We start from the raw sequence: 922,746 nt of genomic DNA on the forward strand, positions 1-922,746 counted from the left end.
TATCAAGGCTTCTCTCTCTTAGTATAGAGACATATATTGATCGCGTTCCCATTGGTGAACTTGTGTTCTAAATATATCCCACTCAATCTCTTTCGCTTCGATGAAGTGCTCAAGTAAGTGTTCTCCTAGTGCACCGCATACTACTTCATTAGATTGTAATGTAACTAATGCTTGCGCTAATGTTGCTGGTAAGTCAACGATACCTGCTTCTTCGCGCTCTTCTTTTGTCATTACATAGATGTTACGATCTACTGCTGCTGGTGGAGTTAATTTGTTTTTAATTCCATCAAGACCTGCAGCTAATAATGTAGCCATTACTAAATATGGGTTTGCAGCCGGGTCAACACTACGTACTTCTACGCGTGTACTAATACCACGAGATGCAGGGATACGTACTAACGGGCTACGGTTTTGTGCAGACCATGCTACGTAACAAGGCGCTTCATATCCAGGTACTAGACGTTTGTATGAGTTTACAGTTGGGTTTGCTATCGCTGTAAATGCTGGTGCATGTTTTAAAATACCTGCGATGAAGTGACGAGCATCATCACTTAATTGTAAGTCACCGTTTGCATCAAAGAATACGTTCTCACCATTTTTAAATAATGATAAGTTACAGTGCATACCTGAACCGTTCACACCGTATAGTGGTTTTGGCATAAACGTTGCGTGTAAACCATGTTTACGAGCAATTGTTTTTACAACAAGTTTGAATGTTTGAATGTCATCACATGAGCGAATTGCATTTGCATATTTAAAGTCAATTTCGTGCTGCCCTGGAGCAACCTCATGGTGAGATGCTTCAATTTCAAATCCCATTTCTTCAAGTTCAAGAACGATATCACGACGACAGTTTTCCCCTAGATCCATCGGCGCAAGGTCGAAGTATCCACCGTTATCGTTTAGTTCTAATGTTGGATTTCCTTTTTCATCAACCTTAAATAGGAAGAATTCTGGCTCTGGTCCAAGATTGAAGTCTGAAAATCCTAAAGCTTCCATTTCTTTTAACACACGTTTTAAGTTGTTACGTGGGTCTCCATCAAATGGAGTGCCATCTGCATTGTAAATATCACAGATTAGTCGAGCTACTTTACCTTTTTCAGCTGTCCAAGGGAAAATTACCCAAGTGTCTAAATCAGGATATAAATACATATCAGATTCTTCAATACGTACGAAACCTTCAATCGAAGATCCATCAAACATCATTTTGTTATCAAGAGCTTTCGTTAATTGTCTCACTGGAATCTCTACGTTTTTAATTACCCCTAAAAGGTCCGTAAATTGTAAACGGATATACTTTACATTCTCTTCTTTCGCCAAACGGAAAATATCTTCTTTTGTGTATCTAGACATTATAAATTCCTCCTCAGTCCCTCTAATCGCCTTCAGAATCAGTTATCTTTAGTGAAAAAATCTTGAAATGTCACCTTGTCGCAATGAAGTTCGATTGAATCTACCTGTATGTTGTAGTTCGTCTCGAAGTATTTTGCGAAGCTCAGTTTTTGAAATTTCTTTCGTTTCCTCTTTTACTTTCACTGCTTCTGTTTGATTTTCTTTCATTAGTAACACTTGTTTAATACCAGCCATATTCAAGCCTTGATCTAACAAATCTTTAATTTCTAACAACTTATCTACATCGTTAAATGAAAATAATCTACGATTCCCCTTTGTACGGGTTGGAGAAACAAGATTATGCTCTTCATAGTAGCGAATTTGACGTGCAGACAATTGTGTTAAATCCATAACAATACCAATAGGAAACAGCGGGGCAGAACGTCTATCTTCTTTCATTTTTCAGTTCCTCCTTCGCCTTAACTGCTTCTCATTTTATACTATGTTATGTTTAGTGTCAATAGATGTTAGCTTTTCTTACATGATTTTTTATAATTTTTTTTATGAATTTTTTCACTCTTTTTTCTAATCGCATAAATTATTACTTTTATAAGAAAAAAGCTGCCGAAATCGACAGCTTCCCCCTTAAGAAATTGTTAATAATTCTTTTTCAATTAATGCATCAATTGCAGAACAAATCGCAATCTTCACATGTGAATAAGTTAACCCACCTTGGACGTAAGCAACATAAGGCGGACGAATTGGACCATCAGCAGACAATTCAATACTTGCACCTTGAATAAATGTTCCCGCAGCCATAATTACATCATCTTCATAGCCTGGCATATAGTTTGCATACGGAGTAAAATGCGAATTAATTGGAGATGCATATTGAATCGCTTGGCAGAAGGCAATCATACGGTCTTTATCATCAAATTGAACAGATTGAATTAAATCTGTTCTTGGTGCATTCCACGCTGGTGACGTGTTCATTCCTAACTTTTCTAAAAACGCAGCTGTAAAAATTGCACCTTTCAGCGCTTGTCCTGCAACATGTGGCGCTAAGAAGAACCCTTGATACATTTCTTGCAGACTGTATAAAGACGCTCCAGCTTCCGCGCCAATTCCCGGAGATGTTAAACGATATGCACACGCTTCAACATACTGTTCTTTCCCGACAATATAACCACCAGTTTTAACAATTCCGCCGCCCGGGTTTTTAATAAGCGAACCCGCCATTAAATCTGCACCAACATGACATGGCTCTTGCTCTTCAATAAACTCGCCATAACAGTTATCTACAAACACAACAACATCAGGTTTAATTTCTTTAACAAACGCGATCATCTCTTTAATTTGAGAAATAGTAAACGATGGACGAGTAGCATAACCTTTCGAGCGCTGAATACCGATCATTTTCGTATTATTATGAATCGCTGCTGCAACAGCCTCAAAATCAACAAGCCCAGCTTCAGTTAGCGGAACTGCATTGTAACCGATATTATATTCTTTAAATGAACCTACACCTTTCCCACGTACACCAACAATTTCCTCTAACGTATCATACGGTTTCCCAGTGATATACAATAACTCATCTCCCGGGCGTAAAATACCAAATAACGCTGTAGAGATAGCGTGAGTACCTGAAATAATTTGCGGACGAACAAGTCCAGCTTCCGCCCCAAATACATCAGCATACACTTTTTCTAACGTATCACGGCCAATATCATCATAACCATAACCTGTTGTCGGGATAAAATGCGAGTCACTAATTTTATGTTTACGAAAACTTTCTAATACACGAAACTGATTGCTTTCAATTACTTCATCCGCACGTTTATGTACTTCTGTAATCTGACTCTCTACTTCTTTTACGATTGGAGCAATTTTTTCTCCATTTTTCAAACGATCAAACATTTTTATTTTCTCCTTCTTCCACTAAAAATCTCTTTAATTGCACATTAAGCGATGAATGAGTAAAAATATACCCTGCGCAATCATATACAAATTTATCTTCTAGAAACTCTATCTTTGCTAATAGAGTTTCCGTCTTTAAATGCGTTAACAACTTACCTTCACTCGGAGGGATTTCCACTCGATAACGATCCATTTCTTTCTTCATCTTCGTTTCTATCGCTTCTTTTATACGCAATAAATCACTTTCTTCAAAAGCACTAGTCATTAAGAAATCACTTTTCGGAAACGGAATAAAGTTTTGATGTAATTCATCTTTTTTATTATATAACGTAATAACAGGAATATGGTTAATTTCAAGTTCTGATAATAATCTTTTTACTGTTTTTTCATGCCCTATGTAGTTAGGATCCGCGGAATCAACTACATGTAAAATGACATCTGCTTCCCCCGCTTCTTCCAGTGTTGAACGAAAAGCAGCGATTAATGAAGTAGGTAAATCTTGTATAAAACCAACAGTATCAGTTAGTAATACTGTATAACCAGAAGGTAACGGCATCTTCCTTGTCGTTGGGTCTAATGTTGCAAACAGAAGGTTTTCTTCAAACGTATCAGCTTCCGTTAATCTATTAAACAGTGTCGATTTCCCTGCATTTGTATACCCTATTAATGACACTTGAAATACTTTATTATCTTTTCTTCTCTCACGATATCTTTTTCGATGTTCCACAACAACTGCAAGTTGTTTCTTTATTTCATCAATACGGGATCGAATATGACGACGATCCGTCTCTAATTTCGTCTCACCCGGTCCTCTTGTTCCAATACCACCACCAAGACGCGATAAGGACAATCCTTGCCCCATAAGACGCGGCATTGTATATTGCAACTGAGCTAATTCTACTTGAAGCTTACCTTCCCTCGACTTCGCACGTTGCGCAAAAATATCCAGTATTAGTTGCGTTCGATCAATTACTCTCGCATCTAATACTGAGGATAAATTCCGAATTTGACTCGGCGTTAATTCATTATTAAATACAATAACATCCGGCTCTAACTCTTCAGTTAACATTGTAAGCTCTTCTAATTTCCCTTTACCTATGTAAGTTGCCGGATGAAACTTTGGTCGTTTTTGCGTTGTTGACACTAACAATTCTGCTCGTGCAGTCTTCGCTAGTGATGCAAGCTCTTTCATGGAATGCATAAATTTTTCATCATCATCTTGTGGCAATTGACAGCCTACTAATATGACTTTTTCTTTTTCTTCCATCAAATATGTTCACTCATCCTTTTCGAAATTTAAACCTTCTAATATAATAGCAGAGGAAGCACATTTCATCTAGTTAGCGGGGGAGAAAATTCATGGCATGGGAGATTTTTAGCATCATAGGCACAATCGCTTTCGCACTAAGCGGAGCCATTGTTGCAATGGAAGAGGATTATGATATTTTCGGGGTGTATATTTTAGGAATGGCAACCGCATTTGGGGGAGGTGCCCTTCGTAATTTATTAATCGGTTATCCGATTGTCGCGTTTTGGCAACAAGACATGTTATTCCAAATCGCACTTTTATCAATGACTATTATTTTTCTTTTTCCAAATAAGTTAATTAGACATTGGAAAAAGTGGGAAAATATCACTGACGCTATCGGCTTATCGGCATTTGCTGTACAAGGAGCATTATATGCCCAAAAATTAAATTTACCAATTAGCGCCACAATTGTAGCAGCTGTTTTAACTGGTATCGGCGGCGGTATCATTCGCGATCTTTTAGCCCGCAGAAAACCTCTCGTTCTTCGAGCTGAAGTATATGCCTTTTGGACAATTTTAGCAGGTTTCTTAATTGGAGCTGAAATTATTGTTAGCGATTGGGCTCTTTACATTCTATTCATTTTAATTGTTTGCTTCCGCATGGTTTCTATTCATTACAAATGGCATTTACCGCACAGACGTATCGAAACGAAAGAACGTTCAATGCATAAATAGCAATCTAACCTCTTTACATATCGTAAAGAGGTTTTTCTTTTCTAACGATTTTTTCTTTATATAATGTTTATACTAATTTTTAAAGTGAGGTGAATACAAATGACAAACCACGTTAATAAAGGAGCTCAAAAAAGCTCAGTAAATCAATTTGGACACGATCCTAATTCAGCACACGAAAAGAGCGCTAAAATGGAACACTTCCATAAAACACACCAAGAAAAAGCAAAAAAAGAGTAAACGAACTTATACACAAAAATCGACGCACAGTTTATGTACTGTGCGTCTCCTCTTCGAGCATCAAATCCATACTCGATATTCCAATTAAATCATTTTTATCATACGCATCTTCTTGCAACAACCGCATCGCCTGTGTACGAATTGATTTTTCAACAATATTCCGTACATATCGCCCATTACTAAACGATGTAATTTGCGACGAATACTTCACCGCATGTAAATGATCCCTAAATTTCCATTCAGCTTCTTTTGATAACTGATATTCACGATCTTCATACATTCTCTTCCCAATTTCCAATAGCTGATTTACCGAGTAATCTGCAAACTCAATAATAAATGGAAAACGAGATTGAAGCCCTGGATTTAATGAAAGAAAGTGATTCATCTCTCTTGAATATCCAGCTAAAATCAATACAAAACCATGTTGTTTATCTTCCATATGTTTTACAAGCGTATCAATTGCTTCTTTTCCAAAGTCCTTCTCTCCTCCTCGAGCTAAAGAATACGCCTCATCAATAAACAAAATACCTCCCATTGCTTTTTTTATTAAATCTCTTGTTTTTTGGGCTGTATGGCCGATGTACTCTCCTACAAGATCAGCACGTTCAGCTTCAACCAAGTGGCCTTTCGATAGAATATTCATCTCAAACAGCAATTTTCCTATCATTCTAGCAACAGTTGTCTTCCCTGTACCTGGATTCCCTTTAAACAGCATATGAAGTACTTGCTTCTCTGACTTCAATCCCTTTTCTTGTCTTTTTTTATTCACATAAATCCAAGCATATATTTCTTTTATTATCTTTTTTATATCCTCCATCCCAACAAGCTTCCCCATCTCTTCTTCAATTCTCTGCAGCATTTCATGTTTAATTGCAGTTTCATTTGAAATTACCGTTTTATTTTCTGCGGCTGGCAAAGAAATTTTCTTTCGATGGTTTAACACAATATTAATTTGATTGTTGTTTTTCTTTCGCATCGATTGTTCCATACAATCACCTCATTTTATCCACTCACCAAATATTATTATTCCTGTCCCCCTTGTAAATGCCTATTTTCAGAAAAGTTTGCTATAATATAAGAAATAATTAAGGTGGTGGGACTATGGAGACAACGGAATTCCATGATACAATACAAGCCTTTTCTATTTTTTTATTGAATAAAGGCCGAAAACCCTCAACTATTAAACGTTATGTTTATGACATTGAAGACTTCGGACATTGGTTAGAAAAAAACAAAAAGCTCCCTTCCAGTAATATATGGGCTACACTTTGTACAAAAGACTACGAAGATTACTTTTCCGATTTAAAAACGAATCGACATTACTCAGAAAAAACGATGCATCGTGTATTTATTGTACTAAATAGAATGCATCATTTTCTAAACATTCCTAATCCATTGAAGAATATGGAAATATCTATTCAACCAGACCGTACACTTCGTAACGAAGATTTCATTTCACCTGATGAAGAAAAAAGGTTAAAGTATATAGTCACTTCATTAGAAGGACTTTCAGAAAAACAACTTCCTGTGCGCCCCTTATTAATGGATCGCAATATTGCTATTTTAAATCTATTGATTGACTACGGTTTATCCTTACAGGAACTTACAGCATTAACAATGCATCACGTTCACTTTGAAACTAATACATTATCAATCCCAGCAACCGCAGGTGTAGAAAGAACAATTACATTAGCAAAAGAAGACAAAAAACAACTATATAATTATTACAAAAGCATCCCAGAACCAGTTCGCCCTAAATACCATAGTGATGATCCATTATTTGTCGCATTCGATTTTAACCGCGGAACATACAGGTGGGTATATGAAAATGATGCACCAAAGGCATTAACGGAAATTGCTATACAAAAAATGATTCGCCTCGAAGTGGCTAGAGCCAATTTACGTAAAGGAATTTCAGGACAACATTTTCGTAACACCTATATTTTAAACTTAATAAAAAAAGAAACTCCTGAATCAGAAATTATAAAACTCGCTGGATTCAAATCAAAAATTTCCTTAAAGCGATATTATCAATACGCAGAAAATAGAAAAAACGCCTTATTGTAAGGCGTTTTTTCTATTTTTTCTTTAAACAAACGATTTTACTATGACCATTTAACTAATTTCTGCATCTACTATGATGAGTTTCGTTCACATTTTCGTGAGAAAGGAGAGATTTAATGTCTCGTTATAACGACAATCAAAACAAATTCTCCAAACCATGCTTTCCAAGTAGCGCCGGACGAATCCCAAATACTCCATCAATCCCAATTACTAAAGCTCAGCTTAGAACATTTCGTGCGATTATTATTGATTTAACAAAAATAATCCCAAAACTTTTCGCAAATCCATCTCCCCAAAATATTGAAGATCTAATCGATACATTGAACCTACTAAGTAAATTTATTTGTTCACTAGATGCTACTTCCTCCCTGAAAGCACAAGGGTTAGCTATTATTAAAAACTTAATAACTATATTAAGAAATCCAACCTTTGTAGCAAGCGCTGTATTTATTGAGCTTCAAAATCTCATTAACTATTTACTATACATTACAAAATTATTCCGAATTGACCCTTGCACACTTCAAGAGCTCCTTAAATTAATAGCAGCATTACAAACTGCTCTAGTTAATTCTGCTTCGTTCATTCAAGGACCTACCGGACCTACTGGACCAGCAGGCGCTACTGGTGCCACTGGGCCTCGAGGTAACACGGGCGCTACTGGCGCTACTGGCGCTACCGGTGCCACTGGGCCTCGAGGTAACACAGGCGCTACCGGCGCTACTGGGCCTCAAGGTAACACGGGCGCTACTGGTGCCACTGGACCTCAAGGTAACACGGGCGCTACCGGTGCCACTGGGCCTCGAGGTAACACAGGCGCTACTGGCGCTACTGGGCCTCAAGGTAACACTGGTGTTACCGGCGCTACTGGGCCTCGAGGTAACACGGGCGCTACTGGTGCCACTGGACCTCGAGGTAACACAGGCGCTACTGGCGCTACTGGGCCTCAAGGTAACACTGGTGTTACCGGCGCTACTGGGCCTCGAGGTAACACAGGCGCTACCGGCGCTACCGGTGCCACTGGGCCTCAAGGTGTTCAAGGTAACACGGGTGCTACTGGCGCTACTGGTGCCACTGGACCTCAAGGTGTTCAAGGTAACACGGGTGCTACTGGCGCTACCGGTGCCACTGGACCTCAGGGTGTTCAAGGTAACACGGGTGCTACTGGCGCTACCGGTGCCACTGGACCTCAGGGTGTTCAAGGTAACACGGGCGCTACCGGTGCCACTGGACCTCAGGGTGTTCAAGGTAACACAGGTGCTACTGGTGCCACTGGACCTCAAGGTGTTCAAGGTAACACAGGTGCTACTGGCGCTACCGGTGCCACTGGGCCTCGAGGTAACACAGGCGCTACCGGCGCTACCGGTGCCACTGGACCTCAGGGTGTTCAAGGTAACACGGGCGCTACCGGTGCCACTGGGCCTCAAGGTAACACGGGTGCTACTGGCGCTACTGGACCTCAAGGTGCTCAAGGTAACACAGGTGCTACTGGTGCCACTGGACCTCAAGGTGTTCAAGGTAACACGGGTGCTACTGGCGCTACCGGTGCCACTGGACCTCAAGGTGTTCAAGGTAACACAGGTGCTACAGGCGCTACTGGTGCCACTGGACCTCAAGGTGTTCAAGGTAACACGGGTGCTACTGGCGCTACTGGTGCCACTGGACCTCAAGGTGTTCAAGGTAACACAGGTGCTACCGGCGCTACTGGTGCCACTGGACCTCAAGGTGTTCAAGGTAACACAGGTGCTACTGGCGCTACCGGTGCCACTGGACCTCAAGGTAACACAGGTGCTACCGGCGCTACTGGTGCCACTGGACCTCAAGGTGTTCAAGGTAACACAGGTGCTACCGGCGCTACTGGTGCCACTGGACCTCAAGGTGCTCAAGGTAACACAGGCGCTACCGGCGCTACCGGTGCCACTGGACCTCAGGGTGTTCAAGGTAACCGGGCGCTACCGGTGCCACTGGGCCTCAAGGTAACACGGGTGCTACCGGTGCCACTGGGCCTCAAGGTAACACGGGTGCTACTGGCGCTACCGGTGCCACTGGCGCTACTGGTATAGGAGTTACCGGACCTACTGGACCTTCTGGCGGGCCTCCTGGACCTACTGGACCTCAGGGACCTCAAGGTAACACAGGTGCTACTGGTGCTACTGGTGCTACTGGTGCTACTGGACCTCAAGGTGCTCAAGGTAACACAGGTGCTACTGGTGCCACTGGACCTCAAGGTGTTCAAGGTAACACGGGTGCTACTGGCGCTACCGGTGCCACTGGACCTCAAGGTGTTCAAGGTAACACAGGTGCTACAGGCGCTACTGGTGCCACTGGACCTCAAGGTGTTCAAGGTAACACGGGTGCTACTGGCGCTACTGGTGCCACTGGACCTCAAGGTGTTCAAGGTAACACAGGTGCTACCGGCGCTACTGGTGCCACTGGACCTCAAGGTGTTCAAGGTAACACAGGTGCTACTGGCGCTACCGGTGCCACTGGACCTCAAGGTAACACAGGTGCTACCGGCGCTACTGGTGCCACTGGACCTCAAGGTGTTCAAGGTAACACAGGTGCTACCGGCGCTACTGGTGCCACTGGACCTCAAGGTGCTCAAGGTAACACAGGTGCTACTGGTGCCACTGGACCTCAAGGTGCTCAAGGTAACACAGGTGCTACTGGTGCCACTGGACCTCAAGGTGTTCAAGGTAACACAGGCGCTACAGGCGCTACTGGTGCCACTGGACCTCAAGGTGTTCAAGGTAACACAGGCGCTACAGGCGCTACCGGTGCCACTGGACCTCAGGGTGTTCAAGGTAACACGGGTGCTACTGGCGCTACCGGTGCCACTGGACCTCAGGGTGTTCAAGGTAACACGGGTGCTATGGCGCTACCGGTGCCACTGGACCTCAGGGTGTTCAAGGTAACACGGGTGCTACTGGCGCTACCGGTGCCACTGGACCTCAGGGTGTTCAAGGTAACACGGGTGCTACTGGCGCTACCGGTGCCACTGGACCTCAAGGTGTTCAAGGTAACACAGGCGCTACCGGTCCTCAAGGCATTCAAGGCATTCAAGGACCAACGGGTGCTACCGGCGCTACTGGCATAGGAGTTACTGGACCTACTGGGCCTACTGGACCTAGCTTCCCTATAGCAACAATTGTTGTAACAAACAATATTCAGCAAACAGTACTACAATTTAATAACTTTATTTTTAGTGCTGCAATTAACGCAAACAATATTATCTTCAACGGCACAGATACAGTTACTGTTATTAACGGTGGTATTTATGTAATTAGCGTATCCATTTCTACAACTGCGCCAGGATGCGCTCCACTCGGAGTAGGAATTTCAATTAATGGAGCAGTCGCAACTGATAATTTCTCTTCAAATTTAATAGGCGACTCACTTTCATTTACTACAATCGAAACATTAGCAGCTGGTGCAAGAATCTCTGTCCAATCTACACTTAATGAGATTACGATCCCTGCAACAGGAAATACTAACATCCGCCTTACTGTATTTAGAATCGCTTAAATTTCACTATATATTGTTTATGACAAATAAAAAAAAGAGCGAGGAAACTCGCTCTTTTTTGTTATGTACAATAATTCATTACTATTCTAATTCAATTGAAACATTTTTTTGTGGTACAAATGTAGAAATTGCATGTTTATAAATAAGCTGTTGCTTACCTTCTGTTTCCAGCAGGACTGTAAAATTATCAAATCCTTTAATTAGTCCACGAAGCTGGAAACCATTTAATAAGTACAGCGTAACAAACGTATTTTCTTTACGGAGTTGATTTAAAAACTGATCTTGAATATTGATTGATTGCTTCATGTCGAATCCTCCTCTTTTTCTCTACTTACTATTATTCGACTTTACTTGTAACTTTCCTTCTATGTATCGTAAAATTTCTGACGTTTTTTCACCGTTTGTAACATCAAACCACGTGACATCCATTTTATTACGGAACCACGTTAATTGACGCTTTGCATAACGACGCGAATTCGTCTTTAATTGTGATACCGCATCTTCTAAAGAGACTCGATTCTCAAAATAATCATAGATTTCTTTATATCCAATCGCTTGAATAGATTGACAATCTCGTATCCCTCTATTATACAGCCCTTCTACTTCCTCTAATAGGCCTTGTTCCATCATCAAATCCACTCGTAAGTTAATGCGATCGTATAGCATTTCTCGATCCATTGTCAAGCCAATTAATGAAACATCATAGAGTAACTCTTTTTCTTGTTTCTCAATTTGTTCACTCATTTTTTCACCCGACGTGTGGAAAATTTCTAACGCCCGAATGACACGTCGTACATTATTTGCATGAATACGCTCCGCACTTTCTGGATCTACTTCTTGCAATTTTTTATGTACATATTCCACACCGCGTTCTAAAGCTAACTTTTCCATTTGCTCTCGGTATATCACATCACCAGCATCATCTGTAAACTGATAATCGAATAAAACAGATTGTATATAAAGACCGGTCCCACCAACTATAATTGGTAATTTACCACGTTCTGTAATTTCTCGAATATGCTTGCGAACACGTTCTTGAAATTCCGCGACAGAAAATGAATCTTCCGGATTTTTTATATCGATCATATAATGTGGAATTCCGTCCATCTCTGCTTTTGTTACCTTTGCAGTTCCAATATCCATCGTTCGATAGATCTGCATGGAATCACCACTAATAATTTCACCGTTCAACGCTTTGGCAAGATCGATACTTAACTTCGTCTTTCCAACAGCAGTTGGTCCAATGATGACAGCAACTTTTTCACGTTGCACTTCTCCCATATCATTCAACTCTCTTTATGTAATATACTCCATCTATTGATTATACCCAATCTTACCAATTTTAACGGCATGATTGCAAGTTCTTTCATTTCGGTACATGAAATTATCCAGAAAAAGAACATAGTTTGTCCAATTCTGCATATACATGATAAAAATAGTTTCGAGAGGATGAGTTAACTATGAAACAATCCACCATCAATTTTTCATCTTTGACAAAAGACCTCATTTTAGCTACTTCTATAAAAGAACAAAATTGTTCACAAGAGGAATTATACTTCGCCCTAAATTGTTTACTACGGGCTTTTCATTCTACCCTCCATGAAACAACATTACATCCAGAAAATAAAAATACAGAATATATACAAACGCAATTTTGCAGTGCATATAAAATTATTACAGGTAAAACTATTTATCCATTTCAATAATCCATAAAAAGCGGCTGCTTACATAATTTCAAGCAACCGCTTTTTATATTAATATCGATAACCTATTGTATAACTTTCACTTTTACAGATTTGCGCCCCCAGCTATTAGCACTACCATCTGAACCGACTAATACATCAATACGATTTCCTTTAATCGCACCACCAGTGTCTCCAGCAATCGCTTCTCCATATCCTTCTACCCATACTTTTGATCCAAGCGGAATTACTTTCGGATCAACAGCAATTACTTTCATATTTGGATTTGCTGTTAAATCATGCCCCATTGCAGTTAATACACGACCACCATACGAACCATTCTCACTCGGATCTGCTGTATATGCCGTCGCTTCTACTGTAATTTCACGACCACCAGTAGGCGCACTTGTTTCAGTAGATTTTGCAACTGGTTTTGCAGCCGGTTTTTCTTTTACCACAGGTTTACTTGATTCTACATTCTTAATAGAATCGTTACTCTTAACAGACTCTTTATTCTTAACTACTGTATTATTTTTAACCGGCGTATTTGTTCTAGCTGGCGCTTCTTCTTGAGCTACAACCTCTTTCTTTTCGATTACAGGTGCTGTTCCTGTTAAAAATGGCACGTGAACATATCCAACTTTTCCATTGTAGTCGAATTGTAACCATTCATTTTGAACTTGATTCGTCGTTTCAATCACATCATTTTTATTAAGTTTACCTAAAATTTCAGAATCAGTATTCGCTCCAGCACGAACATTTAATACGCCCGCCGTTACATAATATGTGCTCTTTGTAAAATCGGCACTTACAAACGCTTCCTTACCGTTCAACTTAATTTTTGTCCATCCATTTTCTGTATTTATAACATCTAGTGTATTCCCACTTAACACTTTACCTACAAGCTTTGACTCTACATTTGGGTTTTCTCTAACATTTAATACGTCTGTTGTTACAATTGTTTCCGCTTTAGCAGAACCCGCAAAAATCCCAAGACCAAAAACTGCTGCTGTTGCTATACCTAATAATTTTTTCATGAATAGCCTCCATTTGCTTTGTTTTCGTATTTTCATTATAGCAACAGATTTTTAGAATTTTTAGAAATCACACAATTACAAAGCATTCGTAATATACGATTAACGAGTTGTAACATAAATTTCCATATTAATAAAATGTATTTCTCATACAATCTCCAGTGGTTTTCATATATTTTTCATATACGAGCACAAGAACTTTTTTCCAGAAAAAATTACAGTGTTACTTTTTTGTTACAAAAAATCCAGATTTCATTACATCTTTTACCAAAAAACATCAATATTTAATTGTTAACCTATTTTTTTGTAATAAAAAGAGAGCAGCTACTAAAAGCTGCTCTCTTTTCATTTGTTATTGAACTTTCTTTTTCCAAACACCTAGCATAATAGCCGAGACAATCGTTCCAATTAATATAGAGAAAATATATAGTAACGGTTTATTTACTAACGCTATTACAAATAATCCACCATGCGGTGCTGGTAATGTAATTTGGAATAACATAGATAACGCACCTGCAATACTTGAACCAACAACACAACTTACGATTACTCGAACCGGATCTGCAGCTGCAAACGGAATCGCACCTTCTGTAATGAACGATGCTCCCATAATATAATTTGTTAAACCAGATTTACGTTCCGCTTCTGTAAACTTTGATTTAAAGAATGTAGTTGCAAATGCAATCGCAAGTGGCGGTACCATACCACCAGCCATAACTGCTGAGTGCACTCCAAAATTCTGTGCTTCTATTGCAGCAATACCAAACGTAAATGCCGCTTTATTAATTGGACCACCCATATCAATTGCCATCATACCACCTAAAATAAGACCTAGTAATATAGCATTCGTACCGTTTAAACCATTTAACCACCCTGTCAACATTTCATTTAATGCTACTACAGGCGGAATCACTGCTTTTTGCATTACAACTCCTGTAATCAATAATCCAAAGACTGGATATAACAAAACAGGTTTAATTCCTTCTAATTGTACTGGTAGTCCTGAAAATAATCTTTTCAACCCTAAAACAACATATCCAGCTAAGAAACCAGCAATTAATCCACCTAAAAAGCCAGCATTCGCATTCGCCGCTAAAAATCCACCTACAACACCAGGCATAAAACCAGGACGATCAGCAATAGAACTTGCAATAAATCCAGCTAAAATTGGTACAAGGAATAAAAACGCACCTGTTTTTCCTCCACCAATTGACATGAACAATTCAGCTAAAGGACCTTCCGCCTTTATACCACCAAACGAAAACGCTAGCGCTATTAAAATCCCGCCGCCAACAACGAACGGAAGCATATTACTTACGCCATTCATTAAATGCTTATAAATTCCTAATCCTTTTTCTTTTTCCGTACTTTCTGCCTTTCCATCTTCTTTTACACCTTTAAAGATTGGTGCATCTTGCTTTACAGCTCGATTAAGAAGTGTTTCCGTTTTTCTAATCCCATCAGCGACTGGTACTTGAATGACATGTTTACCAGCAAAACGATTCATTTCTACTTGTTTATCCGCCGCAACAATAATAGCTGTTGCACGTTCAATATCCTCTTTCGTTAAACCGTTTTTAATACCTGTTGATCCGTTTGTTTCAACTTTAATCGCTATTCCTAGCTCTGCTGCTTTTGCTTTCAAGCTATCTGCGGCCATATACGTGTGAGCGATTCCAGTTGGGCAAGCCGTAACTGCCAATACGTACGGTTCATTTCCTTCTGGTTTGGCGACTTCAATCTCTTCTTCTTTTTCATTCTCTTTTTCATCAAATAGTTGAAGAAGCTCACTTTCATCCTTCGCTTCTAATAGTTGCTTGCGAAACCCTTCATCCATTAATAATGTCGATAAACGAGACAACGTTTCTAAATGAGTATTATTCGCTCCTTCACTTGCAGCAATCATAAAGAATAAGTGTGCAGGCTGTCCGTCGAGCGACTCATAATTGATACCGCTTACACTTCTACCAAAACAAATCGATGGTTGTTTAACAGCCTTTGTCTTCGCATGAGGTATTGCAATACCTTCCCCTATTCCAGTCGTACTTTGGGACTCCCGCTTTAAAATAGCTTCTTTAAATTCCATTTTACTATTTAAACGATTTGCCCCATTTAATTTCTCAACTAATTCATCTATGACAGCTTCTTTATTTGAAGCTGTCAAATCCATAATGACTGTATCTCTTTTTAATAGTTCTGTAATTTTCATATGTTGCTTCCCCCCTATCGCTTAGCTACAATTACTTGCGACAATAATTCTTCTACTTTTTCCTTCTTACATAAATCAGCTGAAAATGCTGTTGCACTCCCTGTTGCAACGCCGTATTGAAATGCCTTTTCAATATCTTTTGTCTGTTCATATTTGCCTACAAACCCTGCAACAAGAGAATCTCCGGCCCCAACTGAATTAATTACAACACCTTTTGGAACAGTCGCTTCATATATACCTTCTGCCGTAAATAATAAAGCTCCCTCTCCAGCCATCGATACGATAACGTGTTTTATACCTTGTTCAATTAATTTTCTTCCATAAGGTAAAACGTCCTCTACTGTTGAAAGCTCCACTCCAAACAACTCACCAAGTTCATGATGGTTTGGCTTAATTAAAAATGGCTTATTTTTAATTACATGCTGCAGTGCACTTCCACTCGCATCGACTACTACTCGAATACCTTTTTCAGCTCCGAGCGCTGCGATTGATTCATAAAAGGTAATTGGGATAGATGCAGGTACACTTCCAGCTAGCACAACGCAATCTCCCTGCTTCATACTTTCGATTTGTTTCATTAATTGTTCAAATTGCTCATTTGTCACATTAGGACCTTGCCCATTTAATTCTGTCTCTTCTTGCCCTTTTATTTTCACATTAATTCGGGAATCTCCGTCTACTTGGATGAAGTTTGTCATTACGCCTTCCGCCTGTAATACACCTTTAATAAATTGACCGGTGAATCCACCAGTAAATCCAAGTGCTATATTTTCCACACCTAAACGATGGAGAACGCGAGAAACATTAATCCCTTTTCCTCCAGGAAACTTCATATCTTTCTCTGCTCGATTGACTGCGCCTAAATCAAAGGAATTAACTTGTACTACATAATCAATAGATGGGTTTAAAGTAACTGTATAGATCATTGTTTATCAGCCTCAATTACATTGGTTTGTCTTTTATATTTTTCTAAATCAATTTCTAAATGGTTTGTAATAATATTTGCTTCTTCAACATTTGCAATTTTCGCAAATGCAACTTCTGAAAACTTACTTTCATCAATTAAGAAATATCCTTCGTTTGCTAATGTTAATGCCATTTGTTTTAAGAGCGCTTCTTCTGGATCTGGCGTTGTAAAGCCAAGCTGTTCATGTACACCATTTGCACCTAAAAAACATTTATCAAAACGATACTTCTGCATACTTTCCTGTGCCATAGCACCGATTAAAGCTTTCGTCCTACTCTTCATCATTCCACCTAGTAAATACGCACGAATATTATTTTCAACTAAAGCTTCAATATGCATAAGTCCATTCGTAACGACAGTCACATCTTTATTTATTAAAAATGGAATCATTTCAAATGTTGTACTTCCTGCATCTAAATAAATACAATCACCTTGTTCAATAACGCTAGCCGCATAATTAGCAATTTGTTGTTTTATTTGAATGTTTTTGGATGATTTTTCAACCATCGTTGGTTCTTGCCCTTTTCCTGTTAAAACAGCGGCACCACCATGAACTCTTTTTAATAACCTTTGCTTTTCCAATTGTGCTAAATCACGGCGAATTGTCGACTCAGAGCTTTCTGTTCTTTCAACTAATTGCTGTAATTTTACAACTTTCTGTTCTTTTACAAGTTGCAATATCATTTGATGACGTTCAGGAGTTAACATTTTATTCACCTCTTCTTTGATTACAGTATAATGAAAACGGTCACAAAAATCAACCACAAACAATCAAAAATAATCAAAAACAACCATAAACATTTATAAACATTTATAAACATTTATAAACATTTATAAACATTTATAAACATTTATAAACAGCAAAAAGAAACCTATTCGATTAAACAATCAAATAGGTTTCTTTTCTAAATTCACTTATAAAGAAGCTTTATATATACTTAAAACATCATCTTTATTTAATTTTTTAAAGTTACCAAATTCACCATACGCCATCGCTTTATTAGCCATTATATCAATTTCATTTTCTCCAATACCGTAATCAGCTAATGTTGCTGGCGCTTCAATTGAAGTCCAAAATTGACGCAGTGCCTTAATTCCTTCTAAAGCCACTTCTTTATCTGTTTTGCCATCTGTTTCTATATCAAATACACGAATAGCGAACTGTTTAAAACGACTTACATTTTCCTCTACAACATGTTTCATCCAGTTCGGGAATAAAATCGCAAGGCCACCCCCGTGTGGTATATCATGAACAGCAGAAACTGCATGCTCAATATTATGAGTCGCCCAATCTCCTTTTACTCCCATTGCTAAAATGCCGTTTAACGCCATAGTACCACAATATAAAATAGTTTCTCTATGCTCATAATTTTCTAAATCACTTAAAAGCTTAGGTGCTGTCTCAATTACTGTTTTTAAAACAGCTTCACAATAACGATCTTGTAGTTCTGTATTCGTTCCATGATGGAAATATTGTTCTAATACGTGCGACATAATATCTACCATACCGTAAATTGTTTGATCTTTCGGTACAGAAGTAGTATGAACTGGATCTAAAATTGAAAACTGCGGGAAAGTAACCGGGCTACCCCATCCATACTTTTCATTCGTTTCCCAGTTTGTAATTACCGAGCCTGCATTCATTTCAGATCCTGTTGCTGCAAGAGTAAGTACAGTACCAAATGGTAATGCCTCATTAGCAAATGTTTTTTTCGTTACAATATCCCATACATCTCCATCGTACTTACTACCAGCTGCAATTGCCTTCGTACAGTCGATCACACTTCCTCCACCAACTGCTAAAATAAATTCAACACCATTTTCTTTACAAATTTGAATCCCTTTCTTTACAGTTGATACACGTGGATTCGGTTCAACACCTGTCAATTCAAATACTTCTGCATTTATATCCTTTAAAATAGAAATTACATTATCATAAATACCGTTTCTTTTAATGCTGCCTCCCCCGTATACGAGAAGAACTTTTTTACCGAACTGTGGAATTTCAGTTTTTAACTGCTCTAATTGACCTTTACCGAAAATAAGTTTCGTTGGATTACGAAATACAAAATTTTGCATATTCCTTTACCATCCCTTCTATATGAAAAGCAACTATACTTTTGTATACCATATTTTTTTCATTTCACAAAAATATTTGCTTAATAAAAAAATCCCAGCCTACAGGCTGAGATTTTTTATTGGTAATAAGGTGAGATCATTAAGTAAACAATAACACCAGATAAACTTACATATAACCAAATCGGCATCGTCCAACGTACAATTTTACGATGACGTGTTAATTGATTTGTAAAACCAAATACAAGTGCAAACAATGCAAGCGGTACAATAATTGCTGCCAGGATAATATGTGTAATTAAAATGATGAAATACACATATTTAATGAATCCTTCTCCGCCAAAATGTGTTGCTGGCGCTAAGTAATGATAAGATAAATAAGAAACACAAAATAGCAACGTCGTTGTAAATGCTGCCAGGATGAAACCACGGTGCATTTTCACATTCTTCTTAATAATAGAGTATAGAGCTGCTAATAAGAATACGAACGTAAAGCTATTAAAAATTGCATTTAACATTGGTAAAATTTTTACATCAAAATGTAATTCTCCTTCATAGCCAACAGGTCCAAAGAACAAAAATAAAATAATCGCATTTACAATTACAGAAAGCGTTATCACAATAGGAGCATAGCTTTTCTGATTTGTTGATTGATCCACCAAAATGGTCACTCCCTCTTCCTTCAAATATGTATACGTAACCTCACTATTTTAACATACTATTCACAGTGTAAATGTGACAATAGTTTGACACAGCAAGATAAGACAAAGAAAAAATCCTTCTTAATAAAACTTCTTAAGAAGGATTTTATCGCTTTATTATTCAAATAGCAACGCGATTAGTTTTTGTTAAAAAATGTATCGCTATATGCTTGAAAAATTTCAGACACTTGATATCCCATTAAAGAAATTGCTGTTAATGAAAAGAAACCAATCATAAGAAATCGAAACCACATATAAATCTCCTCCTTGTATTTAGCTTAAAAAACATTCGCTATATTACAAGTTGAGTGGCACTCTTCATCGTCACTTTCCTTTTTCCTTACAATTGCTGTAATAAATCGAATCATAAAGAAAATAACAAAAGGAATTTGTTCGTAATTCACATTGGCATAGTTTAGCAACGGCTCGCGCTGCATATCGAACGGGGATGAGAAGGAATAGAACATACCTTGCTCTTCCATATATACAATTACAATTTTCATGCAAAATACGATTCCTAGAAACGAAACAATATCTTGCCATTCTGTCGTATATAACAGGTTATACAGCTCTAATACGTACTCTTCCATTATCATCCCCCCTTCCTTTTTTACCATTTTGCTCGCCTTCGTATAAAAAGTCAAGAAAAAAGTTTATATCCACTATGACAATAGTAATTACTTGTTTCTATGATTATATATGATTCTTTTATAGCAATGACTGGGTCTAACTCTCTTCGAAAATTAGAAAATTAGAAAATTAGAATCGAACAGATTCCTCATTCTTACTTTTAGGATTCAAAACTGTGCTATTTTTATTTCTATTAAAAATAAAATAAGAAAGTATGATAAGAACAGTAACAAACATTGTTAAAAGTGCTTGTGAACGTAAAGTATCAATTGCGAACATCGCAACTAAAACTGCTATAATAGCAACAATTGTAACATACGTTACATACGGAAAAAGCCACATTTTCACTTTCAAATTTTGTTGTTCCACTTTCCCCATTTTTTTACGCATCTTTAAATGCGAAACTGCAATAACGAGATAAACTAGTAACGCAATCCCGCCAGATGCATTCACTAAAAACAAAAAGACTTTATCTGGAGAAATGTAACTAAACACAACGCCAATATAAGCGAAGAAAGTTCCAAATAAAACGGCCCGAACTGGAACACCACTACTGTTCAATTTCAAAAACGCCTTTGGAGCATCTCCTCTTTCTGCCATCGAAAAAAGCATTCTTGAGTTTGTATATAAACCCGAATTTAAACAAGAGAGTACAGCTGTTAAAACGATAAAATTCATAATTTGTGCCGCAGCTGGTATTCCTATATGTTCCAATACAGCTACAAATGGACTTTTTAATATGTTTGCTGAATTCCATGGCAGTAGCGTAACAACTACCGCTATAGACCCAATAAAAAATACAAGAATACGCCAAATCACACTGTTTGTTGCTGTTTTTACTGCTTTTACAGGTTCTGCAGATTCACCTGCGGCTACCGCTACAATTTCTGATCCCATAAATGAAAATATAACGACAGTAATTCCAAGCAGTACCGAACTTATACCGTTTGGCATAAATCCACCTTGTCCAATTAAATTCGAAGTGCCGGGTGCTTCTGTTCCTGGAACAAATCCTAAAATAACAGCAAGACCTAGACAAAGGAACAAAACAATACTTATTACTTTAATAAAAGAAAACCAATATTCAAACTCTCCAAATGATTTCACCGAAAAAACGTTCGTCAGCGTTAATAAAATTGTTAATATTAAACTTAATAACCAAAGCGGTATTTGTGGAATCCAATATTGGATAATACCAGCACCTGCTGTGGCTTCTATTGCAATAACAATTACCCAGAAAAACCAGTATAACCAGCCTATTGTATAACCCGCCCAAGGACCAATCGCTTCTCTTGCATACGTTGCAAATGAACCACTTGTCGGATTAACAGCTGCCATTTCTCCTAGCATTCTCATGACGAAAATGACTAGAAGTCCTGCTAATGCATATGAAACGATAGAACCTGGTCCTGCCGAATGTACAACTGCACCACTTCCAACAAACAAACCAGCCCCTATTACACCGCCAATTGAAATCATTGTAATGTGGCGTATTTTGAGGTCTTTCTTTAGATTTTTATCCAAATCTTGTACATCCCCTTCCAAACTAAATTTTGAAATTTATGTAAGAGTACTGTGCGAAAGATTTTGTCCTATACTTTAAAATATATCAAAATATTCTGAATTCAACAATTAAAATTCAACCTCCTTCAAAAATTATTACATTAGGTTTAATACTTTCCCATACACAATTGTTGAGAAAATTATAGTCCCTTTACAAAAGAAAGAATTTTCAGATATTATTAAATAAACAAGATTATACATCTAGACAACTTTTTGTATAGGAGTGTTGATATGTTAAACAAGTTCAAATTTTTTTGTTGTATTTTAGTAATGTTCTTACTTCTACCGTTATCCCCTTTCCAAGCACAAGCAGCAAACAATTTAGGTTCAAAATTACTCGTTGGATACTGGCATAATTTTGATAACGGTACTGGCATTATTAAATTAAAAGACGTTTCACCAAAATGGGATGTAATCAATGTATCTTTTGGTGAAACTGGTGGTGATCGTTCCACTGTTGAATTTTCTCCTGTGTATGGTACAGATGCAGAATTCAAATCAGATATTTCTTATTTAAAAAGTAAAGGAAAGAAAGTAGTTCTTTCAATAGGTGGACAAAATGGGGTCGTTTTACTTCCTGACAATGCTGCTAAGGATCGTTTTATTAATTCCATACAATCTCTGATCGATAAATACGGTTTTGACGGAATAGATATTGACCTTGAATCAGGTATTTACTTAAACGGAAATGACACTAACTTCAAAAACCCAACTACCCCTCAAATCGTAAATCTTATTTCAGCTATTCGAACAATCTCAGATCATTATGGTCCAGATTTTCTATTAAGCATGGCCCCTGAAACAGCTTATGTTCAAGGCGGATATAGCGCATATGGAAGCATATGGGGTGCATATTTACCAATTATTTACGGAGTGAAAGATAAACTAACATACATTCACGTTCAACACTACAACGCTGGTAGCGGGATTGGAATGGACGGTAATAACTACAATCAAGGTACTGCAGACTACGAGGTCGCTATGGCAGATATGCTCTTACATGGTTTTCCTGTAGGTGGTAATGCAAATAACATTTTCCCAGCTCTTCGTTCAGATCAAGTCATGATTGGGCTTCCAGCAGCACCAGCGGCAGCTCCAAGTGGTGGATACATTTCGCCAACTGAAATGAAAAAAGCTTTAAATTATATCATTAAAGGAGTTCCATTCGGAGGAAAGTATAAACTTTCTAACCAGAGTGGCTATCCTGCATTCCGCGGCCTAATGTCTTGGTCTATTAATTGGGATGCAAAAAACAACTTTGAATTCTCTAGTAACTATAGAACATATTTTGATGGTCTTTCCTTGCAAAAATAACAAAGTAAAACTATAATTAGCCCTCATCAATCGGACATTTATGGGCAATCAATGCAGGATAAAAACAACAATAGGTCCCTTTATAGGTCCTATTGTTGTTTTTTACTTATGAAAATTACTTTGTCACATCTAAAGTTTTAAGAAACTCTTTTCCATCGACCAACATCGCACGTTCCTTGGAATCATATTGTTAAATATTCTAGTTACTATTTTGCTTCAACACAAAAATTGAAAGTTCAGGTACACTACAAAATCTAACAGGCATCCTAGTAGTCCCAATGCCACGATTTACATATAAATATAACGGCTTACTCTTCCCCTCTACTTCATACATACCTTCAACGTAGTGCTCAGCTAGTTTGGTAGTAATTAACGGACCTACAAAAGGAATTTGGACTTGTCCTCCGTGACTATGTCCTGACAGTTGAAGATCAACTGGGTAACGATTTATTTTGGTTACAACATCCGGCTCATGTACTAATAACATGTTGAAATCATTTTGTTTCAAGTTTTTTAAAGTTGAATCTATTTGCGGCTTCCCTAATAGAAAATCATCCAAACCTGATATTATAATATATTTGCCGTTTTCCACTTTAATTTTCTGCACTTCATTTACTAATACAGAAAAACCAGCTTCTTCCATATATTTTTTGTAAAATAAACTACCGCCCCCGCCCCTATCATGATTCCCAAACACAGCATATTTCCCTAAGGGAGCGTAAATTTTCTGCAAAATAACCTTCGCTTCTTCTCTTTCCGCACTATAAGACCCAAATTTATCTATTAAATCTCCGGTAAAAACTACTATATCTGGATGTAATTCATTCATCTTCTCCACTAAATGTTCAAGTTGTTTCAGTGTAAACTCTGGTCCTAAATGTACATCTGAAAACTGCAATATTTTTTTATTATTAAACTCTTTAGGAATTGTAGAAGCTTCTATTTCATTCCACGTAACTGTTACTAGTTTTCGTTCTATTTCTGTCGCATAATAATACAAACTTACTGGTATCATTAATATACTTATAAAACTAATAATAAATATCTTTACGATTGATTTTTTTCGTTCTTTTTTTACATGATTCGTATTCATGTTTTCACCTCTAGAAACACTTTAAATCCTTATTGTTACATTCATGTGACAACATGAACAATGTTATCAATATGTAATCCCCTCTCTATTCACTTTGACAATTTTATACAGAAGTCATAACATATTTTTATAATACATAGATTTTCGAAATTTTTTCTATTCATTCCATCATTTTATTACGGAGGGGTTATTCATGTCTGTATTTACACCAGAAGAAATTCCGGAACTTGCTGCTAATTCCGGAAGAAAAAAAGCTCATTTATCATTACTCCCTATGTTAATTCTCGGTTTTTTTGGCGGTGCTTTTATAGCATTAGGGTATTTACTCGATATTCATGTTATTGGAACAATGCCAAAGGCTTGGGGATCATTTACTAGTTTTCTAGGCGCTGCTGTATTCCCTATTGGCCTTATTCTCGTTATTCTTGCAGGCGGTGAACTAGTAACTGGTAACATGATGACAGTTTCTATGGCCTGGCTTCAAAAGAAAATTACTTTATTTTATTTCATACGAAATTTAGTTATTGTTACATTTAGCAATTTCATAGGGGCTGTATTTGTAGCCTACTTTTTCGGTCATATCGTTGGCTTAACTGAAGGAGCTTTTTTAGCAAAAACTATTTCTATCGCTCAAGCGAAACTACAAGATACACCATTGCAAGCATTTATTTCTGCAATCGGATGTAATTGGCTCGTTTGTTTAGCTGTTTGGCTCAGTATGGGAAGTAAAGAATTTATCGGAAAGATTATCGGTATTTGGTTCCCGGTTATGACTTTTGTTGCGATTGGATTTCAACACGTTGTAGCCAATATGTTTGTCATCCCAGCCGCCATTTTTGCCGGTCATTTCACTTGGGCTGAATATTTTCCAAACTTTATTTTTGTTTTCTTTGGAAATTTAGTAGGAGGTATGTTATTTGTAGCACTACCTTACTTCATATCTTATAATAAGAAACTACCTGCTCATCAAGAGAAGACTGAAATGAAGAACAAATCTCTGTCCGCTTAAATGGAATGTCTATAAAGTGCCCTAAAAAATATTACAAATTTCATTTTTTTTGCGAATATATGTACGTACACTTGTTCTCGAATGTTTTATACGTTATAATAACAACTTAAATAGCATTATTTACATATGAGGTGAAAAACATGAACAAAACAGAATTAATTAAAAACGTAGCACAAAATGCTGAGATTTCTCAAAAAGAAGCTACTGTAGTTGTACAAACTGTAGTAGAATCAATCACTAACACTTTAGCTGCTGGTGAAAAAGTACAACTTATCGGATTCGGTACATTCGAAGTTCGTGAAAGAGCTGCTCGTACAGGCCGTAACCCACAAACTGGTGAAGAAATGCAAATCGCAGCTTCTAAAGTACCTGCTTTCAAAGCTGGTAAAGAACTAAAAGAAGCTGTAAAATAATAAAAAATATCCTTCTCATTTATGAGAAGGATATTTTTTTCATAACATAATTAATAAAAATCTGACCATTATGTTGTTTCTTTTGTTCTTTTATGCAAATAAAACCTTTACTTTCAAAAAAAGGTTTTGCGGTAATGCTCGCCTCTGTATATATCTCCCTATGCCCTAGGTTCACTGCTTCTTTTTCTAACTTCTGTAGTATGTATGAAGCGACTCTTTTCCCTTGATAATCTTTATGCGTAAATAAACGATCTACGTAACGATCATCGTTATAATCCCCAAACCCCACAATCACACCTTTATGATCCGCTACATAGCTAATATTCTTTTCTAAAGACTGTAACCAATTTTCTCTATCTAGTCGCTCCGGTGCCCACGCCTGTAGCTGTAACTCATTATAATCTTTTGCATTAACCGTATGAACTGTTTCATAGAACAATTGTAATACTTGATCTAAATCTTCTTTCTGGAATGTTCTAATTATAATATCTTTTAACATATATAAGTCTCCTTACGAAACTACCTCTTAACTTTTCTACTACATACGATTCTATATTTCTGCTTTATTATATCGTTTTAATTTCTATACGAACAAAAAAACAATACTTATTCAAAGTATTGTTTTTTAATTCTATTCAATTACTTAATGTAGCTCTTTAAGATTTTAATTTAACTCTTTGTAATCGTAATGCATTTAATACAACGGATACAGAACTAAATGCCATCGCTGCTCCAGCAACCCAAGGGGCTAAGAAACCTAATGCCGCAATTGGAATTCCTAACGCGTTATAAGCTAATGCCCAGAATAAATTTTGTTTAATATTTCTTATCGTCATTTTACTCATAAAGATCGCATCAGCAATACTATTTAAGTCACCGCGGATTAACGTTATATCCGCTGCTTCCATCGCTACATCCGTTCCCGTTCCAATTGCCATACCAATGTTCGCTGTAGCAAGAGCAGGAGCATCATTTATCCCGTCTCCAACCATCGCTACTTTCTTACCATTTGCTTGCAGTTTTTTCACTTCTTCTGCTTTTCCTTCTGGCAATACTTCTGCAATTACGTGATCAATACCAACTTGCTTTGCAATTGCCTGAGCAGTTTGTGTATTATCTCCTGTAATCATCACAACGTCTAGACCCATTTTTTTCAGTCTTGCGATAGCTGCTTTTGAAGTATCTTTTACAGTATCTGCAACGGCAACTATACCAGCATATTCTTTATCGATTGCAATAAGCATTGCTGTTTTTCCTTCTCGTTCTAGCGCTTCCATTGATTTAGAAACTTCTTCAATATCAATATTGAATTTCTTCATTAATCGACGTGTACCAATTAATAAGTGTTTTCCTTCTACAACTGATTCGATACCAAATCCCGGAATCGCTTCAAACGTTTCTGAACTTGGGATATCAATTTTCTTTTCTTTAATTCCTTCTACAATCGCTTCTGCAAGTGGATGTTCAGAATTTCTTTCTGCTGCCCCTACTAATCTAAGCAGTTCATTTTCATTGAATCCATCTGCTACAATTACATCTGTTAACACCGGCTTCCCATTTGTCACTGTACCCGTTTTATCTAAAATAACCGTATCTAATCGGTGCGTTGCTTCTAAATGCTCTCCACCTTTAAATAAAATACCATACTCTGCTGATCTTCCTGATCCTGCCATAATAGATGTAGGCGTTGCAAGACCTAATGCACATGGACAAGCGATAACAAGTACTGCTATCATTTTCTCAAGTGCTCCGCCAAAATCACCAGGTGTAACAAATATCATCCATACTGCAAATGTGATAATCGCAATCACAACTACAACCGGTACGAAAATACCTGAAATTTGATCTGCTACCCTTTGAATAGGAGCTTTTGAACCTTGTGCCTCTTCTACTACTTTAATAATTTGAGCTAATGCAGTATCTCTTCCTACTTTAGTTGCTTTCACTTTTAAAAATCCATTTTTATTTATTGTCGAACCTATTACTACATCCCCAATTGACTTATCAACAGGAATACTTTCACCCGTTAACATCGATTCATCAATTGCTGACTTTCCTTCTACAATCTCACCATCTACTGGTATTTTTTCACCAGGCTTTACATAGACGATATCACCAGCTACTACTTCTTCAATCAAAATTTTTATTTCTGTTCCATCTCGCACAACTGTAGCTGTCTTCGCTTGTAAACCCATCAATTTTTTAATTGCTTCTGATGAGCGCCCTTTTGCTTTCGCTTCAAATAATTTACCTAAAATAATTAATGTAATAAGTACCGCACTCGTTTCAAAATATAAATCTGTCATATGTTTCGAAGAACCAATAGATTGAATACTTAAATATACACTATAGAAATACGCGGCCGACGTTCCAAGCGCCACGAGAACATCCATATTCGCACTTTTATTACGTAACGCTTTATAAGCTCCAACATAAAACTGTCCACCAATGATAAATTGAACAGGGGTTGCAAGTGCTAGTTGCACCCAAGGGTTCATTAACATATCCGGTAAATAAATAAACGACGTAAATGAGAAATGACTAACCATTGCCCACAATAATGGGAAAGATAAAATAAACGAAATAATAAACTTCTTCTTTTGTCTTTCAATTTCTTGTAATCGATGATCAGTTGATGCATCTTGATCATCTGGTTTCACTTCTAATTTATATCCTAGCTTCGTAATCGCACTCTTCATTTCATTTACATTAACTTCATCAGGATTAAAGTCTACTGTAGCTGATTCTAAAGCAAAATTTACTGTCGCTTTGTTCACACCATCTAACTTGTTTAAACGCTTTTCAACTCTATTTGCACATGCTGCACATGTCATTCCTGAAACAGTAAATTCAGCTTTATCACTTACAATTCCATATCCTAACGATTCAACTTTTTCTTTAAACTGTTGCGGATTTGTTTTAGTTGGATCGTACATTATTTTTGTTTTTTCAAGTGCAAAATTTACATTCGCCTCATGAACACCTTCTACTTTTTTTAGACCTTTTTCAATTCTATTTGCACATGCCGCACATGTCATTCCTGATATTTGAAGATTGGCCTCTTTTTTTTCATTCATGTCTCTCACCTCTATATACCCTTATGAGGTATAATTATTAGCAAAATAAATCGTACTTCATTTAAAGTACGATTTATTTCCATATCTAAAAATAATTATTGAACATCGTATCCTTGGTCTTCGATTACAGCAACGATATCTTTTAATGTTACGGCAGACGAGTCGATAGTAACTTCAACAGTTCCTTCTGCTAATTGAACCTTCACTTGTTCAACACCGTTTAGCTCTTTCACACTGCTTTCGATAGCATTTACACAATGTCCACAAGACATACCTTCAACCTGTAATGTTAACTGTTCCATTTAAAATCCTCCTCTTGTTTATTCATTGTTTGTTAATCACAATTACATCTTACCATACCCCCCTAAGGTAATCAATGGTTTTATATCATGATTTTTCAATTATTTTCTAAAAGTTTATTTTACACACACTTTTTCACATCAATACCCCGAAACCTTATTATGAAGGTAAACAAAAAAAAACAAGCCAGTGACATACTAGCTTGTTTTTACGCTTTTGAAAAACGTTCAAATACAGTCATTAATTCTTCAATTGCTTCGTCACCATTGCCATCTTTAATAGCACCTGAAACACAATGACTTGTATGGTTTTTTAATACACCCATTCCTACTTTTTTCATCGCTGCATTAATCGCTGAAATTTGCACTAAAATATCCACGCAATAACGATCATTTTCAATCATATTTTGAATACCGCGGACCTGTCCTTCAATTCTCTTTAATCTATTTATAATCTGTTCTTTTTCTTTTTCTGATCTATGTGTTACTGCTTCATGCTCTTTATGATCCATATTATCACCTTCTTAAAGTTTCTCTTCACCCAATAAAACAATTGTTTTTATGAGTATACCAATTATAGCATTAAATATCTACGCACGATACCCCATAAGAGTATATTTACGCTTTATGATTATTCTTAACAATGCATTAGCTTCTTAATCTCAATTTTTAGTATACCCTTTCCTTTTTGTCAAAAAAATCATTATATCTCTCATCAAAATTCAATAAAGTGAAACAAGAATAAGCAGGGATTACCCGCCCCCGCTTATTCTTCATCTATAATATTAAAATCTTAATTTTCAGATATTTAATCCAAGAATTTTTTCTTTCCATATATAATTATTGTTGATCACATACTTTTGTATCATTCACTACTGAAGTTCCTTCAACGGTTACCGTATGAAAACAGTCATTTACTCGAACTGTTACAACATTATCTTGCCGGTCAATGATATGATATTCATTAAAATTTTTATTCAGAGCACTGCGAATTTGTTCTCCTTCATAAATTGGGATGCCATGCGATAGAACCCAAATAAGTCCAGCGATAGCAAGAATAGTTTTCATACGATCTACCTCCTTGGGAATATAGTGAACTTTTAATCCATACTTTTTCAGCTCTACAAATCATGATCGGAATAAACCGAGCCTTTTTGGAAATAAGTTCATTTCGTCTATTTTATGTTTATGCTAATTGTGACCGTTTTGTGACAACTTTTTGTCTCTTTAGACGAAAAGTTGAAACAAAACTTTCAAAAAGGACAATTCTACATATCAAAAAAGGTTATGGAATGTTTCATCCATAACCTTTTTTCCTATATGTAACTAATAAATCTCAACCCTTTACTTAAAGACGTCGGCACAACAGATGCATGATTCTCCCCTTCAGCTTCATAAAACTTAAATTTAAGTTTATCGTGGTTTACTTGGAGAAGGCGCTCTGATAATTCATTTGCACCTACAACCATATGCTCTCGTTCTAGTGACCCAACTGTAAGGAACACTCCTGTTTCAAACTTAGCATTGTTTAATTCATTTATAAGGTTCTCTTCTTTTTCAAGTACGGATTTATTATTCCACCATATAGATGGACTACTAATAAAATAATTTTGAAAAGCATTTAAGTTTGTAAATAGTATATGGAGAGCAAATAATCCACCTAAAGAATGCCCAAATAACGTTTGCTTACCTTTATCAATCTCAAAATTCTTTTCAATTTGTGGTTTCAGTTCTTCTTCAATAAAAGTAAAGAAATTATGTGCTCCTCCTGTTTTAGGCCACGGTTTACCGTCTGGTTTTAAAGGGGCATCTTTTGAAATTACGCTAGGCGTAAAATCATAACATCTTTCTTCCCCTGAAAATGCGCCTTCAATTGGATAACCCACTCCTACTATAACAGCTGGTGAAACACCAGTTTTTTCCGCTCTTACTGATTGTATTTTAACTGCTTCATGAAATGTTTGAAAAAAGGCATTGCCATCTAATACGTAAATGACAGGATATCCTGAATCCGGTGCTGGTTGCCTCGGCTTTGAAATATGAATTTGATATTCCTTACCTTCTAATTTTGAATACATTTTCCATTGTTCTGTATTAGATATTATAATCTGCTGTTTTTCAACTGTAGTATTCACCCTATCCCCCCTTTTTAACTTGTTACATATATTTCGATTTTTTCTTCTTGAGATACAACGCTATCATAACCGAAACAAACAGGAGCCCCGTTATACGGATCAATCATGACACGTGCATCAATATGAAATACTTCTTTTAATACTTCATTTGTAATGATTTCTTCTGGGCTACCAGTTGTAACAATTTCTCCTTCCTTCATTGCAATAATTTCATCTGAAAATCTTGCTGCATGGTTGATATCATGTAATACCATAACAACCGTACAATTATGTTCTTTATTTAACTTCTCCACAATTTGTAATACATCTAATTGATGAGACATATCAAGGTATGTAGTTGGCTCATCTAATAGCAACACTTCTGTCTCTTGTGCTAATGCCATCGCTAGCCATACCTTTTGTCTTTGACCACCTGATAAATTTGCAATTTGTCTCGTTCGAAATTCAGAAGTTTTCGTTATATTTAATGCCCAATCAATCATTTCTTTATCTTTTGTCGTTAACTTATTTACGTTATTTCGATGTGGATAGCGTCCATAAGAAATTAATTCTTCCACTTTAAGTTCACCTGGTGCAATTGGAGTTTGCGGGAGTAAAGCTAACTGCTTCGCAATTTCTTTCGTTGAAATTGTATGTAAATCTTGCCCTTGCAAATATACTTTTCCGCTTTTTTGTTTTAAAATTCTTCCCATTGTTTTTAACAATGTCGATTTACCGCAACCGTTTGGACCTATAATTGTCGTTACTTTTCCTTCTTGTATTTCCACATTTAAATCGCGAAACACTGTAAGCTTTTCATAACTTGTTTCTAAATTTTTTGCACTTAAAATACTCACTTTTATTCCTCCTCTTACGCCTTCGCCTTATAAAGTAAATATAAGAAATACGGTACACCGACAATAGAAATAACGATTCCAACTGGTAACTCTACAGGTGTGAAAACTGTTTTTGCAATAAAGTCTGAGGCAATTACAAGAAACATTCCGATTACGCCGCACGTAGGAATTATATACTTATGTTGAATACCAACAAGTCTTTTCGCTATATGCGGTGCCATTAAGCCAATAAAACCGATACTCCCTGAAACAGCAACACATGCACTCACAAGCCCGATACTGCTTAATAATAAAATCGATTTCTCTCTTTCTACTGAAACACCTAAACTTGTAATACTCGTTTCTTCCAATTGGAATAAATCTAATAAATAAGCTTTCTTTTGTATAAGTGGAATTAAGATAATAAGCCATGGTAACATAGCCACAATATACTTCCAGTTCGCACTATATATGCTTCCAGACACCCACACTGCAGCCATCTCGAAATCAGTTGACTTCATTTTGAGTGATAAGTACATAGAAAAAGCTCCAAATCCCGATCCAATTGCAATCCCTGTTAATAAAAGTCGCTGCGAATCTAATTTACCGTTTTTCCAAGAAAACAGATAAATGATGATAGCTGCACCTAATCCACCTACTAAACCAAACATTGGCATCATCATAATAGAAACCCAGTCTGTGTTTTTTAATTGTCCTTGAAAGAAAAACATAAAAATGACAATCGCTGTTCCCGCTCCGGCATTTACTCCTAAAATACCTGGGTCCGCCAATCCATTTCTCGTAATCCCTTGAATAACAGCACCTGCAACACCAAGGCCTAATCCTACTAATCCAGCAATTACGATACGCGGAAGACGAAACTCAAAAATAACTAAATCATGTTCTGGTACTGGATCAATTCTAAAAAGTGTTTTAAATACATCTGTAATCGTAATGTCGAACGTACCATTTGTTAAACTAATATAGATAGCACATAGTATTAAAAATATAATAATCCCCATCGTCATTCCGAAACGTTGACTTGAACTTTTAAGCATGTCTCTCTCCTCCTCTAGTACGGATTAAATAAAGGAAGAAAGGAATTCCAATTAAGGAGGTAACGACTCCAATAGGTGTTTCAAATGGATAGTTTACAAATCTACTCAAAACGTCACATAACGCTAAGAAAACGCCACCAATAACACCTGCACATGGCAAAATCCACTTATAATCTACCCCAATTATAAAGCGGGTAATGTGCGGAATAATTAAACCTACAAAACCAACTTTCCCCACTAAAGCAACTGCTGTTCCTGTTAAAAAAATTACCGATAAAATTGCCATCGCTTTAACTAGTTTTGTACGCTGTCCTAAATTAATAGAAACCTCTTCGCCTAATGAAAGAATGGTAATAGATTTTGATATTAACAATGCTAAAATTATTCCAATTATCCCAAACGGTATCGTGATTTTAATTATATTAGGATCTACTTGATCTAACTTTGCATTAAACCAAAAACTAACATTTTGAGAAATTTGGAAATACGAAGCCATTGCAGCCGATACACTGCTTAAAAATGTTCCAATAACTGTTCCTATAATCGCTAACCTAACTGGTGATAAGCCATTTTGAAGGAGCGAACCAAAACCAAACACGATACCGGCTCCGAGTGCAGAACCAATCATTGAACATATAACCATACCAATTGATGACATTCCTGGAAGAAAAATTATACAAAGTGTAATAACAAAGGCAGCACCATCCGTCACACCCATAATAGAAGGGGATGCAAGATAGTTTCTTGTCATCCCCTGCATAAGTGCTCCTGATATGGCTAGAAATGCTCCGACTAAAAGAGCTGCAACTACCCTTGGTAAACGTGAAGTAATAATAATATTATGATTTACATCACTTGAATCAAAATGAAATAATGCGTTCCACACTGTTTCAGCATCAATACTTTTCGCCCCATACAAAATCGAAAGTATAACTGTAAATAAGATGAGTATGGGTGCTATACATAATATAGTTACTGGTACTGCATTTGTTTTCTGCATATCATTCAACGCACCTTACTTATTGTATTATTTAGATAAATTTTTCACTGCTTCTTTTAAGAAGGCAGTTTTACTCCAAGCAGTACCACCTTGCGCCATTGGATCTACAACGTTTACAAATACTTTCTTTTCCTTCGCAGCATTCATACTTTGCCAAATTGGATTACTTTCAATTTCTTCTAACACTTTTGGATTTTTATTTTCACTTGCCTCATATTGTAAGAAAATATAATCTGGGTTAAGTTCAGCAAGTTTTTCAAATGAAATTTTCTCTTGTGCTTTTACAGTTTTCAATTGTTCTGGAGCAGTTAGTCCAAGATCTTTATAAATTACAGGGTTGAAGTATACTCCTTCTGGATATAGGAATAATTCGTTTGCTCTTAGTCTAATGACAAGTACTTTTTTATCTTTTAACTTATCTCCTAGTTTTGCTTTTGCTTTTTCAGCGTCTGAATTGTAGTCTTTAATAATTTTTTCTGCTTTATCTTTTTTACCAGTTAATTCTCCCATTAACTTTAAGTTATCTTCCCAATTTGTTGAAACGTGTGATACCGGGAATGTAGGAGCTACTTTCGTAAACTTTTCAGCTGTTTCTGCTGGGAATTTCGTACTTGATGTAATCACATCTGGTTTTAATTGTAGTAATGTTTCGAAATTGGGTTGCATTTTCTCACCAACAGATTTCGCACCTTCTAACTCTTTTTCCAGGTATTTTGGTAGTTTACCACCTACAGTAATGGCACCAACTGGTTTAATTCCAAGTACTGCCGCATCTTCCATTGACTCTAAACTAGCTGTCGCAATTTTATCTACTTTTGCTGGCACTGTATATTCTTTACCTAAATATGTAATTTTTCGTTTTTCATCTTTTTTCGTTTCCGTAGCTTTTGTCTGTTGTTTTTGCTCGCCTGAAGTTTTATCCGCACTATTACATGCCGCTAAACCTACACTTAAAACGGTAACCATCCCTAAAGTAAATAATTTCTTGTTCATCTTTATATGTCTCCTCTCAAATTTTCAAACTATATTCTCAATAGAATTTAACTATATGAATCTTATTCCATATATATATTTCATTAGATTAATAATTTTATCCAGAACTCATTCACGTTCACTTCCCCTAGACTATAATTCTTTTACGTCTTCATCACTTGATAATCATTTTCACTGATAATGATTATCGTTACTAAGTATATATTTAATATGAAATTATTTCAAGAATGATTTGAAAAATTTTAACAAACTGAATTAAAAAAAGAAGTATCTCCCTAATATTAGGGAGATACTTCTTTTTTTAGAAATTTATATGTAATTCAACTGGACAATGGTCTGATCCCATCACTTCACTATTAATTTTCGCTTCTGTTATCTGGTCTTTCATTCTTTCCGAAACAACAAAATAATCTAAACGCCATCCGATATTTTCACCTTTGTAATCTTGCTCTTACATTTATGAATACATACATACGCACTTTATTCAGGTTATACTAATTTCAGAGGTGATGTTCTTTGCACAATGAAGGAGTTACATTAACAAATGAGTATTGGCAAGCAATTATTCATAACGATTCTTCCTATGATAGCAAATTCTTTTATGCTGTGAAATCAACTGGAATTTTTTGCAGGCCATCATGCAAATCAAGAATACCGAATAGAAACAATGTACGAATTTTTCATCATGCAGAGCAAGCATTAAGCGAAAACTTTCGCCCGTGCAAACGTTGTAAGCCAAATGGGATCACTTTACCTAATGAAGAGTGGGTAGAACAAATTAAAGACTATATCGAAAAGCATTATGACGAATCCTTAACTCTCGACATGCTTGCGGAAATGTGTCACGGTAGCCCTTTTCATTTACAGCGTACTTTCAAAAGAATAATAGGGCTAACTCCTATAGAATATATACAACAATTCAGGGTTCTTAAAGCAACCAAATACCTTTTACACACAAATCAATCTATTAAAGAAATTAGTACTGCTGTCGGGATAGAAAACCCAGAGTATTTCGCAACTTTATTTAAAAAGAAAACCGGATTTACTCCTACTGAATATCGAAAAAAGAACAAAATGAAAGAGGGATACGATAATGAATTCCTACAAAAATAATTATATATATTGGACGCTACTTACACATAAAAATTGGCGATTTCATATTGCTGCAACTGAAAATGGACTATGTTTCATTGGATCACAAGACGAAAACTTTGAAGAATTAAATATATGGGCTAGAAAAAAACTGCCCCAACATATATTGATTCATAGTCCAGATTACTTGCAAATATATACGCAAGAAGTTATCGAGTATTTAGAAAACAAGCGAGAAACTTTTACATTTCCTATCGATGCTTATGGAACTAATTTTCAATTATCTGTTTGGAATACGGTACGTGAAATTCCTTATGGAAAGACATATTCTTATACAGAAATTGCTGAAAAAATTCAAAAACCTAAAGCTGTGCGCGCCGTTGCTTCTGCTATTGCTGCTAACCCTCTCCTTATTACTATTCCTTGTCACCGTGTTATTGGGAAGAATGGGAAACTAACCGGATTTAGGGGTGGATTAGAAATGAAGAAAAAATTGCTTACATTAGAAAAGTTACAGGTGGAATTCATATGACAGCAGAATATAATAGCGCATTATCTATAGCAGTTCCAAAAGAATTTTGTTTCCAAGAAAATTTACGTTATCTATCACGTTCTAACAATGAATGTATGTTTCATATTGAAGATAACAAAATTTATAAAGTTATCCCTGTTCAAGATGTAAATCCTTTAGTTGAAATTAGTGTGAATACAGATGGCAATATTCAAATACGTTGTTTAGAAGAATCATATACATCTGAAAAATCGATACGTGAAGCTGTAGCTAACTATGTAAAAGAATGGTTTGATTTAACTACTGATTTAGCTCCCTTTTATACATTAGCTAAACATGATTTACTCCTTCAAGGACCAATTGAACAATATTATGGCCTTCGTAATTTAGGTATTCCAGACTTATTTGAGGCACTTTCCTGGGGAATTATCGGTCAACAAATTAACTTAACATATGCTTATACGCTAAAAAGAAGATTAGTTGAGCAATTTGGCAGTTATGTAGAATGGGACGGTAGAAAGCATTGGATATTCCCATTACCTGAAACAATTGCAAATCTACATGTAGAAGATCTCCAACAATTAAAAATGACGACTAGAAAATGTGAATATTTAATCGGTATTGCGAAGCTTATTACAGAGAGAAAACTATCAAAAGAGGATTTACTGCAAACACAAGATGTAAAGGTTGCTGAGAAACAATTAACCGCTATCCATGGTATAGGACCATGGACTGCCAACTATGTTTTAATGCGTTGTTTAAGATTTCCTTCAGCTTTTCCAATTGATGATGTTGGTCTGCATAATGCAATTAAATTTATAACAGGTTCCGAAAATAAACCGACTAAAAATGAAATAAAAGGTTTCGCGGCAAACTGGGCTAATTGGGAGTCTTATGCGACTTTTTATTTGTGGCGAGTACTATATTAAAAAGAACCAAGTAGCACATTCGTACTACTTGGTTCTTTTTTAAGCTTGCTCCTCAAAACGTCTTGCAATTTCCACAATAACTTGAACGGCTTTTTCCATAGTATCTACCGAAACATATTCAAATTTACCGTGATAGTTTTCACCACCAGTGAAAATATTCGGCGTCGGTAATCCCATATATGATAATTGTGATCCATCTGTGCCTCCGCGAATCGGATGAATATTTGGTTCAATGTCTAAACTTTTCATTGCTTCATATGCAATATCAACAATTTCTCTTACCGGTTCAATTTTTTCAAGCATGTTATAGTATTGATCATTCATTTCTAAAACGACTGCATCTTCGCCATACTTTTCTTGCATAGTCTTCACAATATTTTTAACGTTATTTTTACGCGCCTCAAAATTTTCACGATCAAAGTCTCGAATAATATAATACGCTTTACTTTGCTCAACATCACCATTTAAAGAAAGTAAATGATAGAATCCTTCATAGCCTTCTGTATATTCTGGCGCCTCTTCTACTGGTAAATACCCGTTAAACTCCATAGCTAGTTTAGTAGCATTGCGCATTTTATTTTTCGCTGTTCCAGGATGTGTATTCGTTCCGTTAAACGTTAACTTAGCACCTGCAGCATTAAAACTTTCATACTCTAAACCACCTAATGGACCTCCATCCATCGTATAAGCGAATGATGCACCAAACGCTTCTACATCAAAATGCGCTGGCCCACGACCAATTTCTTCATCCGGTGTAAATGCTACTCTTATTTTCCCGTGCTTAATTTGCGGATTATGTATTAAATGGTTCATTGCAACCATAATTTCTGTAAGACCAGCTTTATCATCTGCTCCTAGAAGTGTTGTACCATCAGTTGTAATAATGGTATGTCCTTTATATGATGGTAATTCCGGGAACTGCTCTGGTGTTAACACAACATTTAGCTCTTCATTTAACGTAATTGCATTACCATCAAAATTTTCATGAATTTGTGGTTTGACGTTTTTCCCTGTAAAGTCTGTTGCTGTATCTAAATGGGCTAAAAATCCAATTACAGGAACATCCTTGTCCGTATTAGCTGGAAGTGTTGCCATTACATAACCATTATCATCCATCGTTACTTCTGTTAAACCAATTTCTTTTAGCTCTTCCACTAATAACTTACCAAACTCAATTTGTCCTGGTGTTGTTGGTACTGTATGGCTTTCTTCATTTGATTGCGTATCAATTTTTACATATCTCGTAAATCTTTCAATAAGTTCTTGTTTCAAGTTCATTCACTCCCTTTTATGTTTCTCCCTCCATTATAATCCTTAAAACGAAATATTTTAACTTTTTTGAATGTGAAGATGTATATTTCATTTACATTGTTAACACTTTTACATATTTTACATAACAAAAAGAAAATTAGTGAACATATTTAAAGTACAGCTTAATACAAATAAATTCACCCTATTTACGACTCTCATCGCAAATAGGGTGTTTCTGTTTTTATCTCGCAATTTAAGAATATATACTACTCATTTACAATAAAAGTATATACATCATCATAAATACAGCCATTTACTTTAATCACATACTTCCCAGGTTTATTAAAACTAATTGTGTATTTATTTAACTGAATTGCTTCTTTATCTCCAGAAAGAATATCAATACTTCTGCCACTTAATACATACAATTCATTTAGATTCATCGTTACATCAATTGTATTGAAATTTTCCACTCTCACTTGCTGTGCTTCCGCAACGCTTACACTTGGTTCTAAAAACAGTAGTCCACTTAATCCAATCGTCCCCGCTAAAGCAACTCCCGCAAACTTTTTAATCTGTTTCATTACAATGACCTCCTTATAGATTTTGTGTAAAGGTGATGTCCTCCCTTACACCACAAAGCCTATATGTAATGAAATGAAAAGTAAACGGGGACTGTAAGACAAAATTCTACATCTTTTTCTCCTATTGAATATAAATCCAACGTTTGGAGTTTTGACACATTTAAAATTGTTTCCCTAAACCAATTTCTCCATAATTTATTCAAAGACTGAATAATTACTTATTTATTTAACATTCTAAAAATAGTTGATAAAGATGCTTTCTATTCAAAAAAAAAGACTTTGCTATAAAAGTAACTTTTACAACAAAATCCATGCAACTAATTTTATTCCTCTTTCCATAATCTCTCTACATTCATTAATTGTTCTTCTTTAAACTCCATCTTATATATATCCGGTTTTGACGTATTCATTAAAAATTCAAAACCATATTGTTTATCAAAATAGTTTATCATTAATGTCATGACAAGCCCATGTGTACCAATTACAATTTTGCATCCTTGAAAATCCATTAAGATTTCTTTTAATACTTTCACTACTCTTCTCTGGCAATCTGCATATGACTCTCCTTCCGTTCTTGCAAAGTCCGGATTAGAGAACATCTTCTGTACAAGTGGATACACCTCTTTGTCTGATATAACCTGATCCTCACTTGAAAACATACACTCTTTAAGATTTTCATATACTACTATTTCTTTTTCATGGAAATTAGCTGACTCCTCTATCGTTAGCACAGCCCGATTATAAGGACTTGAAATAAAAGTATCAATCCTCTCCGCTTTTAATATGTCAGTTACTCTACGGGCATCCATATGTCCCCTCTCAGTTAACCCGCGCATTCTTTCATTTCCTTCTAGTTTTGGTGATTCACCATGTCTAACCATATAAATATATGTGCTCATAATTTCTCCTTAAAATTTTTTATAAAGTGAAACTTTAATTAGCCCTTACTAATCGGGCTTTTACAGGAAAATAGCGAGATAAGTTAATAAATCACGTTCATTTATCCCATTTCAACACTTAGGCGTAATACTACAATACTTTATAAACTGTGCTGATTTGTTCGTCTAATCCATTCTCCTACTAAACTCTCAAATAATTCAGGCTGCTCAATTTGTAAATTATGCCCTGCCATATCTAACACTGCTAATGTTGCCCTTGGATATTCTTCAATAATTTCTATAATATTTTGATAACCTACTGATATATCTTGTCTTCCAGTCAGTAAAAGAACGGGATTTTCATATTTTTCATACTGAAAATCCATAGTAAGAGAGTAATTCTTTTGCAACCTTTCAATAAATTCATCATTAGCAACATCTAACCCAGGCTTAATTTCTTCTTTAAATCGCTTATATGTATATTCATTTGCTATTACAGCTAACTCACAAAATTCCTCTCTTTCTGTGGAAGTGAGCGTATTTAAAAATTCCTCATCTTGTACAATTACCTGTTTATCTAGAAGAATCCTTTTTTCTGGCTCCGCTACAACAACAGGACATACTAATAGTAATCCGCTAACTCTCTCAAACATCTTTGCAAGTATACCTTTAGCTAAATAGCCTCCATATGATTCTCCTACCAATAAAAATTTTTCAGTAGAAATGATTTCCTCAATAAATGTGATAAGCACTTCTACTATACGATCTGAACTATTTATCCAATTTGGAGCATTCGATTTTCCCATACCAGGTAAATCAATATATATTCGCTTATAACCTTCATACTTCTGAAATACTGATTCCATACATTTCATCATTAACCTATGGTCAGGGGAGCAGCCATGTATGATAATGACTGGTTTACCCTCTCCCACAATTTCATAGTATATTTCTGCATCTTTAATTCGATATATCATAAAAAAGCCTCCCTATTTAGTGGCAATACTATTCCACTCTGTAAGAATACACGTTCTTATTTTATATCCTTTCTCAACATTTTCACAAATGTTAATTTTCAGATTAAAAATAAAAATCTCACCAAAAAAAGATACACATCATTTTATATGCAATTTTGCATCTCCACTTACAAATCACTAAAAAAACTTTACAATTCAAAGGATGACTAAATATACAATTTCTATTTAAAGTCTTGATACAGTCTATACTATCAACCGCAATATTTTTTCAACCTTAAGAATACTTACACTCTTTAACACTTTCCTTATAAACATGATTTTTATAAGGAAATCTGATACAATTCTTAAATAATATTATTATGTATAGATATAACGAACATAGTGCATAATTAAAGAAGGTGATTTCATTGAAATTAAATAAAAATTTACAATTATGTATATTAATCGGAACATTAATATGCTATTCAATCTATTTTATGTTTTTCTATCTGTTCCCTACTCATTTTTCAAATTCAGATGTACGCTTCGCTTCACTTGTCGTTGAAGCCATTACATTTGTATCACTGATTTACTCTATATATTCTAAGAAAGTCAGTTCAAATCCGTTTTGGATATGTATTACAATAGCAATTGGTAGTTTTTTATTAGGAAAAATAGTATATACATATCAAGATAGCTTCTTCGAAATTCCAATACATCGTTTTACGGTTTCTGATGTATTTTACATGTTTTTTCTATTTTTCTGTCTTATCGCTTTCTGCTATAAAATCTTAAAGGAATGCAATAAATGGGAAAAAGCGTTCTTTATTTGTGATATATGCATAGTGCTTACTTCCATATTCACATTAGAATGGTATTTATTTAATCAACCAAATTTAAATATATTCGCTCTTTCACTAGGAGATGTTTTCCTTTCATTTTTATACCCAATTGCAGATTTATTATTTCTACTGCTAGGTGTTAGTCTCTTTTTCCGTCCAACAATTTTTAATTCCAAACGGAAAATTTATATCTTTATTTTTGTATTAATAAGTTCTGCAACTTTTAACTATATTTATTTTTACTTAAATAACCACTTATCAACTGAAACTATAATATTATTACGTCTTTTATATAGAATACCTATATTACTTATTGCAATAGCTGGCTCTATTTCAGAAGATCATAATAGCCATAAAAATTATTTCCTTGTAAACCCTATAATAGGAAAAAAAGCTTTAGTTGTATTTCCCTATCTTGCTGTTGCAATACTAATCGGGTTTACATTAAAAGAACAAACATCCTCTTCAACTCTCATTACAGGAAATTGTATTACTTTTATTTTCGTACTCATTCGTCATTCTATCGTACGTATGCAAAACAATTCCTTAACAAAACGTTTGCAGGCATTTAATGCCCAACTAGAAGAAAAAGTTACTTTACGGACTTCTGATTTAGTTCATAAATCAGAGGCTCTTTCTCAAAAACAGCAAAAGTTTAAATCATTATATGAATATCATCCTGACCCTATCTTCACCATTGATTTAAATGGAATATTCTTAAATGTAAATAAGGCTGGGAGTGTACTACTTGGGGCACCAACGGATGAGTTACTAGGTGAAACTTGTTTTTCGATCATTTTAGATGAAGATAAGCATAAGCTAGCATTGGCATTAGAAAAAGTGAAACAACAAGAATCGGCATTCTTACAACTTAGTTCTCAATATAAAGATGGCTTTACTTATTTTTTATACGTTACAATCATTCCTATTATAATAGACGGACAAATTTCAGGAAGCTATATTATGGTGAAAGATATTACTGCACTAAAAAAACAGCAAGAAGAAATAAAATATTTAGCATTCCATGACACTGTAACGAAAATTGGGAACCGTGCCTTTTTCCATAAGAAATTAAAGAGAGTTATAAAAAATGCTAAAATAACAGAAAGCGAGTTTGCATTATTATATTTAGATTTAGATCGCTTTAAAGCAATTAACGATACACTTGGACATTCATCAGGAGATTACATATTAGAAGAAGTAGCAAAGCGATTCCAATCATGTCTTCCATCACATACTCATCTTTCAAGAATCGGTGGCGATGAATTTACAATCATAATTGAAAACTATACTGACGAAGATTACTTATTCCAATTATGTAACCAATTATTTGAATGCATGAAAAAGTCATTTATCATACATGAGCATAAATTAACTTTATCACTGAGTATCGGCATCGCTATTTATCCACATTCCGGAATCGATACCGCTACACTTCTGAAAAACGCTAATGTTGCAATGTATGATGCAAAAGCAAAAGAGCTTAACTCTGTCTCTATTTATGACGATGTAATCGCTAAAAAAATTGAAAGACGATTACGATTAGAAAAAGATTTACCAAACGCACTACAAAATGAAGAATTGTTCCTTTTGTATCAACCTCAAGTTGATAGTGAATCTAATAAAATTATCGGTGCAGAAGCTTTAATTAGGTGGAATCATCCTGAATTAGGTATTATTTCTCCATACGAGTTTATTCCGATTGCAGAAGAAACACTACAAATTATTTCAATAGGAAAATGGACATTAGAGCAGGCTTGCAAGCAAATGAAACGTTGGCACGCACTCGGATATTCACATTTAAAAATAGGTGTAAATTTATCTGCTAAAGAATTTGAACAAGAAGATTTTGTAAAATCTATTTCTTCTACTTTAACAAATACAGGTTTACCAGCAAGCTCTCTTGATCTTGAATTAACAGAGCGAATTGCAATGATGGATGAGCGAGAAACATTGATAAAACTGCGTACACTAAAAAGTTTAGGGATTCACATTTCTATCGACGATTTTGGTACAGGTTATTCTTCGCTAGCCTACTTACCTTTGTATCCAATTGATACGTTAAAAATCCCGAGAGAATTTATTACAATGTCTGAAACATGTGATGATGGAATGGAAATTATTAAAACGATCATCACATTAGCAAATACATTAGGAATGTCTGTCATTGCTGAAGGTGTAGAAACGAAAGAGCACGTAAATTTCCTTCAAAAAAATAAATGTCAGTTTATTCAAGGTTATTATTACAGTAAACCTATTCATATTCATGCATTTACTGAGCTATTAGAAAACGGCATTCACCGATAGTACATAACTAATTAGAATAAATAATAATGAATTTGAACAAATATAGTAAAAAGGAAAGAAGATACCTTCTTTCCTTTTGTTTTTCTATTTACATTTCTATTACTCCACCACTTCATTTATTATATCTATTATTTGATGAATTCCCTCATCATTTGTTTTCTTATATCCATTCATGTTTTGAATATATTTCTCCTTATTTGTATACAACTTATTTACTGCATGTATAAATGTATTCGTACTTACTCTGTCTTGGAGTATAACTTCCGCATATCCTTGCCGTGAAAAATATTCAGCATTTAAAACTTGATCTCCCCTGCTGGAACTGTTAGTTAACGGGATAAGCAACATCGGTTTCTTCAAAAATAACAATTCAGAAATAGCAGTAGAACCCGCTCTGGAAACTACAACACTTGCCATATTTAGTATATGCGGCAACTCGTCGCCTATATATTCAAATTGCATATACCCCTCCATGCCAATAGATGGGTCTACCTTCCCTTTACCACATATATGAATAATATTAAAGTTTAATAGTATTGTATCTAAACATTCCCTTACCATATCATTTATCCACTTAGCACCTTGACTCCCACCCATAATTAATAATACTGGTTTATCTTGCTGAAATTCACAATATCTTCTTCCTCGTAATACGTTACCCTTCTCAATTTCTTCCCTTACAATTGGTCCTACATAAACCTTCTTCTCATTACTTACATTTTCTCCTGTCTGAGGAAATGTTGTGCATAGCTTTGTAGCAAAAGGTAATGCTATTTTATTGGCAAGTCCTAATGTGCTATCTGGTTCACGTATAATTATAGGCACACGATTTAACCATGCTCCTATAGCTACAGGAACTGAAACAAATCCTCCTGCTGAAAAGATAACGTCAGGCTTTGTTTTCTTAATTAATTTATAACTTTGTAAACAACCTCGTATAATTTTAAAAGGATCTTTAAAATTTTCCCAATCCCAATATCTCCTAAGCTTGCCCGTTGAAACACTATTGTATTTAACATTTTGCACTAATGATTTTTCAATTCCATTTTTGGATCCAATATACTCGACTCTCCAGCCTTTCTCTATAAATTTAGGAATTAATACAATATTAATCATAACGTGTCCGGCTGTACCGCCCCCAGTAAAAAGAATCGTTTTGCTCATAACTTATACCCACCTTTATTATTAAAAATCTAGCTTTATATTTACCTTTTAAATGTAAATAAAATTATTATTTTTTATATAAATCTTTAACTCCACCTCTATATCTTGTAAAAGATCTTTAATGAGTTCATAAAAATCATTTCCATACTCACTACACTCGTATTGAGCAAAGATTTGAATCACATATCTAGTTTCCGTCTCTAATGCTGACTTTATTTGATTAACCCTTTTTTCTTCTACATACGCTTGATATTTATGTATTGCCTCATAAAGACGCAATACATGCGCTTCTTCATCTCTCCAATCCAACGCATCAACAATTGAAAGAAATAGCGTATTTTGATTATCTATTATTTCATAATCATTCATATATTTCTTACACCCTTTTTTGTTTTTCATTGCATGCAGATGTCACTACACTTCGCATACTCAAGTACATCTTTTAATGATTGATGAAATTCAATTTCTGGGATCCAACCTAACCTTTTTATTTCCTCTATTGCTAAACTCTCATTTGAGTCGCTCCCACTTTTCTCTGTTTCCTCTATAAAAAAATTTAGCTGTGTTAATTCTTTATATTGTCCTAGTACATTTAACAAAGATCGTTTTACTCCTGATCCGATATTATATTGTTTTCCATTTATTCCATCTCGTAATAACACATGATACGCTTTAATCGCATCACGTACATCTAGAAAATCTCTACTATCTTTCAAACTGTTTACTTCAATAATGGCTTTACTTCTACCTGATTCTATATCTATCATTTTCTTTGCGAGAATCGAACAAATGCCATTCGATTCCCCTGGACCAATTAAGTTTGAGGGCTTTGCAATGATAATATTTGAATCCATTAATCCTCCCCAAGCCTCTGCAATAATAACTTGCATCGTTTTACTTAAACTATATGGATTTGAAATTTTTATTTCGTTCATACTATCTGCTTGCAAAGCAGATCCTATAACTAATGTTCTACAATGCGAGGCTTCTTGCTTAATTGCTTCTAATAAATATAATGTTCCTATTACATTAACCTCTATATATTCAAGGGCAGCTGTCCAAGATTCTATAACCGAATTCCTTCCTGCTAAATGCAATACGTAGTCTGGCTTTATTTGTTTCATTACCTTCATTACTTCGCTCTTATTAGTTAAATTACAAGTAATACCATTTCTAATTTTTTCTCCATATGCACGATTTTGAAACATAGGAATTACATGAAAGCCCTGCTGTAAAAAATAGTGGCAAGCATGGCGTCCTGTGAAACCATTTGCACCAGTTATTAAAAGGCTCGCATTTTTTTTCATCGCAAAAACCCTCCTTTTAATAGCATTTGTTTCACCTCATGTTTTGCAAGTAAATCTTGTTGAGAACTAAAACTCTTCACATCCACTAGAGGATAGCTTGAATAATATTGTTGAAGTCCTTGTATAGGAATAGTCGGTAGTACCACAAAATAATTTTGATCAAAACTTATACTTGTTTTACTCTCTACCTCAGATAGAAGCATTTCACTTAATTTTTCACCCGGTCTTATCCCTACCTCTTTTACCTTAACATTTTCTTTTCCGGAATCTTCAATTAATACTTCTGCTAAATCTGTTATTTTACATGCCGGCATTTTCATAACAAAGATTTCCCCGCCTCTACCTTGAGATACGGCTTTAAATAACAACCCAACAGCATCTTCAACTGTTAAGAAAAATCTAGTCATATTCGCATCGGTAATCTCTACTTGTGAAGATTTTTTAATTTGTTGTTTAAAAAGTGGTACTACACTTCCACTCGTTCCTAAAACATTTCCACCACGAACACAAATGAATTTTGTTTTCTTCGTTTGTATATTCGCATGAACCATTAATTTTTCACCAATTGCTTTTGTCATCCCATACGTATTTGATGGATCAGCTGCTTTATCAGTTGAAACATATATAACTTTTTCAACTTGCATCTGTATAGAGGCTTCAATTACATTTTGCGTACCATGTATATTGGTTTTTATAGCTTCATAAGGATAATACTCACATACTGGAACATGTTTTAAAGCTGCAAGATGGAACACATAATGTACACCTTGGCAAGCATAGACTAGTTGATCTTTATCACGAATATCTCCAATAATAAATTTTAACCTATCATCATTTATAAACTGTTGCTGCATTTCAAACTGAACCGTTTCATTTCTTGAAAAAATTCTAATTTCTTTCGGTGATTTTTCTAATAGTTGTTTTATAAGTTCATGCCCCCACGAACCTGTACCACCAGTAATTAAAATTATTTTATTTAACATTCTTCTTCCTCCTACGAAACATCTCAATTTAAATAATATTTATTGAATTATTTTCAATTGATTCAAATCATAATCGTCGTTTGTTACATTTAATTGACAAAATAAAAAAACAGAAACTATTAAACGTAGTTTCTGTTTTTCATTTCATCTCACAACAGTAAGATTTTTTATACTGTTTGCATGATAAATAAATTCCTTGTAAAAAAACACCGCTCATTTATTTCTTATACTCGTAATAAAATAAATAGAATGATTCATAGCCAATAATCATATTTAAATTTATGAAAAAGGGAGGTAACGGAATGGACCGAAGCAATTCAAATCATACATATAACGGACCTTCCAAAGCACTGCCTCTCTCCCTATTCGACGTAAAAAATGAATTGAAACAAAAAAGCAAACTTATTCCTTCTGACACCATGTATAAATTAACGAAAGAAGAACAACTCATCATCAACAAAATAAAAATACAAACAGAACAACTAAATAAAAATAATGTTACAAGAACACGCGCATACTACCAATTTTACATTCAATATCCAGAAATACATTGGGCACTGCTTGGGCATATGGTATCACGTAACGGCGGTTGGAATATGACTGATTTAAAGGGCGATTTATATACGAGAATTTTATCAGAGAAAGATCAATTCATATTTTTTTCTTTTTTAGAAAGAGGGAATTGGCTTATTTTCCAAGATGTATACCCTCAATTTTTACTTTACGAACAAAGTGTAAAGAGATCACAAAAGTTATTTCACCTTCTCCCTCACCTAAATGTTTCTACATTTATGGAAACGATGTGGAACCATTTTTGGAAAACAGGTAACAAAAAAACTTTAGCAATTGCAACTATTATTAATGAACAAAACTACTTAGAAAAAAGAGTAATTCAAAATGTACAATTTAAAAAGACTGTACTAAATAGTATTGGATTTAAACTCTTTGATTTCTTTCAGTTTAATCATATCCTTTTCCCATTCTACGAAAATGATAAGAAACAAAAAGTATTACTATTTGGTGATACAATGAAACATTTCACTTCCTTACATGAACGGATATTAATTGGAAAAAGATTGTACTCATTATTATTTCGAGATACACATGTTTTATCTCAAATAATAAGCTGGGCTCAACACCATCCACATACAGGATCTAGGAAAGATTACTGGCCCCATTTATTTTCAAGTGTAAATGAATCTTTTTCCCGTGAGTTTTATAAGCGCCGAATTAAGAAATGCCAGTTACGAAATGGCGCTTATCGTATATACAGCCCTGCACTCATCTATGCATGGCGAGATATGAAGCATGAAGAAGTTGACAGTGAAGATTGGTTTACCGATTGGCAAGTTGTAAATTACTTAGTTGATAAGGAGGAAAATATAAATGGACAAATTACAGAAGACTACTGCAAAACACTCGAAAAAATTGAAATCGCCATTCTCGCAAAGAAAAATGTCCTCCTCCGAGAAGAAGAATGAGTTTCTAGCATTAGTAGTTACAATCTTTCTCTCTTCTATTATTGCAACTTGCTTAGATGCCTTTTTTGTTCATAAACAAATATATTCCTTTCCGGCTAGGCCCTTCTCATCCACATTTTCGGTTAATATAGCTTTTACATTGTTCGTACTGCCGATTTTAACAGTTATCTTTATACACATTTCAAAAAAATTATCTAAAGTTTCTAGAATTTCATTTATTATTTCAATCGGTATTTGTGCTAGCCTTTTTGAACAGATTGCTGAAAGTTTAGGTTTATTTGTACATAGTGCGAATTGGAACCATACATATTCTTTATTTGGTTATATAATTTTTCATTCTTTTATTTGGAACGTATATAATTGGATAAAAAAATAAAGAGACCATTATAGGTCTCTTCTTAAGCATACTCTTCCGTTATTACTAATGGTGTCAATGTTTGAAGGCTTTTAGAGCGTAAACGATAGGCAACGACTTTCTTCTTATATTGCTTAATGACATCAACATGTTCCTCATAGCTATATAGCGAAAATCTAATCTCTTTACTCCCTTTCTTCGTATCAATGACTATTGGTGTCCCTTCTCCGTGCGGTGGGAAATAATGTTTATCTAAAAACAACGCCTCATTAAATTCATGAATAACTTGTAGTTTCATTTCTCCCTCTATATTTTTTCCATCTATCGATATAGAAGTATTTTCCGCCTCAAGCTTTTGATGCAATTCAAATCTACTAATAATTGATTCTACAACAGAAGTGGGCATGCTAGAAACTAATACTTTAATAGCTCCAAAAACAAATAATGTAACTATAAACCATGTTGTCATTGTTATCATCTCCATTACATTTAAAAAATAAATTTCGTTCCATACGGTATTAGTATACTAATAAGTATTCCAGTTACAATCATCGTTACCGAACCGATAGTCGCTTCTTTCTCGCCTTCTTTCACTAAACGACTCACACCGATAATATGTGATGCACAGCCCATTCCAACTCCTTTTCCAATCGTACTTGTTATACGGAAAAACTTAAGTACTGTTGGTCCGATCATAGCACCTGTTATTCCTGCAACAACTACAAAACTAGAAGTCATAGATGGAATACCACCAATTTGATCCGCTATTGAAAGGGCAATTGGCATTGTCGCTACCTGTGGTAAAGTAGTTAATATAAGTTCCTTATCTATATTTAAAATTCCGCCAATCACTACATTCATGCTCGTTACAGCCACTATACCTATCACTACTCCGATTAGTATCGATGAAAAATTTTTCATCAGTATCTTTCGCTCTTTAAATAGAGGTATGGCCAATGCTACAATTGCAGGGCTCAATAAGCTTGAAAGAATGTTTCCCCCATTTTCCCTATACTCATGATGAGAAATACCAAAAATCAAAAATAAACAAATCATAATTGCCGTAACTGTTAACACTGGTAACGTAAATGCAAACGTAAATTTTTTATATAGCTTTGTCGCCAAGAAATAAATTGCTACAGTAATAATAATTAAGACCATTTGAATCGTGCACCTTGTCGATTTTATTTTTTTGATGTGACTAATAATTGACTTATATACCCTGAAACAATCAAAGTTACTACAGTACTTGCAACTACTAAAAGGAATATAATACTTCCCTTACTGAAAAGAAAAGACCCGTATTCCATGAGCCCTATTGTCGAAGGGATTAAAAATAACGGTAAAAATACGATTAACTTTTCCAAACCTAACTCAAACCATTTTAACGGTAAAACGCGAGTGGAAAGGAGCAGGAACAGTATTAACATCCCTATTAAATTCCCCGGTATTGATAGATGGAATATTTCCTGAATCCACGTACCCACTAGGCTAAATACATATAGCACGCCTACTTGAAGTAAAAGCGTCACGTACTTCATTTCTTTCCCTCATTTCACTATCACACATCCATATTATGAAATCTCATTTAGCGTGTCGGCAAACCGTTTAATTCCAAGTTGAATTTGTTCTATATTCGCTCTACCAAACGTAAATCGTATATATTCATTTTTCGAACCTAAAACACTGCCCGGAACAAATGCGACACCATTCCGTATAGATTCACCTAATAAGTGATATTCATCAAACTTTCCTGTTACTTTACACCATACATGTATTCCACCCTCTGGCACGAAACATTCAACTCGTTCTCCCAATGTTCCTTCAAGCTCTGCAATTAATTCATCTCTTCTTTGCTTCAATTGTCCACGAAGTATCGTAATATGTGTATGGAAATCCTTTGATTCTAAAAATTGATTTGCTACCCACTGCGTAAATACACTATGGCCAAAATCAACTTGTTGCTTTGCATCTGCTAAACGCTCAATTACGCGTGTAGGACCAATTACCCATCCAATACGTAATCCTGATGCAACAATTTTTGATAGTGAACTTATATAAAGAACATTTCCATTTTGGTCCATTGATTTTAATGTTGGGTTCACTTCTCCATTAAAAGAGATTAAACTATACGGATCATCTTCTACAATTGGTATACCGAACTCAGAAGACAGTTCTAAAATTTTTTTACGTCTCGCTAATGAAAGCACAGTACCCGTCGGATTCTGATAATCTGGATTCAAAAATACCATACGAATGCGATGCTTTTTGTGCAAATCGATTAAGTCATCTGGATTCATTCCATGCTCATCAACAGGTAAATGAAATATGTTTAAACCGGCCGATTTAAACATTGGAAGCGAAAAACAATACGAAGGATCTTCAATCGCAATCGCATCGCCAGGTTTTAATAAACATTGAACGATAAGATTAAGCGCCTGTTGTGCTCCAGATGTAATAAGAATAGAGCTTGAATCTGCTTCAATTTGTTTATATTGCTGAACATGTGCTGCAATTGTTTTTCTCAACATCTCATTTCCAAGTGGATGGTCATAGCCGAGATTTTCCATAAATGTTTTCTCCGACAAAATTGTTCGAAATCTGTCACTTGGAATTAATTCTGGTGACAGTTCACCACTTGCTAAATTAATTAAATCATCTTTTTGTGTTTCCGTTCGAATTTGTTGAACGAGTGGTACGTTAGGTAAGAACGATCCATCCTCCACGTACCTACCCCAGTTCGGTATTCGTTTATGTGAGACACCCCATATGTCTGTATTGACCCGTGTTCCGCTTCCCTTTTGCCGTTCTACTACTCCAAGTGATTTTAATTCTTCATACGCAGCTACTATTGTACTCCGGTTCACCTGTAATTCCTTTGCTAACATACGCTCAGAAGGTAACTTACTATCAGAAGGAAATTCGCCTGAAGAAATGCCTCTTTCAATATAATCTGCAATTTGTTTATATACAGGTGTCTTATCTGCACGATTTGGTTTCCATTCCATATAGTTCCCTCCTTTCAAAACGAACTATCCTCATTTTTTACTAACAGTATTCACCGTAAAAATAGTATTAATTAGTCACATTTTCTTATCCGTAAATGGATATATCCAAAATGGTTCTCTTTCTGATTACTCAATAGCTTCTGAAATTCCAACTTCATACTCTCATTTCAGTTCTTTTACAAACTATTAAATCATTACCGCATACCATGTTACCCCAACTAGTAGAACAAAAAGAAGAAGAATATAGATTGCAGATAAGTTTTTCACATTTCTTTTTGTAGACTTACCGTAATTCTCCTCCACGTTTCTTGCAACTAGTACAGTCCCAAATAGCGATACAATTACAATAATAACGACTAGTGAAATTGCAAAACTCATTGTCTTTTCACCTCTCTAAGACCCATCTATTTTAATTAAAGAACTTACATAAAAACCTTCCTCTTTAAAACGTTGATAACATACTACCTTTCTTCTCTTATCATAATAGATGTTTGCAAAAAGCGGACCAACCACTTTCGTGTTTTTTTGCTCATCCACTTAAAAAATAAAAAGCAACTGATCACTTAGGACCAGTTGCTTTTTTCACACAATAATTTTTCATCTAAAATTAATTCGATTTAAAAGTTTCGCCTTTTCATAATGAAACATCGACTGAGATAACTCAAAAATTGTTCCATTTACAAGATACACTGTATTTTCAATAAGAAGCGCCGGATCACCTTCATTTAATTCTAAAAGCTGTGCATTTTCTTTATTTACTTTTTCACAACTAATAACTTTATCAGCAAAACCAATATTTAATCGTAAATCTTCAATGAAATAACTGTATACAGAGCTTAATGCTATTTCTTCGTTCAAATATGGAATAATATCCTTTTTGAAATAACTTACTTCAATAGAGAATGGTTTAGCATCTACAATTCTTAAGCGCTTCAAAAAATACAACCTAGTTCCAGCTTCGCATTGCATCTGCTTTGCTATCTCTTCGTCCGCATCTATTACTTCAAGCTCTAACACTTTCGTTTCAATATTTTGTGAAACAAGATTTTTCGTTAATCCACGTAAACTTCCTAAATTAATGTAATCTGTTACAGAAGTTTCGCGTAAAAACATGCCACTACCTTGCACTTGAAAAATATAACCTCTATTCACAAGCTGACTAATTACTTTACGTATCGTATTACGGCTTACTTCAAATCGATTCATCAACGCTTCTTCTGTAGGTAGTTTTTTCGTTTCATTAAAAAGCCCATCTCGAATGTTTTGCTCTAACACATCTGCAATTTGTTTATACTTTGCACTCATACACTTTCTCCTAAAATACTCTTTTATCTGTTATAACTCTTCCCCTCTCGTTTCGATCACACGTTTATACCAATGAAACGAAAGTTTCTTCTTACGTTTTAAGTTATCATTATGATCGACAAAAATAAAGCCATATTGCTTTTTATATCCATTTAACCAACTTAAAAGATCAATCACTGACCATGCATAATAACCTTTTAAGTTAATTCCCTCTTCAATTGCACGCTTCATTACTTTTAAATGCGCTTCAATAAATTTAATTCTCGGAACATCTACAATTTCTCCGTCAATGATCGGATCTTCATCACCAAGTCCATTTTCCGTTACATACATCTTTATGTCACCGTAACGCGCTTTCAACATATGCAATCCCTCTAAGAAACCTTCGGGAGATATTTCCCATCCCCATTTTGTATATGTTTTATCATCCATTTTAACTGTTCGATAAAAACCATCAAAAGAAGAGTTACCTGGAGCAAGCGTTGAGTTTTCTCGAGAATGTTCCTCACTCTTTATATCCATATCATATCTTTCTACTCGTATTGGTTGATAATAATTCAAGCCAATAAAATCATTTTCTTCTGCATTTTGTTTAATGATTTCTAATTCTTCAACCGTCCAATTAGGAGTCCATCCTTTTTCCTTTAATTGTTGTACAACATAAGACGGATACTCGCCTTTTAAAATTGGATCATAATACCAATACGTTTCATATTCATTCGCATGATTTGCTGCTTGTATATTTTCTTTTTGATCATCCACACTATAAGCTGGTAAGAAAACATGTGTAATCCCAATTTCACCATATTGTTTCAGCTGCTTGTACACCGCAACTGTTTTCGCGTGTGCATAAAATACATAATGAGTAGCTTGAAAATACTTTGGAACATCATTTTGTATTCCTGGTGGATGTGCACCTTTTAAATAACCTAATCCACAAAACATTACGGTCTCATTAAAAGTAATCCAATGCTTAACTCTGTCACCAAATGCCTTAAAACAAGTTTCTGCATATTTTACGAAAGCCTCTGCTGTTCTTTTATTCGTCCATCCACCATCTTTTTCTAACGGTAATGGTAAATCCCAATGATATAAAGTGACAAACGGCACAATCCCGTATTTTAAACATTCATCAATTAAGTTGTTATAAAATTCAATCCCTTTTTCATTTACCTTTCCATCTCCAGTCGGCAATATTCTCGCCCAAGAAATAGAAAAACGATACGATTCTAATCCCATCTCAGCCATTAAGCGAACATCTTCCTTATATCGATGATAATGATCAACAGCTACATCACCATTTGTTCCATTGTATGTTTTGCCAGGAATTTTTGAAAACTCGTCCCAATTCGTAACACCTTTTCCATCTTCATTCCATGCACCTTCTACTTGATAAGAAGCTGAAGCAGCTCCGAATAAAAAATCATGTGGAAACTTCATAGTATATACCTCCATTTCATTACAACAAATCAAATTCAATCATACATATAAAATTTATAGGTACAAATTTTATATGTATGATTATATCTTATGTTTTTATTTTTTTCTATTATAAAAGTACAATTTATATTGTTGGTTATTGGAAAAGAAAAAGAAGCGATATATTTTATCGCTTCTTACTCTCATCATCTTTATTCTTTTATTAATGACTTATTCGCTCTTATAACTTCTTGATACAATAATGGTGACCACTTTTCATTTATGTAGTCTTGAATTACCCAGCCCACTCTCAAAGGATTCTTTTGTTTTATATAGTTTGCAATTTCAGGATTTATATAAGAGGCATAGTAATATGGACTATTCCATGCTGTACCACCAGAAGACAAGCTTGTAAAATTAATATATAGATGATTTAAATCCTCGCTATTGTTCATCGTTTCATCCATCGTATCTTTAATAGATTTTACTTTCTCATCATAGCTCACTTTATATTTATCTTGTACTGTTACATTTGCATTTTGGTTTACAGTTGTGGTAAACGTCTCATTATCTGGCCAATAAAAATTATTATATCCTCCAGGTTCATTACTACCACTATATCTTTTTAGTAGTACAATTTTCCCACGAGCATCTCCAAGCTTTATATTTCCTTCTGTTTTTAAAAAAATAGGATCAACAAAATATTTTTTTTCAAACGTGCTACTAAATGAATCTTCTGCCCCTTTCATATCCTCATACTCTTTTTTTAAAGACATAATAATTGTTTCACTCGGGTTATCTTTTAAAAATTGTTTCGCTTCATTTATGAATTCATGCAGTGTTACGTAAAGATATAATGGCCCATGATGAAGAACTATCGTATTATCATCTGTTAAACGTCCTCTTATATCAAAAATGCGAGCTCCATGGTCCATTTGATAGCGAAAATCATATTCTTGCGTCATTCCCCATACTTGCTTAATCGGATTTTGCAACTTGAACGTCCCACTATCGTGTGTTCCTGGAATTGAAATTCGTGCTAACGGGATATTATCAGGTATAGGTTGCATCCATTTTGACAAATTTTCAAGCTCATTAACAGAGCTAGCTGCAACTACTCTCTTATCATGTAAAGCAAATACAAATGTGATAAATATTGTACTACATATGAATAATTTCAAAATTAACTTCTTATTGCTCATTATTATCCCTCTCTCTTTCTGTTTTTATATCAAACTTATTGAATATAATATAAGCTAGCTCAGAAAAAATAAATAACATTTCATCAATATGAAATATTGCATAGAAGTAAAGTTAAAAAATCATTCACATATACTAAATTAGAAAAATTTAAAGGAACTTCATCTGAAGTTCCTTTTACTTATTTTATGTTCAATACGTATGAACCATTTTTATTCTCATATTTATAGACGTATAAATAATATTTACCTGGCTTTGCATTATAAGTTCCTTTAACTACATTGCCTTCATTTTCACCATATGCTACATAGTTATTTAAATCTGATTCATGATGAAGTACCCATGTCATTCCAATATTTTGTTCATTTAGTAGAGAAATATTAATATTTTCCGGCGAATCAATTTGGAAAGTAAATACATCTACTCTATCACTATTATGTAGCGTTCCTTTCACCGGTGTATGAAAGTTAACTTTATTTGCCTGTCTAGGCTCATTATTTGGTTCATTTTCTGTTACTTGTAATTCATTCCCACCGTTTGGTTTTCTTTGTTCATAGCCTAAGTTTGCTAGTATAGACTTCAAATCTGGTAAAACACCAATTTTATCTGCATATGGATCTTTAGATTTTGTTCCTGTGCTCTGGTTACTTAATATTGCTCTTAGTTCACTTGGTCTATATGGTTGTCCTAAATTTTCTTTAGCAATGCTTTGTACTAAAGTCGCTGCCCCAGCAATAATTGGCGAAGCACTAGATGTTCCGCTAAAGCTTGAAGTATAAAGATTTACAGCACTTCTACTTTGCTCGGCTGTAGTTGTATCTACATTTTCTCCCCATCCGTACACATCAATACGGCTTCCATAATTCGAAAACCACATACGTTCATGAGGGAAAGATGAAGAGCCAGCTCCTACCATAATTGCACCCGAATCTTTAAAATCTTTACTATTACGATTTAAGACTTGCTTACCTTTTCTATCTTTGAACTGGTCTAAATCATTCCACCCATTTGCTCCGGCCTCTATAATTACAATCCCTTTATCTGTACCAGCACGAATTGCATCAAAGATATCTGGTTGTACTTCAACAGGTAAATATTTATCACCATATCCATCGAAAGATGCTTGTGCCTCTAACAATAAAACATCCCCAGCTTCTAACTGATTTACAGCGCTTAATATTGCATCAGCCGTATTATACTGTCCATTATCTCTTATTTGAGAGATAACCTTTGCTTTCGCTTTTGGCGCAATCCCAATATTCCCAACTTCATTGTCCTCAGAGGATACAATTCCTAGTACAGACGTCCCATGACCGACATGCTGATCTATATTTCTTCCAGACATTAACTCAATTTTTTGATGTAATAAATCCTCATGATTTAATAACCATCCGTATTCCATATCAACAAAAGTGATACCATTTCCATTACCGCCTTGAATTCCCCAGGCGAAAGGCGCATTAATACCGTATGGGGCCGCTTCAAGATAACCTTGTTTTTTAAATCTAGGATTGTTACTAGGATTAAGAGCTACACTTGATGATTGCACTTCAGGTGGCATTATTTTCTCTTGTTTCTTCATATACGCATCTTCTATTAAAGAAGATGCCTTTAACTTATCTACTATTTCTTCTTCATACCCACTATTTTGATTTTGAAGAATATAGTAGTTTAATAAACTTGTAGATACATGATTAGGTGCTTTCACTTCAAGGTTTTGTATTTGTTCCGGGCTTACAGATGTGAATAAACGAGTAAATGTTACATCTGGATATTCTGTCAAAAGATCTTTTATTACTTTATCATTCGTTTGAGATTGTATTTGTTTTTCAATACCATCTTCATATGGCAAATCCAAATCCGCTTTAAATTTTACAATGATTTGCTTATCTGTTTCTTGTTCTATCCCTGATTTAATCTGCTGTTCTATAGAATCAGCATGTACACTATTGATAGTACCCCCTGTTCCTAAAAGTGTTGTAATGATTACAGTTGACGCACACATTTTTTGAAATATTTCCATTGCATTAATCCTCCTATTAATAATTAATCATTATATTAATCTATAATGATTTCGTTTCTATAACGTATTCCCTTTCTACTAAATAGATTATAGTAATCAGAAATATGAACTTCAATGTATTTTCATATGCAATATTTCATATTCGGACTCTACACTACACGAATATGAAACTTATAGTGATTATTTATTTTATATGTGCTAATATACTTACATTAATATATTACGCATATATACATTTCAAACTACATTACTTAATAGTTTCACCTTAATTTTTTCTTAGGAGGATTTACAATGAAATTACTAAAACTAAAACATATAATCCCTTTATCTGCAGCTGCAATTACATTCGTATGTAGTCAAAGCACAGCTGAAGCTTCTACCATTCATACAGTAAAAAAGAACGATACACTTTGGGGCATTAGTAAACAATACGGAGTTTCAATACAATCCATTAAACAGGCTAATAATAAAGGAAACGATCAAACCTTTATTGGCGAACAGTTACATATTCCAGGGTCCGTGAAATCAAATGAAATCACTGTTCCTCAAAACGCCAAGCCTGCGAACATTTCTGGACAAATTATTTATCAAGTACAACCGGGAGATTCATTAGAAACGATAGCAAGGCGTTACAATGTCACTGTCCAATCTATAAAACAAATTAACAATACAGTCGGAAACAAGCTTTATACAGGACAACATTTAAAAATCAACTCAAGTATTTCACAAAAAGAAAAAGACTTAATGGCACGCTTAGTTACCGCTGAAGCAGGTGGCGAATCCTATAAAGGAAAAGTAGCAGTAGCGAAAGTTATACTAAATCGTGTAAATGCAAAAGGTTTTCCAAATACAATAACAGGCGTTATTTATGAACCTATTAAATACGGATATGCATTTACTCCTGTTACAGATGGAAGAATTAATCAGCCTGCAAGCGCAGAAGCAAAAATGGCTGTAGAAGAGGCTATCTCCACAAATGGAGTACATTCTGACTGGCTTTATTTCTACAATCCAAAAACATCAACAGACAAGTGGATTACGACACGTCAGACAGTAGCAGTAATTGGTAATCATGTGTTTGCTAAATAAGATTTAAAATCATTAACAGACCTCTTCACTTAAAAGGTCTGTTTTTTTTCTATGTAAGATGTTATTAATCATATGACATAGTTATTTTTTAAACTATTTCTTCTTTCAAATAAAAATTTTTGTATTTACTCCGCCACTCGTAGAAATTAATAAAGCATCAAGTTCAAAAACTCCCACTTTATTAATAAAAGCTATTTCTTAACTTCATAAAATTGTTATACACTAGAAAAATAAAAAACAAACTATTCGTTAGCAGGTGGAAGAATATGTATGATGTTACAATTATCGGCGCTGGAGTAAGTAGCATTTTTATGGCTTATTCACTAGCTAAAAGTAACAAAAAAGTTTTAATTCTTGATAAAGGTAAAGCGCTAGAAGATCGCCATTGTCCTTTAGACGAAGGAAAAGTGTGTAATTGTACTACATGTGATAAATATTTCGGGTTTGGTGGTTTAGGAAAATCTGAAGGGAAATTTAATTATACAAACGGATTTGGCGGAGAACTTGAGAAAAAAGTCGGTAAAGAGGGTTTTATACAACTCATGGCTGAAGTAGATGAAATTCTATGTCAGTTTGGTGGAAGTTCGGTTTCAAAATATTCTACTGAAAATTCAAGTCTCACTAAGAGAGCTGAAGCGTGTGGTTTACAAATGCTAACAACAGAAGTAAGACATCTTGGTACTACACTTTCCAGTAACATTTTTCAGCAGCTCTATGAATTTTTACTGACGAAAATAAAGATCCAATTTCATATAGATGTACAACATATTCTGAAACAGGAAGATCATTTTACAATAGAGACAAATCAAGGAACAGTTCAAACTAAGCAACTTGTATTTGCAACTGGGCGCTCTGGGGCCGATTGGTTAAAAGAAATATGCAGTTCCCTAAATATTTCTCAGGAGCAAACACGTGTAGATTTAGGAATTAGAGTAGAAATGAAAGAACATCAATTACGTTCTATATTAAAAGATACTTTTGAAACAAAACTTTCTTATCAAGGTGAGCATTTCACAGCAACTACTTACTGTATGAATCCACAAGGCCGCATCATTCGAAAGTACGAAGAAGGTTTAGTTATGCCTGACGGTCAAAATTTTCGGGAACAAGGAACTGGCACTTCTAACTTAAATTTCACTTTATTTATTCCTCGCTATTTTCCAACTCTCAAAGAAGCAAATGCATACGCAAGTTCAATTATTGAAAGCATTAACCAAGGACGAGATCGGATTGTTATACAGCGCTTAGAGGACTTACTAAAGAAACAACCTACGGTGGAAAACAGCATGGAGCATAATCGTATACAGCCTACACTACAGGGGGATTATGGAGATTTGAATCAAGAAATTCCTCAATCATATATTGAAGGGCTAAAAGAATTTTTATTACGCTTAGAACAATTTATACAGGAGCCTATCGATCAACATACTTTACTATATGGAATTGATGGAAAGTTCTATGCTCCTACGATAAAAATTAATAATCATTTTGAAACTAGTATACATGGGCTATTTTTAATTGGAGATTGTTCAGGCGTTACGCATTCATTATCTCAAGCAGCTGCAAGTGGTCTGTATGTTGGAAAGTACTTATCTGACATTTAATTTCTATCATTAAAATATCAGTCAAATATTTCCAATTTCAAAACACTTTACTTACATATAGTAAAAGTATATTAATAAGACCCCTATCCTTCCCTGCTAATGATTAACCGACAAAAAATCGGGATTTTACAAAATACATATGTAATATAACTTTATATTTAAAACGATTGGCATTCAATTCTAATAAATTGAATGTCAACAGTTTTAAAAGTCTCTATCCATTTTCACTTTTATTTGTTCGATATTTTGTAACATCATCATAGTGTTTAATATGGTAGGATGTCTATAAGTCAATTTCACTACAACTATGACTTTTTCTGCCTGTTTCTCAAAAAAGAGTTATATTTATGCTACTACGCTTTAAAAATCCCCATTGTATATATATGAATACTTCAAATTATTCCCTTTAGAAAACAAAGTCTAAATGGTTCATTACAGTCTAATAGTTATAAAAACATAATATATAACTTTAGTTAAATAAATTATATAAAGAAGGTGTAAAAATGAAGAACAAAATAAATTTACAAATGCAAAATATAAGTTTTGTTATAATAATGGCTTTAGCAGTATGGTTAAAAACATATCTTATTACGCGATTCAGTTTTGATTTAAAAATCGAGTCTTCAACGCAAGAGCTCATTTTGTTTATTAGCCCTCTAGCCGCATCATTAGCATTTGTTGGATTAGCATTATTTGCAACTGGTGAAAAGCGAAATTATATAGCGCTCTGTATTAATTTCTTATTAACAATCGTGCTTGTTGGAAATGTAATGTTCTATGATTTTTATAGTGATTTCGTTACATTACCAGTACTTGGACAAACCTCAAACTTTGGCCAATTAGGCGGCAGTATTATAGAAATATTAAACTACAAAATTATACTCGCATTCGTAGACATTGTTTTCTTCTTTATTTTATTAAAAAAGAAATCATTGGTCTTTAAAACAGAACGTGTAACTCATTCTACGCGCTTGTTATACTTTCTTTTAACGATTGGTGTATTCTTTGCGAATCTACATCTTGCAGAAAAAGAGCGCCCTGAATTATTAACAAGATCATTCGACCGAGTCATGCTTGTCAAAAATTTAGGCTTATATACTCACCAAGTATATGACTTAACACTGCAAGTAAAAGCTGGGTCACAAAAAGCACTTGCTGATAGTAGTAAATTACAAGAAACTGAAAACTACGTAAAAGCAAATCAAAGCGAGCCAAACCCTAATATGTTTGGTGCAGCGAAAGGAAAAAACGTAATTGTCGTCACTCTTGAATCCTTGCAGACCTTCTTAATAGGCGCATCAGTGAACGGGCAAGAAGTTACACCATTCCTAAATGAATTCATAAATGAAAGTTATTACTTTGATAACTTTTTCCATCAAACTGGTCAAGGGAAAACATCCGATTCAGAATTTCTAATCGATACGTCGTTGTATCCATTAAATCGAGGAGCTGTATTCTTCACACACGGTAACAATGATTATACTGCAACTCCAGAAATTTTACGTCAGCAAGGTTATTTCACTTCTGTATTCCATGCGAATAACGCAACATTTTGGAATCGTAATATCATGTACTCTGCTCTTGGTTATGATCGTTACTATAATGAGCTTGATTACAAAATTACACCAGAAACAAATTTAAATTGGGGATTAAAAGATATCGAATACTTTGATCAATCAGTAGATATATTAAAAACTGTTAATCAACCATTCTATGCTCGTTTCCTTACTTTAACAAACCATTATCCATTTACGTATGATGAAGATACAAAATTCATTGAACCATACAACTCTGGTAATGGCGTATTTGATCGTTACATCGTAACAGCACGTTACTTAGACGAATCCATTAAAAAATTTATTGAACGTCTAAAGGCCGAGGGGCTTTACGATAATTCTATTATTGTGTTATACGGTGATCATTATGGAATTTCCGAAAAACATAATCGTGCAATGGCACAGTTTTTAGAAAAAGATCAAATAACAGAATTTGATACTTTAAATTTACAACGTACACCTTTATATATTCATATTCCTGGACAAACAGAAGGTCAAACTATTTCAAAGCCTACGGGACAAATCGATATGAAACCTACGATTCTAAATTTATTAGGTGTTGATTCTACGAATGATATCCGTTTTGGCCATGATATGTTTTCAGATGAATATACTGGCTTTGTTGTTTTACGTGATGGTAGCTTCGTTACAGATAAGTATGCATACAAAAACAACACTTTCTACGACCGTATAACAGGTGAAATTGTAGATTTACCAAAAAAAGAAGCTCAAGCCCTCATTAAACGTGCACAAAATGAATTACGAATGTCTGACAAAATTATTGAAGGCGATTTATTACGTTTCTCAGAAAGCAATAAAATTAAAACTGGCGAAGTACAAACTAAAATTAAAGAAACAGAAAAATAATCTATATGAAAAAGGAGCAACTTATTACAGTTGCTCCCTTTTACTTTTATTCTACACTTGTTTCTAAAGCTACATCTGTATAGGTATTATCATCACCTATATTTAAAATTACTTCACATTGACGCAATCTCAATTCAAAGAGCATGATAGAATCATGATAAACTTCAGGATTTGATTTCATTTTATGTAACATCTCTTGTTTTTCTTGTATTTCTAATTGCGTATTTTCTACAGCTTGCTTTAAGGAGTTAAATGGATTCCTAAAGAATATATGAATATCCCTCTCTTGTGTGTTTTCAAACAGCTCAAATTGCAAGAAAAATTTCTTCATAATAGAAGCCGTTACTTCAGTATAATCTTCATTTTCTACATACTGTTTATATTTGTTATATAGCATAGATTTATTTTTAGGAAGAACTCCAAATAATTTACCGGCACTTTTTAGTAAAAATTGTGCTGGCGTAAATCGACGTAAAATATTTACTTCATCCATTTGTATTCTAGTCGTCATCCTGTCAGTATCTCTGCGCCAGTCATCAAGCACTTTAAAGTCACATTCTAACTGTATTTTATTTTCTCCAAATAGTGAATTAAGCCCTTCACTAAGTTCTTCTAAATACGTTTGACTTTGAAGAAGCTCATTATTAGAAGTTGCAATCCAATTTTGCATAGAAAGAGCAAGATTAGGTAATACAGTTTGTTCTAAATATTTATGCACTCTTTCATTCATTGCTTTATTTAGTTCCGTATCCATGTGCCCGAAATCACTTTCTTCACTAATTAAATTAGAACAGCTCTTTAATATCTTCGGAATATTTTCGGTAAGATCATTTGTAATTTCAGTCTTCATTGAACGATATGATTGTGTAATGAAATGAATTTTTTCCCTTTCAAATGCAGTAAGGTTATTAATGCTACCGTTTAGTTTCACTAGCATATCTTCATTCCAATTAATAGCATCCACCAGGTTATTTTCTTTCTCAACACGTTTCTCCAAAAGATATGTAATTGTTTTTCGAATGAAAAATAATAACTTTTCAGTACGTTCTGCATCGATATTTTTATGATTAAAGTTAAAATGAATAAACTCGATTAAACCATTTAATTGTTGACTACTTGTATATAACGAGGAATAAGGGAAAATTCTCGCATACGGAAAATATGTATTTATTCTCGTTGCCGTATCATGTAATACCCTTTTCACTTCTGCTTCACTGTAAATGTTATCGATTTTATTTAATAAGAAATGAATTTGTAAATTTGGCGTATGTTCTTGAATACTTAATAGAATGTCACGTTCTTTATCAGTAAAAGGTGAATCCGCATTCAATACGAACAGTAATTCGTCTACAGAATTTAAATATTCGAATATCTCATCTCTAGTGTCGTTATTTCTATTAAAGCCAGGTGTCACTACAAATGTAAGTTTATTTTCATTTAAAAATCTGCATGGTAATTTAAATTCAACACACGCTCTATCTCTATATGTTTGATGGTGCTGAGACATCATATTATGGTAATCAGTGATATCTTCCGTTGTTGTAATTGCTGAGTCTGTTATAGCGTTTATTTCTATATGAGCATCATTTTTTAAAACTACTACATTTGAAATTGATTTTTCTAATATATTTTCTCCTAATATAGAGTTAATAAATGTAGTTTTTCCGTTCCCTGAAGTTCCCGTTACTAAAATACGATTTGTTCTTAAATCTGCGAGCTCGTCAACTAACCATTTAAATCGGTGACCTATTTCTATATTCTGCTTTTGTGCCCACTGTGTAATAGATTCAAAAAGGTGTAAGCTGTACTCTAAGCCATTTACATGATTAATAGAATGTGACAGTAAGTTTTCCGCATGTTCTATATTTGCTGAATCTATTTTGGAAGGGAAAATCTCATCCCATGCCAATACAGCTGCAGATGGAAATACAGCATAAGATGGATTGACTACCTTTAACCAGTTTGCTAACAGATTTGGTATGATATCGTCTAATTGTCTAAGCGTATATTGACCTTGAATTAATGTAAAGTACGTTTCTTCGTAAAGAGCAGAAACTTTGTTCCATATATCGGACGAATGTATTTCAATATGTAAGAAAAATTCATTTATTGTATTAAGCCATAATAAATAATTTGGTTCATCTTTATAACTGTTCCAAAGTGATGAAACCATTTGTGTAAATTGTACTTGATCTACATTATTTAATGTAGCTAATGCATCATAAAAATAGTCTGGTGAAATATGTTTAGTAAACCCTTTATCGATATATCCTTTTAACACCTCAAACCACGGATACGACTCTATTCGAATTAACTCATTCACAGCAAGCTCTACTGCACTATCAAAATCTTGCTGTTCCTCATAAAAGGAACGGGCAATTTTTGTGACGTTCGGATAATCAGGATTTAAAGAAACTGCTTCTTTAATAACACCGAAAGCTGAATCAAAATTATTTTGCTCAATGTAAAGAGAAAGTAGTTGTAATCTAATTTCGGTCATCAATATTTTATTATCAGTAGTAATGGAAGTATAAATATTTTCAGCATATGGTAATTGATTAAGTTCGAAATAAGCATCCGCAATATTTTTTTGTGCCCATGGTGCTAATTCATTACTAACCTTCTCCCATTTAAAAATAGCTGCTTCAAAATCTTGATGACGATAATAAAATTCACCTTGTGCAAAACGAATATAAGACCCATCAGAAATCTCATTTCGTTCTTCGTTTACATAAGCTTGTCCAAGTACGTCAAGAATTGACTTTGTTTCATTCTCCATTAGGAATGTTTCATAATACACCTTTTTTATTAATTGTTTTTCTAATCTCATCTTTTCCCCCACTATATCTTGAAAATACATTTTTAAGATATGTCAATGCTTTTTGTATGTATGCTTTTTATCTTAACAAAGAATATCTTTTGGAAAATTTCATTTTCCTTTCATTTTTCAAGTTAGATTGAATTTTTATGAGAAAAGTTTCAGTTTTTTTTCAATTCCCTTTCAGTTATGAAACAGCATTAAATGTTCCTAATAACCTAATAACACTATAATATTCCACATTATATTATCAGGAAAACCCCATATAAACCATATTATAAAAACAATCTATAATGAATTTATATGCGCAATTCACTGTGCTGTCAAACAAAAAACAACAATAGGAGCCAACATCTATTCATACCATTTCTTTCTCAAATTGTTTTCCTTTAAAATGTTTCAGTAGTTATGTAATTAAATTCCATTAACCTATATAAATAACTAGTCCAAAAAATATCTATATGCATATCATGTTATAGTAAAGAATTTAGGAGATCCTAAAAGGAGGCATTTTCATGTTTGAAGATAAATCTAAAATAAATTACCCATATGAATTTACTGAAACTACAACAGTTCCTCTAAAGAACCCCATTGACAAAAAATTCAAGAACGGCACAGGTACACATAACTTCCCAATTAAGAAGCACTATAAAGAGCAAGTTCTATACACTGAAAAAATTAATAATAATAAAAATAAGTAATTGTATAGATCCTTATGACAATTGGCTAAATAAGAAGCAACATTTGGCCATGCATAGTTATTTAGTTAGTAATGATACAATTCATGCACCTTTTAAAAAGTGCTGTATACAGCGCTTTTTTATACATAGATAAATTTAAGTTAACGCAACCAAGAAATACACTACAAAATTACTCCACCATATTCTCGTTTACAATTAAATCTACATATGAAAAGGGAGCAACAGTAAATGTTGCTCCCTTTTCATATGTAATCTATTCACTCTACATAACCCTCTTAAACATCTTCTCCAACTCATAAGTAGAATGATGCACAAGAATTGGTCTTCCGTGCGGGCATGTGTACGGGTTTGTTGTTGTACGTAGTTCTTCCAGTAAAGCAAATATTTGATCGTTCGTTAAATATTGATTCGCTTTAATGGATGCTTTACAGCTCATCATGATGGCTGCTTCTTCACGTAACTTTTTAATATCAACTTTTTTTAGTTTAACAACTTGCTCCATCATTTCATCGATGATTTCTGTTTCTTGTCCTTTCGGGAACCATGTTGGATGCGAGCGGACGATAAAGGATTGATGGCCGAATTGTTCTAAAAATAGCCCGACTTTTTTTAGTTCTTCTAACTGCTCTTCGACACGTAAAAATTCAGTAAGAGATAGATCAATACGGTACGGTACAAGTAACTCTTGTACTTCTTGCGCTACTCTTCCTACTTTATCACGGAAGTATTCATAATTAATACGTTCCTGCGCGGCATGCTGGTCAATCATATATAATCCTTTATCATTTTGAGCGAAAATATATGTTCCATGCATTTGTCCAATTGGATAAAGCGGTGGTAAGTCATTCCCGTTCATCTCAATCTCTTTTATTTCCCGAACTTCTTCTTCTAATTCCTCTAGTTCAAAGTCCTCTTCATTACTGTCCCACGATTTCTCTTCTTGAATTGGCTCTTCGATTATCGGTTTAGTGGGTGGTTGCCAACTTTGTTCTTCTCTCACGAGCGACTGTGGTGGTTGCCATTCTTGCTTCGGTGGTTGCCAAAGCTGCGCAGGCTGTTTCACAGCCTGCGGTTCTTCTTGTTTTGCATCCATGCCAGTCGGTAAAACGATGTCCGGCATAGATGGTTCTTTCGGCTTCGCATGCTCAAACTGGAACTGTTCTTGCACACTTTCGTCTTTTTCTTTTTTCTTCGTTGTTACACCTGCATCTGGAATAAGCTGTATTTTTTTAAATGCAGCTTGCAATGTTTCTTCGATCAGCTTTAGCAATTCTTGTTCTTTACTAAAACGAACTTCTAATTTCGCTGGATGTACGTTAACGTCAACTAGCATTGGATCCATTTCAATCGATAAGAAACCAATTGGATACCGGCCAACTGGCAGTAATGTATGGTATCCTTGCTGAATTGCTTTCATTAATACAAAGTTTCGAACGTAACGACCATTTACAATCGTTGACATATAATTACGAGATGCTCTCGTTACTTCTGGTAATGTTACATAACCTTTAATTGTAAAGTCTAAAGATTCAGCTTCAATTGGAACAAGCTTCTTCGCAACTTGAATACTGTAAATCGATGCAAGTACTTGTCTTACATCACCGTTACCTGACGTATGAAGCAATTTCTTTTCATTATGAAATAGTTTTAACGATACTTCTGGATGTGACATTGCAATACGATACACGATATCTGTAATATTTCCGAGCTCTGTATGAATGGTTTTCATATATTTAAGACGTGCTGGTGTATTAAAGAATAAGTTTTGTACTGTAATATCTGTTCCTTTTCGGCTCGCAGTCTTCTCTTGCTTTATAATGTCTCCACCTTTAATAATAAGGTGTGTACCAGGCGCATCACCTGTGCTAGTAATTAATTCTAATTCACTAACTGAGGCAATACTTGGCAATGCCTCACCGCGGAAACCGAGTGTTCTTATGCGGAACAGATCGTTTTCATCTTTAATTTTACTCGTTGCATGGCGTTCAAAAGCGACGATACAGTCTTCTTCTGCAATACCATCACCATTATCAATGATACGAATTTTCGATAACCCAGCTTCTTCTAAGTGGATTTCAATAGATGTACTATTCGCATCGATAGAATTTTCCACAAGTTCTTTTACGACTGAAGCAGGGCGCTCTACTACTTCTCCTGCCGCAATTAAGTTAGAGAGTTGGTCATCGAGTTTGCGAATTTTCCCCATCTACTTACTCATCCTTTCTTTAACTTTTTCTGTAAGCGATACAATTCGTTCATCGCTTCTAAAGGTGTCATATCAAGTAAATCGATTTTTTTAATTTGCGCCAGTACTGCTGTTTCTTTTTGATCTAGCAGAGGCTTTTCTTGTTTCTTCGAAGACTGTTCTCCTCCAAAGAAAGATAGTTGCGATTCTTCTTCAGTCTCTACTTTCGTTTCCTGTATTTCTGCTATTTCTTCTTTTACAACTACAGGTTCTGGAGTAGCTTCTTGTACTTTCACTTCTACTCGCTTTGGAATAATAATTTCTTCCTGTCCTTCTAGCTGTGCTAACACTTCTTTCGCACGAGCGATTAGGCTACCTGGAAGCTCCGCAAGTTGCGCAACGTGAATTCCGTAACTTTTATCAGCTGCTCCATCTTGAATTTTATGAAGGAATACTACTTTTCCATTCTCTTCAATTGCTGAAACGTGTACATTTTTCAGTTGATTTAAACTCTCTTCTAACACCGTCAATTCGTGATAATGCGTAGAGAATAACGTTTTTGCACCAATTTGGTCATGAATATGTTCAATAATCGCTTGTGCAAGTGCCATACCATCATACGTAGATGTACCGCGTCCAATTTCATCGAATAAAATTAAACTTCTTTCTGATGCGTTTGCAATTGCATTTTTCGCTTCTAACATTTCGACCATAAATGTACTTTGACCTGAAATTAAATCATCCGCTGCACCAATTCTCGTAAAGATTTGGTCAAATACAGGTAATACTGCTTCTGTTGCTGGTACGAAACAACCGATTTGCGACATAACCGTTACAAGTGCTAATTGTCTCATATACGTACTTTTACCAGACATGTTCGGCCCTGTAATTAAAAAGACATCCATATTCTCTGGCATAATACAATCATTCGGTACATACAATTTCCCGTTCAATACTTTTTCAACAACAGGATGACGACCATCTTTAATAAAGATTTCGCGCTTCGTTGTCAGTACAGGTTTTACAAACTGTTCTTCTTCACTAACTGTTGCAAAACTTTGCAGTACGTCTAATTCACTAATTACTTTCGCTAAATGTTGTAATTTCGGAATAAATACTTTTACTTCTTCACGAAGTGCTGTAAATAAATCGTATTCTAGCTGTACAATTTTTTCTTCAGCTTCTAAGATTAACGTTTCTTTTTCTTTCAGTTCATCTGTAATGAAACGTTCAGCATTAGCAAGCGTCTGTTTACGCTCATAGCGACCTTCTGGAAGTGCTGCAAGATTCGCTTTCGTTACTTCAATGTAGTAACCGAAAATACGGTTGTATCCGATTTTTAATGATTTAATTCCGGTAATATCACGTTCTCTTTTTTCAAGCTCAGCAATCCACGTTTTCCCGTTTTTACTAACGTAACGATATTGATCAAGCTTGTCATTATAACCATCTTTAATAATATCTCCATCTTTAATCGAAAGCGGTGGGTTTTCTTGAATACTTCTTCCTAGTAATTCTGTTAAGCTTTCACATGGATCTGCACCTTGAATTAATCTCGATGCATAAGCGTTATCTAACAAACTAATTGCTTCTAAAATAGCTGGTACTTGAAGCAATGAACGTCTTAATTGTAATAAGTCTCTTGCATTTACGTTACCAAATGCAACTTTTCCTGCTAAGCGTTCTAAATCATATACTTCTTTTAACTTTTCCTTTAAATCTTCACGTAAGAAGTAATCATTTACAAACGTTTCAACCATTTCTAAACGCTCTTCAATTCTTTCTTTCTGTATAAGTGGACGTTCCATCCACTGTTTTAACATACGACCACCCATAGCTGTTTTCGTCTTGTCCAATAACCATAATAGTGATCCTGTTTTTTCTTTCGTTCGAAGTGTTTCTGTCAGTTCTAAATTTCGCTTTGAATGTACATCAATTTTCATAAATTGATTCGTATAATAAATTTCTACTGGTTGCAAATGATCTAAAGAACGTTTTTGCGTTCTTATTACATAGTTAAATAAACGTCCAACTGCTTTAATTAATTTTGCTTGTGAAACATTTTTCACAAGATGTTCTAATCCTTCCGGAATTGCCGTTGCATCTTCATACGAAATCGTCATTTTCAATGTTTCAGTTAACTTGTTTAGTTCATCTTTAGAAAATGAAGAATCAACAACAATTTCTTTCGAACCAGTTGCATACACTTCTAATAAAATATCTTCTACTGAACCAGTCAATAACGTTACTGTATTTTGTCCAGTCGTTAAGTCGTTACAAGCTAATGCATATGATCCATCTTCAAAATGTGTTAATGCGGCTAAGAAGTTATTTTCTTTCTCATCAATTGTACGCCCTTCCATCATCGTTCCTGGCGTAATTAATTGTACTACTTCACGACGTACTACACCTTTAGCTGTTTTCGGATCTTCTACTTGCTCACAAACAGCTACTTTATATCCTTTTTCAACAAGTTGTTCAATATAGTTTTTAGCCGCATGATACGGTACACCGCACATTGGTATACGTTCACTACTACCGCCATCTCGGCTCGTTAATGTAATTTCAAGTTCATGAGCTGCTTTTACAGCATCCTCAAAGAACATTTCATAAAAATCGCCTAAGCGAAAAAATAAAAAGGCATCTTGATAATCTGCCTTAACCTTTAAATATTGCTGTATCATAGGCGTATATTGAGTCATACTTTTCCTCCATAATTCTTACATGATAATCTATTTTCATATATGTCGCATTTCACGGACACTCTTATCTCCTATTTCAGGAGTCTTTCTTCATTATAACATATTTCATAAAGAATCATGTTCATTCAGCCCCACTTATGTAAAGTAAAAAGCTAGGAAGAACTTCTCCCTAGCTTTCTATTACTCTTCTTCTGCATCAACTATAAAGTTCGGATCTAATTCTTCAAATTCATCATCAGCAATTTGGAAATCATCATCTGATTCTACGCAGCCTTCAGGATTTACACTTACACAAATTTTCGTTTCTCCAACTACTTCTGTTACAAATTCACGTTCTACAGTTACAACAATTTTATTACCATTTGGTGATACAAGTGCTTCTAAACAATTTGGCGGCTGAATAACACGAGCAATAATTTCTAAATCGTCACCAGAAAAGTTTTTATCACGATAACCAATACTTACTTCGTCCGTGTAGTTCACACGTTCTGTTACAACTTCAGTCTTTGTATTTCCATCAAATGAATACCAAGTGTTCACATCATAGAAACCTTCAATTTCCACATGTTTTCCATTCTTTCTTGCTTCGTACGAGTGGTTAATTACCCAGCACCCTAAAATACTTGTTGGCTCATTATTCGATTCACATGTATGCGTTGACTTTGTATACTTACGTCCTTTTCCAACCACTGCTTTTGTAATAATCTCTCTAAATTCGGACATTCGTAACCCTCCTCAATCACTATTCACTTAATCATATGCGTGACAATAGCGGAATGTGTCATTCTTTTTTTGAGAAGAACTTACGTTTAATCCACAAAAAAAAAGAGATGTCAATATGACATCTCTTTAACAACCACAATTTCCTTTTTTACTTTCTACCGCTGCGCCAGTTTCACCCTTTAGTACATCGCCACCAGTTGAAATTAATATTTCATCTGTTACGTTGTTAGAAATTGTACTAGCAACTAACTGTAATAAGTCATTTACGTATGTTTGTGAAGATTTAAATTGTTGTACGACTGGAATACTGTCTAACTTATCTTGCAATGCATCAATTTCAGCTTCTACCTTTTTTAAAGCTTCCCATTTCCCGTAATGTTGCAAGTTTACTGCTTGTTTTTGCAGTGCTTTAATTTCATCGATTGCGCGCTTTACATTTTCATTTTTATGAATTTGCGCCTCTGCTTTCTTAAAAAAATCAACTTCTTCTGTTTCAGAAATCATTTTTGCTAATTCTTTCGCTTGTTCAACAATGTCATCTTTCGAATATACTTTCATCTATTATTTCACCTCAATCGGCTCTTCAACTAATTCCCCGTTAAGAGACCAAGTTTTTGCTTCCGTTATTTTCACTTTCACAAGCTGACCAATTAAAGATTTTGAAGCGACGAAGTTTACAAGTTTATTCGTACGAGTATAACCTGCAAGTACTTCCGGATTATTTTTACTTTCCCCATCAACTAACACTTCTACAATTTGACCTTTGTAACGACTATTCTTTTCAATTGCCAACGTATTTACTAGTGTATTTAAGCGCTGAAGACGTTCTTTCTTTACTTCCATCGGTACATTATCTTTCATTTTTGCAGCTGGTGTACCTTCGCGAGGAGAATAAATGAATGTAAAGGCAGTATCAAACCCTACTTCACGATATAACGACATCGTTTCTTCAAATTGCTCATCTGTTTCATTTGGAAAACCAACGATAATATCTGTTGTTAATACTACATCTGGAATTGCTTCTTTAATTTTTCTTACAAGTTCTAAATAATGCTCACGCGAATATTTACGTGCCATAATTTTCAGCATATCTGTACTTCCAGATTGAACTGGTAAATGGATATGTTCTACTAGGTTGCCACCTTTTCCAAGCACTTCAATTAAGTGATCATCGAAATCACGTGGATGGCTCGTTGTAAAACGAATACGGGCAATATCAACTTTACGAAGTTCGTCCATTAAATCGCCAAGACCGTATTCTATATCTTCAAAGTCTTTACCATATGCATTTACGTTTTGTCCAAGTAAAGTAATTTCTTTATAACCATTTGCAGCTAAATGACGAATCTCTTGGATAATATCTTCTGGACGTCTACTTCGCTCTTTTCCGCGTGTATACGGTACAATACAATACGTACAGAATTTATCACAGCCATACATAATATTTACCCACGCTTTAATATCACCACGACGTACTTTCGGAAGGTTTTCAATTACGTCACCTTCTTTTGACCAAACTTCAACTACCGTCTCTTTCGAGAACATCGCATCTTTTAGAATATACGGTAGTCTATGAATATTATGCGTTCCAAATACCATATCTACATGCTGATTTTTTTGCATAATTTTATTTACAACAGATTCCTCTTGAGACATACAACCACATACACCAATTAAAAGGTCTGGATTTCTTCGTTTGAGTGACTTTAAATGGCCTAGCTCACCAAACACCTTATTTTCAGCATTTTCACGAATTGCACAAGTGTTTAATAAAACTACATCTGCATCCTCAGTTGAAAAAGTTGGTTCATATCCAAGTGCTGTGAAAATACCTGCCATTACTTCCGTATCATGCTCATTCATTTGACAACCATATGTACGAATATAGAACTTTCTTCCTGTACCAAAATTGCGAAACTCTTCAGGTAAGCCAAAATCCCGTTCAATTTTAACTTCTTCTTTCCCACGCTTTTTCGCATCCTTTAAGGAAGGTGGTTGATATACACTTTCAAAGTATTTACTATAATCTTTCTCTTCTTTTTTCGTAGAGGAATTTGCTTGTTGACTTGCTAATCGTTGTTGCTCGTTCATCGGTAATCTCCTTTCACCCTTAACTATACACACTCTATAGTCCATTTTAATGCGCTTAGACTCACCTCAAAAATGGTTAGATAGCTGGAGAGATAACTTGTCCTTTGAAACTTGAGTAATCAATCTAATCATTCATAAGAATGAAGTCTTCCCCACGCAAATAGACATTCCCTTTTTATCATTTCTTGTTGTCCTACCCAAAAGCATATTGCTTTATCCCTATAAACATTACCATAGTATGACGTGTTTCGCCAATTTTAACAATACAAAGGCCTTTTATTACCTTACATTTCATAAGCAATGAACTTGCCATTTTCATACAACGATTTATATATTATTTTATCATTCTGAATTTTCTAAGTAAATAAGACTACCCTATATTTTTGTACATAAAAAAAGGTTGCCAAATCGGCAACCTTTTTTTCTTACATTACATAAATTCAGCAACAAGCTCATCAAACATTTTCTGATCCATATTTAAATCAGATTTCACTAAAGGCTCTTCACTATAGCCTTTAACAAGTTCTTGATATGATGGTTGCTTAGTATTTTGATAAATTAACCCTGTTACTAAACCGTTATTTTCCATTAAAGTTTGCATAGCCATCATGCGATTAGATGGATCATATCCCTCTACTGTGCTTAGTTTCGTTAAGTTCTCTTTAAACCAATCGTAAGTATTTACTTTATTGTAAGTAACACATGGGCTAAATACGTTAATTAATGAAAATCCTTTATGGTTAATACCAGCTTCAATAATTTGTGTTAATTCTTTTAAATCACTCGAAAAGCTTTGCGCCACAAATGTCGCACCAGCTGTTAAGGCCATTTCCATTACATTTAGTGATGGTTCAATTGAACCTTGTGGTGTGCTTTTCGTTTTAAATCCAGCTTCACTACGTGGTGAAGTTTGCCCTTTTGTTAATCCATAAATTTGGTTATCCATTACGATGTACGTAATGTCGATATTACGACGAATAGAATGGATTGTATGTCCCATACCAATCGCAAATCCATCACCGTCACCACCTGAAGCGATAACTGTTAAATCACGATTTGCCATTTTCACACCTTGTGCAATCGGAAGGGCACGACCATGAATACTATGCACACCATATGAATTAATATAACCTGAAATACGGCCTGAACAGCCGATACCAGAAATAACAGCAAGTTCATCTGGATTTAGGCCAACGTTAGCTGCCGCACGTTGAATTGCAGCTTGCACTGAGAAGTCTCCGCAACCTGGGCACCAGTTTGGCTTTACACTGTTACGAAAGTCCTTAAATGTTGCCATTTAATACAACCCCTTTTTTGCATTCGTTGTAAATCTCTTTCGGCAAGAATGGGTTTCCATCATATTTTAAAAGACTAGAAATTTTCTCACCATTACCAAGATTCATTTTCATAATGTTAGCAAGCTGACCTGTTGCATTGTTTTCTACTACTACAACACGCTTCGCCTTTTTCACAAGTGGATCGATTTCAGCTGTTGGGAACGGGTGAATTAAACGCACATGAGCATGGTTTACTTTCATACCCTCTTGTTCTAAACGCGTCATTGCCTCTTCGATCGCACCACGAGTTGAGTTAAATCCAACAAGCAATACGTCTGCTTCTTCATGCTTAACATTTTTATAAACAGGGGTATTAAACTTCAAGTTCTCCATTTTACGGAAACGTTTGTCCATTTGATCTTTACGGTTTATTGCTGATTCCGATGGTTTTCCAGTTTCATCATGTTCTACACCTGTAACATGGTGAACACCATTTTTCATACCAGGTAAAACACGTGGTGAAACGCCGTCTTCTGTTACTTCATAACGCTTGAAGTATGCTTTATTTTCACGTTCTGGTAATTCTGCTTCTAAATCAAGCTTACCACGACGAATTTCCACTTTATCTAATTTAAGTGGTTCTACTGTTTGTTTTCCTAACGAAAGCTGTAAATCTGTTAAGAAAATAACAGGAACTTGATATTCTTCAGATAAGTTAAATGCTTCTACAATGTCATAGAAAGCTTCTTCAACTGTACTTGGCGCCATTACGATTTTTGGAATTTCACCATGCGTACCGTAAATCATCGCCATTAAGTCAGACTGTTCTTGTTTCGTTGGTAATCCTGTACTTGGGCCGCCACGTTGTGTATCAACAATTACTAATGGGGTTTCTGTAATACCTGCTAAACCGATTGCTTCCATCATTAATGAAAGACCAGGACCAGCAGATGCCGTTAATGTACGAACACCAGCATAGTTTGCACCGATTGCCATTGTACAAGCTGCGATTTCATCCTCAGTTTGGATTACTGTTCCGCCGACTTTCGGTAATTTTTTAATTAAGTATTCCATAATTTCTGATGCAGGTGTGATTGGGTATGCTGACATAAAACGAGCACCACCAGCTACCGCACCAAATGCGATTGCATCGTTTCCAATCATAAACATGCGTTTTTTACCATCAGCTTTTTCAAGCTGCATCATATTTACTTTCTCACCTAGTAATTCTTTCATATATTGAGAGCCGCGTTTAATTGCGTCCATATTCTTTTGAACGACTTGCTCTCCTTTACGACCAAAGATTTCTTCAACAACATCTAAATAAGCTGTTTCATCTAATCCTAATACTGCACTTGATGCTCCTACAGCAACCATGTTTTTCATTAATGATGTGCCTAATTCTGAAGCAATATCTGTAAACGGTATCACATATAGATTTACATCTGTATTGTCAGGTATTGTTGGATTAAATTTCGCATCCGCAACTACAATTCCACCTGGACGTAGTTCGTGGAAATTAAAATCAATTGTTTCTTGGTCAAAAGCAATTAAAATATCTAAATCATCTGAGATCGCTCGTACTTCTGTTGTACTTACACGAATTTTATTATTTGTATGGCCGCCTTTTATACGTGATGAGAAGTGGCGGTAACCGTATAGGTAATATCCTAATCGGTTTAATGCAATACAGAAGATTTCTCCTGTACTTTCAATTCCTTCACCTTGTTGGCCTCCAACTTTCCATGAAAGTTGACTAATCATCTCCTACACCCCTTTTGGCTGCATTCATTGTAGTGTATTTTTTTACAGTAATAGTTTAGCATTTTTTATGCAAATAAACTACAACGGACGCAAATTATGCCTCTTCTGATTTCCCTGAATCTTTAGTATAAAGCTATTTTGTTTTTCATTCTAGTATTAGGTCTTAAAAAAAGCAATAAAATCAAATGAATTAATTTTAATTTTTCTGAATTTTAAATCAGAATTTAAAAACTCATATGTTCTACAAAATTATCATATAAAAATCGTTCTACAGTAGATGTAGCATAGTGTTTACAAAGCTCATTCATTACATTTTCATAATCTCGATACGCTGATACATTTACAACTGTTTCTAAAATCCCATCAAAATCGGAACCAAATCCTATATTGCGCTCTCCACCTAATGAACAAATATATTCGATATGTCTTACTATATTTGCTACATTCGCTTGTTTTTCATTTGTTAGAAACTGCGGTACAAAAGTGACACCAATCATGCCATTTCGCTTTATAAGAGCTTTAAGTTGTTCATCGTTTAAATTACGTGGGTGCTCGCAAAGTTTCATACAATTTGAGTGGGAAGCAATAGGATTTTTTGCAATCTCTATAACATCCCAAAAACTTCTTTCATTCAAATGAGACACATCAGTCCATACATGTAACGTATTCAGTTCTTGTACAACATGTTTACCAAAAGTCGTTAAACCCGCCCCACGTGTCTCTAGCGCACCATCAGCTAAGAGATTGGCATAATTCCATGTTAGTCCAAAAGAACGTACTCCTAGGCGATACAACAACCGTAATTTCATTGCATCTTTTCCAATTGCTTCGCATCCTTCTATTGTTAATATCGCTCCAATCTCGTCCTGTTTTAATATGTTAATATCATCTTTTGTCTGAATAAACTTCACACCTTGTAGGGATAAAATTTCATTATAAAAAATATCTACCATTTGTAATGCTACTTCAAATCGGTTTTCATATGCCACTGTTTCTGGTACATATATAGCAAAACATTGTATACTTCCTTTTCTTCTCTTTAACTGTTCAAATGTAATATGTAATTGTGAATCATCTTTAAAATTCCTTTTCCCTTGTGCACTCCATAACTGAAGAAGCACGTCACAATGAGCATCAAAAATTTTCATTTTCATTCCTCCATTATAAAAACAACCTGTTTGCATACTGCAAACAGGTTGTTTAAACTTAACGAGGTTCTACAATTAATTTTATTGCTGTACGCTCTTCGCCATCAATCATAATATCTGTAAACGCTGGGATACAAATCAGGTCCAAACCACTAGGCGCTACAAATCCTCTTGCGATTGCTACTGCCTTTACAGCTTGGTTCAATGCACCTGCACCAATAGCTTGAATTTCTGCTGTTCCGCGTTCGCGAATAACACCTGCAAGTGCACCAGCTACAGAATTAGGGACCGACGTTGCTTTAACTTTTAATATTTCCATTCCGCGTTTCCTCCTCGTTTCTTTAAAAAGTATTAGCAATTATTTCACTTTAACTTATATTCACGAGGAATGGCGCGTATTCCTGCTAAATTTTCGTAATTTTTCTAAAAAATTAAAATATAATAACTTATCTAAAATTTACTCAAAAAATGGTTGATCATCATTAATTAAAATACGTTCAATTTTCTTTGCTTTTCCTGTATTTGGATCCACATCAATTAACACTGCACTTAATTGCGTTCTACCATTTGTTACTTCAAATCGTACTGGTAAGTTTGTTAAAAACTTCTTCAATACTGCTTCTCTGTCCATACCTAATATTCCGTCATACGGCCCTGTCATCCCAACATCTGTAATGTATGCCGTTCCGCTTGGTAAAATACGGTTATCCGCTGTAGGGACATGCGTATGCGTACCTACTACTGCTGTAGCACGTCCATCTACATACCAACCTAGCGCTTGTTTTTCACTTGTAGTCTCCGCATGGAAATCAACAAATATAATATTCGTACGTTTTTTCGCAATATTAATTAATTCATCCACTTTACGGAATGGACAATCAATTGGAGGAAGGAAAGTACGTCCTTGTAAATTAATAACTGCAACTTCTGTTCCATTACAGTTCACAAAGATAAGTCCTTTTCCTGGAGTTCCTTCTGGGAAGTTAGCTGGTCTTGCAAGATATTTTGCATCATCGATGAATTCAAATACTTCACGATTATCCCAAGCGTGGTTTCCAAGTGTAACTGCCTGCGCCCCACACTCTAAAAAGTTTCGATATATTTTTTCTGTAATCCCACGGCCACCTGCTGCATTTTCTCCATTAATGATTGTTACTGTAGGTGTATATTTTTTCTTTAATGCCGGTACGTATTGTTGAATCATACCTCTACCAGGAGATCCTACTACATCCCCAACAAATAATATTCTCATATGTCTTACCCTTTCTATGTACTGCATTTTTTATTGCTATAGCATCAAGTAAATTCCTTATAATATCTTTATTATAAGTTTGCTTCACTTTTATGCTATATAACTAACTGTCTTTATTTTATCCAATTCCAACACAAAAAAATAAAGTGGTGTTTCACCACTTTATTTTGCGTATTCCACTGCACGTGTTTCACGAATAACAGTTACTTTAATATGTCCTGGGTAATCCAGTTCATTTTCAATACGTTTTCGGATATCACGAGCTAAACGATGAGCTTCTAAGTCATCGATTGTATCTGGTTTTACCAAAATACGAACTTCACGTCCTGCTTGAATTGCAAATGATTTTTCAACGCCTTCATAAGACTCTGAAATCTCTTCTAACTTTTCAAGACGACGAATATAGTTTTCAAGTGTTTCACTACGAGCTCCCGGTCTTGCAGCTGATAAAGCATCTGCTGCTGCAACTAAAACTGCAATGATAGAAGTTGGTTCTGTGTCACCATGGTGAGATGCGATACTGTTTATAACTACAGGATGCTCTTTATATTTCGTTGCAAGTTCAACACCAATTTCAACGTGGCTTCCTTCTACTTCATGGTCAATCGCTTTTCCGATATCATGTAATAGACCTGCACGTCTTGCTAGTTTTTCATCCTCGCCAAGCTCTGCCGCCATAAGTCCAGTTAAATATGCAACTTCCATAGAGTGTTTTAAGACGTTTTGACCATAACTTGTACGGTATTTTAAACGACCTAAAATTTTAATTAAATCTGGATGTAATCCGTGAACACCTACTTCAAACGTTGTTTGCTCTCCGACTTCGCGAATATACTCGTCCACTTCACGTCTTGATTTTTCGACCATCTCTTCAATACGCGCTGGGTGAATACGTCCGTCCTGTACTAGTTTATCAAGAGCGATACGAGCTGTTTCACGACGAATTGGGTCGAATCCAGAAAGGATTACCGCCTCTGGTGTATCATCGATAATTAAGTCAATACCCGTTAACGTTTCTAACGTACGAATATTACGACCTTCACGCCCGATAATACGTCCCTTCATTTCGTCATTTGGAAGATTTACAACCGAAACGGTTGTTTCAGCAACATGATCAGCTGCACATCTTTGCATTGCAAGAGATAAAATCTCTTTTGCTTTCTTATCCGCTTCTTCTTTCGCGCGAACTTCACTTTCTTTTACCATAACAGCGATTTCATGAGAAACTTCACTTTCTACTTTACCAAGAATAATTGCTTTCGCTTGTTCGCGTGTCAGATTGGAAATGCGCTCTAATTCTGTTTGTTGCTTTTGAACTAACTCTCCCACTTTGCTTTCCAACTCTTCAATCTGTTGTTGTCTCGCTACAAGAGATTCCTCTTTCTTCTCTAACTGTTGCTCGCGTTTATCGAGCGTTTCGTCTTTACGATCAAGGTTCTCTTCTTTTTGCATTAAACGATTTTCTTGTTTTTGTAATTCGCTTCTACGGTCACGAATTTCTAATTCAGCTTCTGTACGAAGTGTATGAATTTCATCCTTTGCTTCTAAAAGCGCTTCTTTCTTAAGTGCTTCAGCATCACGATTCGCTTCGTCTAAAATACGTCTCGCTTCATTAGCTGCACCATTAATCTTCGCTTCAGCAATAGACTTTCGAACAAAAAAGCCAACAACTGCACCGACTGTTGCAAGCAAAATGGAGATGAGTATCCAAACTGTACTCGTCATGATTTCACCTCCCCTTGCTATGAATGAAAAAAGACTGTCGGCATGTACATTGAATTACAACATACAGCAAAGACCGTCGTCCCGCTTTTTTAAGGGACTTTCTTCATTTCACAATTAAAATGTCATATTATTATTTCGGTAAGATTTAAACCTTACTCCGAATATTACTTCTCTTCTTGAGAAGAGTATATTGTATATAAGAAAAAATATACATTCTCATTGTATCTATCGTAATTTTCATTGTCAAGCGTTGTCTACTTTTACTTTCTTTACCTTCAGCCTTGAATGTGACCTAAATTTAAAAAGTAAGGAGCCTACTATACTGGAAAACCTTAGTAATCCCCATTTTTTTCCTTAAAATATTTAAATATCCCTCTTTACACAACCCATTTGAAGTAAAAAAATATTTTTATCTATAGTATTATGCTCCTTAATAGTAGATAAAAAAATAAAAGACACGAGGCCGTGTCTTTTATTTTTTTAATCAAGAAGAGTTGAATCTTCTGCGCCCTCAGCACCAGAATCTTCACTAATTCCGTGATGCTCACGAATAAAGAAGGCAATTTCTTCTCTTAAATCTGTATTTTCTTTTAAGAACTGCTTCGAATTTTCACGACCTTGTCCTAGGCGTTCTTCATTATAAGAATACCAAGCACCGCTCTTTTGAACAATATCAAGCTCAGAAGCCATATCCAAGATTTCACCTTCTCTTGAAATACCTTCTCCGTACATAATATCAACTTCCGCAACACGGAATGGTGGTGCTACTTTATTTTTCACTACTTTTACTTTTGTTTTATTACCAACGATGTCGTTACCTTGCTTTAATTGCTCCGCACGACGCACTTCAAGACGGACAGTTGAATAGAATTTCAACGCACGACCACCTGGAGTTGTTTCTGGGTTTCCGAACATAACCCCAACTTTTTCACGAATTTGGTTAATAAAGATTGCAATTGTTTTTGATTTGTTGATTGCTCCTGAAAGCTTACGAAGTGCTTGTGACATTAAACGTGCTTGTAAACCTACGTGTGAGTCACCCATATCGCCTTCAATCTCTGCTTTCGGTACAAGAGCTGCTACAGAGTCAATTACGATAATGTCAACCGCACCACTTCGTACAAGTGCTTCCGCGATTTCCAATCCTTGCTCCCCTGTATCAGGCTGTGATAATAGTAATTCATCTATGTTAACGCCTAATTTTTGTGCATATACAGGATCCATTGCGTGCTCCGCATCAATGAATGCTGCTTGTCCACCTTGACGTTGTACTTCTGCAATTGCATGTAATGAAACTGTCGTTTTACCTGAACTTTCAGGTCCGTAAATTTCGATAATACGGCCACGTGGATATCCGCCTACTCCTAGTGCCACATCAAGTGCTAAAGAACCACTAGAAACCGTAGAAACTCTACGCTCCGCTTGTTCTCCTAATTTCATAATTGAACCTTTACCGAATTGCTTCTCTATTTGTTTTAACGCCATATCTAACGCTGCTTGACGATCACTCATTCAAAATTCCTCCTTAACTGAATTGCTAATCTTATTATACCTATTTTCAATTCAATTTGCCAACAAAAATCGAACATTTATTCGATTTTTTTATTTTCTATCAAATAATATCTAAATTTAACCGTAAAAAAAACTAGAAGAAACTTATATCTCTTCTAGCTTTTTATATAAATGATAAAATCCATATTTTGCTGTTCGTTCTCTAATTTGTTGACGACTTCCGCTTAAATTAAGAGGAAAGACTACAGTTGGTTCATCCTTAATCGAAAGCCCAACAAATACTGTTCCTGGTTCTTTCTGTTCTGAAGCATCTGGCCCTGCTACCCCAGTGAAACTAATTCCGATATCCGCTTTTAATACATCCTTAACATTTTCAGCAAGATAACGAGCACATTCTTTACTAACTGCACCATCAGTATGCAACACTTCTTCAGGCACACGTAAAACATGTTGCTTCACATCATTATGATAACAAATGACACCGCCTTTAAACACAGAAGAAACACCAGCGTTTTCAGTTACTTGATTTCCAAAAAGACCACCTGTTAAACTTTCTGCACACGCTAAAGTTAACCCTTTTCTCTTCAATAACTCGATTGCCTTATAATGCAAAAATTCTTGGTCATATCCGTAGAAAAATTCTCCTACTCTTTCTAAAATCAAATCTTCCACATGTTGAATTAGTTTCTCCGCTTCGCTAACATTTTGATGCTTAGCGGTTAAACGTAATGTCACTTCTCCATCATTTGCTAACGGGGCGATTGTTGGGTTTGTTTGTCCATCAATTAAATCTTGCACTTTCACCTCTAATTGGGACTCCCCAATACCGAAGAAACGAAGCACACGAGAATAAATGTTTTCTCCTGTTGTAAAATTACGTAAAAAAGGCTCTACGTAACTTACATACATTGGTTTCATTTCTTTTGGCGGCCCTGGTAATAAAATATAAACTTTTCCGTTCTTATTTACCCCCATACCAGGCGCCATACCGTGGTCATTTGCAAATACTGTTGCTCCATTTAAAACGAGCGCTTGCTTTTTATTATTCTCCGTAAATTCACGGCCTGTACGCTTAAAGTAATTACTTATTAAGGCTAATGCCTTTTCATCATACACAAGCTCTTCATCTAAACTAGCAGCTATCGTTTCTTTCGTTAAATCATCTTTTGTTGGTCCTAATCCACCTGTAAAAATAAGTATATCAGCACGTTCTTCCGCAGCTTCAATCGCCTTTTGCAATCGCTTATTATTATCACCAACAACAGTATGATAGTACACGTTAATTCCGATTGAAGCTAACTTTTCAGATAAAAACTGGGCATTTGTATTTGCAATTTGTCCAAGTAATAATTCAGTTCCAACCGCAATAATCTCAGCATTCATCCCAATTCCCCCATAAACTTCTATTTTGAGTTTACAAAAGCAGCTCTATTTTTCCAGAAATAATCCCATCCTGAAATAACAGTAAAGATTAATGCAATCCATATGAAGATATCTGCAACTGGAATATGGATTAAATTTAAAGGTACATCGTGTAATAAATATGCTGCAATTGCAATAATTTGTGTCCACGTCTTAATTTTTCCTAGCTGGTTTGCTGCAACTACTTCCCCTGTTCCAGCAAGTACAAGACGTAAACCTGTTACCGCAAACTCACGACTGATAATTACAATAACAATCCAAGCCGGTACATATTGCATCTCTACCAATGTAATAAGTGCTGCCGAAACAAGCAATTTATCAGCTAACGGGTCAAGAAACTTCCCTAAATTCGTTACAAGATTATACTTTCTTGCGTAATGTCCATCAATCCAATCTGTAGCTGAAGCAATGATAAAGATAAGTGCCCCCACTAAATGTTGAATTGGCAAATCAACATCACCAATTTTGTATGAACCCCAATCAAAGGGCGCTAACATAATTACCATAAAAATTGGAATTAAGAAGATTCTAGATATTGTAATTTTATTTGGTAAATTCACAGCTATTCCTCCATCATATCAAAAACATTTGTTCATCGAAAAAAAGTCATCGAAGCGATGACTGTTATTGTGCTGGTTGCTCTATCCCTTGGTTTTTAATCACCAATCTTTGGTGATATTCTTTTTGTGGATCTAACGGGAAAGCAAGCACTTGGCCATTCAGTTTAATTTCAACATTCGGTGCACTTCCAATATTAAGTCGTACTTCTTTTAATGTTGATACATCGCGTTTCTCTGTTTGACCGCTTTGTACTGTAGTGTTTAGAATTTCGTTACCCGCATCATCCTTAACATCTACATAACTTGTACCCTTAGCTGAAATTTCCAGTTCTAATGTTTTATTATTATGAATTTCCAAAGTAGATACCTTTCCAGTTGTTCCAACTACTTTCACTTCTTGCTGTCCAGTTGGTTGTGCTGGTTGCTCCTCTTTCTTTGGTTCTTCTTTCTTTGGTTCCTCTTTTTTTGGCTCTTCCGCTTTCACTTCATCTTTCTTCGTATCTAACGGAGAATCTTTCGCTTTTTGAACTTCAATTTTCTCACTTTGAGCGCTTGGAACTTTTTCATCATCTTTTCCAGTTAACGCTTGAAACACAAACCAGATTACCACTCCAACTGCGATGACTAACAGCGCAACTAAGATTTTCGGCATGTGATCTGCAATTGGCCATGATGAAGATTTTTGCATTGTTTCTTGTGTTTTTTGTCCCGTTGATACTTGTGGAACTTCACGCTTTTCAGATTGTGGTATCGTACTCTGATGTTCTACAAGCAGTTCCTCTCCATTTAATCCAACCGCATCTGCGTATTGTTTAATGAATGCACGCGCATAAAAAGCTCCTGGCAATACATCATAATTGCCTTCTTCAATTGCCACTAAATGGCGTTTTTGAATTTTTGTAATCTCATGCAGCTGATCAATAGACAAGCCTTTCGCTTCTCTTGTTTCTTTCAGCTTTTGTCCCAATTCCGTCACTACTAACACCTCAATATTTCTTTAAAAGTCAAACATAGAGAAATTATTTTGCGTACCTTGCTCAATTTCATCTACTAAATTATATTGTATTTCTTCATCATAATCGTTACGCAACTCGATAATATAATCAAAATCATCCAATGTGTATTCTGACTGACTCACAAATACATCAGGATGTTCCACAACTTTCGTTGCAGGCAATCTCATAATTTCACGAACGAGCTGCCAATGTCTTTCGTTAGCACGCTTCGTTGACACAATTCCATCTAGGATGAAAATATTGTCATCGCTATACTCATCTTCAATTAATTGACTGCGAACAGTTTGCTTAATAAGAGTAGATGATACAAATAACCACCTTTTATTTGCACAAACACTTGCAGCAACAATGGATTCTGTTTTTCCGACACGAGGCATTCCGCGTATCCCAATTAGTTTATGGCCTTCTTTTTTCATGATTTCTGCCATAAAGTCTACAAGTAAGCCTAATTCATCACGCACAAATCGAAATGTTTTCTTATCATCTGCATCTCGTTGTATGTACCTACCATGCCTAACCGCTAGCTTATCTCTTAGCTTGGGCGGACGATATTTCGTTACCGTTATGTTATCCATCGTATTTAAAATTGATTCAAGTCTAGAGATTTGCTCTTGATTATCACACATAAGAAGTAACCCACGTCGTGCATTATCTACACCATTAATTGTGACAATATTAATGCCGAGCATACCGATTAACGAAGAAACGTCACCAAGCAAGCCAGGTCGGTTTTTATGTATTTCATATTCAAAATACCATTCAATCATCCAAGATCACTCCCCTTGCTTACTTTACACCTACGTACTATATTATATGATTTCACCCTAATAGGGAAGCTAAATGTATAATCTATCCTGTGTAATTATTATACAAAAAAAGTAGAGAGGAGAATCTCCTCTCTACTTTTACTTATGTTGTACGAACTTAACCATTAAATTTGCAATTGTATGTTGCTCCTGTTCATCAGCAACTTTCCAAAGCTCAGCTAATAATTTCTCTTGGTCATTGCGTCCTTCTACTTCATTAGCAAGATAGTCGCCAACACGAAATGCCATATCTGATACCGCACCGCCATCTAAACCTTTGTCTTGCGCTTGCTCTAAACGTTCTCCTAAAAAGCTCTTCCACTGATCAAAATTATCTAATACTGACATAATTAAGCACCTCACTATTGAGTAATAAAATCATCCTTAATTTGTGCAACTATTCATTTTTTATGTAAGAATTTTTTAGCAGTGCCAACCGCCATTCACTCCGATAATTTGTCCAGTTATGTAAGACGCTCCTGGTGATACGAGAAATGAAACTGTTTTCGCTACTTCTTCTGGTAATCCTATTCTACCTAATGGTATATCTTCAGCAATTCCCATTTTATCTTCTTCAGAAAAAACACTTAACATTTCCGTTTCAATTGCTCCTGGTGCTACTGCATTCACACGTAATCCACTTAAAGAAACTTCTTTCGCTAAAGCTTTCACATATGAATTTTGCGCCCCTTTTACCATTGAATAAAGTACTTCACAAGAAGCCCCTATTTGTCCCCATATAGATGAAACAATTACAATATTACCACTTCTTCTCTCAATCATAGGCGGAAGTGCCATTGAAAGTAATTTATATACGTTCTTCACTTGAAGTTCTACCATATAATCTAATTCATCGTTTGTTACATCTGTTACTAATCCAAAAATACTCTTCCCCGCTGCGTATACAATAACATCAATAGGATGTTCAATTTGTCCCCACAATCGTTCTGCTCCATCACTAGAAGCTAAATTAGCTTGAACAGGGATAACTTCTCCCCATGCCTTCTGCAATTCCAATACCTTTTCTTCACTGTTATTGTAATGAACATAAACTGTATATCCATCTTGAATTAATTGTTTCGAAATAGCAGAGCCAATCCCTCCGCTCCCTCCAGTTACTAACGCATACTTTTTCATAAATTCCCTCTCTTATCTCTACAACTTCAATTTTCACACAACTAAATAATACCCTCATCTTACAATTTTTCAATGATAAGATGAGGGTATCTTTAAAATTTTATTTTTTCGGTAACACCTGACAAACACTCATTTTTTCTTCTGATAACAATAATCCCGCTACTTCTTGTAAGTCTTGAACGGTTAGTCCTTCTAATACAGTCAATGCATCAAATAGGCTAGATTCATTAAACGCGTATCGTGTAAATTGATTTGCAATATATTCTGGTGAATTTAACGAGCGTAAAAAACCACCAATTTTCTTTTTCTTCACTCGTTCTAATGCCGCCGCATCTAATTGATCATAATCTGTTTTTAATAAAATATCTTTTAAACGATCTGCCAATTCATCAGGTTGTTTCGTATCACCACCAACCATTGCAAAACCGAAGTTATTTTCTTCTGTATAGTCATACGAGAATGAATCATCAATAAGTCCTTCATTATATAAAGCTTCGTAATGAACAGAACTTTTTCCAAATAAATAATCTAAAAGTAACGTAAGCGCAATTTCTTGTTTTAAAAGCGCTTGCCCCTTTTCTTTTAAATTAGTCGCTTTAATACCAACTAAACATTTCGGTGTTTGCACAGGCATTGAAATAATTTTTTTCTTTTCATTTACCTCATTTGGTTCTTCTTCAAATGAACGCACAATTTCTGGCTGGTTTTTATAATCTTTTTTCGCTTGATTTTCACGTACTAAATCCATTGTTTTCTCTGGATCAATTGCACCCACAACAAATAATAACATATTGCTCGGATGATAAAATGTTTCATAACATTCATATAATAAATCTTTCGTAATTTTACTAATAGATTCGATTGTCCCCGCAATATCAATTTTAATTGGGTGTTTTACAAATAAGCTATCAATTAACCCAAAGTACAAACGCCAATCTGGGTTATCTTGATACATTTGAATTTCTTGCCCAATAATCCCCTTCTCTTTTTCAACCGTTTTTTCAGAGAAATAGGGCTCTTGTACGAAGTTTAGCAATGTATTTAAATTTTGTTCTACGTTTGAAGTACCTGAAAAAAGGTAAGCTGTTCGTGTGAAGGATGTAAAAGCATTTGCCGATGCTCCTTGTTTACTAAACAATTGGAAAGCATCGTGATCTTCTTTTTCAAATAATTTATGCTCAAGAAAATGTGCAATCCCATCTGGCACACGAATCATTTCTTCTTTCCCTAATGGTATAAATGTATTATCTACAGAACCATATTTCGTCGTAAACGTCGCAAATGTTTTATTAAATCCTTGTTTCGGTAAAACATATACATCTAATCCATTAGGAAGTTTTTCATAATAGAGTGTTTCTTTTAATTGCTCATAAACAATTTTCTCCATTTACTCTCCCTCCGTTCCTTGTAAAAAGTAAATTGTATCTAGTTCAATATTTTTAGCAACTTTTACAATTTCTTCTTTTGTCACACTTTCTATACCTGTAAGCCATTCTTCAACTGGACGTGTACGATCTGAAATAATACCATGATATAGCATTTCTACAAAGCCACGTGGTGTATCAATTGCCTCTAATATTTGATTTTGGATGACACTTTTTGTTTGATGTATTTCTTCTTCAGAAAACTCTCCGTTTTGCATCGCAAGCATTTGTTCTTTAATAATCTCAACTGCTTTTTCATAATTTTTCGCTTCAATTCCTGACATAACAAATAATAAACCTTTATGACTTTCAAAGCGCGATGCTGCATAGTACGCTAAACTATTTTTTTCACGCACATTTACGAATAACTTCGAATGAGAAAAGCCACCAAACAATCCATTGAACAATTGCAATGCAAAATAATCTTCATCTTTATATGTGACAAATGTACGATAACCGATGTGTAATTTACTTTGTTTTAATTCTTGTTTTTCAACAACTTCTTTTTCTTCATTATTTCGTCTATGAAGGAGTACATTTCTTTCTCTCACTGGACGAGCTGAAATAGAAAAATACTTACTTACAAGATCAACGGCGTTTTCTGAAATATCACCAATAATATATAGATCCATTTCATCTTCCGCTAACACCTTTTGATAATATTGATACAGACTTTCATTTGTAATAGACATAACACTCTCTTTTTTTCCATTTGCACTTAAACGATACGGTTCTACTTTGCACATTTCTTCAATTAAACGCTCGTTTGCATAACGCATTTTATCATCATAAGTAGCTTCAATTCTCTGTAACAGTGCTCTTTTTTCACTTTCTACGATAGAAGATAGGAAACCGTTGCCCTCCGTTGCTGGATGTAACACAATATCTGACAACATAGAAAGCGCTTTTTCAAATAACGGTGGTGCATCATGTAAATAAACTTCATTTGCAATGTCTACATAAATGGAGATAATATGGTCTTCCCCTTTTTTACTTACATCTACCGCTAAAGAAGATCCGTATAATTCTTCTAAATATTGACGAAGACGAATTACAGAAGGTAATTTTTCTGTCGCACTTTGCAATACGTATGGCAATAAGGCACGCTCTGTCACCGTCTCCTCATTTAAAGGTGCTTTAAAACGAAATACAAAGGTATTCGTTTTATATTTATCAGTCGGAATAATATGTACGCGCAAACCATCTAACTCATGTAGTTGTTGTTCCATTAGTTTCATTTATAGCCCTCCTTTACGTATATAGGAATATTCCTCTTCAATATACAGTTTTTAGAAATAAAAAATCAACTTTTCTCCCTTATTATGCTTACATATGATTCTTTCTAAAAACTTTAATATGTAAGGAACATAGTAAAATTCCGTATTAAATATATTCTATGTAAAAAAGCCCACACTAATGTGCGAGCTTTTTTATACTTATAAAATACTTATCGTTTTCCTTTTTCATAAGGAGTTCCTAATGCTTTCGGAGCTTCAGAACGACCTACAAAACCAACAAGCGCTAATATTGTGAATACATATGGTAATATCGTTAACAAAACACTTGGAATTTGATCTAATACAGGAATTGTTCCGCCCGTTACACTTAGAGATTGCGCAAAACCAAAGAATAGAGCTGCACCTAATGCACCTAGTGGATTCCACTTCCCAAAAATCATAGCAGCTAAAGCTAAGAAACCTTGTCCTGTAATAGTTGCCCCTGAGAAGTTATTAGAAATTGACATTGCAAAAATCGCTCCACCAATTCCAGCAAACACTCCTGAAATACAGACTCCAATATAACGCATTTTATATACATTAATCCCCATCGTATCCGCTGCCATTGGGTGTTCACCAACAGCACGTAGACGAAGACCGAACGGTGTTTTATAAATAACATACCAAACAACGAATGCTAAAATAATGGCAATATACGACGTTATTGGTACGTTCGAGAAAAATATTTTCCCTAAAACCGGAATATCCGAAAGGCCTGGAATATCAATCTTTTCAATACGATACTGAATAAAGTCAGTCTGCCCTTTATCAAAAATCTTCTTAATTGCAAATACTGTTAAACCAAGAGATAAGAAGTTAATGGCTACACCACTTACAACTTGATCTGCTCGGAATGTAATAGAAGCTACCGCATGAAGTAATGCAAATAATCCACTACCAATTGCCGCAAATAATAACGCAATCCATGGAGTCATCGTTCCCCAAGTATCACCCATTAATAAGTTTGTAACAACTCCAATAAATGCACCAAATAGCATTAGTCCTTCTAATCCGATATTTACAACACCCGATCGTTCACTAAATACACCACCTAGTGCTGTGAAAATGATAGGTGCCGATGTATATAACGTACCCGTCACAAGAATGGCTAATATATCTAAAAAGCTCATTTATTTCCCCTCCTTGCTCATGCGTGTAAGCGCCCATCTTAACACATAACTACATGCAACAAAGAAGATGATACATGCAATAATTACATTAATAAGCTCTGACGGTACATCTGCCTCAAAGTTCATTTGAGGGGAAGCACTTTTCAAACCACCAAATAATAAAGCTGAAAGGATTATACCAAACGGATTATTCCCTCCAAGTAATGCTACGGCAATCCCATCAAATCCTACTCCTGTAAACGAAGACATCGCTGTCATACTCTGGAATGTCCCTAATCCTTCCATCGCTCCACCAATCCCCGCAAATGCACCAGCAATTGTCATAGAGAATACTACATTACGAGAAACTTTCATACCTGCATATTGAGAAGCATGCTGATTAAATCCTACAGACTTTAATTCGTAACCTAAAGTTGTTCGATCTAATAAGAACCACATTAAAATAGCGATTAAAATTGCTACAATAATTCCCCAGTGTAGACGTGAACCGTCAGTAATAGAAGCAAGCCAGTCTGAAGATAGTGACGCACTCTCTTTAATATCATACGTTTTGTCATTACCCGCATGTAAGAAACGCTTAATGATGTCATACGTTACATACAACGCAATATAGTTCATCATAATAGTTACAATAACTTCATTCACTTGAAACTTCCCTTTTAAATATCCCGGAATGAAGCCCCAAATTCCGCCCACCAATGCGGCAAATAAAATCGATAATGGAATATGAAGGAACGCTGGTAGTGAGACTGCATAACCGAACCAAACCGCTGCAAGCCAACCAACTAACAATTGACCCTCTACCCCGATATTAAATAAACCTGTACGAAATGCAAACGCGACCGATAAGCCAGCAAGAATAAGCGGTATCATTGTACGGAGCGTTTCACCAATCGCACTTGCGCTGCCGAACATTCCTGTCCAAAGTGCACTATAACCAACAATTGGATCATAGCCACTAACTAGCATTACAACCGCTCCTACAAGTAAGCCGAAAATAACGGATAGTACTGGGACTAAAATATTTATCGTTCGTTCTGTTAAAAGTTTTTTAGCCATTTGTACCCACCTGCTCCTTCTTTGTTCCTCCAGCCATTAACAATCCAAGCTGTTGTTCATTCGTTTCTTTCGCATCAACTATTGCTACAATTTCCCCTTCATAAATAACAGCAATTCGATCGCTAACATTTAAGATTTCATCTAACTCTAATGATAAAAGTAATACACCTTTTCCTTTATCCCTTTGCTCTATTAATCTCTTATGAATAAATTCAATTGCTCCTACATCTAAACCACGTGTTGGCTGTGCCGCAATTAATAAATCTGGATTTCGGTCTACTTCACGTGCAATAATTGCTTTTTGTTGATTGCCCCCAGATAGAGCGCGTGCTAACGTTTGCTCACTAGGTGTACGTACATCAAACTGTTCAATAAGAGCCTTTGCTTTTTCTGTAATTTTGCTGAAATTTAAAATCCCTTTCTTTGAAAACGGATTTTTATAGTACGTTTGAAGAACTATATTATCTCTAACAGAAAAATCAAGAACGAGTCCGTGTTTATGACGATCTTCTGGAATATGACCAATTCCTTCTTCTGTTATTCTTCTAACAGGCCAATTTGTTATTTCTTTTCCTTTAATTGCAATAGAACCTGACTCAACTTTTCGTAAACCAGTAATCGCTTCTATTAATTCACTTTGTCCGTTTCCATCAATCCCTGCAATCCCAACAATTTCCCCCGCACGAACAGTTAAGTCAAGGCCTTTTACAGCAGGTAGTTGACGTGCATCGTGAACAACAAGGTTTTCAATTGAAAGTACCTCTTCTTTTGGCTTCGCGTCTATTTTTTCTGTTTTAAAATTCACTTGACGTCCGACCATTAATTCTGCAAGTTTATTTTCATCCGTATTTGCAACGTCAACCGTTCCAATCCCTTTTCCTTTACGAATAATCGTACAACGATCGCAAACTTCCATAATTTCTTTCAACTTATGTGTAATAAGAACAATAGATTTTCCTTCTTGTACAAGCTTTTTCATAATTTGAATTAGCTCATGAATTTCTTGTGGTGTTAACACAGCTGTCGGTTCATCAAATATTAAAATTTCTGCACCGCGGTAAAGAGTTTTCAAAATCTCAACACGCTGTTGCATACCAACTGAAATATCCTGTATTTTCGCATATGGATCTACAGCCAAACCGTATTGTTCAGACAATTTTTGAATTTCTTTAGCAGCATCCTCAACAGCAATTTTCCCTTTTTTCTTCGGTTCATTTCCGAGAATAATATTCTCTGTAACTGTAAAATTATGAACAAGCATAAAGTGTTGATGGACCATTCCAATACCAAGGTCATTTGCTATATTCGGATTTGTAATTTTTACAGGTTTACCTTTAATTTTAATTTCACCCTGCTCTGGTTGGTACAAACCAAATAGTACATTCATCAATGTGGATTTCCCTGCACCATTTTCTCCAAGTAAAGCATGTATCTCACCCTGCTTTACTTGCAGCGTAATATCATCATTCGCTACAATGCCTGGGAATACTTTCGTAATGTTATTCATCTCAATTACGTATTCCATTGTGTTCCTCCTTTTAACAGGGAACATTCCCTATTACACTATTAACTTATTAAGCAATTCGGAAGTTTTATACATACAAAGGTTAGTTCTATGAACTAACCTTTGCTATTTCTCTATTTATTTTTTTAGAGAAGCTTCGTATTCTTTATACTCTTTATCTGTAGCTGGCACTTTAATTTCACCGGCTGTAATTTTCTTTTCAAACTCTTCTACTTTTGTTAAAATTTCAGGGTTAACTTTTTTCACGTTATCAGTTGTTTTTGAAATACCAATACCGTCATCTTTTAAGCCAAACTCTTCAATTTTCCCACCTTTTAAATTCCCATCTTTTGCTTCTTTAGCTACTTTTTCTACTGCTACATCAACACGTTTAATCATTGAAGTTAATGTTACATTTTCAGGCATACCTTCTTGATGTTGGTCACGGTCAACACCGATTACCCAAACATTTTCACCTTTTTTCTTACGGTTTTTCGCTTCTGTGAACACACCGTTACCTGTACCACCAGCAGCATGATAAATTACGTCTACGCCTTGACCATACATTGCTGAAGCAAGAACTGTACCTTTTTCAGGCTTATCGAATGCTTCTGCATATTCAGATACGATTTCAATGTTTGGATTTACTGCCTTTGCACCAGCTTTAAATCCATTTTCAAATTTACTAATTAAATCACTTTTCATTCCACCAACAAATCCTACTTTATTCGATTTTGTTGACATAGCTGCTACCGCACCTACAAGGAATGATCCTTCATGATCTTTAAACGTAATGCTCGTTACGTTCGGTGCATCTACAACAGTATCTACGATTGCAAATTGTTGTTTTGAAGATTCTTTTGCTACTTCTTTAATTGCACCTTCTAATTTATAACCAATTCCGAATGTTAAATCATATTTATCTTTTGAGAATTTTTTTAAATTCGGAATATAATCAGCTTCTTTTTCAGACTGAAGGTAACGATAATTTGTCTTTTCTTTTAAACCATTATCTTTACCAAACTTTTGTAACCCTTCCCAAGAAGATTGGTTAAATGACTTATCATCAACGCCCCCAACATCCGTTACAAGACCAACCTTGAAATCTTTATTGTCTTTCGTGTCTTTCTTGTCACTGCTCGCCTTATCCGAGTTACCACATGCACCTAAAACTGTACTTGCTGCTAATGTTAATGATAATAAAAGGCCTGCTTTTTTCTTCATACTAGAAACCCCTCCAAAAATGATATATATTTATTTATTCTTACGCTGCTGTTCCTTACTTCTTGCTGTCACCTCCCTAAAAAGGAATTTACCTACATACGCTTTCTTAATACGTGGAAGCTAAATTTATCAGCTCTAAAGTAATTGATAGAATATAAGATTGGCTCATCATTTTGATCATAGTGCATTTGTTTTAATACAAGCAGTGCTGTTTCAGGCTCACATTCTAAAATCGGTGAGATTTTAGGGTGATAGCCAATTGGCTCAATGTGGGCAACCGCATATGTTATGCGCTTATGTGTGTTATTATGTATCACCGTTAATAATGATTCCTCATTGTAACCCGATAAATCTGGCAATATTTCTTTTGCAAGTTTATCGATACAATACACAACAGGTTCCCCATCTGCTGTACGCACGCGTTCAATCATCACTGCATTAAAACCATCTTCACTATTAAACTTCTCTTTTTCCTCTTCTGTTAAAGTTGTAGTAGATGATGATAAAAAGATTGTTCCTGGTGTTTTCCCCACACTAGAAATCATATCTGTAATACTAGAAAGTTGTTCTATTCCAGAAGAAAATAATGGCTTTGCATTTACAAATGTCCCTACACCATGTCTACGAATGACAACATTTTCTTCTTCTAAAATACGCAACGCTTCCCTTAAAGTCGCTCTACTTACGCCAAGTTCTTTCGCTAAATCAAACTCTGATGGTAACTTTTGTCGTTCTTTATAAGCCCCATCTTTAATTTTTTCTTTGATGTGATCAATCACCCGTAGATATAGGTGACGACTATCGGATTTTACTGACATAAGACTCCCCCGCATTTCAATTATTCGACCTCTGATGTAAGACTTCTTTTCTCTTTTTTCAACTTACAACATAGTACAAATGACTAAACACCAAAATAAGCGTAATTGTCGAATAAATAATAATAATTTTTTTTAATGAAATTTTCACTCTTTATTGCATAAAAAAAACTTTGCACCATAAACATTCCTCATTTCGAGAAAAAGTTCGGCACAAAGATCCTTTACATCCTTTGTTACACACTTTTCCCCTCATAGTCTAGCAATTCATGGTTGCCAGGTAGAAACTTATGGACCTTATCTCCAAGATTATATGAGGCAGTGATTCTTTTCGAAGTAATCTTACCACTTGCTCTCATACGTGTCAACAAAATCCAACATTTTTCTGCATTAAATATCGAACATTTACATAAAACATAATCAAAGTATTCGTATTCTAAAGAGCCCCCCTAAATGTAAGCCCTTTCTTTATTACTGAGTATAGTATATAACAAAAACACTATATAAAAAAGCCTAATTGTAAAAACAATTAGGCTTTTTTTAAGAACTTTTTTCTTGTACATCATTAATGAGCACTTCTCTCGGTTTACTACCTTCATACGGACCTACTACACCATTCATTTCCATTGCATCAATTAGGCGAGCAGCTCGCGTATAACCTACTCTAAACCTACGTTGTAACATAGAAACAGATGCTGTTTGCATTTCCACTACAAGTTGAACCGCTTCATCATATAATTCATCTTCTACTTCCTGCTTCGTATCAGGAACATCTTGCGGAATCATATCTTCTTGATATTGTGCTTTTTGCTGTCCAATGACATATTCTACAACTCTCTCAACTTCATCATCTGATAAAAATGCGCCTTGTACACGTACAGGTTTCGATGCACCAATTGGTATAAACAGCATGTCTCCACGACCTAGTAGCTTCTCTGCACCACCACCGTCAAGAATTGTACGAGAATCTGTTTGAGAAGATACAGCGAATGCAATACGTGATGGAATATTTGCTTTAATAACACCCGTAATAACATCAACTGACGGACGTTGCGTTGCAATAATTAAATGAATACCAGCAGCACGAGCCATTTGCGCTAGACGCATAATCGCATCCTCTACATCAGACGAAGCAACCATCATTAAATCTGCTAACTCGTCCACAATTACTACAATATAAGGTAATTCGGGTTGTTTCGCTTCTGATTGACTATTATGCTCTTTTATATAATCGTTGTATCCTTCAATGTTACGTGTACCACTATGAGCAAACAATTCATAACGACGTTCCATTTCACTCACAACTTTTTTCAATGCTTGCGATGCTTTTTTCGGATCAGTTACAACTGGCGTTAACAAATGAGGCACACCGTTATATACATTTAACTCTACCATTTTCGGGTCAATCATCATTAATTTTACTTCATGTGGTTTTGCACGCATTAAAATACTAACAATAATACCGTTAATACATACACTTTTCCCGCTACCTGTCGCACCAGCTACGAGTAAATGGGGCATTTTATTTAGACGGGCTAATACAGCTTCACCTGTAATATCTCGGCCAAGACCAATTAACAACTTCTCTTCCGGATGGTTATTAGCCTTAGAATCAAGCACTTCCCTCAGTGTTACCATCGAAACTTCTGAGTTCGGAACTTCGATCCCTACAGCTGATTTCCCGGGAATTGGCGCTTCAATACGAATGTCCTTTGCAGCTAAAGCAAGGGCTAAATCATCACTTAAACTGACAATTTTGCTTACTTTTACCCCCATATCAGGATACACTTCATATTTTGTAACTGCAGGACCTCTATGTACTTTTGTTACTTTCGCTTTCACTCCGAAACTTTGGAATGTACGTTCTAATTTACGAGCATTCTCATAAATTTCCGCATTTTCATTTGTAACTTGCTTATTCTTTGGAAATTTTAATATATCAAGTGAAGGAAGCTTGTAATCTTTATTTTCTACATTTGAAAATTGCATAGGAGGTGCTTGCGCTTCACTCTCTAACGATTCAACAATTTTTTCTCCACGCTTTTTCTTTGGTTCTTCAATTGGCGGAGTCTCTTCAATAAACGGTGAAGTGATCAAATCTTCTTCCTCTACTTCGATTCGTTTATCCTCTTCTTCATTTACAGGATAATTCTCAGTGAAATTCGAAATAATCGGAGGATCAATTGAAATTTCTTCCATCGGCTCAATAATTTCTTCTTGTTCTGCAGCACGTTTGCTTCTTGTGCTTCTTGTTGTTTTTTTCTTTTCTGTTTGTTCAGCCGTTCTTTTAGCTCTCCAATCTTTATAATCCCCTTGCATCACTTGAAATTGACTTCTAAGAATTCTACCAACTGGCGCTAACACTTCTCCAATATGCTTATTTGTTATACAAAGTATACCGAGAATAACTAGAATAATACCAATGATATAAGCTCCTACTTCGTCAAATAAGAAGTAACATGTTGCGAACATAAGCGCACCAAACATACCACCACCTAAATGAACGCTATCTGGCCCCTTTTTCATTTCAAGAAAGAAGTTATCTTTCGTACTCACAATAACAGAAGTATTTTGCACTGCTCCATCTTTTGTAAGAAGGTTAAATAATGTAATATGACTAAACATTAATATCGCCAATACAATTAAATAAAATCCAATTAATCGTTTATTTAAAAGGTTCGGCCATCCGCGTTTTATAACAAAGGAAACCGATAAAGCTATTACACCTAACACACCAATTATGTACCACTCACCAAAGAAGAAGCGAAAAAATAACACAAACGATTTTCCTACAACGCCTAGCTGTAAAATCGTAATGATTGAAAGTGCAAAAAGAGTTAAACCGACAATTTCATAATACAAAGTTGGCTTTATCGTACGCCTTGCCTTTGCCTTCGTCCCTCTTTGCTTTTGTTTTGCCATTTCTTCACCTCGCGTTCTACATATAAATAAAGCTCCCCTCAAAATGCTCTATTTATATGTCTGTTTTCTCTATTTTTCAGGTCTTTATATCTTCTATTTTTACACTTCTTGTAAAATGCTAAATAAACAGAAGAAAGCAGCCTACTCATGGCTGCTCAACCGTCTTGTTTTTTATATTATACCATAGCTTCTAAACAAAATCCTTCTTTTTGCTAAAAGGTTATTTTCTGACCGGGCTCAAACTCTAAATAGTGAAGTGGGTCCGTACTTAGCACACGTACAATAGAATAACATCCATGTTCCTCTTCAGAAACCATTAATTCCACACCATTTATATTTACAACTTTTTGACTTTCACATTGTGAATAATCGGCCGGATACACAAGTTGCTCTGGCATAATTGTATATAAAATCATTGTAGCATTGTCCCTTCTGTACTATCTTCCGCACGAACATCTATTAATTCGTTTAATTTTCGAATTGCATTTCCAATACCGCCGACATCATCTATAAGACCGTACTTTACTGCATCCCCACCAATTACATTCGTCCCAATATCTCGCGTTAAATTTCCTTTCGCAAACATAAGCTCTTTAAAACGATCTTCTGTTACTTTCGAGTGCTTCGTCACAAAACGAATGACTCTTTCTTGCATCTTATCCAAATACTCAAATGTTTGTGGCACACCTATGACAAGACCTGTTAAACGAATTGGATGAATTGTCATCGTCGCAGTTTCCGCAATAAACGAATAGTCAGTAGAAACAGCAATCGGTACACCGATGGAATGTCCCCCACCTAAAACTAGAGATACTGTTGGTTTTGAAAGTGAAGCTACCATTTCAGAAATTGCTAGCCCAGCTTCAACGTCACCTCCAACCGTATTTAATATTAAAAGCAAACCTTCAATTTTCGGATTTTGTTCAATCGCAACAATTTGTGGAATGATATGCTCATATTTTGTTGTTTTATTTTGCGGTGGTAATTGAACATGACCTTCCACTTGTCCGATAATCGTTAAACAATGAATACGTGATTCATTCATCTGTGGTACATTTGTCTGTCCAAGCTGTTGAATTTTTTCAACTATTGAAGCCTCTTTTCCAGCTTCTTTTGGCTCAGCTTCTTTTTCTTCATTTGTATATCGATCACGTTCTGTCATTTCGCATCCCCTTTCACTCGTATATAACTATTATTTCTTAAGTTATAAATTTCATTCGATAGGGTTAAAAAGAAAAAAGATCACCCATAAGGGTGATCTTTTTATACTTCCATAATAATCGGTAAAATCATAGGTTTTCTCTTTGTCTCTTCGTACAAGAACTGTCCTAATAATTCACGAATATTTTGTTTTAACATTGACCATTCAATTGAATATTCTTTAATTGACTGCTCAACAATCATACGTACAATCTCTGTAGATCGTTCAATTAACGCTTCTGATTCACGAACATATACGAAACCACGTGAAATGATTTCTGGACCAGAGATAATTTTCTTTTCATCTTTACCAAGCGTTACAACAACTACTAGTATTCCATCTTGAGATAACATCTTTCTATCTCGAAGAACGATATTACCAACGTCACCTACACCTAATCCATCAATTAAAACATTACCAGCTTGTACTTTACCGACTAAGTTCGCTTCATCGTCACCAAAAGCAATTACATCGCCTTTTTCTACGATAAAGATATTTTCTCTTGTAATACCTACATCTTCAGCTAAATATGCATGTGCTTTTTGCATACGGAACTCACCATGTACGGGTACAAAGTACTTTGGTTTCATTAAATTTAACATTAATTTTAACTCTTCTTGGCTACCGTGACCTGACACGTGAACTTTTCGTTCGCCGTAATAAACAACTTCAGCTCCAGCTCTAAATAACAAATCAATAATTTTTGATACAGATATTTCATTACCCGGAATTGGCGAAGCAGCAATGATAACAGTATCACCTTTACGAATTGAAATTTGTTTATGTGCTTGTTTTGCCATTCTAGATAGAGCAGCCATCGGTTCACCTTGACTACCTGTCGTTAAAATAGCTACCTTCTTCTCTGGAAAGTTGTCTACTTCTTGTAATGAAATAACCATACCTTCTGGAACATCTAAATAACCAAGACGTCTTGCAATGTCTACTACTTTCACCATACTACGTCCTACTACCGCTACTTTTCGCCCTGTTTCAGCAGCTGCATCAAATACTTGTTGAATACGATGTACATTCGATGCAAATGAAGCAACGATAATACGACCTTCTGCGCTGTAGAACACTTTAGAGATTTCTACACCAACTTCTTTTTCTGAACCTGTATAGCCTGGGCGCTCTGCGTTTGTACTATCAGATAATAAGCAAAGTACGCCTTCATTTCCGATTTGCGCCATTTTCCCAAGGTCTGCTCCACTATTTCCAATTGGAGTTTGATCGAATTTAAAGTCTCCCGTATATACGACTGCACCTTTTGATGTATGGAAACAAACGCCAACAGAATCCGGAATACTATGTGTCGTTCCGAAGAATGACACCGTTGTAGTGTTAAATTCTACTGTTGAATTTGAATCGATTGTTTTTAGGTCTACACGGCCTAACATGCCCGCTTCACCAAGTTTTTCTTGTATAAGTCCTACTGTTAATTTCGTTGCATAGACTGGAATAGATAATTTACGAAGTACATACACAATTCCACCAATATGATCTTCATGACCGTGAGTAATAAATAAACCTTTTACTCGCTCTTGATTTTCCACTAAATATGTAATATCAGGAATAACGATATCAATTCCAAACATTTCATCTCCCGGGAACATTAACCCTGCATCTACGATAAAGATTTCAGAATCAATTTCAACACAGTACATGTTTTTCCCGATTTCACCTACTCCACCAAGAGCAAATACTTTAACAGACTCATTCTCTTTTCTCTTCATGTTGTTGCCTGGTTTAAAAATCTTGCAAACATTGATTTCACTAAAATTGCAGAGACACCAGGGGAAACTCTACAACCACCATATTTTCACCGTCCAAGACGAATGTCCTTACCGTTATGCGATATCATGTCCTTGTTTATTTTTTAAACCAGGTTTCACCTCTCTTTCATTATATAAATCAAATATCTTATTCGATATGATATGAAAATTTAATTAAATTATAATTTTTCCCAATTTTGCTAAGCATACCCGTACTAAGCTACTTAGCCATATTATACCTGATACAAGAAATAGAACACAAGTTAAATCGTGCGAAAGAAAGAGTAAAAGAACGGAATGACAACAAAAGTATCGAACGTATTTCCTTTATATTTACTCCGATTTTATACTCCATATTATTTTGAAAAACTAGCCATACATACGCTAAATTCATTTCATAATAGGGAGTTTCAAGATTTATTTTTCTAGAATCCAACAAAAACACTTACAAAATGGAGTTTTTTTATGAATTACGTCACATTTGAGGGGATTTCTCTAAAAACAGACACCGTAGTTTATTACGTTTATGCCATAATATCTATCATTTTTTGACTCAGTTAAAGGGGTACAATTATTTTCTTATACACATAATGAAGAAGCGATTAATATTCTTATAAGAACACATATAAGTGAGAAAAAGAGGAAAAGATTTGCATATAATAAAAAATGACCTAGTTCTACACTAGGTCATTTTTTATTAACGAGGGATAGATTGCATTACAGATTGTAACGTTACTCTTTCTTCTTCTGTTAATGGAAGAAGTGGTAAACGTACAGAACCTACATCTAATCCAACCATTTGTAACGCTGTTTTTACTGGAGTTGGACTTGGCGCCATAAATAATGAATCAGTTACTCTTACAAGTAATTGATGTAATTTTTGTGCCTTCTTAAATTCTCCTGCTTGAAATGCTGTAATCATTTCTTGCATTTCGTTTCCGATAACATGAGAGGCTACCGAAACGATACCTTTCGCTCCAACTGCCATAGCTGGTAACGTTAAACCGTCATCACCGCTGTATACCGCAAAGTCGTCCGCTGTTTTTTCAATGATTTCTGTCATTGTTAACACATCGCCGCCGGCATCTTTAATAGCAACAATGTTTTCTATTTCTGATAAACGAACAACTGTATCAACGGAGATTTGTACAATAGATCGTCCTGGAACGTTATATAGCATAACCGGAAGCGGCGTGCTTTCAGCAATTGCTTTAAAATGCTGATACATTCCTTCTTGACTCGGTTTGTTATAATACGGTGCTACTAGCATTACTGCATCCACACCAACTTCTGTTGCCTTTTTAGTTAAGTCAATAGAAGCATGCGTATTATTGCTACCTGTTCCAGCGATTACGGGCACTCTTTTATCGACAACAGATACGACATGGCGATATAACGCTACTTTCTCTTCTGAAGTTAATGTAGGAGATTCTCCTGTCGTTCCTCCTACCACGATTGCTGTTGTACCGTTATCAATTAAATAATTTACCAATTTCGTTGTCTTTGCAAAATCGATATTCCCGTTTATATCAAACGGTGTTACCATCGCGGTTGCAATTGTCCCAAAATCTATCATGGTCTCACTCCTTATTGTTCCAGTTGCTTTTCTTTTGAAAGCTCAAACGCACTATGTAATGCATTTACAGCCTCCACTAAATCAGTCTCTTTTACAAGAACCCAAATTGTTGTATGACTATCTGCCGATTGCAGGATTTGAATACCTTTTTCCGCTAAAGCTGTAACGATTTTCGCAGTAACCCCTGGGTATCCTGCCATTCCAGCCCCAACGATAGATACTTTTGCACAGTGTTCTGTCACAATTGGCTCATATCCAAGGTTCTGTAATAATTTAACTGCATGACTTGATACATTATCACTCACCGTATATGCTACGCCAGTAGGTGAAATATTAATTAAATCAACACTTATTCCTTCGTTCGCCATCTCTTTAAACACATGTTGTTGCAAATCATATGCCGTTTCTTTTGCAAGCACTTTAATTTGCGTTACGTTTGATACGTGAGCAATGCCCGTAACAGGACGTTCTTCTACATCACGACCTCTTGTAGCACCGTCATATGCTGAAATAAGCGTACCTTCACTATCAGAATACGTAGAACGTACACGAAGTGGCACTTTTGCATGCATCGCAATTTCAACTGCACGTGGATGAACGACTTTCGCACCTTGATAAGCCATGTTACAAATTTCGTTATACGTTACAGTTTGAAGATGACGTGCATCTTTTACAATACGAGGATCTGCAGTCATAACACCTTCTACATCAGTGAATATATCGATGTATTCAGCATGAAGTGCAACACCTAATGCTGAAGCTGAAGTATCACTACCTCCGCGTCCAAGTGTTGTCGTATCACCTTTTTTCGTTTGCCCTTGGAATCCTGTAACAACGATTACATCTACATTTTCTAACTCTTCATGTATACGATCGCAATTCATTTCAATAATCTTTGCATTCGTAAAGTCATCATTCGTTACAAAACCAGCTTGTGCACCATTTAATGCTGCTGCTTTTATACCGTTCTCATTCAACATATTAGAGAAAACAATTGCAGAGATTAACTCTCCACACGATAATAATAAATCTTGCTCACGTTTAGAAATAGTAGATTCCTCTTGATTTACAAGACTTAATAACGTATCCGTTGCATATGGTTCACCTTTACGGCCCATAGCAGATACGACAGTAACTACTTTATAACCAGCAGCTAATGATTTTTTTATATGATGAAGCGCATGCTTACGTCCATTATCATCACGTACTGATGTGCCACCAAATTTTTGAACAATTATTTTCATATTTTGCACCTTCTCTTAGCCGTTTACACTAATTGTAATTTTACTAAGCGCTCTGCAATTTGAACAGAATTCCATGCAGCGCCTTTTAATAAGTTATCAGATACGACCCAAAGATGGAATCCTTTATCGTTATTTAAATCTTTACGGATTCTTCCAACGAATACTTCGTTTTTACCTACTGCAGTAGCTGGCATTGGATATAACTGCTCTTCTGGATTATCTTGCAGAACAATACCTTCCGCATTTGCAAGTAAGCTCTTTAATTCTGCTACTGTTACGCCTTCTTTTTCTACTTCGATGTAAACAGACTCAGAGTGTCCTGATACAACTGGTAAACGTACACATGTTGCCGCTACTTCTAATTCAGGCATATGCATAATTTTTTTCGTTTCGTTAATCATTTTCATTTCTTCAAACGTAAATCCATTATCTTGGAATTTATCAATCTGTGGAATCGCATTAAAAGCAATTGGGAAATGCTTCTTATCACCTGATACAGGAAGAACATTTGCCTTAACTTCTTCGCCATTTAAGATTGCTTGTGATTGTTCATGCAGTTCTTCAATAGCTGCCGCACCAGCACCTGATACAGCTTGATATGTGGAAACGATTACTCGTTTTAAACCATATTGCTGACGAACTGGCTCAAGAGCTACTACCATTTGAATTGTAGAACAGTTTGGATTTGCAATAATACCATTATGTTCTTTTAAGTCGTTTTCATTTACTTCAGGTACAACAAGTGGCACGTTTTCTGTCATACGGAATGCACTTGTATTATCAACAACAATCGCACCGCGTTTTGCTGCTTCTGGCGCTAATTGTTTCGATACAGATCCACCAGCACTAAATAGTGCGATATCTACTCCTTCAAAGCTTTCAGGAGTTGCCTCTTGAACTGTAAATTCTTCGCCTTTAAATACAAGTTTCTTACCTGCAGATCGTTTAGATGAAAGTAACGTTAATTTCCCGATTGGAAATTCTCGTTTCTCTAAAGTATTTAACATTTGTTCACCAACTGCGCCGGTTGCTCCAACTACAGCGACATGAAAAGTTTTTTGCTTTTCCATCACTATGCCCCTTTCTAGATACCAATCCTTCTATAACTTAGAATCAGAAGGAGTATACAATACCCCTTCTAATCTTAATAACGTTAATTTTATCATATTCTACAGTAAGAATGATGGTTTCATCAAAAATTGTCCGTTTTTTTTCGTTTTTTAATTCATATATCTGAATTTTTCTACGACCACCGGTTGCAATTGCTTCCCTTGCAGCGCTTCTAATACTGTATCTTCCAGTAACTCCATACGAGCTACCATTGAGTTTGGTTTTTTCTCTGGTGCATCTTGACCGAATGGGACGAAGTAGATGTTTTTTGTTGCCATTAGGCGCATGAGGTTGACGCCAACAGGGTAATGACAATAGAAATATTTCTTTTTTCTTCTATTATATATTCATTTCACAGTCTGTAAATTTATTTTCATTTCCAAGCATGTATATCGAACTCTTCATTAATACAATAAACAAATTTCACGGTATTACATTAATTGTGTAGTCAATTTCTATTTTGTTCCTCAACCTTTATAAGCATAAAAAATCCCAAACACTGAGGATGGGATAAGGGAGAAATTTTTAAAAAGCATATGATATGAGATTCTCTAAACCGTAATACACGTTTTCATATCGGTAAAACACTCAAAAATTTTTCTTAAAGACAAAAATTTATATATCTTATTTATGTAATTTATGATATGGTTCCATATGTTAATTAATTACAATAATTTTAAAAAGGAGTATACACAATGATACCAAAGAAACTAATATGTTTAGCACTTCCAATCATGTTATTAGGGGTAGGTTGTGATATGTCTAAAGACCACCCTAAAGATAGTACAGCGAAAGAAACTACAATTAAAGAGGATTCAACGAAGGAAACTCCAGTTAAGGGGAACCAAATGCAAGTAGCAGTAGATTATAAAGCTTCTGTACTTGACTTAAACAAAGAACTAGAAAGCGCCATGAATGAACTGTCTACGATAGTTACTAAAGATAGCACTTTAAGTGTTTCAAAAGATAGTTATAAAAACGCACTATTATACTTAAGAAACGTAACAAAGAAGTATGATAACTTGAAACCAAGTCATGATCCAGCCTATAAACAAGAAGAAACTCATAAACTTATTTTAGACTCAATGAAGACTATGCAAGATGCAATTAGTATTCAATATACTAGCATAGACAACATAGCAAGCGAAGAGTTTATGAGAGGATTAAACCTAACGAACGAGGCTTCAAACAAGTTTATAGAAGCAATAAAAACATTGAAATAAGAAGGCTTTAGTTATCAAGGGGGATTCATAATGAAAGCAAAAAGACTTATAACGTTAGCTTTACCTATCATGTTATTATCAGCTTGTACAACAGAAACATACGGACTTACTCAATCAGAGTTTAAACAGGTAGACAAAGAGTTTAAAGCAGATAAAATGATAGAAGATATGAAAAGAATGCATTATAGTGATGAAGAGATTAAAAAACAACTAAGAGGTGCATTAGCAACTATTACGGCTAAGCAAGAAGAAACAAAAAAGAAGTCTACACCGAAAAAAGACATACAATTAGACTCATACAGTAAAGAAACGAAAACAGATACAGACATACAATCCTCTGATAAAGACGATACAGAAGGTTTTCCTACAGATAATATAGATAAGAAAGAAAAGAGTACAACTAAACTATCCGAAAAAGAATATGTCAATCGTGCATTTGAGTTACGTTTAGACTTACAACAAGAAATAGATAGTATAAAAGCAAAGGCTAAATCAATGATGGAAGATGGTGAATCAATTACAAAGCCTACAATAGATGCCATTACGGATACGAGACTTGTATTGGATGATTTAGAAAGCATGAATCCACCGAAAAAGTATGAAGAGCAGCAGGAGTACCTCATTAAAGAAGCTGTAACAAAGAGTAGAGAAGGATTAAATAGAGTAGAAGAAGATATTAGAAAATTCGGCGACGGTAGAATTGGTACTGTAAGACTAAAAGAAGTACTAGAAAAAGGTATGAACGATGTAAACTACGGACCTCGTTTGTTGGAAACCTTATTCGAAGATTTTGAAACAGATTATCCTGGGGCAAAACAGAAAGCAATGGATAAGAAACAGAAAGAAAAGAAAGACTCTGATGAAGGGACTGTTAATATCTCTGCAAACGGTAAAGAGTTAGTAGCTGATTGGGGTACATATCGAAATGGTGAATTTAATCTAGGTTTTGACTTAAAGAAAGATGGTTCTTTCCTCATGTATGAGAGTGAAAACAAGGAAGAGCGTAATCAAACTCATATGATAGGTGAATGGAAGTATGACGGGATTAAGAAAGAAATTACCTTCAAGTATAAGAAGTTTATAGAGCATGGCTCAGAGAAAGAAGGTATAGACTTACCACCATATGCGGAATTCAAGGTATTATCCTTTAACGGTGATACATTTGAAATGATGGAATTAGAAAGTGAAGTAGTAATGAAAGCAAGGAAACGCTAAAGAAGCAAGTAAGCTGTATAAAAACGTAAACAATAGAGTATAAAGGGAATCTACAAAATAAGAAGTAAAGGGGTAGGAGAAATGAAAAACAAGAAACTAATATGTTTAGCACTTCCAATCATGTTATCAGCAATAGGTTGTTCAAATAATGACATAGAAAAAGAAAAGAAAACTGATAACTTACAAGTAGCAGAGTCAGAAAAGAAAACTGAAACAAGATCTGATAAGGATGTTATAAAATCGTTAAATGAAGAAGTAGATAAACTACATAAAGAAAAGGACGAGTTAGAAAAGAAGATACAAGATGAAAAAGCTAGTAAAGAAAAAATAAGTAAAGAGAAAGACGAGTTAGAGAAGAAAATACAAGATGAAGAAGCTAGTAAAAAAGAAGTAAGTAAAGAGAAAGATGTAATTAAAAAGGAAGACAAGATAGAAGACAATACGAGATTCAGTACTATAAAAGAGTATCAAGAGACAGTGTATAAACTTGCTAATAAGTTTGAATCTGAATTACGCGCAACGAAACCAATAATTGAAAAAGATAAAACACTATTGACAAATAAAGACGAATTAAAAGCGCAGTATGATAAAGTACAAGTACAAGCTGACAAGATAAAATCTCTTCACCCACCTAAGGAGTACACAGATTTACAAATCGGACTGATAGATTCCTTAACAATATATCAAAAGGCAGTAGCCGGCATGTTTTCAGGCTTAGACGAAAGGGATAAAGAAAAAGTTAAAGGGTATGAACAATCTGTAATGGATGGTTTGGCATACTTTAAAGATTCACTAAACGCAATAAAAGAAATAAAGGAATAAGATATGTCCTTTAATTTAAGGGGAGCATCTTCATGAAAGTTGTACGCTCTATATTTAAAGGCTTTCGTTTAATAGGTTTAATTGTAAAGCCCGTACTTAAAGCATTATCTAAAAGTAAATTTTAAATCTCATAAATATTAAAATCCCCTTCTGCATATAGGTGCAAAAGGGGATTTTTTCAAATTATTCTATTCGTTCTACAGACAGTACTCATAGATAAATAAGAAACGGTGTATATTTACCCTAACATTTATAAAGATGAAAATCAATATATAATTATCTACATATAGAACCAGATAATAATTTTTTTTCATAAAACTATTCTTTTGTTTTATTTTTTAATGTACTCGTACCACCAGTTTCTTTCATCCATCCAAGCTGTAATCTTATCAAGTTCGCCATTAGGCAGTACTTCAGTTTGTAAGTAAGCTAATCCAGTTAATGGATCAGAGACAATCTTCCCTGTTGTTCCACGCTCATTCATAGCGTTTACGACTTCCTGAACCAATGAAATACCAAAACCACCAGATTTAACATATTGATAGCCGCCATTGGCAATAGCTTGTTCTGGTCGTTTTTCTCCTGTAAACCAAGATAATGATTTACTGCCAATCAATTGGTTCAAATCACACTTACCGATACCAGGTACATTGCCTGTCTCTGTGTATTGCCAAATATCGCATGGATAAGCTGGCTTATTACCGCCATAACGAGGAATCCAAACAAAGTCAGCTTTTACATTTGCCATACCAAACGGAGCATACATATGATGACCAACGTATAAGCCAACTTTCTGAGCACCTAATCGGCGTAGTTCATCAATAAATGCTTGTGCGCCCGCTCTCATATCATTCATTGTTTTTACTTCAACATCTGCAACCCAGACTGTCGCGCTCTTGTCTCCACGGTTCCAGAAGTCACGAGCTTCTATTCGTGCATCATTTTCAGAAACGAAACGACAGAATGCATAGTTACCAAAAGGAATACCATGTTGCTTCATGGCTTGTACATATCCTTTATACAATGGATCTACATAATTTGAACCATCTTGTACACGAGCGATGATGAAATCAATGTATTGCTTTGCTATAGGCCGGTTAATGTCACCATTCCATTTTGAAATATCAATAAAATGTCCCATTATTTATCCGCTCCTTTATTTCGTTTATCCGCAAACCATTTACCAGCTGCAGGATTAGATACAACACCTGCAGCAATCAAAATATACAGAATCATATCTACGTATTCTTGATATCTTCCTAAATTAAAATCTGGGACGGTATCCATTAATACCATCCCTAACAGTGCAAACAATGCTACCCATAATCCGTAATTCTTGAATTTCTCTTGCATCTTTATTTCCCCCGTTTCCTTGTATCAGAACGTTTTATTTTCGCTTCAATTTCACTAGCTACGCTTTCCAGTAACCATGTCGGAATCCATTTATCCCAGCCGACACGAACACAGTTAGCAGTGAAACTGTTGAAAATGTGATATGTTAAACCGCCAGTTATCATGAAGAAAAAGAAATCTGGTAATTTAAACGCGATATCAAACATGTGAGCTAAACATGGCAACAAAAAAAGCACCACGGTGCGCGCGATGCCTTCTACTCCATATGCTGATGAATACGATCCATCTAACTTGGAAGCTTTGCTTCCTGTAATCCAATCTAAACCGACTACCATCATTAGGATAAAAATCCAGATAAGATTGGTTTTCCCATACACCAGACTTAAAAATGTTCCTACTCCACCACTTACAAATGAAGCAGCTTTAAATTGTGCCGTATTAAAAATATCGATTATGTTAAGACTTCTGAGAATATCATGAACTCGCTCCAATTGTTCCCCTCCTTTTAAATATAAAAAAGCCTGCTATAAGCACGCTTTGATTTGTTGTAAAAAAATAGTATTTTGTTAGAAATCAATTATTATCACTTACTAAAAATTTTAATTTTATCTCTAAAATTCATTAATGGTAATTCATAATACTTGTGAAGAAATGCGGCAAATCCGACTGTAATTATCGTTGCGCCAACAAATAACAGTATACCTTCCACGATACTATTAATCTCAATCCAGTCTCTTGCGAAAATATAAATTTTAAAATGCAATAAATACAAGGCGTAACTAATCATACTAATAAATACAATCAGTTTTCTTATAAATACTTTATTTATCTTTACTGTCTCTAAAGATATAACCAAAAGCATACAAGAAAAGGTTACACAATTAAAAAAGATTGTCCTACTAAAAAATGATTGATCCAGTTTGGACATATCTCGATGTAAAATAAACCAAACTTCACACAAAATAAAACCAACTATAGAAATAAAAAAGAGTAATTTTCTTTTATCAATCATTTGTTTATACATATCTTTGTAATAAAATTTAATACCTGCCAAAATAACACCGGCCGTAATACTATCCAATCTATAGAAAATTTGTTTCCTTACACCGAAATCAAAACTAGGATCCTTCATTATCACTAAAATTATTCTGGCTAGTAAAGAAACACTCATAATAATGAAACAGATAGTCAAAAAATGTTTACCTTTATCTTCCTTAATCATACGAAAAGCAACAAGAATTATGAAAGGTATTATTAAATAAAACCACTCTTCAACGGATAAAGACCATGATACTGGATTAAAAGACAAAGTGTTACTATTAAAATTTTGAACAAAGAATAAGTTTCTCCAAGTAAAATCTGCCCCTATAGGAAACCAAACCAAGAAAAATACTACCAAGTAATAAAGAGGTAAAGTTCTAAACCACCTTCTAATATAAAAAGAAAACAATTTGCTCCATCTACCATTCTCGACTAACTCTTTAATAATAATTCTACCAATTAAAAAGCCACTTAATACAAAAAATATCTCAACTCCAAAAAATCCTAACGGAAAATTCAAAGACTTAGTAATTATCCTTCCAATAGATGAATCCTTTAAGACTGGAGCTAGAAAGAAGTCTAATCCATGTGCCAATAATACTAGCATGATAGCTATACTGCGAACGAAATCTAAACCAAAAACTCTTTTTTGTTGTAATTCCAAATCTTCATGCCCCCATTATATATATATAAGGTTATATTAACACATTTCAAAATCTAATTATAAAGATTTAATTATTTGAATTTTAAATTTCGAAACATATATAGTTATGCTTCAGCTCCCTTGAAAATAAAAAGAGAGGCAAGTGAATTGTCTCTCTTTCTTGAAAACTCCGTTTTGTTATGAATCAACTTTACGGAGATATGCCTGAACATACTTACGAACACGTTCGTTAAAAGCTTCCCGTACAGCCCAGGGCTGTTTATTATACTTTTCCTGGAACAACCCAGGTGATACCTCTAATTGTTCTAAATCAACAGAAACTGGATGTACTTTTCCATCCCATTGCACTCGAACTGAAAAAACATTGTCTGTTACTTTCTCGATTGTATCGTGAATAATCGCTGCGCCAAACCCAATTGAATCTGTATTTTGCTTTTGCATGGTTACGTCCTCATTTCAAAATAATAGTAACGACAATACAACAATCGTCCTACTTAAGTAGTAACCTTAAAACCATTCACAAGTCAACCTTCGGTATATTTAATTTTAGATTTCACTTACTTCAGTCGTTGGTGGTGTATCAGGACCGGTCCCACCTTCAGTTGGTGGTTCAACTGGGTCTGTCGGTTTCTCTGGTTCAGTTAAAGGTGGTTGTTCAAGTTCTTTCGGTTCTTCTTTCATTGGGACCACCTGCTTCACGTCGATTCGGGAGAAGATATAATCACCAATTACAACCGTAATGGTATTACTATTGTTCAATTGTTCATTTAAGTAGATTGGATCATAATCATTTGTTACAATCTCAATTTCTTTTCCGCCGTTTGTATGAACTTTTAACTTCTTAGTACCTTCTACAGTAGGAAAATTGATCGGCAAAATACGTTTTACATCAATTCGTTGAATAATAAAATCATTGATAAGCACGGTGATTAGGTCATTGCTATTCAATTGTTCGTTTAGCACCTGTGCATCGTATTTTTCAGTTTGTACCGTGTGTTTTACTCCGCCTTGTGTATGAATTTCAATTATTTGCATATATCATTCCTCCATAGAAAAAAGAGAAGCTATTTCACTTCTCTTAGTTTTTCGCTTTTTCATTTTTTTACTTTGGCGCCATCTAAATTTATTGATTTCAAATCAACTGCCGTTTTCTTAAGTTTCTTTCATTCATGACAGAATATAAAAAAAGAATCACCAATTGGATTCTTTTATATTAATGATAATTGAACAATTCTATTTTCAACATCTATATCCATTTGTATGGGATTTTCATGACACCAGTAAACGTATTCTCTATACTTTTCAACTGACATTTCATTTTGTGTCGCTAAATAATCAATTAGTTTATCAAATTTCTCTTGTGATAATCTCCAATAATCTTTATTTTGTTCAAACCATTCAAATATATTTTTATCTCGCTTAGATTCGTTCAAACTACTTTTCAATGGAATAATATTTCCGCGAACCGCTCCGATACGACCAGTCGCAAGAGGAATAACATGATCTAGATGAATATCTTTTGTTTCACCTGTTAATGCACACCCTCCGAAGAACTTTTTAATTCCTTCAACTGCATTATAAGTAATGTTATCTGGCAGCAAATATTCTCTAGTTCTTCTTCTCATACGAATAACTTGAGCTTGTTCAGGGTTATCCCTAAACCACTGTTTATTCTTTTCGCGACTTTTATCCCAATTTTCAAAGTAATGTTTCCGTCTTCTTTCACGGTGATATTCTTGATTTTCTTTGTAATATACCTTATAACGTGCAGAATACTCTTCTTTATTTTCTTGATATCTTCTTTTTCTATAAGCGGTTATCTTCTCTTTATTTCGTTCTCTATATTCTATATATTTTTCTTTATTTTTTCGATAATGTATTTTGTTATATTCTTTTAAAATTTCAATGTTTTCTTCTCGATACTTTCTCCTAGCAGCGAGTTCTCTTTCATGGTTTTCGTAATAAGCTCTTTTTCTTCTAGCTATATCTTCTTCTCTATTCTCTTCGTACCATCCTCTCTTATATTGTTTTATTCTTTCGGAGTTCTCTTCGCGGTATTGTTTGTCATATTCAGCTTTAATTTGCGCTCTTTGGTTCCTGTATTCGAGATTACATTTCTTACATCTTGAAGACTTTTTGCCTAATCCATTTTTCTTAGCATTGTATTCATTAAGTGATTTAACAACGCCACACTTAGTACACTCTTTTGCATCCACCAAAATCCCATCAATTTCAATTTGCACAAGTTGAACGTACTTTCTTGTCAATACTGATAACCACCTTAGTTATCCCTAAGTAAAATACAGACAGGGAAGTAGGATGCTTCCTTTTCGCCCCGTCGTGCTAGTCTGTAGTTATATTATACCATTCATCTCAATACGTGCCACCGCTCCTAGACTGAATAAACAAGCGCCCTGTAACAGTAGCGTTTATTCTAGCTAAACTATCTGGTGTAATTTTAATTTCAACATAACGACCACGTTGCAATTTCCCTTCGCTATCCTTCGCTAAATACGGAATCAAATTTATATCTTGTCCTCTTATTGAATCAAAAGGCAATGTATTCCCATCTACTTCAATCGTTACTTTTGATGGAGTCTGATATAATTCGAAAATGCCGAACTCAATATCGTGGGTGTGGTTTGGCAATGTAATCTCGTGGCTATGCGGATCGAGATGTATATCATGTTGGTGATTTGGCAGACTAATAGAATGCTGGTGGCTTGGTATAGAAATAGAATGCTGATGATTTGGTATGGACAGACTATGTGTGTGCTCGCCACTAGAACCATGTGTGTATAGACTAGCTCCTGTTCCTTTTGCATAAAACGAAGCCGCTGTATTCCTACCAGGATCGGAAAATGCTGTGTACAATCCTATTGTTGGAGGTTCAGAGGGAACAATACCACCACCATGAAACATCTTATGAATATGATCCCCGCCACCGCTAGACGTTTGCACACTCCCGCCGCCACTAGTTGATGTTTGTGTACTACTACCGCCACTAGACGTCGATTGTACAATAGACCCCCCAGCGGATGTGGAGGACACTGTACCACCGCCAGCCGCCGTTGAACCTACAACAGCTCCACCGCCTTTAATTGCACGTTCATAAGCTCTAAATCTTAATATCTCAAATGTCAGTAACAATTCATTCACATTTTTTACATCGTTAGGTATTTGAAACCTAATGATAGCTGGATGTTCGGGGTCGCAATTATCTTGGAAATCTCGACTATCAATATTCGTCGTCCCTTGAGAATACACTTCGTTGACTCTCTGTCGTTTTTCAATATCGGCTTGTATTGTACCTAAATCAGTTACCTTATTTTCTAATACAAGTTTTACATCAAGTGGATTCCCCGTTACATCATCTTTTGAACGATCCATTACACGTAAATCTACTGATATATTGAAATCCTCATCATACAGACGTACTAGCTTACCAGTCTCATACTTTTCTATCTTGTATGGGTCAATTAACTCATAATCAATTGCATCAATTTCATAAGTAACTTTCGGCATACATGCTTTTAGTAACATCGAATTTGCTGAAGCGTAAAGTGATTGAGCGTCTTCAAATCGTCTATCCGCCCAAATGTAATCAAACCCATCATGCAATTCCCTAACGAAGGCTGGAGCATCTATATAAGGAAGACCATTATTAACACTTTTGATTGTAAGTTGGTTTACGCCTTCGCCATAACCAAGAGGATAAATTCTTGTCATGACATCTTTAGCTTCCACTTTCCTCTTAATACCCTTCATATTCTTACGGTATCGAAGTTCCCCCGTGATTTCTTCAGAATATCGAACAATGTTTAATGTCCAAGGATAAGACGAATCATCCCAAGTCCATTGGAACTTTTCATCAAATGGTTTCGGTATACTATATATCGGTCCTAATATAGTGTCTTCATTTTCCCAACTATATGAAAAATATTTTGTAAAATCACATTTTCCGAGTTTCCAATGCTTGATTCTTTGTTTGCTAAGAAGATATTCGATATTTTCCCTTGTGGTTAAATTAATTCTTTCATGATAACCAAAAAGCACGCTATCCATTAGTGTAGATAAAACGTGCTCGCAGTCATAAGTAATAATTTTTTCATGTACTTCTCTTTCTTCATCACTATCCATAATACGGAACATACCAATGCGTTTACCTTTATCAAATATTTCTACGTAATCAAAGGTTTCAATTTCTTCTCGTTTTGGATCAGTAAATGGCAATGAAAAACCCGCCGTCCATAGTTCGTTGAGAGGCGGGCTGTACTTTATATTATATACATTCTCAAGATATGCCTTGAGTTTCATTTCTTTGTTATAGAGTTTTAGCAATGTATCACCTTCTTATTTAAAAACTAACACCAATAATCATGTTTATCCAACCAAATAGTGAAAACCATAAAAGTAACGACAGTATACCACCAAAGAAAATCCCTTGAGCAAAGTTACCTTCCTTTTCCATATAGCCTCCTGTTTTCAGTTGATTTTATTTACATGTTAGCTTGTTATTGTTAACCATTTATAAATTAAATGATAATTTGTTGTTAATTCTTCTAAACCCCAATTGCCATTACGCCAACTTTACCAGGAGCTGTTGCGACTGCTGATGTATTCTTTATGGCGATTTGGCATCCAGTTTTAGTTAGATTATGAGCATTAAATTGGAATAACACGTTAGAACCGTAATCAATAATCGTGACGAAAGAGCAGTTTGTAGTAAACGGAATAGGAAACGTGTAGTCATATAAAATAGTTGCTCCTACCGCTACAGAATCCGCAATTGTTGGAGAATCGGTCATGATTTCGAATGCTCCCATACGTCCTTTAGTTATGTTGTTAAAGTCTGTATAAGTTGATGTTTCTCCTCCGGCTCTTTTCTCTGTTGGAGCATGGTTGATTTCACCCAAAATAACTTTCTGCAATCTCCATGATCCATCAGCAATTGCTGATGTTACTTCGAAAAACGACCCTAAAAAATTATACTTTTGAAAATCCGTTGACGCTTGCGTTTGTGAAGGTAAAAATATAATCATCTTTTTTACCGCTGATGTTGTAGGCAAATCAAACCTTTGTATAAGTGGGCTTCCAGGAATAGAACCTGTATCCTTTAATCGCCGATAATACCCTAAAGCAACTTTTAACCCTGTATTTCCATTATTCACATATTCCACATATACGGCATGACAGCTAGGATTAACCAGATACTGCATTTCTCTAAAAATACCAGTAACTCCATTTGCTGTAGAATTAACTTGGAGGCCTGTATTGTCAGCAACTGTCTCACCTTTTATATAAGACTTGTACGCATTAAGATAATCAACAAAAGGATTTTTAGTTTGCATATTATTCACAATTGCATTTTCAAAATCTGTTTTACTTTGATAAGTTGTAAAGTTCGTTCCGATATTTAGTAATTCATTTGATGTTTTGCATTTTATATTTAAATTTCGTATTAATGCCTCCGTGTTAACTGTTGCTAATCGAAGGTTAAAGAAAACACCTTTCATATTAGCGTTAAATGATGCAGTTACCATGCAATTCACTTTGTATTTTCGATAATCTTCGTGATTAATTTTAACTTCATTGCTTTGTTTAGCTGTAGCAGTTAATCCGGAACCTCCAGAGTCTACTAAATCTCCAAGTTGGATATTTAACGTTATATCTTTTCCACCAACTGCTAACGCTTCAAATTCAACTTCAAAAACATCTCCTTGTTTGATTCCCATTATACAAGGCTCAATGTAAGGATGAGCATTAACATTTCTTAGCTTGAACTTTGATAACAATGGGTCATAAAACAGTACCTTTCTATCTGTAGCTGAATTGTATTCGCTTTCGTCAAAAGTTGCCAATGTATTTAGTCCTACACCGGTACCAGAATTCATTGGTACTACGTTTATTAATAATGTTTTCATCTAGTACACTCCCTTTGGCAGAATGGTATCCGTCTCAATGAAACGCACGCCATATTTGAAATATTTGTATACATCATCTGGAGTGTTACTTGAGTATATAAATATGGGTATTCCAGCGTTTTTATATGTGTATAATTCATTTTCTGTGATAACACTATTCGAGTATGATACGAAGGCATTTAAGTAGTTTTTGCACTCAGCTATATTTACAGACGGATCTGAATCAACATTCAACCAAGTGACATTAGCGTCTGGATATAGGGTAGTTAGTCTAATTCTTGCTTGTTTGTCGTCCACAACAAAAAAACTACTACTCCATAAACTGTATTTTTTAAGAAGGTGAACAACAGTAATGATATTTTCATCGGTCCAATCCATTTTGCTGCAATCCACATTAATCCCTAAACCCCATTTTGAACATTCCCTACAAGCTTCTTCAAAAGTAGGTATTCTAACTATCTCTTCTGCAGATTTACCTGCATAATCTTGATCTATAATAAGGGATTTTATTTGAGCTAGTGTTAAGGCGCTAACATTTCCAATTCCATTTGTTGTTCTATCCACGGTTGTATCATGCATGAGTATAAAAGAACCATCAGATGTTTTTTGTACATCTAGTTCTACTAATTCATAACCTAGCATTCCCGCACTCTGGATAGCCTTTAGTGTATTCTCTGGAGCATTGATATGAGCACCCCTATGAGCAATAATTCCCGTTTTATTAAAATGTAAAAATGTTCTTTTATTGTGGAAGTCAATTTGCTTTGCATTAGTTTGAAAATCACTGTCAGCTCGTCCTTTAAGCGAATCATGTTCTATACCAAATGTATCAATCCTTGCTTGTTTAGCCTCTGGTCCAGAGTCACCTTTAGCTACAATTGTGTCCAATTGTTTTTGAACATTATTTGATAAATTATTTGCTTCTTGTGCCGTATTATTAGCCTGATTGGCTATTATGTTTGCATTTGAAGATGAGGATTCAGCAGAATATGCTCTCTTCAATGCTTCGTTCGCATTATCAATCCCCATATTAATTTTGTAATAACTTTCACCAAGTTTTTCTGTACCTTGTAACTTAGGCGCATCAGCCATTAATTTCACCACCTTATTAATATTTAGCGCGGTATTTGAATGAAATTTTGAGATTAAGGTTTGAACCGCCTACTTGTATTACATTAGCGCCTAACATTAACTCTATTTTTTCTAAATTCCCTTGCAATTGAAATAAAAAATTCTTGCTGTCTTTGATTACCGTATACCTTTCTGCATCGATTAAAAATGAAGAGTTTCTAAAACTACCAAAAGAAAAACGTTCACCTTTAACAATTACCGTTAAGTTATCGGCGCTACCACTAATTTCAATAACCGGACGAATAACTTTAGATCCGAAATTGTCTACAGTTAGACTCTGTGGAGAATTAACTGTAAAAGATGAACCTTTGTATCCAATCGGGATATCAGACATCCACGGAACCATATCTTGCCAACGTATTTCCTCTGTACTTTGCAATACTGAATATGCGTGAGGATCATAAGCAATCAATGGTAATTCGAATTTTCCCATCCTAAAATAACGATCGATTGGCATTGAACCGCTATATCTAACTAGATAATACTTATCGGGTTCGTAGTCATAAATCAGCTTTACTTCCTTCGGTTTACCGTAATGGTCAATAAAAACAGCTACCATTTTTCTGATAGCTGCTGATAATTTAAATCTATCTTCTTGCGGTTTAATAATTAATGGTAAATTAAACTCCAAAGGGTCTATGTCTGAACCAAAGTAATAAGCTCCCGGGCGACCGGGAATAGAAACTGTATAGTCACGAATTGGCGGAGCCGCTGGATGTTGAAACCCTGGTAAAAGAGCTAAATTTAGTTCTTTTAGTTTTTTACCATCTATTGTTAAACTCATAGTTGCCCCACCTTTCTTCCTGACGTCTTAATGTATTTCCCTAGTTCTACTGCTAGCTTTTGTACATCCGCTTCTTCTCTTACTACAAATGTTGAACCCCTAAACATGTCAGCAAAGTTATATGAATCTGATTTATTTGCATTTGAAGAGGAATTTCCATCTACAGTGGTCTGATTAGCACTTCTACTCATTGCTTCTGAGCTATTAGCTAGACTGCCATACACATTACTCATGACACTTTTTAGGCCAGATAACTCTTTCATAGAATTAGCCATCGAATAGCTCATATCGCCAATTAATCGGCTCATAGTACCTGTAATACCAAGTGATTTTTCATTTAACGATAAAGGTGTTACCGAAACACGATTACCTCTTTTAGTAAATAACTCTGGCCCTGCTTCTCCGGCAATAAACGATCCATCCCCAAGAACATGTCCGCCCGTAGCTAACATTGGTATTCTAGGAATATTCGCTTTCCCTCCACCAACAAACGGAACCCAATCCGGCATATCTATACTGTTGATACCTTCAATCAATCCGTTAAGCATCGAAATCACAGCATTTATCGGCCCTTTTGCTGCTAATTCTATTCCGTTGAATACTCCATCAAATATTTTCACGATTCCTTTCCAAGCTTTGTCCCAATCTCCTGAAAATACGCCAGAAATGAAATCAATAATTCCATTTAAAATGGGTTTTAAAACCGTATCCCACACTACTTTTATCCCATCAAATGCATCTGATACAACACTACCTATAGCCTTAAATACAAATTTAAAAGCTGGTAACAGGACATCTTCTATGAATGATGAAATCTTTGAAAAAACAGGTGAGAGTATTTCTTCCCAAACACGTTTGATAATATCAAAAGCATCTTTTACAATATCTTTTATGATCGAAAAACCTTTATCAAAGACTGGTTGTAAAGTTTCAGTGATTATGTCTACTATCTGATCTATTGTCGGTTTGAAATACTCATTGTATATAGCCATTATTTTGTCGCCGAATAATACCCATATAGCAATTAATCCAGCGATTGCTGCAACTACTAAAGCAAGCGGACTTGTTAAAACAGCCATAACTCCCGCAAAGGTTACAGCACCTGATGTGGCCAAGAATATTACTGGAGCAAGCGCTGCGCAAATACCAACAAGTATTCCAATCGCAACTGTTATAGCTGTAATCGCAGCTGCTAACACTGGGTGAGCTGAGATAAATTCAGCTACCTTAGAAACAATATCAGCTACCACAAGTAACACCGGCTCAAGAGCTTCTTTCAAGTCATTCATTGCTTCTTTCAACTTGACCATAGGTGATGCGTCCGTTTTACTTATGGATTGTTGTAAATCATCGATTCCTTGTTTTAAGTCAGCCTGTTTTTCTTCAGTTTGTAAAATTGTATTTATGATTTTTTGACCCTGGTCTTCCCACATTGTCATTTTGTTATCGTAAAGGCTTTTTATCCCTTACTTCTTACACTTCGTATTAGTGTAAGCTCGGCATACGTTTTCACTTATAAAGAAAGTGTCGCGGTCTCGTGGAGGGATTATATCTTTTCACCCTCTATGCTCTGCCCCTGACTATACTTCGTATAGCCTTCGGTTCAAGTCAGGAATCTCACCCTTCTTGCTTCATACCGCAATTTTGATTCGGCACAATTTATCATCTACCGAAAAGTTCTACACCAATCGCTTCTTTTAAATCCGGATCCTCGATTTGATCTAGCCATTTAACCATATCTATAAATGCTTGTTTACCTTCTTCTCCACCCTTAGCAATAGCTTTACCCCAGCCTTCTAATTGAGAAAATATTTCTTGTACTGCTACACTGTCAGGCGGATTTTTTGCAAGCTCCAGTTTCTGCGCATTCATTTCTTTAAATGATTCTAACTCCGCTCGATGCGATTCACGAACGGCGTCCATTTCATCGCTTAAACGTTCACTTAACGCTTGTTTGCGGTTATTCTGACTTTCTTTTAAGGACGATAAGTTCGCTTGATTGACTTCCCTTAATGAATCAAGTTGTGCTTTATTCGATTCACTAAGAGCCTTTAAATCTTCTCGTTTTCTTTGCTGAAACGCTTCTTTTTGTTCTTGTTGTCGTTCTTTTAAAGCTTCCTTTTCATTGTTTATTTGCTCTTTAACTTGTTCTTTACGACTATCTATCTCTGATTTCAGCGCCTCTTTTTTCGCATCAGATGCTTCTTTTATGCCGTCTTTTTCCTCTTTCAATCTATCAATTTGACTTTTACGTTCTTCACGTATCTTATCCAAACGCATTTTTTCTTCAAGTTCTTGTAATGCTTTAATTGCCGCCTGTCTTTCTTCTTCATTTTTTGCTTTGCTTATTTTAACTTTTAAATCGGCACGTTTTTCAGCATTCTCACGATCTTTAAAATATTTATCTTCAGCTGCTGTTTTCGCATCCAAAGAATTAATTTGAGCGTCTACCGATTTAAGACGATTATATTTTTCCTCATCGATTAATTTCATACGTTCCATGTATTCTTTATCGATGAGCTTTAATTTCTGTTCAGAAGACTTTTCAAATGCTTTAACTTCCACTTCGAGGGACCTCTCAAGTGCTTTTTGTTGTCTATCATAATTTTTTGATGTTGCATCATATTCAGCACTAAGTTTCTTCTCTAAATTCTTTTGTTGATTTTCATAACTTTTAGAAACTGCATTGTATTCAGCATCAAAACTTTTAGCTAATGCGTTCTGTCTTTGACTATGACTTTTAGAAAGTGCCTTTTCTTGATTACTAAATGAGTTTGCAAGTGCGGATTCTTGTTTGGCAAATCCTTTTTGCATCGCTGATATCTGTGCATCAGACATTTTTTCAGTATCGTCTACAGCATCACGGACAGCATCCTTCATAGAATTGCTTAATCCACGCGACATTTCAACGGAACGAATACGCCCTTCTTTTAATCCGTCCAATAGGTTATCTATATTCCAAGATTTTTCCTTTGCTGCACTTACCATAATACTTTGTACTTCCTGTGCTGTATAACCAACCCTTCTTAGTTGGGCGCCATACTCAGCAATAATATCAAGTTGCTCAGGGGGGAATCCGATTTTTAAAAGAGAATTAACTAATCCTAGCGCTTCTTTATTCGAAATATTTAATTCACTACCGATTTCATTGGCTTCTTGAATTAATTCTGTAAAATCAATCTGTGAATAGGAACTAGCAATGTTTGCTGCTCCTTTTATTATCTCTGTATTTGCTGCATCAGAAGCCTCTTTATTTAATGCCCATTGTCTACGTACACCCTCCAACGCTTCCTCTGCATCACCGCCATAGGCTGTAACAGTTCTGACTGCCTCCTCCACAGATCTCTTTGAGGATTCTGGAACATCAAAGGTAATATCAATTTTTGTCTTTAACTCCGACATGTCTAAAGCTTGTTCGATAACTTCTTTAAATCCTAAACCTGCACCTATTCCTGCTACTACATTTTCTAATTCAACACCTAATTCTTTAACACTTTCGCCCGCTTGATTTGCTTCTTGGGAAAGTTGATTTAAGTCGTTTCTAATGTTTTGAATGGAATTACCATTATCAATAGAACGGAGCGCCTGCTGCAACTTCCCGATATCCGCTTCGGCTCCTAACGCTTTCCTTCCAATTATCTCAATGGCTTGATCTAGCTGCCTACTTGATGCCGTACCGTTTTTAATTGCATTCACAAGACGATTCCCTAATACATCCGCAAAATCATCAACACTATTCCCTGTGGCGCTAAATAAAGTCTCTAATTTTCTTGTTGAACTTGCTGCTTTTTCTTGTTCAGCCTTTAATCCTGCAAGACTGTTTTTGAACCCATTAAGTTGCCCTTCTGTAAATTCAATTTCACGTCTAAACGCCCGGTATTGCTCTTCATTAATTACGCCACTTTCAAATTGTGCTTGTACTTGTTGTTGAGCTGACTTTAAACTATCTAATTTCTTTGTTGTATTCTCAATTTGTTTTGTAAGTAATTGTTGTTTTTGAGCTAAAGCTTCCACATTACCCGGATTGAATTTTAAGAGACGTTGAATATCATTTAATTCTTTCGATAGTTCGCTACTTCGTTTGTTAACATCTTTTAAGGCGTTTTGAAGACCGGTTGTTTCTCCGCCAATTTCTATCGTTATTCCTTTAATTCTTCCTGCCATGTTATCACCTCACTTGCTTAGAAATTGTTAAAGTCATCTTGTGTAGCTGTTCTTGTATTTTCTTGTCCTTTCTTCGGATTTCGTAATTCAACATACTCATCGATATAATCCAAGCAATCACCTATTGTCATATCTTCTAAATCTTCTTTTGAGAGTTTGCATGAATAACAAAGAGCAAGGAATGTATCAACAGAAAAACTACCTTTCCCATTGTTATGACCTTGCCCTTGTTCATCTTCTGTTATTTTTTTTTTGACTGAACCGTACTTTTAATTAGGTCCTGAATTTCAGTAATAATCTCAGCAATTGGAAATTCTCCGAATGTATCCAACCAAGTTAGCGGATCTGGGACTTCTTGATTTGCTGTTTTAGCGAATGCCCATACTAAGTTATAAATAACTTCAAAATCTAATTTACTTAAATCAACCTGTGAAAGGTCAATATTATTTTGGTCGCCATCAGCTGAAATATATGAAGAAAGTACTCCTAAACTAAGAATATCCGCAAACATATCACGTCTAAATTGTGATTTATAACGAATAGCCGTACCAGCTGTACTCTTTAGAAGTATGTCTTTCTCATCAATTGTGATTGTTTTTTCCATCTAATTACGCCCCCACAACTTTTTCGTATACTTTTGTATACCAAGCGTCATAAATAGCCGCTGGTGTACCTACTGTTGTTGAATCTTTTACTTTTGATGTTATTGGATGCTGTGATGCAACGAATTTCAATTCTGTTGTAGTTGGCTCTGTTTTATCACTCTTTGTGGAAGAACCGAATCCAGGGCGTGATACAGTTACGTTGTATAGTAAATGACGAATTGCTTTTACATCGCCATCAAATTCAAACATAAGAGCAATTCTCTTTGTTTTTGCATTTGAAACTTCTGAAATAACCTTGTCAGTTTCGTCTAGAACTTCCCCTAATACGTCAGTTCGAAAAGCTTCTGTAAGTTTAGCAAGATTTAAAGTACCCTCATAACCTTGGTTGCTTGATTCAGTGTAGTAATTGCTATCATCAGCATAGAAGTCTGATTGCTCACCTTTTGGTTCCAATTTCATTTCAACCGCACCTGGTAATTTAGCCGGAGTTTCATATATGATTTTCCCTGTTGCATCCTCAGTAATCACGCTATAATGTACTTTCTTCAGACCGAAAATAACTTTATTTTCATTCATTTATATCAACCTCGCTTCATAAAATTTTTGATACATATTTTCAGATTCAATAAAAGTCCCATACGAGTCATACGGAATCTCGTTATCATCTAGAACTTGTTCTAGCTTGGCTTCCGCAACTACATCTTTCTTAGTTGTATAAAGCTCTATATTTACATCATTTATCTTGTGATACACCTTGTTATCAGCCATTAAATTTGCTGACCCATCCACAAGAAAACAGATATACGGTGGCGCCGGAACTGGATTACCTGGTGTTGCTATGAAATGCGAATAAGCCACAAGATAGCCTGTAGCTTCAAGAATTTTTATAAATTCTCCTAATGTTAATGTCATGATTCAATTGCCCTTTCAATACGTTTTGGCAATTCATCAATTACATACTCTTCAACGGGACGAATATGCACTTTCTCCGGTACTCGGCCACCACTAGCTTTCGCATGGCCATTTTCTAAAAGATGCGTTAATTGCCCTTTTGTATTATGGATAACAACGGCTTTATCTACTTTTTTCTTACGCCAACCTTTACGATAACCACCTGTTTTTTTAGGACTATTTTGTCTTAACTTGTTTACAGCAATATCAGCTACATCTTCTTGTGCAGTTGTTAATTCTTCTTCCACAACATTTGCATATCTTTGCAATTCTCTTGCAAGATCACTCGCAAAATTACTCATATTAAACATGCTCCTTTGCGATAATAGTCAATGTTTGATACATTTCATCATCATTCATTGGCGGTTCGATAATGTCAAAGATACGATTCTTCATATTAATTCGCATTAATTCTGTAATACCTGTTGTATAAGGAATTACAAACCGATAAATTCGTGTAGACTGTGAAGCTGAAGCTTCAATATACTCAGACCCTTTCACCGTTTTTATCATTGCCCATGCACTTTTAACTTCTTCCCAATTACCTGTTTCAATTGCTTGATTCAATTCATCTTTTATTATTTCAGGTTGTTCAATGCTAATTCGATTTCTAAAGTCACCTGTATTCAGTGGTTTTTTATACTGAAAAGGACGCATATTACTCACCGTCCAATTTGATTTCTTCTAATGCTTTTGCAATACCAAAACTATTAATTTCGGTTAAAAAGTTTTTAGTAAAATACTCAAGTGCATCATTATAAGCATAACGAGAACGTTCAAAAACTAATTCTTTGAACGTCTCATCTTTGTTTATGTCATACAATCCACATACTTTTAATAAAGCTTCATTGGATGCAAAAAGGATGCGCTTTAGGTTATCGTCTTCATCATCACCCAAGTGCATCCTATCTTTGAACTGCTGTATTATTTCGTCTGAAATTACTGTTTCCATTTACATCACCCTTCAGTCGGTGGTGTTACTTCTTCAAGCTTTAATGTGTAAACTTGTGAAGTGTATTTATCCTTCGGTTTACCTGTAGCATATTGTTTAGCAATATAAACAGTTGCATCTTCTAAAGCTAATGTTTCTTCATACTTCTTGATTGGCTCTGTTCCACCCATTGCTGCAACATATTGACCTTTAACAAAGAATAATACTTTTCCTTGAGGTACAAACACTGACTCTGTAAGAATTGGATTAAATGGCAAACTAGTTACATATACTCCAGCTGCATTTTGAATTGTCGCGTTTGCTTGAATATCAAAAGTATCAAACGGATTAGTTACCATAACTACTTTACCAGCAATATTTTTTGGTCGATCTGCGTCTGAACCATCAGCATTTAACTTTTTAGCTAGTAGTTTAACAACACCTTTTAATTCATTGATTGTTTTGCGGCCTGGCTCGAACGTTAAAGTGCCTACTGGCTTTTTATCTGGATATACTCCATTCACAACACTTCCACTTGGATCTTTTAATAACCCAATAGGTTCATTTTTACCTGTACCAGCTACAAATCCACGTTCTAAACCTACTTTCATCGCTTCTGTAATCATTGTACGAACATAACGTTCTACCCATACAGGCCCAAGTTTCAACATGTCATTTGCTAATGGAATAAATGCCGTCAATTTAAGTTGGGAAATGCTATCTTTACGGAATGTAGCATTTAATTGACCTTTAATACCATCAAATAATGGTCCCCATACCGCTGCGCCTTCTGGATCTCCATAAATAAATTCTGTTACTGCACCCAGATTTTCAAGACCGATATGTTTTAGGAAAGGATGATCTTCAACTAAATCATCAAAAATACGTTCTTGGGTTGTCTTAGGTAAAGTTTCAGTAGACTTAAAGCCGCCTTCTTCCACAACTGCATTAAAGAACTTCATTTCTTCACTTGTTAATACATTAGCACCGCGAGATTGCATAATAGAACGATCTACCATTGATTCATTCACTTGATTTAAAATATCTGTTCTTACATCTGTAGCAAGTGCTTCAATCATGGAGTTCAATGCTACTGATTGCTCTTCTGCTGTACCTTCCTGTGTAGCTTTTGCAAATGCTAGTTTCTTTTCTTCAAAATTATTAAACTTGATAACCATATTTTATTTTCCTCCTAAAGTTAAAAAAAGCGTACTCAGATTCTGTTTTGTATTAACAGGCTCTTGAATAAGCTCTTTTGGATTTTGATTATTTTGTTGTTTCGTATACTTAGCTACTAAACTTTCTTTTAAATTTTCTACACCTTCCTCTTCTTCATCCTCTTGCGTATCATCAATTTCAATTTCATCAGCAATTTCATCAGCTAAACCAAGAGCTACTGCTTCCTCTGCCGTTAGCCAAGTTTCATCTTTTAAAAGTTGTTTTAATTCTTCATCTGTTCCAACAAAACGTTTCTTATAAGATCCTGCTAAAGCTGAATCAATCTTTCGTAAATCTCTTGCTGTTTTTTCAAAAAGATCTGCGTTTCCATATTCAAAGGTACTTGCTTGGTGAATCATCATCATAGTATTACTAGGCATAATAATTCTGTCTCCTGCCATTGCAATTACAGATGCGGCACTAGCTGCCCAACCATCAATATGAACTATAATTTCTGCACTATGCTGCTTTAACTGATTACAAATTGCTACACCATCGAATGCGGAACCTCCACCTGAATTAATATGAACGTGAATTTTTTCTGCTTTAACATCTTGAATTTTTCTTCTTACTGCTTCAGCATTATTTTCACTAAACCATCCACCAATTGATCCATAAACAGTTAATTTGTATTCATTTTCACCTTTAGCTTCAAAACGAATGTCTCGTTTTAAATTCAAAAGCTTACTCATATTCACATGTTCCATCATTTCTCACCTCCTTCAGATTCATTTAATTTTGTATAGTTCTTCGTAATATGATGGACATTTAGGTTTGGATCATCTGACTCTTCATAATCTACTTCTGAACGAATTTCATTTCCTGTAAATGCACTTGAAGAAATGAGCTTATCAATACTTGTCGCAAGATCAAATATACTTTGATAGGAAACAGCTTTAACCTCAATTTTTTGTCCCAAAAGATATTCACTCATTTCAAAGAATTTAACGTTCGCTTCATCAGATAGTTTTTTTAATAATGGTCGTACTGTGAAAAGCATATAATTTTTCGTTTGCTTTTCTACATCAGCCATTTCTCCATATATCAAAGCTATAGGAATACCGATTGCCATAGCTACTTGATTTAAGAAACCATTTGTTACTTTATTGATTTCTTCCACACTTGGGCCATTTGCAACACCATTGTATATCTCGTTATAATTAATACCTTTTTGCTGCGGAACAATAGCTATATCTTTAGAACCAATTGACTTATACATGTTGTCTATAAACTCTTGTAACTTTGCTATTTGTTCCTCAGTTTTAGCACCAATCATATCCATATCAACTGTTCCACGAACTTGATTTTTACGTTTTTGAGAGTTTAATATTCTGCCGAACAAATCCCCATAATCTGCAAATAATCCATCAATAAGTGGGGTTAATTTATCATTCCGATACTTCAAATGAATAACTTCGCTTTGCTTAAAACTTCTCTTAAACGTATAATCTTTTACCCTTACATCCGTAAAAGTATCTTCAAACACAGCGTACTCATTATGTTGAAATCCATCTGCAATAAGTAAATCACCATCATCTGCTTGTATAACTAAACACTCATTATCATAAATAAGTTTTCGAACAAACCGTTCCCAAAAGGTACTTGCGGTCATATTCTTGTTTGGTCTTACGTTTAATCGATAATAAAGCTCATTCTTCTTAAATGCTTTACCATTTCTTATTCTAAATTCAGATTGACTAATCGTCCTTCCTAAAAATGAAACGCATGTATCAATTGCCAATCGTTTCATATGAAGCCTGTTTGCTGTATCAGTTATTATGTCCAGATCCAACATGAATTCTAGTTCTTTATTTCTTTTAAATACTGAACCTAACCATCCAATGGTTATCACCCCCTTTATTAAAATTTAATATTGCCTATAACAAAATCAGTAGCTTCTTGTATCTCATCCGCCCGATAAAGAGCATGAACAAAACACTGAAATCCATCTGTTTTTCGACGAACAGGCTCTTTCTTTTCGTATATTTTATTTCCATCAGCTTTGATAACAACCAACACATTTTGCGTATACCAACGCATTAGTGGATTATCCTCAAAAATAATTTGTTTATTTGCAAACGCCATTTCAATACGTGGAGCTAACAAACTATGAATTGCTTTTGGGTTTCGTATAACTTCTATTTCAAACCCTTCTGCTACTAATAGTGGTCTTATTGCTTCCATACGGAAGTTATCCGCTATAATTTTTTTAATCCCATATTGTTCTCGCATTTCTACAAACCAATCAACAATGTGTTGAGGATTAATAGTCGGTTCATCAACAACTGTTAGTAATCCTTGCTCTTCCCACTCTTTAATTGGAGCAAATTTTTGTTTCTTGAACTCGCCTGCTTTTTTAGAATATCCGTAATAGATATCAACAAATTCTTTTCGTACGAAGGAATGTGTTTTAAAAATGTATTCCCCATTTTGTCTAAATAAAAGACCACATGCTGCAAAGTCCCGAATACTTGCAAAGTCTAACGCCCCTATGCATTCTTGAGCATATAAATCAGGAAAAGGACGATTTGTAGCAAGAATTTCTGACCATTTTGCAACGGACCGTTCTAAATTTGTAACAGGTAAGTTCATTCGCTTTGTCATGAACTCTTCTCGGTTACTTGGATCGTCCTCTAAATCCTCATACTCTTCTTTTATTGTTTCAAGTAAGCCTTCAGCATACTCACTTAACGGCTGAGATAACATTGGATTCGCCATTTCCCAATTATCGATTTCATCAACTTCTTTTTCATCATTTAATTTACAGATGAAAGGGAACAGCGCATTCGGACGGGCTTCACCCTTTAAAACTTTCATTGCCTTTTCTTTTAATTTATCTAAGAATCCATCTCTTACATATCCATCTGTACCAATGTAAAACTCACGCGGATTTTTCTTTTTTCCCAAACCACTGATGTGAACACGGACATCTTTATTGCTTTCATATTGATGGACTTCATCAAACATTACAGCGCCATCGCGAAGACCATCTTTTGTGTCTCCGTTTGATGCTCTAAACTTCACTACACTTCCAGTCGATTTCGAAATGGTTTGTGTTAATGTTGTTTTAAAAGCTCTTTGTAAAACTTCATTTCTTTTAATACATTTATGAATTTCATCTGGGCTTGTTTTTGCTTGCTCTTCACTGTTTGCAACAACGGAAATGTTATATTCAGGAATTCCATGTAATTCGCTTATTAAAAAGTGAAGAATAACTGTCATTAAACCATTTTTACCGCCGCCGCGGCCAAGCATCCACAAGAATTTTCGATAAAATACACGGCTATTTTTCTTATAAAATAAAAAGACGAATGCTATTAAGAATTTTTGAAATGATTGTAATGGAAAGTACCACTTTTCACCAAAGCGGATACACTTCTCGATCATTTCATCATCAAAATACAAGTCGTCTCTGTTTAAAACGTATTTTTCCAGGTATTCAATTAACAGTTCTCTTTCATTGTTGAACTTTACTTTACCACTTCTATAAAGTTCAATGTATTCATCTACATACTTTTGCCTAATCATACTAAATCACTTGGACTGTAACCCGAATTAGAAGCACCAACTTTAGGAGAAAGTTTTATATCTCTTCCCAAAGCAATTAATGAACTGTTAATTTTATTCCTCTCACTTATAAGAGGGTGGGCTTTAACAAAAACTTGAGAACCGTTTTTTATCGTTACAGACTCGCCTTCTTTATTAATAGTTTTATTTATTTTTCTAAATGCTTTTACAAGATCAATATATCTTTCTACCTTTTCAACTTCGACTAAATCTGTAATATCAATATTATTCATAAGCTGTTCTTTTAACCTCACAATACTAACAGCCATCTACCCACCCCCCCTTACGGGCGTAAAATCGAAAAAAACCTGACAGTTGACCCCCTCCTCCGGTGCCCCTTAGAGCAATTTTTGGTGAAATATTTTAAGGGGGGATTGTTATTGCCGATTCTTTTTTACCATTTTTCATCATGTTGCCATTTATTGATTTTCTTTTTAAATGTTCTACCGTGTTCTTTATTATGACAATTAACGCATACTGTTTCGAGATTATCTTTTTCTAATGCAAGTTCTGGATGATGTTCAAGTTCTTGTATATGATGGACAACGAGTTGAATCTTTTTACGCTTTGCACTCTCACTGTATTCGTTCGTATCTGTTTGAACACAACCATTACGTTTACATTCCTGACACTCATAGTTGTCACGCTTCTTTACCTGTTCACGTATACTCTTCCACTCACCACTGTCATAGAACTTACGCTTCTGTTGTTTGGTTTTGTATTGCGTCACTGTTCTTCATCTTCCAATAACTTATGAATGAACTTACCTATTACACTTTCACCGGCTTCCTTCATTTGATTTATTGTTGAATTACTAACTATCTTATCTACCTCTTTCTCTAATTCTTTTAATGAATCATTATCCTTATCAAGCGCTTCCTCACCTAACCCTTGAATGAATGCGCCAAGAACAATTGCTATCTCAAGTTTAGTTAGTTCCATTACTCATCACCCTCCATTAATTCATATTCTCTTATTCTTACAAGCGCATCCTCAAGAGTACCTAAGATGTTATCTGAGCTATTAATTGTACTTACCTGTCTACTTAACATATCGACCTTATCTTTTAGGTCCTCCACAGTTTGTGATAATACTTTTACCGATTCCCTTAACTCTTGGTTTTCTTTTGCTATATTAGATAGAAATTCGAGTTTCTTTTTTAATTTGATGTTTTGTAACATTGCATCTATTACTAGCACCGCCTTTTTAATTCAAAAATAAAAAGCACTCCATAAGGAATGCTCTCATAGCAATTTACTATAAACTAATTCTAATAGGCATTTCAGGAGTACTTAAATTTTCATAAAATTTTACTAATTCACTTCTACTTAATGCTTTATCCATATTATTTTTGAATATATCAACATCAGTGTATGGAGCTACATCAATGCAATCCATTCCCTCATCATGCGCATACTCCTGAAGTTTTCTAACATAAAAAGTAGCTATCTTTTTGTCTCTCAACGAATCATCAATAACATATAATAATTGTAATGTGATTGATTTATCATTAGTTCCCACTAGTTCTCCAAACCAGTTAGCAGCTTTATGAAAATCCATAGTAAACAATGCTTTATTATTTACTTTATTATAAAGACAAAACTTTACACTCCCATCATTACAATGGTAATTTTGCTCATGTTCATTAATAATTCTATTCCCCTCAAACTGATACTCAATATTCTCTTCTCTTTCTTTAAGAGTTTCCGGCAGCCCCCAATCTCTAACTAATGCTTCCATTTTCTTATTGATTTCCTGACTCAAAATATCTCTCTCCTCTCGTAATATCTATTCTACATAAAACGGAGGATTGCTACAAAATATAAACGTTCATTTACTAATTGATCCACCATAATAAAAAGCATCCACTATGTGAACGCTTCGTGTTATTATATTTAAGCTATATTATATTGATATGTAGGTGAAACTAATTTAAAATAAAGAACCGAAACAAGAGTACGATCTAAGTAAGATTTACACATACAAAGAACATCCTGATAAAATCAGTGGTCGCTGTGATAATTGCGGCAATACCGCATTCAAAAGTTCCGTTAAAAATTTCATCTATTTGAGAGAATGCCGTCAATGCGGTATGAAGAAAAGTATATAGCCCTAATCAGGGCTTTTTTCTTTGTATAATAAAAAGCACTCCAAAAGGAATGCTTTTTATTTAAATTAAAATACATTAGAGAAAAACTTTTTCCTTCTCCAATAATTCTATTCCATTTGTAAATCCTAAATAACCTTTAAGTCGTTCCATTCCCTCTGGATCAGATGCACTAACTGCTACAGATAATAGATTGCCTTTCAACCCAAAACTCCTCACTACGCCAGGATTCTTACGTACAAATTCCTTTACCGAATCCTTTACTTCAGAACCGTTTAATATAGAATCATCAACTTTAAATCTAACTGATACTGTTCTTTCACCGTTCGCTCTTATTAAACCATGTCTATCATATATATCTTGATTATTATTTATTAACGGTGCTAACTTTGACATTTGATTCTGTAGACTATTCATTTGTTCAATTATGTATTGCATAGGTTCTTCGTTTGTAGTAATTTTTTGCATGATTGCCTTTTGTTTTGCAACTCTATATATAGGATTATCTGGTTCTTTATCATCAAGCGCAAAGGGTAACATTTCTCTTAAACCGTTAGATAACTCTATTACACCTGACATATCATTTTCATAAAAAATTGTACGTTCTTCAATAATATCGAAAGGTAGTTTCTTTGTTCCTTTTTGAATAAGTTGAATAACAGGTTTTCTAACCGCATGTCTAATTGCAAGCTCATACATTACATTTGGATTCAAAGTAGTAAGATTAGCTATAGCTAAATCTGATTCTAGGATACATTCAATAACTTGCTGATTTATAGAACCTGGGTTCGCCATCCTATGTGCAACTTTAATATTTTCTCTAGAAAACCCAATTTTTAATAATTCGGGTGTAATTACTGCATCTATTAATCCGTCTGCAGCCCTTCTTATATCAGATTGATCATCACCAATTGGTGTGATAATGAAACAAGTTTTATCTTTATTTGGATTACCCATCACTTATCCTCCATATTGTTTTAACACAATTTTAGCATTCACTTCTAAATTAAAACAATACAAAACTATAATAAAACCATTAAAAGAGCAACCATGCATCAGTTGCCCTTTCGTCACGCTCTTGCCTTCTTAAGATAAATACGGTAAATGAAGTTTTACCATCAATAATAGAAAATACCGCTATCATAAAAAAATAGCGGTGTTTCAAATAGACAAGTCTTGTTCGTGTACTTCATATTTTTTAGTTTGGTTGTGAGGATGTATGCCTCTTTCAATCATTACCATCTGCTGGTTTCGGATTTTATGTACCATCATTACGAACCGTTTAGAAATATAAGAACAACATAGTGAGTTATGTTTTCCGCCACTTCTCACAATACAAATATATCACGTTGATTCAAAAACAACCGGCACATTTACTGCCAAAAAACGGTCACGACTCTGCCATTAAAATGACTGATCCCCTTTTATCCTAGCAATAATATCATCATTTTTATTAACCATTCTTGAAATAATAAACGATGATAGAGAAAATGCATTCATCAATAAGTCCATAGGAATCTCTCTATTCGAACTACTAGCATGTGCTCCAATCTTATTTCTAAATTGTACTATCTCTCCTACGTCCCCTTTCAACATATCTAACTCTAAAAAGGTTACACAGTTCATTACTTTTCTTCTTGCTGTCGCCAATTTTTTTAACTCTCGTACTATGGCGTTACTTATTTCTAAATCTTTGTCCTTTTTTTGATACTCTTCAGCAAAATGTTCCTTTAATAAATGCTTCACAACATTTTCAATTCCATTATTAAAACTTTCTTTGTAATGTTGTGAATATATATATTCACAAATAATCTCTGTCGATTTATACACAACTAAAAATGCTTCTTCATGTAACGTTAGATCCCGTAATCTTAATGCCCTTGCATAATATGCAATACTTCGATGAATTCTTTTCTTTACACCTTCCTCTAAATTGTTCAATTCGTTATAAAAAGTTATTATATTCTTTAAATTTTGGTTAGACACTTCCTCTAATCCAATTGGTATTTCTGATGGTTTCTCTATTTCTCTTAAATATAAATCATTAGATCCCATCATATCAAAATGATATAAGTAAGATAATAAATTTATAAGAGCAATAAGTTCTTTTTTAGCTAGCTCACGATTTACTTCTTCTACATAAAACTCAAGAAATGTACTGCCTTCTGCATCCCAATCATAACGTATCGCCGTTTTACCTAATTGAAAAAATTGTCTTCGTGGTAATTTCAACTTCATGATAACTTCTTGTAGATTCTCAATAATAACCTCTTCGTAAAATACTTTCTTCACTTTTATCTAGCTCCCTCCTCATTACAACTAAAACTATATACACATTATACTATAATAACAAATTACCCATATCTTATATTGTGTGTAACTGACCCTATCGTGAAATCCCTTAGTATCATTGATTTCATTTAACTTTGTCTTTTGAGTTACACAGTACGAAAATTATGAGTAACTGTATAGAGATACCACCAGCATTTTGCAAAATAACCTACGCTAAGCAAAAAAATAAAATAAGCTGCCCATATGGACAGCTTATTTACATAATTATCGTTACCAGAAGTAAAATTCAGTTCGAAAATAGCTAATTTTATCAGTTATTGAATGTCTAAAAAAATCAAACCAACGATATTGTTGAGATCCTTTGGCAATTTCTTGCTGTGATGACTATCATAGTGACTTTTTTCTTCAGCAACAACTATTAGTAGCTAATTACCATAAGGACTTATTTTTGAAATTTGCTATTTTTTAGAAAGTGTGTTAATTTAAGAAAGACCTATTTTTGTTTGGCTTGAGATTAAGAATAAATTTTGTTTTTCGTCTAAGGTATTTGAGCAAGGGTAGTAACATATGTGTGGGTATCCACACTAGGAGGCAACAATTATGGAACAAGGTAAAGTAAAATGGTTTAATGCAGAAAAAGGTTTTGGATTCATCGAGCGTGAAGGTGGAGAAGACGTATTCGTACATTTCTCAGCTATCCAAATCGACGGTTACAAATCTTTAGACGAAGGACAAAGTGTAACGTTTGAAGTAGAACAAGGACAACGTGGCTTACAAGCTACTAATGTTCAAAAAGCTTAATATTAGCTGATGAAAGACTCTCTTGTAGGGTCTTTTTTTTATTTTGTTACAATATTCCGAATACAACTTTTTTAAGGGGATTTGGGGTGCTTAACTTTTAATGAAAAAGAAATAAGCAATAATTAGATTTTAAACCTAGTCATTGCTTTATCCATTGCATCTTGGTTAACACCTATATAACGTAACGTGACCTTCTCTGACGAGTGATTGAATATCTCCATGAGTAATGCTATGTTTTTTGTTTGCATGTACATATGGTACCCGTACGTCTTTCTTAGGGTATGCGTTCCGATTTCATCTAATCCAAACTCTGCCGCTGCTCCACTTAATATCTTATATGCCATGCTACGACCGATTGGACGATTTCTACCTTGTCTACTTTTCAATAGGTACTCATTATCTTCCCTTTCTTCGATAAACCATTTAAGCTCTCTTTTCAGTGCTGCAGTAATTTGTATTCGCTTCTGTTTCCCTGTTTTCTTTTCCCGCATAGATATATGACTACCTTTGACATCTCCTACTTTCAATTTCAAAATGTCCGAGATTCTCAATCCTGTATTAATACCCATAATGAAGAGAATGTAATTACGTAAGCTCTTTTCCTTAAAATACTCTTTTAACTGCTGTATTTGCTCTGGGTCACGTATTGGTTGAACAAAATTCATTATTCATTACCTCCACTTTCTTCTGCCTCATATACTTCTAATCTAAGAGCAAAAGCTAATTTATAAAAAGCATTAGATTTATTCCGTCTATACGTACGCTCACTCATACCAATTTCGTTATAAATCATGTAATCAAAGACTTCTTCATCTTCTAAATATCGTTTTACAATAATATCCCTTTGGTTTTTACTAAAACGACTTAAGGCCTTATCAATTTGAAAAGATAAACGTTGTAGTTTCACTTCTCTTTCACTCATAGCAACATTTGCTAAAGCAATATCTTCAGCTGGCTTCCCTACTATATTTGTTGGACCGTGATATCTTACCTCGCTAGATGCTGTAACCTTCATCTCATGTCTAATCATCCCAAATTGTCTATAAATACGAACATTTTCAAGAATCTCTTCTAAACGAGTCTGCGTTGCTTTGCGATCAATTTTAGGTAAGAAAGTTAATTGCGTCATATATAAAAACACCCCTTATATATTTTGTTAATAAAAACATAAAAGCGGACACCAAACTACAGAGCAATATCACTAATGCTCTTATAGTTCGATGTCCGCCGGTTCTTCCAGTAGGACTAAATGTGTAATTTGGATTATTATATCATTTTCTCATATTTTAGTAACCTTTTATTAGAAAAGGATTATTTTGTTGAGTTTTATTAAATAAACCAGTCTCTTAATACATCTAAGAGACTGAAAAAATTCACACTAGTGGCCCTTTATATGGAATACGTGGCATATTAATGAAGTCATACGTCACAATATCTTCTATATTTGCCAGATAGGCATGTAAGCTTTCAATTAACATAAGATTAGGTATACTTTCTTTTTCTTTTATCAAAATAATAGGCTTTTGGAATGCATATGCGTAACCAAGTTCAAAAGCCGTGCCACTATCTACACATCCATTCACAAAATCATGAATTGCCACTACTACATCCGCTCTTCTTAAATATTTTAAATCGTTATGAAAAACTACAGTTCTCCACTCCATAGATCCAAAAGTTAAATGTTCATGTTGATAAAATCTAGCTGAAAAAATATCTGCAACAAAAGGATTGTTACCAAGCGCATTTTCTAGTCTCTTTATCCTGTTAAGTTGTTCATCATTAAAAAATGGACCTGCTATAAATACCCTAACTACCCTGTTATTCTTTTTTTTCATACCACCTATACCTCCTTTCTCCCTTATAAACTTTAAATATTCCGTGTATTACATAGATATTATCGTTTATTTAAAAATTATGAATATCTATTCCTTGAATAAAACTCAATATTCCGTCAATAATGTAGACACATGGTTATCTTTCTCCGATTTCCTTATTTGAGCAGTTAGCTTTTGCTAGCTGCTCTTTTATTTTCTGCAATTGGTTACACTTACCTGATGTTTTTAACGTAATATTAAGTTACGATATAAAAGAATAAAATATATTTGGCTGTTATACCATTACCCTAGGAAACTAGGGTTTTTTATTTCCACAAAATGAAATTTTTATTTAGTTTTCTTTTTTGTATAATAGTTTCAATTTTGTTCATATTATGAGTTGTAACTTGTAGTTACAACTCATAATATGTATGTTTAGTAAATTCCTCAGTGCATTACAATGAAGCGGTTAGCTTTTGCTAGCTGCTCTTTTGTATTTAGTTAAAAATAAGTTTTAGGTCTTATTCCGTTTATACATCATATACTTTTAACCTAAACATCCAGCTCAAAGTGTTACCTCCTATCTTAAAGAGCACTTATGCATGGTGCTCTTTTTTATTTTCTTTCATTTCCGCATAACATTTTCAAACCTGTTCATACTATTTTTGTAACTTAAAGTTACAAACTATTTCTGTAAGCGCAGCGTTTCTTTTGTACAACAAGCAGTTAGTTTTATTAACTAGCTGCTTTGTTGTGCAAAAGAAAGATTTGCACATGTATTAAGAACATACATAAAATATCATGTGGTATTCTTTTTCAATTTTAGTTTTGGTCATGGAGCGCCTTAAAAAGCGCTCTTTATATTTGCAAATAACCATTTCGTTCAAACATACACACGATTTATATAAACTAAGCATATATTTACATAGACAAGACATAGCTTTTACTTTACATGCACAATTTTTGTGCATGTTTTTTATATAACAAAATAACTATTTTGTTATATTCCTTGCACTTTTAAATGAGACAAGCATATGTTGTAGTATAGTGTTTCATCACTTATTTACACTTCCTTTTTTCAAGAGTACATATTCGATATGTACTCTTTTTGCATCACTATAAAATAACGCTTTTATTTATTTTTTAATACGCTTTCCCCAAAAAAACATGTACTACCCCATCGCCATCAAGTTAAAATTTTATAGATTCCCCAGAACGAAAATTTTAACTTTCTTGTAACACCGAAGCTCTGTTATCGTTTTTGGAATACTTCATAACCTTAGCTTGATAGACAAAGGGCGAGACCCCTAATTTAGTAATTTACGTAGTACGTGCCGTAACCAAATCTATTAATCTAACATATTGTATAAAAGTAACTTTAAACCTATAAAAAGTTGCTAAGGAGGTTAATATAAAATGGCATCATTTGAAATTGGAGCAAGATCTCTTTTCAATTTTCGAAACCAACGTTTTTTCTTATTAGTTGAAGATGAAATTACAATTCCAGATAAAGGTGTAGAAATTGATCCAGTTAATATCTATGAAATTGACGAGCAAACTTTCAATTTTATCAGAGATGAAGGAGATACACCTGTAATTGTACCAGTTGATACACTTCCAACTGTACCGCCTGGATTTAAATTAGAACGAAAATGTATTTTCACAGTCGATAACTCATACTTTGTAATATACGATTTAGAAGATGGAACTGATAACAACGTCCTATTAAGAATCAGTGCAGCATTATTTAATTCATTAAGAAATTCTGGTGTTCGTGAATGTTTCCCTCAAATTTTCATTTAAGAACTTAAATTAATTAGACCTCAAATGGAATACTCTTTGAACAATTTAACCCCTCGTAGTTTTCTATAAAGGATTAAATTGTTATGTAAAAAGTTTTTTTAATTATTAGTAGTTTTTAGCGGTTGGGCAGGTACAATTGCTAGTTCAAGTCGAGCCACCTATTTTGGTTAGCTTGATGGGTATGATGTACTACCCACAAGGCGTTTTGCTAGTGTTCCTAATCTAGTAAAACGCCTTTTTACGAATTACATTCCCTATCTCTCTTTCTTAATAAAATTCAAATTTGATTATAATAACTGTGTTTTCCGCTCTTCCATCCGAATTACTTTTCCACTTTGATATACAAATGATTGTTCACCAAATCCACTTTGAGGTGGTTCTATTAGCTGAACCCGACCATTTTTAACGATATATATTCCGTTTATTTTCAAATCTATTTCAGCTGTCATTTCAACAATATTTTCTTTTCTAATTCCCACCAAGATCACTCCCATATGTTATAATTACTTTGTCGAAGTAAGTTGAGAGTAATCTCATCTTTTTTTATTTGTCTATAGATATTGCACAACATTCTCCGGAGCAAATGATTGTTCCAGTGATAGATGGAGCCGAATTGGAATCGGCTTTTTTTCATCCCTTGCTTGCTTACACATTTTTTCTGCCTCTTCCCATACAAATTGTTTATCCTCCACTCGCTTATAACGCCAAATCCCAATTGTGTAATCTTCAAACAACTCATAACGTTCATCAGGCGCTGTCGTTGGTTTTAATTCATCAATCGCCTTGGCCTGACGTGGTATTTGTACAACCACATCTGCATACCGTAATCTTGAATTCAAACGGTGAATATGAGCTTTCTGAGGATCAAATGATACAACTGGTTCCACATCAAAAATTGTTAATTGTTTTGGCATTGTTTTGTCCCTCCAATACCTGCAAGCTTGCAATTAAAATTCCTTCAAGCTGCGTTAACGTTAATTGATCTAATGTTTGTCCGTTAATTTCAGCTAATCCTAAACCCAATAATTTACGAATGATTATTAGTTTTCTACGTTCTACTTCCTGACGTAACAACATGATTAAGCCTCCTGCTGATGATTGGACTTTCTCTCTAAATTTACAAACTTACTAAATTCTTTAATGAATGCTAGTTCAACAACACCAACTGGACCGTTCCTTTGTTTCGCTAAAATAATTTCTGTTATGTTTTTATTTTCTGTCTCGCGGTCATAATAATCTTCACGATATAAGAATGCTATTAAATCCGCATCTTGCTCAATTTGACCATTCTCACGTAAATCTGATAACAATGGTCTCTTATCTTGTCTACTTTCTACAGCACGACTTAACTGTGATAATGCAACTACACATACATTTAGCTCTCTTGCCATCAGTTTTAACTTACGACTAATCTCACCGATTTCTTGCATGCGGTTCCCTCTATGCTTTGGATCCCCTACAATAAGCTGCAAGTAATCAATTGCAATTAACACCTTTTTATCAGGGTACTTACGCTTTAATTTCCTAGCCTTTGCATAAATCTCTTGCATCGTTACATTTGCTTTATCGTAAATTTCTAATGGCAAATCATTAATCAATCCCATCGCTTGACTAATCTTTTCCCAATCCTTTAAATTACATAGCTTCTTAGGATTCTTTAATTTCGTAGCATCAATATTTCCAGTACTTGAAATCATCCTCTTAAGTAGCTGTTCCTCCCCCATCTCGAGCGAGAAGATTCCTGTTGCTGTATGAGCACTTGCCGCATGAAAAGCAACGTTTAACACAAATGCTGTTTTCCCCATTGAAGGTCGGGCCCCAATAATAATTAAATCGCCTTCTTGTAACCCTGCTGTCATTCTGTTCAGGTCGTCATAGCCAGTTGGTATACCGGTTAAATCTCCTACATCAATTTGCATGTTCTTATACAAATCAACAAGCGTATCCTTCAAGTTAAATTCATCCGAGTAACCCGTTTCTTCAATGGCGCTTAATTCATCAATTGATGTACTAATAGCACTCATATCCCTATCTTGCTGAAGGCGGTTATATAAGTTACCAGCAACCTCTTGAGCATGTCTCATCTTCCAAGTCTCAATCACTAAACCTTCGTGGTACGAGAAGTTCTTAGTTGTTGTTACAACTTCTGTCAGGTTTACAAAGAATTCGATTCCGCCAATTTGATGCATAAAGCTTTCATCAAATTTTCCAATGAGAGCAACAAGATCTATCGGAACCTCAGCATCCTCTAATTCTCTCATTGCTTTGAAAATTACTTGGTGTGTTGGTAAAGAAAAGTGTTTTACCTTTAGTTGACAATCTTTAATTAGATCGCCTTCTTGAATTATGCTACCTAAAACACTTTGTTCAGCTTCAACATTGCGAATCATATCGTTACTCATTTGGCCAACCACGCATTCTGTTGGTTAAGTACTGCAAGTTCTTCTTCTGTTGGAATGTTCTGCTCCCATGTTTGTTGCTGCTGTATTACGTTTTTAGTAGATTCCGATAAGCCTTTTTGTTGATAAGGTGTTTGTGTCTGTTGCTGAGCTTTCGTTAATCGCTGAGCACGAAATGCTTTATCAGCTGCCTCAACATCAGTTACTGTTTTAAAGCCTTTAAGATGCCAATCTCTTAAAATCGTATTTACGTAAGACATGTTTCTCGTATTCTTCTCTAAAGCAATCTCCATAGCCTTAATAACTAACTCTGCATTTAAATCATCTATCCAAGCATAAATACCATCTGCGATAAAAGGTGTAATGAATCCGAAGTTTTGCTCGTAAAAAGAAATTGGATTAACCTCAACAACTTCTTCCGCGCCTGCGCGTTCTTCTTGTTGTTGTTCTTTTTCTTCTTCTTTTTCTTTTTCTTCTTCCTTGCTAGGGTCTTGAAAGCCCCTTATAAGCCCCTCCAAACGGACTGATAAATACTCCTTAATACGAGGGATTTTAAAATCTTGTTCTCGTTCTAATTGCAAGCAAGTTTCATAGAAATCAACTAAAAAATCCTGGTCCTTCACAGATTGAATCTCTTTTAAAACACACTTTTCAATGTTTACATTTTTAATTGGATTGAATTTCAACCAGTTGATTAAGAACAGCTCTTTTGTTTTTTGGTTGTAATTAATCTTTCCGTACTCAGCAAAACGTTCTAATAGCTTCATAACAGTTTCACGATTATATCCTGTATCAGTTTCAATGATACGAAGTGGAAGCTCATAGATTCCTGATTGAGACGTCTTACTGTTTGTCATCAAATATAAGTAGAAATACTTCTCCTCCGGTGTAAGATCTAAAACAAATGAATCCTGCCAAAATGAAACATGTACTGGTCTATAAACTGCCATATTATTCATCCTCCCGTTTACATATCGCGAATCCGTCCTCTACACGTAATAAGCGATAATTCTTGTATCCTATTTTGAGATATTGTTTTACTAAGTAAATTAGGTGTTGCTCTGATGTTGCTTGTTGAAACACTTTAGGGTTCAGCAACACTCTATGTAACGATTTGTCTAAAAGCATGTAGCACACTCCGTTGTTATACGAATGCTAATTTGATATAATTAATCCTAAGATCTTTGCAAGACCATTTTTCTATCACTCTGCCAAGTGATAGAATTTTTTTATTTTCTACGTGTTACTAACGAAGCGTTAACTCCTCTTGCTCTTAAATCTTTAATCACTACACGATAACTCATTGATGCCTCATGTTCCTCTTTCGTATCACGAAGCATTTTAAATTCCCTTATACATCGCTCCAGCTCTTCTTCCCAGTGATTTGATTCTTCGGTTGATTCTGCATTAAACATGTTATGAATACATTCACTCATACAGTTACGAAGTTTATTAGCGAATGAGAAATCTCCTGGAAGAACTAGATCATGAAGATAATTGTTTTTATTATTCATAAATTACATCTCCTTTCTAATTAAATTAATGCTGTACGCATCGTTACAACCAGAAAGGAGTTTTGTAGGTAAGGGAGGAACAATCCCTTTCTGGTCATAACGACAAGCACAGTGCTTGTCTAGTTAATAAAAATATCTAAAAACCTATTATTTTGGTATAATCTTCCTTGAAAGGAAGGTGATAAAATGGATAAGTTAGAAAAAATTATTGACGTTCTTAAAGAGTTAAGGGAATCTTCTTTAGCAATCGATTCTGAATCAGATTTAAAATCAACAATGCAAAAGTACAGTATGCTTTTCTTAGGCGGCAGTTTTAATAAAATAACTTCTATGGAACTTCGCCACTGTCTACTGACTATCTTTGAATACGAGATTTCGGAAGAAGAGTTTCTTAAATTAATACCAGTTGCTTGCAAATCTCTACGCATGGAAGTTGAACCATTATCGCGTTTGGAAGAACCTGGACAACTAGTTGGATATTACATTCAACTTTTTAAATAATCTCTCATGGCTAGGGTCTTCAATTGGCTCTAGCCCTATTAACGTTCTAGATTCGTTTAAAGATATTCTCCCTTATATAAATAAATTGTTTATTAATTCATTTCTCCTAGCCTGACAATCTATTTCAGGAGCCTTCTTTTTCGTTTCCATCATCTACACCTCATTTCTTCTTTTATGGATGCTGTACGCATCGTTACAACCAGAAAGAAACATTGTAGGGTATAAGGAGGAATAATCCCTTTCTGGTCATAACGACAAGCACAGTGGCTTGTCCAAATGATTTATATAATGTTATAATTGCTTTACGATATTTTTCAGAGCTACTGTTGTCTAGGCGGTAGCTTTTTTATTTACCCATTTATGTTTCAAAATAAATGACGCTTCGATAATCTTGATTCGAATCCCCAACAATTTCTTCTCTTGCTTTAATTCAACTACTTTTGAATCTTCATTAAGTAATTCTGCTATTTTAATTTCACCAGTTAGTCTTGCATCATAACGAATTAATTCCTTATATTCTCTTAAACTAGGTTTCTTATAATCTACTGTCATTTTCCTTCCTCCCTCAAAGCACCTTTGTTAAATTCATTAAGCTATCGACCGATTGAATAATAACGTTCTCCGCCATCGCCTTTTGCAACCAACTTCTTTGTATTTGATCCATAATGCCAAAATGAACTTGTTCAAGAGCTTGTACTACACATTGAGTAGCCTGGATTGTATCGAAGATTTCTTTTGCATGAACTGCGTATTCATGTTTCTTTTTTTCATCATGCTTCTATGATCTTGTTGTAACTTGTAAGTTCATGATTTCCTTTGCTGCTGCAATCCCCTCTTCAGCTTGCTTAATGTAGTTCATCAATTGTAAATTCACATCTTGAGTTAAACGTGGATCTGTAGGCGGTAACCCAACACCATAAATATGTTTGATCGCTTGTTGATTCAACTTTGCTCCTGTTGCATGGCACCAATCCATCGCAAGTTCAAATTCTGGTTTAGAAAGTCCAGATTCAATACGAGTTAATCGTTCATGTGTAATACCAAGGTACTTAGATAGCCCTTTCTTCGTTTTCAGCTGAACATTGTCACAACATTCTCTAGCATTCTGTAATAATTCCCCTATCGCTGAATTGCAGTATATGCTTGTTCCCATATCTGTTCGCCTCCATATTTAGTTTTCAAATGGTTACAATGAACTTAGTACATATGTAACTTGTCTACTTTTCGTATAAAAAGAGAGGAACTATTCCTCAACGTTTGCTTTTACTTGTATCTCTTTGATGATGGCCCAACCAGCCTTGTAATATGCTTGACGGATTTTATCAATATCCTTTTGCGATTTTGGCTCAGGAGCCACAACATGGACTTTCGTTTTTCCAAATTCATAAGTCGCCGCATATTCTTCTTGTTGGCTCATGGTGTCACCTCTTGAAGTGCTTTTTATATGTTTATGCGACGGTTCTGTTGGTACTGCCATGTTAGTTGATGGCATTTTTCCACCTACTTTCCACCTTAAAGTATAAGATTCTTGTACTCTTGTACCTCAAATTAAATCCTTTATATCACGACCAAGAATAGTTGCTAATCTGATAGCCTTTTCAAGATTTGGATTACTATAACCATTTTCCCAATTACTTATTGTAGATTTTGTAACTTGCATTCTATTTGCAAGATCTTGTTGGGTTAACTTACTTTTTTTCCTAGCTCTAATTAATTTGATATTTTTGATCACTGTCTCGCTCCTTGTATAAGTATTTTGTACTTTTATTATAAGTATAAGATTCTTGTACGTCAATACATTTGTACAATTATCTTGTACAAAGTTTTACAATCAATCTATATAAGGTACAATATCTTTGTACTTTTTATTAACGGGAGGTGCTAAAAATGTTGAGACAAAGACTAAAAGAAACGCGTAAAACGCGTAAACTCACTCAGCAAGAATTAGCCGATAAAGTAAATACCACTAAAGGCACCATTAGTAACTATGAGAATGGTCATAGCACTCCCTCAAACGAAATGCTAAAAGATTTAGCGAATGTTTTAGGAGTAACAACAGATTATTTATTAGGAAGAGAAGATGAATCAAGAGTGTCTAATGCACTTCCTGATTTAAACAAAAAAGATACTCGTGATATCGCTCGTGACTTAGAGAAGACTTTAAAAGACTTAGAAAATAGCGAAGATGCTTTAATGTTTGACGGAGAACCAATAGACGAACACACAAAAGAAATGATTCGTATTTCTCTAGAAAACTCTATGCGCATGGCAAAACAATTAGCAAAACAAAAATTCACTCCAAACAAGTATAAAAAAGATTGAACGGAGCGAGAAATGAAAATTAAAGACTACGTAATGAAAATCGTAAAAAAACACGGCACAACAAACCCCTTTGAAATTGCTAAACGAAAAGATATTATAGTGTTGTTTGAAGACCTAGGGAATACTCTTGGTTTTTACAACACCTATAAACGCTTTAAATTCATTCATATTAATAATAGGATTGACGAAACTACACAACGCTTTGTGTGTGCCCATGAACTAGGACATGCCCTATTACACCCAAAAGCTAATACTCCATTTTTAAGAAATAAAACCTTTTTTTCTGTAGATCGATTAGAGATCCAAGCAAATACATTTGCAGTCGAACTCTTATTACCGGATGAAATGATTTCTGAATATCAAGATACAAATCTATCAATTCAAGAAATAGCTGAAATCTATGGAATTCCAGAAAGTTTTGCTCGTTTAAAAAGCCATTAATATGAATTTAAAATACAACTTTATAAGTTAGGAGCTACATAAATGAAAATATTTTTCTCATTTCTATTTGCAATAGCAATGCTAGCCACTTTAATTTTATTAATTACATCATTGGTATTTCGTTTAAAAAAGAAACCAAACACTAAGAAATATTTTAAGTTTACAGGTATAGCTTTTATTTTATCTATTATTTCATTAATTGTAGTTAATATGAACATGACACCACAAGAAAAACAAGAAATTCTCGCTAAACAAAAAGCTGAAGAAAAACAAAAAAACGAAGAGAAACAAAAAGCTAAAGAGCAAAAAGAAGCTGAAGAAAAGCTAAAAGCCGAGGAAAAACAAAAGGAAAAAGAGAAAAAAGAGGCTGAAGAAAAACAAAAAGAATTTACTTCCTATGCCCAAAACATTAGAGGTGGCAATTTTATTAAGGATATGAAACTTAATAATAAAGAAGCTGAAATTACATTCCATGATTCATTTGCATCTTATAAATCAGCAAAATCAGATAGCAACGTCACAGAGGAACTATATAAACAATATTTTTCAACTGGAGATGCTATTGAGAAAATGTTTGTAAGTGAACCTGCGAGATTACTAAGACAATTTCCAGATTTGAATACTGTAAAAATGACTCTTCCATTTGAAGGAAAAACATACAATATCAACTTGGATAGAAAATCATTAAATTCACACTTAGGCTTTAAAATTGAAGATTTAAAAGTTGAAGACAAGTCTTGGGTCAAAAAGTTTAACGATCCATACGTTTATAATAAGGCAAAACGTAAGGCGTTCTTCACAAAATTTGTTGTTGTTCAATAATTATTAACATAAAACTATTATGAAAGTAGGGATAACAGTTGCTCGTTTTGATTGATAGTTTTTTTAAATCTCCACCAGGATTTGTTGCACTTGTCAGTGGTTTGATTACCCTAACTGGTTTTATAGTTAATCGTTCCATTCAAGTATTCGTTACCGATGAAATAAATAAACTTTTTTTAAGTAAGATTCAACAAGCAAACCTGAAATTATGGAATTTTTTAACAGTTTCAATATATATCACTTTCTTATTTGTTGGAAATGGATTATTTTTTAATTATTCATTTAATAAAGTTGATATTTCTAAACCAGGAATTTTCCAACAGTTCCTATTTTGTTCAATTATAATTTTTTTCATTTCACTTTTAATTGTATTTTTTAGTCCGTCGATTGCGAAAAAATTCAAAACATTTACTCGTATAGTTATATGGTTAATTACGTGCAACTTGATATTGGGATTGATAGTTTATTCCTTTGCATTTAACGAAATTACATATAGTAAAATTAACCTTAATAACCTTTCTATAGTAGTACTCTTACCTTTAATACTTGTTTCCTTGTATGCTTCTACTCTTTCTAAAATTAATGCTCAAAAGTCACCAATCAAATATCTTATAAAGCCCATGAGTGAAGACAAAATGAAAATTGAAAAGTTAATCCATGGACATATAATTGATGAAAAAAGAACTGTTTGTTTCCCTAAAGATTCTACAGACAAAGATATATTCTATTTATGCGACTTTTCTACTAAGATTTATCTAAAATATGAAAAAGAAAAAGAGCTTGAACAAGAAAATGAACATGAGGATAATAAATTTGCAATCTCAGCAACTAATAAAGAAATAAATCGAAAAATTTATAGAAAAAGAATATAAATAACTTATTAAGCTCCTTCCTGGAGCTTTTCTTATATTTTTAATTAGCTTTACTTCTTCTATTTCTCCACTTCTCGTATAATCACTAATAATAAGGAGGCTTAAATATGAAAACCGCAATCTATCTAAGAAAATCCCGCGCCGATCTCGAAGCCGAAGCACGCGGCGAAGGCGAAACATTAGCAAAGCACCGGACTACCCTGCTGAAAATTGCCAAGGAAATGAACTTAAATGTTTTAGCTGTTCGTGAGGAAATCGTTTCTGGTGAGAGTTTAGTTAAACGACCTGAAATGTTAGCGTTACTTGAAGAAATTGAAGATAATAAATATGATGTTGTTCTTTGTATGGATATGGACCGTTTAGGTCGTGGTGGTATGAAAGAGCAAGGGATCATTTTAGAGACGTTTAAACGCTCGAATACGAAGATTATGACACCTAGGAAGACTTATGACCTTAATGATGAGTGGGATGAAGAATACAGCGAATTTGAAGCGTTTATGGCTCGTAAGGAGTTAAAGATTATTACACGACGTATGCAACGAGGTCGTGTCGCCAGTGTAGAGGCTGGGAATTACCTTGGTACACATGCACCATTCGGTTATGATATATACCGTTTAAATAAGCGAGAACGTACTTTAACGATTAATTCAGAAGAAGCTTCTATTGTAAGGATGATATTTGATTGGTATGCAAATGAGGATATGGGCGCTAACGCAATCCGAAGCAAGTTAAATGATCTTGGATACAAAAGTAAGCTAGGTAATGATTGGAATCCTTATAGCATCTTGGATATATTAAAAAACAATGTGTACATCGGAAAAGTAACGTGGCAAAAACGAAAAGAAGTAAAACGTCCTGATGCTGTGAAACGTAGCTGTGCAAGACAAGATAAATCAGATTGGATTATTGCTGATGGCAAACATGAACCTATCATACCCGAAAGCTTATTTGAGCAAGTACAAGAAAAATTAAACTCAAGATATCACATTCCTTACAATACGAACGGAATAAAGAATCCATTGGCTGGTATTATTAAATGCGCTAAATGTGGTTACAGTATGGTACAACGTTATCCGAAGAATCGAAAAGAAACGATGGATTGTAAACACCGTGGCTGTGAAAACAAATCAAGTTATACTGAATTAATTGAGAAGCGTTTACTCGAGGCATTAAAAGAATGGTACATCAATTATAAAGCTGATTTTGAAAAACATAAGCAAGATGACAAATTAAAAGAAACACAAGTTATTCAAATGAATGAAGCTGCATTACGCAAGCTTGAAAAAGAATTAGTGGATGTCCAAAAACAAAAAAATAATTTACATGATTTATTAGAACGCGGCGTTTATACTGTCGATATATTTTTAGAGCGATCGAATGTAATTTCTGATCGCATTACTGAAATTACTTCCACAATGGAAAACTTAAAGAAAGAAATTAAAACAGAAATTAAGAAGGAAAAAGTCAAGAAAGATACAATACCTCAAGTGGAGCATGTTCTTGATCTGTACTTTAAAACAGATGATCCCAAAAAGAAAAACAGCCTCCTAAAGTCGGTTTTAGAAAAGGCTGTTTATAAAAAGGAAAAGTGGCAAAGGCTCGATGATTTCGAACTTGTGCTTTACCCTAAGCTCCCTCAAGATGGCGACATATAAGCGTTTATGCTTTGTCGTCACCTTGTTGGTGTAATTAGATTTACTCCATTAAGCCCTAGAGCATCATTCGTCGAAACAGCCAATACGACAGGCTTGCCATTTCTTAACGTCGCTTTCGCTGCCATTAATACTGGAGAGTCTGTCATTGCATTTGCAAATTTACTCATAGAATTCCCTGTTAGTGGTGCAATTACCATACAATCTAGTGGAATTTTAGGTCCTAGTGGTTCTGCACCAACGATTGAATTAATTGCTTTAAAACCTGTTATTTCTTCAATCTTCTTAATCCACTCTGCTCCTTCTCCAAATCTAGTATTTGTTGATTGAACAGTGTATGAAACAACAGGACGTACTTCTGCTCCTTCAGCAATTAATTTTTCTAAGTGCGGCATAACTTCCTCATACGTACAATGTGAACCTGTAAATCCGAAACCAATTCGTTTCCCCTTCAAACTCATTTCTTTTCCTCCTCCTTTGCGATTGCATCTGCTGCTAATAACTGAGAAAGAACATTTGCTAAAATTTGCCCAGCCGTTTTTGGGGCAACAATACCTGGTAATCCAGGTGCTAGCAATGCTTTGACTCCTCTTTTTTCCGCATATCTAAAGTCGGTACCGCCTGGTTTAGAAGCTAAATCAATCACTAACGTATGAGCTGGCATTTTTGCAATAACATTCGCTGTTACAACGAGGTGCGGAATCGTATTAATTACAATATCGATATTTCCTACTTCTTTCTCTATGTCTTGCATATGAAAAGGAGAAAACATCATTTCTGTAATACGTGCAATATGTTCAGATCGTCTTGCTCCAACTTTGACATGGGCTCCTAATGATTGAAATGCTCTCGCAACACTCATTCCTGTTCTACCAAATCCTAGAACCATTACATTGGACCCATGAATTGTATAGTCGGTATGTTGAATTACCATCATTAATGTACCTTCTACCGTTGGAATAGAATTGTATATTGCTACATCATCACGATCAAATAATTTAACAAGTTTTCGGTTCGTAGTAGATACGAGATTTTCCAAGTAAGGTGTACCAATACCTGAATATATAGTAAAGTGTTCTGGTGTATTTTCAATTTGTTCTTTCGTTATTGAAACTTTTTCATTTGAAAAAATAGTATCTACTTCTCCTTTGGCATTTGTACCGGCAACCGGCAAAATAATTGCGTCTACAGAAGTGAAATCTAAATTTTGTATACTTTCTTTTGCTGCCCCTGTGAAACCATGATCTAACTGATCAAAACCTATCAAAGAAAGTTTCGCATCCAATTCAACTAGCTTACGAATTACTTCTAGCTGCCTTGCATCTCCTCCTATGACAGCAATATGCATCTCAGTCAACATTCCCTAATTCACCTTCTTTTTCTGTCATTTATAAGAAAAGTGCCTACTTTTTCTTTTTCCTCCACATCATATGTAATGTACGAGTTTATGGTGATTGAAAATCCAAATGCACATATGATTTATCAGGTTTCTATGTAGATACAAAAAAAGATGACCAAAATGGCCATCCTTCACTCCGAATTTGAACGATCTATACTATCACAAAGAAGCATATCGTGTCCGACTTTCTTTATTTGACTCCATGCCACTCTTACTTCTTGTGGTTCCTTTTTAAAACCTCCCCACTTCCCTACAGGTATTATAAGTGTTTGTATTTGTCCGTCTTTCTCATTAATCTCTAAATCCATATAACCTAAGGCTCCCATTTTTTCCGCTTTTTCTATATCTACAACCTCTTTACCGCTTAATTCACTTAATCGCATACTCACTCCACTCCCCTACTAAATTTTTCATTTGCATTGTCTATAATTAGTACCTATTCTATATTTATAAAAAAAATAACCTTCTCTCATTTAAAAAGAGAGAAGGTTATTTTCAGATACATCGTAAAAGTTGATTATAGTTTTATTCCTTTTGGAAGTTTTCCATCTGGACTAATTAATGCTGCAGAGAATTCATCTGTAAACATGTTACGAATTAACCCATCTACATTTTCTTTTGTTACAGTGTTTACACTTTCGATAATCTCATCAAGTGAACGATGCTTACGAAGTAGCAATTCATTTTTACCATTACGGCTCATACGACTATTCGTACTTTCTAAACTTAACATTAAGTTTCCTTTTAATTGCTCTTTACTATTAATAAGCTCTTTTTCTGTAATACCTGTATTTTTCAATGTTTCTAATGTTTCTTGCATTGTTTCATACAGTGTATCTAATTGTTGACTACCTGTTCCACCATACAGTGTTAACATACCTGTATCTTCATAAGAAGAATGGTAAGAAAATACTGAGTAAGCTAACCCACGTTGCTCACGTACTTCTTGGAATAAACGGCTACTCATACTACCGCCTAAAACGTTATTTAATACAATTAAGTTATAAATATCTTCGTGTCCCATTTGTAAGCCTTTATATCCTAAACATAAATGAGCTTGTTCTGTTTCCTTTTTACGTGCTACTTTGTTAAAATGGAAAATTGGACTATGTACTTGTTCACGGTTTGTTGTTCCTTCATAACTACCGAAATATTGCTCTACCGTTTGTAAGAAGGCTTCATCAATATTTCCTGCAACTGAAACAACTACATTTTCAGGTGTATAATGATCCTTAATATATTGGCGTAGCGTATCACCTGTAAACGTATCAAGTGTTTCTTCTGTTCCTAAAATAGGATATCCAAGCGGATGCGTTTCATATGTTGCTTTCGTTAACATATCATGCACAATATCGTCTGGAGCATCTTCGTACATTTTAATTTCTTCACATACGACATTCTTCTCTTTTTTCAATTCTTCTTCATCAAATGTTGAATTAAAGAACATGTCAGCTAATACATCTAAAGCATATTTAGCATGTTCATCTAGCACTTTTGCATAGTAACAAGTGTACTCTTTTGAAGTAAAAGCATTCACTTGCCCACCAATACTATCAAATGATTCTGCAATTTCGCGTGCACTACGTGTTTCTGTCCCTTTAAAGAACATATGCTCTAAAAAGTGAGAAATCCCGTTATTTTTTTCATTTTCATTTCTTGATCCCGCATGGATCCAAATACCAATCGCAACCGATCTTACAGTTGGTATATTCTCCATAACTATTCTTACACCATTTTTACAAGTATATTTTTTAATCAAAAACTTTCCTCCTACTGCCAGTTTCTCTAAATAAGTGCTATTATTTAATGATAACAAGTTTAAGGATGAATGTCATGCAAATGTATTTAATCCACACGTTTTTCATCCAGTAATTCTGTTATATTCCCTACTTTATATCCTTGTTCCTTCAATTTTTTAATCATTGTATCTAATGCTTCTGCCGTTGACGAAGTAGGATGCATTAATACGATAGCACCTGGGTGTATTTTTCTCATTACTCTCTGCAATAGTACATCTGGCTCAGGTCGCTTCCAATCGATTGTATCGACAGTCCACATAATCGTTCCCATTTGGAAATCATCAGCGATTTTCACGACTTCATCCCGAAAACTTCCACTCGGCGGGGCAAACCATCTCACCTTTTGATTCGTAGCAGCTTCAATCATTCGATTTGTTTTTTGTAACTGCTCTCGTATTTCATCAGACGATAGCGTTTTCATATTAGGGTGCGTATAAGAATGATTTCCGACTTCTTGATTTGCATCGACAATCATTTTTGCAAATCGTAAATTTTCTTTCACCCAACGTCCTTCTAAAAAGAAAGTCGCCTTCACATCATGCTTTTTCAATATTTCTAATATACGAGGCAAATACTCGTTTCCCCATGCCACATTTATTGTTAATCCCACCATCTTTTTATTCGGATGCCCCCTATAAATTGGAGCAGGTGATAAATCTTCTAAGTGGACACTCGGTGATACTTCCTTAAATTCAAGGTGTTTTTGATCAAATTCCTTTAGCTTCTTCATATTGTTATAGGATGCTTCCATATCGACTTGTCTTCCATTATATCCTGGTGTTGCTTTCCATATCTTATCAATCATCGCATTTTGAGGTGCAATCTCATATTGTTTTGCATGCTTTTGAATTTCTTCATATAAGTTATCCTGTGCAAAAACAGAATAAGAGCCTAAACTGACATATAAAGAAAATATACATATGTATGCCAATATACGAACTTTCATATAAACCCTCCCAAATTAACTATATAAAAAACATTTTTCTTCTTATCTTTGTTAATTTGAGCGTTATAATGAAAACTATACCTATACTGACATAAAAATATATATAAATCATATTTTTACATAACAAAAAAAGCCAGTTAAACTGGCTTTCGCTTATTGCTGCTCTTGTTTGTTTTCTTCTTTAGCAGCTTCTTTTTCTTGCTCTTCTTTTAGCAATACTTTTCTAGATAGATTTACGCGACCTTGCTTGTCAATCTCGATAACTTTAACCGTAATTACGTCACCGATTTTTACAACGTCTTCTACTTTACCTACACGCTCAAGTGCAAGTTCAGAAATGTGAACTAATCCATCTTTACCGCTGAATAATTCAACGAAAGCACCGAATTTCTCAACACGTTTCACTTTTCCTTCGTAGATTTCACCTACTTGTACTTCGCGAACGATATCTTCGATAATTTTCTTAGCTTTGTCGTTCATTTCTTGGTTTATTGAAGAAATGAATACTGTGCCATCTTGCTCGATGTCAATTTTAACGCCAGTTTCTTCAATAATTTTATTGATTTGTTTACCGCTCGGTCCGATAACGTCACGGATTTTATCTGGATTAATTGTCATTGTAATAATCTTTGGAGCGTACGCTGATAATTCAGTGCGTGGCTCTGGAATAACAGATAACATATGATTTAGAATATGCACACGACCAACTTTCGCTTGTTGTAATGCCTCTTCTAAAATCTCACGAGATAGACCATCGATTTTAATGTCCATTTGTAGTGCAGTTACACCTTGTGCTGTACCTGCTACTTTAAAGTCCATATCACCTAAATGATCTTCCATACCTTGAATATCAGATAAAATTGTGTAATGCTCACCAGTTTTAACTAGACCCATTGCAATACCTGCAACTGGAGCTTTAAGTGGAACACCAGCATCCATCATTGCTAAAGTACTACCACAAATACTTGCTTGTGAAGTAGAACCATTTGATTCTAAAACTTCAGATACAAGACGTACTGTGTATGGGAAATCTTTTTCAGATGGAATTACAGGCTCAAGTGCGCGTTCTCCTAGTGCACCGTGACCGATTTCACGACGACCTGGTCCACGCATTGGTCTAGTTTCACCAACACTAAATGATGGGAAATTGTAATGGTGCATAAAGCGTTTTGATTCTTCTACACCAAGACCATCTAAAATTTGCACATCGCCTAATGCACCTAATGTACAAATACTTAATGCTTGTGTTTGTCCACGAGTGAACAAACCAGAACCGTGTGTACGAGATAAAATGCCAACCTCTGATGCTAATGGACGGATTTCGTCACCTTTACGGCCATCTGGGCGGATTTTTTCAACTGTAATAAGACGACGTACTTCTTCTTTTACAATTTTATATAAAATCTCATTTACTTGTCCTAATGTATCAGCGTCAGCTTCCTGCGCTTCGTAATGCTCAATAACACGCTTTTTCACTTCGTTAATTGCATCTTCACGTGCATGTTTCTCATGTACTTGAATTGCTGAATGCATATCTTCTTCAGCCATTTCACGTACAGCTTGGTTAAGATCAGCGTCAACTTCATAAAGTTTCACTTCTGATTTCTCTTTACCTACAGCTTGTACAATCTCTTCTTGGAATGCAATTAGACGTTTAATTTCGTCATGACCAAACATAATTGCTTCTAACATTGTTTCCTCAGGCACTTGATCTGCTCCTGCTTCAACCATGTTAATTGCATCTTTCGTACCAGCTACAACAAGGTGAATATCACTTTGTTCTTGCTGTTCTACTGTTGGGTTGATAACGAATTCGCCGTTAATACGACCAACTGTTGCACCCGCGATTGGACCTTCAAATGGAATATCTGAAATCGATAACGCTAATGAAGAACCAAGCATAGCTGCCATTTCAGAAGAACAATCTTGATCAACACTCATTACGATGCTGACAACTTGTACTTCGTTACGGAAACCATCTGCGAAAAGTGGACGGATTGGACGGTCGATTAAACGACTTGCCAAAATTGCTTTTTCACTTGGACGACCTTCACGTTTAATGAAACCGCCAGGAATTTTTCCGACTGCATATAAACGCTCTTCATAGTTTACTGTAAGTGGGAAGAAATCTACATTTTTTGCTTCTTTTGATGCAGTTGCTGTAGATAGAACCGCTGTATCGCCATATCTTACTAATACTGCTCCGTTCGCTTGTTTTGCAAGCTGACCAGTTTCAACTGTTAGCTGGCGACCAGCTAAATCTATCGAGAAGACTTGCTTTTCTTGACTCATTTAAGTACCCCTCTCAATTTAAAGTATTCAATTCTTCTATGTAAATGGATAGTATATCACAATATTCTACCTCTAGTATTGCCTAAAATTAAGTAAGCTATAAAGCGTAGAAGATATATTTTTACCTAACAAAAAAGCGGGAATATTCCCGCTTCTTTGACTATCGACGTAAGCCAAGCTTTGTGATTAATTCACGGTAACGTGTGATATCGCTATTACGAAGGTAAGTTAGTAAGTTACGACGTTTACCAACCATCTTTAATAGACCACGACGTGAATGATGATCTTTCTTGTGAGTACGTAAGTGCTCGTTTAGAGTGTTAATTTGCTCCGTTAGGACAGCAATTTGAACCTCTGGAGAACCAGTATCAGTCTCATGAGTTCTAAATTGTGCAATGATTTCATTTTTACGCTCTTGTGTTAAAGCCATCCTATTTCACCTCCTATTAATTAAACCCCCAATTACCTAGCAAGCGTCGGTGAGTCGCAATGCCAAGCAATGGTTGTCATAAAGTACATAACATAGAATACTACTTTTCATTTGAAAAAGCAAGTATATTCTTTTCGCTCACAAAATATTCTTGGGCTGTTTTCTTATCTTTTGCGATTTGTTCAACTAACTCATCAATACCGTTGAATTTCTTTTCTGCTCTTATACGCATATGCCACTCTACTGTAACATTTTGATCGTATATATCTTTGTTAAATTCAAATAAATGCACTTCAATTGATAATTGACGCTCATCTTCTTTAAAAGTCGGTTTATATCCAATATTACATACACCATCGTACCATTCACCGTGAACTTTTAATCTCACTGCATAAACACCTACAGGTGGCAATAAATACTCATCACTTAAACCTACATTAGCTGTTGGAAAACCAATTTGACGTCCACGTTTGTCGCCGTGTATAACTGTTCCCGCTACAGTATAGGCTCTACCTAAAATAGATGGAATTTGCTCCATTTCGCCATTTCGAATTAACTTTCGTAATGCTGTAGAACTTACTTTCTCTTCTTGAAATTCAACTTTTTCAATCACAGTCTGTGTAAACTCCCCTCTTGCATGAAATGGTAAAGTCTCCATCTTTCCTTTTCCTAAACGTCCATATGAATAATCAAACCCTGCTACTACATGCTTTACATTTAAACCAATAATATAATCATCTACAAATTGTTGCGGTAATAACCCTGCAAATGATTCATCAAATTTAATTACATATAATATATCGATTCCTAAGCTTTCGACTATTTTTTCTTTATCGCGCATCGGTGTAATATACTCCACATGCGCATCCTTTTTTCCTAAAACAACAGATGGATGAGGATGAAATGTCATAACTGCACTTTTATATCCTCGGTCGTCCGCTATTTTTTTCGCAGTTCGAATTACACATTGATGTCCTAAATGAATGCCATCAAAAAATCCTAATGCCATTACAGTAGGTGGTAATTCTAATTTATTTTGTTCATGTGGATGAGTTAAATGAATAAGTTTCACGCTTGAATTCACCTTTTTCTGTAATAATCCTTCCAATAATTCATTATAGCTTTAGTTCTTGATTATTCACAAGTACTTTCATCGGCTTTAACATACCAGGATGTTTCGGATGATGTTCATAAATTGCTAAGCAACGATCATTTTTATCAAACACTGTAATAAATGGTGCTGTTATTTCTAATTCATTTTTTAAGAACATACCATTCTTTATTTTCTCTGCTTGCTTTTCATCTACAACCATTTTTGGAAACTTACTTAATGCTTCATCAATTGAAATGAAGATAGACTCTACTGTTCCATTTTGCACGTTTTCTTCAATTTCTTCAAATGATATGCAATCTTCTAATAAAAATTCACCAGATGCCGTTCTTATAAGGTGCGACATATGTGATGGGAAACCAAGTTTTTCCCCGATCATTACAGCTAACGTTCTTACATATGTTCCTTTACTACACGTTACACGGAAACGGAATGAAATATTTTCTCCTTCAAAAACTTCACGATCATCAAGTAATATGAATTCATGAATTGTAATTGTACGAACTGGACGTTCCACCTCTTGCCCTGCTCTTGCATATTCGTATAATTTTTTCCCGTTTACTTTTACAGCCGAGAACATTGGTGGCATTTGTTCAATCGTGCCTGTTAATTCCGCAAGGACTTTCTCTACTTCCTTACGAGTAATAGTACGATCTACATTTTTCGTTTCAACAACCTCACCAGAAGCATCTTCAGTTGTCGTTGAAAACCCTAATGTTACTTCACCTTCATATGTTTTCGTTTCACTTGTTAAAAATTGTGCAATTTTCGTTGCTCTTCCAACGCAAATTGGTAATACTCCTGTTACATCAGGGTCTAATGTTCCCGTATGACCAATTCTCTTTTCTCGCAATATCTTTCTTAATTTAAATACACAATCATGTGATGTCATGCCTTTTGGCTTATGTAATAATACTACACCTTCCATATATGTTCACCTCATCATAATTCTCTCGTAGTAAATATCCAAAACTTATTTTGCATTGAAAAAATGGATAGACAAATGTCTATCCATTATTCTTCACGTTTACCGTCTTTATTAATTTCATGTAAAAGTGTATCAATTCGATGACCATATCCGATAGACTCATCAAACTCAAAGGTAATTTCTGGTGTTTTACGAAGACGAATACGTTGGCCAATTTCTGAACGAATAAAGCCTTTTGCCTTCGCTAAACCTTTTAAAGTATTTTCTTTCTGTTCTTCATCACCTAAAACAGAAATATATACTTTAGCAATTTGTAAATCACCACTCACTTGTACATCAGTTACTGTAACAAATCCAATACGTGGGTCTTTAATTTTACGACTGATAATGTCGCCTAATTCTTTTTTCATTTGCTCGCCCACACGGTTCGCACGTAATTTCATAACTCTTCACCTCATTCAATACCATTCCAAATGTGTTATTGTACGTTCAATTTCAGGAAATGAATCGATGTACTCAAGTACACGATTCATTTCTTTCTCACAGATAACACGATTTGAGGATACGGAAACAACTGCAATTTCTGTACGTTGCCATACATCTTGGTGCCCAACTTCAGAAACAGCTACATTATAGCGCTGTTTTACACGAGTTAACACACGTTGTAAAATTGCACGTTTCTCTTTTAAAGAATGCACATCGTAAATCATACACTCGAATGAGAGTGAAGCGATAATCATCGCTTCACTTCTTCCATAATGTACGCTTCAATGATGTCCCCTTCTTTAAGATCATTATATCTCTCAATTGTAATACCACACTCATAGTTTTGTGCAACTTCTTTTACGTCGTCTTTGAAACGTTTTAACGTATCAAGTTGTCCTTCGAAAATTACTACGCCGTCACGGATAATACGTACGCCACTATCACGCGTAATTTTACCGTCTGTTACGTAACAACCTGCGATTGTTCCAACTTTTGTTACTTTAAACGTTTGACGAACTTCTGCTTGACCGATTACTTTTTCTTCGAATTCTGGATCAAGCATACCTTGCATAGCTGCTTCAATCTCTTCGATTACTTTATAAATAATACGGTGTAAACGAATATCAACGTTCTCTAATTCAGCTGTACGCTTCGCGTTCACATCTGGACGTACGTTAAATCCAATTACAATTGCATTAGATGCAGAAGCTAAAATGATATCAGATTCTGTAATCGCACCTACACCAGTGTGAATGATTTTAACTTTTACGCCTTCAACATCAATTTTACGAAGTGATGCTGCCATCGCTTCAACAGAACCTTGTACGTCTGCTTTTACGATTAAGTTAATTTCTTTTACATCGCCCTCTTGGATTTGTTGGAATAAATCTTCAAGGCTTAATTTAGATTTCTCACCACGTTGTGCAACTAACGCTTCTTGTGCACGTGATTCACCAATTTGACGAGCTTTCTTCTCATCAGCAAATGCCATGAAACGATCTCCAGCCTGTGGTACTTCGTTTAAACCAGTAATTTCAACAGGAGTTGATGGACCAGCAACTTTTACACGACGACCAATATCACTTACCATTGCACGAACACGTCCGAATGAAGTTCCAACAACGATTGGATCTCCAACTCGAAGCGTACCATTTTGAACAAGTAATGTCGCGATAGTTCCTTTACCTTTATCAAGCTGTGCTTCGATTACTGTACCAGTTGCATAGCGGTTTGGATTTGCTTTATATTCTTCTACTTCACTTACAAGAAGGATCATTTCTAGTAAGTTGTCAATGCCTTCGCCTTGAATTGCAGAAATTGGTACGAAAATAGTATCTCCGCCCCAAGCTTCTGGAACTAATTCATATTCAGTTAGTTCTTGCATTACGCGATCAGGGTTTGCAGCTGGTTTATCCATTTTATTCACAGCAACAATAATTGGTACTCCTGCTGCCTTCGCATGGTTAATTGCTTCAACCGTTTGTGGCATAACACCGTCATCCGCTGCAACAACAAGGATTGTAATATCCGTTACTTGTGCCCCACGAGCACGCATCGTTGTAAATGCTGCGTGACCAGGTGTATCTAAGAATGTAATCTTCTTATCGTTTACTTCAACTTGATATGCACCGATATGCTGAGTAATTCCACCCGCTTCGCCTGCAGTTACTTTTGAGTTGCGAATAGAATCCAGTAATGTTGTTTTACCATGGTCAACGTGTCCCATGATTGTAACTACAGCTGGACGTTCTTTTAAGTTCTCTTCATCATCTTGCTCATCAATGAATGTTTCAAACTCAGTCTCGCTTACAATTACTTCTTCTTCTACTTCAATACCGTAGTCGTTAGCAATTAACTCAATTGTATCTTTATCCAAGTCTTGGTTAATTGTTGCCATAATTCCAAGCATGAAGAGCTTCTTAATAATTTCAGATGGCTCTTTGCTTAATTTTTTAGCAAGATCTCCTACTGTAAGGCTTCCAGAGAAAGTAATTTTATCTGGTGTTTCTACAATTTGAGTTTGTTGTCTACCAGCAAAGTTGTCTTGACGTTTGTCTTCGTTTCCTTTGCCTTTTTTCTTTTTCTTATTGCTGTTCTTTTTACTGCGAACAACTTTTTCTTCTACTTCAAACTCATCTGCAACAGAAGGTTTTTCAGTTTGATATTCATTATCTAATTTATTTACTACTTCATCGTCTAACATTGTCATATGATTCGAAACCTCGATATTCATTTCTTTTAGTTTTGTCATAAGATCTTTACTTGAGATATTATGTTTTTTTGCATATTCATGCACTCGAATTTTACTCATACCTTCACCCCCGGTAATTTGTATCGAGCATGCTACGCAGCTTTTTCGCAAAGCCTACATCTAACACAGCTACAACGACTCGCTCATCTCTCCCAATCGCATGCCCTAATTGTTGTCGATTTTCGACCTTTCTCATTGGTACGTTGTAGTACGTAGTTTTATCTGTGATGCGTTTTGTAGTATTTACTGACGCATCTTCAGATAGCAATACAAGTTTTGCTTTGCCACTTCGTACTTCTTTTAAAACGAGTTCTTCACCCGAAATAATTTTCCGAGCCCGGTTTGCTAGTCCTAAAAACGATTTCCAATCGGACACTTATTTCGACTCCTTCTCAACAAGCTCAAGAAGCTCTTCATATAAAGAACCGTCGATTTTCGCTTTTAGATGATGTTCCAAAACATTTTTCTTTTGAGCTTGAAGAATGCTCTCCTTGTCCTTCGACAAGTAAGCACCTCGTCCTGATTTTTTCCCAGTTAAATCAATGGACACTTCTCCCTCTTTGGAACGAACAATGCGAACGAGCTCTCGTTTTGATTTCATTTCTTGCGTTGCAACACATTTTCGTAACGGAACTTTTCGATTGCTCATACTCATCACCTCTATTCGATTTCGTCTTCCACTGAATCGAATCCAAATGCGATTACGCTATCTTCTTCTGTTACAATACCAAGTTGTTTCGCATCAGACTCACTCTTAATATCAATTTTCCAGCCTGTTAATTTAGCTGCAAGACGTGCATTTTGTCCACGCTTACCGATAGCTAATGATAACTGGTGGTCTGGAACAACTACTGTTGTCGCTTTTTCTTCTTCATCTACAAGTACTTTAACAACTTGTGATGGGCTTAATGCATTTGCAACATATTCAACTGGATCATTTGACCAGCGGACGATGTCAATTTTTTCACCTTTTAATTCGTCTACAATGCGTTGTACACGTTGCCCTTTTGGTCCTACACAAGAACCAACTGGATCAACATCAGTGTTCTCTGCATATACAGAGATCTTAGAGCGATCGCCAGCTTCACGTGCTACAGAACGAATTTCTACAGTTCCATCATAGATTTCAGGAACTTCCATTTCGAATAAACGTTTTAAAAGACCAGGATGTGTACGTGATACGTAAATTTGTGGTCCTTTTGTCGTTTTTTCTACTTTCGTAATGAATACGCGAATACGATCATGTGGTTTGTATTGCTCATTAGGCATTTGCTCACTTACAGGTAATAAAGCTTCTACTTTTCCTAAGCTTACATAGATGAAACGAGCATCTTGACGTTGTACAATACCTACCATAATATCTTCTTCACGGTCACTAAACTCAGAGTAAATAACACCGCGCTCTGCTTCACGCACTCGTTGTGTGACAACTTGTTTTGCAGTTTGTGCTGCAATACGACCAAAGTCTTTTGGTGTTACTTCAATTTCTAGTACGTCACCATCTTGGTAGTTTGGATTAATTTGTCTTGCTTCCTCTACAGAAATTTCAAGACGTGGATCAAACACATTGTCTACTACGTCTTTACGTGCTAAAACTTGAATTGTTCCCACTTCTGGGTTAAAGCTCACACGAACGTTTTGTGCTTGATTAAAATTGCGCTTATAAGCAGAGATTAAAGCTGCTTCAATCGCATCAATAATAATGTCTTTGCTAATGCCTTTTTCAGATTCTAATACGAGCAAAGCATCTAATAACTCAGTGCTCATGAAGATCCCCCTTCTAACTAAAACGTAACAGCAAGTCGCGCATTTGCGACTTTATCCATCGAAATTTGGATTTCTTTTTTACGTGTTTTAATTGTTAATAATAATGTTATTGTTGTACCATCGTAAGAAAGCAGTTTTCCTTCAAACATCTTTTCACCATCAATCGGCTCATATGTTTTAATTGCCACTTGTTTTCCTACCGCTTGCTGGAAGTCTTTTTCTTTCTTTAATGGGCGTTCCGCTCCAGGAGATGATACATCCAAAAAGTAAAGATGAGGAATTGGATCCTCTTTATCTAAAGCTTCGCTTAAACGTTCACTTACCGCACCGCATTCTTCAATGTCGACTCCCTTTTCAGAATCGATGAATACGCGTAAGAACCAGTCTTGTCCTTCTTTCACATACTCTACATCTACAAGTTCAAGATTTAACTCTTCAACGATCGGCTGCGCAAATGCTTCTACAACTTCTGTGACTTTCTTATCCATAAACAGCCTCCTTCCTGCCGTCATGTACCATTTAAAAGAAGAAGACCCCGCCACTTTAAAAACGGTCTATCTTATTCTTTCTCGTTAGCTAACAAAAGCCCCTGCTGTTCAGCAGGGATTATCTGTCTTAGTATTACCAAATTTAAGAAGTAAAACTTGTAACAAAATATGTATATACGACAGAAATCTTTTACCTATCTACGTAGAGAAAACATAGATAGTAACACGAAAGAGTGGGTTTCCCCACTCTTTTCTTTACACAATATACATGACATGGTTATCTCGGTTAATAGTATATCATAGGAAATGTTGATTTGCAAAGACTTTTCCTACCTACTAGAACAGTGATAACTGGTTTTGATCCGGTAAATCTCCTAAACAACCTTGACTATCTAAATACTCAATAATTGTTTTCGAAACCTTACTACGCTGCTGCAAGTCCTCTTTTGATAAGAAGTCTCCATTTTTACGTGCTTCCACAATACTTAAAGCTGCGTTTGTACCAAGACCAGGTACCGCATTAAATGGAGGAATTAATGTGTCTCCATCAATAATAAATTCTGTTGCATGTGAACGGTATAAATCCACCTTTTGGAATGAGTATCCACGCTCACACATTTCAAGTGTCATTTCTAGTACTGTTAATAAACTCTTCTCTTTCGGCGCAGCATCGAGTCCCTTTTGAGCAATTTCATCAATTCTTGCACGTATAGATGCTGAACCTTTCGCCATTGCCTCTACATCAAAATCATCTGCACGAACTGTAAAATATGCGGCATAGAATAACAGTGCAAAATGTACTTTAAAGTATGCGATACGTACAGCCATAAGTACGTAAGCAGCCGCATGGGCTTTAGGGAACATGTATTTAATCTTCTTACATGAATCAATATACCAACCTGGTACATTATTATTTTTCATGTCTTCTTCCCATTCTTCCGGTACACCTTTACCTTTACGAACCGACTCCATGATTTTGAAGGCTAATGATGGATCTAGACCTTGATAGATTAAATATACCATGATGTCATCACGACAACCGATAACTTCGCTCAGCGTACATGTACCGTTATAAATTAACTCGTTTGCATTACCAAGCCATACGTCAGTACCATGTGATAGTCCAGAAATTTGGACTAACTCTGAGAATGTCGTCGGTTTTGTCTCTTCTAACATCTGTCTTACGAATTTTGTACCAAACTCTGGTATACCAAGTGTACCTGTTTTACAGTTAATTTGCTCTTCCGTTACCCCTAACGATTCTGGACCAGAGAAAATTTTCATTACTTCTGGATCATCCGTTGGGATTGTTTTCGGATCAATACCACTTAAATCTTGTAACATACGAATAACGGTCGGATCATCGTGTCCTAGTATATCAAGTTTTAATAAATTATCATGAATCGAGTGGAAATCAAAATGCGTTGTTCTCCATTCAGCACCAATTGAATCAGCTGGGTACTGTATTGGTGAGAAATCAAAGATATCCATGTAATCTGGCACAACGATAATACCGCCTGGATGCTGTCCTGTTGTACGTTTTACACCGGTACACCCTGCTACTAAGCGATCAATCTCTGCATTTCGAATCGTTAAGTTATGATCATTTGCATAACCTTTTACATATCCGTAAGCAGTTTTTTCCGCAACTGTACCAATCGTTCCTGCACGATATACATAGTCTTCACCGAACAGTACTTTCGTATAGTTATGGGCACGTGGTTGGTATTCCCCGGAGAAGTTCAAATCGATATCGGGCACCTTATCTCCTTTAAATCCAAGGAACGTTTCGAAAGGAATGTCATGTCCATCTTTTACATATGGAATATTACAAGCAGGACATTCTTTATCTGGTAAGTCAAAACCAGAACCTACAGAACCATCATTAAAGAATTCTGATTGCTTACACTTCGGACATACATAGTGTGGTGGTAATGGGTTTACTTCTGTAATTTCCATCATCGTTGCAACAAATGATGACCCTACCGATCCACGCGAACCTACTAGATATCCGTCTACTAACGATTTTTTCACAAGCTTATGTGAAATTAAATAAATTACGGCGAATCCATGCCCAATAATACTTTTTAATTCTTTTTCTAAACGTGCTTCTACAATTTCCGGTAGCTCTTCACCATAAATGCTACGCGCCATTTTATAACTCATATCACGCGTTTCATCATCAGCACCTTCAATTTTCGGTGTGTATAGATCGTCTTTTACTGGATGCACATCACCAATTAATGACGCAATCTTTTGTGTATTTGTTACAACAACTTCTTTCGCTTTGTCTTCACCTAAGAATGAAAAACATTCTAACATCTCATCAGTTGTACGGAAATGTACTGGCGGTAATGAATGTCGATTTAACGGATTGGCTCCGCCCTGCGAACTGACTAAAATTTTACGATACATCGCATCCTCAGGGTCTAAATAATGCACGTTTCCTGTTGCAACAACTGGTTTATCTAACGTCTCACCTAGTTTTACTAAGTTAGAAATAATTGTTTTTAATTGACCTTCGTCTCGAACAAGCTCACGTTCTACTAAATGACGCAACACCTCTGGAGGCATTACTTCAATGTAATCATAGAACTGGGCAATTTCTTCTACCTCTTCAGGTGCCTTTTGCATCATTGCCTCGAACACTTCACCTTTATCACAAGCCGTTCCTACTAAAATCCCTTCACGATATTTTTTTAATAGTGATCTCGGCACACGTGGTACACGGTAAAAGTAATTAAGGTGAGAATATGAAACAAGTTTATATAAATTTTTCAATCCAACATCTGATGTGGCAAGTAACGTCATATGACTTGGACGGCCACGCTTATACGCATCCCCTTGTCCCATGCTATCATTTAATTGATCGTGATATTCAAATCCCTTTTCAATTACGTCTTTCAACATTTTCACAAGTAAATATCCCGTCGCTTCTGTATCATAAATCGCACGGTGATGTTGTGTTAATTCAATATCAAGTTTTTTACACATCGTATTTAATCGATGATTTTTCATTTCTGGGAATAAAAATCGTGCAAGTTCTAACGTATCAATAACTGGATTATTCGTTTTTTCTAGTCCAGCCTTTTTAAAACCTACGTTAATAAAGCCCATATCAAAGCTCGCGTTATGGGCAACAAGTGTATGGTCGCCCATCCATTCCTCAAACTTTTTAAACACTTCGTCCACTTCAGGTGCATCAGTTAACATATCATCCGTAATACCTGTCAATTCAATAATCGTCGCTGATAATGGTTGATGTGGATTTGCGAAAGATTCAAAGCGATCAATAATTTCGCCACCCTTTACTTTTACGGCAGCCAACTCAATGACTGTATCGTATACAGCTGATAAACCTGTCGTCTCAACGTCGAAAACAACATACGTTTCCTCTGCAAGTAAACGATGCGCTTCGTTATACGCTATCGGTACACCATCATTAACTAGATTTGCTTCTACACCATATATAACTTTAACACCAGCCTTCTTCCCTGCAGAATACGCCTCTGGGAAGGACTGAGCCACGGCATGATCTGTAACCGCAATGGCCTCATGTCCCCATTTACCAGCTTGAGCAACAAGCTTAGAAACTGGAGTGACAGCGTCCATTTGACTCATCGGAGTATGGAGATGCAGCTCTACTCGTTTTTCGCCTTCTGGTGCTTTATCTTTACGAGACGGTCCTGTTATTTCATTAATATCATTTGCAATCATTACTAAATCTCGAACGAATGTATCGTTTTGAACAGAACCACGCGCTTTCACCCACATTCCTTTTTTCAAGGATTGCAGCATTGGAATATCTTCTTTGTCACGCGAGAACATTTTGATCATAATAGAATCCGTATAATCCGTTATTTTTAAAGTTAATAACGTACGCCCACTACGAAGCTCTTTTGTTTCTACATGGAAGACATATCCTTGAACCGTTTTTCTTCTTTCTTCATCTTGAATTTCTCGCATCGGTGTAATCTCTTCATCTGGCTTAATAAGATACCCGAGTGTAATCGGTCCTTCATACACAACGCTGCTTTCTTCAGCTTGCTTCTTCGCCATTTCTTCCATAGCTTGTATAACACGCTCACGGTCTTCTTGCTGCGTTTGTTCACGAAACTTTTGCATTTCTTCTGTATTTTGCTGTATATGTGTGTCTAACTGAAAACGCGGGAATCCAAAAATTTCGTATTGATCCCCTACTGGTTTCGCAACGTTTTTCTTTAAAGCCGTAGACTCCAGCTCGTTATTTACATTTATTAACAACTTCACTCCATTCACCTGTGGAAGCTGCTTCTTTAAGTATGCGAACATAGGTGAAAATGTAATTCGTTCCGTACAAAGCGGCCAATACGCCCTCACTTCTTCTTCTGTAAATTGTTTATTCTCTGTTTCTAATGCAAATGTTGTTCTTGCAATATGAGAAAATGATTGCTTAAGCTTTGTTTCTAGCAATTCATATAATTCTGTAGGCAAAATACGTGGCACTTGTAAATCAAAATGCCAACTTTTATTCGCTTTATCAATAACGAGCCTTTCAATACCACCGCCTTGTAAATATTGATTTATAAGGTCGTCTGGTATTTGCAACTGCTGGAGCAAAATTTGAAATCGCTCTTGTTGTTCATTTGTTAAAGACATAAGCACTCTCCTTCCATTTGCTATTATAAATTGAAACGTACCACAAAGAAAGATTTCTCACCTCTTCTTTTACAAAATACGTTTACAAAGAAAGAGAAGGTACCCCATTACGAGGTACCTCTTCTTATTTTAAAATATTTGCAATATATGTTTGAAGTTCTTCTACTTTTACTTCTTCAGACTCACCTGTAGCACGTACTTTCACTTCTACAATACCTTCGTCTGCTTTTTTACCAACTGTAACACGAACTGGAAGACCGAATAAATCTGCATCTGCAAATTTAACACCTGCACGTTCTGCACGATCGTCTAATAACACTTCATAGCCTTGTTCTTGTAATGAGTTGTAGATATTTTCACCCATTTCACGTTGTGCATCAGATTTCATATTTACTGGAATTACATGCACATGGAACGGTGCTACCGCTTTTGGCCAAACTAAGCCGTTCTCATCGTTAAATTGCTCTGCAATTGCTGCTACTGTACGAGATACACCGATACCGTAACAACCCATAATAAGTGGTTGTGTTTTTCCATTTTCATCTAGGAATGTTGCGTTCATTGCTTCACTATAACGAGTTCCTAATTTGAATACATGACCAACTTCAATTCCGCGTGCGAAAAGAATTGTTCCGTTTCCATCTGGAGATTGGTCTCCTTCTTGAATAAAGCGTAAATCTGTATATTGACTTACTTTAAAGTCACGTTCTGGATTTACATTTACATAATGGAACCCTTCTTCATTCGCTCCTGAACATCCGTTAACAATTGATGCTACAGCGTGATCAGCAATAATTTCGATATCACCTGTTACATTAATCGGTCCTAATGAACCAACTTCACAATTTAATAATGCTTTTACTTCTTCATGAGAAGCAAGCTCAACAACTGAAGCGCCATATACATTTTTCACTTTCACATCGTTTACTTCGTGATCACCACGAACAAGTACAACTACTAATTTCTCATCTACTTTAAACACCATAGACTTAATGCACTTGTCAGCTGCAATGTTTAAGAATGCAGATACTTCTTCAATTGCTTTTTGGTCTGGTGTTGCTACTTTTTCAAGTGCTTTTTCTGCTTCGTCACTCTTCGTATACGTAGCTACAACAGGAGCCATTTCGATGTTTGCTGCATAATCAGATGTGTCAGAGTATGCAATTGTATCTTCACCAACATCAGATAATACCATAAATTCATGTGTATCTTTTCCGCCCATTGCTCCAGAATCAGCAATAACTGCACGGAAATTCAAGCCACAGCGAGTAAAAATGTTAGAGTATGCTTTATATAAGCGATCGTATACTTCATCTAAGCTCTCTTGTGTAGCATGGAAAGAGTATGCATCTTTCATTAGAAACTCTCTTCCACGTAATAAGCCGAAACGAGGTCTTTGCTCATCACGGAATTTTGTTTGAATTTGGTATAATGTTAACGGTAATTTTTTATATGATTTCACTTCATCACGCACAAGATCCGTAATTACTTCCTCATGTGTCGCTCCTAATGCGAATTCACGAGCGTTACGATCTTTCATACGCATTAATTCAGATCCGTAAGAATACCAACGACCTGATTCTTGCCATAATTCTGCAGCTTGCATAGCTGGCATTAATAATTCTACAGCTCCTGCGCGCTCCATTTCTTCTCGAACGATACGTTCTACTTTGTGTAATACTTTTAATCCAAATGGTAGAAAGCTATAAATACCAGAAGCATTTTGACGCATAAAACCTGCACGAAGTAATAGCTGATGACTCTTAATTTCAGCATCAGCTGGAACTTCACGTAATGTAGGACTGAATACCATACTTTGTTTCATTTATTTGCACCTCTTCATTTTACTCTTACACGCAGTAAAACCCCTCACCTCGAGTTAGGTGAGGGATTTTATTCTACGAGCTCTATTTCATTATAAGTTTCACTTTATTTTACAAGAAAAACTTACGAATGTCATTCCAAGTTACAACTAACATAAGTAACATTAATAATGCAAAACCAATAAAGTGAACCATTCCTTCTTTTTGGCGATCAATTGGTTTCCCTCGTAACGCTTCAATTAAGAAGAAGAATAAACGGCCACCATCTAAAGCAGGAACTGGTAATAAATTAAATAAACCAAGATTAATGCTTAGAACTGCAGCTAAACTTAGTACACGAGTAAACCCATAATCTACAACTTGATCTGTTAGATTATAAATTCCTACTGGACCTGACAACTCATTAATAGAAAATTGACCAGTTACTAATTTCACAAGAGACTCAAAAATTAGTTTCGTCCATTGGTACGTTTGTTCAAAACCTGATTTAATAGAACCCATCACTGTTTTCTCTACAGGAGAGTAGACACCAATTCTACCAACTTCTTCTTTACCTTCTTTATCGAGTGTTGGCGTTACTTTCACATTAAACTGTTCATTATCACGCTTTACTTGTAACGTAATTTCTTTATTTGGGTTTTCACGTACAATAGTAACAACATCTTTCCATGTACTTGTGTTTTTCCCATCAATAGCTTGAATTGTATCATTCTCTTTCAATCCAGCTTGCTGTGCTGCACTGTTATCCATCACTTTTCCGACCATTGGTTTGTCAACAGGAACCCCTTGTACAAATCCAAGAATCACAAAAATAACAAATGCTAAAATGAAGTTCATTGCAGGACCCGCAAAGATTGTTAAAGCGCGTTGCCCTAGTTTTTTCGAGCCAAATTGTCTATTATACGGGGCAATTTGAATTTCTTCCCCCGCAGTAATAATACGAGCCTTTTCATTCACTCGGAATGTTTGAAGCTCTTCCTCGTACTCTTCATAGCCCGAAATTGTTAAATTATGCTCCAAATCAGCTTGTTCGACTTCAATAACACGAACATTTGGATACTTTTCATATCCATCAAAAACTAATTTCACAACTTCGTCTTTTTCATTTAATACAAGGCCAACCTTTTTCCCAGGCTTTAACTCAACTGTGTCCGCATCCTCGCCAGCCATTCTTACATAGCCACCAAGGGGCAGTAATCGAATCGTATACACCGTTTCATTCTTTTCAAATGAGAATATTTTCGGACCAAAACCAATCGCAAACTCGCGGCATAAAATACCTGCTCTTTTTGCGAAATATAGATGCCCTAGCTCATGGAAAAATACGAGTGCACCGAAAATTAATATAAAGGCAATCGCTGTATTCAATTCCATAACCACCTTTGCTAAATTTGTTCCATCACAAACCGTCTTGTGGCCGCATCAATTTCCAAAATTTCCTCTAAGCTCGGTCGTGCAATGACATTGTGATGGTTCATTGCTTTTTCAATGAGGTCTTCCACTGTTAAGAAATCAATTCTCTTTTGTAAAAAGGCTTCAACAGCTACTTCATTCGCTGCGTTCATTACAGCTGGCATACTTCCACCTGCTTTTCCAGCTTCATACGCAAAACGTAAACAACGGAATCGTTCTTGGTCCATTTTCTCAAAATGCAACGTCCCTATTTCCCATAAGTTTAACTGTTTTGTGTCTGAAAGAGGCAATCTATCCGGATATGTAAGTGCGTATTGAATTGGTACTCGCATATCAGGTGAACCAAGCTGCGCCATTACACTACGATCTTCAAATTCAACCATAGAATGGATAATACTTTCTTTATGTAAAACAACATCGATTTGCTCATAAGGGATACCAAAAAGCCAATGTGCTTCAATTACTTCTAGTCCCTTATTCATCATTGTAGCAGAATCAATTGTAATTTTCGAACCCATTGACCAGTTTGGATGTCGAAGCGCATCTTCTACGGTCACATGATGCAATTCATCCCTCGTTTTATCGCGGAAACTTCCACCAGAAGCCGTTATAATAAGACGAGAAATTCTTTTTTCATTTTCACCATTCAAGCATTGAAAAATAGCCGAATGTTCACTATCAACTGGAAGTAACGAAACATTATGTTTTCGTGCTGCTTCCATTACAAGATGTCCTGCAGTTACTAACGTTTCTTTATTTGCAATTCCAATTGTTTTTTTCGCCTCAATTGCACGAAGTGTTGGTAACAACCCTACGCTACCTACAACAGCATTTACTACAATCTCCGCATCTGGATGTAGTGCTACTTCTAAAAGTCCTTCACTACCATATACAATTTTTGTATTACCAGAAACAGATTGTAATTTTAAAACATCTTCTTCTCTTTGCACAGAGACGATTTGCGGAGAAAATTCTTGAATTACCTTTACTGCGTAGTCAATATTTTTCCCTACAGAAAAAGCAACGAGACGGAATTGGTCTGGGTGCGAGCGTAATACATCTAAAGTTTGTGTACCAATTGATCCGCTTGCACCTAATAAACTAATGTTTTTCATGACTCCAACCCCTCGTTCATTTATTAATTATATTGTAATAAGAAGTAGAGAATTGGTAAAACGAATAACCAACTATCTGTTCGGTCTAATATACCACCATGCCCAGGTAAAATTGTACCTGAATCCTTTACGCCATAATGACGTTTAAAAGCAGATTGTACTAAATCACCAATTTGTCCAAAAATAGAAATAATAATTGTCAGCACAATTAAAATTACTACATTCGATTCGACTGGGAAGAACACGTTGTAAACAAGTGCCACAATAATTCCACAAACGATGCCCCCTAATGAACCTTCAATCGTTTTATTTGGACTGATTTCTGGCCACAATTTTCTCTTGCCCAATGCTTTTCCTACGAAATATGCGCCTGAATCAGTAGCCCATATAACAAATAATGCGCAAAATACATATTTAATTCCTAATATTCTCGTTTCATTTAAATATAAGAATCCCATTGCCACATATGTCGTTGCCATCAGTAAAAATGAAGCATTATCAAAAGTAAATGTATTCTTAGAAAGGACTGTATATGATAAAAGTAATAAAACAATCACAAATGTGATTTCCAATTTACCTAATCCAATCCATGTAAACAGTTCTGATGCACTACTTGGAATTAAAAGAATCCACAATAATACTGCAGCTAAAACTGTCGGTACTGAAATAAGCGTAAGCTTATTCATACGAATTAATTCATATAAACCTATAGAAGCAAGTGCATACACTAAAACCGTAAAAGGCACGCCACCGTATATTACGATGGGAATGAATAGCGCGGCAGCAACCACTCCAGTAATAATTCTCTGTTTCACTACCAAACCCTCTCTTTCTACACGCCTCCGAATCTGCGCCCTCTATGTTGAAAGTCAGTAATCGCATTTAGCAAATGTTCTTCTTTGAAGTCTGGCCAATACACGTCTGTAAACCAAAACTCCGAATATGCAATTTGCCATAACATGAAATTACTAATACGTAGCTCTCCGCTTGTTCGGATTAACAACTCTGGATCAGGTAAAGAACTCGTCATTAAGTAGGAGGAAAGCATTTCTTCACTTACCTCTTCAGAACGAATTTTTCCTTCCTCATTATCTTTCATCATATGTTGCACAGCAGAAACGATTTCATCTCGACTTCCATAGTTTAACGCGAAATTAAGAATTAATCCCGTATTCTCTTTCGTATCTTCCATGGCTTTCTCCATCGCTCTGCGTGTATGCGTAGGAAGACGATCTTTTTGCCCTATTACTCGGACTTGTACGTTTTCTTCAATCAATTCTGGTAAAAATGTACCTAGAAATTCTTCTGGAAGCTTCATTAAATAATCAACTTCCTTTTTCGGTCTTTTCCAGTTCTCAGTTGAAAAAGCATAAAGAGTTAACACTTTCACATTAAGTTTACTTGCAAATTTTGTAATTTTCTTTACAACTTGCATACCTTCATGATGTCCCGCAATACGAGGCATTGCTCTCCTCTTTGCCCATCTTCCATTCCCATCCATAATGATGGCAATATGTTCTGGGATATATCCTTTTTTCACTTCTTCAACGAGATGATCAAACGATGTGTCCTTTTTACCTTTAAAAAAAGGAAAGTTTTTAAACATCATTCATACCCTCCAGCAAGCAGACGTATGCCTAAAAGTGTAAAAAGACCCCCTTAAGAAGAGGGTCATAATTGCGAAGTTATCGCTATTACACTTCCATGATTTCTTTTTCTTTGTTTTTTGCGATTTCGTCAACTTTTGCAATATATTTATCTGTTTCTTTTTGGATATCTTCAGTATATCCTCTTAAATCATCTTCTGTAATCTCGCCAGCTTTTTCAAGCTTCTTAAGATCATCATTTCCGTCACGACGTACGTTACGAACAGCAACTTTAGCTTCTTCAGCATATTTTTTCACAACTTTTACAAGATCACGACGACGTTCTTCTGTTAATGCAGGGAATGCAATACGAATTACAGTTCCATCATTAGAAGGATTTAAGCCTAAATCTGCTTTTAAAATTGCTTTTTCAATATCACCGATAGAAGTTTTATCATAAGGTTGAATTACTAGTAAACGCGCTTCTGGAACTGTAATGTTCGCTAATTGCACAACTGGTGTTGGTGCACCATAGTAATCAACTTGTACCTTATCTAATACAGACGCGTTTGCACGGCCAGCACGAACTGTTGCTAATTCACGAGAATAAGCAGCAACTGCTTTTTCCATTTTTTCATTTGAAGACTTCAATACTTGTTGTCCCATATTTATTTCCCCCTTACCACTGTTCCGATATTTTCGCCTAAAACGGCACGTTTAATATTACCTTTTTCCATAACTGAGAATACAATTAATGGAATATCATTATCCATACATAGAGAAGAAGCTGTAGAATCCATTACACCTAAACCTTCTTTTAATACGTCTAAGTAAGTAAGCGTTTCATATTTCGTAGCTGTTGGATCAATAGATGGATCCGCATTATATACACCATCTACATTGTTTTTCGCCATTAAAATTACATCTGCTTCAATTTCTGCCGCACGTAATGCTGCTGTTGTATCTGTAGAGAAGTATGGGTTACCTGTACCTGCTGCAAAGATAACAACACGTTTTTTCTCTAAGTGACGAACTGCTTTACGACGAATGTAAGGTTCTGCAACTTGACGCATCTCAATTGAAGTTTGTACACGAGTTTGAATTCCGATATTCTCCAAGCTATCTTGAAGAGCTAATGAATTCATAACTGTCGCTAACATGCCCATGTAATCTGCCCCTGCACGATCCATGCCCATTTCACTTCCAATTTTCCCACGCCAAATGTTACCGCCACCAACAACAACAGCAACCTCTACATCAAGTTCTGCAATTTCTTTTACTTGTTCCGCAACTGACTTAATAACAGTTGGGTTAATTCCAAATCCTTGCTCTCCAGCTAAAGCTTCTCCACTTAGCTTTAAAACGACACGATTATATTTCGGTTTACTCATAATGAACCTCCAATTGCTTACATCTTTATTTTAAAAAAGGGAACACAATGTGTTCCCTAATCTGTATTAGTTGCTACCTTTTACTTGGTTCATTACTTCTTCAGCAAAGTTGTCTTCGCGTTTTTCGATACCTTCACCAACAGCGTAGCGAACGAATCCTTTTAATGTTCCGCCTTTAGACTCAACGAACTGACGAACTTTCATATCAGGGTTTTTAACGAATGCTTGGTCAAGTAAGCAAATCTCTTCGAAGAATTTGCCTAAACGGCCTTCAACCATTTTTGCAACGATTTTCTCAGGCTTGCCTTCGTTTAATGCTTGTTGTGTTAATACTTGACGCTCATGCTCAACTTCTTCAGCTGTTACAGCATCGCGGTCGATGTATTTAGGGTTAACTGCAGCGATGTGCATTGCAACATCTTTAGCAGCAGCTTCATCAGTAGAACCTTCAAGAACTGTTAATACACCAATGCGTCCACCCATGTGTAGGTAAGCGCCGAATGCATCTGCATCAGTTTTTGATACGATTTCGAAACGACGAAGTGTAAGTTTTTCACCAATTTTAGCGATTGCTTCGTTGATGTGCTCTTCAACTTTTTTACCGTTTTCCATTGTTTGAGCCATAGCTTCTTCAACGTTAGCTGGTTTGTTAGTTAATAAGTGAGCAGCTAATTCTTTAATTAGTGTTTGGAAACCTTCGTTTTTCGCAACGAAATCAGTTTCAGAGTTTAATTCTAAGATTAAAGCGTCGTTACCGTTTGTTTCGATGAAAGTTAAACCTTCAGCAGCAATGCGGTCAGCTTTTTTAGCAGCTTTCGCAATACCTTTTTCACGTAAGAAGTCAATTGCCTTCTCCATGTCGCCGTTAGTTTCTGTTAAAGCTTTTTTGCAGTCCATCATACCTGCGCCAGTTTTTTCACGTAATTCTTTTACCATTTGAGCAGTGATTGCCATACTTTTCATCCTCCTAAAATATGTATTTATACCTTTTATAAAGGTGTTTATACCTTAAAAAAGGTGATAAAAGGCCGAACCCCTTATCACCTTTCCAACTTTGTTACGCAGTAACAGTTTCTTCACCTTGTTTTGCTTCAAGGATCGCGTCTGCCATTTTAGATGTAAGAAGTTTTACAGCACGAATTGCATCATCGTTTGCTGGGATAACGTGATCGATTTCGTCTGGATCACAGTTTGTATCAACGATACCGATGATTGGAATGTGTAATTTGCGTGCTTCAGCAACTGCAATACGCTCTTTACGAGGGTCTACTACGAATAATGCACTTGGAAGACCTTTCATATCTTTAATACCGCCTAAGAATTTCTCAAGACGCTCTAACTCTTTTTTAAGTTGAACAACTTCTTTCTTAGGAAGTACTTCGAAAGTACCATCTTCTTGCATTCTTTCGATGTCTTTAAGACGCTTGATACGCTTTTGGATTGTTTGGAAGTTTGTTAAAGTTCCGCCTAACCAACGTTGGTTAACGAAGTACATACCAGCACGAGTTGCTTCTTCTTTAATAGCTTCTTGTGCTTGTTTTTTAGTACCTACGAATAAGATGTCTCCGCCTTCAGCAGCGATGTCGCGCATCGTTCTGTAAGCTTCCTCAACTTTTTTCACAGTTTTTTGTAAGTCGATGATGTAGATACCGTTACGCTCTGTGAAAATGTAACGCTTCATTTTTGGGTTCCAACGACGAGTTTGATGTCCGAAATGAACACCAGCTTCAAGCAATTGCTTCATAGAAATTACTGACATAATATAGTTCCTCCTAAATGGTTTTTGATATCCTCCGTTTACTTCATCTCTAAGCGAAACTACAAACGTAGCACCAACACTTAAATCAGTAAACGTGTGTACTTTGTACTGACACCACTGCTTACTATATCATACTGAAATATTACAATCAAGTCGAAAATGCGAACAATGTAAAACTTTCTTTGTTCATACTCGAATTCTAGTATTACCAACCTTCATTTCTTTTAAGCCAAAAAAATAAATACAATTAATAGTTTTCCCAGAAAACACGCTTATGACACTTTTCACAAGCACCATCTATCCATTGCACATAAAAAACTCTCCTCAATCGAGGAGAGTTTTTTATAAATTAGTTTGTTTTTAATTTAGCAAGTTCCTGTAGAAACTTGTCGTTTAGCACTTTAATGTATGTTCCTTTCATACCTAAAGAACGAGACTCAATAACACCAGCACTTTCTAATTTACGTAGTGCATTTACGATTACAGAACGAGTAATTCCTACGCGATCAGCAATTTTACTTGCAACAAGTAAACCTTCTGTTCCATTTAATTCTTCGAAGATGTGCTCAATTGCTTCTAACTCACTGTAAGATAATGAGCTGATCGCCATTTGAACAACAGCTTTACTACGTGCTTCCTCTTCGATTTCTTCTGCTTTTTCACGTAAGATTTCCATACCTACAACAGTTGAGCTGTACTCAGCAAGGATTAAATCATCATCTAAGAACTCTTGACCAAGACGAGCTAATACTAATGTACCTAGACGCTCACCACCACCAACGATTGGTACGATTGTAGTTAAACCTTGACCAAATAATTCTCTGTTTTCTACTGGGAATGCTGTGTAAGCACTGTTCACATCTAAGTTTGAAGATGTTTCTGTAATGTTGAATAAGCTTTGTGTATATTCTTCTGGGAATTGACGTTCTGCAAGCATTTGCTTCATGCGTTCGTTTTCGATTTGTTGGTGAATTGCATAACCTAGTAATTTACCACGACGGCTAACTACGAATACGTTTGCTTCGATTACTTCACACATTGTGTCAGACATTTCTCTAAAGTTTACAGGCTTCCCTGCTGCGCTCTGTAATAACGCATTTAATTTTCTCGTTTTTGCTAATAATTCCATTTCAAAAGTTCCTCCTACATGTTACTCACATATTTTTTCATCACTTGGAAACTAGGGCGAGTCACCTGATGACACTATTACAAAATAAACTGGCTCACATCTTTATTTTTAGCAATTGTTGCTAATTTCTCCTCAACGTATTGAGGTGTTATCGTTATTTTCTCTAACGTAATTTCAGATGCTTCAAACGATAAATCTTCAAGGAGCTTCTCCATAATCGTATGAAGTCTTCTTGCTCCAATATTATCTGTATCCTGATTAACTTGATAAGCAATCTCAGCAATCTTACGAATAGCTTCGTCTGAAAATTCAATTTCTATACCTTCAGTCGCTAATAATGCCATATATTGTTTAATTAACGCATTGTCAGGCTCGATTAGTATTTTAACAAAATCGTCTGTCGATAATTTTGTTAATTCTACTCGAATCGGAAATCTCCCTTGCAATTCCGGAATTAAATCCGACGGTTTAGACATATGGAACGCTCCAGCTGCAACGAATAAAATATAATCCGTTTTTACTGATCCGTATTTTGTCGCAACATTCGACCCTTCTACAATCGGCAAAATGTCACGTTGCACACCTTCACGTGATACATCTACGCTATTCGACTGCTTACCAGCAATTTTGTCAATTTCATCGATAAAAATAATCCCGAGCTGTTCAGCACGATAAACAGCCTCTTGTGTAACTTCATCCATATCAATTAAGCGCTGTGCCTCTTCATTTGTCAAGAGTTTTCTTGCTTCTTTTACAGAAAGTTTACGTTTTTTCGTTTTTTTCGGCATAAAACTTCCTAGCGCATCTTGGAAATTCATTCCCATTTGCTCCATGCCAGTTCCTTGTAACATATCAAACATGGAAGACTGTTGTTCAGTCACTTCAATCGATACAATTTCGTCTTCAAGAAGCCCTGCAGCAAGCTTTCTCTCCACATCTTGACGCTTCTTTTCGATTTCAACATCTTCTTGTGTATCAGACGTTTGATTCGAATTTTGAGTGCCTCCAAAAAGCATCTCTAATGGATTTTTGAATCCAGATTGTTTCTCTGGACTCGGCACTAAAATTTCAACAAGACGTTGATTCGCTTGCTCTTCGGCTTTATCTTGAACTTTCACTACCATTTCTTCTTTTACGATACGAACCGATGTTTCCACTAGGTCACGTACCATCGACTCTACATCTCTACCCACATATCCAACTTCTGTGAATTTTGTAGCCTCAACCTTAATAAAAGGTGCTCCAACGAGTTTCGCCATTCGTCGTGCTACCTCTGTTTTCCCAACACCTGTCGGTCCAATCATTAAGATATTTTTAGGTGCAATTTCGTCACGTAAATTTTCAGCTAATTTACTGCGACGATATCGATTTCTCAACGCTACAGCAACCGCTTTCTTTGCGTCTTTTTGACCGATGATGTATTGATCTAATTTTTCCACAATTTGGCGCGGAGTAAAATGTAAATGCATATAAAATGCCTCCCTTACGATTCTACAATTCTTCAACAATTATGTTGTGATTCGTATAAACACAAATATCGCCAGCAATCTCTAAACTCGCTTTCGCAATTTGCTTCGCTGTTAAGTGTTCACTTGCATATTGCTTTAAAGCACGACCTGCAGAAAGTGCATAATTCCCACCAGATCCAATTGCTAAAATACCATCATCCGGTTCAATTACTTCTCCTGTACCTGAAACAAGGAGCATAGTTGTTTTATCCATGACAATGAGCATTGCTTCTAGCTGACGTAACATTTTATCGCCACGCCATTGTTTGGCCATTTCAACAGCAGCACGCTGCAAGTTGCCATTATACTCTTCTAATTTCCCTTCAAACATTTCAAAAAGAGTAAATGCGTCAGCAACTGATCCTGCGAAACCAGCCAAAATTTTACCTTGGAAAAGTTTACGAACTTTACGAGCTGTATGTTTCATTACAACAGCATTTCCCATTGTCACTTGGCCATCTCCAGCCATTGCACATTCTCCATTATGATGAACTGCAAATATCGTTGTAGCGTGGAAATTTCCCATAGAAAAAACTCCTTTATTTGTTTTTATAGCTTTTAAAGCAATTTATGCCCGCGGGTGATGCTTCATGTAAACAGAACGCAATCTTTCTTTAGAGACATGCGTATAAATTTGTGTCGTCGACAAATTTTCATGGCCTAATAACTCCTGTACAGTACGTAAATCCGCCCCTTCATCTAGCATATGTGTAGCAAATGTATGCCTTAACATATGGGGACTTATCCGCATTGTCAGCGAAGCCTTTTTAATGAGTTCATTTAAAACATAACGAACTCCACGACTTGTTAGCGGTTTACCTTTCGCATTTAAAAATACCATATGAGAGTCTTCGTCAGTCTTATTAACTAACTGTTTTCTCCCATTCTCTATATAAGTAATTAAAGAATCTTGCGCATAGCTTCCGAACGGAATATACCTTTGTTTTTTTCCTTTTCCCATTACTAAAATTGTTCCCACCGCAAAGTCAATATCGGTAAGTTGTAAATTGACACATTCACTCACACGGATCCCAGTCGCATACATCAACTCTAACAAAGCTTGATTCCTTTGACCTAATGGTGTTTCTGTGTCAGAAACTTCAAATAATTCCTCTAACTCTTCAGCATATAAAAACTTTGGGATTGACAATTCTTTTTTGGGGAGTGACGCAAGTGCAAACGGATTATCCTTTCGATAACCTTCACGCATCAAAAAACGATATAAACTTCGTAAGCTTGATACTTTTCTTGCGACAGATTTACGGGCTAACTTCTCATCGTACAACGTCGTTAAGTACAAACGAACATCCGCGTATGTAACGTCTAAAAAAGAGGATATGCCTTCTCGTTCCATAAATTGCACAAAATGTTCTAAATCATTTTGATAACTTGCAATTGTATATTTTGAATAATTTCTTTCAATTTGTAAATATCCAACGAATAATTGTAACAATTTCTTCACATTCACACAACTCACCTCAATAAAGGCTACTAAATCGTATCACAACTTAGTAGCCTTTGCAAGAAATTTAACTAAATATTTACAAAATTTCGAATCGTTTCTAAAGCGCGTGCTGCGTACGCTTCATTTCGTTCTGCTTTCTTTTTAATCTTCTTCTCTAACGGTGCAAATAGACCGAAGTTCGCATTCATCGGTTGGAAGTTTTTAGCGTTCGTTGCCGTAATGTAATTTGCCATGCTACCCATCGCAGTTACTGGCGGTAATACAACTGGCTCTTCACCTTGCACAAGACGCGCAGCATTAATTCCTGCTAATAATCCTGATGCTGCCGATTCAACATATCCCTCTACTCCAGTCATTTGACCAGCGAAGAATAAATCATCCCGTTGTTTATATTGATATGTTGGACGAAGCAAATTAGGTGAATTAATAAACGTATTACGATGCATTACACCATAACGTACAATCTCTGCATTTTCTAATCCTGGAATTAACTGTAACACTTCTTTTTGCGGTCCCCACTTTAAATGTGTTTGGAAACCTACGATATTGTATAAAGTTCCCGCTGCATCATCTTGACGTAACTGAACAACAGCATATGGCGTTTTCCCTGTTTTTGGATCTTCCAATCCAACAGGTTTCATAGGTCCAAATACTAACGTCTGTCTCCCTCTACTTGCCATAACCTCTACTGGCATACAACCTTCAAAGAAAATTTCTTTTTCAAACTCTTTTAAAGGCACTGTCTCAGCAGCAATTAGAGCCTCATAAAAACGATCAAACTCTTCTTCTGTCATTGGGCAATTTAAATATGCAGCTTCACCTTTGTCATAACGCGATTTTAAATATACTTTATTCATGTCAATGCTGTCTTTTTCTACGATTGGGGCTGCAGCATCATAGAAGTAGAAATAATCTTCTCCTGTTAATTCTTTCAATTTTGCAGAAAGATCAGGAGATGTTAATGGACCTGTAGCAATAATTGTCGGTCCCTCTGGAATATCTGTAATTTCTTCATTCATTACAGTTACATTTGGATGGTTCTTTACGTATTCTGTTACTTTAGCTGCGAACTCATGACGGTCTACAGCTAAAGCGCCTCCAGCTGGTACAGAGCACTCATCCGCCGCACGAATAATTACAGAATCCATTAAGCGCATTTCCTCTTTAATAACTCCAACTGCATTTGTTAAAGTGTTTGCACGAAGTGAGTTACTACATACTAATTCAGCGAATTTATCTGTGTGATGAGCTGGCGTTTGCCTTACCGGTCTCATTTCATATAATCTAACTTGGACACCACGTTTTGCAATTTGATAAGCTGCTTCACTTCCTGCAAGACCTGCGCCAATGACGTTTACTACTTGTGTTGTCATTTATATCACCTTTCCTTTTCTTCCCGAAAAAAATGTGAGCAGTTACGCTCACATTTGTTGTTCTTCTTCATAATCGCACGAAATACATTGTACTTGCACGCCTTTTTTCAACTTTTTCTCTACAAGCATGCCTTCGCACTTCGGACACTTACGACCAATTGGCTTATCCCAAGATACAAAGTCGCATTCCGGATACGTACCGCACCCATAGAAAAGACGTTTCTTTTTATTACTACGGCGTTCAATAATTTGACCCTTATCACACTTTGGACAAGTAACACCGATTTCTTTCACAATCGGCTTTGTATTACGACAATCTGGGAAATTCGAGCAAGCCATAAATTTCCCGTATTTACCCATTTTAAAGACCATTGGGTGATTACATAATTCACAATCTTCCCCAGCTGGTTCATCTTTAATTTCCACTTCACGCATTTCTTTTTCCGCTTTTTCTAAACGCGGTTCAAAACCTACGTAGAAATCATCAACAATTTTTACCCAATTCGCATTTCCTTCTTCTACTTCATCAAGGCTTTGCTCCATATTGGCAGTAAATTCAATGTTAATAATTTCTGGGAAAAACTCTAAAATAAGTTCAATTACTATTTCACCAAGTTCAGTCGGAACGAAGCGTTTATTATCCAAGCCTACATACCCACGCTTTTGAATCGTTTCAAGTGTAGGTACATATGTCGACGGTCTTCCAATTCCAAGTTCTTCAAGTGTTCTTACTAGGCGAGCCTCTGTATAGCGCGGAGGAGGTTGTGTAAAATGTTGCTTTGGTTCTAAATCCTTTGAAAATACAGTTTCCCCTACTTCTAAAGGCGGCAACATCTTATCCTTTTCTTCAGCACCATCATCTTTTGACTCTACATACACTTTCATAAATCCCGGGAACTTTACAACCGATCCACTTGCACGGAACTGAACATTGTTATTAATGAGTCTCGCTGTCACAGTATCCATTATAGCAGACGCCATTTGACTTGCAACAAATCGCTCCCAAATCAATTTATATAATCGAAGTTGATCACGACCTAAGAAACTTTTTAGTTCCTCTGGCTTTCTCATTACCGAAGTAGGACGAATTGCCTCATGCGCATCTTGTGCATTTGACTTTTTCGTTTCTTTCTTCTTTTCTGTTCCTATGTATTCCGTACCATACGCTTCAGTGATGTAAGTACGAGCCTCTGTTTGAGCTGTTTCTGAGATACGTGTTGAATCAGTTCTCATATACGTAATAAGACCTACAGTTCCTTGTTTTCCAAGATCTATCCCTTCATACAATTGCTGTGCAAGCATCATTGTTTTCTTTGCTCGCATGTTTAACTTACGGGCTGCTTCTTGTTGCAAGGAAGATGTTGTAAACGGTAATGCAGGGTTACGTTTTCGCTCTTTGCGCGTTACATTTTCAACTGAAAACGCATTGTCTTTCATCTGTTCAATTATTTCATTCACTTGCGTTTCATTTGTTAATTGAACTTTTTCACCATCTACACCGTAAAAGCTTGCTTCAAATGTGTCTTTTCCTTTTACAAATTCTGTTTTAATTGTCCAGAATTCTTCAGGTTCAAAGTTTTGAATTTCCCTTTCACGCTCGATGATTAAACGAACTGCTACAGATTGTACACGTCCTGCACTTAATCCTTTTTTTACTTTCTTCCATAATAAAGGACTAATATTGTAACCAACAAGACGATCAAGTATACGTCTTGCTTGTTGTGCATCCACTAAATCCATATTAATTGCACGAGGATGTTTAAATGATTCTTTGATCGCATCTTTCGTAATCTCATTAAACACAACCCGACAATCTGATTCAACGTCCACATTTAACGTATTCGCTAAATGCCAAGCAATCGCTTCCCCTTCACGGTCTGGATCGGCCGCGAGATAGACTTTCTTTGCTTTTTTGGCCGCTGATTTTAAATCTTTTAAGACGGGACCTTTACCACGAATGGTAATATACTTCGGGGTGAAGTTGTTCTTTACTTCTATCCCCATTTGACTTTTTGGCAAATCGCGAACATGTCCCATAGACGCGACAACTTTGTATTTTTTCCCTAAATATTTCTCAATGGTCTTCGCCTTAGAAGGCGACTCCACGATTACGAGGTAATCTGACATGCTAGTGCCTCCTTAAGAGGTGGATTCAAGTCTTCATTAATCTTATTGATTTCTCTTGTTTTTGTCAATCAAGAATGAATATACCATACAGTGCCAATCTACCATTTGTCAATAATTGTTTAATAAAAACATAAAAATATAAGGTTAATTTAAAATCTCTTCCAAGATATCTTCTGCATTTCTTACTAGTTTTGCTCCTTGCTGAATAAGATGATTCGTTCCCGATGCCCCCTCTATAAATATAGGTCCAGGAAGCGCAAATACCTCTCTACTTTGCTCTAACGCAAGGTCCGCAGTAATAAGTGTTCCACTTCTCGATTTCGCTTCTACAACTAAAACACCTTTACTTATACCACTAATAATCCGGTTTCTTTTTGGAAAATACCATTTTTTCGGTGCATAGTGCGGCGGATACTCTGTCAATAACAATATATATTCCTTCCACATTTCATATAAAGGTCTATTTTCTTTCGGATACATAAAAGACAATCCATGCCCTAATATCGCAATAGTCGGGCAATGATGCCTTACTGTAATCTCATGAGACATTGTATCTATCCCTTTTGCAAACCCACTGACAATAAGCCACTCTCTTTCTAATAAAGGGTGTAAAATAAACTTCAAACTCTCATGACCATATAATGATGGTTCTCTCGTTCCAACAACTGCTAATTTATTTACTTTATTCAGGAAATCTTTCTCTCCTTTTCCATATAAAACGAAGGGAGGGTCTTGTATTTCACGTAATAATTGCGGATAATTTTCATCCCATATCGTTATATAAAAAATACGATTTTTCTCTAAATAAGATATATATTGCGGAAGATTTGAACTTTGAAGAAATTTTACTAGTTCTGAAGATTTTTTCGAGGATATTCCAGTGTAGTGTTCCATTTGTTTTTCGTTAAAATTATATATGTTCTCTAATTCTGGATCGACATATAGTAGCCTCTCCATCGCTTTCCAATAATCTGCTAGCAAGTAATGAAGATGTAATAATCTCTCTCTTTTCATCTTGATTCTCCTTACCCATAATTTTTATTATGTAAACAGAAAAAGTCTAAAAAGACACCCTCAAGTAAGAAGGTGTCTTTCAACAGATTAATAGTTTTTACAAGTCTCAAATAAACCTTTTTCTTTTAAAACAGAGATTAGCGTTTCTCCCATAACTGCTGGAGTTTCAGCTACTTTAATGCCACAAGCTTCCATTGTTTTAATCTTTTCAGCAGCAGTTCCTTTACCGCCAGAAATGATTGCACCAGCATGGCCCATACGTTTGCCAGCAGGCGCTGTTTGACCACCAATGAAGCCTACAACAGGTTTTGTCATATTAGCTTTTACCCATTCAGCTGCCTCTTCTTCTGCTGTACCGCCGATTTCACCAATCATAATTACAGCATGTGTTTCTTCATCTTCATTAAATGCTTTTAAAGCATCAATAAAGTCTGTACCGTTAACAGGGTCTCCGCCGATACCTACAGCAGTAGATTGGCCAATACCTTCTTGTGTTAACTGATGTACAGCTTCATACGTTAATGTACCAGAGCGAGATACGATACCAACATGACCTTTTTTATGAATATATCCTGGCATAATACCAATCTTACATTCATCCGGTGTGATTACACCTGGGCAGTTTGGTCCAAGTAAACGTGTATGTTTACCCGCCATATATCTCTTTACGTTTACCATATCTAATACAGGAATCCCTTCAGTAATACATACTACTAAATCAATTTCTGCATCAACAGCTTCCATAATTGCATCTGCCGCAAAAGCGGGTGGAACGTATACAACTGAAGCGTTTGCGCCTGTTGCTTTCACTGCATCTTCTACTGTATCAAATACTGGTACACCTTCAATATCAGTGCCGCCCTTACCTGGTGTTACACCACCGACAATTTTCGTACCGTATTCAATCATTTGTTTTGTATGGAATAAACCTTGAGAACCTGTAATACCTTGAACAATAACTTTTGTATCTTTATTAACTAATACGCTCATTTTTCTCCCCCGCTTTCTATTAGCCCACTAGTGAAACAATTTTTTGTGCACCGTCTGCCATAGATTCTGCTGCAACAATATTTAAGCCAGACTCATTTAAAATTTTCTTACCTAGTTCTACGTTTGTACCTTCAAGACGTACAACTAAAGGTAACTCAAGACCTACTTGTTTCGTTGCTTCAATAACACCTTCTGCAATAACATCACACTTCATAATGCCACCAAAAATGTTAACAAAGATACCTTTTACATTTTTGTCAGAAAGGATAATTTTGAATGCTTCTGTAACTTTTTCTGCAGTTGCACCGCCACCAACATCTAAGAAGTTAGCTGGGTCACCGTGGTAATGTTTAATGATATCCATTGTAGCCATCGCTAAACCTGCACCATTAACCATACAACCGATATTTCCATCTAAAGGAATGTAGTTTAAGTCGTATTTTGAAGCTTCAATTTCTTTTGAATCCTCTTCATCAAGATCACGAAGCTCTAAAATGTCTTTATGGCGATATAATGCATTAGAATCAAAGTTTAATTTTGCATCTAATGCCATAACTTTACCTTCACCTGTTGTAACAAGTGGGTTAATCTCAGCGATAGAGCAATCTTTTTCGATAAACGCACGGTATAAGCCCATCATAAACTTCACAGCTTGTCCTACAAGCTCTTTTGGAATATTGATGTTAAATGCGATTCGGCGCGCTTGGAAACCTTGTAAGCCTACTGCTGGATCAATATATTCTTTAAAGATTTTTTCAGGTGTTTTTTCTGCTACTTCTTCAATTTCTGTTCCGCCTTCTTCAGACGCCATTAAAACAACTTGAGAAGTTGCACGATCTAAAACTAGACCTACATAATATTCTTTTTTAATATCGCAACCTTCTTCGATAAGTAAGCGTTTTACTTCCTTACCTTCAGGACCTGTTTGATGTGTCACAAGCGTAGTTCCTAAAATGCTTTCTGCATATGTACGAACTTCATCTAAATTTTTTGCAACTTTTACTCCGCCAGCTTTGCCGCGTCCACCAGCGTGAATTTGTGCTTTCACTACACATACATCTGTTCCTAATTCTTTCGCCGCTTCTACAGCTTCTTCTACTGTAAATGCAACCTTCCCGTTCGGAACGCTAACCCCATAGCTTCTAAGGACTGCCTTACCTTGGTACTCATGGATATTCATGGTCCCATCCTCCCCTGTTTTCCTGTTTTACTCGAAAAGTTTTTTAATGTTTAAAAAACATTACATTGCCATTGTATAAGATGATTGGCACGCTGTCTACAATAAAGTGTCAGAAAACTGAAATCGCTTTATTCTTTTTCGGAAATAGTAATGTTTATATGCCAAAATAAAAAAATAAGCTGTATATTTACAGCTTATTTTTGAATCATATCTTTAATTGGCGCGAATGACTTTCGGTGTTCATCTAATACTCCATGCACTTGAATTGCCTCTAAATGTTGCTTTGTGCCATATCCCATATGTTGCTCAAATCCATATTCAGGATACTTCTCTCCCAGTTCTTTCATCATACGATCTCTCGTTACTTTTGCGATAATGGATGCCGCTGAAATCGAAACACTTTTCGCATCACCTTTAATAATTGATGTTTGCGGAATTGGTGTAGGAAGCTTCATCGCATCAATTAATAAATGTTGGGGTGTACAAGATAAATTTGCAACTGCATCTAACATCGCTTGTTTCGTTGCTTGGTAAATATTAATGTCATCAATAACTTGCGGTGATACAATTCCTACTCCAATTGCAATTGCTTGTACTTTTATTTCATCATAAAAACGCTCACGTTTCGCTTCACTCAACTTTTTCGAGTCATTTAACCCTGGAATATAAAAATCCTCAGGAAGAACGACAGCTGCCGTTACAACAGGCCCAGCCAATGGCCCGCGCCCTACTTCATCAATACCCGCGATATATGTGACCCCTTTTTCACGCAAAGCATTTTCATACTTGGACATTTCAAAAAACTTCTCTTTTTCTTTCTGTTCTAACTCTTTTTGTTTATACCACTTCAAAACGAGCTTTTGAACACCTTTTCGATCATCTTTCATTAACAGTTGAAAGCGATCATCTTCTTCATTCATAATTTCTTTCAATACATTTTCTGCTTCTTTTATCGTCATAGTTTGCATTTATACAAGCTCCTTTTTAAACATATCCAAAAAGAAAAGACGCACAAACGCACGTCTTATACTTCTTCTATTTTTTCCACATCTTCTACTTGCTCTGCAAACTCTTCCGGTGTTTCAAACGTCATTTTTCCAAGTTTGCCACCACGAAGCTCACGAAGCACAAGCTCAGATGTCTTATCATAATCAATCATTCCGCCGCCCATTAAGCAGCCTCTATTTTTTCCAATTGCATCGAATAATTCCACAATATCTTCTGGAATCTCATTTAAATTATAGCGTTCTTTCAAGCGTTCTGGATAATGTTTCTCCATAAAACGTAATGCGTAAACAGCTACATCTTGTAAATTTAAAATTGAATCTTTAATTGCACCCGTTGTCGCTAAGCGAAGACCCACTAATTGATCTTCAAATTTAGGCCACAGAATACCTGGTGTATCTAACAATTCCATTTCCTTCCCAACTTTAATCCATTGTTGAGCTGTTGTCACACCTGGACGATCTCCTGTTTTAGCAATATTTTTCTTTGCCAATTTATTAATCAATGTAGATTTACCAACATTTGGTATACCTACAATTAATGCACGAATCGCTCTCGGTCTAATACCTTTTGCAACCATTTTATCAAATTTTTCTTTAACAAGCACTTTACAAGCTGCTGCAATTTCCTTCATACCTTGTCCAGCTTGCGCGTTAATTGAAATTGCCATATGGCCTTTTTCTTTAAAATATGCGATCCATTGTTTTGTTAAACGATCATCTGCCATATCCGCTTTATTTAAAACAACAAGCCTTGGCTTATGTGTAATGATTTCATCAATCATTGGGTTTCGAGATGATAATGGTAATCGAGCATCTACAAGTTCAATTACAACATCAATTAATTTTAATTTCTCCGTTACTTGGCGTCTAGCCTTCGCCATATGCCCTGGAAACCATTGAATTACCATGTTGCCACCTTCTTTTTCATTTATTTCACAATACGTGCGTCTTCTAACGGCCAATATAACATATTAGCTTTACCAATTACTTGATCCATTGAAATCGTACCGATTGAACGGCTATCTTTACTAAAACGACGATTATCACCTAAAACAAATAATTGATCTTTTGGAACGGTTTTCTTGCCTGTCATTTCTTCAAGATTAAAATCATATGTAAGCGGTCCGTCAGCAATTTGCTTTTTCTGCTTGTCTAAATACGGCTCCTCATAAGCCTTTCCGTTAACATACAGTTTATCATTACGATACTCTATTTCATCGCCTGGCAGGCCTATAATGCGCTTAATGTAATCTTTATCTTCTGTTGCTCGAAATACGATAATATCAAAGCGTTTTGGATCTCCAATGTGATAACCAATTTTATTCACAATCATTCGATCACGATCATGTAAAGTAGGTGCCATCGATACCCCGTCTACGAGAATTGGCGCAAAGAAAAACTGTCTAATAACACCAGCTAATACAACAGCAATCAAAATTGCTTTAATCCATTCCCAAAGTGAACTCTTCTCTTTTTTCATGCATTTCCCCTCCACGGTTATGTAAACTGCTCGTATTATACCAAAATTTCATATAGATTGGAAAAAGGGAGCTTGTGCATTTACAAGCTCCCATACATGTCTTATCGAATTTCTTTAATACGTGCTTTTTTACCGCGAAGGTTACGTAAGTAGTATAACTTAGCACGACGTACTTTACCACGGCGAAGTACTTCGATTTTCGCGATTCTTGGCGTGTGAACTGGGAATGTACGCTCAACACCTACACCGTAAGAAATCTTACGAACTGTGAATGTTTCACTGATTCCGCCACCACGACGTTTAATTACAACACCTTCGAAAAGCTGAATTCTTTCACGAGTTCCCTCAACAACTTTTACGTGTACACGTAAAGTGTCACCAGGACGGAATGAAGGAAGGTCAGTTTTTAATTGGCCTTTTGTAATTTCTGCGATTAATTGTTGCATATTAAATTCTCTCCTTTAAACAGATGCTCTTATAAAGTCTTAATAAATTACAGCGGAACATCGTTAATACGGCTACTGATTTCAGTAGCACAAATGTTATAATAGCATATTACTAGGCCTGTTGCAATAGCAAATATATGAAGTTATTACTGCTCTCGCTTTATTTCCTCAAGCCATTTTTTCTCTTGTTTAGATAGCTCTCTCTCATCTAATAAATCAGGTCTACGCGTATACGTTCGGCGCAAAGATTCCTTATGTCGCCATTCATCAATGTTTTTATGATTCCCTGACATTAATACATCCGGTACCTTCATACCACGAAAATCAGCTGGACGTGTATAATGAGGATGCTCTAATAAACCTGTACTAAACGAATCCTCTACTTGTGAAGCATGATTTCCTAGCACACCTGGCAAGAGACGTACCACACTATCAGTAATAACCATAGAGGCTAATTCTCCGCCCGTTAATACATAGTCACCAATAGAAATCTCATCCGTTACGAGATGCTCACGAATTCGTTCGTCATATCCTTCATAATGCCCACATACGAAGATTAAATGTTCTTCCCCTGCAAGCTCTTCCGCTTTCTTCTGCGTAAATCTTTCGCCCTGCGGACACATTAAGACAACTCTCGGCTTACGCTCTGTCTCTTTCGTCAAATCTTCTACAGCATCAAAAATAGGCTGAGGAGTAAGCACCATACCAGCTCCTCCGCCGTAAGGATAATCGTCTACGCTATTATGCTTACTTGTTGTATAATCACGAAAGTTAACAACACGAAGGTTTACCGCTTCTTTTTCTTGCGCCTTCTTTAATATAGAAGATCCAAATACACCGGTAAACATGTCTGGGAACAACGTTAAAATATCAATTTTCATTATAGCAGCCCTTCCATTACATGAATGGTTACTAATTTATTTTCAATATTAACTTGAAGTACAACATCATCGATATAAGGAATTAAGAGATCTTGACCCTTCGGGCGTTTAATTACCCAAACATCATTTGCACCAGGAGATAGAATCTCTTTGATTGTCCCTAGCGCTTCTCCTTCTTCCGTTACAACACTGCAACCAATAATTTCATGATAGTAGTATTCACCTTCAGCAAGTTCGCCTAACTGCTCTTCTGGTACTTTTATTAAAGAACCTTTAAACTTCTCTACTTCATCTACATTGTTATATCCTTCAAATGTTAATAAATCGAATGTCTTATGTTGGCGATGAGAAGTTACCTTCACCGGAAGATAGTCTGTGCCTTTCTCATTCGATATGTATAGCGTGTTTCCTACTTTATATCGCTCTTCTGGAAAATCAGTACGAGAAATAACACGGATTTCTCCTCTTACGCCATGAGTATTTACAATTTTCCCTACGTTAAACCATTTTGTCATAAATAGTATGTCACCCCTGGTTTCTATATAAATTAAGCATCTCCATTTCGCAGATGGAACATGCAATCTCTATTTAAATGTTAAAAAAGGGAGAGGAATAACTCCTCGCCCTTTTTACGTTTATTGAATTTCCAGTGTTACTTTTTCATCATTATGATGTCCCACTGAATACAAGAGCATTCGAATCGCTTTCGCAACTCTCCCTTGCTTTCCAATGACTTTTCCAACATCCTCAGGATGTACAGTTAATCGATACTTTATCTCTCCGTTGCAAAGTTCCTGTGTAACTTTTACATCTTCAGGATAATCGACAAGAGGCTTGACAATCGTCTCGACTAACTTCTTCATAGTCATTGCCTCAATTACTTACCTTGTTTAGATAAGTGGAATTTCTCCATGATACCTTGGTTAGAGAATAAGTTACGAACTGTATCAGATGGTTTAGCACCATTTCCTAACCATTTTAATGCTGCTTCTTCGTTGATCTTAACTTCAGCTGGTTGAGCAACTGGATTGTAAGTTCCGATTTCCTCAATGAAACGTCCGTCACGAGGAGAACGAGAATCTGCAACAACTACACGATAGAAAGGAGTTTTTTTAGCTCCCATACGTTTTAAACGAATTTTAACTGCCATTTATAAAGCACCTCCGAATTTATTTCACACAGATAATTATATTAGCAAAAAGACTATTGCTTTGTAAAGTATTTTTTCTTAACAGAGCCATCTTTTTTTCCTTACATGAATGGAAACTTCAATCCACCTAGTCCTTTTTTCTTACCTTTTTGCATTCCCGTCATCGTCTTCATCATTTTTTTCATGTCATCGAATTGCTTAATTAGACGATTGATTTCTTGTACAGTTGTACCGCTACCTTTGGCAATGCGCTTTTTGCGACTAGCATTGATTATTTCCGGTTGTTCTCGTTCTAATTTAGTCATAGAACGAATAATTGCCTCAATATGCCCAATTTGTTTTTCATCAACTTGCGCATTTTTCAGCCCTTTAATTTTATTTGCACCAGGAAGCATTCCTAACAATTCATCAAGCGGCCCAAGTTGGCGCACTTGTCCAAGTTGTTCTAGGAAATCGTCAAGCGTAAACGAAAGCGTACGCATTTTTTGCTCAAGTTCTTTTGCTTTCTCTTCATCAACTGTAGCTTGCGCTTTTTCAATTAACGTTAAGACATCGCCCATCCCTAAAATACGGGATGCCATACGCTCTGGATGGAACGCTTCAATTGCATCTAGTTTTTCACCCATACCAGCAAATTTAATCGGCGTGTTTGTTACAGCCTTAATAGATAATGCAGCACCACCGCGCGTATCACCATCTAATTTCGTTAATACAACACCTGTTAAACCTAACTGTTCATGGAAACTTTGTGCAACATTTACCGCGTCTTGCCCCGTCATCGCATCGACAACAAGGAAAATTTCATCCGGTTTCGCAACTTCTTTCACTTTCGCTAATTCATCCATTAATTCTTCATCAATATGCAGGCGACCCGCTGTATCGATTAAAACATAATCGTGATGATCTTCTTTTGCTTTTGCAATCGCTTGTTTCGCAATTTCAACAGGACTTACTTGATCTCCTAAAGAAAATACAGGCATGTCCAATTGCTTCCCTAATGTTTCAAGCTGTTTAATCGCTGCTGGACGGTAAATATCCGCTGCAACAAGCATCGGTTTACGATTATGCTTTTTACGAAGCAAATTCGCAAGCTTACCTGTCGTCGTTGTTTTACCCGCACCTTGCAGACCAACCATCATAATAACAGTCGGTGGCTTATTAGCAACAGCAATTTTGCTTTGCTCTCCGCCCATAAGTTCTGTAAGTTCTTCCTGTACAACTTTAATTACTTGTTGTCCAGGTGTCAAACTTTTCATTACATCTTGTCCGACAGCACGTTCAGACACACGCTTCACAAAATCTTTTACTACTTTAAAGTTAACATCCGCTTCTAAAAGAGCTAGACGAACTTCTCTCATCATTTCTTTCACATCGGCTTCAGAAACTTTTCCTTTGCCGCGGATTTTTTGCATTGTCTGTTGAAGTCGGTCGGCTAATCCTTCAAATGCCATATTGCCGCCCTCCTAATCTAATTTTTCGATAGCTTCAACAACTTGTTTCATTTCTTCATTCACATGCTCTTCTTCGCTGATTAGCTGTTTTAGCTTTGCAACAAGTCGCTGTCGCTCTTGAAACTTTTGAAGTAATACTAATTTTTCTTCATATTCTTCAAGCATCGCTTCAGTCCGTTTAATGTTATCATACACGGCTTGGCGACTTACATCAAATTCTTCCGCAATTTCACCAAGAGATAAATCATCTAGATAATAAAGCGACATATAACTTCTTTGTTTTTGCGTTAACAACGATTGATAAAAATCAAATAAATAGTTCATTCTCGTTGTTTTTTCGAGCATGTTGGATCATCCTTTGTTAAGTGATTTCCCTTTACATGAATTAGTTTACATGTAGTCCAAAAGAGTGTCAAGTTTTTTTCTTAACATCATATATTTTTTATAGAAAAAGAAGCGGAAATACCGCTTCTTTCGCTTATACTTCTTCTGTTTCTACTAAGTTCGCAAATAAACCATACACATATTGTTCTGGATCAAACTGCTGCAAGTCATCCATTTGCTCTCCTAATCCAACAAACTTCACCGGTACATCCATTTCGTTACGAATCGCTAATACAATACCACCTTTAGCAGTTCCATCTAACTTCGTTAAAACAATACCAGTTACATTCGTTGCTTCACGGAATGTTTTCGCTTGGCTTAAACCGTTTTGTCCTGTTGTTGCATCAATAACAAGCAATACTTCATGAGGAGCACCTGGTACTTCACGCTCAATTACACGCTTCACCTTCTCTAACTCTTTCATTAAGTTCACTTTATTTTGCAAGCGTCCTGCTGTGTCACATAGTAATACATCTACCTTACGTGCTTTCGCTGCTTGTACAGCGTCATACATAACCGCCGCTGGATCAGATCCAGATCCTTGTTTAATCACTTCTACACCAACGCGATCGCCCCATACTTCTAATTGTTCAATCGCTCCAGCACGGAATGTGTCTCCTGCCGCCAATAGGACTGACTTACCTTCTGATTTAAACTTATGCGCCAGTTTACCAATTGTCGTCGTTTTTCCTACACCATTAACACCAACAAATAAAACGACCGTTAATTGGTCCTCTTGCATATTAATTTCGTTACTAAAATCGCTGTCACCTTTGTAAATTCCTACTAGTTTTTCTGAAATAACAGCTTGTACTTCTTTTGGATCTTGAATGTTACGACGTTGTACTTCTTCTTTCAATTGGTCAATTAATTCCATTACCGTCGCAACGCCAACGTCTGCACCGATTAAAATTTCTTCTAACTCTTCGAAGAAATCTTCGTCCACTTTACGGTAACGATACACTAAATCATTCACTTTATCCGCAAATGAATTTCTCGTTTTTTCTAATCCTTGTTTAAATTTCTCTGTAACTGTATCCGTTTGTTTTGAAATTTTTTCTTTTAGTTTTTTAAAAAAACTCATACTTTCCCATCCTTCCTATTCACTTGCAATAAGTTCTTCTCCGGCGTCTAAACGAACCGAAACAAGTTTAGATACCCCCGATTCTTGCATTGTTACACCGTACAACACATCAGACTCTTCCATTGTACCTTTTCTATGTGTAATTACAATAAACTGCGTCTCATCACTGAATTTCTTTAAATACTGTGCAAAACGAGCTACATTCGCCTCATCAAGGGCTGCCTCTACCTCATCTAGTACACAGAACGGTACTGGGCGTACTTTTAAAATACCAAATAAAAGCGCAATTGCTGTTAAAGCACGCTCTCCACCTGAAAGTAAACCTAAGTTCTGCAGTTTCTTCCCTGGCGGTTGTGCTACAATATCAATACCCGTATTTAGTAAATCCTCTGGATTAGTCATTACTAAATCCGCTCTACCGCCTCCAAATAATTCAGAGAATACCGATTGAAACTCCATTCTAATGCCTTCAAACGTAGTAGAAAAGCGTTTTTTCATTTCTTCATCCATTTCGGTAATAAGCTGGTGCAATGTCGCTTTCGCTTCTTCTAAGTCGTCTCTCTGCTCTAGTAAGAATGTATGACGCTCCGCTACACGTTCATATTCATCAATTGCCCCTAGGTTCACTGTACCTAACTCTTCTATGGATAATTTGATTAATTTTACTTTCTTACGCGCATCTTCTGCAGGCATTGTCATTGTATATTTTAGTTTTGCCGCTTCAAATGAAATCGTATATGTTTCACGTAAATGTTGTAATCTATTTTCCAACTCTACATCCAGTCGATTTATTCTCACTTCTTGATCTTTCAACATTTCAAGAACATATTTATGTTTACCTGTCGTTTCTTTCAAATTGCGCTCTAAATGTTCTACTCTCTCTTGCAACGATACACGTTGTTCACGACGAGAGCGAATTAATTCTGAAGTTTGATTACGATCATATGCTTTCTTCTCAATCATATTCGTAATTTGCTCTTCACCACTTGAATTAGATGTCATTTCTTGTTTTAAGAACGCTAAATCCTCTTTCGTTTTTACAAGTGTCGCATCCGTTTCTTCTTTTTCCTTCGTCAATCGTTCAACTTTTTCTTTTTGATTAGATAAGCGTTGTTGCTTTTCAGCTGCCAGCACTTTTAACTCAGTCATTTCTTTTTGAACTTTTTCTTTCGAAGAATGTTGCTCACTTTTTTGTTTTGTTAAAGCTACAATTTTACTATCTAACTTAGTGATTTCAGCTTGAAGATTCGTTAAAACCCCTTCTAACTCCTCTTTACGCCCTTGCATTTTTACTCGATCTTGTAAAAACCCTTCAATCTCTAAATCATAAATAGACAACCGATCATTAATACGATGTTCTTCTAATTCTAAACGATTAATCTCTTCTCTTAATTTCTGCTCATCTACACGATCTGCTTCTACAGTTTGCCTTAGTTCGCGTATTTTCACTTCTTTTTCTTGAATCTCTTGTTTTACTGCTTTAACAAAGTTTTCTAACTTCGTTGTTTTTTCTTCCATATCAGTTAACTTGCGAGTCCACTCTTCCAGTTCACGTTGGCGTCCTAATAAAGAAGATTTCGCTTGCTTTACCGCCCCACCAGTCATAGAACCGCCAGGATTCACTACGTCACCTTCGATTGTTACAATGCGATAACGGTATTGCAGTTGTTTCGCCAACTCATTTGCTCCACGTAAATCTTTCGCAACAATAACAGTACCTAATAAATTTGAAACTACATTTTCATATTTATTGTTGTACTGCACAAGTTCTGCCGCCACACCTACAAACGATGGGTGTTGATTTGCAATGCGTAATTGCTCAAATGATAACGATCTGCTTTTAATAACAGCTTGCGGTAAAAACGTTGCACGTCCATGTTTATTTTGCTTTAGAAATGCAATCGCATTACGAGCATGTTCCTCTGTTTGTACAACAATATGCTGCATCGCTGCACCTAGAGCGATTTCCATTGCAACTTCGTATTCTTTCGGTACCGTTAACAGTTCCGCAACAGCACCCTCGATACCTTGCAACCTATTTTCTCTAGCTTTCAATACTTCACGTACACCTTGATAGAATCCAGAATAATCTTCTTGCATCTCTTCAAGCATTTCTTTTCGAGAACGTGCCTGTTGCACAAATTGATATGCTTGATACAGTTTTGTTTCATTTTCACTATACTGCGTCTTACATTTCCCAAGCGCCGCCTCTGTCTTCTGTATATTTGAGAGAATGCCAGCTACTTTTTCTTTCGCTTGTTCGTAACTTTCTACAAGTTTCGTCTTTTTCGCTGTAATTTCCATACGCATTTCTACATATTTCGCATTCTCTTCATCTAGACGCTCGTTTTTAGACGTTTGCTGTTTCGATTGTTCTTCAATCATAGATAATTCATTACGATGACTAGCTTGTTGATTTAAAAGCTCAATATAGTCACCTTTTAAATTCTCAATCTGTTCCTCTAAATTGTCAGCAAAAGTAGCAAGCAGTTGCTCATTATCATGCAATTTTTGCTCCAACTCTTTTACTTCATTCACAAATTGCATTAAAGATTCTGTACTTGACTCAATCTCACCATCGTAACTTTTAGCTTTCTCAGTTAATTCAACAATTAACTGCTCAAGTTGCGCACAATGCGTCGTAGCATTTTGCTTTCTTTCTTTTAACAACTCACGCTGCCCTTCTAGTTTTTCTAGCTCTTTACTAGAAAGAAGAAGTACTTCTTGCAACGAGTCTACAGACTCGTCTACCGCTTGTAATTGTCCTCGTAATTCCTCAAGCTCTTCTTCACTTTTTTGTAAATTCGTTGACATTTTAGCTTCTTCGTTTTTATTATGCCCAAACTGATTTCGAAGCGCTTCCCATTTCTCATGCAATTCTTCAATTTCATGAACAATAAGCGCAGCTTCTACTTTCTCTAATTCTTCTTTATTCTCAAGATAATCTTTCGCAATAGAAGCTTGTCTTTCTAAAGGTTCTACTTGACTACTTAATTCATGAATTATATCTTGTACACGATTTAAGTTTTCTTGTGTTTCTGCTAGTTTCCCTTCAGCTTTCTTTTTGCGAAGTTTGTATTTTAGTACGCCTGCCGCTTCTTCAAATACACCTCGACGCTCTTCTGACTTACTACTTAAAATCTCTTCCACTTTCCCCTGGCTAATAATTGAAAAAGCTTCTCTTCCCATACCAGAGTCCATAAATAAATCGATAATATCTTTCAATCTACATGATTGTTTATTAATATAAAAATCACTATCACCTGAACGAGATACACGACGTGTTACACACACCTCATTGTATTCAATTGGTAAACGTTGATCTTCATTATTTAAAGTTAATGTTACTTCAGCAACATTAACCGCTCTCCTCGTATCACTGCCTGCAAAAATAATATCCTCCATCTTTGCACCACGTAATGATTTTGCAGATTGTTCACCAAGTACCCAGCGAATTGCATCAGTAATATTACTTTTCCCGCTTCCATTAGGTCCTACTACAGAAGTTACACCTGGGACAAAATCAACAGATACACGCTCAGCAAAAGACTTAAACCCTGCTATTTCTAATCTTTTTAAAAACACGAAAGGCCTTCCTCCTATTCTCCGTCGTTATAAATGTTCTCTATATAAAAACAAGTATTATACGGATTTACCTTCTTTTTCTTTATAAACAAAAAGAAAGTTTCATTCTATGCATAAGGAATCCCCCTCATTCAAAGGGGGATTCCTTATAGTTGTTCTTTTAATTTTTTCAATGCTTCTGCAGCAGCTTGTTGCTCTGCTTCTTTTTTCGACTTACCACTACCAAGACCTAAAGCTACGTTATTTAACGTAACACGTGACACAAATTCTCGATTGTGAGCTGGTCCTTTTTCTTGCAAAATTTGATACTCAACATTGCCACTGCCATCACGCTGAATCAATTCTTGCAACTGACTCTTATAATCCATCACATGAGAAAAAGCACCCTCATTAATTTTCGGATATACAATTTCTTTTAAGAATTCCCAAACTGTTTCTAGCCCTTGATCAAGATAAAGGGCACCAATAAACGCTTCAAAGACATCCGCTAATAAAGCTGGTCGTTCACGTCCACCTGTCATTTCTTCACCTTTTCCTAATAAAACAAGACTGCCAAATGACAATTCGTTCGCAAAACGAACAAGAGATGGCTCACATACAATAGCTGCACGTAGTTTTGTTAACTCTCCTTCGCTCATTGTCGGATATTTTTGAAACAGATACTGTGATACAGTCAGTTCCAATACTGCATCTCCAAGAAATTCAAGACGCTCATTATCTTCATGCGGTTTTTTTCGATGCTCATTCACATACGATGAATGCGTAAATGCTTGAATCAATAATTTTTCATCTGTAAACGTAATACCTATCTTTTCTTGAAACACTTTAAATGCTTCACGATATTTTGTTTCGTATTTTTTTTCTCTATATTTTCGGTACGGCATAGGTCCCTCCAGATATAAGCCAGAAAGCCCCGCTAAAAAACGGGACTTCACTTAAGCATTATAGATGACTCTCTATGTAAGTCACAGCATCGCCAACAGTAGCAATCTTTTCAGCATCTTCATCAGAAATTTCCATTTCGAATTCATCTTCTAATTGCATTACAAGTTCTACTACATCTAGGGAGTCTGCTCCTAAATCTTCCTTGAAGCTTGCAGCTGGTACTACCTCAGTCTCTTCTACTCCTAAACGATCAACGATGATTTTTGTTACGCGCTCTAAAACATCTGCCATTCCATTCACCTCCCCTCAAATATTATATTAAATATTGACCAAAAAAACTAGGTGAAATCGATTCTTTTATTACATTACCATACCGCCATCAACATTTAACGTTTGACCTGTAACATATTTGCTTTGATCAGAAGCAAAAAACGTTACAGCATTCGCGATATCTTTCGCTTCACCAAATTGAGCAGCTGGAATAACTTTTAACATTTCAGCTTTAATATTCTCATCTAGTACATCCGTCATATCAGTCGCAATAAAGCCCGGCGCAATTGCATTCACAGTAATATTTCGACTTGCTAACTCTTTTGCAGATGTTTTTGTTAATCCAATAACACCCGCTTTAGCAGCAACATAATTAGCTTGCCCTGGGTTTCCTATAACACCCACAACAGAAGCGATATTTATAATTCTACCGTGACGTTGACGCATCATATAACGAGATACTGCTTTTGTACATAAGAATACACCTTTTAAGTTTGTATTAATAACTGTATCCCATTCTTCTTCTTTCATACGCATTAATAAATTATCTTTTGTTACACCAGCATTATTTACAAGAATATCAACTTGTCCAAATGTATCTACTGTTTGTTTCACCATATTTGTAACATCATCAGCATTTGCAACATCTGCTTTTACCGCAATTGCATCAGAACCTAATTTCTTAATTTCATCTACTACTTCATTTGCTTTTTGTTCATTACCTGCATAATTTACTACTACATTTGCCCCTTGTTTCGCTAAATCGATCGCAATCGCGCGACCAATTCCACGTGAAGCGCCAGTTACTAATGCTACCTTCCCTTTTAACATCAGTTTTCTCCTCTCAAATTTGAAATGGTATCTTTTAATGTCTCTTCATCATATATCGCATATGCTTTCACTGATGAATCAATTGACTTCATAAGTCCAGCAAGTACTTTTCCAGGCCCAATTTCAATAAATGTATCTACTCCCTGCTTCACCATACATTCAATAGACGGGTACCATAATACAGGCGAATAAAGCTGTTCGATTAACTTTTCTTGAATGTCGGCACCACGTGTAATAACATCCGCCGTAACATTTGCAATAACAGGAATGTTCGTATCATGAATTGTAATTTCATTCAAAACACTTTGAAACTTCTCAGCTGCCGGCTTCATAAGTGAAGAATGGAATGGCCCACTTACTTTTAGTGGAATTGCTCTCTTTGCACCATTTTCTTTCGCTCTTTGAGAAGCAACCTCTACGCCTTGCTTCGTTCCAGAAATTACAATTTGCTTCGTACTATTCATATTAGCGATTTGCACTGCATATCCTTCACTTGTTACTTCTTCTGTAACTTGTTTCAGCATATGTGGGTCAGCACCTAATATAGCTGCCATTGCACCTTCCCCGCCCGGAACAGCTTCTTCCATATATTCCCCGCGTTTCCTTACAGCATATACCGCATCTTCAAAAGTTAATGCACCAGCTGCTACAAGAGCGCTATATTCACCTAAACTATGACCAGCGACAAAGTCAGGTGTAATGTCATACTCTTTCAAAGCTGTCAAAATAGCAAAACTCGTTGTTAATAATGCAGGCTGCGCATTTGTTGTTAATGTAAGCTTTTCCTGCGGTCCTTCAAAAATCACTTCTGAAAGTGAATCTTGCAACACCTCATCTGCTTTTGCAAACACTTTTGCAACCTCTTTATTATTCTCTGCTAATTGTTTACCCATTCCAACTGCCTGTGAACCTTGGCCCGGAAAAAGAAATGCTATTTTTCCCATTTCAAATCCTCCTCTTATTGGAGTGACTCTTTCTCCATTACGCTTGAAATCGTAGGAATTACTTCTTTCGCTACCATTTCTCTCGTTTGACGAATCGCACTAAATATCGACTGGTCATTAGAAGAACCGTGAGCCTTAATGACAGGTGCTTTCAATCCAAATAATGCAGCTCCCCCATACTCCGAATAATCCATTTTATCTTTTAATACCATAAGTTTTGGCTTTAATACCGCCGCTGCTAATTTGCTCGTAAACGAACTCATTAGTTGTTCTTTCAACATAGAGAATAGCGCAAGTGCTGTTCCTTCTAATGATTTCAACGCTACATTCCCTGTAAAACCATCACATACAACAACATCTGCTACACCTTGCAATAAATCTCTCGATTCAACGTTCCCAACGAAATTAATTGGCGCATCTTTAAGCATTGCAAATACTTGCTTTGAAAGCTCGTTTCCTTTTCCATCCTCTGTTCCAACGTTTAATAGTCCAACACGAGGATTTTCAATTCCTCTTACCTTCTCAGCATAAACAGATCCCATTACTGCATATTGATATAAATGAATTGGTTTTGCATCAACATTTGCTCCAACATCTAACATAACAAAACCTTTTCCATCTACAGTCGGCATTGTAGGCGATAAAGCTGGTCGCTCAATTCCTTCCATACGACCGACAACAAATAATCCAGCTGCCATTAAAGCTCCTGTACTACCTGCGGATATACAAGCGTCTGCTTCTCCATCCTTTACTTGTTGTGCCGCAAGCACCATTGAAGCTTGTTTTTTTCGACGAACCGCTCTTACTGGTTCCTCCGTTGATTCTATTTTTTCGTCTGTATGAAGAATAGTAATTCGTTCATCACTCGTTAAGTATTGACGAATTTCCTCTTCTTTCCCTACTAACGTAATATGTAAATCAGAATATTCCTTAATAGCTTTCATTGCCCCTAATACTACAGCCTTTGGAGCGTGATCTCCGCCCATTGCATCTATTGCGATTTTCATAAGTTGTTACCTTCCTCACTATAATTACTAGATCGATACATTTCAAAAGTGCCTGTAAAAACAAGTTCTTCTCCAACGAAGCTACGCACTTTGACAACCGTCCGTCCCTTATCATTCTCTACATCTTCAACGCGCGCTTTTGCAACAACACGCTCTCCTAATTTTACAGGGCGAATGTATCGAATGGTAGACTTTGCAGTTAAAGCTAATTCTTCATCAATAACTGCAACAGCTAGTGAGTTTGCTTGCGCAAACAGATGATGCCCACGGGCAATTTGATTTCTTTTAAATACATGTTCTACCTTTACTTCAAAGATAGAGATTGCATGTCTATCTAATTCAATATCAATAATTTCTCCAACAACCTCTTCTAACGGTAAAGATTTCACATCTTCTTCATGTTGCTTTGTAGCTACATGTTTAATTCTCTCTCTTAATTCAGGAATAGACAATTCCATACGATCAAGTCGTACTGTTTGTATACTCACTTGAAATTTTTCCGCTAAATCTTCATCCGTAATAAAAGGATTTGATTCGATTGTTTGTTGTAATAACTCTTGTCTTTCTTTTTTACTTCTTCTTTTTTTCATACCGCACCATCCATTTTTATGACTAGGTACTAACAGTAGTATATAATCATTAAAAGTAGAATGCAACAAAAACTTTTGTTGACTCCCTTTAATCGAGCTTCTCTCCTTGGAACACACCTGTCCCATCAAGATACGTACGCAAGGCAGCGTACTGATCATTGTGCCAAAACGCTTCTGAATCTACTAGTATCGCCGCATCTTGCCTTGCTGTTTCTAACGCTCGATAATCATGTACCATGTCAGCAACCTTAAATTCTGGTAAGCCACTTTGCTTACTCCCAAAGAAATCTCCAGGACCTCGTAATTCTAAATCTTTTTCTGACAATACAAATCCATCATTTGTTTCAGTCATTATGCGCATTCTTTCTTTCCCTGTTTCTGATTTAGGGTCTGCTATTAATAAACAATATGATTGCTCACTACCACGGCCGACACGCCCTCTAAGCTGATGAAGCTGCGATAAACCGAAACGTTCTGCATCATAAATAACCATTACAGTCGCATTCGGTACGTTCACACCTACTTCAACAACTGTTGTCGATACAAGAATTTGCACTTTATTTTCACTAAACTGTCCCATTATCTCTTCTTTTTCCTGAGACGATAATCTCCCATGCATCAATCCAACTTGGCATTTCCCTTGGTAATGATGCGTCAGCATACTATGTAAGTCGATAGCATTTTGCACATCAAGTTTCTCAGATTCTTCAATTAGAGGACAAATAACGTATGCCTGTCTTCCTTTTTTTATCTCCTTTTCAACAAAACCGAGAACGCGATCTAACATATCATGTTTTGCCCAATATGTTTCAATCACCTTTCTACCTGCTGGCATCTCATCGATTATCGAAACATCCATCTCTCCAAATGCAGTAATTGCAAGCGTACGCGGAATTGGTGTCGCTGTCATAAATAATACATCTGGACTTTCACCTTTCTCCCGTAAAACTCGGCGCTGCGCTACACCAAATCGATGCTGTTCATCTGTAATAACGAGACCCAATCTATGAAATATAACTTCATCTTGAATTAAGGCATGCGTTCCAACAAGAATATCTATTTCTCCTTGTTCTAACTTCGCTAAAATTTCTCGACGTCTCGCACCTTTAACAGAACTTGTTAACAGTTCCACCTTCATACCAAAATGCGAAAACGTTTCAGCAAGCGACTGATAATGTTGCTCAGCTAAAATTTCTGTAGGAACCATTAAAGCACCTTGATAATGAGCTAATTTCGATGCATAAAGGCCAATCGCAGCAACAACTGTTTTCCCAGAACCAACGTCACCTTGCAATAGTCGGTTCATCCGATAAGGAGATGTCATATCTTTCAAAATTTCATCTACAACTCGGCGCTGCGCACCCGTTAATGGAAACGGCAGTGCATCGATAAATTCTTGTAATTCTACTGACGGAATCTCTTTCTTCGTCCCTTTTGAATTTTCCCTCTCCATTTTCCGGAGCGTTTGCATTTTCAGCTGAAATAAGAAAAATTCTTCATATACAAAACGGCGACGCGCTTGCTTCAAATCTTCCTGTCCTACCGGAAAATGCAATGCCCTAAGCGCTTCATATCTTGGTAATAATTTATATCGCCCTAACAAACCATCCGGTAACACTTCGACTATAGAATCTCCATATTCCTTTAACGCTTGAGCAATAAAACGACGCATCTGTTTTACTGTAAGTTTCCCCTTTACTGAATAAACAGGTTCCACTTCTTGTTGACGTACAACCGGCCCAAAATGAAGTTCTGATACAGCAATTGTTTGACGATGTTGATCCCATTTACCAGTAATCGTTACCGTTTCATCTAACTTTAATTTTTGCTTATAGTAAGGCCTATTAAAACATACCGCCGTAATTAAATAACGACCGACGAGAACACGAACTGTTAAACGCGATTTCTTCTTACCATAATATTGCAGCAAAGGAGCACTATGAATCTTCCCTTCAACCGTTACACGTTCATCATGCTTTACTTCAGCAAGATCTTTCATCGCATAATCTTCATAACGGTACGGAAAATGTTCTAATAGATGAGAAACTGTATAAATACCCATCTCATGTAGTAACTCAGATGTTTCTCCTCCTATCCCCTTTACATCCGTAACAGGAACTTGTACAACATCATTCAAGATTCTCACACCCCGTCACATTATTTTCTTTATTGCATTTTATTTGAGTACCAATTAGCATCTGTAATCGCTCTCTTTCACCTTATATATTCTATCATAGGCATTCTAAGAGAAACTACTCAAATCCCTTATATAAAACAAGTAAAAAAGAGCCTCACTATTAGCAGCAAGGCTCTTTTCTCTCTTCAATATGCTAGCCTTTTGAATAAAAACTAGTAATAAACTTCATATTACTACTTCTTATCCATTAGCAAGTAAGTAATCCATTTATTTTCAAAACGAATCTTATCTTATTCTACAGAGAAGATGAAAGAATACACTGGTTGGTTTCCAGCATGCACTTCTACTTCTGCATCTTCAAATTTCTCTTCTACAAATTCAACTAACTCCGCTACTTCTTCGTCAGTTGCATCTTCACCTTGTAGAATCGTTACGATTTCAGAATCTTCATCAATAAGCGCTTCTAGTAATTGCTTCGCAGCTCCTACTTTTTCAGCATTTGTAGATACAATTTTCCCATCTGCAATACACATGAAATCATCTTTTTGAATTGCTACACCATCAATTTCCGTATCACGTACAGCATACGTAATTTGACCTGTTTTCACATGAGATAAAGCTTCTTGCATGTTTTCTTCATTCTCTTCTAACGTTCCAACTGGGTTAAATGCTAACATTGCTGCCATACCTTGAGGAACTGTTTTCGAACGAACAACAATAACTTCTTGATCTACAACTGATGCCGCTTGTTCTGCTGCCATTACAATATTTCCGTTATTCGGTAAAATAATGATTTTTTCAGCATTTGCTTCTTCAATTGCCTTCACGATATCCTCCGTACTTGGATTCATCGTTTGACCACCTTCGATAACTTTCGTTGCGCCGATGCTCTCAAATAAAGTTTTAATACCAGACCCCATAGCTACAGTTACGATACCATATGGTTGTTTTTCTTTCGATTGAGCTGGTTGTTCAGGAACCATAGTAGGTTCATCTAATAAAGCAGTATGCTGTTCACGCATATTTTCTACTTTAATCTTAATTAAACTACCGTATTTTTGCCCGTAGTTCATAGCGTCTCCAGGATGTTCTGCATGGATATGAACTTTTACAATTTCATCATCAGACACAACTAGTAGAGAATCACCATATACACTAATATCTTCACGGAATTTTTGTTCAGAGAAATTATGCTCTTTCACCTTTTCAGCCTCTAATTTCACCATGAATTCCGTACAATATCCATACTTAATATCTTCTGTACTCAATTGGCTTTGTACACTACGGTGATGTTCTGCGCGTACCATTTCATTCATAGATGGTTGCGTCGGTGCATCAGAAGAAATCGTTTCTCCTTTTAAGTCAGCTAAAAATCCTTCGTATACCACTACAAGACCTTTACCACCGCTATCTACAACGCCAACTTGTTTTAATACAGGTAATAAATCTGGCGTACGATTTAACGATGCGTTTGCTTCTTTCACAACGTCTTCCATAAACAAAACAAAGTCGCGCTGTTTTTTCGCAACTGTTACTGCATATTTACCCGTTTCTCTTGCAACCGTTAAAATCGTTCCTTCAATCGGTTTCATAACCGCTTTATAAGCCGCCTCTACTCCAGCTTCTAGTGCTGCAGCAAAATCAACTGTTGTTAATTCTTCTTTTTGTTCAATGGATTTAGAGAAACCACGGAACAACTGAGATAAAATAACTCCAGAGTTACCACGAGCTCCCATTAATAATCCTTTGGCTAAACTTACGCCGACTTTACCAGCATGCTGTGAAGGGTTTGCTTTCACTTCACGCGCACCTGAAGTCATAGATAAGTTCATGTTTGTACCGGTATCGCCATCTGGAACTGGAAATACGTTTAATGCATCAACAAGCTGAACATTGTTTGTTAAATTATTCGCTCCTTGCATGATCATTTGTGATAAACGTTTTCCATCAATTTTTTGAATTGACACAGATTTTCCTCCTTAATGCACATTACAAGTTTATTACTTTAACTCCTTGTACGTAGATGTTTACAGAATCTACTGCTAGTCCTACAGTTTGATCTAATGTATATTTCACTTTCGTCTGCACATTATGTGCCACTTCTGAAATTTTCGTACCATAGCTCACAATAATATACATATCAATATGTACTTCATCTTCATCTTTACGAACAATAACACCTCTAGTGAAGTTTTCTTTTCGTAAAATGTCTGTTAATCCATCTTTTAACTGATTTTTTGATGCCATACCTACGATACCGTAGCAATCTACCGCGGCACCTCCAGCAATTGTTGCAATTACATCTGTACTAATATCAATTTGACCGTACTTCGTTTTAATTTCAATTGACATCTCGTTTCCCCCTTCATAAATGGTGAAAGTGAGCTAGACTACTTTAGTTACTATCATATAATCTTTTTAAAGAAAATTCCATCGTTCTTTCTTTTCACTCTCATATTTTATGTTTTAAATTACACTTTTTTATGATGAGCAAAATAGTCCATTGTTATTATACAACATGTACCACTATAATATGTCAAGCAATTTTTATGGATTTCAACTTTTCTTCATTGACATATAGTGTCAAGTAAATTTTCTTGATTTCTTTTTTCTACGGTGTTGCATTCTCTTTTTAGTTGTGTTAAATTATAGTAGTGTTTTTAGCATCGCATAAAAGACTAACATTGAAAAATTACGTATGGTAAGGTATCAAGGGAGGGAAATATAAATGGCTCGTGTTTGTGCTATTACTGGAAGAAAAGCTCGTTCTGGTAACTCTCGTTCTCACGCAATGAACGCTACAAAACGTAAATGGGGCGCTAACCTTCAAAAAGTTCGCGTACGCATCGACGGAAAAGTTCAACGTGTTTACGTTTCTGCTAGAGCATTAAAATCTGGCAAAATCGAACGTGTTTAATAATAAAAAAAAGAGCCGATAGGCTCTTTTTTTACTATAACAATGGAAAAAGCACCGGTGATAGGTGCTTTTTTTAATCTTTTTTGAAGGTATTTAACATTGCACGAACTATTCCACCAAGAAATTTAGGTAACTTAATTGTATAAAATCTCATGGTTTCCCTCCTAATCCCCATTACTCCACTTGGTCACTATATGATGTAAGGAGCAAAATTGTTTCTTCAATCAGTGCTTCTTATCAACATTAATATGCCAGAAGTAAATGAAAAAGTACCTTTTTCCTCAACGAGTTCGTTACTAATACAAAGTGTTGATCCCCACTCTATTGTTTTATTAGTAAGAGGGTACTTAAAACCAAACAATGTAATCCCTTCCACTATTTCAGTAACTGGTACAAAAGATACATAAGGAAAATTTTTATTTTCTTCAATTATATGTGTACCCATTTTTTTAACTGTTATTTCATTTTTATTGTCCACAATACACATTTCTATCTCTACTTCTAACCCTTTTAAAAGCATCTGTATATTTGCCAAACCGTGATCAAGCCTTCCACCAGTAGCACCAAAAATACGAATTAGTGCCGGCTTCTGTTCTAATGCCCAGTTGATTGCAATTTCTAAATCCGTTTGATCTTTTTCCCGCGGAACAATATGTAATTCGTTCGTTTGCTGTCCCATCCATACTAATTCTTCTTCAGTAACTGAATCGTAATCTCCAAACGCAACAGCCGGGGTAATCCCTTTCTTTAATAGACGGTATACTCCCCTATCAACCGCTGCCCACACTACTTCCTCATTCTCGTATCGAGCAAAATCTGCGCAATATTCCGAAGGTCCTCCTGCCAAAATATGAATAATCATTTTTTCTTCTCCTTCCATTGTAAAAAGGCAATCTGCCATTCGGTAGATTGCCTTTTTACATATTTTTATCCTATCCTATAAATGCCTTACTAGGATAAAAGTTCATCACTACCCACGAATTACGCGAATTGCTTCACCGCGGTCTTTTTGATTGTATACTGCTGACCCAGCTACAAGTACATTTGCTCCTGCTTCCACACAAAGTCTTGCTGTTTCAGCATTTACACCACCATCAACTTCAATTTCCACTTCTAGATTGCGCTCTTTCACCATGTCTGCAACTTGTTTAATTTTCGGTAATACAGAATGGATAAACTTCTGTCCACCAAATCCAGGGTTTACTGTCATAAGTAATACCATATCTATATCTTCTAATACATGCTCAATCACTGAAACTGGCGTATGTGGATTTAATACAACGCCCGCTTTAATACCATGAGATTTAATTAACTGAATTGTACGATGTAGATGCGGACACGCCTCTACGTGAACAGTAATAATATCCGCTCCCGCTTGTGCGAAAGTCGGAATATAGTTATCAGGATTTTCAATCATTAAATGTACATCTAATGGTAATGATGTAATCGGACGGATTGCTTCTACAATTAACGGTCCAATCGTAATATTTGGTACGAAATGTCCATCCATTACGTCAACGTGAATGTAATCCGCTCCGCCCTTTTCTACATCTTTAATCTCTTCCCCTAATTTTGAAAAATCTGCTGATAAAATCGATGGTGCAATTTTAATCATAACTAATACCTCGGCTTTCTCTCTCTAATTTCTTCTACGAATTGTTTATAGTTCTTATAGCGATATTCTGTAATCTTCCCTTCTTCAACCGCAGCTTTCACCGCACATTTCGGTTCAGAAAGATGTGTACACCCTCTAAATTTACAGTATTGGCTCGCTTCTTTCAACTCTGGAAAACAATATGTAAGATCTTCTACTTCTATATCAATGAAATCTAGTGAACTAAAACCCGGTGTATCTGCTACTAGTCCACTCCCAATTGCAATTAATTCTACGTGTCTTGTCGTATGCTTCCCGCGTCCTAAATGGGAAGAAATATCATTTGTTTTCAGCTCTAATTCTGGACGTAGCACATTAAGCATTGAAGATTTCCCAACACCAGATTGGCCCGCAACGACAGAAACACAATTTTCTAAGTATGGTTTTAATATATCAATACTTTCTGAAGTATTAATAGAAGTAAATAAAACATCATAACCCATCTCACGATAATCATTCGCATAAGCTTCAACAGTTGCTTTCATCTTTTCATCTACTAAATCCATCTTGCTAATACAAATAATTGGCTTAATGTTATGATATTCAATCAGCACTAAAAATCGATCTAACAGTCCAGGATTAAAATCTGGTTCTACTGCAGAGAACACAAGGATCGCTTGATCGACATTAGCAATAGGAGGTCTAACAAGTTCATTTTTTCGATCAAACACTTCAAGCACATAACCTTCAGTTGGATTATCTGCCTGAAAAACAACTTGGTCTCCTACAAGTGGTGTAATTTTATTTTTTCTAAATACACCTCGCCCACGACATTGCGTAACCCCTTCTTCATGCTGCACGTAATAAAACCCACTTAAAGCTTTTATAATTTTTCCTTCTGGCATAGAATTCTCCTTTTTTGTATAAGGTGATGCTGAATTTAAAAATGAATGGATTTAAATTTTCCAAATAACGATTTCAAAACCTACCATATATACTTTCGCTAATATACATTGAATTTCCCATTAAATGCAAAAAAATATTTACAGCTGCATCACTTTACTAGCTTTTTGAATCATATATTTTTGCCTGCTATACCGTCCACTTTGTAGACAGCATAACAGGCAATAATAATAAGTAGACTTTCACTATTATTGAGTTGGATATGGTACTTCTTTATCAATAATCGTTACTCCATCCCGTACAATTTTATAGTGTCCCTTTGAACCTTCTTGAATTACAAATTCTAAAGAAATAGTCGCTGATTCAGTAATTGTTCTCGTTTCAACCGGTCTATCCATTTTTTGCTGCATGTCTTCTTTATAAATTTCTATTGTTTGCGGCTTTTTTTCACCTGTTACAGCAGGCTCATATGGGATAGAGATATTGTCCACTTTTACCGTTTTAGTCACTTTAGGCTTTTGACCATCAGAGATAATAATAGTTACTTTATCTCCCTCTTTTAATGGTGTACCTGGTTTTGGAAATTGCGAAATTACAAGTCCTTTTTCGACTGTATCTGAATACTCTCGTTTTATATCTGACGTTAGTTTTCTCTCATTCAAATAACCAGTTACACTATTTTCAGTCCACCCCGAAAAGTCACCTGGTCTAATTTGATAAGGCCCTTTACTTACCCAGATTTTCAGTTCTTGCTCCGCTTCTATAACCATCTGATCAGGCGTCGGAATTTGTTCTACAATTTCACCTTTCGGCTTATCATTTTCAATATAATTTACCGTAACTTGTTTATATTTTTCTTCTAACTCAGCTTTTACACTCTCAAAGTTTTGACCTGTGAAATTTGCCATCTTACTTTTCTTTTTTCCACCTGATTGATAGATAGTAATTTTAGCGTTTTCTTTTACGACTCTTCCTGCTACAGGGTCCGTTTTTATTACATCCCCAACTTCAACATCATCTGTATATACAATATTAGGCTCCGTCACCTCAAAGCCCTTTTCTACTAATGTATTTACAGCTGTCGTGTATTTCATACCAGCCACATCAGGAACTTTCACATCTTTCGGAATAAATAATCCTGGAATAACCGTAAGTGCTAATGTTATTCCTATTGCTAAAAATAAAAATGTTGAAATTAAAACTTTAAGCCACTTGTTACTCCGTTTTTTCTTCTTATCTAACTCAGCTGCTTCTGCTCTTATCGGTTCTTCCACCTTACTCCCTTTTAAAACAATCGTTTCATCACTTACATTTTCAAATAATTGTTCTTGTTGAATAATCGGAATCGCTTTCGTCGCTTCCATATCTTCCGGTATGTAAAATGGTTGCTCATTTATCCTCTCTGGATATAGCGCAGTTTCAATATCTCGCTTCATCGCATTGGCAGATTGATATCGGTGAAACGGATCTTTTGCAGTTGCCTTTAATATAATATTTTCAACACTTTGCGGAATATTTTCATTCCATCTTTTTGGTGATGGGATTTCACTTTGTAAATGTTTTAAAGCTATAGCAACAGCAGATTCGCCAGAAAACGGTTGTCTTCCTGTTAACAATTCAAACATAACTATTCCAAGAGAATAGATATCTGATTGTTTATTTGCTATCCCGCCACGTGCCTGTTCTGGTGATAAATAATGGACTGAACCGAGCACTGAATTTGTATGTGTAATTGTTGTTGCACTTGTAGCTGTCGCAATTCCAAAATCTGTTACTTTTATTATTCCATCAGCTCGAATTAAAATATTGTGCGGCTTTATATCACGATGCACAATTTCAAAATGATGGGCATGTGCCATAGCGGATGTTAACTGCTCCATAATATCAAGAGCTTCTCCTATAGGTAACATCCCTCGCTCAATTATGTATTGCTTCAATGTTTGCCCTGGTACATATTCCATGACAAGATAGTATATACCATCTTCTTCTCCGACATCATACATATTCACAATATTTGGATGCGACAACGTTGTAACAGACTGCGCTTCTCGATGGAAACGTTTAATAAACTCTTCGTTATTTGAGTAGTCGAGTCTTAATATTTTTACCGCTACATCTCGGCCAAGTATATCATCATGAGCTAAATATACATTGGCCATTCCGCCACCACCAATCATTTTCAGCAGCTTATAACGGTCATTTAAGCGTTTTCCAATCAGCACGTTGCACTTCACCTACTTTCGTTTGTCGAACCCGCATAATCAATAAGAACAAGTGTGATATTATCTTCTCCACCGCGATCATTTGCCAATTGAATGAGACACTGCCCTTTACCTTCAAGCTGTTCATTTAACTGTAAAATTTGTCGCATATCATCAATAGAAACTTTGTTTGATAACCCATCAGAGCAAAGAAGTAATTGATCATCTTCCTCAATCACCAACGTTTTAACATCTAACCCAACTTTTTCTTCTGTTCCTAATGCTCTTAATAACACATTCCTTTTCGGATGATACTCTGCGTCTTCCTTTGAAATTTCACCATGTTTCACAAGCTCATTTACAAGTGAATGATCTTCCGTTACTAGCGTCATTTCTCCTTCTGATACCATATAGCAACGACTATCTCCTATATGCCCTATTGTCACAAAGCTTGGTGTACAAACAGCTATTATAAGCGTTGTTCCCATACCATTACATTCTGCATTTTGCTGAGCGTATTCATATATACGCTCATTAATAATCCCAACACTAGTATGTAACCATTGTTCTACTTTTTTCGGCTCATTCATATTATGTGTTTGCTTCCAATAATCATGGAATAATTGAATGGCCATCGAGCTAGCTACATCACCAGCTCGATGACCTCCCATTCCATCTGCTACTACCGCTAATACATTTCCATCTAAATTGTGAAAAACTCCTGCACTATCTTCATTATGTTGACGAACTTTTCCTTTATCCGATAGAAATACGGCTTTCATCTCGTCACCTCGTCTCTTCTTTGCGCTCCTTCGCACGCAACTGACCGCAGGCTGCATCAATATCATGACCTTGTTCACGGCGAATCGTTACATTCACTCCACGATCTTTTAACGTTTTCTCGAACAAGAAAATTTGTTCACGTGGCGTACGTACATAATCACGTTCAGGTACGTAGTTTACCGGAATCAAGTTCACATGACATTTTACACCTTTTAAGAGCGCAGCAAGCTCTTCAGCATGCTCTACTTGGTCATTTTCTCCTCCAAATAATCCATATTCAAAAGTAATACGACGCCCTGTTCTATTTACATAGTATTTAATAGCTTCCATTAAATCTGGTAATTTATAAGCACGGTTAATCGGCATTAATTTTGAACGTAATTCTGAGTTTGGAGCATGCAATGAAATCGCAAAATTAATTTGTAGATCTTCTTCAGCAAACTTATAAATTTTCGGGATAATTCCACTCGTCGAAACAGTCATATGTCTCGCACCAATATGAAGTCCTTTTTCATGGTTAATGATGCGTAAGAATCCCATTAAATTATCATAGTTATCAAATGGTTCTCCAATCCCCATAACAACAAGAGAACTTACACGTTCTTCCGTTTCATCAAGCGCACGCTGAACTTCTACTACTTGCGCTACGATTTCTCCAGCTTCTAGGTTTCGCTTTAATCCACCAAGTGTCGAAGCACAGAACGTACACCCAATACGACAACCCACTTGCGTTGTTACACAAATGGAATTTCCATATTCGTGTCGCATTAATACCGTTTCAATAGAATATCCGTCATATAATTGGAATAAGAATTTAATTGTTCCATCCGAAGACGTTTGTTTTACTAACGTGTTTAAAGTAGTAATATCAAAGGAATTCGACAATTTATCACGCAATCCTTTAGAAAGGTTTGACATATCCTCATAATTTTTTACACGTTTTTTATATAACCAATCAAAAATTTGTCCAGCACGGAACTTCGGTTCTCCTTGTTCCTTTAACCAATCTTGCATTTCATGAAGTTGTAAAGAGTAAATTGATGGTTTCTTCGTTTCTAAATTTTTCTTTTGTTTTCTTACAGTCGTTTCCATGATGCTACACCTTCTTCCTTAAACAAGCAATATAAAAGCCATCCGTCGCAAAATAATGCGGTAAAATTTGTACTTGACCTTCATCAATATACGGAGTTAATTTTTCTGGCATACGCTCTTTAAGCGTAGTATCCCATTCAAATTCAGGATGTTCTTGTAAAAATTTCTCTATTACTTGTTCATTTTCTATTTTCTCAATTGTGCACGTACTATAAACAAGACGACCGCCTTGTTTTAATAATGGTGCTATTTTTTCTAGTATTGCAATTTGAATCGTCGATAATCTTTCACTATCGCCTTTATCTTTTCCTAACTTAATATCAGGCTTACGTCTAATTACACCAAATCCAGAACACGGTGCATCTACCAATATTTTATCAAACGTTTCATTTGCAAAGTGCTCTTGCACTTTTCTAGCATCTAGCGCTTTAGTTTCGACATTTTCTAGACCAAGTCGCTCTGCTTGCTGTTTAATTAAACGTACTTTGTGTGCATGTAAATCAAGGGACATGACCTTACCAGTTCCCTTTAATCGTTCCGCGATATGCGTTGTTTTTCCGCCTGGAGCAGCACAACTATCAAGAACTGCATCTCCCGTATTCGGTTCTAAAGCGCGTGCTACAAGCATAGAACTTTCATCTTGAATAGAAAGAAATCCTTTTTTAAACGCTTCTGTATGCGCTACATTTCCTCTTTCAATCTGAATTGCATCATCTGATAAGTCACCACTTTTTGCTTCTATACCTTCACTTGCCAACAACTCAATCGCTTCTTCTACCGTTACCTTATCAACATTCACACGCGCTGTTGGTACAGGGGGTAACATGTTTACTTCGCACATTTTTTCTGCAGTTTCTAAACCGTATTCTGAAGTCCACTCTTGGACAAGCCAAACTGGATGACTTGTTGTAATTGCAAGACGTTCTACTGGATCCTTGATTTCATCTACAGAAGGTACACCTTCTCTCTGAATCGAACGTAATACACCGTTCACCATACCAGCAATTCCTTTATGCCCGCGACGCTTTGCAATCTCAACCGCTTCATGAATAGCCGCTCTTTCTGGCACTCGGTCTAAATAAATCATTTGATATAAAGATAAGCGAAGCAATACTCTTACCCACGCCTCAACCTTCTTTTTTAAAAAAGGCTGTAAATAATAATCTAATGTGTCACGACGTTGAATCGTTCCATATACAATTTCAGTTAATAAACCAATATCTTTTCTATCAATTGCACTTTTTTCAATTAGATTATTTAAAAGTAAGTTGCTATATGCACCACTTTTTTCCACTTGAATTAAACCATCAAGAGCTAATTCACGAACATTTTGTCTCATGCATTTTCTCCTAACTTCGTTCCAATTTCAGGTTTTGTTCCACGTAAAAATTGTGAACAACTCATACGCTTTTTACCAGATGGTTGCAATTCAGTAATTTTAACACCTGTTTCATTACTCGTTGCTACAACAAAACCATCTTCTTCGATTGCAACAATCGTACCTGCTTCAGCCGGTTCAGTTATAGGCACTTTTTCTCCCCACCATACTTTAACAACTTGTCCTGCTAAAGTTGTATAAGCAACTGGCCATGGATTCAATCCGCGAATGTGATTGTATACTTCTTCACCTGTTTTTGTCCAATCAATTTTCTCTTGCTCACGTTTTATATTGTACGCAAACGTTACTTCTTCTTCGTTTTGTTTAATCGGTTCTAACTTACCTTGGATTAATAAAGGTACTGTTTTAGATAGAAGGTGTGCTCCTGCTTCACTTAATTTATCAAATAATGAGCCTGTCGTTTCACGCTCTTCAATTTCAACTTCCACTTGCGTTAAGATATCACCAGCATCCAATTTTTCTACCATATACATAATTGTAATACCTGTTTTTTCTTTACCTTCCATAATTGCATAATGAATTGGTGCACCACCACGAAGTTCAGGAAGTAAAGAAGCGTGAACATTAATACATCCATACTTCGGTGCTTCTAAAATTTCATTTGGTACAATCTGCCCAAATGCAGCTGTTACAATTAAATCTGGCTCTAATGCCAATACTTTTTCATATTCATCTTTTTCACGAATTTTTAACGGCTGTAACACAGGGATACCATGTTTTTCCGCTTCAACTTTAACAGGTGTAGGTGTTAATACTTTTTTTCTACCTACTGGACGATCAGGTTGCGTCACAACACCTACTACCTCATAGCCATCTTCAATAAGACGACGAAGCACCGGCACTGAAAAGTCCGGTGTTCCCATAAACACTACTTTTATCATTTAAAAACCGCTCCTTTTAACACCTATTCTAGTTCGTTTTCTTCATAATATCTTGTCACTTTCGATGTAAATAAAACACCGTGTAAATGATCGATTTCATGTTGAATTGCACGCGCTAAAAATCCTTCCGCTTCTAATAAGAATACTTTCCCACGGCGATTTTGCGCTCTTACTTTAATATAATCGGCACGTTCTACTTCACCATAAAGTCCCGGGAAGCTTAAACAGCCTTCGGGACCTACTTGTTCACCACGTTTTTCTAATATTGATGGATTGATTAACTCGATTTTCCCAGTATCATCATCGACATCAACAACCGCTACTTGCAAGCTTACACCTACTTGAGGCGCAGCTAAACCGACTCCGTCCGCAATTAACATTGTTTCATGCATATCTTTCAACAATTTCACTAACTTTTTATCAAAGTTAATTACTCTTTCGCATGGTGTTTCTAACACTTCATTTGGATGCTTTATTATTTCTAAAACTGCCATATTTCCCTCCGCTACATTAACATTGTTGGATTAAAATCAATTGAGATTTGTAGCTCTTTTTGCATTTCTGCTTGATAATGTTCATTTACCATTTTGAGCACGTTCTTTAAGTTTGGTTCCCGTTTGTATTTTATCATGCATTGATAACGATATCTATCTTTTATCCTTGGAATCGCTGAAGCAACTGGTCCTAGCACCATTGTTTGCTGTGAGCAATGCGTTCGTAAATACGAGGCAATTTTTTCCGTCACTTGTACCGCTTTTAATAATTCAGGATGAGATACAGTTACGAGTACAACATAGTAATATGGGGGATATTGTCTTGTTCGTCTCATTTGCATTTCTTGGTCAAAAAACACATCATATTGTTGGTTCTTCGCTAACTCTATACTGTAATGTTCTGGCGTATACGTTTGAATCACAACTTCCCCTGGCAATTCATGTCTACCCGCTCGTCCACTTACTTGCGTCAATAGCTGATATGTCTTTTCACTCGCCCGAAAATCAGGTAAGTGAAGCATCGTATCTGCAGTTAACACCCCAACGAGCGTTACTTTCGGAAAATCTAATCCTTTAGCAATCATTTGTGTTCCGAGTAATATATCTGCTTTTTCTTCCCCGAACGCCTTTAATAATTTTTCATGCATTCCTTTTCGACTTGTCGTATCTACATCCATTCGAATGACTCGTGCCTCTGGAAATAGTTTTGTAATTTCTTCTTCTACCTTTTGTGTACCTGTACCAAAGAAACGAATGTATGTACTTTGACAAGCTGGACACTCAGTTGGCATATTCTCTTCGTAACTACAATAATGACATTTTAAACGATGATTCATTTTATGATATGTCAATGAAATATCACAATGCGGACATTGAACAACATACCCACAATCACGGCACATAACAAATGTAGAATGACCTCTTCTATTTAAAAAGAGTACCATTTGTTCTTTCTTTTCTAATCGATCTGCTATTTTTTCATGCAGCGCCTTAGAAAACATTGATCGATTCCCGTCACGAAGTTCTTCTCGCATGTCAACAATCTCTACCGTTGGTAAAGCTTGTTCATTCATACGTTTTTCCATTGTTAATAGTTCATAAACACCTTTTTTCGCCCTTGCAAACGATTCAAGTGTTGGTGTCGCACTACCAAGAACGATAGGACATTTATGATATTGTCCTCTCCAGACAGCTACATCTCTTGCATGATACCTCGGATTATCTTCTTGTTTGTAACTTGATTCATGCTCTTCATCAATAATAATAATCCCTAAATTCTCAAAAGGCGCAAAAACAGCTGAACGCGCACCAACTACAACTTTCACTTCTTTTCTTAAAATCTTACGCCACTCGTCATACTTTTCTCCAACAGACAACGCACTATGAAGAACTGCAACTTGTGAGCCAAACCTACCTTTAAAACGATCCACCATTTGGGGCGTTAGTGCAATTTCAGGAACAAGAACGATAGCTTCTTTTCCTTTCTTGAGCACTGCTGCTATAGATTGTAAATATACTTCTGTCTTTCCACTTCCTGTAACACCATATAGTAAAAATGGATTATAAGTTTCATTTGTAATTGATGATAAAATCGGTGTAATAACTTGTTTTTGTTCCTCCGTAAGTGGAAATGGTTTTGTTTGTTCAAAATCATCATCGTCATACGGATTTCGGTATACTTCCACATACTTTTCTGAAATGAATCCCTTTTTAACAAGTGCTTTTATTGGAGCATCTGTTATTTGTAACTCTTCTGTAATTACTTTCAAAGGTGCACTTTTATAATTTTCCACAAAATAATAAAGTACATCTTGTTGTTTTTTACTTTTCAGTTCAAATGCCGCTAATTCCAATTTATCTTCTGGCAACTCCGGCTGAACCACTCTTTGCTTCTTCTTTTGTACTTTATCTTTCACTTGATAAACAACTTCAACCGTACCATTTTTAATTTCTTGTTGAATAGTTCGGTATAAATGTGGCTGTTGCTCGATTACTTCAAAATCAATTGCTTCTTTATCCTGAAATAAATATAGTATTTCAGGTGCTATTTCTTCCTGTTTACAAAGTTGTAGACGTTTTTTATACGTTGCTTTTATCGCAGTTGGAAGCATCACTTGAAAAGCTGAAATCATGTAGCATAACGTTTCACTTGTAAGCCAATATCCAAGCTTTAATAATTCATCATTTAAAACCGGTGTTACATCTAATATTTCATGGATTGTCTTTAACTTCTTACTTTCTACATCCACCGAATCTTTAATCCCAATAATAAAACCTTGCAATTTCCTTGGGCCAAACGGAACTACTACACGCATTCCTGTCTGTACAATATCTTCCCATTTTTTAGGGATAATGTAATCAAATGGTCGATCTGTCTGACGGGCAGGTACATCAACAATTACACTTGCAAATTTCATAAACGATCATCTTCTAACATCATTTCAATTTGCTTCAATATTTCACGAGCTACCTCTTTTTTCATTAAAATTGGCAACTCAATAACTTTTCCATCTTTTCTATACATTGTTACAATATTCGTATCCGTGCCAAATCCAGCTCCTTGCGCTTTTACATCATTCGCGACAATCATATCTGCATTTTTCTCACGTAGTTTTTTCGTTGCATATTCCTCTACATTTGTCGTTTCAGCAGCAAAACCGATAAGTAACTGTTTATCCTTTTTCTGACCTAACGTTTTTAAAATATCCACCGTTCTTTCAAGTTCAATGACAGCATCACCATTTTGCTTTTTCATTTTATTCTCATGAACATATTTCGGACGATAATCTGCAACTGCTGCTGTTTTAATGACAACGTCTACGTTTTGATAATGTTGAAGAACCGCTTCTAACATATCTTGTGCAGATTCCACTTGCACTGTCGTTACATGTAACAGTGGATTTAATGCTGTCGGTCCTGAAACGAGTATAACATCAGCGCCTAAATTCGCTGCCACTTCCGCAATCGCATACCCCATTTTTCCAGAAGAAAAATTTGTCATAAAACGAACTGGATCAACCTTTTCACGTGTTGGGCCAGCAGTTATTAATATTCTTTTTCCCTGCAATGGTTTGTGTTCTGAGAAAGCTTCCTCTAACCGTGCAATAATTGCTTCAGGTTCTTCTAGTCGTCCCTTCGCTACATATCCACATGCTAAAAAGCCTTCCCCAGGCTCAATAAATGTATATCCTAGCATTTTCAATGTCATCATATTTTTTTGAACTATTTTATTTTCATACATATGCACATTCATAGCAGGCGCAATCCATACCGGAGCTGTAGTAGCTAACAAAGTAGTTGTAATCATATCATCTGCAATACCACCAGCTAACTTTCCAATACAATTGGCAGTAGCAGGTGCGACAAGTACAACATCCGCCCAATCTGCTAAATCAATATGAGCAATAACAGCTGAGTCTTTCTCATCAAATGTATCCGTATATACATCATGGCGAGAAAGCGCTTGGAATGTAAGAGGCGTAACAAACTTCATTGCCGACTCACTCATCATTACTTTTACAATCGCGCCAGATTGTGTCAATTTACTCGTTAACGCAGCTGCTTTAAAAACCGCAATGCCTCCTGTTACACATAGAAGTATCTTTTTCCCTTTTAGCATATGACTCGTCCTCTTTCTTTTTCAAACTTATAATACTGAAATAGAATTCTCAGCTCGTCAGTACCAATATTTCATTCCTTTCGTAAAAAAATAACAACCTACTTGTAAATAGGTTGTTACCGTTACATAGAAAATTATAAAGTCTATGTTTTATTTTGTCGAAGGCAAAGGCTTATTCAGCTACTTTATCTTCACTTGGTACGTAGCTTAATGCTTCTGCATCGATTTCTTCTAATGCTTTACCTACACATTTATGAGAAACAGGTTTTTCTACAACACAGTTATTAGCAAGTTGCATTTCACGTGCGCGTTTTGCAGCCACTGTTACTAATGTGTACTTAGAATCGATTTTTTGTAGTAATGAGTCAATTGATGGATTTAACATAATTATAGACCCTCCGTCATTTCTTTATAATATTTTGCTACCCTTTCGCGGCGGCAATGTTCGCCAACCACAATTGCTTTAATTCTATCACAAGCTAATTCAACTTGATCGTTTTCTACTACATAGTCGTAAGCGTCCATCATCTCGATTTCTTCTTTCGCTACAGTTAAACGATTTTCAATAACATCTTCAGTCTCTGTACCACGTCCGACAATACGGCTCTTTAGTTCAGATAAACTTGGAGGTGCTAAGAAAATAAATACACCTTCTGGGAAAGCTTTCTTAACTTGAATTGCTCCTTGCACTTCAATTTCTAAGAATACATCTTTTCCTTCTTGTAATGTTTTTTCAACATAGTCAATCGGTGTTCCGTAATAATTACCTACGAACTCAGCCCACTCAAGTAATTTTTCATTACGAATCATTTCCTCAAATTCTTCTCTTTCTTTAAAGAAATAATCCACACCATCTACTTCACCTTCACGCGGCTTACGTGTCGTTACTGAAATAGAGTACTGAAAACGTGTATCCTCATGGCTAAACAGCTCTTTACGAACCGTCCCTTTTCCAACCCCAGAAGGCCCTGAAAGAACGATGAGCAATCCTCTTCTACTTCTCATAAATATGTAAAACCTACCCTTCCTCACTTAAATCTTCTTTATTATTCAAACGATGTGCAATCGTCTCTGGTTGAATTGGACTTAATACAACATGCCCATCATCCATAACAATAACCGCCCTTGTTTTTCTCCCATACGTAGCATCAAGCAAAGCATTATGTTCGCGTGCTTCCTGTACTGTTCGTTTAATAGGAGCTGACTCCGGACTTACAATAGCAATAATTCGATGAGCAGATACAATATTTCCGTATCCAATATTTAAAAACCGCATGGCCATAGTTTGCGCCTCCTAGTAAGTCTATCCGATTTCTCCACCACGTATAACTTTATATATTTTTTGAAAGCTACTCAATATTTTGTACTTGTTCACGAATTTTTTCAAGGTTATTTTTCATTTCTACAACATATTTTGAAATTGTTAAGTCATTTGCCTTAGAACCAATCGTATTAATTTCTCTATGCATCTCTTGCACGATGAAATCCATTTTCCTTCCAACAGGCTCTTCAATCTGCAATGTTTCACGAAATTGCTCTAAATGACTTTGCAAACGAACTAACTCTTCATGAATATCACAACGCTCTGCAAAGATTGCGACTTCTGTTAGCAATCTTTGTTCATCTAGATCTTGATTATGTAATTCTTTTAAGCGATTTTCTAATCGTTCACGATATTTTTGTGTAACAATTGGTGCATGTGGAATAATTGCATTTACACAATTGCTAATCTCTTGTAAACGATACGCTATATCTTTATGTAATCGTTCTCCTTCGCCATCTCTCATCGTTTTCAACATATGAGCAGCTTGACGAACAGCCTCATATAAACTGTTCTCAAAATGTTCATTTACATTTTCTATTTCTTCAATTGCTGTTACTTCTGGCATTGCCATTAATTGCTGAAGTGTAATAGAATCTTGTAATTGAAATTTCCCTTTTATATCTTCCATCATCGATTGGTACTGCTCAAGAAGTGACCAATTCACACTTAATTTTCTTTCAACAAGTCCTTCACCCGCTATACTAATAGACACTTCAATGCGTCCACGTCGAACTTGCTGTGCAATTATTTTACGAATTTTGTCCTCAAATACCATCATTTGCTTAGGAAGTCGAATACTCATCTCTAAAAAACGGTGGTTCACCGATTTCATTTCTACTGTAATTTGAAAAGTATCACTTTCTACTTTCGATCTTCCAAACCCTGTCATACTAGAAATCATTTTTATCACATCCAAGCCATAAAATAACTCAATGAAAAAGGTAATAGAGACAAGGCTCTACTACCTTCTGTAAATTATATCACATTTTCATAACATTGACTATTTCAAGTTTAATCCCTTCTTATATAATATCGGCTTTTTCTTCTTAGTCTTTTTCCCTGTTAATAAAGAACCTACTAGTAAGAAAGTCGGAATTGATGACAAACCTCCAATTAATAACCAATCTCTTGCTTGTATCGGCATTGTGCTAAAGATTGGTTGTAACGGTGGATAATATATAACCACTAGCATGAGTAGTAACGAAATAATAACCGCCCCTACTAAATACACGTTCCCAAATGGATTACGGTGAAAGACAGAATGCTCACTACGACAATCAAATACATGAATAAGCTGAGCAAGTACCAACGTCGCGAACGCTACAGTTTGTGCATATTTCAGTTCATTTGGATGTTGGTTATACGCAATAATAAACGCCACTAACGTCACTGCTCCAATTAAAAACCCTCGACTTATTATTTTCCACGCAAGCCCTCTAGCGAATACCCCTTCTTTCGGGTGACGCGGTGTTCTCTTCATCACATCTCCTTCAGCCTTATCCAAACCTAATGCCATCGCTGGTAAACCATCAGTAACTAAGTTCACCCATAAAATTTGAATAGGAACCATCGGCAGTGGTAATGCAAGTAACATCGCAAATAACATAACTAAAATTTCTCCAACATTTGACGCCAATAAGTAGCGAATGAACTTACGTATGTTCTCATATATATTTCTTCCTTCTTTAATTGCCGATTTAATTGTAGCAAAATTATCGTCTAGTAAAACAAGTGAAGAGGCTTCTTTCGCAACATCTGTCCCTGTAATTCCCATCGCTATCCCAATATCCGCTGTTTTTATCGCTGGAGCATCGTTCACTCCATCACCTGTCATCGCTACTATATGTCCTTGATTTTGCAGTGCCTTAACAATTTTCAATTTATGCTCAGGTGATACACGAGCGAATACATACGTATCTTCTACAACATTTTCTAATTCCTCCACATCCATATTCGCGAGTTCTACTCCTTCAACAACGCGTCCATCTGGTGGTAAAACTCCTAATTGTTCAGCAATCGCCATTGCTGTCACTTTATGATCACCTGTAATCATTACTGTTCGAATACCAGCTTCTTTACACTCTTTTACCGCCTGCGCCACTTCTGGCCTTGGCGGGTCAATCATACCTTGTATTCCAACCAACATAAAATCTTTTTCAACGTCTCTTTCATGTTCAATAGAATCCGTGACTTTTAAAGGTTTAAACGCAACTGCAATTGTTCGAAGCGCTTGACTACCTAAGCTATGAATAGCCGCCTGTACTTCTTTTCTATATAGCTCACTTAACGGCTGCTGCTTATCCCCCCATAAGATTGTTTGACTCAGTTGCAAAAGAACATCCGGTGCTCCTTTCGTAACAATAAACTTTTTCCCCTCTCGATCTCGTACAATAACACTCATCATTTTTCGAGTTGAATCAAAGGGGAATTCACGAATAATTTCAAATTTCCCTTTCAATGCCTCACGTGTTATCCCAGCTTTCATTGCTGCAGCTACAAGCGCTCCCTCTGTTGGATCTCCATCTAATACGTACGCCTTTTTCTTTTGAATAATATTTGCATTGTTACATAGTGAACCAAATGTAAGTAGCTGATAAAGTGATTTTGTCTTAGCTGGATTCACTTCTTTTTCACCTTTCATAAAAGAGCCATTAGGTTCATATCCTTGCCCTGTCACTTTCCACAATTCTCCGCCTGACCACATATGTGTTACCATCATTTTATTTTGCGTCATTGTTCCCGTTTTATCAGAGCATATAACAGAAGCGCAGCCTAACGTTTCTACGGCCGGTAACTTCCTTACAATTGCTCTCTTTTTTATCATACGCTGTACACCAAGTGATAAAGCTACTGTAACAATTGCTGGCAATCCTTCTGGAATAGCCGCAACAGCTAGCGATACGCCAGCTAAAAACATATGATATACTTCATTCCCTTGATACACACCAGCCAATACAACGAGCGCTGTCAAAATAAGAGCTACAATAATTAATATTTTTCCGAGCTGTTCTAACCTTCTTTGCAGTGGCGTTTCCATTTGCTCTGCATTTTGCAACATATTTGCAATTTGCCCCATCGCTGTATTCATACCAGTTGCTACAACAACTCCTGTACCAGATCCTCGCGTAATCATTGTCCCCATAAAAGCCATATTTTTTTGATCCCCAATTGCAACATCTTGCCCTTGCAATGCTTCTACCTTCTTTTGTACAGGTACGGACTCCCCTGTCAAAGCAGACTCTTCAATATATAAACTTGATGCCTCAACAAGACGCACATCAGCCCCAATACGATCACCACTGGAAAACTTAATAATATCCCCTAAAACAAGTGCTTTAGATGGTGCTTTTACCCACTTTCCATTCCGCATTACAGTAACTTGCGGAGCGGCTAGTTCCTTTAAAGCTTCCAATGATTTTTCAGCTTTTCTTTCTTGAAAAAAGCCGAGAATACCATTGATAATAACAATGGCAACAATAGCAATAGAATCAATGTATTCACCTAAAAACGCAGAAACAATTGTTGCTCCAAACAAAACGAGTACCATGAAATCTTTAAACTGTGCTAAAAATACCATTAGTGCAGAAGGCCTTTTTGCTTCTTCTAATTCATTAGTACCAAATTTCTTTACTCGCCCTTCTGCTTCTTTCTCTGTAAGTCCAACCTTTACATTCGTATTCGTTCTTTCTTCCACTTCATGTGCTCGCATTCCATACCAGTTCATCCTGCTATCGACCTCCTGATTCCAGACATACTCTATTGAAAGCTTATTCAGCCTCGTCCAAAAAAATGCTATAATTAACATTTAGTTAGAAAGGAGTGTTCATTTATGGCATTCGATGGATTATTTACAAGAGCGATTACACATGAAATTGAAAATTCTCTTTACACAGGAAGAATTTCCAAAATATATCAACCTTCAAAATACGAGATTTTATTACATATTCGAGCGAATGGAAAGAACCAAAAACTAATTCTTTCATCTCATCCTACATATGCGCGTATGCACTTAACGAATCAAAACTACGATTCGCCAGCAATACCGCCGATGTTCTGTATGCTTCTTCGCAAACATTTAGAAGGTGGATTTATTGAAAAAATTGAACAAATCGACTTAGAACGCATTATTCAAATTACAGTTCGCAGTCGTAATGAAATCGGAGACGAATCATTAAAAACATTAGTAATTGAAATAATGGGACGACATAGTAACATTATCTTATTAGATACGAAAACAAACGTGATTTTAGATAGCTTAAAACACGTTTCATTAGCCGTAAACCGTCACCGAACTGTATATGCTGGTGCTGAGTACGTCGCGCCACCAGCCCAACATAAAATCAATCCTCTGCAAATTGAAACCGCAGATGATTTTATTAGACCGCTAGACTTTCTATCTGGAAATATGGATAAACAACTCGTCGGTGCTTTCATGGGAATATCCCCATTATTTGCAAAAGAAGTAGTAAAGAAAGCCGGTATGGCAAACGAGAAAGCATTATCAGAAGCATTTTTCTCTATACAAACACCATTACTATCTCATGCATATACACCTACAATGATTACTGCAAATGGAAAAGAATTCTTTTATCTTTTCCCTCTTACACACTTGCAAGGAGAAGAAAAAACATTCTCATCAGTGAGCGAATTGTTAGATCGTTTCTTCTTTGGCAAAGCAGAACGTGATCGTGTAAAACAACAAGCTCATGATTTAGAACGCTTTATGCAAAACGAAAAAAATAAAAACGAGAAAAAACTCATTAAACTCGAAAAAACACTGCAAGATGCTGGAAAAGCAGATAAATATCAACTATTTGGAGAGCTACTTACAGCCAATATGTACGCTTTAAAAAAGGGCGATAAAGATATTGAGGTCGTTAATTATTACGATGAGAATGGTGGAACTGTAAAAATCACATTAGATCCTTTAAAAACACCATCTGAAAATGCACAACGCTATTTCCAAAAGTATCAAAAAGCAAAAAATTCAGTTGTTGTTGTAGAAGAACAAATCGAAAAAACAAATGAAGAAATTCTTTATTTTGATAGCTTACTTCAACAAATGGAAGCTGCTTCTTCAAAAGATATTGAAGAAATTCGTGAGGAATTAGCTGAAGAAGGTTATGTGCGCAATCGCAAAACGAAAAACGCAAAGAAAAAGCCTACTAAACCAGTATTAGATAAATATGTAGCAAGTGATGGCACAGAGATTTTCGTTGGTAAAAACAATAAACAAAATGATTATTTAACAACGAAGTTTGCCCGCCGTGATGAAATTTGGTTACATACGAAAGACATACCTGGCTCTCACGTTGTCATTCGTTCTTTAGAGCCTGCTGAAGAAACTTTACTAGAAGCTGCCAAAATTGCTGCCTATTACAGTAAAGCGAAAGAGTCTAGCTCTGTACCTGTTGATTTCACCAAAATACGCCATGTCAAAAAACCGAGTGGTGCAAAACTTGGTTTTGTTACGTACGACAATCAGCAAACCGTATATGTAACACCAGATGCCGATATTGTAATGAAATTAAAAGCGTAAATAAAAAAATGCGTTGCTTGTATGCAGCGCATTTTTTATATGTTTTCAATTTCGTTGCTATATCCATTCAATATTGTCAAAAAAATTGACAGTATCATTTCACATTTGTATAAAATTTTTTACAGCATGTAAATAAAGTACAAGTGTAACTCCAATCATTATTTTTCCCCATCCCCCTGCTATTCATTGAAGCAATCTAGATTTTATGAACAAACCGCCTCCCACAAATTACGGGCTATTTTTTTATCTCCCCTAAAATATATGTTGTCCCTACTATCCTTTCTTCAAATATACATTTTGGCACGCTATTTGCTTTATTCAATACTGTGAATAGGAGGAATTAACATGACTTTAAAAATTAATAAAATCCAAAATCAATTACAAAACTATGAAATTGACGGGTTACTTATTACCAAAAAAGAAAACCGCCAATATGCAACAGGCTTTACAGGTAGTGCTGGCGTCGTCTTAATCTCTGCCGATCAAGCTGTTTTTATCACTGATTTCCGCTATGTAGATCAAGCGAAATCACAAATAAAAGATGCTGAAATTATTATGCATAAAGGAAATTTAGAAAAAGAAATTGCACATCAAGTATCGAAATTAAACATTCAAAAACTTGGAATTGAAGAAAACAACATGACATTGCAACAATATAAAAACTTGCAAAAATACGTACAGGCGGAAATGATTCAAGTGTGCGAAATTATCGAAAATATTCGTATCATTAAAGACACGCCTGAAATAGAAACAATGAAAATTGCAGCTAATATCGCGGACGAAGCATTTCACCACATTCTTACGTTTCTAAAACCAGGAATAAGTGAAAATGCTGTACGAGATGAATTAGAATTTTTCATGCGAAAAAAAGGGGCTACATCTTCTTCATTCCAAATCATTGTAGCCTCAGGCGTTCGTTCTTCACTTCCCCATGGAGTTGCATCAAATAAAATAATCGAACGAGGGGATATCGTTACATTAGACTTCGGTGCACTTTACGACGGATATTGTTCCGATATAACACGTACTGTAGCAATAGGGGAACCATCGGAAGAATTCAAAAAAATATACAATGTTGTACGAGAAGCTTTAAAACGTGGGACTGAAGCGATTAAGCCTGGAGAAACTGCGAAAAGTATCGATGATGTAACAAGAAACTACATTACAGATTGTGGATATGGTCAATATTTCGGACACTCTACTGGTCATGGTCTTGGGTTAGAAATACATGAACCGCTTCGCCTATCCCAAGAAAGTAAGGTAACTTTACAAGAAGGTATGGTTGTTACAGTTGAGCCGGGCATTTACATACCGAACTGGGGCGGTTGTAGAATTGAAGACGATATCATCATTACAAAAGATGGATATGAAGTTATTACAAAATCAAATCGAGAACTAATTGTTATTCCTTGTTGAAATCACGACCTTTTTTAAAGGAGTTTTTCGTTGCACATAGAATTCTTTCTCTGGAGTCATCGTTTAAAAGGGGGAATTTAAATTGAATTTTGTAATTGATAAGATAGATGGGTTACAGCCTGAATTTTCAAATCTTGTTTCCATGATGAATTACGCTCGCTATACAACAATGCAAGCGGTGGAAGGTTTAACAATTGAGGAACTTGATTATTTATATGATAAGGACACAAATTCAATTGGCATGTTATTGTACCATATGGCCGCTATTGAATTTTACTACCAGATTCATACTTTTGAAGACCGTGAACCAACGGAGGCTGAATTAGAACGCTGGTTACCTGGCATTGAATTAGGCGATCTTGGACGTGAGAAAATAAAAGGAAACGCTATTGAATTTTACATAAATACATTACAAGAAGTACGTTCCAAAACAATCGAGACTTTTCAATCCTTACCTGATGAATGGTTATTTAAAACGACAGACTTTTGGTATGACAAACCAGCAAATAACTATTTTAAGTGGTTTCACGTTTTTGAAGATGAAATCAATCATCGTGGACAAATTCGTTTAATTAAAAAGATGCAAAAAGCTCATGCAGTAAAATGAGGAAATGCCACCGAATAAGGTGGCATTTTCTTTTATTCATTAACGAATAGCTTTTCGTTTACTATTTTAGTGACTACCACTACCAACATTAAAATGCATATTAAATATAGCATTTTCGCAATAAACAACCACCCTTGAAACATTACAATTCCATCTATTATCTCATTTTCTTTCCATAACAAAAACGGAATTGTGCTGATTATAATGACAAATTCGATGCTGAAAACCATTTTCTTTTTTCGACTATATGCTTTCCATTCATTCCAGCGATACATAGGAGCAAAAATCAATACTCCTATACATAATATAACTGGTACCCATTCACTGTTAAGAAATTGTCCTGAAATAACTGATAATAGTAAACAAACTAGCACACCATAATATCCTATTTTTTCTCTCATTCGTACTCCCCCATTCCCCTTCTCCTCAAATCCCATTTTTTATTCTTATCATTACAGTACATGAAATTTCACTTTTTTCTTTTTCCTATACTCACATACTTTCACCGCTTTCATACAATAAACTACACGAATGCCTAAAGGATGTGAATGTTATGGGAGTTGAATTAACGCTATTACACGCTCTCTACATTATTTGTTTACTCACTATTATTACCTTTTTTATTCTCCGAAAAGATACGACTATCATTTGTATCGTTTTTATCTTTTTATTAGCATTAACTGCAACAAGTTCTATCCCTCTTGCCATTAGCGGGATTTTTCAAAGTTTCATTTACGCCATTACTGAGCTATTACCAACTATATTAATCATCTCCATTATCGTATCAATGAGCAATTTACTCGTTCATACTGGCATAAATGATACGATGATTTCACCATTTACAAAAATGATTCGTACACCTACACTCGCCTACTGGATTATCGGCCTTTTAATGATGACCATTTCTTTCTTCTTTTGGCCTTCTCCAGCTGTCGCCTTAATGGGAGCTATTTTATTACCGGTTGCTGTACGTGTCGGCCTTCCTCCAATTGGGGTTGCAATTGCTATGAACTTATTTGGACACGGCATCGCCTTATCTGGAGACTTCGTTATTCAAGGTGCACCGAAATTAACTGCAGACGCGGCTGGTCTCCCTGTTTCCAGCGTCGTATCTGCAAGTGTTCCACTCGTTATCGTTATGGGCATTGTGACAACTTCTGTCGCTTTTTTCTTCTTGCGAAAAGAGTTTCATACAGGCTTATCTATACAAGAAGCTATTCCATCAACTGAGTCTTCTAAAACGCTCACTTCATTATCTCCTCGCATAAAAAAATGGCTCGCTATTTGTATCCCTATCATATATATCATTGATATCCTTTGCATGATTCAATTTAAATTACAAGGAAGCGACGCAACTGCACTTATCGGCGGAACGACTGTTATTATGATTATCATCATTTCTCTCATCGCCTACAAAGGAAATGGACTGAATAAAACGACCGATTATTTTATAGAAGGGATCCAATTTGGCTTTAAAATTTTCGGACCAGTTATTCCTATCGCTGCACTCTTTTATTTAGGAGATAGTGGATTTGTAAAAATTATCGGGGACTATTTACCGAAAGGTTCACACGGAATCATTAACGACTTAGGCATCGCTTTATCTCAAACTGTTCCTTTAAATCAATATGTATCGGCAGGGACATTAACCATCGTTGGTGTCATTACCGGCTTAGATGGATCAGGTTTTTCAGGTATATCACTTGCTGGTTCCATTGCCAATCTTTTTGGAACAGCACTTGGCCATGGAACAGCTACATTAACAGCACTCGGACAAATTGCGGCTATATGGACCGGGGGCGGGACGTTAATTCCTTGGGCGCTTATTCCTGCTGCTGCAATTTGCAAGGTAGATCCATTTGAACTTGCACGCCGAAACTTTTTACCTGTTGTTATCGGTTTAATTGTCACCACTATCTTTGCGATGTTTATTTTATAACGTAAGCAAGTGTTCTCTTGCTTACGTTTTTTCTTGTAAAATTCATCATGAATTACTGGTTTTCAACAGGGATTCGTTATCCCTTAGCGAAATTATATTAGGAGAGTAATTTTTTCAAAACGTTTACGAGAAACAGATTACTTCAATTAGAAAAGGGGACATAACTATGAATGAATTGATTTTCGTCTTATTAATTTGTCCATTACTTATCTTTATCGTTTCTGTTATTGGAACGCGCAAGACGAAAACGTATTACGTAATGCCGATTGTAACGTTTGCTAGTTTTTTAATAATAGGTGTTATCGCCTTTACTCCAAAATTTTTCTTTTGGGTTGGCATGTACAGCATCTTCTCATTTATTGTTTCTTATATGACTTTATTGTTTGTAAGAGGATATGAGCTTGCAGAAAGCGCTAAGTAGTTAAGGAGATTGTAATATGATTTTCTTTGATATTGATGGAACTTTACTTGAAGTTTTAACAATGATATAAAAAACGACCGCGTTCCCCCGCGGTCGTCTTTTTTCGTGTTACGCTGTGATCCAAGCTTCGTTAGCTGGATTTTTACGCCACTCTTGTAATTTCTTCGTTTCAGCTTGTCCAATCATACCTTTTTCTGCTGCAACTTCAGTTAATGCACTGTAATCACTTAAAGAATATGATGCTACGTTCGCTGCTTCTAACTTTTCTTTTCCTGCTTCTAGCTCGTATGTGAAGATTGATACGATCCCTAATACTTCACAGCCAGCTTCGCGAAGTGCTTCTACACATGTAATTGCACTACCGCCAGTTGAAATTAGGTCCTCTACTACTACTACTTTTTGACCTTTTTCAGCTTTTCCTTCGATTTGGTTCCCTTTACCGTGACCTTTTGCTTTACTACGTACGTAGCACATTGGTAAATCCATACGATCGCTTACCCATGCAGCGTGCGCAATACCAGCAGTTGCAGTTCCTGCAATAACTTCTACAGTTGGGAAGTGCTCTTTAATCAACTCTTCTAATCCAGCTGCAATCGCTTGACGTACTTTTGGATAAGATAAAGTTAAACGGTTATCACAATAAATTGGTGATTTCATACCTGAAGACCATGTGAATGGATCGTTCGGTTGTAAAAATACTGCTCCAATTTCTAATAAATGCGATGCGATTTCTTTTTTCATACTGTTACACCTTCCCACTGTTGTTTTACTGTTTTATACGCTTCAAGCGGATTTTCTGCTTTTGTAATACTACGTCCAACTACAATGTAGCTTGAGCCAAGTTCCCTCGCACGTTTCGGTGTTGCTACGCGCACTTGGTCATTTACATCATCGCTTGCAAGACGAATCCCCGGTGTTACTGTTACAAATTCATTTCCGCATACTTCACGTAATTTTGGAACTTCAAGTGTTGAACAAACAACGCCATCAAGTCCACTTTCTTTCGTTAGTTTTGCATAATGAGCAACCGCTTCTTCTAACGTTTTCTCAATGCCGATCTCTTTTTTCATCATAGCTTCCGAAGTGCTTGTTAGTTGTGTAACTGCAATACAAATCGGTCTCTCTTTTCCTTCTTGCTTACCTTCCTCTAATCCCTCAATCGCAGCTTTCATCATACTGCTTCCCCCAGCAGCATGAACATTTACCATATCAACATCTAGACTAGCTAGGCTACGCATAGCGCTTTTTACTGTATTCGGAATATCATGAAGTTTTAAATCTAGAAAAATCTTATGTCCTTTTTCTTTTAAGTACGTAATAATCGCAGGGCCTTCTTTGTAAAATAACTCCATACCAACTTTGACAAATAACTTTTCCCCTTCAAAGTGGCGCAAGAATTGTTCTACATCTTGTTTCCCTGGAAAATCTAATGCAACGATTAACGACTGTGACATGTTTGCTTCCAGCTCCTTCCTTGACATTCCGAAATGTGATCAAATCCTAATTCATCTAGTAATGCTGGTAACTCTTCAATAATTGTCGGACATACGAACGGATCAATAAAGTTCGCTGTACCTACTGCAACTGCGCTTGCGCCAGCATAGAAGAATTCAATTACATCTTCCGCTGTCTCAATACCACCCATTCCGATAATCGGAATGTTTACCGCTTGGCTTACTTCATGTACCATGCGAATTGCTACTGGCTTAATCGCAGGACCTGATAATCCACCTGTACGGTTTGCTAAAATTGGTTTAGCTGTTTTTAAATCTAGACGCATACCAAGCAATGTATTAATCATCGTTAAACCATCTGCACCTGCATTTTCAATCGCTTTTGCAATTTCCACAATGTTTGCCACGTTCGGTGACAACTTCACGTATACAGGTACTTCAGAAACCTCTTTTACTCGCTTCGTTAAATCAGCAGCAATTTCAGGATTTGTACCAAAGGCGATACCACCTGTTTTTACGTTCGGACAAGAAATGTTTAATTCTAGTGCATGGACATTAGGCGCTTTAGAAATTTCCTTCGCAACCGCTACGTAATCCTCAGCTTGTGAGCCTGCAACGTTCGCAATAATTGGAAGGTCAAATTGTTCTAACCATGGTAATTCCGAATTCATTACTTTGTCTAATCCCGGGTTTTGAAGTCCGATTGCATTTAGCATGCCGCCTGGTGTTTCAGCAACACGAGGCGTTGGATTTCCATAACGTGGTTGTTCTGTCGTCGCTTTAATCATGATTGATCCTAGTACACTTAAATCGTAAAACTGTGCATATTCACGACCAAACCCAAAGCATCCAGATGCCGGTATAATTGGATTTTTTAACGATAATCCTGGTAATTCAACTTGCAATCTGTTCATAGTACAACCTCCCCGATTGGAAATACTGGTCCATCGCTACACACCTTCTTGTAAGAATGTCCACTTGGATCTTCTTGTAAGTGGCATACACATGCGAAACAAGCTCCAATACCACAGCCCATACGTTCTTCTAAAGAAATATAAGCTTTTTTCTCTTTGTAACGTCCTTCTAATGCACGAAGCATCGCTAACGGACCACATGAATAAAGAATATCAAAGTCAATTCCGTAATTATCAATTACATCTGTGACAAATCCTTTTGTACCGTGTGTACCGTCTACTGTCGCAACGTACGTATCACCAAGTTCTGCAAATTTTTCTTCATAGAAAACTACATCTTTCGTTTGAAAACCTAGGATGTGAATTACGCGTACCCCTTTTGCAACGAGGCGCTGTGATAATTCATAAAGTGGTGGTACACCAATTCCCCCGCCTACTAGTAAAGCTGTTTGACCAGCTTCTGCTTCTTCTACAGGAAAACCGTGTCCTAATGGTCCTAGTACATCTACCATTTCACCTTGTTTTCTAGTTGCTAATGTTTTTGTCCCTTGTCCTTCGGCACGATATAGCATTGTAAATTCGTTCTTCTCTTGATCTACATTACAAATACTAATTGGGCGGCGCAGAAGGGGCGCAATGCCCTCTGCTACCTTAATGTGTACAAACTGCCCTGGTTCGTTCATTTGCTGTACTAACGTTCCTTGAAGCACTAATTCGTAAATATTTTTTGCGATTTCTTTTTGATTAACAACGATCATATTTTGCTTTTGCATCATGCATGTACCACCTCGTGACGCTTTGTTTGCGTAATTTCTTTCATTGAATGAGCTGAGAATGTCATAGATTCTAATACTCGTAAGATTGCTCTCGTTGTATCAAGTGATGTTAAGCAAGCCACACCATTTTCTACTGATTCACGGCGAATGCGGAAACCATCACGCGCTGGTTGTTTACCTTTTGTTAATGTGTTAATTACAAACTGTGCTTTTCCTTGACGGATAATATCTAGTAAGTTGTAGTCTTCAGAATCAATTTTGTTTACAACTTGTACTGGGATATTTTGCTCTTCTAATGATTGTGCTGTTCCAGCTGTTGCTAATAAGTTATAGCCGATTTCGTGGAAACGTTTTGCAATTTCCATCGCCTCTTCTTTATCTTTATCAGCTACAGTAATGATTACTGAGCCGTGCGTTGGGATGTTAATTCCAGAAGCAACTAATCCTTTATATAATGCTTTTTCAAGCGTTAAGTCTTTACCCATTACTTCCCCTGTTGATTTCATTTCAGGTCCTAATGTTGTATCAACTGAGCGTAGTTTCGCGAATGAGAATACCGGAGCTTTTACATATACTTCTTTCTCTTCTGGGTGATAGCCAGTTCCGTATCCTTGCTCTACTAGGTCTTGCCCTAAAATAACTTTCGTTGCAACATTCGCCATCGGTACGCCTGTAATTTTACTTAAGAACGGTACTGTACGGCTTGCACGTGGATTTACTTCAATTACGTACACTTGATCTTTGAATACTACAAACTGGATATTTAGTAATCCAACAATGTTTAATCCTTTTCCAAGTGCAATTGTATGTTCAATGATTTGTTCTTTTAGTTTTTCAGATAAACTTTGTGGTGGATATACTCCAATTGAGTCACCAGAGTGAACTCCAGCGCGTTCAATATGTTCCATAATACCTGGAATAAATACATTCTCACCATCGGAAATTGCATCTACTTCAATTTCTTTACCAACCATGTAACGGTCGATTAATACTGGGTGATCCGCATGAACTTTAACTGCATTTTTCATGTAGTGCAGCAGTTCTTCTTGACGATATACGATTTCCATTGCACGTCCACCTAGTACGTAAGATGGTCTTACTAATACTGGGTAACCAATTTCTTCTGCGATTGCTACCGCTTGTTCTACAGTCGTTGCTGTTTTACCAACTGGTTGCGGGATGCCAAGTTTTGTTAAAGCAGCTTCGAATTTATCACGATCTTCTGCACGGTCTAAGTCTTCAAGTGATGTTCCTAAAATTTTCACACCGTGTTCTTCTAGTTTCGCTGCTAAGTTAATTGCCGTTTGTCCACCGAACTGAACGATAACACCTTCTGGTTTTTCTAAATCGATAATGTGCATTACATCTTCAATCGTTAATGGTTCAAAGTATAATTTGTCAGAAATACTGAAGTCTGTTGAAACTGTTTCTGGGTTGTTGTTAATGATAATTGCTTCATATCCAGCTTCTTTAATTGCCCATACTGAGTGAACTGTTGCGTAATCAAACTCAACACCTTGACCAATTCGGATCGGACCAGATCCTAGAACTACTACACTCTTACGATCTGTTACAATCGATTCATTTTCGTCCGCATATGTGCTGTAGTAATATGGCGTTGCAGATTCAAACTCTGCCGCACAAGTATCTACCATTTTGAATACTGGCATCATATTATTTTCTTTACGCATATCGTAAATTTCGCGCTCCGTTTTGTTCCAAGCTGCTGCAATGTAGTGATCGCTGAAGCCCATTTCTTTTGCAGTTTGTAGTACTTCTATATTTCCTACATTCGCTTTTACTTCACGTTCCATATTTACGATGTTTTCAACTTTTTGTAAGAAGAAGAAGTCCATTTCACACCATTCATTGATTTCTTCTTTCGTTACACCTTGGCGAATTGCTTCTGCTACAATAAACAGTCGTTCATCATCCGCTTTAATGATACGTTTTTTCATCGTTTCTTTATCAAGTTCTTTTAAGTGGTCTAATTCTAAGTGATAAATGCCAAGCTCTAAAGAACGAACTGCTTTTAGTAATGATTCTTCTAAGTTACGTCCGATTGACATAACTTCACCAGTTGCTTTCATTTGTGTTCCAAGCGTTCTGTTCGCTGATTCAAACTTATCAAACGGCCAACGTGGAATTTTTGAAACAACATAGTCTAACGCTGGCTCGAAGCAAGCGTAAGTTTTTTGTGTTACTGGGTTTACAATTTCATCTAACGTTAAGCCGACTGCAATTTTTGCTGCTAATTTCGCAATTGGATATCCAGTTGCTTTAGATGCTAGTGCAGATGAACGACTTACACGTGGATTTACTTCGATTACATAGTATTGGAAGCTATATGGATCAAGCGCAAGCTGAACGTTACATCCACCTTCAATTCCTAGTGCACGAATAATTCGTAATGAAGTGTTACGTAACATTTGATATTCACGGTCGCTTAGCGTTTGGCTCGGTGCTACTACAATCGAATCACCTGTGTGAACACCAACTGGATCGATGTTTTCCATGTTACATACTACAATCGCGTTATCATTTGAATCACGCATTACTTCATATTCAATTTCCTTACAGCCAGCAATACTTTTCTCTAATAAACATTGTGTTACTGGACTATGTTTTAAACCACTTGTTACGATTTCAATTAGCTCTTCTTCGTTATGGCAAATTCCGCCGCCCGTTCCTCCTAATGTGAACGCTGGTCGAACGATTACTGGATAACCAATTTCATTTACAAATCCATATGCTTCATCAAGGTTATGAATAATTTCACTTGGTGGTGTTGGTTCATTTAAATCTTGCATTAATGTACGGAATAAATCACGATCTTCCGCTTGCTCGATTGCTGATAATTTTGTTCCTAAAATTTCAACTCCGCACTCGTCAAGTACGCCTGATTTTGCAAGTTCAACAGCCATGTTTAAACCTGTTTGACCACCTAATGTTGGTAGGATTGCATCAGGACGTTCTTTACGAATAATACGGCTTACGAATTCTAATGTTAATGGCTCGATGTATACTTTATCTGCTGTTGCAGTATCCGTCATAATTGTTGCTGGGTTAGAGTTAACAAGGATTACTTTGTAACCTTCCTCTTTAAGAGATTGACAAGCTTGTGTACCAGAGTAGTCAAACTCCGCTGCTTGCCCAATTACAATTGGTCCTGATCCGATTACTAAAATTGTGTTAATGTCTAGGCGTTTTGGCATAACTCTTCCCCTTCTTTCTTGAAGTTTTCAATCATTGTTAAGAAATCTTCGAATAAATCATTTGCATCTTCTGGTCCCGCTGAAGCTTCTGGATGGTATTGTACTGTAAATGCTGGGAACTTCTTATGACGAAGACCTTCTACCGTTCCATCGTTTAAAGCAACATGTGTAATTTCAAGATCTGTATTTTCAACTGATTCTTCTTCTACTGCGTATCCGTGGTTTTGAGATGTAATTGCTACTTTTCCAGTTGCAAGATTTTTTACTGGATGGTTTAAACCACGGTGACCAAATTTCAACTTACTTGTATTTGCACCTGATGCTAGAGCGAACAATTGATGTCCTAGGCAAATTCCGAATAAAGGAACTTTACCGATAATGTCTTTTAACATTTCAATTGCTTCTGATACATCTTTCGGATCTCCAGGTCCATTACTTAACATAATTCCATCTGGGCTAAGGCGTAAAATTTCTTCTGCTGTTGTGTTGTAAGGAACTACAATTACATCACAGTCACGCTTATTTAATTCTCGTAAAATACCATGTTTCATACCGAAGTCTACTAGTACAACTCGGTGACCACGACCTGGGCTTGGATATGGATCTTTCGTTGATACGCGTTTTACATGATCTGTAAATACTGTCGCTTTTAATTGACTTACAATGTACTCTACATCTGCATCCATATTACAAAGGCGTCCGCGTAATGTACCGTATTGACGAATTTTTCTCGTTAATTTTCTCGTATCAATCCCTGCTAATCCTGGGATATTTCTTTCTTTCAAGTAATCATTTAACGAAATTTCATTACGGAAGTTTGATGGATGATCACAAATTTCGTTTACGATTAAACCATTTACAGATGGGTGAATGGATTCAAAATCGTCACGGTTAATGCCGTAGTTTCCGATTAATGGGTACGTGAATGTTACGATTTGACCGCAATATGATGGATCAGATAATGTTTCTTGATATCCAGTCATTCCTGTTGTAAATACAACCTCACCTGACTTTTCGATTTCGCCTCCGAAACCTGTTCCAATTAATACTGTTCCATCTTCTAAGATAAGTTGTCTTTTCATACTAATGCACTCTCCTTTTGCCATGCGATCTTACCACCAACGATTGTCATTACCGGCCATCCTTGGCATTTCCAACCTGCGAATGGTGTATTTTTTCCTTTTGATAAGAATGTTGTTGGGTCAATCTCTTCTTCTTGTTCTAAATCAATGATTGTAATATCAGCTGCTCTACCTTCTTTTAGGCGACCTGCTTCTAAGCCGAATGTATCAGCTGGCTTTTCTGTTAAGAATTGAATTAACTGTTCTAGCGTAATAACTCCCTTTTTCACAAGGTTTGTGTATAGAAGCGGGAATGCTGTTTCAAAACCAGTAATTCCAAACGGTGCTCTTTCAATTCCTTGTGCTTTCTCTTCCGCTGTATGCGGTGCATGGTCAGTTGCAATCATATCGATCGTTCCATCTAATAAACCTTCAATTAATGCTGCATGGTCTTCTTTTCCACGAAGCGGTGGGTTCATTTTAAAGTTAGGATCAGCTGATGGGATATCATCTTCACATAACACTAGGTGATGCGGTGTTACTTCTGCTGTTACTTTAATTCCAGCGCGTTTCGCATCACGGATTACACGTACCGAACCTTTCGTACTTACATGACATACGTGATAGTGGCAATCTGCTGCTTCAGCAAGCAGTATATCCCTTGCAATATGTACAGATTCACATACTGATGGGATACCGTTTAATCCGTGTTTCTCAGAAAACTTCCCTTCATGTACACAACCTTTATTAATAAGCGTATTCTCTTCACAGTGCGCAACTACTGCCATATCTAATTTTGCTGCACGTTTCATAGCCGCTAACATCATGCTCGCATCTTGTACGCCTACGCCGTCATCTGTGAAAGCAAATGCTCCAAGTTCTTTTAATGTTTCGAAATCTGTCATTTCAGAACCAGCTTGACGTACTGTAATTGCTCCGTATGGTAGTACGTTAACATGAGCTTTTTCTTCAATACGTTTTTGCAAGTCTTCCATATGTTCTCTGCAATCTGGTACCGGGCGTGTATTTGGCATTGCGCAAATTGTAGTGAATCCACCTTTTGCCGCTGCTAGTGTACCTGTTTCAATTGTTTCTTTATGTTCACCACCTGGTTCACGAAGATGTACGTGTACATCTACTAATCCAGGTGCGATTAACTTTCCGTTCACATCGATTACTTCAGCATTATCTGCCGTAATATTTTCTGCTACCTTAGCGATTTTACCGTCTTGTACGAGAAGATCCGTTGCTACGATTTTTCCTTCTTCATTCATATAACGACCATTTTTAAACAAATAATTCATGTTTCATTCCTCCTAATACATTTGGTAAGGCGCGTTTTAGTACAGCCATTCTTACGTAAACTCCATTTTCCATTTGTTTAAATATGCGTGAACGCTCACACTCAACAAGTTCACTTGCAATTTCAACATCACGGTTTACAGGAGCTGGATGCATAATAATGCTTCCTTCTTTCATACGCTTTTCTCTTTCTACTGTTAATCCGTGTTTCTCATGATATTCTTTCATAATGTCTGTTTCATAATGATCATGACGCTCATGTTGTACACGGAGTAACATCATTACATCAACTTCTGGAACAAGTTCATCTAATGGTTTGTATGTTCCAAATGTGTTGTCTTCATCTTTCCACTCTTCTGGACTTGCAAAGTAAATTGTTGCACCAAGCTTCGTTAATGCTTCTGCATTAGAACGTGCTACTCGGCTATGACGAACATCTCCTACTATTGCAATCTTCAAACCTTCAAATCTTCCAAACTCTTGTTTAATTGTAAGAAGATCGAGTAGGCACTGCGTTGGGTGGTTTCCGCATCCATCTCCAGCGTTTAAGATTGGAATATTCACCTGATCTTTTAGTTCATCGAAGTAGCGATCTTGCTCGTGGCGGATGACCACTGCTTTTGTTCCGATTGATTCTAGTGTTCTTATCGTATCGTATAAAGTTTCTCCTTTTTGTACGCTAGATGCATCAGCTGAAAAGTTTAAAACATCAAGTCCTAATCTCTTCTCAGCAACTTCAAAGCTAAATCTCGTTCTCGTACTATTCTCAAAGAACAAGTTCGCAACAAAAGTTTGCTCTGTCGTTTTGCTCTCTTTTCCATTCGCAAAATCTTCTGCATCTTTTAGGATTTCTGAAATTTCTACTTCCGATAATTCACTCATCGTTAACAAATGGCTCATCGTCATCCCTCATCTTTCTGATTTTTATGTTACCACTTTTGAATTTTTATAACAACCTTTGCATAAAAATACCCTAGTCATGTGAGACTAGGGTGCAAGAAAGAAGCCACCCTTTCCGGTCTCACAGGACTGAATTAAAAGGTTATTATTATGAAGCAATCTGCTTAGATTGTTTTATTTGTTTCGTTTCCGGTAGTAGTAGATTTAACAGTACACCTACAATTGCTGCTAGTGCCATTCCTTCTACTTGGAATGATTCTCCTACGTGAAGTACCGCTCCACCAATACCGATTACTAATATTACTGATGCAATCATTAAGTTTCGTTTGTCACTTAAATCTGTTTTATCATCTACCATCATGCGTAATCCGCTTGATGCGATTACACCGAATAGTAAGATTGATACACCACCCATAACTGGTGTTGGGATCGAATGAATCAGTGCAGAAATCTTACCGATAAACCCGAACATGATTGCGAATACTGCTGAACCGATGAATAAGTATACACTGTATGCTCTCGTAATTGCTAGCACACCGATGTTTTCACCATACGTTGTATTCGGTGGCCCACCGATTAGTGACGCAATTAATGTTGCTACTCCGTCACCGAAGATTGAACGGTGTAAACCTGGTTTTTCAATTAAATCTCTTTTAATAACATTTCCAAGAACAATTTGATGTCCGATATGTTCTGATATTGTTACTAGTGCAACTGGTACCATCAAGAGTACAATCTTCCATGAAAACTCTGGTGTATATGTTACAAATGGTACTGTGAAATCTGGTACAACAAACCATTTTGCCTCAGCTACCGGCTTTAAGTCTACTAGCCCTTGGAAGTAAGCGAAGATATATCCGCCGATAATGCCAAGTAACACTGGTATTATACTGAAAAATCCTCTTCCAAATATCGAGCATATAATTGTAATCGCTAATGTTACTAATGCTACTGAAAAGTGTGTAAAGCTATATTTGCCATCCGCACCGTTCATCGCCATGTTAACTGCTGTATGTGCTAAAGCTAGACCGATTACCATTACTACTGGACCAACTACGATTGGTGGTAGTAATTTCATAATCCACTCTGATCCTGATTTCTTAATTCCGAGTGAGATTAAGATGTACACAAGTCCTGCTAGCAAACCACCAAGCATTGCTGCTCCCGGTCCACCTGCCGTTTTCGCTGTTATAATCGGTGCGATAAAGGCGAATGATGATCCTAGATAGGCAGGTACTTGACCTTTCGTTATAAGAAGGAACGCTAACGTTCCTAATCCACTTGATATTAATGCTACTGATGGATTCAATCCTGTTAAAAACGGAACAAGCACTGTTGATCCAAACATCGCGAACAAATGTTGTATACTTAAAAATAACCATTTTCCCGGTTTCGGTACTTCATTAACGTCTAACACTGGCTTTTGTTCCATTGTTACATCCTCCTTCAGTTTAAATCTTTGCAATAAAAAAACTCTTTGTGCCTGTGCACAAAGAGTCCTACACTTTCGTATGCCAAATTTGACATATGAAAGCCAAGACCCTTTGGCAGCCTCACAGGACTACATTTAAAAGGGCTTTACTTATCGTATATGCTTACTCGATCTTGTTGATCTGTCTCTTGCAAATCAACTTCGATACGCTCTTCACTTGATGTTGGAATGTTCTTCCCTACATAATCAGCGCGAATTGGTAATTCGCGATGACCTCTATCAACAAGAACCGCCAATTGGATTTGAGATGGTCTACCTAAATCCATAAGAGCATCCATTGCTGCTCGAACTGTTCTTCCTGTATATAATACGTCATCCACAAGGATAACTTTCTTCTTCGTAATATCTACAGGGATATCAGAACCTTTTACAAGTGGTTCTTTATTTTTCGATTGTAGTGTTAAATCATCACGATATAACGTAATGTCTAACTCTCCAACTTCCATTTCTTTTCCTTCAATTTGACCAATTCGTTCTGCCAAACGTTGTGCAATAAAAATTCCACGAGTTTTAATTCCGACAAGAACACAATTATCGACACCTTTATTTCGTTCCACGATTTCATGACTAATTCGTGTTAAAGCGCGGCGAATCATTTGGTCATCTAAAACGACAGCTTTCTCTTGCATGCTCTACACCTCCAAGCTTTTTTCTTGCGTGAGAGTAATGGTATAAAAAAAGTCCTCTCAGCGTGTGCGAGAGGACTTTTGAAAAAAGGGTACAACATACCCTAAGTATTTCAAACCGTTACCTTCTCAACCTCACGGGGCTGTGTTAAAGGATCATTATTTAACTGTTGTCAGTATCTCAGTTTTCTTATGATTTGTCAATACTATTTTCGTAAAATATTTAATACGTCTTCAAACACTTCTGGAATCGGTGCCTCAAACTGAATATATTCACCAGTACGAGGATGATCAAAGCCTAAAATACCCGCATGAAGTGCTTGTCCATTCATATCTAACGTTTTCTTCGGACCATACTTCGGATCTCCTGCAAGTGGATAGCCAATATATTTCATATGAACACGAATTTGGTGCGTACGTCCCGTTTCTAAGCGACATTCTACAAGCGTAAAGTCTTTAAAGCGTTCTAACACTTGGAAGTGCGTAACAGCGTTCTTACCATTTTCATCAACTGTCATACTTTGACGCTCTTTCTTATCACGAGCAATCGGAGCATCAATCGTTCCCTTATCATGCGGAATCACACCGTGTACAATCGCTTTGTAACGTCTCGTTACTGTTTTTGCTACAAGCTGATTTACAAGCGATTCATGTGCCATATCATTTTTAGCAACCATTAATAGTCCAGATGTATCTTTATCAATACGATGCACGATACCTGGACGCATTACACCGTTAATGCCTGATAAGTCTGTACAATGGTGCATAAGGCCGTTTACAAGTGTACCACTTGTATGCCCTGGTGCTGGATGTACAACCATACCACGTGGCTTATTTACAACAAGCACATCTGCATCTTCATAATAAATTTCTAAATTTAAATCCTCTGGTTGAATATCTAACTCTTCTGGTTCAGGAATTGTTACTGTAATTTCATCTTCTTCTTTTACTTTATAATTCCCTTTTACCGCTTTTCCGTTTACTGTCACAACGTCATCTTTAATCCATTGCTGCACTTGCGTACGTGACCATTCGTTATTTATCCCTGCAACGAATTTATCAATTCGCTCGTTTTTTTGCTCTGCTGCAACTGTTACTTGTACTACTTCACTCATTCAATTACTCCTTCGCTTTCTTGCCTTCTAATAATGTTTGAATAATAATTAATACAACACCAATACATAATGCTGAATCAGCTATATTGAATACTGGATAGTTGTACGAGAAAATATACACGTGAATGAAATCCACTACTTCTTGTCTAAATACACGATCAATAAAGTTACCAATTGCCCCGCCCAAAATTAGGCTTAACGAAATACCTAGAAGCTTGTCTGTTTTCGCATACTTTTTCATATAAAATACAATAAACACTACAAAAACAACTGTAATAATGTAGAAGAACCACATTTTATTTTCTAAAATACCCCAAGCAGCGCCTCTATTTCGATGTGATGTTATGTATAATACATTGTCGATAATCGGAATACTCGTACCCAATTCCATGTTCTTTACAATTAACCACTTCGATATTTGATCGATAGCAATGACGAATAACGCTATTACATAATATATCATTTTCATTTCCCCCACAAAGACAGTGTACCTCAAAATTTTAGCATAGCTGCTACCTTTTCACAATGAACCTTTATAGAAGAATAAAATAAATTAAAAAAAGGTAATATAATATCGTTGTGCGTATTCATACATTTACCTTTTCGTAGAAGAATTCATGAATCGTACGGGCAGTCGGCATTGTCTTCATTTGCTTTGTGGAAATTAATCTCCCCGTCTCTTCACAAATACCATACATGTCTATTTCCATTTTAAATAATGCGCGTTCTACATCCTTTAAATCCTCTTTTATATCATGTAATAGCAATTTTTTCTTTATCTCTTCCTTAATTTCATATCCAAGCTCTTGGCTGAACTCGACATCATATTTGTGCATTACTTCTTTAGCTAGTCTCTCTTGCAACTCTTTTCTCATCAATTGCAATTCTTCTTTTATTTCCATGTAAATTTCATTCACGTGTACATTCCTCCTAGCTGTAATGTACAGTTAGTGTGTCCGAAATTTATTTGCTTACCTCACACACATTTTTCCTTCACAGGAAAGAGTCTGAAAGTGATCTTGATATACCATCAACAAAAAAACTGACCGCATCAATAGCAGTCAGTTTTTTATTATTTTACATAGTTTTCTTTAACAACTGTTGCACAACGCTCACATAATGTTTCATGTTCAGCATCTTTACCAATTGTTTCTGAAACTACCCAACAACGTTCACATGTTTCACCAGTTGCTTGAACAACAACAACCGCTGTATGTTCATACTTCGGTGCATCTGCTGGCGCTTCATCCATCATACCACCAAGTTTATACTCAGAAACGATGAATAATTGCTTTAAGTCTTCGCTAATAGACTCTAACATAGCTTTCATTTCTGCAGTTGGATATAGCGTAATGCTTGCATTTAGTGACTTACCGATTACTTTTTCATTACGAGCTACTTCTAGTGCTTTTAACACGTCATCACGTAATGTCATAAATGCATCCCATTTTGTTTTTAACGCTTCCGCGTCATCTAATTGTACAGCTTCTGGCATATCAGTTAATTGTACACTTTCTTCTGTTACGCCTGGAATATATGGCCATACTTCATCAGCTGTGTGCGGTAAGATTGGTGTTACAAGTTTCGTTAACGCAACAAGAACATCATATAATACAGTTTGAATTGCACGACGATCTTCGTGGTTTGCACCTTCAATGTATAAAATGTCTTTTGCAAAGTCTAAGTAGAATGAACTTAAATCAATTGTACAGAAGTTATGAATTGCATGATACACAGCAGCGAAGTCGTATGTCTCATATGCTTCTTTAACTTTTGTAATTAAGTCATTTAATTTTACTAACATGTAACGATCTACTTCACGAAGTTCAGCTACAGCTACTGCATTTTCACTTGGCTTAAAGTCGTCTAAGTTTCCTAATAAGAAACGGAATGTGTTACGGATTTTACGATACACTTCTGCTACTTGTTTTAAAATATCATCTGAAATACGTACGTCAGATTGATAGTCAACAGAAGATACCCATAAGCGTAAAATGTCTCCGCCTAATTGATCCATGATTTTCTTCGGTACGACGATGTTTCCAATCGACTTACTCATTTTACGTCCTTCACCATCTAGTACGAAACCGTGGCTTAGTACGCCTTTATATGGAGCTTTACCTGTTACAGCAACTGCTGTTGATAATGAAGAGTTAAACCAACCACGATACTGGTCAGATCCTTCTAAATATAAATCAGCTGGACGCTGTAAATCTTCGCGCTCTTCTAATACCGCTTGGTGAGAAGAACCTGAATCGAACCATACATCCATGATGTCTGTTTCTTTACGGAATTCACCATTTGGGCTACCTGGATGTGTAAATCCTTCTGGTAATAGATCTTTCGCTTCACGCTCGAACCATACGTTAGAACCGTGTTCACGGAATAAATCTGCTACATGGTTAATTGTTTCATCCGTAATAATTGGATCACCATTCTCAGCATAGAATACCGGAATTGGCACACCCCATGCACGCTGACGAGAAATACACCAGTCACCACGGTCACGAACCATATTATGAAGACGAGTTTCTCCCCATGCTGGTACCCATTTTGTTTCTGCTACAGCTTCTATTAATTCTTTACGGAATGCTTCAATAGATGCAAACCACTGTGCTGTCGCACGGAAAATAATTGGTTTTTTCGTTCTCCAATCATGTGGGTATGAATGTGTAATGAATGTTAGTTTCAGTAACGCGCCTACTTCTTCTAATTTTTCTGTAATTGGTTTGTTAGCTTTATCATAGAATAAGCCTTCAAATCCAGGTGCTTCATTTGTTAATACACCTTTATCATCGACTGGGCAAAGTACTTCTAATCCATACTTTTTACCAACAACGAAGTCATCTTCCCCGTGTCCTGGTGCTGTATGAACACAACCTGTACCTGCATCTGTTGTTACGTGATCTCCTAGCATAACTAATGAATCACGATCGTAGAATGGATGTTTTGCAACTGTATACTCAAGTTCGCTACCTTTTACTGTTTTCACAACTTCAGCATTTTCCCACTCTAACGTTTTTGCAACTGTCTCAAACAGCTCAGAAGCAATGATATATTTCTCATCATTTACTTTTACAATGCTATATTCAAGCTCTGGATGAACAGAAATACCTAAGTTTGCAGGTAATGTCCAAGGTGTTGTTGTCCAAATGATGTACTTTTCATCACCTTCTAATACGTTCTTTCCATCTTTTACAGGGAATGCTACGTAAATAGATGCTGATTTTTTATCTTGATATTCAATTTCAGCTTCCGCTAAAGCAGATTCACTCGTTGGAGACCAGTAAACTGGTTTTTGACCTTTATAGATATAACCTTTTTTCGCCATGTCACCAAACACTTTAATTTGTTGTGCTTCATAAGCTGGCTCTAAAGTAATATATGGATTATCCCAATCTGCACGTACACCTAGACGCTTAAATTGTTCACGTTGACGTTCTACTTGTTCATATGCATACTCTGCACATAACTTACGGAACTCAGCAACTGTCATTTCTTTACGTTTTACACCTTTATTTGTTAAAGCTTGTTCAATTGGTAAACCGTGCGTATCCCATCCCGGAACATATGGCGCACTAAAACCAGTCATTGATTTATAACGAACAATAAAGTCTTTTAATACTTTATTTAATGCATGTCCCATATGAATGTCACCATTCGCATATGGAGGTCCATCATGCAATACAAATAAAGGACGACCTTTTGTATGTTCTTGTACTTTTTCGTAAATATTCATTTCAGCCCATTTTTCTTGCATTGCAGGCTCACGTTTTGGTAAATTCCCACGCATTGGGAACTCTGTTTTTGGCATCAGTAATGTATTTTTGTACTCCATGCTCAATTCCTCCTTACATGTATAAAAGAAATACTTAAAAAACGGAATAAAAAAGAGACCTTCTCATCCCCAAAAGGGACGAGAAAGTCTCCCGCGGTACCACCCTAGTAGATTATATACATATGTATAGAATCCTCTTTATATTCTTAACGCGAATACACGCCTACGCTTACTCTATTTGTTCAGCGCGGAACTCCAGGGTGATATTCCCACTATCTCCTTATCCTGAGCTTACACCATCCTCAGTTCGCTATATAAGGTTTGAAAAGGTACTTATCCCTATCTTCGTTTTTCTTAATAAATATGTTGTTTAAAATTATATGTAATAATGAGAAAAACGTCAAGCTTACACTGTTTCTTCTTTTTTCAACAGTTCATCTACTTCGTCTTCTAATTCAATTAGTTTATCCCAATCATCGTTGTTTAACATCTCAAGCTGTGTTTCTAATAACATACGGAAACGAGTTCGGAATACTTTCGCTTGTTTCTTTAGCTCTTCAATATCAAAAGCAACTTTTCTTGATTTTACTAATGCTTCGTTAATAATACGATCAGCATTCTTTTCAGCTTCACGCACAATTAATTTCGCTTCTTTTTGCGCATTACGTTTTACTTCTTCCGCTGCTTCTTGTGCAACAACGATAGATTTGTTTAACGTATCTTCAATATTAGAGAAATGATCTAACTTCCCTTCTAACTGCGCAACTTTTTCTTCTAAAGCTTTTTTCTCACGAATGACCAATTCATAATCTTTGATAATTTGATCAAGAAACTCATTTACTTGATCTTCATCATAGCCACGGAATCCGCGACCAAATTCTTTGTTATGAATATCTAATGGTGTTAACGGCACAACGCCACCTCCAAGTAGTTATCTAAATTTCCTCTTTCAATTATATCTTTTCTTCGACAAAATAGGAGGATTTCCTTCTAAAAAACCAATCATTTTAGTATACCATACAAAATTCTCCATTTGTCGCGTTTTGTTCTACCTTCTACAGAAAATAATTTACTTCGGCCATATCCTCTAACAGAAAAAACATCTCCTGGATAACATTCATAAGAAGTTTGCTCCACTGTTTTCCAATTGACTTTTACTAAACCATTTTTTATGAAAGGTTGTACTTTCTGTCTAGATAAATGTAACATTTCAGCTAACATAACATCTAAACGAAGTGAAGAAACCGTTCCAGATTTCTCTCCCCACGTTTCATGTATCTGTAGAATTTGTTCTCCTTGCACTGACGCTAAAGAGACTTTTACTTTCCCTATTGATTGTAAGTTCATCTCAATATACGATACAATTTCTTTCGCAACTACAATTTGGGCACGATTTTCTTGCAGCAAAATATCACCACATTTTTCTCTTGTTAAACCAAGAGACATAAATGTACCTAATATTTGCCTATGTTCTAGCGTATAAAACTTGGAAGGATAGTCAATTTCTAATACTTCTACTTGAAATTCTTCTTCATTTAATTCTAGATAGTCTGGATAAATAAGTGCTCTTTTACGCTCTGCATTAGGCGTTGCACCACCAAATTGCACAGCAACATCACCTTGTCCTATTACCATAGAAACAATTTGTTGTTGCCTAGGATCGAGAAAATCCGTTAACTTCACTTGATGGTACTCCGCCGCTCGCTTCCACTCTAGCACTTTATCCACAAAGACCTCCTCATCAGGCCTAAAATGTTCGTAGATGCTCATGTATTTACCTTCTTACTATAAGAAATAGCTTAATAAACTGAACAAACCAGTTTTAGCAAGTTTCAACGCAAAGATCGCAACGATTGGAGAAATATCAATCATTCCAAGCGGCGGAATAAAGCGGCGGAATGGTTCTAAATACGGTTCACAAATACGTGCCAGGAACTCTCCAAAAGATGATTCCTTTGCACCAGGAAACCATGATAGGAGAATGTAAATAATAAGTGCCCACGAGTAAATCTCGATAGCATAACTTAACACTATAAAAACTGTTGTCATGGCGTATTACCACCTCTTTATATTTGTTTCTTCTTCTTCACCGAATAACTCTGAAATCGCACCAACAATATCTACATTTTCAGGTGTACACATAAATGTTTTCGGCCCTATTTTTTGAATGTCCCCGCCTATAGCGTATACAGTACCACTTAAAAAGTCAACGATACGTACCGCTTGATCAGTAGACATTCTCTGCAAATTAATTACAACAGCTCGTCTACCTTTTAAGTGGTCCGCAATCCCTTGTGCTTCCGAATATGTGCGTGGTTCTAATAAAACAACTTTTGAAGATTGTTTTGCTGTTTCAATACTCACAACATTTTGCTTCGGTTGCGCTTTCGGAAACGTAACGTCTTGTTGTTCTGGTGGATCTTGCTGCTTTTTCATGTCTGTTTGCTCCTTTTCATAACCATATTGAGCTGCTTCTTTTTCTTCCGGTGTATCAAAAAAGAAGTATTTTACTTTTGACCAACTCATAATAAGATTCTCCTTCCTTTTACGCTTTTCCTACTAAAATCGTTCCCAAACGAATATATGTAGCCCCTTCTTCAATTGCAATCTTGTAATCGTTGGACATTCCCATTGATAATTCTTTACATGGCGCATGTAATAACTCTAGCTCCTGCACCTCTGTTTGCAGCATACGTAATTCCTTAAAACAGCGTCTGATTTCTTCCTCTTCTTCTGTAAATGGAGCCATCGTCATTAGTCCAACCACTTCAATTTTATCGAATTCTTGCAAACTTTGAATAAAAGAAACAACCTCTTCTATTGCCAATCCTTGCTTCGATTCTTCAGATGAGGTTTTCACTTGAATAAAGCATTTCACTTTCTTATCAGCACGTTTCTGAATTTCTTTCGCCAGTGAAAGACGATCTAACGAATGTAAATAATCAATTTCATTAATGATTTCTTTTACTTTTCTCGTTTGTAATGAGCCAATAAAGTGCCAATTAACTTTTGAACCGAAATGCTCGTATTTCTGTAAGAAACCTTCATTTCTATTTTCACCTAAATCGATAACTCCAGCTTCAATTACTTCGTTTGTTTTCTCAATCCCTACAGTTTTTGTAACTGCAACAAGTTTAATATCTTGCAACGAACGTCCAGCTCGAGCGCAAGATTCTTTAATAGCTTCGTTTACAATTACTAAATTTTCTTGTACTGTCACTTGCTTTCTTCCTCCTTAAAACCTATGAAACTCAACATTCTTCCTGTCTTACCTTGATCACGACGATGAGAGAAAAATAGTTGCTCTTCACAGCTTGTACAAAGAGATGACATTACAATATGCTCTTCTTTTATGCCTGCTTGTACACATAATATACGATTAATTTCTTTTAAATTAATTGCGTACTGCCCGTCAGAAATTTTTTGATGAGGAACAGCACCCCTAACTACTTCCTGTGCTGCTGTTAATACACGATCATCCACAACATAACAACAAGATCCGATCGACGGCCCAATTGCAACATGAATTTCATCACTTGAAATACCTTCTGCATTCCACTTTTGAATCATTTCCTTTGCAATCTCTTGTACAGTGCCTTTCCATCCAGCATGCGCAAGTCCTATCATACCATGTGATGGTGCATAAAAATAGAGCGGAACACAATCCGCGTAACAAGACGTTAACAGAACATCTTCATTACTCGTATAAATGCCATCTGTTTTTGAAATGCCGTCCTCATATGAATAGACACCACTTCCCTTTTCCTGTTGCCCTACTTTTTCAACATGATGAGCATGAACTTGTTCAGAGCAAATCCAATTTTCTAATGGTTTTTGTAACTTATTTGCTAAAATGCGTCTGTTTTCATGAACGTTCTCCACGATATCATTCACATGTAATCCTAAATTCATCGCATGAAAGGAGCCCGTACTTATCCCACCATCTTTTGTCGTAAATCCAGCAGTAATGTTTCCAAGTTCTTTCCACGCTTGTAAATACAGTATACCGTCCACATATTTAAATGGTTCTCTCATAATAAAGCGGCTCCTTTTAATTAAAATAACAGAAAAAAGCATGGTACTTCCTGTCTATTTTACCATACTTTTATTTTTTCATAATCCTAACAGAAAAAAAAGAGGAATTTGTAATATTCTTTATGAAATTGTCGGTGTTTGTATTGATTTTGTTACAGAATTAACAGGATTTACTCTTACAAGTATGACATCTTCCCCAATTTTCACAATTTCCTTCCAAGGAATTACAATCTCAACATCTTTTCCAAAAATACCTAGCATACGTGTCTGTTTGGAAATAATAACAGAACAAATTTTCCCTGTGTTCATATCAATTTCAATATCTCCAATATTCCCAATCCTTTTTCCATCTGAAATATTTATAACATCCTTCATCTGTAACTCTGAAATTCGTATCACCATTTTCATCCTCTCCCTTATATGACAAATTGGAAACTGTTTCTCATATTTACAGGAAGCCACCTATACGAAATTATATGAACACTAATCCCCTACTATGAGCACAAACCATATTACATATAAAAAGGTCTCACCATAATTGGTGAGACCTTATCCTTGAATCGTTTTATTCATTTGTTTAATGGCTGACTTCTCTAAACGTGATACTTGCGCTTGGGAAATCCCAATTTCTTCTGCAACTTCCATCTGTGTCTTTCCTTGGAAGAAACGTTTTCTAATAATCATTTTCTCTCTATCATTTAAACGCTTCATTCCTTCTTTCAATGCTAATTCTTCAACCCACTGCTCGTCCTTTTGTTTTTCATCACTTAACTGATCCATAACAAAGATAGGATCTCCCCCATCATTATAAATCGGTTCAAATAATGAAACTGGATCTTGAATTGCATCTAAAGCAAATACTATCTCTTCATGAGTTACTTCTAGCACTTTTGCAATATCCATTGCTGTTGGTTCTTTTGAATTTTCTGCAATCAACTTTTCTCTTACTTGCAAAGCTTTATACGCAATATCTCGCAATGAGCGCGATACGCGAATCGGATTATTATCACGCAAATATCTGCGTATTTCCCCAATAATCATCGGCACAGCATACGTTGAAAATTTTACATTTTGGCCTAAATCAAAATTATCAATTGATTTCATAAGTCCGATGCAACCAACTTGAAATAAATCGTCAACATATTCTCCTCTGTTATTAAATCTTTGGATGACGCTCAGTACAAGACGTAAGTTTCCATTCACTAATTTTTCTCTTGCGCTTATCTCTCCACTTTGCATTTCACGAAATAATTTACGCATCTCTTCATTTTTTAATACTGGAAGTTTAGCTGTATCAACACCGCAAATTTCTACTTTGTTTCTCGTCAAAGTGTTCCCTCCTATCGGGAGTTGCTGTACAGTGTAAAGTATTTCCTTTGAAGGGGATTTTATGCATGTGGTTTTTTCACGATTTGTTATTTAAATTATCTTTCCTAATACAACTAAATAGAATAAGACCAGCCTACATAACGGCTGGTCTTATTCTTTACACCATTTTATTAAATTCTTTTCGTAATCTTTTTATAATTCTTTTTTCTAAACGCGAAATGTATGACTGTGAAATCCCAAGCATATCAGCCACATCTTTTTGCGTCTTTTCCTCTCCTCCAGCAAGCCCAAACCGAAGTTCCATAATTTGTTTTTCACGATCATTTAATTGGTGTAATGCTTTCATTAAAAGGTGACGATCTACAGTAGCTTCTAAATCTTTTGTAATAATATCATCATCTGTACCTAACACGTCAGACAATAACAGTTCATTCCCATCCCAATCAATGTTTAGTGGTTCATCAAAAGAAACTTCCGAACGATTTTTGTTATTTCGACGTAAATGCATTAAAATTTCATTTTCTATACAACGCGATGCATATGTTGCTAATTTTATTTTCTTTTCTGGATTAAATGTATTTACCGCTTTAATAAGGCCGATTGTTCCTATACTAATCAAATCTTCAATATTTATCCCTGTATTTTCAAACTTTCTTGCTATATATACAACGAGCCTTAAGTTACGTTCAATAAGTAATGACCTTGCTGCCTGATCTCCTTTTGGCAATTTATTCAAAAGAACTTCCTCTTCTTCTTTTGTTAACGGTGGTGGCAACGCTTCACTTCCACCAATATAATAAATTTCATCGGTCTTAATTCCTAATTTCAGCAATACTTTATACCAAAGGTATACTAAATAAAATTTTAATTTCATCATATTATCCCGCCTCTCATTATTAAGCAATTACCATTTTTTGTGAAATCAACATTTTTGGATGCACAATACATTGATACTCCCCATTAGTAGAAAGCTGTTGTGTATTTAATCCAATTAATACTTTGTTTACAACAATAGAACTACCTTCATGGTCAACTTGCACACTGTCAGGCTTAATTGCCCACAAAAATTGACTCTCTACCCCTACTGCACGGAAAGGAATTAAGCGTAATTTTGTCGCCCAACCAGAATCATTTTCTGGTATTTGAGGAATTTCTGTTTTGGAATAAATTTGTTCTGTTAACCAAGATGGTAAGCAATGTTCTAATGATGAAACATGCATAATCATAACGGGTGTTTTTGTTAATGGGTCATAAAGTTGGTTCCCACTGTCAATAAGACCTGCCAGTTCTAGTTCTTCTTCTGCTAATTGAATTTTTACTTTCACAATTTGATCATAGTGTATTTTCGTGACCTCTACGCTTTCAATACGCTTTTTAGAAAAATAATAAATTACTGGAAAACCAAAAATAACAAATAACCAACTAATTGGATCACCGTAAGAAATTGACTGAGATTGAACCAATCCATTTACCATTTCATTCGTTTGCAAAAAGAAATGAGTTCCAATTAATCCTCCGCCAACCATAAAGGTTACAAAGTAAAAAGTAAAAACAGTTTGTGCATAATTTCTAAATGTTGTAAACCCAAATGCTGTATACACAATAAGTAACGAGTACAGTAGTTTCATAATTGGATGTGTCATCATAGAAGCAAAAGGAGTAAAGGCAAAAATAACAATAGTTGAACCTATAAATGCCCCTAACACAAGCCTCCATTTTTTGATTTTCTTTTTTAACACGGTAGCTGTTAATAAAAGCAAAAGAAAATCAATGCAGGCGTTTAACAACCAAACAACGTCGGCGTAAACAACCAAACAATTCACCTCTTTTTTCAAGTTGAGACTAGTATAATGCATATCCAATAGGAAAGTGTGTCAATTTGCGGAGGTGTTTTTTTGTTATTTTGTGATTTCTAGACATAATCTGTCGGTAAAAAATAAAAGTACAAATTCATAGAATGATATACTCTTATTTTCACCAACAAAATATACCAAATAAAAAAAAAGACCTGCTTAGCAGGTCTTTTCCATTTAAAAAACAAAAAAGGAGCATGAAAGCTCCTTTTTTTATCGTCTACGACGGTTACGTAAAAATGCTGGAATATCGATATCATCTGAATCTGAATGACGCTCATGTACAACTGGCTCTTCACGCTTCATTTCACGTTTTACTTCACGTTGTTTTGAAGGTTGAGCTACTGGTTGTTGCTGTTGTTGCGTGTGGTTCGCATTCGGGCGAATAATTGGTTTTGGTGGTTGAGTTGCAATGCTATCATCAAAACCAGTTGCAATTACAGTTACAACGATATCATCTTTTAATCCTTCGTTAATAACAGAACCGAAGATCATATTTACTTCTGGATCTGAAGCTGAAGCTACGATATCTGCCGCTTCTTGTACTTCATATAAGCTTAAGTTAGCGCCACCCGTAATGTTCATGATAACACCTTGAGCTCCATCAATAGATGTTTCTAGTAATGGACTAGAAATCGCTTTTTTCGCAGCTTCTGCAGCACGATTTTCCCCGTTACCAGAACCAATACCCATTAAAGCAGAACCTCTATTAGACATAATTGTCTTTACGTCTGCAAAGTCTAAGTTAATTAAACCTGGCGTTGCAATTAAATCCGAAATACCTTGAACACCTTGACGTAATACGTTATCAGCTTCACGGAATGCTTCTAACATTGGCGTATTTTTATCAACAATCTCTAATAAGCGATCGTTTGGAATTACAATAAGAGTATCTACATTTTCTTTAAATGCTGCAATACCAGATGCTGCTTGCGTCGCACGCTTACGTCCTTCAAAAGTAAATGGACGTGTTACAACACCAACTGTTAAAGCACCTAATTCTTTTGCAACTTGAGCAACAACTGGAGCTGCACCAGTTCCAGTTCCACCGCCCATACCGGCAGTTACGAAGACCATATCCGCACCACGAAGTGCTTCTTGGATCTGTTCTTTACTTTCTTCTGCAGCTTTTTTCCCTACTTCAGGGTTTGCGCCTGCACCAAGTCCACGCGTTAATTTTCCACCAATTTGCATTTTTGTTTCAGCTTTTGATAGATTTAATGCTTGTGCATCAGTGTTCACAGCGATAAAGTCTACACCTTGTACACCGTGTTCAATCATACGGTTTACAGCATTGTTTCCGCCACCGCCGACACCGATAACTTTTATATTCGCTAATTGATCTTGAGTAGTATCAAACTCTAACATGTCGAAATCCCCCTAGAACCTCATTTTTCGTGTCCAATTTTAATCCCATAAATAACGGAATACACGTTTTACTTTTGACATCATGCGGTCATCATTTTGATTATTATTGTTTTGATTACGAGTTTTTTGTTTCGCGGGTTGCTGTTGTACCGGCGTTGGTGCTGGTGCTGGTACTGGTTCAAAATGCTCTTGCTTTTCCTGCACATTTTTCCCACGTAATTTAGCTTTTTGATAAGAATGTTTAATTAATCCAACTCCACTTGTATATTGAGGCTCACGCACACCAATATAATCAGGAGTTGCTACACGAACATTTTCATGTAAAATATCATATGCAAGATCAAGAACACCTGGCATAGAAGCAATTCCGCCAGTTAGTACATAACCAGAAGCCACTTGCTTTACTCCTAACTTACGCACTTCATCTTGAACAAACATTAAAATTTCCTCTACACGAGCCTCTATTATATCCGATAATTCCAACTGAGAATATTGTTCTGTTTGATCACTTCCCATAATAGGAACCGTAAACATCTCTTCTTCAGATGCTGTATCATAAAAAGCATGTCCATATTTCAACTTAATTTGATCTGCATTTTCTGTTGAAGTTTTCAACCCAATCGCAATATCTTTCGTTATATGTTCTCCACCTAATGGTAATACGCTCGTCGCTTGTAACTCTCCATCTTTAAAAATAGATAAAGTTGTAGATCCTCCCCCCATATCAACAAGGGCTACTCCTCTATTTTTTTCATCTGAAGATATAGCAACTGTTGCAGCCGCTAAAGGTTGAAGACAAATATCAACAATTTCAAGACCTGCTTTTTCTACACAACGAAGTAGGTTATGTAGTAAAGTTCTCGAGCCTGTAATAAGTGTACCTTCCATTTCTAATCTTACACCGATCATCCCGCGTGGATCGTTAATCTCGTCAAGACCGTCTACGATGAACTGTCGAGGTACCACATCAATAAACTCACGTTCTGGAGCAATTGACACAACTTGTGCTGCATCTAGAACGCGTAAGACATCTTCATTCCCGATTTCACGATCTTCATTTGAAACAGCGACTACTCCGTGACAAGGAAGTAGCTGTACCTGGTTTGCATTGACACCTACTACAACTTGCTCAATGTGGATTCCCACCATGCGCTCAGCTTGTTCAATTGCTTTTTTAATTGATCGAACAGTCTCGTCTATATCAACTATCGATCCCTTCTTTAAACCATTTGATTTTACATTTCCAACACCAATAATGTTTAAGCTGTCATTAACCATTTCACCAATGATGACTTTAACATTGGATGTACCGATGTCAAGACTAACATATATTTCATTGCTGTTCATTCTTTGGCACCTCCTTCTTTATTTATACCATACAACTCAATATATGGAACAACAATCGCAACTTTACTATTTATAAGAAAAATATTCAACGTCTTTATACGTTTCCCTTTTTTAACCCTATATTTTTCTTATTTTTATTTAGCATTCAATTAAGAATATCGCAGTAAACTATGAATAACTGCTTATCTTGAAATAATTCTATTTCGAGTGTAAAGTTTACCGCCAAGTATAAGTCTACACTAAGATGTACTCATAGAAAAGTGAAACTTGTACCAATACTAGTATGAATCTAAGAATTTTTACATATTTTTCATCAAATGAACCATTCTTCTAAATTCGTATACATATAATAGAACATTCGTTTCGTTTTTTCTGCTATGAGCAACGAAAACTACCATTCTATTCTTTTTTTTCTTCCGCACCTAATTCTTTCGTATATGCACCTACTTCTAAGTCAATTAATACCTTCTTACCTGGCTCAATTGTTTTTAAAATAAGTGGATAGGCTTCCATACGTTTTGCGAAATTTTGAATCGTAGTGCTCACTTCATAACCTTCATTCATATATAAAGTAAGATGATCTTCATTCGCATTCGTTGGTGAATAGCGAATCTCCGAAATAGATTTTAAAATAGCTGGTGTTAATTTTTCTAGTTCAGCGATTAACTCCTTCATTTTCTCTTCTTTAAAAGGTTCGAAAATCGGTGCTGCAACAGGAAGTTTTCCATTAGGTAGTACATCAAGCGTTTTTCCATTTTCTAATAACGGTTGTAATTTTCCCTCTTTATTTATATAACCAATCGTTAAATATTCTTCGATATGAATATCAATCTTGTTTGGAAAACGTTTTTTTACATTTACTGCTTTAATTTCTTTTCGCTTCGTTAAGTTTTCTTCAGCTTTATGTGCTGTCACTCGGAAATAACTTGTATCATATGTCACGCCTGAATCCTTCATTACTTGCTCATCCGTCATATAGTGATTTCCAAACACACTAATCTTTTTTATATTACTAAGCGGAGACCGAAAATAAATTAAAAAGAGCACTAATAAAAATAAAATTGATATGTATAAAATCAATCGATGATTAACATTTTTTTTGTTTTTTTTCTTTTGATTTTTCAATTTTGGTACACGATCTTGTAGTTTAATCACTTTACTATTATTCATGTACGATCCCCCTATGTAACATAAAGAACGGCATGTTCCTCATGCCGTTCTTATCTTCTTATTATAACATAAATGATAATGAGCGGAACGAATAACCGTTATCTTCCAATGATTTCTACTTCTGTGTGCATATCTACATCAAATTTATCCTTAATTGTATGTTTTATTAATTCAATTAAAGACAATACATCTTGCGCTGAAGCTCCCCCGGTATTAACAATAAAATTGCCATGCATTTCAGAAATTTGAGCTCCACCAATCCTATAACCACGAAGCCCTGCTTTTTCTACTAAATCTCCTGCAAAATGTGGGATTGGATTCCGAAATATACTTCCTGCACACGGATGATTCCATGGTTGCGTTTCACGGCGGTAGTCTTTATTATTTTGCATGCTACGTACAATTTCTTCACGTTTTCCCGCCTGTAATTGAAACTCCGCTTCTAAAACAATACCAGGACGTTTCGTTTGCAATACAGATGACCGATAAGAAAACTCCAGTTCTTTATTCGTTAACCAGGCAATTGTACCGTCTTCAAACAGAATGAGAGCCTTCGATAATACACTCGATATATCCGATTTATGTGCACCTGCATTCATATATACTGCACCACCGACACTTCCTGGAATACCGCTCGCAAACTCCAATCCAGCTAACCCTTGACGACTAAGTAAAGTTGACAATTTAATAAGAGGATATCCACTACCAACTCTTACCTTATGTTTTTCGACCTCTAAGTGATCTAATCCTTCTCCTAAACGAATAACAACACCTTCTATGCCTTGATCAGATACAAGAAGGTTTGAACCGCGACCAATTACAGTCCACTTCGTTTTGTATTGCTTTACTAACTGTAATGTTTTTTCAATACCGGCTACATGCTTTGGCACAATTAAAATGTCCGCTGGTCCACCTATTTTCATAGTTGTATAACGTGCTAACGGCTCGTTAACTAAAACACGACCAACGTCTGCTTCTATAAGCTCATTTACTAATTGTTCCATAGACAATCTCCCCCATATTAAGTCTCCTTATGACAATAATATGCAGGGCGTTCATCTAACGTTATCCCGCTATTTACGGGCAGTACAGCTCTTAAATCAAAATTCGGCGATAACAAAGAAATTAGGCGGAATCAGGATGTCAGTAAACATCCGATTAGTGAAAGATAATAATCAACGAGAGAGAATCACTCCCCACTGATTAGAGCCTCACTTTATTTTTTTACAAGCTTATTCATTACTTCATACAGCTTATTTGCTGCATCTGGAATACCTAGTTGCTTAGCCGCTAGCTTCATATTTTGTAATGTTTGTGCATTCAATAAAATCTCATCAATATCACGAATAAGCGTTTCAGCTGTTAAATCTTTTTCAAGTAACATTTTTGTCGCTCCTTTATCAACAACTGAACGTGCATTCTTTTCCTGATGATTATTTGTTACATATGGACTCGGTATTAACACACTTGGTTTTCCTAACGCTGTTAATTCTGCAAGTGTTGTTGCCCCAGCCCTTGAAACAACAAGGTCTACACCAGTTAGTACCTCTGGCATATTATGAATGAACGGCTTAATAATAACATTGCTTGGGTTCCCTTTTTGCTTCACGGCTTCCATCACTTTATCATAATGTACTTCACCCGTTACATATAGTATTTCGTAGCTTTTGTTCCCAAACTGTTCAATTGCTTCAACGAAGGCATCGTTAATCGGTCTAGCCCCACGACTTCCACCAAATATAAGTACAGACTTTTTAGGAAGAGAAAGCCCAACTGAACGTTTCCCCTTCATTCCATTTTGATCCATTACCTCTGATGCTCGTGGATTACCTGTCATTACCACTTTTGACTCTGGAAAATGCTCTATAGCTGCTTCAAAACAAACAGCAACTTTATCAACATAACGGCTTAAAAACTTGTTCGTTACACCTGGTACACTATTTTGTTCATGTACAATAGTTGGAATACCTAATTTGGCTGCAGCGTATACAACTGGTCCACATACATATCCACCCGTTCCAATTACAATATCCGGATTAAAACGACGAATATATCGTTTACTATCCTGTACACCTTTTAGAAAACGCATTACTGTTTTCACATTATCTAATGATATTTTTCGTTTAAATCCACTTATAACAATAGATTGAAATGGTATACCTGCTTTTGGAACGATTGTACTCTCTAGTCCATTTTCCGTACCAATATATAAAAATCTTGCTTCTGGATTTAACTTTTTTATTTCTCTAATTAAAGCAAGAGCTGGATAAATATGACCACCAGTACCCCCACCACTCACTAATACACGCACTACTAACTCCTCCGCTTCTCTTTTCTTATTTCCATTATATTTATTTCTATATACATATTGCATTTTTACACACATACGAAAAACCCTGTCTTATAAACAGGGTTTAGTAGCGAGAATGGCGACTTATATTTAATAATACACCTACTGCCATTAACATTAATGTCAAACTTGATCCACCATAACTTAAAAACGGCAAGGTAATACCCGTAACAGGCATCAGTCCTGTTACAACACCAACATTAATCATTACTTGAATCGCAATCATCGCCACAATACCTACTGCTAAAAACGTACCATATAAATCTGGCGCTCCTAATGCGATACGAATCCCGCGCCATAATAATAGACTAAATAATAATAACACAAATGAACCACCAATAAAACCTAATTCCTCGGATAAGATCGCAAATATAAAGTCAGTTTGCGGTTCAGGTAAATAAAGAAATTTTTGTCTACTTTGTCCAAGTCCAAGCCCAAATAATCCACCAGGTCCAATTGCAAGTAATGATTGGATAATTTGAAATCCACTTCCGAGCGGATCTGACCACGGATCTAAATATGATGTAATGCGTTTCATTCGATACGGTGCTGATGCAATTAACCCTACAAATCCTGCTACACCAATCAAACCAAACATTGCAAAGTGAAAGACCCTCGCTCCCGAAATGAATATCATAATGATACATGTCCCAACCATTACCGTTCCTGTCCCAAGGTCTGGCTGTAACATAATCATCCCAAAAGCAAGAAACACAAAACTAAGGGCCGGTAATAAACCACGTTTAAAAGATGTAATCAATTTTTGCCGTTCTGCTAAAAACTTTGCCAAGAAAATAATCATCGCAAACTTCATAAATTCTGACGGTTGAATCGAAAATGCTCCGATTCCAATCCAACTTCGTGCTCCTCCTCGAACAAGACCTACTCCAGGAATAAGAACGAGAATAAGAAGAATGAAGCAAACTAGCAAAATCAATTTTGAATACGTACGCCACACCCAATAATCAATTTTTATAATAAAAAACATGGCTACTACACCAAGACCCGCAAACAGTAATTGTCTTTTTGCAAAAAAGAATGAGTCCCCCATTTTATAAGAGGCCCAAACTGCACTCGCACTATAAACCATAATCATTCCGATTGTCAACAATGAAAGTGTTACGATGATGAGAATAAAATCAGGCGTTTTCTTCATTACCCACAAACACCACCTCTTTAGGCAGAAACTTTTGCCCTATGTAACAAAACATCAGTAGGTGTTAGCCTACTGATGTTTTGATTTACTTTATATAAGTTTATGCACAGCTTGTATAAAAATGTCTCCTCTTTCTTCAAATGTTTTAAATTGATCCCAGCTTGCACACGCTGGAGAAAGAAGAACGACATCGCCATCTTTAGAATGAGCATAAGCTTTCACCACTGCTTCATCTAAAGTATCGACACTTTCAATTATATCTAATCCCGCTTTTTCTGCCGCTCTTATTAGTTTAGGAGCTGTTTGTCCAAATGTTACAATCGCTTTTACATTTTTGAAATACGGAATTAAATCATCGAATTCATTTCCGCGATCAAGCCCACCTGCTAGTAACACAATCGGTTGTGTAAACGCAGATAGTGCTTTCTCAGTCGCTAACATATTCGTTGCTTTTGAATCATTATAAAACTTACGGTTGTTAATCGTTGTTACATATTCTAAACGATGTTTTACACCCGTAAAACGTTTTAACACGACCGTAATTGCTTCATTAGAAGTACCTAATAATTTCGCAATACTCATCGCAGCTAAAATATTTTCTAAATTATGTTGACCAGGTAAAACGATATCGCTTACTTCAACAACTTTTTCACCTTTGAAATAAAGAGCGTTATCTTTTATACACGCGCCATCTTCAATTTCTTTCGTTGTCGAAAACAGGATTTTTTGACCTTTAGAATACGCAGACAAAGCCATCACATCTGCATCATCCGCATTTATTACACTATAATCATTTTCTGTTTGGTTTTTAAAAATATTTGCTTTCGCTAAACCATATTCTTTCTTCGTCCCATGATAATCTAAGTGGGCCTCAAATAAATTTAAAAACGCAGCAATTTTAGGTTGGAACACTTCTACTCCCATCAATTGAAATGATGAAAGTTCTGTAACTACAACTTCATTTTCTTTTGCATCCTGTGCTACTTCACACGCTACAGTGCCAATGTTCCCTGCAATTACAGGATGCTTTTGTCCTTCTTTTAGCATTTCAAATGTCAGCATTGTCGTCGTCGTTTTACCGTTAGACCCCGTAATCCCAACAAATGGTGCTTCTGAAATACGATATGCTAATTCAACTTCCGTAACAATCGGAATTTGCTTTTCTTTCGCAGCAACTAATATTGGATTAGAATACGGGATTCCTGGATTTTTTACTACAAGAGAAATATTTCTCTCTAATAATTCTAAAGGATGACCACCGCATACAACGTCCATTCCTTTTGCTTGTAATTCTGCAGCAAGTACATTCTCTGCTAAAGGCTTTCCGTCATTTACAATAACATTTGCCCCTAACTTTTGTAACAATGTAGCTGCTGCATAACCACTTTTTGCAATGCCTAATACAAGAATATTCTTATTTTGAAATTCAGTTACAGTTTTCAATTACATCCACACCCCGATATAAATTCCTAACACAGCTAATAAAAATCCTGCAGACCAAAACGTCACAACAACACGCCACTCTGACCAACCACATAATTCATAATGATGGTGTAATGGACTCATTTTAAAGACACGTTTTCCTGTTGTTTTAAATGAAATGACCTGAATAATAACCGATAAAGTTTCCATTACGAATACTCCGCCGATAATTACAAGTAGCAATTCTTGTTTTAATAAAATCGCTACAGCTGCAATGGCTCCACCTAAAGCTAATGAACCTGTATCTCCCATAAACACTTTTGCTGGATTCGCATTGAATACTAAAAATCCAAGTACAGCTCCTACAACTGCCATACAGAATATCGCCACTCCAAATTGCTCTTGTGCCACAGCAATAATACTAAATGCTCCAAATGCAATAGCAGCCGTTCCTGATAATAAACCATCTAAACCGTCAGTTAAGTTAACTGCATTTGATCCACCAATAAGCATAAATAGTACAAGTACGAAATACGCCCAACCTAATTCAAACTTAACATCCGTTCCCGGAATCATGATGTATGTGTGGAACGCTTGCCCTTTTCCAATTAAAAAGAATGCAATAGCAATAACAAGCTGACCTACTAATTTTTGTTTTGATGTTAAACCAAGATTTCTCTTCTTAACTACCTTTATGTAGTCATCTAAAAATCCAATCAAGCCGTAACCAAACGTCACTAATAGTAATAACGAAACCTCTGCACCTAAATAATTAAACTTAATCGCCATAATAAGTGAAGTTACCATCATAGATACGTATATGACGATACCACCCATTGTCGGTGTCCCTGATTTTTTTTGATGTGACTTTGGTCCCTCATCACGAATACTCTGTCCGAACTTTAATTTTCTTAAAAATGGAATAAACAATGGCGAAAGGGCAACAGAAATTAAGAATGCTACCCCAGCCGTTACTAATAAACCTTGCTCAAGCACATGTAGTCCTCCTCTCACGTTGTTACTCTTCGTTGCTTAAACGCCCTTTAATTGCTTCTTTAGCAACTTCACGATCATCAAAATGATGAACTTCTTTACCAATAATTTGATACGTTTCATGACCCTTACCAGCAATAATAATGATATCATCTGCTTTCGCTTTAGTGGTTGCATGGTGTATCGCTTCTTTTCTATCAATAATCACTTCATAATTTTTCCCACTTGCACCATGTACCATATCATCTAAAATAGCCGCTGGATCTTCACTTCTTGGATTATCTGATGTGTAAATTGCATGAGTTGCATATTTTGTTGCAACACTTGCCATTATCGGTCTCTTCGTTCGGTCCCTATCGCCGCCACAACCAACGATACAATACACATCACCTTTTGCAAATTGTTTTGCAGTTTTTAATACATTTTCTAAACTATCCGGCGTATGTGCGTAATCAACAATAACTGTATAATTTTGTCCTCCATCAACAACTTCAAAACGCCCTGGAACCCCAGCTAGTTCTTTTATAACAGCAATGATTGTTTCTAATTTCACACCCGAAACAAGTCCTGCTGCTGTTGCTGCAAGTACGTTATATACATTAAATTTACCTATTAATTTCATCGTAACATTTACACTTTCATATGGTGTGACAAGCGTAAATGTAGTCCCGCCACTCGTCATAACGATATTTTTTGCCATAATGTCACTTGTTGTATCAATACCATATGTTACAACTGTTGCTGCAGTACTTCTCATATACTCTTCTGTTACATTATCATCGCTATTCAGCACAGCGTACTTTTCACGATTATGATTATAACTATTGCCAAGCTGTGCAAATAGTAACCCTTTTGCATGTTTATATTCTTCCATCGTTTTATGATAGTCTAAATGATCTTGTGTTAAATTCGTAAACACCGCTACATCGTAATCACATCCGTGTACACGACCAAGATCTAACGCATGTGACGAAACTTCCATTACCGTGCTGTCCACACCTTGTTCAACCATTTTTGAAAACGTCTGTTGAAGTGTTAGTGCATCTGGTGTTGTATTTTTCACCTCAAATGTTTCATCACCGATTTTCATATTAATCGTTCCAATTAGCCCTGTTTTATGACCATGTGCTCGCATAATCTCATCCATAATATGCGATGTTGTTGTCTTTCCATTTGTACCTGTAATTCCGATTAAATGTAACTTGTGTGTCGGTTGACCATAAAAATAATCAGCTAAAACCGCTAACGAACGAAAAGTATTTTTCACAAGTACAACTGGAACGTCAACATCAATTGGTCTTTCCGCAACAATAGCAGCCGCTCCTTGTGCCGCTGCTTGCTTAGCAAAATCATGGCTATCAACCGTATATCCTTTCATACATACAAATAAGCTTCCCTCTTTCACTTTACGTGAATCAGCTTCTATAGATGTGATTTCTGGATTTTCTTTTGGAACAACTGGAAAATCATGCAAACATGATACAAGTGTATGCAACTTCATTTCACTAAACCCTCTCTACATTGTTTATTTATCTTTTTTCAGTAAGCAACACATTACCTCCTATATAAGGAGGTAAGTGCTACTGACCTATTTATGAATGAGACACTTACTGTCTCAAATTAAGTAACTGTTCTATAAAGAACTCACTTCCACCAATTGTACCATAAAACGTACTATGTTACCTTTAATTCCCGAAGTAAATTCTAATTTTTGAGCCTTCTTTTACTTTAGCTCCCGCTTCTGGTGATTGTTTAATTACTTTCTCTCCATCTCCACTTATATCAAGCTTCAAATCGACGAGTTGTGTTTGTAAGTCTTTCTTTTTCATTCCAATTAAATTCGGAACTTCCACAGTTGGTGTATCGCCCCATTTATATTCTTTCTCAACTTGTTCTTTTCTCGGTTTCACTCCCATAACAGGAAGCGCATCTCGAAGGATATTCCCGACAATCGGAGCTGCTACCACTCCACCAAACTGTGTAACCCCTTTTGGATTATCAACAGCTACATACACAACAATCTCTGGATCATCCGCTGGAGCAAATCCGATAAAAGATACTATATAATTATTCTCTAAATATTTACCATCCTTCACCTTTTGAGCAGTACCCGTTTTTCCACCTACGCGATATCCATCAATATAAGCACCTTTACCAGAACCTTTCGCTACAACATTCTCTAATGCATAACGAACTTTTTCTGAAGTTTCCTTGGAAATAACTTTTCTTTTCTCAACAGGTGTCTTTTTACTAACAACTTGATTATTTTTCGGATCAATAAACTCCTTAGCTATATACGGCTGATACAATGTTCCACCATTTACAGCCGCCGCTACAGCTGCTACTTGTTGAATCGGCGTAACAGAAACTCCTTGGCCGAATGAAGTTGTTGCTTGCTCTACTGGACCAACTTTATCTAAATTAAATAAAATCCCACTGCCTTCACCTTGCAAGTCAATTCCAGTCTTCTGCCCAAAACCAAAATTACGAATGTATTTAAATAATCGGTCTTTACCAAGGCGATCACCAAGTTCAATAAATCCCGGGTTACATGAGTTTTGAACGACTTCTAAAAACGTTTGACTGCCATGACCTCCTGCTTTCCAGCATTTCAATCTAGCTCCACCTACTTCAGCTGCTCCATCATCATAAAACGTATCCTTCTCTAAGTCTACTAAATTTTCATTCAATGCTGCAGCTAATGTAATGATCTTAAATGTTGAACCAGGCTCATACGTACTCCATACAGGTAGATTTCTGTTATACACTTCTGGAGAGACACTTTGAAAATCCGCTGGGTCAAAACTCGGTCGACTAGACATCCCTAAAACTTCACCATTTTTAGGGTTCATTGCAATCGCAATCATACCGTCAGGATTATAAGTTGACTCCGCAATATTCATTTCTCTTTCCATAATCCTTGTAATACGCGCATCGATTGTTAATCCTAAATTTAAACCGGCTTCTGGCTTTTTGAAATCATCACCAACATTAGGCATCCTTTGTCCTTTCGCATCTGCAAAAAAACGCACATGACCTTTGTCCCCATTTAGCTCTTTATCATAATATTTTTCTAGTCCCATAAGACCTTGGTTATCGCTACCTGCAAAACCTAATACATGTGATAAGAAGTTTCCAAATGGATAGTACCGGATAGAATCCTCTGCGATATACACGCCCTTCAGACTTAATCCTCGTACTTCTTTCGCTTTGTCATGTGATATTTTCCTTCCGCCTTTATCTAACCTTACAATCGATTCTTTTTTTGTAATCCTTTTATAAATCTCATCTTTTTCCACACCTAATACTGCAGCTAACTTCTCTGCAGTCTCCGCTGGTTTTTCAATTTGCCTCGGTACAACAAAGACAGTTGGAGCACTTTTATTCGTGGCAAGTTCCACACCATTTCGGTCTAAAATTTTCCCACGTTCGGGTTCAAAAGTAATATTACGACTCCATGAATCTTTCGCACGATCCGTTAACATATTCCCAAGAAAAAATTGCACATATCCAAGACGAATATCGATAATCGTGAAAATAAGTATACCTGATATAAGTATAAAAATAAGTCGTTTTCTAACTGTTACATTTGATACACGCATATTGGAACAAGCCTCCCTTACGCCTAGCTTGTTCCAATATATGCTTGTACTTATTTAATTAGAACTTATTCTCTTTTACCATTACGGCTTTTCTGCTTCTTGCTGTGGTTCGAGTGGCGGTACGAGTGTGACACCTAATTCTGTACCAGGTTGTAATAATGTTCCTTCCGCCACACTTTGTTCTGTTACGTATCCTGTACCAGAAGGTTTCAAGTTAAGCTGTAATGTCTTCGCTAAATTCATAACATCACGCAGTGCCCATCCTTGTATATTTGGCATTGTAGGCTTATCTCCTACCAAGAAGACTCGGTCGCCTTTTAATGTTTGTTCAGTCGCTTTTGGTACTTGTTGCTGTACTTTCCCTTCACCTAGTACAATTGGACGAAGTTTTGCTTTATCAATCGCTTTCCCCGCTTCAGCCATCGTTTTACCATTTACATCCGGAACAGTAGTTTGTTGTTCTTTCAGATGTTTTTTCGGATCTTTAACTTCATTTGGCTTAATCTTTAAATACTCTAAACTATTTTTTGTTACATATTTAAAAATATCAGCTAACGGTTGTGCACCGTTCTCATCATCTTTTAATTTAGGCTGTTTAACAGCTACATACACAACAAGTTGTGGATCGTCCATTGGTGCCATACCTAAGAATGAGAATATATAATTCTGTCTCCCTGTCATATAGCCGCCTTTTCCATCCGGAATTTGCGCTGTACCTGTTTTACCACCAACTGAATATCCATCAATTTTATAAGCTGTCCCTGTACCTTTCGGAGATGTAACAACACGTTCTAATAATTGTCTTACTTGCGCTGCTGTTTCCTTTGTAACAGGTTTTCCTACTTCTTCTGGCTTATGTTCTAATTTTACTTTGTCTGTTATCGGATCTACAATTTTATCAATTGCATAAGGTTTCATCATTTTCCCATCATTTGCAATGGCCGTTGCAGCTTGTACAAGCTGAATTGGTGTTACAGTGGAACCTTGTCCAAAAGCTGTTGTCACTTGTTGTATTTGCTGATCAAATAAAATTGTATTCGATCCTTCACCTGATAAATCAATGTTCGTTTTTTCATCTAATCCAAAACTATGAATATATTTTCGGAAACGTTCTGGACCAAGTTTTTGATCTCCTAAAATTGCAAACGCTACGTTTGAAGAACGCTCTACCCCTTCATCAAACGTGATAGAGCCCCAACCAGCACCACCGTTATGATCTTTTATTTTCCTATTTCCGACTTGATATGTCCCGGACTGATAATAATCTTGGCCTTTGTACACACCTTCATTAATAGCTGCCGCTAACGTGAAAATTTTCATTGTTGATCCAGGTTCAAATGCATTGGCAATTGCGTCATTGAAGAAATATTTAATTTGACGATCATTAGGGTCATAACTAGGTTTAGTAGACATCGCTAATATTTTCCCAGTTTTCGGATCTGCAACAATCCCTATTAAACTTTCTGGCTCATATTGCTTACTTGCTGCTTTCATCGCGTCTTCTAAATAACTTTGGACACGTTGATCGATTGTTAAATAAGCGTTATCTCCATTTTTAGGTGCCTTTACATTAACTTTTCCCCCATCAAGGGACACACCTTTACGATCACCTGTATATGCTACTTCTCCGTTCGAGGCACTTAAGTATTTATCCAAGCTTTTCTCTATGCCAAATTGACCTACCGAGGTTCCATTCTCATTTGGTTTTGCATGACCTATAACGTAAGATGCAAAATCACCGTTTGGATACACCCTTGCATTTTCTGTAATAAAAGATATTCCCGGCAACTTCAACGCTTCTATTTGTTCCTTCTTTTCTTTCGTCAAATCCTTGCCTAACGTTCCAAATTCGACTTGACTTCTACCTTCCTTATTTAAAGAAGCTAAAATATCCTCTTCGCCTTTTCCAAGTACTCCTGCAATTTTCTTTGCAGTATCTTCTTTATTCTCAACTGAGTTAGCACCTTTTAGTGCAGCTACCATTTTGTAAGAGTTTGCGTCTTGCGCTAACACATGACCGTTTTGATCATAAATGGTTCCTCGGTTCGCTTCAAGAACTCCTTTTTTACTATGCTTTTGTTTAGCAAGTGCATCTAAATCCTGATTATGAACTGTTCCTGTTGATTGTATGTAAAAAAATCGGGCTAATAACAGCAAAAAGAGCAGGAGGAAAAATATCATAAAATAACCTGCTCCCTTATTGGTATGAAATTTAGTCATATTCTTCTTCATCGTTCCTTCACACCTATTGCCTTATTTGAGGCCTTTCACATTATTCGCATTAATTTCTAGCCCGTGTTTTTTTGCAACTTCAGCGATTCGTTCATAGCGACTTAACTTCTCTACTTCAGCTTGTAATTCTTGATTTTCTTTTTGCTGCTGTACAATTTTTTCTTCTATCGTCGCTGCTTCTACATTAACTTGATAAAGGCCTGCTTTATTTCCAATAAACGCGACACAGGCATACAATAAAAAGCCAATAAACGCTACATACAACAGTTTTTCGATTCTTGTAATTTTCGCTTTAACCTTCGGCTTAGCCATCTGCTGTGGGGGCGTTTGAATTTGCACCTCTTCTTGCGCTTGTTGTTTGTACTTTACAGCTAAATTAGTCATACCTCTCTCTCCCTTTTATCGTTTTTCAGCGATTCTCAACTTCGCAGAACGCGCACGATTATTTTCTTCTAGCTCTATATCAGAAGGTAAAATCGGTTTTCTTGTAATAAGCTTTAATTTCGGCTTAAATTCATCAGGAATAATCGGTAATCCTGGCGGCAATTGTGGCGTTGTACTATTTCGCTTAAACGTTGTTTTACAAATACGATCTTCTAATGAATGGAATGTTATAACACTAACTCTTCCACCTGGCTTAACCATCTCAATAGCAGATTCCAATGCTTCTTCAAATACTTTTAATTCATCATTTACAGCTATACGAATTGCCTGAAACACTCGCTTAGCAGGATGCCCACCCGTTCTACGAGCTGGAGCCGGAATACCTTCTTTAATTAGCTCTACTAATTCTCCTGTCGTTTCAATAGCTTTATTCTCACGATAAGCTTCAATTTTTCTTGCAATTTGTTTTGAAAATTTCTCTTCACCGTATTGGAAGAAAATCCTTACAAGTTGTTCATATGACCAGCTATTTACAACATCATACGCTGTTAATGGGGCATCTTGATCCATCCGCATATCTAGCGGTGCATCATGATGATAACTAAAGCCTCGTTCTGGTGTATCTAATTGTGGGGATGAAACACCTAAATCAAATAAAATACCATCTACTTCTGTTATACCTATTTCCTGCAGTTTTTCAGCTAAATAACGGAAGTTACTCTTTACTGTTATAAACTGTTCACCGTATGAAGAGAACTTTTCTTTCGCGTTTTGAATCGCTATCTCATCTTGATCAAACGCTATTAATTTTCCACCTTCAGTTAATTGGGATAATAAATAAGAACTATGTCCTCCTCCCCCCAGTGTACAATCTACATATGTACCATCTGGCTTTATATCTAAGCCGTCTACTGTTTCCTTTAAAAGCACTGTTACGTGTTTAAACATTGTTGCACCTACTCTTTTTCCAATTAATTATGTTGAATGTATCCCTTCCTCTAAACACATATTTCACGCTTAGAGAATGAAATAATACGAAAGAACGACTCATTTAACTTACCAACAAAGGCAACATACTATACAAATCGCTATTTTCTTTTATTATATACTAAATTTTATCATCTTTTGCGGGAATTTAAATAAAAAACTGTCGAAAAAGCGAATAATACGTTTACATTTTGTGCTATTTTGTCATATATTTAAGTATCCAACACAATTGCCATATCTAACATTTTTTGATTGATAATTCAGAAAAAAATCACTTCACAGTAAATTCAACGGAATAAAAATAAAATCCTGCTCCAAAGAGCAAGATTTTATAGTTTTATAACATGATGTTTTCCGTCCCAAGAAAAAGGGTTTTCCATTACACGATCAACGAAATCCAAACCAAACTGATTTAAATAATAACATACATTCCACACACGTTCTTGCGGCGCACCTAATGGACGAAGTGCGAATTGTATACGGCGGAATTTATTTAGCTGAACCTCATACTTTTTCTCAACATTTCTTTTCAACATTCTTTCCAACAGTTCAATTTGTTCATTAATTTTCAATTCGTTTTTCCCTGCAAACGCACCTAACCCTGGCTCTATTTTCTTTACAAATTGCTGTAAAGATGTATGAATATCGGCAATTTCTTTTTTCGCCTTTTCAAAATGATCATCAATCGGTTCCTCTATTTGATTAGACAACCAGTTTTCACGCAGTTTATCGACATCATTTAAAAACGGATCAATTTCTCTCAATTGCAGATCGAATAAATCTGTCGCTATATCTCTCTCCACATAAGTAATTGTAAGACGAGGAACGACAGGTGGCATCTGAAAACCGACAGTATGGAATACTTGTTGTAATTCACTCCAATAAGCTAATTCCCCTGGACCTCCAATAAATGCGAGCGTAGGAAATACATACTCTTGCATAAGAGGACGTGTTACAACATTATTACTAAAACGTGCCGGATTTCTCTCCATCTCTTCAATCAACTCTTCGTATGAAAAGGAATGCGCCCCATCCTTTCCAACAAACTTACCTTGATGCTCTTCAAGCAATACTCGTTCATTATCTATTTCCATGAATATATGCACTGCATGAGACTTCGTTTCAATAATCGGTTTGTATCCTAGTTCTTTAATTACTTCCTGCTGATTACGAAGGCCCTCTTGTACCTCTTTATACTTACTTATAATTCGCTTGAAAAATGGAATTTCTAACTTTCTTAATTCAGGATGATGTGAATCAACAAGGATTAAACCAGAATTAGCAAAGATTTTCGTAATAAGATGAGCAAAGAAATCTACATACGTATTCGATTTTTTCAAAGCATCATCAACAAATTTTAATACATCTTTTGTAAAATTTGTTTCTGAGTATGTTTTAAAAATCTCTTCAATCCAATTTCTACAATCTTCAACAGAAAGTTCAGACTCAGAAGCACTTGCCTTTTTCGGATTACGGTCATAAAAAATAGTTTTTTTCATCTTTTTATTTTTCGCTACAAAAGTATGATTAATCTCATCCATATCATGGTCTTCACCCGCAATCCAGAAGACAGGGACAACTTTAACTCCTAAACTTTCTTCCTTTTCCTTTGCAAGCTGTAAAATTGAAATAACTTTATGAATTGTATAAAGCGGTCCAGTTAATAACCCCGCTTGTTGTCCAGCTATAACAACATATGTATTTTCATCTCCAAGCGCTTTTACATTTTGAAGTGTAGATTCTCCCGCTTGTAATTTTGTATTATATTCTAATAAATGCGCTACTAAATCTTGGCGGAAAAACTCCCTTTCACGCAAATCATGTAAACGTTGTTTAAAAGCATCTTCTGTTAACATATAATCAAAACATGACTGTATCTCTTTTTTACCGTTCATATAGTCCGCTACAATACCTTGTTGCGGAACAGAGATTTCTTTTATCTCCATATAATTCTTCCTTTCGTATCCAGTTCTCTCACCAATCCACATTGTAGTCAATGTTTCACGTAAAAGCAAAGAATAACACTTATACTCTTGTTTCTAAACCTTTTATTGCATCGAACAAAAATTGAAGTGTCGGAACTGGTCGTTGCTGTTTCTTAGCTTCTTCTAATACATATCCAACAATCGCATTAATTTCCGTCTTTCTACTCGCTCTTACATCCGCTAGCATAGAAGATGTATTACGAGACGTTCCTTCACACACATTTCGTACCATTTGCCATACCATTTCTTTTTCTCCTCTAATAAGAAATGCTGCCTCCTGAAACACTTGCTCCATCATTTGATAAAAAAAACGATTCGTGATTAATTCACCATTCTTAACTCCCAATAGTGCTGTCAACGGATTGATACATACATTTACTACTAATTTTTTATGCATAATCTCTTCCCAATCCGTTTCTATTTGAACTGGAAAATAAGCAACAGGAAAATAATTGAATATTTTTTTAAAATGTATAGATTGACCACAAACCACTCCAAATTTTGTTACCCCTATCCCAGTATGATGAACGATATGCCCTCCCTCTTTTTTCGCACCATGTTCTACAATACCAACAGCTATATTTTTACTCCCTATGTTCAGCATCTTTTGAAGATGCGACATTCCGTTTTGCAAAAAGATTAATGATGATGCCCCTTCCACAAACGGTAGTACGTCATCTATATGATATTGCTTCACAGCAATAAATATATAATCTAAATTTTGCGCTACCATACTTTCTATCGGTAAAACAGATGGATATACTGTTTCACATCTTCCATCTCTAATACAAGTTACACCTGTTTCATTTAATTCTTCAGCTTGCTTAGCTGTTCTTGTAAACAACGTAACATCTTGGTTATTTTTTTGTAAATAAAATGTATACAATAGACCAATAGCACCTGGTCCGACAATTCCAATTTTCATTTTCACACAAGGAATTCACACTAAGTGCCCTTGCCTTCCCCCCTTTATATCTTTTTAAAGCACCTGAGCACGCCCTATAATTCCGCTGTCCTCTGCCCAACAAATATACTCTCATTTTTCACTATGTATGTACCACCTATTAATACGCTTCTACTCTTAGTTTAGCAAATCCTCAAAAAAATAAAAAAAGAAATATACTATCTTCTTCATAAAAATAAAAAAATGAGTTATACTATTATTATAAATATTTTTACTTTTCTGCATTCAACGAGACAAGAAAAGGATGTGATGTAATGGGATTCCCAAAAGTTGAGCGCTTGCTCATCAATTATAAAACGTTAGATGAATTCAAAAAATTTAAAGGGTGCGGAGCCCAGGAACTATCTATGCTGGAAGAATTACAAGCAAACATTATTGAAAACGACAGTGAATCTCCATTTTACGGTATTTATTATGGCGGATCACTAATCGCACGTATGAGTCTATATATGAAAAGAAACGGCGGAGAACCATTCGAAATTACAGGTCCCTACCTAGAACTTTATAAACTTGAAGTATTACCAACTTTTCAAAAACAAGGATTCGGGCAAATGCTTGTAAATCATGCGAAACAAATGCAATTTCCTATTAAAACGATAGCACGTATTCATTCAGCTGGTTTTTGGGATAAATTAAATTTCAACCCCGTATCAGTAACTGATGGAGATTTTTATATTTGGCATCCAGAAGCAAATTTGAATGCGGTTACAAACGAAGAATCGGCTTAAGAAATAAAAAAACAGCTGTATAACAGCTGTTTTTTATTTCTTAAGCTTCTCTAACTTCTCATTCGAGCGAGCATTGTTTCTTTCCGCTACCATTACACTTCTTTTTTGATCGATATAATCAAGTAGTGTTCTATACTCTTCTTCATATACTGATAATCGCTCCAGAAGACGCTCTCTTTCTGTTTGTAATGATTCAACTTGTTGTTGCAACACCGTTAAAGAGTTTTCATCTTTATAATTTTGCAAGAAATCAATAACATCATTCAACGTAATTGACGTAGGTTCTAACACCTTTGTCTCTTTCACTTCATAATTTTCTACTTTACGAAGTTGCTTTGCTTCCTCAATACGTTCTTTATATTGCTTTCTTACGTAAGAATTCCATCTAAACCCACATGCTGCTGGTGTACGAGATAAATTTTTCCCCACTTCCTTAAAGGCAGAAAGCTGTGTTCCACCTTCTCGAATATGCCGGAGTACTACTTCTGCCAGAAGCAAATCTTCATCATCAGTCCAAGCATCTTGTCTTGTTGTCGCCATCTCTCTAGTCCTCCCTATGCATTTTTTATTAAGCATATGCAGTTACTAGAAAAGATAGAATACAACAACTAAAGATTAAGACAAAAAAAAATAAACGCAGAAGATATCTTCTGCGTTTATTTTCCCGCAATTACTTGCTGATTACTTCTTTACCTTTGTAAGTACCGCATGCTTTACATACACGGTGAGCTAATTTCGCTTCACCACAGCTTGGGCACTCTACCATACCAGGTACTGATAATTTGAAATGCGTACGACGCTTTCTTTTTACTGTTTTAGAAGTTCTTCTAAAAGGTACAGCCATTCTTCCCACCTCCTTAAAAGAAATAGTTATTTTCATATGAAGGCCTGAACCAGTCTTCCGATTATTTGTCAAAAAACTTTGCAAGTCCTGCCAATCTTGGATCAACAGTCTTTTCTTTGTCTTCTTCCGAAATCACTTGCCAGTCTTGACCTTGCGTCGGTGCTCCACCAGAAACATCATCACTGAAAATTTGCATTGGAATCTCCAAAAGTATATTTTCCTTGATTACGGGCAGTAAGTCAAGTACTTCTCCTTCTAAAGAATGAATTTCAGCTTCAGTTTCAAATTCTTCTTGTGAAGTTTGGAACACCTCAGTTGTTTTAATGTCAAATGGTAATGTCACATCTACTAAAGAGCGAGAACATGGTAAAACCATGCTTCCAGTTATATGTAGATGAAACGTAAACTTACCGGAGCCAAAATCAACTCTTCCCGTTACATGAACAGGATTAATTTCACGAATATCTTTCTCGACCTCTTTTAGCTCACTTACATCTACCATCTCATCCAATGTCAATCCTTTATTTCTCAATTTATTCAATTGATGGATGGACCATTTCATATCATATCACCTCAAGGCAACAAACAAAATTATAGCTAGCCATTTTATATTTGTCAATGTTTTTTCTTTACACTATAATGAAGTCATCATAGTAAATAATATATAGAGTATCACGTTTTTCAAAAAGATGCTACATCGAAAGGAGAGATTACCATAAAAGCTGGTGGTATTGTTGTTGAATATAACCCTTTTCATAACGGTCATCTTTATCATGTGCAACAGACAAAAAAGTTAACACAATCCGATATAATAATTGCCGTTATGAGTGGTCCTTTTTTACAGCGTGGTGAGCCCGCACTCATTTCCAAATGGTATCGCACTAAAATGGCCTTAGCAAACGGCGTAGACCTTGTTGTAGAGCTTCCATACGTCTTTGCAACACAAAAGGCTGAAACCTTCGCAAATGGTGCTATTTCCATTTTAAATGCCCTACGTGTTTCTGAAATTTGTTTCGGTAGTGAGGATGGACAAATCGAAAATTTTTATAATACCATCTCCGTACAAAAAAACGAAGATGAGACTTTTAACTGCCTTGTAAAACAATTCATGGACGCTGGTAATAGTTATGCAAAAGCAACATCGGATGCTTTCTCACACATTTTAACATCTGAAAAAAACATAGATATGTCACAACCAAATAATATTTTAGGCTTCCAATATATGAAAGCAATTCTGTCACAAAATAGCTCTATACAAGCTCAAACTATAAAAAGATTTGCCTCTCATTATCATGATGAAACATTTAATGACCAACATATTGCAAGCGCGACAAGCATCCGAAAACAACTCTTTAGCGAAGAAGGATCATTTACAACAATTGAACCTTTTCTCCCACAGGCAACCACTTCGCTTTTAGCAAATTACAAACAAAACTACGGGATATTACATAATTGGGAACAATACTTTTCATTTTTTAAATATAGACTCATGACGATGTCTCCAGGGGACTTACGACATATATATGAAATAGAAGAAGGTTTAGAGCATCGTATTTTATCAAAAATACAAAACAGTTCCTCCTTCTATTCATTCATGGAAGCATTAAAAACAAAACGTTATACATGGACTAGATTACAAAGAGCTTGTACACACATTTTAACAAACACAACAAAAGAGGAAATACGTAGCGCAAATATAGAACAACACGCACCATATATTCGCCTGCTAGGTATGTCACAAAAAGGACAAACTTACCTTTCAAAAAACAAGAAAAAAATCGAACTTCCAATCCTTACTCATACAAAAACATTCGACCATGCCGCTTTAGATATAGAGAAAAAAGCAAACTCTGTATATTTCTCCATCATGCACGAACCGTTACGCACACAACTATTAAAACAAGATATAACACACCATCCTGTTCGCTATGATGAAACAACTACAAAATTCCTATAAAAAAACCTCTCTATTTCAGAGAGGTTTTTTCCTTATCCATCTTTTCTAAATATGTTAACGCATCATCCAGCGTATCTACTGGTACAATTTTCATTTTTGTTTTAATATCCTTTGCAGTCTCAAGTGCATCTTTATAGTTCGATTTCTCCGCACCTTTTTCATTTGGCGCAAAGAACACTTCAGCCCCGGCATCGCTAGCAGCCACCACTTTTTGATTTATACCACCAATTGGGCCCACTTCTCCTTTTTCATTAATTGTACCTGTTCCAGCTATTTCATGTCCTTTCGTTAAGTCTTCTTCCACAAGTTGATTATATATTTCTAATGTGAACATTAAACCTGCGGATGGTCCACCAATTTCATGAGAATTAATTTTCACTTTCGGATCGACCACTAATTCTCTTTCCGTAACGATAGAAACACCTATGCCGACACGCCCATTCCCATTAGGAATCGTCTTTACATTTAAATTCTCTTTCAATTGTTTTCCATTTCTCATGTACTCAATACTTACAGCATCGTTTTCTTTTTTCCCTGTCATATATTCAATAAATTGCTCCGTCTTTTCAAATGTTTTTCCGTCAACAGCTATAATAACATCACCAAGCTTAAGCTTTCCTTCTGACGGCATTCCTTTTGCCACACCAGCAACTAATACACCTTTATTTTCAAAAGATACTGAGCGATTTGCACGTTTATATGCATTATAAATTGCTGCATTTTGCGAATCTTTCATCGCATAATTTTGGCGAAATTGATATTCTTCATCACTCTCACCTTTTTGCAATATTTCTTCCGCTTTCGAAATATGTGTATATTTATTAAACTGTGCCGCTATTAAATTCACCACATTTGCTGGTCCCATTGAAACCGTAACAAGCATAAAATCACCAGATTCTTTCGTTCCACCCTCAACTTGAACATAAGGCTCTAATTTGGCAGCCATTCCTGGTTTTGTTATATAATACGGTAAACGTACGTAAACAAGTAACATCGCCAATATAACCCCTATTAAGATTGCATATATAAACCGAAAACGCTTAAACATTATGTTTCTCCTTCCACTGCTCAATTAATAAATAAATATTTGAAACATGTTTTTCTGCTTCTACTTCTCCAACTCGAATAATGTCTTCAATGTTTGTAAAAGCACGTGAACTAAATTGCTCTACAGCTGGTCGCATCATTAAATCCGATGCAATTTGCCGATTCATTACAAGCTCATGCTGCATAATTTCAATACTTTGCATGATTACGTCATAAATGGACGTAACATCGCCATTCACCTTAATTGGAGATACATCAACAGCGATAACAATATCGGCCCCTAACTCTTTCACAACCGATACTGGGATGCGATCAATGACTCCACCATCCACTAATAATCTTCCATCTATTTTTTCTGGTACAAACACTCCAGGAACAGATATGCTAGCCCTCACAGCATCTGCAACTGGCCCACTTGTAAAAACCACTTTTTCCCCCTTCAATATGTCAGTAGCCACAACAGCCGTCGGGATATCTAACTCTTCTAAATTTTTATTATATGTAAACATTTTAATCATATCTTTGACACGTTTTCCAGCAATAAATCCCATTTTCGGTACCGTGAAATCTAAATAATACTTCCGCTTAAAAACAGATGCCAATTTATACAATCTTTCAACGTTACTACTTGCCGCATAAAACGTACCTATTAGCGCCCCCATACTACTTCCTGCAATCATGTGAATAGGGATACCAGCTTCCCTTAAAACCTTTATTACACCAATATGAGCAAACCCTTTGGCTCCTCCAGACCCAAGTGCTAAACCAATCTTTGGTTCTTTCATTTTTCTCACCCTTTATTTTTTTTCATTCCTTTTTCATACTTATGGTCTAAATTCACTACGTATCCACGTATACTGAAATGAACGTTTTTTGGGACAAAGGGGGATTTACTTACATGTATGAAAAATGGAAAACCGCTTTCCTTACCATATCAACGCTATTTTTAACCTTTTCTCTTGTACTCCACCCCCAAGCCGCTTTGCAAGCTTCTATTCGCGGGTTAAATATATGGTGGGAAGTTGTATTCCCTTCACTACTACCGTTTTTCATCATTGCGGAACTTCTAATTAGTATCGGTGTTGTAAAATTTATTGGCGTTATATTAGAACCACTCATGCGCCCACTTTTTCGCGTTCCAGGGATAGGCGGATTTGTTTGGGCGATGGGAATGGCTTCTGGTTTCCCTGCAGGCGCCAAATTAAGCGCTAGACTACGAAAAAGCAATCTTTTAACTCAGATTGAAGCGGAGCGCCTCGTTTCTTTCACAAATTCTTCCAATCCACTTTTTATTTTCGGTGCTGTGTCTATCGGCTTTTTTAATAATCCGAAATTAGGAATTATATTAGCCGCTGCCCATTATTTCAGTAACTTTGCTGTCGGATTAATTATGCGTTTTTACGGCGATAATACCGCTTACAAAAATAATACACACACTACAAAAAAACGTCGCTTTCAAAACCCGTTTTTAATTCTTCACGAGACACGCTTACAAGAAAAAAGACCAATTGGTAAATTACTTGGGGATGCCATTGTTTCTTCTATTCAAACATTACTTATGATTGGCGGATTTATTATTTTATTCTCTGTGTTAAATAAAATGATTACTGTATTCCACATTACAGCAGCTCTTTCTTTTATTATGCAACATATTTTATCATTCTTCCAACTAAGTACAGATTTTAGTATACCTATATTATCAGGTATTTTCGAAATGACACTCGGAAGCCAAATGATTAGTCAAATAAATGAAACACCGCTCTTACAACAAGCTATGGTAACAAGCTTCATTTTAGCATTTAGCGGCCTTTCTATTCAGGCACAAGTTGCTAGTATATTAGCTGAAACAGATATCCGATTTAAACCCTATTTTTTCGCACGAATTATTCAAAGTATTCTTGCCCCTATTTTTACATTTGTATTTTGGACACCATTTTATGAGAAAGTGAGTTCTTTCTCACCTATGCCAAAAGATATTCCTGTATTTTTATCCGAGCATCCTTCTATACTACATGAAATTTGGACATCTTTTATACATTATGGACCAATTTTTACATTATTTTGTCTATACTTATATGTTATTTTATTATTTTTGCGCACGTATAAAGAAAAACCCCGTTCACTTTAACGGGGTTTGAAACTTTTCTTTTAAAGCACGCTCTACAATAGGAGGTACAAGATCCACTACACTTCCTCCATACCTCGCAACTTCTTTTACAATACTCGAGCTTAAAAATGAATATTGGTTGTTTGTCATAATAAAAAATGTTTCAATATTTTCATCTAATTTTCGATTCATAGAAGTAATTTGCATCTCATATTCAAAATCAGAAACTGCTCGTAAACCACGTAATATTGCATTTGCATTACGCATTTTTGCATACTCTACTAATAGCCCACTATGCGAATCTACCTTTACATTCGGGATATCCTTTGTCGCTTCTCGAATTAGTTCTAATCGCTCTTCAACTGAAAAGAATGGTTTTTTTGATGAATTGTTTAAAACGACTACGTACACCTCATCAAATACTTTTGCTCCCCTTTTAATAATATCCAGATGCCCAAGGGTAATTGGATCAAAACTTCCTGAAGAAATAGCTATACTTGTCATTCTGTCCCCTCACCTTCATACTTATAAATCGATATTGCAGTAATCCCATAATTCTCAGCTCGTACTTTTACAAGCCTTCCTATTGAATTAGGTAAAACTACATCATTACCATGCTCTGCCATAATTAATCCATCACTATGTAGCAATCCATGTTGATCCATTACACTAATTAAAGATACAATTTTTTGCTCTTTATATGGAGGATCTATTAATATAAGATCGAATGACATTTCACGTTTTATTAACGCCTTTACTGCACGTTCAGCATCATTTCGATATACTTCAGCTTGTTCCTGTACTCTACAACTTTCTAAATTTTGATGAATTACTTTTATCGCTTTACTATCCCGATCAACAAAAATTGCTTTATCGATCCCTCTGCTCAAAGCCTCAATTCCAAGACCACCACTACCACCAAATAAATCAAGGGCGATACCACCATCAAAATAAGGACCTATCATATTAAAAATAGATTCTTTTACTTTATCTGTCGTTGGACGTGTTGTATTACCAGGAACCGCTTTAAGTGGGTGTCCTTTACATTTTCCTGAAACTACTCTCATCTGTTGTCACTACCTTTATTTCAATCTATCGAGCGATTATAGAAAGCCATTCCCACTTCGGTAACCGTTAACAAACCACATTCACCTAACTATAGAAAAACTCGGCCTCAAATAACCTCTCGTTATTTTTATGTATTCATCTCATCATTCACTAATATGAACCCAATATGTATATTAGTTCCACTTTATCTTTTTTATCCTATCACAAAATAAAAAAAAGAAAAATAAAAAGCCCAACATAAAATTTAATTTCATTATGTATATCTTCATTTAGATTGGACATAAATAATTATAACAACATCACCTTCGATGTTGTTGCCAACCGCGGAGAAGACTTACGTTTCCCCATAAGTTCTTCCTCCGGTTTCTCCTCTCCCTTTGCCTTCTTACTAGTACATGCTAGTATAAGAAGGGCCCTGCTATGCAGGGTTTTTTTTCTTTGTGTGCTTTTCATTTAAAAAGTGAAATGGTACAGTAAAAGAAAGAGGAGGAAAAGATATGATTCAACGCTTTATAGAACTTGGAGAAGGCTACTCTGATTTATATGAATTACTTGAAATTGCCAAAACAAATCAAGAACGTATAGCACATATGTTACAATTTGAAACGATAAAAAACGATAAAAAAGTGTGTTCGCTTGTTGTAATATTAAAACCAACTACTACTGGTGATTTCCAACCATTATACATATGTCGTGAAGGCATTCCTGTATTTGAAAATAAAAAAAGTAAACGTGTCATTTTATTTGAAGAAACGGCAGAACAACTCGGGAAAAAAGTGGCTACCTTTACTGTAAAACCATCTACAACTTTCCCAGAAAAAGAACTATTTTTTAATCATTTAATTGGTATTTTACGAATGAACAATTTCATTCCTCCGATGAAATAACACGTTATTTCAAGTGAAAAATCCCCCGCTAAATTTAGCAGGGGATTTTTTCTATTAGCTATAATCGTATTCTTTTGCTCGATCAGGACGGGAATTTTCAAATTCCGTTTTTAAATACGGGCGATACGACTGTTCTATCTTTTTCACAAAAGGAAGTTTGTTCAACTTATGCATCATATGCTCAATTTGTTCCATATCACAATATACTACAGCATATTTTAATCGTTTTGATATGTAATGTATGTTACCATATTTCCTTAAAATCTTGGCATGTTTCAATGAATGTAAATAAACAATCATACTTTGTCGTTGCCCGAACATAATCTTCTCCATCTTCTCCTTTTAAAAACATATATTTTATATTCTATGAAAACCAATCAGAAATTTATAACATTACAGGACAAACTCTGTATACGTTTTCTTCCAACTTCTAAAAAACGGGGTACATCACCCCGTTTTTTTACAACCACAACCTCCGCCAGTACCACAACCTCCACCACAGCCACCAGCATCAAAGAATGGATTTCCTGTTGGCACTTTAATGGAAGAAGACACTTCCGAACCGATTGCTACACTAACTTCGTCTAATAACTTCTGCAAAGCAGTTTCTGCTCTTTTAAAAGCTGCAACCTTATCATGTAAGTCCACAGAACGCTTTAATTCTCTCATTTTCATCGACACGGTAGTATAGTCAGGATGGTATTTTCCAAAACGCTGTACTTCCTCATACCGTTCTTTCATCGCTGTAAATTGCTGAATTAGCGTCTGAAGTTCCATATCTTCATGTAATTCTCTATAATACTTACGATAATCTTCTGCTATATCTGAACAGATAATCGCTTTTGCAAGCTGCTCTGCCTTATCTAATATTAATACGCTTTCTAGCGTCGCTACAATCATGAGAGACACCTCCGAGTATCCATCATACCACATTTAGATTAGAACTACTAATTGAAGTGACTTACTCAAAAGAAAGATATAACGTAACTATTTTTACACTATATCCGTACACACTTATACATTAATATGTTCCGCTATATTATATTTAAGAACATCCCATTTTCCACTATTTTGTTTCACATAACTAATACACGCATTTTTTAATGGTGTCTTAAATGTAATTTCATCTGGTTCAATGGCATGTAAAATCGCTTTTATCGCGTGTGAGTGAGCAACAATAATAATACGTTTGCCAAAATGAGTTGTCGCAACATCTTCTAAAGCAGCAAAGCAACGAGCTACAATCTCTTCATCTCGCTCCATACCTTCTACTTTACCCTCAGCAATCAACTCTCTAACAGCCGCAACCGGCTTCCCTGAAGCTTCTCCAAAATTCCGTTCAACAAATCGCTCATCTAATAAAATCGATTGTAATCCAACTGCCGTTGCGATTTCATTAGCCGTTTCTTGCGCTCTAATTAACGGGCTACTTATAATGATATCCCACGTTTCTTCTTGTAAAGCAGCTGCACTTTGACTCGCTTGCTTCTTACCAACTTCATTAAGCGGAATATCTTCTCGCCCCTGAATAATTTCTTGAAAATTCCAATCAGTTTGTCCATGTCGTACTAAACAAATTTCCGTCATGCTGCAACTCCTTTTTAAATAATCAACTTCTATTGTAACAAAAGTTCTGCATGACGGACATATTTTTCACTTCCAATTAGGTTGCGTTTTGTTGCTTCATATACTGAAACATATCAATCATGATCGAAGCAACGGCCAATTGATTTTGAAACTTTTCCACTTTATCTGGTATCGTTTTTTTGAAATGTTGCATCGCCGCTAACTCAAAAGCCTCTTTTTCTTCAGGATTTCGTGTTAATTTTCTATACCAGTACGGTTGCTCTCTAATATAACGAGATAAATCCTCATCAGCCTTTATAAACTCCATAATTTCTGCTCTCATCATCTTTCCCCCTAATCCTTTTGAAAGAAAAACGGGTTATTTTCTGAAGTACTTTGCTCTTGCTGCGTACGGTTACCTTGAAATTGCTGAATAACTTGTTGCACGCTCCCAATTGCACTCGTCACATTGGCTAAATGGTTCTGCATTTGTTCCACGTCCAACTTTTTAAAAAAAGAAAGCATTTGCCCCATCACATCAGCAGTTTTTTCCTCTTCAGTTCGATTATCTTTTTCTTTTTTATTTTCTTTTACCGAAGAAAAAGCAGGCGCTCCATCCGGTCTATAAGTTGCCCATATTGGATCTTCTTCACCAAGTAAGTACCATTCTTCATAAAATTGTTGCCATGTTTTATGACCACTTCTAACCTCATGAACCATTTTAGGGTGATGGTTTACAAATTCTTTAAACTGTTGAACCGATGGATGTAACGGTCCTTTTGTTGTTGGCATAATCCTCACCTCTCCATGTATATCTACTATATAGTAAGAAAAAAAAGGCGCATGGTTCGCCTATTTTTAGACGATTCATGCACCTTTTTTTCTGCTATTTGCATACGGTCAGATTCCCACCTACAATTCAGTGAATACGAAGTAACTAATTAGGTGATGTAACACCCCACCGCTTACAGTTTCGCTTTATTTTCGAATAAAGTTTTGTGTATAAAATTTATCGTATACACCAACACCTAATCCTGTAAATTGTTCATTTAATAAATTCTTTCTATGCCCCTCACTATTTAACCAACCTTGCACTGCCGCAATTCCATCACTATGTTGCGCCGCTATGTTCTCACCAGCAAGTTGAAATCCTACTTTCCCGCGCTGCAAACGATCTCCTAGTGTACCTAATGTAGGTGAGTCATGAGAAAAATAATTATTGTCTTTCATATCTTTACTGTGACCAACAGCAACATCTGCTGTTTCCTGATCCCATGTTAATAATGGTAATTTATGACGACTTCGAATGATATTTGTTAAATCAAAAATTTGTTGCATATTCCCATTTTCTACTTGTTTTATTTTTTCTGGAGTCAATGGTTGTTCTGCTATTAATTCACCTGAATAAACGAGCTGATACGGTCTTTGGCGTAATAAAGTTTCATCATCCATATAACGAACACCAACAAGCTCATGTGTAAATTGATCAAAATACAATTGCGCCCATCCATCTTCTACAGGTATTAACGGTTGTTCCATGACTTCGGTATCAGATAGCTCAAATTGATAACTATTTTTCCCTCTTTTTAATGAAATTTCATGCGAAAGCGGACTTTTTTTATATACTTCTTCATATTTTTCATTTATATAATAAGGTGGAACCTTAACTTGTTCACCAGCTGCGTATGCCGTTACAACTTTACGTTCAGAAACTCCAAATTGAACATACTGAGTTAAATCCTGGTTGTATACCCACCATTCATATCCGTATGCAGATGGCTCTATTCGAGAGGGTTCTCCCCACTTCGCTAATAGGTTTTCAGAGTCTTCACCAATCATATTTAAAACAGTGTCTGAGGAGTCTTCCTTAATTTGCTTTTTCTTTTTCACAATTTTATTTTCTTGCTTTGATTGAGATGGGGTTAATATATATTGTGAAACGAGTAATTTCCCGTATAAATCAACAGCTAAAATTAAAAATGTAATCATTACGATACGCAATAATTTCTTCAAACGATATACCTCCTGAACAAAACATAAAATTGAGATATACACAAATCCTTTTCTTTCTTTTTGTGTGTACCGTACTCTTTTCACTATATCATATTTTTGTGAAAAAAGTCTGGATTATCCCTTTTCTCTCAATATGAATTGCACTTTCTTATTATTCATACTATTATAAAAATAATGGTGTAACATTAAAAAAGGAGGTATTATATGCAATTTACAAATACGAAATTTAATGGAGCCGTCGTTGAATTAACTCTTTTAACTGAAATCATGGAAAACAACCACTTCGTACTTGCCGGACAGTGGGATTATGAGCGAGTTACATACGATTATAAATTTGAAATATTAAAGGATGTTTATTATTTACGAGTGCAAGGAGTTGCTGTTGAAGGTGACATTGGCAGTAGACACGCTGAAGTAAAACTACTCCCCCCCTTATTAGGAAAACATTATTATCCTCACGGCGTTGAATATGGTGATGATGAGACTTTCCCAACGAATGTACTTCAAAAAAGCGAACAACTCCTACAAAATGTCGAAAAAGAGTTAAAAGAATTTCAAATTATTGATTAACAAAAACAAGCGCATCAATATGATGCGCTTGTTTCATTTCCCTTCCCTAAGAATGAATCGTTTTTTTTACTGGATATCCATAAATAGATCCATCTTTTACTTTAATCTCATCTTCCCAAGGGACCTTATATTTACCTTCAGCTAAATCTTTTACAAACGTATATGGATTTTCTTTCACCCCACCAGGAGTTGCTACATATCCTCTTGAACCTAGATTATATATATTATTTTCCAATCCCCATCCTAATCTAGCCTGATCTGCTAGTTCTGGATATACTTCAGCAGTAACAATCTCCCAAGGATTTCGATGACCCTGTACTAAAGCAGTCCCATCAAAATTACATACTTGTCCTTCACCAAAGTAATAAAATACACCATCATAACCCGCTAAGTTTACCGACAATGTATACATTAAATTTTGCCATGCATTTGAACGATTCGTTAGCATCCATTGTTCACTAACTTGTGTACTATATCCAGAAATACGAATTAAGACATTTGCACCTTTATAGGCCGCTTCACGAGCTACTTCAGGGAACATGCCATCATGACAAATACAAACAGCTAATTTACTTCCTCCAGGTCCATCACAAACAGGTAAGCCTAAATCTCCAGCTTTCCAAGGCTCGACTGGCACCCAAGGATTTAGCTTACGATACTTCAAAATCATTTCACCTTGTGGATCAATAATAACTGCTGTATTATACGGCTCTCCACCATCAGGATTTTTCTCCATTATTGAAAAAACACCATATACTTTAGATTCTTTACATGCCTCAGCAAATAAGTCTGTTTCTGGCCCAGGCACTGTGCATAAAAATTCTTCTGTAGTCCATTTTTTTGTATTGAGCCCTTGTGTACTATATTCAGGAAATACTATCAATTCTAAACCAGGGTAACCTGATTTGGTCGAATGAATTGTTTTTATGATTTGTTGAATTTGTTTATCAATGTCTGTACGCGATTCTACTACTGGTACTGGATATTGAATTAGTGCTGTCAAAAAACCACTAATCGGCTTTACCATACTTCCACTACTACCCATTTAAACTCCCCCTTAAAATAGTTCGTGTTTATTAAAGATAACAATATATATTTGTAACTCTCTAAAAAACTTGCACTACATATGGAATTATTACGCATGAAAGCTAGTAGTAAATTTTATCTCCACTTTTAGTACACGCCTACACTAACTTAACATAAAAAGTTAGAAAATTCAATCTTTTTAAGGTAACTAAAAAAGAAAAAGCGCATGGAATCTCATACACTTTTTTACTTAATCTGTAAATACGGCGGCAATTGTTGCAACTGCTCCTTATCCTTTTCACGTTCTCTACGTGCCCATCTAAAGAATACATAACCTATAATTGTACCGTACACTATTTCCTGGACAATTTTCATTATGATACCACCAGTTTGCTGATCTTGTACGACTGGCATCCAGTGCAAAAATTCTGGTCCCGTTATATTTAAATCTGATAAAGTGCCCGCTGGTACACATAGTTCCATCGCTTTCATCCAAGCAGCCGGATCCGTATACGTTGCAAATAACGGGGCTGTCGCAAAAATGATTAACGCACATGCAGGCGTTAATAATATGCCGTTAGCAAACATATAACCAAGTTTCTTTATATCACTTAACGTTTGATATTCTGGTAATGGATTTAACATCGGCCACCACATCATGATTGCTGTAAAAAACAATATAGCGAGACAAATAGGATGAGCTATTTGACTTTGTTTTACTGTATCAAAAACAACTGGTAAATGATAAAAAGAAAACAGGCCGTTAAATACAAACAACGCAATAAGTGGTTTAGCAAATGCCTTTAATATAATTTGAACGAACTTAAAAGAAGTAATGTAACGATATAACCAAATTGGTATACCAAGCAACAGTAACGGTGGAACTGCAATATACATGACTGCCATTTCAAACATATGAGCACTAAATATAATATGGCCAATTAAATCAATAGGCCCTCCCTTTACAAAATACAAAAGAACAATACCAGTCGTAAAATAAAAAATTTGCTTCTTACTTACCTTCGTCGCATTTTCAAATCGCATTCTATATGGTCCAATAATTAAGAAGTACCCAATAAGAATCGAAAGCATAAATAATAAAAAGATTGGACTCCATAAAGCCTGAAAACCAAATATCCACAAGTTACTCATTTTCACACCTGCCTTCGTAAGGTTATCTCATAATATGAAGAGGGAGCTGTGACAACACAAGCTCCCTTATTTTTCACTTTTCAAATCCACACGATTGTCATAAAAGCTAAAATTGTAATTAACCCTATTAGCAGACCAGAGTAAAGAAAGAAACTTGCTGCTTCATGTCCTTTATGACTCATATGCATAAAATAATACAATTGAAAAATTACTTGTACCACTGCTAATAGTAAAATAAACGGTACAGAGAAAATCGGACTAAAAGTTTTTGGATACGCCACTGCTACAAATGCAACTAATGTTAAAAAAATCATTAATGCAAACGTAATAACTTGATGCCTCATTTCCTCCGCACTTTTTCTCTTCCGATAAACAAGATCAACTTTAGGATTATTCGTTTGCTTTATCGCCATTGTTTATCCCACCATTCCCATTAAATATACTACAGTGAAAATAAACACCCAAACTACGTCAATAAAGTGCCAATAAATCGATGCAACATAAAACTTCGGTGCATTGTATAAATTTAGACCTCTCTTCGCATTTCTAAAGATTAATGTTAAAATCCAACATAACCCAAACAATACGTGGAGTCCATGTGTACCAACAAGAGCATAAAACGCAGAGCCAAAGGCACTACTTCTCATAGTATGCTTAAATTCATGTGTATAATGATAAAACTCATATATCTCAAATCCTAAAAACCCTAAACCTAGCAATACTGTTACTAGTAACCAAAGCTGCATTTTCTTAAAGTTAAAGTTTTTCATGTGATACATCGCATATACACTCGTTAAGCTACTCGTTAATAAAAGCATCGTCATAATGAAAACGAGTGGCATTTGGAACATCTCTTGAGATGTTGGTCCACCATTTGTAGAATTCTTTAACGCTAAATATGTTCCGAATAAGGAAGCGAACAACACTGTTTCGCCTCCAAGAAATAACCAAAAACCGACAAACTTATTTTTCCCTTCAAGGGTTGCTTTTTCAGGCTCTGCTGGAAATGTTTCATTCGTTAATTTTTCATCTACATGCATTATGCCTTGCCCCCCTTATCCTCTAAATCTTCTTTATGAATATGATACCCATGATCATCAATTACTGAACGTAGGAACATTGTGCCAAATGTAATGATTAAACCAATAATTGCTACTAATAACCAGAACTTATCTTTTCCGCCCTGCATATACATCGCACCAAATGCCGCTATAAACAATCCGAAAGAAATGACAAATGGTGAAAACGAAGGATTTGGCATATGAATATCACCAACTGGTTCCGCTGCTGTCATTTCTTTATTACCTTCACGTTTTTCAATCCAAAACGGATCTAATCCGCGAACAAATGGTAATTGTTTAAAGTTATATTCTGGTGTCGGTGCTGGCATTGTCCATTCTAATGTACGTGCATCCCACGGATCACGACCAGCTTTTTCTTTTGATACTGTCGTTTTAATTACATTGAATAGAAGAACAATCGTTCCAAGAGCCATAAACACCGCTCCGATGGAACTAATCATATTCCCCATTTCCAACCCTTGCCCTTCAAGATATGTGTAGTAACGGCGTGGCATACCAATCAAGCCAAGGAAATGCTGAATAAAGAAAGTTAAATGGAAGCCGATAAAGAATAGCCAAAACGTTATCTTTCCTAATGTTTCATTTAATACTTTATTAAACATCAGTGGCCAATAATAATGAGCTCCTGCAAGTAAACCAAATACAACACCGCCAACGATTACATAATGAAAATGTGCTACTACGAAATAGTTATCATGAAATTGATAATCAGCTGGTGCAGATGCTAGCATAACCCCTGTAACTCCACCCATTACGAATGATGGAATGAAAGCTACTGCCCACATCATTGGTGTCGTAAAACGAATACTTCCGCCCCACATTGTAAAGAGCCAGTTGAATATTTTGATACCAGTCGGAACCGCAATCGCCATTGTTGCAACTGAGAAAATAGCATTAGCAACTGGACCAAGTCCAACAGTAAACATATGGTGCGCCCATACCATAAATCCTAAAAATCCAATTAATACAGTCGCAAACACCATCGATGAATAACCAAACAATCGTTTTTTCGAAAATGTTGCGAAGATTTCTGAGAATATTCCGAAAGCTGGGAGTATAAGAATGTATACTTCTGGATGACCGAAAATCCAGAATAAATGCTCCCATATAATTGTATTCCCGCCCAATGCCGGATTAAAGAAACTTGTTCCAAATAAACGATCTAACATTAAAAGTCCTAATCCTACAGTTAACGGCGGAAAAGCGAATAATATAAGCGAAGATGTTACAAATGTTGTCCATGTAAACATCGGCATACGCATATACGTCATTCCTGGAGCGCGCATATTAATAATGGTTACAAGGAAGTTAATTCCTCCAATTAGTGTACCAATACCTGAGATTTGCAAGCCGAGTACATAGAAATCAACACCATGACCTTTAGAGGCTAAAGCTAAAGATGCATAAGATGTCCATCCTGCATCAGGTGCTCCACCTAAAAACCAACTTAAATTTAAAAATACTCCACCAAAGAAAAATAACCAAAATCCGAGTGAATTCAAAAACGGGAACGCTACATCACGTGCACCAATTTGAAGTGGTACAGCGGCGTTCATAAATGCAAACACGAGTGGCATAGCTGCGAGGAAAATCATTGTTGTACCGTGCATCGTTAATACTTGATTATAAGCATCCCCAACAAGAAAAGCGTTGTTAGGAATCGCTAATTGAAGGCGAATAAATAGAGCTTCTATTCCGCCTATTACAAAAAACAATCCACCTGCAATTAAATAGAGAATGGCAATCTTTTTATGGTCTACTGTCGTTAAATAATCCCATATGACAGCACCCATCCCCTGTTTTTTTGCTACAGAACTCACGTTTTCAACCTCCCCTTCGCGAATAGTCCCTCTTTACTTTTCAACTTTTAACGTTTGTAAGTATGCATTTAATGCATCAATTTGATCATCCGTTAAGTTGCCATATTTGCCAGTCATTTTGTTTCCTGGCTTCATATTTTCAGGATCTTTCAGCCATTTTTTTAAGTTTTCTTCATTGTTTTCGGCAATACCGGCAACCATATCGCGATCCGCAAAGTTTGCTAAGTTTGGTGCGATACGAGCGGAAGGTGGTCTACTATCATTAGATCCAACTGCGTGACAACCAATACAGCTTTTATTAAATATTTCTTGGCCCTCTTGCGCCTTTGTTGAAGCTACTTCTTTCTTCCCATCAATCTTCTTCATATCAGCAAGCCATTTTTTGTACTCGCTTTCATCTAAAGCTTTCACTTTAAATTGCATTAAAGAATGTGATGGGCCGCAAAATTCTGTACAAAAACCATTATAAGTGCCCGATTTATCTGCCTTTAACCACATTTTGTTCACATTGTCTGTATTTGTATCCATTTTCCCTGCTAAAGATGGAACCCAAAATGAGTGTTTAATATCGGCACCCTTCAAATTTAAATACACTTTCTTACCTGTGGGGATGACCAAATCTTGCGAAGTTACTATCTTTTCTGATTTATAAGAAAATTCCCACCAATAAAGATTCGCTGTTACATCAACAACGATAGTATCTTTATCAATATTCTTTTTCTCCATCGCACTTACATCAGCAAGTTTGAATGTATATGTAACTGTTGGAACAGCTAAGATTAGTAAAAGAATAATCGGAATAACTGTCCATATAATTTCTAGCTTGTGATTCCCTTCAACTTGCTCTGGAATATAATCTTCCTGACCTTTCTTTTGTCGGAAACGCACAATTACATATAAGAAAATAATAGTAACTACTAGTACTACTCCTACCATGATTGCACTCGCCAGTAGAAGTAAATCATATTGCATTTTTGCTACTTCTCCTTGCGGAATTAAAGTAGATTGAAAGGCTTTACCGCATCCCCCTAACAGTAAAGCCAGCAGTGAAACGAACGAAAGCAGTCGCCACTGTTTCTTCATACAAACAACCCCCACTTTCCTTGTGAATTAGATTGTACTTTATAGTTAAGTAAAGTAAATCTCAACGTAAAGAAATCCAATTATGTCGTTGTCTTAGAAGAATGTAACTACAATCATTGATACAAATAAGATTGTTAAATAATTTAGGGAATAAACAAACATTTGCACGGACCATTTGATGTCATCTTTCTTACGGAAGCCATAAAATCCTAAAACGATCCATCCGATGTTAAGCAGTGTTGCAATTACCATAAATGTTATCCCTAGTCCACTCATATAAAATGGTAGTGGTAATAAACATACTGTCCAAATCATAATTTGGCGTTTCGTAATTTCAAATCCATGAACTACAGGAAGCATTGGAATTCCTGCATTTCGATATTCATCAACACGTTTCATTGCTAATGCAAGGAAATGTGGGATTTGCCAAATAAACATAATTAAAAATAACATCCAAGCAATTGGATGGCCTAAAGATGGATCGATTGCTGCCCATCCAATTAAAGGAGGAACTGCACCAGATATACTACCTACAACAGTATTTAGTGTATACTTTCTCTTTGTCCATAAACTATATAGAACAACATATGTGAAAGCACCAATAAATCCCATTAAGACTGCCATTGGTGTTGTTAATAATAAAAATACAAAACCAAGAAGTAATATGACTAGTCCAAATGTAAGTGCAAATCCTGGTTTATACTTTCCAGTAACCGTTGGACGGGTCTTTGTTCTTTCCATTAATGGATCGATGTCTCGATCAATGTAGTTGTTTAAACAACATACCCCTGCCATAATTAATCCTGAACCAACGATTGTAAAGAATAACTTATCCAGATTATCCATTACACTTAATCCATTAAAGTGTAATGCCAACCAAAATCCTGTAAATACAGTAAGTGTATTTGAGTTTACAATCCCCATTTTAACGAGTGCTTTTAAATCTTGTAACCGAGTTGTTTCCGGTACACTTGTAACAGCGGACTCATCATGCAGCTCACTTGTTGCATGGTTCATCACTCTAACCCCCTCTTAAAACTTTCATCTTTCTTTTTGCGCCTATTTCAAATGAAATAATTCGCTTCTATATAGCAATATTATTACAGTAGAAACATTGTTAACCCATTCTACTACTAATCTACGCCCATACTCCAATATATTAAATCATATTTCCCGAACATTTTGTGAAGAAAACATGAACTTTTTGTGTCGAATATAAAAAACTTCATTCTGACTTGTCCTTATCATAACATGATGTTACCTTCTATAATAAACTATTTTGTCCTATTTAACACGTATTCTCCCCATTTCTTTTCAAAATAGCCTATTTTTCACCCAAAATTTTCCTTGCGAACCCTGTTTTTACACCTATTTTCTCTCCCTTTCCTTCCCCCTCCATTTCTTTGCTATTTTATTATTTTTTATATATCATAGGAACTAGCGCGTTTTATTCTATACATAATGGAATGAAAATATTTCGCAATAACTTCATAGCAGAAAGATGGTGAAAGAGATTGCAACGCTTTATTAAATGGTTAGCAGTCATTACAAGCCTTGATTTATTAATAGTTTTATTAGGAGGCGCTTTAGTTACAAAAACAGGTTCTGGTCAAGGTTGTGGTAAATCATGGCCACTTTGTAACGGTGAATTTGTTCCATCTAATTTATCAATGGAAACTATTATTGAACTTAGCCACCGATTAACATCAGGATCAGCTGGAATTCTTGTCACTCTACTTTGTATTTTGTCCTGGAAATATTATAAACATGTGCGTGAAACAAAAACGTTAGCAATTTTATCCTTCGTATTTTTAGTTGCACAAGCATTAATGGGAGCAGCAGCAGTTGTTTGGGGACAAATGCCAGCTGTACTTGCTATCCATTTCGGTATTTCCTTAATTTCATTTGCTTCTGTCATTTTATTAACGTGTCTTATCTTTGAAATTGACCAAAAATTTGATGCACGTTCACTTATTATGGACAAAAAAATGAAATTTCATATTTATGGTGTAACAATTTACAGTTATATCGTCGTCTACACAGGTGCTTTAGTACGTCACGAACGAGCTAGCTTAGCCTGTCCAGACTTTCCTTTATGTAGCAAAAACAGACCTATGCCAACTCAACTACATGAATGGGTTCAAATGGGCCATAGAGTTGCAGCGATGTTAATTTTCGCTTGGATACTATACGCGATGATTCTCGCTATTCGCCATTACAAGCAGCAATCTGTAGTATATTGGGGATGGATTATTTCATTTATCCTTGTTACACTTCAAGCTGTAGTAGGAGTTTTAGTTGTATTTACAAACGCTAGTTTAGCAATGGCATTGTTACATTCTCTATTCATTTCTTGCTTGTTTGCCGTACTATGCTATTTAGTTATGCTAGGAACAAGAAGTAAAGTGAATGCCAAAGAAGCCGAATCAACTTCTAAACAAACAAAATAATTTAAAACTAAAATCCCTTGCCAATTCGGCAAGGGATTTTTTGCAATAAAAAAAGAGCTGTATTTACACAGCTCTTTTCTTATTTTAGTGATCTAATTCAATAAGTAAATCACCCGTTTGAATCGCATCACCATCGTTAACATATACTTTCTTCACTTTACCATTGAACGGCGCTTGAACTGTCGTTTCCATTTTCATCGCTTCTGTAATTGCCATAGAATCGCCTTTTTTCACTTCGTCGCCTTCTTTTACAACTACTTTAATTACCGTTCCTGGCATCGTTGCACTAATATGATTTGGATTCTCACGGTTTCCTTTCACACGTTGTGCAACTGTTGCTTTTACACTCTCGTCTTTCACGATAATTTCACGTGGTTGACCGTTAAATTCCAAGTAAAGAACACGGTTTCCATCCGGCTGAGGTTCTCCAATTGATACTAGTTTAACCATCAATGTTTTACCCTGTTCAATTTCTACATCAATTTCTTCACCTAGTCTCATACCATAGAAGAACGTCGGTGTATCAAGTACAGATACATTTCCATAAAGCTCAGCAACTTTTTCATAATCCATAAATACTTTTGGATATAAAGCATATGCTACTACATCAAAAATCGTTACTTCGCGTCCAAGTTTATGGAATAATTCTTCTTTTAACGCTTCGAAATCTACTGGCTCTAGTAATTCACCTGGTCTTACTGTTAATGGCTCTTTCCCTTTTAAAATAATCTTTTGTAATTCTTTCGGGAAACCACCGTACGGTTGACCTAAATCACCAGAGAACATTTCAACAACAGACCCTGGGAAGTCCATCGCATGTCCACGCTCTAAAACATCTTGTTCTGTCAGATGGTTTTGAACCATAAATAATGCCATATCACCAACAACTTTTGATGATGGTGTTACTTTTACAATATCTCCAAACATGTCATTCACACGGCGGTACATTACTTTCACTTCATCGAAGCGATCTCCTAAACCAACCGCCTTCGCTTGTTGCTGAAGATTACTATACTGCCCACCCGGCATTTCATGCATATATACCTCTGTATGAGGGGCATTCATACCACTTTCAAACGGTGCATAGTATTTGCGTACATCTTCCCAATAGTGAGATAGTTTTTCTAAAGAATCTATATTAACATCTGGTTGTCTTTCGTTTCCGCCTAACGCATAGTATAGCGTGTTCGCACTTGGTTGTGACGTTTGACCAGCCATAGAACTCACTGCTACATCGACGATATCAACACCTGCTTCAATTGCCTTCGTATACGTTAATATACCATTTCCACTCGTATCGTGCGTGTGCAGATGAATTGGAATCGACACTGTCTCTTTTAATGCAGAAACTAAATCATATGCTGCATTTGGTTTTAGTAAGCCCGCCATATCTTTAATACCTAAAATGTGAGCTCCTGATGCTTCTAACTCTTTTGCTAAATTTTTATAATAATTTAAATCATATTTACTACGCAGTGGATCATGAATATCCCCTGTGTAGCACATTGTTGCTTCTGCAATTTTACCAGTGTCTCGTACAGCGTCAATTGCAACTCTCATGCCTTCCACCCAGTTTAAACTATCAAAAATACGGAATACATCAATGCCTGCTTGAGCAGAACATTCCACAAATTTTTGAATTAAATTATCTGGATAGTTTTTGTATCCAACTGCGTTTGAAGAACGAAGTAACATTTGGAATAACACGTTCGGCATTTTTTCACGAAGATCTAGTAATCGTTCCCATGGATCTTCTTTTAAGAAACGATACGCAACATCAAACGTTGCACCGCCCCACATTTCCGCTGAGAATAGGTTCGGTAACATTCTCGCTGTTGGCTCCGCAATTTGATGTAAATCTTTTGTACGAATACGAGTTGCAAGTAATGACTGGTGTGCATCACGGAATGTTGTATCCGTTAAAAGTACACGTTTTTGATCCTGTACCCATTTTACTAATCCGTCCGCTCCACGCTCGTCCAAAATTTGTTTCGTTCCATTTTGGATTGGCTCTGAATGTTTTAAACATGGAATACGAGCATCTGGGAATATTGGTTTTTCTTTTTTCCCTACTCCTGGGAAACCATTTACTGTTACTGTACCAATGTAATTTAACATTTTCGTTCCACGGTCTTTACGTTTCGGGAACAAGAACAATTCAGGTGACGCATCGATAAATGAAGTATCATATTCTCCTGATAAGAAGTTTTTATGCTTTACTACATTCTCTAGGAATGGAATATTTGTTTTAATACCACGAATACGGAATTCTTTTAAGTTACGTTCCATTTTTGCAGCAGCTTGCTCAAAAGTAAGTGCCCAAGTTGTAACTTTTACAAGTAAAGAATCGTAGTACGGTGTAATAACTGCACCTTGGAAGCTATTCCCTGTATCAAGACGCACACCAAAACCACCACCTGATCGATACGCCATAATTTTTCCTGTATCCGGCATAAAATTATTTAGCGGATCTTCAGTTGTTACACGAGATTGAATTGCAAATCCATGTACAACTACTTCCTCTTGCTTCGGAACACCTACCATTTTGCTATGTAATGAATGTCCATCCGCTATTAAAATTTGTGATTGAACAATATCTACTCCCGTAATCATTTCTGTAATCGTATGTTCTACTTGAACACGTGGATTTACTTCAATAAAGTAAAACTCATCATCTTTTACAAGGAATTCTACTGTTCCTGCATTTAAATAGTTTACATTTTTCGTTAACTTCACAGCAGCATCACAAATACGCTGACGCAGATCATCTGAAAGTGATACACTCGGTGCAATTTCTACAACTTTTTGATGACGACGTTGTACAGAACAGTCACGCTCGTATAAATGAACAACATTGCCTTCTTCATCTGCTAAAATTTGTACTTCTATATGTTTAGGTTTTTCAACGAATTTTTCGACGTAAACTTCATCATTACCAAAAGCTGCTTTCGCTTCTGATTTCGCTCGATTATATGATTCTCCTAATTCCTCACTAGTACGCACAATACGCATACCACGACCGCCACCCCCAAGGGATGCTTTAATAATAATCGGGTAATCATACTTTTCAGCAAATTTTTCGACTTCTTCTAATGAATTTACTGGACCATCACTACCAGGTATAACTGGAATTTGTGCTAGCTGCGCTTGTGTTCTTGCTTTCACTTTATCTCCAAACATATCTAAATGCTTACTTTTCGGACCGATAAAGATAATTCCTTCTTCTTCACAACGTTTAGCGAATTGAATATTTTCTGATAAGAAACCATATCCAGGGTGGATTGCATCTACATGATTACTTTTTGCAATCTCAATAATGCCTTCAATATCTAGATAAGCATCAATTGGTTTTTTTCCTTCCCCAACTAAATAGGACTCATCGGCTTTATAGCGATGATAAGAACCACTATCCTCTTTAGAATAGATTGCAACTGTTTTTAATCCAAGTTCCGAACAAGCTCGAAACACACGAATTGCAATCTCTCCACGGTTAGCTACCAATACTTTTTGAATACGTTGCAGCTTTGTCATGATTTTCCCCCTCTACTTTCCTACCACTCTAGAGATAAAATATATACACACCTTAAAAAGCGTGAAGTTCTTCACTTTCCACATTATATTATACTTAGAAAGCTTCACTTTATTTTTATCCATCATACCTTATTTTCTAACAAATGATAAGTTTTCTGTGCAATTTGTTTCACAAAAATAGTATAGCATACCTCTTCCTTTTCTAACAACTTAATTGTATATCACATTTAACTTAATGTGATATATCTTTTAACTGAAAGAGAAATTAGTACATCATATTTAAAACTACTTAAAAATAAAAAACACATCATGCTCTAAAGCACAATGTGTTTTTATTTTACAACTACAAGATGTGGTCCATTTTGTTCTCTTTCTTTCATTACACCATTCTGTTGTTTCTCTTGTCGTTTCACGTGACTAGCAATATTAAGTAGTATTCCCATTGCAAGTAGATTAGCTATTAAGGAACTTCCACCATAACTAATAAACGGTAAAGGCACTCCAGTAAGCGGTATTAATCCAGACATACCACCAACATTAACAAAAGTTTGTACTCCTATTAAACTTGCAATTCCGATTGCAATTAAACTTCCAAAAGGATCGTTACATTTTTGAGCAATCCTGAATGAACGAATAATAATAAGTAGCAAGCAAATTAAAATAATAGCTACACCAATAAAACCTAATTCTTCAGATATAATAGCCATAATAAAATCTGTTTGAGGTTCTGGTAAATAACCATATTTTTGCACACTATTTCCTAATCCTCGACCATTTAGCCCTCCTGAAGCAATTCCAATAAAAGAATTTACTAATTGGAATCCATCATTCTGAGGATCATTGAATGGATCAAGAAAAACTGAAAAACGTGCCTTTTGATATCCACTTAATTTATAATTAGCCAAAAAATATAGAGCTGGAATCCATACTATAGAAGTTAAAACAATTCGTTTAATCCATAAATTAATCCTTACTCCTGAACAAAGAAACATAATCCCTACTGTTCCTGCAATTAACAAATCGGTACCTAAATCATTTTGCTTTAAAATTAAAAACATTGCCATTCCAACAAAACCAAGTGTAAGTCCCGACCCTTTAAAAACAGGTGTATTTGTTTCTTGTCTCCTTGCAAAAAAGCGAGCTAATATAATAATAATCGATAATTTAACAAATTCAGCGGGCTGTATACCTAATATCCAACCTTTTGCACCATTTATTTCCTTACCAAAAATCAAGGCTGCTGCTAGTAAAGCAATACTCCCTAGCCCCATCGCCGATAAAATTATTCGTTTTCTCCAAAACTTATAAGGTAACGAAGCTACAATTACTAACAATACCGTTCCAATAGCTAAAGTTATTAATTGTTTTTTAAAAAAGTAATTTGCCGGCCAGTTATGCCTCGAAATCGCAACAATGGAACTAGAACTATATACCATTATTACTCCCAGCACACATAAGATAACAAGAGGAAGTAATAATGAATAATCCATTGATTTCCATACTTTTTTCATTTCATTTCCTCTTTCTGTTTCAATTTAATTATTGTTGTATTCCATATGTACATTGATTCTTCCTGCTTTATTATACAAATAAAAAGCTCAAACTAATTTAGTTTGAGCCCCCTTATTTGAACCCGTTATTGTTGTTTGTTTGTAAATGCTTCATGAAGTGCAGATAACTCACGTTCGAGCTCACCTAACATTGCTTTCCCTTGTTCTTCTGCAATAAGACCAAGGCGAACCGCAAAATCGACCTCGCGGGATAGTCCAAACATTTGTGTGTCTAACACTTCTTCATATAATGGACATTGCGGCATTGTAAGATGGTCCATTTGCACCTTAATAAGTCTTAAAATCTTCTCTGCATCCGCTTGTAGAAGGGCTAGTGCCTTTTCCTGATGATTTGCTACTGTCTCAGACGCCAAATTGATTCCCTCCGTTTCCGTCCTACTCTCCTCTATCCTATCTATTAATATTAGCGATAGTTTTAATAAATTGCAATAGAAACATTTTTTGTGACAACAGTGTCTAATGCTATTATACTGAAAAGTGGGAGTATAACACAAATGGGGGAACAACAATGAGCGAAATTTTATTTATTAACGGAAAAGTACGTTTTCCAATCACTATTGATCCAACTGTTTGGATCTTTGATGATCGAAAAGTAGATTTGACAACTTACTTTGATGAAACTAGAGAAAACACGTCTGAACTAGAAACTTATTTAAAAAACACTTCAGAACATTGGGATCGTGAAATTCGTGATGGTGCTGCCTTCCCACCGATACAACAAAGTGTAAAGAAATATAAAAAAGAACAGCTAATTACTGGAACATTTGGTATACCCTTCCATCCATTCCTTGCTAACGCTGAAATTTTAGAGGACGCTACGCAAGTTGAAATTGAAACGGTAGATCATACAATGACACTTCCATTAGAAACTGTCAAAAATGCTATACTAGGTTTTTCAAAAGAAGGAAAGCCATTAAAAGAAGACGGACCTGTTCATCTCTATTTCAATGATGGATCTAATCAACAAAATCCAATCCGTAACATCCGTAAATTTACAATTATTTAAAGAAAAGGAGTGAGCTTAAGCTCACTCCTTTTTACAATAAATCTGCTGCTAGTTGAGCTAAATTAGATCGCTCCCCTTTAACAAACTTCACATGACCACTAATACGCTGTTCTTTAAACTTCTCTACAACATATGTTAAGCCATTATTATATTCATCTAAATATGGGTGATCAATTTGCTGAGGATCTCCCATCAATACAATCTTACTCTTTTCCCCTACCCTAGTTAATATCGTTTTCACTTCATGCTTTGTTAAATTTTGTGCTTCGTCAATGATAATGAACTGATCTGGAATACTTCTCCCGCGTATATAAGTAAGGGCTTCTACTTCAATCGAACCCATTCCAGCTAAAATAGCATCTAACTCTCCTGGCTTTTTCGTATTAAATAAATACTCTAGGTTATCAAAAATTGGCTGCATCCATGGTCTTAACTTTTCTTCTTTTTCTCCTGGTAAATAACCGATATCTTTTCCGACTGGAACAATTGGTCTTGCCACAAGTAATTTTTTATATAACCCTAAATCTTCTGTTTGCATAAGTCCCGAAGCTAACGCAAGTAACGTTTTTCCTGTGCCGGCTTTCCCCGTTAACGTTACAAGCGGAATATCTTCACGAAGCAACAATTCTAATCCCATAATTTGCTGCACATTTCGTGGTCGTATCCCCCACACTTGTTCATTGTGAAAAATAAGTTTCTTTACCTTCTTACCTAAGTGATCCACAATGCCAAGAGCAGAACTAGAGCCCCCTAATGCATCTTTCATCACTACAAACTGATTTGGGTAAAAAGGATGATTCGCAATTTCAGATAGAGGCAATTCACCTTTCTCATAAAAATAATCCAATTGTTCTTTTGATATATATCCTTCTAAAAAGCCAGAATATATATTTTCTACTTCAATTACGCGATCACTTAAATAATCTTCAGCCTTCAAACCAATTGCATCAGCTTTTACCCTTACGAGTACATCTTTACTTACTAAAATAACAGACTTCCCGTCCTCTTTTTCCTGTTCTTCTAAAGATAGATTTTTTGCTACAGCTAAAATTCGATTATCATTTGTTTTTTCTACAAAAATATCTTGTAGTTGCACGAATGAACGATGGTTCAATTCAATACGAAATGTTCCGCCGTTTTCTAGCGGGATACTTTCATGCAGCTTTCCTATTTCACGAAATTTATCTATTAACTTAGATACATAACGAGCGTTTCGTCCTACTTCATCCATATAACGTTTTTTCGAATCAACCTCTTCTAATACAACTGCTGGAATCACTACTTCATTGGTTTCAAATGAAAAAATAGATAAAGGATCCTGCAAAAGTACATTCGTATCTAACACATAAATTTTATCCAACCTGTTACCCCCTGACTCCACTTTTAAATTTGTAGAACAAGGGTTTCATCCATACAATATGGACGAACCATTGTTATAATTATATGTACCGTGTAAACGAGGTAGAATCGAAAATCATAGTCATTAAACCTTTTATTTATTCTTTATTCATTTCTATTCAATATATTACTTTTTATTATAATTATTAACGTTAAATCACAATAACCGATTACAAAAGTGAATAAACGAATTTCCTATTTAGCATCTTTATAATTCTCTTATCCCTACTAACACTTCATTATCCAGCTTTTTCGCTGCCCGAAGATCATATGTTTTTTCATATGTTGGTTCAATTGCAAGTTTCGCTCCATAAAACATAACATCACGCACTTCTTGCACATTTACTTCTATTACAGTTAATTTTAGAGAAATACCTTCCATTCTATCTGTCAAAATTTCACCTGCACCACTTATAGAAAATACGGATTCATTCGCCATTATAGTCAATACCACACCTGTATTATGCCGTATATTTTCCACAATACGTGAACGTTGATCTACTGCAAATCGAATACTAGTTTTACTCACTGCATACACCCAAGAAATAGCACTTACGTTAGGAACTTGCTTTTCGAAATCTGTCGTTGCTATCATAACAATACACTCTTTACGCAACGTTTGTACTAAATCCTCTGTTAAGGTAGGCTCTACTACATTCGCCATATTTTCACCTCCAAACATACTTGGTATATCCTTATCATAACTTATTTTTTGAATTGCGAAAATATTATTTTTTCCCACTATTATTCAAAAACATTATACTTCCATGATATACTTATACTGATAGAATTCGTATTGAGGTGACGAAATGAGAGTCAAATGTATGATTTGTGATAAAAAAGATATGTTAGATGATGAAAATCCTATGGCAAAAAAACTGCGTAATCGCCCTATTCATACATATATGTGCATGGAATGTTCGGAACGAATTGCAGAGCGTACAATGGAACGTCATGCAAGTGGTAATTTCCGATTATATCGTGATAAAAAAATCGAAGATGATTGGTAAAATGTAAATAAGTCCTTACTCATATAGATAAGGACTTATTTATATTTTTCTGGTTCACGATTCATCTGATCCAAAAAACAATCAATGGCTTCTAACGGAAACCTTGCAGATTTCCGTTCTCCATTCATTTCATATGTAATTAAATACATTTCCTCGTTCTTTTCGACTTCCACATTTCTTAATTTATGTTCTTCATATATCATATTTTGAAATAACAAATATGTTTCTTTTGCAGCACTATCATCTGGGCGTGCTTCCGCAACTGTTTTAATTGTTAACCAATTATATAGTGCATCTTGTACTGAACGCATGAAAACTCCCCTTCCTTATCCTGCTTTTTGTTGTTTCGCTTGACGCAAACGCAATCTATAAATTCCAAGTACAATTGCCGCTACAACAAGTCCTTCTCCAACAGGTAAAAACACAGCAAAAAAGGTTAATACTGTGCATCCAATTGCTAATGATATGTATATCACAATATTTTTTAGTACAGACAACTTTCTAGCAAACCCTAAATTATAAACGAGAGCACTTAATATAATAATCGTCCCATAAAGTAACCACATTCCTAACTCTGGATTTTCATCTACCTTACACAATTTTGCAAAAAAAGACATCCTTTCTAACACACTCTTCCCCCCTAGCAGTAAAATGCAATTTTCTTTATACACTTAATACAAGAGTAACTCGCAAAAAAAATACTGTCCACAAAAATGAGTAAATATTCTAAAAAATAAACAAAATAAAAAAACAACGCCCTTTATAAAGGGCGTTGTTTTTTTATTTTTACGCTTCGACAGATTTCTTTTTCTTAGCAGCTCTTTCGCGCTCACTCTTATCAAGAATCTTTTTACGTAGACGAATTGATTCTGGAGTTACTTCACAGAACTCGTCATCGTTTAAGTACTCTAATGATTCTTCTAAAGTCATTAGGCGTGGTTTCTTCATTGTTGAAGTTTGATCTTTCGTCGCAGAACGAATGTTAGTTTGTTGTTTCATTTTCACAACGTTAACTGTTAAGTCATTCTCACGAGTGTGTTCTCCTACAATCATACCAGCATATACTTCTGTACCTGGTTCAACGAAGATTACACCACGGTCTTCAACTTGCATAATACCGTATTGTGATGCTTTTCCTGTTTCAAGTGAAACTAGAACACCTTGACGACGTCCACCAACTTGTCCAGCGTGTACTGGTTGGTAGCAATCGAATGTATGGTTTAAAATACCGTAACCACGAGTTAATGTTAAGAATTCTGTTGTGTAACCAATTAAACCACGTGCTGGAACCATGAAAGTAAGGCGAACTTGACCGTTTCCGTTATTCACCATATCTAACATTTCACCTTTACGTGCACCCATAGATTCCATAATAGAACCAGTGTATTCTTCAGGTACATCGATTTGTACACGCTCTACAGGCTCACATCTTACGCCATCAACTTCTTTAATGATTACTTCTGGCTTAGATACTTGTAATTCATAACCTTCACGACGCATGTTTTCAATTAAGATAGATAAATGTAGTTCCCCACGTCCAGATACGATCCACGCATCAGGAGAATCTGTATTATCTACACGTAAACTTACATCTGTTTCTAATTGTGAACGAAGACGCTCTTCAATTTTACGAGATGTAATGTATTTACCTTCACGACCTGCAAATGGGCTGTTATTTACAAGGAACGTCATTTGTAGTGTTGGCTCATCAATACGTAATAATGGTAACGCATCTTGATGTTCAACTGGACATACTGTTTCACCTACGTTAATGTCTTCCATACCAGAAACGGCTACTAAGTCCCCTGCTTTTGCTTCTTCAATTTCTTGACGTTTTAATCCCATGTAACCGAATAATTTCGTTACGCGGAATTGCTTCACACTTCCGTCTACTTTCATTAAAGCAACTTGTTGTCCAACCTTCATTGTACCGCGGAATACGCGACCAACTCCAATACGTCCAACGTAGTCGTTGTAATCAAGAAGTGCTACTTGGAATTGAAGTGGCTCTTCGCTGTTATCAATTGGTGCTGGAATATGTTCGATAATTGTATCGAATAATGATTTCATATTCTCTTCTTGATTTGCTGGGTTTGAATCTAAGCTTGCTGTTCCGTTCATTGCTGATGCAAATACAACTGGGAACTCTAATTGATCTTCGTTTGCACCAAGCTCAATGAATAAGTCGATTACTTCATCAACTACTTCATCTGGACGAGCGAAGTCACGGTCAATTTTGTTTACAACTACGATTGGAGTTAAGTTTTGCTCAAGAGCTTTCTTTAAAACAAATCGTGTTTGTGGCATACAACCTTCATATGCATCAACAACAAGTAAAACACCATCAACCATTTTCATGATACGTTCTACTTCTCCACCGAAGTCAGCGTGACCAGGTGTATCTAAAATGTTAATTCTTTTATCTTCATAGTGAATCGCTGTATTTTTCGCTAAAATTGTAATACCGCGTTCTCTTTCTAGATCATTTGAATCCATTGCGCGTTCTTCAACGTGTTCGTTCGCACGGAAAGTCCCCGCTTGACGTAATAACTGGTCAACAAGTGTTGTTTTACCATGGTCAACGTGGGCAATAATTGCTATATTACGTAAATCTTGTCGTTTTTTCAACATGTCCAACTCCTAATGTCTTTTTAATCCTTCTCTATTATAAGAGCGAAGGGGATACAATAGCAATTAAAATAAAAGCAAGAATGAAAATATAGTTGTATTCTTACTTTTGTGAAAGTAAAATGAGATTGGAGGGTGAAGAAATGGAACACATTCAATATCGCTTTTTATTAACTGCAATTATCGGTGTTATTTTCTTAATCGGTATCGGCATTATGATTGCTGAAAATAGTCCAATCGGTATTATTATTTGCATTATCGGCACATTTGTTACAGTTGGATACGGTTTTGTAACAAAAAGAAAAATGCGCAAATCACAATAACGCTAAAAAGTAAGAAGCTTATACACAGCCTCTTACTTTTTTTGTTGCTCTCATATAAACGATAACACTTCTTCATACACTCCTGGTTTTGCAACTAACACACTGCTCTTCTCTATGATAGAAAGTGGCGCTCCAGAGAATGTCGTCACCTTACCTCCAACTTCTTCTACAATTATCTTTCCTCCGCCAAAATCCCATGGTGATAATCTCGGCGTTACATATGCATCTATTCTTCCTGTTGCAACGTATACCATCTCTAACGCTGCACAGCCATATGATCTTGTGCCTCTTGCTTTCTTAACAAGTGCCATCATACTTTCCATATTAAGCAATGGATTATCTGTAAGCCATATCGCATTTAAAGCTACAATACCTTGCTCTACAGTTCCTTTTTTCAGTGGAGGAATTGATATATCATTACAAAAAGCTCCATATCCCTTGACTGCATGATATAGTTCATCATGCACTGGATCATATATAAGTCCAATCTTTCCGATACCGTTCTCATAAATCCCAATTGAAATCGCAAAATTTCTTTTTTGATGAACAAAGTTCATCGTGCCGTCAATTGGATCAATTAACCAAACAACCCCGTCAGAAGACGTTATCTCGTCTCCATAACCCTCTTCTCCTAAAATATTATGATTCGGGAATGTTTCTTTAATTTTCCCAATTAAAAACTGTTCTATCTCTCGGTCCATATTTGTAACTAAGTCAGCTGCATTTGATTTTGTTTCTATAATAAGTGCTTTTTTCATTGATGCCATTAAATGTTCTCCTGCATCCCGAATCCACCGTTTGGCGTGTGCATCAATGTCTTTCCATACTTCTTGCATGTTTAAACACTCCGATCTATACTGTTCACAGAAAAAACGAACCCTTTATAAGGTTCGCACCAACTAATTTTTTATACATATACTATTATTACGCTTCTAAACGAATCATTTCAAGTCTTAACACTTCTAACTTTTGTACACACTCTTCTTTTTTCTGTTTGTCATCTTCCATCATCGCATCATATAAAGTTGCTAATTCATAATCTAGCTCCAAACGTAGCACCGGTATTCTCTTTTCAGCATCTGTTCTCTTTAACGCATTAATCACCTGTCTCATATTATTTGCCTCCTCCCAATATTCGTCTGCCCTCGGACTAGAGTTAATTCAATTTTCTGATTTTTTGTTTTATACTATACTATGTTGGATAAATCATCTATGCAACAAAATTATATTTTTTTATTTAAATTTTTTTGTGCTGTTTTTTTTATGAATAGTACAAGCTATGCTAAAATAAAAGCAAAATAGGAGTTGGAGGAACAATCATGACAATACAAACATTCAAGTCAACTGATTTTGATGTCTTTACAGTTGATGGTCTCGAAGAACGAATGAGTGCAATTAAAACGAACATTCATCCTAAGCTAGAAGCTTTAGGGGAACAATTTGCAGAATACTTATCCAAACAAACTGATGAGAACTTTTTTTATCATGTTGCAAAACACGCACGCCGCAAAGTCAATCCACCAAACGATACTTGGGTTGCTTTTTCAACAAATAAACGAGGATATAAAATGCTACCGCATTTCCAAATCGGCTTATGGGGTACTCATGCCTTCATATACTTTGGTTTAATCTATGAGTGTCCACAAAAAGTTGAGACGGCTCATGCCTTCTTAGAACATTTAAATGATTTAAAAACAAATATTCCAAATGACTTCGTTTGGTCCATTGACCATACTAAACCAAGTGTGAAATTACATAAAACACTTGAAACCGAAGACTTACAAAAGATGATTGAACGATTAGCTACTGTAAAAAAAGCAGAATTATTAGTTGGTATTCATATATCACCAGAGGAGTTTTCAGCAATGACCAACGAACAATTCCTTGCTAAGATTGAATCTACGATGCAATCACTCCTTCCTTTATATGCACTGTGTAATCGATAGTAGAAAACGGACAATTTATATTGTCCGTTTTTAGTTGTTATCACATTATATCACTTCAGTTTTTATTTTTCAAAATATTTTTTACATTTTTACGAGCTTTTGTTCTTCGACTTCTTTTGCCCTTTGAATAGCACGATATATAGAGTATCCACTTACTTCTTGAAATTCTTTATCAATTTTCTTTTCTTCTGCTTTCGATGGAACAATCTCTTTAAAACGACGATATAAACCCATTAACTCTTCTCTTATAATCCCTTTTTCATAAGCTTTCTCAATCGCTTCATAAAACTTAACAATTGTAACCATTTCCTCATTTGACCAATCATAATCTAACGGATATTGATATTCCATTTCGCACCTCATTTATCATTTCTTCTTGTTTCATTATGCTATCTTAAAGAGAATATTTTATTCTTCATTATAGCCACTCTGCATTATACACTATTTATTCATTTTAATGGAATTGTCTTCCTCTATTCATTAGTTGAGGCTAACTATTAAACATACTCACCTTAAAAACATTTTTTTCTATACATCTATAATTATTGGTGATATAATGCTTTTGTTTTATAGAAAATAAAGTGAAGCTACCATCTCAAAAACGATTTTTTGAATGGCAGAAAAACAAGCCTTATTCTAAAAAAGGCTACACTTTTTTAGAGCAGGATTATATAAAACAAATTACACTAAATATTATGAAGAAGAAGGGGTGTATAGATTGTCCCAATACGAAACACCATTGTTTACCGCTTTAGTTGAGCACAGTAAGCGAAATCCAATTCAATTCCATATTCCTGGTCATAAAAAAGGACAGGGCATGGATCCTACATTTCGCGAATTTATTGGGCATAATGCATTAGCAATTGATTTAATTAATATTGCGCCACTCGATGATTTACATCATCCAAAAGGTATGATTAAAGAAGCACAGGATTTAGCAGCCGCTGCATTCGGTGCAGATCATACTTTCTTTTCTATTCAAGGTACAAGTGGCGCTATTATGACAATGGTGATGAGCGTTTGCGGTCCTGGTGACAAAATCCTAGTACCACGAAACGTGCATAAATCAGTAATGTCAGCTATTATTTTCTCAGGTGCAAAACCGATTTTCATGCATCCTGAAATCGATCCGAAGCTCGGTATTTCTCATGGAATCACAATTCAATCTGTCAAAAAAGCACTTGAAGAGCACTCAGATGCAAAGGGCTTACTTGTTATTAACCCAACGTACTTTGGGTTTGCTGCAGACTTAGAACAGATTGTACAATTAGCACATTCTTATGACATCCCTGTACTAGTCGACGAGGCTCATGGTGTTCATATTCATTTTCACGATGAATTACCTATGTCAGCGATGCAAGCTGGTGCGGATATGGCAGCAACAAGTGTTCACAAATTAGGAGGCTCTTTAACTCAAAGTTCTATTCTTAATGTGAAAGAAGGCTTAGTGAATGTAAAGCATGTCCAATCTATTATTAGTATGCTTACAACTACATCAACTTCTTACATCTTGTTAGCATCCCTTGATGTTGCGAGAAAACGTCTTGCTACAGAAGGAACAGCACTCATAGAACAAACAATACAATTAGCTGAGCATGTTCGTGATGCTATAAATTCTATTGAGCATCTTTACTGTCCTGGAAAAGAAATGTTAGGTACAGATGCTACCTTTAACTATGATCCTACAAAGATAATTGTATCTGTAAAAGATTTAGGTATTACCGGCCACCAAGCTGAAGTATGGCTTAGAGAGCAATATAACATTGAAGTAGAACTCTCAGATCTATACAACATACTATGTCTTATCACTTTGGGAGATACAGAAAGTGATACAAATACACTTATTGCAGCTTTACACGATTTAGCAGCAACATTTAGAAATAGGGCAGATAAAGGTGTTCAAGTACAAGTAGAGATTCCAGAAATTCCAGTGCTAGCACTTTCTCCTCGAGATGCTTTTTATTCGGAAACAGAAGTCATCCCATTTGAAAATGCAGCGGGTCGTATTATAGCTGATTTTGTTATGGTTTATCCGCCAGGGATTCCAATCTTTACTCCGGGGGAAATTATTACACAAGAAAACTTAGAGTATATTCGGAAAAACTTAGAAGCAGGTTTACCTGTACAAGGTCCTGAAGATATGACATTACAAACATTACGTGTTATTAAAGAGTACAAGCCTATCAGTTGATAGGCTTTTTTTTCACCTTTTTTCCTTTTCTTCATACGATACTTAAGAATGTAACGTATAGGTGGGGATACTATTATGATTGTAATAGGCCGTTCTATTGTACATCCTTATATTACAAATGAATATGAGCCATTTGCAGCAGAGAAACAACAAATTTTATCAATAATGGCAGGAAATCAAGAAGTTTATTCCTTCCGAACAGCTGATGAACTCAGCTTTGATCTCAATTTACGAGTTAATATTATTATCTCTGCACTAGAGCTTTTTCAAAGTGGATTTCAGTTTCGCACATTTCAACAATCCTTTTGCAACCCCCAGTATTGGAAAAGAACATCCCTTGGAGGATTCGAGCTTCTTCCAAACATACCATCTTCTATTGCCATACAAGATATTTTTAAAAATGGAAAACTATATGGAACTGAATGCGCAACCGCTATGATCATTATTTTTTATAAAGCTTTACTATCATTGTATGAGGAAGAAACTTTCAATCGTCTATTTGCAAATCTTTTACTTTATACATGGGACTACGATCAAGATCTAAGGCTCATAACAAAAAACGGTGGCGATCTTGTTCCAGGTGACCTCGTTTACTTTAAAAACCCACAAGTGAATCCAGCTACGATTGAGTGGCAAGGAGAAAACACAATCTATTTAGGAAATTTCTTTTTTTACGGACATGGCGTGGGTGTAAAAACAAAAGAAGAAATTATTTATTCATTAAATGAACGAAGAGTCCCTTACGCTTTTATTTCAGCTTTCTTGACTGATACTATTACCCGTATCGATAGCCGTATAATGAGCCAATATGCTTCTTCTAGTACACCACATACATCCATAAGCTTTATTCCAATTAGAGATGATGCAATCGTTGCAACAGTTGGTCATACAACTACAATTTATTAAAAAAGCGCCTACACATGTAGGCGCTTTTTCTTATTATTAAGCTTTTGTATGTTCTTTATGGTCACATTCGCAATGAGATCCACATTTCCCGTATAGTACTGTTGATTTTTCATCTTCAAAATGTCCAATTGTTCCTTCACATACTTGGCATACGATTGTTCCCATTTTCATTTCCCCCTGAGTTTTAATAGTAATCTATTTATTTATCATTAAGCTTTCGCATTATCTTTTCTAGCACAGTCACAATTTGTTCCACATTTTCCGTAAAGTACCGTCGTTTTCTCATCTTCAAAATGTCCGATTGTTCCTTCACATACTTGGCATACGATTGTTCCCATTTTCATTTCCCCCTAAGTTTATGGTCCTAAAAACTTTTAGCTGTCCATTTCCTATCAATTATTGGGCTTTTGTATGCTCTGTGTGATCACATCCGCAAGATCCACATTTCCCGTAAAGTACCGTTACTTTCTCATCTTCGAAGTGTGCAATTGTACCTTCACAATCTTGACATACGATTGTTCCCATTTTTCATTTCCCCCTAAGTTTATAATCCCAAAAACTTTTTGTAACCGCTTAACTTTCTGTCTTTATTTTAATATGTTATACTTTTTACGTCAATAGGTTTTTAGTATAACACATTAAATATTTTTAATTTAAATTAGTATGCGATATTAAAATAAAAAAACAGCCATATTTATAAGTACGACTGTTTCACATTAATTATTCTTCATATTCCGCATGTAAAGAAGTTGACGGAACTAGAAATTTGAAAAACTGAGCTAACTCCTTTGCTTCCTCTTCTGATCCTAATTTAAAAATCTCCTGTATATATTGAACATTCTCTACATCATCTCGTCCGAGTAAAGTAGACCTTCCTGTTTGCATACAAACAATGAGCGGCTTTCCAAAAAACATATTTGTATAAATAACACCAAAATCATAACGTGTATCATGTGTCATAAACCCTAAAAATCGTACCTTCACACTTTCATGCTCATCATACAATTTTTCAAACATTGGTTTCCACCTTTCTACATCACGTTTCATTAATAGTATATTAAACAAAACATGTAATACTCCTTTTAATTGTCAAAAAATTCAGTAGGATGTAGAATGATAGTATTCTACTAAGCTAGGGGGAACTTATATGCAACACGCCTTTATTACGCTTGTACCGAAATCCAACCAACAATCAGTTTCAATAGATGATATAAAACAACTTTTTCATTATTATAAAACAGTTACTTCTAAAACTGGTGCCCAAATTAATTACACGTATACAAATACCGCTTTTCCTTATGAAATTTTAGATACATCTACAACAACATTAAAACTTCAATCCACTCACGACCGGTATGACTCAATTTATATTGGTGTTGGTATAGAAAATGAACAATCTTTCATCCAAGTTTCTTTACCACCTAATGCAACATTTGGTGACAAAGGGAAAGCAAATGAATTTTGCCGTTTTTTAGCGAAGAAATTAGAAGGAGAGTTACAATTATTTAATGGAAGAACAATGTATTTTTATAAACGCTAATTTAAAAAATAGATAATATGATTAAAAATAATATACAATTCGAACATGTAAGAAATAAAGCTTGCTTTCTTACGTGCAATACAAAATATGCTATTACATAGGCTAAATATAGAAATACGAAAAAAAGAATAACTTTATAATGAAACTTATCACCATTCGATAATGTTAATACAGTGGAAAAGCCACTCCATAGTAGTAAATGATAAAATATAACATGTAATATTTTCATGGAACCTTCTCCTTTGACATGCTCTATTTTATTAATATATGGGGGTAAGTTTGAATCAATTACATATTATAGGATGATATATATTACCTTCGAAGTAAGTTAAGCCTGAATCATTTGTTAAAGTATTATATATTCATTCGACAAGTACGTTTAAAGACCTTGCAAGTCATTTGATGAAAATAAAAATAGCCCCTCTCTTACAATAAGAGAAGGGCTATTTACATTACTTAAATTATTTTACAATGTGAATTGGCATTCCAAGAGCAACTTCAGCTGCTTCCATTGTGATTTCACCTAATGTTGGGTGAGCATGGATTGTTTGAGCGATATCTTCAGCTGTCATTCCAGCTTCGATAGCTAAACCAATCTCAGAAATAATATCAGAAGCACCTGCACCTGCAACTTGAGCACCTACAAGAAGACCATCTTCTTTACGTGTTACAAGTTGTAGGAAACCGTCAGTGCTGTTTAATGATAATGCACGACCGTTAGCAGCGAATGGGAACTTAGATACAGTTACAGTCATTCCAGCTTCTTCAGCTTGTTTTTTAGTGTAACCAACAGATGCTAGTTCTGGATCAGTGAAGCATACTGCAGGAATTCCGATGTAATCGATAGCTGATGCATGACCACTAATTGCTTCTACAGCTACTTTACCTTCGTAAGAAGCTTTGTGAGCTAATGGTGGTCCAGGAACGATATCACCGATTGCATAGATGTTTGGTACATTTGTACGACATTGCTCATCGATTTCGATGATGCCGCGGTCAGTCATTTTAACTCCAACTTGCTCAAGACCGATTTCTTGAGTGTTTGGACGACGACCTACAGTTACTAATACGTAATCTGCTTCTACAGTTTGGATTTCACCTTTAACTTCAAAGCTAACTTTTACGCCAGTTTCTGTTTCTTCAACGCCTTTAGCCATAGCTTTTGTATGGATATTTACGTTACCTTTTTTCTGTAGAGCACGTTTAACAACAGAGCTCATAGCTTTTTCGAAACCAGCTAAGATTTCGTCGCCAGCTTCTACTACAGTAACTTCTGTACCGAAGTTAGCATATGCAGTACCTAATTCCATACCGATGTAACCGCCGCCGATTACAACAAGTTTTTTAGGAATTTCAGGTAAGCTTAAAGCACCTGTAGAGTTGATAACACGTTTAGAGTATTTGAATCCTGGAATTTCGATTGGTGTAGAACCAGTTGCAAGAACAGCATTTTTAAACGTATAAGTTTGAGCTGCATCTTCAGTCATAACGCGTAATGTATTAGCATCTACGAAGTAAGCTTCACCGCGAATGATTTCAACTTTGTTACCTTTAAGAAGGCCTTCAACACCGCCAGTTAATTTCTTAACTACGCCGTTTTTCCATTCTTGAACTTTTGTAAAGTCAACTTTTACGTTTTCTGCAGTAATACCCATGTCATCAGAATGCATTGCATTCTCATAACGATGACCTGCATTGATTAACGCTTTTGAAGGAATACATCCAACGTTTAAGCATACGCCACCAAGGTTAGCTTTTTCAATGATTGCTACCTTTTGACCTAATTGTGCTGCACGAATTGCCGCAACGTATCCACCAGGACCTGCACCAACAACGACTGTATCTAATTCAATTGGGAAATCTCCTACTACCATTGTTATTACGCCTCCATTACTAATAATTGTGGGTCATTCAATAGACGTTTAATTTGGTTTAACGCTTTTTGAGCAGTTGCACCGTCAATTAAACGATGGTCAAAGCTTAGAGATAATGCTAATACTGGAGCTGCAACGATCTCACCGTTTTTCACAACTGGTTTTTCAGCGATACGGCCGATACCAAGGATTGCTACTTCTGGGTGGTTGATAACTGGAGTGAACCATTGTCCACCTGCAGAACCAATGTTTGTAATTGTGCAAGAAGCACCTTTCATTTCAGCTGGAGCTAGACGACCTTCACGTGCTTTACCAGCAAGATCATTGATCTCGTTAGAGATTGTGAAGATAGACTTACGATCTGTATCTTTAACAACTGGTACTAATAGACCTTTGTCTGTATCAGCTGCGATACCGATGTTGAAGTAATGTTTATGAACTACTTCTTGAGATGCATCGTCTAAAGAAGTGTTTAACATTGGGTATTCACGTAATGCAGATGTTAAAGCTTTAACAACGTACGGAAGGTAAGTTAATTTAATACCTTTGTCAGCTGCTACTGCTTTGAACTTCTTACGGTGAGCAACAAGTTCTGTTACATCTACTTCGTCCATTAATGTTACGTGAGGAGCTGTGTGTTTAGAGTTAACCATTGCTTTCGCAATCGCTTTACGGATACCACTCATTTTCTCACGAGTTTCTGGATATTCACCAGCTGGGATTGGTTGTGCTTTTGGTGCTTCTTCTTTCGCTGCTGCTGGAGTAGCTTCTACTGCTGCTGGAGCCTCAGTTGCTGCTACAGTTTGTCCACCATTTGCAAATGCATCGATGTCAGCTTTTACGATACGGCCATTCTTACCAGTACCAGCTACTTTATGAATGTCTACACCTTTTTCACGAGCGTATTTACGAACAGATGGCATAGCAATTACGCGCTCATTTACTACTTCTGCAGTTGCTGCTGGAGTAGCTTCCGCTGCTGGAGCTTCTACTGCTGCTTCTTCAGCTTTTGGAGCTTCATCATGATCGTCACCTTTAAATTTAAGGTTTTCGTATCCAGGAGCATCAAATTTAATTAATGTATCTCCTACGATTGCAACTGTTCCTTCTTCTACAAGTACTTCAAGTACTTTACCTTTAACAGGAGAAGGGATTTCTACTACTGCTTTATCATTTTGTACTTCAAGAAGTACATCGTCTTCGTTTACTTCATCGCCTGGTTTAATAAACCATTTTACGATTTCACCTTCGTGGATACCTTCACCGATATCTGGTAGTTTAAATTCAAATGCCACGGAATTCAGCCCCCTGATTCATTTCATTATTATGGAATATGTACAAAAGAAACCAGCATGTGCTGATTTCTTTTGCACATGAAAAGCTAAAAATTAGAAGTTCATTACTTTGTTTACAGCTTCAACAATATCTTTGTGGTTTGGTAACCATACGCTCTCTGCTTGAGAGAATGGGAATACTGTATCAGCAGCTGCAACACGTACAACTGGAGCTTCTAAGTTTAAGATTGCACGGTCGTTAATTTCCGCTACAACGTTAGCTGCAATACCAGCTTGTTTTTGAGCTTCTTGAACTACAACTACGCGACCTGTTTTTTCAACAGAAGCGATGATTGTTTCGATATCTAATGGTTGAACTGTACGTAAGTCAACAACCTCTAAAGAGATACCTTCTTTTTCAAGTTCTTCAGCAGCTTTTAATGCAGCGTGAACCATAGCACCGTAAGCGATAACAGATACATCTGTACCTTCACGTTTGATATCAGCTTTACCTAAATCAATTGTGTAATCACCTTCTGGTACCTCTTGACGGAATGAACGGTACAATTTCATATGCTCTAAGTAGATAACTGGATCGTTGTCACGAATCGCAGAGATTAAAAGACCTTTAGCATCGTATGGAGTAGATGGAATAACAACTTTTAGACCAGGTTGTTGAGCCACTAATCCTTCTAAGCTATCAGCATGTAGTTCAGGAGTATGAACACCACCACCGAATGGAGAACGAACTGTTACTGGAGCAGTCCAACGTCCACCAGAACGGTAACGCATACGAGCTAATTGACCAGAAATTGAATCCATTACTTCATAAACGAAACCGAAGAATTGGATTTCTGGAACTGGACGGAATCCTTCAAGTGCAAGACCAACTGCAAGTCCACCAATACCAGACTCTGCAAGTGGAGTATCCATTACACGATCTTCACCAAATTCAGCTTGTAAACCTTCAGTAGCACGGAATACACCGCCGTTTACACCAACGTCTTCACCAAATACAAGTACGTTAGGGTCATTTTTCATTTCAACGCGTAAAGCATCAGTGATTGCTTGAATCATTGTCATTTGAGCCATGGCTTACTTCGACTCCTTTTCTTTGTAGATTTCATATTGTTCAGCTAAGTTGTAAGGCATTTTTTCGTACATGATTTCCATTAAATCAGTTACTTTTTGTTTTGGAGCTTGGTCAGCCTTAGCAATTGCTTGTTTGATATCTTCTTTTGCTTCTTCGATTACTGTCTCTTCAACTTCTTGAGACCATAGGCCTTTAGCTTCTAAGAACTTACGGAAGCGTACGATTGGGTCTTTTTGTTCCCATTCGTTTTCGATATCTTTTGTACGGTAACGAGTTGGGTCATCACCAGCCATTGTATGTGGACCGTAACGGAATGTTAAAGTCTCGATTAAAGTAGGGCCTTCGCCATTTACTGCGCGCTCACGAGCAAAAGCAGTTGCTGCGTATACAGCTAATGGATCCATACCGTCTACTTGAATTCCGTAAATACCTGCTGCTACTGCTTTTTGTGCTACAGTTTTAGCTGCAGATTGCTTTTCTACTGGAGTAGAGATTGCATAACGGTTGTTTTGAACAACGAAGATTGCTGGAGCTTTGAATGCACCTGCAAAGTTCATACCTTCGTAGAAGTCACCTTGTGAAGCACCACCGTCACCAGTGTAAGTAATTGCAACAGATTTTTTACCACGTAGTTTCATACCTAACGCAACACCAGCAGTTTGGATGATTTGCGCACCGATAATAATCTGTGGAGCTAATGCATTTACATTCTCAGGCATTTGGTTACCCATGAAGTGTCCACGAGAGAATAAGAATGCTTGGTATAATGGTAATCCGTGCCATACTAATTGTGGTACATCACGGTATCCTGGTAAGATGAAGTCTTCTGCTTCAAGTGCGAAATGACTTGCTAATTGAGAAGCTTCTTGTCCAGCTGTAGGTGCGTAGAAACCTAAACGTCCTTGACGGTTTAAAGAAATAGAACGTTGATCTAATACGCGAGTATACACCATACGACGCATTAATTCTTTTAATTGATCATCAGATAATTCAGGCATAGCTGCTTCATTCACAACTTCACCGTTTTCATTTAAAATTTGTAATGTTTCAAATTGAGCTGCGATAGCTTTCATTTGCTCATCAACATTAAATAGGGTCTTTTTTGTTTTAGTACCCATTCCGTTCACCTCTTCCTCTCTTGAACCATATTCTGAAACGCTTTCACTGGCTATTTTCCAGTTTAAAAAGCGCAACGATGTAAACCAACATGTTTGTATGTCGGTTGAGAATAATTTTGTGTACCTAACAATCTGTACTAATGTTTTTTCAGAAACATATTAATACAATCTTGATCACGTTTTTTAGTTTACAACTATTCTAATTACGATGTCAATTACTTTGAATACGTTTTTTTATAAATAATATGCAGGTTTCTACTACACAAACGTGTTTTTATTTTTTACATCTGTATTAGTAAGCATTGACCTACTGTTATATTATTCCCTTTTTCACTTATTTTTTCTCTTAGAATAATATGTAAACGATTTAATTCTCTTTAGTTTTTCTCTCTTCGTAACAAAAATATACAAACTACTCTTCCTTTTTTAGGTAAATACCTATACATTTCTACCCTCTCTTCCATACATTATAGTAACCGCAGTATTAGCGGGAAATGATAAAGGAGGTCATCTCATGTACGGATACTCATATTGCTATCCAACTTGTTCATATCCTTCCTACGGTTATGGCGGTTCTTGTGGCGGGTCTGGACGCGGCTTCGCCTTAATCGTTGTGTTGTTTATTCTTTTAATTATCGTTGGTGCTGCTTGCATTCGCTAATGTAAAACGAAACAACTATGGAAAGAAAAAGACGGCTTTGCCGTCTTTTTCTTTTTATCACATACATAACTACTCTATAATAGAACAATTTCCAAAATGCCTTCCCTTTCTTGCCGATGACTTTTTCCATCTCCTTTGGTAGACTAAAGAGGAAAGGAGAGATTACATATGCTTACAATGAAAGATGTTATTCGCGAAGGAGATCCTATTTTGCGCAACGTTGCAGAAGAGGTGTCATTACCGGCAAGCGAAGAAGATACAACTACCTTAAAAGAAATGATTGAATTCGTAATAAATAGCCAAGATCCTGAAATGGCTGAAAAATATAGTTTACGCCCTGGAATCGGATTAGCGGCTCCGCAAATCGGTGTTTCAAAAAAAATGATTGCAGTTCATGTAACCGATGCGGATGGTACATTATATAGCCATGCATTATTCAATCCAAAAATCATTAGCCATTCTGTTGAACGTACATATTTACAGGGTGGTGAAGGCTGTCTGTCTGTAGACCGCGAAGTACCTGGTTATGTTCCTCGTTATACAAGAATTACAGTAAAAGCAACTTCTATTAACGGAGAAGAAGTAAAATTGCGTTTAAAAGGTTTACCAGCAATCGTATTCCAACACGAGATTGATCATTTAAATGGCGTTATGTTCTATGACCATATCAATAAAGAAAATCCTTTTGCCGCTCCTGATGATTCCAAACCTCTAGAGCGATAATAATAAAAAGGCGGAAGTTAATCTTCCGCCTTTTTATTATGAAATGGGTTCCATATTCACTTATAACAATCCAGCCCACTTTAGTCCATGATATATACCGTCTTCATTAACATCCTTTGTCACATGATTTGCAAGTTTTTTCAAGTCTTCATGGCCATTTCCCATCACAATACCTGTGCCAACGGCTTCGATCATTTCTAAATCATTTAAGCCATCTCCAAATGCATACACTTGATCACGATTAAAACCTAACTTTTCAATGTATTTCTCAATTCCTTTTGCCTTAGAACCACCATTCGGAATGATATCCATTGAATATGCATGCCAACGAATAAAATGAAAATCTGGATAATGATTAATAAACTTTTCCTCTTCATTTACTTCACAAAAAAGTAGTGTTTGATAAATATTACGTTCCTCATAAAAATTAGGCTCATATGCTGGATGCTCAAAGTTTAAGCTTCCAAAGCCTTCTTTCACATAATCATGATATTCCACTGATGCTCTCATATCTTGATGGTCAAGATATACAAGTGGATATCCTTCTTGTTTTGCAAACTGAGTAAACCTATGTAAAGCATCTGGATGTAACGGATTATTAAATATTACCTCATCTTCAAAGACAACATATTGTCCATTAAAACTAACATAATTATGTATATTAAGTTCCCTGCGAATATCTTCGAACATAAATGGCGCGCGCCCTGTCGCAATTGCTACATGTACACCTTTTTCTTGTAACTGTTTTACTGCATCTCGTGTAGATTGCGGAATTTTTTTATCATGATCTAATAATGTTCCATCAATATCAAAAAAGACAATTTTATCATTCATTTGTCAAAATCCTTTCTGGGACTCTATATTCCTATTTTGAATATCACTTTTCAAATTCTAAAAAAAAGTATAACATATTAAACATCTGTGAAGAAAGCGTTCCCTTTCTGACCTTATTTGTAAACTTTGCATATATATATTAGTAAAACATGTAGATACTTGTTCGGATGAATTTTCTTTTCCATTCTTCCTCATACTATACCTATAACTAACGGCTACTGATCGTTACTATAGAATAACTTTCACTGTATGGGAAAGGACAAGATTCACCATTCACTTTTGTCCTATCTCTTATATCAGAGATAGAGTTTTCACTAGTAATAGGCATGTTTAAAATAGGGAAAGGAAGGAGTAATCATGCTGAAGAAGCTGAAGAAAAAGCTCAAGCGTTATTTAAACGGTCTAGTCCGTAAAAAGACAATCGCTTAAATTGTGCCCATTTCGGGCTTTTTCTTCATTCTCATTCGAAAAAACATGAAAATCGTGACTGTTTGCTTTATAATAAGTAACAGATAATGCAAAACATAGACAAGGAGAGGTTTTCCAAATGATTTTTAAAGTATTTTATCAAGAAAAATTAACTGAGGTTCCAGTACGTGAAAATACAAAAGTTTTATATTTAGAGGCTACGTCTGAAAAGGATGTTCGTACAAAGTTAAATAAGTTCGCATATAATATCGAGTTTGTTCAGTCTGTTACTGGCGCTCATCTTGAATATGAAAAAGAAAACGCTGATTTAACATTAGCGGAAATCGTATAGCGATATGAAATTTCTAAAAAACGACCAAGTTGCTGTATTTGCTCTCGGTGGGCTTGGTGAAATCGGTAAAAATACATACGCTGTTCAATTTCAAGATGAAATTATTATAATTGATGCTGGAATTAAATTTCCAGAGGACGAACTTCTCGGGATCGATTATGTAATACCAGACTACACTTATTTTGTGCGAAACGAAGATAAAATTAAAGGGTTATTCATTACACATGGTCACGAAGATCATATCGGCGGAATCCCTTACCTATTACGTCAAGTGAACATTCCGATTTACGGCGGAAAATTAGCAATTGCACTCATCAAAAACAAATTAGAAGAACACGGCTTACTTCGTAAAGCAAAACTTTACGAGATTCAAGAAGATGACGTTATTAAATTCAAAAAAACGTCTGTATCCTTCTTCCGTACAACTCACAGTATTCCAGATTCGTACGGCGTTGTTGTGAAAACACCTCAAGGTCAAGTTGTTCATACAGGTGACTTCAAATTTGACTTCACACCAGTTGGTGAACCAGCTGATTTAACAAAAATGGCTGAAATCGGTAAAGATGGCGTACTATGTCTATTATCTGATAGTACGAACAGTGAAGTTCCAAACTTTACTATGTCTGAGCGTCGCGTTGGTGATAGCATTCAAGACATTTTTCGTAAAGTAGAAGGACGGATTATATTCGCAACCTTTGCATCAAATATCCACCGCTTACAACAAGTTGTTGAAGCTGCTGTTGAAAACAACCGTAAAGTAGCTGTGTTTGGTCGAAGTATGGAAGCAGCGATTGAAATTGGACAAAACCTTGGTTATATTCGTTGCCCGAAAGATACATTCATAGATGCATCTCAACTAAACCGCTTACCAGCTAATAAAGTTGTTATTTTATGTACAGGTAGTCAAGGTGAACCGATGGCAGCACTTTCACGTATTGCAAATGGTACACACCGCCAAATTCAAATTATTCCTGGAGATACAGTTGTTTTCTCTTCTTCACCAATTCCAGGAAATACAATTAGCGTAAGTCGTACAATTAACATGTTGTACCGCGCTGGCGCTGATGTAATTCACGGGAAACTTTCAAATATCCATACAAGTGGACACGGTGGACAAGAAGAACAAAAGTTAATGTTACGTCTAATTAAACCGAAGTACTTCATGCCAATTCATGGTGAATATCGTATGCAGCGTATGCACATGAACATAGCAAATGATTGTGGCATCCCTGAAGAAAATTGCTTCATTATGGATAATGGCGATGTTCTTGCTTTACGTTCGGATGAAGCTAGCGTAGCTGGAAAAATCCCATCTGGTTCGGTCTACATTGATGGAAACGGTATTGGAGATATTGGCAATATCGTATTACGCGATCGTCGTATCCTTTCTGAAGAAGGACTTGTAATTGTAGTTGTAAGCATTGATATGAAAGAATTTAAAGTTGCAGCAGGACCTGATATCATCTCACGCGGTTTCGTTTACATGCGTGAAAGCAGCGATTTAATCAATGATGCACAAACATTAATTACAACTCATTTAGAAAAAGTAATGGAGCGTAAAACAACACAATGGTCTGAAATTAAAAATGAAATTACAGACACATTAGCCCCATTCCTATATGAGAAAACGAAACGTCGTCCAATGATTTTACCAATCATTATGGAAATATAAGAAAAAGGACAATGCCATGAAGGCATTGTCCTTTTCTTTTCTCTTATCTTAAAAAGTGTTTAAATCGATCCACTTCATCGTCATGACCAATGACAATTAATATATCTCCTGCTTGAATATTCTCCGTAGCTCGAGGGGATACGATAACTTCTTTGCCTCGTTTAATTGCTACAATATTCAATCCAAACTTCGCACGAATATCTAATTCAATTAAAGAGTGCCCATCAATTTTTTTATTCGCAATAATCTCTACAATACTATGCTCATCTGAAAGCTCAAGGTAGTCTAGCACATTGCTTGATGCAATATTATTAGCAATCCTTTTTCCCATATCACGTTCTGGATGCACAATATGATCTGCACCTATTTTACTTAACACTTTTTCATGATAATCATTTTGAGCTTTTACAGTAATATTTTTTACACCCAACTCTTTCAAAATCAAAGTCGTTAAAATACTTGAATTTAAATTATCTCCAATAGCAACGACTACGTGATCAAAATTTCGAATACCAAGGCTTTTTAATACCATCTCATCTGTTGAATCTGCAATTACAGCATGCGAAGCTATATTTGCAAATTCATTAATTTTATCCTCATCTGAATCGATTGCCATTACTTCCATACCTAATTGAGCTAGTTCTCGGCAAATACTTCCACCAAAGCGACCAAGTCCAATGACAGCAAATTCTTTTTCTTTCTCACCCACAAGAATTCCTCCAATAACTTCAAGTACTATTTATTTTCAGTGTAACACACTTTATATGCGTCACAAAAACTATGATTAGCTCTTATTTTTGTTTTTGTATATAAAAATATTGTTGCAAGTAAAAAGCGATACCAACAAGTAGCATAGCAAATACAAATATATTTCCAAAAGAACTAAATGTTTCAAAAACGAATAATAATGTTTCTTGACCAAAAAAGGCAAATAGAAGCTGTGTGAATGCAAATAACAACGCCCATATGTAATGATGTTGATGGAATAAATAATGCGTTGCACCTAAAAAAGCAATAAACGAAAAGATAAAGATCCACCAATTTTCTAAAAATAGTTGCCAATTAGAAAATTGATATCCATTTACTAATATTGCAATAAGCGCGATAACTGCCATCGTCGGCACACTCCAAAATAATGCCCGTCCTCTAAAGAAACGAGTGCCTTTAACATCTCCTTTTTCATGTGCAATATATGTTAGTACTACTGTGCTTATATACAAAACAGAAAGAATTGTTAAAACAATAATAAGCCAAAAATGTAATTGATAATATTCATGCTCTATATTTGTCACGATTGCAGCTAACATGCACGGAATTAACATTCCCGTCCAACCATCTACTTTTCTTTCATTCCAAAAGACCGTATTACCAATCCTTATTCCTAACAACATAAAAATAATGATACCCAATACAAATAACGTAGTTTTATTCCCTACTAAACTCGTTGAGAAAGCAATTAATCCAATAAATAAAAAGAGCACAAACCCATTCATAATTTCTAGTACAGGTGATAAATATCTCTTCACCCATTTGTATGTTTCGTCATATTCATTATTATCTACTAGACGATAGGCATAAAAACTTATCCCAAAATAAACCGCCGCAATAATAACATACGCATATAAGACGAAACATAAAATCGCACTGCTAATTTGCACGTAATTCCCCACCCTTTTTTCTATGTTTCACATTGATTTTACACACTTTTCATACTAAAAGTAAACATATATAAGTTAGTCAAATAATTAATAATGAGCAGTGGCTAAACCCCCTGCTCATTATTAAAACAGTACAATTAACTTTAATTCTTCCATTTGTATGTAAATGTCTAAAATCAATCTATACGAGCGTTACTTACACCTCAGAACAAAAAGTTTTTTGGAACCTTCAAGAGAGCGGAAGTTTTATTTTCTATTCCCTTTCCACTTTACATATTGGCTTAAAAATGTGATTGCCTTTTCAATCACTTCTTCGTCTGGTTTTAATTTTGCATGATGTAAACCATATTCTGAATTTACTCCAAGCCAAAACATAAATCCAGGGATTTCTCGAAGCATATAACCAAAATCTTCACCCGTCATTGCCTCAGTACATGTAATAACATTCATATCAGTTTGTTTATGTACAAATTCCATAAACTCTCTCGTTAACTCTTCATGGTTATATACTTGATGATACATTGCTCCGTAATCTATAATCGCCTCACACTGGAAAGAAGCTTCGATACCTGCAACAATTGACTCAATTCTGCTTTTCACACGCTTCATTGATTCCACTGATAATGTTCGAATCGTTCCTTCTAAACGAGATTTTTCTGCAATAATATTTTGAACCGTACCACCTGTAATTTTCCCGATTGTAATTACTGCACTATCAAGAGGATTTACATTGCGACTAATAACGGATTGAAGCTGTGTAACAAGGTGACTCGCTGCAACAATCATGTCATTTGCAGTATGCGGATAGGCAGCATGGCCACCTTTCCCTTTTAAATCAATAAATAATTCTGAAGTATTGGCAAATAACAGTCCTTCTTTCGTTGCAATTGTCCCCACAGCGTATTCTGGTGCAATATGAAGACCAAGAATTATATTTGGTTTCCATTCTTTTAACTCTTCACTTTCTAACATAGGAAGAGCACCGCCTGGTCCTTCTTCTGCTGGCTGGAATAGAAATACAAGGTCATCATCTATTCTTTCGCTCACAGCTTTCGTTAGAAGGCCTAAACCGATTGTTGTATGTACATCATGGCCACATGCATGCATCATTCCTTCATGAATAGAAGCAAACTCGTATCCAGTTTCCTCTGTAATTGGTAAACCGTCTATATCTGCACGATAACCTATTATTTTTTCGGGATTTTTTCCATTTACTTTAACGATTACACCCGTTTTCCATGTCTTCACTTCCACAAATTCATGAGAAAGTGTTCCTATATAATCTAAAATATACTGTTGTGTTTTCCATTCCTTAAATCCGATTTCTGGAATTCTATGTAAATCTCTACGAATTTGGATAAATTTGCTTACTGTCATTTTTGCACCTCTATCTATAAAAAGCGTAAGAGCCCATTTACGCTCTTACGCTTTTTTTACTTTTTATTTCTCTGGGTTTAATTGACGAAGCTCTTGTTTAATTTCTGTTTTTGCTTTTGTCTTCTCATCAATTTCTTTAATTACACGTGCTGGAGTACCTGCAACAACTGTGTATGGAGGCACATCTTCTGTTACAACAGCTCCTGCTGCTACGACTGCACCTTTCCCTACTGTAACACCCTCTAAAACAACCACGTTTGCACCGATTACTACATCATCTTCAACGATAACTGGTTTTGCAGAAGGTGGCTCAATAACACCTGCAAGTACAGCACCTGCACCTACGTGACAGTTTTTACCGACTGTTGCACGTCCACCAAGTACTGCGTTCATGTCGATCATAGAACCTTCACCAATTACAGCACCAATGTTAATTGTTGCATTCATCATAATTACAGCGTTGTCACCAATTTCAACATGGTCACGAATAATAGCACCTGGCTCGATGCGAGCTTTAATACCTTTTAAATCAAGCATCGGGATTGCAGAATTACGACGATCGTTTTCTACAACGTAGTCAACGATGTGCTTATTATTCTCATCAAGAATTGTCTTAATTTCAGACCATTCTCCGAATAATACACCTGACTTTTTATTCACAAATGCTTGTACTGTTTCAGGGAATGTTACTTCTTTTAAATCCCCTTTTATGTATACCTTTACAGGAGTTTTCTTTTCACTTTTTTGAATAAACGAAATAATTTCGTTAGCGTCCATCATTTTCATTCTTGTTGCCTCCTAAATCCATTTATAATGTTACTCTACCAAACGAAAGAGCGAGTAGCAAGATAATAATCTTATTTTTCCCTTTGAATTTCTTCTATAATTTCTAAAAATGCTTGTACTTGCTTCAACTGCCTTGCCGAGTCACTTGTTAACAACCATGTTTCTCTCGTCAGTTGAACAGGTGTTTTATACATATTTTCCTGTACTTCCTTTAAAACAGTAGAAGGTAAAAGGGCATAACCTATACCATTTAAAACAAGTTGTTTACATGTTTCAATTTGGTCAACTACAATCGTTCGCTTAGGCGGATTAGAAAATAAACCATACCACCAATTTTGTATTTGTCCATAATAAGTCGAATCACTTTTAAATTGAATGAACGGCCTATTTGTTTCTTTTAACATCGAAATATCTTTTATTTCTTTATCAACTAAATACAGTTCATCTTCAAATAATTGTTGCTTCTGACCTTTATATTCTTGTGTTCCCCTCAGTATAGCAACATGAACGTCTCCTTCATAAAACTGCTTTTGCACTTCACTACTCCATCCAGTAAACAGCGATATCTTGACAGAAGGATATTTATGCACAAACTTTTTCAAAACAGGAGGGAGCCAATATTGACCAATAACTGATGCAACAGCTATTTTTAACGTTCCATGAGTTTCCGTTCTGAAAACAGCTAGCTCACTTTTTATATCTTCTTCCCTTTGCAACATTTCTTTAGCATAATTTGCAACTTTTTCCCCTTCAGGTGTAATTGTCAATCCTTTTTGTGAGCGAATAAAAAACTTCATTCCCCATTGTTTCTCCATAGATTGTAATCGTTGACTCAGCGCAGGTTGGGAAACAAATAAACGTTCCGCCGCTTTTCTCATATTTGATTCCTGAGCTAACACAACCATCATTTGAAAATCATCAATTTGCAACTTTCTCCCTCTTTCCTTAGCTTCCATACACCTTATTTCAATAAGCTTTTCATCCTTAATTTACCCGAATGCTTTCATTCAGAAAATACAATTGTCCAGCGCAAACTTTCCTTATGTTTTATGTCTTTTTAAATATAATACATACACAAGTGATATGCACGAAAAAAAAGTGACTTCTTCGTTTCTATGAAGTCACTTTTCTTACGTTATCGATTATGTTGCCTTACTTTCTTATTCAACAATTTTAAAATAGCCCGACGTGTTAAAATCCCCTCAAAATAGCCTTCTTCATTAACAGCGCAAATAAAAGGATGATCAATTGTCATTTCTAAAGCTTTTGCAAATGAATCGTCTAATTTAAGAACAGGTATATCTTCTTTCATCACCTGCTCTACTTTCATATCATCGAGTCTTTCAAACTCAATACGTTCTAATCCTAACATACCATCTAATATCATGGCAGTACTAATCAAACCATGTAGTTTATACATTGGATCTAAGACAGGTATCGCCGAATATCCAGATTTCACAAGAACGAGTAAAGCATGTTCTAAACTATTTCCAATTTGGACATGAGCTACTTTTTCCGATGAAATCATTAAATCCTTCACAAGAATTTGTTGAAATTCGTCTTTCGGAATACTAATCATATTACATCCCCCATTTTCCCTTTTTCCTGCTTATGTTCACAACTCTATTCACATTTTATGACAGCGTTTTCATATTATTATTTTGTCCTAAATTTATTTCAATAAAAATACAATCACACAGCTATTTTAGCATACAGCACAAAAAAAAGACTACCATTCCGGTAGCGCTTAATACCCTTTATTTTTTAATCTGTAAAATAACCTTGTGATTTTTTTATATTGCATCACATCTGTCTGTTTCAAACCATTCTCAATATCTGTAAGTTCCACAGCTAAAATTTCACTTGCGTAATTTTGCTGAAATAAAATATCTAGTAGTAAACTTTCTTCTTCCTTCGTTAAAACAACTTCCCTTTGCATATACCCCTCTCCTTACACTCGCATCGTTACTCTTATTATATAAAAAATTCAACCTATTTAATAGATGTAATATTCAGTTTTTATTAAAAGATATGTAGCAATCGTATACATACAAAAAAAATCATTTCGTATATCGATTTGCATAGCTAAACGCCGCATAAGCATCTGGCTTAATTTTTGCAGTTAATCCCATCGCTCGAATTTTTTCTGTCATATCTAAAATAAATTCTTTTGTTAAACCATCATTCCCAATGTCTAAATGAATTTCCATTATGAATCCAGCCCCATCTTGAGCATAAGGATGCAATAACTCCCATATTGTTTGTATATGAGTAGGCGTAAATAGACATGCGATTTCTTGACTAAACTGCGTTTCTAAATATATTTTCTCACGTAAGGTTGCCGGCTTATCTTTTACTGATCTATGGTGTAAACAGCCCCAGGCACCTTTTCCAACACGATGAATATGGATTGCTGTAATAAACCTCGTATCCTTTTGATGCGCTTGTGAGTCTGTCCCAATGGATAATCGATATAAATTTCGCGGATCCTTTTCAATGAAACTACAAATACGGTTAAAGACCATATCAAAATTTAAATGTCTCTCTGAAACATTGTAAAATTTATGTGCACCGTCCACAGAGTCACGTCCTTTCAATTAGACAGACTTTTCGTATTCTCATTGTATGGGACAAAAACTAAAATTATAACTTCCTATCCTTTATTCGTTTCAATATTTCGAATTACAAAGTGACAAACTTGGCACGTATAAATTACATTTTGATTAGATTGAGCCGTTAATACATGAATAATCTCAGCAGAACTTTGACAATTAGGACAAATCACAACTGGTAAACGTTCCATACGATAACCTCCTAGTTATATTTCTCCCGCTATTTGCAGAACCCAGCGATTGTGAGAAGTTTAGCTTCACATATTCACCCGGTTGACGGGACTCATTTTCCACATGGATAAGCAAACTTGCACGGATTAAAATTTCATTTTAATACCATTGTAGGAAAAATAAAAAACTTCTATACATTCCACTAGAAAGTAATAGAACTAAAAAAGGTACTGCCACATGGCAGTACCTTTTTTATATGTATCAAGAAATGATATCGTAAATCTCAATTGCAACCATGTCGATATTATCGAATTGATACACTTGAGGTTTTTCACCTTGTTGATACACTTCTAACTCATACATTTCACTTTTATCGAAAAATTTCACGCTACATTTGCGCTCACCGTTCACTTCAAAATAGCGTTGTGCTACTTCACCGCTTTCAGCTTGTTCTTGTAGACTAACAAGTCGAGTTAAAATTCCTTGGAGTAGAGACATGAAATCTCTCCTTTCTCTGATCTTCCTACCAATAGGTTTTACAGCTATACTCATTCTATCCGTCATAACAGAAAAAATGTTCCACACTCTAGGATAAAGGTTATTGGCCAGAAACTCAACTAAAAATTTGTCGAAATGCGAAGAAAAAAACAGAAAGAACATATTTCCCCTTCTTTATTGCGGTTTTTATACTGGAAGAATATAATAAAAAACAGAAAAAAGGAGGAATAACAATGAAAAAAATTGAGGTTTATACACAACCCGATTGTCCGCCCTGTGTTATTGTGAAAGAATTTTTGAAGCATAATAACGTTGCATATGAAGAATTTGACGTAAAAAAAGACGCTGCTGCTCGCAATCGTCTTTTATACGACTATGATTCTTATTCAACTCCAACAGTCGTAATTGATGGCGAAGTAGTTGCAGGGTTTCAAATTGAAAAGTTACAACAACTACTCAATATAGAATAGGAATAGGTAAATACCTATTCCTATTCTTATCCCGCTATTTGTGGGTAGTAAAACTCCTACCCCAAATTTAGCTACAGCAAAGAAGTTAGATGGAAGAGTAATCCCTCCCACTGATTAAAAGTTTCACTTTATAATTGTTGCAACCTTTTTATTTCAGTTAAAAGTTCCTGACTTTCATGATATCCTGCTAGCTTCCATTTATCTTGATCCCTTTTCAATGTTACAATTTGATACTGTCCACTTTTTGTCCGCTCATATACATATAAATTTTTATGTTCTTCATCATACGACATTTTCGTTTCTGAATTAAAAGAAAACGGTGCTTCTTTTGCCGGAAGTAAATATTCACCACTTTGTTTATCACTTCTGCTATTTTCATCTGTAAATACTTGAAGGAAATTATCTGTAAAATACGGTGATAACGTCTCTATCATCTTATTCATCGGCAAATGCTTCCCACGAATTGAAAACTGGGTTTCATAGCCTTTTTGTATCGTTGTAAATACTTCTTTCCGATCGACTTCCACTTCCTCTTTTCCTAAAACAGTCGTAACACTATAACCAACTAGAAAGGCAACACATACAAATAGAACAAGCCATATTCCATATTTCCTCATTTTTTCACCTTCCTTTTAAAAGAACTTGTCTTTGTAGTATTCATTGTAACAATGATTATGCAAAGACAGGACAGATTTCGTTCGTAAAATCTTTACAACGATAGACAGCATTTTCATCACCATTTTCACTATTACCAATTTATGATAAAAACAAACAAAAAATGCACGAATCTCTTCGTGCATTAAAATAAAACATCTTCTTCATATAAATATTCATAAGATAAATCTATAAATAAAAAGTTGTCATCATCAATCGGGAAAGAAAATGTTCGTACCATTTCTCCCGTTTCAATATCTGCATATAAATCTGAAAGCCTCGCCTTATTCTCAAAACGCATTTTCATGATATTCTCGAGAAAATACGGGCGCCAACTCCAGTTCTTCATATAATAATCCGGCATCACAATCCATTCTCCATCTTTTTTCATAACATTTCCTGATTGTTGGAAACCATCTTCATTACAAATAAATATACGAAAACTACACTGTGATACACTTTGACTAAATTGTAATAACCAATCATTTATATCTTCATTCTTTTTTTGTTTTGATAAAACATCGCCAATGCGATCGCGTAACATCTCTGTTAAATTATAAATTTTTTGTAACTTCTTCTTTTCATGCTGAATAAACTGATGACATTCATTACCTAGTCGCTCTTTCAAAACATTCGTTTCAATAAAATCAGGTAAACATTCTTTCAAATAATTACCTTGATAATATCTTCCGCCGTTCTTCCAAGCATATTGCAGTTGATAAAAAGCATCTATTTCTTCATATAACAAAGTTGCACCAATTCTTCTAGCAAGTAATGATAAAGAATATAAAATATCTTGATAAGATTGTAAAAGTGCTGTTTGCCTTAAGTTCGTTAAATCTACTTTTAAAATATCAGGTGCTAACACGCTAATACGCTCTAAATTACTTGTGCCCGTTCCGACTTTATTAATCGAAATTTGAATACCATATGTACGATAATACATAAGCAAATGATTAAATTGCTCTATATCTTCTTTACATTCATGTTCTGTAATCTCTAAAACAATTTGTTTTAAATTTAAACCTTGTTCTTCATACCTCAATAAAAGTTGAAGCAAGCTTTCATCATCATCATTCATTAATACATTAGCATTCCGATGTATAAATAATAATAATTTTTGATCGCTTTCTAAATAACGATTTAAAGCTTTTTCTACTATAATATTATCCGCTTCCAGTTGAAATTCACTTGGAATCGAATCATCGTGAAAGAAAGAAGCTAAACTTTGTATGCCCTCTTCTGTTTGAATACGTCCTACTACTTCGTATCCAATTACAGTATGCTCATCAGCACTAAAAATAGCTTGATAATAAGGAAGGACTTTATCCAAGTTACTCATTACATCTAATGCATCTATCAACGTGCTTCCCTCCCTTTACTTTTCAAAAATTATAACATGATATTTACGGAAAAATAATAAAAAATCCCTTCAGTTTTCCTGAAGGGATTAGAGGGGTAAAATGCTAAGGGGAATTAGCAATTCTACTATGAAGAAAAAAGAGGTCTTAAATATAACGTATATATGACCTCTTGTAAACACTTTTCTTTCATATGTCACAATTCCGTCACATTTAGCCATAAAAAAATGAATCAAATATTCATTTTTTTATCCCTTTTAAAATGGATATTGATGTAAATGTTGTCCTCCATCCATTGTCATGCAAGTTCCATTTATGTACGCAGCTTCATCTGAACATAAATAATAAGCTAGACCAGCGATTTCTTCTGGCGTACCCAGCCTTCCAAGCGGAACACTTTGTATCGTACGTTTAGCCATTTCTTCTGAAATCCATAATTTATCAGCACCGCCCGTACGTTCAATTGGTCCTGGCGCGATAGCGTTAACTCGTATTCCATATTTACGTCCCCACTCAACAGCGAGCGTCTTCGTCATCGCTAATACTCCTGCCTTCGCTGCAGCCGAATGAATAACTCCTGGACCAGCATCCCATGCATATGTTGCTACCATGTTAATGATATTCCCTTTTATACCTTTTTCAATCCAATATTTTCCGACAGCATGACTACAGTAAAACGTACCGTTTAATACAATATTAATGACTGAATTCCAGCCATTCACAGATAAATCTTCTGCTGGACAAATAAAGTTTCCAGCTGCATTATTTATTAAAACATCAATTCTACCAAACTTCTCATCAATCTGTTCAATCATTTTCTGAATGTCATCCGTATTTCTTACATCCATTTGTACAGGTAATACTTGCCCTGGAAATTGTTCAATTTCCAACTTTGTTTCCTCTAGTTTTTCCTTTGTACGTCCTGTAATAACAACTCGTGCCCCTTCTTTTGCAAAACGAGTCGCCATTCCTTTTCCCATTCCACTCGATCCACCTGTTATAATAACTACCTTTTCTTTCACATACATCCCCTCCAAAAAATGAATACACATTCATTTTATCACTTTATTTAATAGAAATCTTTATATTTTTAAACTTTTCTGATATTTTAGCGTAAAGAACTTTCTTTTTATTCATTTTTTTTCGTAATCTATACTACTTTTTATTATGTAAAGTATATTTTAAATAAACTGAAAGGAGATTTGAGTAGCCTATAAATGGAATGAAAACATTGAGGTATACTCATATTTTTATGAAGCACATTACAAGAAGAAATTTTTTAAAAATTGGTATGCGTACTTGTCTCTATTCATTTATAACCAGTAGCATCGGATACTACTATGCTAAATATATAGAGCCCCATTTCATTTCTTTTACACAGCACACATTAAAATCACAACTCATCCCAAAAAGTTTTCATGGTATGAAAATTCTTCAATTCAGCGATTTACATCTCGGATACTATTTCTCGCTTCAACATTTATCTAAAGTTGTTTCTAAAATTAATGCTGTAAATCCAGATATTGTCCTTTTTACCGGAGATCTCATTGATAATTATCAAACGTATACTGACACTCCTTTCGTTGCATCCATTTTAAAAAATATACAAGCCCCCTTTGGTAAATTCGCTATTTATGGTAACCATGATCACGGTGGATATGGAACTGAATACTATGAGCACATCATGCGTGAATCAGGATTTGAGCTATTGCTCAATAGTGAAAAAAGAATTCATCTAATGGATAATAGTGAAATTTCTATTTTCGGTCTCGATGATATACTATTAGGCAAACCAAAAATAGAGAAAACATTAGAGCATGCACGGCAAAGTACTTATAACATTGTTCTTGTTCACGAACCAGATATCGCGCCCAAAGTTTCTAAATATCCAATCAACTTGCAACTTTCTGGTCATAGTCACGGCGGACAAGTACAAATTCCTTTTTTAGGAGCTATTATTACACCTTCACTCGCCAAAGACTATATTGAAGGCTTCTATACAATTCAGGATTTAACTCTCTATGTCAATCGAGGCCTGGGAAGAACACGTGTCCCATTTCGCTTTATGTCAAAACCTGAAATCACAATTTTCACACTCCAACATTCGTAATAATTCGCCTATTTTCTTACATATCCTTTCTTGTACGCGCTCATCCACGTTTTGTTTACCATATGATAAAAGTGAGTCCAATAAAGGAGGTATGTTCATGTATCCATATTATCAACCAATTCCAGTCCGTTCAGCACCTATTGGTCCAGTAGGCGACTCACGCTTCTTCCCGTTTTTTGGCGTTCCCTTTCTAGCTGGAATTGCTGGTGGATTGCTCGGTGGAGCATTAGCTTTCGGCCCTCGACCATTTTATCCACCTTATCCACCACCTTTCCCGCCGCCAGCACCTTATCCTTGTTACGGTGGACCATGTCAGCAACCATACTATTACTAAGTTAAAATAACGATTCTTTCAAATATTATTCTCTCAACGAGCCATCTCATTACACGCTTATAATAAAACTATTGTTTCTACTCATCCTTCCATTTTTGGAGCATATGAGTAGAAAAAAGTAAAAACCTCTTATTGACATAAGAGGTTTTTACTTTTTTCATTATTCAGCGTCTGTATTTTGATATGCCATCTTAAACAACTTCACTTGGCTATCAATTTCTTCTGTACTACTATTAATAACATAATAGTAATCACCATCTTTATTTTGTTCACGTGTTTTCACATTATCAGCTAATGTAAGCTGTAAAATCGCCTTAATTCGTGCCTTCATTTCAATATCTAATATCGGGAAAGATATTTCCACTCGCTTCTCCATATTTCGCGTCATCAAATCAGCTGAAGATAAATATATTTTCTCCTCCCCATTATGATGGAAATAATAAATACGGCTATGCTCTAAGTATCTTCCAACAACACTAACTACACGAATATTTTCACTTACATTTGGAATGCCAGGTCTTAAACAACATGTCCCTCGAACAATGAGCTCTACCTTTACTCCAGCTTGTGATGCTTCGTACATTTTTTTAATTAATGGTTTATCTGTTAATGAATTCATCTTAGCGATAATATATCCATTTCCATATTGCCTATGATAACGGATTTCTTCATCTATTAAATCTATAAATTGCTCTCTTATATCAAATGGAGCAACCGATAAATGATGAAAATGTGGCTTTGTTGTATAACCACTTAAATAATTAAAGAAATTGGTTGCATCAACCCCAAAGTCTTTTCTTGATGTAATATATCCAAAATCAGTATATAACTTCGCTGTTGCATCATTATAGTTTCCAGTTCCGAGATGTACGAACCTTTCGATTTTTCCGTTTTTTCTTCTTACAACTAATGTAATTTTACTATGTGTTTTCAAGTGACTTACACCGTAAATAACATGACAGCCTGCCTGTTCCAATTCTTTAGCCCAATGAACATTGTTTTCTTCATCAAATCTTGCCTTTAATTCAACTAATACTGTAACTTGTTTTCCCTTTTCAGCCGCTATCTTTAACGCCTGAATAATCGGTGAATCACCACTTACACGATATAACGTTTGTTTAATCGCAAGTACATTCGGATCGTCCGCCGCATCACGGACAAAATCAACTACCGGCTGAAATGATTCAAAAGGATGATGTAATAAAATATCATGCTCAATTGCTTTTTCAAATACATCTTCTTCATCACCTAAATCTTGAGGTGGTTGCGGAATAAGAGCCGGATATACAAGATGTTCATATAAAGGAGCTAGTTTTTTATATAAAGAAAACAAACATGTTAAATCTAATGGACCATCCATTATATATACATCTTCATCTTTTACTTCCAGAACCTCATATAATAACGCTAGTACTCTTTCATCAATGTGTTCTTTCCCAACTTCTAAACGAACAGCAGCCCCCCACTTACGCTTTTTTAATTCTTTTTCAATTACCTTTAATAAATCTCTCGCACCTTCTTCATGAATCGTTAAATCTGCATTGCGTGTAATACGGAAACGAGTAACAGATGATACTGTATATCCCGTAAATAATTTATGAGTAAAGCTACTAATTACGTCTTCTAATAAAATAAATTTATGCTTTTGCCCTTCGCTCGGTAAAATTATGAAGCGCTCAAGTAATGAAGGAACTTGCACAATTCCTAACTTCGTCCTGTTTTCCTCTTCCGCTTGCTTCTCATCATATAAAAGAGTAGCCAAATTCAAACTTTTGTTTAATAACATTGGAAATGGGCGATATGCATCAATAGCTACAGGAGTTAACACCGGAAAAATTTGCTCATCAAAATACTCTTCTATAAATTCTCGCTGCTCTTTCGTCAAATCATTGAATGTTAAACGTTCAATTCCCTCTAACTCAAGCGCTGGTAATACATAATTTTTAAATGTATCATATTGTACTGTCATTAGTGCATGGGCTTTTATCGCAATTTTATTTAATTGCTTTTTTGGTGTTAAGCCAGCTTTATTTTCTGGCTGATTAAATCCAGCACTCACTTGATCCTTTAATCCCGCTACACGTACCATAAAAAATTCATCTAAATTCGAACTAAAAATACTAATAAATTTCAATCTTTCCAAAAGTGGATTATTTGCATCTTGCGCTTCTTGTAAGACACGTTCATTAAATGCTAACCAACTTAACTCTCGATTATTGTAATAAGCTGTATCATTTAAATTTACTGCATTCCCCTTCAATAATTCCATTCTCTTCACACTTCCCCTTGAAACTTTTTCACTATAATTTAGTTACTTTTATTTTAGCAAATTACAATATTATAAAGTGTAAATTTTTTGTAAAGACATCCGTACAACCTAATGTTTTAGTTCAAATAACAAGTTAATATTCGTTTTTAATACTCTTTCTAACTGTTTTTTTTGTTTTTCAGCCTGCACTTTTTCCGCTAATGCCGATTTTTCACATAAAGCTTTAAATGTTAATCCTTCTTCGTTTTCTGTTATAGATATGGTATCAATAAGCGATCGTTGCCTTACATTTAAAGTAGCTGAAAATTGTAAAACAGCTCCTAACAGGCGTATTTTTTTTTGTTCGCTTTTATCAAACCAACCTTCAAATGGAGATAAATGTTGTTTAAATAACATTTTTGATTTATACGATGCAATAAGCGCTAGCCTTACTCGATCTTTATGCATCATGCCATCAATTGTCTTATTCGCTAATAAATAAAACGTATGTAAACGGCTTGCTTCTTCGTCTATATATTTGCCTATATTAAATACTTTCGCTGCTTGATGGAACACTTCCCAGTCTTTTACTGACATAGAAATAAGCCCTATTTCCTCAAGTTGTTTGCAAATTAGTCTTCCATGTTTAATAAGCTGAATAACAAATTCCATGTCCATTTCGTATTCATGTGATAGTAAATGCAGACTTTCTTCAACTACGTTCGGATAATATGAAATCCCCAAATCTTTTGTCAACTCTTCATAGAAAACACCTTCTCTTAACCCTTTTCTACTTAATACAAATGCCGGTGCCTCTATAACATTAACAAGTGTATGAAATACTTCAACCGCTGGAATAATCGTATCTGCTCGATCTTTTGCCAATCCTTCCAATTTCTGAAGTTCTATGAACGACAATTTTTCCAATTCATCTTTTACACTTTCAATATCTTCTTCTTTCATCTTGTATAAATGTAATCCTGCTATAGGATAACATATTAAATTTTGATGGATTTTCACTAAGTTCCTAGCACTACCACCAATTGCAATAAGAGGTAATTTCTTATTGATTAACCATGGTAACGTTCGAAATTGAAACTCTAAATACTGTTGCATTCCCTCTAACTCATCTTTAGTAGGAATATCCCCTTTAATAAATTGTTGCTTTAAAGAAAGTGCCCCGAATGGAAAACTATGGTAATCTAAAATTTCTCTATTTCTAAAGTATGTAACTTCCGTACTTCCCCCGCCGATATCTACCGTTATTCCTTCTGAAAACGATGTAAAATTCATAACCGCCAAGTATCCGTAACGCGCTTCCTCATACTCTGATAATACTCTAAGAGTAAAGTCCGTTTGTCCTTCGACAAGCTTTTTAATTTCCTCTTGATTCTCCGACTGTCTAATTGTTGCTGTTGCAACACAAAGTACATGATGCAACTGATGGAATCTTGTACTTTCTTGAAATTGAAATAATGTCTGTAATAATACTTCTATTCCCTCTTCATTCAACACACCATCAATTAAGTAATTCCTTAACCTAGCAACAACTTTCGTATTTTCAATCTCTTTATAAAAACCTCCATTTTGCTTTTCATAAATAACTAAACGCATTGTATTAGATCCAATATCTATAATGGCATACTGTTGTTTTAATATTTCTTTCAAACTTCTCACTCTTTCATTATCAAATTTCAAAAACATATTCTATTACTATTATACAAAATAGTTGTTTTTTGTAACAATATTGCTTTAATATTGAAAATATATACAATCACTTTTTGCGTATAATAAATACCTATTTTATTTATGGTATAATAATGAAAAATTGAAAGGAGATTCAATATGAAACCTTCACAACCACAATCTCAATTACAAAACCAACATTCTATTAATCGACTAGCTCAATCTATTTTCGTTGTGAATCGTCATGCTAAAGCAGCTACTAATCCTAAATATTTATACTGGTTAAAAAAGACAGCTTTAGAACGTTTGATTGCTGAAAAAAAAGCAATTAAAGAAGGATTACATTTTTCTAGAAACCCACGTTTTAGCCAACAACAATCTGATGTCCTTATACGTTTAGGCGATTATTTTTTCCACATCCCTCCTACGAAAGAAGATTTTCGAATTCTACCGCATCTTGGTCATCTTGAATCCTCCTATCGAAATCCGAAAACAACCTTATCTTTAACAGTGGCAAAAAAAACAATTCAAGATTATATTGGTCCTGAAGCATTAAAACAAGAAAAAAAATTAAGTGAACCTGTTCCATGGTATAGTCGTACTTATACAAAAAAATAAAACAGTTTGGCCAAGTGTAGGCCAAACTGTTTTATTTTTTCTCTTCTTTAATTTTAATATTTGCTTGTTTATAAAAAGCTACTTTTTCTGTATTATAAGACTTTGTGAATTCATTAAATTTATCTTTTTCTGACTCAATATCCTTATAAGATTGATTTACTACTTTTACTTTTTCACTAATATCTTTTAATTTAGTACCTTTATCTTGTAACATTGTATATAACTCTTTTTCTTGTTTTAAAGATTTGTCATAGCTGTCATACATTTTATTAAATGAATCGTGTCGTTTCTCATACGTGCTTTTCACTTTATCAGCTTGATCTTTCAATTTCTTATCTTCAATTTTCTTCACATACTTATCAGCTGACTTCACTTCTTCTTGCGCTTTATTTAAAACTTCTTTTTCTTTTGCAAGCACTTTTTCTCGTTCAGTTGTATTTTTCACTGCTTGATTCAGTTTTTCTTTAACAGTTTGATTATTATCTTTTCCTTCTTGAACAATCTGGTTATATAATTCTTGTCCTTCTTTCTCTAAAGTCTCAAGTTTTTTTGCATCTTCAAACATTGTTTTTTCTTGTTTAGCAGCGTTTTCAAACGCTACATATAATTCTTCTTCTGGTTTCGGACCGAAACAACCGGCTAATAAAATCATTGATAATGCAGTTACAATTGCTAATTTACTATATTTCAACATCTCTTCCTCCTACTTATAAACGACCATCGTGTAATATAAAAAAGTTATAAAATATGTAATTGTTCTATACACTCGCATCTTTTTTACGAAGATCATTAATATTGTTTGTACAAATTATTACTTGATATTACATTATTCTTTTTGAATTATTTAGCAATTCCATATCCATCTTTAAGTATACTACTTCGTGTTTTTTAAGGCCTGTTCACACTATGTATTACTTTAATGTCCACGGAATTTCACCTCAGTCTTAATAAGACTATAATAGTTCACCTGATAAAAGGTGATCGCTCCGCTCTCACGTCTATCATTCCCTTTCCAGCTTTCTACCAATTAATCTCTTTGTTCATTTTACACAGTACAATCGATATCTCGCAACAACTTACAAATATTCTTTTCATTTCCTAAAAAGGAAAAGTGTAGAGCTTGCTTTCCTCTACACTTTTAAAATAAAACACACTGTGCAAATTGCATTGACACTACCATCATAATTATATGCTTATTTCATATATTTTTAAAGACTTTTATTACAAACGTGGCGTTTTTTTGTAATAAAAGTCAAAAAAATGTTACAAATAAAACATCTTCCTATCATATATCTTCAAATCAAAGCTTCACTCATTTTCTTGCAAATTTCTATACTGGTACAATTGATTTTGCGACTTTCTCAACAGTTCTTCAAACGTTTTTCCTTCTACTGGATAGCTAGCTGCTCCAAATAAAAGAGTGACACTGAGTAAATCACCTTCTATTTCACTTTCAATATTTTTCATTAATCGTTTTGTTATTGTTGATGTTTCATGACCATTATCAATTGCTACAATAACGTACTTATTTTCATCCCACTTTGTAACAACATCGCCCTTCCGAATTGTCTTTACAATGGTACTCTCTAATTTTTGTACTAACACTCCCAACTTTTTTTCTTGCAACGTGTCTTTTAATCCTTCCCATTCTTTTACAGAAAGAATGTACACTGTAATATTACGAGAATCTCTTTCAGATAAAGCAGCTACTTTCCCAAAAAAATCAACAACAAAATCATTGCTTGCCATTCCTCCTACTTCCATACCCATACGCTCGTTCGCTCTTTTATCGTACCAATGTCCAAAATAATAACTTAGTATCATTTGCAATATATAAATAATAAAGACGGTATAAAATGATCGTGAATCCAGTTTTGCAATTACATCCTGAAGTGCAATCCATTCTGTAACTGCCACAGTATTGCCAAGCAATAATCCACTAATTTTCCCTTTATGTTTCATACTTTTCCCCCTTTTATACCAATATATGTTTCTATATCAATAATGTTTTTCTACAAAATAAAAAATGTACATATGCAATGTACATTTCTGCTTAAGCTTGTATACCTTTTCTACTCTATTTCATATATATAATATATAACTTTTATAGAAAGGAGTAATCTATATGCTACAAAAAGAGAATCTATCAGATGCTATGCGTTTACTAGCTGGTTTTCTATTATCATTAAAATTATTATTTACCTCTTTCGGGATACACTTTATTACAAACGATCAAATCGACGCTATTGTTAATGTTGTTTCATTTTTATTTATTCTATACTTTGGCTACAAAAATAACTATGTAGGAAAAAAAGGAATGGAGCAAAAGAAAATACTCAAAAAACACAACCTTCACTAAAAAAGGAACCTTTTGTACAGGTTCCTTTTTATCATTGACGCACAACAACTTCATTTGTTTGCAGTGGGCCATATGATATCTCTTTATCTTGAAATGTATATGTAGCCTGAAAGAATGTTTGTTTAAGAGCTTTATCTTTATTAGCTTTTATTTTACAACGTAGTTCCACCTTCTCATTCGGTAACAAATCATCAATTCGCCATCTAACAAGCTGGAATAAAAACTCACTTATCCCCTTATCAACTTTTAAAGAATTAGGAATATAAGCAAAGTAATCTCGAATCATATGACTTACAACAACTCTCGAAATCATTTCTACCCCTTTATTTTCCACTTCAATTCGCATAATAAGTATGTCGTTTACATCGTAGGTCAATTCATACGAAAACTGTTCTGTATACATACTACCAATTTGTAATGTAACGGCTACTTGAGGAAATTCGTTTTCCTTTTTCGATCCGTCAATCCACAATACTGGTTGTAGCGGTATTGAATATTTTCCTGTATCCGAAATTCGTCCCCATATTTTCATAATATATATTCACCTCATTTCAGATGTAACATACACACAATGAATTCCCCAAATTACTAAAGCTTGCTACAAGCAATGTTTAATATTTCTCTTCCTTTTATCCTATTCGACAATATGAAGAAAAAACCATTTTTCATCTATTAACAGAAGGTGTTCTTTATGAAATTTTTTTACAATTTACTTCATTCCCTTCATAGCAATATTCAGTATGGCTCACTCGTTCTCTACTCATACGAAAGAATATTTTGACGTAAGAAAAAGTTTGCCTTATAGTCAAATTTGACTATAATATTCTTTATGGCATATCAGTGCACTTATGGAAAAGAAATTAAAATCAACTATACATTAAAATTTTTTATCCACTGCACTCAAAACTTAATATAGTTTACTTATTTCTAAAGGAGGGTTATATTTGGAAACTCAACCATTAAAAAAAGAAGCCAACAAGACAAAATTTGTTGTTGCTGGTTTACTGCTTGGTATATTAATGGCCGCAATGGATAATACAATCGTTGCAACCGCAATGGCAACAATCGTTGGAGACCTAGGAGGATTTGATAAGTTTGTTTGGGTCACATCAGCTTATATGGTAGCAACAATGGCAGGGATGCCTATCTTCGGGAAACTTTCTGATATGTACGGACGGAAACGTTTTTATATTGGTGGCCTCATTCTTTTCTTATTCGGTTCTGCGCTCTGCGGAACAGCTTCAAGTATTGAGCAATTAAGTATTTATAGAGCTATTCAAGGTATCGGTGGTGGTGCCCTTATGCCTATCGCCTTCACAATTATGTACGATATCTTCCCACCAGAAAAACGCGGAAAGATGACAGGACTATTCGGTGCTGTTTTCGGGACATCTAGTGTATTCGGTCCTTTATTAGGTGCTTATATTACAGACTATATAAGTTGGCATTGGGTCTTCTATATTAATATTCCATTAGGACTTATCTCCTTTTTCTTCATTACTAAATACTACAGTGAGTCTCTAGAATTTAGAAAACAAAAAATTGATTGGGCTGGTGCTATTACACTTGTCATAAGTATCGTTTGCTTAATGTTCGCATTAGAACTTGGTGGTAAAGAATATGCCTGGAATTCTACTGTAATTATTGGCTTATTTACAACAGTAGTTATTACGCTTATTATTTTCTTCTTTGTAGAACGAAAAGCAACCGAGCCTATTATTTCGTTCCATCTATTTAAAAAACCTTTATTCGCAGCTAGTCAAGGAGTTGCCTTTTTCTATGGTGCCGCTTTTATTATCTGTACAGTTTATATTCCAATCTTCATTCAAGGCGTTCTTGGAGGTTCCGCCTCTAATGCTGGATTAATTTTAACACCAATGATGGTTGGTTCTGTAATTGGAAGTCAAACCGGAGGACAATTAGCGTCTCGAACAAGCTATCGTAACATTATGATGGTATCTGGTTTCTTCTTCGTTCTTGGTATTTATTTATTAAGTACTTTAACAATGGACACACCTCGTTTACTCGTAACACTATTTATGATTCTCGCTGGGCTTGGTGTTGGTTTCTCATTCTCAGTATTAAGTATGTCTTCTATTCACAAGTTGGAAATGCGGGACCGTGGTTCGGCGACATCAACAAACTCATTCTTCCGATCACTCGGTATGACTCTTGGTGTAACGATTTTCGGTACAATTCAAAATCATATTTTTACAGATAAACTAAACTCTGTATTTCCCCCTGAACTAGCAAAATTAGCTCCAAAAGGCGGAGACACAAGTTTCTTATTATCACCAGGCGCTACCGCAAAAATTCCTGCTGAAATATTAGCGGGTATTAAAGAAGCTCTCGCTACATCTATTGCGAATACATTCTTCTGGGCACTCATCCCGGCTGTACTAAGTATTATTTGTATTTTACTTATGGGAAATGAACGCCTCTTTACAGGCCCTAAAAAGAAAGAAAAACAAAAGCAAGTTAGTTAATATAAAAAAGAAGCGGCATATTCCTTTATGAAAAAGGATATGCCGTTTATAATATGTATAAAGTGAAACTTTAATCAGTGGGGGGGTGTTCATCCCCCACTGATTATTAGCCCTCACCAATCGGGCTTTTACGGGCAGTTAATCCCCACCTAACTTCTTTGCTTCCGCTGAATTTTTGGGTGGGGATCTTACTGGATAAAGTTTTTATATACAGGAGTTGAGACAGCATGAGCATGAAATTAGTCATTCTCGGCTTGCTACTCGAAGGAGATAAACATCCATATGAAGTGCAGCATATTATGAAAGAACGACAAATGGATTGTTACATTAAATATGCTAAAGGATCACTTTATTACGCCTTCGAGCAATTAGAAAAGCAAGGCGCAATTCATATTACAAATGTAATTAGAGACACAAATCGACCTGACAAAACGATTTTTCATATAACAGAAGAAGGCAAAAAACTATTCCACACTTTACTATTAAAACAATTCGAAGCCAAAAACCAAATATATAAACCTATTTATTCGGCCTTATCTTTCGCTCACTTTAGCAATGATCATGAATTAGTTCCTATTTTAGAAAAAAAGAAAAACGATACTCTTCAATATTTACATACTATGCAAACGATATATGATTGTAATAAAGGAAAGGTTCCACGTGCACAACTATATATTTTGCAAAGTGTAATTGAGCATATTACAGTTGAATTACAATGGCTAAACACCCTCCTTAAAGATGCTATAGCAGGCCGACTTTCAGAAGTTGCTATAGATGAAAATTGAGCTATGAAAGAAGGCATCCCTACTTCTTTCATAGCTCAATTTCTCTTTTTATACTGTAATATTATTAGTTAATCCAGGATGAAAAGTCATAATAATAAGAAATAAAAACTTTTGAATTTTCTTATTTCAAAACAGTAGACAAAATTCCAAAAATTGTGTTAGAATTTGTTTCAATATCATATGGCTTGTTAAATTCCTTTCAAAAGGAAAATAGGTACACGAAAGTTTCGTTTCGTGTTTAAAAGGGAAGCTTGGTGAAACTCCAACACGGTCCCGCCACTGTAAATGCTGAGATTTCTTTTTGGTGCCACTGTGAAAACGGGAAGGTGAAAGAAATTATATGAAGCATAAGTCAGGAGACCTGCCTGTTTTAACAACACTGATAGATTCACGGATGATGATGAGGTGTTAAAACAAAAAGGAAGGCTTATTTTCTATGTCTTTGTACTTTTTGTTATAGGTATTTCCTAGTAAACGGAAATGCTTACTTTCAATTAGGGAGGAATTTAAAATGGCAATTCAAACAAGTAACTTAGGTTATCCACGTATCGGACTACAACGAGAGTGGAAAAAAACATTGGAAGCTTTTTGGTCCAATAAAATCGATGAAGAACAATTTTTAACAACAATGAAAGAAATTCGCCTTCAACACGTAAAAGTACAGCAAGAAAAAGGGATTGAACTCATTCCAATTGGCGACTTTACATATTATGATCACGTTTTGGATACTGCCTATATGCTAGGATTTATTCCATCACGTTTTTCTGAGTTTACATCTTACCTTGATGTATATTTCGCAATGGCGCGTGGCTCTAAAGATCACGTAGCTTCCGAAATGACAAAATGGTTTAACACAAACTATCACTATATCGTTCCTGAATATGAAGAGGGATTACAAATCTCTTTAAAAGATAATCGCCCACTTCGCTTATACGAAGAGGCAAAACAAGAATTAGGAGTAGATGGAAAGCCTGTTATTTTAGGACCATATACTTTCTTAAAATTAGCTAAAGGCTATACACAAGAACAATTTCCTAACATTTTAAAACAGTTAGTTGCACCTTACGTACAACTGCTTTCAGAACTACATGCAGCTGGGGCACAAGCCATTCAAGTTGATGAACCGATTTTCGCTTCTTTAACTAAAAAAGAAGTTCAACAAGCAAAAGAAATTTATGAAGCTATTCGTAAAGAAGTTCCAAATGCGACTCTTCTTTTACAAACATATTTTGATAGCGTAGAAGAAAACTATGAAGAAATTATTACATTCCCGGTATCCGGTATTGGATTAGATTTCATTCATGGTAAAGAAGGTAATCTAAATGCTATTTCAAAATATGGATTCCCAGCTGATAAAACTTTAGCTGTCGGTTGTATAGATGGCCGTAACATTTGGAGAGCTGACCTTGATGAAGTTCTTGAGTTATTTACAACGTTACAAAAACAAGTCCAAACGAAAGATATCATCGTTCAGCCTTCTTGTAGCTTATTGCATACACCAATCGATAAAACAGAAGAAACTCACTTATCGACTGAGCTGTTTGATGCGTTAGCATTTGCAAATCAAAAATTAGAAGAGTTAGTTCTTATTCATTCCGCTCTCACTCAAGGTACAGAAAGCATTAGTAATGAGCTGGAAACATATCGAAACGTACATCATACAATTCGTTCATCTGCTGCACGTAACCGAGAAGATGTCAAAGCAGCACGAACAGCACTAAAAGAAGAAGATTTTTCACGTCCTCTTCCATTTGAAAAACGATACGAATTACAACAAGTTGCTCTAGAGTTACCGCTATTACCAACAACGACTATTGGTAGCTTCCCGCAAACAACTGAAGTTCGTCAAACGCGAAAAGAATGGCGTAACGGTGTTATTTCAAATGACCAATATGAACAATTTATTGAAAAAGAGACAGAAAAATGGATTCGTTACCAAGAAGAAATTGGGCTTGATGTACTTGTACATGGTGAATTTGAAAGAACTGACATGGTCGAATATTTTGGTGAGCGCCTTGCTGGTTTCTCATTCACTAAAAACGGTTGGGTACAATCATACGGTTCCCGCTGCGTAAAACCACCTGTTATTTATGGTGATGTAGCCTTTATTAACGGCATGACTATTAAGGAAACAGTTTATGCACAAAGCTTAACAGAGAAAGTTGTAAAAGGAATGTTAACCGGACCTGTTACAATTTTAAATTGGTCCTTCGTTCGAAATGATATTCCAAGAAAAGAAGTTTCGTATCAAATTGCACTAGCTCTTCGTCACGAAATTGAACTACTTGAATCTTCTGGAATTAGAGTAATCCAAGTCGATGAGCCCGCACTTCGTGAAGGAATGCCACTAAAAGAAAAAGATTGGGATGCTTATATTACATGGGCAGTACAATCCTTCCTTTTAGCAACTTCTTCTGTAGCAAATGAAACACAAATTCATACTCATATGTGTTACAGTAACTTCGAAGATATTGTTGACGCGATTCGCGCATTAGATGCAGATGTAATTTCTATCGAAACATCAAGAAGTCACGGAGAATTTATTGATACATTAAAACATACAACATATGAAAAAGGCATTGGCCTAGGTGTATATGATATTCATAGCCCACGTGTACCGAGTAAAGATGAAATGTATAAAATCGTAGAACAATCTTTAGAAGTATGTGATCCTAAATATTTCTGGATTAATCCCGATTGTGGTTTAAAAACGAGAAGAACAGAAGAAGTTATTCCAGCTTTAGAACATATGGTGCAAGCAGCGAAAGATGCTCGTTCCCTTTTAAAAACAAACGCATAACAAAAATGGGTTATCCTTTTCTCAGGATAACCCATTTTTTATTCTTTACTTTCAAAAAAGAATTCATATTGTATTTTATATAATTCATCATCCGTTGGCTCTTCAAGAGGAATTGCTTGTAATACAACTGTATACTCACCATTTGGAATAGGTATTTGAAATTTATTAGAAAGAATACTCGTTATAACGATACTTTCATTTTCAACTGTAAAAGGAACCGTAATCGTTCTAACTACTTCTTCTTTTTCAATATGTTTCCCTGGGGTCACTTTCACTTCACAAGTATAATCAGAAAGTGCTTCAAAAATAACAGTTCCATCTGCCTTAGCATAACCTCTTTCAAAATCTTCATCAGTCCAATCTACATAAGGCTGCTCACCGTCATAGTTCATCAACATTAATTGCGAATAAGAAATCGTTAACTCCATAGTTCCCCTTCTCCTTCATTATGAAATATACAACTACTACTTCACTTCAAATTTTACTCGCGTACCATCTGGGTATTTATCTAACTTATTCCCTACCCAAGAGCCTGCTCCACGGTTATCCGCCGGACTTATATATTCAATATGTGCTCCTTTTCCGCCTTCCTTGCACATCGCCATTGGCCATTCATCACGATCATACCCTTTTTTTGATGGATATGGTGCTAACGACAATTTCCTTCTATCTGCAGCACCACCACGATCGATTGTACAAACTTCTGAATGCCCTTCTTTTATAGCATCCGTAATATGTTTTCCTGTCTCTGGATAACGTTCTTTCGGAAATTCTAACACTTGATCATACGTATTCGTTTTCTTTACACTTGTTTCCTCTGGCACAAGTACTTCATAAACTGCTACTAAAATAGACAGAATTGCGATAATTGAAATGATAATACCTTTTAATTGCTTCATGTATACCTCCATGTTTCTACCAGTTTCTTTTCCTCCGTTATTATAACAAACTTCTCCTGTATATGTTTTCAGACATTATTTTAGTTATTCCTTGCCATTCCGCCAAAAATTTTCATTTTTTCACTAATGCTGTAGAAAACTAATAGCCTTCCGACATTCTTTTTCAAAGGAAGTCCTCATAAAAGATTGAAATGATATATACGATACTTTTTGGGGAGGAAATATGATGGAAGCTACCTATAAAACGAAAGATGTCACGAATAAAACAGGCATCCCAAAACATATAGTTCGCAAATATAGTCAGCTGTTAGAGGAACATGGTTATATGATTTCCAAAACAGCTGATGCTCGTATTTATAAACTTGATGATTTAAAACTATTGAAATCTATACACGAAAGAGCTGCTACATTACAAGAAGATATTTCAGAAACGATACCGATTATTTTAAAAGAAAAAGAGGCCCCACCTGTACCAGTTATACAAGATAAGCAAGAGATACAAACGAAAGAAAAAGAAGATGGGCGTAACTTTGAGGAGTTCATGTTAAAACTTGAAATGCTAGCTCAATTAAATGAAGCAATTATTCATCAAAATTCTACTCTAATTACACAAAATCGTTTAAAGGATGAGAAACTAGACGAATTGATGCAACAAGTTTATGTAAAAGAAGGCTCTCAAGAAAAAATGCTTCAAGAGTTAGTCGATCACGCCGCTCAAACAGATGCACTGCAAAAAGAAAAGATGGACTTATTAATGAATCATATGTATAAACGAGAATCCAAACAGGAAGAAAAAATGAATAAACTTGTTAGTCAAATTTATAACAAAGACAGTAACCGTGATGCACAGCTTATGCAAGTTATTCGAGAAATTCAAGAAACAAAAAGAATGGTTGCTGCCTCAAAAGAGCAAAGCTTCTTTCAATCATTTAAAAGTTTATTTAGCCGAGCAAAACAAGAAAAAACAAATGAATAAACAATATAAATTAAAAAGTTACCTTTCATCGGTAACTTTTATTCCTTATTTTGTACAGCTGGTAATATAATAATTGCTTCAGTGCCTTTTCCACTTTCACTCTTATATTCCAATGTACCATTATGCGCTTGTAAAATACTAAATGTTACCATAAGTCCTAATCCTGTCCCTTTTTCTTTTAAAGAATAATATGGTTGCCCAAGCCTTGCTAACTGTTCTTTCGTCATACCAACACCACTATCTTTAACTCTTATTATGATTGTTTCATCTTTTTGAATAGCTGTTACTTTTAAATATCCTTTATTTCCTTGAATTGCTTCAATACCATTTTTAACAACATTCATAATAGCTTGCTTCAATTTTGTCTTATCACCAATCGTATAAAGGCTTTCTGAAATTTCAACTTGTAAATATACACCTTGCATCGCTGCAAATGACGACATAAGAGTGGTCATTTCTATTAATTGGGCTGATAAACAAATGTGTTCTTTTTTCTCAATTTGCGGCCTTGCTAAATTTAAGTAATCTGAAATAATTTGTTCCGCCCGATCCAATTCAGCTAATACAAGACGCATATAATCCTTATTCTTCACATCTTCCGTACTTTCTAGCAATTGGATAAATCCACGAACAACAGTTAGTGGATTTCGAACTTCATGTGCCACACTTGCTGCTAACTCACTTACAATATTAAGCTTTTCTGATTTTTGCATCTCTGTACGTAGCAATGCATTTTCATTTAAATATTCAGTTAAATACACCTGAAATACCATTGTCATGACCATGATAAGCGAGGCAAATATAAATCCGCTATATATTTGCGAAATATACGGTGTAAATCCTGTTTCCAAAAGAACATTAATCATGCCTAATACTAAAGAAACAAGCACATAAAATGATGAAATCATAAATGCTAAAATTAATTTCTTATCCCTTGAAAAAAGAGACCATTTCTTTGATAAAAATAGCGGAACTATCAATAGAAATATTACTTCTAAAACTGGAAGAAAGCTCATTCCCTTTAGTAACCATTCATATGCAACAAAAATAACCGCTGGGATTAAACCAACAATCCCACCATATAAAAAACCACTGACAATTGGAATGGGGTGAAAGTTATACCCACACACATTGCCAAAACAAATAGAGTATGTCATGGAGAGAACGAGCGTAACGCTAGATAAAAACATAATAAAGTAACGATTTGGCTTCGGAGGCATTTCTTGATAGCGATTTAAACGAATCGCTTCATATAAAAATAGTGGCAAAATTATGATGGCAATTTGAATCAATAAATCACGGATAAGCTCCATAACCTCTCATCCCCTATATGTATTTTGATATGATTATATCATTTTATAGGTGTATTTGTTTTAAAATTTTGATTTTTCTTAACATATTTGTTAATTCTTTGTTAACAACTCATAATAATTGTTACAGATTTTCGAAATGATTGTAAACCCTGTACCAAATTTCCTTCGTGCAGTATACAATGAATACGGATTACAAAGAAAATATAAAAATACTTTTTTAGACGGACAATTATAGCAAAATACAGCATATAATCCATACTATCTATGTTTACAAATAAGTGATCATTACTTTAGTAGGAGGAAGATAAATATGGCGGGTACTACGCTTGTTTTAAAAGAAGAAAATTTGGTTGTTCTAGAAAATGTTGAAAAATCAGTATATGAAGAGTTACAGCATAAAGCGGGAGATGAAAACTGCACATGTGCTGTAAACGAATCAGTCGTTCACCTTGGCAAGGTATCCTCTGTACTCTGGAATGAAGATGAAATAGATTGGGAATACGGATATTAAAAAGTCGCTTATAGCGGCTTTTTTTCTCTTTTCTCTCTCTTTCTAAATAACATATACAAAGCGTAATCATAGAAAATATGATAAAATGAACTTAATTTTCAAACGGAAGAAAGGGAGATACAATGGAACAATTCATTAACCCTAGAGTGAAGGACATCCAAATTTCTGGAATCCGTCAGTTCTCTAACATGATTCAAAACTATGATAATTTGATTTCTTTAACAATTGGACAACCCGATTTCCCTACACCTTCTCTCGTGAAAGAAGCGGCTAAACGGGCTATTACAGAAAACTATACAAGCTATACACATAACGCTGGTTTACTAGAATTACGTAAGGCAGCTTGTAACTTCGTAAAAGATAACTACGATTTACATTATTCACCTGAAAACGAAACCATCGTTACAATCGGTGCTAGCGAAGCAATTGATGTTGCATTCCGAACGATTTTAGAGCCAGGAACAGAAGTAATTTTACCTGCTCCTATTTATCCAGGCTACGAACCTATTATTCGATTATGCGGTGCAACGCCTATTTTTGTAGATGTTCGTGAAACTGGATTTCGTTTAACAGCTGAAGCGCTTAAAAATGCTATTACAGAAAAAACAAGATGTATCGTACTACCGTATCCTTCTAACCCAACCGGTGTAACTTTATCAACAGAAGAGCTAAAAGATATTGTAGATGTTTTAAAAGATAAAAATATTTTCGTCCTTTCAGATGAAATTTATAGCGAGCTTGTATATGAACAAAAGCATACATCTATCGCTCATTTCCCAGAAATGCGTGAAAAAACAATTGTCATTAACGGTTTATCTAAATCACATTCTATGACTGGCTGGCGTGTTGGACTTTTATTTGCACCAAGTTATTTAGCAGGACACATATTAAAAGTTCATCAATACAATGTAACGTGTGCTACTTCAATCGCTCAATACGCTGCAATTGAAGCATTAACAGCAGCTAAAGACGCACCAAAAATGATGCGCCACCAATATAAAAAACGCCGTGATTACGTATATAATAGACTCACTCAAATGGGATTAACAGTTGAAAAGCCAACAGGTGCATTTTACTTATTCCCATATGTTGGTCATTTGACATCTTCATCATTTGATTTTGCACTTGATCTTGTCAAAGAAGCGGGACTAGCTGTAGTTCCTGGAACAGCATTCTCTGAATACGGTGAAGGCTACCTTCGCTTGTCCTATGCGTATAGTATCGAAACTTTAAAAGAAGGCTGCGACCGATTAGAAGCCTTTCTAATGAAAAAAGCTAAGAGTTAAACTCTTAGCTTTTTTATGCATAATGATCACAAGTTTGACGTTTTAGTAATTTATGAGGAATAATGATACACTTTGCAGTGGATTCTGCATTCTCTACTTTATCAACTAAAGCTTTTGCTGCCTCATATCCTAGCTGATAAATATTCACATCAACTGTCGAAAGTGGAGGGCTCGCAATTTCTGATAATAAAGCATTATTAAAGCTTACAATAGAAACATCTTTCGGTACAACGAATCCTTTTTTAGAAAGAGCACTTAACACACCAAGTCCAATTAAGTCATCCGTTGCCATAATTGCCGTTGGCGGTTGCTGCAGTCCCATTAATTCCTCAACAGCTTGTTGACCACTTTCCCTCGAAAAATCAAAATGTAAAATATATTCTTTTGGTAATACAATGTCTGCTAATTTCAAGGCATCACTCATACCAGCTAAACGATCTCTCGTTACAAGTAAATCTGATCCACCACCAATGAACGCGATTTGCTTATGCCCTAATGAAATTAAATATTCTGCCACTTCTCTTGCAGCTGTATAATTGTCATTATCTACATATGTAATTTCATCTTTTCGATCATATGGTTTTCCTATTAAAACAAACGGGAAATTTTGTTCATGTAAATATTGAATAATCCGATCATTCTCCCTTGAATATAAAAGAATAATGCCACCAATTTGGCGTCCCTGTACCATCTTTACGACACCATTAAAAATTTCTTCTTCCGTTTCACCTGTCGACATGTAAAGCGCATAACCTTCTACGTGTGCAAATGAACTAATCCCTCTTATAACTTCTGGGAAAAATGGATTTTGAAAAGCTTTACTTGCAGAACTTGGCATAACAAGACCAAGTGTTTTCGTCGTTTGGTTCGCAAGATTTCTCGCATTTAAATTGGGATGATACCCTAATTCACTCATCACTTTCCTAACACGGCGCTTTGTCTTTTCACTTATACTTGGATTATCAGCAATTACACGAGAAACTGTTGATGGTGCAACATTCGCTTGCTTCGCCACATCTTTAATTGTAACTGTCATAAAAATCCCCCTCCTCTCATTTCTCTGCCATTTTTCATATATTTTATCTCGCACTCATTGCAAGTCATAAACTTTCATTTCTTATATCTTGCAAAACTAATCCTATTCTCCCTCTTCATGTATTGTAAGGGATATAGCTATTTTTTCCTATACTATAATATACTATTTATTTCACTTCTTTTCACATGTGATGTCAAATCTCTTTTCATCTCCCTATAAACTTATTTATAGGGAGATGAAAAGAAAAATGGGACGTAATGTCCCATTTTTCATCCTTTTGTACCTCCAGCTGTTAAACCAGAAATAAAGTATTTTTGTAGTGATAGGAATAAAATTGAAATTGGGATCGCAATTAACACAGAACCCGCTGCAAACGTTGTAAATTCATTACCGAATTTCTTCGCAACCATTTCATATAATCCAACTGCTAAAGTATAATTTTCTGGTGTTCGCAAAATAATACTCGCTAAAATGAAATCTGTAAATGGACCAATGAAAGTAAATAACGCTACAACCGCTACGATTGGCTTTGCAAGTGGCATAATGATTTGCCAAAAAATACGAAAATGTCCTGCTCCATCCATTCGAGCTGATTCATCCAGTTCTTTCGGAATCGTATCAAAATACCCTTTCATAAGCCATGTATTCATCGGAATAGCCCCGCCTACATAAATTAAAATTAATGCAAGGTGTGTATCAATTAATCCTGTTAATTGAGCTAATACGTATAAAGCAATTAACGCTGCAAAGTTTGGAATCATTTGCAGAATTAAAAATGTTAATAAACCATTTTTTCTTCCAACAAAACGATATCTCGAAAATGCATAAGCGGTAAAACTAATTGCTAACACTGAGAAAATCATCGTTAAAACACTTACTTTTAATGTGTTTTTATACCATAGTAAGTAATTACTATTCTCTAGATCTAATAACTTACGATAATGATCTAACGTTGCATTTTGTGGAATAATACTTGATCCAGATAAACTATCACCTGGATTAAACGATGAGCCAATAATCCATAATAACGGATAGAAAATGATGGCACACATTACGAAAATAACTAAATAACTTAATGAGAGACGTAACATCTTCTGTCTTTTAATATTCATTTACATCATATCCTCTTCTTGGAATGATTTTGTTCTCTTAAATTGCCATAACGCAACTGTAATAACAATTAACGATAATATCATTGTAAGAGCTGCTGCTTTTCCGTACTGCGCTGAAGTCATCGTTAACTTATAAATCCATGAAATTAAAATATCCGTTCCACCTGCGTCTTGTCCAGCTACAGCAGGACCTCCACCATTAAATAGATAGATGATACTAAAGTTATTAAAGTTAAACGTATATTGCGTAATTAATATTGGTGCTGTTGCATATAACACAAGTGGCAATGTAATTTTACGAAACTGTTGCCAAGCTGTCGCTCCATCTACTGTAGCCGCTTCATATAATTCTCCCGGAATCGATTGCAGTATACCTGTTGTCATCGCAAAGATAAACGGGAACCCAAGCCACGTTTGAATCATAATTAAAGCAATCTTCGCCCAAAATGGATCTGTCATCCAAGCAATCTTTTCAATTCCGAATAAAGCTAATACTTGATTGTTAATCGCTCCGAATGTTTCATTAAACATACCAGAGAAAACAAGAATAGATACGAATGCTGGAACCGCCCACGGTAAAATGAAGATTGTTCGAATAATCGCCTTTCCTTTAATACCAGGCTGATTTACGATAATCGCTAAGAAAATACCAAGTGCAACTTGTAATGTTGTTGCAACGAATGTCCAAATGACAGTCCAAGAGAATACACTTACAAATGTCTCTCTCCACATCGGTAAAGTGAAAATATCAATAAAGTTTTTAAAGCCCACCCAATCTACTAATTTAGCTGGAGGAGAATGATATAAATCATAGTTTGTAAATCCAATTAAAATTACGAAGATGATTGGAAATACGACCACAAAGATAAGTAGTAGAAAACCTGGTGAAACCATTAAATAAGGAAAACCTTGATCTAACAAATTACGATATTGCTCTTTTACAGAATTTAACGGTGTTCCGCTATCACGTTTCTTTCCATTTTGGTATGCATCATATAAGTTAAATGCATATATGCCTAGCCCAAAAGCGATAACGATAAGGGCCAAGATTCCTTCTACTAATAGAAAGACAGAATGGTCACGTGGAACTTCTGTACCAAGCGTTACAATACCCCATAATCCCATATTTAATAAATCAGCAAAGGCTACAATAAAAGAACCTGTTAATACTAGAAAAATAAGACCTTTTACAAATTGTTTATTATACATTTGGCCCACGCCTGGAATGATTGATAACATGGTTGCCATTTTCCTATGCTTTGAATGGTTTAACCCATTTGCTGGTTCCATAGATGTTTGCATGTTCCTTCCCCCTTTTTTCTTCCTACATGGAAGGGAGAGAATTCGTGCCTCTCATATTAGAGGCACGAATTTCACCTTATTTTTTCTTGTTATGATTTGCCTCAATATTACCTTTAATTTGTTTCACTGCACTATCAAGCGCCGCTTTTGGTGCCTCTTTATCTGTAACAACTAATTGAAGCGCATCTCCAGCTGGTTTCCAAACTTCTTGCATTTCTGGAATGTTTGGCATTGGAATTCCATTTTCAGATTGCGTTGCAACTGCTTTTGCAGCTTCGTTATCTTTAATAATTGGATCTTCCATTACTGATTTTACTGGAGGAATTTCTTTTGTTTTCTCAAATCGAATTTTTGCGTTTTCTTCATTTGTTACCCACTCAGTGAATTTTGTAGCTAAATCATTTTGTTTAGAGAAACTTGTTACATGCCATCCTTTAACCCCAACAAACGTTTTCATTGGTTGACCATTTGGTAATTTCGGCATTGGAGCAACGCCATAATCAATCCCGTTCTTTTCCATTGCTTGGAACGCCCATGGGCCATTCATGATAGAAGCTGCTTTTCCTTCATTGAATAGTCCATCAGCAGCAGGCCCACCTGATTCACCGATAATACCTTTTGGGAATAATTTTTCCTTGTACCATTTTTGAAGATATTCAGCACCTTGTACTGCTCCACTATTATTTAATCCAACATCACTTGCATTTGGCTTTCCATCTTTTTCACCAAATACATAACCGCCCATACCTGCCATGAATGCATTAGCAAAGTAGAAGTTATCTCCTAATGCTAAAAATCCGTACTTGCCATCTTTCGTAAATTCTTTTGAGAAGTTAAACAGCTCGTCCATCGTTTCTGGCGCTTTTGGCATTAGTTTTTTATTGTAAATAAAGACTGGTGTCTCAATTGCTTTTGGTAAACCATATAATTTTCCATTATATGTCTGTGCTTCTATTGATGAATTAGTAAATTTACTCTTTACAGCATCATCTGCTTTCACTTCAGAAAGTAAACCTTCTGTTACTGCATTTCCGATTTGATCGTGTGGCAATGTTACAACATCTGGTCCAGTCCCCGCTGGCCCATCAAGGCGTAACTTCTTCACTTGATCTGTCATTTGCATTTCAACAACTTTTACTTTTACTTTATATTTTTCCTCAAAGCTTTTCACTGCTGGTTCTAAACCAACACCTTTTTTATCATCTTCCCAAACAAGAAGATCATAGTCTTTTTTCGCTTTACTTTCCTCTTTTTCCCCTGAATCTTTCGGTCCACATGCAGATAACATACCAATAGATAATGCTGAAACCGTTAATAATGATAATGCTTTCTTCATCCCAAAAACCTCCCTAAATTGTCTATGTACCTCAGTAACTGAAAACGTTTGCATTTAATAGTTTAATTGAAGCGCAAACAATATCTCAATCTATGAAAACGTTTGCGCTATTTGTCTATCATTATACATTCTTTTATTCATTTTGCAAATATTAATTTAAAAATTATGTCATTATACTCTTTATACATTGACTTTATATAAAATGAATACTACTCTTATAAGCAATATTAAAGCTACGAGAAAGGCAATCGTTTGCAATACAGGCTTTATTATTACACTTAAGGGAATACTATGTATAGAGATATTGAAGGGGGATTTTCTATATGTTTAAAGAAGCCATTTATCATAGGCCGAAAGATAATTATGCATACGCTTATGATGAACAAACAATTCACATCCGAGTACGTACTAAGAGAGATGATATTCAAAGCGCCGATCTTATTTACGGTGATCCTTACGAATGGAAAGACGGGAAATGGATATCAGCAAGTACACCCATGAAAAAAACGGGTTCTACTGCATTATTTGATTATTGGTCCATTGCAATTGAACCAAAATTTAAGCGCTTACGTTATGGGTTTGAATTAAAATCTGAAACAGACACTCTTATTTATGCAGAGCGAGGATTCTTTTCTAGCATTCCAAATGATGATGTTGGTAACTTTTTCTGTTTTCCATTTATTCATGCAGATGATGTATTCAAAGCACCATCTTGGATTAAAGACACCATTTGGTATCAGATTTTCCCTGAGCGATTCGCTAATGGCGATAGTACGCTGAATCCAGAAAACACCCTTCCTTGGGGAAGTGCGAATCCAACTCCAACTAATTTTTTCGGCGGAGATTTTTCTGGTGTTATTCAAAACCTTGATTACCTTGTTAAGCTTGGCATTTCCGGAATATATTTCACACCTATTTTCAAAGCTCATTCAAACCATAAATATGACACAATTGACTATATGGAAATTGACCCACAATTTGGGACGAAAGAAACTTTTAAAGAGCTCGTTGAAGAATGTCATAAGCACGGTATAAAAGTAATGCTCGATGCTGTGTTTAATCATAGTGGATACTTTTTCGAGAAATTTCAAGACGTACTAGAGAATGGTGAGAAGTCCGCATATAAAGAGTGGTTCCACATTCATGAATTTCCGATTATAACCGAACCACTTCCAAATTATGATACTTTCGCCTTTACACCGTATATGCCTAAATTAAATACAGCTCATCCAGATGTAAAAGAATACTTACTTGAAGTAGGACGTTATTGGGTACGAGAATTCAATATAGATGGCTGGCGCCTTGATGTCGCCAATGAAGTCGATCACAACTTTTGGAGAGAATTCCGAACTGAAATAAAGACACTAAATCCTGAAGTATATATTTTGGGAGAAATTTGGCACGATGCCCTTCCGTGGCTACAAGGCGATCAATTTGATGCTGTCATGAGCTATCCTGTTACAAATGCTCTACTTTCTTACTTTGCTAACGATTCCATTAAAGCAAGTGAATTCATGAAGCAAATTACAGAATCTCTACATTCCTACTCTATGAATGTAAATGAAGCAGCATTTCATTTATTAGACAGCCATGATACTCCAAGAATTTTAACAACATGCAACGGAGATAAAAATAAGTTGAAATTGCTCTATGTATTCCATCTTTCTTTCATCGGCTCTCCTTGTATTTATTACGGGGATGAAATTGGTATGGATGGCGGCATGGACCCTGATTGCCGTAAATGTATGATTTGGGATACTAAAGAACAAGATCATGCATTATTTACCCATATACAAACATTGATTTTATTACGTAAACAACATAAAGCATTTGGAGGACATGGTACTTTTCAATTCATCGAAGCAAATGATGAACATAATTATATTTCTTATACGAAAACATATGAGGATGAAACTATCTTTTTCGTTTTAAACCCTACTAATAGTGAAGTTACAGTTTCACTCCCTCTTCATGTTACTGGTAAGAAAATAATTAACATTTATACAAACGAAGAATTTTCAGCGGAAGCAAGTGTATTACAAGTTACACTTCCTCCATATGGATTCTCCATATTAAAATGGTAATCCAAAAAAGCCTTATGCCAAGTTCGAAATGGCATAAGGCTTTTTCTTATTTCAATTTGAACACTATCGCTTCATACGGACGTAATGGAATGTTATCTATTGATCCGATTTCTACATCGTAATTGTGTATAAATAACTCTGATTCACTATAACTAATATCCTTAGGCATTTCAAATACACTTTCATCCGCAGTAAAGTTTGCAATGACAAGTAGTTTTTCATCTCCATATGTTCTTACATAAGCAAAAATAGAAGGGTCATTATCTAATATTAAATCATATGATCCATACACAACTATTTCATTATTTTTGCGTAGTTCAATTAATTTCTTATAGTAATAAAAAATTGAACCTTCATCTTGGATTGCTTGTTTCACATTAATCTCTTTATAGTTAGGATTTACAGTAATCCAAGGTTCACCTTTTGTAAATCCAGCGTGATTCTGATCATTCCACTGCATCGGAGTTCTAGCATTATCACGACCCTTTATATAAATAGATTCCATTACTTTTTCTATATCTTCACCATGGTCTATCACTTTTTCTTTATACATATTTAACGTTTCGATATCTCGATATTCATCAATTGATTGGAATCGAACGTTCGTCATTCCAATTTCCTCTCCTTGATAAATATATGGCGTTCCTTTCATCATATGAAGAACTGTCGCTAACATTTTTGCTGATTCAATGCGATACATTCCATCATTACCAAAACGAGATACAACGCGAGGCTGATCATGATTATTCCAATAAAGGCTATTCCATCCGGTATGCTCTAATGCTTTTTGCCACTTTGTTAAATTCTCTTTTAAAGTAAGAAGTGAGCATGGTTTTACATCCCACTTTCCACCTTCTCCTGAATCTAAATCCATATGTTCAAATTGGAATACCATTTGCAACTCTTTTCGTTCTTCTCCAGTATACAATTTCGCTTCTTCTGTCGTTACACCAGGCATTTCACCAACCGTCATAATATCATAATGCGATAATACTTCCTCATTCATTTCATGTAAATATTTATGAATGTTTGGACCGTTCATAAAATGCTTATGACCTGAAACATACCCCTCTTCTTCTGTTTCAACAGCTGGTAATCCCTCTTCTTTAGAAATAAAATTAATAACATCCATACGGAAGCCATCAATTCCTTTTTCTAACCAAAACTTCATCATTTCATAAACATCTTGTCTTACCTTTTCATTATCCCAATTTAAATCTGGCTGTTTTTTAGAAAACAGATGTAAATAATATTCATCCGTCATTTCATCATACTGCCATGCAGATCCACTAAAAGCAGCTCCCCAGTTGTTCGGTTCTTTCCCTTCTTTTCCAGGGCGCCATATATAGTAATCTCTATATTTATTATCTTTTGATTTACGTGATTCAATAAACCAATTATGTTCATCCGAAGTATGATTAACAACTAAGTCCATCATAAGTTTCATATTACGTTCATGCATTTCATGTAATAGCTCATCCCAATCTTCCATTGTTCCGAACTCGTTCATAATTTTACAATAATCGCTTATATCATAACCATTATCATCATTTGGAGATTCATAGACTGGTGATAACCAAATCACATCAATCCCTAACTCTTTTAAGTAATCTAGCTTTGAAATAATCCCTTGAAGATCTCCTATACCATCACCATTACTATCCATAAAGCTACGAGGATAAATTTGATATACTACACTTTCTTTCCACCATTGTTTTTCCATTATGCTACCCCATTTCATTCATCATTCATTTTTCTCTTTTTTAAGGCGCAAACGTTTTCATTAATGAATGATAACAGATTCTATCTCAATTTAAAATAGCGCTTACAATTTTTATTGTTCTTTTTCTAAGAAAACATATGAAAACCACTAATAAATCTCCAATAAATGAAAACGTTTTATTTTTTTATTTATTTTTTGAATCTATTCGTTTATAATGAACTCAAAGAAAACGTTTGCATAATTATTTCTAGGGGGAAATACCATGGCAGAACTTAAATTAGAAAACATTTATAAAATATATGATAATAACGTAACAGCTGTAACTGATTTTAATTTACACATTCAAGATAAAGAATTTATTGTATTTGTCGGTCCTTCTGGATGCGGAAAATCTACAACATTACGAATGGTAGCTGGACTTGAAGATATTTCAAAAGGCGAGTTTTCAATTGATGGTAAACTAATGAATGATGTTCCTCCAAAAGATCGAGATATCGCTATGGTATTCCAAAACTACGCTCTTTATCCACATATGAGTGTATATGATAATATGGCATTTGGATTAAAACTTCGAAAAATACCAAAAGATGAAATCGATCGTCGTGTGAAAGATGCAGCAAAAATTTTAGGACTTGAACAATATTTAGATAGAAAACCGAAAGCATTATCAGGTGGACAGCGCCAACGTGTTGCGTTAGGTAGAGCAATCGTTCGAGATGCAAAAGTTTTCTTAATGGATGAACCATTATCAAACTTAGATGCTAAACTCCGTGTTGCAATGCGCTCAGAAATTTCTAAGCTACATCATCGCCTTGGAACAACAACAATTTATGTAACACATGACCAAACAGAAGCAATGACTATGGCTTCGCGTCTTGTCGTTATGAAGGATGGAAAAATCCAACAAATTGGAACTCCAAAAGAAGTATACGAAACGCCAGAAAACATTTTCGTGGGTGGATTTATCGGCTCACCAGCGATGAATTTCTTCCGTGGTAAATTGACTGAAACCGATTTCGTTATAGACAATACTATAAAAATTAAAGTATCTGAAGGAAAAATGAAGATGCTACGTGAACAAGGCTATGTAAATAAGGAAATTGTTTTAGGTATTCGCCCAGAGGACATTCATGATGAACTACTATTTTTAGAAGCTTCGCAATCTACTGCCTTCACAACAAAAATTGAAGTCGCTGAATTATTAGGTGCTGAATCCATTTTATATATGAAACTTGGAAATCAAGATTTTGCAGCACGTGTAGATGCAAGACATACATTTTCACCTGGTGATCAAATTAAATTAGCATTTGATATGAATAAAGCACATTTCTTTGATAACCAAACTGAACAACGTATTCGCTAAAAAATTTATCTTTACTATACACATACAAAAAAACCGTCCACATATATTGAGGGCGGTTTTTATTATTATACTAGGGCTTCTACTGTATGAAATGATTGTCCTTTTGTACTAATAATACCGAAAATCGGTAAATCACTAAGCACCACTTCTTCTTGCTGTTTCATAAAAGATGACGTTAATTGTTTTATCTCTATCCAAACGTCATTAATACAAAGTACATTGGAATCGTTCTCTTGTTGGCGAGAAAAAATAGAATCTATTTTATATAAACCTGCATTTTGAAAAAGCATATCAATGCGACTGAATGCATTCAAAGTAATGCTAATAACGCGTTGCCAATCTCCTTGCTTTCCCATATCATAGGATACAAAAAGTGCCTCTCCGCCTAGATTCATAATTTCCTCCACTGTTGCTTGTCCACTCTCTTGATCAATGTCCGTCACAATAACTTTTGCGCCTTGTTTAGCCAACAAAAGAGCTGTATTACGTCCAATACCGATGCCACCGCCAGTTACGATAGCAACTTTTCCTGCAAGCTTCATTTTCATTACCCCTTCTATAAGTCTTACCGTCATTCAGTATACTCCTTTATAAGATTAATCTGCAAGCAAGAAAAATTGCTATTTTACTTGTAAACGTTTACTTTTTATCCTTCTTTTTTCTTATTATTACGCTGATCGAAAACTAAACCGATGAAAATTAAAATCCCCCAAAAGATTACACTACCTCCAGTCATTTTAATCTCCCCCTTATTATATAAAGTGAAATTTTAATCAGCCCCAATATGGCGGAATAAAGATATTATTTTTAATCATTATATCATTTTCTTAATTTTCAATCTATTATAAATAGAATTAACACATTTTAGCTTTTCCTTACTGTAAACATTCCCCATATACTTATAAAATCAAAAAGACCCTTTTATATATAAAAAGGTCTTTTTTTCATTATACAAGACTTATTACTTTCGTTTTTGTAATTAAATCCTGAAAACCACAATTATCTTTGCGGAACAACATCATATATATATTACATATTAATGGAATTCCTAATAGCAATACGTTCGGTAATAACACTACAAAAAATCTTATAATTAATGTTTGCAACGTTAGCTTTTCACTCTTCAATGAAATTAATTTTATTCTCGTTACCTTTTTTCCAAGTGTAACACCGTTCCAAATAAAGGGTAACACAATAAAATATATCGCCATTAATATAAAAACTACTGCGAAATCATATCTAAAATCACCTAAGCTTATATTAAAGCGCTTAAACATAGCACTATAGTTTCCGGTCATAATAGCTACTACTACACCATACATAACCGAGATTAAAAACATGTCAATTAGGGAAGCACCTATGCGATTCATTACAAGCGCTGGACGATGCATCTTTAACTTCATTTTATGTCGACTCCTTCATATCCTTCTTTACCCGTCTCATCGTACCACTTCTAAAAAACATTGTAAACTAGCCTTTCTCTTACTTTTCTTGTACAATTTGTTACAATAGCATTATAAAGGAGGTTCCCATATTGAAAAAATGGATAATCCTATTCGTCGCCTTCCTATTAACTGGTTGTGCAGGAAACACAGGTCACTTAACTTATACGGTTAACGATGAATACGAACTCATACGTACTTCTGGAAATGCATTTGAACTTTTCCCCTCGCAAGATGCTGTATATGCCACACAATACATCCCTGCAAAAATTACAGACATTGCTTGGGATGATAAATACATTATTGCAAAACAAACCGAGGAAAAATCAGATCCGAATAACCCTGACGCAGCAATTGCAAATAAAAAAAGTGAACATTATTGGATTATTGACGTAAAGCACAATAAACGTTTCGGTCCCTACAATGAAAAGCAATTTAATGAACAAAAAGATGCGTTTAAAATTAAGGTGCCTTTTCAAAATGTAGATTCATACATAAAAGAAATAAAAAAACAGTCAGCATAATATTTGAATGCTGACTGTTTTGCCTTACATTATTTTAGTGAGATGTTAAACGTTTGTGGCTCTTTTACAACATCTTGTGTTTCTGAATCTCCTGCAAGTAAATCATCAGTTGTAAACTGAATATCCTTTACCTTGTCTTTTCCATCGTCAAGTATTAAACCAATAATACCATCTCTTGTTTCACCAGGCTTATAGTCTTCTCTTGATACATTTTTTGTACCAACTAACGTATCTTCGTCATATAAAAAGTTTTGAGTGGCTACTTTAAAATGTTGCTTACCATTAATCATAACATCATTCATAGAGAAAAATTGCATATTTTTATTTCCGGTATTCTCCACTTTATATGTAATCTCAACGTAACGAATTGTATTACTAATCTCTGTTCCACTTAGCGATGCATATAATTCTGCATCTTCTTGGCTTACTTTATCCCCTAATCTCCGTTTTACTTCTTCAGGGGTTAGTGCCGTGTATACTTTCAATGTTTTTTTTGCCTTTTCACTCATCTGTGATAAAGAAATTACTTTCACATCTTGTACGTGAATTTTCATTGGCGCTACTTCAAATGTTTGATTCACAGAATGCATCTGCTCTAACTTAAAAGTACCCCATCCTGTTTCTTTCACTTTTTGTCCTACTTTTTTCAGCTCACGCCCACCATATTCTTTTGTTTCAGGAATAGATTCTTTCTTCTTCGGTTCAGCTTTCTTTTCTTCTTGATGGAAGCAACCACTTAACATAAGAAGAAAACTACATAAAACAAAAATACTTTTCCATGCTTTCATCATTTCATTTCTCCTAACGCTATCATTCATGAATATAAAATTAGTCCCTGGCTTTGTAAACTATAGAAACAATGACAAGTCCACAAAATGAACTTGTCAGTCCAGATACTATTATACCTCCAATTTGGAAAATATGAAAATAGGGATCTAGGAACGCGTGCACGATAAATATAATAGTTGCTACAACAATTACTGAAACCCAATACTTTCTTTTTTCCGAAGCTAAAATAAGATCTTTACCCATTTCATTTCTATACTTCCATAAAACGTATACTAATAGTAGAACACCAATACATGTACTTCCATGTTGCATATATTTATAAACAGAGATACCGTACCATTCTCTTTGTAATAATGGTATTTTCATAACGAAATAGCCTGTCTTATGAGTGAATGCATCCCAAACAACATGCGTGAGCATACCGAATAATGCAGAATAGCAAAATACAAAGAATTCTTTCCAGGTATGTAGCCCCCACCTCTCATCTATTGCATATGAATAATAACCAGCAAACGGTTTAGGTAAATGCGTTATAAACGGCTTTTTTAAAATGTAGTGATATATGTATGCGAGTAGAAATACAAGCGGTAAATTTAAATATAAGAACCCGAGCCATTTATGGCCAATAACACCATACGGTCTAAAGTGTAAAAAATATTCAAAGTCAGGCGCCATACTACCTAATATAAGAGCCGTTACTGAAATATGTTTAGAATGCTTTTTCGCAAAAGGAAGAACTGCTGCTGGATGTGCAAATGTAAACGGCATACTTTAACTCCTTCTCACATTTTCAATAGAATACCATATATCATAACGAGAGAATGGATCTTCATGCAATATTTATTTTCACATTGGAATATGATAGTTTAAATGATATAATCCACATAAAATATTCAGAAAATAAGGAAGGAATTCAGGTGTCATTAACACTTGTATTTGCCGCCTTTTTAGAATCAAAATCCGTTATGAATTGAGGTTTATATATTGATTGACGTACCCTTTTTACAAAATGTTACATTAAAAAAAGAAAATATCCCTAGTTTTTCCGCATATCCTTACTGCTTACCTGCTATCCGAACATTACAATCACTAGTTTTTCATCCAAATGTAACATTCATTATTGGAGAAAATGGAACGGGTAAATCAACATTACTTGAAGGAATTGCAATTGCGTTAGGCTTTAATGCAGAAGGTGGAACGAAGAATTTCCGCTTTAGCACTAACGATTCACATTCATCTTTACATGAATACCTTCGAATTTCCAAAAGTTTCAATACACCAAACGACGGTTTCTTTCTTCGCGCTGAATCATTTTATAACGTTGCTTCTTATATTGATGAAATAGATGCTATAAAATCTTACGGCGGCGTTTCACTACACGAACAATCTCACGGCGAATCATTCTTTTCCTTATTTATGAACCGTTTTTCAGGACAAGGTTTATACATTTTAGATGAGCCTGAGGCAGCTTTATCACCAATGAGACAACTTTCCATGCTTATTCGAATGCATGAGCTAGTGGAACAAGGTTCACAATTTGTTATTGCGACGCATTCTCCTATTTTAATGGCCTACCCTGAATCCACTATATATTCTTTAACACAAGAAGGGATTCACGAATCCACATTAGAAGAAACTGAGCATTACCAAACGACGAAACTTTTCTTTGAAAATCGTGATCGATTATTTCATCATCTATTTGAGTCGTAAAAAAAGAAGCAGCAATAGCTGCTTCTTTTTTATAGTGCTTCTATAAATAAGGCAACCCCGATACCGCCACCGACGCATAAAGAGGTAATTCCTTTTTCTAACCCACGTCTTTTTAATTCGTGAATTAAACTTACTGTAATACGAGCCCCTGTACAACCAATTGGATGCCCAAGTCCTACGCCACTACCGTTTACGTTCACTTTTTCACGGTCTAAGCCTAACTCTTTCTCTACAGCTAAATATTGAGCCGCGAAAGCTTCATTAATTTCAAGTAAATCTGCATCTTCCAATGACCAATCTACTTTTTCTAAACCTTTACGAATTGCTGGTGTTGGTCCAATACCCATAATTTTCGGGTCTACTCCAGCTACTGAATATCCAACAATTCTAGCTAACGGTTGTAAGCCTTTTTCTTTCGCTTTTTCTTCGCTCATTAATACTAGAACTGCACTTCCGTCATTCAGGCCAGATGCATTACCTGCAGTTACAGACCCATCTTTACGGAATGCTGGTTTTAACCCTGCTAATTTTTCCGCTGTAATATCTGCACGTGGATGCTCATCCTTCGAAAATACTACTTCTTTTCTACGTTCTTTTATTGTAATAGGAACAATTTGATCGTCAAAGTGTCCAGACTCGATTGCCTTCAGTGCCAATGTATGACTGCGAAGAGCAACTTCATCTTGTTCCTCTCTTGTAATTTCATATTGTTCAACTAAATTTTCCGCTGTTTCACCCATCATAATATGGTGAATCGGATCTTCTAACACTTCCCACACCGTATCACGAATTTCTCCGTGCTGTAGACGTTGTCCCCAGCGGTGCTGTTTCAATGCATAAGGGCTCGAACTCATCGCTTCTACTCCACCTGCAACAACAACATCACTTACACCTAATTGGATTTGCATTGCAGCTGACATAATTGCTTGCATACCTGAAGAACATTGACGTTGGATTGTATATCCCGTAACTGTGTCAGGAAATCCTGCCGCTAATGCAGCTGTTCTCGCTGTATTTGCTTCATCAGTTCTTTGAATACAATGACCTAAAATTACTTCATCAACTTCATGTGGTTCTACCCCGCCTCGTTTTACAGCTTCCTGAAGTACAGGAACAGCTAATTCTACTGGCGTTACATTTTTTAGCGCTCCTCCAAAAGTTCCAATTGGCGAACGAACTGCAGCTGTAATAACAACATTATGCATTTTGTACTTGCCCCTCTCTTATGTACCCTAGTAAGTTTTTAGGTGAAATTCCATAAGATGTATATCTATAACTATCATACTATAAACATACTAAAAAATCAAAATATTTAATATAATAAAAATAGAAGGAATTAACCTTCTATTCTGTCAGTGCATATAAAAACTTTTGCAAAATTTTCTCTGTCGTTTCATTCAATTTTGGCAACTTATCTACTGGAAAATATTGAAGTTTCAACCCTTCATGATCGAGCTTTAATTCCCCGCTCACATGATGTGCCTGATACAGATGAATGACATTGAAAATTTCATCGCCATTCGGATAACGGAAATATACTTCTTTTCCTGATAGAACACCAAGAAATTGCATTATTTTTGCAGTTAACCCCGTTTCCTCAAATAACTCTCTACGTGCCGTTTCTTCTGTCGTTTCACCCAGTTCCATCGCCCCGCCAGGTACACCCCAATCATATGTATCTGAACGATATTGAAGCAATACTTCTTGTTTATCATTTAATATAATGATTGCTGATCCTACGAGAATAAGCGGTCTTGTACCAACGACTTTTCGTAACTCTTCAATATACCCCATATGTAAATTCCCCTTTCCCTAACCTCCCTTATCATAACAAAATTTCTCTCTTTTTGTTCATGTAATTTTAAAGAAAAAAAGGAAGCTTTCGCCTCCGTTTTTTCATCTTTATTTCTTAAAACTTTCATATTTTACAGCTTCAAAAGCTTCCTCAATTTCATCATTACGATAATGGACATATGTAAAACGACCCAATTCTACTAATCTTGCTATTTCCTGTAACGCTTTATGCTGCTCATATGTTTCTTTCAGCTTAATATGTACATAAAACTTCATTAAAGGATGTTCATATAAAGGTTCTCCCACCTCTACATATACATCTTCAACCCCTTGTACAACTCTTACATAACTCGCAAATTGATAAAGTGCTTCTCTGTCTGAAACGATTTTTAATGTATACATATATTCTCCCCCTTTCCTTTACTATATCAAAAAGACGACCACACCATGTTATAGAACTATGAAATTTTTTCGACTTGTCATCTATATATTCAATAAAGAAGGCGTTTATCCATACATGACATCTTTTTCCCACATATATTATAGGAAGAACTTTTTTCATTTGAGGTGTTCCTTATGGATCCATACGTCAATATATGTATTTGCATTACTCCCGGCGCCGATATTTCTGATGACCGCATCGCAAAAGATTTAGCTGTTGCAGAATCAATTTGGCATCCCATTACATTTCAAATTCAAGAAGTAATTGTATTAAATGAACTTTTCCGTTTTTTTGACCGTGAAATCAGTTATAAAAATTCCATTCAAAGTCAAGAAAAACTGGCATCCTTTTTCCAAACATGTGTAAATGAAGCTCCTGAATGCGACCTTTATATTTGTTATATTGGCAGTGATTATTTCAAAGAAACAGCAGTAATTGCCTGCGCTTATTCTTTAGCAAAACAACAGCAACTTACTGGCTATATCGTTTTAACAAATTCAGCTGCTCCTATGAAAAATATATATACGCTCGCTCACGAAATTGGTCATATTTTATTTACAAGACGTATTCATGGAAAACTTACTCATGCAGATCCTCATTCTCCAACCGGCTCGGAGCACCACCCTTCTCCAACAAATCTTATGTATCCGATAGTCCCTCGTCCAGAAAACGTTCATATTCATTCCTTATTAACAGCAGAACAAAAAGCGCTCTCTTTACAAAGCTCTTTATTACAAAGAAAAAAACAGTAACCCTCATGTTACTGTTTAAAACAACTTATTCCAATCAACAAAACAAATCCCGGCTGCTAGAAATAAAAATAGACAACTAAATGTAAATGTAATCCCTCTAAAAATCCCTATATAATATTTCTTTGGAAATAATTTTTGGTATATCCAGAGCAGCCGCTTTTTATTGAATTTCTAGTTCATACTTTTTCTTTCTTCAATTTTTAAAGACCATTTCATTAATCCATATATACTTCCATACATAAGTAAGACCTTTGCAATTCCCCAAAATACATTACTTTCTTCTAAGTCTTTAAATAAGAACATAATCATAAGAGGAACAATTAGTACAAAAACACCCATCCAGCCAAGAACATATACTTCACCAATAAGAAGTAATAAAAAGATAATTGCTGCTAATATATATGTTTGCATTGTCGCCAATTGCAATACAGGTGTCCCATACCATTTATTCATAAACATCAATAACACCAATAATAAAATAGGAACCATTACTATTACATAAATCATTCCAAATTCTACTAATTTACTTTTAAAAGAAGACATTCTAAATGCAACAATCGTTCCAATAATCGTAATGATTAAAACGATAGGATAACCAATTAACTGTACATTTGTTAAAGCAAATTGTTGATCGGGGCTTCCAAATAAAATATTTGTCAGTAACCAATACCCACCAATACCAATAATCATCCCTAAAATACTTTTTATGCTCCCGCTTTTATCCTTCTCCATCTCTTTCGCTAATTCTTCCGCATACTCTTTTGGTGAGTCACCAAATATGTCACTTACTGTCTTTCCCTTTTTTTCACCTTCTATTAAATGAAGCTCTGCATCTTCTAGAAAAGCGTCCACATCTTCTTCTTTAATCCCTTTTGTTATTAAATATACTTTCGTATCGATTAAAAACTTTTCACCTTCTTTAGAAATCTTCATTATAACCCCTCCCTTATTTAACCATTTCTCTTCTATTTGTTTTCATCATAATTTCAACGAAAATTAAAATAAATAAACTTCCATATAAACATATAATTTGAAATAACATTGGCATGAGATCTTCAGATGTAAATGTTTTAAACATTAACATAATAGAAAGCGGAATGATTAAATATAAGTTTTTAAACCATCCTTCAAAATACATATTTATCACTACTGTGATGATAAAAATACCACCAGCCAATAAATAACTTTGCATTTGAGTGAATATAAACATTTTTGTAGGATATATCACATCTAGTACCATAATAACTCCCATTAAAAACATTGGCGCTATCATTACTAAAAACCACATAGAAAACCACGTTTTTGAAAAACTTGTTACAAAAGTCATTTTGCGAAGTAGAAAATTAGGACCTATAACAACTAAAATAAATGAAAAACTGTAACCGATACACTGAATAAGTGAAATCTGTAACATTCCATGATTCACCATTAAGATAGAAGCAATAATCCAAAACGATACGATATTCATTACTGTAAAACCAATTTGCTTCCACGTTTCCTGTCTATCCCTTTCCATCACTTTTACAAGTTCATCTGCATATTCTTTCGGTGAGCTTCCGAAAATATCTTCTACACTCTTCCCCTCACTCTCAGCTTCTATTAAATGCAACTCTGCATCTTCTAAAAAGTTTTCAATATCACTTTCTTTTACACTCTTTGCCGTCAAAAATAATCTCATATTTAACAAAAACTTTCGCGCTTCACTTGATAGCATTATTTTTTTCTCCCCTTCCCTTCAAGTAGACGCTCTACACTACTTTGCATCGCTTCCCAGCGATCCATAAATTTACCAAGTGCTTCCTCGCCTTTTTCTGTTAATGTATAATATTTTCTCTTTGGACCAGATGGAGATTCCTTCATTACGCTTGTTATTAGTCCTTCTTTTTGCATTCGTATTAATAACGGATAAATACTTCCCTCACTCGCCATTGTAAAACCATACTTCGCTAGCTTTTCACTCATTTCATAACCGTATATTTCGCCTTCAGAAATAATAGCAAGTAAGCATCCTTCTAAAATCCCTTTCAGCATTTGACTTGTCGACATAATTTAAATCCTCCTACTATCTTGTTTTACAAGATAGATAAGCGTAAGTATCTTGCTTTACAAAATAGTATAGCAAAGACTATTTTGCAAAACAAGATAGCTAACGATATTTTTTTCCAAATGTTTGCAGGAATTTCATTATAGCTTCTCTAAATAGAGCACTATGAAAACTTTATTATGAAGGGATGTTTTTCATCATGGTTACAAATCGAGTTGTCTTTTTAACAGGTGCTGCAAGTGGTATTGGTTATGAAATGGGAAAGGCTTTTGCAAAAGAAGGTGCAAAAGTTGTGATTACCGATCGACTTGAAGAACGTGCAAAAGAAGCTGCTGAACAATTACAAAATGAAGGTTTTCAAGCTATCGGTTTAAAATGTGACGTTACATCTGAAGAGGAAATTACAGCAGCAATTTCTCAAACAGTTGATCATTTCGGTTCATTACATATATTAATTAACAACGCAGGAATGCAACACGTTTCACCCATTGAAGACTTTCCAACTGAAAAGTTCGAGCTACTAATTCAAATTATGCAAATTGCTCCGTTTATCGCAATTAAGCATGCCTTTCCGATTATGAAACAACAAAAATATGGTCGTATTATTAATGTCGCTTCTATTAACGGCCTTGTCGGATTTGCTGGAAAAGCTGCCTACAATAGTGCAAAACATGGCGTAATTGGATTAACAAAAGTTGCTGCTTTAGAAGGTGCTACGCATGGTATTACTGTTAATGCCCTTTGCCCTGGTTATGTCGATACCCCTCTTGTACGTAATCAACTACAAGACTTAGCTACTACACGAAATGTACCACTTGAAAATGTTTTAGAAGATGTTATTTATCCACTCGTCCCACAAAAGCGCTTATTACAAGTACAAGAAATCGCTGATTATGCGATGTTTTTAGCGAGTGAAAAAGCTAAAGGTATAACGGGACAAGCTGTTGTTATAGATGGTGGTTATACCGCTCAATAAAAATAAAGTTTGCTCAAGAAGAGCAAACTTTATTTTTATTCCCGAGGATCTTCGTACTTTAGTAATTGCCGCGGGAGCTTCTCAATTGCAACAATTACCCCCTCTAGTTTACTTTCAATACGGTGGAGTAAATATAATGTTACAACAATCGGAAACCCTACATTACCTATCATCTTGATCCACTCTTCCATCCTCTTCCCCTCCTTTCATTATATAAGTAAGAGAAAACACTGCATTTAGGCATAAAAAAACAAGCTATTATGTATTAGCTTGTTTTTCAAATAATGATGCAATTTCTCGTTTATAGTCCCCGCGTATAATACCTTTCTCAGTAATAATTCCTGTAATTAATTCATTCGGCGTTATGTCAAATGCTGGATTATAAACATCCGTTCCAATTGGTGCTACTTGTTTTCCAAAGATTTTCGTAACTTCTGTTTCATCTCTTTCTTCAATAATAATTTCAGCTCCAGTTTCTTTCGTAACATCAAATGTTGACAGTGGAGCAGCAACGTAAAATGGGATATTAAAGTGCTTTGCTAAAATAGCTAAATTCATTGTCCCTATTTTATTTGCCGTATCTCCATTTGCGACAATTCGATCCGCCCCTACAATAATTGCATTTATTTCTTTCGTTTGAATAGCATGAGCTGCAGTATTATCTGTAATAAGGGTCACATCAATATTTGCTTGCTTCAATTCCCAGGTCGTTAAGCGACCACCTTGTAAAACTGGTCTCGTTTCACACGCATATGCATGTAAACGCACACCTTTCTCTTTTCCAATATAAAAGGGAGCTAATGCAGTTCCATATCTGGCAGTTGCGATACTTCCAGCGTTACAGATTGTTAAAATATTATCGCCATCTTTAAAACATGTTAACGCATATTCCCCAATATTTCGGCACACCTCTTCATCTTCCTGCTGAATGCGAAGCGCTTCTTCTTCTAATGTTTTTTGTGCTTCTTTTATTGTAGTAATCTCTCGAATAGATTCTCTCATACGATCAATTGCCCAAAATAAATTTACTGCTGTCGGGCGTGACGTTCCTAAATAATTACAATCTCTATTAAACTTCTTTTGAAATTCTTCAATATGTACAGTGTTATATTTTTTTGATGCAAGCGCCAAGCCAAATGCAGCTACAATTCCAATTGCAGGCGCTCCTCGTACTTCTAACATTACGATGCTTTTCCAAACCTCTTCAATAGTCGTCAATGTTTTGTATTCTGTGCTATGCGGCAATTTCGTTTGATTTAATACCACAATTGCATCACCTTTCCAGCTTACAGATCTCGGAACAGTAACAATTGTACTCACGCTTTTACGCCCCCTGAAACTGTCTGTTGAAATAATGTTCGAAACAGTTGAATATCAGCACTTTTAGATTCATATTTTATTAGTTCTTTACCTAAGGATAGCGCTTGTTTCTTAGCTTGAATTCTTGTTTCTTTATTTTCTATTTCATCTAAATCTGCTACATGAGCTAAACCAATTGTTCTACGAATCAGTTCACATCCGGCAAATCCAACTGCATCAGTAAAGATATTTTGCAAAATAATTGGTAACCATTGTTTTTCTTTCGTATATGCTTCTACACCTTCTCCAATCCATAACTTTGTAAAAGTTTCTACAAAATAACTCCACGTCTTTTCTATATGGAAAAATAGTACACTTCTTTTTTCTTCTTCTCTAGATAAAGCATTTAATAATAGATTTGCAATAAATTGACCTATGTCAAATCCAAATGGGCCATATGTCGCAAATTCTGGATCAATCACTTTCGTTTCAGAAGGTGACGAAAAAATACTACCAGTATGTAAATCACCATGAATAAGAGTTTCTTTTCTTGTTAAGAACTTATATTTATATTGTGCTACTTTTAGTTTTAACGTTTTATCACTCCAAAGTTCATCAACCACGAGCTGTAAATCTGGCTCATAATCATTTGTATCATAATGTCCAAACGGATCTGTAAACACTAAATCCTCTGTAATTTTACAAAGGTCCGGATTTACAAAGGTACCTTCTAGTACCCTCTTCTCTTCTGACTGTAAACCAAAATCTGAAGTATAAAATAAAACATGTGCTAGAAAACGGCCGATATGCTGGGATAAAAGCGGATATTCTTCTCCGTCTATTAATCCTTTTCTTGTAATTGTTAGTCTTGATAAGTCTTCTATTACCGTTATCGCTAACTCTTCATCATGACTGTACACTACTGGAACATAATCCGGTACATACTGCGCAAAAATTTGTAATGCCTTGCTTTCAATCGTTGCTCTTTTTATAGACAATGGCCAGCTTTCACCAACTACTTTCGCATAAGGCAGTGCTTGTTTTATTATAATGGATTTCTCTCCATCATCTAATTTGAACACGTAATTTAAGTTTCCGTCTCCAATTTCATGACAAACGACATTTGCCTTCGCTTCAAAATAGCCATGATCTTTCGCATATTGTACAGCTGTTATTTCTGTTAATGAATAATATCCCATCGTCTTCTCCCCCTTTTTAAATTCAGAGGTTTTTCTAACATAGAAAAACCTCTTTCCACTAAGAAAGAGGTTTGAAGTTTATCTTCTCCCCTCTTATCTGCCAGAAAGTTTTACTTTCTGCTGGAATTAGCACCGTGCCTTTTGGCGTAATAAACGCCCCATTTCACAATGGTATTACGGTCGGTTGCTGGGCTTCATCGGGCCAAATCCCTCCACCTGCTCTTGATAAGAGTTGTATAATTTTTTTGAATTTTTAACTTTATGTTGAAGACTATACCAAGAATAAAAATCACTTGTCAACATTTTATTTGTATAATTCTGGACGGCGATCCGCAAAAACTGGAATTCCTTTACGTACTTCTTTAATTTTCTCGAATTCAAGCTCTCCAAATAAAATTGATTCCTCTTCATTCGCCTCTACTACAACTTCACCCCAAGGGTCCACAATTAAAGAATGACCCGCAAATACATTATTTGGATCCTTTCCTGCTCTATTACACGCAACAACATAACACTGATTTTCAACTGCTCTTGCTTGCAATAGCAAACGCCAATGTGCTAAACGAACTAATGGCCATTCTGCTACAACAAATAATACTTTTGCCCCTTTAGCAGTATGGACACGCATCCACTCTGGAAAACGAATATCATAACAAATTGTTCCAGCGCATTCGACATCATCTAGCTTAAATTCGCCCGTACCATTACCGGCTATTAAATATTTATGTTCATCCATAAGCTGAAATAAATGTACTTTACTATATTCGTTGACTAGCTGTCCTTCATTATTTACAACATACATCGTATTTGTAACGCCTTGCTCTGTTTGCTTTGCTATAGAACCACCAACAATATGTATATCATATTGCTTCGCCCATTCTATTAACTTTTCTTTCGTTTCCACTCCATCCCTATCTGCAATTTCAGAAAGTCTCGTTAAATCATATCCTGTTGTCCATAGTTCTGGTAAGACGATAACATCTGGCCTTTCCTTCATAGCTTCGCTTATTTTATTTTTAGCATTCTCAATATTTTTTTCTACATCTCCAAAAACAATATCCATTTGAATACATGCGACTTTCATTTTTTCAGCCCCATTCTTATTTTTTTCTTTACAAAATACTGGAAAGATTATATCATTTGTCACTAGAATTGTAACAACTTTCAAAAGAGGTGGAAAGTATGAAATTATTTAAACCTTCTGAGATAGTAACATCATTGCCAACACAATTTTTCGCTTCACTTGTTGCAAAAGTTAACAAAGTCGTTGCAGCTGGTCACGATGTTATTAATCTAGGTCAAGGTAATCCAGATCAACCAACACCGCAGCATATCGTAAAAGCTTTACAAGATGCTGCCGAAAAGACCATTCATCATAAATATCCGCCATTTCGCGGACATGAAAGCTTAAAGGAAGCCGTGGCTACATTCTATAAACGTGAATACGGCATCGAATTAAACCCAAAAACTGAAGTTGCTATTTTGTTTGGCGGGAAGGCTGGACTAGTAGAATTACCGATTTGTTTTACAAATCCTGGTGATACGATTCTCGTTCCGGATCCAGGTTATCCAGATTATTTATCCGGGGTTGCTTTAGCAAAAGCACACTTTGAAACAATGCCGCTTATTGCAGAAAATAACTTTTTACCAGATTATACGAACATTGATGACTCTATTGCAGAGCGTGCAAAATTAATGTTTTTAAACTATCCAAATAATCCTACCGGTGCTACTGCATCAAAAGATTTTTTTGATGCAACCATTCACTTTGCTAATAAACATAATATATTAGTTGTTCACGATTTTGCTTATGGCGCTATCGGATTTGATGGTCAAAAACCTGTTAGTTTCTTGCAAGCAGATGGTGCGAAAGATATAGGAATTGAAATTTACACATTATCAAAAACTTTCAATATGGCTGGCTGGCGCATCGCTTTTGCTGTAGGGAATGAAAGTGTGATTGAAACAATTAACCTATTACAAGATCATATGTATGTTAGTATATTCGGTGCAGTTCAAGATGCTGCTCGAGAAGCGCTATTAAGTTCACAGTCTTGCGTAATAGACCTTGTAAATAGTTACGAATCTCGAAGAAACGCTCTTATTTCAGCCTGTCACTCAATTGGTTGGAATGTAGACATTCCAAAAGGATCATTCTTTGCATGGCTTCCCGTTCCAAAAGGATATACCTCTGAGCAATTTTCTGATATTTTACTAGAAAAAGCACATGTCGCAGTTGCTCCTGGTGTTGGATTTGGTAATCATGGGGAAGGGTATGTCCGTGTTGGTCTCTTGCATGCAGAAGATAGATTACGAGAAGCCATTAATCGAATTGATAAATTAAATTTTTTCAAAAAGTAATTGACAACACGAAAAATATCTGACAAAATTCAGTTATCTTAAAAATTTAAACATTTCTAAATACTTCTTATCAAGAGCAGGTGGAGGGACGAGCCCGACGAAACCCGGCAACCGATCTACAATTGTAGACACGGTGCTAATTCTCGCAGCATTACGCTGACAGATAAGGAGCTGGTTGTAAAAAAACCTCTCCTTAGCTGAGAGGTTTTTTTATTTAACTAGGAGGTTATAACAATGAGCGGAATTATAGCGACGTATTTAATCCATGATGATTCACATAACTTAGAAAAAAAAGCTGAGCAAATTGCACTCGGTTTAACAATTGGCTCTTGGACTCATTTGCCACACTTATTGCAAGAACAATTAAAGCAGCATAAAGGCAACGTCATTCATGTTGAGGAATTAGCTGAACATGAATATACCAATTCGTATTTACGTAAAAAAGTAAAACGCGGAATTATTAAAATCGAATATCCGCTATTAAACTTCAGTCCAGATTTACCAGCGATTTTAACCACTACATTTGGAAAGCTATCACTTGATGGCGAAGTAAAACTAATTGACTTAACTTTTTCAGACGAGTTAAAAAAACATTTTCCTGGTCCAAAATTCGGGATAGATGGTATTCGAAATCTTTTACAAGTGCATGATCGTCCCCTTTTAATGAGTATTTTTAAAGGAATGATTGGACGAAACATTGGGTATTTAAAAACGCAATTACGCGATCAAGCAATTGGTGGTGTAGATATAGTAAAAGATGATGAAATATTATTTGAAAATGCATTAACACCACTTACGAAACGCATTGTATCTGGAAAAGAAGTTTTACAATCTGTCTACGAAACATACGGTCATAAAACGTTATATGCCTTAAATTTAACAGGACGAACTTTTGATTTAAAAGAAAATGCTAAACGTGCAGTGCAAGCTGGAGCTGATATTCTATTATTTAACGTATTTGCTTACGGACTAGATGTACTACAATCACTTGCAGAAGATGATGAAATCCCAGTTCCTATTATGGCACATCCTGCTGTAAGTGGTGCTTATTCAGCATCCAAGTTATATGGAGTTTCATCACCATTATTACTTGGAAAGCTACTACGTTATGCTGGGGCTGACTTTTCATTATTCCCATCTCCATACGGAAGTGTTGCGCTAGAAAAAGAGGAGGCTCTTGCTATCTCAAAATATTTAACTGAAGACGATGCATTTTTCAAGAAGAGCTTTTCTGTTCCGTCTGCTGGTATTCATCCTGGTTTCGTTCCCTTTATTGTACGAGATTTCGGTAAAGATGTTGTTATTAATGCTGGCGGCGGGATACACGGACATCCAAATGGAGCGCAAGGCGGCGGTAAAGCTTTCCGTACTGCAATTGATGCTACTTTGCAAAATAAACCACTCCATGAAGTAGACGACATAAATTTGCATAGTGCACTACAAATATGGGGAAATCCCTCTTATGAGGTGAAATTATGAGTATTCAAGTATTTTGTGATTTCGATGGCACGATTACAAATAATGATAACATTATGTCCATTATGGAAAAATTCGCACCACCAGAAGCCGAAGAAGTAAAGAATAAAATTTTATCACAAGAACTATCCATTCAAGAAGGTGTTTCTCGATTATTTCAATTAATACCTACTAATCTGCACGATGATATTATTCAATTTTTAATAGAAACTGCTGAAATCCGTAGTGGTTTTCATGAGTTTATACAATTCGTAAAGGAAAATAACATTTCTTTTTACGTGATATCAGGTGGAATGGATTTCTTCGTCTATCCACTCTTACAAGGAATCATTCCAAAAGAGCAAATTTATTGTAATGAAACAGACTTTTCAGCAGAGTTTATTACAGTTAAATGGCCTCATTCTTGTGATGATCATTGTCAAAATCATTGCGGATTATGTAAATCATCATTAATCCGTAAATTAAGTGATACAAATGACTTTCATATTGTAATTGGAGATTCTATTACTGATTTACAAGCCGCGAAACAAGCTGATAAAGTATTCGCTCGCGATTTTCTTATTACAAAGTGTGAAGAAAATCATATTGCTTATACACCGTTTGAAACATTTCAAGATGTGCAAGCTGAATTAAAACTTTTGTTGGAGGTGAAGGCATGAAACAACTTTTTCGTCAATGGTATGACTTAAGCGAGTTAAAAAAAGAGTTAACAACACGAAATTGGTTTCCAGCAACAAGTGGTAATATTTCTATAAAGGTTAGCCATGAACCACTTACTTTTCTTATTACAGCAAGCGGTAAAGATAAAACAAAAACCACTCCAGATGATTTTCTATTAGTAGATCATGTAGGAGTTCCCGTTTTAGAGACTGAATTACGCCCTTCAGCAGAAACAATATTGCATACACACATTTATAACAATACGAATGCCGGGTGCGTACTTCATGTTCATACAACTGATAATAATGTCATCACAAATTTATATAGTGATGCAGTCACCCTTCAAAATCAAGAAATTATTAAAGCACTCGATATTTGGGAAGAAGGTGCAACAATTCAAATTCCTATTATTGAAAACCATGCCCATATCCCAACGCTTGGAGAAAACTTCCGAAAGCATATACAAGGAGATTCGGGTGCAGTATTAATCCGTAACCACGGTATTACTGTATGGGGCCGAGATAGCTTTGATGCAAAGAAGAGATTAGAAGCTTATGAGTTTTTATTCCAATTTCATATAAAACTATTATCAATTCAAGGAGGCGTTTCTAATGGCGCAAATTCGTATTCATGAAGTAAATACTCGTATTGAAAATGAAGTGGAAGTATCTAAATTTCTACAAGAGGAAGGCGTTTTATATGAGAAATGGAATATTTCTAAACTTCCTACTCATTTAAATGAAAATTATTCGTTAACAGATGAAAACAAAGCTGAAATATTAGCTGTGTTTTCAAAAGAAATCGCTGATGTTTCAGCACGCCGTGGTTATAAAGCACATGATGTAATTTCACTTTCAAATAGCACCCCTAACCTTGACGAATTATTAATTAATTTCCAAAAGGAACACCATCATACAGATGACGAAGTTCGCTTTATCGTCAGTGGTCATGGCATTTTCGCTATTGAAGGTAAAGATGGGAAATTCTTTGATGTTGAACTTGAGCCAGGCGATTTAATATCTGTTCCTGAAAATGCAAGACATTATTTTACCTTGCAAGATGATCGCCAAGTTGTAGCTATTCGTATTTTTGTGACAACTGAAGGCTGGGTTCCAATCTATTAAGGTAGTTAGTTGAATAAAAGGACTTGGACCCCCTTTTCCAAACTTTTATTCACTCTACATATATACATCCTCCTATGGAACAGGCTTATTTCATTTTGAAATAAGCCTGATTTTTTATTTACTTGAAAGTACTATTTCATCACAAATTTAACACCCTGATTTTTCAAGTGCATTTTTCGAACATTTGTTGAACATTTATTGAATTTTTTCTGAAAATTCTGTTTTATATGTGATATACTACAATTAACTAAGAAGGAAAATAATATCGCAAACAGAGGGGGATAATCATGAGCTTACTTATCGCACTTATACTTGGAGTTACATGTGGAGCATTTCCTGTTATTTTAGGAGCTATTATGGAAGAGTTAGAAATTGGTGTTTTAGGATTTGTCGCATCTTGTGTAAGCGCTTTATTATTTGGTTTATTCGGCGCTATTCCTGTTTCAATTCTGTGTGCTTTTTATATAATACGCCATGCTCGTACAAAACAATTTGGCCCTAATCACATCGCACAAATTATCCCGTTCCCGGTTGAACGATGCCGCCGGGCTTCTAACTTATAATTATAAAAATTAAAGATGACTAAATAAATAAAAGTCCTCATTTGAGGACTTTTATTTATTTTCTTCTAGAAATTGAAACAATTCTTGTAGATGTAGGGCATCTTCACCATAGCTAACAGATACATAAAATATGCCGTCAATCTCAGCTTGCATATAAAGATCCACTCCATCACGATCATATTTCAATGCTAAATAAAACTCCATTTCTTCTAACATCTTTTTTGAGGTTCGAATTACATAATGCCCCTTCTCATCTCTTCCATATTCAAATTCTGGTTCAAAATCATATTTTTGTTTAAAAGCTTCTTTTTGTCTTTCATTAATTTGCATACAAGTAGCTCGCTGTACAGTATCAATCATCTCATCAAACTTTTGAAGGTCCACCTCGTTTACCCCCTTATATATTTTTTATATAATACTTGTGTTCCACTATTTTCTTCGCCATCCTTAATTAACTCTTCATACAATTCTTTCGCCAAACTTAAGCCTGGGACTGGTAATTGTAATTTTTCTGCTTCCTCTAAAGCAATTTTCATATCTTTCATAAAATGCTTTACATAAAATCCTGGCTCAAAGTCTCCTTTTAACATTCGAGGAGCTAAATTACTTAATGACCAGCTACCTGCTGCTCCTGTTGAAATACTCTCTAACACTTTATCTGGATTCAGTCCAGCCTTCTTCGCGTAAGCAACAGCTTCACATACTCCAATCATATTGGAAGCAATGGCAATTTGATTGCACATTTTTGTATGTTGTCCACTCCCAGCTGGTCCTTGTAATTGAATGTTTGTTCCTAACTTTTCAAGTAAAGGTAAGCATCTATCATATATTTCTTTCTCTCCACCTACCATAATTGCGAGTTTTGCTTCTTTCGCGCCAACATCTCCTCCTGAGACAGGTGCATCTAACGTATATATTTTTTTGCTTTTTGCAACTTCATTAATACGTTTTGCTAAAGTAGGTGTAGATGTCGTAAAGTCAATTGCTATCGTACCTTCTTTTGCATGTTCTATAATTCCTTCTATACCAAAATACACTTCTTCTACATCATGTGGATATCCAACCATTGTCATTACAATATCAACTTGCTTCACTAACTCTTTTGGCGTATTACACCAATTTGCACCAGCTTGCACTAAAGAATCTGTTTTTGCTTTCGTTCTATTATATACATATACTTTATGACCATCTTGCATTAAGTGATAAACCATACTTTTTCCCATTACGCCAATACCAATGAAACCTATTGATACAGTTTTATGTTCCATTTTCTCATCCCCTTTGTTCTAATAAATCATTTACCATCTTTCGGAACTCTTTATTAAAGTCATCATCCATACTATTTTTCACATTTGAAAATAACATAACAAAAATTCCTTTTTCTTTATTAAAATTATTGAAAGTGTTCCAACCAGATAACACACCATGATTATGAAAATAATCTGGATATATATAAAAACTAAATGCATATTTCCGTTCTGCTGAAGGCGAAAACATTGCTTGTATACTTTGTTCAGAAAGAAGTTTTCCATTTATAATTGCTTCGTCTAACTTCTTCATATCTCCAACTGTCGTATACATCTCACCACAACCATATAGCCAATCCATGCCTAACTTCTGCGCTGGTACAAGCTCTTTATCTTTTTTCACATAACCCTTTGCAAAATTTTTATCTCCAGGTACCATATTTCCCATACCGGATTCATGCATATCTGCTTTTATAAATATGTTTTCTTTTATGTAATCTCCTAAAGGTTTTTTGGAGATATGTTCTATTATATAAGCAAGAACCATATAATTATAATCTGTATATCTCCAACCTGTTCCTGCAGGAAATTCTAAATTTTGACGTCCAATCCAATTAATTAACTGTAAACGGGAAGCAGCATTCACATTTCCTTTCGCATGTTCAGGTAAACCAGAGGTATGCGTTAATAAATGATATAGCGTAATATTTTTATTCTCCGGAAATGAAGGAATATATTTATTTACATTATCTTGAATATTCAATTTACCTTGTTCTTGCAACTGTAAAATAGATGTGGCAACAACTGTTTTCGTAATAGAACCGATACGATATTTTGTTTGAGGCGTATTTTCTATTTCATTTTGAACATCAGCATACCCATATCCTTTATTCAATATAACATGCTCTTTATCTGTTACCAAAACTGTTCCATTAAATTGCTTTCCGACTAAATATTGATCTAATTTTTGAGATATGCTAGCATAATCAATTTGTTGCTCTTCTTTTTCTTCTATATTCCCTTGTACTTCCGATTCAATAGTAGGATTCACTTTAGTTGTTAATACAGTGTTTTCCTTTATATTGGGGCTAACAAGAAAATAGTATACTCCGCCGCCAACTATAGCAGACAGTGAAGCCATCACCATTACTTTTTTTATCATATTGATCCTCCATAATTCCTTCGCTAAAAATTATCCCCCCTATTCTATTATCAAACAATAAAAAAAAATCGCAACAATTTGTTGCGAAAAATTACATTTTTTCTTTTCTATACACACATACTTGATTCTTTCCATTTTTTTTCGCTTCATATAATGCAATGTCCGCTCGTTGCATTAATTCTTCTCTTGTAGTTCCTTGTTCATATAACGCAACTCCAAAGCTAGCTGTTAACTTCGAAATTCCAGTAAATTGCTTTGTTTCAATAAAGAATCGTAATGACTCCGCAACTTGAAATGCTTCCTTTTCTACTGTATTTGTCACTAATATAATGAATTCTTCTCCTCCCCATCTTGCAAATACATGTTGCTGCTCCACTTTAGATTTCATAAGCTCTGCAAGTTGTATTAATGCTAAATCGCCAAAATCATGACCATATGTGTCATTAACTGTTTTAAAATTATCTATATCAAATAAAATGATTGCTATTTTCTCATCACTACGTATTACCTTTTCCCATTCTACCTCTAGTATTTGTTGAAACTTTAAACGATTATAAATCTCTGTCAATGAATCTATCATAGCAAGTCTTTCTTGTTCTTGATAGATTTCATCTAATTCTGTAATTTCCGTGCACTTTACAATAAATCTTGATAAATCTTCTGGCAATGGTGTCGCACGTAATAGAAAAGTAGATACTGCCCCTTCATAATTTAACATCTTAATTCTTCTACCACTAGATAAAGTATCGTCTAGCCATGTTATATCATGCGTCGTCGAGTAGTATCCATTTTCTCTAATAAAATGTTCAGCAAATACTAAATGTTGCTCACGATAGGCAAACAAATTTTCATATCCGAAAAAAGCTAAAAAATTTGTATTACAATCAACTATTTCATCATCTTCTACTATAAATAATAGATCATTTTGAAAATCAAACATCGTTTGAAGCAATTCCTGCTGCAAACTAACTTGCCTTACTAAAGAAAGTTGATACAAACTCTTATTCACTTCCTCTAACACTGCTTGCGGAGTTACAGGAGCTATTACAATATTACGTATTCCTAATGCAAGTACATCTGTGAATTCTTTTGTTATTTGTTGATCCCAAATGACAATGAATGTACTGTGCGGAGTATACATATTCTTTATATATTTTATTTGAGAATAATCTGTTACATACGTAATGATAATGTGTGGTTTCGTTCTTTGAAATAATAGTTCGCCCTCTTCAAAACTATTTGCTATAAACATACATTTTGGATGGATATTTTCTACCGTTTGTTGATGCTTACATCCATTTTCTATATAAAGGACATTTAACTGCAGATCTTGTAACACATTTTGGAAAACCGTATTCTCTAATAAAAAATGTAGTATGTTCATCACTAGTCTTCACTCACTTCATATATCTTGTTCTACTGAATTCCTCACAAACTTTTTTAAAAGACTGGTCTCCAATAAACTTTAATTTGTGAGAGATACATATTAACAAGCTAATTGAGAATGTTATCTTCGCTTTTCACTCTATAAATTCCTTTTTTAGTGTATGATTGTAGGAATTGTATCGTTTGTATGAATGCCCTAGCTAAATTTTAAAACTTGACAATTAAAATAAAGATATTATATTCTTAAATTCGATAACTTACAAAATGTAAGTAGTGTATATTATTTTTTTGAAAATAATTCGATATACAATTTGGAGGATATACAATGACAAACGACAACTTTTTTGATGTTCTATATGAACGCACATCTACACGTGCATTCAACCCAAATAAAGAAATCTCATCTACAGAATTACATGAGATTTTAAAAGCCGCAGCACAAGCACCTTCCGCTTGGAACTTACAACACTGGAAATTCCTTGTTTTTCAAGGTGAAGATGTACAAAAACGATTACACCCAATAGCTTATAACCAACAACAAATTCTTGATGCTTCTGCAGTAGTCGCTATTTTAGGCGATTTAGAAGCTTATAAAAATGTTGAGCCGGTATATGGTCCAATTGTAGAACAAGGATTTATGAAAGAAGAAGCAAAAGAACGCTTAGCTAAAAATATTGAATCTGCATATGCTCGTGAACAATTCCCAAGAGATGCTGCCTTTTCAAATGCATCTTTAGCAGCAATGCAACTTATGCTTGCAGCTAAAGCAACTGGTTGGGATACTTGTGCTATTGGTGGCTTCAATCCACAAGCACTGACCGACGAATTTAACGTTTCATCTCGTTACGTTCCAATTATGCTTATTACAATTGGTGAATCAACTTTAAAAGGCCACCCTGCACCTCGCATGAGCGTAGAGCAAGTGAGTGAGTGGGCAAAATAATAAAAAACGAAGGTAACTACGTTGCCTTCGTTTTTTTATTTCCTGTCATACTTTTGTAATATTACTACAAATCATTCGACATTTATACTTATGGGAAAGTATATTCTATTCCCTCCTCATAAATAAACGTGACGTTTCGTGTCGAATTTTGTTAAGGTGTTGAAATATACCCGTGTATTTTTGTTACAATTGTGATACAATGATAACAAATAGATAACAAGAGAGGGATTTTCATTGAGTTCATACGGAAGCTTTATCGCACTTTTATGTTACATAGTAACTGTACTGCTTCTATATTTTATTGGTGATGCCGCAAACATCTCCATTTTACAATTTCCAAAAGAAGAAGCATTCCAATTAGAATCAGAAAAACATACTGCACGATCCATTGTGCCACTACTCCTAGCTCTTCCTGTATATATCATCGTTTTATATAAAAGTAAAAAAGTGTAAAGGCTACCCATTTCATTTATTTCGGTGGTTTTTACATTTTTTTGTTATATTCCCCCTATTTTAAACATCATTCCATACTAAACACCCAGCTAGTCATTTAAAATGAGAAAATCCCCTAGAAAAAATTCCACTCTCTGTCCAGTCACTAACTACCGAACTTACATAGATTATAAGTGTGAAGGGGGTGATGAGGATTATGTTTGGATCATTTGGATGCTGTGATAACTTTAGAGACTGTCATCATCGTGAAAGAGAGTGTGACCATCGCGAACATCGCGAGAAAGAGAGAGAAGTAGTTAGACCACAACAACCAGCTGTATGTAACGTACTTGCTAGCATTTCAGTTGGAACAGAGCTTTCTCTTTTAAGCATTAGAGGTAATGGCACTTTCAATAATGTAATTTTTGAAGGTTTCGCTAACGGTGTTGCTCTTTTCTCTGCTTTAGCTCGTAATAACAAAGATAACAAAGATAACAATAAAGACGATAAGAACAATCAAAATCGAAATACTTTTACTGGTATTTTACGTGTATGCCCAACTGATATCGTTGCAATCGCTATCTAATTCTGTCTCTTATCCTCGATAGTAAGCAAATAAGATTTACTTTTCTCATAGAAAAAACCTGAGACCGATTTCAAATCGGCTCAGGTTTTTTTATTGATTATATGCTTTTAACTAGTTCAACAACTTCTTCAGCAGTTGACATCATTAATGCTTTTTCTGCTAATGTTTCCATTTCTGCTTTCGACAACTTGCTTAGCTGTGTTCTTGCAGGAAGAATAGATGTTGCACTCATACTGAACTCATCTAAACCTAATCCTAATAATAATGGGATAGCAAGTGAATCGCCCGCCATCTCACCACACATACCAGCCCATTTGCCTTCTTTATGAGCAGCATCGATAACCATTTTTACAAGACGTAAAATAGATGGGTTATATGGTTGGTATAAGTAAGATACTTGTTCGTTCATACGGTCTGCAGCCATTGTGTATTGGATTAAATCATTTGTTCCGATAGAGAAGAAGTCAACTTCTTTCGCGAATTGATCTGCTAATACTGCTGAAGCTGGGATTTCAACCATCATACCAACTTCAATAGAATCAGAAACAGTTGTACCCGCTTCTACAAGTTTCGCTTTCTCTTCTAATAAAATTGCTTTCGCTTGACGGAACTCATCAAGAGTTGCAATCATTGGGAACATAATTTTTAAGTTACCGTATACGCTAGCACGAAGTAATGCACGAAGTTGTGTACGGAACACATCTTGCTCATCAAGACATAAGCGAATTGCACGGTATCCTAAGAATGGGTTCATTTCTTTTGGTAAATGTAAGTATGGAAGCTCTTTATCTCCACCGATATCAAGTGTACGAACAACGACTGGTTGACCTTCTTTTACACCTTCAAGAACTGCTTTATACGCTTCGAACTGCTCTTCTTCTGTTGGAAGATTGTCACGGCCCATGTATAAGAATTCTGTACGGTATAAGCCAACGCCTTCTCCGCCATTATCGATAATACCTTGTACATCATTTGGTGTTCCGATATTTGCAACAAGCTCAACGTGATGTCCGTCACTTGTTACAGTAGCTTGGTCTTTTAATTTAGCCCATTCAGCTTTTTGCTCTTCAAATTTCGCTTTCTTTTCTTCAAACGAACGAAGAGTTTCTTCTGATGGGTTTACGATTACTTCTCCATCTAAACCGTCAATGATAACGATATCGCCGTTTTGGATTTTCTCCATAACAACTTTCGTACCAACAACAGCTGGAATTTCCATAGAACGAGCCATAATTGCAGAGTGAGATGTACGTCCACCGATATCAGTAGTGAAACCTTTTGCATACTTACGGTTTAACTGAGCTGTATCAGATGGTGTTAAATCTTCAGCAATGATGATTACTTCTTCAGAAATTGTACCAGGATTTGAGAAGTTAATTCCTAGTAAATGTGCAAGAACGCGTTTTGTTACGTCACGAATGTCCGCAGCACGTTCTTTCATATATTCGTTATCCATGTTTTCAAACATAGAAATAAACATTGATGCAACTTCATCCATTGCAAATTCAGCATTTACTTTTTCGCTATTTACTTTATCTTTTACTGGGTTTACTAGTTCTGGATCATTTAACACTAATAAATGTGCTTCAAAGATCGCAGCTTTGTCAGCACCTAGCTCAGCAAATGCGTGGTCCTTAATAGCTTCTAATTCAGTTTTTGCTTTCTCAAGCGCAGCGTCTAAGCGTGCAATTTCTGCAGCTTCGTTTGTAATTGATTTCTTTTCGATGTTAAATTCAGGATTTTCAAGTCTGAAAGCCTTTGCAATAGCAATCCCACTTGATGCAGCGATCCCTTGAATGTTAAGAGTCATTATTCTCCTAATCCTTCGTTTTTCATAGTTTCTTCGATAGCTGCTAGTGCTTGAGCTGCATCATCACCATTTGCAGTGATTTTAATTTCTGCGTTTTGTTGAATGCCTAAAGACATAACGCCCATGATTGATTTTAAGTTAACGTTCTTTCCGTTATACTCTAAGTTAATGTCAGAACCGAATTTGCTTGCAGTGTTTACAAGTAGAGTTGCGGGACGAGCATGAATTCCTGAGTCGCTAGTTACTTTAAAGATTTTTTCCATGATAATTTATCTCCTTTAAATTACAGTATTTTTTAGTTGTATAGACGTGAGTACTACACCATCTATTGTATATAATAGGCGATGTTCGGTCAACCACATCGCCTATTATAATTATAAACATTTTGCGTCAAATTCCTACTGAATGTCAATAATAGCGGTTTCGCCCTTCTTAACATTTCCATCTTTTTTCAATTCGACTTGTTGCCCTTGTTGTAAGTTTGTAAAGACAATTGGTGTAATGATAGATGGTGCATTTTCTTTTACAAATGCAAGATCTACTTTTAATAATGGTTGGCCTTGTTTCACCTTGTCGCCTTGTGCTACAAGCGCTTCAAAACCTTCACCATTTAATTTTACAGTATCAATACCGAAGTGGATTAAAATTTCTTTTCCGCCTTCAGATTGAATGCCAATCGCATGTTTTGTAGGGAATACATTGACAATCTCACCGTTCACTGGAGAAACTACTGTTCCTTCAGTTGGTTCAATTGCAAATCCGTCTCCCATCATTTTTCCTGAGAATACTTGGTCAGGCACTTCTGTAATTGGTAAGATTTTCCCTTCGATTGGTGATACAATTGTTTCATTTTCATCAACTTTTTGAGGAGTTTCTTCCACTTTTACAGGTTCTTCTTTTTCAACATGAGGTGTACGACCTGACATAATATCATGAATTTGTGATTTTAATGTGTCAGATTTCGGCCCGAAAATAGCTTGAATGTTATTTCCAACTTCAAGTACACCAGCTGCTCCAAGTTCTTTTAAGCGGTCTTTGTTTACATTCTTTTGTTCGTTAACTTGAACACGTAAACGAGTAATACAAGCATCTAAAGAAGCAATGTTTTCTTTCCCACCAAGTGCTACTAATACTTCACGAGGAAGTTCGCCTGCTTCTGCTTTTCCTGCGCCGTCATTTGCATTTGCCACTTCACGACCAGGTGTTTTTAGATTCCATTTGCGAATTGCAAAGCGGAATCCGAAGTAGTAAATAACTGCTAGTACAAGACCAACAATAATTACCCACCACCATGCTGTACGGCCTGGTAATACACCGAATAATAGGAAGTCAATTAAACCACCAGAGAATGTCATACCAATTTTAACACCTAAAATTTGCATTGTCATAAATGATAGACCAGCAAATACAGCGTGAATTCCGAATAATACTGGCGCTACGAATAAGAATGAAAATTCAAGTGGCTCTGTAATACCTGTTAAGAAAGATGTTAATGCTGCAGAACCTAAAATACCTGCTGCTAATTTTTTATTTTCTGGACGTGCTTCATGGTACATTGCTAAAGCTGCTGCTGGAAGACCAAACATCATGAACGGATACTTACCAGTTGTAAATGTACCTGCTGTTAATTCTACACCGTCTTTTAACTGTGCCATAAAGATTTTTTGGTCACCACGGATTAATTCGCCAGCTGCATTTGTATACTGACCGAATTCGAACCAGAACGGTGAATAGAAAATGTGATGTAATCCAAATGGAATTAATGAACGTTCAATTAAACCGAATATAAATGCTGCGATTGTTCTATTTGCATCAATCATTTGATGTGAGAACGTGTTTAAGCCACCTTGAATGTATGGCCAAATGAAGCACATGATAATACCTACTATTAAAGAGAATGTTGCAGTTGCGATCGGTACGAAGCGCTTACCTGCAAAGAAACCTAAGTATGATGGTAATTCAATGTTGAAGTATTTATTATAGCAATATGCCGCTACTATACCGACGATAATACCACCAAATACTCCTGTTTGTAGCGTTGGAATACCTAATACGTTTGCATACGCTGGATCTGCAAATCCAATTTTTACTGGGTCTGCTCCAGAACTTGTTACTTTCACTAGCTTATCTACTTCTAAGAACACACTCATCGTTTTGTTCATAATTAAGTAGCCGACGAATGCTGCTAAACCAGCTACTCCGTCTCCACCAGCTAAACCAATTGCTACCCCAACTGCGAATAATAATGCAAGGTTAGCGAAAATAATATCACCAGATTGTTCCATAATTTTTGCAACCATTACGAACCAATCTGCTTTTAAAGCAGGAATAACATTTGTTAACTGTGGATTTTGAAATGCATTACCAAATCCAAGTAAAATACCTGCCGCCGGTAAAATCGCTACTGGAAGCATTAACGCTTTTCCGACTTTTTGAAGAACACCAAAGATCTTCTTAAACATGGAAACCCTTCCTCTCTTATCTATATTGATACCTTCCGACAAACGCCAAAAAGACATGAGGAAAAAAAGATAGAACGATAGCTATACAAAGGGTAGTATATCCCTTTCTCTAGCTTACATTCCTTACTTTTCTCCACTCATGCCTGATCGAATCAGTAACACGTGTCAAAAATAGGTTTACGTATAAGTTCACTATAATTAAGGCAAACGTTTTCGTTACTCACCTTAATGTGTTTGTCGAAATTTGTATAACTTTGCAATAGTTATTATACATAACTATTGTAAGCGATTCAATCATTTTTTTTAACGTTTTCATTTTAGACAAAAATATATGACTTTTTACACATGCTCTGCCTTCACTAAGCGTTGCAAGTGCATCGTTAAATAAATACTTTCAGCTTCATATACAGGTAGTTGCAACTCTTTTTGCATGACCTTAACTAGCTTCCAAGCCAAGTTATAGCAAACTGGATACTCCGCCTTTAATAAATCAGCAAAACTTTGCGATTCTTCTACTTTTTCTCCTTTTTTCACCCTCTCAATAGCATATTGAAGATGACGAATAAGGCGTAAATAATGAATGCTCTCTTGGTCTAATGTAATTTGTAAGTTTGTCTCAATTAAAGATACAAGTTGTGCAATGAGACGGGAGTTTTGATTAACTGAAGATAAATCAGAATTTGTAAGCGAACTGTAAATGTGAAGTGCAATAAAACCAATTTCTCCTTCTGGCAATGTAATTTGCAAACGAGAATTTAAAAGTTGTACAACACCTTCCGCAATTTCATATTCCTCTGGATAGAGCATTTTTGTTTCAACTAAAAAAGGGTTATCAATTGTAAGTCCTTGTTTTAACCTTTTAATCGCAAATGAAATATGATCCGTTAACGCAATATGAATATGTTCATTTAGTGGAGATTTCGCTTTTTCTTGAATGTACAGCATAATATCGTTCATCAATTCAATTAATTTTTCACTAATATGCGGCACTAATAATTTGTATTGTTCACGATCACGTTCATTTTTTAAGACAAACATTTTTTCGATTTGTTCTTGCTCCAATACATCTTTCGCTTTTTTCCCAAATCCAATTCCTTTACCAATCACTACTACTTCCTCGTGTTCCGGATGGCTAGCAATGATGACATTATTATTTAAAACTTTTTTAATTTCTAGATAATTACTCATATAACACCACCCTCGTACTTAAATAGCCTACTTTTATGTTACAGAATATTCTTCTTTGTCGTCAATGTAAAACATCTGCCATTTAATAAAAATTCATTTTTTAGACATGTTTATATATGATGCGTATAATGTAAGAGCAACTGTACATAGAAAGGAGATAACAGCATGATTAAAATGTTTGTAAGTGATATCGATGGTACAATGATGCAACACGGAGGTCTTATTGATGAACAAGATGTTGCGGCACTACGCAGCCTTGCCGAACAAAATGTTATTCTTTGCTTCGCTTCCGGAAGACTTGATAATGAAATTGCAGACTTAATGAAAGCTGTAAATACAAATTTTCATCGCATTAGTGTAAATGGTGTTTTTGTATATACACATGAAAATAAACAACTATTATCTGCAACTTTTGATTCCAGCATACTTCCCGATTTGTTAGCTATGACGAATGAAGATCCTTATTTCCGTTATGTAAGTGATGAGCATAATTATTACATTGAAGAGAAAACACCTTTTATTCAAGAACTTGAACAACAAGTAACTATGACTTCTGTTGAAGAACCAAACTTACTACAGAAGATTGATGATACAATTTTCCCAAATAAAATTTCTGTCGGTGGAACAAAGGAGAGCTTACAACTCCTTCAGAAAAAAATTGATGAAAAATTCCACGGGAAAGTTAGTACTTTCATCTCAGCAGAACAATGTTTAGATGTAATGCCACCGAATGTTAGTAAAGGCTCTGCCATTTCTGTTTTATTAAATGAGTTTCAAATAAAACCTGAGGAAATTGCTTGTATAGGGGATTCTTACAATGATATTCCTATGTTTTCTTTAACTCCTCACAGTTTTGCTATGTCACAAGCAGATGATGCAGTAAAAAATCACGCTCACTATGTAGTAAATCACGTCAAAGATGCTGTTAACCACGTAATTGCTCATAATAAAAATACGACTCATTCCTTATAAGGATGAGTCGTATTTTTATTTCTTTACATGTTAACCATTTTCAATTCCACTGTACTTCACAAACTGAAATATACTATTTGTTACGTGCGATATTCGTAATAAATTTATAACGATCTCCACGATAAATACATTTCACGTACTCTAGCGGTACCTCACCTTCTGAATATGACCATTGACGCATTACAAGTACAGGCGCCTTTTTAGGAATATGCAGATGTTCAGCTTCATTTTCCGTCGCAACGGAAGCTTCAATTGACTGAGTAGCGCTAACAAGTTTAAAGCCCAGTTTTTTCTCTAAATGTTCATATAAAGATTGTTGCAATATCTCTTCGTTAATATCTTTTACAAGAGCTGGCGACAAATATGTCGTCTCAAAAGCAATCGGTTCATCATCAGCTAAGCGAATACGCCTCACTTCATAAACCGATTCCCCCTCCTGTATTCTCAACCGGTCTGCTATTTTCGCAGTAGCTGGAACTAGGCGGAAACTAAGTAATTGACTACTTGGGTTCATCCCACGAGAAATCATGTCTTCTGTGAATCCCGTCATTCCTTGCAATTTTTGTTCCACTTTCGGAAGTTGGACAAATGTTCCAATTCCACGCTTCCGATATAAATAGCCTTGTTCCACTAAATTATTAATCGCCTGTCTGATTGTCATTCGACTCACTTCGAACTTATCACAAAGTTCATTCTCAGATGGGATTTTATCTCCCGGCTTCCATTCGCCGTCCTCAATTAGCTGTTTCACCCACTCTTGAATCTGATAATAGATCGGAAATGGTGAATACTTGTCGATGTTCATCAGCAATCGCCTCACTGCATAAAGATAGAGCTTCTTGATCAGCGATTACGGTTACATTCGGATGACGTTGTAAAACTGTAGCCGGACACTCTTCACTATATTCACCTTGCAATAATTCTTTAACAGCTTCTGCCTTTTTAGAACCCATAGCAACTAGTAGAACTTGTTTCGCTTTCATAATGCTTCCAATTCCCATTGTAATCGCATGAGTTGGCACATCTTCTTCTTTTTCGAAGAAGCGAAGGTTTGCTTGGCGTGTAGATTCTGTTAATTCAACAATGTTTGTTGGAGAATTAAACGGTGTTCCTGGCTCATTAAATCCGATGTGACCGTTTTCACCGATTCCAAGAATCTGTAGGTCAACTGGGTTAGCAGCTAGAATGCTCTCGTAACGTTTGCACTCTTCCTCTAAATCACTTGCCATCCCGTTTGGTACATAAGTTTGTTTAAATGGAAGATGATCAAACAACTGTTCTTGCATGAAATAGTGATAGCTGTTTTTATCTTCATGTGGTAAATTTACGTACTCATCTAAGTTTACAGTGGTTACACGGCTTGTATCAAGTTTATTTTTTCGCATTTCTGCATAAATACCTAATGGAGAGCTTCCTGTAGCCATTCCTAATGTTGGATTTTCTTTTGTTTTTACAACTTCTTCAATTAATTTATAACCTGCTTCTGCTAGTTCTTCTGGAGTTTTTACAACAAGAATATTCATTTAATTACTTCCCTTCCTTCATATGAATTCCTAAACGAACCGTATCATATACATGTAACTCTTCATTCATCACAACAAAGTCTGCATCTTTTCCTACCGCTAATGCACCTTTATTATTTAATCCAAACTCTTCTGCTTGGTTAACTGATGTCATCAGTACTGCATCTTCGATTGAACAACCTGTAAATTCAATTACATTTCGGAAAGCTTGATCCATTTTTAAAATACTACCAGCTAACGTTCCATCTTCTAATCGAGCACTACCATCTTTTACATGTACTGGCTGTCCGCCAAGCTCATATAATCCATCTTCAAGACCCTTTGCACGCATTGCGTCAGTGATAACACTTACTTTTTTTGGTCCTTTTAACTTATATGCTAATTTCACCATATCAGGGTGAATATGAATGCCATCTGTAATTACTTCAACCATTACATCTGGATTTAATAACACATGACCAACAACTCCTGGTTCACGGTGATGTAATCCACGCATTTGATTGTATAAATGTGTCGCATGTGTAATCTTTCTATTTTTTAGTTGCGCATCAATTGCATCTGTATGCCCCATTGTGCCAACTACACCAGTTTCAGCAAGATATTGTTCAAACTCTAATGCTCCCTCTTCTTCTGGTGCATATGTTACTAATTTAATTAAATTCCCACTTGCTTCTTGCCATTGTTTAAATTGCTCAATATTTGCAGGAACGATATGTTCAAGTGGTTGTGCACCTGCACGTTTCTTTGAAACATAAGGTCCTTCTAAGTGAATATATTCGAAATGCGCTCCTTTTTCTTTTGCTTCTTTTGCAGCAGTTAACGCTGCTTCAATTGCCTCTGGAGCTTGTGTCATTGTTGTTGGGAAGTAAGTTGTAACCCCTTCTTTTAACATTTCTTTACCTAGAGTTACTAACCCATCGCTATTTGCATCCATCGCATCAATATCGTATCCACCATGAATATGAACATCGATCATACCTGGAATTACAATCTTCCCTGTAGCATCAAAAACAGTTTCATTTTCTTGTGGTACATATTGAGCCATCAAACCAATTTCTTTAATGGTTTCTGCGTAACGAATAAATCCGTTTTCCACTATTTCTTGACCTGTGTAAATTTTGGCATTGATGACAATTTGCGTTTTCATTTTCATCGATCCTTTCCCATGAATTACCTACTTGTTATTATTACCTTATTCGCCTAGTTCCATCTTAATATACGCACGAGTAGTTGTCTATACATTCTAATGAAATTTCCTTTTTATTCAACAGAAAAGGAAATTTCTTACGTCTCTTATAATTATAATATATATTATTCATTTTTCCAAAAAGGGACAGTATCGCCCCCTAATCTAGAAATCACTTCAATAATGGCATTAACCCGCTAGACTCTAACATAATATGTTCACCATCTGTTTCCATTTCTACTGTACGTTTATTCGTTCTATATACCATTATACCGTGCCTTTTTAAGCGTTTCACTACACTTTGGTGAGGATGTCCATACGGATTACTACTCCCGTACGACAAAATAGCAAACTGCGGTTCCACTTTTTTTATAAACGTTTCACTTGTTGAAGTATATGAGCCGTGATGCCCCACTTTTAACACATCTGCATGGACATCAAATTGTTTTAATATTTCATGTTCTGTCCGTACATCCGCGTCACCCATTAATAAAAAATCCGCTTTTCCATATCGCACCTTTAAAACAATTGAGGATTCATTATTTTCATCTTTTGATTTCCCGTTGTTTAATACTTGTATAGAAACATGTGGATCCAGCGGTATATATTGTCCTTCCTTTACTGAAACGAAAGGTATCCCTCTTTTTTTAATATTATTCCGATACGTATGATAAGTAAGAGAACTATATGTTTTTCCGCTATCTAATATAAGCGATACCGGCATTTGCTCTACAATTGGAATTAACCCCCCTATGTGATCCATATCGGGATGCGTACTGACAATTACATCTAAATGATTAATCCCTTTCTCAATTAATTTCTGAATAATAACCTCTCCTGCTTCATAAGGTCCTCCATCAATTAACATTGTTTGTCCATTTGGCATTATAATAAGTGTTGCGTCACCTTGCCCCACTTTTAAAAAGCTCACTTTCATTTTACTAAGATGTTGCCGATGCATATGTAAAGGAGACGTAGTATGAATGGACATCATATACCTTTTAGCTGATGCGCTATTTAAAGAAAAACATAATAAAACAGAAACTAATAATAAAATAATCCGCATACCTCTCATAACTCGTCTCCTTTTTTCATTTAGTATGGCACTGTAAATAATTGATATACAAAAAAAGCTTAGCAAAATGCTAAGCTTTTATTTCGATATCTCTTGTAAGGAACCGAAGAATAAATCTGCTTCATTCATTTGTTCATTCTCTTCAGAAAGCAGTGGTAAATCATCTAATGTTTTCAATCCAAATGTGTCCAAAAATTCTTTTGTTGTTCCGTATAAAATAGGACGCCCTGGTCCTTCTGCTCTTCCCATTTCTTTTATAAGTAAATGTGAAACCAACGTTTGTAACGCCTTATCGGTTTTAACTCCTCTAATCTCTTCCATTTCAGTCCTTGTGATCGGTTGGCGATATGCAACAATCGCTAAAGTTTCGAGGGCAGCTTGTGAGAGTGAAGCAGCTGTTGGTGTATCTATTAATTTTTGATAATATGAAGCATGTTCTTTCTTTGTAGCAAAACGATATACTTTTGCATACTGTACAATTTGCAAACCACGGTTTGCACCTTCACATTCTTGTTGCATTTCTTCTAAAATATTAATTACTTCATTCATTTCAATTTCAAGAACTTTCGCTATTTGTTCTGGATAAATCCCTTCATCACCAGAAACAAATAAAAGGCCTTCAATAATTGACTTTTGTTCTTTCCTATCCATTTCACGAGCTCCTTCCTTCTATTTTCCCATAAAAATACACATCAAAAAACCGAATCACAATTAATGCGTTCGGTTCAATATTTTTTCTCTTGTTCCAAACGATACATTAAAACATAGCATGAGATAAAATGTTCCTATCCTATTTTCACATACTTGCTCTATGCAGATTTATTAGAGCTTGATACGAAAATTTCATCAAAATTATGTTCTTGCTCAATTATGATTTGTTGATTTTTCATAAGTTCCAGAACTGCTAAAAATGTTACAACCATTATTTCACGTTCATCATCAACAAACAAATCGTAAAAACTTTGGCGACCACCCTTTATTTTTAACTGCTTTAAAATATCAGTCATTCGCTGTTCAATTGGTATTTCTTGACGAGTAATACGTGTTGTTACAGGTTTTTTTGCCTTTTTACGGCGCATTAATTTTTGAAATGCTGCTAGCATATCATATAACGTAACATCAAGAGGTAAGCTTGTCTCCTCTTCTTGTTGCAACGATGTAAAGTCAATTGGTGGACGTGTATATAGCTGTGCTCTTTCTTGTTCTCTTTCTTTTAACTCAGTAGCAACTTGCTTATATTTCTTATATTCAATTAACCTCTCCATCAATTCTTGACGAGGATCATCTATAAAATCATCACCGTTATCAAGTACATCTTCTTCATGTTTCGGCAACAACATCTTACTTTTAATTTGTAATAACGTTGCAGCCATTACTAAATACTCACTTGCAACATCTAATTGAAGTTCTTTCATCGTATGCACATAAGATAAATATTGCTCTGTAATATCTGCTACAGGAATATTATATATATCAATTTCATAACGATGTATTAAATGTAACAATAGATCTAACGGCCCTTCAAAAGCCTCTACTTTAAAATTATATTGCACAAAGCATCCCACCACATTTTTTCTATAACAACATAAGTATAGAGCATACTCATGTTCTATCCAACCTTTTTAAGAAATTTAATTAAAAATAGACCGATGCCTATGTCATCATGCCCACCACTTCATATGATAACAGTGTAGTAAGAACAATGTAGGAGGTCAAAAAACTATGGGTCACGTTGATTGTGGTTTTAGCGGTGGGTTCGCATTACTTGTTGTACTGTTTATTTTACTAATTATTGTAGGAGCAGCTTGCTTCTGCTAATATGAACAATAACGGCTAGGGGGAAACCTCCTAGTCGTTTATTGTTCATATTTCTATGATACACTTATATGTATAACCGTTAGATAGGAGCGAGAAAACATGTATCCTACCGAATACATACAATTTTTAATTCATTTCCATGGAGATTATGACTATTTTGAATGCCACGAAATACTAGAAGAGTATTGGAAAACAAAACCAAGAGGTAATCGTGATCATTACTTAGTTGGTCTCATTCAAATCGCAGTTTCTTTATACCACCAAAGACGTGCTAATTGGAATGGTTCCACAAAAATGATGAAAAGCGCAATCATCATTTTAGAAAAAAGCGGTGTGCCTTTACAACGTTTAGGAATTAATCAAGTACAACTTCTTTCCTTGCTCAATGAAAGATTGCAATCTATCCATAAAAAAGAACGTTTTTTACCTTTATTTTTACCCTTATCAGATCCATCGTTAGAGAAGCAGTGCATAGAGTTATGTCAAAAACAAAACCTCTCTTGGAAAGACTTGAATGCTATCCCAGGTGAATATATTATAAACAAGCACACTATGCGTGATCGCACAGAGGTCATTACTGAACGAAACGAACAATTACAAAAAAGAAAGCAGAGATAATAAACTACTTATCTCTGCTTTCACGAATGTATATTTTGTTCTAGCCCTTTACATTTTTCGCAAAAACTTGCCGTTTGCTCATTTCCGCAAATTGTAAACTCAAGAAATTTACTCTTTAACTCTTGAACCATCTTCGTCCCAATCCCCACATGACGGTGAGACGGGTTCACACTCAAATGCTGAATTTCTAATACTTGATTCTCTTTTTTTACAATCCCCATTATTCCAACAAAATCTTCATTTTCTTTCCACAAATACAATTGCCAATCATCTTTTGCTTCATATTCTTTCATTGTCAATTGTAATGTTTTCACATCTTTTTCAGTTGGCATAAACGAAAGAAGCCCCATTGCAATTTTTTCATAACTTTTTTTAAAACGAATTAACATAACCCTTATCCCTTCTTACAAAAGTTACAAACTAGTAATCCCCTCAATCACTCTTTTCATATCACATTCATTTTACAATATTTTCAACAGAGTGAGAAGAGTCTAAAACAACTTGATAATCATACAAAGCGAAAAGAAGAAAGTCAAATCTATGTTTCAGCACTATTCCTTTAATAAATAGAGTTAAAAAAAGAAAATTTTATATGGAATGGAAAGAAACATATCATTCAACAGCACTTCATTTATAGTTACCCTAAAGCAGCACAATTCTAGCAAAATTAATATAACAAAAAATATTTATTGAAACATATAATGTAATGTATTCTATGTAATTGGTTAAAGGTTTGTTCTCACAAGCAATATATTTTAGCAACAATACTACTTGTATGATGAGCTGTAGAAGAAGTACTCAATCTCATTAAAAATAAAAAAGAGAGCAAAAGCTCTCTTTTTCCTTACCTTATTCTTCCCAAACTTTAACTTCTTTCATTACATCGCCTTGACGCATTTTTAATACTGTTTCAATACCGCTTGTTGCTTTACCAAATACAGTATGAACACCATCTAAATGCGGTTGTGGCTCATGAACGATAAAGAATTGGCTACCGCCTGTGTTACGGCCAGCGTGAGCCATAGAAAGTGATCCTACAAGGTGTCTATGAGGGTTTCCATCAGTTTCACATGGAATAGAGTAACCTGGGCCACCTGCACCTGTACCTGTTGGGTCTCCACCTTGGCTTACGAAGCCAGGAATAACACGGTGGAATGTCACACCATCATAAAATCCTTGCTCTGCTAATTTTTTAAAGTTTTCTACTGTTTTCGGTGCTTCTTCTGGGAAAAATTCCAAGTCGATTTTTTCACCGTTTTCCATTAATATGTATCCTAAAGTTTTCATGCGTATATGTCTCCTTTCAATTATCTCAGCACTATATTACCACATTCATGACTAGAAACAAAAAGAATCCGACAATCTAGATACTTCTTTTTTGAAATGTGGAAAAAGCTAGGTGACAAATAAGAAATATATACTATAATAACTTTGTTGCCCGAAAATTTTAGAAAGAGAAAGGGAGCGATTTTTCGTGAAAACGAAATTATTAGCTCTGCTATTAGCTGTAACGGTATTTATGATGCCAACAGCTTCATTTGCAGACATCATCGAGGGAGAATCAATTGTTACATTAGGAGAGAACTTATCCGAACAACAAAAACAAGATCTGTTAAAAGAAATGAAAGCACCAAAAGATGCTACAATTATCACTGTATCTAATGCGGAAGAACATAAATTTCTAGAAGGCATTGTTCCAAAAGCACAAATTGGTACGAGAGCAATTTCTTCTTCTATGATTACATACACAAAACCAGGATCTGGTCTTATTGTACGATCAAAGAACATTAACTGGGTAACAGATGCAATGTACACTAACGCTTTGATTACAGCAGGTGTAAAAGATGCAGAAATTCAAATTACTGCACCTTTTAAAGTTTCAGGAACTGCAGCTTTAACTGGATTAATGAAAGCATACGAAACTGCGTCCAATAAACAAATTCCTGAAGAAGTTAAAAAAGTAGCGAATGAAGAAATGGTACAAACAGCCCAGCTTGGTGATAAAATTGGTGAAGAAAAAGCAGTTCAACTTGTTGCAAAAATTAAAGAAGAAATTGCAAAAGAACAGCCAAAAACAACAGAAGATTTACGTTCATTAATTAAAAAAATTGCTGACCAACTCGGCATTACATTAACAGATGAACAGTTAGATAACTTAGTATCGTTATTTGATAAAATGAAAAATCTTAATATCGATTGGAATCAAGTTGGTAGTCAATTAAACAAAGCAAAAGAACATGTTTCTGCCTTTTTAGGATCTGAAGAAGGGCAAAGTTTTCTAGATAAAGTGAAAGATTTCTTCTCAAGTATCATTGATTTTGTTAAATCTTTATTCAAGTAAAAAAGAAGCCCGCCAATGACGGGCTTCTTTTTTATACAAGTAACGGTAATTTCATAACAGCCTCTTCAACCGAACGCACTATATGATTTGCTTTCTCCTTTACATATGGATGGGCATGATGAAGAGTAAATGAATGCGGGGTTACTTCAAACATAGAAATATCATTGAAAGAATCTCCAATACAAGCAACTTCATTTGCTTCAATTTGCAAATAATCCATTAGTCGCTTTAGAGCACTCCCCTTACTCACGCCTCTTGGCATAATATCAACATAGCGTTTACCTGATATAAAAACTTCCGCTTCGCCTTGAAACGTATTTCGTAGCTCTTGATCTAACGTCACAATTTTCTCTTCTTCTCCAAAAACAAACAATTTTGCAGGGTGTACAGTCTTACCAAACTCTTCTTCTAACGCTTCAATTTCAGAGATATGCACGCCCATATATGCTTCAAAATTATGGTGATGTTCATTCTTCCTTTTTGTATATCGCTGCTCATTTGCACAAACAATATCCGCTAGTCCTTTTTTATGTATATATCGATATATTTCCTGGGCAACCACATTTTCAAAACTCGATTCATGAAATAAATTTCCATCTGGAAGTAACATTGTCGCTCCATTTAAGCCAGTTGTGTAATATGGGAATGCAAACCTTTTTACAACTTCATCAATTCTGTGTGTAAAGCGGCCAGAGGCAAAACAAATATTTGTCCCTTTCTCAGCTAACCAACACAGCGCACGTTCATCTTCTTTTTGCATATGATTCACATCGTAAACGAGCGTGTCATCTAAATCACTTACAAATAATTTAATCATGTCCTCTTCCCCTTTCATACACAATATCTACTCTAAGTGTACACAAAAAATGTTTGATTTTTGTTAAAAAATAATAAATTTTTGCTAAAAAAATAAACAGGTGTATAATCCCGTTTATTTTTGTCTTTTTACATTTTGAGGTCTTACAATACTTGGTCGTACTTTTAAACTAGACATCGTTGGACGGAGTAAAATTTTTGTTAACGCGCCCCAATCAAATGGTAAAAACGGCCATAAATAAGGTGTTTGTAAACTTTTTATAGACGTTAAAAATAAAATTAATATCGTCATACCAATTACAAATCCCATCTCATGGAAGAGACCTGTTAAAATAATAACAAACAATTTCCCAACCTTATTCCCTAATCCTAGTTCATAACTCGGTGTTGCATATGCACCAACCATCGAAACTGCTACATACAAAATTACTTCTGGCACAAACAAACCTACATCAATTGCAATTTGACCAATTAATATAGCGGAAATCAACCCTGCTGCAGACGATAACGGCGTTGGAGTATGAATGGCTGCCATCCTTAAAAACTCAAGTCCGACCTCTGCCATTAACACCTGTAATAAAATTGGTAAATGCGTCATCTTAGTCGGTCCAATAAAAGCAAGATTTGCTGGCAAAAGAGTTGGATCAAATACAAACACTAACCAAAATGGTAATAAAAATAACGAGAATATAACACCTAAAAAGCGCACCCAGCGTAAAAATGTACCGACAGCTGGATTTTGTCTAAACTCTTCCGCGTGCTGTAAATGATGAAAATATGTTGTCGGTGTAATCATAGCACTTGGCGATGTGTCAACAAGTACTAACACATGTCCTTCTAGTAGATGATTTGCTGCTACATCTGGCCTTTCTGTATATCGAATAAGTGGGAATGGGTTATAGCTTTGCTTTACAACAAATTCTTCTACTGTTTTATCCGCCATCGTAATTCCATCTACATCGATGTTATTTAATTCTTGTTTTATAATCTTTACTAAATCTGGATTTGCAACATCTTGAACGTATGTAATACAAATATCCGTTTGCGATCTATCTCCTACTCGAACCATTTCATTTCGAAGACGTGGATCTCGAATTCTCCTACGAATTAACGCTGTATTTACAACGATATTTTCAACAAATCCATCCCTCGCACCTCGTACTACCTTTTCGGTATCCGGTTCTGTCGGTGTTCGCCCTGGATAACTACGAACATCGATCGCGAACGCTTCCGTTTCACCTTCCACAAATATCACGATCAGTCCTGATAATACTTGGAGCATTACCTCATCCATCGTTTTCACTTTACTTACTTGTTGATGGATTAAGCGATTCTCTAAAAGCTTCACTGTATCTTCTTCTACATCCCTTATCTCATTTGTATCCACCGCTTCTTCTAAAATAGGGATAATATAATTTGTATCACAAAGTCCGTTTACAAATAACACACCAATTTCTTTATTCAAAATTTGAAATTTACGAATGCCGACATCGTATGTAACGCCTAGTCCAACTGTCTGCTTTAAATAATTTTCATTGTCACTTATGAAAGTTGATATAGGGATATCCACTTTTTTAGGCTTCGTCATAAAAACCACTCCTTTCCAAAATTAATTGAATTGCTTTCTTCGTAATAGGTGATCCCCTCTCCCATTCATCATTTCCACACATCTTACCAATGTCACCGACTCCAACAATGACAGGAACATTTAAATCGTCTAAACAATATATTGTATCTCCGCTAATCCTGCCAATTTCACCATCTGGAAGTCCAAATTTATCAACACCGTATTCGGTTAAATTCCCGTTCCGATCTACACTTACATCTACACGTGCCCATTCCCAATGATGCGTATTAGACGCTACTGCTAAAATACCGAGCACATCAATTTGTTTATGGGTAGCCACATATTTTAATGCCTTTTCACCAGATCCTTCTCCAATAAATCCACTGTCATCAAACATGACAAATACAGGGTCATATGGCGTTTGCATAATAAGCTCAACAACTTTTTTCCCTGTCAATTTGGTTGGATTACTTTGTGATGCTGAAATACACCTTCCCCCAAATTCCTTCGTTAAAAGCTCAATTGTCCGCTTTGCATATTCATCTCCATCTGTGACCAAAACAACCCTTCGTCTCATTTGATTTATCCTTTCGGTTTACATATAAGTGCTATAAAAAATGAAAACAATATCGCTGCGGAAATGCCCGCAGACGTTAAACTAAACATGCCAATACCAATTCCTAAATATCCATGTTTTTCTGCTGCATGCATTGCTCCGTGCAATAGTGAATGTCCAAAACTTGTAATAGGGACTGTCGCTCCAGCACCTGCAAATTTTATTAGTTTATCGTACAATCCAAATCCATCTAAAATTGCTCCGATGACTACAAAAGTTGCCATTAAATGAGCTGGTGTTAACTTTACGAAATCTAACAATAGTTGCCCAATTAAACAAATAGCTCCACCTACAAGAAATGCATATATAAAATCCACAATTCACTCTCCTTTAACTCTCTCAAATACGACACCATGTGCAATTGTTGGAATCGTTTCCTTCTGTTGCATCATCATCGGGCTTAATAATGCACCAGTCGCAACGACAAAGATTCGTTGTAAATTCCCTTTTTGCATCTCGTGTAATAAATGGCCATACGTAACAACTGCTGAACAAGCGCAACCACTACCACCTGCAAACACTTCTTCTTGACTTGATTCATAAATCATCAATCCACAATCATTGTATATATGCCCAAGATCATAACCTTCCTCAAGTAAAAGTTGTTTCGCAATCGGCGTCCCAACAGCTGATAAATCACCCGTAACAATCAAATCATAATCATCGGCACTTCTTCTTAAATCTTCAAAATGTTGTTGAATTGTATGAGCTGCTGCTGGAGCCATCGCTGCCCCCATATCCAAAGGATTTGTAATTCCTAAATCTTGCACTTTTCCGATTGTAGCTGACGTAATTTTAATTGCACTTTTTTCATTGCTAATTAATATAGATCCTGCACCAGTCACAGTTGAATTTGCTGTCCCTGGTTTTTGCCCACCGTACTCTGTTGGATAGCGAAATTGTCTTTCAGCCGTTGCATTATGACTGCTTACTGTAGCTAAGACACGATTTGCAAATCCACCGTCTATAAAAGCTGAGCCAACTGCTAAAGTCTCCATAGACGTTGCACAAGCGCTAAACATTCCTAAAAAAGGAATGCCCCACTTACGCGCAACATAATTTGCTGTCACTGTTTGATTTAATAAATCTCCCGCTAAAAAGAAATCAATTTGCGATGTTTTTATATTCCCTTTTTGCACTGCTTGTTGAATTGAGTCTGACATTAATCTTCGTTCGGCGAGCTCCCAATTTTCTTCTCCACAATGCAAGTCATCATATGAAATATCAAATTTTTTCCCAAGAGGGCCCTCAGCTTCTTTCGGACCGACAGCAGTACCCGTTGCATTCACATATATATCATTTTGAAATACCCACGTTTGTTTTCCGGTCAACCTCATACTAGCCCCTCCTTTAAGACATAAAAATTTTAAAGGTATACCTTATTAACCCAATGATATATGCACCAACAACCCCAAATACAATCACACTTCCTGCCAGTTTAAACATATTTGTAGCAATCCCTAGAACAACCCCTTCGCTCTTATGTTCTAAGGCAGCGCTCGCCATAGAATTTGCAAATCCTGTTACCGGTACCGCTGATCCTGCTCCAGCAAATTGACCGATTTTATCATATACACCACACCCTGTTAAAATCGCGGATAATAAAACAAGGGTTGCAACAGTTGGGTTTCCTGCCTCTTGTTCACTGAAGTGAAAATAATGTATATAAAATTTCATCAATACTTCTCCAACTGTGCAAATGAGTCCACCTACAAGAAATGCTTTGATACAATTTAGTAAATAGTTTGGCTTTGGATGATACTCCTTCACTTTATTTATGTAATCATCCTTCAATTTCTGACTTGTCATTTATATACTGCCTCCTACTTTACGAAATAAATCCAGTGAAACAACGATCCTATTACTTTCCCAAGTACAAGAGCAACGAGCAAAACAATAATCTTCCCCTCTACCCCTACTCGTTTCGCTAAAATAGGCAGAACATTTAACACCTCTGTTAATGCCGCAGCAAGCATTCCAATGAACGTGCCACAAAATATCCCTAATATAACGAGCCAATATTGCGACGTTTGAAATGTAATGTTTTTCAAACTGCACCAAGCCCCTGTTAAAGTACCTGCAATGACTGCCCACTCAAAATATTGAATATGCTTTCCACTTCTCGTTAATTGGGCTAAACGGGGGATTATACCAAGTACAGCTAAAAATGCGACATATCCGCTACCTACCGCAATCCCTCCAGCTAAACCAATTAAAATAACAAATCCAGACTCAATCATCGGTAAGTTGTTTCATATTATCCTTGTTTTCATTAACGATTACATACTGATCAAGTGACTGTTGGTATTGAAACATCTCAACTTCTAGCGGACTCGGCTCTTCATTAATTCGCTTTTGAAATACATGATTAAAGAATAAAACCATCCCTAAGCCAAGACCTAAAGAATAAGGAATTTGAAATAAAAGTGGTTGCGCATTAAATTCTCCAGTAATCATGTAATATAACCGTTGATGTACTTGTTGCATACTTACATCTTCATGGAAATAAATGATCGCAAGGGCCGCTCCAATGAAAAGTAACAGCCATACAAGCCCGAAAAAAATTGGGTGTGTCTTCTTTTTTTCGTATATAATTTCAACAAGAGTTTGTCCAGAACCGAGTAAATTAATTTGTAGATGAGATGCTTTCTGTTGAATAATCTCAATTACTTTCATAACATCAATTACAACATGCGTCTTATCATGCGCTGTTATTTTGTAAACTATCTCATTTTGTAACAACTCAACTACGGAAGAATCTCCGGCAAGTTGAGCAACATCGCCCAGCTTTACTTCATAAGTAGGAGAAACTTTTAAACGATTGCGCATTTTAATATAAATCGTTTGTTCCAACTTTCATTCACCCCTTCACTCTTCCTCGTAGTTGTAGTATGGTTATTGAATTTTTTTCTAATACAATTTTTTCATAAAAAAACATCTGCACCATTTCGGTACAGATGTTTTTTACTTATGCCTTTTTCTTAAATAAGTTTGCAATACTTAATGCAAGCCCTCCCCAAATGACTACTATTCCAATAACCATCATCATAATTGCTGATCCACTCATTATGAAACACCTCGATCTTTCCATTCTTTTTCAAGCTTGGCAGAATCCGAATGTATTTGTGCATTCCATTTCTTTAGACTAATAATTAGCGCAACGATAAGGAAGGCTGCTGCTATCGACCAACCATACGTTATAACAAACTCAGTCGGATAATCTCCATAATTCTTTTTAATATTTTGGATTGTACCATCAATTAGCATATACCCTAACATAAGCGGAGTAATAACGAGTAAACTCACTCTCCAAAACGTTCCTAATTTAATATCAGATACAAAGTTTGCATGATTTTGATAAACTGGTAAACGACGTAAAATGAGCCCTATCGTCACTACTTCCGCAAGTGCAATTGTAATTAATCCGAAATTATTAGCGAAATAGTCGACAACATCTAAGAACATAAGCCCACCACGTGTTGCAAATACAAGAGAAACTAACACGAGAAGGGTTCCCATAATTCCAATGGTTTTTTCCCGACTTAAACTGAATTTTTCAGATACAGCGGCAAAACATACTTCCGCGAGTGAAATAAGTGATGTGATTCCAGCAACCGTTAACGATAAGAAAAATAATACACCAAACAACGGTGACATCGGCAATTCATTAATAATTTGCGGAAATACTACGAACGCAAGCCCAACGCCAGCACTTGCTACTTTATCAACCGGTACTCCCATATTATTCGCCATAAATCCAAGAGCTGCAAAGACCCCAATACCTGCTAATAATTCAAATCCTGAGTTTGCAAATCCAGTAATAAAGGCATTATTTGTTGTATCCGAGTTTTTCGGTAAATAACTAGAATACGTAATCATAATTCCAAATGCTAAAGATAAACTAAAGAATATTTGACCATAAGCAGCAAGCCATACTTTCCCATCAAAAATACGACTCCAATCTGGTTTAAAGAATGCATCTAGTCCTTGCATAGCACCTTCCATCGTCACTGCACGAACGACGATAATAAGGAACATAACAACTAATAAAGGAATAAATATACGGTTAACAACTTCTATTCCTTTTTTAACTCCTTTAAATGCAACGCCAAGTACAATAATCCAAACGAGAGCTAATGGAATTAATACTTCCGGTACAAGTCCTCCAAATTGCCCTGGCTTATCTGCAACATGTAAGTACTCTTTAAATAAAAATGATTGCGTGTCTTTTCCCCATGCTCCAGTAATTGCAAAGTATGTATACGATATAGACCAAGCAATAATCACTGCATAATATGTTGAAACGATAAATGTTACGCACATTTGCCACCATCCAATAAATTCGGCACGCGGGCTAATACGGAAAAATGTAAGTGGTGCTGAACCACGATGACGATGACCAAGGGCAAACTCAAACGCTAACAATGAAATACCAGTCGTTAATAATGCAAATAAGTACGGTAAAAAGAATGCTCCTCCTCCATTTTCATACGCTGTATAAGGAAAACGCCATATGTTTCCTAATCCAACGGCAGATCCGACCGCTGCAAAAATAAATCCAGCTCTCGTTCCCCATTGTTGCCTCGTTTCCATGTTTCCTTCCCCCTTTATGACAAGTTCATACTTGGATTATATTTTAAATTGACTAAATTACAAATAAATTCTGTTAATTTTTGCGAAAATTAACATCTCTCTCCTATTAACGGCATAAAAAAATCGAATAGACAATTATTCGTCTATTCGATCTTTCATCTGTTTTAATATTTTCTTTTCAAGTCTTGAAACTTGTACTTGCGAAATGCCTATGCGCTCTGCTACTTCTGACTGTGTTTGATCTTTATAGTAACGCAAGTATACAATTAAGCGCTCTCGTTCATCTAGTTCTCTAATCGCTTCTTTTAAAGCAATTTTATCGAACCATTTCGTTTCAGATTGATCTGCAATTTGATCTAAAATAGTGATTGGATCTCCATCGTTTTCATATACAGTTTCATGTATAGACGAAGGGGCCCGGCTCGCTTCTTGTGCTAGAACAACTTCCTCTGGCGTTAGTTCTAGTGCCTCTGCCACTTCATTAATCGTTGGAGCCCTTCCGAATTCTTTCGAAAGCTCATCTCTCATCTTTCGAATTTTGTTTCCTGTTTCTTTTAAAGACCTACTAACTTTCACTGATCCATCATCACGTAAGAAACGTTGTATTTCACCAATAATCATTGGAACTGCATATGTTGAAAATTTCACGTCGAAAGATAAATCAAATTTATCTACCGATTTCAAGAGCCCAATACATCCAATTTGAAATAGGTCGTCTGGTTCGTATCCTCGATTAAGAAACCGCTGTACAACCGACCAAACGAGGCGCATATTACTTTGAACGATTGTATCTCTCGCTTGTTGATCTCCATCTTGACTTTTTTGAATTAACGCTTTTAGCTCGTGGTCCTTTAACTGAGGTTTCTTCTTCTCATTTTTGACCTCTATGTCCATAGGCTATTCTCCTTAATTGCATAGAGCGTTACTATTTGATAAGTATTTTGTCAAATGGATTGTTGTCCCGAAAGATTCGTTTGAAATAACTTCTACTTCATCCATAAAATTTTCCATGATAGTAAATCCCATTCCGGAACGCTCTAATTCAGGTTTAGTTGTAAAAAGGGGTTGTCTCGCTTCATCTAAGTTAAAGATTCCAATCCCTTCATCTCGAATCGTGAGTTTCACCATTGCTTCTTCCAAAATTACAGAAATATAAACAATACCTTCTGCATTTCCTTCGTATCCATGAATAATTGCATTTGTAACCGCTTCCGACACAACTGTTTTAATCTCCGTTAATTCTTCCATCGTTGGATCTAGTTGTGCAATGAAAGCCGCTACTGTAACGCGAGCGAACGATTCATTTTGACTTAATGCTGAAAATTGAAGGTTCATTTCATTTCTCATCTATGCCACCCCCAACGTCGCGAGCGCGTGCGCTTCACTTTCTTCTAAGCGAACGATTTTGAATAAGCCCGACATTTCAAATAAACGCTTAACAGGCGGTGAAATTGCACAAACAACCATTTCTCCACCTAATCCCTTTACGTGTTTATATCGGCCTAATATAACACCTAGACCAGAACTATCCATAAAAGATAAGTTCTCTAGGCTCAAAACAATATGATGAACACCATGTGTCTCAATCATATCTGTTACTTTCGTTCGCAACTCTTCAGCCGTATGATGATCTAATTCACCCTCTAGTCTCACACATAGGACGTCACGTTTTACTTCTAATTGCATGGAAAGACTCACACGATTTCCTCCTTATGCTCAAACTTTACTTATTCACATACATAAAGATTTTCGTGATACAAAATAAGAATCCTTCCTGCTGACAAAAGAAGAACTATTTCGTCATAAAGTGAAACCTTTCAGCATTATTCACTTACATACGAATAGAAAAGCGGCAAAATATTTGCCGCTATTTTGATGTTGAAAACATCCCAAAACTTCTTTTAAATAACTCCCACCAGCTCGCTGCAGCAACATCTTCTTTTGCTACAATTGTTTGTTTTAATAAAACATCTTTATCTTTTTTAATAACAAGTGTACCAAGCGCGTCACCTTTTTTAATCGGTGCTTTTACTTTCTTTTCAGCAATTACTTCTTGTTTTACCTTGTCCATATTCTCGCCCTTCTTCATAAGAAGAGAAACATTATCTGATGCAACTAAATCTACTTTTTCTTTTTTCCCTTTCCCTACTTGAACTGTCTTAATTTTTTCGCCGCGCGTATACAATTTCTTTGTCATATATTGACCAAATGCGTAGTCAAGAAGCTTCGTCACTTGGTTGTTCCGTTCTTTTGATGTTGGTGCTCCCATGACAACTGAAATGACACGCATGCCATTTTTTTCAGCCGATGCTGTTAAACAATATTTCGCTTCTGTCGTAAAACCTGTTTTTACTCCATCTACGCCAGGATAAAAACGTACTAGCTTATTCGTATTAACGAGCCAAAACTTTTTATCCGTATCTTCACGTAAATAATCTTCGTACTTACCTGTGTATTTACGAATAAGTGGATACTTCATCAATTCTCTCGCCATTATAGCCATATCATTTGCTGTCGAATAATGGTCTTTGGCCGGAAGACCTGTTGGGTTTTGAAAATGTGTATTTTTCAGCCCTAGATCTTTCGCCTTTTTGTTCATCATATTTACAAATCCTTCTTCTGAACCTGCGATATGCTCGGCTACTGCAACAGATGCGTCATTTCCAGATGCAATTGCAATACCCTTTAACATCTCGTTTACAGTCATCTCTTCCCCAGGTTCTAAAAAGATTTGCGATCCACCCATTGAAGCTGCATGTTCGCTCGCTCTAACTTTATCGGTCAGTTTTAGTTTTCCTTTTTCAACTTGTTCCATAATTAAAAGCATTGTCATAATCTTTGTCATACTAGCAGGTGGTAATTTTTCATTTGGGTTTTTATCAAATAAAACTTTACCTGTATCTTGCTCAATTACGATTGCTGACGACGCTTGTTCCGCTAACTTCGGTGTTGTTTCTTCTGTTTTCTCCTGCTTCGTTTTCTCAGATTGTGCGAAACTCACTGAAGTTCCAGAAAGCAATAACATGAAACAAACAAGTATTCCAAAAACTCGCTTCATGACTAACCCTCCATTCTATATCAGACCTATTTTTTCCAATTTACCCTTTTTTAATACCAAATTTTTCTAACATTTTCAGTTGACAAATACATTCGTCCCCTATATTGTATTAATTGTATTACACACAGTAGTACACTTAATACATATGAGGAAGGAGACATTGCTCTTGCATATTCAACTTGACCCAAGAAGCAACACTCCGATATGGGAACAAATTGTTCAAAATATAAAAGAACTCGTATTGAAAAACATGTTGGCTCCAAGTGATAAACTTCCTTCTGTACGCGAACTCGCTTCTTTACTCGTTATAAATCCAAATACAGTGAGTAAAGCGTATCAAGAGTTAGAGCGACAAGGAATTATTGAAACGTTACGAGGAAAAGGAACATTTGTATCCCAATCGATTACCCCAACATTAGACGAAAGGAAAATCGCTATGGTTGAAAAGCAATTTCATCAATTACTATTAGAAGCCTCTTATCTTGGTATTACGAAAGATAAAATTCATGATTGGATAGATTCATACTATAAAGAGATTGGAGGGAATACGGATGTTGAAAGTGACAAACTTGAAGAAAACAATTGATAATCAAACAATTTTAGACGATGTTTCTTTCACATTGCAAAGAGGGAGTATCATCGGATTACTCGGAAGAAACGGTGCGGGGAAAACAACTTTATTGCGAACGATGGTCGGTATTTTAGACCCAGACGAGGGAACTGTTACATATGAAGATACAAACATTCATCAGTTTCCTGAAATAAAGCAAAAAATTGTATATGTTCCTGATTCTACTAATATACTGAACGGCTATACGATAAAAGAAATCGTAAAGTTTTATAAAGAAGTTTATACCGCATTTGATGAAACACATTTCTATGAACTGTTAGAACGTTTTAACTTACCAAATAAACGAATTCGTAGTTATTCAAAAGGAATGAAAGCACTGCTCGCCATCATTTTAGCCGTTTCTACAAAGGCAGAATATATCATTTTAGATGAACCGACAAATGGACTTGATCCTATCGTGAAAAGGAAAATTTTACAGTTTCTCGTTGGAGAAGTTGCAGAAAAAGAGATTACCATTTTCATCTCCACTCACCATTTAGATGAAGTAGAACAAATTGCAGATACAATTATTATATTAAAAGGCCATACTATCTCGTCTATTACATCACTAGACGATGCAAAATCACGATTTGCAAAAATACAAGTAGCTTACGAACGTTCATTACCTCAAAAGCTAGAAAACTTAAGCAATATTAAAATATTAAATCAAACAGGAAAAGTATATACAATCTTAATTGAAGGAAATGTGGCTACAACACTGGAGAAGTTTTACAAAGAGCAACCTATACTTATTGAAGAATTAACAATGTCACTTGAAGATGTCTTCGTTACGACACTGGAGGAGGATGGGTATGTTTCATAAAGCGTTGTGGATGTGGAATTGGAAGCGTGGGAAATATGCTGCGTTACTTTTTCTCTTCAGTTCACTTTATTTTTTATCTTTCGAATACTATCAAGAAGCAGAAACTCAACAGTCTCTCTTTCTCCATCCAGAAAAAATAGGTGAAGAAAAGTTCTACTATCATTATTCTTTTTATTCTTCTAATAGCTTTTGGTTAGGTATTATTACAATTATCCTATCCTGTATATTAATTGGCTGGGAGCGAAGTAATCAAAATGGAGATTCACTTATGACATTTCCATTTAAAAGACGTGATATGTTCTTATCGAAATGGGTTTTCGGTGGATTTTTCATTGTACTATCATTTCTAATCAATTGGGGTCTTATGTATTTTATTTATAAATCTACGATTCACTTTGAATATCAATCTTTCGAACCATTTCACCGATATTTCCTGTACGCAATTTTCACATATATCGCTATCTATACTGTCTCTTTATGTATAGGTACATTTACTGGCAGTATTATTTCACAAAGCATCTTCAGCATTACTTTTTGCATAATGGGAATGGGAATCTTTTCACTCTTACTCCTTTTCTTTACAGCTCACGCTGAGGCAATACAGGGGAATAAAAGTTATACGAATTTCGAAAACATTTATAAATTCAATAAAAAGACCAACATTTCAAGCGCTATATTAGACTTTTCAATTAGTTATAATTACCACCCTACTGTCCAATCAGATGAAGATCATGGAAAAGTAATACAAAGGGGACCCACTTTTCATAGTTACTACTCTGCAAAAGTAATACTTGTTCCTATCTTCTATACTATTTCCAGCTTACTAATTGGTATGTTTCTTTATGCACGATCACCTAATGAACATAATAAGAAAATTTTCCTTTTTCCAAAATACAACTCACTCTGGATGTGGGGTACTACCTTTTATTTTGCATTAATAGGTGGGCAAATGTTAAAACGTTTTGATTTATTATTTAGTTACTATGTTGGATTCTTTTTATTTGGAATCGTCACTTATTTTATATTATCACGTCTTACAAACTATAAAGTTTTTTAAAGGAGAGATCCTATGTTTCAAAAAGCATTATGGGTGCATACCTACAAACAAAGTAAATATATTGTTTGGCTATTTTGGTTAGTAAGTTTTTATGTACTATCATATAAATACTATTTAGCAGCTGCCGAGCAATTAAAATATTTTCATGAACATAATGAATGGAAATATATATACCGATATAATTATCAACTTTCACTTCCCGATGCTATTATGGTTCAAGGAGGACTCCTTATTATATTAGCCTGTATTCTTATTGGATGGGAACGTCAAAATCAATCAAGTGACATTTTATGGTCTATGCCATTTAAACGAACACATCTCTTCATAACGAAATGGCTTTTTGGTGTGTGTAATATTGTAGCTATCGTTATACTAAATTGGGGACTTTTTGCTATTATGAAAAAGACAACCTTTCATAATAAGTATCAAATATTTTCACCATTTCATACTTACTTCTTATACATGGTTATTATCTTAATTGCTATATATACACTTGCATTATGCATAGGAACAATTGCTGGTAATATGATTTCACAAGGATTTTTCAGTGTTGCTATACTTGGATTCCCTTTTATTTTGCCGACTCTAATTGCCGGGGCTATTTCTATTCATACGGTTGGACTTATTTCCAATCATCCCGTCTATACGGAGGAAAATGTAGATCGTTACGGTTCAGTAATAGAAAAAGTGAGTATTTTAGCGCCAGTTCGCGGATTCAATATTAATTTTAATTACGATCCTCAACGTGCTTATACTGATCAACAAGGCGTACGTCATGATGAACCTAATTTTACGTATATTCCTTCAGCAACAAAACTTATCGGTCCAATCGTAAATATACTTATTCTATTACCTTTAGGAATGTACTTATATACAAGATCACCTAATGAACAAAACGGAAACTTTCTATTATATCCGAAGCTTAAAACACTATGTATGATATGTTGTGTAACCTTTATTGGAATGTTTGGAGGAATGGCAGCGGGCGGAAGTCATTCTATCGTAAATTATTATATTGGTTTTATAGGGACCAGTACGATAGTCTACCTACTATTATCTCGCTTATTAAAATTCAAATTTTCTTGGCGTGTGAAATAACCTCCTTTTAAAGGAGGTTATTTCACATTCTCTCTCCTATCCCCATACACCATCTCTTCTTTCATCCCAAATCCATCACCATTTTGCACAATTTGCTCTGTCGGTGCAACTACACTTTCAGCAATTTTCCATTCCCCACGCTCTTTCACAAATACTTGTAGAAAATAGTTCATGCCATCTAATTGATATGCATTTTCTTTTTTCACATTATAGTGAATCGCAATGTAGTACACTTGAATATTTTCTTTTCCTATTTTTGATACGTATTGCGATAGTCTCGGTATATAGAGTGCTGCTTTCTGAAAAGATAGTTGTTTCGCTTTAACAAGCGATGAACTTGTTACATTACGTAATGTGTCCTGATTACGAATATTATCGCTATGGTGGAATAATACTGCGTTTTGCATAGAACGAACCCATAATTTCGAATATAAGACTGTATTATCGGTTTCAATGTACTTCACTTCTTTTCGTACCACTTGGATAGGCGTATCTGCGTACGTAAATGTTTGAAAATAGAAAAAACCACCAAATAAAATGGTAAGTGCAGCAATATATTTCATAATCTTTCCTCCGATCTTTTAATTAAAGTATCGGAGTTTCAAAATATTTTTATTCAAAAGAAAAAGGATAGGAATGCTTTCGCTTCCTATCCTCATTTATTATAATACGCGGCCAAATAGTTCTAAGACCATTTCTATTTCTTGGTCGCTCCAACCTTTAAATCTCTCTTTATAATATTCTTTACGCACAGCTTCAAGTTTTTCAGTTACTTCTCTTCCGTGCTCTGTAATTTCTAAATACACGATTCGACGATCTGAATTAGAACGTTTTCTTTCTACTAATCCTTTTCGTACGAGACGATCTGTAACAGCTGTAATATGACTGGAGGTTACGTTTACTTCACTCGCAATTTGCGAAGCCATCTGTGGACTCTTTAAAAATAACGCACGTAATACAGAAAATTCATTATATGGCATATGTTCTGCAAAACGTGTATTAATATCATTTTGTAATAAACGTATCATTTTTCGAAATGATGCAGATAAATCTAAAATCAGTGTTTCTCTTTTTTCGTTCAATAGCCTCGTCCCTTTTTTATCATATTTACACATATTATAATCTATAAATACCTATGTTGTACATGCTTTCTTTCCTCAACATTCTCATTTATGTAACTTTTTTCATATAAATTTCTTTTTTGTTCACACATATACATATAAAAAGGATGGTGATGGAAAATGCAGGGTGGAATGAATCCTTATTTACACAACGTACGCACAGCTAATACTGGTAAAGAAGCTACTATTACTGTACAAGGCGAAGGCGTTGTCAAAGCAAAACCGAATGTTGTTATATTAACGCTTGGCATTCGAACAGATGATAAAAATGTAAAACAGGCTCAAGAAGAAAATGCAGTGCAATCCAAACAATTGCTGGATGCACTTAAACAGCTTGGTATTGCCGATAAAGATATAGAAACGATTTCTTATACAATTACTCCTCAATACGAATATGTAAATGATAAAGCATTGCTACAAGGATACCGCGTGGAGCATTTGTATGAAATTACCGTTTTAAATGTACAAAAAGCTGGGGAAGTATATGATATAGCCGTTTCAAATGGCGCAAATGTAGCAAAAGGTTTACGTTTCCGAGTATCTCATCCAAATAAATATTATGAGCAAGCTCTCATTCAAGCTCTGCACCAAGCAGTAGAAAAAGCTCGTGCTATTGCGAGTACATATAATTTAAATATTAATCCTGTTCCCCTCTCATTCGTTGAAGAATCTGCCCAATTACCACGGGAGGTTACGTCTTATGCTACTTTACATGCGCAAGCAGCCCCTCCCATTCAATCGGGTGAATTAGAAATCATTTCATCCATACGGGCTATTTTTACGTATTTATAACGAATTCTCTTTACAAGTAAACGTTATCATTTTACTTGTTGTAAAAACATGATGTTCTGATATAATAAAGAACGGTGAGCTCTTACATAAGAGATATCACGGGTGGGAGAGGGATATGAAAAAGAAGGTTTAACATGAAAGGAATACTTGAAAGAACATTTAAATTAGGTTTACACGAAACATCACCAAAACAAGAAGTATTAGCTGGAGTTACGTCATTTTTCACAATCGTATATATTATGATTGTAAATGCGTCAATCTTATCAGATGCTGGCATTCCTCTTGAAGCTGGAATTTTAGCAACTGTTTTTAGTTCATTTGTCGGATGTCTACTCATGGCATTTTGGGCAAATGCACCTGCTATTCTTGTCCCGGGTATGGGTGTAAATGCATTCTTCACGTACACAGCTGTGCATACGCTTGGACTAACTTGGCAAGAAGCATTGGCTGCTGTCTTTATCTCTGGTATTATTTTTGCAATTGCCGCTTTTACACCAATCGCTCGCGTGCTATCAGTATCAATTCCAAAGTCATTAAAGGAAGCGATTACTGTCGGCATCGGATTATTTTTAGCGTTTATCGGATTGCAAAAAGGTGGTTTAGTCGTTTCGAACCCAAATACTGCTGTGGCAATGGGGAAATTAAGTAATCCTGTCGTTCTTGCGACATTACTTACTCTTATCATTGCACTTGTATTATTTATTCGTAACGTACGTGGAAACTTTTTATGGACGATTGCAATAGGAACTGGTATCGCCTGGCTATTTGGTCTTGTGGATACGAGTCAAGTGGGAAGTAGTTCATTCTCATTCGCTAATTACGGTGATGTGTTTGGAGCTATGTCATTTGGGAAACTTTCTTCCTTACCATTTTGGATTGCAACATTCTCTTTAAGCATGGTGCTTATCTTTGAGAACATGGGACTTCTGCACGGTTTATTAGAAGATGATCGTAAATTCCCACGTGCTTACCAAGCCAATGCAATTTCAGCAATGACATGTGGTCTATTTGGCACAAGTCCTACCGTTTCAACAGTAGAAAGTGCCGCAGGTATTACTGCAGGTGGTAAGACAGGTCTGACGTCTATCGTTACTGGGTTGCTATTCTTTGCATCACTGTTTGCTCTTCCATTTGTCAAATTAATTCCTGATAGTGCCATTGCACCAATCTTAATTATTATTGGCGGTCTGATGATTACAAGCATTCAACAAATTCCTCTGAATGACTTTTCAGAAGGATTTCCAGCATTCTTAATTATCGTTATGATCCCGCTCACATATAGTATCGCTGATGGCATTGCGTTCGGATTTATTGCTTACCCTATCTTAAAAGTTGCTCTTGGAAAGCGTAAAGAAGTCGCACCATCTATGTATATCATTACATGCTTATTCTTAGCTATGTTTGTATTACATGCTATTGGTTAAAAAAAACACCGAGGAAATCCTCGGTGTTTTTTTACTTAAACCATCCTTTTTTATAAAACCAGGCCATCATTCCGCCGCCAATTAGTGCCATAATAAGTAGACAAATAAAATAACTATATTGTCCACCAAGCTCTGGCATATGCGTAAAGTTCATTCCATATACTCCCGCAATAAATGTTAATGGCATGAAAATAGTCGAGAATACAGTTAATGTTTTCATAATGTTATTCATATGATGTGAGTTTAATGAAAAATAACTATCCCGAATATCTGCTGTTAACTCTCGGCTTGCCTCAATCATTTCTGTTAGTTTAAGCAAATGATCATGTATATCTTTAAAGTAAATTTCATGATCGCTTATACCGTAAAAACGAGTCGAATTTAAAATACGATATAATAAATCACGCATCGGAATAATTGTACGCCTTAGCTTTGATAAATCTGTACGTATATCAAATACCTCTTCTAATACACTTCCTGCTGTCTCCCCCGTTAAATTATCATCAATTGCATTTAAATGATCCTCAATGTAATATACAGGCGCAAAATAGTCATCTACAATTTGGTCGATAATTGTATGAGCTACGTGTAAAGGACTATTTTTAATACGCTTCTTTTCTCCAAGTGTTTTCCATACTCTTTCGATTGCATTGTTATGAGAAAAGTGGAAAGAAACAATATAACGATCACTAATAAATAAATCGATTTCGTGCGGTTCTAGTCCATCTTCCCCAAATGCATGAAGTACTAAAAAGTTATATCCATCATAAAAATCAACTTTTGGCCTCTGTACATATTCTATACAGTCTTCAATTGCAAGGGGATGGAACTTAAAATGGTCTTGCAGAATATATGTATACTCTTCTTTCGTTGGCTTATATAAATCTAGCCAATACCATACAATATGGTCTTTCTTTGTTTCTTCTAGAGAAACATCATATAATACTTCATCTGTTTTTGTTACTGCACAAATTCTAATCATAATTTCACCCATTATTATTATAAACAAAAAATAGTAAAAAAAGCCAAGGAGAAATCTCCTCAGCTTTTTTTTATTACTTCGTTACGATACCGTGTACTAAAGTTGGTGCATCTACGTGTTCTTTAGAGATCTTCATGTTCTCATAAATTTTCGCTTTTACATCTTCAACATTTTCGCGGTTTGCGTAAATTGTAACGAGAGATTCACCTTGCTTCACGCTATCGCCTACTTTTTTGCGCAGCATTAGACCAACTGCTAAATCAATTTCAGACTCTTTCGTTGCACGTCCTGCTCCTAAAAGCATTGCTGCTGTTCCGATTTCGTCTGCAACGATTTCTGATACATATCCGTCTTCTTTCGCTTCCACTTCAATTTTAAATTGTGCTTGTGGCAATTTAGAAGGGTCATCAACAACAGATGCGTCGCCGCCTTGCGCTGATAAGAACGTTTTAAATGATTCTAGCGCTTTTCCGTTGTTCATTACTTCAATTAGCTTTTCACGTGCATCTTCTAAAGATGAAGCTTGTCCAGCAAGGTACACCATTTGACTTCCAAGTGTTAAACATAGCTCTTCTAAATCTTTCGGCCCTTTACCTTGTAATGTATCAATTGCTTCTTGAACTTCTAATGCGTTACCGATAGCTTCACCGAGTGGTTGACTCATATCAGAAATAACTGCCATCGTGTTACGACCAACGTTATTACCGATGCGTACCATTGCTTCTGCTAAACGTTTTGCATCTTCATCCGTTTTCATAAATGCACCTGCTCCAGTTTTTACATCAAGAACAATTGCATCTGCACCAGCAGCAATTTTTTTACTCATAATCGAACTTGCAATAAGCGGAATTGAGTTTACTGTTGCTGTCACATCACGAAGTGCATATAGCTTTTTATCAGCAGGTGTTAAGTTACCACTTTGACCGATAACAGCGATTTTGTTTTCATTTACAAGACGCATGAATTCATCGTTTTCAATTTCCACATGGAATCCTGGAACTGCTTCTAATTTATCAATTGTACCACCAGTATGCCCTAAACCGCGTCCAGACATTTTCGCTACTGGTACATCTAAAGCGGCTACTAATGGACCTAATACAAGTGTCGTTGTATCACCAACACCACCTGTTGAATGCTTATCTACTTTTACACCTTCAATAGCTGATAAGTCGATTGTATCACCGCTATTTACCATTGCCATCGTTAAATCGGCACGCTCTTGATCGTTCATATCTTGGAAGAAAATTGCCATTGCAAGTGAACTTACTTGATAATCAGGAATATCACCATTCGTATATCCTTCAACAATAAAGTTAATTTCTTCTGTCGTTAATGCATGTCCGTCACGTTTTTTTGCAATTAGGTCCACCATTCTCATTGTGAAGTCACCCCTTCATTTGTTTTACGATTGCTTTTACTAATGCTAAGAAGTTAGCTTTAACACGTTCTGTCGTTTCAATTACTTCATCGTGGTGAAGTGGTTGATCTAAAATACCAGCTGCCATATTTGAAATACAAGAAATACCTAACACTTTCATACCAGCATGACGCGCTACAATTACTTCAGGTACTGTTGACATACCAACTGCATCTCCGCCAAGTGTACGAAGCATACGAATTTCAGCAGGTGTTTCATATACAGGACCTGTCATTCCTACGTATACACCTTCTTGTACTTTAATATTTAAGTCTGCTGCAACTTGTTTCGCCATTTCGCGAAGTTCTACTGTATATGATGTAGACATATCAGGGAAACGTACGCCCATTTCAGAATCATTCGGTCCGATTAATGGATTCGTACCCATGAAGTTAATGTGGTCTGAAATTAACATAAGATCGCCTGGCTCAAATGATGTATTTACACCACCAGCTGCGTTTGTTACAACTACTGTTTCTACACCTAGTTCTTTCATAACACGAACTGGGAATGTTACTTTTTGCATGTCGTATCCTTCATAGAAGTGGAAACGTCCTTGCATTGCTACTACTGTTACACCTTGAAGTGTACCAAATACTAGTTGACCTGCATGGCCTTCTACAGTTGATACTGGGAATTCAGGGATTTCACTGTAAGGTACTGTTACTGCGTTCTCAATTTCGTCTGCTAATACACCTAGTCCTGATCCAAGGATTAGTCCTACTTGTGGTGTCTCTTGAAATTTCTCTTTTAAGTATGAAGCTGATTTTGTAATAAGTTCACGATTCATTTGTTTATCCCCCTATTTCTTTAGCTCGTTTAAGAAGCTTGTTCCGTATTCTGGCATTTTCACACCGAAGTTTTCTGCTACTGTTGCACCAATATCAGCAAATGTTTGACGAAGTGGTAATTCTTGTCCGCCTTCTTTCATGCTTGGGCTATATGCCAATAATGGTACATATTCACGTGTATGGTCAGTACCAGGGTGAATTGGATCATTACCGTGGTCTGCTGTAATTAATAATAGATCATCTTCTTTTAGTTTTGCGAATACTTCTGGAAGACGTGCATCATATTCTTGCAGAGCTTCTCCGTATCCTTGTGGATCACGGCGATGGCCGAATAATGCATCAAAGTCAACTAAGTTTAAGAAGCTAAGACCTGTAAAGTCCATATTTAATGTATCTACAAGCTTATCCATTCCATCCATGTTAGACTTCGTACGAAGTGATTCAGTTACCCCTTCACCATCATAAATATCAGAGATTTTACCGATAGCAATTACATCGTAGTCACTATCTTTTAATTCATTCATTACTGTACGGCCGAATGGTTTTAATGCATAGTCATGACGGTTTGGTGTACGTGTAAAGTTTCCAGGTTCACCAACGAATGGACGAGCAATAACACGACCTACCATGTATTTCTCATCTAATGTTAATTCACGTGCAATTTTACAGATTTTATATAACTCATCAAGTGGCACTACTTCTTCGTGTGCTGCAATTTGCAATACGCTATCAGCAGAAGTATAAACGATTAAAGAGCCTGTTTCCATTTGCTCTTGACCAAGTTCATCAAGAATCTCAGTTCCAGAAGCTGGCTTATTACCGATAATTTTACGGCCTGTTTTTTCTTCTAATTCATCAAGTAATTCTTTCGGGAATCCTTCCGGGAACACTTGGAATGGTGTATCAATGTAAAGGCCCATGATTTCCCAGTGACCTGTCATTGTATCTTTACCAGTAGATTTCTCTTGCATTTTTGTGTAATATCCAAGTGGTTTCTCTACTTTAGAGATACCTTTCATTTCTCGAATGTTACCAAGACCTAATTTCACCATGTTAGGCATTTGTAACCCATTCATATGTTCAGCAATGTGACCAATTGTGTCAGATCCTAAATCACCAAATTGCTCAGCATCTGGTGCTTCACCGATTCCCACAGAGTCCATTACGACTAGGAATATACGTTTATATTTATTCATAACTGCGCCCTCCTATAAGTTCAGTTCTACTTCTTGTAGTATGTTCAAAACGCTATAAAGTGAAACTGTTATCAAAAAGAATTCTCATTGTCAAACAGTACTTCTTTAAATCATTTTCTAACCTATTTCGTTTACTTGAAACGATTCAAAAACATTTCTAGTTTTTTCTAAGTCAGATGTCAGACATCTGATACTGATATCATAACATGTTTACGCTTTCTTTTTAATACATTTTCGTAGAATTTCTCATTTTCTTCACACTTCTATTGTAATCCATTCTGCAACGAAGTGCTAATTTTTTTATGATTTATTTCTTCATATTAAAAATAAAAAGTAGCTCTAAAGAGCTACTTTTTATTTTACTTCTATTGTTTCTTCTTTATGTTCATGCAATTCGCCTTTTCTTACATGTACTTTCACTTTGTAAGCACCGTTCTCTTTGAAAGTATGTTTCGTTTCATACTCTCCTTTATTTCCTTCTTTCGCTGGAATAAATTCGTGTTTTTCAACACCATCTTTCCAAATCTCTAGTTGTACTTCAGCACCAGTTAATGCTTCTTCTTTTTGCTTTAAATGAACTTTCATTGTAGATTCAGCATTTGCCTTTATGTCTCCAGCCATAAGATGGATCATTGTGTCACTTTTATGATCTCCATGTCCTGCACTGTGATCACTATTTTCTTTTTTTGCATCTTCTACTTTCGCATTTCCTACAGCAACTTTTACTTCTGGCATAACGTGCATTTCACGTGCATTTGTGTGAGCGATAATATGGTATACTCCATCCGTTTCGAATGTTTTCTCTACTGCATAAACACCTTTTCCTTTATGCTTACCATCTAACATCTCGTGTTTTTCGTCGCCATCTTTCCAAATTTCAAACTTTACATCATCGGCATCCGTTACTTTTTCTTTCCCTTGTGTAACAAGTGCTTGTACTTCTGTTTTTTCACCTGGTTTAATTTCTTTCGGATTTGTTTGTACTGCTACTTTTACAGCTTCAAGTTTCTGTTCTTTTTTCGGTTCTTCTTTGTTTGTATTACAGCCAGCCAACGCTAGCATCGCGATAAATAAAGTTATAATCAGTTTTTTCATCATCATTTCCTCCTTTATACTTTATTTAGTATAGAGGAAATACATTGTAATATTCCAGTCTTCTGCTGAAAACAATATACGAAATGTTTGTGAAGTTTCTGTGAAGCGGTCTTCCCCTCTTAATCTATGAAAAAAGAGCATAGTAACTATGCTCTCGGATGAAACTGTTTATATACATCTTTTAATCTAGTTTTTGAAACGTGCGTATAGATTTGAGTCGTTGAAATATCTGCATGTCCAAGCATTTCTTGTACAGCACGTAAATCTGCTCCATTTTCTAATAAGTGCGTAGCAAACGAGTGACGCAACGTATGAGGTGTAAGCTCTTTTTCAATATTTGCTTCTTTCGCTAATCGTTTTAATATTTTCCAAAATCCTTGTCTTGATAAACGATTACCATGATGGTTTAAAAAGAGTGCATCTACTACTTTTTTCCCCATTAATTCTCTTCTTCCTTTTTCAATATACTTTTGAATCGCTTCCGTTGCTAAACTTCCTAGTGGAATAATTCTTTCTTTATTCCCTTTCCCTATGCAACGAACAAATCCCATCGTTAAATGTACATCTTCTAAATTGAGTGCAATCAATTCTGAAACACGAAGTCCTGTCGCATACAGTAACTCTAGCATCGCCTTATCACGAATCCCAAAAGCACTTGTCATTTTTGGTGTTTGAAGTAACGCCTCTACTTCATCAACTGATAATACTTTTGGTAATTTCCGTTCCCCTTGTGGCGTTTCAATATGTACGGATGGATCGTGTTCTACCGCTCGTTCACGAAGTAAAAATTGGTGGAACGAACGAATTGATGCGATATGACGCGCTAATGTTTTCGAAGATTTTCCGTTCTCTTTTAAATACTGCAAAAAGTTAACAATGTGTAAACGGGTCACTTCATGAAAAGTTTTCGTCTGTTCCACATTTTGCAAATACTTTACGTAGCTTTTTAAATCCCGTTCATAAGATACTACTGTATTCTTTGCTAATCCTTTTTCGACAACCATATAATGAATAAAATCTTTTAATTGATCTTCCACTCTACACTACTCCCCATTTTCATAGAAAAACATCATTCTATTTACGAAAGCATCCTTTGCCGGTTCTTCATTCCCTGATACTTTTTCTACAGTCTCTTCTTTAGGTTTTTCATAACGATGATAGCTTTCATATTCTTCATTTATCCATAGTATAGCGAAATAAAACAAAATCGTACAACTTGTAAATAATAAAAATACTTTTATTCCATCAAAAGTTAATTTTAAAGCTCGGCGCATTGTAAATTCCTCCAAAATATAAGTTATTACAACATATGCCAAGCTTTCACCAATTTATACCTTATTCAAATAAAAAACCTCTTCCTAGATAAATAGGAAAAGGTTATTTTTCATCCGTTTCATTTTCTTGACAATTTTTACAAATCCCATGGAATGTTAAACGATGATCTTTCACCTTAAAGCTCCAGTCTCGTTCTACTTTCCTTTCCACTTCACCAAGTAAATCTTCTTGTATTTCTTGTACAGCACCACATTGTGTACAAATCAAATGATGGTGGAAACGCTGCGCACCTTCTTGGCGTAAGTCATAGCGTGAAACACCGTCTCCGAAGTTAATCTTATCGACAACTTTTAACTCAGATAATAGTTCTAAAGTTCGATAGACGGTTGCTAATCCGATCTCTGGCGACTTTTCTTTTACAAGGAGGTAAACATCTTCTGCGCTTAAATGATCTTCTTCATTTTCTAGCAGCACACGAACTGTTGCTTCACGTTGCGGTGTTAATTTGTAGCTCGCTGCATGTAATTGCTTCTTAATTCGTTCAATTCTTTCTTCCATTCGGTACTACTCCCTCCTCGCCACTCTTACACCATTATATCAGAAGAAGGGCTTCTGTCAAAAGAAAAAAACAATAAAAACAAATTGATAATTATTCTCAAAAAGTATTTATTTTTTATTAATAGCCTCAACGACTTCTTTCATTAAAACTGGTGATGCGTAAGCCTCCACACTAGAAGCAAGTGCTAACACCACTCCAATTACGAGAAAGAAGCATGTATAACGGATTAATAATGGTAATAGTGGCTCGGTTATTTTTCTAATAAATTGATGCCTAATCATCCGTAAAGAAAAACTTGCAGCAATAGTTGTCATAACGAGAAAGACTGGAATGATAATTAAATTTTGTGGCAAAACAGATACAAATGCTAATAATAGTCCATTCCATCCATGCTGACTTACTAAAAAACCAACTGTAAATCCAACGACAACTCCTTTTACAAATAATAAAATAAAAATAAGTGGTAATCCAATAATTGAAATCCCTAAAATCCAAATAAATCCGATGTATTTTAATTGCGAAAAGTAACTTTCTCGAAACATTTCGCCCGCAATGGCAAATTCTCCTTTAGAGACTTGTCCAAAAAAACGTTGTAAGTAAAATGATAAATCTTGTTTTTGATTGATTTGTAAACTATTCACCAGAATAGCTCCGAATATTACTCCCATCAATAATAAAACGGCGTTAAATATATATAATGAAGAGTTTTCCTGTATGTGAGACATTACACGGTCTTGCCAATTTTTTCGCCACATTTTTCTTCCCTCCGTTCACACTCTTATTAAAAATGTATGAAAGAAAGAAAAAAGTATGACGAATTAACATTGAAATTCCGCTCTACTTTGCTAAACTAAAAAGTAGAGAATAGGAGGGATTTCTCTTGAAACCATTATTATTAGATTTTCCAACATTATTTCAAACTGAACGCTTGCAAGTTCGTAAACCATTTCCAGGTGATGGTGCAGAAGTATATGAAGCAATCCAAGCTTCTCTAGAAGACTTAGTACCGTGGATACCAATTAACGCTGAAACAGAAGAGAGTGCTGAAGAAATTGTTCGCGAAGCTCACGGACAGTTTTTACTTCGTGAAACACTTGATTTTCACTTATACGATAAAGTATCTGGTACATTCATCGGAGCAATTACACTAAAGCCTGAAAACTGGGATATTCCAAAGTTTTCACTTCACTTCTGGCTACATAGTGCCTATACAAAACAAGGCTATATGACCGAAGCTGTTAAAGGTGCAATTCAGTTCGCCTTTGATAAACTAGGCGCTAGAAGAATTGAAATTCGTACTGATGCAACAAATATAAATGCATGTAGCTTAGCAGAACGTCTAGAATTCATTCTAGAAGGTACAATGGAAAATGATTTCCTAGCACCAGATGGTAGCTTACGTGATGCACGTGTATATGCAAAAATCAATTAAAAAACACTCGCCTTTGGCGAGTGTTTATTTTTGTAGTTGTAAATATTGTACTGCAAACATCGTCTTCGCATCATGAATACGAAGATCTTTCATAAGAGTAATCGCTTCTTCTAACGATACTTCCATTAATTCCACAAACTCATCTTCATCTAACTCAGCTTTATTTTCTTTTTTTGTCAAACCTGTCGCTTTATATACATATAAAATTTCATCTGCGAATCCTGGAGATGTATAAAAAGAAGTAATGAGCTCCATATTTTCACATACATATCCTGTTTCCTCTTCTAATTCACGAACTGCTGTTACCTCAGGTTTTTCACCAGGTTCTAACTTACCAGCTGGAATTTCTATAATCGCCTTTTCAAGCGCTTTACGATACTGCTCAACAAGCACAATTTTCCCCTCATCAGTAATAGCAATAATAGCAACTGCACCAGGGTGATTTACAATTTCACGTTTACTCATTGCTCCATTTGGTAATACTACATCATCAACACGAACTTTTATAACTCTACCATCAAAAATCGGCTCAGTTTTTACTGTTCTCTCTGCAAGATTACTCATACTACTTCATCTCCCTGTTCTATTTCCTATTCTTTCCTCATACATTTTACCACATTGAAAGGAGCGTGATAGAAATGAAAGTTTATATTTTACCAAATCGCGTCACTTTAGTCGGAAAAGCATGGCAAATTCGCCATAAGCTAAAGCAATATAGCAAAGAGTATACAACTGTACAAGAGTGGATTACAGCAAATAAAGTGAAACATTAATCATGCTTTTACGGGCAGTTAATGCGAAACGAAAAGTAAACGTTTGTCAACCTCTTTTCCCTCTCGTACAATAAAGGTAAGGAGGTTGACCTATGAAAAAACGTCAATTAGGAAACTCAGATTTGTTTGTTACAGAAATGGGCCTTGGCTGTATGTCTCTCGGTACATCTGAAACAGAAGCTATGCGTATTATCGATGAAGCAATCGATTTAGGAATTAATTTTTTTGATACAGCAGATTTATATGATTACGGATTAAATGAAGAATTTGTTGGAAAAGCCTTGAAGGGAAGAAGAGACCAAATTGTTCTTACAACGAAAGTTGGAAATCGTTGGACAGAAGAAAAAAATGGCTGGTCTTGGGATCCTTCTAAAGCTTACATAAAAACTGAAGTAAAGGAAAGTTTACGTAGACTTCAAACTGATTATATTGATCTTTACCAACTTCATGGCGGAACGACTGAAGATCCAATAGATGAAACAATTGAAGCTTTTGAAGAATTGAAAAAGGAAGGTATTATTCGCCATTACGGTATTTCTTCTATACGCCCAAATGTCGTTCGTGAGTATGCAAAACGCTCAAACATCGTTAGTGTACTAATGGAATATAGCCTTTTAAATCGTCGTCCAGAAGAATGGTTCCCCCTTCTGAATGAACACCAAATTAGCGTCATTGCCCGCGGACCACTTGCAAAAGGAATTTTAACTGACAACAATGCAAAAAAAATAGAAAGAGTAAAGGAAAAGGATTATCTCTCTTATTCTTACGATGAATTACATACAACTCTAGCGAGTGTAAAAGAAACGATTGGAGAACGCTCTTTAACAGGAACAGCTATTCAATATTGCTTACATAGTAAGACTGTTGCAGCTGTTATACCCGGTGCAAGCTCGCTTCAACAATTACAGGAAAATATACGAGCTAGCCAACAGTTACCTTTAACGAAAGAAGAATATATACAACTTCAAAAGATTGTTAAATATGACACATATGCTTTGCATCGTTAAAAATATCGAATTACCGATAAACAGAAGACTGTCTCCAGTATTAGGAGACAGTCTTTTTTATAACGTATCATATTTATCAGGATTCGTTCCTACATGTAAATCACGATTCAACGTGTTAATTTGACGTATCTCTTCTTCAGTTAGTGCAAAATCAAAAATAGTAAAGTTTTCTTCAATACGAGATGGTGTAACAGATTTAGGAATTGTAACAATTCCGCTTTGAATATCCCACCTTAATATAACTTGTGCAGGTGTTTTTTCATATTTGTTAGCAATAGCCTGAATGATTGGATGCTGGAATACTTCTCCGCCCCTCATTAACGGACTCCATGCTTCCATTTGAATTTGCTCATCTTGACAATAATTGCGCAACTCAAATTGCGTCAACATCGGATGAAGTTCCACTTGGTTTACCATCGGCTTCACTTTGCAATTTGGTAATAATAGTTCTAAATGATGTTTATGAAAATTAGAAACACCAATCGCGCGCACTTTACCTTCTTCATACAATTTCTCCAAAGCTCGGTACGTATCAACATACTTCCCTCTTACCGGCCAATGTATTAAATATAAATCTACATAGTCCATTTGTAATTTTTTCAAACTCTTTTCAAACGCCTCGAGTGTCTCCTCATATCCTTGATCGTCGTTCCATACTTTTGTTGTTATAAATATATCTTCTCTTGGAATTCCTGATTCACGTATCGCCTCTCCGACACCGCTTTCATTTTCATATACAGTTGCTGTATCAATCGAACGGTATCCAACTTCTAACGCTGTTTTTACTGCTTGCTTTACTTCGTCTCCTTCTTTCGCTTTATATACGCCTAGACCAATCATCGGCATTTTCACGCCATTATGAAGTGTAGTTGTTGGAATATGCACAGTCGTCTCCCTTTCATTGTTACATTTTTTATAAGCCACAACTTTATTTCAACAAGATTCATCCCAAAAGTCAAAACATACGTACAGTTTACATAACACTTTTATATAGCTAAAAAATAACGTGAACTCATTCATTTAAGTTATTTTCTCTCCATTCTTTCGCTTTTTCATCCACATTGCGCACAAACTCATTTTTCCCTTCCGTATATAACGTGCCATCATATGTATACTTTTCGGCTAATTCTCTCTTTAAGGTTGCATATGCCTCTGCTTCTTCACAATGAGCCATCATATAATCACGAAACGCTAAATGCCTTACAATCTCTGGATTTCCTTTTTCAAACACGTGTAAATGATACGAACGTTTTTCTTCAGTTCCATGAATAAAATATCGGCGTCTTGAAATACCATTTTCCCCTTTTACGATGTAACCAAGCTCTATAAATCGTTCATTCCACCCATCTACTCTTTCGATATTTTCTACTTCCATGATCATATCAATAATAGGTTTAGCTGCCAGTCCGGGCACTGACGTACTTCCAATATGATGAATTTTCACCGTTTCTGGCATCGCTGTTTTTAATCTTTCAGCCTCCATTTGAAATTTTTCACTCCAATGGTTTTCATGTGGAACAACGATAATTTTTCTCATTCTAACTCCCCTTTTCTTACAAGCTCGTCAAAAAATGATCAGTGAAATACCACTGATCATTTTTTATTATTTAAAGTCTTTCCAAGTAAGGTTACTTTCACTTAGCAGTTCTTCAAATGATTTATTCTTTTCACGTTCTTTTTGTTCTTGGCGCTTTCTTTCCAGTTCAGCTGCCTCTTTTTCCTCTTCCCTCACTTGCAACTCTTTCTTCTTACTCTTTAATTGTTGCATGAGTGAATCATTTAATTGATCGCCTAATGTAAGTGTTTCTTTCTTCGGTTGATTCACTTGTGATTGTCTTTGTATTTGTCTTTGTTTCTTTTTCTTCATGCTACTCACCTTTTACTTTTTTCTCCATTATAGTAGATACACGATGAAATCGACAATAAAAAAAGGTCTTCACTCTATTATTCACTTTTTGTAAATATGTTAATTTTTCGAAAAGACTAAATTTTTGTGTAGCTATAATCCTATGAATCTATTAAAATTATGTCGTATGATGTCAGATTATAAAAAAAGGAGAATTATATTATGTGGAAAAAAATTATTCCTGCCGTTGCTGTTTTAAGCACCATTACTTTTTCAAGCGTATTTGCCGCTCCCCCATCTCAGAATCCAACTGAACAAAACCGCTACATAGACGTACAAATGCTTGGTATTAATGATTTCCATGGACAACTAGATACTGTTAAAAAAATCAATAATAAAGAAGCTGGTGGCGCTGATTACTTAGCTACTTATTTAAAAGAACGTAAAAAACAAAACCCTAATACACTTCTCGTACATGCTGGTGATATCGTCGGAGCTAGTCCACCAGTTTCAGCATTATTACAAGATGAACCGACAATTGAATTTTTAAATGACTTAAAATTTGATGTCGGTACAATCGGAAACCATGAATTTGATGAAGGTATTGATGAAATGCAACGCCTCATTTACGGTGGATATCATGAAAAAACAGGGAATTTCAAAGGGGCTAACTTCCCCTATGTAGCTGCTAACTTCTACAACAAATCAACTGGCCGCTTATTTTTACCACCGTTTACTGTAAAAATGGTAGATGGTGTTCCTGTAGGATTCATTGGGGTTGTTACAACTGATACACCAAATGTCGTTATGCCTACGATGCTTAACAATGTACAAATTACTGATGAAGTAGAAGCAATTAATAAATCAACACAACAATTAAAACGTCTCGGCGTTAAATCTATCGTCGTTCTTGCTCATGTCGGTGGAACAACCGATGAGTCTGGGGTAACAAATGGCGATCTTACTCGAATTGCAAATGAAACAGACCCAGAAGTTGATGTTATTTTCGGTGGACATAGTCATACGTATGTAAATGGTACAGTAAATAATAAACTAATTGTCCAAGCAAATTCATACGGAACGGCTTTCTCAGACGTGGATGTAACAATTGATCGTAAAACAAAGGATATTGTAAAGAAAAAAGCTGAAGTTGTTACAACGTATCATGAAGGTGTAGAACCTGATAAACAAGTAAAGAAAAAACTAGATCAATATAAAGAAAAAATTGCACCACTTGTAAATGAAGTAGTCGGAAAATCTACAGCACCTATCGACCGTAAACAAAATGATGCTGGTGAGTCCACTCTTGGAAATTTAGTTGCCGATGCTCAGCGTCAAACGATGCAAACTCAAATCGCCCTCATGAATCCTGGTGGCATTCGTAATGACTTAGATGCTGGTGATATTACGTGGGGTGAGTTATACGGCATTCAACCTTTTGGAAATCAATTAATTAAAGTAGATTTAACAGGTCAAGACATTCGCGATATTTTAAATCAGCAATGGCAAAAAGGAACAACAAGAATGCTTCAAATTTCAGGTATTCAATATACGTGGGATGCAAATAAACCAAACGGTGAAAAAGTTACAAATATACGTTTAACAAACGGAGAAGAATTATCTCCATCTAAAATGTATAGCGTAGTTGCAAATGCCTTCTTAGCTTCTGGCGGTGACGGATTCGTATCATTTAAAAATGGTAAAAATGCAGAAACTGGTCCAAACGACTTTGAAGCGTTAGTCGATTACGTAAAACAATTAAAAGAACCAATTCAGCCAGTTATTGATGGAAGAATTCAAAAAGTAAATTAAGTGTTTCTCTAATAATAAATTTCATTTTTCACGCCATAAAGGATTTATACTGATCCTCTATTTTATACGTAATATACATCATAAAAAGGATACTCGTTCTTCCAATGAACATAGTATCCTTTTCTTTAGTTATCAAAATGTGATGTTTTGTCAACTTCATATTGCTGTAAAAATTGGTGCAACGCCTCTTCTACAAGTTTAGATTTTTGAATTCCTTTCGATTCTGATATAAGGTCCAATTGTGATAATATTTCTGTATTAATAGAAAAGGTTCGTCTCTTCTTCTCTGTACTTTTACTCATAATTGGTACAATTACTTCTTCTCTTTTTCTTAATAATTCATAAATGCTTTGTAATTGCTCATAAATTAACAATTGATAATCTGTTTTCTCATATTGAAGGGCGGTCGCTTCTTGGAGTTGTAAGTGACGTGGTTCTTCTCCATCTCCTACAAAAATACGTTTCTTCTGCTCTCCATCATATTCGTATCCAATCAATCTTAATTTCTTCGATAATGTATACGGGCTTATTTCAAGACGTTTTGCTATAATAGCGATGGGTTCACGTCTATTTAAACCATCTATAATTTCTCCAATCGTCACAATTTCCCTCCTCCCGTGTTGAAATGACACTAGTATGGTATGTTACAATGATTTTCTAACAGTATATGCAAAATGAATAGCCTGTGCGATTCATACGATTTCACAAAAGGAGGTTTTCAATATGCTTTTTCGTAGCTACACCCCTCAGTTCTATAATGAAAACAAACAACTCATTCCTAACAGTATCGCTACGATAGAAAGCGTTATGATTAATAATCGAAAACAAACTCTCCTTATGCGTGGACAAAACGTAGAGCAACCTATTTTATTATGCTGTCACGGCGGACCTGGGATGGCACAAATCGGATTTATTCGCCATTTTCAAAAAGAATTAGAGAAGCAATTTATTGTTATTAATTGGGATCAGCGCGGGGCTGGTAAATCCTTTTCACTGAAAGATTTCGGAGCAAATTTCACAATCGAACAATTCGTTTCCGATGCAAAAGAAGTGATTCAATATGTACTTAAAAGGTTCAACAAACAAAAACTATTTCTCGCTGGTCATTCTTGGGGAAGTATTATTGGGCTTAACATAGCACATCAATATCCAAAGTATATTGAGGCTTACATCGGTATTGGGCAAATTGTACATATGAAACAAAATGAAGAATTGCTATATCAACATTTAATTCGTTCTGCAAAAAAACATAATCATAAAAAAGCATTAGCTTCCCTTTTAAAATTAGGAAAGCCACCATTTTTAGATACGAGACGTCTCATTATTCAAAGAAAGTGGCTTGGCACATTCGGAGGCGCAATCCAAAATGGATCTTCCTTTTCTTTCATACGAAAAGGTTTCTTTTCTCCTGAGTACACGCTATTAGATTGGTTCAAGTTTCTCGCAGGAAATTTAAAATCTGGCGTTTTATGGGAAGAAATGCTGACAATCGATTTCTTTTCTTCTATCTCAAGTTTATCTATTCCAGTTTATTTTTGTTCTGGTCGCTATGATTATCAAACTCCTTATGCACTCGTTCAGGAATATTGCGATATTATTGAAGCGCCTATAAAAAAGATGATTTGGTTCCCAAACTCAGCACATTCTCCTGATCTAGAAGAACCAGAATTATTCGCCAATTCTTTGCAATCAATTAAACAAGAGCTAGCTTTTCAGCATTAGTCACAAAAGGCTCTTTTACATTTCATAGAAAACATTTTATAATAATATGTCGCAAGTATGTATAAACATAGCAAAATGTTTCATATGTACTTGTCTTAACAGAATAAAAATTTAGGGAGATTACATTTATTATGAACGCTGTACTCGTCGCAGTAGCAATTATGCTATTGCTTAGTTTGTTACGTGTCCAGGTCATTGTCGCCATCATTGTTGGAGCTTTAACAGGCGGACTTATCGGCGGACTCGGTATTTCAGAAACGATTAACACTTTTACAACTGGTCTTGGAAACAGTGCTCCAATCGCTTTAAGTTATGCAATGCTTGGTGGTTTCGCTATTTCCCTTTCCAAAACAGGACTTCCAGATGCTATGATTCAAACTGCATTAAAATGGATTGGCAATGAACAAGACACGAAAAAACAAGTTTATTCTAAGGTACTTATTTTATTCATTATTTTAATGATGGCTTGTTTCTCACAAAATGTGATTCCTGTTCACATTGCTTTCATCCCCATCTTAATTCCAGCACTTTTAAAAGTATTAACTGAGCTGAAAGTGGATCGCAGACTTGTCACATGTATTATTACATTTGGATTGATTACTCCTTATATGTGGATCCCTGCAGGGTTCGGAAAAATTTATCATGACGTATTGCAAACCAACGCTGCGCAAAGCGGTCTTACATTTGATGTCGCACTTATTCCAAAAGCAATGACTATTCCAGCAATCGGTATGATTATTGGATTATGTGTAGCGGTATTCATTACGTACCGAAAACCTCGTACGTATGAAACAGAACAAATTCATACTACCGAAAATGAAATCGTTCCCTATACAAAACGTAGCATTACTTTCGGGTTATTATCTATTATTGCTACATTAACTGTTCAATTAACAACCGAATCAATGATTTTCGGTGCTTTAGCAGGTATTATCGTCTTATCAGTTAGTGGCAGTCTACCACTTAAAGAAGCAGATGCGATATTAACAAGCGGAATGCGTATGATGTCCTTCATTGGCTTTGTTATGATTGCTGCCGCTGGATTCGGCGCTGTTCTTCGAAAAACAGGACATGTTGAATCTCTGGTGCAAACGAGTGCACATATAATCGGAAATAACAAACCACTCGCTGCATTTCTTATGCTCGTTATTGGACTTCTCGTTACGATGGGAATTGGTTCATCCTTTTCAACCATCCCTATCTTAACAACCATTTTTGTACCTCTTTGCATTCAGCTTGGATTTAGTCCAATGGCCACAATTGCAATTATCGGTACAGCCGGAGCACTAGGTGACGCAGGATCTCCAGCATCGGATAGTACCCTTGGACCAACATCCGGTTTAAATGCTGATGGTCAGCACCATCATATATGGGATACATGTGTACCCACTTTTCTACATTACAATATACCGTTACTTATATTTGGCTTTATTGCCGCAATTACATTATAAAAAGGTGCGTATAAAACGCACCTTTTACTTTTTTATTTTTCCTTTTAATTGTTGAAAAGCTACTTTTCCATTATCTCTGACATAGTTTTCAATTGTCGGTAGTGATGAACCTATCCATTCACACTCTATACTCCCATTCGGTCCAACAATTTTTAATTTATCTGGTATATGTATATTTAGAAATCTCGCTGACCGAATTAACTCAATAGCAATCTGATCACTTGAGGCTACAATTCCATCTACATACGGATTGTTTTGCAATAATGTAATAAATTGTTTATTTGTATACCCTTGTACACATTCTTCTCGATAAGAGATTCCTTCATCCCAAACAGCGTCTAAAAACCCTGCTATATGATCTTCCATTTCTTCACTTTCTTCTCCCTCACCGAAATATGCAAGAAAGTGACACCCTTTCTCTTTTAATAAAGAAACAGCTCTCTGTCCACTTTCATAATAATTTCCATGTGATTGTTGCTCATCGATCACAACAAACGGAAATGGAATTTTTCCTACACTTTTAAAAACTGCTCTTGTCAAAATAACACCTGCAATGTTATTTTGCTTCAGCATATGTATGTATCTATCTTTATTCTCTATATTACAAATAATGATTTGATAACCTTCTTTATATGCTATTTCCTCAATACAATGTAGCAAAGTGATGTTTGATTGGTTACATAAATTATCTACAAGTAATGCAATTATCGTTGAATCCTCTTTAAATAGTGGCTTCGCTGCACTGTTTGGCCTATAACGTAATTCTTCAATTGCTTCCTTTACTTGTTTTACTGTGTCCTCATGAACGTATCCTTTTTCATTAATAACTCGTGAAACGGTTGCGACTGAAACACCTGCCAATTTTGCAACATCACGTATAGTTGCCACATCGTCACCCCTTAATATGGTAATAGATTACAATTTTACGGTAACCTAAATTAAACTATCCGTCAAGATTAATAACTCATATTTCTGAAAATTGTTACATCATTTCACTAAACGATACTCCGACTGAATTTCATGTAAAATTGGGATATTATCATATCCAATACGTGGAATTTCTTTCTTTATTTTTCGTGCCTCCTCTACCGCATTCACATATAAATTAGTCATTACAAAATTACGTTTTTGGTAAAATCGTAACGCATTCATATTATCATTAGTTGTAATAAGCCAAACCTGTCTGCACCGTTCTTCTTCTGCAACTTGTAATACACAATCCACAAGTTTCGTCCCTATTCCTTTTCTTTCTTCAAAGCTATCTAGCGATACAATTTCGCACATATTTCTGGTCACTTCATACGTTATAATTCCGATTATTCTGTCATCTGAGAGCGCAACAAATCCTGGCAACTCTTCTAACTGATGTCCCTTACCACGTGAAACCATCAATGAACTTCCCCAGTTCTCACACATGAACATTCGGATTGTTTCTTTCATCGCTGGCGTAATTTTTTGTATATGCAGCATTTCCTATTTCTCCCCTTTTATATCATTGTGATACAATATAAGTGTATCACATGTAACGGTATTTGGAGGATGAGGTAAAGTATGAAACGTTTTTTTGCAGCATTGTTTACTATACTAGGTGCAATAACTGCCCTTGGGATTTTCTTTACAAATAAAGTGATGTACTTAAAGAAAAAAACAGAGGAAGAAGTACTCGAAAGAGAAACGAAAAAACATTTTCGTATAGAGGATTTTGATGCTCTTCATAAAGAAGAAATTCATATCCCTTCACAATTTGGATACGACCTTCACGGATATTACATTCCTGCTGGTCATTCCACCAATAAGTTTATGGTTTTTTGCCACGGTGTAACTGTAAATAAAATAAACTCTGTAAAATATGCAAACTTATTCTTAAAAAGAGGATATAACGTCCTCATTTACGATCATCGTCGTCATGGTAAAACTGGCGGAAAAACAACAAGCTATGGATACTATGAAAAACATGATTTAAAATCCGTAGTTGACTGGCTAAAAAACCGTTTTGGCACCAATATTACACTTGGTATTCATGGTGAATCTATGGGAGCTGCAACACTTCTTCAATACGCAGGACTTGTAGAAGATGGTGCTGATTTCTATATTGCAGATTGTCCTTTCTCTGATTTTCACGGACAATTACAGCACCGTTTAAAGGTTGAATTCCATTTACCAAAATGGCCTTTATTACCTTTAGCAAACGCATTTTTGAAAGTTCGTGACGGTTATACAATTCGTGAAGTTTCACCAATCGACTGTATAAAAAACATTAACAATCCCGTTCTCTTTATTCATAGTAAAGATGACGACTATATTTTAGCTGATATGACAAAAGCGTTATATGAAGCGAAAGAAAATAATAAGCAGCTTTATATTGCAGAACACGGTGCACACGCTTGCTCTTATAACGAAAATAAAGAAGAGTACGAAGCAGCCGTCGATCAATTTTTAAACACATATGTGAAAGAAACAAAAAACAGGCTTGCATAAGCCTGTTTTTTATTGCGCTAAAACGTCTGTAACTTGTTCCATATTTTCAGAAATCCATTGCATTGCATCATCTAACGTTGGGAATTCTGTCGTTTGAAATGTTACTTCATCTTGCAGTAACCAAACATCCTTTGCCTCTTGCCCTACACCTGCAATGGACCAATGTAACAAACTATATGGATGATTATCATTCAAAAATGATGCCCACGTGCGCTCATTTGCAATGTTTCGTAATGTATGTAATTGTTTATCCATCTCTCGTCACCTTACTCTAGTCAGTTATGAAAACTATTATAACACTCTCTTCTTTCTCAAACAAAGTGCTCTTTTTTCTCCGCTATTTGCGGGCAGTAAAACTCCCACCTCAAAATTCGGCTGAAACAAAGAAGTTAGGTAGGAGATTAACTGCCCCTAAAAGCCCGATTGGTTCAACTAATAATTAGTGGGGGATGCCTCCCCCACTAATTAAAGTTTCACTTTATATTGCCAAGCACTTCCCTTGATTATATGATGAAATTAAGCGTTTGGGAAGGAGGGATAACGTTGGCAAAAGTACAAATTAAAGTAAATGATAATGGCTCTTTTCGCGTTACAGGGGACGTGGAATTAGTCGACTCACAAGGGAATGCATTCCCAGCAAAACCGGCATTTTCTTTATGCCGTTGTGGTTTATCAAAAAATATGCCTTATTGCGACGCTTCGCATAAAGGTAAATTCGAGTCTGTTGTTAGAGCACCAGAGGCAGAATAATTTTACATGTGACATGCACATTTTTTTGTGCATGTTTTTTCTTTTTAGCAACTCCGTTATATCCCTTCTCTTTACAACATTTCTAATACTTTTATTTCCATTCCAGCCTGCATATATTTTCACACAATTCTTCACATTCGAATATTTTTTACTAGCCTTTTATTTTTTTTGTGCTATAATTTGAGCAAACAGCATCCTTCGGGGTCGGGTGAAATTCCCAACCGGCGGTGATGAAGTGAAAACTTCTAAGTCCGTGACCCGTTTTCAACTCGAAAACGGTGGATCTAGTGAAACTCTAGGGCCGACAGTATAGTCTGGATGGGAGAAGGATATGTTTCTAGTTTTTTATATAGTGAATACACTTTTATTTCAGTATGCATATTTTTAAAGATTCATTTTGATTCTTTATATATGTTTAATTTTCTATACTTATTTTTTATACTGAAATAAAAAGAGACAACTAGCGTTTAAAAATTCGATATTTTGCTAGGTTTTTTCCTTATGCAGAAATATCAATTATCGTTAGGTTTCTTTCCTATGCTTTCGTATTCAAACTATATTTCTAGAAATCACGTCTCCCAAACCCCAAGGATATTAAATCCTTGGGGTTTTTTGATTTTTTTTGGAGAGGTGAAGAAAATGACAGATCAAGAATATATGAGGATTGCCCTGCAGTTAGCAGAAGGAACATCAGGACAAACAAGTCCAAATCCTATGGTTGGTGCTGTTGTTGTAAAAGATGGAAACATCGTTGGTATGGGCGCTCATTTACGAGCTGGTGAAGAACACGCAGAAGTTCATGCCCTTCAAATGGCTGGTCAGAACGCCAAAGACGCTACCGTTTATGTAACACTGGAACCGTGTAGCCACTTTGGAAAAACACCACCTTGCTGTGAATTGCTCATCGAAAGAGGAGTTAAGCGTGTTGTAATTGCTACTCTCGATTGTAATCCGCTCGTTTCTGGTAACGGAAAAAGAAGATTAGAGGAAGCTAGAATTGAAGTAACTACCGGTGTTCTTGAAGCAGAAGCAGTTTTATTAAATCGCTACTTTTTTCACTACATGAAAACGAAACGCCCTTTTGTAACAATCAAAACCGCAATGAGCTTAGATGGAAAAACAGCAACTGTAACTGGTGAAAGTAAGTGGATTACAGGTGAAGAAGCACGTGCTGATGTTCACCAATATCGCCATACACATGATGCAATTCTTGTTGGAGTGAATACAGTTATAGCTGATAATCCTCATTTAACAACAAGAATTCCAAATGGTGGGAAACATCCTATTCGCGTTATTTTAGATACCCATTTACGAACGCCACCATCTTCTCATGTTATAACAGATGGTTTAGCACCGACATGGATTATTGTCGGTAAGGATGTAAAGAAAGAGAAGATATCTTCTTATGAATCTAAAAATATAGCTATATTCCAAATGGAAACGAAGTATATAGAAATCGAGGACCTTCTTTCCTTTCTTGGAGAGAAACAAATTCTTTCTCTATTCGTTGAAGGTGGCCAATCGATTCATGCAAGTTTCTTAAAAACAAACAATTTTAATGAAATTGTAACCTATATAAGTCCGAAATTAATTGGTGGGAAAGATGCTCCTACTTTATTTGGAGGAAATGGTTTTTCAAAATTACAAGATGCGCTTTCCTTGAAAATTCAAGAGATGAAACAAATTGGTGATGATATAAAAATCGTTGCGAATGCCCGAAACGAGGTGACGAAATGTTTACAGGAATTGTAGAAGAATTAGGAACGATAGCAAACATGCAACAAAGCGGAGAAGCGATGAAATTAACGATTCATGCAAAGAAAATTTTATCAGATGTTCACTTAGGTGATAGTATCGCGGTTAACGGTATTTGCTTAACTGTAACAAACTTTACAACTACTTCATTTACAGTTGATGCAATGCCCGAAACGATGCAGTCGACATCACTTCATATACTTAAACCGCACTCTAAAGTAAATTTAGAACGAGCAATGGCTGCAAACGGACGATTCGGTGGACATTTCGTTTCAGGACATATTGATGGCACCGGAACGATTTTAAATAAAAAACAACATTACAATGCCGTCTATTACAAAATAGCAATTTCTGATGAACTGCTGCGCTATTGTTTGCAGAAAGGGTCCATTGCTGTTGATGGAACGAGTTTAACGATATTTGCTATAGACGAATCTTCCATAACGATTTCACTCATCCCGCACACAGTAAGCGAATCTGTCATTGGGGAAAAAAATGCCGGAGATATCGTAAACATTGAGTGTGACATGATTGGTAAATATATCGAACGCTTTATTACTAAACCTGCAAAACGAGTAGGTTCAATGACCGAAAGCTTTTTACAAGAAAACGGATTTCTATAAGGGGGAAGCACAATGTTTCATCGTATTGAAGAAGCTCTAGAAGATTTAAAACAAGGTAAAGTCGTTATCGTATGTGATGATGAAAACCGAGAAAATGAAGGCGATTTTATTGCTTTAGCAGAGTACATTACACCAGAAACAATTAATTTTATGATTACACATGGCCGTGGTCTCGTTTGTGTACCGATTACAGCAGGGTACGCAGAACGTCTACAATTAGAACCAATGGTATCTCATAATACAGATTCACATCATACTGCGTTTACAGTGAGCATTGACCATGTTTCTACAACAACAGGGATTAGCGCTCACGAACGTGCAACTACGATACAAGAATTGTTAAACCCCGCATCAAAAGGCGCTGATTTCAATCGACCTGGACATATCTTTCCATTAATTGCGAAAGAAGGCGGTGTCCTGCGTCGTGCAGGTCATACAGAAGCTGCTGTTGATTTAGCAAAGCTATGCGGTGCCGAACCAGCTGGAGTTATTTGCGAAATTATAAATGAGGACGGCACGATGGCACGTGTACCTGATTTAATAGAATGTGCAAAACAATTTGATATAAAAATGATTACAATAGAAGATTTAATTGCTTATCGCCGCCATCATGAAACACTTGTGACGAGAGAAGTGGAAATTACATTACCTACAGATTTCGGTACTTTCCACGCAATTGGCTATTCTAACTCATTAGATACGAAAGAACATATCGCACTTGTAAAAGGTGATATTTCAACAGGTGAACCGGTACTTGTACGTGTTCATTCTGAATGCTTAACAGGAGATGTATTCGGTTCACATCGCTGCGATTGCGGACCACAACTCCATGCAGCACTTGCTCAAATTGAGCGTGAAGGAAAAGGTGTTCTTCTTTATATGAGACAAGAAGGAAGAGGCATTGGGCTTCTTAATAAGCTTCGCGCTTATAAATTACAAGAAGAAGGATTCGATACTGTAGAAGCAAATGAAAAACTCGGCTTCCCTGCTGATCTTCGTGATTACGGTATCGGTGCTCAAATATTAAAAGATTTAGGTTTACAAAGCTTACGATTATTAACGAATAACCCAAGAAAAATTGCTGGCTTACAAGGTTACGATTTAGAAGTAGTCGAGCGTGTACCGTTGCAAATGCCGGCAAAAGAAGAGAATAAATCGTATTTACAAACGAAAGTAAATAAATTAGGACACTTACTAAACTTATAATTAAAGGAGAGATTTATTATGGTATTCGAAGGTCATTTAGTTGGTACAGGATTAAAAGTTGGAGTTGTTGTTGGACGTTTTAACGAATTTATTACAAGTAAGTTACTTGGCGGAGCTTTAGACGGATTAAAGCGTCACGGTGTAGAAGAAAGTGATATTGATGTTGCTTGGGTTCCTGGTGCATTTGAAATTCCTTTAATCGCTAAAAAGATGGCTAGTAGCGGAAAGTATGATGCTGTTATTACATTAGGTACTGTAATCCGAGGTGCTACAACTCACTACGATTACGTTTGTAATGAGGTAGCAAAAGGTGTTGCGTCTTTATCACTACAAATGGACATCCCAGTTATTTTCGGCGTATTAACGACAGAAACAATTGAACAAGCGATTGAACGCGCAGGTACGAAAGCTGGTAATAAAGGATATGAATCAGCTGTTGCTGCAATTGAAATGGCTCACTTATCAAAACAATGGGCATAAAAAAAGAGGCTGCGGCCTCTTTTTATTTTTTCACCTTTTTTTGTACATCTTTTATTAATTCATTCATCGTTTTTCCTTCTGTTTTTATATGAAGAGCTTGTGCTGTTCTCCATACATTCTCTCTTTTTTTCGCTTCTTCTATAATAGTAATTTCTTTTCTAACTTCCTTTAAATCTTTTCCTTCCGTTTTCAATCCAAAATGTTCAGCTTTCGTTCGAAAGTGTTGTTCGATTCTTTGTTGCATCTCTTTTTGTTCAGGATTTTCGGTAGCCTTAACTGGATCAGAACTTATTGCTTTTATTAAAATTAAACAAGTCATAATCGCTAATATGTATTTGTACATGTAAAATCCTCCAACCCAATATAAATTACATATTTACTATGTACAACTAGGGCTTGGAAAATTCGTCCACAAAAATTCTTTTTTTCGTTCAAAAACCAATAGTATCAAGCGTTCACAACTATTTATTACATTTTATTTACAAAAAAGCAAACTCTTTTACAAGTTTGCTTTTTCATCTATCTTATAATGCACATTCTTCAATCTCAAATCCTAAATCTGCAATCATACCCCAGTCCGCAGTCGGCTCTTGTCCAGCTGTCGTTAAGTAGTCCCCGACAAAAATAGAATTTGCTGCAAATAAACCGATTGGCTGTACAGAACGTAAATTGATTTCACGTCCTCCTGAAATACGAATTTCTTTTGTTGGGTTTACAAAACGCATCATTGCAAGTACTTTTAAACATTCTACTGGCGTTAACTCTTTTTGCCCTTCAAGAGGTGTCCCCTTTACAGCAACAAGGAAATTACAAGGGATAGAATCTGCATCTATACGTTGTAATTCAAATGCAATTTCAGCACGCTCTTCAATTGTTTCTCCCATGCCAAAAATCGCTCCAGAGCATGGTGAAATACCAGCTTGTTTTGCTTTTTGAACTGTATCAACACGATCATCATACGTATGAGTTGAACAAATACTATCGTAATTATTTGCATGTGTATTTAAGTTGTGATTATAACGGTGCACGCCTGCTTCCGCTAAACGTCCTGCTTGATCTTCATTTAAGAAACCTAAACAACAACAAATCTTCAAGTCTGTCGTTTCACGAATTTCCTTAACTGCTCCAATTACGTGATTTACCTCTTTATCCGTCGGACGACGACCAGACGCTACAATACAATATGTACCTGCTTTACGGCGTATTGCTTCATGTGCCCCTTCTACAATCTTCTCCTGCGTTAACCATGCATATTTATCAATCGGTGCTTCTGAAATAATAGACTGTGAGCAATATCCACAATCTTCAGGACATAATCCAGATTTCGTATTAATAATCATATTCAATTTTACTTTCTTACCAAAGTGATGATGGCGAATAATGTAAGCTGCATTCATAATTTCTAAAACTTCTGTATCATCAGCTTCTAATATCGCTATTGCATCTTCTTTCGTAATCATCTTCTCTTCCACTACGTCGTATGCAAGTTTTTTCCAATCCCTTTTTGTTTGCACTTGTTTCATTTCATCTCTTCCCCTCTTTTGTTATATGTATAAATAAAGCATGATACGTTGCCATTATCCCTTCATTTCCCGTGAAGTCTCTTTCGTATATGCGTAGCATCGCACGAAAGAGTGAGGGACTTTGACAATATGATCCTTCATTGCTATTAGTTGCTCCTACTTTTCGAATAGAATGCAGAAACTCCTTAACTTCTGTAAAACTCTCTATGTAACATGTTTCAGAAACATGCACATCCCCTGTTTCTATCTTACATATATGAAGCAACTGATCTTTTGAATAAAAACGTTGACCAATCGATATTTCATTTTTTATATTTCTTTCTTCTTTCGCACGTTGGAACGAAGCATGCAATTCTTGAAATGTTTCATGTCCAAACGTTGAAAAGAGTAATATCCCATCTATAGACAAATGTTGAAATAAATTTCTTAACACTTGTTGTAAATTATTTAACCATTGAAATGTAGCATTTGAAATAATGACATCATATGATTCTTCTAATCGTAATTGCTCAATATCTTCACAGTGAAACGTTACATTTTTTACATTTTGTCTAGTTTGCGCAATCGCAATCATACTTTCAGCAAAATCAACTGCTGTAATATGTGCTTTCGGAAATAACTTTGATAATTGTTCTGTTACATACCCCGTCCCGCATCCCAGTTCTAAAATACGTATTGATGCCGTTTCACTATATCGTTCCTTTAAGATTGAAAGTAATGAATGTGCCATCTTTTTTTGTACATTTGCATATCGATCGTAAGATACGGCTGCCCCATTAAACCGTTTTTGTAGTAACGTTTTGTTGATCATGTCGTATCCCCTCTACAAATTGAATTATCTCATTTGCACAATATTCAAAATCCGTTACACATAATGCATGCCCTGCTTCACTTACTACTTTCAGCTCGCTGCTGCTATTCTCCGTCATACTACGTGCCACAGACAATGGGCATATTACATCCTGTTCTCCGTGAATAAGTAGTATAGGTACTTTAATTTCTTTTAGTTCTTCTCTCATATCTGTTTCTATTAAATAATCCAAACCTAGTTGTAAAGACTGAATAGAATCACCTTTAAAACGGTCTACAATGTCTTCAAAGTTTTTATTCCCTTTTAGCTCATCTTTCGTAAACATATTTTCATAAAACCGCTTGAGCGTATCTTCTTTCCTTCTCGCCAAATTCCTTTTCAGCCGTTCTACATGCAAAGCATTCCATCCATTACTATAGTCGCTCGTATTTGTAAATTTAGCAGTCCCACCAATTAATACGATGCCTTTTGCCTGAATCTTTTTATAAGCTTCAACTGCTGCTAACGCTCCTAGTGACCATCCAACTAAAATTACGTTGTCGTTATGCGCTACATCTATAATTCGTTCCGCAAATTCACTTCGTTCTTTCACATTACGCCAATCTACGCATTGAACAGGATATCCTTTAAAATACGGAAGTACTAAATCCCAAATATTCTCTTCCATTCCCCATCCGGGGATAAAAATAATCTTTAGCTCGTTCATACGAAAATCTCCTCTTCTTTCGCAATGTGAATAATTCGGTCAATAGCCCATTTTAAATCAGCTATTGTATGTTGCGATGTAACTGCAAAGCGAATTCGAGAACTATGAACCGGCACAGTTGGCGGACGAATTGCAATGGCCGCAATCCCTGCCTCTTGCAACCTTTTACTAAATCGTAAAGCATGTTCATTTGAACCGACTACAATCGGTACAATATGAGTTGAACTATTCCCAATATCAAAACCAGCATCCCTTAATTTAGTTCTGAAGTATTCTCCGTTTGCTATAAGGTTCTCTCTTCTTTCGTTATCTTCTTTTACAATTTCAATTGCTTTTTGCACTGCTCCTAACGTACTTGGTGGTAAAGCTGTAGTAAAAATAAAGCTTCTCATCATATTTTGTAAATACTCTATATAAATTTCATCACCTGTCAAATACGCACCATAACACCCTAAAGCCTTGCTAAACGTCCCCATATGTATATCAATTTTTTGAGCAAGATTTTTTTCTATATGAGATAACCCAGCTCCGCCGATTCCATATATTCCACTCGCATGTGCTTCATCGACTATAATGATTGCCCCGTACTTCTCTTTCAGCTGTACTAAATCTCTCAAATACGCAGTATCACCATCCATACTAAAAACGGTATCTGTTACGATTAATTTTCTGTTTTCAGGCGAAGCCATTTTCAACAGCTTCTCTAAATGATCCAAATCATTATGACGATACCTTTTATGCTCTGCCCCGCTTAATATGATTCCATCAACAATACTTGCGTGATTTAACTTATCACTAAAAACAATATCGTGCCGAGAGGCCAAAGAAGATATGGCACCTATATTTGCCGTATACCCACTATTTACAATTAAAGCTCTTTCAGTACCTTTCCAGTCACATATGCTTCTCTCAACCTCTTCATATAATGGATGATTTCCTACAACGAGACGAGAGGCAGTCGCTCCAGTTCCATATCTTTTTGTACAGGCAATAGCAGCTTCTTTTAACCTTTCATCTCCAGCTAACCCTAAATAATTATTTGACGCTAAATTTAACATCCTTTTTTTATCTCGAATAAGCCAAGTCTCTTCTGCCTTCTCTGTTACATGCAAATCACGATACTGCCCTTGCTCATGTAATTGTTGTAATTTACATTGAAGGTGCGCCCGCCACGTTTGATTCATTTTGGATAAACTCCTCTAATTTTGAAATCATAATATGTTCTTTTGCAGATTCTAAGACTTCTTCTTTCGTAAACTCACCTTCAAAGAATGGTAATAATCCTAAAACTGGTACCCCGCTCAGCTCTTCAATCATCTCTTTATTTTCTTGCACTCTTTCCATTTCACATTCTTTGCAACCTGATAAAATGACACCCGCTACGGTTAAGCCATGCGCCTTTGCGTAAGCAATCGTTAACACTGTATGATTTACTGTTCCTAATATAGGACGAGCTACTACAATAAGAGGCAACTGTAATTCTTTTGCAAAATCAATTACTAAAGCATCTTCTGTATATGGGACAGCAAGCCCACCTGCTCCTTCTACAAATAAGCTATTAAACTCTTTTAATAGTTCATTATAGTAATCAGTAATTTCTTTTAACTTTACTACTCTTCCAGCTCTTTTCATGGCAAGTCTCGGAGCAAGTGGTTCTTCAATAGAATAAGGGCAAATTTCATTTTCTTGTGTCGGCACACCTGATAATGCTTTTAACCTTGCCGCATCTCCCTCAGGGTTTGATGCAACATGCCCACTTTGCAACGGTTTATACACCCCTACGTTATATCCTAATTGTCTAAATACACCTGCTATAGCACCTGCAACTACTGTTTTTCCAACTTCAGTATCAGTTGCTGTTATGAAAAAACCACTCATTATTCTCCCTCCGTAACATCCGAGATTGCCTTATATAAAATGCGTAACATATCATCAATCTCTTCAAAAGTAGAAGCAAGTGGTGGCATAAATACAATCGTGTTACCTAGCGGTCGTAAAATCATACCCAGCTCTCTTGCGCGTTTACATACTTGAACACCGACTCTTTCTGTCCAGTCAAACGCTTCTTTCGTTTCCTTATTCTTCACAAGCTCAATACCAACCATTAATCCGCACTGACGAATATCACCTACATGTTTATACGCAAAGAGCTTTTCTAATTGCGCTGCCACATAATCCGTTTTACGTGCCACTTCTTCTATTAAATTTGTTTTTTCATATAGTTCTAGATTTGCGATTGCTACGGCACACCCTAACGGATTGCCTGTGTAGCTATGTCCATGGAAAAATGTTTTTTGTTCTTCATATTCTCCTAAAAAGGCATTATATATTTCATCTGTCGTTACCGTAACTGCAATTGGTAAATATCCACCTGTTAAACCTTTCCCAGCAGTTAAAATGTCTGGCGTCACATTTTCATGTTCACACGCAAACATTTTCCCTGTACGCCCAAATCCAGTCGCTACCTCATCTGTAATAAATAATACATTGTACTTAGTACATAAATCGCGCAGTCCTTTTAAATATCCTTTTGGCATTGTAATCATCCCGCCAGCACCTTGCATTAATGGCTCTACAATGATGGCAGCTACTTCTTCATGCTTTTCTTTCAACAATTCTTCCATTTCTTCTAAATGGCTTTTTACAATTTCCTCCTTATTATTTCCGTAAGGAGAACGATATGTATATGGATACGGCATTTTAATCGCATCAAATAAGAGCGAACTATACACTTGGTGAAACAAGTCTATTGCTCCTACCGAAACAGCTCCAATTGTATCACCGTGATATGCTTCTTTTAATGTAACGAATCTTTGTTTCTTTCGTTTCCCTTTATGCTGCCAATATTGGAAAGCCATCTTAATTGCAATTTCAACAGCGGTAGAACCTGAATCAGAATAGAATACCTTCTTCAATCCATCTGGTACAACCTCAATAATTTTTTCTGCTAATAAAATAGATGGAACGTTAGCAAGTCCTAACATAGTAGAATGAGCAATTTTATTTAATTGCTCACGAATTGCTTCATCTAATTCCGGTACTTGATGTCCGTGAACATTTAACCATATAGATGAAACACCATCCCAATATTCATTACCATTTACATCGTATAGCTTTCTTCCCTCTCCACGTTCAATAATGACAGGATCTTCTTCTAAATAATCTTTCATTTGTGTAAATGGGTGCCATACGTAAGCTTTATTTTTCTCTGCTAATTCTTCATATGTATAAGATGATTTTTCAATCGTTTTACTATTTATTGTCACAATTGTCACCCCTAATGTTAACTCGTTTATAAATATAGTTAACATTAAATCTGAATGACTGTCAATTATTTTAAAATCAAATAGTTCTTAAAAAAGAACAACTTATCATACGATAAGTTGTTCTACTTTCCATGCTGTATCTTTCCAATTTCTAAAATAATTTCTTCATCTTTTTTCCCCTCTGTATCAATTCCAAGTTGCTTAGCGTGCTCAATTAATAAATCATGACGCTTCTCAAACCTAGCGGTATTTACTTCTTTCGTAACCTCTTCTTTTGTTTTTCCCTCTGTAGAAACTCCTAGTTTCTCTGCTGCTTTTTCCATTGATTTCTTCTCTTCTATTTCTTTTACTTTCTTCACTTCTGACTGTTGTATTTGCTTTTGTTTCAGCTGCTCTGATTCAGCCGCAAAAGCTGTGTAAATTCCAGCACTTCCTCCAATAACTAATAAAGTGGTAAAAAGAATTATTTTTTTCTTCACTCTTTCCTCCCCCTTTCAAATTCATTATAACGTACATTTTTACAGCATTAAAAACAATTATCCTTTATTTCCCTAAAAAAACATTTAATATTTTTATTGACATGTAAGATGAAAATATGATAAAAATTTAACTAACATCATATGAATCGGCGTTGATAGGATTTAGTAGTATTTCGATTTCTGATTTCAGAGAGCTGGTGGTCGGTGCGAACCAGTACAGAGCGAATTATGAATTACCCCCTGGAGCTTCTTTTACGAAACGTGAGGAGTAGTGAAAGACGGTTATAGACCGTTATGTCTAAAAAGTGGTGAAACGACACTGTTTCACAATTTAGGGTGGTACCGCGAATTTTTCGTCCCTGCATATATTGCAGGGGCGTTTTTTATTTTATAAGCGCATATCATATGACCCTTTATTTTGTGATACATTCATTTCACAAGCTAGGGTGGTACCGCGATTTCTTCGTCCCTGCATAATTATATGCAGGGACGTTTTTTTATCCAATCATTTCCGTATCATATAGAAGAACAAACAATTACCGGTAATTTGTCACAAAATTCTAAATTTTAGAAGGAAATATACAATATTGGCGAATTTTATATAAAAAAGAGCTATTTCATATTACTTAGGAGGGGAAAACAATGGTTTCAAAAATTGAGTCTGTTCTTTTAACAATTTTTATCTTTTTCTGCATTGGCTTTAGTGTTATCAAATTAGAAGTTTCACCACACATCCCGATTTTATTTGGCATCGTTCTTTTATTAGCGTTTGGATTTATGAAAAAAATTGATTGGTCTACTATGGAAAAAGGAATGATAAGTAGTATTTCAGCTGGTATTCCATCTATATTTATTTTCTTACTTGTAGGCGTATTAATTAGCATTTGGATCGCAGCTGGAACTATTCCAACTTTAATGGTATACGGCTTCCAACTTGTATCTCCAAAAATTTTCGTTCCAACTGTTTTTGTTGTTTGTGCAATTGTTGGAACGAGTATCGGTAGTGCTTTTACAACTGCTGCAACTGTAGGACTTGCCTTTATGGGAATGGGTACTGCCCTTGGATACGATCCAGCTCTTATTGCTGGTGCAATTATCTCTGGGGCATTCTTCGGAGATAAAATGTCTCCTTTATCTGATACAACAAACTTAGCGCCTGCTGTAACGGGTGTAGATTTATTTGAACATATTCGTAACATGCTTTGGACAACAGTGCCAGCTTTCATTATTGCTTTTATCGCATTTTTCATTTTAGGAAGCGGATCTGGTGGAAACGTTGATTTCTCAGCATTTATTAACACATTAGAAAAAAATGCAACGATTTCTATCGTTACACTGATTCCTATTTTATTACTGTTCCTATTCGCATTTAAAAAGGTACCCGCAGTTCCAACATTACTTGCAGGAATTGTGGTAGGGATTATTATTCTCTTTATTTTTAAACCTAGCACTTCTTTAGCTGATTTAATAAAAATTATGCAAGACGGTTACGTTTCTAAAACTGGTATCAAAGATATTGATAGCTTATTATCTCGCGGTGGCCTGCAAAGTATGATGATGTCAATTGCTCTTATTTTCCTAGCTCTTTGTATGGGAGGATTATTACAAGGAATGGGTATTATAGCGCAGCTGATGAATATTATCTCTAGCTTCGTAAAAACTAGTACACGCTTAATTATTTCTACTGCTTCAACTGCAATTGGTGTAAACTTCTTACTCGGTGAGCAGTACTTATCCATCGTTTTAACAGGACAAGCATTTGCTAATAAATACGATGAAGTCGGTTTAGAACGTCGTAATTTATCACGAGTATTAGAAGATGCTGGTACAGTAATTAATCCACTCGTACCATGGGGTGTAAGTGGCGTATTCTTAACAAACGTTCTTAGCGTTCCAACATTCGATTACCTGCCATACGCAATCTTCTGTTTAGCATGTCCAGTCGTAACCATTATCGTCGGCTTTACTGGATTCGGCCTTTCATGGAAAAAAGAAAAAGCAGTACCAGTTTCATAATATAATAAAAAGGATTACCAAATCGGTAATCCTTTTTATATTTCTCGACTATCTATTCGCTTTCTTTCTTCTAAATAACATAAGTAATCCCGCTCCAACAAACGCAAGACCCGCTCCAATTGTAGAAGCAATACTTGCACCTGTTTTCGGTAAATCACGTTCATCTTTTTCAGCTTCTTTATTTTCACTTACAGTTGTTGTTGTTTCTTTTGTATTTTGATCATCTGTTGTAGTTTGTCCAGATCCAGTATTGTTTCCATCTTGTTTTGGTTCATTACCATTATTACCTTCTTCTGTTGGTGGTGTTGGGTTTTCTCCATTACCTGTTGGCGGTGTTGTTGGATTTTCTCCCCCACCTGTTGGCGGTGTCGTTGGATTTCCTTCACCAGTTTCTTTATCATCATTTTTCTTCGTTATATCAATTGCATATTTAGCAAATTCATTTTCAGATGGTCCAACATATGATATGTTCCCATCTTTCTTTATATACTTTTGTGCATTTGGTGAAGAATCAAATGTTGTATGTAATTTATCTGCAACAATCGGTTTAAACGTCCAATTTTGATCAGCTGCTGGATCAATATTTTTTATTTTTTGCATATACTTCACAATGATTTGACGTGTTTCATCTTGTGATTGGTATACAACCTCCCCTTTACTTACACCTGGGAACGTTTGACTACTTCCACGATAGTTATTTGTAGCGACGATGAACTCTTGATCATCAGCTACTGGCTTACCTTCATATGTCATATTTACAATACGATTCGTATTTGCATTTACAACTTTTCCATCTTTATCGTATTTCGCCGGTTGTGTTACATCAATTTCGTATTTTAAGCCATCTAAAATATCGAAGTTATATGTAGGATAGCCTATATTTACTAATGGCTGTTCTTCTGTTTTCTTTGGATCAATTGTATTAAACTGACCTGCAGACATTTCAAGCCATTCTTTCACTTGTGCCCCATTTACTTTTACAGCATATAACGTATTTGGATACACGTATAAATCTGCAACGTTTTTAATTGCTAACGTTCCAGCTGGAATATCCGTATAATATGTAGCACCGTTTCGGCCACCTGCTTTAAATGGTGCGCCTGCAGATAAAACCGGAATATCTTTAATCTCTTCGTACTCTGGTTTTTTAAGTTCTTGTTCTACATACCATTTTTGCGCATTTGTCACAATTTGTACGGAAGGATCATCTTGTACTAATGAAAAATAACTATTAATTGGTGCTTTCGTTTTACCTACAGGTGTATTTACATAGTCGATTGTCGCTTGATGCTCATCTTTAATTTCATTAACTAATTTTTGATCAGATTCTACTAATGGGGTACCTTTACTATTAGCAATCGGGCGAAGTTGTGGCTTAGATTGGTCTTTTTGTACTTCCCATTTTCCGTTTACCTTTTTCAATTGCATATCAATAATACCTAAGTTACTTCCAAAGACACCAGGCATTACAACTGGAACACCATTAAATACATCCTTCACTTCAGTATGTGAATGTCCCATTAATACTGCATCTACGCCAGGAACTTCTGTCGCTAAATAAAACGATGAATTTTCCATTCCTTCGTTGTATCCACTCTTATCAACACCTGAATGCGCTAGTGCAACTATAATATCCGCACCTTGCGCCTTCATTTCCGGAACTAATTTTTTCGCTGTTTGCACAATATCTTTTGCCTTTACTTTTCCTTCTAAATTCGCTTTATCCCAATTCATAATTTGTGGTGGAACAAATCCCATTACACCAATCTTCACTATTTGTTTTTGGCCTGCTTCATCCACTACTTCTTTCTCTAAAATATGATATGGTTTATCAAAGTAATGCTCGTCATTCTCATCATTACCATCATGGTCATCTATATAGACATTCGAGTTAATAACCGGGAAATCCGTTTTTTCAATCACTTTATTTAAATAATCTAAACCGTAGTTAAATTCATGATTCCCAAGAGAGATGACGTCATACTTCATTAAATTCATTACACGATATAATGGATGTGTATAACTAGGATCCACACGATTCTTCTGATCTTTTATTTTATTTGCTACATAATCTCCAAGCGGTGTCCCTTGTAATGCATCCCCATCATCAAATAGGACAGAGTTCTTCACTTCTTCACGTGCTTTATTAACGAGTGTTGCCGTTTGTACGAGACCTACTTTATTATCTGTTTTCGTTTGATAATAATCGTAATTCATTAAGTTAACGTGAATATCTGATGTTTCTAGAATTCGTAAGTTAACTGTACTCTCCCCAGTGTTCTCATCTGCATGAGCTGTTGCTGGCATTACTTGCGGTGCTATAACACCAATCGCAAGAGTTGCTCCAGCCAGCATTTTTTTTGACTTTTTCACAAAAAATCCCCCTTATACAATTACCAGAAATAATGAAATGAATCCCTATCTGTCTCTAACCACATACCTTTTTTCTTCTATTAGAGACACAATTTTCATTTCATCCTGCGCTAACGAGTAGTCCCCTTAAACGCCCGATTGATGAAGACTAACAATTAATAGGAAATAAAGCTCCCACTCATTAAAGTTTCACCTTATCTGACATTATCATATATAAAGTTCTTTCCTATCGTCAATATTTTTTGACAAACTTCAACAAATTTTCTGTAAAGTTATTATAAACTTCTCATAAACATATAATATGCCCTTACATTGCTAATACTGCTGAATATGATACAATTACCAATTACAAGGAGGATGAATTTATGAAAAAAGTCATCTTAACAATTGTTTGTCTCCTCCTTCTGATCATTTCTTATTCTTATTTTGAAAAGAACGACGAGACAAAACAAAATGAATCTGAAGAAAAAACAGAAAAAACATCTGCCCCAAATTGGATTGATAAGCAAACAAACGAATCTTTTTATCATCTTGTATTAGGCGATTCACTCGCTAAAGGATATGGATCGACACAAGGTGGATTTGCTGAATTAGCTTCTAAGCAAATAGAAGCACAAATTCATAAACCAATTACAGTAGAAAACCTTGGGGTAAACGGTCTTACAACAGATCGTCTCGCTAAAAAAGTTCAATCAGAAGATGTAAAGGAAAAAATTAGAGCAGCAAATATAATTACAATTAATATTGGAGGAAATAATTTATTTCGTTTAAATCGTGATGTTGGTGTTATAGATGGTATAAAAATGTTAAATAAAGAAAAAGCCCATTTTGAAGCGGATATAAAAAGTATTGTAAAGACAGTTCGAGATCAAAATCCGGACGCTTTACTCATTCTCTCAGAACTCTATAACCCGTTACAACTCGATGACTCCATCGCAAGTTATGCAGATATGTTTTTAGATGGCTGGAATGAATCTGTTTATTCCATTTCCAAAGCAAATCAACCATCTATCGTTTTACCAATTCGCAAATTAATATCGAATGATAAAAAAGAGTTATTATTTGACCAAGTACACCCAAATGATAACGGCTATGCAATTATTGCCAATACATTTACAAAGCAAGTGTTATCCTACAAATATTAAAGCGACCATGAAACAATTCTATTTTTATAACATGTCTTTTTTGTTACAATGATAGTGGAAGGGGGCCTTTATATGGAATCACGCGAGTGGGAACGTATTGTTGATCATCTTCTTTCGCTAGTGCCTCTTTTTTATCGCAAATTTATGCTTCCTGGAGAATTTTCTTCTCAAAGACATATGCCGCCATCACATACACAAGTATTACTGCTTTTGCATGAAAACGGCACATTAGCAGTTTCCGAAATCGGCAAGCGGCTAGCGATTTCACGGCCTAACATGACACCTCTATTAAACAAACTTATTCAAGAAGAACTAATAGAGCGTCATTATAGCGAAAAAGATCGACGGGTCATTTTAATTTCCCTAACAGCTGAAGGGAAATTATTAGTAAATCAGTATCAGCAATTCATTTTAGACAAACTAAAAGAAAATTTCCAAACATTATCTGAGGAAGAGCGCGAAAAGCTCATTCATTCTCTTCAAACCATTCAAAATTTAATTTTGAAAACAAACGTATAAAGCTGCTTCTAAATAGAAGCAGCTTTATGATTCGTAATAGTTACCATAGTATACATTGGAATATGGCCATGTTGTTAAATATGGTTTTTTTTCCTGTGTAGGCTGTTGTGTTGGTAATTGTGGTATTTGTGATAATTGCTGTAATTGTTGTTGCCGATATAATTCGTATTGTCTACTCGTATCATAAACCGGATAATAATTTACATATGGATATACTTGAGGTACGTAATAATAATACATTATCCTCTCCTCCTTTTTCTTAAACATATTCAAAGGAGAAAATGAATGTGACATTGTTTATAATTGTACAAGTGGTTCTCTCACTCGTTTCTTCCTTTTCTTCAAACGTAACTTACGGTTCTTTTCGTATAAATAATGCACAACGAAATATGAAATGAGACCAAACACAACTCCTAAAATCGTCATTCCAATTAATACATACACTTCACTTTGTAATAAGCTCTTTAATATCGTAAAAATGTGACTTGAAAACAAGTCCGATATCGTAAATGGTTCATGATGAATTTTCTGTACATGAAATGGATAAATCATTTTTCCTAACGCATACGCAAGCGGAAATAAAAATACTGGGAGAAACGATATTTTCCCAATAATATTGCCAATAACTGCCGCTGGAAAAGATCCCTTTGCTAACCTGACGATTGGATAAAATATTACATATACGAGCGATGCCGTATAAATGACTAACATTTCTAAGCCGAATCCTATAGCAAACCCTAACGATACTTTCTTTGCGCCTTCTGGCGATCGAAGCAACTTATAATATTGAAACTTTAATATTCTCCACATCCGCTGGAAAAACGAATATGTTTTCTTAGTTGTTTTCACCCTCATCATCTCTTTAACTATATTTTTATATGTAGTATGTCCTTACACACTCTGAAAAACAAATTTAGTTTTCTCTTTTATTATAAATGATATCGAAATGGTTAACCAAATATACATCCGACATTTTAATATAAAAAAACCTCCCTTTTAGGAAGGCTCTTCTACATTTTTAAATAAACTCACTAATAACGCTTTTTGAGCATGCAATCGATTACCAGCTTGCTCAAAGACGATAGACTGCGGTCCATCTATAATTTCTCCTGTTACTTCTTCTTCACGATGGGCAGGTAAACAGTGTAAGAAACGATATGTTTGCTTCGCATGCTTAACAAGTTCGTTATTGATTTGGTAAGGTTGAAATAAAGTATACTTCTCTTCTTCGCCCTCTTGCCCCATGCTCATCCAAACGTCAGTATAAATGAAATCTGCTTCATTCACCGCTAATTCAGGATCATGCAAAACTTCAATTTCAGCTCCTGTTTCCTTGGCAATTGCTAACGCTTTTTTTACAATCTCTTCATTCGGTTCATACCCTACAGGCGTTGCCACAGTCATATGCATTCCGACTTTTGCACTCGCTAGCAACAATGAATGACATACATTATTTCCGTCACCTACGTAAACCAATTTTATTCCTTTAAATGTATTTGTTTCTTCGTATATCGTCATAAGGTCTGCCAATGCTTGACAAGGATGGTGATCATCCGTTAAACCGTTAATAACAGGAATACTCGATTCTTTTGCAAGCTCTTCTACATCCGCGTGTGAGAATGTACGTATCATGATCCCATCAATATACTGCGATAATACTTTCGCAGTATCTGAAACGCTTTCTCCTCTTCCCATTTGCATCTCTTTCCCACTTAAAAACATACCATGTCCCCCGAGCTGTACCATTCCTGCTTCAAAAGATACACGAGTACGAGTTGAATGCTTATCAAAAATAAGCCCTAATATTTTGCCTTGTAATAAAGGCTCTTGCTTATTCTTTTTTAAATATATAGCGAACTCAATTAAAGAAATAATTTCTTCTTTCGTTAATTCTTCTAGTGTTAAAAGATCTTTCGTATTTAATTTCGGTACTTGTACAGTTGACATGAAACTTCCCCCTTATATGATTGATACGTTTTTTGTACAAACTACTTTTTTTATTATATATACTGCCTGTTCTAACTCTTCATTCGTGACAATGAGTGGCGGTAATAGTCTTATCACATTAGGACCTGCTTGTAATACGAGAAGTCCTTCGTTTTCTAGTTGTTCTATAAAACTTGCAACTTCATGCTTACACTCAATCCCAATCATAAGCCCCTTACCACGTATATTTTGAATACATTCGACATGCTGTAATTCCTCTTGCAACTTCTCTAATACGTACTCGCCTTTTTCTTGTACTTCTTTTAAAAACGATGGTTTTTCACTTACTTGCAATACTTCTTTCGCTGCAGCCATCGCGATGTAATTCCCGCCAAAAGTTGAACCGTGTGATCCTGCAGTAAACGACGCTCCGAGCTCTTTCCGGCCAATCATCGCTCCAACAGGAATCCCATTCCCAAGCGCCTTTGCAACGGTAACGATATCAGGCTCTATTCCCACTTGTTCATAAGCGAATAGTGTTCCAGTTCTTCCTATCCCCGTTTGTACTTCGTCTATAATAAATAAGGAACCGAACTTATTACATAATGTTTCAATCTCTTTCAAAAAAGATAGATCAGCAGGTATTACTCCTCCCTCTCCTTGAACAACTTCTACCATTACCGCCGCAACTTCTTCATTCATTACTTCCTCTAATGCTTTAATATCGTTAAAAGGGATATGTAAAAAAGATGGAAGTAATGGACCAAATCCTTCTTTTACCTTATCTTGGCCCGTTGCACTCATCGTTCCAAATGTTCTACCGTGAAAAGACTGCTGGCATGTTACGACGAGAGATTTTCCAGTATGCTTACGTGCTAACTTTAAAGCCGCTTCATTTGCCTCTGCCCCACTATTACAGAAAAACACATAATCTAATTCTCTATTTTCTGTTAATAATGACGCAACTTCTTCTTGCAAGCTGTTTGTAAACAGGTTAGATATATGCCATATATCATCAAGTTGCTCTTGTACACCTTTGAGAACAGTAGGGTGACAATGTCCTAAATTACATACGCCAATTCCTGATGTGAAATCTAAATATTCCTTACCGTTATTATCAATAACTTTCGTTCCAGTTCCCTTTACAAACTCAATAGTTCTTCTGCCATACGTTTGAAAAAGATGACTCGTCATGCAATACTCACACCTTTCGTTACCGTCGTTCCAATACACTCTCCCGTAACCTCAGTAAAATCTTTTGTACCATTCACAATACTTATCTTTTGCACTCCCATTTTTAATGATGCTAGTGCCGCCTGTACTTTCGGAATCATCCCACCTGTAATAACACCTGTTTCTATAAAAGTAGCAATTTCAGATTCATCCGTTTCCTTTACCAAATTCCCTTCATGTAATATTCCATCTACATCCGTAATAAAAATAAGCTCTTTTGCCCCTAACGCAGCCGCAATCCCAGCTGCAGCATTGTCCGCATTTATGTTATAAACTTCATTACCATTTACCCCGATTGGAGCAATAACAGGAATATACTCCATATTCATTAATCCTTTTAATAAGGCTGTTTCTACATAACTTACTTCCCCCACATATCCTATCTCTTCACTGACAGGTTGAACTTGAAGTAAATTGCCGTCACATCCTGAACAACCTACCGCAAGTAAATTATGCTTTTGTAAATTCATTACGAGTTTTTTATTCGTACTTCCGCATAGCACCATTTGAACAACATCCATAACTTCTTTTGGTGTTACGCGTAATCCATCTCTTTTTTCTACGTTGATGTTACAATCTTTTAATTTGGCATCAATTTCTGGCCCACCACCATGAACAATCACTACTTTATACTTCTGTTGCAATTTCTTTATACATTCAAAAAACACAGCTTTTAATTGATTCAACATACTACCGCCGCATTTCACTACAATATATTCGCTCATCTTCTCTCTCCTTATGTACGATAACAAGCGTTTATTTTCACATATTCATAGCTTAAGTCACAGCCCCAAGCTGATCCTGTCTCTTCTCCTAAGTGTAAGTACACATTAATGACTATTTCATCTTCTTGTAATCTCTCTTTCATTTCTTCTTCAGAAAATGTTTGAGGCTCACTATTTTTTAATACCAATATAGATTGAAGAGTAATGTCAATTGTATTCGGACTAATAGCTACTTCACTTTGTCCAATACTGCTAATAATTCGTCCCCAGTTTGGGTCTTCACCATGTATTGCTGTTTTCACAAGACTCGAACCGACTATTTGCTTTGCAATTTTTTTTGCCTCTTCATTCGTTTGAGCTCCTAGCACATTTACTTCTATTAACTTCGTAGCGCCTTCACCATCTTGCGCAATTTTTTTTGCTAAATCTTCACATGCCTTCTGTAAAGCACATACGAAAGTTTCCCAATCTGTATGTTCCATATTTATCGGCCTTGTTTCTGATAATCCACTTGCCATAACGATGACCATATCATTCGTAGAAGTATCTCCATCTACCGTAATTTGATTAAATGTATGATTCGTAATTTGGGATAATGCCGTTTGCAATACGTCATGCTCTATATGAGCATCTGTCGTAATAAAACTAAGCATCGTTGCCATATTCGGATGAATCATCCCTGAACCTTTTGCAACACCCGCAATCGTCACTTTCTTCCCATCAATAATCATTTCATAGCAAGTTTCTTTCGTTATGAGATCCGTCGTTAAAATTGCTTCAGAAAAAGAATATGCTTCACTTTCTTCCTTCGTCGGTATAAGAGTTGCAACTCCCTTTCGGATTATATCCATCGGCAGCGGAACACCAATTACACCTGTTGAAGCTACTGCAACGTAATTTTCTTTCAATCCAAAATGTTCCGCCCCTAATGTGCGCATCTCGTATGCGTCTTGTAATCCTTTCATTCCAGTACAAGCATTTGCATTTCCACTATTAACGATAATTGCTTGTAACTTCCCTTCTGCCGTTATACTATCCTTCGTTACTTGCAAAGGGGCTGCTTGTATTTGATTCGTTGTATACACAGCGGCACATGATGCTGGTACGTCACAAACGATTGCCCCTAAATCCTTTTTCTCCTTTTTCAGACCATTTGCAGTACCAATTGCCGAAAAGCCTTTCGGCGTTACAATTGAACCATTTTCTAATTTTGTAATAGACGCTACTTTAATCATCATGTCCCCCTTATAGATAAAGCGGCATATGTTGTAAACCTGTTGTCTCTTCTAGTCCCGCTATTATGTTTGCATTTTGAATCGCTTGCCCAGCCGCGCCTTTCATCATATTGTCTATAACAGAAACGACCGTAACTCTTTCTGTTCTTTCATCGTAAGCTATGCCAATATCACAATAATTTGAGCCTCTCACTTCTTTTGGACTTGGAAATTTCCCTTGCGTACAAATTCGAATGAAAGGCGATTGTTCATACGTTTCTTCATACAATTTTTGAAGTTGCTTTATTTCCATCTTTTGTTTTACTTTTGCATAAAGTGTAATCATGATTCCTCGTGATATCGGTATTAAATGTGTGCTAAATGTAATTGGCTGTAATTCACTATTCCATTCTGTAAGCATTTGCTCAATCTCTGGAACGTGCTGATGCTGGTTTACTTTATAGATGTGTAAGTTATCGTATAGCTCAGGAAAATGAGTCATTGTTGTTGGTGTTTTACCTGCTCCTGATACCCCTGATTTCGCGTCAATAATAATCGAATCTTCTTCAATCCTGCTACTACGTACTAACGGTGCTATCGCTAGCAATGTGGCTGTAGCAAAACATCCTGGGTTTGCAATTAAATTTGCCTTTTGAATCTCAGTCCTTTTCCATTCACTTAACCCATACACTGCTTTTCTAAGAATTTCTTCTTTCGCTGCTGGCCTTTTATACCACAGTTCATATGACGAAGGATCTATCATACGAAAGTCTCCAGATAGGTCAATTACTTTTAAACCTTCTGCTAATAACTTGGGAGTTAACTCCGCCGATACTCCTGCTGGTGTTGCTAGAAATACGATTTCTGCTTCTTTCCCTATTGTCTCCACATCAATTTTTTGTAACGTATGAACGAGGACATTTCGAAGATGCGGATATACATTTGTTATACACTCACCAACTTGTGAAAAAGAATGAAGAGATGCTATAGAAAAATATGGATGTTGTTCTAATAAACGAATTAACTCAATGCCCCCATATCCAGTGGCTCCAATAATTGCGACTTTCATAAGTTCCTCCTCAAATCGATTCTTTAAATTAAGTATGATTATAATATTGTATATTTATAGAGTCAATTAAATATTTATAAATTTCACAAACTTAAAAAACTTAATTTTACTAGAAAAACAATATACACAACCGGATTTTTATACAAAAATAGTGCATGGTAGTTTTTTTATTTCACTTCAAGTACAATAAAACAATACATACGTACATACAGGCGGGAAAGAATATGAACGAAAAATTAATTGAGAAAATGATTATAAAAAGTTTTCAGCAATATCAATGCAGTCCAATATCAAAAGAAGATCAGGAAATGCTAGTGAAACATATTCAAACGGTGACTCATTCAAATATTGAAATTGATTTATACGAGGAGATTGAGGATATTGTTTATGATTATGTGACTGGAAAACAATAAAAAATAGGAGATTTCCATGTGGAAATCTCCTATTTTTTACTTAATGATTTACCTGCTACACGTTCAAATAAACCTGGAAATAAAGCATAAAGTTTCGGGCCAATTCCCATCCACTTCGGTAAGTTTACTTCACGTTTTTTCGTGTGCATCGACTTTACGATTTGTTCTGCTACGTATGTTGGTTTTAACATGTAACGTCCCATATTCTTTACATAGGTACCAGATTGATCCGCTATTTCAAAAAAGTTTGTATCTATCGGACCTGGATTAATTGCTGTAACATAAATATCTGTATTCGCTAATTCCATGCGTAAACTATTCGTAAATCCTAATACAGCATGTTTCGTTGCTGCATACGCACTTGATTTCGGAGTTGCAATTTTTCCGGCAAGGGAAGCAATATTAATAATATGTCCTTCGTTCTTGTTTACCATATAAGGTAGTACCGCTTTCGTACATGCTACTAATCCAAATACATTTACTTGGAACATATCTTTCACTTCATCCATTGACGCATCTTCAAACGTTTTAAAAATACCAAATCCCGCATTGTTTACTAATATATCAATACGTCCCACTTCTTGTAATACCTTTGAAAAAACAGACTGTACTTCCATCTCTTCACTTACATCTAATACATAATAATAGCAAGGCGTATTATAAGTTTCTTTAATTTTGTCTACTAACGCTTGTAGTTTCTCTTCTGTTCGAGCCATTAATACGGGAGTCGCTCCCTGTGCTGCAACTTGCATTGCAACTTGCTCACCAATCCCACTAGAAGCACCTGTAATGACGATTACTTTATTTTGTAAACGTCCTGTCATTGCTGTCACCTACTTTGCATAATAAATCAATTGTTGCGATGATTCATCAATCATCACTTGTTGATTATATGCTAAATAGTCCAATTGTCCAACCGTTTCTGAAATAGTAAGTGGTAATTGTTCTTTATATAATACCGGAAATAGTTTTACACATACTTCAAATGCTGTCATTGGTTTTTCCTTTAATAACTCAAGCACTTTAAAAGCACGTGTTTCTTGCTTTTGTAATCTCGTTTCAATAAGTTGTTTCACATTTAGAACATCTTCCCCATGCCCTGATAAAATGCGTGAAATATTCATTTCGCTTAAACGCTGTAATGTTTGATTATATTGTAGTAATGGGCGTGCCCGTTCTGTTTGCCCTTCATATGGTGGTTCTAGTATTGGATTCGAAGAAATATGACTGATGAGAGCATCTCCACCAATTAATATTCCATCAGATTCTCTATATAAAGAAATATGAGTAGAAGCATGACCTGGTGTTTCAAGTACTATAAATCCAGGCAAAGAATCAATACGATCTCCTTCTCTCACAGTATGCGTTAACGATCTATTACAAGAATATTTAAGTGTCCTCGTCGTCAATAACGACTCGTCTTTCAAAAATGCCGCTGGCACACCAAACTGTAAGGCCGTCTCTCTAAAAAATTCATGATACCGCTTTAAAAATTCTGGATTTTGTGTGATCCAAGGCTCATTCCAAGGATGTCCAATAATATTCGTCTTCTCAGAAAATATATTTAAAAGTCCACAATGATCTGCATGATGATGCGTAATGACTACTGTTTCAATATCTTCTATCGTATGTCCTAATGCACCTAATTGACTTTCTAACGCATTCCTTGCCTCTTCTGTATTCGTCCCTGTATCAATTAATGTTAATGTCTCCCCCTCAACTAAAAACACATTCACAGTTTCCACTGCAAATGGTACAGGAATCTCCATTCGGTGAATCGCCGTCATGCTTAGCCCCCCTGTCTCTTTCCGGTTCAAAAATGAATACTTCTTCAGTTTACAACTTCTATATATATTTGTCATTATTTTCAGATAAAAAGAGGTGTTTCCTATAAAAAAACGAATGTATGTACATTTATAAGAATTTCTAACCAAAATTAAAGGAGGAACATCATGTCTATTCAAAACATTTCCTTTCTCGGTGCAGGCTCTATTGCCGAAGCTATTATTGGTGGCTTGTTACATGCAAATGTCGTTAAAGGTGAACAAATTACTGTAAGTAATCGTTCTAACGAGACAAGATTACAAGAGCTACATAAAAAATACGGTGTCAAAGGTACTCATAATAAAAAAGAATTACTTACTGATGCAAATATTCTTTTTCTAGCAATGAAACCAAAGGATGTTGCAGAGGCGCTTACCCCTTTTAAAGAATACATAAATAATAACGTGCTTATTATTTCATTACTAGCAGGTGTTTCTACTCACTCAATTAGAAAACTACTTCAAAAAGACGTTCCAATTATTCGTGCAATGCCAAATACATCCGCAGCCATTTTAAAATCAGCTACCGCTATCTCCCCTTCAAAACATGCAACAGCGGAACATATTCACACTGCAACATCTTTATTTGAAACGATTGGTCTCGTCTCTGTTGTAGAGGAAGAAGATATGCATGCTGTCACTGCATTATCCGGAAGTGGACCTGCTTATATTTATTACGTAGTGGAAGCTATGGAAGAAGCTGCAACAAAAATTGGTTTAAAAGAAGATGTTGCAAAATCACTTATTCTTCAAACGATGATTGGTGCTGCTGAAATGTTAAAAGCAAGTGACAAACACCCTTCTATTTTGCGAAAGGAAATTACTTCTCCTGGTGGAACTACTGAGGCAGGTATTGAAGTATTACAAGAACATAAATTTCAACAAGCACTTGTTTCTTGTATTACACAGGCAACGAAACGATCACATAATCTTGGAAAAACATTAGAACAACTAACAAAAGAAAAATAGAAAAAGGAGCTCAAGTTTATTTGAGCTCCTTTTTCTATAATTACACTTAGTTATTGTTCTTCCCAAAAATCTCTTCTTGCAGGCGACGACCAGTCGGCGTTGCTGCAAGTCCACCTTCTGCTGTTTCACGAAGTGCTACTGGCATCGTTTGTCCGATTCTAAACATTGCCTCAATTACTTCATCACATGGAATTGTACTCGTTACACCAGCTAATGCTAAATCTGCTGAGATCATCGCATTTGCAGCTCCTGCTGCATTACGTTTTACACAAGGTACTTCTACAAGTCCTGCAACAGGATCACACACTAAACCAAGCATGTTCTTTAATGAAATTGCCATCGCTGTAGCTGCTTGATCTTGTGTTCCACCAGCCATCTCAACTGCAGCTGCAGCCGCCATTCCACTTGCTGAACCAACTTCAGCTTGGCATCCTCCTGCCGCACCAGAAATACAAGCGTTATTCGCAACAACCATACCGAAAGCTCCTGCTGTAAATAAGAATTCAATCATTTCTTCACGTGTAGGCTGCAATTTTTCTCTTAGTGCAAATAGTACACCTGGCACTGTTCCAGCAGACCCTGCTGTTGGTGTTGCACAAATAATTCCCATCGCTGCGTTTACTTCATTTGTTGCAACAGCTTTGCTTACTGCATCCAAAATCGTATCTCCAGATAAGCCTTTTCCACTCTTCATATACGCTTGAACTTTTACAGCATCTCCACCAGTTAAACCAGTTGGTGATTTCACGCCGCGAATACCACGTTCTACTGCTTGCTCCATCACTACTAAGTTCTTTTCCATACCAGCAATTACTTCTTCACGTGAAATACTTCTTGTTTCCATTTCACATTGAATCATAATTTCTGCGATTTTTACATTTTGTTCTTTAGCTTGCGCCACTAGTTCCGCTGCGTTCCGAAACATGGTGTGTCCCCCCTGCAATTATTCCATAATAGTTACTTGACAAATATTTTGTTGCGCTTTTATTTCTTCAATTACTTCATCTGCTAATAATTCATCTGTTTCGATGACCATAAGCGCTCTTCTTCCTTTTTCTTTACGAGATACACTCATCGTACTAATGTTAATCTCATGTTTCGCAAGGATTGAAGCTACCGCTGCAATAGCACCAAAGCGATCGTTATTTACAATAAGTAGTGCTGGGCTCGTGCCTGATAATTGAAGATCGAATCCGTTTAATTCTACAACTTCAATTTTACCGCCACCAATTGAGCAAGCAACAACTTCAATTTCATCTTCACCTTTATACAAACGAATTCTCGCTGTATTTGGATGAGGTGCATTGGCATCTTCTTCAATGAATTCCACTTCAATTTCGCGCTCTTTTGCTATTTCTAGCGCCTCTGGAATACGTAAGTCATCTGTTTCAAATCCTAATATTCCACCGATTAGTGCTACATCCGTACCATGCCCTCGATACGTCTTTGCAAATGATCCATATAACGAAATGCTTACTCTTTCTGGTTCATGACGAAACAGCTGGCGAGCAACTTGCCCCATTCTTGCCGCGCCTGCTGTATGTGAACTTGATGGTCCAATCATAACTGGACCGATAATATCAAATACTGAGCGATACTTCATCATAACTCCCCCTAAACCTCTATGAAAAAAATTTATTCTACTATTCTATTAAGCTGCTACATCTGTCGCTTTTCCAGTTGTACCACGAATTTGTTCTGCTATACGAATTGGATAGTTTTTGAATAAAAGTAATCCAATATAACCTGAAATAATACCAGTTATCATAATACATAAGAATCTTAGCATTATTTTCATTTAAAAATGATACAAGATAATCCACAATAAAGTCTGGTAGCAATCCAAAGTTTAACACAGAAGCCATTGCAAGCATAGCATAAACAAGTGATATAACCATTGCTAATGCAACTAAATTTGCACCCGCTATTCCACCTAGACTACCTGCTGATGTTCTGAACTCTTTTAAAGAGTGGTATACCAATTAAATCTCCACCACCTTATTAATAAAAAGCTTCAACTAAGGAACTTGCAATAGATACACTCGCTAATCATATCGTTTAGCTAAAAAGTGAAAAAGACTTATGACAAATAATAGTAATATCTTTCCTATTATAATTCTCGTGTTACTCTCTCATGATTTAGTCAACTTCACTTGTTACGATAATGACTAAAATACATGTGACTTATCATAAATTATAATCTGCCCTCATTATAGCTTGTTTTTTATAAAACGCTTACTTTTGTTGAATTTTAAAAGTTCTGAATAAAAGTCCATTTCTGCTATTTGTATCACTTGTATGTCATCTGACTTATATAACAGTTTTTCTAAATAATCATTATTTCGTATTTTTATCCTATATATTCAAACCATCCTAATTTTCTGTATCATCCAAGTATAAGTATAAAATAATAACAGTTTTATTTTTAAATTTTTTTAGACAAAAAAAAATGGTAACCCGCCGTTACCATTTTTTATAAAATTATCATTTTTCTACTGGGAATGATTTCAAATCCGTCGCTATTTCTGTATTAGAAAACAACTCTCTAGCCTCTTTCAATAATTCCTTATATGTATCTCCTTGATAGCGAGAACTAATGTGAGTTAATATTAGTCGCTTCGCATTTGCCTGAAGTGCAATGCTCGCAGCTTGCTTAGATGTAGAATGAAAATAATCATACGCTTGTTGCTCATCTTCTGCTGCGAAAGTCGCTTCATGGACAAGTACATCTGCATCTTGCGCAAGCTCCCTACTCGCTTCGCAATATCGCGTATCACCTAAGATAGTAATAATTCTTCCTTTTTGAGGTGGGCCGATAAACTCATTTCCATTTAATATCGTGCCATCCTCTAATTCAACTGCTTCACCATCTTTTAAACGTTTAAAGATTGGACCTGGTTTCACACCCATCTCAAGTAACTTATCAACTAAAAGAGCACCTTGTATATCTTTCTCTACAATACGATATCCAAAACATTCTATACCGTGTGACAATCTTTTCGTTTCTACATAAAATTCATTATCTTCAAATACGGTACCTTCTTCTGTTATCTCCACAACTTCAAGTGGATATTTCACATGTGTCGTACTTACCGATAATGCCACTTCAATAAATTGTTTAATTCCTTTCGGTCCATACACCGTTAAAGGCGTAGTTCCTCCTTGAAATGAACGGCTACCTAATAAACCAGGCAATCCAAAAATATGATCGCCATGTAAATGCGTAATAAATATTTTTTCAATGCGGCGCGGACGTACAGATGTATGTAATATTTGATGTTGCGTGGCCTCGCCACAATCAAATAACCAAGTTTGTCCTCGTTCTTCTAACAATTGTAAAGCAATTGCTGAAACGTTCCTTCCTTTTGAAGGAACACCTGCACCAGTTCCTAAAAATACAAATTCCACTTTCTTTCCTCCAGCTCTAAATATACTCTATCTCTCATCTTACGGAATGTTATTTCAAATGGCAAATTGAATTTACATAACCAATCATCTAGACAACTATATAACACGAACATTATACTTAAAAAATTTAGCTATCGTTCGTGTTTTATGGTAAAATGATTATACTACATTTTAAGGGAGCGTTTTATTATGAAAGAAGTATTTCGTTTACAAACTGATTTTTCATCTTCATTTGATCGCTGGGTAAGTTCTTTCGTGTCTGATCACCCAGCACAATTAGAATGGACAACTTTAAAGGAATTAATCCATGAATATACAACATCACATACAAATGATACGTTACCAGCATATATTTCTTCAGCTTTAACATATTACGCCCAACGTGTTTCAACTACAAACAGTTCAGAGATTGTTATTTTTGAAAACCCTACAATCTCGTAATCTATAAATAAAAAAGCACTGGTTACAGTGCTTTTTTATTTATACTTATTTAGTAAATCGTCATATTCCGTCCAAAAGTTTGTATACATCCTTTGATCAAACTCATCTAAAATTATCTTGTCACTTGATTTATTAAATAATTCTTTTGCTTGTAATGCAAAAGAAACAATTTGTCTTCTATATTCATTTTCATTCAATTCTATATGAAGCCCTTCATAGTATATAGCCTTTTGATCAGTAGAAATAACTTTGACAAAGTCCTTTAAAATCACGTTTTTACCTATATGGTTTATAGTCCAATGAATTGAAATTGGGCATCCTAACATTAGCATAGTGCCACATCCGTGCAAAATAAGCCCCTCTTCATTTTCAATATCACAAATATATTCTTTATCTAAAGTTCGTAACAAAGCTAAAGCTGATTCACTTATTCCCCATTCCTCATCCATACCTGCCTGCGTAATAATCGTTCCAGCCATATTTAAATATATTTCTCCATGAGAACATAAATCTTCCTGCTCATTAAACAACCATTTTTGATTCTCAATATTTATAATAAAATTTTGTGGTCCCATTACAAATTCCCCTTTTATAAAAATATTTTTTCCATATTATTTATAATCAATATCATGCATTTCATCCCATATATCTATTATAAATCTGTTTAATATTTTAAAAACACAGATAAAAAAGATATTGACACTACGATTTTACAGTGCTAACATCAACATGTAATTGAATATGGTCTCTGTTAGGTGAGGCTCCTGTATAGAGAAACGCTGCTGCCCAAAAATGTCGAGAGACGCCAATGGGTCAACAGGAAAGGTCGGAATGAAGGCCTTTTTTAACGTAGCTGGTTTCAGTACCTATGCTATACAGTGCTAAAACTCAACGAGGGAGAGGTGCATGTATTTTGTCATACACAAAAACTGTTTTTATTTATGTCTACTAACAGTCTTTGTTGTGGACTCTTTTAACTGCGAATTCAGACCTTTACTCGTTTTGAGTAAAGGTCTTTTTACGTCTATATGCACCTTACTATGAAACAAACATAGCATATTCAGAAACTACTAAATTGTACGGAGGTGAGGAACAGTTGGCAATTGATGATTCGGCCCAGATACCCATACGTTTTACATTCATATTTCATCATGTAGGTAGGAAAGAAACTGTTCCTCACCATTTCAAATAGTTAGGTAACAGATTGTTTCCTCCTTCATGACAGAGGAGGAACTACCGATGTTTAATTTACAAAGACAAGAAACAAAGCATGCTTATGAGCAAGATAGCATGAAAACAAATAACGAATTATTAGTGGAGGTTGCAACACAAGATGTAAGCTCTGCGTTAAAACTTTTAGAAACAACACAAGATGGATTATCTAAACAAGAAGCGTCTCGTAGACTTTCTTTATATGGTCCGAATGAAATAGCTCATAATAAAATGGCGCCGTGGTACATTCAATTTCTATTGGCATTTAAAAATCCATTTATTTTCGTTTTATTAGCTCTTGGAGCACTCTCCTTTTTCACAGATGATATGCAAGGAACGATTGTCGTATCTGTAATGGTCCTACTTAGTGCAACGATTCGGTTTTCCCAAGAATTTCGTTCTCAAAAAGCTGCCGATAAGTTAAAAGCTATGGTTCGAACAACTGCGAGCGTATTTAGAATAAATGGATTTGTACATGAAACAAAAAATGTAAAGAATTTAAACCGAAATTACACAACAGAAATTCCAATTGAGGAACTTGTACCTGGCGATATTATTTCCCTTTCAGCTGGTGATATCGTTCCAGCTGATGTGCGTGTTGTATCCGCTAAAGATTTATTTGTTAATCAATCTTCTTTGACAGGGGAAGCACTTCCTGTAGAAAAATACGAACACTGCTACCATACAGAAAATAAGCATATCTTACCGAAAAACATGAAAAAAAATTACAATCCACTCGATATGGAAAACCTTTGCTTCATGGGAACAAATATTGTAAGTGGCAGCGCAAAAGCTGTTGTCATCTCAACAAGTACCGATACGTATTTCGGCTCTTTAGCAAATAAGATAATTGGAAAGCGTGTAGAAACAAGCTTTGATAAAGGTGTAAACAAAGTAAGCTGGCTCTTAATTACATTCATGCTTATTATGGCACCTATTGTCCTTCTCATTAATGGATTCACAAAAGGAGATTGGCAAGAAGCTTTCTTCTTCGCTATTGCCGTTGCTGTTGGCCTTACACCTGAAATGTTACCAATGATTGTAACTGCTAATTTAGCTAAAGGTGCCGTTAACATGTCTAAACAAAAAGTAATTGTAAAACAGCTAAATTCTATTCAAAACTTAGGTGCTATGAACATTCTTTGTACAGATAAAACCGGAACTTTAACAGAAGATAAAGTGGTCCTTGTTCGTCACTTAGATCCCAAGGGAAATGAATGCAATCGCGTCTTGCAATTTGCCTATTTAAATAGTTTCTATCAAACTGGATTGAAAAATTTAATAGATAAAGCTGTTATTAAGCATACAGAGGAAAACAATAAATTTAATCCATCAGCTTTTCAAAAGCTAGATGAAATTCCATTCGATTTCGCCCGCCGGCGTATGTCAGTTATCGTAAAGGATATTTCAGGTGAACATACAATGGTTTGTAAAGGTGCCGTAGAAGAAATTTTATCAATTTGTAACTACACTGAAGTGGATGAAAAAGTCGTTTCACTCACCGAGGAAATACGTTCAAATGTCAAAAAACTAAGTGAGACACTAAATAGTGAAGGTATGCGGGTTATTGCTGTGGCTTATAAAAAAGATAGAAGAATAAATGATACAGAGTACGCAGTAAAAGACGAAACTGATATGATTCTCAGTGGATATATCGGCTTTTTAGATCCACCGAAACCATCTGCAGCAGCTGCAATTCAAGCATTACAAAAACATGGTGTACAAGTGAAAATTTTAACTGGCGATAACGAAATTGTTACAAGAAAGGTTTGTAAAGAAGTTGGATTAGATATCGGCGAACCAATCCTCGGTTACGAGATTGATTCTTTACCAGATAAAGCATTAGCAAAACTTGCTGAAGAAACGACTGTATTTGCGAAGCTTAATCCAATGCAAAAATCTCGTATTATACACGCATTACAAGGAAATGGACACACTGTAGGTTACATGGGAGACGGCATTAACGATGCTGTAGCATTACGTGAAGCTGATGTCGGAATATCTGTTAATACTGCTACTGATATTGCGAAAGAAGCTTCCGATATTATTCTACTCGAAAAAAGTTTAACTATATTAGAAGCAGGTATTTTAGAAGGACGTACTACATTCGGAAATATTTTAAAATATATTAAGATGACAGCTAGCTCTAACTTCGGTAATGTGTTTAGCGTGTTAGTAGCAAGTGCTTTCATTCCTTTTTTACCGATGCTTGCCATTCATCTTTTAATTCAAAACTTACTTTATGATATTTCACAACTTTCTATTCCATGGGACAAAATGGATAAAGAGTTTCTAGAAAAACCACGAAAATGGGATACTGCAAACTTACGAAGCTTCATTATTTGTATCGGCCCAATTAGTTCCGTATTTGATATTATCACATACGTAGTCATGTGGAATGTATTTGGTGCAAATACACCGAGCGAGCAATCATTATTCCAGTCCGGTTGGTTTGTCGTTGGATTGTTAACACAAACTTTAATTGTTCACATGATAAGAACACAAAAGATTCCATTTATTCAAAGCACTGCATCAACACCAGTCGTTTTATTAACCGCTCTTATTATGGCAATCGGGATTTATATTCCATTCTCACCACTTGGTGCAGCCGTTGGTTTGCAAGCATTGCCACTTAACTACTTCCCTTGGTTAGTAGGAATACTATTAGGCTACGCTTTTTTAACACAGTTCCTAAAAAAGCTTTATATTAAAAAGTTTCATAGCTGGTTGTAAAAATAAGAATGAGTGGGTATTCCCCGCTCATTCTAAAAAACATAACACATATTTATATATGGAGGTGACCATGATGGTATGGTACGACATTGTATTCAGATTAGTTATCGCAATTATTGTAGGAGCTTGCATTGGAATGGAAAGACAATGGAGACACCGAATGGCTGGGTTACGGACAAATGCTCTCGTATCACTTGGTGCCTGTATATTTGTTTTATTATCCGTCATGCTTGATCATGATGCTAGCCCATCCCGCATTGCTGCTCAAGTCGTTAGTGGCATTGGCTTTTTAGGGGGTGGCGTTATTATCCGCGATGGTTTTAGTATTAGAGGGCTAAATACGGCAGCTACTTTATGGTGTGCAGCTGCTGTCGGTACTCTTACAGGCGCCGGTTTCCTCGTTGCAGCTATATTAGGTGCAGCCGGCGTGTTACTAGCAAATATACTTCTTCGCCCAATTGCTCTTTTTATGAATAAAAAATCAAAAGAAGAATCACCAGAACAAACGAACTACTTACTTTCCCTTACTTGTTCAGAAGAACATGAAGCACATATTCGTTTTTTACTTATGCATATGGTAAGTACAGAAGGGCTCCGTTTAAAAGAATTGTATAGTGAAGATGTAGATTCTAATCAAAAAGTTTGTATACAGGCTACATTACATTGCAAGACAAATGCGGCTATCTTAATTGAAAAAATAGTAAGTAGAATGCTATTAGAGTCTGGCGTTACTGGAGCTGGATGGAAGACTTCTTTAAATTTAGAAGCGAGTTAAATAGGAAAGGTGTCATGATTTTACTACTTCATGACACCTTCTACATAAACTTATTTTCTAACTTTTGTTGAAACGACTTCTCTTGCTTACGTAGTAGTTGACTACCTCGTTGTAAAATCGGTGTTCCATACTTATCATTAATTTGATCAATGACAGCAAGTAGTGGCTCTTTTTTCGCATCCTCTTCAAATGAAAACAAATCTAATTGTTTCACCGATTCTGTCTTCCACTCTATTTCAGTAGCTGTAACACCTAGTAAACGAACGGAATCACCATCCCAATGTTGCTTCCATAAACGGGATGCTGCTTGAAAAATATCGCGTTCTTCCCAAATTGCATTTTTCAATTGCTTACTCCGTGTTACTGTTCGCCTATCATGGTATTTAATCATAATTTGAATATTATAGCTGACAAGGGTTCGCTTTTGTAATCTTTTACTCACTGATTTTGATAAACGTTCTAACATATCAAGCAATTCTTTCTCTTCATCCATATCCTTTGAAAAAGTCATCGAGTTACCGACACTTTTATGTTGGCCCATTTGACTCGGATCCACTTCCCTATCATCCGTACCTTTTGCACGCTTTTGTAAATCAATACCGTGCTTCCCAATTTTAGCGCGAATGATATGCTCGTCTCCCTTCGCTAACTGTTCAATTGTATGTATATGAATTTCATTTAATTTTTCAGCTGTTTTTTCTCCAATCCCATGCATTGCTTCAACTGGAAGTGGCCAAATCATTTCTGGAATATCACGTTTTCGAAGTACGGTAATACCGAGAGGTTTTTTCATATCAGAAGCTGTTTTTGCTAGGAAAAGATTTGGAGCAATTCCGATACTACACGGAAGCTGCAACTCTGTTAATAGTGCTTGTTGAATCATCTTTGCTATTTCAAGAGGCGAACCAAGTGCGTAGCAATCTGTAATATCTAAATATCCTTCATCTATTGAGACTGGTTGTATCTTTTCTGTAAAACGGGAAAGGACTTGAAACATTTGAAATGAAGCTTCGCGATATAATGTGAAATTAGGACGCCTTACAACTAATTGCGGGCATAACCTTTTCGCTTCCCAAAGGGGCATCGTCGTACGTATTCCGTATTCTCTCGCCTCATAACTACATGTTATAATAATTCCTTTTCTCTCTTTTTCATTTCCAGCAACCGCTAATGGCTTTCCTTGTAATGATGGATCATGAGCAATTTCAACAGATGCGAAAAAGCAATTCATATCTACATGTAAAATAACACGACCATTTTTCGGATACATTTCTCGCATAGTACTCACTCCCTAATCAGAACGTTCGTTCTTTCATTATATCAAATTTTGCACAATAGTTATAATAATTACTTGTTCTTTTTTATAATCGATATAAAGAGGATATATATGTGAAAGGGTCTGATTATGATGAGATCAACTAATAAAGTGAAACTTTAATCAGCCCTCACCTAAATTCTTTACTTTCGCTGAATTTTGAGGTGGGGGGCTTACTGTCCGGCAAATAGCGGGATAAACTCAATTATACATTCCTTGTAGTTATATTAATCATTGCAATTAATTATTTACTACTTCCGATTTTCAATATGAATACGTTAGGATTATTCCTTCGTCTAGTACATGTAGCAACAACGTATATACTTCCATAGGTTTTCTTATATTGGCTTATACGTCTTGTCAAAGTAATCGAATCAAAATAAAAAGCGTGTAAATCACAATTGATTTACACGCTTTTTCTATTCCATTACTTCGCTACTTCTTCAATAATTGCAACAACTAATTCTGCTGTTTTTGCTAATTCTTCAACAGGAATCTTCTCGTTTGTTGTATGAATTTCTTCATAACCAACTGCTAAGTTAACTGTTGGGATACCATGTCCTGCAATTACGTTTGCATCACTTCCGCCACCACTTTGGTGAAGAGAAGGTGTACGACCAATTTTTTCAGCTGCACGTTTTGCAACTTCTACAACATGATCACCATCAGCAAATTTAAATCCTGGGTACATAACGTTTACTTCAACGTCTGCATGCCCGCCCATTTCTTTTGCAGTTGTTTCAAATGCTTCTTTCATTTTCGCAACTTGTGCTTCCATTTTCTCATTGATTAAAGAACGAGCTTCTGCAAAGATTTGTACATGATCGCAAACGATATTCGTTTGTGTACCACCTTCAAAACGTCCAATATTTGCAGTCGTTTCAGAGTCAATGCGACCAAGTGGCATCTTCGCAATTGCTTTCGCTGCGATAGTAATTGCAGATACACCTTTCTCCGGCGCTACACCAGCGTGAGCTGTTTTCCCGCGAATAATTGCGTTCACTTTCGCTTGTGTTGGAGCTGCAACAACGATTTCACCAACTTTTCCATCGCTATCTAATGCGTAGCCATATTTCGCTGTAATACGCTCACGGTCTAATGCTTTTGCACCAACAAGACCTGATTCTTCTCCGACTGTAATAATAAATTCAATTTTACCATGAGGGATATTTTTCTCTTTTAAAACACGGATTGCTTCGAACATTGATGCTAATCCAGCTTTATCATCCGCACCTAAAATTGTTGTACCATCTGATACGATATATCCATCTTTAATAGAAGGCTTAATTCCATTACCAGGAACTACTGTATCCATATGAGAAGTAAAGTAAATTGTATCAACACCATCTTTTGTTGCTGGTAAAGTACAAATTAAGTTACCTGCACCATGACCAGTTACAGCCATTGTGTCATCTTCAAATACTTCTACACCTAAATCTGTAAATTTCTTCGTTAATACTTTGCAGATTTCTGCTTCAAATTTCGTTTCAGAATCTACTTGTACTAATTCCATAAATTCATTTACTAAACGTTCTTGATTAATCATAAGACTGCGCCTCCTGCACTACCATTATGTATGTAACACTATTAATTATAACAGAATTTCGCAAAAGTTTCGAAATACAAGACAAAAAACAGATGGTTTACATGTCTAGATAACCATCTGCTTTCTATTACTCATTTAACAATACCCAGCGCATATGATCTTCCCACACGCCATTTACCATTAACATCTTCCTAGATACGCCTTCATATTGAAAACCTATCTTCGTTACTACTTGTATAGATGCTAAATTACGAGGCATAATCGGAGCTTCTATACGATGTAACTGAAATTCCCCAAAAGCAACTTGAATTGCTTTTCTAAGCGCTTCTGTCGTATACCCTTTGTTTAACTCTGCTTTATCTAATTTATAACTGAGTACACAAGATTGATAAATGCCACGAACGATTAAATTAAATGAAATACACCCAATTATTTTCGTATCATCACCCTTTTTAAAAATCCATAGTCTGATGATTTTCCCTTCTTCGAACTCTTTTCTATCCTTTTGCAACTTTTTCTTTTGATAATCTAGCGTAAAAAAATCATCCGGTCTATACTCTTCCCAAGCTTTTAAAAATTCACGATTTCTGTCGTAATATTGAAGAACTGTTTCAGCATACGACTCATCAATTTCCCTTAAGTATAAACGATCTGTTTCGTATATTTTCATCATCGTATCTCCATTCTTCAGCTTGCCCAACTAAAAATTAACAATATACCCTTTTACTATATTCTCTACACACTCTCAAATTTCCTGTTATATTTTGCAATCCCCTCCCGAATTTTGTCCTCACTCTCCCCTTGTCCATAATTTCATTTCTCGTTACAATGAAATTGTACTGATTTGCAAGGAGGTATAACGATGCATAAAAAAGCTCAAAAAGTTATGGTTTATGTGATGCTAATTTCTATGCTTGTAACAACATTACTTGCTGGCGCGAGTATGTTTTGGTAAAAAGGGCGATGTGTTCGTCCTTTTTTTACTTTTTACACATAACAAAATAAACCATCTCGACATCGAGATGGTTTATTTTATATAAAACACAATCGCTACAATACTAAAGGAAAATGACATTACAAGCGCTATTACAAAACTTGTATATTGTTTCTGCTGAAATGCCCCAATAACAAAAGTGAGATTAAGTAATGCCATACATACAATCGCTACAAGATAAGAACATATATTAAAAGTTGCCAATATGAATGTAATAACAAATAGAAATCCCATAAAAAACTGCATATACGAAAGTTTTGGATTCAAGTACATATGAGCAACCCCTTTATCTAATTTTATCTTTCTATACTCTCATTAACGCACGGTTATGTACACATGTCAAGACAACTTATTATAATAGAAAAAGCCAACCTTTTCGTTGGCTTTTTCATATGCAACGGCTCCTTTTTCTTTTGCCAATTGCTGAAATGATTTTTTCGATTTCACAATCCATACTTTCGTTCCAATTGGAATGCGATCAAACAAATATTCCACATCGTTTTTCTTCATTCTTATACACCCTTGTGAAATATACTTTCCAATTGAACTCGGTTGGTTTGTTCCATGTATTCCATATTTACTTCCATCAGTTCCTCTTGCATTAAATCCAATCCACCTTGACCCAAGTGGATTTTTTGGCGATCCACCTGGAATATCCTTCGCAATGTAATACGGATCCTTTGCTTTCATTACAACATCAAAATTTCCTTCTGGAGTTAATTCATTCGTTTTCCCTGTCGCTACTGGAAAAATCTTTTGAATCTTTCCATCGTCAATGTAAGCTAATTTATTCGTTGCTTTATTTACAATAATAAAAGGATCTCCGGCACGTGGATTATCCCCAAGAGGCCAAATCGGCGATAAAGAAAGACATAATATGATAGAGAGAAGATACGGCATAGATAATTCCTACCTTCTATATAAGTTCTTTTATATTATCCTTTCCCTTAAAGCGACTTTTAATGAGTAAATATTGTTCCATTTCATACACAAGTTGAACAAGTTTCGCACGTATCTCAAATTCTTCGCGTGTAGCTGGCAATGGCATGTCTCTAAATAATTCCCTCATTTCTTGAAGCTGCCTTAAGGAAATAACGCCAGTACTCTCAGGGCTAATAGCATTACCAATGTTTTCAACAACATCTGCAATCATGTCAGCTTGTTCATATGTCCACGATAAAGAAGCTGCTAGTGGTATCATTCGCTCTAAAATTTCGAATTGTTGCATACGCATATTAAAATAACGATAGTAATAATCATCTTCTCGCATAAATGCATTCTCAAGTTTTTTAAACGATAAATCTCTTGCTTCATTTAACATATTCTCGGTTTCAATGAGTTCTGCTCCACTCCAACTACTTTCTCGATTTCGTAAATACACAACCATTTCAAACAAAATCGTTTTAAAATTATTCTCTATTTTATCCTGATACTCTTTTAGCTTATTTTCACTACTCGGCATATACATATTTACTAATAACGCCACGCTAATCCCTATCGTTAATATAGCAATTTCATTTCCAACTATAAGCCATGTAATTTGCTTCAATGAATATAGATGCATAACAATAACTGAACTCGTGACAATACCTTCTTGAATTTTAAGCATTACTGCAGTCGGAATAAATGTAAGTAACAATATGCTAATTGCAAGTGGTGTATAGCCAATCGTTTCAAAAATACAAAACGCGAATGCCATTGATAATACACACGCTAGAAAACGATGTAACGACACTTGAAGTGATTTGCGCTTCGTATTTTGTACACATAAAATAACTAAAATGCCTGCTGAACTATAAAATTCTAACCCTAATAACTGAGCAATAAAAACTGCCGCACCTGTCCCTATTGCTGTTTTTACTGTACGATATCCAATTTTAAACATATCATTACTCCTATATGTATAAACGTATTTACAGCTAGTATAAAAAAAGGATGACACAATGTCATCCTTTTCTACTTATTATTCACATAACCTTTTCATATTACAATATTTTTTGTAAAAATTGTTGCGCACGTTCACTTTTCGGCGCTGCAAAAAATTCTTCTGGCGCACTATCTTCTACAAGCTTTCCTCCGTCCAAGAAAAGAACACGATCTGCCACTTCTTTTGCAAAGCCCATTTCATGTGTAACGATAGCCATCGTCATTCCTGTCGTAACTAACGATTTCATAACTTCTAACACTTCTTTCACCATCTCTGGATCTAGCGCCGATGTCGGTTCATCAAATAACATAACTTCCGGTTCCATCGCTAACGCTCTTGCAATTGCTACACGTTGCTTTTGTCCTCCCGAAAGACGATTTGGATACGTATCTTTTTTATCTACTAATCCAACCTTTTCTAAAAGTTTCTCAGCTTTCTTTTCAGCTTCTTGCTTCGTTACCCCTTTTACATTGATAGGAGCATACGTAATATTTTCTAATACAGTCATATGAGGAAATAAGTGAAAATGTTGAAATACCATACCGACATTTTCACGAACATGCATAACATTCGTTTTCGGATTCGTTACTTCTTCCGTCCCAATCCAAATGTGACCATCCGTTGGTGCTTCTAACATATTCATACAACGTAAAAATGTTGATTTTCCTGATCCAGAAGGCCCTATAATTGCGACTACTTCCCCTTTTTCAATTGTTGTTGTAATTCCTTTTAATACTTCGTTTTTACCAAATGATTTATGAAGGTTTTCAATTTTAATCACTTTTCTTCATTCTCCCTTCAATTGCCTTCCCGACTAATGTAAGAATAATGACTAACATATAATAAATCAGTCCAACAAAAAGTAATGGTTCAAGATATTTAAATGTCTCACCGCCTACAATGTAAGCACGACGCATTAAATCAGTCGCGCCTATTACTGTTACTACAGCCGATTCTTTCGTAAGTGTCGCAAATTCGTTCACAAGCGCTGGTAATATATTTTTTAATGCTTGAGGGAAAATAATATTTCTCATCATTTTTCCGTACGGTATCCCTAAAGCCATTGCTGCTTCTGTTTGTCCTTTATCAACCGCTTGAATACCAGCACGAATTACTTCTGACATGTATGCACCTGAATTCAAGCTAAATGCAAGTACAGCAGCTAAGAATGCTGGTATTTCATAACCAATTATTTGTGGGACGCCGAAATAAATAATCATTAATTGCAATACAAGGGGTGTACCACGAAAAATTGATGTATAAAAATCTGCTGCTATATTTAATGCTCGTATTCTAGCAATTTTACAAAGTGCTAATAGCGTTCCTAAAATAAATCCTGCTAAAGCTGATACTGCTACAATTTTCAAAGTAACTTCTAAACCTTTTAGTATATATGGTATCGAAGGCGTAATCGCCGAAAAATCTAAGTTCATTCTTTTCATTCCCCTCACAGAAAAGTGAAAGGCAGCTTATTTTCCGCTGCCAAACCATTTCTTCACTAATTTATCCATTTCTCCATTTTCTTGCATTTTTTTAATTACTTTATTAAATTCAGCTGTTTTATCACTGTTTTTCGGAAGGGCAATTGCTGCTCCAACTTCTTCTGGTGCTTCTTTAATTTCAATTCCTTGTAAATCTTTCATTTTCTCTAAATAATTTTTAGCAACTGTATCTTCTATAATTGCAGCGTCAAAACGACCAGCTTTAATTTCTTGTACGATTTCTGGTATACGGTCACGTCCCTCAACTTGGAAATCTACTTGTTTTTTAAATTCTGAAGCTTTCTCTTCTTGAATAGACCCTGTTTGTACCCCTACTTTTTTCCCTTTTAAATCCTCTACAGATTTAATGTTAGAATCCTTTTTAGAAACGACCATATTTTTCGCAACAAAATAAATATCTGTAAAATCAACATTATTTTTACGCTCTGCAGTTGGCGTCATACCTGCCATTACGAAATCAACTTTTCCTGAACTAAGAGATGCTAATAAACCACCAAAATCCATATCTTTCACTTTCACTTCATACCCAAGTTCTTTTCCGATATATTTAGCAACATCAACATCAAAGCCAATAATTTCATCGCTCTTTGACGCATCTACATATTCATAAGGTTTATAATCTGCTGAAGTTCCCATTACGAGTACTTTTTTATTTCCTTTTGTTTCTTTCGATTCCTCATTACTACAAGCGCTGAATATACTTACAATTAAAATAAGTGCAAACGATATTGATACTAACTTCTTCATCTTTCTTCCCCCTAATAATGTATATTTAAAAGTTTAATAGAATATTTATTCGATGTTTGTATTGTATCAGCACTTTTATTTTTATGCAATATATAAAATAAAAATAAATAACGAAACAATATAAACGCTGTTTGTTATGTATAAAATGATGCATAAAACAACATAACTATGCATATCTCAGAAATTTTAATAATAAATAAAAAAGGCGGCACATCCACTTGATTGTGGACGTGCCGCCTTTTCTCTTATTTTTTATAGTTCTTCACAATTCTCTTCGAAATATGATTGTAGTTTCGCAATAACTTGCATCGGTTCATGACCTTCAATTTCATGACGCTCTACCATCGTTACAATTTTTCCATCTTTTAATAAAGCAAATGATGGAGAAGAAGGTGGGTACCCTTCGAAATATTCACGCGCTCTTGCTGTCGCTTCTTTATCTTGACCTGCAAACACCGTTACAAGGTGGTTAGGACGTTTATCATAATGTACGGAATGCGCAGCAGCAGGACGAGCAATACCACCTGCACAACCACATACAGAGTTTACCATTACAAGTGTTGTTCCATTTCTTTTAAACGCTTCTTCTACCGCTTCCGGCGTCGTCAATTCTGTATATCCAGCAGAGACAATCTCTTCACGCGCTTGGCGGACAACATCATTCATAAAAAAGTTAAAATTAATCACTCTTTTCCCTCCTCTAAAACTACCTATTTGTATCTTACCAGTTAATGTTTATGAAATACAAGTAAGTTTACTTGTATTTAAGTATAGAAAAGGTGTTAGAGCTCTTGCTCTAACACCTTTTCTTTAATGACCACGATGTTTTTGCTTTGCTTTTTGTACTTTCATTAAACGTCTTCTTTCTTTTTCAGCTTCTCGCTTCTCTTTAGACTGCAGTTTCTTTTCTTGTTTATGCAATTCATAAGATAAACTAATCGCCTCTTGCGCCTTAGTAAAACGTTTAATAGTTGTTTCTTTTGCTGCTTGTCGTATGATACGCTTTATGTTTTTAGGACGCTGTTTTTCTTTAACTTCTACACCACATTTTGCAAAGTGCTGAAAATGCTCTAAAAGTGAACCATTCACAAACATAAGCACTTCTTCATCTGACGGTTCCGCCCCAAAAATATACCTCGCCCCATACAATTTCCCTTTTTCTTTACATGTAATGATTCCAACAAAAAATTGGCCATCGTGATATACTGTCAAATCCATTGACAGCCCCTCCTTTAAAAGATTAGAAATACGGGACATCCCGGAGGGGAAGGTTACTGACATGAAATCATGCGTCTGGACTACCAACCAGAGCTGTGTTTTTGTATTTCTTTCACTATTATTATATCTTCTTTTCCATAATCTTCATATATTCAGCAATCATTTTTTTATGCGATCCTACAATATAGTCAGGTAGTTCTGTTACTGAAAAGAATTTAAGCTGAACTGCTTCTTCTTTATTCATAACAAAATCCCCTTCGTATTCATCCGTATAATAGGCGGTTGTTACAGATTGAAATTCATCACCGTTTTCTAATTTTGTAAAGTAGTTCGCTCCAGAAAATACATTGATTAGTCGCAAGTTCTTCACTTTTATTCCTGTCTCTTCATATACTTCACGATAAGCTGTTTCTTCTGGTGATTCACTAAGCTCCATTAGCCCGCCAGGTAGCCCCCATTTTCCGTACGGCTCTGTCCGCTGCTGCAATAAAACATATCCATTTTCATTTATAACGAGTACAACAGCACCAACTAAAATTAAAGGGCGATGACCAACTATTTTTCGTAATTCTTCTACATATCCCACCGTATCGCCTCCTTTTTCGTTGTCCACACTATTGTATCATATGTACGAAACGACAAAATGCGTATATTTTTCATTTTTTTAACAAAATATTTATTTTATGTGATTCATCTACTGTAGCTAACATAATAGATTCGACTTCTGTACTCTCCTCTAGAAATTCTCTCGCCCACGCTTCTGTTTTTCCTAATAATGCAAGAACATCTTTCTGTATCCTCCCATCCTTTACTAATACAAAAGAAACTGGAGATTTTTTTCCCGCCACTTTAAGATCAAGCCGCGAAACTGCTTCATATTCTGGATACCGAAATATAGAAACGACACCGTTTGCTTCCCATAATGCTAATTTAATCGTTTGAATATCGCTCACATTTCGCATACGAAGTTCCGAAAACAAATATTCCAAGGTAATTCTCGCCTTTTTCAAATTGCTAAAATTAATGGAACCATTGTGTATAAGAATAATAGGTGTAGGCTCTAAAAAACGTCTCCATCTATCCCATTTCAGCATTAAAACTGAGCTTATAATATGAAGTACAACAAGTATGAACGTTGTAATCATCGATCCCAGTAACCCTACTTTTTCATCAGACAATGCGTTAGAAATATTCCCACCAAGCAATAACACTAATACAACATCTAAAAAACGAAGTTGTGCGATAGACCTTTGCCCCATCGCTTTCGCAACTAATATTAAAAATATGTATGCTATAATAGCCCGAATAACCCATTCACTATTAGAAAGATGTCGTGCTCCTTCAAAAATATGCATATGCATCACTTTGCACTCCTTACCCGTCTCAAACTGCTATCCTGTTTTAGTTTGCAACGTTTATGAGCATATATGTAAAAAAGCTGGTTCGTTTAAAAACGAACCAGCTTTTTTTACTTAACTGAAAACATATATTTTTTATACGTTTTCCGTACCGATAATATGAGCCCCATCATAATCATATTTGAGAATAAGGAACTTCCCCCATACGATAAGAAAGGTAATGCAATACCTTTTACAGGCATTAATCCAACGATCATACCGATGTTTTGGAATATTTGAACTGTTAATATACCGATTGATCCAGCGCATAATAATGTACCAAATAAATTATCAGCGGAATAACCAATAATAATTGTTCGATATAGTAGTAATAGGAACAAGAAGACAACTAAGGCTGCTACGATAAATCCACCTTCTTCGGCAATTGTAGCGAAAATAAAGTCAGTATGCTTCTCTGGAATATAGACGCTTCCTCCCCCAAACCCTTTACCTTCCATTCCTCCACTACCTACAGCTAAAATCGATTGCTGTGTTTGATAACCTTGATCTGCATTTTCAAATGGATTTAACCAACCTACAATACGCGACTGTTGGTGAGGCTTTAGTAAAGTAACTAAATTATTATAGAAAAAGTCTTGATACTTAAAGAAAATAAATATTAAAGCAGATAATATGGTCAACGGAATAACTGTACATAATGCTATCAATTTCTTTTGAATACCTGACATAAATAAAATACATGCAATAGCAGCAGCATATAAGAACACCATACCTGTATCAGGTTGACTATATACAACCGCCATAGGTGGAAGTGACACTAGCATAATTTTACCTACTAGCTTTAAATCTGTTTGGAATGTCCTTGCCATATACTGTGCATTATGTTTCACTGCTATACTCGCTACTACAAGTAGCAATGCAATTTTGAAAAACTCAGACGGCTGAATTTGCCCAAATACTGGGAAAACAAACCATCTTTTTGCACCTAATTTTTCAGGTGTAAAACCTGATGGTGGTAATACTTTCAAAAGAATAAGTGAAGCAAATCCAGCAATATAAAGCGGCCAAGATAATTTTTGCAATTGATCTAAGTCGATGCTTGCAACAAGAAGTAACAATACAACCCCAATTATGTAGTTAACACCTTGTTTCATAGCAAAGTTTGCAGCTCCATACTGTCCCGTTTGCTGACTGCTATATATAGCAGCTATACTCGTCACACATAGTGCACACAAAATTAAAATTAATTTTACATCTAAACTTTTTAGAAACTCGGTACTTCTTTTCATGACATCCTCCTGAAACATTGTTACGGCAAAAATAAAAAACCAGGAGTCAACATTCTTCATGTTTTGACGACTGATTACACATTATCTATAAAACACTTATATAGAATAACTCTCTTTTTCATACAATACAATATATTATACTACAGTTTCATCAGTAAGATTTGCCAAAAAAATTATTCTTTTCTTATTTTATATCCATATACCATATATCAGCAATGTATTTTCGTAAATTCCTAATACATAATCGTTTATTGTAAGATTACTGGGAAAGATATTTATACATATAGTAGGATGTAGATGAAGAAATAAGATAATAAAAAGCTCGCATAAGCGAGCTTTTTATTAATATACAGATGTATTATTTTCTGACATGTTTTCTAAAATTTCTTTAACACGTCCTAAGAACTTACCACAAATTAAACCATCAAGTACTCGGTGATCAAGTGATAAACATAAGTTAACCATATCACGAGCACCGAACATACCGTTATCCATAATTACTGGGCGTTTTACAATTGATTCAACTTGTAAAATAGCCGCTTGTGGGTAATTAATAATACCCATAGATTGAACAGAACCGAATGATCCTGTGTTATTAATTGTAAATGTTCCACCTTGCATTTCGTCTGCTTTTAACGATTTCGTACGTACTTTTCCTGCAAGTTCTGTAATTTCACGAGCGATACCTTTAATTGTTTTCTCGTCCGCTTGCTTAATTACTGGTACAAATAGTTCTTCCTCTGTTGCAACAGCGATAGAAAGGTTAATATCTTTCTTCTGAACAATTTTATCGCCAGCCCACATTGAATTAATTTGAGGATACTCTTTTAACGCTTGTGCTACTGCTTTTACGAAGAAAGCAAAGAACGTTAAGTTAAAGCCTTCACGCTTCTTAAAGTCACCTTTAATTGAGTTACGGTATGACACAAGGTTTGTCACATCTACTTCAATCATCATCCAAGCATGTGGTGCTTCGTGTTTACTACGTAACATGTTTGCTGCGATTGCTTTACGCACACCTGTTACTGGAATTTCGATATCTCCAGGCATTGTAGGTACAGAAACTGATTTCGCAGCTTCTACTTTTTGCGCTACTGGTGCTGCTTTTGGTGCTTCTGGGCGAGCTTCTACTACTGCCGCTACAGCTTCCTCTTTCTTCGCCGCACCTGCTTGTGGGATATTTCCAGATTCCACTAGCTTTAAAATATCTTTACGAGTGATACGGCCGTTTGCTCCCGTACCTTCTACTAGATCTAAATCAACGTTATGCTCACCCGCAAGCTTTAACACAGCTGGTGAAAAACGTGGTTTTCCATCAGTTGGTTGTTTTACTTTCGGTGCTTTTTCAGACGTAGCTACTTCTGCCTTTGATTCTTCTTTAGTTTTTTCCTCAACAGCTGTTGCTGCTACTTCATCTGCGCCTTCTACTTGAATAACACAAACTACTTCACCTACAGCTAACGTATCACCTTCACCAGCGATTAACTCTTTCACAACACCCGTGAAAGAAGATGGTACTTCAGCATTTACTTTATCAGTCATTACTTCTGCAAGCGGATCATACTTATTTACGTGATCGCCAACATTAACGAGCCATTTACTAATTGTGCCCTCTGTAACGCTCTCCCCGAGCTGAGGCATTGTAATATTTTCTACAGCCATGTATAGTCCCCCCGATTAAAATTCCGCAAGTTCACGCATTGCTTTTTCAACTTTATCTGGATTTACCATAAAGAATTTTTCCATTGTTGGTGCATATGGCATTGCTGGAACGTCTGGACCTGCAAGACGTGCGATTGGCGCATCTAAATCAAATAGACAGTTTTCAGCGATAATTGCTGCCACTTCACTCATAATGCTTCCTTCTTTATTGTCTTCTGTTACAAGAAGAACTTTACCTGTTTTAGAAGCTGCTTCAATGATTGCTTCTTTATCTAATGGATATACAGTACGTAAATCAAGAATGTGTGCAGAGATGCCATCTTGTGCTAACTTTTCAGCCGCTTGAAGAGCAAAATGAACACATAATCCGTACGTGATAACTGTAATATCATCACCTTCACGTTTTACATCTGCTTTTCCGATTGGTAATACGTAGTCATCCTCTGGTACTTCACCTTTAATTAAACGATATGCACGTTTATGTTCGAAGAATAATACTGGATCTTCATCACGAATGGCTGCTTTTAATAAGCCTTTTGCATCATATGGTGTAGAAGGGATAACGATTTTTAAACCTGGTTGGTTTGCAAACATCGCTTCTACAGATTGTGAATGATACAATGCACCGTGAACCCCCCCGCCAAATGGTGCACGGATTGTAACTGGACAAGTCCAATCATTATTAGAACGATAACGAATTTTTGCCGCCTCAGAAACAATTTGGTTTACTGCTGGCATGATGAAATCAGCAAACTGCATTTCAGCGATTGGACGCATACCATACATTGCTGCACCAATTGCTACCCCAGCAATTGCAGATTCTGCAAGCGGTGCATCAAGCGCACGATCTTCACCAAATTGATCATACAAACCGTGTGTCGCTTTAAACACGCCACCTTTTTTACCAACATCTTCTCCTAAAACGAATACTTTCTCATCGCGTTCCATTTCTTCGCGCATTGCTAATGTAATAGCATCAATATAAGACATTACAGCCATGAAACGTTCCCCCCTATTCTGCGTATACGTGCTTCAATGCATCTTCAGGTGCTGCATACGGAGCATTTTCTGCATATTCTGTTGCTTCATTTACGATATGCATAATTTCGTCTAACATTTGTTTTTCGGATTCCTCAGTTAACACACCAGCTTCTTTTAAATAAGCTGCGAATGTTATAATTGAATCTTTTTTCTTTGCTTCTTCTACTTCTTCTTTATCACGATAAACACGATCATCATCGTCACTAGAATGTGCTGTTAAACGATATGATACTGTTTCAATTAAAGTTGGTCCTTCACCACGACGACCGCGATCTGCTGCTTCTTTTACAGCTTTATATACTGCAAGTGGATCGTTTCCGTCTATTGTATATCCAGGCATACCGTAACCAATCGCACGATCTGATACGTTTTTACATGCTAATTGTTTTTCAACTGGAATAGAGATTGCATATTTGTTATTTTCACACATAAAAATAACAGGTAGTTTGTGTACACCAGCAAAGTTTGCCCCTTCATGGAAGTCACCTTGGTTTGAAGAGCCTTCTCCAAATGTAACGAACGTTACTAAATCTTTCTTCTCCATTTTTCCAGCTAGTGCAATACCAACTGCATGTGGTACTTGTGTTGTTACTGGAGATGAACCTGTAACAATACGATTTTTCTTTTGACCGAAGTGACCAGGCATTTGACGACCACCAGAGTTTGGATCTCCAGCTTTCGCAAAAGCAGACAACATAAGCTCTTTAGCTGTCATACCAAATGCTAGTACAACACCCATATCACGGTAGTATGGTAATGCATAATCTTTCTCTCTATCAAGAGCGAACGCCGCTCCAACTTGTGCAGCCTCTTGTCCTTGACAAGAAATTACGAATGGAATTTTACCAGCGCGGTTTAATAACCACATACGTTCGTCAATTTTACGTGCAAGTAACATCGTACGGAACATTTCTAATACTTGCTCATCACTTAAGCCAAGCTCTTCATGGCGCTTTTCTTTTACTTCTGCCATTTTTCATAACCTCCTAAATCCACATTTTTATGCGTGTAACGCTCTTCCATCTACAGCAAGTGCTGCTTCACCAATCGCCTCAGATAATGATGGATGCGGATGAATTGTATGTGCTACTTCCCAAGGTGTTGCATCAAGTACTCTTGCAAGACCCGCTTCAGAAATCATATCTGTTACATGTGGTCCAATCATATGAACACCAAGAATGTCATTTGTCTCTTCATCAACTACAAGTTTTACGAAACCATCTGATTCTCCGTATACAAGTGCTTTTCCGATTGCGCGGAATGAGAACTTACCTACTTTTAACTTATAGCCTTTTTCTTTCGCTTCTTGTTCTGTTAAACCGACAGAAGCAACTTCTGGACTGCTATATACGCATTTTGATACCATAGAGTAATCAATTGGTGTAACTTCTTTCCCTGCAATATGTTCTACTGCAGCAATTCCTTCATGAGAAGCAACGTGAGCAAGTTGCAGGCCACCGATTACATCTCCAATTGCGTAAATATGCGATTCTTTCGTTTGATAAAACTCATTTGTTTGAATGTATCCTTTTTCCACAACGATATCTGTGTTCTCTAAGCCAATATTTTGCGTATTCGCTTGTCTTCCTACAGATACAAGCATTTTTTCTGCTTTAAATTCTTTATTTTCACCGTTGTGTTCAGCTTGGATTGTTACTCCATTATCTTTTACCAATGTTTCTGGTAATACTTTTGCACCAGTTACCACTTTAATACCTTTTTTCTTGAATAGACGTTGCATTTCTTTTGAAATGTCTTGATCTTCTAGTGGTAATATTGTTTTTGCATACTCTAATACTGTAACTTCTACACCGAAGTCAGCAAGCATAGATGCCCACTCAATACCGATTACACCGCCACCAACGATAATAATCGAACTAGGAAGCGTTTCCATTTTTAGGGCATGATCTGAAGACATTACGTACTCTCCGTCTAATTCTAAACCTGGTAATGAATTTGGACGAGAACCTGTTGCAATAAGTACATTTTTTGGAATTAACATTTCATTCTCTTCTCCACTTGCAAGTTCAACTGAAATTGTCCCTGGCATCGGAGAGAAAATAGATGGGCCAAGAATACGGCCAATACCTTCAAACACATCAATTTTACCTTGTTTCATTAAGTGTTGAACGCCTTTATGAAGCTGCGTTACAATCTTCTCTTTACGCTCTTGTACTTTCGCAAAGTTTAGTTCTACATTGCTTGCAATAACTCCGAACTCTTCGCTTTTTTTAGCAGTTGCATATACTTCCGCACTACGTAAAAGAGCTTTACTAGGGATACATCCTTTGTGTAAACAAGTACCACCAAGATTTTCTTTTTCGACTAGTGCAGTTTTTAACCCTAGTTGTGATGCACGAATTGCAGCAACATATCCACCAGTACCGCCGCCAACGATGACTAAATCATATTCTTTTGCCATTATCTCAACCCCTAGCTACCGTTTCTTTTTCACGTACAACATATTCTTTTGGAGCTTCTTCTTCACGTAATACACGAAGTGCTCCTTCTGCTAACGCTTCTAACTCATCTTCGCCTGGATGTACGATAACATCTGCAATCCAGTCCACTCGCTCTTTTATTTCATCGACAAGAATTTTACTGTATGCCAGTCCACCAGTTAATACGATTGCATCGATTTTCCCGTGAAGTACAGCGCTAGCTCCGCCAATCTCTTTTGCAACTTGATATGCCATTGCTTTATAAATAAGAGTTGCTTCAGGATCACCTTTTTCAACCATTTTCTCTACTTTAATCGCATCATTTGTACCGATTAAACTTACAAGTCCACCTTGTCCGACAAGCTTTTTAATCATTTCATCTCGGTAATACTCACCAGAGAAACACATTTCTACTAGTTGCCCTACTGGTACTGTACCAGCACGCTCTGGACTAAATGGTCCTTCTCCGTTTAAACCGTTATTCACATCGATTACTCTTCCTTTTTTATGAGCACCAACTGTAATACCACCGCCCATATGTGTAACTAATAAATTTAAATCCTCATATTTGTGGTTTAACTGTTCGGCTACTTTACGAGCAACTGCTTTTTGATTTAATGCATGGAAGATACTTTTACGTTCCATACCAGCAATACCACTTATACGAGCAACTGGCTCCATCTCATCTACAACGACAGGATCCACAATAAATGCAGGAATGTTTAATCCAGAAGCAATTTCATATGCTAAAATGCCTCCAAGGTTTGAAGCGTGATGACCGCTAAACCCATTTTTTAAATCTTCTAACATCGCATCGTTTACTGTATACGTACCGCCTTCGATTGGACGAAGTAATCCACCACGTCCACAAACAGCGTTTAATTTTGAAATGTTAATACCATGAGAATGTAGAACTTCTAAAATCGTTTCTTTTCGAAACTCATATTGGTCGATAATTCGCTTGTATTTCCCAATCTGTTCTACGTCATGACGAATCGTTTCTTCTAAAACGGGTCTTTCATTATCAAAAACACCAATTTTTGTGGATGTACTACCTGGGTTAATAACAAGAATTCGATTTACAGACAATGTTGCTACCTCCACTAATAAATTCAAAAGGAAGTGGAAACCTCATAAGAGGTAACCACGCCTTTTGTAAAAGTTATATATGAATGATTAGCGACGGCTAATAATATCGTGACCGTTGCGTAAGTAAGTGCTACGAGAATTTTTCAAGCTTGCAATGCGCTCTTCAGCTAGACGATCTGCCGCTACATAAGTTGCTATGCCATCGCGTTTTGAAATTTCGATTACTTTTGCAATTGTGTCATAAATAGACTCAACACGTTTTAGTGCACGTTCTCTATTGTATCCATATAATTCGTCTGCTACGTTAATTACGCCACCTGCATTAATTACATAATCTGGTGCGTATACAATACCCATTTCATGAATGATGTCACCGTGACGATTTTCTTTTAATTGGTTATTTGCAGAACCTGCGATTACTTTTGCTTTAAGTTGTGGAATAGTTTCATCATTAACTGTTGCGCCTAATGCACATGGTGCGTAAATATCGCATTCAACACCGTAAATTTCATTTGGTTCAACTGCTGATGCACCGAATTCTTCTACAGCACGTTGTACAGCTTCTTTATTAATATCTGTAACGATTAATTTTGCTCCTTCAGCGTGTAAATGTTTGCATAGGTGATATGCTACGTTACCAACGCCTTGAACAGCAATTACTTTTCCTTCTAAATTGTCAGTACCGAAAGCTTCTTTTGCAGCTGCTTTCATACCACGGTAAACACCGTATGCAGTTACTGGAGATGGGTTACCAGAAGAACCGAATGATGGTGAGATACCTGTTACAAAGTCAGTTTCTTCATGGATAATATCCATATCATCTACTGTTGTACCAACATCTTCAGCTGTAATGTAACGTCCGTTTAGTCCTTGGATATAACGTCCTAGTGCACGGAACATTGCTTCGCTCTTATCTTTACGAGGATCACCGATAATTACTGTTTTCGCACCACCTAAGTTTAAACCAGCTGCTGCGTTTTTGTATGTCATCCCTTTTGCAAGACGCAATGCATCTTCAATCGCCGCTTCTTCAGAATCATATGTCCACATTCTTGTTCCACCAAGAGCCGGTCCAAGTGTTGTATCATGAATTGCAATAATTGCTTTTAAACCAGATTCTTTATCTTGACAAAATACTACTTGCTCATAATCATATTTTTCTAAGTATTCGAAGATTTCTAATGTCATTGTCGTTTCCCCCTAATGTTTTACCCTTTTTGGTTTATTTTGAAGCAGTCGCAACTGCCAATGCTAATGAATATACTTTTGTTTCTGCTGAATCAGCACGAGATGTTAAAACAATCGGTGCTTTTGCGCCAGCAATCATTGCTCCTACTTTTGCATCCGCAAAGTATACGAGTGATTTATATAGCACATTTCCAGCTTCAATCGTTGGGACGAGTAAAATATCTGCCTTACCTGCTACATCACTTACTATGCCTTTATGCTCTGCTGCAATTTGTGATACTGCATTATCTAAAGCAAGTGGTCCATCAACGATACAATCTTTAATTTGTCCGCGGCGATTCATTTGTGTTAACATCGCTGCATCAATTGTCGCCTGCATCGCTGGATTCACAACTTCTACTGCTGCGATTGGTGCCACTTTGGGCAAGTCGATTCCTATTGCCTGGGCAACTTCTACAGTATTTTGTATAATAGCAGCTTTTTGTGTTACGTCAGGTGCGATGTTCATCGCTGCATCTGTAACGAAAATAAGACGGTCGTAATTTTGAACTTCAAATGCTGCTACATGTGAAAGTACGCTACCTTTACGTAGGCCCCACTCTTTGTTTAACACAGCCTTCAAAATATTCGCTGTTGGGATGTTCCCCTTCATAAGCACATCTGCTTCACCATTTCTCACAGCTTTAACAGAAAGTTCTGCAGCTTCAGCACTAGACATTGCTGCAATCACTTCAACATGTTCTGAAGTTTGTAAACCATGTTCTTGTAGCATCCCCATTATTTTTTCTTGATTTCCATATAGACGAAATTGAGCTAGCTGTAATTTAATTGCTTTCGCTACAGCTTCAATTACTTCATGATCTTCAGCTACTGCTACAGCCACAGTTTTTTTAGGCTTTCCTGCTGCTTGATCAATTAAGTATTCTAACTTCATATTTTGTAATCAACCCTTTCCGTCGTCCCTCGTCTATTTATAAAGCAAATACCGTGCCAACTTTTAAAAGTGGTCTTACCAATAATGAAAACGCATTCAAAATGCAGTAAAATCAATACTTTGGAAAATAACGAAAGATTCTGTCTTATTTTGTCGCTTTTTGTATACCATGCAATAAATTGCACGGTACGCAATTTATTGCATGCTATTTTTTGCATGGTCATACTTTTCTAGCTTGTAATATAAATTTCGAACGGAAATTCCTAACGCTTTTGCAGTTTGTGTTTTATTCCCCTCAAATCTCTCCAAATATTCATAAATAATATTCCCTTCAAACTCTGTCACTAAATGTTCAAGTGGCTTTTCTTCTAATTCAGGTAATAAATGAGATTGCTTTGACTCCACCTGCTCTTCGTTATGTAATGGCGGTAAATGGTGTACATCAATATAGGTCTCGTTATAATTCATAAAGATAATAGCTCTCCCCAAAATATTTTCAAGTTCCCTCACATTTCCTGGCCATTCGTATGATTGTAAATATAAAACAGCTGGATCAGTGAGCCCTTCTACATTACGACCGTAATCTTGATTAATTTTTTGAATCAATCTGTCCGCAATTGTCGGTATATCTCCTTTACGTTGACGAAGAGATGGAATTTGAATTGGAATTTTATTTAATCGATAATATAAATCCTCCCTAAACTTCCCTTCTAGAATAGCCTTTTCTAAATTCACATGTGTCGCTGCAATTACTCGAACATTAATAGGTATCGCTTTCGTTCCACCAACTTTTACAATTTCTTTTTCCTGCAATACACGAAGGAGTTTCGCTTGTGTATTTGCAGACAACTCCCCTATTTCATCTAAAAAAATACTACCGTTATTCGCTTCCTCAAAGAACCCACGTTTCCCGCCTCTTTTCGCTCCAGAAAACGCCCCTTCCTCATAACCAAATAATTCACTTTCTAACAACGTCTCCGAAATGGCCGCACAGTTTACACGGACGAACTTATTGTATTTTCGATTACTTCCATTATGGATTGCATGTGCAAACAATTCTTTACCAGTCCCAGATTCCCCGCGTAACAGTACTGTTGCTGGTGTATTCGCTCCTAGCTTCGCCTGTTCGATAGCTGCCGTTGTTTCATCTGAATTTCCGACAATATCATCAAATGAATATTTCGCTTCTAATGTACGAATAATTTGCCTTGCTCTATTCAATTCATTTGTTAATTTTTGAATTTCCGACACGTCACGGATAACACCGACGCTTCCTTTCAATATTCCATCCACAATAACTGGTGCTACGTTTACAATTACATCTCTCTTTTTTTGCCCAATCTTCATATGTATTCCGCGCACCGCACGACGCGTTCGAAGTACTTTCATATGCATACTTTCGCCTTCTACAATATCAGTTGTAGCAGGCTTCCCAATAATATCTTCTTCTGTTAAACCCGTTAATTTCGTATATGCTGGGTTAATGACTAAACCTCTTCCTTTTTCATCCACAACCGAAATCGCTTCTTCAGATGAGTTAATAATTGCCTCTAATAGTGTTTGAATTTCTTTTAAGTCTGTAACTTCTTCCGCAAGATCTACAACTTCTGTTATATCTTTAAAAATTGCAAATGCCCCTTGTACCTCTCCTCCTTCTTTTAATATTGGAATACGCGTTGTAATAATTTTCTTTCCATTCTCTAATGTCAGTTCATAATTTACTTCTATTTGTTTCGTACGTATAATGCGAAGTAATTTACTAGTTGGAATGACTTCTAAAATATACTTTCCTATCGCCTCTTCTTTTTTATATCCGATAATACGCTCTGCACTTTTATTAAAAAGACGAACTTGTCCCTCTCGATCAATTACAATCATGCCGTCATGTGTAGAATTTAAAATTAATTCTCCTTGTTGCGTCTGTTCCTCTAACCGCCCAATTAGCCCTTCCTTCTCATGCGCTAATCCTGTAACAATTTTTGCGATATCACCTGGTATAAGAAGAGTGTCTTTTTTCTTTTTTTCTGATAAAACTTTATGTACATCATCTTCACCTGTCATATCAAATATTACATCGATATGCATAGAAAGAAATGGAGTTACACTTTCTCCAATTGCAATCCCGTATTCCTTAGCAATTTGTAGTCCTTTTGCCAACGGATTTATATCAATAATCCCTATAATTTGAAATATATTCGAACTTTGTAACAGATTCAGCAGCGCGCTCCCGCCTTCACCTGCACCAACAATTAATACTTTTTGTTTCATATATTACACTTCCTCTCGAAGTAACTCTGCAAATTTTTTCACACCCTTATCTTACTCGTTCAGCACCCTCTTGACAAACCCCCTTTCCGTATAACATCATTAAAATATACGAAATAATCTGAAAAGGAGCGTTATGTATGCAGCGTTACGTTGCTCTACTATTAGCACTCATCCCTATTTCATTAGCTGTGTTTGGTATAAAGTTAATGAGAGATACTGTATTCGGGATTCTATTTCCACCAATTTCCATACTGTGGTTACAATTTTTAATCGGCGCTCTCTGCTTCGCGCTAGGGTTTTATATCTTTGGTGGCTTCGTCTTGCACCGAGATCGCAAACGAAATAAAGTACAAGCTCGCTTTAGAAGATAGGAATGCCCCACTATTTATAAATAAAAAAATGAGACCGTTACACGCGGTCTCATTTTTTTATTGGCAATAACGTTCTTGCCGTTTCAGGGTAATCAGTAATAATCGCCGATATATTCATATCAAAATATTTACGCATAAGCGTTTCTTCATTAATTGTATAAGGGCGAACTTCTACACCACTTTCCATCGTTAGTTCGGCAATAGCATCTTGAAGATAACGATAATTCGGATGTACTGCTGTAGCCCCCATTTTTTTCGCGTATGCCCACGGACTATGCAAACCTTCGCGATATAAAATTGCTGTTTGAATATCAGGAGCCATCATATGGCACCGTTTCATACTGTAGTGATTAAACGAAGAAAATATAACACGATCCTCTAGACTAAATTTCCGTACAAGCGTTATAACTTCTTCCTCTAAACCTCTGTATGGAATTTTATTATTTTTAAGTTCAATATTAAGTAGCAAACTCGTTTGTTCAAGCCATTCTAATACCTCTTCTAAAAGTGGTATTTTACAAAAACCTACTTTATCACCAAATTTATAACTTGCATCTAACTTGCATAAGTCCTCATATACATAATTGCAAACCGCACCTTTTCCATTTGTTGTCCGGTCCACCGTTTCATCGTGAATGACGACAACTTTTCCATCTTTCGTTAATTGAACATCAAGTTCAATTCCATCCGCTCTAAAAGACTCAGCTGCTTCAAATGAAATCATTGTATTTTCTGGGTACGTTCCAGCCGCACCACGATGTGCAAATATAAGAGTCATCCTCACTCCCCCAATCTTATGCTATACTATACGAAAAAGGAGGTACTTCTATGAGACCATTACAAATCTCTCCAGATACTGCAGTCCGCTTATCAAAAGCACTAGGTGTTCCACTTGAACAACTCATGCATATGCCGCAGCACATTTTAATTCAAAAACTAGTTGAATTAGAAAAACAAAATAAAGACGAAGAATAATACAGTCCTGTTTTGCAGGACTTTTTATTATTTTCTATTATATCACGGATGCCTTTCCTACTAAAATCCTTTAACAGATGTACTACGATGTGATTTAGCCGTTCCTTCATCATTTAATAATGAATCACATCTTTTCTTTTTTGTTACACGTCATAAAGAAAGCAGACCATTTATTTATAAGTCCCCATTGCGTCCTAAAAACACGATCATAAAAAAACTAGAAGCCCTTTATATTGTTTTTTATTGAACGTGCGGAGCATCCCCTGATTCGTATAGTTCTTTCGCTTTTTCCTCCCCGAATGTAGTTAAAATATAATGTTGCTCTTCTAACGCATCCATTGCTCTAGTTGCTTTACAAACGCTATCTTCTTGAGCATCCGAGAAATAATTGTGATCTTCTACAATTTTACTAAAATCTTTTTTCGCCCATCTATCAGCAATTGCTAAAAGTTCATTTTTCTTCGCAAAGCTACTCTTATTTATAATTTCTTTTAATTTTTTAGCATTACTTTGAATCATTGGGATAGAGCCCGATTTTCGTTCTGCCACCACTTTTTGATGAGTCATGCGATGCATCGCTGTAATGACTTCGCTTTCAGTAGAATTTTCAGTAACATACACATCAACAAAGACCCCATCTACCTCTCTACCTACTATTGTTTGGTCTTCTTTTTTATCTATTTGAGCGCTCACTTCTTTATCTACGGGATTATCTGCAAGTTCTAACATTCCAAATGTAACTGCAATAGCAAGAACTCCCATAGCTGCTACTATTCCTAGCCAAGTTGAAATTTTATTTTCCATTCCCCTTCTCCCTATCTATATCTATTTTATTACCTTATAAAAAACCCACTTACATGTAATATTACTAAAAATAGGTTTTATTTTCCATACTATCAAATAATCTCTTTTTCTCAACAAAATAAAAAGACCAACGAATTATAACATTCATTGGTCTTTAAATAAAAAGTTCATTGGTTTTAAATTTGATATCGAGTATCAATTTCAAGAATTATTAAGCTTTACTAAAGCTTAAATCCCTTACTACTTTTACTCTCAACTAGCTTTATGTTCAAGTCTCAGCTTATCCGCAACCATTGCGATAAACTCAGAATTCGTAGGTTTTGCTTTTGACATGGATACTGTATAACCGAATAAGGACGAAATAGAATCAATATTCCCACGGCTCCAAGCTACTTCAATTGCGTGACGAATTGCGCGCTCCACACGGCTTGCTGTTGTATTATATTTCTTTGCGATATCTGGATACAATACTTTCGTAATCGATCCTAATAATTCGATATCATTGTATACCATGGAGATTGCTTCTCGTAAATACATATATCCTTTAATATGAGCGGGTACACCAATTTCATGAATGATACTCGTAATACTCGCATCTAAGTTTTTCGGTTTTCCATCTACTGTTGTGGCTGATCGGAATGATGGTAGTGGACGCTTAATCATAGTGTTTGCTTTACCACTCACTTGACGAATATGACTCGTTAAATTCTCCATATCAAATGGTTTTAATATGAAATATGAGGCACCTAAGTCAACTGCTTTTTTCGTCACATCTTCTTGGCCAAATGCTGTCAACATAATTACGCTAGGCTGTTTTAACCTTTCAATATGTCGCATTTTCTCCAATACAGCTAAACCATCTAAGTGTGGCATAATAATGTCTAAAACGAGTACATCAGGTTGCTTATCTGTTAATAAGTTTAAACACTCTTGACCATTATAAGCAGTACCGATTACTTCCATATCATCTTGAGCGGCTACATAGCTCTCTAACATTGATACTAGTTCTTTATTATCATCCACAAGACATACTTTAATTTTCTCCACAGCTTTTCCTCCCTTACCGAATCGATTCTCCGACATGTGTATCCTTCTAGGCTACATGAATTGTTCGACAATTGTGTGAAAATTCCCTTTTAAAGTTTCTTACTTTCCGATAAAATCACAAAAAAATATGTTTATCGTTCATTTATTCCCTTTCGCAACACATTCCATCATAGAAATACAACGAAACGTTCAACCCTTTCCTTTTATTTTACAACAAAAAACACCTCTTGCGGAGCTTTTACAAAATTCCAACGAATTTTTCAACAGAAAAAGCGAGCTAATAATATATATTAGCTCGCTTTTTTCTCTTGATCATAAATATTAATTCCAGCTTGATGTAACATCCATTCAATATGAACACCATATCCTGATGTTGGATCATTTACAAATACATGTGTAACAGCACCAATTACTTTTCCATTTTGTACAATTGGACTTCCGCTCATTCCTTGTACGATACCGCCCGTTTTCGCTAATAGACGTTTATCTGTTACTTTTATTACCATACCCTTTGTGGCTGGGAATTTTTGCTGCACTGTACTAACAACTTCAATATCAAACGCTTCTACTTTATCTTGATCAATAACTGTTAATATTTTTGCCGGTCCTTCTTTTACTTGATGAGATAATGCGATAGGCATTGCTTTATCCATTATACCGTTTTTCATATTCGTATTTAATTTTCCAAAAATACCATATGGACTATTAATTGTAATATTGCCAATCACTTCACGGTCTGGTGAGAATCTTGCTAATTTCTCCCCTGGATTCCCATGACTACCTCTTTCAATTGATGTAACTGTCGAGCGCATAATTTGTCCATCTTCGACTTGAATCGGCTTTTTCGTATCATTATCAGAAATAACATGACCAAGTGCCCCATATTTCATAGAATCTGGATGAACAAATGTCATCGTTCCAATTCCAGCTGCCGAATCACGGATATACAAGCCAATTCGATAAGACGATTCACCGTTGTCTTTTTGTGGAGTTAGCTTCGTACGAATATATTTTCCATCTCTTAACAATACAAGATTAAGCGGTTCACCTGTTTCTCCACTATTATGAATAAACGGTGCTACATCACTCATTCTTTCAATTGTTTTACCATTAATTTCAGTAATCATATCTCCAATTTGTACACCTGCTGTTTCACCAGGAGATATTTTACCTTTTTCAGTTTGAATTAAATGATGGCCTACAACAAGTACACCTTTTGTATTTAATTTCACACCAATTGATTGTCCACCTGGAATCACTTTAAAATCTTTTAACACTTTCACATTTACTTTTTTCACTGGAAAACCAGCAAGCTGAAATACCATATCAGCTTCACCATTTTGATGAGAATTTACCATAAGTCCTTGTTTTTGTTCATTCGAACTCACTGTAAATACATGACGATTTGTGGATGAAGCTTTGAAAACTGGTAATGATGATATTTCTGATTGTTGTCCTTCAAAAACAACAAGTTGTTTCGGTGATGAAATAAACGTTCGAAGCGGTTTAAAACATCCAATAAAAACTAAAGAAACAAGGAGACAAAGACCTATTATTTTTCGAAATTTTTCTAATTTCAACTTGTTCACTCTCCTCGCTCCTACCCCACATTCAGCCTCTTGGCTTCACTTTTTAATCTCTCCTTGCAGTGCTTTATTTATAACCGGAAGAATTAAGAAATCGTCATTTGAGAAAAAAAGCTATCCATTACTGGATAGCCTCTGCTGTCTGTTTAAAATGATGCGCTTGCGTAAGTAATTCTTTCGCATGCTCTGTCGTTAAATCTGTGATTTCCACACCAGAAATCATTCGAGCTATTTCTGTTACTTTATCCTCCATAGTTAAAACAGTAACTGATGTAATTGTCCGATCATTCGCTACTTGTTTTCGAATAAATAAATGTGAATCTGCCATTGAAGCTACTTGAGGTAAGTGCGTAATACAAAGTACTTGCGAGTTTACTGATACTCGATAAATTTTTTCCGCAATAGCCTGTGCGACCCGGCCACTTACACCCGTATCCACTTCATCAAAAATAACAGATGCAACCCCTTGATGCTTAGAAAAAATGCTTTTTAAAGCTAAAATGATACGAGATAACTCTCCGCCAGAAGCAACCTTTGAAAGTGGTTTTAGCGGCTCTCCTGGGTTCGTTGAAATATAAAATTCCACATGATCGTAACCATCCGCCGTAAGTCTTACCGGCGCACCTTCCACAAGGGGCTCTTCTGCATTTCCTTCTCTCTTCATAATTCTCACTTCAAATTTCGTTTTTTCCATATATAATTCTTTTAATTCCTGATGAATTGCATTTGTAAGGTGTTCTGCAAGCTCATGACGCATATTACTTAACAACGTTGCTTCTTTCATAATAACACTTTCTAATTCCTTCAACTGTTTCTTCGTCGTTTCAATATGAACGTCTTTATTTTCAATCGTAAAAATTTCCTGTTCAATTTTATCAGCATACGCTAAAATCTCTTCTACATTATTTCCATATTTTCTCTTTAGCATACGAATTTCATTCAAACGTGTTTCAATTTCATCTAAACGATTTGGATCATATTCCATCATATCGAGCTTTTCCCTCAGTTGATAGGCAACCTCTTCTAATAAGTAATAGCTATTTGCAATTGAATCATGATTCTCTTGATACACTTCATCTAAATGTGTAATACTTTCCATTTGCCCCATTGCACTTCTTACATTATCTAATCCTTGTCCGTCGGCACTTAAAGAACGATATGCATCACCTAACGCTTTATAAATCTTTTCAAAATTAGAAATTTGCAATCGTTCCTCAGTTAATTCATTTTCTTCATCCATCTTTAAATCCGCCTTGCGAATTTCCTCGTGCTGAAATTGAATTAAATCTAAGCGATGTGCCATTTGTTGCTCATTTTCACTTAACGATTTCAATTGTTTTTTTAATTTTTCATAGTCAGCGTATACGTTTTGATATATGTCTAATTGTTTAACGATTCGATCCCCATCAAAGTGATCAAGCATAAACAGATGTCGTTCTTCATTCATTAAATCTTGCGTTTCGTGCTGTCCATGAATATCAACAAGTGTTTTCCCAATTTCTTTTAATATGCTAAGTGTAACAAGCTTCCCATTTACACGACATACACTCTTCCCGTTCGCAGCAATATCACGCTTTAAAATAATCATACCATCTTCTATTTCTATATCTAACTCTTCTGCCTTTTCAATACATGGATGCTTCTCATCTTCAACATAAAATAGCCCTTCAATCTCAGCCTTTTCTGTTCCATATCGAACAAATTCTGCTGACCCACGGCCACCTACAAGTAAACTAATTGCATCAATAATAATCGATTTTCCGGCCCCTGTTTCACCGCTTAAAACCGTTAAACCTTTTTGAAAAGAAATATTTAATGCTTCAATAATAGCAAAGTTTCTAATCGATAATTCCGATAACAATGCCCCATTCACCTCGTTATAAAATAATCCCTTACTAAAGGATTTTCTCAGTTCTTCATTCAAATAATCATGCTATATATTTGTATGTATATACTCTTCTAACCCGCTTCATTGTACCAAACATTTGTTTTACGGGTCAATCCATCTATTTTTTAACTTTATGCAAACAAAATATTATATTACAATTGAAAATTCATATTTTTAACCAATAAAAATATCTTGTTCACTTTCCACTTTACGATGGAAAGCAAACAAGATTTTTTGTTACAACATATTTAAGAAACGATCAGAGACAACACCTGTATCGTCAGGTGTACGGCAAATAATTAAGCAAGTATCATCACCACAGATGGTTCCGATGATCTCATCCCACTCTAAATGATCAATAAGTGCTCCAAGTGAATGAGCGTTACCAGGCAATGTTTTTAGCACAAGCATATGTCCTGCCGTGTCTAATTTTACAAATGAATCCACTAGATTTCGTTTTAATTTTTGTAACGGGTTAAATCGTTGATCTGCTGGCAAGCTATATTTATAGCGCCCATCATGTAATGGCACCTTCACTAAGTGCAGTTCTTTAATATCGCGCGATACTGTTGCTTGCGTTACATTAAATCCCTCATTACGTAAAATATCAACTAATTCATCTTGTGTTTCAATTTCTTTGTTTGCAATAATTTCCCTGATTTTAATATGGCGCTGACCTTTATTCATACATTTGCACCTCACACTATCTCTTACCATAGTTTAAACATTGGTATACTTCACTTATTTATGTTAACTTATAATTCGTTTCTTGTACACAATTGTTTTTACAATCATTATACAATTACAGCAAAAAGAGGAACAACATATGTTATTCCCCTTTCCCTTTTTGTTTTAGAACGTCATGCGCTTCTGTAACAACTTGCTCTATAGAAATCGGAGAATGATTTTCGCCATTCTCACGTTCACCATGCCATTTCAGATGAATTAAAAATTCAATATTACCATCCCCACCCGTAATTGGTGAGAATGTTAAACCTTCCACATCATAGCCTTCTTTTAAAGCAAACTCGACAATCATTTCTACAACAGCTTCATGTACTTTTCTATCACGAACGATACCTTTTTTCCCAACTTGCTCTCTTCCAGCTTCAAACTGCGGTTTAATTAACGCTGCTACATCTCCGTTAGGCATAAGCATTGTTTTTAAAACTGGCAGTATAAGCTTTAATGATATAAATGAAACATCAATACTTGCAAATTGAGGTAAACCACGTTCTAAGTCTGCTGGTGTCACGTAACGGAAGTTTGTTCGTTCCATTACAACAACACGCTCATCTTGACGTAATTTCCACGCTAGTTGATTGTATCCTACATCTAATGCATAAGATAATTTCGCTCCATTTTGAAGCGCGCAATCTGTAAAGCCACCAGTTGATGAACCAATATCTATCATAACTTTATCTTGTAAATCAAGATGAAATGTCTCTAATGCCTTTTCAAGTTTATAACCACCACGACTTACATACGGCATAACTTGTCCCTTCACCGTAATCTCAGTATCTTGCGAGATTTTCTCTCCTGGCTTATCAAGTCTCATCTCATTTGCATATACGAGTCCGGCCATAATGGCGCGCTTTGCTTTCTCACGCGTTTCTATAAGTCCTCGCTCTACTAATAGTACATCTACTCTTTCTTTTTTTACGCTCATTTGTTACGCCCTTTTTTGTTTTGATGGAATCATTGTATGAATACGGTCTACAACAGCATCTGTCGTTAAACCAATTTCTTCTAATAATTTTGTTACACTTCCGTGCTCTATGAAGCGGTCTGGAATACCCATTCGTTCAACTAATGCACTATGGTAACCATTTTCAGATGCAAATTCAACTACTCCTGTTCCAAAACCACCGATTAAACAAGCTTCTTCAATCGTTAAAATCGGTATATTCTTTCCTAGAAGATCATGTAAATATGCTTCATCCATTGGTTTAATAAAGCGAGCATTCACTACTTTCACTGAAACCCCAGCTTTTTCAAGACGCTCAGCTGCTTCCATTGCCATTGGTATTGTCGTACCAAATGTTAAAATAGCTGCTTGTGTACCCTCTTTTAACGTCTCCCACGTACCGATTGGAATCGCCTTTAATTCTTTATCCATATGAACGCCAAGTCCATTACCGCGAGCATAACGCAATGCGATTGGTCCATCTTCATATTGCATCGCCGTATAAACTAAATGTTGCCCTTCATTTTCATCTTTCGGCATCATAAGCACCATATTCGGCAAGTGACGTAAGAATGAGATATCAAATACGCCTTGATGCGTTTCACCATCTGCTCCTACTAATCCCGAGCGATCTATTCCGATGAAAACATTTAAATTTTGGCGGCATATATCATGAACAACTTGGTCATATGCTCTTTGTAAAAACGTTGAATAAATCGCTAAGAATGGCTTCATTCCTTGCGTTGCCATACCTGCTGCCATTGTTGTAGCATGCTGTTCTGCAATACCTACATCAATCATACGATCTGGGAATTCTTTTTGGAATTTCTCAAGTTTTGATCCAACAGGCATTGCAGGTGTAATTGCTACGATACGCTCATCCGCTCTCGCTAGCTTAAGTACTGTTTCACTAACGACAGCACTCCATGCTGGTGCAACTTCTTTCGGCTTAACGAAGTCACCTGATTCAATTTTATAAGGTCCTGTTCCATGCCAAGTTCCAATAACGTCACTCTCAGCCGGTTTATAACCTTTTCCTTTTTTCGTAATAACGTGAACAAGCACTGGGCCTTTTGTTTTCTTTGCATATTGCAACGTTTCGAATAACTTTTCATAATCATGCCCATCGACTGGACCTAAATATGTAAAGCCTAACTCTTCGAAAAAGACACCAGATACTAGTAAATATTTAAGACTATCTTTTATTTTCTCTGCTGTCGCAGCCACTTTCCCGCCAACTGCTGGGATTTTCTTTAATATATACTCTAATTCATCTTTTACCCAGTGATATTTTCCTGCGGTACGTAAACGACCGAGCACATTATGAAGCGCACCAACGTTTGGTGCAATTGACATTTCATTATCATTCAAAATAACAATCATGTCTGTTTTTTCATGTCCAATATGGTTCAATGCCTCTAAAGCCATTCCGCCTGTTAAAGCACCATCTCCAATAATTGGTATAACATATTCTTTCGTTTTCTTTAAATCACGTGCCAGAGCCATTCCCATTGCAGCCGATAACGAAGTCGAGCTATGACCAGTTTCCCATACATCGTGCTCACTCTCGCAACGTTTCGGGAAACCACATAGACCTTGATATTGCCTTAATGTACCAAACTCTTTCGCACGTCCAGTTAAAATTTTATGTACATAGGATTGATGTCCTACATCCCATAAAAATTTATCTTGCGGGCTATCAAATAATTTGTGCAGAGCAATTGTGAGTTCTACTACACCTAAATTAGGTGCAATATGTCCACCTGTTTGAGAGAGCTCTTCAATTAAAAACTTACGAATATCCTCACTCAATCCCTCTAGTTCACTGATAGACATATCTTTCAAAAAACTAGGGTTTTGAATTTGCGTTAGATCCACATGGATCACTCACTTTCATTTCATAATCTGTCAACATGTCAAATATTATAAAAAACATTTACACAAAACAAGAAATTCTCTTTTCTATTTTTCGTCTTGTCCCGCTATTAACCAGTCTATTGCGCCCTAATCCTATTATAAACCATATTTCTTTAGGCGATGAAAAAAATAGCCGCTAACACGAAGTGATAACGGCAATGTAATCTACATATATTTTTGCCAATAACAAGAAAAGAAAAACCTTTTCCTACATTTATATCATAAAATGATGAATGACTCAACAAATGAAAACGCTGTTATATTAGTTATTACGTTTTGCAATCAAATCACAAATAGATAGTAAATATTCATCTTGTAATTGCAAGGAACTAATCGCACCTTTTGCTTCTGCAATTGTTTCTTCTAAAATATCCTTTGCTCTATCTACAGTAAACAACGTTGTATATGTGCTCTTTTCATTAGAAAGATCGCTACCAATCGGTTTTCCAATCTCTTCTTCAGTTCCTTCGACATCTAAAATATCATCTCGAATTTGGAAAGCTAGACCGATATATTTGGCAAACGTAAGCAACTTTTCTTCTTGCTCTTCTGTCGCATCAGAAAGTATCGCACCCGCAAGTACAGCAAATTCAAGCAGTTTTCCGGTCTTATGTTTATGGATGTACTCCAATTCATCAATCGTAAGGCGTTTCCCTTCAGCTTCCATATCTGCCACTTGTCCGCCAACCATTCCTTCTGGTCCTGCTGCTTTTGCAAGTTCAAGTACAAGTCTTACTTTTTTTTCGGCAGAAATTTCTTTTTGCTCATATGCCATAATAACTTGAAAAGCATACGTCAATAAGCCATCTCCTGCTAAAACTGCCATCGCTTCACCAAATACTTTGTGATTTGTGGGCTTTCCTCTTCTTAAATCATCATCATCCATACAAGGTAAATCATCATGAACTAATGAATATGTATGAATCATTTCAAGAGCACAAGCTGCACCTACTCCAAGATTTCTTTCTTTCCCAAACGCTTGTAATGTTGCAAACAAAAGTAACGGGCGGAGACGTTTTCCACCCGCTTCCAAAGAATATGCCATCGCTTCACGAAGTACATTTGGACATTGTAATTCATTTGCATAGCTTACAAGTTTTTCTTCTACGAAAGTTTTACTTTCTTTCAAAAAAGTATCAAAAGCAATCGTCACTATGCTTCATCTCCTAAAGCAGTAAACGGTTCAAGCTCTCCATCTTCCCCAAGAATAACTGCCATTTGTTCTTGTACATTCTTCAGCTTCTCATCACAAAGCTTAGATAATTCCATACCTTCTTTAAAATAAGAAATCGCTTCTTCTAAAGGTACGTCACCTTGTTCTAGCTTAGAAACAAGATGCTCAAGTTGCGAAATTGCCTCTTCAAAGCTTAATTTATTTTCCATTATTCAATTCACGCTCCTCTATGCCTGATACGCTACAATCTAGTATTCCATCTTGTAATTGAACTGAAACAGCATCTCCAAGGCTTACATCTTTCACACTTTTTAACACTTGCTTCTCTTCATCATATACAAGCCCGTACCCTCTCATCATTACTTTAAGCGGACTTAACGCTTCAAGTTTTTGAGCAGCTCTTACAAAGGCAAATTCTTTCGTTTGAAGTAACGTTTGCATTTCACGTTGTAATTGCTTTTGCAACGTTTCAACAGCTACCTTCGTTTGCATAATTTTTTGAGATGGGTGGTGCTTCTCTAAATAAAATGAAAGTTGCTTTAACTGATTCACCTTTTTATCAATATAGCGCTCTTTCGCTAAAACAAGCTGTTCTAGCGCTCTATCTAATTGCTCTTCCTTTTGCTCATATACTTGTCTTGGATAACGGAACGCATACGATTTTTGCAACACTTGTAGTTTTTCTTCTTTTTTATGTACTAACTCTCTCATTGCTCTTTGCAATCTCAGAGTTCTTTGTAATACCTTTTCTTGTAACTCTATAATGTTAGGTGCTGCCAGCTCAGCTGCTGCAGTCGGTGTTGGCGCGCGTAAATCTGCAACAAAATCTGCGATTGTAAAATCCGTTTCATGGCCTACTGCCGAAATAATAGGAATTTCACTCTTAAAGATTGCTCTTGCAACCATTTCCTCATTGAAAGCCCATAATTCCTCAATAGAACCTCCACCACGACCAACGATTAGTACATCTATCTCTCCCATTTCATTCGCTGTACGAATCGCTTGTACAATCGAGGGAGCCGCTGGCTCCCCTTGTACAAGTACCGGAAATACAATAACATTCCCAATTGGATAACGACGTTTAATCGTTGTTATAATATCACGAATCGCTGCTCCTGTTGGCGACGTAATCACACCTATTGTTTTAGCGTAAGGAGGAATCGCTTTTTTATAAACTTGAGAAAAAAGTCCTTCTTCTTCTAAACGAACTTTTAACTGTTCGTACGCTAAATGTAAATTCCCGACTCCGTCAGGCTGCATGTCTTGAATATAAATTTGATAAGAACCACTCGCCTCGTAAACAGAGATTTTCCCTTTCACGAGTACCTTCATCCCATTTTCAGGTTTGAATTTAATATTACGATTATGGCCCGCAAACATAACCGCTGCGATTCTTGCATTTTCATCTTTCAATGTAAAATACATGTGGCCACGGCTATGATTTTTAAAGTTGGAAATTTCACCTTTTAACCAAACAGACTGCAAATGCGGATCATATTCTATTTTTGTTTTTATATAGCGTGTTAACGCTGTAACGGTTAAATATTGCTTCTCCATTTCTCTCTCCTCATAGCCGACTCAAATTATTTACAAACGACACCTGCACGTTTGGCAGATTCAACAGTATTATGAAGAAGCATTGTGATTGTCATTGGACCAACACCCTTTGGCACAGGTGTAATGTAACCCGCAACATCTAACACGTTGTCAAAGTCAACATCACCACAAAGTTTTCCTGTTTCTAAACGGTTAACACCAACGTCAATTACAACCGCTCCTTCTTTAATATAATCCGCTGTTATCATTTTAGGTCGTCCAACAGCTACGATTAAAATATCAGCTAACTTCGATAACTCTTTCATATTTTGCGTCTTAGAATGACAATATGTTACAGTGGCATTTTCATTTAAAAACAATTGTCCCACTGGTTTACCGACAATATTACTTCTTCCAATTACTACTACATGTTTTCCAGAAATATCAAGATTTGTTTCTTTTACTAATTCTACAATACCATGCGGTGTACATGGAAGGAATGTATCTTGTCCCGTCATCATACGTCCCACGCTGATTGGGTGAAATCCGTCTACATCCTTTTCTGGTGAAATTCTTTCAATGATAGCTTTTTCTTCAATATGTTTTGGTAAAGGTAATTGCACTAATATGCCATTAATACGGTCATCTCCATTTAAGCGATCGATTTCAGCAAGCAAACGTTCCTCAGTAATTGTTTCAGGAAGTTCAATTAGCTCTGAGTAAATCCCTACTTGTTCACAGCCTTTTTCTTTTCCTTTCACATAAGAACGAGATGCTGGATCTTCTCCAACTAAAATAACTGCTAATCCTGGTACAATACCTTGCTCTTTCAACTTCACAACTTCTTCTGTTAATTGTGCTCGTTTTTTCTCCGCAACTTCATTTCCTTTGATGATTACTGCTACCATTTTAAGATTCCCCCTTAAAGAATTTACAGTGTATCTTTTATATTAGATAAAACGCCGTTAATAAAACGACGAGATTCCTCATCCCCAAATGTTTTTGCAATTTCAATTGCTTCGTTAATTGTTACGTTGTGTGGAATTTCTTCCATGTACTTCATTTCATACACAGCTACACGTAAAATACTGCGATCAACAATACTAATACGCTCAAGCTTCCACTTTTTTAAGTTTTGACGAATCGCTTCATCGATTGCTTCTTTATTTTCTACAAAACCTACTACAAGTGACTCTAGAAACTCATTTGTTTCTTCGCCTTCATCCAGCGTGTTTTCCACTGCTACTTTCGGTTCTAATTCACCTGTAATATCCATTTGGTATAATGCTTGCATTGCTCTTTCTCTAGCCGTCCTACGTTTCATTGTAACTCTCCTTTATGCTTCAAGTCTTTCCTTATACTTTGTTATATTATTATAATTTATAAGCCGTCAATTCACTTACTCTTACAGTTTTCATTGATTTTCCAACCTTATAATACAATGATAATAACACAATTTATCGTTTCACACACGGGTTACAAGGCTGAAAAATAATAAAAAGATTAACTTCAAGTTCCATATCTTATCACAATGTACGTTTTTTGGAAAAACGACACATTTCCTTGTTTATTTCTTATTTTTTGAAATAGTATAATAATTAGAGGGTTGTAATTTGTGAAGAAATGAAACGATAAAAAAGATGCCTATGTTACTAGGCACCTTTTCATTCTTACACTGGTTCGATTTCTGTTTTTTGTGTTTCGAATGTTACGCCAACGATGTGAACATTCACTTCTTTTGGCTCAAGTCCTGTCATTGTAAAGAGTGCTTGGCGAATATTGTCTTGAATCTTTTGTGCAACAACTGGAATTGCTACACCAAAATACATTACAACATAAAGGTCAACGATAATATCTTCGTTTGCTAATTCAACCTTTACACCTTTACCATGATTTTTCTTACCTAACTTCTCAACAACATCTGTAGCAAAATTACCGCGCATTGCCGCTACACCTTCTACTTCAGCAGCTGCAATACCTGCAATTACTTCAATTACTTCTGGTGCAATTTCTACTTTACCAAGAGTTGTATCTTGACCCATATCTAACATATGTTCAGCCATGAAAAAAACCTCCTTTAATGTATCACTGCGTCACAAGTTCATGCTCTTCCAAAAATTTCGTATTAAACTCACCTTTTACAAAATCAGGATGATCTAGCAATTGCAAATGGAACGGGATTGTTGTATGTACGCCTTCAATGACAAATTCACTAAGTGCGCGCTTCATTTTTGCAATTGCCTCTTCACGTGTTTTTCCGTGAACAATTAATTTAGCAACCATCGAATCATAGAAAGGTGGGATTGAATATCCCGGATATACAGCTGAATCGACGCGAATACCAAATCCTCCTGGTGGTAAGTACATTTCTACTTTACCTGGAGATGGCATAAATTTTTTGGCAGGGTTTTCCGCATTAATTCGACATTCAATTGCCCAACCATTAAATTGTACTTCTTCTTGCTGTAACGATAACTTTTCTCCTGAAGCAACAAGAATTTGCTCTTTAATTAAGTCCATTCCCGTTACCATTTCAGTAACCGGATGCTCAACCTGAATTCTCGTATTCATCTCCATGAAATAAAAGGTTTTCGTTTTATATTCATAAATAAACTCAACCGTACCAGCACCTGTATAATCAACCGCTACCGCCGCTTTAACTGCCGCTTCACCCATCTGCTTGCGAATATCTTCATCAAGTGCAGGTGATGGACTTTCTTCTAGTAGTTTTTGCAAACGGCGCTGAATTGTACAATCACGCTCTCCTAAATGAATGGCATTTCCGTGTGTATCTGCCATTATTTGAATCTCAACATGGCGGAAATCTTCAACGTACTTTTCTAAGTATACACCAGGGTTCCCAAAAGCGGTACTAGCTTCTTGCTGTGTAATTTGAATTCCTTTTATAAGCTCTTCTTCATGGCGTGCAACACGAATACCTTTTCCGCCGCCACCTGCAGTCGCTTTAATAATAACTGGATATCCAATTTGATTAGCAAGCTCGATCGCTTCTTCGGTATTTTTAATAATCCCTTGTGAACCTGGTACAATCGGAACCCCTGCTTCTTTCATTGTATCACGAGCAACGTCTTTTGTGCCCATCTTTGAAATAGCTTCTGGACTTGGACCGATAAAAATCAAGTTACATTCACGGCATAATTCTGCGAAATCTGCATTCTCTGCTAAAAATCCGTATCCCGGATGAATAGCATCGCAGCCTGTTAACTTCGCAACGCTAATAATGTTCGTCAAATTTAAATAGCTTTCTTTCGAAATCGTTGGTCCTACACAATACGCCTCGTCTGCAATCTGTACGTGAAGTGACTCTTTATCTGCTTCTGAATAAATTGCAACTGTTTCAATATCCATTTCTTTACAAGCACGAATAATTCGTACAGCAATTTCCCCACGATTGGCTATTAATACTTTTTTTATCATCACAAAGACTCCCTTATTACGCTTTTACAAGAAATAGCGGTTGTCCATACTCAACAAGCTGTCCGTTATTAACAAGAATTTCAACAATTTCGCCCTCTACATCAGCATCAATTTCGTTAAATAACTTCATAGCCTCGACAATACATACGATAGAATCTTTCGATACTCTATCCCCAACACTTACATATGGAGGTGTATCAGGCGAAGAAGAAGAATAGAATGTACCTACCATCGGTGATGTGATTTTATGTAGGTTTTCATTTTGAACAGCCTTCTTCTCTTCTTGTTTTGGCGCTTCTGCTTGTGCTGCTGCTACTTTCGTTTCAACTTCAACAGGCGCTACTGGTTGCATAGCTTGTTTTGCTGCAGGTGCTTGCACAGCAACAACTTCATTACCACGCTTTTTCATTTTGATTGTTGTACCGTCTTTTTTGTATTCAAATTCATCAATATTAGAGCTATCAATTAATTTAATTAATTCGCGAACTTCTTGAATTTTAAACATGTAAAATCCACTCCCATACTCTTGTTTGTCCCGTTTTTACAGATTCTCGTCACGAAAACTAGATTGACTGTAAAAATACGATGTATTCTATTAGAAAATATATTTCATTAACTAATAGAAATATTTACTATTTCCATCTTACGATAAATTTTTTAAACATTCCAATTTATATTTCTTTATAATAAATCGAAACTCCTGTAAAAATATTATTCCAATAAAAATTTAATACCTAGTAATAATACCAAGTTTCACACGAAATTGGCAAGACCACTTCTTAAAAAACATTCACTACTTTTTCAAAACGTTACACAGCAAACATGCCATTCCCTCTTCACTCTTCACCACACCTATAGTCAATAACATATTTTTACCAAATATTTTTTTTTTGTTTACACACCGTTCATCATTCCTTCATATAAGAATAGTATGTTCAAAGTGTAGAAAATATATTGTGTCGAGGTGTGGAAATATGATATGGCTCATTCTCTTTTTACCTGCTGTAATCGTTTGGGCATGCGTTCTTTGCATCCACGTCAAATCCGGAAAAAGTAATCATCAGTACCATGAACCATTAATCTTTTACTCACAACGTGTTTCTCCATTCCGAGCTGAACATAGTAAAAATAATTACAAAGACGCAATAGAAAAAAGCTATCGAAAATGATAGCTTTTTTCTATTCACACGTACTTACATACTCTTTTTACTATTTGCATACCCTTTGCTTAGTAAAAGATAATAATCCGTAGGGAAATCCCTACGGATTAAGGTTTCACTTATTTCGCTGGTGGATCAAATTTCACACCTACATCTTTTGATCCGCCTTCACTTCTTACAAGTTGAATAATTTTATTTGCTTCTTTCTGTGAATGTTTTGCCGCTTTAACCGTTACTCTAATATCAGTACCATCAGCTCTTACAAGAGCATCTGGATATCCTCCTTGAGATTTAATTACTGTCTCAAGTAATTCTTGCTTCGTTTCCATTGTCGTAATGGCATCAAAATTTTCTTTCGCTTTATTCTTTTCTGTTGCTGAAGCTTTTGTTGAACTCATCACTTCTTGTAATTTTGCTTTTTGTTCACTTCGCTGATCTTCCATTTGCATACGTAAAGCTGTGAAATTCTCATCACTTGATTGAACTGATACATTGCCCTCTTTTTTACTTGTTTCTTTTTTTGCATTTTCTTTTTTGTCTGTTTCTTTATTTGTTGTTTCTTTGCTTGTATTTTCTTTTTTCGGAGTTTCTTTAGGCGCTTCGTTTGTTACTGCTTTATCAGTACCTTGTTTTTCTTGTCCAATCTTTTCACCTGTTGCTGGCGATGCTGTATTCATTTTGTCAGGAGTTGTCACGTAATACACAGATAGTACAACAACTAAACTTAACATCGTTAATAACCAAACTGTTTGTTTTTTTAACACTTTATTTCCTCCCTATCAATTTTTCGGTGAAACTGAAACGCGATGGGCCGGTACATCTAGCAGCCTTATCACAGCTTCTTTTACCATTGCTTTAACTTGTATATTATCCACTCCCTTTGCTACGACAAGAACACCACGTACTTTCGGCTTCTCTGTTCGTAAAACAACAGGAGTTTCTTTATCCCCTTCACGTATAATGACAGTCTTTTCATCAAGAGACTCGTCCTCTACTTCTCTCTTACCGCCTGTTTTATCTGTTTCACCTGTTGTTTGTGAGCGTTTCACTGTATTTTTTTCTAAAATTTTTTCTTCAGATGAATCTAAATTCACTTTAATCGTTACGTCTTTTACTCCTGCTATTTCTTCTAAAGCAGTTTTTAATTCTTGTTCATACGCTTTTTCATATTTTTCTACATTTGACATACTATCATTACTTTTTTGTCCGAAAGTTGGTACGTCTTTTTCTTGGTTTTGAGTTTTTTGTTCTTTAAATACAGGTACTTCTTCTTTTTTACTTGAAAAGAGACTACTAGAAAACATAAGCAAAATTCCAAGTATGAGTAGGACAAGTAAAAACTTAGGTGTTACCTTTTTACCCTTCTCGTTGCTTTCTTTTTGATTCCCATTCAATAAGTTTCGAAAAAATGAGAACTTCGAATTTTTATCTTTATTGTCCATTTACTCTACCTGTCCTCCCTTCCATTTGAACTTGGATTTGTTTACCCTCTAGTTGCCACCTGCTTGAAAAGAAATCTTTCATTTCTACATTCGTTTCTTCCACTTTTTTTGGAGGCTCTTTCGTGTTAATTTCAATTGGCTTTACTGTTTCGATTGCATCATTTTTACTACGTTCTTTTTCTTTCAACGTCACAACAACAGATTGAATATCTTTCGCTGACTTTACTTCTTCTATATTTTCTGCTGCGACTATTTGTATTTCAGAGACAGCCATACCATACTTTTTCTCAAACTCTTTTCCTACTTCTTTTTTCATTTTGGTAGCCATCTCTTCTAAACTATATGCACGTGTTAGAGCTTGTATTTCTTTTTTCTTCGAATCTATTGAATTTTTTACAGATCCTTCTGCTACGTACTTTTCTTCATTAAAATTTGCAATTACTTCATTTACATCTGTCTGCAATAGTTTAAAAAGGGGTGTTAAAATTAATACGACTAACAAAAGACTTACAACAAATTTAACGTATTTTTGCAAATTCGAATTTGGAAGAATAAGATGAAGCATTGTCGCTAAGAGCAAAAAAACGATAATATTTCTGATCCACTCTGTAACAAATTGCATACTCTTCACCTCCTACCGCATCATAAGTGTAATATTCCCCGCAGCAATAATAATTGTAATACTTAAAAAGAACATAAATGATACGATAGCTAAGCAAGCAAATACGTAAATGATGCTTCTTCCAATAATGTCTAAACATTGAATAATTGCTCCGCCGCCAACCGGTTGTAATACTGCTGCTGCGAATTTATAAATAAATGCAATACAGAAAATTTGAATCGCAGGAAAAGCAACAATTAAGCATAAAATGACGAGCCCAATAATTCCGACTGTGTTTTTCAATAATCCTGATGCGCTAATAACAGTATCTGCCGCTTCCGTAAACATTCTTCCAACTACTGGAATGAAGTTTCCTGTTACAAATTTAGCAGTTTTCACAGCTATGCCATCAGCAACGGCTGTCGCTGTTCCTTGTACAGATAATACCCCTAAAAAAATCGTTAAGAAGATACCGATAATCCCAACGCTAACGTTTTGCAGAAGCTTGGACAATTTTGTAACTTTATATTGATCACTCATTGTACTTACAATACTTAATATCGTTGCCAGTAATAAAAGCGGTAGAACGATATAATTCATAAGAAGCCCGCTTGTATTCATTAAGAAAATGATAATCGGATGAAAGAAAGATACAGATACAACCCCGCCACCAGTCGCTATAAGCGCCAATAAAATTGGCAATAGCGCTAATATGAAATCTACCATTGTTTGTATCGTTTCTCTTGCATATGTCATAACGACATAAAAACTATTTAAAGCAAAAATAATAAGTACCATATATACAACAGCATCAGCAATTTTACTTACACTACTTTTTGAAAAAGCGGATTGCAGTGATTGCAACAATGCACTAAAGATTGTGAGCATAATGAGTGTGCCAAGCAGTTTTCCATTAGCTGCAAGCTCATGAAATAAATATTTTAATAACCCTATCATCCACTCTTTTAGAGAGAATTCTTTTTCTCCCTTTACAAACTCCATAAAACTCCCTTTTTGACTCTCTGGCAAATAGCCACCATATTTTGTAACAAGCCCGTCCCAAAATTGCTTCACATCTTCAATTCCGAGCTTATCCAATTGTTGATCAACGACGTTTGTTTCTACAGGAGAAGCTTGTACAACAACCGGTAAAGAAAAGAAAAGGAAGCAAGCAAATAGCAGCTTAGCTCCAAACCTCCTCAACATTCACTCCCCCTTATCCCGTCGGTAAAAATCCGAGAATAGTTTCAATTACAACCGTCAAAATAGGAATTGCCATAACGAGAATTAAGATTTTCCCAGCAAGTTCAATTTTCGAAGCGATGGCACCTTGACCAGCATCTTTTGTAATTTGAGCTCCAAACTCGGCAATATAAGCAATTCCAATAATTTTTAGTAACGTTTCCACGTAGACGTTGCTAACTTTCGCTTCACTCGCTACTCTCTCAATCATTTGTAAAATAGAATGAATTTGATCGATTAAAATAAGAAACATCACGCTACCTACGAACACAATAAATAAAGATGTAATACTAGATTTATGCTGGTTCAAAACAGCAGCTAAAAACGTAGCAACGAGGCCTAATCCGACAATTTGTATAATTTCGATTCGAACCGCCTCCTTTACTGGAAGAGAAAGACACTTTTAATCTTGTCGAATAGCGTATTAATTAAAAATGCAACATGAAATAAAATGACGACAAAACCGACAAGGATAACCCAATTTGCAATATCCTCACGCTTCAATTCTTTTAGTACAGTATGAATGAAAGCTAAAACAATGCCGATTCCGGCGATTTGAAATATTAATCCAACATCAATGGACATCGCCTTTCTCCCCCCTATAGCAGTAAAATTACAATAAGTAGCCCTGCTAGTACCCCTAAGCTCTTAATCATTTTTTCGTATTGCAGTTGTAAAGCTTTCGCTTCCTCTTCTTCTCTCTCCAAATGTGTAATACATAAGCGAATATGTTTTTGTTGTGATTCACGATCATGTTGCCCGAGCGTTTCACCAAATTGCTGCAGTATTTCATACTCGGTTTGTTGAAAAGCCGTCAACTTCCAATTCTCTTTCAAACTATCTATCCAAGCTTCCCTTACTGTTTGTTCTCCACTTTCTAGTTTTTTAGCGAAACTTTGAAATATCCAATTTAATGGCTTTGGCATTTGTTTAACTAATCGCTCGGCAGCCTCAGATAAAGGTGTGTGTCCATACATAATTTCTGCCTCTAATGATTGAAGTGCTGATTTTAATAACCTAAGTTGCCTCGGTCTCTCACTGTATCTTTTAGCGTACGAAAACCCGAAAAAGGTGCTGACCGCAACGATTAACACTGCACCAAATATTTTCACCATACGCCCTCAGCCTTTCTATTTGATAACACTGGTTTTCCATATTTATCTTTCACCTGCATAACCGTTCCTGGACCCCTCGCTTTTGACAACTCCACAAACCTATCAAATATACCAAGCTCTAGCACTGCCTTGAGCGATGGACGTCTCACAACATCCTCATAGGAAAATCCGTGTGCGCTTATAAAAAGCTGGACACCTGCATGCACTGCCTCCATAATTGCTTCACTATCTTCTTTACGGCCAATTTCATCTACGATCAAAATATCAGGACTCATAGAACGAATCATCATCATCATTCCTTCTGCCTTTGGACATGCGTCTAACACATCGACTCGGGTACCAAAATCATATTGCGGGATCCCTTTCACACAACCAGCAATTTCTGACCGTTCATCAACGATCCCCACTTTACAGGAAGGAATTTCCGAAGCACTTACCCCTTGACTCATGCAACGTGCTACATCTCTTAAGAGTGTCGTTTTTCCCGTTTGGGGAGGGCCAATTACCATCGTGTTTAACCACCTTTTTTCATACAAATATGGCAAAAGCGGTTCAGCAATCCCTATTTTTTGACGAGCAATACGAATATTAAAGGAAGAGACATCACGAATCATTTTCACTGCGCTTTTTTCTGTAATGACTTTTCCTGCTAACCCGATTCTATGCCCTCCGCGAAGCGTCACATACCCACGTTTTAATTCCTCTTCCATCGTATAAATTGAGAATTGACTTAACTTATTCAATAAGTAAATAGCATCCTCTGCAGTAGTGATATAGTCATAAAAAAACACCTTTCCGTGTGCAATACACTCTAGCGGCCTTCCAATTCGAACGCGAATTTCCTCTAAAGCATCGTATTGCTTACATTCTTCAATTAAGTACTTCATCGTTTTTGGTAAAACTTCTAATACCTCTTTCATCGGCTTCTCCCCACTATACTCGACTTACTATTTCAGTAATGCGATAAAAATACAGCAAATTCCAAGCGCTAGAAAAAAGAGCTTCAAGAAAGAAATTTCACTTGCTACACTCGCTATCCCAATTGTCATTGTTAAAATTAATACGGTAGGTCCAACAAACGCCAACATACCATTTATAAACAACGCTTTCTTCGCATCATTCACATAAAGCATAAGCAAAGCAGCAAATATCTCCGCACTACCTGAAAATAATCGAAGTGCCCCCATAACAAGCACGGATGTTTCCATTGCCGCTAGCCACTGTTTCATTCTTCCACCTTCTCCCGTAACAGTTACTAACTTCGTATTCTAAAAAAGAGTATATTTGTACAACCATATGCAGAGGTTGTCTATTTCAGAAGTAAAAACATAATTTTTCTCTAAAGTCTGAATTACAATCTGAATATTCATATTATTTCATGGTATATTATGGTATATTTAGTTTAAAAGAGGTTTAAACCATGCAGCACGTCACTTTATTACCACTAGATTTATGCTATACAAATGTGATTTTCGAGCTATCAAGTGATCCACATATAAAAAATGCATTGGGGATAACGGTAGAAAATATCGAAGACACGAAAACATTTCTTCTTTTCGCAATAGAAGAAGAGCGTCAAAAGAAATCCTTATCGAGAATGATTGTGAATGAAGAAAATGAAATAATTGGCCTCACCACACTTAAACATATTAATAATGAGAAAAAGCAATCTCACATTGGTAGTTGGCTCGGCTATCCGTACTGGGGAAAAGGCTATAACGAGGCTGCTAAAAAAGAAATCTTTAAAATCGCCTTTTTAGACTTACAACTTTCCTACGTATTTGCTGGTGCTAAAACGAATAATATCCGCTCTTTAAAAGCACAAGAAAAACTACCTTATATTTCATTGCATGTGGAAAACAAGTTTCCAGACGAACACGCTGCACTAGAGAAAGAAGTAAAGTCACCTTGCTCTCTGCATGTCGTGTCACGTGAAAATTTTTTAAACTGGTTGAAATTACAGAATGAGGGGGAAAAATATGAAGGCATTGAAAGTTAGTTTAACCGTTGTAGTAGAATTAGCTCTTATTTATCTTTTTTCATTATTGGTCGGTTGGTCATTTATAGAGACCTTTTTCCTTGGTAGTTTAGCAATATTTGCAATTATGTGGTTAATTATTATGAGTAACCATAGAAATAACATTACAGATCACGCAATAAGTAAAACATTAACTGGCGTTGAGACTGGCGAAATAAAACCATTTCAAATTGTTTTGACTCCATCTATTATGGGTACTCTTTCACTTGTTTTAGTCAGTTTTATAATAACAGCTATTTACTATCTACCCTATTTCCTATAAAAAAAGCACTCGTGAATTATCACGAGTGCTTTTTACTATGCACGAGAAACGTATTTACCTTCACCAGTGTTGATGATAAGCATTTCGCCTTCGTTAATGAAGATTGGTACTTGTACAACAAGACCAGTTTCTAATGTAGCTGGTTTTGTCACGTTAGAAGCAGTATCACCTTTAATACCAGGCTCTGTTTCTGTAACTTGTAATTCAACTGTGTTTGGAAGTTCAACACCAAGTACTTCGCCTTGGTAAGTCATGATTGCTACTTCCATGTTTTCTTTTAGGAATTTAAGCTCGCGCTCGATTTGTTTTTCACCAAGTTCGATTTGCTCATAAGTTCCGTTATCCATAAATACGTGAGCCTCACCGCTTGCGTATAAGTATTGCATACGACGGTTTTCGATGTGTGCTTTTTCTACTTTCTCACCTGCACGGAATGTTTTCTCTTGAACAGAACCTGTGCGAAGATTACGTAGTTTAGAACGAACGAATGCAGCACCTTTACCTGGCTTTACGTGTTGGAAATCAAGTACTTGCCAAAGGGCATTGTCCACTGAAATTGTTAAACCTGTACGAAAATCGTTTACTGAAATCATGTAAAAAAATCCTCCTGTGTATTACAAAATAATAAGTTCTTTTGGTGATTTCGTAATTACTTCATTACCTTCACTTGTCACAATGATATCATCTTCAATACGTACGCCGCCAATACCTGGAATATAAATACCTGGTTCTACTGTTACAGCCATACCTGGTTCAAGTACTGTATGAGAACGGAACGCTAAACCTGGTGCTTCATGGATTTCAAGACCTATTCCATGACCAGTAGAGTGTCCAAAGTATTCACCATATCCTTTTTCCGTTATGTAGTCACGCGTTAGCGCATCAGCCTCGCGACCTGTTAAACCAGCTTTAATACCGTTCACACCACGTAGTTGTGCTTCTAAAACGATATTATAAATTTCTTTTAATTTATCAGATGGTTCACCGACTGCAATCGTACGAGTAATATCAGAGCAATATCCTTTGTAATAAGCGCCGAAGTCTAATGTAACGAAATCTCCTGTTTCTATCACTTTTTCAGATGCCACGCCGTGCGGTAATGCCGAACGAAGACCTGAAGCAACGATAATATCAAACGAAGAAGATGTTGCTCCTTGTTTTCTCATGAAAAATTCAAGTTCATTTGACACTTCAATTTCAGATACTCCCGGGCGAATGAATGATAGAATATGCTCAAAGGCAGCATCTGCAATCTGTGCAGCTTCCTTTAATATCTTAATCTCTGAATCAGTCTTTATCAAGCGTAACTTTTCTACAAGTCCAGAAGTCGGGATAAATTCAGCATCAATCGCTTCCTTATGCACTGAATAAGAACTATATGTAAGAGTATCTTGCTCAAAACCAAGTTTTTGAATTCCAAGCTCTTTCACTTGCTTTGCCACTTCATCAATGATCAATCCTGCGTGCTGTACAACCTCATATCCAACCGCTTGTTTACTTGCCTGCTCGACGTAACGGAAATCTGTAATAAATTGAGCACGATCTTTTGAAATAAGAACAACGCCTGCTGTTCCTGTGAAGTTAGCCATATATCTACGACTATGTTCATTTGTTAACAAAATACCGTCAATACCAGCCTCATCAAATGCACTTCGTAATCTTTCAATTTTCTCCATTACTTTATGCCTCCCTCAATTTCTCCATTAATGCAAATAACGCTAACTTATAGCCATAAAAACCAAATCCTACAATTTGACCTGCACAAACAGCTGCCGTCACAGATTCATGACGGAACGATTCACGCTGATGAATGTTAGAAATATGTACTTCAATAACAGGAATCGAAATGCTCGCAATGGCATCACGAATCGCATAGCTATAATGCGTAAATGCTCCCGGATTTAAAATGATCCCTTCATATATATCTTCCGCTTCATGAATAATGTCGATAATGGCACCTTCATGATTCGATTGGAAACATTCTAACTCCACTCCCATTGTTTCTGCTTCTTGCTTCATATCTGCTTCAAGTGTCGTTAGCGTGCCCTTTCCATATACATTTACCTCACGAACACCGAGGCGATTTAGGTTAGGACCGTTTACGAGGAGTAACTTTTTCATATTCTTAAAACTCCTTAATATTAAATATCTATACAATATTTTAACATAGGAATTACTTATTTGAATAGTTCGTCTTCTCTTACCCTTCTTGTTCTGCTTTATTGCTATTTACTGCGTAAGAAACAGAATATGCTATAAACACACCATACAATATAAAAATACATATTGTCGTCACAATTGTCTCTTTTGGTAAATGGAGCGCACTTTTAATAACAGGAGCCATTAAACCCATCCCCAAAAACAGTAGTGCCCACCAAAATAGCCCATAAATAATTCCCGCTATAATCCCTTCAAACTTTGCAAAAAATGCTTTATACAAAAAGGCAATCAAAATTGAAAGAAGTCCCATACACACTATTCCGAACACATTGCCCCATACACCCTCTTTCCAACTTCCAAACGCAAATGGTAAAAGGAAATAATTCGGGCCCGCCTCCGTGAATGAAAATATATGAAGGAAATACCATACCCCGCCCCAAAAGATTCCACCAAACAAACCAATCTGCACAAAATTCCTTGTTCCTAATTGTTCTTGACTCACATCGACACCTCCGCTCAATAGTATGCCCGAAACTATTTTGAAGCATGTTTAAATCCTGCGAAATTTGTCTATAAAAAGAATAAGAAATGTCCGACTCTCATAACATTTTCCCTTGTCATCTACTTGTATTTGCCGATAAAATAAAGGAAACTCGGTGATTGTCTTATTTCAAAACGACAGAACCCAGTATGACAATTGCCTCTTTTTCTACATAAGAGAGAAACAAATACAGGTTGGTGTTAACATGGCAGAAGAGTCAAAACAAATATATGGCGGGCAAGCGGTCATAGAAGGAGTTATGTTTGGCGGTAGAGAATATACTGTTACAGCGGTTCGTCGTAAAGATAAATCGATTGAATTTTATCGATTACCACGCGTTCGTAATAAAGTATTATCTATCCTAAAAAAAATTCCATTTTTACGAGGTATTGCCGCTATTGTGGATGCAAGTGCGAATGGAGCAAAGCATTTAAACTTCGCTTCAGAACGATTTGACGTCCACCCAGAAGATGATGAACAAATTGCAAATAAAAAAGAAGAACAATCAAAATTAACGATGGTATTAGGAGTTGCAGCTGTTGGCGTTTTATCTTTCATATTCGGTAAAGTCATCTTCACAGCAGTTCCTGCACTATTAGCTGAATTAACAAGACCGATTTTCCCGTCTCATACTGGGCAAATCATTGTCGAAAGTGTCATTAAGCTCATGCTATTATTGAGCTATATATACTTTATTTCTTTAACCCCACTTATTAAGCGGGTATTTCAGTATCACGGTGCAGAGCATAAGGTAATCAATGCTTACGAGAATAACCTTCCTCTGACTGTAGAAAACGTTCAAAAGCAAACTCGTCTCCATTATAGATGTGGCAGTAGCTTTATTATATTTACAGTCATTATTGGAATGTTCGTTTATTTCCTAGTCCCTACAGATCCTCTTTGGGCACGAGTTATAAACCGAATTTTATTAATTCCAGTTGTACTTGGTATTTCTTTTGAAGTATTACAATTTACAAATCGATTACGAGATATTCCCGTATTACGCGTACTTGGATATCCTGGATTATGGCTACAACTATTAACAACGAAAGAACCAACAGATGATCAAGTGGAAGTAGCAATTGCATCGTTTGAAGAATTATTACGTTTAGAGAACAAACAATAATTATTTAAAAATGGTGTTCAACTCCTTTCCTCATCGTTAATATACTAATTTTAATATACGTTTTTAGGAGGTGTCCCTTATGAACGGTCGTTCGTTTACTTTCGCTATATTTGTGCTTATTATCGGATTGGCAATATTCGGCCTTGTTTCATCTGTTATTACAAATCCCATGGGTGTATTAAGAAATATCGGGTACATGTTACTTGTTGTTGGTATCTTTTACTTGCTATACAAGATGTTTACAAATTCCAGTGGTTCTGCAAATTCACAAAGCTCATATAAGCGTGCGGCAAAACAATCGAACCGCAAACATGGGAAACAAAATGTAGCACCCCTAGGCAATTCTTTCTTTAAGTCAAATACTTCTAATGACAAAAGTAAAAAAGGGAATTCTTCCACTTTGAAACGAAAAAGAAAACAGTCTCATTTAACTGTCATTGAAGGCAAAAAAAGCAAAAAGAAAGACCGTGCTTCCTTTTAGGAAATACGGTCTTTTTTTATACTTTGAAGCACTTCTTTTAAACTTTTCTCTCTCATACTTTCAATTCGAAGATGATGATTTTCAAATGGTAAATTCCGTGTCACATCATTAGGTACCACAACGCACGTTAATCCCGCTGCAACTGCTGCTCTCAATCCATTTAATGAATCTTCAAATACAACAGCTTCAGACGGCTTAATTCCTAATTCTTCTATTGCAACTCGATAAAGAGCTGGATCTGGTTTTACCTTCTCAACATCTTCTCTCGTTTTAATTACTTCAAAATATTCTCGAATTTGTAGCTCTTCTAAAAAATGAATAACCCATTCTCTAGAAGAACTAGAAGCTAGTGCGATTTTTAATCCCATTTCTTTCGCTTCTTCTAAATATTCTTTTACCCCGTCACGAGCTTCTGGTATTCTCATTTTCTCTTTATGTAAAGTTGCCACTTTTTCTTTTAATGCACTTTTGTTAAACTTCTCTTTTAATTGATCATTTAAATATGTATAAAGCACCTCATCTGTTGTTCCAATGCATTTCGCAAATTCCTCTAAAGGTAGTTCCCCGCCGTATTCACGAACAGCATCTCTGAAAGAGTGAAACCATATCGTTTCTGTGTCCACAATTAATCCATCAAAATCAAAAATAATTGCTTTCATAATTCTCCCATCCTTTTCGAATTGAAATAAAAAAGGAAACGCCATACGTTCCCCTTAATTACTTTTCTCTTCATTTGCTCTTTGAACACCACGAAGTGTTTCCACTCGGACTGCATCTTGTTCAAAGTATTCCACTAAATCACCAATGCGATCAATTGCTTCCCAACTTAAATGATGTTCAATTCCTTCTACATCATTGTAAATTTTACTTTCATCCACACCGATAATACGCATAAATTGCTCTAGCAAGTCATGACGATATACGAGACGTTCTCCGATTTTTTTACCTTTTGTTGTTAATACAAGCCCTCTATATTTTTCATAAATTAGATATTCATCTTTGTCTAATTTTTGCACCATTTTTGTTACAGAGGATGGATGTACACTAAGCGCTTCAGCAATATCAGATACGCGGGCGTAACCCTTTTCATCAATCAACAAATAAATTTGTTCAATATAATCTTCCATACTAGGGGTAGGCATCGGTTTCCTCCATCCAAGTTCATTTTGCTTATTCCGTACGAAGCAATCAATAAAATGATACACCAGAAAGAATAACGTGACAAGTTGAAAACGAGCCTAAATATATAAAACAAAAAAGAATCTGTATTTGCATACAGACTCCCCTTAAGTAAAATATTGTATTTCTGCATTAGGAAAAAACTCATTTATATAACCTCTTATCGTTTCTTCCAATACTGCTGCATCATCCTTTTTATATACATATTTTCCGATGGTTTTGGAAAACGATGCTGAATCAATTCAAACGTTAAATTTGGTATCGTCATATCTTTGTCGCTCAAATAGTTTACGGTTCCTTCTTCCCATTCTTCATGCATTTAAATTGGCGCAACTATAAAACCAAGTGGATATTCAAGTGCCTTTCGTTCAAAGTAAACGAGCTTTGGCATAAACGGTCTCATATAATTTTCGCCCTCTCGTTAGTATGGGGGACATTAAAGTTTTCCACCCCAGTAACTTGCATTGCAAGTTACTGAATGTTATAATTTGGATACCAGCTACCTTGCAACGCAAGTTACCTGAATAAAAGGTGGTGAAATCATGCACAGCCAAATGTTAAAAGGCGTGCTCGAAGGGTGCATCCTATACATCATTTCACAAGAAGAAGTGTACGGATATGAACTGAGTACAAAATTAAATAAACATGGCTTTACATTCGTAAGCGAAGGAAGCATCTATCCGTTATTATTACGTATGCAAAAAGAAAAATTGATCGAAGGCACATTAAAAGCTTCCTCACTCGGTCCGAAGCGAAAATATTATCACGTAACCGATAAAGGATTAGAACAGCTTGAAGAATTTAAACAAAGCTGGGGGATGGTTTCAACGACCGTAAACAATTTATTACAAGGAGAGTGATGGGGATGAAGGCGAAAGATTTAATCGAATTAAATAACCAAAAGCGTAAATTATTAACTACAGAAAATGAAATCGCCTATAGTGACATGTTAATATACATCCGCTTAGCTAAAGTGCCAGAATACCACGCAGAAGAACTGCTAATTGAAATTCTAGATCACCTTATTGAAGCCCAGCAAGAAGAAAAAAATGCTTATGATATTTTTGGAGACGACTTACAGGCGTACTGTGACGAGTTAATTGCCACCCTACCGAAGCAAAGTTTATGGGAACAATTATCAATTCCTTTATTTATAACTTGTTACCTGCTAGCAATATACTTTGCTATTTCGTCCGTAATTGCATTTGTATTACCCTTATTTGCAGATAAAGCACGTTTTAAATTTGTACACATTGATTTCATTTATCTGCTTGTATTTACATTATCCGTACATCTTATGATACGTTTTGTCTTCGATTTTATTAACACTGATTTATTTAAAAATAAAACAACTATTTGGAGGCATATAGGAAGCTTTTTAATACGTCATAGCCTATGGATGCTATTAATCGGTATTTCCTTTTTATTTATAAAAAATCCCTATACTACATTACAAGTTTCACCTTGGACCGGTACTTTGCTTGCCATCTCTTGCTATGTACTATATAAACTTTTCTTCAAAAAAGAATGCTTGGACTTTAAAAAGGAGTGACGAGGTCATGACTGAAAAAGAAATGGTTCAGTTAAACAATAAAAAAAGAAAGTTATTAACACCTGAAAACGAAGCTGCTTATGGTGATATGCTTATTTATTTACGCCTTACTAGCGTTCCACAAAAACAAATGGAAGAATTACTTTTAGAAATATTGGATCATCTTTTAGAAGCGCAAGAAGACGGTAAAACTGCGCATGATATTTTCGGAGAGGATTTAAAAGCTTACTGCGATGAATTAATTAACTCTTCGGAACATCAAAATTCTTTCCAACAAGCTGCCGTTATTGGGTTTGCAGTTAGTTTATTATTAGCTGTTCAAATTGGATACGATACATTCACTACTCTTATGCAAAAACTATTTTCAAATACAAACACTTCAGGAATTCCATTTAGTATTCCCGGAACAATATTATCTGCTATTGTTTTAACAATTGGTGCTTTCATAACTTTTTCTTTATTTAGACGTTTCTCTTTTACAATATTAGTTTCCTGGAAACAAAAAGCACTTCTCTTATTATCGGTATTTATACCTTTTGTCTTATCAGTTTTTGCAAACGTATTTTTCAAAACAAAACCATACTTATTTTATAATTTGTCTATTTTGCAAGGTGCTCTTATTACACTTTCTTTTTATATTTTGTACAAATTTTTATATAAAACATCTAAATTTTAACAGCCCTTCAAAAGGCTGTTTTTTCTTCTGTCTAATTTTACAAATTGAAAAATTTCATAAAGAAAATAAGAAAAATGCAAAATAATTAAAGTTAATTGTTGACGTGATGCTTTTATTATCGGTATCATAAATCTTCGTGAGCAATTATTTTTCGTTATACGATTTTTTTATTATTACTGAATTTTTGAGAGGAGAAATTAGATGTCAGTTAAGAAGAAAACACAAGTACGCACCGGCAAAATGGTACGTGAACTAATGTTAGCAGACGAAGATGTAAATGCTTCGCTAATTATGGTATATAGTGAAAACGGTGTAAACGCAGAAATTAAAATCGAGGGCTTAACGCCGAAATGTAACGAAGAATTATTTTTGAGCGGAAACGTGGATTGGAACAAGAGTGTTATTTATAAAATTGTTGATTTCACTGGAAACGCTGAAGTTGGTAAAGTTACATTAACAGCGATGAACAAAAACAATGTTTCTCTAGAAATTGAACGCGTTATGTGGAGTAAAGAAAATAAAGAAGCTGCCGAGCAAGAAGAAACACAGGTAGAAGCAGCACCGAAAAAAGAAGTAGTTGTAGAAGCTCCAAAAGCAATTACGCCTGCTCCTAAGCCTGTTACGCGTGTGGAAACACCTGCTATGGCACCTAAGCCTACTCCGGTACCGACACCGAAGCCAGTAAGCGTAGAAGCAGCTGTAGAACTAGTTACTCCAGCGCCTGTGAAAAAAGCAGTCCCTACTCCAGTTACAAAGCAAGAGACAGCACCGGTTGCTCCTGCAAAACCGAAGCAGCCTGCTTTGACTGAAACAAATTCAAAACTACAAGAAAATTATGTTAAACTCGTGAAAAAGACAATTGAAGTTTGTCAAGATTACGAGCTTGGCATCGACATAGATGATTCTATTGAAAGCTTAAAAGAAGAACTACAAAGCCAAGGTATTAGCGTTACATTTGACAAAGAAATTATGGACGTTGTAAGTCGCCTTCGTTCTTTACAAGATAAAGGAATCAAAGTAGAAAAAGTACTTAATTTACTATAAAAAAATAAGAGGTGGCTATTGGTATTATCCCCTATAGGTAGACAGTAAAAAAAGAGTCCATCTGATATGATGGATTCAATACTGTTTTATCTGGAGGGGATTTTTTTATGGCAAGAAAAGGACAATCATTTCAAAAATATACAGAAGAACTAAAGCGAGAAGCAGTTCGTCTTCGATTAGAAGAGAGAAAATCATTGCGAGAAATTCGTGAACAACTCGGTGTGAAGAGCGATGCCCAGATTATTGAGTGGGTAAAACGTGCGCAACAAGGGGAGTCCTTTGATGATCAACGTGGTGTCTGGAATCGAAAGAATTTTAATAGTCTAGAAGAAGAAAATGCTTATTTGAAGGCACAGGTTGAGTATTTAAAAAAGCGCAATCCAAATCTACACGGGAAGGAATGGTCCTAAAGAAAGAACGATTTTCTCTTATCGATTCATTACGCCAAGCCTATCCACTCCGATGGTTGCTTCAAATCGCGGAAGTTTCTAAGGCTGGCTACTATAAATGGCGGAAATATCATAACGTGCAGCGTTTACGTCAGAAAAGGGATATGTGGCATAAAGAACATATTTTATCTATTCATCGTCAGCACCCTTACTATGGGTATAAACGTATGACTCGTGCTTTGGCTCGAGAAGGAATGGTAACGAATCATAAACGTGTTCGTCGTCTTATGAGAGAGCTGGGTATTCAATCTATCATTCGAAAAAAACGTCCGTTTTATGGAAGAAAAACATCTGTGGTATTTAAAAATCATTTGAATCGAGAGTTTCAAGCTGAAAAGCAAAATCAAAAATTCGTAACAGATATTACTTATGTACGAATCGGAGAACAATTTGCCTATTTGTCAGCTGTGTTAGATTTATACAACAATGAAATTGTTGCCTGGAAGCTATCTTCAAGAAATGATTTAGATTTGGTTTTAACTACATTACGTCAATTAGAAGGGAAGTCATTAACTACTAAGCCCCTTTTCCATTCAGATCAAGGGTTTCAATATACATCTAAATCCTACGCAAAACAGTTAGAGAAATTAGGATTTGTCGGTAGTCATTCTAGACGTGGAAACTGTTTTGATAATGCGTGTATCGAATCATTCTTCTCACATTTAAAAACAGAGAAGTTGTATTTAGTGTGCCCAAAAACATATGAAATGGCCTACCGAGCAATTCAAGAATATATTCAGTTTTATAATACAGAAAGATTCCAAGAAAAACTTCACGGCCTTTCCCCGATAGAATATCGGGAAAAGGCCGTGGCATAATACTCTTTTTATTTCTGTCTACTTGACAGGGAGATGACCATATCGCCACCTCTTATTTTTTATAATTCCACTCATTACTTTCATACTTTTCTTTCGCTAACGTTTGAACTTCATGTAACTGTTCTTCTGTTAATTCATATGGAACAAGTTCTACATCCAATCCTTTTTCAAAGCCAACTTCAAACGCTTTAATTAACTGTTCTATCGTAAATGTACGGTCTGTTAATTCATTAATTGCTACTGCTTTAGAAGAGAACATACTCTTCATACGTTCCTTCACACGTTCATTTGGGAATAAAAATAGATCATATAGTTCATCTAAATCAATTTCTAATGGAATCGATCCATGCTGTAAAATAACACCTTTTTGACGTGTTTGAGCACTACCAGCAATTTTTCGTCCTTCCACTACAATTTCATACCAAGATGGTGCATCAAAACATACGCCTGAACGTGGATTTTTTAAATTTTCACGATCTGCTTCTGTTTTTGGAACTGCATAATATGCTTCTAACCCTAATGCCTTAAAACCATCTAATAAACCTTGCGAAATAACACGATACGCTTCTGTAACTGTTTTCGGCATATTCGGATGATCTTCAGACACAATAACACTATACGTTAACTCTTTGTCATGTAGTACACCCCTGCCGCCTGTTTGACGACGAACGAATCCATATTTCTTTTCGTTAACTACATCCATATTAATATCTTTTTCAACACGTTGAAAATACCCAACTGTTAATGTTGGTACTTCCCATTCATAAAAACGAATTGTTGGTGGCATTTTCTTTTCACTTTGCCAATTTAATAAACATTCATCTAACGCCATATTAAATGCCGGTGAACATTGACCAGAGTTAATATAACACCATTTTTCTTTTCCCATCCTGCACCTCATATAACCAATTATTTTTCACATTCTCTAGTCTACCAAATTCGACAAAATTTGTGAAAGAATACGAAATTTCTTCTTATATGCAAATGAATCTGTTGCATAAATACATAAGGGCATTATAATATTGAAAGTAGGATAAGAAAAAAGGGAGCGATAGAATCGTGTCAACAACTTGGATTATTTTATTAGCCGTAATCGTAGCATTTATCGGCTACACTGTATGGATGTACTTCTATCAGAAAAAATTAATTAAAACTCTTACAGAAGAAGAATTTCGCGCTGGCTACCGTAAAGCACAGCTTATCGATATTCGTGAAGCAGACGAATATAACGCAGGGCATATTTTAGGTGCACGTAACATTCCGTTATCACAAATTCGCCTTCGCCATAAAGAACTTCGTCAAGATCAACCTGTTTACTTATATTGCCAAAGCGGATTCCGTACAGGTCGTGCAGCGCAATACTTAAAAAAACAAGGCTACAAAGATTTCTACCAATTACAAGGTGGATTTAAATCTTGGACAGGCAAAATTAAAAAGAAATAATAACATACAAAAAACTAGCTGAATAAATCAGCTAGTTTTTTCATTTCATCTTATTCGCAATGTATAATAAATTCTGCTTGATTACCTTTTCATCGTTCTCTTCTACATTCCGATACAGCAGTTGATATTCAATTCCTTTCTCTTTCCATATAAGCGTAGCAAATTCGTCACCACGTTCATAATCATCTTTATTTTTAAAATAAGCAGACGTTCCATTATTCAGTTTCATTTGTTCTTGAAATCGCTTCTCTTCCACAAGATCCGGAAAACTATAAGGAAAGTTCGCGACATTTAACTCAATATACTCATTTCTACCTGACTCCTTCTGTTTATATTTAATCGTTAAGACAGTGTTCTTTTTCCCAAGCGTTCTTACTTCCCCCTTCACATCACTTGTAATGTCGTACGGTAAAAACGTTGGAACTTTAAACTTCACCGGAAAATATTTTGGAAGTTCCTTTAGCGGAATAGGATCCGTAACACGATCCATAGCTCCTCCTGTTGTTCCCACAAAGTGTTTTTCTTCTTGCATCGTTTGCTGAAACGAACACGAACTAAGCATGAAACTAGAAAACACGAAACAAATGATTCTTTTTTTCAATTTGTTTCCGCCCTTTCATACCGCTCTCTTAACGAACGAAGCGTTGATATTCTCTTCATATTCGCTTTGTCACCAAACTCCACCTTTGAAAACTTTCCACGTTATTCTCACACATTTTGACAACACTTTTTGCAAACAAAAAAGACCCCTATCATTCTTACGCCCAAGTGAAAAGGTTACGCGAATAAAAAGAAGTCTTATTAATACCATAGTTTGTGAAAAGCTTTTCAGGTCAAGATTTTTTCTTTCTTATTATTTTCCCTTTATAATAAGGGAAAGAGGTGATACATATGGCCAATATAAAACAAATTGCTAAAACTGCTGGTGTATCGATATCAACTGTTTCTCGTGTCCTGAATAATCACCCTTACGTAAAAGAAGAAAAGCGTAAGCGTGTTCTAGATGCTGTTGAAGAATTAAACTACGCAAAAAATATAAATGCTGTCCATTTAATAAGAGGGAAAACATATACAATTGGTGTTATGCTTCCTTTCATTAACCTCCCCTACTTCAGTACGATTATTGAAGGAATCGGAAACGAAGCGTTAGCTGCCGGATATCACATTAATTTATGTCAAACGAATTACGATAGCATTGAAGAAATTCGTGTTCTTGAAATGATGAAAATGAAACAATTTGATGGGATGATTATTTGCTCCCGAACGAGCTCTTGGGAACAAATCGAACCTTTTGCAAAATTTGCCCCTATTATTTCATGTGAAAAAATGAAGCATCCCCTCATTTCATCCATCTACGTAGATCATTATGAAGGTTTCCGTCTCGGTACTGCCTATTTACTAAGTAGAGGCCATGAAAAAATCGGAATTTGTTTAGCAAGAAAAACAAGTGTAAATTCCATGGAGCGCGAAAAAGCGTTCGCCGATACACTTCGTAACGAAGGGAAAACGTTGCATCCTGAATGGATTTTCCACCAATGCTATACAATGCAGGACGGAGCACAAATACTCCATCATATTTTAAATATGAAAAATCGTCCAACTGCTATTTTCACAGCGAACGATCAAGTTGCAGCTGGTTTATTAACAGAGGCTCGAAAACATGGTATTCGAGTACCTGAAGACCTTGCTATCCTTGGATTTGATAATCATGAAATTTCAAAGGCATTAGAAATTTCCACAATTGAACATCCCGGTCTCGCAATGGGCTCACATGCTTTTTCTTTATTCCATAAGCAGATCCAAAGCGAGCAAATTGTCGGCAGTGCAAAAGAACTTTCATTCCATTTAATTGAGCGAGAGACTGTCTAAAAAGAGCGTTACCTATAACGCTCTTTTTCAACTCTTCACCTATTGACATTATATTTTTCATCTCATATAATGAACCTAACGAACGGTAGGTAGGGGATGAAAATGACAGCAAACCGCATTAAAGCTGTAGCACTTTCTCATTTCGCACGCTACGGCTATGAAGGAACTTCATTGGCAAATATTGCTCAAGAAGTTGGGATTAAAAAACCATCGATTTACGCACACTTTAAAGGAAAAGAAGAGCTATATTTCATATGCTTAGAATCTGCTCTTCAAAAAGATTTGCAGAGCTTCACAGGCGATATCGAAAGCTTTTCCAATTCGTCCACTGAAGAATTGCTTTTAAAATTATTAAAAGGGTATGCAAAACGATTTGGTGAAAGTGAAGAATCAATGTTTTGGTTACGAACTTCTTATTTTCCGCCTGATGCATTTCGCGAACAAATTATTAATAAAGCAAATGTACACATTGAAAACGTCGGAAAACTTTTATTCCCTGTATTTAAAAGAGCAAGCGAACAAGATGAGCTGCATAACATTGAAGTAAAAGACGCCTTAGAGGCTTTTCTATGCTTACTCGACGGTCTTATGGTTGAACTATTATACGCAGGTTTAAATCGTTTTGAGACACGTTTAGACGCTTCTTGGAAAGTATTTTGGCGCGGACTTTCAAACTGACGGATTGCCCTTTGCAATGCGTCGTTTTTAAGCCCTTTACCTAACGACTGGTAGGAAGGAGAAATGACATATGGCATGGATTTATGTAATCATCGCTGGTATTATTGAAATCTTTTGGGTGATTGGACTAAAAAAAGCAGAGGCACCACTTGAATGGGCTGGTGTTGCTCTATTAATTACAATTAGTTTCGTCTTATTATTTAGAGCTTATAAAGATTTACCTGTCGGCACTGTATACGCAGTCTTTACAGGAATCGGAGCTGGTGGAATCGTTCTTACAGAGATTTTCATCTTCGGAGAACCTTTCTCTATCGTAAAAGTTTTATTAATCGGTTTAATCTTCTTCGGAGTAATTGGTTTAAAACGAGTAACAGAAGAAAAAGAAGCGAAGGAGGCCGCATAAAATGGCTTGGGTATTTTTAATTCTAGCTGGTATTTGTGAAATTATTGGTGTACTCTTTATGAAAGTAGCCACTGAAAAGAAAGGCTGGGCACCAAAAGTTATTTTAATCGCTAACTTCGGCGTAAGCTTCTTCTTCTTATCTCTTGCGATGAACACATTACCGATGGGAACTGCTTACGCAATTTGGACTGGAATCGGAACTGCTGGAAGTGCACTTCTAGGCATTCTCATTTTCCGAGAATCAGCGGATTGGCGTCGTCTTGCTTTCTTAAGCTGCATTTTATGCGGCGCTGTTGGCTTAAAACTATTAAGCTAACGTGAGGTGAATGTGATGTGGAAAGAACAAGGAAAGAAAATATTAGCATGGATCACACTTTGTATCGTCATTCTATTACAAATAAGTTTTCATATAATAGAATCATTGTTTCATAAAGTATTATCCATTCTCACATTCCTTCCTAACATGACACTTGAAATTATATCGATTGTTTGGTCCATTATCGCCTCCATTGCAATCGTCATTATATGGAGTATCGCCAAACTATGGAATAAGTTATTTAAAAAGGACAGTACTTCTGAAAAAGAGTAACTGTCCTTTTTTATATTCATTCAGACTTTCTGTAGAAGTTAGATGTGATAAGACAAAACAGACCAATTATAACAATACTTATACCAATTCCTTTATGCAAATTAGGAAACGGTGATGGTATGTCTGAATAAAAATTTGATAACAAAAGACCTATTGACAAAAATAATACTCCTATTTCAAATAACAATTTTCGTTTCCCCATTGTTCCCCCTCCAATTTTTTTCATACATTCCTTTCTTTTGGACATACTACCCAAAAAAAGGAGTGGATAATATGCAAAATTCTATACATAAGCAAATCCTATTTTTATTTTTCCTATTTCTTATTCTCATCATCGTTTTCAGCTTTATATTACATACTCCGAAAGATGTGCCAAATAGCGTTTCTTTTTATAAACTACTGCTCTCGTATTGTCGTTATTGAAGAAGGTGCCTTTTATAGGGCACCTTTTAAAATTCTCTCTTCTCATACAATTTCACTGAAACGAAGATAGATGCTATGAGCATACATATTGAACCAATGAATAACAAGGTATTATATAATTGAATTTGTTCCAAGTTGATTTGAAACAAAGTTTCTAAAATAACAATCGGCGCCATGAATATTACTATTGTAATAAGAATAGTTTTTTTATATCCTAACCAAAAAGATATTGGTAGAACAAAGCTTAAATACACTAAAATAAAGCTAATACTAGCAAGCAATGTCGTTTCAATAAATTCAAATAGGTTAATCCCATTCTTCATTCCCATCGTGAAACAGCTGACCGTTACACTTATAAAAAGAATAATAATTGCTACTATATATTTCGCATACACAATTTGTTTTCTCAATATTGGTAAACTATTTACTATAACTTCACTCTCATTTTTACTATCTGCTTCAAATGTTTTTACTGTTGCCCCAATTGTAATAATTACTGACATAATGATGAATAAATTTTCCGTATCTGTTAAGGCCATATAAAAGAAAACAGGATACAGTATGTACCAAATTAAAAATTTCCATTGAATGATGAAATCTTTTAAAATTAGTTGCTTGATCATGTATTACACCTCCTAATATGAAAATGTCCCTTCTATAACTCTGCCTCCTGAAACATTTTCATTGAGAGGAACATGGATACGAATATACTCACTAATACTCCGATACCAAGAACACCCATTGCTTGTGTAGCCTCTTGAGAGTGAAGTACTTTTAACATAATTGTTTTATCACCAAAAATATTGCACATAAGACCAATCATACCCATTAAAGGAAAAAGCATAATCAAATTCAAGACAGTAATAACTTTATATCCCCCAATGTAATTAGTCGGTATCGTTACTGCACAATAAATCAAAGTTGCTACTATTGCTGAAAATATTGCATATCCAGGCATAACTATATCTCTGTTCAATAAAATATTCCCTAATATTACGACTATAAAAGTTACACTCAAACCAGCCATAATAAATAATGTGCTTGAAATATATTTAGCTATAATTATCTCTTTTCTCGTTATAGGCAAACTCACTAATACTTTTTCTGCTTTACTTTTCTCGTCATAATAAAAAGAAATATATATAATCGTACTACATGTTATAAATACTCCTATTGCAATCCCCATTGGTTCGACGGAATTCTTAAAAATAGATAAAATAGGGATTAAAAAGTAGAAAGGAAACATCTTCTTCTGTAAAAAAAACTCCTTCAAAATCAACTGTTGCATATGAATTCTCCTCTCTATAAATCACGCGTTTCATAAATTTTAATTGTAAGAAGCATAGAAACGATATAGACACTAGCTAGTGTGATTAATCCAACTATAAATATGCCAAAATGTAATGGATTCATAATCCAATTAATGAATGATGCCGTAACACTTTCTCCGTCACCAATAAACATTCCAACAATAACACCTATTCCAGCGGCTCCACCTGTAAATATTCCACGTACTACTTTTGATTTTGTCCCATAATAACTCGGGAATAATGCTGTAATATAAACTAAAGAATATACAGCACCTCTGACTACTACATACCAAGGAATTTCAATATACAAATTGGGATGATAAGCTCCAATATCACCAATGACAGCGATACCTCTTATAAGAAAAACAACTAGCGTAGTAGAAATCATGCCACCTACAATAAATATTACACCCGAAATATATCTAGCAATAATGATATCCTTTCGTCCAACAGGTAAACTATTTATAATAACATCACTTTTATTTTTTTCATCCATCGCTATTAGTATCATAGAAGATGATATCGTTATGAGTAAGCAACTCATTGGAAATAACAATTCACCGTCTGGATCTAATCCAAAGAAAACAAGAGGCATAATAAAATACACTAACCACATAACCCGAAAAAAGAACAAATCTTTATAGATTAGCTGACGCATAGGCACCTCTCCCTTTCGCAGTGTAAACGATAATGTCATCTAATGTAGGCTTTTCTAGTACAACCTCATTTCCAAACCAATCGATAATTCCTTGTTTATCCTTCGCTAAACCTTCAAAACCAAACTTACTTTTTCGTAATCCAACAAATAGTTCTTTTCCTTCTCGATCTAATAAATCATTACTTCCTTTTACGATTACGTAGTTCTCCATTAAGTCTTCTTTTTCACCAGTAAATATAATTTCTCCATCATTGATGAACGTAACATAATCTGCAATGCGCTCTAAATCTGTTGTAATGTGCGTTGAGAATAATACGGATACTTCATCTTCCATTACAATTTCTTGCAACATATCAAGTAATTCACTTCGAACAACTGGATCTAACCCTGCTGTCGGTTCGTCCATAATAATAAACTCTGCGTGGTGCGAAAGTGCGATTGCAATCGCAAATTTCATTTTCATTCCTTTTGATAATTCTTTAATTTTTTTATACTTTGGAACTTGTAATCTATGCATATACGATTGATACTGCTCTTCGTCCCACTTTTTATATAACGGTGCAATAATACGCTTCATTTGTTCACACGTTAAATCTTCGTAATAATGATTTTCATCATATACAAAGCCGATATTTTGTTTTATTTCCTTTTCAGCTTTCTTATTGTCCTTGCCAAAAATTTTTATATCTCCGTTATCTTTTTTAATTAAATTCATAATCATTTTGATCGTCGTACTTTTCCCGGCCCCATTCGGTCCGACAAACCCCATAATATATCCGCGTGGTAACGTAAAACTTATATTTTTCACTGCGAAACCTTCATAACTTTTACAAACGTTTTTTAACTCTAACATCTCTCTCATTCCCCCTTATATAAAAACGCAATCATCTGCTGTAATTCTTCAAGTGAAAGCTGCAACGCTTTACTTTCATTCACAATCTCTTCCGCTTTACTTTCCAATAGGCGAAGCCTTTGTTCTTTTAATAGTTCATTATTTTTACGTGAAACATAAGTCCCCTTCCCAGCAACAGTTTCTATATATCCTTCTTTTTCAAGCTCCTCGTATGCACGCTTCGTTGTAATGACACTAATTTGTAATTCCTTCGCTAAGCTACGAATAGACGGTAATTGATCTCCACCCTTTAAACCGCCATTTAAAATAAGCTGGCTTAATTGTTTTCTTATTTGCACATAAATAGGGTCTTGGGAAGAATTCGAAATAATAATATTCATGTTTTCCTCCAGTTTGTGTATATACTGTGTATACCTTATATATACAGTATATACACACCATCCTATTTTTGGCAAGAAAAAAAGACCAACATTTTCCTGTTGGTCTTTCGTATATGTATCACTTTTCAAAGCGATCTAACATCTCGTCTCTCATTCCGAAACTTACTACTGCAATTCCTATATACATAAACAGAAGGAATGCCGGATGAACTGTGTTATACCAGCTGCTGTCAACGATTAAGTAAATCGTTAATGCCACAACAAGAACAAACGCTAAGATAAACATATAAAAGTGTCTTGTACTACCCATGATAAACTCCTCTCTTCTCACTTCACCATTCAACAGTTTATTTTATCGAATAATTCGATATGACTCAAGGTTAACTTTCTGTTATGTAATCAAGTTCCACCTTTACAATGTCCTCACATGCTATTGAAATGATTGTTCCTTGTTTATCAATCGCCGTCACTTCTCTATTATCCATTACACGATTTGCTACTCTTTCTAACACTTTTCCTTGGTCTCGATAGCAAAATTCTTTTACATCTTTAATTGTTTCTCCATTTTCTAAATGGTATACCATTCTATAACATCGATATCCCAAAATTCCACCCCCGTCTTGTTCGTTTTTTCACATATACATAAAAATGAGTAATCTTTGCCTCATCACATCTTCTTAATTTCAATAAAATTCTAACAAAAATAAATACTTTTATCAAACCGACTTTTTCAACAAAACTACCTATAAAACTACACCTTTACACCATTAGGAAACAAAAAACATATTTTTTTAACATTTTCTTCACTATTTCTGCATAAAGTGAAACTTTAATCAGTGGGGATTTTTGTTCATTCCCACTGATTATTAGTTGAACCAATCGGGCATTTACGGACAGTTTATCTCCCACCTGGCTTCTTTGCACCAGCTAAGTTTTGAGTTGAGAGTTTACTGTCCGTTAATGCGGGACAAATTATCCATACAAAAAAAGAACCCGCCTCAGCGAGTTCTTCTTTTGTTATTTTAATCAAACTTGTACAGGAGCTGGCTTCGCATAACGTAAAACTGGTTTACGTGCAGCCATCGTTTCGTCTAAACGTTTAATGACTGTCGTATGCGGTGCTTCTTGTACAACTTCTGGATTTTCTTCTACTTCTTTAGCGATTTGAATCATCTTATCAATGAAACCATCTAATGTTTCTTTTGATTCTGTTTCTGTCGGCTCAATCATAATACATTCTTCCACATTTAATGGGAAGTAAATTGTTGGTGGATGATAACCGAAATCAAGCAGACGTTTTGCAATATCTAATGTACGTACACCAAGTTTCTTTTGACGACGACCTGATAATACAAATTCATGTTTACAATGTCTATCGAATGGAAGATCGTAGAATGGCGCTAATCTTCTCATCATATAGTTCGCATTTAATACCGCATACTCAGTTACTGCACGCAATCCATCTGGACCCATAGAGCGAATATACGTGTATGCACGAACGTTAATTCCGAAGTTACCATAGAATGGTTTCACACGACCAATTGCTTCTGGACGGTCGTAGTTGAAGTGATAACCATTTTCGGTTTTCTCTAAAATCGGTTTTGGTAAGTACGGAATTAAATCAGCTTTCACACCTACTGGACCAGAACCTGGGCCACCACCGCCGTGAGGACCTGTAAATGTTTTATGAAGGTTTAAATGCACAACGTCAAATCCCATATCTCCTGGGCGTGCTTGGCTTAATACCGCATTTAAGTTTGCACCATCATAGTATAATTTACCGCCTGCATTATGGACGATTTCTGCCATTTCTAAAATATTTTCTTCGAATAGACCTAATGTATTAGGGTTTGTTAACATAAGTGCTGCTGTTTCTTCGTTTACAACACGTTTTAAGTCTTCTAAGTCAACAAGGCCATTTTCATTTGATTTTACTGTAATTGTTTCAAAACCAGCTACAGTTGCAGATGCTGGGTTCGTTCCGTGAGCAGAGTCAGGCACAATTACTTTCGTACGGTTAAAGTCACCATTCGCTTCATGGTATGCACGAATTAACATTAAACCTGTCCATTCTCCGTGTGCACCAGCTGCTGGTTGTAAAGTAACAGTATCCATACCTGTAATTTCAATTAAATGCTCTTGTAAGTCGTACATTAATTCCATTGCACCTTGTACTGTCTTTTCATCTTGCAACGGATGAATATTTGCAAATCCTGCGAAACGAGCTACACTCTCATTAATTTTCGGATTATATTTCATCGTACAAGATCCAAGTGGATAGAATCCAGAATCCACACCGTGGTTACGGTTTGAAAGTGCTGTATAGTGGCGCATAATATCAAGTTCAGATACTTCTGGTAGCTCTGCATCTTCTACTCGAATATAATCGCTCTCAAACACATCTTCTAGTTTCACTTCTTCTACATCTAATTTGGGTAAGCTATATCCTATGCGTCCTTCTTTACTCACTTCAAAGATAAGTGCTTGGTCTTGGTTCTTCATTGGATAGCCCCCATTTCGTTTACAAGTGTGTCAATTTCCTCTTTTGTACGAAGCTCAGTTACTGCTACAAGCATATGGTTTTCATGCTCTTTATAATCACGGCCTAGATCGTAACCACCGATAATATTCTTTTGTAATAATACATCGTTTACTTCTTTCACTGGACGTTTGCAATCTACAACAAATTCATTGAAGAATGGTCCAGCAAATGTTACTGTGAAGCCTTTCGCTTCAAATTGACGTTTTGCATATTGTGCTTTAGAAATGTTTTGACGTGCCATTTCTTTCACACCTTGTTTGCCAAGTGCCGTCATTGCAACAGAAGCTGCTAATGCATTTAACGCTTGGTTTGAACAAATGTTAGATGTCGCTTTATCACGACGAATATGCTGTTCACGTGCTTGTAACGTTAATACAAATCCACGTTTACCATCTGAATCTACAGTTTGTCCAACAAGACGTCCTGGAATTTTACGCATAAATGCTTTCGTTGTTGCAAAGTAACCACAGTGCGGTCCACCAAACTGCGTTGGAATACCGAATGGTTGTGCATCACCGATTACAATATCAGCACCAAATTTCCCTGGTGGTGTTAATGCGCCTAATGATAATGGATTTGAAGAAACGATAAATAATGATTTTTGTTGATGAACGATTTTTTCAATATCAACTAATTTTTCAACTTGTCCGAAGAAGTTTGGATATTGAACGATTACACAAGCAACTGTATCATCTACTTCACTTTGTAATACGTCTAAATCTGTTACACCATCTTTATGATTAATTTCAACAACTTCAAGATTTTGACCTTTTGCATACGTTTCAAGTACTGCTCTTGATTCTGGATGAACCGCGCTAGATACAAGAATTTTCTTTTTGCGAGTATGGCCAGCTGCTAACATTGCCGCTTCAGCTAAAGCTGTCCCCCCGTCATACATAGAAGAGTTTGCTACATCCATTCCTGTTAATTCACAAATCATTGTTTGGAATTCAAAGATTGCTTGTAATTCCCCTTGTGAAATTTCCGGTTGGTATGGTGTGTAAGCTGTATAAAATTCTGAGCGAGAAATAACATGATCTACAATTACTGGAGCATAATGATCGTATACGCCTGCTCCTAAGAAAGAAGCGTATTCTTTTAAGTTAGCATTTTTACTAGCCATTTGAGATAGCTCTTTTAAAAGCTCTGGCTCTGATTTTGCTTCTTTAATTTTTAAATCCCCTTTAAAACGAACACTCTCTGGAATATCAGAGAATAATTCATCGATCGTTTGAACGCCGATCGTTTGTAACATTTCTTTTTTGTCTTCTTCTGTCATTGGAAGATAACGATGCAACATGAAATCTACCCCTCTCCCCGTTACTTTGAACGTTTGTAAAATGGTGTTGGAACAACTACTGCTTTGACGCGTTTATTACGAATTTCAATTTCTACTTCTGTATCAACTGCTGCGTATTTTACATCAATTAGTGCTAAACCAATGCTTTTCTTTAACGTTGGAGATTGTGTACCACTCGTTACTTCCCCAATTTTTTCTTCACCAATAAATACAGGGTAATGCGTACGAGGAATTCCACGTTCGATTACTTCGATGCCGACTAATTTACGAGGCGCACCGTTTTCTTTTTGCTCTTTTAACGTTGCTTTTCCAAAGAAGTCTGCTTCTTTATTTGTTTTTACCGCAAAGCCAATTCCAGCCTCAATCGGTGTAATATCTTTTGATAATTCTTGTCCATAAAGTGGTAATGTTGCTTCGAATCGAAGTGTATCACGAGCACCTAAACCACATGCTTTTAAGCCCTCTTCTGCTCCAACTTCAAGAAGTTTCTCCCAAAGTTTTGCAGCATCTTCACTCTTACAGTAAATTTCGAATCCATCTTCACCTGTGTAACCTGTACGAGATACAAGTGCTGGAATTCCATCTACAAGAATATCGTTTTTAAATTTAAAGAACTTAATTTCTTTCAAATCTTCTGACACAACTTTTTGTAAAATGCCTTCTGCTTTTGGTCCTTGAATTGCAAGCTGTGCAACTCCACTAGAAACATTGACTACTGTCGCATCGCCAATTACATGACTTGCTAACCATTCGTAATCTTTCTCGATATTTGATGCATTGATTACTAATAAATAGTCTTCTTCACCACGTTTGTAGATTAATAAATCATCTACTGTACCACCATTTTCGTAGCACATAGCTGTATATTGTGCGCCCCCTACCTTTAAGGTAGATACGTCATTTGTAACAACACGTTGTAAAAATGCTAAACTATCTACACCTTTTACTTCAACTTCTCCCATATGAGACACATCGAACAAACCTGCAGCTGTACGTACAGCTTCGTGTTCTTCTTTAATGCTTGAAAATTGAACTGGTAATTCCCAACCACCGAAGTCGATTGTTTTTCCACCATACTTCGCGTATACATCAAATAACGGTGTACGTTGTAATGTAATCATGCTCTCTCCCCCTTATGCTTTGACAAATCAATAAAAGTTGCTTCCCTTTTCTAAACATTTTCATTCTGAAAAGATAGGATATACGGAATCTCATTATATTTTTTTATGAAAGCGTAAATAAAAAATCACTTTCTTGGATAAAATACGAAAGATTCCACACATTTCACACCATTATCCTAACATCATTCGCTATATTTCATCAATATTCTAGCATAAAAAATAATTTAGAATTTTTTATGTTAAAACACAATAAATACAGCTTTTGAGATTTAATACTTTATTATTGTCTATCATATAGCCTTTAATAACGATAATTATGCCTTCTTTTAAGGCAAATCATCATACATTAAAAAATAATTACTTTAGTTTATAAAAGGTGGGAGAGTTGTAATGAATGTCGATATTTCCGTAGATCGGACATGGCAAAACAATTTTTTAAATAGAATTGACGAAGATGGTCCTTGGACAAACTGGGATTTATATCACTTAGCTTATGAAACAGAAAAATCGTTACTTGTTCCTACTTTTGATGGACTACAAGCACCGAAACATTTATCCCATTTCACACCGCTTCCGCATCAATTAGAAGTCGCTCAAAATGTGATTGAACAAATGAACGGTAAAGCGATTCTAGCAGATGAAGTAGGCCTTGGAAAAACAATCGAAGCTGGACTTATTTTGAAAGAATACATGGTCCGCGGGCTTGTGAAAAAGGTACTTATACTTGTCCCAGCTTCTCTCGTATCACAATGGGCATACGAACTGAATACAAAGTTTTTCATTCCCGCTGTAGCACAAAAGAAAAGCTACTCATGGGAACAAGCTGACGTAATCGTATCATCAATTGATACTGCGAAACGTTCACCACATCGCGATATCGTGTTGAACTTGGAATATGACCTTATTATTATCGATGAAGCACATAAACTGAAAAATAATAAAACAAAAAACTATGAATTTGCACAACGATTAAAAAAGAAGTTTTGTTTATTACTAACCGCTACTCCTGTTCAAAATAAGATTGATGAAATTTTTAACCTTGTTTCTTTATTAAAACCAGGACATTTAGGCAATCAATCCAACTTTGAAGAATATTACGCTTCCAAAAATCGCTCAGCCGAATCAGATGAAGACTTAAAAGCTCTCATTAATAAAGTAATGGTGCGAAATAGACGACATAATACCGGTATCGATTGGCCGAAGAGACATGTACGTACAATTTTTGTTGAGTTTAATGAACAAGAACAAGCTCTATATAATGATATCGAAAATTGGCGAGGACAAGACGCCTTCACATCTGCTTTCTCATCGTTAACTTTAAAACGGGAAGCGTGTAGTAGTCGTGAGGCTGTTTACTATTCATTGAAAAAGCATGTAGAAAAAAGACAGAAAGAAAACGAACATTATATAAAAGATCCACATATCGATGTGCTAATGGACAAAATTAATCATATTCCTTTCAACTCAAAAGCAAATAAAGCTCTTGAGCTTATAAAAGAAATTGACGATAAAGTCGTTATCTTCACAGAATATCGAGCGTCACAAATGTACTTACAATGGTTTTTACAACAACACGGTATTTCTTCCGTTCCATTCCGCGGCGGGTTTAAACGCGGGAAGAAAGATTGGATGAAGGAGCTTTTCCAAAACCACGCACAAGTATTAATTGCAACTGAAGCTGGTGGTGAAGGGATTAACTTACAGTTTTGTAGCCATATGATCAATTATGATTTGCCATGGAATCCAATGCGTCTTGAGCAAAGAATCGGACGTATTCACCGTCTCGGTCAAAAAAATGATGTTCATATTTATAACTTAGCTACAAAGCATACTGTTGAAGAACATATTCTGAAACTGTTATATGAAAAAATCAACTTATTCGAGCGTGTTATTGGTGAACTCGATGAAATTTTAACGAGAATTAATATGAAAAACATCGACGCGCACATTCAAGAAATTTTCGCGCAATCAAAAAGCGAAGGTGAAATTAGAATTAAGATGGAAAACTTAACATCTATTATCGACTTTGCGAAACGAAATGAAGCTGAGGTGCAAGGCTATGCAGCAACATGAAATTCATAATTACTTATACAATTTCTTTGAGGCGAATAACTGTGAAATTTTAGAACGTTCTCCTCATTTATTAGATGTACAGTTAACAATTGAGATGGATAAATTATTAATGAATCGCCCTTTTTATTGGCACTATCTTGAGAAAACAGGAGGCGTACCGAATCCGATGCGCCTTACTCTTATTACAAATCCAGAAAATGAAGAAAATGATGGTGAGCTTATTCACTACGGTTCACCACGTCTACATCAAATTTTCCAAACGACAAAAGAATTAGGCTCATACATACGTTTATATGAGGATGTAAGACATAATGGGGCAACACATACACCGCTCCACCCTTGGCTCGGTATTAATATAAAAGTTTCCTATCAATGTGATCGAAAAAAAGACATCCTTCACTCGATTGGTATTCATCTCATTTCTGGAACAATGATGGCAAACTTTCATGAAACATTAACAAACATTAAACTTACACCAAAAATACCTGATTTTTGTTTTACGCTCTCGCCCATCATTAAACCTCAAAGTGGTTTACAACGCATAGAAGACGCTTTAAAAAATATAATTGCAGAAGATGACCATACGTGGGCAAAAGAAGCAAGAGTGCGTTGGAATCATGATTTAGACCTTTTAAACCGTTTTTATGAAGAAAGTGACGAACTTCCTGAGAGCTATGAAATTGAAAAACAAGCTCTGCAAGAACAGTATGAACCACGTATTACAGTGCAAATTATTAACGGTGGACTCTTTTATGTTACCGCGAATCATTTTCTATCAAAATAAAGCTCCTTCTGCTTTAGAAGGAGCTTTATTTCGAGTTATTCTCTATCCTCATTACGCTCTTGTTGTTTTTGCTTTGCCATGCGTTTTTGATACGCACGATCCTTCGCGCTCACATGATTTGCATCAGTTGGAAGATTTTCTTTTGAACGTCCAATTCCATTGCTCATCTTTCCCACTCCTTTTTACGTTTTTCAGGATACATGTTTATTTTCAGCTAGAGTTACAATCCTTATACAAAAAAATAAGAGCAGCCCTTGGCCACTCTTACTCGCTCACATATTTTTGAAACATATCATGGATGCCTTTATTTACTAGGTTCGAGATCTGCTCGTCAGATTTATTCGGATAACGATCACGCAATCTGATAGATGCCTTCACCATTAAATTTTCTAATACAGAACGGCCACCTTCTCCATAAATAATTTCAGCATATTTAACAAGCCTTCCATCCTCTACTGTTGCTGGATTATGATTGAAGAAAAATTTACTCATTGTCTCCACCTCTCTCTTTTGATAACGTTTACATTTATATAGATTATTTATGTTATTTATTTCACAATATTGTATGCATGTATATTTAATTAGTTTCATTATAAAGCAACATATCGATAGTAAATATGTGATTTTCCGTCCATTTTGTGAACAAATTAAAAATGAAAGCGTTTCCTTTATTATATACTAAAAAAACTTACTACGCTAGGGGCAATTTTTTTCAATCTACTCCCCCTCGAAAATTGATATATTTTTTCTTTTCCCATTAAACCTTATACAATTTTCAGAAATTATATTATAAAATATATGTATGACTTAAGGAGGCTTTGTATGAATCAAAATAAAAAAGCTATATTAGATCTTGTCTTTTATCTCGTAATCCCATTCCTCATTTGGAAATTTGCAAAACCTTATATCGATCCTTATTACGCGATGTTACTTTCCTCTGTTCCGGGGATTATTTATACACTGTATACCTTTAAAAAAGAAAAACAGTTTAACGTGACAGGGTTCTTTATTTTAATTACACTCATTTCTAATACAACGGTAGATTTATTATCTGGGTCAGCTGAACGAATGTTGTGGAATGATGCATATTATCACATCGTACTCGGTATTATCGTCATATGTACAATTTTTATAAAGAAACCACTTATGTTATATTTCGCAGCAGATATTGCCGCACTGCAAGGCCATGACCGTGATAAAAGTCGTGAGCTTTATCGTGATAGTCGTATTTATCCAGCACTGCAATATTTAACGCTATTTTTCGGTCTACAATTCATATTAAAAAGCTTCTTAAAAATTTATTTCATCTCTGTTTTCGGTGTAGATGGCTATGGTGAAATGAGAGCGATTATGACCGCTGTTGGATGGGGCATTTCCATTTGTATCGGAATTGGATTTGTTTGGGTAAATAATAAAATACATGCCGTTACGGAAGAACAAGAATCCGTGCAGTAAATAAAAATCCCCTAGTGTAATACGACACTAGGGGATTTTGGGTTTGCTAAACATATGACTAAAATTTAACTTGATTTTTTTCTTTTACTTTTTACATTTCGGTAAAACAAAGCAGCACTCAGCGGCATAACACCAAACCACTTATTCATAAATGGCTCTTTTTCAGCACGGCGTTGTTCTTTCTTTTGTTTTCGATCTTCTTTTGGAGCATCCATATACGACACAAACTGCTGCGTCACAAAGCGAACATAATCATTAGTAGACATATTATCATCACCTCTACTTGATTAGTATGTCCACTTTTTTATACATTAATCTTTTCCTTTAATTCATTTATAATTTGCTTTACAGACTTATTTGTCGTATCAATATGAATATGAGCCTCTTCATAATAAGCTCGGCGTGATTCAAATTTCTTTACGAATGCATCTATATCTTTCTTTTGAAATAGTGGACGTGTCGTATCTTCACGAAGCCTTTCTGCAATTACATGCGGATCACAATATAAATACACGACAGTTCCGTTCTCTTTCATCCACTTGCGATTTTCCGCTCGTTCAATAATTCCCCCACCAGTTGTAATAATAACATTATGGACTGGTAGCGCACGTAACATTTCGCTTTCATATTCCCGAAAAGCCATTTCGCCTTCTTCGGCAAAAATTTTTCGAATTGCCTTCTCTTGCTTCTCTTCGATTTTTTGATCAGTATCTACAACATCCATTTGAAGTTCTTTACTTAACGCTTTTCCAATTGTTGTTTTCCCTGCTCCCATGTAGCCGGTTATGTATATAGATTTCATTTCTTGTCCTCTCAATCGTCATTTATTAATTGTTATTATAACGAAAGATGCTACTTTGTTTAATAAAAAAACGTTTTGTTCTTATACTATGAAGAACAAAACGTAACACTCGCTTTTACTTATAAGTGCCTCTTCTCACCCACTGCGTTGCAATCCATTTCTCGCCTTTCGTTACAGGTGCCCCTCCGTGTAACGTAAGCTCGTTTAATGATTGATCTTGATAAAAATACTCAAAGTATACTGCCATTCCCTTTCTAGGGTGTACAGAAAGATTTAATTTTGGGAAGTACGTTTCTCCGCCTTCTTCTACATCATTTAAATACATTACAAGCGTACTAATACGATTGTTAGCAGCTGATCTACTATGTTCCGCAAAATAATCATAGTGTGCTTTATATTGTTGATCCACTTCATAATTTAAAATGTGCAAGCCTTCTCCGTGCGCCACCGGAACATTCATGATAGATGAAATTCGTTTTTCAATCTTTGAAGTAAGTTCATTGTCTTCCAAAAATGCACCGCTACTTGTTCGAATATCATTTACATCACGTGATGAACCAATTTTAGAACGCTCCATTTTATTTTTAGACATTTCAATCAATTCATCACACTCTTCATCACTTAGTACATTTGCTAATACGACAATAAGAGGTTCTTCGAATTTTGAAATAATGTGTATTTCTCTATCTTCTGTCATAATCGTATTTCCTTTATGATCAAAAATAGTTTGTTCCTTATTTTCACCTATTTGATTGTTGTTTGTCATTTCCCTATTCTCCCTAAAAATAATGATTGGATAGCATGAATATATCATATTCTTTCTACCTTTCTCTTTTTTGAGAAAATTTAAACTTTTAATCATTATATTTATCCATTTCTTCTAAAAAATCAATTCAATTTACAATAGGAAATCCTGGTTTATCTATATATACATTTTACATATTATCCTTCTATCCAATCAACTATTTTCCCATCCTTTTTTCTATACCGAAAACTCACCGTATAGAAAGCTTCCTGTTTGAGTGTACACTGCAAAGCAACGAGAATTAAATCATTTTCAAAGACATAATTTCCACTCGCTTCTCCCTTTTCATACTGAAAGAAAAATGTACCTTCTTTTTCTTTTTGCTGTAAGTCTTTTTTTATATCTGTAATAGATCGGTTAAGTAATTCATCCAATAAAAATTTTTGTTCTATTCCTATATAAAAATTTTTATCTGTAAACAACATATTTGTTTCGTATATAAAAAAAGAAGTTAATAAAATAAGAAAGATAATCGTTCCAGGCATTGTAAATCCCTTTTGCTTTCTCATACGTTTATTCCTATTTCGCTATATCGCATAACTACACCTTCATATATTTTCCCACTAGTATCTTTCACATTTATAATGAGTACATGAGGTGTTAGTTTGTAAGAAACCGTTCCAATATTTTGTAAAACAACTTCCCTCCCGCGCCTATTTACCTTTCTTATAAGACGACTATTCTCTTTTTCATACGATACTTCACTCCCATTACGCGATCGGAATTGTAAAATACTTTCTCCATTTTCAAATGCTAGCTGTTCTCCAGATGATACTTCACGAAACTCCAATTGCATTTGCCCTAAATATACATCCCACTCCCAATCATTTAACCCTTTCGACTGTTTATTTTCCATTTCAATGAAATGTAGGCGGGGAAAGAGCAAAAAAAATATTGATAATAGAAACAGACATACAATCATTTCTATTAATGAAAAACCAAATTCTAATTTATTTTTTCTCCTACATAAAAGCATTGTTCCATCATTCTGTCTTTCACATCTTTCCACATGGTACAAACTTCATTGCCTCCCCAATATGTGTAATACACAATTCCATTTATATTCTTTTCTATTATTCGCTTTTCTTCATTTCCATACATATATATAGCTGCTTCTTTTTTTAATAATCCAGTTGCCTTATAACGAATTTGTATATTTTTTCTTTCTTGCATAACTAATACTGTTTGCGGTAGTAGTAACGATACAGCCATCATTAAAACACTTAACGATACAATCATTTCAGCCATTATGGATCCTTTTTGACATTTCACGATACGTAAATCTCCCTCTTCCAAGCTGAAATACAATTTCATATTTATAATTTCTATACGAAATTATAATCGTACCACCTCTATTAATATTTCCACTTGGGTTATATGTCATCGGATTTGGAAACGTATGCAAATCAATTTGTATATCTTCTTCATACTCTCGCTTGACGATATAATACTTTGTACCTGACTCTTTTATAGCATACATATTTCTATCTTTATGCCAACGTAATGTGTAGTGCTTTTGATGGTTTATCGCTAATTGCTGCATATACAAAATATCATTTGAAAACTGTCTCAAAAATTGTTCAACTTTTTGTCGCTCGTATAAGGAATGAACACTAAAATACGTAACTATACTTAATACAGAAATAACAAATAAAACGAGTAACATTTCTAAAAAAGTAAACCCTTGTTGTTTCACAATGCCCTAATTGATACTGTGCCATCATCTGATATATGAATAGATTCGCCATTCGGACACTTATCAGTTGTAATATACTTTTCATCTACCAGTTCTTTTAACGATGGAATTTTATTATGTTGTAATTGATATACTTGTATTTGCGCTTCTATAGATTTCACGTAAGCTGCACACCCTTTTCCTTGGACCGATGAACGCTGTGTAACTACATTTGGAATAATTAATAGTAATAATATAGTTATGACAACCATTACTAATAGCATCTCTAACAGAGTAAATCCTTCCTCATTCTGCATACAAATGCCCCCTAAATAGAATTCATCATTTGAAACATCGGCATAATCATCGCTAAATACATAAGGACAACGATTCCTCCAATACATGTAAATAAAATAGGCTGAATGATAACTAACATATGTTTAATTTTTCGTTCCATCTTTTCCATAATAAGATCGCTATAGTCACCTAATTCAATCCCTAAATTGCCATTTGCTTGTCCATGCGTAATAACATAAGAAAGTTCTTTCTCGTAATACCCACTTTTAGCAATGATAGATTGTAACTGTTCTCCTCCAATTAATTGTCTTTCAATCCGATTCGCTTCATATTGAAAGAACGGATGATATCTTTGCTCCATCATTATTGTTAAAGCTTCGCATACTGATAGTCCACCATTTAATAAACCACTCAACTGAGTAGCAAAATAATGTGAATGCTTTAAAATAAGAAATGTTTTGATGAGAGGAATACGAAGCATGATTTTTACCTGTCTAATATGTGGAAGTTTCCTAAAATACAACATGTATAAACTACATCCAATAATAACAGTTAAAATAGCGGTTAAAATAATGTATGGTAGCAGTTTTATTGCACTTAAAATGTGTTCTGTAAGTAGTGGTGTATTAGAACCGAACGAACTATAAACCATTTCAACCTGAGGTAATAAAATGAGGTTAAAAATAAAAAGCATGATTAGTAGAAAAAACATCAAGAACATAGGATACTGCATTATTTTCATCATGTCTCTCCTATACTTATCTTTCTTATAAAGAAGTACACTTCCTTGTTGCAAAGCAAAAGAAATATCACCATGTTGCTCGGCATAAAATAGATAACTTAACATGTCCTGATGAAACTTTAACTGATGAAAAGAATCGTGTAGACTTTTCCCATCTTTTAACCCCTCAATCATGCGCTGCAATTGTACTTTCTTTTCTACAGGTAATTGAAACTGTAAAAATTCTAATGCTTGTAAAAGAGAGTAGCCTTTTTCTAATAATTCTCCTAAACGTTTCAACAATACTACTTGATCACTTAAACTCCAAGTTTTCTTAAACATAAACATCTTCTTCTAAAAAACCTAAAGCATATCCTTTTCGTATTGACGATTCTAAAGTCTCATGTTTGTAAGTAACACATTCTCCATCTGCTTCTTTAAGTGCTTGTTTTAACTCATGTCCATATAGTAGCTCATAAATGCTTGCTTGCCTTACTTGCCTCATTGATTTACATAAAGTTGAGCACTTTCCTCTGCAAAACGGACACTTCAATTCGACAAGTCGCTGTGCAGCTACAGCCAATAAAGACTGTTCAATCTCTTGCCTCGTTATACCATAATCCATGAAACGAATGATTGCTCCTTTCGCATCATTCGTATGCAGCGTTGTCATTACTAAATGTCCTGTCAAACTTGCTCTTATAGCTATTTTTGCTGTTTCCTCATCCCGGATTTCACCGACTAAAATAATATCTGGATCATGACGTAAAATAGCCTTTAATCCTGTTTCATATGTGAGACCCGCTTTTTCATTTATTTGAATTTGTAATACATCGTCACTTCTTTTTTCAACCGGATCTTCAAGTGTAATGATGCGACGTGTTTTCTTTTTTCTAATTACTTCTAATAATGCATACATTGTCGTCGTCTTCCCAGATCCAGTCGGTCCAGTAAACACGAGTAGCCCCTGTGAATAGCGTAAAAACGAGAGTAGTTTTGCTGCCGTACTTGGAAATAACGAAAGATGTGATAAGGGCTGAACAGATGCTTGTAAATGAAGGCGAATAACGAGACTTTCTTGATATACTGTTGGAAGTGTTGAAAGGCGTAAATACACTTCTTGTCCATCAATTTGCAAATACAGCGAACCATTCTGTGGCTTCCGTTTCTCTCCTATGTCCATAGATGCTAAAAATTTGAAATGTGAGACAAGTTTTTCTCCAAACTCCTTTTCAATACACTGGCTCGTCATTAAATCTTTTCCTATACGTAGTTGCACCGCTACATCCTTCTGCCGGGGCACAATATGTAAATCTGACGCTTGTACCCTACACGCTTCTTTTAAAATTGTATTCGCGAAAATTTCAATCCCATTCATCACTTTTCCCTCCTCACTATGTATATAGCATGAAAACATTCGCAATAAAAATTTGGACTTTTGTATTTTCAATAGAGGAAAAAGGAAAAATATGTTTGTGAAATTATGAACAATTTCCGAATTATTGTCTGAAATTACCTATACTCATGTTTATCTGTATTATAATGTTATTATCTTGGATAAAGTGATAAAGGTGGAGATCCTCATGGAACAAGCTTTAAAAATTACAGGTGTATTATCTGACCCAACTCGTTATTACATTTATAAATATATTTCGCAAAAACATAGTTACGTAACGGTACAAGAAATTGCAGATGAGTTTGACATTCATCCAAACGTAGCGCGTTTACATTTATCTAAATTAGAAGATGTTCATATGCTAAAATCGGAAACGAAGAAAACTGGAAAAGGCGGACGACCGAGCAGATTGTATGTCTTATCTGAAGATGTTATCCAATTACAATTTCCATTCCGTGATTATCAATTGTTAGCAAGAATCGCATTTAATTCTTTACTTAGCCTTGGCGCTGCTGGTGAGAAAGCGCTATACGAAACAGGAAAACAATTCGGAGCTGAATTAATGCAACAACATATGCAACGTTTAAATGTGAGTGAAGATGCTTTAACAGTGGAACAAAAAGTTCAAATTGCAAAAGAAGCTTTCTCAACAGCTGGCTTATCACCTGCATTTGAATTAAGTGCAGATGGAACAAAAATTTTCTATGATGTACACAATTGTCCATTTAAAGAAGTTGCTGTTCATCATCCAACTGAAATTTGTAACATGCACGGAGATATGATGAAAGGAATTTTTGAAATCCTATTCCCTAACATGGAATTAACTCGACATGATAGTCTATTAGATGGATGTAAATCTTGTAATTATAAACTAACAATTTAATTTCTCATATAAAAAGAAGCCAATAATAATTGGCTTCTTTTTATATGAACGAATATTTACAATAGTAAGAAAAATAAACTATAATGAAAAGAGGTTTTATTTTTTCTAGAAAAGGAGGGAAATGGCATGGATCGCATGTTTCGCGTTCTCGGCTTTTGGACTGGAATTTTCTCGGTTATGTTTTACGTAGGAGATATGCAACAGGCTGCACTACTATTTTTAGGACAAACAGGTTTCTTCGTACTCTTAAGCTATTTAAAATTGACAGAGCGTATGTATATATACGTATTCGGGGCATATTTAACTGTTTTCTTCATAGGATTTACATACTACACGACATTTTTACTTGTCCCTGGGGCTGGACATTAAAAGATGGCATTTTGCCATCTTTTTTTTAATCCCGGAATTTCCTAGTTGACTTATAGGTTTTATTGCCTTATATTCTATATAACAGATTGGAATTAGGGGGAATCAACATGAATACACTGCTTGTCGGAATTAACGTTGCAGTCATGCTCATTTTAGTTGGCGTATTATATTATATGCAACGTAAGCATGTATCTTTTAATAAACGTGTATTTACTGCTTTAGGAGTCGGAATTATATTCGGTCTTATATTACAATTTATTTATGAACCAACTTCTAAAATAATTATTGAATCAAATACTTGGTTTGGCTTAATCGGTAACGGTTATGTGAAATTACTTCAAATGATCGTTATGCCACTTATTTTAGTATCTATTATTTCAGCCTTTACAAAATTACAGTTAACGAAAAACCTTGGTAAAATCAGTGGTCTTATTATCGGAATTTTAATTCTTACTACAGGAATCGCTGCAGCTGTCGGTATCGCTGCAAGTGCAGGATTTGATGTATCTGCAGCAGGCTTGCAACAAGGTGATGCAGAATCTGCTCGTCTGAAACTAGTTGAAGAAAGATTTACTTCTATTGAAAAGACAACAATTCCAGATAAATTATTAGAGCTATTGCCTACAAATCCGTTTCTTGATTTAACAGGCGCTCGTCCAACATCAACAATTTCTGTCGTAATATTTGCAGCCTTTATCGGCATTGCCTTTATAGGTGTAAAACGAAAATATCCAGAACAAGCAGAACTATTTAAGAAAATGCTTGATGCTGTATATGCAATCGTAATGCGTATGGTAACATTAATTTTACGCCTTACTCCATACGGCGTATTAGCTCTTATGGCAAAAACAGTTGCTGGTAGCGATATAAATGCTATTTTAAAACTTGGTAACTTCGTGTTAGCCTCTTACGTAGCACTTATCGTAATGTTTATCATTCACTTATTATTAATTGCATTGTCTGGTTTAAATCCAATTCAATATTTGAAAAAAGTGTTCCCTGTACTAACTTTTGCATTCACATCTCGCTCTAGTGCTGGTGCGATGCCATTAAATATTGAAGCTCAAAAAGAAAAGCTTGGTATTTCCGAAGGAATTGCAAACTTCGCAGCTTCATTTGGGGTATCTATCGGACAAAACGGTTGCGCAGGTATTTATCCAGCAATGCTTGCAATGATGGTCGCTCCAACTGTAGGAATTGATCCATTACAACCACAATTTATTTTAACTTTAATCGCTGTTGTTGCTATTAGCTCATTCGGTGTTGCCGGAGTTGGTGGCGGCGCAACATTCGCAGCTTTAATCGTACTATCTACAATGAACTTACCAATCGGTATTGTTGCTCTAGTTATCTCGGTTGAGCCATTAATCGATATGGGGCGTACAGCTCTTAACGTAAGTGGTTCTATGACAGCAGGTCTTATTTCAAGTAAATGGCTTGGTGAATTAGATCAAGATACGTACAATCAAGATGATACAAAAACTGGTGAAATTGCTTCATAATGAAAAAAAGACGCTAACATACAATTGTTAGCGTCTTTTTTATTCCGTTCCCTCTTTATAGATTTTATCTTGAGAATTCTTACTCCAAGTATTCTTCTAGTTGCTCTTTTAACTCCTCCTCAATCTCATAACAAGATTCATCAACAAGTTCCCCTACTTTCTTACTCCCAAAAATGTTTGATTGAATTGACATTCCTAAAAAGATTCTTTCGCATTTCCAAATTGGAATATAGTGAAATTCAATCATCTCTTTTTCTTCATCTAATATAGCTATGGCAACTGATGAATAATAACCCACCTCAAAGGGATTCTCTTTTTCTCTTGCAAATCCCATATCTAATTCCATGTGTTTTTCTATGTATAAATGCGCATACTCTTTATGCAGTTTAAGTGATATTCGCTCTATTTCCTTCTCCATACATTGAATGTTCTCTTTTAACTCCAACGTAAACTCCTGTTCTTTATATTTCATTTTCGCCTCCTGAAACATAGAAAAAGAGAATATGATAACATATCCTCTTTCCTCAAATATATTTCATTATCTCACAGCCCGTCCTTTTCACAAATAACCATTTTGTTCGCACCATTTATGAAATTGTCCTACGTCTACTCCAACTAACACGATATCCTTTAGCTCTACATCAATGATTTGTTCTCCAATTACAATAGCAAACTGCGATGCTAATTTTGTCTCGTTTTTCTTTACAATTCCAATTCGGTTCCGATGCGGTCCATCTTTTATATATGCTTTTTGTCCTACAATATCAAAGTTCAAAATTCTCACCTCTTTTACTGCGCTCAAATTGGAAATACGATCTCCACCTCGGAAAATTTCCTTTCATTGCACTATTTCTCTATATATATGACGAAACAATAAAAGAGTCCTTCCTTCTTTACAATTATTTTTTCTTTGTTTCATTTTTGTGATTGAAACGTAAAGTTTATAATAAAATACACTTGGAAGCGCTTTCTATGTAATTTTTTATGTTATAATATATAAGTAGAACTTCGTAAAGAGGGTTAAAAAATGAATACAAAAATGATTAAAAAAGTAATTGAAGCATTAAAAGTATATGGCTTTCAGGATGTATCATTCTGTGACAAAACGAAGCAATTTTTATTTCATAACGAAACCGATATTATGAGCGGCTATGCAGAAATAACATATAGTAGTCAATTTGAAAAATTCAACGTACAAATTCATCCAATTGAAACGCATCACCAAGCAGAGTTACAAGAGATTGAAAGACATATACAAGCTTGTATAAGAAAAGTGGAATATTTAAACGCACTTCTTACCGGGCAGACAAAACTAGATGATAAAATTATTATTATGTAAAAAAAGAACGTGATCCAATCACGTTCTTTTTTCATTATACGTTCATCTTTTCCTTTAGTTGTAATCCTGTAACAGATTCTAATACATCCATCGATTCTCCAAATGTCATATCAAAAATTGTCTTGTCCTCTATGTATGGAAACTGTCTGAAACGCTTTTCTAACACCTTCACAGCATCTGATGTAAAGTTTGCACTATCAATGCCAAATTCTGTTTCAAGAAGAACGATCCAATCTAGCACATGAAAACCTAATCCATTGACGAATGAAATAAGTTTTTCTTCTGGGTTTGAAGATAAGAATACTTGGCGTTCTATCTCACTAAAAAGTTCTTCTCCTAAGATTTCAGCTAACTCATCATCATGTTCACGTTCAACAAGTTCTTCGTAGCCGTAATCATCCACAAGCTCTTCTACTTCTTCACTATCCTGACAAAGCAATTGACTAAGAAGTGCCTCTTTCTTAAATTCACTATTTTGTACGACTTCTAAAAAGCTCGTTTCCCATCCATTTTCTAATTTCATATTATGTACTCCTTTATATACGTTTCTTATCATCACTGTACCCAAAAGATCACTTTTATAACCTTTTAGGTAGTTACTATTATTTCACATGATTCATAACAAAAGATGCAAACTCAGCTACATCTCCTTCAAAAATATTTATTTCTGGCAAGTGATAGAACGTTGTTTGGAGCGGGTTTCCTGCATGATATACATATATCGTTTTCTCTAGTGCAATCGCCATTCCAAACTCTGTATGGCTCCCGTTTCCACCATCTAATATAAGTAAAAATACATCCGCTTCTTTTACAGCATTTCGTTCTGCCTGACCAATTTCTCTTAATTGTTCTTCATTCGCTGCTCTTTCATTTTTGGTCCAATCATATGTATGGTGCCATCCTGCATGTTTCAGTTCATTTGCTACGGAATGTACAAGATGTTTATTTTGGAAACCTGAGGCGATATAAAAATTCATTTATATACACTCCTTCATTGTGTATGGGGAAACTCCTTTTTAGCGTTATTTGTTATAGCTATAATAAAGAACAATTTCAAAAAAAATCCCCATCTTTAAAACTTATTTGCGTTTAAATGATGGGATGCTTCATGGTCTTCTTTTATTTTTTGTTTTTTATAACTTTCATCAGCTAACATTTCTAGTTCAGCTGTTATCTCTGACTTTTCAAGCTCTCTTTCTTGCGAAAATTTCCTTGAAATATAAACAATAACACTACCAACGTACAACACAAAGCATATAATAAGTGCAGTATTTTCATAGAGACTTAGCTCCAACACAGTCACTCCTAATCCATTCGTATTTTCACGCCTCATTAATTGGAATTTCCCTATTAACCCATTTGTTATCCCGCTATTTGAGGGCAGTAAGACTACCTCCTCAAAATTTAGTAACAGTAAAGAAGTTAGATGTGGGATGAACCCAACTGATTAAAGTTTCACTTTATTGTAACATAAAAATATCAATTCTTGGAATCTTTCACCCTACTAAAAGAGGCATGATTGTTTCATCATGCCTCTGAAATATTTTGAATGATTGTTTTAATTGCTTCTTTTCCATTATATTTTTTTAGTGCTGTTTTATACTTCTCATTATTTTGATTCAATTCTTCGACATACTTTATAAGAGATTTTACAGTTACATCTTCTTCATATAATACGGAGGCATACCCTTGCCTTTCAAAGGACTCTGCATTTAATATTTGATCTCCACGGCTTGCAAATTTCGATAATGGAATTAAAACCATCGGCTTTTGTAATGTTAAAAATTCAAAAATTGCGTTGGAGCCCGCGCGTGAAATAACAAAATCTGTTACCGCTAATATATCTGGCAGTTCTCCATGTACATATTCAAATTGTCTATATCCTTCTTTATTTTGTAAACTTTCATCAAGGTTACCTTTTCCGCAAAGGTGAACAATTTGATATTTTTTAAGAAGTTCTGGTAATGCTTCTCGAGCCGTATCATTAATTTTTTTCGCGCCCAAGCTGCCTCCCATAATCGTAATAACTGGCTTTTTACGTGAAAAACCTAAAAACGCTAAACCTTTTTCACGATTTCCCTTCAGCACTTCTTCACGTACAGGAGATCCCGTATATATTACTTTTTCTTTCGGTAAATGTTTCGCTGCTTCTTCAAATGTAACAAATATTTTCGAAGCAAAACGAAGCGCAATTTTATTTGCTAGTCCTGGTGTCATATCAGATTCATGTAATAAAACTGGTACTCTATTTAGCCATCCTCCAATTACGACTGGTACAGATACGAAACCGCCTTTTGAAAAAATTACATCTGGTTTTAGTTTTCGAATCCTTACATACGCATCCATAACACCCTTCATTACAAGAAAAGGATCTTTTATATTTTTCAAATCAAAATAACGACGTAGCTTTCCACTCGAAATACTATAGTAGGGAATGCCTTCCTTTTCTATAATCGTTTTCTCAATACCTTGATGAGAACCAATATAAGAGATATCCCAGTTGTCTTCCTGTAAATATGGGATAATGGCTAAATTAGGTGTTACATGTCCTGCCGAACCGCCACCTGTAAAGACTATTTTCTTCATACGTCTCCCCCTTCTAGACTATAATACACTAAAATATCTTGCCTCAGGGTGAGAAAATACCATAGCCGTTACGGACGCTTCTGGCTCCATCATGAATCCTTCTGTTAATGAAATACCTATTTCCTCTGGATGAATTAAGCGAAATAACTTTTCTTGATCTGCAAGTTCTGGACACGCCGGATAACCAAATGACACTCGTATTCCTCTATATTTCGTACGGAAACGTTCTTCCATCGTCAGTTCAGGTGAGTCCGGAATGCCCCAGCGGTCACGAATGAGCATATGTGTTTTTTCAGCAAGTCCTTCCGCTAATTCAAGCGCTAACGATTGAATGGCATGACTACGTAAGTAATCACCTTTCGCCTTCCACTCTTCAGCAATGTCCCGAACTCCTTCCCCAACCGTAACAGATAAGAAAGCAACATAGTCCATCTCATCTCCTATTGGGCGCAAATAATCACCTAAAGTACGATAGGGAGCCTTTCCTTGTCTAGGGAATGTGAAACGCTCTATAACACGCGTATGATCTTCTGGATCATATATTACAATGTTTTGTCCGTCGCTTTGCGCTGGGAAAAATTGATACACTGCTTTCGGCTTTAACCAAGATTGTCCTTCCTGCAATAATTCATCTATTAAATCATTTAATTCATGTGCTCTCTTATCTCCCTCTTTCAAAAGCTTCTTCACATTTCCTTTTAATCCAAGGTGATGCCCAAGTAGCATTTGTCTATTTAAAAATGGAGCGAGATGAAGGGCCGGAATATCGCGTAATACAATTCGTTTTGTTGAATCAGGCACGATAACTTCAGCCTTCGGTAATGGCTCAATTACTGCTGGAATTTCTACTTTCTTCTCCTCTTTTTTTACGATATGAAGATGACGTTCTTTTTTATCCTGTTTCATCTTCTCACGCTCTTCTTCTTTTTGAAGCTTATTAATAATATCGAGCCCCGTCATCGCATCACTCGCATAACAAACGAGCCCTTTATATGATGGTGAAATCCGATTATCTGTAAACTTTCTCGTTAACGCTGCACCACCTACAACAATGGGAACATCAATATTTGCTGCTTTTAAATCTTCAGCAGTCGTTACCATTTGTTGCGCTGATTTTACTAATAAACCGGAAAGCCCTATAATATCCGGCTTCTTTTCTTGTACTTCTTGAACAATTCGATCCGAACGTACATTAATTCCTAAATTAATAATCTCATATCCGTTATTTGCTAAAATAATTTCAACGAGATTTTTCCCAATATCATGCACGTCACCTTTTACAGTTGCTAATAATACTTTCCCTTTTTTCGCACTATCACTAGATTCCATATGTGGCTCTAAATAGCTTACAGCAGCTTTCATACTTTCAGCACTTTGCAATACTTCAGCAACAATAAGTTCATTATTATTAAATAGTCGTCCTACCTCATCCATCCCTGTCATAAGCGGACCGTTAATAATATCAAGAGGTTTTCTTCCTTCTTCAAGCGCAAGACTTAAATCCTCGTGTAATCCTTGTTTCGTACCTTCTACAATATAATTTGCTAGTCTTTCATCAAGCGTTAACGTTTCTTGCACAACGATATCTTTCTTTTTAGCAACTCGGTAAAAGTTTGTAAATTCTTCTAACGTCTCTTTCGTCGTTTCAAACAGTAGTGCATCTGCAAGGCGTTTTTCTTCCTCTGGAATCGACGCATAGCGTTCTAATTTTTCCGTATTCACAATCGCGTAATCTAACCCTGCTTTCGTAGCATGATATAAAAAGACTGAATTTAATACCTCACGTCCAGCCGGTGGTAAACCAAATGATATGTTACTTACCCCTAAAATCGTTAAACACTCTGGTAACGCTTCTTTAATAAGGCGAATTCCTTCTATAGTCGCTGCTGCTGAACCAATATATTCTTCATCACCTGTCCCTACCGGAAACACAAGTGCATCAAAAATAATATCTGACGGGCGTATCCCATACTTCTTTGTAAGTAATTCATAGCTTCTTTTCGCAATTTCTATCTTTCGCTCCGCACTAACCGCCATACCGTCTTCATCAATTGTTCCTACAACTATAGCAGCACCATACTTCTGAAGAAGCGGTGTCACTTTTTTAAATCGTTCTTCTCCATCTTCTAAATTAATTGAATTAATAACAGCTTTTCCTTGAATATAAGTAAGAGCTCGCTCCATCACATTTTCATCTGTTGAATCAATCATAATCGGTACTTTTAAAACTTTCGTAACTTCTGCTAAGAAGTTTTCCATATCTTCTATTTCATCGCGATCAGGATCTGCCATACAAATATCAATAATATGAGCATTTTTCTTCACTTGCGCTCTTGCCACTTCAGCAGCCTCTTCAAATTTCCCTTCTGCTACTAATCGTTTAAATTTACGTGACCCAATAACATTCGTTCTTTCACCTACAAATAACGGTCTCATAGACTCATCATATTGCAGTGCTTCTAATCCACTAATTCCATGTCCTTCTCTCTCATGATGGTCACGAGGCTTAAGAGATGCTAGCGCGGATTTCATTGCTTTTATATGTTCTGGTGTCGTGCCACAACAACCACCAATAATATTAACCCACCCTTCTTCAGCAAATCGCTTCACCTTTTCAGCAAGAGAAGATGGAGATTCATGATAATGTCCATCTTCATCAGGAAGACCTGCATTTGGATAACAAGAAATGTAACACTCCGATAAATCAGATAGTGAACGAATATGGTCCCTCATAAACTCCGGACCAGTCGCACAGTTTAACCCAACAGATAATGGTTTCATATGTTCTACTGATAAATAAAAAGCTTCAATTGTTTGCCCAGCCAGAGTCGTTCCCATTGGCTCAATCGTACCTGAAATCATAATAGGAACCGTTTTTTTCAGTTCTTCAAAAGCAGCTTGAATTCCAATATAAGCTGCTTTCACGTTACGCATATCTTGACTCGTCTCAACGAGTAATACATCAACTTCTCCTTTTAATAATCCTCGTGCCTGCCTTGTATAAGCCTCAATCAATTCTTCAAAAGTCACACCACCAGTAACACTAATTGCTTTCGTTGTTGGTCCCATCGCTCCCGCAACATATACTTCATTCCCGCTTTCTTTAACAGCTTGCTTCGCCAAAAGTGCTGCCTTTTCATTTAGTTCTTCATCTAAATGAGACAGCTCATAATCACTTAGTACAATATTCGTTGCCCCAAATGTATTTGTTTCAATAATATCCGCTCCAGCTTCAATATAAGCTTTATGAATCTTTAAAATAACGTCTGGTCTTGTTTCCACTAAATATTCATTACAGCCCTCGTACTCTTCTCCTCCGAAATCTTCAGCAGTTAAATCCTCTTGCTGAATCATTGTCCCCATTGCACCATCTAATATTAAAATGCTATTTTTCAATTTTTCTTCTATACACTTCATCAATTAATACCTTCTTTCACTTCTTGCTTTTCTCTTACATATTTAACAAGATGTTCTGTAATTTCATACTTTAAAAATGGTGTAATAAGATAAATACCATTAAAATATTTCATCGCTGCGTCGACCAATTCTTGTGAAATGCGAATCCCTTCCTCAATTGCTGCCTCTTTCGTTTCATGTCCATCCATTCTCTCTCTTATTTCTTCAGGAAGAGTAATACCCGGCACCTCAAAATGAAGAAAATCTGCATTCCGCTTACTTACTAACGGCATAATTCCAATAAAAATAGGTTGTTCCAAATGCTTTGTCGCTTCATACACTTCTTCAATTAACTTGATATCGTAAATTGGCTGAGTTAAAAAATACTCCGCTCCAGCATCTATTTTTCGTTCCATTCGCTTAACTGCTGCTTTTAAGTGCCTCACGTGAGGATTAAATGCGCCGCCTACAGAAAACCTTGTCGCCGGTCCAATTGATTTCCCTAAAATTGAACGTCCATCGTTCATTTCTTTAATCATTTTAATAAGCTCAATAGAGGATAAATCATATACAGAAGTGGCACCGGGAAAATCACCAACGCGCGCTGGATCACCAGTTAAAGCTAACACTTCTTCCATCCCTAACGCCGATAAACCTAACAAATGAGATTGTAGTCCAATGACGTTATGATCTCTACACGTTAAATGCGTCAATACTGGGATATCATGCTTCGTTAATAACGCACCCATCGCCATATTAGAGACACGAGGCGATGCTAATGAATTATCTGCTAGAGTAATAGCATCTGCTCCCGCTCTTTTTAACGCTCTTGCTCCTTCAAAAAAACGCTGTGTATCTAACGTTTTCGGTGGATCTAATTCCACTACAACTGTCGTTTGTTTTTTTGCTTTCTCTGCTAGAGTGACGTGAGCCTTCGAACGTTTCTCATGCGTATGAACGACTTTTGGCCTTTGAATCGTTTCTTTTTCTATTACAGGGGTAATATTCGCAACAGCGCGCTTCATACTTTGAATATGTTCTGGAGTCGTACCACAACAGCCACCCAATAACCGAATACCTTGCTCAATAAATTTCGGTGTCATTGCTTCAAAATAAGCTGGACTTCCCTCATATACGTAACGTCCCTCTACATAATTCGGGAGACCTGCATTTGGGTATGCTGATAAATAGCCATTTTGCGGAATCGATATCATTTTGAAAGCTTCCGTCATATGAAGCGGCCCCAGTTGACAATTCAATCCAACAACATTTGCACCGTAATCTATAAACTGCTTTAATATTTCATTGACATCATTTCCATTTTGAGTCGTACCTGCTTCATGTAACGCTAATTGCGCAACAATCGGAATATTCGTTTGCTTACGCAACACTTTAACAGCATGAAGTAATTCAAATTCATCATAAAAAGTTTCTAATAGTAATCCATCAACCTGTTCTTCTAGTAAAGCCCCCGCCTGTTCAAGTAACATAAACTCCCTTTCCATATCAGTCGTTGTAACAGCTCCGATATGTTTCATACCACCAATTGTTCCTAAAATTGCATTTTTATCTGTCACAGATGCTTTCGCCAATTTCACTGCCGCTCTATTAATTTTTGTAACTTGATTTTCTAAACCATACATACGTAATTTCGCCTCATTTGCTCCATACGTATTCGTTTGAATTACATCTGCTCCAGCAGCTACATATTGTTTATGAATGGATATAATTAGATCTGGATCAGATACGTTCAATTCTTCAAAGCTACTTTGCAAACCATGTGAATGCAATAACGTTCCAACCGCACCATCACCTATTACAATTCCTTTTGATAATAAATCTAGTAATTTCACGAATCTCCCTCATTTCTATCAATATAAAAACCCCCTCTTCACTTTGAAGAGGGGGACATAATTGTTCCTCCTCTTATTATGCAAAACATTCGTTTTGCAGGTATTAGCACCGTTTCAAACATTTCGTTTGAAGGTTGCCGGGTTTCACAGGGCCTTTCCCTCCACCGCTCTCAATAAGAGTTGTCTTTATTATTTTATTTATGTAGCTAAAAGGAAATGCGTTCCCCTTTTAACAATGTTTGTTAATTTTTTAATAAATTTAGCATGCACAAAATTAAAAGTCAATGACACTTGCGGAAAAATAAAAATTATTTAAAATAAAGTTGCAATTCAATTATCTTTTATTGTAAAGTTAAAAACATAATAAAAATTTCATACGAACATTCTTATCTAGAGAGGTAGAGGGACTGGCCCTGTGACGCCTCAGCAACCATTAACATTTTGTTAATAAGGTGCTAATTCCAGCAAATTGTGAAAGATTTGACAGATGAGAAGAAGACTCTATTCAAACCGAAAGCCTTCTTCTTAGAAGGCTTTTTTTATTTTATATTCACTTAATGTTTCAATTTAAAAAGGAGGAATTTTCACATGTCAACAATCGAAACAAAACTAGCACAAATCGGAAATCGTAGTGAAACTACAACTGGAACGGTTAATCCACCAGTTTATTTCTCAACCGCTTATCGCCACGAAGGAATTGGTAAATCTACTGGCTTTGACTATTCACGAACTGGCAATCCAACTCGCGGTCTTTTAGAACAGGCGATCGCAGACTTAGAATATGGCGAAAAAGGTTATGCCTGTAGTTCAGGGATGGCGGCTGTTCTCCTCGTCCTTTCTCTATTCCGCTCTGGAGACGAACTTATTGTATCTGAAGATTTATACGGGGGAACGTATCGATTATTTTCTGAGCATGAAAAAAAGTGGAATGTTCGATGTAGATACGTAAATACACAGTCTATTAAACAAATTGAGCAAGCTATCACAACTGAAACGAAGGCTATTTTCATAGAAACTCCAACTAATCCATTAATGCAAGTTACTGATATTGCTGCTGTCGCAACTGTAGCGAAAAGGCACGGACTACTTCTTATTGTAGACAACACATTCTACACACCTTATATACAGCAACCATTAACAGAAGGTGCTGACATTGTACTTCATAGCGCAACGAAATATTTAGGGGGACATAACGATGTACTAAGCGGGCTTGTCGTTGCAAAAGGAAAGGAACTTTGCGAGGAAATCGCTCATTATCATAATGCATCAGGTGCAGTTTTAAGCCCATTTGACTCATGGTTATTAATTCGCGGTATGAAAACGTTAGCGCTTCGCATGAGACAACATGAAGAAAATGCGAAAGCAGTTGTTGCGTATTTAAATGATGAAGACGGGGTGACAGATGTATTTTATCCAGGAAGAGGCGGCATGATTTCATTCCGCCTTAAAGATGAAGCTTGGATTAATCCATTCTTACAATCTTTATCCTTAATTACATTTGCCGAAAGTCTTGGTGGTGTAGAAAGTTTAATGACTTATCCAGCAACGCAAACACATGCTGATATTCCTGAAGAAATTAGAACAGCAAACGGCGTATGCAATCGTCTTCTTCGATTCTCAGTTGGCATTGAAAATAGTAACGATTTAATTCAAGACTTAAAGCAAGCCATTAAACTCGTAAAAGAAGGTGTAAGAATATGAGCTATTCTATAGATACACTCTTACTACACAACCAATATAAACATGACTCGCAAACAGGCGCTGTGAACGTTCCTATTTATAACACATCAACTTTTCACCAGTTTGATGTAGATACGTTCGGAAAATATGACTATAGCAGGTCAGGAAATCCAACTCGTGAAGCTCTTGAAGATATCATTGCTTTATTAGAAGGCGGAACAAAAGGATTCGCCTTTGCATCAGGCATTGCAGCGATTTCCACTGCATTCCTCCTTCTTTCACAAGGTGATCACGTACTCATTTCAGAAGATGTGTACGGAGGCACTTACCGAGTGATAACTGAGGTACTCTCCCGTTACGGTGTTTCACATACATTTGTTGATATGACCAATTTAGAAGAAATAAAACAAAACATGAAACCAAATACAAAGCTCTTTTATGTAGAAACACCTTCTAACCCACTTTTAAAAGTGACAGATATTCGCGAGGTTTCTAAACTCGCAAAATCTATTGGCGCTCTTACTTTTGTTGATAATACATTTTTGACACCACTATTCCAAAAACCACTTGAACTTGGAGCTGATGTCGTTCTTCATAGTGCTACAAAATTTATTGCTGGTCATAGTGATGTTACTGCCGGATTAGCAGTAGTAAAAGATGCAGAACTCGCTCAAAAGCTTGGATTTTTACAAAATGCATTCGGTGCTATTTTAGGACCTCAAGATTGTTCTCTCGTACTTCGCGGTCTAAAAACATTGCACGTACGCCTCGAGCATTCAGCTAAAAATGCCAATAAAATCGCACATTATTTACAAGAGCACGCTAAAGTACAAAATGTCTATTATCCGGGATTACAAACACATCTCGGATTTGATATTCAACAATCTCAAGCAACATCAGCTGGAGCGGTCTTATCGTTTACTTTGCAGTCAGAAGATGCACTCCGCCAATTTTTATCAAAAGTAAAATTACCTGTTTTTGCAGTTAGTTTAGGAGCTGTAGAGTCAATTCTTTCTTATCCAGCAAAAATGTCACATGCAGCACTGTCGCAAGAAGCTCGTGATGAAAGAGGAATCTCTAATTCATTACTTCGGTTATCAGTCGGTCTTGAAAATGTTAACGATTTAATATCCGATTTTGAAAATGCCCTTTCTTATGTAGAAGAACCTGTAAATGCATAGAGAAAAAGAAGATATGAGATTAGGTTTTCATATCTTCTTTTTCTGCGTTTTAGTTATATTCATTTGAATTTCTTCTTTTCTTATAGTCCATAAAAAAATAAAAGTATATCATCTATTTCTAAATAATGGATTAATTGATATATTAAGAAATAAAAAGGGGTGAAAATAATGGATATTTGTTCAGATATTTTAATCGTTATCGATTTACAAAATGGCGTATGTTATAGCGAGGAGCATTTATTTGATTTACAGAACTTACTAACAAAAGTAAATAAAAGAATTTATTCATACAGAAAATTAAATAAACCAATCCTTTTTGTTCAACATTGTGATGATGATTTAGTACCCGAGAAAGAACTTTGGGCTATTCATACCGATCTAGATGTTCAAGAACAAGATTTTTTTGTAAGAAAAACACATGCAAATTCATTTTATAAAACAAACTTAAAAGAAATTTTAGATCAATTATCTGTAAATTGCATTGAATTTTGTGGCGCCCAAACAGAGTACTGTATGGATGCTACGATTAAGTTTGCCCACGGACTAGGATACGAAAACTTTATGGTACAGAAAACAACCTCTACGTTGAATAATCCTTTTATGTCCGCAAAAGAGACAATTGATTTTTATGAGAACATATGGAATCACAGGTTTTTAACGTTGCTAAAAGATGAATTTTAGAATAAATGACTAATGACTTGATCATCCTAAGATTTATCAGCCGTAAGCAAATATTTCATTATCACCATAAAGAAGCGAATTACATTCAGCTTCTTTTCTTTTAACCTGTTTTATATTCTATATATATCATTATAATTCCTTTGTCATATTATTTTAAAAATTTCGTATATTCATTTGAAAGAATAAGAAAATCATGATAAAATTGTGTTACAAATATATCTATATCTTTCAATTTTTAAAACGCATCGAAATTTTCACCCAAAAATGTCATTTTACAAAAACATGCTAATTTACCTATTTTATTTACATCAGGGTCTCTTTTCTTACAATTTCTTTACTTTAGGACTTTTTTTCTGCAACAACTATTTTCTTTTCTTTAAATTTTTGGTATGTATAGTATGGTATAATAGCTCACACGGAGGTGGAAAAGAACATGTTAGAAACCTTTCAAAAAGAATTAGAACTATATGAAAGTAATGCAGAATTATTAAAAGTGCTAGCTCATCCTGTTCGTTTATGTATCGTAAAAGGATTAATCGAGCGCGGTCCAAGCAACGTTTCTACAATGTATACTGGCTTAAACATGCCACAATCTACAATTTCACAGCATTTAGCAAAATTAAAAAGCGCTAAAATCGTTTCTAGTGAAAGAAAAGGATTGGAAATTTATTACAAAGTAGAGAATGAAACAATCATTCAACTCGTTCGCGTATTATTAGGTTAGGGACTAATAATCGAAGAAAAAGAACGTATTCTATATTTTTCATCTCATATCTTTAATATAAATATATATCATGAGAGGAAATATATAATACTACATAAGTCGTATTAAAAAACAAGACACAGTATATACTGTGTCTTGTTTTTTATATTGTTACATATCGATCCAAATGTAAATGTTGCATATCTTTTGTATGTATAACAACATCAAATGCACTCCCTACTCCTCCATTCAAAATCATAGAACGAACGGCTCGATTTTGTTTTTGCGTTTCAGAAAAAGGATTCATATCTTGATGGCTCGTAAGCTGTTCTAATATCCCTGCAGCTAACAAGAACTCAGATTGTTTCTTATGCCATACTGCACTCATTCCTTGCATACTAAACATCTCCTTTAGCTCGTCCCAATGAATATGAGTAGTAAGATCCATTTCACCTGGATGCGCTAGTGGGTTACGTATTAGCTTATGCTGATAATACCCTCGCAAACTTCCTTCACGGTGTGCTGGATGCATCCATTCTTCTTTTGTGTATCCGTAATCAACTGTAATACATATACCTTTTTGAAACCATTTCGCAATTTCTTTTATATACTCCTCCATCACAATTGGTACTTCAAAACGTTGCCCTTCAGCAATATAAATATTATATTTCAATAAATAGCGACCAATTCTTTTATCTAACGGCCTACATACTTCTGAAAGGTTTCCTTCCTCTGTATATGTAATACGTACTTCATACAACATACCATTTCTTTTCTCAATTATTTCAACAGGAAATGCATCAAACAACTCATTCGAAAAAAGAATTCCCTCGAAAGAATCTCCCATTTCACTATAGGAGGTATAGTACGATACATTAGAAAATGAGCCAAGGTGCTCCTGCTGTAATTTTCTATGAAAAGGGCTCACTTCAATCATTGAATAGTTTAAATCAATAAAGGTTTTTGGAGATAATTGCTTCCATTCTTGTAAAACATCATAGGCAAACTTCCCTGTTCCTCCGCCAATTTCACAAATATTCGGAGCAACTTCACCATTTTCAACAAGACGAATAAAAAGTTTAGCAAAAGTTTTTGCAAACACAGAGGATACGTTGCTACTTGTAAAAAAATCCCCTTGTCTTCCAATCTTTTCACGTTCTTTCATATAATATCCATGACCTTCTGTATACAATACAAGGTTCATATACGTACTATATGAAATTGAATAATCCTTTTCTTTCCCCATCCATTCTCTTAAAATGAGCTCCATTCCCATAATGACTCCTTATTGTAAAAACGGATTATTTTCTTTTTCAAAGCCAATGCTTGTTTCTGGACCATGTCCACATAAAACCGCTGTTTCATCTGGTAATACAAATAATTTCTCTTCAATACTTCCAATTAATTCAGCGAAACTTCCACCAGGTAAATCTGTTCTTCCAATGCTCATTTGGAACAATACATCTCCTGAGAATACAGCATTCGCCTCTTTACTATAATAAGAAATACTTCCTGGAGAATGTCCTGGTGTCTCAAAAATTTCAAAATTAAATGATCCAATTGTTAATGTACCTTCTGCATCAATAATATGATCCGCTGGTTTTGCTGTAATACTGCGGTTCATCATAAAAATTTGAGAGCCGTTTACAGTTGCATCTCCTAACCAATCTGCTTCTTCTTTATGTACGTACACAGGAATATGAAAAGTGTCTCTTACCGCATCAACAGCACCGATATGATCAAAGTGAGCATGTGTTAATAAAACAGCTAATGGTTTTAATTGTTCTTCTTGTAAATATGTAACGAGCTTTTCACCTTCATGACCAGGGTCAAAGATAATGCACTCTTTTTGATCGTTCATTAAAATATAAGCATTTGTTTGTAATGGGCCTAACGGCATTTGTATCCATTTCATATGAAAATCTCCTCCAGTTATTAAACTTACTTTTAATGATACAACATTTCTTTCTCTGAGGAAAAGAAAGGATGCTATCTCGACAATCATTTTTAAAACATGTACAATATAAAAGAGTAAATATTCCAAAAACTCATAATAAGAAATGGGTAGACAGAGGAGGATATTGTATGGGCCTTGTTATTATTTTTACACTTGTCACTCTGTTAGCTGTATTTGCTACGCTTAGAACACTTCGTGAAAAAAACTTTTTCGCGAGCGGCTTTGCAATTGCAACTGTACTCGTTTTCGGATGGTTTACGATCATGACTGTTCTATATAACGGGTATCCACCAGCAGCTTAATTCGTTTACACTTTATTCTTCATCGAGATTTCACACAAAAAGAGGAAGGGTTCCCCCTTCCTCTTTTCATATTTCACAACTTATATCATCTTCGCTTCGTATTTGTGCTTTTTTACAAGCCAAGCTCCTCCGATAACACCTGCATCATTACCAAGTGTTGCAATAGCTAACTTCGTGCTCTTTACAGCACGTGAGAAGGCGTATTGCTCGAAATAGCGTTGAATTGGTTCTAATAGCGCATCTCCAGCTTTAGACACGCCTCCACCAATAACAATTTTCTCTGGGTTCAATGTACTAGAAAGGTTCGCTACAGCTAATCCTAAATAAGAGGCTACTTTTTCTACTACTTCACCTGCTAATTCATCACCTTGTCCAAGTGCTTCAAAGACATCTTTTGATGTAATACGTCCTTCTTCAGCTAACATAGAACGCAACATGCTCTCTTTATTAGTCTCTTGTATTTTTTGCATAGCAACACGTACAATACCTGTCGCAGATGCTACTGTTTCTAAGCAACCAGACTTCCCGCAATTACATGGGAAAGCATTTTCTGTAACGACTGTAATATGTCCAATCTCACCAGCAGCACCACTCACGCCGTGTACAATCTCACCATTGGCGATTACACCACCACCAACGCCCGTACCAAGTGTCATACAGATTAAATCTTTTGCACCTTCACCAGCACCTTTCCACATTTCACCAAGCGCTGCTAAGTTTGCATCATTATCAATAACAACAGGTAATCCTGTTTCTACTTCTAATAAATCTTTTAGCGGATAGTTTTTCCATCCTAAATTAACCGCTTCATAAATCATTCCAGACGCCACATGTACAGGACCAGGAGCTCCCATACCAATACCAATTAACTTGCTCTTCAATTCGCCTAATTCTTCTAGCTTTTTATCAATTGCTTTCGCAACATCAAGTGTAATATGTTTTCCTTGCTCACCTGTATTCGTAGGGATTTCCCACTTATGTAAAATTTCACCGTACACATTAATAAATGCTAATTTAATCGTTGTACCACCAAGGTCAACACCAACTAACCATTTCTCTTCCATGTTGCTTACCTACCTTTATCTAATTCTTATTTAGCTCTTTTTGAATTTCTTGCTTCAATAAAAATAAAGCTGTTTGATAGTCTTGTGGATCGATTAGCTGTGATTGATTTAATTCACGCAATTCATCTTGCATTAATTGTAAATCTGCAATTCGATCTCCCGTATAAATAATCGTACCAAATTTCTTTAGCAATTGCTGAATATCATAAATAGATACCATTTCATCACCCTCTATGCTCACTTACTATAAAAAATTATAATAAGAAAACGTTCACATATTTTATTATAATCAAGAAGAAAAAGTCTCGTCAATTTTTATTTGTCTATACAAGCTTATTTGTAAGCAGTGTTCCTTTTTCTGTAATAATTTTTTCTATGTTTTTATCAAATGGCTCTACCGGAATGTGTTTTACCATTTGAAAATCATACGCTAATGACAGCGTTTTCCCTTTATAATGCACGAGATAACGATCATAATAGCCACCGCCGTACCCAATTCGCTCTCCTCGTTCTGTATAAGCTACGCCTGGGACAATTTGAAGATCAATTTCATCCATATTCACTTCTTCCGTAAGCCCGGGAATCGGTTCACGTAAATTCATATACACCGTTTCTAATTGATCAAAATTATTAATTTGCCGGAAGGACATCGTTCTTGTTCCTTTATTACACTTAGGAACTACAACTTTCTTTCCTTCTTCCCAAGCTTTTTCGATAATAGGATATGTATTCACTTCATTTTCCATTGAAAGAGTAATTCCAATTGTTTTAGCTTCAACCCACTCTTTTTGCGCATACAACGAAAATGCAATCTGTTCTGATAAAGTTGTATACTGTTCTTCTGATAAAGAATTCATGTGTTCTATTATTTGTTTACGCAAACGTACTTTCTCTGCTTTCACACATTCTCCCCCTTACAGTGACACTTTACTCTATGCTGATAGTGTATCACTTTTAACATAGGAATCGAATAAAAAAAGAAACAGTAGGAAAATATTCCTACTGCTTACTTTGTTTCACGGTGTAACGTAGACTTCTTGTCACGCTTGCAATACTTTTTAAGCTCGATACGCTCAGCGTTGTTACGTTTATTTTTCTTTGAGATATAGTTACGATCTCCGCATTCTGTACATGCTAGAGTAATATTCACACGCATTCTTATTTCCCTCCAGTACTAATAACTTAAATCAGACTATACTATAATACCACTTTTAAAATAAAAATTCTACACCTTTTGATATTGTCTAATTTTTTCTATAAGATTTTTCATATTTTCCCTTGCTATTACTGGGTTTCTAGCATGTGAATACACCAAAAATTTTGGTTGTTTTATGTCAGAAACGATATAAGACCACTCTTTTTCAGTATATTTGAACTGCACTCCTTCAAATATCCCTTCTCCCTTCCTTTCTATATCATCCAATAATTTCCTCATAATTTCCCCTTTTTCATTCCATGAACATACCACTTCATCATAAAGTAAATAGAGCGGAGGTGATTGCTCTACTATGCTGAGAAACGTTTTTCCTTGCAATGCTATTAGCTCGAATAATTTTCCAATCCGATATAAAATATCTCGCTTCCACCTCACTTGAAACGATTTTCTTTCATCCTGCGTATAAAATAGAAGATAACATTCTCCTAACTTCAAAGACATTGGGTAAATATTTCCTGTCGATTCGAGCAAGAAATCTGGAATATCTACCTCTTCAAAATCTGTACCTTGGTAAATATTACTATGTTTATCGTATAACTCGAAATGATTTCCTTTCTCCGAAAACATAAGAGCCATATTCGCTTTACTTGATTTCATCAAAGCTTTCACATGATCTTTTTGTTCGCTTGCATAAATCCATGTAACTGTACAACCAAGTCTTTGCAGAAAGAGCATAAGTAAATGTTGCAACGTATCATTTCTCTTATTAATAAGAAGATGAAACTTCTGCATCTGTATTTTCTCGATATCAATATGCTCCAATATAACTTCTATATACTCATTCATAGAAACATGAACGAGCTTATTACGCCCCATTTCTTTCTCCTGCACGTAATAAAACAATTCGGACATATATATTTGTTCTATCTCTTTTTGCTGCTTATACGTTAACGGCATGCCAGCTTGACCGTATAACTTTATAACAATCTCATTCTCATTCTCCACTTGAATGAAAACACCACCTGCACATTGCAAATGATGAACACTATATTGAAAAAGTGACTCGTTCATTTCTTTACATTCCATCGTATGAATCCCTATACCATGAATAGCATGTAAAAATAAATTTTTATAAGAGGTTGTTTCTATATTTTCTTGACTTCCAATTAATATACTTTCTCCTTTTTCAAAAAGAGAACCATACGCCATCGCAATCTTCACGATAAACTGGGGAGTAATTTCAACATTCCCTCTTCCTACAATGCGGCTTTTTTGTAACCACCCTGCACTCATTTCACTCTCTTGAATACCAGCCGCTCCTACTATCGAATGACTATCAATCGCCTTATAAGGCCATAGTTTTCCTTTTTGCTTAATTACCGTACTTCTCCCGATATGACAGTGATCCGCTACAACACTTTTTTGAAACAGTGTAACATCATCTTCAACTATTGTACGCTCTCCTATTGTCGTTTCTAATAGTTCACAATACTTCCCAATGTGGGCATTCGCAAAAACAATACTTTTTTGAAGATGAGAATAACTTGAAACGATACTATTTTTCCCAATAATAGAATATGGCTCAATTACAGCTCCTGTACCAATCTTTGCTCCTTCTCCAATAAAAGAGGGGCCATGAATTTTCGTCCCTTTACCAATCGTCACCCCTTCCCCCATCCATACCATAGGTAATACTTCTGTATAAGGAATAGGTACTTGTAACTTTTTCGTTAACAAATCAAATTGTGCTTGTCGATATTGATTAAATGTGCCGATATCTAACCAATAACCTTCTGACAAATATGCGAATAACAAATTTTTGTTTGCCAATAATGGAAACACATCATGACTGAAATCAAAAAATTGCCTAGGCGGTATGTAAGAAAAGATTTCTGGCTCCATAATATATATGCCTGTATTCACAACATTAGATACTACCTCATTCCAGCCCGGCTTTTCTATATATCGTGTAACCTCCTGGTTTTTATTCATTACAACCAATCCAAATGAGAGTGGATTTTCTACTTCTTTCACAAACATTGTTACCATTCTTTTCTTTTGTTCATGAAACCTAATTCCTTCTGATAATTGAAAGTCAGTTAATGCATCCCCGCTTATCACAACAAATGTTTCATCTAAAAATTGTTCTGCTTGTTTAATACTCCCTGCTGTGCCAAGCGGAGGAGAGTCTTCAAAATAATACAAGTTAACTCCCCATTTACTACCGTCACCAAAATATTGCTTAATGGTCGTACTCATATATTGAACAGTAATTGCAATTTCACGAATACCATGCTGACGTAATAACTCAATATTATATTCTAAAACTGGTTTTTCTAATAATGGTAACATCGGCTTTGGAGTATTGCATGTTAATGGTCTAAGGCGTCTTCCTTTTCCTCCAGCTAAAATAACCCCCTTCATATACTTCAGCCTCCACTTATATAATGTTCAGTAACTCCATATACCATATGTATATTCCCTATCCCACATGAACTAGCAGCATAAACTTGATTAGTTAAACAAATCCTCATTTAGAAGACCATATAATTAAATTTCTCACCTATAAAAACGTATGTTTCAAACAACAAGAAAGCGCTTACTATAAATTGGTAAATAATACTTATTAACGACAAACATATATACTAATTTTTCCATTACATTATGATACATCTTATCATCATAAACTAAAGGAAACAACGAGCTTTTTTTGTCATGTTTTGACTAAAAAAAGCAGGTGATTTCTCATCACCTGCTTTTATTCCTACTCATTCAATAAATAATGCTTTCCTTTTACTAAATAAAAGACATTTTCAGCAATATTTGTAATATGATCTGCTACACGCTCAATATATCTCGCGACAAATGATAATTGTGTAATTTGCGTAATTGCTTCTGGTTGTTCCGGAACCGACGATATAAACTCACGAATTGCTTTTCCATATATTTCATCAACGGAATCATCCATTTCAGCAATTTGTTTCGCAAAAGTTAAATTTTCTTGTTCATATGCTTCTAACGCTAAATGCAACATCTCATTTGCAACCGCAAACATTTCATCCAGGTTGTGCAAACTAACAGCCACTTCTTTTTCCCCAAGACGAATTGTAGCCTTTGCAATATTAACAGCATGATCTGCAATACGCTCTAAATCTGTCGCTGTTTTAATTGAAATAAAAATCCTTCTTAAGTCACTTGCTACAGGTTGCTGCTTCGTAATGAGCATAAGCGCAAGATCGTTTATTTCCTCTTCTAAATTATCCATGCGGTAATCACCATCAATGACCTCTAACGCTTTCTCTACATCCCTTGTATGCAGACCTTCCATAGCCATCAATAAAGCCGCATTTGCTAATTCTCCAAGCTCGATCACCTTTTGCTGTAACGCTTTTAAATCACCTTGAAACTGTTCTCTTACCATTTTTCTTCCCCCTCAATATTATGTGCCATTATATAAAAGTGAAACTTTAATCAACCCTCATCAATCGGGATTTGATAGGCAGCAAGATCCCCTCCCTAACTTCTTTGCTTTCGCTAAATTTTAAGGTGGGGGTCTTACTGCCCGCAAATAGCGGGGTAAATCTCCTACATAGCCTCTTGCGCTTGTAATAAACCTTAAGATAAGGAGAAGTATTAGTTCTCTATTAACAGTAAGATAAAATAAGAAATGCCCTCTGTTAAGAGGGCATTTGCTCTTAGCTTTGAAACGATATCAACCAAAGCGACCTGTAATATAATCTTCTGTACGCTTATCTGAAGGAGTCGTAAATAATTTGTTTGTATCTGTATACTCCACAACTTCCCCGCTTAAGAAGAAAGCTGTTTTGTCTGAAATACGCGCTGCTTGTTGCATATTATGCGTTACGATAACAATACTAAAATCTTTCTTTAGCTCTTGAATTAATTCTTCTACTTTTAATGTTGAAATTGGGTCTAATGCCGATGTTGGCTCATCCATTAAAATAACGTCTGGCTCAATAGCTAAGCAGCGTGCGATGCATAGACGCTGTTGCTGTCCACCAGATAAACCGTATGCATTGTCGTGCAAACGATCTTTTAACTCATCCCAAATCGCTGCTCCACGTAAACTTTTTTCAACAATTTCATCTAATGTCTTTTTGTCACGAATACCATGGATTTTTGGACCGTATGCTACATTCTCATAAATAGATTTTGGAAATGGATTTGGCTTTTGGAACACCATTCCTACATGCGTTCTTAATTCTTCAACTGGATATGATTTATCAAATATATTGCGTTCTCTATATTCAATTACACCTGTAGTTCGAACAATCGGTACTAATTCTACCATGCGATTTAATGTTTTTAAGTAAGTTGATTTACCACAGCCACTTGGACCGATAATGGCTGTAACTTCATTCTCATGAATACTTAAATTAATATCTTTTAAAGCATGGTCTTCCCCATACCATAAATTTAAGTTTTTCGTATCAAATACTACCTTCTTTGGCGCAGTCTCGATTTTCTCTTCGTTTTTCACCTGTACATTTACTACTGTTGCTACCATTTGAATTCCCCTTTCATCCACTTCCAACTTATTTTCGATTTCGTAACCATAAAACAAATATATTAATAAATAGCAACAAACCTAACAAAACAATCATCCCAGCTGCTGCTACATACTGAAATTCTTCTTGTGGCCTACTCATCCAATTAAAAATTTGAATTGGTAGAACTGTAAATCTATCAAACATACTAAATGGAACATAATTTGCAAACGCAAGTGCCCCAATAACTAATAGTGGTGCAGCTTCTCCAATTGCTCTTGATATCGCTAACGTACAGCCCGTTATAATCCCTGGGAAAGCATATGGCAATACAATTTGATACATCGTTTGCCACTTCGTAGCACCTAATCCGTAAGAACTCTCTAATAATACACTTGGTACTGATCGAATTGCTTCTTGACTCGCCACAACAACTGTTGGTAAAACGAGTAGACTCATCGTCAGTGCTGCTGCAACTATACTCTCTCCTAAATGAAGAGCATATACAAAAATAGTTAAACCAAGCAATCCAAATACAACGGATGGTACTCCTGCTAACGTTTGATTATTAATCTCTATTATTTTTTTAAATAGAGATTCCTTCGCATATTGCTCTAAATAAAGTGCTGTTCCAACTCCAAATATAAAAGAAACAGGTATAACAATACTCATAAATAATATTGTCCCTGACAAAGCTGCAGCAATACCAGCTTCTTTCGGATTACGTGAAGCGAAATTTGTAAAGAAATTTATTGAAAGATAACTTATACCTTTTTCAACAATTTGAAACAGTAACAAAAACAAAATTACCATTGAAAATAAAATTGCTATATAAAATAACAATTTGTAAATTCGATCTTTTAAAAAGCGTGATGCCATGTTTTTTTGTATTTTTTTATGATTCAACATTCGCATATTATGTCATCCTCCTAAAACGGCGCATAATAGACTGCGAAATGATGTTCATAATAAAGGTAAACAAAAATAACGTTGCACCTACAGCATACATGCTGTAATACGTAATCGTTCCATGCGGAGCATCACCTAAACTTACTTGCACAATATAGGCTGTTAACGTTTGAATAGAATGTGTCGGATCAAGCGATACATTCGGTGTGGATCCTGCTGCAATTACAACAATCATCGTTTCACCAATTGCACGAGAAGCCGCTAATATAATTGCTGCCATAATCCCTGTAAAAGCGGACGGAAACACCACTTGTTTTACCATTTCAAACCGCGTCGCTCCGAGTGCTAATGAAGCTTCTTTCGTCCCTTTCGCCACAGCTCTCATCGCGTCTTCAGATAGAGATGCAACTGTAGGCATCATCATAAATCCGATAACGATTCCTGGACTAATCGCATTAAAAAACTGCAAATCTGGTATAAGCCTTTGTAAAAGCGGCGTAACAATTGTTAATGCAAAAAAACCATATACAATTGTCGGGATACCTGCTAATAGCTCTAACATCGGCTTTAATATTTTCCGTGCACTATTTGAAGCATATTCGCTTAAAAATACGGCACACGCTAAACCGATAGGAATTGCTACAAACATAGCAATTGCAGTTATAAGGAACGTTCCACATATGAGTGGTAATATACCGAATTTAGGGTCTTCAAAAAATGGTAACCATTCTTTCTCCGTCAAAAAGGAGTATAATGATATTTTTTGAAAAAACATGATTGTTTCATTAGAGAGCGTAAAAACAATTCCAAGTGTCGTCACAATAGAAACGCTAGCAATTATTTTTAGTAATAAAGGCACTATTCGATTGATTCGCTGCGTTTTTTTTCTTTGTTTTGTATTTCTTTCAATCAAATGTTGTACAGAAAATGTAATTTGACTTTTGTCATTATGAGCCAAAGATGAAAACCCCTTTCCACCCTGACATTACCTTTTTATTTCTGTTAACATACGCAGCTGTTCATTGTATTTTTCTTTTCGTAATTTTACATACCCGACCTCTTCAGCGAGGTTACCGACATGCTGAATCATAAACTCAACATAGTTTGCTACATTCATTTTATTTCGGATAGATGCATTATTCACATAAGCAAGTAGCGGCCTAGATAACGGCTTATACTTACCTGATTGAATGGTCTCTTTCGTCGGAAATACACCATTTACTTTTATTGCTTTCACCTTATCTCGATTAGCCATATAATAAGCATATCCTACAAAAGCAATGGCATGTTTATCATTCATTACCCCTTGCATAATAACTTGATCATCTTCAGACAAAGAGACTTTTTTTACAATGCGATGATTTTGTAAGATGACATTTTGAAAATAATCATACGTACCAGAGTCTACGCCTGGTGCATAAAACTTCACTTGTTCACGTGGCCATGTTGAATGAATTTGTGACCATCGCTTCTCTCTTCCATCTTCACTCCAAAGTAGTCGTAACTCGTCTACTGACATATCGTCTACCCATGTATTATGGCGATTCACAACAATCGTAAGACCGTCGTTAGCAACCTCAAAAGGTGTGAACTGAATAGAGTTTTTCTTCATTTCATTTTTCTCGACTTGTTTCATTACTCTCGAAGCATTATTTATATCTACTTCTCCTTTACTGAAACGATTAAATCCTCCCCCAGTTCCAGAAATACTGATGGAAATTTTCACGTCTGGATGCACCTTTGTATATTCCTCCGCTACTGCTTCTATAATAGGAAAAACCGTTGAGGATCCATCAACTCTCACTTCTCCCTTATCATTTAAAGCAAATGCAGTAGACATTTCAAAACAGAGGAACCATATTGATAATACGAAAATCTTAATCGGTGTACGCATCCATTTCACGTGTTCTTCCTCCTAGAAGTAACCGGAAATAACAGGATTACAGATATAAGAATACTGCTAAACTATTAATTCGGTTTTAATTGTTTGTAAAAGTTTTGTAAAGTTCCACAAAAATCAACATACGATACAATTTTAATTCAGTAGTAGCTATTCATTTCCTCTGATGATTTCCCTATAAAATATTTATCCCCTATCCCACCATATACAAGTATCATTTATAGGGCCGCGTTTTTTAAATGTTGTATACTTGTCCACATTTATTACACGATATGCATAAACCATAAAAAAAAGCACACTATCTTTTCATATAGTGTGCTTTTTTACAACTTTTTTATTCATCATCTTGATCTTTGTTTTTATTGTCTTTATCATCTTTTGGAGCTTCACCATTTACTTCTTTGTTTTTCAAATCAAAGTAAGCGTCCATAATTTCACGACCAATATATCCATTAATACCAGTCTTATCATCATGTACCCATGGAACGACAACAGAGAATGCTACTTCTGGATCTTCAAGTGGCGCATAACCTACTAATGTTAAGTTATATGTTTCCACACGTTCACCTTTTGCATTTCTACCAATCTCTTTATCTCCACCATACACAGTTTGAGCTGTACCAGTTTTCCCAGCAGCTTTATATTTTGCACCTGTAAAGTACTTTGTAGCTGTACCACCTGAATCATTATACACTTGTCTAAATCCTTCTTGAACACGTTTAATTTGCGATTCTGGCATATCAATACGATTTAATACTTTCGGTTCCATAGATTGAACAACTTTCCCAACTTCATCTGGTTTCACTGCCGGTTGACGAATTTCTTTTACAACTTGTGGTTGCATACGATATCCACCATTGGCAATCGTCGAAATATATTGCGCTAATTGAAGCGGTGTATACGTATCATACTGTCCAATTGATAAATCTAGTAAGAAACCTGGTTGACTACTCTTACCCATCTGACCAGCAGATTCATTCGGTAAATCAATTCCTGTTTTTACACCAAGTCCAAACTGTCCGAAATAATAACGCATCGTATCAAATGCTTTTTGAGGTATATCTAACGTACCACCTCTCACATATGGAACACCGGCGATATTCATCGCTGTTTTAAACATATAAACGTTAGAAGACATTTTTAAAGCTGTAAGGTCATTAATGTATCCCATCGTTTTCCAAGACGACTTCGTAGGTGTACCTTTTAATTTAATTGGTTCATCCAATTGTACTGCCCCTGGTTGAATCGCACCAGTTTGATATCCAGTAAGTACTGTTGCACCTTTTACAGTTGACCCCATCGGATAAGAACTTGTCATGGTACCTAATGCAAAGTCATTTACTTTCGTTTGACCATCTTCGTTAACTAATTGTTTCCCCGCCATAGATAAAACTTCACCATTTTTTGGGTTCATCATTACAACAAATGCGCGATCTAAAAGAGGTTCACTTCCTTTAAACCTCATTAAATTCTTCGCAAGAATATCTTCCACGCGCTTTTGTAATTCCATATCAATTGTTAAGTTCAGGTCATTACCACTTTGTCCTTTTGATACATTAATCGTTTCTAAAATATTACCGTTTTTATCTGTAACATTTCTAACTTCTGCTTTCGTACCATGCAGGCTATCTTCATACTGTTGTTCAAGATAACTTTTTCCTACTCGGTCATTTCGATTGTAATCACGAACAAGATAGTAATCTAGTCTTTCTCTCGGTAAGCCTTCATCAGATGTCGACACCCCACCAAGTACACTTCGGAATAAATCATCGTACGTATATTTTCGCTCCCAATCAACATTCGTATCTACACCTGGTAATGCTGCTAGGTTTTCACTAATAATCGAATATTCCTTTTCTGTAGCATCCTTTTTAATAACTTGAGGTGTCATTGCATATCCGCCGTCCATCTTACTCTTAATCGCTAGTATTTCTAGATCTTTGGCGGATAATTGATTAATCTCTTCTTCTGTTACACGACTTCGCTGACGCTCGTCTAATTCTTTATCATCAATTTTTTTATCTTTAAACTCTTGACGATCTTTATTCGTAATTTTTTCTTTAGCTTCCTCTTTATGCATAGCAAGCCAATAATCTTTTTTATCGCGATCTGTTAATTTATCTGTCGGTACTTCAATCAAATCTGCTAGCTTTTTCGCTGTTTCTAAGCGATCCTCTGCAGTTGATCCTTTCATTTTTGTAAATGTAATAGTACGAATGGCTGCATTATCTACTACAGGTCGCCCATAACGGTCAAATATTTTCCCACGCGGTACAGGATTACTTATCGTTGAGTTTTCTTTCTTCTCCACTTCATTCTTATATTCTTCACCGCGAACAATTTGTACATATCCGAGCCTTACAATAACCGCGGAGAACATTAAAAACACGCAGAAAAACAACACGTTTAATCGAAAAGGAACGTGGGTCTTTTTCTTATTTTGCTTCTGCTTCTTGCTCATACAAACCCCCTCTACCAACAGCTATGTAATGTGAAAGGGACACCTTCATACAGGTGTCCTCACTGCTGTCTTATATCTTTTTCTATTCTAGCATAAAACAAACGAGAAGTTAACCTTCTGGTTCAGTTTGGTTTTGCGCGTTCCCTTGCGTTACAACACTTGTTTTACTCGCATTTCCCTCATCATATTTGACATTTTTAACTGCAAAATAAATAAGAAAATGTCCAGCACCTAAAATACATAATAAGTAAGGTAAACTTTTTTCAGGTGGAAAGAATAGTACAGCACATAAAAAACTTAAAATGGAACAGATTCTTCCGGCGTTTAACCATAACTCCCGAACAACGACATATTCCACACGCCATTCTCTCGCATTTTTTGCTCTACCAATTACGTCATATGTCATTGATCCGTACGGAACAAGTAAAATAGGGTATGCAATCGCAATACATGCTGCATAAATAAGTAATTTCGTGTATGTAACATTGAAAATAACTAAAAAGACGACAGCATATAAAATAATGCCTCCAAGTAAAATTGCTTTTTTTCGCCACTCTTTCTTTAACATACGAGCAACTAAGTAATAACATACAAAGGATACAGCAGAGTTCACTAAACTGTATTTCCCTAATGCGAACTCACTATTAGTTGCTAAATAAACATATACTGAAATGACAAAAATAAACGTTCCTTCTCTCAATCCTTGGAAAAAATGAGCTCGTGTAATCTTTCCCCAATTTTTATCAATCCGTCGTTCTTTCAATACTTGCACGATTTCATAACGCCCTTCACATTCTCTTTTAGATAAAAAGAAGCTTAAGACGATAGCAATTGCAAATAGAACTAATGAAAGAAAGAATATAACAGTATAACCACTCCATTTCTCCATACGTGAAATTGTGTATCCTGCTGCTATTGGTCCGATCATCCCAGAGAAGGATGTAAGAAGTCCAAGAAACCCATTAAAGAAATCTCTTGTTTCTGGTTCTGTAATTTCAAATGTCAATAAGTTAAAAGCCAACCAGTAAAAACCGTATCCTACTCCTAAAAGAGCCCCCATTAATAAAATATACTGAGAAGCACTTTTTCCTGCTACTAAGACAACGATAAAAAAAATTGCGAGCGTTCCTACCCCTATTCGTAATAAAATCGAGCGATCGATACGTTTCGCTAATTTCCCCCCTACAAGAAATGTGAGAGGCTGTAATACCACGCTTGCTAAATTATACAAGCCAAGATTCACATAATTTTGTGTTTGTTTCCATAAATAAATATTTACAAACGTATTCGATAAAGAAATTGCGAGCGTGTATAAACCTCCTATAAGGAGCAATAACACTAAATCCCGATTCACTTCAACGTCACCAATTATATGTTTCCATTTCATACACAACTCTCCTTTACTTCATGTTCTAGTCTTCCAAAGACAAGCCCAATTATGTAAAAGGAAAGCATAGAAAAAAGCTAGGGGCTCCCCCCTAGCTTTTTCTATATTTATTACAATTATTTTGCTTCTTGGTAACGTTTTTCAGCAGCGTTCCAATCTACAACGTTCCAGAATGCACCGATGTAGTCTGGACGACGGTTTTGGTAGTTTAAGTAGTAAGCATGCTCCCAAACATCTAAACCGATAACTGGCGTTTTACCTTCAGTTAAAGGAGAATCTTGGTTTGGAGTGCTTGTTACTTCTAACTCACCATTGTTTACTACTAACCAAGCCCAACCAGAACCGAAGCGAGTTGCGCCAGCTTTTGCGAATTCTTCTTTGAATGCATCGAAGCTACCGAATTTTGCTTCAATTGCAGTTGCAAGTTCACCTACAGGTTGTCCTCCGCCATTTGGAGATAGGATTGTCCAGAAGAATGTATGGTTAGCATGTCCGCCACCATTGTTACGTACTGCTGTACGGATTCCTTCTGGTACTTCGTTTAAGTTTGCAACTAATTCTTCTACGCTTTTGTCAGCTAATTCTGCATGACCTTCTAAAGCAGCGTTTAAGTTTGTAATGTACGTGTTGTGATGTTTTGTATGATGGATGTTCATTGTTTCTTTGTCAAAGTGAGGCTCTAAAGCATCATACGCATAAGGTAAATTTGGTAATTCGTGTTTTGCCATTGTTATATTCCTCCCAGTTTATGTATTGCCACTTAAGTGACATACAACTTCATTCTACCCTAATTGCCATAGGGTGCAAACAAATAAATCACATTGTCTTGCTATCATTAAAGTAGCAAAATTCCCACTTCTTTTCAATTAAAATGCTCATATATTCCGTAAAAAAAGCTTCCTTCTACAAGGAAGCTTCCTGCTAACATAATAAACATGTGAAATGGATATGGACCCTGTAGGACTCGAACCTACGACCGGACGGTTATGAGCCGTCTGCTCTAACCAGCTGAGCTAAGGGTCCACAATTATGTATGTAACAACATATCAAATAAAGGAATTCCTATCGGATATGCTCTTTAAGAAATGTAAGATAAATTTACCATATAGAAAAGAAAAGTGTCAATTGTATTTTTCTTATTTAAAAGAAGAAAGTTAATAAAAGAAATTTAGTTATCTCCACTATATGTAAATATAATATATCTTGAGATTCTCTAGATTACTACGTTACAATGATTTTATACATACATAAAGGAAGTGAATCTATGTCCATATTTACCCAATTCGTAAAAAGCATATACTCGCCTAAAGATATGGCGCTATTCCGTTTTCAAAAAATCGGTAAAACCATTTTGTATATTATGCTACTTTGCTTAATTACTACTATTCCAAGAACTTTTTTGTACGGTAGTTTTATCCAAGATGGTGTAAGCATGGTAAATCAAGTCATCGATAAAGATTTACCTGATTTTAAAATTGAAAATGGCGAACTAAAAGCCGATATTGATCAACCTATTGAAAAAGAAGAAGGAAATGCACTTTTCGTATTTGATCCAAATTCAACAGACCTAGAAAAATATCAAAATAAAACAGGTTTATTTGTTTTAAAAGATAAAGTAGTCTCTATGGGAAATGGTCAAATACAAACGTATTCTTATAACGATTTGTTAGGTGCATCTCTTGAGAAAAAAGATCTACAAGAATTTATTTCTTTATTCGATAATATTTATCCAATTTTATTATTTGTTATTGGATTCTTAGTGTACCTATTCCAATTATTCATCACTTTTGTAGGTGTGACTTTACTTGCGTTCATCGGTTCTGCTATGAGCGGTCAACGTAAACTATCCTATAAACAAGTTTGGACACTAACTGCATACAGCTACACAATCCCAACAATCTTCTTTATGATTATGGATGCATGTAAGATTGTCGTACCTGGATCAACATTCATCTATATCGCAGTTGTTTTAATTGTTCTGTACTTAACGATTAAAGAAGTTCCAAAACCGAAAGAAAAATAAGAACGAAAAAAAATGCCTAAATAGGCATTTTTTTTTTGGACAAGCATATATTCCTAGCAAAGGAGTGAAGAATATGAAGAGATTAGGTATATTCCTATTCGTGCTTGTTCTCGGTTATATATTTTATTACGATATAAAAATCGGTACTTTACCGATGTTAAGTTCATATAAAAAAACAACTGCTGCTCAAACGATTAAAAAAGAAAACACAGACAGTCAGCAGAATAAAGAGAACAAAACAGAAAAAGAAACGGATGTATCTTATAAAACAATTGAAGTAAAAACTGGTGAGACAGTTCTTTCTATTACAGAACAAATTAACAAGAAAAAAATTCCTTCCATAGAAAAAGTCATTGACGACTTTAAACAATTAAACAAAAGTACATCTGCTACAAAAATACAAATTGGAAAGTCTTATAAATTCCCCTTATATCAATAAGCTATCACTTAATCCTTGTCAATTACATAAAGGCGCTGATACAATAGTAAAAGTGAAACCGAGTACTTCGGTTTCTATAGCCCTATATCACGTATACTATCATTGATATGAGGGACTAAATAAGAAACTTCTTTTATAAGGAGAGCGATCTATTCGTGAATGAAATGACTCATCGTACAAAAACACGTCCAGTTAAAGTCGGTAATTTAACAATCGGCGGTAATAATGAATTAATTATACAAAGTATGACAACAACAAAAACACATGATGTTGAAGCAACAGTTGCTGAAATTAAGCGTTTAGAAGAAGCCGGCTGTCAAGTCGTCCGCGTTGCCGTTCCAGATGAACGCGCAGCAGATGCTATTGCTGATATAAAAAAACAAATCAACATTCCACTTGTTGCTGATATTCATTTTGATTATCGCCTTGCTTTAAAAGCAATTGAAGGCGGCATTGATAAAGTACGTATCAATCCAGGTAACATTGGTCGTCGCCATAAAGTAGAAGCTGTTGTAAATGCAGCAAAAGAGCGCGGTATTCCAATCCGTATTGGTGTAAACGCTGGTTCATTAGAGCGTCATATTTTAGAAAAGTATGGGTACCCAACTGCAGATGGTATGGTTGAGAGCGCGCTACATCATATTAAAATTTTAGAGGACCTAGATTTCCACGATATTATCGTATCTATGAAAGCCTCTGATGTTAACTTAGCAATTGAAGCATACGAGAAAGCTGCTCGTGCTTTTGATTATCCATTACATTTAGGTATTACAGAATCTGGAACATTGTTTGCCGGAACTGTAAAAAGTGCTGCTGGTCTTGGAGCAATCTTAAATAAAGGCATCGGAAATACACTACGTATTTCATTAAGTGCTGATCCAGTTGAAGAAGTAAAAGTTGCTCGTGAACTATTAAAATCATTCGGTCTTGCGTCTAACGCAGCAACACTTATCTCTTGTCCAACTTGTGGTCGTATTGAAATTGATTTAATTAGCATCGCTAACGAAGTGGAAGAATACATCTCTACACTTCAAGTACCAATTAAAGTTGCAGTACTTGGTTGCGCTGTAAATGGCCCTGGTGAAGCTCGTGAAGCTGATATCGGTATTGCCGGTGCACGTGGAGAGGGATTATTATTCCGTAAAGGGCAAGTCGTTCGTAAAGTACCAGAAGAAACAATGGTAGAAGAACTGAAAAAAGAAATCGACGTAATTGCTGCTGAAATGGCTGCTGAACGAGAAAAAGAAAAAGAGACACAAGAACAATAAAAAGAAGGTTGCCACAACATTTGTGAGCAACCTTCTTTTCTACGTAAAAAAGCTCGTCAGTTATATAACCGACGAGCTTTTACTTTGCACATTTTGGACAACGACCATATATTTCAAACTTATGCCCCGTTACTTCATAACCGGTAAAATCTTTATTCATAAAATCCATTGGGCAGGAAGTAATCTCTTTCGTTCCCCCACAATCCAAACAAATAAAATGATGATGATGTTCCATAATAGAACAAGTAAAACGAAAATGTTTTTCACCATTTAATTCCGTTTGTTCTAAAACACCAATCTCAGCAAAAACTGTTAAGTTACGATAAATCGTATCAAAACTAAGCCCCGGATAATCGTCCTTCATATGCTCTAAAACGTCTTTCGCAGTTAAATAACGATTATGTGCTGCAAATAATCTGAGCATCTCTTCTCTTTTTCCAGTATGTTTGTATCCTTTTTCTTTCATTAGGCGTAAAGCTTCTGTTAGATTCATACCTATCCCTACTTTATGCAGTTTTTTTCTTCTTCCATAAAATCGCACCGATTAAAATAAGAACTGCTATCATAACAATTGTACCACCTGGCGCTAGATCAAGTTGATACGAAGCAAACATTCCACCAATTACTGCAATTTCACCAAATAAAATGGAAAAGAAAATTGTTTGTTTAAATCCTTTAGCAATACGAATACTTGCTGCAACTGGTAACGTCATTAATGATGATACAAGAAGAACCCCCACTACACGCATTGATACTGCAATGACAAGAGCAACTAATATAATGAAAATAAAGTGAATCCATTTCGCTCTTAAACCAGTTGATACTGCGTATTCCTCATCAAATGATAATAGAAACAGCTCTTTATATAATAAAATAATTGTCGCAACAACAACAATTGCTACAATCCCAATAATAATTAAATCTGTACTTGTTACAGCACTGACACTACCAAATAAATAACTAAATAAGTCTGTGTTAAATCCATTTGCAAGTGAAATGAAAATAACTCCAACCCCCATACCTGCCGAAAGGATAATTGGAATTGCTAATTCTTGATAGTGCTTATATACAGTTCGTAACTTTTCGATTAGTAGCGCTCCACCAATCGAGAAAATCATCCCCATATATAAGGGGTTTAAAAACCCACCTGTAAAAATGGTTTTTTCAAGTAATAAACTTGCTGCAATACCCGATAACGTCACGTGACTTAATGCATCCGCAATAAGAGATAAACGACGAATAACAACAAACACACCAATTAGCGGTGCAACAAGTCCAATTAAAATACCTGCGTATAAAGAATTACGTAAAAAGTCATATTGTAAAAAATCTTGTATCATTATATCCTCCCGTGATGCTCATGTTCGTGTTCTAAACGATGAACATGATGTCCATATAAGACGGACATTTCTGCATCTTCTAACTCTCGGAACTTCTCTACATTTCCATGGAAATGTAGATGTTGGTTTAGGCATGCAACATGTGTTACTTTTTCAGTAACAGCTCCCATATCATGAGTAACAAGAATTAATGTGATCCCGAGCCTTTTGTTTAAATCCTCTAATATTTCGTAAAAACTTTCCACATTTTTCACATCGATTCCAACAGTAGGCTCGTCCAAAATAAGCAATTCAGGATCACTAACGAGCGCACGAGCAATAAATACACGCTGTTGCTGTCCACCAGAAAGCTCTCCAATGTTACGACCTTGAAACTCACTCATCCCTACATCAGCAATTGCTTTTTCTACCTTTTTCTTATCCTCTTTTGTGAAAAAGCGAAAAAGCCCTTTTTTCGAAACAAGTCCCATTGACACAACTTCAGAAACAGTTGCTGGAAAACCAGAATTGAAACTATTTGCCTTTTGGGATACATAACCAACTTTGTTCCATTCCTTAAACTTCTTACTATCAACGCCAAACACGCGAATGCTTCCTTCTTTTGGCTTTAAAACACCTAATAAACACTTAAGTAAAGTTGATTTACCTGAACCATTCGGTCCCACTAAACCTAAAAAAGCTCCCTTCGGAACTTGCAAATTAATATTTTCTAACACATTCCGATCTTCGTATCGGAATGTTAAACCTTCAATTTCTAATATATTATTCATAGCATCTCACCTATTTTAATTCAGAATGATTCCGATTTATATCTATTTGAATTATAGTACAGCTTATTATAGTTGTAAACCAATCTGCCTAAAATATATCTATTTTTTCAAGAAACCTTACTATTATAACAAAAAGCAGAGAAAAATTCTCTGCTTTCGAAAAATATTCCTATAAACTTTTTAGTGAATAGCCGATTTAAACTTACCACCATTTGTCTCTTGCGTGCTCATAATCGTAACAAACGCATTTTCATCAATTTCATGCACAATTGATTTTAACTTCGTCACTTCTAGACGCGTTACAACTGCATAAATAACTTCTTTTTCTTTATCCGTGTAACCACCTTTCGCTACAAGCTTTGTAGTTCCACGGCCAAGACGATGCAAAATCGCGTTTGATACTTCCTCATATTGATCAGATACAATTAAAACCGCCTTCGTTTCATCTAGCCCTTGAATTACTGTATCGATCGTTTTAAATGCGATATAGTACGTCATAACAGAATACATCGCTTGTTCCACACCAAACACAAATGCTGCCCATGCAAAAATAAATAAGTTCACAAACATTACGAATTCACCAACAGAGAACGGTAATTTCTTCGTTAATAAAATCCCCATAATTTCAGTTCCATCTAGCGATCCACCATGACGAATTACAAGTCCTACACCAAGACCTAAAATAAGACCACCAAACACTGTCGCTAAAATAGGTTCTGTTGTAAATGGTGGTACCGCATGTAACGTTGACTCAATGAAAGCTAATGCTACAATACCAAATGTCGAAGATAACATAAATGTTTTTCCAATTTGCTTATAACCGGAATACATAAATGGGATATTGAGAACAACGACTAAAGTAGAAAAACTTAACCACCAAATGTTAGGAGTAAGATAATCTAATATAAGAGAAATACCAATAATTCCACCATCAATAATTTTATTTGGCATTAAAAATAGTTCAATTGCTACCGCCGCGCATGCTGCTCCAAAAATAATCATAACTAAACGATAAATGAGATGAATAACACTTTCTTTTCGATGTTGCTTTTGCTCCATAAGTCCTCCCTTTACTCTTTTTCTGTAGTTTTGTCCTTATATTATAACATACGCTTCTTTTCCTCATGAAAAAAGAAACTCCATACGAATATGTACAAGCTATATGCTCATATATTTCGATAGAAGAACGCGTGAAGGAGGATAATAAGATGAACCTCATTAAACAAATTGTTAATAAAAAATTAAATCATATTTCTACAAAAGAGTTATTAAAATATAGCAAAGAATATGAAGTTCCCATTACAGCCGCACAAGCTGATCAAATCGTTTTACTTATGAAGGGTAAAAATATTAATATTTACGATAACAACGAGCGACTAGAGCTCTTAAAACAAATCGCAAAAGTAACTTCCCCTGCCACTGCCCAACAAGTAAATACATTATTTCAGCAACTACTAAAATAAGGAGGGGATTTCCCCCTCCTTATTGCGCTTTAATTTTTTCAAGAAGCCCTTCATCAAAAGTGCCGTTTTTCAGCATTTCGATTTCCAATTTGTATGGCGGCTTCTTATCTTTTTTATCTTCCCCTACATACGGTGTTTCAAGAATTTTTGGTACATGCATTAACTGTGGATGATGTACAATGTGATGCAATGCTTTATACCCAATGTGACCAAATCCAATGTTTTCATGACGGTCTTTTCCTGCTCCGCGTATATTTTTACTATCATTAATATGAAGTACTTGTAAACGATCTATACCAACGATCTTATCAAATTCGTTTAATACGCCGTCAAAGTCATTTACAATATCATATCCTGCATCGTGCGTATGACATGTATCAAAGCATACAGATAGCTTTTCATTATATTTTACACCATCAATAATTTTTGCAATTTCTTCAAAGCTACGACCGCATTCTGTTCCCTTTCCTGCCATCGTCTCTAACGCAATGTTAACCGTCTGTTCTGGCGTTAATACTTCATTAAGCCCTTTAATAATTTGTTGAATACCAGCATCCGCTCCAGCACCAACGTGCGCTCCTGGGTGAAGAACAATTTGTTTCGCTACACCTAATGCCGATGTTCTTTCAATTTCCATGCGAAGAAAGTCTACGCCTAATTGGAATGTTTCTGGCTTCGTCGTATTCCCAACATTAATAATATACGGCGCATGGACGATAATTTCCTCAATTCCGTTCAGCTCCATATGTTTTCTTCCTGCTTCTATGTTCAATTCTTCAATTGGTTTTCTTCGTGTATTTTGCGGTGCACCTGTATAAATCATAAACGTTGTTGCACCGTATGAAACAGCCTCTTCACTTGCTGCTAATAACATTTTCTTACCACTCATGGAAACATGAGATCCAATCTTTAACATACAATCACCTCTTCAATATACAATAGATATAATGATAGCATAATTTGTAGAAATATGTAGTGAATTGTTTGTTCACAAAAGATGCACTACACAAATTTATATGACTATTTATACAGACTATACTTTTCATTTAAATTAGCTGGATTAAGTGAAACTTTAATCAATACTTTTCTATCCATATTGATTACACCTCCCACAAATAGCGGGATAAAAAAAAGATAAGGGAAACCCCTTATCTTTTTTTATTGCCATATTTTTTCTTCACTTTGTCACGTTCTGTTGCAAGTTTACGTTTATAGTTTGGTTTTACTTTTTTCGGTTTTTTAATAACTTTCGTTGCCATAACATCAAGTTCGTCATTTGGTTTTTTACGGCTCTTACGACGACGACGCTCACCTAAATCGGCCCACTCATCTCCGCGTAAATCTACATGCTTGAACTCAATATGACGTTGTTTTTCTAAACTATCTAACGCTTCTTCGTTTGCTGGATCATATATCGTCACTGCAATACCAGAATGCCCCGCACGTGCTGTTCTTCCAACGCGGTGAACGAAGAAATCTAAATCTGATGGTAGCTCATAGTTAATAACATGGCTAATCCCTTCAATATCAATACCACGTGCTGCTAAATCAGTCGCAACAATATATTGGAATTCAAGGTCACGAATTTGTTTCATCATTTTTTTACGATCACGTGGTGATAAATCCCCGTGAATTCGTCCAACTTTTAAGCCGCGTTCCATTAATCCATCAGCAACTTGGTCTGCCATCTTTTTCGTATTCGTGAAAACAACTGCTAAATACGGTTTAAATTGAAGTAGCATTTTATGCACTAAATCAATTTTATTACGATGTTTAGAAGGCACTAAATAGTGTTCAATGTTTCCAGCTGCAACTTGTTTTGGATTGATATGAATATGCTCTGGATTCTCCATATACTTCTTCAGAAACGGTTTTAGTTTTTGAGGAATTGTTGCAGAGAAAACTAACATTTGCAAGTTTTTAGGCATGCGTGCTGCAATTTTATCTACATCATGAATGAATCCCATATCAAGCATTAAGTCTGCTTCATCGACAATAATCGTATTTGCTTTATGAACAAATAATGCTTGCTCTTCTACTAAATCTTTAATACGTCCTGGTGTTCCAACTACGATATGAGGTTGTTTTTTCAACTTTTCAATTGAGCGTTGTTTATCAGTTCCACCAATTAAACAACGTGCTGTAATCATTTGGTCTTCCGCACAAAACTTTGTTAATTTCACGATTTCTTCGTAAATTTGTTGTGCTAACTCACGAGTAGGCGCTGTAATAACAAGTTGTACTTCTTCACGACTTGCATTAATTCTGTTTAATGTAGGAAGTAAGTATGCATGTGTTTTCCCAGAACCTGTTTGGGATTGTCCAATTACACTTACACCTTTTTTCACGACCGGGAAAATTTTCTGCTGAATTCCTGTCGGCTCTGTAAAGCGTAGTTCACGAACTGCATCTATTAAAAATGGTTTAAAATCATACTGTGTAAAAGTTTGTTGTGTCATAAGTTACACCTTCTTTCTAAAATTTCTACTGCGCGCACAAATCAGTCAAGTCTACATTATATCGAAATCTACAAGTAAAATCCATCTTTAGTTTAGGTTTTCACTTCAAAAACTAACCTTCTTCCCTTTTATTGCATATTGTATGTGTATATACCTAACTGAAGAAAGGAGGATTTCTCACATGTTTCCGAAATCCCCTACAAGGCAAATGTATCCGAATCCAGGGCAACAACCTTATACACCATATCCAATTCCACAACTACCACCAATGGCACAAAAAAAGAAAGGTTTTCTTGCTAAGCTTTTTAAAAAACACGATCCAACCGAGCCTTTTATGCAAATGGTTCCACCTTACCGACAAATGGAGGGGCAACCGATGATGCATCAGCAACCACCGCCGCCACAATATCAACAGCAATATCAGCAACAATATCCGCAGCAACATCAGCAACAATATCCGCAGCAACATCAGCAACAATATCAACCATACATGCAGCAACATCCTGAGCAAATGATACCGCCTCAAATGTATGAATCAAATGAAACGCGCGGCGGCGCAACTACAGCTGCCGCAACAGCAAGCAGTGGCATCGGCAGTTTCTTTTCGAACTTAATTTCGAATCCTACTAATATGATAAACAACATCGAAAAAGTATCCCAAGTCGTTCAATCTGTAGGTCCTGTCGTCGAACAGTATGGTCCTATTATGCGTAGTCTACCAAGCATTGTTAAAATCCTCACCTCTGGAAAAAGTACGGAAGAAAATCAAACGGAAAATGTAACAGAGCCAGTTGAGGTAGAAAGTCCGCCTCCTGCACCTCAAAAAAAGAAACGAAAACGAAAGAAAATAGTGATTGAACCTGTAATAGAAAAAGAGTTACCGAAAGAACCAGTTCAACAAACAGCAACAAAACCAAAACTATATGTGTAACAATCCTTTGTTTTCTATCCACTCCTCCTTTATAATGTAAAAGACTATGCACAAAAGTATCCCTTGTTTAGAAGGAGAGGATTACTCATATGAAAATTGTTAAAATTTCCCCTCGTGGTTATTGCTACGGTGTTGTCGATGCAATGGTAATTGCACGTAACGCTGCATTAGATAAATCATTGCCGAGACCCATTTATATTTTAGGTATGATTGTTCACAATAAACATGTTACAGACGCTTTTGAAGAAGATGGAATCATCACATTAGACGGTCCAAGTCGCTTAGAAATTTTAGATAAAATTGATTCTGGTACTGTTATTTTCACAGCACACGGTGTTTCTCCAGAAGTTAAACAACGCGCAAAAGAAAAAGGTTTAACAACAATCGATGCCACTTGCCCAGATGTTACCAAGACGCATGACCTTATCGAAGCTAAGAAAGCGGAAGGGTATCATGTCATTTATATCGGTAAAAAAAATCATCCAGAGCCAGAAGGCGCAGTTGGTATTGCACCTGACATCGTTCACCTTATCGAAAGAGCCGATGATTTAAAAACATTAGAAATCCCAACAGATAAAATTTTAGTAACAAATCAAACAACGATGAGTCAATGGGATGTTCAACATTTAATGGAGGACATTCAAAAAAAATTCCCAACAGCAGAATTCCATAAAGAAATTTGTTTAGCTACTCAAGTTCGCCAAGAAGCTGTCGCTAAACAAGCTGATGTTGCAGACTTAACAATTGTTGTTGGTGATCCGAAAAGTAACAATTCAAATCGCTTAGCACAAGTATCACAAGAAATCGCGGGTACAAAAGCATATCGAGTTGCTGATGTAAGCGAAATTCAATTAGAGTGGCTACAAGGTGTAGAAAACGTAGCTGTTACAGCAGGTGCTTCTACTCCAACGCCAATTACGAAAGAAGTTATCGCTTTCTTAGAGCAATATGACCCAATGAATCCCGCTACATGGGAAAGAGTTCGAAAAGTACCGTTACAAAAAATATTACCTCGCGTGAAAGTGAAAAAAGAACAATAATAAAAACCGTTGCTTACATGAGCAACGGTTTTTATTTTTCTTATACAAATATAAATGGATCTGTATGTAACTGCGAAGCATGAATGTGTACATTGAGTTTCTTTGCATCCACTTTTTCTTGTAATTGCTTTTGCACACCTTGTTTCATTACTTTTTCAACATTATGTCCTGGGTCAACTATATTTAAACCGAGCATCATCGCATCATGAGCAACATGATAGTACATGTCACCAGTTACATATACATCTGCTCCTTTAAATTTCGCTTGGTTTATATATTTATTACCATCTCCACCAAGTACAGCTACTTTACGCACTTTATCATCTAACTTACCGACAACTCTTGCGCCCTTCACGTCTAATGATTGTTTCACATGTTCTGCAAATTGGCCAAGCGTCATTTCTTCTTGTAAGTATCCTATTTTTCCTAGGCCTAACGTTTCACCTTTATTATCAAGCGGATACACATCGTACGCTACTTCTTCATAAGGGTGCGCCGTTACCATTGCTTTAATCACTTTCCGCTGTAAGGAAGCTGGAATAATCGTTTCGATTCGCACTTCTTCTACACGTTCTAACTGTCCAGTTTCCCCGATATAAGGATTTGTCCCCTCTTGAGGTACAAATGTGCCTGTACCCTCGCTACTAAACGTACAGTGGCTATAATTGCCGATATGACCAGCACCTGCGTCTCCTAATGCTTTCCTTACTTCTTCTGCATGAGTGACTGGCACAAACACAACAACTTTTTTCATTTCTTCTGCATATGTCGGTGCCAAAACTTCTGTATTTTGCAATCCTAACGCCTCAGCAAGTAAATCGTTTACCCCGCCCTTAGCAACATCCACATTTGTATGCGCTGCATAGATTGCAATATCATTTTTAATACACTTTTCAATAATTTTCCCATACACCTTATCTGTATGAATCGCTTTTAACGGGTTAAAAATTAAAGGATGATGAGCAATAATGACATTTGCCCCTAATTGAATTGCTTCATCCACAACTTCTTCCGTTACATCTAGCGCAATCAATACGTGCTGCACGGGTTTATTAAGCGCTCCAATCTGCAGACCAATCTTATCTCCTTCCATTGCCAAATGCTTCGGATACATACTTTCAAATAAAGAAATAATTTCATGGCCGTTTGGAATTTTACTCATGATAAAACCTCCCCTATCATTTTCATTTTCGCTTCTACTTCCCCACGCTTCGCTTTTGTTTCTTCAGAATCAGCCGCACGTTCTAACTGTTGTAAAATATTTTGGAAGTTTTTTAATTCTCCTTCCCATTTTTCAACGAAGGCTTCACTTTTTTCTGTTATTAAAAATGGTCCCATAAACAATTCAGCTTGTTTATTTTCAGAGTAAGGCGCTACAACATTTCCGCGCTCCCCTACTAAAATTTCGTAAATTTTCCCATCTTCTTTTACGATTTTTTCATGGATAAGCTCCCAACCATTCTCAATAAACCATTCACGAATATGATGCGCTGCAATATTAGGCTGTAAAATTAAACGTGTTACACCTTCTAATTTTTCTTTACCACTTTCTAAAATGTCACGAATTAACGCTCCGCCCATTCCGGCAACCGTAATTACATCTACTTCTCCTGGTGCGATAACAGCTAATCCATTCCCTTTACGCACATCTACTTTATCTTGTAAACCACTTTCAGCTACAGTTGCTTGCGCAGAGCGAAATGGTCCATCTACAACCTCTCCTGCAACTGCTTTTGTAGCAATATTATTTATAATTGTATAACACGGTAAATACGCATGATCCGATCCAATATCAGCAACTGTAGATCCTACTGGTATTTCACGTACAACTTCTTCTAATCGTTTTGAAAGCTTTACTTCATTCATGTATTTCCATTACTCCTTCTCTTGTCAGTCTGTCTCCATGATAATGAATTTATAGTAGTTGTTGCAAGCCCATAACAACAATTCACCGCTCTATCATTCATCGTATTTTAGAAAATATAGAAAAACAAGCCCTTTGCATAAGCAAAAGGCTTGTCATACGGAACTTTATTTTTTCTTCGATAACCAATCAGCTACTTTAGCGGCTTGATCAGCTGGAACTATATTGGCAGGCATATTGCCTTTTCCTTTCGAAAGAATTTCTTTAATTTCATCCTTTGAAAGTTTCCCACCAATTTTTTGTAAGTTAGGTCCAACTGCCCCTTGTAACTGATCACCATGGCAGCTCGTACAGCTTTGCTTCACAATATCTTCTGGTTTTGATGCCGTTTGTGCTGGCTTCCCGCCATTTTTTGCATCAGCTAACTCTTTAGATTTATTTAGCCCCTGAAATGAAAATACAAACATAACGATAATACCCAATGCTGCAATAAGAGCGAACGGAATCAGCGGATTACGTTTCATATCTCTTCTCCCCCCTCTATACCCCTAAATAGTTAGATGATTCAGTCATTTATATTGTACTTGAAAACGCTCTATCAGAAAAGAGCAAACTACTACTTGTTAAAAATATTCCATAAATTCAGTTTATTGTTTTTTATTGTCATATCGCTTATTATTTCGATAATTATTAACGTTTCTCATCATATTTTTCGCTTTTCTACATATATTTTTGTATATAATAAACAAAATTAATCGAAAAATCGAAAAATGAGCATTTGCAAATCAAAAGACAATTCTGTAAAATAAATTACAAGAAATTGTAATCGTTGCCCATAGCTAAATTTTAACAAAAATTAACAAAATAAAAAAGTTTACTTCACAAAAGTGAAGTAAACTTAAAAAATAACCTATTCTAAGAAATCCTTAAGACGCTTACTACGGCTTGGATGTCTTAATTTGCGAAGTGCTTTTGCTTCAATTTGACGAATACGCTCTCTCGTTACGCCGAATACTTTCCCAACTTCTTCAAGCGTACGAGTTCGTCCATCATCTAAACCGAAACGAAGACGTAGAACATTTTCTTCACGATCTGTTAGTGTATCTAACACATCTTCTAATTGTTCTTTTAGCAATTCATAGGCTGCATGGTCCGCAGGCGATGTTGCTTCTTGGTCTTCAATAAAGTCACCTAAATGGGAGTCATCTTCTTCACCAATTGGTGTTTCAAGAGAAACTGGCTCCTGTGCAATTTTTAAGATTTCACGTACTTTTTCTGGAGCAAGATCCATTTCCTCACCAATCTCTTCAGGAGATGGTTCGCGACCTAAATCTTGTAATAATTGACGTTGTACACGAATTAACTTATTAATCGTTTCAACCATATGAACTGGAATACGAATTGTTCGCGCTTGGTCTGCAATGGCACGTGTAATAGCTTGGCGAATCCACCAAGTTGCATACGTACTAAATTTGAAACCTTTACGATAATCGAACTTTTCAACAGCTTTAATTAGACCCATATTACCTTCTTGAATTAAGTCTAAGAAAAGCATACCACGGCCTACATAGCGCTTTGCAATACTTACTACAAGACGTAAGTTTGCTTCTGCAAGACGACGTTTCGCTTCTTCATCGCCTTCTTCAATACGCGTTGCAAGTCGAATTTCTTCTTCTGCAGATAGTAAGTCTACACGACCAATTTCTTTTAAATACATACGAACAGGATCGTTGATTTTAACCCCAGGTGGTACACTTAAATCATTGAGGTCAAACTCTTCTTCTGTTTTTGTAATTTGGCGATTATTAGGGCCTTCTTCGTTGTCATTATCACCAACTAAATCAATGCCTTGTTCACCTAAATATTCATAGTATTCATCCATTTGATCGGATTCAATTTCAAATCCATTCATGCGTTCTGCAATCTCTTCATATGTAAGAACGCCACGTTTTTTTCCGAGCTCAGTGAGTTGTTCTTTCACTTGCTCAAGGGTCATTTCAGTTTCAATTTGTTTAGAACGAGCTGGTTTGTCAGCCATCTGTTCCCCTCCTTACGCGAGATACAAACATTCATTATACTAAAACTTTATCAAAAAAGCTATTTTCTCGCTTTTTGATTTTGTAAATATGCTACATAATATTTAGCAGCCTCTACAGGATCTGTTTTTTCCATTTGTTTCACTTTAAAGATAATTTCCATCTTTTCAAGTTTTTCCTGATGCCGTCTAAGCGTCTCCAAATGGCCTTGCAACACTTCTTCTGTGTATTCTGGATTAATAAATTCATCCGTCGAAATATCAGTGATAATATTTTTCAACTTTTCATCAGAGAGCCAACTTAAAAATGTTCCAACTGAAGGTTCATTTCCCTTTTCATAATATGCGTATAGTTCATATAAAATCCCTTTATGTTCTTCTGTATGAAAATCTTCTATATGGGATTCCATACGAACAGCTACTTCTGCACTTTGCAACATATGGTAAATAATTTCTCTTTCCGCTCTTTCAAAACCTGTTAACTTCGGTTTTGTTTGAACGACTTGAGACGGTTTAGCAACCTGCTTTATTTGTTTTTGCTGTACCTTTTGTTCTTTGCGATATTGGTGCAATTGGTTCAAAAGTGTTTCCATTGAATACGAAAATTCTTGCGATAATGACTTCAAATATGACTCTGCCTGCATCGCATCTTGTAACAACGATAACTCTTTTAAAACACTCTTCACATATTCTTCTTTGCCAGACTCATCTTGCAAATTTTTCCCTAAACGCAAATAATTTATTTTAAAACCAACAAAACTCACACTTGATTTCACAAGATTTTCAAAAGCAGTAGTCCCATATTGTTGCACATATTCATCAGGATCAAGCTTATCTGGCAAGGATGTGACTTTCACTTGGCAACCAACTTTTAGCAATAATTGCCCTGCTTTCATCGTCGCTTCTCGCCCTGCTTTATCACCATCATAGCAAAGAACAACAGTTTCAACGTTACGTCGCAGAAGTTTTGCTTGTTCTTCAGTTAAAGCTGTTCCCATTGTCGCAACAGCTTCTTCCACACCACTTTTTACCGCAGCTAGTACATCGGCATATCCTTCGAAAAGAACCACTTGCCCACGCTTTCTAATAAACGGTCTTGCTTGGTGGAAGTTATACAACAATTTACTTTTGTGAAAAATCGGTGTTTCAGGGCTATTTAAATATTTCGGAGTGTCATCTCCTAACGCCCTTCCACTAAACGCTATCACCTTACCTTGTAACGTATAGATCGGGAACATAACTCTTCCACGGAAGCGATCATAATGACTACCATCCTTCTCACTTCTTATTAGAAGGCCAGCTTGTTCCATACTAGACAGCGATAAACCTCTTTTTTGTAAAATTTTCGTCGCTGCATCCCAAGCAGGTGATGCATAACCAATTTCAAACTTCTCAATCATCTCTTTCGTAATACCACGGTTTAATAAATATGAAAGTGCTTCATTTCCCTCTTCCGTATTTACTAATAAATGATGATAATACTTTTTCAATAATTCATGAGCTTGTTGCATGATGACAGTGTCATCAGATATGTCTTCTTGTTGTCCTTGCCCTGATGTATACTCTGCAACCGCAATTCCATTTCTTTCGCCTAGCTTTTGAACAGCCTCGGTAAAAGCCAGTCCTTCCATTTTCATTAGAAAGGAAAATACATTTCCACCTTCTCCACATCCGAAGCAATGAAAAATTTGCTTATCAGATGAAACAGAGAATGAAGGAGAATTCTCACCATGAAATGGACAAAGGCCGAAATAGTTACGCCCCTGTTTTCTAAGTTGAACGTATTCACCAATGACTTCTACAATATCGGATGATGTCCGAATCTGTTCAACAACTTCTTCGGGAATTCTGTTCCCCATAACTCCATCTCCGTGTCGTATTTTGTATTCGATATAAATTAAAAAATTCCTTTATAATTCGACAATATTTTTCTAAACTTGTTAGAAAGTGTTGCCGATTACATTGTATAAACGATTTTGAACCTTTCCTATAGGTCCTTTATCTGCATAAATCGCATATACATACTTGCTATATAAAATTGTATACATTTGCTCATCTGTTACAAATGTATCTCTTAGAAACAATACATACACACCTTTTTATAAGAAGAGTAGCAAGCCACATATACTGTTTGATCTTGAGATTTGTAACTTTTTCATGTTGATCCATATAACGATCAACTCCATTTTGTTCAGTATCTACAAAGATCCAATTGCCTTGCTATTTCCTTAAAGGATGAGCATATGATGCGACAAACAAAATTCCGACATGAAATTCCGCTCCAACTTGCACAATTTCAGCCTTCACGGGATATACATCTACACCAACTAATATGTTGTTGATGCTTTGCATATTTCTGTATTCTACATCCCTTCTGCGAATCCTTCCATAATGTGCGTTTTCTTGTATAGATTTTGTCGATTTAACGTAATTACATGTCTTTTTCGTAAATCCTATCCCTAGTTTATTCTGAAAAATTAAAGTCTAAACGTAAAATATAGGTTTTTATCACAATTTTTTATTATAATATATTTTCTTCAACTACGCTACATATCCCTTTATTTTTTCATCTTACATTTCAGGATGACAAACTCACACCTTGAATATACTAAAAGACAAAGGAGTATAAGTATAACCATTACACTACAATCTATTACAAAATCCATAGGTATCATATTTCACACGAGCGAAAAAAGCACATTCACCTTTGGTAAATGTGCTAAAACATTTTTTGGTTTTGCACTGCATTCACAATAATATTTGCTGTTTCTTCAATCGCTTTATTCGATACATCGATTACTTGGCAATTTATTTTACTAATTACTTCCTCAAAATGATTAATTTCTTCTTGAATACGATTAATATTTGCATATGTTGCTCCATCACTTAATCCAAGTGATTTTAATCGTTCTTTTCGAATATGATTTAACTTATCTGGCGTAATTTTCAAACCGAAACATTTTTCTTTTGCCACTTGATATAGTTCTTCAGGTGGGTCAACTTCTGGCACGAGTGGTACATTCGCAACTTTCAAGCGTTTGTTATGAGCTAAATATTGGGAAAGTGGTGTTTTTGATGTACGCGAAACACCAATCAACACGATATCCGCTTTTAAAATACCTCGTGCATCTCTGCCGTCATCATACTTCACAGCAAACTCAATCGCTTCAATCTTTTTAAAGTATTCTTCATCTAACCTACGGACAACGCCTGGCTCATATCTCGGCACTTGCCCCGTAATTTCTTCTATTTGATCAATAAGAGGGCCGATAATATCGTATGCCTCTACCCCTTCTTTTGCAGCCTCTGTTACTAAATATTTGCGCATATCAGGCTTAACTAACGTAAAACATATAAGTGCTTGATTACTCTTAGCAATCGAAATCACTTCTTTTAGTGTCCCTGTATCTTCTACATATGGTACACGTCTAATATCAGGAGCAAACGGGAATTGCCCCATTGCTGCTCGAACAACCAAATCAGCCGTTTCCCCTACAGAGTCAGATACGACATATACGATTTTATTATCCATTACATTACCTCACTTTAAACAAATTACACTTATTCGTTATTTACTAAATTTACAAACGCACGTGTAATATTTGTTTTTGTAATTCGCCCAATCACTTCTAAACCTTGTTTCGTATCTTTTACAACTGGCATTGCATCAATCTGTCTTTCTATTAATTCCATCGCAATATCATATAAAGAATCCTCTCTACGACACATCGCAATGTTTGGCATCCTTGTCATGATAATATTAACCGGAAGAGAGGTTAAATCCTGCTTTCCTAAGCTCGCTCTTAATAAATCTTTACGAGACACAACACCAACTAATAGAGTCATCTGATCTACAACGAACAATGTACCAACGTCCTCTAAAAACATCGTACAAATTGCATCGTATACGGAAACATTTTTATCAATTACAACCGGTCTAGATTGATAATCTTGTACTTTAATTTTCTTAACAGCTTCAGATAATAGCTGCCCCCCAGTTTTACCCGTATAAAAATAACCTACGCGTGGACGTGCTTCTAAATAACCAGCCATCGTTAAAATTGCTAAGTCTGGTCTTAGCGTCGCACGTGTTAGACCCAATTGCGCTGCAATTGATTCCCCTGTAATAGGACCGTGATCTTTTACAATCTGAATGATATGTTCTTGCCGTTTATTCAGCTCTATGATAATCACCACCTTTAATGCACAACGAAAAAAGTTATACTATCTCTTAAATATTATATACTAAATATGCTATTCGAAAAAGAAAGTATGTAAAAAGGACCGTATACGGCCCAAAATTATATTTGAAACTTATCAAGTTGTTCTAAAAAACGTCTTGATTTCAAATAAATTCCGCAATATTCATCATAATATGTATTCAATACTAAACGCATTTGTTTTTTTGTGCTATCCTTTACCGATACATTTCCGAGCCTATGTAAATCGAAATGGAAGAAAAGACGTAATAATTTATGAACAGCTTCTCCTACCGGTATACGATACGGGTCTTGCTCTGCATGACGTGAGCACAGAAAACCGCCTTCCCTAACGGAGAAGGCGACAAAGTCTGTTTCTTGATGACAAATCGCACATGTATCAAAGTACGGGCGCATCCCTAATACCGGAAGCATTTTCGTTTGATAAATTAATGATAATACTTCTGGATCAACACCCTCACACATATAATGCAACGTTTGATATAACATTTCAAATAAATACGGATTATGTTTTTTATCTTCTGTTGCTTTATCAGTTAATTCAACAATAAATGATGCATAAGCAGTTAAAAATATATCCTCGCGAATTTCTTTCATAGTTGAAATAATCTCGCCTTGTTGCAATGTTCCAAGCCCAGATCCCATTTGAATAAGAAACTGGCCATGTGTCATTAATTGCGACACAGATGCTAATCGGCTTTTCGGTTTTTTTGCCCCTCTTGCCATTGCACTTACCTTACCAAGTTCTCTTGAGAATATTGTAACAATCTTGTTCGTTTCTCCGTAATCTGTCGTACGGATAACGATGCCCTCAACTTTTTGAAACATGTTCGTCACCATCCAAGGTTTGAACAAAACGGGTCAAGAAATTGGAGAGTCTAGATGCGCTAGCTCCTCTTCATGTTGATCCATCTCATCGTTTACGTCTTTTTCCATTTCTTTCAAAAGCAAGTACGTTTCAATGCTTCCTGTTTTGGAGAAAAACTTCCAGGTAAAATCTAGCATAAGAATCCACCTTTCTCAATAAGCGTAGCCTATAAACCAATTTCCTTTGTTGTTATTAAATTGACCCATTTTGTCCATTTTCATGTGAGAAAAATTTTTCCTAATTTATCAAAGTTCATAAAAACCAATAATCAGTGGATGAACCAACCATCCACTGATTACAGCTTGACTCTATTTTAGTACTCATCCTCGCGGAAACCTAGGTCACGAAGCTGAGACATTTTATTACGCCAATCTTTTTGCACTTTTACCCATACTTCTAAAAATACTTTAGAACCAAGTAGCGCTTCAATATCAAAACGAGCTCGCTTACCAACTTCTTTTAACATTTTCCCTTGTTTTCCGATGATGATTCCTTTTTGTGATGCACGTTCAACAACAATCGTTGCATTTATATAAACTGCCCCGCCCTCACGCTTTTGAATCGCATCGATAACAACAGCCACAGAATGCGGCACTTCTTCACGTGTTAAATGTAGTACTTTCTCACGAATAAGCTCTGCAATAATAAATCTCTCCGGATGATCCGTTACTTGATTATCTGGATAGTATTGTGGTCCTTCTGGTAAATACTTTTTAATTGTTCCAATTAAAGCGTCCACATTATTACCGTCTAACGCAGAAATTGGTACAATCTCTGCAAACTCATGTAGTTTACGATATTGATCAATTAACTCTAGTAATTGCTCTGGATGAAGTTGGTCAATTTTATTAATTACTAAAAATACTGGTTGTTTCGTTTCTTTTAACTTCTCGATGATGAATTCTTCACCACGACCAAAGCCTTCGACAGCATTAACCATAAACAGAACGATATCAACTTCTTTTAATGTCGTTTGCGCCATCTTCACCATGAAGTCGCCTAGTTTATGTTTAGGTTTATGTATTCCTGGTGTATCAATGAAAATAACTTGTGCATCATTTTCTGTATATACACCTTGAATTTTATTACGAGTCGTTTGTGGCTTATCACTCATAATAGCAATTTTCTGGCCGATAATACGATTTAAAAATGTAGATTTCCCAACATTCGGTCTGCCAATAATAGAGACAAAACCTGATTTATAACCTTTTCTATTCATGTAAATCCTCCGCTAAAAATGCTCCTGGTAACAATTCTCCGACTGTCGTCTCTTGAACGTCACCATGTAAATTTGTTAAGTATACTTTCGTATCCTGTTTACATAATTCTACCATAACTTGTCGACATGCTCCACAAGGAGGTACTGGGCGCTTTGTATCTGCTACAACCGCAATGGCTACAAATTCTTTATCTCCTTCAGAAACCGCCTTAAATAAAGCTGTTCTTTCAGCACAATTACATAAGCCATATGATGCATTCTCAACATTACATCCACGATATACTTTTCCATCGCGCGTTAATAGTGCTGCACCTACTTGAAATTTAGAATATGGTACGTACGCTTGTTTACGCGCTTCGATTGCTTCTAGAATTAATTGTTTACTATTCATATTCCCGCATCCTTCCTGTTCACAGCTATGAAGAGGTACACTCTCTCATTAAAGCCCCTTACAGCACTTCCAAAGCTTAATAAAAGCTTCGGAATGCAACTATACCATATACGGTAAAAAGATAATAGCACCAATTATAACAGCTATAATTGCAAACAATAAAACCGCTCCTGCCGCAACATCCTTTGCAATTTTTGCAAATGGATGAATATCGGCAGTCGCTAAATCTACTGTTTTTTCCACAGCCGTATTTACCATTTCTAAACTCATTACACTCCCTATTACAATAAGTAATATCATCCACTCTGTTCTCGTAATATGGAAATAAAAGCCGCAGCATATAACAATGACTGCGGCTAAATAATGGATTTTCATATTTCGCTCATGACGAAAACAAAAGAATATACCAGCTATAGCATATCCAAAACTATCTATAAGTTTTCCTTTTTTCATCGTCCTAATCCAAAAGCTTCTAAAATTTCTTTTTGTCTTCCGAACATTTCTTTTTCATCTTCTTCTGTCATGTGATCATAACCAAGTAAATGTAAAAAGCCATGTAATGCCAAAAATCCAAGTTCACGATCGAAAGAATGTCCGTACTCTTCAGCTTGCTCTTTCGCCCTTGGAATAGAGATAATAAGATCACCTAACATGCGTGGCATCTCTGCACCAACAATCTCCATTTCTCCTTCTCCCATTTCTTCCATCGCAAAGGATATTACATCTGTAGGTTGATCTTTATCTCGGTAATCACGATTAATTTCTCTAATGCGCTCATTATCTACAAATGTCACCGATACCTCCGCACCATCCTCGATATTTTCCATTTGAGCTGCTTTTTCTAACACTTCACGAATTAAACTCATATACGCTTCTTTTACTTCTTCTGTTTCATCAATAAAATCAATTAACAAACTCATTCTTTCTCCTTTTCTTCCGGAAGTTCCGGATATGTAATACGCGAATGGAAAATACCATTTAACGTTTCACACAACGTTTTTCCAACGATTTGTAGTTCCTTAAACGTCAAATCACATTCACTAAATTGACCGTCTTGTAGTCGATCTTTAATAATACTTTGCACCAAATTATTAATTTGTTCTGGCGTTGGGTGATTCATAGAACGTACCGCAGCTTCTACACTATCAGCAATACCAACAATTGCCGATTCTTTCGAAGTTGCTTTTGAACCTGGATAACGGAACATCTCTTCTGTATATTTTTCTTTATCTTCTTTAATAGCTTTATAATAAAAATATTTCAGTAACGTTGTACCGTGATGTTGCCCAGCGATATCAATAATTTCTTGTGGAATATGATATTCTTCGAGCATTCTTACTCCATCCGTTACGTGAGCAATTATAATATCTTTACTCGTTACAGGATCTAATTTATCATGCGGGTTTTCAATTCCCATTTGGTTTTCAATAAAAAATTGCGGTTGTACTGTTTTTCCTACATCATGATAATATGCCCCTACACGCGCTAATACACCATTTGCCCCGACTGCTTCACAAGCAGCCTCAGAAAGATTCGCTACCATTACACTATGATGATATGTCCCTGGCGCTTCTAACAAAATTCTGCGTAAAAGCGGATGATTTGGACTTGATAGTTCCATAAGCTTCATGCTTGATACGATTCCAAGTCCACTTTCTAAATATGGTAAAATCCCCATAGCCAAAACGGATGATATAATCCCTGAAAGTGAAGCCATTAATAATTGCGTACCAATTTCAAGAGGCGAAAAATTCCCATTACGTAATAATAAGAGCGCCGCCAATACGACTACATTTAATACAGAAACGAGTATACCAGCTTGTAAAATCATTGTACGACGATTTTTTTCTCGCAAGAAAATACTAACCGATAATGAACTTAACAATACGTAAATCCCTACACTATAATTTAATGTACTCGTTACTCCTTCATTAAACATAATACTTCCGCATACAGAAAAAATCATACTCGTTAAAAAGACAAATCGATCACCAATCATTAGTTTTACAAGTATTGTTCCCATCGCAACTGGGACAACATATGCAATCCCCGCGTATTCAAGTTTTTGAAACAAACTAATGATTTTCATTAAGACGATTGTGATAGACAAAATTGTAATATACGCTAAAACATACGGTCTATCTTCTCTTTTTCTCTTTAAAAATAATTCAAATTGTTTATGCATAAAGTATAGTAACACACCAATGAGTACCGCTAATCCAACATAAGGTTGAAAGCCGTTCCCTTTTTCTAACAAACCAACTAATTTCAACTGATTATACACATCACTTGAAATTGTTTCACCTTCTCTAACAAGAACTTGTCCTTGAAGAATATAAACAGGTGGAACTAAATCTTCCTCTGCTTTTCTCTTCTCTTTCGTTAAGATCGGGTCATAAAAATAGTTTGCTGAAATTGCATATCTTCCTAGCGCCTTAATTGACTCTTTTAAACCATTATCAACATTAACACTATTCATCTCACTTACATATCGTTCTTTCGCATCTTTCAATTCGTCCATTTTAATATGCTCAGTCATGATACTATTAATCGCTGTGACCGCAGCATCTTTCGCTAATACTAATTGGCTCGAATCTGCATTAATCAAACTTAGTAAGTTTGAATCAGATAATTCTTTCGTTAAGTCAGCGGGTAGTTTCTTTTTTAACTTCTCCACTTTCTCAGCATCAGTCATCTTTTTTTGATCATCCGGTCCAACAGCTTTAATCTCTTGCACCACTTCATCCACTTTAGCAAAGACGTCATTCACAATATCAACTTTGTTTTGTTTATACTCACTTTTATATGTATATTGATCTTCAACTTTTGTAGCGGCTTCTTTTTTCTTTTTATCCGTTGTAACTTTATCTTCAATTTTTATAGGAGAATGGATTGTCTTTTTCGCAATAGAATACATATTAACATCTAATTGCTCTGGTTTTACATTATTCATAAGCGCAAAAAACAGCACTGCTCCTAATACAACGTAAGAAATCCAACTTAGTTTTTTCGAATGTTGTAAATTACGAAACCACTTAGAAATTTCTTGAGATCTTGACATGATTTCAATACCTTCTCCTCTCCAGAAATAAAGTGAAACTATTTATAGCTTTCATTTCTTCTACCAAACGATACTTTGAGGCAACATTTTATACACTAGTACCTATAGTTTATTTTCCTTATCTTTCATGATAGTAAAAAATATGACGTTCGCCAACCTTATCATACAAAAAGAAATGATCCTGACAAATAGGATCATTCCATTTTATCATATGCCTCAATAATACGTTGCACCAATGGATGTCTCACAACGTCCGTTTGTTCTAATGTAATAAATGACAGACCTGATACACCAGATAAAATATTAGCAGCTATAGATAGCCCTGATTTTACCCCTTTTGGCAAGTCTACTTGTGAAGGGTCCCCTGTAATAACCATTTTAGAACTAAAACCTAATCTTGTTAAAAACATTTTTATTTGAGCACCCGTTGTATTTTGAGCCTCATCTAAAATAACAAATGAATCATCAAGCGTACGCCCCCTCATATAAGCAAGCGGCGCGATTTCAATTACTCCTCGCTCCATCATACGCTGCGTATATTCTTGTCCAAGAATATCATGTAAGGCATCATATAATGGGCGTAAGTATGGATCTACCTTCTCTTTCAAATCCCCTGGTAAAAAACCTAAATTTTCTCCAGCTTCTACAGCAGGTCTTGTTAAAATAATTTTCTTTACATACCCTTGTTTTAAAGCCCTCACAGCCATTACTACAGCTAAGTATGTTTTTCCAGTTCCTGCAGGCCCTATCCCAAAGACAATATCATTCTTCTTCATCGCATGAATATATCGTCTTTGCCCCATTGTTTTTACACGAATGGATTTACCTTTTGCAGTCTTGAAAATTTCTTCTTCATATAACTCTTCAAATTGAGCAATTTTCCCTTGTTGTGCAAGCTGAATTGCATACGCAACATCTCTCTCTGAAATTGATATACTTTTACGAATTACAACAAGTAATTGCTGTAAGATTTTTTCTACGAGTGTCACCGTTTCAACTGCCCCAGATACATGAACAGTTTCTCCTCTAGTTACGATCGATACATTCAGTTCTCGTTCAATTACTTTTAAATGTGCATCATTGACTCCAAAAAGAGCGATTGCTTCGTTAGTATTTTCCAATTGTTGGTTCATTTCTACTAATTGTTCTGCCATTACTCAGTCTCCTTGAATATCGGATTCGGATATTGGTTGTGGCTCTGCAATATTTTCAACCACAGTATAATGCAATGTGACCTTTAGTTGACCCGCCTCAACCTCTTTACTCAAAATCTTATCACTTACAATCATAGCATGTTCATCCAATTTTTTCTTTAGTTCTTTTTCGGCCATCTCTTTCGCTACTTTCAGCGCTTGCTTTTCTGTATATTCTCGATTCGCTTCTTCCTCTTCTCTCACAACATCTTTTTCATATGCAATCGGCAGTGTAAAACCAAATAATTTCACATCATGCTTTACACTTTCAGTACGAGAGCGTTTATACTTATCATGCTGAAATCCCCATATTTTTATTTTCGTATCCCAAAATTTAAGAAAATGTTCATTGTATACATTACCAGTATACACTTGGAATTGCGTCTTTAACGGGACATCCACCTTAGATGTATACCACGTTTCTCCATACACAATACCTTTCGCTGAAACAATCGTCGGACTTTCCTCATTACCATATATTCCTGATACGAGAATCTGCCCTTTTTCTACATGATCATTTTTCAGTACAACCGGCTTTCCAACTTCTACGAACGTCTTTGTAATAATCGCTTCTTTTTTTGCTACTAAATTTTGCGGCCTTTGTTCCTTTTCTTTCTTCGGTTCGTTTTTTTCAACAATTTTAAAATGATACGTCGTTCCTCTTACTTCTAGTCCCGCCCAAGTAATGGCATTAATATTATCTGTCAAATGGCGTTGTACATCTTCTACATTCGGCATTTGAAATTGTAGTTTCCCTTTTTTAATACCCATTTTATCCAATTCTTTCATCAATATATATTCCGTTTCAGGTTTTGCTCCTGTAATTTCAATTTTCCAAACCATATTTGACATTGCAATCACACCAAAAAAGAAAATTAAAAAACCAATTAAAAATCCACTATTTTTAATTAAACGCTTATTCCAAAAAGGAAAACCATAACGTCCAATAAAATATAATTTACATTCATTTTTTCTATAAATTGGTTTTATTTTTTTCACATCGCGTAACAACATACAAAAAACTAACGTTTCATCAGCTATCTTTTTAACATCCCAAACTAATAAATTCCTCCGTACACATTCATTAACAAACCGTTCCGCTCCTCTACCTTCAATTCGCACTTTTACATATCCAAGCCACTTTATAAACCATTTATTTTTCATTTACCACCTTCACTACCTTTCTAAAAGTAGATATACTACTTTTTATTTGAAACATTAAAATAGCTCGTACTAAAATGAAACCGAGTAAAACTGTAATCAGTCTCTATCAACGGAACTTTTACAGGATAAAGAAGAAAAACTTCACAAATGGAAGTTTCACTTCAATCACCTTTTTTTTCATTTTCTAAAAATGTTACTTGCTCAATTATCCCTTCGAGCAAAAGCTCTTCTGGAAGAATCGTTTTAATAACAAAGGATTGTCCTTTAATTAATAATTGACCGTGTTTTAAAAGTAATCGCACTTCTTTATCTGAAAACACTAATAACCCCCGATGATTTTCTATATAAATATGTATTTGCCCAACAAGAGTAATCCGAGGTAGATCCATTAATACATCCACTGGTAGGTCTACTTGTTTTGTCAACCAATTTTTCATTTGTTCTAATTTCTTCATCTCGAAAGACCCCCTCTCATCCCATATATATGTATTTCTTCACAAGTGCCTATCGTGTTATAACGACTTCACTAACATAACTATATTCTGTAAGAGTTCATATCATGTTAATTAAAACAGCCGCTATATGAAATCATATTTGTCAGGACAATGATGGATCAGAGGATGTTACCTTTAATAATAGAAGTATTAATACAAGAATATGCGCCCCTACAGGATATCAGTACAAGTTACATTAAGAAATTGAGCCTAGCGAGAAGTTAGAAACTTGAAAAAAACTGTTACAATTCGTTCTGGATGTGACATACTGACCATAGAATAAGTAGTTGTCATTTATTGGACAAATGAGATAAAGTGAAACTTTAATCCCCCCTCACCAATCGGGCTGCCCGTTAATGAGGGATAAAATCAAAAAAAAAGAAAATTTCTCCACTCTGAATGTTACGTTGTAAGTAAGAATATTTTATAGATGGTTGTTATATGAATTTCAAAAAATATTAGGGTTCATTAAAAAATGAATTAATAAATGAGGAAATACGAAAGTAAATTGGCTTTAGTCAAGAAATTTCGAATGTTATAAAACAAATTATCGACAGTAATATCCGGCCATTTTATGCAACTGATGCAAAATCTAAAATAGTTAGAATCTCTTTCGTTACCTTTGAGGATTATGCTGAAGAGCAAGCTATAAAACTTCAATCTGATTTTCAGAAGGTTCGGTACTTAGCTTTTATTTGCGAAAGAAGTTTTAGTCAAGGAAGTAAGAATAGGTGTAGAATCGGAATTATACAAGGAAATAATAAATTGAAACTTTAACTAGAGGGGTTTCTATCACTTATAGAAACCCTTTTTAAGCAATATAGCGTTTCTCCTTAATAAGAACAATAAAAAAACGTCTCATACGAAATGAGACGTTTTTTTACGCTAATAGCTGGATAACCAGCTTATTCACAAGTGATCCGTCTGTTTTACCTTTTACTTTCGGCATAACAGCAGTCATCACCTTACCCATATCTGCTTTAGAAGTCGCACCAACTTCAGAAATAACTTGCTTGATTACATCAACTAGTTCTTCTTCAGTTAATTGCTCTGGCAAATATGCGCTTAAAATCTGAATTTCACTTTGCAGTTTATTAACAAGGTCTTCACGACCAGCTTTTTTAAATTCAAGGAGGGAGTCCTTATACTGTTTTACTTCACGAGCTAAAACTGTTATTTCCTCTTCTTCAGTAAGAGTATGTTGCAGTTTAATACCTTCATTTTGTAAAGCAGCCTTAACCATACGAATAACGGTTAATTTTTCTTTTTGTTTATTCTTCATCGCTTGTTTCATATCATCGTTTAAACGACCGAGAAGACTCATAACTTACACCCTCTCTTAGAATTTACGCTTTCTTGCCGCTTCAGATTTCTTCTTACGTTTTACACTTGGTTTTTCATAAAACTCGCGCTTTCTTGCTTCAGCAAGTGTACCAGTTTTAGAAACCGATCTTTTAAAACGGCGAAGTGCATCCTCCAAAGACTCGTTTTTACGAACGACTGTTTTTGACATTCTCTTTCCCTCCCTCCGAAACATCACACTTACATACTAACTTCAGCATGCAAAAAGAAACACTTCTTCAGCATGTCTTTTACGATTATAATACATTTTATCACTTCAGGTCAACTATTTGGCAGAATAAAAGAAGAATAGAAGCATTTCCTTTTCAAAAGTTATGCAAATAGCTAGTATCCTTTACTGATGAAGACAACTATATTTTTATCATTTCATCTTTTTTCATACAGGGATGCATGAAACGCCTCCCCACCTTATAGTACTTAACCGCTTCAAATAAAGAAAGCATGCAAACCGTTTCCGGTTGCACGCTCTTTTTATGCGCTAGCTGATTCTTTTTTTACATCATCTTCAAGAACACGAACAAATTGCGCTTCGTTATATGGATAACCAGCTTTCGTAATTTTCACTTTCACTAGCTTACCAATTAATTCTTCTGATCCTTCAAATACAATTTTCAAGTAGTTATCTGTATACCCTACATATAACCCTTCACGGTCGCCGTCTTTAAATTGCTCTTCTGGAATGATTTCAAGCACTTCACCTTCAAACGCTGATGCATATTCTTTCGCTAATTGATTAGATAGCTCAATTAAACGATGAACACGATCATTCTTCACATCTTCAGGAACTTGATCTTCCATGCGTGCTGCAGGTGTTCCTGTACGTTTTGAGTAAGGGAACACATGTAACTCAGAGAAGCGGTTCTCTTTAATGAAATTGTATGTTTCCATGAATTCTTCTTCTGTTTCACCTGGGAAACCAACGATTACGTCAGATGTAATCGCAAGGCCTGGTAACGCTTCTTTCAAACGATCTAAACGCTCTTGGAAGAACTCCATCGTATATTTACGACGCATACGTTTTAATACAGTATTAGAACCAGATTGCAACGGAATATGCAAGTGGCGTACAACTACTTCAGATTTATCTAACACTTCAATTACTTCATCTGAAATTTGACTCGCTTCAATAGAAGAAATACGAAGACGTTTTAATCCGCCTACTTCCGCTTCCATATCACGAAGTAATCCAGCTAAGTTATAATCTTTTATGTCTTCGCCGTATCCACCTGTATGAATACCCGTTAATACGATTTCTTTATAGCCTGCATCCACTAATTGTTGTGCTTGTTTAATAACTTCTTTTCCATCACGAGAACGCATTAAACCACGCGCCCAAGGAATGATACAGAATGTACAGAAGTTATTGCAACCCTCTTGTATTTTTAAAGACGCACGTGTACGATCCGTGAAATAAGGTACATCAAGTTCTTCATACACACGTGTTTTCATAATATTACGGACAGCATTAATTGGTTGACGCTCTTTACGGAATTCTTCGATGTAACCTAACATCTTTTCACGATCCTGTGTACCAACTACAATATCTACACCCGGAATCGCCATAATTTCAGCTGGAGATGTTTGTGCATAACATCCCGTTACGCAAATAACTGCATCTGGATTTTGACGCACAGCACGTCTGATTACTTGACGGCTTTTTTTGTCCCCAGTATTCGTTACTGTACATGTGTTAATAACATATACATCAGCTTTCTTTTCATATTCTGTTCTTTCATAACCACCTTGTTTAAACAATTGCCAAATGGCTTCTGTTTCATAGTGGTTTACTTTACAACCTAACGTATGGAACGCAACAGTTGACATTGATCATCACCCCATCAATTCAAAATGATACGAAGCAGCACTTAACGCGTATAACGGCGCCGTTTCTGTTCTTAAAATTCTTGGTCCTAAACTACATGGTACAAATTTATGTTCACGAAGCGCTGTAATCTCTTCCTCAGCTAAACCGCCTTCTGGGCCAAATACAATCAATAGCTTTTGACCTGGTTTCATTGTCGTTAAAGCTTTCGCAAAATTAGATTTCTCACCTTGTTTTGCTTCCTCTTCGTAAGCAACAAGACAAACATCATACTCACCACTCATTGAAAGCAATTGCTTAAATGATGCCGGAGCATGTACTTCTGGAATTTCACTTCTATGTGATTGTTCCGCAGCTTCTTTCACAATTTTTCTTAAACGCTCAACTTTTTTATCAGCTTTTTTCGCATCCCATTTTACGATAGAGCGAGATGCTTGAAATGGTAAGAATGCAGCTGCCCCAAGCTCAGTTCCTTTTTGAAAAATTAACTCTAGCTTGTCTCCTTTTGGCAGTCCACTTGCAATCGTCACGAAAACAGGAAGTTCACTTGACGCCTCTACCCATTCTACAATAGCCGTATTAATAAATTCACTGGTAATTTCATCAATTGAACATACTGCTGTTTTTCCGTTTACACAGCAATAAATATGATCACCAGCTGACATACGCATCACTCTTGCGATATGATGTACGTCATCACCTACAATGCGAATACTTGTCTCATTTACATATTTCTCTTCTACAAAATAACGTTGCATATAATCACCTTAGTAGAGTTTCGTTCCTTTCGTAAGTCAACACTTACGAAAGGAACGAAACGTTATCATTTTTCATATAACAAACGGCAAGTCTCTCACCTTATAGTGAGAGACTCCCCTTTTCATTATAGACTAAAATCTATATTACGCATTTCGTGCAATAATTGCTACCCAATCTTCCATTCGTAACACTTCTTCAATTGTAAATCCAGCTTGTTCTAACGCCTCAGAAATTACTTTTTCCTTCGCAGCAATAATGCCCGATGTAATAAATAATCCACCTGACTTCACAACTCTTGCTGCATCTTCAGGGAATAATAGAATAATTTCTGCTAATAAGTTAGCTACGATTAAATCAACAGGACCTTCAATGCCTTCTAAAAGACTATTTTGTCCAACAGACACGATATCATCTGTTTTATTTAAACGTACATTCATTTCTGCACTTTCAACCGCAACCGGATCTAAATCATATGCTTGAACAGAAGACGCACCTAATTTTGCAGCCGCAATACTAAGTACACCAGAACCTGTTCCTACATCAATAATAGTGTCACCTGGCTGTACTGTTTTTTCTAAAGCACGGATACACATCGTTGTTGTTGGATGAGTTCCTGTACCAAACGCCATACCCGGGTCTAATTCAATGATTTTTTCATCAGGAGAAGATGGTGTATATTCTTCCCAAGTCGGTACGATTGTGAATGTATCAGAAATTTGTACTGGATGGTAATATTTTTTCCAAGCAGTAGCCCAATCTTCTTCATTGACTTCGTTAACGGTAATATTTCCAGTACCAATTTCGATGTCGTAAGATGGAAGCACATCAATAGATGATTTTACACCTGCAATCGTTTCATGTAAAGAATCCGTTTGCGGGAAATACGCTTTTATTAATACACCTTCCGCCGGATATTCATCTGGGTTCAATGCATAAATTTCACCATATTGTTGCTCGCGCTCTTTCGTTAACTCCGCTGGATCCTCAATCGCAACTCCACTAGCACCAGCTTCATGTAAAATATGAGAGACAGCTTCTACTGCTTCTTCTGTTGTATGAATACTAATTTCTGACCATTTCACAATTTACCAACTCCATTTTTTATTTCCATTATTCCCCTTTGAAAGCACGTTTAAGCTTTCCGAATAAACTATCATCCTGCTCTTCTTGTCCTGCAAATTCACGTAATAAATCTTTTTGCTGCGAAGTCAATTTCGTCGGTACAACAACACGAACGACTACATATTGATCTCCTTGGCCGTATCCACGTACGTTCGGAGCACCTTTTCCTTTTAAGCGGAATTCTGTTCCAGTTTGTGTTCCTGCTGGAATTTTCAGCTTCACTTTACCATGAACAGTAGGAACTTCCACTTCATCACCAAGCGCCATTTGCGCAAATGTTAATGGCATTTCGCAAATAATGTGATCTCCTTCACGCTCGAAGAATTCATGATTTCTTACATGAACGACAACATATAAGTCTCCTGCTGGTCCGCCATTTACGCCGGCTTCACCTTTTCCAGACACACGAATTTGTTGACCATTATCGATACCCGCTGGAATTTTAACATTGATTTTTTTACGTTTACGAACTTTACCTGAACCGTGACATGTCGTACATTTTTCTTTAATAATTTGTCCAGTTCCTGAACAATGACCACAAGCTTGACGATTTACGATACGACCAAACGGTGTGTTTTGTTCTACACTCACTTGACCAGAGCCTGAACAATGTTTACATGTTTCTTTTGAAGTTCCTGGTTTTGCTCCACTACCTTTACAAGTATCACATGGATCTTCTACTGGAATTTCCACATTTAATTCCTTACCAAAAATAGCTTCTTCAAAATCTAAAGTGACTTGATATTGTAAGTCAGCACCTTGGCGCGGAGCATTTGGATCACGACGTCTGCCGCCGCCACCGCCAAAGAAAGAACTAAATATATCTTCAAAACCGAAGCCACCGCCGAAGTCTCCTCCGCCGCCAAATCCACCGAATCCTTGATTTGCACCAGCATGACCAAATTGATCGTACTGTGCACGCTTTTGATCATCACTTAACACTTCGTATGCTTCTTGTACTTCTTTAAACTTTTCAATTGCATTTTCTTCTTTGCTTACGTCTGGATGGTATTTTTTAGCCAAACGACGATACGCTTTTTTAATTTCATCTGTTGAAGCGCCCTTGCTAAGTCCAAGGACCTCATAATAGTCTCGTTTACTCATAAATTTACAACCCCCGAATCTTTCACATAAACGTAATTTTAACACCGAAAGAAAGTGCTTTGCAACAAAGTTTCCTCACTTACAGTATGCAAAGCGAAAAACTTAAGATCCTCACACATCGCTTCTCATTCGTGAAAAAAGCCAAAGTCAAGGCACGCTTGACTTTGACTTTTTGTCATCTTACTTATTATGTTTACAATTGAATTACTTGTCTTCTTTTACTTCTTCAAACTCAGCGTCAACTACATTGTCTTTCTTTGCGCCAGCGTCTTGTGCACCTTGCGCACCTTCTGCTTGACCAGCAGCTGCTTGAGCCTGCTCGTATAATTTAACAGTTAATTGTTGTACGATTTCTTGTAAAGCATCTTTTTTCGCACGAATTTCTTCAAGCTCGTTTTTCTCAATTGCAGCTTGTAATGCTTCTTTCGCTTCTGTTGCTTTTGCAACTTCAGCTGCATCTACTTTACCTTCTAAATCTTTTACAACTTTGTCTGTTTGGAATACAAGTTGGTCAGCTTCGTTACGAAGTTCAACTTCTTCCTTACGTTTTTGGTCAGCGTCAGCATTTGCTTCCGCTTCTTGTACCATACGTTCTACTTCTTCATCAGAAAGACCTGAAGAAGATTGGATTGTAATAGCTTGCTCTTTGCTTGTTCCTAAGTCTTTCGCACGTACGTTAACGATACCGTTCGCATCAATATCGAATGTTACTTCGATTTGTGGAATACCACGTGGTGCTGGTGGAAGGTCAGTTAATTGGAAACGACCTAACGTTTTGTTGTCAGCCGACATTGGACGCTCACCTTGTAATACGTGAATGTCTACTGCTGGTTGATTATCAGCAGCTGTCGAGAATACTTGTGACTTACTTGTTGGAATTGTAGTGTTACGCTCGATTAATTTCGTGAACACGCCACCCATAGTTTCAATACCTAAAGAAAGTGGAGTTACGTCTAATAATAGAACGCCTTCTACATCACCAGTAAGTACGCCACCTTGAACTGCAGCACCTAATGCTACAACTTCATCAGGGTTTACACCTTTATATGGCTCTTTACCAGTTTCACGTTTAATAGCTTCTTGTACAGCTGGGATACGAGTAGATCCACCAACAAGAATAACTTTATCTAATTCGCTTGGAGCAAAACCAGCGTCTTTTAATGCACGACGAGTTGGCTCTAATGTTCTTTCAACAAGACCTGCTGAAAGCTCTTCGAATTTCGCTCTTGTTAACGTTAATTCTAAGTGTAATGGACCAGCAGCTCCAGCACTAATGAATGGTAATGAAATTTGAGTTTGTGTTACACCAGAAAGATCTTTTTTCGCTTTTTCAGCTGCATCTTTCAAGCGTTGAAGCGCCATTTTATCTTGGCTTAAATCAATGTTATTTTCTTTTTTGAACTCAGCTACTAAGTGATCGATGATAACTTGGTCAAAGTCATCGCCACCAAGACGGTTGTCACCAGCAGTTGAAATAACTTCGAATGTGCCGTCTGCTAACTCAAGGATAGATACGTCAAATGTACCGCCACCTAAGTCATATACTAAGATTTTTTGTTCTTCGTCTTGTTTTTCTAAACCGTAAGCAAGTGCTGCTGCTGTTGGCTCGTTAATAATACGCTCAACTTCTAAACCAGCAATACGACCAGCATCTTTCGTTGCTTGACGCTCTGCATCGTTGAAGTATGCAGGTACTGTAATAACAGCTTTCGTTACTGTTTCACCTAAGTATGCTTCAGCAGAAGCTTTTAAGTTTTGTAAAATGATTGCAGAAATTTCTTGAGGTGTATAATCTTTACCTTCAACTTCTACTTTGTAGTCTGTACCCATATGACGTTTAACAGACATGATTGTATTTGGGTTTGTAATTGCTTGGCGCTTTGCAACTTCCCCAACTTGACGTTCTTCATTTTTGAAAGCTACAACAGAAGGTGTTGTACGGTTTCCTTCTGGATTTGGGATAACCTTTGGTTCTCCACCTTCCATAACAGCTACACAAGAGTTTGTTGTACCTAAGTCAATACCGATAATTTTACTCATGGCGAATCCTCCTAGTTTTATGTAAATTATTGATTTACTTTTACCATTGATGGGCGAATCACACGGTCTTTTAGTTTATAACCTTTTTGGAATTCTTCCACAACCGCGTTTGATTCAAATTCACTATCTTCCACTTGCATAATAGCTTGGTGTTCATTAGGATCAAACTGTTTACCAACAGCTTCAATCACTTCCACACCTTCTTTAGTCAGCGCTTCTAACAATTGACGATGCACCATTTCCATACCTTGTAACAAGGATTTCGTTTGCTCATCAGTCGCTTCCACTTGCATTGCTCTTTCAAAATTATCAAGAGCTGGCAAGATGTCTGAAACTAGACTTTGTGCTCTATATTTTTCAGCAGCCTGTTTATCCATTTGGACACGGCGCTTATAATTTTCAAAATCAGCTTGTAGACGTAATGTGCGACCTTCCGTTTCCGTTAGTTTCGCTTGTAGCTCATCTACTTTTTCTTGTAAAAGAGCAGCCTCACTTTTTTCTTCTACAGTTTCTTCACTGTTTTCTGGTGTGACAGCTTCTTCAACTTGCGCTTCTTTTACTTCTTCTACCACTTGTTCGTTACGCTCTTCCACAATATTCACCTCCTTAAAAGGTATTAGGTATCATGCATAGCATGATTACCTAAGCATTATATATTACACACAGCAATGAAAATTTCATCACTTGAGCGAATGTATTACTCTCATTTACTTTTTAAGTCCATCAGTAAATTGTCTCGTAAATAACTGTAACAAACTAATTACACGAGAATATTGCATTCTCGTAGGACCTAAAATAGCAATTGTTCCAAGTTGCTCTTCGCCGATTGAATATGTTGCAGAAATTAAACTACAATCCTCCATAGCCGTCGAAGAGTTTTCCCTACCAATTTTCACTTGAATCCCGACTTGTTTATGACGCAAAATGTCATAAAATTCGGCTTCATTATCAATCATGGTAAGTAAAGATCTAACCTTTTGAATGTCATGGAACTCTGGCTGCGAAAGCATATTTGCTTTTCCTCCAAAGTATATCTTTTCCGATAACGGAACTTGAAATGTACCATCCAACATTTTTATTGCACTATCGTAATTATGAACATACCCACGTAAAACTGTAACAATCTCCTTAAAGATTTTATTATGAAGTTCTTCCATCGGTACGCCAGATAGCTTTTCATTTAAAATATTAACCATTTTTTCTAAATCTGATAAATCAACAGATTCCGGAACGGTAATCGTTTTACTTTGTACATGCCCTGTATCGGTTACAATAATAGCGACAGCAGTTTGACGATCAAGCGGCACAATTTGTACATTTTTAAGTTTATTTGTACTTAACTTCGGTCCAAGAACAATGGCCGTATAATTCGTAAGTTCTGATAAAATTTGAGCAGATTGTTGTGCAATTTTTTCCGCTTCAAAAATTCTTTCAGCAAATAAATCTTTAATTTGTACAATTTCAGCGTTCGGTAAGTTTTGCGGTGCTAAAAGATGGTCTACATAAAATCGGTAGCCTTTCTCAGAAGGAACACGTCCAGAAGAACTGTGCGTTTTTTCAATAAAACCTAATTCTTCTAAGTCCGCCATTTCATTTCGAATAGTAGCTGAACTAAATGTAATTTCATCTTTTTTAGCCAACGTTCTAGACCCAACGGGCTGCGCTGATCCAATAAAGTCATCAATAATTGTTTGTAAAATTAAGAGCTGACGTTCCGTAAGCATCTCATCATCACCTCTGTTAGCACTCTTTGTCTTTGAGTGCTAAATCTATTAATAACTTACCAAAATTGACATTCAATTGTCAACGGAAACGTCACGAAATAATGAAACTTTTTCACGCCTATGGAACATTTAATTAGTCAATCAAAAATGATTGGAATACTTCATTCCCTAATAATTTTCCTTTTCGCGTTAAACGCACATGTCCATCTTCCTCTTCAAGCAATCCCTGCTCTTGGTTGCTTTGTAACTGCTTCGCGAAAACTTGATCCATCTCTACATTAAATTTATTGCGGAACGCCGTTTTAGAAACACCTTTTGTTTTTCGAAGCCCTAAGAACAACTCTTCTTCCATTCTTTCTTTCTCCGTCACTTTGTGAACATCTAAATACGGAAATCCTGTTTCATCAATTTTATTAAAATATTGCTTCAGCGGACCTACATTTTGAATACGTTCCCCGTTCACATAACTATGAGCTCCAGCTCCAAATCCATAATACTCTTCATTATTCCAGTATGTGAGATTATGTCTACTTTTATTGTCACCTTTTGAGAAATTACTAATTTCATACTGGTTATAACCGTGTTTCTCCATTTCATCCATTACTATTTCATACATTTTCGCTTCATGGTCTTCACCCGGAAGACGCAATTTCCCTTTGTTCATTAAGTTATAAAACACTGTTTTAGGTTCCACAATTAATGAATATGCAGAGAAATGTTGTACACCAAGCGTAAAAGCAATATCTAATGTTTCTTTTACATCTTCTATCGTCTGTCCTGGCAAAGCATAAATAATATCTACATTAATATTTTTAAATCCTACTTCCTGTGCTTCTCGAATCGCGAGGAATGCATCTTCCCTCGTATGCTTGCGCCCGATTTTCTCAAGCAGTTCATCACGGAACGTTTGCACACCAAAACTAATTCGATTCACTCCACCTTCTAGCAGTACATTCAACTTCTCTTTCGGCAGATCTCCTGGATTCGCTTCAAATGTTAATTCACAATTTGGGGCGAACGGACGCAAATGACGATTAATAATCTCGAGTAATTTTTTTGTCTGTTCCATATTTAACGCTGTCGGAGTTCCCCCGCCCACAAAAATCGTTTTTATACTATCAAACGGAACTTTTTGAACCGTATTTATTATTTCCTTCTCTAAATAATCTAAATATTGATCAACCGGTTGGCGTTCAATAAACACTTTATTAAAATCACAATAGTGACAAATGTGCTGACAAAACGGAATATGAATATATGCAGCTTGTACCAAATATAACTCCTACCTTTCTAAAAAGAAAACCTCCGCACTCCGGAGGGTTCTCTACTTCTCTAACGTATTACGAATTTGTTCCATTCGCATTTTTCCCCAATCATACATCATTTCAACGATCGGTAAAAGTGACATGCCTAGTTCCGTCATATAATACTCAACGCGAGGAGGAATTTCGGGATATACTGTCCGATCAACAATTCCATCTTCCATTAACTCTTTTAATTGGTTCGACAAAACTTTATGAGAAATGCTTGGGAATAACCGTTGTAATTCACTGAAACGATGTGGTCCTTCCACACCAAGATGCCACAGTATCACAACTTTCCACTTTCCACTAATAATAGAAAGCGTCAATTCCTTTTCACAATTAAAATTACCATTTTGTATTTTATCTTGAATATCTTTTCGAATATTTTCGGACATTAACAATCTCCTAACTCTATATGAACTAAAAAGCTCTCTCATTATTGTAAATGAGAGCTGCTCAGATGTCTAAAAAGTAATTATACAGAAAAAAGAAGCCGCACAAACGACTTCTTTTTTATTTCAAATATTAGTTGTCATCCATTTTCAGTACAGCCATAAATGCCTCTTGCGGTACTTCTACAGAACCAACAGACTTCATACGTTTTTTACCTTCTTTTTGCTTATCAAGAAGTTTACGCTTACGAGAAATGTCACCGCCGTAACATTTTGCAAGTACGTTTTTACGCATCGCTTTAATTGTAGAACGTGCTACAACTTTATTTCCGATAGTCGCCTGAATTGGCACTTCAAATTGTTGTCTCGGAATTAATTCTTTTAATTTCTCTACGATTACTTTACCACGGTCATACGCTGAATCACGGTGTACGATAAATGATAAAGCATCCACTTGTTCATTATTTAAAAGAATATCCATTTTCACAAGTTTAGATGGTTTATAGCCAATTAACTCGTAGTCAAATGATGCATACCCTTTCGTATTTGATTTCAATTGATCGAAGAAGTCATATACGATTTCTGATAACGGGATTTCATATGTTAATGTAACACGCGTTTCATCTAAATATTGCATATCAATAAACGTTCCACGTTTACCTTGGCAAATCTCCATTACAGCTCCAACATAGTCATTCGGAACCATAATTGAAGCCTTCACAAACGGCTCTTCTACACGATCGATAGACTGTGGATCTGGCATATTAGATGGGTTATCAACAATAACATCTTCACCGTTAGTTAAATAAACTTTATAAATAACGCTTGGCGCTGTTGTAATTAAGTCAATCTTAAATTCACGTTCAATACGTTCTTGAATGATTTCCATGTGAAGAAGCCCTAAGAAACCACAACGGAAACCAAATCCTAGCGCTTGAGATGTTTCTGGTTCAAACTCAAGAGCAGAATCGTTTAACTCTAATTTTTCTAATGCATCACGTAAATCGTTATAACGAGCAGAGTCAATTGGATACAGACCACAGAATACCATCGGATTTAACTTACGGTAACCTGCTAACGGCTCTGCAGCTGGACGTTTCGCATGTGTAATCGTATCACCAACACGTGTGTCACCAACATTTTTAATCGATGCTGCTAAGAAACCTACATCACCTACTGTTAACTCGTCACGTTGCGTAGTTTTCGGTGTAAATACACCTACTTCTGTTACTTCAAATTCTTTACCCGTTGCCATCATACGTACTTTATCGCCAACTTTTACTGTTCCATTTACAACACGGATATAAGCAATTACACCGCGGTACGGATCATATAAAGAGTCGAAAATCATACATTGTAATGGCTCTTCTGAATCACCCGAAGGAGCTGGTACTTTTTCAACAATTTGTTCTAAAATTTCTTCAATACCAATTCCAGCTTTCGCAGAAGCAAGTACCGCTTCTGATGCATCTAAACCAATTACATCTTCTACCTCTTGACGTACACGTTCTGGATCCGCACTTGGTAAGTCGATTTTATTAATAACTGGTAAAATTTCTAAATTGTTATCAAGCGCTAAGTATACGTTTGCTAACGTTTGCGCTTCAATACCTTGCGCTGCATCTACTACAAGAATCGCGCCTTCACAAGCCGCTAAACTACGAGATACTTCGTACGTAAAGTCGACATGTCCTGGTGTATCAATTAAATGAAGAATATACTCTTCACCATCTTTTGCTTTATAGTTTAATTGTACTGCGTTTAATTTGATTGTAATACCACGCTCACGCTCTAAATCCATAGAGTCAAGCAACTGAGCTTTCATTTCGCGTTGTGTTAACGCGTTTGTTTTCTCTAAAATACGGTCTGCTAACGTTGATTTTCCGTGGTCAATATGAGCAATAATAGAGAAATTACGAATTTTGGACTGTCTTTTTGCTCTTTCTTCTTTATTCATCTATGTTCTCAACTCCTAATAGTCTCGCCAATATACACTAGCACTGATTATATCAATAGAGCAACAAAGATTCAATGAAAACTCGTGCTGCTTACGATACAAATCATTCTATCTATATCTTATGCGAATAAACCATAAGAGACAAACCCTTTTCAAATTTTAAAACGGCTGTCTTACAAATCAGTAAAACAACCGCCTCCCATGTTACTCTTAGCTAAAAATTCCTTTTATTTTCCCAACAACTATATCTGTCCCGAACTTCGTCATTTCATAAGCTACACTTGCTACCGCCATCCCAATTCCTTCTACAACATTAAAACTTCTTAAACGTTCTAATTGCTGTTGTTTTTCTGAGGCCGAAAACGAGCTATCCAAAATTTCTGATTCAGCACCTGTACTTTCTGTCCCTGTCATATGAGCTATTTGTTCATATGACAATTGCTGATAGCCTTTCATACTTTTCAAACCATGATTAGCAAGTGCCACTCCTGCTATCATCATAAGTAAACATAAAGCTACACTACATATACACAAAAGCGCAAAGCGACTCAAACCATAATCATCTGTTCCCCTCAATGTGTATATGCTCCCGTATTATCTTGATCAATTTGATGATGTAGCGCTGCATTTAAACCACTCGCTATTACATTCGCCATATCCTCAATAAAAGTATCTACTTCTTTTGGGGTTACCATTAAATTATGACCAAGAGGAGATAGCACTTCATAAATCAGCCTTCTTTTTTCTTCTTCTTCCAATGTACCAACAGCACCTAAAAACATATTTCTGCTCTTTTCATCCGGCATATCTTCTTCTGTTAATTTTTTCTTTTCTCCAAATGAAAATCCCGCTGGTAACAAAGATCGTGAAGGTTTATTTCCTTCTTTCATCTCTCGACCAAAATGTTTCAAAATAAAATCAATCGTATCACTTGTAATCGAAACAGCATCGACCACAGTCGGAACACCAATTGCGATAACAGGGATACCTAATGTGTCTTTACTTAGTTCTTTACGTTTATTCCCAACCCCCGATCCAGGATGGATTCCAGTATCAGAAATTTGTATCGTGCTATTTACTCGTTCAATAGAACGGGCAGCTAATGCATCAATTGCAATTACAAAGTCCGGGTTCGTCTTCTCAATAATTCCATAAATAACATCGCTCGTTTCGATTCCTGTAATCCCCATTACCCCCGGCCGAATTGCACTAACAGGCCTAAATCCTTCTTCTACACTTTCAGGCTGCAATTGAAACAAATGTCTCGTTACTAATACATTTTCTACAACTATCGGTCCAAGAGCATCTGGTGTTACATTCCAATTCCCAAGACCTACAATTAAACAGCTTGCTTCTTTTGTAACTCCAACCTCTTCTAAGAAACAAGAAAATTCTTTTGCAAAAATACGCTCCACTTTTTGTTGAAGTTCTGTATCTTGCTGACGTATCCCTTGTACTTCAAGTGTTAAATAATTTCCAGGTTTTTTCCCCATCGCTTCAGAGGCAGCTTCATCAATCGTTACTTTTGTAATTATAGTACCTTCTTCTTCTCTCTCTTTTACAATAACTCCCTGTATCCCTTTTTGTTCTTCTTGGCTTTCTTGCAACATTTGATGAGCTTCTACAGCAAGGTCAGTTCTAATGCTATATTTACTTAAATCTAATGGTTCTTTCATCGTATCTCCTCCGTAATTCATAGTAAATATCGTTAGATTTCCCAAAGTTATATAAGGTCATTCTTTCCTTTACGTGAAATTTCATGGATATACTATTGCAATTCTCTTCACCGTTTGATAGAATATCACTTGTTCTATGTAAGAATCGAGTCATTCGATTGCACCAGGGAGGTGAAAAGTATGGCAAACATCAAATCTGCTATCAAACGCGCTAAACTTAGCGAAGAGCGTCGTGCACATAACGCTTCTATCAAGTCTGACATGCGTTCTGCTGTTAAAACTGTAGAAGCTTTAGTTACTAATAACGATCTTGAAAATGCTAAAGAAGCTTTCAAAACTGCTTCTAAAAAACTTGACAAAGCAGCTCGTAAAGGTCTTATCCACCAAAACGCTGCAGCTCGTCAAAAATCTCGCTTAGCGAAACAAGTAAACGCGTAAGGCGTTTAAAAAACGATCCATTTGGATCGTTTTTTTATATACAAAAAAGTTCATGCACTAAGTGCATGAACTTTTTTGTGTCATCACATATGATTTAATCGCATTAAGAAAAATTCGAGCACAAGCTTCTTATCCATCTTTCCCGTCTTCATACTATAATCAGCTTCCGCTAATTCTATAATCACTTTTTTTAATTCTTCAAAAGAGAAAAACTTCGTTTGATTCATTGCTAACTTTACACGATACGGATGTACACCAATATGAGACGCAATTTGATTTTGTCCATAACCACGTTGCTGTAGCTCTTTCACTTGATACAACAAGCGGAATTGACTCACTAATAACGCAAGCAATTTAATCGGCTCTTCCTGCTGCGTAAATAATCCATCCAAAATTTGCATTGCACCTGCAATATCTTTTTTCACCACTTTTTCTGTCAAAGCAAATACATTTTGCTCAACTGATTTTGGCACAAGCTCTGCAACAAGTTTCGTCGTAATCTCTCCGCCCATACCAACGTATAACGTTAACTTGTCCATTTCCTTCGCCAACATCGTTACATTACTTCCCACAAGCTCTAGCAACAAACTAACAGCCGCGTTATCAATATGCACATGCACTTCATCTGCACGAGCAACAATCCACTTCTGAACATCCTGTACTTGCATTGCATTCGCTTCTACTACATCTGCTGTTTTCTTTAATAGTTTTGTAATTTTTTTTCGCTCATCAAGTTTTTCGTAAGGCGCAACAAAAACAAGAATAGAAAATGGAGAAGGTTCACCAATGTATTCTTCTAAAATTTTTATATTTTGCTCTAACTTTTCTTTTTGCGAAGTCAAAAATAGCGGTGATTTTATTAACAGTACTTTCCGTTCTCCGAAGAAAGGAAGCGTACGCGCATCCTCAACCACATCTTCTAAATACGCTTCTTCTAAATCGTATGTCACAACATTAAACTCTCGATCTTCTTCTTCAAGTGCTTCTGTCGTAATAAGCTTTATCGTTTCATTTATAAAAAAAGCTTCCGTTCCATATATTAAATATAACGGAGCAAACTGTTTCTTTTTAATTTTTTTATGTATATCACTCATACTTTTTCCTACTCCCTAACTTGGCAATATATATTTATACTAATGCCCTAGCTTTTGTTTTACAAGTACAAAGGAACAGGCTTTATAACCCGTCCCTTTATTTATATTAAACGCCACGCAATAAGCCCCGGGTTTCTTATTGGTGTGCGGTAATCACCTTCCCTTTATTATTCGCAATAAAAATTTGAGTATAAGTGCCAACTGTTAACATGCTTGGAAACGAAAAACTCACATTACTTCATGATTTACAAGTAACAAAAAAGCTCGTTTTCTCTTCATATGGAAATTGTAGATTTTTTTCTGACAATATTTTATACTAAAGTGGAATGTTGGGGAGGGATTCTAAATGAATGATTTTGAACAAAACGTTCAAAGTAAACGCAATGACGCTATTGATTCAGGGGTAGGATTTATCGTCTCATTTGGTTTTTTCGCAACACTTTTCATCATTGCAACTGTTATTAAATTTATCGGTTCTTAAAGACTGCCACTTCATGGCAGTCTTCTCTTTTTCATCTATTATGTGTTTTATCATATGTGATTTTACTTTTAAAGGTTCCATTTTTCCCTTTAAAAACATAGGAAATAGCACCTTGCTTGTCCGTGCGCCATATCGCACTCCCCATCTTCTCAAAACGCTCTATCACTTCTTTATGCGGGTGTCCATACCTATTCTGCTTACCAACAGATATAATCGCTACACGAGGCTGTATGACGTTCAAAAAAGGCTCTATAGATGACGTATCACTCCCATGATGAGCAACTTTTAAAACATCTACTTGTAAATCTGGATATGCCTCTACTAAAATCTTTTCCCCTTCTTCTTCCAAATCGCCTGTAAATAGCCACTTCAACCCTCCAAATTTTGCCCATATTACAATTGAAGCGTTATTTTTACTTTTTTCTTTTCCTTTTGGAGCTAAAACAAAAAATTCCGCTTCATTTACACTCCAACTCTCCCCTTCCCCCACTTCAGTTATTTTCATTTCCTTTTCTAATGCCTGTTTCTTGACTACTTTTTCTAATACTGCATCTTTTCCCTTTCGGCCAAATACCACTTCTTTTACAGGTATATATGATAATAATTCTTGCGCAGCACCTATATGATCTGCATCTCCATGCGTTACGATTAATTTATCAATTGTTTTAATACCTTCTTTTTGTAAAAAGGGTATTAAAACATCATTTCCAACAGAAAATTCATGCTTTTTTTGTTGCCATTCTTCCTTATTCACACGAAGCGTTCCACCTGTATCAATAAGATAAATCCCTTTATCATACGGAAGGCGAATTAATATTGCATCACCTTGTCCAACATCAATAAATGTTACACTTCCGCTTCCTCTAAAATATGGATATATATAATGACATGTGCTAATAAAAAGAAATACACTCGCAACTATACAAACTATTTTTTTCGGCGCTCTCCGTTCCCAAACCATCAATATGCTGACAATACTCGCGCAATATACAGCTACAAGATTGAAGGGCGTTTCCCCGAAGATAAGCTGGGTAAATGGTAAACTTTCACAATAACTTAGAAAATCATTAGACATACTCAAGCCTATTGATAATACATCGGCAAATCCTTTTGCGAGAAACGGGACAATTGGCATACACAGTAAAATAATAATGCTACATGGTAATACAATGATAGATAAAAACGGAACGTATAAGAGATTGAGGAGAATGCTATATGGAGAAAAATAACCAAAGTGATATAACAAAATCGGAGTACTAACGAGCTGTGAAATGATAGAAATATAAATAGAATTCCGGATTACTCCGTTGCTACTTCCTAACAATAACGGAGCAGACAAAAGTAAAGCGAAGCTACCTACAAAAGAAAACTGAAATCCAATATTAAAAACAAGATAAGGGTCATATATAAGCATGCATATAGCTGTTACACTTAAAGCATCTAAACTAGACAAACGAATCGAGCACATAAAAGCAATCAACATCAAAACTCCTGTTATAGAAGCTCTTATAACAGAGGGTGACGCCCCTGCTAAAACCATATACAAAGGAATACAAACGATAAGGCAAATTGTTGCTACCTCCCTTGTCACACCGCTTCTTAGCAAAATAAAATATACTATCACCATTAACAATACAATGTGCGAACCTGAAATTGCTAACAAATGTACAAGACCAAATTGTTGATATTGCTCTTCCACTTCAAACGTCATTTGTTGTCTATCACCAAATATTAATGCATTCATAAAAGCACCTGATTGCTCTGGAAACATTTCTGTAACTTTCGAGATTGCTTGTTGCCTCAAAAGAAGAATCCATTGCGTGAGCGACAGTGATGTTTTATAGCATTCAGAAATATATGTAGCCTCAAATGTAAAATGAATATGTTGTTTGTATAAATAATCACGGTAATTAAAACCATGAAAATTCCGAGCTGTTTCCGGTTCTTTCCTCTCACCCTCGAATACACATGATATCCCTGCGTATAATTGTTGCATTTTTTTCTTTTCCAAGACTGATTTGATTCTATAACTTAACTGCACTATATTTTTATTCTGATCTTCAAATTGAAAAGATAGGCGATCCCCATTAACAAGCGGTGTATTTTGTATAACCCCTCTTGTAACTCCATAGGACTCCCCTAGAGGCTTATTCCACGCTTGAACATAGGAAGTGTATATAGCGCTACTAAAGTACGCTACAATACAAAAAATGAAGGTTTTACGCGAAGTGCGATATAAACAGAAGAAAACATTTAAAAAGAGGCAAAAAACTATCAATAAAAGTGACGATGAAAAGGCAATTGCAACCCCTATTATAAACGAGATTGCAACATACCCCCATTGTTCCTGCAACTTATACTCACTCCTTATAGCATCATTTTTGCTTTCGTGAATACATGCTGTAATTCTTCCATTGATAAATTATCTTTTTCTAAAGACGCAAATAATTCTTTCAACTCTGTATAACGTTTTTGCTCCTCTAATGCAGCAATATCATATTCTAGCGGAACGTGCTTCACTGTTACGTTCGCTTGTTCAAATAACTCTATGGCGTATGGATGATTTTTATAATCCTGTGCATAATAAACCGCTGTAATACCACTTTGAATAATTGCCTTACAACATTGTAAACAAGGGAAATGCGTAACGTAAATTTCTGCTTCCTCTGTTTTCGCACCAAACTTGGCACATTGTAATAAAGCATTCATTTCGGCATGAATTGTCCGAACACAATGATTATCGATTACGTAACAACCATCATCTATACAATGTACGCCACCTTTAATTGAACCATTATACCCACCAGCAATAATTCGTTTATCGCGAACGATTGTCGCTCCTACCGCAAGCCTTGTACATGTACTACGCAAAGATAGTAGATGGCTTTGCGTCATAAAATATTGATCCCATGAAATTCGTTCCATATTTTTCACCTACTTTTTTGTCTACTTGTAGTGTAGCGAAAGAAGAAAAACTTCGTCAATCTTTTACGGAATAATAATTTGACCTTTTATCTTTTCAAGAGACTTCGCACCAATCCCATCAATCTCTAATAAATCTTCTATTTTCTGAAACGGACCATGTTCTTCTCGATATTTCAAAATACTTTCTGCCTTTCGAGAGCCAATCCCTGTAATTTTTTCTAGTTGTTCTTTCGCCGCTGTATTTATTCGAATCTTGCCATCTTCCTTAGAAGAAGTAAGCACCCCTTGTTCTGACTCATTTTTACTCGGTATATAAAGAAGCATTTGATCTTGTACAATTTGTGCTAAATTTACTTTTTTCATATCTACTTCTGATAAAAAACCACCAGCCTTTTGAACCGCATCCTTTACGCGATCTCCTTCCTTCATTTCATATACCCCTTCTTTACTAACCGCTCCTTTCACATCAATTATAATTGTTCTTTTCTGTTCCTTTGTATCCGATATTTTCGGTTTACCCTTTTTTTCTATCTCCTTCTCTTGTACATTCATTGTAATAGGCGTTCGTTCTACATTCTGATTCGTTTTCCAAAAAACAAGAAAAAGTAAAGTTCCAATAATAGCTACTAAACCTAACCACTTTTTCGGAAAATCCCACATCATTTTACACCTCTAATCATAAATTTATAACATCATTCATATTGTTTAGGAGAAAGCTGTTACGAAGGAGGGATGAAACTTTGAACATAGGAATTATAGGGACAGGAAACATGGGAAATATACTAATCGATGCATTTTTAGAAACCCGTGCTGTCAAACCTTCTTGCCTTACAATCATTAATCGGACGCCCGCAAAAGCATATCATATAAAAGAAAAATACCCTTCTGTTCAGATAGCAAAAACAATCCCGGAAGTAATCGAACAATCACAACTTATTTTTATTTGTGTTAAGCCGATAGATATATACCCTATCCTAAAAAAATACGCTGAACATTTTTCTGATGAAACGTGCTTAGTTTCTATTACAAGTCCAATATCTCCATCACAATTAGAGACTCTCGTACCTTGCCACGTCGCGCGTATCATTCCAAGTATCACAAATCGCGCTCTCTCTGGCGCCTCACTATTTACATTTGGAGATAATTGCTCTGAAGAATGGCAACAAAAACTACTTCGTCTATTCAAAAACATTTCTACACCTCTTGTAATAAAAGAAGATATAACGCGCGTTTCATCTGATATAGCAAGTTGCGGTCCTGCTTTCTTTAGTTATTTACTACAATGCTTCATTAACGCTGCTGTAGATAAAACAAATATTACACACGAAGAGGCTACTACTTTAGTAAGTGAAATGGTCGTGGGGATGGGGAAATTACTTGAAAAAGAAATCTTCACATTACCTACCTTACAAGAAAAGGTTTGCGTGAAAGGCGGCGTTACTGGGGAAGGCATTCGGATTTTAGAAGAACACGTTGGAGATATGTTCCATAAGTTAATCGAGCGAACACATGAAAAATTTGATGAAGATTTAGAATGCGTTGATCAGCAATTCAATAAACACACATAATAAATACGTCATTTTCATTCCAAATCCTTTTTATAAATACTTACTTTTTTACAATACATTTTCACTTCAACTACTATTCCCACACTTTACGCATACGATCTTTAGATTATGCTAGAACTAAAAATACATCTTCTTTATAAAACAAAAGCAACCTTCTCGGTTGCTTTTGTTTTTATCCGTTTTTCTTCGCCATGAAGAAAATACGCTCTGTTTGTTCTGTAACTTCAAGTCGCTCAAAATCACCTGTTACACGAAGCACTGTAAAACCTGCTTCTTCAAGCCATTTCGTTAACTCTTCCACTTGATATGCACGTTGCACGTGACATTCGTCAAACCGATGGTACACATCTTCTTCTAGATCTTGAACAAAGAATGTTAAATCATGCTCTACACTATTTGATTCTTCACCAGGGAAGCAATTCCAAATAAGAGATATTTCTTCTCCATTCACTGTATACGTTTCATTTTGAAATACATGATGTATTTTATATAAAGAGTGTACATCAAATAAAAACAAACCATCTTGACGTAAATGGTGAAATACTCTTCTAAATGTTTCTTGTACTCCATCTTCTTGCAATACATAATTTAATGAATCACAAAAAATCGTTACACAGTCAAACTCACCCGGAACATCAAGCTCGCGCATATCTTGTTGGTAAAAAGGAATAAAATGCCCTTCTCCGCCTAGTTTTTGCTGAGCGACTGTTAACATTTCTTCTGAAAGATCGACACCTATTAAATCGTAACCCTTTTGCACAAGCGGCAGGGTTACATTACCTGTACCGCATGCTACATCAAGAATTTTTGCCTCTTTCATACCTGCCTGCTGTAAACTTCCCTCTGTAAATTCCACCCATTTATCATAAGGGACATCATTCATTAGTTCGTCGTACAACAATGCAAATTGTTCGTATTTCATTGGCCTAACTCTTCTGTAATATCTTCACGTGGCACATCGCCCCATAGACGCTCTAAATTATAGTGATTACGCTCATCTTTATGGAATACATGAGCAACTACATCTCCAAGATCAACTAATACCCAACGTGCTTCGTCAAACCCTTCCATACGTTGTACGTCGATTTGGAACTCATGTGCTTTTGATTTAATTTCACGTGCAATTGCTTGCACTTGTTTATCTGAATTTCCGTGACAAATAATGAAATAATCTGCAATTGGTGAAATACCTTGCATATTTAGGACAACCATATCTTCTGCTCTCTTATCATCAGCTGCTTTTGCCGCTAATACTAATAATTCTTTATCGTTCATTTACTCATTTCCTCCTTGATAACTGCATTGTATGTTTGGAATGTTAATGGATAAATCGTCTGATCTTTTTCCATTAAAAATTGAATTGTTCTCTTTAACGCAAATAATAGGGCTTGATTTATATCCGTATATGCGAGTTTACGAGCCTCTTCCACTCCTGGAAACTTTCGCCCAGGTTCAATGTAATCAGCTACATAAATCACTTTATCTAACATCGTCATATTCTCATGACCACTTGTATGATATGTAATAGCTTGCAAAATTTCAGAATCCGTAATGCCTACTTCTTTTTCTACTAAGTATGCCCCAACAGGTGCATGCCATAACTCTTTGTTATAGCAAAGTAAATCTTTCGGCAAATCTTCACGTTTAATAATCTCTTCCATTTCTGAAATTGCTCTACATTTCGCATAATCATGGAATATAGCTGCCATCTCTGCTTTTTTCTCGTCCACACCGTATAACTTAGCAAGCTCAATCGCTGTCTCCATTACACCAATTGTGTGTATATAACGTTTTTCATGCATTTGTTGTTTGACAATATGCAGTGCATTCTCACGATTCATACAACCCATTCCTCTCGATATATACCTGTACTTTTTCAGGAAGTAAATATTTACACGTTTTCTTCTCTTTATATCTCTCACGTAATAAGGATGAAGAAACTGCAAATTCCGGAATTTCCACTGTAGTAATCTTATATGGTGTATGCAATGTATACCCAGGTCTTGCAACTCCAACAAACGTTACAAGATTAAGTAAAGCTTCAATGTTATACCACTTCGGTAAATATTCAACCATATCCCCACCAATAATAAAGTGAAACTGCACATCCGGATACTTCTTCGTCAATTGTAACATAGTGTCATACGTATAAGATGGGCCCTTCCTACTTAGCTCTTCTAAACAAATAGAAAAGTGTTCTTCTGCCTCAGTCGCGAGTTCTAACATATGTAAACGACTTTCTACACTTGTAATATTCCGCCCTTGTTTATGTGGGGGAATCTGGTTTGGCAAGAACCATACTTCTTCCAAGTTCAAAGCGTGATATACTTCATTTGCAATTAGCAAATGTCCATAGTGAGGCGGATCAAATGTACCGCCAATGATGCCAATTTTCCTCAAAAGAAACGCCCCTTCCTTTTATATACAGCAACTCTCCTCGGTTAGAAATGAAGAGAGTTGCTATTAATAAAAGTTCAATTGGTTTCGCTCTCTACATCATTACGCATCAGCGATAAAAATAGCCCATGCTAATCTTTTTATCGAGGAAGCTTAATTTGTTTATTTTCTCTTGATTCTTTGTATAAAACGATTGTGCTTCCAATTACTTGAACGATTTCAGCACGTGCACCTTTTGCAAGTTCTTCCGCAACCTCACGGCGATCAAATTCACAGTTTTGTAATACACTTACTTTAAATAACTCACGAGCTTCTAAAGTATCTGCAATTTGTTTAATCATATTTTCATTTACTCCGCCTTTTCCTACTTGAAAAATTGGTGTTAAATGATGTGCTTGTGCACGTAAAAATCTTTTTTGTTTTCCTGTTAACATATATGTTAGCCTCCAAGCTTTTCTATAACTAATTGTTTCATTCTCTCGATATTTGGCGTGCGTCCTGTCCACATTTCAAATGCAAGTGCTCCTTGATAAACAAACATATCAATACCATTTTGAATGATTGCACCTTGCTCTTTTGCCTCACATAAAATTTTCGTTTGAAATGGATTATAAATTATATCTGATACAATCGTTCCTTTTTTTAACGAACAAATTTGTAATGGCGTATATTCTACGTGCGGATGCATACCTATCGTTGTCGTCTGAATGATAATATCATAATTTCCTTGTTCTTCTGTCGCTTTTTCTAACGACAAAGCAACAGAATTAACATCGGCCGTACGTGCAGCAATAAGTTCCTTCGCCTTATTTACTGTACGATTAGCTACATCAATATCTTTTACACCTACATCAGCAAGAGAAAAATAAATAGCTCGGCTAGCACCACCTGAACCAAGTAACAAAATACGTTTCCCTTGAAGTGGTTCATTACTAATTGACTGCAGCGCTCGAACAAAACCAATCCCGTCTGTGTTATAGCCAATTAATCTTCCATCCTTATGAACCACTGTATTTACTGCACCGATTTTCCTTGCCAATGGGTCAATCTCATCCAAATACTCCATAATAGCAACCTTGTGCGGAGTTGTTACATTAAATCCTGAAATACCTAATGCTTTTAAACCTCTTACTGCTTCCCCTAGCAATTCCTCTTCAACAAGGAACGCATGATAATGGGCATCCATATTCAAGTGTTCAAATGCATCATTATGCATAACGGGTGATAATGAATGTCCAATTGGATTTCCGATTACACCATATAATTGTTTCATAAATCCCTCTCCATATTAAATTAAAGATTTACGTAGTGAAACACTTACTCCTTTTGGTACGTGTGCAACAATTTTTGCTCCTGGTTCGTTCACAGTAACCCATCCTAATCCAGAGAATACAACATCCGTTTTAGGTTCACGAATATTAAATTCGTATTTCACTAGCTCAGGCATATTTGCTAATTCTTCTGGCGTTGGTGGGCTTAGTAAATCCCCGGCATGATTTTTATATAATTCATCTGCTTTCTCAAGCTTTGTACGATGGATTGTTAAGCGATTCGAGAAGTGACAAGTAAATGCACGACGACCACCACTTACATAATCAAAACGTGCCAATCCACTAAAGAATAACGTTTGTTCTTCATTTAATTGGAATACCATCGGCTTAATTTCTTTTGTTGGTGTAATAAGCTTTAAGCTTTGCTTTCCAACATAATGAGCCATTTGGTGGTGGTTAATAATACCTGGCGTATCATATAAAGAAGACTCTTCGTCCAATGGAATATCAATTAAATCCAGTGTTGTTCCTGGGAAATGAGATGTTGTAATTACATTTTCAGTCTCATCACTAAATTCTTTAATCATACGATTAATAAATGTCGATTTCCCTACATTCGTACATCCAACAACATAAACATCTTTGCCGCCGCGATAATACTCAATAGCATCTGCTAGTTCAGCAATTCCTTGTCCCTTCGCTGCACTAATTAAAAAGACATCTTCTGGTTTTAATCCTAGCTGCTTTGCACTATAGCGCATCCAATGTTTTACTTTATCATGTTTTACTGACTTTGGAATTAAATCAGCTTTATTTCCAACAAGTAATACTTTATTATTCCCTACGAAACGATGTAAGCCAGGTAACCAGCTACCATTAAAATCAAAAATATCTACAATTTTGACTACTAATGCATCTGATTTTCCAATTCCATTTAAAATGCGTAGGAAGTCATCATCTGTTAACGATACATCTTGAATTTCATTGTAATGCTTCAAGCGAAAACAACGTTGACAAATGACTTGTTCTTTCTCTAAAGATGAGGCAGGAGCATACCCCACTTCGTTTTTATTTTCTGTTTGAATTTCTACACCGCAACCAATACATTTAATTGTTTCAGTCAAACTTTATTCCTCCCAGTTAATTAAACCTTTTTTCTTCATATTTTTCATAATTCTTCGTTCAATTTTTCGATTAAAGCGCGTTACTAATCCGTCCGTTTGTGCTACCGGTACAACTAAAATTGTATGAAGGCCTACTCGGTTTCCACCAAGCACGTCAGTCAGTAACTGATCTCCAATTACTACAACTTCATCTGGCTGCAAACGCATCTCTTGTATCGCACGCTTAAATGCGCGAACAAATGGTTTACGTGCACTATGAATAAATGGAATACCTAATGGATCAGCAAAATCTTTCACACGTTGCTCATTATTATTTGAAACGACCGTTACTTGAATGCCTTGCTCTTTCATTTCCAAGAACCATTTTTCAAGTTGCGGCGTTGCATTGGGACGATCCCATTCAATTAAAGTGTTATCTAAGTCAGTAATAACGCCTTTAATCCCACGTTTTTTTAAATCTTCTGGTTGAACATGATATACATTTTTCACATATTCATTTGGTAAAAATAGTTTCAATTTCTTTCACCTCTTTGAGGATTTTTCATAAAATTTTTCGACAACATTTTTCGATATATAACCTGTGGATAAAATTGTACACATTTTCCACATTAATTTTTCAGTTAATTTGGAATTTACTAACAAACTATACACACTTTATCCACCTAGGTATGTGGATAACCACTCGTTTGTGACTGTCATATTTTTTTGGTACATTAAATGCATCAACGAATCAATCCTTATATTATTAGGAGGTGACTCACCTTGAAAACAAAACATATGGAACAGTTATCCACTGAGTTACTCACTGAGTCTTATTATAAAGCAAAAGAACTAAAATTAAATCCCGACTTCATTTTACTTATAAAACAAGAAATCATTAGACGCTCATTAGAGGACAAGCTTGTCAAATCATCTTGATTACATATAAAGTGAAAGTTTAATCAGCCCTTACCAATCAAACAGTTACAGGATAAATTATTAGATGCCCTGTAAAAAGAGCCATCCTACGATGGCTCTCGAATAAACAAGTACTCCCATCTAGGGGATTTCATCATTAAGTATCTTTGCCCATAACTCTTACTTACGGTTATAAAAGCTTTTCTTTATTTATGAGCTAAGCGAGTAGCTATTTTTTCACCAAGACGAAGCTCTTGTCCACTCTTTAATTCCTGCACTACTTCTATCATATCTTTTTCAAACAATAACACAACTGTTGAACCAAATGTAAAGTATGCCATTTCTTCACCTTTTTGAACAGTGTCTCTCTCATGCAAAAGCTCAATACTATTAACAAACATAGCACCTACTTTTACAAGAGCCATATGCTCGCCATCACTGCTTACTTCTGTAACAGAACGATAATTTTTTGACAGTGGTTCTTTCCCGTATTCCATACCAGCTGCATTTACCGGATATGATTTTCTACCGAGTACAAATCTTTCAGTCACAGAACCAGAAAGCGGACTATGAATGCGATGATAATGACTTGGACTCAAATAAATTACCATATATGTACCGCCTGCATATCGCGTTGCACGTTCTTCATTACCTAGCATATCCACAATTGAATAGCGCTTTCCTTTTATATCAAATGTTTTTGTATCCTCAATAGGACCATGATCTGCAAAAACACCATCAACAGGACTAACAATACTCGATGCATCTGTATCAATACTACGCTTTCCTTCTTTTAGCTTACGCGTAAATAATTCATGCAATGTTCTATATTCCTTCAAACCCTTTTCCATCTCATCTTGATTAATTTGAAAAACTTTCGCGTACGATGGAATAATGATAGAGCTCAAACGAGATTGTGCAAATTTACGTAATATATAAGAAGTAAAGCGACCATTTGTAAGTTCTATCATAAGTCGATATAATGTACGTCGCAAATTGCGAAACCCCCTAATCAGTCTATAACTTTAGTTTTCCCTTCTTTTCTTTCTATATCATATGTAAAATTGGTTCTTATTCCCACATATCATATAAAGCAGCCTTATTATATATACAGAAAACTAAGTATGGTATTATTCTTAAATTATTTAGCACCTTCTAATATTACAGATAGAATCCGTCATTTTCAACAGTGAACATGTATTTCTTCTTAGCATAACGCGTTTTCTTTTCTTATTTACAATAAAAAAAGCAGCCCATTTTAAATATGGCTGCTTCTAATACACTTTACTCTTTCGCTTTTTTCTCTTTCTCTGCCCTTACAAACTCGTGGAACATTTTCATTAAAGCACGCTTTTCAATCCGTGATACGTAGCTTCTAGAAATACCAAGCGCCTTAGCGATTTCCCGCTGTGTTTTCTCCTTATCTAGCCCAAGTCCAAAACGTTTCACAATCACTTCTTTTTCTCTTTCGTCTAAAATATCGATATACTCTTTAATTTTTTCTAACTCCATACTAAGCTGAATCATATCAATTACATCTTCAGACTCTGATTTTAATATATCAATAAGCGATATTTCATTGCCCTCTTTATCTTGCCCGATCGGATCATGAAGTGAAACATCTTTTTTCGTTTTCTTTAGTACACGTAAATGCATCAAAATTTCATTTTCAATACAGCGTGCTGCATACGTCGCAAGCTTCGTTCCCTTTCCTGCAGAATAGCTCTCGATCGCTTTAATGAGCCCGATCGTACCAATTGAAATTAAATCTTCTGCATCTTCTCCTGTGTTCTCAAATTTTTTAACGATATGAGCTACAAGCCGTAAATTATGTTCAATTAAAAGATTTCTCGCTTGAGCATCACCTTGCTCCATTAACTCTAAGTACTTTCTCTCATCATCTGATGATAACGGCTGCGGGAACGCATTGTTCTTCACATAAGAAACAAAGACAAACACTTCTCGAACCATATATCCAATTGCGGCGAATAGACTCAAACCTTTCACCTCCGCCAAAATAGTGGTCTTTATTATGTGTATGTGGGCGTGAGGTTGTTTGTGTCTGTACAGTTTATTTATAAAACTCAACACTTCTAACATTTAAAATATTTTATCGTTATATTATAATTAAATAAAATTGTTATTTATATATGAATATGCTATTAAAGGGGACACTATTCATGATTACATTAGAACGATTATTAAATGTAACAATTTATTTAGGGGTATTTTTACTTTTCATTTCGTTCATTACTTTTGTTATTAAAAGAGGGCCTGATTTATTATTTTTTCAATTTGGAATTTCTTTATTTTTTGGAGCTCAAATTATAACTGGAATAAAATTTTTTCATAACTATGGTTTCTCCTTTCACTCAAAACTAGAACTACTTATCTTTATTTTCTATGTAATTGGAATTATTACATGTATACTATTATTCTTTCACTTTCAAAATCCGTATCGAATTTTTTTATTAATCTGTAGTTGTTTATTTTTAACTGGATCCAATTATTACTTTAAAGAAACATTAAATTTTAGTAAAAAAATTCCAAATCAAAACAAAACTTTTTTAAGTACACAAGATGACTCTTTTCCAAAAGAAGTTCGTAAATTTTCAGAGGATTACAACAACATAATAAGAAATGATTTTTATGAAATACCGATGATTCCTACTGAATTACAGATTACAAGCAAAAAAGATTCTTCCCATAGTACATCTTACTTAGTTGAACTTCATAATAGCGAGAATGAAATTACTGATGACTCTGTACAATTAACTCCATCAGACCGTTTTTATGTGCTGTTAAATAAACAAAAAACAAAAATATCAAAAATAGTATATGAAGGGCAGAATTTTTTCACATTTACAGTCACACTAAAGGCTCTTAATTTACAGCAAGAACCAGAAATTCATAATATGTTTTTAGAAATAGATAAACGTAGAGCGATGAATCTTCTTAATTTTGAAATTAAAGCCCATACTAAAGAATGGAAAGTAATATTTAAAAGTGATAGTTCTTATTCCAATCTTCCTATCACATTTACTTTTGAAAAACGAACAGGCAAAGTATAAAAATAAAAAGAGTTATTTTTTCTTTGAAAAATAACTCTTTTTATTTTACTTACTCCAAATCTTTCTCCCCGCTTGGGCATCAATATAACGAATTTCCCGCCTACAATCAAAAGGTTCTTTATGTTTTTCATCTGTCGTTTGTTTGTAAAGTAGTTTGTATTTCGTTTCCTCTGCATCATGATCTAAAGACCATTCTAATTTAACTCGGATAGCCTCTCTGTATATTTCTAACGCTTTTTCTTTAGTTACTTTTGGTGTTATTTCGTATGTGAGCAATTCTTTTATAAAGTTGCTAGACTCCCCCGAGTAGTGCATAACAGCACCATTTTCTGCATTGATGTTAATCATAAATTGGTTATACTCTGCCGGAATATCATTTATATATACAGAAAAGATAAATCTTTCAATCCCATCTTCTGCTTCTTCACGTTCCTCCCAAAGACGCAGATATTGTGTGATATCTGGAATAACTCGTTCTAAAAATTGAAGTGCTTTTTGTAAACATTCCTCTCTAGACAGTATTTGCTTTACTTCTTTATCATCTGTCAGTTTTATAAAACCAGTTAATTCATTGGTTAATTTATCAATTTTAACGCTAACTAAATTATTATATTTCAACATCGGTAAATGCTTTTTAAAGAATTCATTCATTAAATATGGATTCTTTTCTTCTTTCTGTTTTTGTAATTCCTCTTTCGGAACAAATTTCATCCTTATTTCATCATCATTTTCTGTCTCATCTACTTTTGTAAAACCTTCTTTATTCCAGTCAAATAATTCGAATACTTCACCTCGTTCGTTACCTTTTTTCGATTTTTCAACAGCTACAGCCGAAGGCAATTTATAATGATCTGGTCCAAATAAATCTTTACCTGTACTTGCATCAATAAACGCATGACTAGGCTCTGGTTCATATACAAGATGGTACCCTTTTACTTCTTCCCCGTTTTCATACTCACATGAAGAGTATGTTAAATCTATAAATACAAGTCTCATATCTTGTCTAGCTTTCAAATTTTCTAAAACGATATTCTCCTCAACAATTTCACTTGGCCATAACGGTTTTTTCTCTATAGCTTTTTGTCCATTGTAATGAAAATGCACAACATTACCTGAAGAGTGCACTCGCACAACGCACCCTGTATTGGGCAATGGATAGCTATTCACTTCTTGCATATAATTTACTTCTTTCCAACCGCGCCTGTCGTCCTTAACCGTTACATATGTATAGAATTCATATCCTTCTTTTGTATATTTTTTCAAGAACGCATTTGCAATCTCTCTTGCCTTCTTCTCCTCTATCGCTTCCTTGCCACTTGAAAAAGGATTTTCATCATCTATCCTAAATTCAATTAAATTACCAGTATGTCTATTCAATGTAATTTGTATCGTTCTCTCCTGATCCTCTTTATGCTCCCACCATAATAGATGATACGGGTCATCAACCCCTTCTTGATCATCTACAACAAGACTATATTCATCTGGAATATTAATAATATGAGCCACTTGCTCTTTTCTTTCTTTATCTTTTTGATTCATCATACTGCTCCCTTTATTACAATTTAAGGTAATTATAACAAACAAAACCAAAGAACTATAAAAAAAGACTAGAGATATCTCTAGTCTTCTACTTCGTTTCACGATGTAACGTTACTCGCTTTAATCGTGGACAATATTTTTTTAATTCGATGCGTTCTGGATTGTTTCGTTTATTTTTTTTAGAAATGTAATTACGATCACCGCACTCCGTACAAGCTAATGTAATATTTACACGCATATTTAATTCTCCTTTCTTTCAAAAATCGCAACTAAAACGTAATGATTACGATTTATATATTATAAAACTTCATTCCATTTGTCAATTGCAAAAACAAGAAGATTCCATTTAGAATCCCCTTGTTTTTATAGTTAAATAAATTTTCTCCCGCATTAACGGGCAGTAAGACCCCCACTGATTAAAAGTTTCACTTTATTAAAACGATTCGTATGTAACAAACTCACTAATCGGCTTTCGATATCCTCGTGGGCGAGTTTTAGTCGTATCACTTTTTCCTATCGTAATCATTAAAACAGGTACTATATGCTCCGGCATATTTAATTCACTTTGCACTGCTTTTTCATCGAAACCAATCATTGGACATGTATCATAGCCATAATATTTAGCTGCGTACATAAAAGTCATCGCGCTTAACGAAGCATTTCTAATCGCTTCATCCTCCATGAAACGCTCTCCTTTTCCTTCATATAAACCTTTCGTTTGCCTAATTGTATCTTCATATTCACATTCATCAATCATTTTTAAAACTTTCATACCGAAGTAAATATTTTCAACATTTTGGTATGCTTTTTTATCACCACAAACGAGCACTACCGCTGATGCACTCGATACTTTATATTGACCGAAAGCTAATTCTTTTAATCTTTCTTTTCGCTCTTGATCACGAATTACAACATAATGTGTGTGCTGCAAATTATAGCAAGATGGAGAAAGCTTAGTTAACTCAAATATTTTTTTAAAATCCTCATCAGGGATTTCTATACCTTGTATAAATTTCATTGCAGAACGTCTAGCAATTGCTAATTCTTCAAAGTTCACCATATATCCTCCTCGATAACTGTAAATTTAAATATACATTAATTTATACAAATAGATAAATCAAATAAAAACACTTTAAATCCGAATAATAATTATGATTAACAGCAAAAAAGACAAAAAGCTGAAACAATTAGTTCATACGAAATTCACACGAATCTATTACTATAGAAACTGTACATAGTGAACTTATTAACAATCACGTTTATTTATATAAAATCTTACTCGAAAGGAGTTGAAAGTATGAAAACTAAATATCGCTTTATGATCTCATCATTTGCTGCTTGCGCTTATATGATTTGGTATTTAGTATAATAACGACCTCACTTGCAAATAGGAAAAGGTGTGTATATAAATGGAATATAATCAATCAACAGTTAACTACTGGAAAGCTTTTGTATTACCATATACATTTGCTTTAGAAGAGTTAAAAACTAAATTTGAAATTATGAACCGGGAAGCTCAATTTCTAGAGGATTACAACCCGTTTGAACATATAAAAACAAGACTAAAACAACCTGAAAGTATTATTAAAAAACTAGAGCGCAAAAGCTTATTACCAACAGTTGAAAATGCTCAAACACATTTACAAGATATTATTGGTATTCGTATTACATGTTGCTTCGTAGAAGATATCTATCATTTGAAAGAAGTCATTCAAAAACGCGAAGATATGGAAGTCATAGAAGTAAAAGATTATATCGCTAACCCAAAACGAAACGGATATAAAAGTTTACACATGATCATTAAATACCCTTTATCACTAAATTCTGGTACAAAAGATGTATTTGCAGAAATTCAGTTACGTACACTGGCAATGGACTTTTGGGCAAGTTTAGAACACAAACTTTATTATAAATATGAAGGGAAAATACCGGAGTATTTAAAAGATGAACTACATGATGCAGCAATGAAAGCTGAAGATCTGGATAATAAAATGGCCACAATTCGTCAAGATATTGATGATATTGAGGCATGTTCAAATCAAATTATGCTACCACTATAAAAAAAGGTTCTCGTCAATGAGAACCTTTTTTCTATCATTTTTGGGAAGTACGACTCCACACTTATTAAAGTTTCACGTTATTTTTTCTCTATTGTTCGAACCTCTTCAATCTTCCATTTATCCTCTTCTTTTCCAAGGGCATACTGTACTTTCTTTTGAAGAGTAATACTGTCGTCTACTTCCTTTTCTTTCGTTTCAACAATAACATACCCTACTTTACTAACTTTCATATCTATATGTTCCAATTCAATTTTCTTATTTCCCTTTTGAAATGCGGCTTCTTTTTGTGTTTTTAAGTCTTCAGCACTAGGCATCTTCTTTGAAAATAACTCCATATGTTCTGCAAGATTTTTTTCATTGGTCGTTCGCACAAATGTATGAATAACATCTTGAATAGATTTCTCTTCTTCTTTTGTTATTTGTACCTTTTCCTCAGTTTTTTTAGTAGTAGATTTTTGTGCTACATTATTCTCTTCTTGTTGACATCCAACTAGTAATACTACAAATGCTAGAAGGAATCTTAATTTCGCAAATATTTTTTTCATATTTCCAACTCCTAAAAAGAAAAGCGAGGCAGTTCGCCTCACTTTCGCTCTTAATTAGCGTCTTCCTTTATTCGGATCACCGCCACCAACAATATCAAAGACACGTTTCGCTATATTTGTATTCTCTTGAACGCCAGAGAACAAGTATTTACCTGGACCAAATGCATACACGTTCACATCTTCCCCTGTATGTCCACCTGTTGTCCAGCCTGTAACCGAGCGCTTATTGAAAATATCTTCAATTGCATTATCAATCTTTGTTACATCTTTTGACGGAGCTATATCATTTACAGCTTGAATTTCTTCTGGAGTTAATTGTAAATCAATATACTTTTTCAATGTTTCTTCTACATTTGCACCTTTTGCAATCTCATTTGCCATAAAGTCTGGTGTGCGTTTTGCAGCTTTAATTGGATCTACTTTAAAGTTATACTCGCCATTGGCACCTAAAGATAAGCCACCAGTAGCGTGATCTGCCGTTGCAACAACTAACGTATTTTTATCTTTTTTCGCAAACTCAATCGCTGCTTTGAAAGCTTTTTCGAAGTCTTCCATTTCACTCATTGCACCAACAATATCATTATCATGTCCAGCCCAGTCGATTTGACTTCCTTCCACCATTAAGAAGAAACCATTTTTATTTTTGTTCAAACGCTCAATTGCTGCATTAGTCATTTCTTCTAATGAAGGTGTTTTCTCATTGCGGTCAATCATTTTATCTAATCCACCTGGTGCAAATAAACCAAGAATTTGATCATTTTTATCATTTAACAATTGATCTCGATCCGTTACATAGCTATAACCAGATTTCTTAAACTCTTCTGTAAGATTACGATCTTTTCTAACAAAGTTCTTTACGCCGCCGCCAAGCATAACATCTACCTTATGCTTCCCTTTAATTTTCTCATCAAAATAATCATTTGCAATTGCGTCCATATTTTTACGGCTAATGTCATGCGCACCGAAAGCAGCTGGTGTTGCATGTGTAATTTCAGAAGTTGCAACGAGTCCCGTTGATTTCCCTTTTTCTTTCGCTTGCTCAAGAACTGTTTTCACTTCCGCTTTATCATTATCAACTGCAATTGCAGCATTATATGTTTTAATTCCTGCTGACATAGCTGTTGCTGCCGATGCAGAGTCTGTAATATTTTCATGTTCATCTTCTGGGTATGTTTTTTGTGTTCCTACAAGATGCTTATCAAATTCTGTAGATTCCATTTCAAAGGTTTTTGGATTATCTTTCATATAACGGTGAGCCGTCATATATGAAGGACCCATACCATCCCCAATTAATACGATAACATTTTTAATCTTTGCATTGCTTCCGTTCTCATCTGCATTAACCTCACTAGAACGAGTAAAATTCCATGTTGCTACCGAAGTAACTGCTAATGATGCCACAACTGCAAATGGCCATGCTTTTTTCACAAACTTTTTCACTGTCTTGTCCCCCTAATTAGGTTATTCATTTCCCACTATCAAATTTAATGGAAGACTATTAAGAGAAAATTAGCTGTATGTAAATTTTTTGTTAACTTATGTAAATATCAGTTATAATTTGTATAAGTTTGTCTTTTTGTATCAATCATTCCGCCCTTTACAATTTAAATATAAACAAGTTGGATTTCATTTAACGTAAATCTCTTTTTTTACATTTTGACTCTATGTTTATGAAAATAAATAGAAATGCGGTGAGCCTTTATGAAAATAGTAAAGCTAAATGAATCTTTTATTTTTGAATTACTTAATCTTTGCAAATCTGTTGGATGGTTACACGATGAAATTTTTATGAAAAAACAATTCGAAATGTATCTTTCTATCGGCACACTTGTAGGTTACATTCATGAAAACAAACTCATTGCGACTGGAGGAGTATTTCCCTTTACAAGTAACTTCGCTTCCATTGGTATGTTAATCGTTCACCCTAATTTTCAAGGACGCGGAATAGGGCGCATGTTGCTAAATCATTGCTTGGAACAAATTCATCCAAAACAACCCATTGCACTTATTGCGACAAAAGCTGGCGAACCTCTATACACATCATGCGGATTTCAAACAGCAACAACGATTCATCGTTTTGAAAAGCAAACTATTAAGACGTACCCTTCTCACTTACAACAAGTACAAGAAGAAGACCTTATATCTGTTACTTCTCTGGATCAAATTGCAACTGGTATGAATCGTTCTCTACTTTACTCTTTGCTATTACCAAGGGCCGTACACTCTTTTAAAATTGAAAGAAATAACTGTATAGAAGCTTTTTCATTATGCATACAAAAGGGCAATATATTATGTATCAATCCACTTATCGCCAAGCAAGAAGATGATGCTATCCAATTATTAAAAAAGATATGTGAATGTTGGAATGGTATAGTACGAATTGATGTTCCACACTCACAATTTACATTTCGTCAATTTCTTCAAACAGAAAATTTCCAAGAAACGCTCCTTTCACCTCTTATGATAAAAAATGGTAGCCAACTTCCTGGAAATCGTAATATGCTATTTGCTATGATAGATACAGCGTTATGTTAGAAAGGAGACACCTAATTGAAGCGATTTAGCTATTTTATGGTAGGTTGTCTTACTCTTACACTATTAGTAGGATGTAGTGCAGCAGAAAAGCCAGTAGAACAAGTAAAACAAGTTAAAAATACAATTACAGCGAAACTAGCTACCGAGGAAAAAATGGTAGAAATAGATGGTCAAACCATTTACTTTAAAAAGATTGGTAATGAAAAACCACCTTTACTTATGATTCATGGCTTTGGAGGGTCATCAGATGGTTTTCAAAAGATTTACTCCGATTTAGCAAAAGATCATACAATTATTTCTGTAGATGCTTTAGGATTCGGGCGCTCATCTAAGCCAATGGATTTTTATTATTCTTTTCCAACTCATGCAAATTTGTATTATAAATTAATGAAAAAACTAGGGTATGATTCATTCGCAATACTGGGGCATTCCATGGGGGGAGAAATTTCTCTAAATTTAACATATTTATATCCTGAAGCAGTTACTCACCTTATTTTAACTGATGCTACAGGTGGCCCTCATACATTCGTTAATAAACAAGGCTCACCAAAACCACAATTGTCGACTGATTTAAATGCCGTTTCTTCTATTACAGATTATGATGAAAGCAAAGTGAAATTCAAACGTAATGATGAAGAGCATTATAATAAAATGAAATTATGGCCTAGACGTCTTAAAATTAATGCAAATGAAATAAAACAGCCAACTTTAATTATATGGGGCAGAAATGATAGTAGCGTTTCCTGGAAAGAAGGAGAAACGTATCATCAATTCTTAAAAAATAGCACTTTACATATTATTGAAAAAGGTTATCATGCACCATTTCGCCAAGAACCACAAGAATTTGTCGGGTATGTAAAAGATTTCTTTAAGAACAATCCGATTAAAGTTGAAAAATAACATAAACGGGTATCTCAAAATGAGATACCCGTTTTCATATATTAAGCAGCTTGCTTTTGGCGTTTTGGAGTTTTTGATCCTAATACTTTCGGGATAACGAAGCCATCCATTCCAAATTTCCCAGCGTTCATACCGGAAACAAGAACAAACATAGATAAGATAACCATCTCAGGGTTCACACCAATTGACCCACTAAACATATAGGAAAAGTTCATTACAAGACCAAAAAAGACCGCTGTTTTTGTTAAACAGCCTACAATTAAACCAATTCCGACTAAAATTTCTCCCCATGTTACAAGTGTATTAAACAAATCTACATTTGGAATTGCAAATTCTTGTAAGAATGATGCCCACCAAGATTGAACAGCCGGTTGTGCACCTTTAGATTTTTCAATTGCCCCTTGCAAATAACCTGTTGCATCGAATCCTTTTCCTTGTAGTTTACCGATTCCAGCCATTAACCATGTGTAACCAAGATATACTCGAATTACTGCTAATGCAAAAGAAACTGCTTTGTTTTCTCTTAAAAATTGAATAACCATATCTTCCTCCTAAAGTTGTAATTAAGTTAGTTACAGATAATATAATAACATTAGTTACTTATTTTTCAAACGTTAATTATGAATAATCTGTGACATGCGTATGAAACATTAAAAACTAACGTTTATATAGTAACTTTTATTACCTGTAAAAACTTGAACATATCATACCACAAGTGATAACCATTTTCATTGAAAAAAATGTAAAAAAATGTGAGTTAAATGTGAAACACGTTTATTCGAATATAGAATAAACGTGTTTCACACTAATTATAGAATCGAAATGTATGTGTCTCCTCATCAATTAAACTCGCTTCTTGAAACGCTTCTTCTAACGTTTTCCCATGGTTAATAACCCCATAAAATAAGCGTATAGTAAACATAAGTGCTGCATTTCCATCTACATAATCAATCGATCCAATATATGATTTCGCACCACTATGTAAAAAAGATTTTGCTAGATTTTGCTCCCCTAACGTACACCCGCTATTTACAATATGTGTATTATGCAATTTTGCATATTTATAAATTTCTTCTGTACCAAAATACCCTCTCGGTTCATCTTGTTCATATACTTCTTCGCCTAACTCTTCCATGACAAACTTCCCTTCTTCACCATGAAAGCAAAAAATAATATAATTAATATTGTTAAATAAGTTCTTTCCAGAAAGAACTTCCACAAAATCTTTCGGTCTACCAATCCAATATGTCACAACCCTTGCACCAAAATATTCAAGAGATGCTCGAATTGATTGCGCTTCTAAATCCGAATTAAAACCAACTACTAATGCAATATTCAACATACAACCCCCATCCTATAATCAGCCCTTATCAATCAGAATTTTATGGGATAAATCCATTTCATATATGCCCGTTTCTTTCAAAAAATCTGATCTAGTTAAAACGACTTTCTGTAAATATTGCCTATATGCTGTAATTGTTCCATCGTGAGATACAATGCAAATTCTTTCAGCACCCAGTTCATAACACCAAAGAAGAAATTCATCTACTATTTGCTGAAAACTATTCTCTGAAATAGTGTTTATACCTTCCTTCCATAACTGATTATTTGAGCTTTTCTCTATCGAAAAATGCGGAAATAACTTTGTTATCATTCCCTGATCTACTATATAATCACACGGTAATGTTTTCGCTCCTTCTCGATAAGGAAAAATACGTGGGGATACATATGGATGGACTAGTTTTTGACAAGCAACTTTCGCACTCCATATTGTCGCCGTTTGCAAAGTTCTAAGTGTAGGACTAACAATTAATATATCCGCTTCTTGTAATGATATATCACGTTGAAGTAATTTAGCTTGAGCCTTTCCTACTCTCGTCAATGGTGGGTCAAACACTTGTAAACTTTCTGGTAAATCCGTTGTATGTTCACCTTCACCATGCCGAACAAAAACGATTTTCATATTCAGCCTCCTCTTACTATAAAATCCTCACACATATTTCTTCCCTATTGCATTCTTTATTCCTGCTGTATAAAAACCGATATGTAAAAAACATTTGACACTAATCTTTGTAAAATATTACAATATTACATGTAAAATACTTTTTACACCGAAAGGAGAATTACATATATGAAATGGATAATTGTCTTTATTGGAATGATTGTATGGGGATATATAAACGGCTTCTTTAGTAGTGATCAAACTGCTAATCCCTGGATTACAGATGATGAACGTGAAACAAAAATTAAACAAAAAGCAATTACGGCAAGCTGGTCCGGTGTTTTTATGTTTTGTACCATTAGCCTCTTAAATAAATGGTTAGGTTTAAGCACAAACGATAAATCACCGTACTTACCAGACCCTATCGCAGCTATTTTAAAGGAAAATGTAGAGTTACAAGTTTTACTCATGCTATTTGTTATGTATGGAATATTTTACTTACATTATCGAAGAAAATTAAGTGCCTAACTTCTAACTCATGATTATCCTCCTAAATGGTTATAGTAATTAGGACGAAATGAAAGGAGCGATAGAAAAATGAGTAACTCGAATGAATTTTTAGATACACTACATGAAAAACAAGCAAAAGATGAACAAAATAGAAAGCGCCAAGGGAACGGAAACCCAGCGAAAAAAAAGCCAAATAAAACGCATAAATAACAATAAAAAACTGCCTAAAATGATCTTTTAGGCAGTTTTTTATTGTTATTTCACCGAGATGACATTTTCCCAATTCCATTTCTCATAATACCACGCTGGTACATCTATATTTTCAATCCACTTCTTTTCCTGTTTCCCATCTTTATGAGCAAGCCATACATCCGCTTTCTTACGGTCTGAACGTATCCAAATTAATTGATTACTCTTCTTCATGAAGATCGGGTGGTAATCCCCTTGCTTGTTCTTTTTCTTTGTGATTTGATGCTGTGCATTACTTGTACTATCGACCTCATACAAAGATGGTAGTGGCCTTTTTTCTGGTGGAGTTTCTATCCCTGCCTCCTTTGCTCGTGAAACGATAATTACTCTATCGTTCTTCCATACAAAATCCCAATCAACATATCCTTTCGGCGTAAATATGTTCTGCTGAAGTGCTGGCAATTCCTTTACTTTTAAATGCTTATTTTCTAATGCAACTCTTCCGCTCCCTTCAATATAAGCTAATATATTTTTTGATGGTGCCCATTGAAACCATTGTGCGTTTAGTAACATTTGATCTACTTTTTCAAACCGACTGCCATCTGCACGAACTAAGCAAAGCGTATTACTATCAGCTGACCATGAAGCTGTCGGTACTGCTAAAAATGAAATCCACTTTTGATCTGGTGACCACTTAAAGCCACTTGCTACTAGCGCTAGGAAATCATCATGTTCATTTGGCAATGCATACAAATGCTTCATTTTGTGAGGATTCATATGTGCATCTTTTTGCACTTCATATAGCTGAGCCCCTGTCCATCCTGTTGGAAGTAAGTGCGCTTCAGAGGATACAAGAAAGTTCTTTCCATCGGGGTACCATGCATAATCCCCTACACCAGCCGATACATTTTCAAAATCTGCATTCTTTTTTTCTACATCAAATGTATTTAATGTACCTGTAAATATAAATGCAATTATATTTTCTGTTGGTGACCATTGATAATTCGATGCTTCTGAGTGAAACGGCGTAACTTTCTTTCCATCTTTCAGCCGATATAACTCAAGAATATTTTGTTTCTTCCCTTTTACATATGCCAGCCATTCTCCATCATGTGACCACTTTGGCCCTGTTATGTTCTCTCCTTTTGTAAGTTGTTTTTCTTTCCCCTCAACTTTAATCCAAAGGTTATGATGACGAATAAAAGCAACTTTCACACTATTATTTTCTGCGCTAGTAATAGTGATAGAACACAAAAACATAAACAACACTACACTACCACTTACTATTAGCCTTTTCATACCATCACTCCATTTCCCTCATAGCATTCCTCACTTTCTTCCTACAATATGTGAAAAATATCGATTCGACATAATCAGAAAAAATTTCCCAAGAAATTTTCAATTCATAGAGGATTGGTATGAATTATGTCGAAAGTATAGTTTAGCCAACATTTATATTTATAAGTTATAACTAAAATGCAAGATTTAATTTCTGAATATTGGCACTTTTTCATTAGGGGGAGTATCAATGAAAAAAACTACATCTACACTATTAAGCATGGCGCTTGTCTTTTCTAGTTTTGGAGCTTTAAGCGCTCATGCTGAATCACTACAAAAGGAGAAGCAATTTAGTCCACAATTAAAAACAACGATTGAACAGTGGGGAGAACATAAAATTGCTCAAAATGTTGAAACGAAAACAACAAAAGAAATATCAGTAATTGTAGAATTGCAACACGCACCTCTCGCTGCTCAAAGTAATATTCAGCATGCTCCAGATTTCCAAAATAGTAATGCGCAGTCTTATCATGCTGAGCTAAAAAAAGCACAAGAAGATACGACTAAGAAAATAAAAGAAAAAGCACCTGGTGCAAAAATTAAAGAAGTGTATAATACGTTATTTTCCGGATTCTCTATTTCAGTTCCTGGAGATCAAATTACCTCTCTTGCCTCTTTACCTGAAGTAAAAGCAGTCTATCCGAACTTAACATATAAATTGCATGAAACATCAAAAAGTACTACTAACGAAGAAGCACCAAATATCGGTGGACCGACAATTGGTGCACCTGAAGCGTGGAATTTAAAAGATCCATCTGGCAAACCGCTTGATGGAAAAGGCATGAAAGTAGCCATTATCGACTCTGGCGTAGACTATACACACCCTGACTTAAAGGCAAATTATATCGGTGGATATGACACGGTTGATGAAGATAGCGATCCAATAGATGGTAACGTACATGGTACTCATGTAGCTGGAATTATTGCGGGTAATGGAAAAATTAAAGGCGTTGCTCCAAACGCTTCTATTCTAGCCTATCGTGTAATGAATGACGGTGGAACTGGTACAACAGATGATACTATCCAAGGGATTGAGCGAGCGATTCAAGATGGTGCGGATGTATTAAACCTCTCCCTTGGGCAAGATTTAAATGTACCTGATCAGCCTGTAACATTAACGTTAGAACGAGCAGCGAAACTTGGTGTTACTACTGTCGTTTCAAATGGAAATGACGGACCAAAACCTTGGTCTGTTGATGCTCCCGGTAACGCAAGTAGTGTCATTTCTGTTGGAGCATCTACGGTTTCTATCCCGTTTCCAACATTCCAAGTAGCTGGTTCCAGCAAAACATATCAAGGGTTACCGTTATCAAAATCCGATTTTCCAATAGGAAATGATTCCCCTCTTGTATATGTTGGTTATGGCAATCCAAGTGATTATGCAAAACAAGATGTGAAAGGGAAATTCGCACTTATTTTACAAGGTACTTCTAGTACATTAGTAAAAGCAGAACAAGCGAAGCAAGCTGGGGCACTTGGTGTGTTATTAATCTCTAACGAAAAAGAAATTAATATGATGCCGGAATATTTTTCACGTGAACATCTGGCTATCCCAGTAATGCAATTATCAAATACAAATGGGGAAGAATTAAAAACTTTAATCACAAAACGAAAGAAAAATATAAAAATTGGACAACCAAAGCAAACAGAACTTATCGGTAACTTTAGTTCAAGAGGACCATCACAAGGAAGTTGGCTAATAAAGCCTGATGTTGTTGCACCTGGAGTACAAATTACTAGTACAGTACCGCGAGGCGGCTATGAATCGCATAACGGAACAAGTATGGCTGCTCCGCAAGTAGCTGGAGCGGTTGCCCTCTTGCGTCAAATGCATCCGGATTGGACGACAGAACAATTGAAAGCGGCTCTTGCTAACAATGCAAAAACATTACATGATGTCAATGAAAATACATACCCTGTTATGGCACAAGGATCTGGTTTAATTAACATTCCGAAAGCAGCTCAAACAAATGTATTAGTAAAACCTAACAATGTCAGCTTTGGTCTTATTAAGCCAAATAGCGGAAAAGTAAAACTGACGCAAAATGTTACATTACAAAACCTTTCTAGTAAAAAGAAAAGTTTTTCAACTCGTGTGGAATTACTAGATGCCAACACAAAAACAAAAGTAAAAGCTTCTGTCCCTTCATCGATTAGCATACAACCGAATAGTAGTACCGAAAAACCATTTACTATCACGGTAGATAGCTCACTACCACAAGATGTGTATACTGGAAATGTATATGTAAAAGAACAAGGGGCAAAAGAAGAAATTCGAATTCCATTCACATTTAGTATCGATCCTAAAGATTATAAACGTATCGATGGACTTGAAATTATTAATTCTACTTTTAGCCCAAATGGCGACCACGTACTAGATGATAATCTCATCAACTACTATTTAGTTGCGCCTGTGGATGATGTAACATTACATGCAAATTTAGTTACGAAAGAACGTGTAACGTATCAAGGGATTATCCATCAAGCTAAAAATGCAACTCCTGGATACAAACCTTTCAAATGGAATGGTACAAAAGCAGATGGCACTCCTTTAGCTGACGGGCTATATCAAATCGAAGCAGTTGCTTCTAATTCTGGTGGAGAAACAAAACAAACAGCTGCTGTATTTCTTGATCGAACTGCACCTAAGTTAACACACGAAGTTGACCAAGAAAATCTCGTAATTAGAGGAAAAGTTGATGATATTCTACTAGATTGGATGTCAGAATATGGTTGGATAGCACCTGGTATTCCAGTGAGAATGCAATATGAAATTAACGGAAATGGTGTATGGGAACAGGCATTCCTGAACCCTTGGGAGAAAAGCTATGACATTTATTTCGATCGCACTCAATTACACGAAGAAAAAAATACTATTCACATTGTAGCAACTGATGCAGCTGGCAATACCTCTAATTTAACTGTTAATTTAGAAGTGAAATAAAGTGAAGCCTTAATCAGTAGAGATTTTGTTCATCCCCACTGATTATTAGCCTTCACCAATCGGGGGTTACGGGCAATTATTCTCCCACCGAATTTTGAGGTAGGAATTTTACTGCTCATTAACACGGGATAAAAAATTTTTGTTGACAATTTTTTTAATATAGTTTTATAATACAAAACATAGTTTAGTTTAACGAATTATATATCGGCTTTGAAGGAATGCTAGTAGCGACTTATATCACTGTCCCAGAGAACTGATGGTTGGTGCGAATCAGTACATATACAAGCGTGAATTACAATTCTGGAGCTTCTTTCCCGTAATGCTTTTTATGCATGAAGAGAAAGACGGATCTTTCCGTTATCGTAAAGTGAGTGGTAAACAATTAGTTGTTTACAAATAGGGTGGTACCGCGATTTTTATCGTCCCTATCGGATTTTCCGATAGGGACTTTTTTGCATCCATCCTCTTACACAATTTCATATATACGCGTTGAAAGAATCGCAGTAGTATCTTATATCCCTGTTACAGAGAGCTAATGGTCGGTGGAAATTAGCACATATATAAGTATGAATTACAATTCTGGAGCTTCTTTTTCGTAGTGCTTTTATGCATGAAGGAAAAGACGGAATTTTTCCGTTATCATTAATTGAGATGTAAGTATATTTTCACTTACAAATAGGGTGGTACCGCGATTCTTTCGCCCCTATCGGATTTTCCGATAGGGGCTTTTTCTATTTATCACAGAAACATATGTTAAATAATTCCGAATCTTATGATAAAATTTTATAAGCGCTTACAAAAAATGAAAGGGGGTGATACAAGCTATACGAAATCGATATTCAATTTTATTGAAAAAAAGGAGGATGTCTAAATGACAAAGAAAACAGAAATTCCATCGCATTTAAAACCATTTGTATCCACACAACATTATGATCAATACACACCGGTGAATCACGCTGTGTGGCGTTACATTATGAGACAAAATCATAGCTTCTTAAAAGACGTTGCTCATCCAGCCTATGTGAACGGACTACAATCATCTGGTATTAATATAGATGCAATTCCAAAAGTAGAAGAAATGAATGAGTGTTTGGCACCAAGCGGCTGGGGCGCTGTAACAATTGACGGACTTATTCCTGGCGTAGCATTCTTCGATTTTCAAGGACACGGATTACTACCGATTGCAACAGATATCCGGAAAGTAGAAAATATCGAGTACACACCAGCTCCAGATATCGTACATGAAGCCGCAGGACACGCACCGATTTTACTTGATCCTACATATGCAAAATATGTGAAACGTTTTGGGCAAATTGGTGCAAAAGCTTTCTCTACAAAAGAAGAACATGATGCATTTGAAGCTGTTCGTACATTAACGATAGTAAAAGAAAGCCCTACTTCTACTCCTGATGAAGTTAAGGCTGCTGAAAATACTGTAATTGAAAAACAAAAGTTAGTTTCTGGTTTATCGGAAGCTGAACAAATTTCACGTCTTTTCTGGTGGACAGTAGAATATGGATTGATCGGAAATATAGATGATCCAAAGATATATGGTGCTGGTCTCCTTTCTTCTGTTGGCGAAAGCAAACATTGCTTAACAGACGCTGTAGAAAAGGTTCCATTTTCTATCGAAGCATGTACAGGGACAACTTATGACGTAACAAAAATGCAACCACAACTATTTGTTTGTGAATCCTTTGAAGAATTAACAGATGCGCTTGAAACATTTTCTAAAACAATGGCCTTTAAAACAGGTGGAAAAGAAGGTTTAGAAAAAGCAATTCGCTCTGAGAACTATGCAACAGCTGAGCTAAATAGTGGATTACAAATTACAGGTACATTTAGCGAGACAATTGAAAACGATGCAGGTGAATTAATTTACATGCGAACAAATTCGCCAACGGCATTAGCACTTCATAATAAACAGTTAGCGAATCATTCTACTTCTGTACACAGTGACGGATTTGGAACACCGATTGGATTACTTACTGAAAATATTGCATTAGAAAATTGTACAGACGAACAACTACAATCATTAGGAATTAAAATTGGAACTATCGCTGAGTTTACTTTTGCAAGTGGTATTCATGTAAAAGGAACAGTAACAGATATTGTGAAAAATGATAAGAAAATTGCTCTTATTTCCTTTATCGATTGCACAGTTACTTATAACGCCCGCGTTTTATTTGATGCTTCATGGGGCGCATTTGATATGGCTGTTGGCTCACAAATCACTTCAGTATTCCCAGGTGCCGCAGATGCAGCAGCATTTTTCCCAATGGATGAAGAAGTTCAAGAAATTCCTGCTCCGCTTGTACTGAATGAACTCGAGCGTATGTATCAAACAGTTCGAGATATTCGAAGTGAGGGGATTTTACACGACGCGCATATCGATCAATTAGTAGCAATCCAAGAAGTATTAAATAAATTTTATGCGAAAGAATGGTTGCTGCGCCTTGAAGTATTAGAGTTACTTTTAGAGCATAACAAAGGGCATGAAACATCTGCAGCATTACTACATCAACTTTCTACTTTCACAACTGACGAAGCTGTAACACGCCTTATTAACAATGGTCTTGCGTTACTTCCAATAAAGGATGTGAAAAATGATGCTAAGATTAACTGAAGAAGAAGTTCACGAGGAATTATTGAAGGTAGATAAATGGATGGTAAAAGATGAGAAATGGATTGAACGAAAATATATGTTTTCCGACTACTTAAAAGGAGTCGAATTTGTCTCTGAAGCCGCCAAACTATCAGAAGAACATAATCACCATCCATTTATCCTTATCCAGTATAAAGCAGTTATTATTACTTTGTCATCTTGGAATGCAAAAGGTTTAACGAAACTAGATTTTGAGCTTGCAAAACAATTTGATGAACTATTTTTACAAAACGAAAATGCAATTATAAGAAAATAAAAAAGAGAAGCCTTTTTAGGCTTCTCCTTTTATTTGGAAATGGATACAATGTCCAAATGGATCCTCGACTTGTAATATTCCATCTTTGTACGTAGCAATCTTACCAATATTTTTTAAGCTTTCACATACTTGCTCTTTTTGTTTTTCATCCGCTAATACAATTGTGAAATATTTCAAACCAACAGAACCTGGCATTTGCGGTGGTACCCCTTCACCTTGCCATGTATTTAAACCGATATGGTGATGATAGCCACCTGCTGATACGAACAACGCTCCATTACGAGCTGGGATTGTTACTTCAAAACCAAGACCATCAACATAGAAACGTTTCGCTTCCTCTAAATCAGCTACATGGAAATGAATATGCCCCATCACAGTACCAGCTGGAAATCCACTCCATGTACTTCCTTGCTGCAATAATTCTTCACCAGCTAACGGGTTACTAACAAATGGGAGCTCTCCATTCTCATCACGCCAAACTTCTTTTTGTCGATCATGATAAATTTCAATCCCGTTTCCATCTGGATCAGCTAAATAAAGAGCTTCACTAAAGTAATGATCGGCCCCGCCATGTAGTGGATATACCATTTCTACAAGATGACGAAGAACATTCGCTAAATCCTGCCTACTTGGTAATAAAATTGCGTAATGATATAACCCTGTTCTTCCTCTTTGCTTCGGAAAAGCTTCTTTCTTTTCTTCAATGATAAGAAGTGGTTCATCATTTTCATTCCCAAATGTAACGACTGCTTTTTCTTCTTTTAGCACCTTCATACTTAGTACTTCCGTATAAAACTCTAGTGATTTCTTTACATTAGATACGTATAAATGAACAACATCCAGTGTTGTATCGGGATGAAGTTGAAAACTCATCTTGTTAGCCCCCCATTTAAATTAGTTCTTCTTTGACATTTTTTCTTTTAAGAAATTATCTACAAAACCATCAGCTTTTGCAACAAATAAGTATGCACCCATTGCTAATAATGCAAGTTCTAATTCGAAACCAGGATTTTTTCCATCTCCCAATAAACCAGCTGACCATTTCACTTTTACGATTGCTCCAACCATAACAAGTGCAAATAATAATCCAATATATCTTACACCTAAACCTAGAATTAATAATAGGCCTCCAACTAATTCAAATGTTGCTACACCGTATGCAAGTCCTCCTGGTAAACCAATGCTTGTAAACCACCCTGCAATATTGTCAATTCCTGATTGGAATTTTGTTAAACCGTGCATGAAGAATGTTACCCCTAACACGATACGAATAATTAAGTTACCAATATGTTGATTCATTTCTTTCTCTCCTTTATAGTTTTCTTATACAAAACTTTTATTCACATTACAAAACATACACTAATTTTTTTTATTCGTCAATTCATTTTCACTGGGAAAAAATATATTTTTTTTGCTATGATACAAATAGTTGTTTACAAAAAGGAGCTTGATTTTATGAATATTGGTTCTGCAATACGTGAAATTCGTCAACGTAGGGGCATAACAATCGCACAAATTTGTGAGGGAACAGGTCTTTCTAAAGGATTTATGAGTCAGGTTGAAAATAATAAAACATCACCATCTATCTCAACTTTAGAAACGATCTCCAATTTTTTAAACGTTCCCCTTCCCTATTTATTGTTAGAGCAAAAAGATCGATTAAAAATTGTCAAAAAAGAAGAACGGAAATACAGTGTATACGGCAAAGATGAGCAAAGAATTGAACATGTTGCGGAGCAAGGGGGCCTTCGCCTATCTTTAGTAGAAATCCCTACTGGATTCCCGAAAGAAAACTCACCAAATGCCCATGAAGGGGAAGAATGTCACCTTGTATTACGCGGAAAACTAGAAGTTCAGCACGGTGAAGATATTGCAATTGTAGAAGAAGGTGATTCTTTCTCATGGAATGCATGCGTTCCTCATATTGTTCGTAATATAGGAGAAGAAACTGCATTACTACTCATCTCTAGTTATGCGGAAAATCGAAAACGTGTTTACTAAATAATAAAAAAGAAGCCTGCTAAACAGGCTTCTTTTTTATCCCCTTATAATTCCATAACTTGTCCCCACTAGTACAGTCTTTTCGTGTTGATTGCGATAAACTGACTCGATTGAAACTTTTTTATAGCCTTCCATTTGCTCAACATTTGTTAAAGTTAGTTCACAAGTGATTGTATCTCCTGTGAAAACTGGTCTAATAAACTCACTTACTAATTCTCTTGCTATGTAATGTAATTCTTCGCCTACTTTCGTTCCAATGCTAGCAGTCAATAAACCATGGACCATTAATCTTCCATTTTCATCATATTCCACATGGTGTCTACCTTTATCTCCGGTAATATTTGCAAATTCAAACACCTCTTCCTCAGTAAATCTTCTTTCATATTTAAATACATCCCCAACTTTTATACTCATTTTTATCCCCCTAATAATAAACAGAATTTTCTTTTATTTTATCATAAAATGTGCCTCAATCCATTCTCTATTATCAAATCCTAAAAATTACCTCGCTAAACTTTTACTTTTCATTCATTTATCGGTGACCATCTCTTTTCGCGACTTGATATCCATAATACGCACATGTTCCATTTCTCGATAGCTCTCTAACTTCAAATCCACAGCTTCTATAAAAATCAAAATTGTTCGCAGAAGTATGTGCAAACCAGTCACCATGTGGTAGCTTTTGCAAACAAAGAGCGACAAGTTTCTTACCTAATCCCTTCCCTCTATATTCACATTTCACAACTAAATTTACTATGTTCGCGACCATGATTCCATCAGAAATGACTCTAACCATGGCAATCATCTCTTCTTCATCCCAAATTGTGAATGCCCATGTTGAATTTTCAAATGCTATCGTGAATTTTTCAATTTGCCAAGAAGGGATATTATCATTGCTCCAACCGGCATCTTCGAATAAAGTCTTAATTGCATATGCAGGTACACCATTCGTCCCCTCACGAATAATAAGTCCATTATGATAAATGTACATGTAATCCCCCCTTTATTTTTATATACCATTCTTCAAAAAATGCAATTAACCTTTTTTCATCCAACGCGCCTAATGGAATAAACGAGAACATCCATCCCATGAAATGAAGTTGTTTTCTCATAACTAAGCCCCGTTTTTCTAGCAACAAAGATTGAGGCGGGGTGGTCCGGATTAATAAGAGAAATCAATTTATTCATTCGTAACGCTTGGAAGCCATAGTCTCGAAATGCTGCCGCTGCTTCTCTCGCATAGCCTTTTCCCCAATACTGAGGTAATAACCAATAACCAATTTCAATTTCCTCTTTTCCATCTATCTGCTGCTTTACTAATCCTGCATGACCAATCCGTATCCCCGTTTCCTTTTCAATTAATACAAATAAACCGAGGCCGTTTTTATAGCTAGGAATTACCCACTCTTCCAAACTTTTTTTACATTGCATATATGTTTTTAAATTCCCATTTCCAATATAGCGCATTACTTTTTCGTTTCCCCATAGTGAAGCGTAGAACTGTAAATCATCCATTGTATATTTACGAATTTGTAAACGGTCTGTATGAAACATTCCTTCACTCCTTTCTACTAATTTCTTCTTAATTTCACAATCATATTTTGTATGCACAATAAGTGTTACCATTTATTATAAATGAATCAACCACATAACACAGAATATTCAATCTTATAGAAACAAAAAAAGCAGTAGACAAATATTGTCCACTGCATCCATATCATAACTAGCATAAAGAAAACTACAATTGAGGGGGGTGTAGGATTTTCAAATATACTAGATACTTATCCCGTTCTAACGGGCGGTAAACTTTCCAATTGTTTCAAGTGAAAAGTTTACCGCACATAAGAACTTCCTTCGTTCATTAAGATAGTATTGCTAAATAATCATATACACGCTTAGATTTCTCTCCACCCATTCGTGCATGTTGAAGAAGAGAAATACCATGAGGACCAGATGCGCGCAATGCTTCTGGTTGAGCTACTAAAATAGCTTGTACAACTTCTAATTCACCAAGCATAGCTGCTGCAAAAATATCCATCCGAGCACCCTTTTCTAGTAAATAAAGAGCAATATCTTTACGACCTACATGTGCCGATGCGCCTAACGCACTTTCCCAATCTGATCCACCCCAATTATAAGAGGCGTGAAGTAAGCTTGGTGATTCAACCAATAGCTCTTGTACTTTCTCTAAATCCCCGTGAGCTGCCATAACAAATTCTCTTACTAATTCAATGGTAATACGCTCTTCTGTTTGCATCGCTCTTCTCCCCTTTTAGAAATTCGTTTCGGTGTAAAAAAAGGCTTGTCACTTCCCTGAAAAATATCTACATCTATGCCAAATACATGTTGAAACATTTCATGGCATAGTACTTCTTCTGGTATACCATCATACTGAATTTTTCCTCGCTTTAATACAAGTAAACGATCGCTATATTGAGCAGCTTGGTTAATGTCATGTAAAACCATTATAATTGTCATTCCAAACTCCTCATTTAATCGTTTCACAAGTTCCATTACTTCCAACTGGTGAACGATATCTAAAAAGGTTGTTGGTTCATCCAATAATAAGACATTTGTACGTTGCGCTAGCGTCATCGCAATCCAAGCACGTTGCCGTTCCCCTCCTGATAAAGAATGTAAAAGACGATATTCATACCCTTCAAGATTTGTAACAGACAATGCCCAATCAACAATTTCTTCATCTTCTTTATTTAAGTGGCTACTCCATGATTTATGTGGACCTCTTCCGAACTCAATTAGTTCTTTCACTGTTAAATCTAATTGATGATCATGCATTTGTGGTAACATTGCTAATTGCTTCGCTACATCAGCACTCTTCATCATATGAATATTTTTCCCATCTAAAATGATGTCCCCTTCGCTTTGTTTCAGTAGCCTTGCTATTAAACGAAGCAAAGTAGATTTTCCCGATCCATTCGGACCAATTAAACTAACGATTTCTCCAGCCTTAATATGTACATTCATATTTTGCATTTGAAATCTTTCAGAGTGTGCGTAAAACACTTTGTTAACGGAAATCACTTTGTTTTCCTCCTCTATGAATTAAATATAAGAAGAACGGACCACCTAAGAAGGACAGTAAAATACCAACAGGCAATTCGATTGGGTCAAACCAACTTCGAGCTATTGCATCCGCAAAAACAAGTAATACCCCGCCGCCAAGGCATGATAAAGGTAGCAAATATCTATAATCATTTCCAACTAATAAACGTAGCATATGTGGTACGACAAGACCGACAAATCCAATAAGACCAGACACACTTACTGCAATTCCAGCTAATAATGTACTTACTACGATTAAATAAAACCGACTTTTTTCCACGTTATGTCCTAATAACTTTGCCATTTCATCTCCAAGCATTAACACTCGAATATGCTTAATACCAAAGAAAGCTAATATAATGGCGAATATTGCATAATAAATAATCATATTTAAATGTGCCCAACTTACACCACCAATACCACCCGCTAGCCACGGTAACACCGATTGTACTTTGTCACTATGTAATAACATTAATGCTGACGTTGCTGCACCAATTAATGCATTGATCGACACCCCTACTAAGACGATTTTTGAAGGTGGTGCCCCTTTTTGCCATGATAAAGCATAAATAACCATCGCTGTTATGAAAGATCCTAAAAACGCCCCTAGTGGTAAAAAAGCTAGATGCTGTGGGAATAAAATCATGATGACAATTGCTACAAGGCCTGCCCCAGATGAAACTCCGATAATACCAGGATCTGCAAGAGGGTTTCTCATAACTCCTTGTAGCAGTGTACCAGATGCAGCTAAACATGTTCCTACTATAAACCCAATGAGCACTCTCGGTATGCGAAGATCCCATACAATTCGATGAACTGTCGAACCTTCATCTTGTATACCCGTTAGAATATCTCGTACAGAAAAGGATAAACTTCCTGCGAAAAGACCGTAAAAGAGACCTAGGATTGTTAATACAACTAAAGTAACTGCTATTATCCATCTTTTTTTCGCAAAAGGATGTTCCTTTTCTCTTACTACTTCACTACTTTCCATAGTATCATTTCCTTACATCTTGTATACTTTTATACATAAAGTCCATTGCTTCTGTAACTTTTGTACCAGGATTAGATCCAAATAAATCAGGTGGCAAAATAACTACGCGGTTTTGTTTTACTGCCTCTAAATTTTTCCACGCTTCATTTTTCATCATTTCGCCTTCGAATGCTTTTTTCACACTTTTTGGATCTCCGTGTGTAATTAAATAAATCACATCTGGATTCGCCTCAATAATACGTTCTACACTTAGCTGTGCATATTGCGGATATTCTTTCGTTTCTGGAAAATCAGAAGCAATATTTTTTCCGCCTGTTTTTTCTAAAATATCACCTGATAAAGATGTTGGTAATGCCGCTAAATAAGTTCCTGGTGCGCCATACACTAGCAATGCTTTCACATCGCTCTTTTTCTCATATTTCTTCATTTGATCATTCATTTTTTGATTAATTTCTTTTGCTTTATCTTCTTTCTTCATTACCGTTCCATATAATTCAATATTTTTTTGAATATCTTGTACAGAATTCGCAGAAGAAATGATAACTTGCGTTCCTTGTCCTTCAACCGTTGGCACATTCTTTTGGAATCCATTGTTAGCAACAAGTACATCGGGCTTTAAACTAGCAATTTGCTCAAAATTCGGTTGATGTGCATTCCCAATTACTTGTGCTTTCTTTAGCTCATCTGGAAGAGTTAATTTCGTATCCGGGCGACCTACTATTTTTCCACCTAAAGCATGAATAATATCCATGTCCCCCATACTTAATGTTGCAAAACTTTCTGGCACTTTATCGAATGTTACCTTTCTTCCTGATAGGTCGGTAATTTCGATTTTCTCTTTTCCTTTTTCTGTTTTGATTGCAGACGCTTTTTCGTCCCCTTTGGCACTGCAACCTATTAACAAGAAAAAAATAGATAAAATCGCTGTAAATAGCGTAATAGATTTTTTCATTCCTTCACCTCTAAATGATAATGATAATCATTAACTACTATTCTACTTTAATTGATAAGGATTATCATTGTCAACACGAAACGCATATATTTTCCTACAAAAAAACAAAAAGCGCGACAAAAAGATTTTTTCTTTTCGCTGCGCTCTAGTTAACAATATTATTCACATTCATTTTCCTCTAGCTGGTCACGCATCACTTTCACACGCTGAAAGAAAAAGAACGATAAGCTTAAAAATATAACGATGCTCCCCATCATAACAAAAAATTGGATTGTCTCTTTTGCTCCACTCGGAATCAATAAGCCAACCATTAACAATGTACTTACAGCGAGAAGCATTTGTCCAAACCGAGTATAATCTTCTATTTTTCCTTTTAATTCTTTCATTATATTCTCACTCCTCCATTTCACTGTATCATATTCTATGAAACTGAAAGACCAGTAAATACAGCCATTCTGGGAGATGTTTTCCAATAAAAAAAGAGCCGCTTTTACTGCGGCTCTTTTTTTATCATTATTCACCTTTATATGCTTCCATATAAATTTCTTTCAGCTCTGAAATAAGCGGTAACTTTGGATTAGCAGTTGTACATTGATCTTCAAAAGCTCTTTCTGCTAATACTCCAACAACCTCTTCAAATTGCTCTTTATCGACTCCTTGTCCCGCAATACTCATATTAATATTTAAGCTTTTTCCAAGCTCAATAATTGCTCGGACGAGTGATTCCACCCCTTCTGCTGCCGAACTTGCTGGAAGCCCGAGCATTCTCGCTATATGTGCATATCTTTCATCTGCCACAAAGTGCTCATATTTTGGGAACAATGCGTGTTTTCTTGGCTTAATAGCATTATAGCGGACTACGTGCGGCATTAGAATGGCATTTGCGCGTCCGTGCGGAATATGGAATTCTGGTCCAATCTTATGTGCTAAGCTGTGATTAATACCGAGGAAAGCATTTGCAAATGCCATCCCTGCAATTGCAGAAGCGTTATGCATTTTTTCTCTTGCTTCTTCATCATTTCCATCTTTATATGCTCTCGGTAAATATTTGAATACGAGATCAATAGCTTTTAATGCTAATCCATCTGTATAGTCATTTGCCATAACAGACACATACGCCTCAATTGCATGTGTTAAAACATCCATACCAGTATCTGCTGTTACATGTGGTGGTACTGTCATTACAAATTGTGGATCAACAATTGCTACATCTGGTGTTAATTCATAATCTGCGAGCGGATACTTTATATTATTTTTCTTATCTGTAATAACCGCAAATGGTGTCACTTCTGATCCCGTTCCTGATGTCGTTGGAATCGCAACAAACTGCGCCTTATTTCCTAATTCCGGATATTTACATGTACGTTTTCTTATATCTAAAAATTTCTGTTTAATACCATAGAATGTCGTTTCTGGATGCTCATAGAATAACCACATTCCTTTTGCTGCATCCATAGCTGAACCACCACCAAGTGCGATAATTACATCTGGCTTAAAGCTTTTCATCATTTCCGCACCTTTGAAAACAGTTTCATCTGATGGATCTGGTTCGACCTCAAAGAAAACTTCAACTTTCACATCATTTGCATTCTTGTTTAAATAGTGCGCGACTGTATCGACATAGCCATGTTCAACCATTCCGGGGTCCGTTACAATAAATGCACGTGAAATGTTAGGCATATTTGCTAAATAAGCTGTAGCATGTTTTTCAAAATAAATTTTTGGTGGCAGTTTGAACCACTGCATATTCTTTTTTCTATTTGCCAGCCTTTTTATATTTAATAAATGAGTCGCTGTTACATTTTGGGAAACTGAATTCTTTCCGTATGAACCACAACCAAGTGTAAGTGATGGAATAAATCCATTATATATATCCCCTATTCCACCTTGTGATGAAGGTGCATTTACAATGAGACGGCAAGCTTTCATACGTAACCCAAATTGCTTTTGCACATCTTTATTTGTAGAATGGATAACTGCTGAATGTCCTAAACCACCGAGGTTCAACATTTCTTCGCAATATGTAAATCCTTCTTCTAATGAATTTGCCTTCACACAAGCTAATACTGGACTCAGTTTCTCACGGGATAACGGATATGCTGCTCCGATACCTTGAATTTCAGCTACAAGCATTTTTGTATGTCCAGGAACAGTGATCCCAACTAAATCGGCAATATACTGTGCGGATTTCCCTACAATATCACTATTTACTGCACATGTATTTTCATTTATAACGAGCTTTTCTAATTTTTTTCTTTCTTCTTCTGTTACAAAGTAACAACTGTTTTCAATCATTTCTGTTTTAACATCATCATAAATTTCTTTATCGACAATGATTGCTTGTTCCGATGCACAAATCATACCGTTATCAAATGTTTTTGATAAAATTAAATCATTAACAGCTCGTTTTACATGTGCTGATTTTTCTATATAACACGGTACATTACCAGGACCAACGCCTAACGCTGGTTTTCCAGTAGAGTAAGCTGATTTCACCATACCAGCGCCTCCAGTTGCTAGAACGAGTGCTACACCATCATGGTTCATCAATTGTTTCGTCGCTTCAACAGACGGTCTTTCAATCCATTGAATACAGTGTTTTGGTGCACCAGCTTTCATCGCTGCATCATATACGGTTTTCGCTGCTGCCACAGAACATTTTTGTGCGGAAGGATGAAATGCGAAAATAATTGGATTTCTTGTTTTTATCGCAATTAACGCTTTAAACATTGTTGTCGACGTTGGATTCGTTACTGGTGTTACTCCAGCTACTACACCGACAGGTTCCGCGATTTCTATTATTTCTTCATGAGGATCTTCGTGAATAATCCCTACCGTTTTATCTTGCTTTATACTATGCCAAATATATTCAGTGGCAAAAATATTTTTAATGCATTTGTCTTCATATACACCACGGCCAGTTTCTTCAACTGCCAATTTTGCTAGCGGCATATGTTGTTCAACACCTGCTAATGCCATTTCATGAACAATGTTGTCAATTTCCTCTTGTGTAAAACTTTCTAATGCTTGTAAAGCTTGTTGACCATTATTTACTAGCGTATCAATCATCTTTTTTACTTCCTGCATTTCATTTACAACTTTCTCTTTGACTACCATGTGAATTTCCTCCTATTCTACTATTACGGTCCTTATATGTCCCTGTAGGTCAAAATAAGTCCCAATTAACACAAAAAAATAGAGATGCTTTCCTACATGAATTTCATTGTTTGTGAAAAGTTTCACAAGTTTGTTCGTGAGTAACGTTTCCTGAATTCAATATACATGAAATCATTTCGTTTGTGTATGTCTATTTTGTGAAACGTTTCACAAAATAGACGTAATAAAAAAACGCACTGCTAATATAGAGCAGTGCATTTTTTATTATGCTAGCGCTTGTGCTAAATCTTCAATTAAATCTTCACCATCTTCAATACCGACAGAAATACGAATTAATGTATCTGTAATTCCTAATTCTTTGCGGCGATCAGCTGGGATTGATGCATGTGTCATTTGAGATGGAATAGAAATTAAACTTTCTACCGCTCCTAAGCTTTCAGCAAGTGTAAAGTATTGTAGTTTCTCAAGTACTTTATTTAATGTTTCTTCACTATCTACATCAAATGAGATAATAGCACCAAACCCGTTTGCTTGTTCTGTTGCTAATTCGTGATTTTGATGTGATTCAAGACCTGGGTAATATACTTTATTTACTTTTGGATGATTATTTAAGAACTCAGCAATAGCACGTGAATTCGTTTCATGTTCTTCCATACGAATTCCTAATGTTTTTAAACCGCGAAGTAGTAAGAAGCTATCTTGTGGCCCAAGAATACCTCCTGTTGAGTTTTGTACAAAGTGAAGATCTTCTGCTAGTTGTGGGCTATTTACAACTACTAAACCTGCAACTACATCACTATGACCTCCTAAATATTTCGTTGCACTATGAAGCACAATATCTGCTCCTAAAGAAATCGGCGACTGCCAATATGGCGTCATGAATGTGTTATCAATAATTGTTAATAGGTCTTTCTCTTTAGCAAGAGTAGATATTTTCTTAATATCAGTAATTTTTAGTAGTGGGTTCGTTGGTGTTTCCACATAAATTGCTTTCGTATTTGGACGAATCGCTTCTTCAACTTCCTCTAAGTTTGTTGTATCTACAAATGTATGCTCAATACCGAAACGGTTTAATACTTTCGTAATAACGCGGTATGTTCCGCCATAAACATCATCTGTTAAAATAACGTGGTCACCTTTTGAGAACAACATAATTGTCGCTGTAATAGCAGCCATTCCTGAACCAAATGCAAATCCAGCATGCCCATTTTCTAATACAGCAATCATTTCTTCTAAAGCTGCACGTGTTGGGTTACCTGTACGTGAATATTCATATCCTTGATGCTTACCAACTGCTTCTTGTTTGTACGTACTTGTTTGATAAATCGGTACGTTTACAGATCCAGTTGAAGGTTCTCCTATGCGAATACCATGAATTAACTTTGTCTTTGCTCTCATTTTTTATTCCCATCCTTTGTATATGTCTTTACTTAAATAGCGCTCACTGCTATCAGGAAAAATCGTTACAATATTTGTACCTGGTGCTGCCTTCTCTGCCTCCAGTAAGCTCGCATGAAATGCTGCTCCTGAAGAGCTCCCAACGAGAAGTCCTTCTTTTTGCGCTAATTCTTTCACTCGTAAAAATGCATTTCGATCAGAAATCGTATGAATTTCATCAAAATAAGATGTCTTCAAAAATGGCGGGATAAATTCCAGTCCAATTCCTTCGGTCTCATGTGAACCAGCCTTACCACCATTTAAAATAGATCCTTCTGGCTCTACGATAACTGTTTTAATATCTATATTTTTTTCTTTCAAATAAGATGCAGTCCCCATAAACGTACCGCCAGTTCCTGCTCCAGCAACAAATATGTTAATCTCTCCATTCAATGCGTCCCACAGTTCAGGTCCTAGTGTTTTAAAATATGCACGAGGATTTGCCTCATTTGCGAACTGACTTGGAGAGTATGAATTCGGTAGTTCATTTACTAACTCTTTTGCTTTAGCAATTGCACCGGTCATTCCTTGCTCAGTCGGTGTATGCACGACCGTTGCACCTAGTGCTTTCATTAATTCTTGTTTTTCAATACTAAATTTCTCTGGTACACAAACAATAACACGTAAATCATGTTCTAATGCTGCAAGTGCCAGTCCAATACCAGTATTCCCAGCAGTCGGTTCAATAATTGTTCCACCCTGGGTAACAAGCCCTTTTTCTAGCGCATCTTCGATTAATTCTCTTCCTAAACGATCCTTAACGCTTCCGCCTGGGTTATAAAATTCAAGCTTTGCAAATAAACGGACTCCTTTCGGAAGTGAAAAACGAGTAATTTCTACAATTGGTGTATGACCAATTAACTCATGAACTCCACGATATACATTCATCGTGTTCTCCCCCTTGTTTGCCAATAAAGAAAAGGCAACTGTATGTATTTTCTTTATATGAGACAGTTGCCTTTTTGTTACATTACTTTAACTCTTCTAACACTTTTACGATAAAGTTTGTAGAATGAAGAGCTGCTTGATCTAAAAACTGATCAAATGAAACATTTGATTCTTTACCAGCAATATCAGAAAGTGCGCGAATGATAACAAACGGAATTTCATATTGGTGGCATACTTGTGCAACAGCTGCTGCTTCCATTTCTACCGCATAAAGATTTTCAAATTTATCACGGATGGCTGCAACGCGGTTCGGATCACTCATAAATGAATCACCTGTTGCAATCATACCTTTTACAACTTGAATATTTTCTTCAGCCTGCATACATTTCTCAGCTAATGCAACTAACGCCTCATCAGCTTTAAATCCAGGCGGCATTCCTGGTACTTGACCATATTCATAGTTAAATGCTGTTACATCTACGTCATGGTGACGAACTTCAGTGGAAATAACTACATCACCAACGTTTAGAGAATGATGGAATCCACCAGCTGAACCAGTATTAATTACTTTTTCAGGCTTATATTTTTCTAATAAAATTGTCGTTGACATCGCTGCGTTTACTTTACCAATACCAGACTTTAACAAGATTACTTCATGCCCTGCTAATAGCCCTTTCGTAAATTCACAACCTGCAACCGTTTCTGTCTCTGCTTGTTCTAATTTATCACGTAAAATACGTACTTCTTCTTCCATTGCTCCAATTACAGCAATTCTCAATCTAATCCCTCTTTCTATTGCTTAGTTGCCTCCATTACCCAAACGAAATGATTTAATCTCGTGAACGTTACATGGAAGCCATTGTTTTCAAAAATAGTCTGCATAACTGGAATACGTGTATAGTATTCCGTTTGCAAATCGTTTGCTAACTGGTGGAAACCTCTTTGTTTTGCTGTTTCAACAGTTTTATCATATGCATCTTGATCTGCAAATATCGTATCAGCAAACACTATTTTACCACCTTTGTTTAGCAATTGACTATACTTCGCAATCGCTACATTTTTTTCATCATCTGTTAAATGATGAAATGCATAGGTGCTTACAATGGTATCAATTGAATTTGGAACTTCAAACGAAAGAAAATCACCGTCTGTAATTGAAAATTCTTTTGGCAATTTCTCTTTTGCAATCATGCGCATTTCACGCGACGGTTCTATACCGTAAACTGTGCGGCCAGCAAGTAATAATTTATTTGTTAAATTACCTGTACCGACACCAAATTCTAATACATTACCAAATGACTTGTTAACTACATCCTCTAGAATGTCCTCATAATGGGCGAAAACTTCTTTATATTGTATATCTTCGCCTTGTACAAATGAGTCGTACGTATGAGCCCACTCATCAAATAAACCATTAAATTCTGTACCCATAAAAATTCCCCTTTTTCTTATCGGTTTTATCAGTATGATATTCCCTCTTTCTAAAAATGTCAATTGAAATGTACATGGTATTTCCTTCTTTTCTTTGTTACACTATAGTTGATTACATAGGAGAGGGGCCGTCTTCATGTCATTTACCTTTGAAATGTTAGAAGATAAAGTAGAGTTTTTTGAAGCGGGAGACTTAGCTTCTTTAGAACGAAAAATTAGTGAACAAATTGATAATAATAAAGCACTTATGCTTGAAGTTCATCACATCTCACATCAAATGGTTATGGATCCTGAAAGCAAAAGACCGTATTATAGCGCGGTTGTTCATTTTAAATTAAAGAAATTGCGTTAACAAAAAAGAGAAGCTCCTAAGGAGCCTCTCTTTTTTAGTTTAGAGTTTGAACAAGTACTGGTTTCCAGCCCTCATTGTCTACCCAATCAATATTTACATAATATCTTTTCCCACTTTGCTTATCTTGAACATCACCATAAGCTTTGCTCTTTCCAGTTTTGTCTCTTCCAACAAAATGGAATACTAATTGCTCTTTCGGTACTTCAACACCTGCAGCAATTGCACTTTGCATCTCATTCCAATCTGATGAACCCTGTTTAAACGTCATCGCTGGTGATGAACCTTGTTCTGTTCCTACAGCTTTCCAAGAAGGTTTTGTATACGCCTCTTTTGCCTTAGATACAGTTTTCTCAGCTGATACTTTCTCGTTAGCTTTCGCTTCTTCTTCAGCTTTTTTCTGTTCTTCTTCAGCCTTTAGCTTCTCTTCTTCAGCTTTTTTCTTAGCTTCTGCTTGCTCTTGTTCTTGTTCTTTTTTCTTAGCAGATTCTTTATCTTCTGATTTTCCAGCTTTCTCATTCTTTGTTGTTTGTTGAGAGACTTTCTTATCAGTAGAAGATGCTTGCTCTTTCGTACTAGGAACGAACAATTGATATGCTACAATAGCTACTAATAGTAATACAATAGCGATTGCAATATTTAAAACACCGTTTTGACGACGTTTTTGTTGTTTCTGTTGGAATCTTGATCCTCCTGCCATTCTCCAAACCTCCATGCAGTTTTTCCTAATTGCTATTGTAACATTAAATCTAGAAAGGTTGAACATTTACAATGATATTTTCATGAAATGAAGACATTTCACTATAAATTGCAAGATTACTTTTCATTCTCCAATTGATAGATTGCTCCTACCATATCTTTAAAAATAGGTGTAACTTTATTCACTTTGCTATCAGTCTCTAGATCAACAACAACTAAAGCATATCTTGGATTCTCATACGGAAAATAACCTGCAAACCAGCGATTCACCCTCGTCCCTTTCCCTGTTTGCGCTGTCCCGGATTTTCCAGCGACACTTAGTGGCAACGAACGGAATGCCGTTCCTGTTCCTTTCTCCCTTGTTACAACGCCTCTTAATAACTCTTGTAATGTTTTCACTGTTTCATACGAAAGCTGTTTTCCATTTAACGTATGGCTCTCAAATGTAAAAAAATCCGCTCCATTTTTATATACTATTTTTTCAACTGCTTTCACTTCCATCTTTTCTCCATTCCTTGCAATCGTCGCCATCATATTTGCAATTGCTAGAGGTGATATACGTACATCTTTCTGTCCAATTGCTGTTTGTTCTACCGCTTTTTTACTATTTTTATTTTCTTCATTCCCCCAAATAGTAGTACCCTTTTCTTCTGGCATTTGCTCAAAATGAGGTGTATGAAATACAGAACCTTTCCATCCAACCTTTTCATTTGCTCCTAAAGCTGCTACGTATGTTTCTAGCACCGTCTTATCCTTTTGTAATAGCTCGTTACCTAACTCGGAAAATGTCCTGTTACAGCTCCTAGCAAAGCTCTCTTTAAAGTTAAGTGTACCCATCCTAACTTGCGGGTCGTTTTCACCATATAAATCTTTATTACAGTTAAATGTCCGATTAAACAAATTTACTTTTTGATCAATGACTGCAGCTGCAACTACTGTTTTAAAAACAGAGCCTGGAAAATGTGGCGTTAACATTTGATTTTCAAGTGTAGTTTTATATAAATTCTCATCCCTTACTTGTAAAGACGGCTTACTAGCCATCGCTAATATTTCATTTGTCTTTACATCAAGTAATACTAGTCCCCCCTTCTTTATTTCGTTCGCTTCAATCACTTCTTCTGCTTTTTGCTGCAACTCTTTATGTAAAGTAGTTTGAATCCTAACTGGATAAAATGGATTTCCTGGTGAAGTGTATTTCGCTTGCTTTCCGAAAATTGGTTCTCCTTGCCGATCTACTTGATATAATACTTTTGCCTCTCCATCAGTCAATAGAAATTCATCAAATGATTGCTGTAATCCTGAAATACCTATCGGCGTTTGCTTTGAGATTCTTTTCAATTCTCCATATCGCTTTTGAAACTCCCTTTCGTTCTCCCCTACATCACCAATTAAATGATTTATCTCTCCAGTTTGTTTTAATCGCACTTCAGCTGCTACAATACCTAATACATGTAATTCATTTACCTTCTCCATCTGCTCTCGTGTCACTCGAAATGGAGCAGTTTCTCCTTGTAGTGTAAATGCATTTTTATTATTTTTCATTTGTCTTCTAATCTCTTGTCTCGACACACCAATGATATGCGCGATTTTCTCTAACATGTCATTTTTTATTTGTAAAAATGGAAAAATAATTAAAACAGGATATTTTTCCTCACCTATTTTTTTACCATTACGATCTATAAACTGCCCACGTCCATCGTCTACTGTAATGGATTGTGTGCGTTGCGTAACACTTTTTTCAATTAAATTTATTTTGCGATCAGTAAATGATTCTGTATCTATAATTTGAATTTGGATTAAACGACAAAGCAATACAAACATAACGCTCATAAAACAAATTAAAACAATTGTAATTCTCCGTTTTATTTTCATAAAAAACACCTCGTCTATTGTAGTTTAGACGAGGTACTATTTTATTTATACAATCTCCAAAACAAAAACAGATATTATATAAGGCTATTATTGTTTCTTTGGCTTCTCTAAAAATTTCATAAGAAGCGATCTAAATTCAGTTTCATTCACTCCAGTGTTTTTAGCAACTTCAATTACAGTGGTTGTTACATTAGCCGCTATTTTTAAATAATCCTTACTAAGATTATCCATTTCATTTCTTTTTTCTTTTGCATTCTCAACTGTTACAGAATCAATACAAGTAATCATCTTATCTACAATATGTAAATAATTATTTTGTGCATCTATTATTTTTTGAATATCATCTTTATTACTTACTTTCGATTGTTTTAAATATGTATATGCTTGATTCACTTCATCTTTTAAAATTTTATCATTATTCTTCGCCTGTTCTTGTAACATATTCTTCATATCATCTATTGTTTTTTGATCCATCGAATCTCGCAATAAATAATCTGGATTCCCAATTGCGTAATCATACTTAATCGTTACATCTTGAAATATTTTCATGACAATTGCTAATTGATACGCTACACCAAAATCATTAAATTCCTTTTTATCTTGTGGATTTTCTAAGGCTTTTGAACTCTCAGTTGCTTTAATATCCTTTTTTTCTTCTTGCTTCACTTTTTCTCCCTTTGATGATGTAGTTTCTTCATTCGTTCCGCATGCAGCAAGTCCTAATATGGAGATACTACAAACCAATCCTGTAAAGATTTTATGTTTCATAATTAGCCCCTTTTCCCTTTTAAAACCTATGGTCTCTAATTATGATATCAAAGCTTAAAGTGTTTTTTTGACATTTTTTGTCGAATCACTCTAAGGTTTACACAATTTTTTTCATTCTACAGAAAAAAAAGATTCTCCCGATAGGAGAATCTTTTTTTTATTTTACAGAGACAATCTCTACTTGCATTTCTCCGCCTGGTGTTTGGATTGTTACTTTCTCACCAATTTGCTTACCTAATAAGCTTTTTGCGATTGGAGAATCGTTAGAAATTCTTCCTTCGAATGGATCAGCTTCCGCGCTACCTACGATTGTATACGCTTCTTCATCTCCGTTTGGTAATTCTTTAAATGTTACTGTTTTACCTAATGTAACAACAGTAGATACTTCGCCAGTATCTTTAATGATAACTGCGTTACGAATCATATTTTCTAATTGTGTAATACGTCCTTCTACGAACGCTTGCTCATCTTTCGCTGCATCGTACTCAGAGTTCTCAGAAAGATCCCCGAAGCTACGTGCGATTTTAATACGTTCTACTACTTCTTTACGTCTTACTGTTTTTAATTGCTCAAGTTCGTTCTCTAGTTTTTGCTTACCCTCTTGCGTCATAGGGTATGTTTTTTCTGTTGACATATTTTCCACTCCTTTTATATACCAATCCCCCGAAAAAAAAGAGGAGTTCCATATGAAAACTCCTCCGCTTCCATTGTTAGCGGAGGTTTCTAGTACCCTTGCACTAGCGGAGTTGTCACATACAACCCCGTATTTCCAATTCTTCTTTATATAAAGAAGATATGTATGGAAAGTTGATATAAATATGCCCTCACCTATATATAGATGAGGTTGCATGTTTCATTGTATTCGATAAGAAGGGAAAAAATCCCTTCCTACCGTATATCTTTTACTATGCTATTACAAATTTACTTTTTGTTCAAGAATTGTTGCAATTTTTGTCACCATAATATCAATTGCAACGTGGTTTTGTCCACCTTCAGGGATAATAATATCCGCAAATTTCTTAGAAGGCTCAATAAATTGATTGTGCATTGGACGTACAACATTTACGTACTGATCAATAACTGAATCCATCGTACGACCGCGCTCTTTAATATCACGTTGCATGCGGCGCAGAATACGAAGGTCAGCATCCGTATCAACGAATAATTTAATGTCCATTAACTCGCAAAGACGTGGGTCTTCTAAAATAAGAATTCCTTCTAAAATAATTACATCTTTCGGCTCAACCGGAATAATTTCTTCTGAACGCGTATGCAATGTATAGTCATATACAGGCTTATCAATTTGCTCATATGCAAGCAACTGCTGCAAATGTTCAATTAACAGATCATTATCAAACGCAAGCGGATGATCATAATTTGTTTTTAAACGCTCTTCCATTGGTAAATGGCTTTGATCTTTGTAATAATAATCTTGCTCTAAGATTAAAATAGAATGACCTTTAAAATGGTCAAAAATCGCTTTCGTTACACTCGTTTTACCTGATCCCGAACCACCAGCAATTCCAATTACAACAGGCTTATTCGTCCCCATTCGACTATCACTCTTTCTTATTGAAGTATGCTTTTGCGCATCATATTATTCACATACACTCGTTGATCCACTTTGAATTTCACGATTTGCAACGGATGTCTCGCTGCATCTAATTCGTTTCCATCCTCATCCCAAATTTTCTCCACCGTTTGCGTAAAGTTTTCTATTTCTGGTCCAAAGAACTCCACTTCATGTCCTGGTTTGAAATGATTACGTTGCTCAATCGTTACGATGCCCGTTTCTTCATTATAATCTAACACTAAACCAGCAAAATCATACGTTGTTTTCTTACTATGATTTCCAAACATTTGCTCTTGATGTCCTGGAACCCCTTCAAAGAATGCAGGAGCTGTATCACGATTTGCACATTTATCAAGCTCATCTAACCATTCTTGTTTAAACTCAAAGTTATCTGGATCCGCACAATAAGCATCAATTACTTTACGATATACAGTTGCTACAGTCGCTACGTAATGGATTGATTTCATACGTCCTTCTACCTTTAAGCTATCGATTCCGATTTCAATCATTTTCGGAATTGATAAAATTAAATTTAAATCTTTTGGACTCATCGCAAAGTGAGCATCTCCTTCTTGGAATAGAGGAAGCTCTTTTGCATCTTTATGTTGTGATACTGTTTGAACTAAATCATAATCCCAGCGGCAAGATTGGCAACAACCACCACGATTAGAATCACGCGCTGTCATATGGTTACTTAATGTACATCTTCCTGAATATGCGATACACATTGCACCATGTACGAATGCTTCAATTTCAATATCCACTTTTTCTTTAATTTCTTTCATTTCTTCATAGCTTGCTTCACGAGCTAATACAAGGCGATGTAAACCTTCTTCTTTCCAATACTGTGCTGCTTTCCAGTTGGATAGTGATTGCTGTGTGCTTAAATGCACCTCAACAGAAGGCGCTACGCGTTTACAAGTCTCAATGATAAGCGGATCAGCAACGATAATTCCCGTTACGCCAGCTTTTTCAATCCCTTTTAAATATTCCTCTAGCCCGTCCATATTTTCATTATGTGCAAAGATATTTGTTGTTACGTATATTTTTGCTCCATACTTCTTTGCAAACTCAACGCCTTCTGCCATTTCTTCTAGCGTAAAGTTACCTGCATTCGAACGAAGACCAAATTCTTGTCCACCTAAATATACAGCATCTGCCCCGTAATGGATAGCTACTTTTAATTTTTCTAAGTTACCCGCAGGGATTAACAGTTCAGGTTTCTTCACAATAACACGTTTGCCATCGATCACTCGTGAAATTTCTTGTACAGTCATTTCCTACACCCTCCTCGTTTAGTAAACCGTTTCTTTAAAGAAGAATCCTGTATCTAACGGACGATTTACTGGTTGCATTTCTTCTATTTCTTTATATAGATCATCTTTCACGTCATAATATGCATCACGATCTTCTACGCATAAATCAATCGCTTGACGATATTTCTTCGTTACTTCAATAATGTATTCAGAGCTTTTTAGTACACCGTCGATTTTTAAGCTATCAACTTCAGCATCGATTAGTTCCTCTAATTCATCGATGAAACAAATGTCGTTCGGACTCATAATGTGAGTACCATTTTCATCTTCATAAATTGGATATTTATTGTTACGCTCTGGGTCATATAAGAACATATTCTCTTCATATTTTTTCTTTTCAATGTCAAGATTACGTCCTTGATACTCAAAGTAGTTTCCTACTAATGAACGCTTCGATTGGAACATACAAGTCATACCGTGAATTTGTACTTCCAGTTCCACTTCAGCATTTTCTTTTAAATCAACAATTTCATCTAAGCTAAGCTCACGAGCTAATACAGCACGCTTTGATCCTCTTTGTCCCCAGTAATTACAAGTGAACCAGTTTGTTGCTGTCGTTTCTGTATTCCAGTGCAACTGCATATTTGGTGCTACTTCACGAACAGCCATTAATACCGCTGGATCTCCGAAAACAATTGCATCTACATTTACTTCGTTTAAAAATGAAACGTAATCTGTTAATTCTTCTACTTTATCGTTGTGGAACATAGCGTTCATGGCTACGTATACTTTCACACCATTTTCATGTGCAATCTTCACAGCTTGTTTTACATCTTCACGTGAAAACTCCCCTGCTAAACGTAAACCAAACTTTTGCTCACCGATCATTACCGCATCTGCTCCTGCTTTCGCAAGTTGTTCGATATCCGCCACCGCTCTTGGCGTTACTAACAATTCAGGTTTCTTCATACCTTGGTCACCCTCTCTTTTTACTAACAGCTACTCCATCACCAATTGGGAAAATCGTTGTATCATATCCTTCATGGTTCATAAGCCACTCATTGTACGTCTTAATACGACGGATTAAACCACGTGTACGTCTGTTTTCAATTTTCTCTTTTGTCGTTACAAGACCGTGGTACATAACATTATCTGAAATAATTACGCCACCAGGATTTAATAACGGTTCATATAAGTCAAAAAAGCGACGATACTGTCCTTTTGCTGCATCAATAAAAATAACGTCAAATGTCCCGTGTTCTTTTACTTGTTCACCTGTCTCTAACGCATCACCGTAAATAACTGAAATACAATCTGTTACTGGGGAACGTTCTATATATTCAAGTGCTTTTTCATATCGCTCACGATTGCGCTCAACTGTCACAATACGTGAATTTGGAATAGCTTGCATCATACGAATACTAGAATAACCGATTGCTGTTCCAAGTTCTAAAATGCTTTTCGGTCCAATTAAACGTAAAAATTGCAGCATAAATTCCATTCCAAGTCGATCCATAATCGGCACATGATTTTCTGTTGCATATTCTTCCATTTCAAGAATTAATTTATCTTTCGGATCAATAAATGATAATAGGTACTCGTTAACTGCATCCTCCATAAATGGTCCTCCTTATTTACATGGAGAAGTGCCTCTATGACGTCTTTTCACACATAGAATGCAATAAAAATACAAGCCAGCTTTATCCTTAGCTTGTACGTCCCGTTTTGATATTAAAAACGATTCTTCTGCCAGTTTTTAACCCGATATATTTTACCACAAAAAAGAGGGATGTGCGACTTTTTTCGCTATCCCTCCCCATTTCACTATTTTTTCGTAATGTATTTTTGCTTTAATGCATTATGCTCTTCTAATGTTTTCGCATAGTACACTTCACCACTTGGTGCAGCTAAGAAATAATAATAATCTGTTTGCGCAGGTTCTAACGCAGCTTCTACTGAATGTTTACCAGAGTTTGCGATCGGCCCTACCGGTAATCCTTTTACAACATACGTATTGTACGGTGAGTTGACCTTTAAATCTTCGTATAATACACGTTGTTTATGCTTTCCAAGTGCATATAATACCGTTGGATCCGTTTGAAGCGGCATACCTTTTGCTAAACGATTATAAAAGACACTAGAGATCTTTTGACGATCTGTAAAACCAGTTGCCTCTTCTTCAATAAGTGAAGATAATGTTAAAAGCTGATGAACATCCCAATTCTTCGCTTTCATTTTCGCCTCATTTTGAACAATGATTGCATTTGTTTTCTCAAGCATTAGAATTACAATTTCTTCTAACGTCGTATCTTTCTTATAAAACGAATACGTTGCAGGATATAAATAACCTTCTAATGGGTATTTAATATTGCTATCAAAGATTTTATCCGTTAATAACTTCGGATACTTTTGCTGCATTTTTTGAATAAATGCTTTATCGTTTAATTGACGCGTAACATCATCTTTATTCCACTTTAGTTCTGTCGCAATCGTTTCTGCAATTTCAGTTACTTGCGCCCCTTCTTTAATCGTCACTTTATAAAGAGCTGGACGATGCACGTTGCCAGATGACATTTGTTCAATCACATCTTCAGCATTCATTGAAGGATTTAATAAATATGTACCTGCTTGTAAACTTTTCGATTTAGCCTTTGTATAAAAACTAAAAACTGTACCGTTTTTTACAGCGCCTTTTTCTTCTAAAATTTCTCCAATTTTACTTGTAGATGATCCTTTCGGAATTTCTACTTCAATCTCTTTTTTATTCCCGCTATCAACTGGTCCTAATGCGGATGAAATATACGCATAGACTGAACCACAAACTAAAAGCAGTGCAATAATCGAAAATAAAAAGATACGTCTACGCTTCTTTTTCACTTGATTCTCTATCAAAACATTTCCTCCTTACTTAATTGTAGACCGTATGTACACCTTTCTATACAGCACGATGTAAAAACGCAAAAAATTCACTTATCTTTTTTAATTGACACTTTATTTTTCTACAATCCGTCTCATTATACTACAAAGACTTACACAGTTTCGACAAAAAATCTTTCATTTTACATATAAATACAAAAAAAGATGGACTGTATGTCGTCCATCTTTTCAGTACTTATTATTCAGCTTCTTGCTCATCAGCTAGAGTGTTGAACATTTCTTGTACCATTTCCCACTCTTCTTCAGATTCGATTGGAAGTAAAGTTCCGCCCTCTTCTTCATTTTGCTCATAAGCCATTGCATCATAAATTTGGTCTCCATCTTCGTCTACTTCACCGATTGGAGAGAAGACTACGTATGATTTTTTTCCAAATTTTTCAGCGTCAAAAGTGAAAATAATTTCACATAAATGTTCGTTACCTTTTTCGTCTACAATTGTAATTTGATTTTCTTCCATTTTGGTCACCTCTTATTTACTATCTAAAAATCCTTGTAAGATTACGACTGCAGCCATCTTATCAATTACTTGCTTTCGCTTCTTACGGCTTACATCGGCTGAAATGAGCAGACGTTCCGCTGCCATTGTTGACAAACGCTCGTCCCACATTACAACGTCTAATTGTAACAGCTCTCGTAGGTTTTCTGCAAATTGTTGGCACGCTTCACCACGCGGGCCAATTGTACCATTCATATTTTTAGGTAAACCTACTACTATCTTGTCCACATTGTACTGCTTTACTAACTCAGAAATACGATCAAAACCAAAGTGACCTCGTTCTTCGTTAATCTTAATTGTTTCTAATCCTTGTGCTGTCCAGCCCATTTCGTCGCTAATTGCAACTCCGACTGTTTTTGTACCTACATCTAAACCTAATATCCGCATAAACTACTCCTCACGATGATGTTTCAAGTAAGACTTCACAAGCTCTTCAATTAACTCATCACGTTCAAGCTTGCGAATGATGCTACGTGCATCTTTATGGCGAGGTATGTATGCTGGGTCTCCACTTAATAAATAACCGACGATTTGGTTAATCGGATTATAGCCTTTTTCTTGAAGTGCATCATACACAGTTAAAAGTACATCATTTACATGGACACTCTGTTTTTCATCTTGAATGCTAAACTTCATTGTTTTATCAAAACCGTCCATTTCAAGCACCTCACTTATATAGTAAGTATAGGGAGAAGAACTTCTCCTCTCCCTACCATTGTACACTACTATCTCTTTATTTTGAAACAGATTTAACGTACTCTTGTACAAATGCTAAAGCTTCTTCGACTTGAGCTGGGTTTTTACCCCCTGCTTGTGCCATATCAGGACGGCCGCCACCGCCACCGCCGCAACGAGAAGCTACTTCTTTCACAAGTTTACCAGCATGGTAACCTTGGCTAATTAAGTCTTTCGTTACACCTGCTAGGATATTTACTTTATCGTCATTAACAGACGCTAATACAACAACTGCTGACTCTAATTTATTTTTCAAGTCATCCATCATCGTACGTAAGTTGTTCATATCTGCAACATTTACTTTCGCTGCTAATACATTCACACCATCAACTGTCATTACAGAATCAGTTAAGTTTCCAGCTTCGATATTGCTTAATTTCGCAGCAAGAGATTCATTTTCTTTTTGCAGTTGTTTCACTTCAGCAAATAGACCATCAACTCTTGTTAAAATATCTTTCGGATTTGTTTTCATTTTTCCTGCTGCTTCTTTTAATAAACCTACTTGATCGTTCATTAATTCGTATGCAGACTTACCAGTTACTGCTTCAATACGACGAGTTCCTGCACCGATACCAGACTCAGCAACGATTTTGAAAATACCGATAGAAGCTGTATTTTCAACGTGACAACCACCACAAAGCTCTAAGCTGTAATCGCCAACTTGTACAACGCGTACAACATCTCCGTACTTTTCACCGAATAATGCCATTGCGCCCATTTCTTTCGCTTCTTCGATTGCTTTTTGAGAAATCTCAACATCAATACTTTCCCAAATTTTCTCGTTTACCATACGCTCAATTTTTTCTAATTCGTCAGCTTGTACTTGACCGAAGTGAGAGAAGTCAAAGCGTAGACGTTCAGAAGTTACAAGAGAACCTGCTTGGTTAACGTGTGTTCCAAGTACGTCTTTTAATGCTTGGTGTAGTAAATGAGTTGCTGTATGATTTTTTACAACGCTACTACGGTTTTTCGTATCGATAATAGCTTTTACAGCCGCATCTTTCGTTAATGTACCTTCTTCAACAACAACTTTATGCAAGTTTTGGCCGTTTGGTGCTTTTTGTACGTCTTTTACAAGAACTTTCACACCATCTGCAAGAAGGTAACCACGGTCTGCAATTTGTCCACCGCTCTCAGCATAGAATGGTGTTACATCAAGAATTAACTGTCCTTCTTCACCAGCTTGTAAGCTGTCTGTGTATTCGCCATTTTTCACAAGTGCAACAACGTTACTTTCTGTTGCAACTGTACCGTAACCAACGAATTCGCTCGCTACTTTAATTTCTCCAAGGACACCACCTTGAACTTGCATAGAATCAACGTCTTGACGAGCAGCACGTGCACGCTCACGTTGTTTTTCCATTTCATTTTCAAAGCCTTCATGATCAACTGTCATGCCAGCTTCTTCTGCATATTCTTCTGTTAATTCAATTGGGAAACCGTATGTGTCATATAGACGGAACGCATCTACTCCAGAAATAACAGTTGTTTTTTCTTCTTTTGCTTTTGCAATTACTTCAGCTAAAATTGCTTCACCATCATGAAGTGTTTCGTGGAAACGCTCTTCTTCATTCTTCACAACTTTTGCGATGAAATCTTTCTTTTCAAGTACTTCTGGATAGAAGTCTTTCATTACTTCTCCAACAACCGGTACTAATTCAAACATGAACGGACGGTTGATGTTTAATTTCTTAGAGTAACGAACAGCACGGCGTAATAAACGACGTAATACATAACCACGGCCTTCGTTAGATGGAAGAGCGCCGTCACCAACAGCGAATGTTACTGTACGGATATGGTCAGCGATTACTTTAAATGCCATATCTTTTTCTAAGTCACCATTACGATATTTCTCGCCTGAGATTGTTTCTGTTGCACCAATCATTGGCATGAATAAGTCTGTGTCAAAGTTTGTAGGTACATCTTGAACGATAGATGTCATACGCTCTAGACCCATCCCTGTATCGATGTTTTTCTTAGGAAGTGGTGTATATGAACCATCTGGATTATGATTAAATTGAGAGAATACAAGGTTCCATACTTCTAAGTAACGCTCGTTTTCTCCGCCTGGATATAATTCTGGGTCACTAAAGTCATTACCGTAAGCTTCTCCGCGATCATAGAAAATCTCTGTATTTGGTCCACTTGGTCCTTCACCGATATCCCAGAAGTTTTCTTCTAAACGGATGATGCGCTCTTTTGGAACGCCCATTTTCTCATTCCAAATTGTGAATGCTTCTTCATCTTCTGGATGGATTGTAACTGATAGTAATTCTTTATCGAATCCGATCCATTTGTCGCTCGTTAAGAATTCCCAAGCCCATGTAATTGCTTCTTCTTTGAAGTAATCACCAATTGAGAAATTTCCTAACATTTCAAAGAATGTATGGTGACGAGCTGTTTTCCCTACGTTTTCAATATCGTTTGTACGAATTGATTTTTGAGCATTTGTAATACGTGGATTTTGTGGGATTACACGTCCATCAAAATATTTTTTTAATGTAGCTACACCACTATTAATCCATAGAAGAGATGGATCTTCATGCGGAACTAGTGATGCACTAGGTTCTACTGCATGTCCTTTTTCTTGGAAAAAGTCTAAAAACATTTGACGAATTTGTGCGCCTGTTAGTTGTTTCATTGTATTTTCCTCCTTAAATATAAAAAACTCCCGTCCCTATAAAAGGGACGAGAGTTAACTCGCGATACCACCCTAATTATGAATTGATTACAATAACAATCAATTCATCACCTCATGGTGCCGTAACGTGGCAAGACGGCAGTGATTAGTTGCTCTCAGGATTAGCTTTCTGTTACCCTTCATTTAAAGCTTCTTTCAGCCATATGGAAGCTTCTCTCTATAAATGGACTGTAACGTACTTGTTCCGTCATTGATTTAATGTATTATATGACTAAATATAATAGAATTCTCTTAAGTTTGTCAATGTAGATAATCATTTATATTGGATTAATTACTTATTAATCATAAGTATTCTACTATTCATTCTTAACAGCCTTTTCATATAGTATGCATTTATTAATAAATCGGAATCTCCTTATAAGAATAATTTATAAAAAATTCTAAATATTACTTTTTTTGTTATAATTAAATTATTGTTAATAAAATAAAGGAGCGATCACAATGACAACCTTACTTAGCAAAGCTAAAAACATATTAGCGACTGACGAAACGATATTATTTTACGCAGCATGTTCATTAGACATATTTATTTATCGTTCCGTCGCAAGGCCAGGAATGCTAATTTTAACGAACAAAAGGCTATTCTTTTATGGGCCAGATGTAAGTAAGAATCCAATATTTGAAGAGTACTCTTTCGCAAAAATTTCTAATCTAAAAGAACAAAAGCGGCTTTTCAACAATCAAATTGTATTTATGTATGATAACGAATGGAAAAAAATAAAACATATTCAAACAAATGATGTGAGCTCCCTCGTTCAAAAGATACACGAGCAGCTTTCTAAATAAATATATGATTAGCCCTCTATTTCTTACATAGAGGGCTTCTATACTTACACATCTTCTTTTTTCAAGAGCGGTCTCACATGAACAATGACAGTGCGAATAACTGCTAAAATCGGAACCGATATTAGCAATCCTACAATCCCAGCTACCTCTCCCCCAACTAGTAAGGCAAGCATAATAATAACGGGATGCATACGAAGTGACTTACCAACGATGTAAGGCGATAAAATGTTACTCTCCACAAATTGCAAAATCGCAATTGTGATCCCCGCCTTAATAAGTAAACTCGTTGATACTGTTGCTGCAATCATTAACGTCGGGATTGCTCCTAAAATAGGACCGAAGTACGGGATTATATCCGTTACCCCAATAATAATGCCAAGCAATAATGGATATTTCATACCGATAAACCAAAAAGAAAGAGCTGATACTCCCCCTAATACTAAACAAACAAATAACTGTCCTCGAATATAACTTCCAAGTGATTTATCAATTTCTTTCGCAAGCATTTGCCCCGTACCTCGCCATTTACTTGGGACTAGTTTCCAAAAGATATGATAAAACTCACCATAATCTTTTAATATGTAAAATACAATGAACGGTATTAAGAAAATAATGAGCAATGAATCGAGTACACCACGAGCTGTACTCATCACTTTATTTAAAAGCGCTTGAATCTTCGTTTCCACACCCACAAAAAGTTGTTTCACCTTTTCATGAATGAACGAAGGGAAATTCGCCGTTTGTTCTGTAACGCCATCCATCCACGAATCGTACATTTTTGTAAACTGCGGAAATTGTTCATTAATCTCTTGTAACTGTTTAATAACGACTGGTGTTCCTTTATAAATCCCATAACCAATTCCGCCAAAGAAAAGGATATAAATGAGCAAAATGGCAAGTGTACGGGGCATCCCTTCCTTATGAATTTTTTCAATTAAAGGGTGCAATAAATACGCAATAAAACACGCGATAAGAAATGGCGTGATTGCTACTTTAAATACAAAAATAATCGGTGCCCATAGCGGCTTAATTTTTAAAAAGACGAGCAGACAAAGAAAAACAAGTAACAATAATCCTAAACGATATATCCAAATGATTTTAAGATTCTTCACATGAAAAACCTCCTCCACCTTTATTTTGAAAATAAATGGGGTAGGTTATGTGCGAAACTTTTAAAATCTTTTCATACGGACCATACTGTTTTTTAAAGACGTACATATAAATAACATAACAAGGACAACCACCCCTGAGAATACAGCATGAATTAATATAATCAGGAGGGCTAATTATGGTTTTGTTTATGCTTGGATTATCAGCACTTTTTATGATTCTTGAATGGATTTGTATCGGGTTCGGTATTTGGAAGGGGTTCTTTATTCATTCCTCACGTAAAGAAAAAGCGAAGCAATTATGGCAGTATGGAATACTTGGCGTTGGCTGCTACGGTCTATCTTATCTTTTCTCAGAGATCGGACTTTTTTATTTACATATGGGTGCATAAAAAAACTCCCTTGTCTACAAGGGAGTTTTTCACTTTATCGAAATGATTATAAGTAAGACTTAATCATCTTACGTGCTTTTTTCATATTGCGTTTTGAAAATACATCTTGCTTACGAGCATATTGATATGCTGCAGCTCCAACACCTAATGCGATTAATGAATTGCGTAGATTCAAAGTAAATCCCCCTTTTCGTTATCCGATCGTTCTTTCATTCTCATCAAATAAATCATCAAGAGAGCTTAGTGAACCATCTTCCTCAACTTGATGCGTATGGATTTTCCCCTTTGAAACCGATAATTCGATATAACAATTCCAGCAATAAAATTGGTTGACACCTATTTTTCCAATGTCTTTCCCTTTGCAATTTGGACAAATAAACATATGGCTTTCATCTCCTTACAGTCTCCCAGATTCTATTCGCCATTATGTCCAAACTGCATTCATTTATACATTTTACTGGAGCCTTTCAACGCTATGCGTTTGAAAGTTTCACTATATAATTTCACCTTGTTACATGAAATCATACGGTGAAATGTTTTCCACGTCCATTTCCTCGCCATTAACTGTGACCATCTGTACTTCTCCTTGTGATTCTTGCAAGCGACTAGCTAAGGTTGTTTGACGCATTGCATCATCAAGGCGATTTACACCAGATTGGAAAGCTGCTTCCTCTCCGCAAATAATAAGGAACTTCTTACTTCTTGTAATGCCCGTGTAAATTAAATTACGACGTAACATACGGTTGTAACTTTTCACGATTGGCATAATAACAATCGGAAATTCACTACCTTGTGATTTATGAATGGAACAACAATATGCATGCGTAATTTGATTTAAATCGGGCTTCGTATACGTTACCTCAATTCCGTCAAATGAAACGATAATCATATCTTGTTGCTCAACGTTTTCTTTCGCATAAAACACCGAAACAATTTCTCCAATATCACCATTAAACACTTGGCTCTCCGGCTGATTCACGAGTTGCAGTACTTTATCGCCTCTTCGGTACACAACATCACCGTAAGCAATTTCTTTACTCTTTTCCCTCTTCGGATTAAATACTTGTTGCAGCGCTTCGTTTAATACATTAATACCAGCAGGCCCGCGGTACATCGGTGCTAATACTTGTACATCTCTTGCGCTAAAGCCTTTTGTTTTAGCATTTTCACAAACTTTTTTCACAACCTCAACAATTTGAGCTCCTGTACAGCCGATAAATGAACGATCTTTTTGATTTTGTGCTAAATCTGGTGGTAGAGTTCCATTTTTTATCGCATGGGCAAGTTGAATCACTGATGAGCCTTCCGCTTGACGATAAATTTCAGTAAGCTTCACTGTCGGAACTGCGCCTGCATTTAATAAATCTTTTAATACTTGTCCAGGTCCTACAGATGGCAACTGATCTTCGTCACCTACAACGATAACTTGAATATTCGTCGGCAACGACTTAAATAGCTGATTTGCAAGCCAAATATCAACCATTGAAAATTCATCGATAATAAGGAGCTTACCTTGGACAGGATCCGTTTCATTACGCTGGAAAGATCCTTCTGGCGTCCAACCAAGTAAACGGTGAATTGTGCAAGCTGGAAGTCCTGTCGATTCACTCATCCGCTTCGCTGCTCTTCCTGTTGGAGCTGTTAATAGTATTGGAAATGGATTATCATCACTGTATTCATTCGGATTTAACGATAACCCGTGTAGTGATGCATACATTTCAACAATCCCTTTAATAACTGTTGTTTTCCCTGTTCCTGGTCCACCTGTCAATAACATCATCGGTTTATGAAGTGCCGTTTGAATTGCTTCTTGCTGAAACGGTGCATATTGTACGTTCAGTTGTTCTTCAATTTCACCTAACGTTTTTAACACTTCTGCTTCTGGAAATGAAGGTGTTTCTTCTTGATTCATAAGCCTGCGAATAGACTTTACAACACCTTTCTCAGAGTAGAATAACGTTGCTAAATACACTCGTTCTTCTTCTATGATGACTTTCCCTTCACTTTGCATCGTTTCAATACAACCTATAATATCTTCCTCAGTCACTCTTCCTTCTTGATTGTTTAAAAGTGACATCGTTTCTCTTACAAGTTGATCTTTCCTCATATAAACGTGACCAAGTTGTAATGAGACATTCTCTAATGTGTAAAAACATCCTGCGCGTACACGGTCGTCATGATTACCCGATATCCCTAACGCACGCCCTATATCATCCGCTCTTCCAAAACCAATCCCGTCCACTTCTTCGATAAGTTGATACGGATTATTACGAATCACTTCTAATGTCATCTCTTTATATTGCTGGTAAATCTTAATAGAAAGTTTCGTTCCAAAACCGTAGCCATTTAAAAAGCTCATTACTTTCTCTAGCCCTTGATGTTCAACAATTGTCTCATATATTTCCTGAGCCTTTTGTTTATTAACGACACCATTTAATGCCTCAGGGTCATCCATAATTTTAGAAATAGCATGTTCTCCGAGATGGTCCACAATTTTTTCAGCTGTACGCTTTCCTATCCCTTTAAATAAATCACTCGCTAAATATTGCACCATACCTGCTTTTGTTTGCGGCAATTCTTTTTTAAATGTTTCAACCATATATTGTTTTCCATACTTTGGATGGTCCTTAAAATGACCTGTCAATGTAAACACTTCATCTTCATGCATGCGGGGAAAATGACCGTTTATCATTACTTTCTTTTCGTCATACGTTTCATTCGTTTCAATGACTTTCATACTGACAACGGAAAAGAGGTTTTCTTCGTTGTGGAAAATGGTATGAAGAACTTGCGCTTTTATAAACTTTTTCTCTTCCTCAAACAAATCCATTGCATGTTGATTTCCCATTTTTCCTCTCCTTTCCGGTATTTTCACTTTAATGAGCAGTACATCCCCCACCTTTTTAGATGAGGGATAACTACCCATTAAACTATATTTTTATCTTATTCAGCTTCTTGCTCTAATAAACGAACGCCATTACCCGCTAAAAAGTGATCTGGCTGAATTTCAGTTGCTTTCTTAAATAAAGCGAGAGCCTTCTCATTATTTTCCTCAAATACGTACGCAACACCTAAATTGTAATACGCATCTGCATGCTCCTCATCCATTTCTAATACCTTTTCAAAATAAGGTTTCGCCTCTTGAACGTGTTCTAATCGCGCGAAGCAAAGTCCGCACTGGAATACAGCTTCTACATCGTTTTCATCTAATTCTGTTGCTCTTTGTAAGAATGGTAGTGCAAGACGATCATTTCCAAGCTGTACATGTGTGATACCTAACATAAATGTTACATCAGCTGATTGTAATCCAGCTTGCATTGCTTGTTCAAATACAGCTTTCGCTTCAGTAAATTGCTCTTGGCCATAATATACATTTCCTAAACCATAATAGGCTGCTGCAGATTTATCATCTAACTCTAGTGCACGTTTATAAAATAAAATCGCTCGCTCGCTATCACCTAATACGTCTAATAAATTTGCAAAATTAATGTACCCAAGCGCATCTTTCGGATTTTCTTCGATTGCTTCTGTAAAATTTTTAGCTGCTTCTTCCCAGTTTCCTTCTTGCATATATTGAATACCTGTTTCAAGTTTGTTTGACATGTCCTTCACCTCTACAACAAATTATAACAAAGAATGTATTTTCCAAGCGAACGAAAATTCGCTTTATGTAAAAGAAACCTCTAACCGCTAATCGGCAGAGGCTTCTCATTTATCCTAAATAATCCAATTTCTTACCACTACGGTATACTTCATCAATTGTAGCACCGCCTAAGCACTCATCTCCATCATAGAAAACGACTGCTTGTCCTGGTGTAATTGCACGAATTGGCTCATCACAAAGAATACGAACTGTATTTTCATCAACGATTTGAACCGTTACTTTATTGTCTTCTTGACGATAACGGAATTTCGCCGTGCACTTAAATTCTGTTTCTTTTTCTTTGTTACTTACCCATCCTACATTCGTAGCAATAACTTCATCACCATATAGAAGTTCGTTATGGAATCCTTGATCAACATATAAAATGTTTTCTTTTAGATTTTTCCCAACAGCAAACCATGGATCACCATTACCACCAATTCCAAGGCCATGACGTTGTCCAATTGTATAATACATTAAACCGTCATGCTTCCCTTTCACTTCACCAGATAATGTTTGCATTACACCTGGTTGTGCCGGTAAGTAGTTACTTAAGAAATCTTTAAAGTTACGCTCACCAATGAAGCAAATACCTGTACTATCTTTTTTCGCCGCTGTCGCTAAGCCAGCTTCTTTCGCCATTTCACGAATTTGCGGTTTCTTTAATTCACCTAACGGGAACATTGTTTTTGATAATTGCTCTTGGCTTAATTGATTTAAGAAATATGTTTGATCTTTATTGTCATCAACACCGCGAAGCATTTTATATTCGCCGTCCATATAAGCAACGCGTGCATAATGGCCTGTTGCCACATAATCCGCACCAAGCGCAATTGCATGCTCTAAAAATGCTTTAAATTTAATTTCTTTATTACACATTACATCTGGGTTTGGTGTGCGACCAGCTCGGTACTCATCTAAGAAGTACGTAAATACTTTATCCCAGTATTGTTTTTCAAAGTTTACTGCATAATACGGAATACCAATTTGGTTACACACTTCAATTACATCATTGTAATCTTCTGTTGCTGTGCAGACACCATTCTCATCTGTATCATCCCAGTTTTTCATAAAAATTCCGATTACATCATAACCTTGCTCTTTTAATAAAAGTGCTGCTACAGATGAATCGACGCCACCGGACATTCCGATGACAACGCGTGTTTCGTGAGGTAGTTTGTTCATCATGTCACCTCCCATACTAATTTTGTGTTAATCGCTTCACGATTTTCACTGTTTCGTACGCCGCTTTTTCAATTTGCTCTTTCGTATTTCCAAGTCCAAAACTAAAGCGTACGGATGAACGTATTTGATCGGAGTCTTTTCCAAACATCGCTACTAATACATGTGATGGATCAATCGAACCAGCTGTACAAGCAGAACCACTTGATACTGCAATACCAGCTAAGTCTAAGTTCACAAGAAACGGTTCAATGTTCATTCCTGTAAAACTTACATTAAGTACATGCGGTAAGCGATGTTCTAAGTTTCCGTTTACCTCGAAAGTAATGCCTTCATTTTTGAAGACAGATACCATTATATCTTTAAACTCTTCATATTGGGCATTTTTTTGCTCACGAGTTTTTTCAGCTATAAGAATTGCATACTGAAGCCCAGCAATACTAGGCACATTTTCCGTACCAGCACGGCGTTTTCTTTCTTGCTCTCCGCCTATTAATAACGGTTCAAATTTCACATTTGCACCAGCGTATAAGAAACCTACACCTTTTGGCCCGTTAATTTTATGAGCTGAAATTGATAATAAATCAATACCAAACTCTTTCACATTAATTTCTACTAAACCGTAAGCTTGTACCGCATCTGTATGGAAATACGCTTGATGCTCTTTTAACAGCTTTCCTATTTCCACAATCGGTTGCATCGTCCCTACTTCATTATTCCCAAACATAACAGATACAAGAATCGTCTCTTCTGTTAATGCCTTTTGTATGTCAGAAACTTGAATGCGCCCTGTTTCATCGACAGGTAAATATGTCACTTCAAACCCTTCACGCTCTAACAATTCGCACGTATGCAAAATCGCATGATGTTCAATTTGCGTCGTTATAATGTGGTTACCTTTATGACGGTTCGCACGTGCTACACCGATAAGCGCTAAATTATCAGCTTCTGTACCACCGCTCGTAAATATAATTTCATTCGGATTCGCATGAATGCTGCGTGCACACACTCTTCTCGCCTCATCTACTGTGTGACGAGTTTGACGTCCATAAAAGTGAATACTAGACGGGTTCCCGAATATTTCTGTCATATATGGAATCATCTTTTCGACCACTTCTGGGTGAGTCGGAGATGTCGCAGCATGATCTAAGTAAATGCGTTCCATTAAATCTCCTTCTTTCCAAATCGTTTCACAAGGAATTAAATGTAAAACATATAGCCCCCGTGATTTTCTTCCTCATAACGTACTAAATCTTCTAACGTTGTACTATCTAACACTTCTTGCACCGCATCACGAACACGCATCCATAATTGGCGTTGTGCTGGTTCTTCTTCTTCTATCATTTCTACAACACTAATCGGACCCTCTAATACACGGATTACATCTCCAGCTGTAATGTTAGCCGGCTGATCTGATAGTACATATCCGCCATATGCTCCCCGCGTACTCTTTACTAGACGCGCGTTACGAAGTGGTGAAATTAATTGCTCTAAGTAATGTTCCGATAAGTCATGTGCCTGCGCAATTGATTTTAATGAAATCGGACCTTCACCAAACTTTTTTGCAAGATCAATCATAATTGTTAAGCCATAGCGGCCTTTCGTTGAAATTTTCATCTATTTTGCACCTCTTTTCAAATTTTCACTTCTATTGGTTATATCTTATTTATAAAAAGAACACAATTTAAAATCCTATGAAATTATAGCATAATATAGTATTATAAGAAATTTCAACTTGTGTATCAAAATGATAACATAAAATCACATTGAAAAACTCGGGAATTATTACAATTGAAAGAAAAATGAAAATATTATCCTTTATTTTTCCCATAAAACAGCATCCTATTTCAAATTTCGTAGAAAAAAATGATACGATAGAACGAGATTATATATTAAGGGAGACGGTCCAAATGAAACAACCACTCGCACATCGAATGCGCCCTACAAATATTCAAGAAATTATTGGGCAACAACATTTAGTTGGTGAAGGAAAGATTTTATGGCGAATGGTCCAAGCCAATCATTTTCAATCTATGATTTTATACGGTCCTCCAGGTACAGGAAAAACATCCATTGCCAGTGCAATTGCTGGAAGTACCGGTACCCCGTTTCGTCTATTGAATGCTGTTACTCACAATAAAAAAGATATGGAAGTTGTCGTACAAGAAGCGAAGATGCATCGACACCTCGTTTTAATTTTAGATGAAGTTCACCGTCTAGATAAAGCAAAGCAAGACTTTCTATTACCTCACTTAGAAAGCGGACTTCTTACTTTAATTGGTGCAACGACAAGTAATCCATTCCATGCAATAAACTCCGCTATTCGAAGCAGGTGTCAAATTTTCGAATTACACGCACTAACAGAAGATGATATTTTAATTGGGTTAAAAAGAGCTTTAGAAGATAAAGAAAAAGGCCTTGGAGAATATGCTGTAACGGTAACAGATGAAGCACTACATCACTTTGCAAACGCCTCTGGTGGTGATATGCGTTCCGCTTATAACGCACTTGAGCTTGCTGTATTATCTAGCTTTACTACAGACGATCAAGCGGCTGAAATCACACTCGAGATTGCAGAAGAATGCTTACAAAAGAAGAGCTTCGTTCACGACAAAGGCGGCGATGCTCATTATGACGTATTATCAGCATTTCAAAAATCAGTGCGCGGAAGTGATGTAAATGCAGCGCTCCATTATTTAGCACGCCTTATTGAAGCAGGTGATTTACAAAGTATTGGCAGACGCCTTCTTATTATGGCTTATGAAGATATTGGACTTGCTAGCCCACAAGCTGGACCACGTACACTAGCTGCAATTGAATCAGCTGAACGAGTTGGATTCCCAGAAGCACGCATCCCACTTGCAAATGCCGTTATCGAGCTATGCTTATCACCAAAATCAAATTCAGCTTATAAAGCACTTGATGCTGCATTACACGATTTACGCAACGGTCAAACAGGTGACATTCCAAGCCATTTAAAAGATAGTCATTACAAAGGCGCAGAATCACTTGGAAGAGGCATTGGATATTTATATCCACACGACCATCCAAACGGCTGGGTAAGGCAACAATACTTACCTAATAAAATAAAAAACAAGCAATATTATAAACCGAAAACGACAGGGAAATTTGAGCAAGCACTTTCTACTGTTTATGAAAGATTACAAACTTCGAATAAAACGAAAAATAAAGGGTAACATAAACGAAAACGTCACCATTATGGAGGCTTCGCTTATGAAAACACGTCAAGATGCATGGACAAAAGAAGATGATCTCCTTTTAGCAGAAACTGTTTTACGACATATTCGCAGCGGAAGTACACAAATAAAAGCATTTGATGAAGTCGGCGATACGTTGAACCGGACTTCAGCAGCTTGCGGCTTTAGATGGAATGCTGAAGTAAGACCGAATTACGAAGATGCTGTGCAGCTTGCGAAGAAACAACGTAAAGAATTAAAGCGCTCTGAAGCTAAAATAGAAAAAAATCAGTTCACGAAAACGAAACAACTCGTAATCGATGCTGAGTTTTCTGAAGATATTACGCCAAGTAAACAAGAACTTACGATGCAAAATGTCATCTCATTTTTGCAAAACTTGGAGCATAATAACCCTTCACTCGCAAAGTTGCAAACTGAAAATGATGTATTACAAGCTCAGCTCACTTCTCTGCAAAAAACGAATCATGAACTTGAAACGAAATTAGCGGTACTCACAAAAAAACAACAAGCAATCGAAGAAGATTACGCGATGCTTGTTCGAATTATGGATCGTGCTCGAAAACTTGTTTCGGTCGAAGAGCAAGAAGAGCAAATTGCCCCGATTTTCAAAACCGATCAAAACGGGAATTTAGATATTATTTATTCTGCTAAGAATTAAAAACAGGGATGTCACTTTTTTGACTGAGTGACATCCTTGTTTGTTTTCGGTAAATCATATATATACATGTCGGTAAATGAAATTATATTAACGATTTTTCGAATATATCTATCACAATTTGCAATATATCAACGATTCAATAAAGGATATCGATTTAACGACAAAGATTGACAATAACATTCCTCCTTGTCATACAAGGAAACTCCTAAAACGGATTAGATATTTTTTACTAAAATGTTATTATAAACATATACCTTTAAAGGGGGATGGTTGCTATTTCATTAATAATCTTCAAAATAACTCTTGGCCTTCTCGTCCTGACTCTAGCTCTTTTCACCATTAACAGTCTAAAAAAGACATCCGCCTATAAATCAGATAAATATGATTTTTACTTACTAACCTTACTTACATTTGAACTAGTAGTGATGCAAATTTCCATATTTCTTTAATACATATAAAAAAGCATATATCCAAAATGGATATATGCTTTTCTTTTATTCTTGCCCTACACGTTTCACTTCTACATTTTTAATACGTTCACGTACAACGTGACTTGCCATAATTAAGCCTGCCACAGATGGTACGAATGCATTTGATGAAGGCGGTAATTTCGCTTTACGAATTTTTGCATTTTCGTCTGGTACGATTTCTTTACGTACTTCTTCACGAATTACGATTGGGTTTTCGTCAGAGAAGACAACTTTTACACCTTTTTTAATACCCTCTTTACGAAGCTTCGTACGAATGACTTTTGCAATCGGATCTGTGTGTGTTTTAGAAATGTCCGCAATACGGAAACGAGTTGGGTCCATTTTATTTGCTGCACCCATACATGAGATAATTTTAATTTTACGACGTAAACATTGTTTAATTAAATGGATTTTGAACGTAATCGTATCAGATGCATCCACTACGAAATCTAAACCGTGTTTAAAGAACTCTTCATATGTTTCATCTGTATAAAACATTTCTAGTCCAATTACTTCACATTCCGGATTAATGTCTGCAATACGCTCTTTCATTAATTCTACTTTTGAACGTCCTACAGTAGATACTAAAGCGTGAATTTGACGGTTTACGTTTGTAATATCTACAACGTCTTTATCAACTAATACGAGACGTCCTACTCCAGAACGCGCTAACGCTTCAGCTGAAAATGAACCTACGCCGCCAATTCCTAAAATACCGACTGTACTATTTTTTAATATTTCAAGTCCTTCTTTACCGAAGGCTAATTCATTACGTGAAAATTGATGTAACATTCAGCTCTACACTCCTATTACAAAAATGGTCTACCATGTATTCTAGCGTTTTTCCGACTATTTGTATAGAAAAAGTTATAGAATTCCTAAAAATACATATTTCGAAAATGAAAACATAGACCAGAATTTCATTTCTTCCTAAATACACGTTTAAAAAAGAGGATTCAGAGAACCGAGGAGATCGAGGCGCTGAAGCCAGGAGGAGCGCAGTGTAGAAATACTACTCGAGCACCGGACTAGCGAAGCAACGATGAGATGCGACAGTTATCTGAACCGGACTTTTTAAACTTCCTTTCAATACACGTTTAAAAAGGAGGATTTAGAGAACCGAGCAGATCGAGGCGCTGAAGCCAGGAGGAGCGCAGTGTAGAAAAATACTACTCGAGCACCGGACTGGCGAAGCAACGATGAGATGCGACAGTTATCTAAATCGGACTTTTTAAACAACCTCTCAAAAAAAGTCTAGACGGTTATAGTATAACCATCTAGACCCTATTCTTACTTCTCTTCTTTTAAGCTTAATTTTAAGTTTAACTCTTCAAGCTGTGCTTCTGCAACTGGGCTTGGAGCTTCTGTTAATAAGCAGCTTGCGCTTGCTGTTTTTGGGAATGCAATTGTATCACGAAGATTCGTACGGCCTGCAAGTAACATAACAAGACGATCTAAACCTAATGCGATTCCGCCGTGTGGTGGTGTACCGTATTCGAATGCTTCTAATAAGAACCCGAATTGCTCTTGCGCTTCTTCTTGTGAGAATCCAAGTGCTTTGAACATTTTTTCTTGTACGTCACGCTCGTAAATACGAAGTGATCCACCACCAAGCTCATAACCGTTTAATACAAGGTCATATGCTTGTGCACGTGCTTTTTCTGGTGCTGTTTCTAGTAACTCAACGTCTTCACGGAATGGCATTGTGAATGGGTGGTGAGCTGCGAAGTAACGATCTGCATCTTCATCGTACTCAAGAAGTGGCCAATCCGTTACCCATAGGAAATTATATTTACTTTCGTCAATTAACTCAAGCTCTTTACCTAGACGTAAGCGAAGTGCACCTAAGCTATCTGCAACAACGCTCTTCTTATCTGCTACGAATAGTAATAAGTCGCCAGCAGTAGCCTCTAATGTGCTCATTAACACATTTGCATCTTCTTCACCGAAGAATTTTGCAATCGGTCCTTTTAAACCGTCTTCTTCAACTTTAAGCCAAGCTAAACCTTTTGCACCGTATACTTTCACGAATTCAGTTAATGCATCGATGTCTTTACGAGAATATTTACTTGCAGCACCTTTTGCATTGATTGCTTTTACTTGTCCGCCGCTTTCTACAGCACTTGTAAACACTTTAAAGCCACAACCTGCTGCAAACTCAGATAAGTCTGTTAGTTCCATTTCAAAGCGTGTATCTGGCTTATCAGAACCGTAGCGAGCCATTGCATCAGCATATTTCATACGAGGGAATGGTGCACTAACTTCTACACCTTTTGCATCCTTCATAACTTTCGTCATCATACGCTCCATCATATCTAAAATTTCATCTTGTGTTAAGAATGAAGCTTCGATATCGATTTGCGTGAATTCCGGTTGACGATCCGCACGTAAATCTTCATCACGGAAACAACGTGCTACTTGATAGTAACGCTCAAATCCGCCGACCATAAGAAGCTGTTTAAATAACTGTGGTGACTGTGGTAGTGCATAGAATTCACCATCATGCACACGACTTGGTACTAAATAGTCACGAGCTCCTTCTGGCGTGCTTTTCGTTAAAATTGGTGTTTCTACTTCTAAGAACTCTTCTGTGTCTAAGAAGTTACGAATTGTTTTCGTTACGTCATGACGCATTTTGAATGTGTTAAACATTACTGGGCGACGTAAGTCTAAATAACGATATTTTAAACGCACATCTTCTGATGCATCTGTATCATCAGCAATGATGATTGGCGTTGTTTTCGCTGCATTTAGTACATTTACTTTCGTTGCTTGTACTTCAATACGACCAGTTGCCATATTGTCATTAATTGCGCCTTCACCACGTTCAACAACTGTACCTTCTACGTGTAATACGTACTCGCTACGAATTGTTTCTGCTACTTCTAACGCTTCTTTTGATGTTTCTGGGTTAAATACAACTTGTACGATACCTGTACGGTCACGTAAATCGATAAAGATTAATCCACCTAAGTCACGGCGTTTTTGTACCCAACCTTTTAATTGAACTGTTTGTCCAACAGCTTCTACTGTTACTTTTCCACATGCATGTGTTCTTTCAGCCACTGTAAGTTCCCCCTATATTAATTTCTCTGCTACGTATGAAGCAAATACATCTAACGCTACTTCTTCTTGTTCACCTGTTGCCATATCTTTTAAGTTAATGATGCCTTTATCTAGCTCATCTTCTCCTAATACAGCTACAAATTTCGCCTTTAGACGATCTGCTGATTTAAATTGTGCTTTCATTTTGCGATCTAAATAATCTTTTTCAACTGACAATCCAGCTTTACGAAGATCGAACGCAACTTTTGCAGCATGGTCTTTCGCTTTTTCGCCAAGCGCCACAACGTAACAATCAATGCTATGTTCAAGTGGTAATTCAATGTTTTCAGCTTTTAGCGCCATAATTAAACGTTCAATACTCATTGCAAAACCGATACCTGGCATTTCTGGTCCACCGATTTCTTGTACAAGTCCGTTATAACGGCCACCACCGCTTAATGTAGTGATCGCACCGAAACCTTCTGCCTCACTCATAATTTCAAAAACAGTGTGTTGGTAGTAGTCTAAACCACGCACTAAGTTCGGATCTTTTTCAAACGGAACATCCATCATCGTTAATAGCTCTTGAACTTTGTCGTAGTATACTGCTGAATCTTCATTTAAGTATTCTGTAATAGATGGTGCTGTTCCCATTAATTCATGGTTACGGTCCTTCTTACAATCTAAAATACGAAGAGGGTTCTTTTCTAAACGAGATTGACAGTCAGAACAGAACTCACCGATACGTGGCTCAAAGTGTGCGATTAACGCATCACGGTGTGCTTGACGGCTCGCCGCATCACCTAAGCTGTTTAATACAACTTTAATATTTTTCAAGCCCATGCCGCGGTAAAATTCAACAGCAAGTGCAATTACTTCTGCATCAATTGCAGGGTCATTACTGCCGATTGCTTCGATACCGAATTGTACGAATTGACGATAGCGACCTGCTTGTGGTCTTTCATAACGGAACATTTGACCGATATAGTATAATTTCGTTGGTTGTGTTGCATCACCAAACATTTTATTTTCAACATAAGAACGTACAACAGGTGCAGTACCTTCTGGACGTAATGTTAAGCTGCGCTCTCCACGATCTTGGAATGAGTACATTTCTTTTTGTACGATATCTGTCGTATCACCAACACCGCGTAAAAATAGCTCAGTGTGCTCAAAAATTGGTGTACGAATTTCTTTATAATTGTAACGACGGCAAATTTCGCGTGCTTGCCCTTCGATATACTGCCATAACTCAACAGTGCCTGGAAGAATATCTTGCGTTCCGCGTGGGATTTGAATAGACATATTCAGTTCCTCCTCAAATTGTTTTAATCTTAATAAAAATAAAAAAACTCCCGCCTCTACTGTTTGAACAGTAGGGACGAGAGTATTATACCCGTGGTGCCACCCTAATTGAAGCACTTATGCTTCCACTTTTTTAATAACGCTTAAATATGCGTTCATCCCTACTAAGCGTATATGCCGTTCAAGTTGAAACCTCTAGAGTGTCATTCAATCAGTCATCATGTAGAAATGTTTTCAGCCTAAGACATTTCTTCTCTTTCCATGTGTGTCTCATTTACTCTTCTCTATCAACGGTTATATTCATATGTAAATATAAAATTACTATACGTTTGTTAAGTAGGATTGTCAAGTGCTCTAAGAACGTTCAATCTGCTTCTTTAAACGCTTTACATCTTGAAGAGAAATCCCAAACTCGGAAGCAAGCTCCATTGAAGTATTGTTTTGCTCTTTTGAAATAAAATCATGAAAATTCACGTTAAATAGTTGATTTGCACCATTTGTAACAGAATGCCCTTTTTCATTCATACGCATACGTATATCCCTCACATTCAATATGGATGTTTTACTTTTTATTGTTCCATATTGATGAAAGAGTTATACATAACCAAAACTGCTATTAATTCCAAATAAATGAACAAAACATACAACAATGTATAAAAAAGAGAGGATTATATAACCCTCTCTTTTTTATCAACACTATTTACTTTCTACAATTAAGGTCACCGGACCATCATTGATTAAAGAAACATCCATCATTGCTCCGAACTTCCCTGTTTCCACATGTAATCCTTGTTTACGAACTTCTTCATTAAAGAAATCGTATAAACGCTCTGCATAATCAGGTTTCGCAGCATCCATAAAGTTTGGACGTCTTCCCTTGCGGCAATCTCCGTATAATGTGAATTGCGAAATAGATAGAACTTGTCCTTCTACATCAAGTACAGAATGATTCATCTTTCCGCTCTCATCTTCAAAAATACGTAAGTTTGCAATTTTTTCTGCAATGTAAGTTGCATCTTTTTCTGTATCTTCGTGCGTAATGCCAACTAGTAATGTTAAACCGAACGGAATTTGTCCTACGATCTCACCGTCTACTGTGACAGACGCTTTCTTTGATCGTTGTAAAACAACTCTCATCTTTCTACACTCCCTATTAATGCATCATGCGTCGTACTGCATAAATTTCTGGAACGCGTTTAATGCGTTCTACTACTTTTTTCAAGTGTTGTAAGTTACGAATCGAGATTGACATATTAATTGTTGCCATCTTATTACGGTCACTTCTACCAGAAACAGCTGAAATGTATGTTTTCGTCTCTGTAACAGCTTGCAGTACTTCATTTAATAAACCGCGGCGATCGTAACCTGAAATTTCAATATCAACGTTATACTCTATTTCTTTTTCAGGGCTACCTTCCCACTCAACTTCTAATAAACGTTCTATCGCTTCTTCTGTATGAACATTTACACAATCACGGCGGTGAATCGATACACCTCGGCCTTTCGTAATATACCCAACGATATCATCACCCGGAACTGGGTTACAGCATTTCGATAAACGGATTAATAAATTATCAGCACCGCTTACCTTTACACCAGAATCCCATTTTCGAATTTTCATCGGTTTACGAACTTCTTTGACTTCAACAATTTCTTCTTCTTCGCGTTGCTTGCGGAACTTGTCCGTTAGTCGCGTAACAATTTGCGAAGCTGTAATTCCGCTATATCCAACTGCTGCAAACATATCTTCTTCATTTGCAAAGTTAAATTTCTCAGCGACGCGTTTTAAGTTATCAGGCGCTAATACTTCTTTCATCTCATACTCTAGACCACGTACTTCCTTTTCAACAAGTTCACGGCCTTTTTCAATATTTTCGTCTCTACGTTGTTTCTTAAAGAATTGACGAATTTTATTTTTCGCATGAGATGTTTGAGCAAGTTTTACCCAATCTTGACTTGGGCCATATGAATGTTTCGACGTTAAAATTTCAATGATATCGCCGGTTTTTAATTTATAATCCAGCGTTACCATTTTCCCGTTTACTTTTGCACCAATTGTTTTATTCCCAATTTCCGAATGGACACGATACGCGAAATCAATTGGAACCGATCCAAGTGGTAATTCCATTACATCGCCTTTCGGTGTAAAGACGAATACCATGTCAGAGAATAAATCAATTTTTAATGACTCCATAAATTCTTCTGCATTAGAAGCTTCATTTTGCCATTCTAATATTTGACGGAACCACGTGAGTTTCTTCTCTAATGTACCTGTTGTTTCTGCTGTTTTTCCTTCTTTGTATGCCCAGTGTGCCGCGATCCCGAATTCTGCAATTTCGTGCATTTCTTTCGTACGAATTTGCACTTCAAGTGGATCACCTTTCGGTCCAATTACAGTCGTATGAAGAGATTGATATAGATTTGCTTTTGGCATTGCAATATAATCTTTAAAACGACCTGGCATCGGCTTCCAGCACGTATGAATAATTCCAAGCACTGCATAACAATCTTTGATACTATTTACAACAACACGTACAGCTAATAAATCGTAAATTTCATTGAACTGTTTATTTTGCAGTGCCATTTTACGATAAATACTGTAAATATGTTTCGGTCTTCCAGAGATCTCAGGTTGAATTGCAACTTCTTTTAATTTCTCACGAATACCAGTCATTACTTCGTCTAAGTATTCTTCACGTTCTGCACGTTTACGCTTCATTAAATTTACAATACGATAATATTGTTGTGGATTTAAATAGCGAAGTGACGTATCCTCTAGCTCCCATTTAATAGTACTAATTCCGAGTCTATGTGCTAAAGGTGCAAAGATTTCTAGCGTTTCATTCGCTATGCGACGCTGCTTCTCTTGAGGCAAATGTTTCAATGTACGCATGTTATGAAGACGATCAGCTAGTTTAATTAAAATAACTCGAATATCTTGAGCCATTGCAATAAACATTTTGCGATGGTTTTCTGCTTGTTGTTGTTCGTGAGATTTATATTTGATCTTCCCAAGCTTCGTAACACCATCAACAAGCATAGCAATTTCTTTGTTAAATTCCCGTTCAATATCTTCTAACGTAATCTCTGTATCTTCCACTACATCATGTAAGAAACCTGCTGATACCGTAGCTGGATCCATGTGTAAATCAACTAAAATACCTGCAACTTGAATTGGATGAATAATATACGGTTCACCCGATTTTCTGTATTGTTCGCTATGCGCATCGCGTGCATATTCATAGGCACGTGCTACTAGCTCAATATCTTCATCCACTAAATATTGACTTGCTTTCTCGAGTACCTGTTCAGCTGTTAGTACCTGCTCATTTGCCATCGAATCACCTTTTATTGAAAATTGACTTTATCTTTATTTAATAGAATAAATTATATTCTATCATTATAACCCAATGATTGTGAATTGTGAAAAGGAAAAGATTTTACTGACATTTCACCATGATTTTTTGTTCAATTATACAAAAGTACCCGCTCCTCTCCAAGAGATTCACGGGTACTTTTTATCACCGTAGTTTTACCTATATAGTGATTAGTATTTTTCTAATACTAATACATCGTAACCATCTAACATTTTACGACCATCTAAGTAAGTAAGCTCTACTAAGAATGCAATCCCTGCTACAACTCCGCCAAGTTCTTCAACTAGCTTAATTGTCGCTTCGATAGTTCCACCTGTAGCTAATAGGTCATCTGTAATTAATACGCGTTGACCTGGCTTAATTGCATCTTTATGGATTGTTAAAACATCTTTACCATATTCTTTACCGTAGTCAACTGTAATTACTTCACGTGGTAATTTTCCTAATTTACGAACTGGCGCAAATCCTACTTCTAACGCATAAGAAACTGGGCAACCGATAATGAAACCACGAGCTTCTGGTCCTACTACAACATCGATATCTCTTTCTTTTGCGTATTCAACGATTGCATCTGTTGCTGCTTTGTATGCTTTACCGTCATTCATTAAAGGTGTAATGTCTTTAAACACAATACCTTCTTTCGGATAATCCGGTACAATTGCGATATGTTGCTTGAAATCCATATTTCTGAATCCTCCTCAGATCTAAAAGGTTTGTAAATACAAATCCTTTACCCTAACTGTTCTACTTCTTTATGATTACGAATCGTTTCAAACCATGTATATAGTTGCTGATATGTGCTATAAACCAATTCTTTTTCTAATTGTAAGTGGTTCATTTTCTCACGATATGTGTTCGATTCAATTAAATCACGCTTTTGTTTTTTGTCTGCCATAAAAATGACGCCATCTTTTATTGTAACAAATTCTAACTCAAAAAACACCTGTGTCATAAAATTTACTGTATCTTTTGACCAACCTTTATGACGACATAGTTGTTCTCCATATTGTCTTAAAGAAAATGGTGTTTTTTGGTTTAAGAAAGAATAATACCATTTAAAGTGTTCTCTCGTAGGAACTGTACTAAATAAGTGGTTATTCTCTTGATAAAATAGCGTATAAATTCGCGCTGGGAATCCTGCCTTAAATAACTCACGTAATTCATCGGTTCCTTTTGGTAAATCAAGTAACACGATATATTGATCATCTAAATGCGTTACTTCTGAAGCATGCATGAGCTTTTCTTTATAGCTCTCTAAAGAAAATTTATTCAATACCTCTTCAGAAAAATACACCATTGTTATTTTTTCTTTCGGAAGTTCTGCTAAATTTGCTTCTGCATTACGCATACTACGCCAATCAAATAATTGCCACGCCTCTACAGCAATATCTTGTACCATTAGTTGTGGCTTCTTAAAATTATTCCATTCATTGATGGATGCTTCTCCTATTACAGATACTTTTGCAACTGGAGAGATTTCTTTAGCATATGCACCAAAACCAAATCCAATTGTATCCAGTGTTGCTTGTCCATCACGAAGAGCCATTTTTAAATGAGAACCATCTGATCCGATTGCGCGAATGCTTTCTAACTCTGCATCTTTTACTGCAATACGTGGTTTCGGATTTCCAATACCAAACGGGGCTAGTTTTTGCATATCTTCAATTGCCGCTAGCGTTACATCCTCTACTTTGCAAAAAACATCAACTGCTGTAATTGGAATAAAATCTTCTTCTGTTAAAATCGCATCTGCTTGTTCATTTAATCGGCGACGTAATTCATCTACATCATTCATATGTAGCGTCATTCCCGCTGCCATCGGATGCCCTCCGAAGTGTGGCAATAACTCTCTACAATCTGATAAGTTTGCAAACAAATCAAATCCTGCAATACTACGTGCTGAGCCTTTTGCTGTTTCTTTTATAGGATCGATGCTTAATACAATCGTCGGACGATAAAAACGTTCAACTAATTTAGAAGCAACAATTCCAATTACCCCTGGGTTCCAGCCTTCTTTTGCAAGTACTAATACTTTGTTTTCTTCTGGCGGGAATTTATTTTCAACTTCAGCGATAGCTTCTTCTGTAATTTGCTTTACAATATCTTTTCGCAGTTTGTTCAGCTCATCAATTTCTTCGGCCAACTCTTTCGCTTCCTCTGGATCATCTGATAATAAAAGGTGTACAGCCGGCGCAGCATCTTCTAAACGCCCAACCGCATTAATACGAGGTGCAATTGAGAAGCCAATACTCTCTTCTGTAATTTCACTTTGCGAAACGTTAGCAACTTTAAACAATGCCTTCAAACCAATATTTCTCGTCATACGCATATGTTTTAAACCGCGTTTCACTAGCAACCTATTTTCACCATGAAGTGATACTAAATCGGCTACTGTACCGATTACTGCAATCTCTAATAAATGTTCTGGTACACGGCCTAATAGTGCATGCGCAACTTTAAACGCAACACCTACACCAGCTAAATAGTGAAACGGATATACGCCACCTTCTAATTTCGGATGTATAATCGCAAGCGCTTCTGGCAATTCTGGCGGTGGCTCATGGTGATCTGTAATAATTAGATCTATTCCAAGCTCTTTCGCTACATTCGCTTCATGTACTGCTGCGATGCCAGTGTCGACAGTAATAATCAGTGAGAAACCTGCACTATGCGCCCAACGAAATGCTTCTTCGTTCGGTCCATACCCTTCTGTAAAACGATTTGGAATGTAAAATTCTACTTCTGCACCTAATTCTTGAAGAGCAAGATATAAAACCGTCGTACTACTTACTCCGTCCGCATCGTAATCACCAAATATTAATATTTGCTCTCCATTTTGAATCGCCTTATTTACACGTTCTACCGTTCTATCCATTCCTTCTAATAAAAATGGATCATGAAATTCTTGATTTTCTGTATTTAAAAAATCTAAAATCTTATCTTCTGTATCTAGTCCTCTACCGAGGAATAATGAAACGACAAGTGGCGATAACTGTAATTTACTTGCTAATTCACTCACTCGCTCGTCATTATATTTTTTTTCTTTCCAACGCGTCTTCGGTTGTAACACGAAATCACCCCTTAACCTGTTCATTATACAAGACAGATTAAGGGGTGACAATATAATGCAAACTACGATGCAATATCTATATACTAAAATGTTAATGATGTTTAATTTGGAGAATACGGATTTATATGTACGAATACATTTTGTACATTATCTTGTTTCATAAGTATTTCTTTCACATGTTTTCCAATACGGTGTCCTTCTTCTACGGTAATGTATGGATCTACAGACACTTTAATATCGACAATAACATAATGACCATGCTCCCGTGCATATAAAGAACCAATTTTTTTCACACCATCTACTTGAAGAACGGCCTCTCTAAGCGGAATAACATCCTCCTCATGAAGAACATGGTCAAGCGTTGCATGAATTGCTTCCGCTCCAATGCTCCATGCCATTTTTACAACAAGAAGTGAAACAACTAATCCTGCAATCGGATCAGCATATACGAGCCAGTCTATACCAAACTTACCACCGATTATAGCTGCACAAATACCGATTAAAGCTGCAATTGAAGAAAATACATCCGAACGGTGCTCATATGCATTTGCAATAATTGCATCACTGTTTACTCTTTTCCCTAATCGGAATTTATATTGAAACATTCCTTCTTTCACGACGATTGAAAGAACAACAGCAAATATCGTAATTCCTTTCGGCGGTTCTAGTTCTTGCGAAAAAGCTTTTATAGACGAAATCGCGATTTCAAGTCCCACAATAAATAATAATACCGCAACAATAATCGCTGAAATCGATTCCGCTTTACCATGACCATACGGATGATCCTCATCAGGTGGCTGCTTTGCCGCTCGCAGTCCAAAAAGTACAGCTAGCGAACCTATTACATCTGATGCAGAATGCACGGCATCCGCTAATAACGCTTTACTGTTCCCAATATAACCAATTACCGCCTTTACAATCGCTAATATAATATTACCAACGATCCCGACAATAGCACCAAACTCGGCCTGTTTAAAACGTTCATCTTTTTCCATAATTAAAATCCCTTCTTTTCTTAACCTATCTTTTTATTTTAACAAAAACAGCGATAACACCACCACTTTCTTCCATCTTCTTTCTGTTAAAAAGTTGCTATCTTATTGTATCCACAAACGAAAAAAGAGATGCCTCATAAAGAGACATCATCTTTTCTATACTTGCGGTTCAGATTCTACTTTCTCAACCTTCTTCTTGTTTTTTCCCTTTTTCAAACGACGGTTTTCAAGCATTAACCAAATTTGAGAGGCAACGAAAACAGAAGAGTACGTACCTACAATTAATCCAACAAGTAACGCAAACGAGAAGTTACGTAGTGACTCACTACCGAAGATAAGCAGTGCAATTACTGGGAATAACACTGTTAATACGGTGTTAATCGAGCGACCAAGCGTTTGGCGAATACTTGCATTTACGATTTCTTCTAGATCTTTTATATCGCGCACTCGTTTTTTCTGTTTGTATAATTCACGGTTTCTATCAAATGTAACAATCGAGTCATTAATAGAATAACCGATGATTGTTAACACTGCAGCGATAAACGTTAAGTCTACCTCTAGTTGGAAAATACTAAACATAACAACCATAACGAAAGCGTCATGTAATAATGCAAGTACTGCAGATAACGCATACGTAAATCGGAATCGAATACTTACGTATAAAATGATAACCGCAGAAGCAATCAGTACAGCGATAAATGCATTTCGTGCAATTTCTTTACCGATTGTCGGTGAAACTGTACTTATGTTTGGATCTGTACCATATTTATCGTGGAAGAATGTTTTTGTTTTCGCAATTTCATCTTTTGATAAAACACCTAATGTACGAACTGCGAAACCTTTATTGTCATCTCCAGTCGGTACAATATTTTCTTCCTTCACATCAATGTTCAATTCTTTAAAATCTTTATGAACATCAGACACCGTAACGGCTTGTTTTGATTGCAAGTCAATACGTGTACCACTTGCAAAGTCAATACCAAGATTCAATTTGAAAATTGGTAAGATAATTGCACCCGCAATTACAACTACAATCGAGAAGATAAGGAATTTATGACCGATATTTACGAAGTTAATACGATCAAATCTCGTTGGCGGATGTACTACACCTTTTGTTAATGGAATAATATCCTTTTGTTTCACACCAAAATATCCTGGTTTTTTATCAAAGTAACGGCTCTTTACAAGTAAACCTAGTAAGAAACGAGTACCGAATACGTTCGTAATAAAACCAACTAAAATACTTACGATTAAACTTGTTGCGAATCCTTTTACAGAGCTATTACCATAAACGAATAACACACCAGCTGCCGCAAGAGTTGTAACGTTTGCATCTAGAATTGTTGCTAATGAACGATGGTTACCAGCGCGGAATGCCGACATCATGGACTTACCAATTTTCAACTCTTCTTTCAGTCTCTCGTACGTAATAATATTCGCATCAACTGCGATACCTACTCCAAGCACTAACGCCGCAATACCTGGCAACGTAAGAACTGCATGCATCCAGTTAAAGACAAGTAATGTAACGAAAATGTATAAACCTAACATAATAACCGCTACAAGTCCTGGTAAACGGTAGAATACAAGCATAAATAAGAAAATAAGAGCGATACCAATCGCACTAGCGAAAATCGTTTGCTCTAACGCTTGTTGACCAAACTTCGCTCCAACAGATGTTGAATACATTTCTTTTAAATCAACAGGAAGTGCACCTGCATTTAATAAAGATGAAAGTTGTTTCGCACTTTCAACTGTGAAGTTTCCACCTACGATAGATACTTCAGCTTGGTTAAATACTTGGTTTACTGTTGCTGCTGATAAGAACTTCGGATTCGGTTTTGCAGATTCTGCTTTGTACGAATCTTTTCCTTCTTCAAAATCAAGCCAAATTACCATTAAATTCGTTGGTGGTGGCATTTTTGAAATTTTTTCAGTTACTTCACGGAATTTTTCAGCGCTCTTTAGTGTAAGACCTACGCTCGCACGGCCTTGCTCATCAAATGTTTGCTTCGCTCCGCCGCCTTTTAAATCCGTTCCGTCCATAAGAAGATTATCATCTACATCACGGAATGTTAATTTCGCTTGTGTTGATAACATTTCACGTGCTTTTTGCTGATCTTGTACACCAGCAAGCTGTACACGAATTCGATCTTGCCCTTCGATTTGAATGTTCGGCTCACTTACACCGAGAACATTGACACGATTCTCAAGAGCACCTACTGTACTTACAAGTACGTCTCGATCGATTTTGTCACCTTTTTTGGCTGGTTTTACTTCATACAGAATTTCAAAACCACCGCGAAGGTCTAGTCCTAGACTAATTCCTTTTGCTATGTCTTTTCCTGCCGCACCAATTACTCCACCGATTAATAAAACGATGAGGAAAAAGGCGGCAATTCTCGTACCACGCTTTGCCATATGTACCCTCTTTCCGCTACTAACACTTTAAATAAATCTCTTACGATTCACTTTTACACGTGTGCATACGTCTAGTTAGTAGACTTCCTTTCTATAATTTTGCTAGCTCATCACTAGCTGTGCCGGTACGTTTTCACGATACCTGCACTTTCATTATTTGTTTTCTCTCTTCACTACCTCCTTTATATATGATCTTAGACATAATTATTTCCTGATTATCAATACCTATCATTATACTGCAAAAGGAAGAACAAACCAATTGCAGTCGGTTATTTATTTTCATATTCATCAAATGACCAAAGTGGCGCTTGATATGCTTCAACAGTTAAATATGTCATATATTCATTAGCACTTACTGTTAATACGTCATTAACTAATTCATACAATCTAACATCGCTGTCTATCTTCTTCCACTTTTTTACTTTAAGAAACTTCCAAATGTCATCATCTGTCACTCTGTCGTAGCCGAACATTTGAAACTCTTCTACTTTACTTTCTAAAACGACTTGTAACTGTCCGCGGTATGATTCTACCAAAGCCTCTCTATCTAACATCTATAACATCTCCTTCTTATTTCGCACGAAAAGTCGCTTTTATTCCCGCTCTAATGGACAGCAATAACTACTTTCAAGAGCACTATCATATTTCACTCTCTTAAATGCTTGTCATTCTTGTCTCGTACGTGCATATAAATTATTGTAAATCATTCCATTGATTTTGAGAAGGTAGGAGAAGAACATGACGAGACAAAGCTTTTTAAAAGGCGCATTTATTTTAATGATAGCCGGCTTTATTACAAAAATACTCGGCTTTATCAACCGCATAGTAATGGCACGTATTTTGGGAGAAGAAGGCGTTGGTCTTTATATGATGGCCGTTCCTACATTCATTTTAGCAATTACATTGACACAAATTGGTCTTCCTGTCGCAATCGCAAAATTTGTAGCAGAAGCGGAAGCTGTGAACGATAAACAAAGAGTTAAAAAAATATTAACCGTATCACTAGCTGTTACATCCGTTATTAGTATCATTTTAACAATCGGAATTATGTTCCTCACACCTATTTTAGCAAAAACATTATTAACCGACGAAAGAACGTACTATCCATTAATGGCCATTTTGCCCGTTGTTCCTGTTATTGCTGTTTCTTCTGTTTTGCGTGGTTATTTTCAAGGGAAACAAAACATGAAACCTAGCGCTTATGCGCAAGTTCTAGAACAAGTCGTCCGCATTACCATTATTGCTATATGCATTCAATTATTTTTACCTTACGGCATAGAATACGCTGCAGCCGGCGCTATGTTATCAGCTGTTCTCGGTGAAGTTGCATCGTTATTATTTTTACTCACGTTATTTCAGCGAGAAAAACATTTATCAATACGCTCTGGATTTTTTACTACTGTAAAGGAAAGCAAAGGGACATTTTATTCTCTGATGGATATTGCCCTTCCAACTACAGGAAGTCGTTTAATCGGCTCCGTTTCATATTTTTTTGAACCTATTGTCGTTATGCAAAGCTTAGCAATTGCTGGTGTCGCTGCTTCTGTTGCAACTCAGCAATACGGTATATTAAACGGTTATGCATTCCCGCTTCTATCACTACCCGCCTTTATTACATACGCTCTCTCTACAGCGCTCGTCCCTTCTATTAGTGAAGCAATGGCAAAAAGACAACATAAATTAGTGGAGCACCGTTTACAACAAGCACTTCGAATTTCATTAATTACCGGCGGATGGTCTGTCGTTATATTATACGTATTCGCTTCTCCTGTTTTAACTCTTATGTATGGGTCAGACAGTGCAACAGCATTCATTCAACTTCTTGCGCCTTGCTTTTTATTTCATTATTTCCAAAGTCCACTTACCTCTGTTTTGCAAGCTTTAAACTTAGCAAGAGCTGCAATGATGAATACATTTATTGGTGCCATCGTGAAATTAATCGTTATTTTTGTACTAGCATCAAGGCCAGAATTTCAAATGATGGGGGTTGCTCTCGCTATTGCTGCAAATATTGTAACAGTAACATTTCTTCACTACGCTACTGTTTTAAAAAAGATTACATTTACCATTTACGCAAAAGACTATATTTTCGGTGGACTCGCCATCGGTATCGCGGGCGCCTTCGGTTTTTATCTTCATAAATATATTATTTTCTCTCATGCCCTTGGCATACAAACATTATGGGAAATCACTTTAACAACAATTGTTTATATCGTACTTCTCTTCACTTTCAAACTCATTCGAAAAGAAGAGTTAAGTCGTCTCCCTATCATTCGTAAACTTTCATTTTTGAAATAAGTTGAAACTTTAATCAGTGGGGTAATCTCCACTGATTATTAGTTAAACTAATCATTCTTACTCTTTCAAAGGATAAATCTCTAATCTTCTTTTACATCAACAAAAAATTTTCCGTTTTGAAAACTACAGTATAAAATTTGTGTTACATCGTTATAACCTAAGTTTTTTAATTTCTCAATAAGCCATGCATCTGTATGTTCAATCATTTGTAAATGACTAGATTGAATTTCTCCATCAATAATAAGAGGAAGCGTAAACTGCAATGTATCTTGTTTATTTTTTTGTTTTTGAAAGACAGATAACTTCCCAGACGGTTCCAAAATAGCATATTCTATATCCCGAATATCTCCAACTCCTTGTTCCCTTAATTGCATCATTAAATCATCTATATTATAACGTTGCTTTCTCATCTTCTTTTCATCAATCTTTCCCGCGTTTACAAGAATAGCCGGCTCACCTTCTATTAAATGCCGAAAGCGTTGATACTTTAGGGAAATGACTGACAAAATAATTTGGATGCACATAAGAAAAGTCATCGGAACTAATTGATGCCAAAGTGATTTATCGGTATTTTCAATTGCCACTACAGCCATTTCTCCAAGCATAATAAATACGACTAAATCTAATACACTTAGCTCTCCTATCTCACGTTTACCCATAAGACGAAAAATAATTAAGATGATGATATACAAAAGCATTGTCCGTCCAATTATTGATATCCATTCCATTTCTACATCTCCTTTTTTACGTATAGACTCCCCTATAAAAAAGAAACTAGTCTAACTTAGACAAAAGGAAAATATGCTTGTATTAAAAAGGGGGAATGCATAAATGGATGGAACGAAAAAATTATCAACTGCAATTGGCTTCGGTATTATTACACTACTAATTCTCGCATCTATTACTAGCATGATTATGGCTCTTTTATTAAAGTTTACGAATATAAACGAAGGGACATTAACCGTTACTATTTTTATACTCGCTCTTTTATCTATGCTTATGTCTGGATTTACTGCCGGCAAAAAGGCTCAAGGGAAAGGTTGGCTAGTAGGTCTCACAACAGGTCTCACGTTCACTATACTCGTTTTTCTAGTTAACTATTTAGGCTTTTCTCAAACTTTATCGAACTCACAATTACTTTATCAATTAGCATTAATGGGGGCGAGTACACTCGGTGGTATTTTCGGTGTAAATATGTCAAAGCAAAGTAACTAAAAAAGGCCCTGCATATTTCATGCAGGGCCTTCCAAATTAGTTTTTCACAACTTCACGAATCGCATTGCGATCGAACGTTAAGTGTGAACCACCAGATTTAATAACAATTTTCGTCTCATCTACTGATTCGATTGTACCGTGTAAACCACCGATTGTTACGATAGCATCACCTTTTGCTAACTCACTTTGCATTTGAGCAACTGCTTTTTGACGTTTTTGTTGCGGGCGAATTAATAAGAAATAGAAAATCGCAAACATCGCAACGATCATAACGATATTCATCATACCTGCATTCATCTTTTGTTCCTCCTTTTAAATTATGTATTAGAAGTTTTTAGCATTCGGTTTATTAAAGCCATACTGTTCAAAGAACTCTTCGCGGAAATCGCCAAGACGGTCTTCACGAATAGCTTGTCTCACCTGCTCCATTAAGTTTAACAGAAAATGAAGGTTGTGATAAGACGTTAAACGAATTCCGAACGTTTCATCACATTTCATTAAGTGACGAATGTACGCACGAGAGTAGTTTTTACATGTGTAGCAATCACAGTTTGGATCAAGCGGACCGAAGTCCCTTGCGAATTTCGCATTTTTTACAACGAGGCGACCTTCACTTGTCATACATGTACCATTTCGAGCGATACGAGTTGGAAGTACGCAGTCAAACATATCAATACCACGAATTGCGCCATCGATTAACGAGTCAGGAGAACCTACACCCATTAAGTAACGAGGCTTATTATCTGGAAGAAGTGGTGTTGTAAACTCAAGAACACGGTTCATAATATCTTTCGGTTCACCAACAGATAAACCACCTACAGCGTAACCAGGGAAGTCCATTGAAACAAGATCTTTCGCACTTTGACGACGAAGCTCTTCGTACTCCCCGCCCTGTACAATACCGAATAAACCTTGATCTTGCGGACGTTCATGCGCTTTTAAGCAACGTTCTGCCCAGCGGCTCGTACGCTCTACAGATTTCTTCATATATTCAAAAGTAGCTGGGAATGGTGGACACTCATCAAATGCCATCATAATATCTGAACCTAATGCATTTTGGATTTCCATCGCTTTTTCTGGTGATAAGAATAATTTATCTCCATTTAAGTGATTGCGGAAGTGAACGCCTTCCTCTTCAATACGACGGAAGTCACTTAAACTGAATACTTGGAAACCACCAGAGTCTGTTAAGATTGCACGATCCCAGTTCATAAATTTATGCAAGCCGCCTGCTTCACGAATAATTTCATGACCTGGACGTAGCCATAAATGATACGTATTACTTAAAATAATGCCAGAATCCATTGCTTTTAATTCTTCTGGTGACATTGTCTTAACTGTTGCAAGTGTACCAACTGGCATAAATGTTGGTGTATCAAATGAACCGTGCGGCGTATGCACACGACCTAAACGGGCACCCGTTTGTTTACATGTCTTAATAAATTCATAACGAATTGCTGTCATAACTTACTCCTTTTATTTGTTTCTCATTTTAGCGTGAGATGCAACGAACATTGCATCACCGAAGCTAAAGAAACGATATTTTTCTTTTACTGCTTCATTATAAGCATGAAGTACATTATCTCTATTTGCAAATGCACTTACAAGCATAATTAATGTTGATTTCGGTAAATGGAAGTTTGTAATTAAACCATCAATTGCTTTAAATTCATATCCCGGATACATGAAAATATCTGTCCATCCAGAAGCGGCGCAAAGCTTACCTTCATGATCTGTTGCAATTGTTTCTAACGTACGAGTTGATGTCGTACCTACAGTAATAATACGTCCACCATTCTCTTTCACACGATTTAATAATGCCGCTGTCTCTTCAGACATATGATAATATTCTGCGTGCATATGGTGTTCTTCAATCGTGTCTGCAGAAACTGGTCTAAATGTTCCAAGTCCTACGTGAAGTGTAATGAATGCTAACTGAACGCCTTTTAGCTTTAACTTCTCAAGTAACTCTTCTGTAAAGTGAAGTCCCGCAGTCGGCGCTGCTGCTGAACCGATTTCTTTCGCATATACTGTTTGATAGCGATCGCGATCTTCTAGTGTCTCTTTAATATATGGAGGAAGTGGCATTTCCCCAAGTTCATCTAAAATTTCATAGAAGATGCCGTCATATGAAAATTCAAGCTGACGTCCACCTTGATCTGCAGTTCCTGTGCAAGTTGCTTTTAATTTCCCTTCGCCAAAAGAGATAACAGTTCCTTCTTTTACACGTTTCGCTGGCTTTACAAGCGTTTCCCACTTATCACCTTCTTCTTGTTTTAAAAGAAGTACTTCAATGTGCGCGCCTGTATCTTCTTTCACACCGTGCAAACGAGCAGGCATAACTTTCGTTTCATTTAAAACTAAGCAATCCCCCTCATGTAAGTAAGAAAGAATATCCGTAAAATGTTTATGCTCAATATCACCTGTTTCACGGTCTAACACCATTAATCTTGATGTTTCACGCTCTTCTAACGGGACTTGTGCAATAAGTTCTTCTGGTAAATGAAAATCAAACAGATTTATATCCATAGCTATATCCACCTATTTCTTATTTAAATCGATTTATTATATACATAATAAAAGATAATACAATACTTAACACAATACATGTAATGATAGGAAAATAAAAGGTAACGTTTCCTTTTTTCACAAAAATATCGCCTGGAAGCCTTCCAAGGAACTTCCAAGCTAATCCAACAACGATGAGTAAGATCCCGGCTGTAATAAGCAGCTTTGGCATCTCCGTCATACTTTTGGTATCTCCATTCCGAAATGTTCATACGCAAGCGGCGTTACAATTCGGCCCCTCGGCGTTCGTTGTAAAAAGCCAATTTGTAATAAATACGGCTCATACACATCTTCAATCGTATGAGATTCTTCTCCAATTGTTGCTGAAACCGTTTCTAATCCAACTGGACCGCCACGGAATTTCTCAATAATACCAAGCAGTAATTTATGATCAATATGATCTAGACCTAATTTATCTACTTGCAGTAGCTCTAATGCCATTTGTGTAATTTCCATCGTAACCGTTCCATTACCACGAACTTGTGCGAAATCACGTACACGTCTTAAAAGACGATTCGCAATACGAGGTGTACCACGAGCACGTCTTGCAATTTCTAATGCAGCTAACGAATCGATTTCAACTTCAAATACTTCTGCTGTACGTTCAACAATCGCAGAAAGCTGATCTACTGTGTAGTACTCTAACCTTGAAAGTACACCGAAGCGGTCACGAAGCGGTGCCGATAATGCTCCAGCACGTGTTGTTGCTCCAACTAATGTAAATGGCGGTAAATCTAGGCGTACAGAACGTGCTGAAGGCCCTTTTCCAATTACAATATCAAGGCAAAAGTCTTCCATCGCAGGATACAATACTTCTTCAATTGATCTATGCAAACGATGAATTTCATCAATAAATAATACATCACCTGGCTGAAGCGCTGTTAATACAGCAGCTAAATCTCCTGGTCTTTCAATTGCGGGACCTGAAGTTGTTCTAACATTAACGCCCATCTCATTGGCAATAATATTCGCAAGCGTCGTTTTACCAAGACCTGGTGGTCCATATAAAAGCACGTGATCTAACGTTTCTTCACGCATTTTCGCCGCTTCAATAAATACTTCTAAATTATGTTTCGCTTTATCTTGGCCAATATACTGACGGAGCGTCTGTGGCCGTAATGAATATTCTAAATCCGCATCTTCATATGCAGATTCCCCTGAAAGGAGACGTTCGTCCATTATACTCACCTCTTACCATTTAGTAAAAGACTAAGTGCCTTTTTAATATACTGATCCGTCGTTAATGCTTCTTTTAATAACTCTGGTACAACACGAGAAACTTCGCGTTCTGCGTATCCAAGTGCGCGCAGAGCTTCCAGTGCCTCATCAAGCTCAGCTGATGAACCTTTCTTCTCATCAAAACGTTCTGTGTCTGAGAATAAATCAACAAATGCATCTGGTACGACATCTGCTAGTTTTCCTTTTAAATCTAAAATCATTTGGCGTGCTGTTTTCTTTCCGACGCCTGGGAATTTCACTAAAAACTTCTCATCTTCATGCTCAATCGCTTGAACGACCTGTCCTGTTTGACCAGAAGCTAAAATTGCAAGAGCGCCTTTTGGCCCAATGCCAGACACGTCTAACAACTTTGTAAATAATAAACGCTCTTCACGTGTTTTAAAACCGTAAAGTGCCATAATATCTTCTCTCACATAATGATATGTATAGACACGGATTTCTTGCTTACTTCTTTGAAATACATACGGATTTGGTGTGAAAATTTGATAACCAATTCCATTATGATCAATTACGACATATTCCGGCCCTACATACTCCACGTAACCTGTAACATATTCAAACAAAATACGATCTCTCCCTCTTAAATCATGTATTCCATTTTAACATATTTAATGATAGAAAAGCGAGACTGCCCCAACAAATGTTCTCCACTTGAAACTTCTGTTATTTTCCATTGACAGAAAGGTTAAAGCACCTTAATATACAGAAGTCGATAATGATTATCAATACTAATTAAAGGGGTTACATCAGGATGAAACGTAAGCTATTTATTTTATTTACTATTATGCTTGTTGTTCTTTCTATCGTTGGCTGTTCTTCTCAAAAAGAAGAATCGAAAGCAAAAGAACAACCGAAAACAAAAGTTGTAAAACATGCTAAAGGTGAAGCTACAATTCCAGTAAATCCAAAGAGAATTGTTGACTTATCTGGATCAACAGAAGAACTATTACTTCTTGGACATAAACCTGTTGGTACAGCAAATACATATAAAGATAAAATCCAAAATCACTTAACAGACAAGTTAGATGGAGTAAAAGCAGTAGGTTGGTACTGGGCACCTAAAGTTGATTTAGAAGCTGTTACTGCTTTAAAACCAGACTTAATTATTTTAAACAACCGTCAATTAAAAATTTATGATCAACTAGAAAAGGTTGCACCTACAGTTGTTCTAGAAACAAACTTAGAAGACTGGCGTGGTAAGTTTAAAGAAGTAGGTAAGCTATTTGACGAAGAGAAGAAAGCAGACAAATGGATTGCAGACTACGATAAGAAAGCAGACTCTTTATCTAAAAAAATTAAAGAGAAAACAAAAGATGAGAACTTTATGTTCGTTGCAGTTACACCACAAAACTTCCGTGTATACGGTAGCTTCGGATACGGTGACATCATCTTTAATGACTTAAAACTTCCAGCAACAAAAGGTACGGATTTAAAACAAACGATGGCGCAAGTATCACTAGAAGGTCTAGTTGCATTTCAGCCTGACCAAATGTTTATTGTAAACTTCGGCGGCGAAGCTGATAAAGTTTACGAAGACTACAAAAACAGTGCTGTTTGGAAAGACAATAAAGCAGTTAAGAACAATCACGTATATGAAGTATCAAATGAAGTCTTCAATACGAAAGCATTCAATCCAATCGGAAAAGATATGCTAATTGATGAAATCGCAAAAGAAATTTTAGCTAAAAATAAATAAGAAAAAAAGCAGCTCACCATGAGCTGCTTTTTTTCTTACTTTGAACTGCGTATTGCTTCATTTTTTCAATCGTCTTCACAAAACCTTCTTTTGATTTAATACGAATGCCACGTTTCAATTTCGCACGTTCATAGCTCTCAAGCTTTTTCATATCAATTTGAAAGAAAGAATGGATCGCATTATCATTTTTTGGCACACCTTTGAAAATTTGTAATATCCCTTCCTCTGAAACACCAAAATACCCGCTCGTTTTCAATAACGGAGAAATATCATCAACTTTCTTTTGCAATACAATTTGTACATCATCACGATCAACGAGCTGCCATTCTTTATACTGCTGTAAAAACTTTTCTAAATCCGTCACTTTTTCTGTAAGTATTTCTTCGCTTACTTCGCCATCAACATACATACGCTCTAATAAAATTGTAACCTCAGGTTCTTTTTTCGTTACTTCTGGTACTGGCCCTTCCGCCTTCACATTCGTTTCATAAACGAAACAAAACATCATAACGAAAGCTTGCATCGCAATCAGTATCCATTTCATTTCCGTTCACCTCTTTTAGGCAAGATCATACTTTCATTAGTAGTTTTTCCGGAAATGGGGGTTTTATCCATATTACATTTCTTTCGAAAATATAAAAAATGCAGATAAGGATTCACCTCATCTGCATGTATCATTTACTTTTATATAAAATGAAAGACGCCTGCAAAGCAGGCGTCTTGATGCGTTTACGGCGAGAGACCAGGCGACCACATTCGCGTGTTTAGCACTTAAGCATATCTCTCGTCTTACGTAAATTAGCTCATCGCTTTGCTAATATAACATTAATAAAGTATAAGTGCAACATGTTTATAAAAATATTTTATTTCCTCTTTCATCCAAATAAATCAAACGCAAATTATAAATTGATAAATGCAATATATATATTACAATAAACATAACAGCGAAATCATCATAAACGGGAGATAGATATTATGAAACAAATAAAGGATGAACGTCTCATTCTGCAAACGTTAAAAAACATACGTATTGTCTTTCTTTTTCAATCACTTGGTATAATCGGTGTTTTAGGCTATATCGGATTCACTGAAGGAATAGATCAAATTACGAAATCTCCATTATGGCTAGTATTTATTCTTACGAGTATGATCCTTAGTTATTTACAGTTAAGTGTTTCAATCGATGTAGAAGAAGGCGAAAAGGAAATAAAGTTAACTCCTTATTATAAACTTGTCTTCCGCTCCCTAATTGTAGGAATCGTTATGGCTATTATTTATATCATTTTCAGTCCAGAAAGACCTCTATTTGAAGCTATTTTAACAGGTAGTATTCTTTTCATCTGCTTTTTAATTTCTTATTCCGTTAGTTATTTTATTAAAAAACGTCGTTTACAAGACAACGATGAATAAAGAGGAAGGGCTCCCCCTTCCTCTTTTGTTTTGCTATCGCACTGTACCAGTTAAACCGTAACGAATGTCTCGGAACATATTCACTATGTCACGATTAAAATCGTTTGTAACTGTACCGTTACGTAGACGCGTACTCATTGCATCGACACGAGTAAACATATCATTTCTTACAGAAACATATACGTTTCTGTTTCCAACTTCATTTGCAACAGCTTGACGAATTTCGTTCGCCATCGCCGTTTCATTTGTCACTGTGTTACGTGGTTTTACCGCAATCGCTACATCGTTTCCATATACAACTGTAGACACACGGTCTACGTTATTCATACGTTTCACACGATTTGTTATTCTTTCAGCTGTTTTACCATCATTGTTAATGTATGAATTGTTCATTGTAATATTACGAGTTGGATGCGGATTAGCAATTTGTCCATTGTAATTTACATCACGGTAATAATTGTATCCTGTATCGTTACGACCATTTCTATATGTTACATAATCTGTATAACGATCATTACGCGTCACATTATCACGATACTGGTGTGTATCATTATAAGATGTACGCTCGTAATTGTAGTTACGTCCATCCATTGCATTGTTTTTTGGTGTACCACATGCAGCTAATGCACTAGTAACTAACAAAGAAGCAGCAATCACTTTTACTTTCGTATTCAATACAAAAACCCCCTCTGTTAGAATGAGCTTCTCTACTGAAAAGCTCCCTCTTATGATGAGTAACAGAGAAGGTTTTTACACTGTTAATATTTCACTGGGAATTTTCTAGCACTTCATAAAAAAACTGCCTTTTCTTAATTAACAGGAATGCAAAAAAGGCGGGAATACTCCCGCCTTTTTAAACTTCTTCTTCGTCCTCTTCTTCTGAAACGGGCTCTCCAAATACATTTGGTGGATCTGGTTGATAATACATCGTTCCTGGCTGTGGTGCATATGCAGACTGAGTTGGTTGATAATATAAAGGATTCGCATATTGCGGACCGCCTGGTTGTGGACTATATAGTCTACTTTCTCCTCCGCATCCACAATCTTCCTCACCCTGCACAAGCGGCGGCATGTTATTATCCATTGGCATCATATTCGGGTTTGGCATAGACGTATGTTGCGGTCCAAACGGCGCTCCTTGCTGATATGGCATTTGATATGGATTTGGTTGTTGATAATACGGATTCGGCGGCATCATGGGCATTTGATAGGGCATCATATTTGGTGGTTGATTGTTATCCATAATCGGCATCATATTCGGCATTTGATTGTTATCCATAATTGGCATCATATTCGGTGGTTGATTGTTATCCATAATTGGCATCATATTCGGTGGTTGATTGTTATCCATGATTGGCATCATATTCGGCATTTGATTGTTATCCATAATTGGCATCATATTCGGCATTTGATTGTTATCCATGATTGGCATCATATTCGGCATTTGGTTATTATCCATAATTGGCATTATATTCGGCATTTGATTGTTATCCATAATTGGCATCATATTCGGCATTTGATTGTTATCCATGATTGGCATCATATTCGGTGGTTGATTGTTATCCATAATTGGCATCATATTCGGCATTTGATTGTTATCCATAATTGGCATTATATTCGGTGGTTGGTTGTTATCCATGATCGGCATTATATTTGGCATTTGAATATTTGGCGGTATGACTTGTGGAATAACTACATTTTCTTTCGATACATTTGGCGATACTATATTTCCTACATTCTCTTTCTTCACTTGTGGTGACACTATATTTCCTACATTCTCTTTCTTCACTTGTGGTGACACTATATTTCCTACATTCTCTTTCTTCACTTGTGGTGACACTATATTCCCTACATTTTCTTTTTTCACTTGCGGCGACACTATATTTCCTACATTTTCTTTTTTCACTTGCGGCGACACTATATTTCCTACATTTTCTTTTTTCACTTGTGGTGACACTATATTCCCTACATTTTCTTTTTTCACTTGCGGCGACACTATATTCCCTACATTTTCTTTTTTCACTTGCGGCGATATTATATTATTTTTTTTCGTTTGCGGAGAAATGATATTGTTAGGTTTCATTTTACTAATTTGAGGAGCAATTAACTCGCTTCCTTTTTTTATTACATCTGAAATTTTATATTCTTTTTTCGGTTTTATTGGTGGTTGTGGCGGCTGCGGTAATACATTTACCGAAAACTTCGTGTTTTCTTTTTCCGCCGGTTTTTGTTTTTCTATCACAGGTGGTTTTTGAATAACAGACGGTTTTTCTTTTTGAATTGGCTGTTCTTTTTGCACCTCTTTTTGCGGTTTCACCTGTACTTCTTTTTGCGGCTTTACCTGCATCTCCTTCTGTGGTTTCACCTGTACTTCTTTTTGTGGCTTTACTTGCATCTCTTTCTGCGGTTTTACTTGCACTTCTTTTTGTGTTTGTTGCATAGCTGGCTGCTGTGTAATTGGTGCTGATTGATACGTAACTTCTTCCTCATCTTCTATTCCAAGCGGAGTTGGTGTTGCTGCAAATTCTTTTTGCTGCACTTCTTTTACGTATTGCTTTGGAGGCGCTGAACCTGCTCCAGCCTGTTGTTTCATGTGAACACTCTTTGATGGCACTTTAATTTTCATACCTGGCATGATTAAATCTGGATTACTAAGTTGTGTATTTGTTTTTTTCAACGTGTCAAAATCCACTCCGTACTTTTTCGCAATTTTCCAAAGGGTATCCCCTTTTTGCACGATATGAATTTTCAAATTTTCCCCCTCCTGTATAACTTATCTATAAGTAACAAATCTCTTGAAGTAACTCTTTCTAAATAACATTAACTTCTTTTCACTTTTATCACTTCTTCGATTTTCAATATCATTCGAAGTGGAATAAGCATAAAGAACCACAATGATTTCTTCAAAACAATGTATGCCCATTTCGTTCTCGTTATGATTATATGTATGAAAAAAAGCAACGGGAATACCGTTGCTTTACACACGCTCTAACATACGATTTAATGCAAGAACTGCTTCTGCCGTTACTTGTTTGTCTACGCTAATAACGTTAATTTCTTCTCCTCTTTCTATCGTTTCAAGTGTCCATAATAAGTGAGGCAGATCAATTCGATTCATCGTTAAGCACGGACACATAAATGGATTAAGCGAAACAATTTCTTTATCTGGATGTTGCTTAATAATTCGATTTACTAAATTCATTTCTGTACCAATCGCCCATTTGCTACCAGATGGCGCTGATTCAATCATATCAATAATATATTTCGTTGAGCCTGCATAATCTGAAGCAGCTACAACTTCATAGCAACATTCTGGATGTACAATAATATTCATATTAGAATGATTTTTTCGTACACTCTCAATATTCTTCACTGTAAAATTTTGATGAACAGAACAATGTCCTTTCCATAAAATCACTTGAATTTCTTCTATATCCCCATCGTACTCTAATGAATCTGTGTGTGGGTCCCATACTGCCATTTTATCTAACGGAATACCTAGATTGTGCGCTGTATTTCTCCCTAAATGTTGGTCTGGTAAAAAGACGAGACGTTCTTTTTGAGTAAACGCCCAAGATACCATTTGCTTTGCATTAGAAGAAGTTACTGTTGCTCCTCCGTTACGACCACAAAACGCTTTAATTGCAGCTGTAGAGTTCACATATGTTAACGGAATCATCGTATCTCCAAATAATTTCGTGAGCTCTTTCCATGCTCTTTCTGTTTGTTCAATATCTGCCATATCCGCCATCGAACAACCTGCACGCATATCTGGTAAGATGACAACTTGATCATCTGTAGTTAACATATCTGCTGTTTCCGCCATAAAGTGCACCCCGCAAAACACAATATATTTTGCATCTTTATTGCTCGCTGCAACTTGCGCAAGCTGAAGTGAATCCCCTGCTGCATCTGAAAATTGTACCACTTCATCTTTTTGATAATGATGCCCTGGAATGAATAACATTTTCCCCATTTTCTCTTTAATTTCACGAACACGCTTTTCCATATCTTCCGTTGACATCGTGTAATAACGCTCTGGTAACATCGTTTCAATTGGCTGTACTTGTTCTAAAATACTCATATACGTTTCTCCCCCTCTAAGCCACTTTCCTTACTCTTCAATATTGAAACTAATATCAAGTGCTTTCACTGAATGTGTTAACGCTCCAAGTGAAATATAATCTACCCCTGTTTTTCCGTATTTTGATAAATCTTCAATTGTGATGCCCCCTGAAGCTTCTGTAACGATAGCGCTTGGTACAATTTTTGAAAACTCCCGGATTTCATCTGGCGTACGATTATCGAACATAATAATATCCGCACCAGCAGCAACAGCCTCTCTCACCTGTTCCTCAGTTTCTGTTTCTACTTCTACTTTCACCATATGTCCTAACTTTTCTTTCACTGATGTAACAGCTTTTGTAATAGAACCAGCAAACGCAATATGATTGTCTTTAATCATGACACCATCATATAAACCGAAGCGATGATTAAATCCACCGCCGCACACGACTCCATACTTATCAAACATACGTAGTCCTGGCATCGTTTTTCGTGTATCACAAATGCGAGTATGACTGCTATCTAAAGCAAGAACCGCTGTACGCGTCATCGTCGCTATTCCGCTCATACGCTGAATAACATTTAATATAACGCGCTCTGCTGTTAATAACGATGCAATTGGACCTTGCACTGTTGCAATGATTTCGCCTTTTTCTACAAGATCCCCATCTTTTTTATGAAGCTCTACTTCAATTCTCTCATCAATTAATTTAAATCCTGATTCAATTACTAAACGTCCTGCAAAGACCCCTGTATCCTTCGCAAGAAACGTTCCTTTCGAAAGCAAGTTATCTGGAAAAATAAGCTGAGATGTTACATCTCTTTCCCCTATATCTTCTAAAAAAAATCGATTTAATGCTTCTTTAACTTTTATCGTGTTCATAAAGCCTCTCTTCCCCTCATCACACAAGTTGTCGCTTTCTCTTTACTCGAACAATCTCTTTCTTTCCTATATTTCTATCTGGATAATCACTCCGGTAATGCCCGCCAATACTTTCTTCTCTTTGCAAGGCTGATACAACTATAAGCTCACAAACCGTTAACATATTAATAAGCGTTATCTCTTCATTCGTAAGAACATCATGTTGTAATATCATATTTCGAACACCATACTTACTAAGCCATCTCTTCGCATAAGATAAACTTTGCTCTGTTCGCACAATCCCAACATATTTCATCATGCATTTTTGTATTTCTTCTTTCGTCGGTAAATGATTCAGAACGATAAACTTTGCTTCCTTTTCGGCTAGCATGTTCACCTTTTCTTTTGTCTCTCTAGATAAAATGTGTCGTCCGATTCTTTTTCCAAACACAAGACCTTCTAATAATGAATTACTCGCTAATCTATTTGCACCATGAACCCCGTTACAAGCTACTTCACCGACTGCGTATAAGTTCGGAATAGACGTCTCTCCATCACAGTTCGTTTTCACGCCGCCCATGTGAAAATGAGTACCGGGCACGATTGGAATAAGTTTTTTATTTATATCGACTCCATTTGTTTTACATATCGATGACACGGTCGGAAAGCGTTGTTCAAAGTTTTGAATCATTTCGATGTTTAAGTACACTTTTTCACCCGCAAGTAGCTGTTCATGAATAGCCCTTGCGACTACATCACGAGGCGCTAAATCCTGTTCGGAATGTATATCCATCATAAAACGCTGCCCTTTTCCATTTATAAGGACAGCTCCTTCTCCGCGAACAGCTTCGGACACGAGGCCGGAACAACGCCCACCCGCGTATAACATCGTCGGATGAAATTGTATAAACTCTAAATCTACAAGCTCTCCGCCTGCACGGTACACCATTGCAAGTCCATCGCCTGTAATCGTCTCATCATTAGAAGTAAAGGCGTATAAACCGCCAATACCGCCTGAAGCTAACACCGTATAATCTGCATTGTAACGTTTCAATTCTCCTTTATTGTTGCGAGTTAAAGCCCCAACACATTTATCTTTTTCTATAATAAAATCGAGCACCATTTCCTGTTCCACTACCGTAACGTATGGAGCTACTTCTTGAATAAGATGCTCTAATAAATTCTTTCCTGTTGCATCGCCACCTGCATGTAAAATACGACGTTTTCGATGCGCTCCTTCTTTTCCAAGATGAGGACCTGTTTCATCCCCATCAAATTTCATTCCTCTTTCAATAAGGTTATTAATTTCTTTCGGTCCCTCCTCGACTAAATAACGGACCACTTCTTCATTGTTATAATGACAACCTGCTACTAATGTATCTTCAAAATGATCATTAGGATTGTCATATGTAGCTACCGCTGCGGCAATTCCACCTTGAGCTAAATGTGTATTATTATTACGTTTCGTCTCCTTTGTGATAATAATCACATTCTTTTCGTGACAAATCTCTTTTGCAACACGAAGTGCCGCAACACCACTTCCAATAATTAAGACATCTGCACTTGGCATAATTGTTGCCTCCTACTTTACACTTTTCAACTGTCTTGACACCTATATTTACATAGTTTTAAAATAATGACAAGAGTTTTTTTATAATTCTTATTTTCACTACCATTAAAAAAGTAAAAGAACTGTAACTCTTACTAGAGAGAGGAACTTACATGATGATATATCTTGACTATGCAGCTACTACACCTATGAGCGAGGAAGCGTTACAAACATATATGAAAGCAGCGTCGCAATACTTCGGAAATGAACAAAGTTTACATGATATTGGAGGAACAGCTGCTTCTTTATTACAAGTTTGCCGAAAAACATTTGCGGAAATGATTGGAGGAAAAGAACAAGGAGTATTTTTCACAAGTGGCGGATCGGAATCAAACTATCTTGCGATCCAATCACTTCTAAATCCCCGAACTAAGAAGCATATTATTACGACACCTATGGAACATGCATCCATTCGAAGTTATTTTCAATCTCTAAAATCAAAAGGCTATACGATCACTGAAATTCCTGTTGATAAAAATGGACTCATTTGTTTAGTAGATTTAGAGGCAGCTATTACAGAAGATACTGTGCTAGCAAGTATACAGCATGGAAACTCTGAAATCGGAACCGTTCAAAACATTACAGAAATCGGGGCACTTTTAAAAAAATATAATGTTTTATTTCATACGGATTGTGTGCAAACGTTTGGTAAACTGCCTATCCATGTTTTTGAGATGGGGATTGATAGTCTTTCTGTTTCAGCACATAAAATATACGGACCAAAAGGTGTCGGCGCTTGCTACATAAATCCGCAATCTCGCTGGGAACAAGTATTTCCAGGAACTTCTCACGAAAAAGGATTTCGCCCAGGCACAGTAAATGTTCCCGGCATCGCATCTTTTTTAACAGCTGCTGAAAATATATTAAAAACCCAATGGGAAGAAAGTTTACGTTTTAAAGAGTTACGATCCTACTTTTTAGAGCAAATACAAACACTTCCGCTAGAAATTGAAGTAGAAGGTCATTCTACTTCTTGTTTACCACATATTGTTGGGGTTACAATAAAAGGAATAGAAGGTCAATATACTATGCTAGAATGTAATCGCCATGGTATCGCCATTTCCACCGGAAGTGCTTGCCAAGTCGGTAAACAAGAACCTTCGAAAACTATGCTTGCAATTGGAAAAACGTATGAAGAGGCCAAACAATATGTCCGCTTCTCTTTCGGACAACAAACAACGAAAGATCAAATTGATACTACTATTCATGCACTACACACAATTGGAAATCAATTTTATAGAGGTGTTAAATCATAATGAAACAAAATGACCAAAAAAAGATTTTAGGTGAAGAAAGACGACAGCTTATCCTTCAGTGGCTTCTCGCTGCAAATGAGCCGTTATCTGGGAATGAACTATCGAAGAAGACAAACGTAAGTAGACAAGTTATCGTGCAAGATATTTCCTTGCTTAAAGCACGAAACGAACCAATTATTGCGACTGCCCAAGGCTATTTATATTTAAAGCCACAAGAGAAACAACAAGCTTTTGAACGCGTAATCGTATGCCAGCACAAACCAGCAGAAGTACGTCAAGAACTTACAATGCTTGTTGACCACGGCGTTACGATTAAAGACGTAAAAGTTGAGCATCCTGTATACGGTGACCTAACAGCATCCATTATGGTAAGCAATCGCTTTGATGTAGAGCAATATTTACAAAAAATCGAAAACACAAATGCTTCCTATCTATCGCAACTAACAGACGGTATTCACTTACATACAATTGAAGCAGATTCTAAAGAGAAGTTAGATGCTGCTTGTGAGGCGTTAGATAAAGCAGGATTTCTCGTTTATTAATGTAAAGCACAGAGTTTTTTATCATTCTCTGTGCTTTTTTAATGCTATAATATTGTAATCAATCGTAAAGGAGATCAAATATGGGAATTGAACTCGTTCACTTTAGTACTGGTAAACCGAAACAAATGAAATATGGCGAAGATAAAGAAATGATAACAGGTATATGTAAAGATCCTACAGAAGAGGCCTTTCTCTCAAAAGACGGATTTCGTGGTGATGACGTAGCGGATTTAAAACATCACGGCGGTCCTGATCGAGCTGTTTGTGTATACCCACACGAGCATTACGCACTATGGGAAGAGGAATTTCAAACTACGCTACCAGCTTCCACATTTGGCGAAAACATTACCGTAACAAATATGTTAGAGCGTGATGTTTGCATCGGAGATACATATCAACTAGGTGGAGCAATCATTCAAGTGACACAAGCTCGCGTTCCTTGTAGCACTATTTCAAAACGCCTCGGCATCCCTGGCATACTGCCACGCATTGTAGCAACTGGATTTACAGGCTACCTATGCCGCGTTCTTCAAGAAGGTACTGTACGTAAAGATTCTAAAATTACATTACTAGAACGTCAACCGAGCAATGTTTCTGTTTTGTTCTCTAACGAAATTTATTTTCATAATAGAAAAGATAAAGATGGCATTGAAAAAATTCTTGCTGTTCCAGAACTAGCTGATATTTGGCGTGGTAAGTTAGAAGATCGTCTTGCGAAGTTAAAATAAAGAATCACACCAGGTAAAACAGTATTGAGTCCATCATACCAGATGGACTCTTTTTATTTTCTCTTCCTTCACGTCCAAACATATAAAAATATATTTCATATTATATATGGACAACCTTTAATTCTTATATGTGAAGGGAGTGATTAATTATGGCGGATTACTTCTTAAAAAATGGAAAAAAATATTATAAGAAAAATGATCGCCCATGTAATTCTTCAAATTCAGATTCAAATAACTGTTTTATACAGAACTATACTATTTTCGGTACGGGAAATACCCCTCAAGATCTTGATATAACAACTGGAATTCCTCGAACTGTATTTGAAAACTTCACTAAAAATCATAATAAGACACTTATTAAATTTAGTTTCAGTCCTGCATTTGCAACAACGATTAGATTAACAATCGCAAGATTAAACCATCGCTCTCCACTTACATTTACCTTAACACCAGGAGATATTAAAACATTTTTAGTAGAAGATGTTGAGAGTATTACTTTCTCAGATACTGTAGCTCCATCTACACTCAATCTATTAATACAACAAACGAATTGTATTTGCTGCAGTAATTCGAACAATGATGAATCCTATTATTATAATAGTTGTAATGATGCGTACTAAAAACCCGACAAAAGAGTTATCTATTCCTAACAGAAGCCGTCCTAAATATCTTTTAGGACGGCTTCTTTATTTTGCTAGCTTAATTAATCACTTACTTCAATAGAATTGATAGCTTACTCTGCCTCAAACCGAGAAACAGCTTTTCATTTCAAACAACTTTAACAACAGCTCCCCTCTACAACCAATAAGAAGAATAACTCCCCAGCACAGTAACAGAAAAACCGAGTGCTTCAAGTTCCATCGTTACGCCTGGCAATAATACGTCATCGTATGCTTTATCAACATCAATTAAGAAAAAGTAATTTCCAAGACCTGTTTTCATCGGACGCGATTCGATTTTTGATAAGTTTAATTTTCTCCATGCGAAAGCTGATAACACTTGATATAGGGCACCTGCATAATCTGCAGGTAACGTTATCATAAGCGTCGTTTTCTCTCCGCGATTCTCTCCGTTATTCGGGAGTACTGCTTTCTTTTTCTTATGGAGTACCAAGAAACGTGTGTGATTATTTTTATGCGTATGAATACTACGTCTCACAATTGTTAATCCGTATTTTTCTGCAGCCGCTTCATTTGCAATAGCGGCAATTTTCTCTTCAGGATGTTCTTTCACATATTGCGCAGCAGCACTTGTAGATGTCATATCTCGAACAGTTACTCCTTTTAATTCTTCATTTAAAAATTTATGGCACTGTGCAATGGCATGCGGATGAGAATGCACTGCATATACTTCATCCCACACTTCTGCATACTGCGGATGTACAAGTAAATGCTGCTGAATTGGTACTGTAATTTCTCCTACAATGGAAAGCGGCTGCTCATGTACAAGGTAATCAACCGTTATATTCACTGAACCTTCTATTGCATTTTCTAACGGTACAACTGCGAAGTCTACATTTTCATTTGCAGCTGCATCTATACAATCTGGAATCGTTCGATATGGTACATGCTCTGCTTCCGGAAAAAAACGACTCACCGCCATATTTGTAAATGTTGCTTCTGGTCCTAAATATCCTACTCGAATCATCGTCTTTTCCCCTCTTTTTCGTTTTCTTACTGTTATACCATACTTTTTTATATTCTTCTATGTAAATTTCGAATATTAAAAAAAAGACTAGCGTTCGCTAGTCTAAATGTTTCTTATATTCTCTTTGAGCGAAGAAGAAATAAATGATACATGCTGCGATATAAAACAGAATGAACAAACCTACTTTTCTTAATGATCCATCCATAAAAAGCGTATTATGAAACGTATATAACGCAACTGCACTATGCATACTCCCTACTATAATTGGCGCAAAAAATAGCATACATAATTGCCAACGAGAAATTTTCCATACTTCTTCCTTCGTCATTCCAAGTTTAGAGAGTGCACCATACTGCTTTCGGTCCGATGCAATATTATGGAACCATTTAAAATAAACGATACTACATGAAGTAAGAAAGAATAATATACTAATAAATGAGCCTACAAATAGAGTAATATCGCCGCCTTCTTTCATATTTACATACAACTCCATATTGCTTCGAAATGCATTATTATTATCTTGTTTCATATGTTTCCGTAAATCTTCATTTAATTTCTTCGTCTTTTCGATATTTGGTAATGTGTAGCCTCTATATATCATTTTTTCAGAATCAGGAACCTGATTTGCTATACTATCAAAATCTTCATCATTCATAACGAAGAACAGACCATTAATGTACGAAGGGTGATGGTTAAATTGAACCCCTTCTTTCTGACCGTTAAATACGAATTGATATGGTTGATTCATTACTTGCAATTGAATCTCTTTTTGATTATATACATTCGAATTATTGTATTTATTATAATAAACGAGTGTCACTGTACCTTTTTTAGGACGATACGTTTTCTGTTTTTGTTTCCTTGCTTCTTGGTTATATTCACTTTCTTTTATAAGCGGTGCTATTGTTGTTTCTCCTTTATTAGACTGAAAGGATGCATACACTCCAACAAAACTCATATATTGAAAATCATCATACCCATATTGATTCAGTAATTTTTCAACCGCACCTTCTTCAAAGACTTCATAAGTAGAAATACCTTTTTCTATGTACGAAAACGAGTGTACCCCTCCAGTTCGCCACATATCTTGCATGCTAGAAAAATACAAGAACACCGTACCTGTTGCCGTAACTACAAACGTCGTTGCCATAGACATCAGAAAGAAAAAGCGACCATTTTCCTTCATTCGATGTGACAATTGATTCACTATAAATAAATATGGATATGTATACATAATCTTTTTATTTCGCTTTATCATTTCTAACACTTGGGTAGCTCCATGTGTAAAAGAAAAATACGTTCCCAAAAAGACAAGTATAGACACAGGGAAAAAGTATATCGCTATCGTAGCCATCGTCACTTGTAGCGCCAATGCATACCCGCCCACTAAACAAGCAAAACCGAATAAACAGAGCCACTTTGATGTTTTCTTCTCTTTTTTATCTGTTCGAAATTCTTTCAATAACCGAATGATTTTTATATTCCATATACGTAAAGCACTTATAAAAGATAACAGAATAAAAACGACCATATATGTAATAAATGTTACACCAATCGCACTTACGTCAAATATAACAGGGAGTTCTTTCGGAAGCCCCAGTAACATACTAAACACCATGAAGAAGAGCTTTAAAAAGATCAAGCCCAGCCCTATACCGAAAATATTAGCAAAAATTCCAATTAATATTTGCTCGGTCATAATTACTCCTATTACGTTAGACTTCGTTGCTCCCATTAACATATATAACCCTAATTCTTTCTTACGTGCTTCTATGAAAATAGAAGTAGAGTACAAAATAAATATGACGAAAAAAGAAATAATTATAACATTACATATGATAAGTCCCCAGCGTACGTTTTGATACCACATCGTCTCTTGCATATACGGATGTACAATGACAGACATATATGCAAAAGAAGCAAATATTGCAAAACAACTACTTAAGAAAAACACTTTATAATTACGCCAATTTCCTTTTATATTTTGCAGCGCTAGTTGCCGAATGTTCATCTATCTTCCTCCTGTAACTTACTACATAGGCAAAAAGCTAGAGGTTCCCCTAGCTTTTTACGTGTTTTAAATATCCTCTTTGCGCGATCATAAAGTAAATGGCAGAAGCTAAAATGTATGCTCCAATTACAAGCGCACCTGATTTCCACAAATTAATATAAAGCATTTTCCCTAACGTATGAAGAGCAAATCCACTATGAATTGAACCGATTAAAATTGGTATAAAGAAGATAACTCCCATTTGTCGAATCGCAATTTTGCGAATTTCTTTATCTGTCATACCGATTCTCTTTAACGATTTAAATTGAATGCGATCTTGTTCTTTATCGTTAAACCATTTAAAATATGTCATACTACAAGCGAAGAAGAAGAACAGTACCGCTACGAAGAAACCGATGAACATTGTAATTGCTCCACCTTCTCTTATATCCTTATACGCAAACACTGAATTTCTCAATTCTCCTTGCTTTTCTGGTGCAATTTCATTTTTCAAATCTAATACAAGGTTTTCTGTACTTTTCCAATCCTCAATATAATAACCGTAATATTTTGTCTTTTCTTCATCTGGTACGAGTGTTGCATATTTCTCAAAATCTTGATCATTTACAATGAGATATTCACTATCATTAAAAACAGAATACTGCGTTGGATTATTTAATTGAACAGACTGCTTTTGTCCATTAATTGTAAATTCATACGATTTCGTACGATCTATCTTCATCAGTTCATTTGACATATCAACCATAACCATCGTTGCACTACCTGGTGCATTATGAACTTCTGTAGGTTGCTCTCTCTTTTGTTTGCGCACTTCTGCATTATATTCTTTTTCTGAAATAATCGTCATCGGTACTTCATGTTCACTATTAAACAACGTTATTTTCTGTGTTGCCGGTAGTTTAACGTATGTTACTTTTCGCGCATCTTCAAACCCGTGTCTCTTCACAAGCTCCTGTACCTTTTCTTCATTAATAAGGTTATGCGTATTTAACCCCTTTTCCTCATATGAAATAGCATGTGGTGTAAGTTCTACCGTTTTCGCACTCATATTTTCAAAATATACGTACAGTGTACCCACCGCTGAAGATACTACCGCCGTAATGATAGAAATTACAAATAGAAAACGAGCATTATCTTTCATTTTATAAATAAGGTTGCTAAGGACGAACATATTTGGGTACGTATAAAAAGATTGCTTTCTTTTTTGTAATGCTTTTAATACAACTGTACTACCTTGTGTAAATAGTAAATACGTTCCGCCAATTGTCAGTCCTACCACCGGTAAAAAGAGGATGAGGAAATTCAGAAACGTTACTTGGAAGCTAAGTACATATGCAACAATAATACATCCTATACCAACTACACATAACCATGTAAATGCAAACGGCTCTACTTTTTGCTTTCTTGCCTCTCTTAATAAATCAATAATTTGCAAGCGTCCTACTGTCCAAACACTAAACAATGATAGGATTAAAAATAGAATAAAGTATACACCAGCTGTAATAAGAACTGCTTTACTATTCCAAACAAGTGGAAGTGTCTTATCTATTTTTAATAATACGCTTAACGCTTGGAAAAATAATTTTGAACAAAGCATCCCAACCCCAATACCAACTACAATTGCAATACTACCTAACATCAGTTGCTCTAATATAATCATTCGGCCGAGCTGCGATTTCGTTCCGCCTATTAATGTTAGTAGACCAAACTCTTTTTTTCTTGCTCGTAAAAACGTTGAATTTGCATATAAAATAAAGAGTGCCGAAAAGATGACCACAATATAATTCATCGATTCTAATCCTTTTGTGATCATCTTTCTCATACTAATATTACCGCTTACGACATCTGGATGATAAATAAAAGAAGCATACATGAAAAATACGACAATTGATAAACAACTACTTATAAGAAACGCTTTATAGTTACGCCAATTTCCTTTTACGTTATTAAGCGCGAGCTGGCGAAAGTTCATGATATTCTCCTCCTAGCATCGCAAGTACGTCCAGAATTTCTTGGAAAAAGGCTTGTTTCGTTCTTCCTTTATGTATTTCCGAGAAAATTTCTCCATCGCGTATGAAAAGGATACGTTCACAATAACTAGCCGCTACTGGATCGTGCGTAACCATTGCAATCGTTACTTTCTTTTGCTCGTGTAAATCTTGCAGAGCGCCCATTAGCGATTTTGCTGACTTCGAGTCTAAGTTTCCAGTTGGCTCATCTGCTAAAATTAACGTCGGTTCATGAATGATTGCTCTCGCTGCTGCTGCACGTTGTTGTTGTCCCCCAGATACTTCGTATACTTTTTTATTTAAAATTTCTTCGATGTTTAAAAACTTCGCAATTTCCAGTACTTTCGCATCAATTTCATTTACAGATTTCTTCGCCATTACAAGTGGTAAAATAATGTTTTCTTTAATGGATAACGTATCAAGTAAATTAAAATCTTGGAAGATGAACCCTAAATGTGTACGGCGAAACTCCGCTAATTTTGCAGCACGCATTTGATTAATTTCTTCACCATTTACAAGCACATGACCTGAAGTTTGCTTATCAATTGTTGCTAATAAATTTAAAAGCGTCGTTTTCCCACTTCCTGAAGGACCCATAATCCCTACAAATTCGCCTTCTTCTATTTTAAAATTTATATCGTTTAAAGCAGTCGTCGCTACTGAACCTTTTGATTGGTACACCTTCGTTAATCCTTTTACTTCAAGAACACTCATTTCTAATCCCCCTACGTGTTTTCTTCTTACATTTACTATAAGAAAAATAAGAAAAAGAAACGAGTGATTTCCCTTACAAAACGTTTTGTTATCTTACAGTTTTGTCATTTTTCTCATCAATGTATGATATTCTTCATCTTTTGCAAATTGGAACGTGAATGTTGTCCCTTCTCCTTCAGCCGATTGGACATACATTCCATGATGTAAATTATCGCAAATTTCCTTCGTAATATATAAGCCCATCCCAGTCGCTTCTCTCGTTTTACGTCCATTTATTCCCGTAAAAAATGGATCAAATATGCGCTTTACGTCTTGCTCTGGAATACCAATTCCATTGTCCTTAATATGTAATAACACCTTTTGATCTTTCTCTTCAATTTGAAATTGAATTTCTTTTTTCTCTGCCGCTGAAATTTTTGTATACTTGATTGCGTTTACAACAATTTGACCTATAGCAATACTCAGCCATTTTCTATCAGATGCAACCATACAAGTATCTTCTTCAAACATCACTTTCGGAAATACAGACGATTGAATAAAGGATTTCCGATTTTCATTAATAATACCTCGCACGACATCTATAACATTTACTACTTCTATCTTATAATCTTTCGCAAACTGCTCTAGTCTTGCCATATGTAACGCTAAATCTAAACCATTTAGTATACGGTTATTTTCTTCACGAATACTTTCAACTGTTGCTCTTGCCTCACGATGCTCTTTGCCAAACTTTTGCAGCAATAATTCAATAACAGATACTGGTGTTTTCATTTGGTGAATCCATTGGTTCATAAATATCATTTGCTGTTGCTCTTTCGCATGCTGTTTATGAACTTCATTCATATATTGCTGTCTTAATAACGTAAAAGATTCAACGACCATTTCTTGCTCTGATGTATAAGATTCATCAATAAGTAAAGAGTCATGTAATGTATTTCCATCAGTAACATACTTTTCGATCCTCTTTAAAAACACACTCCGTTTTCGGTAATCGTAAATGAGGTATACAGTAAACACAACTGTTCCTAATAAAAGTCCATATAACCACGTACTCCAATCAATGGATTTCTTTTCTAAAAGACTTTGCAGCTGTAAAACGAGCCCAAATAAACAAAGGCTAACAATATAAGAAAGAATTAAAGAAAAGCGGTCCATAAGGTAATTTTTAACCTTCATGCCCTTCGCCCCACTCCGTAAAAAGCGCATAACCATATCCACGTTTCGTTACAATTGCATTTTTAATGCCTAACTCCTCTAGTTTCTTCCTTACACGTTTTACATTTACGGTTAATGTATTATCATCCACAAATGCTACTTCATCCCATAGAGCTTCTAACAGTTCTTCGCGCGTTACATATTGATTCACCTGTTTCATTAAACACTCTAATAAGTAAAACTCATTTTTTGTCAGTTCAGTTTGTTGTCCTTGCCACTCAACAATATGCTGAGACGGGAATAACAACAGTCCATTTACACCTAAACAATCACTCTCAGCGGCAGAAGCATACTCTCCGTAACCACGGCGAAGTGCACTCTTCACCTTTGCCATTACGATATCTAAATGGAATGGCTTCGTAATATAATCATCGCCGCCATTTTCAATCGCCATTACTTGATCCATTTCTCCTGTTCTTGCAGAAACAAAAATAATTGGTGCATTCGATACAGTACGAATTTGACGACACCAATAAAAACCGTCAAAGTACGGTAAATTAATATCAAGTAACACGAGATGAGGATTCGCTTTTACAAACTCATCTTTTATTTGACGTAAATCACTTGCTCTAAATGATTGATAGCCATACCTTTCTAAATGCTCTTCTAATATTCCCGCGATTTTCTCATCATCTTCTACAATTAATATTTTATACATGTTCGTTTTCTCCCCATAAAAAAATTCTTCTAAAACCACTCCCCTTTTTATTATAAATTGAAAATTTAATTAGTGGGGATTTTTTCCTATATAAATCCGATTTTTACGATATAAAAAAAGACTGCCGTATTTCGGCAGTCTTAATCGATAAATTCAAATTCATATTCAAGAATTTTTACAATATCTCCGTCTTTTGCACCACGTGCACGAAGCGCTTCATCAATACCCATTCCGCGCATTTGACGAGCGAAACGACGTACAGATTCATCACGTGAGAAGTCTGTCATCTTGAATGTTTTCTCGATATCGTAACCAGAGATAACAAACGTGCCATCACTTTCACGTGTAATTTCAAATTTAACACCTTCAGTATCAAATTTGTACATTACACTTGTATCAGACTCATCCGCAACTTCATGTATTGGGAATTCTGGTGTTGTTTCTATTAAGTTCGCTACTTCAAACAGTAAGTCACGAACCCCTTGTCTTGTTACAGCTGAGATTGGGAAGATTTTTACTTCGTCTCCCACTTTCTCTTTAAATGCTTGTAAGTTTTCTTCTGCATCTGGCATATCCATTTTGTTTGCAACAACAACTTGTGGACGCTCAGTTAAGCGAAGATTGTATTCTTTTAATTCATTATTAATCGTTACGTAATCTTCATATGGATCACGGCCTTCTAAACCAGACATATCAATAACATGCACGATTACACGTGTACGCTCAATATGACGTAAGAATTGGTGTCCAAGTCCGACGCCAGCATGTGCGCCTTCAATTAGTCCTGGAAGGTCAGCCATAACGAAGCTGCGGTTATCACCAGTTTCAACAACACCAAGATTTGGAACGATTGTTGTGAAGTGATACTCTGCAATTTTCGGACGCGCTGATGATACAACAGATAATAATGTAGATTTACCTACACTTGGGAATCCAACAAGTCCAACGTCTGCTAGTACTTTAAGTTCTAGAATAACATCACGCTCTTGACCTGGTTCCCCGTTCTCAGCGATTTCTGGCGCTGGGTTCGTAGCTGTTGCAAAACGTGAGTTACCACGGCCACCGCGGCCACCTTTTGCAATTACAGCAGTTTGTCCATGCGTTACTAAATCGGCAAGAATTTGACCAGTTTTTTCATCTTTTACTACTGTTCCTGGTGGAACCTTTACAAGTAAATCTTCAGATTTACGTCCGTGCTGACCTTTACTCATTCCGTGCTGACCGCGATCAGCTTTGAAATGACGTTGGTAGCGGAAGTCCATTAATGTACGTAAGCCTTCCTCAACTACGAAAACAACATCTGCACCTTTACCGCCGTCGCCACCTGCTGGGCCACCTTTTGGTACATACTTCTCACGACGATACGCAACCATACCGTTACCACCGTCGCCGCCTTTTACATATATCTTGACCTGATCTACAAACATTATTTCACCACACTTTTTTCAATTGGTTGTAATATAACTGAGACTTCTTCGTCTCGCACTGTATAAGAAATGGAATACCATTTATTGTTTTGGGTCGCAAGCCAATTCTGTAGTTCTTCTACACTCGTTAGCTTACCACGAAAATCAAAAAAGAAACGAGCATTATCCGCGTCACATTCAATTGTGATACAAACATAATTTTCAACATATACGTCTAAACTATGCTGAAGCATCGAGAAAAATTGATTCGTCCATGTACATACAGTCTCATCTAAGTGAGATAAGTTATGTGATTTCCCTAATACTTCGTACTCCAATAAGCACGGCTGCTGTTTCCAATTATATGTTAAAATCCACTCTGAAAATAAAGGCATTGATAGCCCCATCAGATTGGATTCTTGTCTCGCTTCTTGGACAAAACGATCGATGAGACTATGAATTTCTTCCACTTTTCCAAGGGAAAGGTTTCCTTTCACCATCTGCATACGATTGAGCCAATCATGTCTTGAATGGCGCAATGCATCTATAATTGTCCATTTTTCATTCATTTAGATACCCCTTAATATAGAAAAACTCTAACCTGCACTCAGGTTAGAGTTTTCCGTGAGTTCTTATGCTTCTTGAGCAACAGGATATACGCTCACTTGTTTGCGGTCACGACCAAGACGCTCAAAGCGTACTACGCCGTCAACTTTCGCGTATAAAGTGTCATCGCCACCACGACCAACGTTAACACCTGGATAAATTTTTGTACCGCGTTGACGGTAAAGAATTGAACCACCTGTAACCGTTTGACCATCTGCGCGTTTAGCACCAAGACGTTTTGACTGAGAGTCACGACCGTTCTTTGTACTACCTACACCTTTCTTAGATGCGAAAAACTGAAGATCTAATCTTAACATACGTTACACCTCCTGCACTTTTTCTATTAAACGGATATACTTTCCGTAATCAAGTTCGATCGTCTTAAGCGAAACAACTAATCCTTCTAAAAGCGTTTGTGCTTTTTCTGCTGTATGAACGTCTAAATCATTAGGCAATTCATACGTTAAGAATCCGCCATCACTTCCGAGTTCAATAGTTGCTTGCACATTACAAAGTTCTTCCACTGCATTTATAGAACCAAACACAACCGCTGTAGTTCCAGCACAGACAAGGTCTTGTCCATGTGGCGCATAATCGGCATGTCCAGTCATTTTAAATGATTGGATACTTCCTAATTTCGTGCGACTTATCGTAATTTTAATCATGTTAACCAGAATTAAGCGTTGATAGCTTCAACAACTAGCTTAGTGTAAGGTTGACGATGACCTTGTTTCTTACGATTGTTCTTTTTCGCTTTGTATTTGAAAACGATAATTTTCTTAGCGCGACCTTGTTTTTCAACTTTCGCAGTAACTGTTGCACCTTCTACAACTGGGCTACCAACTTTAACGTTTTCGCCACCAACGAAAAGAACTTTGTCAAAAGTAACAGTTTCACCAGCTTCAACATCTAATTTTTCAATGTAGATTGCTTGACCAGCTTCAACTTTAATTTGTTTTCCACCTGTTTCGATAATTGCGTACATACTTGCACCTCCTCTTAATTACTAAGACTCGCCAAAAACGAGGTAGACATAAATGCCTTTAGGGAACCTGTCTTGTGCGGTTGTAGCATATAGCCGTTTAGGTGCTATAAACTATAACATAAAGATGTTATCATGAATCATAGACGGTTGTCAATAAATGTTCTGCTAACTATTTTTTCCGCTCTACAATTTCTTTTTTACTTCCAAAACGAACGATAGCATACTTTTCGATATTATCATCTTTGAAATAAATTTCAAATGGAATATTTTTTTGTAATTCTTTTTGCAAAAACTGTTTTTGCAGTTCTTTAGGCGCAGCGATTAATACCGCTTCATCTTCTATATTGCCATATGTGATTAGTTCTCTCTCTAACTCATACGCAATTGTTTCATGCGACATCACATAACCCGTCGCTTTGCAAGGTACACACTCTTTTAATAATACGTCCCGTAAAGAATGCTTTTTACGTTTACGTGTCATTTCCAAAATCCCTAGCTCCGTAAAGCCGAGCACCCTTGTATATGTGCGGTCATCTTGCATAGCAGCTATAAGACATTCTCTTACATTTTCTTTATCTTCTCTTTTTTTCATATTAATAAAATCAATTAATATCATACCACCAATATCACGAAGTCTTAATTGGCGTGCAATTTCTTCAGCTGCCATCTCATTTGTGCGAAGTACTGTATCTTGTAAATTTTGTTTTCCCGTAAACTTGCCCGTATTCACATCAATTACAGTCATCGTCTCCATTTGTTCTACAATTAAATAAGCACCATTTGGAAGCCACACAATTTTTTGGAGTGCTTTCTCAATTTCACGCTCTATTCCAAAATGGTTAAACATCGAAGACTTTTCATTATAAAAAGATACTTTTTCTTTTCCAACTTTGTCTTCTAATTCTTTTACTATACTTCTTGTATCTACAACTACTTTTTCAATGGTTTCAATTGGATTCTCTTGAAATACACGATCTAAAAAGGTCGCCGGTCGATGAAGTAATAACGGCGCCTTTCCTTGGCCCTCTTTTCTTTTTAACTCTTCATACAACTGTTGTAACCCTTGCATTTCAGCTTGTATTTCTTCAATTGCTCCTTTTTCAGAAGCAGAGCGGAAAATGTATCCCCCCGTTCCCTCTATTTCAATTTGGAGTAACTGTTGTCTTCTTTTATTATTTTTTATTTTTCGAGAAACAGCGCGCATCTCATCAAACGGCATATAAACGACATATTTCCCGGTAAATTCTATATTCGCTGTCAATTTAGGCCCTTTCGTATCAATTGCCTCTTTCACAACTTGTACGAGTATCGCTTGCCCTTCATGTATACGATAAGAAGATGGTACATCATCGTATGAAAGGTAAGCATGTTTTTCTAAACCGATGTTTACAAAAGCTGCATTCATTCCAGCAATTGTTCTTACGACACGTCCAACATAAATATGCCCAACAATCTCTTGCTCTTCATTACGTTTCCATAAAAACTCAACAATTTTTTTCTTCTCTTCAATTGCAACGCGCTTTTCCGAACCAGCGTAATTCACATATAACGTTTTCAAAATTATTTCCTCACTTTATAATCTTCTTTGCTTTTACAATAATAAAAGGTTAGTGCTATCGTCAACACTAACCGATTAATTCTTCAACTGATGAAGTTGTTCGTTTTTCAGTAAAATATGCATAGAGTAATTCATTTTCATCCAATGTGTAATGCTCTTTATATTTTCCACGGACGATAATAGAATGCTTATATCCTCTACGAAATTTTGTGAAGATCGTATATAAACGATCTTCCGTTTGCACTTCAATAGGTGCAATCTTTTCGATTCCTCTTTTGTTTCCATAATAACGTTCTAATAAAAAACGCATAAATGCATACCGTCTTTGTTTCCACTCTTGATATAATGACACTGCTAAAAATATGAGTAGTATCCACATCATAATATTGTTACTATTCCAGAGTAACTGCCATCCTAATATTACACCAAAAAAAACACATGACAATTGCATCATCTTTTCATGTGCTTGTAAATAAGGGAAACGATATGATAATACATTAAACAATACTTTCCCGCCATCTAACGGCCAAATAGGGAGTAAATTAAATGCTAAAATAATTATATTATTCCACATAAAGAAATAATATAAATCTGTATTCAGCCAACCGACTTCGAACAACATATAACCTACCAGCATCATCCAAACATGTTGAATCGGTCCTGCAATTACGACAACAAGTTCCTCTTTCAATGACTTATTACCATGTTCCTCAAGCTCGGCCACGCCACCAAACGGCAAAAGTTGAATTCTTTTTATACGCCAATTATAGTGTGCTGCTGCAAAAGCATGCCCAAGTTCATGAATAAGAACAATACAAAATAACAGTAGTAACTCTTTAAAACGCGCAGTAAAAATACCAATGACAATAATAACCCAAAATAATGGATGCACGGAAATTTTCGTTAAAACGTCCCTATATTTAATCAAATGATATCACCTGGATCGGATCAATAAATTTTTCATTCTTTTTTATCGCGAAATAAAACTTTCCATTTTTATCATTTGTATCATTACTCACCGTTCCAATTTTTTGTTTCTTTGAAACGTAATCATATAATTTCACTGACATATCGTTTAAGTTTGCATACCATGACTCCGTACCATCTGCATGTTGAATTTGAACTGTATTTCCAAGTTCCTCTTTCTTGCCTGCAAAAACAACTAACCCTTCATTTACTGACTCCACTTTTGCATTTGTAGCTGTTTGGACAAATACACCTTGGCCATTTTTTTGAAACCCTTGCATTACCTTTCCAGAAGCAGGAATTGCATAATCCTTTTGCTGAATACTTCCTTCTTTTTTCTCGTTCGGCGAATAGAATACGAGCGGTTTTCCAAATTGCTTTTCATACCATTTCGCTACAGTAGCAAACTGAAATTCCTCTTTCATCACTTTTTCTGTAACAGCTTTAGCTCCATTGAATGAAGAAGGAGCATTCTTATATAAAATAGCAACCGAAAGAACTAATATTGCTGATAATAAAACTTTGAAGAAAAAGACTTCCTTTCGAAATAAAGGATGCATTTCCTTTTCTCCATCTTCAATAAATACCGCTTCACTATCGAAATTCCCTCCGTTAAAATACTGCTCTTCCTCCATCCTTTCTTGCTCGGCCTTCCTTTTTGCAATCCGCTTTTTAATTTCTTCTACGCGTCTATTCTTCATACTGTCTCCTTTCTTTCGTTAAGCTAATTTCATTAGAAACAGTTGTATACAGTTTGTACATATGTATGAGCTAAGAAAGAAAGATATTCGTGTGAAGAAAAAAGAAAGCACCTCGCATATGTGCGAAGTGCTCTTAACGGATTCCAAAGAAGTTTTTCACCTTTGCAAATACCGATACCTTTTCTTGTTCAAATGCTTGTAATGGTACATTCTCACCTAACAAGCGTCTTGCAATATTACGATAAGCCAACGCTGCTTTTCCGCTTGGTTGCAACGCCACAGGTTCACCTGTATTTGTAGCTCGAATAACTTCATCGTCATCTTCGACAACACCAAGAAGCTCGATTGACAATGTACGTACAATTTCATCAACATCTAACATATCCTGTTCATGAAGCATATGACTACGTACACGGTTAATAACAAGTTTCGGTGGTTCAATATCCTCTTTTTCTAAAAGCCCAATAATACGATCCGCATCGCGCATTGAGGATACTTCTGGAGTCGTAACAACGATTGCTTTATCCGCACCAGCTACCGCATTTTTAAATCCCTGCTCAATCCCCGCAGGACAATCGATTAATATGTAATCATAATCTTGACGTAATACTTGTATTAATTCATCCATTTGTTCAGGTGTTACCGCTGATTTATCACTCGTTTGTGCTGCAGGTAATAAATAAAGATCATCAAAACGTTTGTCTTTAATAAGAGCCTGAGGTAAACGGCAACGCCCTTCAACGACATCAACAAGATCAAATACAATACGATTTTCCAGCCCCATTACTACGTCTAAATTTCGAAGACCGATATCTGTGTCAATTAAGCACACTTTCTTTCCAGATAACGCTAGGGCCGTACCAATGTTCGCAGATGTAGTAGTTTTACCTACTCCGCCTTTTCCAGATGTAATTACTATTGCCTCTCCCACAGCTATACAATTCCCCTTTCTAACTTTGTTAAATTAGGTCTAAGATGAGTGAGAAGTTGCAGGCGATCGACAACAATGTGATTGTTCTCATTAATATACGCACATTCTGCCGCCTCCGCTCCGTCTTCTTTCTCTTCCGGAGCCCGCATTGCCACATCACTAATTCGAAGTTGCATCGGGTTCATAACAGATGCAGCGATTACAGCATCCGAATCCCCATAATACCCAGCATGTGCAATTCCTCTTAATGATCCTACGACAAAAATATTCCCCCCAGCGATAACCGTTCCGCCTGGATTAACATCTCCAATTAACAACAAATTTCCTTTTACATGTAAAACTTGTCCAGAGCGAACAATTTTGGAAATAGGGACAATTTCTGTTTCTTCTTTCCAAGCTATTGCTTCTGCTTTAGTGATAACATCACTTTCAATTGAATCCACAACAAGATTCTTTTTATTACGAATTAACGTACGAATCTCTTCTTGTTGGACTTCTGTTAAATAACGATTTCCTACTTTCACATGCACTTCAATTAAAGAGCGCCCATCACCATCGTAGTAATGTGTAGAAAGTTTTTCGTCTAATTCCACCAATAATTCTGAGAATGAACAACAATCATCTAAATGAAGCGTTATCCCATCTTTTGTCCCTTTTATCGTTACATTTTGTTGCTTTTTTTCTTCCACTAAAGTTCACCCCACCGATTCAATTCGACATAAAATTAGAAAATCCTTTTTTCTTTTTCTTCCATCGCTTTTGAAAGACGCACTATATATCGTCTCAGTGGGAAACAAACTATCAATAAGAAAATAGCATTTAACAATAAAGTAGAAAGGAGACGATCTGTGAAAAAGACATACGCTGGCATATGAGTACGTCCTAATAAAGTTAAGAATCCATACACATAATACTCTAGTGCTACAACGCTAGCTAATATGATAGAAACAACAATAAATAAATTCAATTGTAGTACTTTCATCACACTATATACTAAATAAGCTAAAATCGGATAAGCAAAAATATATATCCCGACAAGTTCTGTGTATACGGTATCAAATAAGAAGCCAAATAATAGTCCGTAATAAATCCCTTGGACCGGACTATAATACACTGTAATAAAACATAAGACGATTATAAAGAAATGCGGTGCTGCTATGCTGTCTTTCCAAAACACATCCGTTGGAACAACAGTAGCAAACATATTTTCAAATAGAAACACAAAAAGGAGCAAAAGAGGAAGAGCTGCTCTTTTTAATATCTTCATCATCTCTTCTTCTCCTCCTATTCTAATGGCGCTGAAGGTGTTGCACGTTTAGCAACCGTAATATGCTCTACGTCATTTAAATCAGCGGCAGGTTTTACATAAGCTGTTTTTGTTAAGCCATATGCATCCGGCTGAACTTCAACGATTTTTCCAATTACAAGACCTTTCGGGAAAATATCACCCAGTCCAGATGTTACAACTAGTTGATCTTTCACTACCGGTGCATCAGAGCCAATCTTTGTGAAAAGAAGTAATTGCTTTTCTTTGTCATAACCTTCAATCAATCCAAAGATTTTCTCTTGCCCTTGTACAATAGCAGAAACACGATTTGTTCGGCTCATAGAACTTAGTAATTCTACTGATGATGTAAACTGAGATACACTTTTCACTCTTCCAACTAACCCTTGTGAAGTTACTACAGCCATATCTTTTTTAATTCCTTGCTGTGCCCCTTTATCAATTCCAATTAAATCGTACCATTTATCTGGATTACGAGAAACAACAGTAGCTGGAATTTCAGTATACCCGCTATTTAACTCTTTTTTACCAGTTAGCTCTTGTAGCTTCTTGTTATCATCTTCTAATTGTTTTACTTTCCCTGATAGACCTGCATAATTATCTAATTTTGCTTTTAATTCTTTATTCTCTTCATACGTGCGCTTTACATCCTCTACATTTTCGAAGAATCCAGCTACGTATTTCGCTGGCTTTTGGAATACACGTTCTACAACACCGACAGTATCTTTAACAAACTGCTCTGGCCATGTTAAACTGTTCCGTTCTTTCAATGAGATTCCAATCAATGCCACGAGAAGAATAATACTAACCAACAAAACAATTAATCTTTTGTTTAAGAAAAACTGTGGCACGTTCACACCCTCTTAATTTCACTGATTTTTATTTTGCAATATTATCGAGCAGCAGTTTTGAAAAGATCGATATTGTCTAATGCTTTACCTGTTCCAATTGCTACGCAATCTAATGGATCTTCTGCAACAAGAACTGGCATTTTCGTTTCTTCACTAATTACTTTATCTAAATTACGTAGTAATGCCCCGCCACCTGTTAATACGATACCGCGGTCCATAATATCAGCCGCTAATTCAGGTGGAGTTTTTTCTAACGTATTTTTAACTGATTCTACAATCGCATCTACTGTATCTTTTAATGCATCTGCAATTTCTTCTGGCTGAATTAGTACTGTTTTTGGTAAACCACTTACTAAATCACGACCGCGAATTTCCATAGGCTCGATACCTTCTGGCTCGCCTGCAGAACCAATTTCTAATTTTAATGCTTCAGCTGTTCTTTCACCGATCATTAAGTTATAGCTTTTCTTAATGTACTGAATGATTGAATCGTCCATATCATCACCAGCAACACGGACTGACTGGCTTGTTACAATACCACCTAGAGAAATAATTGCAACTTCTGTTGTACCACCACCGATATCAACAACCATACTACCAGTTGGTTCCCAAACAGGTAAGTTTGCACCAATTGCTGCTGCAAATGGCTCTTCGATAGGATAAGCATCACGAGCACCCGCTTGACGAGTCGCATCGATTACTGCACGTCTTTCTACAGCTGTAATACCAGATGGTACACATACCATTACATACGGCTTACGTGAGAAGAAACCGTTTGATTTTTGAGCTTGTTGAATGTAATATTTCATCATTGTTGCAGTTGTTTCGTAATCAGCAATTACACCGTCTTTCATCGGGCGAAGTGCCACAACGTTCCCTGGTGTACGACCAATCATTTGTTTTGCGTCGCTACCTACAGCAACGATTTGTTTCGTATCAGTTTGTAACGCCACTACTGAAGGTTCACGTAAAACTACACCTTTTCCTTTTACATATACAAGCGTGTTCGCAGTTCCTAAGTCTATTCCAAGATCGCGAGTAAATCCACCAAATCCAAACATATTATTTATCTTCCTTTCTTGTTTTCACGGACTCATTTTTTCTTAATTTATATTATAAAAACAGTACGTTTTTTATATCTTTATCCTTTTTGTAGATAAATTTCTACAAAAAACTCATAAATCACATTATAAAACAAAATAAGTAAAAAGCATAGTCTTAAATATGACCTTTTTCCTTTAAACTCACGAATTTATGGTCACCTATTATAATATGATCAAGCACTTCAATTCCGATAATCTGGCCGCATTCTACTAAGCGTTTTGTTACTTCAATATCTTCACGGCTCGGCGTGGGATCTCCTGAGGGATGGTTATGAAGACATATGATAGAGGCTGCTGCACGACGGAAGGCTTCTTTAAAAACCTCCCTCGGGTGTACAATTGACGTGTTTAAACTTCCAATAAAGATCGTTTGCCTATGTATAACTTGATTTTTTGTATTTAAATATAAACAAACAAAATGCTCTTGTTGTAAAAAACGCATTTCTTCCATCATGTATTTCGCACAATCTTCTGGACTTCGAATACTATATCTATTTTGATATTCTAAACGTACCATTCTTCTGCCTAGTTCAAAGGCTGCCATAAGTTGCGATGCCTTTGAAATCCCAATACCATGTATACTAATTAGCTCCTCTAATGTTGCATCTTTCAACATACGTAAGCCATCAAATTGGTGTAAAATTTTATCTGACAACTTTAAAACTGTTTCTTCTTTAGAACCTGTTCTGAGTAACACTGCGAGAAGCTCTCGATTTGATAAACTTCCAGCACCTTCTAACAATAAACGCTCCCGTGGCTGTTCTTCTCTTACAACATCACGAATACCGTTCATCTCTCCACCCCTTTATTTGTTCTCTCAAAGAAAACCCCATGCAATTTTACGCATGGGTTACATCAATATCAAATTGTTTTAATTCCCGAACGAGGCGTGCGATTGGTAAGCCAACTACACTATAGTAGTCCCCTTGAATATTTTGAACGAAAATAGATCCTTTACCTTGAATCCCATAACTACCGGCTTTATCAAGAGGTTCTTTCGACGCGACGTATGTATCAATTTCCTCTTTTGTTAACTCCCAAAATGTAACTTCTGTACGCTCATAAAAAGTAACCGTTTTTTCTTTTGCTATAATCGCAACACCTGTATACACTTCATGTGTTTTCCCTGATAGTAATTGTAACATCTCTTTCGCCTCATCCTCATTAGAAGGCTTACCAAGAATACGCGACTCATATGTAACAATTGTATCTGCACCTAACACAATGTGATCACTATTATTTTCTGCCACCGCTGATGCTTTTTGCAAGGCAAGCGACATTACAATATCAGAAGGCGATGAATATGCACCAATTGTTTCCTCTACTTCACTTACAACGATTTCAAATGGCACACTAGCTAACTCAAGCAATTCCTTCCTCCGAGGTGATCCTGAAGCTAAAATTATTTTTCTCATATTTTCTCCTTCCTTTCTCACATGAAGCAGAACAATTTATATTAATCGTATCAAAGGAATAGTTTGCCCACAAATGAAAGAAATATTAATTTCTCTAACTAAAATAACACTTCTTTATTGCATACGATTATATTCCCATCATAGAGAAAGCACTTTGCTCTAAATTCAAAAGAAAAGAAAGAAGTACATGTACTTCTTTCTTACTCATTTTATTATCCTATCATTTCACTTTCTACGAAACAATTTTTTCATACGAGAGTAAACCATCAATAATAACTTGATTTAATTTCGCCAAAGATTCCTTATCCATCTTCCCATCTTTTACTGTTTGTACAGCTACCGACGTATACATATACAGTTTCTTTGCTTCTTCTCGTTTCATACTTTCCCCTTCTTTTTCAACCTTTTTCCATTCTTTTTCAATTGCTTCTATATCTTTTGGGCTGCTTTTTCCACCAACTTGTACGCTAGAAGCATATTTTGCTAAATGAGTGTATAATGGCTGCACTTTTGTTAAAAATGTCCCTACTTCTTTATCATCTTTCAGCAATGCTTTATCTGTTATATCCCAGCTCTTTTTTAAAACGGAGACACCATCATTTTTATACTTAGTCATTAATTGATTTATAGACTGTTCATCGCTAGCAATACCAACAACTATTGCATACTTATCACCGCTCGGTCTCAAAGCACCAATGCCCCCATTGCCTTTCCATTCTTCAAGAGCTGCCTGTCCCTTTTCTTCAGAAGAATAAAGCCCCCCTTGAACAAAAAATAATTTCATCGGATCCAATGACGTTCCTGCCTGTGCTTTTTGTTTTTCTTCTTTCGGTGCTGGTGTTTGTTCTGCCGTTCCACCCACCCTTGATTCTCCATTTCCAGTCGGCCTTGAAGCTGTCACTTCACTTCCTCCTGTCGTTCCTTGTCCAGTAAGTAAATGAAGCATCCCCATTCCAAACGCCGTACCGATAATGATTGCAGTTGCAACGATTACAATTAATGTATTACTCCACTTCTTTCGGTATTTTTCCACAGACATTGATTTCGCTTTTTGAAACGGAACAACATTTTTCGGTCGTTCACTTTCTACTACCATCCATTCAAATTCATCTTTCTTTTTTTCCTCATACTTCGCTTCTGTTCCATTCACTTTCACTGAGATCGTTCGTGATTGCTTGTCCATACACTCACACCTCACCTCTTATCGTTGTCCGCATCATATCATATTCATTTCATAAAAAAACGAGATATTTGTCAGAGGAATTCGCCAAATAACCCTATATATTTATCTTATATGTATGCATTTGACTTCATTTGTAGAACAAAAAAACTAGATAGCAAAGACTATCTAGTTTTTCTCGCGAATATATTTTCGTACTTCAGAAATGAAATAAAGAGAACCCGTTATGATAAAAACATCATTTTCTGCTATCATTTCAACTTTTGTATCAATTGCCTCTTTCCAATTTTCAAAAACTAATTTTGATTCTTTCTGTGAATATGATGCAAGCTTATCAGCAGAAATAGCACGATCAAAGGCGAATGTTGTAAAAATAATTTCATCTGCAATGGTTTCTAATTGGCCTACCATGTTATGTAATTGTTTATCACCAAGGGCAGTAAATAACACTATTACATTTTTATCTTTGTAATGCGCTTCTACTGTTTTCACAAGGCTTTCGATACCTTCTGGATTATGAGCACCATCTATAATAATATCCGGGTTACTTTGCAACTTTTCAAAGCGCCCAATCCAATATGCTTCCAGTAATCCCGTTCTTATTTCCTCTTCTTCAATTAAAAATGATAAATATGTTTTTACATACATTACTGCCATAAGTGCTAACGCTGCATTTCCTACTTGATGAATACCTTTCATTGAGATTTGCAAATCTTCAAATGCGGAAAAAGGACAAGTAAAATCAAACTGTTCCCCATCTTCATTAGACTGTTTATGTAACGCTGTAAAATGCTTGCTAAGTTCGTATAAGTTTGCATGGTTTTCCTTTGCAACATTTTGAATGACTTGCAAAGCTTCTTCATCTTGTACACCAGTAATTACCGGCACGCCAGACTTAATAATCCCCGCCTTTTCATATGCAATTTCCCCTAGTGTATTTCCTAAAATATGCATATGATCGTGACCGATATTCGTAATAATCGTGAGGACAGGGTGTATAACATTGGTAGAGTCAAAACGTCCACCAAGCCCTGTTTCAAATAAAACAACATCACAGAAATTGACTTTACCGAAATAGCAAATCGCCATAACAGTAATAATTTCAAACTCTGTCGCTTCCCCTAAATCCGTTTCATCTAGTTTTTCAACGACTGGTTTTACCATCTTTACAAGTTCAGTAATCTCTTCGTCTGCAATTGGTGTTCCATTCACACTAATGCGTTCATTAAATGATTCGATGTAAGGAGAAGTAAACGTTCCTACCTTATATTTCGCGCCTTCTAACATGTAACGCATATATGTTAACGTTGAACCTTTTCCATTTGTACCAGCAAGATGAACACATTTTATATGACGCTCTGGATTTCCAAGTTCTTCTAACATCCATCTCATTCTTTCTAATCCTGGTTTAATTCCAAATTTCAATCGGCTATGGATCCACCCTATCGCTTCTTCGTATGTATGTATCACGTATGTTTTTCCCCTTTCAATAGACAACTTTCATAGTTCTATTATACGCAAAGAAAAGAGACTCACCAATATAGTGAGTCTCTAAAAACATTTTTACTTTTCAAGATCTGCTAGACGTTGACGAACTGCTTCGCGTTTTTCTAGGTAATCTTGCTCTTTCGCACGCTCTCCTTCAATAACCGCTGCAGGAGCTTTCGCTACGAAACCTTGGTTAGAAAGTTTCTTCTGTACACGTTCTACTTCTTTATCGAACTTCTCAAGTTCTTTCTCAAGACGAGCTCTCTCTTCATCAAGATTGATAAGATCAGCTAACGGTAAGAATAACTCTGCACCTGATACGATTGCAGTCATTGCCTTTTCTGGCGCTTGTAAGTCTGTTTGAATTGTTAATTCGCTTGGGTTACAGAAACGCTCAATGTAAGAGCTGTTTTTCGTAAGTTGAGCAAGTACAGCCTCATCTTTTGCTTTAATTTGCATTTGAACTTTTTTGCTCATTGGCGTATTTACTTCTGCACGGATGTTACGAACAGAGCGAATGATATCAACTAGAAGGTGCATTTCTGCCGCAGCTTCCGTATCTTGTAAATCTTCGCGAACTGTTGGCCACGCAGCTACTGTAATAGACTCGCCTTCATGCGGTAAATGTTGCCAAATTTTCTCTGTTACGAATGGCATGAATGGGTGTAATAGACGCATTGTTTGATCTAATACGTAAGCTAAAATAGAACGAGTTGTTTTCTTAGCTGCTTCATCTTCACCGTATAGTGGAAGTTTCGCCATTTCAATATACCAATCACAGAAATCGTCCCAAATGAAGTTGTATAATGAACGACCAGCTTCACCGAACTCATATTTATCCATGTTACGTGTTACGCTTTCGATTGTTTCGTTTAAGCGCGTTAAGATCCACTTATCTGCTACTGATTTTTCACCAGTTAAATCGATTTCTTCATACTTCATATCATCCATGTTCATTAATACGAAACGTGATGCGTTCCAAATTTTATTAATGAAGTTCCAAGTAGATTCTACTTTTTCCATGCTGAAACGTAAATCTTGACCTGGTGCACTTCCTGTTGATAAGAAGAAACGCATTGCATCTGCACCGTACTTCTCGATAACATCCATTGGGTCAATACCGTTACCAAGAGATTTACTCATCTTACGACCTTGCTCGTCACGAACTAAACCGTGAATTAATACATCTTTAAATGGACGCTCTCCTGTAAACTCTAAACCTTGGAAAATCATACGAGATACCCAGAAGAAGATGATATCATAACCCGTTACTAGTGCATCTGTTGAATAGTAACGTTTGAAATCTGCTGAATCTTCATTTGGCCAACCAAGTGTTGAGAATGGCCATAACGCTGAACTGAACCATGTATCAAGTACGTCGTTATCTTGATTCCAGTTTTCAATATCTGCTGGTGCTTCTGTACCTACGTATACTTCACCAGTTTCTTTATGGTACCAAGCTGGAATACGGTGTCCCCACCATAATTGACGAGAAATACACCAGTCATGAATATTTTCCATCCAACGTAAATATGTGTTTTCAAAACGCTCTGGTACGAACGTTACTTTTTCTTCTTCTTTTTGTTGAAGCGCTACTGCTTTTTCAGCAAGTGGAGCCATTTTTACGAACCATTGTGTTGATAAATAAGGCTCAACAACTGCACCGCTACGCTCACTATGACCTACTGAATGCATATGTGGCTCGATTTCTACTAATACGCCAGCTTCTTGTAAGTCTTTTACTAATTCTTTACGGCATTCGAAACGATCCATACCGTTATACTTACCAGCTTTTTCGTTCATTGTTCCATCTTCGTTCATTACTAAAATGCGTGGTAAGTCATGACGGTTACCTACTTCAAAGTCATTCGGGTCATGAGCTGGTGTAATTTTTACAACGCCCGTTCCGAAATCTTTTTCTACGTACTCATCAGCAATAATCGGAATCTCACGGCCTACGATTGGAAGTGTAACTGTTTTTCCGATTAAATGTTTGTAACGATCGTCTTCTGGATGAACTGCTACTGCTGTATCACCAAGCATCGTTTCTGGACGAGTTGTCGCAAGACGAATGTGACCAGAACCATCTGTTAACGGATAGTTCATATGATAGAATGCACCTTGAACTTCTTTATGAATTACTTCAATATCAGAAAGAGCTGTACGTGTTGCTGGATCCCAGTTGATGATATATTCACCACGGTAAATTAAGCCTTTTTCGTATAATTGAACGAATACTTTATTAACCGCATCTGATAAACCTTTGTCTAATGTGAAGCGTTCACGAGAATAGTCTAGTCCTAAACCAACTTTCCCCCATTGTTGACGAATGTGAGAAGCGTACTCTTCTTTCCACTCCCAAGCTTTTTCAAGGAATTTTTCACGGCCAAGATCGTAACGTGAAATACCTTCTTCACGAAGTTTTCCTTCTACTTTCGCTTGTGTTGCGATACCAGCATGGTCCATTCCTGGAAGCCATAGTACATCGTATCCTTGCATACGCTTCGTACGAGTTAAAATATCTTGAAGAGTTGTATCCCAAGCATGACCTAGGTGTAACTTACCAGTTACGTTCGGAGGTGGAATTACAATTGTATACGGTTGTTTCTTCTCGTCTCCTGTTGCTTCAAAATATTTGCCTTCAAGCCACCATTGATAAAGGCCTTCTTCAACGGACATATGATCATATTTAGTTGGTAAATTCTTTTCCGTGTTTGACATTATTTTCCCTCCTTAAAATAAAAAATGTCCCTCATCCAAAAAGGACGAGGGACATCGCGGTACCACCTTTATTTACAAACAAATTCATAATTTGCTTATACTCTTAATTTGATAACGGACAAATCCGTCTTTTCCTAATAAGAACTATTCCGTTCAGAAAAGATGCTCCAGGGCTACCTTCTAACATAACTATCTAGAGAATCTCTCAGCTAATGATTCTCCTCTCTGAAGACGTTTCATGTTATACTCTTCCCCTTCAAGGCATTTATATGATTGTTAATTATTATATACAATAGTGTAAAAAACGAAACCTTATTCGTCAAGATAAATTTAAAACTACAGCTTTTCGTGCAAAAAAAAGAAGATAAGTAGAATCCTCTACTTATCTTCTTTCCCCCGCTATTTGCGGGCAGTAAGACCTCCACCTCAAAACTCAGCTGAAGCAAAGAAGTTAGATGGGAGCCCTGCTGCCCGTAAACGCCCAATTTGTGAAGGCTAATCATCAGCGGAGAATGCCTTTACTTTATCCGTTCCCTTGCTGGGCAGCTTGTAATTGCGACAGGAAATATTCTATATTGCTAACGAGCCAATGCGATTGTTGCAAACTCTTTACTCCGCGCAGTTCATTTTCCTCGTTGCGATTATCTCTTCTTTTCTTATAAGACTGGATTTGCCGAATAAATTGCGATGGATACGTCATATACGCAAACATAAGTAGTTGCTCTTCTTTCGTAAAAGGGAAATTTTTTTGATACATTTGAAACCATTCAAACCGATCACTTCTTGCGATTGGATATGTGTTTAAAGACCGTGAATAAAAACCTACTATATCTTGCACAGGCGTTGCAAACTTCGATTTTTCTAAACTAATAAAATAGCCATTCCGCTCATAGTCAAATAAAAAATGATTAAGTGACACATTACCATGCACAAAAGTAATACGCGTTTTCTCTTTTTCTTTCATCGCATCGTTCCACTCATTTAATTGCTTCGTTGCAAATTCACGTGCTCTCATTACATGATGATAGTACGTACAATATTGCAATTCAAACGGGGACATATACCATTTTGATTCAGATTCTACGAGAAACTCTTCTAACATCTCACCATCATTTTCCCAACGATCGGATATACTTGTATAATGTTTTTCTAAATCTTCTTCCGTATACGTTTCTTCCTTCACAGTTTTTTGATGCAACGTTCCAAGTGTCTGAAACATTTTATGGTATTGATCATTGTCCTCACCGTTTCCTTCTGCACGTTCTAACCAAGGCATTAAATAATAATTATACGTCCCGTCACTTAAAATATAACTTCCATCCGTCGCATGATATATAGGTACATAATTTGAAAAACCTTTCTCCTTCAAATATTGAATATGATGCAGAAAGTTATTCCGCTCTAACTTTCTGCCTTCTATTTTCTTGAGTGCATATGGACCTTGATTCGTATAAATTTTCATTACATTTCCGTGCTCTTCCATATGCTGCGTATCCAATCTATATTGCCTCACAATAGGTTCATAGTGATTTCGCAACTCAATATCCATACGAATAACCCTTTCTATTCAAAACATAGCCTCTAAGAAAGGAAGTGAGTGAAAACACTCACTTCCTTATTTCGTCTTTACCCTTGAAACGGGAATATAAATAATTTGCCCCGTATTTAAAAATATATCTTCTGTTTGATTGACACGGTGTAAATTTTGTACAGACGTTTCATAACGGTCTGCAATAGATTCAATTGTATCCCCTTCTTGCACGAAATACATTCTTAACTTTGTAAATTCTTCTTCCGGTTCTTTCGTAAATAGTTTTGTTAAATAAAGCGCATTTTCATCTCGCTGTGAGTACTCTTCTTCTTGTTCTTCCTGCTTTTTCGCTTTTTCTTTCTTGAAATCTTTTCGTCCGAACAGTTCAAATTGTGGCGTTGTTTCTTGCTCCTCTTCACGTTCCACAAATTCATGTTCTTCTATTTTCTCTTCTTCTAATTCCTGCTCTTTTCTTTCCTCTAATTGGAACGGTTCAAATGCGTAATCTTCCCACTCATCTGATTCCTTATATGCTGGTTCTTCTACATGCGGCGCCGGTCTATTTTCATCCTCTTGCGCTGAATCTTCTTCTAACTCAGCATACACCGTTTCTTCCTCTTCAACTTCATCCTCGCTTCTCTCTTCATCACACAAACCGGTAATAGATATATCCGCTAATAATTGTAAGCAACCATTTTCCTTTAATTCATAATCAAATTCCTCGATTGATACATATAGCTCTTCAATTACTTTCACTCGATTTCTCGGAATTGATATTTCAAGTGGAAAGGAATGTACAAGTTCATTAACCCCATCTTCTCTTGTTTCTACATAATCAATTGACTTTGCTGGCGATAGTTCTCTTAATGAATACGCCGAATCATCTTTTCGTGCAACATACTCTCCCGTTAAATCTAATTGTCCTCTCACGATTACTTCATGATCAAGCTCTTCTATCTCAACGTCTGGATCTAACGAAATTGACAAAAGTTCTTCGACTTCCTGTCCTTTTTGGAACCACACAGATTCTTTTAATGAAAATCGTAATGAATGATCTGCAGCCACTTCTTTTCCCCCTCCCAAACTATATGTCATTACAGATTTATGTGCGGAAAGCTTACTTTATGAATAAAAAAAATCGCTCCCCTTATGGAGAGCGATTTTCTCTAATACATTACGCTTTTAATTTTGACATTGCAATTTCAGCTGCTGCAATCGTCGCTTCAATATCTGCATCACTATGTGCTGTCGATAAGAATAAACCTTCGAATTGAGATGGCGGTAAGAATACACCTTGTTCTACCATTTCACGATAGTAAGCCGCAAAGAATTCTAAGTTTGAAGATTTTGCTGCATCGTAATTAATAACGGGTTCATCTGTAAAGAAAATACCAATCATAGAGCCTGCACGGTTAATATGGTGAGGAATGCCATGTTTTTCAGCTGCTTTACGTAATCCAGCTTCTAACATTTCAGCTTTACGCTCAAATTCTACATATGATTCTGGCGTTAACTGTACTAACGTTTCATAACCTGCCGCCATTGCAAGTGGGTTACCTGATAAAGTACCAGCTTGGTAAATCGGTCCGCTTGGCGCAACTTGGCGCATAATTTCCGCTTTACCACCGTATGCTCCTACTGGTAAACCACCACCGATTACTTTACCTAAGCATGTTAAATCAGGCGTTACGCCATAATAACCTTGGCCACAATTATAAGCTACTCGGAACCCTGTCATTACTTCATCAAAAATAAGCAATGCACCGTTTTGTTCTGTTACTTCACGAAGACCTTCTAAAAATCCAGGCTGTGGAGGAACAACCCCCATATTTCCTGCTACTGGTTCTACAATTACACAAGCAATATCATCACCGAATTGTTCAAACGCGTATTTTACGCTTTCTAAATCGTTATAAGCTACTGTAATCGTATTTTTCGCTACACCTTCTGGTACACCAGGACTATCTGGTAAACCTAAAGTCGCCACACCAGAACCAGCTTTAATTAATAGCGAATCACCATGACCGTGGTAACAACCGATAAATTTCAAGATTTTATTACGACCTGTATAACCACGAGCTAAACGTAGTGCACTCATTGTTGCTTCCGTTCCAGAGTTAACCATACGCACAATCTCAATTGATGGCACGCGCTCAATAACAAGTTTTGCTAATTTATTTTCAATTTCTGTTGGTGCACCGAAGCTTGTACCTCTTTCAGCAACAGATTTTAACGCTTCTACAACACGATCATTTGCATGACCATGAATTAAAGGACCCCATGATAATACGTAGTCGATATATTCATTCCCATCGATATCATATACTTTAGAGCCTTTTCCACGCTCCATAAACAACGGATTCATCCCAACAGACTTAAAGGCACGAACCGGGCTATTTACGCCACCAGGCATTAAGTCTTGCGCCTCTTCAAACGCTGCAATTGACTTATCAAACTTTTTCATTATTTAGCGCCTCCTTCTTGTAACCATCTTGCTGCATCTTTTGCATGATACGTAATAATTAAATCTGCTCCTGCACGTTTCATACTAATTAATTTTTCAAGAACAACTTCTTTTTCATTAATCCAACCATTTTGCGCTGCCGCTTTAATCATCGAATATTCACCACTTACATTATAAGCGACAACTGGTAAATTAAAGTTATTTTTCACATCACGAACGATATCTAAGTAAGAAAGAGCTGGTTTTACGATTAAGAAATCTGCACCTTCCATTACATCCGATTCTGCTTCACGGAATGCTTCCATACGGTTTGCCGGATCCATTTGATATGTTTTACGGTCACCAAATTGCGGTGCACCGTGCGCAGCATCACGGAATGGTCCATAAAATGCTGATGAATATTTCACAGCGTACGACATAACTGGCACGTGTCCAAAACCATTTTCGTCTAATGCATGGCGAATTGCTGTTACGAAGCCATCCATCATGTTTGATGGCGCAATAATGTCCGCTCCTGCTTTCGCTTGACTTACAGCTGTTTTCGCAAGAACTGCAAGAGACTCGTCATTTAAAATAATACCATCTTCAATTACACCGCAATGACCATGGCTTGTAAATTGACATAAACATGTGTCTGCAACTACTACTAGCTCAGGGAAATCACCTTTAATTTGCTGAATAGCACGTTGTACAATTCCATGATCACAATATGCTGATGATCCAACTTCATCCTTTTCAGCAGGTAAACCAAATACAATAACAGAACGAATACCTAAATCAACAACTTCTTGCATTTCAGCTTGCAATAAATCTAAAGACATTTGATATACGCCTGGCATAGAAGGAACTTCATTACGAACATTTTCACCTTCTAATACAAAAATAGGGTAAATAAAATCTTCCGTATGTAAAAACGTTTCACGCACAAGCGCACGCATGCCCCCGCTTTGTCTTAAACGACGATGACGATTAAATTGTAAAGAGTTCATAGATTTCTATCCCCATTCTTTCATTTTATAGATTCACAAACACATTGTAGTAATGCTTCTACAGTGTACTCTTTCGGCACAATAACAGACGGAAAATAAAGACTTGCCTCTTTTTCCGTAATAGGTCCTATACAAGCAATTGTACATTTTTTTGTCCATTCTCTCCAGTTTGTACCCTCAAGTAAACGAACAAAACTAGTAACAGTTGAAGGGCTCGTAAATGTAATAATGTCTACTTTCCCTAACTTCAATGCCGCTATAAGCTCTTGCTTTTTTTCTATATTCACTTTCGTACCGTATACGGTTAGCTCATCTAGAGAAATACCAATTTCCCGAAGTGCAACCGGAATTACCTCTCTTGCTAAATTCCCTTTCGGAAATAAAATACGTTCATTTCCACTTAATTCTTTTAGAAACTCTTCTGCAAATGCTTCTGCAACAAATAAAGTCGGAACAAAATGAACTTGATAGCCCCTTTTTTCTAACTCTAATTTTGTTTTCACACCTACCGCAGCGATTTTAATGGTTAGTGGTAGTTTCTTTTTTAAACTATCCAGAAAAAAAGCTACACCATTTCTGCTCGTAAAAATAACCCAGTCGTATGAATGTAGCTGCTCTTCAATATGTTGAATTTGCCTATGAGACATACCTTCCATACGCAAAAGCGGAATTTCCAATGGAATTCCGCTCTTTTCTTTCACTGCTACACTCATTTGTTTCGCTTGATGCTGGGCACGTGTAATCAATACCGTTTTTCCAGCGAGAGCGTTCATATTTATTGTTGCTCCTTATTTGCAGCAAGAATGAGTTCTTTGGCGCCTTGCTTAATTAAACGGTCCGCGGCCTCTAATCCTACTTCCTCAGGATTAGTACCCACTACTGTCTCTTTTAATAAAACAGAGCCATCCATAGAGCCGACAAGAGCTGTTAATTCGATTGCATCGTTTTCTGTAAGGGTTGCATATCCAGCAATTGGAACTTGGCATCCACCTTCAAGTTTATGAAGAAATACTCGCTCCGCTGCCACTGTTCTTTCTGTTATCGTATCATTAATATGCGCTAACAATTGCAATAAATCCTTATCATCCTCACGACACTCAATCGCTAATGCACCTTGTCCTACAGCAGGTACACATAACGCTTCATCTAAATGTTCTGTAATAACTTCATCATCCCAGCCCATTCTTTGTAATCCAGCTGTCGCTAAAATAATCGCATCGTAATCTTCTTCTTTTAATTTACGTAAACGTGTATCGATATTCCCGCGAATCCACTTAACTTGTAAATCTGGTCTCGCAGCGAGTAGCTGTGCACTACGTCTTAAACTACTCGTACCTAAAATAGCACCTTCCGCTAACTCTTTAAACGATGCTCCATTTTTTGAGATAAAAGCATCACGAGGGTCAACACGCTTTGGTGTACAGCCAATCATTAAACCTTTTGGAAGTACGGCTGGCATATCTTTCATACTATGTACAGCCATATCGATTTCTTTCGTAAGTAGCGCGTGTTCAATCTCTTTTACAAACAAGCCTTTGCCGCCTACTTTTGAAAGAGTAACATCTAAAATAACATCACCTTTTGTGACAATTTCTTTCACTTCAAATTCATATGGTAGACCTAGGGCTTTTAACTGATCAATAAACCAGTTTGTTTGCGTTAATGCTAGTTTACTCTTTCGTGATCCTACAATAATTTTGCGCATAATTCTCTCTCCTCATTATAAATACCAAAAGTGGAAATTGGATAAACTGCTTAATAGAAAAATGTTTACTAGCATTACGAGAAACGATCCGATATTCCACTGTACAATTTTCTTACCTTGCAACACATCTGCCGCTCGTAAATATAAACCTGTGCAATACACAAATAGAACGACAAAAGATCCGATTACTTTCGTATCATACCAATGGAAATTATCCAATTTTGTATATCCCCATATACATCCTAATAAAATTGCTAGTAAGAAAAATGGAACAGAAAATAAATTTAATCCGTAAGACATAGATTCTAGCTTCGGTAAATTCCCTAACCTTCTTAATCTCGCATTCCATTTTTTCTTTTTTAATAGGCGATATTGTAATAAGTACATAATAGAAAAAATGAACGATACAGTAAACGTTGCGTAAGAAATAATTGCCATACCGACATGCACGTATACAAGTTCTGAAACTAATTGTTCCGCAAGTACTGGCGACATCTTTCCGAGCGGTGTAAAAATAGAAAAAGCGCTTACGCCAAATGCAACAACATTTGTAAAAAAGACTAAAAAGTCAATCCTCATAAATCGATTAATGACTAACGACATCGTAATCAATAACCAAACATAAAAATAAATCCCTGATAATAAAGTTAAAATAGGATTCGTTTCTGAATCTGTAGCCCTAAGCAACATAAAAATAGACTGCAGGACCCATACAATCGCAAGTAACCAAAAAGCAAATCGGTTCGCCTTTCGGTTACTTTGGAAATAATCTATAAAATATAAACTAATGCTACAAGCATATAAAATAATTGCAATATGATAAATAATACTGTTATTTAAAAAACTCATCCGATCATCCTTCCAAATTATAAAGATGGAACGGATGGTGTCCACACTTTTTTATGTTCTACTTCTTCCGCACAACTCTCTACGTCTTCCGTTTCTAAATCGAAAATCTTCGCAAATAACGCTAATTTTTCGCTCGCTCCCTCTTCAGCAGCTATTTCTTTCGCTACTAAAATTGGGTCTTTTAATAATTGATTAATAATACTTTTCGTATGCTTACTAATGACTTTTTTCTCACGATCACTAAGGTTTGGTATTTTTCGCTCTAGGCTTACCATCGTTTCACTTTGGATTGCAAGTGCCTTATCACGAAGAGCTGATATTAATGGAACAACACCAAGTGTACTTAACCACGTTTTAAATAGAACAATTTCCTCTTCAATCATAAATTGAATTTTCTCTGCTTCTTTCAAACGCTCAGCACGGTTTGCCTCCACTACTCCTTGTAAATCATCAATATCATACAAGAAAGAACCTTCTAGCTCATCAATCGCTGGATCAATATCACGTGGCACTGCAATGTCAACCATAAACAAAGGGCGACCAGAGCGCATTTTCTCTACCTTTGTCATCATCTCTTTCGTAATGACATACTCCGATGCACCAGTTGAACTAATTAAAATATCTGCTTCTAATAATGCACATTGTAATTCGCTTAACGATTTTGCATGTCCCATATATTTCTCAGCCATTACTTCTGCTTTCGAAAGCGTCCTATTCATAACTGTTACTTTACGAGCACCACTTCCATATAAGTTTTGCAGTGCAAGTTCGCCCATTTTACCAGCACCAAGAATAAGCACATGACAATCTGTTAACTCGCCAAATATTTTCTTTCCAAGCTCAACAGCAGCATAACTAACAGACATCGCACTTTCCCCGATTGTTGTTTCTGAGTGGGCACGTTTTGCTAATGTAATGACTTGCTTAAACAATTCATTAAAAATTGTGCCTGTTGCTTTAACTTGTTGCGCTTCTAAAAAGCTATCTTTTATTTGACCTAAAATCTGCGTTTCTCCGACTACCATAGAATCTAAACCGCACGTTACGCGGAATAAATGATCTATTGCACCATCTTGTTCAAAAATAGTTAAATATGGCGCGACTTCTTCTATTTCAAGCTGAAACCAATCAGCTAAAAACTTCTTAATATAATACCGTCCCGTGTGTAATTGATCGACAACAGCATAAATCTCAGTGCGATTACAAGTTGATACAATGACATTCTCTAACACGCTCTTTTGATTTTGTAATGTAGTCATCGCTCGCTCTAGTTCTGCTGCCTGAAATGTGAGTTTCTCACGAAATTCTACAGGGGCTGTTCGATAATTTACACTAACAACAAGAATATGCACGCAGCATGTCCCCCTTCACCCGTTTTATCACTTTATCTACTATCATAATACAACTTTCCTCTTATGAATCTGACAATCGTGTGAACAACCGATTATTTTTTAATTATTCTCCGTATGTAATAAAGGAGATTCAGTAACACTAATAAAAAAACTTCTACTTTATAATGATTATAAATTAATAACTCTATTTGTACGTTACCAAAAAAAGCCCTCATAATCAAGTGATGGAAACTATTCCATATAAATTATAACATCATCTTCCCTATCTTCTTTCATCATGAAGGAAAATATGTATGATTGTTCCAAAATGCAACAAAGACTTTCTCAATACAATGTATTTGACATTGTATTTCTTTTTCGTTATATTGGTTTTACAAAATTAAATTGCGCACAACTTAATTAGAAGGGAGTTATTTATGACAGAGGACTCTTTGCATCTAGATAACCAACTTTGTTTTTCTATTTACGCCTGCTCTAGAGAGGTTACTCGTTTTTATCGACCTTATTTAGAAGAAATGGGTATTACGTATCCCCAGTACATTACTTTACTCGTACTATGGGAGCAAGATGGACTAACAGTAAAAGAAATTGGAGAACGTCTATTTTTAGATTCTGGTACTTTAACACCTATGTTAAAACGCATGGAATCATTAAAACTTGTAAAACGTGTTCGTTCCAAAGAAGACGAGCGAAAAGTTTGTATTGAATTAACAGAACAAGGCAAAGATTTAAAGGAAAAGGCTTGTTCATTACCGACAACGATGGCTACAAACTTAGGAATTACAGAGCAAGAATATCGCTCTTTATTAATTCAACTAAATAAACTAATTGACACAATGAAAACAATTAATGATGGAAAAGGGGAATAAATATGGATAAATTATATACTGCTTCAGTAACAGCAACAGGTGGAAGAAATGGGAAAGTAGTTTCAGATGATGGCATATTAAATCTTGATGTAAAAATGCCGAAAGCACTAGGTGGTGCAGGCGGAGAAGCAACAAATCCAGAACAACTATTTGCAGCTGGTTATGCAGCTTGTTTCGATAGTGCATTACAACTTGTCATTCGTACAAAACGTGTGAAAGTAGAAAGTACAGAAGTAACTGCTCACGTTTCTATCGGAAAAGATACAGATGGTGGTTTCGGTCTATCTGCTGTACTTGATGTACATGTGGCTGGCGTTTCACATAGCGAAGCACAAGAACTTGTAGAAGCGGCTCACGGTGTATGTCCTTACTCGAAAGCAACACGAGGAAATATTGAAGTTACATTAAACGTACGCTAAAAAATTTAGCAAAACAAAAACGCGCGACATTCGTCACGCGTTTTTTGTTTTTGTAAATTTATGAATTGCTTTCCACGCTTCTTCTTTTCCAAGTCCTGTTTCAGAAGAGAATAGAACAATTTCATCGCCAATTTCAACAGCAAGCGTTTCTTTTACAACTTTTAAATGCTTTTGCCATTTCCCTTTCGGAATTTTATCGGCTTTCGTCGCAATAATAATTGTTGGGATTTCATAATGCTTTAAGAAATCATACATCATCACGTCATCACTTGTTGGTTGGTGACGTAAATCAACTACTAATACAGCTGCGTCTAATTGCTCACGAGTTGTAAAGTACGTTTCAATCATTTTCCCCCATGCAGCGCGCTCTGATTTAGATACTTTTGCATATCCATAACCTGGAACGTCAACAAAGTGCATCATCTCATTGATTAAGAAAAAGTTCAGCGTTTGCGTTTTTCCTGGTTTAGAAGAAATACGCACTAACTTTTTACGATTTAAAATTTTATTAATAAAGGAAGACTTCCCCACATTTGAACGACCTGCTAATGCAATTTCTGGTAAATCACTGTCTGGATATTGTTCTGGTTTAACAGCACTAATTACAATATCTGCTTTTGTTACTTTCATTGTTTCACTCCTACTAATGCGTGCTCCAATACTTCATCTAAATGAGATGCAAGCACAAACGTAAGGTTTTCTTTTACGCTCTCTGGAATATCATCTAAATCTTTCTCGTTTTCTGCTGGCAAAATAATTTTTGTTAAGCCTGCGCGGTGAGCACTTAATGTTTTTTCTTTTAAACCACCAATTGGTAATACACGACCACGAAGTGTAATTTCACCTGTCATACCCACTTCTTTACTTACAGGAATACCTGTTAGCGCAGAAATAAGTGCCGTTGCCATCGTAATACCTGCTGACGGTCCGTCTTTTGGAACTGCTCCTTCTGGAACGTGAATATGAATATCATTTTTCTCATGGAAATTCGGATCGATCTGAAGCTCTTCTGCACGAGAACGTATATAACTAAACGCAGCTTGTGCTGATTCTTTCATAACATCCCCAAGTTTCCCTGTTAAAATTAGTTTCCCTTTTCCTGGCGCTACAGAAACTTCAATGGCAAGTGTATCGCCGCCTGCTGCTGTGTAAGCTAGACCTGTTGCCATACCAACTTGGTCTGTTTTTTCAGCTTGCCCATAACGGAATATGTGTTTACCAAGTAAATCAACAATCTTTTTCTCTGTCACAACGATACGTTTACGTTCTGCTGTAACGATAATCTTCGCTACTTTACGGCAAACTTTTGCAATTTGGCGCTCTAGCGTACGAACACCAGCCTCACGTGTATAATAACGAATAATCTCAAGCAGCGCTTCATCACGCACTTGTAAATTACCTTTTCGTAAGCCATGTTCTTTTAATTGTTTCGGCAATAAATGCTCACGAGCAATGTGTACTTTTTCAAGTTCTGTATAGCCAGCAATCGAAATGATTTCCATGCGGTCAAGTAATGGACCTGGAATACTTGAAAGTGTATTAGCAGTTGCTACAAACATAACTTTTGATAGATCATATGGTTCTTCAATGTAATGATCACTGAAGTTATGGTTTTGTTCTGGATCTAATACTTCAAGTAATGCCGCTGATGGATCTCCACGGAAATCGTTAGACATTTTATCAATCTCATCTAATAAGAAGACTGGATTAACTGTTTTCGCCTTTTTCATACCTTGAATAATGCGTCCTGGCATTGCTCCAACATATGTACGACGGTGACCACGAATTTCAGATTCATCACGCACACCACCAAGAGATACACGGACGAAGTTACGATTCAATGATGTTGCAATTGAACGCGCTAACGAAGTTTTGCCGACCCCAGGAGGGCCTACTAAACAAAGGATAGGTCCTTTTAATGAATTCGTTAACTTCTGTACAGCTAAATATTCAAGTACACGCTCTTTCACTTTTTCAAGACCGTAATGATCGTTATTTAAAATCTCTTCCGAATGAGCAAGATCAATTATATCTTCTGTTGCCTCTGTCCACGGAAGCGCTAATAACCAATCAATATAATTGCGAATAACACCACTCTCCGCAGAACTTGCTGGTAACTTTTCATAACGATCTAATTCTTTCAGGGCAGCCTTCATTGTTTCTTCCGGCATTCCTGACTGTTCAATTTTCTCACGAAGTTCTTCTACTTCTCCGCCCTTGCCTTCTTTGTCGCCAAGTTCAGTTTGAATCGCCTTCATTTGCTCACGTAAGAAATATTCTTTTTGCGTGCGCTCCATGGAACGTTTCACTTTTTGCCCAATTTTCTTTTCTAGGCTAAGTAACTCTTGTTCATCTTGAATAATTGAAATAAGTGTTTGTAATCGTTCTTTTACAGATACAATCTCTAAAATCTCTTGTTTCTGCTTCGTTTTAATCGGCAAGTGAGAAGCAATTAAATCAGCTAATCTCCCTGGTTCTTCCACATCAGCTACCGTTGCAAAAGTTTCATTTGAAACTTTTTTCGAAACTTTAATATATTGTTCGAAATGCTCCAGTAACGTACGCATAAAAGCTTTCTCTTCTAAATCATCTTCTACTTCTTCAGTTACCGTTTTAATAGACACTTGTACTACATTTTCTTCTTCGATAAACTCTATTACTTCTGCTCTATGTAAACCTTCCACAAGGACACGAAGCGTACCGTTCGGCAATTTTAACATTTGCTTCACTTTCGCCACTGTACCTACACTATATATGTCATCTTCTTTCGGATCATCGATATTCATTTCTTTTTGCATTGCTAAAAAGATGATATTTTCATCCATTGCCGCCTGCTCTAGTGCTTGTATCGATTTATCACGTCCTACATCAAGATGCAAAACCATCGTTGGATATACGAGAACGCCTCTTAATGGTAGGAGGGGCACGATTCTTTCGTTCGTATTCATACTAGACATAGCACCTCCATAATAAATTAAACTCCTGTTCAACTATTTTATATTACAATACACCTAGATGCAATTGCTGAGATTCCGCGCAATTGTAAATAGCTTGTTTTTCTACCTCACGAAAAGAAAAAGACTCCGATTAAGCATACAAACTTAAACGAAGTCTGGCAAATTTTATTATTGTTTATTTTTACATAGATTGTGCATCTGTTTCGTCTACGTTAGTATGTACATCTAGCTCTCTATGCATATTTCCTTGCATAAACGTTAACTCAAATACTTCTTTTAACTTACGGACAGGAATAATTTCAATTCCCTTGATCGTATACAAAAATGGTTGCATATTTTCAGCAGGAATAATGACTTTCTTAGCTCCCGCTTTTTTCGCAGCTTTTATTTTTGCGTATACACCACCAATAGGCTTTACTTCTCCGTGTATACTTATTTCACCTGTCATCGCTACTTCATTATTTACATACGTGCGATGCACCGCAGAATATACACCTGTTGCCATAGCGATTCCTGCAGAAGGGCCATCAATTGGGATACCCCCTGGAAAATTAATATGTATATCGTATCCTTCTGGCAACACATCTAAAGAACGAAGTACTGTTAATACATTATCAACAGAGCCTTTCGCCATACTTTTACGACGAATAGATTTCGTTTGACTACCAATACTTTCTTCTTCCACAATTCCGGTAACATTTACCGATCCTTTATCTTTCGCCGGAATTGCTGTTACTTCAATTTCTAATAACGCACCTGTATTTGGTCCGTATACAGCAAGACCATTTACAAGACCAATCCTTGGAATCGGATAAATGCGCTTTTCATATTTCGGTGTAAGCTGACTTGAGTGAACAACCCACTCTATATCTTCATCCTTAATGAAAGAACGTTCTTCATTTATCGCCATACCCGCAGAGATTTGCACGAGATTAATCGCTTCTCGTCCATTCCTTGCATACATCCCAATCATCTCAATACCATTTTCACCTATTTGCATTTCCACTTTTTCCGCGGCATTTTTCGCTACTTTTTGAATTTCTTCCGTATCTAATTCACGGAAAAATACTTCTAAGCAACGTGACCGAATAGCAGGAGGAATTTCCTCTGGCGAACGTGTCGTTGCTCCAACTAAGCGAAAATCTGCCGGTAAGCCTTTTTGGAAAATATCATGTATATATGTTGGGATCATTGTATTTTCTTCACTATAGTACGCACTTTCTAAAAATACTTTTCGATCTTCTAACACCTTTAACATTTTGTTCATTTGAATCGGATGGAGCTCGCCAATCTCATCAATAAACAAAATACCACCATGTGCATCTGTTACAGCACCTTTTTTCGGTTGCGGAATACCTGCTTGCCCCATCGCCCCAGCACCTTGATAAATCGGATCATGCACCGAACCAATTAAAGGGTCTGCGATACCACGTTCATCAAACCGAGCTGTTGTCGCATCAAGTTCAATAAATGTTGCATTCGTACGAAATGGAGATTTAGGATTTCGTTTCGCTTCTTCTAATACAAGACGTGCTGCCGCTGTTTTCCCAACACCTGGTGGGCCATATATGATTACATGTTGCGGATTCGGACCACAAAGAGCCGCTTTTAACGACTTAATCCCGTCCTCTTGCCCTACAATATCTAAAAAGGTTGTAGGACGCACCTTTTCTGCTAGCGGCTCTGTTAAAGAAATCTCACGCATTTTACGAAGTTGTTCTAATTCTTTTTTCGATTCTCGATCAATTGAAACTTTTTGTGTTCGTTGATTTCGAAGTAAATGCCAGAAATACAATCCGACAATTACACCAAAAACAAGTTGAACAACTAAAAATATATTTGTCCAGCTCATTATTTATTTCCTCCCGCAATATTTTATCTCTTAGTATTTCCGCGGAGGAACGTAGCTAAACATAAAGAAAAACAGCAATTATAAAAATTGCTGTTTCCCTTTCGCATTATGCAGATGTTTTTGTATCAAGTACAGTACCGTCTTGTAACACCAATTTTGGCGGCTCATTATCAGCTACTGTTTCTTTTGTAAGAATACACTTCTCGATATCTTTACGAGATGGAAGTTCGAACATTACATCAAGCATTAAGCCTTCAATAATAGAACGAAGTCCACGAGCACCCGTTTTACGTTCAATTGCTTTTTTCGCAATTTCGATTAGTGCACCTTCTTCAAACTCTAACTCAACATCGTCAAGCTCCAATAGTTTTTGGAATTGCTTAACAAGTGCATTTTTCGGTTTCGTTAAAATATCAACAAGAGCATCTTCATCAAGTGGCTCTAGGTTCGCAATAACTGGAAGACGACCGATAAACTCTGGAATTAAACCAAATCTTAAAAGATCCTCTGGTAATACGTGAGATAAAACATGCTTCTCATTTACATCAGCATTTTTCTTCTCAGAACCAAATCCAATTACTTTTTCACCAAGGCGACGTTTAATAATCGGCTCAATGCCATCAAACGCTCCACCACAAATGAATAAGATGTTCGTTGTATCAATTTGAATAAACTCTTGGTGCGGATGCTTACGACCACCTTGAGGTGGAACGCTTGCTACAGTACCTTCTAAAATTTTCAGAAGTGCTTGCTGCACACCTTCACCAGATACATCACGTGTAATTGATGGATTTTCGGACTTACGTGCCACTTTATCAATCTCATCAATATAAATGATTCCTTTTTCCGCTTTCTCTACATCATAATCAGCTGCTTGAATTAATTTTAGTAAGATATTTTCTACATCTTCTCCAACATATCCAGCTTCTGTTAAAGATGTTGCGTCCGCGATTGCAAATGGAACATTTAGAATACGCGCTAACGTTTGTGCAAGTAATGTTTTACCACTACCTGTTGGCCCGATAAGTGCGATATTACTCTTCGCTAATTCTACATCATCAATTTTGCTGTTAGAATTAATACGTTTGTAATGGTTATATACCGCTACCGCTAGTGCTTTTTTCGCGCTATCTTGCCCGATGACATACTCATCTAAGATTTCACGAATTTCTACCGGTTTCGGTACATCTTTGAATTCTACTTCTTCGTCCTTCGCAAGCTCCTCTTGTACAATTTCAGTACAAAGTTCGATACACTCGTCACAAATGTAAACACCTGGACCTGCCACTAACTTTCGAACTTGCGTTTGTGTTTTACCACAGAAAGAACATTTTAATTGCCCTTTTTCATCATTAAATTTAAACATATTTTCACACCCCTTACAAAGTGCTAACCTCTTGCCTTCGTATGTACACGATAAATGTATCGTATGTAAATACATATTATGTCACTACGTGGCGAGAAATACAAATAATATGACTAGTTATGTACAAATAAAAAATTTTTAAAACTTTTGAAATATGTATATTCGACTTGTAAAGGAACTTTTCCTTCTCCATCGAAAAGTTTTATAAATATATTTCTATATTTATAAAACAAGGCACGATTTTAATCGTGCCTTGTTATTTTATTATGCAGCGTTTTCTACTAAGAAGTCTACAGCTTTACGCACTTTAAGATCTTCAGCTAAAGCGTCTACGCTTCCAAGAGCTTGCTTGATAGCGTCTACTGGCATACCGTACATTTCAGCCATTTTTTCAACTTCTGCAGTTACTTCTTCTTCAGTAACTTCGATGTTTTCAGCTTCAATGATAGCTTCAAGAACAAGATTGATTCTTACACGTTTTTGTGCATCTTCTTTCATTTGCTCTTTTAATTTGTCAGCATCAGTACCTGTGAATTGGTAGTAAAGCTCAAGGTTCATACCTTGTTGGCTTAAACGTTGCTCGAATTCACGAACCATACGATCTAACTCAGTGTTGATCATAGCTTCTGGAATTTCGATTTCAGCGTTAGCAGCAGCTAATTCTACTACTTCGTCACGTACTTTGTGCTCAGCTTCGTGCTTTTTGCCTTCTTCTAAGTTTGTGCGAAGTTTTGCTTTTAATTCATCAAGAGTTGCAACCGCTTCGTCTGCTTCTTTAGCGAACTCGTCGTTTAACTCAGGAAGTTCTTTTGTTTTGATTTCGTGAATTGTTACTTTGAATGTTGCTGGTTTGCCAGCTAATTCAGCAGCATGGTACTCTTCTGGGAATGATACTTCAACGTCTTTAGACTCACCAGACTTAAGACCGATTACTTGCTCTTCGAAACCTGGGATGAATGTACCAGAACCGATTGCTAGAGAGTAGTTTTCGCCTTTTCCACCTTCAAATGCTTCGCCATCAACGAAACCTTCGAAGTCGATTACAGCTGTATCACCGTTTTCAACAGTTCCTTCTTCTTTAACAACTAGTTCAGCTTGACGCTCTTGTAAAGATTTTAATTCGTTCTCTACATCTTCGTCAGTTACAGTTGTTTCAACTTTTTCTACTGCTAAACCTTTGTACTCACCTAATTTAACTTCAGGTTTTACTGTAACTTTTGCAGTGAAGATAAGGTTAGCATTTTTTTCGAACTTCTCGATGTCGATTTCAGGATGATCAACTGGGAAGATACCAGCTTCTTCAATTGCTTCACCGTATGCTTTTGGTAAAATGATATCTAAAGCATCTTGGTATAAAGATTCAATACCAAAGCGTTGTTCGAATAATGGACGAGGCATTTTTCCTTTACGGAAACCTGGTACGTTAATTGTTTTTACTACTTTTTTGAACGCAGCGTCGATAGAGTTGTTTACTTCTTTAGCATCAACTTCGATTGTTAAAACGCCAACGTTACCTTCTAATTTTTCCCATTTTGTAGACATTTATTCTTTCCCTCCAACTATAATAATGTATGCACATACCTCTATAGATTAAGATCTTCATTATCTCTTTTTTGAAATAACAAATACACAAATAATCCTCTAGCAAAAGCTTTCAGATATAATGTTCCAATCTACTAATTGCCCAGAAGACAACTACGGTATATTTTGTTCGAGAATAATATGAAACATATTAAGTAAGAGAATTACACTTCTCTTCTCTTACAAACAGGCAGTTTTCTGCCTTTTGCAACCCTTACATTATAACATAGAATATGCTCGTTTCAAGAACTGAACGATTCTTTTTCATAATTATACGGGCAAATATCCTTCTCTTTCAACACGTAATAACCATTGATAGGCAATATGAAACTCTTCCAATTCGATATTGTATGCTGCCATAAGCTCTTCTTCATCAATAGCCAATCCGAAACGCTTTCTTCCAATTCTCTCTAAAACAGCTGACCAAATCTCTTCTTTATCCATTAATAGAGCGAATGGGAAAACGCTAATTTGCAATTCTTTCCAATATGTAACCATCGCTTCAAATATATCGGGATATTTTTGCTCTAATCGACTTGATAATTTATGTATAATGTTATTGGATTGCTCCTCATTATGACCTGTAAATGCTGGAATTACCTTAATCGTATTCCCAAACTTTTCTACCTCTATTTCCTCTTCTACCTGACTTTCTATCATTTTATACAAAATAGAAGTTTTCAAATAGGGGTGTTGCTCTTCGTCTATTAAAAATTTCTTTAAAACAGGTAATGCAAGATCTAAGTCTTTTAATGAAAGTCGCTGAATCGCTCTTAGCTTCTGTCCAAAGTTTTCTCCAAAAATTTCTTTAGTAAACTCATCCAACTCAAAATTTGAATCCACTAGCGATGCGTCTCCCTCATTTAGCATACCTTCTGCAAATAAAGCAAGCTGCGCTAATTTTTCCTTTTGATCAGGCATTATATCTTTCGTTTGTAAAACCTTTTCAACAGTTTCAATAACACCTTCATAATCATTTGTTTGAACTAAAATAGTCACGTACGTTTCAAGAATATCACCAAATAAGACAACTCCTGTTTTAAGCAACTGTTCACATTTGTCTTTCGCTTCTTCCATACGTTTTAATTCGAGTAAACAAATAACTGAAGCTAATTCCGTTTGTTCCGTTTCCGCATTATACTGACGTAATATTTCAAAGCAGCGCAATGCATCTTCGAACTTCCGCTCTTTCAGCGCTAAAAAACCTTCATCAATATAGCGCTCTGATAGTTGTGGAAACAATACGACCGTATTTTCTTTTTTATCCATACGTCCGCCTCTTTTTCTTGATTTTAATTATGTTCAAAGTAAATATATCAAATGCGTAATGAGAACACAACATCCCAAAATTATTTGTTTGAAATATGAAAATATTTAATTTTTACATTCCAATACAAATAAATCTCTACTAAAAATTAAAATTGTACAAGTAAAAATCCCCAGCAACAAACGCAGAGGATTCATCATTAATGGAAAGCTTTTATAATTGTGGGGTATATTACAAGGGTAATAATTTGGAGAACAATAATTGCCATAACAATCATGCTAAAATAGAAGATTGGTTTACTTCGCTTCATTAAAAACATAATAATAAGCATCGTACAAGCAAACAAACTTAAGAAGAACAAACTTGTTGTCGAACTAAGTATACCACTTGGGACAAAGAACAATAACACTACACTACAAGTACCTATAATTCCAAATAACCATTCCATTCATTCACTCATTCCCTTTCCCTCTCATGGCTGTTTTCTCTAAGCAATCAAATGTTTCACAACATCAACTACATACGTTAATTTCTCATACGCTACAAATCCAAAAGCAACCGTCAAGCCCGTTACAACTAATCCTTTCATCATTTCTGCCTCCTCGTTTTATCGTTGTTATCTTCATTATAAAAGATTAGCAATTTCTTACCATCGAACTACCTTACAGTTACCTTACAGAATTGTAAGATTTCAAAAAGAGATTGAAAAACACCTCATATCGCTTGAGGTGCTTTCACGGAATTTATTTATAATCACTTGCAAAATTAACTTTTTTCTCTTGGTTATTTTTCGGAGAATCCACTCTTAAACTAATAGATTTACTAAATAATTTAGGATCAAAATAATTATTCATTACTTTTCTTAACTTACCTTCAGATATTTTCGTATTACAAGAAAACAAAGGATGAAGATCATGTTAATATATTTTTGTACAATTAAGACTTTAATTTACAAGGGGGATTATATATGTTTAAAAAAATGGCCGCAGATGTATTAGGACTAAGCGATGTAGGTTCTGTTATTACACCTAAAGACTATGATAAGGTCGATGCCGATGATTATGTAATGCATGAAGATGGGGAGAAAATTTACTTTCTAATTAAATCGAAATCAGATGAATATTGCTTCACAAACAAAGGGTTAATTCACTTAGACGGTACAAGCGCAACAAGTAAAAAACGTACACTACGCCGCTTTAGCTATAGTAAATATCAAATTAAAAACGTAGCGCTTGAAACTGCGGGAACGATTGATTTAGATGTAGAAATTAAGTTCCAAATGGGCGATGAACACTATTCAATTGATGTCCATAAAAAACATATTGAAGAATTAAAAGATTTATATAAAGCTTTACTTAAAATAGAAGAAATCTCATACGACAACGATATTACATTGCAGTATGCACATAAAAGTTTAGATATGGCATCTAAAGCTTTCAGCCGTATTTCAAACGCACAAGTAAATTTAGCAGAACAGTTTAAAGAAATAAACGAAATCGCTTTTAACTGGCTCGTTGATACGAAGAAACAATATAATGTGAAAGATTATGGTTTTGTCTTTGACAAGTTTATTAACAACTAATTTAAAACAAACAAAAAACCTTGTTATCAAAAGATAACAAGGTTTTCTTAGCGTCCCAGGAGAGATTCGAACTCCCGCTCCGCCCATTTCCGTACTATTTTATATATTTTGATCGCAGTCTTAATATATCTTCTCCTTCGCGAATGCCTGCCGATCCTTTCCTCACATTTTTTACGACAGTCCAATTCGGGTTAGTTTCATCACCGATGTTCTGTACTGTAAAATTGCCATCACCATATTTCCGGTGACCTTCCGCCAATTTCTCCGTTAAATCATTCTCATTTGATCTCGCCATCTTTGCGCCATCTCCCTTTTTTATACGACCTTCTTAAACCATCTAACCAATCACAGGTCCAGTCAATTGGAGATTCTCGTTTTCCGCTTCTATTAATTGTAACACACTACCGGGAATAAGTTCCGATAACTGCTGCTGAATTGTACTAGAATGGTAAAGAGTTTTATAATATTGTAAGTAAACAATTAAGAGAATCTGGATATGGATTTGAGTTCCATCATAAACCTATTGATTCTTTAAATTAAATAAGAGGAATAGGGCGCATAAATGGCGCTCTTTTTATTTAAGAAAAAGAAGTACATATGCAACTACTTAATATCAAAGGAAAGGTCGCAAATATCAAGAATGAACTACACCTATAACCCAAACATCAAATTTTAGACAAACAAAAAACCTTGTTATCAAAAGATAACAAGGTTTTTTTAGCGTCCCAGGAGAGATTCGAACTCCCGACCGTACGCTTAGAAGGCGTATGCTCTATCCGGCTGAGCTACTGGGACATGGAGCGGGTGAAGAGAATCGAACTCTCGACCAGAGCTTGGAAGGCTCTTGTTTTACCACTAAACTACACCCGCATATGTTATTTTCTTTTCTTCGTTAGCGCCGTTGCCCTATCGACAATATTTATTATATGTATAACCACACATAAAGTCAACACCTTTTTTAAAAGAGGATAAATTTTCTTATCCTCTTTTAAAAACTGCTTGTTCAACTAGTTGTCCGTCTAACATTTCAAAACGAACTTCCATTTGATTTTCATCCATTTCTAATAAAGCAAATGTCTTTTCTACACGCTGACGTGGTAATAAAATACTGCCTGGATTAATAAATAAAACGCCCTCGATTAATTCCGCACCTAATACGTGAGAATGTCCAAAGCATGCAACTTGCGCTCCCACTTCTTCAGCATGGTACGCTAGCGTTTGTAATGTCATTTTCACATTATGGCGATGTCCATGCACAACTAAGAAGCGAATTCCATCTACATCAGTTACAATTTCATCTTGAAAGTTAGCATAATCACAGTTTCCTTTTACAACACGGAAACCTTGCAGTTCTTCATGAGCAGGCGTTAGCTCTGAATCACCGCAATGAATCATGATATCTACTTTCCCTTCATATTTCTCTTTCAACTGCTGTAATTCCTTCACAGAGCTATGACTATCACTTACGATTAAAGCTTTCATCATTCTCTCTCCCTTATTCTCCTAAAAACCATTCCGGGATTTTTTCTTCTAATTTACGAAGAGCACGGCCACGATGGCTAATAGCATTTTTCTCATCTGAACTTAGTTCCGCCATCGCTTTTTTATATTCTTCCACATAAAAAATCGGATCATATCCAAAGCCGTTTTCCCCGCGGCGTTGTTCTAAAATAAATCCTTCACATGTCCCGTTTACAATGACAGGCTTTTTATCACCTTCAGGGAAAGCAACTGCTAATGCACAATAGAAACGAGCTTTACGCTTTTCAAACGCTACTTCATTTAATTCTTGTAACACTTTATCAATATTCGCTTGATCATCTTTCGGCTCTCCAGCAAAACGAGCTGAATACACGCCTGGTTTCCCGTTTAACGCATCTACAATAAGACCTGAATCATCCGCAATTACAATTGCATTCAACTGTCTACTCAAACTATCCGCTTTTAAGATCGCATTTTCTTCAAATGTTTCACCAGTTTCTTCGACTTCTTCAATATGAGGAAAATCGTGTAATGATTTCACTTCTAAATCAAATCGCTCAAATAACTCAGCAAACTCACGTACTTTCCCCATATTTTTTGTCGCTACAACAACTTGTTTCATACTTTCCACCTCTACTCTATATGAGATACGATGTCACCTAAAGCTTCTTTTTGCATATCAATCAGTTGGAAAATGCCTTGTTCTGCTGCATCAAGTAGTTCATTTAACTGCGCTCTACTAAACGTCGCTTCTTCTCCAGTTCCTTGCACTTCAACAAACTGGCCTTTTCCAGTCATAATCACGTTCATATCAACGTCTGCTTTAGAATCTTCTGCATAGTTTAAATCTAAAACAACACCTTGTTCTTCAACAATCCCTACTGACGTTGCTGCTAAATAATCTTTTACTGGAATTTTAGATACTTTTTCTGCTTGTAATAACTTCTCAAACGCTAATACCATCGCTACATATGCACCTGTAATAGAAGCTGTTCTCGTTCCACCATCCGCTTGAATAACATCACAATCAATCCAAACCGTTCTCTCACCAAGCGCTTCTAAGTCAACTACCGCACGTAATGCTCGTCCAATTAAGCGCTGGATTTCCATTGTACGTCCTGTTACTTTCCCTTTACTTGACTCCCTAATTGTACGTTGTTCTGTCGCACGTGGAATCATCGCGTATTCAGCTGTTACCCATCCTTTTCCTTCTCCACGCATAAATGGCGGGACACGCTCTTCAATTGTTGCTGAGCAAATCACCTTTGTATCCCCAACTTCAATTAATACAGATCCCTCTGGATGTTTTAAATAATTCGTATGAATATGTATATGGCGTAATTCTGTTTTCTCTCTACCATCTACTCGCATAAAAATAACCTCCTCTTAATTACTACTCGTTAGTATAGCCAAATTTAAATGTATGATATGTATACAATAAAAGAAGAGGAACCCAAAAAGCAATTCCTCTTTCTTACTTAAGTATATCAAATTATTGACGATTAAAAACTACCTGTATTCACGTTTTCTGGACGATCTACAGGTTTTATTAACTTTCCGCCCTTTTCATCTATAAGATTTGCTTTTCCATTTACTTCAATAGAAATATTTTTCACACCTTTCTTTTCTGTTAAAGATAAAACTAACGACTTCAATACGTAATTTGAAATCATATTTTTATCTGGGTTTACAAATATATTTTCATTAAAGTTTAATGTAAGGTTTCCGTCTTGTAATTTCGGATTCGTAATAAGCTTAACGCCTGGATTAAAATCATTCAGGAGCGATTGATGGATCGGACCTTTTACAAGTTCATCTATAATTGCTGCATAGTCATTTTCTTTACCTTCCGCAACGCGGCGTGTGACTGGTACGTAGTATTGCTGTTTATTATTATTTTGCGCCATAAAATACAGTGTGACTGGTTTTGTATTTGTTACATCTGCTACTTGTTCATCATCGAAGTTAATACCATTTGCACGGCTCACTCCTTCACCAAGCGGTGTACCACCAACCGGCATCTTTGCCAATTTCTCACCATTTATTTGGAACTGCACTTGTTTTATCTCTGTAAATTGCGTCAACGTCCAAGCTATAGATTCAACGATTTGACGCTCTTCTTCTTTCGCATAGTTTTTCATTTCTTTAGAGAAATCAATAACTGCCGTTCCGTCCTTTTTCAAATCTAAGGTCATCGTTGTATTCGCCGGAATGACTGCACGAAACCCATTCGGTAATAAATTCGTTACCGGTCCATCTTTCACAAGGTATTCTAACGTTTGCTTCACAGTCTCATTTGCTTTCGGAGTAGGTATAGCTAACGTTTGTGGTACAACATAACCATTTTTATCAACAAGGTATAGTTCTCTATTTACCATTTGCCCTTGCTTATCTTTTTTAGCTACTTCTTTCTTCCCACCCTCTGTATACGTAACTTGTTTTGGCGGATCAATTTGTTCAGTTGCTTTCTCTTGATTTATAAAGCCACACCCTGTTAGTAAAACAGCGCTCACAGTAGCACCAACAACCCATTTAAAAGTGGATTTAGGCATGCCATTCCCCCCTAAAATCTAAGTTTGTACTATTATGTATACGAGCTGTTTCACGTTTTAGAACAAGCTGTGCCTCTTATAAATTGAAACTTTAATCAGCAGGGGGCTTACTACCCAGCAAATAGCAAGATAAAACAAAAACTCCTGATTTCTCAGGAGCTCACTTATATAAATTCTACTATTATTCTTTTTCTAAATGAATATGCTTCACATTTTCAATCGGTTGACCGAACCATTTTGATGCAATTTCTTTAAACAAGCCTATTTTTCCTGTTGTTAAGAAGAGATGATCGCTTTGTTCTTCTCCTTCATTCAACATTTTACTATGATATAAGATTGTACTTACTTCACGTGCTGTTTCATCACCAGAACTAATTAGTTGCACTTTATCTCCCATTACTTTTTTAATAACAGGTCCTAAAATCGGATAATGTGTACACCCTAATATAAGTGTATCAATATCGGTACTTTTCAGTGGTTGCAGCGTTTCTCTTACAACTTCATACGCCATTTCACTTTCGAAATTCCCACTCTCTACAAGTTCAACGAAAGGTGGACAAGCTAAACTTTCTACCATAACACGGTTATTAATAGACTTTAACGCCTCTTCGTATGCACCACTTTTCACCGTTCCAATCGTTCCAATAATCCCAACGTGATACGTGTTTGTCACTTTTAAAGCTGTACGTGATCCTGGGTGAATAACTCCTACTACTGGAATTGGTAATTGTTTTTGCATCTCTTCTAATACAACTGCAGTTGCTGTATTACACGCAATAACTAACATTTTAATATTTAAATCTAGTAAATGCTCCGTCATTTCCCACGTAAATTGACGTACTTCTTCTCGAGAACGTGGACCATAAGGACAACGTGCTGTATCTCCTAAATATATGATACGCTCTTTCGGCAACTGACGAATTAATTCCTTTGCTACTGTTAAACCGCCAACTCCTGAATCGATAACACCGATTGCTCTATTCAACTTCATCACCCGTTTTCTCATTCATCATCTTTTATGCTTATCATTATATTTTACACACTTTAAGTTCGCTCACTTCAAATGCTTCTGTATGAAAATTTTCATTTTCCCATGTATAGACTAGGACCTTTTTTATTTTGCTCCTTTTTTTCGTAATTTGCAAGATAGAAAAATAACCGACCTTCTATAAGAAAGTCGGTTTCTTCTATATAAAGTGCATATTCATTGCTCCATCTTTTTTTGAAAAGAAGACATTCCCATTAATAAGAAGAAATGAGCAGAAATTAAAATGACGATAATTTATTTACAGCCCTTTTTATAGCCTTACCTATTTCCACGCTAGACTGTGGATTTTGTCCTGTAATTAAATGACCATCTACTACTACATGCGGCGTAAAATTGGGGGCTACATAAAACAAAGCTCCTTCTTCTTTCAACTTACTTTCTAGCAAAAACGGAACGCGCTTTTCTAAATGTACAGCTCTTTCTTCATCGTTTGTATAACCTGTTATACGCTTACCCGCAACAAAAAACGAGCCATCCTGATTTTTCACACCGACTAAGGAGCTTACTCCGTGACAAACAGCCGCTACAATCCGGTTATTGTTATACATATTCTCAATCAAATTTACTACATATGGATTACCTGGAAAATCTACAATCGCCCCGTGCCCACCACCAAATAAAACCGCATCATAATCCGAAAAATGAACATTTGAAATCGGCCTCGTATTTTGCAATAAAGAAGCTACATGCTTGAATTCGCGAGGTATACCATTCGGAATAGACACTCTATCTATAGGTACTCTCCCACCTTTTATTGACACAATATCAACATCAAACTTAGCCTTTTTAAATACATGATAAGGAGCTGCGAGCTCTTCCAGCCACAAACCAGTCGGGTGTCCATTCATATCATGAGCACTTGTTGAAACTAACAGTATCCTTTTCAACATATCCCCTCCTTATTACCTATTTATGTATGGAGTGTTCTTATCATTCATATAGCAAGTGAAGCAAACAAAAAATAGCCGACTTTTATATAAAAGTCGGCTGCTTTCTTATAATTCGAGCTCTCCCATACGAAGAAGCTCCACAACTGCTTGTGAACGTCCTTTAACCCCTAGCTTTTGCATTGCGTTTGAGATATGGTTGCGAACTGTCTTTTCACTTATAAAAAGTTCACCTGCAATTTCCTTCGTTGTTTTATCTTGAACCAGCAATTCAAATACTTCTCTCTCTCTCTTTGTGAGTAAAGGTTTAGATTGATACGCTTTTTCCTTCAACTGGTATAACCCTCCTTGCTTAAGCCAGAGCTGTGTATGTGTAAGTTGGGTGTTTATTTAGTCAAGATATTGTATGAACGAAATGTGCAGGTGGTGAATAAAAATGGGCTTTATTTCCTATGTTATTTTAGACTTTTATACAGTGCGTACACTCTTTTTATCCACTTACTTTCCAACGCGCCATATTTGTTCTAGCAATATACTTACAACCGTACCTACAAATAAACCATTACCGAATATATATTGCATAATAGACGGCAAGGATTGGAGTGCTCCAGACGGTAAAAACATTACGCCGCTGCCAAATAATACTGCAACGCCTAAGATCGTTACATTCCTTTCACTCATCGGCACTTGTTTTATATTATTAAATCCAATTCCAATTAACTGTACGAACGAAGCCATTAAAACAGCCGATGCAACAGCTGATGGTAAAGATGCTAAGTAACGAATAATACTTGGAAAAAGAGACATTACGACTAGTAACGCACATGCCATTAAGAACGATCGTATATACTTTTGTTTTGTTAAACGTATAAATCCTGCCGTTGCTGGTAACGGAACGACACCTACAGTTGAAAATACAGAAGAGATGAGATGTGAAATCCCCCCAACCCATGTTCCATCTTTCAACTGTTTTTGTTCAATAGTCGCTTTATGAATAGTTGCTTGATTAATTGCTATAATAGCTGCCACCGTATTCGAAACTAAAATACATACCATAACGAAACTTGATACAGCCATACCTGTATTCCATTTTGGAAGTCCCCAAGCAAATATATGTGGAAGTTGCACAAAATGAGTTACTTGAGATGGGATTGTCACTTTTCCTGCAATGAGAAAAATAATCCACCCACTAATTAATCCTATTAAAACTGCATAACTTTTGACAAAGCCTTTTCCAAAATTAGATAGTATAATAACGAACAGAAATATACTAAACGCGATCATTGCTGTAAATCCGTCGATTTGAGAAATAGTAGCTGTAATTCCTAACATTCCTTTTAAAAATACACCACTTAATTGTAAACATAATAAAAGTAAAAACGTCCCTGTCACAAGCGGCGTAAATAAAAATAAAATACGTCCTATAAAACCAGTTACTCCTAATCCTATTAAAATAACACCGGAGATTATCATTCCTAATTCTAAAATTTGCAGTGTACTATGTAATTGATCCTGTCCGGCCGTTGCATAAGCAAGTACGGTAAATACACCAACCCAAGATCCAGCCGGCCCATCCGCAATTGGCAGTCTATGCCCAAGCCACCCTTGTAAAAAAGAAGATATACCAACTACAAAAAACGTACGCTGCATTAAATAAAATATTTCTTCCGTCGTAAGATGAAATAATCCGCCAACGACAATTGGTAGTGCGATTGAATTTGCTAATAAAAATATAAACCATTGCAAAGTTCCCATAATATGATTTTGGTTATGTTGATTGTCCAATTTTTTCATCCCTTCTAGCTTTCCTATAAAAATATATTGTAAGAATAAAAAAGAAGAGTTCTATACTCACCATTAGAACCCTCCTCAAAATATTTAAACGATTCTTCTACACAAGATTATTTAATTCCACCTCATTTAAACTTCCAACAACAATATTTCCTTTATACACGACTAAACGTTTTTCTGTTTGACGCGCTACTGCTTCAGCAGCGCATGTCGCATTCGTCAAAACAAAGCTCGCTTCATCCCCTACATTCGGCCATACTCGCTTCCCTTCATTATTTAACGTTTCTTTTCCTCCTGTAATAAAGCGGAGTGCTTTTCCTAAAGACCTTTCGTCACTCCACCCAAAACGCTCTGCTAATCGATTCGCCTTTTGAAGCATATCACCTGTTCCAAACGGTGACCAATGATCTGTAATGCTATCATTGCCTAATGCAACCTTAACACCTTTTTTATCTAATAACGGAATTGGGATTACTTGTTTACCAATTGGCACTGTTGAAGTAATATCAATATTTACATTTGCGAGTCTTTCTGCCACTTCTTCAGCCTCTTTATCAGTAACACCACCAAGTCCAAGTGCATGACTAATCGTTACACGGCCTTGCCATCCTGCTTCTTCTGTTAAACTTGCCAATCTCTTCATCGTAAACGTTCCAAGATTATTCGCATCGTGCAAATGAATATCAACATCCGCATTAAATTCTACTGCGATATCCATAATTGTATGTAATGACTTTTCAATGTCATTATCTACTGTAGCTGGATCTACTCCTCCGACTAGATGAGCACCCATACGCATCGCATCTTTCACGAGTTGCACAGAATCACTGCGCAATAATCCATGTTGCGGAAACGCAACAATTCTACTAGACACTCGATTTTTATATGTTTCTAATGCTGCTAACGTCGCCTCCAGATTACCAAGCCCAATAATCGGATCGACATTACAATGCGTTCTAATATTCGTTGCACCATTTTGCAGTAGTAACTCTAGCATATTTTCCGCTCTATTTTGGGCAGTCGCTAATTGCTTTGGTAAAATTTTTTCTTCTTCATTAAAACGTGTAAAAATACTTTCTGCTGGCATACAAGCTTTCCATGGGCCACTATAATATGTTTTATCAATGTGAATGTGCATCTCTTTGAAAGCTGGCAACATTAATAAGTTCTTAGCATCAAAAGTTACTATATCTTCCTCTTGAACAATCCCTTTTATAATTTTTTTAATTCGACCATCTTCAATAAGTAAACTGCATAATTCTGTTTCTGTTTGTGAAATTCTCTCTTCTTCATATGTATATCCTGATTCAAGCATTACGTTAGTCAACCAATATACTGTCATCTCTATTTCCCCACCCTTTATTAAAAATCACCTCATAACTACAAGTTTAATATCCACTGAAAATTAAGACAATTAATACGATCACTTCTCACAAAAAAATGTAATACAACCCCATAGTCTTCTCATAAATTTCCATATAGAATAAAAGTATGCAGTTTGATATAAAAAGGAGTTGATTGGAATATGTCAAAAAAGTTATGTAAATCCGAAACTGATAAAATGCTATTTGGTATATGTGGTGGTTTAGGAGAATATTTTGATATTAGCTCTACTCTTATTCGTATCATTTGGGTTATTGCTGTTTTATGTTTTGGGACAGGATTTTTAGTTTATTTCATTTGTTTATTACTTATGCCACGTTCGTACTAACGGCATTATTTCACATACTTAAGAAGAGCAAATCACCTATAGAATCCTATAGGTGATTTTTTCATGAAGAATATTTCATCGTTAAATGTAATACCGCTACTTCTTCTTCTTCATTTTTATAAATATGCTTCTTATTCGCTTCAAATTGAATGGAATCAAACTCATTTAATTCGTATACATCATTCTCCACTTGAATAGACACTTTCCCTTTCATTACCGTTACAAGCTCAATCGCACCTTCATGATGAGCTTCTGGCTCATATATACTATTTGATCGTAAACAAGCACGGTGCATTTCCATCCCTGTTTCTTTCGTATAACGGAACATCGTTTCTAAATGCCACGCTTGTCCTTCATCTACTGCAAATCCTTCTCCACAGCGCGCAACAGCTACAGGTTCTCCAACAACCATTAATCTGGATAAAGGAATTGATAACCCTTTCGTTATTTTCCAAATGACAGCTAGTGTCGGATTTGTTTCCCCTCTTTCGATCTTTCCTAATGTTAATTTACTAACTCCTGTTTTATGAGCTAATTCTTCTAAACTTAATTTCTGTTCATTTCGAATTTGTCTCAATAACTGTCCAACTTGTTGAATGACTTCTTTCGTTTGCATATCTTCATTTTCTTTCATATATAAAACCACCTTAAAGTATAAAATAGTTTACTTTTAATAATTAAAAGTATATCATACTATACATAATTATTTATTTTCGAAAGGAGTGTTATACTTCATGCGCGCAATTTTATTAGGTCTTTTATCATCGGCCTTTTTTTCTGCAACCTTTATTATTAATAGAGCAATGAATGTATCTGGAACGAGCTGGGCTTGGACAGCTTCCTTCCGTTTTTTATTTGCTCTTCCTATTTTATTCCTTATCGTTTTATTTCGCAAAAACTTTAGGGGATTATGGGAAGAGTTAAAAAAACATCCATTGGCATGGATCGGATGGGGTTCTGTTGCCGGTATTGGTTTTTATTCTTTATTAAGTTTCGCAGCTGTCTTTTCTCCAGCTTGGCTCGTTGCTGGAACTTGGCAAGTTACGATTTTAGCTGGTTTACTACTATCACCACTATTTTTCGTGAAAATAGAAACAAAATCAGGTACGAAACTTGTACGTGGAAAAATTCCACTTCGTAGCTTATATGTTGCATTATTTATTTTACTTGGTGTAATTTGTATGCAAGCAACTGCCGCAGGCCATATTACAATGACCCAGTTCATTTCAGGTTTTTTACCTGTCGTATTAGCCGCTTTCTTATATCCGTTCGGTAACCGAAAAATGATGGAGCTTGTTGATGGACGCCTTGATACGTTCCAACGTGTATTAGGAATGGCAATTGGAAGTCTTCCTATAACAATCTTGCTTGGTATATACGGATTTTCTACTACTGGCATTCCAACATCCAACCAAATGCTTCAAGGATTTTTGTTAGCATTATGTTCCGGCGTTATTGCAACGATGACATTTTTCTTTGCTACTGACTTAGCAAAAGATAACCTCGCTCTACTTGGAGCTGTTGAAGCAACACAAGCTGGAACGATGGTCTTTACCGTACTTGGAGAAATCATTTTCTTAAATGGTTCACTCCCTGGAGGACTTTCTCTCATCGGAATGATTATTATCATGTTAGGAATGGTTGCAAATAGTATTTTAAACCGTTCTGTTCCAGTCGTTAAACAGAAAAAATCGGCATAAAAAAAGGGTATGGTTCTATAGAGATGAACCATACTCTTTTTTATTGTCCCCCTATTTCGCCTTATCAGAATAGTATTTCATTGGCTGCTTATACTAAAACTTATGTTATAATACGTTTCATGCGCATTAATAGGAGGTAAATTATGTTAAAAAAAGCAATCGCTGAATTTATTGGTACATTTGTACTTGTATTATTCGGAACTGGAGTAGCTGTCACTGGCGGCGGAATTGAAGGAATTGGAACATTAGGAATCGCTATGGCTTTCGGTCTATCTATTGTAGCTATGGCATATAGCATCGGAACAATTTCTGGATGTCACATTAACCCAGCAGTATCAGTAGCTATGTTCATCAACAAACGAATGAACGCTATGGAACTTTGTTATTATGTATTAGCTCAAATTTTAGGTGGTTTATTAGGAACTGCAACGTTAGTAACAATTTTAAAATCTGCTAAAACACCTTTAGATAATTTAGGACAAAATGGTTTCGGAACTCTTGGTTTATCTGGAGCATTTTTAGTTGAGTTCATTTTAACTTTCGTATTTATTTTAGTTATCGTTGCTGTAACAGGTAAAAAAGGAAGTTCTTCTTTAGCTGGACTAGTAATTGGTTTCACATTAGTTTTAATTCACTTATTAGGAATTCCGTTAACTGGAACATCTGTTAACCCAGCTCGTAGTATCGCACCAGCTTTATTTGTTGGTGGAGAAGCACTTTCTCAACTATGGGTATTCATCGTAGCACCAATTCTTGGTGGTATCTTCGCAGCTATCGTAGGTAAATTCATTTTAAATACTGAAAAATAGAATTTTCAATATTTCTGAATAAAAAAAGGCGAGCCCTCATTATGAGGAAGCTCGCTTTTTTTATTCTTTCATTTTAGACTTTAAATTTGTAACTAATTGATCTACCGTTACATTTGCAAGTACGTTTTCCATCGCTTCTTGCGCTTGCATTAAAATAATTTCTAATACTGATTGAATATTAGCTCCTACTGGACATTCAATGTTGGGATTTTCATGGAAGGAAAATAGCTGTCCTTCTTCTACAACTTCCACTGCTTTATATACATCAAGTAATGTAATTTCTTCTAAATCTCGAGCAAGTGTCGTACCACCTTTACCAGCTTGTACATCAACAAGTCCTGCTCTCTTCAACATTCCTGTAATGCGACGAATCACAACTGGATTTGTATTCACACTACCGGCAATCCATTCAGAGGTACAGCGAGAGTTTCGATCTATCGCAAGTAATGTCAGCATATGAACACCTACTGTAAAACGACTACTAATCCCCATCTGCACACCCTCCTTTTTATTCATTCTATTAAAAGACGACTCTTATCATTATATACTATTTTTAATTTATACATAAAGAAAAAGCATGATTTCAATAGGAAATCATGCTTTTCTCTCATTATTGACGCTTTATAAATTTCGCTAAATCTTTAAATTTCACTTTATCTGAGTAATTCATTACGCCGTTTACGTAAATGCGGCTTGTAACAGCATTTAATACCGCAATTGTCGCCAATAAGACTGCTAATGTTATCGTAATTTCTAGCATACCTGCTTCACCAGCTACAATACGTGAGAAGGTAACCATCGGTGTAAAAAATGGAACGTAAGAACTTACAACGACGATAGTACTATTCGGATCACTTAATGATTTAATACTAATAAAGAATGCAGCCATAATTAAAATCATTACCGGGAAAGATACAGCTTGTAAATCCTCCGTCTTAGACACGACAGCTCCAGCAGCAGCATACATCATCGCATAAAGTAAATATCCCGTAATGAAATAAACAAGAAACATGCTGATAACCTTTGCATCTAATTTCGTGAAGTCAATTGGAATACCCAATAGTGAGGCACTTTCTAAATCGACCCAACCTAACAAATATGGAATAAGATAACCACACGCCAATATGACAAGTTGCAATAACGCCGTTGAAACAACCGCTAAAATTTTCGCATACATCATCGTAAGAGGCTTCACTTTCGGAAGCATTACTTCCATTACACGTGACGCCTTTTCAGATGCAATATTCATTGCGATTGTATTTCCGAACGCTACAATAAACATATATAAAGCAAATGTAAAGAAATAGGCAATTCCGAAAGAAGATGTACGATCTTTTATCGCTTCTTGCTTTACTTGAATTTCTGTTTGTAATTGCTGTGCAATTTCTGGTGAAACATTATTTTTGGCAATCGTCACCATCGTATATTGTTGCTTTAAATATCCTGCCATAATTGCAGAAGTTGCTTGGCTTGGAAATCCATTATACATATATGTAATCGATGGAGCCCCACCCTTTTCCGTCACATGGAATAGACCATCTAAATCACCTTCTTCTACTTGCTTATGCAGTTTATCAAAATCATCCTTTGAACCAATTGTTATTTTTGCTGATGGCAATAGCTTATTTAGCTCATCTTTTTGTACTTTATATGTGGAACTCTCTACTACAACTGCAATTTTATCTTTATCCTTATTTTTATCATCGCCTGAAGTAAAATGATTAAATGCAAAAATCCCAAACACAACTAAAAATAAAATCGCACTCGTAATTAATGATTTTTTAGATAAAAATGCTTCCCTAAAATAAAATGAAAATACGTGAGAAAATTTACGCATCGTTATTTCGCCCTCTCTACAAAGATTTCGTTTAACGTCGGCTCTAACATTTTGAATTGTCGTAAGCTAACACCTTGCTCTTGCAACTGTTGCAAAATCTTGAGAGCTTCCGCATCGTCTTGTACTTTCACATAAAGAAGGCCTTGTTGTTTTTCATACGATACATGTATAGCTTCTAATCCCTTTTCATTCTCTACTGTATCTTCAATCGTTAAATTACGGAAACCGTATTCTTTCTTAATATCACTTAGCTGTCCTTTTACGACTGCTTCACCTTTTTTCAAAATACATACATGTTGGCAAAAAGCCTCTACTTGTTCCATACGATGACTTGATAAAATAATCGTCTTTCCGCTCTGTACTTGTTCTTCAATAATACTAGATAACATCCCAGCATTAACTGGATCGAGGCCGCTGAATGGTTCATCTAAAATGAGAAGTTCCGGATTATGAAGAAGAGCAGCAATTAATTGGATTTTTTGCTGATTCCCTTTTGAAAGCTCTCCAGCCGTTTTAAATTTATATTCTGGTATCGCTAAACGCTCTAACCAGTGATCAATAGCGTGATCCACTTCTTTCTTCGACATTCCTTCTAATCTACCAAAATATCGCAGCTGATCTATTACTCTACTTTTTGTATATAAACCTCTTTCTTCTGGTAAATACCCAATTGTTACACCACTATTTCCAAATGCTTTTCCATCCCATGTAATCGAACCTTCATTAGGCGTTAATAATCCGAGAAGCATTTTGATTGTTGTTGTTTTCCCTGCACCATTTCGTCCAAGTAACCCTAGTACTTCACCTTTTGGTAACGAAATTTGCAAACCGTTAACTGCTTTTGATTCCCCAAATTGTTTCGTTAAGTTTTGAATTTGTAAACTCAAGTATAAAGCCTCCCCTTTAGTATCATTCGTACTCTCTTTCAAAGACTATGTTTATTCAAGACAAAATATAGCACCACGCTTCATCCTCTTATATGTAAACATCGTCATTAATCCATCATTTGTTCTATTTAGTTAAAATTGTAAATAATAAAGTTATTTTTGTCAATTATAATTGTCATTACGACAATAAAAATTGTCAAAGCAACTATTATTATTTTGCTCATCTTTCTAATATAGGACATACTACTATATATACAAAAGACAATATGCAAATGTTCATATAAAAATATTATATTTTAATATATAATATAAAATGATTTTCTAACATCAAGGAGGATACATATGAAGATGAAGAGGGGCATTACCACTTTATTATCTGTAGCGGTTCTATCTACATCACTTGTAGCATGTTCAGGAACACCAGAGAAAACAGTGGCAAAAGAAGAGAAAGTAAAATTAACAGAACAACAATTAATGGCTGATTTATGGTATCAAACAGCCGGTGAAACGAAAGCACTTTACTACCAAGGGTACAACATTGGTCAATTAAAGCTTGATGCAATTCTTGCAAAAGGGACAGAGAAAAAACCTGCTATCGTGCTTGATTTAGACGAAACTGTTTTAGATAACAGTCCTCATCAAGCAATGAGCGTAAAAACAGGCAAAGGCTATCCTTACAAATGGGATGATTGGATTAACAAAGCTGAGGCTGAAGCCCTTCCAGGCGCAATTGATTTCTTAAAATATACAGAGTCTAAAGGTGTAGATATTTACTACATCTCAAATCGTAAAACGAATCAACTAGATGCGACAATTAAAAATCTTGAGCGTGTAGGTGCTCCTCAAGCAACGAAAGAACATATATTATTACAAGATCCGAAAGAAAAAGGAAAAGAAAAACGCCGTGAACTCGTTTCTCAAACTCATGATATTGTCTTATTCTTCGGTGATAACTTATCTGATTTCACAGGTTTTGATGGAAAATCTGTAAAAGATCGTAACCAAACAGTAGCAGATTCAAAAGCACAATTTGGTGAGAAATTCATTATTTTCCCGAATCCAATGTATGGCGATTGGGAAGGCGCTTTATATGATTATGTTTTCAAAAAATCAGATGCAGAAAAAGATAAAATCCGTCGCGACAACTTAAAATCATTTGAAGTAAAATAAAAGAGGATGGCATTCGCCATCCTCTTTTATTTTACTTTCTCTGTTAAAGGCAAGATAAATACTTCCACACGTCTATTCTTTGCCTTTCCTTCTTGTGTATCGTTTGGAGCAATTGAACGGTATTCTCCGTATCCAATCGCACTAAATTTTTCTGGTTGTAATTCTTTATTTTGCAGTAATACTTGCATAAAATTAACTGCCCGCTGCGTACTTAATTCCCAATTCGACGCAAACTGCGCATTGGCAATAGGGACATTATCCGTATGACCCGATACTGTAATTTCACGAGGTGACGCTGAAACAAGTAAGCTAGACATCTCTTTTGCAATCCCTAAAGATTCTAATTTCACATCTGCTTTCCCCGAATCAAACAGTATATTTTCTAATATTGTCACCATTAATCCCTTTTCAGTTAATTTAGTTTGAAAAGAAGAGGATAATTGTTTTTCATTAATATATTGATCAATCTTTTTTTGTAATGCTTTCAATTCATCCATCTCTTTTTTTTCTTTAGCTCTAGCTTCTTCTTGTTTTTTTGCTTGTTCTGCCTCAAGGCTACTTGCTGATAATTCTTTTTCATCATTTGGCTTTTGATCACTTAAAAATTCTTTGTTACCTGTTCCCCCAGCTAATTCACTTCGAAAAGCAACTGCCATCTGTTTAAACTTCGCAGCATCTATACTACTCATTGCGAATAAAACGATAAACAATGCAAATAACAACGTTAACATATCAGAATATGGGATTAACCATGTTTCATCGATATGCTCATCATGTTTTTTCTTTTTGCCTCTTCTATTTTTCTTACTCCGCATTTTTTTCTGCTCCTTTTTCTAGCTTTTTACGCTCAGTTGCAGAAAGTGCACCTAAAATGCGGTTCTTCATAATAAACGGATATGTACCTTCTTGTAACATTAATAAACAATCAATGATTAAACGTTTTTTCTCAATTTCAGCTGAAGATTTTTGCTTTAACTTATTTGCAAATGGATGCCATAATACATAACCTGAAAAAATACCAAAAATCGTTGCAATAAACGCACCCGAAATAGCATGACCTAACTTTTCAATATCAGTTAAGTTACCAAGCGCAGCTACAAGACCGATAACAGCACCTAAAACTCCTAATGTCGGTGCATACGTACCAGCTTGTGAAAAAATAGCAGCTCCCTTTGCATGTCTTTCTTCAATTGCCTCTAATTCAGATTCCAAAATCTGCTCCAAATCTTCTGCGGATACGCCATCAATCACAAATTTCATACCGCGCAAAAGAAATTCATCTTGAATTTTGTCTAATTGTTGCTCTAAAGACAAAATACCGTATTTTCTACTTTCAGATGTCCAATGAACAAATAATTCTAGCAACTGTTCATAACTTAAATCCTTTTTATTTGAACCAAAAAGAACTTTAAATAGTTTTGGAACCCTTTTTAGTTGATTCATCGGAAATGCAATACATACTGCAGCAAATGTACCGATAAAAATAATTAATGCTGCGGCAGGATTTAATAAGGCTGTTATGTCAGCGCCCTTGACGACCATCCCTACTATCACTGCTACAAATCCTAAAATAAGTCCAATAATTGTTGCAAAATCCATTCCCATTCACTCCCAGTCTATACAAGAAGTTCTCTATTCTCGATAATCGCTACATCTTCTTATGTATATATATTACATAAAAAATGCATTTCATGAAAGATAAGAAATGAATTATATAAAAAAATACTACAAATTCACACATTTTCTGACATTTTCTTTGCATTTCTATTACGTTATGACTCTTATATTCCTTTTCCAACAAACTAGATTTATAATAAAAAAAACATTACACATTTTATTAAGAAGGGACTGTGATTACAAGGCATCATGAAAAAGATAATAATTATTTCTGCCACTACTATTGTAATCGGGATCACATCTTTCGCTTACTTTGGTTCTAAAACACCACTACATAATGAAGCAAAAGCTGTCGAAAGTCAAAAGCATAATAACCATAAAAAAGAAGAGATTCCTGCTTTTCCAAAAGCTGATCATAATGCAAAGAAAATAGACAATGACTTTTCAGTGGTAACAAATCCCAAATCTAATCTTGTCTTAATTAATAAACATCGAAAACTACCAGATGGATACATTCCTGAAGACTTAACGAGACCAAATGTACCATTTATTAGTCCAAAAGATAAAGAAAAAACATTGCTGCGAAAAGATGCTGCAGAGGCACTTGAAAACATGTTTAAAGCTGCGAAAAAAGAAGGGCTTGATCTTACAGCTGTATCTGGTTATCGTTCATACAAACGCCAAAAATCGTTGCATGATACATACGTTAGACGCCAAGGAAAAGCCGAAGCTAATTCGGTAAGCGCAATTCCTGGTACAAGTGAACACCAAACGGGTTTAGCAATGGATATTAGTTCAAAATCAGCTAAATTTCAATTAGAGCCTATCTTCGGGGAGACAGCAGAAGGAAAATGGGTCGCAGAACACGCTCATGAATTCGGCTTTGTCATTCGTTACTTAGAAGATAAAACAGATACAACAGAATATGCATATGAACCATGGCACTTACGCTACGTTGGTAATCCATACGCTACATACCTATATAAACATCACTTAACATTAGAAGAAGCGATGGAAGACAAAAAATAAGAGAGCAAATTGCTCTCTTATTTTTCTTTCACTCTATTATTGTAGTAATTTCTTCTTCCATTCTTCAGGCCATGGTTCGCCTCTTCCTGTTTTTTTCGACGCTTGAACCATCATTCCACGACCTACTAAACAAACCTCTCCTGCTGCATTCTTCACCATATAATGTAAATCTAAAGAAGAATTCCCGACCGATCCTGCCTTTACATACACCTTCAGCTGTTCATCAAAATATATTTGCTTAATAAAATTACATTGTAAATCCGCAACAACGATCATCGTTTCTGATGATGCATGTGTCCACTCTTGCATAAATCCAAGTTCTTTAAACAACGCAATACGAGCTTCTTCAAAATAAGTAAAAGCAACGACATTATTTACATGTCCAAACATATCTACTTCACCAAAACGAACCTTTACAGGGTTGTAAAACGAAAAACCACTTTCCCATTGCTCAAAGTCTTCAATATAAGAAATCCTCTTCATTGTTATCTCCCCTTTTCACCTTTAAATAAACAGAATAAACAGAAAAATAAAGTTATAAATATTGCCTCTTCGATATGAAGAGGCAATATTTATTAATAGTTATTATCGCTACCAAAGAAATCTTTGAACGATTGAATTGTTGTATCACGGTTTAATGCCGCAATTGAAGTTGTTAAAGGAATACCCTTCGGACATGATTGCACACAGTTTTGAGAGTTACCACAGTTTGCTAGTCCTCCATCTCCCATAATTGCACGTAAGCGATCTGCTTTATGCATTTCACCCGTTGGATGTGAGTTGAATAAGCGAGCTTGTGATAACGGTGCTGGTCCAATAAAGTCAGACTTACTGTTTACGTTTGGACATGATTCTAAGCAAACACCACATGTCATGCATTTTGAAAGCTCATAAGCCCATTGACGCTTTTTCTCAGGCATTCTTGGTCCTGGACCTAGGTCATACGTACCATCAATTGGAATCCACGCTTTAACGCGTTTTAGAGCATTAAACATGCGACTACGATCAACTTGCAAGTCACGTACAACCGGGAATGTCTTCATCGGTTTTAAGCGAATTGGTTGCTCTAATTGATCGATAAGTGCCGTACATGATTGACGTGGTTTTCCGTTAATCACCATCGAACATGCACCACATACTTCCTCTAAGCAGTTCATATCCCATGCAATCGGAGTTGTTTGGTTCCCTTTTGAATCAACAGGATTACGACGGATTTCCATAAGTGCTGAGATAATATTCATATTCGGACGATATGGAATTTCAAACTCTTGGTCAAACGCTTGCGCATCTGGCCCGTCTTGTCTCGTAATGATGAGGCGGATTGTTTTCTCAGACATGTTGTTTATCCCCCTTCTCTTCACCCTTAGCAGCTACATCGTGTTTTGAAGAATAATCACGTTTACGTGGTTTAATTAACGAAATATCAACGTCCTCGTAATGGAATGCTGGTGCATTTCCTTCTCCCTCAAATTTTGCCATCGTAGTTTTTAAGAAGTTTGCATCATCACGATTTGGGAATTCAGGTTTGTAATGCGCCCCACGGCTCTCATTACGGTTATATGCGCCAATTGTAATAACACGTGCTAACTCAAACATATTTGCAAGTTGGCGTGTAAATGAAGCACCTTGGTTACTCCATCTTGCTGTATCGTTAATGTTAATACGTTTGTAACGAGCCATTAATTCTTCAATTTTCGCATCTGTTTCTAATAATTTTTTATTTTCACGAACTACTGTAACGTTATCTGTCATCCATTCTCCAAGCTCTTTATGAAGAACATACGCATTTTCGTTACCATCCATCGTTAAAATATTGTTAAATTTCTCTGTTTCGATTAATTCATTTTGCTCATATACAGTAGATGAAACAGCATCAGATGATTTAGAAAGACCTTTCATATACTCAATTGCGTTTGGTCCTGCTACCATACCACCATAAATTGCTGATAATAGTGAGTTTGCACCAAGACGGTTACCACCGTGCATAGAATAATCACACTCACCTGCTGCAAATAACCCTGGAATATTTGTCATCTGTTTATAATCAACCCATAGTCCGCCCATTGAATAGTGAACAGCTGGGAAGATTTTCATCGGTAGTTTACGAGGATCATCCCCTGTAAATTTCTCATAGATTTCAATAATTCCACCTAGTTTAATATCTAGTTCTTTTGGATCTTTATGAGAAAGATCTAAGTACACCATGTTTTCACCGTTAATACCTAGTTTTTGCTCTACGCAAACATCAAAGATTTCACGCGTTGCGATGTCACGAGGTACAAGGTTTCCGTAAGCCGGATATTTTTCTTCTAAGAAGTACCATGGTTTACCATCTTTATATGTCCAAACACGTCCACCTTCACCACGTGCAGATTCACTCATAAGACGTAATTTATCGTCTCCAGGAATTGCCGTTGGGTGAATTTGAATGAACTCACCGTTTGCATAATATGCGCCTTGTTGATATACAGCAGAAGCTGCTGTACCTGTATTGATAATGGAGTTTGTTGATTTTCCGAAAATGATACCAGGGCCCCCTGTTGCCATAATCACGGCATCTGCTCCGAAACTTCTAATCTCCATAGTTTGTAAGTCTTGTGCAACGATTCCTCGGCACACACCTTCATCATCAACAACAGCTCGTAAGAAATCCCAACCTTCATATTTCGTTACAAGTCCTGCTACTTCGTGACGACGTACTTGCTCATCTAATGCGTAAAGTAATTGCTGTCCAGTTGTTGCACCAGCAAATGCTGTACGGTGATGTTGCGTTCCACCAAATCGACGGAAATCAAGAAGTCCTTCTTCCGTACGGTTGAACATAACACCCATACGGTCCATTAAATGAATGATACCAGGTGCTGCTTCACACATTGCTTTAACTGGTGGTTGGTTCGCTAAGAAGTCCCCACCATAAATTGTATCGTCAAAGTGGATCCATGGAGAATCCCCTTCACCTTTCGTATTTACGGCACCGTTAATTCCGCCCTGAGCACATACAGAATGTGAACGTTTTACTGGTACTAAAGAAAACAGTTCAACATTTACTCCTGCTTCTGCCGCTTTAATCGTTGCCATTAAGCCAGCCAAGCCACCGCCGACTACTATAAGTTTCCCTTTCATGCTCTCCCACTCCTTACTGGTTTGCTAGCTGTGGATCGATGAACGCTAATAATGCACTCACACCTACATAAGATAAACCTAAGAAAATAGCTAATGTTACATAAGTAGAGATTCTTTGTGAACGTGGAGATACTGTAATTCCCCAGCTGATGCAGAATGTCCATAGTCCATTTGCAAAGTGGAAAATTGTTGAAACAACACCAACTAAGTAGAATGCAAACATAGCTGGATTGTTTAAAATATCTGCCATCATATCATAGTTTACCTCTTTACCTAACATTGCTTGAATACGAGTTTCCCAGACGTGCCAAGAAATGAAGATCAGCGTAACGATACCTGAAATTCTTTGGAAAACGAACATCCAGTTACGGAAATAACCGTAAGAAACCGCATTGTTCTTAGCTGTAAATGCAATATATAAGCCATATATAGCATGGTACAGTATCGGTAAAAAGATGATGAAAATTTCTAGCGCATACCGGAATGGAAGGAGCTCCATAAAGCCTGCAGCTTTGTTAAAAGCCTCTGCTCCTCGTGTTGCAAAGTTGTTTACAATTAAATGTTGCGTCAAAAAGACACCAACCGGGATGACCCCCATTAATGAGTGCCACTTACGAAACGTATACTCGCGGCCTTTCATGTCCCCATTACCCCCCTTGAATGTTTGACTGCTGTTTTCAGATTAGTTTATGACAATAATGTTTTTTCACTATTGGCATAAGAAAAACTGAAAAAATTATTCGAAATATTTCAGCATAATTTGATACCAAGTTCATTTTACTCCTATTTTTGTCGAAGCGTCAAGAAAACGTATACATAATTTGCATATAATTTGCCAATTCTTTTTTTCTTCTTATATATTCAGATTTTCCTAAAGAAAAATCTGTTTTTATAAATGTGAAATGTTATATAATAATCCCTATAGAAAGAGGGGAATATTGTGAGTAAAAATACAATCGATACAACATCTTTAGAAGATGTTTCATTGAACGCCTTCGCTTATGAATTGCTACGTGAAGAATTACTACCTGATTTAATCGGCAACGATTTAGATGGTATTTTATACTGGTCTGGTAGAAACCTTGCAAGAAAATATCCGCTAGAAACAATTGAAGAAGTCATTCAGTTCTTTGAAAAGGCTGGCTGGGGCACTTTAAGCATTGTTGAACATAAGCGTCGTGAAATGCAGTTCCAACTTAAAGGCACACTCATCGCAGAACGTCAAAAACAAAAACGACATTCTTCTTATCAACTAGAAGCCGGATTCATCGCTGAACAAATCCAAAAGCAACGGAACGTCGTTGCAGAGTCATACGAAGAAAAGAAAAAACGTTCTGACTCTATTACATTTCTTGTAAAATGGGATATAAAAGATCTCATTGAAGTGTAAGCATTACCTACAGTCAACTAGACATATCAGTTTAGTTGACTTTTTTGTATTTTCATTCAGATGCATTTATTTTAAATCTTCAGAAATTATACCAAAAAACAGAAGACGTTGTAAACTACAACGTCTTCTTATCTGTTAAATACGTATAAATCGTCTCCGCGACATTTTTCGGCATACCCGCTTCGACAAATTCCTCTATAGAAGCTTCTTTCATCTTCTTTAATGAACCAAAATGTTTTAACAATACCTTTTTCCGTTTATCACCGATTCCTGGAATATCATCCAATGCTGATTGAATAACAGATTTCCCGTGTAATTGACGATGGAATGTAATCGCAAATCGATGCACCTCATCTTGAATACGCTGCAATAAATAAAATTCTTGGCTATTTCTCTCAAGCATCACAGGTTCCGGTGGATCCCCAATAATTAAATGGGAGGTTTTATGTTTATCATCTTTTACAAGACCTGCCATCGGAATATATAATCCGAGCTCATTCTCTAAAATATCACTTGCAGCCGCTAGATGGCCTTTTCCTCCATCAATAATAATCAAATCAGGTAAAGGTGAATTTTCTTTAAGCGCCCTTGTATAACGGCGCCTCACAACTTCTCTCATAGACTCATAATCATCTGGTCCTTGAACCGTTTTAATTTTATATTTTCGATACTCTTTCTTCGCCGGTTTCCCATCGATAAAAGCAATCATTGCAGAAACGGGATTTGTTCCTTGAATATTTGAGTTATCAAACGCTTCAATACGATATGGCGTTTCAATCCCAAGCTGCTTCCCTAAATGATCTACCGCTTTAATCGTTCGTTCTTCATCACGTTCAATTAAGTAAAACTTCTCTTCAAGAGCAATCTTCGCATTTTTATTTGCCAATTCTACAAGGTCTTTTTTCTTACCACGTTTCGGCTGCGTCGCTTCCACTTCTAAAAAGCGCTCTACTAATTCCGAGTCTATACTTCCTGGAACGACAATTTCCTTCGGCTTAAAATGACTACTGTTTTCATAAAATTGGCCGATAAACGTTAAAAAACCCTCTTCTGGTTCATCGTAAATTGGAAACATAGAAACATCACGTTCAATTAGCTTTCCTTTTCGAACGAAGAAAACTTGAACACACATCCATCCTTTATCCACTGCATATCCAAACACATCACGATCCACTAAGTCACTCATAATCATCTTTTGCTTTTCCATAATCGCATCAATATGAGCAATTTGATCACGCAACTCTTTTGCACGTTCAAACTCTAGTTTCTCTGAGGCCTCATACATTTTTATTTCTAGTTCTGAACGAACTTCTTTATGTCCACCATTTAAAAACTTAATAATTTCATCTACAATTTCTTTATTTTGTTCTTCCGTCACTTCTTTCACACAAGGCGCTAAACATTGACCCATATGATAATACAAACAAACTTTATCTGGCATATTCGTGCATTTCCGAAGTGGATACATACGATCTAGCAGTTTTTTCGTTTCATGAGCAGATTGTGCATTTGGATAAGGACCAAAATATTTCCCTTTATCTTTTTTTACGTTTCGAGTAATGAGTAAGCGAGGTTGCTTCTCCGCTGTAATTTTAATAAAAGGATATGTTTTATCATCTTTTAATTGAATATTATATTTCGGATCATATTTTTTAATTAGATTTAACTCTAAAATAAGTGCTTCTAAATTCGAAGAAGTTACAATATATTCAAAATCAACAATTTCTCCTACAAGCCGCAGTGTTTTCCCATCATGTGAACCAGTAAAGTACGAGCGCACACGATTTTTAAGCACTTTTGCCTTTCCGACATATATAACCGTTCCTTGCTTATCTTTCATCAAATAACAACCAGGTTGATCTGGTAAAATAGCCAACTTCTCTTTCAAATGTTCGTGCACTCGTCTCCCTCCATTTCTACATACTTAGCATTTTTATTTTCCCTTGAAAACATACTATGCCCAAACACCCAACATACGTTCTTTTATTGTAACGGAAAGACTGTAAAAAAGAAAATAAAAAAAGCTACCAAATGGTAGCTTTTTTTATTTTAGAAGTGTTTAGAAACTAATTCTACTAACGCTTCTTTCGGTTTGTAACCTAACGCTTGATCAACTACTTTACCGTCTTTTAATACGAAAAGAGCTGGAATGCTCATTACTTCGAATTGACGAGCAGTTTCTTGGTTTTCATCAACGTCTACTTTTACTACTTTTACTTTTTCGCCTAGTTCTGCATCGATTTCCTCTAATACAGGAGCGATCATTTTACAAGGTCCACACCAAGGTGCCCAGAAATCTAATAATACAACACCTTCGCTAGTTTCAGCTGCGAAGCTTTGGTCATTTGCGTTTACAATTGCCATTTTATTTCCTCCTTCAAGTATATTCTACCAAGAGTATATCATTAACTTATATACGTGGCGAATAATATGTATCGTTATGTATTGTAACAAAAAAATGTTCCTTTATACTATATAAAAATACGGATTAAATACTAAAAAGATGAGAGACAGGGGATCTCTCACCTTTTTCTATATATAGGGGTACTTCACTTGGAACTCAAGGGTACTAAAATCATGAATGTACTTTTAACTTTTTAAACTCTTCTGTTAAAAGAGGTACAACTTCGAATAAGTCACCGACAATACCGTAGTCAGCTACTTTAAAGATACTTGCTTCTGGATCTTTATTAATCGCAACGATTATTTTTGAGTTAGACATACCTGCTAAATGCTGAATCGCACCAGAAATACCACATGCAATGTATAAGTCTGGGGTAACAACTTTACCAGTTTGACCAATTTGTAATGAGTAATCACAGTATTCAGCGTCACAAGCACCACGAGATGCCCCAACAGCGCCGCCTAGTACGTCAGCTAACTCTTTTAATGGTTTAAAGCCTTCTTCACTCTTCACACCGCGTCCACCAGCGATAATAACTTTCGCTTCAGAAAGATCCACACCTTCTGCCGTTTTACGGACAACATCTTGAATGATTGTACGTAAATCTTTCACATCAACTGTAATAGAAGATACGTCACCGCTGCGAGACTCATCTTTTTCCAGAGTTGCAATGTTATTTGGACGCACTGTCGCAAATAAGATGCCGTCTGTTACAATCTTCTTCTCGAATGCTTTACCAGAGTAAATTGGACGAGTGAAGATAACATTTCCACCTTCAACCTCTAAAGCAGTTACGTCAGAAATTAAACCAGCTTCAAGCTTCGCTGCTAATTTTGGTGATAAATCTTTGCCAAGTGCTGTATGTCCAAAGACAATACCTTCTGGATTTTCTTCAGCATGTACAGCTAAAAACGCTTGTGCATAACCATCAGATGTATATGATTTTAATTTATCATTTTCAACTGTCACAACGCGATCTGCACCGTAATGAATCAATTCATTTGCAAAAGAGGCAACGCTGTCTCCAATTAGAAGACCTACTACTTCACCGCCTTCTGCAATTGTTTTTGCTGCTGCTACCGCTTCAAAAGAAACGTTACGTAGCGATCCATCACGAACTTCACCCATTACTAATACTTTACGAGCCATAGATTTTCCCTCCTGCATATATAATTTCGTATTTTATTAGATTACTTTCGCTTCTGTATGGAGCAACGATACAAGTTCTTTTACTTGATCTTGCAGCTCGCCTTGTAACACTTTTCCTGCATCTTTCTTAGGAGGCAAATAGATTTCAATTGTTTTTGTCTTTGCTTCCACATCATCTTCTTCTAAATCTAAATCATCTAATTCTAATTCTTCTAGCGGCTTTTTCTTCGCTTTCATAATACCTGGAAGCGATGGGTAACGCGGTTCATTTAAACCTTGCTGTGCTGTTACTAAAACTGGTAATGAAGTTGCAATCACTTCTGTATCACCTTCAACATCACGCTCAATCTTCACATTTGTACCGTCAATTTCAAGTTTTGTAATTGTCGTTACATACGGAATATTTAACGCTTCAGCTACGCGTGGTCCTACTTGTCCAGATGCACCATCAATTGCAACGTTTCCGCCTAAAATTAAATCTGCATCTTTATCTTTTAAATATTCAGCAAGCACTTTTGCTGTCGTGAACTGGTCACCATTTTCTACGTCATCTTCAATATTAATTAATACAGCTTTATCACAGCCCATTGCTAGTGCAGTACGAAGTTCTTTCTCACTATCTTCGCCACCGACTGTTACAACTGTAACTTCTCCACCTTGTGCGTCTCTTACTTGAATTGCTTCTTCAATTGCATATTCATCGTAAGGGTTGATGATGAATTCCGCTTCGCCATCGTAAATTGCACCGTTTTTAATTACGATTTTTTCTTCTGTATCAAATGTTCGTTTCATGAGTACGTAGATGTTCATTCCATTTACCCCCTTGTTTTTCAGAAAGATTCTATCAATTTTAATTTTCTGTTAATTTATATTAAAAAAATAATTGAACTACCTGCCACTAAATGAAGGTTTACGTTTTTCTAAAAATGCAGCTACACCTTCTCTTCCATCTTCACTCGTAAATACTTCACCAAAAATCTGTGATTCACGTTGTACACCTTCATAGTAATGAGACGATTTTGTCGTTTGCAATAACTCTAGTACAGCACGAGTTGTTGCTGGACTTTTTCCAGCAATTTGTTTTGCAACTTTAAGCGTATCATCTAAAAGAGATTCTTCAGAGAACAATCCGTTAACAAGTCCCCACTTTAATGCTTCTGCACCAGTAATTGGTGTGCTTGTTAACATCATTTCACAAGCTTTCGCTTTCCCAACATAACGTGGTAAGCGCTGTGTACCTGCAAAGCCAGGAATTAATCCAAGTGTTAATTCAGGTAAACCAAGTTTTGCACTTTCAGTTGCAAAGCGCATGTGGCAAGACATAGCAAACTCAAGGCCGCCGCCCAGTGCCGCTCCATGAATTGCCGCAATAACTGGTTTTGAACATTTTTCAACACGCTCAAACGTAACTTGTCCAAGCTGTGCTAATTCTGTTGCTTGCTTCGCTTCAGTAACAGATGTAAATTCTTTAATATCTGCTCCCGCTGAGAAGAAACGTCCTTCACCATGAATAACAACAACACGAATGTTATCATCCTTTTCCACTTGATCAATTAATTCAGTAACGTCATGCATAACTTGTGAAGACATCGCATTCGCTGGTGCGTGATTTAACGTCGCCACCGCGATATGATCTTCAACTCTTACAGATAGGAATTTCAACATGATCCCTCCCATTATTGACGATAACCACAAGCTGCAATAAGTAGCCCGTGTACCGTTTTTGAAAGTGCGACCAGATCATACTTATGATCGCTCATTACCCAATTGGTCACAACTTCATCCACCGTTCCAAAGATCATTTGTCTTGCCACGCGAACATTTAAATCTGCTTGAAATTCACCTTGTTTTATACCAGTCTCTAAAATCTCATCCATAACTTGTAAGTAGCCTTTTAATACTTCATTTATTTTAAGGCGCAAGTCTTGATTGGACTGCCTCAGCTCTAATTGCGTAACGATAGCAAGAGGATCATTTTGCGACAACAGCAAGAAGTGCGTTTCTACCAACATGAATAACTTCGATACAGCGCTTTCAATTCCTGCTGTTTTTTGACGAATTGTTTCGACAAATTCTCCCATCTTCTCTTGGAATAAGGATATTAATATATCTTCTTTATTTTTAAAATATAAATAAATCGTGCCATCAGCTACCCCAGCTTGCTTTGCGATTTTAGAAACTTGCGCTTGGTGGTACCCATTCTCCGCAATCACAATGACTGCCGCATCAATAATTTGATTGTATTTCGGTCTATTTTTCTTCACTTTACTGTCCCCTTCAAGAAGATGACTGAATGAATAGTCATTCATATTCTTATAATACTGACTATTTAGAAAAGTGTCAATCCTATTTTTTCAAAAAGAAAGGGCCTTAGCCCGTTTGCTCATCCTCATTCTTTCTCTTCTCTTCATCTATTAGAACACGGCGCAAAATTTTCCCTACTGTCGTTTTCGGCAATTCATCTCTAAACTCATATACTTTCGGCACTTTATAAGCCGCTAAATATTTACGTGCAAACTGATTTAATTCTTCCTCAGAGCACTCCGTACCTTCTTTTAACACAACAAATGCTTTAACTGTCTCTCCTCGGTACGGATCTGGAACTCCAATTGTCACTACTTCTTGCACTTTTTCATGCTCATATAATACTTCTTCAACTTCACGAGGATACACATTAAATCCACTCGCGACAATCATATCTTTCTTGCGATCTTTTACATAGAAAAATCCATCTTCATCCATGTAGCCAACATCACCTGTATGGAGCCAGCCATCTTGCAATACAGCCGCTGTTTCCTCTGGCTTATTCCAGTATCCTTTCATAATTTGAGGACCTTTCACTACAATTTCCCCTATTTCTCCTGGCGGTAATGCCTCACCAGTCTCAAGTGACATAATGATTGCTTCTGTATCTGGCCACGGAACTCCAATGCTACCTGGCACTCGCTTTTCCCATAAAAAATTACTATGTGTAACTGGAGAGGATTCTGTTAAACCATATCCCTCTACTAGTTTACCACCTGTAACTGTTTCGAACTTTTCCTGTACTTCTACTGGCAGTGGTGCTGATCCACTAATACAAGCACGAATAGAAGAAATATCGTATTCTTTTAAAAGTGGGCTATTTAAAAGAGCGATATAAATAGTTGGTGCCCCTGGAAATAGTGTCACTTTATGCTTCTTAATCGCTTCAAAAACCATTTTCATATCAAACTTTGGAATAAGGACCATTTTGTATCCTTGCATAACACTCAAATTCATAACAGCCGTCATGCCGTACACGTGGAAAAATGGAAGAACCCCAAGAACGACTTCTTCTCCTTCTTTGCAATTATATAACCATTGAACTCCCATTAACGTGTTAGAGACGAGGTTTTTATGCGTTAACATAACGCCTTTCGGAAATCCGGTTGTTCCTCCTGTGTACTGTAAAAGAGCTAGATCATTTTCAGGATCACAAGGCTCCTCAACATCCGTATTCACTTCTTTTTCTACTGAATTCCAAAGATGAATCGTTTCACTCTCTGATACTTTCACAACTAAATTTGACTGTTTTTTCTGCACAAATGGATACAATAGATTTTTAGGGAATGGTAAAAAGTCCGCAATACGAGTTACGATAATATGCTCAATTTTTGTAGCAGATTGAACATTCGTTACTCTTGGAAACACTAAATCGAGACAAAGAATTACTTTTGCTCCCGAGTCATGAAGCTGATATTCTAATTCTCTCTCTGTATACAGTGGATTTGTTTGTACTACGATACCTCCCGCAAGTAATGTGCCGTAATAACCAATTACAGCTTGCGGACAATTCGGCAACATAATAGCAACTCGATCACCCTTTTCCACACCGAGCTTTTGAAGATAATTTGCAAACCTCTTCACCTTATCATGGAAGTCCGAAAACGTAATATCCTTCCCTAAAAAGTGAAGCGCTTTCTTTTCTGGGTAGCGAGAAGCCATCTGTTCTACATATCTATGAAGCGGCTGAATATCATAAGAAATCGTACTCGGAATTTCCTCTGGATAACTTTTCAACCATGGTTTTTCCACCTTCATTCCCCCTTCAAATACATAAAAATAAATGAATGTTCATTCATGATGGTTATTTTCATTATATTATAGTCACCATAGCGTTACAATCATAATATTCTGACTTTTGTATAACTATGCTTTACTTCATTAACTTCTTATTATATGTAGAAACTCTCTTACTCTTAAAAGAGTAAGAGAGTTATAGTTTAACTTAATCTTATTATCGTTAACACTGCTCCTGGAGTAGTTGTTGATAATGTTGCGACAGCTAACAAACCAAATAATTGCAAGCTAATAGCATCTCCTGCTGCGAGAGTTGTAATGATTGTTGCACTAAATGATGTGGTTGCTACCGCAGGAGCATTAATCGTCCCAGCAAGTGCCCCTCCATTAATTGTAATCCGTGAACTGACTAATAATGAAGCCGTTATATTAATTGTATATGAAATATAATAATTACCAGCATTTGCAACCGTAAATACTGTGTTTCCACCAGAAACAGTAATTCCTGGACCGATGTTTTGATTATTTGGAAGCGGGACATTCGTTCCACCAAGAACTACAGATATCGCTGTTCCCGACGTATTATTTGCAAATGCATATGTCGCCGTGATACTTGTACCTGTTGCTCCGGTTGGACCTGTTGAACCCGTTGATCCTGTTGCTCCCGTCGGACCTGTTGATCCTGTTGAACCCGTTGGACCTGTTGCTCCCGTCGCTCCTGTTGGACCTGTTGAACCCGTTGGACCTGTTGAACCCGTCGGACCTGTTGAACCCGTTGGACCTGTTGCTCCCGTTGATCCTGTTGGACCTGTTGCTCCCGTTGGACCTGTTGAACCGGTTGAACCCGTTGATCCCGTTGGACCTGTTGCTCCTGTTGCTCCTGTTGAACCTGTCACTCCTGTTGAACCTGTCGCTCCCGTCGGACCGGTTGAACCCGTTGATCCTGTTGAACCTGTCACTCCTGTTGAACCTGTTGCTCCTGTTGAACCTGTCGCTCCGGTTGGACCTGTTGAACCCGTTGATCCTGTTGAACCTGTCGCTCCGGTTGGACCTGTTGAACCGGTTGAACCCGTTGGACCTGTTGCTCCTGTTGCTCCTGTTGCTCCCGTTATTCCTGTTACTCCCGTTATTCCTGTCGCTCCCGTTGGACCTGTTACTCCCGTTATTCCTGTCGCTCCCGTTGGGCCTGTTGCTCCCGTTGATCCCGTTGATCCTGTTGAACCTGTTGCTCCTGTTGCTCCCGTTGCTCCGGTTGGACCTGTTGCTCCTGTTGCTCCGGTTGGACCTGTTGCTCCTGTTGCTCCCGTCGGACCTGTTGAACCCGTCGGACCTGTTGCTCCTGTTGAACCCGTTGAACCCGTTGATCCCGTTGGACCTGTTGCTCCCGTCGGACCTGTTGAACCTGTCGCTCCGGTTGGACCTGTTGAACCCGTTGATCCTGTTGAACCGGTTGCTCCCGTTGGACCTGTTGAACCCATTGGACCTGTTGGACCTGTTGGACCTGTTGGACCAAGCTTAGGGACTGTCCCATCACAACTAAAACAACACGAATCAACATGTACACCATTTTGATTATTACAACTACAATATCCATTTGTATTATTGAGCCATGAAGACATGTTGATTCCTTCCTTCAAATTCAATCTTATAAGTACAAGTAAGAAATTAAAAAACATTTATCAAATCAGACCGAAAGCTTTATTCAGTGGAGATAAATATAGATTTATCCCGTACATTCTAATAATTATTACATGCGATACTATCTCCTTTTGCTTGTACTTTCGCCTCTCTAGTTAAATGAAATTCCTTTTCTAAATTCTTCATACACATATGGATTTTAATCTTACATAACGATATTCGTATAATTCGTTATTTTTCAGCAAAATTTTAAAAATATAATTACGAATAAAAAACTTATTTTGGGAAAGAAGATGAAGAAAATTCTTAGTATTTTCATGGTTGTTCTTCTATTCGCTGTTGAATGCGGACAGCAAAAAAGAGGAGAAAAAGGTAACAACGATAGAAGATAAAAAGCAAACTATAACAATTAAACATACTGAAGGGGAAACAAAATTAGATAAACCGGCGAAAAAAGTTGCTATACTTGGAACACCTTATTTCTTATGGTTGATGAGGAAAAGTGGGAAGAAAGTTAATTAAAAGACGACTTCATATATGTGAAGCCGTCTTTTCCTATTATGGCAGAAAATTAATATAGGCTTTGTACATAATATATATAACAAGTGAATACATGATTATATTGAATACACTTCGTTTTAAAGTTAACTTTCTCTTTAATTTCTTATCTTGTAATCTCAATTCTATTCCATTTGCTATTTTCAACCTACCTACTATTTGAAATAACTCTCTGTAATCATCAGCATTTCCCAATAATACGTATTCCTTATCATTTTTATACTTTATATGCAGAAACTCGCTTCCACCTTTACGGTCTAATATTGTTTTCATATAAGCTACTTCATTCAATACACATACCTTTAAATCAACTTCATTATAATAACGATCCATAAAAAACACATACAACCGTTTATTTGTAACGATTAACACATTATTAATACCGAAGTTCATTGCAAGAACGCCTACCCCTAATGTCATGGCTGTGCCTGTCTGCCAATTTTTCACATGATGATTTTCGGCAAGCATACTATATAAAATCTCTTCGCTTCCCTGTAACTCTTCTTGTACAACCTCATAACAACGTTTCATTAAAATTGTTTTGGTTACAGTTTCTTTTGTACGATCTATTTTCGTTTTATCTATTTTCTCATCATTTCTATAATCATCTACAAAATTATCGCTATACTGTAAGTTATTTAATTCCTGAAGTAACTTTTCTTTATTCATTCCTTTTCCCCCCCAACAGCTTCTTCAATTTCTTTCTCCCTCTTGACAGCCTGCTATATACCGTATCTCGTGTCATACCGAATTCAAGCGCTATTTCTTGTACGCTATATTCATCTAAATACCTTTTTATAAAAATTTTCTTATCTTCTTCATTCAATTCTTTAATTAAAACGTAAAAATTATAATCTCTCTCTTCTTTTGTTAAATTGACATTTTTTCTATCTTCATATCTTTCTTGCTGAAACTCTTGTAATTGATAAGCCTTATTACTTTTTCGTTTATAATCAATGGCTTTAAACTTAGCGACAGATATAAGCCAGTTTCTAAACTTCCCACGATTTTCATCATAACTACTAATGTTGTACCAAACGATTAATAAAATATCGTCAACACATTCATCCACTAACACCTTACTATGTGCCGTATCTAAAATACTATGAACTACCTTATAAATTAAATCTCCATATCGATCAATCGCTGTATGTAATGCTAACATATCTTGTTTTCGAAGACCTTCTACTATTTCTATATCCTTCACCCTTATCACCACTCTTTATCCCATTCTTTATTCATTATATATACGAATGAGCACATTCGTTTCCTGACACTTTTACAAATATTTTCTAATTGTTTTCATATTGTAGCAATGCTTAATTAATTATTTCTTGTGGAACAGGGATTATATTATCTCTCACGAATTTAATCTATGAACAAAAATAGGAGGGATAACTATGTACCAAACAATTGAAGGCTTCTTGCAATCATGGACATACGAGGCTGAGTCTACTCAGAAAATGCTTGATTCATTAACCGATGCATCTTTATCACAGGAAATTGCACCTGGGCACTGGACGTTAGGAAGAATTGCTTGGCACATCGTGACGGCAGTTCCTGTGATACTATCTGGCACAGGGCTAAAGTTTGAAGGAGAAACGAAAGATTATCCTGTTCCAACTTCTGCAAAAACAATTGCAGATGAATACCGTAAAGTAAACGCGGCTTTTGTTGAAACACTTCAAAGTAAATGGACTGATAAAGACTTAGCTACTATTAATGACTTCTTTGGTCGCCCTATGCCGAATTCTATATTTTTAATGACACTCATTAATCATCAAAATCACCACCGCGGACAAATGACGGTTTTAATGCGACAAGCTGGCTTAACAGTTCCTGGCGTATATGGCCCCGCAAAAGAAGAATGGGCTGCGGCTGGAATGGAAGCTCCTAAAATGTAACGACAAAAAAGACAAGATGTTTACATATCTTGTCTTTTTCTGTAACTTGTTTCATGTGAAACTATTTTTTCTTAATAGTTGTTTTATGGAAAAGATAGGTTAAAATGAATACATACTATGAAGAGGAGTAACCAAATTGAATACAAAGAATAAAAAAATAGCTATGGGCACTATTTTATTAACTTCTATTATTGGAGTTATTAGTGTATCTCTTTATTTCACCTATTATGGTACCCCTTGGGGAAAACAAGCAGCAATTACGGAATCAAAAGGATATATTACAAAATATTTTAATCTAGATGCAGAAGTCAAAAACACTTCTTACGATGCTAAAATGAATAGCTATGCAATCGCCTTTGAAACAAGTGGAGACGGAGAGTTTACTATCGAATATAAAAGTCCTAATAACTTTAACATTTCTCCAGGAGTGCAAAAGTATTTAAGCACACACTCTAAATTTACAGAGTAGTACCGAAACATACATATACAAAAAAGAGTTGGTGTAACGCCAACTCTTTTTCTTATTCTTTTCATACAGTTATATCTTCCTTCTCTATATTTTTAATGCCGTAATATGCAATCACAACTCCAATTGCCGCCAATGCTAGTTGAAGGGGAAGTAAAGTTGCTGTAGGAAACTCTGGGTTGGTATTCATTGCAATTGAGACAACGATAAGAGATGAAACAATTGTAGTTGGCACTGAACGTTTACGCATTCCGAAATATAATGGGATTAAACTCATCCCCGCAGTTGCAATGGCTAAAGGAACTAGTTTTATTCCTTCTTGCACCAATTGATCTACTGTGAATGAATGAGGAATAATTGAAAAACAACTATCTATCCCAAAGAAAATTCCTACTACTAAAATGTTAGATACAATAACTGTTATAAATGTTACTATCGCTGTAATAGCCAACTTACTAGCCATCATTTTCTTTCGATTAATGGGATAAGAAAACATGAGTAGTATTGTTTTATTTTTATATTCGTCAATTATTAACCTTGCTATTAATACACTACCAAAAATAATAAATGTTGCTCTTACTACTGTACTAGCCATTAACAAAATCATCTGCGGATCTCTTATTTCTGGATCTCCTTCTATTTGTGCAATGAAACTAACAAAGATTAATAATGCCAGTATAATAATATTCGCAATAACTGCTCCCCTCACATACCATCCAAACTTAAACTTCTTCAATTCTAACTTCATAAGACGTAGCATGATATTCCTCCTTCCTCCTTGGACTTAATCAATATAAATGACTCCTGTTTCACTTAAAATCTTCGCTTCATTTTTTGCATCACCAATCGTTCCTACTTTTATTTTGTCTGTATTTTTATCTTTCTTAAGTCCTTTTAAATCCACTATTACGTCAGCCGAATTACTTTTAGCCATAAGCTTCAATGATGCAGGGACACCTTTATACCGTACGCCAATATCACCTGATTTTGTTTCTATAAATAATGATTTTCCTTCTGTCATATCTTTCAGTAATACTTCCCCAGATATTGATGTGATGTTCATATTTGAGTTACTTACATTTGTTATATAGTTATCACCAGTCGTAGACTTTATATTTAATTCTTGTACTGAACTACCTTTTAAAACTAACTCTCCACTTTGCGATATAAATTCACCTTTCTCGGCTGATAGTCCTGTAATCATTTCATCTCCAGACTTGCCTTTTGTCATGATATTTTTTACTACTATATCTCTTATTTTCACATCACCCGATTTATTATTTACTACAATTTTATCTATTTCTTTCTTCGGAATAGCTATAGATATACTATTTTTCTTCCTAAACGTGAAACCATTAAAAAATCTGTTCATCTTTTGTTTTTGCTTAATCACAATTTTATTTTCATCATTTTCTATTTTGACGGGATCTATCTCTTTATCTGCTTGTTCACCTTGAGCGGAAATTACTATTTTATTAGCGTCTGTATTTTTAAATTCAAGATTCCAGTTTTCATTGTCTACTTCTATTTCTTTTATATTATTTATCTCAAAAGACTTTTCTTTCTTAAAATCTTTCCCCTGAAATACCTTAATACCAAAAACTACACTAGCAATTGTAATGAATAATATTGCAATTACTATCATTTTTTTCACTATTCATACCCCAGTTCGTTTTTGTTTTAAGCTTGCTTCACGCCACATCGATCTTGTCGATTTTACGATATGAAAGATAACTGATGAAAATTCCTAATAAACAGAGCACTATTGGGATAGCTATAAAATTAAACAGACTTACTTGACCGTTTCCAGGACCAAAGTTACTACTAATTAGCATTCCGATTATTACTGCAGAAGTAATTGTTGTGGGTGTCGATTTCTTTCTCATCCCAAAAAATAAAGGAATTAAACTTATACCAGATATCATAAATGCACTTATAAAAGTAGTTGGAACGATAGATATTATTTCACCTATCGTAGCTGGTGTTTCAATCAGTCCCATCATTGGACTCACAAAATATACAAGCAAACTGATACTGAAAGTAGCGATAATCGTGCTCACAAAACAAAAACAAAAAACAATTGTTAATTTCGCTCTCATTAGCATTTTTCGTTGCAATGGGTACATAAATAGTAGTTGCATTGTTTTGTTCTTATACTCATCAATTACTAAACGTGATAAAATGACCGAACTAAAAATAATGAATGTTATCCTAATAAAAGTGTTTATTAAAACCATTTGTTGCGTGAAGTCAAAGAAGAGCACGTCTCCCTCGGCTTTCATTCCCAACGCCATAAGGCTTACTGCAGCGAAAATTGCTATAATACAAATTGCTACCCCTTTAAAGTAACTAGATAATTTATGTTTCTTCCATTCGAGCTTCATTAATCTAAGCATACAAACCACTCCTCCATTCTTTATATAACTGTCTTTATGCTGCTAACATTCTAATTCCAGCAGTAACGAAGCTTAACATTCCTATTACTATTAGAATTAACAACCATTTCCGCTCAGGTTTTCTATAATATAAAATCCCACTTATGAACATTACGATCAATCCACTTAGTAGATTCACTAACAATCCATTAAGCATGAATGCCCTCTCCATCCATTACATTTAAGAAATATTCTTCTAAGGAACTATGTTTCTTATTAATACTTTCAATTTCCACATCGTTCATAATAAGTGCTTTTGAAATGGCCTGCTGAGACGCTAACGTATCATACACACGAATCATGGTTCCACTCATTATTTTGTAGTTTTTTATACCAAGTTTATCTTCTAAAATATAAGCTGCACGTTTCACATCAGGAACAGTGATTTCAATGTACTCTGTTTGTTTTCCGTTAATACTCTTCATTGAAACTTCTTTTATTAGTTTTCCATTTTGAATCACACCAATTGTATCGGCCATTAGTTCCATTTCACCTAAAATATGACTAGAAACTAATAATGTAATGCCATATTCTTTGCAGAGCATTTTAAATAAGTCTCGTAACTCTTTAATACCAATTGGATCTAAACCGTTAATTGGTTCATCTAAAATGAGCAATTCTGGCTTTGTCACGATTGCTCTTGCAATACCGAGTCGTTGTTTCATTCCTAATGAAAAATCTTTTACTTTTTTATTATCTACCCCTTGTAGTTTCACTAAATGTAAAGCATGGTCAATTGCATTTTTATCGTAGTAGCCCATGTATTCACAATGTAGGTCTAAGTTTTCTTTCGCCGTTAATTTATCATAAAAGATTGGGTATTCAATAATTGTCCCCATTCTTTTTAATACTTCATAAGATGTATCTGTTAATTTCTCACCGAAGATTTCAATATCACCACTCGTCGGTTTTATTAAATTTGTAATCATTTTCATAATCGTTGTTTTACCAGCACCGTTTGGTCCTAAAAAACCGTAAATTTCTCCTTTTTTCACATGCATGTTAACACCGGAAATAACTTCTTTCCCTTTAAACACTTTCGTTAACTGGTTTGTTTTTAATATATATGTCATGTTACTTTCCCCTTTCGCAATACTCTATATTTCTATAATAGACAACGGAAATCTCTTTTTTCTTACCCGTTTCTTACAAATTCCTTACGCTGAAAAAAAGCTTGTAGAATCTACTGCTCTACAAGCTAAAACTGTATCTTTGTTAATGCAATTGTAAAAATTGTTTTTTCATACGGTTTACTAGAAAGATGAATTTTTCCGTCCATCGCTTCCACAAGCCGTTTCGTAATCGTTAATCCTAGACCGCTTCCTTGGTACAATCTATTTCTTGAATCTTCAAGTGTGTACATACGCTCAAACACTTTATCAATATGAGATTCATCAATCCCTTTTCCTTTATCCCATACATCTATATACACGCCCGTGTCATCATCTCTTAACGTCATACCGAGTGCCTTTCCATCGTCTCCATATGTAATTGCATTTGATATTAAATTATTCAATACCCTACCTAATACTTCTACATTTCCAAGTGCATATATATTTCTTTCTGGTATATCAATATGAACTTGAAAACCTTTCGACGTCACTAAATCATAAAATGATAAAATCTTCTCGCGGCAAACTTCATTCATATTTATTTTTGTCATTTCAATTGCTTTGTCACCAGATTCTAATTTCGCTAAATCAAAAAACTTATGAATTAATTCCATCACTTCTAGTGTTTTCGTATGCACTTTCTCAAGTAATATTTGTTGTTCTTCTTTATTTATCGTTTTATCCTTATTTAACATTTCTGTATATCCAAGAATAACTGTTAGTGGTGTTTTCAAGTCATGCGAAATATTTGAAAGCATTTTTCTCATCGAAATTTCTACTTTTGCATGATCTGCATTCGTTTTCTGTTTTGCATCTAATAATTGATTAATCGCCACTAATAATTTTTGCAATTCTAGATCATCTGTCATAACGAGTAACGTCTCACCTGTTTTTTCATTTACAATACTTTCTAACTTTTCATATGTGTATCGTAAATTTTTACTACTATTTTTTCTCATTTTATATTGCATATAAATAACACATAACAATATAAAAATAATACCTATTAACAAATTGATCATATTACATCACTTCCAGCTTATAGCCGATGCCCCATAGCGTTTTAATATATTCTGGATTAGATGGATCACTTTCGATTTTCTCACGCAATCTTCTCATATGAACATTAATAACGTTATCGTCACCGTAATACTCTTCATTCCAAACTAACGTATATATTTGCGCTTTCGTAAATACACGATTTTGGTTCTTTACGAATAGCTTTAAAATCTCAAATTCTTTTAAAGTAAGTTTGAGAGGCTTCCCGTTTTTTTCTACAGTAAAATTAATTGGATCAATTGTTAAATCACCAATTTGAATCATTTTTTCTATTGTTTCTGTAGCCGAGTATTTCGTAGACCTCCGAATACCTGCTTTTACACGTGCAGCCAATTCAATCATAGAAAACGGCTTACAAATGTAATCATCTGCTCCAAGTCCTAATCCAACAGCTTTATCAACATCTGTATCTTTTGCCGACATCATTAAAATCGGAACTGCACTTTTTTCTCGAATGATTCGTACAACCTCTAAGCCATCTAGCTTTGGCATCATAATGTCAAGGATAATCAAATCAAATGAACCTTTTAAATATGTGTTCACGCCTTCTTCTCCATCAGACGCAATCGTAACTTGAAAGCCTTCCTTTATTAAATACTTTTCCACCATCTCTTGAATTGAGATATCATCTTCAACTAATAAAATATGATGTGACATATGTCTATCCCCTTTTTACAAACGTTAACAATCCAATTGTATCGTAACTACTACAGACTGGAAACAATTATATGAATTTTCAAACCAACTTCCCTTCCTTCCTTAACAATGATATGATGAAATTCACTACGATTGTTCATAATTAACTTTATATAAAGGAGACTTATCATGTCAGAAAACAAAAAAGTAAGCTTAGCTGATTTAATGCGTGAACAACTTGCTAAGAAAAAGCAAGGAAATGGAAATGGTCAAAATGCAAAAAATCAAAGCCAAGAAACAAAAAAATTACAAAACCAACAAACAAAGAAAACAAACAACCAACGTAGACGTACAGGTGTATAAATGAACGGACAAAAACGTTCTAATATCGCCCCCGGTCTTGAAGTTGATATTGTATTAAAACAAGATCAACGAACAGGCAAATTAACACGTGGAATTGTAAAAGATATTTTAACAAACTCCCCTTCCCATCCGCATGGCATTAAAGTGCGATTGCAGGACGGGCAAGTCGGTAGAGTACAAAATATCGTTCAATAAGAAAAGGAGCTCAAGTAAACTCGAGCTCCTTTTCTTTATTAACCTTTAATTTTCTCGATGAAAACTACTTTTAAGTAGTCTCCTTCTTTAAATTGATCAATGGTACGGAAATCTTCTGGTAAAGAATGTTCTTCTAATATTTTATATTTGCCATTCATTTCTTTAAAGGCTGTATCGATAAAGCCTTTAAACTTTTTCATATCGAATGCGCTACAATTTGTAGAAGCAACGATAATACCGTTATTTTCTGTAATAGCAATTGTTTCTTTTAATAAATTTTTATAATCTTTTGCTGCACTAAATGTATATTTTTTTGAGCGTGCAAAGCTTGGAGGATCAAGTACGACCATATCAAATTTCATTTTTTTCTTCGCTGCATATTTGAAGTAAAGAAATACATCTTCTACAATAATATCTTGCGCTTCATAATCAACTTCATTTACACTAAACTGCTCAATCGTTTTACTTAAACTACGATTTGCAAGGTCAACACTCGTCGTTTTACTCGCTCCGCCAAGCGCTGCAAATACAGAGAAAGCACCTGTATAAGAGAACATATTTAACACTGTTCTTCCTTTTGCATATTTATCACGAATTTGTTTTCGAACGTTACGTTGATCTAAAAATACCCCAACCATTGCCCCATCATTTAAATAAACCGCAAAGTTTACACCGTTCTCTTTTACGATAAGTGGGAACTCGCCGCGCTCTCCTGCTACGAAATCATCACCCTCAATATATTTCCCTTTCGTATCAAAACGCTTTTTCTCATAAATACCTTTAAAGTTTGCTACTTTTTGAAGAGCGGCTATAATCTCATCTCTGAAAGTATAAATCCCTTCACTATACCAACTTACTACATAATAGCCATCATAATAATCGATAATTAGTCCTCCAAGACCATCACCTTCACCATTCACCACACGGAATGCTGTCGTATCACTTGATTTGTAAAATTGCTTTCGTTTATGTAAGGCAGATTTGATTTTACTTTCAAAGAAAGATTGATTAATTTGTTCACTCTCTTTTCTCGTTAAAATCCAGCCGTACCCTTTATTTTGTTTTCCATAATAGCCTTTTCCGATAAATTGGTTCTTCTCATCTACTACTTTAATGATTGTTCCTTCTTCACGAACATCATTTAAATTTTGAATCGCATCTTTTAAAATAAGCGGATATCCACTTTTAATTTCTTTTATAAATTTCGGTTTTATTTTTACAGTTACTTCTGATCGCATATAATAACTTCCTTTCCATTTGCATGCTTTCTCTACAGGAAGCATTTAAAAAACGAGACTGAAAAAACAGCCTCGTTTCACTATACCATATTATTGCTTTGCTAGTACAACTCGCTCATTCTCTCGCTTAACTGCCACATATTTACTACATTTTGAACTGGAAATCTTACTGTCCAATATAATATAAAAAACTTTTATATTTCACATTTATCATTGACAATGATAATGATTTTCATTATCATTTGGTATATATGAGTTCTTGAAAATATAGCTACATTTATAGGAGGAATAAACATGATTATCGTTACAAATACAGCTAAAATTACAAAGGGAAATGGACATAAATTAATTGAGCGTTTTAATAAAGTAGGTAAAGTTGAAACGATGCCAGGCTTTTTAGGTCTAGAAGTTCTTTTAACGCAAAATACAGTTGATTATGATGAAGTAACAATTAGCACTCGCTGGAATGCAAAAGAAGATTTCCAAGGTTGGACAAAGAGCGCTGCATTTAAAGATGCTCACTCACATCAAGGCGGAATGCCAGAATATATTCTTGATAATAAAATTGCTTACTATGATGTAAAAGTTGGACGTATGCCAATGGCTGCAGCACAGTAAAAACAGTCCTTTTTTAAAGTATAGAATATGAGAAGCGTTATCTATCACTTCTCATATTCTATACTTTTTTCTTTAATTTCTTTTTTCTTTAATTTCTTTTTTCTTTAATTTCTTTTTACTAATTTTGCGTGTACAACTAGCCTTCCAGCCTCTGGATCAAGCGCATAGTCACAAGTAGAAAGTGTTACGATTTCATCATTAGCCGTCAATTCCGTATCCGTTTTGTACAGTGATTTTTCTTGAATTTCCTTTAAGAACGATGTATATGCTGCATCATTTTCAAAATCCGTTTCAATGTAATAAAAGTCCGTTGTTGTCGTGTATACTGAAAAAACTTCCACGTCGTATCCTTCAAATAATGTATCGTAATATAATTTACGATGAGACATAAAAAAGTCTTCATCCAACATCTTTTTTAAACTACCAAACATAGAACCGTCTTTCATACGATGGCCATATAAAATCGTATTTCGATTTTGAGATTTCACATCATTACGATGGTCCATAAAAATGCTTCCCGCTCTCATATCTTCACCTTTATAATTACGAAATAAATAGTAATCATTATCTTTTGCTTGAACGATTGGATAATTAATTTGTGTATCATCCATCGTAATCCATCCGACTATCTCTGGATTAATTTTCTGGAGATCCTGAAACTGTTTACGTACCTCTCCATCTTCTGATTTTTCTTCCATTGGACTTCTTTTATAAATATGTTGTGCCTCAGCCATTACTTTACGATTTTCATAATAATCCATGAAAATCCCGCCCAACTCATACATTGAATAGAAAAAGATTCCTAAAAACACAATTGTAAGTATGCGTTGAAAAAAAGAATTCTTTTTCCGTCCTTTCTTACTATTCAAATTATCACCTCAAAACGGATTATGCTCATCCTTTAGATTCCCATAGGTACCATGTACAATCCGGTATCTTCATCCTGCTTTACAATGACATCTACACCATATATTGCTTTAACCATTTCTTCTGTTATTACATCATTAGGATTACCTTTCGTAATGATTTCTCCATCTTTCATAACGATAATATGGTGGCTATAACGAATGGCTTGATTAATATCATGTAATACCATTACAATCGTTAGTCCATGCACTTCATTTAACTCTTTCACTAACTCTAATATTTCTAGCTGATAGTAAATATCTAAATATGTGGTCGGCTCATCTAAGAAGAGCATTGGTGTATTTTGAGCTAATGTCATTGCGATCCAAACTCGCTGCCTCTCTCCACCAGATAAAGCATAAATTGGCTTATCACGCTTACTTTGTAAATTCGTACATACTAGCGCACGCTCAATCGCTTCTCTATCTTCATCTGTTTGCGGAGAGAATATATTTTTATATGGCATACGCCCGAAGCTTATTAGCTTTTCCACTGTAATATCTGCTGGAGCCTCATTTTGTTGATGGACAACCGCTAGTTTTCTAGCAAACTCTTTCGGTTTATATTCACTAATCGCTTTCCCATCAAGTATTACTTCTCCACTGCTAGGAGCGTGGTTTCTAGACATGACACTAAGTAATGTTGATTTCCCACATCCATTCGGTCCAATGATTGTTGTAATTTTCCCAATTTCTATTTCACTACTAACAGACTTTAATCGATTTGTTACGTTATCGTATGAAAAGGTTACATTTTTAATTTCCATGAACTTTATCACTCTTTCCAAGCAAGAATATTAAGAATGGACCACCAATAACCGCCATAATTGTTGCTGCTGGAATTTCGTTAGGTGGCACAATTAACCTTCCAATCGTATCTGCCGTCAAAATTAATAACGCCCCTGCAAGAGCAGAAAATGGAATTAATACTTTATGGTCTGAACCGACTAATTGTCTTGAAATATGCGGAACTAGTAATCCTACAAAAGCAATAACACCTGCAATCGCTGTTGATACTGCCGCTAAGAGTACTGCAATGGCAGAAATAATAAGACGAACTCTCGTCACGTGCAAGCCTAAGTTTTTCGCAGTCTTATCTTGTAGCGATAATAAGTTACACCAAGCTCCTACGAACAGAGCAAGAATAAGACCAATCGTTCCATAAGTCACCATTATTTCTACATCGCCCCACGTCTTCATTGTTATGTTAGAAGTCGTCGTTTGCTTAATACTCTTAATAAAATATCCACAAATCGTAACGAATGATTCATTTAATCCAGTAAACATTGCATTAATGGCAATACCAATTAAAATAATGCGAAGCGGGCTTAATCCTGCTTTCCATGAAAACGAATAAACGAGATAACATGCAAGCGCACCACCTAAAAAGGCGAATACGGGTGTCCAGAAAAAGAATTGCGGGAACAACGTAATAATAACGAGTGTCATAAAACTTGCTCCTGAAGATATACCGATTACCCCAGCATCAGCGAGTGGATTTTTCATAACAGCTTGAAAAAGCACACCTGAAACAGCGAGAGCCGCTCCAGTGAACAACGCAATAATAATACGCGGAAAACGTAAATCTTTAATGACTTCAACATCTTCATTTCCACCTGTAAATATCCCTTGTACAAGTTCAACAATACCTACTTCTAAACTACCTTTCATCGCTGACAATGATGTCATAACAATAAGCAATGCAGTAACAATGAGGAAACTCCAAGTTTTTTTATTCATTCTACTCTTCCTTTATATTAAAATGCATCACGGATACATCATTTTTTTCAATTCATCTAATGCTTCAATTGCTGCTAAATTACCTGTCGTTCCAAATAAACGCTCTTCTAAATCGTAAACACGGTTATTTTTAACCGCAGCAAAGTGTTTCCAAATATCATTTGTTTTAAATTCTTTATCAAACATTTTTACAACTTCATCAGGCATACCATGAGCTGCTCGTAAAATAATATCTGGATCAGCTTTCTTTAAATACTCTGTATTAGAAGCTAAATATTCTACTTGTTCACCTTGCACAATATTTTTACCACCTAGTTGTTTCACTAAATCTCCAATATAAGAATGCTCTGTTGCTACTAAATAACTTCCCGGCACACCTAATAAAATAAGCACTGTCGGTTCTTTCTTTCCTTTTACTTCTTTTTGAATGCTAGCAACCTTTTTATCTAATTTAGTTACTACTGCTTCGGCCTGTTTTTCACGCCCATATTTCTTACCTAAATCGCTAATAGAACTTTGCATATTTTTCAAACTCGTTAAATCTAAAAAGTTTGCTTTCATACCCACACCATCAAAAACTGGCTTTAATTCATATTCAAGTGTTGTCACAGATAACACTTCTGAAGGCTTTAATGACTTTACCTTTTCCATATCTGGACTCATTGGATTCCCAACTTCAGGTAAACCTTTATATCGCTTCGGTAAAGTTTTAGAACTTGTTGGAACGCCGACTAAATCTACTTCTAACGCATCCATAATTTCAGTAACAGCCACTGTTGTTGCAACAACGTGCTCTTTACTTTCACTCTTTACCTGCTTTGCTGATTCTTTTTTTGGTGATGAGCACCCGGCTATACCCATTAACAAAATGATAGCCATTAGTACACTTGCAATTTTCTTCACTCTCAATCACCACTCCTTTCCATACAATATGAAACAAGTCTTGATGCACGCGAACATGCATCAAGACTCCAAAAATTACAATCTACCTGCTCTATATTTACGAACTAGTAAAGCAAGTGAACCTAGCAGTAACACCATGTATAAACCAAGTTGTGCTGTATCTGCAGTTTTTGAGTTTTTCTCTTTTTTTGAATCATTTTTTGTATCTTCTTTTTTCTTCTGACCATCTGCATTTCGGTTAAAATCAGGAGTACCTACTGTTTTTACATTATCTACTTTCGGTGTAGTCACTGGATTTTTCGGTTCATTTTTCGGTTCCTCTTTAATAGTTCCTAACGCGCCGATATTATTTGTATCAAATTGAATTTGTACATCGTAGAAATGATGGTAGTTCATCTCATCGATGTCTACCTTTACTTTTGCGTTTAATTTTTTAAATAGATCTTCTACTTCAAACTGTACTACTCGCGTATTTGCATTTTTATCTTCGCTTACTACTTTCGCATCAGTGAATAGTTCATTGTTTTCCGCTTGGAATTTCGTAATCCACGCACTATTTTTCAGCGTCATCTCAATATATTTTTTACCATCTTTTACGATTAATTTCGCTGGATTTACAACATAGTCATTCATCTTTGAAATCTCATCTGTTTTATCTTTTAATACTTTAAATGTAATATCATATTGGCCATCTACTAAATTTTCCGGATCAACTATTACTCTCGGTTTATTATTTTCATCTTGGTTGTTGTTTCCACCTTGGTTGTCGTTTTCACCTTGGTTGTCGTTTCCGCCTTGGTTGTCGTTTCCGCCTTGGTTGTCGTTTCCGCCTTGGTTGTTGTTTCCGCCTTGGTTGTTGTTTCCGCCTTGGTTGTTGTTTCCGCCTTGGCTATCTAACGGCTTAATGCTACCTTTATCAAATGCAAATTGAATATCGTAAAAATGGTGATAATTCATTGAATCGATATCTACTTTTACTTTTGCATTTAACTTTTTTGATAAATCTGGTACTTCTACTTCCACTACGCGTGTATCAGCTTTTTTATCTTCACTTATTACATGTGCATCAACAAACGAACCATTTTTCTCAAATTCAAATTTTGTAATCCAAGAACTGTTCGTTAACGTAAATGATACATACTTCTTACCATCTTTTACTTTTAGCACACCTGGACTTTTTGTATATGTGTTCATCATTGAAATTTCGTCTGTTTGATCTTTTAATGCTTTGAAATTGATGCTGTATTCACCATCTTTAATTGTTTCAGCATCTGGTTTTTTATTTTCATCTGGTTTTTCTACTTCTGGTTTTTCTACTTCCGGTTTTTCTACTTCCGGTTTTTCTACTTCCGGTTTTTCTACTTCTGGTTTTTCTGCTTCCGGTTTTTCTGCTTCCGGTTTTTCTACTTCTGGTTGTTTCTCTTCATTTTTAATTTGTTCAAGTTTATCTTGTTCAAATAAAAGTTGTACATCATGCGTTTGCTTATAATTTCTTGATGCCATTTCGATAAATACTTTTGTATTTAGTTTTTTAGATAAATCGTTTACTTCAAACTCTACTACTCTTGTATCTTTTTCCTTATCCTCACTCACTACTTTTGCATCAACAAATGCGCCATCTTTTTCCGTTTGGAAATTTTTAATTAATGAGCTACTTTTTAATGTTACAATTGCTTTTTTCTTACCGTTTTCTACTTTTAATACTCCTGGATTTACCATGTAAGTATTCATCTTAGATTCTTCATCTGTTTGATTTTTTAACACTTTAAATGGAATGCTGTACGCACCATCTGTAATTGTGTTAGAATTTGGTTGTTGATCTGGGTCAGGCTTTTGGTCGGGCTTCTGACTTGGATCCGGTTTTTCATTTGGATCTGGCTTATTAGCTGGGTCCTCTTTTTCATTTGGTTGTTCCACATGAATTGGTGTAATACTATTTTGATCAAATGCAATACGAACGTCGTACTCATGATGATAATTTAAAAAATCAATATCTACTTTTACTTTTGCATTTAATACCTTCTCTACATCTTCTACATCAAATTCTACTACTCTTGTATCTTTTTCTTTATCTTCACTAATTATATTTGTCGCAACTAGCTTACCTGCTTTTTCTGTTTCAAACTTCGTAATCCATGAACTATTCGTTAATGTAAAGGATACTTTCTTTTTCCCATCCTTCACTTTTAAAGTCCCTGGGCTTACTGAATATTGATTCATCATCGATTCTTCATCTGATGTATCTTTTAAAACTTTGAACCCAATTGAATATTCACCGTCAGCCAACTTGGTAGCTGCTTGAACTGCAAGTGGTTGTAATGTTGATACGAATGTAAATATCATTAAAAACATAGCAACAATAATTTTTGTATACCTGTTCAATGGAACGACTCTCCCTTTTGAAAATTATTTAATACTGCTCCCATCAAATACAAAGCGAATATCATATGAAGCATTATAATTAATAATTGGAATATTAATTTTCACCTTTCCATTTAGTTTTTTTGACAAGTCAGCAACTTCAAATTCTACTACTCTAGTATTATCTTTTTTGTTTTCACTTAACACGTTTGTTTCTACAAATTGACCATCTTTTTCTACTTGGAAACTTTTAATAGAAGCACTATCTTTCACTTTAAATGAAACATATTGTTTTCCATTTTTAACTGTTAATGTTGCTGGGCTTTCAAAATAACTATTCATTCTAGACGATTCATCTTTATCGCCTTTCCATACAGTAAAAGCAATATTATATTTTCCATTAGCTAGTTTTGTAGCAGCCTTTGCATCTTGTAAACCTAGTGTTGCGATAAACGTAAATAAAACAGCAAATACAGCAATAATCATTTTAAATTGTTTAAACATATATTCATCACCCTTCAAAAGATTTATTTACTCAACTTCACTTTACGAATTAAGAAAGCACCTGAAATAAGAATTAACGCTACAAACAATCCAATACGTGCTTCATCGCCTGTTTTTGGGTTATCTGTTTTTTCAGCTTTTCCATTTTCATTTTTTGTTTCTTTGTTCACTTCTTTAGCTGTTTCCTTACTCTCTACTTTTGTTTTCTCTTCTTTTACTTGTGTATCTGTTTTCGCTTGATCATTATTTTTTGTTGTAGCAGCTACGCCGTTATCGCCACCTACAGCTTTTACATTTGCATCAAAAGCAAAACGAATTGTGTAGTGGTGGTCATAGTTTGCATTTGGTACAACAACATGAATTTTTACAGCTGCCGGTTTGGATAAATCATCTACTTTAAACTCTACTGTTCTTTTATCTGCCGATTCATCTTTACTAACAGCTTTCGCATCAACAAAATTCCCATTCTCTGGTGCTTTAAATTCTGTAATCCAAGCACTATGATTCATCGGAACTTGTACTCTCATCTCACCGTTTTTCACTATTAATTTTGCCGGCTTTTCAAAATAGTCATTTGCCATTGAAGCTGAATCATTTTCCGCTTTTTGAATTACGTAATTAATATCGTAAGTACCATCAGCTAGTTTTGCTGAAGCATTCCCGTATGGCATTACAAGAAAAGCTAGCATACATACGAACGTTATAATAAAAGCGGGTAATACAGAAACCTTTTTCATTTTTCTTGTTTCCTCCTTGCTTATCTTTCATTTCACTTTTTGAAAATGATAATTATTCTCAATTTATAAGAAAAAAATAATCTCTTCTACCTATTATTTAATTAGCATTCTTTTATGTAACATAAGTATTATTGATTATCATTCTCATTTAATATTAAAAATAATATCTCACCCTATTCCTTATACGAAGGCATAGAAACTGAGAAAAAATGATAAAACGCATTTATTGATTATCATTCTCAATTCAAATCAAAAAAATAAACTATCTCTTCTCCTCTTCTTTCACCTCTTCCCATAACAACACTATAGTTATAGAAACCCCTTTTCCCTCACTTCCCTTCCAATATTTCCACAACTAAGTCAATCTTAGCCTACTCATAATTTTTTTGTCAACTATATTACGTATAAAATTTTTAATATCTGAATTTCTCTATATGCGGCTTTTTTTACAAAAAAAGAGACTTTCTATAATAGAAAGCCTCTTTTCTCTATTTTTCTACAGCAATTTCCTGCTTTTGAAACTTAGAAACTATATAACCAAATCCTATACCGATTATGCCTGGAACTAACCAACCAATTCCTACACTATATAATGGAATCTTATCTAAAATAGGTGCTAGCGCTGCAATTTGAAGGTTTGCATTGTGTAATCCATCAAAGAAACTTATTGCAAATGCTCCTACAATCCCGCCCACATACATCGCTAATGGAAGACGAACGTAGTTTTCAACAAGTGATAATACGATAAGTACGATTCCAATTGGATAAATTGCGATTAAGATTGGTAATGCTAATGCATTTAACTGAGTTAACCCAAGATTTGCTACCATAAATGCTAATACACAGAAAATGAAAACGACTTTTTGATAAGAAAGCTTTGGTAATAAGGAAGAGAAGTAATCACCACAAGCTGCAACAATACCTACAGAAGTTGTTAAACATGCTGCTGTAATTGCGATCCCTAGTAATAAAGTTCCGTAGCTACCAAATAAATGATTCACGACATTTGTTAAAATAATTCCTCCGTTTGCGCCCATTCCAAGTGACACACTAGAAGCTCCAAGATAAGCAAGTGCTAAATACACAAGTAGTAGACCAAGCGCTGCAATAAATCCTGCAAAGATTGTTACTTTTGCAATACTGTTTTTATTTGTAATTCCTTTTTCTTTTAACGCATGAATTACAACATTTCCGAATACCAGTGCTGCAAGTCCATCTAAAGTTAAATATCCATCAATAAATCCTTTAAAGAGAGGAGCACTATACGCTTCTGTCGGTGCACCAAATTCTCCAATTGGTGTAATAAGTGCTTTACCTACGATAATTGCAATAACAGCTAATAATATTGGAGTTAGCACCTTACCAATACGACCCACTAATTTCGAAGGATTTAAAGCTAAATAGAAAGTGACTGCAAAGAAAATAAGTGTAAAGATAACAAGTGGATATGACTGACCAGCTATCTCACTTGGTAAAAACGGTGCAACACTCATCTCATAAGCTACTGTTCCTGTACGCGGCACACTTACGAATACGCCTAAACATAAATAAATTGCAGTGATAAAAACAAGTGCGAATATAGGATGTACACGTCCTGCTAGCTCATTAATATCTCCCTTTAAAGCTATAACAATTACTCCTAATAAAGGTAGTCCAACGCCTGTTACGATAAAACCAAACAGCGCGATCCATACGTCCGTTCCAGCACCTTGCCCTAACGCTGGTGGAAAAATCATATTACCTGCACCAAAAAACAGTGCAAATAACATTAAACTTATTGCAAACATCTCCGAAAACTTTAAAGATGATTTCATTTCTACTAACCTCCTAAAATAATAAATTAACAAAATATTCTGAATTAAAATCCGTCACATATCCTCTTTCAAGCATACTTCCCCGTAAAAGAACGCAAAAAACACCCGTCCCTAACAAAGGGACGAGTGTTGAAATCGTGGTTCCACCCTTATTCTAATAAAATGAATTTATAACGAAATAAGCTCATTTTATAGCTCGTGTAAATTGATAACGGTTTTATCCGCCAAGAATTACAATGCATCATGTATGCAGTTCACTCTTGAAGTTTAGAGGTGGTAAGCTTGTCTTTTCGTATTAGGAAGCTCACAGCCTAAGGCTTCCCTCTCTGAGAATCGTAAAATACAACTCATGTCCTCATCATTACTTTTATAAAATATCTTGTCGAAACTTGTTGTTTTTTATTATATGGGCTATTTTTTAAAAAATCAATAGTTTTATTTTTTCTGACAAAAAAAATATAGGGAGAAAATTTTCCCTCCCTATAACTGCCCTATTAAAATTTCTAACTCTTCAGCTGTAACGCTCCGCCACTTTCCAACTTCAAGCTCATTTAGCTCTATATTCATAATGCGTACTCGCTTTAGCTTTATTACAGTAAACCCGAAAGCTCGACTCATTCTACGAATTTGCCTGTTCATTCCTTGCGTTAAAACGATACGAAATGTTGATTGATCGACTCTTGTCACTTTGCACGGCTTCGTCATTCCATCTTTAATCTTTACACCGCTGGACATCTCATCAATAAACCAGTCCGTAAAAGGTTTATCGACTGTGACAACATATTCCTTCTCGTGCTCATGATCACCATGTAAAATTCGATTCGCAATGCCGCCGTCATTCGTTAATAGGATAAGTCCTTCCGATGCTTTATCTAATCGTCCAACTGGAAAGATTCGCTCTGGATAATTGATATAATCAATAATATTATCTTCAATATGATCAGCTGCTGTACAAGTAATTCCGACTGGTTTATGAAAGGCTATGTACACCTTTTCTTTCTCTTCTTTTACAATAACTTGCCCATCAATCGTTACAACATCACCATCGCTCACAAGTTCACCGTGCGTACATATTTCACCATTAATAGCCACGCGTCCAGCTTTAATGAGGCGATCTGTTTCACGTCTGGAGCATGATTTTGCTTCGCTTATGTATTGGTTGATTTTCATGTTCTATTCCTTTTCACATATATTAAAAGCGTCAATCTATGGCAATATAATTCTGCCACGATTGACGCTTTTTCACTTCGCAAAAACAACTAAATAAATAACCCCAATCACCAAAAATATTCCGCAACAAGCTAACAATACTTTTGCAAGTTTGTCCATAAACATATAATGGTTTCCCCTTTGTTTCGTTGTTTTCTATTTTAATTCGACAACTGTTACGCCTAGGCCTCCCTCGCCCATGTCGCCGTAACGGAAGGTTTTTACACCGCGATGCTTCTTCAAGTAATCTTGTACACCTTGGCGAAGTGCTCCTGTCCCCTTACCGTGAATAATTGATACGCGAGGATAGCTTGCAAGCTGGGCATCGTCTAAGTATTTCTCAACGCGCGCCATTGCATTTTCAAATCGTTCACCACGAAGGTCAAGTTCTAATGAAACGTGATAGTCTCTACCTTTTACCGTTGCAACTGCTTTTTTCTCTGTTTGCTTCGGTGTGTTAATGTATTCCATGTTAGATTCTTTTACTTTCATCTTCAGAATACCGATTTGTACGCTCCACTCAGTATCGCTTACTTTTTCAAGTAATTGACCTTTTTGACCGAACGTTAATACTTTTACTTCATCACCTGCACGTAACTGTTGCTTCGGCGCAGTGTTTTTCACGTTTACTTTTTGTTTCTTAACAAGCTCTGGTGCTGCGCCTTCTAGACGGCTCTTCGCTTCAATTAACTCGTGATCTTTCACGTTTGCAAGCTGTGCTTTACGCAATTGACGAAGTTCTTGAATAATGCCTTCTGCTTCTTTCTTTGCAGCTTCGACTTTTTCTTCCCCTTCTTTTTGCGCTTTTAATAATCGTTCATCGCGATCTTCGTTAAATTCAATGATTTGACGTTGTAATTCACGATGAAGTTTTTCAGATTGTTTGCGAAGTGCTTCTGCTTCGTTCCAGTCACGCTCTGCGTTCTTCTGGCTTTCTTCTAACTTCGCAATCATATTTTCAATTTTATTCGTATCTGTACTAATGTGGTTGCGTGCTTGGTCAATAACGCGATCAGATAATCCAAGACGTTTCGAAATTTCAAAGGCATTACTACGGCCTGGTACACCGATTAATAATTTATAAGTTGGACTTAATGTATTTACATCAAACTCAACACTCGCATTAATAACTTGCTCACGGTTATATCCGTATGCTTTTAATTCTGGATAATGCGTCGTTGCAACAACGCGAGCACCGCGATTACATACTTCATCTAAAATCGAAATTGCTAGTGCAGCCCCTTCTTGTGGGTCTGTTCCAGCACCTAATTCATCGAATAAAACTAAGCTTTCAAAATCAGCTTTTTCTAAAATATCAACGATGTTCACCATATGTGAGGAGAACGTACTTAAACTTTGTTCAATCGATTGCTCATCACCGATATCAGCAAATATATTTTTAAACACACAAATCTCTGACTCATCCATTACTGGAATGTGAAGACCAGATTGCGCCATTAAAACACAAATACCAACTGTTTTCAGCGTAACTGTTTTACCACCTGTATTCGGTCCTGTAATAACAATTGTCGTGAAATCTTTACCTAACATAATGTTATTTGGCACAATAATTTCTGGATCGATTAGCGGATGGCGAGCTTGTCTTAAATCCATATAACGCTCGTTATTTACGATTGGTTTCGTTGCTTTAATTCGCTTTGCATAAAAAGCTTTCGCAAAAATGAAATCAAGATTCGCAACTACTTCTACGTTTGATAAAACGATATCGGCTTCTACTGCCACTTCTTCTGTTAACATCAATAAGATGCGTTCGACTTCTTGTTTCTCTTTCACACGAGCTTCTTGCAGTGCGTTATTTAATTCTACAATGACTTGCGGTTCAATAAATAACGTTTGTCCAGAAGCTGATTGATCGTGAACAATACCACCATATACGCCGCGGTATTCTTGTTTTACTGGGATTACGTAACGTTCGTTACGAATCGTTACAATCGAGTCAGACAGCATCTTTTGCGCATTTGAAGAGCGCGTCATATTTTCTAATTTTTCACGAATACGGCTTTCCGCAGTACGAATTTGAGTACGAATACCACGCAGTTTATCACTTGCGCTATCGACTACTTCACCGCCGTCACCGATACAATTTGTAATTTTCTTTTCTAAATCATATAAAGATACAATTTGAGCGACGTGAGTTTCTAAAATCGGAAGCTCGACACCGTTATCAGCCATATCTTCAATGAAACGTTTCATATTACGACTACCATACATCGTATTCGCAATATCAAGTAATTCATTTGGACTTAACATACTCCCAATTTTTGCACGCTTCACATTTGAGCGAATATCCGTAATACCACCTAATGGTGCACTACCTTTTAAACGAATAACTTTCGCTGCTTCATCCGTTGTATCTTGCATTTCTACAATTTCTTCAAAATCAGTGCTCGGCACTAAATGCTTCACTTTGTCACGGCCAAGTGAAGAGGCTGTATGTTCAAGTAATTGTTCTTTTACTTTATTGTATTCTAATACACGCAACGTTCTTTCTAACATGTTGCAGGTCCCCCTTGCGTTACTTATTACGTTTAATATAGTCTAATAAACGTTCAATATCCCATGTGTTAATCACGTTATCTTTTTGAATCCAACCTTTACGTGCTGCTGCTACACCTGTTTCCATATCTTCTAACATTTCAAGTGTATGAGCATCTGTATTAATCGCTACTTTTACACCAGCATCTTGTGCTTGTTTTAATAATTTCGCGCTTAAATCTAGACGGTTCGGATTCGCATTTAATTCTAAAACTGTATTTGTCTCTTTTGCGAGTTCAATTAATAAATCTGTATCTACATCATAACCCTCACGGCGCCCGAGAAGACGTCCTGTCGGATGAGCAATCATTGTGACATGTTTATTCTCAAGTGCAGTACGCAGACGCTTCATGATCGTTTCACGGTCTTGTGAGAAGCTAGAGTGAATCGCTCCAATGACATAGTCTAATTCTTCTAATACTTCATCATCAAAATCAAGCGAGGCATCTGGTAAAATGTCCATTTCAATTCCGCGTAAAATTGTAATGTCTGGATACTTTTCATTCATACGTTCAATTTCTTTCGCTTGCTCACGAAGACGCTCTTTCGTTAAACCATTCGCTACTTTTAAGTATTGCGAGTGATCAGTAATCGCCATAAACTTATATCCACGAGCACGGCACGCTTGTACCATTTCTTCAATAGAAAAAGCACCGTCACTCCAAGTTGTATGCATATGTAAATCACCTTGTATATCGGAAAACTGAATTAAGTTCGGATACTCTTTAATTAATTCAATTTCTTTTCCATCTTCACGCACTTCTGGCGGAATAAATGGTAGACCGAAATGAGCAAAGAAGTCTTCTTCAGTCTCAAATGTTTTCACTTCACCTGTTTCTAAGTTCTCTACACCGTACTCACTAATTTTCTCGCCTTTATCTTTTGCGATTTGACGCATTTTTACGTTATGGTCTTTTGATCCTGTGAAATGGTGAAGTGTTGTAATAAACTCTTCTGGTTTTACTAAGCGGAAATCGATTGAAATATCATATTCATATTGAAGACGAACAGAAACTTTCGTATCCCCACTTGCGATTACCTCAATCATATTATCGAATTGTAGTAAATGCTCACGTACCGCTGCTGGTTCTGTCGTTGCAATGATAAAATCTAAATCTTTCACTGTTTCACGAACACGGCGCAAACTACCAGCGCGAGAGAAACGAATTACTTCAGCAATATTCGACAATTTCTCCTCTATTTCCCCGGCAATAGGCAATACCATCGCAATTGGTAAACGCTCTGGACGAGAGCCTACTTGATCGATTGCTTCTAATATTTTCTCTTCTGTCTTCTTACCGAAACCAGCTAAAGCTTGTACTTTATTTTCCTCACAAGCAGCTTTTAACGTCTCCATATCAATAACGCCTAGCTCTTTATATAACTTAGCCACCTTTTTACCACCAAGACCTGGTAGTTTTAATAACGGCAATAAGCTACTCGGTACTTCTTTTTCAAGTTCTTGTAATACTTCAGATGTTCCCGATTCTATATATTCTTGAATAACGGCTGCTGTTCCTTTTCCGATGCCCGGAATCTTTGTGAAATCTTCAATCTCAGAAAGACTACGATCGTCACTTTCTAATGCTGCTGCCGCTTTACGAAATGCAGATATTTTAAATGGATTCGCACCCTTTAGTTCCATAAAAAGCCCGATTGTCTCTAATAATTTGATAACTTGTTTTTTATTTACTTTCATCATTACCCCGCCTTTCTTTCATAGAAAAAAACTTCTCTTTCCGAAAAAAGAGAAGTTATACTCTGCTACCTGTCTGCCATAGTTCCTTCACCTTTTCAGATAGAATCGGTGTATCGTCTACAATTATTTTGCTAATTGATGATTTTTGTAATGGTGTTTGTACTTGTTCAATCGGAAGAATGTTTCCAATGATAATTAAGACAAACAAAACAATATATACTTCTAAAAATCCGAGGATTGCCCCCGCAAACGCATTTACTTGCTTTAAAACCGGTATTTCTGCAAACATATTTAACAAATTACCAAGTAATGAAAGTGCTATTTTTGTAATAATAAACAATATGATAAACGCAAGCGCTTGATAAAATACTGTCTCAATATTATTTGCATCAATCCATTCTGGAACAGATACGTTTTTATCAAATGGATACGGAATAAATTTCGCAAGTGCTGGCGCTAAATCTTTACAGTACCAGTATGCAACAAGGTATGCGATAATAAAGCTTGTTAACTTTACAAGTTGCAGAATAAACCCTCTGCGTAAGCCGAGGAAAAATCCCATAACAAGCAGTAAAATGATAATAATATCAATCATGTTATTCCATTCCTTTTTTTGTCATACTTTCTTTCAATTTCTCATGTTCTTCTTTTAATTTTATGTAATCGTGTATGACGTTTACCGCCGTCAATACCGCTAGTCTACTCGTGTCAAGCGAAGGATTCTTGGCATTGAGTTCGCGCATTTTATCATCCACAATCGCTGCTACCATGCGGATATGACTTGTACTTTCATCGCCAACAACTGAATATTGCTGACCATAGATTTCTACATTAATTCGACTTTTCTTTCCCTTTTGTTGTGACAACTCACCGGCCTCCAATCACGTACAGAATCCTAAAGTTTATCATACCATGAACCTTCATAATATGGAAACAGAAAGAACAATCCGATATGATAAAAATAACAATATAAAAAAAGGGGCGACCATTATGTCAAATTCTATCGTAATTCAAACAAATTCTACAGTAATTGAAGACATGAAACAACAATATAAACATTCGCTTAGCCCGAAAATTCCACAAGGCGGAATCTTCATGGCAAAGGTGCCATCTTGCACGATTACAGCGTATAAATCTGGAAAAGTAATGTTCCAAGGAGGCCGCGCTGAAGCAGAAGCTTCTCGTTGGCAAACTGTCTCTCAAACACCAAAAACAGCTGTAAAAAAATCTGTCGATTCACACCGTTATGCGCCGCCTGCTTCCATCAGTACAATGTCTATTGTAGGGTCTGATGAAGTTGGTACTGGTGATTTCTTCGGACCAATGACAGTCGTTGCTGTATATGTGGATGCGAAGCAAATTCCACTACTAAAAGAACTTGGTGTAAAAGACTCTAAAAACTTAAATGACGATCAAATTACTGCCATTGCGAAACAACTTCTACACGTTGTTCCTTATAGCTCTCTTGTCCTTCATAACGAAAAATATAACGAGCTATTTGATAAAGGAAACAACCAAGGTAAGCTAAAAGCTTTACTACACAATAAAGCTATTACAAACTTATTAGCTAAAATGGCACCTACAAAACCTGAAGGCGTCTTAATCGACCAATTCACACAACCTGATACATACTACAAATATTTAGCAAAACAAAAACAGGTACAGCGTGAAAATGTTTATTTCGCTACGAAAGGTGAAAGCGTCCATTTAGCAGTAGCCGCTGCTTCTATTTTAGCTCGCTACTCATTCGTAAAACAGTTTGACGAACTAAGTAAAAAAGCTGGTATGCCACTTCCGAAAGGTGCTGGTAAACAAGTTGATATCGCTGCTGCTAAATTAATTCAAAAGCTTGGTAAAGAACGATTACCCGAGTTTGTGAAACTGCATTTCGCTAATACGGAGAAGGCGCTTCGCTTATTAAAATAGTATCGACAAAAACAGGAGCCTACAAACTCCTGTTTTTTGTTTCATCCTACTATTGTCCTTATAGTTTTGTTATAATTATAATATACAGATTATTCTAACATAGGAGGAGATCTACATTGCTACTTCTACAAATGATTCTAAATATTTTACTAGGCGATCCACACGAAAGACAGTTCGAAATTAGAGAAAACATTCAGCTACTAAGTGAACAACCAGCGTTCAACGATTTAATAGAGCGTTATGGTCGATCTTTCTTATTAAACTTTCGGATTCGAAGATTTATCGGGAAACACGATGCACGCTTGTTAATACATAATCCAGCAAAACTACAACACTTCTGTGAAGAACTTGAATGTATGATTAGAAAAAGGAGGTTTTTCATATGAACGCTGTAAAAGTTAAAAAGGTACTATATTATATGCTTTCGTACACCTCGTAGGCCCACTTTCTTACCTCACTATTTCTATAATTTGGGGAGCTTTTTTCACTACTAAATCCACATTCGAAAATATATCTGATAATCTTGGCGTGATGGCCATCTATTACGTGTTCATAAGTTTACTGTGGTTTTTCTATTTAGATCGATTAGACAAAGACATAAATAAGATTACAAAAGAAATTAACGATAATAAGATGTAACACATAACAAAGGAGAGCCCTTAAGACTCTCCTTTGTTATGTTAGATTCGTTTCTGCTTCTTATTTGATGAAGATACTTTATGAGAACCTGTTTCATGTGTCGTCGTTCCTTGTCCTTCAACTTCTGGAGAACCTAGGCCCGATCTTGAATGATCTTTTTTCACTTTTTTACTCATTTATATTCACCCCTTCGCGTTACTTTTTGCTACGAGGGAATAAACTATACAATATGTAAAATAAAAAGCGAGAGGAAATCCTCTCGCCTTTTTTCATATTTTAGAATTCAGAAGAACCTGGAGTTCTTGGGAATGGAATTACGTCACGGATGTTAGCCATACCAGTGATGTACATTAGGAAGCGCTCGAAACCTAGACCGAATCCAGCGTGTTTTGTACCGCCGTATTTTCTAAGTTCTAAGTACCACCAGTAGTCCTCTTCGTTCATACCTAATTCTTTAATTCTGTCTACTAAAACGTCCATTCTTTCTTCACGTTGGCTTCCGCCGATTAATTCGCCGATACCAGGAACTAGAAGGTCCGTAGCAGCTACTGTTTTACCGTCTTCATTTAAACGCATGTAGAATGCTTTAATGTCTTTCGGATAGTCAGTTACGAATACAGGGCGTTTGAAGATTTCTTCTGATAAGTATCTTTCGTGCTCTGTTTGTAAGTCAATTCCCCATTCTACTGGGTATTTGAAGTCAGCACCTGATTCTTGAAGCACTTTAATTGCTTCTGTATATGTGATGCGACCGAAGTCAGAGTTGATTACGTTGTTCATGCGCTCTAGAACTGTTTTATCAACGAAGCTGTTGAAGAATTCCATTTCTTCTGGTGCATGCTCTAATACGTATTTCATTGCATATTTCAGCATATCTTCTGTAAGGTTCATTACGTCACCTAGTTCAGCGAATGCAATCTCAGGCTCAACCATCCAGAACTCAGCAGCGTGACGAGTTGTGTTTGAGTTTTCTGCACGGAATGTAGGTCCGAATGTGTATACATCACGGAATGCTAATGCATAAGCTTCAGCGTTCAGCTGTCCACTTACTGTTAAGTTTGTTTCTTTACCGAAGAAGTCTTTTGACTCATCAACTTTTCCGTCTTCACCTTTTGGTAGGTTATTTAAATCTTGCGTTGTTACGCGGAACATTTCGCCAGCACCTTCTGTATCACTACCAGTGATGATTGGTGTGTGGACATGTACGAATCCACGCTCTTGGAAGAATTGGTGAATCGCAAATGCTGCGATAGAACGTACGCGGAACGTTGCAGAGAATGCATTTGTTCTTGGACGTAAGTGAGCGATTGTACGTAAGTATTCAAACGTATGACGCTTCTTTTGAAGTGGGTAATCAGAATCTGATAAGCCCTCGATATCAATTTTTTCTGCTTTAATTTCAAATGGTTGCTTCGCTCCCGGCGTTGCAATTACTTTACCTTCTACTTTAACTGAAGAGCTAAGTGGAAGTTTTGCAATTTCTTTGAAGTTCTCTAATTCTGTATCGAAAACGATTTGAACGCTTTTGAAGAAGCTACCGTCGTTTAATTCGATGAAACCAAATGCTTTTGAATCACGTAAGTTACGAATCCACCCTGATACTTGTACTGTTTGATCTGCATACTTTTCTGTATCTCTATACAGACTTTTTACTAATGTGTTTTCCATAGTGAAATTCTCCTTTGCTCATATATTTAAATACAAAAAAACCTTTCATCCATAAAGGGACGAAAGGTTAAACTTCGCGGTACCACCCAATTTGTCATAAAGACCAACTTTAACTCGTATGTAATACATACTTCCCGGTTTGTAACAGGCCGGATTCCCGTCTAAGTCTACTCTTGAATACAAAATTCAATTTCGGTTAGCAACTCCAAGGTGTTCTTCACATATACCGCCTCATCAGGCTCTCACCGTCCCTGACTCGCTTTGGATTATAGTATATACTACTTTTCCTTATCATCGTCTTTCATTTTGTTAAACTAAAATTAATGTACTACATTCGAGAGAAAGATGCAAGGTGTCGGAAAATATATGAGCGATTTTTGTAATATATCGACTTACCGACAGTGTCCGACAACCAATCCAATAAAAAAATTGCCGGAATGAATCCGGCAATTTTCTAATTACTTACGTAACTCCGCACCGAATTTCTCTTCTACCGTTGTTAGTACACGGTTATGTGCTTCTGTTACTTCTTCGTCTGTTAATGTACGTTCTGCATCGAAGTAAGTCATAGAGAATGCAAGTGATTTCTTGCCTTCTTCCATTTTTTCACCTTCGTATAAGTCGAATAGTGTTACGTCTTTCAGAAGTTCTCCGCCAGCTTCAGCAATGACTTGCTTCATTTCACCAGCTTTTGTTTCTTTTGTTACTACAACAGCCATGTCACGTGTCATAGATGGGAAACGTGGAATTGCTGAGTAGTAAGTTTCCTCAGCGTCTGCACCGAATACTTTTACAAGAGATAATTCAAATACGAATGTATTTTTCACATCTAATTGTTTTTCTGCTTCTGGGTGCAATTGACCGATGAAACCAATTACTTCGCCATCTAATACGATGTCAGCTGTACGGCCTGGGTGCATACCTTCACGTTTTGCTGGTGCATATGTGATTTGATTTGAAACGCCAAGCACGTCGAATAGTCCTTCTAGTACACCTTTCACAACGAAGAAGTCTACTACTTTCTTCTCACCTTGCCATGCATGGTGAAGAGCAAGACCTGTCATAACACCTGCAAGATGTTGTTCTTCTTTCGGAAGTTCTCCTTCTTCTGTCGGTAAGAAGATAGAACCTACTTCGTATAAAGCAACGCTGTCGTTTTTACGAGCGACATTGTATGAAACTGCTTCTAGTAATTGCGGTACTAAGCTTAAACGAAGTTGGCTACGTTCTTCACTCATTGGAAGTGCAAGACCTACAGGCGCCTTTTCGTTTGGCTCAACCATATATTGTTTCGCTTTGTCAGCGCTTGTTAATGAATACGTAATTGCTTCATATAAACCAGCACCCTCTAAGAAGCGGCGTACTTTACGACGTTTCGTTTGTGCTGATGTTAATTTACCACGAGTCATCGTTCCAGAAGGTAATGTAACTGGAATGTGGTCATAACCGTATAGACGGCCCACTTCTTCTACTAAGTCTTCTGAAATTGTAATATCAGGACGACGTGCTGGTACATTTACATGGAATGTTCCTTCTACTTCTGTAAATGGGAATTTCAAGTTTGTGAACATTGTACCCATTTCACTCGCAGAAATATTTGTACCTAATACACGGTTTACTTTTTCAGCAGTAACAGATACTGTACGCTCTTGTACTTGTAAGTTGTCAGCTTCTACTACACCTTCAAGTGCTTCACCGCCAGCATATTTCGCCATTAAAGCAGCTGCGTGTTGAATTGCTTCAAATGTACGTGTTGGATCGATTCCTTTTTCGAAACGTGCACTTGATTCACTACGAAGACCTAAGTCTTTTGATGTACGACGTACTGTTTGACCTGCAAAGTATGCAGACTCAATTAGAACGTTTACTGTCTCATTTGTAACTTCAGAATCCGCCCCGCCCATTACACCAGCAACAGCTAAAGCTTTCGTGCCGTTTGTAATTACAAGATGGTGGCTTTGTAATGTACGCTCTTGATCATCTAACGTTTCAATTTTTTCGCCTTCTTTTGCAAGACGAACAACGATTTCTTTTGAACCTAATTTATCGTAATCGAATGCATGTAACGGTTGACCGTATTCCATTAAAATGTAGTTTGTAATATCAACTACGTTGCTAATTGGACGAATGCCAGCTGCCATAAGACGAGTTTGCATCCACATTGGTGATGGACCAATCTTTACGTTTTTAACCATTTTTGCAATGTATAACGGGTTTTCTTCTTTCGCTTCTACACTTACAGAAATATAATCAGAAGTTTTTTCTGCTGTTTCTTGTAAGTCGATAGCTGGAAGTTTTACTTCGCGGCCATAAATAGCAGCTACTTCATATGCAACACCTAACATGTTTAGGCAATCTGCACGGTTTGGTGTTAAACCAAGCTCAAGTACTTCATCGTGTAAGTTTAAAATTTCAAGTGCATCTGCACCAACTTCAGCGTCACTTGGGAAGATGAAGATACCATCTGCATATTCTTTTGAAACTAACTTTCCATCAATGCCAAGCTCTTGAAGAGCACAAACCATACCGTGAGAAGCTTCACCACGTAGTTTTGCTTTTTTAATTTTGAAGTTACCAGGAAGTACAGCACCAACTTTTGCAACTGGTACTTTTAAACCTTTTGCAATGTTAGCAGCTCCACAAATAATTTGAACTGGCTCTTCTTCACCGATATCGATTAAGCATTTGCTTAATTTATCAGCTTCTGGGTGTTTTTCACATTCTAATACGTGACCAACTACAACACCTTTTACACCTTTATTTAATACTTCAACGCCTTCTACTTCAATACCACTTTTCGTGATTTTGTCTGCTAGTTCTTGTGCTGTTACATCTTTAATATCTACATACTCTTGTAACCAACGATATGATACGAACATATTTATCCTCTCCTTCCCTTACGCTCGTTTGAATTGTTGTAAGAAACGTACATCATTTGTATAGAAATGACGAATGTCATCTACTCCGTATTTCAACATTGCGATACGCTCTGCGCCCATACCGAATGCGAAACCTTGATATTCTTTTGAATCATAACCAGCCATTTCAAGTACGTTCGGGTGAACCATACCTGCGCCTAGAATTTCAATCCAGCCAGTTCCTTTACAAGTGCCGCAACCTTTGCCATGACACATCATACAAGAAATATCCATCTCTACAGATGGCTCTGTGAATGGGAAGAAACTTGGACGAAGACGGATTTCACGATCTTCACCGAACATCTTTTTCACGAATACTTGCAGTGTACCTTTTAAGTCACTCATACGAATGTTTTTATCAATTACAAGACCTTCAATTTGCATGAACTGATGTGAATGCGTCGCATCGTCGTCATCACGGCGATACACTTTACCAGGACAAATAATTTTGATTGGGCCTTTTTCTTTATTATTTTCCATCGTACGTGCTTGCACAGAAGATGTATGTGTACGTAGTAACGTTTCTTCTGTAATGTAGAATGTATCTTGCATATCACGCGCTGGGTGATCTTTCGGTAAGTTTAGTGCTTCGAAGTTGTAGTAGTCTTTTTCTACTTCTGTTCCTTCAGCTACTTCATAACCCATACCGATGAATACATCTTCAATTTGCTCAACAACAGCTGTTAACGGATGGTGACAACCTGTTTCAACAGGACGACCTGGCAGTGTAACATCGATTGTTTCAGTAGCTAATTTCGCTTCGATTACTGCTTTTTCTAAGTTACTAATTTTGTCATCTAAACGCGTTTGAATCGCTTCACGCACTTCATTTACTAATGCTCCCATACGTGGACGCTCTTCTGCTGACAATTTTCCCATGCCGCGTAATACTTCTGTAATTGGGCCTTTTTTTCCTAAATACGCTACGCGTACGTCGTTTAAGCCCTTTAGCTCTTTCGCTTCTTCAATAAGCTCTAACGCTTTTTGCTTTAGCTCTTTTAAACGTGCTTCCATTTTGGAACCCTCCTAATTTTAAAAATAAAAAAACCTCGCTCCCAAAAAGGGACGAGGTAAATTCGCGGTACCACCCTAAATTGACAGAACAAGTCTGCCCACTCATTAGTTATAACGATCAATTCTGACCGGAACGCCTTTACATATACATGGTCCTGGCGTCAACTCCAGAGGTGAATTCACTTCCGTCTACCATAAGAATGCTTTCAGTCTACGGCACTCTCTCCCTATATGGCGATTTTGTAAGTTACTCTTCTCTATCAACGTTTTTCGTTATTTAACTTTTAATATAATGTACTTCAACTTATTATAAGAAGTTTTTTATTTGTTCGCAACCGGGCTTTGCAAATAATACGTTAAAATCCCTGCTGCAACCGCAACATTTAATGATTCTGCCCCGCCGTAAATCGGAATATACAAGTTTTGATCCGTTTTTGCAAGAATTTCTTGGCGTACGCCATTTCCTTCATTTCCTACAATTAATGCAAAACTGCCAGCCGGCGTTACTTCACCATACGGAACTCCATTTTCAAGAGCTGTTCCATATACAGGAACGTTGTTTTCTTTTAACTTGTCTACCCATTCTTCTAAGTTCCCTTTTACAATTGGTAAGTGGAAAATAGAGCCTTGTGTAGAGCGGAGTACTTTACTATTGTAAACATCAACACAACCTTCTCCAAGCACAACGGCGTGAATACCAGCTGCATCAGCTGTACGAATAATTGTTCCTAAATTACCTGGGTCTTGCAGGCCATCTAATAAAAGGAATTTCCCATCAGTAAGAGCTACTTCTTTCTCATGCTTCTCACAAACAGCAAATACACCTTGTGTCGTTTCTGTTTCACGAAGTATTTTGACAATCGCCTCAGGTACAATATACATTTCCACATCATTAACTGTCCAATCTTTCGGAAGGTCTGTCTGATCTGAAACGATAAGTTCTGTTACAATTCCTGCCTTCAAAGCTTCCTCGACTAAGTGGAATCCTTCTACAAAAAATAAACCTTTTTTATCGCGTTCTTTTTTCGTTTGCAGCTTTTTCCACTGCTTTACACGCGGATTTTGTACTGAATCAATGTTTTTCATAATATGTATTTCCCTCTCTTCTTGTCTTATCATTATAGCCTATTTTTCATACATATTTACATAAAAAAGAACAAAAACTAACGTCAGTTTCAATTCTGAAGAAGAGGTGAAAGCAATGAGTTTTAATTTACGCGGTGCTGTATTAGCGAATGTATCTGGAAATTCACAAGATCAATTACAAGAAACAATCGTCGATGCAATTCAAAGCGGTGAAGAAAAAATGCTTCCAGGTCTTGGCGTTTTATTTGAAGTCATTTGGAAAAACGCTGATGAAAATGAAAAGCACGAAATGTTAGAAACACTAGAGCAAGGATTAAAAAAATAAGCAATTTGAAAATCACCTTTGCATAAGCTAAGGTGATTTTTTTGCAGAAATTTTTTTTCTTCTCCTAAACATTTCTACTTTACTAACGAACTATGATGGAGTACAATGTTCAAAATACATTTAAACCGATCGATTTTTCTTCATATACACCATAAGATAAAAGGAGTGAATGTTTTATGCACCGTATTACGCTTGAACAAATTTTTAAACACCACATTACACAAAAATACGTAAACCGTTCTGGAATGGTCCACGCGATTGCTGTCGCTTACCATGCGTTTCACCTAGCCAAAAAGCATCACGCCTCAGTCGATGCTGCCACAAAAGCTGGCTTCCTTCATGATATCGGACATCATACGTGGTACACAGGCGGCGAATGGGATTATGACTTATATAAAAAGAATGATATCCATGCAATTAAAGGTGCTGAAAGAGCACATAAATTACTTATTAGATTAGGAGAACATCCAAAACTAGCAAAAGAAATTTCTATTGCAATTCTTCTTCATACAGATTCTTTCTTAGTGGAACAAGAAATTGAAAGAACATCTCTTCAAAATATTATTAAATGGGCAGACGAAGCAGATGAAGAACCGGGCGGAGCGCATCATTATCGAACAATTTCTTATGAAAAAGCACTTAAAGCAATTCAGCAATTAGATCGATTGGTAGAGCGTGAATTGCAAATAGAGCAAGCAAAATTGAATAACAAGACAGAACATAGTTATCAATGAGAAAGAGGCATCACTACAGGGTGATACCTCTTTTATTATTTTATGGAAAATACACCTTTTTATGTAATATTTAAATATTACGCCTGAAAACAAAATGCCTTATAATTAAATATACAAATATAAAGAGGTGATTCTACATATGCAACCCGCTACACAACTTTCTAATGAACAGAAATACTCTATGTCATGGGGACAATTTATTAGCTCCGTTGTATTCGCTTTTTTCGGAACCGGACTTATTACTGTGTTCCTCGCAATGCCCTTAACAATTTATACAGCCGGTCTTACAGATAAAAAACAAATTGCCCTGTATGAATCTATCGTAAATACTGCAAGTATTGTATTACAGCTAGCCGTGTTGTTATTCTTCATTTTTAAATTCGAACCCGCAAAAAAATTACTACTACAATCATTTAACTTTAAAGCACTGAGAGAATGGCGTACATACGTATACTTACTTCTTTTCTTCGCTATAAACATTTTACTCAATTACATCTTGTTAAATTATGTGTTCCAAGACGCTACAAAGCAGCAATCTTCCGCACTAAACTTAGATGTCTTTAAGCAGTATCAAATATTATTACTTCTCGGCTTTGCAATACTCACACCAATTTTTGAAGAGCTTATTTTCCGTGGCTTTATACTTCGCTTTTTCTCAGAACGCTTTCCATTTTGGATTGCAGCGATTATAACAAGCTTCTTCTTCGGTATCGCTCATACATACTCACTTGGCGTAATGGTCATTACTTTCTTCATGGGATTATTAATGGCTATTTTATGTAAAAAAACAAAATCCATTATTCCAGCTATGTTATTTCATATTATGAATAATATGTTGGCATTCTTGAATTAGAAAGAGGTATCCTCACGATACCTCTTTTATTAATTCGTATGATCACTTCTCATTTCCATCAATTTATACATATTTATTAATATTATCCAAAATAAACTTCATGTAGTAAAATATAACTTAATTCATATAAAGGAGTTTACATATGTTTAGTGTTATTTGGATGCTTTTCACGCCACTTCTCTTACTATGCGGGATTGCTGGTGGTATTTTTTTAATAGTAACAGGAATTAAATATCGGAAATTACTCGTTGGTTTAATGGGGCTACTTAGCCTATCCTTTGTCACACTACCTTTTGTTTTTTTAAGTATAGGAATTAATATGGATACAATCTTCCCCATTCCAACTGCTCTTTACTGGACCCTATTTTCTTTAACTGGATTATTAGCAGGGATAAGTGGATTCCAAGCAAAAATTAAAAGTATACGTAATATGGGGTTCATTATTTTTACCATTGGAATATTAGGGGTTATCTTCTGGGTACTCATGTCTGTAGGTGATTGATTCTATATAACTTTTTTCGAAACCCACAAATCGGAGGTAATACAGAAATGTTCGGAATATTAATTTGGATGATTTTAGCTTTTACTTTAATGTTATGCGAATTCATCGTCGGCATTTTTTTAATTATTGCTGGTATGAAATGTCGTAAATCATTTACTATTATAGCTGGTTTAATTAGCATATCTCTTATCGTTGTTCCTATCATTTGTATAGGTTATGGAATAGACTTAGAGGGGATGATTCCAATTTCAGGAACTTTATATTGGGGTCTCTTCTCTTTAGCTGGACTATTAGCTATAGTAAACGGAAGACACATATCGAGTATTCGTTCTATGGGGACGATTTTATTTATAACAGGATTATGCTCTGTAAGTGGTTATTACCTTTTATATCTTACTCTTTAAAAAGACAAAAAAAGCAGGGAAATTAATTCCCTGCTTTTCTATTTGGTTTATTGCCTGATGGTAAGAAGAACGATAACACCCAAGCGATACCTGCTAGTATCGTTGCGATTAAGAAGGCATCGTTAATACCGTTAATTGCAGATAGCTTTGAAATTTGTCCATATAATAGTTGTGTGCTCATCGCGTCTCCTGCTTGAGCTGATCCAGCTAAGGCCGCTAAACTTTGCCCCATGCCATGTATTTTATCAACTAAAATTGGGTTTGATGTTGTTAACATGTTGCCGTAATCTGCTACGTGAGCAGTCGTTTGTTGCGTCATAAGTGTAATTAAAATCGCTGTTCCGATTGAACCCGCTACTTGTCTTGACGTATTTTGCGTTGCTGTACCGTGAGAAATTAATTTCATCGGCAGCGCGTTCATACCAGCCGTCATAATTGGCATCATAATGAATGACATACCAATTGAACGTATAATATAATCCGTCATAATAACGCTATACGGTGTATCCATCGATAATTTTGTAAATTCATATGTCGCATACGTCGTAATTGCCAATCCAATTATCGCTAATGGACGAATGCCATATTTATCGAATAATTTACCCGCTACTGGTCCCATGATCCCCATAATTAATGATCCTGGAAGAAGTAGTAAACCAGATTCAATTGGCGTAAAGCCACGAATGTTTTGCAGATATACTGGAAGCAATAACATACCTCCGAATAATGCCATCGTAACGATTGCGTTAATTACTAAAGTGAAAGTAAATACTGGATATTTAAATACTTGTAAATCAAGCATTTTATTGTCCGTTGTTAACTCTCTCCAAATAAATAACGCTAAACCAATTACACCAATGATAAGTGAAATAACAACTTCTGCACTAGTCCAACTATTATTTCCAGCCTCACTAAATCCGTACAGCAAGCTTCCTAGCCCAATACTTGAACTAACAACACCAAATACATCTAATTTTGTTTTAGACACTGGCTGAGCTAGTGTAAAGAATTTTAAAGATAGGAACGTAATAATTAAACCGATAATAAACATCGCATAGAACATTAAGTTCCAGCTGTAATTTTCAATTACCCAACCTGTTACAGTCGGTCCGATAGCTGGAGCTAAAATCATCGCTACACCTAGTAACCCCATCGCTGCTCCGCGCTTATGAGGCGGGAACAATGTCATAAAGATATTCATACCAACCGGCATTAAAATACCCGCACCAACTGCTTGAATTACGCGGCCCGTCATCATCATCGTAAAGTTTCCGGAAGTAGCACAAATGATAGATCCTACCGTGAAGAATAACATTGCTGCTACGAATAATTTACGATACGTAAATCGTGAAACTAAAAATGCACTAATCGGTACTAAAATACCATTTACAAGCATGAAGCCTGTAATTAACCATTGTGCTGTTGAAGTTGATACGTTAAATTCATTCATTAACGGAGGTAATGCAACGTTAATAATTGTTTGGTTTAAAATAGAAACGAACATGCCGAGAATTAATACAGCTACAACTGCTTTTACGTTCACATTCTCTACAGGCGTAGACATTTGTTTTTTCGGCACTTCTTTTTCTTGTTTTACTTCTTCTTGCTTTCCTGTTTCTAACTCAACTACATTAGAAATTTCCGATTCTTGCTTTTGTTCAATTTCTTTCTCTTCTGTTTCAACTTTACTTATTTCTATTTTACTTACGGCTGGGACTTGTTCTTCTCCCATTTTCGTTTTTTTCTTTCGTAAAAGACGATTTACAAGGAAGAAGACGATTATACAAAATAGTGCATATCCTGCAATTACAATTGAGGACATCTCATCTCCCCCTTACTTATGAATACGAACTGTCACATTCATGCCAGGAACAATATTTACTGATTTGCTATGATCTAAAGAAATTTTAACTGGTACTACTTGTGTTACTTTCGTATAGTTCGCTGTTGCGTTGCTTGATGGCAACATAGAGAATGTATTCGCTGTTGTTAAGCCAACTTGTTCTACTTTTCCTGTTAACGTTGTATCTGGGTATGCATCTACATACACATCTACATCTTGACCTTTTTGAACATCATCAACATCTGTTTCTTCAATGTTTGCTGTTACCCATAAATTGTTCATATCGAATGCGTAAGCAATCGGGCTACCAGCTCCAACGAAAGCATTTGTTGTTGCGTTTGATTGTACAACCGTTGCATTTTGTGGAATTGTTACATCTACTGTTTGTTCTCCATTAGCTGCCGCTACAGTAACAGTACCTAGTTTATCGTTCTCATTATAATTTTTTCCTACTTCAGCTTTCCAGTCAGTTAGTTTACCTGCTACTGGTGAAGCAACCGGAATTACCTTCCCATCAATCTTTGCATTGTCTGTTTTTAAGTAATTTTCCGTTTGGTTGTAATAGTAATAACCGCCAATACCGCCGCCAACTAGTACAATTAATGTGATAATGTTGATAATTACCATTCTTCGAAACTGATTCATTGCATTCCTCTCCTTATATCGCATATAATTTTTTTCTAAACTATTTATGTCCTTATTGTTTAGATTGTTTAATTGTTAATTATATTAACCTTTTAACAAAAAAATCACACCATCTGCAGCGTAAATCGAAATTTATCTACCTGCGAGCGGTGCTGATTTCTGAAGGACTATCGTTTATAATTATAAATAATTATTTTGAATCTACAACCGACAATTTACGTATGAAATGTTGCTTAAACAACAATATAATACCAATATGTTGTTTAAGTATAGAAAATTAAACGAGGAGAAGAAAAATGTCTATTAAAAATACAAATGATCCACGTGTAAAGCGAACGAGACAACTCATTCAGGATGCTTTTGTCGCTTTAGTAGGCGAAAAAGGCTTTGAAAATGTAACTGTGCAACATATCGCAGAACGCGCTCCTGTAAATCGAGCTACATTTTATAGCCATTACCATGATAAATATGACCTATTAGACAAAAGTATTGAAGAAATGTTAGAGAAGCTAGCAGAAGTAATTAAACCGAAAAATAGAAATAAAGAAGATTTTCAACTTACATTTGATTCACCTCACCCTACATTTTTGGCTTTATTCGAACATATCGCAGAAAATGTAAACTTTTATAACGTTATGCTTGGGGATAAAGCTGCCGGAAACTACTCTTATAAAATGATGAAAACAATACAAGTGCATTTAACATTAAGCTTGTCTATTTCACAACCAGATGATGAAGATCTTATGGTTCCTCGTGATATTTTGATTAGTTATGTGACAGGGGCTCACATCGGAATGATTATGTCATGGTTAAAAAGAGGAATGATATATACTCCGCATTTTATGGCGATGCAATTAACTCGTTTAATTATTTTAGGCGCTCATACTGCAGCAGGATTAGAACGGCCTTTTTAAAACATAAAAAAGCGAAGGAGAATCTCCTTCGCTTTTTCTATTAATTAAATGTAATGTTATGTACAGCCTCTTTATCAAGACGTTTAATAACTTCTACAATTAACTTTACTGCATTTTCATAATCATCACGGTGTAACATTGCCGCATGAGAATGGATATAGCGCGTTGCAATTGTAATTGCCATAGAAGGAATACCATTTACAGCAATGTGAATCGCACCCGCATCCGTTCCTCCGCCCGCTACTGAATCATATTGATACGGGATTTGTAATTCATCAGCAACATCAACTACGAAATCACGTAAACCTGTATGTCCAATAACAGAAGCATCATATAAAATGATTTGTGGTCCATCGCCCATTTTACTTTGCGCTTCTTTTGACGTTACACCCGGTGTATCTCCAGCGATACCAACATCTACTGCGAACGCGATATCTGGTTTAATATAATTCGCAGATGTTTTTGCGCCACGAAGACCAACTTCTTCTTGTACAGTTCCAACGCCGTATACAACGTTTGGATGCTTTTCATCTTTTAATTGTTTTAATACGTCAATTGCAATTGCACAACCGATTCGGTTATCCCATGCTTTTGCAAGTAACATTTTTTCATTCTTCATCACTTGGAATTCAAAGTAAGGTACAACTTGATCTCCTGGTCGTACGCCCCACTCCATCGCTTCTTCTTGGCTAGAAGCACCGATATCGATGAACATGTCTTTAATTTCAACTGGCTTTTTACGAGCTTCTGGAGGTAAAATGTGCGGTGGTTTTGAACCAATTACACCTGTTACATCTCCTTTACGCGTTACAATCGTCACGCGCTGCGCAAGCATAACTTGTGACCACCAGCCACCAACCGTTTGGAAGCGAAGGAAACCTTTGTCATCGATTTGTGTAATCATAAATCCAACTTCATCTAAATGACCTGCAACCATAATTTTCGGACCGTTTTCTTCCCCTACTTTTTTCGCAACTAAACTCCCTAAATTATCAGTAGAAAGTTCGTCCGCAAACGGCTCGATATATTTCTTCATTACTTCACGTGGTTCACGCTCGTTACCGGCAATACCACGTGCATCTGTTAATTCTTTTAGCATTGTCAATGTCGCGTCTAATTTTGTCATTGCCAACACCCTCCTTTTTCTTCAGTCAATTTATTATACAATAATTAAATTGAAATATTCAAAAATTAAATTAGTATCCTTGTGTTTGACGCTGATGATTTACTTCATTTTTATCTAAATATGCTTTTTCAATCTCTTCTTGCTCAAATTCAAGTGCTTGTCCAAGTCGAAGATAGCTCGTAAATAATTCAATATAGTTTGTAATAGATGGTTGATCTGTAAAACGAATTACTTTCGCATATGTGTCTAAGAAAATTTCCACTTGTGTTTTATTCGTTTGTGCACATTTATAGAATAGGAAGTTTTTATCAATACCTAAATCAATTCCGATTGATAAAATAAAATGCAAACCATCTACGTACTCTTCTAATATTACTTCACGTTCCGAAGCTGGTTTGTTGCTCCAATATTTAAAACAACGTGTTTCATTTGCAAGTTCTCCAATTTCTACAAGAAGAGCTAACATTTTTTCTTTTAACAATTTTTTCGGTTGTAAGTCATGTTCTTTTGCAATACGGTCATCTAATTCTTTTTGTAATTTAAATAGTTGTAGTAAGTCCATTCTATTGTCCTCCTCCAACATCGCATTTTTCGCAACAATGTTGTTTCATCTCAAAGTTCATTATTATGTTTCAGTTCTTATGAATAAGTCAGCTATCTACCTCTTTATAAAATAGCTTGTCCTTAATTTACAAATACGTTTCAGTCATCGCTCTTAAATTGTTCATCTGATGAAAGTTCCATATCATCTTTCCATTATAGCAGTGTCGTTTCGGCTAGGAAAGATACTCTTCTTTCCAAAAGAGCAGAATTAAAAAAAGCCAGGAGTATTCTCCTGACTTCATATGTATATTCTTCTATACTGCTATAACTTTTATATTGATTTTGTCATATTGATAATGACATAGTCGTTAATCTTTAGAATTTCTTTTCACTTCTAACTTCTCTTTGAATACAAATAAAAAACCTTAGAAGAAAATTCTTCTAAGGTTTTAACTAATTAATTAGTTAATGTTGTTTTTTGCAACTGTTGCTAATTCAGCGAAAGCTTTTTCGTCATGAACAGCTAAGTCAGCAAGCATCTTGCGGTTAACTTCGATGCCAGCATTTTTAAGACCGTGCATTAAGCGGCTGTAAGAAAGACCATTCATACGAGCTGCTGCGTTGATACGTGTAATCCATAATTTACGGAAGTCACGTTTCTTTTGACGGCGGTCACGGAATGCATACATTAGAGATTTCATAACCTGTTGGTTAGCAACCTTGAATAATGTATTTTTTGAACCGTAGTAACCTTTTGCTAATTTAATTACTTTTTTACGACGTTGACGAGTAACTGTACCACCTTTTACTCTTGGCATAATATTACCTCCTAATTGTTCTATATATCAGCCGAACTTATTTTAAGTTGTCAAGCATTTGACGAATGCGTTTGAAGTCACCAGCGCTTACTACACCAGCTTTACGTAGTTTACGTTTAGCTTTTGTAGATTTGTTAGCGAATAAATGGCTTGTGTAAGCGTGAGAACGTTTCAGTTTACCTGATCCAGTCTTTTTGAAACGCTTTGCAGCGCCGCGATGAGTTTTTTGTTTAGGCATAGGTATTTCCTCCTCTATCTATTACTTATCGTTTTTCGGTGCTAAAACTAAGAACATACTGCGTCCTTCCATTTTAGGCTTAGATTCAACTGTACTAACTTCAGCACAAGCTTCTGAGAAGCGATCTAAAACACGTTGACCGATTTCTTTATGAGTAATGGCACGTCCTTTAAAGCGAATTGACGCTTTAACCTTGTCGCCTTTCTCTAAAAACTTGATAGCATTACGAAGTTTTGTGTTAAAGTCGTGTTCATCAATTGTTGGACTTAAACGAACTTCTTTCATGCTAATTACTTTTTGATTTTTGCGCTGCTCTTTTTCTTTCTTCTGTTGCTCAAAGCGGAATTTACCGTAGTCCATAATGCGGCATACTGGCGGTTTCGCATTTGGAGCAACTAATACTAAATCAAGATTAAGATTTGCAGCTAAGTCTAAAGCGTCATTACGAGACTTGATTCCAAGTTGATCGCCATTTGCGCCAACTAAACGTACTTCACGTGCACGAATTTGCTCGTTAATCATCATATCCTTGCTAATAGTAAGCCACCTCCAAGGTTTTCTCAGAACATATTTTGTAGTCATAGAACCCGAACAAAAAAAGTGCGGGCATACGACACCCACACTTGTAAAATCTTAAGTAAGAAATACATTTACCTGTTAACTGCGAATGCGTCCATCAGGTGAGAAGCGGGTGCTTCTACTTGTTCCACAAAACAATATTCTATTATCCTTGATGAGTTTATCATAGGACATGACGTCTGTCAAGAAGACGCGATGTGTTTTACTAACAACAAGAAATATTGTAACAAACAACTAACATACTTGCAATACTTTTTTATGATAAGTGTCACATGGTTATTTTTTCTAATTTCTCTCGAGTATATTACATAAAAAAGCCGCGGTATACCGCGGCTTTTTCTTATCGTTTTCCTTCTACTTTAATCATGTCAACAAAAGCATCTAATGCGATTGTTTCTGATTTTTGTTCACCATATTTACGTACGTTTACGCCGTTTTCAGTTACTTCATTGTCACCTACTACAAGCATGTACGGAATTTTTTGCATTTGTGCTTCACGGATTTTGTAACCGATCTTCTCTTCACGAGTGTCTAATTCAACACGGATACCAGCACGACGCAATTCGTCTTGTACTTTCTTCGCATAGTCTAAATGTACTTGCGGAGAAACTGGAATTACTTGTACTTGAACTGGAGCTAACCATGTTGGGAATGCACCTTTGTATTCTTCAATTAAGAAGGCTACAAAACGTTCCATAGTTGATACAACACCACGGTGAATTACAACTGGACGATGTTGTTTACCGTCTTCGCCAACGTATGATAATTCAAAGCGTTCTGGAAGTAAGAAGTCTAATTGTACAGTTGAAAGTGTTTCGTCTTTTCCAAGAGCAGTACGAACTTGAACATCAAGTTTTGGACCGTAGAATGCCGCTTCACCTTCAGCTTCATAGTAATCAAGACCCATTTCATCCATAGCTTCTTTTAACATACCTTGTGCTTTTTCCCACATCTCATCATCCGCATAATACTTTTTAGTATCTGCTGGGTCGCGGTAAGATAGACGGAATGAGTAGTTCTCTAAACCGAAATCTTTGTACACTTCTAGAGTTAAGTTTACAACACGTTTTAACTCTTCTTTAATTTGATCTGGACGAACGAAAATGTGCGCATCGTTTAAAGTCATTCCGCGTACACGTTGTAATCCAGATAACGCACCTGACATTTCATAACGGTGCATTGTTCCAAGTTCTGCAATACGGATTGGTAATTCACGGTAGCTGTGAATATCATTTTTATAAACCATCATATGATGAGGACAGTTCATTGGACGAAGAACTAATTCTTCGTTATCCATTTCCATTGATGGGAACATGCCATCACGGTAGTGGTTCCAGTGACCAGAAGTTTCATAAAGCTCTCTGCTCCCTAGTACTGGAGTATATACGTGATCATAGCCTAAGCTTGCTTCTTTATCAACGATGTAACGCTCGATAATGCGGCGGATTGTTGCACCTTTTGGTAACCAAAGTGGTAAACCTTGTCCTACTTTTTGGCTATTAGTAAATAGTTTTAATTCTTTACCTAATTTACGGTGATCGCGCTCTTTCGCTTCTTCAAGCATACGTAAGTGCTCATCTAATTCTGCTTTCTTAACGAATGCAGTACCGTAAATACGTTGTAGCATTTTATTATTGCTATCGCCGCGCCAGTAAGCACCTGCAACGCTTAATAATTTAAACACTTTAATTTTCCCTGTAGATGGAAGGTGAACACCACGACAAAGGTCGAAAAATTCGCCTTGCTCATAGATTGAAATAACTGCATCTTCTGGAAGATCGTTAATTAAATCTAATTTTAACTCATCGCCGATTTCTTCAAAGCGACGAATTGCTTCTGCACGTGGTACTTCATGACGAACGATTTCTAAGTTCTCGTTCACGATTTTTTGCATTTCTTTTTCGATTTTCTTGAAGTCTTCAACTGTAATTGCTTCTTCCATATCAATATCGTAGTAGAAGCCATTTTCAATTACTGGACCAATGCCAAGCTCAACCTTAACATCTTTATATAAACGTTTTAACGCTTGTGCTAAAAGGTGGGCTGTTGAATGGCGTAAAATATATAGGCCATCTTCAGAATCTAATGTAATGATAGAAACTGCACCATCTTCTTCGATTGGTGTAACAAGATCGATCATCTCATCGTTTAATTTTCCAGCTACAGCTTTTTTCTTTAAGCCTGGGCTAATAGAAGCTGCGATTTCTTCAGTTGTTACGCCTTTTGGAAACTCCTTCACAGCTCCATCAGGGAAAGTAATTTTAACTACATCTGCCATCACTGGTCACTCCTCTTTTTCTCAAAATAAAAAACACTCATCCCGTAAAAAGGGACGAGTGTTGAATTCGTGGTTCCACCCTTGTTCCAATTAACATAATTGTTAATTGCTCAAGTTCAACATAACGGTGTTGTCCGTTAGCAATTACTAGAAAAACCGTTCACTGCTAAAGTTTAGAGGTGGTAAGTAATAATCCCGTACTAGGAAGCTCACACCCTAAGGCTTCCCTCTCTGAAAATCGTAGAAAACTACTCATGTCCTCATCATGACATTTCAATATATTTCATTTATGTAGGTAATTATATGCTCAAAAACTTAGAAAATCAAGGGCGTTACCTTTATTTTTTAAATTTTTCACATTGCGCTCAAAATCATGTAATCCATGTAATTGGACCCGTTCTTGGAACACATTTCGCAAAGTAATAATCATATTATGGTCTTGTTCTTTCGTATATAAATAAATCTTTTTAGGCGAAATAGAAAGAAGCGGCGCAATTACTTTCGTATCAATATATACATCATTTTGCTTTAATAATTCCTCATCTATATATTGGACCAACTTCTCCTGTTTTAAACGTCTACCTTTATCATCATAAAAGATAAAGCTTTCATCAAAAATAAGATGCACGCAAGACAAACGTGATTTACGGCTACTTACTTGTTGCCGAAGCGTCTCAATGAACATTTGGTATTCTTGCTCCATCTTATATTCATCAATTGCCACTTCCGCAAGTTTAGCCACCATTTCCCTATATGTACGAAGACGAAAACGGATATATGATGAAAACGAGAATGAGAGCGGATCACAAAGCCAATTATTTAAAGAAGACTTAATATATGACTCAAATGCGTTACGCGTTAAATCCTGAGCTACACCTTTTCTTCTTCCCTTTAAAATCTCATGTGCCATGTGCAATATTTGATGACACTCTTCTTGTTCTTCATAAAAAAACTTTTCTTTTAAAATCGTATAAATCCACTCATTTTGTTTCACATTCACAATGAAATACACCATTACTGGCAATAAGATTTTTTCAATATAATTCGATTCACGTACTGGTATGTGAATCACCACTTTTTGTTCCTGTAAATACACACTCGTTTCCTTATATAACACTTCCGCTCTTTTCAGCAATTGTCTATATACGTGCATAGCATCATTTTTTTCTTCGAAGCAAATTTCAATCACTTTTGTCCCCCCTTTTATCCCCGCTCTAAAGGACTGTATCTATACGTTACAAATCCTATAAGAGTCCGTCCCGCGTGAATTTCACTCTTAGTAGAATCACATTTCCTATCGTTAGAAAATCCACTCAATATGGCTTGCTAATTTTATATATATTAAGGGAGGGAGAAAAAAATGATACAAGCTACTATGAATTTTTATTGTATACTTTACTTATCAATAAAAGGGGGTATCTGAATGTTTGAATATAAATTCGTAAAAGTCGAATTACATTGGGGGTTCACTCGCTCAAAACCAGCTGAAGACTACCAAGAAATTATTCAAGAACATGCTAGAGATGGCTGGAGGTTCGTACAGATTGTTGCCCCTACGTTTGGCAGTTCTGGACAACCTGAATATTTCGATCTCATATTCGAAAAGAAAATATCACTATAATACAAAAAAAGAGCAAGCTGAGAAGCTTACTCTTTTACTTATGACGACGGTTTTTCCCACCAATTGGAATTGGTTTCGCTAAATATTTAATTCTCTCCATAATACGTGCTGCTTTCATTTCTTCAGCCTCACCACGCTGCGTATACGTTAAATGGTGTTCCAGTTGTTTAAAATCAAAATTAGACGTAAAGAACGTCGGTAAGTTTTCTAACATACGGAATTGCAAGATTGCACCAAGCACATCGTCACGCACAAAGCTTGACATCGCTTCTGCCCCGATATCGTCTAACATTAAAACTTGTACGCGTTTAACCGCATCAATCTTTTCACCAATCGAATTATCTTGAATTGAACTTTTAATTTCACGTAAAAATTCCGGGAAGTATACGAGCATCGAACTTATTTTCTTTCGAGCAAGCTCGTTCGCTATTGCTCCTAAAAGGTACGTTTTTCCTACACCAAATTTACCGTACAAATATAAACCTTGTGCTTTTTGACCTGGTTCATATGTACTTAAAAATTCATTCGCTGCACCAATTGCATCGATACGTGCATTTAAATCAGAAGGGTCTAAGTTTTCCATAGTTGCCTGCAAAATATCCGTTGGCATATATACACTTTGAACGAGTTTTTCATATTTCTTTCTCTCGTCATGCGCTACTTTTCTAACGCAGCGATCGTATTGAATATCAATCATCTTCCCTTGAATAACAAGCTTTGGCTCATAACCTTGTAGCATATTTTTACATGAACCTAAATCCGGACAATCCACGCAACCTACACTTTGTCCAATATATTCATATAACTTCACAAGACTGCGCTCAATCATAGAAGTCGTTACTTCACCCTTATGTTCGTCTATAAATTCTTTCACACGCGGATGCGCCATTACTTCTGCCTTTAGTACTTCATATCTATTTTTAAAGTTTTCATTTTCCATTAATTTTGCAAATGAATTTTGAATATGCTCCATTTTCTCACCTCAAAGAGCGTTCATTCTCTTCTATTAATCACGCTTATATTTTTTTAACACTTCTTCTAGTCGTTTTCTTTCATCTTCTAGCGTACTTGCATCTTTTTCTACACTTGTATCTTTCTTCTCTGTTTCTTTCTCTTGTTCTTTCGGCTCTTCTTCCTTAAGCCAATCTGGCACCATTTCTTTCCGCACCGTTTTCTTCGCCGTACGGCCTTTTTTCTTCGTCTCAGCCCACTCTTGATATTGACGGTTCTCTTCTTTCGCTAACGCCATCGCGTCCGCTACTGTACCGACCTTTTTACGTGCCCAATGCCCAGCAATCTTCTCGACATACGTTTTCGCAAGTTTCATATCTGAGCGTAGCATAACGTAATAAATAAGTACATTCACAACTCCTGGTGTCAATTTTTGATTAATCATGACATCTTCAACGATCTGCAAGTCCGCTTTCGTTGCCTCTGCACCACCAGAAATCTCTTTCAATAGTTGTTTTGGCGAGATTTCCTCTAGCTGCTTTATTAACATCTCCTCTTGCGATGAAGGCTCTTTCTCTTTCATCGTACGTGCAGCATGAGGCTGTACTCTTTCACTTAATACCGGTAATGCTTGACCATTTTCAAATTGATACCAATCGCGCGCTCCTTTTCTAAGCCTTTCCGTATCAATTGTTTGCATCTCTGTCACTGCACCAAGAACGATATTTTGCATCGATAACACATCTACACCATACACGTAAGCAAGTGTTATAACGCAGTCTCTCACTTGATCTGTAATCGCCTTTTTAGGAACAAGAGCGGACAATCCATCTACAAATAAAGAGAAATCAAAGAAATCATTCCAAACTTTCGGAGCGTCTCCCTTCTCGTTACTTGGCATAGTTGTCGTTTTTGGAATACGAAGGTCTTCTTGCGCATGCTCAAGCTGTCCTGGATTAAACGAACCAAACACATCATTGAAAGAACGCGTAACATTTTCATAAGAAGCAAAATCAAATTCTTCTTCTAAGAAATATTGCTTTACTTGATTATATTTTGTCCGGCTCAATCGATTGTATAAAAAGATACTTAAAACAATATCATCAAAAAACTGCTTCGGAGATAAAGGTGGTTGCAACTCATATATGAACATTCGAATATCTTTTTCTTTCTTAATATATACCTTCAATAGCCCAATTGCCTCTAACTTTACTCGTTCCTCATATATTTCAGGAAGTTGCATTTGCATAGTCACCATAAGGGAATGATGCGTATTCTCTTTTCCAAATACACGATCTTGCTCTAGCTCTCCCCATAGTGTCATGTATAAGCTAAAAGCTCTACTACCTATTAACGGCTGATACAACATCGTTAACACTTTTCGGTCGTAATTGTGCAGTAGCCCTTTCGCACTTACTTTATAACGATCAATCGGCAATAGCTCCATCCATGACTGTTTTTCCATTCTTGCTTTTCCTTTCTCTCATCCAATCTATCCTCTACTTCATTCGTTCTATCTTCATTATATAAATTCTTAGTGAAAAAGAGCTATTAGCTTGCGCTTCTAGCTCTCTTATCCTATTACTTACGGTATGTAAAGAGAATAAAATACAACTTCTACTCTCTTTCTTTTTGCAGTATATCTTTTAATTCTTCAATAAATACATTTAAATCTTTAAATTGACGATATACAGAAGCAAAACGTACGTAAGCAACATCATCAATATCGCGAAGTTCTTCCATGACAATTTCACCAATCATATCACTTTTCACTTCTGATATACCTAAATTACGCAGTTCACGTTCCACGCTTTGTGTTACTTCTTCTAATTGTCTTAAAGATACTGGTCTTTTTTCACACGCTTTAATTAAACCACGTAAAATCTTTTCTTTATTAAACTCTTCTCGTGTGCCTTCTTTTTTTACAACGATAAGAGGTGACTCTTCTACCCTTTCAAAGGTCGTAAAGCGACTTAAGCAGCTTTCACACTCTCTCCTTCTTCGAATAGAGCGCCCCTCGTCTACCGGACGCGAATCTAACACTCTTGTACCATTATGAGAACAGGATGGACAACGCAATACATTCACTCCTTTACACTATACTCTTTATTTTTCTCTACTCACTTCACCTAAAATATATATACAATATTATATAACTCATTCTAACTCTCTTACCACTTTAAGTTTCAGCGCATCACTTTATCATCTCATCCTTAAAAATAAGATGGTATATAGAGCACTACCTCATTTGCAAGAATCCAATTTATTCAACTAACGAGTACGTTATATTTTTCCTTTTTTATAAACTAAAAAAGAGGTGCATTATACACCTCTTTACATTTTAAATCAATTATGTTCTTTTTTAAAGAGCTTTTGTTTCTCTCTGCTTAATTTCGAAGCTACCAGTTCCTCGAGGAAGCTCGATGCTCTCACGCGTTTTCGCGTTTAAACCTTCTGCAATATATTCTGCAGCAACATTTGGATCAATACGATCCCCACAAGTATAAACATCAATACTTGCGTAACCGTGCTCCGGAAAGCTATGAATTGTTAAATGTGATTCCGAGATAATTACTACTCCACTTACACCTTGTGGTGCAAATTTATGGAAAGCAACCTCACGCACTTCAGCACCAGCTTTTAGTGCTGCATCCACAAATAATTGTTCAATATACGGCATGTCATTCAGTTTGTCGAAATCGCAATCCCAAAGTTCAGCAATCACGTGACGACCCATCGTATCCATAGTATCCATTCTACAGTTCCCCCTTGTAAATTTATTCTAACTGTTCGAATTGAAAACTAATTTGCAATTTGGCTTGCTCCACTACCACGGGGGAAAGTTAGTCCAGAGAGGTCCTAACCCTTTAAGTAGTGACTACGTACCTCAGCTCTTAAGTTTACGAGTGTTAGTATACTTTGTTTATTTTCATTTTGCAACAACAGTTTTTTCGATTTTCTGTCATATTTTCCTCTTTACTTTTCCCTAAAAAAAATAAACGATTCACAAATGCAGTAATCACAACGCTTCGTGGTATGTCCACTTTTTTAAATATACTTATATAATTTTTTTCCTTTTCAGAAAAAATTAAAAAAAGAGGGCAAATGTTGCCTTGCCCTCTCCTCCCTTATTCACTTAAATGTGTTGCACATTTTCTTGTTTCGCTAACTCTTCAACAACTAACGTTACAAGATCTACAACACGACGAGAGTAGCCCCACTCGTTATCATACCAAGCAAGTACTTTCACTTTACGATCACCCATTACCATTGTAGATAAACCATCAATAATAGCTGAGTGTGTATTTGTATTAAAGTCGATAGATACTAAAGGCTCTTCGCTGAATTCTACAATACCTTTTAACGCACCGTTTGCAACAGTTTTGAATGCATCGTTAATGGCTTCAACTGTCACATCGCGTTTTACATCTACTACTAAATCAACAAGAGACACGTTTGGTGTTGGTACACGAAGTGCCATACCATGAAGTTTTCCGTTTAAATGTGGAAGAACTTTTGCTAGCGCTTTCGCAGCACCTGTCGTTGTCGGAATGATTGATTGTCCGCAAGCACGTGCTCTTCTTAAATCTTTATGTGGGTTATCAATATTTTTTTGGTCATTTGTATAAGCGTGAACTGTCGTCATTAAACCGTTTTCAATTCCAAACTGCTCATCTAACACCTTCACAACAGGCGCTAAACAGTTTGTTGTACAAGATGCATTTGAAATAACAGTATGTTTTGTAATATCTAATTGGTCTTCGTTCACACCAACTACAATTGTTACATCTTCATTTTTACCAGGCGCTGTTAAAATTACTTTTTTCGCTCCAGCTTCAACGTGAAGAATTGCTTTTTCTTTTGAATTAAATTTACCAGTTGCTTCAATTACAACTTCAACACCTAAATCTGTCCAAGGCAATTCCTTTGGATCGCGGTTGTTTAAAAGGCGAATCATTTTTCCATCAACTAATAAGTGATCTTCAAATGCTTCTACTGTTCCGTCAAACTTGCCATGAACTGTATCATATTTAATTAAGTGTGCTAACGTTTCAGATGGATAGCTTGCATTGATTGCTACAATTTCGAATGCGCTTTCTTTTATTGCTTGACGAAATACCATTCTCCCAATACGTCCAAATCCATTAATTGCCACACGAGTCATAATATGTTATCCCCCTTGAATGCGTTATACTATTTATCTCCAATCCCAATAATAGTATAACACAAAAAGGGGATATGTCACTAAGCATTTTCATTAATTTCACAATTTTTTAGTCAATAATGTTCCACTTCTTTAAAATTACCTGCAATTGTGTTTTCGTTCCCATAATTGTGCCATCATTATTTATCACTTCATCTGCATTTTTCACTTTTTCTTCTAACGGCATTTGAGATTGAATACGAGCTGTTGCTTCTTCTTCTGAAAAGTTATTTCGTTTCATTAAACGTTCTAATTGCGTATGCGGCTTAACCGCTACAACTAAAATGCGGTCAACGAGACTTGTTAATTTGCTTTCAAATAAGAGAGGAATATCTAACACAACCGCTTGCATACCTTCTTTTATGTACATTTCCTTTTGCCTATTCATTTCCTCACGCACTGCAGGATGAACAATTTTATTTAACTGCAATCGTTTTTCTTCATTATAGAAAACGACACTTCCTAGTTTTGGACGATCTAGTTCTCCATCTTCTTGTAACACTTCCGTTCCAAATACTTCTACTATTTTGTTATATGCTGGTTTTCCTCGCTCTACAACTTCTCGTGCAATAATATCTGCATCAATAACTGGTATGCTCAGTTCACGAAACATTTGAGACACTGTACTTTTTCCACTTGCAATGCCTCCTGTTAATCCAATTACTACTGTCATCATAATCCTCCTCATAATAAAAGGCGCGAAACTAATGTTCCACGCCCATACTTACATTTTCCAAATTCCAATAATAATGAGTAATACTCCAGGCAGGAATGTAAATTTTTGTAACCACTTCATATTCGATAAAACCGTTCCAAGTTTCATTCCAATAAATAAAAACAAAGAACTCATAATTGCAACTAATATCGCCATCATAGCGGGTGCATACCCTAATAAAGATGCACCAATTCCGGCACCAAATGAGTCTACAGAAAGAGCGATACCAAGAAGCAATGCTTCTCCTGCAGAAATGGTGCCTGATTTATCAAAATCTGCTACAGTCGGTTTCCGTAAAATTTGAATCACTAGCCCTAGTGAGGCAATCTCTAATTTCCAGACCTTCTCCTCTTGCTTCGGTTCTTCTTTTTTCTCACTTCGAAAAAATTGATATAATACCCAAATCCCTATTCCAATAAGAACAAGCCCACCGATACGCGTTGCGATAACAGGTGAAAATACTTTCGCGATCATATGTCCAATTCCCATTGAAACAAGCATAACAGCCGCTGAACACATTCCGATAATTATAATTGATCTTAGTGGAATTCTTACGCTTCTTAAACCATATGTTAGCCCTACACTACAGCTATCCAAGCTTAATGTAAAAGCTAATAAAATAAGAGATAAATAAAGGTACATCGGTAAGCTCCTCCCTTATACATAGCTCTGCTGTATGTATATGACAAATGCCTATCCGATGTTATCTCTTTTCTATATTCTAGGCTGACAAATTGGGCAGTAATGTGTTCCTCGCCCGCCAACAACTGTTTTTTCTAATATCGTGCCACAAGTTACGCACGGCTCTCCTTTTTTCCCATATACATTTAGGAGTTCTTGGAACGAACCAATTTGCCCTTGTGAGTTGATATACGTCCGAATTGTACTTCCGCCACGCTTTACTGCTTCGCCTAGCGTTGTAACGGTAGCCTCATAAATTCGCTCAATTTCTTCTACTGTTAAAGACGAAGCTTCTCGTTCCGGATGAATTTGAGAACGGAATAAAACTTCATCTACATATATATTTCCAAGCCCTACTAAAAGACGCTGATCCAGTAGCACAACTTTTATTTTACGATTTGTCTTTTGTAATCTTTCTTGTAAATACTGCGGTGTCATTTCAGCATCAAATGGCTCCGGACCTAAGTCCGCAAGAGGCATTTGGTTCATTTCTTCACCTTTCTTAAAGAGATGCATCGTACCAAACTTTCTCACATCTTTATAATGTAATTCCGTTCCATCTGTAAATAAGAAACGGACGTGCGTATGTTTATCAATCGGCTCATCCTCTTGATGTAGTAAAAACTTACCTTCCATACGCAAATGTGAAACAATAACATAATTCGTTACATATAAAAGCAAAAACTTTCCTCTTCGCTTTATATTTTCAATCTTCTCGCCTTTTAGCATTTCTTTAAAGATTTCTGCATCATCCGGTCGTTTCACTATTTTTGGATAAGTAACAATAACATCTTCAATCGTTTTTCCTGTTACAAGATTTTCAAGTGTCCGTCTGACGTTTTCAACCTCTGGTAATTCAGGCATTTCATCACTTCCTTATTTTGCGTCGTACCAAGTTGGACCGTAAGAATAATCAACTTTCAGCGGAACTGCAAGTTCAATTGCATGCTCCATTACTTCAGGTACAAGCTTCTCTAATTTTTCAATTTCTTCTTTTGGCGCTTCAAATATCAATTCATCGTGTACTTGCAGAAGAAGACGTGCTTGTAATCCTTCTTCTTCTAAACGATCCGCCATAATAATCATCGCTTTTTTAATAATATCTGCGGCAGTACCTTGAATTGGTGTATTCATCGCTGTACGCTCAGCGAAGCTACGTAAATTGAAATTACGACTCGTAATTTCTGGAATATAACGGCGACGATTTAATAATGTAGCCACATATCCTTTTTGTTTCGCATCTTTTACGATGTCCTCCATGTATTCTTGTACACCAGGGAAACTTTCTAAATACTTTTCAATAAATTCCGCTGCTGCTTTTCTTGTAATTCCTAAGTTTTGTGAAAGACCATAATCACTAATACCATATACAATTCCGAAGTTAACAGCTTTCGCTTGTCGTCTCATATTTGAAGTTACTTCATCTTTTTTAACGCCAAATACATCCATAGCTGTTTTCGTATGAATATCCATATCATGTTGGAATGCTTCAACTAGCCCTTTATCATTTGCAATATGAGCTAATACACGCAGTTCGATTTGTGAGTAATCAGCCGCATACATAATCCATCCTTCTTCTGACGGAACAAATGCCTGACGAATCTTTCTTCCTTCTTCTAATCGAATTGGGATATTTTGCAAGTTCGGATCCGTTGAACTTAATCGACCTGTTTGCGTTAACACTTGATTAAAGCGAGTATGAATTTTAGATGAATCTTCATGTACAACTTTCAATAAACCTTCAATGTAAGTTGAATTTAGTTTCCCTAATTGACGATAATGTAAAATATTTGGAATAATTTCATGGTGATTCATAAGCTTATCTAGTACATCAGCTGACGTAGAATAACCTGTTTTCGTCTTTTTAATAACCGGCAAGTTTAAGTTCTCAAACAGAATAACACCAAGCTGCTTCGGTGAATTAATATTAAATTCTGTTCCCGCAAGCTTATAAATTTCCTGTTCCATTTCCTTTAATCTACCCGCAAGTTCTTCTCCCATATTACGAAGACGCTCTGTATCAACTTTTACACCCTTTACTTCCATATCAGCTAATACACGTGCAAGCGGCAATTCTAACTCTGTAAACAGTTCATATTGCTCATTCTTCTTTAACTCTTCAACGAACGTTTGCTTTACATCATATAATACATGCACTTTACGAGCCACATGCTCCGCTACTACCTCTAACTTTGGAACAGCACGCTTCGCACCTTTTCCGTAAACTTCTTCATCAGATTTCACAGCATGCGTTTCTTTCATTTTCGCTACAGTACGGAAGTCTTTATCCGTATCAGCTGGATCAAGTAAATAAGCAGCGATTAATAGATCAAAGTCAATCCCTTGCATATCTATCCCATTCCATTTCAGTGCAACGATTGCACGCTTCGCATCAAATGTATGCTTTCTCATTTCTCCATCTGCAAGCCACTCTTTAAAAGCATCTGACTTAAGAGCAATGTCTGTCTGAATAAAGTAACATCCATTTTCATTTTGAATACCGAAACCTTGAATGTCTGCTTTATGATAGTTATCTTCTTGTACTTCAACGATAAGCGCACTATCTTGCTGAAGCATTTCTTCTGTAACTTCTTCCACAATATCAAATGTAATATCATCTAATTCAGCTGGAGCAGTTTCTTCTGGCGTAACGCCTAATTTATTTAAAAGAGATGTAAATCCTAAACTCTCGAACATTGGAATGACATCACTTGCTTCATATCCTTTATACGCCATATCATCCACATGAACTGTAATCGGCGCATCTGTAATAATAGTTGCAAGATCCTTACTCATAAGAGCTTGTTCTTTATTTTCTTCCAGTTTTTCTTTTAATTTCTTCCCACTTACTTGATCTATATTTTCATACACCGCTTCAACCGTTCCAAACTGTGTTAACAATTTAATTGCCGTTTTTTCACCAACTCCTGGTACACCTGGTATATTATCTGACTGGTCTCCCATTAAACCTTTCATATCGATAATTTGCTTTGGTGATAAGCTGTATTTTTCAAATAAAGCTTCTTTCGTATATTCATCCACTTCTGTAATCCCTTTTCGCGGAATACATACAAGCGTGTTATCAGAAACAAGTTGAAGTAAATCTTTATCTCCTGAAATAACTTTTACACTTGCCCCTTGCTCACTCGCTTCTTTCGCTAACGTTCCCATGATGTCATCCGCTTCATAATTTTCTAATTCATAACGCGGTACATTGAACGCATCCAGCATCTCACGAATAAATGGGAATTGCTCTGATAATTCAGGTGGAGTCTTTTGACGCCCTCCTTTATACTCACTATACGTTTTATGACGGAACGTTGTTTTGCCTGCATCAAACGCCACTAACATATGAGTTGGCTTTTCTTCCTCTAATATTCTCATTAACATCATTGTAAAACCGTAAATTGCGTTCGTATGTATACCTTTGTCGTTATTTAAAAGCGGTAGTGCAAAGAATGCACGATACGCGATATTATTACCATCTACTAATACGACCTTTTTTTCCAAAATTGAAACCTCCCCATACAAATTTGAAATGATTTTTTTCACAGAAAAAAACCGTTCCTTTCCTCTCTCTATATTAACATGACTAATAGAGAGAAGAAAAATAACGGCTATTTTCTTTCATATATAAAACAGACTTATATTGGCATAAAGGGAAGTGACGAGAACAGCTTAACTATTCTCGTCCAAAATTACTCCTTGGATGAAGGGGTTTTCATGTATTATATTAACAGAGCTTTATTAATATTTAATTAAGCCATTGTTAATATATTGTAAACATCCTTCATCCTATTTTTCAGTTGCTGATTTCGGTAAAACAACTGTAAACGTTGTTCCTTCTCCAACTTCACTATCTACTGTAATCGTACCTTGATGCGCCTCAACTAAATGCTTTACGATCGACAATCCAAGGCCGGTACCACCAGTATTTCTACTTCTTGCTTTATCCACCCGGTAGAAACGTTCAAAAATACGCGGAATTTCCTCTTTACTAATACCAATTCCAGTATCCGATACTTTTATATAAGCATTATATTTATCTTCCGCTAACTCTACTGAAACAACGCCTCCAGCCGGTGTATATACGATTGCGTTATTAATTAAATTAATAAAGATTTGTTTCAAACGACTTGGATCTCCAATAACAGAGGCACGTTTTAATACATTCACTTGTAAAGAGATTTCTTTTTCTCCTGCTTTATTATCAAGCACCATATGAATATCTTCAAGCAGCCCCTTCATGTCAACGGTTCCCATATTTAATTTAAATCCTTGTTGTTCGATCTTCGACAAATCTAATAAATCTTCAATTAATCCTTGCATGCGCTCACTTTCTTTTAAAATAATGTGCAAGAAATGTTCGCAGAATTTTTTATTATCCATCGCTCCGTCTAAGAGTGTTTCTGAAAAACCTTTAATAGAAGTAATCGGTGTCTTTAATTCATGAGAAACATTCGCTAAAAAGTCTTTTCTCATTTGTTCTAATTTCTTTAACTCTGTTATGTCATGGAATACGAGAACAATCCCTTTCCATTCATGGTTTGTCCCGATAATAGGCGCTCCATATACTTCGAAATGCTTCCGTTCAATTCCAAGTGGTAATAACATTTGTTTACGCACTTTCACTTCTGTCATAAAGATTTCTTCTACAAGCTCAATAATTTCTGTATGATGAAACGATTCATAATATAAGCGATCTAAATATTCTTCATCTGTTACGTGGAAAGTTTCCTTATAAGAGCGGTTTACAAGGTTTATATATCCTCGGCTATCAATTAAAATCATTCCGCTTCCCATATTTTCAATTAACGTATGCAGACGATCTTGCTGCATTTCTTGTTCAAGTGTCATCTCTTGTAAATTTCGTGCTAAAATATTAATCGCTTTACTCAGCATTCCTGTTTCATCCGAATGACTTTCGTATGCACGTGCTTTATAATTACCCTTTGCCAATTCAATTGCAACTTTCGTAACCGATTCAATTGGCCTAATATATTGCCCTGTAATTTTCATACCTAAAAATACAACTACGAGACAAGCAATGACAAATCCGATAATTAATAATCCCCACGTTTTTTGATGTACGTCTCTTAAAGGATCAATTATACTTTTCACCAAAATGTATCCTTGTTTTCCTTCTACATCTTGAACGAACACCGCATGATAAAATTCATTCTTTCGATCCGTTTCTTTCGTAATTACTTTACTTCGTTGTTTTGCCACTTCCGAAGAAAGTTCTTTAATCGTCTCTGGACTAAATGCCAATTCTTGTCCTTTTCTATATTGAACTTTCTTTTTTTCATCCAAAAATACGATAGAAGCTGGTATTTTTTCTTCTAACTTTTCAAATACGTATGGATTTTTTAAGACATTATTAAAACCTTGCTCTTCTGCTAACGTCGCAACATACTCCGTCTCTTTTACCATTCTCTCTTTAGCATGATCTATATAGTAGTTTTCAAACACAGTTTCTAGTAATAAACCTAGTCCAACTAAAATAAATACAATAAGAGAAACAAATGTAAAAAGAAGCCTGGAACGAAATTTATTCATTCCCTTTTGGCTCCTCTAATTTATATCCTAAACCACGTATCGTTTTAATGTACGTCGGTTTTTTCGTATTTTGTTCAATTTTATCGCGCAAATGGCTAATATGAACATCAACAATTCGTGTATCACCAGCAAAATCATAATTCCATACAGCACTTAATAATTGATCACGTGTCAACACGCGACTTTTATTTTTCGCAAGATACACAAGTAGTTCAAATTCTTTTGGTGTTAATTCAAGCTTTCTTCCTTGGAAATAAGCCTCATAAAACTCCGGTAAAATTTTAAGTTCTGCAATTGTGATGCTATCTTCATCTGGCGCTTCTGCAACTTGTTCTTCTTGTTGTAATTTCGTGCGGCGCAAAATTGCCTTCACACGAGCAACAACTTCTCTTGGACTAAATGGCTTTGTCATATAATCATCTGCCCCAAGTTCAAGGCCTAGCACCTTATCAAACTCATCATCTTTTGCCGTTAACATTAAAATCGGCGTCATAACGCGCTGCAATCGTAATTCTTTACACACTTCCATACCATCCATTTTCGGAAGCATTAAATCTAATATAATTAAATCTGGGCGTTCTGTTGTCGCTTTTTGAAGCGCCATTTCTCCATCCATCGCTGTTATAACTTCAAACCCAGCTTGTTGTAAATTAAATTCGATTAAAGTTAAGATAAATTCCTCATCATCAACTACTAAAATACGATTGTTCATTCTTTTCCTCCAAGTTATAGACTTGAAACCTTCTTCATCCTAGTATTTTCCCCGTTATTCTCATCATACTAGAAAACAAGGTCCCTCTCAATATAATTGTCTATTCATGGAGATCGTTTGTGTAGAATTGAGAAAATAGAAGTAATTACGATTCACCTGCAACTACACAGGATTTTGCCAAACTTTATAGATTGCCCTCTCTTCTTTAAAGCTCACTTCCGTATGAACTATAAAGTGAAACTTTAATCAGTGGGGGGGTTCATTCCCCACTGATTATTAGTTGAATCGATCGGGCTTTTACGGGCAGTTGATTCCCCACCTAACTTCTTTGCTTTCGCTGAATTTTGAGGTGGGATCTTACTGCCCGTTAATGCGGGATAAAATCTTGATTTTGTGCTAGGAAAAACGAAAGAGCATACGCTATTTTATAATCTGGTGTTTCATATCCATCAAATACTCTCCCGTACATTTCATTCACAAACCCGTCTGCCCACACTTCAGCTTCTCTTACCGTTTCAAAGATCACTCTTCTCTTTTCCACCTCACCTAAAAAATCACTCCTTTAATTGACTTCAATTACCGATAATAATATTATTAATCTTAATATATAAATTAATAATATTTGGAGGTCTATTATGCGACTAATACTATCCATTCTATCTTTAGCAGTCACATGTATCCTTGCTTTTAACGCTCCGAGCTGGGATACGATTAAAACGGGTTGCTCAGAATTTGCTGAAGGGTTCAAAGAAGGGTTTTTCAACTAAAAATAGCGCTAGCATCCTTATTAAAGGTATGCTAGCGCTATTTTTATTTTCATCTTTTAAAAGTTATCTAATGCTTTTTCCATAATGGAAACAGATTTATAAGGTGGCGTTACTGTTAATGAACCCTTTACAACAGTTTCTCCTTTTTCATCATGAGCAGATACAAGCATATCAATTGTATGTTCCTCCTCAGAAACAGCCACAACTTCAAAGTGGATTTGTAACGTTTCATAATGGTGAACATGTTTCACGAATGTAAGGTCCTTTCTCGTAATATGACTTCCTGGACCCGGTAAATATTTCGTAACCGCCGTTGTAATCATTCCCGTTAGCATAATGCTTGGTACAATCGGCTTTTCATACGGAGTTTGGGATGCGTAATCATGCTGAATATATAATGGATTGGCATCATTCGTTAACCCTAAGTACAATAACAAATCTTTATCCTCAATTTTTTCAGTGATAGATAATTTCTCTCCTACTGTAATTTCATCCATTTTACGACCAATTTGAACTTTTTTCTTTAACATGTTACAACCCCCTCCGATTTTTTCACCTTATTATCCTACTAAAAGCGATACCTTATCCGAAATTTACTATGATGAGGGCAATGTATAGTATAAATCTACAGTTTCATTATAGGATATTACAAATGATAGCGTTTTCATATTATTCCAAAAAAACAATTCGGTAAATAGTAGAAAAAGATTCGGAATCCCGAATCTTTTTCACTACTATTCAATTATTAAACAAGAACTTTCATTACGTTACGTACAGATTCTACAGAGCGATCTAACGCTTCTTTTTCATCTGCAAGAAGTTCTAATTCAATAATTTTTTCAATTCCGTTACCACCTAGAATTACTGGTACCCCTAAGTAAAGGTCACTATAACCATACTCACCTTCAAGGTACGCAATAGCCGGTAATACACGGCGTTGATCTTTTAAGATTGCTTCTGTCATTTCAACTAAAGAAGCTGCTGGTGCGTAATATGCACTACCGTTTCCTAATAAGCCTACAATCTCACCGCCACCTTTACGTGTACGTTCTACGATTGCTTCTAAACGCTCTTTCGGAATTAACGTTTCTAACGGAATACCGCCTGCATATGAATAACGCACAAGAGGTACCATGTCGTCACCGTGTCCACCAAGAACAAATCCTGTAATATCTTTTACAGAAAGATTTAATTCTTGTGCGATGAATGTACGGAAACGAGCTGTATCTAATACACCCGATTGACCGATAACACGCTCTTTCGGGAATCCTGCTTCTTTAAATACAGAATATGTCATTGCATCAACTGGATTTGTTAACACAACAATAATTGCATTTGGTGAATGTTTTGCAATGTCGCGCGTAATACTTTTCATAATTTTAGAGTTTGTTGCTACTAAGTCATCACGGCTCATACCAGGCTTACGTGCAATACCTGCTGTAATAACGACAACGTCAGAATCAGCGGTATCTGCGTAATCAGATGTTCCAATAATGTTAGCATCAAAACCTTGTACTGGGCTCGCTTCTAACATATCTAACGCTTTCCCTTTTGTTGGATTTTCCAGTTGTGGAATGTCCACTAATACAACATCTGCCAGTTCTTTTTGTGCTAATAAGAATGCCGTTGTTGCTCCTGTAAATCCTGCACCGATGACTGAAACCTTCTTGCGTTTGATTGTCATAATTTACCCCCCGCTTTAATTATGCGTTTTTGATTATCGCTACATCCATGTTTTTAATAAGTTCATTAGCGAACTCAGAACATTTCACTTCTGTTGCACCTTCCATTAAGCGTGCGAAATCATAAGTTACTACTTTTGAAGCAATTGTTTTCTCAACAGAAGCAGTTACTAATTTCGCAGCTTCGTTCCATCCTAAGTGTTCTAATAATAATACACCTGAAAGAAGAACAGAAGATGGGTTTACTTTATCTAAACCTGCATATTTTGGAGCTGTACCGTGTGTAGCTTCAAAGATAGCATGTCCAGTCACATAGTTAATGTTTGCACCAGGTGCAATACCAATTCCACCTACTTGTGCAGCAAGTGCATCAGAGATATAGTCACCATTTAAGTTCATTGTTGCAACAACATCGAACTCACGTGGACGAGTTAAAATTTGTTGTAAGAAGATGTCTGCAATAGAATCTTTTACGATGATTTTTCCAGCCACTTCAGCGTCTGCCATCGCTTTATTCGCTGCATCTTTACCATCTTTTTCAACGATACGATCGTATTCAGCCCAAGTAAATACTTTGTCGCCGAATTCTTGTTCCGCTACTTCGTAACCCCAGTTTTTGAATGCACCTTCTGTAAATTTCATAATGTTTCCTTTATGAACTAATGTAACAGAAGAGCGTTTTTCGTTAATTGCATATTGAATTGCAGCACGAACAAGACGCTTTGTCCCTTCTTCTGAAATCGGCTTAATACCAATACCAGATGTTTCTGGGAAGCGGATTTTATTAACACCCATTGCTTCTTTTAAGAAAGCAAGAACTTTTTCTGCTTCTGGAGATCCTTGTGCATATTCAATTCCAGCATAAATGTCTTCTGTATTTTCACGGAAAATAACCATATCAGTATCTTCCGGACGTTTTACAGGTGAAGGAACACCTTCAAAATAACGAACTGGACGTAGACATACATATAAATCTAATTCTTGACGAAGTGCTACGTTTAAAGAACGAATACCACCGCCAACTGGAGTTGTAAGTGGACCTTTAATCGCGATTAAATATTCACGAATTAAGTTTAAAGTTTCTTCTGGTAACCACTCGCCTGTTTGGTTGAATGCTTTTTCCCCTGCAAGCACTTCTTTCCAAACGATTTTCTTCTCACCATCATAAGCTTTTTCAACTGCTGCTTCTAGTACGCGAGATGCAGCTGCCCAAATATCAGGACCAATTCCATCTCCCTCGATAAATGGAATAATCGGATTGTTTGGTACATTCATAACACCATTAGTTACAGTAATTTTTTCACCTGTCGTCAATGTGATAACCCCCATGTTTGAAATTTCATATGTATGAAACTGAGGGAATAACCCCTCAGTTCAAACCGTTAGTCAAATTAAAATATTCTAATCATTACATCTTTCCGAAAAAATCAGACTTTTGAAAGCGTATTTTCACTATCAAAATAGTGTTATTCGCTTATCGTTGTGCAATTGGAACATACACTTGATGCGTTGGTCCATTATAATCAGCACGCGGACGAATTAAACGGTTGTTTTCATATTGTTCTAGAATATGAGCTAACCAGCCTGACATACGGCTAATTGCAAAAATAGGTGTAAATAAGTCATGGTCAATTCCTAAACAATGGTATACAGAAGCTGAATAGAAATCAACATTTGGTGGAAGACCTTTTTCTTTTGTTACAATGTCTTCAATTTTGATAGACATATTATACCATTTCTCTTCTCCTAAAAGCACGCATAATCTCTTAGACATTTCACGTAAGTGTTTTGCACGTGGATCACCCTGCTCATACACACGGTGGCCAAAGCCCATGATTTTCACTTTATTTTGAAGAGCATTATGAATATATGACTCTACATTTTCTTCTTCACCAATCTCAGTTAACATCTTCATTACATTTTCATTTGCCCCACCGTGAAGAGGACCTTTTAATGCACCGATTGCTGCTGTAATACCAGAATATACATCTGAAAGTGTAGCTACGCAAACACGTGCAGTAAATGTAGAAGCGTTTAACTCATGATCTGCATGAAGTACAAGCGCCTTATCAAAAGCTTCAATTTCAACTTCATTTGGCTCGCGATCATTTAACATGTATAAGAAGTTTGCAGCTAATGATAAATCCTTTCTTGGCTCAACAATATCTAAACCTTTACGGATTCTCGCGTAAGCAGCAACTAAAGTTCCGACTTGCGCCTGTAATTTAACCGCTTTCAAATAATTGGACTTTTCATCCATAATTTCAGCGCTCTCATCGTATAATGATAGCATGGAAATTGCAGTTCGTAAAACAGACATCGGATGTGCAATTTTTAAATCTACTTGTTTCAAATATGTTAAAATCTCACCTGGAACTTTATAGTATTCAGATACAATTTCATTAAATTCCGCTAGTTCTTTTTCATTAGGAAGCTTGCGGTGCCATAATAAGTACACTACTTCTTCAAACGTAGCATTCTCAGCTAAATCATCAATATTATACCCAACATAAGTTAATGTATCATCAATAATAGAGCTCACAGATGATGTTGTTGCTACTACCCCTTCTAAACCTCGAATAACAGTCATGACATTCTCTCCTTTTCCTGAAAATTCTCCCAACCTTGCTCCTTATATCTATTTGCTCCCCTTATGAATTATGAACGCCCGTTCACTCTTTAGGCAAGCAAAATGCACGATCATGCAAATTTGTTGCGATGTTCCCCTCTTATTGTCCATTGTTTACATGGAAAGCATGAGCGTGAATGTCTCCCCGAATCCTCACGCTCAAAACAACAAGTTAGTGAGGAAAATACATTCCGAAGAGTTTTATGATAAAAACAACATAAAACAATATCATTATAAAATTGTTTTATGTTGTTTTTATTTTATCTGGTGTAAAGTCTCTGCTGTTATGTAACTTTTCAAAGTTTCTAATCCTATTATAAACAATTATCTGACTTTTGTGAACAGAAAGAATTCAAAAATTTTATATTACTATAAAATTCCTTATTTAAACATCTGTATAATACTCATAACCGCATAGGCAATTCCAGCCCCAATTAACGGACCAACAGCAACCCCATTAAATAGCGCAACCGCTATAATTGTCCCAAAAACAAGCGCAGTTGTAATGTGAGGATCCGTCGTCAACAATTGTACGCCGCCTTTCGCTAACAAAGCGACCGCTACACCTGAAGCTAAAGCAATCCACGCATAATAAGATTTCGCCGCTTCTCCAAGTTGTTTAAAACCTATTTCCCCTGTCGCAATCGGTACGAGCACCGCTATTGTAATGACCGTTACACCTAGGTTAATTCCTTTCGTTTGTAAATAAGGAAAGACCTTATCTCCTAAAAACGTAAACTTCAATAAAAATAACACACCAATAGCTACAGTAAGCGATTGGTTTTTAGCAATAAGTCCTATAATAAGTAGTATGAATAAAAATAACGTTGACTGACTAATCATGTTTGCACTTCCTTTCTGAAAATAATGAACTCATTTCCAAACAAAAATACCTTTAAACCTATCGTTATACATGCTATATCGATGCCTATTCAACATGAATCACTTCATTTTTTATGTATTTTAAAATGACAAACTGAGACTTTCACCATCAAAATTTAAGCATGTATACATTTTAAAAAACGGGCGTCTCTTCTTTCTTTTCTAATTAGAAACAGGTAAAATAAAAAGAAGAGAAAATGAAGTTTTTACCATATAGTAGAAGCATCAACACCAAGCTTTCACAGTCACTCACATACTGAAAAAGCAGGAAAAATCCATCATTCCACTATAACATAAAGTGAAACTTTAATCAGTGGAGCACACTCGTTATAAGTTGAACGAATTAGGATAATCCAAATTGGAATGGGAGGTATACATCTTTGAACCGAAACTTACTATATATGATATTGAGACTCATATTTGTCATTGTAGCAACGGTAGCTGGGTTCTATGTATTACTATACATGTCAGGGCTTATCTATCCTTTTATTATCGCTTTTGCATTTGCTTATTTGATTAATCCTGTCGTCAATTTCCTTAATCAAAAACTACAATTTCCTCGCGCACTAGCAGTACTCGTTAGCTTAATTCTCGTATTTGGAGCTATCGTTGGACTTGTTACATATCTTGTGACTGAAGCAATATCTGCCACAACATACTTACTACAACTTGTTACAGTAAAGTTTCCAGATATCGTTACATTCGCTCAGCAATTTGCACTTAATCATATTATGCCTCTCTACGATGATTTAATCTCTAAATTTAATCATCTTGGAGAACCACAGCGCTATACAATTACACAAAACATTCAAAACTTAGGAACAGAAGCAACAACACAAATGAAAGAACTTTTAACCGCCATTATAAGCGGGTTAACGAATTTCATTAGTGCACTGCCAACAACTTTAACTGTTCTTGTATTCATTTTATTAGCCACTTTCTTCATTAGTTACGATTGGCACCGTCTTGCTCAGAAAGCAAGAAAATTGCTACCGAATCGTGTACATGGCTATGGAAAAACTATTTTTGTCGACTTAAGAAAAGCTTTGTTTGGTTTTGTGAAAGCACAACTTACACTCGTATCTATGACAACCGTCATTGTACTAATCGGGCTTTTAATATTACGCGTACCATACGCCATTACTATTGCGATTATTACAGGAGTTGTAGATTTACTACCATACTTAGGAACAGGCGCAGTCTTCGTTCCATGGGTTATATACGTATTTTTCACTGGCGATACCGCATTCGCCATTGGTCTTCTCATTTTATACATCGTCGTGATTGTCCAAAGACAAATTATGGAGCCGAAAGTACTTTCATCTAACATCGGTCTCGATCCATTAGCAACACTCGTCGCTCTATTTGTCGGCTTTAAACTTTTTGGCTTTTTAGGATTAATCATCGGCCCAGTCACCTTAGTACTACTTAATACATTACACAAAGCTAATGTCTTCCATGACTTGTGGAAATATATTAAAGGTTCACCTTCAAAATAATAGTTTCTAATTCATACACAACAAAAAACTTACATGTAATCAGTGGGAATTTCCCACTGATTATTCCTTGTACTTATTTTTCATACTCATTACATAAAACAAGAGAATTGCACTCAAAAAAGATAATTCTCTTGTTTTTTTGCATGAAAAACGCATATTTCGTGGTGTTTTTACATATTTATTCTATTTATTTTATAATTATCATTTACATTTATTACTTTTTATGTAAATGAATAAATATACAAAATAGCATAAAACAAGACTTCAACTAACAATCTCCGCCTTTTTATATGAATTTTTTACACCAATCGTTCCTTTATATAAGAAAGCAAAACTTTAATTCAGCAGCGTTCCCTCCATCTTATTCATCTAAATTAATAGCACTAAAAAATCACAAGTTTAATCGAAGTACACACAAGAATTCAAATGAAAATTATATAGCACATATAATAAGCGAACGTTTTGTTCATCCCCACTCATCATTCGCCCCACACCAGACACTTACGAGCAGCCCAGCTTTGAGATAGAAATTCCACCCCACAAATAGCGCGGTAAAGCAAAGCTTCAACCAGAAAGTTCCTCTCCTCTTACAACACAAAAAATAGCACTTAGATTTCTACAATCTAAGTGCTATTTCTGAATAATAATAGTAGAGTTCTTTCTAAATTTCCATTCCATCCACTTCATAACAAGCGGCTTCAATAAAGCTCTCGTAATAGGGATCACGCAGATAAACCCTAGCACATCTGTCACATACCCAGGAAGCACTAAGAGAATACCTCCTACAAATACAAAAATACCATCCAGTACCGCCTCACCTGGCATTTCCCCTCTATTCAACTTAGATTGAATCTCTCCAAGCACTTTAAACCCTTGTCTTTTCGCCAAATACACACCTACAACACCTGTAAATACAATCATAGCGAACGTAGACCATAAACCTATTACATGACTTGATCCAATTAAGACCGTAATCTCAATCGCCGGTATTAAAATAAACAAGAATAGTAACCACTTCATAGTTCTACACCTCTCTCACAACTCACTTTTAACGTCCTCACAACGCCTATATACATCATATGAAATATAGATACTCTTTCATATTAAAACACATAACAAACAGCTTTTAAAAGCAATTCTAGGCGCTTTAAGCTAATTCTATCTCGTTTTTGTGTAAAAAAAAGAGAAGGACTCCGATCCTTCTCTCCGTATTACTTATAGCACTTCCGCATGTCCATTATAAACAATTCCGCGTGCTGCATCAACTGTTACTTCTTGGCCATTTTTTAAAGTTGCTGTTACGCCGTTTACACCAACGATAACAGGAATACCGATTGATACGCCTACAACAGCTGCATGGCTTGTTAAGCCACCTTCTTCTACAACTAAAGCCGCAGCTTTTTCGATTGCAGGAATCATATCTTTATCAGTGCTTGTTGTAACAAGGATATCACCTTCGTTTACGTTCGCTACAGCTTCAGCAGCTGTTTTTACTACAACTACTTTACCTTTTGCAGCTTTACGACCAATTCCTTGTCCTTTAGCAATTTCTTCACCAACAACGTGGATTTTCATTAAGTTTGTTGTACCAGTTTCAGCAACTGGAACACCCGCAGTAATCACTACAGTATCTCCAAGTCCGATTAGACCCGCATCCATACCTGTTTGAATTGCTGTATCTAACATTTCGTCAGTTGAAGCTGCGCGCTTCTCAGCCATAAATGCTTGTACACCCCAAACAAGTGCAAGACGACGTCCTACTTGCTCGTCAGATGTTACAGCTACGATTGGAGATTTTGGACGGTATTTAGAGATCATTTTCGCAGTATATCCACTTTCTGTTGGAGCTACGATTGCAGCTACATCAAGAGCAAGTGCTGTATGCGCAACAGATTGGCTAATTGCATCTGTAATTGTTGGAGTGAACTCTTTAATACGTTTTTTGAACATATCTTCATATTGTAATGATTTTTCAACACGTACCGCAATGTTAGCCATCATTGTTACCGCTTCTACTGGGTATTGTCCAGCAGCTGTTTCACCTGAAAGCATGATTGCATCTGTACCATCGAAGATTGCGTTAGCTACGTCACTTGCTTCCGCACGAGTTGGACGTGGGTTACGTTGCATAGAATCTAACATTTGTGTTGCAGTAATAACCGGTTTACCTAACACGTTACATTTTTTAATTAGACGTTTTTGTACTAACGGTACTTCTTCTGGTGGAATTTCTACACCCATATCACCACGAGCTACCATTAAACCGTCAGAAACTTCTAAGATTGAATCGATGTTGTCGATACCTTCTTGGTTTTCGATTTTTGGTACGATTTGGATGTATTGAGCGTTATGCTCTTCTAATAATTCACGGATTTCTAATACGTCAGACGCTTTACGTACGAATGAAGCTGCAATGAAATCAACTTTTTGCTCGATACCGAAGATGATATCTTTTACGTCTTTTTCAGTGATACCAGGAAGCTTAATGCTTACGTTTGGTACGTTAACACCTTTTTTATTTTTTACAGTTCCGCTGTTAAGAACTTTTGTACGGATGTTTCCATCAGCTTTTTCGATTACTTCTAGTTCGATAAGACCGTCATCGATTAGAATACGAGAACCTGGGTCTACATCGTCATAAAGACCAGCATAAGATACAGAGAACTTCTCTGCAGTACCTAATACTTGCTCAGTAGAAAGAACTACCTCTGCACCTGTTACAAGCTCAGCTTGTCCGTCTACGAAGTCGTGAGTACGGATTTCTGGACCTTTTGTATCAAGTAAGATACCAACTGTTTTACCAGTTTTCTTTGAAGCTTCACGAATGTTTTTAATACGAGCTCCGTGCTCTTCATGGCTACCATGAGAGAAGTTTAAACGAGCAACGTTCATACCTGCTTCGATTAATTGCTCTAATTTTTCAATACTTTCACTAGCAGGACCTATAGTACATACAATTTTAGTTTTACGCATATTGCACCTCCGAAAATTATGAAACCGTTCCCAAATATCTGACATTACGCCGATTAGATGGATAATTCTTTAGATAATTGATACATATCTTTATCGATTGTATGCTTTTGAGCTAACGCTTCGATAATGTCATGATCAACAAGTTTATTATCTTGAATACCTACACAACGTCCACCTTTACCAGCAATTAACAACTCAACTGCTCTTGCACCAAGACGACTTGCTAATACACGGTCTTGTGCACTTGGTGATCCACCACGTTGTACGTGACCTAATACAGTTACACGAGTATCAAAGTTTGTTGCTTCTTCAATGTGCTTACCGATGTCAATTGCACTTCCAACACCTTCAGCTACAATGATAATACTGTGTTTTTTACCACGTTCGCTACCACGTTTTAGACGAGCGATTACATCATCCATGTCATACTCTTCTTCTGGAATTAAGATTGTTTCTGCACCATCAGCTAAACCAGCCCATAATGCGATATCTCCAGCATGACGTCCCATTACTTCGATAACATATGTACGTTCATGAGATGTAGCTGTATCACGGATTTTATCAATTGCATCAATAACAGTGTTTAAAGCTGTATCGAAACCAATTGTGAAGTCTGTTCCAGGGATATCATTGTCGATTGTACCTGGTACACCAACACATGGGAATCCTTGTTCAGTTAATTTTTTAGCGCCTTGGTAAGAACCATCTCCACCAATAACAACAAGTCCTTCGATACCATGTTTCTTTAATTGCTCGATACCTTTTAGTCGTACTTCTGGGTCTTTAAACTCAGGACATCTTGCTGTATATAATTTCGTACCACCGCGGTGGATAATATCGCCAACAGAACCAAGTTCTAATTTTTCAATGTGACCAGAAATTAATCCAGCGTATCCATGGTAAATACCATATACTTCAATATCATGGAAAATCGCTTTACGAACAACTGCACGAATGGCAGCATTCATACCAGGTGAATCTCCACCACTTGTTAATACACCAATACGTTTCATTTGTACTCACCTCATAAAGATTATTTGCCTTATAATAAAATAACACGAAAAAATATAAAAACACAATGGAGAAGATGTGTCTTTTCATAATAAAAACGTGCATTCGCGAAGAGGAACGCACGCTTTTCTTATTTTATCCCAATGGAAGCGTTTGAAAACGAAACTTGCCCAATTTTCATATATTTTTCATAACGTTTTTCGATTAATTCATCTTTCGAAATTCCGTTTAATTGTTCAAAAGTTTTTCTAATTATTAAGTCTATATTTTCTGACTGTTTCAAAATATTACGGTGAGCTCCACCTTTTGTCTCTGGAATAATTTCATCAATTACACCTAATTCTTTCAAATCTGCTGCTGTAATTTTCATTGCCTCTGCAGCTTCCTTTGCTTTTCCTGCATCTTTCCAAAGAATTGCCGCTGCACCCTCTGGTGTAATAACAGAATAAGTGGAATTTTCTAGCATATGAATGTAATCTCCTACTCCAAGGCCTAGCGCACCACCACTACCGCCTTCACCGATAACGATACAAATAACTGGTACCGTTAAACCTGCCATCTCAAATAGGTTGCGGGCAATAGCTTCACTTTGTCCACGTTCTTCAGCTGCTTTACCAGGATAAGCTCCCTTCGTATCGATGAAACAAATAATAGGACGATTAAACTTTTCCGCTTGTTTCATGAGACGCAGTGCTTTTCGATATCCTTCTGGATGAGGCATTCCAAAGTTACGGCGAATATTTTCTTTCGTATCTTTTCCGCGCTGATGCCCAATTACAGTTACAGGCATCCCTTTATATTTCGCAATGCCGCCGACAATCGCTGCATCATCGCCAAATAGACGATCTCCATGACATTCGAAAAAATCAGTAAATAAGTGCTCAATATAATCGAGCGTTGTCGGTCGTTCTGCATGACGAGCAATTTGAACACGGTCCCATACTTTTAGATTGCCGTATATATCTTCCTCTAAATTTTCTAGCTTTTCTTCCAAAATACGAATCTCCTCACTGAAGTCCATCTGGCTGTTTTTCGTATAGTCTTTCAGTTCACGAATCTTATTTCTTAGCTCAACAACTGGTTTTTCAAATTCTAGCTCTGCCATACAGCCACTTCCCCTCCTTGATGAACTTCTAAAATCTTACGAAGCGATTCTCTCATATCATCACGATGCACCACCGCATCTAATTGACCATGATCTAGTAAGAATTCTGCCGTTTGGAAATCTTCCGGTAGTTTCTCACGCACCGTTTGTTCAATTACACGTCTACCAGCAAATCCGATAAGTGCACCTGGTTCTGCAAGATTATAATCACCAAGTGAAGCGAAACTCGCTGAAACCCCGCCCGTCGTTGGGTGAGTCATAACAGAAATAAATAATCCTCCTGCATTACTATGCTTTTTCAAAGCTACGCTTGTTTTTGCCATTTGCATTAAACTTAATATACCTTCTTGCATACGGGCACCACCCGAAGCAGTAAAGATAATAAATGGAACTTGTAAGTCGTACGCCTTTTCAACCGCACGGGCGATTTTTTCTCCTACTACAGAGCCCATGCTCCCCATTCGAAAACGAGAATCCATTACTGCAACAACAACAAGCATGTCATCAATTGTTCCTTCACCAGTTACAACCGCTTCGTTCAATTCAGTCTTCTTACGATCGCTCTCTAGTTTCTCTTCATAACCTGGAAACTCGAGTGGATTTAATGAAACCATTTCTTTGTCATACTCACGGAATGACCCTTCGTCCAATATACTATCAAGACGTTCCCATGCATTCATAGGATGATGATATCCACAATTCACACATACTTTTAAATTTTTTAGAAGTTCTTTCGTATACATGATTTTTTTACATTCCGGACATTTTGTCATAACGCCATCTGGCACATCTTTTCGTACTTGTTCTGAAGGTATTGCAGCGTACTTTTTCTTTTTCACGAATAAATCTCTTAGCACAATTTGACCCCCTTCGTTGAGAGCTAAGGTTAGCGTAAGAAGAAAATGGGGCTAACACCAAAGTTTGATGTTAGCCTTATCTTCTCAATCTGTCTAATAACCTCACTCTTTACGTTTAACTTTAACCGCTACGCGGTAGAATGTTTGTCATAACGTGTCATGGTCATTTCGACAAATTTTATACATTACGAGTGAAACTGTATATTCTCTACTAATTCATCGTAAATTTTTAGTGCATCATTTTCTTGTTTTTCTTCCAAAGTAGCGTAAAGCTTTCTATACATATCGATAGAATCTCTTGAAACTTTACAAGAAAGCGTTGATACGTAATCATTTACGATCATCCAAATGCGATATAGTAAATAATTATCGACTTGTTCAATAAGTGTTTTAAAGAACGTTTGATGAAGCGTTGGGATTGAGTTTTCATTTCCTTCAAGTACTTGGTGTAATTTACTTAGCACTTTAGAAAACGTTTCTTTCGGTAAATTACATACAATTCGAATCATATCTTTCTCGAGTAATCGTTTCGTTTGTAATAAATCACGAATTGTTTTCTCATCTTGCAATAAGAACGGAGCAATTAATTGTACAAGACCGTTATCATAAAAGTTTCGAATAAACGTCCCTTCACCACGTCTCGTTTCAATCAATCCTACCAGTTCTAAAGCACGCAATGCTTCTCTTACAGAGGAACGTCCTACGTTTAAGCGTGAACTTAACTCACGCTCAGACGGCAAACGATCCCCCGCCACCAATCCATCCTCTTCCATAATGGAACGGATTTTTTTTACAATTTCGAGATATACTTTTGTATTTGATGATGTCAATGGAATTTCCTCGCTTATTCTTTACCAATCAGCGCTAATTGTTTTGTTTTTTCAGCGATCTCATTTGGATCTACTTGACGGCGAGCTACTCCTGTCTCCATTGCTGCTTTTGCAACGTAAGCCGCTACTTGAGGCGCTACACGCGCGTCAAATGGTGCCGGAATGATATAGTCTGCATTTAACTCATCTTCTGCTACAAGCTCAGCAATAGCCTGTACAGCTGCCATCTTCATTTCTTCGTTAATTTGTGTCGCATGTACGTCAAGTGCACCGCGGAAAATACCAGGGAACGCCAGTACATTATTTACTTGGTTCGGGAAGTCAGAACGACCTGTTCCAACAACAGCTGCGCCCGCTGCTTTTGCCAATTCTGGCATAATTTCTGGAACTGGATTCGCCATTGCAAAAATAATCGCATCGTCATTCATTGTACGAACCATCTCTTCTGTTAATGCACCTTCTGCAGATACACCAATGAATACGTCTGCACCTTGTACAACATCAGCTAAAGAACCTTCTATACGATTCTTATTTGTATATTTTGCAACTTCATCCTTCACCGGATTCATACCTGTAGGACGACCATCATAGATTGCCCCTTTACGGTCACACATAATAATGTCGCGTACACCATAGCGATATAAAAGTTTAATAATTGCAATACCTGCTGCACCTGCGCCATTTGCGACAACTTTAATGTCAGACATTTTCTTTCCAACTAATTTCAGTGCATTTACAAGACCTGCTACTGTTACAATAGCTGTTCCGTGTTGATCATCATGGAAGATAGGAATATTTGTTTCTTTTTTCAAACGCTCTTCAATAATGAAGCAGTTTGGTGCTGCGATATCTTCTAAGTTAACGCCGCCAAAAGTTGGCTCCATTAATTTTACAGTTTCAACAATTTTATCTACATCGTTTGTATTTAAGGCAATTGGGAATGCATCTACACCAGCAAAGCTCTTGAATAATACAGCTTTACCTTCCATTACTGGAAGAGATGCTTCAGGTCCAATGTTACCAAGACCAAGTACAGCTGTTCCATCTGTCACAACTGCTACCATATTTCCCTTCATCGTATATTCATATACCTTACTTTTATCGTCATAAATTTCTTTACAAGGTTCTGCAACCCCTGGAGAATATGCAAGACTTAAATCTTTTGCATTTTCTACTTTTACTTTTGATACAGTTTCTAATTTTCCTTGATGCACTTTATGCATGTGAAGTGCTTCTTCACGAAGTGTTGACAAACTATCCACTCTCCTCAAATTATTCTTGCTGATATCAATTTCTCCAAGTGGTCTGACCACGAACACTACTACTATAATAATCGAAGTGTAGGGAAATTGTCCATTATATTTTCACAACTACATTTTCTTCCCCGACAATTTCACGAAGTGCTCCTAAACATTCTTCACTTGGATGAATCGATAAACTCCGAGATAATTGTACCATTTTATGTTCCTTTTCATAATAAATTAGTACTTTCGCAAAACCTGAATAGTCGAACAATATTTTCGTAACCCGATTTAAAAGCTTTTTCTCATACTGAGATGGCAATTTCACGTAAACAGATGCGTCTTTCTTTTCTTCATAAACATCCATTTCCTCTAGCGGATATAGTCCATTTACAATCCATTGCAGCTTATGATTTCTTAGCTCAATCGTACCGTCAACTAAAACAATTGCTCCTTCTTGCAACTTATCCGAGAAATGTATATACGTTTCCGGGAAGAGGACCGCTTCCATTTCATCATTTTGATCACAGAATGTAATAAATGCCATCTTTTGAAACTTTTTCGTACGAATCACTCTAACACTTGTTATATACACAATAGCTCTTTGTACTTTTTTCTTGTGTCGCATCGCCTGAGCGAGAGATGGAATTTCTAATTCTTTTGCTAACTTCACATATTGCGCTGTCGGATAACTTGATAAATAAAAGCCAAGTACTTCCTTCTCTTTATTTAGTTGTTCAATAAAAGATAGCTCTTCTCCTTGTACATATTTTGATTTTGGAACAGCATCTCCTAAATCACGTGCGAGATTCGCGTACTCTAACGCCCCTTTAATACTTTTCCATAAATTCGTTCTCGAAACACCAAAATCATCAAAACATCCCGACCAGACGAAAGCTTCTAAATTACGCTCCGTTACGAACTTTGACGGCATACGGAGACAAAATTCAAATAAATCTTCGAACATTTTTTTCTCTCGTTCTTCTAATAATGCCGTCACTGTAGCCATTCCAATATTTCGGATCGAAAGTAAACTGTAACGTATCGCATTCCCTTCTATTTGGAAGTTATAACCACTTCTCTGAAGAGACGGCGGCAAAACGTGAAAACCTTTCCGCTTCGTTTCTCGTATATACTGTACAATTTTATCTTCATTTCCAATTGCGCTTGATAATAATGCCGTCATAAATTCCAGCGTATAGTTCGCTTTCAAATAGGCAAGCTGATATCCGATCATACTGTAAGCTACAGCGTGACTTCGGTTAAAACCGTAATTCGCAAATCTTACAATTAAATCATAAATTTTTTCAGCAGACGTCTCATCATATCCATTTCGCAAACATCCCTGGACGAAATGCTTACGTTCCTGATCTAAAATATCACGATTTTTTTTACTCACTGCACGGCGCAGTAAATCTGCTTCTCCAAGCGAAAACCCTGCTAACTTCGATGCAATTTGCATAATTTGTTCTTGGTATACAATGACGCCGTATGTTCTTTCTAAAATTGGCTTTAAATCCGGATGTAAATATTCGATTTTTCTTTTTCCATGTTTCGATTCAATAAAAGTCGGTATCTGTTCCATCGGTCCTGGTCTGTATAACGAGTTAACAGCTACGATATCTTCAAACTCATTCGGTTTTAACCCGCGAAGTACATTTCGCATACCGCCTGACTCAAGCTGGAATACACCTGTTGTATCTCCTCTCCCTAATAATTGGAATGTCTTTTCATCTTGAAGAGGTAAGTTTCTTATATCGATTTCTTTCCCAGTTTTGTTGGCGATAAATTTTATAATATTTTCAAGTAACGTTAAATTACGTAATCCTAAAAAGTCCATCTTAAGCAACCCAAGTTCTTCTAGCGCATCGGCTGGATATTGCGTAACATAAACATCGTTATGTCCTTCTTGAATTGCTACACTGCCTGTTAGCGGTTCTTGACTCATAATAACACCAGCCGCATGAATAGACGTATGACGTGGTAAACCTTCTACACGTTTTGCGATTTCAAACACACGCTCATGCAAAAGATTCCCTTGTATAAACTCACGAAGTGATTGTGATTCTTCATATGCATCTTTTAACGTTATACCAAGCTTTGATGGGATAAGTTTTGAAAATATATCAATATCTCGCGGCGGAAGCCCCATTACGCGGGCAATGTCTCTAATTGCCGCTTTTGCTGCAAGCGTACCAAACGTTACAATTTGCGCAACACGGAGCTGACCGTATTTATCTTTCACATAGCGAATCATCTCATCACGTCTTACGTCTGGAAAATCAATATCAATATCAGGAAGCGTCACACGTTCAGGATTTAAAAACCTTTCAAATAATAGATCGTATTCAATTGGATCAATATCTGTAATTTCTAATACGTATGAAACGAGTGAACCAGCTGCCGATCCACGACCTGGTCCTGTTAGAATATGATTTTCATGTGCATACTTCATAAAATCCCATACGATGAGGAAATAATCACTAAATCCCATACGAGAAATAACATTTAATTCATGATCCAAACGCTTTATATGCACTTCTTTCGGTTCACCATATCGTTTCCGCAAACCTTCTTCACAAACACGACGCAAGTATATATCACTCGTTTCATTAGACGGAACAGGAAACTTCGGAAGTTGATTTACATGGAACGGTATTTCTACTTGGCAACGCTCTGCAATTTTTATTGTATTTTGGATTGCTTCCGGCGCATGGGAAAATAGTGCTTCCATTTCATCCGATGACTTTAAATAATACTGATCTGTTTTCAGCCTCGGCCTATCTGGATCAGTCATTTTCGTTCCACTTTCAACAGATAGTAAACATTCGTGAACAAGCGCGTCACTTTGATTGATATAGCGCACATCATTTGTTGCAACGACTGGAATATTAACCCTACTAATAAATTCAGGTAGTTTCTCTTGTAAAAGCAACTCATCTTGAATTGCATGATGCTGCAAACTCATATAAAAATGGCCGAACATATTTTGATACGTGCGAGCTACTTCTTCAGCCTGACTCTCATTGTCTTCTAGTAATAATTGCTCAATTTCGCCATCTTTACCTGGCGAAATAGCAATTAATCCTTTCGCATAATGCGCAAGCCACTTCTTAGGAATACCTTCTTTGGACTTTGTCATAATACTGCTAGAAATCTTTAATAAATTTTGGTAGCCTATTTCATTCTCAGCAAGTAATACAAGCGGATAAGACCTTTCTTCTTCTTCACTAAAAATAGAAGCGGTTAATCCAATAACAGGCTGTATACCATGTTTCTTACATGCTTTATAAAACGGAATAACACCATACATAACATTTTCATCCGTAATAGCTAGCGATGAAAAACCAAGTTCTTTCGCCCTGACTACAAGCTCATCAATTTTACAAGCACTTTTTAATAAACTAAAAACGGTTTGACATTGTAAATGCACAAACTTCACTGTTGTACCCTCTCTTTACCTATTTGACTACTTTTATTATAGGTGATGAGGAAAGCGGAAATCAAAACATACTTCTTATACTTTGTCCATATATATGAAGAAGAAAGGGGAATGACGATGGATGTAAGAGAACATACTTTTTTCTCTCTGCTTATTATTAGTTATTTTATTGCCTTTGGGGTTATACTTGGCGGTTCATTAATTGGTGGATTTGGTGCGTTTCTTATCGGAAAACCAGCTCTAACTTACATTAATCAATTCGCCCAAAATTTAAGAATTTGGGCACTCGTTGCAGCAATCGGCGGAACATTCGATACCTTTTATAGCTTTGAAAGAAGTTTCTTTGGCGGAGATATGAAAGATATCGTAAAACAAATTCTCCTTATTTTTTTCGCAACTGGTGGTATGCAAACAGGTCTCATTATTATTAAATGGCTAACGCAGGAACATGTATGAGAGTACCAAGTGCCAATACAGCAAAAAGATGGTACTTAGTATTAGCTGGTGCTGCTGTTGGAGGCGTGTTGAGCTGGTTTATTTTTTTGTACATATACGGTGTTTTTCAACAAGAACAAGCTAGTAAAATAGCAGAACAAAGAGAAATTATAGAAAAACAAGAAGCAAAGCTCCACGTCCTTCTCGAAGATCAAGAAAAATTGAACACTGAAAATAAACGGCTCTTAACCATTCAAGAGATTAAAATAAAACTTATCAATCGAGAAAAATACGATTTAGACAATCTTACACTCGAAAATATGACTACATCTATTCATAATGATCTCCAGCATCTTTTAACGAAAAACATTCAAAGTATCGCAAAAAATAAAGACCTACTAAAAAAGGTAATCGAAAATAAAACATACAAACATTACGATCGCCTATACCGTTTTAAAGTCGATACAATATCTTTTGATACAGTGCTTGAAATTAGCATTACTATAGAGAAAGAAAAATAAAGAAGGAGGGCTTTAGCGCCGCTCCTTCTTTTCGTTCTAACATATAGTCTTTTATTTACAAATCTCACGTAAATCAGCAAAAAGACGATCCGCTTCTTCCCAAGAAGATGCCTTGGCACCAGAAGCCATCGGATGCCCTCCGCCGTTATATTGCATTGCCAATTTGTTTATAACTGGTCCTTTTGAACGAAGACGAACACGAATTACGTCATCTTCCTCTAAAAATAGAACCCACGCCTTTAATCCATCAATATTGCCAAGCGCTCCAACAACACCAGATGCTTCAGAAGGAAGTACATCAAACTCTTCTAATACTTCTTTCGTTAATTTAATGTAAGCTGCTCCTTCTTCTACCATCGTAAAGTTTTGTAAAATATAACCGTTTAAACGAGCAATTTTTTCTTTTGTCTTATACATTTCATTGTATAAATCTGTGAATTTCACACCCATATCAACAAGCTCACTTACGTAACGAAGTGTTTTTGCTGTCGTATTTGGGAATAAGAAACGACCTGTATCTCCAACAATTCCTGCTAAAATAAGGCGAGCTGCTTCTTTTGTTATTTTTAATCCTTTATCTTTTCCATAGTTATAAAACTCATAAATCATTTCACTTGTAGAACTCGCTGTCGTGTCTACCCACGTAATATCTCCATATGGATCTTCATTTGGATGATGATCAATTTTAATTAACATCTTCCCTTTTGTATAGCGTTGATCGTCAACCCGTTCTTGATTCGCAGTATCACAAACAATAACAAGCGCATTTTCGTATACACTATCTTCAATATCATCCATTACTCGTAAGTATGCTAGTGACGGTTCATTGTACCCAACCGTATAAATATTTTTCTCTGGAAACGATTCTTGTAGAATTGTACCAAGACCACCCTGTGAACCTAACGCATCTGGGTCCGGACGCACGTGGCGATGAATAATAATTGTATCAAACTCTTTAATTGCTCCTAAAATTTGCTCATGCATATGTATAATCTCCTTTTTAATCAACTTCTTCACTTTATCCTCCATTATAACGGAAAGTATTTCATACATGCGAACAATTGCTTTATAATAAAAGTTAGAAAGTTTAGATATTTCTTTTTCTTTTCTATTATTTTTCACAAAGCGATGGGAGTGTTCATTATGCCAGTATTAGTCTTCTGTATTATCGTCTCATTTATGTTGTACCTCTTTTACAAAACAAAATACTTTCGTACAAACCGCCCAATGGAGAAAGGTTGGCTCTCAGGAAAATCCGCAATGGCACTCGGTTCATTCGTTTTATTTTTCGGGATAAACCAATTCTTTTTAGAACTTTCAACCGCTCGTATTATCGTTGGTGTTTTATTCGTTCTATTTGGTAGTGCAAGTGTATTTAACGGGTTTCGCCAATACAAACATTTCTTGCCATTAGCAGTTAAAGAAGCCGAAGTCTATGAAGCAACATAAAAAAGCATCAATATTGTGATGCTTTTTTACGTCCCTTAACTTTCAAAATCATATATGCAACAAACGCAGATGGTATATTAAATGGGTTACCTTGTACATGAAAATGTAGTTGTTCTTCTCCAAAAGACATTTTTTCATATAGCTCTCGCTGAGATAATCCTGTCTTTTCCTTTTTTTCATGTAAACCTTGTAAATATAAATATTGGATCGGTATCATTACAAGAAAGTAAAATAGTGCGATACTACCAAAAAAGAGTACGGCTGACGACATAATGCATACCACCTTTCAGAATTCCATTTTCTTACAATATAATCATAACACAATATACAGCCAAATCGAATTACTATTCTGTCTTTTCTTACGTTACTTTTCCACTCCATACATATTTCACTAAAACTCCCATCTAAAATCATGCCTTTCAAATTTAAAACAACAAAAAAAGATGGAACAAATCAAAACGATTTGTTCCATCTTTTATTTATCGATTAACTGCACCATAAGTAATGCCTTTCCAACAACATTACCTTCATGATGCACCTCTACATCGACCTTACCAAATTTACGCCCAATTTCTAATACTTTCGGATGAACAGATACAACATTATCAATTTGAACCGGCTTTACGAAATAAATCGTTAAGTTTTCAACAATTAAATCGCTTTTCTTTTGCGCACGAATGACGCGATTTGTCGCTTCTGTCACAATTGTTGCAAATACACCGTACGATAACGTTCCGATTGAGTTCGTCATTTGCGGCGTCACCGAAAATTGATATAGATGCTCATTCTTCGCTTCTTTCGGCGTCATAAATTGATTCGTTACAATATCATCAATGGTTTCTCCAACTTGTGGCTGACGTTGAATCATTTGCAGTGCCTGAAGTACATCTTGACGGCTAATAATACCTTGTAGTTTATTTCCTTCATCAACAACAGGAAGTAACTCAATACCTTCCCACACCATCATACGTGCCGCAGCTGCGACAGACATTTTACCGTTCACTGTAATTGGGTGTTTTGTCATTACTTTATCAATTGGTGTTTCTTTCGCTACACCGATCATATCTTTTGAAGTCACGATTCCTAGCACTTTGTTACTTTCATCAACAATCGGATACCTTCCGTGCATCGTCTCTTCATTATAGGCATGCCATTGCTGCACTGTATCATTTGGCTTTAAATATAATGTTTCTTCAATTGGCGTTAAAATATCTTCAACGAGTACAATTTCTTTCTTAATAAGCTGATCGTAAATCGCACGGTTAATTAACGTTGCAACTGTAAAGGTATCGTAACTACTTGAAATAATCGGCAGTTTTAATTCATCTGCTAATTTCTTCACATGATCTTCCGTATCAAATCCGCCCGTAATTAATACAGCGGCTCCAGTTTCTAACGCTAATTGATGTGCGTTCGTACGGTTACCGACAATAAGTAAGTTCCCAGCTTCTGTATAGCGCATCATCGCTTCTAATTTCATTGCCCCGATTACGAATTTATTTAACGTTTTATGTAGTCCTTCTCTGCCTCCAAGTACTTGACCGTCGACAATGTTAACGACTTCTGCATATGTCAGTTTTTCGATATTCTCTTTCTTCTTTTGTTCAATTCGAATTGTTCCGACACGTTCAATTGTACTAACATACCCTTTATTTTCTGCATCTTTAATTGCACGGTAAGCGGTCCCTTCACTTACACTCAAATCTTTCGCAATTTGTCTTACAGAAATTTTATGGCCTACTGGCAGGCTATTAATATGTTCTAAAATTTGGTTATGCTTGGTAGCCAAATGGTTTCACCATACTTTCTTTTCCCTAAATTCTTCATGTGTTGTACTTTCAGTATACTATATTTTCAAAACTGTTACACTCTCTCTTTGCATACCTGTACTATTTTTTTTATAACAAAATGACTCTTACATTCCACCAGTCATTCTATTACAACAATGTAATGCTATTGTCATCTCATTCGATAGTTCGCACACTTGATTACCTATACAATTAAGACAAGAAATAAATCAAAGGAGCGAACACATGATGAAAAAACTTTTAGAGGTTGTAGGTGCTGTATTTTTAGCTTTCGTAGATGGTAAAAAAGTTACAATGGAATTGAATGAAACACCTGAACAGCCACGTACCAAAAGAAAAGAATCACCAAAACAAATACAAGTATTAAAAGCTGTCCTACACACGTAAAAACCCTTCACTTTTCTTTTCAAATGAAGGGTTTCTTTTCTATAGTGTAATACTTTCTCCAGCTTCTAATACTTTCCCTGTACAATTTTGTAGCTTTTCTACAAATTGATATGGATCTTGTTCAATAACTGGGAACGTATTGTAATGCATCGGTACAACAGTTTTCGCATTAATCCATTTTGCCGCTAGTACAGCATCTTCTGGTCCCATTGTGAAATTATCACCAATTGGTAAAAATGCTAGATCAACTTTATTTAATTCCCCAATTAACTTCATATCAGAGAATAGTGCAGTATCTCCTGCGTGGTATACAGTTCTCTCTTCTGCTGTAAATAAAATACCTGCTGGCATACCTGTATATGTAATCGTCTTATTTTCTTCATCAATATAACTAGAGCCGTGGAATGCTTGTGTAAACTTCACTTTTCCGAAGTCAAATTCATGTGAACCACCAATATGCATCGGGTGTGTATTTACACCTTGCCAACTTAAAAATGTTGCTAGTTCAAATGGCGCTACAACAACTGCATTATTTTTCTTCGCAAGTTCTACTGTATCTCCAACATGATCACCGTGTCCATGCGATAAAAGGATTGCATCCACTTTTACATCTTCAGCTTTTAAATCTGTTCTCGGATTACCTGTTAAAAACGGGTCAATTAAAATAACTTTTCCATTCGCCTCAATTTTCACAACTGAATGTCCATGATAAGATACTTTCATTATTACATTCCTCCCCTATTCACATTCTCACTTTTTATTCTACATGATTTTTCAATCCCCTGTCTTTTCTAACATCTATTTACTTGTCATAACGCTTTCTTCCGAGTTAAAGTTATATTTGTAATTAAATATCTCGGGGGTGCCAATCGATGAATGCTAGATTAGAAAATTTAATGCAATGGCTAAAAGAAAAAAACGTAGAAGCTGCGTTCTTAACTTCTACACCGAACGTCTTCTACATGACAAACTTCCACTGTGAACCACACGAAAGACTTCTTGGTATGTTTGTATTCCAAGAAAAAGAACCTATTTTAATTTGCCCTAAAATGGAAGAAGGCCAAGCACGTAACGCTGGCTGGGCACATGAAATTATCGGATTTACTGATACTGACAGACCATGGGATATGATTGCAAAAGCAATTAAAGACCGCGGCATCAATGCAAATGCAGTTGCAATTGAAAAAGAACATTTAAACGTAGAGCGCTACGAAGAATTAAAGAAATTATTCCCAAATGCAGCTTTCAAATCAGCTGAGGAGAAAGTTCGCGAACTTCGTTTAATTAAAGATGAAAAAGAACTTTCTATTTTACGCGAAGCAGCTAAAATGGCGGACTATGCTGTTGAAGTTGGTGTAAATGCAATTAAAGAAAACCGCAGCGAGCTAGAAGTATTAGCAATTATTGAACACGAATTAAAAACAAAAGGCATACATAAAATGTCATTTGATACGATGGTATTAGCAGGTGCGAACTCTGCTCTTCCACACGGTATTCCTGGCGCAAACAAAATGAAACGCGGCGATTTCGTACTATTTGATTTAGGCGTAATCATTGATGGTTATTGCTCTGATATTACACGTACAGTAGCATTCGGTGAAATTTCTGAAGAGCAAACTCGCATTTACAACACTGTACTTGCTGGACAACTACAAGCAGTTGAAGCATGTAAACCAGGTGTTACACTTGGCGCAATCGACAACGCTGCTCGTTCTGTTATCGCAGATGCAGGTTACGGTGACTTCTTCCCCCACCGCCTTGGTCACGGACTTGGAATTAGCGTACACGAATATCCAGATGTAAAAGCTGGCAACGAGTCTCCATTAAAAGAAGGTATGGTCTTCACAATCGAGCCAGGTATTTACGTACCAAACGTAGGTGGCGTTCGTATTGAAGATGATATTTACATCACAAAAGACGGATCAGAAATTTTAACGAAGTTCCCGAAAGAATTACAATTTGTAAAATAATAAAAAAGGCAGCGGGATTGCTGCCTTTTTCTATTTCTCTACTATTTCAAATTTCTCTACAATCATTTTTGCTGGATAACTTTCAAGTATTTGAGAAAACCATACTTTTATTTTATCCCCTGTTTTTAACTGTTTATATGCGTCTTTGTCCTTAAAGCTCAAGACTATATGTGCTGGATGATCTTTATTCATTTGTTGTTCTATATAATGTTGCAACTCTACTTTTGTTTTAAACGTTTTATCATCGGCAAAAAACACCGTGTCATTTCTTAATATAATATACCCTTCTTTTACCGTTACTTGCTCTACTTGTTTTGTATCACACGCTGATAATACGACTAGAAATACACTTAAAAACATAACAATTTTCATATGCCTATTCATTTTTAACCCCTTACTCTAGGCTATTTCAAATTTAGCACCATCTTCTCCTCATACTTATCATCCCATTTAATCACAACTTCTATAGGTTCATCTTTAGAGATAGGCGCGCAACTTACACAAGAAGACTTCATTTCAATCTTTGCTCCTCTATGAACTTCTGACGTTTGTGTCATTGTACTAAAGGCTCCATTAATAGCAATCTCTAAGTTTTTAAATTCTGTCTTTCCATCCCCGCCCTTATATTGAAACGTAAACATCCCATCTTCACTGTCATCCTTAATATGCCCTTTATATTGTCCAGTCCAACTTTTGCTCTCGCTAGAAAAAGTAACATACGAAATGGAACAGCTTCCTAAAAAGAAAATACTAATGAAAAAGAATAATGCTCTCTTCATAATGCCCCCCTCCATTCAAAAGCACTTATTTATTGTCTATTTCTTCCTCTTATTATACTATTAAAATACAGAATTTTCTAAAATAGGAGGTTTATATGTTACAACAACAGTTAGAAGAAATTCGTAATAATCATTACGTAATGGATACAATTAACATGGATTCTTTAATTTCCAATATGCTTAAACATATCGGTGTTACCGATAGCTATTTAAGGGACAAACTTATTTGCTCTACTTTTTACCATCTCATCAAAAAGGACTACCTTTCACACACACAATTACAGAAACTATTATTAGAAAGCATCAGTGACAAATATTTATTGTATAAGATTCATTCGGATGACGAAGATGCGGTATTTACCCGTGCATTTACAACATTATTAATTGCACTCATTATTGATGCCGATACAAATCATAATTTCTTATCACAGGCTGATCTTTTACATGTAAAAGATCGATTAGTGTTATATATGAACAACGAGCATGATTTCCGCGGATATGTGCAAGACCACGGCTGGGCACATAGTATCGCTCACGCTTCTGATACATTTGAGGCGCTTGTTCGTAGTCCTAAACTGGAAACTTTATATTACGAAGAAATATTACAAACTTTATTAAACAAAGTTTGTGTCCATTCTATTTACTACAAATATGAAGAAGACGAACGTCTCGTTTATCCGATTGTCGCAATGCTACAAAATGGTCTAAAGGAAGAGGTACTCCTATTAGCCCTTCATGAATTAGTAGCTCAATTACCCGTCAAAAAACAGACATTACATACTGAATCGTACGAGTACCTATACGGAAATATAAAATCTTTCTTACGTAGTTTGTTTTTCCGACTACGCACACTGTCTATATGTGAAGAAACCGAATGCAAAATTGAAAAATTGCTGCAAGACCTTCCAAAATATTATTAAAAAAAGAAGGCCACTTAGAAAGTGCCTTCTTCTATTTCACTAATATTTAATTGAAATTTCACGATCCAAACTGAGAAAAGGTGGACAAGAAGCGCAAACGCCATACATGCTCCGCTTAAAAAAGTTAGTATAGGATGCGAATACACGTGCCCCAATCCATAGGATATCGCCACGAAAAACATTGTTATGTAAATATAAATTGCTCCATGTATTTGCCTCATATAAACCTCCTTTTCCCATATTATAACATAAGTTTTCTGATTATTCACATTAATTACTCGTAATCAATATTTCTCAACTGTTACATCCCTTACAGCAGCCTTAATATACGGTGACCCTTGTAAACTTTGTAAATCCTCTGTTTTCCTGTTACGACTACACCGTATATTGGTAAGTCTTTTGGTTTGGTGTTTTTTATTTCTTTATCCCGCATTAAGACCCCACATCAAAATTCAGCGGAAGCAAAGAAGTTAGGTGGGGGGCGGACTGCTCGTAAAAGCCCGATTGGTGAGGGCTGATAATCAGTGGGGGATGCCCTCACCACTGATTAAAGTTTCACTTTATAGTTTATCCTAAAATATTCTCGATATCCCTCTTTATTTTCACTTAAAGATATCCAAATACAGCTTTTATAAATTTTTCCATAGTAAAAAGCACATTTATTTTGATGTGCTCTTCACATATAATTTAGTAAAATATGAACCATTTTTTTGAAACAAAAACTCCCACTCATCTCTCCCCATACTATCGTTATGACTTAGTTGCCATAATAATTGAACGAGGATAAAATCCCAGCTTTTCATAAAATGATACAGCTTCATTTCCATACACTACTGTTAATTCAATTTCATCTATCTTTTTCACTTTAAACCATTCCACTGCACTATTCATTAATTTCAAACCAAATCCGTTTCTTCGGTATTTTTCATCAACAAATAAAACTTCAATCTTTCCGCTTACGCTTTTACTATACGCTATACAAAATCCTAATATATTATCTGTTTCTGACTCAATCAATAATTCAATTCTATATTCTCCGTACTTTGAGTTCTTTTTATAATTTTCAATACGTTCCTCAAATGTCATTCTTGGGTAATCGCCAGAAAAATATTTTGATTTATTATTATGATATTCATGCAATTTATTTAAGGATTCTCTTATTATCTCTATTTCATCGAGAGTGATATATTTATTACTAATTCTCATCCTATAGCATCTCCAATAATATATATTTCAGCAAAAAAATAAGACTGTTTTTTGTTCACAAAATATTACTCTATTATTCCATCGCTTCCCTCACAACATCTTGAATCATAACAACTTCCGTTTTCATATCAACAGATGGTGCTTCTTCATCAATACATTCATGCCAAAATTCCAAGTGCTTTTTATCGATTTCATAATGAGAATTTTCGACAAGAGCCCCGCCTTCTCCTTGCACAGAATACCAATATAAGTATTCTTCTCCATCTCTTATTTCCCGGAAAATTGTCTCAACGTGCATCTTTTCGTCGTTTAATGTCAAAAGCACTTCTTTCATATTGTCATTAAGAAGCTGCATCCATTCATCTACACGATGACTTTTACCTTGTTTCACTTTGAATCTCGTTAATTCCACATTCATTTTTATTCCCCCGTTTTCTTACGTACAAACAATCTATATTCTATCGGATTATGAAAACTTAATTTACTAGCTAGTTTTTGCGAAGGAATATTGTCTACATAACAATCCCAGCACGGTGTAATATCATTTTGCATGCAATGCTCAATGAACCGTGTTGCAACAGCTTGAGCTAATCCTTTTCCTTGATATGCTTCATGTGTTGCGATATCTATTTCAGCATAACCATTCCCGCTAAATATTGAGACGCATTCAGCTACAATTATCCCATCTTGTTCTATACAAAATCCAAAACCACTATTCAAAAAAGTTTCTTTTGATCCCCAATATTCTTTGTAGTACTTCTCTTTAAATTCACTGCTTCGCTCTATATCTCTTCTATCAATACGCTTCACTTCATATGTATTTTTGTTACAATCTCGTTTTCTCTCCTCAAAGGTTACTCTTTGAAATTTCATTCGCGGGATGTTCCGAAGTGTATTACTAAAACGCTCTTCTAACATCATTTCCCACTCTTCACTTGAAGTAAAGAGTGTAAATCTCTTCTCTGTTTTCTCAATAGCTGTTTTTAAATATGAAAATAACTCTTCGTTATAATTTTGATCATCAGTATCACCAAATAAATAATAAATACCGTTAGCTGTAATAATTAACCCTGCTGTTAATTGCCCGTTTACAAAAACCTCACCATCTACCATTTGATCACATACCGCATAAGCAAATGTCGTCGTTCTTGTATTACTTTCCAAAATCGGAATGATTTTTCTATACTCGGCTACAGATAATTTTTTCATAATTGCTCCACTATAATCGTATCAGCCTCTATATGTTCAAAACAAAGATTTACCGTCCTCTTTAATGCTCTCGTTCTATGAATCGTACATGCTGGAATTAAAATAGAATCATTTGGCTTTAAAACCGCCGTTTCTCCATCTTCAAAATCAATAAGTAACTCTCCCTCTAGCACAATAAATAATTCATCCGAATTAGAATGATAGTGCCAATCATATTCACCAGTAAATACAGCGATGCGTAAGCAATGACTGTTTATGTTTGAAACGACGAAGTTTTTATGTTGATCTTGAATGTCTTTTGTTAATTCTATTAAGTTCACAGTTTCCATATTTCATCCCATCCTTCCATTAGTCGTTCTTCTGAAAAACCAACTTAGTCTCCACCACCTCCGCAATCTCCTCCGCCATCACTTGAGCTGCTACAATCGTTGCTACTGTAGTCACCGAATCCACTTGATGAGCTTGAATTGGATGAAGATTTTTTGCTTCTTTTTCTATCTTTTTTACTTTCATGACTAGGCCAAACCTTATCAAATAATATAAAGAATAAGATTCCTTCTACCATAACAAGCATAACGCCAAAAATACCTTCAATAACATTAGGGGTTATCCCCAAACATTTAACCATCCCACATAAAAACACACAAAAAATCACATACAAGAACATACAAATATATCGAAATACTTTTTCTATCATAAGGACTACTTTTTTTGAAAAAGGTATGTTCTGTTCCTGTTTTCTCTTCATATACTTTTGTCTCTTAACTTGCTTTTTCTTCCTCTTTTTGCTCCCCATTGAATCCCCTCTTTTTGTTATATAATTCTAAATTATCATAATAAAAATCGATTTACACCAATAAATAACAATTATTCACATGTTATTTCCCCATATAAAAAAAGACCCTCCTCATAAAGGAAGGTCTCAAATGTATTTCTATTATGATAAAGCAGGAGCTTTTTCAAGTAGCTCTTTCGCATCAGCGTATTGTAAGCCGTGAGCTTCTGCAACTGCTTCGAATGTTACATATCCATCTAATGTGTTAATACCTTTTAGTAATGCAGTGTTGCCTAAGCAAGCATCTTTGTAACCTTTGTTCGCAATTTGTACTGCATATGGTACTGTTACGTTTGTTAATGCAAGAGTTGACGTACGTGGAACCGCACCTGGCATATTAGCAACTGCATAATGAACAACGCCGTGTTTTTCGTAAGTTGGGTTATCATGAGTTGTAATACGATCAGTTGTTTCGAAAATACCACCTTGGTCAATCGCGATATCTACAACGACAGAACCTGGTTCCATTGATTGAATCATTTCTTCAGTTACAAGTTTTGGCGCTTTTGCACCTGGAATTAATACTGCACCAATAACAAGGTCAGATTCTTTAACAGCTTCTGCAATGTTGTATGGATTAGACATTAATGTTTTTACTTGGTTACCGAAAATATCATCTAATTGACGAAGACGTTCTGCACTTAAGTCAATGATTGTTACATCTGCACCTAAACCTACTGCAATCTTAGCTGCGTTTGTACCAGCTTGACCACCGCCGATGATTGTTACTTTGCCGCGTTTTACCCCTGGAACGCCTGCAAGTAAAATACCTTTACCACCCTTGTTTTTCTCAAGGAATTGTGCACCGATTTGTGCAGACATACGACCAGCTACTTCACTCATAGGTGCAAGTAATGGTAAAGAACGATTGTCTAATTGTACTGTTTCGTATGCGATTGATGCAACTTTGTTATCGATTAATGCTTTCGTTAATTCTGGTTCTGGAGCTAAGTGTAAGTATGTGAATAAAATTAAACCTTCACGGAAATAGCCGTATTCACTTGCTACTGGCTCTTTTACCTTCATAACCATATCTTGATTCCATGCTTCTTCAGCAGTTTCTACAAGTTTCGCACCAGCTTGTACGTATTCTTCATCCGTAAAGCCAGATCCTAAACCTGCTCCTTTTTGAACAAAAACTTCATGACCATTTTGTACTAAATGTACTGCTCCCGCTGGCGTCATTGCCACACGGTTTTCATTGTTTTTAATTTCTGTTGGAATACCGATACGCATGATTAGTTCCCCCTTGAGTTATGAAATGACCCCTGAATCATTTTTTAAAGCGCTTTCTACGCTCTTATATTTTAACATAATATCTCAATATTTGACAAAAAAATAACACGAGTTTTCCGATAGATTTAATTTTATATTAAAGGACAGTATTATCCGCACCTCTCAGCACAATGGATAAACTGTCCAATTATTCGAAACTTCATCTTATTTTATTCTATCGATGTCTATGAATAACATCCACTGCACCAGTAACTTCAATAATTGTACCGGTAATCATATCGGAATCGTCCTCACATAAAAACGAAATGGTTCTTGCAATATCTTCACCTGTTCCAGATCTACCAATCGGTGTGTTATGCTCTTTCAGCTGACGTGCTTCTTGAATAGTTGCCTCTTTCATCTCGCCTATAATATCACCAGGACATACCATGTTCGCAGTAATACCATACTCCGCTTCTTCATAAGCAACTGTTTTCGTTAATGAAACAAGTCCTACTTTCGCTGCGGCAAAAGCTGAACGATAAATCCATCCCGGTGCACTATCCGCCCCTTGAAATCCGTAATTAATAATACGGCCAAAGTTCTGTTTTCTCATGACCGGAACGACAAGTTTTAATAAATGAAATACCGCTGTTAAATTTCCCTGAATCATTTCATTCCATTCATCTTCTTCATAATCAACTAACTTTTTTCGTTCAAATACATATGGACCAGCATTATTAATTAAAAAGTCAATTTTGCCAAAACGGCTCATCGCTTCTTCTACTATTTTATGTAAATCTTCCTTTTTCGTGACATCCGCTTGCACGAATTGTAGACGCTCTTCCACATCTTTATATGTTTCTTTCATCGTTTCCATAGCCGTGGTATCGCTATGGTACGTTACTGTTACTGAATAGCCTTTAGCCAATAACTTTTCTGTTACTTGCTTTCCTAAACCTTTCGTACCGGCTGTAATGAGCGCATGTCTCACAAAACTGCCCCCTTTTAAATTGCTATACTTCATATGTAACAAGTTCTCGCTCCAATTACAACTAAAATGAATTGAAACAGAGTTTTCAAAATTCTGTAACGTTTCTGGCAAGCACGTTACCAAAATTTGTTTTATACTTAAGTTGTAAACAGTTATAAAACAGATTGGGAGGAATTTACTATGAATAATACATATACAAATATTTTAATCGCGGTGGATGGTTCTAAAGAAGCAGAAAAAGCCTTTAAAAAAGCAATTCAAGTCGCAAAGCGCAACAATGCAACATTAACAATTGCTCATATCGTTGATGTAAAAGCATACTCAGCAGTAGAAGCTTATAGCCGTGCAATTGCGGAACGTGCAAATCTATTTGCAGAAGACTTATTAGAAGACTACAAAAAAACTGCGCTTGAAGCTGGTCTTGAAAAAATTGAAACTGTATTAGAATTCGGTAATCCTAAATCAAAAATTTCAAAAGAAATCGCTCCAAATCATAAAGTAGATTTAATTATGTGTGGTGCGACTGGTTTAAATGCTGTTGAGCGTTTCCTAATTGGTAGCGTCTCTGAACATATTATTCGCTATGCGAAATGCGATGTCCTTGTTGTTCGTGGTGATGAGGAACAAGGTGAGCTTTAATTTATAGATAAAACACCAAGTCCACATAGGCTTGGTGTTTTTCATTTTATAAACTTCACTATAAACACAAGACATGCTACGACAACAACGGTAATTGCCAACACATAAGGCGGAAGAAACTTCAAAGACCATAATGCCATCATAATTGTCGCGATCGTTAAGTACGTTTGCCTTGCATCTGCTGTCATTTTTTTACGAAGTAAGAAAACGTACAAATAGCCAATTGGCGGCGTAATAAAGCAAAGAACATATATGATTTTTGATTTTAAATACCACTTTTGTTCTCCGAGTTTCTTTATATCTTCTTCTATTCTCTTATGCTCTTGCTCTCTCGCTTCTTCTACAAGCGGATTTTCCTCTTCTCCTCGCTTTTCTTTCATATAAGGAAGAAAGTGCATAAAAAAATAGTATGCAAATACGAACGCTCCAAATCCAATATTTAATCTTTCTAATGGAATATGTTCACTAAAAAAAGCAGCAGTAAGCACTAAAGACAAACAATATGTCATCATCCAAAATGAATGTTTTCTCTTTTTCCGTTCCATTTCTTTTTCACCTTGTATATCTTTTCTTTTCGAAATCCATATAGAAATAAAGCAATCTACTACAAATAGAGCAAAAATAAATATCGCAACGTGTACTGTTTCTAAATCCTCAAATGAAAAGATATTTGGGAATGCAACGTGTAATACAATTAGCGTGTACAAAATTAACCCTATAAAATAAATACGTCTCATTTTTCATCCCTTTCTTATTTCCTAACATTACGTTAACATACATTTTTTAGAAATAGACGGACAAAATATATATGTGTAAAAAAGGAGGATGCAACATGGATGATTCTGAACGTATTATTTTAGATGCGAATGGGAAAGAACTCGAAATGCTAGATACGATTCGTACTCATTTTAAAGAGAAACATGGCGTTGAACTAAGTAACGGTGCATTACTTAGAGATTTGATGGATATTGAGTATATTCGAATTACGGAAGATCGACATAAGTATGATTAAAAGAAAAACGACTGCAGGCGAATGCCATCAGTCGTTTTCTTTCTTTATTTAAGCTCTTGATGCTTCCCGCCCATACCACCTTGCTCATTGCTATCTTGGTGTACAGTTAGTTTATTTGTTTTCGTATCTTTTAAAACTCTATATGTATATGATTCATTTGGTTCATCTTTAAACTGCACATTCATTCCATACGAATCCATTTTGCTATAAAAGGCCGGTTTTATATATAAAATATCACTTTCTTTATATCCTTTATCTTGCAAATGCCACATCGTTGCGATAATCGCTTCTTCTCGCTTTTCTTTTTCACCAACATACATATATTTGTCCAAAAGAAACACTTTAGCATTTGCAATTAAACTAATTACCAGTACAATGATAAACACTATTTTTTTCATAGACTTCCCCTAAATTGTTATTTTTTACTATATTGTAACTTAAATATTATTAAAAAACAAAGTACGCCAGACTTTACTAGACTGGCGTACTTCCCAACTCAATTCTTAATAAATTCTTTCGTTAACCCCTTCGCCTTCTCCAAAGCGTTTTTGATTTGTTCAAATCCTGTTCCACCCGAACTATTACGACGCTTTACAGCCGCATATGGTGAAAGAACTTCATACAAATCCTCTTCAAATAAAGAGCTCATTTCTTTATATGTTTCAAGCGAGACATCTAATAAATAAATTCCTTTTTGTGTGCAATATAGCACTAACTTCCCAACAATTTCATGAGCTTGACGGAATGGTAGTCCTTTGTTTGCTAAATAGTCGGCAATTTCTGTTGCGTTGGAGAAATCTTGCGTCACAGCTTGCCCCATTTTTTCTTTGTTTACAGTCATCGTTTCAAGCATGCCCGCCATAATATGAAGGCATCCTTCTACTGTTTTTACTGTATCAAACATTCCTTCTTTATCTTCTTGCAAGTCTTTATTGTAAGCGAGCGGTAATCCTTTCATTACTGTAAGTAAACTGAATAAATTACCGTATACTCTGCCTGTTTTACCACGGATTAGTTCCGCCATATCCGGATTTTTCTTTTGCGGCATAATGCTGCTTCCAGTTGCGTATTGATCGCTCATTTCAATAAATTGAAACTCTTGGCTACTCCATAAAATAAGTTCTTCACAAAAGCGCGATAAGTGCATCATAAGCAGAGATGAGTTACTTAAAAACTCCAAGATGAAATCACGATCGCTTACTGCATCTAAACTATTTTCATATATTCCATTAAATCCAAGAAGCTCCGCACTATATTCTCGGTCAATCGGGAATGTCGTCCCAGCTAGCGCTCCTGCTCCTAATGGGGAGATATTAATACGCTTTAACGAATCTTCATAACGATTTACATCACGCTCTAACATCCAAAAGTAAGCGAGAATATGATGAGCAAATGAAATCGGCTGAGCACGTTGCAAATGCGTATAGCCAGGCATAATCGTTTCAATATTATTTTCTGCTTGATGAACAAGAACAGTTTGCAATTGTTTTGTAGCTTTTATAATATGTTCTACCTTTTCTTTTAAATACAAATGCATATCTGTCGCTACTTGATCATTACGACTTCGGCCAGTGTGAAGTTTTCCTCCTACTTCGCCAATTTGTTCAATTAACATTTTTTCGATGTTTAAATGAATATCCTCTGCTTCTACTAAAAATTGTAGCTTATTCTCTTTTGCTTCTTTCAATAAATATTGAAGACCTATCTTTATTTTCTCTGCTTCTTCTTTCGTAACGATGCCTTGCTTTGCTAGCATCGTTACGTGTGCAATACTCCCGTTTATATCTTGATTTACTAATTGTTGATCGAAAGAGATGGATGCTCCAAACTCTTCAACCCACGCTTCCGCTTCTTCAGTAAAACGTCCGCCCCAAAGTTTGCTCACGCTTCCACCTTCTTTTGATTCACTTGGCTGTATACTTTCGTCGGTAAACCAAATAATGAAATGAATCCAACTGCTGCATCATGATTAAATTCGTCCTGGGCAGTATATGTTGCTAATTTTTCATCGTATAAAGAGTATTCAGATTTACGTCCTTCTACAATCGCATGACCTTTAAATAATTTCACACGCACTGTACCTGTTACATTCTTTTGCGTTTCTTGTAAAAATGCATGAAGCGCTTGTTTTAAAGGTGAGAACCATAAACCGTTATAAATAAGTTCTGTTATTTTCTGTTCAATCACTGGTTTAAAATGCGCTACTTCTTTTACGTGTGTTAAATCTTCCAACTCTTTATGCGCAGTGATTAACGTCATTGCTGCTGGGCATTCGTATACTTCACGAGATTTAATACCGACAAGACGATTTTCTACGTGATCAATACGTCCAACGCCGTGTTTTCCAGCAAGCGCATTTAACGTTTTAATTAATTCTGCAAGTGAATATGCAGTGCCATTTAAAGTAGTCGGTACGCCCGCTTCAAATCCGATTTCTACAAACTCTGGTTTATTCGGTGTATCTTCTAACGCTAATGTCATCTCATATGCATCTTCTGGCGGCGCTGCCCATGGATCTTCTAAAATTCCACATTCGTTGCTGCGTCCCCATAAGTTTTGATCGATTGAAAACGGGCTATCTAAATTAATCGGAATTGGTACATCGTTTTCTTTTGCATATGCAATTTCTTCTTCACGTGACCATTTCCATTCACGTACAGGCGCAATCACTTCTAAGTAAGGATTTAATGCTTGGATAGAAACTTCAAAACGAACTTGGTCATTTCCTTTTCCTGTACATCCGTGTGCAACTGCAGTTGCGCCTTCTTGTTCTGCGATTTCTACCAATTTCTTCGCAATAAGCGGACGAGATAATGCAGAGACAAGAGGGTATTTTCCTTCGTATAATGTGTGTGCTTGCATCGCCATCAATGCATATTCGTTTGCAAATTCTTCTTGAACGTCAATCATATATGATTTAATTGCACCTACTGAAAGTGCCTTTTCTTTTACAAATGCTAAGTCTTTACCTTCCCCTAAGTCTAAACAAAGCGCGATAATATCATAATTCTTCTCTTGTAACCATTTAATTGCAACGGAAGTATCAAGACCTCCGGAATATGCTAATACAACTTTTTTCTTCTCCATTTTGCATCCCCCTAAAGAATAAATATTCATTTTATTTTATAATAATTCACACTTTAACACCTTTCACAAAATGTATCAAGAGTCATTTTCAAATTTTTTCAAACAATTTCGTCGAACTTCTTTCTGTTTTTCTGTACAATATAAGCAGGAAAACGGGGGTGAACTTATGGAAAAGTATTTCTTATACGATGAACATCTAGGAATTGAAATTCCACATTTACAAGAAGACTGGGAAGAAATCCCCGAAAAAATGCAACATGCTATTTTACTAAAATGGGAACAAGTTCGCGGGAAAATTCCTGATCGTATAAAAGAACTTGAGCACTATATTAATAAAAAACAACATTATTTAAATAACGAAGAAGACTTCGAAGTTTCTTGTAAACTAAATTCAGAAATTGCCGATCTTGCTTCCATCATTAATGACCTTTGGCTTTGGTATCGACTCACTCAAAATGTATCTGAGGGGAAAGCACACCAATGAAAAAAGCATGCCCCTCAATTACTTTGGGTCATGCTTTTTTTGTCGTAACATGATTTACAATATATCTCTTGTGCTGTTTTTGCCAAACACACATCAAAAGGGCCAACTAATATACTTCTTTCTTTCGGCAACTTTGCAAAAGCAACAAGCTCTTCTTCATATTGAATTTTTTTCTGACATGAAATACAAATTAATTCTTTTCTTTTGAACATTTCTTTTAGCATACCTTCACTCTCCCCTTCATCTATCTATATTAATATACTCTCATAATAGTTAAGACTTGTAAAAAAATGACACATTCCGAATCGAATGATTCATATACTATGTACAAAAGGAGGTCTACAGCTTATGCGTGCTTTCGTTATTATCGCTTTAACTTTTTTAAGTGTGATTAGTTGGGATGCGTTTTTCAAAGATAAAAGTGATGAAAAGAATACAACGGAATAAAACCTTTTTTCTTACTTATTGGACAAACCGTTACAAACTGTCCAATCCTCCGAAATAACTTAGGCTTTTCTACAAAAATATTTAAACATAACATTTTTTGTAGATTCCCTCCGTTTATTGTCGGTTTCCATCCGCATACATTTTTTAAAAGTATGATATAATAGTATAAATCTTGAAGGAAGGGATTTTGATATCATGATCGCTCGAAGGAGCATGTGGCATCGTATTGACGAATCATACACGTAGCGTATTTTTCAGCTCAGATACTTTAGTCTAGCGAAAAAAATACGAGAGTGGGGAAATTATGATTGCCCGAAGGATAATTTGGCAAAAAAAAGACTCTTCTTACACATAGCGTTTTGTTTAGGACTTAATTGTTACTAACTAAACAAAACAAAGAAGAGCAGGATTGCTAAATGAAGAATCCTACTCCACGTTTTGTTTAGTCGTTTTAAGACTTAAACTAAAACGAAGGTAGGGAGAATTGATGGACGAGAGGATTATTCGTTATTTCTTCAGCGACATATAGCGTAGTTAGTTTTTTCGTAAACTAACTGAAAGCTACATGTGAGCTCGTAGTTAGTTTACAACACAAAAAGGACTACTAACTACGGAAAGAAGGAATAACGATGAGGAACATCCAAAGTCGGCAAATTATTAAAGAAATTTTTATGGTTTTAATCGGTTCATTTATTTTAGCAGCAGCGCTATATCACATTCACTTCCAAAACCACTTAACAGAAGGTGGCTTTGTAGGAATTGCACTATTCATTCAAAACTTTTATGATATTTCACCATCTATTTCAACTGTATTAATGGATATCCCAATTATTTTACTGTGTGCTTCATTTTTAGGTAGAAAAATGGTTGGCTATTCATTCCTAGGTTCAATTTCATTCGGAGTATTTTATTCCTTTATGGAAAATTATTCTCCATTTACGGTAGATTTATCAAATAACTTATTTATAGCTGCAGTAGTTGGCGGTGCGTTAGCTGGTATTGGACTCGGTTTTATATTGCGATTTGGCGGTGCAACCGGTGGAGACGATATTTTAACAATTGTATTAAGTAAACGAACTCGTTTTACAATTGGGCAAATTTTCTTCGTCTTTGACGCGATTGTTCTTGCGCTTTCATTATATTATTTAAATTGGACAGAAATTGCTTTTACTATTCTTTCGATTGCCGTACAGGCAAAAACATTGGATTTAATTTATTATCCAAAAACAGAAAAAACAGCAGAAAAGCAGCCAGTATCTGTTCCAATGTCCAAAAAACATGCAACAAATTAAAAAAGCGAAAGGCTTCGGCCTCTCGCTTTTTTTATGCTCTTTTTTCTTTCTCGACTATATGGCGCACTTGATAAAATCTATTTGCAAATTCAGTAACGTTTCTTGTTAAACGATAATTCACTGTAGATCCAATTGCCATTCCAATTACCGGTATACCTTGGAATAATTTACGACGAAGAGCATAAATCGAAAATGTCTTCAAAATTTGTTTTAACACAACCTCAGTAGAAGCTGTTTGTAGCACTGCTTCGTCTCCTTCGTAGAAGAACGAATCTTCTTGCTCCAGCTCTTGCAATAAATTGTACCATGCGTATTGCTGAAGTCTTCCTGGTAGTAATGACGCATGAAACACCTTTAACGCAAGCATCATTTCATACGGCTTGTTCACATCATGTCCAAATGATGTTGCAATAAGTTGGACTGCCTTCACATTTAATGCGATCATAACCGGAAAATCCGCCGTTAATAATAATAAACCTCCAGCACCTGTTGCCCCGCCTTGTACAAATGAATATAGACGATGACGTGCTGTTTGCTGCTCTGCTATGTATGTTAATTGATCAATAGATAATGCTTTCAAATCTTCAAGCTGTTCAATCGATTCATCAAATAATCTTGATGTTCCTAAAATCCGATTACGTGCATCTAACTGTGCTTGTGAACTTTGAATAAATGCATGCAAATGAAAGAGCCATCCATCTGCTTTCGTGAAGAATTCTTTTCGCTTTTTCTCAGGTAATTTCGCAACTGTAGTATGTAACCATTTATCAAACACTTTTTGAAAATCGGTCGCTTCTTGCTCAACTAATTGCGCTTCCCATTCTTTTATATTGTCTAAAATGGCTTGTTCTCGCTTCGATCGCATCGTAACAACCACCTCGTTCGATTTTTTTCTATTGTAACATATTTCTGCTTATTCTTTGCAAATATGCTTGTCTATCTTTATTCACATACCATTTTTGAATGGCATAAAATATTAACAAAAAGGATGAGATAAATCACATGAATCTATCCGATATAAAAAAAGAATATAATGCGGTATTCAGCTTAGGACAAAACTGCTGGCCTGCTTGGGCATTATATCAATTAGAATTATCACCATTTTTTGGCGTTATTGATTTTATGCTAAGCCCCTCATTAGAAAAAGTGAATGTATTATTACAAAATCGATTTGACCGCTTTTTAAATTTCAAAAATTTATCCTTCATCTCATTTTGGGATGATGATGCAAAATTAAGATTAAGGGACAACCTTTATGAAATTGACTCCTGTCATGACTTTAAAACAGATGTAAACACACCAACTTCTTGGCCTTCTTATACAGAAATTAAGTTGAATTATGAACATCGTATTAATCGTTTTCTAGCTACAATTGAAACGGCAGAATCCATATTATTTATTCGAACTGGAGGAACATATGAAGAAGCATGTTCCCTAGAACAAATTTTATCTCAAATCGTTACACATACATTCTCTGTCCTGTTACTAATTCCTGCCGATATACCAACTATCACCCAAGAAGATTGGGGATTACAACGTGTTTGCGTTATGAAATGTCCTATTATGGATGTATACCAATACAATGAAGCATTTTGGAAAGACTTATTTGATGGAATTACGATTGGA

General features: G+C 35.9%; 962 protein-coding genes, 3 tRNA genes, 14 pseudogenes, 8 riboswitches and 13 other annotated features (1 of these 1000 running past the window's edge). Of the genes and pseudogenes, 214 read left to right on the forward strand and 765 right to left on the reverse strand.

Features of this window, described 5'->3' with window-relative positions; translation table 11 throughout:
- Positions 1 to 18: 18 nt before the first annotated feature.
- From glnA to hflX, 4 genes are all read right to left on the reverse strand, one after another.
- Positions 19 to 1,353 carry a type I glutamate--ammonia ligase gene (gene glnA / locus N2V80_RS18255; RefSeq protein ID WP_000092763.1) on the reverse strand — a complete coding sequence of 445 codons (1,335 nt, stop codon included), beginning with the start codon at positions 1,351 to 1,353 and terminating at the stop codon, positions 19 to 21.
- Positions 1,354 to 1,401: 48 nt separating this feature from the next.
- Positions 1,402 to 1,791 (reverse strand): transcriptional repressor GlnR, encoded by a 390-nt coding sequence (gene glnR / locus N2V80_RS18260; RefSeq protein ID WP_000656783.1) that lies wholly within the window; start codon positions 1,789 to 1,791, stop codon positions 1,402 to 1,404.
- Positions 1,792 to 1,977: 186 nt separating this feature from the next.
- The gene (locus N2V80_RS18265; RefSeq protein WP_000460289.1) at positions 1,978 to 3,249 is read right to left on the reverse strand and encodes a methionine gamma-lyase family protein; all 1,272 of its coding nucleotides are present in this window, start codon (positions 3,247 to 3,249) and stop codon (positions 1,978 to 1,980) included.
- Positions 3,242 to 4,516 (reverse strand): GTPase HflX, encoded by a 1,275-nt coding sequence (gene hflX / locus N2V80_RS18270; protein ID WP_061655829.1) that lies wholly within the window; start codon positions 4,514 to 4,516, stop codon positions 3,242 to 3,244. Before hflX ends, N2V80_RS18265 begins: the two co-directional genes overlap by 8 nt.
- 92 nt (positions 4,517 to 4,608) lie before the next feature.
- Between hflX and N2V80_RS18275 the strand changes: the two genes are divergently transcribed.
- Positions 4,609 to 5,232 (forward strand): trimeric intracellular cation channel family protein, encoded by a 624-nt coding sequence (locus N2V80_RS18275; protein WP_061655830.1) that lies wholly within the window; start codon positions 4,609 to 4,611, stop codon positions 5,230 to 5,232.
- Between the two features lie 99 nt (positions 5,233 to 5,331).
- Entirely contained in the window at positions 5,332 to 5,469 is a 138-nt protein-coding gene (locus tag N2V80_RS18280) for a hypothetical protein (protein WP_000181501.1), read from the forward strand.
- Between the two features lie 31 nt (positions 5,470 to 5,500).
- On the opposite strand, the gene spoVK is transcribed toward N2V80_RS18280, so the two are convergent.
- Positions 5,501 to 6,457, reverse strand: a complete 957-nt coding sequence (gene spoVK / locus N2V80_RS18285) for a stage V sporulation protein K (protein ID WP_000438175.1) — start codon at positions 6,455 to 6,457, stop codon at positions 5,501 to 5,503.
- 113 nt (positions 6,458 to 6,570) lie between these two features.
- Here spoVK and N2V80_RS18290 point away from each other — a divergent pair, with 113 nt between their 5' ends.
- From N2V80_RS18290 to N2V80_RS30555, 3 genes and pseudogenes are all read left to right on the forward strand, one after another.
- Positions 6,571 to 7,536: a tyrosine-type recombinase/integrase gene (locus tag N2V80_RS18290; protein WP_000450319.1), complete on the forward strand. Its 966-nt coding sequence runs from the start codon at positions 6,571 to 6,573 to the stop codon at positions 7,534 to 7,536.
- Positions 7,537 to 7,649: 113 nt separating this feature from the next.
- The gene (locus N2V80_RS30550; protein WP_445662402.1) at positions 7,650 to 9,593 is read left to right on the forward strand and encodes a collagen-like repeat preface domain-containing protein; all 1,944 of its coding nucleotides are present in this window, start codon (positions 7,650 to 7,652) and stop codon (positions 9,591 to 9,593) included.
- A pseudogene (locus N2V80_RS30555) lies at positions 9,590 to 11,055 on the forward strand (Gly-Xaa-Xaa repeat protein). Before N2V80_RS30550 ends, N2V80_RS30555 begins: the two are co-directional and overlap by 4 nt.
- 81 nt (positions 11,056 to 11,136) lie before the next feature.
- Here N2V80_RS30555 and hfq read toward each other — a convergent pair.
- On the reverse strand, positions 11,137 to 11,361 hold the full coding sequence (hfq, locus tag N2V80_RS18300) for an RNA chaperone Hfq (protein WP_000813896.1): 225 nt from the start codon (positions 11,359 to 11,361) through the stop codon (positions 11,137 to 11,139).
- 21 nt (positions 11,362 to 11,382) lie between these two features.
- Positions 11,383 to 12,336 (reverse strand): tRNA (adenosine(37)-N6)-dimethylallyltransferase MiaA, encoded by a 954-nt coding sequence (gene miaA / locus N2V80_RS18305; protein ID WP_000504928.1) that lies wholly within the window; start codon positions 12,334 to 12,336, stop codon positions 11,383 to 11,385.
- Between the two features lie 179 nt (positions 12,337 to 12,515).
- Here miaA and N2V80_RS18310 point away from each other — a divergent pair, with 179 nt between their 5' ends.
- Positions 12,516 to 12,761 carry a hypothetical protein gene (locus N2V80_RS18310; protein WP_000814426.1) on the forward strand — a complete coding sequence of 82 codons (246 nt, stop codon included), beginning with the start codon at positions 12,516 to 12,518 and terminating at the stop codon, positions 12,759 to 12,761.
- A 62-nt stretch (positions 12,762 to 12,823) separates the two neighbouring features.
- On the opposite strand, the gene entD is transcribed toward N2V80_RS18310, so the two are convergent.
- From entD to gabP, 8 genes are all read right to left on the reverse strand, one after another.
- A complete protein-coding gene (entD, locus tag N2V80_RS18315; RefSeq protein WP_000734613.1) occupies positions 12,824 to 13,774 on the reverse strand; it encodes a cell wall-binding protein EntD in 951 nt (316 codons plus the stop codon).
- A gap of 349 nt (positions 13,775 to 14,123) precedes the next feature.
- Complete coding sequence (locus tag N2V80_RS18320) at positions 14,124 to 15,980, reverse strand: PTS fructose transporter subunit IIABC (RefSeq protein WP_000704595.1); 1,857 nt, start codon at positions 15,978 to 15,980, stop codon at positions 14,124 to 14,126.
- Positions 15,981 to 15,994: 14 nt separating this feature from the next.
- The gene (gene pfkB / locus N2V80_RS18325) at positions 15,995 to 16,906 is read right to left on the reverse strand and encodes a 1-phosphofructokinase (RefSeq protein ID WP_061655405.1); all 912 of its coding nucleotides are present in this window, start codon (positions 16,904 to 16,906) and stop codon (positions 15,995 to 15,997) included.
- The gene (locus N2V80_RS18330; protein WP_000957286.1) at positions 16,903 to 17,655 is read right to left on the reverse strand and encodes a DeoR/GlpR family DNA-binding transcription regulator; all 753 of its coding nucleotides are present in this window, start codon (positions 17,653 to 17,655) and stop codon (positions 16,903 to 16,905) included. The genes pfkB and N2V80_RS18330 overlap by 4 nt, the downstream gene beginning before the upstream one ends.
- Before the next feature lie 207 nt (positions 17,656 to 17,862).
- The gene (locus N2V80_RS18335; RefSeq protein WP_001179092.1) at positions 17,863 to 19,026 is read right to left on the reverse strand and encodes an iron-containing alcohol dehydrogenase; all 1,164 of its coding nucleotides are present in this window, start codon (positions 19,024 to 19,026) and stop codon (positions 17,863 to 17,865) included.
- A 116-nt stretch (positions 19,027 to 19,142) separates the two neighbouring features.
- A complete protein-coding gene (locus tag N2V80_RS18340) occupies positions 19,143 to 19,685 on the reverse strand; it encodes a DUF420 domain-containing protein (RefSeq protein WP_061655406.1) in 543 nt (180 codons plus the stop codon).
- 317 nt (positions 19,686 to 20,002) lie between these two features.
- Positions 20,003 to 20,341, reverse strand: coding sequence for a hypothetical protein (locus N2V80_RS18345; protein WP_002005644.1), 339 nt, complete (start codon positions 20,339 to 20,341; stop codon positions 20,003 to 20,005).
- A gap of 142 nt (positions 20,342 to 20,483) precedes the next feature.
- Positions 20,484 to 21,878 carry a GABA permease gene (gene gabP, locus N2V80_RS18350; RefSeq protein WP_000360110.1) on the reverse strand — a complete coding sequence of 465 codons (1,395 nt, stop codon included), beginning with the start codon at positions 21,876 to 21,878 and terminating at the stop codon, positions 20,484 to 20,486.
- A 270-nt stretch (positions 21,879 to 22,148) separates the two neighbouring features.
- Between gabP and N2V80_RS18355 the strand changes: the two genes are divergently transcribed.
- The gene (locus N2V80_RS18355; RefSeq protein WP_000932440.1) at positions 22,149 to 23,231 is read left to right on the forward strand and encodes a chitinase; all 1,083 of its coding nucleotides are present in this window, start codon (positions 22,149 to 22,151) and stop codon (positions 23,229 to 23,231) included.
- Positions 23,232 to 23,430: 199 nt separating this feature from the next.
- Here the strand turns inward: N2V80_RS18355 and N2V80_RS18360 are convergent, their stop codons facing one another.
- Positions 23,431 to 24,324 carry a metallophosphoesterase gene (locus N2V80_RS18360; RefSeq protein ID WP_001095345.1) on the reverse strand — a complete coding sequence of 298 codons (894 nt, stop codon included), beginning with the start codon at positions 24,322 to 24,324 and terminating at the stop codon, positions 23,431 to 23,433.
- A gap of 193 nt (positions 24,325 to 24,517) precedes the next feature.
- Between N2V80_RS18360 and N2V80_RS18365 the strand changes: the two genes are divergently transcribed.
- Both N2V80_RS18365 and N2V80_RS18370 read left to right on the forward strand, forming a co-directional pair.
- On the forward strand, positions 24,518 to 25,333 hold the full coding sequence (locus N2V80_RS18365) for a formate/nitrite transporter family protein (RefSeq protein ID WP_061655407.1): 816 nt from the start codon (positions 24,518 to 24,520) through the stop codon (positions 25,331 to 25,333).
- Positions 25,334 to 25,473: 140 nt separating this feature from the next.
- Positions 25,474 to 25,746, forward strand: coding sequence for an HU family DNA-binding protein (locus N2V80_RS18370; RefSeq protein WP_001043904.1), 273 nt, complete (start codon positions 25,474 to 25,476; stop codon positions 25,744 to 25,746).
- A gap of 19 nt (positions 25,747 to 25,765) precedes the next feature.
- Here the strand turns inward: N2V80_RS18370 and N2V80_RS18375 are convergent, their stop codons facing one another.
- The 11 genes and pseudogenes from N2V80_RS18375 to N2V80_RS18425 form a co-directional block, all read right to left on the reverse strand.
- Positions 25,766 to 26,245, reverse strand: a complete 480-nt coding sequence (locus N2V80_RS18375; RefSeq protein WP_000910158.1) for a GNAT family N-acetyltransferase — start codon at positions 26,243 to 26,245, stop codon at positions 25,766 to 25,768.
- A gap of 157 nt (positions 26,246 to 26,402) precedes the next feature.
- On the reverse strand, positions 26,403 to 28,823 hold the full coding sequence (locus N2V80_RS18380) for a heavy metal translocating P-type ATPase (RefSeq protein WP_001003182.1): 2,421 nt from the start codon (positions 28,821 to 28,823) through the stop codon (positions 26,403 to 26,405).
- A 95-nt stretch (positions 28,824 to 28,918) separates the two neighbouring features.
- Positions 28,919 to 29,125, reverse strand: coding sequence for a copper chaperone CopZ (gene copZ, locus N2V80_RS18385; RefSeq protein ID WP_000436973.1), 207 nt, complete (start codon positions 29,123 to 29,125; stop codon positions 28,919 to 28,921).
- 206 nt (positions 29,126 to 29,331) lie between these two features.
- Entirely contained in the window at positions 29,332 to 29,634 is a 303-nt protein-coding gene (locus N2V80_RS18390; RefSeq protein ID WP_000349636.1) for a metal-sensing transcriptional repressor, read from the reverse strand.
- A gap of 328 nt (positions 29,635 to 29,962) precedes the next feature.
- Positions 29,963 to 30,190 (reverse strand): hypothetical protein, encoded by a 228-nt coding sequence (locus N2V80_RS18395; protein ID WP_000849103.1) that lies wholly within the window; start codon positions 30,188 to 30,190, stop codon positions 29,963 to 29,965.
- Between the two features lie 248 nt (positions 30,191 to 30,438).
- Positions 30,439 to 31,257 carry an alpha/beta hydrolase gene (locus N2V80_RS18400; protein ID WP_001098697.1) on the reverse strand — a complete coding sequence of 273 codons (819 nt, stop codon included), beginning with the start codon at positions 31,255 to 31,257 and terminating at the stop codon, positions 30,439 to 30,441.
- A gap of 14 nt (positions 31,258 to 31,271) precedes the next feature.
- Positions 31,272 to 32,093, reverse strand: a complete 822-nt coding sequence (locus tag N2V80_RS18405) for an ABC transporter ATP-binding protein (RefSeq protein WP_000025773.1) — start codon at positions 32,091 to 32,093, stop codon at positions 31,272 to 31,274.
- Between the two features lie 14 nt (positions 32,094 to 32,107).
- Entirely contained in the window at positions 32,108 to 33,130 is a 1,023-nt protein-coding gene (locus tag N2V80_RS18410) for a FecCD family ABC transporter permease (protein ID WP_061655408.1), read from the reverse strand.
- Entirely contained in the window at positions 33,123 to 34,130 is a 1,008-nt protein-coding gene (locus N2V80_RS18415) for a FecCD family ABC transporter permease (RefSeq protein WP_001173051.1), read from the reverse strand. The genes N2V80_RS18410 and N2V80_RS18415 overlap by 8 nt, the downstream gene beginning before the upstream one ends.
- A 27-nt stretch (positions 34,131 to 34,157) precedes the next feature.
- Entirely contained in the window at positions 34,158 to 35,123 is a 966-nt protein-coding gene (locus tag N2V80_RS18420; protein WP_001035506.1) for an iron-hydroxamate ABC transporter substrate-binding protein, read from the reverse strand.
- Positions 35,124 to 35,424: 301 nt separating this feature from the next.
- Positions 35,425 to 35,562: pseudogene (locus N2V80_RS18425) on the reverse strand (exodeoxyribonuclease III); the annotation flags it as partial.
- A gap of 77 nt (positions 35,563 to 35,639) precedes the next feature.
- On the opposite strand from N2V80_RS18425, the gene N2V80_RS18430 reads away from it, so the two are divergent.
- From N2V80_RS18430 to N2V80_RS18440, 3 genes are read left to right on the forward strand one after another with little or no spacing between them, the layout of a single operon-like run.
- Positions 35,640 to 36,236 (forward strand): bifunctional transcriptional activator/DNA repair enzyme AdaA, encoded by a 597-nt coding sequence (locus N2V80_RS18430; protein ID WP_061655409.1) that lies wholly within the window; start codon positions 35,640 to 35,642, stop codon positions 36,234 to 36,236.
- A complete protein-coding gene (locus N2V80_RS18435) occupies positions 36,217 to 36,747 on the forward strand; it encodes a methylated-DNA--[protein]-cysteine S-methyltransferase (RefSeq protein ID WP_001089838.1) in 531 nt (176 codons plus the stop codon). Before N2V80_RS18430 ends, N2V80_RS18435 begins: the two co-directional genes overlap by 20 nt.
- Positions 36,744 to 37,655 (forward strand): DNA-3-methyladenine glycosylase 2, encoded by a 912-nt coding sequence (locus tag N2V80_RS18440; RefSeq protein ID WP_061655410.1) that lies wholly within the window; start codon positions 36,744 to 36,746, stop codon positions 37,653 to 37,655. Before N2V80_RS18435 ends, N2V80_RS18440 begins: the two co-directional genes overlap by 4 nt.
- 39 nt (positions 37,656 to 37,694) lie before the next feature.
- On the opposite strand, the gene pepT is transcribed toward N2V80_RS18440, so the two are convergent.
- The 4 genes from pepT to N2V80_RS18460 form a co-directional block, all read right to left on the reverse strand.
- Positions 37,695 to 38,927 (reverse strand): peptidase T, encoded by a 1,233-nt coding sequence (gene pepT, locus N2V80_RS18445; RefSeq protein ID WP_000807014.1) that lies wholly within the window; start codon positions 38,925 to 38,927, stop codon positions 37,695 to 37,697.
- Between the two features lie 245 nt (positions 38,928 to 39,172).
- Positions 39,173 to 39,490, reverse strand: coding sequence for a hypothetical protein (locus N2V80_RS18450; RefSeq protein WP_000809497.1), 318 nt, complete (start codon positions 39,488 to 39,490; stop codon positions 39,173 to 39,175).
- A 323-nt stretch (positions 39,491 to 39,813) separates the two neighbouring features.
- Positions 39,814 to 40,389 carry a histidine phosphatase family protein gene (locus tag N2V80_RS18455; RefSeq protein ID WP_000109183.1) on the reverse strand — a complete coding sequence of 192 codons (576 nt, stop codon included), beginning with the start codon at positions 40,387 to 40,389 and terminating at the stop codon, positions 39,814 to 39,816.
- A 140-nt stretch (positions 40,390 to 40,529) separates the two neighbouring features.
- Positions 40,530 to 41,345 (reverse strand): alpha/beta fold hydrolase, encoded by an 816-nt coding sequence (locus tag N2V80_RS18460; RefSeq protein WP_061655411.1) that lies wholly within the window; start codon positions 41,343 to 41,345, stop codon positions 40,530 to 40,532.
- A 407-nt stretch (positions 41,346 to 41,752) separates the two neighbouring features.
- On the opposite strand from N2V80_RS18460, the gene N2V80_RS18465 reads away from it, so the two are divergent.
- Positions 41,753 to 44,473 (forward strand): putative bifunctional diguanylate cyclase/phosphodiesterase, encoded by a 2,721-nt coding sequence (locus N2V80_RS18465; RefSeq protein ID WP_000773555.1) that lies wholly within the window; start codon positions 41,753 to 41,755, stop codon positions 44,471 to 44,473.
- Between the two features lie 99 nt (positions 44,474 to 44,572).
- On the opposite strand, the gene N2V80_RS18470 is transcribed toward N2V80_RS18465, so the two are convergent.
- From N2V80_RS18470 to N2V80_RS18485, 4 genes are read right to left on the reverse strand one after another with little or no spacing between them, the layout of a single operon-like run.
- Positions 44,573 to 45,637 carry an undecaprenyldiphospho-muramoylpentapeptide beta-N-acetylglucosaminyltransferase gene (locus N2V80_RS18470; RefSeq protein ID WP_016111208.1) on the reverse strand — a complete coding sequence of 355 codons (1,065 nt, stop codon included), beginning with the start codon at positions 45,635 to 45,637 and terminating at the stop codon, positions 44,573 to 44,575.
- Between the two features lie 48 nt (positions 45,638 to 45,685).
- Positions 45,686 to 46,036 (reverse strand): DUF6572 domain-containing protein, encoded by a 351-nt coding sequence (locus N2V80_RS18475; RefSeq protein WP_002101267.1) that lies wholly within the window; start codon positions 46,034 to 46,036, stop codon positions 45,686 to 45,688.
- Entirely contained in the window at positions 46,033 to 46,944 is a 912-nt protein-coding gene (locus tag N2V80_RS18480; RefSeq protein WP_061655412.1) for an NAD-dependent epimerase/dehydratase family protein, read from the reverse strand. The genes N2V80_RS18475 and N2V80_RS18480 overlap by 4 nt, the downstream gene beginning before the upstream one ends.
- Positions 46,941 to 47,927, reverse strand: a complete 987-nt coding sequence (locus N2V80_RS18485) for a UDP-N-acetylglucosamine 4,6-dehydratase family protein (protein ID WP_061655413.1) — start codon at positions 47,925 to 47,927, stop codon at positions 46,941 to 46,943. The genes N2V80_RS18480 and N2V80_RS18485 overlap by 4 nt, the downstream gene beginning before the upstream one ends.
- A 302-nt stretch (positions 47,928 to 48,229) precedes the next feature.
- Here N2V80_RS18485 and N2V80_RS18490 point away from each other — a divergent pair, with 302 nt between their 5' ends.
- Both N2V80_RS18490 and N2V80_RS18495 read left to right on the forward strand, forming a co-directional pair.
- Positions 48,230 to 49,408 (forward strand): DUF2515 domain-containing protein, encoded by a 1,179-nt coding sequence (locus N2V80_RS18490; RefSeq protein WP_000376162.1) that lies wholly within the window; start codon positions 48,230 to 48,232, stop codon positions 49,406 to 49,408.
- Positions 49,383 to 49,784, forward strand: a complete 402-nt coding sequence (locus N2V80_RS18495) for a CBO0543 family protein (protein WP_033667178.1) — start codon at positions 49,383 to 49,385, stop codon at positions 49,782 to 49,784. The genes N2V80_RS18490 and N2V80_RS18495 overlap by 26 nt, the downstream gene beginning before the upstream one ends.
- Before the next feature lie 22 nt (positions 49,785 to 49,806).
- On the opposite strand, the gene N2V80_RS18500 is transcribed toward N2V80_RS18495, so the two are convergent.
- The 9 genes from N2V80_RS18500 to N2V80_RS18540 form a co-directional block, all read right to left on the reverse strand.
- Positions 49,807 to 50,232, reverse strand: a complete 426-nt coding sequence (locus tag N2V80_RS18500; protein ID WP_000214645.1) for a YfmQ family protein — start codon at positions 50,230 to 50,232, stop codon at positions 49,807 to 49,809.
- A 20-nt stretch (positions 50,233 to 50,252) separates the two neighbouring features.
- Entirely contained in the window at positions 50,253 to 50,924 is a 672-nt protein-coding gene (locus N2V80_RS18505; RefSeq protein ID WP_000242946.1) for an LrgB family protein, read from the reverse strand.
- A gap of 23 nt (positions 50,925 to 50,947) precedes the next feature.
- The gene (locus N2V80_RS18510) at positions 50,948 to 51,304 is read right to left on the reverse strand and encodes a CidA/LrgA family holin-like protein (RefSeq protein WP_061654846.1); all 357 of its coding nucleotides are present in this window, start codon (positions 51,302 to 51,304) and stop codon (positions 50,948 to 50,950) included.
- Between the two features lie 33 nt (positions 51,305 to 51,337).
- Entirely contained in the window at positions 51,338 to 52,771 is a 1,434-nt protein-coding gene (gene pdxR, locus N2V80_RS18515; protein ID WP_000454966.1) for a MocR-like pyridoxine biosynthesis transcription factor PdxR, read from the reverse strand.
- Positions 52,772 to 52,957: 186 nt separating this feature from the next.
- Positions 52,958 to 53,149, reverse strand: a complete 192-nt coding sequence (locus N2V80_RS18520) for a hypothetical protein (RefSeq protein ID WP_000006459.1) — start codon at positions 53,147 to 53,149, stop codon at positions 52,958 to 52,960.
- A 219-nt stretch (positions 53,150 to 53,368) separates the two neighbouring features.
- Entirely contained in the window at positions 53,369 to 54,076 is a 708-nt protein-coding gene (locus tag N2V80_RS18525; protein WP_061654845.1) for a GntR family transcriptional regulator, read from the reverse strand.
- A gap of 30 nt (positions 54,077 to 54,106) precedes the next feature.
- Positions 54,107 to 55,516, reverse strand: a complete 1,410-nt coding sequence (locus N2V80_RS18530; RefSeq protein WP_000671630.1) for a glycoside hydrolase family 1 protein — start codon at positions 55,514 to 55,516, stop codon at positions 54,107 to 54,109.
- A gap of 191 nt (positions 55,517 to 55,707) precedes the next feature.
- Entirely contained in the window at positions 55,708 to 56,697 is a 990-nt protein-coding gene (plcA, locus tag N2V80_RS18535) for a phosphatidylinositol diacylglycerol-lyase (protein ID WP_000066292.1), read from the reverse strand.
- Between the two features lie 179 nt (positions 56,698 to 56,876).
- Positions 56,877 to 58,718, reverse strand: coding sequence for a S8 family peptidase (locus N2V80_RS18540; RefSeq protein WP_000402321.1), 1,842 nt, complete (start codon positions 58,716 to 58,718; stop codon positions 56,877 to 56,879).
- Between the two features lie 291 nt (positions 58,719 to 59,009).
- Here N2V80_RS18540 and N2V80_RS18545 point away from each other — a divergent pair, with 291 nt between their 5' ends.
- The 3 genes from N2V80_RS18545 (at position 59,010) to N2V80_RS18555 (ending at position 63,834) form a co-directional block, all read left to right on the forward strand.
- Complete coding sequence (locus N2V80_RS18545) at positions 59,010 to 59,807, forward strand: cell wall hydrolase (protein WP_000771174.1); 798 nt, start codon at positions 59,010 to 59,012, stop codon at positions 59,805 to 59,807.
- 266 nt (positions 59,808 to 60,073) lie between these two features.
- Positions 60,074 to 61,411, forward strand: coding sequence for an NAD(P)/FAD-dependent oxidoreductase (locus tag N2V80_RS18550; RefSeq protein ID WP_061654844.1), 1,338 nt, complete (start codon positions 60,074 to 60,076; stop codon positions 61,409 to 61,411).
- Positions 61,412 to 61,914: 503 nt separating this feature from the next.
- On the forward strand, positions 61,915 to 63,834 hold the full coding sequence (locus N2V80_RS18555; RefSeq protein ID WP_000791028.1) for an LTA synthase family protein: 1,920 nt from the start codon (positions 61,915 to 61,917) through the stop codon (positions 63,832 to 63,834).
- A 46-nt stretch (positions 63,835 to 63,880) separates the two neighbouring features.
- On the opposite strand, the gene N2V80_RS18560 is transcribed toward N2V80_RS18555, so the two are convergent.
- Complete coding sequence (locus tag N2V80_RS18560) at positions 63,881 to 66,664, reverse strand: dynamin family protein (RefSeq protein WP_061654843.1); 2,784 nt, start codon at positions 66,662 to 66,664, stop codon at positions 63,881 to 63,883.
- A gap of 503 nt (positions 66,665 to 67,167) precedes the next feature.
- On the opposite strand from N2V80_RS18560, the gene N2V80_RS18565 reads away from it, so the two are divergent.
- Entirely contained in the window at positions 67,168 to 67,353 is a 186-nt protein-coding gene (locus N2V80_RS18565) for a hypothetical protein (protein ID WP_000461138.1), read from the forward strand.
- A gap of 262 nt (positions 67,354 to 67,615) precedes the next feature.
- Here N2V80_RS18565 and mutL read toward each other — a convergent pair whose 3' ends face one another.
- The 33 genes and pseudogenes from mutL to spoVFB all read right to left on the reverse strand — a co-directional run.
- Positions 67,616 to 69,559 carry a DNA mismatch repair endonuclease MutL gene (mutL, locus tag N2V80_RS18570; RefSeq protein WP_061654842.1) on the reverse strand — a complete coding sequence of 648 codons (1,944 nt, stop codon included), beginning with the start codon at positions 69,557 to 69,559 and terminating at the stop codon, positions 67,616 to 67,618.
- An 8-nt stretch (positions 69,560 to 69,567) separates the two neighbouring features.
- A complete protein-coding gene (gene mutS / locus N2V80_RS18575; RefSeq protein WP_061654841.1) occupies positions 69,568 to 72,240 on the reverse strand; it encodes a DNA mismatch repair protein MutS in 2,673 nt (890 codons plus the stop codon).
- A gap of 180 nt (positions 72,241 to 72,420) precedes the next feature.
- Positions 72,421 to 72,963 carry an outer spore coat protein CotE gene (gene cotE / locus N2V80_RS18580; RefSeq protein WP_001288799.1) on the reverse strand — a complete coding sequence of 181 codons (543 nt, stop codon included), beginning with the start codon at positions 72,961 to 72,963 and terminating at the stop codon, positions 72,421 to 72,423.
- A gap of 126 nt (positions 72,964 to 73,089) precedes the next feature.
- Positions 73,090 to 73,521 (reverse strand): RicAFT regulatory complex protein RicA family protein, encoded by a 432-nt coding sequence (locus tag N2V80_RS18585; RefSeq protein WP_000870461.1) that lies wholly within the window; start codon positions 73,519 to 73,521, stop codon positions 73,090 to 73,092.
- Positions 73,522 to 73,524: 3 nt separating this feature from the next.
- On the reverse strand, positions 73,525 to 75,054 hold the full coding sequence (miaB, locus tag N2V80_RS18590; RefSeq protein ID WP_001005388.1) for a tRNA (N6-isopentenyl adenosine(37)-C2)-methylthiotransferase MiaB: 1,530 nt from the start codon (positions 75,052 to 75,054) through the stop codon (positions 73,525 to 73,527).
- Positions 75,055 to 75,484: 430 nt separating this feature from the next.
- Positions 75,485 to 76,351, reverse strand: coding sequence for a 2-oxoacid:ferredoxin oxidoreductase subunit beta (locus N2V80_RS18595; protein ID WP_000190155.1), 867 nt, complete (start codon positions 76,349 to 76,351; stop codon positions 75,485 to 75,487).
- A complete protein-coding gene (locus N2V80_RS18600; protein WP_000625417.1) occupies positions 76,338 to 78,095 on the reverse strand; it encodes a 2-oxoacid:acceptor oxidoreductase subunit alpha in 1,758 nt (585 codons plus the stop codon). The genes N2V80_RS18595 and N2V80_RS18600 overlap by 14 nt, the downstream gene beginning before the upstream one ends.
- 224 nt (positions 78,096 to 78,319) lie before the next feature.
- Positions 78,320 to 79,243 carry a dipeptidase gene (locus tag N2V80_RS18605; protein ID WP_061654840.1) on the reverse strand — a complete coding sequence of 308 codons (924 nt, stop codon included), beginning with the start codon at positions 79,241 to 79,243 and terminating at the stop codon, positions 78,320 to 78,322.
- 58 nt (positions 79,244 to 79,301) lie between these two features.
- Positions 79,302 to 79,562 carry a stage V sporulation protein SpoVS gene (gene spoVS, locus N2V80_RS18610; RefSeq protein WP_000404341.1) on the reverse strand — a complete coding sequence of 87 codons (261 nt, stop codon included), beginning with the start codon at positions 79,560 to 79,562 and terminating at the stop codon, positions 79,302 to 79,304.
- A gap of 138 nt (positions 79,563 to 79,700) precedes the next feature.
- On the reverse strand, positions 79,701 to 80,495 hold the full coding sequence (locus N2V80_RS18615; protein ID WP_001221095.1) for a TIGR00282 family metallophosphoesterase: 795 nt from the start codon (positions 80,493 to 80,495) through the stop codon (positions 79,701 to 79,703).
- Between the two features lie 162 nt (positions 80,496 to 80,657).
- Positions 80,658 to 82,220, reverse strand: coding sequence for a ribonuclease Y (rny, locus tag N2V80_RS18620; RefSeq protein ID WP_000204911.1), 1,563 nt, complete (start codon positions 82,218 to 82,220; stop codon positions 80,658 to 80,660).
- Between the two features lie 480 nt (positions 82,221 to 82,700).
- Positions 82,701 to 83,732 (reverse strand): recombinase RecA, encoded by a 1,032-nt coding sequence (gene recA / locus N2V80_RS18625; RefSeq protein WP_001283860.1) that lies wholly within the window; start codon positions 83,730 to 83,732, stop codon positions 82,701 to 82,703.
- Between the two features lie 144 nt (positions 83,733 to 83,876).
- Positions 83,877 to 85,115, reverse strand: coding sequence for a competence/damage-inducible protein CinA (gene cinA / locus N2V80_RS18630; RefSeq protein WP_000990688.1), 1,239 nt, complete (start codon positions 85,113 to 85,115; stop codon positions 83,877 to 83,879).
- A 20-nt stretch (positions 85,116 to 85,135) separates the two neighbouring features.
- Positions 85,136 to 85,714: a CDP-diacylglycerol--glycerol-3-phosphate 3-phosphatidyltransferase gene (pgsA, locus tag N2V80_RS18635; protein WP_001052967.1), complete on the reverse strand. Its 579-nt coding sequence runs from the start codon at positions 85,712 to 85,714 to the stop codon at positions 85,136 to 85,138.
- Between the two features lie 64 nt (positions 85,715 to 85,778).
- The gene (locus N2V80_RS18640; protein ID WP_000137491.1) at positions 85,779 to 86,690 is read right to left on the reverse strand and encodes a helix-turn-helix domain-containing protein; all 912 of its coding nucleotides are present in this window, start codon (positions 86,688 to 86,690) and stop codon (positions 85,779 to 85,781) included.
- A gap of 21 nt (positions 86,691 to 86,711) precedes the next feature.
- Positions 86,712 to 87,497: a DUF3388 domain-containing protein gene (locus N2V80_RS18645; protein WP_000574107.1), complete on the reverse strand. Its 786-nt coding sequence runs from the start codon at positions 87,495 to 87,497 to the stop codon at positions 86,712 to 86,714.
- Between the two features lie 138 nt (positions 87,498 to 87,635).
- Complete coding sequence (locus tag N2V80_RS18650; RefSeq protein WP_000114450.1) at positions 87,636 to 87,884, reverse strand: DUF3243 domain-containing protein; 249 nt, start codon at positions 87,882 to 87,884, stop codon at positions 87,636 to 87,638.
- A gap of 75 nt (positions 87,885 to 87,959) precedes the next feature.
- Positions 87,960 to 88,673 carry an elongation factor P 5-aminopentanone reductase gene (gene ymfI, locus N2V80_RS18655; protein WP_000759606.1) on the reverse strand — a complete coding sequence of 238 codons (714 nt, stop codon included), beginning with the start codon at positions 88,671 to 88,673 and terminating at the stop codon, positions 87,960 to 87,962.
- Between the two features lie 100 nt (positions 88,674 to 88,773).
- Positions 88,774 to 90,060: an EF-P 5-aminopentanol modification-associated protein YfmH gene (gene yfmH, locus N2V80_RS18660; protein WP_000411969.1), complete on the reverse strand. Its 1,287-nt coding sequence runs from the start codon at positions 90,058 to 90,060 to the stop codon at positions 88,774 to 88,776.
- Complete coding sequence (gene yfmF / locus N2V80_RS18665) at positions 90,061 to 91,335, reverse strand: EF-P 5-aminopentanol modification-associated protein YfmF (protein WP_000772405.1); 1,275 nt, start codon at positions 91,333 to 91,335, stop codon at positions 90,061 to 90,063.
- A 209-nt stretch (positions 91,336 to 91,544) separates the two neighbouring features.
- Positions 91,545 to 92,504, reverse strand: coding sequence for an ABC transporter permease (locus N2V80_RS18670; protein ID WP_000008857.1), 960 nt, complete (start codon positions 92,502 to 92,504; stop codon positions 91,545 to 91,547).
- Positions 92,505 to 93,563: an ABC transporter permease gene (locus N2V80_RS18675; protein ID WP_001085264.1), complete on the reverse strand. Its 1,059-nt coding sequence runs from the start codon at positions 93,561 to 93,563 to the stop codon at positions 92,505 to 92,507.
- Positions 93,556 to 95,088 carry an ABC transporter ATP-binding protein gene (locus tag N2V80_RS18680; RefSeq protein WP_000456908.1) on the reverse strand — a complete coding sequence of 511 codons (1,533 nt, stop codon included), beginning with the start codon at positions 95,086 to 95,088 and terminating at the stop codon, positions 93,556 to 93,558. The genes N2V80_RS18675 and N2V80_RS18680 overlap by 8 nt, the downstream gene beginning before the upstream one ends.
- 117 nt (positions 95,089 to 95,205) lie before the next feature.
- On the reverse strand, positions 95,206 to 96,291 hold the full coding sequence (locus N2V80_RS18685) for a BMP family lipoprotein (RefSeq protein WP_000725770.1): 1,086 nt from the start codon (positions 96,289 to 96,291) through the stop codon (positions 95,206 to 95,208).
- Between the two features lie 92 nt (positions 96,292 to 96,383).
- Entirely contained in the window at positions 96,384 to 97,109 is a 726-nt protein-coding gene (locus N2V80_RS18690) for a GntR family transcriptional regulator (protein WP_000114182.1), read from the reverse strand.
- Positions 97,110 to 97,341: 232 nt separating this feature from the next.
- A riboswitch (purine riboswitch) is annotated at positions 97,342 to 97,443 on the reverse strand.
- A gap of 203 nt (positions 97,444 to 97,646) precedes the next feature.
- A complete protein-coding gene (locus N2V80_RS18695; RefSeq protein ID WP_001118776.1) occupies positions 97,647 to 100,028 on the reverse strand; it encodes a DNA translocase FtsK in 2,382 nt (793 codons plus the stop codon).
- Positions 100,029 to 100,240: 212 nt separating this feature from the next.
- Positions 100,241 to 100,444 (reverse strand): YlzJ-like family protein, encoded by a 204-nt coding sequence (locus N2V80_RS18700; protein WP_000605020.1) that lies wholly within the window; start codon positions 100,442 to 100,444, stop codon positions 100,241 to 100,243.
- Entirely contained in the window at positions 100,441 to 101,190 is a 750-nt protein-coding gene (gene tepA / locus N2V80_RS18705) for a translocation-enhancing protein TepA (protein WP_000139806.1), read from the reverse strand. The genes N2V80_RS18700 and tepA overlap by 4 nt, the downstream gene beginning before the upstream one ends.
- 101 nt (positions 101,191 to 101,291) lie before the next feature.
- Positions 101,292 to 102,962 carry a ribonuclease J gene (locus tag N2V80_RS18710; protein WP_000823098.1) on the reverse strand — a complete coding sequence of 557 codons (1,671 nt, stop codon included), beginning with the start codon at positions 102,960 to 102,962 and terminating at the stop codon, positions 101,292 to 101,294.
- Positions 102,963 to 103,698: 736 nt separating this feature from the next.
- A complete protein-coding gene (gene dapA / locus N2V80_RS18715) occupies positions 103,699 to 104,577 on the reverse strand; it encodes a 4-hydroxy-tetrahydrodipicolinate synthase (RefSeq protein WP_000564763.1) in 879 nt (292 codons plus the stop codon).
- Between the two features lie 11 nt (positions 104,578 to 104,588).
- Positions 104,589 to 105,821: an aspartate kinase gene (gene dapG / locus N2V80_RS18720; RefSeq protein WP_000692451.1), complete on the reverse strand. Its 1,233-nt coding sequence runs from the start codon at positions 105,819 to 105,821 to the stop codon at positions 104,589 to 104,591.
- Positions 105,822 to 105,844: 23 nt separating this feature from the next.
- Positions 105,845 to 106,891: an aspartate-semialdehyde dehydrogenase gene (gene asd, locus N2V80_RS18725; RefSeq protein WP_000414846.1), complete on the reverse strand. Its 1,047-nt coding sequence runs from the start codon at positions 106,889 to 106,891 to the stop codon at positions 105,845 to 105,847.
- Positions 106,892 to 107,041: 150 nt separating this feature from the next.
- A pseudogene (gene spoVFB, locus N2V80_RS18730) lies at positions 107,042 to 107,230 on the reverse strand (dipicolinate synthase subunit B); the annotation flags it as partial.
- A gap of 396 nt (positions 107,231 to 107,626) precedes the next feature.
- On the opposite strand from spoVFB, the gene N2V80_RS18735 reads away from it, so the two are divergent.
- The 3 genes from N2V80_RS18735 to N2V80_RS18745 all read left to right on the forward strand — a co-directional run bounded on the left by N2V80_RS18735 (position 107,627) and on the right by N2V80_RS18745 (position 110,191).
- A complete protein-coding gene (locus tag N2V80_RS18735) occupies positions 107,627 to 108,154 on the forward strand; it encodes a hypothetical protein (protein WP_061654839.1) in 528 nt (175 codons plus the stop codon).
- Positions 108,155 to 108,184: 30 nt separating this feature from the next.
- A complete protein-coding gene (locus tag N2V80_RS18740; protein WP_061654838.1) occupies positions 108,185 to 109,369 on the forward strand; it encodes a DUF3994 domain-containing protein in 1,185 nt (394 codons plus the stop codon).
- A gap of 81 nt (positions 109,370 to 109,450) precedes the next feature.
- Positions 109,451 to 110,191 (forward strand): DUF7018 domain-containing (lipo)protein, encoded by a 741-nt coding sequence (locus N2V80_RS18745; protein WP_061654837.1) that lies wholly within the window; start codon positions 109,451 to 109,453, stop codon positions 110,189 to 110,191.
- Positions 110,192 to 110,522: 331 nt separating this feature from the next.
- Here N2V80_RS18745 and N2V80_RS18750 read toward each other — a convergent pair whose 3' ends face one another.
- From N2V80_RS18750 to N2V80_RS18885, 28 genes and pseudogenes are all read right to left on the reverse strand, one after another.
- Complete coding sequence (locus N2V80_RS18750; protein WP_061654836.1) at positions 110,523 to 111,332, reverse strand: GH25 family lysozyme; 810 nt, start codon at positions 111,330 to 111,332, stop codon at positions 110,523 to 110,525.
- Positions 111,332 to 111,544, reverse strand: a complete 213-nt coding sequence (locus N2V80_RS18755; protein ID WP_061654835.1) for a hypothetical protein — start codon at positions 111,542 to 111,544, stop codon at positions 111,332 to 111,334. The genes N2V80_RS18750 and N2V80_RS18755 overlap by 1 nt, the downstream gene beginning before the upstream one ends.
- Positions 111,545 to 111,546: 2 nt before the next feature.
- Entirely contained in the window at positions 111,547 to 112,035 is a 489-nt protein-coding gene (locus N2V80_RS18760) for a phage holin family protein (RefSeq protein WP_061654834.1), read from the reverse strand.
- A gap of 92 nt (positions 112,036 to 112,127) precedes the next feature.
- A complete protein-coding gene (locus tag N2V80_RS18765; protein WP_061654833.1) occupies positions 112,128 to 113,249 on the reverse strand; it encodes an acyltransferase family protein in 1,122 nt (373 codons plus the stop codon).
- Positions 113,250 to 113,426: 177 nt separating this feature from the next.
- Positions 113,427 to 113,690, reverse strand: a complete 264-nt coding sequence (locus tag N2V80_RS18770; RefSeq protein WP_061654832.1) for a hypothetical protein — start codon at positions 113,688 to 113,690, stop codon at positions 113,427 to 113,429.
- Positions 113,691 to 113,795: 105 nt separating this feature from the next.
- A complete protein-coding gene (locus N2V80_RS18775; protein ID WP_061654831.1) occupies positions 113,796 to 114,284 on the reverse strand; it encodes a hypothetical protein in 489 nt (162 codons plus the stop codon).
- A gap of 173 nt (positions 114,285 to 114,457) precedes the next feature.
- Entirely contained in the window at positions 114,458 to 115,516 is a 1,059-nt protein-coding gene (locus tag N2V80_RS18780) for a hypothetical protein (RefSeq protein ID WP_061654830.1), read from the reverse strand.
- Positions 115,517 to 115,622: 106 nt separating this feature from the next.
- Positions 115,623 to 117,566 carry a phage tail spike protein gene (locus N2V80_RS18785; RefSeq protein WP_061654848.1) on the reverse strand — a complete coding sequence of 648 codons (1,944 nt, stop codon included), beginning with the start codon at positions 117,564 to 117,566 and terminating at the stop codon, positions 115,623 to 115,625.
- A gap of 245 nt (positions 117,567 to 117,811) precedes the next feature.
- On the reverse strand, positions 117,812 to 119,143 hold the full coding sequence (locus tag N2V80_RS18790; protein ID WP_340980365.1) for a hypothetical protein: 1,332 nt from the start codon (positions 119,141 to 119,143) through the stop codon (positions 117,812 to 117,814).
- Between the two features lie 30 nt (positions 119,144 to 119,173).
- On the reverse strand, positions 119,174 to 120,265 hold the full coding sequence (locus N2V80_RS18795) for a glycerophosphodiester phosphodiesterase (RefSeq protein WP_061654828.1): 1,092 nt from the start codon (positions 120,263 to 120,265) through the stop codon (positions 119,174 to 119,176).
- A gap of 16 nt (positions 120,266 to 120,281) precedes the next feature.
- The gene (locus N2V80_RS18800) at positions 120,282 to 121,088 is read right to left on the reverse strand and encodes a distal tail protein Dit (protein ID WP_061654827.1); all 807 of its coding nucleotides are present in this window, start codon (positions 121,086 to 121,088) and stop codon (positions 120,282 to 120,284) included.
- Positions 121,085 to 122,524, reverse strand: a pseudogene (locus N2V80_RS18805) (tape measure protein); the annotation flags it as partial. The gene N2V80_RS18800 and the pseudogene N2V80_RS18805, both read right to left, overlap by 4 nt.
- A 232-nt stretch (positions 122,525 to 122,756) precedes the next feature.
- A pseudogene (locus N2V80_RS18810) lies at positions 122,757 to 125,252 on the reverse strand (tape measure protein); the annotation flags it as partial.
- A gap of 241 nt (positions 125,253 to 125,493) precedes the next feature.
- The gene (locus tag N2V80_RS18815) at positions 125,494 to 125,856 is read right to left on the reverse strand and encodes a hypothetical protein (RefSeq protein WP_061654825.1); all 363 of its coding nucleotides are present in this window, start codon (positions 125,854 to 125,856) and stop codon (positions 125,494 to 125,496) included.
- Between the two features lie 4 nt (positions 125,857 to 125,860).
- Positions 125,861 to 126,433, reverse strand: a complete 573-nt coding sequence (locus N2V80_RS18820) for a major tail protein (protein WP_061654824.1) — start codon at positions 126,431 to 126,433, stop codon at positions 125,861 to 125,863.
- A complete protein-coding gene (locus N2V80_RS18825; RefSeq protein ID WP_061654823.1) occupies positions 126,434 to 126,769 on the reverse strand; it encodes a hypothetical protein in 336 nt (111 codons plus the stop codon).
- Positions 126,766 to 127,110, reverse strand: a complete 345-nt coding sequence (locus N2V80_RS18830) for an HK97 gp10 family phage protein (protein WP_000064422.1) — start codon at positions 127,108 to 127,110, stop codon at positions 126,766 to 126,768. Before N2V80_RS18830 ends, N2V80_RS18825 begins: the two co-directional genes overlap by 4 nt.
- Position 127,111: 1 nt before the next feature.
- Positions 127,112 to 127,465: a phage head closure protein gene (locus tag N2V80_RS18835; RefSeq protein ID WP_048558707.1), complete on the reverse strand. Its 354-nt coding sequence runs from the start codon at positions 127,463 to 127,465 to the stop codon at positions 127,112 to 127,114.
- Position 127,466: 1 nt separating this feature from the next.
- Positions 127,467 to 127,760, reverse strand: a complete 294-nt coding sequence (locus N2V80_RS18840) for a hypothetical protein (protein ID WP_000450783.1) — start codon at positions 127,758 to 127,760, stop codon at positions 127,467 to 127,469.
- A 5-nt stretch (positions 127,761 to 127,765) separates the two neighbouring features.
- On the reverse strand, positions 127,766 to 128,917 hold the full coding sequence (locus tag N2V80_RS18845; protein ID WP_044798067.1) for a phage major capsid protein: 1,152 nt from the start codon (positions 128,915 to 128,917) through the stop codon (positions 127,766 to 127,768).
- A 3-nt stretch (positions 128,918 to 128,920) separates the two neighbouring features.
- Complete coding sequence (locus N2V80_RS18850; protein WP_061654847.1) at positions 128,921 to 129,664, reverse strand: head maturation protease, ClpP-related; 744 nt, start codon at positions 129,662 to 129,664, stop codon at positions 128,921 to 128,923.
- Positions 129,664 to 130,809, reverse strand: coding sequence for a phage portal protein (locus N2V80_RS18855; RefSeq protein ID WP_033668749.1), 1,146 nt, complete (start codon positions 130,807 to 130,809; stop codon positions 129,664 to 129,666). The genes N2V80_RS18850 and N2V80_RS18855 overlap by 1 nt, the downstream gene beginning before the upstream one ends.
- A gap of 8 nt (positions 130,810 to 130,817) precedes the next feature.
- Positions 130,818 to 132,485 carry a terminase TerL endonuclease subunit gene (locus N2V80_RS18860; RefSeq protein WP_061654372.1) on the reverse strand — a complete coding sequence of 556 codons (1,668 nt, stop codon included), beginning with the start codon at positions 132,483 to 132,485 and terminating at the stop codon, positions 130,818 to 130,820.
- The gene (locus tag N2V80_RS18865) at positions 132,482 to 132,793 is read right to left on the reverse strand and encodes a P27 family phage terminase small subunit (protein ID WP_061654374.1); all 312 of its coding nucleotides are present in this window, start codon (positions 132,791 to 132,793) and stop codon (positions 132,482 to 132,484) included. The genes N2V80_RS18860 and N2V80_RS18865 overlap by 4 nt, the downstream gene beginning before the upstream one ends.
- A gap of 125 nt (positions 132,794 to 132,918) precedes the next feature.
- Positions 132,919 to 133,254, reverse strand: a complete 336-nt coding sequence (locus N2V80_RS18870) for an HNH endonuclease (protein WP_061654376.1) — start codon at positions 133,252 to 133,254, stop codon at positions 132,919 to 132,921.
- Positions 133,251 to 133,466 (reverse strand): hypothetical protein, encoded by a 216-nt coding sequence (locus tag N2V80_RS18875; protein WP_061654378.1) that lies wholly within the window; start codon positions 133,464 to 133,466, stop codon positions 133,251 to 133,253. Before N2V80_RS18875 ends, N2V80_RS18870 begins: the two co-directional genes overlap by 4 nt.
- Positions 133,466 to 133,723, reverse strand: coding sequence for a hypothetical protein (locus N2V80_RS18880; RefSeq protein WP_340980374.1), 258 nt, complete (start codon positions 133,721 to 133,723; stop codon positions 133,466 to 133,468). Before N2V80_RS18880 ends, N2V80_RS18875 begins: the two co-directional genes overlap by 1 nt.
- 58 nt (positions 133,724 to 133,781) lie before the next feature.
- Positions 133,782 to 134,288, reverse strand: a complete 507-nt coding sequence (locus tag N2V80_RS18885) for a hypothetical protein (RefSeq protein WP_061654380.1) — start codon at positions 134,286 to 134,288, stop codon at positions 133,782 to 133,784.
- A gap of 208 nt (positions 134,289 to 134,496) precedes the next feature.
- Here N2V80_RS18885 and N2V80_RS30560 point away from each other — a divergent pair, with 208 nt between their 5' ends.
- The gene (locus tag N2V80_RS30560; protein ID WP_423739584.1) at positions 134,497 to 134,634 is read left to right on the forward strand and encodes a hypothetical protein; all 138 of its coding nucleotides are present in this window, start codon (positions 134,497 to 134,499) and stop codon (positions 134,632 to 134,634) included.
- A 75-nt stretch (positions 134,635 to 134,709) separates the two neighbouring features.
- Here the strand turns inward: N2V80_RS30560 and N2V80_RS18890 are convergent, their stop codons facing one another.
- Together N2V80_RS18890 and N2V80_RS18895 are read right to left on the reverse strand one after the other, a co-directional pair.
- The gene (locus N2V80_RS18890) at positions 134,710 to 135,588 is read right to left on the reverse strand and encodes a hypothetical protein (protein ID WP_061654382.1); all 879 of its coding nucleotides are present in this window, start codon (positions 135,586 to 135,588) and stop codon (positions 134,710 to 134,712) included.
- Between the two features lie 447 nt (positions 135,589 to 136,035).
- The gene (locus N2V80_RS18895) at positions 136,036 to 136,923 is read right to left on the reverse strand and encodes a hypothetical protein (protein WP_061654384.1); all 888 of its coding nucleotides are present in this window, start codon (positions 136,921 to 136,923) and stop codon (positions 136,036 to 136,038) included.
- A gap of 600 nt (positions 136,924 to 137,523) precedes the next feature.
- Here N2V80_RS18895 and N2V80_RS18900 point away from each other — a divergent pair.
- Positions 137,524 to 137,724, forward strand: coding sequence for a cold-shock protein (locus tag N2V80_RS18900; RefSeq protein WP_000434821.1), 201 nt, complete (start codon positions 137,524 to 137,526; stop codon positions 137,722 to 137,724).
- Positions 137,725 to 137,846: 122 nt separating this feature from the next.
- On the opposite strand, the gene N2V80_RS18905 is transcribed toward N2V80_RS18900, so the two are convergent.
- The 3 genes from N2V80_RS18905 to N2V80_RS18915 form a co-directional block, all read right to left on the reverse strand.
- Complete coding sequence (locus N2V80_RS18905) at positions 137,847 to 138,389, reverse strand: site-specific integrase (RefSeq protein ID WP_044795331.1); 543 nt, start codon at positions 138,387 to 138,389, stop codon at positions 137,847 to 137,849.
- The gene (locus tag N2V80_RS18910; RefSeq protein WP_000192853.1) at positions 138,389 to 138,853 is read right to left on the reverse strand and encodes an ArpU family phage packaging/lysis transcriptional regulator; all 465 of its coding nucleotides are present in this window, start codon (positions 138,851 to 138,853) and stop codon (positions 138,389 to 138,391) included. Before N2V80_RS18910 ends, N2V80_RS18905 begins: the two co-directional genes overlap by 1 nt.
- A gap of 244 nt (positions 138,854 to 139,097) precedes the next feature.
- Positions 139,098 to 139,559, reverse strand: coding sequence for a nucleoside 2-deoxyribosyltransferase (locus N2V80_RS18915; protein WP_061654386.1), 462 nt, complete (start codon positions 139,557 to 139,559; stop codon positions 139,098 to 139,100).
- Positions 139,560 to 140,954: 1,395 nt separating this feature from the next.
- Here N2V80_RS18915 and N2V80_RS18920 point away from each other — a divergent pair.
- A complete protein-coding gene (locus N2V80_RS18920) occupies positions 140,955 to 141,341 on the forward strand; it encodes a hypothetical protein (protein WP_000135754.1) in 387 nt (128 codons plus the stop codon).
- Between the two features lie 287 nt (positions 141,342 to 141,628).
- On the opposite strand, the gene N2V80_RS18925 is transcribed toward N2V80_RS18920, so the two are convergent.
- The 6 genes from N2V80_RS18925 to N2V80_RS18950 form a co-directional block, all read right to left on the reverse strand.
- On the reverse strand, positions 141,629 to 141,820 hold the full coding sequence (locus N2V80_RS18925; protein ID WP_000512843.1) for a DUF3954 domain-containing protein: 192 nt from the start codon (positions 141,818 to 141,820) through the stop codon (positions 141,629 to 141,631).
- Positions 141,821 to 141,892: 72 nt separating this feature from the next.
- Entirely contained in the window at positions 141,893 to 142,255 is a 363-nt protein-coding gene (locus N2V80_RS18930; RefSeq protein ID WP_061654388.1) for a hypothetical protein, read from the reverse strand.
- Positions 142,230 to 142,418: a hypothetical protein gene (locus N2V80_RS18935; protein ID WP_061654390.1), complete on the reverse strand. Its 189-nt coding sequence runs from the start codon at positions 142,416 to 142,418 to the stop codon at positions 142,230 to 142,232. Before N2V80_RS18935 ends, N2V80_RS18930 begins: the two co-directional genes overlap by 26 nt.
- Positions 142,419 to 142,420: 2 nt before the next feature.
- On the reverse strand, positions 142,421 to 143,743 hold the full coding sequence (dnaB, locus tag N2V80_RS18940) for a replicative DNA helicase (protein WP_061654392.1): 1,323 nt from the start codon (positions 143,741 to 143,743) through the stop codon (positions 142,421 to 142,423).
- Positions 143,740 to 144,690, reverse strand: a complete 951-nt coding sequence (locus N2V80_RS18945) for a DnaD domain-containing protein (RefSeq protein ID WP_061654394.1) — start codon at positions 144,688 to 144,690, stop codon at positions 143,740 to 143,742. The genes dnaB and N2V80_RS18945 overlap by 4 nt, the downstream gene beginning before the upstream one ends.
- A 279-nt stretch (positions 144,691 to 144,969) precedes the next feature.
- On the reverse strand, positions 144,970 to 145,254 hold the full coding sequence (locus N2V80_RS18950) for a hypothetical protein (RefSeq protein WP_061654395.1): 285 nt from the start codon (positions 145,252 to 145,254) through the stop codon (positions 144,970 to 144,972).
- Positions 145,255 to 145,440: 186 nt separating this feature from the next.
- Between N2V80_RS18950 and N2V80_RS18955 the strand changes: the two genes are divergently transcribed.
- Entirely contained in the window at positions 145,441 to 145,755 is a 315-nt protein-coding gene (locus N2V80_RS18955) for a hypothetical protein (RefSeq protein ID WP_061654397.1), read from the forward strand.
- Between the two features lie 330 nt (positions 145,756 to 146,085).
- Here the strand turns inward: N2V80_RS18955 and N2V80_RS18960 are convergent, their stop codons facing one another.
- The 4 genes and pseudogenes from N2V80_RS18960 to N2V80_RS18975 form a co-directional block, all read right to left on the reverse strand.
- Positions 146,086 to 146,307 carry a hypothetical protein gene (locus tag N2V80_RS18960; protein ID WP_061654399.1) on the reverse strand — a complete coding sequence of 74 codons (222 nt, stop codon included), beginning with the start codon at positions 146,305 to 146,307 and terminating at the stop codon, positions 146,086 to 146,088.
- Between the two features lie 13 nt (positions 146,308 to 146,320).
- A pseudogene (locus N2V80_RS18965) lies at positions 146,321 to 146,908 on the reverse strand (sporulation sigma factor-processing peptidase).
- 90 nt (positions 146,909 to 146,998) lie between these two features.
- On the reverse strand, positions 146,999 to 147,247 hold the full coding sequence (locus N2V80_RS18970; protein WP_001141266.1) for a hypothetical protein: 249 nt from the start codon (positions 147,245 to 147,247) through the stop codon (positions 146,999 to 147,001).
- A 51-nt stretch (positions 147,248 to 147,298) separates the two neighbouring features.
- On the reverse strand, positions 147,299 to 147,487 hold the full coding sequence (locus tag N2V80_RS18975) for a helix-turn-helix transcriptional regulator (RefSeq protein ID WP_061654401.1): 189 nt from the start codon (positions 147,485 to 147,487) through the stop codon (positions 147,299 to 147,301).
- Positions 147,488 to 147,642: 155 nt separating this feature from the next.
- On the opposite strand from N2V80_RS18975, the gene N2V80_RS18980 reads away from it, so the two are divergent.
- The 5 genes from N2V80_RS18980 (at position 147,643) to N2V80_RS19000 (ending at position 151,867) form a co-directional block, all read left to right on the forward strand.
- Positions 147,643 to 148,077 (forward strand): helix-turn-helix domain-containing protein, encoded by a 435-nt coding sequence (locus tag N2V80_RS18980; RefSeq protein WP_061654403.1) that lies wholly within the window; start codon positions 147,643 to 147,645, stop codon positions 148,075 to 148,077.
- A 12-nt stretch (positions 148,078 to 148,089) separates the two neighbouring features.
- Positions 148,090 to 148,518 carry an ImmA/IrrE family metallo-endopeptidase gene (locus N2V80_RS18985; protein ID WP_061654405.1) on the forward strand — a complete coding sequence of 143 codons (429 nt, stop codon included), beginning with the start codon at positions 148,090 to 148,092 and terminating at the stop codon, positions 148,516 to 148,518.
- Between the two features lie 42 nt (positions 148,519 to 148,560).
- Positions 148,561 to 149,340 (forward strand): hypothetical protein, encoded by a 780-nt coding sequence (locus N2V80_RS18990; protein WP_061654406.1) that lies wholly within the window; start codon positions 148,561 to 148,563, stop codon positions 149,338 to 149,340.
- 47 nt (positions 149,341 to 149,387) lie between these two features.
- Positions 149,388 to 150,212 (forward strand): hypothetical protein, encoded by an 825-nt coding sequence (locus N2V80_RS18995; RefSeq protein WP_340980387.1) that lies wholly within the window; start codon positions 149,388 to 149,390, stop codon positions 150,210 to 150,212.
- Between the two features lie 107 nt (positions 150,213 to 150,319).
- Complete coding sequence (locus tag N2V80_RS19000) at positions 150,320 to 151,867, forward strand: recombinase family protein (RefSeq protein ID WP_061654409.1); 1,548 nt, start codon at positions 150,320 to 150,322, stop codon at positions 151,865 to 151,867.
- A gap of 32 nt (positions 151,868 to 151,899) precedes the next feature.
- Here the strand turns inward: N2V80_RS19000 and dpaB are convergent.
- From dpaB to N2V80_RS19280, 56 genes and pseudogenes are all read right to left on the reverse strand, one after another.
- Positions 151,900 to 152,325 (reverse strand): annotated as a pseudogene (dpaB, locus tag N2V80_RS19005) (dipicolinate synthase subunit B); the annotation flags it as partial.
- Positions 152,322 to 153,224, reverse strand: a complete 903-nt coding sequence (dpaA, locus tag N2V80_RS19010) for a dipicolinic acid synthetase subunit A (protein WP_000954735.1) — start codon at positions 153,222 to 153,224, stop codon at positions 152,322 to 152,324. The gene dpaA and the pseudogene dpaB, both read right to left, overlap by 4 nt.
- Positions 153,225 to 153,394: 170 nt before the next feature.
- Complete coding sequence (locus N2V80_RS19015) at positions 153,395 to 153,646, reverse strand: YlmC/YmxH family sporulation protein (RefSeq protein ID WP_001239756.1); 252 nt, start codon at positions 153,644 to 153,646, stop codon at positions 153,395 to 153,397.
- Between the two features lie 134 nt (positions 153,647 to 153,780).
- Positions 153,781 to 155,022 carry a M16 family metallopeptidase gene (locus tag N2V80_RS19020; protein WP_000592989.1) on the reverse strand — a complete coding sequence of 414 codons (1,242 nt, stop codon included), beginning with the start codon at positions 155,020 to 155,022 and terminating at the stop codon, positions 153,781 to 153,783.
- 86 nt (positions 155,023 to 155,108) lie between these two features.
- Complete coding sequence (locus tag N2V80_RS19025; RefSeq protein ID WP_000868232.1) at positions 155,109 to 156,008, reverse strand: polysaccharide deacetylase family protein; 900 nt, start codon at positions 156,006 to 156,008, stop codon at positions 155,109 to 155,111.
- A gap of 153 nt (positions 156,009 to 156,161) precedes the next feature.
- Entirely contained in the window at positions 156,162 to 158,300 is a 2,139-nt protein-coding gene (pnp, locus tag N2V80_RS19030) for a polyribonucleotide nucleotidyltransferase (RefSeq protein ID WP_000076737.1), read from the reverse strand.
- 160 nt (positions 158,301 to 158,460) lie between these two features.
- On the reverse strand, positions 158,461 to 158,730 hold the full coding sequence (gene rpsO, locus N2V80_RS19035) for a 30S ribosomal protein S15 (protein ID WP_001229392.1): 270 nt from the start codon (positions 158,728 to 158,730) through the stop codon (positions 158,461 to 158,463).
- 100 nt (positions 158,731 to 158,830) lie between these two features.
- A complete protein-coding gene (gene ribF, locus N2V80_RS19040; protein WP_000766704.1) occupies positions 158,831 to 159,802 on the reverse strand; it encodes a bifunctional riboflavin kinase/FAD synthetase in 972 nt (323 codons plus the stop codon).
- A 43-nt stretch (positions 159,803 to 159,845) separates the two neighbouring features.
- Complete coding sequence (gene truB, locus N2V80_RS19045; protein ID WP_000399348.1) at positions 159,846 to 160,769, reverse strand: tRNA pseudouridine(55) synthase TruB; 924 nt, start codon at positions 160,767 to 160,769, stop codon at positions 159,846 to 159,848.
- Between the two features lie 86 nt (positions 160,770 to 160,855).
- Entirely contained in the window at positions 160,856 to 161,212 is a 357-nt protein-coding gene (rbfA, locus tag N2V80_RS19050) for a 30S ribosome-binding factor RbfA (protein WP_000776437.1), read from the reverse strand.
- Positions 161,213 to 161,227: 15 nt separating this feature from the next.
- On the reverse strand, positions 161,228 to 161,509 hold the full coding sequence (locus tag N2V80_RS19055) for a DUF503 domain-containing protein (RefSeq protein WP_000582367.1): 282 nt from the start codon (positions 161,507 to 161,509) through the stop codon (positions 161,228 to 161,230).
- Positions 161,506 to 163,566, reverse strand: a complete 2,061-nt coding sequence (gene infB / locus N2V80_RS19060) for a translation initiation factor IF-2 (protein WP_061654411.1) — start codon at positions 163,564 to 163,566, stop codon at positions 161,506 to 161,508. The genes N2V80_RS19055 and infB overlap by 4 nt, the downstream gene beginning before the upstream one ends.
- 4 nt (positions 163,567 to 163,570) lie before the next feature.
- Entirely contained in the window at positions 163,571 to 163,882 is a 312-nt protein-coding gene (locus tag N2V80_RS19065; protein ID WP_001286524.1) for a YlxQ family RNA-binding protein, read from the reverse strand.
- Positions 163,883 to 164,155, reverse strand: a complete 273-nt coding sequence (rnpM, locus tag N2V80_RS19070) for an RNase P modulator RnpM (RefSeq protein WP_000071127.1) — start codon at positions 164,153 to 164,155, stop codon at positions 163,883 to 163,885. It lies immediately after the preceding gene.
- A gap of 11 nt (positions 164,156 to 164,166) precedes the next feature.
- A complete protein-coding gene (gene nusA / locus N2V80_RS19075) occupies positions 164,167 to 165,273 on the reverse strand; it encodes a transcription termination factor NusA (protein WP_000102604.1) in 1,107 nt (368 codons plus the stop codon).
- 17 nt (positions 165,274 to 165,290) lie between these two features.
- Positions 165,291 to 165,761 (reverse strand): ribosome maturation factor RimP, encoded by a 471-nt coding sequence (gene rimP, locus N2V80_RS19080; protein ID WP_000359096.1) that lies wholly within the window; start codon positions 165,759 to 165,761, stop codon positions 165,291 to 165,293.
- 336 nt (positions 165,762 to 166,097) lie between these two features.
- The gene (locus N2V80_RS19085) at positions 166,098 to 170,399 is read right to left on the reverse strand and encodes a PolC-type DNA polymerase III (RefSeq protein WP_061457648.1); all 4,302 of its coding nucleotides are present in this window, start codon (positions 170,397 to 170,399) and stop codon (positions 166,098 to 166,100) included.
- 124 nt (positions 170,400 to 170,523) lie between these two features.
- On the reverse strand, positions 170,524 to 172,224 hold the full coding sequence (locus tag N2V80_RS19090; RefSeq protein WP_000814333.1) for a proline--tRNA ligase: 1,701 nt from the start codon (positions 172,222 to 172,224) through the stop codon (positions 170,524 to 170,526).
- Positions 172,225 to 172,333: 109 nt separating this feature from the next.
- The gene (rseP, locus tag N2V80_RS19095) at positions 172,334 to 173,590 is read right to left on the reverse strand and encodes an RIP metalloprotease RseP (RefSeq protein WP_001090245.1); all 1,257 of its coding nucleotides are present in this window, start codon (positions 173,588 to 173,590) and stop codon (positions 172,334 to 172,336) included.
- A 17-nt stretch (positions 173,591 to 173,607) separates the two neighbouring features.
- Positions 173,608 to 174,750, reverse strand: a complete 1,143-nt coding sequence (gene dxr / locus N2V80_RS19100) for a 1-deoxy-D-xylulose-5-phosphate reductoisomerase (protein WP_000790372.1) — start codon at positions 174,748 to 174,750, stop codon at positions 173,608 to 173,610.
- Between the two features lie 23 nt (positions 174,751 to 174,773).
- Complete coding sequence (gene cdsA / locus N2V80_RS19105; RefSeq protein ID WP_000813592.1) at positions 174,774 to 175,565, reverse strand: phosphatidate cytidylyltransferase; 792 nt, start codon at positions 175,563 to 175,565, stop codon at positions 174,774 to 174,776.
- A gap of 17 nt (positions 175,566 to 175,582) precedes the next feature.
- Positions 175,583 to 176,359 carry an isoprenyl transferase gene (gene uppS, locus N2V80_RS19110; protein ID WP_000971296.1) on the reverse strand — a complete coding sequence of 259 codons (777 nt, stop codon included), beginning with the start codon at positions 176,357 to 176,359 and terminating at the stop codon, positions 175,583 to 175,585.
- A gap of 85 nt (positions 176,360 to 176,444) precedes the next feature.
- Positions 176,445 to 177,002, reverse strand: a complete 558-nt coding sequence (gene frr, locus N2V80_RS19115) for a ribosome recycling factor (protein WP_000531501.1) — start codon at positions 177,000 to 177,002, stop codon at positions 176,445 to 176,447.
- Between the two features lie 2 nt (positions 177,003 to 177,004).
- Entirely contained in the window at positions 177,005 to 177,727 is a 723-nt protein-coding gene (gene pyrH, locus N2V80_RS19120; protein WP_000042668.1) for a UMP kinase, read from the reverse strand.
- Between the two features lie 66 nt (positions 177,728 to 177,793).
- Complete coding sequence (tsf, locus tag N2V80_RS19125; protein WP_001018578.1) at positions 177,794 to 178,681, reverse strand: translation elongation factor Ts; 888 nt, start codon at positions 178,679 to 178,681, stop codon at positions 177,794 to 177,796.
- A 103-nt stretch (positions 178,682 to 178,784) separates the two neighbouring features.
- Entirely contained in the window at positions 178,785 to 179,486 is a 702-nt protein-coding gene (gene rpsB, locus N2V80_RS19130) for a 30S ribosomal protein S2 (protein WP_000111485.1), read from the reverse strand.
- Positions 179,487 to 179,835: 349 nt separating this feature from the next.
- Positions 179,836 to 180,615 carry a GTP-sensing pleiotropic transcriptional regulator CodY gene (gene codY, locus N2V80_RS19135; protein ID WP_000421290.1) on the reverse strand — a complete coding sequence of 260 codons (780 nt, stop codon included), beginning with the start codon at positions 180,613 to 180,615 and terminating at the stop codon, positions 179,836 to 179,838.
- Positions 180,616 to 180,692: 77 nt separating this feature from the next.
- Positions 180,693 to 182,084 (reverse strand): ATP-dependent protease ATPase subunit HslU, encoded by a 1,392-nt coding sequence (hslU, locus tag N2V80_RS19140; protein WP_000550087.1) that lies wholly within the window; start codon positions 182,082 to 182,084, stop codon positions 180,693 to 180,695.
- Between the two features lie 22 nt (positions 182,085 to 182,106).
- Positions 182,107 to 182,649 carry an ATP-dependent protease proteolytic subunit HslV gene (hslV, locus tag N2V80_RS19145; RefSeq protein WP_061654413.1) on the reverse strand — a complete coding sequence of 181 codons (543 nt, stop codon included), beginning with the start codon at positions 182,647 to 182,649 and terminating at the stop codon, positions 182,107 to 182,109.
- A gap of 42 nt (positions 182,650 to 182,691) precedes the next feature.
- Positions 182,692 to 183,591 (reverse strand): tyrosine recombinase XerC, encoded by a 900-nt coding sequence (xerC, locus tag N2V80_RS19150; RefSeq protein ID WP_061654415.1) that lies wholly within the window; start codon positions 183,589 to 183,591, stop codon positions 182,692 to 182,694.
- Between the two features lie 65 nt (positions 183,592 to 183,656).
- Positions 183,657 to 184,961 (reverse strand): FADH(2)-oxidizing methylenetetrahydrofolate--tRNA-(uracil(54)-C(5))-methyltransferase TrmFO, encoded by a 1,305-nt coding sequence (gene trmFO / locus N2V80_RS19155; protein WP_000213002.1) that lies wholly within the window; start codon positions 184,959 to 184,961, stop codon positions 183,657 to 183,659.
- Between the two features lie 48 nt (positions 184,962 to 185,009).
- Positions 185,010 to 187,088, reverse strand: coding sequence for a type I DNA topoisomerase (topA, locus tag N2V80_RS19160; RefSeq protein ID WP_001286963.1), 2,079 nt, complete (start codon positions 187,086 to 187,088; stop codon positions 185,010 to 185,012).
- A 144-nt stretch (positions 187,089 to 187,232) separates the two neighbouring features.
- Positions 187,233 to 188,102 (reverse strand): DNA-processing protein DprA, encoded by an 870-nt coding sequence (gene dprA, locus N2V80_RS19165; RefSeq protein WP_000818039.1) that lies wholly within the window; start codon positions 188,100 to 188,102, stop codon positions 187,233 to 187,235.
- Between the two features lie 87 nt (positions 188,103 to 188,189).
- Positions 188,190 to 189,092, reverse strand: a complete 903-nt coding sequence (gene sucD, locus N2V80_RS19170) for a succinate--CoA ligase subunit alpha (protein WP_000115178.1) — start codon at positions 189,090 to 189,092, stop codon at positions 188,190 to 188,192.
- A 19-nt stretch (positions 189,093 to 189,111) separates the two neighbouring features.
- The gene (sucC, locus tag N2V80_RS19175) at positions 189,112 to 190,272 is read right to left on the reverse strand and encodes an ADP-forming succinate--CoA ligase subunit beta (protein ID WP_001020791.1); all 1,161 of its coding nucleotides are present in this window, start codon (positions 190,270 to 190,272) and stop codon (positions 189,112 to 189,114) included.
- 194 nt (positions 190,273 to 190,466) lie between these two features.
- Positions 190,467 to 191,240: a ribonuclease HII gene (locus N2V80_RS19180; RefSeq protein ID WP_001194266.1), complete on the reverse strand. Its 774-nt coding sequence runs from the start codon at positions 191,238 to 191,240 to the stop codon at positions 190,467 to 190,469.
- Positions 191,241 to 191,296: 56 nt separating this feature from the next.
- Positions 191,297 to 192,187 carry a ribosome biogenesis GTPase YlqF gene (gene ylqF, locus N2V80_RS19185; protein WP_000236702.1) on the reverse strand — a complete coding sequence of 297 codons (891 nt, stop codon included), beginning with the start codon at positions 192,185 to 192,187 and terminating at the stop codon, positions 191,297 to 191,299.
- Positions 192,188 to 192,207: 20 nt separating this feature from the next.
- Positions 192,208 to 192,759: a signal peptidase I gene (gene lepB / locus N2V80_RS19190; protein ID WP_000711853.1), complete on the reverse strand. Its 552-nt coding sequence runs from the start codon at positions 192,757 to 192,759 to the stop codon at positions 192,208 to 192,210.
- Positions 192,760 to 192,860: 101 nt separating this feature from the next.
- On the reverse strand, positions 192,861 to 193,205 hold the full coding sequence (gene rplS / locus N2V80_RS19195; RefSeq protein WP_001186516.1) for a 50S ribosomal protein L19: 345 nt from the start codon (positions 193,203 to 193,205) through the stop codon (positions 192,861 to 192,863).
- Between the two features lie 146 nt (positions 193,206 to 193,351).
- On the reverse strand, positions 193,352 to 194,086 hold the full coding sequence (gene trmD / locus N2V80_RS19200; protein WP_000686903.1) for a tRNA (guanosine(37)-N1)-methyltransferase TrmD: 735 nt from the start codon (positions 194,084 to 194,086) through the stop codon (positions 193,352 to 193,354).
- Positions 194,086 to 194,601, reverse strand: a complete 516-nt coding sequence (rimM, locus tag N2V80_RS19205; RefSeq protein ID WP_000170278.1) for a ribosome maturation factor RimM — start codon at positions 194,599 to 194,601, stop codon at positions 194,086 to 194,088. Before rimM ends, trmD begins: the two co-directional genes overlap by 1 nt.
- Before the next feature lie 120 nt (positions 194,602 to 194,721).
- Entirely contained in the window at positions 194,722 to 194,949 is a 228-nt protein-coding gene (locus N2V80_RS19210) for a KH domain-containing protein (protein ID WP_000737401.1), read from the reverse strand.
- A 14-nt stretch (positions 194,950 to 194,963) separates the two neighbouring features.
- Positions 194,964 to 195,236, reverse strand: coding sequence for a 30S ribosomal protein S16 (rpsP, locus tag N2V80_RS19215; RefSeq protein ID WP_000268750.1), 273 nt, complete (start codon positions 195,234 to 195,236; stop codon positions 194,964 to 194,966).
- Positions 195,237 to 195,337: 101 nt separating this feature from the next.
- Entirely contained in the window at positions 195,338 to 196,687 is a 1,350-nt protein-coding gene (gene ffh / locus N2V80_RS19220; protein ID WP_000863460.1) for a signal recognition particle protein, read from the reverse strand.
- A gap of 12 nt (positions 196,688 to 196,699) precedes the next feature.
- Positions 196,700 to 197,032, reverse strand: coding sequence for a putative DNA-binding protein (locus N2V80_RS19225; RefSeq protein WP_000891062.1), 333 nt, complete (start codon positions 197,030 to 197,032; stop codon positions 196,700 to 196,702).
- A gap of 133 nt (positions 197,033 to 197,165) precedes the next feature.
- Complete coding sequence (gene ftsY, locus N2V80_RS19230) at positions 197,166 to 198,155, reverse strand: signal recognition particle-docking protein FtsY (RefSeq protein ID WP_000007655.1); 990 nt, start codon at positions 198,153 to 198,155, stop codon at positions 197,166 to 197,168.
- A gap of 15 nt (positions 198,156 to 198,170) precedes the next feature.
- A complete protein-coding gene (gene smc, locus N2V80_RS19235; RefSeq protein WP_061654417.1) occupies positions 198,171 to 201,740 on the reverse strand; it encodes a chromosome segregation protein SMC in 3,570 nt (1,189 codons plus the stop codon).
- Positions 201,741 to 201,886: 146 nt separating this feature from the next.
- On the reverse strand, positions 201,887 to 202,624 hold the full coding sequence (gene rncS, locus N2V80_RS19240) for a ribonuclease III (protein WP_001146875.1): 738 nt from the start codon (positions 202,622 to 202,624) through the stop codon (positions 201,887 to 201,889).
- Positions 202,625 to 202,682: 58 nt separating this feature from the next.
- A complete protein-coding gene (acpP, locus tag N2V80_RS19245) occupies positions 202,683 to 202,916 on the reverse strand; it encodes an acyl carrier protein (RefSeq protein WP_000786062.1) in 234 nt (77 codons plus the stop codon).
- A gap of 69 nt (positions 202,917 to 202,985) precedes the next feature.
- Entirely contained in the window at positions 202,986 to 203,726 is a 741-nt protein-coding gene (fabG, locus tag N2V80_RS19250) for a 3-oxoacyl-[acyl-carrier-protein] reductase (RefSeq protein ID WP_000911768.1), read from the reverse strand.
- The gene (gene fabD / locus N2V80_RS19255; protein ID WP_000515903.1) at positions 203,726 to 204,670 is read right to left on the reverse strand and encodes an ACP S-malonyltransferase; all 945 of its coding nucleotides are present in this window, start codon (positions 204,668 to 204,670) and stop codon (positions 203,726 to 203,728) included. Before fabD ends, fabG begins: the two co-directional genes overlap by 1 nt.
- A 14-nt stretch (positions 204,671 to 204,684) precedes the next feature.
- Entirely contained in the window at positions 204,685 to 205,677 is a 993-nt protein-coding gene (gene plsX / locus N2V80_RS19260; protein ID WP_000684100.1) for a phosphate acyltransferase PlsX, read from the reverse strand.
- Positions 205,674 to 206,267, reverse strand: a complete 594-nt coding sequence (fapR, locus tag N2V80_RS19265) for a transcription factor FapR (protein WP_000747349.1) — start codon at positions 206,265 to 206,267, stop codon at positions 205,674 to 205,676. Before fapR ends, plsX begins: the two co-directional genes overlap by 4 nt.
- A gap of 88 nt (positions 206,268 to 206,355) precedes the next feature.
- Positions 206,356 to 208,404, reverse strand: a complete 2,049-nt coding sequence (gene recG / locus N2V80_RS19270; RefSeq protein ID WP_001000813.1) for an ATP-dependent DNA helicase RecG — start codon at positions 208,402 to 208,404, stop codon at positions 206,356 to 206,358.
- 290 nt (positions 208,405 to 208,694) lie between these two features.
- Positions 208,695 to 210,371 (reverse strand): DAK2 domain-containing protein, encoded by a 1,677-nt coding sequence (locus N2V80_RS19275; protein WP_000027129.1) that lies wholly within the window; start codon positions 210,369 to 210,371, stop codon positions 208,695 to 208,697.
- Positions 210,372 to 210,393: 22 nt separating this feature from the next.
- Positions 210,394 to 210,756 (reverse strand): Asp23/Gls24 family envelope stress response protein, encoded by a 363-nt coding sequence (locus N2V80_RS19280; RefSeq protein ID WP_000021109.1) that lies wholly within the window; start codon positions 210,754 to 210,756, stop codon positions 210,394 to 210,396.
- Between the two features lie 376 nt (positions 210,757 to 211,132).
- Between N2V80_RS19280 and rpmB the strand changes: the two genes are divergently transcribed.
- Positions 211,133 to 211,321, forward strand: a complete 189-nt coding sequence (gene rpmB, locus N2V80_RS19285; protein ID WP_000124776.1) for a 50S ribosomal protein L28 — start codon at positions 211,133 to 211,135, stop codon at positions 211,319 to 211,321.
- A 73-nt stretch (positions 211,322 to 211,394) separates the two neighbouring features.
- Here the strand turns inward: rpmB and spoVM are convergent, their stop codons facing one another.
- From spoVM to N2V80_RS19370, 17 genes are all read right to left on the reverse strand, one after another.
- Positions 211,395 to 211,475 (reverse strand): stage V sporulation protein SpoVM, encoded by an 81-nt coding sequence (gene spoVM, locus N2V80_RS19290; protein ID WP_001213599.1) that lies wholly within the window; start codon positions 211,473 to 211,475, stop codon positions 211,395 to 211,397.
- A 66-nt stretch (positions 211,476 to 211,541) separates the two neighbouring features.
- A complete protein-coding gene (locus N2V80_RS19295) occupies positions 211,542 to 212,222 on the reverse strand; it encodes a thiamine diphosphokinase (RefSeq protein WP_000752663.1) in 681 nt (226 codons plus the stop codon).
- 69 nt (positions 212,223 to 212,291) lie between these two features.
- Positions 212,292 to 212,936 carry a ribulose-phosphate 3-epimerase gene (rpe, locus tag N2V80_RS19300; RefSeq protein ID WP_000589974.1) on the reverse strand — a complete coding sequence of 215 codons (645 nt, stop codon included), beginning with the start codon at positions 212,934 to 212,936 and terminating at the stop codon, positions 212,292 to 212,294.
- Between the two features lie 2 nt (positions 212,937 to 212,938).
- Positions 212,939 to 213,820, reverse strand: coding sequence for a ribosome small subunit-dependent GTPase A (gene rsgA / locus N2V80_RS19305; protein WP_001113932.1), 882 nt, complete (start codon positions 213,818 to 213,820; stop codon positions 212,939 to 212,941).
- A 246-nt stretch (positions 213,821 to 214,066) separates the two neighbouring features.
- The gene (pknB, locus tag N2V80_RS19310) at positions 214,067 to 216,040 is read right to left on the reverse strand and encodes a Stk1 family PASTA domain-containing Ser/Thr kinase (protein ID WP_000904748.1); all 1,974 of its coding nucleotides are present in this window, start codon (positions 216,038 to 216,040) and stop codon (positions 214,067 to 214,069) included.
- Between the two features lie 8 nt (positions 216,041 to 216,048).
- A complete protein-coding gene (locus N2V80_RS19315; protein ID WP_000648705.1) occupies positions 216,049 to 216,801 on the reverse strand; it encodes a Stp1/IreP family PP2C-type Ser/Thr phosphatase in 753 nt (250 codons plus the stop codon).
- A gap of 4 nt (positions 216,802 to 216,805) precedes the next feature.
- Positions 216,806 to 217,894, reverse strand: coding sequence for a 23S rRNA (adenine(2503)-C(2))-methyltransferase RlmN (gene rlmN / locus N2V80_RS19320; RefSeq protein ID WP_000450541.1), 1,089 nt, complete (start codon positions 217,892 to 217,894; stop codon positions 216,806 to 216,808).
- Between the two features lie 4 nt (positions 217,895 to 217,898).
- On the reverse strand, positions 217,899 to 219,233 hold the full coding sequence (gene rsmB / locus N2V80_RS19325; RefSeq protein ID WP_001249668.1) for a 16S rRNA (cytosine(967)-C(5))-methyltransferase RsmB: 1,335 nt from the start codon (positions 219,231 to 219,233) through the stop codon (positions 217,899 to 217,901).
- Positions 219,230 to 220,174, reverse strand: a complete 945-nt coding sequence (gene fmt, locus N2V80_RS19330) for a methionyl-tRNA formyltransferase (protein ID WP_000598804.1) — start codon at positions 220,172 to 220,174, stop codon at positions 219,230 to 219,232. Before fmt ends, rsmB begins: the two co-directional genes overlap by 4 nt.
- Before the next feature lie 23 nt (positions 220,175 to 220,197).
- On the reverse strand, positions 220,198 to 220,668 hold the full coding sequence (def, locus tag N2V80_RS19335) for a peptide deformylase (protein ID WP_000279455.1): 471 nt from the start codon (positions 220,666 to 220,668) through the stop codon (positions 220,198 to 220,200).
- A gap of 11 nt (positions 220,669 to 220,679) precedes the next feature.
- Complete coding sequence (gene priA / locus N2V80_RS19340) at positions 220,680 to 223,085, reverse strand: primosomal protein N' (protein ID WP_000666715.1); 2,406 nt, start codon at positions 223,083 to 223,085, stop codon at positions 220,680 to 220,682.
- Positions 223,082 to 224,287: a bifunctional phosphopantothenoylcysteine decarboxylase/phosphopantothenate--cysteine ligase CoaBC gene (gene coaBC, locus N2V80_RS19345; protein WP_061654419.1), complete on the reverse strand. Its 1,206-nt coding sequence runs from the start codon at positions 224,285 to 224,287 to the stop codon at positions 223,082 to 223,084. Before coaBC ends, priA begins: the two co-directional genes overlap by 4 nt.
- Positions 224,288 to 224,459: 172 nt before the next feature.
- Positions 224,460 to 224,672, reverse strand: a complete 213-nt coding sequence (rpoZ, locus tag N2V80_RS19350; RefSeq protein WP_000933960.1) for a DNA-directed RNA polymerase subunit omega — start codon at positions 224,670 to 224,672, stop codon at positions 224,460 to 224,462.
- Between the two features lie 2 nt (positions 224,673 to 224,674).
- On the reverse strand, positions 224,675 to 225,292 hold the full coding sequence (gene gmk / locus N2V80_RS19355) for a guanylate kinase (protein ID WP_001257741.1): 618 nt from the start codon (positions 225,290 to 225,292) through the stop codon (positions 224,675 to 224,677).
- 13 nt (positions 225,293 to 225,305) lie between these two features.
- Positions 225,306 to 225,569, reverse strand: a complete 264-nt coding sequence (remA, locus tag N2V80_RS19360) for an extracellular matrix/biofilm regulator RemA (RefSeq protein WP_001251456.1) — start codon at positions 225,567 to 225,569, stop codon at positions 225,306 to 225,308.
- Positions 225,570 to 225,636: 67 nt separating this feature from the next.
- Positions 225,637 to 226,512, reverse strand: a complete 876-nt coding sequence (locus N2V80_RS19365) for a YicC/YloC family endoribonuclease (RefSeq protein ID WP_000625869.1) — start codon at positions 226,510 to 226,512, stop codon at positions 225,637 to 225,639.
- A gap of 99 nt (positions 226,513 to 226,611) precedes the next feature.
- Positions 226,612 to 229,335, reverse strand: a complete 2,724-nt coding sequence (locus N2V80_RS19370) for a calcium-translocating P-type ATPase, SERCA-type (protein WP_001104777.1) — start codon at positions 229,333 to 229,335, stop codon at positions 226,612 to 226,614.
- A 105-nt stretch (positions 229,336 to 229,440) separates the two neighbouring features.
- On the opposite strand from N2V80_RS19370, the gene N2V80_RS19375 reads away from it, so the two are divergent.
- The 3 genes from N2V80_RS19375 (at position 229,441) to N2V80_RS19385 (ending at position 233,173) form a co-directional block, all read left to right on the forward strand.
- Entirely contained in the window at positions 229,441 to 231,150 is a 1,710-nt protein-coding gene (locus N2V80_RS19375; RefSeq protein ID WP_000863279.1) for an Rqc2 family fibronectin-binding protein, read from the forward strand.
- A 345-nt stretch (positions 231,151 to 231,495) separates the two neighbouring features.
- Positions 231,496 to 232,566 carry a M24 family metallopeptidase gene (locus N2V80_RS19380; protein ID WP_061654421.1) on the forward strand — a complete coding sequence of 357 codons (1,071 nt, stop codon included), beginning with the start codon at positions 231,496 to 231,498 and terminating at the stop codon, positions 232,564 to 232,566.
- An 82-nt stretch (positions 232,567 to 232,648) separates the two neighbouring features.
- Positions 232,649 to 233,173, forward strand: coding sequence for a DinB family protein (locus N2V80_RS19385; protein ID WP_061654423.1), 525 nt, complete (start codon positions 232,649 to 232,651; stop codon positions 233,171 to 233,173).
- 32 nt (positions 233,174 to 233,205) lie between these two features.
- Here N2V80_RS19385 and N2V80_RS19390 read toward each other — a convergent pair whose 3' ends face one another.
- On the reverse strand, positions 233,206 to 233,574 hold the full coding sequence (locus tag N2V80_RS19390) for a YoqO family protein (protein ID WP_001208272.1): 369 nt from the start codon (positions 233,572 to 233,574) through the stop codon (positions 233,206 to 233,208).
- Between the two features lie 152 nt (positions 233,575 to 233,726).
- Between N2V80_RS19390 and N2V80_RS19395 the strand changes: the two genes are divergently transcribed.
- Both N2V80_RS19395 and N2V80_RS19400 read left to right on the forward strand, forming a co-directional pair.
- A complete protein-coding gene (locus tag N2V80_RS19395; protein WP_061654424.1) occupies positions 233,727 to 235,112 on the forward strand; it encodes a hypothetical protein in 1,386 nt (461 codons plus the stop codon).
- 166 nt (positions 235,113 to 235,278) lie between these two features.
- Positions 235,279 to 235,533: a YbeF family protein gene (locus N2V80_RS19400; protein WP_001003933.1), complete on the forward strand. Its 255-nt coding sequence runs from the start codon at positions 235,279 to 235,281 to the stop codon at positions 235,531 to 235,533.
- A gap of 108 nt (positions 235,534 to 235,641) precedes the next feature.
- Here the strand turns inward: N2V80_RS19400 and pyrE are convergent, their stop codons facing one another.
- The 39 genes from pyrE to panE all read right to left on the reverse strand — a co-directional run bounded on the left by pyrE (position 235,642) and on the right by panE (position 279,304).
- On the reverse strand, positions 235,642 to 236,274 hold the full coding sequence (pyrE, locus tag N2V80_RS19405) for an orotate phosphoribosyltransferase (protein ID WP_000711449.1): 633 nt from the start codon (positions 236,272 to 236,274) through the stop codon (positions 235,642 to 235,644).
- Entirely contained in the window at positions 236,271 to 236,987 is a 717-nt protein-coding gene (pyrF, locus tag N2V80_RS19410) for an orotidine-5'-phosphate decarboxylase (RefSeq protein ID WP_000083505.1), read from the reverse strand. Before pyrF ends, pyrE begins: the two co-directional genes overlap by 4 nt.
- A complete protein-coding gene (gene pyrD, locus N2V80_RS19415) occupies positions 236,972 to 237,901 on the reverse strand; it encodes a dihydroorotate oxidase B catalytic subunit (protein WP_001081049.1) in 930 nt (309 codons plus the stop codon). The genes pyrF and pyrD overlap by 16 nt, the downstream gene beginning before the upstream one ends.
- Positions 237,898 to 238,677, reverse strand: a complete 780-nt coding sequence (gene pyrK, locus N2V80_RS19420) for a dihydroorotate oxidase B electron transfer subunit (RefSeq protein WP_000983359.1) — start codon at positions 238,675 to 238,677, stop codon at positions 237,898 to 237,900. Before pyrK ends, pyrD begins: the two co-directional genes overlap by 4 nt.
- The gene (gene carB / locus N2V80_RS19425) at positions 238,674 to 241,892 is read right to left on the reverse strand and encodes a carbamoyl-phosphate synthase large subunit (RefSeq protein WP_001126097.1); all 3,219 of its coding nucleotides are present in this window, start codon (positions 241,890 to 241,892) and stop codon (positions 238,674 to 238,676) included. The genes pyrK and carB overlap by 4 nt, the downstream gene beginning before the upstream one ends.
- The gene (locus tag N2V80_RS19430; protein WP_000828684.1) at positions 241,877 to 242,974 is read right to left on the reverse strand and encodes a carbamoyl phosphate synthase small subunit; all 1,098 of its coding nucleotides are present in this window, start codon (positions 242,972 to 242,974) and stop codon (positions 241,877 to 241,879) included. Before N2V80_RS19430 ends, carB begins: the two co-directional genes overlap by 16 nt.
- Positions 242,971 to 244,257 (reverse strand): dihydroorotase, encoded by a 1,287-nt coding sequence (gene pyrC / locus N2V80_RS19435; RefSeq protein ID WP_001108367.1) that lies wholly within the window; start codon positions 244,255 to 244,257, stop codon positions 242,971 to 242,973. Before pyrC ends, N2V80_RS19430 begins: the two co-directional genes overlap by 4 nt.
- Positions 244,241 to 245,155, reverse strand: a complete 915-nt coding sequence (gene pyrB, locus N2V80_RS19440; protein ID WP_000018849.1) for an aspartate carbamoyltransferase — start codon at positions 245,153 to 245,155, stop codon at positions 244,241 to 244,243. The genes pyrC and pyrB overlap by 17 nt, the downstream gene beginning before the upstream one ends.
- Before the next feature lie 148 nt (positions 245,156 to 245,303).
- Entirely contained in the window at positions 245,304 to 246,587 is a 1,284-nt protein-coding gene (uraA, locus tag N2V80_RS19445) for a uracil permease (RefSeq protein ID WP_000435928.1), read from the reverse strand.
- A gap of 146 nt (positions 246,588 to 246,733) precedes the next feature.
- Positions 246,734 to 247,276: a bifunctional pyrimidine operon transcriptional regulator/uracil phosphoribosyltransferase gene (pyrR, locus tag N2V80_RS19450; protein WP_001156491.1), complete on the reverse strand. Its 543-nt coding sequence runs from the start codon at positions 247,274 to 247,276 to the stop codon at positions 246,734 to 246,736.
- A gap of 203 nt (positions 247,277 to 247,479) precedes the next feature.
- A complete protein-coding gene (locus N2V80_RS19455; RefSeq protein WP_000005830.1) occupies positions 247,480 to 248,388 on the reverse strand; it encodes an RluA family pseudouridine synthase in 909 nt (302 codons plus the stop codon).
- Between the two features lie 4 nt (positions 248,389 to 248,392).
- Positions 248,393 to 248,851, reverse strand: a complete 459-nt coding sequence (gene lspA, locus N2V80_RS19460) for a lipoprotein signal peptidase LspA (protein ID WP_000642184.1) — start codon at positions 248,849 to 248,851, stop codon at positions 248,393 to 248,395.
- A gap of 124 nt (positions 248,852 to 248,975) precedes the next feature.
- Positions 248,976 to 249,305, reverse strand: a complete 330-nt coding sequence (locus N2V80_RS19465; RefSeq protein ID WP_001002956.1) for a molecular chaperone DnaK — start codon at positions 249,303 to 249,305, stop codon at positions 248,976 to 248,978.
- 155 nt (positions 249,306 to 249,460) lie between these two features.
- A complete protein-coding gene (ileS2, locus tag N2V80_RS19470) occupies positions 249,461 to 252,226 on the reverse strand; it encodes an isoleucine--tRNA ligase (protein WP_000455952.1) in 2,766 nt (921 codons plus the stop codon).
- Between the two features lie 71 nt (positions 252,227 to 252,297).
- Positions 252,298 to 252,521: a binding site (T-box leader), on the reverse strand.
- A 51-nt stretch (positions 252,522 to 252,572) separates the two neighbouring features.
- On the reverse strand, positions 252,573 to 253,079 hold the full coding sequence (divIVA, locus tag N2V80_RS19475) for a septum site-determining protein DivIVA (protein WP_001131611.1): 507 nt from the start codon (positions 253,077 to 253,079) through the stop codon (positions 252,573 to 252,575).
- 89 nt (positions 253,080 to 253,168) lie between these two features.
- Entirely contained in the window at positions 253,169 to 253,936 is a 768-nt protein-coding gene (locus N2V80_RS19480) for a YlmH family RNA-binding protein (protein WP_002098127.1), read from the reverse strand.
- 15 nt (positions 253,937 to 253,951) lie between these two features.
- Positions 253,952 to 254,215 (reverse strand): YggT family protein, encoded by a 264-nt coding sequence (locus N2V80_RS19485; RefSeq protein ID WP_000214233.1) that lies wholly within the window; start codon positions 254,213 to 254,215, stop codon positions 253,952 to 253,954.
- 6 nt (positions 254,216 to 254,221) lie between these two features.
- Positions 254,222 to 254,692 carry a cell division protein SepF gene (locus N2V80_RS19490; RefSeq protein ID WP_000119129.1) on the reverse strand — a complete coding sequence of 157 codons (471 nt, stop codon included), beginning with the start codon at positions 254,690 to 254,692 and terminating at the stop codon, positions 254,222 to 254,224.
- Between the two features lie 19 nt (positions 254,693 to 254,711).
- Positions 254,712 to 255,386 carry a YggS family pyridoxal phosphate-dependent enzyme gene (locus N2V80_RS19495; protein WP_000218007.1) on the reverse strand — a complete coding sequence of 225 codons (675 nt, stop codon included), beginning with the start codon at positions 255,384 to 255,386 and terminating at the stop codon, positions 254,712 to 254,714.
- On the reverse strand, positions 255,383 to 256,201 hold the full coding sequence (pgeF, locus tag N2V80_RS19500) for a peptidoglycan editing factor PgeF (RefSeq protein ID WP_001209006.1): 819 nt from the start codon (positions 256,199 to 256,201) through the stop codon (positions 255,383 to 255,385). Before pgeF ends, N2V80_RS19495 begins: the two co-directional genes overlap by 4 nt.
- A gap of 120 nt (positions 256,202 to 256,321) precedes the next feature.
- Positions 256,322 to 256,603 carry a YlmC/YmxH family sporulation protein gene (locus tag N2V80_RS19505; RefSeq protein WP_061654426.1) on the reverse strand — a complete coding sequence of 94 codons (282 nt, stop codon included), beginning with the start codon at positions 256,601 to 256,603 and terminating at the stop codon, positions 256,322 to 256,324.
- 147 nt (positions 256,604 to 256,750) lie between these two features.
- A complete protein-coding gene (sigG, locus tag N2V80_RS19510; RefSeq protein WP_000197755.1) occupies positions 256,751 to 257,530 on the reverse strand; it encodes an RNA polymerase sporulation sigma factor SigG in 780 nt (259 codons plus the stop codon).
- A 157-nt stretch (positions 257,531 to 257,687) separates the two neighbouring features.
- A complete protein-coding gene (sigE, locus tag N2V80_RS19515) occupies positions 257,688 to 258,407 on the reverse strand; it encodes an RNA polymerase sporulation sigma factor SigE (protein WP_000976948.1) in 720 nt (239 codons plus the stop codon).
- Positions 258,408 to 258,426: 19 nt separating this feature from the next.
- On the reverse strand, positions 258,427 to 259,344 hold the full coding sequence (gene spoIIGA / locus N2V80_RS19520; RefSeq protein ID WP_000261970.1) for a sigma-E processing peptidase SpoIIGA: 918 nt from the start codon (positions 259,342 to 259,344) through the stop codon (positions 258,427 to 258,429).
- 252 nt (positions 259,345 to 259,596) lie between these two features.
- Positions 259,597 to 260,751: a cell division protein FtsZ gene (ftsZ, locus tag N2V80_RS19525; RefSeq protein ID WP_000888984.1), complete on the reverse strand. Its 1,155-nt coding sequence runs from the start codon at positions 260,749 to 260,751 to the stop codon at positions 259,597 to 259,599.
- 39 nt (positions 260,752 to 260,790) lie between these two features.
- Complete coding sequence (ftsA, locus tag N2V80_RS19530; protein WP_061654428.1) at positions 260,791 to 262,098, reverse strand: cell division protein FtsA; 1,308 nt, start codon at positions 262,096 to 262,098, stop codon at positions 260,791 to 260,793.
- Between the two features lie 399 nt (positions 262,099 to 262,497).
- On the reverse strand, positions 262,498 to 263,268 hold the full coding sequence (gene divIB, locus N2V80_RS19535; protein WP_001065789.1) for a cell division protein DivIB: 771 nt from the start codon (positions 263,266 to 263,268) through the stop codon (positions 262,498 to 262,500).
- Positions 263,269 to 263,366: 98 nt separating this feature from the next.
- Positions 263,367 to 264,272 (reverse strand): UDP-N-acetylmuramate dehydrogenase, encoded by a 906-nt coding sequence (murB, locus tag N2V80_RS19540; RefSeq protein WP_000437021.1) that lies wholly within the window; start codon positions 264,270 to 264,272, stop codon positions 263,367 to 263,369.
- A 212-nt stretch (positions 264,273 to 264,484) separates the two neighbouring features.
- On the reverse strand, positions 264,485 to 265,579 hold the full coding sequence (murG, locus tag N2V80_RS19545; RefSeq protein WP_061654523.1) for an undecaprenyldiphospho-muramoylpentapeptide beta-N-acetylglucosaminyltransferase: 1,095 nt from the start codon (positions 265,577 to 265,579) through the stop codon (positions 264,485 to 264,487).
- Between the two features lie 103 nt (positions 265,580 to 265,682).
- Entirely contained in the window at positions 265,683 to 266,774 is a 1,092-nt protein-coding gene (gene spoVE / locus N2V80_RS19550; RefSeq protein WP_061654430.1) for a stage V sporulation protein E, read from the reverse strand.
- 90 nt (positions 266,775 to 266,864) lie between these two features.
- A complete protein-coding gene (murD, locus tag N2V80_RS19555; protein WP_061654432.1) occupies positions 266,865 to 268,217 on the reverse strand; it encodes a UDP-N-acetylmuramoyl-L-alanine--D-glutamate ligase in 1,353 nt (450 codons plus the stop codon).
- Positions 268,218 to 269,192 carry a phospho-N-acetylmuramoyl-pentapeptide-transferase gene (gene mraY / locus N2V80_RS19560; protein ID WP_000893060.1) on the reverse strand — a complete coding sequence of 325 codons (975 nt, stop codon included), beginning with the start codon at positions 269,190 to 269,192 and terminating at the stop codon, positions 268,218 to 268,220.
- Positions 269,193 to 269,214: 22 nt separating this feature from the next.
- Positions 269,215 to 270,690, reverse strand: coding sequence for a UDP-N-acetylmuramoyl-L-alanyl-D-glutamate--2,6-diaminopimelate ligase (murE, locus tag N2V80_RS19565; protein ID WP_061654434.1), 1,476 nt, complete (start codon positions 270,688 to 270,690; stop codon positions 269,215 to 269,217).
- Positions 270,691 to 270,874: 184 nt separating this feature from the next.
- Positions 270,875 to 272,791, reverse strand: a complete 1,917-nt coding sequence (locus N2V80_RS19570) for a stage V sporulation protein D (RefSeq protein WP_001266237.1) — start codon at positions 272,789 to 272,791, stop codon at positions 270,875 to 270,877.
- Between the two features lie 81 nt (positions 272,792 to 272,872).
- Positions 272,873 to 275,023: a penicillin-binding protein gene (locus N2V80_RS19575; RefSeq protein ID WP_000739958.1), complete on the reverse strand. Its 2,151-nt coding sequence runs from the start codon at positions 275,021 to 275,023 to the stop codon at positions 272,873 to 272,875.
- Positions 275,024 to 275,044: 21 nt separating this feature from the next.
- Complete coding sequence (gene ftsL, locus N2V80_RS19580; protein WP_000182804.1) at positions 275,045 to 275,407, reverse strand: cell division protein FtsL; 363 nt, start codon at positions 275,405 to 275,407, stop codon at positions 275,045 to 275,047.
- A 15-nt stretch (positions 275,408 to 275,422) separates the two neighbouring features.
- The gene (rsmH, locus tag N2V80_RS19585; protein WP_000472508.1) at positions 275,423 to 276,355 is read right to left on the reverse strand and encodes a 16S rRNA (cytosine(1402)-N(4))-methyltransferase RsmH; all 933 of its coding nucleotides are present in this window, start codon (positions 276,353 to 276,355) and stop codon (positions 275,423 to 275,425) included.
- A 368-nt stretch (positions 276,356 to 276,723) separates the two neighbouring features.
- A complete protein-coding gene (gene bshC / locus N2V80_RS19590) occupies positions 276,724 to 278,340 on the reverse strand; it encodes a bacillithiol biosynthesis cysteine-adding enzyme BshC (protein WP_061654436.1) in 1,617 nt (538 codons plus the stop codon).
- Positions 278,341 to 278,419: 79 nt separating this feature from the next.
- Complete coding sequence (gene panE, locus N2V80_RS19595) at positions 278,420 to 279,304, reverse strand: 2-dehydropantoate 2-reductase (RefSeq protein ID WP_002101275.1); 885 nt, start codon at positions 279,302 to 279,304, stop codon at positions 278,420 to 278,422.
- Between the two features lie 293 nt (positions 279,305 to 279,597).
- Between panE and N2V80_RS19600 the strand changes: the two genes are divergently transcribed.
- Positions 279,598 to 280,071 carry an N-acetyltransferase gene (locus N2V80_RS19600; RefSeq protein WP_000506692.1) on the forward strand — a complete coding sequence of 158 codons (474 nt, stop codon included), beginning with the start codon at positions 279,598 to 279,600 and terminating at the stop codon, positions 280,069 to 280,071.
- 33 nt (positions 280,072 to 280,104) lie between these two features.
- Here N2V80_RS19600 and N2V80_RS19605 read toward each other — a convergent pair whose 3' ends face one another.
- From N2V80_RS19605 to N2V80_RS19615, 3 genes are all read right to left on the reverse strand, one after another.
- Entirely contained in the window at positions 280,105 to 280,611 is a 507-nt protein-coding gene (locus N2V80_RS19605) for an RsfA family transcriptional regulator (protein WP_000246468.1), read from the reverse strand.
- A 130-nt stretch (positions 280,612 to 280,741) separates the two neighbouring features.
- Positions 280,742 to 280,915, reverse strand: a complete 174-nt coding sequence (gene rpmF / locus N2V80_RS19610) for a 50S ribosomal protein L32 (protein WP_001984764.1) — start codon at positions 280,913 to 280,915, stop codon at positions 280,742 to 280,744.
- Positions 280,916 to 280,976: 61 nt separating this feature from the next.
- The gene (locus tag N2V80_RS19615; protein ID WP_000872149.1) at positions 280,977 to 281,477 is read right to left on the reverse strand and encodes a YceD family protein; all 501 of its coding nucleotides are present in this window, start codon (positions 281,475 to 281,477) and stop codon (positions 280,977 to 280,979) included.
- 213 nt (positions 281,478 to 281,690) lie between these two features.
- Here N2V80_RS19615 and N2V80_RS19620 point away from each other — a divergent pair, with 213 nt between their 5' ends.
- On the forward strand, positions 281,691 to 282,872 hold the full coding sequence (locus N2V80_RS19620) for a nucleotidyltransferase (protein ID WP_002062184.1): 1,182 nt from the start codon (positions 281,691 to 281,693) through the stop codon (positions 282,870 to 282,872).
- A gap of 10 nt (positions 282,873 to 282,882) precedes the next feature.
- Here N2V80_RS19620 and N2V80_RS19625 read toward each other — a convergent pair whose 3' ends face one another.
- Entirely contained in the window at positions 282,883 to 283,920 is a 1,038-nt protein-coding gene (locus N2V80_RS19625) for a SepM family pheromone-processing serine protease (protein ID WP_000476280.1), read from the reverse strand.
- Complete coding sequence (locus N2V80_RS19630) at positions 283,913 to 284,704, reverse strand: patatin-like phospholipase family protein (protein WP_000662590.1); 792 nt, start codon at positions 284,702 to 284,704, stop codon at positions 283,913 to 283,915. The genes N2V80_RS19625 and N2V80_RS19630 overlap by 8 nt, the downstream gene beginning before the upstream one ends.
- A 113-nt stretch (positions 284,705 to 284,817) precedes the next feature.
- Here N2V80_RS19630 and ylbJ point away from each other — a divergent pair, with 113 nt between their 5' ends.
- Positions 284,818 to 286,047, forward strand: a complete 1,230-nt coding sequence (gene ylbJ / locus N2V80_RS19635; RefSeq protein ID WP_000273083.1) for a sporulation integral membrane protein YlbJ — start codon at positions 284,818 to 284,820, stop codon at positions 286,045 to 286,047.
- Here the strand turns inward: ylbJ and coaD are convergent.
- Positions 286,039 to 286,530, reverse strand: coding sequence for a pantetheine-phosphate adenylyltransferase (coaD, locus tag N2V80_RS19640; RefSeq protein WP_000200601.1), 492 nt, complete (start codon positions 286,528 to 286,530; stop codon positions 286,039 to 286,041). The genes ylbJ and coaD overlap by 9 nt on opposite strands.
- Complete coding sequence (gene rsmD, locus N2V80_RS19645; RefSeq protein WP_001266979.1) at positions 286,527 to 287,093, reverse strand: 16S rRNA (guanine(966)-N(2))-methyltransferase RsmD; 567 nt, start codon at positions 287,091 to 287,093, stop codon at positions 286,527 to 286,529. The genes coaD and rsmD overlap by 4 nt, the downstream gene beginning before the upstream one ends.
- A gap of 498 nt (positions 287,094 to 287,591) precedes the next feature.
- Here rsmD and N2V80_RS19650 point away from each other — a divergent pair, with 498 nt between their 5' ends.
- The gene (locus tag N2V80_RS19650) at positions 287,592 to 287,981 is read left to right on the forward strand and encodes a DUF7147 family protein (RefSeq protein ID WP_000616017.1); all 390 of its coding nucleotides are present in this window, start codon (positions 287,592 to 287,594) and stop codon (positions 287,979 to 287,981) included.
- Positions 287,982 to 288,035: 54 nt separating this feature from the next.
- On the opposite strand, the gene N2V80_RS19655 is transcribed toward N2V80_RS19650, so the two are convergent.
- The 6 genes from N2V80_RS19655 to N2V80_RS19680 form a co-directional block, all read right to left on the reverse strand.
- Positions 288,036 to 288,302, reverse strand: a complete 267-nt coding sequence (locus N2V80_RS19655) for a YlbG family protein (protein ID WP_002082261.1) — start codon at positions 288,300 to 288,302, stop codon at positions 288,036 to 288,038.
- Between the two features lie 126 nt (positions 288,303 to 288,428).
- A complete protein-coding gene (locus N2V80_RS19660) occupies positions 288,429 to 288,881 on the reverse strand; it encodes a YlbF family regulator (RefSeq protein WP_000634366.1) in 453 nt (150 codons plus the stop codon).
- A gap of 114 nt (positions 288,882 to 288,995) precedes the next feature.
- Entirely contained in the window at positions 288,996 to 289,568 is a 573-nt protein-coding gene (locus tag N2V80_RS19665; protein ID WP_000134947.1) for a histidine phosphatase family protein, read from the reverse strand.
- 76 nt (positions 289,569 to 289,644) lie between these two features.
- Positions 289,645 to 289,890: a YlbE-like family protein gene (locus N2V80_RS19670; protein WP_001200990.1), complete on the reverse strand. Its 246-nt coding sequence runs from the start codon at positions 289,888 to 289,890 to the stop codon at positions 289,645 to 289,647.
- A gap of 11 nt (positions 289,891 to 289,901) precedes the next feature.
- Entirely contained in the window at positions 289,902 to 290,339 is a 438-nt protein-coding gene (locus N2V80_RS19675) for a YlbD family protein (protein WP_001143346.1), read from the reverse strand.
- A 186-nt stretch (positions 290,340 to 290,525) separates the two neighbouring features.
- Complete coding sequence (locus N2V80_RS19680; RefSeq protein WP_000735378.1) at positions 290,526 to 291,560, reverse strand: CAP domain-containing protein; 1,035 nt, start codon at positions 291,558 to 291,560, stop codon at positions 290,526 to 290,528.
- Positions 291,561 to 291,764: 204 nt separating this feature from the next.
- Here N2V80_RS19680 and N2V80_RS19685 point away from each other — a divergent pair, with 204 nt between their 5' ends.
- A complete protein-coding gene (locus tag N2V80_RS19685) occupies positions 291,765 to 292,130 on the forward strand; it encodes a YugN family protein (RefSeq protein ID WP_001160947.1) in 366 nt (121 codons plus the stop codon).
- Between the two features lie 46 nt (positions 292,131 to 292,176).
- Here N2V80_RS19685 and N2V80_RS19690 read toward each other — a convergent pair whose 3' ends face one another.
- The 7 genes from N2V80_RS19690 to ctaB all read right to left on the reverse strand — a co-directional run bounded on the left by N2V80_RS19690 (position 292,177) and on the right by ctaB (position 299,310).
- Positions 292,177 to 293,175 carry a formamidase gene (locus N2V80_RS19690; protein ID WP_061654438.1) on the reverse strand — a complete coding sequence of 333 codons (999 nt, stop codon included), beginning with the start codon at positions 293,173 to 293,175 and terminating at the stop codon, positions 292,177 to 292,179.
- A 227-nt stretch (positions 293,176 to 293,402) separates the two neighbouring features.
- Positions 293,403 to 294,308: a cytochrome c oxidase assembly factor CtaG gene (ctaG, locus tag N2V80_RS19695; RefSeq protein ID WP_000069022.1), complete on the reverse strand. Its 906-nt coding sequence runs from the start codon at positions 294,306 to 294,308 to the stop codon at positions 293,403 to 293,405.
- Positions 294,309 to 294,388: 80 nt separating this feature from the next.
- Entirely contained in the window at positions 294,389 to 294,721 is a 333-nt protein-coding gene (gene ctaF / locus N2V80_RS19700; protein ID WP_000985706.1) for a cytochrome c oxidase subunit IVB, read from the reverse strand.
- A 3-nt stretch (positions 294,722 to 294,724) separates the two neighbouring features.
- A complete protein-coding gene (gene ctaE, locus N2V80_RS19705) occupies positions 294,725 to 295,348 on the reverse strand; it encodes a cytochrome c oxidase subunit III (protein WP_000557861.1) in 624 nt (207 codons plus the stop codon).
- On the reverse strand, positions 295,348 to 297,183 hold the full coding sequence (gene ctaD, locus N2V80_RS19710) for a cytochrome c oxidase subunit I (protein WP_153578907.1): 1,836 nt from the start codon (positions 297,181 to 297,183) through the stop codon (positions 295,348 to 295,350). Before ctaD ends, ctaE begins: the two co-directional genes overlap by 1 nt.
- 60 nt (positions 297,184 to 297,243) lie before the next feature.
- The gene (gene coxB, locus N2V80_RS19715) at positions 297,244 to 298,293 is read right to left on the reverse strand and encodes a cytochrome c oxidase subunit II (RefSeq protein ID WP_000745268.1); all 1,050 of its coding nucleotides are present in this window, start codon (positions 298,291 to 298,293) and stop codon (positions 297,244 to 297,246) included.
- A 93-nt stretch (positions 298,294 to 298,386) separates the two neighbouring features.
- A complete protein-coding gene (gene ctaB, locus N2V80_RS19720) occupies positions 298,387 to 299,310 on the reverse strand; it encodes a protoheme IX farnesyltransferase (RefSeq protein WP_001015056.1) in 924 nt (307 codons plus the stop codon).
- 497 nt (positions 299,311 to 299,807) lie between these two features.
- Between ctaB and ctaA the strand changes: the two genes are divergently transcribed.
- Positions 299,808 to 300,743 (forward strand): heme A synthase, encoded by a 936-nt coding sequence (gene ctaA, locus N2V80_RS19725; RefSeq protein ID WP_001188747.1) that lies wholly within the window; start codon positions 299,808 to 299,810, stop codon positions 300,741 to 300,743.
- 84 nt (positions 300,744 to 300,827) lie between these two features.
- Here ctaA and pyc read toward each other — a convergent pair whose 3' ends face one another.
- The 3 genes from pyc to N2V80_RS19740 form a co-directional block, all read right to left on the reverse strand.
- On the reverse strand, positions 300,828 to 304,274 hold the full coding sequence (gene pyc, locus N2V80_RS19730; protein WP_000164087.1) for a pyruvate carboxylase: 3,447 nt from the start codon (positions 304,272 to 304,274) through the stop codon (positions 300,828 to 300,830).
- Positions 304,275 to 304,606: 332 nt separating this feature from the next.
- Entirely contained in the window at positions 304,607 to 305,785 is a 1,179-nt protein-coding gene (locus N2V80_RS19735; RefSeq protein ID WP_000758413.1) for an FtsW/RodA/SpoVE family cell cycle protein, read from the reverse strand.
- 125 nt (positions 305,786 to 305,910) lie between these two features.
- The gene (locus tag N2V80_RS19740; RefSeq protein WP_000135694.1) at positions 305,911 to 306,198 is read right to left on the reverse strand and encodes a YlaN family protein; all 288 of its coding nucleotides are present in this window, start codon (positions 306,196 to 306,198) and stop codon (positions 305,911 to 305,913) included.
- Positions 306,199 to 306,353: 155 nt separating this feature from the next.
- On the opposite strand from N2V80_RS19740, the gene N2V80_RS19745 reads away from it, so the two are divergent.
- A complete protein-coding gene (locus N2V80_RS19745; protein WP_001289809.1) occupies positions 306,354 to 306,851 on the forward strand; it encodes a hypothetical protein in 498 nt (165 codons plus the stop codon).
- A gap of 31 nt (positions 306,852 to 306,882) precedes the next feature.
- Here N2V80_RS19745 and N2V80_RS19750 read toward each other — a convergent pair whose 3' ends face one another.
- On the reverse strand, positions 306,883 to 308,211 hold the full coding sequence (locus tag N2V80_RS19750; RefSeq protein WP_000358083.1) for a PhoH family protein: 1,329 nt from the start codon (positions 308,209 to 308,211) through the stop codon (positions 306,883 to 306,885).
- A gap of 246 nt (positions 308,212 to 308,457) precedes the next feature.
- Positions 308,458 to 308,913: a pyridoxamine 5'-phosphate oxidase family protein gene (locus N2V80_RS19755; RefSeq protein WP_000024597.1), complete on the reverse strand. Its 456-nt coding sequence runs from the start codon at positions 308,911 to 308,913 to the stop codon at positions 308,458 to 308,460.
- A 145-nt stretch (positions 308,914 to 309,058) separates the two neighbouring features.
- Between N2V80_RS19755 and N2V80_RS19760 the strand changes: the two genes are divergently transcribed.
- Positions 309,059 to 309,259: a YlaI family protein gene (locus N2V80_RS19760; RefSeq protein ID WP_002082250.1), complete on the forward strand. Its 201-nt coding sequence runs from the start codon at positions 309,059 to 309,061 to the stop codon at positions 309,257 to 309,259.
- 35 nt (positions 309,260 to 309,294) lie between these two features.
- On the opposite strand, the gene N2V80_RS19765 is transcribed toward N2V80_RS19760, so the two are convergent.
- The 3 genes from N2V80_RS19765 to typA form a co-directional block, all read right to left on the reverse strand.
- Positions 309,295 to 309,570 (reverse strand): hypothetical protein, encoded by a 276-nt coding sequence (locus N2V80_RS19765; RefSeq protein WP_001258147.1) that lies wholly within the window; start codon positions 309,568 to 309,570, stop codon positions 309,295 to 309,297.
- A 15-nt stretch (positions 309,571 to 309,585) separates the two neighbouring features.
- The gene (locus tag N2V80_RS19770; RefSeq protein ID WP_000893662.1) at positions 309,586 to 309,888 is read right to left on the reverse strand and encodes a YlaH-like family protein; all 303 of its coding nucleotides are present in this window, start codon (positions 309,886 to 309,888) and stop codon (positions 309,586 to 309,588) included.
- Between the two features lie 157 nt (positions 309,889 to 310,045).
- Positions 310,046 to 311,890, reverse strand: coding sequence for a translational GTPase TypA (gene typA, locus N2V80_RS19775; RefSeq protein WP_000914762.1), 1,845 nt, complete (start codon positions 311,888 to 311,890; stop codon positions 310,046 to 310,048).
- Between the two features lie 140 nt (positions 311,891 to 312,030).
- Between typA and N2V80_RS19780 the strand changes: the two genes are divergently transcribed.
- Positions 312,031 to 312,210: a DUF5325 family protein gene (locus N2V80_RS19780; protein ID WP_000400127.1), complete on the forward strand. Its 180-nt coding sequence runs from the start codon at positions 312,031 to 312,033 to the stop codon at positions 312,208 to 312,210.
- A gap of 50 nt (positions 312,211 to 312,260) precedes the next feature.
- On the opposite strand, the gene N2V80_RS19785 is transcribed toward N2V80_RS19780, so the two are convergent.
- Together N2V80_RS19785 and N2V80_RS19790 are read right to left on the reverse strand one after the other, a co-directional pair.
- Positions 312,261 to 313,046 (reverse strand): inositol monophosphatase family protein, encoded by a 786-nt coding sequence (locus N2V80_RS19785; protein ID WP_001158704.1) that lies wholly within the window; start codon positions 313,044 to 313,046, stop codon positions 312,261 to 312,263.
- Between the two features lie 88 nt (positions 313,047 to 313,134).
- Positions 313,135 to 313,323, reverse strand: a complete 189-nt coding sequence (locus N2V80_RS19790) for a hypothetical protein (protein WP_001250164.1) — start codon at positions 313,321 to 313,323, stop codon at positions 313,135 to 313,137.
- Positions 313,324 to 313,529: 206 nt separating this feature from the next.
- Here N2V80_RS19790 and N2V80_RS19795 point away from each other — a divergent pair, with 206 nt between their 5' ends.
- Entirely contained in the window at positions 313,530 to 314,156 is a 627-nt protein-coding gene (locus N2V80_RS19795; protein ID WP_000155317.1) for a YktB family protein, read from the forward strand.
- Positions 314,157 to 314,237: 81 nt separating this feature from the next.
- On the opposite strand, the gene N2V80_RS19800 is transcribed toward N2V80_RS19795, so the two are convergent.
- On the reverse strand, positions 314,238 to 314,507 hold the full coding sequence (locus tag N2V80_RS19800) for a UPF0223 family protein (RefSeq protein WP_000456552.1): 270 nt from the start codon (positions 314,505 to 314,507) through the stop codon (positions 314,238 to 314,240).
- A gap of 367 nt (positions 314,508 to 314,874) precedes the next feature.
- Here N2V80_RS19800 and speA point away from each other — a divergent pair, with 367 nt between their 5' ends.
- Both speA and N2V80_RS19810 read left to right on the forward strand, forming a co-directional pair.
- Positions 314,875 to 316,347, forward strand: a complete 1,473-nt coding sequence (gene speA / locus N2V80_RS19805) for an arginine decarboxylase (protein WP_000084898.1) — start codon at positions 314,875 to 314,877, stop codon at positions 316,345 to 316,347.
- A gap of 75 nt (positions 316,348 to 316,422) precedes the next feature.
- Positions 316,423 to 317,253 carry a protein-glutamine gamma-glutamyltransferase gene (locus tag N2V80_RS19810; RefSeq protein WP_000635340.1) on the forward strand — a complete coding sequence of 277 codons (831 nt, stop codon included), beginning with the start codon at positions 316,423 to 316,425 and terminating at the stop codon, positions 317,251 to 317,253.
- Between the two features lie 36 nt (positions 317,254 to 317,289).
- Here the strand turns inward: N2V80_RS19810 and N2V80_RS19815 are convergent, their stop codons facing one another.
- From N2V80_RS19815 to N2V80_RS19830, 4 genes are all read right to left on the reverse strand, one after another.
- A complete protein-coding gene (locus tag N2V80_RS19815; RefSeq protein WP_000536796.1) occupies positions 317,290 to 317,418 on the reverse strand; it encodes a GapA-binding peptide SR1P in 129 nt (42 codons plus the stop codon).
- Between the two features lie 44 nt (positions 317,419 to 317,462).
- Positions 317,463 to 317,591 carry a GapA-binding peptide SR1P gene (locus tag N2V80_RS19820; RefSeq protein WP_000536803.1) on the reverse strand — a complete coding sequence of 43 codons (129 nt, stop codon included), beginning with the start codon at positions 317,589 to 317,591 and terminating at the stop codon, positions 317,463 to 317,465.
- Positions 317,592 to 317,649: 58 nt separating this feature from the next.
- Positions 317,650 to 317,778: a GapA-binding peptide SR1P gene (locus tag N2V80_RS19825; protein WP_000536778.1), complete on the reverse strand. Its 129-nt coding sequence runs from the start codon at positions 317,776 to 317,778 to the stop codon at positions 317,650 to 317,652.
- Between the two features lie 195 nt (positions 317,779 to 317,973).
- The gene (locus N2V80_RS19830; RefSeq protein WP_000462038.1) at positions 317,974 to 318,270 is read right to left on the reverse strand and encodes a DUF3055 domain-containing protein; all 297 of its coding nucleotides are present in this window, start codon (positions 318,268 to 318,270) and stop codon (positions 317,974 to 317,976) included.
- A 130-nt stretch (positions 318,271 to 318,400) separates the two neighbouring features.
- Here N2V80_RS19830 and N2V80_RS19835 point away from each other — a divergent pair, with 130 nt between their 5' ends.
- Complete coding sequence (locus N2V80_RS19835; protein ID WP_001163302.1) at positions 318,401 to 318,793, forward strand: DUF1885 family protein; 393 nt, start codon at positions 318,401 to 318,403, stop codon at positions 318,791 to 318,793.
- Position 318,794: 1 nt separating this feature from the next.
- Here N2V80_RS19835 and N2V80_RS19840 read toward each other — a convergent pair whose 3' ends face one another.
- The 5 genes from N2V80_RS19840 to pdhA all read right to left on the reverse strand — a co-directional run bounded on the left by N2V80_RS19840 (position 318,795) and on the right by pdhA (position 324,152).
- The gene (locus N2V80_RS19840) at positions 318,795 to 319,022 is read right to left on the reverse strand and encodes a hypothetical protein (RefSeq protein WP_000697469.1); all 228 of its coding nucleotides are present in this window, start codon (positions 319,020 to 319,022) and stop codon (positions 318,795 to 318,797) included.
- Positions 319,023 to 319,254: 232 nt separating this feature from the next.
- Positions 319,255 to 320,667 (reverse strand): dihydrolipoyl dehydrogenase, encoded by a 1,413-nt coding sequence (lpdA, locus tag N2V80_RS19845; protein WP_000260104.1) that lies wholly within the window; start codon positions 320,665 to 320,667, stop codon positions 319,255 to 319,257.
- Positions 320,668 to 320,672: 5 nt separating this feature from the next.
- Positions 320,673 to 321,962 carry a pyruvate dehydrogenase complex dihydrolipoyllysine-residue acetyltransferase gene (gene pdhC, locus N2V80_RS19850; RefSeq protein ID WP_000863419.1) on the reverse strand — a complete coding sequence of 430 codons (1,290 nt, stop codon included), beginning with the start codon at positions 321,960 to 321,962 and terminating at the stop codon, positions 320,673 to 320,675.
- A gap of 93 nt (positions 321,963 to 322,055) precedes the next feature.
- Positions 322,056 to 323,033, reverse strand: a complete 978-nt coding sequence (gene pdhB, locus N2V80_RS19855) for a pyruvate dehydrogenase complex E1 component subunit beta (RefSeq protein ID WP_000068168.1) — start codon at positions 323,031 to 323,033, stop codon at positions 322,056 to 322,058.
- Positions 323,034 to 323,036: 3 nt separating this feature from the next.
- A complete protein-coding gene (gene pdhA / locus N2V80_RS19860; RefSeq protein WP_000536895.1) occupies positions 323,037 to 324,152 on the reverse strand; it encodes a pyruvate dehydrogenase E1 component subunit alpha in 1,116 nt (371 codons plus the stop codon).
- A gap of 514 nt (positions 324,153 to 324,666) precedes the next feature.
- Between pdhA and N2V80_RS19865 the strand changes: the two genes are divergently transcribed.
- Positions 324,667 to 324,813, forward strand: coding sequence for a YjcZ family sporulation protein (locus tag N2V80_RS19865; RefSeq protein WP_000274562.1), 147 nt, complete (start codon positions 324,667 to 324,669; stop codon positions 324,811 to 324,813).
- 168 nt (positions 324,814 to 324,981) lie between these two features.
- Complete coding sequence (gene def, locus N2V80_RS19870; RefSeq protein WP_000957048.1) at positions 324,982 to 325,536, forward strand: peptide deformylase; 555 nt, start codon at positions 324,982 to 324,984, stop codon at positions 325,534 to 325,536.
- A 60-nt stretch (positions 325,537 to 325,596) separates the two neighbouring features.
- Here the strand turns inward: def (N2V80_RS19870) and N2V80_RS19875 are convergent, their stop codons facing one another.
- Positions 325,597 to 326,370, reverse strand: coding sequence for a Cof-type HAD-IIB family hydrolase (locus N2V80_RS19875; protein ID WP_000998279.1), 774 nt, complete (start codon positions 326,368 to 326,370; stop codon positions 325,597 to 325,599).
- 547 nt (positions 326,371 to 326,917) lie between these two features.
- Between N2V80_RS19875 and N2V80_RS19880 the strand changes: the two genes are divergently transcribed.
- Both N2V80_RS19880 and rnjA read left to right on the forward strand, forming a co-directional pair.
- Positions 326,918 to 327,130: a DNA-dependent RNA polymerase subunit epsilon gene (locus N2V80_RS19880; protein WP_000576435.1), complete on the forward strand. Its 213-nt coding sequence runs from the start codon at positions 326,918 to 326,920 to the stop codon at positions 327,128 to 327,130.
- Between the two features lie 4 nt (positions 327,131 to 327,134).
- On the forward strand, positions 327,135 to 328,802 hold the full coding sequence (gene rnjA / locus N2V80_RS19885) for a ribonuclease J1 (protein WP_000670377.1): 1,668 nt from the start codon (positions 327,135 to 327,137) through the stop codon (positions 328,800 to 328,802).
- A 43-nt stretch (positions 328,803 to 328,845) separates the two neighbouring features.
- Here rnjA and N2V80_RS19890 read toward each other — a convergent pair whose 3' ends face one another.
- The 10 genes from N2V80_RS19890 to N2V80_RS19935 form a co-directional block, all read right to left on the reverse strand.
- Positions 328,846 to 329,511, reverse strand: a complete 666-nt coding sequence (locus N2V80_RS19890; protein ID WP_000504032.1) for a potassium channel family protein — start codon at positions 329,509 to 329,511, stop codon at positions 328,846 to 328,848.
- A gap of 82 nt (positions 329,512 to 329,593) precedes the next feature.
- Positions 329,594 to 330,460, reverse strand: a complete 867-nt coding sequence (locus N2V80_RS19895; RefSeq protein ID WP_001167321.1) for a cytochrome c oxidase assembly protein — start codon at positions 330,458 to 330,460, stop codon at positions 329,594 to 329,596.
- A 246-nt stretch (positions 330,461 to 330,706) separates the two neighbouring features.
- Complete coding sequence (locus N2V80_RS19900; protein WP_061654440.1) at positions 330,707 to 331,837, reverse strand: N-acetyldiaminopimelate deacetylase; 1,131 nt, start codon at positions 331,835 to 331,837, stop codon at positions 330,707 to 330,709.
- A gap of 63 nt (positions 331,838 to 331,900) precedes the next feature.
- Positions 331,901 to 332,623 (reverse strand): 2,3,4,5-tetrahydropyridine-2,6-dicarboxylate N-acetyltransferase, encoded by a 723-nt coding sequence (gene dapD / locus N2V80_RS19905; RefSeq protein ID WP_000783241.1) that lies wholly within the window; start codon positions 332,621 to 332,623, stop codon positions 331,901 to 331,903.
- Positions 332,624 to 332,694: 71 nt separating this feature from the next.
- Positions 332,695 to 333,579 (reverse strand): LysR family transcriptional regulator, encoded by an 885-nt coding sequence (locus N2V80_RS19910; protein ID WP_001987174.1) that lies wholly within the window; start codon positions 333,577 to 333,579, stop codon positions 332,695 to 332,697.
- 179 nt (positions 333,580 to 333,758) lie between these two features.
- Positions 333,759 to 334,202, reverse strand: coding sequence for a cyclic-di-AMP-binding protein CbpB (gene cbpB / locus N2V80_RS19915; RefSeq protein WP_000623579.1), 444 nt, complete (start codon positions 334,200 to 334,202; stop codon positions 333,759 to 333,761).
- Positions 334,203 to 334,370: 168 nt separating this feature from the next.
- A complete protein-coding gene (gene abbA, locus N2V80_RS19920; RefSeq protein WP_001188692.1) occupies positions 334,371 to 334,562 on the reverse strand; it encodes an antirepressor AbbA in 192 nt (63 codons plus the stop codon).
- 121 nt (positions 334,563 to 334,683) lie between these two features.
- Positions 334,684 to 335,202, reverse strand: coding sequence for a ribonuclease H-like YkuK family protein (locus N2V80_RS19925; RefSeq protein ID WP_000348489.1), 519 nt, complete (start codon positions 335,200 to 335,202; stop codon positions 334,684 to 334,686).
- A gap of 74 nt (positions 335,203 to 335,276) precedes the next feature.
- A complete protein-coding gene (locus N2V80_RS19930; RefSeq protein ID WP_000440540.1) occupies positions 335,277 to 335,426 on the reverse strand; it encodes a hypothetical protein in 150 nt (49 codons plus the stop codon).
- 241 nt (positions 335,427 to 335,667) lie between these two features.
- Positions 335,668 to 335,904 (reverse strand): YkuJ family protein, encoded by a 237-nt coding sequence (locus tag N2V80_RS19935; protein WP_000055151.1) that lies wholly within the window; start codon positions 335,902 to 335,904, stop codon positions 335,668 to 335,670.
- Between the two features lie 233 nt (positions 335,905 to 336,137).
- Between N2V80_RS19935 and N2V80_RS19940 the strand changes: the two genes are divergently transcribed.
- Positions 336,138 to 336,374, forward strand: coding sequence for a glutaredoxin family protein (locus tag N2V80_RS19940; RefSeq protein WP_000717875.1), 237 nt, complete (start codon positions 336,138 to 336,140; stop codon positions 336,372 to 336,374).
- Positions 336,375 to 336,502: 128 nt separating this feature from the next.
- Here the strand turns inward: N2V80_RS19940 and N2V80_RS19945 are convergent, their stop codons facing one another.
- From N2V80_RS19945 to fadH, 3 genes are all read right to left on the reverse strand, one after another.
- Entirely contained in the window at positions 336,503 to 336,991 is a 489-nt protein-coding gene (locus tag N2V80_RS19945) for a DUF3993 domain-containing protein (RefSeq protein WP_001233804.1), read from the reverse strand.
- Between the two features lie 182 nt (positions 336,992 to 337,173).
- On the reverse strand, positions 337,174 to 338,391 hold the full coding sequence (locus N2V80_RS19950; RefSeq protein WP_000564306.1) for an EAL domain-containing protein: 1,218 nt from the start codon (positions 338,389 to 338,391) through the stop codon (positions 337,174 to 337,176).
- 255 nt (positions 338,392 to 338,646) lie between these two features.
- Complete coding sequence (gene fadH / locus N2V80_RS19955; RefSeq protein ID WP_000660913.1) at positions 338,647 to 339,411, reverse strand: 2,4-dienoyl-CoA reductase; 765 nt, start codon at positions 339,409 to 339,411, stop codon at positions 338,647 to 338,649.
- Between the two features lie 230 nt (positions 339,412 to 339,641).
- On the opposite strand from fadH, the gene N2V80_RS19960 reads away from it, so the two are divergent.
- Together N2V80_RS19960 and N2V80_RS19965 are read left to right on the forward strand one after the other, a co-directional pair.
- Entirely contained in the window at positions 339,642 to 340,499 is an 858-nt protein-coding gene (locus tag N2V80_RS19960) for a metallophosphoesterase (protein ID WP_033667426.1), read from the forward strand.
- Between the two features lie 97 nt (positions 340,500 to 340,596).
- Complete coding sequence (locus N2V80_RS19965) at positions 340,597 to 340,833, forward strand: hypothetical protein (protein ID WP_000283738.1); 237 nt, start codon at positions 340,597 to 340,599, stop codon at positions 340,831 to 340,833.
- A 160-nt stretch (positions 340,834 to 340,993) separates the two neighbouring features.
- Here the strand turns inward: N2V80_RS19965 and N2V80_RS19970 are convergent, their stop codons facing one another.
- Positions 340,994 to 343,102, reverse strand: coding sequence for a polyphosphate kinase (locus N2V80_RS19970; protein WP_000421677.1), 2,109 nt, complete (start codon positions 343,100 to 343,102; stop codon positions 340,994 to 340,996).
- 108 nt (positions 343,103 to 343,210) lie between these two features.
- Positions 343,211 to 344,785 (reverse strand): Ppx/GppA phosphatase family protein, encoded by a 1,575-nt coding sequence (locus N2V80_RS19975; RefSeq protein ID WP_061654442.1) that lies wholly within the window; start codon positions 344,783 to 344,785, stop codon positions 343,211 to 343,213.
- A 141-nt stretch (positions 344,786 to 344,926) separates the two neighbouring features.
- On the opposite strand from N2V80_RS19975, the gene N2V80_RS19980 reads away from it, so the two are divergent.
- Positions 344,927 to 345,385 (forward strand): YkyB family protein, encoded by a 459-nt coding sequence (locus tag N2V80_RS19980; protein ID WP_000804862.1) that lies wholly within the window; start codon positions 344,927 to 344,929, stop codon positions 345,383 to 345,385.
- Positions 345,386 to 345,416: 31 nt separating this feature from the next.
- Here the strand turns inward: N2V80_RS19980 and N2V80_RS19985 are convergent, their stop codons facing one another.
- Positions 345,417 to 346,079, reverse strand: coding sequence for a YkyA family protein (locus N2V80_RS19985; protein ID WP_000922482.1), 663 nt, complete (start codon positions 346,077 to 346,079; stop codon positions 345,417 to 345,419).
- Positions 346,080 to 346,693: 614 nt separating this feature from the next.
- Positions 346,694 to 347,347 (reverse strand): diguanylate cyclase domain-containing protein, encoded by a 654-nt coding sequence (locus N2V80_RS19990; protein WP_000680811.1) that lies wholly within the window; start codon positions 347,345 to 347,347, stop codon positions 346,694 to 346,696.
- A 163-nt stretch (positions 347,348 to 347,510) separates the two neighbouring features.
- Between N2V80_RS19990 and N2V80_RS19995 the strand changes: the two genes are divergently transcribed.
- The gene (locus N2V80_RS19995) at positions 347,511 to 347,744 is read left to right on the forward strand and encodes an SPP1 phage holin family protein (RefSeq protein ID WP_000939448.1); all 234 of its coding nucleotides are present in this window, start codon (positions 347,511 to 347,513) and stop codon (positions 347,742 to 347,744) included.
- A gap of 31 nt (positions 347,745 to 347,775) precedes the next feature.
- On the opposite strand, the gene N2V80_RS20000 is transcribed toward N2V80_RS19995, so the two are convergent.
- A complete protein-coding gene (locus N2V80_RS20000; protein WP_000708120.1) occupies positions 347,776 to 348,276 on the reverse strand; it encodes a hypothetical protein in 501 nt (166 codons plus the stop codon).
- Between the two features lie 412 nt (positions 348,277 to 348,688).
- Between N2V80_RS20000 and N2V80_RS20005 the strand changes: the two genes are divergently transcribed.
- The 3 genes from N2V80_RS20005 to metE all read left to right on the forward strand — a co-directional run bounded on the left by N2V80_RS20005 (position 348,689) and on the right by metE (position 353,815).
- Positions 348,689 to 350,230 carry an MDR family MFS transporter gene (locus tag N2V80_RS20005; RefSeq protein WP_000449909.1) on the forward strand — a complete coding sequence of 514 codons (1,542 nt, stop codon included), beginning with the start codon at positions 348,689 to 348,691 and terminating at the stop codon, positions 350,228 to 350,230.
- Between the two features lie 227 nt (positions 350,231 to 350,457).
- A complete protein-coding gene (locus tag N2V80_RS20010; RefSeq protein ID WP_000062063.1) occupies positions 350,458 to 351,015 on the forward strand; it encodes a PadR family transcriptional regulator in 558 nt (185 codons plus the stop codon).
- Between the two features lie 195 nt (positions 351,016 to 351,210).
- A riboswitch (cobalamin riboswitch) is annotated at positions 351,211 to 351,398 on the forward strand.
- 128 nt (positions 351,399 to 351,526) lie between these two features.
- The gene (gene metE / locus N2V80_RS20015) at positions 351,527 to 353,815 is read left to right on the forward strand and encodes a 5-methyltetrahydropteroyltriglutamate--homocysteine S-methyltransferase (RefSeq protein WP_001007604.1); all 2,289 of its coding nucleotides are present in this window, start codon (positions 351,527 to 351,529) and stop codon (positions 353,813 to 353,815) included.
- A 38-nt stretch (positions 353,816 to 353,853) separates the two neighbouring features.
- Here metE and comJ read toward each other — a convergent pair whose 3' ends face one another.
- Positions 353,854 to 354,243: a competence protein ComJ gene (gene comJ / locus N2V80_RS20020; protein ID WP_000424030.1), complete on the reverse strand. Its 390-nt coding sequence runs from the start codon at positions 354,241 to 354,243 to the stop codon at positions 353,854 to 353,856.
- A 36-nt stretch (positions 354,244 to 354,279) separates the two neighbouring features.
- Entirely contained in the window at positions 354,280 to 354,714 is a 435-nt protein-coding gene (gene nucA / locus N2V80_RS20025) for a DNA-entry nuclease (protein WP_000811494.1), read from the reverse strand.
- A 226-nt stretch (positions 354,715 to 354,940) separates the two neighbouring features.
- Between nucA and N2V80_RS20030 the strand changes: the two genes are divergently transcribed.
- On the forward strand, positions 354,941 to 355,690 hold the full coding sequence (locus N2V80_RS20030; RefSeq protein ID WP_000388471.1) for a DUF3967 domain-containing protein: 750 nt from the start codon (positions 354,941 to 354,943) through the stop codon (positions 355,688 to 355,690).
- A 38-nt stretch (positions 355,691 to 355,728) separates the two neighbouring features.
- Here N2V80_RS20030 and kinB read toward each other — a convergent pair whose 3' ends face one another.
- Entirely contained in the window at positions 355,729 to 357,003 is a 1,275-nt protein-coding gene (kinB, locus tag N2V80_RS20035) for a sporulation sensor histidine kinase KinB (RefSeq protein ID WP_000420369.1), read from the reverse strand.
- A gap of 310 nt (positions 357,004 to 357,313) precedes the next feature.
- Here kinB and N2V80_RS20040 point away from each other — a divergent pair, with 310 nt between their 5' ends.
- Positions 357,314 to 357,514, forward strand: coding sequence for a hypothetical protein (locus N2V80_RS20040; RefSeq protein ID WP_000929277.1), 201 nt, complete (start codon positions 357,314 to 357,316; stop codon positions 357,512 to 357,514).
- Positions 357,515 to 357,636: 122 nt separating this feature from the next.
- Positions 357,637 to 358,800 carry an aminotransferase A gene (locus N2V80_RS20045; protein WP_000434578.1) on the forward strand — a complete coding sequence of 388 codons (1,164 nt, stop codon included), beginning with the start codon at positions 357,637 to 357,639 and terminating at the stop codon, positions 358,798 to 358,800.
- 13 nt (positions 358,801 to 358,813) lie between these two features.
- Here N2V80_RS20045 and malR read toward each other — a convergent pair whose 3' ends face one another.
- From malR to N2V80_RS20065, 4 genes are all read right to left on the reverse strand, one after another.
- Positions 358,814 to 359,836 (reverse strand): maltose operon transcriptional repressor MalR, encoded by a 1,023-nt coding sequence (gene malR / locus N2V80_RS20050; protein ID WP_000219053.1) that lies wholly within the window; start codon positions 359,834 to 359,836, stop codon positions 358,814 to 358,816.
- A 269-nt stretch (positions 359,837 to 360,105) separates the two neighbouring features.
- Entirely contained in the window at positions 360,106 to 360,948 is an 843-nt protein-coding gene (gene malD, locus N2V80_RS20055) for a maltosaccharide ABC transporter permease MalD (RefSeq protein ID WP_001022608.1), read from the reverse strand.
- Complete coding sequence (gene malC, locus N2V80_RS20060) at positions 360,949 to 362,250, reverse strand: maltosaccharide ABC transporter permease MalC (RefSeq protein ID WP_001194996.1); 1,302 nt, start codon at positions 362,248 to 362,250, stop codon at positions 360,949 to 360,951.
- Positions 362,251 to 362,326: 76 nt separating this feature from the next.
- A complete protein-coding gene (locus N2V80_RS20065; RefSeq protein ID WP_030027746.1) occupies positions 362,327 to 363,586 on the reverse strand; it encodes an extracellular solute-binding protein in 1,260 nt (419 codons plus the stop codon).
- 323 nt (positions 363,587 to 363,909) lie between these two features.
- Here N2V80_RS20065 and N2V80_RS20070 point away from each other — a divergent pair, with 323 nt between their 5' ends.
- The gene (locus tag N2V80_RS20070) at positions 363,910 to 365,670 is read left to right on the forward strand and encodes an alpha-glycosidase (RefSeq protein ID WP_000471776.1); all 1,761 of its coding nucleotides are present in this window, start codon (positions 363,910 to 363,912) and stop codon (positions 365,668 to 365,670) included.
- A 46-nt stretch (positions 365,671 to 365,716) separates the two neighbouring features.
- Here the strand turns inward: N2V80_RS20070 and malL are convergent, their stop codons facing one another.
- A complete protein-coding gene (gene malL, locus N2V80_RS20075) occupies positions 365,717 to 367,393 on the reverse strand; it encodes an oligo-1,6-glucosidase (RefSeq protein ID WP_000415178.1) in 1,677 nt (558 codons plus the stop codon).
- A 262-nt stretch (positions 367,394 to 367,655) separates the two neighbouring features.
- On the opposite strand from malL, the gene N2V80_RS20080 reads away from it, so the two are divergent.
- Positions 367,656 to 368,756 carry an ABC transporter ATP-binding protein gene (locus tag N2V80_RS20080; protein WP_000818931.1) on the forward strand — a complete coding sequence of 367 codons (1,101 nt, stop codon included), beginning with the start codon at positions 367,656 to 367,658 and terminating at the stop codon, positions 368,754 to 368,756.
- A gap of 65 nt (positions 368,757 to 368,821) precedes the next feature.
- On the opposite strand, the gene N2V80_RS20085 is transcribed toward N2V80_RS20080, so the two are convergent.
- The 3 genes from N2V80_RS20085 to N2V80_RS20095 form a co-directional block, all read right to left on the reverse strand.
- A complete protein-coding gene (locus N2V80_RS20085; RefSeq protein WP_000218410.1) occupies positions 368,822 to 369,331 on the reverse strand; it encodes an SDR family NAD(P)-dependent oxidoreductase in 510 nt (169 codons plus the stop codon).
- Positions 369,332 to 369,402: 71 nt separating this feature from the next.
- On the reverse strand, positions 369,403 to 369,492 hold the full coding sequence (locus tag N2V80_RS20090; protein ID WP_000145650.1) for a hypothetical protein: 90 nt from the start codon (positions 369,490 to 369,492) through the stop codon (positions 369,403 to 369,405).
- A gap of 211 nt (positions 369,493 to 369,703) precedes the next feature.
- Positions 369,704 to 370,159, reverse strand: coding sequence for an RDD family protein (locus N2V80_RS20095; protein WP_000769098.1), 456 nt, complete (start codon positions 370,157 to 370,159; stop codon positions 369,704 to 369,706).
- A gap of 131 nt (positions 370,160 to 370,290) precedes the next feature.
- Here N2V80_RS20095 and N2V80_RS20100 point away from each other — a divergent pair, with 131 nt between their 5' ends.
- Positions 370,291 to 370,722 (forward strand): DUF3997 domain-containing protein, encoded by a 432-nt coding sequence (locus N2V80_RS20100; protein ID WP_000758785.1) that lies wholly within the window; start codon positions 370,291 to 370,293, stop codon positions 370,720 to 370,722.
- 29 nt (positions 370,723 to 370,751) lie between these two features.
- Here the strand turns inward: N2V80_RS20100 and N2V80_RS20105 are convergent, their stop codons facing one another.
- Both N2V80_RS20105 and N2V80_RS20110 read right to left on the reverse strand, forming a co-directional pair.
- On the reverse strand, positions 370,752 to 371,513 hold the full coding sequence (locus N2V80_RS20105; protein WP_000973895.1) for a hypothetical protein: 762 nt from the start codon (positions 371,511 to 371,513) through the stop codon (positions 370,752 to 370,754).
- Between the two features lie 37 nt (positions 371,514 to 371,550).
- Positions 371,551 to 372,279, reverse strand: a complete 729-nt coding sequence (locus N2V80_RS20110) for a DUF4184 family protein (protein WP_001116847.1) — start codon at positions 372,277 to 372,279, stop codon at positions 371,551 to 371,553.
- Between the two features lie 216 nt (positions 372,280 to 372,495).
- On the opposite strand from N2V80_RS20110, the gene N2V80_RS20115 reads away from it, so the two are divergent.
- Positions 372,496 to 373,221 carry an AAA family ATPase gene (locus tag N2V80_RS20115; RefSeq protein ID WP_000568010.1) on the forward strand — a complete coding sequence of 242 codons (726 nt, stop codon included), beginning with the start codon at positions 372,496 to 372,498 and terminating at the stop codon, positions 373,219 to 373,221.
- A 29-nt stretch (positions 373,222 to 373,250) separates the two neighbouring features.
- On the opposite strand, the gene N2V80_RS20120 is transcribed toward N2V80_RS20115, so the two are convergent.
- The 3 genes from N2V80_RS20120 to N2V80_RS20130 all read right to left on the reverse strand — a co-directional run bounded on the left by N2V80_RS20120 (position 373,251) and on the right by N2V80_RS20130 (position 375,417).
- Entirely contained in the window at positions 373,251 to 374,426 is a 1,176-nt protein-coding gene (locus tag N2V80_RS20120; protein WP_061654443.1) for an acetyl-CoA C-acetyltransferase, read from the reverse strand.
- Positions 374,427 to 374,565: 139 nt separating this feature from the next.
- On the reverse strand, positions 374,566 to 375,015 hold the full coding sequence (locus tag N2V80_RS20125) for an NUDIX hydrolase (RefSeq protein ID WP_002005651.1): 450 nt from the start codon (positions 375,013 to 375,015) through the stop codon (positions 374,566 to 374,568).
- 108 nt (positions 375,016 to 375,123) lie between these two features.
- Positions 375,124 to 375,417: a DUF3928 family protein gene (locus tag N2V80_RS20130; RefSeq protein WP_000288330.1), complete on the reverse strand. Its 294-nt coding sequence runs from the start codon at positions 375,415 to 375,417 to the stop codon at positions 375,124 to 375,126.
- Positions 375,418 to 375,591: 174 nt separating this feature from the next.
- On the opposite strand from N2V80_RS20130, the gene N2V80_RS20135 reads away from it, so the two are divergent.
- The gene (locus N2V80_RS20135) at positions 375,592 to 376,209 is read left to right on the forward strand and encodes an ImmA/IrrE family metallo-endopeptidase (protein ID WP_000371605.1); all 618 of its coding nucleotides are present in this window, start codon (positions 375,592 to 375,594) and stop codon (positions 376,207 to 376,209) included.
- A 15-nt stretch (positions 376,210 to 376,224) separates the two neighbouring features.
- Here the strand turns inward: N2V80_RS20135 and N2V80_RS20140 are convergent.
- From N2V80_RS20140 to N2V80_RS20155, 4 genes and pseudogenes are all read right to left on the reverse strand, one after another.
- Positions 376,225 to 376,368 (reverse strand): annotated as a pseudogene (locus N2V80_RS20140) (DNA-binding protein); the annotation flags it as partial.
- A 12-nt stretch (positions 376,369 to 376,380) separates the two neighbouring features.
- Complete coding sequence (locus N2V80_RS20145) at positions 376,381 to 377,142, reverse strand: DUF1129 domain-containing protein (protein WP_000703260.1); 762 nt, start codon at positions 377,140 to 377,142, stop codon at positions 376,381 to 376,383.
- A gap of 13 nt (positions 377,143 to 377,155) precedes the next feature.
- Positions 377,156 to 377,923: a DUF1129 domain-containing protein gene (locus tag N2V80_RS20150; RefSeq protein WP_000952895.1), complete on the reverse strand. Its 768-nt coding sequence runs from the start codon at positions 377,921 to 377,923 to the stop codon at positions 377,156 to 377,158.
- On the reverse strand, positions 377,923 to 378,255 hold the full coding sequence (locus tag N2V80_RS20155; protein ID WP_000107985.1) for a PadR family transcriptional regulator: 333 nt from the start codon (positions 378,253 to 378,255) through the stop codon (positions 377,923 to 377,925). Before N2V80_RS20155 ends, N2V80_RS20150 begins: the two co-directional genes overlap by 1 nt.
- Before the next feature lie 197 nt (positions 378,256 to 378,452).
- On the opposite strand from N2V80_RS20155, the gene N2V80_RS20160 reads away from it, so the two are divergent.
- On the forward strand, positions 378,453 to 379,229 hold the full coding sequence (locus N2V80_RS20160) for a 3-hydroxybutyrate dehydrogenase (RefSeq protein ID WP_000258428.1): 777 nt from the start codon (positions 378,453 to 378,455) through the stop codon (positions 379,227 to 379,229).
- Between the two features lie 35 nt (positions 379,230 to 379,264).
- Here N2V80_RS20160 and N2V80_RS20165 read toward each other — a convergent pair whose 3' ends face one another.
- The 4 genes from N2V80_RS20165 to N2V80_RS20180 form a co-directional block, all read right to left on the reverse strand.
- Complete coding sequence (locus N2V80_RS20165; RefSeq protein WP_000393337.1) at positions 379,265 to 379,420, reverse strand: YvrJ family protein; 156 nt, start codon at positions 379,418 to 379,420, stop codon at positions 379,265 to 379,267.
- Positions 379,421 to 379,487: 67 nt separating this feature from the next.
- On the reverse strand, positions 379,488 to 380,549 hold the full coding sequence (gene mtnA / locus N2V80_RS20170) for an S-methyl-5-thioribose-1-phosphate isomerase (RefSeq protein WP_061654444.1): 1,062 nt from the start codon (positions 380,547 to 380,549) through the stop codon (positions 379,488 to 379,490).
- The gene (gene mtnK, locus N2V80_RS20175; protein ID WP_000542674.1) at positions 380,546 to 381,727 is read right to left on the reverse strand and encodes an S-methyl-5-thioribose kinase; all 1,182 of its coding nucleotides are present in this window, start codon (positions 381,725 to 381,727) and stop codon (positions 380,546 to 380,548) included. Before mtnK ends, mtnA begins: the two co-directional genes overlap by 4 nt.
- 90 nt (positions 381,728 to 381,817) lie before the next feature.
- Positions 381,818 to 381,959, reverse strand: a riboswitch (SAM riboswitch).
- A gap of 72 nt (positions 381,960 to 382,031) precedes the next feature.
- Positions 382,032 to 382,895: a carbon-nitrogen family hydrolase gene (locus N2V80_RS20180; protein ID WP_000869881.1), complete on the reverse strand. Its 864-nt coding sequence runs from the start codon at positions 382,893 to 382,895 to the stop codon at positions 382,032 to 382,034.
- Positions 382,896 to 382,909: 14 nt separating this feature from the next.
- Between N2V80_RS20180 and N2V80_RS20185 the strand changes: the two genes are divergently transcribed.
- The 6 genes from N2V80_RS20185 (at position 382,910) to N2V80_RS20210 (ending at position 387,911) form a co-directional block, all read left to right on the forward strand.
- Entirely contained in the window at positions 382,910 to 384,088 is a 1,179-nt protein-coding gene (locus N2V80_RS20185; protein ID WP_000765269.1) for a pyridoxal phosphate-dependent aminotransferase, read from the forward strand.
- A gap of 64 nt (positions 384,089 to 384,152) precedes the next feature.
- Positions 384,153 to 384,258: riboswitch (SAM riboswitch) on the forward strand.
- 64 nt (positions 384,259 to 384,322) lie between these two features.
- Entirely contained in the window at positions 384,323 to 385,567 is a 1,245-nt protein-coding gene (gene mtnW / locus N2V80_RS20190) for a 2,3-diketo-5-methylthiopentyl-1-phosphate enolase (RefSeq protein WP_000014192.1), read from the forward strand.
- A complete protein-coding gene (locus N2V80_RS20195) occupies positions 385,564 to 386,223 on the forward strand; it encodes a 2-hydroxy-3-keto-5-methylthiopentenyl-1-phosphate phosphatase (protein ID WP_000027467.1) in 660 nt (219 codons plus the stop codon). Before mtnW ends, N2V80_RS20195 begins: the two co-directional genes overlap by 4 nt.
- Positions 386,220 to 386,858: a methylthioribulose 1-phosphate dehydratase gene (locus tag N2V80_RS20200; protein WP_000811347.1), complete on the forward strand. Its 639-nt coding sequence runs from the start codon at positions 386,220 to 386,222 to the stop codon at positions 386,856 to 386,858. The genes N2V80_RS20195 and N2V80_RS20200 overlap by 4 nt, the downstream gene beginning before the upstream one ends.
- Complete coding sequence (locus tag N2V80_RS20205; RefSeq protein ID WP_000057317.1) at positions 386,836 to 387,348, forward strand: 1,2-dihydroxy-3-keto-5-methylthiopentene dioxygenase; 513 nt, start codon at positions 386,836 to 386,838, stop codon at positions 387,346 to 387,348. Before N2V80_RS20200 ends, N2V80_RS20205 begins: the two co-directional genes overlap by 23 nt.
- A gap of 287 nt (positions 387,349 to 387,635) precedes the next feature.
- The gene (locus tag N2V80_RS20210; RefSeq protein ID WP_000054659.1) at positions 387,636 to 387,911 is read left to right on the forward strand and encodes a hypothetical protein; all 276 of its coding nucleotides are present in this window, start codon (positions 387,636 to 387,638) and stop codon (positions 387,909 to 387,911) included.
- Between the two features lie 51 nt (positions 387,912 to 387,962).
- Here the strand turns inward: N2V80_RS20210 and N2V80_RS20215 are convergent, their stop codons facing one another.
- From N2V80_RS20215 to N2V80_RS20230, 4 genes are all read right to left on the reverse strand, one after another.
- Positions 387,963 to 388,295 (reverse strand): DUF3909 family protein, encoded by a 333-nt coding sequence (locus N2V80_RS20215; protein ID WP_058840145.1) that lies wholly within the window; start codon positions 388,293 to 388,295, stop codon positions 387,963 to 387,965.
- A gap of 5 nt (positions 388,296 to 388,300) precedes the next feature.
- Entirely contained in the window at positions 388,301 to 389,179 is an 879-nt protein-coding gene (locus N2V80_RS20220; RefSeq protein ID WP_000400473.1) for an NAD(P)-dependent oxidoreductase, read from the reverse strand.
- A 4-nt stretch (positions 389,180 to 389,183) separates the two neighbouring features.
- Positions 389,184 to 390,320, reverse strand: coding sequence for a serine hydrolase (locus N2V80_RS20225; RefSeq protein ID WP_061654445.1), 1,137 nt, complete (start codon positions 390,318 to 390,320; stop codon positions 389,184 to 389,186).
- A gap of 91 nt (positions 390,321 to 390,411) precedes the next feature.
- Positions 390,412 to 391,704: a GGDEF domain-containing protein gene (locus N2V80_RS20230; protein ID WP_001023189.1), complete on the reverse strand. Its 1,293-nt coding sequence runs from the start codon at positions 391,702 to 391,704 to the stop codon at positions 390,412 to 390,414.
- A 327-nt stretch (positions 391,705 to 392,031) separates the two neighbouring features.
- Here N2V80_RS20230 and N2V80_RS20235 point away from each other — a divergent pair, with 327 nt between their 5' ends.
- The 3 genes from N2V80_RS20235 (at position 392,032) to N2V80_RS20245 (ending at position 393,667) form a co-directional block, all read left to right on the forward strand.
- Complete coding sequence (locus tag N2V80_RS20235; RefSeq protein ID WP_000180372.1) at positions 392,032 to 392,649, forward strand: nitroreductase family protein; 618 nt, start codon at positions 392,032 to 392,034, stop codon at positions 392,647 to 392,649.
- A 234-nt stretch (positions 392,650 to 392,883) separates the two neighbouring features.
- Positions 392,884 to 393,102, forward strand: coding sequence for a hypothetical protein (locus N2V80_RS20240; RefSeq protein ID WP_000100485.1), 219 nt, complete (start codon positions 392,884 to 392,886; stop codon positions 393,100 to 393,102).
- Positions 393,103 to 393,298: 196 nt separating this feature from the next.
- Complete coding sequence (locus N2V80_RS20245) at positions 393,299 to 393,667, forward strand: DUF3915 domain-containing protein (protein ID WP_000468039.1); 369 nt, start codon at positions 393,299 to 393,301, stop codon at positions 393,665 to 393,667.
- 97 nt (positions 393,668 to 393,764) lie between these two features.
- On the opposite strand, the gene ptsP is transcribed toward N2V80_RS20245, so the two are convergent.
- The 4 genes from ptsP to glcT form a co-directional block, all read right to left on the reverse strand.
- The gene (ptsP, locus tag N2V80_RS20250) at positions 393,765 to 395,477 is read right to left on the reverse strand and encodes a phosphoenolpyruvate--protein phosphotransferase (protein WP_000174207.1); all 1,713 of its coding nucleotides are present in this window, start codon (positions 395,475 to 395,477) and stop codon (positions 393,765 to 393,767) included.
- Positions 395,477 to 395,740 carry a phosphocarrier protein HPr gene (ptsH, locus tag N2V80_RS20255; RefSeq protein WP_000411080.1) on the reverse strand — a complete coding sequence of 88 codons (264 nt, stop codon included), beginning with the start codon at positions 395,738 to 395,740 and terminating at the stop codon, positions 395,477 to 395,479. The genes ptsP and ptsH overlap by 1 nt, the downstream gene beginning before the upstream one ends.
- Positions 395,741 to 395,875: 135 nt before the next feature.
- The gene (ptsG, locus tag N2V80_RS20260; protein WP_000473174.1) at positions 395,876 to 397,939 is read right to left on the reverse strand and encodes a PTS glucose transporter subunit IIABC; all 2,064 of its coding nucleotides are present in this window, start codon (positions 397,937 to 397,939) and stop codon (positions 395,876 to 395,878) included.
- A 339-nt stretch (positions 397,940 to 398,278) separates the two neighbouring features.
- Positions 398,279 to 399,127 (reverse strand): glucose PTS transporter transcription antiterminator GlcT, encoded by an 849-nt coding sequence (gene glcT, locus N2V80_RS20265; protein WP_000073854.1) that lies wholly within the window; start codon positions 399,125 to 399,127, stop codon positions 398,279 to 398,281.
- Positions 399,128 to 399,292: 165 nt separating this feature from the next.
- On the opposite strand from glcT, the gene N2V80_RS20270 reads away from it, so the two are divergent.
- Positions 399,293 to 400,099 (forward strand): Cof-type HAD-IIB family hydrolase, encoded by an 807-nt coding sequence (locus tag N2V80_RS20270; RefSeq protein WP_000594244.1) that lies wholly within the window; start codon positions 399,293 to 399,295, stop codon positions 400,097 to 400,099.
- A gap of 73 nt (positions 400,100 to 400,172) precedes the next feature.
- On the opposite strand, the gene phnF is transcribed toward N2V80_RS20270, so the two are convergent.
- The 6 genes from phnF to scpA all read right to left on the reverse strand — a co-directional run bounded on the left by phnF (position 400,173) and on the right by scpA (position 405,436).
- A complete protein-coding gene (gene phnF / locus N2V80_RS20275) occupies positions 400,173 to 400,904 on the reverse strand; it encodes a phosphonate metabolism transcriptional regulator PhnF (protein ID WP_021727649.1) in 732 nt (243 codons plus the stop codon).
- Positions 400,834 to 401,622 (reverse strand): glucosamine-6-phosphate deaminase, encoded by a 789-nt coding sequence (gene nagB, locus N2V80_RS20280; RefSeq protein WP_001024210.1) that lies wholly within the window; start codon positions 401,620 to 401,622, stop codon positions 400,834 to 400,836. Before nagB ends, phnF begins: the two co-directional genes overlap by 71 nt.
- Positions 401,623 to 401,626: 4 nt before the next feature.
- On the reverse strand, positions 401,627 to 402,769 hold the full coding sequence (nagA, locus tag N2V80_RS20285) for an N-acetylglucosamine-6-phosphate deacetylase (protein ID WP_061654524.1): 1,143 nt from the start codon (positions 402,767 to 402,769) through the stop codon (positions 401,627 to 401,629).
- Between the two features lie 211 nt (positions 402,770 to 402,980).
- Entirely contained in the window at positions 402,981 to 403,883 is a 903-nt protein-coding gene (locus tag N2V80_RS20290; protein WP_001214829.1) for a ComEC/Rec2 family competence protein, read from the reverse strand.
- A 78-nt stretch (positions 403,884 to 403,961) separates the two neighbouring features.
- Positions 403,962 to 404,534, reverse strand: a complete 573-nt coding sequence (scpB, locus tag N2V80_RS20295; protein ID WP_000375170.1) for a segregation/condensation protein ScpB — start codon at positions 404,532 to 404,534, stop codon at positions 403,962 to 403,964.
- A 158-nt stretch (positions 404,535 to 404,692) separates the two neighbouring features.
- Positions 404,693 to 405,436, reverse strand: coding sequence for a segregation/condensation protein A (gene scpA / locus N2V80_RS20300; RefSeq protein ID WP_001199753.1), 744 nt, complete (start codon positions 405,434 to 405,436; stop codon positions 404,693 to 404,695).
- A gap of 169 nt (positions 405,437 to 405,605) precedes the next feature.
- Here scpA and N2V80_RS20305 point away from each other — a divergent pair, with 169 nt between their 5' ends.
- Positions 405,606 to 405,701 (forward strand): YjcZ family sporulation protein, encoded by a 96-nt coding sequence (locus N2V80_RS20305; RefSeq protein ID WP_000510194.1) that lies wholly within the window; start codon positions 405,606 to 405,608, stop codon positions 405,699 to 405,701.
- A 99-nt stretch (positions 405,702 to 405,800) separates the two neighbouring features.
- Entirely contained in the window at positions 405,801 to 406,319 is a 519-nt protein-coding gene (locus tag N2V80_RS20310; protein WP_000283588.1) for a DUF309 domain-containing protein, read from the forward strand.
- Positions 406,320 to 406,339: 20 nt separating this feature from the next.
- On the opposite strand, the gene ribT is transcribed toward N2V80_RS20310, so the two are convergent.
- Together ribT and N2V80_RS20320 are read right to left on the reverse strand one after the other, a co-directional pair.
- On the reverse strand, positions 406,340 to 406,708 hold the full coding sequence (gene ribT, locus N2V80_RS20315) for a GNAT family N-acetyltransferase RibT (protein ID WP_000908401.1): 369 nt from the start codon (positions 406,706 to 406,708) through the stop codon (positions 406,340 to 406,342).
- Positions 406,709 to 407,168: 460 nt separating this feature from the next.
- The gene (locus tag N2V80_RS20320; RefSeq protein ID WP_000853782.1) at positions 407,169 to 407,606 is read right to left on the reverse strand and encodes a peptidylprolyl isomerase; all 438 of its coding nucleotides are present in this window, start codon (positions 407,604 to 407,606) and stop codon (positions 407,169 to 407,171) included.
- Positions 407,607 to 407,793: 187 nt separating this feature from the next.
- Between N2V80_RS20320 and N2V80_RS20325 the strand changes: the two genes are divergently transcribed.
- Positions 407,794 to 408,660, forward strand: coding sequence for a DUF1002 domain-containing protein (locus tag N2V80_RS20325; protein ID WP_000850515.1), 867 nt, complete (start codon positions 407,794 to 407,796; stop codon positions 408,658 to 408,660).
- A 31-nt stretch (positions 408,661 to 408,691) separates the two neighbouring features.
- Here the strand turns inward: N2V80_RS20325 and N2V80_RS20330 are convergent, their stop codons facing one another.
- The 14 genes from N2V80_RS20330 to dacF form a co-directional block, all read right to left on the reverse strand.
- A complete protein-coding gene (locus N2V80_RS20330; RefSeq protein WP_061654446.1) occupies positions 408,692 to 409,495 on the reverse strand; it encodes a Cof-type HAD-IIB family hydrolase in 804 nt (267 codons plus the stop codon).
- 96 nt (positions 409,496 to 409,591) lie between these two features.
- Positions 409,592 to 411,064 (reverse strand): spore germination protein SpoVAF, encoded by a 1,473-nt coding sequence (gene spoVAF / locus N2V80_RS20335; RefSeq protein WP_000165596.1) that lies wholly within the window; start codon positions 411,062 to 411,064, stop codon positions 409,592 to 409,594.
- Entirely contained in the window at positions 411,051 to 411,620 is a 570-nt protein-coding gene (locus tag N2V80_RS20340; RefSeq protein WP_001254415.1) for a stage V sporulation protein AE, read from the reverse strand. The genes spoVAF and N2V80_RS20340 overlap by 14 nt, the downstream gene beginning before the upstream one ends.
- Before the next feature lie 5 nt (positions 411,621 to 411,625).
- Complete coding sequence (spoVAE, locus tag N2V80_RS20345; RefSeq protein WP_000345904.1) at positions 411,626 to 411,976, reverse strand: stage V sporulation protein AE; 351 nt, start codon at positions 411,974 to 411,976, stop codon at positions 411,626 to 411,628.
- A 3-nt stretch (positions 411,977 to 411,979) separates the two neighbouring features.
- Positions 411,980 to 412,996, reverse strand: a complete 1,017-nt coding sequence (spoVAD, locus tag N2V80_RS20350) for a stage V sporulation protein AD (RefSeq protein WP_001241163.1) — start codon at positions 412,994 to 412,996, stop codon at positions 411,980 to 411,982.
- A gap of 13 nt (positions 412,997 to 413,009) precedes the next feature.
- On the reverse strand, positions 413,010 to 413,468 hold the full coding sequence (gene spoVAC / locus N2V80_RS20355) for a stage V sporulation protein AC (RefSeq protein ID WP_000203810.1): 459 nt from the start codon (positions 413,466 to 413,468) through the stop codon (positions 413,010 to 413,012).
- Positions 413,469 to 413,482: 14 nt separating this feature from the next.
- Positions 413,483 to 413,899 (reverse strand): stage V sporulation protein SpoVAB, encoded by a 417-nt coding sequence (gene spoVAB, locus N2V80_RS20360; protein ID WP_000572936.1) that lies wholly within the window; start codon positions 413,897 to 413,899, stop codon positions 413,483 to 413,485.
- The gene (locus N2V80_RS20365; protein ID WP_000438366.1) at positions 413,892 to 414,512 is read right to left on the reverse strand and encodes a stage V sporulation protein AA; all 621 of its coding nucleotides are present in this window, start codon (positions 414,510 to 414,512) and stop codon (positions 413,892 to 413,894) included. The genes spoVAB and N2V80_RS20365 overlap by 8 nt, the downstream gene beginning before the upstream one ends.
- 115 nt (positions 414,513 to 414,627) lie before the next feature.
- Entirely contained in the window at positions 414,628 to 414,726 is a 99-nt protein-coding gene (locus N2V80_RS20370; protein WP_000016826.1) for a methionine/alanine import family NSS transporter small subunit, read from the reverse strand.
- Positions 414,726 to 416,252 (reverse strand): sodium-dependent transporter, encoded by a 1,527-nt coding sequence (locus tag N2V80_RS20375; RefSeq protein ID WP_000450087.1) that lies wholly within the window; start codon positions 416,250 to 416,252, stop codon positions 414,726 to 414,728. Before N2V80_RS20375 ends, N2V80_RS20370 begins: the two co-directional genes overlap by 1 nt.
- 135 nt (positions 416,253 to 416,387) lie before the next feature.
- Positions 416,388 to 417,146, reverse strand: a complete 759-nt coding sequence (sigF, locus tag N2V80_RS20380) for an RNA polymerase sporulation sigma factor SigF (RefSeq protein WP_000350729.1) — start codon at positions 417,144 to 417,146, stop codon at positions 416,388 to 416,390.
- Positions 417,147 to 417,158: 12 nt separating this feature from the next.
- Entirely contained in the window at positions 417,159 to 417,599 is a 441-nt protein-coding gene (gene spoIIAB, locus N2V80_RS20385) for an anti-sigma F factor (protein ID WP_001243398.1), read from the reverse strand.
- Positions 417,600 to 417,950, reverse strand: coding sequence for an anti-sigma F factor antagonist (gene spoIIAA, locus N2V80_RS20390; protein ID WP_000059135.1), 351 nt, complete (start codon positions 417,948 to 417,950; stop codon positions 417,600 to 417,602).
- A gap of 169 nt (positions 417,951 to 418,119) precedes the next feature.
- Entirely contained in the window at positions 418,120 to 419,310 is a 1,191-nt protein-coding gene (dacF, locus tag N2V80_RS20395; protein ID WP_000831998.1) for a serine-type D-Ala-D-Ala carboxypeptidase DacF, read from the reverse strand.
- Positions 419,311 to 419,476: 166 nt separating this feature from the next.
- On the opposite strand from dacF, the gene N2V80_RS20400 reads away from it, so the two are divergent.
- From N2V80_RS20400 to N2V80_RS20415, 4 genes are read left to right on the forward strand one after another with little or no spacing between them, the layout of a single operon-like run.
- The gene (locus N2V80_RS20400) at positions 419,477 to 419,896 is read left to right on the forward strand and encodes a GntR family transcriptional regulator (protein WP_000548027.1); all 420 of its coding nucleotides are present in this window, start codon (positions 419,477 to 419,479) and stop codon (positions 419,894 to 419,896) included.
- Entirely contained in the window at positions 419,862 to 420,743 is an 882-nt protein-coding gene (locus N2V80_RS20405; RefSeq protein WP_000922109.1) for an ABC transporter ATP-binding protein, read from the forward strand. The genes N2V80_RS20400 and N2V80_RS20405 overlap by 35 nt, the downstream gene beginning before the upstream one ends.
- On the forward strand, positions 420,733 to 421,800 hold the full coding sequence (locus N2V80_RS20410; RefSeq protein WP_000468528.1) for an ABC transporter permease: 1,068 nt from the start codon (positions 420,733 to 420,735) through the stop codon (positions 421,798 to 421,800). The genes N2V80_RS20405 and N2V80_RS20410 overlap by 11 nt, the downstream gene beginning before the upstream one ends.
- A gap of 12 nt (positions 421,801 to 421,812) precedes the next feature.
- On the forward strand, positions 421,813 to 422,898 hold the full coding sequence (locus N2V80_RS20415; RefSeq protein WP_000486561.1) for a hypothetical protein: 1,086 nt from the start codon (positions 421,813 to 421,815) through the stop codon (positions 422,896 to 422,898).
- 17 nt (positions 422,899 to 422,915) lie between these two features.
- On the opposite strand, the gene N2V80_RS20420 is transcribed toward N2V80_RS20415, so the two are convergent.
- The gene (locus N2V80_RS20420; protein ID WP_000873785.1) at positions 422,916 to 423,461 is read right to left on the reverse strand and encodes a hypothetical protein; all 546 of its coding nucleotides are present in this window, start codon (positions 423,459 to 423,461) and stop codon (positions 422,916 to 422,918) included.
- 99 nt (positions 423,462 to 423,560) lie between these two features.
- The gene (locus N2V80_RS20425) at positions 423,561 to 423,980 is read right to left on the reverse strand and encodes a MarR family winged helix-turn-helix transcriptional regulator (RefSeq protein WP_001003305.1); all 420 of its coding nucleotides are present in this window, start codon (positions 423,978 to 423,980) and stop codon (positions 423,561 to 423,563) included.
- A gap of 159 nt (positions 423,981 to 424,139) precedes the next feature.
- Here N2V80_RS20425 and N2V80_RS20430 point away from each other — a divergent pair, with 159 nt between their 5' ends.
- Entirely contained in the window at positions 424,140 to 424,811 is a 672-nt protein-coding gene (locus N2V80_RS20430; RefSeq protein ID WP_001161448.1) for an SIMPL domain-containing protein, read from the forward strand.
- 134 nt (positions 424,812 to 424,945) lie between these two features.
- A complete protein-coding gene (locus N2V80_RS20435) occupies positions 424,946 to 426,235 on the forward strand; it encodes an NCS2 family permease (protein WP_000676242.1) in 1,290 nt (429 codons plus the stop codon).
- Positions 426,236 to 426,266: 31 nt separating this feature from the next.
- Here N2V80_RS20435 and corA read toward each other — a convergent pair whose 3' ends face one another.
- The 9 genes from corA to spoIIM all read right to left on the reverse strand — a co-directional run bounded on the left by corA (position 426,267) and on the right by spoIIM (position 434,275).
- A complete protein-coding gene (gene corA, locus N2V80_RS20440; protein WP_002005674.1) occupies positions 426,267 to 427,229 on the reverse strand; it encodes a magnesium/cobalt transporter CorA in 963 nt (320 codons plus the stop codon).
- A 61-nt stretch (positions 427,230 to 427,290) separates the two neighbouring features.
- Positions 427,291 to 428,595 carry a pyrimidine-nucleoside phosphorylase gene (locus tag N2V80_RS20445; protein WP_001243069.1) on the reverse strand — a complete coding sequence of 435 codons (1,305 nt, stop codon included), beginning with the start codon at positions 428,593 to 428,595 and terminating at the stop codon, positions 427,291 to 427,293.
- Between the two features lie 7 nt (positions 428,596 to 428,602).
- On the reverse strand, positions 428,603 to 429,424 hold the full coding sequence (locus N2V80_RS20450) for a purine-nucleoside phosphorylase (RefSeq protein ID WP_001078446.1): 822 nt from the start codon (positions 429,422 to 429,424) through the stop codon (positions 428,603 to 428,605).
- Between the two features lie 12 nt (positions 429,425 to 429,436).
- Positions 429,437 to 430,621 carry a phosphopentomutase gene (gene deoB, locus N2V80_RS20455; RefSeq protein ID WP_001046079.1) on the reverse strand — a complete coding sequence of 395 codons (1,185 nt, stop codon included), beginning with the start codon at positions 430,619 to 430,621 and terminating at the stop codon, positions 429,437 to 429,439.
- Between the two features lie 354 nt (positions 430,622 to 430,975).
- Entirely contained in the window at positions 430,976 to 431,716 is a 741-nt protein-coding gene (locus N2V80_RS20460) for a FixH family protein (RefSeq protein WP_000733456.1), read from the reverse strand.
- A 146-nt stretch (positions 431,717 to 431,862) separates the two neighbouring features.
- Positions 431,863 to 432,753 (reverse strand): site-specific tyrosine recombinase XerD, encoded by an 891-nt coding sequence (xerD, locus tag N2V80_RS20465; protein WP_000390088.1) that lies wholly within the window; start codon positions 432,751 to 432,753, stop codon positions 431,863 to 431,865.
- 6 nt (positions 432,754 to 432,759) lie between these two features.
- The gene (locus N2V80_RS20470) at positions 432,760 to 432,990 is read right to left on the reverse strand and encodes a YqzK family protein (RefSeq protein ID WP_001250432.1); all 231 of its coding nucleotides are present in this window, start codon (positions 432,988 to 432,990) and stop codon (positions 432,760 to 432,762) included.
- 103 nt (positions 432,991 to 433,093) lie between these two features.
- Positions 433,094 to 433,549, reverse strand: a complete 456-nt coding sequence (gene fur / locus N2V80_RS20475; RefSeq protein ID WP_000392657.1) for a ferric iron uptake transcriptional regulator — start codon at positions 433,547 to 433,549, stop codon at positions 433,094 to 433,096.
- A 108-nt stretch (positions 433,550 to 433,657) separates the two neighbouring features.
- The gene (gene spoIIM, locus N2V80_RS20480) at positions 433,658 to 434,275 is read right to left on the reverse strand and encodes a stage II sporulation protein M (protein ID WP_013142149.1); all 618 of its coding nucleotides are present in this window, start codon (positions 434,273 to 434,275) and stop codon (positions 433,658 to 433,660) included.
- A gap of 155 nt (positions 434,276 to 434,430) precedes the next feature.
- Between spoIIM and N2V80_RS20485 the strand changes: the two genes are divergently transcribed.
- The gene (locus tag N2V80_RS20485) at positions 434,431 to 434,982 is read left to right on the forward strand and encodes a GNAT family N-acetyltransferase (protein WP_000803479.1); all 552 of its coding nucleotides are present in this window, start codon (positions 434,431 to 434,433) and stop codon (positions 434,980 to 434,982) included.
- A gap of 24 nt (positions 434,983 to 435,006) precedes the next feature.
- Here the strand turns inward: N2V80_RS20485 and N2V80_RS20490 are convergent, their stop codons facing one another.
- On the reverse strand, positions 435,007 to 435,546 hold the full coding sequence (locus N2V80_RS20490) for an NUDIX hydrolase (protein WP_000067041.1): 540 nt from the start codon (positions 435,544 to 435,546) through the stop codon (positions 435,007 to 435,009).
- 74 nt (positions 435,547 to 435,620) lie between these two features.
- Here N2V80_RS20490 and mciZ point away from each other — a divergent pair, with 74 nt between their 5' ends.
- A complete protein-coding gene (gene mciZ / locus N2V80_RS20495; RefSeq protein ID WP_000870302.1) occupies positions 435,621 to 435,755 on the forward strand; it encodes a Z-ring formation inhibitor MciZ in 135 nt (44 codons plus the stop codon).
- Between the two features lie 92 nt (positions 435,756 to 435,847).
- A complete protein-coding gene (locus tag N2V80_RS20500) occupies positions 435,848 to 436,762 on the forward strand; it encodes an aldo/keto reductase (RefSeq protein WP_000747227.1) in 915 nt (304 codons plus the stop codon).
- A 57-nt stretch (positions 436,763 to 436,819) separates the two neighbouring features.
- Here the strand turns inward: N2V80_RS20500 and N2V80_RS20505 are convergent, their stop codons facing one another.
- The 3 genes from N2V80_RS20505 to N2V80_RS20515 form a co-directional block, all read right to left on the reverse strand.
- Positions 436,820 to 437,647 (reverse strand): aldo/keto reductase, encoded by an 828-nt coding sequence (locus tag N2V80_RS20505; protein ID WP_000547991.1) that lies wholly within the window; start codon positions 437,645 to 437,647, stop codon positions 436,820 to 436,822.
- 127 nt (positions 437,648 to 437,774) lie between these two features.
- Positions 437,775 to 438,299: a GrpB family protein gene (locus tag N2V80_RS20510; protein ID WP_001226445.1), complete on the reverse strand. Its 525-nt coding sequence runs from the start codon at positions 438,297 to 438,299 to the stop codon at positions 437,775 to 437,777.
- 66 nt (positions 438,300 to 438,365) lie between these two features.
- A complete protein-coding gene (locus N2V80_RS20515; RefSeq protein WP_000727548.1) occupies positions 438,366 to 438,629 on the reverse strand; it encodes a YqkE family protein in 264 nt (87 codons plus the stop codon).
- A gap of 201 nt (positions 438,630 to 438,830) precedes the next feature.
- Between N2V80_RS20515 and N2V80_RS20520 the strand changes: the two genes are divergently transcribed.
- The gene (locus N2V80_RS20520; RefSeq protein WP_000265560.1) at positions 438,831 to 440,420 is read left to right on the forward strand and encodes a bifunctional metallophosphatase/5'-nucleotidase; all 1,590 of its coding nucleotides are present in this window, start codon (positions 438,831 to 438,833) and stop codon (positions 440,418 to 440,420) included.
- Between the two features lie 125 nt (positions 440,421 to 440,545).
- On the opposite strand, the gene N2V80_RS20525 is transcribed toward N2V80_RS20520, so the two are convergent.
- Positions 440,546 to 441,022 (reverse strand): ribbon-helix-helix domain-containing protein, encoded by a 477-nt coding sequence (locus N2V80_RS20525; protein WP_000151926.1) that lies wholly within the window; start codon positions 441,020 to 441,022, stop codon positions 440,546 to 440,548.
- A 121-nt stretch (positions 441,023 to 441,143) separates the two neighbouring features.
- On the opposite strand from N2V80_RS20525, the gene N2V80_RS20530 reads away from it, so the two are divergent.
- On the forward strand, positions 441,144 to 442,142 hold the full coding sequence (locus N2V80_RS20530) for an alpha/beta fold hydrolase (RefSeq protein ID WP_000898967.1): 999 nt from the start codon (positions 441,144 to 441,146) through the stop codon (positions 442,140 to 442,142).
- 131 nt (positions 442,143 to 442,273) lie between these two features.
- Entirely contained in the window at positions 442,274 to 443,593 is a 1,320-nt protein-coding gene (locus tag N2V80_RS20535; RefSeq protein ID WP_000994819.1) for a Na+/H+ antiporter family protein, read from the forward strand.
- Positions 443,594 to 443,617: 24 nt separating this feature from the next.
- Here the strand turns inward: N2V80_RS20535 and N2V80_RS20540 are convergent, their stop codons facing one another.
- Together N2V80_RS20540 and N2V80_RS20545 are read right to left on the reverse strand one after the other, a co-directional pair.
- On the reverse strand, positions 443,618 to 444,481 hold the full coding sequence (locus tag N2V80_RS20540) for a LacI family DNA-binding transcriptional regulator (RefSeq protein WP_048567765.1): 864 nt from the start codon (positions 444,479 to 444,481) through the stop codon (positions 443,618 to 443,620).
- A gap of 99 nt (positions 444,482 to 444,580) precedes the next feature.
- Complete coding sequence (locus N2V80_RS20545; RefSeq protein ID WP_061654447.1) at positions 444,581 to 445,063, reverse strand: GNAT family N-acetyltransferase; 483 nt, start codon at positions 445,061 to 445,063, stop codon at positions 444,581 to 444,583.
- Between the two features lie 81 nt (positions 445,064 to 445,144).
- Between N2V80_RS20545 and N2V80_RS20550 the strand changes: the two genes are divergently transcribed.
- Positions 445,145 to 446,071, forward strand: coding sequence for an alpha/beta hydrolase (locus N2V80_RS20550; protein WP_000819234.1), 927 nt, complete (start codon positions 445,145 to 445,147; stop codon positions 446,069 to 446,071).
- 9 nt (positions 446,072 to 446,080) lie between these two features.
- Here the strand turns inward: N2V80_RS20550 and N2V80_RS20555 are convergent, their stop codons facing one another.
- Entirely contained in the window at positions 446,081 to 446,326 is a 246-nt protein-coding gene (locus N2V80_RS20555) for a DUF2552 family protein (RefSeq protein WP_000360793.1), read from the reverse strand.
- 288 nt (positions 446,327 to 446,614) lie between these two features.
- Between N2V80_RS20555 and N2V80_RS20560 the strand changes: the two genes are divergently transcribed.
- The 5 genes from N2V80_RS20560 (at position 446,615) to ribH (ending at position 450,885) form a co-directional block, all read left to right on the forward strand.
- Positions 446,615 to 446,821: a CDGSH iron-sulfur domain-containing protein gene (locus N2V80_RS20560; protein ID WP_001151579.1), complete on the forward strand. Its 207-nt coding sequence runs from the start codon at positions 446,615 to 446,617 to the stop codon at positions 446,819 to 446,821.
- Between the two features lie 190 nt (positions 446,822 to 447,011).
- Positions 447,012 to 447,155: riboswitch (FMN riboswitch) on the forward strand.
- 305 nt (positions 447,156 to 447,460) lie between these two features.
- Positions 447,461 to 448,573 (forward strand): bifunctional diaminohydroxyphosphoribosylaminopyrimidine deaminase/5-amino-6-(5-phosphoribosylamino)uracil reductase RibD, encoded by a 1,113-nt coding sequence (gene ribD / locus N2V80_RS20565; protein ID WP_061654448.1) that lies wholly within the window; start codon positions 447,461 to 447,463, stop codon positions 448,571 to 448,573.
- Positions 448,555 to 449,199: a riboflavin synthase gene (gene ribE / locus N2V80_RS20570; protein ID WP_061654450.1), complete on the forward strand. Its 645-nt coding sequence runs from the start codon at positions 448,555 to 448,557 to the stop codon at positions 449,197 to 449,199. The genes ribD and ribE overlap by 19 nt, the downstream gene beginning before the upstream one ends.
- Before the next feature lie 12 nt (positions 449,200 to 449,211).
- On the forward strand, positions 449,212 to 450,405 hold the full coding sequence (gene ribBA, locus N2V80_RS20575; protein WP_000468983.1) for a bifunctional 3,4-dihydroxy-2-butanone 4-phosphate synthase/GTP cyclohydrolase II: 1,194 nt from the start codon (positions 449,212 to 449,214) through the stop codon (positions 450,403 to 450,405).
- Positions 450,406 to 450,423: 18 nt separating this feature from the next.
- The gene (gene ribH / locus N2V80_RS20580; RefSeq protein WP_000230899.1) at positions 450,424 to 450,885 is read left to right on the forward strand and encodes a 6,7-dimethyl-8-ribityllumazine synthase; all 462 of its coding nucleotides are present in this window, start codon (positions 450,424 to 450,426) and stop codon (positions 450,883 to 450,885) included.
- Between the two features lie 22 nt (positions 450,886 to 450,907).
- Here ribH and N2V80_RS20585 read toward each other — a convergent pair whose 3' ends face one another.
- The 8 genes from N2V80_RS20585 to N2V80_RS20620 all read right to left on the reverse strand — a co-directional run bounded on the left by N2V80_RS20585 (position 450,908) and on the right by N2V80_RS20620 (position 457,670).
- Positions 450,908 to 451,228 (reverse strand): hypothetical protein, encoded by a 321-nt coding sequence (locus N2V80_RS20585; RefSeq protein WP_000280033.1) that lies wholly within the window; start codon positions 451,226 to 451,228, stop codon positions 450,908 to 450,910.
- A 181-nt stretch (positions 451,229 to 451,409) separates the two neighbouring features.
- The gene (gene bioB / locus N2V80_RS20590) at positions 451,410 to 452,408 is read right to left on the reverse strand and encodes a biotin synthase (RefSeq protein ID WP_000815856.1); all 999 of its coding nucleotides are present in this window, start codon (positions 452,406 to 452,408) and stop codon (positions 451,410 to 451,412) included.
- A gap of 1 nt (position 452,409) precedes the next feature.
- Entirely contained in the window at positions 452,410 to 453,219 is an 810-nt protein-coding gene (bioC, locus tag N2V80_RS20595; protein WP_000608906.1) for a malonyl-ACP O-methyltransferase BioC, read from the reverse strand.
- Positions 453,185 to 453,925: an alpha/beta fold hydrolase gene (locus N2V80_RS20600; protein WP_001004165.1), complete on the reverse strand. Its 741-nt coding sequence runs from the start codon at positions 453,923 to 453,925 to the stop codon at positions 453,185 to 453,187. The genes bioC and N2V80_RS20600 overlap by 35 nt, the downstream gene beginning before the upstream one ends.
- On the reverse strand, positions 453,922 to 455,109 hold the full coding sequence (gene bioF, locus N2V80_RS20605; protein WP_001077287.1) for an 8-amino-7-oxononanoate synthase: 1,188 nt from the start codon (positions 455,107 to 455,109) through the stop codon (positions 453,922 to 453,924). Before bioF ends, N2V80_RS20600 begins: the two co-directional genes overlap by 4 nt.
- The gene (gene bioD, locus N2V80_RS20610) at positions 455,075 to 455,803 is read right to left on the reverse strand and encodes a dethiobiotin synthase (protein WP_000012482.1); all 729 of its coding nucleotides are present in this window, start codon (positions 455,801 to 455,803) and stop codon (positions 455,075 to 455,077) included. Before bioD ends, bioF begins: the two co-directional genes overlap by 35 nt.
- Positions 455,803 to 457,236, reverse strand: a complete 1,434-nt coding sequence (gene bioA / locus N2V80_RS20615) for an adenosylmethionine--8-amino-7-oxononanoate transaminase (protein ID WP_002062238.1) — start codon at positions 457,234 to 457,236, stop codon at positions 455,803 to 455,805. Before bioA ends, bioD begins: the two co-directional genes overlap by 1 nt.
- Before the next feature lie 77 nt (positions 457,237 to 457,313).
- Positions 457,314 to 457,670, reverse strand: coding sequence for a hypothetical protein (locus tag N2V80_RS20620; RefSeq protein ID WP_000726902.1), 357 nt, complete (start codon positions 457,668 to 457,670; stop codon positions 457,314 to 457,316).
- Positions 457,671 to 457,813: 143 nt separating this feature from the next.
- Positions 457,814 to 458,034 (forward strand) — a binding site (T-box leader).
- 278 nt (positions 458,035 to 458,312) lie between these two features.
- On the opposite strand from N2V80_RS20620, the gene nhaC reads away from it, so the two are divergent.
- The gene (gene nhaC, locus N2V80_RS20625) at positions 458,313 to 459,686 is read left to right on the forward strand and encodes a Na+/H+ antiporter NhaC (protein ID WP_000253716.1); all 1,374 of its coding nucleotides are present in this window, start codon (positions 458,313 to 458,315) and stop codon (positions 459,684 to 459,686) included.
- Positions 459,687 to 459,734: 48 nt separating this feature from the next.
- On the opposite strand, the gene cpdB is transcribed toward nhaC, so the two are convergent.
- A complete protein-coding gene (cpdB, locus tag N2V80_RS20630) occupies positions 459,735 to 462,059 on the reverse strand; it encodes a bifunctional 2',3'-cyclic-nucleotide 2'-phosphodiesterase/3'-nucleotidase (RefSeq protein WP_061654452.1) in 2,325 nt (774 codons plus the stop codon).
- 365 nt (positions 462,060 to 462,424) lie between these two features.
- Here cpdB and N2V80_RS20635 point away from each other — a divergent pair, with 365 nt between their 5' ends.
- Together N2V80_RS20635 and N2V80_RS20640 are read left to right on the forward strand one after the other, a co-directional pair.
- Positions 462,425 to 463,204, forward strand: a complete 780-nt coding sequence (locus tag N2V80_RS20635; protein WP_000755850.1) for a GDSL-type esterase/lipase family protein — start codon at positions 462,425 to 462,427, stop codon at positions 463,202 to 463,204.
- A 72-nt stretch (positions 463,205 to 463,276) separates the two neighbouring features.
- Positions 463,277 to 463,723 carry a MarR family winged helix-turn-helix transcriptional regulator gene (locus N2V80_RS20640; RefSeq protein WP_000445819.1) on the forward strand — a complete coding sequence of 149 codons (447 nt, stop codon included), beginning with the start codon at positions 463,277 to 463,279 and terminating at the stop codon, positions 463,721 to 463,723.
- 24 nt (positions 463,724 to 463,747) lie between these two features.
- Here the strand turns inward: N2V80_RS20640 and N2V80_RS20645 are convergent, their stop codons facing one another.
- From N2V80_RS20645 to argC, 7 genes are all read right to left on the reverse strand, one after another.
- On the reverse strand, positions 463,748 to 463,963 hold the full coding sequence (locus N2V80_RS20645; protein WP_000291957.1) for a hypothetical protein: 216 nt from the start codon (positions 463,961 to 463,963) through the stop codon (positions 463,748 to 463,750).
- A gap of 57 nt (positions 463,964 to 464,020) precedes the next feature.
- Entirely contained in the window at positions 464,021 to 464,581 is a 561-nt protein-coding gene (locus N2V80_RS20650) for a DUF2062 domain-containing protein (protein ID WP_002005691.1), read from the reverse strand.
- 138 nt (positions 464,582 to 464,719) lie between these two features.
- Complete coding sequence (gene argF, locus N2V80_RS20655; RefSeq protein WP_061654454.1) at positions 464,720 to 465,670, reverse strand: ornithine carbamoyltransferase; 951 nt, start codon at positions 465,668 to 465,670, stop codon at positions 464,720 to 464,722.
- Positions 465,671 to 465,682: 12 nt separating this feature from the next.
- Positions 465,683 to 466,843, reverse strand: coding sequence for an acetylornithine transaminase (locus N2V80_RS20660; protein ID WP_000200560.1), 1,161 nt, complete (start codon positions 466,841 to 466,843; stop codon positions 465,683 to 465,685).
- Positions 466,840 to 467,607 (reverse strand): acetylglutamate kinase, encoded by a 768-nt coding sequence (gene argB, locus N2V80_RS20665; RefSeq protein ID WP_000006080.1) that lies wholly within the window; start codon positions 467,605 to 467,607, stop codon positions 466,840 to 466,842. Before argB ends, N2V80_RS20660 begins: the two co-directional genes overlap by 4 nt.
- An 11-nt stretch (positions 467,608 to 467,618) precedes the next feature.
- A complete protein-coding gene (gene argJ, locus N2V80_RS20670) occupies positions 467,619 to 468,842 on the reverse strand; it encodes a bifunctional glutamate N-acetyltransferase/amino-acid acetyltransferase ArgJ (RefSeq protein ID WP_061654457.1) in 1,224 nt (407 codons plus the stop codon).
- A gap of 10 nt (positions 468,843 to 468,852) precedes the next feature.
- Positions 468,853 to 469,890 carry an N-acetyl-gamma-glutamyl-phosphate reductase gene (argC, locus tag N2V80_RS20675; RefSeq protein ID WP_061654458.1) on the reverse strand — a complete coding sequence of 346 codons (1,038 nt, stop codon included), beginning with the start codon at positions 469,888 to 469,890 and terminating at the stop codon, positions 468,853 to 468,855.
- Between the two features lie 224 nt (positions 469,891 to 470,114).
- On the opposite strand from argC, the gene N2V80_RS20680 reads away from it, so the two are divergent.
- Positions 470,115 to 470,303: a YqzH family protein gene (locus tag N2V80_RS20680; protein ID WP_001003222.1), complete on the forward strand. Its 189-nt coding sequence runs from the start codon at positions 470,115 to 470,117 to the stop codon at positions 470,301 to 470,303.
- Positions 470,304 to 470,332: 29 nt separating this feature from the next.
- On the opposite strand, the gene N2V80_RS20685 is transcribed toward N2V80_RS20680, so the two are convergent.
- Together N2V80_RS20685 and N2V80_RS20690 are read right to left on the reverse strand one after the other, a co-directional pair.
- Positions 470,333 to 471,127, reverse strand: a complete 795-nt coding sequence (locus N2V80_RS20685; protein ID WP_000147791.1) for an SDR family NAD(P)-dependent oxidoreductase — start codon at positions 471,125 to 471,127, stop codon at positions 470,333 to 470,335.
- A 9-nt stretch (positions 471,128 to 471,136) separates the two neighbouring features.
- Positions 471,137 to 472,090 (reverse strand): MBL fold metallo-hydrolase, encoded by a 954-nt coding sequence (locus tag N2V80_RS20690; RefSeq protein WP_000125118.1) that lies wholly within the window; start codon positions 472,088 to 472,090, stop codon positions 471,137 to 471,139.
- Between the two features lie 165 nt (positions 472,091 to 472,255).
- Here N2V80_RS20690 and proI point away from each other — a divergent pair, with 165 nt between their 5' ends.
- Positions 472,256 to 473,095, forward strand: a complete 840-nt coding sequence (proI, locus tag N2V80_RS20695; protein WP_000027253.1) for a pyrroline-5-carboxylate reductase ProI — start codon at positions 472,256 to 472,258, stop codon at positions 473,093 to 473,095.
- Between the two features lie 46 nt (positions 473,096 to 473,141).
- Here the strand turns inward: proI and sdaAA are convergent, their stop codons facing one another.
- The 4 genes from sdaAA to rnz form a co-directional block, all read right to left on the reverse strand.
- The gene (gene sdaAA, locus N2V80_RS20700) at positions 473,142 to 474,020 is read right to left on the reverse strand and encodes an L-serine ammonia-lyase, iron-sulfur-dependent, subunit alpha (protein WP_000489461.1); all 879 of its coding nucleotides are present in this window, start codon (positions 474,018 to 474,020) and stop codon (positions 473,142 to 473,144) included.
- A gap of 18 nt (positions 474,021 to 474,038) precedes the next feature.
- Positions 474,039 to 474,698, reverse strand: a complete 660-nt coding sequence (gene sdaAB, locus N2V80_RS20705; RefSeq protein WP_000877445.1) for an L-serine ammonia-lyase, iron-sulfur-dependent subunit beta — start codon at positions 474,696 to 474,698, stop codon at positions 474,039 to 474,041.
- Positions 474,699 to 474,746: 48 nt separating this feature from the next.
- The gene (locus tag N2V80_RS30565) at positions 474,747 to 474,893 is read right to left on the reverse strand and encodes a hypothetical protein (RefSeq protein WP_372584448.1); all 147 of its coding nucleotides are present in this window, start codon (positions 474,891 to 474,893) and stop codon (positions 474,747 to 474,749) included.
- A 686-nt stretch (positions 474,894 to 475,579) separates the two neighbouring features.
- Positions 475,580 to 476,503 (reverse strand): ribonuclease Z, encoded by a 924-nt coding sequence (rnz, locus tag N2V80_RS20715; protein ID WP_000397453.1) that lies wholly within the window; start codon positions 476,501 to 476,503, stop codon positions 475,580 to 475,582.
- 189 nt (positions 476,504 to 476,692) lie between these two features.
- On the opposite strand from rnz, the gene N2V80_RS20720 reads away from it, so the two are divergent.
- Complete coding sequence (locus tag N2V80_RS20720) at positions 476,693 to 476,944, forward strand: DUF3932 family protein (protein WP_000665709.1); 252 nt, start codon at positions 476,693 to 476,695, stop codon at positions 476,942 to 476,944.
- A 35-nt stretch (positions 476,945 to 476,979) separates the two neighbouring features.
- Here N2V80_RS20720 and N2V80_RS20725 read toward each other — a convergent pair whose 3' ends face one another.
- Positions 476,980 to 477,519: a hypothetical protein gene (locus tag N2V80_RS20725; protein WP_048567754.1), complete on the reverse strand. Its 540-nt coding sequence runs from the start codon at positions 477,517 to 477,519 to the stop codon at positions 476,980 to 476,982.
- Between the two features lie 165 nt (positions 477,520 to 477,684).
- Positions 477,685 to 477,852: riboswitch (M-box (ykoK) riboswitch) on the forward strand.
- Positions 477,853 to 478,183: 331 nt separating this feature from the next.
- Between N2V80_RS20725 and mgtA the strand changes: the two genes are divergently transcribed.
- Positions 478,184 to 480,889, forward strand: coding sequence for a magnesium-translocating P-type ATPase (gene mgtA, locus N2V80_RS20730; protein WP_061654459.1), 2,706 nt, complete (start codon positions 478,184 to 478,186; stop codon positions 480,887 to 480,889).
- A gap of 73 nt (positions 480,890 to 480,962) precedes the next feature.
- Complete coding sequence (locus N2V80_RS20735) at positions 480,963 to 481,664, forward strand: MgtC/SapB family protein (RefSeq protein WP_000262341.1); 702 nt, start codon at positions 480,963 to 480,965, stop codon at positions 481,662 to 481,664.
- A 40-nt stretch (positions 481,665 to 481,704) separates the two neighbouring features.
- Here N2V80_RS20735 and N2V80_RS20740 read toward each other — a convergent pair whose 3' ends face one another.
- The 3 genes from N2V80_RS20740 to N2V80_RS20750 form a co-directional block, all read right to left on the reverse strand.
- Positions 481,705 to 482,943 (reverse strand): DNA polymerase IV, encoded by a 1,239-nt coding sequence (locus N2V80_RS20740; protein WP_001208856.1) that lies wholly within the window; start codon positions 482,941 to 482,943, stop codon positions 481,705 to 481,707.
- Between the two features lie 463 nt (positions 482,944 to 483,406).
- Positions 483,407 to 484,525, reverse strand: coding sequence for a tripeptidase T (locus tag N2V80_RS20745; protein ID WP_000609803.1), 1,119 nt, complete (start codon positions 484,523 to 484,525; stop codon positions 483,407 to 483,409).
- Between the two features lie 127 nt (positions 484,526 to 484,652).
- Positions 484,653 to 485,198 carry a GNAT family N-acetyltransferase gene (locus N2V80_RS20750; RefSeq protein WP_001987197.1) on the reverse strand — a complete coding sequence of 182 codons (546 nt, stop codon included), beginning with the start codon at positions 485,196 to 485,198 and terminating at the stop codon, positions 484,653 to 484,655.
- A gap of 189 nt (positions 485,199 to 485,387) precedes the next feature.
- Here N2V80_RS20750 and prli42 point away from each other — a divergent pair, with 189 nt between their 5' ends.
- Entirely contained in the window at positions 485,388 to 485,480 is a 93-nt protein-coding gene (gene prli42, locus N2V80_RS20755) for a stressosome-associated protein Prli42 (RefSeq protein WP_000549040.1), read from the forward strand.
- A gap of 72 nt (positions 485,481 to 485,552) precedes the next feature.
- Here prli42 and N2V80_RS20760 read toward each other — a convergent pair whose 3' ends face one another.
- The 19 genes from N2V80_RS20760 to N2V80_RS20850 form a co-directional block, all read right to left on the reverse strand.
- Positions 485,553 to 485,792: a DUF3894 domain-containing protein gene (locus tag N2V80_RS20760; RefSeq protein ID WP_000281167.1), complete on the reverse strand. Its 240-nt coding sequence runs from the start codon at positions 485,790 to 485,792 to the stop codon at positions 485,553 to 485,555.
- Positions 485,793 to 485,858: 66 nt separating this feature from the next.
- Positions 485,859 to 486,419, reverse strand: coding sequence for a L,D-transpeptidase (locus tag N2V80_RS20765; protein WP_001146562.1), 561 nt, complete (start codon positions 486,417 to 486,419; stop codon positions 485,859 to 485,861).
- A 16-nt stretch (positions 486,420 to 486,435) separates the two neighbouring features.
- Positions 486,436 to 487,404: an aromatic acid exporter family protein gene (locus N2V80_RS20770; protein ID WP_000472665.1), complete on the reverse strand. Its 969-nt coding sequence runs from the start codon at positions 487,402 to 487,404 to the stop codon at positions 486,436 to 486,438.
- Positions 487,405 to 487,504: 100 nt separating this feature from the next.
- Complete coding sequence (locus N2V80_RS20775) at positions 487,505 to 488,227, reverse strand: amino acid ABC transporter ATP-binding protein (protein ID WP_000590202.1); 723 nt, start codon at positions 488,225 to 488,227, stop codon at positions 487,505 to 487,507.
- The gene (locus N2V80_RS20780) at positions 488,220 to 488,879 is read right to left on the reverse strand and encodes an amino acid ABC transporter permease (RefSeq protein ID WP_001046915.1); all 660 of its coding nucleotides are present in this window, start codon (positions 488,877 to 488,879) and stop codon (positions 488,220 to 488,222) included. The genes N2V80_RS20775 and N2V80_RS20780 overlap by 8 nt, the downstream gene beginning before the upstream one ends.
- A gap of 36 nt (positions 488,880 to 488,915) precedes the next feature.
- A complete protein-coding gene (locus N2V80_RS20785; protein ID WP_000737665.1) occupies positions 488,916 to 489,695 on the reverse strand; it encodes a transporter substrate-binding domain-containing protein in 780 nt (259 codons plus the stop codon).
- Positions 489,696 to 489,947: 252 nt separating this feature from the next.
- Positions 489,948 to 490,361, reverse strand: coding sequence for a BrxA/BrxB family bacilliredoxin (locus N2V80_RS20790; RefSeq protein ID WP_001979317.1), 414 nt, complete (start codon positions 490,359 to 490,361; stop codon positions 489,948 to 489,950).
- Between the two features lie 144 nt (positions 490,362 to 490,505).
- Positions 490,506 to 490,913, reverse strand: a complete 408-nt coding sequence (locus N2V80_RS20795; protein ID WP_000366585.1) for a YjdF family protein — start codon at positions 490,911 to 490,913, stop codon at positions 490,506 to 490,508.
- Positions 490,914 to 491,034: 121 nt separating this feature from the next.
- Positions 491,035 to 491,499: an NUDIX hydrolase gene (locus N2V80_RS20800; RefSeq protein ID WP_000542555.1), complete on the reverse strand. Its 465-nt coding sequence runs from the start codon at positions 491,497 to 491,499 to the stop codon at positions 491,035 to 491,037.
- A 70-nt stretch (positions 491,500 to 491,569) separates the two neighbouring features.
- Positions 491,570 to 492,274 carry a DUF421 domain-containing protein gene (locus N2V80_RS20805; RefSeq protein WP_061654460.1) on the reverse strand — a complete coding sequence of 235 codons (705 nt, stop codon included), beginning with the start codon at positions 492,272 to 492,274 and terminating at the stop codon, positions 491,570 to 491,572.
- 107 nt (positions 492,275 to 492,381) lie between these two features.
- Complete coding sequence (locus N2V80_RS20810; protein ID WP_000831181.1) at positions 492,382 to 493,560, reverse strand: FtsW/RodA/SpoVE family cell cycle protein; 1,179 nt, start codon at positions 493,558 to 493,560, stop codon at positions 492,382 to 492,384.
- A gap of 342 nt (positions 493,561 to 493,902) precedes the next feature.
- On the reverse strand, positions 493,903 to 495,222 hold the full coding sequence (locus N2V80_RS20815) for a dihydrolipoamide acetyltransferase family protein (protein ID WP_061654461.1): 1,320 nt from the start codon (positions 495,220 to 495,222) through the stop codon (positions 493,903 to 493,905).
- 15 nt (positions 495,223 to 495,237) lie between these two features.
- Positions 495,238 to 496,221, reverse strand: coding sequence for a 3-methyl-2-oxobutanoate dehydrogenase subunit beta (bfmBAB, locus tag N2V80_RS20820; protein ID WP_000290071.1), 984 nt, complete (start codon positions 496,219 to 496,221; stop codon positions 495,238 to 495,240).
- Between the two features lie 13 nt (positions 496,222 to 496,234).
- A complete protein-coding gene (bfmBAA, locus tag N2V80_RS20825; RefSeq protein WP_000852551.1) occupies positions 496,235 to 497,236 on the reverse strand; it encodes a 3-methyl-2-oxobutanoate dehydrogenase subunit alpha in 1,002 nt (333 codons plus the stop codon).
- A 27-nt stretch (positions 497,237 to 497,263) separates the two neighbouring features.
- Positions 497,264 to 498,685 (reverse strand): dihydrolipoyl dehydrogenase, encoded by a 1,422-nt coding sequence (lpdA, locus tag N2V80_RS20830; protein ID WP_061654463.1) that lies wholly within the window; start codon positions 498,683 to 498,685, stop codon positions 497,264 to 497,266.
- A gap of 4 nt (positions 498,686 to 498,689) precedes the next feature.
- Positions 498,690 to 499,793 carry a butyrate kinase gene (gene buk / locus N2V80_RS20835; protein ID WP_000115780.1) on the reverse strand — a complete coding sequence of 368 codons (1,104 nt, stop codon included), beginning with the start codon at positions 499,791 to 499,793 and terminating at the stop codon, positions 498,690 to 498,692.
- Between the two features lie 87 nt (positions 499,794 to 499,880).
- A complete protein-coding gene (locus N2V80_RS20840) occupies positions 499,881 to 500,981 on the reverse strand; it encodes a leucine dehydrogenase (RefSeq protein ID WP_000171357.1) in 1,101 nt (366 codons plus the stop codon).
- Between the two features lie 34 nt (positions 500,982 to 501,015).
- The gene (yqiS, locus tag N2V80_RS20845; RefSeq protein WP_000764670.1) at positions 501,016 to 501,915 is read right to left on the reverse strand and encodes a phosphate butyryltransferase; all 900 of its coding nucleotides are present in this window, start codon (positions 501,913 to 501,915) and stop codon (positions 501,016 to 501,018) included.
- Between the two features lie 195 nt (positions 501,916 to 502,110).
- On the reverse strand, positions 502,111 to 504,183 hold the full coding sequence (locus tag N2V80_RS20850; RefSeq protein WP_061654465.1) for a sigma-54 interaction domain-containing protein: 2,073 nt from the start codon (positions 504,181 to 504,183) through the stop codon (positions 502,111 to 502,113).
- 137 nt (positions 504,184 to 504,320) lie between these two features.
- Between N2V80_RS20850 and N2V80_RS20855 the strand changes: the two genes are divergently transcribed.
- A complete protein-coding gene (locus N2V80_RS20855; protein WP_001190210.1) occupies positions 504,321 to 504,554 on the forward strand; it encodes a DUF2627 domain-containing protein in 234 nt (77 codons plus the stop codon).
- Between the two features lie 49 nt (positions 504,555 to 504,603).
- Here the strand turns inward: N2V80_RS20855 and N2V80_RS20860 are convergent, their stop codons facing one another.
- The gene (locus tag N2V80_RS20860) at positions 504,604 to 505,332 is read right to left on the reverse strand and encodes a glycerophosphodiester phosphodiesterase (RefSeq protein ID WP_061654467.1); all 729 of its coding nucleotides are present in this window, start codon (positions 505,330 to 505,332) and stop codon (positions 504,604 to 504,606) included.
- Positions 505,333 to 505,382: 50 nt separating this feature from the next.
- Between N2V80_RS20860 and N2V80_RS20865 the strand changes: the two genes are divergently transcribed.
- The gene (locus tag N2V80_RS20865; RefSeq protein WP_001247671.1) at positions 505,383 to 505,529 is read left to right on the forward strand and encodes a YycC family protein; all 147 of its coding nucleotides are present in this window, start codon (positions 505,383 to 505,385) and stop codon (positions 505,527 to 505,529) included.
- 240 nt (positions 505,530 to 505,769) lie between these two features.
- On the opposite strand, the gene N2V80_RS20870 is transcribed toward N2V80_RS20865, so the two are convergent.
- The 15 genes from N2V80_RS20870 to accB all read right to left on the reverse strand — a co-directional run bounded on the left by N2V80_RS20870 (position 505,770) and on the right by accB (position 521,111).
- A complete protein-coding gene (locus N2V80_RS20870) occupies positions 505,770 to 506,333 on the reverse strand; it encodes a PRK06770 family protein (RefSeq protein WP_000428227.1) in 564 nt (187 codons plus the stop codon).
- A gap of 252 nt (positions 506,334 to 506,585) precedes the next feature.
- Entirely contained in the window at positions 506,586 to 507,380 is a 795-nt protein-coding gene (gene spo0A, locus N2V80_RS20875) for a sporulation transcription factor Spo0A (RefSeq protein ID WP_021727703.1), read from the reverse strand.
- 290 nt (positions 507,381 to 507,670) lie between these two features.
- Complete coding sequence (gene spoIVB, locus N2V80_RS20880; protein WP_002000940.1) at positions 507,671 to 508,969, reverse strand: SpoIVB peptidase; 1,299 nt, start codon at positions 508,967 to 508,969, stop codon at positions 507,671 to 507,673.
- Between the two features lie 118 nt (positions 508,970 to 509,087).
- Complete coding sequence (recN, locus tag N2V80_RS20885) at positions 509,088 to 510,827, reverse strand: DNA repair protein RecN (protein ID WP_000947765.1); 1,740 nt, start codon at positions 510,825 to 510,827, stop codon at positions 509,088 to 509,090.
- A 264-nt stretch (positions 510,828 to 511,091) separates the two neighbouring features.
- Complete coding sequence (gene argR, locus N2V80_RS20890; protein WP_001032580.1) at positions 511,092 to 511,541, reverse strand: arginine repressor ArgR; 450 nt, start codon at positions 511,539 to 511,541, stop codon at positions 511,092 to 511,094.
- 142 nt (positions 511,542 to 511,683) lie between these two features.
- A complete protein-coding gene (locus N2V80_RS20895; RefSeq protein ID WP_000111874.1) occupies positions 511,684 to 512,523 on the reverse strand; it encodes a TlyA family RNA methyltransferase in 840 nt (279 codons plus the stop codon).
- A 3-nt stretch (positions 512,524 to 512,526) separates the two neighbouring features.
- Entirely contained in the window at positions 512,527 to 514,419 is a 1,893-nt protein-coding gene (gene dxs, locus N2V80_RS20900) for a 1-deoxy-D-xylulose-5-phosphate synthase (protein ID WP_000366454.1), read from the reverse strand.
- 301 nt (positions 514,420 to 514,720) lie between these two features.
- Positions 514,721 to 515,611: a (2E,6E)-farnesyl diphosphate synthase gene (ispA, locus tag N2V80_RS20905; RefSeq protein ID WP_000150374.1), complete on the reverse strand. Its 891-nt coding sequence runs from the start codon at positions 515,609 to 515,611 to the stop codon at positions 514,721 to 514,723.
- Entirely contained in the window at positions 515,611 to 515,841 is a 231-nt protein-coding gene (gene xseB / locus N2V80_RS20910; RefSeq protein WP_000428423.1) for an exodeoxyribonuclease VII small subunit, read from the reverse strand. The genes ispA and xseB overlap by 1 nt, the downstream gene beginning before the upstream one ends.
- The gene (xseA, locus tag N2V80_RS20915; protein WP_061654469.1) at positions 515,831 to 517,189 is read right to left on the reverse strand and encodes an exodeoxyribonuclease VII large subunit; all 1,359 of its coding nucleotides are present in this window, start codon (positions 517,187 to 517,189) and stop codon (positions 515,831 to 515,833) included. The genes xseB and xseA overlap by 11 nt, the downstream gene beginning before the upstream one ends.
- A 26-nt stretch (positions 517,190 to 517,215) precedes the next feature.
- Positions 517,216 to 518,076, reverse strand: coding sequence for a bifunctional methylenetetrahydrofolate dehydrogenase/methenyltetrahydrofolate cyclohydrolase FolD (gene folD, locus N2V80_RS20920; protein ID WP_000226732.1), 861 nt, complete (start codon positions 518,074 to 518,076; stop codon positions 517,216 to 517,218).
- A 23-nt stretch (positions 518,077 to 518,099) separates the two neighbouring features.
- A complete protein-coding gene (gene nusB / locus N2V80_RS20925) occupies positions 518,100 to 518,492 on the reverse strand; it encodes a N utilization substance protein NusB (protein WP_000830247.1) in 393 nt (130 codons plus the stop codon).
- Between the two features lie 346 nt (positions 518,493 to 518,838).
- Positions 518,839 to 519,231 carry an Asp23/Gls24 family envelope stress response protein gene (locus N2V80_RS20930; protein ID WP_000807630.1) on the reverse strand — a complete coding sequence of 131 codons (393 nt, stop codon included), beginning with the start codon at positions 519,229 to 519,231 and terminating at the stop codon, positions 518,839 to 518,841.
- Between the two features lie 22 nt (positions 519,232 to 519,253).
- Positions 519,254 to 520,606, reverse strand: coding sequence for an acetyl-CoA carboxylase biotin carboxylase subunit (gene accC, locus N2V80_RS20935; RefSeq protein WP_000592870.1), 1,353 nt, complete (start codon positions 520,604 to 520,606; stop codon positions 519,254 to 519,256).
- Positions 520,607 to 520,622: 16 nt separating this feature from the next.
- Complete coding sequence (gene accB / locus N2V80_RS20940; RefSeq protein ID WP_000472859.1) at positions 520,623 to 521,111, reverse strand: acetyl-CoA carboxylase biotin carboxyl carrier protein; 489 nt, start codon at positions 521,109 to 521,111, stop codon at positions 520,623 to 520,625.
- Between the two features lie 469 nt (positions 521,112 to 521,580).
- On the opposite strand from accB, the gene N2V80_RS20945 reads away from it, so the two are divergent.
- On the forward strand, positions 521,581 to 521,775 hold the full coding sequence (locus N2V80_RS20945) for a hypothetical protein (RefSeq protein WP_002101315.1): 195 nt from the start codon (positions 521,581 to 521,583) through the stop codon (positions 521,773 to 521,775).
- 110 nt (positions 521,776 to 521,885) lie between these two features.
- Here N2V80_RS20945 and N2V80_RS20950 read toward each other — a convergent pair whose 3' ends face one another.
- The 9 genes from N2V80_RS20950 to N2V80_RS20990 are packed head-to-tail and all read right to left on the reverse strand — an operon-like array spanning position 521,886 to position 527,395.
- The gene (locus N2V80_RS20950; protein WP_000914710.1) at positions 521,886 to 522,530 is read right to left on the reverse strand and encodes a SpoIIIAH-like family protein; all 645 of its coding nucleotides are present in this window, start codon (positions 522,528 to 522,530) and stop codon (positions 521,886 to 521,888) included.
- 15 nt (positions 522,531 to 522,545) lie between these two features.
- Positions 522,546 to 523,208, reverse strand: a complete 663-nt coding sequence (gene spoIIIAG, locus N2V80_RS20955) for a stage III sporulation protein AG (RefSeq protein WP_061654470.1) — start codon at positions 523,206 to 523,208, stop codon at positions 522,546 to 522,548.
- Entirely contained in the window at positions 523,198 to 523,830 is a 633-nt protein-coding gene (gene spoIIIAF, locus N2V80_RS20960) for a stage III sporulation protein AF (RefSeq protein ID WP_001161033.1), read from the reverse strand. The genes spoIIIAG and spoIIIAF overlap by 11 nt, the downstream gene beginning before the upstream one ends.
- A 12-nt stretch (positions 523,831 to 523,842) precedes the next feature.
- Positions 523,843 to 525,015, reverse strand: coding sequence for a stage III sporulation protein AE (spoIIIAE, locus tag N2V80_RS20965; RefSeq protein ID WP_000946110.1), 1,173 nt, complete (start codon positions 525,013 to 525,015; stop codon positions 523,843 to 523,845).
- 10 nt (positions 525,016 to 525,025) lie between these two features.
- Entirely contained in the window at positions 525,026 to 525,409 is a 384-nt protein-coding gene (gene spoIIIAD, locus N2V80_RS20970) for a stage III sporulation protein AD (RefSeq protein WP_077393170.1), read from the reverse strand.
- Between the two features lie 23 nt (positions 525,410 to 525,432).
- Positions 525,433 to 525,636 (reverse strand): stage III sporulation protein AC, encoded by a 204-nt coding sequence (gene spoIIIAC, locus N2V80_RS20975; protein ID WP_000020914.1) that lies wholly within the window; start codon positions 525,634 to 525,636, stop codon positions 525,433 to 525,435.
- Between the two features lie 14 nt (positions 525,637 to 525,650).
- Positions 525,651 to 526,166: a stage III sporulation protein SpoIIIAB gene (gene spoIIIAB, locus N2V80_RS20980; RefSeq protein WP_000238702.1), complete on the reverse strand. Its 516-nt coding sequence runs from the start codon at positions 526,164 to 526,166 to the stop codon at positions 525,651 to 525,653.
- Positions 526,160 to 527,086: a stage III sporulation protein AA gene (gene spoIIIAA, locus N2V80_RS20985; RefSeq protein WP_000665905.1), complete on the reverse strand. Its 927-nt coding sequence runs from the start codon at positions 527,084 to 527,086 to the stop codon at positions 526,160 to 526,162. Before spoIIIAA ends, spoIIIAB begins: the two co-directional genes overlap by 7 nt.
- A 27-nt stretch (positions 527,087 to 527,113) precedes the next feature.
- On the reverse strand, positions 527,114 to 527,395 hold the full coding sequence (locus tag N2V80_RS20990; protein WP_000816050.1) for a YqhV family protein: 282 nt from the start codon (positions 527,393 to 527,395) through the stop codon (positions 527,114 to 527,116).
- A gap of 191 nt (positions 527,396 to 527,586) precedes the next feature.
- Here N2V80_RS20990 and N2V80_RS20995 point away from each other — a divergent pair, with 191 nt between their 5' ends.
- Together N2V80_RS20995 and N2V80_RS21000 are read left to right on the forward strand one after the other, a co-directional pair.
- Positions 527,587 to 528,165 (forward strand): GNAT family N-acetyltransferase, encoded by a 579-nt coding sequence (locus N2V80_RS20995; protein WP_001164991.1) that lies wholly within the window; start codon positions 527,587 to 527,589, stop codon positions 528,163 to 528,165.
- Positions 528,146 to 528,466: a hypothetical protein gene (locus N2V80_RS21000; protein WP_000645695.1), complete on the forward strand. Its 321-nt coding sequence runs from the start codon at positions 528,146 to 528,148 to the stop codon at positions 528,464 to 528,466. The genes N2V80_RS20995 and N2V80_RS21000 overlap by 20 nt, the downstream gene beginning before the upstream one ends.
- Before the next feature lie 35 nt (positions 528,467 to 528,501).
- Here N2V80_RS21000 and efp read toward each other — a convergent pair whose 3' ends face one another.
- The 4 genes from efp to N2V80_RS21020 form a co-directional block, all read right to left on the reverse strand.
- Positions 528,502 to 529,059, reverse strand: a complete 558-nt coding sequence (gene efp / locus N2V80_RS21005; protein WP_000626516.1) for an elongation factor P — start codon at positions 529,057 to 529,059, stop codon at positions 528,502 to 528,504.
- A gap of 21 nt (positions 529,060 to 529,080) precedes the next feature.
- Positions 529,081 to 530,142: a Xaa-Pro dipeptidase gene (pepQ, locus tag N2V80_RS21010; RefSeq protein ID WP_000411041.1), complete on the reverse strand. Its 1,062-nt coding sequence runs from the start codon at positions 530,140 to 530,142 to the stop codon at positions 529,081 to 529,083.
- A 4-nt stretch (positions 530,143 to 530,146) separates the two neighbouring features.
- On the reverse strand, positions 530,147 to 530,587 hold the full coding sequence (gene aroQ / locus N2V80_RS21015; RefSeq protein ID WP_000735147.1) for a type II 3-dehydroquinate dehydratase: 441 nt from the start codon (positions 530,585 to 530,587) through the stop codon (positions 530,147 to 530,149).
- 79 nt (positions 530,588 to 530,666) lie between these two features.
- The gene (locus tag N2V80_RS21020) at positions 530,667 to 531,128 is read right to left on the reverse strand and encodes a YqhR family membrane protein (RefSeq protein ID WP_000076893.1); all 462 of its coding nucleotides are present in this window, start codon (positions 531,126 to 531,128) and stop codon (positions 530,667 to 530,669) included.
- A 244-nt stretch (positions 531,129 to 531,372) separates the two neighbouring features.
- On the opposite strand from N2V80_RS21020, the gene N2V80_RS21025 reads away from it, so the two are divergent.
- Together N2V80_RS21025 and N2V80_RS21030 are read left to right on the forward strand one after the other, a co-directional pair.
- Entirely contained in the window at positions 531,373 to 532,293 is a 921-nt protein-coding gene (locus N2V80_RS21025; RefSeq protein WP_000807120.1) for a DUF1385 domain-containing protein, read from the forward strand.
- A 79-nt stretch (positions 532,294 to 532,372) separates the two neighbouring features.
- The gene (locus N2V80_RS21030; RefSeq protein WP_001014463.1) at positions 532,373 to 532,774 is read left to right on the forward strand and encodes an SA1362 family protein; all 402 of its coding nucleotides are present in this window, start codon (positions 532,373 to 532,375) and stop codon (positions 532,772 to 532,774) included.
- Here N2V80_RS21030 and N2V80_RS21035 read toward each other — a convergent pair.
- The 3 genes and pseudogenes from N2V80_RS21035 to N2V80_RS21045 form a co-directional block, all read right to left on the reverse strand.
- The gene (locus tag N2V80_RS21035; RefSeq protein WP_025966333.1) at positions 532,771 to 533,433 is read right to left on the reverse strand and encodes an HAD family hydrolase; all 663 of its coding nucleotides are present in this window, start codon (positions 533,431 to 533,433) and stop codon (positions 532,771 to 532,773) included. The genes N2V80_RS21030 and N2V80_RS21035 overlap by 4 nt on opposite strands.
- 54 nt (positions 533,434 to 533,487) lie before the next feature.
- A complete protein-coding gene (gene mntR, locus N2V80_RS21040; RefSeq protein WP_001143083.1) occupies positions 533,488 to 533,916 on the reverse strand; it encodes a transcriptional regulator MntR in 429 nt (142 codons plus the stop codon).
- Between the two features lie 144 nt (positions 533,917 to 534,060).
- Positions 534,061 to 534,305, reverse strand: a pseudogene (locus tag N2V80_RS21045) (spore photoproduct lyase family protein); the annotation flags it as partial.
- A 190-nt stretch (positions 534,306 to 534,495) separates the two neighbouring features.
- Between N2V80_RS21045 and N2V80_RS21050 the strand changes: the two are divergent.
- The 5 genes from N2V80_RS21050 to N2V80_RS21070 all read left to right on the forward strand — a co-directional run bounded on the left by N2V80_RS21050 (position 534,496) and on the right by N2V80_RS21070 (position 538,492).
- Entirely contained in the window at positions 534,496 to 534,813 is a 318-nt protein-coding gene (locus N2V80_RS21050) for a PadR family transcriptional regulator (RefSeq protein WP_000556083.1), read from the forward strand.
- A gap of 5 nt (positions 534,814 to 534,818) precedes the next feature.
- Positions 534,819 to 535,505: a DUF1129 family protein gene (locus tag N2V80_RS21055; protein WP_061654525.1), complete on the forward strand. Its 687-nt coding sequence runs from the start codon at positions 534,819 to 534,821 to the stop codon at positions 535,503 to 535,505.
- Between the two features lie 7 nt (positions 535,506 to 535,512).
- Positions 535,513 to 536,181: a DUF1048 domain-containing protein gene (locus tag N2V80_RS21060; protein ID WP_000136527.1), complete on the forward strand. Its 669-nt coding sequence runs from the start codon at positions 535,513 to 535,515 to the stop codon at positions 536,179 to 536,181.
- Between the two features lie 201 nt (positions 536,182 to 536,382).
- On the forward strand, positions 536,383 to 537,225 hold the full coding sequence (locus N2V80_RS21065) for a hypothetical protein (RefSeq protein ID WP_000111900.1): 843 nt from the start codon (positions 536,383 to 536,385) through the stop codon (positions 537,223 to 537,225).
- Between the two features lie 107 nt (positions 537,226 to 537,332).
- Positions 537,333 to 538,492, forward strand: a protein-coding gene (locus N2V80_RS21070) for an IS3-like element ISBth8 family transposase (RefSeq protein ID WP_098435169.1) whose coding sequence is annotated in 2 segments (ribosomal slippage) — positions 537,333 to 537,591 and positions 537,591 to 538,492 — 1,161 coding nt in all. Because the reading frame shifts where the segments join, the coding sequence is not laid out codon by codon here.
- A 52-nt stretch (positions 538,493 to 538,544) separates the two neighbouring features.
- Here N2V80_RS21070 and N2V80_RS21075 read toward each other — a convergent pair.
- Complete coding sequence (locus tag N2V80_RS21075; RefSeq protein ID WP_000514081.1) at positions 538,545 to 539,381, reverse strand: lipoate--protein ligase family protein; 837 nt, start codon at positions 539,379 to 539,381, stop codon at positions 538,545 to 538,547.
- Positions 539,382 to 539,551: 170 nt separating this feature from the next.
- Between N2V80_RS21075 and N2V80_RS21080 the strand changes: the two genes are divergently transcribed.
- Positions 539,552 to 539,935 carry a rhodanese-like domain-containing protein gene (locus tag N2V80_RS21080; protein ID WP_000108653.1) on the forward strand — a complete coding sequence of 128 codons (384 nt, stop codon included), beginning with the start codon at positions 539,552 to 539,554 and terminating at the stop codon, positions 539,933 to 539,935.
- Positions 539,936 to 539,975: 40 nt separating this feature from the next.
- Here the strand turns inward: N2V80_RS21080 and N2V80_RS21085 are convergent, their stop codons facing one another.
- On the reverse strand, positions 539,976 to 540,512 hold the full coding sequence (locus tag N2V80_RS21085) for a hypothetical protein (RefSeq protein ID WP_025966335.1): 537 nt from the start codon (positions 540,510 to 540,512) through the stop codon (positions 539,976 to 539,978).
- A gap of 314 nt (positions 540,513 to 540,826) precedes the next feature.
- On the opposite strand from N2V80_RS21085, the gene N2V80_RS21090 reads away from it, so the two are divergent.
- The 5 genes from N2V80_RS21090 (at position 540,827) to N2V80_RS21110 (ending at position 543,474) form a co-directional block, all read left to right on the forward strand.
- Positions 540,827 to 541,804 carry a LacI family DNA-binding transcriptional regulator gene (locus N2V80_RS21090; RefSeq protein ID WP_001273979.1) on the forward strand — a complete coding sequence of 326 codons (978 nt, stop codon included), beginning with the start codon at positions 540,827 to 540,829 and terminating at the stop codon, positions 541,802 to 541,804.
- 96 nt (positions 541,805 to 541,900) lie between these two features.
- The gene (locus N2V80_RS21095) at positions 541,901 to 542,482 is read left to right on the forward strand and encodes a TetR/AcrR family transcriptional regulator (protein WP_002005730.1); all 582 of its coding nucleotides are present in this window, start codon (positions 541,901 to 541,903) and stop codon (positions 542,480 to 542,482) included.
- A gap of 70 nt (positions 542,483 to 542,552) precedes the next feature.
- Entirely contained in the window at positions 542,553 to 542,885 is a 333-nt protein-coding gene (locus N2V80_RS21100) for a DMT family transporter (RefSeq protein WP_000312339.1), read from the forward strand.
- A gap of 1 nt (position 542,886) precedes the next feature.
- Positions 542,887 to 543,201 (forward strand): DMT family transporter, encoded by a 315-nt coding sequence (locus N2V80_RS21105; RefSeq protein ID WP_000312623.1) that lies wholly within the window; start codon positions 542,887 to 542,889, stop codon positions 543,199 to 543,201.
- A 15-nt stretch (positions 543,202 to 543,216) separates the two neighbouring features.
- Positions 543,217 to 543,474, forward strand: coding sequence for a DUF3975 family protein (locus tag N2V80_RS21110; RefSeq protein WP_000265427.1), 258 nt, complete (start codon positions 543,217 to 543,219; stop codon positions 543,472 to 543,474).
- 16 nt (positions 543,475 to 543,490) lie between these two features.
- On the opposite strand, the gene N2V80_RS21115 is transcribed toward N2V80_RS21110, so the two are convergent.
- The 11 genes from N2V80_RS21115 to gcvT form a co-directional block, all read right to left on the reverse strand.
- Entirely contained in the window at positions 543,491 to 543,676 is a 186-nt protein-coding gene (locus tag N2V80_RS21115; RefSeq protein ID WP_000518066.1) for a hypothetical protein, read from the reverse strand.
- Positions 543,677 to 543,923: 247 nt separating this feature from the next.
- On the reverse strand, positions 543,924 to 544,520 hold the full coding sequence (locus N2V80_RS21120; RefSeq protein ID WP_000595346.1) for an ABC-2 transporter permease: 597 nt from the start codon (positions 544,518 to 544,520) through the stop codon (positions 543,924 to 543,926).
- Between the two features lie 32 nt (positions 544,521 to 544,552).
- Positions 544,553 to 545,185: an ABC-2 transporter permease gene (locus tag N2V80_RS21125; protein WP_001186564.1), complete on the reverse strand. Its 633-nt coding sequence runs from the start codon at positions 545,183 to 545,185 to the stop codon at positions 544,553 to 544,555.
- Positions 545,186 to 545,199: 14 nt separating this feature from the next.
- Positions 545,200 to 545,865 (reverse strand): ABC-2 transporter permease, encoded by a 666-nt coding sequence (locus N2V80_RS21130; protein WP_001249426.1) that lies wholly within the window; start codon positions 545,863 to 545,865, stop codon positions 545,200 to 545,202.
- Positions 545,846 to 546,718, reverse strand: coding sequence for an ABC transporter ATP-binding protein (locus tag N2V80_RS21135; protein ID WP_000891307.1), 873 nt, complete (start codon positions 546,716 to 546,718; stop codon positions 545,846 to 545,848). The genes N2V80_RS21130 and N2V80_RS21135 overlap by 20 nt, the downstream gene beginning before the upstream one ends.
- 5 nt (positions 546,719 to 546,723) lie before the next feature.
- Complete coding sequence (locus N2V80_RS21140; RefSeq protein WP_001021353.1) at positions 546,724 to 547,098, reverse strand: GntR family transcriptional regulator; 375 nt, start codon at positions 547,096 to 547,098, stop codon at positions 546,724 to 546,726.
- Positions 547,099 to 547,216: 118 nt separating this feature from the next.
- Complete coding sequence (locus N2V80_RS21145; RefSeq protein WP_000535933.1) at positions 547,217 to 547,408, reverse strand: hypothetical protein; 192 nt, start codon at positions 547,406 to 547,408, stop codon at positions 547,217 to 547,219.
- 70 nt (positions 547,409 to 547,478) lie between these two features.
- Positions 547,479 to 547,682, reverse strand: coding sequence for a DUF3929 family protein (locus N2V80_RS21150; RefSeq protein ID WP_000262496.1), 204 nt, complete (start codon positions 547,680 to 547,682; stop codon positions 547,479 to 547,481).
- 442 nt (positions 547,683 to 548,124) lie between these two features.
- Entirely contained in the window at positions 548,125 to 549,600 is a 1,476-nt protein-coding gene (gene gcvPB / locus N2V80_RS21155; RefSeq protein ID WP_000795702.1) for an aminomethyl-transferring glycine dehydrogenase subunit 2, read from the reverse strand.
- On the reverse strand, positions 549,597 to 550,940 hold the full coding sequence (gene gcvPA / locus N2V80_RS21160) for an aminomethyl-transferring glycine dehydrogenase subunit 1 (RefSeq protein ID WP_061654472.1): 1,344 nt from the start codon (positions 550,938 to 550,940) through the stop codon (positions 549,597 to 549,599). Before gcvPA ends, gcvPB begins: the two co-directional genes overlap by 4 nt.
- Positions 550,941 to 550,960: 20 nt before the next feature.
- Complete coding sequence (gcvT, locus tag N2V80_RS21165) at positions 550,961 to 552,061, reverse strand: glycine cleavage system aminomethyltransferase GcvT (protein ID WP_061654474.1); 1,101 nt, start codon at positions 552,059 to 552,061, stop codon at positions 550,961 to 550,963.
- 390 nt (positions 552,062 to 552,451) lie between these two features.
- On the opposite strand from gcvT, the gene N2V80_RS21170 reads away from it, so the two are divergent.
- Together N2V80_RS21170 and N2V80_RS21175 are read left to right on the forward strand one after the other, a co-directional pair.
- The gene (locus tag N2V80_RS21170) at positions 552,452 to 554,134 is read left to right on the forward strand and encodes a DEAD/DEAH box helicase (protein WP_001100037.1); all 1,683 of its coding nucleotides are present in this window, start codon (positions 552,452 to 552,454) and stop codon (positions 554,132 to 554,134) included.
- A complete protein-coding gene (locus N2V80_RS21175; protein WP_001183964.1) occupies positions 554,121 to 554,918 on the forward strand; it encodes a YqhG family protein in 798 nt (265 codons plus the stop codon). The genes N2V80_RS21170 and N2V80_RS21175 overlap by 14 nt, the downstream gene beginning before the upstream one ends.
- Positions 554,919 to 554,953: 35 nt before the next feature.
- Here N2V80_RS21175 and N2V80_RS21180 read toward each other — a convergent pair whose 3' ends face one another.
- The gene (locus N2V80_RS21180) at positions 554,954 to 555,085 is read right to left on the reverse strand and encodes a hypothetical protein (RefSeq protein ID WP_000064668.1); all 132 of its coding nucleotides are present in this window, start codon (positions 555,083 to 555,085) and stop codon (positions 554,954 to 554,956) included.
- Between the two features lie 97 nt (positions 555,086 to 555,182).
- Entirely contained in the window at positions 555,183 to 555,410 is a 228-nt protein-coding gene (locus N2V80_RS21185; protein WP_000032702.1) for a hypothetical protein, read from the reverse strand.
- Between the two features lie 73 nt (positions 555,411 to 555,483).
- Here N2V80_RS21185 and N2V80_RS21190 point away from each other — a divergent pair, with 73 nt between their 5' ends.
- The gene (locus tag N2V80_RS21190) at positions 555,484 to 555,600 is read left to right on the forward strand and encodes a hypothetical protein (RefSeq protein WP_001987222.1); all 117 of its coding nucleotides are present in this window, start codon (positions 555,484 to 555,486) and stop codon (positions 555,598 to 555,600) included.
- 140 nt (positions 555,601 to 555,740) lie between these two features.
- On the forward strand, positions 555,741 to 556,373 hold the full coding sequence (locus N2V80_RS21195) for a VC0807 family protein (RefSeq protein ID WP_001073111.1): 633 nt from the start codon (positions 555,741 to 555,743) through the stop codon (positions 556,371 to 556,373).
- A 65-nt stretch (positions 556,374 to 556,438) separates the two neighbouring features.
- On the opposite strand, the gene N2V80_RS21200 is transcribed toward N2V80_RS21195, so the two are convergent.
- The 10 genes from N2V80_RS21200 to comGA form a co-directional block, all read right to left on the reverse strand.
- A complete protein-coding gene (locus N2V80_RS21200) occupies positions 556,439 to 556,639 on the reverse strand; it encodes a YqzE family protein (RefSeq protein WP_000106083.1) in 201 nt (66 codons plus the stop codon).
- Positions 556,640 to 556,677: 38 nt separating this feature from the next.
- Positions 556,678 to 557,175, reverse strand: a complete 498-nt coding sequence (locus tag N2V80_RS21205; protein WP_061654475.1) for a shikimate kinase — start codon at positions 557,173 to 557,175, stop codon at positions 556,678 to 556,680.
- 115 nt (positions 557,176 to 557,290) lie between these two features.
- Positions 557,291 to 557,941 carry a 2OG-Fe(II) oxygenase gene (locus N2V80_RS21210; RefSeq protein WP_000183860.1) on the reverse strand — a complete coding sequence of 217 codons (651 nt, stop codon included), beginning with the start codon at positions 557,939 to 557,941 and terminating at the stop codon, positions 557,291 to 557,293.
- 176 nt (positions 557,942 to 558,117) lie between these two features.
- Complete coding sequence (gene comGG / locus N2V80_RS21215) at positions 558,118 to 558,489, reverse strand: competence type IV pilus minor pilin ComGG (RefSeq protein WP_001231273.1); 372 nt, start codon at positions 558,487 to 558,489, stop codon at positions 558,118 to 558,120.
- The gene (gene comGF / locus N2V80_RS21220; RefSeq protein ID WP_000923099.1) at positions 558,486 to 558,956 is read right to left on the reverse strand and encodes a competence type IV pilus minor pilin ComGF; all 471 of its coding nucleotides are present in this window, start codon (positions 558,954 to 558,956) and stop codon (positions 558,486 to 558,488) included. Before comGF ends, comGG begins: the two co-directional genes overlap by 4 nt.
- Positions 558,926 to 559,228: a hypothetical protein gene (locus tag N2V80_RS21225; protein WP_000829473.1), complete on the reverse strand. Its 303-nt coding sequence runs from the start codon at positions 559,226 to 559,228 to the stop codon at positions 558,926 to 558,928. Before N2V80_RS21225 ends, comGF begins: the two co-directional genes overlap by 31 nt.
- Entirely contained in the window at positions 559,221 to 559,676 is a 456-nt protein-coding gene (gene comGD, locus N2V80_RS21230) for a competence type IV pilus minor pilin ComGD (protein WP_000813142.1), read from the reverse strand. Before comGD ends, N2V80_RS21225 begins: the two co-directional genes overlap by 8 nt.
- Positions 559,673 to 559,972, reverse strand: coding sequence for a competence type IV pilus major pilin ComGC (gene comGC, locus N2V80_RS21235; protein ID WP_061654476.1), 300 nt, complete (start codon positions 559,970 to 559,972; stop codon positions 559,673 to 559,675). Before comGC ends, comGD begins: the two co-directional genes overlap by 4 nt.
- An 11-nt stretch (positions 559,973 to 559,983) precedes the next feature.
- Positions 559,984 to 561,015 (reverse strand): competence type IV pilus assembly protein ComGB, encoded by a 1,032-nt coding sequence (comGB, locus tag N2V80_RS21240; RefSeq protein ID WP_000475192.1) that lies wholly within the window; start codon positions 561,013 to 561,015, stop codon positions 559,984 to 559,986.
- A complete protein-coding gene (gene comGA, locus N2V80_RS21245; RefSeq protein ID WP_001013185.1) occupies positions 561,008 to 562,051 on the reverse strand; it encodes a competence type IV pilus ATPase ComGA in 1,044 nt (347 codons plus the stop codon). Before comGA ends, comGB begins: the two co-directional genes overlap by 8 nt.
- A gap of 205 nt (positions 562,052 to 562,256) precedes the next feature.
- On the opposite strand from comGA, the gene N2V80_RS21250 reads away from it, so the two are divergent.
- From N2V80_RS21250 to N2V80_RS21260, 3 genes are all read left to right on the forward strand, one after another.
- Positions 562,257 to 562,952 (forward strand): helix-turn-helix transcriptional regulator, encoded by a 696-nt coding sequence (locus tag N2V80_RS21250; protein ID WP_000434124.1) that lies wholly within the window; start codon positions 562,257 to 562,259, stop codon positions 562,950 to 562,952.
- A gap of 126 nt (positions 562,953 to 563,078) precedes the next feature.
- Entirely contained in the window at positions 563,079 to 563,321 is a 243-nt protein-coding gene (locus tag N2V80_RS21255) for a DUF2626 domain-containing protein (protein WP_000375619.1), read from the forward strand.
- Positions 563,322 to 563,428: 107 nt separating this feature from the next.
- On the forward strand, positions 563,429 to 564,823 hold the full coding sequence (locus N2V80_RS21260) for an L-cystine transporter (RefSeq protein WP_001094331.1): 1,395 nt from the start codon (positions 563,429 to 563,431) through the stop codon (positions 564,821 to 564,823).
- A gap of 79 nt (positions 564,824 to 564,902) precedes the next feature.
- Here the strand turns inward: N2V80_RS21260 and N2V80_RS21265 are convergent, their stop codons facing one another.
- Together N2V80_RS21265 and N2V80_RS21270 are read right to left on the reverse strand one after the other, a co-directional pair.
- The gene (locus tag N2V80_RS21265) at positions 564,903 to 565,295 is read right to left on the reverse strand and encodes a hypothetical protein (RefSeq protein ID WP_000875390.1); all 393 of its coding nucleotides are present in this window, start codon (positions 565,293 to 565,295) and stop codon (positions 564,903 to 564,905) included.
- 87 nt (positions 565,296 to 565,382) lie between these two features.
- Positions 565,383 to 565,598 carry a DUF3912 family protein gene (locus tag N2V80_RS21270; protein WP_001008326.1) on the reverse strand — a complete coding sequence of 72 codons (216 nt, stop codon included), beginning with the start codon at positions 565,596 to 565,598 and terminating at the stop codon, positions 565,383 to 565,385.
- A 252-nt stretch (positions 565,599 to 565,850) separates the two neighbouring features.
- Here N2V80_RS21270 and N2V80_RS21275 point away from each other — a divergent pair, with 252 nt between their 5' ends.
- Positions 565,851 to 566,162, forward strand: coding sequence for a hypothetical protein (locus tag N2V80_RS21275; RefSeq protein WP_001093237.1), 312 nt, complete (start codon positions 565,851 to 565,853; stop codon positions 566,160 to 566,162).
- 34 nt (positions 566,163 to 566,196) lie between these two features.
- On the opposite strand, the gene N2V80_RS21280 is transcribed toward N2V80_RS21275, so the two are convergent.
- From N2V80_RS21280 to N2V80_RS21305, 6 genes are all read right to left on the reverse strand, one after another.
- Positions 566,197 to 566,685 (reverse strand): hypothetical protein, encoded by a 489-nt coding sequence (locus N2V80_RS21280; protein WP_000764261.1) that lies wholly within the window; start codon positions 566,683 to 566,685, stop codon positions 566,197 to 566,199.
- A 79-nt stretch (positions 566,686 to 566,764) separates the two neighbouring features.
- Complete coding sequence (locus tag N2V80_RS21285; protein ID WP_001012333.1) at positions 566,765 to 567,139, reverse strand: nucleoside 2-deoxyribosyltransferase; 375 nt, start codon at positions 567,137 to 567,139, stop codon at positions 566,765 to 566,767.
- Between the two features lie 95 nt (positions 567,140 to 567,234).
- On the reverse strand, positions 567,235 to 567,495 hold the full coding sequence (locus N2V80_RS21290) for a DUF3966 domain-containing protein (RefSeq protein ID WP_001250699.1): 261 nt from the start codon (positions 567,493 to 567,495) through the stop codon (positions 567,235 to 567,237).
- A gap of 194 nt (positions 567,496 to 567,689) precedes the next feature.
- Entirely contained in the window at positions 567,690 to 568,748 is a 1,059-nt protein-coding gene (gene murG / locus N2V80_RS21295) for an undecaprenyldiphospho-muramoylpentapeptide beta-N-acetylglucosaminyltransferase (RefSeq protein WP_000724777.1), read from the reverse strand.
- Between the two features lie 18 nt (positions 568,749 to 568,766).
- Entirely contained in the window at positions 568,767 to 572,165 is a 3,399-nt protein-coding gene (metH, locus tag N2V80_RS21300; RefSeq protein ID WP_044584861.1) for a methionine synthase, read from the reverse strand.
- On the reverse strand, positions 572,165 to 573,997 hold the full coding sequence (locus N2V80_RS21305) for a bifunctional homocysteine S-methyltransferase/methylenetetrahydrofolate reductase (RefSeq protein ID WP_000770360.1): 1,833 nt from the start codon (positions 573,995 to 573,997) through the stop codon (positions 572,165 to 572,167). Before N2V80_RS21305 ends, metH begins: the two co-directional genes overlap by 1 nt.
- A gap of 70 nt (positions 573,998 to 574,067) precedes the next feature.
- A riboswitch (SAM riboswitch) is annotated at positions 574,068 to 574,177 on the reverse strand.
- A 203-nt stretch (positions 574,178 to 574,380) separates the two neighbouring features.
- A riboswitch (SAM riboswitch) is annotated at positions 574,381 to 574,491 on the forward strand.
- Positions 574,492 to 574,585: 94 nt separating this feature from the next.
- Here N2V80_RS21305 and metI point away from each other — a divergent pair.
- The 4 genes from metI (at position 574,586) to N2V80_RS21325 (ending at position 578,263) form a co-directional block, all read left to right on the forward strand.
- Positions 574,586 to 575,698 carry a cystathionine gamma-synthase/O-acetylhomoserine thiolyase gene (gene metI / locus N2V80_RS21310; protein WP_061654477.1) on the forward strand — a complete coding sequence of 371 codons (1,113 nt, stop codon included), beginning with the start codon at positions 574,586 to 574,588 and terminating at the stop codon, positions 575,696 to 575,698.
- Complete coding sequence (metC, locus tag N2V80_RS21315; protein WP_000122301.1) at positions 575,695 to 576,858, forward strand: cystathionine beta-lyase; 1,164 nt, start codon at positions 575,695 to 575,697, stop codon at positions 576,856 to 576,858. The genes metI and metC overlap by 4 nt, the downstream gene beginning before the upstream one ends.
- 168 nt (positions 576,859 to 577,026) lie before the next feature.
- Positions 577,027 to 577,539, forward strand: coding sequence for a cysteine hydrolase family protein (locus N2V80_RS21320; RefSeq protein WP_000350341.1), 513 nt, complete (start codon positions 577,027 to 577,029; stop codon positions 577,537 to 577,539).
- Between the two features lie 433 nt (positions 577,540 to 577,972).
- Positions 577,973 to 578,263: an ArsR/SmtB family transcription factor gene (locus N2V80_RS21325; protein WP_000894377.1), complete on the forward strand. Its 291-nt coding sequence runs from the start codon at positions 577,973 to 577,975 to the stop codon at positions 578,261 to 578,263.
- Between the two features lie 142 nt (positions 578,264 to 578,405).
- On the opposite strand, the gene N2V80_RS21330 is transcribed toward N2V80_RS21325, so the two are convergent.
- Both N2V80_RS21330 and N2V80_RS21335 read right to left on the reverse strand, forming a co-directional pair.
- Positions 578,406 to 579,518 (reverse strand): class I SAM-dependent methyltransferase, encoded by a 1,113-nt coding sequence (locus tag N2V80_RS21330; protein ID WP_061654478.1) that lies wholly within the window; start codon positions 579,516 to 579,518, stop codon positions 578,406 to 578,408.
- Between the two features lie 9 nt (positions 579,519 to 579,527).
- Positions 579,528 to 580,157, reverse strand: a complete 630-nt coding sequence (locus tag N2V80_RS21335) for an MBL fold metallo-hydrolase (RefSeq protein WP_000871233.1) — start codon at positions 580,155 to 580,157, stop codon at positions 579,528 to 579,530.
- Positions 580,158 to 580,327: 170 nt separating this feature from the next.
- Here N2V80_RS21335 and N2V80_RS21340 point away from each other — a divergent pair, with 170 nt between their 5' ends.
- Complete coding sequence (locus tag N2V80_RS21340; RefSeq protein WP_000524852.1) at positions 580,328 to 580,501, forward strand: DUF2759 domain-containing protein; 174 nt, start codon at positions 580,328 to 580,330, stop codon at positions 580,499 to 580,501.
- An 80-nt stretch (positions 580,502 to 580,581) separates the two neighbouring features.
- Here the strand turns inward: N2V80_RS21340 and glcK are convergent, their stop codons facing one another.
- The 14 genes from glcK to N2V80_RS21410 all read right to left on the reverse strand — a co-directional run bounded on the left by glcK (position 580,582) and on the right by N2V80_RS21410 (position 594,909).
- On the reverse strand, positions 580,582 to 581,565 hold the full coding sequence (glcK, locus tag N2V80_RS21345; RefSeq protein WP_000391701.1) for a glucokinase: 984 nt from the start codon (positions 581,563 to 581,565) through the stop codon (positions 580,582 to 580,584).
- Positions 581,566 to 581,584: 19 nt separating this feature from the next.
- The gene (locus tag N2V80_RS21350; protein ID WP_000253699.1) at positions 581,585 to 581,785 is read right to left on the reverse strand and encodes a YqgQ family protein; all 201 of its coding nucleotides are present in this window, start codon (positions 581,783 to 581,785) and stop codon (positions 581,585 to 581,587) included.
- Positions 581,786 to 581,888: 103 nt separating this feature from the next.
- Entirely contained in the window at positions 581,889 to 582,467 is a 579-nt protein-coding gene (locus N2V80_RS21355) for a 5-formyltetrahydrofolate cyclo-ligase (protein ID WP_000642751.1), read from the reverse strand.
- 104 nt (positions 582,468 to 582,571) lie between these two features.
- Positions 582,572 to 582,721 (reverse strand): 50S ribosomal protein L33, encoded by a 150-nt coding sequence (rpmG, locus tag N2V80_RS21360; protein ID WP_001265616.1) that lies wholly within the window; start codon positions 582,719 to 582,721, stop codon positions 582,572 to 582,574.
- 69 nt (positions 582,722 to 582,790) lie between these two features.
- Positions 582,791 to 585,145 (reverse strand): sugar phosphate nucleotidyltransferase, encoded by a 2,355-nt coding sequence (locus N2V80_RS21365; protein WP_000679343.1) that lies wholly within the window; start codon positions 585,143 to 585,145, stop codon positions 582,791 to 582,793.
- A gap of 340 nt (positions 585,146 to 585,485) precedes the next feature.
- Positions 585,486 to 586,142, reverse strand: coding sequence for a phosphate signaling complex protein PhoU (gene phoU / locus N2V80_RS21370; RefSeq protein WP_000251243.1), 657 nt, complete (start codon positions 586,140 to 586,142; stop codon positions 585,486 to 585,488).
- Positions 586,143 to 586,433: 291 nt separating this feature from the next.
- On the reverse strand, positions 586,434 to 587,249 hold the full coding sequence (pstB, locus tag N2V80_RS21375; RefSeq protein ID WP_000226681.1) for a phosphate ABC transporter ATP-binding protein: 816 nt from the start codon (positions 587,247 to 587,249) through the stop codon (positions 586,434 to 586,436).
- 28 nt (positions 587,250 to 587,277) lie between these two features.
- Positions 587,278 to 588,144 (reverse strand): phosphate ABC transporter permease PstA, encoded by an 867-nt coding sequence (gene pstA / locus N2V80_RS21380; protein ID WP_061654479.1) that lies wholly within the window; start codon positions 588,142 to 588,144, stop codon positions 587,278 to 587,280.
- A gap of 1 nt (position 588,145) precedes the next feature.
- A complete protein-coding gene (pstC, locus tag N2V80_RS21385) occupies positions 588,146 to 589,096 on the reverse strand; it encodes a phosphate ABC transporter permease subunit PstC (RefSeq protein WP_000940912.1) in 951 nt (316 codons plus the stop codon).
- Between the two features lie 27 nt (positions 589,097 to 589,123).
- Positions 589,124 to 590,041 (reverse strand): PstS family phosphate ABC transporter substrate-binding protein, encoded by a 918-nt coding sequence (locus N2V80_RS21390; RefSeq protein WP_000871817.1) that lies wholly within the window; start codon positions 590,039 to 590,041, stop codon positions 589,124 to 589,126.
- Between the two features lie 331 nt (positions 590,042 to 590,372).
- A complete protein-coding gene (locus tag N2V80_RS21395; protein WP_000038982.1) occupies positions 590,373 to 592,499 on the reverse strand; it encodes a peptidoglycan D,D-transpeptidase FtsI family protein in 2,127 nt (708 codons plus the stop codon).
- A gap of 109 nt (positions 592,500 to 592,608) precedes the next feature.
- A complete protein-coding gene (locus N2V80_RS21400; protein ID WP_000871383.1) occupies positions 592,609 to 593,886 on the reverse strand; it encodes an MFS transporter in 1,278 nt (425 codons plus the stop codon).
- Between the two features lie 116 nt (positions 593,887 to 594,002).
- Positions 594,003 to 594,614, reverse strand: a complete 612-nt coding sequence (gene sodA / locus N2V80_RS21405) for a superoxide dismutase [Mn] (protein ID WP_001052035.1) — start codon at positions 594,612 to 594,614, stop codon at positions 594,003 to 594,005.
- A 221-nt stretch (positions 594,615 to 594,835) separates the two neighbouring features.
- Positions 594,836 to 594,909, reverse strand: a tRNA-Ile gene (locus N2V80_RS21410).
- Between the two features lie 241 nt (positions 594,910 to 595,150).
- Here N2V80_RS21410 and yqgB point away from each other — a divergent pair.
- The 3 genes from yqgB (at position 595,151) to ispG (ending at position 597,616) form a co-directional block, all read left to right on the forward strand.
- On the forward strand, positions 595,151 to 595,909 hold the full coding sequence (gene yqgB / locus N2V80_RS21415) for a protein YqgB (protein WP_000021899.1): 759 nt from the start codon (positions 595,151 to 595,153) through the stop codon (positions 595,907 to 595,909).
- 73 nt (positions 595,910 to 595,982) lie between these two features.
- Positions 595,983 to 596,348, forward strand: a complete 366-nt coding sequence (gene yqfZ / locus N2V80_RS21420; protein ID WP_000825416.1) for a protein YqfZ — start codon at positions 595,983 to 595,985, stop codon at positions 596,346 to 596,348.
- A gap of 164 nt (positions 596,349 to 596,512) precedes the next feature.
- Positions 596,513 to 597,616: a flavodoxin-dependent (E)-4-hydroxy-3-methylbut-2-enyl-diphosphate synthase gene (gene ispG / locus N2V80_RS21425; RefSeq protein WP_153577907.1), complete on the forward strand. Its 1,104-nt coding sequence runs from the start codon at positions 596,513 to 596,515 to the stop codon at positions 597,614 to 597,616.
- Between the two features lie 79 nt (positions 597,617 to 597,695).
- On the opposite strand, the gene N2V80_RS21430 is transcribed toward ispG, so the two are convergent.
- The 4 genes from N2V80_RS21430 to N2V80_RS21445 all read right to left on the reverse strand — a co-directional run bounded on the left by N2V80_RS21430 (position 597,696) and on the right by N2V80_RS21445 (position 600,785).
- Positions 597,696 to 598,109: a Fur family transcriptional regulator gene (locus N2V80_RS21430; RefSeq protein ID WP_001054516.1), complete on the reverse strand. Its 414-nt coding sequence runs from the start codon at positions 598,107 to 598,109 to the stop codon at positions 597,696 to 597,698.
- Positions 598,110 to 598,122: 13 nt separating this feature from the next.
- Positions 598,123 to 598,956 (reverse strand): metal ABC transporter permease, encoded by an 834-nt coding sequence (locus N2V80_RS21435; RefSeq protein ID WP_000613815.1) that lies wholly within the window; start codon positions 598,954 to 598,956, stop codon positions 598,123 to 598,125.
- A complete protein-coding gene (locus N2V80_RS21440; protein ID WP_001059662.1) occupies positions 598,956 to 599,726 on the reverse strand; it encodes a metal ABC transporter ATP-binding protein in 771 nt (256 codons plus the stop codon). The genes N2V80_RS21435 and N2V80_RS21440 overlap by 1 nt, the downstream gene beginning before the upstream one ends.
- 180 nt (positions 599,727 to 599,906) lie before the next feature.
- On the reverse strand, positions 599,907 to 600,785 hold the full coding sequence (locus tag N2V80_RS21445) for a YitT family protein (RefSeq protein ID WP_000435963.1): 879 nt from the start codon (positions 600,783 to 600,785) through the stop codon (positions 599,907 to 599,909).
- A gap of 149 nt (positions 600,786 to 600,934) precedes the next feature.
- Between N2V80_RS21445 and N2V80_RS21450 the strand changes: the two genes are divergently transcribed.
- On the forward strand, positions 600,935 to 601,189 hold the full coding sequence (locus N2V80_RS21450; RefSeq protein WP_001048954.1) for a DUF2624 domain-containing protein: 255 nt from the start codon (positions 600,935 to 600,937) through the stop codon (positions 601,187 to 601,189).
- A gap of 19 nt (positions 601,190 to 601,208) precedes the next feature.
- Here N2V80_RS21450 and N2V80_RS21455 read toward each other — a convergent pair whose 3' ends face one another.
- Together N2V80_RS21455 and N2V80_RS21460 are read right to left on the reverse strand one after the other, a co-directional pair.
- The gene (locus tag N2V80_RS21455) at positions 601,209 to 602,105 is read right to left on the reverse strand and encodes a deoxyribonuclease IV (protein ID WP_000912456.1); all 897 of its coding nucleotides are present in this window, start codon (positions 602,103 to 602,105) and stop codon (positions 601,209 to 601,211) included.
- 232 nt (positions 602,106 to 602,337) lie between these two features.
- Positions 602,338 to 603,648: a DEAD/DEAH box helicase gene (locus N2V80_RS21460; RefSeq protein WP_000194015.1), complete on the reverse strand. Its 1,311-nt coding sequence runs from the start codon at positions 603,646 to 603,648 to the stop codon at positions 602,338 to 602,340.
- 181 nt (positions 603,649 to 603,829) lie between these two features.
- Here N2V80_RS21460 and vrrA point away from each other — a divergent pair, with 181 nt between their 5' ends.
- Complete coding sequence (gene vrrA, locus N2V80_RS21465) at positions 603,830 to 604,579, forward strand: VrrA/YqfQ family protein (protein WP_061654480.1); 750 nt, start codon at positions 603,830 to 603,832, stop codon at positions 604,577 to 604,579.
- Between the two features lie 89 nt (positions 604,580 to 604,668).
- A complete protein-coding gene (locus tag N2V80_RS21470; RefSeq protein WP_000706659.1) occupies positions 604,669 to 605,619 on the forward strand; it encodes a 4-hydroxy-3-methylbut-2-enyl diphosphate reductase in 951 nt (316 codons plus the stop codon).
- A 40-nt stretch (positions 605,620 to 605,659) separates the two neighbouring features.
- Here N2V80_RS21470 and N2V80_RS21475 read toward each other — a convergent pair whose 3' ends face one another.
- The 32 genes from N2V80_RS21475 to gpr all read right to left on the reverse strand — a co-directional run bounded on the left by N2V80_RS21475 (position 605,660) and on the right by gpr (position 637,390).
- Entirely contained in the window at positions 605,660 to 606,781 is a 1,122-nt protein-coding gene (locus N2V80_RS21475; RefSeq protein ID WP_000036233.1) for a Nif3-like dinuclear metal center hexameric protein, read from the reverse strand.
- Positions 606,778 to 607,485, reverse strand: a complete 708-nt coding sequence (locus N2V80_RS21480) for a tRNA (adenine(22)-N(1))-methyltransferase (protein WP_061654481.1) — start codon at positions 607,483 to 607,485, stop codon at positions 606,778 to 606,780. Before N2V80_RS21480 ends, N2V80_RS21475 begins: the two co-directional genes overlap by 4 nt.
- Before the next feature lie 165 nt (positions 607,486 to 607,650).
- Positions 607,651 to 608,007 (reverse strand): cytochrome c550, encoded by a 357-nt coding sequence (gene cccA / locus N2V80_RS21485; RefSeq protein ID WP_000828141.1) that lies wholly within the window; start codon positions 608,005 to 608,007, stop codon positions 607,651 to 607,653.
- A 386-nt stretch (positions 608,008 to 608,393) separates the two neighbouring features.
- Positions 608,394 to 609,521, reverse strand: coding sequence for an RNA polymerase sigma factor RpoD (rpoD, locus tag N2V80_RS21490; protein WP_000764066.1), 1,128 nt, complete (start codon positions 609,519 to 609,521; stop codon positions 608,394 to 608,396).
- Between the two features lie 59 nt (positions 609,522 to 609,580).
- A complete protein-coding gene (dnaG, locus tag N2V80_RS21495) occupies positions 609,581 to 611,377 on the reverse strand; it encodes a DNA primase (RefSeq protein ID WP_000528221.1) in 1,797 nt (598 codons plus the stop codon).
- An 81-nt stretch (positions 611,378 to 611,458) separates the two neighbouring features.
- Positions 611,459 to 611,602 carry a hypothetical protein gene (locus N2V80_RS21500; RefSeq protein WP_000479733.1) on the reverse strand — a complete coding sequence of 48 codons (144 nt, stop codon included), beginning with the start codon at positions 611,600 to 611,602 and terminating at the stop codon, positions 611,459 to 611,461.
- A 635-nt stretch (positions 611,603 to 612,237) separates the two neighbouring features.
- The gene (locus N2V80_RS21505) at positions 612,238 to 613,050 is read right to left on the reverse strand and encodes a pyruvate, water dikinase regulatory protein (protein WP_000368937.1); all 813 of its coding nucleotides are present in this window, start codon (positions 613,048 to 613,050) and stop codon (positions 612,238 to 612,240) included.
- A gap of 29 nt (positions 613,051 to 613,079) precedes the next feature.
- Positions 613,080 to 613,712, reverse strand: coding sequence for a helix-turn-helix transcriptional regulator (locus tag N2V80_RS21510; RefSeq protein ID WP_000583756.1), 633 nt, complete (start codon positions 613,710 to 613,712; stop codon positions 613,080 to 613,082).
- Positions 613,713 to 613,819: 107 nt separating this feature from the next.
- The gene (gene recO / locus N2V80_RS21515) at positions 613,820 to 614,566 is read right to left on the reverse strand and encodes a DNA repair protein RecO (RefSeq protein WP_000487013.1); all 747 of its coding nucleotides are present in this window, start codon (positions 614,564 to 614,566) and stop codon (positions 613,820 to 613,822) included.
- 33 nt (positions 614,567 to 614,599) lie between these two features.
- Positions 614,600 to 614,743, reverse strand: coding sequence for a YqzL family protein (locus N2V80_RS21520; RefSeq protein ID WP_000883924.1), 144 nt, complete (start codon positions 614,741 to 614,743; stop codon positions 614,600 to 614,602).
- 176 nt (positions 614,744 to 614,919) lie between these two features.
- Positions 614,920 to 615,825, reverse strand: a complete 906-nt coding sequence (gene era, locus N2V80_RS21525; RefSeq protein WP_001080229.1) for a GTPase Era — start codon at positions 615,823 to 615,825, stop codon at positions 614,920 to 614,922.
- Positions 615,818 to 616,216: a cytidine deaminase gene (locus N2V80_RS21530; protein ID WP_001086282.1), complete on the reverse strand. Its 399-nt coding sequence runs from the start codon at positions 616,214 to 616,216 to the stop codon at positions 615,818 to 615,820. The genes era and N2V80_RS21530 overlap by 8 nt, the downstream gene beginning before the upstream one ends.
- Positions 616,217 to 616,315: 99 nt before the next feature.
- Positions 616,316 to 616,669 carry a diacylglycerol kinase family protein gene (locus N2V80_RS21535; RefSeq protein WP_000715469.1) on the reverse strand — a complete coding sequence of 118 codons (354 nt, stop codon included), beginning with the start codon at positions 616,667 to 616,669 and terminating at the stop codon, positions 616,316 to 616,318.
- Positions 616,666 to 617,136, reverse strand: coding sequence for an rRNA maturation RNase YbeY (ybeY, locus tag N2V80_RS21540; RefSeq protein WP_000054679.1), 471 nt, complete (start codon positions 617,134 to 617,136; stop codon positions 616,666 to 616,668). Before ybeY ends, N2V80_RS21535 begins: the two co-directional genes overlap by 4 nt.
- On the reverse strand, positions 617,133 to 619,277 hold the full coding sequence (locus N2V80_RS21545; RefSeq protein WP_000091514.1) for an HD family phosphohydrolase: 2,145 nt from the start codon (positions 619,275 to 619,277) through the stop codon (positions 617,133 to 617,135). The genes ybeY and N2V80_RS21545 overlap by 4 nt, the downstream gene beginning before the upstream one ends.
- 194 nt (positions 619,278 to 619,471) lie before the next feature.
- On the reverse strand, positions 619,472 to 620,431 hold the full coding sequence (locus tag N2V80_RS21550) for a PhoH family protein (RefSeq protein ID WP_000840520.1): 960 nt from the start codon (positions 620,429 to 620,431) through the stop codon (positions 619,472 to 619,474).
- Positions 620,432 to 620,434: 3 nt separating this feature from the next.
- Positions 620,435 to 621,634, reverse strand: a complete 1,200-nt coding sequence (gene yqfD, locus N2V80_RS21555; RefSeq protein ID WP_000792500.1) for a sporulation protein YqfD — start codon at positions 621,632 to 621,634, stop codon at positions 620,435 to 620,437.
- 161 nt (positions 621,635 to 621,795) lie between these two features.
- The gene (gene yqfC / locus N2V80_RS21560) at positions 621,796 to 622,089 is read right to left on the reverse strand and encodes a sporulation protein YqfC (protein ID WP_000732269.1); all 294 of its coding nucleotides are present in this window, start codon (positions 622,087 to 622,089) and stop codon (positions 621,796 to 621,798) included.
- A 919-nt stretch (positions 622,090 to 623,008) separates the two neighbouring features.
- Positions 623,009 to 623,452 carry a GatB/YqeY domain-containing protein gene (locus N2V80_RS21565; RefSeq protein ID WP_000054562.1) on the reverse strand — a complete coding sequence of 148 codons (444 nt, stop codon included), beginning with the start codon at positions 623,450 to 623,452 and terminating at the stop codon, positions 623,009 to 623,011.
- 15 nt (positions 623,453 to 623,467) lie between these two features.
- Entirely contained in the window at positions 623,468 to 623,641 is a 174-nt protein-coding gene (rpsU, locus tag N2V80_RS21570) for a 30S ribosomal protein S21 (RefSeq protein WP_000048061.1), read from the reverse strand.
- A gap of 320 nt (positions 623,642 to 623,961) precedes the next feature.
- Positions 623,962 to 625,314, reverse strand: coding sequence for a tRNA (N(6)-L-threonylcarbamoyladenosine(37)-C(2))-methylthiotransferase MtaB (gene mtaB, locus N2V80_RS21575; protein WP_000108679.1), 1,353 nt, complete (start codon positions 625,312 to 625,314; stop codon positions 623,962 to 623,964).
- 6 nt (positions 625,315 to 625,320) lie between these two features.
- Entirely contained in the window at positions 625,321 to 626,070 is a 750-nt protein-coding gene (locus N2V80_RS21580; RefSeq protein ID WP_001190159.1) for a 16S rRNA (uracil(1498)-N(3))-methyltransferase, read from the reverse strand.
- 144 nt (positions 626,071 to 626,214) lie between these two features.
- Positions 626,215 to 627,153, reverse strand: coding sequence for a 50S ribosomal protein L11 methyltransferase (gene prmA, locus N2V80_RS21585; protein ID WP_000872103.1), 939 nt, complete (start codon positions 627,151 to 627,153; stop codon positions 626,215 to 626,217).
- 28 nt (positions 627,154 to 627,181) lie between these two features.
- Positions 627,182 to 628,297, reverse strand: a complete 1,116-nt coding sequence (gene dnaJ / locus N2V80_RS21590) for a chaperone protein DnaJ (RefSeq protein WP_000043947.1) — start codon at positions 628,295 to 628,297, stop codon at positions 627,182 to 627,184.
- Between the two features lie 204 nt (positions 628,298 to 628,501).
- The gene (dnaK, locus tag N2V80_RS21595) at positions 628,502 to 630,337 is read right to left on the reverse strand and encodes a chaperone protein DnaK (protein ID WP_000034700.1); all 1,836 of its coding nucleotides are present in this window, start codon (positions 630,335 to 630,337) and stop codon (positions 628,502 to 628,504) included.
- Between the two features lie 26 nt (positions 630,338 to 630,363).
- A complete protein-coding gene (gene grpE, locus N2V80_RS21600) occupies positions 630,364 to 630,930 on the reverse strand; it encodes a nucleotide exchange factor GrpE (RefSeq protein ID WP_000392711.1) in 567 nt (188 codons plus the stop codon).
- Between the two features lie 114 nt (positions 630,931 to 631,044).
- A complete protein-coding gene (hrcA, locus tag N2V80_RS21605; RefSeq protein ID WP_000954941.1) occupies positions 631,045 to 632,061 on the reverse strand; it encodes a heat-inducible transcriptional repressor HrcA in 1,017 nt (338 codons plus the stop codon).
- 133 nt (positions 632,062 to 632,194) lie between these two features.
- Positions 632,195 to 633,334, reverse strand: a complete 1,140-nt coding sequence (gene hemW, locus N2V80_RS21610) for a radical SAM family heme chaperone HemW (protein WP_000249427.1) — start codon at positions 633,332 to 633,334, stop codon at positions 632,195 to 632,197.
- 51 nt (positions 633,335 to 633,385) lie between these two features.
- Positions 633,386 to 633,760: a winged helix-turn-helix transcriptional regulator gene (locus N2V80_RS21615; RefSeq protein WP_001293539.1), complete on the reverse strand. Its 375-nt coding sequence runs from the start codon at positions 633,758 to 633,760 to the stop codon at positions 633,386 to 633,388.
- 130 nt (positions 633,761 to 633,890) lie between these two features.
- Positions 633,891 to 635,714 carry an elongation factor 4 gene (lepA, locus tag N2V80_RS21620; RefSeq protein WP_001030951.1) on the reverse strand — a complete coding sequence of 608 codons (1,824 nt, stop codon included), beginning with the start codon at positions 635,712 to 635,714 and terminating at the stop codon, positions 633,891 to 633,893.
- Between the two features lie 210 nt (positions 635,715 to 635,924).
- Positions 635,925 to 636,290 (reverse strand): YqxA family protein, encoded by a 366-nt coding sequence (locus N2V80_RS21625; protein WP_061654482.1) that lies wholly within the window; start codon positions 636,288 to 636,290, stop codon positions 635,925 to 635,927.
- The gene (gene gpr / locus N2V80_RS21630; protein WP_000662616.1) at positions 636,287 to 637,390 is read right to left on the reverse strand and encodes a GPR endopeptidase; all 1,104 of its coding nucleotides are present in this window, start codon (positions 637,388 to 637,390) and stop codon (positions 636,287 to 636,289) included. The genes N2V80_RS21625 and gpr overlap by 4 nt, the downstream gene beginning before the upstream one ends.
- A 180-nt stretch (positions 637,391 to 637,570) precedes the next feature.
- On the opposite strand from gpr, the gene rpsT reads away from it, so the two are divergent.
- On the forward strand, positions 637,571 to 637,828 hold the full coding sequence (gene rpsT, locus N2V80_RS21635; RefSeq protein ID WP_001274011.1) for a 30S ribosomal protein S20: 258 nt from the start codon (positions 637,571 to 637,573) through the stop codon (positions 637,826 to 637,828).
- Positions 637,829 to 637,911: 83 nt separating this feature from the next.
- Here the strand turns inward: rpsT and holA are convergent, their stop codons facing one another.
- Complete coding sequence (holA, locus tag N2V80_RS21640; RefSeq protein WP_001279908.1) at positions 637,912 to 638,922, reverse strand: DNA polymerase III subunit delta; 1,011 nt, start codon at positions 638,920 to 638,922, stop codon at positions 637,912 to 637,914.
- A 346-nt stretch (positions 638,923 to 639,268) separates the two neighbouring features.
- On the opposite strand from holA, the gene N2V80_RS21645 reads away from it, so the two are divergent.
- Positions 639,269 to 639,403, forward strand: coding sequence for a YqzM family protein (locus N2V80_RS21645; protein WP_000997609.1), 135 nt, complete (start codon positions 639,269 to 639,271; stop codon positions 639,401 to 639,403).
- 31 nt (positions 639,404 to 639,434) lie between these two features.
- Here N2V80_RS21645 and N2V80_RS21650 read toward each other — a convergent pair whose 3' ends face one another.
- From N2V80_RS21650 to N2V80_RS21660, 3 genes are all read right to left on the reverse strand, one after another.
- A complete protein-coding gene (locus N2V80_RS21650) occupies positions 639,435 to 641,756 on the reverse strand; it encodes a DNA internalization-related competence protein ComEC/Rec2 (RefSeq protein WP_061654483.1) in 2,322 nt (773 codons plus the stop codon).
- A 14-nt stretch (positions 641,757 to 641,770) separates the two neighbouring features.
- Positions 641,771 to 642,328 (reverse strand): ComE operon protein 2, encoded by a 558-nt coding sequence (locus N2V80_RS21655; protein ID WP_000439773.1) that lies wholly within the window; start codon positions 642,326 to 642,328, stop codon positions 641,771 to 641,773.
- Positions 642,329 to 642,391: 63 nt separating this feature from the next.
- Positions 642,392 to 642,991, reverse strand: coding sequence for a helix-hairpin-helix domain-containing protein (locus N2V80_RS21660; RefSeq protein ID WP_000989929.1), 600 nt, complete (start codon positions 642,989 to 642,991; stop codon positions 642,392 to 642,394).
- Between the two features lie 77 nt (positions 642,992 to 643,068).
- On the opposite strand from N2V80_RS21660, the gene comER reads away from it, so the two are divergent.
- The gene (gene comER / locus N2V80_RS21665) at positions 643,069 to 643,896 is read left to right on the forward strand and encodes a late competence protein ComER (protein WP_061654484.1); all 828 of its coding nucleotides are present in this window, start codon (positions 643,069 to 643,071) and stop codon (positions 643,894 to 643,896) included.
- Between the two features lie 172 nt (positions 643,897 to 644,068).
- On the opposite strand, the gene N2V80_RS21670 is transcribed toward comER, so the two are convergent.
- The 8 genes from N2V80_RS21670 to N2V80_RS21705 all read right to left on the reverse strand — a co-directional run bounded on the left by N2V80_RS21670 (position 644,069) and on the right by N2V80_RS21705 (position 649,204).
- On the reverse strand, positions 644,069 to 644,818 hold the full coding sequence (locus tag N2V80_RS21670) for a class I SAM-dependent DNA methyltransferase (protein WP_061654485.1): 750 nt from the start codon (positions 644,816 to 644,818) through the stop codon (positions 644,069 to 644,071).
- On the reverse strand, positions 644,815 to 645,171 hold the full coding sequence (gene rsfS, locus N2V80_RS21675) for a ribosome silencing factor (RefSeq protein ID WP_000998193.1): 357 nt from the start codon (positions 645,169 to 645,171) through the stop codon (positions 644,815 to 644,817). Before rsfS ends, N2V80_RS21670 begins: the two co-directional genes overlap by 4 nt.
- The gene (gene yqeK, locus N2V80_RS21680; protein WP_001078477.1) at positions 645,168 to 645,737 is read right to left on the reverse strand and encodes a bis(5'-nucleosyl)-tetraphosphatase (symmetrical) YqeK; all 570 of its coding nucleotides are present in this window, start codon (positions 645,735 to 645,737) and stop codon (positions 645,168 to 645,170) included. Before yqeK ends, rsfS begins: the two co-directional genes overlap by 4 nt.
- Complete coding sequence (gene nadD / locus N2V80_RS21685) at positions 645,727 to 646,296, reverse strand: nicotinate-nucleotide adenylyltransferase (RefSeq protein ID WP_001226048.1); 570 nt, start codon at positions 646,294 to 646,296, stop codon at positions 645,727 to 645,729. The genes yqeK and nadD overlap by 11 nt, the downstream gene beginning before the upstream one ends.
- A 137-nt stretch (positions 646,297 to 646,433) precedes the next feature.
- Complete coding sequence (gene yhbY, locus N2V80_RS21690; protein ID WP_000955224.1) at positions 646,434 to 646,727, reverse strand: ribosome assembly RNA-binding protein YhbY; 294 nt, start codon at positions 646,725 to 646,727, stop codon at positions 646,434 to 646,436.
- Positions 646,728 to 646,732: 5 nt separating this feature from the next.
- On the reverse strand, positions 646,733 to 647,566 hold the full coding sequence (gene aroE, locus N2V80_RS21695; protein WP_000812073.1) for a shikimate dehydrogenase: 834 nt from the start codon (positions 647,564 to 647,566) through the stop codon (positions 646,733 to 646,735).
- A 15-nt stretch (positions 647,567 to 647,581) separates the two neighbouring features.
- Positions 647,582 to 648,688: a ribosome biogenesis GTPase YqeH gene (gene yqeH / locus N2V80_RS21700; protein ID WP_000140799.1), complete on the reverse strand. Its 1,107-nt coding sequence runs from the start codon at positions 648,686 to 648,688 to the stop codon at positions 647,582 to 647,584.
- Between the two features lie 3 nt (positions 648,689 to 648,691).
- Entirely contained in the window at positions 648,692 to 649,204 is a 513-nt protein-coding gene (locus tag N2V80_RS21705) for a YqeG family HAD IIIA-type phosphatase (protein WP_000765314.1), read from the reverse strand.
- A 246-nt stretch (positions 649,205 to 649,450) separates the two neighbouring features.
- Between N2V80_RS21705 and N2V80_RS21710 the strand changes: the two genes are divergently transcribed.
- The gene (locus tag N2V80_RS21710) at positions 649,451 to 649,606 is read left to right on the forward strand and encodes a sporulation histidine kinase inhibitor Sda (RefSeq protein WP_000850094.1); all 156 of its coding nucleotides are present in this window, start codon (positions 649,451 to 649,453) and stop codon (positions 649,604 to 649,606) included.
- A 185-nt stretch (positions 649,607 to 649,791) separates the two neighbouring features.
- Here the strand turns inward: N2V80_RS21710 and N2V80_RS21715 are convergent, their stop codons facing one another.
- Both N2V80_RS21715 and sigK read right to left on the reverse strand, forming a co-directional pair.
- Entirely contained in the window at positions 649,792 to 650,580 is a 789-nt protein-coding gene (locus tag N2V80_RS21715) for a phosphatidylserine decarboxylase (RefSeq protein ID WP_001255000.1), read from the reverse strand.
- Positions 650,581 to 650,869: 289 nt separating this feature from the next.
- Positions 650,870 to 651,583 (reverse strand): RNA polymerase sporulation sigma factor SigK, encoded by a 714-nt coding sequence (gene sigK / locus N2V80_RS21720; protein ID WP_000051382.1) that lies wholly within the window; start codon positions 651,581 to 651,583, stop codon positions 650,870 to 650,872.
- A gap of 152 nt (positions 651,584 to 651,735) precedes the next feature.
- Here sigK and N2V80_RS21725 point away from each other — a divergent pair, with 152 nt between their 5' ends.
- Positions 651,736 to 652,656, forward strand: a complete 921-nt coding sequence (locus tag N2V80_RS21725) for a hypothetical protein (RefSeq protein ID WP_080024551.1) — start codon at positions 651,736 to 651,738, stop codon at positions 652,654 to 652,656.
- A 45-nt stretch (positions 652,657 to 652,701) separates the two neighbouring features.
- Here the strand turns inward: N2V80_RS21725 and N2V80_RS21730 are convergent, their stop codons facing one another.
- The 3 genes from N2V80_RS21730 to N2V80_RS21740 all read right to left on the reverse strand — a co-directional run bounded on the left by N2V80_RS21730 (position 652,702) and on the right by N2V80_RS21740 (position 655,255).
- Positions 652,702 to 654,195 (reverse strand): YcdB/YcdC domain-containing protein, encoded by a 1,494-nt coding sequence (locus tag N2V80_RS21730; RefSeq protein ID WP_001072071.1) that lies wholly within the window; start codon positions 654,193 to 654,195, stop codon positions 652,702 to 652,704.
- A gap of 88 nt (positions 654,196 to 654,283) precedes the next feature.
- Positions 654,284 to 654,433: a 50S ribosomal protein L33 gene (gene rpmG, locus N2V80_RS21735; protein WP_001265617.1), complete on the reverse strand. Its 150-nt coding sequence runs from the start codon at positions 654,431 to 654,433 to the stop codon at positions 654,284 to 654,286.
- A 195-nt stretch (positions 654,434 to 654,628) separates the two neighbouring features.
- Entirely contained in the window at positions 654,629 to 655,255 is a 627-nt protein-coding gene (locus N2V80_RS21740; protein WP_000245978.1) for a nitroreductase family protein, read from the reverse strand.
- 349 nt (positions 655,256 to 655,604) lie between these two features.
- Between N2V80_RS21740 and N2V80_RS21745 the strand changes: the two genes are divergently transcribed.
- Positions 655,605 to 656,255, forward strand: a complete 651-nt coding sequence (locus N2V80_RS21745; RefSeq protein ID WP_000456230.1) for a GTP pyrophosphokinase — start codon at positions 655,605 to 655,607, stop codon at positions 656,253 to 656,255.
- Positions 656,256 to 656,332: 77 nt separating this feature from the next.
- Here the strand turns inward: N2V80_RS21745 and N2V80_RS21750 are convergent, their stop codons facing one another.
- Positions 656,333 to 656,800 (reverse strand): hypothetical protein, encoded by a 468-nt coding sequence (locus tag N2V80_RS21750; protein WP_000717905.1) that lies wholly within the window; start codon positions 656,798 to 656,800, stop codon positions 656,333 to 656,335.
- 54 nt (positions 656,801 to 656,854) lie between these two features.
- The gene (locus tag N2V80_RS21755) at positions 656,855 to 658,240 is read right to left on the reverse strand and encodes an alkaline phosphatase (RefSeq protein ID WP_000714912.1); all 1,386 of its coding nucleotides are present in this window, start codon (positions 658,238 to 658,240) and stop codon (positions 656,855 to 656,857) included.
- Between the two features lie 261 nt (positions 658,241 to 658,501).
- On the opposite strand from N2V80_RS21755, the gene N2V80_RS21760 reads away from it, so the two are divergent.
- Complete coding sequence (locus N2V80_RS21760; RefSeq protein ID WP_061654486.1) at positions 658,502 to 659,335, forward strand: GNAT family N-acetyltransferase; 834 nt, start codon at positions 658,502 to 658,504, stop codon at positions 659,333 to 659,335.
- Positions 659,336 to 659,350: 15 nt separating this feature from the next.
- On the forward strand, positions 659,351 to 660,235 hold the full coding sequence (locus N2V80_RS21765) for an alpha/beta fold hydrolase (RefSeq protein ID WP_000819810.1): 885 nt from the start codon (positions 659,351 to 659,353) through the stop codon (positions 660,233 to 660,235).
- Positions 660,236 to 660,276: 41 nt separating this feature from the next.
- Here N2V80_RS21765 and N2V80_RS21770 read toward each other — a convergent pair whose 3' ends face one another.
- The 3 genes from N2V80_RS21770 to N2V80_RS21780 form a co-directional block, all read right to left on the reverse strand.
- Positions 660,277 to 660,777: a DoxX family protein gene (locus N2V80_RS21770; RefSeq protein WP_000236592.1), complete on the reverse strand. Its 501-nt coding sequence runs from the start codon at positions 660,775 to 660,777 to the stop codon at positions 660,277 to 660,279.
- A gap of 263 nt (positions 660,778 to 661,040) precedes the next feature.
- On the reverse strand, positions 661,041 to 661,577 hold the full coding sequence (locus tag N2V80_RS21775; RefSeq protein WP_000931929.1) for a hypothetical protein: 537 nt from the start codon (positions 661,575 to 661,577) through the stop codon (positions 661,041 to 661,043).
- A gap of 18 nt (positions 661,578 to 661,595) precedes the next feature.
- Positions 661,596 to 662,198: a histidine phosphatase family protein gene (locus N2V80_RS21780; RefSeq protein ID WP_000706246.1), complete on the reverse strand. Its 603-nt coding sequence runs from the start codon at positions 662,196 to 662,198 to the stop codon at positions 661,596 to 661,598.
- A 168-nt stretch (positions 662,199 to 662,366) separates the two neighbouring features.
- On the opposite strand from N2V80_RS21780, the gene N2V80_RS21785 reads away from it, so the two are divergent.
- Entirely contained in the window at positions 662,367 to 662,705 is a 339-nt protein-coding gene (locus tag N2V80_RS21785; RefSeq protein WP_000871153.1) for a hypothetical protein, read from the forward strand.
- 69 nt (positions 662,706 to 662,774) lie between these two features.
- Positions 662,775 to 662,897: a DUF4023 domain-containing protein gene (locus N2V80_RS21790; protein WP_000071866.1), complete on the forward strand. Its 123-nt coding sequence runs from the start codon at positions 662,775 to 662,777 to the stop codon at positions 662,895 to 662,897.
- A gap of 45 nt (positions 662,898 to 662,942) precedes the next feature.
- Here the strand turns inward: N2V80_RS21790 and N2V80_RS21795 are convergent, their stop codons facing one another.
- Positions 662,943 to 664,175 carry a TolB family protein gene (locus tag N2V80_RS21795; RefSeq protein ID WP_000825724.1) on the reverse strand — a complete coding sequence of 411 codons (1,233 nt, stop codon included), beginning with the start codon at positions 664,173 to 664,175 and terminating at the stop codon, positions 662,943 to 662,945.
- A 229-nt stretch (positions 664,176 to 664,404) separates the two neighbouring features.
- Here N2V80_RS21795 and N2V80_RS21800 point away from each other — a divergent pair, with 229 nt between their 5' ends.
- The 3 genes from N2V80_RS21800 (at position 664,405) to N2V80_RS21810 (ending at position 670,079) form a co-directional block, all read left to right on the forward strand.
- The gene (locus N2V80_RS21800) at positions 664,405 to 667,158 is read left to right on the forward strand and encodes a S8 family peptidase (RefSeq protein WP_061654487.1); all 2,754 of its coding nucleotides are present in this window, start codon (positions 664,405 to 664,407) and stop codon (positions 667,156 to 667,158) included.
- Positions 667,159 to 667,359: 201 nt separating this feature from the next.
- Positions 667,360 to 667,588 (forward strand) — a binding site (T-box leader).
- Between the two features lie 50 nt (positions 667,589 to 667,638).
- Positions 667,639 to 667,866 (forward strand) — a binding site (T-box leader).
- 163 nt (positions 667,867 to 668,029) lie between these two features.
- On the forward strand, positions 668,030 to 669,784 hold the full coding sequence (locus tag N2V80_RS21805) for an aromatic amino acid hydroxylase (RefSeq protein WP_061654488.1): 1,755 nt from the start codon (positions 668,030 to 668,032) through the stop codon (positions 669,782 to 669,784).
- Positions 669,765 to 670,079, forward strand: a complete 315-nt coding sequence (locus N2V80_RS21810; RefSeq protein WP_000979538.1) for a 4a-hydroxytetrahydrobiopterin dehydratase — start codon at positions 669,765 to 669,767, stop codon at positions 670,077 to 670,079. Before N2V80_RS21805 ends, N2V80_RS21810 begins: the two co-directional genes overlap by 20 nt.
- Positions 670,080 to 670,094: 15 nt before the next feature.
- Here N2V80_RS21810 and N2V80_RS21815 read toward each other — a convergent pair whose 3' ends face one another.
- Complete coding sequence (locus N2V80_RS21815) at positions 670,095 to 670,952, reverse strand: VOC family protein (RefSeq protein ID WP_000009844.1); 858 nt, start codon at positions 670,950 to 670,952, stop codon at positions 670,095 to 670,097.
- Positions 670,953 to 670,973: 21 nt separating this feature from the next.
- On the reverse strand, positions 670,974 to 671,378 hold the full coding sequence (locus N2V80_RS21820; protein WP_001071553.1) for a DoxX family protein: 405 nt from the start codon (positions 671,376 to 671,378) through the stop codon (positions 670,974 to 670,976).
- A gap of 156 nt (positions 671,379 to 671,534) precedes the next feature.
- Between N2V80_RS21820 and N2V80_RS21825 the strand changes: the two genes are divergently transcribed.
- Positions 671,535 to 672,080 carry a helix-turn-helix domain-containing protein gene (locus N2V80_RS21825; RefSeq protein ID WP_001020693.1) on the forward strand — a complete coding sequence of 182 codons (546 nt, stop codon included), beginning with the start codon at positions 671,535 to 671,537 and terminating at the stop codon, positions 672,078 to 672,080.
- 36 nt (positions 672,081 to 672,116) lie between these two features.
- Here N2V80_RS21825 and N2V80_RS21830 read toward each other — a convergent pair whose 3' ends face one another.
- The 13 genes from N2V80_RS21830 to N2V80_RS21890 form a co-directional block, all read right to left on the reverse strand.
- Positions 672,117 to 672,494 (reverse strand): MaoC/PaaZ C-terminal domain-containing protein, encoded by a 378-nt coding sequence (locus tag N2V80_RS21830; protein WP_000025015.1) that lies wholly within the window; start codon positions 672,492 to 672,494, stop codon positions 672,117 to 672,119.
- Positions 672,495 to 672,612: 118 nt separating this feature from the next.
- Positions 672,613 to 673,071, reverse strand: a complete 459-nt coding sequence (locus N2V80_RS21835) for a GNAT family N-acetyltransferase (RefSeq protein ID WP_000276114.1) — start codon at positions 673,069 to 673,071, stop codon at positions 672,613 to 672,615.
- Between the two features lie 56 nt (positions 673,072 to 673,127).
- Positions 673,128 to 673,706 carry a GNAT family N-acetyltransferase gene (locus tag N2V80_RS21840; RefSeq protein ID WP_000258037.1) on the reverse strand — a complete coding sequence of 193 codons (579 nt, stop codon included), beginning with the start codon at positions 673,704 to 673,706 and terminating at the stop codon, positions 673,128 to 673,130.
- Positions 673,707 to 673,941: 235 nt separating this feature from the next.
- Positions 673,942 to 674,337, reverse strand: a complete 396-nt coding sequence (locus tag N2V80_RS21845) for an ankyrin repeat domain-containing protein (protein WP_001192763.1) — start codon at positions 674,335 to 674,337, stop codon at positions 673,942 to 673,944.
- Complete coding sequence (locus N2V80_RS21850; protein ID WP_000626525.1) at positions 674,304 to 675,122, reverse strand: ABC transporter ATP-binding protein; 819 nt, start codon at positions 675,120 to 675,122, stop codon at positions 674,304 to 674,306. The genes N2V80_RS21845 and N2V80_RS21850 overlap by 34 nt, the downstream gene beginning before the upstream one ends.
- Positions 675,109 to 676,137, reverse strand: coding sequence for a FecCD family ABC transporter permease (locus N2V80_RS21855; RefSeq protein ID WP_000445963.1), 1,029 nt, complete (start codon positions 676,135 to 676,137; stop codon positions 675,109 to 675,111). The genes N2V80_RS21850 and N2V80_RS21855 overlap by 14 nt, the downstream gene beginning before the upstream one ends.
- A 4-nt stretch (positions 676,138 to 676,141) precedes the next feature.
- On the reverse strand, positions 676,142 to 677,089 hold the full coding sequence (locus tag N2V80_RS21860; RefSeq protein ID WP_061654489.1) for an ABC transporter substrate-binding protein: 948 nt from the start codon (positions 677,087 to 677,089) through the stop codon (positions 676,142 to 676,144).
- A 158-nt stretch (positions 677,090 to 677,247) separates the two neighbouring features.
- A complete protein-coding gene (locus N2V80_RS21865) occupies positions 677,248 to 677,475 on the reverse strand; it encodes a YrhC family protein (RefSeq protein WP_000661265.1) in 228 nt (75 codons plus the stop codon).
- 127 nt (positions 677,476 to 677,602) lie between these two features.
- Positions 677,603 to 680,206 (reverse strand): bifunctional acetaldehyde-CoA/alcohol dehydrogenase, encoded by a 2,604-nt coding sequence (gene adhE, locus N2V80_RS21870; protein WP_061654490.1) that lies wholly within the window; start codon positions 680,204 to 680,206, stop codon positions 677,603 to 677,605.
- A 264-nt stretch (positions 680,207 to 680,470) separates the two neighbouring features.
- Positions 680,471 to 681,604, reverse strand: a complete 1,134-nt coding sequence (locus N2V80_RS21875) for a bifunctional cystathionine gamma-lyase/homocysteine desulfhydrase (RefSeq protein ID WP_001201908.1) — start codon at positions 681,602 to 681,604, stop codon at positions 680,471 to 680,473.
- Between the two features lie 3 nt (positions 681,605 to 681,607).
- Entirely contained in the window at positions 681,608 to 682,531 is a 924-nt protein-coding gene (locus N2V80_RS21880; RefSeq protein WP_001103881.1) for an O-acetylserine dependent cystathionine beta-synthase, read from the reverse strand.
- 82 nt (positions 682,532 to 682,613) lie between these two features.
- Positions 682,614 to 683,309 (reverse strand): 5'-methylthioadenosine/S-adenosylhomocysteine nucleosidase, encoded by a 696-nt coding sequence (mtnN, locus tag N2V80_RS21885; protein WP_001217024.1) that lies wholly within the window; start codon positions 683,307 to 683,309, stop codon positions 682,614 to 682,616.
- A gap of 14 nt (positions 683,310 to 683,323) precedes the next feature.
- Positions 683,324 to 683,962, reverse strand: a complete 639-nt coding sequence (locus tag N2V80_RS21890; protein WP_000536315.1) for a class I SAM-dependent methyltransferase — start codon at positions 683,960 to 683,962, stop codon at positions 683,324 to 683,326.
- 136 nt (positions 683,963 to 684,098) lie between these two features.
- On the opposite strand from N2V80_RS21890, the gene N2V80_RS21895 reads away from it, so the two are divergent.
- On the forward strand, positions 684,099 to 684,314 hold the full coding sequence (locus N2V80_RS21895; protein ID WP_000010984.1) for a YrzA family protein: 216 nt from the start codon (positions 684,099 to 684,101) through the stop codon (positions 684,312 to 684,314).
- A 34-nt stretch (positions 684,315 to 684,348) separates the two neighbouring features.
- Here N2V80_RS21895 and N2V80_RS21900 read toward each other — a convergent pair whose 3' ends face one another.
- The 13 genes from N2V80_RS21900 to alaS form a co-directional block, all read right to left on the reverse strand.
- Entirely contained in the window at positions 684,349 to 685,011 is a 663-nt protein-coding gene (locus N2V80_RS21900; RefSeq protein WP_061654491.1) for a YrrS family protein, read from the reverse strand.
- Positions 685,012 to 685,127: 116 nt separating this feature from the next.
- Positions 685,128 to 686,882, reverse strand: a complete 1,755-nt coding sequence (locus tag N2V80_RS21905; RefSeq protein WP_000695155.1) for a peptidoglycan D,D-transpeptidase FtsI family protein — start codon at positions 686,880 to 686,882, stop codon at positions 685,128 to 685,130.
- Positions 686,883 to 686,969: 87 nt separating this feature from the next.
- Entirely contained in the window at positions 686,970 to 687,650 is a 681-nt protein-coding gene (locus tag N2V80_RS21910; RefSeq protein WP_061654492.1) for a hypothetical protein, read from the reverse strand.
- Positions 687,651 to 687,807: 157 nt separating this feature from the next.
- The gene (gene greA / locus N2V80_RS21915; protein WP_000102591.1) at positions 687,808 to 688,284 is read right to left on the reverse strand and encodes a transcription elongation factor GreA; all 477 of its coding nucleotides are present in this window, start codon (positions 688,282 to 688,284) and stop codon (positions 687,808 to 687,810) included.
- 279 nt (positions 688,285 to 688,563) lie between these two features.
- The gene (gene udk / locus N2V80_RS21920) at positions 688,564 to 689,202 is read right to left on the reverse strand and encodes a uridine kinase (protein WP_000537078.1); all 639 of its coding nucleotides are present in this window, start codon (positions 689,200 to 689,202) and stop codon (positions 688,564 to 688,566) included.
- Between the two features lie 17 nt (positions 689,203 to 689,219).
- Complete coding sequence (locus N2V80_RS21925) at positions 689,220 to 690,500, reverse strand: peptidase U32 family protein (RefSeq protein ID WP_000217974.1); 1,281 nt, start codon at positions 690,498 to 690,500, stop codon at positions 689,220 to 689,222.
- A gap of 18 nt (positions 690,501 to 690,518) precedes the next feature.
- Positions 690,519 to 691,448: a peptidase U32 family protein gene (locus tag N2V80_RS21930; RefSeq protein ID WP_000742807.1), complete on the reverse strand. Its 930-nt coding sequence runs from the start codon at positions 691,446 to 691,448 to the stop codon at positions 690,519 to 690,521.
- 7 nt (positions 691,449 to 691,455) lie between these two features.
- Entirely contained in the window at positions 691,456 to 692,097 is a 642-nt protein-coding gene (locus N2V80_RS21935) for an O-methyltransferase (protein ID WP_016118654.1), read from the reverse strand.
- 206 nt (positions 692,098 to 692,303) lie between these two features.
- Positions 692,304 to 693,371, reverse strand: a complete 1,068-nt coding sequence (gene mltG / locus N2V80_RS21940; RefSeq protein WP_061654493.1) for an endolytic transglycosylase MltG — start codon at positions 693,369 to 693,371, stop codon at positions 692,304 to 692,306.
- A gap of 223 nt (positions 693,372 to 693,594) precedes the next feature.
- On the reverse strand, positions 693,595 to 693,873 hold the full coding sequence (locus N2V80_RS21945) for a DUF1292 domain-containing protein (RefSeq protein ID WP_000392247.1): 279 nt from the start codon (positions 693,871 to 693,873) through the stop codon (positions 693,595 to 693,597).
- Between the two features lie 12 nt (positions 693,874 to 693,885).
- Complete coding sequence (gene ruvX, locus N2V80_RS21950) at positions 693,886 to 694,299, reverse strand: Holliday junction resolvase RuvX (RefSeq protein ID WP_001221193.1); 414 nt, start codon at positions 694,297 to 694,299, stop codon at positions 693,886 to 693,888.
- A 3-nt stretch (positions 694,300 to 694,302) separates the two neighbouring features.
- A complete protein-coding gene (locus tag N2V80_RS21955) occupies positions 694,303 to 694,569 on the reverse strand; it encodes an IreB family regulatory phosphoprotein (RefSeq protein WP_000348590.1) in 267 nt (88 codons plus the stop codon).
- Positions 694,570 to 694,645: 76 nt separating this feature from the next.
- Entirely contained in the window at positions 694,646 to 697,288 is a 2,643-nt protein-coding gene (gene alaS / locus N2V80_RS21960) for an alanine--tRNA ligase (protein WP_025709763.1), read from the reverse strand.
- A gap of 40 nt (positions 697,289 to 697,328) precedes the next feature.
- Positions 697,329 to 697,548, reverse strand: a binding site (T-box leader).
- A 241-nt stretch (positions 697,549 to 697,789) separates the two neighbouring features.
- Here alaS and N2V80_RS21965 point away from each other — a divergent pair.
- Positions 697,790 to 698,134, forward strand: coding sequence for a PH domain-containing protein (locus N2V80_RS21965; RefSeq protein ID WP_000209584.1), 345 nt, complete (start codon positions 697,790 to 697,792; stop codon positions 698,132 to 698,134).
- A gap of 44 nt (positions 698,135 to 698,178) precedes the next feature.
- Here N2V80_RS21965 and N2V80_RS21970 read toward each other — a convergent pair whose 3' ends face one another.
- Positions 698,179 to 699,246 carry an AI-2E family transporter gene (locus N2V80_RS21970; RefSeq protein WP_000793128.1) on the reverse strand — a complete coding sequence of 356 codons (1,068 nt, stop codon included), beginning with the start codon at positions 699,244 to 699,246 and terminating at the stop codon, positions 698,179 to 698,181.
- 176 nt (positions 699,247 to 699,422) lie between these two features.
- On the opposite strand from N2V80_RS21970, the gene N2V80_RS21975 reads away from it, so the two are divergent.
- Entirely contained in the window at positions 699,423 to 699,635 is a 213-nt protein-coding gene (locus N2V80_RS21975) for a hypothetical protein (RefSeq protein ID WP_000242535.1), read from the forward strand.
- 46 nt (positions 699,636 to 699,681) lie between these two features.
- Here the strand turns inward: N2V80_RS21975 and N2V80_RS21980 are convergent, their stop codons facing one another.
- The 7 genes from N2V80_RS21980 to cymR form a co-directional block, all read right to left on the reverse strand.
- A complete protein-coding gene (locus tag N2V80_RS21980; protein WP_001053553.1) occupies positions 699,682 to 699,810 on the reverse strand; it encodes a YrzQ family protein in 129 nt (42 codons plus the stop codon).
- 18 nt (positions 699,811 to 699,828) lie between these two features.
- A complete protein-coding gene (locus N2V80_RS21985) occupies positions 699,829 to 700,017 on the reverse strand; it encodes a hypothetical protein (protein ID WP_000469281.1) in 189 nt (62 codons plus the stop codon).
- Positions 700,018 to 700,146: 129 nt separating this feature from the next.
- Positions 700,147 to 702,483 (reverse strand): SF1B family DNA helicase RecD2, encoded by a 2,337-nt coding sequence (recD2, locus tag N2V80_RS21990; RefSeq protein WP_061654494.1) that lies wholly within the window; start codon positions 702,481 to 702,483, stop codon positions 700,147 to 700,149.
- A gap of 95 nt (positions 702,484 to 702,578) precedes the next feature.
- Positions 702,579 to 703,238, reverse strand: coding sequence for a tetratricopeptide repeat protein (locus N2V80_RS21995; RefSeq protein WP_000066409.1), 660 nt, complete (start codon positions 703,236 to 703,238; stop codon positions 702,579 to 702,581).
- A 109-nt stretch (positions 703,239 to 703,347) separates the two neighbouring features.
- Positions 703,348 to 704,463, reverse strand: coding sequence for a tRNA 2-thiouridine(34) synthase MnmA (gene mnmA, locus N2V80_RS22000; protein ID WP_001038010.1), 1,116 nt, complete (start codon positions 704,461 to 704,463; stop codon positions 703,348 to 703,350).
- 16 nt (positions 704,464 to 704,479) lie between these two features.
- Positions 704,480 to 705,625: a cysteine desulfurase family protein gene (locus N2V80_RS22005; RefSeq protein WP_000439893.1), complete on the reverse strand. Its 1,146-nt coding sequence runs from the start codon at positions 705,623 to 705,625 to the stop codon at positions 704,480 to 704,482.
- Between the two features lie 35 nt (positions 705,626 to 705,660).
- The gene (gene cymR, locus N2V80_RS22010; protein WP_000704116.1) at positions 705,661 to 706,077 is read right to left on the reverse strand and encodes a cysteine metabolism transcriptional regulator CymR; all 417 of its coding nucleotides are present in this window, start codon (positions 706,075 to 706,077) and stop codon (positions 705,661 to 705,663) included.
- A 293-nt stretch (positions 706,078 to 706,370) separates the two neighbouring features.
- Between cymR and N2V80_RS22015 the strand changes: the two genes are divergently transcribed.
- Both N2V80_RS22015 and N2V80_RS22020 read left to right on the forward strand, forming a co-directional pair.
- Positions 706,371 to 707,657: a replication-associated recombination protein A gene (locus tag N2V80_RS22015; RefSeq protein WP_061654495.1), complete on the forward strand. Its 1,287-nt coding sequence runs from the start codon at positions 706,371 to 706,373 to the stop codon at positions 707,655 to 707,657.
- 37 nt (positions 707,658 to 707,694) lie between these two features.
- On the forward strand, positions 707,695 to 708,336 hold the full coding sequence (locus N2V80_RS22020) for an RsfA family transcriptional regulator (protein WP_061654496.1): 642 nt from the start codon (positions 707,695 to 707,697) through the stop codon (positions 708,334 to 708,336).
- A 494-nt stretch (positions 708,337 to 708,830) separates the two neighbouring features.
- On the opposite strand, the gene N2V80_RS22025 is transcribed toward N2V80_RS22020, so the two are convergent.
- The 11 genes from N2V80_RS22025 to N2V80_RS22075 all read right to left on the reverse strand — a co-directional run bounded on the left by N2V80_RS22025 (position 708,831) and on the right by N2V80_RS22075 (position 723,573).
- Entirely contained in the window at positions 708,831 to 709,598 is a 768-nt protein-coding gene (locus N2V80_RS22025; protein ID WP_000903182.1) for a tRNA threonylcarbamoyladenosine dehydratase, read from the reverse strand.
- A 498-nt stretch (positions 709,599 to 710,096) separates the two neighbouring features.
- A complete protein-coding gene (aspS, locus tag N2V80_RS22030; RefSeq protein ID WP_000840899.1) occupies positions 710,097 to 711,872 on the reverse strand; it encodes an aspartate--tRNA ligase in 1,776 nt (591 codons plus the stop codon).
- A gap of 12 nt (positions 711,873 to 711,884) precedes the next feature.
- Positions 711,885 to 713,156, reverse strand: a complete 1,272-nt coding sequence (gene hisS / locus N2V80_RS22035; protein ID WP_000027084.1) for a histidine--tRNA ligase — start codon at positions 713,154 to 713,156, stop codon at positions 711,885 to 711,887.
- Between the two features lie 69 nt (positions 713,157 to 713,225).
- Positions 713,226 to 713,456: a binding site (T-box leader), on the reverse strand.
- A 54-nt stretch (positions 713,457 to 713,510) separates the two neighbouring features.
- Positions 713,511 to 713,687 (reverse strand): hypothetical protein, encoded by a 177-nt coding sequence (locus tag N2V80_RS22040; RefSeq protein ID WP_001242605.1) that lies wholly within the window; start codon positions 713,685 to 713,687, stop codon positions 713,511 to 713,513.
- Between the two features lie 165 nt (positions 713,688 to 713,852).
- Entirely contained in the window at positions 713,853 to 714,293 is a 441-nt protein-coding gene (locus tag N2V80_RS22045; RefSeq protein WP_001266965.1) for a D-tyrosyl-tRNA(Tyr) deacylase, read from the reverse strand.
- 16 nt (positions 714,294 to 714,309) lie between these two features.
- A complete protein-coding gene (relA, locus tag N2V80_RS22050) occupies positions 714,310 to 716,493 on the reverse strand; it encodes a GTP diphosphokinase (protein ID WP_001262811.1) in 2,184 nt (727 codons plus the stop codon).
- Positions 716,494 to 716,703: 210 nt separating this feature from the next.
- Positions 716,704 to 717,216, reverse strand: a complete 513-nt coding sequence (locus tag N2V80_RS22055; protein ID WP_000346215.1) for an adenine phosphoribosyltransferase — start codon at positions 717,214 to 717,216, stop codon at positions 716,704 to 716,706.
- Positions 717,217 to 717,263: 47 nt separating this feature from the next.
- Positions 717,264 to 719,603, reverse strand: coding sequence for a single-stranded-DNA-specific exonuclease RecJ (gene recJ / locus N2V80_RS22060; RefSeq protein WP_000941282.1), 2,340 nt, complete (start codon positions 719,601 to 719,603; stop codon positions 717,264 to 717,266).
- A gap of 101 nt (positions 719,604 to 719,704) precedes the next feature.
- Entirely contained in the window at positions 719,705 to 720,598 is an 894-nt protein-coding gene (locus N2V80_RS22065) for a cation diffusion facilitator family transporter (RefSeq protein WP_000409741.1), read from the reverse strand.
- A 156-nt stretch (positions 720,599 to 720,754) separates the two neighbouring features.
- On the reverse strand, positions 720,755 to 723,019 hold the full coding sequence (gene secDF, locus N2V80_RS22070; RefSeq protein ID WP_001119065.1) for a protein translocase subunit SecDF: 2,265 nt from the start codon (positions 723,017 to 723,019) through the stop codon (positions 720,755 to 720,757).
- Between the two features lie 269 nt (positions 723,020 to 723,288).
- Complete coding sequence (locus N2V80_RS22075; protein WP_000886978.1) at positions 723,289 to 723,573, reverse strand: post-transcriptional regulator; 285 nt, start codon at positions 723,571 to 723,573, stop codon at positions 723,289 to 723,291.
- A 184-nt stretch (positions 723,574 to 723,757) separates the two neighbouring features.
- On the opposite strand from N2V80_RS22075, the gene spoVB reads away from it, so the two are divergent.
- Entirely contained in the window at positions 723,758 to 725,317 is a 1,560-nt protein-coding gene (spoVB, locus tag N2V80_RS22080) for a stage V sporulation protein B (protein WP_000198300.1), read from the forward strand.
- An 80-nt stretch (positions 725,318 to 725,397) separates the two neighbouring features.
- Here spoVB and N2V80_RS22085 read toward each other — a convergent pair whose 3' ends face one another.
- Positions 725,398 to 726,045 carry a DUF421 domain-containing protein gene (locus N2V80_RS22085; protein ID WP_061654497.1) on the reverse strand — a complete coding sequence of 216 codons (648 nt, stop codon included), beginning with the start codon at positions 726,043 to 726,045 and terminating at the stop codon, positions 725,398 to 725,400.
- A gap of 103 nt (positions 726,046 to 726,148) precedes the next feature.
- Here N2V80_RS22085 and N2V80_RS22090 point away from each other — a divergent pair, with 103 nt between their 5' ends.
- The gene (locus N2V80_RS22090; RefSeq protein ID WP_000349131.1) at positions 726,149 to 726,532 is read left to right on the forward strand and encodes a TIGR04086 family membrane protein; all 384 of its coding nucleotides are present in this window, start codon (positions 726,149 to 726,151) and stop codon (positions 726,530 to 726,532) included.
- A gap of 36 nt (positions 726,533 to 726,568) precedes the next feature.
- Here the strand turns inward: N2V80_RS22090 and yajC are convergent, their stop codons facing one another.
- From yajC to ruvA, 6 genes are read right to left on the reverse strand one after another with little or no spacing between them, the layout of a single operon-like run.
- The gene (yajC, locus tag N2V80_RS22095) at positions 726,569 to 726,829 is read right to left on the reverse strand and encodes a preprotein translocase subunit YajC (RefSeq protein ID WP_000991115.1); all 261 of its coding nucleotides are present in this window, start codon (positions 726,827 to 726,829) and stop codon (positions 726,569 to 726,571) included.
- Positions 726,830 to 726,856: 27 nt separating this feature from the next.
- On the reverse strand, positions 726,857 to 727,996 hold the full coding sequence (gene tgt, locus N2V80_RS22100; protein WP_000125365.1) for a tRNA guanosine(34) transglycosylase Tgt: 1,140 nt from the start codon (positions 727,994 to 727,996) through the stop codon (positions 726,857 to 726,859).
- A gap of 12 nt (positions 727,997 to 728,008) precedes the next feature.
- On the reverse strand, positions 728,009 to 729,061 hold the full coding sequence (gene queA, locus N2V80_RS22105; protein WP_000354027.1) for a tRNA preQ1(34) S-adenosylmethionine ribosyltransferase-isomerase QueA: 1,053 nt from the start codon (positions 729,059 to 729,061) through the stop codon (positions 728,009 to 728,011).
- Between the two features lie 19 nt (positions 729,062 to 729,080).
- A complete protein-coding gene (locus tag N2V80_RS22110; RefSeq protein ID WP_000138164.1) occupies positions 729,081 to 729,281 on the reverse strand; it encodes a DUF2905 domain-containing protein in 201 nt (66 codons plus the stop codon).
- The gene (gene ruvB / locus N2V80_RS22115) at positions 729,278 to 730,279 is read right to left on the reverse strand and encodes a Holliday junction branch migration DNA helicase RuvB (RefSeq protein ID WP_000344449.1); all 1,002 of its coding nucleotides are present in this window, start codon (positions 730,277 to 730,279) and stop codon (positions 729,278 to 729,280) included. Before ruvB ends, N2V80_RS22110 begins: the two co-directional genes overlap by 4 nt.
- 5 nt (positions 730,280 to 730,284) lie before the next feature.
- Positions 730,285 to 730,902 (reverse strand): Holliday junction DNA helicase RuvA, encoded by a 618-nt coding sequence (gene ruvA, locus N2V80_RS22120; RefSeq protein ID WP_061654498.1) that lies wholly within the window; start codon positions 730,900 to 730,902, stop codon positions 730,285 to 730,287.
- Positions 730,903 to 731,090: 188 nt separating this feature from the next.
- Between ruvA and N2V80_RS22125 the strand changes: the two genes are divergently transcribed.
- Positions 731,091 to 732,035, forward strand: coding sequence for an iron-hydroxamate ABC transporter substrate-binding protein (locus N2V80_RS22125; protein ID WP_000823606.1), 945 nt, complete (start codon positions 731,091 to 731,093; stop codon positions 732,033 to 732,035).
- Between the two features lie 13 nt (positions 732,036 to 732,048).
- Here N2V80_RS22125 and N2V80_RS22130 read toward each other — a convergent pair whose 3' ends face one another.
- Entirely contained in the window at positions 732,049 to 732,579 is a 531-nt protein-coding gene (locus tag N2V80_RS22130) for a BofC C-terminal domain-containing protein (protein WP_000871174.1), read from the reverse strand.
- A 431-nt stretch (positions 732,580 to 733,010) separates the two neighbouring features.
- On the opposite strand from N2V80_RS22130, the gene N2V80_RS22135 reads away from it, so the two are divergent.
- Entirely contained in the window at positions 733,011 to 733,445 is a 435-nt protein-coding gene (locus tag N2V80_RS22135) for a hypothetical protein (protein WP_061654499.1), read from the forward strand.
- Positions 733,446 to 733,478: 33 nt separating this feature from the next.
- Here the strand turns inward: N2V80_RS22135 and N2V80_RS22140 are convergent, their stop codons facing one another.
- The 5 genes and pseudogenes from N2V80_RS22140 to nadB form a co-directional block, all read right to left on the reverse strand.
- Positions 733,479 to 734,120 carry a YhcN/YlaJ family sporulation lipoprotein gene (locus N2V80_RS22140; protein WP_001093542.1) on the reverse strand — a complete coding sequence of 214 codons (642 nt, stop codon included), beginning with the start codon at positions 734,118 to 734,120 and terminating at the stop codon, positions 733,479 to 733,481.
- Positions 734,121 to 736,040: 1,920 nt separating this feature from the next.
- Positions 736,041 to 736,197: pseudogene (gene safA / locus N2V80_RS30570) on the reverse strand (SafA/ExsA family spore coat assembly protein); the annotation flags it as partial.
- A 225-nt stretch (positions 736,198 to 736,422) separates the two neighbouring features.
- A complete protein-coding gene (gene nadA, locus N2V80_RS22150) occupies positions 736,423 to 737,529 on the reverse strand; it encodes a quinolinate synthase NadA (protein ID WP_000025337.1) in 1,107 nt (368 codons plus the stop codon).
- Between the two features lie 30 nt (positions 737,530 to 737,559).
- On the reverse strand, positions 737,560 to 738,393 hold the full coding sequence (gene nadC, locus N2V80_RS22155) for a carboxylating nicotinate-nucleotide diphosphorylase (RefSeq protein WP_061654501.1): 834 nt from the start codon (positions 738,391 to 738,393) through the stop codon (positions 737,560 to 737,562).
- Positions 738,394 to 738,412: 19 nt separating this feature from the next.
- Positions 738,413 to 739,942: an L-aspartate oxidase gene (gene nadB / locus N2V80_RS22160; RefSeq protein ID WP_001138539.1), complete on the reverse strand. Its 1,530-nt coding sequence runs from the start codon at positions 739,940 to 739,942 to the stop codon at positions 738,413 to 738,415.
- A gap of 152 nt (positions 739,943 to 740,094) precedes the next feature.
- Here nadB and N2V80_RS22165 point away from each other — a divergent pair, with 152 nt between their 5' ends.
- The 4 genes from N2V80_RS22165 (at position 740,095) to N2V80_RS22180 (ending at position 743,127) form a co-directional block, all read left to right on the forward strand.
- Positions 740,095 to 741,237 carry an IscS subfamily cysteine desulfurase gene (locus N2V80_RS22165; RefSeq protein ID WP_000973761.1) on the forward strand — a complete coding sequence of 381 codons (1,143 nt, stop codon included), beginning with the start codon at positions 740,095 to 740,097 and terminating at the stop codon, positions 741,235 to 741,237.
- Positions 741,237 to 741,779, forward strand: a complete 543-nt coding sequence (locus N2V80_RS22170) for a transcription repressor NadR (protein ID WP_000812240.1) — start codon at positions 741,237 to 741,239, stop codon at positions 741,777 to 741,779. Before N2V80_RS22165 ends, N2V80_RS22170 begins: the two co-directional genes overlap by 1 nt.
- Before the next feature lie 80 nt (positions 741,780 to 741,859).
- Positions 741,860 to 742,507 carry an MOSC domain-containing protein gene (locus tag N2V80_RS22175; protein WP_061654502.1) on the forward strand — a complete coding sequence of 216 codons (648 nt, stop codon included), beginning with the start codon at positions 741,860 to 741,862 and terminating at the stop codon, positions 742,505 to 742,507.
- A 149-nt stretch (positions 742,508 to 742,656) separates the two neighbouring features.
- The gene (locus tag N2V80_RS22180) at positions 742,657 to 743,127 is read left to right on the forward strand and encodes a hypothetical protein (protein ID WP_000796370.1); all 471 of its coding nucleotides are present in this window, start codon (positions 742,657 to 742,659) and stop codon (positions 743,125 to 743,127) included.
- Between the two features lie 175 nt (positions 743,128 to 743,302).
- Here the strand turns inward: N2V80_RS22180 and pheA are convergent, their stop codons facing one another.
- The 32 genes from pheA to hemA all read right to left on the reverse strand — a co-directional run bounded on the left by pheA (position 743,303) and on the right by hemA (position 776,847).
- Positions 743,303 to 744,154 (reverse strand): prephenate dehydratase, encoded by an 852-nt coding sequence (gene pheA, locus N2V80_RS22185; RefSeq protein WP_000621701.1) that lies wholly within the window; start codon positions 744,152 to 744,154, stop codon positions 743,303 to 743,305.
- A gap of 97 nt (positions 744,155 to 744,251) precedes the next feature.
- A complete protein-coding gene (locus tag N2V80_RS22190) occupies positions 744,252 to 746,165 on the reverse strand; it encodes an ABC transporter permease (protein ID WP_001026334.1) in 1,914 nt (637 codons plus the stop codon).
- Positions 746,166 to 746,214: 49 nt separating this feature from the next.
- Positions 746,215 to 748,137: an ABC transporter permease gene (locus N2V80_RS22195; RefSeq protein WP_001011423.1), complete on the reverse strand. Its 1,923-nt coding sequence runs from the start codon at positions 748,135 to 748,137 to the stop codon at positions 746,215 to 746,217.
- Complete coding sequence (locus tag N2V80_RS22200; RefSeq protein ID WP_000114529.1) at positions 748,112 to 748,888, reverse strand: ABC transporter ATP-binding protein; 777 nt, start codon at positions 748,886 to 748,888, stop codon at positions 748,112 to 748,114. The genes N2V80_RS22195 and N2V80_RS22200 overlap by 26 nt, the downstream gene beginning before the upstream one ends.
- A gap of 93 nt (positions 748,889 to 748,981) precedes the next feature.
- A complete protein-coding gene (locus tag N2V80_RS22205) occupies positions 748,982 to 750,064 on the reverse strand; it encodes a HAMP domain-containing histidine kinase (RefSeq protein WP_061654503.1) in 1,083 nt (360 codons plus the stop codon).
- Positions 750,054 to 750,761: a response regulator transcription factor gene (locus tag N2V80_RS22210; protein WP_061654526.1), complete on the reverse strand. Its 708-nt coding sequence runs from the start codon at positions 750,759 to 750,761 to the stop codon at positions 750,054 to 750,056. Before N2V80_RS22210 ends, N2V80_RS22205 begins: the two co-directional genes overlap by 11 nt.
- Positions 750,762 to 750,901: 140 nt before the next feature.
- Positions 750,902 to 752,188 (reverse strand): GTPase ObgE, encoded by a 1,287-nt coding sequence (gene obgE, locus N2V80_RS22215; protein ID WP_000497128.1) that lies wholly within the window; start codon positions 752,186 to 752,188, stop codon positions 750,902 to 750,904.
- Positions 752,188 to 752,736 carry a sporulation initiation phosphotransferase B gene (locus tag N2V80_RS22220; protein WP_001003588.1) on the reverse strand — a complete coding sequence of 183 codons (549 nt, stop codon included), beginning with the start codon at positions 752,734 to 752,736 and terminating at the stop codon, positions 752,188 to 752,190. Before N2V80_RS22220 ends, obgE begins: the two co-directional genes overlap by 1 nt.
- A gap of 63 nt (positions 752,737 to 752,799) precedes the next feature.
- Positions 752,800 to 753,090 (reverse strand): 50S ribosomal protein L27, encoded by a 291-nt coding sequence (gene rpmA, locus N2V80_RS22225; protein ID WP_000944958.1) that lies wholly within the window; start codon positions 753,088 to 753,090, stop codon positions 752,800 to 752,802.
- Positions 753,091 to 753,093: 3 nt separating this feature from the next.
- Positions 753,094 to 753,438, reverse strand: a complete 345-nt coding sequence (locus tag N2V80_RS22230) for a ribosomal-processing cysteine protease Prp (protein ID WP_002001054.1) — start codon at positions 753,436 to 753,438, stop codon at positions 753,094 to 753,096.
- A gap of 11 nt (positions 753,439 to 753,449) precedes the next feature.
- Entirely contained in the window at positions 753,450 to 753,758 is a 309-nt protein-coding gene (rplU, locus tag N2V80_RS22235) for a 50S ribosomal protein L21 (protein ID WP_000270907.1), read from the reverse strand.
- A 14-nt stretch (positions 753,759 to 753,772) separates the two neighbouring features.
- Positions 753,773 to 753,850, reverse strand: a sequence feature (ribosomal protein L21 leader region).
- A gap of 77 nt (positions 753,851 to 753,927) precedes the next feature.
- Entirely contained in the window at positions 753,928 to 755,316 is a 1,389-nt protein-coding gene (locus tag N2V80_RS22240; RefSeq protein ID WP_000855489.1) for an Rne/Rng family ribonuclease, read from the reverse strand.
- Between the two features lie 67 nt (positions 755,317 to 755,383).
- Entirely contained in the window at positions 755,384 to 756,244 is an 861-nt protein-coding gene (gene spoIVFB / locus N2V80_RS22245) for a stage IV sporulation intramembrane metalloprotease SpoIVFB (RefSeq protein WP_000599055.1), read from the reverse strand.
- Positions 756,237 to 756,983, reverse strand: a complete 747-nt coding sequence (gene spoIVFA / locus N2V80_RS22250; protein ID WP_000797471.1) for a stage IV sporulation protein SpoIVFA — start codon at positions 756,981 to 756,983, stop codon at positions 756,237 to 756,239. The genes spoIVFB and spoIVFA overlap by 8 nt, the downstream gene beginning before the upstream one ends.
- Before the next feature lie 133 nt (positions 756,984 to 757,116).
- Positions 757,117 to 757,914: a septum site-determining protein MinD gene (minD, locus tag N2V80_RS22255; RefSeq protein WP_000503309.1), complete on the reverse strand. Its 798-nt coding sequence runs from the start codon at positions 757,912 to 757,914 to the stop codon at positions 757,117 to 757,119.
- Between the two features lie 2 nt (positions 757,915 to 757,916).
- Entirely contained in the window at positions 757,917 to 758,603 is a 687-nt protein-coding gene (minC, locus tag N2V80_RS22260; protein WP_000391525.1) for a septum site-determining protein MinC, read from the reverse strand.
- Between the two features lie 35 nt (positions 758,604 to 758,638).
- Positions 758,639 to 759,184, reverse strand: a complete 546-nt coding sequence (gene mreD / locus N2V80_RS22265) for a rod shape-determining protein MreD (protein ID WP_000975766.1) — start codon at positions 759,182 to 759,184, stop codon at positions 758,639 to 758,641.
- Between the two features lie 14 nt (positions 759,185 to 759,198).
- Complete coding sequence (mreC, locus tag N2V80_RS22270) at positions 759,199 to 760,050, reverse strand: rod shape-determining protein MreC (RefSeq protein WP_001135490.1); 852 nt, start codon at positions 760,048 to 760,050, stop codon at positions 759,199 to 759,201.
- A 41-nt stretch (positions 760,051 to 760,091) separates the two neighbouring features.
- Complete coding sequence (mreB, locus tag N2V80_RS22275) at positions 760,092 to 761,111, reverse strand: cell shape-determining protein MreB (protein ID WP_000466736.1); 1,020 nt, start codon at positions 761,109 to 761,111, stop codon at positions 760,092 to 760,094.
- A gap of 157 nt (positions 761,112 to 761,268) precedes the next feature.
- Positions 761,269 to 761,946, reverse strand: a complete 678-nt coding sequence (gene radC / locus N2V80_RS22280) for a DNA repair protein RadC (RefSeq protein WP_001013391.1) — start codon at positions 761,944 to 761,946, stop codon at positions 761,269 to 761,271.
- A gap of 46 nt (positions 761,947 to 761,992) precedes the next feature.
- Entirely contained in the window at positions 761,993 to 762,568 is a 576-nt protein-coding gene (locus N2V80_RS22285) for a Maf family protein (protein ID WP_061654504.1), read from the reverse strand.
- Between the two features lie 232 nt (positions 762,569 to 762,800).
- Entirely contained in the window at positions 762,801 to 763,751 is a 951-nt protein-coding gene (locus N2V80_RS22290; RefSeq protein ID WP_000361014.1) for a hypothetical protein, read from the reverse strand.
- Between the two features lie 165 nt (positions 763,752 to 763,916).
- Complete coding sequence (locus tag N2V80_RS22295) at positions 763,917 to 765,218, reverse strand: bifunctional folylpolyglutamate synthase/dihydrofolate synthase (protein ID WP_000582068.1); 1,302 nt, start codon at positions 765,216 to 765,218, stop codon at positions 763,917 to 763,919.
- Positions 765,219 to 765,311: 93 nt separating this feature from the next.
- The gene (locus N2V80_RS22300; RefSeq protein ID WP_000072250.1) at positions 765,312 to 767,957 is read right to left on the reverse strand and encodes a valine--tRNA ligase; all 2,646 of its coding nucleotides are present in this window, start codon (positions 767,955 to 767,957) and stop codon (positions 765,312 to 765,314) included.
- 37 nt (positions 767,958 to 767,994) lie between these two features.
- Positions 767,995 to 768,226, reverse strand: a binding site (T-box leader).
- Between the two features lie 254 nt (positions 768,227 to 768,480).
- The gene (ysxE, locus tag N2V80_RS22305; RefSeq protein ID WP_000350658.1) at positions 768,481 to 769,506 is read right to left on the reverse strand and encodes a spore coat protein YsxE; all 1,026 of its coding nucleotides are present in this window, start codon (positions 769,504 to 769,506) and stop codon (positions 768,481 to 768,483) included.
- A gap of 66 nt (positions 769,507 to 769,572) precedes the next feature.
- Entirely contained in the window at positions 769,573 to 770,583 is a 1,011-nt protein-coding gene (gene spoVID / locus N2V80_RS22310; protein ID WP_003285397.1) for a stage VI sporulation protein D, read from the reverse strand.
- Between the two features lie 79 nt (positions 770,584 to 770,662).
- Entirely contained in the window at positions 770,663 to 771,952 is a 1,290-nt protein-coding gene (gene hemL / locus N2V80_RS22315) for a glutamate-1-semialdehyde 2,1-aminomutase (protein ID WP_000712943.1), read from the reverse strand.
- Positions 771,952 to 772,941, reverse strand: coding sequence for a porphobilinogen synthase (gene hemB / locus N2V80_RS22320; RefSeq protein ID WP_001087065.1), 990 nt, complete (start codon positions 772,939 to 772,941; stop codon positions 771,952 to 771,954). Before hemB ends, hemL begins: the two co-directional genes overlap by 1 nt.
- 20 nt (positions 772,942 to 772,961) lie before the next feature.
- A complete protein-coding gene (gene hemD / locus N2V80_RS22325; protein ID WP_000992342.1) occupies positions 772,962 to 773,714 on the reverse strand; it encodes a uroporphyrinogen-III synthase in 753 nt (250 codons plus the stop codon).
- Positions 773,715 to 773,716: 2 nt separating this feature from the next.
- On the reverse strand, positions 773,717 to 774,646 hold the full coding sequence (gene hemC / locus N2V80_RS22330; protein ID WP_061654505.1) for a hydroxymethylbilane synthase: 930 nt from the start codon (positions 774,644 to 774,646) through the stop codon (positions 773,717 to 773,719).
- 15 nt (positions 774,647 to 774,661) lie between these two features.
- Complete coding sequence (locus N2V80_RS22335; RefSeq protein WP_000008991.1) at positions 774,662 to 775,495, reverse strand: cytochrome c biogenesis protein; 834 nt, start codon at positions 775,493 to 775,495, stop codon at positions 774,662 to 774,664.
- Positions 775,496 to 775,512: 17 nt separating this feature from the next.
- On the reverse strand, positions 775,513 to 776,847 hold the full coding sequence (hemA, locus tag N2V80_RS22340; protein ID WP_000547867.1) for a glutamyl-tRNA reductase: 1,335 nt from the start codon (positions 776,845 to 776,847) through the stop codon (positions 775,513 to 775,515).
- Positions 776,848 to 777,263: 416 nt separating this feature from the next.
- Between hemA and N2V80_RS22345 the strand changes: the two genes are divergently transcribed.
- Together N2V80_RS22345 and N2V80_RS22350 are read left to right on the forward strand one after the other, a co-directional pair.
- On the forward strand, positions 777,264 to 777,716 hold the full coding sequence (locus N2V80_RS22345) for a MarR family winged helix-turn-helix transcriptional regulator (protein WP_000133916.1): 453 nt from the start codon (positions 777,264 to 777,266) through the stop codon (positions 777,714 to 777,716).
- Positions 777,717 to 777,718: 2 nt separating this feature from the next.
- Positions 777,719 to 778,135, forward strand: coding sequence for an organic hydroperoxide resistance protein (locus N2V80_RS22350; protein ID WP_000359781.1), 417 nt, complete (start codon positions 777,719 to 777,721; stop codon positions 778,133 to 778,135).
- A gap of 33 nt (positions 778,136 to 778,168) precedes the next feature.
- Here N2V80_RS22350 and ysxC read toward each other — a convergent pair whose 3' ends face one another.
- The 7 genes from ysxC to N2V80_RS22385 form a co-directional block, all read right to left on the reverse strand.
- Positions 778,169 to 778,765 carry a ribosome biogenesis GTP-binding protein YsxC gene (gene ysxC, locus N2V80_RS22355; protein WP_000869116.1) on the reverse strand — a complete coding sequence of 199 codons (597 nt, stop codon included), beginning with the start codon at positions 778,763 to 778,765 and terminating at the stop codon, positions 778,169 to 778,171.
- Positions 778,762 to 781,092 carry an endopeptidase La gene (gene lon, locus N2V80_RS22360; RefSeq protein WP_000097285.1) on the reverse strand — a complete coding sequence of 777 codons (2,331 nt, stop codon included), beginning with the start codon at positions 781,090 to 781,092 and terminating at the stop codon, positions 778,762 to 778,764. Before lon ends, ysxC begins: the two co-directional genes overlap by 4 nt.
- A 181-nt stretch (positions 781,093 to 781,273) precedes the next feature.
- Complete coding sequence (lonB, locus tag N2V80_RS22365; RefSeq protein ID WP_000119180.1) at positions 781,274 to 782,944, reverse strand: ATP-dependent protease LonB; 1,671 nt, start codon at positions 782,942 to 782,944, stop codon at positions 781,274 to 781,276.
- A 106-nt stretch (positions 782,945 to 783,050) separates the two neighbouring features.
- Positions 783,051 to 784,310, reverse strand: coding sequence for an ATP-dependent protease ATP-binding subunit ClpX (gene clpX / locus N2V80_RS22370; protein ID WP_000472289.1), 1,260 nt, complete (start codon positions 784,308 to 784,310; stop codon positions 783,051 to 783,053).
- Positions 784,311 to 784,574: 264 nt separating this feature from the next.
- Entirely contained in the window at positions 784,575 to 785,852 is a 1,278-nt protein-coding gene (gene tig, locus N2V80_RS22375) for a trigger factor (protein WP_000105215.1), read from the reverse strand.
- A 309-nt stretch (positions 785,853 to 786,161) separates the two neighbouring features.
- Positions 786,162 to 787,160: a hypothetical protein gene (locus N2V80_RS22380; RefSeq protein ID WP_000358271.1), complete on the reverse strand. Its 999-nt coding sequence runs from the start codon at positions 787,158 to 787,160 to the stop codon at positions 786,162 to 786,164.
- A 197-nt stretch (positions 787,161 to 787,357) separates the two neighbouring features.
- Positions 787,358 to 787,606, reverse strand: a complete 249-nt coding sequence (locus N2V80_RS22385; protein ID WP_001983650.1) for a hypothetical protein — start codon at positions 787,604 to 787,606, stop codon at positions 787,358 to 787,360.
- Between the two features lie 519 nt (positions 787,607 to 788,125).
- Here N2V80_RS22385 and N2V80_RS22390 point away from each other — a divergent pair.
- A complete protein-coding gene (locus N2V80_RS22390) occupies positions 788,126 to 788,740 on the forward strand; it encodes a PH domain-containing protein (protein ID WP_061654506.1) in 615 nt (204 codons plus the stop codon).
- A gap of 94 nt (positions 788,741 to 788,834) precedes the next feature.
- On the opposite strand, the gene N2V80_RS22395 is transcribed toward N2V80_RS22390, so the two are convergent.
- Positions 788,835 to 789,035, reverse strand: coding sequence for a hypothetical protein (locus tag N2V80_RS22395; RefSeq protein WP_000124460.1), 201 nt, complete (start codon positions 789,033 to 789,035; stop codon positions 788,835 to 788,837).
- 152 nt (positions 789,036 to 789,187) lie between these two features.
- On the opposite strand from N2V80_RS22395, the pseudogene N2V80_RS30575 reads away from it, so the two are divergent.
- Positions 789,188 to 789,280, forward strand: a pseudogene (locus N2V80_RS30575) (DUF6572 domain-containing protein); the annotation flags it as partial.
- A 181-nt stretch (positions 789,281 to 789,461) separates the two neighbouring features.
- Here the strand turns inward: N2V80_RS30575 and N2V80_RS22400 are convergent.
- The 11 genes from N2V80_RS22400 to N2V80_RS22450 all read right to left on the reverse strand — a co-directional run bounded on the left by N2V80_RS22400 (position 789,462) and on the right by N2V80_RS22450 (position 797,842).
- Positions 789,462 to 789,535, reverse strand: a tRNA-Arg gene (locus N2V80_RS22400).
- Position 789,536: 1 nt separating this feature from the next.
- A tRNA-Gly gene (locus N2V80_RS22405) sits at positions 789,537 to 789,610 on the reverse strand.
- Between the two features lie 108 nt (positions 789,611 to 789,718).
- Positions 789,719 to 790,222, reverse strand: a complete 504-nt coding sequence (locus N2V80_RS22410; RefSeq protein WP_000645504.1) for a metallophosphoesterase — start codon at positions 790,220 to 790,222, stop codon at positions 789,719 to 789,721.
- 13 nt (positions 790,223 to 790,235) lie between these two features.
- A complete protein-coding gene (locus N2V80_RS22415; protein WP_000815943.1) occupies positions 790,236 to 790,844 on the reverse strand; it encodes an XTP/dITP diphosphatase in 609 nt (202 codons plus the stop codon).
- 11 nt (positions 790,845 to 790,855) lie between these two features.
- The gene (rph, locus tag N2V80_RS22420; RefSeq protein WP_001261765.1) at positions 790,856 to 791,593 is read right to left on the reverse strand and encodes a ribonuclease PH; all 738 of its coding nucleotides are present in this window, start codon (positions 791,591 to 791,593) and stop codon (positions 790,856 to 790,858) included.
- Between the two features lie 131 nt (positions 791,594 to 791,724).
- Positions 791,725 to 792,774 (reverse strand): spore germination protein GerM, encoded by a 1,050-nt coding sequence (gene gerM, locus N2V80_RS22425; protein WP_001126746.1) that lies wholly within the window; start codon positions 792,772 to 792,774, stop codon positions 791,725 to 791,727.
- Positions 792,775 to 792,955: 181 nt separating this feature from the next.
- Positions 792,956 to 793,765 (reverse strand): glutamate racemase, encoded by an 810-nt coding sequence (gene racE, locus N2V80_RS22430; RefSeq protein WP_000774005.1) that lies wholly within the window; start codon positions 793,763 to 793,765, stop codon positions 792,956 to 792,958.
- Positions 793,766 to 794,040: 275 nt separating this feature from the next.
- Entirely contained in the window at positions 794,041 to 794,712 is a 672-nt protein-coding gene (locus N2V80_RS22435) for a type 1 glutamine amidotransferase domain-containing protein (RefSeq protein ID WP_000919606.1), read from the reverse strand.
- Positions 794,713 to 794,817: 105 nt separating this feature from the next.
- The gene (gene gerE, locus N2V80_RS22440) at positions 794,818 to 795,042 is read right to left on the reverse strand and encodes a spore germination transcription factor GerE (RefSeq protein ID WP_000659484.1); all 225 of its coding nucleotides are present in this window, start codon (positions 795,040 to 795,042) and stop codon (positions 794,818 to 794,820) included.
- A gap of 165 nt (positions 795,043 to 795,207) precedes the next feature.
- The gene (locus N2V80_RS22445) at positions 795,208 to 796,503 is read right to left on the reverse strand and encodes a purine/pyrimidine permease (protein WP_002062437.1); all 1,296 of its coding nucleotides are present in this window, start codon (positions 796,501 to 796,503) and stop codon (positions 795,208 to 795,210) included.
- Positions 796,504 to 796,600: 97 nt separating this feature from the next.
- Entirely contained in the window at positions 796,601 to 797,842 is a 1,242-nt protein-coding gene (locus N2V80_RS22450) for an amidohydrolase family protein (RefSeq protein WP_000219559.1), read from the reverse strand.
- Positions 797,843 to 798,025: 183 nt separating this feature from the next.
- On the opposite strand from N2V80_RS22450, the gene N2V80_RS22455 reads away from it, so the two are divergent.
- Positions 798,026 to 798,211, forward strand: coding sequence for a PspC domain-containing protein (locus tag N2V80_RS22455; protein ID WP_000038411.1), 186 nt, complete (start codon positions 798,026 to 798,028; stop codon positions 798,209 to 798,211).
- 61 nt (positions 798,212 to 798,272) lie between these two features.
- Here the strand turns inward: N2V80_RS22455 and N2V80_RS22460 are convergent, their stop codons facing one another.
- Positions 798,273 to 798,845: a helix-turn-helix domain-containing protein gene (locus tag N2V80_RS22460; protein ID WP_000661924.1), complete on the reverse strand. Its 573-nt coding sequence runs from the start codon at positions 798,843 to 798,845 to the stop codon at positions 798,273 to 798,275.
- Between the two features lie 100 nt (positions 798,846 to 798,945).
- On the opposite strand from N2V80_RS22460, the gene N2V80_RS22465 reads away from it, so the two are divergent.
- Both N2V80_RS22465 and N2V80_RS22470 read left to right on the forward strand, forming a co-directional pair.
- Positions 798,946 to 799,911 carry a DMT family transporter gene (locus N2V80_RS22465; protein WP_061654507.1) on the forward strand — a complete coding sequence of 322 codons (966 nt, stop codon included), beginning with the start codon at positions 798,946 to 798,948 and terminating at the stop codon, positions 799,909 to 799,911.
- Positions 799,912 to 800,054: 143 nt separating this feature from the next.
- Positions 800,055 to 800,720, forward strand: coding sequence for an aquaporin (locus N2V80_RS22470; RefSeq protein ID WP_000913213.1), 666 nt, complete (start codon positions 800,055 to 800,057; stop codon positions 800,718 to 800,720).
- Positions 800,721 to 800,780: 60 nt separating this feature from the next.
- Here the strand turns inward: N2V80_RS22470 and N2V80_RS22475 are convergent, their stop codons facing one another.
- The 3 genes from N2V80_RS22475 to N2V80_RS22485 all read right to left on the reverse strand — a co-directional run bounded on the left by N2V80_RS22475 (position 800,781) and on the right by N2V80_RS22485 (position 803,444).
- On the reverse strand, positions 800,781 to 801,212 hold the full coding sequence (locus N2V80_RS22475; protein WP_000512998.1) for an Rrf2 family transcriptional regulator: 432 nt from the start codon (positions 801,210 to 801,212) through the stop codon (positions 800,781 to 800,783).
- 118 nt (positions 801,213 to 801,330) lie between these two features.
- Entirely contained in the window at positions 801,331 to 802,557 is a 1,227-nt protein-coding gene (locus N2V80_RS22480) for an ABC transporter permease (RefSeq protein WP_001224981.1), read from the reverse strand.
- Between the two features lie 2 nt (positions 802,558 to 802,559).
- A complete protein-coding gene (locus N2V80_RS22485) occupies positions 802,560 to 803,444 on the reverse strand; it encodes an ABC transporter ATP-binding protein (protein WP_000058121.1) in 885 nt (294 codons plus the stop codon).
- 342 nt (positions 803,445 to 803,786) lie between these two features.
- Here N2V80_RS22485 and N2V80_RS22490 point away from each other — a divergent pair, with 342 nt between their 5' ends.
- The gene (locus N2V80_RS22490) at positions 803,787 to 804,614 is read left to right on the forward strand and encodes a 5'-nucleotidase, lipoprotein e(P4) family (RefSeq protein ID WP_061654508.1); all 828 of its coding nucleotides are present in this window, start codon (positions 803,787 to 803,789) and stop codon (positions 804,612 to 804,614) included.
- A 26-nt stretch (positions 804,615 to 804,640) separates the two neighbouring features.
- Here N2V80_RS22490 and motB read toward each other — a convergent pair whose 3' ends face one another.
- Positions 804,641 to 805,429: a flagellar motor protein MotB gene (gene motB / locus N2V80_RS22495; RefSeq protein WP_001256734.1), complete on the reverse strand. Its 789-nt coding sequence runs from the start codon at positions 805,427 to 805,429 to the stop codon at positions 804,641 to 804,643.
- The gene (gene motA, locus N2V80_RS22500; protein ID WP_000344852.1) at positions 805,419 to 806,213 is read right to left on the reverse strand and encodes a flagellar motor stator protein MotA; all 795 of its coding nucleotides are present in this window, start codon (positions 806,211 to 806,213) and stop codon (positions 805,419 to 805,421) included. The genes motB and motA overlap by 11 nt, the downstream gene beginning before the upstream one ends.
- 267 nt (positions 806,214 to 806,480) lie before the next feature.
- Here motA and N2V80_RS22505 point away from each other — a divergent pair, with 267 nt between their 5' ends.
- The gene (locus tag N2V80_RS22505; protein ID WP_000720201.1) at positions 806,481 to 807,260 is read left to right on the forward strand and encodes a M15 family metallopeptidase; all 780 of its coding nucleotides are present in this window, start codon (positions 806,481 to 806,483) and stop codon (positions 807,258 to 807,260) included.
- Between the two features lie 36 nt (positions 807,261 to 807,296).
- On the opposite strand, the gene N2V80_RS22510 is transcribed toward N2V80_RS22505, so the two are convergent.
- From N2V80_RS22510 to sdhC, 4 genes are all read right to left on the reverse strand, one after another.
- Positions 807,297 to 807,743: an acyl-CoA thioesterase gene (locus N2V80_RS22510; RefSeq protein WP_000822734.1), complete on the reverse strand. Its 447-nt coding sequence runs from the start codon at positions 807,741 to 807,743 to the stop codon at positions 807,297 to 807,299.
- Between the two features lie 92 nt (positions 807,744 to 807,835).
- Entirely contained in the window at positions 807,836 to 808,597 is a 762-nt protein-coding gene (gene sdhB, locus N2V80_RS22515; protein ID WP_001291827.1) for a succinate dehydrogenase iron-sulfur subunit, read from the reverse strand.
- Positions 808,590 to 810,383: a succinate dehydrogenase flavoprotein subunit gene (gene sdhA / locus N2V80_RS22520; protein ID WP_000676750.1), complete on the reverse strand. Its 1,794-nt coding sequence runs from the start codon at positions 810,381 to 810,383 to the stop codon at positions 808,590 to 808,592. Before sdhA ends, sdhB begins: the two co-directional genes overlap by 8 nt.
- Positions 810,384 to 810,396: 13 nt before the next feature.
- Positions 810,397 to 811,023: a succinate dehydrogenase cytochrome B558 gene (sdhC, locus tag N2V80_RS22525; protein ID WP_000678354.1), complete on the reverse strand. Its 627-nt coding sequence runs from the start codon at positions 811,021 to 811,023 to the stop codon at positions 810,397 to 810,399.
- A 300-nt stretch (positions 811,024 to 811,323) separates the two neighbouring features.
- Between sdhC and N2V80_RS22530 the strand changes: the two genes are divergently transcribed.
- Positions 811,324 to 811,773 (forward strand): YslB family protein, encoded by a 450-nt coding sequence (locus N2V80_RS22530; protein ID WP_000042226.1) that lies wholly within the window; start codon positions 811,324 to 811,326, stop codon positions 811,771 to 811,773.
- A gap of 115 nt (positions 811,774 to 811,888) precedes the next feature.
- On the opposite strand, the gene uvrC is transcribed toward N2V80_RS22530, so the two are convergent.
- From uvrC to N2V80_RS30580, 8 genes are all read right to left on the reverse strand, one after another.
- Positions 811,889 to 813,673, reverse strand: a complete 1,785-nt coding sequence (gene uvrC, locus N2V80_RS22535; protein ID WP_000544296.1) for an excinuclease ABC subunit C — start codon at positions 813,671 to 813,673, stop codon at positions 811,889 to 811,891.
- Between the two features lie 149 nt (positions 813,674 to 813,822).
- On the reverse strand, positions 813,823 to 814,137 hold the full coding sequence (gene trxA, locus N2V80_RS22540) for a thioredoxin (RefSeq protein WP_001018943.1): 315 nt from the start codon (positions 814,135 to 814,137) through the stop codon (positions 813,823 to 813,825).
- 211 nt (positions 814,138 to 814,348) lie between these two features.
- The gene (gene etfA / locus N2V80_RS22545) at positions 814,349 to 815,326 is read right to left on the reverse strand and encodes an electron transfer flavoprotein subunit alpha (RefSeq protein WP_000101943.1); all 978 of its coding nucleotides are present in this window, start codon (positions 815,324 to 815,326) and stop codon (positions 814,349 to 814,351) included.
- 36 nt (positions 815,327 to 815,362) lie between these two features.
- Positions 815,363 to 816,136: an electron transfer flavoprotein subunit beta gene (gene etfB / locus N2V80_RS22550; protein WP_001029028.1), complete on the reverse strand. Its 774-nt coding sequence runs from the start codon at positions 816,134 to 816,136 to the stop codon at positions 815,363 to 815,365.
- Positions 816,137 to 816,214: 78 nt separating this feature from the next.
- Complete coding sequence (locus tag N2V80_RS22555; protein WP_000911292.1) at positions 816,215 to 816,991, reverse strand: enoyl-CoA hydratase; 777 nt, start codon at positions 816,989 to 816,991, stop codon at positions 816,215 to 816,217.
- A gap of 11 nt (positions 816,992 to 817,002) precedes the next feature.
- On the reverse strand, positions 817,003 to 817,590 hold the full coding sequence (locus N2V80_RS22560) for a TetR/AcrR family transcriptional regulator (protein ID WP_000742223.1): 588 nt from the start codon (positions 817,588 to 817,590) through the stop codon (positions 817,003 to 817,005).
- 106 nt (positions 817,591 to 817,696) lie between these two features.
- Positions 817,697 to 819,382, reverse strand: coding sequence for a long-chain-fatty-acid--CoA ligase (locus tag N2V80_RS22565; protein ID WP_000414742.1), 1,686 nt, complete (start codon positions 819,380 to 819,382; stop codon positions 817,697 to 817,699).
- A 188-nt stretch (positions 819,383 to 819,570) separates the two neighbouring features.
- Positions 819,571 to 820,986, reverse strand: coding sequence for a BclA C-terminal domain-containing protein (locus N2V80_RS30580; protein ID WP_061654509.1), 1,416 nt, complete (start codon positions 820,984 to 820,986; stop codon positions 819,571 to 819,573).
- A gap of 312 nt (positions 820,987 to 821,298) precedes the next feature.
- On the opposite strand from N2V80_RS30580, the pseudogene N2V80_RS22580 reads away from it, so the two are divergent.
- Positions 821,299 to 821,485: pseudogene (locus tag N2V80_RS22580) on the forward strand (ABC transporter substrate-binding protein); the annotation flags it as partial.
- 78 nt (positions 821,486 to 821,563) lie between these two features.
- Here N2V80_RS22580 and N2V80_RS22585 read toward each other — a convergent pair.
- A complete protein-coding gene (locus N2V80_RS22585; RefSeq protein ID WP_001031138.1) occupies positions 821,564 to 822,232 on the reverse strand; it encodes a hypothetical protein in 669 nt (222 codons plus the stop codon).
- On the reverse strand, positions 822,225 to 822,770 hold the full coding sequence (locus tag N2V80_RS22590; protein ID WP_000651615.1) for a sigma-70 family RNA polymerase sigma factor: 546 nt from the start codon (positions 822,768 to 822,770) through the stop codon (positions 822,225 to 822,227). The genes N2V80_RS22585 and N2V80_RS22590 overlap by 8 nt, the downstream gene beginning before the upstream one ends.
- A gap of 193 nt (positions 822,771 to 822,963) precedes the next feature.
- On the opposite strand from N2V80_RS22590, the gene N2V80_RS22595 reads away from it, so the two are divergent.
- A complete protein-coding gene (locus N2V80_RS22595; protein WP_000284977.1) occupies positions 822,964 to 823,467 on the forward strand; it encodes a DinB family protein in 504 nt (167 codons plus the stop codon).
- A gap of 136 nt (positions 823,468 to 823,603) precedes the next feature.
- Positions 823,604 to 823,936, forward strand: a complete 333-nt coding sequence (locus N2V80_RS22600) for a YfjL-like protein (RefSeq protein ID WP_061654510.1) — start codon at positions 823,604 to 823,606, stop codon at positions 823,934 to 823,936.
- Between the two features lie 61 nt (positions 823,937 to 823,997).
- Here N2V80_RS22600 and N2V80_RS22605 read toward each other — a convergent pair whose 3' ends face one another.
- From N2V80_RS22605 to N2V80_RS22635, 7 genes are all read right to left on the reverse strand, one after another.
- Positions 823,998 to 824,693 carry an ABC transporter permease gene (locus N2V80_RS22605; protein WP_000945178.1) on the reverse strand — a complete coding sequence of 232 codons (696 nt, stop codon included), beginning with the start codon at positions 824,691 to 824,693 and terminating at the stop codon, positions 823,998 to 824,000.
- Positions 824,694 to 824,717: 24 nt separating this feature from the next.
- Positions 824,718 to 825,587, reverse strand: a complete 870-nt coding sequence (locus tag N2V80_RS22610) for a DUF4097 family beta strand repeat-containing protein (RefSeq protein ID WP_061654511.1) — start codon at positions 825,585 to 825,587, stop codon at positions 824,718 to 824,720.
- A gap of 37 nt (positions 825,588 to 825,624) precedes the next feature.
- The gene (locus N2V80_RS22615) at positions 825,625 to 826,329 is read right to left on the reverse strand and encodes an ABC transporter permease (protein WP_000945211.1); all 705 of its coding nucleotides are present in this window, start codon (positions 826,327 to 826,329) and stop codon (positions 825,625 to 825,627) included.
- 34 nt (positions 826,330 to 826,363) lie between these two features.
- Positions 826,364 to 826,525, reverse strand: coding sequence for a hypothetical protein (locus tag N2V80_RS22620; RefSeq protein ID WP_000931763.1), 162 nt, complete (start codon positions 826,523 to 826,525; stop codon positions 826,364 to 826,366).
- Entirely contained in the window at positions 826,518 to 827,441 is a 924-nt protein-coding gene (locus N2V80_RS22625) for an ABC transporter ATP-binding protein (RefSeq protein ID WP_000221066.1), read from the reverse strand. The genes N2V80_RS22620 and N2V80_RS22625 overlap by 8 nt, the downstream gene beginning before the upstream one ends.
- A 125-nt stretch (positions 827,442 to 827,566) precedes the next feature.
- Positions 827,567 to 828,502 (reverse strand): HAMP domain-containing histidine kinase, encoded by a 936-nt coding sequence (locus N2V80_RS22630; protein ID WP_000609139.1) that lies wholly within the window; start codon positions 828,500 to 828,502, stop codon positions 827,567 to 827,569.
- 1 nt (position 828,503) lies between these two features.
- Positions 828,504 to 829,196, reverse strand: coding sequence for a response regulator transcription factor (locus N2V80_RS22635; protein ID WP_000018029.1), 693 nt, complete (start codon positions 829,194 to 829,196; stop codon positions 828,504 to 828,506).
- A gap of 168 nt (positions 829,197 to 829,364) precedes the next feature.
- Between N2V80_RS22635 and N2V80_RS22640 the strand changes: the two genes are divergently transcribed.
- Positions 829,365 to 829,538, forward strand: a complete 174-nt coding sequence (locus N2V80_RS22640) for a hypothetical protein (protein ID WP_001293578.1) — start codon at positions 829,365 to 829,367, stop codon at positions 829,536 to 829,538.
- Positions 829,539 to 829,733 (forward strand): YwbE family protein, encoded by a 195-nt coding sequence (locus N2V80_RS22645; protein ID WP_001014310.1) that lies wholly within the window; start codon positions 829,539 to 829,541, stop codon positions 829,731 to 829,733.
- A gap of 38 nt (positions 829,734 to 829,771) precedes the next feature.
- On the opposite strand, the gene N2V80_RS22650 is transcribed toward N2V80_RS22645, so the two are convergent.
- Positions 829,772 to 830,971 carry a class I SAM-dependent rRNA methyltransferase gene (locus N2V80_RS22650; RefSeq protein WP_001255971.1) on the reverse strand — a complete coding sequence of 400 codons (1,200 nt, stop codon included), beginning with the start codon at positions 830,969 to 830,971 and terminating at the stop codon, positions 829,772 to 829,774.
- 294 nt (positions 830,972 to 831,265) lie between these two features.
- Between N2V80_RS22650 and isdG the strand changes: the two genes are divergently transcribed.
- The gene (gene isdG / locus N2V80_RS22655) at positions 831,266 to 831,589 is read left to right on the forward strand and encodes a heme oxygenase (RefSeq protein ID WP_061654512.1); all 324 of its coding nucleotides are present in this window, start codon (positions 831,266 to 831,268) and stop codon (positions 831,587 to 831,589) included.
- Positions 831,590 to 831,693: 104 nt separating this feature from the next.
- On the opposite strand, the gene srtB is transcribed toward isdG, so the two are convergent.
- From srtB to zapA, 13 genes are all read right to left on the reverse strand, one after another.
- Positions 831,694 to 832,458, reverse strand: coding sequence for a class B sortase (gene srtB, locus N2V80_RS22660; RefSeq protein ID WP_001086122.1), 765 nt, complete (start codon positions 832,456 to 832,458; stop codon positions 831,694 to 831,696).
- A gap of 32 nt (positions 832,459 to 832,490) precedes the next feature.
- On the reverse strand, positions 832,491 to 833,261 hold the full coding sequence (locus N2V80_RS22665; protein WP_061654513.1) for an ABC transporter ATP-binding protein: 771 nt from the start codon (positions 833,259 to 833,261) through the stop codon (positions 832,491 to 832,493).
- On the reverse strand, positions 833,251 to 834,234 hold the full coding sequence (locus tag N2V80_RS22670; protein WP_061654514.1) for a FecCD family ABC transporter permease: 984 nt from the start codon (positions 834,232 to 834,234) through the stop codon (positions 833,251 to 833,253). The genes N2V80_RS22665 and N2V80_RS22670 overlap by 11 nt, the downstream gene beginning before the upstream one ends.
- A gap of 27 nt (positions 834,235 to 834,261) precedes the next feature.
- Positions 834,262 to 835,143 (reverse strand): heme ABC transporter substrate-binding protein IsdE, encoded by an 882-nt coding sequence (gene isdE / locus N2V80_RS22675; RefSeq protein ID WP_002101379.1) that lies wholly within the window; start codon positions 835,141 to 835,143, stop codon positions 834,262 to 834,264.
- A gap of 69 nt (positions 835,144 to 835,212) precedes the next feature.
- Positions 835,213 to 837,519 (reverse strand): NEAT domain-containing protein, encoded by a 2,307-nt coding sequence (locus tag N2V80_RS22680; protein ID WP_061654515.1) that lies wholly within the window; start codon positions 837,517 to 837,519, stop codon positions 835,213 to 835,215.
- A gap of 24 nt (positions 837,520 to 837,543) precedes the next feature.
- On the reverse strand, positions 837,544 to 838,002 hold the full coding sequence (locus N2V80_RS22685; protein WP_061654516.1) for an NEAT domain-containing protein: 459 nt from the start codon (positions 838,000 to 838,002) through the stop codon (positions 837,544 to 837,546).
- 23 nt (positions 838,003 to 838,025) lie between these two features.
- A complete protein-coding gene (gene isdC, locus N2V80_RS22690) occupies positions 838,026 to 838,739 on the reverse strand; it encodes a heme uptake protein IsdC (protein ID WP_000757942.1) in 714 nt (237 codons plus the stop codon).
- A 488-nt stretch (positions 838,740 to 839,227) separates the two neighbouring features.
- Entirely contained in the window at positions 839,228 to 840,553 is a 1,326-nt protein-coding gene (gene brnQ6 / locus N2V80_RS22695) for a branched-chain amino acid transport system II carrier protein BrnQ6 (protein ID WP_000842650.1), read from the reverse strand.
- A 115-nt stretch (positions 840,554 to 840,668) separates the two neighbouring features.
- Positions 840,669 to 840,924 (reverse strand) — a binding site (T-box leader).
- Between the two features lie 109 nt (positions 840,925 to 841,033).
- The gene (locus tag N2V80_RS22700; protein ID WP_000700746.1) at positions 841,034 to 841,723 is read right to left on the reverse strand and encodes a 23S rRNA pseudouridine(2604) synthase RluF; all 690 of its coding nucleotides are present in this window, start codon (positions 841,721 to 841,723) and stop codon (positions 841,034 to 841,036) included.
- Positions 841,724 to 841,918: 195 nt separating this feature from the next.
- Positions 841,919 to 844,279, reverse strand: a complete 2,361-nt coding sequence (locus tag N2V80_RS22705; RefSeq protein ID WP_000893716.1) for an endonuclease MutS2 — start codon at positions 844,277 to 844,279, stop codon at positions 841,919 to 841,921.
- 19 nt (positions 844,280 to 844,298) lie between these two features.
- The gene (polX, locus tag N2V80_RS22710; RefSeq protein WP_000867517.1) at positions 844,299 to 846,017 is read right to left on the reverse strand and encodes a DNA polymerase/3'-5' exonuclease PolX; all 1,719 of its coding nucleotides are present in this window, start codon (positions 846,015 to 846,017) and stop codon (positions 844,299 to 844,301) included.
- Positions 846,018 to 846,072: 55 nt separating this feature from the next.
- On the reverse strand, positions 846,073 to 846,612 hold the full coding sequence (locus N2V80_RS22715) for a CvpA family protein (RefSeq protein ID WP_000565412.1): 540 nt from the start codon (positions 846,610 to 846,612) through the stop codon (positions 846,073 to 846,075).
- A 1-nt stretch (position 846,613) separates the two neighbouring features.
- Entirely contained in the window at positions 846,614 to 846,883 is a 270-nt protein-coding gene (gene zapA, locus N2V80_RS22720) for a cell division protein ZapA (RefSeq protein ID WP_000082701.1), read from the reverse strand.
- A 124-nt stretch (positions 846,884 to 847,007) separates the two neighbouring features.
- Between zapA and rnhC the strand changes: the two genes are divergently transcribed.
- The 3 genes and pseudogenes from rnhC to N2V80_RS22735 all read left to right on the forward strand — a co-directional run bounded on the left by rnhC (position 847,008) and on the right by N2V80_RS22735 (position 848,582).
- A complete protein-coding gene (gene rnhC, locus N2V80_RS22725) occupies positions 847,008 to 847,943 on the forward strand; it encodes a ribonuclease HIII (RefSeq protein WP_000071574.1) in 936 nt (311 codons plus the stop codon).
- Positions 847,944 to 848,059: 116 nt separating this feature from the next.
- Positions 848,060 to 848,329, forward strand: a complete 270-nt coding sequence (locus N2V80_RS22730) for a hypothetical protein (protein ID WP_000925537.1) — start codon at positions 848,060 to 848,062, stop codon at positions 848,327 to 848,329.
- Positions 848,326 to 848,582 (forward strand): annotated as a pseudogene (locus N2V80_RS22735) (hypothetical protein). Before N2V80_RS22730 ends, N2V80_RS22735 begins: the two are co-directional and overlap by 4 nt.
- Positions 848,583 to 848,623: 41 nt before the next feature.
- On the opposite strand, the gene N2V80_RS22740 reads toward N2V80_RS22735, so the two are convergent.
- The 5 genes from N2V80_RS22740 to N2V80_RS22760 all read right to left on the reverse strand — a co-directional run bounded on the left by N2V80_RS22740 (position 848,624) and on the right by N2V80_RS22760 (position 855,301).
- Positions 848,624 to 848,758 carry a YuzL family protein gene (locus tag N2V80_RS22740; protein ID WP_061654517.1) on the reverse strand — a complete coding sequence of 45 codons (135 nt, stop codon included), beginning with the start codon at positions 848,756 to 848,758 and terminating at the stop codon, positions 848,624 to 848,626.
- Between the two features lie 100 nt (positions 848,759 to 848,858).
- Positions 848,859 to 850,250: an asparagine--tRNA ligase gene (asnS, locus tag N2V80_RS22745; protein WP_000432177.1), complete on the reverse strand. Its 1,392-nt coding sequence runs from the start codon at positions 850,248 to 850,250 to the stop codon at positions 848,859 to 848,861.
- A gap of 52 nt (positions 850,251 to 850,302) precedes the next feature.
- Positions 850,303 to 850,554, reverse strand: a binding site (T-box leader).
- A gap of 154 nt (positions 850,555 to 850,708) precedes the next feature.
- A complete protein-coding gene (gene pheT, locus N2V80_RS22750; protein WP_000498191.1) occupies positions 850,709 to 853,129 on the reverse strand; it encodes a phenylalanine--tRNA ligase subunit beta in 2,421 nt (806 codons plus the stop codon).
- 18 nt (positions 853,130 to 853,147) lie between these two features.
- On the reverse strand, positions 853,148 to 854,182 hold the full coding sequence (gene pheS, locus N2V80_RS22755) for a phenylalanine--tRNA ligase subunit alpha (RefSeq protein ID WP_000388219.1): 1,035 nt from the start codon (positions 854,180 to 854,182) through the stop codon (positions 853,148 to 853,150).
- A 44-nt stretch (positions 854,183 to 854,226) separates the two neighbouring features.
- Positions 854,227 to 854,455, reverse strand: a binding site (T-box leader).
- 48 nt (positions 854,456 to 854,503) lie between these two features.
- On the reverse strand, positions 854,504 to 855,301 hold the full coding sequence (locus N2V80_RS22760) for a TrmH family RNA methyltransferase (protein ID WP_001986644.1): 798 nt from the start codon (positions 855,299 to 855,301) through the stop codon (positions 854,504 to 854,506).
- 82 nt (positions 855,302 to 855,383) lie between these two features.
- Between N2V80_RS22760 and sspI the strand changes: the two genes are divergently transcribed.
- The 5 genes from sspI to N2V80_RS22785 all read left to right on the forward strand — a co-directional run bounded on the left by sspI (position 855,384) and on the right by N2V80_RS22785 (position 858,086).
- Positions 855,384 to 855,593, forward strand: coding sequence for a small acid-soluble spore protein SspI (gene sspI, locus N2V80_RS22765; protein WP_000009509.1), 210 nt, complete (start codon positions 855,384 to 855,386; stop codon positions 855,591 to 855,593).
- 176 nt (positions 855,594 to 855,769) lie between these two features.
- Positions 855,770 to 856,327, forward strand: coding sequence for an HD domain-containing protein (locus N2V80_RS22770; protein ID WP_000554786.1), 558 nt, complete (start codon positions 855,770 to 855,772; stop codon positions 856,325 to 856,327).
- A 139-nt stretch (positions 856,328 to 856,466) separates the two neighbouring features.
- A complete protein-coding gene (locus N2V80_RS22775) occupies positions 856,467 to 857,180 on the forward strand; it encodes a CPBP family intramembrane glutamic endopeptidase (protein ID WP_001182123.1) in 714 nt (237 codons plus the stop codon).
- A 142-nt stretch (positions 857,181 to 857,322) separates the two neighbouring features.
- The gene (locus N2V80_RS22780; RefSeq protein ID WP_000493175.1) at positions 857,323 to 857,682 is read left to right on the forward strand and encodes a hypothetical protein; all 360 of its coding nucleotides are present in this window, start codon (positions 857,323 to 857,325) and stop codon (positions 857,680 to 857,682) included.
- A gap of 47 nt (positions 857,683 to 857,729) precedes the next feature.
- Positions 857,730 to 858,086 carry a hypothetical protein gene (locus tag N2V80_RS22785; RefSeq protein WP_002062504.1) on the forward strand — a complete coding sequence of 119 codons (357 nt, stop codon included), beginning with the start codon at positions 857,730 to 857,732 and terminating at the stop codon, positions 858,084 to 858,086.
- A 22-nt stretch (positions 858,087 to 858,108) separates the two neighbouring features.
- Here the strand turns inward: N2V80_RS22785 and N2V80_RS22790 are convergent, their stop codons facing one another.
- Positions 858,109 to 859,908, reverse strand: coding sequence for a DHA2 family efflux MFS transporter permease subunit (locus tag N2V80_RS22790; protein ID WP_000095268.1), 1,800 nt, complete (start codon positions 859,906 to 859,908; stop codon positions 858,109 to 858,111).
- A 12-nt stretch (positions 859,909 to 859,920) separates the two neighbouring features.
- Complete coding sequence (locus N2V80_RS22795) at positions 859,921 to 860,574, reverse strand: HlyD family secretion protein (protein WP_001071419.1); 654 nt, start codon at positions 860,572 to 860,574, stop codon at positions 859,921 to 859,923.
- 296 nt (positions 860,575 to 860,870) lie between these two features.
- On the opposite strand from N2V80_RS22795, the gene N2V80_RS22800 reads away from it, so the two are divergent.
- On the forward strand, positions 860,871 to 861,488 hold the full coding sequence (locus N2V80_RS22800; RefSeq protein WP_000023661.1) for a TetR/AcrR family transcriptional regulator: 618 nt from the start codon (positions 860,871 to 860,873) through the stop codon (positions 861,486 to 861,488).
- A 40-nt stretch (positions 861,489 to 861,528) separates the two neighbouring features.
- On the opposite strand, the gene N2V80_RS22805 is transcribed toward N2V80_RS22800, so the two are convergent.
- The 7 genes from N2V80_RS22805 to ytxC all read right to left on the reverse strand — a co-directional run bounded on the left by N2V80_RS22805 (position 861,529) and on the right by ytxC (position 868,259).
- Positions 861,529 to 862,614: a M42 family metallopeptidase gene (locus N2V80_RS22805; RefSeq protein WP_000163555.1), complete on the reverse strand. Its 1,086-nt coding sequence runs from the start codon at positions 862,612 to 862,614 to the stop codon at positions 861,529 to 861,531.
- A gap of 70 nt (positions 862,615 to 862,684) precedes the next feature.
- Complete coding sequence (locus N2V80_RS22810) at positions 862,685 to 863,176, reverse strand: dUTP diphosphatase (protein ID WP_000365050.1); 492 nt, start codon at positions 863,174 to 863,176, stop codon at positions 862,685 to 862,687.
- A 442-nt stretch (positions 863,177 to 863,618) separates the two neighbouring features.
- Complete coding sequence (gene rplT, locus N2V80_RS22815) at positions 863,619 to 863,975, reverse strand: 50S ribosomal protein L20 (RefSeq protein ID WP_001138362.1); 357 nt, start codon at positions 863,973 to 863,975, stop codon at positions 863,619 to 863,621.
- A 37-nt stretch (positions 863,976 to 864,012) separates the two neighbouring features.
- The gene (rpmI, locus tag N2V80_RS22820) at positions 864,013 to 864,213 is read right to left on the reverse strand and encodes a 50S ribosomal protein L35 (RefSeq protein WP_001125945.1); all 201 of its coding nucleotides are present in this window, start codon (positions 864,211 to 864,213) and stop codon (positions 864,013 to 864,015) included.
- 21 nt (positions 864,214 to 864,234) lie between these two features.
- Complete coding sequence (gene infC, locus N2V80_RS22825; RefSeq protein ID WP_000973215.1) at positions 864,235 to 864,738, reverse strand: translation initiation factor IF-3; 504 nt, start codon at positions 864,736 to 864,738, stop codon at positions 864,235 to 864,237.
- 63 nt (positions 864,739 to 864,801) lie between these two features.
- Positions 864,802 to 864,922: a sequence feature (ribosomal protein L20 leader region), on the reverse strand.
- A gap of 210 nt (positions 864,923 to 865,132) precedes the next feature.
- Positions 865,133 to 867,070, reverse strand: coding sequence for a threonine--tRNA ligase (gene thrS / locus N2V80_RS22830; protein WP_000786083.1), 1,938 nt, complete (start codon positions 867,068 to 867,070; stop codon positions 865,133 to 865,135).
- Positions 867,071 to 867,117: 47 nt separating this feature from the next.
- Positions 867,118 to 867,346 (reverse strand) — a binding site (T-box leader).
- 31 nt (positions 867,347 to 867,377) lie between these two features.
- Entirely contained in the window at positions 867,378 to 868,259 is an 882-nt protein-coding gene (ytxC, locus tag N2V80_RS22835) for a putative sporulation protein YtxC (protein WP_000569629.1), read from the reverse strand.
- 234 nt (positions 868,260 to 868,493) lie between these two features.
- Between ytxC and N2V80_RS22840 the strand changes: the two genes are divergently transcribed.
- Positions 868,494 to 868,691, forward strand: a complete 198-nt coding sequence (locus N2V80_RS22840) for a DUF4177 domain-containing protein (protein ID WP_000464456.1) — start codon at positions 868,494 to 868,496, stop codon at positions 868,689 to 868,691.
- A gap of 34 nt (positions 868,692 to 868,725) precedes the next feature.
- Here N2V80_RS22840 and dnaI read toward each other — a convergent pair whose 3' ends face one another.
- From dnaI to N2V80_RS22900, 12 genes are all read right to left on the reverse strand, one after another.
- Positions 868,726 to 869,664 carry a primosomal protein DnaI gene (gene dnaI, locus N2V80_RS22845; protein ID WP_061654518.1) on the reverse strand — a complete coding sequence of 313 codons (939 nt, stop codon included), beginning with the start codon at positions 869,662 to 869,664 and terminating at the stop codon, positions 868,726 to 868,728.
- A gap of 33 nt (positions 869,665 to 869,697) precedes the next feature.
- Positions 869,698 to 871,107 (reverse strand): replication initiation and membrane attachment family protein, encoded by a 1,410-nt coding sequence (locus tag N2V80_RS22850; RefSeq protein WP_000415029.1) that lies wholly within the window; start codon positions 871,105 to 871,107, stop codon positions 869,698 to 869,700.
- Between the two features lie 152 nt (positions 871,108 to 871,259).
- Entirely contained in the window at positions 871,260 to 871,721 is a 462-nt protein-coding gene (gene nrdR / locus N2V80_RS22855) for a transcriptional regulator NrdR (RefSeq protein ID WP_001203687.1), read from the reverse strand.
- A gap of 283 nt (positions 871,722 to 872,004) precedes the next feature.
- A complete protein-coding gene (gene speD / locus N2V80_RS22860) occupies positions 872,005 to 872,388 on the reverse strand; it encodes an adenosylmethionine decarboxylase (protein WP_098413228.1) in 384 nt (127 codons plus the stop codon).
- 390 nt (positions 872,389 to 872,778) lie between these two features.
- Complete coding sequence (locus N2V80_RS22865; RefSeq protein ID WP_000198974.1) at positions 872,779 to 873,807, reverse strand: glyceraldehyde-3-phosphate dehydrogenase; 1,029 nt, start codon at positions 873,805 to 873,807, stop codon at positions 872,779 to 872,781.
- Positions 873,808 to 873,916: 109 nt separating this feature from the next.
- Positions 873,917 to 874,519 carry a dephospho-CoA kinase gene (gene coaE / locus N2V80_RS22870; protein ID WP_000219315.1) on the reverse strand — a complete coding sequence of 201 codons (603 nt, stop codon included), beginning with the start codon at positions 874,517 to 874,519 and terminating at the stop codon, positions 873,917 to 873,919.
- Positions 874,520 to 874,570: 51 nt separating this feature from the next.
- On the reverse strand, positions 874,571 to 875,203 hold the full coding sequence (gene ytaF, locus N2V80_RS22875) for a sporulation membrane protein YtaF (protein ID WP_000281743.1): 633 nt from the start codon (positions 875,201 to 875,203) through the stop codon (positions 874,571 to 874,573).
- 72 nt (positions 875,204 to 875,275) lie between these two features.
- Positions 875,276 to 876,106, reverse strand: a complete 831-nt coding sequence (mutM, locus tag N2V80_RS22880) for a DNA-formamidopyrimidine glycosylase (RefSeq protein ID WP_001114478.1) — start codon at positions 876,104 to 876,106, stop codon at positions 875,276 to 875,278.
- A gap of 12 nt (positions 876,107 to 876,118) precedes the next feature.
- Entirely contained in the window at positions 876,119 to 878,752 is a 2,634-nt protein-coding gene (gene polA / locus N2V80_RS22885) for a DNA polymerase I (protein ID WP_000412804.1), read from the reverse strand.
- Positions 878,753 to 879,037: 285 nt separating this feature from the next.
- Positions 879,038 to 880,801, reverse strand: a complete 1,764-nt coding sequence (phoR, locus tag N2V80_RS22890) for a sensory box histidine kinase PhoR (protein WP_001032108.1) — start codon at positions 880,799 to 880,801, stop codon at positions 879,038 to 879,040.
- Positions 880,794 to 881,513 carry a two-component system response regulator PhoP gene (gene phoP / locus N2V80_RS22895; protein WP_001065220.1) on the reverse strand — a complete coding sequence of 240 codons (720 nt, stop codon included), beginning with the start codon at positions 881,511 to 881,513 and terminating at the stop codon, positions 880,794 to 880,796. The genes phoR and phoP overlap by 8 nt, the downstream gene beginning before the upstream one ends.
- A 367-nt stretch (positions 881,514 to 881,880) precedes the next feature.
- Positions 881,881 to 882,039: a hypothetical protein gene (locus N2V80_RS22900; RefSeq protein WP_172793953.1), complete on the reverse strand. Its 159-nt coding sequence runs from the start codon at positions 882,037 to 882,039 to the stop codon at positions 881,881 to 881,883.
- A gap of 109 nt (positions 882,040 to 882,148) precedes the next feature.
- On the opposite strand from N2V80_RS22900, the gene N2V80_RS22905 reads away from it, so the two are divergent.
- Positions 882,149 to 882,280: a hypothetical protein gene (locus N2V80_RS22905; RefSeq protein ID WP_001237022.1), complete on the forward strand. Its 132-nt coding sequence runs from the start codon at positions 882,149 to 882,151 to the stop codon at positions 882,278 to 882,280.
- A 56-nt stretch (positions 882,281 to 882,336) separates the two neighbouring features.
- On the opposite strand, the gene N2V80_RS22910 is transcribed toward N2V80_RS22905, so the two are convergent.
- The 5 genes from N2V80_RS22910 to N2V80_RS22930 all read right to left on the reverse strand — a co-directional run bounded on the left by N2V80_RS22910 (position 882,337) and on the right by N2V80_RS22930 (position 887,434).
- Positions 882,337 to 882,810 carry a MaoC family dehydratase gene (locus N2V80_RS22910; RefSeq protein ID WP_000914181.1) on the reverse strand — a complete coding sequence of 158 codons (474 nt, stop codon included), beginning with the start codon at positions 882,808 to 882,810 and terminating at the stop codon, positions 882,337 to 882,339.
- Between the two features lie 215 nt (positions 882,811 to 883,025).
- Positions 883,026 to 883,964, reverse strand: a complete 939-nt coding sequence (gene mdh, locus N2V80_RS22915) for a malate dehydrogenase (protein ID WP_000153232.1) — start codon at positions 883,962 to 883,964, stop codon at positions 883,026 to 883,028.
- Positions 883,965 to 883,983: 19 nt separating this feature from the next.
- Entirely contained in the window at positions 883,984 to 885,276 is a 1,293-nt protein-coding gene (gene icd, locus N2V80_RS22920; protein WP_000206898.1) for an NADP-dependent isocitrate dehydrogenase, read from the reverse strand.
- A 160-nt stretch (positions 885,277 to 885,436) separates the two neighbouring features.
- The gene (gene citZ / locus N2V80_RS22925) at positions 885,437 to 886,585 is read right to left on the reverse strand and encodes a citrate synthase (RefSeq protein ID WP_000503652.1); all 1,149 of its coding nucleotides are present in this window, start codon (positions 886,583 to 886,585) and stop codon (positions 885,437 to 885,439) included.
- A gap of 387 nt (positions 886,586 to 886,972) precedes the next feature.
- Positions 886,973 to 887,434, reverse strand: a complete 462-nt coding sequence (locus tag N2V80_RS22930) for a DUF441 domain-containing protein (protein WP_000625507.1) — start codon at positions 887,432 to 887,434, stop codon at positions 886,973 to 886,975.
- Between the two features lie 419 nt (positions 887,435 to 887,853).
- On the opposite strand from N2V80_RS22930, the gene ytvI reads away from it, so the two are divergent.
- A complete protein-coding gene (ytvI, locus tag N2V80_RS22935) occupies positions 887,854 to 888,972 on the forward strand; it encodes a sporulation integral membrane protein YtvI (protein WP_001081388.1) in 1,119 nt (372 codons plus the stop codon).
- Between the two features lie 630 nt (positions 888,973 to 889,602).
- Here the strand turns inward: ytvI and N2V80_RS22940 are convergent.
- From N2V80_RS22940 to dnaE, 8 genes are all read right to left on the reverse strand, one after another.
- A complete protein-coding gene (locus tag N2V80_RS22940) occupies positions 889,603 to 889,992 on the reverse strand; it encodes an FxsA family protein (RefSeq protein ID WP_000871631.1) in 390 nt (129 codons plus the stop codon).
- A gap of 195 nt (positions 889,993 to 890,187) precedes the next feature.
- The gene (gene pyk, locus N2V80_RS22945) at positions 890,188 to 891,945 is read right to left on the reverse strand and encodes a pyruvate kinase (protein ID WP_016110781.1); all 1,758 of its coding nucleotides are present in this window, start codon (positions 891,943 to 891,945) and stop codon (positions 890,188 to 890,190) included.
- Positions 891,946 to 891,998: 53 nt separating this feature from the next.
- On the reverse strand, positions 891,999 to 892,958 hold the full coding sequence (gene pfkA, locus N2V80_RS22950) for a 6-phosphofructokinase (RefSeq protein ID WP_000821156.1): 960 nt from the start codon (positions 892,956 to 892,958) through the stop codon (positions 891,999 to 892,001).
- A gap of 128 nt (positions 892,959 to 893,086) precedes the next feature.
- Positions 893,087 to 894,061, reverse strand: a complete 975-nt coding sequence (accA, locus tag N2V80_RS22955; protein WP_000818807.1) for an acetyl-CoA carboxylase carboxyl transferase subunit alpha — start codon at positions 894,059 to 894,061, stop codon at positions 893,087 to 893,089.
- Complete coding sequence (gene accD, locus N2V80_RS22960) at positions 894,049 to 894,918, reverse strand: acetyl-CoA carboxylase, carboxyltransferase subunit beta (RefSeq protein ID WP_000942857.1); 870 nt, start codon at positions 894,916 to 894,918, stop codon at positions 894,049 to 894,051. Before accD ends, accA begins: the two co-directional genes overlap by 13 nt.
- Before the next feature lie 185 nt (positions 894,919 to 895,103).
- Positions 895,104 to 895,748 carry a FadR/GntR family transcriptional regulator gene (locus N2V80_RS22965; protein WP_000204440.1) on the reverse strand — a complete coding sequence of 215 codons (645 nt, stop codon included), beginning with the start codon at positions 895,746 to 895,748 and terminating at the stop codon, positions 895,104 to 895,106.
- Between the two features lie 14 nt (positions 895,749 to 895,762).
- Positions 895,763 to 896,971: an NAD(P)-dependent malic enzyme gene (locus N2V80_RS22970; RefSeq protein ID WP_161508111.1), complete on the reverse strand. Its 1,209-nt coding sequence runs from the start codon at positions 896,969 to 896,971 to the stop codon at positions 895,763 to 895,765.
- Positions 896,972 to 897,104: 133 nt separating this feature from the next.
- A complete protein-coding gene (gene dnaE, locus N2V80_RS22975; protein WP_000673729.1) occupies positions 897,105 to 900,431 on the reverse strand; it encodes a DNA polymerase III subunit alpha in 3,327 nt (1,108 codons plus the stop codon).
- Between the two features lie 42 nt (positions 900,432 to 900,473).
- Between dnaE and N2V80_RS22980 the strand changes: the two genes are divergently transcribed.
- The gene (locus tag N2V80_RS22980) at positions 900,474 to 900,887 is read left to right on the forward strand and encodes a YtrH family sporulation protein (protein WP_002005839.1); all 414 of its coding nucleotides are present in this window, start codon (positions 900,474 to 900,476) and stop codon (positions 900,885 to 900,887) included.
- Positions 900,884 to 901,387 carry a sporulation membrane protein YtrI gene (gene ytrI / locus N2V80_RS22985; RefSeq protein ID WP_001265740.1) on the forward strand — a complete coding sequence of 168 codons (504 nt, stop codon included), beginning with the start codon at positions 900,884 to 900,886 and terminating at the stop codon, positions 901,385 to 901,387. Before N2V80_RS22980 ends, ytrI begins: the two co-directional genes overlap by 4 nt.
- Positions 901,388 to 901,438: 51 nt before the next feature.
- Here the strand turns inward: ytrI and N2V80_RS22990 are convergent, their stop codons facing one another.
- Positions 901,439 to 902,371: a DHH family phosphoesterase gene (locus tag N2V80_RS22990; RefSeq protein ID WP_000545136.1), complete on the reverse strand. Its 933-nt coding sequence runs from the start codon at positions 902,369 to 902,371 to the stop codon at positions 901,439 to 901,441.
- 159 nt (positions 902,372 to 902,530) lie between these two features.
- Here N2V80_RS22990 and N2V80_RS22995 point away from each other — a divergent pair, with 159 nt between their 5' ends.
- A complete protein-coding gene (locus N2V80_RS22995; protein ID WP_001144776.1) occupies positions 902,531 to 902,836 on the forward strand; it encodes a YtpI family protein in 306 nt (101 codons plus the stop codon).
- Positions 902,837 to 902,843: 7 nt separating this feature from the next.
- Here N2V80_RS22995 and N2V80_RS23000 read toward each other — a convergent pair whose 3' ends face one another.
- On the reverse strand, positions 902,844 to 903,107 hold the full coding sequence (locus tag N2V80_RS23000) for a DUF3949 domain-containing protein (RefSeq protein WP_000093045.1): 264 nt from the start codon (positions 903,105 to 903,107) through the stop codon (positions 902,844 to 902,846).
- Between the two features lie 204 nt (positions 903,108 to 903,311).
- The gene (locus N2V80_RS23005; RefSeq protein ID WP_000201590.1) at positions 903,312 to 904,625 is read right to left on the reverse strand and encodes a CBS domain-containing protein; all 1,314 of its coding nucleotides are present in this window, start codon (positions 904,623 to 904,625) and stop codon (positions 903,312 to 903,314) included.
- A 244-nt stretch (positions 904,626 to 904,869) separates the two neighbouring features.
- Here N2V80_RS23005 and N2V80_RS23010 point away from each other — a divergent pair, with 244 nt between their 5' ends.
- Positions 904,870 to 905,031, forward strand: coding sequence for a hypothetical protein (locus N2V80_RS23010; protein WP_000976306.1), 162 nt, complete (start codon positions 904,870 to 904,872; stop codon positions 905,029 to 905,031).
- A gap of 39 nt (positions 905,032 to 905,070) precedes the next feature.
- Here N2V80_RS23010 and N2V80_RS23015 read toward each other — a convergent pair whose 3' ends face one another.
- Positions 905,071 to 905,754, reverse strand: a complete 684-nt coding sequence (locus tag N2V80_RS23015; RefSeq protein WP_000868930.1) for a metal-dependent hydrolase — start codon at positions 905,752 to 905,754, stop codon at positions 905,071 to 905,073.
- Between the two features lie 149 nt (positions 905,755 to 905,903).
- Here N2V80_RS23015 and pepQ (N2V80_RS23020) point away from each other — a divergent pair, with 149 nt between their 5' ends.
- Positions 905,904 to 907,001, forward strand: coding sequence for a Xaa-Pro dipeptidase (gene pepQ / locus N2V80_RS23020; protein ID WP_000994024.1), 1,098 nt, complete (start codon positions 905,904 to 905,906; stop codon positions 906,999 to 907,001).
- Positions 907,002 to 907,031: 30 nt separating this feature from the next.
- On the opposite strand, the gene N2V80_RS23025 is transcribed toward pepQ (N2V80_RS23020), so the two are convergent.
- Both N2V80_RS23025 and N2V80_RS23030 read right to left on the reverse strand, forming a co-directional pair.
- Complete coding sequence (locus N2V80_RS23025; RefSeq protein WP_001079374.1) at positions 907,032 to 907,385, reverse strand: DUF3221 domain-containing protein; 354 nt, start codon at positions 907,383 to 907,385, stop codon at positions 907,032 to 907,034.
- Positions 907,386 to 907,405: 20 nt separating this feature from the next.
- Entirely contained in the window at positions 907,406 to 907,780 is a 375-nt protein-coding gene (locus N2V80_RS23030) for a hypothetical protein (protein ID WP_000816708.1), read from the reverse strand.
- 95 nt (positions 907,781 to 907,875) lie between these two features.
- Between N2V80_RS23030 and N2V80_RS23035 the strand changes: the two genes are divergently transcribed.
- Positions 907,876 to 908,700, forward strand: a complete 825-nt coding sequence (locus tag N2V80_RS23035) for a DUF2785 domain-containing protein (RefSeq protein WP_000941455.1) — start codon at positions 907,876 to 907,878, stop codon at positions 908,698 to 908,700.
- A gap of 14 nt (positions 908,701 to 908,714) precedes the next feature.
- On the opposite strand, the gene N2V80_RS23040 is transcribed toward N2V80_RS23035, so the two are convergent.
- From N2V80_RS23040 to N2V80_RS23080, 9 genes and pseudogenes are all read right to left on the reverse strand, one after another.
- Positions 908,715 to 908,921, reverse strand: coding sequence for a hypothetical protein (locus N2V80_RS23040; RefSeq protein ID WP_001248905.1), 207 nt, complete (start codon positions 908,919 to 908,921; stop codon positions 908,715 to 908,717).
- Positions 908,922 to 908,984: 63 nt separating this feature from the next.
- Positions 908,985 to 909,124: pseudogene (locus tag N2V80_RS23045) on the reverse strand (anti sigma factor C-terminal domain-containing protein); the annotation flags it as partial.
- Between the two features lie 326 nt (positions 909,125 to 909,450).
- Entirely contained in the window at positions 909,451 to 909,906 is a 456-nt protein-coding gene (locus N2V80_RS23050; protein ID WP_001222923.1) for a GNAT family N-acetyltransferase, read from the reverse strand.
- 73 nt (positions 909,907 to 909,979) lie between these two features.
- The gene (locus N2V80_RS23055) at positions 909,980 to 910,324 is read right to left on the reverse strand and encodes a DUF6176 family protein (protein ID WP_061654519.1); all 345 of its coding nucleotides are present in this window, start codon (positions 910,322 to 910,324) and stop codon (positions 909,980 to 909,982) included.
- 2 nt (positions 910,325 to 910,326) lie between these two features.
- Positions 910,327 to 911,115 carry a GNAT family N-acetyltransferase gene (locus tag N2V80_RS23060; RefSeq protein WP_061654520.1) on the reverse strand — a complete coding sequence of 263 codons (789 nt, stop codon included), beginning with the start codon at positions 911,113 to 911,115 and terminating at the stop codon, positions 910,327 to 910,329.
- Entirely contained in the window at positions 911,112 to 911,444 is a 333-nt protein-coding gene (locus N2V80_RS23065) for a cupin domain-containing protein (RefSeq protein WP_000450931.1), read from the reverse strand. The genes N2V80_RS23060 and N2V80_RS23065 overlap by 4 nt, the downstream gene beginning before the upstream one ends.
- A 44-nt stretch (positions 911,445 to 911,488) precedes the next feature.
- The gene (locus N2V80_RS23070; protein ID WP_000534947.1) at positions 911,489 to 911,911 is read right to left on the reverse strand and encodes a hypothetical protein; all 423 of its coding nucleotides are present in this window, start codon (positions 911,909 to 911,911) and stop codon (positions 911,489 to 911,491) included.
- Positions 911,912 to 912,052: 141 nt separating this feature from the next.
- Positions 912,053 to 913,186 (reverse strand): alanine dehydrogenase, encoded by a 1,134-nt coding sequence (gene ald / locus N2V80_RS23075; protein WP_001219402.1) that lies wholly within the window; start codon positions 913,184 to 913,186, stop codon positions 912,053 to 912,055.
- A 214-nt stretch (positions 913,187 to 913,400) separates the two neighbouring features.
- Positions 913,401 to 914,192, reverse strand: coding sequence for an SDR family oxidoreductase (locus tag N2V80_RS23080; RefSeq protein WP_002062486.1), 792 nt, complete (start codon positions 914,190 to 914,192; stop codon positions 913,401 to 913,403).
- Positions 914,193 to 914,339: 147 nt separating this feature from the next.
- Here N2V80_RS23080 and N2V80_RS23085 point away from each other — a divergent pair, with 147 nt between their 5' ends.
- The gene (locus tag N2V80_RS23085) at positions 914,340 to 914,798 is read left to right on the forward strand and encodes a universal stress protein (protein WP_001066673.1); all 459 of its coding nucleotides are present in this window, start codon (positions 914,340 to 914,342) and stop codon (positions 914,796 to 914,798) included.
- A 41-nt stretch (positions 914,799 to 914,839) separates the two neighbouring features.
- On the opposite strand, the gene N2V80_RS23090 is transcribed toward N2V80_RS23085, so the two are convergent.
- A complete protein-coding gene (locus N2V80_RS23090) occupies positions 914,840 to 915,535 on the reverse strand; it encodes a hypothetical protein (RefSeq protein WP_001252886.1) in 696 nt (231 codons plus the stop codon).
- 95 nt (positions 915,536 to 915,630) lie between these two features.
- Here N2V80_RS23090 and N2V80_RS23095 point away from each other — a divergent pair, with 95 nt between their 5' ends.
- The gene (locus N2V80_RS23095) at positions 915,631 to 915,810 is read left to right on the forward strand and encodes a hypothetical protein (protein WP_061654593.1); all 180 of its coding nucleotides are present in this window, start codon (positions 915,631 to 915,633) and stop codon (positions 915,808 to 915,810) included.
- A 44-nt stretch (positions 915,811 to 915,854) separates the two neighbouring features.
- Here the strand turns inward: N2V80_RS23095 and N2V80_RS23100 are convergent, their stop codons facing one another.
- The 3 genes from N2V80_RS23100 to N2V80_RS23110 all read right to left on the reverse strand — a co-directional run bounded on the left by N2V80_RS23100 (position 915,855) and on the right by N2V80_RS23110 (position 918,897).
- Positions 915,855 to 916,208, reverse strand: coding sequence for a DUF3139 domain-containing protein (locus tag N2V80_RS23100; RefSeq protein ID WP_000724675.1), 354 nt, complete (start codon positions 916,206 to 916,208; stop codon positions 915,855 to 915,857).
- Positions 916,209 to 916,306: 98 nt separating this feature from the next.
- Positions 916,307 to 917,695, reverse strand: a complete 1,389-nt coding sequence (argH, locus tag N2V80_RS23105; RefSeq protein WP_000041281.1) for an argininosuccinate lyase — start codon at positions 917,693 to 917,695, stop codon at positions 916,307 to 916,309.
- Entirely contained in the window at positions 917,692 to 918,897 is a 1,206-nt protein-coding gene (locus N2V80_RS23110; protein WP_000412315.1) for an argininosuccinate synthase, read from the reverse strand. Before N2V80_RS23110 ends, argH begins: the two co-directional genes overlap by 4 nt.
- 166 nt (positions 918,898 to 919,063) lie before the next feature.
- Between N2V80_RS23110 and N2V80_RS23115 the strand changes: the two genes are divergently transcribed.
- Positions 919,064 to 919,381, forward strand: a complete 318-nt coding sequence (locus N2V80_RS23115) for a hypothetical protein (protein WP_000417216.1) — start codon at positions 919,064 to 919,066, stop codon at positions 919,379 to 919,381.
- A gap of 14 nt (positions 919,382 to 919,395) precedes the next feature.
- Here N2V80_RS23115 and N2V80_RS23120 read toward each other — a convergent pair whose 3' ends face one another.
- Positions 919,396 to 919,605, reverse strand: coding sequence for a hypothetical protein (locus N2V80_RS23120; RefSeq protein ID WP_061654594.1), 210 nt, complete (start codon positions 919,603 to 919,605; stop codon positions 919,396 to 919,398).
- An 852-nt stretch (positions 919,606 to 920,457) separates the two neighbouring features.
- Between N2V80_RS23120 and N2V80_RS23125 the strand changes: the two genes are divergently transcribed.
- A complete protein-coding gene (locus N2V80_RS23125; RefSeq protein WP_001244515.1) occupies positions 920,458 to 921,120 on the forward strand; it encodes a YitT family protein in 663 nt (220 codons plus the stop codon).
- 31 nt (positions 921,121 to 921,151) lie between these two features.
- Here N2V80_RS23125 and N2V80_RS23130 read toward each other — a convergent pair whose 3' ends face one another.
- A complete protein-coding gene (locus tag N2V80_RS23130; protein ID WP_001256853.1) occupies positions 921,152 to 921,985 on the reverse strand; it encodes an EcsC family protein in 834 nt (277 codons plus the stop codon).
- Positions 921,986 to 922,122: 137 nt separating this feature from the next.
- Between N2V80_RS23130 and N2V80_RS23135 the strand changes: the two genes are divergently transcribed.
- A protein-coding gene (locus N2V80_RS23135; RefSeq protein WP_061654595.1) for a DUF1796 family putative cysteine peptidase crosses the window boundary here: on the forward strand, positions 922,123 to 922,746 show its 5' portion. It continues 12 nt past the right edge of the window; the window shows 624 of its 636 coding nt (coding positions 1-624); it begins with the start codon at positions 922,123 to 922,125; the stop codon falls past the right edge of the window.

This window comes from Bacillus sp. FSL W8-0640 (genome assembly GCF_038007725.1).
GTDB lineage: Bacteria > Bacillota > Bacilli > Bacillales > Bacillaceae_G > Bacillus_A > Bacillus_A cereus.

Coding starts and splice junctions, on each gene's coding strand:
- glnA (WP_000092763.1), bottom strand. CDS start 1,353: ATGTCTAGATACACAAAAGAAGATATTTTCCGTTTGGCGAAAGAAGAG.
- glnR (WP_000656783.1), bottom strand. CDS start 1,791: ATGAAAGAAGATAGACGTTCTGCCCCGCTGTTTCCTATTGGTATTGTT.
- N2V80_RS18265 (WP_000460289.1), bottom strand. CDS start 3,249: ATGTTTGATCGTTTGAAAAATGGAGAAAAAATTGCTCCAATCGTAAAA.
- hflX (WP_061655829.1), bottom strand. CDS start 4,516: ATGGAAGAAAAAGAAAAAGTCATATTAGTAGGCTGTCAATTGCCACAA.
- N2V80_RS18275 (WP_061655830.1), top strand. CDS start 4,609: ATGGCATGGGAGATTTTTAGCATCATAGGCACAATCGCTTTCGCACTA.
- N2V80_RS18280 (WP_000181501.1), top strand. CDS start 5,332: ATGACAAACCACGTTAATAAAGGAGCTCAAAAAAGCTCAGTAAATCAA.
- spoVK (WP_000438175.1), bottom strand. CDS start 6,457: ATGGAACAATCGATGCGAAAGAAAAACAACAATCAAATTAATATTGTG.
- N2V80_RS18290 (WP_000450319.1), top strand. CDS start 6,571: ATGGAGACAACGGAATTCCATGATACAATACAAGCCTTTTCTATTTTT.
- N2V80_RS30550 (WP_445662402.1), top strand. CDS start 7,650: ATGTCTCGTTATAACGACAATCAAAACAAATTCTCCAAACCATGCTTT.
- hfq (WP_000813896.1), bottom strand. CDS start 11,361: ATGAAGCAATCAATCAATATTCAAGATCAGTTTTTAAATCAACTCCGT.
- miaA (WP_000504928.1), bottom strand. CDS start 12,336: ATGGGAGAAGTGCAACGTGAAAAAGTTGCTGTCATCATTGGACCAACT.
- N2V80_RS18310 (WP_000814426.1), top strand. CDS start 12,516: ATGAAACAATCCACCATCAATTTTTCATCTTTGACAAAAGACCTCATT.
- entD (WP_000734613.1), bottom strand. CDS start 13,774: ATGAAAAAATTATTAGGTATAGCAACAGCAGCAGTTTTTGGTCTTGGG.
- N2V80_RS18320 (WP_000704595.1), bottom strand. CDS start 15,980: ATGAAAATTACAGAACTATTAAAAAGAGATACAGTCATTATGGATTTG.
- pfkB (WP_061655405.1), bottom strand. CDS start 16,906: ATGATCTATACAGTTACTTTAAACCCATCTATTGATTATGTAGTACAA.
- N2V80_RS18330 (WP_000957286.1), bottom strand. CDS start 17,655: ATGTTAACTCCTGAACGTCATCAAATGATATTGCAACTTGTAAAAGAA.
- N2V80_RS18335 (WP_001179092.1), bottom strand. CDS start 19,026: ATGCAAAATTTTGTATTTCGTAATCCAACGAAACTTATTTTCGGTAAA.
- N2V80_RS18345 (WP_002005644.1), bottom strand. CDS start 20,341: ATGGTAAAAAAGGAAGGGGGGATGATAATGGAAGAGTACGTATTAGAG.
- N2V80_RS18355 (WP_000932440.1), top strand. CDS start 22,149: ATGTTAAACAAGTTCAAATTTTTTTGTTGTATTTTAGTAATGTTCTTA.
- N2V80_RS18360 (WP_001095345.1), bottom strand. CDS start 24,324: ATGAATACGAATCATGTAAAAAAAGAACGAAAAAAATCAATCGTAAAG.
- N2V80_RS18365 (WP_061655407.1), top strand. CDS start 24,518: ATGTCTGTATTTACACCAGAAGAAATTCCGGAACTTGCTGCTAATTCC.
- N2V80_RS18370 (WP_001043904.1), top strand. CDS start 25,474: ATGAACAAAACAGAATTAATTAAAAACGTAGCACAAAATGCTGAGATT.
- N2V80_RS18375 (WP_000910158.1), bottom strand. CDS start 26,245: ATGTTAAAAGATATTATAATTAGAACATTCCAGAAAGAAGATTTAGAT.
- N2V80_RS18380 (WP_001003182.1), bottom strand. CDS start 28,823: ATGAATGAAAAAAAAGAGGCCAATCTTCAAATATCAGGAATGACATGT.
- copZ (WP_000436973.1), bottom strand. CDS start 29,125: ATGGAACAGTTAACATTACAGGTTGAAGGTATGTCTTGTGGACATTGT.
- N2V80_RS18390 (WP_000349636.1), bottom strand. CDS start 29,634: ATGGATCATAAAGAGCATGAAGCAGTAACACATAGATCAGAAAAAGAA.
- N2V80_RS18395 (WP_000849103.1), bottom strand. CDS start 30,190: ATGAAAACTATTCTTGCTATCGCTGGACTTATTTGGGTTCTATCGCAT.
- N2V80_RS18410 (WP_061655408.1), bottom strand. CDS start 33,130: ATGCTTAAAAGTTCAAGTCAACGTTTCGGAATGACGATGGGGATTATT.
- N2V80_RS18415 (WP_001173051.1), bottom strand. CDS start 34,130: ATGCAGAAAACAAATGCAGTACCAGTAACTATATTATGTATAGCACCC.
- N2V80_RS18420 (WP_001035506.1), bottom strand. CDS start 35,123: ATGAACAAGAAATTATTTACTTTAGGGATGGTTACCGTTTTAAGTGTA.
- N2V80_RS18435 (WP_001089838.1), top strand. CDS start 36,217: ATGAATTCCTACAAAAATAATTATATATATTGGACGCTACTTACACAT.
- N2V80_RS18440 (WP_061655410.1), top strand. CDS start 36,744: ATGACAGCAGAATATAATAGCGCATTATCTATAGCAGTTCCAAAAGAA.
- N2V80_RS18450 (WP_000809497.1), bottom strand. CDS start 39,490: ATGAAACAGATTAAAAAGTTTGCGGGAGTTGCTTTAGCGGGGACGATT.
- N2V80_RS18455 (WP_000109183.1), bottom strand. CDS start 40,389: ATGAGCACATATATTTATATGGTTAGACATGGTGAATCACCAAAACTA.
- N2V80_RS18460 (WP_061655411.1), bottom strand. CDS start 41,345: ATGATATATCGAATTAAAGATGCAGAAATATACTATGAAATTGTGGGA.
- N2V80_RS18470 (WP_016111208.1), bottom strand. CDS start 45,637: ATGAGCAAAACGATTCTTTTTACTGGGGGCGGTACAGCCGGACACGTT.
- N2V80_RS18475 (WP_002101267.1), bottom strand. CDS start 46,036: ATGAAAAACAAAAAAGGGTGTAAGAAATATATGAATGATTATGAAATA.
- N2V80_RS18480 (WP_061655412.1), bottom strand. CDS start 46,944: ATGAAAAAAAATGCGAGCCTTTTAATAACTGGTGCAAATGGTTTCACA.
- N2V80_RS18485 (WP_061655413.1), bottom strand. CDS start 47,927: ATGTTAAATAAAATAATTTTAATTACTGGTGGTACAGGTTCGTGGGGG.
- N2V80_RS18490 (WP_000376162.1), top strand. CDS start 48,230: ATGGACCGAAGCAATTCAAATCATACATATAACGGACCTTCCAAAGCA.
- N2V80_RS18495 (WP_033667178.1), top strand. CDS start 49,383: ATGTCCTCCTCCGAGAAGAAGAATGAGTTTCTAGCATTAGTAGTTACA.
- N2V80_RS18500 (WP_000214645.1), bottom strand. CDS start 50,232: ATGACAACATGGTTTATAGTTACATTATTTGTTTTTGGAGCTATTAAA.
- N2V80_RS18505 (WP_000242946.1), bottom strand. CDS start 50,924: ATGGTCTTAATTATTATTACTGTAGCAATTTATTTCTTGGCGACAAAG.
- N2V80_RS18510 (WP_061654846.1), bottom strand. CDS start 51,304: ATGAAGTACGTGACGCTTTTACTTCAAGTAGGCGTGCTATATGTATTT.
- pdxR (WP_000454966.1), bottom strand. CDS start 52,771: ATGGAATGGAAACCAAATCGTGCAGATAAGACACCTGTATATAAACAA.
- N2V80_RS18520 (WP_000006459.1), bottom strand. CDS start 53,149: ATGAGTTTTGCAATTTCACTAGTCGTTATTATTGTAATTGTATCGCTA.
- N2V80_RS18525 (WP_061654845.1), bottom strand. CDS start 54,076: ATGAGTGCAAAGTATAAACAAATTGCAGATGTGTTAGAGCAAAACATT.
- N2V80_RS18530 (WP_000671630.1), bottom strand. CDS start 55,516: ATGAAGTTTCCACATGATTTTTTATTCGGAGCTGCTTCAGCTTCTTAT.
- plcA (WP_000066292.1), bottom strand. CDS start 56,697: ATGAGCAATAAGAAGTTAATTTTGAAATTATTCATATGTAGTACAATA.
- N2V80_RS18540 (WP_000402321.1), bottom strand. CDS start 58,718: ATGGAAATATTTCAAAAAATGTGTGCGTCAACTGTAATCATTACAACA.
- N2V80_RS18545 (WP_000771174.1), top strand. CDS start 59,010: ATGAAATTACTAAAACTAAAACATATAATCCCTTTATCTGCAGCTGCA.
- N2V80_RS18550 (WP_061654844.1), top strand. CDS start 60,074: ATGTATGATGTTACAATTATCGGCGCTGGAGTAAGTAGCATTTTTATG.
- N2V80_RS18555 (WP_000791028.1), top strand. CDS start 61,915: ATGAAGAACAAAATAAATTTACAAATGCAAAATATAAGTTTTGTTATA.
- N2V80_RS18560 (WP_061654843.1), bottom strand. CDS start 66,664: ATGAGATTAGAAAAACAATTAATAAAAAAGGTGTATTATGAAACATTC.
- N2V80_RS18565 (WP_000461138.1), top strand. CDS start 67,168: ATGTTTGAAGATAAATCTAAAATAAATTACCCATATGAATTTACTGAA.
- mutL (WP_061654842.1), bottom strand. CDS start 69,559: ATGGGGAAAATTCGCAAACTCGATGACCAACTCTCTAACTTAATTGCG.
- mutS (WP_061654841.1), bottom strand. CDS start 72,240: ATGACTCAATATACGCCTATGATACAGCAATATTTAAAGGTTAAGGCA.
- cotE (WP_001288799.1), bottom strand. CDS start 72,963: ATGTCCGAATTTAGAGAGATTATTACAAAAGCAGTGGTTGGAAAAGGA.
- N2V80_RS18585 (WP_000870461.1), bottom strand. CDS start 73,521: ATGAAAGTATATTCGAAAGATGACATTGTTGAACAAGCGAAAGAATTA.
- miaB (WP_001005388.1), bottom strand. CDS start 75,054: ATGAACGAGCAACAACGATTAGCAAGTCAACAAGCAAATTCCTCTACG.
- N2V80_RS18595 (WP_000190155.1), bottom strand. CDS start 76,351: ATGGCAACATTTAAGGACTTTCGTAACAGTGTAAAGCCAAACTGGTGC.
- N2V80_RS18600 (WP_000625417.1), bottom strand. CDS start 78,095: ATGATTAGTCAACTTTCATGGAAAGTTGGAGGCCAACAAGGTGAAGGA.
- N2V80_RS18605 (WP_061654840.1), bottom strand. CDS start 79,243: ATGAAAATTTTTGATGCTCATTGTGACGTGCTTCTTCAGTTATGGAGT.
- spoVS (WP_000404341.1), bottom strand. CDS start 79,562: ATGGAAATATTAAAAGTTAAAGCAACGTCGGTCCCTAATTCTGTAGCT.
- N2V80_RS18615 (WP_001221095.1), bottom strand. CDS start 80,495: ATGAGAATATTATTTGTTGGGGATGTAGTAGGATCTCCTGGTAGAGGT.
- rny (WP_000204911.1), bottom strand. CDS start 82,220: ATGACGAGTACAGTTTGGATACTCATCTCCATTTTGCTTGCAACAGTC.
- recA (WP_001283860.1), bottom strand. CDS start 83,732: ATGAGTGATCGTCAAGCAGCGTTAGATATGGCGTTAAAACAAATAGAG.
- cinA (WP_000990688.1), bottom strand. CDS start 85,115: ATGAATGCTGAGATTATTGCGGTTGGAACTGAATTATTACTTGGACAA.
- N2V80_RS18645 (WP_000574107.1), bottom strand. CDS start 87,497: ATGATTGAATGGTATTTTGAATATGAAATACATAAAAACCGACCTGGC.
- N2V80_RS18650 (WP_000114450.1), bottom strand. CDS start 87,884: ATGTCAGTATTAGATAATTTTGATCAGTGGAAGAGCTTTTTAGGAGAA.
- ymfI (WP_000759606.1), bottom strand. CDS start 88,673: ATGAAAAAGTATGCGTTAGTAACTGGAGGGAGCGGAGGGATTGGCTCT.
- yfmH (WP_000411969.1), bottom strand. CDS start 90,060: ATGGAGAAAATTGTTTATGAGCAATTAAAAGAAACACTCTATTATGAA.
- yfmF (WP_000772405.1), bottom strand. CDS start 91,335: ATGAAACTAATGGAACAACAACTACATGAGTTAGATGGTTTGCGCGTA.
- N2V80_RS18670 (WP_000008857.1), bottom strand. CDS start 92,504: ATGAGCTTTTTAGATATATTAGCCATTCTTGTGACGGGTACGTTATAT.
- N2V80_RS18675 (WP_001085264.1), bottom strand. CDS start 93,563: ATGGCTAAAAAACTTTTAACAGAACGAACGATAAATATTTTAGTCCCA.
- N2V80_RS18680 (WP_000456908.1), bottom strand. CDS start 95,088: ATGGAATACGTAATTGAGATGAATAACATTACGAAAGTATTCCCAGGC.
- N2V80_RS18685 (WP_000725770.1), bottom strand. CDS start 96,291: ATGAAGAAAAAAGCAGGCCTTTTATTATCATTAACATTAGCAGCAAGT.
- N2V80_RS18690 (WP_000114182.1), bottom strand. CDS start 97,109: ATGTCAGTAAAATCCGATAGTCGTCACCTATATCTACGGGTGATTGAT.
- N2V80_RS18695 (WP_001118776.1), bottom strand. CDS start 100,028: ATGGCAAAACAAAAGCAAAGAGGGACGAAGGCAAAGGCAAGGCGTACG.
- N2V80_RS18700 (WP_000605020.1), bottom strand. CDS start 100,444: ATGATTTTATATACAATTATGCCAGAGCAACTTGTGTATCCGGCCGAT.
- tepA (WP_000139806.1), bottom strand. CDS start 101,190: ATGACAGAACGTGATCGATATACAAATGAAGAAAAAGAAGCTGAGCCA.
- N2V80_RS18710 (WP_000823098.1), bottom strand. CDS start 102,962: ATGAAGAGAAAAGAGAATGAGTCTGTTAAAGTATTTGCTCTTGGTGGA.
- dapA (WP_000564763.1), bottom strand. CDS start 104,577: ATGATAGATTTTGGGACAATTGCAACCGCGATGGTAACACCGTTTGAT.
- dapG (WP_000692451.1), bottom strand. CDS start 105,821: ATGAAAATAATTGTTCAAAAATTTGGTGGCACATCAGTACGTGATGAT.
- asd (WP_000414846.1), bottom strand. CDS start 106,891: ATGGAAAAGCAAAAAACTTTTCATGTCGCTGTAGTTGGAGCAACCGGC.
- N2V80_RS18735 (WP_061654839.1), top strand. CDS start 107,627: ATGATACCAAAGAAACTAATATGTTTAGCACTTCCAATCATGTTATTA.
- N2V80_RS18740 (WP_061654838.1), top strand. CDS start 108,185: ATGAAAGCAAAAAGACTTATAACGTTAGCTTTACCTATCATGTTATTA.
- N2V80_RS18745 (WP_061654837.1), top strand. CDS start 109,451: ATGAAAAACAAGAAACTAATATGTTTAGCACTTCCAATCATGTTATCA.
- N2V80_RS18750 (WP_061654836.1), bottom strand. CDS start 111,332: ATGGGACATTTTATTGATATTTCAAAATGGAATGGTGACATTAACCGG.
- N2V80_RS18755 (WP_061654835.1), bottom strand. CDS start 111,544: ATGCAAGAGAAATTCAAGAATTACGGATTATGGGTAGCATTGTTTGCA.
- N2V80_RS18770 (WP_061654832.1), bottom strand. CDS start 113,690: ATGCAAAAGCAAAATACAGATTCAATTGGGTTTGGCGCAGCGATTATT.
- N2V80_RS18775 (WP_061654831.1), bottom strand. CDS start 114,284: ATGCAAATAATTGAAATTCATACACAAGGCGGAGTAAAACACACGGTA.
- N2V80_RS18785 (WP_061654848.1), bottom strand. CDS start 117,566: ATGAAACTCAAGGCATATCTTGAGAATGTATATAATATAAAGTACAGC.
- N2V80_RS18790 (WP_340980365.1), bottom strand. CDS start 119,143: ATGAATTCTGGTACCGGTGTAGGACTAAATACATTGGCAACTTTTGAC.
- N2V80_RS18795 (WP_061654828.1), bottom strand. CDS start 120,265: ATGGCTGATGCGCCTAAGTTACAAGGTACAGAAAAACTTGGTGAAAGT.
- N2V80_RS18800 (WP_061654827.1), bottom strand. CDS start 121,088: ATGAGTTTAACAATAGATGGTAAAAAACTAAAAGAACTAAATTTAGCT.
- N2V80_RS18815 (WP_061654825.1), bottom strand. CDS start 125,856: ATGGAAAAAACAATCACAATTGATGAGAAAGACATACTTCTAAAGAGT.
- N2V80_RS18820 (WP_061654824.1), bottom strand. CDS start 126,433: ATGAATGAAAATAAAGTTATTTTCGGTCTGAAGAAAGTACATTATAGC.
- N2V80_RS18825 (WP_061654823.1), bottom strand. CDS start 126,769: ATGACATTAACATTAGGAGAATTTATAAAAATTCTTGAAGCTACAGGC.
- N2V80_RS18830 (WP_000064422.1), bottom strand. CDS start 127,110: ATGAGTAATTTTGCGAGTGATCTTGCAAGAGAATTGCAAAGATATGCA.
- N2V80_RS18835 (WP_048558707.1), bottom strand. CDS start 127,465: ATGCGTCCTTTTCAGTATAAAAAACCACTGAATACAGGTGACTTTAGA.
- N2V80_RS18840 (WP_000450783.1), bottom strand. CDS start 127,760: ATGGAAACAGTAATTTCAGACGAAATAATACAGCAGTTCAAAGATAGG.
- N2V80_RS18845 (WP_044798067.1), bottom strand. CDS start 128,917: ATGGTTATCAAGTTTAATAATTTTGAAGAAAAGAAACTAGCATTTGCA.
- N2V80_RS18850 (WP_061654847.1), bottom strand. CDS start 129,664: ATGGAACATGTGAATATGAGTAAGCTTTTGAATTTAAAACGAGACATT.
- N2V80_RS18860 (WP_061654372.1), bottom strand. CDS start 132,485: ATGATTAGGCAAAAGTATGTAGATGAATACATTGAACTTTATAGAAGT.
- N2V80_RS18865 (WP_061654374.1), bottom strand. CDS start 132,793: ATGGCTGTTAGTATTGTGAGGTTAAAAGAACAGCTTATGAATAATATT.
- N2V80_RS18875 (WP_061654378.1), bottom strand. CDS start 133,466: ATGGAACTAACTAAACTTGAGATAGCAATTGTTCTTGGCGCATTCATT.
- N2V80_RS18890 (WP_061654382.1), bottom strand. CDS start 135,588: ATGGGTAATCCAAATAAAGATAAAACTTGTTTCATTATCACACCAATT.
- N2V80_RS18900 (WP_000434821.1), top strand. CDS start 137,524: ATGGAACAAGGTAAAGTAAAATGGTTTAATGCAGAAAAAGGTTTTGGA.
- N2V80_RS18905 (WP_044795331.1), bottom strand. CDS start 138,389: ATGAATTTTGTTCAACCAATACGTGACCCAGAGCAAATACAGCAGTTA.
- N2V80_RS18910 (WP_000192853.1), bottom strand. CDS start 138,853: ATGACGCAATTAACTTTCTTACCTAAAATTGATCGCAAAGCAACGCAG.
- N2V80_RS18915 (WP_061654386.1), bottom strand. CDS start 139,559: ATGAAAAAAAAGAATAACAGGGTAGTTAGGGTATTTATAGCAGGTCCA.
- N2V80_RS18920 (WP_000135754.1), top strand. CDS start 140,955: ATGGCATCATTTGAAATTGGAGCAAGATCTCTTTTCAATTTTCGAAAC.
- N2V80_RS18930 (WP_061654388.1), bottom strand. CDS start 142,255: ATGCCAAAACAATTAACAATTTTTGATGTGGAACCAGTTGTATCATTT.
- N2V80_RS18935 (WP_061654390.1), bottom strand. CDS start 142,418: ATGTTGTTACGTCAGGAAGTAGAACGTAGAAAACTAATAATCATTCGT.
- dnaB (WP_061654392.1), bottom strand. CDS start 143,743: ATGAGTAACGATATGATTCGCAATGTTGAAGCTGAACAAAGTGTTTTA.
- N2V80_RS18945 (WP_061654394.1), bottom strand. CDS start 144,690: ATGGCAGTTTATAGACCAGTACATGTTTCATTTTGGCAGGATTCATTT.
- N2V80_RS18950 (WP_061654395.1), bottom strand. CDS start 145,254: ATGAATAATAAAAACAATTATCTTCATGATCTAGTTCTTCCAGGAGAT.
- N2V80_RS18955 (WP_061654397.1), top strand. CDS start 145,441: ATGGATAAGTTAGAAAAAATTATTGACGTTCTTAAAGAGTTAAGGGAA.
- N2V80_RS18960 (WP_061654399.1), bottom strand. CDS start 146,307: ATGACAGTAGATTATAAGAAACCTAGTTTAAGAGAATATAAGGAATTA.
- N2V80_RS18970 (WP_001141266.1), bottom strand. CDS start 147,247: ATGCCATCAACTAACATGGCAGTACCAACAGAACCGTCGCATAAACAT.
- N2V80_RS18980 (WP_061654403.1), top strand. CDS start 147,643: ATGTTGAGACAAAGACTAAAAGAAACGCGTAAAACGCGTAAACTCACT.
- N2V80_RS18985 (WP_061654405.1), top strand. CDS start 148,090: ATGAAAATTAAAGACTACGTAATGAAAATCGTAAAAAAACACGGCACA.
- N2V80_RS18990 (WP_061654406.1), top strand. CDS start 148,561: ATGAAAATATTTTTCTCATTTCTATTTGCAATAGCAATGCTAGCCACT.
- N2V80_RS19000 (WP_061654409.1), top strand. CDS start 150,320: ATGAAAACCGCAATCTATCTAAGAAAATCCCGCGCCGATCTCGAAGCC.
- dpaA (WP_000954735.1), bottom strand. CDS start 153,224: ATGTTGACTGAGATGCATATTGCTGTCATAGGAGGAGATGCAAGGCAG.
- N2V80_RS19015 (WP_001239756.1), bottom strand. CDS start 153,646: ATGCGATTAAGTGAATTAAGCGGTAAAGAGGTTGTAGATATAGAAAAA.
- N2V80_RS19025 (WP_000868232.1), bottom strand. CDS start 156,008: ATGAAAGTTCGTATATTGGCATACATATGTATATTTTCTTTATATGTC.
- pnp (WP_000076737.1), bottom strand. CDS start 158,300: ATGAGTCAAGAAAAGCAAGTCTTCTCGATAGATTTAGCTGGTCGCCAG.
- rpsO (WP_001229392.1), bottom strand. CDS start 158,730: ATGGCTTTAACACAAGAGCGTAAAAATGAAATCATTGCACAATTTAGA.
- truB (WP_000399348.1), bottom strand. CDS start 160,769: ATGGAAGGTGTAGTATTATTACATAAGCCAAAAGGCATGACATCACAT.
- rbfA (WP_000776437.1), bottom strand. CDS start 161,212: ATGAAATTACGTGCGAACCGTGTGGGCGAGCAAATGAAAAAAGAATTA.
- N2V80_RS19055 (WP_000582367.1), bottom strand. CDS start 161,509: ATGATTATCGCTTCACTCTCATTCGAGTGTATGATTTACGATGTGCAT.
- infB (WP_061654411.1), bottom strand. CDS start 163,566: ATGAGTAAAATTCGAGTGCATGAATATGCAAAAAAACATAATATCTCA.
- rnpM (WP_000071127.1), bottom strand. CDS start 164,155: ATGAGCAATCGAAAAGTTCCGTTACGAAAATGTGTTGCAACGCAAGAA.
- nusA (WP_000102604.1), bottom strand. CDS start 165,273: ATGAGCACTGAGTTATTAGATGCTTTGCTCGTATTAGAATCTGAAAAA.
- rimP (WP_000359096.1), bottom strand. CDS start 165,761: ATGGATAAGAAAGTCACAGAAGTTGTAGAAGCATTTGCGCAGCCGATC.
- N2V80_RS19085 (WP_061457648.1), bottom strand. CDS start 170,399: ATGTCTTTAACAAATGAACAACAAGAGCGATTTCAAATTTTGCTCCAG.
- N2V80_RS19090 (WP_000814333.1), bottom strand. CDS start 172,224: ATGAAACAAAGTATGGTATTCAGTCCTACATTACGTGAAGTTCCAGCT.
- dxr (WP_000790372.1), bottom strand. CDS start 174,750: ATGAAAAACATTAGTTTATTAGGTGCAAGCGGATCAATTGGTACACAA.
- uppS (WP_000971296.1), bottom strand. CDS start 176,359: ATGATGTTTAAAAACTTTCCTTTTTTTAAAGGTAAAAAGGACACATCG.
- frr (WP_000531501.1), bottom strand. CDS start 177,002: ATGGGACAACAAGTATTGAAGTCTTCAAATGAAAAAATGGAAAAAGCA.
- pyrH (WP_000042668.1), bottom strand. CDS start 177,727: ATGAGTAAACCGAAATATAATCGTGTCGTTTTAAAGCTAAGTGGAGAA.
- tsf (WP_001018578.1), bottom strand. CDS start 178,681: ATGGCAATCACTGCTCAAATGGTAAAAGAATTACGTGAAAAAACTGGC.
- rpsB (WP_000111485.1), bottom strand. CDS start 179,486: ATGTCAGTAATTTCTATGAAGCAATTGCTTGAAGCTGGTGTTCATTTC.
- codY (WP_000421290.1), bottom strand. CDS start 180,615: ATGGAATTATTAGCAAAAACGAGAAAATTAAATGCGTTATTACAGAGC.
- hslU (WP_000550087.1), bottom strand. CDS start 182,084: ATGCATTTACATTTTACTCCGCGCCAAATTGTGGAAAAATTAGATCAA.
- hslV (WP_061654413.1), bottom strand. CDS start 182,649: ATGGGAAATTTCCACGCTACAACGATATTTGCAGTTCATCATAATGGA.
- trmFO (WP_000213002.1), bottom strand. CDS start 184,961: ATGACAACACAAGTAGTAAACGTCATTGGCGCAGGTCTTGCAGGAAGT.
- topA (WP_001286963.1), bottom strand. CDS start 187,088: ATGTCAGATTACCTCGTAATCGTGGAGTCGCCTTCTAAGGCGAAGACC.
- dprA (WP_000818039.1), bottom strand. CDS start 188,102: ATGAAAAGAGAGAGATTATTACATCTTCATTACTTGCTAGCAGATTAT.
- sucD (WP_000115178.1), bottom strand. CDS start 189,092: ATGAGCGTATTAGTTAATAAAGATACAAAAGTTATTGTTCAAGGTATT.
- sucC (WP_001020791.1), bottom strand. CDS start 190,272: ATGAATATCCATGAGTACCAAGGTAAGGCAGTCCTTAGAAGCTATGGG.
- N2V80_RS19180 (WP_001194266.1), bottom strand. CDS start 191,240: ATGCAAACTATGACGATAAAAGAAGCAGAAAATGTATTGAAAGAAATT.
- ylqF (WP_000236702.1), bottom strand. CDS start 192,187: ATGGTAATTCAATGGTTTCCAGGGCATATGGCGAAGGCTAGACGCCAA.
- lepB (WP_000711853.1), bottom strand. CDS start 192,759: ATGAAAAAAGAGAAGAGTTCACTTTGGGAATGGATTAAAGCAATTTTG.
- rplS (WP_001186516.1), bottom strand. CDS start 193,205: ATGCAACAATTAATCGCAGAAATTACAAAAGGCCAATTAAAAACTGAC.
- trmD (WP_000686903.1), bottom strand. CDS start 194,086: ATGAAAATTGATATTTTAACGTTGTTCCCAGACATGTTTACCGGTGTA.
- rimM (WP_000170278.1), bottom strand. CDS start 194,601: ATGACAAAATGGTTTAACGTAGGGAAAATTGTAAATACTCATGGCGTA.
- N2V80_RS19210 (WP_000737401.1), bottom strand. CDS start 194,949: ATGAAGAAGTTAGTCGAGACGATTGTCAAGCCTCTTGTCGATTATCCT.
- rpsP (WP_000268750.1), bottom strand. CDS start 195,236: ATGGCAGTTAAAATTCGTTTAAAACGTATGGGAGCTAAAAAAACTCCT.
- ffh (WP_000863460.1), bottom strand. CDS start 196,687: ATGGCATTTGAAGGATTAGCCGACCGACTTCAACAGACAATGCAAAAA.
- N2V80_RS19225 (WP_000891062.1), bottom strand. CDS start 197,032: ATGCTCGAAAAAACAACGAGAATGAACTATTTATTTGATTTTTATCAA.
- ftsY (WP_000007655.1), bottom strand. CDS start 198,155: ATGAGTTTTTTTAAAAAACTAAAAGAAAAAATTTCAAAACAAACGGAT.
- rncS (WP_001146875.1), bottom strand. CDS start 202,624: ATGCCGTACCGAAAATATAGAGAAAAAAAATACGAAACAAAATATCGT.
- acpP (WP_000786062.1), bottom strand. CDS start 202,916: ATGGCAGATGTTTTAGAGCGCGTAACAAAAATCATCGTTGATCGTTTA.
- fabG (WP_000911768.1), bottom strand. CDS start 203,726: ATGTTAAAAGGGAAGGTAGCATTAGTAACTGGCGCTTCACGTGGAATT.
- fabD (WP_000515903.1), bottom strand. CDS start 204,670: ATGGGAAAAATAGCATTTCTTTTTCCGGGCCAAGGTTCACAGGCAGTT.
- plsX (WP_000684100.1), bottom strand. CDS start 205,677: ATGAAAATCGCAATAGATGCAATGGGCGGAGATCACGCTCCAAAGGCT.
- fapR (WP_000747349.1), bottom strand. CDS start 206,267: ATGAAAAAAAGAAGAAGTAAAAAAGAAAGACAAGAGTTATTACAACAA.
- N2V80_RS19280 (WP_000021109.1), bottom strand. CDS start 210,756: ATGTCAATTGAAATTAAAACGAAGTACGGTCAAATTGATATTAGTACA.
- rpmB (WP_000124776.1), top strand. CDS start 211,133: ATGGCTCGTGTTTGTGCTATTACTGGAAGAAAAGCTCGTTCTGGTAAC.
- spoVM (WP_001213599.1), bottom strand. CDS start 211,475: ATGAGATTTTATACAATTAAGTTACCTAAATTTCTTGGTGGAATAGTT.
- N2V80_RS19295 (WP_000752663.1), bottom strand. CDS start 212,222: ATGGCAGATTGCCTTTTTACAATGGAAGGAGAAGAAAAAATGATTATT.
- rpe (WP_000589974.1), bottom strand. CDS start 212,936: ATGATTAAAATTGCACCATCGATTTTATCAGCAGATTTTTCAAAATTA.
- rsgA (WP_001113932.1), bottom strand. CDS start 213,820: ATGCCAGAAGGAAAAATTATAAAAGCTTTAAGTGGGTTTTATTACGTG.
- N2V80_RS19315 (WP_000648705.1), bottom strand. CDS start 216,801: ATGAAAGCCGTATTTCTATCGGATAAAGGAAAAGTTCGTCAACATAAT.
- rlmN (WP_000450541.1), bottom strand. CDS start 217,894: ATGGAAACGACTGTAAGAAAACAAAAGAAAAATTTAGAAACGAAGAAA.
- rsmB (WP_001249668.1), bottom strand. CDS start 219,233: ATGAGACAAAATGTTCGTGAATTAGCTCTTGATGGTTTAATTCAAGTG.
- fmt (WP_000598804.1), bottom strand. CDS start 220,174: ATGATAAAAGTAGTGTTTATGGGAACACCGGACTTTTCAGTGCCGGTG.
- def (WP_000279455.1), bottom strand. CDS start 220,668: ATGGCAGTTTTAGAAATAATAAAGCATCCAAATGAAGTGTTAGAAACA.
- priA (WP_000666715.1), bottom strand. CDS start 223,085: ATGAAATTTGCAAGTGTAATTGTTGATGTACCTGCCCGTCAGACAGAT.
- coaBC (WP_061654419.1), bottom strand. CDS start 224,287: ATGCTAAAAGGGAAAAAGATACTTCTATGTGTAACAGGAGGCATTGCG.
- rpoZ (WP_000933960.1), bottom strand. CDS start 224,672: ATGTTAAATCCATCAATTGACTCATTACTACAAAAAATCGATTCTAAG.
- gmk (WP_001257741.1), bottom strand. CDS start 225,292: ATGAGAAGTAGAAGAGGATTGCTCATCGTTCTTTCAGGGCCTTCTGGG.
- remA (WP_001251456.1), bottom strand. CDS start 225,569: ATGGCCATGCGGTTTTTAAATATTGGATACGGAAATATTGTATCTGCT.
- N2V80_RS19365 (WP_000625869.1), bottom strand. CDS start 226,512: ATGATTTCTAGTATGACAGGGTTTGGAAGATCGAAAGTAGAAAGTGAT.
- N2V80_RS19370 (WP_001104777.1), bottom strand. CDS start 229,335: ATGAACTGGTATGGAATGCGAGCACATGAAGTGGAAGAAAGAACGAAT.
- N2V80_RS19375 (WP_000863279.1), top strand. CDS start 229,441: ATGGCATTCGATGGATTATTTACAAGAGCGATTACACATGAAATTGAA.
- N2V80_RS19380 (WP_061654421.1), top strand. CDS start 231,496: ATGACTTTAAAAATTAATAAAATCCAAAATCAATTACAAAACTATGAA.
- N2V80_RS19390 (WP_001208272.1), bottom strand. CDS start 233,574: ATGAGAGAAAAAATAGGATATTATGGTGTGCTAGTTTGTTTACTATTA.
- N2V80_RS19395 (WP_061654424.1), top strand. CDS start 233,727: ATGGGAGTTGAATTAACGCTATTACACGCTCTCTACATTATTTGTTTA.
- N2V80_RS19400 (WP_001003933.1), top strand. CDS start 235,279: ATGAATGAATTGATTTTCGTCTTATTAATTTGTCCATTACTTATCTTT.
- pyrE (WP_000711449.1), bottom strand. CDS start 236,274: ATGAAAAAAGAAATCGCATCGCATTTATTAGAAATTGGAGCAGTATTT.
- pyrF (WP_000083505.1), bottom strand. CDS start 236,987: ATGTCACAGTCGTTAATCGTTGCATTAGATTTTCCAGGGAAACAAGAT.
- pyrD (WP_001081049.1), bottom strand. CDS start 237,901: ATGAACAGATTGCAAGTTGAATTACCAGGATTATCGTTAAAAAATCCA.
- pyrK (WP_000983359.1), bottom strand. CDS start 238,677: ATGATGCAAAAGCAAAATATGATCGTTGTTAATCAAAAAGAAATCGCA.
- carB (WP_001126097.1), bottom strand. CDS start 241,892: ATGCCAAAACGCCTAGACATTAACACAATTTTAGTAATCGGATCAGGA.
- N2V80_RS19430 (WP_000828684.1), bottom strand. CDS start 242,974: ATGAAAAGACAACTTATCTTAGAAGATGGAACAGTATTAATTGGAACA.
- pyrC (WP_001108367.1), bottom strand. CDS start 244,257: ATGAATTATTTGTTTAAAAATGGTCGTTATATGAATGAAGAAGGAAAA.
- pyrB (WP_000018849.1), bottom strand. CDS start 245,155: ATGAGCCATTTGTTAACGATGAGTGAATTATCGGAAGTAGAAATTTCA.
- uraA (WP_000435928.1), bottom strand. CDS start 246,587: ATGGAACAAAAGCCAGTGTTAGACGTTAATGAAGTACCGAAACCGGGA.
- pyrR (WP_001156491.1), bottom strand. CDS start 247,276: ATGCAAGAGAAAGCTGTCGTTTTAGATGACCAAATGATTCGCCGCGCT.
- N2V80_RS19455 (WP_000005830.1), bottom strand. CDS start 248,388: ATGAGTGAAGTAGTACAAGTAACAGTTGCAGCAGAGCAAAAAAACGAG.
- lspA (WP_000642184.1), bottom strand. CDS start 248,851: ATGATATATTATGTAATAGCGTTATTCGTCATTGCTATCGATCAAATA.
- ileS2 (WP_000455952.1), bottom strand. CDS start 252,226: ATGGAGTACAAAAATACATTACTGATGCCAAAAACAGAGTTCCCAATG.
- N2V80_RS19480 (WP_002098127.1), bottom strand. CDS start 253,936: ATGAGCATCTACGAACATTTTAGGCCTGATGAGGAGGTCTTTGTGGAT.
- N2V80_RS19485 (WP_000214233.1), bottom strand. CDS start 254,215: ATGACAACAGTTTTTATAGTGTTAAGTTATGCTATCGAGATTTACTCG.
- N2V80_RS19490 (WP_000119129.1), bottom strand. CDS start 254,692: ATGAGTTGGTCAAAAGTAAAATACTTCTTTTTTGATACACCGGAAGAA.
- pgeF (WP_001209006.1), bottom strand. CDS start 256,201: ATGAGAGAACCATTTAAATATGTGGACGGTATACTGTATTTACAAGCG.
- N2V80_RS19505 (WP_061654426.1), bottom strand. CDS start 256,603: ATGGTGATACGAATTTCAGAGTTACAGATGAAGGATGTTATAAATATT.
- sigE (WP_000976948.1), bottom strand. CDS start 258,407: ATGATGAAATTAAAATTTTATTTAGTATACCTTTGGTATAAAGTATTG.
- ftsZ (WP_000888984.1), bottom strand. CDS start 260,751: ATGTTAGAGTTTGATACTACTCAAGATCAATTAGCGAATATAAAAGTT.
- ftsA (WP_061654428.1), bottom strand. CDS start 262,098: ATGAACAGCAATGAAATATATGTTAGTCTTGACATCGGTACATCCAAT.
- divIB (WP_001065789.1), bottom strand. CDS start 263,268: ATGAATAATAGTAAAGTGATTAAACTACAAGATCGTGTACCAAAATTG.
- murB (WP_000437021.1), bottom strand. CDS start 264,272: ATGGAACAATTAGTAAATGAGCTTATAGAAGCAGACGTTGGTCGTGTT.
- spoVE (WP_061654430.1), bottom strand. CDS start 266,774: ATGAAGAAAACGCCTGATTTTATTCTCATCATCGTAACACTTTCATTG.
- murE (WP_061654434.1), bottom strand. CDS start 270,690: ATGAAGTTGCATACACTTGTATCATGTTTGCATGATTTTCCAGTTGTT.
- N2V80_RS19570 (WP_001266237.1), bottom strand. CDS start 272,791: ATGCGTGTATCAAATGTAACAGTTAGAAAACGACTTATTTTTATACTT.
- N2V80_RS19575 (WP_000739958.1), bottom strand. CDS start 275,023: ATGAAGAAGAATATGACTAAATTTCATACCAATAAGGGAGCAGGTTAT.
- ftsL (WP_000182804.1), bottom strand. CDS start 275,407: ATGACTAATTTAGCTGTAAAGTACAAACAACAAGCGCAAGAAGAGGTG.
- rsmH (WP_000472508.1), bottom strand. CDS start 276,355: ATGTTTAAACACGTAACAGTGCTTTTAAAGGAAACAGTAGACGGCTTA.
- bshC (WP_061654436.1), bottom strand. CDS start 278,340: ATGGAGATAAAAGAAATCTCTGTTCCGCAACAAGGTATTGTAGCGGAC.
- panE (WP_002101275.1), bottom strand. CDS start 279,304: ATGAAAATTGGAATTGTCGGACCAGGTGCTATTGGTCTATTGTATACA.
- N2V80_RS19600 (WP_000506692.1), top strand. CDS start 279,598: ATGGGATTCCCAAAAGTTGAGCGCTTGCTCATCAATTATAAAACGTTA.
- N2V80_RS19605 (WP_000246468.1), bottom strand. CDS start 280,611: ATGGCGACAACAAGACAAGATGCTTGGACTGATGATGAAGATTTGCTT.
- rpmF (WP_001984764.1), bottom strand. CDS start 280,915: ATGGCTGTACCTTTTAGAAGAACTTCTAAAACAGTAAAAAGAAAGCGT.
- N2V80_RS19615 (WP_000872149.1), bottom strand. CDS start 281,477: ATGAAATGGTCCATCCATCAATTGAATAAATTGAGAAATAAAGGATTG.
- N2V80_RS19625 (WP_000476280.1), bottom strand. CDS start 283,920: ATGTTTAAGCGTTTTCGGTTTATATATGCAATCTTAATAGGGGTTATA.
- N2V80_RS19630 (WP_000662590.1), bottom strand. CDS start 284,704: ATGAAAGAACCAAAGATTGGTTTAGCACTTGGGTCTGGAGGAGCCAAA.
- ylbJ (WP_000273083.1), top strand. CDS start 284,818: ATGTATGAAAAATGGAAAACCGCTTTCCTTACCATATCAACGCTATTT.
- coaD (WP_000200601.1), bottom strand. CDS start 286,530: ATGACAAGTATAGCTATTTCTTCAGGAAGTTTTGATCCAATTACCCTT.
- rsmD (WP_001266979.1), bottom strand. CDS start 287,093: ATGAGAGTAGTTTCAGGAAAATGTAAAGGACACCCACTTAAAGCGGTT.
- N2V80_RS19650 (WP_000616017.1), top strand. CDS start 287,592: ATGATTCAACGCTTTATAGAACTTGGAGAAGGCTACTCTGATTTATAT.
- N2V80_RS19655 (WP_002082261.1), bottom strand. CDS start 288,302: ATGTTCGGGCAACGACAAAGTATGATTGTTTATTTACATTCATTGAAA.
- N2V80_RS19660 (WP_000634366.1), bottom strand. CDS start 288,881: ATGATTGTAGCGACGCTAGAAAGCGTATTAATATTAGATAAGGCAGAG.
- N2V80_RS19665 (WP_000134947.1), bottom strand. CDS start 289,568: ATGACGGAAATTTGTTTAGTACGACATGGACAAACTGATTGGAATTTT.
- N2V80_RS19670 (WP_001200990.1), bottom strand. CDS start 289,890: ATGAGAGCAGAAATTATGGAGTTTATAAAGGCTGATGAGGATTTATCT.
- N2V80_RS19675 (WP_001143346.1), bottom strand. CDS start 290,339: ATGCCAACAACAAAAGGACCGTTACATCCATCGGTTCAACAGTTTAAA.
- N2V80_RS19685 (WP_001160947.1), top strand. CDS start 291,765: ATGCAATTTACAAATACGAAATTTAATGGAGCCGTCGTTGAATTAACT.
- N2V80_RS19690 (WP_061654438.1), bottom strand. CDS start 293,175: ATGGGTAGTAGTGGAAGTATGGTAAAGCCGATTAGTGGTTTTTTGACA.
- ctaG (WP_000069022.1), bottom strand. CDS start 294,308: ATGAGTAACTTGTGGATATTTGGTTTTCAGGCTTTATGGAGTCCAATC.
- ctaF (WP_000985706.1), bottom strand. CDS start 294,721: ATGGCGATAAAGCAAACGAATAATCCTAAAGTTGATCTTGTTTATCGG.
- ctaE (WP_000557861.1), bottom strand. CDS start 295,348: ATGCATGTAGATGAAAAATTAACGAATGAAACATTTCCAGCAGAGCCT.
- ctaD (WP_153578907.1), bottom strand. CDS start 297,183: ATGGGTGCTGTCATATGGGATTATTTAACGACAGTAGACCATAAAAAG.
- coxB (WP_000745268.1), bottom strand. CDS start 298,293: ATGAAGAAACAGTGGCGACTGCTTTCGTTCGTTTCACTGCTGGCTTTA.
- ctaB (WP_001015056.1), bottom strand. CDS start 299,310: ATGAACCATGCAACAAGTGAGCTGCATGATGAGTCCGCTGTTACAAGT.
- pyc (WP_000164087.1), bottom strand. CDS start 304,274: ATGACAAAGCTGCAACGTATTCAAAAAGTATTGGTAGCTAACCGTGGA.
- N2V80_RS19735 (WP_000758413.1), bottom strand. CDS start 305,785: ATGAAAAAAGTATGGAAATCAATGGATTATTCATTATTACTTCCTCTT.
- N2V80_RS19745 (WP_001289809.1), top strand. CDS start 306,354: ATGAGCGAAATTTTATTTATTAACGGAAAAGTACGTTTTCCAATCACT.
- N2V80_RS19755 (WP_000024597.1), bottom strand. CDS start 308,913: ATGGCGAATGTAGTAGAGCCTACCTTAACAGAGGATTTAGTACAAACG.
- N2V80_RS19760 (WP_002082250.1), top strand. CDS start 309,059: ATGAGAGTCAAATGTATGATTTGTGATAAAAAAGATATGTTAGATGAT.
- N2V80_RS19765 (WP_001258147.1), bottom strand. CDS start 309,570: ATGCGTTCAGTACAAGATGCACTATATAATTGGTTAACAATTAAAACA.
- typA (WP_000914762.1), bottom strand. CDS start 311,890: ATGTTGAAAAAACGACAAGATTTACGTAATATAGCAATTATTGCCCAC.
- N2V80_RS19780 (WP_000400127.1), top strand. CDS start 312,031: ATGGAACACATTCAATATCGCTTTTTATTAACTGCAATTATCGGTGTT.
- N2V80_RS19785 (WP_001158704.1), bottom strand. CDS start 313,046: ATGCAAGAAGTATGGAAAGACATTGATGCACACGCCAAACGGTGGATT.
- N2V80_RS19790 (WP_001250164.1), bottom strand. CDS start 313,323: ATGAGACAGGTGATTAATGCGTTAAAGAGAACAGATGCTGAAAAGAGA.
- N2V80_RS19795 (WP_000155317.1), top strand. CDS start 313,530: ATGACAATACAAACATTCAAGTCAACTGATTTTGATGTCTTTACAGTT.
- N2V80_RS19800 (WP_000456552.1), bottom strand. CDS start 314,507: ATGGAATATCAATATCCGTTAGATTATGATTGGTCAAATGAGGAAATG.
- N2V80_RS19810 (WP_000635340.1), top strand. CDS start 316,423: ATGATTGTAATAGGCCGTTCTATTGTACATCCTTATATTACAAATGAA.
- N2V80_RS19815 (WP_000536796.1), bottom strand. CDS start 317,418: ATGGGAACAATCGTATGCCAAGTATGTGAAGGAACAATTGGACATTTT.
- N2V80_RS19820 (WP_000536803.1), bottom strand. CDS start 317,591: ATGGGAACAATCGTATGCCAAGTATGTGAAGGAACAATCGGACATTTT.
- N2V80_RS19825 (WP_000536778.1), bottom strand. CDS start 317,778: ATGGGAACAATCGTATGTCAAGATTGTGAAGGTACAATTGCACACTTC.
- N2V80_RS19830 (WP_000462038.1), bottom strand. CDS start 318,270: ATGTTTGAAAAATTGTATGATGAGCATGAAAGTGTGAAGGTACGATTT.
- N2V80_RS19835 (WP_001163302.1), top strand. CDS start 318,401: ATGCAACACGCCTTTATTACGCTTGTACCGAAATCCAACCAACAATCA.
- N2V80_RS19840 (WP_000697469.1), bottom strand. CDS start 319,022: ATGAAAATATTACATGTTATATTTTATCATTTACTACTATGGAGTGGC.
- lpdA (WP_000260104.1), bottom strand. CDS start 320,667: ATGGTAGTAGGAGATTTCCCAATTGAATTAGATACAGTCGTTGTTGGT.
- pdhB (WP_000068168.1), bottom strand. CDS start 323,033: ATGGCTCAAATGACAATGATTCAAGCAATCACTGATGCTTTACGCGTT.
- pdhA (WP_000536895.1), bottom strand. CDS start 324,152: ATGGGTACTAAAACAAAAAAGACCCTATTTAATGTTGATGAGCAAATG.
- N2V80_RS19865 (WP_000274562.1), top strand. CDS start 324,667: ATGTACGGATACTCATATTGCTATCCAACTTGTTCATATCCTTCCTAC.
- def (WP_000957048.1), top strand. CDS start 324,982: ATGCTTACAATGAAAGATGTTATTCGCGAAGGAGATCCTATTTTGCGC.
- N2V80_RS19875 (WP_000998279.1), bottom strand. CDS start 326,370: ATGAATGATAAAATTGTCTTTTTTGATATTGATGGAACATTATTAGAT.
- N2V80_RS19880 (WP_000576435.1), top strand. CDS start 326,918: ATGATTTTTAAAGTATTTTATCAAGAAAAATTAACTGAGGTTCCAGTA.
- rnjA (WP_000670377.1), top strand. CDS start 327,135: ATGAAATTTCTAAAAAACGACCAAGTTGCTGTATTTGCTCTCGGTGGG.
- N2V80_RS19900 (WP_061654440.1), bottom strand. CDS start 331,837: ATGACAGTAAGCAAATTTATCCAAATTCGTAGAGATTTACATAGAATT.
- dapD (WP_000783241.1), bottom strand. CDS start 332,623: ATGAAAATGATGGACGCTAACGAAATTATTTCGTTTATTCAAAAAAGT.
- N2V80_RS19910 (WP_001987174.1), bottom strand. CDS start 333,579: ATGGAAGCTAAGGAAAGAGGGAGAAAGTTGCAAATTGATGATTTTCAA.
- cbpB (WP_000623579.1), bottom strand. CDS start 334,202: ATGATTAGTATTCCGAAAGACGAATTTCAACAAATTCTTGTGAAGGAT.
- abbA (WP_001188692.1), bottom strand. CDS start 334,562: ATGCAAAGGGAAGTTGTTTTAACGAAGGAAGAAGAAAGTTTACTACTA.
- N2V80_RS19930 (WP_000440540.1), bottom strand. CDS start 335,426: ATGGAACGTTTACCAGTTGTGATTTGTCCTAATTGTCAAAGTTCTGCT.
- N2V80_RS19935 (WP_000055151.1), bottom strand. CDS start 335,904: ATGTCTCTACTCCAAGGAATTTTAACTCGACTTGTTAGTCTACAAGAA.
- N2V80_RS19940 (WP_000717875.1), top strand. CDS start 336,138: ATGAAAAAAATTGAGGTTTATACACAACCCGATTGTCCGCCCTGTGTT.
- N2V80_RS19945 (WP_001233804.1), bottom strand. CDS start 336,991: ATGAGGAAATATGGAATATGGCTTGTTCTATTTGTATGTGTTGCCTTT.
- N2V80_RS19960 (WP_033667426.1), top strand. CDS start 339,642: ATGAAGCACATTACAAGAAGAAATTTTTTAAAAATTGGTATGCGTACT.
- N2V80_RS19965 (WP_000283738.1), top strand. CDS start 340,597: ATGTATCCATATTATCAACCAATTCCAGTCCGTTCAGCACCTATTGGT.
- N2V80_RS19970 (WP_000421677.1), bottom strand. CDS start 343,102: ATGGAATTATTGAAGGGGAATGCAGTAAATTTAAATGATACAGCTTAT.
- N2V80_RS19975 (WP_061654442.1), bottom strand. CDS start 344,785: ATGTTTTTGAAATTTGATAATGAAAGAGTGAGAAGTTTGAAAGAAATA.
- N2V80_RS19980 (WP_000804862.1), top strand. CDS start 344,927: ATGAAACCTTCACAACCACAATCTCAATTACAAAACCAACATTCTATT.
- N2V80_RS19985 (WP_000922482.1), bottom strand. CDS start 346,079: ATGTTGAAATATAGTAAATTAGCAATTGTAACTGCATTATCAATGATT.
- N2V80_RS19990 (WP_000680811.1), bottom strand. CDS start 347,347: ATGAAACATAAAGGGAAAATTAGTGGATTATTGCTTGGCAATACTGTG.
- N2V80_RS19995 (WP_000939448.1), top strand. CDS start 347,511: ATGCTACAAAAAGAGAATCTATCAGATGCTATGCGTTTACTAGCTGGT.
- N2V80_RS20000 (WP_000708120.1), bottom strand. CDS start 348,276: ATGAAAATATGGGGACGAATTTCGGATACAGGAAAATATTCAATACCG.
- N2V80_RS20010 (WP_000062063.1), top strand. CDS start 350,458: ATGAGCATGAAATTAGTCATTCTCGGCTTGCTACTCGAAGGAGATAAA.
- metE (WP_001007604.1), top strand. CDS start 351,527: ATGGCAATTCAAACAAGTAACTTAGGTTATCCACGTATCGGACTACAA.
- comJ (WP_000424030.1), bottom strand. CDS start 354,243: ATGGAGTTAACGATTTCTTATTCGCAATTAATGTTGATGAACTATGAC.
- nucA (WP_000811494.1), bottom strand. CDS start 354,714: ATGAAGCAATTAAAAGGTATTATCATTTCAATTATCGCAATTCTGTCT.
- N2V80_RS20030 (WP_000388471.1), top strand. CDS start 354,941: ATGGAAGCTACCTATAAAACGAAAGATGTCACGAATAAAACAGGCATC.
- kinB (WP_000420369.1), bottom strand. CDS start 357,003: ATGGAGCTTATCCGTGATTTATTGATTCAAATTGCCATCATAATTTTG.
- N2V80_RS20040 (WP_000929277.1), top strand. CDS start 357,314: ATGGCGGGTACTACGCTTGTTTTAAAAGAAGAAAATTTGGTTGTTCTA.
- N2V80_RS20045 (WP_000434578.1), top strand. CDS start 357,637: ATGGAACAATTCATTAACCCTAGAGTGAAGGACATCCAAATTTCTGGA.
- malR (WP_000219053.1), bottom strand. CDS start 359,836: ATGACAGTTACAATTAAAGATGTGGCGAAGCAAGCGAATGTTGCACCA.
- malD (WP_001022608.1), bottom strand. CDS start 360,948: ATGAATATTAAAAGACAGAAGATGTTACGTCTCTCATTAAGTTATTTA.
- malC (WP_001194996.1), bottom strand. CDS start 362,250: ATGCAAACATCTATGGAACCAGCAAATGGGTTAAACCATTCAAAGCAT.
- N2V80_RS20065 (WP_030027746.1), bottom strand. CDS start 363,586: ATGAAGAAAGCATTATCATTATTAACGGTTTCAGCATTATCTATTGGT.
- N2V80_RS20070 (WP_000471776.1), top strand. CDS start 363,910: ATGTTTAAAGAAGCCATTTATCATAGGCCGAAAGATAATTATGCATAC.
- malL (WP_000415178.1), bottom strand. CDS start 367,393: ATGGAAAAACAATGGTGGAAAGAAAGTGTAGTATATCAAATTTATCCT.
- N2V80_RS20080 (WP_000818931.1), top strand. CDS start 367,656: ATGGCAGAACTTAAATTAGAAAACATTTATAAAATATATGATAATAAC.
- N2V80_RS20085 (WP_000218410.1), bottom strand. CDS start 369,331: ATGACGGTAAGACTTATAGAAGGGGTAATGAAAATGAAGCTTGCAGGA.
- N2V80_RS20090 (WP_000145650.1), bottom strand. CDS start 369,492: ATGACTGGAGGTAGTGTAATCTTTTGGGGGATTTTAATTTTCATCGGT.
- N2V80_RS20095 (WP_000769098.1), bottom strand. CDS start 370,159: ATGAAGTTAAAGATGCATCGTCCAGCGCTTGTAATGAATCGCATAGGT.
- N2V80_RS20105 (WP_000973895.1), bottom strand. CDS start 371,513: ATGATGAAAGCATGGAAAAGTATTTTTGTTTTATGTAGTTTTCTTCTT.
- N2V80_RS20110 (WP_001116847.1), bottom strand. CDS start 372,279: ATGCCGTTTACATTTGCACATCCAGCAGCAGTTCTTCCTTTTGCGAAA.
- N2V80_RS20120 (WP_061654443.1), bottom strand. CDS start 374,426: ATGCATAATGTTGTTATTACAGCTGCAGTTCGTTCGCCAATTGGAACT.
- N2V80_RS20125 (WP_002005651.1), bottom strand. CDS start 375,015: ATGGGGTATATTGAAGAGTTACGAAAAGTCGTTGGTACAAGACCGCTT.
- N2V80_RS20130 (WP_000288330.1), bottom strand. CDS start 375,417: ATGTATACATTAAAAATCGTTTCAGACAGAGAAGCACTTTATCAATTT.
- N2V80_RS20135 (WP_000371605.1), top strand. CDS start 375,592: ATGGATCCATACGTCAATATATGTATTTGCATTACTCCCGGCGCCGAT.
- N2V80_RS20145 (WP_000703260.1), bottom strand. CDS start 377,142: ATGAAGATTTCTAAAGAAGGTGAAAAGTTTTTAATCGATACGAAAGTA.
- N2V80_RS20150 (WP_000952895.1), bottom strand. CDS start 377,923: ATGCTATCAAGTGAAGCGCGAAAGTTTTTGTTAAATATGAGATTATTT.
- N2V80_RS20155 (WP_000107985.1), bottom strand. CDS start 378,255: ATGTCGACAAGTCAAATGCTGAAAGGGATTTTAGAAGGATGCTTACTT.
- N2V80_RS20160 (WP_000258428.1), top strand. CDS start 378,453: ATGGTTACAAATCGAGTTGTCTTTTTAACAGGTGCTGCAAGTGGTATT.
- N2V80_RS20165 (WP_000393337.1), bottom strand. CDS start 379,420: ATGGAAGAGTGGATCAAGATGATAGGTAATGTAGGGTTTCCGATTGTT.
- mtnK (WP_000542674.1), bottom strand. CDS start 381,727: ATGGGATATTATTCATTAACAGAAATAACAGCTGTACAATATGCGAAA.
- N2V80_RS20185 (WP_000765269.1), top strand. CDS start 382,910: ATGAAATTATTTAAACCTTCTGAGATAGTAACATCATTGCCAACACAA.
- mtnW (WP_000014192.1), top strand. CDS start 384,323: ATGAGCGGAATTATAGCGACGTATTTAATCCATGATGATTCACATAAC.
- N2V80_RS20195 (WP_000027467.1), top strand. CDS start 385,564: ATGAGTATTCAAGTATTTTGTGATTTCGATGGCACGATTACAAATAAT.
- N2V80_RS20200 (WP_000811347.1), top strand. CDS start 386,220: ATGAAACAACTTTTTCGTCAATGGTATGACTTAAGCGAGTTAAAAAAA.
- N2V80_RS20205 (WP_000057317.1), top strand. CDS start 386,836: ATGGCGCAAATTCGTATTCATGAAGTAAATACTCGTATTGAAAATGAA.
- N2V80_RS20210 (WP_000054659.1), top strand. CDS start 387,636: ATGAGCTTACTTATCGCACTTATACTTGGAGTTACATGTGGAGCATTT.
- N2V80_RS20220 (WP_000400473.1), bottom strand. CDS start 389,179: ATGGAACATAAAACTGTATCAATAGGTTTCATTGGTATTGGCGTAATG.
- N2V80_RS20225 (WP_061654445.1), bottom strand. CDS start 390,320: ATGATAAAAAAAGTAATGGTGATGGCTTCACTGTCTGCTATAGTTGGC.
- N2V80_RS20230 (WP_001023189.1), bottom strand. CDS start 391,704: ATGAACATACTACATTTTTTATTAGAGAATACGGTTTTCCAAAATGTG.
- N2V80_RS20235 (WP_000180372.1), top strand. CDS start 392,032: ATGACAAACGACAACTTTTTTGATGTTCTATATGAACGCACATCTACA.
- N2V80_RS20245 (WP_000468039.1), top strand. CDS start 393,299: ATGTTTGGATCATTTGGATGCTGTGATAACTTTAGAGACTGTCATCAT.
- ptsP (WP_000174207.1), bottom strand. CDS start 395,477: ATGACTCTTAACATTCAAGGGATCGCTGCATCAAGTGGGATTGCTATT.
- ptsH (WP_000411080.1), bottom strand. CDS start 395,740: ATGGAAAAAATCTTTAAAGTAACTAGCGACTCAGGAATTCATGCTCGT.
- ptsG (WP_000473174.1), bottom strand. CDS start 397,939: ATGTTTAAGAAGATCTTTGGTGTTCTTCAAAAAGTCGGAAAAGCGTTA.
- glcT (WP_000073854.1), bottom strand. CDS start 399,127: ATGAGTAATTATCTAGAAATTAAAAAAGTTTTAAATAATAATGTCATC.
- N2V80_RS20270 (WP_000594244.1), top strand. CDS start 399,293: ATGATTAAAATGTTTGTAAGTGATATCGATGGTACAATGATGCAACAC.
- phnF (WP_021727649.1), bottom strand. CDS start 400,904: ATGAACATCGACAAGTATTCACCATTTCCGATCTATTATCAGATTCAA.
- nagB (WP_001024210.1), bottom strand. CDS start 401,622: ATGAATATTCTTGTTGTAAAAACTCCAGAAGAACTAGCAGAAGCAGGT.
- nagA (WP_061654524.1), bottom strand. CDS start 402,769: ATGAAAACGCAAATTGTCATCAATGCCAAAATTTACACAGGTCAAGAA.
- N2V80_RS20290 (WP_001214829.1), bottom strand. CDS start 403,883: ATGAGAGGTATGCGGATTATTTTATTATTAGTTTCTGTTTTATTATGT.
- scpB (WP_000375170.1), bottom strand. CDS start 404,534: ATGGATAGGAAAGAACAAAAGTCAATTATTGAAGGCCTTTTATTTGTT.
- N2V80_RS20305 (WP_000510194.1), top strand. CDS start 405,606: ATGGGTCACGTTGATTGTGGTTTTAGCGGTGGGTTCGCATTACTTGTT.
- N2V80_RS20310 (WP_000283588.1), top strand. CDS start 405,801: ATGTATCCTACCGAATACATACAATTTTTAATTCATTTCCATGGAGAT.
- ribT (WP_000908401.1), bottom strand. CDS start 406,708: ATGTTAATTCGTTTTAAAAAAAGTTATGAAAAAATTGCAATGGGGCTT.
- N2V80_RS20320 (WP_000853782.1), bottom strand. CDS start 407,606: ATGAAAACTTTAGGATACATATTAATGGAAAACGGTGAAAAAATCGAC.
- N2V80_RS20330 (WP_061654446.1), bottom strand. CDS start 409,495: ATGAAAGGGGAAGAGGACATGATTAAATTATTTGTAAGTGATTTAGAT.
- spoVAF (WP_000165596.1), bottom strand. CDS start 411,064: ATGACGAAGCCTAAAAAAGTGGATATCCCTATATCAACTTTCATAAGT.
- N2V80_RS20340 (WP_001254415.1), bottom strand. CDS start 411,620: ATGAGACGAAGGGTTGTTTTGGTCACAGATGGAGATGAATATGCAAAG.
- spoVAD (WP_001241163.1), bottom strand. CDS start 412,996: ATGAGGTTGACCGGAAAACAAACGTGGGTATTTCAAAATGATATATAT.
- spoVAC (WP_000203810.1), bottom strand. CDS start 413,468: ATGACAAGTCAGAAATTGAAGGATGATTACATAAATAAAGTGAAGGAG.
- spoVAB (WP_000572936.1), bottom strand. CDS start 413,899: ATGATTGAGTCTGGATTTGTTATTTTAATTGGTTTAGCTGGAGGGATT.
- N2V80_RS20370 (WP_000016826.1), bottom strand. CDS start 414,726: ATGAGTGGATCAGCAATTATGATGATGGTTATTGGAATAGTAGTCATT.
- N2V80_RS20375 (WP_000450087.1), bottom strand. CDS start 416,252: ATGGAAACGAGGCAACAATGGGGAACGAGAGCTGGATTTATTTTTGCA.
- sigF (WP_000350729.1), bottom strand. CDS start 417,146: ATGGACATAGAGGTCAAAAATGAGAAGAAGAAACCTCAGTTAAAGGAC.
- spoIIAB (WP_001243398.1), bottom strand. CDS start 417,599: ATGAGAAATGAAATGAACCTTCAATTTTCAGCATTAAGTCAAAATGAA.
- dacF (WP_000831998.1), bottom strand. CDS start 419,310: ATGAAGCGAGTTTTTGGAATACTTGTTTGTTTCATGTTATTGCTTTCT.
- N2V80_RS20405 (WP_000922109.1), top strand. CDS start 419,862: ATGTTGAAAGTGACAAACTTGAAGAAAACAATTGATAATCAAACAATT.
- N2V80_RS20410 (WP_000468528.1), top strand. CDS start 420,733: ATGTTTCATAAAGCGTTGTGGATGTGGAATTGGAAGCGTGGGAAATAT.
- N2V80_RS20415 (WP_000486561.1), top strand. CDS start 421,813: ATGTTTCAAAAAGCATTATGGGTGCATACCTACAAACAAAGTAAATAT.
- N2V80_RS20420 (WP_000873785.1), bottom strand. CDS start 423,461: ATGAAATATATTGCTGCACTTACCATTTTATTTGGTGGTTTTTTCTAT.
- N2V80_RS20430 (WP_001161448.1), top strand. CDS start 424,140: ATGCAGGGTGGAATGAATCCTTATTTACACAACGTACGCACAGCTAAT.
- N2V80_RS20435 (WP_000676242.1), top strand. CDS start 424,946: ATGAAAGGAATACTTGAAAGAACATTTAAATTAGGTTTACACGAAACA.
- corA (WP_002005674.1), bottom strand. CDS start 427,229: ATGGGTGAAATTATGATTAGAATTTGTGCAGTAACAAAAACAGATGAA.
- N2V80_RS20445 (WP_001243069.1), bottom strand. CDS start 428,595: ATGAGAATGGTGGACCTAATTGCAAAAAAACGTGACGGACATGCATTA.
- N2V80_RS20450 (WP_001078446.1), bottom strand. CDS start 429,424: ATGAATCGTGAACTTATTACAAAATCAGCTTCATACTTAAAAGAGAAA.
- deoB (WP_001046079.1), bottom strand. CDS start 430,621: ATGAATAAATATAAACGTATATTCCTAGTCGTAATGGACTCTGTGGGA.
- N2V80_RS20460 (WP_000733456.1), bottom strand. CDS start 431,716: ATGAAAAAACTGATTATAACTTTATTTATCGCGATGCTAGCGTTGGCT.
- N2V80_RS20470 (WP_001250432.1), bottom strand. CDS start 432,990: ATGCGCCGAGCTTTAAAATTAACTTTTGATGGAATAAAAGTATTTTTA.
- fur (WP_000392657.1), bottom strand. CDS start 433,549: ATGGAAGAAAGAATTGAACGAATTAAGAAGCAATTACATGCAGCGAGC.
- spoIIM (WP_013142149.1), bottom strand. CDS start 434,275: ATGTCTCACATACAGGAAAACTCTTCATTATATATATTTAACGCCGTT.
- N2V80_RS20490 (WP_000067041.1), bottom strand. CDS start 435,546: ATGAGTAATCTTGCAGAGAGAACAGTAAAAACTGAGCCGATTTTTGAT.
- mciZ (WP_000870302.1), top strand. CDS start 435,621: ATGAAAGTTTATATTTTACCAAATCGCGTCACTTTAGTCGGAAAAGCA.
- N2V80_RS20500 (WP_000747227.1), top strand. CDS start 435,848: ATGAAAAAACGTCAATTAGGAAACTCAGATTTGTTTGTTACAGAAATG.
- N2V80_RS20510 (WP_001226445.1), bottom strand. CDS start 438,299: ATGAGAAAAATTATCGTTGTTCCACATGAAAACCATTGGAGTGAAAAA.
- N2V80_RS20515 (WP_000727548.1), bottom strand. CDS start 438,629: ATGAAGAAAAAGAAACAAAGACAAATACAAAGACAATCACAAGTGAAT.
- N2V80_RS20520 (WP_000265560.1), top strand. CDS start 438,831: ATGTGGAAAAAAATTATTCCTGCCGTTGCTGTTTTAAGCACCATTACT.
- N2V80_RS20530 (WP_000898967.1), top strand. CDS start 441,144: ATGCTTTTTCGTAGCTACACCCCTCAGTTCTATAATGAAAACAAACAA.
- N2V80_RS20535 (WP_000994819.1), top strand. CDS start 442,274: ATGAACGCTGTACTCGTCGCAGTAGCAATTATGCTATTGCTTAGTTTG.
- N2V80_RS20545 (WP_061654447.1), bottom strand. CDS start 445,063: ATGCTGCATATACAAAAAATTACGCCAGCGATGAAAGAAACAATCCGA.
- N2V80_RS20550 (WP_000819234.1), top strand. CDS start 445,145: ATGAAACGTTTTTTTGCAGCATTGTTTACTATACTAGGTGCAATAACT.
- N2V80_RS20555 (WP_000360793.1), bottom strand. CDS start 446,326: ATGGATAAACAATTACATACATTACGAAACATTGCAAATGAGCGCACG.
- ribD (WP_061654448.1), top strand. CDS start 447,461: ATGACAGATCAAGAATATATGAGGATTGCCCTGCAGTTAGCAGAAGGA.
- ribE (WP_061654450.1), top strand. CDS start 448,555: ATGTTTACAGGAATTGTAGAAGAATTAGGAACGATAGCAAACATGCAA.
- ribBA (WP_000468983.1), top strand. CDS start 449,212: ATGTTTCATCGTATTGAAGAAGCTCTAGAAGATTTAAAACAAGGTAAA.
- ribH (WP_000230899.1), top strand. CDS start 450,424: ATGGTATTCGAAGGTCATTTAGTTGGTACAGGATTAAAAGTTGGAGTT.
- N2V80_RS20585 (WP_000280033.1), bottom strand. CDS start 451,228: ATGTACAAATACATATTAGCGATTATGACTTGTTTAATTTTAATAAAA.
- bioB (WP_000815856.1), bottom strand. CDS start 452,408: ATGAAACAAGTGCAAACAAAAAGGGATTGGAAAAAACTTGCATACGAC.
- bioC (WP_000608906.1), bottom strand. CDS start 453,219: ATGATCAACAAAACGTTACTACAAAAACGGTTTAATGGGGCAGCCGTA.
- N2V80_RS20600 (WP_001004165.1), bottom strand. CDS start 453,925: ATGAACGAGCTAAAGATTATTTTTATCCCCGGATGGGGAATGGAAGAG.
- bioF (WP_001077287.1), bottom strand. CDS start 455,109: ATGAATCAAACGTGGCGGGCGCACCTTCAATGTAAATTACAACAATTA.
- bioD (WP_000012482.1), bottom strand. CDS start 455,803: ATGAGTGGTTTTTTCATAACAGCAACTGATACTGAAGTTGGAAAAACA.
- bioA (WP_002062238.1), bottom strand. CDS start 457,236: ATGTTAACTATATTTATAAACGAGTTAACATTAGGGGTGACAATTGTG.
- nhaC (WP_000253716.1), top strand. CDS start 458,313: ATGGTTTCAAAAATTGAGTCTGTTCTTTTAACAATTTTTATCTTTTTC.
- N2V80_RS20635 (WP_000755850.1), top strand. CDS start 462,425: ATGAAAAAAGTCATCTTAACAATTGTTTGTCTCCTCCTTCTGATCATT.
- N2V80_RS20640 (WP_000445819.1), top strand. CDS start 463,277: ATGGAATCACGCGAGTGGGAACGTATTGTTGATCATCTTCTTTCGCTA.
- N2V80_RS20645 (WP_000291957.1), bottom strand. CDS start 463,963: ATGTATTATTATTACGTACCTCAAGTATATCCATATGTAAATTATTAT.
- N2V80_RS20650 (WP_002005691.1), bottom strand. CDS start 464,581: ATGATGAGGGTGAAAACAACTAAGAAAACATATTCGTTTTTCCAGCGG.
- argF (WP_061654454.1), bottom strand. CDS start 465,670: ATGTCAACTGTACAAGTACCGAAATTAAATACGAAAGATCTTTTAACA.
- N2V80_RS20660 (WP_000200560.1), bottom strand. CDS start 466,843: ATGACGAGTCATCTTTTTCAAACGTATGGCAGAAGAACTATTGAGTTT.
- argB (WP_000006080.1), bottom strand. CDS start 467,607: ATGAGCGAATATATTGTAGTGAAATGCGGCGGTAGTATGTTGAATCAA.
- argJ (WP_061654457.1), bottom strand. CDS start 468,842: ATGATTAAAGTAGCGTCTATTACAAAATTAGAAAATGGTTCAATTGTA.
- argC (WP_061654458.1), bottom strand. CDS start 469,890: ATGAAAGTCGCAATTATTGGAGCCACTGGATATGGGGGCATTGAGTTA.
- N2V80_RS20680 (WP_001003222.1), top strand. CDS start 470,115: ATGAACGAAAAATTAATTGAGAAAATGATTATAAAAAGTTTTCAGCAA.
- N2V80_RS20685 (WP_000147791.1), bottom strand. CDS start 471,127: ATGACAGGACGTTTACAAAATAAAGTAATCGTCATTACAGGTGCTTCT.
- N2V80_RS20690 (WP_000125118.1), bottom strand. CDS start 472,090: ATGACGGCGATTCACCGAATGGAGATTCCTGTACCATTTGCAGTGGAA.
- proI (WP_000027253.1), top strand. CDS start 472,256: ATGTCTATTCAAAACATTTCCTTTCTCGGTGCAGGCTCTATTGCCGAA.
- sdaAA (WP_000489461.1), bottom strand. CDS start 474,020: ATGTTTCGGAACGCAGCGGAACTAGTGGCGCAAGCTAAAGAACAAAAT.
- sdaAB (WP_000877445.1), bottom strand. CDS start 474,698: ATGAAGTATCGCTCAGTATTTGATATTATCGGTCCAGTTATGATTGGA.
- N2V80_RS30565 (WP_372584448.1), bottom strand. CDS start 474,893: ATGAAAATAATGCTAAGATTCTTATGTATTATGATAACTGGTATTATT.
- N2V80_RS20720 (WP_000665709.1), top strand. CDS start 476,693: ATGAAAGAAGTATTTCGTTTACAAACTGATTTTTCATCTTCATTTGAT.
- N2V80_RS20725 (WP_048567754.1), bottom strand. CDS start 477,519: ATGGGACCACAAAATTTTATTATAAATATTGAGAATCAAAAATGGTTG.
- mgtA (WP_061654459.1), top strand. CDS start 478,184: ATGTTTAATTTACAAAGACAAGAAACAAAGCATGCTTATGAGCAAGAT.
- N2V80_RS20735 (WP_000262341.1), top strand. CDS start 480,963: ATGGTATGGTACGACATTGTATTCAGATTAGTTATCGCAATTATTGTA.
- N2V80_RS20740 (WP_001208856.1), bottom strand. CDS start 482,943: ATGCGAGAAATGTATCCGAAAAATGGTCGTGTTATTTTACATGTAGAT.
- N2V80_RS20745 (WP_000609803.1), bottom strand. CDS start 484,525: ATGATTAATCAAGAACGTTTAGTAAATGAATTTATGGAATTAGTACAA.
- N2V80_RS20750 (WP_001987197.1), bottom strand. CDS start 485,198: ATGATGAAAATATACGAAACAGATCGTTTATACTTAAGGGAAATTGAT.
- prli42 (WP_000549040.1), top strand. CDS start 485,388: ATGCATAAAAAAGCTCAAAAAGTTATGGTTTATGTGATGCTAATTTCT.
- N2V80_RS20760 (WP_000281167.1), bottom strand. CDS start 485,792: ATGTACTTGAATCCAAAACTTTCGTATATGCAGTTTTTTATGGGATTT.
- N2V80_RS20765 (WP_001146562.1), bottom strand. CDS start 486,419: ATGCCGTATCTTCTCTCTATCATATTATGTCTTTCTTTATCGCCGATT.
- N2V80_RS20770 (WP_000472665.1), bottom strand. CDS start 487,404: ATGTTTAAAATTGGATATCGTACAGTAAAAACAGCAATAGGGACAGGT.
- N2V80_RS20780 (WP_001046915.1), bottom strand. CDS start 488,879: ATGAACTTAGATTTTTCGGCGATTACGCCTTCGATACCATATATACTA.
- N2V80_RS20785 (WP_000737665.1), bottom strand. CDS start 489,695: ATGAAGAAGTTAGTATCAATATCGTTTGCACTTATTTTAATTGTAAGT.
- N2V80_RS20790 (WP_001979317.1), bottom strand. CDS start 490,361: ATGAATGATGTTGTCCGCCAAGCGCGTGAAGAGATTGTCTCTGCTGGA.
- N2V80_RS20795 (WP_000366585.1), bottom strand. CDS start 490,913: ATGGATTTGACAGTATATCACGATGGCCAATTTTTTGTTGGAATCATT.
- N2V80_RS20805 (WP_061654460.1), bottom strand. CDS start 492,274: ATGCATATGCATATTTTTGAAGGAGCACGACATCTTTCTAATAGTGAA.
- N2V80_RS20810 (WP_000831181.1), bottom strand. CDS start 493,560: ATGAAAAGAAGTACCGAGTTTCTAAAAAGTTTAGATGTAAAATTAATT.
- N2V80_RS20815 (WP_061654461.1), bottom strand. CDS start 495,222: ATGGCTGTAGAAAATATTACAATGCCTCAGCTCGGGGAGAGCGTTACA.
- bfmBAB (WP_000290071.1), bottom strand. CDS start 496,221: ATGGCTGTAATGTCTTATATTGATGCTATTACATTAGCAATGCGCGAA.
- bfmBAA (WP_000852551.1), bottom strand. CDS start 497,236: ATGGCAGAAGTAAAAGAAAAGCGCCATGAAGAGCTTGGCTTAAGTGAT.
- lpdA (WP_061654463.1), bottom strand. CDS start 498,685: ATGGCAAAAGAATATGATTTAGTCATCGTTGGCGGCGGTACTGGTGGA.
- N2V80_RS20840 (WP_000171357.1), bottom strand. CDS start 500,981: ATGACATTAGAAATCTTCGAATACTTAGAAAAATATGATTATGAGCAA.
- yqiS (WP_000764670.1), bottom strand. CDS start 501,915: ATGAAGTTAGAATACTTAATTGATCAAGCAGCAGGAAAGCCTAAAAAA.
- N2V80_RS20850 (WP_061654465.1), bottom strand. CDS start 504,183: ATGAAACAAAAAGTATTAATTGTTGGTGCAGGTGAAGGCGGGAGCGCG.
- N2V80_RS20855 (WP_001190210.1), top strand. CDS start 504,321: ATGCAGCGTTACGTTGCTCTACTATTAGCACTCATCCCTATTTCATTA.
- N2V80_RS20860 (WP_061654467.1), bottom strand. CDS start 505,332: ATGACTCTTATATTTGCACATCGTGGTGCGGCTGGAACGTACCCAGAA.
- N2V80_RS20865 (WP_001247671.1), top strand. CDS start 505,383: ATGAGACCATTACAAATCTCTCCAGATACTGCAGTCCGCTTATCAAAA.
- N2V80_RS20870 (WP_000428227.1), bottom strand. CDS start 506,333: ATGGAAAATAAAATTTCAACTTGGCTAGGAATAGTAGCAGCTATGGGA.
- argR (WP_001032580.1), bottom strand. CDS start 511,541: ATGAATAAAGGTCAGCGCCATATTAAAATCAGGGAAATTATTGCAAAC.
- N2V80_RS20895 (WP_000111874.1), bottom strand. CDS start 512,523: ATGAGCGTAAAAAAAGAAAGAGTAGATGTACTATTAGTAGAGCGAGGA.
- xseB (WP_000428423.1), bottom strand. CDS start 515,841: ATGGAAAATAAATTAAGCTTTGAAGAGGCAATTTCGCAACTTGAGCAT.
- xseA (WP_061654469.1), bottom strand. CDS start 517,189: ATGGAGAAGCAATATTTAACCGTTACAGCGTTAACACGCTATATAAAA.
- folD (WP_000226732.1), bottom strand. CDS start 518,076: ATGGTAGCAGTAATCATCAAAGGAAATGAAGTTGCGGAGAAAAAACGA.
- nusB (WP_000830247.1), bottom strand. CDS start 518,492: ATGAAACGTAGGACGGCTAGAGAAAGAGCAATGCAAGCATTATACCAA.
- N2V80_RS20930 (WP_000807630.1), bottom strand. CDS start 519,231: ATGGCTGAACATATGTTAGATATGGGTCAAGATACAACTCTTGGTAAA.
- accC (WP_000592870.1), bottom strand. CDS start 520,606: ATGATAAAAAAAGTATTAATAGCCAATCGTGGGGAAATTGCTGTACGA.
- accB (WP_000472859.1), bottom strand. CDS start 521,111: ATGTTTAAAATTCAAGAAGTTCGCGAATTAATTAAATTAATTGATAGC.
- N2V80_RS20945 (WP_002101315.1), top strand. CDS start 521,581: ATGATATGGCTCATTCTCTTTTTACCTGCTGTAATCGTTTGGGCATGC.
- spoIIIAG (WP_061654470.1), bottom strand. CDS start 523,208: ATGGACAATAAAGATAAAAATTCGAAGTTCTCATTTTTTCGAAACTTA.
- spoIIIAF (WP_001161033.1), bottom strand. CDS start 523,830: ATGCAATTTGTTACAGAGTGGATCAGAAATATTATCGTTTTTTTGCTC.
- spoIIIAE (WP_000946110.1), bottom strand. CDS start 525,015: ATGTTGAGGAGGTTTGGAGCTAAGCTGCTATTTGCTTGCTTCCTTTTC.
- spoIIIAC (WP_000020914.1), bottom strand. CDS start 525,636: ATGTCCATTGATGTTGGATTAATATTTCAAATCGCCGGAATCGGCATT.
- spoIIIAB (WP_000238702.1), bottom strand. CDS start 526,166: ATGGTGAAAATATTTGGTGCAGTGTTAATCGTTGCGGTCAGCACCTTT.
- spoIIIAA (WP_000665905.1), bottom strand. CDS start 527,086: ATGAAAGAGGTATTAGAAGTTTTACCAAAAACGATGAAGTACTTAATT.
- N2V80_RS20990 (WP_000816050.1), bottom strand. CDS start 527,395: ATGAAACAGTGGCTAGCGGCAATGGAAACATCCGTGCTTGTTATGGGG.
- N2V80_RS20995 (WP_001164991.1), top strand. CDS start 527,587: ATGCAGCACGTCACTTTATTACCACTAGATTTATGCTATACAAATGTG.
- N2V80_RS21000 (WP_000645695.1), top strand. CDS start 528,146: ATGAAGGCATTGAAAGTTAGTTTAACCGTTGTAGTAGAATTAGCTCTT.
- efp (WP_000626516.1), bottom strand. CDS start 529,059: ATGATTTCAGTAAACGATTTTCGTACAGGTTTAACAATTTCAGTGGAC.
- pepQ (WP_000411041.1), bottom strand. CDS start 530,142: ATGGAGAAAATTGAAAGATTACGAAGTGCATTTGATGAGGCTGGTATT.
- aroQ (WP_000735147.1), bottom strand. CDS start 530,587: ATGAAAAAGTTACTCCTCGTAAACGGTCCTAACCTAAATCGCCTCGGT.
- N2V80_RS21025 (WP_000807120.1), top strand. CDS start 531,373: ATGGCAGAAGAGTCAAAACAAATATATGGCGGGCAAGCGGTCATAGAA.
- N2V80_RS21030 (WP_001014463.1), top strand. CDS start 532,373: ATGAACGGTCGTTCGTTTACTTTCGCTATATTTGTGCTTATTATCGGA.
- N2V80_RS21035 (WP_025966333.1), bottom strand. CDS start 533,433: ATGAAAGCAATTATTTTTGATTTTGATGGATTAATTGTGGACACAGAA.
- mntR (WP_001143083.1), bottom strand. CDS start 533,916: ATGCCTACCCCTAGTATGGAAGATTATATTGAACAAATTTATTTGTTG.
- N2V80_RS21050 (WP_000556083.1), top strand. CDS start 534,496: ATGCACAGCCAAATGTTAAAAGGCGTGCTCGAAGGGTGCATCCTATAC.
- N2V80_RS21055 (WP_061654525.1), top strand. CDS start 534,819: ATGAAGGCGAAAGATTTAATCGAATTAAATAACCAAAAGCGTAAATTA.
- N2V80_RS21060 (WP_000136527.1), top strand. CDS start 535,513: ATGACTGAAAAAGAAATGGTTCAGTTAAACAATAAAAAAAGAAAGTTA.
- N2V80_RS21065 (WP_000111900.1), top strand. CDS start 536,383: ATGTCAGTTAAGAAGAAAACACAAGTACGCACCGGCAAAATGGTACGT.
- N2V80_RS21075 (WP_000514081.1), bottom strand. CDS start 539,381: ATGGGAAAAGAAAAATGGTGTTATATTAACTCTGGTCAATGTTCACCG.
- N2V80_RS21090 (WP_001273979.1), top strand. CDS start 540,827: ATGGCCAATATAAAACAAATTGCTAAAACTGCTGGTGTATCGATATCA.
- N2V80_RS21095 (WP_002005730.1), top strand. CDS start 541,901: ATGAAAATGACAGCAAACCGCATTAAAGCTGTAGCACTTTCTCATTTC.
- N2V80_RS21100 (WP_000312339.1), top strand. CDS start 542,553: ATGGCATGGATTTATGTAATCATCGCTGGTATTATTGAAATCTTTTGG.
- N2V80_RS21105 (WP_000312623.1), top strand. CDS start 542,887: ATGGCTTGGGTATTTTTAATTCTAGCTGGTATTTGTGAAATTATTGGT.
- N2V80_RS21110 (WP_000265427.1), top strand. CDS start 543,217: ATGTGGAAAGAACAAGGAAAGAAAATATTAGCATGGATCACACTTTGT.
- N2V80_RS21115 (WP_000518066.1), bottom strand. CDS start 543,676: ATGGGGAAACGAAAATTGTTATTTGAAATAGGAGTATTATTTTTGTCA.
- N2V80_RS21120 (WP_000595346.1), bottom strand. CDS start 544,520: ATGATCAAGCAACTAATTTTAAAAGATTTCATCATTCAATGGAAATTT.
- N2V80_RS21125 (WP_001186564.1), bottom strand. CDS start 545,185: ATGCAACAGTTGATTTTGAAGGAGTTTTTTTTACAGAAGAAGATGTTT.
- N2V80_RS21130 (WP_001249426.1), bottom strand. CDS start 545,865: ATGCGTCAGCTAATCTATAAAGATTTGTTCTTTTTTCGGGTTATGTGG.
- N2V80_RS21135 (WP_000891307.1), bottom strand. CDS start 546,718: ATGTTAGAGTTAAAAAACGTTTGTAAAAGTTATGAAGGTTTCGCAGTG.
- N2V80_RS21140 (WP_001021353.1), bottom strand. CDS start 547,098: ATGAATATTATTATTTCGAATTCTTCCCAAGACCCTATTTATGTGCAA.
- N2V80_RS21145 (WP_000535933.1), bottom strand. CDS start 547,408: ATGGGTAGTACAAGACACTTTTATATGTTTATCTTAGCGTTTGTTCTT.
- N2V80_RS21150 (WP_000262496.1), bottom strand. CDS start 547,682: ATGGTATACCATTTAGAAAATGGAGAAACAATTAAAGATGTAAAAGAA.
- gcvPB (WP_000795702.1), bottom strand. CDS start 549,600: ATGAAGAACCAAGACCAAGCACTTATCTTTGAAGTGAGTAAAGAAGGA.
- gcvPA (WP_061654472.1), bottom strand. CDS start 550,940: ATGTTGCATCGTTATCTTCCAATGACAGAAGAAGACAAAAAAGAAATG.
- gcvT (WP_061654474.1), bottom strand. CDS start 552,061: ATGATTACATTACAACGTACACCGTTATTTGATGTATACGCGAAGTAT.
- N2V80_RS21170 (WP_001100037.1), top strand. CDS start 552,452: ATGAATGTCGATATTTCCGTAGATCGGACATGGCAAAACAATTTTTTA.
- N2V80_RS21175 (WP_001183964.1), top strand. CDS start 554,121: ATGCAGCAACATGAAATTCATAATTACTTATACAATTTCTTTGAGGCG.
- N2V80_RS21180 (WP_000064668.1), bottom strand. CDS start 555,085: ATGAGCAATGGAATTGGACGTTCAAAAGAAAATCTTCCAACTGATGCA.
- N2V80_RS21185 (WP_000032702.1), bottom strand. CDS start 555,410: ATGAGTAAATTTTTCTTCAATCATAATCCAGCAACAGTAGAGGATGGA.
- N2V80_RS21190 (WP_001987222.1), top strand. CDS start 555,484: ATGCATGTATATTTAATTAGTTTCATTATAAAGCAACATATCGATAGT.
- N2V80_RS21195 (WP_001073111.1), top strand. CDS start 555,741: ATGAATCAAAATAAAAAAGCTATATTAGATCTTGTCTTTTATCTCGTA.
- N2V80_RS21200 (WP_000106083.1), bottom strand. CDS start 556,639: ATGTCTACTAATGATTATGTTCGCTTTGTGACGCAGCAGTTTGTGTCG.
- N2V80_RS21205 (WP_061654475.1), bottom strand. CDS start 557,175: ATGAAATCTATATACATAACCGGCTACATGGGAGCAGGGAAAACAACA.
- N2V80_RS21210 (WP_000183860.1), bottom strand. CDS start 557,941: ATGACAAACAACAATCAAATAGGTGAAAATAAGGAACAAACTATTTTT.
- comGG (WP_001231273.1), bottom strand. CDS start 558,489: ATGAGAAAGCAAAAGGGATTTACAATGCCTGGAACGATTATCTTTCTT.
- comGF (WP_000923099.1), bottom strand. CDS start 558,956: ATGCTTTTATGTAGGAGAAAAAATAAATTAGAATTTGGTTTTTCATTA.
- N2V80_RS21225 (WP_000829473.1), bottom strand. CDS start 559,228: ATGGCTGAAATGATTGTATCGTTAAGTGTTTTAATGATGGCTGTATCG.
- comGC (WP_061654476.1), bottom strand. CDS start 559,972: ATGCAGAATGAGGAAGGATTTACTCTGTTAGAGATGCTATTAGTAATG.
- comGB (WP_000475192.1), bottom strand. CDS start 561,015: ATGTTTAAGAAAACTTGGAGTTTAAGTGATCAAGTAGTATTGTTGAAA.
- comGA (WP_001013185.1), bottom strand. CDS start 562,051: ATGAATGGGATTGAAATTTTCGCGAATACAATTTTAAAAGAAGCGTGT.
- N2V80_RS21250 (WP_000434124.1), top strand. CDS start 562,257: ATGGAACAAGCTTTAAAAATTACAGGTGTATTATCTGACCCAACTCGT.
- N2V80_RS21255 (WP_000375619.1), top strand. CDS start 563,079: ATGGATCGCATGTTTCGCGTTCTCGGCTTTTGGACTGGAATTTTCTCG.
- N2V80_RS21260 (WP_001094331.1), top strand. CDS start 563,429: ATGAATACACTGCTTGTCGGAATTAACGTTGCAGTCATGCTCATTTTA.
- N2V80_RS21265 (WP_000875390.1), bottom strand. CDS start 565,295: ATGAAATATAAAGAACAGGAGTTTACGTTGGAGTTAAAAGAGAACATT.
- N2V80_RS21275 (WP_001093237.1), top strand. CDS start 565,851: ATGAATACAAAAATGATTAAAAAAGTAATTGAAGCATTAAAAGTATAT.
- N2V80_RS21280 (WP_000764261.1), bottom strand. CDS start 566,685: ATGAAATTAGAAAATGGATGGGAAACGAGCTTTTTAGAAGTCGTACAA.
- N2V80_RS21285 (WP_001012333.1), bottom strand. CDS start 567,139: ATGAATTTTTATATCGCCTCAGGTTTCCAAAATAAACATCTTGTACAT.
- N2V80_RS21290 (WP_001250699.1), bottom strand. CDS start 567,495: ATGAGGCGTGAAAATACGAATGGATTAGGAGTGACTGTGTTGGAGCTA.
- murG (WP_000724777.1), bottom strand. CDS start 568,748: ATGAAGAAAATAGTCTTTACAGGTGGCGGTTCGGCAGGACATGTAACA.
- metH (WP_044584861.1), bottom strand. CDS start 572,165: ATGAAGTGTATAGAAGAAAAATTGAAAAATAGCATTTTAATATTAGAT.
- metI (WP_061654477.1), top strand. CDS start 574,586: ATGTCAACAATCGAAACAAAACTAGCACAAATCGGAAATCGTAGTGAA.
- metC (WP_000122301.1), top strand. CDS start 575,695: ATGAGCTATTCTATAGATACACTCTTACTACACAACCAATATAAACAT.
- N2V80_RS21320 (WP_000350341.1), top strand. CDS start 577,027: ATGGATATTTGTTCAGATATTTTAATCGTTATCGATTTACAAAATGGC.
- N2V80_RS21325 (WP_000894377.1), top strand. CDS start 577,973: ATGTTAGAAACCTTTCAAAAAGAATTAGAACTATATGAAAGTAATGCA.
- N2V80_RS21330 (WP_061654478.1), bottom strand. CDS start 579,518: ATGGGAATGGAGCTCATTTTAAGAGAATGGATGGGGAAAGAAAAGGAT.
- N2V80_RS21335 (WP_000871233.1), bottom strand. CDS start 580,157: ATGAAATGGATACAAATGCCGTTAGGCCCATTACAAACAAATGCTTAT.
- N2V80_RS21340 (WP_000524852.1), top strand. CDS start 580,328: ATGGGCCTTGTTATTATTTTTACACTTGTCACTCTGTTAGCTGTATTT.
- glcK (WP_000391701.1), bottom strand. CDS start 581,565: ATGGAAGAGAAATGGTTAGTTGGTGTTGACCTTGGTGGTACAACGATT.
- N2V80_RS21350 (WP_000253699.1), bottom strand. CDS start 581,785: ATGGTATCTATTTATGATATTCAGCAATTGCTAAAGAAATTTGGTACG.
- rpmG (WP_001265616.1), bottom strand. CDS start 582,721: ATGCGTGTGAATATTACTCTAGCATGTACAGAATGCGGAGATCGTAAC.
- N2V80_RS21365 (WP_000679343.1), bottom strand. CDS start 585,145: ATGAAGGGGGTTATTTTAGCTGGAGGAAAAGGAAGACGCCTTAGACCA.
- phoU (WP_000251243.1), bottom strand. CDS start 586,142: ATGGTAAGAGAACAGTTTCAAGGTGATTTAAAAGCGTTACAGCAAAAG.
- pstB (WP_000226681.1), bottom strand. CDS start 587,249: ATGGTAGCAACAGTAGTAAATGTACAGGTGAAAAACGAAGAGAAAATC.
- pstA (WP_061654479.1), bottom strand. CDS start 588,144: ATGCGAATGTTGAATCATAAAAAAATACAAAAAAACATGGCATCACGC.
- N2V80_RS21395 (WP_000038982.1), bottom strand. CDS start 592,499: ATGAGCAAGAAGCAGAAGCAAAATAAGAAAAAGACCCACGTTCCTTTT.
- N2V80_RS21400 (WP_000871383.1), bottom strand. CDS start 593,886: ATGAAATGGAAACATATAATTGGTGACGTTGAAGTGAATCGGGATTTA.
- sodA (WP_001052035.1), bottom strand. CDS start 594,614: ATGGCAAAACACGAATTACCAAATTTACCTTATGCGTATGATGCTTTA.
- yqgB (WP_000021899.1), top strand. CDS start 595,151: ATGTCCATATTTACCCAATTCGTAAAAAGCATATACTCGCCTAAAGAT.
- yqfZ (WP_000825416.1), top strand. CDS start 595,983: ATGAAGAGATTAGGTATATTCCTATTCGTGCTTGTTCTCGGTTATATA.
- ispG (WP_153577907.1), top strand. CDS start 596,513: ATGACTCATCGTACAAAAACACGTCCAGTTAAAGTCGGTAATTTAACA.
- N2V80_RS21430 (WP_001054516.1), bottom strand. CDS start 598,109: ATGAATCTAACAGAAGCTTTACGCCTAATGAAAGAAAAAGGATACAAA.
- N2V80_RS21435 (WP_000613815.1), bottom strand. CDS start 598,956: ATGATACAAGATTTTTTACAATATGACTTTTTACGTAATTCTTTATAC.
- N2V80_RS21440 (WP_001059662.1), bottom strand. CDS start 599,726: ATGAATAATATATTAGAAATTGAAGGTTTAACATTCCGATACGAAGAT.
- N2V80_RS21445 (WP_000435963.1), bottom strand. CDS start 600,785: ATGGAGCAAAAGCAACATCGAAAAGAAAGTGTTATTCATCTCATTTAT.
- N2V80_RS21450 (WP_001048954.1), top strand. CDS start 600,935: ATGAACCTCATTAAACAAATTGTTAATAAAAAATTAAATCATATTTCT.
- N2V80_RS21455 (WP_000912456.1), bottom strand. CDS start 602,105: ATGTTAAAGATTGGATCTCATGTTTCCATGAGTGGTAAGAAAATGTTA.
- N2V80_RS21460 (WP_000194015.1), bottom strand. CDS start 603,648: ATGACACAACAAACTTTTACACAGTATGATTTTAAACCATTTTTAATA.
- vrrA (WP_061654480.1), top strand. CDS start 603,830: ATGTTTCCGAAATCCCCTACAAGGCAAATGTATCCGAATCCAGGGCAA.
- N2V80_RS21470 (WP_000706659.1), top strand. CDS start 604,669: ATGAAAATTGTTAAAATTTCCCCTCGTGGTTATTGCTACGGTGTTGTC.
- N2V80_RS21475 (WP_000036233.1), bottom strand. CDS start 606,781: ATGAGTAAAATTCCAAACGGCCATGAAATTATTTCTTTATTTGAAAGT.
- N2V80_RS21480 (WP_061654481.1), bottom strand. CDS start 607,485: ATGAATGAAGTAAAGCTTTCAAAACGATTAGAAGAAGTTGTACGTGAA.
- cccA (WP_000828141.1), bottom strand. CDS start 608,007: ATGAAACGTAATCCGCTGATTCCGTTCGCTCTTATTGCAGCATTGGGT.
- rpoD (WP_000764066.1), bottom strand. CDS start 609,521: ATGGCTGACAAACCAGCTCGTTCTAAACAAATTGAAACTGAAATGACC.
- dnaG (WP_000528221.1), bottom strand. CDS start 611,377: ATGGGGAACAGAATTCCCGAAGAAGTTGTTGAACAGATTCGGACATCA.
- N2V80_RS21505 (WP_000368937.1), bottom strand. CDS start 613,050: ATGGATAATAAAATCGTATATGTCGTATCTGACTCTGTAGGGGAAACG.
- recO (WP_000487013.1), bottom strand. CDS start 614,566: ATGTTTCAAAAAGTTGAGGGCATCGTTATCCGTACGACAGATTACGGA.
- N2V80_RS21520 (WP_000883924.1), bottom strand. CDS start 614,743: ATGCTAGATTTTACCTGGAAGTTTTTCTCCAAAACAGGAAGCATTGAA.
- era (WP_001080229.1), bottom strand. CDS start 615,825: ATGAATAGAAAAGGTTATAAATCAGGTTTTGTCTCTATTATTGGCAGA.
- N2V80_RS21530 (WP_001086282.1), bottom strand. CDS start 616,216: ATGAATAGTAAACAATTAATTCTAGAAGCAATCGAAGCGCGTAAACAA.
- N2V80_RS21535 (WP_000715469.1), bottom strand. CDS start 616,669: ATGAAAAAAGGAAAACTTATAGATAGTTTTGGATATGCTATAGCTGGT.
- ybeY (WP_000054679.1), bottom strand. CDS start 617,136: ATGAGTTTGTTAATTGATTTTATTGATGAAACAGAAGAAGTAAAAGAA.
- N2V80_RS21545 (WP_000091514.1), bottom strand. CDS start 619,277: ATGTCAAGATCTCAAGAAATTTCTAAGTGGTTTCGTAATTTACAACAT.
- N2V80_RS21550 (WP_000840520.1), bottom strand. CDS start 620,431: ATGGCAGAACAATTAGTAGAAATGAACCAACAATTGGAAAATACTAAC.
- yqfD (WP_000792500.1), bottom strand. CDS start 621,634: ATGAAAAATAAATGGTTTATAAAGTGGCTTGGATATGTAAAAGTGCGA.
- yqfC (WP_000732269.1), bottom strand. CDS start 622,089: ATGAAGAAATTAGAACAAATGAAAAATTGGTTGACAAAACAAGTAGAC.
- N2V80_RS21565 (WP_000054562.1), bottom strand. CDS start 623,452: ATGAGTCTTCTCGGTCGTTTAAACGATGATATGAAACAAGCGATGAAG.
- rpsU (WP_000048061.1), bottom strand. CDS start 623,641: ATGTCAAAAACAGTCGTTCGTAAAAACGAGTCTTTGGAGGATGCACTT.
- mtaB (WP_000108679.1), bottom strand. CDS start 625,314: ATGTCAACTGTTGCGTTCCATACGTTAGGTTGTAAAGTAAACCACTAT.
- N2V80_RS21580 (WP_001190159.1), bottom strand. CDS start 626,070: ATGCAACGTTATTTTGTAGAAGAGAAATATGTAAATGAGACAAGTATT.
- dnaJ (WP_000043947.1), bottom strand. CDS start 628,297: ATGAGTAAACGAGACTATTATGAGGTCCTTGGACTTAGCAAGGGCGCT.
- dnaK (WP_000034700.1), bottom strand. CDS start 630,337: ATGAGTAAAATTATCGGTATTGACTTAGGTACAACAAACTCTTGTGTA.
- hrcA (WP_000954941.1), bottom strand. CDS start 632,061: ATGCTTACGGAACGTCAGCTCTTAATTTTACAAACAATTATTGATGAC.
- N2V80_RS21615 (WP_001293539.1), bottom strand. CDS start 633,760: ATGTCCGAAAATATTCGAAAAGATATTCAAGATAAAATACAAAATGGT.
- lepA (WP_001030951.1), bottom strand. CDS start 635,714: ATGAATAAAGAAGAAAGAGCAAAAAGACAGTCCAAAATTCGTAATTTC.
- gpr (WP_000662616.1), bottom strand. CDS start 637,390: ATGAAAGAACCATTAGATTTAAGTAAATATAGCATTAGAACTGACCTT.
- rpsT (WP_001274011.1), top strand. CDS start 637,571: ATGGCAAACATCAAATCTGCTATCAAACGCGCTAAACTTAGCGAAGAG.
- holA (WP_001279908.1), bottom strand. CDS start 638,922: ATGAGTGATATACATAAAAAAATTAAAAAGAAACAGTTTGCTCCGTTA.
- N2V80_RS21645 (WP_000997609.1), top strand. CDS start 639,269: ATGAATGATTTTGAACAAAACGTTCAAAGTAAACGCAATGACGCTATT.
- N2V80_RS21655 (WP_000439773.1), bottom strand. CDS start 642,328: ATGGAACGAATTTCATGGGATCAATATTTTATGACGCAAAGCCATCTA.
- N2V80_RS21660 (WP_000989929.1), bottom strand. CDS start 642,991: ATGATGTGGGATTTTCCGAAAAAGTGGTTAGGTTTAGTAGCTATTATT.
- N2V80_RS21670 (WP_061654485.1), bottom strand. CDS start 644,818: ATGAAATACGAACAATTTGCATTGTTGTACGACGAACTAATGAATGAT.
- rsfS (WP_000998193.1), bottom strand. CDS start 645,171: ATGAACGATAAAGAATTATTAGTATTAGCGGCAAAAGCAGCTGATGAT.
- yqeK (WP_001078477.1), bottom strand. CDS start 645,737: ATGAATCGTGAGAATGCACTGCATATTGTCAAACAACAAATGCATGAA.
- yhbY (WP_000955224.1), bottom strand. CDS start 646,727: ATGTTAACAGGAAAACAAAAAAGATTTTTACGTGCACAAGCACATCAT.
- aroE (WP_000812073.1), bottom strand. CDS start 647,566: ATGAAACAATTATATGGTGTAATCGGAAATCCAATTGGACATTCATTA.
- N2V80_RS21725 (WP_080024551.1), top strand. CDS start 651,736: ATGAATATGCTATTAAAGGGGACACTATTCATGATTACATTAGAACGA.
- N2V80_RS21730 (WP_001072071.1), bottom strand. CDS start 654,195: ATGAATCAAAAAGATAAAGAAAGAAAAGAGCAAGTGGCTCATATTATT.
- rpmG (WP_001265617.1), bottom strand. CDS start 654,433: ATGCGTGTAAATATTACATTAGCTTGTACGGAGTGCGGTGATCGTAAT.
- N2V80_RS21740 (WP_000245978.1), bottom strand. CDS start 655,255: ATGGTGAACTTTGAAGAATTAGCAATTGCTAGACGTTCTGCAATGAAA.
- N2V80_RS21745 (WP_000456230.1), top strand. CDS start 655,605: ATGGAATATAATCAATCAACAGTTAACTACTGGAAAGCTTTTGTATTA.
- N2V80_RS21750 (WP_000717905.1), bottom strand. CDS start 656,800: ATGAAAAAAATATTTGCGAAATTAAGATTCCTTCTAGCATTTGTAGTA.
- N2V80_RS21760 (WP_061654486.1), top strand. CDS start 658,502: ATGAAAATAGTAAAGCTAAATGAATCTTTTATTTTTGAATTACTTAAT.
- N2V80_RS21770 (WP_000236592.1), bottom strand. CDS start 660,777: ATGGTTATTCAATTTTTAAGAGAAAACAAAGCAGTTTCTTTTGCATTA.
- N2V80_RS21775 (WP_000931929.1), bottom strand. CDS start 661,577: ATGTTGAATATTGCATTAGTAGTTGGTTTTAATTCGGATTTAGAAGCG.
- N2V80_RS21780 (WP_000706246.1), bottom strand. CDS start 662,198: ATGAAAATCGTTTTTGTTCGGCATGGTGAAGGTGAACATACAACGGAT.
- N2V80_RS21785 (WP_000871153.1), top strand. CDS start 662,367: ATGAAATGGATAATTGTCTTTATTGGAATGATTGTATGGGGATATATA.
- N2V80_RS21790 (WP_000071866.1), top strand. CDS start 662,775: ATGAGTAACTCGAATGAATTTTTAGATACACTACATGAAAAACAAGCA.
- N2V80_RS21795 (WP_000825724.1), bottom strand. CDS start 664,175: ATGAAAAGGCTAATAGTAAGTGGTAGTGTAGTGTTGTTTATGTTTTTG.
- N2V80_RS21800 (WP_061654487.1), top strand. CDS start 664,405: ATGAAAAAAACTACATCTACACTATTAAGCATGGCGCTTGTCTTTTCT.
- N2V80_RS21805 (WP_061654488.1), top strand. CDS start 668,030: ATGACAAAGAAAACAGAAATTCCATCGCATTTAAAACCATTTGTATCC.
- N2V80_RS21810 (WP_000979538.1), top strand. CDS start 669,765: ATGATGCTAAGATTAACTGAAGAAGAAGTTCACGAGGAATTATTGAAG.
- N2V80_RS21815 (WP_000009844.1), bottom strand. CDS start 670,952: ATGAGTTTTCAACTTCATCCCGATACAACACTGGATGTTGTTCATTTA.
- N2V80_RS21820 (WP_001071553.1), bottom strand. CDS start 671,378: ATGAATCAACATATTGGTAACTTAATTATTCGTATCGTGTTAGGGGTA.
- N2V80_RS21825 (WP_001020693.1), top strand. CDS start 671,535: ATGAATATTGGTTCTGCAATACGTGAAATTCGTCAACGTAGGGGCATA.
- N2V80_RS21830 (WP_000025015.1), bottom strand. CDS start 672,494: ATGAGTATAAAAGTTGGGGATGTATTTAAATATGAAAGAAGATTTACT.
- N2V80_RS21835 (WP_000276114.1), bottom strand. CDS start 673,071: ATGTACATTTATCATAATGGACTTATTATTCGTGAGGGGACGAATGGT.
- N2V80_RS21840 (WP_000258037.1), bottom strand. CDS start 673,706: ATGGTAACACTTATTGTGCATACAAAATATGATTGTGAAATTAAGAAG.
- N2V80_RS21845 (WP_001192763.1), bottom strand. CDS start 674,337: ATGCAAACAGAAGAGCGTATTACCATTGAATTAGTAAGAGAATTTGTT.
- N2V80_RS21855 (WP_000445963.1), bottom strand. CDS start 676,137: ATGGAAAGTAGTGAAGTAGTAAGAGAAAAGGAACATCCTTTTGCGAAA.
- N2V80_RS21860 (WP_061654489.1), bottom strand. CDS start 677,089: ATGAAAAAATCTATTACGCTATTTACAGCGATTTTATCTATTTTTTTC.
- N2V80_RS21865 (WP_000661265.1), bottom strand. CDS start 677,475: ATGAAAGAATTAAAAGGAAAAATAGAAGATTATACTCGGTTTGGACAA.
- adhE (WP_061654490.1), bottom strand. CDS start 680,206: ATGGTAGTCAAAGAGAAAGTTGTAAATGAAATGCAGGAAGTAAAAAAG.
- N2V80_RS21875 (WP_001201908.1), bottom strand. CDS start 681,604: ATGAGAGCAAAGACAAAGTTAATTCATGGTATTCGCATAGGAGAACCT.
- N2V80_RS21880 (WP_001103881.1), bottom strand. CDS start 682,531: ATGAATGTATATCGTGGAGTTCATGAGTTAATTGGTCATACACCAATT.
- N2V80_RS21890 (WP_000536315.1), bottom strand. CDS start 683,962: ATGGGTACAGAATTTAATGGTTTATTTGATGAGTGGGCTCATACGTAC.
- N2V80_RS21895 (WP_000010984.1), top strand. CDS start 684,099: ATGTCATTTACCTTTGAAATGTTAGAAGATAAAGTAGAGTTTTTTGAA.
- N2V80_RS21900 (WP_061654491.1), bottom strand. CDS start 685,011: ATGGCAGGAGGATCAAGATTCCAACAGAAACAACAAAAACGTCGTCAA.
- N2V80_RS21905 (WP_000695155.1), bottom strand. CDS start 686,882: ATGAAAATAAAACGGAGAATTACAATTGTTTTAATTTGTTTTATGAGC.
- N2V80_RS21910 (WP_061654492.1), bottom strand. CDS start 687,650: ATGAAACATAAAATCTTTACAGGATTGGTTTGTAGTATCTCCATATTA.
- greA (WP_000102591.1), bottom strand. CDS start 688,284: ATGTCAACAGAAAAAACATACCCTATGACGCAAGAGGGTAAGCAAAAA.
- udk (WP_000537078.1), bottom strand. CDS start 689,202: ATGGGGACGAATAAGCCTGTTGTAATTGGAATTGCTGGTGGTTCGGGA.
- N2V80_RS21925 (WP_000217974.1), bottom strand. CDS start 690,500: ATGACTGTACAAGAAATTTCACGAGTGATCGATGGCAAACGTGTTATT.
- N2V80_RS21930 (WP_000742807.1), bottom strand. CDS start 691,448: ATGAAGAAACCTGAATTGTTAGTAACGCCAAGAGCGGTGGCGGATATC.
- N2V80_RS21935 (WP_016118654.1), bottom strand. CDS start 692,097: ATGGAGGATGCAGTTAACGAGTACCTATTATCATTTATTGATCCGAAA.
- N2V80_RS21945 (WP_000392247.1), bottom strand. CDS start 693,873: ATGGAAGAAAATCAAATTACAATTGTAGACGAAAAAGGTAACGAACAT.
- ruvX (WP_001221193.1), bottom strand. CDS start 694,299: ATGCGGATATTAGGTTTAGATGTAGGTACAAAAACAGTCGGAGTTGCA.
- N2V80_RS21955 (WP_000348590.1), bottom strand. CDS start 694,569: ATGGACGGTTTTGATAAAACAATGAAGTTTAGCATTCAAGATGAAAAA.
- alaS (WP_025709763.1), bottom strand. CDS start 697,288: ATGAAACAACTAACAGGCGCACAAATTCGTCAAATGTTTTTAGACTTT.
- N2V80_RS21965 (WP_000209584.1), top strand. CDS start 697,790: ATGACAACCTTACTTAGCAAAGCTAAAAACATATTAGCGACTGACGAA.
- N2V80_RS21975 (WP_000242535.1), top strand. CDS start 699,423: ATGGTTTTGTTTATGCTTGGATTATCAGCACTTTTTATGATTCTTGAA.
- N2V80_RS21985 (WP_000469281.1), bottom strand. CDS start 700,017: ATGTTTATTTGTCCAAATTGCAAAGGGAAAGACATTGGAAAAATAGGT.
- recD2 (WP_061654494.1), bottom strand. CDS start 702,483: ATGGGAAATCAACATGCAATGGATTTGTTTGAGGAAGAGAAAAAGTTT.
- N2V80_RS21995 (WP_000066409.1), bottom strand. CDS start 703,238: ATGTCAAACAAACTTGAAACAGGTATTCAATATATGCAAGAAGGAAAC.
- mnmA (WP_001038010.1), bottom strand. CDS start 704,463: ATGAACAAACTACCTCACGAAACACGCGTTGTCATCGGAATGTCCGGT.
- N2V80_RS22005 (WP_000439893.1), bottom strand. CDS start 705,625: ATGGAACGCATTTACTTAGATCATGCTGCGACATCTCCGACTCACCCA.
- cymR (WP_000704116.1), bottom strand. CDS start 706,077: ATGAAAATTTCAACGAAAGGCCGCTATGGCTTAACAATTATGATTGAT.
- N2V80_RS22015 (WP_061654495.1), top strand. CDS start 706,371: ATGAAACAACCACTCGCACATCGAATGCGCCCTACAAATATTCAAGAA.
- N2V80_RS22020 (WP_061654496.1), top strand. CDS start 707,695: ATGAAAACACGTCAAGATGCATGGACAAAAGAAGATGATCTCCTTTTA.
- N2V80_RS22025 (WP_000903182.1), bottom strand. CDS start 709,598: ATGTTACATCAATTTTCACGTAATGAATTAGCCTTCGGTAAAGAAGGA.
- hisS (WP_000027084.1), bottom strand. CDS start 713,156: ATGTCTATTCAAATCCCACGCGGAACGCAAGATATTCTTCCAGGCACT.
- N2V80_RS22040 (WP_001242605.1), bottom strand. CDS start 713,687: ATGCGTATGAATGAAAAAGGGCATTCTGTTACAAATGGTGCAAATCAA.
- N2V80_RS22045 (WP_001266965.1), bottom strand. CDS start 714,293: ATGAGAGTTGTTTTACAACGATCAAAGAAAGCGTCTGTCACAGTAGAC.
- relA (WP_001262811.1), bottom strand. CDS start 716,493: ATGGCAAATGAGCAGGTACTAACAGCTGAACAGGTACTCGAGAAAGCA.
- N2V80_RS22055 (WP_000346215.1), bottom strand. CDS start 717,216: ATGGATTTCAAGCAACATATCGCAATTGTACCGGATTATCCGAAAGAA.
- N2V80_RS22065 (WP_000409741.1), bottom strand. CDS start 720,598: ATGGAAAAAGATGAACGTTTTAAACAGGCCGAGTTTGGTGCTATTGTC.
- secDF (WP_001119065.1), bottom strand. CDS start 723,019: ATGGCAAAGCGTGGTACGAGAATTGCCGCCTTTTTCCTCATCGTTTTA.
- N2V80_RS22075 (WP_000886978.1), bottom strand. CDS start 723,573: ATGTTAGATAGAGAGGCTTTGGTAGAATCATACCGCGGACAGTTACAA.
- spoVB (WP_000198300.1), top strand. CDS start 723,758: ATGACGAGACAAAGCTTTTTAAAAGGCGCATTTATTTTAATGATAGCC.
- N2V80_RS22085 (WP_061654497.1), bottom strand. CDS start 726,045: ATGGAATGGATATCAATAATTGGACGGACAATGCTTTTGTATATCATC.
- N2V80_RS22090 (WP_000349131.1), top strand. CDS start 726,149: ATGGATGGAACGAAAAAATTATCAACTGCAATTGGCTTCGGTATTATT.
- yajC (WP_000991115.1), bottom strand. CDS start 726,829: ATGAATGCAGGTATGATGAATATCGTTATGATCGTTGCGATGTTTGCG.
- tgt (WP_000125365.1), bottom strand. CDS start 727,996: ATGACAGCAATTCGTTATGAATTTATTAAGACATGTAAACAAACGGGT.
- queA (WP_000354027.1), bottom strand. CDS start 729,061: ATGGATATAAATCTGTTTGATTTTCATTTACCAGAAGAACTTATTGCA.
- N2V80_RS22110 (WP_000138164.1), bottom strand. CDS start 729,281: ATGACGGAGATGCCAAAGCTGCTTATTACAGCCGGGATCTTACTCATC.
- ruvB (WP_000344449.1), bottom strand. CDS start 730,279: ATGGACGAACGTCTCCTTTCAGGGGAATCTGCATATGAAGATGCGGAT.
- N2V80_RS22125 (WP_000823606.1), top strand. CDS start 731,091: ATGAAACGTAAGCTATTTATTTTATTTACTATTATGCTTGTTGTTCTT.
- N2V80_RS22130 (WP_000871174.1), bottom strand. CDS start 732,579: ATGAAATGGATACTGATTGCGATGCAAGCTTTCGTTATGATGTTTTGT.
- N2V80_RS22135 (WP_061654499.1), top strand. CDS start 733,011: ATGAAACAAATAAAGGATGAACGTCTCATTCTGCAAACGTTAAAAAAC.
- nadA (WP_000025337.1), bottom strand. CDS start 737,529: ATGAGTATTTTAGAACAAGTACAGCCAATTGAAACGATGTTACCAGAG.
- nadC (WP_061654501.1), bottom strand. CDS start 738,393: ATGAACACGATAAAAGTTAAAGAAGCATTAAATCGATTTTTTTTAGAA.
- nadB (WP_001138539.1), bottom strand. CDS start 739,942: ATGCCAAGTGCAGATGTCTTAATTATTGGAAGTGGTGTTGCGGCACTT.
- N2V80_RS22165 (WP_000973761.1), top strand. CDS start 740,095: ATGATGATATATCTTGACTATGCAGCTACTACACCTATGAGCGAGGAA.
- N2V80_RS22170 (WP_000812240.1), top strand. CDS start 741,237: ATGAAACAAAATGACCAAAAAAAGATTTTAGGTGAAGAAAGACGACAG.
- N2V80_RS22175 (WP_061654502.1), top strand. CDS start 741,860: ATGGGAATTGAACTCGTTCACTTTAGTACTGGTAAACCGAAACAAATG.
- N2V80_RS22180 (WP_000796370.1), top strand. CDS start 742,657: ATGGCGGATTACTTCTTAAAAAATGGAAAAAAATATTATAAGAAAAAT.
- pheA (WP_000621701.1), bottom strand. CDS start 744,154: ATGATTCGAGTAGGATATTTAGGACCAGAAGCAACATTTACAAATATG.
- N2V80_RS22190 (WP_001026334.1), bottom strand. CDS start 746,165: ATGAACATTCGGCAACTAGCGCTGCAAAATATAAAAGGAAATTGGCGT.
- N2V80_RS22195 (WP_001011423.1), bottom strand. CDS start 748,137: ATGAACTTTCGCCAGCTCGCGCTTAATAACGTAAAAGGAAATTGGCGT.
- N2V80_RS22200 (WP_000114529.1), bottom strand. CDS start 748,888: ATGAGTGTTCTTGAAGTAAAAGGATTAACGAAGGTGTACCAATCAAAA.
- N2V80_RS22205 (WP_061654503.1), bottom strand. CDS start 750,064: ATGAAGGTTAAAAATTACCTTATGGACCGCTTTTCTTTAATTCTTTCT.
- N2V80_RS22210 (WP_061654526.1), bottom strand. CDS start 750,761: ATGTATAAAATATTAATTGTAGAAGATGATGAGAAAATCGCGGGAATA.
- obgE (WP_000497128.1), bottom strand. CDS start 752,188: ATGTTTGTAGATCAGGTCAAGATATATGTAAAAGGCGGCGACGGTGGT.
- N2V80_RS22220 (WP_001003588.1), bottom strand. CDS start 752,736: ATGAATGAAAAATGGACAATTATAGATGCATTGCGCCATTCAAGACAT.
- rpmA (WP_000944958.1), bottom strand. CDS start 753,090: ATGTTAAGATTAGATCTTCAGTTTTTCGCATCTAAGAAAGGTGTAGGT.
- N2V80_RS22230 (WP_002001054.1), bottom strand. CDS start 753,438: ATGATTAAAATTACGATAAGTCGCACGAAATTAGGAAGTATCCAATCA.
- rplU (WP_000270907.1), bottom strand. CDS start 753,758: ATGTACGCAATTATCGAAACAGGTGGAAAACAAATTAAAGTTGAAGCT.
- spoIVFA (WP_000797471.1), bottom strand. CDS start 756,983: ATGAAGAATAGACGCGTAGAAGAAATTAAAAAGCGGATTGCAAAAAGG.
- mreD (WP_000975766.1), bottom strand. CDS start 759,184: ATGATGAAGATATTAAAAAGAGCAGCTCTTCCTCTTTTGCTCCTTTTT.
- mreB (WP_000466736.1), bottom strand. CDS start 761,111: ATGTTTGGATTTGGTGGATTTACTCGCGATCTTGGAATAGACTTAGGA.
- radC (WP_001013391.1), bottom strand. CDS start 761,946: ATGAACGGTATTCGTGATGTTGTAAGAGAAGAACAGCCACGGGAGCGT.
- N2V80_RS22285 (WP_061654504.1), bottom strand. CDS start 762,568: ATGAGAAAAATAATTTTAGCTTCAGGATCACCTCGGAGGAAGGAATTG.
- N2V80_RS22290 (WP_000361014.1), bottom strand. CDS start 763,751: ATGGACAAGCAATCACGAACGATCTCAGTGAAAGTGAATGGAACAGAA.
- N2V80_RS22300 (WP_000072250.1), bottom strand. CDS start 767,957: ATGTCAAACACGGAAAAGAATTTACCAACTAAATATGATCATATGTCC.
- ysxE (WP_000350658.1), bottom strand. CDS start 769,506: ATGGATATTGAGTTGCGAAATCACTATGAACCTATTGTGAGGCAATAT.
- spoVID (WP_003285397.1), bottom strand. CDS start 770,583: ATGACATATAGTTTGGGAGGGGGAAAAGAAGTGGCTGCAGATCATTCA.
- hemL (WP_000712943.1), bottom strand. CDS start 771,952: ATGAAAAAGTTTGATAAGTCAATTGCAGCGTTTGAAGAGGCGCAAGAC.
- hemB (WP_001087065.1), bottom strand. CDS start 772,941: ATGAACTCTTTACAATTTAATCGTCATCGTCGTTTAAGACAAAGCGGG.
- hemD (WP_000992342.1), bottom strand. CDS start 773,714: ATGAACGCTCTCGCTGGAAAAACGGTATTGATTACACGTGCCCAGCAT.
- hemC (WP_061654505.1), bottom strand. CDS start 774,646: ATGCGCAAAATTATTGTAGGATCACGAAAGAGTAAACTAGCATTAACG.
- N2V80_RS22335 (WP_000008991.1), bottom strand. CDS start 775,495: ATGAGTTTTTTAAATAACAGTATTATTTATCATATTGCAATTATTTTA.
- N2V80_RS22345 (WP_000133916.1), top strand. CDS start 777,264: ATGACAGAGGACTCTTTGCATCTAGATAACCAACTTTGTTTTTCTATT.
- N2V80_RS22350 (WP_000359781.1), top strand. CDS start 777,719: ATGGATAAATTATATACTGCTTCAGTAACAGCAACAGGTGGAAGAAAT.
- ysxC (WP_000869116.1), bottom strand. CDS start 778,765: ATGAAAGTAACAAAAGCAGATATTGTAATTAGTGCTGTTAAACCAGAA.
- lon (WP_000097285.1), bottom strand. CDS start 781,092: ATGTCTAGTATGAATACGAACGAAAGAATCGTGCCCCTCCTACCATTA.
- lonB (WP_000119180.1), bottom strand. CDS start 782,944: ATGAGCTGGACAAATATATTTTTAGTTGTTCAACTTGTTTTTGGTGTA.
- clpX (WP_000472289.1), bottom strand. CDS start 784,310: ATGTTTAAATTTAATGATGAAAAAGGGCAATTAAAATGTTCTTTCTGT.
- tig (WP_000105215.1), bottom strand. CDS start 785,852: ATGTCTACAAAATGGGAAAAATTAGAAGGTAACGTTGGCGTTTTAACA.
- N2V80_RS22380 (WP_000358271.1), bottom strand. CDS start 787,160: ATGGATAAAAAAGAAAATACGGTCGTATTGTTTCCACAACTATCAGAG.
- N2V80_RS22385 (WP_001983650.1), bottom strand. CDS start 787,606: ATGGAATGGTTATTTGGAATTATAGGTACTTGTAGTGTAGTGTTATTG.
- N2V80_RS22390 (WP_061654506.1), top strand. CDS start 788,126: ATGTTTAAAAAAATGGCCGCAGATGTATTAGGACTAAGCGATGTAGGT.
- N2V80_RS22395 (WP_000124460.1), bottom strand. CDS start 789,035: ATGGCGAGATCAAATGAGAATGATTTAACGGAGAAATTGGCGGAAGGT.
- N2V80_RS22410 (WP_000645504.1), bottom strand. CDS start 790,222: ATGAAAGCTTTAATCGTAAGTGATAGTCATAGCTCTGTGAAGGAATTA.
- N2V80_RS22415 (WP_000815943.1), bottom strand. CDS start 790,844: ATGAAACAAGTTGTTGTAGCGACAAAAAATATGGGGAAAGTACGTGAG.
- rph (WP_001261765.1), bottom strand. CDS start 791,593: ATGCGAGTAGATGGTAGAGAGAAAACAGAATTACGCCATATACATATT.
- gerM (WP_001126746.1), bottom strand. CDS start 792,774: ATGCCTAAATCCACTTTTAAATGGGTTGTTGGTGCTACTGTGAGCGCT.
- racE (WP_000774005.1), bottom strand. CDS start 793,765: ATGAAGTTGAATAGAGCAATCGGTGTTATCGATTCAGGAGTTGGCGGT.
- N2V80_RS22435 (WP_000919606.1), bottom strand. CDS start 794,712: ATGTTGAAAAGGATACTGTTAGTTTCAACAAGTGCTCATGATATGAAT.
- N2V80_RS22445 (WP_002062437.1), bottom strand. CDS start 796,503: ATGAAAAAATTGGACAATCAACATAACCAAAATCATATTATGGGAACT.
- N2V80_RS22450 (WP_000219559.1), bottom strand. CDS start 797,842: ATGACAGTATATTGGTTGACTAACGTAATGCTTGAATCAGGATATACA.
- N2V80_RS22455 (WP_000038411.1), top strand. CDS start 798,026: ATGTCAAAAAAGTTATGTAAATCCGAAACTGATAAAATGCTATTTGGT.
- N2V80_RS22460 (WP_000661924.1), bottom strand. CDS start 798,845: ATGAAAGAAAATGAAGATATGCAAACGAAAGAAGTCATTCAACAAGTT.
- N2V80_RS22465 (WP_061654507.1), top strand. CDS start 798,946: ATGCGCGCAATTTTATTAGGTCTTTTATCATCGGCCTTTTTTTCTGCA.
- N2V80_RS22470 (WP_000913213.1), top strand. CDS start 800,055: ATGTTAAAAAAAGCAATCGCTGAATTTATTGGTACATTTGTACTTGTA.
- N2V80_RS22475 (WP_000512998.1), bottom strand. CDS start 801,212: ATGGGGATTAGTAGTCGTTTTACAGTAGGTGTTCATATGCTGACATTA.
- N2V80_RS22480 (WP_001224981.1), bottom strand. CDS start 802,557: ATGCGTAAATTTTCTCACGTATTTTCATTTTATTTTAGGGAAGCATTT.
- N2V80_RS22490 (WP_061654508.1), top strand. CDS start 803,787: ATGAAGATGAAGAGGGGCATTACCACTTTATTATCTGTAGCGGTTCTA.
- motB (WP_001256734.1), bottom strand. CDS start 805,429: ATGCGGAGTAAGAAAAATAGAAGAGGCAAAAAGAAAAAACATGATGAG.
- motA (WP_000344852.1), bottom strand. CDS start 806,213: ATGGATTTTGCAACAATTATTGGACTTATTTTAGGATTTGTAGCAGTG.
- N2V80_RS22505 (WP_000720201.1), top strand. CDS start 806,481: ATGAAAAAGATAATAATTATTTCTGCCACTACTATTGTAATCGGGATC.
- N2V80_RS22510 (WP_000822734.1), bottom strand. CDS start 807,743: ATGAAGAGGATTTCTTATATTGAAGACTTTGAGCAATGGGAAAGTGGT.
- sdhB (WP_001291827.1), bottom strand. CDS start 808,597: ATGTCTGAGAAAACAATCCGCCTCATCATTACGAGACAAGACGGGCCA.
- sdhA (WP_000676750.1), bottom strand. CDS start 810,383: ATGAAAGGGAAACTTATAGTAGTCGGCGGTGGCTTGGCTGGCTTAATG.
- sdhC (WP_000678354.1), bottom strand. CDS start 811,023: ATGAAAGGCCGCGAGTATACGTTTCGTAAGTGGCACTCATTAATGGGG.
- trxA (WP_001018943.1), bottom strand. CDS start 814,137: ATGGCAATTGTAAACGCAAATGACCAAAGCTTCGCAGCTGAAACTAGC.
- etfA (WP_000101943.1), bottom strand. CDS start 815,326: ATGGCTCGTAAAGTATTAGTAATGGGTGAAGTTCGTGATGGATCGCTA.
- etfB (WP_001029028.1), bottom strand. CDS start 816,136: ATGAACATCTACGTACTCATGAAACGAACATTTGATACAGAAGAAAAA.
- N2V80_RS22555 (WP_000911292.1), bottom strand. CDS start 816,991: ATGTTGAAATTCCTATCTGTAAGAGTTGAAGATCATATCGCGGTGGCG.
- N2V80_RS30580 (WP_061654509.1), bottom strand. CDS start 820,986: ATGTCTTCATGGCTCAATAATACAAATGGATATTGTAGTTGTAATAAT.
- N2V80_RS22585 (WP_001031138.1), bottom strand. CDS start 822,232: ATGAATAAAGAAAAGTTACTTCAGGAATTAAATAACTTACAGTATAGC.
- N2V80_RS22595 (WP_000284977.1), top strand. CDS start 822,964: ATGTACCAAACAATTGAAGGCTTCTTGCAATCATGGACATACGAGGCT.
- N2V80_RS22605 (WP_000945178.1), bottom strand. CDS start 824,693: ATGCTACGTCTTATGAAGTTAGAATTGAAGAAGTTTAAGTTTGGATGG.
- N2V80_RS22615 (WP_000945211.1), bottom strand. CDS start 826,329: ATGCTTAGATTAATGAAGCTCGAATGGAAGAAACATAAATTATCTAGT.
- N2V80_RS22620 (WP_000931763.1), bottom strand. CDS start 826,525: ATGCTTAATGGATTGTTAGTGAATCTACTAAGTGGATTGATCGTAATG.
- N2V80_RS22625 (WP_000221066.1), bottom strand. CDS start 827,441: ATGACATATATATTAAAAACAAACCAGTTAACGAAAGTGTTTAAAGGG.
- N2V80_RS22630 (WP_000609139.1), bottom strand. CDS start 828,502: ATGATCAATTTGTTAATAGGTATTATTTTTATATTGTTATGTGTTATT.
- N2V80_RS22635 (WP_000018029.1), bottom strand. CDS start 829,196: ATGTCACATCATATTTTATTAGTTGAAGATGATATCTCAATTCAAGAG.
- N2V80_RS22640 (WP_001293578.1), top strand. CDS start 829,365: ATGTCAGAAAACAAAAAAGTAAGCTTAGCTGATTTAATGCGTGAACAA.
- N2V80_RS22645 (WP_001014310.1), top strand. CDS start 829,539: ATGAACGGACAAAAACGTTCTAATATCGCCCCCGGTCTTGAAGTTGAT.
- N2V80_RS22650 (WP_001255971.1), bottom strand. CDS start 830,971: ATGCGATCAGAAGTAACTGTAAAAATAAAACCGAAATTTATAAAAGAA.
- isdG (WP_061654512.1), top strand. CDS start 831,266: ATGATTATCGTTACAAATACAGCTAAAATTACAAAGGGAAATGGACAT.
- N2V80_RS22665 (WP_061654513.1), bottom strand. CDS start 833,261: ATGGAAATTAAAAATGTAACCTTTTCATACGATAACGTAACAAATCGA.
- N2V80_RS22670 (WP_061654514.1), bottom strand. CDS start 834,234: ATGAATAAAAAAACTTGGAGTTTCCTCATTGTTACTGCATTGCTTATT.
- N2V80_RS22685 (WP_061654516.1), bottom strand. CDS start 838,002: ATGTTTAAACAATTTAAAATGATTATTGCTGTATTTGCTGTTTTATTT.
- isdC (WP_000757942.1), bottom strand. CDS start 838,739: ATGAAAAAGGTTTCTGTATTACCCGCTTTTATTATAACGTTCGTATGT.
- brnQ6 (WP_000842650.1), bottom strand. CDS start 840,553: ATGAAATCATCTTTAAAGTTTTCGGAGATGTTTGCAATAAGTTTAATG.
- N2V80_RS22700 (WP_000700746.1), bottom strand. CDS start 841,723: ATGAAAATCAACCAATACATAAGCGAAGCAAAATCATGCTCCAGACGT.
- N2V80_RS22705 (WP_000893716.1), bottom strand. CDS start 844,279: ATGTTAGAAAGAACGTTGCGTGTATTAGAATACAATAAAGTAAAAGAA.
- polX (WP_000867517.1), bottom strand. CDS start 846,017: ATGAAAGTAAATAAAAAACAAGTTATCAAATTATTAGAGACAATCGGG.
- N2V80_RS22715 (WP_000565412.1), bottom strand. CDS start 846,612: ATGATTGATATTATTATCATTTTACTGCTTGTTATGGGATTTTTCCTC.
- rnhC (WP_000071574.1), top strand. CDS start 847,008: ATGTCAAATTCTATCGTAATTCAAACAAATTCTACAGTAATTGAAGAC.
- N2V80_RS22740 (WP_061654517.1), bottom strand. CDS start 848,758: ATGAGTAAAAAAGTGAAAAAAGATCATTCAAGATCGGGCCTAGGTTCT.
- asnS (WP_000432177.1), bottom strand. CDS start 850,250: ATGGAAAACACATTAGTAAAAAGTCTGTATAGAGATACAGAAAAGTAT.
- pheT (WP_000498191.1), bottom strand. CDS start 853,129: ATGTTCGTATCATATCGTTGGTTACAAGAGTATGTAGATATTAAAGAT.
- pheS (WP_000388219.1), bottom strand. CDS start 854,182: ATGGAAGCACGTTTAAAAGAGCTAAAGCAAAAAGCGTTAGAGCTTATT.
- N2V80_RS22760 (WP_001986644.1), bottom strand. CDS start 855,301: ATGATAAGACAAGAAGAGAGGGAAATACATATTATGAAAAACATTGAT.
- sspI (WP_000009509.1), top strand. CDS start 855,384: ATGAGTTTTAATTTACGCGGTGCTGTATTAGCGAATGTATCTGGAAAT.
- N2V80_RS22770 (WP_000554786.1), top strand. CDS start 855,770: ATGCACCGTATTACGCTTGAACAAATTTTTAAACACCACATTACACAA.
- N2V80_RS22775 (WP_001182123.1), top strand. CDS start 856,467: ATGCAACCCGCTACACAACTTTCTAATGAACAGAAATACTCTATGTCA.
- N2V80_RS22780 (WP_000493175.1), top strand. CDS start 857,323: ATGTTTAGTGTTATTTGGATGCTTTTCACGCCACTTCTCTTACTATGC.
- N2V80_RS22785 (WP_002062504.1), top strand. CDS start 857,730: ATGTTCGGAATATTAATTTGGATGATTTTAGCTTTTACTTTAATGTTA.
- N2V80_RS22790 (WP_000095268.1), bottom strand. CDS start 859,908: ATGTCCTCAATTGTAATTGCAGGATATGCACTATTTTGTATAATCGTC.
- N2V80_RS22795 (WP_001071419.1), bottom strand. CDS start 860,574: ATGAATCAGTTTCGAAGAATGGTAATTATCAACATTATCACATTAATT.
- N2V80_RS22800 (WP_000023661.1), top strand. CDS start 860,871: ATGTCTATTAAAAATACAAATGATCCACGTGTAAAGCGAACGAGACAA.
- N2V80_RS22805 (WP_000163555.1), bottom strand. CDS start 862,614: ATGACAAAATTAGACGCGACATTGACAATGCTAAAAGAATTAACAGAT.
- N2V80_RS22810 (WP_000365050.1), bottom strand. CDS start 863,176: ATGGACTTACTACAACTATTTAAATTACAAAAAGAATTAGATGACCGT.
- rplT (WP_001138362.1), bottom strand. CDS start 863,975: ATGCCAAGAGTAAAAGGTGGTACAGTTACTCGTCAACGTCGTAAAAAA.
- rpmI (WP_001125945.1), bottom strand. CDS start 864,213: ATGCCTAAACAAAAAACTCATCGCGGCGCTGCAAAGCGTTTCAAAAAG.
- infC (WP_000973215.1), bottom strand. CDS start 864,738: ATGATGATTAACGAGCAAATTCGTGCACGTGAAGTACGTTTAGTTGGC.
- thrS (WP_000786083.1), bottom strand. CDS start 867,070: ATGGCAGATGTAGTTAAAATTACTTTCCCTGATGGAGCTGTGAAGGAG.
- N2V80_RS22840 (WP_000464456.1), top strand. CDS start 868,494: ATGTTTGAATATAAATTCGTAAAAGTCGAATTACATTGGGGGTTCACT.
- dnaI (WP_061654518.1), bottom strand. CDS start 869,664: ATGGAGCATATTCAAAATTCATTTGCAAAATTAATGGAAAATGAAAAC.
- N2V80_RS22850 (WP_000415029.1), bottom strand. CDS start 871,107: ATGGAAAAACAGTCATGGATGGAGCTATTGCCGATTGATCGTTATAAA.
- speD (WP_098413228.1), bottom strand. CDS start 872,388: ATGGATACGATGGGTCGTCACGTGATTGCTGAACTTTGGGATTGCGAT.
- N2V80_RS22865 (WP_000198974.1), bottom strand. CDS start 873,807: ATGACTCGTGTGGCAATTAATGGATTTGGACGTATTGGGAGAATGGTA.
- coaE (WP_000219315.1), bottom strand. CDS start 874,519: ATGACAGTAGTAATTGGATTAACAGGAGGCATTGCAAGTGGAAAAAGT.
- ytaF (WP_000281743.1), bottom strand. CDS start 875,203: ATGTACCTTTATTTATCTCTTATTTTATTAGCTTTTACATTAAGCTTG.
- mutM (WP_001114478.1), bottom strand. CDS start 876,106: ATGCCTGAATTACCAGAGGTTGAAAACGTCAGACGGACACTTGAAAAT.
- phoR (WP_001032108.1), bottom strand. CDS start 880,801: ATGAATAAATTTCGTTCCAGGCTTCTTTTTACATTTGTTTCTCTTATT.
- phoP (WP_001065220.1), bottom strand. CDS start 881,513: ATGAACAATCGTATTTTAGTAGTTGATGATGAGGAATTTATCTTAACT.
- N2V80_RS22905 (WP_001237022.1), top strand. CDS start 882,149: ATGCGACTAATACTATCCATTCTATCTTTAGCAGTCACATGTATCCTT.
- N2V80_RS22910 (WP_000914181.1), bottom strand. CDS start 882,810: ATGTTAAAGAAAAAAGTTCAAATTGGTCGTAAAATGGATGAAATTACA.
- mdh (WP_000153232.1), bottom strand. CDS start 883,964: ATGACAATCAAACGCAAGAAGGTTTCAGTCATCGGTGCAGGATTTACA.
- N2V80_RS22930 (WP_000625507.1), bottom strand. CDS start 887,434: ATGATTAGTCAGTCAACGTTATTTTTATTCATACTACTTATTATAGGA.
- N2V80_RS22940 (WP_000871631.1), bottom strand. CDS start 889,992: ATGAAGTGGTTACTATTCTTGTTTATTTTAATACCGGCGATTGAGATT.
- pyk (WP_016110781.1), bottom strand. CDS start 891,945: ATGCGTAAAACTAAAATTGTATGTACTATAGGTCCTGCTAGTGAAAGT.
- pfkA (WP_000821156.1), bottom strand. CDS start 892,958: ATGAAACGTATTGGTGTATTAACAAGTGGTGGAGATTCACCTGGTATG.
- accA (WP_000818807.1), bottom strand. CDS start 894,061: ATGGCAGAGCTAGAATTTGAAAAACCAGTTGTTGAGCTAAGAAATAAG.
- N2V80_RS22970 (WP_161508111.1), bottom strand. CDS start 896,971: ATGCATAAAGTGCATCAAGGAAAATTAGAAACTGTATCAAAAGTAAAA.
- ytrI (WP_001265740.1), top strand. CDS start 900,884: ATGAGAGTACCAAGTGCCAATACAGCAAAAAGATGGTACTTAGTATTA.
- N2V80_RS22990 (WP_000545136.1), bottom strand. CDS start 902,371: ATGCATGAGCAAATTTTAGGAGCAATTAAAGAGTTTGATACAATTATT.
- N2V80_RS22995 (WP_001144776.1), top strand. CDS start 902,531: ATGCCAGTATTAGTCTTCTGTATTATCGTCTCATTTATGTTGTACCTC.
- N2V80_RS23000 (WP_000093045.1), bottom strand. CDS start 903,107: ATGTCGTCAGCCGTACTCTTTTTTGGTAGTATCGCACTATTTTACTTT.
- N2V80_RS23010 (WP_000976306.1), top strand. CDS start 904,870: ATGATGAAAAAACTTTTAGAGGTTGTAGGTGCTGTATTTTTAGCTTTC.
- N2V80_RS23015 (WP_000868930.1), bottom strand. CDS start 905,754: ATGAAAGTATCTTATCATGGACATTCAGTTGTGAAAATTGAGGCGAAT.
- pepQ (WP_000994024.1), top strand. CDS start 905,904: ATGAATGCTAGATTAGAAAATTTAATGCAATGGCTAAAAGAAAAAAAC.
- N2V80_RS23025 (WP_001079374.1), bottom strand. CDS start 907,385: ATGAATAGGCATATGAAAATTGTTATGTTTTTAAGTGTATTTCTAGTC.
- N2V80_RS23030 (WP_000816708.1), bottom strand. CDS start 907,780: ATGAAGAGAGCATTATTCTTTTTCATTAGTATTTTCTTTTTAGGAAGC.
- N2V80_RS23035 (WP_000941455.1), top strand. CDS start 907,876: ATGTTACAACAACAGTTAGAAGAAATTCGTAATAATCATTACGTAATG.
- N2V80_RS23040 (WP_001248905.1), bottom strand. CDS start 908,921: ATGAGGCAAATACATGGAGCAATTTATATTTACATAACAATGTTTTTC.
- N2V80_RS23050 (WP_001222923.1), bottom strand. CDS start 909,906: ATGAGAATTAGTAATAAATATATCACTCTCGATGAAATAGAGATAATA.
- N2V80_RS23055 (WP_061654519.1), bottom strand. CDS start 910,324: ATGAATGTGGAATTAACGAGATTCAAAGTGAAACAAGGTAAAAGTCAT.
- N2V80_RS23060 (WP_061654520.1), bottom strand. CDS start 911,115: ATGAAAAAATTATCTGTAGCCGAGTATAGAAAAATCATTCCGATTTTG.
- N2V80_RS23065 (WP_000450931.1), bottom strand. CDS start 911,444: ATGGAAACTGTGAACTTAATAGAATTAACAAAAGACATTCAAGATCAA.
- N2V80_RS23070 (WP_000534947.1), bottom strand. CDS start 911,911: ATGGGGAGCAAAAAGAGGAAGAAAAAGCAAGTTAAGAGACAAAAGTAT.
- ald (WP_001219402.1), bottom strand. CDS start 913,186: ATGCGTATCGGTATTCCAACAGAAATTAAAAACAATGAAAACCGTGTG.
- N2V80_RS23080 (WP_002062486.1), bottom strand. CDS start 914,192: ATGAAGTATAGCAATTTAAAAGGGGGCAGTTTTGTGAGACATGCGCTC.
- N2V80_RS23085 (WP_001066673.1), top strand. CDS start 914,340: ATGAATAATACATATACAAATATTTTAATCGCGGTGGATGGTTCTAAA.
- N2V80_RS23090 (WP_001252886.1), bottom strand. CDS start 915,535: ATGAGACGTATTTATTTTATAGGGTTAATTTTGTACACGCTAATTGTA.
- N2V80_RS23095 (WP_061654593.1), top strand. CDS start 915,631: ATGGATGATTCTGAACGTATTATTTTAGATGCGAATGGGAAAGAACTC.
- N2V80_RS23100 (WP_000724675.1), bottom strand. CDS start 916,208: ATGAAAAAAATAGTGTTTATCATTGTACTGGTAATTAGTTTAATTGCA.
- N2V80_RS23110 (WP_000412315.1), bottom strand. CDS start 918,897: ATGGAGAAGAAAAAAGTTGTATTAGCATATTCCGGAGGTCTTGATACT.
- N2V80_RS23115 (WP_000417216.1), top strand. CDS start 919,064: ATGGAAAAGTATTTCTTATACGATGAACATCTAGGAATTGAAATTCCA.
- N2V80_RS23120 (WP_061654594.1), bottom strand. CDS start 919,605: ATGCTAAAAGAAATGTTCAAAAGAAAAGAATTAATTTGTATTTCATGT.
- N2V80_RS23125 (WP_001244515.1), top strand. CDS start 920,458: ATGAGGAACATCCAAAGTCGGCAAATTATTAAAGAAATTTTTATGGTT.
- N2V80_RS23130 (WP_001256853.1), bottom strand. CDS start 921,985: ATGCGATCGAAGCGAGAACAAGCCATTTTAGACAATATAAAAGAATGG.